Origin of the sequence: Alkalihalobacillus sp. CinArs1, assembly GCF_947387515.1 — a bacterium.
Taxonomy (GTDB): Bacteria; Bacillota; Bacilli; order Bacillales; family Guptibacillaceae; genus Guptibacillus.
Window position 1 is genome coordinate 458,815 of the sequence record NZ_CANDOB010000001.1, and the last position, 922,746, is coordinate 1,381,560.

Annotated in this window: 881 protein-coding genes, 3 tRNA genes, 1 other RNA gene, 6 pseudogenes, 11 riboswitches and 5 other annotated features (2 of these 907 cut by a window edge); of the genes and pseudogenes, 179 read left to right on the forward strand and 712 right to left on the reverse strand. The window is 41.1% G+C overall.

From position 1 onward, the window contains the following. The 4 genes in view from PFZ69_RS02585 to PFZ69_RS02600 are tightly spaced (at most 19 nt apart) and all read right to left on the reverse strand, a layout consistent with a single transcriptional unit that may run on beyond the window. Nucleotides 1-334, reverse strand: the beginning of a protein-coding gene (locus PFZ69_RS02585; RefSeq protein WP_270179461.1) for a GspE/PulE family protein. 1,325 nt of this gene lie to the left of the window's left edge; 334 of the gene's 1,659 nt are visible here — the first part of the coding sequence; the start codon lies at nucleotides 332-334; its stop codon lies off the left edge, out of view. After that, complete coding sequence (locus PFZ69_RS02590; protein ID WP_270179462.1) at nucleotides 334-1,713, reverse strand: VanW family protein; 1,380 nt, start codon at nucleotides 1,711-1,713, stop codon at nucleotides 334-336. The genes PFZ69_RS02585 and PFZ69_RS02590 overlap by 1 nt, the downstream gene beginning before the upstream one ends. Nucleotides 1,714-1,726: 13 nt before the next feature. After that, nucleotides 1,727-2,500 carry a PRC-barrel domain-containing protein gene (locus PFZ69_RS02595; RefSeq protein WP_270179463.1) on the reverse strand — a complete coding sequence of 258 codons (774 nt, stop codon included), beginning with the start codon at nucleotides 2,498-2,500 and terminating at the stop codon, nucleotides 1,727-1,729. A 19-nt stretch (nucleotides 2,501-2,519) separates the two neighbouring features. Then, complete coding sequence (locus tag PFZ69_RS02600; RefSeq protein WP_270179464.1) at nucleotides 2,520-3,842, reverse strand: hypothetical protein; 1,323 nt, start codon at nucleotides 3,840-3,842, stop codon at nucleotides 2,520-2,522. A 142-nt stretch (nucleotides 3,843-3,984) separates the two neighbouring features. Between PFZ69_RS02600 and PFZ69_RS02605 the strand changes: the two genes are divergently transcribed. From PFZ69_RS02605 to PFZ69_RS02615, 3 genes are read left to right on the forward strand one after another with little or no spacing between them, the layout of a single operon-like run. Beyond that, nucleotides 3,985-4,428, forward strand: coding sequence for a type IV pilus modification PilV family protein (locus PFZ69_RS02605; protein ID WP_270179465.1), 444 nt, complete (start codon nucleotides 3,985-3,987; stop codon nucleotides 4,426-4,428). Next, complete coding sequence (locus PFZ69_RS02610; RefSeq protein WP_270179466.1) at nucleotides 4,409-4,897, forward strand: prepilin-type N-terminal cleavage/methylation domain-containing protein; 489 nt, start codon at nucleotides 4,409-4,411, stop codon at nucleotides 4,895-4,897. Before PFZ69_RS02605 ends, PFZ69_RS02610 begins: the two co-directional genes overlap by 20 nt. Beyond that, nucleotides 4,887-6,647: a hypothetical protein gene (locus PFZ69_RS02615; protein ID WP_270179467.1), complete on the forward strand. Its 1,761-nt coding sequence runs from the start codon at nucleotides 4,887-4,889 to the stop codon at nucleotides 6,645-6,647. Before PFZ69_RS02610 ends, PFZ69_RS02615 begins: the two co-directional genes overlap by 11 nt. A 47-nt stretch (nucleotides 6,648-6,694) precedes the next feature. Here PFZ69_RS02615 and PFZ69_RS02620 read toward each other — a convergent pair whose 3' ends face one another. The 3 genes from PFZ69_RS02620 to PFZ69_RS02630 form a co-directional block, all read right to left on the reverse strand. Continuing rightward, on the reverse strand, nucleotides 6,695-8,407 hold the full coding sequence (locus PFZ69_RS02620; RefSeq protein WP_270179468.1) for a GGDEF domain-containing protein: 1,713 nt from the start codon (nucleotides 8,405-8,407) through the stop codon (nucleotides 6,695-6,697). A 108-nt stretch (nucleotides 8,408-8,515) separates the two neighbouring features. Then, nucleotides 8,516-9,817 carry a bifunctional folylpolyglutamate synthase/dihydrofolate synthase gene (locus PFZ69_RS02625; protein ID WP_270179469.1) on the reverse strand — a complete coding sequence of 434 codons (1,302 nt, stop codon included), beginning with the start codon at nucleotides 9,815-9,817 and terminating at the stop codon, nucleotides 8,516-8,518. A 60-nt stretch (nucleotides 9,818-9,877) separates the two neighbouring features. Then, nucleotides 9,878-12,520, reverse strand: coding sequence for a valine--tRNA ligase (locus PFZ69_RS02630; RefSeq protein ID WP_270179470.1), 2,643 nt, complete (start codon nucleotides 12,518-12,520; stop codon nucleotides 9,878-9,880). Between the two features lie 63 nt (nucleotides 12,521-12,583). After that, nucleotides 12,584-12,809 (reverse strand) — a binding site (T-box leader). A 158-nt stretch (nucleotides 12,810-12,967) separates the two neighbouring features. Between PFZ69_RS02630 and PFZ69_RS02635 the strand changes: the two genes are divergently transcribed. Beyond that, nucleotides 12,968-13,168 (forward strand): hypothetical protein, encoded by a 201-nt coding sequence (locus PFZ69_RS02635; protein ID WP_270179471.1) that lies wholly within the window; start codon nucleotides 12,968-12,970, stop codon nucleotides 13,166-13,168. Here PFZ69_RS02635 and PFZ69_RS02640 read toward each other — a convergent pair. The 9 genes from PFZ69_RS02640 to hemA all read right to left on the reverse strand — a co-directional run bounded on the left by PFZ69_RS02640 (nucleotide 13,165) and on the right by hemA (nucleotide 22,420). Further along, a complete protein-coding gene (locus PFZ69_RS02640; RefSeq protein WP_270179472.1) occupies nucleotides 13,165-14,139 on the reverse strand; it encodes a hypothetical protein in 975 nt (324 codons plus the stop codon). The two genes, PFZ69_RS02635 and PFZ69_RS02640, sit on opposite strands and share 4 nt — an antisense overlap. Beyond that, nucleotides 14,132-14,986 (reverse strand): hypothetical protein, encoded by an 855-nt coding sequence (locus PFZ69_RS02645; RefSeq protein WP_270179473.1) that lies wholly within the window; start codon nucleotides 14,984-14,986, stop codon nucleotides 14,132-14,134. The genes PFZ69_RS02640 and PFZ69_RS02645 overlap by 8 nt, the downstream gene beginning before the upstream one ends. A 24-nt stretch (nucleotides 14,987-15,010) precedes the next feature. Beyond that, nucleotides 15,011-16,057, reverse strand: a complete 1,047-nt coding sequence (gene spoVID / locus PFZ69_RS02650; RefSeq protein ID WP_270179474.1) for a stage VI sporulation protein D — start codon at nucleotides 16,055-16,057, stop codon at nucleotides 15,011-15,013. 142 nt (nucleotides 16,058-16,199) lie between these two features. After that, nucleotides 16,200-17,486: a glutamate-1-semialdehyde 2,1-aminomutase gene (hemL, locus tag PFZ69_RS02655; protein ID WP_270179475.1), complete on the reverse strand. Its 1,287-nt coding sequence runs from the start codon at nucleotides 17,484-17,486 to the stop codon at nucleotides 16,200-16,202. Nucleotides 17,487-17,507: 21 nt separating this feature from the next. Beyond that, nucleotides 17,508-18,485 (reverse strand): porphobilinogen synthase, encoded by a 978-nt coding sequence (gene hemB, locus PFZ69_RS02660; RefSeq protein WP_270179476.1) that lies wholly within the window; start codon nucleotides 18,483-18,485, stop codon nucleotides 17,508-17,510. Beyond that, nucleotides 18,475-19,242: a uroporphyrinogen-III synthase gene (locus PFZ69_RS02665; protein ID WP_270179477.1), complete on the reverse strand. Its 768-nt coding sequence runs from the start codon at nucleotides 19,240-19,242 to the stop codon at nucleotides 18,475-18,477. Before PFZ69_RS02665 ends, hemB begins: the two co-directional genes overlap by 11 nt. Further along, nucleotides 19,239-20,168: a hydroxymethylbilane synthase gene (gene hemC, locus PFZ69_RS02670; protein ID WP_270179478.1), complete on the reverse strand. Its 930-nt coding sequence runs from the start codon at nucleotides 20,166-20,168 to the stop codon at nucleotides 19,239-19,241. The genes PFZ69_RS02665 and hemC overlap by 4 nt, the downstream gene beginning before the upstream one ends. 33 nt (nucleotides 20,169-20,201) lie before the next feature. Further along, nucleotides 20,202-21,029 carry a cytochrome c biogenesis protein gene (locus PFZ69_RS02675; protein WP_270179479.1) on the reverse strand — a complete coding sequence of 276 codons (828 nt, stop codon included), beginning with the start codon at nucleotides 21,027-21,029 and terminating at the stop codon, nucleotides 20,202-20,204. 17 nt (nucleotides 21,030-21,046) lie between these two features. Continuing rightward, complete coding sequence (gene hemA, locus PFZ69_RS02680; protein WP_270179480.1) at nucleotides 21,047-22,420, reverse strand: glutamyl-tRNA reductase; 1,374 nt, start codon at nucleotides 22,418-22,420, stop codon at nucleotides 21,047-21,049. A gap of 237 nt (nucleotides 22,421-22,657) precedes the next feature. Between hemA and PFZ69_RS02685 the strand changes: the two genes are divergently transcribed. Beyond that, nucleotides 22,658-23,134: a LiaI-LiaF-like domain-containing protein gene (locus tag PFZ69_RS02685; RefSeq protein WP_270179481.1), complete on the forward strand. Its 477-nt coding sequence runs from the start codon at nucleotides 22,658-22,660 to the stop codon at nucleotides 23,132-23,134. Nucleotides 23,135-23,175: 41 nt separating this feature from the next. On the opposite strand, the gene PFZ69_RS02690 is transcribed toward PFZ69_RS02685, so the two are convergent. The 24 genes from PFZ69_RS02690 to PFZ69_RS02805 form a co-directional block, all read right to left on the reverse strand. Continuing rightward, complete coding sequence (locus PFZ69_RS02690; RefSeq protein WP_270179482.1) at nucleotides 23,176-23,916, reverse strand: amino acid ABC transporter ATP-binding protein; 741 nt, start codon at nucleotides 23,914-23,916, stop codon at nucleotides 23,176-23,178. A gap of 18 nt (nucleotides 23,917-23,934) precedes the next feature. Continuing rightward, nucleotides 23,935-24,594 carry an amino acid ABC transporter permease gene (locus tag PFZ69_RS02695; RefSeq protein WP_270179483.1) on the reverse strand — a complete coding sequence of 220 codons (660 nt, stop codon included), beginning with the start codon at nucleotides 24,592-24,594 and terminating at the stop codon, nucleotides 23,935-23,937. Nucleotides 24,595-24,670: 76 nt separating this feature from the next. After that, a complete protein-coding gene (locus PFZ69_RS02700) occupies nucleotides 24,671-25,498 on the reverse strand; it encodes a transporter substrate-binding domain-containing protein (protein WP_270179484.1) in 828 nt (275 codons plus the stop codon). A 582-nt stretch (nucleotides 25,499-26,080) separates the two neighbouring features. Further along, nucleotides 26,081-26,662 carry a ribosome biogenesis GTP-binding protein YihA/YsxC gene (gene yihA / locus PFZ69_RS02705; protein ID WP_270179485.1) on the reverse strand — a complete coding sequence of 194 codons (582 nt, stop codon included), beginning with the start codon at nucleotides 26,660-26,662 and terminating at the stop codon, nucleotides 26,081-26,083. Beyond that, the gene (gene lon / locus PFZ69_RS02710; RefSeq protein ID WP_270179486.1) at nucleotides 26,659-28,980 is read right to left on the reverse strand and encodes an endopeptidase La; all 2,322 of its coding nucleotides are present in this window, start codon (nucleotides 28,978-28,980) and stop codon (nucleotides 26,659-26,661) included. Before lon ends, yihA begins: the two co-directional genes overlap by 4 nt. 163 nt (nucleotides 28,981-29,143) lie before the next feature. Further along, nucleotides 29,144-30,811, reverse strand: a complete 1,668-nt coding sequence (lonB, locus tag PFZ69_RS02715) for an ATP-dependent protease LonB (RefSeq protein ID WP_270179487.1) — start codon at nucleotides 30,809-30,811, stop codon at nucleotides 29,144-29,146. Between the two features lie 125 nt (nucleotides 30,812-30,936). After that, the gene (clpX, locus tag PFZ69_RS02720; protein ID WP_270179488.1) at nucleotides 30,937-32,211 is read right to left on the reverse strand and encodes an ATP-dependent protease ATP-binding subunit ClpX; all 1,275 of its coding nucleotides are present in this window, start codon (nucleotides 32,209-32,211) and stop codon (nucleotides 30,937-30,939) included. Between the two features lie 318 nt (nucleotides 32,212-32,529). Then, on the reverse strand, nucleotides 32,530-33,822 hold the full coding sequence (gene tig, locus PFZ69_RS02725) for a trigger factor (protein WP_270179489.1): 1,293 nt from the start codon (nucleotides 33,820-33,822) through the stop codon (nucleotides 32,530-32,532). A gap of 262 nt (nucleotides 33,823-34,084) precedes the next feature. Continuing rightward, nucleotides 34,085-35,113, reverse strand: a complete 1,029-nt coding sequence (locus PFZ69_RS02730; protein WP_270179490.1) for a tetratricopeptide repeat protein — start codon at nucleotides 35,111-35,113, stop codon at nucleotides 34,085-34,087. 252 nt (nucleotides 35,114-35,365) lie between these two features. Continuing rightward, nucleotides 35,366-35,442, reverse strand: a tRNA-Arg gene (locus PFZ69_RS02735). Nucleotides 35,443-35,599: 157 nt separating this feature from the next. Beyond that, nucleotides 35,600-36,118, reverse strand: coding sequence for a metallophosphoesterase (locus PFZ69_RS02740; protein WP_270179491.1), 519 nt, complete (start codon nucleotides 36,116-36,118; stop codon nucleotides 35,600-35,602). Between the two features lie 16 nt (nucleotides 36,119-36,134). After that, nucleotides 36,135-36,728: an XTP/dITP diphosphatase gene (locus PFZ69_RS02745; protein ID WP_270180601.1), complete on the reverse strand. Its 594-nt coding sequence runs from the start codon at nucleotides 36,726-36,728 to the stop codon at nucleotides 36,135-36,137. Then, nucleotides 36,721-37,479: a ribonuclease PH gene (gene rph, locus PFZ69_RS02750; protein WP_270179492.1), complete on the reverse strand. Its 759-nt coding sequence runs from the start codon at nucleotides 37,477-37,479 to the stop codon at nucleotides 36,721-36,723. Before rph ends, PFZ69_RS02745 begins: the two co-directional genes overlap by 8 nt. 104 nt (nucleotides 37,480-37,583) lie before the next feature. Beyond that, nucleotides 37,584-38,657, reverse strand: coding sequence for a GerMN domain-containing protein (locus tag PFZ69_RS02755; RefSeq protein WP_270179493.1), 1,074 nt, complete (start codon nucleotides 38,655-38,657; stop codon nucleotides 37,584-37,586). Nucleotides 38,658-38,767: 110 nt separating this feature from the next. Continuing rightward, complete coding sequence (gene racE / locus PFZ69_RS02760; RefSeq protein ID WP_270179494.1) at nucleotides 38,768-39,571, reverse strand: glutamate racemase; 804 nt, start codon at nucleotides 39,569-39,571, stop codon at nucleotides 38,768-38,770. A 29-nt stretch (nucleotides 39,572-39,600) separates the two neighbouring features. Beyond that, entirely contained in the window at nucleotides 39,601-40,050 is a 450-nt protein-coding gene (locus PFZ69_RS02765) for a MarR family winged helix-turn-helix transcriptional regulator (RefSeq protein WP_270179495.1), read from the reverse strand. Nucleotides 40,051-40,175: 125 nt separating this feature from the next. Next, nucleotides 40,176-41,903, reverse strand: a complete 1,728-nt coding sequence (ptsP, locus tag PFZ69_RS02770; protein WP_270179496.1) for a phosphoenolpyruvate--protein phosphotransferase — start codon at nucleotides 41,901-41,903, stop codon at nucleotides 40,176-40,178. Beyond that, nucleotides 41,903-42,169, reverse strand: coding sequence for a phosphocarrier protein HPr (locus PFZ69_RS02775; RefSeq protein WP_270179497.1), 267 nt, complete (start codon nucleotides 42,167-42,169; stop codon nucleotides 41,903-41,905). The genes ptsP and PFZ69_RS02775 overlap by 1 nt, the downstream gene beginning before the upstream one ends. A gap of 30 nt (nucleotides 42,170-42,199) precedes the next feature. After that, on the reverse strand, nucleotides 42,200-44,230 hold the full coding sequence (ptsG, locus tag PFZ69_RS02780) for a glucose-specific PTS transporter subunit IIBC (protein ID WP_270179498.1): 2,031 nt from the start codon (nucleotides 44,228-44,230) through the stop codon (nucleotides 42,200-42,202). Nucleotides 44,231-44,398: 168 nt separating this feature from the next. Then, on the reverse strand, nucleotides 44,399-45,238 hold the full coding sequence (gene glcT / locus PFZ69_RS02785; protein ID WP_270179499.1) for a glucose PTS transporter transcription antiterminator GlcT: 840 nt from the start codon (nucleotides 45,236-45,238) through the stop codon (nucleotides 44,399-44,401). Nucleotides 45,239-45,393: 155 nt separating this feature from the next. Further along, entirely contained in the window at nucleotides 45,394-45,621 is a 228-nt protein-coding gene (locus PFZ69_RS02790; RefSeq protein WP_369810531.1) for a helix-turn-helix domain-containing protein, read from the reverse strand. A gap of 228 nt (nucleotides 45,622-45,849) precedes the next feature. Further along, a complete protein-coding gene (sdhB, locus tag PFZ69_RS02795) occupies nucleotides 45,850-46,608 on the reverse strand; it encodes a succinate dehydrogenase iron-sulfur subunit (protein ID WP_270179500.1) in 759 nt (252 codons plus the stop codon). Beyond that, the gene (gene sdhA / locus PFZ69_RS02800) at nucleotides 46,608-48,371 is read right to left on the reverse strand and encodes a succinate dehydrogenase flavoprotein subunit (protein WP_270179501.1); all 1,764 of its coding nucleotides are present in this window, start codon (nucleotides 48,369-48,371) and stop codon (nucleotides 46,608-46,610) included. Before sdhA ends, sdhB begins: the two co-directional genes overlap by 1 nt. 84 nt (nucleotides 48,372-48,455) lie before the next feature. After that, nucleotides 48,456-49,064, reverse strand: coding sequence for a succinate dehydrogenase cytochrome b558 subunit (locus tag PFZ69_RS02805; RefSeq protein ID WP_270179502.1), 609 nt, complete (start codon nucleotides 49,062-49,064; stop codon nucleotides 48,456-48,458). Nucleotides 49,065-49,344: 280 nt separating this feature from the next. Here PFZ69_RS02805 and PFZ69_RS02810 point away from each other — a divergent pair, with 280 nt between their 5' ends. Beyond that, nucleotides 49,345-49,791 carry a YslB family protein gene (locus PFZ69_RS02810; protein WP_270179503.1) on the forward strand — a complete coding sequence of 149 codons (447 nt, stop codon included), beginning with the start codon at nucleotides 49,345-49,347 and terminating at the stop codon, nucleotides 49,789-49,791. A gap of 37 nt (nucleotides 49,792-49,828) precedes the next feature. Here PFZ69_RS02810 and PFZ69_RS02815 read toward each other — a convergent pair whose 3' ends face one another. From PFZ69_RS02815 to zapA, 21 genes are all read right to left on the reverse strand, one after another. Further along, nucleotides 49,829-51,064 carry an aspartate kinase gene (locus PFZ69_RS02815; protein WP_270179504.1) on the reverse strand — a complete coding sequence of 412 codons (1,236 nt, stop codon included), beginning with the start codon at nucleotides 51,062-51,064 and terminating at the stop codon, nucleotides 49,829-49,831. Between the two features lie 141 nt (nucleotides 51,065-51,205). Further along, nucleotides 51,206-51,393: riboswitch (Lysine riboswitch) on the reverse strand. Nucleotides 51,394-51,472: 79 nt separating this feature from the next. Further along, entirely contained in the window at nucleotides 51,473-53,194 is a 1,722-nt protein-coding gene (uvrC, locus tag PFZ69_RS02820; RefSeq protein ID WP_442865121.1) for an excinuclease ABC subunit UvrC, read from the reverse strand. Between the two features lie 120 nt (nucleotides 53,195-53,314). Continuing rightward, nucleotides 53,315-54,814 (reverse strand): hypothetical protein, encoded by a 1,500-nt coding sequence (locus tag PFZ69_RS02825; RefSeq protein ID WP_270179506.1) that lies wholly within the window; start codon nucleotides 54,812-54,814, stop codon nucleotides 53,315-53,317. 82 nt (nucleotides 54,815-54,896) lie between these two features. After that, nucleotides 54,897-55,835 (reverse strand): FTR1 family iron permease, encoded by a 939-nt coding sequence (locus PFZ69_RS02830; protein WP_270179507.1) that lies wholly within the window; start codon nucleotides 55,833-55,835, stop codon nucleotides 54,897-54,899. Between the two features lie 24 nt (nucleotides 55,836-55,859). Beyond that, entirely contained in the window at nucleotides 55,860-56,624 is a 765-nt protein-coding gene (locus tag PFZ69_RS02835) for a hypothetical protein (RefSeq protein WP_270179508.1), read from the reverse strand. Nucleotides 56,625-56,691: 67 nt separating this feature from the next. Further along, a complete protein-coding gene (locus PFZ69_RS02840; RefSeq protein WP_270179509.1) occupies nucleotides 56,692-57,462 on the reverse strand; it encodes a glycosyltransferase family 2 protein in 771 nt (256 codons plus the stop codon). After that, nucleotides 57,462-58,925, reverse strand: a complete 1,464-nt coding sequence (locus PFZ69_RS02845; protein ID WP_270179510.1) for an alkaline phosphatase family protein — start codon at nucleotides 58,923-58,925, stop codon at nucleotides 57,462-57,464. The genes PFZ69_RS02840 and PFZ69_RS02845 overlap by 1 nt, the downstream gene beginning before the upstream one ends. Beyond that, nucleotides 58,922-59,866, reverse strand: a complete 945-nt coding sequence (locus PFZ69_RS02850) for a lysylphosphatidylglycerol synthase transmembrane domain-containing protein (protein ID WP_270179511.1) — start codon at nucleotides 59,864-59,866, stop codon at nucleotides 58,922-58,924. Before PFZ69_RS02850 ends, PFZ69_RS02845 begins: the two co-directional genes overlap by 4 nt. Continuing rightward, nucleotides 59,842-60,789, reverse strand: a complete 948-nt coding sequence (locus PFZ69_RS02855) for an NAD-dependent epimerase/dehydratase family protein (RefSeq protein ID WP_270179512.1) — start codon at nucleotides 60,787-60,789, stop codon at nucleotides 59,842-59,844. The genes PFZ69_RS02850 and PFZ69_RS02855 overlap by 25 nt, the downstream gene beginning before the upstream one ends. 113 nt (nucleotides 60,790-60,902) lie before the next feature. Then, nucleotides 60,903-62,114 carry a hypothetical protein gene (locus PFZ69_RS02860; protein ID WP_270179513.1) on the reverse strand — a complete coding sequence of 404 codons (1,212 nt, stop codon included), beginning with the start codon at nucleotides 62,112-62,114 and terminating at the stop codon, nucleotides 60,903-60,905. Nucleotides 62,115-62,256: 142 nt separating this feature from the next. Then, entirely contained in the window at nucleotides 62,257-62,568 is a 312-nt protein-coding gene (gene trxA, locus PFZ69_RS02865; protein ID WP_270179514.1) for a thioredoxin, read from the reverse strand. 215 nt (nucleotides 62,569-62,783) lie between these two features. Further along, nucleotides 62,784-63,761 (reverse strand): electron transfer flavoprotein subunit alpha/FixB family protein, encoded by a 978-nt coding sequence (locus PFZ69_RS02870; protein ID WP_270179515.1) that lies wholly within the window; start codon nucleotides 63,759-63,761, stop codon nucleotides 62,784-62,786. A gap of 12 nt (nucleotides 63,762-63,773) precedes the next feature. Then, nucleotides 63,774-64,544 carry an electron transfer flavoprotein subunit beta/FixA family protein gene (locus PFZ69_RS02875; protein WP_270179516.1) on the reverse strand — a complete coding sequence of 257 codons (771 nt, stop codon included), beginning with the start codon at nucleotides 64,542-64,544 and terminating at the stop codon, nucleotides 63,774-63,776. A 30-nt stretch (nucleotides 64,545-64,574) separates the two neighbouring features. Further along, nucleotides 64,575-65,348 (reverse strand): enoyl-CoA hydratase, encoded by a 774-nt coding sequence (locus tag PFZ69_RS02880; RefSeq protein ID WP_270179517.1) that lies wholly within the window; start codon nucleotides 65,346-65,348, stop codon nucleotides 64,575-64,577. Between the two features lie 46 nt (nucleotides 65,349-65,394). Then, nucleotides 65,395-65,988, reverse strand: coding sequence for a TetR/AcrR family transcriptional regulator (locus PFZ69_RS02885; protein WP_270179518.1), 594 nt, complete (start codon nucleotides 65,986-65,988; stop codon nucleotides 65,395-65,397). Between the two features lie 242 nt (nucleotides 65,989-66,230). After that, complete coding sequence (locus PFZ69_RS02890; protein WP_270179519.1) at nucleotides 66,231-67,922, reverse strand: long-chain-fatty-acid--CoA ligase; 1,692 nt, start codon at nucleotides 67,920-67,922, stop codon at nucleotides 66,231-66,233. A gap of 620 nt (nucleotides 67,923-68,542) precedes the next feature. Then, nucleotides 68,543-68,950 (reverse strand): DUF350 domain-containing protein, encoded by a 408-nt coding sequence (locus PFZ69_RS02895; RefSeq protein ID WP_270179520.1) that lies wholly within the window; start codon nucleotides 68,948-68,950, stop codon nucleotides 68,543-68,545. Between the two features lie 17 nt (nucleotides 68,951-68,967). Continuing rightward, entirely contained in the window at nucleotides 68,968-71,313 is a 2,346-nt protein-coding gene (locus PFZ69_RS02900) for an endonuclease MutS2 (protein ID WP_270179521.1), read from the reverse strand. 28 nt (nucleotides 71,314-71,341) lie between these two features. After that, a complete protein-coding gene (polX, locus tag PFZ69_RS02905; protein ID WP_270179522.1) occupies nucleotides 71,342-73,057 on the reverse strand; it encodes a DNA polymerase/3'-5' exonuclease PolX in 1,716 nt (571 codons plus the stop codon). An 89-nt stretch (nucleotides 73,058-73,146) separates the two neighbouring features. Then, nucleotides 73,147-73,689 (reverse strand): CvpA family protein, encoded by a 543-nt coding sequence (locus PFZ69_RS02910; protein ID WP_270179523.1) that lies wholly within the window; start codon nucleotides 73,687-73,689, stop codon nucleotides 73,147-73,149. Nucleotides 73,690-73,695: 6 nt separating this feature from the next. Then, nucleotides 73,696-73,956 carry a cell division protein ZapA gene (gene zapA / locus PFZ69_RS02915; protein ID WP_270179524.1) on the reverse strand — a complete coding sequence of 87 codons (261 nt, stop codon included), beginning with the start codon at nucleotides 73,954-73,956 and terminating at the stop codon, nucleotides 73,696-73,698. Between the two features lie 144 nt (nucleotides 73,957-74,100). Here zapA and rnhC point away from each other — a divergent pair, with 144 nt between their 5' ends. Then, nucleotides 74,101-75,048, forward strand: coding sequence for a ribonuclease HIII (gene rnhC / locus PFZ69_RS02920; RefSeq protein ID WP_270179525.1), 948 nt, complete (start codon nucleotides 74,101-74,103; stop codon nucleotides 75,046-75,048). Nucleotides 75,049-75,171: 123 nt separating this feature from the next. Beyond that, on the forward strand, nucleotides 75,172-75,546 hold the full coding sequence (locus tag PFZ69_RS02925; RefSeq protein ID WP_270179526.1) for a cytochrome-c oxidase: 375 nt from the start codon (nucleotides 75,172-75,174) through the stop codon (nucleotides 75,544-75,546). A 62-nt stretch (nucleotides 75,547-75,608) separates the two neighbouring features. On the opposite strand, the gene pheT is transcribed toward PFZ69_RS02925, so the two are convergent. From pheT to PFZ69_RS02940, 3 genes are all read right to left on the reverse strand, one after another. Continuing rightward, nucleotides 75,609-78,020, reverse strand: a complete 2,412-nt coding sequence (gene pheT, locus PFZ69_RS02930) for a phenylalanine--tRNA ligase subunit beta (RefSeq protein ID WP_270179527.1) — start codon at nucleotides 78,018-78,020, stop codon at nucleotides 75,609-75,611. A gap of 18 nt (nucleotides 78,021-78,038) precedes the next feature. Then, nucleotides 78,039-79,073: a phenylalanine--tRNA ligase subunit alpha gene (gene pheS, locus PFZ69_RS02935; RefSeq protein WP_270179528.1), complete on the reverse strand. Its 1,035-nt coding sequence runs from the start codon at nucleotides 79,071-79,073 to the stop codon at nucleotides 78,039-78,041. A 107-nt stretch (nucleotides 79,074-79,180) separates the two neighbouring features. After that, nucleotides 79,181-79,398, reverse strand: a binding site (T-box leader). 54 nt (nucleotides 79,399-79,452) lie between these two features. Next, nucleotides 79,453-80,202: a TrmH family RNA methyltransferase gene (locus tag PFZ69_RS02940; RefSeq protein WP_442865081.1), complete on the reverse strand. Its 750-nt coding sequence runs from the start codon at nucleotides 80,200-80,202 to the stop codon at nucleotides 79,453-79,455. A 140-nt stretch (nucleotides 80,203-80,342) separates the two neighbouring features. On the opposite strand from PFZ69_RS02940, the gene sspI reads away from it, so the two are divergent. Continuing rightward, entirely contained in the window at nucleotides 80,343-80,549 is a 207-nt protein-coding gene (gene sspI, locus PFZ69_RS02945; RefSeq protein ID WP_270179530.1) for a small acid-soluble spore protein SspI, read from the forward strand. A 262-nt stretch (nucleotides 80,550-80,811) separates the two neighbouring features. Here sspI and PFZ69_RS02950 read toward each other — a convergent pair whose 3' ends face one another. Further along, nucleotides 80,812-81,897 (reverse strand): M42 family metallopeptidase, encoded by a 1,086-nt coding sequence (locus PFZ69_RS02950; RefSeq protein WP_270179531.1) that lies wholly within the window; start codon nucleotides 81,895-81,897, stop codon nucleotides 80,812-80,814. Nucleotides 81,898-81,979: 82 nt separating this feature from the next. Then, nucleotides 81,980-82,468 (reverse strand): dUTP diphosphatase, encoded by a 489-nt coding sequence (locus PFZ69_RS02955; protein WP_270179532.1) that lies wholly within the window; start codon nucleotides 82,466-82,468, stop codon nucleotides 81,980-81,982. Between the two features lie 98 nt (nucleotides 82,469-82,566). Between PFZ69_RS02955 and PFZ69_RS02960 the strand changes: the two genes are divergently transcribed. Continuing rightward, on the forward strand, nucleotides 82,567-82,962 hold the full coding sequence (locus PFZ69_RS02960) for a sigma-w pathway protein ysdB (RefSeq protein ID WP_270179533.1): 396 nt from the start codon (nucleotides 82,567-82,569) through the stop codon (nucleotides 82,960-82,962). A 37-nt stretch (nucleotides 82,963-82,999) separates the two neighbouring features. Here the strand turns inward: PFZ69_RS02960 and PFZ69_RS02965 are convergent, their stop codons facing one another. Continuing rightward, nucleotides 83,000-83,572, reverse strand: a complete 573-nt coding sequence (locus tag PFZ69_RS02965) for a TVP38/TMEM64 family protein (RefSeq protein WP_270179534.1) — start codon at nucleotides 83,570-83,572, stop codon at nucleotides 83,000-83,002. Nucleotides 83,573-83,715: 143 nt separating this feature from the next. On the opposite strand from PFZ69_RS02965, the gene PFZ69_RS02970 reads away from it, so the two are divergent. Both PFZ69_RS02970 and PFZ69_RS02975 read left to right on the forward strand, forming a co-directional pair. Next, entirely contained in the window at nucleotides 83,716-85,038 is a 1,323-nt protein-coding gene (locus PFZ69_RS02970; protein ID WP_270179535.1) for a cytochrome ubiquinol oxidase subunit I, read from the forward strand. Between the two features lie 16 nt (nucleotides 85,039-85,054). Next, entirely contained in the window at nucleotides 85,055-86,092 is a 1,038-nt protein-coding gene (locus tag PFZ69_RS02975) for a cytochrome d ubiquinol oxidase subunit II (protein ID WP_270180602.1), read from the forward strand. An 18-nt stretch (nucleotides 86,093-86,110) separates the two neighbouring features. On the opposite strand, the gene PFZ69_RS02980 is transcribed toward PFZ69_RS02975, so the two are convergent. The 22 genes from PFZ69_RS02980 to citZ all read right to left on the reverse strand — a co-directional run bounded on the left by PFZ69_RS02980 (nucleotide 86,111) and on the right by citZ (nucleotide 108,358). Then, the gene (locus PFZ69_RS02980) at nucleotides 86,111-86,380 is read right to left on the reverse strand and encodes a DUF1294 domain-containing protein (RefSeq protein ID WP_270179536.1); all 270 of its coding nucleotides are present in this window, start codon (nucleotides 86,378-86,380) and stop codon (nucleotides 86,111-86,113) included. Between the two features lie 57 nt (nucleotides 86,381-86,437). Then, the gene (rplT, locus tag PFZ69_RS02985) at nucleotides 86,438-86,794 is read right to left on the reverse strand and encodes a 50S ribosomal protein L20 (protein WP_270179537.1); all 357 of its coding nucleotides are present in this window, start codon (nucleotides 86,792-86,794) and stop codon (nucleotides 86,438-86,440) included. 42 nt (nucleotides 86,795-86,836) lie between these two features. Further along, nucleotides 86,837-87,037 carry a 50S ribosomal protein L35 gene (gene rpmI, locus PFZ69_RS02990; RefSeq protein ID WP_224878695.1) on the reverse strand — a complete coding sequence of 67 codons (201 nt, stop codon included), beginning with the start codon at nucleotides 87,035-87,037 and terminating at the stop codon, nucleotides 86,837-86,839. Between the two features lie 22 nt (nucleotides 87,038-87,059). After that, the gene (gene infC / locus PFZ69_RS02995) at nucleotides 87,060-87,563 is read right to left on the reverse strand and encodes a translation initiation factor IF-3 (protein ID WP_270179538.1); all 504 of its coding nucleotides are present in this window, start codon (nucleotides 87,561-87,563) and stop codon (nucleotides 87,060-87,062) included. Nucleotides 87,564-87,651: 88 nt separating this feature from the next. Then, nucleotides 87,652-87,776 (reverse strand) — a sequence feature (ribosomal protein L20 leader region). A 655-nt stretch (nucleotides 87,777-88,431) separates the two neighbouring features. Continuing rightward, nucleotides 88,432-90,369, reverse strand: a complete 1,938-nt coding sequence (gene thrS / locus PFZ69_RS03000) for a threonine--tRNA ligase (protein ID WP_270179539.1) — start codon at nucleotides 90,367-90,369, stop codon at nucleotides 88,432-88,434. A 315-nt stretch (nucleotides 90,370-90,684) separates the two neighbouring features. After that, nucleotides 90,685-91,518, reverse strand: coding sequence for a sporulation protein YtxC (gene ytxC / locus PFZ69_RS03005; RefSeq protein ID WP_270179540.1), 834 nt, complete (start codon nucleotides 91,516-91,518; stop codon nucleotides 90,685-90,687). Nucleotides 91,519-91,643: 125 nt separating this feature from the next. Next, the gene (dnaI, locus tag PFZ69_RS03010) at nucleotides 91,644-92,573 is read right to left on the reverse strand and encodes a primosomal protein DnaI (RefSeq protein ID WP_270179541.1); all 930 of its coding nucleotides are present in this window, start codon (nucleotides 92,571-92,573) and stop codon (nucleotides 91,644-91,646) included. Between the two features lie 28 nt (nucleotides 92,574-92,601). Then, nucleotides 92,602-93,951 carry a replication initiation and membrane attachment family protein gene (locus PFZ69_RS03015; protein ID WP_270179542.1) on the reverse strand — a complete coding sequence of 450 codons (1,350 nt, stop codon included), beginning with the start codon at nucleotides 93,949-93,951 and terminating at the stop codon, nucleotides 92,602-92,604. Nucleotides 93,952-94,059: 108 nt separating this feature from the next. Beyond that, nucleotides 94,060-94,518 (reverse strand): transcriptional regulator NrdR, encoded by a 459-nt coding sequence (nrdR, locus tag PFZ69_RS03020; protein WP_270179543.1) that lies wholly within the window; start codon nucleotides 94,516-94,518, stop codon nucleotides 94,060-94,062. A gap of 74 nt (nucleotides 94,519-94,592) precedes the next feature. Beyond that, on the reverse strand, nucleotides 94,593-94,979 hold the full coding sequence (locus tag PFZ69_RS03025) for a cytosolic protein (protein ID WP_270179544.1): 387 nt from the start codon (nucleotides 94,977-94,979) through the stop codon (nucleotides 94,593-94,595). 118 nt (nucleotides 94,980-95,097) lie between these two features. Then, the gene (speD, locus tag PFZ69_RS03030; protein WP_270179545.1) at nucleotides 95,098-95,487 is read right to left on the reverse strand and encodes an adenosylmethionine decarboxylase; all 390 of its coding nucleotides are present in this window, start codon (nucleotides 95,485-95,487) and stop codon (nucleotides 95,098-95,100) included. 274 nt (nucleotides 95,488-95,761) lie between these two features. Beyond that, entirely contained in the window at nucleotides 95,762-96,790 is a 1,029-nt protein-coding gene (locus tag PFZ69_RS03035; protein WP_270179546.1) for a glyceraldehyde-3-phosphate dehydrogenase, read from the reverse strand. 196 nt (nucleotides 96,791-96,986) lie between these two features. After that, nucleotides 96,987-97,580 (reverse strand): dephospho-CoA kinase, encoded by a 594-nt coding sequence (gene coaE / locus PFZ69_RS03040; protein WP_270179547.1) that lies wholly within the window; start codon nucleotides 97,578-97,580, stop codon nucleotides 96,987-96,989. Nucleotides 97,581-97,593: 13 nt separating this feature from the next. Next, a complete protein-coding gene (gene ytaF / locus PFZ69_RS03045; RefSeq protein ID WP_270179548.1) occupies nucleotides 97,594-98,226 on the reverse strand; it encodes a sporulation membrane protein YtaF in 633 nt (210 codons plus the stop codon). 65 nt (nucleotides 98,227-98,291) lie between these two features. Then, nucleotides 98,292-99,122, reverse strand: coding sequence for a DNA-formamidopyrimidine glycosylase (gene mutM / locus PFZ69_RS03050; RefSeq protein ID WP_270179549.1), 831 nt, complete (start codon nucleotides 99,120-99,122; stop codon nucleotides 98,292-98,294). Between the two features lie 23 nt (nucleotides 99,123-99,145). Then, nucleotides 99,146-101,773, reverse strand: a complete 2,628-nt coding sequence (gene polA, locus PFZ69_RS03055; protein WP_270179550.1) for a DNA polymerase I — start codon at nucleotides 101,771-101,773, stop codon at nucleotides 99,146-99,148. Between the two features lie 250 nt (nucleotides 101,774-102,023). Beyond that, nucleotides 102,024-103,442, reverse strand: coding sequence for a two-component system histidine kinase PnpS (gene pnpS, locus PFZ69_RS03060; RefSeq protein ID WP_270179551.1), 1,419 nt, complete (start codon nucleotides 103,440-103,442; stop codon nucleotides 102,024-102,026). Continuing rightward, a complete protein-coding gene (locus PFZ69_RS03065; protein ID WP_270179552.1) occupies nucleotides 103,442-104,152 on the reverse strand; it encodes a response regulator transcription factor in 711 nt (236 codons plus the stop codon). The genes pnpS and PFZ69_RS03065 overlap by 1 nt, the downstream gene beginning before the upstream one ends. A gap of 215 nt (nucleotides 104,153-104,367) precedes the next feature. Beyond that, on the reverse strand, nucleotides 104,368-104,847 hold the full coding sequence (locus tag PFZ69_RS03070; protein WP_270179553.1) for a MaoC family dehydratase: 480 nt from the start codon (nucleotides 104,845-104,847) through the stop codon (nucleotides 104,368-104,370). A 74-nt stretch (nucleotides 104,848-104,921) separates the two neighbouring features. After that, on the reverse strand, nucleotides 104,922-105,860 hold the full coding sequence (gene mdh, locus PFZ69_RS03075) for a malate dehydrogenase (protein ID WP_270179554.1): 939 nt from the start codon (nucleotides 105,858-105,860) through the stop codon (nucleotides 104,922-104,924). A 43-nt stretch (nucleotides 105,861-105,903) separates the two neighbouring features. Continuing rightward, complete coding sequence (gene icd / locus PFZ69_RS03080) at nucleotides 105,904-107,175, reverse strand: NADP-dependent isocitrate dehydrogenase (protein WP_270179555.1); 1,272 nt, start codon at nucleotides 107,173-107,175, stop codon at nucleotides 105,904-105,906. A 67-nt stretch (nucleotides 107,176-107,242) separates the two neighbouring features. Then, complete coding sequence (gene citZ / locus PFZ69_RS03085) at nucleotides 107,243-108,358, reverse strand: citrate synthase (protein ID WP_270179556.1); 1,116 nt, start codon at nucleotides 108,356-108,358, stop codon at nucleotides 107,243-107,245. Nucleotides 108,359-108,818: 460 nt separating this feature from the next. Between citZ and ytvI the strand changes: the two genes are divergently transcribed. Beyond that, nucleotides 108,819-109,943 (forward strand): sporulation integral membrane protein YtvI, encoded by a 1,125-nt coding sequence (ytvI, locus tag PFZ69_RS03090; protein ID WP_270179557.1) that lies wholly within the window; start codon nucleotides 108,819-108,821, stop codon nucleotides 109,941-109,943. A gap of 57 nt (nucleotides 109,944-110,000) precedes the next feature. On the opposite strand, the gene PFZ69_RS03095 is transcribed toward ytvI, so the two are convergent. The 8 genes from PFZ69_RS03095 to PFZ69_RS03130 form a co-directional block, all read right to left on the reverse strand. After that, nucleotides 110,001-110,393, reverse strand: a complete 393-nt coding sequence (locus PFZ69_RS03095; RefSeq protein WP_270179558.1) for an FxsA family protein — start codon at nucleotides 110,391-110,393, stop codon at nucleotides 110,001-110,003. Between the two features lie 157 nt (nucleotides 110,394-110,550). Further along, nucleotides 110,551-112,305 (reverse strand): pyruvate kinase, encoded by a 1,755-nt coding sequence (pyk, locus tag PFZ69_RS03100; RefSeq protein WP_270179559.1) that lies wholly within the window; start codon nucleotides 112,303-112,305, stop codon nucleotides 110,551-110,553. 114 nt (nucleotides 112,306-112,419) lie between these two features. Then, nucleotides 112,420-113,379 (reverse strand): 6-phosphofructokinase, encoded by a 960-nt coding sequence (pfkA, locus tag PFZ69_RS03105; RefSeq protein ID WP_270179560.1) that lies wholly within the window; start codon nucleotides 113,377-113,379, stop codon nucleotides 112,420-112,422. Between the two features lie 115 nt (nucleotides 113,380-113,494). After that, complete coding sequence (gene accA / locus PFZ69_RS03110) at nucleotides 113,495-114,472, reverse strand: acetyl-CoA carboxylase carboxyl transferase subunit alpha (RefSeq protein ID WP_270179561.1); 978 nt, start codon at nucleotides 114,470-114,472, stop codon at nucleotides 113,495-113,497. Then, complete coding sequence (gene accD, locus PFZ69_RS03115) at nucleotides 114,462-115,328, reverse strand: acetyl-CoA carboxylase, carboxyltransferase subunit beta (protein WP_270179562.1); 867 nt, start codon at nucleotides 115,326-115,328, stop codon at nucleotides 114,462-114,464. The genes accA and accD overlap by 11 nt, the downstream gene beginning before the upstream one ends. Then, nucleotides 115,322-116,002 (reverse strand): FadR/GntR family transcriptional regulator, encoded by a 681-nt coding sequence (locus tag PFZ69_RS03120; protein WP_270179563.1) that lies wholly within the window; start codon nucleotides 116,000-116,002, stop codon nucleotides 115,322-115,324. Before PFZ69_RS03120 ends, accD begins: the two co-directional genes overlap by 7 nt. A gap of 77 nt (nucleotides 116,003-116,079) precedes the next feature. Beyond that, complete coding sequence (locus PFZ69_RS03125) at nucleotides 116,080-117,318, reverse strand: NAD(P)-dependent malic enzyme (RefSeq protein ID WP_442865122.1); 1,239 nt, start codon at nucleotides 117,316-117,318, stop codon at nucleotides 116,080-116,082. Between the two features lie 129 nt (nucleotides 117,319-117,447). Then, on the reverse strand, nucleotides 117,448-120,816 hold the full coding sequence (locus tag PFZ69_RS03130; RefSeq protein ID WP_270179565.1) for a DNA polymerase III subunit alpha: 3,369 nt from the start codon (nucleotides 120,814-120,816) through the stop codon (nucleotides 117,448-117,450). A gap of 194 nt (nucleotides 120,817-121,010) precedes the next feature. Here PFZ69_RS03130 and PFZ69_RS03135 point away from each other — a divergent pair, with 194 nt between their 5' ends. From PFZ69_RS03135 to PFZ69_RS03145, 3 genes are all read left to right on the forward strand, one after another. Beyond that, nucleotides 121,011-121,343 (forward strand): YtrH family sporulation protein, encoded by a 333-nt coding sequence (locus PFZ69_RS03135; RefSeq protein ID WP_224878724.1) that lies wholly within the window; start codon nucleotides 121,011-121,013, stop codon nucleotides 121,341-121,343. Then, on the forward strand, nucleotides 121,343-121,849 hold the full coding sequence (ytrI, locus tag PFZ69_RS03140) for a sporulation membrane protein YtrI (RefSeq protein ID WP_270179566.1): 507 nt from the start codon (nucleotides 121,343-121,345) through the stop codon (nucleotides 121,847-121,849). Before PFZ69_RS03135 ends, ytrI begins: the two co-directional genes overlap by 1 nt. A gap of 99 nt (nucleotides 121,850-121,948) precedes the next feature. Next, nucleotides 121,949-122,134 carry a hypothetical protein gene (locus PFZ69_RS03145; RefSeq protein WP_270179567.1) on the forward strand — a complete coding sequence of 62 codons (186 nt, stop codon included), beginning with the start codon at nucleotides 121,949-121,951 and terminating at the stop codon, nucleotides 122,132-122,134. Nucleotides 122,135-122,189: 55 nt separating this feature from the next. Here PFZ69_RS03145 and PFZ69_RS03150 read toward each other — a convergent pair whose 3' ends face one another. Beyond that, complete coding sequence (locus PFZ69_RS03150) at nucleotides 122,190-123,128, reverse strand: DHH family phosphoesterase (protein ID WP_270179568.1); 939 nt, start codon at nucleotides 123,126-123,128, stop codon at nucleotides 122,190-122,192. Between the two features lie 110 nt (nucleotides 123,129-123,238). On the opposite strand from PFZ69_RS03150, the gene PFZ69_RS03155 reads away from it, so the two are divergent. Beyond that, nucleotides 123,239-123,541, forward strand: coding sequence for a YtpI family protein (locus PFZ69_RS03155; RefSeq protein ID WP_270179569.1), 303 nt, complete (start codon nucleotides 123,239-123,241; stop codon nucleotides 123,539-123,541). Nucleotides 123,542-123,579: 38 nt separating this feature from the next. Here the strand turns inward: PFZ69_RS03155 and PFZ69_RS03160 are convergent, their stop codons facing one another. The 13 genes from PFZ69_RS03160 to PFZ69_RS03220 form a co-directional block, all read right to left on the reverse strand. Next, a complete protein-coding gene (locus PFZ69_RS03160) occupies nucleotides 123,580-124,890 on the reverse strand; it encodes a DRTGG domain-containing protein (protein WP_270179570.1) in 1,311 nt (436 codons plus the stop codon). 107 nt (nucleotides 124,891-124,997) lie between these two features. Continuing rightward, a complete protein-coding gene (locus tag PFZ69_RS03165) occupies nucleotides 124,998-125,243 on the reverse strand; it encodes a hypothetical protein (RefSeq protein ID WP_270179571.1) in 246 nt (81 codons plus the stop codon). Between the two features lie 110 nt (nucleotides 125,244-125,353). Further along, nucleotides 125,354-126,034: a metal-dependent hydrolase gene (locus PFZ69_RS03170; RefSeq protein WP_270179572.1), complete on the reverse strand. Its 681-nt coding sequence runs from the start codon at nucleotides 126,032-126,034 to the stop codon at nucleotides 125,354-125,356. 68 nt (nucleotides 126,035-126,102) lie between these two features. Continuing rightward, the gene (locus tag PFZ69_RS03175) at nucleotides 126,103-127,647 is read right to left on the reverse strand and encodes a polyamine aminopropyltransferase (RefSeq protein WP_270179573.1); all 1,545 of its coding nucleotides are present in this window, start codon (nucleotides 127,645-127,647) and stop codon (nucleotides 126,103-126,105) included. Nucleotides 127,648-127,673: 26 nt separating this feature from the next. Further along, complete coding sequence (locus tag PFZ69_RS03180) at nucleotides 127,674-128,069, reverse strand: DUF350 domain-containing protein (RefSeq protein ID WP_270179574.1); 396 nt, start codon at nucleotides 128,067-128,069, stop codon at nucleotides 127,674-127,676. Nucleotides 128,070-128,088: 19 nt separating this feature from the next. Beyond that, the gene (locus PFZ69_RS03185) at nucleotides 128,089-128,661 is read right to left on the reverse strand and encodes a DUF4247 domain-containing protein (RefSeq protein ID WP_270179575.1); all 573 of its coding nucleotides are present in this window, start codon (nucleotides 128,659-128,661) and stop codon (nucleotides 128,089-128,091) included. Between the two features lie 26 nt (nucleotides 128,662-128,687). Continuing rightward, a complete protein-coding gene (locus PFZ69_RS03190) occupies nucleotides 128,688-129,359 on the reverse strand; it encodes a PspA/IM30 family protein (protein WP_270179576.1) in 672 nt (223 codons plus the stop codon). Between the two features lie 13 nt (nucleotides 129,360-129,372). After that, nucleotides 129,373-129,885: a DUF4178 domain-containing protein gene (locus PFZ69_RS03195; protein ID WP_270179577.1), complete on the reverse strand. Its 513-nt coding sequence runs from the start codon at nucleotides 129,883-129,885 to the stop codon at nucleotides 129,373-129,375. Between the two features lie 51 nt (nucleotides 129,886-129,936). Beyond that, nucleotides 129,937-130,407, reverse strand: a complete 471-nt coding sequence (locus PFZ69_RS03200; RefSeq protein WP_270179578.1) for a DUF3939 domain-containing protein — start codon at nucleotides 130,405-130,407, stop codon at nucleotides 129,937-129,939. Nucleotides 130,408-130,488: 81 nt separating this feature from the next. After that, entirely contained in the window at nucleotides 130,489-131,610 is a 1,122-nt protein-coding gene (gene ald, locus PFZ69_RS03205) for an alanine dehydrogenase (RefSeq protein ID WP_270179579.1), read from the reverse strand. Between the two features lie 130 nt (nucleotides 131,611-131,740). Next, nucleotides 131,741-132,082, reverse strand: a complete 342-nt coding sequence (gene crcB, locus PFZ69_RS03210) for a fluoride efflux transporter CrcB (RefSeq protein ID WP_270179580.1) — start codon at nucleotides 132,080-132,082, stop codon at nucleotides 131,741-131,743. Nucleotide 132,083: 1 nt separating this feature from the next. Continuing rightward, a complete protein-coding gene (gene crcB, locus PFZ69_RS03215; protein ID WP_270179581.1) occupies nucleotides 132,084-132,449 on the reverse strand; it encodes a fluoride efflux transporter CrcB in 366 nt (121 codons plus the stop codon). A 55-nt stretch (nucleotides 132,450-132,504) separates the two neighbouring features. Then, nucleotides 132,505-132,876: a hypothetical protein gene (locus tag PFZ69_RS03220; RefSeq protein ID WP_270179582.1), complete on the reverse strand. Its 372-nt coding sequence runs from the start codon at nucleotides 132,874-132,876 to the stop codon at nucleotides 132,505-132,507. A 116-nt stretch (nucleotides 132,877-132,992) separates the two neighbouring features. Between PFZ69_RS03220 and PFZ69_RS03225 the strand changes: the two genes are divergently transcribed. Continuing rightward, the gene (locus tag PFZ69_RS03225; RefSeq protein WP_270179583.1) at nucleotides 132,993-134,336 is read left to right on the forward strand and encodes a purine-cytosine permease family protein; all 1,344 of its coding nucleotides are present in this window, start codon (nucleotides 132,993-132,995) and stop codon (nucleotides 134,334-134,336) included. Between the two features lie 20 nt (nucleotides 134,337-134,356). Here the strand turns inward: PFZ69_RS03225 and PFZ69_RS03230 are convergent, their stop codons facing one another. Then, nucleotides 134,357-134,527 (reverse strand): hypothetical protein, encoded by a 171-nt coding sequence (locus tag PFZ69_RS03230; protein ID WP_270179584.1) that lies wholly within the window; start codon nucleotides 134,525-134,527, stop codon nucleotides 134,357-134,359. 100 nt (nucleotides 134,528-134,627) lie between these two features. Here PFZ69_RS03230 and PFZ69_RS03235 point away from each other — a divergent pair, with 100 nt between their 5' ends. Continuing rightward, nucleotides 134,628-134,930, forward strand: coding sequence for a hypothetical protein (locus tag PFZ69_RS03235; RefSeq protein ID WP_270179585.1), 303 nt, complete (start codon nucleotides 134,628-134,630; stop codon nucleotides 134,928-134,930). 64 nt (nucleotides 134,931-134,994) lie between these two features. Here the strand turns inward: PFZ69_RS03235 and PFZ69_RS03240 are convergent, their stop codons facing one another. The 9 genes from PFZ69_RS03240 to sppA all read right to left on the reverse strand — a co-directional run bounded on the left by PFZ69_RS03240 (nucleotide 134,995) and on the right by sppA (nucleotide 142,304). Further along, the gene (locus tag PFZ69_RS03240; RefSeq protein ID WP_270179586.1) at nucleotides 134,995-135,501 is read right to left on the reverse strand and encodes a MogA/MoaB family molybdenum cofactor biosynthesis protein; all 507 of its coding nucleotides are present in this window, start codon (nucleotides 135,499-135,501) and stop codon (nucleotides 134,995-134,997) included. A 1-nt stretch (nucleotide 135,502) separates the two neighbouring features. Next, nucleotides 135,503-136,351, reverse strand: a complete 849-nt coding sequence (locus PFZ69_RS03245; protein WP_270179587.1) for an EcsC family protein — start codon at nucleotides 136,349-136,351, stop codon at nucleotides 135,503-135,505. Between the two features lie 110 nt (nucleotides 136,352-136,461). After that, a complete protein-coding gene (locus tag PFZ69_RS03250; protein WP_270179588.1) occupies nucleotides 136,462-137,649 on the reverse strand; it encodes an acetate kinase in 1,188 nt (395 codons plus the stop codon). A 173-nt stretch (nucleotides 137,650-137,822) separates the two neighbouring features. Next, on the reverse strand, nucleotides 137,823-138,815 hold the full coding sequence (locus PFZ69_RS03255; protein WP_270179589.1) for a class I SAM-dependent methyltransferase: 993 nt from the start codon (nucleotides 138,813-138,815) through the stop codon (nucleotides 137,823-137,825). Between the two features lie 134 nt (nucleotides 138,816-138,949). Then, a complete protein-coding gene (tpx, locus tag PFZ69_RS03260; RefSeq protein WP_270179590.1) occupies nucleotides 138,950-139,447 on the reverse strand; it encodes a thiol peroxidase in 498 nt (165 codons plus the stop codon). Between the two features lie 124 nt (nucleotides 139,448-139,571). Next, nucleotides 139,572-140,105: a GerW family sporulation protein gene (gene ytfJ, locus PFZ69_RS03265; RefSeq protein ID WP_270179591.1), complete on the reverse strand. Its 534-nt coding sequence runs from the start codon at nucleotides 140,103-140,105 to the stop codon at nucleotides 139,572-139,574. Between the two features lie 25 nt (nucleotides 140,106-140,130). Further along, on the reverse strand, nucleotides 140,131-140,736 hold the full coding sequence (locus tag PFZ69_RS03270; protein ID WP_270179592.1) for a DUF2953 domain-containing protein: 606 nt from the start codon (nucleotides 140,734-140,736) through the stop codon (nucleotides 140,131-140,133). Nucleotides 140,737-140,820: 84 nt separating this feature from the next. After that, nucleotides 140,821-141,294, reverse strand: coding sequence for an RDD family protein (locus PFZ69_RS03275; protein WP_270179593.1), 474 nt, complete (start codon nucleotides 141,292-141,294; stop codon nucleotides 140,821-140,823). A gap of 14 nt (nucleotides 141,295-141,308) precedes the next feature. After that, nucleotides 141,309-142,304, reverse strand: a complete 996-nt coding sequence (gene sppA / locus PFZ69_RS03280) for a signal peptide peptidase SppA (RefSeq protein ID WP_270179594.1) — start codon at nucleotides 142,302-142,304, stop codon at nucleotides 141,309-141,311. 230 nt (nucleotides 142,305-142,534) lie between these two features. Between sppA and PFZ69_RS03285 the strand changes: the two genes are divergently transcribed. Further along, on the forward strand, nucleotides 142,535-143,332 hold the full coding sequence (locus tag PFZ69_RS03285; RefSeq protein ID WP_270179595.1) for an NAD kinase: 798 nt from the start codon (nucleotides 142,535-142,537) through the stop codon (nucleotides 143,330-143,332). Between the two features lie 36 nt (nucleotides 143,333-143,368). Here PFZ69_RS03285 and PFZ69_RS03290 read toward each other — a convergent pair whose 3' ends face one another. Then, nucleotides 143,369-144,964, reverse strand: a complete 1,596-nt coding sequence (locus PFZ69_RS03290; RefSeq protein WP_270179596.1) for an amidohydrolase — start codon at nucleotides 144,962-144,964, stop codon at nucleotides 143,369-143,371. Nucleotides 144,965-145,132: 168 nt separating this feature from the next. On the opposite strand from PFZ69_RS03290, the gene PFZ69_RS03295 reads away from it, so the two are divergent. Then, nucleotides 145,133-146,206: an undecaprenyldiphospho-muramoylpentapeptide beta-N-acetylglucosaminyltransferase gene (locus PFZ69_RS03295; RefSeq protein ID WP_270180603.1), complete on the forward strand. Its 1,074-nt coding sequence runs from the start codon at nucleotides 145,133-145,135 to the stop codon at nucleotides 146,204-146,206. Between the two features lie 45 nt (nucleotides 146,207-146,251). Here the strand turns inward: PFZ69_RS03295 and mbcS are convergent, their stop codons facing one another. The 4 genes from mbcS to PFZ69_RS03315 form a co-directional block, all read right to left on the reverse strand. Further along, complete coding sequence (gene mbcS / locus PFZ69_RS03300; protein WP_270180604.1) at nucleotides 146,252-147,832, reverse strand: acyl-CoA synthetase MbcS; 1,581 nt, start codon at nucleotides 147,830-147,832, stop codon at nucleotides 146,252-146,254. Between the two features lie 142 nt (nucleotides 147,833-147,974). Next, nucleotides 147,975-148,163: a small, acid-soluble spore protein, alpha/beta type gene (locus PFZ69_RS03305; protein ID WP_442865086.1), complete on the reverse strand. Its 189-nt coding sequence runs from the start codon at nucleotides 148,161-148,163 to the stop codon at nucleotides 147,975-147,977. Between the two features lie 88 nt (nucleotides 148,164-148,251). After that, entirely contained in the window at nucleotides 148,252-149,448 is a 1,197-nt protein-coding gene (thiI, locus tag PFZ69_RS03310; protein ID WP_270179597.1) for a tRNA uracil 4-sulfurtransferase ThiI, read from the reverse strand. A 7-nt stretch (nucleotides 149,449-149,455) separates the two neighbouring features. Further along, a complete protein-coding gene (locus tag PFZ69_RS03315) occupies nucleotides 149,456-150,592 on the reverse strand; it encodes a cysteine desulfurase family protein (RefSeq protein ID WP_270179598.1) in 1,137 nt (378 codons plus the stop codon). A gap of 281 nt (nucleotides 150,593-150,873) precedes the next feature. On the opposite strand from PFZ69_RS03315, the gene brnQ reads away from it, so the two are divergent. Continuing rightward, on the forward strand, nucleotides 150,874-152,196 hold the full coding sequence (brnQ, locus tag PFZ69_RS03320) for a branched-chain amino acid transport system II carrier protein (RefSeq protein WP_270179599.1): 1,323 nt from the start codon (nucleotides 150,874-150,876) through the stop codon (nucleotides 152,194-152,196). A 53-nt stretch (nucleotides 152,197-152,249) separates the two neighbouring features. On the opposite strand, the gene ezrA is transcribed toward brnQ, so the two are convergent. Then, entirely contained in the window at nucleotides 152,250-153,947 is a 1,698-nt protein-coding gene (gene ezrA, locus PFZ69_RS03325) for a septation ring formation regulator EzrA (protein ID WP_270179600.1), read from the reverse strand. A gap of 213 nt (nucleotides 153,948-154,160) precedes the next feature. Between ezrA and hisJ the strand changes: the two genes are divergently transcribed. Beyond that, complete coding sequence (gene hisJ / locus PFZ69_RS03330; RefSeq protein ID WP_270179601.1) at nucleotides 154,161-154,988, forward strand: histidinol-phosphatase HisJ; 828 nt, start codon at nucleotides 154,161-154,163, stop codon at nucleotides 154,986-154,988. Here the strand turns inward: hisJ and refZ are convergent. Next, on the reverse strand, nucleotides 154,975-155,628 hold the full coding sequence (refZ, locus tag PFZ69_RS03335) for a forespore capture DNA-binding protein RefZ (RefSeq protein ID WP_270179602.1): 654 nt from the start codon (nucleotides 155,626-155,628) through the stop codon (nucleotides 154,975-154,977). The genes hisJ and refZ overlap by 14 nt on opposite strands. 150 nt (nucleotides 155,629-155,778) lie before the next feature. Here refZ and PFZ69_RS03340 point away from each other — a divergent pair, with 150 nt between their 5' ends. Continuing rightward, a complete protein-coding gene (locus tag PFZ69_RS03340) occupies nucleotides 155,779-156,264 on the forward strand; it encodes a GAF domain-containing protein (protein ID WP_270179603.1) in 486 nt (161 codons plus the stop codon). A gap of 55 nt (nucleotides 156,265-156,319) precedes the next feature. Here the strand turns inward: PFZ69_RS03340 and megL are convergent, their stop codons facing one another. Next, a complete protein-coding gene (megL, locus tag PFZ69_RS03345) occupies nucleotides 156,320-157,498 on the reverse strand; it encodes a methionine gamma-lyase (RefSeq protein ID WP_270179604.1) in 1,179 nt (392 codons plus the stop codon). Nucleotides 157,499-157,841: 343 nt separating this feature from the next. Here megL and rpsD point away from each other — a divergent pair, with 343 nt between their 5' ends. Beyond that, nucleotides 157,842-158,444 carry a 30S ribosomal protein S4 gene (gene rpsD / locus PFZ69_RS03350; RefSeq protein ID WP_224878764.1) on the forward strand — a complete coding sequence of 201 codons (603 nt, stop codon included), beginning with the start codon at nucleotides 157,842-157,844 and terminating at the stop codon, nucleotides 158,442-158,444. A gap of 102 nt (nucleotides 158,445-158,546) precedes the next feature. Here rpsD and tyrS read toward each other — a convergent pair whose 3' ends face one another. Beyond that, the gene (gene tyrS / locus PFZ69_RS03355) at nucleotides 158,547-159,818 is read right to left on the reverse strand and encodes a tyrosine--tRNA ligase (protein WP_442865087.1); all 1,272 of its coding nucleotides are present in this window, start codon (nucleotides 159,816-159,818) and stop codon (nucleotides 158,547-158,549) included. 49 nt (nucleotides 159,819-159,867) lie between these two features. Further along, nucleotides 159,868-160,091: a binding site (T-box leader), on the reverse strand. Nucleotides 160,092-160,226: 135 nt separating this feature from the next. Between tyrS and PFZ69_RS03360 the strand changes: the two genes are divergently transcribed. Next, nucleotides 160,227-163,349: a transglycosylase domain-containing protein gene (locus PFZ69_RS03360; protein WP_270179605.1), complete on the forward strand. Its 3,123-nt coding sequence runs from the start codon at nucleotides 160,227-160,229 to the stop codon at nucleotides 163,347-163,349. Between the two features lie 39 nt (nucleotides 163,350-163,388). Here the strand turns inward: PFZ69_RS03360 and acsA (PFZ69_RS03365) are convergent, their stop codons facing one another. Continuing rightward, nucleotides 163,389-165,098 (reverse strand): acetate--CoA ligase, encoded by a 1,710-nt coding sequence (gene acsA / locus PFZ69_RS03365; protein ID WP_442865123.1) that lies wholly within the window; start codon nucleotides 165,096-165,098, stop codon nucleotides 163,389-163,391. 175 nt (nucleotides 165,099-165,273) lie between these two features. Here acsA (PFZ69_RS03365) and PFZ69_RS03370 point away from each other — a divergent pair, with 175 nt between their 5' ends. The 3 genes from PFZ69_RS03370 to PFZ69_RS03380 are packed head-to-tail and all read left to right on the forward strand — an operon-like array spanning nucleotide 165,274 to nucleotide 167,720. Further along, nucleotides 165,274-165,906, forward strand: a complete 633-nt coding sequence (locus tag PFZ69_RS03370) for a GNAT family N-acetyltransferase (protein ID WP_270179607.1) — start codon at nucleotides 165,274-165,276, stop codon at nucleotides 165,904-165,906. A gap of 21 nt (nucleotides 165,907-165,927) precedes the next feature. Continuing rightward, nucleotides 165,928-166,575 carry an acetoin utilization AcuB family protein gene (locus PFZ69_RS03375; protein WP_270179608.1) on the forward strand — a complete coding sequence of 216 codons (648 nt, stop codon included), beginning with the start codon at nucleotides 165,928-165,930 and terminating at the stop codon, nucleotides 166,573-166,575. Further along, nucleotides 166,572-167,720: an acetoin utilization protein AcuC gene (locus PFZ69_RS03380; RefSeq protein ID WP_270179609.1), complete on the forward strand. Its 1,149-nt coding sequence runs from the start codon at nucleotides 166,572-166,574 to the stop codon at nucleotides 167,718-167,720. The genes PFZ69_RS03375 and PFZ69_RS03380 overlap by 4 nt, the downstream gene beginning before the upstream one ends. Before the next feature lie 41 nt (nucleotides 167,721-167,761). Here PFZ69_RS03380 and ccpA read toward each other — a convergent pair whose 3' ends face one another. The 12 genes from ccpA to PFZ69_RS03440 form a co-directional block, all read right to left on the reverse strand. Next, nucleotides 167,762-168,763: a catabolite control protein A gene (gene ccpA / locus PFZ69_RS03385; protein ID WP_270179610.1), complete on the reverse strand. Its 1,002-nt coding sequence runs from the start codon at nucleotides 168,761-168,763 to the stop codon at nucleotides 167,762-167,764. 295 nt (nucleotides 168,764-169,058) lie between these two features. Further along, entirely contained in the window at nucleotides 169,059-170,156 is a 1,098-nt protein-coding gene (locus PFZ69_RS03390; protein ID WP_270179611.1) for a bifunctional 3-deoxy-7-phosphoheptulonate synthase/chorismate mutase, read from the reverse strand. 149 nt (nucleotides 170,157-170,305) lie between these two features. Beyond that, the gene (gene ytxJ / locus PFZ69_RS03395) at nucleotides 170,306-170,635 is read right to left on the reverse strand and encodes a bacillithiol system redox-active protein YtxJ (RefSeq protein ID WP_270179612.1); all 330 of its coding nucleotides are present in this window, start codon (nucleotides 170,633-170,635) and stop codon (nucleotides 170,306-170,308) included. 90 nt (nucleotides 170,636-170,725) lie between these two features. Next, a complete protein-coding gene (locus tag PFZ69_RS03400) occupies nucleotides 170,726-171,166 on the reverse strand; it encodes a YtxH domain-containing protein (RefSeq protein ID WP_270179613.1) in 441 nt (146 codons plus the stop codon). A gap of 12 nt (nucleotides 171,167-171,178) precedes the next feature. Then, on the reverse strand, nucleotides 171,179-171,622 hold the full coding sequence (locus tag PFZ69_RS03405; protein ID WP_224878775.1) for a DUF948 domain-containing protein: 444 nt from the start codon (nucleotides 171,620-171,622) through the stop codon (nucleotides 171,179-171,181). A 240-nt stretch (nucleotides 171,623-171,862) separates the two neighbouring features. Further along, nucleotides 171,863-173,167 carry a UDP-N-acetylmuramate--L-alanine ligase gene (gene murC / locus PFZ69_RS03410; RefSeq protein ID WP_270179614.1) on the reverse strand — a complete coding sequence of 435 codons (1,305 nt, stop codon included), beginning with the start codon at nucleotides 173,165-173,167 and terminating at the stop codon, nucleotides 171,863-171,865. A gap of 169 nt (nucleotides 173,168-173,336) precedes the next feature. Next, nucleotides 173,337-174,434, reverse strand: coding sequence for a nicotinate phosphoribosyltransferase (locus PFZ69_RS03415; RefSeq protein WP_270179615.1), 1,098 nt, complete (start codon nucleotides 174,432-174,434; stop codon nucleotides 173,337-173,339). Between the two features lie 148 nt (nucleotides 174,435-174,582). Further along, nucleotides 174,583-177,411, reverse strand: coding sequence for a DNA translocase FtsK (locus PFZ69_RS03420; protein WP_270179616.1), 2,829 nt, complete (start codon nucleotides 177,409-177,411; stop codon nucleotides 174,583-174,585). A gap of 188 nt (nucleotides 177,412-177,599) precedes the next feature. Next, nucleotides 177,600-178,208: a YtpR family tRNA-binding protein gene (ytpR, locus tag PFZ69_RS03425; RefSeq protein WP_270179617.1), complete on the reverse strand. Its 609-nt coding sequence runs from the start codon at nucleotides 178,206-178,208 to the stop codon at nucleotides 177,600-177,602. A gap of 21 nt (nucleotides 178,209-178,229) precedes the next feature. Beyond that, entirely contained in the window at nucleotides 178,230-179,030 is an 801-nt protein-coding gene (locus PFZ69_RS03430; RefSeq protein WP_270179618.1) for a DUF1444 domain-containing protein, read from the reverse strand. A gap of 333 nt (nucleotides 179,031-179,363) precedes the next feature. Continuing rightward, the gene (locus tag PFZ69_RS03435) at nucleotides 179,364-179,678 is read right to left on the reverse strand and encodes a thioredoxin family protein (protein ID WP_270179619.1); all 315 of its coding nucleotides are present in this window, start codon (nucleotides 179,676-179,678) and stop codon (nucleotides 179,364-179,366) included. A 17-nt stretch (nucleotides 179,679-179,695) separates the two neighbouring features. Then, entirely contained in the window at nucleotides 179,696-180,709 is a 1,014-nt protein-coding gene (locus tag PFZ69_RS03440) for a PTS transporter subunit IIC (protein ID WP_270179620.1), read from the reverse strand. A gap of 155 nt (nucleotides 180,710-180,864) precedes the next feature. On the opposite strand from PFZ69_RS03440, the gene PFZ69_RS03445 reads away from it, so the two are divergent. Beyond that, nucleotides 180,865-181,311: a YtoQ family protein gene (locus PFZ69_RS03445; RefSeq protein WP_270179621.1), complete on the forward strand. Its 447-nt coding sequence runs from the start codon at nucleotides 180,865-180,867 to the stop codon at nucleotides 181,309-181,311. On the opposite strand, the gene PFZ69_RS03450 is transcribed toward PFZ69_RS03445, so the two are convergent. After that, on the reverse strand, nucleotides 181,308-181,811 hold the full coding sequence (locus PFZ69_RS03450; protein ID WP_270179622.1) for a DUF84 family protein: 504 nt from the start codon (nucleotides 181,809-181,811) through the stop codon (nucleotides 181,308-181,310). The genes PFZ69_RS03445 and PFZ69_RS03450 overlap by 4 nt on opposite strands. 59 nt (nucleotides 181,812-181,870) lie before the next feature. After that, complete coding sequence (locus PFZ69_RS03455; protein ID WP_333489725.1) at nucleotides 181,871-182,944, reverse strand: M42 family metallopeptidase; 1,074 nt, start codon at nucleotides 182,942-182,944, stop codon at nucleotides 181,871-181,873. Nucleotides 182,945-183,117: 173 nt separating this feature from the next. On the opposite strand from PFZ69_RS03455, the gene PFZ69_RS03460 reads away from it, so the two are divergent. After that, a complete protein-coding gene (locus PFZ69_RS03460; protein WP_270180607.1) occupies nucleotides 183,118-183,426 on the forward strand; it encodes a PepSY domain-containing protein in 309 nt (102 codons plus the stop codon). Nucleotides 183,427-183,476: 50 nt separating this feature from the next. Here PFZ69_RS03460 and PFZ69_RS03465 read toward each other — a convergent pair whose 3' ends face one another. From PFZ69_RS03465 to trmB, 7 genes are all read right to left on the reverse strand, one after another. Beyond that, nucleotides 183,477-184,019, reverse strand: coding sequence for a hypothetical protein (locus tag PFZ69_RS03465; protein WP_270179624.1), 543 nt, complete (start codon nucleotides 184,017-184,019; stop codon nucleotides 183,477-183,479). Between the two features lie 152 nt (nucleotides 184,020-184,171). Next, nucleotides 184,172-185,026, reverse strand: a complete 855-nt coding sequence (gene proC, locus PFZ69_RS03470) for a pyrroline-5-carboxylate reductase (protein ID WP_270179625.1) — start codon at nucleotides 185,024-185,026, stop codon at nucleotides 184,172-184,174. A 356-nt stretch (nucleotides 185,027-185,382) separates the two neighbouring features. Further along, nucleotides 185,383-187,281, reverse strand: a complete 1,899-nt coding sequence (locus tag PFZ69_RS03475; protein ID WP_270179626.1) for a PTS fructose transporter subunit IIABC — start codon at nucleotides 187,279-187,281, stop codon at nucleotides 185,383-185,385. A gap of 19 nt (nucleotides 187,282-187,300) precedes the next feature. Then, nucleotides 187,301-188,209 (reverse strand): 1-phosphofructokinase, encoded by a 909-nt coding sequence (pfkB, locus tag PFZ69_RS03480; protein ID WP_270179627.1) that lies wholly within the window; start codon nucleotides 188,207-188,209, stop codon nucleotides 187,301-187,303. After that, nucleotides 188,206-188,958, reverse strand: coding sequence for a DeoR/GlpR family DNA-binding transcription regulator (locus tag PFZ69_RS03485; RefSeq protein WP_270179628.1), 753 nt, complete (start codon nucleotides 188,956-188,958; stop codon nucleotides 188,206-188,208). The genes pfkB and PFZ69_RS03485 overlap by 4 nt, the downstream gene beginning before the upstream one ends. A gap of 166 nt (nucleotides 188,959-189,124) precedes the next feature. After that, on the reverse strand, nucleotides 189,125-189,967 hold the full coding sequence (locus tag PFZ69_RS03490; protein WP_270179629.1) for a YtnP family quorum-quenching lactonase: 843 nt from the start codon (nucleotides 189,965-189,967) through the stop codon (nucleotides 189,125-189,127). An 87-nt stretch (nucleotides 189,968-190,054) separates the two neighbouring features. Beyond that, the gene (trmB, locus tag PFZ69_RS03495; protein WP_270179630.1) at nucleotides 190,055-190,693 is read right to left on the reverse strand and encodes a tRNA (guanosine(46)-N7)-methyltransferase TrmB; all 639 of its coding nucleotides are present in this window, start codon (nucleotides 190,691-190,693) and stop codon (nucleotides 190,055-190,057) included. A 143-nt stretch (nucleotides 190,694-190,836) separates the two neighbouring features. Here trmB and cydS point away from each other — a divergent pair, with 143 nt between their 5' ends. Both cydS and PFZ69_RS03500 read left to right on the forward strand, forming a co-directional pair. Next, nucleotides 190,837-190,932: a cytochrome bd oxidase small subunit CydS gene (gene cydS, locus PFZ69_RS21000; RefSeq protein WP_442865089.1), complete on the forward strand. Its 96-nt coding sequence runs from the start codon at nucleotides 190,837-190,839 to the stop codon at nucleotides 190,930-190,932. A 405-nt stretch (nucleotides 190,933-191,337) separates the two neighbouring features. After that, complete coding sequence (locus PFZ69_RS03500; protein WP_270179631.1) at nucleotides 191,338-191,616, forward strand: YtzH-like family protein; 279 nt, start codon at nucleotides 191,338-191,340, stop codon at nucleotides 191,614-191,616. Here the strand turns inward: PFZ69_RS03500 and PFZ69_RS03505 are convergent. The 5 genes from PFZ69_RS03505 to thpR form a co-directional block, all read right to left on the reverse strand. Continuing rightward, a complete protein-coding gene (locus tag PFZ69_RS03505; RefSeq protein ID WP_270179632.1) occupies nucleotides 191,600-192,397 on the reverse strand; it encodes a phosphotransferase family protein in 798 nt (265 codons plus the stop codon). The genes PFZ69_RS03500 and PFZ69_RS03505 overlap by 17 nt on opposite strands. 138 nt (nucleotides 192,398-192,535) lie before the next feature. Next, nucleotides 192,536-194,674, reverse strand: a complete 2,139-nt coding sequence (gene pulA / locus PFZ69_RS03510; protein ID WP_270179633.1) for a type I pullulanase — start codon at nucleotides 194,672-194,674, stop codon at nucleotides 192,536-192,538. 77 nt (nucleotides 194,675-194,751) lie between these two features. Further along, nucleotides 194,752-195,435: an LrgB family protein gene (locus PFZ69_RS03515; protein WP_270179634.1), complete on the reverse strand. Its 684-nt coding sequence runs from the start codon at nucleotides 195,433-195,435 to the stop codon at nucleotides 194,752-194,754. Between the two features lie 4 nt (nucleotides 195,436-195,439). Next, the gene (locus tag PFZ69_RS03520) at nucleotides 195,440-195,808 is read right to left on the reverse strand and encodes a CidA/LrgA family protein (protein ID WP_270179635.1); all 369 of its coding nucleotides are present in this window, start codon (nucleotides 195,806-195,808) and stop codon (nucleotides 195,440-195,442) included. Beyond that, nucleotides 195,792-196,334 (reverse strand): RNA 2',3'-cyclic phosphodiesterase, encoded by a 543-nt coding sequence (gene thpR / locus PFZ69_RS03525; protein WP_270179636.1) that lies wholly within the window; start codon nucleotides 196,332-196,334, stop codon nucleotides 195,792-195,794. Before thpR ends, PFZ69_RS03520 begins: the two co-directional genes overlap by 17 nt. Before the next feature lie 206 nt (nucleotides 196,335-196,540). Here thpR and cysK point away from each other — a divergent pair, with 206 nt between their 5' ends. Further along, a complete protein-coding gene (gene cysK, locus PFZ69_RS03530) occupies nucleotides 196,541-197,470 on the forward strand; it encodes a cysteine synthase A (protein ID WP_270179637.1) in 930 nt (309 codons plus the stop codon). A 34-nt stretch (nucleotides 197,471-197,504) separates the two neighbouring features. On the opposite strand, the gene pepV is transcribed toward cysK, so the two are convergent. Beyond that, nucleotides 197,505-198,914 (reverse strand): dipeptidase PepV, encoded by a 1,410-nt coding sequence (gene pepV, locus PFZ69_RS03535; protein WP_270179638.1) that lies wholly within the window; start codon nucleotides 198,912-198,914, stop codon nucleotides 197,505-197,507. Next, nucleotides 198,911-199,930: a potassium channel family protein gene (locus PFZ69_RS03540; protein WP_270179639.1), complete on the reverse strand. Its 1,020-nt coding sequence runs from the start codon at nucleotides 199,928-199,930 to the stop codon at nucleotides 198,911-198,913. Before PFZ69_RS03540 ends, pepV begins: the two co-directional genes overlap by 4 nt. A 463-nt stretch (nucleotides 199,931-200,393) precedes the next feature. On the opposite strand from PFZ69_RS03540, the gene PFZ69_RS03545 reads away from it, so the two are divergent. Beyond that, the gene (locus tag PFZ69_RS03545) at nucleotides 200,394-200,591 is read left to right on the forward strand and encodes a DeoR family transcriptional regulator (RefSeq protein ID WP_270180608.1); all 198 of its coding nucleotides are present in this window, start codon (nucleotides 200,394-200,396) and stop codon (nucleotides 200,589-200,591) included. Nucleotides 200,592-200,667: 76 nt separating this feature from the next. Here the strand turns inward: PFZ69_RS03545 and PFZ69_RS03550 are convergent, their stop codons facing one another. Further along, nucleotides 200,668-201,258, reverse strand: a complete 591-nt coding sequence (locus PFZ69_RS03550; RefSeq protein ID WP_270179640.1) for a PRC-barrel domain-containing protein — start codon at nucleotides 201,256-201,258, stop codon at nucleotides 200,668-200,670. A 66-nt stretch (nucleotides 201,259-201,324) separates the two neighbouring features. Further along, complete coding sequence (locus tag PFZ69_RS03555; RefSeq protein ID WP_270179641.1) at nucleotides 201,325-202,029, reverse strand: pseudouridine synthase; 705 nt, start codon at nucleotides 202,027-202,029, stop codon at nucleotides 201,325-201,327. 115 nt (nucleotides 202,030-202,144) lie between these two features. Between PFZ69_RS03555 and PFZ69_RS03560 the strand changes: the two genes are divergently transcribed. Both PFZ69_RS03560 and PFZ69_RS03565 read left to right on the forward strand, forming a co-directional pair. Beyond that, nucleotides 202,145-202,570 (forward strand): DUF6884 domain-containing protein, encoded by a 426-nt coding sequence (locus PFZ69_RS03560; protein WP_270179642.1) that lies wholly within the window; start codon nucleotides 202,145-202,147, stop codon nucleotides 202,568-202,570. Between the two features lie 76 nt (nucleotides 202,571-202,646). Further along, complete coding sequence (locus tag PFZ69_RS03565; RefSeq protein WP_270179643.1) at nucleotides 202,647-202,892, forward strand: hypothetical protein; 246 nt, start codon at nucleotides 202,647-202,649, stop codon at nucleotides 202,890-202,892. A gap of 54 nt (nucleotides 202,893-202,946) precedes the next feature. On the opposite strand, the gene PFZ69_RS03570 is transcribed toward PFZ69_RS03565, so the two are convergent. Further along, nucleotides 202,947-204,584, reverse strand: coding sequence for a putative polysaccharide biosynthesis protein (locus tag PFZ69_RS03570; RefSeq protein ID WP_270179644.1), 1,638 nt, complete (start codon nucleotides 204,582-204,584; stop codon nucleotides 202,947-202,949). Between the two features lie 196 nt (nucleotides 204,585-204,780). Between PFZ69_RS03570 and PFZ69_RS03575 the strand changes: the two genes are divergently transcribed. Further along, a complete protein-coding gene (locus PFZ69_RS03575) occupies nucleotides 204,781-206,037 on the forward strand; it encodes an NAD(P)/FAD-dependent oxidoreductase (protein ID WP_270179645.1) in 1,257 nt (418 codons plus the stop codon). Nucleotides 206,038-206,069: 32 nt separating this feature from the next. Here PFZ69_RS03575 and PFZ69_RS03580 read toward each other — a convergent pair whose 3' ends face one another. The 6 genes from PFZ69_RS03580 to PFZ69_RS03605 form a co-directional block, all read right to left on the reverse strand. Next, nucleotides 206,070-207,290, reverse strand: coding sequence for a DEAD/DEAH box helicase (locus tag PFZ69_RS03580; protein ID WP_270179646.1), 1,221 nt, complete (start codon nucleotides 207,288-207,290; stop codon nucleotides 206,070-206,072). Between the two features lie 114 nt (nucleotides 207,291-207,404). Then, on the reverse strand, nucleotides 207,405-208,004 hold the full coding sequence (locus tag PFZ69_RS03585) for a lytic transglycosylase domain-containing protein (protein WP_270179647.1): 600 nt from the start codon (nucleotides 208,002-208,004) through the stop codon (nucleotides 207,405-207,407). A gap of 158 nt (nucleotides 208,005-208,162) precedes the next feature. After that, nucleotides 208,163-208,504, reverse strand: coding sequence for a rhodanese-like domain-containing protein (locus PFZ69_RS03590; RefSeq protein WP_270179648.1), 342 nt, complete (start codon nucleotides 208,502-208,504; stop codon nucleotides 208,163-208,165). 27 nt (nucleotides 208,505-208,531) lie between these two features. Then, on the reverse strand, nucleotides 208,532-208,840 hold the full coding sequence (locus PFZ69_RS03595; RefSeq protein WP_270179649.1) for a rhodanese-like domain-containing protein: 309 nt from the start codon (nucleotides 208,838-208,840) through the stop codon (nucleotides 208,532-208,534). A gap of 256 nt (nucleotides 208,841-209,096) precedes the next feature. Next, entirely contained in the window at nucleotides 209,097-211,511 is a 2,415-nt protein-coding gene (gene leuS, locus PFZ69_RS03600) for a leucine--tRNA ligase (RefSeq protein WP_270179650.1), read from the reverse strand. Nucleotides 211,512-211,568: 57 nt separating this feature from the next. Beyond that, nucleotides 211,569-211,798 (reverse strand) — a binding site (T-box leader). 210 nt (nucleotides 211,799-212,008) lie between these two features. Next, nucleotides 212,009-212,221 carry a hypothetical protein gene (locus PFZ69_RS03605; RefSeq protein WP_270179651.1) on the reverse strand — a complete coding sequence of 71 codons (213 nt, stop codon included), beginning with the start codon at nucleotides 212,219-212,221 and terminating at the stop codon, nucleotides 212,009-212,011. A 149-nt stretch (nucleotides 212,222-212,370) separates the two neighbouring features. Between PFZ69_RS03605 and PFZ69_RS03610 the strand changes: the two genes are divergently transcribed. Both PFZ69_RS03610 and PFZ69_RS03615 read left to right on the forward strand, forming a co-directional pair. Then, nucleotides 212,371-213,336, forward strand: a complete 966-nt coding sequence (locus PFZ69_RS03610) for a TIGR01212 family radical SAM protein (protein ID WP_270179652.1) — start codon at nucleotides 212,371-212,373, stop codon at nucleotides 213,334-213,336. Continuing rightward, nucleotides 213,333-213,905, forward strand: coding sequence for a tRNA (mnm(5)s(2)U34)-methyltransferase (locus PFZ69_RS03615; RefSeq protein WP_270179653.1), 573 nt, complete (start codon nucleotides 213,333-213,335; stop codon nucleotides 213,903-213,905). The genes PFZ69_RS03610 and PFZ69_RS03615 overlap by 4 nt, the downstream gene beginning before the upstream one ends. Before the next feature lie 25 nt (nucleotides 213,906-213,930). Here the strand turns inward: PFZ69_RS03615 and PFZ69_RS03620 are convergent, their stop codons facing one another. From PFZ69_RS03620 to PFZ69_RS03630, 3 genes are all read right to left on the reverse strand, one after another. Next, the gene (locus PFZ69_RS03620; RefSeq protein ID WP_270179654.1) at nucleotides 213,931-214,230 is read right to left on the reverse strand and encodes a hypothetical protein; all 300 of its coding nucleotides are present in this window, start codon (nucleotides 214,228-214,230) and stop codon (nucleotides 213,931-213,933) included. Nucleotides 214,231-214,297: 67 nt separating this feature from the next. Next, entirely contained in the window at nucleotides 214,298-215,368 is a 1,071-nt protein-coding gene (locus PFZ69_RS03625; RefSeq protein ID WP_270179655.1) for a tetraprenyl-beta-curcumene synthase family protein, read from the reverse strand. A gap of 19 nt (nucleotides 215,369-215,387) precedes the next feature. Continuing rightward, nucleotides 215,388-216,197, reverse strand: a complete 810-nt coding sequence (locus tag PFZ69_RS03630; protein WP_270179656.1) for an alpha/beta hydrolase — start codon at nucleotides 216,195-216,197, stop codon at nucleotides 215,388-215,390. 79 nt (nucleotides 216,198-216,276) lie between these two features. On the opposite strand from PFZ69_RS03630, the gene PFZ69_RS03635 reads away from it, so the two are divergent. The 5 genes from PFZ69_RS03635 (at nucleotide 216,277) to PFZ69_RS03655 (ending at nucleotide 220,267) form a co-directional block, all read left to right on the forward strand. Continuing rightward, a complete protein-coding gene (locus tag PFZ69_RS03635; RefSeq protein WP_270179657.1) occupies nucleotides 216,277-216,792 on the forward strand; it encodes a gamma carbonic anhydrase in 516 nt (171 codons plus the stop codon). A gap of 75 nt (nucleotides 216,793-216,867) precedes the next feature. Next, a complete protein-coding gene (locus PFZ69_RS03640; RefSeq protein ID WP_270179658.1) occupies nucleotides 216,868-217,086 on the forward strand; it encodes a hypothetical protein in 219 nt (72 codons plus the stop codon). 141 nt (nucleotides 217,087-217,227) lie between these two features. Further along, complete coding sequence (locus PFZ69_RS03645) at nucleotides 217,228-217,755, forward strand: phosphatase PAP2 family protein (RefSeq protein ID WP_270179659.1); 528 nt, start codon at nucleotides 217,228-217,230, stop codon at nucleotides 217,753-217,755. Nucleotides 217,756-217,777: 22 nt separating this feature from the next. After that, nucleotides 217,778-218,923, forward strand: coding sequence for a glycosyltransferase family 4 protein (locus PFZ69_RS03650; RefSeq protein ID WP_270179660.1), 1,146 nt, complete (start codon nucleotides 217,778-217,780; stop codon nucleotides 218,921-218,923). 21 nt (nucleotides 218,924-218,944) lie between these two features. After that, on the forward strand, nucleotides 218,945-220,267 hold the full coding sequence (locus PFZ69_RS03655; RefSeq protein ID WP_270179661.1) for a nucleotide sugar dehydrogenase: 1,323 nt from the start codon (nucleotides 218,945-218,947) through the stop codon (nucleotides 220,265-220,267). On the opposite strand, the gene PFZ69_RS03660 is transcribed toward PFZ69_RS03655, so the two are convergent. Together PFZ69_RS03660 and metK are read right to left on the reverse strand one after the other, a co-directional pair. Continuing rightward, nucleotides 220,259-220,879, reverse strand: a complete 621-nt coding sequence (locus tag PFZ69_RS03660) for an MSMEG_1061 family FMN-dependent PPOX-type flavoprotein (protein ID WP_270179662.1) — start codon at nucleotides 220,877-220,879, stop codon at nucleotides 220,259-220,261. The genes PFZ69_RS03655 and PFZ69_RS03660 overlap by 9 nt on opposite strands. A gap of 169 nt (nucleotides 220,880-221,048) precedes the next feature. After that, on the reverse strand, nucleotides 221,049-222,245 hold the full coding sequence (gene metK, locus PFZ69_RS03665) for a methionine adenosyltransferase (RefSeq protein WP_270179663.1): 1,197 nt from the start codon (nucleotides 222,243-222,245) through the stop codon (nucleotides 221,049-221,051). Nucleotides 222,246-222,442: 197 nt separating this feature from the next. Next, nucleotides 222,443-222,553: riboswitch (SAM riboswitch) on the reverse strand. Nucleotides 222,554-222,769: 216 nt separating this feature from the next. Between metK and pckA the strand changes: the two genes are divergently transcribed. From pckA to PFZ69_RS03685, 4 genes are all read left to right on the forward strand, one after another. Next, the gene (pckA, locus tag PFZ69_RS03670; RefSeq protein ID WP_270179664.1) at nucleotides 222,770-224,359 is read left to right on the forward strand and encodes a phosphoenolpyruvate carboxykinase (ATP); all 1,590 of its coding nucleotides are present in this window, start codon (nucleotides 222,770-222,772) and stop codon (nucleotides 224,357-224,359) included. A gap of 130 nt (nucleotides 224,360-224,489) precedes the next feature. Continuing rightward, nucleotides 224,490-225,482 carry an ABC transporter substrate-binding protein gene (locus PFZ69_RS03675; protein ID WP_442865090.1) on the forward strand — a complete coding sequence of 331 codons (993 nt, stop codon included), beginning with the start codon at nucleotides 224,490-224,492 and terminating at the stop codon, nucleotides 225,480-225,482. An 11-nt stretch (nucleotides 225,483-225,493) separates the two neighbouring features. Beyond that, nucleotides 225,494-226,258, forward strand: a complete 765-nt coding sequence (locus PFZ69_RS03680) for an ABC transporter ATP-binding protein (RefSeq protein WP_270179665.1) — start codon at nucleotides 225,494-225,496, stop codon at nucleotides 226,256-226,258. Then, nucleotides 226,251-227,051 carry an ABC transporter permease gene (locus tag PFZ69_RS03685; protein WP_270179666.1) on the forward strand — a complete coding sequence of 267 codons (801 nt, stop codon included), beginning with the start codon at nucleotides 226,251-226,253 and terminating at the stop codon, nucleotides 227,049-227,051. Before PFZ69_RS03680 ends, PFZ69_RS03685 begins: the two co-directional genes overlap by 8 nt. A gap of 170 nt (nucleotides 227,052-227,221) precedes the next feature. On the opposite strand, the gene ytkD is transcribed toward PFZ69_RS03685, so the two are convergent. The 5 genes and pseudogenes from ytkD to PFZ69_RS03710 form a co-directional block, all read right to left on the reverse strand. Next, nucleotides 227,222-227,695 carry an RNA deprotection pyrophosphohydrolase gene (gene ytkD / locus PFZ69_RS03690; protein ID WP_270179667.1) on the reverse strand — a complete coding sequence of 158 codons (474 nt, stop codon included), beginning with the start codon at nucleotides 227,693-227,695 and terminating at the stop codon, nucleotides 227,222-227,224. A gap of 169 nt (nucleotides 227,696-227,864) precedes the next feature. Further along, nucleotides 227,865-228,389 (reverse strand): hypothetical protein, encoded by a 525-nt coding sequence (locus PFZ69_RS03695; protein WP_270179668.1) that lies wholly within the window; start codon nucleotides 228,387-228,389, stop codon nucleotides 227,865-227,867. A 279-nt stretch (nucleotides 228,390-228,668) separates the two neighbouring features. After that, nucleotides 228,669-228,776 (reverse strand): annotated as a pseudogene (locus PFZ69_RS03700) (YjcZ family sporulation protein); the annotation flags it as partial. Between the two features lie 168 nt (nucleotides 228,777-228,944). Further along, nucleotides 228,945-229,286, reverse strand: coding sequence for a hypothetical protein (locus tag PFZ69_RS03705; RefSeq protein ID WP_270179670.1), 342 nt, complete (start codon nucleotides 229,284-229,286; stop codon nucleotides 228,945-228,947). A 21-nt stretch (nucleotides 229,287-229,307) separates the two neighbouring features. Further along, complete coding sequence (locus PFZ69_RS03710; protein ID WP_270179671.1) at nucleotides 229,308-229,529, reverse strand: hypothetical protein; 222 nt, start codon at nucleotides 229,527-229,529, stop codon at nucleotides 229,308-229,310. Between the two features lie 143 nt (nucleotides 229,530-229,672). Between PFZ69_RS03710 and PFZ69_RS03715 the strand changes: the two genes are divergently transcribed. From PFZ69_RS03715 to PFZ69_RS03725, 3 genes are all read left to right on the forward strand, one after another. Beyond that, entirely contained in the window at nucleotides 229,673-231,847 is a 2,175-nt protein-coding gene (locus tag PFZ69_RS03715; RefSeq protein WP_270179672.1) for a UvrD-helicase domain-containing protein, read from the forward strand. Between the two features lie 123 nt (nucleotides 231,848-231,970). After that, on the forward strand, nucleotides 231,971-232,159 hold the full coding sequence (locus PFZ69_RS03720; protein ID WP_270179673.1) for a hypothetical protein: 189 nt from the start codon (nucleotides 231,971-231,973) through the stop codon (nucleotides 232,157-232,159). 818 nt (nucleotides 232,160-232,977) lie between these two features. Next, entirely contained in the window at nucleotides 232,978-233,274 is a 297-nt protein-coding gene (locus tag PFZ69_RS03725) for a DUF3817 domain-containing protein (protein ID WP_270179674.1), read from the forward strand. A gap of 190 nt (nucleotides 233,275-233,464) precedes the next feature. Here PFZ69_RS03725 and menC read toward each other — a convergent pair whose 3' ends face one another. The 6 genes from menC to PFZ69_RS03755 all read right to left on the reverse strand — a co-directional run bounded on the left by menC (nucleotide 233,465) and on the right by PFZ69_RS03755 (nucleotide 240,900). Further along, nucleotides 233,465-234,565: an o-succinylbenzoate synthase gene (gene menC / locus PFZ69_RS03730; RefSeq protein WP_270179675.1), complete on the reverse strand. Its 1,101-nt coding sequence runs from the start codon at nucleotides 234,563-234,565 to the stop codon at nucleotides 233,465-233,467. Then, nucleotides 234,562-236,025, reverse strand: a complete 1,464-nt coding sequence (locus PFZ69_RS03735; RefSeq protein WP_270179676.1) for an o-succinylbenzoate--CoA ligase — start codon at nucleotides 236,023-236,025, stop codon at nucleotides 234,562-234,564. The genes menC and PFZ69_RS03735 overlap by 4 nt, the downstream gene beginning before the upstream one ends. 67 nt (nucleotides 236,026-236,092) lie before the next feature. Continuing rightward, nucleotides 236,093-236,908: a 1,4-dihydroxy-2-naphthoyl-CoA synthase gene (gene menB / locus PFZ69_RS03740; protein ID WP_270179677.1), complete on the reverse strand. Its 816-nt coding sequence runs from the start codon at nucleotides 236,906-236,908 to the stop codon at nucleotides 236,093-236,095. 26 nt (nucleotides 236,909-236,934) lie between these two features. Beyond that, nucleotides 236,935-237,759 carry a 2-succinyl-6-hydroxy-2,4-cyclohexadiene-1-carboxylate synthase gene (gene menH, locus PFZ69_RS03745; RefSeq protein WP_270179678.1) on the reverse strand — a complete coding sequence of 275 codons (825 nt, stop codon included), beginning with the start codon at nucleotides 237,757-237,759 and terminating at the stop codon, nucleotides 236,935-236,937. Continuing rightward, nucleotides 237,756-239,504 (reverse strand): 2-succinyl-5-enolpyruvyl-6-hydroxy-3-cyclohexene-1-carboxylic-acid synthase, encoded by a 1,749-nt coding sequence (menD, locus tag PFZ69_RS03750; protein WP_270179679.1) that lies wholly within the window; start codon nucleotides 239,502-239,504, stop codon nucleotides 237,756-237,758. Before menD ends, menH begins: the two co-directional genes overlap by 4 nt. Further along, a complete protein-coding gene (locus tag PFZ69_RS03755; protein ID WP_270179680.1) occupies nucleotides 239,497-240,900 on the reverse strand; it encodes an isochorismate synthase in 1,404 nt (467 codons plus the stop codon). The genes menD and PFZ69_RS03755 overlap by 8 nt, the downstream gene beginning before the upstream one ends. A gap of 267 nt (nucleotides 240,901-241,167) precedes the next feature. On the opposite strand from PFZ69_RS03755, the gene PFZ69_RS03760 reads away from it, so the two are divergent. The 4 genes from PFZ69_RS03760 (at nucleotide 241,168) to PFZ69_RS03775 (ending at nucleotide 243,929) form a co-directional block, all read left to right on the forward strand. Then, nucleotides 241,168-241,449 carry a hypothetical protein gene (locus PFZ69_RS03760; protein ID WP_270179681.1) on the forward strand — a complete coding sequence of 94 codons (282 nt, stop codon included), beginning with the start codon at nucleotides 241,168-241,170 and terminating at the stop codon, nucleotides 241,447-241,449. 150 nt (nucleotides 241,450-241,599) lie between these two features. Continuing rightward, the gene (locus PFZ69_RS03765; protein ID WP_270179682.1) at nucleotides 241,600-242,544 is read left to right on the forward strand and encodes a 1,4-dihydroxy-2-naphthoate polyprenyltransferase; all 945 of its coding nucleotides are present in this window, start codon (nucleotides 241,600-241,602) and stop codon (nucleotides 242,542-242,544) included. Between the two features lie 78 nt (nucleotides 242,545-242,622). After that, on the forward strand, nucleotides 242,623-243,003 hold the full coding sequence (locus PFZ69_RS03770) for a hotdog fold thioesterase (protein WP_270179683.1): 381 nt from the start codon (nucleotides 242,623-242,625) through the stop codon (nucleotides 243,001-243,003). A 242-nt stretch (nucleotides 243,004-243,245) separates the two neighbouring features. Beyond that, nucleotides 243,246-243,929: a thermonuclease family protein gene (locus PFZ69_RS03775; protein WP_270179684.1), complete on the forward strand. Its 684-nt coding sequence runs from the start codon at nucleotides 243,246-243,248 to the stop codon at nucleotides 243,927-243,929. A 48-nt stretch (nucleotides 243,930-243,977) separates the two neighbouring features. Here PFZ69_RS03775 and PFZ69_RS03780 read toward each other — a convergent pair whose 3' ends face one another. The 5 genes from PFZ69_RS03780 to PFZ69_RS03800 form a co-directional block, all read right to left on the reverse strand. Then, nucleotides 243,978-246,002, reverse strand: coding sequence for an ABC transporter ATP-binding protein (locus PFZ69_RS03780; protein WP_270179685.1), 2,025 nt, complete (start codon nucleotides 246,000-246,002; stop codon nucleotides 243,978-243,980). Continuing rightward, entirely contained in the window at nucleotides 246,003-247,754 is a 1,752-nt protein-coding gene (locus PFZ69_RS03785; RefSeq protein WP_270179686.1) for an ABC transporter ATP-binding protein, read from the reverse strand. A 295-nt stretch (nucleotides 247,755-248,049) separates the two neighbouring features. Then, a complete protein-coding gene (locus PFZ69_RS03790) occupies nucleotides 248,050-249,099 on the reverse strand; it encodes a M20/M25/M40 family metallo-hydrolase (RefSeq protein WP_270179687.1) in 1,050 nt (349 codons plus the stop codon). A gap of 105 nt (nucleotides 249,100-249,204) precedes the next feature. After that, nucleotides 249,205-250,164, reverse strand: coding sequence for an aminoimidazole riboside kinase (locus tag PFZ69_RS03795; RefSeq protein ID WP_270179688.1), 960 nt, complete (start codon nucleotides 250,162-250,164; stop codon nucleotides 249,205-249,207). A gap of 138 nt (nucleotides 250,165-250,302) precedes the next feature. Beyond that, nucleotides 250,303-251,673 carry an aldehyde dehydrogenase gene (locus PFZ69_RS03800; protein ID WP_270179689.1) on the reverse strand — a complete coding sequence of 457 codons (1,371 nt, stop codon included), beginning with the start codon at nucleotides 251,671-251,673 and terminating at the stop codon, nucleotides 250,303-250,305. Nucleotides 251,674-251,865: 192 nt separating this feature from the next. Here PFZ69_RS03800 and speD (PFZ69_RS03805) point away from each other — a divergent pair, with 192 nt between their 5' ends. Then, a complete protein-coding gene (speD, locus tag PFZ69_RS03805) occupies nucleotides 251,866-252,252 on the forward strand; it encodes an adenosylmethionine decarboxylase (RefSeq protein WP_270180610.1) in 387 nt (128 codons plus the stop codon). A 29-nt stretch (nucleotides 252,253-252,281) separates the two neighbouring features. On the opposite strand, the gene PFZ69_RS03810 is transcribed toward speD (PFZ69_RS03805), so the two are convergent. Further along, the gene (locus tag PFZ69_RS03810) at nucleotides 252,282-254,087 is read right to left on the reverse strand and encodes a terpene cyclase/mutase family protein (protein ID WP_270179690.1); all 1,806 of its coding nucleotides are present in this window, start codon (nucleotides 254,085-254,087) and stop codon (nucleotides 252,282-252,284) included. 146 nt (nucleotides 254,088-254,233) lie between these two features. Between PFZ69_RS03810 and PFZ69_RS03815 the strand changes: the two genes are divergently transcribed. Then, nucleotides 254,234-255,745 carry a hypothetical protein gene (locus tag PFZ69_RS03815; RefSeq protein ID WP_270179691.1) on the forward strand — a complete coding sequence of 504 codons (1,512 nt, stop codon included), beginning with the start codon at nucleotides 254,234-254,236 and terminating at the stop codon, nucleotides 255,743-255,745. Between the two features lie 34 nt (nucleotides 255,746-255,779). On the opposite strand, the gene proC (PFZ69_RS03820) is transcribed toward PFZ69_RS03815, so the two are convergent. The 5 genes from proC (PFZ69_RS03820) to PFZ69_RS03840 form a co-directional block, all read right to left on the reverse strand. Further along, nucleotides 255,780-256,574 carry a pyrroline-5-carboxylate reductase gene (proC, locus tag PFZ69_RS03820; protein WP_270179692.1) on the reverse strand — a complete coding sequence of 265 codons (795 nt, stop codon included), beginning with the start codon at nucleotides 256,572-256,574 and terminating at the stop codon, nucleotides 255,780-255,782. 347 nt (nucleotides 256,575-256,921) lie between these two features. Continuing rightward, entirely contained in the window at nucleotides 256,922-258,565 is a 1,644-nt protein-coding gene (locus tag PFZ69_RS03825; protein WP_270179693.1) for a b(o/a)3-type cytochrome-c oxidase subunit 1, read from the reverse strand. Further along, nucleotides 258,562-259,035 (reverse strand): cytochrome c oxidase subunit II, encoded by a 474-nt coding sequence (locus PFZ69_RS03830; protein ID WP_270179694.1) that lies wholly within the window; start codon nucleotides 259,033-259,035, stop codon nucleotides 258,562-258,564. The genes PFZ69_RS03825 and PFZ69_RS03830 overlap by 4 nt, the downstream gene beginning before the upstream one ends. 15 nt (nucleotides 259,036-259,050) lie before the next feature. Beyond that, a complete protein-coding gene (locus PFZ69_RS03835) occupies nucleotides 259,051-259,209 on the reverse strand; it encodes a cytochrome c oxidase subunit 2A (RefSeq protein WP_270179695.1) in 159 nt (52 codons plus the stop codon). Between the two features lie 133 nt (nucleotides 259,210-259,342). Further along, nucleotides 259,343-260,062 (reverse strand): Crp/Fnr family transcriptional regulator, encoded by a 720-nt coding sequence (locus PFZ69_RS03840; RefSeq protein ID WP_270179696.1) that lies wholly within the window; start codon nucleotides 260,060-260,062, stop codon nucleotides 259,343-259,345. A 167-nt stretch (nucleotides 260,063-260,229) separates the two neighbouring features. Here PFZ69_RS03840 and PFZ69_RS03845 point away from each other — a divergent pair, with 167 nt between their 5' ends. Together PFZ69_RS03845 and PFZ69_RS03850 are read left to right on the forward strand one after the other, a co-directional pair. Then, complete coding sequence (locus PFZ69_RS03845; protein WP_270179697.1) at nucleotides 260,230-260,694, forward strand: hypothetical protein; 465 nt, start codon at nucleotides 260,230-260,232, stop codon at nucleotides 260,692-260,694. A 128-nt stretch (nucleotides 260,695-260,822) separates the two neighbouring features. Beyond that, complete coding sequence (locus tag PFZ69_RS03850; protein ID WP_270179698.1) at nucleotides 260,823-261,953, forward strand: CapA family protein; 1,131 nt, start codon at nucleotides 260,823-260,825, stop codon at nucleotides 261,951-261,953. Nucleotides 261,954-261,995: 42 nt separating this feature from the next. Here PFZ69_RS03850 and PFZ69_RS03855 read toward each other — a convergent pair whose 3' ends face one another. The 3 genes and pseudogenes from PFZ69_RS03855 to PFZ69_RS03865 all read right to left on the reverse strand — a co-directional run bounded on the left by PFZ69_RS03855 (nucleotide 261,996) and on the right by PFZ69_RS03865 (nucleotide 263,320). Beyond that, the gene (locus PFZ69_RS03855) at nucleotides 261,996-262,502 is read right to left on the reverse strand and encodes a peptidoglycan-binding domain-containing protein (RefSeq protein WP_270180611.1); all 507 of its coding nucleotides are present in this window, start codon (nucleotides 262,500-262,502) and stop codon (nucleotides 261,996-261,998) included. Then, nucleotides 262,488-263,012: pseudogene (locus tag PFZ69_RS03860) on the reverse strand (peptidoglycan recognition protein family protein); the annotation flags it as partial. The pseudogene PFZ69_RS03860 and the gene PFZ69_RS03855, both read right to left, overlap by 15 nt. 128 nt (nucleotides 263,013-263,140) lie before the next feature. Continuing rightward, entirely contained in the window at nucleotides 263,141-263,320 is a 180-nt protein-coding gene (locus tag PFZ69_RS03865) for a hypothetical protein (RefSeq protein WP_270179699.1), read from the reverse strand. An 82-nt stretch (nucleotides 263,321-263,402) separates the two neighbouring features. Between PFZ69_RS03865 and PFZ69_RS03870 the strand changes: the two genes are divergently transcribed. Continuing rightward, nucleotides 263,403-263,885: a divergent PAP2 family protein gene (locus tag PFZ69_RS03870; protein WP_270179700.1), complete on the forward strand. Its 483-nt coding sequence runs from the start codon at nucleotides 263,403-263,405 to the stop codon at nucleotides 263,883-263,885. A gap of 365 nt (nucleotides 263,886-264,250) precedes the next feature. On the opposite strand, the gene PFZ69_RS03875 is transcribed toward PFZ69_RS03870, so the two are convergent. Together PFZ69_RS03875 and PFZ69_RS03880 are read right to left on the reverse strand one after the other, a co-directional pair. Then, on the reverse strand, nucleotides 264,251-264,484 hold the full coding sequence (locus PFZ69_RS03875) for a hypothetical protein (RefSeq protein ID WP_270179701.1): 234 nt from the start codon (nucleotides 264,482-264,484) through the stop codon (nucleotides 264,251-264,253). A 52-nt stretch (nucleotides 264,485-264,536) separates the two neighbouring features. Next, nucleotides 264,537-264,881 carry a DUF3905 domain-containing protein gene (locus tag PFZ69_RS03880; RefSeq protein ID WP_270179702.1) on the reverse strand — a complete coding sequence of 115 codons (345 nt, stop codon included), beginning with the start codon at nucleotides 264,879-264,881 and terminating at the stop codon, nucleotides 264,537-264,539. A 125-nt stretch (nucleotides 264,882-265,006) separates the two neighbouring features. Between PFZ69_RS03880 and PFZ69_RS03885 the strand changes: the two genes are divergently transcribed. Next, nucleotides 265,007-266,128: a DEAD/DEAH box helicase gene (locus PFZ69_RS03885; protein WP_270179703.1), complete on the forward strand. Its 1,122-nt coding sequence runs from the start codon at nucleotides 265,007-265,009 to the stop codon at nucleotides 266,126-266,128. Nucleotides 266,129-266,175: 47 nt separating this feature from the next. On the opposite strand, the pseudogene PFZ69_RS03890 reads toward PFZ69_RS03885, so the two are convergent. From PFZ69_RS03890 to PFZ69_RS03930, 9 genes and pseudogenes are all read right to left on the reverse strand, one after another. Further along, nucleotides 266,176-266,961, reverse strand: a pseudogene (locus PFZ69_RS03890) (TIGR00266 family protein). Nucleotides 266,962-267,089: 128 nt separating this feature from the next. Further along, nucleotides 267,090-267,476 carry a response regulator gene (locus tag PFZ69_RS03895; protein WP_270179704.1) on the reverse strand — a complete coding sequence of 129 codons (387 nt, stop codon included), beginning with the start codon at nucleotides 267,474-267,476 and terminating at the stop codon, nucleotides 267,090-267,092. A 479-nt stretch (nucleotides 267,477-267,955) separates the two neighbouring features. Further along, nucleotides 267,956-268,429 carry a GNAT family N-acetyltransferase gene (locus PFZ69_RS03900; RefSeq protein WP_270179705.1) on the reverse strand — a complete coding sequence of 158 codons (474 nt, stop codon included), beginning with the start codon at nucleotides 268,427-268,429 and terminating at the stop codon, nucleotides 267,956-267,958. Between the two features lie 153 nt (nucleotides 268,430-268,582). After that, nucleotides 268,583-269,209, reverse strand: a complete 627-nt coding sequence (locus PFZ69_RS03905; protein WP_270179706.1) for a YtxH domain-containing protein — start codon at nucleotides 269,207-269,209, stop codon at nucleotides 268,583-268,585. A gap of 2 nt (nucleotides 269,210-269,211) precedes the next feature. Further along, a complete protein-coding gene (locus PFZ69_RS03910) occupies nucleotides 269,212-269,652 on the reverse strand; it encodes a DUF948 domain-containing protein (RefSeq protein WP_270179707.1) in 441 nt (146 codons plus the stop codon). Between the two features lie 71 nt (nucleotides 269,653-269,723). Beyond that, nucleotides 269,724-270,284, reverse strand: coding sequence for an HD domain-containing protein (locus tag PFZ69_RS03915; protein ID WP_270179708.1), 561 nt, complete (start codon nucleotides 270,282-270,284; stop codon nucleotides 269,724-269,726). Between the two features lie 2 nt (nucleotides 270,285-270,286). Then, nucleotides 270,287-271,450: a DUF418 domain-containing protein gene (locus PFZ69_RS03920; RefSeq protein ID WP_270179709.1), complete on the reverse strand. Its 1,164-nt coding sequence runs from the start codon at nucleotides 271,448-271,450 to the stop codon at nucleotides 270,287-270,289. Between the two features lie 29 nt (nucleotides 271,451-271,479). Further along, complete coding sequence (locus tag PFZ69_RS03925) at nucleotides 271,480-272,775, reverse strand: DUF2254 domain-containing protein (RefSeq protein WP_270179710.1); 1,296 nt, start codon at nucleotides 272,773-272,775, stop codon at nucleotides 271,480-271,482. Between the two features lie 39 nt (nucleotides 272,776-272,814). Further along, nucleotides 272,815-273,375, reverse strand: a complete 561-nt coding sequence (locus PFZ69_RS03930; RefSeq protein ID WP_270179711.1) for a methyltransferase family protein — start codon at nucleotides 273,373-273,375, stop codon at nucleotides 272,815-272,817. A 440-nt stretch (nucleotides 273,376-273,815) separates the two neighbouring features. On the opposite strand from PFZ69_RS03930, the gene proB reads away from it, so the two are divergent. The 3 genes from proB to PFZ69_RS03945 all read left to right on the forward strand — a co-directional run bounded on the left by proB (nucleotide 273,816) and on the right by PFZ69_RS03945 (nucleotide 277,551). Further along, nucleotides 273,816-274,958: a glutamate 5-kinase gene (gene proB, locus PFZ69_RS03935; RefSeq protein ID WP_224880073.1), complete on the forward strand. Its 1,143-nt coding sequence runs from the start codon at nucleotides 273,816-273,818 to the stop codon at nucleotides 274,956-274,958. A 52-nt stretch (nucleotides 274,959-275,010) separates the two neighbouring features. Beyond that, the gene (locus PFZ69_RS03940) at nucleotides 275,011-276,279 is read left to right on the forward strand and encodes a glutamate-5-semialdehyde dehydrogenase (RefSeq protein ID WP_270179712.1); all 1,269 of its coding nucleotides are present in this window, start codon (nucleotides 275,011-275,013) and stop codon (nucleotides 276,277-276,279) included. Between the two features lie 159 nt (nucleotides 276,280-276,438). Beyond that, nucleotides 276,439-277,551, forward strand: a complete 1,113-nt coding sequence (locus PFZ69_RS03945; RefSeq protein WP_270179713.1) for an NADH:flavin oxidoreductase — start codon at nucleotides 276,439-276,441, stop codon at nucleotides 277,549-277,551. 48 nt (nucleotides 277,552-277,599) lie between these two features. Here PFZ69_RS03945 and PFZ69_RS03950 read toward each other — a convergent pair whose 3' ends face one another. The 5 genes from PFZ69_RS03950 to PFZ69_RS03970 form a co-directional block, all read right to left on the reverse strand. Next, nucleotides 277,600-278,160, reverse strand: a complete 561-nt coding sequence (locus PFZ69_RS03950) for an AAA family ATPase (RefSeq protein ID WP_270179714.1) — start codon at nucleotides 278,158-278,160, stop codon at nucleotides 277,600-277,602. Nucleotides 278,161-278,268: 108 nt separating this feature from the next. Continuing rightward, nucleotides 278,269-278,763: an LURP-one-related/scramblase family protein gene (locus PFZ69_RS03955; protein ID WP_270179715.1), complete on the reverse strand. Its 495-nt coding sequence runs from the start codon at nucleotides 278,761-278,763 to the stop codon at nucleotides 278,269-278,271. A gap of 207 nt (nucleotides 278,764-278,970) precedes the next feature. Then, nucleotides 278,971-279,780 (reverse strand): protein phosphatase 2C domain-containing protein, encoded by an 810-nt coding sequence (locus PFZ69_RS03960; RefSeq protein ID WP_270179716.1) that lies wholly within the window; start codon nucleotides 279,778-279,780, stop codon nucleotides 278,971-278,973. 177 nt (nucleotides 279,781-279,957) lie between these two features. Continuing rightward, nucleotides 279,958-280,785, reverse strand: coding sequence for an STAS domain-containing protein (locus PFZ69_RS03965; RefSeq protein WP_270179717.1), 828 nt, complete (start codon nucleotides 280,783-280,785; stop codon nucleotides 279,958-279,960). Between the two features lie 251 nt (nucleotides 280,786-281,036). Next, entirely contained in the window at nucleotides 281,037-281,504 is a 468-nt protein-coding gene (locus tag PFZ69_RS03970; protein ID WP_270179718.1) for a DUF4306 domain-containing protein, read from the reverse strand. Between the two features lie 548 nt (nucleotides 281,505-282,052). Between PFZ69_RS03970 and PFZ69_RS03975 the strand changes: the two genes are divergently transcribed. Beyond that, on the forward strand, nucleotides 282,053-283,255 hold the full coding sequence (locus PFZ69_RS03975; protein ID WP_270179719.1) for an iron-containing alcohol dehydrogenase: 1,203 nt from the start codon (nucleotides 282,053-282,055) through the stop codon (nucleotides 283,253-283,255). Between the two features lie 613 nt (nucleotides 283,256-283,868). On the opposite strand, the gene PFZ69_RS03980 is transcribed toward PFZ69_RS03975, so the two are convergent. The 23 genes from PFZ69_RS03980 to PFZ69_RS04090 form a co-directional block, all read right to left on the reverse strand. Beyond that, complete coding sequence (locus tag PFZ69_RS03980; protein ID WP_270179720.1) at nucleotides 283,869-284,129, reverse strand: hypothetical protein; 261 nt, start codon at nucleotides 284,127-284,129, stop codon at nucleotides 283,869-283,871. 702 nt (nucleotides 284,130-284,831) lie between these two features. Further along, on the reverse strand, nucleotides 284,832-286,025 hold the full coding sequence (gene chrA, locus PFZ69_RS03985; RefSeq protein WP_270179721.1) for a chromate efflux transporter: 1,194 nt from the start codon (nucleotides 286,023-286,025) through the stop codon (nucleotides 284,832-284,834). Nucleotides 286,026-286,040: 15 nt separating this feature from the next. Next, the gene (locus tag PFZ69_RS03990) at nucleotides 286,041-286,346 is read right to left on the reverse strand and encodes a PadR family transcriptional regulator (RefSeq protein ID WP_270179722.1); all 306 of its coding nucleotides are present in this window, start codon (nucleotides 286,344-286,346) and stop codon (nucleotides 286,041-286,043) included. Nucleotides 286,347-286,565: 219 nt separating this feature from the next. After that, complete coding sequence (locus PFZ69_RS03995) at nucleotides 286,566-287,003, reverse strand: hypothetical protein (protein WP_270179723.1); 438 nt, start codon at nucleotides 287,001-287,003, stop codon at nucleotides 286,566-286,568. Between the two features lie 143 nt (nucleotides 287,004-287,146). Further along, nucleotides 287,147-287,797 carry a YczE/YyaS/YitT family protein gene (locus PFZ69_RS04000; protein WP_270179724.1) on the reverse strand — a complete coding sequence of 217 codons (651 nt, stop codon included), beginning with the start codon at nucleotides 287,795-287,797 and terminating at the stop codon, nucleotides 287,147-287,149. Between the two features lie 151 nt (nucleotides 287,798-287,948). Beyond that, nucleotides 287,949-288,503, reverse strand: coding sequence for a hypothetical protein (locus tag PFZ69_RS04005; RefSeq protein WP_270179725.1), 555 nt, complete (start codon nucleotides 288,501-288,503; stop codon nucleotides 287,949-287,951). A gap of 85 nt (nucleotides 288,504-288,588) precedes the next feature. After that, nucleotides 288,589-290,088 (reverse strand): class I adenylate-forming enzyme family protein, encoded by a 1,500-nt coding sequence (locus PFZ69_RS04010; protein WP_333489727.1) that lies wholly within the window; start codon nucleotides 290,086-290,088, stop codon nucleotides 288,589-288,591. A 35-nt stretch (nucleotides 290,089-290,123) separates the two neighbouring features. Beyond that, the gene (fabG, locus tag PFZ69_RS04015) at nucleotides 290,124-290,864 is read right to left on the reverse strand and encodes a 3-oxoacyl-ACP reductase FabG (RefSeq protein ID WP_270179726.1); all 741 of its coding nucleotides are present in this window, start codon (nucleotides 290,862-290,864) and stop codon (nucleotides 290,124-290,126) included. A gap of 10 nt (nucleotides 290,865-290,874) precedes the next feature. Next, the gene (phaZ, locus tag PFZ69_RS04020) at nucleotides 290,875-291,774 is read right to left on the reverse strand and encodes an intracellular short-chain-length polyhydroxyalkanoate depolymerase (protein WP_270179727.1); all 900 of its coding nucleotides are present in this window, start codon (nucleotides 291,772-291,774) and stop codon (nucleotides 290,875-290,877) included. Then, nucleotides 291,771-292,793, reverse strand: a complete 1,023-nt coding sequence (locus tag PFZ69_RS04025) for a 3-oxoacyl-ACP synthase (RefSeq protein WP_270179728.1) — start codon at nucleotides 292,791-292,793, stop codon at nucleotides 291,771-291,773. The genes phaZ and PFZ69_RS04025 overlap by 4 nt, the downstream gene beginning before the upstream one ends. An 8-nt stretch (nucleotides 292,794-292,801) precedes the next feature. Next, nucleotides 292,802-293,803, reverse strand: coding sequence for a branched-chain amino acid ABC transporter permease (locus PFZ69_RS04030; RefSeq protein WP_270179729.1), 1,002 nt, complete (start codon nucleotides 293,801-293,803; stop codon nucleotides 292,802-292,804). A 4-nt stretch (nucleotides 293,804-293,807) separates the two neighbouring features. Beyond that, nucleotides 293,808-294,668, reverse strand: coding sequence for a branched-chain amino acid ABC transporter permease (locus PFZ69_RS04035; protein WP_270179730.1), 861 nt, complete (start codon nucleotides 294,666-294,668; stop codon nucleotides 293,808-293,810). A 15-nt stretch (nucleotides 294,669-294,683) separates the two neighbouring features. Further along, a complete protein-coding gene (locus PFZ69_RS04040) occupies nucleotides 294,684-295,391 on the reverse strand; it encodes an ABC transporter ATP-binding protein (RefSeq protein WP_270179731.1) in 708 nt (235 codons plus the stop codon). Continuing rightward, on the reverse strand, nucleotides 295,375-296,139 hold the full coding sequence (locus tag PFZ69_RS04045; protein WP_270179732.1) for an ABC transporter ATP-binding protein: 765 nt from the start codon (nucleotides 296,137-296,139) through the stop codon (nucleotides 295,375-295,377). Before PFZ69_RS04045 ends, PFZ69_RS04040 begins: the two co-directional genes overlap by 17 nt. Before the next feature lie 71 nt (nucleotides 296,140-296,210). Further along, nucleotides 296,211-297,437, reverse strand: coding sequence for a substrate-binding domain-containing protein (locus PFZ69_RS04050; protein WP_270179733.1), 1,227 nt, complete (start codon nucleotides 297,435-297,437; stop codon nucleotides 296,211-296,213). 87 nt (nucleotides 297,438-297,524) lie between these two features. Next, entirely contained in the window at nucleotides 297,525-300,740 is a 3,216-nt protein-coding gene (locus tag PFZ69_RS04055; RefSeq protein ID WP_270179734.1) for a BTAD domain-containing putative transcriptional regulator, read from the reverse strand. A gap of 105 nt (nucleotides 300,741-300,845) precedes the next feature. Continuing rightward, nucleotides 300,846-301,613 (reverse strand): class I SAM-dependent methyltransferase, encoded by a 768-nt coding sequence (locus PFZ69_RS04060; protein WP_270179735.1) that lies wholly within the window; start codon nucleotides 301,611-301,613, stop codon nucleotides 300,846-300,848. A 156-nt stretch (nucleotides 301,614-301,769) separates the two neighbouring features. Continuing rightward, complete coding sequence (locus PFZ69_RS04065) at nucleotides 301,770-302,279, reverse strand: GNAT family N-acetyltransferase (protein WP_270179736.1); 510 nt, start codon at nucleotides 302,277-302,279, stop codon at nucleotides 301,770-301,772. Between the two features lie 99 nt (nucleotides 302,280-302,378). Continuing rightward, the gene (locus tag PFZ69_RS04070) at nucleotides 302,379-302,537 is read right to left on the reverse strand and encodes a hypothetical protein (RefSeq protein WP_270179737.1); all 159 of its coding nucleotides are present in this window, start codon (nucleotides 302,535-302,537) and stop codon (nucleotides 302,379-302,381) included. Between the two features lie 175 nt (nucleotides 302,538-302,712). After that, entirely contained in the window at nucleotides 302,713-303,579 is an 867-nt protein-coding gene (locus PFZ69_RS04075) for a GNAT family N-acetyltransferase (RefSeq protein ID WP_270179738.1), read from the reverse strand. Nucleotides 303,580-304,394: 815 nt separating this feature from the next. Beyond that, entirely contained in the window at nucleotides 304,395-306,854 is a 2,460-nt protein-coding gene (locus PFZ69_RS04080) for a S8 family peptidase (protein ID WP_270179739.1), read from the reverse strand. A gap of 220 nt (nucleotides 306,855-307,074) precedes the next feature. Next, nucleotides 307,075-307,986: a peptidoglycan-binding protein gene (locus PFZ69_RS04085; protein WP_270179740.1), complete on the reverse strand. Its 912-nt coding sequence runs from the start codon at nucleotides 307,984-307,986 to the stop codon at nucleotides 307,075-307,077. A 398-nt stretch (nucleotides 307,987-308,384) separates the two neighbouring features. Then, nucleotides 308,385-309,458, reverse strand: a complete 1,074-nt coding sequence (locus PFZ69_RS04090) for an SDR family NAD(P)-dependent oxidoreductase (protein WP_270179741.1) — start codon at nucleotides 309,456-309,458, stop codon at nucleotides 308,385-308,387. A gap of 216 nt (nucleotides 309,459-309,674) precedes the next feature. Between PFZ69_RS04090 and PFZ69_RS04095 the strand changes: the two genes are divergently transcribed. Continuing rightward, the gene (locus PFZ69_RS04095) at nucleotides 309,675-311,132 is read left to right on the forward strand and encodes an aldehyde dehydrogenase family protein (RefSeq protein ID WP_270179742.1); all 1,458 of its coding nucleotides are present in this window, start codon (nucleotides 309,675-309,677) and stop codon (nucleotides 311,130-311,132) included. Between the two features lie 47 nt (nucleotides 311,133-311,179). On the opposite strand, the gene sfnG is transcribed toward PFZ69_RS04095, so the two are convergent. The 11 genes from sfnG to PFZ69_RS04150 all read right to left on the reverse strand — a co-directional run bounded on the left by sfnG (nucleotide 311,180) and on the right by PFZ69_RS04150 (nucleotide 322,515). Then, the gene (gene sfnG, locus PFZ69_RS04100) at nucleotides 311,180-312,271 is read right to left on the reverse strand and encodes a dimethylsulfone monooxygenase SfnG (RefSeq protein ID WP_270179743.1); all 1,092 of its coding nucleotides are present in this window, start codon (nucleotides 312,269-312,271) and stop codon (nucleotides 311,180-311,182) included. Between the two features lie 230 nt (nucleotides 312,272-312,501). Then, a riboswitch (SAM riboswitch) is annotated at nucleotides 312,502-312,601 on the reverse strand. Nucleotides 312,602-312,679: 78 nt separating this feature from the next. Further along, a complete protein-coding gene (rbsB, locus tag PFZ69_RS04105; RefSeq protein WP_270179744.1) occupies nucleotides 312,680-313,612 on the reverse strand; it encodes a ribose ABC transporter substrate-binding protein RbsB in 933 nt (310 codons plus the stop codon). A gap of 10 nt (nucleotides 313,613-313,622) precedes the next feature. Then, the gene (gene rbsC, locus PFZ69_RS04110) at nucleotides 313,623-314,573 is read right to left on the reverse strand and encodes a ribose ABC transporter permease RbsC (RefSeq protein ID WP_270179745.1); all 951 of its coding nucleotides are present in this window, start codon (nucleotides 314,571-314,573) and stop codon (nucleotides 313,623-313,625) included. Continuing rightward, the gene (locus PFZ69_RS04115; RefSeq protein WP_270179746.1) at nucleotides 314,566-316,056 is read right to left on the reverse strand and encodes a sugar ABC transporter ATP-binding protein; all 1,491 of its coding nucleotides are present in this window, start codon (nucleotides 316,054-316,056) and stop codon (nucleotides 314,566-314,568) included. Before PFZ69_RS04115 ends, rbsC begins: the two co-directional genes overlap by 8 nt. 14 nt (nucleotides 316,057-316,070) lie before the next feature. Then, entirely contained in the window at nucleotides 316,071-316,457 is a 387-nt protein-coding gene (gene rbsD, locus PFZ69_RS04120) for a D-ribose pyranase (protein WP_270179747.1), read from the reverse strand. Continuing rightward, nucleotides 316,454-317,344 (reverse strand): ribokinase, encoded by an 891-nt coding sequence (gene rbsK / locus PFZ69_RS04125; protein ID WP_270179748.1) that lies wholly within the window; start codon nucleotides 317,342-317,344, stop codon nucleotides 316,454-316,456. Before rbsK ends, rbsD begins: the two co-directional genes overlap by 4 nt. Nucleotides 317,345-317,350: 6 nt before the next feature. Continuing rightward, a complete protein-coding gene (locus PFZ69_RS04130) occupies nucleotides 317,351-318,328 on the reverse strand; it encodes a LacI family DNA-binding transcriptional regulator (protein WP_270179749.1) in 978 nt (325 codons plus the stop codon). Between the two features lie 117 nt (nucleotides 318,329-318,445). Beyond that, nucleotides 318,446-319,306 (reverse strand): hypothetical protein, encoded by an 861-nt coding sequence (locus tag PFZ69_RS04135; RefSeq protein ID WP_270179750.1) that lies wholly within the window; start codon nucleotides 319,304-319,306, stop codon nucleotides 318,446-318,448. Between the two features lie 62 nt (nucleotides 319,307-319,368). Continuing rightward, nucleotides 319,369-319,524, reverse strand: a complete 156-nt coding sequence (locus PFZ69_RS04140) for a hypothetical protein (protein WP_270179751.1) — start codon at nucleotides 319,522-319,524, stop codon at nucleotides 319,369-319,371. A gap of 142 nt (nucleotides 319,525-319,666) precedes the next feature. Further along, a complete protein-coding gene (locus tag PFZ69_RS04145) occupies nucleotides 319,667-322,066 on the reverse strand; it encodes an MMPL family transporter (protein WP_270179752.1) in 2,400 nt (799 codons plus the stop codon). Then, on the reverse strand, nucleotides 322,063-322,515 hold the full coding sequence (locus PFZ69_RS04150; protein WP_270179753.1) for a MarR family winged helix-turn-helix transcriptional regulator: 453 nt from the start codon (nucleotides 322,513-322,515) through the stop codon (nucleotides 322,063-322,065). Before PFZ69_RS04150 ends, PFZ69_RS04145 begins: the two co-directional genes overlap by 4 nt. A 157-nt stretch (nucleotides 322,516-322,672) precedes the next feature. Between PFZ69_RS04150 and PFZ69_RS04155 the strand changes: the two genes are divergently transcribed. Then, entirely contained in the window at nucleotides 322,673-323,167 is a 495-nt protein-coding gene (locus tag PFZ69_RS04155; RefSeq protein WP_270179754.1) for a CBO0543 family protein, read from the forward strand. A gap of 68 nt (nucleotides 323,168-323,235) precedes the next feature. Here PFZ69_RS04155 and PFZ69_RS04160 read toward each other — a convergent pair whose 3' ends face one another. From PFZ69_RS04160 to PFZ69_RS04185, 6 genes are all read right to left on the reverse strand, one after another. Further along, nucleotides 323,236-324,096 carry an AraC family transcriptional regulator gene (locus tag PFZ69_RS04160; RefSeq protein WP_270179755.1) on the reverse strand — a complete coding sequence of 287 codons (861 nt, stop codon included), beginning with the start codon at nucleotides 324,094-324,096 and terminating at the stop codon, nucleotides 323,236-323,238. Between the two features lie 91 nt (nucleotides 324,097-324,187). Then, nucleotides 324,188-326,677: a heavy metal translocating P-type ATPase gene (locus PFZ69_RS04165; protein WP_270179756.1), complete on the reverse strand. Its 2,490-nt coding sequence runs from the start codon at nucleotides 326,675-326,677 to the stop codon at nucleotides 324,188-324,190. 27 nt (nucleotides 326,678-326,704) lie between these two features. Continuing rightward, on the reverse strand, nucleotides 326,705-327,073 hold the full coding sequence (locus PFZ69_RS04170; RefSeq protein ID WP_270179757.1) for an ArsR/SmtB family transcription factor: 369 nt from the start codon (nucleotides 327,071-327,073) through the stop codon (nucleotides 326,705-326,707). Nucleotides 327,074-327,194: 121 nt separating this feature from the next. Continuing rightward, entirely contained in the window at nucleotides 327,195-329,261 is a 2,067-nt protein-coding gene (locus PFZ69_RS04175) for a right-handed parallel beta-helix repeat-containing protein (protein ID WP_270179758.1), read from the reverse strand. 218 nt (nucleotides 329,262-329,479) lie between these two features. Then, nucleotides 329,480-330,460, reverse strand: a complete 981-nt coding sequence (locus PFZ69_RS04180) for an ornithine cyclodeaminase family protein (RefSeq protein ID WP_270179759.1) — start codon at nucleotides 330,458-330,460, stop codon at nucleotides 329,480-329,482. A 30-nt stretch (nucleotides 330,461-330,490) separates the two neighbouring features. Further along, on the reverse strand, nucleotides 330,491-331,795 hold the full coding sequence (locus PFZ69_RS04185) for an MFS transporter (RefSeq protein ID WP_270179760.1): 1,305 nt from the start codon (nucleotides 331,793-331,795) through the stop codon (nucleotides 330,491-330,493). A gap of 162 nt (nucleotides 331,796-331,957) precedes the next feature. Here PFZ69_RS04185 and PFZ69_RS04190 point away from each other — a divergent pair, with 162 nt between their 5' ends. Next, entirely contained in the window at nucleotides 331,958-332,479 is a 522-nt protein-coding gene (locus tag PFZ69_RS04190; protein ID WP_270179761.1) for a helix-turn-helix domain-containing protein, read from the forward strand. A gap of 80 nt (nucleotides 332,480-332,559) precedes the next feature. Here the strand turns inward: PFZ69_RS04190 and PFZ69_RS04195 are convergent, their stop codons facing one another. Then, nucleotides 332,560-335,751 (reverse strand): DEAD/DEAH box helicase, encoded by a 3,192-nt coding sequence (locus PFZ69_RS04195; protein WP_270179762.1) that lies wholly within the window; start codon nucleotides 335,749-335,751, stop codon nucleotides 332,560-332,562. A 308-nt stretch (nucleotides 335,752-336,059) separates the two neighbouring features. On the opposite strand from PFZ69_RS04195, the gene katG reads away from it, so the two are divergent. The 6 genes from katG (at nucleotide 336,060) to PFZ69_RS04225 (ending at nucleotide 343,834) form a co-directional block, all read left to right on the forward strand. Beyond that, nucleotides 336,060-338,306, forward strand: a complete 2,247-nt coding sequence (gene katG / locus PFZ69_RS04200) for a catalase/peroxidase HPI (RefSeq protein WP_270179763.1) — start codon at nucleotides 336,060-336,062, stop codon at nucleotides 338,304-338,306. Nucleotides 338,307-338,631: 325 nt separating this feature from the next. Beyond that, nucleotides 338,632-340,737 carry a BglG family transcription antiterminator gene (locus PFZ69_RS04205; RefSeq protein ID WP_270179764.1) on the forward strand — a complete coding sequence of 702 codons (2,106 nt, stop codon included), beginning with the start codon at nucleotides 338,632-338,634 and terminating at the stop codon, nucleotides 340,735-340,737. Between the two features lie 15 nt (nucleotides 340,738-340,752). Beyond that, on the forward strand, nucleotides 340,753-341,028 hold the full coding sequence (locus PFZ69_RS04210) for a PTS sugar transporter subunit IIB (protein WP_270179765.1): 276 nt from the start codon (nucleotides 340,753-340,755) through the stop codon (nucleotides 341,026-341,028). 2 nt (nucleotides 341,029-341,030) lie between these two features. Then, nucleotides 341,031-342,410 (forward strand): PTS ascorbate transporter subunit IIC, encoded by a 1,380-nt coding sequence (locus PFZ69_RS04215; protein WP_270179766.1) that lies wholly within the window; start codon nucleotides 341,031-341,033, stop codon nucleotides 342,408-342,410. A gap of 144 nt (nucleotides 342,411-342,554) precedes the next feature. Then, on the forward strand, nucleotides 342,555-342,929 hold the full coding sequence (locus PFZ69_RS04220; protein ID WP_270179767.1) for a zinc-ribbon domain-containing protein: 375 nt from the start codon (nucleotides 342,555-342,557) through the stop codon (nucleotides 342,927-342,929). A gap of 17 nt (nucleotides 342,930-342,946) precedes the next feature. After that, complete coding sequence (locus PFZ69_RS04225; protein WP_270180613.1) at nucleotides 342,947-343,834, forward strand: S1C family serine protease; 888 nt, start codon at nucleotides 342,947-342,949, stop codon at nucleotides 343,832-343,834. 51 nt (nucleotides 343,835-343,885) lie between these two features. Here PFZ69_RS04225 and PFZ69_RS04230 read toward each other — a convergent pair whose 3' ends face one another. From PFZ69_RS04230 to PFZ69_RS04270, 9 genes are all read right to left on the reverse strand, one after another. Beyond that, entirely contained in the window at nucleotides 343,886-345,004 is a 1,119-nt protein-coding gene (locus tag PFZ69_RS04230) for a glycerate kinase family protein (RefSeq protein ID WP_270179768.1), read from the reverse strand. Between the two features lie 7 nt (nucleotides 345,005-345,011). Next, nucleotides 345,012-347,621, reverse strand: coding sequence for a mannosylglycerate hydrolase (gene mngB / locus PFZ69_RS04235; protein ID WP_270179769.1), 2,610 nt, complete (start codon nucleotides 347,619-347,621; stop codon nucleotides 345,012-345,014). A 22-nt stretch (nucleotides 347,622-347,643) separates the two neighbouring features. After that, entirely contained in the window at nucleotides 347,644-349,575 is a 1,932-nt protein-coding gene (gene mngA / locus PFZ69_RS04240; RefSeq protein ID WP_270179770.1) for a PTS 2-O-a-mannosyl-D-glycerate transporter subunit IIABC, read from the reverse strand. 119 nt (nucleotides 349,576-349,694) lie between these two features. Continuing rightward, entirely contained in the window at nucleotides 349,695-350,426 is a 732-nt protein-coding gene (locus PFZ69_RS04245; protein WP_270179771.1) for a MurR/RpiR family transcriptional regulator, read from the reverse strand. Between the two features lie 147 nt (nucleotides 350,427-350,573). Then, entirely contained in the window at nucleotides 350,574-351,038 is a 465-nt protein-coding gene (locus tag PFZ69_RS04250) for a DMT family transporter (protein WP_270179772.1), read from the reverse strand. A gap of 24 nt (nucleotides 351,039-351,062) precedes the next feature. Continuing rightward, a complete protein-coding gene (locus PFZ69_RS04255) occupies nucleotides 351,063-351,749 on the reverse strand; it encodes a Crp/Fnr family transcriptional regulator (RefSeq protein WP_270179773.1) in 687 nt (228 codons plus the stop codon). Between the two features lie 27 nt (nucleotides 351,750-351,776). After that, complete coding sequence (locus PFZ69_RS04260) at nucleotides 351,777-352,202, reverse strand: DMT family transporter (RefSeq protein ID WP_270179774.1); 426 nt, start codon at nucleotides 352,200-352,202, stop codon at nucleotides 351,777-351,779. A gap of 152 nt (nucleotides 352,203-352,354) precedes the next feature. Then, entirely contained in the window at nucleotides 352,355-352,858 is a 504-nt protein-coding gene (locus PFZ69_RS04265; protein WP_270179775.1) for a hypothetical protein, read from the reverse strand. 128 nt (nucleotides 352,859-352,986) lie between these two features. Beyond that, a complete protein-coding gene (locus PFZ69_RS04270) occupies nucleotides 352,987-353,142 on the reverse strand; it encodes a DUF1540 domain-containing protein (RefSeq protein ID WP_270179776.1) in 156 nt (51 codons plus the stop codon). A 143-nt stretch (nucleotides 353,143-353,285) separates the two neighbouring features. On the opposite strand from PFZ69_RS04270, the gene PFZ69_RS04275 reads away from it, so the two are divergent. After that, nucleotides 353,286-353,555 (forward strand): hypothetical protein, encoded by a 270-nt coding sequence (locus PFZ69_RS04275; protein ID WP_270179777.1) that lies wholly within the window; start codon nucleotides 353,286-353,288, stop codon nucleotides 353,553-353,555. A 62-nt stretch (nucleotides 353,556-353,617) separates the two neighbouring features. Here PFZ69_RS04275 and nagB read toward each other — a convergent pair whose 3' ends face one another. The 15 genes from nagB to PFZ69_RS04350 all read right to left on the reverse strand — a co-directional run bounded on the left by nagB (nucleotide 353,618) and on the right by PFZ69_RS04350 (nucleotide 370,375). Beyond that, nucleotides 353,618-354,361: a glucosamine-6-phosphate deaminase gene (nagB, locus tag PFZ69_RS04280; protein ID WP_270179778.1), complete on the reverse strand. Its 744-nt coding sequence runs from the start codon at nucleotides 354,359-354,361 to the stop codon at nucleotides 353,618-353,620. 17 nt (nucleotides 354,362-354,378) lie between these two features. After that, nucleotides 354,379-355,329, reverse strand: a complete 951-nt coding sequence (locus PFZ69_RS04285; RefSeq protein WP_270179779.1) for a shikimate dehydrogenase family protein — start codon at nucleotides 355,327-355,329, stop codon at nucleotides 354,379-354,381. 19 nt (nucleotides 355,330-355,348) lie between these two features. Beyond that, nucleotides 355,349-356,338, reverse strand: coding sequence for an ABC transporter permease (locus PFZ69_RS04290; RefSeq protein WP_270179780.1), 990 nt, complete (start codon nucleotides 356,336-356,338; stop codon nucleotides 355,349-355,351). Between the two features lie 21 nt (nucleotides 356,339-356,359). Beyond that, nucleotides 356,360-357,886, reverse strand: coding sequence for a sugar ABC transporter ATP-binding protein (locus PFZ69_RS04295; protein ID WP_270179781.1), 1,527 nt, complete (start codon nucleotides 357,884-357,886; stop codon nucleotides 356,360-356,362). 24 nt (nucleotides 357,887-357,910) lie between these two features. Then, the gene (locus PFZ69_RS04300; RefSeq protein ID WP_270179782.1) at nucleotides 357,911-358,912 is read right to left on the reverse strand and encodes an ABC transporter substrate-binding protein; all 1,002 of its coding nucleotides are present in this window, start codon (nucleotides 358,910-358,912) and stop codon (nucleotides 357,911-357,913) included. 41 nt (nucleotides 358,913-358,953) lie between these two features. Further along, nucleotides 358,954-359,610: a bifunctional 2-keto-4-hydroxyglutarate aldolase/2-keto-3-deoxy-6-phosphogluconate aldolase gene (locus tag PFZ69_RS04305; RefSeq protein WP_270179783.1), complete on the reverse strand. Its 657-nt coding sequence runs from the start codon at nucleotides 359,608-359,610 to the stop codon at nucleotides 358,954-358,956. Between the two features lie 33 nt (nucleotides 359,611-359,643). Next, a complete protein-coding gene (locus PFZ69_RS04310) occupies nucleotides 359,644-360,582 on the reverse strand; it encodes a phosphoglycerate dehydrogenase (protein WP_270180614.1) in 939 nt (312 codons plus the stop codon). 70 nt (nucleotides 360,583-360,652) lie between these two features. Further along, nucleotides 360,653-361,246: a glucose-6-phosphate isomerase gene (locus PFZ69_RS04315; RefSeq protein WP_270179784.1), complete on the reverse strand. Its 594-nt coding sequence runs from the start codon at nucleotides 361,244-361,246 to the stop codon at nucleotides 360,653-360,655. Continuing rightward, complete coding sequence (gene xylB / locus PFZ69_RS04320; protein WP_270179785.1) at nucleotides 361,230-362,768, reverse strand: xylulokinase; 1,539 nt, start codon at nucleotides 362,766-362,768, stop codon at nucleotides 361,230-361,232. Before xylB ends, PFZ69_RS04315 begins: the two co-directional genes overlap by 17 nt. 18 nt (nucleotides 362,769-362,786) lie before the next feature. Further along, on the reverse strand, nucleotides 362,787-363,533 hold the full coding sequence (locus PFZ69_RS04325; RefSeq protein ID WP_270179786.1) for a GntR family transcriptional regulator: 747 nt from the start codon (nucleotides 363,531-363,533) through the stop codon (nucleotides 362,787-362,789). Nucleotides 363,534-363,808: 275 nt separating this feature from the next. Next, nucleotides 363,809-365,296, reverse strand: a complete 1,488-nt coding sequence (gene argH, locus PFZ69_RS04330) for an argininosuccinate lyase (protein WP_270179787.1) — start codon at nucleotides 365,294-365,296, stop codon at nucleotides 363,809-363,811. 16 nt (nucleotides 365,297-365,312) lie between these two features. Continuing rightward, nucleotides 365,313-366,998 carry an ABC transporter permease gene (locus tag PFZ69_RS04335; RefSeq protein ID WP_270179788.1) on the reverse strand — a complete coding sequence of 562 codons (1,686 nt, stop codon included), beginning with the start codon at nucleotides 366,996-366,998 and terminating at the stop codon, nucleotides 365,313-365,315. A gap of 6 nt (nucleotides 366,999-367,004) precedes the next feature. Further along, nucleotides 367,005-368,084: an ABC transporter ATP-binding protein gene (locus PFZ69_RS04340; protein ID WP_270179789.1), complete on the reverse strand. Its 1,080-nt coding sequence runs from the start codon at nucleotides 368,082-368,084 to the stop codon at nucleotides 367,005-367,007. 26 nt (nucleotides 368,085-368,110) lie between these two features. Further along, on the reverse strand, nucleotides 368,111-369,193 hold the full coding sequence (locus PFZ69_RS04345; RefSeq protein WP_270179790.1) for an extracellular solute-binding protein: 1,083 nt from the start codon (nucleotides 369,191-369,193) through the stop codon (nucleotides 368,111-368,113). An 18-nt stretch (nucleotides 369,194-369,211) separates the two neighbouring features. Next, complete coding sequence (locus tag PFZ69_RS04350; RefSeq protein ID WP_270179791.1) at nucleotides 369,212-370,375, reverse strand: ROK family transcriptional regulator; 1,164 nt, start codon at nucleotides 370,373-370,375, stop codon at nucleotides 369,212-369,214. A 346-nt stretch (nucleotides 370,376-370,721) separates the two neighbouring features. On the opposite strand from PFZ69_RS04350, the gene PFZ69_RS04355 reads away from it, so the two are divergent. Next, a complete protein-coding gene (locus tag PFZ69_RS04355; protein WP_270179792.1) occupies nucleotides 370,722-373,250 on the forward strand; it encodes a PIG-L family deacetylase in 2,529 nt (842 codons plus the stop codon). Nucleotides 373,251-373,369: 119 nt separating this feature from the next. Here the strand turns inward: PFZ69_RS04355 and betA are convergent, their stop codons facing one another. After that, on the reverse strand, nucleotides 373,370-375,052 hold the full coding sequence (gene betA / locus PFZ69_RS04360; RefSeq protein ID WP_270179793.1) for a choline dehydrogenase: 1,683 nt from the start codon (nucleotides 375,050-375,052) through the stop codon (nucleotides 373,370-373,372). Nucleotides 375,053-375,190: 138 nt separating this feature from the next. After that, nucleotides 375,191-376,663 (reverse strand): betaine-aldehyde dehydrogenase, encoded by a 1,473-nt coding sequence (gene betB / locus PFZ69_RS04365; RefSeq protein WP_270179794.1) that lies wholly within the window; start codon nucleotides 376,661-376,663, stop codon nucleotides 375,191-375,193. A gap of 286 nt (nucleotides 376,664-376,949) precedes the next feature. On the opposite strand from betB, the gene cudC reads away from it, so the two are divergent. Beyond that, a complete protein-coding gene (gene cudC, locus PFZ69_RS04370) occupies nucleotides 376,950-377,489 on the forward strand; it encodes a choline uptake/conversion transcriptional regulator CudC (protein ID WP_270179795.1) in 540 nt (179 codons plus the stop codon). A gap of 72 nt (nucleotides 377,490-377,561) precedes the next feature. Here the strand turns inward: cudC and PFZ69_RS04375 are convergent, their stop codons facing one another. After that, nucleotides 377,562-378,149, reverse strand: coding sequence for a TetR/AcrR family transcriptional regulator (locus PFZ69_RS04375; RefSeq protein ID WP_270179796.1), 588 nt, complete (start codon nucleotides 378,147-378,149; stop codon nucleotides 377,562-377,564). A 462-nt stretch (nucleotides 378,150-378,611) separates the two neighbouring features. Between PFZ69_RS04375 and PFZ69_RS04380 the strand changes: the two genes are divergently transcribed. Next, nucleotides 378,612-380,186 (forward strand): sodium:solute symporter family protein, encoded by a 1,575-nt coding sequence (locus PFZ69_RS04380; RefSeq protein ID WP_270180615.1) that lies wholly within the window; start codon nucleotides 378,612-378,614, stop codon nucleotides 380,184-380,186. Between the two features lie 154 nt (nucleotides 380,187-380,340). On the opposite strand, the gene yiaA is transcribed toward PFZ69_RS04380, so the two are convergent. Next, nucleotides 380,341-380,808: an inner membrane protein YiaA gene (gene yiaA / locus PFZ69_RS04385; RefSeq protein WP_270179797.1), complete on the reverse strand. Its 468-nt coding sequence runs from the start codon at nucleotides 380,806-380,808 to the stop codon at nucleotides 380,341-380,343. 238 nt (nucleotides 380,809-381,046) lie between these two features. Between yiaA and PFZ69_RS04390 the strand changes: the two genes are divergently transcribed. Then, nucleotides 381,047-381,553, forward strand: coding sequence for a DoxX family membrane protein (locus tag PFZ69_RS04390; RefSeq protein WP_270179798.1), 507 nt, complete (start codon nucleotides 381,047-381,049; stop codon nucleotides 381,551-381,553). 113 nt (nucleotides 381,554-381,666) lie between these two features. Here the strand turns inward: PFZ69_RS04390 and PFZ69_RS04395 are convergent, their stop codons facing one another. The 4 genes from PFZ69_RS04395 to PFZ69_RS04410 all read right to left on the reverse strand — a co-directional run bounded on the left by PFZ69_RS04395 (nucleotide 381,667) and on the right by PFZ69_RS04410 (nucleotide 386,466). After that, nucleotides 381,667-383,700: a heavy metal translocating P-type ATPase gene (locus PFZ69_RS04395; RefSeq protein ID WP_270179799.1), complete on the reverse strand. Its 2,034-nt coding sequence runs from the start codon at nucleotides 383,698-383,700 to the stop codon at nucleotides 381,667-381,669. Nucleotides 383,701-383,911: 211 nt separating this feature from the next. Beyond that, the gene (locus PFZ69_RS04400; protein ID WP_270179800.1) at nucleotides 383,912-384,589 is read right to left on the reverse strand and encodes a response regulator transcription factor; all 678 of its coding nucleotides are present in this window, start codon (nucleotides 384,587-384,589) and stop codon (nucleotides 383,912-383,914) included. 1 nt (nucleotide 384,590) lies between these two features. Beyond that, nucleotides 384,591-385,976 (reverse strand): sensor histidine kinase, encoded by a 1,386-nt coding sequence (locus PFZ69_RS04405; RefSeq protein WP_270179801.1) that lies wholly within the window; start codon nucleotides 385,974-385,976, stop codon nucleotides 384,591-384,593. A 160-nt stretch (nucleotides 385,977-386,136) separates the two neighbouring features. After that, complete coding sequence (locus PFZ69_RS04410; RefSeq protein ID WP_270179802.1) at nucleotides 386,137-386,466, reverse strand: four-helix bundle copper-binding protein; 330 nt, start codon at nucleotides 386,464-386,466, stop codon at nucleotides 386,137-386,139. A 184-nt stretch (nucleotides 386,467-386,650) separates the two neighbouring features. Here PFZ69_RS04410 and PFZ69_RS04415 point away from each other — a divergent pair, with 184 nt between their 5' ends. Then, the gene (locus tag PFZ69_RS04415; RefSeq protein WP_270179803.1) at nucleotides 386,651-388,096 is read left to right on the forward strand and encodes an MATE family efflux transporter; all 1,446 of its coding nucleotides are present in this window, start codon (nucleotides 386,651-386,653) and stop codon (nucleotides 388,094-388,096) included. 89 nt (nucleotides 388,097-388,185) lie between these two features. Here the strand turns inward: PFZ69_RS04415 and PFZ69_RS04420 are convergent, their stop codons facing one another. From PFZ69_RS04420 to PFZ69_RS04445, 6 genes and pseudogenes are all read right to left on the reverse strand, one after another. Continuing rightward, nucleotides 388,186-389,307, reverse strand: coding sequence for a cell wall-binding repeat-containing protein (locus PFZ69_RS04420; protein WP_270179804.1), 1,122 nt, complete (start codon nucleotides 389,305-389,307; stop codon nucleotides 388,186-388,188). 56 nt (nucleotides 389,308-389,363) lie between these two features. Then, the gene (gene asnB / locus PFZ69_RS04425; protein WP_270179805.1) at nucleotides 389,364-391,274 is read right to left on the reverse strand and encodes an asparagine synthase (glutamine-hydrolyzing); all 1,911 of its coding nucleotides are present in this window, start codon (nucleotides 391,272-391,274) and stop codon (nucleotides 389,364-389,366) included. Between the two features lie 283 nt (nucleotides 391,275-391,557). Next, nucleotides 391,558-391,992 (reverse strand): cupredoxin domain-containing protein, encoded by a 435-nt coding sequence (locus tag PFZ69_RS04430; RefSeq protein WP_270179806.1) that lies wholly within the window; start codon nucleotides 391,990-391,992, stop codon nucleotides 391,558-391,560. 84 nt (nucleotides 391,993-392,076) lie between these two features. After that, complete coding sequence (locus tag PFZ69_RS04435; protein ID WP_270179807.1) at nucleotides 392,077-392,448, reverse strand: hypothetical protein; 372 nt, start codon at nucleotides 392,446-392,448, stop codon at nucleotides 392,077-392,079. A 157-nt stretch (nucleotides 392,449-392,605) separates the two neighbouring features. Beyond that, a complete protein-coding gene (locus PFZ69_RS04440; protein WP_270179808.1) occupies nucleotides 392,606-394,156 on the reverse strand; it encodes a multicopper oxidase family protein in 1,551 nt (516 codons plus the stop codon). 303 nt (nucleotides 394,157-394,459) lie between these two features. Next, nucleotides 394,460-394,819, reverse strand: a pseudogene (locus tag PFZ69_RS04445) (cupredoxin domain-containing protein); the annotation flags it as partial. Between the two features lie 493 nt (nucleotides 394,820-395,312). On the opposite strand from PFZ69_RS04445, the gene PFZ69_RS04450 reads away from it, so the two are divergent. After that, on the forward strand, nucleotides 395,313-396,023 hold the full coding sequence (locus PFZ69_RS04450) for a cytochrome c biogenesis CcdA family protein (RefSeq protein WP_270179809.1): 711 nt from the start codon (nucleotides 395,313-395,315) through the stop codon (nucleotides 396,021-396,023). Nucleotides 396,024-396,092: 69 nt separating this feature from the next. On the opposite strand, the gene PFZ69_RS04455 is transcribed toward PFZ69_RS04450, so the two are convergent. Further along, nucleotides 396,093-396,764, reverse strand: coding sequence for a response regulator (locus PFZ69_RS04455; protein WP_270179810.1), 672 nt, complete (start codon nucleotides 396,762-396,764; stop codon nucleotides 396,093-396,095). Further along, nucleotides 396,757-398,424 carry a sensor histidine kinase gene (locus PFZ69_RS04460; RefSeq protein ID WP_270179811.1) on the reverse strand — a complete coding sequence of 556 codons (1,668 nt, stop codon included), beginning with the start codon at nucleotides 398,422-398,424 and terminating at the stop codon, nucleotides 396,757-396,759. Before PFZ69_RS04460 ends, PFZ69_RS04455 begins: the two co-directional genes overlap by 8 nt. Nucleotides 398,425-398,551: 127 nt before the next feature. On the opposite strand from PFZ69_RS04460, the gene PFZ69_RS04465 reads away from it, so the two are divergent. Further along, complete coding sequence (locus PFZ69_RS04465) at nucleotides 398,552-399,064, forward strand: QcrA and Rieske domain-containing protein (protein WP_270179812.1); 513 nt, start codon at nucleotides 398,552-398,554, stop codon at nucleotides 399,062-399,064. Nucleotides 399,065-399,608: 544 nt separating this feature from the next. On the opposite strand, the gene copZ is transcribed toward PFZ69_RS04465, so the two are convergent. From copZ to PFZ69_RS04520, 11 genes and pseudogenes are all read right to left on the reverse strand, one after another. Then, a complete protein-coding gene (copZ, locus tag PFZ69_RS04470; protein WP_270179813.1) occupies nucleotides 399,609-399,815 on the reverse strand; it encodes a copper chaperone CopZ in 207 nt (68 codons plus the stop codon). A 27-nt stretch (nucleotides 399,816-399,842) separates the two neighbouring features. Next, nucleotides 399,843-402,248 carry a heavy metal translocating P-type ATPase gene (locus PFZ69_RS04475; RefSeq protein ID WP_270179814.1) on the reverse strand — a complete coding sequence of 802 codons (2,406 nt, stop codon included), beginning with the start codon at nucleotides 402,246-402,248 and terminating at the stop codon, nucleotides 399,843-399,845. 12 nt (nucleotides 402,249-402,260) lie between these two features. Then, a complete protein-coding gene (locus PFZ69_RS04480; RefSeq protein ID WP_270179815.1) occupies nucleotides 402,261-402,581 on the reverse strand; it encodes a metal-sensing transcriptional repressor in 321 nt (106 codons plus the stop codon). A 171-nt stretch (nucleotides 402,582-402,752) separates the two neighbouring features. Beyond that, nucleotides 402,753-402,980 (reverse strand): annotated as a pseudogene (locus PFZ69_RS04485) (glutaredoxin family protein); the annotation flags it as partial. 83 nt (nucleotides 402,981-403,063) lie between these two features. Further along, nucleotides 403,064-403,795: an urease accessory protein UreH domain-containing protein gene (locus tag PFZ69_RS04490; RefSeq protein WP_270179817.1), complete on the reverse strand. Its 732-nt coding sequence runs from the start codon at nucleotides 403,793-403,795 to the stop codon at nucleotides 403,064-403,066. 26 nt (nucleotides 403,796-403,821) lie between these two features. After that, nucleotides 403,822-404,796, reverse strand: a complete 975-nt coding sequence (locus PFZ69_RS04495) for a F510_1955 family glycosylhydrolase (RefSeq protein ID WP_270179818.1) — start codon at nucleotides 404,794-404,796, stop codon at nucleotides 403,822-403,824. Nucleotides 404,797-404,968: 172 nt separating this feature from the next. Continuing rightward, a complete protein-coding gene (locus PFZ69_RS04500) occupies nucleotides 404,969-405,544 on the reverse strand; it encodes a YdhK family protein (protein ID WP_270179819.1) in 576 nt (191 codons plus the stop codon). A 160-nt stretch (nucleotides 405,545-405,704) separates the two neighbouring features. Further along, nucleotides 405,705-407,231: a multicopper oxidase family protein gene (locus tag PFZ69_RS04505; protein WP_270179820.1), complete on the reverse strand. Its 1,527-nt coding sequence runs from the start codon at nucleotides 407,229-407,231 to the stop codon at nucleotides 405,705-405,707. A gap of 80 nt (nucleotides 407,232-407,311) precedes the next feature. Beyond that, complete coding sequence (locus tag PFZ69_RS04510) at nucleotides 407,312-407,539, reverse strand: DUF5385 family protein (RefSeq protein WP_270179821.1); 228 nt, start codon at nucleotides 407,537-407,539, stop codon at nucleotides 407,312-407,314. A 22-nt stretch (nucleotides 407,540-407,561) separates the two neighbouring features. Continuing rightward, nucleotides 407,562-408,860 (reverse strand): APC family permease, encoded by a 1,299-nt coding sequence (locus tag PFZ69_RS04515; protein ID WP_333489728.1) that lies wholly within the window; start codon nucleotides 408,858-408,860, stop codon nucleotides 407,562-407,564. A 189-nt stretch (nucleotides 408,861-409,049) separates the two neighbouring features. Next, nucleotides 409,050-411,020 (reverse strand): LTA synthase family protein, encoded by a 1,971-nt coding sequence (locus PFZ69_RS04520; RefSeq protein WP_270179823.1) that lies wholly within the window; start codon nucleotides 411,018-411,020, stop codon nucleotides 409,050-409,052. Nucleotides 411,021-412,713: 1,693 nt separating this feature from the next. Here PFZ69_RS04520 and PFZ69_RS04530 point away from each other — a divergent pair. Together PFZ69_RS04530 and PFZ69_RS04535 are read left to right on the forward strand one after the other, a co-directional pair. Further along, a complete protein-coding gene (locus tag PFZ69_RS04530) occupies nucleotides 412,714-414,027 on the forward strand; it encodes a metallophosphoesterase family protein (RefSeq protein ID WP_270179824.1) in 1,314 nt (437 codons plus the stop codon). Nucleotides 414,028-414,045: 18 nt separating this feature from the next. Further along, on the forward strand, nucleotides 414,046-414,465 hold the full coding sequence (locus PFZ69_RS04535) for a hypothetical protein (RefSeq protein ID WP_270179825.1): 420 nt from the start codon (nucleotides 414,046-414,048) through the stop codon (nucleotides 414,463-414,465). Nucleotides 414,466-414,959: 494 nt separating this feature from the next. On the opposite strand, the gene PFZ69_RS04540 is transcribed toward PFZ69_RS04535, so the two are convergent. After that, nucleotides 414,960-415,193, reverse strand: coding sequence for a hypothetical protein (locus tag PFZ69_RS04540; RefSeq protein ID WP_270179826.1), 234 nt, complete (start codon nucleotides 415,191-415,193; stop codon nucleotides 414,960-414,962). Nucleotides 415,194-415,243: 50 nt separating this feature from the next. On the opposite strand from PFZ69_RS04540, the gene PFZ69_RS04545 reads away from it, so the two are divergent. Next, complete coding sequence (locus tag PFZ69_RS04545) at nucleotides 415,244-415,408, forward strand: tyrosine-type recombinase/integrase (protein WP_270180616.1); 165 nt, start codon at nucleotides 415,244-415,246, stop codon at nucleotides 415,406-415,408. A gap of 136 nt (nucleotides 415,409-415,544) precedes the next feature. Here PFZ69_RS04545 and PFZ69_RS04550 read toward each other — a convergent pair. Together PFZ69_RS04550 and PFZ69_RS04555 are read right to left on the reverse strand one after the other, a co-directional pair. Then, nucleotides 415,545-415,617 (reverse strand) — tRNA-Ala (locus PFZ69_RS04550). A gap of 158 nt (nucleotides 415,618-415,775) precedes the next feature. Continuing rightward, nucleotides 415,776-416,090 carry a YggT family protein gene (locus tag PFZ69_RS04555; RefSeq protein WP_270179827.1) on the reverse strand — a complete coding sequence of 105 codons (315 nt, stop codon included), beginning with the start codon at nucleotides 416,088-416,090 and terminating at the stop codon, nucleotides 415,776-415,778. A 98-nt stretch (nucleotides 416,091-416,188) separates the two neighbouring features. On the opposite strand from PFZ69_RS04555, the gene PFZ69_RS04560 reads away from it, so the two are divergent. Next, nucleotides 416,189-417,202: a potassium channel family protein gene (locus tag PFZ69_RS04560; protein ID WP_270180617.1), complete on the forward strand. Its 1,014-nt coding sequence runs from the start codon at nucleotides 416,189-416,191 to the stop codon at nucleotides 417,200-417,202. Here PFZ69_RS04560 and PFZ69_RS04565 read toward each other — a convergent pair. The 3 genes from PFZ69_RS04565 to PFZ69_RS04575 form a co-directional block, all read right to left on the reverse strand. Beyond that, nucleotides 417,193-417,603, reverse strand: coding sequence for a YugN-like family protein (locus PFZ69_RS04565; protein WP_270179828.1), 411 nt, complete (start codon nucleotides 417,601-417,603; stop codon nucleotides 417,193-417,195). The two genes, PFZ69_RS04560 and PFZ69_RS04565, sit on opposite strands and share 10 nt — an antisense overlap. A 106-nt stretch (nucleotides 417,604-417,709) precedes the next feature. Continuing rightward, nucleotides 417,710-419,077: a glucose-6-phosphate isomerase gene (locus PFZ69_RS04570; protein ID WP_270179829.1), complete on the reverse strand. Its 1,368-nt coding sequence runs from the start codon at nucleotides 419,075-419,077 to the stop codon at nucleotides 417,710-417,712. A gap of 222 nt (nucleotides 419,078-419,299) precedes the next feature. Next, nucleotides 419,300-420,463, reverse strand: coding sequence for an iron-containing alcohol dehydrogenase (locus PFZ69_RS04575; RefSeq protein WP_270179830.1), 1,164 nt, complete (start codon nucleotides 420,461-420,463; stop codon nucleotides 419,300-419,302). Nucleotides 420,464-420,623: 160 nt separating this feature from the next. On the opposite strand from PFZ69_RS04575, the gene PFZ69_RS04580 reads away from it, so the two are divergent. Continuing rightward, entirely contained in the window at nucleotides 420,624-420,854 is a 231-nt protein-coding gene (locus tag PFZ69_RS04580; RefSeq protein WP_270179831.1) for a DUF378 domain-containing protein, read from the forward strand. 40 nt (nucleotides 420,855-420,894) lie between these two features. Here PFZ69_RS04580 and yugI read toward each other — a convergent pair whose 3' ends face one another. After that, complete coding sequence (gene yugI / locus PFZ69_RS04585; protein ID WP_270179832.1) at nucleotides 420,895-421,308, reverse strand: S1 domain-containing post-transcriptional regulator GSP13; 414 nt, start codon at nucleotides 421,306-421,308, stop codon at nucleotides 420,895-420,897. 300 nt (nucleotides 421,309-421,608) lie between these two features. On the opposite strand from yugI, the gene PFZ69_RS04590 reads away from it, so the two are divergent. Then, the gene (locus tag PFZ69_RS04590; RefSeq protein ID WP_270179833.1) at nucleotides 421,609-422,949 is read left to right on the forward strand and encodes a sodium-dependent transporter; all 1,341 of its coding nucleotides are present in this window, start codon (nucleotides 421,609-421,611) and stop codon (nucleotides 422,947-422,949) included. Nucleotides 422,950-423,125: 176 nt separating this feature from the next. Then, a complete protein-coding gene (locus PFZ69_RS04595; RefSeq protein ID WP_270179834.1) occupies nucleotides 423,126-423,953 on the forward strand; it encodes an alpha/beta fold hydrolase in 828 nt (275 codons plus the stop codon). A 24-nt stretch (nucleotides 423,954-423,977) separates the two neighbouring features. On the opposite strand, the gene PFZ69_RS04600 is transcribed toward PFZ69_RS04595, so the two are convergent. Beyond that, nucleotides 423,978-424,307, reverse strand: a complete 330-nt coding sequence (locus tag PFZ69_RS04600; RefSeq protein WP_270179835.1) for a hypothetical protein — start codon at nucleotides 424,305-424,307, stop codon at nucleotides 423,978-423,980. Nucleotides 424,308-424,724: 417 nt separating this feature from the next. Here PFZ69_RS04600 and modA point away from each other — a divergent pair, with 417 nt between their 5' ends. After that, nucleotides 424,725-425,468, forward strand: a complete 744-nt coding sequence (modA, locus tag PFZ69_RS04605) for a molybdate ABC transporter substrate-binding protein (RefSeq protein WP_270179836.1) — start codon at nucleotides 424,725-424,727, stop codon at nucleotides 425,466-425,468. A 5-nt stretch (nucleotides 425,469-425,473) separates the two neighbouring features. Then, on the forward strand, nucleotides 425,474-426,136 hold the full coding sequence (modB, locus tag PFZ69_RS04610; protein ID WP_270179837.1) for a molybdate ABC transporter permease subunit: 663 nt from the start codon (nucleotides 425,474-425,476) through the stop codon (nucleotides 426,134-426,136). Nucleotides 426,137-426,168: 32 nt separating this feature from the next. Here the strand turns inward: modB and PFZ69_RS04615 are convergent, their stop codons facing one another. From PFZ69_RS04615 to PFZ69_RS04665, 11 genes are all read right to left on the reverse strand, one after another. Further along, the gene (locus PFZ69_RS04615; protein ID WP_270179838.1) at nucleotides 426,169-426,309 is read right to left on the reverse strand and encodes a hypothetical protein; all 141 of its coding nucleotides are present in this window, start codon (nucleotides 426,307-426,309) and stop codon (nucleotides 426,169-426,171) included. A 139-nt stretch (nucleotides 426,310-426,448) separates the two neighbouring features. Continuing rightward, on the reverse strand, nucleotides 426,449-427,357 hold the full coding sequence (locus tag PFZ69_RS04620; protein ID WP_270180618.1) for an AEC family transporter: 909 nt from the start codon (nucleotides 427,355-427,357) through the stop codon (nucleotides 426,449-426,451). A gap of 74 nt (nucleotides 427,358-427,431) precedes the next feature. Continuing rightward, nucleotides 427,432-428,865 (reverse strand): aldehyde dehydrogenase family protein, encoded by a 1,434-nt coding sequence (locus PFZ69_RS04625; RefSeq protein WP_270179839.1) that lies wholly within the window; start codon nucleotides 428,863-428,865, stop codon nucleotides 427,432-427,434. Nucleotides 428,866-428,881: 16 nt separating this feature from the next. Beyond that, nucleotides 428,882-429,775, reverse strand: coding sequence for a class II fructose-bisphosphate aldolase (locus tag PFZ69_RS04630; RefSeq protein WP_270179840.1), 894 nt, complete (start codon nucleotides 429,773-429,775; stop codon nucleotides 428,882-428,884). A 16-nt stretch (nucleotides 429,776-429,791) separates the two neighbouring features. Beyond that, nucleotides 429,792-430,520, reverse strand: coding sequence for a GntR family transcriptional regulator (locus tag PFZ69_RS04635; RefSeq protein ID WP_270179841.1), 729 nt, complete (start codon nucleotides 430,518-430,520; stop codon nucleotides 429,792-429,794). Then, nucleotides 430,510-431,673: a diphosphate--fructose-6-phosphate 1-phosphotransferase gene (locus PFZ69_RS04640; protein WP_270179842.1), complete on the reverse strand. Its 1,164-nt coding sequence runs from the start codon at nucleotides 431,671-431,673 to the stop codon at nucleotides 430,510-430,512. Before PFZ69_RS04640 ends, PFZ69_RS04635 begins: the two co-directional genes overlap by 11 nt. A 13-nt stretch (nucleotides 431,674-431,686) precedes the next feature. Next, nucleotides 431,687-433,030, reverse strand: a complete 1,344-nt coding sequence (gene sftI / locus PFZ69_RS04645) for a sulfoquinovose isomerase (RefSeq protein WP_270179843.1) — start codon at nucleotides 433,028-433,030, stop codon at nucleotides 431,687-431,689. Nucleotides 433,031-433,123: 93 nt separating this feature from the next. After that, the gene (locus PFZ69_RS04650) at nucleotides 433,124-435,166 is read right to left on the reverse strand and encodes an alpha-glucosidase (protein WP_270179844.1); all 2,043 of its coding nucleotides are present in this window, start codon (nucleotides 435,164-435,166) and stop codon (nucleotides 433,124-433,126) included. Nucleotides 435,167-435,193: 27 nt separating this feature from the next. Beyond that, nucleotides 435,194-436,975 carry a solute:sodium symporter family transporter gene (locus PFZ69_RS04655; RefSeq protein ID WP_270179845.1) on the reverse strand — a complete coding sequence of 594 codons (1,782 nt, stop codon included), beginning with the start codon at nucleotides 436,973-436,975 and terminating at the stop codon, nucleotides 435,194-435,196. Next, the gene (locus tag PFZ69_RS04660) at nucleotides 436,968-437,657 is read right to left on the reverse strand and encodes a DUF4867 family protein (RefSeq protein ID WP_270179846.1); all 690 of its coding nucleotides are present in this window, start codon (nucleotides 437,655-437,657) and stop codon (nucleotides 436,968-436,970) included. Before PFZ69_RS04660 ends, PFZ69_RS04655 begins: the two co-directional genes overlap by 8 nt. A 216-nt stretch (nucleotides 437,658-437,873) precedes the next feature. Next, nucleotides 437,874-438,587 carry a hypothetical protein gene (locus PFZ69_RS04665; protein WP_270179847.1) on the reverse strand — a complete coding sequence of 238 codons (714 nt, stop codon included), beginning with the start codon at nucleotides 438,585-438,587 and terminating at the stop codon, nucleotides 437,874-437,876. Nucleotides 438,588-438,726: 139 nt separating this feature from the next. Between PFZ69_RS04665 and PFZ69_RS04670 the strand changes: the two genes are divergently transcribed. Both PFZ69_RS04670 and PFZ69_RS04675 read left to right on the forward strand, forming a co-directional pair. Beyond that, a complete protein-coding gene (locus tag PFZ69_RS04670) occupies nucleotides 438,727-439,311 on the forward strand; it encodes a YiiX/YebB-like N1pC/P60 family cysteine hydrolase (RefSeq protein WP_270179848.1) in 585 nt (194 codons plus the stop codon). Between the two features lie 96 nt (nucleotides 439,312-439,407). After that, nucleotides 439,408-440,787 carry an N-acetylmuramoyl-L-alanine amidase gene (locus PFZ69_RS04675; protein ID WP_270179849.1) on the forward strand — a complete coding sequence of 460 codons (1,380 nt, stop codon included), beginning with the start codon at nucleotides 439,408-439,410 and terminating at the stop codon, nucleotides 440,785-440,787. A 26-nt stretch (nucleotides 440,788-440,813) separates the two neighbouring features. On the opposite strand, the gene PFZ69_RS04680 is transcribed toward PFZ69_RS04675, so the two are convergent. The 3 genes from PFZ69_RS04680 to PFZ69_RS04690 form a co-directional block, all read right to left on the reverse strand. Next, nucleotides 440,814-441,410 carry a sulfite oxidase-like oxidoreductase gene (locus tag PFZ69_RS04680; RefSeq protein WP_270179850.1) on the reverse strand — a complete coding sequence of 199 codons (597 nt, stop codon included), beginning with the start codon at nucleotides 441,408-441,410 and terminating at the stop codon, nucleotides 440,814-440,816. A gap of 82 nt (nucleotides 441,411-441,492) precedes the next feature. Beyond that, nucleotides 441,493-442,812 carry a Na+/H+ antiporter family protein gene (locus PFZ69_RS04685; protein ID WP_270179851.1) on the reverse strand — a complete coding sequence of 440 codons (1,320 nt, stop codon included), beginning with the start codon at nucleotides 442,810-442,812 and terminating at the stop codon, nucleotides 441,493-441,495. Nucleotides 442,813-442,893: 81 nt separating this feature from the next. Continuing rightward, nucleotides 442,894-443,271 carry a DUF309 domain-containing protein gene (locus PFZ69_RS04690; protein ID WP_270179852.1) on the reverse strand — a complete coding sequence of 126 codons (378 nt, stop codon included), beginning with the start codon at nucleotides 443,269-443,271 and terminating at the stop codon, nucleotides 442,894-442,896. Nucleotides 443,272-443,356: 85 nt separating this feature from the next. Here PFZ69_RS04690 and PFZ69_RS04695 point away from each other — a divergent pair, with 85 nt between their 5' ends. Together PFZ69_RS04695 and PFZ69_RS04700 are read left to right on the forward strand one after the other, a co-directional pair. Further along, nucleotides 443,357-443,842, forward strand: coding sequence for a divergent PAP2 family protein (locus PFZ69_RS04695; protein WP_270179853.1), 486 nt, complete (start codon nucleotides 443,357-443,359; stop codon nucleotides 443,840-443,842). A 9-nt stretch (nucleotides 443,843-443,851) separates the two neighbouring features. After that, nucleotides 443,852-444,652 carry a cobalamin-binding protein gene (locus PFZ69_RS04700; protein ID WP_270179854.1) on the forward strand — a complete coding sequence of 267 codons (801 nt, stop codon included), beginning with the start codon at nucleotides 443,852-443,854 and terminating at the stop codon, nucleotides 444,650-444,652. Nucleotides 444,653-444,689: 37 nt separating this feature from the next. Here the strand turns inward: PFZ69_RS04700 and PFZ69_RS04705 are convergent, their stop codons facing one another. The 5 genes from PFZ69_RS04705 to PFZ69_RS04725 all read right to left on the reverse strand — a co-directional run bounded on the left by PFZ69_RS04705 (nucleotide 444,690) and on the right by PFZ69_RS04725 (nucleotide 447,934). Then, nucleotides 444,690-445,295, reverse strand: a complete 606-nt coding sequence (locus PFZ69_RS04705) for a 3D domain-containing protein (RefSeq protein WP_442865094.1) — start codon at nucleotides 445,293-445,295, stop codon at nucleotides 444,690-444,692. 101 nt (nucleotides 445,296-445,396) lie between these two features. Further along, nucleotides 445,397-445,714 carry a YuiB family protein gene (locus tag PFZ69_RS04710; RefSeq protein WP_270179855.1) on the reverse strand — a complete coding sequence of 106 codons (318 nt, stop codon included), beginning with the start codon at nucleotides 445,712-445,714 and terminating at the stop codon, nucleotides 445,397-445,399. A gap of 95 nt (nucleotides 445,715-445,809) precedes the next feature. Beyond that, nucleotides 445,810-445,950, reverse strand: a complete 141-nt coding sequence (locus tag PFZ69_RS04715; RefSeq protein ID WP_270179856.1) for a YuiA family protein — start codon at nucleotides 445,948-445,950, stop codon at nucleotides 445,810-445,812. Nucleotides 445,951-446,090: 140 nt separating this feature from the next. Continuing rightward, nucleotides 446,091-446,561, reverse strand: a complete 471-nt coding sequence (locus PFZ69_RS04720) for an NUDIX domain-containing protein (RefSeq protein WP_270179857.1) — start codon at nucleotides 446,559-446,561, stop codon at nucleotides 446,091-446,093. 170 nt (nucleotides 446,562-446,731) lie between these two features. Further along, nucleotides 446,732-447,934: an NAD(P)/FAD-dependent oxidoreductase gene (locus tag PFZ69_RS04725; RefSeq protein WP_270179858.1), complete on the reverse strand. Its 1,203-nt coding sequence runs from the start codon at nucleotides 447,932-447,934 to the stop codon at nucleotides 446,732-446,734. A gap of 370 nt (nucleotides 447,935-448,304) precedes the next feature. On the opposite strand from PFZ69_RS04725, the gene PFZ69_RS04730 reads away from it, so the two are divergent. Continuing rightward, nucleotides 448,305-449,312, forward strand: a complete 1,008-nt coding sequence (locus PFZ69_RS04730) for an NAD(P)/FAD-dependent oxidoreductase (protein ID WP_270179859.1) — start codon at nucleotides 448,305-448,307, stop codon at nucleotides 449,310-449,312. A 13-nt stretch (nucleotides 449,313-449,325) separates the two neighbouring features. Beyond that, on the forward strand, nucleotides 449,326-449,454 hold the full coding sequence (locus tag PFZ69_RS04735; protein WP_270179860.1) for a hypothetical protein: 129 nt from the start codon (nucleotides 449,326-449,328) through the stop codon (nucleotides 449,452-449,454). Nucleotides 449,455-449,504: 50 nt separating this feature from the next. Here PFZ69_RS04735 and PFZ69_RS04740 read toward each other — a convergent pair whose 3' ends face one another. After that, nucleotides 449,505-449,702, reverse strand: a complete 198-nt coding sequence (locus PFZ69_RS04740) for a hypothetical protein (RefSeq protein ID WP_270179861.1) — start codon at nucleotides 449,700-449,702, stop codon at nucleotides 449,505-449,507. Nucleotides 449,703-450,405: 703 nt separating this feature from the next. Here PFZ69_RS04740 and PFZ69_RS04745 point away from each other — a divergent pair. After that, a complete protein-coding gene (locus PFZ69_RS04745) occupies nucleotides 450,406-451,227 on the forward strand; it encodes an SDR family oxidoreductase (RefSeq protein WP_270179862.1) in 822 nt (273 codons plus the stop codon). Between the two features lie 52 nt (nucleotides 451,228-451,279). Here the strand turns inward: PFZ69_RS04745 and PFZ69_RS04750 are convergent, their stop codons facing one another. The 17 genes from PFZ69_RS04750 to PFZ69_RS04830 form a co-directional block, all read right to left on the reverse strand. After that, the gene (locus PFZ69_RS04750; RefSeq protein WP_270179863.1) at nucleotides 451,280-452,248 is read right to left on the reverse strand and encodes a sugar phosphate isomerase/epimerase family protein; all 969 of its coding nucleotides are present in this window, start codon (nucleotides 452,246-452,248) and stop codon (nucleotides 451,280-451,282) included. A 26-nt stretch (nucleotides 452,249-452,274) separates the two neighbouring features. After that, nucleotides 452,275-453,312, reverse strand: coding sequence for a Gfo/Idh/MocA family protein (locus PFZ69_RS04755; protein WP_270179864.1), 1,038 nt, complete (start codon nucleotides 453,310-453,312; stop codon nucleotides 452,275-452,277). 4 nt (nucleotides 453,313-453,316) lie between these two features. Further along, entirely contained in the window at nucleotides 453,317-454,345 is a 1,029-nt protein-coding gene (locus PFZ69_RS04760) for a Gfo/Idh/MocA family protein (RefSeq protein WP_270179865.1), read from the reverse strand. 24 nt (nucleotides 454,346-454,369) lie between these two features. Beyond that, nucleotides 454,370-455,089, reverse strand: a complete 720-nt coding sequence (locus PFZ69_RS04765; protein WP_270179866.1) for a ThuA domain-containing protein — start codon at nucleotides 455,087-455,089, stop codon at nucleotides 454,370-454,372. A 19-nt stretch (nucleotides 455,090-455,108) separates the two neighbouring features. Further along, the gene (locus PFZ69_RS04770; RefSeq protein WP_270179867.1) at nucleotides 455,109-455,936 is read right to left on the reverse strand and encodes a carbohydrate ABC transporter permease; all 828 of its coding nucleotides are present in this window, start codon (nucleotides 455,934-455,936) and stop codon (nucleotides 455,109-455,111) included. Between the two features lie 30 nt (nucleotides 455,937-455,966). After that, on the reverse strand, nucleotides 455,967-457,310 hold the full coding sequence (locus PFZ69_RS04775; RefSeq protein ID WP_270179868.1) for a carbohydrate ABC transporter permease: 1,344 nt from the start codon (nucleotides 457,308-457,310) through the stop codon (nucleotides 455,967-455,969). 66 nt (nucleotides 457,311-457,376) lie between these two features. After that, nucleotides 457,377-458,687 carry an ABC transporter substrate-binding protein gene (locus tag PFZ69_RS04780; RefSeq protein ID WP_270179869.1) on the reverse strand — a complete coding sequence of 437 codons (1,311 nt, stop codon included), beginning with the start codon at nucleotides 458,685-458,687 and terminating at the stop codon, nucleotides 457,377-457,379. Nucleotides 458,688-458,760: 73 nt separating this feature from the next. Then, nucleotides 458,761-459,750 carry a LacI family DNA-binding transcriptional regulator gene (locus PFZ69_RS04785; protein ID WP_270179870.1) on the reverse strand — a complete coding sequence of 330 codons (990 nt, stop codon included), beginning with the start codon at nucleotides 459,748-459,750 and terminating at the stop codon, nucleotides 458,761-458,763. Nucleotides 459,751-459,878: 128 nt separating this feature from the next. Then, nucleotides 459,879-460,637 (reverse strand): sugar phosphate isomerase/epimerase family protein, encoded by a 759-nt coding sequence (locus tag PFZ69_RS04790; protein ID WP_270179871.1) that lies wholly within the window; start codon nucleotides 460,635-460,637, stop codon nucleotides 459,879-459,881. 122 nt (nucleotides 460,638-460,759) lie between these two features. Beyond that, entirely contained in the window at nucleotides 460,760-461,518 is a 759-nt protein-coding gene (locus PFZ69_RS04795; RefSeq protein ID WP_270179872.1) for a hypothetical protein, read from the reverse strand. A gap of 17 nt (nucleotides 461,519-461,535) precedes the next feature. Beyond that, nucleotides 461,536-461,832, reverse strand: coding sequence for a hypothetical protein (locus PFZ69_RS04800; protein WP_270179873.1), 297 nt, complete (start codon nucleotides 461,830-461,832; stop codon nucleotides 461,536-461,538). A gap of 152 nt (nucleotides 461,833-461,984) precedes the next feature. Beyond that, complete coding sequence (locus PFZ69_RS04805) at nucleotides 461,985-462,341, reverse strand: HesB/IscA family protein (RefSeq protein ID WP_270179874.1); 357 nt, start codon at nucleotides 462,339-462,341, stop codon at nucleotides 461,985-461,987. A 73-nt stretch (nucleotides 462,342-462,414) separates the two neighbouring features. Continuing rightward, complete coding sequence (locus PFZ69_RS04810; RefSeq protein ID WP_270179875.1) at nucleotides 462,415-462,612, reverse strand: aspartyl-phosphate phosphatase Spo0E family protein; 198 nt, start codon at nucleotides 462,610-462,612, stop codon at nucleotides 462,415-462,417. 78 nt (nucleotides 462,613-462,690) lie between these two features. Then, nucleotides 462,691-463,548, reverse strand: a complete 858-nt coding sequence (gene dapF, locus PFZ69_RS04815; RefSeq protein WP_270179876.1) for a diaminopimelate epimerase — start codon at nucleotides 463,546-463,548, stop codon at nucleotides 462,691-462,693. 21 nt (nucleotides 463,549-463,569) lie between these two features. After that, entirely contained in the window at nucleotides 463,570-463,809 is a 240-nt protein-coding gene (locus PFZ69_RS04820; RefSeq protein WP_270179877.1) for a hypothetical protein, read from the reverse strand. A gap of 109 nt (nucleotides 463,810-463,918) precedes the next feature. Beyond that, nucleotides 463,919-465,142, reverse strand: coding sequence for a NupC/NupG family nucleoside CNT transporter (locus PFZ69_RS04825; protein WP_270179878.1), 1,224 nt, complete (start codon nucleotides 465,140-465,142; stop codon nucleotides 463,919-463,921). Nucleotides 465,143-465,376: 234 nt separating this feature from the next. Further along, the gene (locus PFZ69_RS04830; protein WP_270179879.1) at nucleotides 465,377-465,595 is read right to left on the reverse strand and encodes a DUF1450 domain-containing protein; all 219 of its coding nucleotides are present in this window, start codon (nucleotides 465,593-465,595) and stop codon (nucleotides 465,377-465,379) included. A gap of 221 nt (nucleotides 465,596-465,816) precedes the next feature. Between PFZ69_RS04830 and PFZ69_RS04835 the strand changes: the two genes are divergently transcribed. Continuing rightward, entirely contained in the window at nucleotides 465,817-466,881 is a 1,065-nt protein-coding gene (locus PFZ69_RS04835) for an NAD(P)/FAD-dependent oxidoreductase (RefSeq protein WP_270179880.1), read from the forward strand. Nucleotides 466,882-466,918: 37 nt separating this feature from the next. Here the strand turns inward: PFZ69_RS04835 and PFZ69_RS04840 are convergent, their stop codons facing one another. Next, complete coding sequence (locus PFZ69_RS04840; RefSeq protein ID WP_270179881.1) at nucleotides 466,919-467,224, reverse strand: DUF1462 family protein; 306 nt, start codon at nucleotides 467,222-467,224, stop codon at nucleotides 466,919-466,921. A 206-nt stretch (nucleotides 467,225-467,430) separates the two neighbouring features. Here PFZ69_RS04840 and PFZ69_RS04845 point away from each other — a divergent pair, with 206 nt between their 5' ends. After that, nucleotides 467,431-467,658 carry a NifU family protein gene (locus PFZ69_RS04845; protein WP_270179882.1) on the forward strand — a complete coding sequence of 76 codons (228 nt, stop codon included), beginning with the start codon at nucleotides 467,431-467,433 and terminating at the stop codon, nucleotides 467,656-467,658. A gap of 43 nt (nucleotides 467,659-467,701) precedes the next feature. On the opposite strand, the gene yutH is transcribed toward PFZ69_RS04845, so the two are convergent. Beyond that, nucleotides 467,702-468,703 (reverse strand): spore coat putative kinase YutH, encoded by a 1,002-nt coding sequence (gene yutH, locus PFZ69_RS04850; protein ID WP_270179883.1) that lies wholly within the window; start codon nucleotides 468,701-468,703, stop codon nucleotides 467,702-467,704. Nucleotides 468,704-468,870: 167 nt separating this feature from the next. Here yutH and PFZ69_RS04855 point away from each other — a divergent pair, with 167 nt between their 5' ends. Next, nucleotides 468,871-469,368, forward strand: coding sequence for a phosphatidylglycerophosphatase A family protein (locus PFZ69_RS04855; RefSeq protein ID WP_270179884.1), 498 nt, complete (start codon nucleotides 468,871-468,873; stop codon nucleotides 469,366-469,368). Between the two features lie 35 nt (nucleotides 469,369-469,403). Here PFZ69_RS04855 and PFZ69_RS04860 read toward each other — a convergent pair whose 3' ends face one another. Together PFZ69_RS04860 and PFZ69_RS04865 are read right to left on the reverse strand one after the other, a co-directional pair. Continuing rightward, entirely contained in the window at nucleotides 469,404-470,168 is a 765-nt protein-coding gene (locus PFZ69_RS04860; protein ID WP_270179885.1) for a TIGR01457 family HAD-type hydrolase, read from the reverse strand. Nucleotides 470,169-470,225: 57 nt separating this feature from the next. Next, complete coding sequence (locus PFZ69_RS04865; protein WP_270179886.1) at nucleotides 470,226-470,669, reverse strand: DUF86 domain-containing protein; 444 nt, start codon at nucleotides 470,667-470,669, stop codon at nucleotides 470,226-470,228. Between the two features lie 142 nt (nucleotides 470,670-470,811). On the opposite strand from PFZ69_RS04865, the gene PFZ69_RS04870 reads away from it, so the two are divergent. Both PFZ69_RS04870 and PFZ69_RS04875 read left to right on the forward strand, forming a co-directional pair. Continuing rightward, nucleotides 470,812-471,084, forward strand: a complete 273-nt coding sequence (locus PFZ69_RS04870; RefSeq protein ID WP_270179887.1) for a DUF3055 domain-containing protein — start codon at nucleotides 470,812-470,814, stop codon at nucleotides 471,082-471,084. Nucleotides 471,085-471,133: 49 nt separating this feature from the next. Then, nucleotides 471,134-471,409 carry a hypothetical protein gene (locus tag PFZ69_RS04875; protein WP_270179888.1) on the forward strand — a complete coding sequence of 92 codons (276 nt, stop codon included), beginning with the start codon at nucleotides 471,134-471,136 and terminating at the stop codon, nucleotides 471,407-471,409. 23 nt (nucleotides 471,410-471,432) lie between these two features. On the opposite strand, the gene PFZ69_RS04880 is transcribed toward PFZ69_RS04875, so the two are convergent. Continuing rightward, on the reverse strand, nucleotides 471,433-471,738 hold the full coding sequence (locus PFZ69_RS04880; RefSeq protein ID WP_270179889.1) for a YutD family protein: 306 nt from the start codon (nucleotides 471,736-471,738) through the stop codon (nucleotides 471,433-471,435). Between the two features lie 124 nt (nucleotides 471,739-471,862). On the opposite strand from PFZ69_RS04880, the gene PFZ69_RS04885 reads away from it, so the two are divergent. Further along, nucleotides 471,863-472,522 (forward strand): YhcN/YlaJ family sporulation lipoprotein, encoded by a 660-nt coding sequence (locus PFZ69_RS04885; RefSeq protein ID WP_270179890.1) that lies wholly within the window; start codon nucleotides 471,863-471,865, stop codon nucleotides 472,520-472,522. A 33-nt stretch (nucleotides 472,523-472,555) separates the two neighbouring features. On the opposite strand, the gene lipA is transcribed toward PFZ69_RS04885, so the two are convergent. Then, the gene (lipA, locus tag PFZ69_RS04890; protein WP_270179891.1) at nucleotides 472,556-473,443 is read right to left on the reverse strand and encodes a lipoyl synthase; all 888 of its coding nucleotides are present in this window, start codon (nucleotides 473,441-473,443) and stop codon (nucleotides 472,556-472,558) included. 181 nt (nucleotides 473,444-473,624) lie between these two features. Between lipA and PFZ69_RS04895 the strand changes: the two genes are divergently transcribed. After that, complete coding sequence (locus tag PFZ69_RS04895) at nucleotides 473,625-474,617, forward strand: M23 family metallopeptidase (protein ID WP_442865125.1); 993 nt, start codon at nucleotides 473,625-473,627, stop codon at nucleotides 474,615-474,617. Between the two features lie 30 nt (nucleotides 474,618-474,647). Here PFZ69_RS04895 and PFZ69_RS04900 read toward each other — a convergent pair whose 3' ends face one another. From PFZ69_RS04900 to PFZ69_RS04940, 9 genes are all read right to left on the reverse strand, one after another. Then, the gene (locus PFZ69_RS04900) at nucleotides 474,648-474,752 is read right to left on the reverse strand and encodes a methionine/alanine import family NSS transporter small subunit (protein ID WP_270179893.1); all 105 of its coding nucleotides are present in this window, start codon (nucleotides 474,750-474,752) and stop codon (nucleotides 474,648-474,650) included. Between the two features lies 1 nt (nucleotide 474,753). Then, on the reverse strand, nucleotides 474,754-476,280 hold the full coding sequence (locus tag PFZ69_RS04905; RefSeq protein ID WP_270179894.1) for a sodium-dependent transporter: 1,527 nt from the start codon (nucleotides 476,278-476,280) through the stop codon (nucleotides 474,754-474,756). A gap of 233 nt (nucleotides 476,281-476,513) precedes the next feature. Then, the gene (locus PFZ69_RS04910; RefSeq protein ID WP_270179895.1) at nucleotides 476,514-478,085 is read right to left on the reverse strand and encodes a Na+/H+ antiporter NhaC family protein; all 1,572 of its coding nucleotides are present in this window, start codon (nucleotides 478,083-478,085) and stop codon (nucleotides 476,514-476,516) included. A gap of 116 nt (nucleotides 478,086-478,201) precedes the next feature. After that, nucleotides 478,202-478,382: riboswitch (Lysine riboswitch) on the reverse strand. Nucleotides 478,383-478,458: 76 nt separating this feature from the next. Next, nucleotides 478,459-479,229 carry a sporulation protein YunB gene (gene yunB / locus PFZ69_RS04915; RefSeq protein ID WP_270179896.1) on the reverse strand — a complete coding sequence of 257 codons (771 nt, stop codon included), beginning with the start codon at nucleotides 479,227-479,229 and terminating at the stop codon, nucleotides 478,459-478,461. A 103-nt stretch (nucleotides 479,230-479,332) separates the two neighbouring features. Continuing rightward, on the reverse strand, nucleotides 479,333-479,635 hold the full coding sequence (locus PFZ69_RS04920; protein WP_270179897.1) for a YunC family protein: 303 nt from the start codon (nucleotides 479,633-479,635) through the stop codon (nucleotides 479,333-479,335). A gap of 74 nt (nucleotides 479,636-479,709) precedes the next feature. After that, a complete protein-coding gene (locus tag PFZ69_RS04925; RefSeq protein ID WP_270179898.1) occupies nucleotides 479,710-481,098 on the reverse strand; it encodes a bifunctional metallophosphatase/5'-nucleotidase in 1,389 nt (462 codons plus the stop codon). Between the two features lie 15 nt (nucleotides 481,099-481,113). Further along, a complete protein-coding gene (locus PFZ69_RS04930) occupies nucleotides 481,114-481,935 on the reverse strand; it encodes a sulfite exporter TauE/SafE family protein (RefSeq protein ID WP_270179899.1) in 822 nt (273 codons plus the stop codon). Between the two features lie 15 nt (nucleotides 481,936-481,950). After that, on the reverse strand, nucleotides 481,951-482,802 hold the full coding sequence (locus tag PFZ69_RS04935) for a DUF72 domain-containing protein (protein WP_270180620.1): 852 nt from the start codon (nucleotides 482,800-482,802) through the stop codon (nucleotides 481,951-481,953). Nucleotides 482,803-482,990: 188 nt separating this feature from the next. Beyond that, complete coding sequence (locus PFZ69_RS04940) at nucleotides 482,991-483,341, reverse strand: hypothetical protein (RefSeq protein ID WP_270179900.1); 351 nt, start codon at nucleotides 483,339-483,341, stop codon at nucleotides 482,991-482,993. 100 nt (nucleotides 483,342-483,441) lie between these two features. Between PFZ69_RS04940 and PFZ69_RS04945 the strand changes: the two genes are divergently transcribed. Continuing rightward, nucleotides 483,442-484,488 carry an NAD(P)/FAD-dependent oxidoreductase gene (locus PFZ69_RS04945; protein WP_270179901.1) on the forward strand — a complete coding sequence of 349 codons (1,047 nt, stop codon included), beginning with the start codon at nucleotides 483,442-483,444 and terminating at the stop codon, nucleotides 484,486-484,488. A gap of 38 nt (nucleotides 484,489-484,526) precedes the next feature. On the opposite strand, the gene PFZ69_RS04950 is transcribed toward PFZ69_RS04945, so the two are convergent. The 13 genes from PFZ69_RS04950 to PFZ69_RS05010 form a co-directional block, all read right to left on the reverse strand. Beyond that, complete coding sequence (locus tag PFZ69_RS04950; protein ID WP_270179902.1) at nucleotides 484,527-487,655, reverse strand: efflux RND transporter permease subunit; 3,129 nt, start codon at nucleotides 487,653-487,655, stop codon at nucleotides 484,527-484,529. A 68-nt stretch (nucleotides 487,656-487,723) separates the two neighbouring features. Further along, a complete protein-coding gene (locus tag PFZ69_RS04955) occupies nucleotides 487,724-489,082 on the reverse strand; it encodes a sensor histidine kinase (protein ID WP_270179903.1) in 1,359 nt (452 codons plus the stop codon). Beyond that, a complete protein-coding gene (locus PFZ69_RS04960; protein ID WP_270179904.1) occupies nucleotides 489,079-489,756 on the reverse strand; it encodes a response regulator transcription factor in 678 nt (225 codons plus the stop codon). Before PFZ69_RS04960 ends, PFZ69_RS04955 begins: the two co-directional genes overlap by 4 nt. A 339-nt stretch (nucleotides 489,757-490,095) precedes the next feature. After that, a complete protein-coding gene (locus tag PFZ69_RS04965) occupies nucleotides 490,096-491,100 on the reverse strand; it encodes a FecCD family ABC transporter permease (RefSeq protein WP_270179905.1) in 1,005 nt (334 codons plus the stop codon). Then, nucleotides 491,097-492,140: a FecCD family ABC transporter permease gene (locus PFZ69_RS04970; protein WP_270179906.1), complete on the reverse strand. Its 1,044-nt coding sequence runs from the start codon at nucleotides 492,138-492,140 to the stop codon at nucleotides 491,097-491,099. The genes PFZ69_RS04965 and PFZ69_RS04970 overlap by 4 nt, the downstream gene beginning before the upstream one ends. A gap of 15 nt (nucleotides 492,141-492,155) precedes the next feature. After that, on the reverse strand, nucleotides 492,156-493,097 hold the full coding sequence (locus PFZ69_RS04975; RefSeq protein ID WP_270179907.1) for an iron-hydroxamate ABC transporter substrate-binding protein: 942 nt from the start codon (nucleotides 493,095-493,097) through the stop codon (nucleotides 492,156-492,158). A 66-nt stretch (nucleotides 493,098-493,163) separates the two neighbouring features. Next, nucleotides 493,164-493,976, reverse strand: coding sequence for an ABC transporter ATP-binding protein (locus tag PFZ69_RS04980; RefSeq protein WP_270179908.1), 813 nt, complete (start codon nucleotides 493,974-493,976; stop codon nucleotides 493,164-493,166). 174 nt (nucleotides 493,977-494,150) lie between these two features. Further along, on the reverse strand, nucleotides 494,151-495,548 hold the full coding sequence (gene sufB, locus PFZ69_RS04985) for a Fe-S cluster assembly protein SufB (protein ID WP_270179909.1): 1,398 nt from the start codon (nucleotides 495,546-495,548) through the stop codon (nucleotides 494,151-494,153). Between the two features lie 101 nt (nucleotides 495,549-495,649). Next, on the reverse strand, nucleotides 495,650-496,096 hold the full coding sequence (sufU, locus tag PFZ69_RS04990) for a Fe-S cluster assembly sulfur transfer protein SufU (RefSeq protein ID WP_270179910.1): 447 nt from the start codon (nucleotides 496,094-496,096) through the stop codon (nucleotides 495,650-495,652). Then, a complete protein-coding gene (locus tag PFZ69_RS04995) occupies nucleotides 496,086-497,309 on the reverse strand; it encodes a cysteine desulfurase (protein ID WP_270179911.1) in 1,224 nt (407 codons plus the stop codon). Before PFZ69_RS04995 ends, sufU begins: the two co-directional genes overlap by 11 nt. Continuing rightward, the gene (gene sufD, locus PFZ69_RS05000) at nucleotides 497,309-498,616 is read right to left on the reverse strand and encodes a Fe-S cluster assembly protein SufD (RefSeq protein WP_270179912.1); all 1,308 of its coding nucleotides are present in this window, start codon (nucleotides 498,614-498,616) and stop codon (nucleotides 497,309-497,311) included. The genes PFZ69_RS04995 and sufD overlap by 1 nt, the downstream gene beginning before the upstream one ends. A gap of 18 nt (nucleotides 498,617-498,634) precedes the next feature. Beyond that, complete coding sequence (sufC, locus tag PFZ69_RS05005; protein WP_270179913.1) at nucleotides 498,635-499,420, reverse strand: Fe-S cluster assembly ATPase SufC; 786 nt, start codon at nucleotides 499,418-499,420, stop codon at nucleotides 498,635-498,637. Between the two features lie 716 nt (nucleotides 499,421-500,136). Next, on the reverse strand, nucleotides 500,137-500,508 hold the full coding sequence (locus tag PFZ69_RS05010) for a carboxymuconolactone decarboxylase family protein (protein ID WP_270179914.1): 372 nt from the start codon (nucleotides 500,506-500,508) through the stop codon (nucleotides 500,137-500,139). A gap of 164 nt (nucleotides 500,509-500,672) precedes the next feature. Here PFZ69_RS05010 and PFZ69_RS05015 point away from each other — a divergent pair, with 164 nt between their 5' ends. Next, the gene (locus PFZ69_RS05015) at nucleotides 500,673-501,623 is read left to right on the forward strand and encodes an L-lactate dehydrogenase (protein WP_270179915.1); all 951 of its coding nucleotides are present in this window, start codon (nucleotides 500,673-500,675) and stop codon (nucleotides 501,621-501,623) included. Nucleotides 501,624-501,664: 41 nt separating this feature from the next. On the opposite strand, the gene PFZ69_RS05020 is transcribed toward PFZ69_RS05015, so the two are convergent. From PFZ69_RS05020 to metX, 19 genes are all read right to left on the reverse strand, one after another. Next, nucleotides 501,665-502,507: a MetQ/NlpA family ABC transporter substrate-binding protein gene (locus tag PFZ69_RS05020; protein WP_270179916.1), complete on the reverse strand. Its 843-nt coding sequence runs from the start codon at nucleotides 502,505-502,507 to the stop codon at nucleotides 501,665-501,667. Between the two features lie 23 nt (nucleotides 502,508-502,530). Then, nucleotides 502,531-503,199: a methionine ABC transporter permease gene (locus PFZ69_RS05025; protein ID WP_270179917.1), complete on the reverse strand. Its 669-nt coding sequence runs from the start codon at nucleotides 503,197-503,199 to the stop codon at nucleotides 502,531-502,533. Continuing rightward, the gene (locus PFZ69_RS05030; protein ID WP_270179918.1) at nucleotides 503,192-504,214 is read right to left on the reverse strand and encodes a methionine ABC transporter ATP-binding protein; all 1,023 of its coding nucleotides are present in this window, start codon (nucleotides 504,212-504,214) and stop codon (nucleotides 503,192-503,194) included. Before PFZ69_RS05030 ends, PFZ69_RS05025 begins: the two co-directional genes overlap by 8 nt. Before the next feature lie 116 nt (nucleotides 504,215-504,330). Further along, a riboswitch (SAM riboswitch) is annotated at nucleotides 504,331-504,440 on the reverse strand. Nucleotides 504,441-504,681: 241 nt separating this feature from the next. Beyond that, nucleotides 504,682-505,263, reverse strand: coding sequence for a 3-isopropylmalate dehydratase small subunit (leuD, locus tag PFZ69_RS05035; protein ID WP_270179919.1), 582 nt, complete (start codon nucleotides 505,261-505,263; stop codon nucleotides 504,682-504,684). A 12-nt stretch (nucleotides 505,264-505,275) separates the two neighbouring features. Further along, the gene (gene leuC, locus PFZ69_RS05040) at nucleotides 505,276-506,688 is read right to left on the reverse strand and encodes a 3-isopropylmalate dehydratase large subunit (protein ID WP_270179920.1); all 1,413 of its coding nucleotides are present in this window, start codon (nucleotides 506,686-506,688) and stop codon (nucleotides 505,276-505,278) included. Nucleotides 506,689-506,705: 17 nt separating this feature from the next. Continuing rightward, nucleotides 506,706-507,812, reverse strand: coding sequence for a 3-isopropylmalate dehydrogenase (gene leuB / locus PFZ69_RS05045; protein ID WP_270179921.1), 1,107 nt, complete (start codon nucleotides 507,810-507,812; stop codon nucleotides 506,706-506,708). A 17-nt stretch (nucleotides 507,813-507,829) separates the two neighbouring features. Further along, on the reverse strand, nucleotides 507,830-509,371 hold the full coding sequence (locus PFZ69_RS05050) for a 2-isopropylmalate synthase (RefSeq protein ID WP_270179922.1): 1,542 nt from the start codon (nucleotides 509,369-509,371) through the stop codon (nucleotides 507,830-507,832). Beyond that, nucleotides 509,358-510,383 (reverse strand): ketol-acid reductoisomerase, encoded by a 1,026-nt coding sequence (ilvC, locus tag PFZ69_RS05055; protein WP_270179923.1) that lies wholly within the window; start codon nucleotides 510,381-510,383, stop codon nucleotides 509,358-509,360. The genes PFZ69_RS05050 and ilvC overlap by 14 nt, the downstream gene beginning before the upstream one ends. 29 nt (nucleotides 510,384-510,412) lie before the next feature. Then, nucleotides 510,413-510,934 (reverse strand): acetolactate synthase small subunit, encoded by a 522-nt coding sequence (gene ilvN / locus PFZ69_RS05060; RefSeq protein WP_270179924.1) that lies wholly within the window; start codon nucleotides 510,932-510,934, stop codon nucleotides 510,413-510,415. Further along, nucleotides 510,931-512,646, reverse strand: coding sequence for an acetolactate synthase large subunit (ilvB, locus tag PFZ69_RS05065; protein WP_270179925.1), 1,716 nt, complete (start codon nucleotides 512,644-512,646; stop codon nucleotides 510,931-510,933). The genes ilvN and ilvB overlap by 4 nt, the downstream gene beginning before the upstream one ends. 365 nt (nucleotides 512,647-513,011) lie before the next feature. Next, the gene (gene ilvE / locus PFZ69_RS05070) at nucleotides 513,012-513,917 is read right to left on the reverse strand and encodes a branched-chain-amino-acid transaminase (RefSeq protein WP_270179926.1); all 906 of its coding nucleotides are present in this window, start codon (nucleotides 513,915-513,917) and stop codon (nucleotides 513,012-513,014) included. Nucleotides 513,918-514,610: 693 nt separating this feature from the next. Beyond that, nucleotides 514,611-515,816, reverse strand: coding sequence for a homoserine dehydrogenase (locus PFZ69_RS05075; protein ID WP_270179927.1), 1,206 nt, complete (start codon nucleotides 515,814-515,816; stop codon nucleotides 514,611-514,613). 11 nt (nucleotides 515,817-515,827) lie between these two features. Continuing rightward, nucleotides 515,828-517,477 (reverse strand): acetate--CoA ligase, encoded by a 1,650-nt coding sequence (gene acsA, locus PFZ69_RS05080; protein ID WP_270179928.1) that lies wholly within the window; start codon nucleotides 517,475-517,477, stop codon nucleotides 515,828-515,830. A gap of 115 nt (nucleotides 517,478-517,592) precedes the next feature. Continuing rightward, nucleotides 517,593-518,207 (reverse strand): ABC transporter ATP-binding protein, encoded by a 615-nt coding sequence (locus PFZ69_RS05085; protein WP_333489729.1) that lies wholly within the window; start codon nucleotides 518,205-518,207, stop codon nucleotides 517,593-517,595. A gap of 12 nt (nucleotides 518,208-518,219) precedes the next feature. After that, complete coding sequence (locus PFZ69_RS05090; protein WP_270179929.1) at nucleotides 518,220-519,050, reverse strand: ABC transporter permease; 831 nt, start codon at nucleotides 519,048-519,050, stop codon at nucleotides 518,220-518,222. A gap of 16 nt (nucleotides 519,051-519,066) precedes the next feature. Then, nucleotides 519,067-520,071 (reverse strand): aliphatic sulfonate ABC transporter substrate-binding protein, encoded by a 1,005-nt coding sequence (locus PFZ69_RS05095; protein ID WP_270179930.1) that lies wholly within the window; start codon nucleotides 520,069-520,071, stop codon nucleotides 519,067-519,069. A gap of 21 nt (nucleotides 520,072-520,092) precedes the next feature. Continuing rightward, nucleotides 520,093-521,871, reverse strand: coding sequence for a PLP-dependent aspartate aminotransferase family protein (locus tag PFZ69_RS05100; protein WP_270179931.1), 1,779 nt, complete (start codon nucleotides 521,869-521,871; stop codon nucleotides 520,093-520,095). 74 nt (nucleotides 521,872-521,945) lie between these two features. Further along, nucleotides 521,946-522,058: riboswitch (SAM riboswitch) on the reverse strand. A 17-nt stretch (nucleotides 522,059-522,075) separates the two neighbouring features. Then, a complete protein-coding gene (locus tag PFZ69_RS05105; RefSeq protein WP_270179932.1) occupies nucleotides 522,076-523,374 on the reverse strand; it encodes an O-acetylhomoserine aminocarboxypropyltransferase/cysteine synthase family protein in 1,299 nt (432 codons plus the stop codon). 3 nt (nucleotides 523,375-523,377) lie between these two features. Beyond that, nucleotides 523,378-524,451, reverse strand: coding sequence for a homoserine O-acetyltransferase MetX (gene metX / locus PFZ69_RS05110; RefSeq protein ID WP_270179933.1), 1,074 nt, complete (start codon nucleotides 524,449-524,451; stop codon nucleotides 523,378-523,380). Nucleotides 524,452-524,532: 81 nt separating this feature from the next. Next, nucleotides 524,533-524,642, reverse strand: a riboswitch (SAM riboswitch). Nucleotides 524,643-524,807: 165 nt separating this feature from the next. Here metX and PFZ69_RS05115 point away from each other — a divergent pair. Then, the gene (locus tag PFZ69_RS05115; protein ID WP_270179934.1) at nucleotides 524,808-525,227 is read left to right on the forward strand and encodes a TlpA family protein disulfide reductase; all 420 of its coding nucleotides are present in this window, start codon (nucleotides 524,808-524,810) and stop codon (nucleotides 525,225-525,227) included. A 119-nt stretch (nucleotides 525,228-525,346) separates the two neighbouring features. On the opposite strand, the gene PFZ69_RS05120 is transcribed toward PFZ69_RS05115, so the two are convergent. The 5 genes from PFZ69_RS05120 to PFZ69_RS05140 all read right to left on the reverse strand — a co-directional run bounded on the left by PFZ69_RS05120 (nucleotide 525,347) and on the right by PFZ69_RS05140 (nucleotide 528,985). Then, nucleotides 525,347-526,531: an anti-sigma factor domain-containing protein gene (locus PFZ69_RS05120; RefSeq protein WP_270179935.1), complete on the reverse strand. Its 1,185-nt coding sequence runs from the start codon at nucleotides 526,529-526,531 to the stop codon at nucleotides 525,347-525,349. Nucleotides 526,532-526,551: 20 nt separating this feature from the next. After that, nucleotides 526,552-527,307, reverse strand: coding sequence for an RNA polymerase sigma-I factor (gene sigI / locus PFZ69_RS05125; protein ID WP_270179936.1), 756 nt, complete (start codon nucleotides 527,305-527,307; stop codon nucleotides 526,552-526,554). Nucleotides 527,308-527,647: 340 nt separating this feature from the next. Beyond that, entirely contained in the window at nucleotides 527,648-527,965 is a 318-nt protein-coding gene (locus PFZ69_RS05130) for a thioredoxin family protein (protein ID WP_270179937.1), read from the reverse strand. A 70-nt stretch (nucleotides 527,966-528,035) separates the two neighbouring features. Next, a complete protein-coding gene (locus tag PFZ69_RS05135; RefSeq protein WP_270179938.1) occupies nucleotides 528,036-528,365 on the reverse strand; it encodes a toprim domain-containing protein in 330 nt (109 codons plus the stop codon). Nucleotides 528,366-528,466: 101 nt separating this feature from the next. Next, entirely contained in the window at nucleotides 528,467-528,985 is a 519-nt protein-coding gene (locus PFZ69_RS05140) for a TraR/DksA C4-type zinc finger protein (RefSeq protein WP_270179939.1), read from the reverse strand. A 141-nt stretch (nucleotides 528,986-529,126) separates the two neighbouring features. Here PFZ69_RS05140 and PFZ69_RS05145 point away from each other — a divergent pair, with 141 nt between their 5' ends. After that, the gene (locus tag PFZ69_RS05145) at nucleotides 529,127-529,633 is read left to right on the forward strand and encodes a peroxiredoxin family protein (RefSeq protein ID WP_270179940.1); all 507 of its coding nucleotides are present in this window, start codon (nucleotides 529,127-529,129) and stop codon (nucleotides 529,631-529,633) included. Between the two features lie 28 nt (nucleotides 529,634-529,661). On the opposite strand, the gene PFZ69_RS05150 is transcribed toward PFZ69_RS05145, so the two are convergent. The 9 genes from PFZ69_RS05150 to PFZ69_RS05190 all read right to left on the reverse strand — a co-directional run bounded on the left by PFZ69_RS05150 (nucleotide 529,662) and on the right by PFZ69_RS05190 (nucleotide 538,838). Then, nucleotides 529,662-529,910 carry a YusG family protein gene (locus tag PFZ69_RS05150; protein WP_270179941.1) on the reverse strand — a complete coding sequence of 83 codons (249 nt, stop codon included), beginning with the start codon at nucleotides 529,908-529,910 and terminating at the stop codon, nucleotides 529,662-529,664. A 151-nt stretch (nucleotides 529,911-530,061) separates the two neighbouring features. After that, the gene (gene gcvH / locus PFZ69_RS05155) at nucleotides 530,062-530,448 is read right to left on the reverse strand and encodes a glycine cleavage system protein GcvH (protein ID WP_270179942.1); all 387 of its coding nucleotides are present in this window, start codon (nucleotides 530,446-530,448) and stop codon (nucleotides 530,062-530,064) included. Between the two features lie 96 nt (nucleotides 530,449-530,544). Next, nucleotides 530,545-530,904, reverse strand: coding sequence for an arsenate reductase family protein (locus PFZ69_RS05160; RefSeq protein WP_270179943.1), 360 nt, complete (start codon nucleotides 530,902-530,904; stop codon nucleotides 530,545-530,547). A 210-nt stretch (nucleotides 530,905-531,114) separates the two neighbouring features. Next, a complete protein-coding gene (locus PFZ69_RS05165; protein WP_270179944.1) occupies nucleotides 531,115-532,899 on the reverse strand; it encodes an acyl-CoA dehydrogenase family protein in 1,785 nt (594 codons plus the stop codon). A gap of 30 nt (nucleotides 532,900-532,929) precedes the next feature. Further along, nucleotides 532,930-534,105: an acetyl-CoA C-acetyltransferase gene (locus PFZ69_RS05170; RefSeq protein ID WP_270179945.1), complete on the reverse strand. Its 1,176-nt coding sequence runs from the start codon at nucleotides 534,103-534,105 to the stop codon at nucleotides 532,930-532,932. A 21-nt stretch (nucleotides 534,106-534,126) separates the two neighbouring features. Then, nucleotides 534,127-536,517 (reverse strand): 3-hydroxyacyl-CoA dehydrogenase/enoyl-CoA hydratase family protein, encoded by a 2,391-nt coding sequence (locus PFZ69_RS05175; protein ID WP_270179946.1) that lies wholly within the window; start codon nucleotides 536,515-536,517, stop codon nucleotides 534,127-534,129. Between the two features lie 189 nt (nucleotides 536,518-536,706). Next, entirely contained in the window at nucleotides 536,707-537,621 is a 915-nt protein-coding gene (locus PFZ69_RS05180) for a proline dehydrogenase (RefSeq protein ID WP_270180621.1), read from the reverse strand. Nucleotides 537,622-538,184: 563 nt separating this feature from the next. Then, a complete protein-coding gene (locus PFZ69_RS05185; RefSeq protein ID WP_270179947.1) occupies nucleotides 538,185-538,448 on the reverse strand; it encodes a YusU family protein in 264 nt (87 codons plus the stop codon). A gap of 57 nt (nucleotides 538,449-538,505) precedes the next feature. Continuing rightward, the gene (locus tag PFZ69_RS05190) at nucleotides 538,506-538,838 is read right to left on the reverse strand and encodes a hypothetical protein (protein WP_270179948.1); all 333 of its coding nucleotides are present in this window, start codon (nucleotides 538,836-538,838) and stop codon (nucleotides 538,506-538,508) included. A gap of 336 nt (nucleotides 538,839-539,174) precedes the next feature. Between PFZ69_RS05190 and PFZ69_RS05195 the strand changes: the two genes are divergently transcribed. From PFZ69_RS05195 to PFZ69_RS05225, 7 genes are all read left to right on the forward strand, one after another. After that, nucleotides 539,175-539,354: a hypothetical protein gene (locus PFZ69_RS05195; RefSeq protein WP_270179949.1), complete on the forward strand. Its 180-nt coding sequence runs from the start codon at nucleotides 539,175-539,177 to the stop codon at nucleotides 539,352-539,354. A gap of 75 nt (nucleotides 539,355-539,429) precedes the next feature. Continuing rightward, nucleotides 539,430-540,071, forward strand: a complete 642-nt coding sequence (gene trhA, locus PFZ69_RS05200) for a PAQR family membrane homeostasis protein TrhA (protein ID WP_270179950.1) — start codon at nucleotides 539,430-539,432, stop codon at nucleotides 540,069-540,071. Nucleotides 540,072-540,183: 112 nt separating this feature from the next. Next, the gene (locus PFZ69_RS05205; protein WP_270179951.1) at nucleotides 540,184-541,047 is read left to right on the forward strand and encodes an ATP-binding cassette domain-containing protein; all 864 of its coding nucleotides are present in this window, start codon (nucleotides 540,184-540,186) and stop codon (nucleotides 541,045-541,047) included. Beyond that, complete coding sequence (locus PFZ69_RS05210; RefSeq protein ID WP_270179952.1) at nucleotides 541,044-543,290, forward strand: ABC transporter permease; 2,247 nt, start codon at nucleotides 541,044-541,046, stop codon at nucleotides 543,288-543,290. The genes PFZ69_RS05205 and PFZ69_RS05210 overlap by 4 nt, the downstream gene beginning before the upstream one ends. Before the next feature lie 13 nt (nucleotides 543,291-543,303). Next, a complete protein-coding gene (locus PFZ69_RS05215; protein ID WP_270179953.1) occupies nucleotides 543,304-543,870 on the forward strand; it encodes an RNA polymerase sigma factor in 567 nt (188 codons plus the stop codon). Further along, entirely contained in the window at nucleotides 543,851-544,639 is a 789-nt protein-coding gene (locus PFZ69_RS05220) for a hypothetical protein (protein WP_270179954.1), read from the forward strand. Before PFZ69_RS05215 ends, PFZ69_RS05220 begins: the two co-directional genes overlap by 20 nt. Before the next feature lie 9 nt (nucleotides 544,640-544,648). Continuing rightward, nucleotides 544,649-545,512 (forward strand): ATP-binding cassette domain-containing protein, encoded by an 864-nt coding sequence (locus PFZ69_RS05225; protein ID WP_270179955.1) that lies wholly within the window; start codon nucleotides 544,649-544,651, stop codon nucleotides 545,510-545,512. A 52-nt stretch (nucleotides 545,513-545,564) separates the two neighbouring features. On the opposite strand, the gene PFZ69_RS05230 is transcribed toward PFZ69_RS05225, so the two are convergent. Further along, nucleotides 545,565-546,548 carry a S8 family peptidase gene (locus PFZ69_RS05230; RefSeq protein WP_270179956.1) on the reverse strand — a complete coding sequence of 328 codons (984 nt, stop codon included), beginning with the start codon at nucleotides 546,546-546,548 and terminating at the stop codon, nucleotides 545,565-545,567. 113 nt (nucleotides 546,549-546,661) lie between these two features. Further along, nucleotides 546,662-548,017: a PhoH family protein gene (locus PFZ69_RS05235; protein ID WP_333489730.1), complete on the reverse strand. Its 1,356-nt coding sequence runs from the start codon at nucleotides 548,015-548,017 to the stop codon at nucleotides 546,662-546,664. A gap of 398 nt (nucleotides 548,018-548,415) precedes the next feature. Here PFZ69_RS05235 and PFZ69_RS05240 point away from each other — a divergent pair, with 398 nt between their 5' ends. After that, nucleotides 548,416-549,102 (forward strand): TerC family protein, encoded by a 687-nt coding sequence (locus tag PFZ69_RS05240; protein ID WP_270179957.1) that lies wholly within the window; start codon nucleotides 548,416-548,418, stop codon nucleotides 549,100-549,102. A gap of 32 nt (nucleotides 549,103-549,134) precedes the next feature. Here the strand turns inward: PFZ69_RS05240 and PFZ69_RS05245 are convergent, their stop codons facing one another. Then, nucleotides 549,135-549,890: a GNAT family N-acetyltransferase gene (locus tag PFZ69_RS05245; protein ID WP_270179958.1), complete on the reverse strand. Its 756-nt coding sequence runs from the start codon at nucleotides 549,888-549,890 to the stop codon at nucleotides 549,135-549,137. 9 nt (nucleotides 549,891-549,899) lie between these two features. After that, entirely contained in the window at nucleotides 549,900-550,100 is a 201-nt protein-coding gene (locus tag PFZ69_RS05250; RefSeq protein WP_270179959.1) for a hypothetical protein, read from the reverse strand. Between the two features lie 144 nt (nucleotides 550,101-550,244). Here PFZ69_RS05250 and PFZ69_RS05255 point away from each other — a divergent pair, with 144 nt between their 5' ends. Together PFZ69_RS05255 and PFZ69_RS05260 are read left to right on the forward strand one after the other, a co-directional pair. Then, a complete protein-coding gene (locus PFZ69_RS05255) occupies nucleotides 550,245-550,400 on the forward strand; it encodes a Fur-regulated basic protein FbpA (RefSeq protein ID WP_270179960.1) in 156 nt (51 codons plus the stop codon). Nucleotides 550,401-550,539: 139 nt separating this feature from the next. Then, nucleotides 550,540-550,812, forward strand: a complete 273-nt coding sequence (locus PFZ69_RS05260) for an HU family DNA-binding protein (protein WP_270179961.1) — start codon at nucleotides 550,540-550,542, stop codon at nucleotides 550,810-550,812. A gap of 143 nt (nucleotides 550,813-550,955) precedes the next feature. Here PFZ69_RS05260 and PFZ69_RS05265 read toward each other — a convergent pair whose 3' ends face one another. Continuing rightward, nucleotides 550,956-551,597: an MOSC domain-containing protein gene (locus PFZ69_RS05265; protein WP_270179962.1), complete on the reverse strand. Its 642-nt coding sequence runs from the start codon at nucleotides 551,595-551,597 to the stop codon at nucleotides 550,956-550,958. A gap of 94 nt (nucleotides 551,598-551,691) precedes the next feature. Continuing rightward, nucleotides 551,692-551,811 carry an FbpB family small basic protein gene (locus PFZ69_RS05270; RefSeq protein WP_318246487.1) on the reverse strand — a complete coding sequence of 40 codons (120 nt, stop codon included), beginning with the start codon at nucleotides 551,809-551,811 and terminating at the stop codon, nucleotides 551,692-551,694. A gap of 192 nt (nucleotides 551,812-552,003) precedes the next feature. On the opposite strand from PFZ69_RS05270, the gene PFZ69_RS05275 reads away from it, so the two are divergent. After that, on the forward strand, nucleotides 552,004-552,462 hold the full coding sequence (locus PFZ69_RS05275; protein WP_270180623.1) for an NUDIX hydrolase: 459 nt from the start codon (nucleotides 552,004-552,006) through the stop codon (nucleotides 552,460-552,462). A 39-nt stretch (nucleotides 552,463-552,501) separates the two neighbouring features. Here PFZ69_RS05275 and PFZ69_RS05280 read toward each other — a convergent pair whose 3' ends face one another. Further along, entirely contained in the window at nucleotides 552,502-553,221 is a 720-nt protein-coding gene (locus PFZ69_RS05280) for a YebC/PmpR family DNA-binding transcriptional regulator (protein WP_270179963.1), read from the reverse strand. 202 nt (nucleotides 553,222-553,423) lie between these two features. On the opposite strand from PFZ69_RS05280, the gene PFZ69_RS05285 reads away from it, so the two are divergent. Next, complete coding sequence (locus tag PFZ69_RS05285) at nucleotides 553,424-554,494, forward strand: DmpA family aminopeptidase (protein WP_270179964.1); 1,071 nt, start codon at nucleotides 553,424-553,426, stop codon at nucleotides 554,492-554,494. Between the two features lie 61 nt (nucleotides 554,495-554,555). Here the strand turns inward: PFZ69_RS05285 and PFZ69_RS05290 are convergent, their stop codons facing one another. The 18 genes from PFZ69_RS05290 to PFZ69_RS05375 all read right to left on the reverse strand — a co-directional run bounded on the left by PFZ69_RS05290 (nucleotide 554,556) and on the right by PFZ69_RS05375 (nucleotide 571,762). Continuing rightward, complete coding sequence (locus tag PFZ69_RS05290; protein WP_270179965.1) at nucleotides 554,556-555,836, reverse strand: TRAP transporter large permease; 1,281 nt, start codon at nucleotides 555,834-555,836, stop codon at nucleotides 554,556-554,558. Next, nucleotides 555,833-556,312, reverse strand: a complete 480-nt coding sequence (locus PFZ69_RS05295) for a TRAP transporter small permease (RefSeq protein ID WP_270179966.1) — start codon at nucleotides 556,310-556,312, stop codon at nucleotides 555,833-555,835. Before PFZ69_RS05295 ends, PFZ69_RS05290 begins: the two co-directional genes overlap by 4 nt. Nucleotides 556,313-556,333: 21 nt before the next feature. Next, complete coding sequence (locus PFZ69_RS05300; RefSeq protein WP_270179967.1) at nucleotides 556,334-557,359, reverse strand: TRAP transporter substrate-binding protein; 1,026 nt, start codon at nucleotides 557,357-557,359, stop codon at nucleotides 556,334-556,336. Between the two features lie 64 nt (nucleotides 557,360-557,423). Then, a complete protein-coding gene (locus PFZ69_RS05305) occupies nucleotides 557,424-557,999 on the reverse strand; it encodes an FAD synthetase family protein (protein ID WP_270179968.1) in 576 nt (191 codons plus the stop codon). A gap of 60 nt (nucleotides 558,000-558,059) precedes the next feature. After that, nucleotides 558,060-558,260, reverse strand: coding sequence for a 2-hydroxymuconate tautomerase family protein (locus PFZ69_RS05310; RefSeq protein ID WP_270179969.1), 201 nt, complete (start codon nucleotides 558,258-558,260; stop codon nucleotides 558,060-558,062). 5 nt (nucleotides 558,261-558,265) lie between these two features. Next, the gene (locus PFZ69_RS05315) at nucleotides 558,266-559,054 is read right to left on the reverse strand and encodes a 2-keto-4-pentenoate hydratase (RefSeq protein ID WP_270179970.1); all 789 of its coding nucleotides are present in this window, start codon (nucleotides 559,052-559,054) and stop codon (nucleotides 558,266-558,268) included. 18 nt (nucleotides 559,055-559,072) lie between these two features. Continuing rightward, nucleotides 559,073-560,077, reverse strand: coding sequence for a 4-hydroxy-2-oxovalerate aldolase (dmpG, locus tag PFZ69_RS05320; RefSeq protein ID WP_270179971.1), 1,005 nt, complete (start codon nucleotides 560,075-560,077; stop codon nucleotides 559,073-559,075). A gap of 18 nt (nucleotides 560,078-560,095) precedes the next feature. Then, entirely contained in the window at nucleotides 560,096-560,974 is an 879-nt protein-coding gene (locus PFZ69_RS05325; RefSeq protein WP_270179972.1) for an acetaldehyde dehydrogenase (acetylating), read from the reverse strand. Nucleotides 560,975-561,012: 38 nt separating this feature from the next. After that, nucleotides 561,013-561,807, reverse strand: a complete 795-nt coding sequence (locus PFZ69_RS05330; protein ID WP_270179973.1) for a 2-keto-4-pentenoate hydratase — start codon at nucleotides 561,805-561,807, stop codon at nucleotides 561,013-561,015. 13 nt (nucleotides 561,808-561,820) lie between these two features. Next, entirely contained in the window at nucleotides 561,821-563,296 is a 1,476-nt protein-coding gene (locus PFZ69_RS05335) for an aldehyde dehydrogenase (protein WP_270179974.1), read from the reverse strand. Between the two features lie 64 nt (nucleotides 563,297-563,360). Continuing rightward, a complete protein-coding gene (locus tag PFZ69_RS05340; protein WP_270179975.1) occupies nucleotides 563,361-563,822 on the reverse strand; it encodes a RidA family protein in 462 nt (153 codons plus the stop codon). Next, entirely contained in the window at nucleotides 563,770-564,822 is a 1,053-nt protein-coding gene (locus PFZ69_RS05345) for an amidohydrolase family protein (protein WP_442865107.1), read from the reverse strand. Before PFZ69_RS05345 ends, PFZ69_RS05340 begins: the two co-directional genes overlap by 53 nt. After that, a complete protein-coding gene (locus PFZ69_RS05350) occupies nucleotides 564,819-565,334 on the reverse strand; it encodes a 3-hydroxyanthranilate 3,4-dioxygenase (RefSeq protein ID WP_442865127.1) in 516 nt (171 codons plus the stop codon). Before PFZ69_RS05350 ends, PFZ69_RS05345 begins: the two co-directional genes overlap by 4 nt. A 70-nt stretch (nucleotides 565,335-565,404) precedes the next feature. Beyond that, nucleotides 565,405-566,154 carry an IclR family transcriptional regulator gene (locus PFZ69_RS05355; protein ID WP_270179978.1) on the reverse strand — a complete coding sequence of 250 codons (750 nt, stop codon included), beginning with the start codon at nucleotides 566,152-566,154 and terminating at the stop codon, nucleotides 565,405-565,407. A 138-nt stretch (nucleotides 566,155-566,292) separates the two neighbouring features. After that, nucleotides 566,293-567,768: a 4-hydroxyphenylacetate 3-hydroxylase family protein gene (locus tag PFZ69_RS05360; RefSeq protein WP_270179979.1), complete on the reverse strand. Its 1,476-nt coding sequence runs from the start codon at nucleotides 567,766-567,768 to the stop codon at nucleotides 566,293-566,295. Nucleotides 567,769-567,797: 29 nt separating this feature from the next. After that, nucleotides 567,798-568,280, reverse strand: coding sequence for a flavin reductase family protein (locus PFZ69_RS05365; RefSeq protein WP_270179980.1), 483 nt, complete (start codon nucleotides 568,278-568,280; stop codon nucleotides 567,798-567,800). Between the two features lie 201 nt (nucleotides 568,281-568,481). Then, the gene (locus PFZ69_RS05370) at nucleotides 568,482-569,519 is read right to left on the reverse strand and encodes a ribonucleotide-diphosphate reductase subunit beta (protein ID WP_270179981.1); all 1,038 of its coding nucleotides are present in this window, start codon (nucleotides 569,517-569,519) and stop codon (nucleotides 568,482-568,484) included. Nucleotides 569,520-569,530: 11 nt separating this feature from the next. Further along, nucleotides 569,531-571,762 (reverse strand): ribonucleoside-diphosphate reductase subunit alpha, encoded by a 2,232-nt coding sequence (locus PFZ69_RS05375; protein ID WP_270179982.1) that lies wholly within the window; start codon nucleotides 571,760-571,762, stop codon nucleotides 569,531-569,533. Between the two features lie 138 nt (nucleotides 571,763-571,900). Further along, nucleotides 571,901-572,077: riboswitch (cobalamin riboswitch) on the reverse strand. 222 nt (nucleotides 572,078-572,299) lie between these two features. Between PFZ69_RS05375 and PFZ69_RS05380 the strand changes: the two genes are divergently transcribed. Beyond that, nucleotides 572,300-572,425, forward strand: coding sequence for a hypothetical protein (locus PFZ69_RS05380; RefSeq protein WP_270179983.1), 126 nt, complete (start codon nucleotides 572,300-572,302; stop codon nucleotides 572,423-572,425). A gap of 37 nt (nucleotides 572,426-572,462) precedes the next feature. Here PFZ69_RS05380 and PFZ69_RS05385 read toward each other — a convergent pair whose 3' ends face one another. Together PFZ69_RS05385 and PFZ69_RS05390 are read right to left on the reverse strand one after the other, a co-directional pair. Continuing rightward, nucleotides 572,463-572,996 carry a hypothetical protein gene (locus PFZ69_RS05385; protein ID WP_270179984.1) on the reverse strand — a complete coding sequence of 178 codons (534 nt, stop codon included), beginning with the start codon at nucleotides 572,994-572,996 and terminating at the stop codon, nucleotides 572,463-572,465. 99 nt (nucleotides 572,997-573,095) lie between these two features. Then, on the reverse strand, nucleotides 573,096-574,196 hold the full coding sequence (locus PFZ69_RS05390; RefSeq protein WP_270179985.1) for a mechanosensitive ion channel family protein: 1,101 nt from the start codon (nucleotides 574,194-574,196) through the stop codon (nucleotides 573,096-573,098). 77 nt (nucleotides 574,197-574,273) lie between these two features. Between PFZ69_RS05390 and PFZ69_RS05395 the strand changes: the two genes are divergently transcribed. Both PFZ69_RS05395 and PFZ69_RS05400 read left to right on the forward strand, forming a co-directional pair. Then, nucleotides 574,274-575,164, forward strand: coding sequence for a DUF4349 domain-containing protein (locus tag PFZ69_RS05395; RefSeq protein WP_270179986.1), 891 nt, complete (start codon nucleotides 574,274-574,276; stop codon nucleotides 575,162-575,164). A 46-nt stretch (nucleotides 575,165-575,210) separates the two neighbouring features. Continuing rightward, the gene (locus PFZ69_RS05400) at nucleotides 575,211-575,858 is read left to right on the forward strand and encodes a class F sortase (protein WP_270179987.1); all 648 of its coding nucleotides are present in this window, start codon (nucleotides 575,211-575,213) and stop codon (nucleotides 575,856-575,858) included. A 347-nt stretch (nucleotides 575,859-576,205) separates the two neighbouring features. Here PFZ69_RS05400 and PFZ69_RS05405 read toward each other — a convergent pair whose 3' ends face one another. Together PFZ69_RS05405 and PFZ69_RS05410 are read right to left on the reverse strand one after the other, a co-directional pair. Next, entirely contained in the window at nucleotides 576,206-577,615 is a 1,410-nt protein-coding gene (locus tag PFZ69_RS05405) for an alanine/glycine:cation symporter family protein (protein WP_270179988.1), read from the reverse strand. Between the two features lie 164 nt (nucleotides 577,616-577,779). Beyond that, nucleotides 577,780-578,418 (reverse strand): SDR family oxidoreductase, encoded by a 639-nt coding sequence (locus tag PFZ69_RS05410; protein ID WP_270179989.1) that lies wholly within the window; start codon nucleotides 578,416-578,418, stop codon nucleotides 577,780-577,782. Between the two features lie 179 nt (nucleotides 578,419-578,597). On the opposite strand from PFZ69_RS05410, the gene PFZ69_RS05415 reads away from it, so the two are divergent. Continuing rightward, the gene (locus PFZ69_RS05415) at nucleotides 578,598-579,962 is read left to right on the forward strand and encodes an alanine/glycine:cation symporter family protein (protein WP_270179990.1); all 1,365 of its coding nucleotides are present in this window, start codon (nucleotides 578,598-578,600) and stop codon (nucleotides 579,960-579,962) included. 53 nt (nucleotides 579,963-580,015) lie between these two features. Here the strand turns inward: PFZ69_RS05415 and PFZ69_RS05420 are convergent, their stop codons facing one another. From PFZ69_RS05420 to PFZ69_RS05465, 10 genes are all read right to left on the reverse strand, one after another. Then, the gene (locus PFZ69_RS05420; RefSeq protein ID WP_270179991.1) at nucleotides 580,016-580,651 is read right to left on the reverse strand and encodes a nitroreductase family protein; all 636 of its coding nucleotides are present in this window, start codon (nucleotides 580,649-580,651) and stop codon (nucleotides 580,016-580,018) included. 89 nt (nucleotides 580,652-580,740) lie between these two features. Then, on the reverse strand, nucleotides 580,741-581,235 hold the full coding sequence (locus tag PFZ69_RS05425; RefSeq protein ID WP_270179992.1) for a Crp/Fnr family transcriptional regulator: 495 nt from the start codon (nucleotides 581,233-581,235) through the stop codon (nucleotides 580,741-580,743). 65 nt (nucleotides 581,236-581,300) lie between these two features. Then, the gene (locus tag PFZ69_RS05430) at nucleotides 581,301-581,717 is read right to left on the reverse strand and encodes an RrF2 family transcriptional regulator (protein WP_270179993.1); all 417 of its coding nucleotides are present in this window, start codon (nucleotides 581,715-581,717) and stop codon (nucleotides 581,301-581,303) included. A 69-nt stretch (nucleotides 581,718-581,786) separates the two neighbouring features. Then, the gene (locus PFZ69_RS05435) at nucleotides 581,787-582,137 is read right to left on the reverse strand and encodes an IDEAL domain-containing protein (protein WP_270179994.1); all 351 of its coding nucleotides are present in this window, start codon (nucleotides 582,135-582,137) and stop codon (nucleotides 581,787-581,789) included. A 94-nt stretch (nucleotides 582,138-582,231) separates the two neighbouring features. Continuing rightward, complete coding sequence (locus PFZ69_RS05440) at nucleotides 582,232-583,218, reverse strand: LLM class flavin-dependent oxidoreductase (protein ID WP_270179995.1); 987 nt, start codon at nucleotides 583,216-583,218, stop codon at nucleotides 582,232-582,234. 147 nt (nucleotides 583,219-583,365) lie between these two features. After that, nucleotides 583,366-584,133, reverse strand: a complete 768-nt coding sequence (locus tag PFZ69_RS05445; protein WP_270179996.1) for a DeoR/GlpR family DNA-binding transcription regulator — start codon at nucleotides 584,131-584,133, stop codon at nucleotides 583,366-583,368. 146 nt (nucleotides 584,134-584,279) lie between these two features. Further along, nucleotides 584,280-584,366, reverse strand: a complete 87-nt coding sequence (locus PFZ69_RS05450) for a YjcZ family sporulation protein (protein ID WP_224880103.1) — start codon at nucleotides 584,364-584,366, stop codon at nucleotides 584,280-584,282. 37 nt (nucleotides 584,367-584,403) lie between these two features. Beyond that, entirely contained in the window at nucleotides 584,404-584,580 is a 177-nt protein-coding gene (locus tag PFZ69_RS20980) for a YjcZ family sporulation protein (protein ID WP_318246488.1), read from the reverse strand. A gap of 296 nt (nucleotides 584,581-584,876) precedes the next feature. Next, nucleotides 584,877-585,500, reverse strand: a complete 624-nt coding sequence (locus PFZ69_RS05460) for a flavodoxin family protein (RefSeq protein WP_270180624.1) — start codon at nucleotides 585,498-585,500, stop codon at nucleotides 584,877-584,879. Nucleotides 585,501-585,607: 107 nt separating this feature from the next. After that, complete coding sequence (locus PFZ69_RS05465) at nucleotides 585,608-585,910, reverse strand: EthD family reductase (RefSeq protein ID WP_270179997.1); 303 nt, start codon at nucleotides 585,908-585,910, stop codon at nucleotides 585,608-585,610. Nucleotides 585,911-586,120: 210 nt separating this feature from the next. On the opposite strand from PFZ69_RS05465, the gene PFZ69_RS05470 reads away from it, so the two are divergent. Next, the gene (locus PFZ69_RS05470; RefSeq protein ID WP_270179998.1) at nucleotides 586,121-587,410 is read left to right on the forward strand and encodes a hemolysin family protein; all 1,290 of its coding nucleotides are present in this window, start codon (nucleotides 586,121-586,123) and stop codon (nucleotides 587,408-587,410) included. A gap of 29 nt (nucleotides 587,411-587,439) precedes the next feature. Here the strand turns inward: PFZ69_RS05470 and PFZ69_RS05475 are convergent, their stop codons facing one another. From PFZ69_RS05475 to PFZ69_RS05525, 11 genes are all read right to left on the reverse strand, one after another. Then, the gene (locus PFZ69_RS05475; protein ID WP_270179999.1) at nucleotides 587,440-588,219 is read right to left on the reverse strand and encodes a sulfite exporter TauE/SafE family protein; all 780 of its coding nucleotides are present in this window, start codon (nucleotides 588,217-588,219) and stop codon (nucleotides 587,440-587,442) included. Nucleotides 588,220-588,273: 54 nt separating this feature from the next. Then, nucleotides 588,274-588,501: a sulfurtransferase TusA family protein gene (locus PFZ69_RS05480; RefSeq protein ID WP_270180000.1), complete on the reverse strand. Its 228-nt coding sequence runs from the start codon at nucleotides 588,499-588,501 to the stop codon at nucleotides 588,274-588,276. Between the two features lie 16 nt (nucleotides 588,502-588,517). Next, complete coding sequence (locus PFZ69_RS05485; protein WP_270180001.1) at nucleotides 588,518-589,639, reverse strand: MBL fold metallo-hydrolase; 1,122 nt, start codon at nucleotides 589,637-589,639, stop codon at nucleotides 588,518-588,520. 39 nt (nucleotides 589,640-589,678) lie between these two features. Next, nucleotides 589,679-590,242, reverse strand: a complete 564-nt coding sequence (locus tag PFZ69_RS05490) for a sulfurtransferase TusA family protein (protein WP_270180002.1) — start codon at nucleotides 590,240-590,242, stop codon at nucleotides 589,679-589,681. Nucleotides 590,243-590,265: 23 nt separating this feature from the next. Beyond that, entirely contained in the window at nucleotides 590,266-590,574 is a 309-nt protein-coding gene (locus tag PFZ69_RS05495; protein ID WP_442865109.1) for a rhodanese-like domain-containing protein, read from the reverse strand. Between the two features lie 14 nt (nucleotides 590,575-590,588). Beyond that, a complete protein-coding gene (locus tag PFZ69_RS05500) occupies nucleotides 590,589-590,942 on the reverse strand; it encodes a rhodanese-like domain-containing protein (protein ID WP_270180003.1) in 354 nt (117 codons plus the stop codon). 13 nt (nucleotides 590,943-590,955) lie between these two features. Further along, nucleotides 590,956-591,435 (reverse strand): DsrE/DsrF/DrsH-like family protein, encoded by a 480-nt coding sequence (locus PFZ69_RS05505; RefSeq protein WP_270180004.1) that lies wholly within the window; start codon nucleotides 591,433-591,435, stop codon nucleotides 590,956-590,958. Between the two features lie 50 nt (nucleotides 591,436-591,485). Continuing rightward, on the reverse strand, nucleotides 591,486-591,746 hold the full coding sequence (locus tag PFZ69_RS05510; RefSeq protein WP_270180005.1) for a metal-sensitive transcriptional regulator: 261 nt from the start codon (nucleotides 591,744-591,746) through the stop codon (nucleotides 591,486-591,488). 144 nt (nucleotides 591,747-591,890) lie between these two features. Beyond that, nucleotides 591,891-592,259 carry a YidH family protein gene (locus tag PFZ69_RS05515; protein WP_270180006.1) on the reverse strand — a complete coding sequence of 123 codons (369 nt, stop codon included), beginning with the start codon at nucleotides 592,257-592,259 and terminating at the stop codon, nucleotides 591,891-591,893. Nucleotides 592,260-592,390: 131 nt separating this feature from the next. Then, entirely contained in the window at nucleotides 592,391-593,497 is a 1,107-nt protein-coding gene (gene msrB / locus PFZ69_RS05520) for a peptide-methionine (R)-S-oxide reductase MsrB (RefSeq protein ID WP_270180007.1), read from the reverse strand. Between the two features lie 123 nt (nucleotides 593,498-593,620). Continuing rightward, entirely contained in the window at nucleotides 593,621-594,598 is a 978-nt protein-coding gene (locus PFZ69_RS05525; RefSeq protein WP_270180008.1) for an acyltransferase family protein, read from the reverse strand. Nucleotides 594,599-594,953: 355 nt separating this feature from the next. Here PFZ69_RS05525 and PFZ69_RS05530 point away from each other — a divergent pair, with 355 nt between their 5' ends. Next, nucleotides 594,954-596,399 (forward strand): carbon starvation CstA family protein, encoded by a 1,446-nt coding sequence (locus PFZ69_RS05530; protein WP_270180009.1) that lies wholly within the window; start codon nucleotides 594,954-594,956, stop codon nucleotides 596,397-596,399. 48 nt (nucleotides 596,400-596,447) lie between these two features. Here the strand turns inward: PFZ69_RS05530 and PFZ69_RS05535 are convergent, their stop codons facing one another. After that, on the reverse strand, nucleotides 596,448-597,770 hold the full coding sequence (locus PFZ69_RS05535; protein WP_270180010.1) for a short-chain fatty acid transporter: 1,323 nt from the start codon (nucleotides 597,768-597,770) through the stop codon (nucleotides 596,448-596,450). Between the two features lie 157 nt (nucleotides 597,771-597,927). Beyond that, nucleotides 597,928-599,361, reverse strand: coding sequence for a 4-hydroxyphenylacetate 3-monooxygenase, oxygenase component (gene hpaB / locus PFZ69_RS05540; protein WP_270180011.1), 1,434 nt, complete (start codon nucleotides 599,359-599,361; stop codon nucleotides 597,928-597,930). A 180-nt stretch (nucleotides 599,362-599,541) separates the two neighbouring features. Between hpaB and PFZ69_RS05545 the strand changes: the two genes are divergently transcribed. Further along, nucleotides 599,542-600,279, forward strand: coding sequence for a SurA N-terminal domain-containing protein (locus tag PFZ69_RS05545; RefSeq protein ID WP_270180012.1), 738 nt, complete (start codon nucleotides 599,542-599,544; stop codon nucleotides 600,277-600,279). Nucleotides 600,280-600,685: 406 nt separating this feature from the next. On the opposite strand, the gene PFZ69_RS05550 is transcribed toward PFZ69_RS05545, so the two are convergent. Continuing rightward, nucleotides 600,686-602,719 carry a catalase gene (locus PFZ69_RS05550; protein WP_270180013.1) on the reverse strand — a complete coding sequence of 678 codons (2,034 nt, stop codon included), beginning with the start codon at nucleotides 602,717-602,719 and terminating at the stop codon, nucleotides 600,686-600,688. A 213-nt stretch (nucleotides 602,720-602,932) separates the two neighbouring features. On the opposite strand from PFZ69_RS05550, the gene PFZ69_RS05555 reads away from it, so the two are divergent. Further along, nucleotides 602,933-603,352: a VOC family protein gene (locus tag PFZ69_RS05555; RefSeq protein WP_270180014.1), complete on the forward strand. Its 420-nt coding sequence runs from the start codon at nucleotides 602,933-602,935 to the stop codon at nucleotides 603,350-603,352. A gap of 228 nt (nucleotides 603,353-603,580) precedes the next feature. Here the strand turns inward: PFZ69_RS05555 and PFZ69_RS05560 are convergent, their stop codons facing one another. Both PFZ69_RS05560 and ilvD read right to left on the reverse strand, forming a co-directional pair. Further along, nucleotides 603,581-604,549: a nuclease-related domain-containing protein gene (locus tag PFZ69_RS05560; RefSeq protein ID WP_270180015.1), complete on the reverse strand. Its 969-nt coding sequence runs from the start codon at nucleotides 604,547-604,549 to the stop codon at nucleotides 603,581-603,583. 107 nt (nucleotides 604,550-604,656) lie between these two features. Then, a complete protein-coding gene (gene ilvD, locus PFZ69_RS05565) occupies nucleotides 604,657-606,351 on the reverse strand; it encodes a dihydroxy-acid dehydratase (protein ID WP_270180016.1) in 1,695 nt (564 codons plus the stop codon). 251 nt (nucleotides 606,352-606,602) lie between these two features. On the opposite strand from ilvD, the gene PFZ69_RS05570 reads away from it, so the two are divergent. Next, entirely contained in the window at nucleotides 606,603-607,412 is an 810-nt protein-coding gene (locus PFZ69_RS05570; RefSeq protein ID WP_270180017.1) for a helix-turn-helix domain-containing protein, read from the forward strand. Further along, nucleotides 607,409-607,852, forward strand: coding sequence for an SRPBCC family protein (locus PFZ69_RS05575; protein WP_270180018.1), 444 nt, complete (start codon nucleotides 607,409-607,411; stop codon nucleotides 607,850-607,852). The genes PFZ69_RS05570 and PFZ69_RS05575 overlap by 4 nt, the downstream gene beginning before the upstream one ends. A gap of 21 nt (nucleotides 607,853-607,873) precedes the next feature. On the opposite strand, the gene PFZ69_RS05580 is transcribed toward PFZ69_RS05575, so the two are convergent. Continuing rightward, the gene (locus tag PFZ69_RS05580) at nucleotides 607,874-608,032 is read right to left on the reverse strand and encodes a DUF1540 domain-containing protein (protein ID WP_270180019.1); all 159 of its coding nucleotides are present in this window, start codon (nucleotides 608,030-608,032) and stop codon (nucleotides 607,874-607,876) included. Between the two features lie 160 nt (nucleotides 608,033-608,192). On the opposite strand from PFZ69_RS05580, the gene PFZ69_RS05585 reads away from it, so the two are divergent. Both PFZ69_RS05585 and PFZ69_RS05590 read left to right on the forward strand, forming a co-directional pair. Beyond that, nucleotides 608,193-609,392 carry an MFS transporter gene (locus PFZ69_RS05585; RefSeq protein ID WP_270180020.1) on the forward strand — a complete coding sequence of 400 codons (1,200 nt, stop codon included), beginning with the start codon at nucleotides 608,193-608,195 and terminating at the stop codon, nucleotides 609,390-609,392. Nucleotides 609,393-609,467: 75 nt separating this feature from the next. Beyond that, the gene (locus tag PFZ69_RS05590; RefSeq protein ID WP_442865110.1) at nucleotides 609,468-610,004 is read left to right on the forward strand and encodes a DUF6944 family repetitive protein; all 537 of its coding nucleotides are present in this window, start codon (nucleotides 609,468-609,470) and stop codon (nucleotides 610,002-610,004) included. Between the two features lie 39 nt (nucleotides 610,005-610,043). Here PFZ69_RS05590 and PFZ69_RS05595 read toward each other — a convergent pair whose 3' ends face one another. The 33 genes from PFZ69_RS05595 to rpoN form a co-directional block, all read right to left on the reverse strand. Next, nucleotides 610,044-610,595, reverse strand: a complete 552-nt coding sequence (locus tag PFZ69_RS05595) for a DJ-1/PfpI family protein (protein ID WP_270180022.1) — start codon at nucleotides 610,593-610,595, stop codon at nucleotides 610,044-610,046. Nucleotides 610,596-610,891: 296 nt separating this feature from the next. Beyond that, entirely contained in the window at nucleotides 610,892-611,590 is a 699-nt protein-coding gene (locus tag PFZ69_RS05600) for an SDR family oxidoreductase (RefSeq protein WP_270180023.1), read from the reverse strand. A 156-nt stretch (nucleotides 611,591-611,746) separates the two neighbouring features. Beyond that, nucleotides 611,747-612,142, reverse strand: coding sequence for a DUF1761 domain-containing protein (locus PFZ69_RS05605; RefSeq protein ID WP_270180024.1), 396 nt, complete (start codon nucleotides 612,140-612,142; stop codon nucleotides 611,747-611,749). A 15-nt stretch (nucleotides 612,143-612,157) separates the two neighbouring features. Then, nucleotides 612,158-613,102, reverse strand: a complete 945-nt coding sequence (locus PFZ69_RS05610; RefSeq protein ID WP_270180025.1) for an AraC family transcriptional regulator — start codon at nucleotides 613,100-613,102, stop codon at nucleotides 612,158-612,160. A 193-nt stretch (nucleotides 613,103-613,295) separates the two neighbouring features. Next, the gene (locus PFZ69_RS05615; RefSeq protein ID WP_270180026.1) at nucleotides 613,296-613,646 is read right to left on the reverse strand and encodes a PTS glucitol/sorbitol transporter subunit IIA; all 351 of its coding nucleotides are present in this window, start codon (nucleotides 613,644-613,646) and stop codon (nucleotides 613,296-613,298) included. 26 nt (nucleotides 613,647-613,672) lie between these two features. Then, on the reverse strand, nucleotides 613,673-614,713 hold the full coding sequence (gene srlE, locus PFZ69_RS05620; protein ID WP_270180027.1) for a PTS glucitol/sorbitol transporter subunit IIB: 1,041 nt from the start codon (nucleotides 614,711-614,713) through the stop codon (nucleotides 613,673-613,675). Then, nucleotides 614,685-615,227 carry a PTS glucitol/sorbitol transporter subunit IIC gene (srlA, locus tag PFZ69_RS05625; protein ID WP_270180028.1) on the reverse strand — a complete coding sequence of 181 codons (543 nt, stop codon included), beginning with the start codon at nucleotides 615,225-615,227 and terminating at the stop codon, nucleotides 614,685-614,687. Before srlA ends, srlE begins: the two co-directional genes overlap by 29 nt. Nucleotides 615,228-615,246: 19 nt before the next feature. Continuing rightward, nucleotides 615,247-615,666: a transcriptional regulator GutM gene (locus PFZ69_RS05630; RefSeq protein WP_270180029.1), complete on the reverse strand. Its 420-nt coding sequence runs from the start codon at nucleotides 615,664-615,666 to the stop codon at nucleotides 615,247-615,249. Nucleotides 615,667-615,688: 22 nt separating this feature from the next. Continuing rightward, complete coding sequence (locus PFZ69_RS05635; protein ID WP_270180030.1) at nucleotides 615,689-616,966, reverse strand: NAD(P)H-dependent oxidoreductase; 1,278 nt, start codon at nucleotides 616,964-616,966, stop codon at nucleotides 615,689-615,691. A gap of 263 nt (nucleotides 616,967-617,229) precedes the next feature. After that, nucleotides 617,230-618,165, reverse strand: coding sequence for a sugar-binding transcriptional regulator (locus PFZ69_RS05640; protein WP_270180031.1), 936 nt, complete (start codon nucleotides 618,163-618,165; stop codon nucleotides 617,230-617,232). A gap of 149 nt (nucleotides 618,166-618,314) precedes the next feature. Further along, a complete protein-coding gene (locus PFZ69_RS05645; protein ID WP_270180032.1) occupies nucleotides 618,315-619,256 on the reverse strand; it encodes a sugar-binding transcriptional regulator in 942 nt (313 codons plus the stop codon). A gap of 51 nt (nucleotides 619,257-619,307) precedes the next feature. Beyond that, a complete protein-coding gene (gene lpdA / locus PFZ69_RS05650) occupies nucleotides 619,308-620,714 on the reverse strand; it encodes a dihydrolipoyl dehydrogenase (protein WP_270180033.1) in 1,407 nt (468 codons plus the stop codon). Nucleotides 620,715-620,727: 13 nt separating this feature from the next. Next, nucleotides 620,728-622,071: a dihydrolipoamide acetyltransferase family protein gene (locus PFZ69_RS05655; RefSeq protein ID WP_270180034.1), complete on the reverse strand. Its 1,344-nt coding sequence runs from the start codon at nucleotides 622,069-622,071 to the stop codon at nucleotides 620,728-620,730. 16 nt (nucleotides 622,072-622,087) lie between these two features. After that, nucleotides 622,088-623,071, reverse strand: coding sequence for an alpha-ketoacid dehydrogenase subunit beta (locus tag PFZ69_RS05660; protein WP_270180035.1), 984 nt, complete (start codon nucleotides 623,069-623,071; stop codon nucleotides 622,088-622,090). Between the two features lie 14 nt (nucleotides 623,072-623,085). After that, on the reverse strand, nucleotides 623,086-624,069 hold the full coding sequence (locus tag PFZ69_RS05665) for a thiamine pyrophosphate-dependent dehydrogenase E1 component subunit alpha (RefSeq protein WP_270180036.1): 984 nt from the start codon (nucleotides 624,067-624,069) through the stop codon (nucleotides 623,086-623,088). 161 nt (nucleotides 624,070-624,230) lie between these two features. Beyond that, nucleotides 624,231-624,563 (reverse strand): bh protein, encoded by a 333-nt coding sequence (locus PFZ69_RS05670; RefSeq protein ID WP_270180037.1) that lies wholly within the window; start codon nucleotides 624,561-624,563, stop codon nucleotides 624,231-624,233. 171 nt (nucleotides 624,564-624,734) lie between these two features. After that, the gene (locus PFZ69_RS05675) at nucleotides 624,735-625,379 is read right to left on the reverse strand and encodes an L-ribulose-5-phosphate 4-epimerase (protein ID WP_270180038.1); all 645 of its coding nucleotides are present in this window, start codon (nucleotides 625,377-625,379) and stop codon (nucleotides 624,735-624,737) included. 12 nt (nucleotides 625,380-625,391) lie between these two features. Next, a complete protein-coding gene (locus PFZ69_RS05680) occupies nucleotides 625,392-626,744 on the reverse strand; it encodes a PTS galactitol transporter subunit IIC (RefSeq protein ID WP_270180039.1) in 1,353 nt (450 codons plus the stop codon). A 22-nt stretch (nucleotides 626,745-626,766) separates the two neighbouring features. After that, nucleotides 626,767-627,048, reverse strand: a complete 282-nt coding sequence (locus PFZ69_RS05685; RefSeq protein WP_270180040.1) for a PTS sugar transporter subunit IIB — start codon at nucleotides 627,046-627,048, stop codon at nucleotides 626,767-626,769. Between the two features lie 3 nt (nucleotides 627,049-627,051). Beyond that, nucleotides 627,052-627,516: a PTS sugar transporter subunit IIA gene (locus tag PFZ69_RS05690; RefSeq protein ID WP_270180041.1), complete on the reverse strand. Its 465-nt coding sequence runs from the start codon at nucleotides 627,514-627,516 to the stop codon at nucleotides 627,052-627,054. A gap of 215 nt (nucleotides 627,517-627,731) precedes the next feature. Further along, nucleotides 627,732-628,090: a transfer-messenger RNA gene (ssrA, locus tag PFZ69_RS05695) on the reverse strand. A gap of 97 nt (nucleotides 628,091-628,187) precedes the next feature. After that, the gene (smpB, locus tag PFZ69_RS05700) at nucleotides 628,188-628,655 is read right to left on the reverse strand and encodes an SsrA-binding protein SmpB (RefSeq protein WP_270180042.1); all 468 of its coding nucleotides are present in this window, start codon (nucleotides 628,653-628,655) and stop codon (nucleotides 628,188-628,190) included. Between the two features lie 84 nt (nucleotides 628,656-628,739). Continuing rightward, nucleotides 628,740-631,055: a ribonuclease R gene (rnr, locus tag PFZ69_RS05705; protein ID WP_270180043.1), complete on the reverse strand. Its 2,316-nt coding sequence runs from the start codon at nucleotides 631,053-631,055 to the stop codon at nucleotides 628,740-628,742. Between the two features lie 33 nt (nucleotides 631,056-631,088). Next, nucleotides 631,089-631,838 (reverse strand): alpha/beta hydrolase, encoded by a 750-nt coding sequence (locus tag PFZ69_RS05710; protein ID WP_270180626.1) that lies wholly within the window; start codon nucleotides 631,836-631,838, stop codon nucleotides 631,089-631,091. 212 nt (nucleotides 631,839-632,050) lie between these two features. Then, nucleotides 632,051-632,281 (reverse strand): preprotein translocase subunit SecG, encoded by a 231-nt coding sequence (gene secG / locus PFZ69_RS05715; RefSeq protein WP_270180044.1) that lies wholly within the window; start codon nucleotides 632,279-632,281, stop codon nucleotides 632,051-632,053. A 145-nt stretch (nucleotides 632,282-632,426) separates the two neighbouring features. Further along, on the reverse strand, nucleotides 632,427-633,716 hold the full coding sequence (gene eno / locus PFZ69_RS05720; protein ID WP_270180045.1) for a phosphopyruvate hydratase: 1,290 nt from the start codon (nucleotides 633,714-633,716) through the stop codon (nucleotides 632,427-632,429). Between the two features lie 24 nt (nucleotides 633,717-633,740). Beyond that, entirely contained in the window at nucleotides 633,741-635,273 is a 1,533-nt protein-coding gene (gene gpmI / locus PFZ69_RS05725) for a 2,3-bisphosphoglycerate-independent phosphoglycerate mutase (RefSeq protein WP_270180046.1), read from the reverse strand. Then, a complete protein-coding gene (gene tpiA / locus PFZ69_RS05730; protein ID WP_270180047.1) occupies nucleotides 635,266-636,027 on the reverse strand; it encodes a triose-phosphate isomerase in 762 nt (253 codons plus the stop codon). Before tpiA ends, gpmI begins: the two co-directional genes overlap by 8 nt. 33 nt (nucleotides 636,028-636,060) lie before the next feature. Next, nucleotides 636,061-637,245 (reverse strand): phosphoglycerate kinase, encoded by a 1,185-nt coding sequence (locus PFZ69_RS05735; protein WP_270180048.1) that lies wholly within the window; start codon nucleotides 637,243-637,245, stop codon nucleotides 636,061-636,063. A gap of 149 nt (nucleotides 637,246-637,394) precedes the next feature. Continuing rightward, nucleotides 637,395-638,402, reverse strand: a complete 1,008-nt coding sequence (gap, locus tag PFZ69_RS05740) for a type I glyceraldehyde-3-phosphate dehydrogenase (RefSeq protein WP_270180049.1) — start codon at nucleotides 638,400-638,402, stop codon at nucleotides 637,395-637,397. A 56-nt stretch (nucleotides 638,403-638,458) separates the two neighbouring features. Further along, nucleotides 638,459-639,487, reverse strand: coding sequence for a sugar-binding transcriptional regulator (locus tag PFZ69_RS05745; RefSeq protein ID WP_270180050.1), 1,029 nt, complete (start codon nucleotides 639,485-639,487; stop codon nucleotides 638,459-638,461). Nucleotides 639,488-639,641: 154 nt separating this feature from the next. After that, the gene (locus tag PFZ69_RS05750; protein ID WP_270180051.1) at nucleotides 639,642-639,878 is read right to left on the reverse strand and encodes a glutaredoxin family protein; all 237 of its coding nucleotides are present in this window, start codon (nucleotides 639,876-639,878) and stop codon (nucleotides 639,642-639,644) included. Between the two features lie 76 nt (nucleotides 639,879-639,954). Beyond that, complete coding sequence (gene rpoN, locus PFZ69_RS05755; protein WP_270180052.1) at nucleotides 639,955-641,244, reverse strand: RNA polymerase factor sigma-54; 1,290 nt, start codon at nucleotides 641,242-641,244, stop codon at nucleotides 639,955-639,957. A gap of 181 nt (nucleotides 641,245-641,425) precedes the next feature. On the opposite strand from rpoN, the gene PFZ69_RS05760 reads away from it, so the two are divergent. Beyond that, entirely contained in the window at nucleotides 641,426-641,713 is a 288-nt protein-coding gene (locus PFZ69_RS05760) for a hypothetical protein (protein ID WP_270180053.1), read from the forward strand. A 26-nt stretch (nucleotides 641,714-641,739) separates the two neighbouring features. On the opposite strand, the gene PFZ69_RS05765 is transcribed toward PFZ69_RS05760, so the two are convergent. Further along, nucleotides 641,740-642,051, reverse strand: coding sequence for an atypical membrane-integrating protein (Mistic protein) (locus PFZ69_RS05765; protein ID WP_270180627.1), 312 nt, complete (start codon nucleotides 642,049-642,051; stop codon nucleotides 641,740-641,742). 68 nt (nucleotides 642,052-642,119) lie between these two features. Between PFZ69_RS05765 and PFZ69_RS05770 the strand changes: the two genes are divergently transcribed. From PFZ69_RS05770 to clpP, 3 genes are all read left to right on the forward strand, one after another. After that, a tRNA-Arg gene (locus tag PFZ69_RS05770) sits at nucleotides 642,120-642,198 on the forward strand. A gap of 137 nt (nucleotides 642,199-642,335) precedes the next feature. Then, nucleotides 642,336-642,722: a hypothetical protein gene (locus PFZ69_RS05775; RefSeq protein ID WP_270180054.1), complete on the forward strand. Its 387-nt coding sequence runs from the start codon at nucleotides 642,336-642,338 to the stop codon at nucleotides 642,720-642,722. A gap of 166 nt (nucleotides 642,723-642,888) precedes the next feature. Continuing rightward, on the forward strand, nucleotides 642,889-643,473 hold the full coding sequence (clpP, locus tag PFZ69_RS05780) for an ATP-dependent Clp endopeptidase proteolytic subunit ClpP (protein ID WP_270180055.1): 585 nt from the start codon (nucleotides 642,889-642,891) through the stop codon (nucleotides 643,471-643,473). Between the two features lie 36 nt (nucleotides 643,474-643,509). Here clpP and PFZ69_RS05785 read toward each other — a convergent pair whose 3' ends face one another. The 16 genes from PFZ69_RS05785 to PFZ69_RS05860 form a co-directional block, all read right to left on the reverse strand. Next, on the reverse strand, nucleotides 643,510-643,767 hold the full coding sequence (locus PFZ69_RS05785) for an HPr family phosphocarrier protein (RefSeq protein WP_270180056.1): 258 nt from the start codon (nucleotides 643,765-643,767) through the stop codon (nucleotides 643,510-643,512). Between the two features lie 204 nt (nucleotides 643,768-643,971). Next, nucleotides 643,972-644,913, reverse strand: a complete 942-nt coding sequence (gene whiA, locus PFZ69_RS05790; RefSeq protein ID WP_270180057.1) for a DNA-binding protein WhiA — start codon at nucleotides 644,911-644,913, stop codon at nucleotides 643,972-643,974. Nucleotides 644,914-644,958: 45 nt separating this feature from the next. Then, on the reverse strand, nucleotides 644,959-645,924 hold the full coding sequence (locus tag PFZ69_RS05795; protein WP_270180058.1) for a gluconeogenesis factor YvcK family protein: 966 nt from the start codon (nucleotides 645,922-645,924) through the stop codon (nucleotides 644,959-644,961). A gap of 1 nt (nucleotide 645,925) precedes the next feature. Beyond that, complete coding sequence (rapZ, locus tag PFZ69_RS05800) at nucleotides 645,926-646,816, reverse strand: RNase adapter RapZ (RefSeq protein ID WP_270180059.1); 891 nt, start codon at nucleotides 646,814-646,816, stop codon at nucleotides 645,926-645,928. A 51-nt stretch (nucleotides 646,817-646,867) separates the two neighbouring features. Beyond that, complete coding sequence (locus tag PFZ69_RS05805; RefSeq protein ID WP_270180060.1) at nucleotides 646,868-647,341, reverse strand: 8-oxo-dGTP diphosphatase; 474 nt, start codon at nucleotides 647,339-647,341, stop codon at nucleotides 646,868-646,870. Between the two features lie 265 nt (nucleotides 647,342-647,606). Next, nucleotides 647,607-648,557, reverse strand: coding sequence for a thioredoxin-disulfide reductase (trxB, locus tag PFZ69_RS05810; RefSeq protein ID WP_270180061.1), 951 nt, complete (start codon nucleotides 648,555-648,557; stop codon nucleotides 647,607-647,609). Between the two features lie 106 nt (nucleotides 648,558-648,663). Beyond that, nucleotides 648,664-650,253: a tetratricopeptide repeat protein gene (locus PFZ69_RS05815; protein ID WP_270180062.1), complete on the reverse strand. Its 1,590-nt coding sequence runs from the start codon at nucleotides 650,251-650,253 to the stop codon at nucleotides 648,664-648,666. Between the two features lie 184 nt (nucleotides 650,254-650,437). Then, the gene (locus PFZ69_RS05820) at nucleotides 650,438-650,575 is read right to left on the reverse strand and encodes a hypothetical protein (RefSeq protein WP_270180063.1); all 138 of its coding nucleotides are present in this window, start codon (nucleotides 650,573-650,575) and stop codon (nucleotides 650,438-650,440) included. 61 nt (nucleotides 650,576-650,636) lie between these two features. After that, nucleotides 650,637-651,263: a bifunctional phosphoribosyl-AMP cyclohydrolase/phosphoribosyl-ATP diphosphatase HisIE gene (gene hisIE, locus PFZ69_RS05825; protein ID WP_270180064.1), complete on the reverse strand. Its 627-nt coding sequence runs from the start codon at nucleotides 651,261-651,263 to the stop codon at nucleotides 650,637-650,639. Further along, nucleotides 651,260-652,018: an imidazole glycerol phosphate synthase subunit HisF gene (hisF, locus tag PFZ69_RS05830; RefSeq protein WP_270180065.1), complete on the reverse strand. Its 759-nt coding sequence runs from the start codon at nucleotides 652,016-652,018 to the stop codon at nucleotides 651,260-651,262. The genes hisIE and hisF overlap by 4 nt, the downstream gene beginning before the upstream one ends. A 2-nt stretch (nucleotides 652,019-652,020) precedes the next feature. Continuing rightward, nucleotides 652,021-652,752 (reverse strand): 1-(5-phosphoribosyl)-5-[(5-phosphoribosylamino)methylideneamino]imidazole-4-carboxamide isomerase, encoded by a 732-nt coding sequence (gene hisA, locus PFZ69_RS05835; protein WP_442865111.1) that lies wholly within the window; start codon nucleotides 652,750-652,752, stop codon nucleotides 652,021-652,023. Beyond that, nucleotides 652,742-653,377, reverse strand: a complete 636-nt coding sequence (hisH, locus tag PFZ69_RS05840) for an imidazole glycerol phosphate synthase subunit HisH (protein WP_270180066.1) — start codon at nucleotides 653,375-653,377, stop codon at nucleotides 652,742-652,744. Before hisH ends, hisA begins: the two co-directional genes overlap by 11 nt. Continuing rightward, the gene (gene hisB, locus PFZ69_RS05845; RefSeq protein WP_270180067.1) at nucleotides 653,377-653,970 is read right to left on the reverse strand and encodes an imidazoleglycerol-phosphate dehydratase HisB; all 594 of its coding nucleotides are present in this window, start codon (nucleotides 653,968-653,970) and stop codon (nucleotides 653,377-653,379) included. The genes hisH and hisB overlap by 1 nt, the downstream gene beginning before the upstream one ends. Then, nucleotides 653,970-655,241, reverse strand: coding sequence for a histidinol dehydrogenase (hisD, locus tag PFZ69_RS05850; RefSeq protein ID WP_270180068.1), 1,272 nt, complete (start codon nucleotides 655,239-655,241; stop codon nucleotides 653,970-653,972). The genes hisB and hisD overlap by 1 nt, the downstream gene beginning before the upstream one ends. After that, nucleotides 655,228-655,869, reverse strand: coding sequence for an ATP phosphoribosyltransferase (gene hisG, locus PFZ69_RS05855; protein WP_270180069.1), 642 nt, complete (start codon nucleotides 655,867-655,869; stop codon nucleotides 655,228-655,230). The genes hisD and hisG overlap by 14 nt, the downstream gene beginning before the upstream one ends. After that, nucleotides 655,869-657,050: an ATP phosphoribosyltransferase regulatory subunit gene (locus PFZ69_RS05860; RefSeq protein ID WP_270180070.1), complete on the reverse strand. Its 1,182-nt coding sequence runs from the start codon at nucleotides 657,048-657,050 to the stop codon at nucleotides 655,869-655,871. Before PFZ69_RS05860 ends, hisG begins: the two co-directional genes overlap by 1 nt. 325 nt (nucleotides 657,051-657,375) lie before the next feature. Here PFZ69_RS05860 and map point away from each other — a divergent pair, with 325 nt between their 5' ends. Continuing rightward, the gene (gene map, locus PFZ69_RS05865) at nucleotides 657,376-658,131 is read left to right on the forward strand and encodes a type I methionyl aminopeptidase (protein WP_270180071.1); all 756 of its coding nucleotides are present in this window, start codon (nucleotides 657,376-657,378) and stop codon (nucleotides 658,129-658,131) included. A gap of 50 nt (nucleotides 658,132-658,181) precedes the next feature. Here map and PFZ69_RS05870 read toward each other — a convergent pair whose 3' ends face one another. The 27 genes from PFZ69_RS05870 to uvrB all read right to left on the reverse strand — a co-directional run bounded on the left by PFZ69_RS05870 (nucleotide 658,182) and on the right by uvrB (nucleotide 685,691). Continuing rightward, complete coding sequence (locus PFZ69_RS05870; RefSeq protein WP_270180072.1) at nucleotides 658,182-658,883, reverse strand: ATP-binding protein; 702 nt, start codon at nucleotides 658,881-658,883, stop codon at nucleotides 658,182-658,184. After that, nucleotides 658,880-659,365: an ECF transporter S component gene (locus tag PFZ69_RS05875; protein WP_270180073.1), complete on the reverse strand. Its 486-nt coding sequence runs from the start codon at nucleotides 659,363-659,365 to the stop codon at nucleotides 658,880-658,882. The genes PFZ69_RS05870 and PFZ69_RS05875 overlap by 4 nt, the downstream gene beginning before the upstream one ends. After that, the gene (locus tag PFZ69_RS05880) at nucleotides 659,362-659,949 is read right to left on the reverse strand and encodes a cob(I)yrinic acid a,c-diamide adenosyltransferase (protein ID WP_270180074.1); all 588 of its coding nucleotides are present in this window, start codon (nucleotides 659,947-659,949) and stop codon (nucleotides 659,362-659,364) included. The genes PFZ69_RS05875 and PFZ69_RS05880 overlap by 4 nt, the downstream gene beginning before the upstream one ends. Nucleotides 659,950-659,961: 12 nt before the next feature. Continuing rightward, entirely contained in the window at nucleotides 659,962-660,387 is a 426-nt protein-coding gene (locus PFZ69_RS05885; protein WP_270180075.1) for a bifunctional adenosylcobinamide kinase/adenosylcobinamide-phosphate guanylyltransferase, read from the reverse strand. Next, the gene (locus PFZ69_RS05890; RefSeq protein ID WP_270180076.1) at nucleotides 660,339-660,944 is read right to left on the reverse strand and encodes a histidine phosphatase family protein; all 606 of its coding nucleotides are present in this window, start codon (nucleotides 660,942-660,944) and stop codon (nucleotides 660,339-660,341) included. The genes PFZ69_RS05885 and PFZ69_RS05890 overlap by 49 nt, the downstream gene beginning before the upstream one ends. Further along, nucleotides 660,902-661,693: an adenosylcobinamide-GDP ribazoletransferase gene (gene cobS / locus PFZ69_RS05895; protein ID WP_270180077.1), complete on the reverse strand. Its 792-nt coding sequence runs from the start codon at nucleotides 661,691-661,693 to the stop codon at nucleotides 660,902-660,904. The genes PFZ69_RS05890 and cobS overlap by 43 nt, the downstream gene beginning before the upstream one ends. Next, on the reverse strand, nucleotides 661,690-663,177 hold the full coding sequence (locus PFZ69_RS05900) for a cobyric acid synthase (RefSeq protein WP_270180078.1): 1,488 nt from the start codon (nucleotides 663,175-663,177) through the stop codon (nucleotides 661,690-661,692). The genes cobS and PFZ69_RS05900 overlap by 4 nt, the downstream gene beginning before the upstream one ends. After that, nucleotides 663,174-663,722 carry a bifunctional adenosylcobinamide kinase/adenosylcobinamide-phosphate guanylyltransferase gene (locus PFZ69_RS05905; RefSeq protein ID WP_270180079.1) on the reverse strand — a complete coding sequence of 183 codons (549 nt, stop codon included), beginning with the start codon at nucleotides 663,720-663,722 and terminating at the stop codon, nucleotides 663,174-663,176. Before PFZ69_RS05905 ends, PFZ69_RS05900 begins: the two co-directional genes overlap by 4 nt. Beyond that, on the reverse strand, nucleotides 663,710-664,780 hold the full coding sequence (gene cobD, locus PFZ69_RS05910; protein ID WP_270180080.1) for a threonine-phosphate decarboxylase CobD: 1,071 nt from the start codon (nucleotides 664,778-664,780) through the stop codon (nucleotides 663,710-663,712). The genes PFZ69_RS05905 and cobD overlap by 13 nt, the downstream gene beginning before the upstream one ends. After that, on the reverse strand, nucleotides 664,755-665,720 hold the full coding sequence (cbiB, locus tag PFZ69_RS05915; RefSeq protein WP_270180081.1) for an adenosylcobinamide-phosphate synthase CbiB: 966 nt from the start codon (nucleotides 665,718-665,720) through the stop codon (nucleotides 664,755-664,757). The genes cobD and cbiB overlap by 26 nt, the downstream gene beginning before the upstream one ends. Beyond that, complete coding sequence (locus tag PFZ69_RS05920) at nucleotides 665,717-667,186, reverse strand: adenosylcobinamide amidohydrolase (RefSeq protein ID WP_270180082.1); 1,470 nt, start codon at nucleotides 667,184-667,186, stop codon at nucleotides 665,717-665,719. The genes cbiB and PFZ69_RS05920 overlap by 4 nt, the downstream gene beginning before the upstream one ends. A gap of 2 nt (nucleotides 667,187-667,188) precedes the next feature. Further along, nucleotides 667,189-668,226, reverse strand: a complete 1,038-nt coding sequence (locus tag PFZ69_RS05925) for a FecCD family ABC transporter permease (protein ID WP_442865129.1) — start codon at nucleotides 668,224-668,226, stop codon at nucleotides 667,189-667,191. Beyond that, on the reverse strand, nucleotides 668,210-669,181 hold the full coding sequence (locus PFZ69_RS05930) for an ABC transporter substrate-binding protein (RefSeq protein ID WP_270180084.1): 972 nt from the start codon (nucleotides 669,179-669,181) through the stop codon (nucleotides 668,210-668,212). Before PFZ69_RS05930 ends, PFZ69_RS05925 begins: the two co-directional genes overlap by 17 nt. A 137-nt stretch (nucleotides 669,182-669,318) precedes the next feature. Beyond that, nucleotides 669,319-669,500: riboswitch (cobalamin riboswitch) on the reverse strand. A gap of 89 nt (nucleotides 669,501-669,589) precedes the next feature. Further along, the gene (locus PFZ69_RS05935; RefSeq protein WP_270180085.1) at nucleotides 669,590-670,096 is read right to left on the reverse strand and encodes an acyltransferase; all 507 of its coding nucleotides are present in this window, start codon (nucleotides 670,094-670,096) and stop codon (nucleotides 669,590-669,592) included. Further along, nucleotides 670,093-670,737 (reverse strand): pyrophosphatase PpaX, encoded by a 645-nt coding sequence (gene ppaX, locus PFZ69_RS05940; RefSeq protein WP_270180086.1) that lies wholly within the window; start codon nucleotides 670,735-670,737, stop codon nucleotides 670,093-670,095. The genes PFZ69_RS05935 and ppaX overlap by 4 nt, the downstream gene beginning before the upstream one ends. Continuing rightward, nucleotides 670,727-671,674: a nucleoside recognition domain-containing protein gene (locus PFZ69_RS05945; RefSeq protein ID WP_270180087.1), complete on the reverse strand. Its 948-nt coding sequence runs from the start codon at nucleotides 671,672-671,674 to the stop codon at nucleotides 670,727-670,729. Before PFZ69_RS05945 ends, ppaX begins: the two co-directional genes overlap by 11 nt. Nucleotides 671,675-671,687: 13 nt before the next feature. Then, complete coding sequence (lgt, locus tag PFZ69_RS05950; protein ID WP_270180088.1) at nucleotides 671,688-672,500, reverse strand: prolipoprotein diacylglyceryl transferase; 813 nt, start codon at nucleotides 672,498-672,500, stop codon at nucleotides 671,688-671,690. Between the two features lie 29 nt (nucleotides 672,501-672,529). Next, nucleotides 672,530-673,468: an HPr(Ser) kinase/phosphatase gene (gene hprK / locus PFZ69_RS05955; protein ID WP_270180089.1), complete on the reverse strand. Its 939-nt coding sequence runs from the start codon at nucleotides 673,466-673,468 to the stop codon at nucleotides 672,530-672,532. Nucleotides 673,469-673,742: 274 nt separating this feature from the next. Next, nucleotides 673,743-675,383: a glycerol-3-phosphate dehydrogenase/oxidase gene (locus tag PFZ69_RS05960; RefSeq protein WP_270180629.1), complete on the reverse strand. Its 1,641-nt coding sequence runs from the start codon at nucleotides 675,381-675,383 to the stop codon at nucleotides 673,743-673,745. Between the two features lie 332 nt (nucleotides 675,384-675,715). After that, on the reverse strand, nucleotides 675,716-677,218 hold the full coding sequence (glpK, locus tag PFZ69_RS05965) for a glycerol kinase GlpK (RefSeq protein ID WP_270180090.1): 1,503 nt from the start codon (nucleotides 677,216-677,218) through the stop codon (nucleotides 675,716-675,718). A gap of 40 nt (nucleotides 677,219-677,258) precedes the next feature. Beyond that, entirely contained in the window at nucleotides 677,259-678,086 is an 828-nt protein-coding gene (locus tag PFZ69_RS05970) for an MIP/aquaporin family protein (RefSeq protein ID WP_270180091.1), read from the reverse strand. A gap of 209 nt (nucleotides 678,087-678,295) precedes the next feature. Beyond that, complete coding sequence (locus PFZ69_RS05975; RefSeq protein ID WP_270180092.1) at nucleotides 678,296-678,865, reverse strand: glycerol-3-phosphate responsive antiterminator; 570 nt, start codon at nucleotides 678,863-678,865, stop codon at nucleotides 678,296-678,298. Nucleotides 678,866-678,938: 73 nt separating this feature from the next. Beyond that, complete coding sequence (locus PFZ69_RS05980; protein ID WP_270180093.1) at nucleotides 678,939-679,295, reverse strand: phage holin family protein; 357 nt, start codon at nucleotides 679,293-679,295, stop codon at nucleotides 678,939-678,941. Nucleotides 679,296-679,332: 37 nt separating this feature from the next. After that, nucleotides 679,333-680,385 (reverse strand): DUF4097 family beta strand repeat-containing protein, encoded by a 1,053-nt coding sequence (locus PFZ69_RS05985; RefSeq protein WP_270180094.1) that lies wholly within the window; start codon nucleotides 680,383-680,385, stop codon nucleotides 679,333-679,335. A gap of 50 nt (nucleotides 680,386-680,435) precedes the next feature. Then, a complete protein-coding gene (locus tag PFZ69_RS05990) occupies nucleotides 680,436-680,729 on the reverse strand; it encodes a DUF4870 domain-containing protein (protein WP_270180095.1) in 294 nt (97 codons plus the stop codon). A gap of 110 nt (nucleotides 680,730-680,839) precedes the next feature. Beyond that, on the reverse strand, nucleotides 680,840-683,707 hold the full coding sequence (gene uvrA / locus PFZ69_RS05995; RefSeq protein ID WP_270180096.1) for an excinuclease ABC subunit UvrA: 2,868 nt from the start codon (nucleotides 683,705-683,707) through the stop codon (nucleotides 680,840-680,842). A gap of 7 nt (nucleotides 683,708-683,714) precedes the next feature. Next, nucleotides 683,715-685,691 carry an excinuclease ABC subunit UvrB gene (gene uvrB, locus PFZ69_RS06000; RefSeq protein WP_270180097.1) on the reverse strand — a complete coding sequence of 659 codons (1,977 nt, stop codon included), beginning with the start codon at nucleotides 685,689-685,691 and terminating at the stop codon, nucleotides 683,715-683,717. A gap of 170 nt (nucleotides 685,692-685,861) precedes the next feature. Here uvrB and PFZ69_RS06005 point away from each other — a divergent pair, with 170 nt between their 5' ends. Then, the gene (locus PFZ69_RS06005; RefSeq protein ID WP_270180098.1) at nucleotides 685,862-686,725 is read left to right on the forward strand and encodes a sulfite exporter TauE/SafE family protein; all 864 of its coding nucleotides are present in this window, start codon (nucleotides 685,862-685,864) and stop codon (nucleotides 686,723-686,725) included. Between the two features lie 3 nt (nucleotides 686,726-686,728). Here the strand turns inward: PFZ69_RS06005 and PFZ69_RS06010 are convergent, their stop codons facing one another. The 16 genes and pseudogenes from PFZ69_RS06010 to PFZ69_RS06080 form a co-directional block, all read right to left on the reverse strand. Beyond that, nucleotides 686,729-686,959, reverse strand: a complete 231-nt coding sequence (locus PFZ69_RS06010; protein ID WP_270180099.1) for a DUF2198 family protein — start codon at nucleotides 686,957-686,959, stop codon at nucleotides 686,729-686,731. A 148-nt stretch (nucleotides 686,960-687,107) separates the two neighbouring features. After that, the gene (locus PFZ69_RS06015; RefSeq protein ID WP_270180100.1) at nucleotides 687,108-688,310 is read right to left on the reverse strand and encodes a PDZ domain-containing protein; all 1,203 of its coding nucleotides are present in this window, start codon (nucleotides 688,308-688,310) and stop codon (nucleotides 687,108-687,110) included. Between the two features lie 98 nt (nucleotides 688,311-688,408). After that, nucleotides 688,409-689,851 carry a S41 family peptidase gene (locus tag PFZ69_RS06020; RefSeq protein ID WP_442865130.1) on the reverse strand — a complete coding sequence of 481 codons (1,443 nt, stop codon included), beginning with the start codon at nucleotides 689,849-689,851 and terminating at the stop codon, nucleotides 688,409-688,411. 153 nt (nucleotides 689,852-690,004) lie between these two features. Beyond that, nucleotides 690,005-691,324, reverse strand: a complete 1,320-nt coding sequence (locus tag PFZ69_RS06025) for a murein hydrolase activator EnvC family protein (RefSeq protein WP_270180101.1) — start codon at nucleotides 691,322-691,324, stop codon at nucleotides 690,005-690,007. A 51-nt stretch (nucleotides 691,325-691,375) separates the two neighbouring features. After that, nucleotides 691,376-692,269 carry a permease-like cell division protein FtsX gene (gene ftsX, locus PFZ69_RS06030; protein WP_270180102.1) on the reverse strand — a complete coding sequence of 298 codons (894 nt, stop codon included), beginning with the start codon at nucleotides 692,267-692,269 and terminating at the stop codon, nucleotides 691,376-691,378. After that, nucleotides 692,259-692,945 (reverse strand): cell division ATP-binding protein FtsE, encoded by a 687-nt coding sequence (gene ftsE / locus PFZ69_RS06035; protein ID WP_270180103.1) that lies wholly within the window; start codon nucleotides 692,943-692,945, stop codon nucleotides 692,259-692,261. The genes ftsX and ftsE overlap by 11 nt, the downstream gene beginning before the upstream one ends. Nucleotides 692,946-693,501: 556 nt before the next feature. Further along, nucleotides 693,502-693,876 (reverse strand): c-type cytochrome, encoded by a 375-nt coding sequence (locus PFZ69_RS06040; RefSeq protein WP_270180104.1) that lies wholly within the window; start codon nucleotides 693,874-693,876, stop codon nucleotides 693,502-693,504. A gap of 49 nt (nucleotides 693,877-693,925) precedes the next feature. Next, nucleotides 693,926-694,795: a YitT family protein gene (locus tag PFZ69_RS06045; protein WP_270180105.1), complete on the reverse strand. Its 870-nt coding sequence runs from the start codon at nucleotides 694,793-694,795 to the stop codon at nucleotides 693,926-693,928. A 211-nt stretch (nucleotides 694,796-695,006) separates the two neighbouring features. After that, nucleotides 695,007-696,111 (reverse strand): peptide chain release factor 2 gene (gene prfB, locus PFZ69_RS06050; protein WP_270180106.1). Its coding sequence is split into 2 segments (ribosomal slippage): nucleotides 695,007-696,038 and nucleotides 696,040-696,111, totalling 1,104 coding nucleotides; the frame shifts between segments, so codons are not numbered across the junction. Between the two features lie 73 nt (nucleotides 696,112-696,184). Then, entirely contained in the window at nucleotides 696,185-698,698 is a 2,514-nt protein-coding gene (gene secA, locus PFZ69_RS06055) for a preprotein translocase subunit SecA (protein WP_270180107.1), read from the reverse strand. 165 nt (nucleotides 698,699-698,863) lie between these two features. Continuing rightward, nucleotides 698,864-699,424, reverse strand: coding sequence for a ribosome hibernation-promoting factor, HPF/YfiA family (gene hpf / locus PFZ69_RS06060; RefSeq protein WP_270180631.1), 561 nt, complete (start codon nucleotides 699,422-699,424; stop codon nucleotides 698,864-698,866). A gap of 212 nt (nucleotides 699,425-699,636) precedes the next feature. Further along, nucleotides 699,637-699,837 (reverse strand): cold-shock protein CspD, encoded by a 201-nt coding sequence (gene cspD, locus PFZ69_RS06065; RefSeq protein ID WP_136947176.1) that lies wholly within the window; start codon nucleotides 699,835-699,837, stop codon nucleotides 699,637-699,639. A 142-nt stretch (nucleotides 699,838-699,979) separates the two neighbouring features. Then, complete coding sequence (locus PFZ69_RS06070; RefSeq protein ID WP_270180108.1) at nucleotides 699,980-700,498, reverse strand: ComF family protein; 519 nt, start codon at nucleotides 700,496-700,498, stop codon at nucleotides 699,980-699,982. Between the two features lie 48 nt (nucleotides 700,499-700,546). Next, nucleotides 700,547-700,699: pseudogene (locus PFZ69_RS21005) on the reverse strand (hypothetical protein); the annotation flags it as partial. Then, the gene (locus PFZ69_RS06075; protein WP_270180109.1) at nucleotides 700,660-701,802 is read right to left on the reverse strand and encodes a DEAD/DEAH box helicase; all 1,143 of its coding nucleotides are present in this window, start codon (nucleotides 701,800-701,802) and stop codon (nucleotides 700,660-700,662) included. The gene PFZ69_RS06075 and the pseudogene PFZ69_RS21005, both read right to left, overlap by 40 nt. A gap of 403 nt (nucleotides 701,803-702,205) precedes the next feature. Beyond that, on the reverse strand, nucleotides 702,206-703,051 hold the full coding sequence (locus tag PFZ69_RS06080; protein ID WP_270180110.1) for a DegV family protein: 846 nt from the start codon (nucleotides 703,049-703,051) through the stop codon (nucleotides 702,206-702,208). A gap of 291 nt (nucleotides 703,052-703,342) precedes the next feature. On the opposite strand from PFZ69_RS06080, the gene PFZ69_RS06085 reads away from it, so the two are divergent. Further along, a complete protein-coding gene (locus tag PFZ69_RS06085) occupies nucleotides 703,343-704,269 on the forward strand; it encodes a C40 family peptidase (RefSeq protein WP_270180111.1) in 927 nt (308 codons plus the stop codon). Nucleotides 704,270-704,371: 102 nt separating this feature from the next. Here the strand turns inward: PFZ69_RS06085 and PFZ69_RS06090 are convergent, their stop codons facing one another. Then, the gene (locus tag PFZ69_RS06090) at nucleotides 704,372-705,076 is read right to left on the reverse strand and encodes a response regulator (protein WP_270180112.1); all 705 of its coding nucleotides are present in this window, start codon (nucleotides 705,074-705,076) and stop codon (nucleotides 704,372-704,374) included. A 3-nt stretch (nucleotides 705,077-705,079) separates the two neighbouring features. Then, complete coding sequence (locus tag PFZ69_RS06095) at nucleotides 705,080-706,231, reverse strand: sensor histidine kinase (protein ID WP_270180113.1); 1,152 nt, start codon at nucleotides 706,229-706,231, stop codon at nucleotides 705,080-705,082. 263 nt (nucleotides 706,232-706,494) lie between these two features. On the opposite strand from PFZ69_RS06095, the gene PFZ69_RS06100 reads away from it, so the two are divergent. Continuing rightward, on the forward strand, nucleotides 706,495-707,133 hold the full coding sequence (locus PFZ69_RS06100; RefSeq protein ID WP_270180114.1) for a YigZ family protein: 639 nt from the start codon (nucleotides 706,495-706,497) through the stop codon (nucleotides 707,131-707,133). Nucleotides 707,134-707,321: 188 nt separating this feature from the next. Beyond that, nucleotides 707,322-708,389, forward strand: a complete 1,068-nt coding sequence (locus PFZ69_RS06105; protein ID WP_270180115.1) for a glycosyltransferase family 4 protein — start codon at nucleotides 707,322-707,324, stop codon at nucleotides 708,387-708,389. A 25-nt stretch (nucleotides 708,390-708,414) separates the two neighbouring features. On the opposite strand, the gene PFZ69_RS06110 is transcribed toward PFZ69_RS06105, so the two are convergent. Together PFZ69_RS06110 and PFZ69_RS06115 are read right to left on the reverse strand one after the other, a co-directional pair. Beyond that, nucleotides 708,415-709,080, reverse strand: a complete 666-nt coding sequence (locus tag PFZ69_RS06110; RefSeq protein WP_270180116.1) for a hypothetical protein — start codon at nucleotides 709,078-709,080, stop codon at nucleotides 708,415-708,417. After that, nucleotides 709,081-710,562, reverse strand: a complete 1,482-nt coding sequence (locus PFZ69_RS06115; protein ID WP_270180117.1) for an O-antigen ligase family protein — start codon at nucleotides 710,560-710,562, stop codon at nucleotides 709,081-709,083. Nucleotides 710,563-710,777: 215 nt separating this feature from the next. On the opposite strand from PFZ69_RS06115, the gene PFZ69_RS06120 reads away from it, so the two are divergent. Continuing rightward, nucleotides 710,778-711,860 (forward strand): glycosyltransferase family 4 protein, encoded by a 1,083-nt coding sequence (locus PFZ69_RS06120; protein WP_270180118.1) that lies wholly within the window; start codon nucleotides 710,778-710,780, stop codon nucleotides 711,858-711,860. Between the two features lie 332 nt (nucleotides 711,861-712,192). On the opposite strand, the gene PFZ69_RS06125 is transcribed toward PFZ69_RS06120, so the two are convergent. The 15 genes from PFZ69_RS06125 to PFZ69_RS06195 form a co-directional block, all read right to left on the reverse strand. Further along, complete coding sequence (locus PFZ69_RS06125) at nucleotides 712,193-713,125, reverse strand: PIG-L deacetylase family protein (protein WP_270180119.1); 933 nt, start codon at nucleotides 713,123-713,125, stop codon at nucleotides 712,193-712,195. Nucleotides 713,126-713,140: 15 nt separating this feature from the next. Beyond that, nucleotides 713,141-714,160 carry a GNAT family N-acetyltransferase gene (locus PFZ69_RS06130; RefSeq protein WP_270180120.1) on the reverse strand — a complete coding sequence of 340 codons (1,020 nt, stop codon included), beginning with the start codon at nucleotides 714,158-714,160 and terminating at the stop codon, nucleotides 713,141-713,143. Next, entirely contained in the window at nucleotides 714,160-715,644 is a 1,485-nt protein-coding gene (locus tag PFZ69_RS06135; protein WP_270180121.1) for a flippase, read from the reverse strand. Before PFZ69_RS06135 ends, PFZ69_RS06130 begins: the two co-directional genes overlap by 1 nt. Nucleotides 715,645-715,704: 60 nt before the next feature. Further along, a complete protein-coding gene (locus PFZ69_RS06140) occupies nucleotides 715,705-716,688 on the reverse strand; it encodes an LCP family protein (RefSeq protein ID WP_270180122.1) in 984 nt (327 codons plus the stop codon). Nucleotides 716,689-716,959: 271 nt separating this feature from the next. After that, nucleotides 716,960-717,670, reverse strand: coding sequence for an acyltransferase (locus tag PFZ69_RS06145; RefSeq protein WP_270180123.1), 711 nt, complete (start codon nucleotides 717,668-717,670; stop codon nucleotides 716,960-716,962). 24 nt (nucleotides 717,671-717,694) lie between these two features. Next, nucleotides 717,695-718,807 (reverse strand): DegT/DnrJ/EryC1/StrS family aminotransferase, encoded by a 1,113-nt coding sequence (locus PFZ69_RS06150; protein ID WP_270180124.1) that lies wholly within the window; start codon nucleotides 718,805-718,807, stop codon nucleotides 717,695-717,697. Between the two features lie 28 nt (nucleotides 718,808-718,835). Next, nucleotides 718,836-719,954, reverse strand: a complete 1,119-nt coding sequence (locus PFZ69_RS06155) for a glycosyltransferase family 4 protein (protein ID WP_270180125.1) — start codon at nucleotides 719,952-719,954, stop codon at nucleotides 718,836-718,838. 4 nt (nucleotides 719,955-719,958) lie between these two features. Next, nucleotides 719,959-721,125 carry a glycosyltransferase gene (locus tag PFZ69_RS06160; RefSeq protein ID WP_270180126.1) on the reverse strand — a complete coding sequence of 389 codons (1,167 nt, stop codon included), beginning with the start codon at nucleotides 721,123-721,125 and terminating at the stop codon, nucleotides 719,959-719,961. Between the two features lie 13 nt (nucleotides 721,126-721,138). Further along, nucleotides 721,139-722,353 (reverse strand): glycosyltransferase family 4 protein, encoded by a 1,215-nt coding sequence (locus PFZ69_RS06165; RefSeq protein ID WP_270180127.1) that lies wholly within the window; start codon nucleotides 722,351-722,353, stop codon nucleotides 721,139-721,141. Between the two features lie 17 nt (nucleotides 722,354-722,370). After that, a complete protein-coding gene (wecB, locus tag PFZ69_RS06170) occupies nucleotides 722,371-723,423 on the reverse strand; it encodes a non-hydrolyzing UDP-N-acetylglucosamine 2-epimerase (RefSeq protein ID WP_270180128.1) in 1,053 nt (350 codons plus the stop codon). A gap of 82 nt (nucleotides 723,424-723,505) precedes the next feature. Continuing rightward, a complete protein-coding gene (locus PFZ69_RS06175) occupies nucleotides 723,506-724,837 on the reverse strand; it encodes a nucleotide sugar dehydrogenase (protein ID WP_270180129.1) in 1,332 nt (443 codons plus the stop codon). Nucleotides 724,838-724,860: 23 nt separating this feature from the next. Then, entirely contained in the window at nucleotides 724,861-725,877 is a 1,017-nt protein-coding gene (locus PFZ69_RS06180) for a Gfo/Idh/MocA family protein (protein WP_270180130.1), read from the reverse strand. A 253-nt stretch (nucleotides 725,878-726,130) separates the two neighbouring features. Next, nucleotides 726,131-726,901: a hypothetical protein gene (locus tag PFZ69_RS06185; RefSeq protein WP_270180131.1), complete on the reverse strand. Its 771-nt coding sequence runs from the start codon at nucleotides 726,899-726,901 to the stop codon at nucleotides 726,131-726,133. Between the two features lie 193 nt (nucleotides 726,902-727,094). Continuing rightward, nucleotides 727,095-731,249: a cell wall-binding repeat-containing protein gene (locus tag PFZ69_RS06190; protein ID WP_270180132.1), complete on the reverse strand. Its 4,155-nt coding sequence runs from the start codon at nucleotides 731,247-731,249 to the stop codon at nucleotides 727,095-727,097. Between the two features lie 221 nt (nucleotides 731,250-731,470). Beyond that, nucleotides 731,471-733,516 (reverse strand): cell wall-binding repeat-containing protein, encoded by a 2,046-nt coding sequence (locus tag PFZ69_RS06195; protein WP_270180133.1) that lies wholly within the window; start codon nucleotides 733,514-733,516, stop codon nucleotides 731,471-731,473. Between the two features lie 493 nt (nucleotides 733,517-734,009). Here PFZ69_RS06195 and PFZ69_RS06200 point away from each other — a divergent pair, with 493 nt between their 5' ends. The 3 genes from PFZ69_RS06200 (at nucleotide 734,010) to PFZ69_RS06210 (ending at nucleotide 736,295) form a co-directional block, all read left to right on the forward strand. Then, nucleotides 734,010-735,266, forward strand: a complete 1,257-nt coding sequence (locus PFZ69_RS06200) for a helix-turn-helix domain-containing protein (protein WP_270180134.1) — start codon at nucleotides 734,010-734,012, stop codon at nucleotides 735,264-735,266. 18 nt (nucleotides 735,267-735,284) lie between these two features. Next, on the forward strand, nucleotides 735,285-735,413 hold the full coding sequence (locus PFZ69_RS06205) for a hypothetical protein (RefSeq protein ID WP_270180135.1): 129 nt from the start codon (nucleotides 735,285-735,287) through the stop codon (nucleotides 735,411-735,413). 99 nt (nucleotides 735,414-735,512) lie between these two features. After that, nucleotides 735,513-736,295 carry an HAD-IIB family hydrolase gene (locus tag PFZ69_RS06210; RefSeq protein WP_270180136.1) on the forward strand — a complete coding sequence of 261 codons (783 nt, stop codon included), beginning with the start codon at nucleotides 735,513-735,515 and terminating at the stop codon, nucleotides 736,293-736,295. Nucleotides 736,296-736,315: 20 nt separating this feature from the next. On the opposite strand, the gene PFZ69_RS06215 is transcribed toward PFZ69_RS06210, so the two are convergent. From PFZ69_RS06215 to PFZ69_RS06240, 6 genes are all read right to left on the reverse strand, one after another. Continuing rightward, complete coding sequence (locus tag PFZ69_RS06215; protein ID WP_270180137.1) at nucleotides 736,316-737,308, reverse strand: Gfo/Idh/MocA family protein; 993 nt, start codon at nucleotides 737,306-737,308, stop codon at nucleotides 736,316-736,318. A gap of 214 nt (nucleotides 737,309-737,522) precedes the next feature. Continuing rightward, nucleotides 737,523-737,810, reverse strand: a complete 288-nt coding sequence (locus PFZ69_RS06220; protein ID WP_270180138.1) for a hypothetical protein — start codon at nucleotides 737,808-737,810, stop codon at nucleotides 737,523-737,525. A gap of 156 nt (nucleotides 737,811-737,966) precedes the next feature. Continuing rightward, entirely contained in the window at nucleotides 737,967-740,243 is a 2,277-nt protein-coding gene (locus PFZ69_RS06225; RefSeq protein ID WP_270180139.1) for a cell wall-binding repeat-containing protein, read from the reverse strand. A 168-nt stretch (nucleotides 740,244-740,411) separates the two neighbouring features. Then, entirely contained in the window at nucleotides 740,412-740,912 is a 501-nt protein-coding gene (locus PFZ69_RS06230; protein ID WP_270180140.1) for a VanZ family protein, read from the reverse strand. Nucleotides 740,913-740,956: 44 nt separating this feature from the next. Then, nucleotides 740,957-741,409, reverse strand: coding sequence for an SRPBCC family protein (locus PFZ69_RS06235; protein WP_270180141.1), 453 nt, complete (start codon nucleotides 741,407-741,409; stop codon nucleotides 740,957-740,959). Nucleotides 741,410-741,485: 76 nt separating this feature from the next. Beyond that, nucleotides 741,486-741,620, reverse strand: a complete 135-nt coding sequence (locus PFZ69_RS06240) for a hypothetical protein (RefSeq protein ID WP_270180142.1) — start codon at nucleotides 741,618-741,620, stop codon at nucleotides 741,486-741,488. A gap of 169 nt (nucleotides 741,621-741,789) precedes the next feature. Here PFZ69_RS06240 and PFZ69_RS06245 point away from each other — a divergent pair, with 169 nt between their 5' ends. Together PFZ69_RS06245 and PFZ69_RS06250 are read left to right on the forward strand one after the other, a co-directional pair. Then, the gene (locus PFZ69_RS06245) at nucleotides 741,790-741,954 is read left to right on the forward strand and encodes a hypothetical protein (RefSeq protein WP_270180143.1); all 165 of its coding nucleotides are present in this window, start codon (nucleotides 741,790-741,792) and stop codon (nucleotides 741,952-741,954) included. A 271-nt stretch (nucleotides 741,955-742,225) separates the two neighbouring features. After that, a riboswitch (cyclic di-GMP riboswitch) is annotated at nucleotides 742,226-742,316 on the forward strand. Nucleotides 742,317-742,359: 43 nt separating this feature from the next. Beyond that, complete coding sequence (locus tag PFZ69_RS06250) at nucleotides 742,360-742,497, forward strand: hypothetical protein (protein ID WP_270180144.1); 138 nt, start codon at nucleotides 742,360-742,362, stop codon at nucleotides 742,495-742,497. Nucleotides 742,498-742,583: 86 nt separating this feature from the next. On the opposite strand, the gene PFZ69_RS06255 is transcribed toward PFZ69_RS06250, so the two are convergent. The 3 genes from PFZ69_RS06255 to PFZ69_RS06265 form a co-directional block, all read right to left on the reverse strand. Further along, on the reverse strand, nucleotides 742,584-742,997 hold the full coding sequence (locus PFZ69_RS06255; protein WP_270180145.1) for a hypothetical protein: 414 nt from the start codon (nucleotides 742,995-742,997) through the stop codon (nucleotides 742,584-742,586). A 69-nt stretch (nucleotides 742,998-743,066) separates the two neighbouring features. Next, nucleotides 743,067-743,210 carry a hypothetical protein gene (locus PFZ69_RS06260; RefSeq protein ID WP_270180146.1) on the reverse strand — a complete coding sequence of 48 codons (144 nt, stop codon included), beginning with the start codon at nucleotides 743,208-743,210 and terminating at the stop codon, nucleotides 743,067-743,069. 136 nt (nucleotides 743,211-743,346) lie between these two features. Further along, a complete protein-coding gene (locus PFZ69_RS06265; RefSeq protein ID WP_270180147.1) occupies nucleotides 743,347-744,684 on the reverse strand; it encodes a UDP-glucose dehydrogenase family protein in 1,338 nt (445 codons plus the stop codon). 172 nt (nucleotides 744,685-744,856) lie between these two features. Here PFZ69_RS06265 and PFZ69_RS06270 point away from each other — a divergent pair, with 172 nt between their 5' ends. Beyond that, nucleotides 744,857-745,351 (forward strand): VanZ family protein, encoded by a 495-nt coding sequence (locus PFZ69_RS06270; protein ID WP_270180148.1) that lies wholly within the window; start codon nucleotides 744,857-744,859, stop codon nucleotides 745,349-745,351. A gap of 21 nt (nucleotides 745,352-745,372) precedes the next feature. On the opposite strand, the gene PFZ69_RS06275 is transcribed toward PFZ69_RS06270, so the two are convergent. The 5 genes from PFZ69_RS06275 to PFZ69_RS06295 form a co-directional block, all read right to left on the reverse strand. Continuing rightward, entirely contained in the window at nucleotides 745,373-745,858 is a 486-nt protein-coding gene (locus PFZ69_RS06275; RefSeq protein WP_270180149.1) for a DUF1641 domain-containing protein, read from the reverse strand. Further along, nucleotides 745,842-748,808 (reverse strand): formate dehydrogenase subunit alpha, encoded by a 2,967-nt coding sequence (gene fdhF / locus PFZ69_RS06280; RefSeq protein WP_270180150.1) that lies wholly within the window; start codon nucleotides 748,806-748,808, stop codon nucleotides 745,842-745,844. Before fdhF ends, PFZ69_RS06275 begins: the two co-directional genes overlap by 17 nt. 164 nt (nucleotides 748,809-748,972) lie before the next feature. Beyond that, nucleotides 748,973-749,839, reverse strand: a complete 867-nt coding sequence (locus PFZ69_RS06285) for a transglutaminase family protein (protein WP_270180151.1) — start codon at nucleotides 749,837-749,839, stop codon at nucleotides 748,973-748,975. Further along, complete coding sequence (locus PFZ69_RS06290) at nucleotides 749,836-750,801, reverse strand: alpha-E domain-containing protein (RefSeq protein WP_270180152.1); 966 nt, start codon at nucleotides 750,799-750,801, stop codon at nucleotides 749,836-749,838. Before PFZ69_RS06290 ends, PFZ69_RS06285 begins: the two co-directional genes overlap by 4 nt. Nucleotides 750,802-750,820: 19 nt before the next feature. Continuing rightward, nucleotides 750,821-752,266 carry a circularly permuted type 2 ATP-grasp protein gene (locus PFZ69_RS06295; RefSeq protein ID WP_270180153.1) on the reverse strand — a complete coding sequence of 482 codons (1,446 nt, stop codon included), beginning with the start codon at nucleotides 752,264-752,266 and terminating at the stop codon, nucleotides 750,821-750,823. Nucleotides 752,267-752,478: 212 nt separating this feature from the next. Here PFZ69_RS06295 and PFZ69_RS06300 point away from each other — a divergent pair, with 212 nt between their 5' ends. Next, nucleotides 752,479-753,075 (forward strand): YdcF family protein, encoded by a 597-nt coding sequence (locus tag PFZ69_RS06300; protein ID WP_270180154.1) that lies wholly within the window; start codon nucleotides 752,479-752,481, stop codon nucleotides 753,073-753,075. A 40-nt stretch (nucleotides 753,076-753,115) separates the two neighbouring features. Here PFZ69_RS06300 and PFZ69_RS06305 read toward each other — a convergent pair whose 3' ends face one another. The 5 genes from PFZ69_RS06305 to PFZ69_RS06325 all read right to left on the reverse strand — a co-directional run bounded on the left by PFZ69_RS06305 (nucleotide 753,116) and on the right by PFZ69_RS06325 (nucleotide 762,120). Then, the gene (locus tag PFZ69_RS06305; RefSeq protein ID WP_270180155.1) at nucleotides 753,116-756,481 is read right to left on the reverse strand and encodes a hypothetical protein; all 3,366 of its coding nucleotides are present in this window, start codon (nucleotides 756,479-756,481) and stop codon (nucleotides 753,116-753,118) included. A 154-nt stretch (nucleotides 756,482-756,635) separates the two neighbouring features. After that, nucleotides 756,636-758,408 (reverse strand): ABC transporter ATP-binding protein, encoded by a 1,773-nt coding sequence (locus PFZ69_RS06310; protein WP_270180156.1) that lies wholly within the window; start codon nucleotides 758,406-758,408, stop codon nucleotides 756,636-756,638. Beyond that, the gene (locus PFZ69_RS06315) at nucleotides 758,389-760,119 is read right to left on the reverse strand and encodes an ABC transporter ATP-binding protein (protein WP_270180157.1); all 1,731 of its coding nucleotides are present in this window, start codon (nucleotides 760,117-760,119) and stop codon (nucleotides 758,389-758,391) included. Before PFZ69_RS06315 ends, PFZ69_RS06310 begins: the two co-directional genes overlap by 20 nt. A gap of 112 nt (nucleotides 760,120-760,231) precedes the next feature. Further along, the gene (manA, locus tag PFZ69_RS06320) at nucleotides 760,232-761,191 is read right to left on the reverse strand and encodes a mannose-6-phosphate isomerase, class I (protein ID WP_270180158.1); all 960 of its coding nucleotides are present in this window, start codon (nucleotides 761,189-761,191) and stop codon (nucleotides 760,232-760,234) included. A gap of 23 nt (nucleotides 761,192-761,214) precedes the next feature. Then, nucleotides 761,215-762,120: an ROK family protein gene (locus PFZ69_RS06325; protein WP_270180159.1), complete on the reverse strand. Its 906-nt coding sequence runs from the start codon at nucleotides 762,118-762,120 to the stop codon at nucleotides 761,215-761,217. A 196-nt stretch (nucleotides 762,121-762,316) separates the two neighbouring features. On the opposite strand from PFZ69_RS06325, the gene PFZ69_RS06330 reads away from it, so the two are divergent. Beyond that, nucleotides 762,317-762,904: a DUF5317 domain-containing protein gene (locus PFZ69_RS06330; protein ID WP_270180160.1), complete on the forward strand. Its 588-nt coding sequence runs from the start codon at nucleotides 762,317-762,319 to the stop codon at nucleotides 762,902-762,904. Nucleotides 762,905-763,085: 181 nt separating this feature from the next. Beyond that, complete coding sequence (locus tag PFZ69_RS06335) at nucleotides 763,086-764,927, forward strand: bifunctional diguanylate cyclase/phosphohydrolase (RefSeq protein ID WP_270180161.1); 1,842 nt, start codon at nucleotides 763,086-763,088, stop codon at nucleotides 764,925-764,927. Nucleotides 764,928-764,966: 39 nt separating this feature from the next. Here PFZ69_RS06335 and pcp read toward each other — a convergent pair whose 3' ends face one another. Further along, nucleotides 764,967-765,581 carry a pyroglutamyl-peptidase I gene (pcp, locus tag PFZ69_RS06340; protein ID WP_270180162.1) on the reverse strand — a complete coding sequence of 205 codons (615 nt, stop codon included), beginning with the start codon at nucleotides 765,579-765,581 and terminating at the stop codon, nucleotides 764,967-764,969. A 321-nt stretch (nucleotides 765,582-765,902) separates the two neighbouring features. Next, on the reverse strand, nucleotides 765,903-766,904 hold the full coding sequence (gene galE / locus PFZ69_RS06345; protein ID WP_270180163.1) for a UDP-glucose 4-epimerase GalE: 1,002 nt from the start codon (nucleotides 766,902-766,904) through the stop codon (nucleotides 765,903-765,905). A 316-nt stretch (nucleotides 766,905-767,220) separates the two neighbouring features. Here galE and galU point away from each other — a divergent pair, with 316 nt between their 5' ends. The 3 genes from galU (at nucleotide 767,221) to PFZ69_RS06360 (ending at nucleotide 770,743) form a co-directional block, all read left to right on the forward strand. After that, nucleotides 767,221-768,111 carry a UTP--glucose-1-phosphate uridylyltransferase GalU gene (gene galU / locus PFZ69_RS06350; protein ID WP_270180164.1) on the forward strand — a complete coding sequence of 297 codons (891 nt, stop codon included), beginning with the start codon at nucleotides 767,221-767,223 and terminating at the stop codon, nucleotides 768,109-768,111. Between the two features lie 138 nt (nucleotides 768,112-768,249). Beyond that, entirely contained in the window at nucleotides 768,250-770,160 is a 1,911-nt protein-coding gene (locus PFZ69_RS06355; RefSeq protein WP_270180165.1) for a LuxR C-terminal-related transcriptional regulator, read from the forward strand. A 1-nt stretch (nucleotide 770,161) separates the two neighbouring features. Next, complete coding sequence (locus PFZ69_RS06360; protein ID WP_270180166.1) at nucleotides 770,162-770,743, forward strand: histidine phosphatase family protein; 582 nt, start codon at nucleotides 770,162-770,164, stop codon at nucleotides 770,741-770,743. A 75-nt stretch (nucleotides 770,744-770,818) separates the two neighbouring features. On the opposite strand, the gene PFZ69_RS06365 is transcribed toward PFZ69_RS06360, so the two are convergent. The 15 genes from PFZ69_RS06365 to PFZ69_RS06435 form a co-directional block, all read right to left on the reverse strand. Then, nucleotides 770,819-771,361, reverse strand: a complete 543-nt coding sequence (locus PFZ69_RS06365) for a GNAT family N-acetyltransferase (protein WP_270180167.1) — start codon at nucleotides 771,359-771,361, stop codon at nucleotides 770,819-770,821. 33 nt (nucleotides 771,362-771,394) lie between these two features. Continuing rightward, complete coding sequence (locus tag PFZ69_RS06370) at nucleotides 771,395-771,892, reverse strand: DUF6843 domain-containing protein (protein ID WP_270180168.1); 498 nt, start codon at nucleotides 771,890-771,892, stop codon at nucleotides 771,395-771,397. A gap of 435 nt (nucleotides 771,893-772,327) precedes the next feature. Beyond that, the gene (locus PFZ69_RS06375) at nucleotides 772,328-773,410 is read right to left on the reverse strand and encodes an iron-containing alcohol dehydrogenase family protein (protein ID WP_270180169.1); all 1,083 of its coding nucleotides are present in this window, start codon (nucleotides 773,408-773,410) and stop codon (nucleotides 772,328-772,330) included. A 21-nt stretch (nucleotides 773,411-773,431) separates the two neighbouring features. Next, the gene (locus PFZ69_RS06380; protein ID WP_270180170.1) at nucleotides 773,432-774,106 is read right to left on the reverse strand and encodes a methionine ABC transporter permease; all 675 of its coding nucleotides are present in this window, start codon (nucleotides 774,104-774,106) and stop codon (nucleotides 773,432-773,434) included. Beyond that, nucleotides 774,096-775,130, reverse strand: a complete 1,035-nt coding sequence (locus tag PFZ69_RS06385; RefSeq protein ID WP_270180171.1) for a methionine ABC transporter ATP-binding protein — start codon at nucleotides 775,128-775,130, stop codon at nucleotides 774,096-774,098. The genes PFZ69_RS06380 and PFZ69_RS06385 overlap by 11 nt, the downstream gene beginning before the upstream one ends. A 22-nt stretch (nucleotides 775,131-775,152) precedes the next feature. Continuing rightward, a complete protein-coding gene (locus PFZ69_RS06390; protein ID WP_270180172.1) occupies nucleotides 775,153-775,959 on the reverse strand; it encodes a MetQ/NlpA family ABC transporter substrate-binding protein in 807 nt (268 codons plus the stop codon). Nucleotides 775,960-776,129: 170 nt separating this feature from the next. Continuing rightward, a riboswitch (SAM riboswitch) is annotated at nucleotides 776,130-776,238 on the reverse strand. A gap of 118 nt (nucleotides 776,239-776,356) precedes the next feature. After that, complete coding sequence (locus tag PFZ69_RS06395; protein WP_270180173.1) at nucleotides 776,357-778,351, reverse strand: S9 family peptidase; 1,995 nt, start codon at nucleotides 778,349-778,351, stop codon at nucleotides 776,357-776,359. Nucleotides 778,352-778,373: 22 nt separating this feature from the next. Beyond that, the gene (locus tag PFZ69_RS06400; RefSeq protein ID WP_270180174.1) at nucleotides 778,374-778,742 is read right to left on the reverse strand and encodes a DUF3899 domain-containing protein; all 369 of its coding nucleotides are present in this window, start codon (nucleotides 778,740-778,742) and stop codon (nucleotides 778,374-778,376) included. Between the two features lie 57 nt (nucleotides 778,743-778,799). Continuing rightward, a complete protein-coding gene (locus PFZ69_RS06405; RefSeq protein ID WP_270180175.1) occupies nucleotides 778,800-780,398 on the reverse strand; it encodes a peptide ABC transporter substrate-binding protein in 1,599 nt (532 codons plus the stop codon). Then, the gene (locus tag PFZ69_RS06410; RefSeq protein ID WP_270180176.1) at nucleotides 780,379-781,371 is read right to left on the reverse strand and encodes an ABC transporter ATP-binding protein; all 993 of its coding nucleotides are present in this window, start codon (nucleotides 781,369-781,371) and stop codon (nucleotides 780,379-780,381) included. The genes PFZ69_RS06405 and PFZ69_RS06410 overlap by 20 nt, the downstream gene beginning before the upstream one ends. Next, the gene (locus tag PFZ69_RS06415) at nucleotides 781,368-782,393 is read right to left on the reverse strand and encodes an ABC transporter ATP-binding protein (RefSeq protein ID WP_270180177.1); all 1,026 of its coding nucleotides are present in this window, start codon (nucleotides 782,391-782,393) and stop codon (nucleotides 781,368-781,370) included. The genes PFZ69_RS06410 and PFZ69_RS06415 overlap by 4 nt, the downstream gene beginning before the upstream one ends. A gap of 13 nt (nucleotides 782,394-782,406) precedes the next feature. After that, on the reverse strand, nucleotides 782,407-783,351 hold the full coding sequence (locus PFZ69_RS06420) for an ABC transporter permease (RefSeq protein WP_270180178.1): 945 nt from the start codon (nucleotides 783,349-783,351) through the stop codon (nucleotides 782,407-782,409). A gap of 1 nt (nucleotide 783,352) precedes the next feature. Next, complete coding sequence (locus PFZ69_RS06425; protein ID WP_270180179.1) at nucleotides 783,353-784,279, reverse strand: ABC transporter permease; 927 nt, start codon at nucleotides 784,277-784,279, stop codon at nucleotides 783,353-783,355. A 22-nt stretch (nucleotides 784,280-784,301) separates the two neighbouring features. Further along, nucleotides 784,302-785,159: a M55 family metallopeptidase gene (locus tag PFZ69_RS06430; protein ID WP_442865112.1), complete on the reverse strand. Its 858-nt coding sequence runs from the start codon at nucleotides 785,157-785,159 to the stop codon at nucleotides 784,302-784,304. A 63-nt stretch (nucleotides 785,160-785,222) separates the two neighbouring features. After that, nucleotides 785,223-785,681, reverse strand: coding sequence for an Lrp/AsnC family transcriptional regulator (locus tag PFZ69_RS06435; RefSeq protein WP_270180181.1), 459 nt, complete (start codon nucleotides 785,679-785,681; stop codon nucleotides 785,223-785,225). 202 nt (nucleotides 785,682-785,883) lie between these two features. Between PFZ69_RS06435 and PFZ69_RS06440 the strand changes: the two genes are divergently transcribed. Further along, nucleotides 785,884-787,026 (forward strand): amidohydrolase, encoded by a 1,143-nt coding sequence (locus PFZ69_RS06440; RefSeq protein ID WP_270180182.1) that lies wholly within the window; start codon nucleotides 785,884-785,886, stop codon nucleotides 787,024-787,026. A gap of 205 nt (nucleotides 787,027-787,231) precedes the next feature. Then, entirely contained in the window at nucleotides 787,232-787,717 is a 486-nt protein-coding gene (locus PFZ69_RS06445) for a hypothetical protein (RefSeq protein WP_270180183.1), read from the forward strand. A gap of 63 nt (nucleotides 787,718-787,780) precedes the next feature. Here the strand turns inward: PFZ69_RS06445 and PFZ69_RS06450 are convergent, their stop codons facing one another. After that, entirely contained in the window at nucleotides 787,781-788,218 is a 438-nt protein-coding gene (locus tag PFZ69_RS06450; protein WP_270180184.1) for an HIT family protein, read from the reverse strand. Nucleotides 788,219-788,529: 311 nt separating this feature from the next. Here PFZ69_RS06450 and PFZ69_RS06455 point away from each other — a divergent pair, with 311 nt between their 5' ends. After that, nucleotides 788,530-788,676 carry a BH0509 family protein gene (locus PFZ69_RS06455; protein WP_270180185.1) on the forward strand — a complete coding sequence of 49 codons (147 nt, stop codon included), beginning with the start codon at nucleotides 788,530-788,532 and terminating at the stop codon, nucleotides 788,674-788,676. Nucleotides 788,677-788,723: 47 nt separating this feature from the next. Here PFZ69_RS06455 and PFZ69_RS06460 read toward each other — a convergent pair whose 3' ends face one another. The 21 genes from PFZ69_RS06460 to yhfZ all read right to left on the reverse strand — a co-directional run bounded on the left by PFZ69_RS06460 (nucleotide 788,724) and on the right by yhfZ (nucleotide 812,791). Beyond that, entirely contained in the window at nucleotides 788,724-790,487 is a 1,764-nt protein-coding gene (locus PFZ69_RS06460) for an ABC transporter ATP-binding protein (RefSeq protein ID WP_270180186.1), read from the reverse strand. Between the two features lie 36 nt (nucleotides 790,488-790,523). Further along, a complete protein-coding gene (locus PFZ69_RS06465; RefSeq protein WP_270180187.1) occupies nucleotides 790,524-791,660 on the reverse strand; it encodes an RIO1 family regulatory kinase/ATPase domain-containing protein in 1,137 nt (378 codons plus the stop codon). 269 nt (nucleotides 791,661-791,929) lie between these two features. Next, on the reverse strand, nucleotides 791,930-792,841 hold the full coding sequence (murQ, locus tag PFZ69_RS06470) for an N-acetylmuramic acid 6-phosphate etherase (RefSeq protein WP_270180188.1): 912 nt from the start codon (nucleotides 792,839-792,841) through the stop codon (nucleotides 791,930-791,932). Nucleotides 792,842-792,870: 29 nt separating this feature from the next. Next, on the reverse strand, nucleotides 792,871-793,833 hold the full coding sequence (locus PFZ69_RS06475; protein WP_270180189.1) for an N-acetylglucosamine kinase: 963 nt from the start codon (nucleotides 793,831-793,833) through the stop codon (nucleotides 792,871-792,873). Then, nucleotides 793,820-794,644 carry a carbohydrate ABC transporter permease gene (locus tag PFZ69_RS06480; RefSeq protein WP_270180190.1) on the reverse strand — a complete coding sequence of 275 codons (825 nt, stop codon included), beginning with the start codon at nucleotides 794,642-794,644 and terminating at the stop codon, nucleotides 793,820-793,822. Before PFZ69_RS06480 ends, PFZ69_RS06475 begins: the two co-directional genes overlap by 14 nt. A 10-nt stretch (nucleotides 794,645-794,654) precedes the next feature. Further along, on the reverse strand, nucleotides 794,655-795,605 hold the full coding sequence (locus PFZ69_RS06485; protein WP_270180191.1) for a carbohydrate ABC transporter permease: 951 nt from the start codon (nucleotides 795,603-795,605) through the stop codon (nucleotides 794,655-794,657). 19 nt (nucleotides 795,606-795,624) lie between these two features. Beyond that, entirely contained in the window at nucleotides 795,625-796,884 is a 1,260-nt protein-coding gene (locus PFZ69_RS06490; protein ID WP_270180192.1) for an ABC transporter substrate-binding protein, read from the reverse strand. A gap of 4 nt (nucleotides 796,885-796,888) precedes the next feature. Further along, entirely contained in the window at nucleotides 796,889-797,905 is a 1,017-nt protein-coding gene (locus PFZ69_RS06495) for a serine hydrolase domain-containing protein (RefSeq protein WP_270180193.1), read from the reverse strand. Beyond that, on the reverse strand, nucleotides 797,898-798,752 hold the full coding sequence (locus tag PFZ69_RS06500; protein ID WP_270180194.1) for a MurR/RpiR family transcriptional regulator: 855 nt from the start codon (nucleotides 798,750-798,752) through the stop codon (nucleotides 797,898-797,900). The genes PFZ69_RS06495 and PFZ69_RS06500 overlap by 8 nt, the downstream gene beginning before the upstream one ends. 144 nt (nucleotides 798,753-798,896) lie before the next feature. After that, complete coding sequence (locus PFZ69_RS06505) at nucleotides 798,897-800,174, reverse strand: exo-beta-N-acetylmuramidase NamZ family protein (RefSeq protein ID WP_270180195.1); 1,278 nt, start codon at nucleotides 800,172-800,174, stop codon at nucleotides 798,897-798,899. Nucleotides 800,175-800,223: 49 nt separating this feature from the next. Next, the gene (locus PFZ69_RS06510) at nucleotides 800,224-802,305 is read right to left on the reverse strand and encodes a glycoside hydrolase family 3 protein (RefSeq protein WP_270180196.1); all 2,082 of its coding nucleotides are present in this window, start codon (nucleotides 802,303-802,305) and stop codon (nucleotides 800,224-800,226) included. Nucleotides 802,306-802,330: 25 nt separating this feature from the next. Further along, a complete protein-coding gene (locus PFZ69_RS06515; RefSeq protein WP_270180197.1) occupies nucleotides 802,331-804,013 on the reverse strand; it encodes a serine hydrolase in 1,683 nt (560 codons plus the stop codon). Between the two features lie 243 nt (nucleotides 804,014-804,256). Next, nucleotides 804,257-805,186: a nucleoside hydrolase gene (locus PFZ69_RS06520; RefSeq protein ID WP_270180198.1), complete on the reverse strand. Its 930-nt coding sequence runs from the start codon at nucleotides 805,184-805,186 to the stop codon at nucleotides 804,257-804,259. Between the two features lie 75 nt (nucleotides 805,187-805,261). Further along, nucleotides 805,262-806,539, reverse strand: a complete 1,278-nt coding sequence (locus PFZ69_RS06525; protein ID WP_270180199.1) for a serine hydrolase — start codon at nucleotides 806,537-806,539, stop codon at nucleotides 805,262-805,264. A 1-nt stretch (nucleotide 806,540) separates the two neighbouring features. Next, on the reverse strand, nucleotides 806,541-807,695 hold the full coding sequence (locus PFZ69_RS06530) for a YhfX family PLP-dependent enzyme (protein ID WP_270180200.1): 1,155 nt from the start codon (nucleotides 807,693-807,695) through the stop codon (nucleotides 806,541-806,543). Between the two features lie 24 nt (nucleotides 807,696-807,719). Further along, a complete protein-coding gene (locus PFZ69_RS06535) occupies nucleotides 807,720-808,817 on the reverse strand; it encodes an aminotransferase class V-fold PLP-dependent enzyme (RefSeq protein WP_270180201.1) in 1,098 nt (365 codons plus the stop codon). Beyond that, nucleotides 808,814-809,734, reverse strand: a complete 921-nt coding sequence (locus tag PFZ69_RS06540; RefSeq protein ID WP_270180202.1) for a phosphotriesterase family protein — start codon at nucleotides 809,732-809,734, stop codon at nucleotides 808,814-808,816. Before PFZ69_RS06540 ends, PFZ69_RS06535 begins: the two co-directional genes overlap by 4 nt. A 19-nt stretch (nucleotides 809,735-809,753) precedes the next feature. Beyond that, nucleotides 809,754-811,046 (reverse strand): YhfT family protein, encoded by a 1,293-nt coding sequence (locus tag PFZ69_RS06545; protein ID WP_270180203.1) that lies wholly within the window; start codon nucleotides 811,044-811,046, stop codon nucleotides 809,754-809,756. A 17-nt stretch (nucleotides 811,047-811,063) separates the two neighbouring features. Beyond that, nucleotides 811,064-811,423: a DUF2620 domain-containing protein gene (locus PFZ69_RS06550; RefSeq protein WP_270180204.1), complete on the reverse strand. Its 360-nt coding sequence runs from the start codon at nucleotides 811,421-811,423 to the stop codon at nucleotides 811,064-811,066. Beyond that, the gene (locus PFZ69_RS06555; RefSeq protein ID WP_270180205.1) at nucleotides 811,420-811,794 is read right to left on the reverse strand and encodes a PRD domain-containing protein; all 375 of its coding nucleotides are present in this window, start codon (nucleotides 811,792-811,794) and stop codon (nucleotides 811,420-811,422) included. Before PFZ69_RS06555 ends, PFZ69_RS06550 begins: the two co-directional genes overlap by 4 nt. Before the next feature lie 64 nt (nucleotides 811,795-811,858). After that, nucleotides 811,859-812,791, reverse strand: coding sequence for a GntR family transcriptional regulator YhfZ (yhfZ, locus tag PFZ69_RS06560; protein WP_270180206.1), 933 nt, complete (start codon nucleotides 812,789-812,791; stop codon nucleotides 811,859-811,861). Nucleotides 812,792-813,062: 271 nt separating this feature from the next. On the opposite strand from yhfZ, the gene PFZ69_RS06565 reads away from it, so the two are divergent. Beyond that, on the forward strand, nucleotides 813,063-814,535 hold the full coding sequence (locus PFZ69_RS06565) for a potassium/proton antiporter (RefSeq protein WP_270180207.1): 1,473 nt from the start codon (nucleotides 813,063-813,065) through the stop codon (nucleotides 814,533-814,535). A 44-nt stretch (nucleotides 814,536-814,579) separates the two neighbouring features. Here PFZ69_RS06565 and PFZ69_RS06570 read toward each other — a convergent pair whose 3' ends face one another. Continuing rightward, nucleotides 814,580-815,386: a histidinol-phosphatase gene (locus PFZ69_RS06570; RefSeq protein ID WP_270180208.1), complete on the reverse strand. Its 807-nt coding sequence runs from the start codon at nucleotides 815,384-815,386 to the stop codon at nucleotides 814,580-814,582. 375 nt (nucleotides 815,387-815,761) lie between these two features. Here PFZ69_RS06570 and PFZ69_RS06575 point away from each other — a divergent pair, with 375 nt between their 5' ends. Beyond that, entirely contained in the window at nucleotides 815,762-816,703 is a 942-nt protein-coding gene (locus tag PFZ69_RS06575) for a glycerophosphodiester phosphodiesterase (RefSeq protein WP_442865113.1), read from the forward strand. A gap of 249 nt (nucleotides 816,704-816,952) precedes the next feature. Next, nucleotides 816,953-817,861 carry a hypothetical protein gene (locus tag PFZ69_RS06580; protein WP_270180210.1) on the forward strand — a complete coding sequence of 303 codons (909 nt, stop codon included), beginning with the start codon at nucleotides 816,953-816,955 and terminating at the stop codon, nucleotides 817,859-817,861. A 45-nt stretch (nucleotides 817,862-817,906) separates the two neighbouring features. Here PFZ69_RS06580 and PFZ69_RS06585 read toward each other — a convergent pair whose 3' ends face one another. After that, nucleotides 817,907-818,806 carry an ankyrin repeat domain-containing protein gene (locus tag PFZ69_RS06585; RefSeq protein WP_270180211.1) on the reverse strand — a complete coding sequence of 300 codons (900 nt, stop codon included), beginning with the start codon at nucleotides 818,804-818,806 and terminating at the stop codon, nucleotides 817,907-817,909. A gap of 162 nt (nucleotides 818,807-818,968) precedes the next feature. Here PFZ69_RS06585 and PFZ69_RS06590 point away from each other — a divergent pair, with 162 nt between their 5' ends. Further along, nucleotides 818,969-819,445, forward strand: coding sequence for a hypothetical protein (locus PFZ69_RS06590; RefSeq protein WP_270180212.1), 477 nt, complete (start codon nucleotides 818,969-818,971; stop codon nucleotides 819,443-819,445). 83 nt (nucleotides 819,446-819,528) lie between these two features. On the opposite strand, the gene PFZ69_RS06595 is transcribed toward PFZ69_RS06590, so the two are convergent. The 8 genes from PFZ69_RS06595 to PFZ69_RS06630 all read right to left on the reverse strand — a co-directional run bounded on the left by PFZ69_RS06595 (nucleotide 819,529) and on the right by PFZ69_RS06630 (nucleotide 826,771). Further along, nucleotides 819,529-820,101, reverse strand: coding sequence for a transposase (locus tag PFZ69_RS06595; RefSeq protein WP_270180213.1), 573 nt, complete (start codon nucleotides 820,099-820,101; stop codon nucleotides 819,529-819,531). Between the two features lie 199 nt (nucleotides 820,102-820,300). After that, the gene (locus PFZ69_RS06600; protein ID WP_270180214.1) at nucleotides 820,301-821,263 is read right to left on the reverse strand and encodes a 2-hydroxyacid dehydrogenase; all 963 of its coding nucleotides are present in this window, start codon (nucleotides 821,261-821,263) and stop codon (nucleotides 820,301-820,303) included. A 101-nt stretch (nucleotides 821,264-821,364) separates the two neighbouring features. Then, nucleotides 821,365-822,606 carry a Zn-dependent hydrolase gene (locus PFZ69_RS06605; RefSeq protein ID WP_270180215.1) on the reverse strand — a complete coding sequence of 414 codons (1,242 nt, stop codon included), beginning with the start codon at nucleotides 822,604-822,606 and terminating at the stop codon, nucleotides 821,365-821,367. Nucleotides 822,607-822,953: 347 nt separating this feature from the next. Next, on the reverse strand, nucleotides 822,954-823,049 hold the full coding sequence (locus tag PFZ69_RS06610; protein WP_270180216.1) for a putative holin-like toxin: 96 nt from the start codon (nucleotides 823,047-823,049) through the stop codon (nucleotides 822,954-822,956). Nucleotides 823,050-823,198: 149 nt separating this feature from the next. Then, nucleotides 823,199-823,993: a carbon-nitrogen family hydrolase gene (locus tag PFZ69_RS06615; RefSeq protein ID WP_270180217.1), complete on the reverse strand. Its 795-nt coding sequence runs from the start codon at nucleotides 823,991-823,993 to the stop codon at nucleotides 823,199-823,201. A 152-nt stretch (nucleotides 823,994-824,145) separates the two neighbouring features. Continuing rightward, on the reverse strand, nucleotides 824,146-825,612 hold the full coding sequence (panF, locus tag PFZ69_RS06620) for a sodium/pantothenate symporter (protein ID WP_270180218.1): 1,467 nt from the start codon (nucleotides 825,610-825,612) through the stop codon (nucleotides 824,146-824,148). Continuing rightward, nucleotides 825,609-825,893, reverse strand: coding sequence for a YhdT family protein (locus PFZ69_RS06625; protein ID WP_270180219.1), 285 nt, complete (start codon nucleotides 825,891-825,893; stop codon nucleotides 825,609-825,611). The genes panF and PFZ69_RS06625 overlap by 4 nt, the downstream gene beginning before the upstream one ends. Nucleotides 825,894-826,093: 200 nt before the next feature. Next, entirely contained in the window at nucleotides 826,094-826,771 is a 678-nt protein-coding gene (locus PFZ69_RS06630) for an MgtC/SapB family protein (protein ID WP_270180220.1), read from the reverse strand. Nucleotides 826,772-827,119: 348 nt separating this feature from the next. Here PFZ69_RS06630 and PFZ69_RS06635 point away from each other — a divergent pair, with 348 nt between their 5' ends. After that, the gene (locus PFZ69_RS06635; protein WP_270180221.1) at nucleotides 827,120-828,544 is read left to right on the forward strand and encodes a peptide MFS transporter; all 1,425 of its coding nucleotides are present in this window, start codon (nucleotides 827,120-827,122) and stop codon (nucleotides 828,542-828,544) included. A gap of 109 nt (nucleotides 828,545-828,653) precedes the next feature. Here PFZ69_RS06635 and PFZ69_RS06640 read toward each other — a convergent pair whose 3' ends face one another. The 5 genes from PFZ69_RS06640 to PFZ69_RS06660 are packed head-to-tail and all read right to left on the reverse strand — an operon-like array spanning nucleotide 828,654 to nucleotide 833,046. Beyond that, entirely contained in the window at nucleotides 828,654-830,429 is a 1,776-nt protein-coding gene (locus PFZ69_RS06640) for an ABC transporter ATP-binding protein (RefSeq protein ID WP_270180222.1), read from the reverse strand. Further along, a complete protein-coding gene (locus PFZ69_RS06645; RefSeq protein WP_270180223.1) occupies nucleotides 830,407-830,880 on the reverse strand; it encodes a signal peptidase I in 474 nt (157 codons plus the stop codon). Before PFZ69_RS06645 ends, PFZ69_RS06640 begins: the two co-directional genes overlap by 23 nt. Continuing rightward, entirely contained in the window at nucleotides 830,877-831,137 is a 261-nt protein-coding gene (locus tag PFZ69_RS06650; RefSeq protein ID WP_270180224.1) for a PqqD family protein, read from the reverse strand. The genes PFZ69_RS06645 and PFZ69_RS06650 overlap by 4 nt, the downstream gene beginning before the upstream one ends. Then, nucleotides 831,137-831,922 carry a hypothetical protein gene (locus PFZ69_RS06655; protein ID WP_270180225.1) on the reverse strand — a complete coding sequence of 262 codons (786 nt, stop codon included), beginning with the start codon at nucleotides 831,920-831,922 and terminating at the stop codon, nucleotides 831,137-831,139. The genes PFZ69_RS06650 and PFZ69_RS06655 overlap by 1 nt, the downstream gene beginning before the upstream one ends. Further along, nucleotides 831,919-833,046 carry a nucleotidyltransferase family protein gene (locus tag PFZ69_RS06660; RefSeq protein WP_270180226.1) on the reverse strand — a complete coding sequence of 376 codons (1,128 nt, stop codon included), beginning with the start codon at nucleotides 833,044-833,046 and terminating at the stop codon, nucleotides 831,919-831,921. The genes PFZ69_RS06655 and PFZ69_RS06660 overlap by 4 nt, the downstream gene beginning before the upstream one ends. 351 nt (nucleotides 833,047-833,397) lie before the next feature. On the opposite strand from PFZ69_RS06660, the gene PFZ69_RS06665 reads away from it, so the two are divergent. After that, entirely contained in the window at nucleotides 833,398-835,059 is a 1,662-nt protein-coding gene (locus tag PFZ69_RS06665; protein ID WP_270180227.1) for a right-handed parallel beta-helix repeat-containing protein, read from the forward strand. A gap of 36 nt (nucleotides 835,060-835,095) precedes the next feature. Here PFZ69_RS06665 and pssE read toward each other — a convergent pair whose 3' ends face one another. The 19 genes from pssE to PFZ69_RS06760 all read right to left on the reverse strand — a co-directional run bounded on the left by pssE (nucleotide 835,096) and on the right by PFZ69_RS06760 (nucleotide 853,421). Further along, nucleotides 835,096-835,596, reverse strand: a complete 501-nt coding sequence (gene pssE, locus PFZ69_RS06670; RefSeq protein WP_270180228.1) for a PssE/Cps14G family polysaccharide biosynthesis glycosyltransferase — start codon at nucleotides 835,594-835,596, stop codon at nucleotides 835,096-835,098. Beyond that, entirely contained in the window at nucleotides 835,593-836,042 is a 450-nt protein-coding gene (gene pssD, locus PFZ69_RS06675) for a PssD/Cps14F family polysaccharide biosynthesis glycosyltransferase (RefSeq protein WP_270180229.1), read from the reverse strand. The genes pssE and pssD overlap by 4 nt, the downstream gene beginning before the upstream one ends. Before the next feature lie 40 nt (nucleotides 836,043-836,082). After that, entirely contained in the window at nucleotides 836,083-837,237 is a 1,155-nt protein-coding gene (locus PFZ69_RS06680) for an NAD(P)-dependent oxidoreductase (protein WP_270180230.1), read from the reverse strand. A 72-nt stretch (nucleotides 837,238-837,309) separates the two neighbouring features. After that, nucleotides 837,310-838,737: an O-antigen ligase family protein gene (locus PFZ69_RS06685; RefSeq protein ID WP_270180231.1), complete on the reverse strand. Its 1,428-nt coding sequence runs from the start codon at nucleotides 838,735-838,737 to the stop codon at nucleotides 837,310-837,312. A gap of 13 nt (nucleotides 838,738-838,750) precedes the next feature. Further along, nucleotides 838,751-839,620, reverse strand: coding sequence for a dTDP-4-dehydrorhamnose reductase (gene rfbD / locus PFZ69_RS06690; RefSeq protein ID WP_270180232.1), 870 nt, complete (start codon nucleotides 839,618-839,620; stop codon nucleotides 838,751-838,753). A gap of 16 nt (nucleotides 839,621-839,636) precedes the next feature. After that, complete coding sequence (locus tag PFZ69_RS06695; protein WP_270180233.1) at nucleotides 839,637-840,758, reverse strand: glycosyltransferase family 4 protein; 1,122 nt, start codon at nucleotides 840,756-840,758, stop codon at nucleotides 839,637-839,639. 105 nt (nucleotides 840,759-840,863) lie between these two features. Next, on the reverse strand, nucleotides 840,864-842,348 hold the full coding sequence (locus PFZ69_RS06700) for a right-handed parallel beta-helix repeat-containing protein (protein WP_270180234.1): 1,485 nt from the start codon (nucleotides 842,346-842,348) through the stop codon (nucleotides 840,864-840,866). 14 nt (nucleotides 842,349-842,362) lie between these two features. Next, entirely contained in the window at nucleotides 842,363-842,689 is a 327-nt protein-coding gene (locus PFZ69_RS06705; protein WP_270180235.1) for a helix-turn-helix domain-containing protein, read from the reverse strand. A gap of 55 nt (nucleotides 842,690-842,744) precedes the next feature. After that, nucleotides 842,745-843,446 carry a CatB-related O-acetyltransferase gene (locus PFZ69_RS20985; RefSeq protein ID WP_333489731.1) on the reverse strand — a complete coding sequence of 234 codons (702 nt, stop codon included), beginning with the start codon at nucleotides 843,444-843,446 and terminating at the stop codon, nucleotides 842,745-842,747. Between the two features lie 22 nt (nucleotides 843,447-843,468). Continuing rightward, nucleotides 843,469-844,383, reverse strand: coding sequence for a glycosyltransferase family 2 protein (locus PFZ69_RS06715; RefSeq protein ID WP_270180236.1), 915 nt, complete (start codon nucleotides 844,381-844,383; stop codon nucleotides 843,469-843,471). A gap of 30 nt (nucleotides 844,384-844,413) precedes the next feature. After that, the gene (gene rfbB / locus PFZ69_RS06720; protein WP_270180237.1) at nucleotides 844,414-845,418 is read right to left on the reverse strand and encodes a dTDP-glucose 4,6-dehydratase; all 1,005 of its coding nucleotides are present in this window, start codon (nucleotides 845,416-845,418) and stop codon (nucleotides 844,414-844,416) included. Between the two features lie 7 nt (nucleotides 845,419-845,425). Continuing rightward, nucleotides 845,426-845,977, reverse strand: coding sequence for a dTDP-4-dehydrorhamnose 3,5-epimerase (gene rfbC / locus PFZ69_RS06725; RefSeq protein ID WP_270180238.1), 552 nt, complete (start codon nucleotides 845,975-845,977; stop codon nucleotides 845,426-845,428). Nucleotides 845,978-845,996: 19 nt separating this feature from the next. Continuing rightward, the gene (locus PFZ69_RS06730) at nucleotides 845,997-846,749 is read right to left on the reverse strand and encodes a sugar phosphate nucleotidyltransferase (protein WP_270180239.1); all 753 of its coding nucleotides are present in this window, start codon (nucleotides 846,747-846,749) and stop codon (nucleotides 845,997-845,999) included. 9 nt (nucleotides 846,750-846,758) lie between these two features. After that, complete coding sequence (locus PFZ69_RS06735; RefSeq protein WP_270180240.1) at nucleotides 846,759-848,249, reverse strand: oligosaccharide flippase family protein; 1,491 nt, start codon at nucleotides 848,247-848,249, stop codon at nucleotides 846,759-846,761. 11 nt (nucleotides 848,250-848,260) lie between these two features. Continuing rightward, nucleotides 848,261-848,944 (reverse strand): sugar transferase, encoded by a 684-nt coding sequence (locus tag PFZ69_RS06740; RefSeq protein WP_442865114.1) that lies wholly within the window; start codon nucleotides 848,942-848,944, stop codon nucleotides 848,261-848,263. Nucleotides 848,945-849,100: 156 nt separating this feature from the next. After that, nucleotides 849,101-850,456: a sugar phosphate nucleotidyltransferase gene (locus PFZ69_RS06745; RefSeq protein ID WP_270180241.1), complete on the reverse strand. Its 1,356-nt coding sequence runs from the start codon at nucleotides 850,454-850,456 to the stop codon at nucleotides 849,101-849,103. Between the two features lie 48 nt (nucleotides 850,457-850,504). Beyond that, nucleotides 850,505-851,215: a CpsD/CapB family tyrosine-protein kinase gene (locus PFZ69_RS06750; RefSeq protein ID WP_270180242.1), complete on the reverse strand. Its 711-nt coding sequence runs from the start codon at nucleotides 851,213-851,215 to the stop codon at nucleotides 850,505-850,507. Beyond that, on the reverse strand, nucleotides 851,205-851,945 hold the full coding sequence (locus tag PFZ69_RS06755) for a YveK family protein (protein ID WP_270180243.1): 741 nt from the start codon (nucleotides 851,943-851,945) through the stop codon (nucleotides 851,205-851,207). The genes PFZ69_RS06750 and PFZ69_RS06755 overlap by 11 nt, the downstream gene beginning before the upstream one ends. Before the next feature lie 360 nt (nucleotides 851,946-852,305). After that, entirely contained in the window at nucleotides 852,306-853,421 is a 1,116-nt protein-coding gene (locus PFZ69_RS06760) for an NAD(P)/FAD-dependent oxidoreductase (protein WP_270180244.1), read from the reverse strand. Between the two features lie 224 nt (nucleotides 853,422-853,645). Here PFZ69_RS06760 and PFZ69_RS06765 point away from each other — a divergent pair, with 224 nt between their 5' ends. Next, nucleotides 853,646-855,418 carry a metallophosphoesterase family protein gene (locus tag PFZ69_RS06765; protein WP_270180245.1) on the forward strand — a complete coding sequence of 591 codons (1,773 nt, stop codon included), beginning with the start codon at nucleotides 853,646-853,648 and terminating at the stop codon, nucleotides 855,416-855,418. Between the two features lie 48 nt (nucleotides 855,419-855,466). On the opposite strand, the gene PFZ69_RS06770 is transcribed toward PFZ69_RS06765, so the two are convergent. The 7 genes from PFZ69_RS06770 to nadB all read right to left on the reverse strand — a co-directional run bounded on the left by PFZ69_RS06770 (nucleotide 855,467) and on the right by nadB (nucleotide 862,447). After that, nucleotides 855,467-855,853 (reverse strand): DoxX family protein, encoded by a 387-nt coding sequence (locus PFZ69_RS06770; protein WP_270180246.1) that lies wholly within the window; start codon nucleotides 855,851-855,853, stop codon nucleotides 855,467-855,469. Nucleotides 855,854-855,934: 81 nt separating this feature from the next. Continuing rightward, nucleotides 855,935-856,126, reverse strand: coding sequence for a hypothetical protein (locus tag PFZ69_RS06775; RefSeq protein WP_270180247.1), 192 nt, complete (start codon nucleotides 856,124-856,126; stop codon nucleotides 855,935-855,937). Nucleotides 856,127-856,140: 14 nt separating this feature from the next. Continuing rightward, nucleotides 856,141-857,931, reverse strand: a complete 1,791-nt coding sequence (locus PFZ69_RS06780) for a S9 family peptidase (RefSeq protein WP_270180248.1) — start codon at nucleotides 857,929-857,931, stop codon at nucleotides 856,141-856,143. Between the two features lie 173 nt (nucleotides 857,932-858,104). Next, on the reverse strand, nucleotides 858,105-858,944 hold the full coding sequence (cysQ, locus tag PFZ69_RS06785) for a 3'(2'),5'-bisphosphate nucleotidase CysQ (RefSeq protein WP_270180249.1): 840 nt from the start codon (nucleotides 858,942-858,944) through the stop codon (nucleotides 858,105-858,107). Nucleotides 858,945-859,009: 65 nt separating this feature from the next. Next, on the reverse strand, nucleotides 859,010-860,113 hold the full coding sequence (nadA, locus tag PFZ69_RS06790) for a quinolinate synthase NadA (protein ID WP_270180250.1): 1,104 nt from the start codon (nucleotides 860,111-860,113) through the stop codon (nucleotides 859,010-859,012). Beyond that, on the reverse strand, nucleotides 860,110-860,952 hold the full coding sequence (nadC, locus tag PFZ69_RS06795) for a carboxylating nicotinate-nucleotide diphosphorylase (RefSeq protein ID WP_270180251.1): 843 nt from the start codon (nucleotides 860,950-860,952) through the stop codon (nucleotides 860,110-860,112). Before nadC ends, nadA begins: the two co-directional genes overlap by 4 nt. Continuing rightward, nucleotides 860,909-862,447: an L-aspartate oxidase gene (nadB, locus tag PFZ69_RS06800; RefSeq protein WP_270180252.1), complete on the reverse strand. Its 1,539-nt coding sequence runs from the start codon at nucleotides 862,445-862,447 to the stop codon at nucleotides 860,909-860,911. Before nadB ends, nadC begins: the two co-directional genes overlap by 44 nt. A 112-nt stretch (nucleotides 862,448-862,559) precedes the next feature. Between nadB and PFZ69_RS06805 the strand changes: the two genes are divergently transcribed. Further along, nucleotides 862,560-863,702 carry an IscS subfamily cysteine desulfurase gene (locus tag PFZ69_RS06805; RefSeq protein WP_270180253.1) on the forward strand — a complete coding sequence of 381 codons (1,143 nt, stop codon included), beginning with the start codon at nucleotides 862,560-862,562 and terminating at the stop codon, nucleotides 863,700-863,702. Between the two features lie 81 nt (nucleotides 863,703-863,783). On the opposite strand, the gene PFZ69_RS06810 is transcribed toward PFZ69_RS06805, so the two are convergent. The 3 genes from PFZ69_RS06810 to PFZ69_RS06820 all read right to left on the reverse strand — a co-directional run bounded on the left by PFZ69_RS06810 (nucleotide 863,784) and on the right by PFZ69_RS06820 (nucleotide 868,301). Then, on the reverse strand, nucleotides 863,784-865,301 hold the full coding sequence (locus PFZ69_RS06810) for a cell wall-binding repeat-containing protein (protein WP_270180254.1): 1,518 nt from the start codon (nucleotides 865,299-865,301) through the stop codon (nucleotides 863,784-863,786). Between the two features lie 187 nt (nucleotides 865,302-865,488). Beyond that, entirely contained in the window at nucleotides 865,489-866,589 is a 1,101-nt protein-coding gene (locus PFZ69_RS06815) for an acyltransferase (protein WP_270180255.1), read from the reverse strand. A gap of 263 nt (nucleotides 866,590-866,852) precedes the next feature. Beyond that, nucleotides 866,853-868,301, reverse strand: coding sequence for a cell wall-binding repeat-containing protein (locus tag PFZ69_RS06820; RefSeq protein ID WP_270180256.1), 1,449 nt, complete (start codon nucleotides 868,299-868,301; stop codon nucleotides 866,853-866,855). Between the two features lie 267 nt (nucleotides 868,302-868,568). Here PFZ69_RS06820 and PFZ69_RS06825 point away from each other — a divergent pair, with 267 nt between their 5' ends. Genes PFZ69_RS06825 through PFZ69_RS06835 form a run of 3 tightly spaced genes read left to right on the forward strand, consistent with a single transcriptional unit; the run spans nucleotide 868,569 to nucleotide 872,001 of the window. Further along, a complete protein-coding gene (locus PFZ69_RS06825) occupies nucleotides 868,569-869,225 on the forward strand; it encodes a GntR family transcriptional regulator (protein WP_270180257.1) in 657 nt (218 codons plus the stop codon). Between the two features lie 13 nt (nucleotides 869,226-869,238). Further along, nucleotides 869,239-870,597: a 4-aminobutyrate--2-oxoglutarate transaminase gene (gabT, locus tag PFZ69_RS06830; protein WP_270180258.1), complete on the forward strand. Its 1,359-nt coding sequence runs from the start codon at nucleotides 869,239-869,241 to the stop codon at nucleotides 870,595-870,597. A gap of 12 nt (nucleotides 870,598-870,609) precedes the next feature. Next, nucleotides 870,610-872,001: an APC family permease gene (locus PFZ69_RS06835; RefSeq protein WP_270180259.1), complete on the forward strand. Its 1,392-nt coding sequence runs from the start codon at nucleotides 870,610-870,612 to the stop codon at nucleotides 871,999-872,001. A gap of 122 nt (nucleotides 872,002-872,123) precedes the next feature. Here the strand turns inward: PFZ69_RS06835 and PFZ69_RS06840 are convergent, their stop codons facing one another. Then, a complete protein-coding gene (locus tag PFZ69_RS06840) occupies nucleotides 872,124-872,954 on the reverse strand; it encodes a nuclease-related domain-containing protein (protein WP_270180260.1) in 831 nt (276 codons plus the stop codon). A gap of 206 nt (nucleotides 872,955-873,160) precedes the next feature. Beyond that, the gene (locus PFZ69_RS06845; protein WP_270180261.1) at nucleotides 873,161-873,337 is read right to left on the reverse strand and encodes a hypothetical protein; all 177 of its coding nucleotides are present in this window, start codon (nucleotides 873,335-873,337) and stop codon (nucleotides 873,161-873,163) included. A 258-nt stretch (nucleotides 873,338-873,595) separates the two neighbouring features. Here PFZ69_RS06845 and PFZ69_RS06850 point away from each other — a divergent pair, with 258 nt between their 5' ends. From PFZ69_RS06850 to PFZ69_RS06865, 4 genes are all read left to right on the forward strand, one after another. After that, nucleotides 873,596-875,197, forward strand: a complete 1,602-nt coding sequence (locus PFZ69_RS06850) for a sigma 54-interacting transcriptional regulator (protein ID WP_270180262.1) — start codon at nucleotides 873,596-873,598, stop codon at nucleotides 875,195-875,197. 171 nt (nucleotides 875,198-875,368) lie between these two features. Beyond that, a complete protein-coding gene (locus PFZ69_RS06855) occupies nucleotides 875,369-876,517 on the forward strand; it encodes an iron-containing alcohol dehydrogenase (protein ID WP_270180263.1) in 1,149 nt (382 codons plus the stop codon). Between the two features lie 24 nt (nucleotides 876,518-876,541). Further along, a complete protein-coding gene (locus PFZ69_RS06860) occupies nucleotides 876,542-877,933 on the forward strand; it encodes a hypothetical protein (RefSeq protein WP_270180633.1) in 1,392 nt (463 codons plus the stop codon). A 14-nt stretch (nucleotides 877,934-877,947) separates the two neighbouring features. Continuing rightward, nucleotides 877,948-879,366 (forward strand): NAD-dependent succinate-semialdehyde dehydrogenase, encoded by a 1,419-nt coding sequence (locus PFZ69_RS06865; protein ID WP_270180264.1) that lies wholly within the window; start codon nucleotides 877,948-877,950, stop codon nucleotides 879,364-879,366. A 180-nt stretch (nucleotides 879,367-879,546) separates the two neighbouring features. Here the strand turns inward: PFZ69_RS06865 and PFZ69_RS06870 are convergent, their stop codons facing one another. The 4 genes from PFZ69_RS06870 to PFZ69_RS06885 all read right to left on the reverse strand — a co-directional run bounded on the left by PFZ69_RS06870 (nucleotide 879,547) and on the right by PFZ69_RS06885 (nucleotide 887,472). After that, complete coding sequence (locus PFZ69_RS06870) at nucleotides 879,547-883,614, reverse strand: cell wall-binding repeat-containing protein (RefSeq protein WP_270180265.1); 4,068 nt, start codon at nucleotides 883,612-883,614, stop codon at nucleotides 879,547-879,549. Nucleotides 883,615-883,934: 320 nt separating this feature from the next. After that, a complete protein-coding gene (locus PFZ69_RS06875) occupies nucleotides 883,935-885,284 on the reverse strand; it encodes an FAD-binding oxidoreductase (protein WP_270180266.1) in 1,350 nt (449 codons plus the stop codon). Between the two features lie 237 nt (nucleotides 885,285-885,521). After that, nucleotides 885,522-886,790, reverse strand: a complete 1,269-nt coding sequence (locus PFZ69_RS06880) for a LysM peptidoglycan-binding domain-containing protein (RefSeq protein WP_270180267.1) — start codon at nucleotides 886,788-886,790, stop codon at nucleotides 885,522-885,524. Between the two features lie 172 nt (nucleotides 886,791-886,962). Further along, nucleotides 886,963-887,472, reverse strand: a complete 510-nt coding sequence (locus tag PFZ69_RS06885; protein WP_270180268.1) for a TM2 domain-containing protein — start codon at nucleotides 887,470-887,472, stop codon at nucleotides 886,963-886,965. 257 nt (nucleotides 887,473-887,729) lie between these two features. Between PFZ69_RS06885 and PFZ69_RS06890 the strand changes: the two genes are divergently transcribed. Together PFZ69_RS06890 and PFZ69_RS06895 are read left to right on the forward strand one after the other, a co-directional pair. Further along, on the forward strand, nucleotides 887,730-888,155 hold the full coding sequence (locus PFZ69_RS06890) for a hypothetical protein (RefSeq protein WP_270180269.1): 426 nt from the start codon (nucleotides 887,730-887,732) through the stop codon (nucleotides 888,153-888,155). A 189-nt stretch (nucleotides 888,156-888,344) separates the two neighbouring features. After that, a complete protein-coding gene (locus PFZ69_RS06895) occupies nucleotides 888,345-889,544 on the forward strand; it encodes a DUF819 family protein (RefSeq protein ID WP_270180270.1) in 1,200 nt (399 codons plus the stop codon). 113 nt (nucleotides 889,545-889,657) lie between these two features. Here the strand turns inward: PFZ69_RS06895 and PFZ69_RS06900 are convergent, their stop codons facing one another. Beyond that, nucleotides 889,658-890,029, reverse strand: coding sequence for a hypothetical protein (locus tag PFZ69_RS06900; protein WP_270180271.1), 372 nt, complete (start codon nucleotides 890,027-890,029; stop codon nucleotides 889,658-889,660). 10 nt (nucleotides 890,030-890,039) lie between these two features. After that, complete coding sequence (locus PFZ69_RS06905; protein ID WP_270180272.1) at nucleotides 890,040-891,779, reverse strand: hypothetical protein; 1,740 nt, start codon at nucleotides 891,777-891,779, stop codon at nucleotides 890,040-890,042. Between the two features lie 276 nt (nucleotides 891,780-892,055). On the opposite strand from PFZ69_RS06905, the gene PFZ69_RS06910 reads away from it, so the two are divergent. Beyond that, nucleotides 892,056-893,150, forward strand: coding sequence for a S8 family peptidase (locus PFZ69_RS06910; protein ID WP_270180273.1), 1,095 nt, complete (start codon nucleotides 892,056-892,058; stop codon nucleotides 893,148-893,150). A 102-nt stretch (nucleotides 893,151-893,252) separates the two neighbouring features. On the opposite strand, the gene PFZ69_RS06915 is transcribed toward PFZ69_RS06910, so the two are convergent. Beyond that, on the reverse strand, nucleotides 893,253-894,230 hold the full coding sequence (locus PFZ69_RS06915) for a tRNA dihydrouridine synthase (RefSeq protein ID WP_270180274.1): 978 nt from the start codon (nucleotides 894,228-894,230) through the stop codon (nucleotides 893,253-893,255). 316 nt (nucleotides 894,231-894,546) lie between these two features. After that, entirely contained in the window at nucleotides 894,547-895,260 is a 714-nt protein-coding gene (locus PFZ69_RS06920) for a transposase (RefSeq protein WP_270180275.1), read from the reverse strand. A 462-nt stretch (nucleotides 895,261-895,722) separates the two neighbouring features. Here PFZ69_RS06920 and PFZ69_RS06925 point away from each other — a divergent pair, with 462 nt between their 5' ends. Next, on the forward strand, nucleotides 895,723-896,823 hold the full coding sequence (locus tag PFZ69_RS06925) for a S8 family peptidase (RefSeq protein ID WP_270180276.1): 1,101 nt from the start codon (nucleotides 895,723-895,725) through the stop codon (nucleotides 896,821-896,823). Nucleotides 896,824-896,885: 62 nt separating this feature from the next. On the opposite strand, the gene PFZ69_RS06930 is transcribed toward PFZ69_RS06925, so the two are convergent. Beyond that, nucleotides 896,886-897,377, reverse strand: coding sequence for an SRPBCC domain-containing protein (locus PFZ69_RS06930; protein ID WP_270180277.1), 492 nt, complete (start codon nucleotides 897,375-897,377; stop codon nucleotides 896,886-896,888). Nucleotides 897,378-897,654: 277 nt separating this feature from the next. On the opposite strand from PFZ69_RS06930, the gene PFZ69_RS06935 reads away from it, so the two are divergent. After that, nucleotides 897,655-899,289, forward strand: coding sequence for an L-lactate permease (locus tag PFZ69_RS06935; protein ID WP_270180278.1), 1,635 nt, complete (start codon nucleotides 897,655-897,657; stop codon nucleotides 899,287-899,289). A 163-nt stretch (nucleotides 899,290-899,452) separates the two neighbouring features. Here the strand turns inward: PFZ69_RS06935 and PFZ69_RS06940 are convergent, their stop codons facing one another. The 19 genes from PFZ69_RS06940 to PFZ69_RS07030 form a co-directional block, all read right to left on the reverse strand. Continuing rightward, nucleotides 899,453-900,706 carry a hypothetical protein gene (locus PFZ69_RS06940; protein WP_270180279.1) on the reverse strand — a complete coding sequence of 418 codons (1,254 nt, stop codon included), beginning with the start codon at nucleotides 900,704-900,706 and terminating at the stop codon, nucleotides 899,453-899,455. A gap of 653 nt (nucleotides 900,707-901,359) precedes the next feature. After that, complete coding sequence (locus tag PFZ69_RS06945) at nucleotides 901,360-902,001, reverse strand: L-fuculose-phosphate aldolase (protein WP_270180280.1); 642 nt, start codon at nucleotides 901,999-902,001, stop codon at nucleotides 901,360-901,362. A 40-nt stretch (nucleotides 902,002-902,041) separates the two neighbouring features. Further along, a complete protein-coding gene (locus PFZ69_RS06950) occupies nucleotides 902,042-902,827 on the reverse strand; it encodes a DeoR/GlpR family DNA-binding transcription regulator (protein ID WP_270180281.1) in 786 nt (261 codons plus the stop codon). Between the two features lie 90 nt (nucleotides 902,828-902,917). Continuing rightward, a complete protein-coding gene (gene mtnA / locus PFZ69_RS06955) occupies nucleotides 902,918-903,961 on the reverse strand; it encodes an S-methyl-5-thioribose-1-phosphate isomerase (protein ID WP_270180282.1) in 1,044 nt (347 codons plus the stop codon). Nucleotides 903,962-903,963: 2 nt separating this feature from the next. Further along, entirely contained in the window at nucleotides 903,964-905,202 is a 1,239-nt protein-coding gene (mtnK, locus tag PFZ69_RS06960) for an S-methyl-5-thioribose kinase (protein WP_270180283.1), read from the reverse strand. Between the two features lie 13 nt (nucleotides 905,203-905,215). Next, complete coding sequence (locus PFZ69_RS06965; protein ID WP_270180634.1) at nucleotides 905,216-906,208, reverse strand: ABC transporter permease; 993 nt, start codon at nucleotides 906,206-906,208, stop codon at nucleotides 905,216-905,218. A gap of 21 nt (nucleotides 906,209-906,229) precedes the next feature. Next, nucleotides 906,230-907,747, reverse strand: a complete 1,518-nt coding sequence (locus tag PFZ69_RS06970; RefSeq protein ID WP_270180284.1) for a sugar ABC transporter ATP-binding protein — start codon at nucleotides 907,745-907,747, stop codon at nucleotides 906,230-906,232. 72 nt (nucleotides 907,748-907,819) lie between these two features. Beyond that, nucleotides 907,820-908,899 (reverse strand): sugar ABC transporter substrate-binding protein, encoded by a 1,080-nt coding sequence (locus PFZ69_RS06975; protein ID WP_270180285.1) that lies wholly within the window; start codon nucleotides 908,897-908,899, stop codon nucleotides 907,820-907,822. Between the two features lie 857 nt (nucleotides 908,900-909,756). Further along, nucleotides 909,757-910,923, reverse strand: coding sequence for a nucleotide sugar dehydrogenase (locus PFZ69_RS06980; RefSeq protein WP_270180286.1), 1,167 nt, complete (start codon nucleotides 910,921-910,923; stop codon nucleotides 909,757-909,759). 75 nt (nucleotides 910,924-910,998) lie between these two features. Continuing rightward, the gene (locus PFZ69_RS06985) at nucleotides 910,999-912,327 is read right to left on the reverse strand and encodes a lipopolysaccharide biosynthesis protein (protein WP_270180287.1); all 1,329 of its coding nucleotides are present in this window, start codon (nucleotides 912,325-912,327) and stop codon (nucleotides 910,999-911,001) included. Nucleotides 912,328-912,383: 56 nt separating this feature from the next. Continuing rightward, nucleotides 912,384-913,316, reverse strand: coding sequence for an ATP-grasp fold amidoligase family protein (locus tag PFZ69_RS06990; protein ID WP_270180288.1), 933 nt, complete (start codon nucleotides 913,314-913,316; stop codon nucleotides 912,384-912,386). Nucleotides 913,317-913,357: 41 nt separating this feature from the next. Continuing rightward, nucleotides 913,358-914,539, reverse strand: a complete 1,182-nt coding sequence (locus PFZ69_RS06995; protein WP_270180289.1) for an O-antigen ligase family protein — start codon at nucleotides 914,537-914,539, stop codon at nucleotides 913,358-913,360. Nucleotides 914,540-914,723: 184 nt separating this feature from the next. Beyond that, complete coding sequence (locus tag PFZ69_RS07000; RefSeq protein ID WP_270180290.1) at nucleotides 914,724-915,875, reverse strand: glycosyltransferase; 1,152 nt, start codon at nucleotides 915,873-915,875, stop codon at nucleotides 914,724-914,726. Between the two features lie 12 nt (nucleotides 915,876-915,887). Beyond that, the gene (locus tag PFZ69_RS07005) at nucleotides 915,888-917,042 is read right to left on the reverse strand and encodes a glycosyltransferase family 4 protein (protein ID WP_270180291.1); all 1,155 of its coding nucleotides are present in this window, start codon (nucleotides 917,040-917,042) and stop codon (nucleotides 915,888-915,890) included. Nucleotides 917,043-917,142: 100 nt separating this feature from the next. Beyond that, nucleotides 917,143-918,345, reverse strand: coding sequence for an ATP-grasp domain-containing protein (locus PFZ69_RS07010; protein ID WP_270180292.1), 1,203 nt, complete (start codon nucleotides 918,343-918,345; stop codon nucleotides 917,143-917,145). A 36-nt stretch (nucleotides 918,346-918,381) separates the two neighbouring features. Continuing rightward, nucleotides 918,382-919,572, reverse strand: coding sequence for an ATP-grasp domain-containing protein (locus PFZ69_RS07015; RefSeq protein ID WP_270180293.1), 1,191 nt, complete (start codon nucleotides 919,570-919,572; stop codon nucleotides 918,382-918,384). Further along, nucleotides 919,562-920,194: a sugar transferase gene (locus PFZ69_RS07020; protein WP_270180294.1), complete on the reverse strand. Its 633-nt coding sequence runs from the start codon at nucleotides 920,192-920,194 to the stop codon at nucleotides 919,562-919,564. The genes PFZ69_RS07015 and PFZ69_RS07020 overlap by 11 nt, the downstream gene beginning before the upstream one ends. A gap of 106 nt (nucleotides 920,195-920,300) precedes the next feature. Then, nucleotides 920,301-921,527, reverse strand: coding sequence for a DegT/DnrJ/EryC1/StrS family aminotransferase (locus PFZ69_RS07025; protein WP_270180295.1), 1,227 nt, complete (start codon nucleotides 921,525-921,527; stop codon nucleotides 920,301-920,303). 362 nt (nucleotides 921,528-921,889) lie between these two features. After that, on the reverse strand, nucleotides 921,890-922,746 hold the 3' portion of the coding sequence (locus PFZ69_RS07030; protein WP_270180296.1) for a polysaccharide biosynthesis protein. It continues 967 nt past the right edge of the window; 857 of the gene's 1,824 nt are visible here — the last part of the coding sequence; the start codon falls outside the window, past its right edge; its stop codon occupies nucleotides 921,890-921,892.

Consider the following 922,746-nt stretch of genomic DNA (forward strand, 5'->3'; position numbering starts at 1 on the left):
CCGCGAAGAAATCCATCGGATCAGTCATCGCCACATACAGTTTATCGTCTTCAATTTTTAGTGGGATAAGGTTATATTTCTTAACGATATCCTTTGGAACGATATCGATCACATTTGCTTCGATCGGATAATTGTATAAACTCACGTGTGGGACGCCAAGTTGAAACTCGAGCACCTCGATGAGCTGCTGCTCCGTAAGGATTCCCTGTTCAATGAGTGCGTCACCTAGTTTCATACCTTTAGGCTTTTGAGAGAGAACCTCTTCGACCTTCTCTCTCGTGATGAAGCGGGAATCAACAAGGAGATCACCTAGTCTTTTCTTTGTTTGTCTCATCAATCTCCCTCCCTCTTGTATTCTAATCCCTTAATTACTTCACCTTTTTCTTCATCCTCCTCTCCACTATTTTCTCCTGATGAACCATTGGTATCCGATGACTCTGAACCGCTATCACTTCCACCATCATTTCCACTACTCGGTTCACCGTTCGGCTCCCCATTACTAGGCTCGCCACTTCCGTCCTGATCTCCACTATCAGAAGGGTCAGTGCCAGAAGGCGTAGGAGGTTCAGGATATGCTCTGTTCTCAACTCGATGGACAGGAGGATAAAAATCTTCTAGTATCTTTTCTGATTTGATAACGCGATCATCTTGATCAAGCGTTTCTCGATACGTTTTAATTAAGAGACCATCTTCTCCTTCTTCAACGATCGTTTTATTATTGCCACTTAAAGAAGCAGAGTATTGAATGATCGTATCAGGTGATAGAATGTCTTCTTCCACTTTTGGTCTAAACTGCAGTGGAAACGTAGGACCAGTTAATGTTGCGATCAGCGTATCTGTTTCCCAATCGAACCGAAGCGTGTAGCTTGTTGGATTAGGGTTATAAAAAACAAAATCTCGATTCGATACATTCACAGCCGCATTCATGCCTGGTTTCCCGTAGGTAGGAATGTCGAGAGTCGTATGCCTTTCTAGCACTTCAAAATTCGTATGAAGGATAACTTCAAAAATTGCTGAAGCAAACAGGTTAAGACTTTCAGTTGCTTTATTCGTCACACCTACATTCGCTAACACTTGTTGTACCGAAAAGTTTTCTTCAGGTTTTATCGTCACTGAGCCAATTTCTTCAACGATATTTGGAACAAGAATTAATTCAGATGTGCCTTTAACCTCACTTCGGAAAATTTCCTCAACCTCACTCGTTACTGAATAAAAGTTCGATAGATCGATCGGAATGTCATCACTTTCAAGTGTAGATGCATAGCCAATCAGCACTTCCGTCAGCAGTTCCATACTAAAATTCGCGGGATCTACTGCAAGCTCTTCCATCTTGGATTGTAGCAACTCTTGATTGATAGAGACATAAAGGGGTACATCACTAGATTCCGTTTGAGCAACCTCTTGTACGGTCTGATCGATTTGAAAATCCCAAATATCTCCTGTAAGTGAAACTGATTGGTCGTCATAGCGTAAAGAGAGTAATTGAGATGCTTTCCAATCCTCTGTCAATTCGGTCAATTTTGCACTTGCTTCTTGTGGTTCTAGTCCTGATACTGACACACTACCGATCAATGCGTTCGGTGGTAACGTACCTTCTCCTAAGGCTGCGTCATACGTATACGAGCCTAACAATGAAAATGACGTAACAAATAGAGTTGAAAAGACGATTAGACCGGCAGTTTTTATCAAACCCTTCTTTGTTTCAGAACTCATTTACTTCGCCCCTCTATCCTGATACATGCATCGACATTTCCACCACAACACCTACACCTGTTTCCTGCGCTTTTTCAATTTCCCCTCTCGAAAGAATGCTGCCTTCTTCAAACAAGAGTTCACCTGAAGGAGTATAGATATCTTTCAGCAGCTTCTTTCCTTCAAGAATTGCGATTTGCTTTTCTTTAAAGCCGTTGTCTTCAGCAGTAGGTAGCTGTTCCTTCTCTCTTGGAAGCTCTTCTTTAGGTTGCGCTGAATGATCCTCAGGTGGGTCCGTCTTCTTCCCGTCGAGTAGTTCTTCAGGCTCTTTCACAATATGATCGATCGCCTCTTCTGCAACGATCACAAGATCTTTTCCTAACGTAATCACGTGCTCTGTTGACAAAAACTGTTCTGAATCGTTTGAATTGAACTGAAGACTCACGATTCTCCCTGTATTGTCATCTAACAAATACTCGCTAACTTCGCCGTGGAACTGACCCTTCCTATTGATGATCTTCGTTCCAATAATACTGATTTTTTTCTTAACTAGTTCGTTTGCGATCGGTATTTCAGACAGATCAAAAATCGACTTCTCTTCTTCGATCATAACTGCGTACTCTCCAACTCCAATCACTTTGCGGAAAGGTACAGCTTTAACACTAACGTCCCAGTCTGGGTGGTCAACTGTTAAGAAATCGATTGATTTATCAGCCGCATTTACGACGAGAGATTTAACATGCCCGATTTCCGAGCCACTTTCGATACTAATGATTGGGAGTCCTACGATTTGATTGCTTTTCTTCATCCTTCATCACACACCTGTTTCATTTTTGTTTGTATAACGATTGTAAGTAATTGATTTCTTCAAGCAAGAGTGGGTATTCACATCGTTGCTTCATATCATCTAAAAGCTTATTTAGTTTCATCCATTCGTTTTCTTCAATAAGAAAATCTCTATATTCTGCCGCGACAGCAAAATAGATATCATCTGTTAAATGTGAACTTAGAAGCTGTTCCGTTACATCGATATAGCCCTCTTTGTTTCCGCTGTCTTTTAGAAATCTCGCTTGCTCTCGTAATATTGTTACGATTTGCCCAGCAATTTCTTCAGAAGGGTCTTCGGCCACTTCAGCCACAGTATCAGCTTCTTCAAAACCATTTACTGAATCCTCGTAGTCTAGAATGCTTTCTTCTTCAGCATGAACATGTTCAATTGCTTCGTCTAAAGGCTCTTCATCGCCTTCAAACGTCTCTGTATTTAATGTCTCTTGAAAGTCATCGACCGGAGAGTCTTGCACGTTATCATCTTCTCCAACATGCTCTTCCTTTGTATCAAATTCGAAGAGAGGTGCTCTATCTGAAACTTCAGAATAATCACCGGAAGCTTCCTCTTCTGATTCACCTTGCAACCTTTCAGTTGTCGACTCATTCTCCTCAATGTCTAATGTTGATTCGAGTCTAAGAGAGAAATCGATCCCTTCAATCTCTTCTTCATCCTCGTCGTTTTCTACTTCTTCACCATCCATAAGTACATGTGATTCATCTTCTATGTCTTTCAATGGTTCTTTGTCTGCAGAGCGTGCCTCTTCCTCCGCAAAACTTTCTTCTGCTTCAAAGTCCTGCCATGCATCAGTTTCTAATTCTAATTCACGATCCACAATATTAGAGCGATCTAAGCTTTCTTCCTCTAATAATTCACTCTCTTCTAGTACATGCTCTGATTCAGCACCTTCTAATTCCTCAGGGTCTTCAGATGTAGCAAAATCTATTTCTTCTAGAAAAAGGTCATCACTTTGTTTATCGACAACTTCTGACTCACCGTTTACTGGCTCTGTATCAGAATCTTTCTCTTCTACTACATCCAAGCGGCTATAGTAGTCTTCTAATACTTCTTTATTTCCACCTGAAGAGATCAACAGATGATGCGCTTTCTTCCATAAGCCATACATGATGACCATCGCTACAAGAATAACTAGTAATATTGCAATTGGAAGTGGATAAATCGATTTAAACACAAGTAAAAGTAGGCTTAATAGCGAGCCCATTCCCGCAACAACGTATCGTTGCGTACGAGTGATTCCAAGTGGTGTAACCATCAAAAGTAGTAAAAGCAAGCCTCCCCCAACTAAAGCCAACAAATAATCCACTGGCTCACCTCCTAAAAATAAAAATATTATCAAAATCTAACATTAAAAAGAAATTTATGTAGTTTATTGTATAATAGTATTAAAGAATTGGAAACATTACTCTGATTAATTAATCATTTCTTTTATTGGGGGTTTTTGGAAATTGTTCAAAAACGATAACGGATTTACGTTAATAGAAGTTTTGGTTTCTCTTACATTGTTAACATCTGTCGTACTAGTTGCTTCGTCTTTTTTTAACCAATCGAACACCATTTCCTCCTATAACAATCAAAAACTAGTAGCTGTAAATCTTGCACGAGCTACACTCGAAAGAATTCAGCTATCCCCCGACACATACATAACTGATGGGCTAGCGGGTGGTCCTTATAATTATAAAAAGTGTATAAACCGTTCAAAACCATCGTGTGAAAACTATCAAGTTAAGATAAATAACCATGAATATGCGATTAATGTTTCTGTTTCACAGGATAAAAATGAACAAGAAATAGATTTAGTTGACGTCCGCGTCGATGTTACGTTGGCTAAGAAGCCAACGATTGAAACTTCAGTAGAAGGGTACGTTAAACATGCTGCGATATCTCCGTAACACTAAAGGACTAACTCTCCCAGAAGTTCTCATCACACTCGTTCTTGTATCCATCGTTTCGTTAGCAATTTATGCTTTTTTGTTTAATGGCCTTCATTCATATCAAAAGATCAGTGCCGAAGCCGCATTCCGAGATGAAGCAGATGTCGTGATGACGTCATTCATCAATACGCTCTACCCAATAAAAGAAAATGAAATTACATCAAGAAACTTTGATTCAGATAAAGATACGTATCTCCTTACGATCAACAAATCCACTACGATAGGTTTTAAGAATGGGAACGCGTTATTGAACGGAACTGCTTTAAACGGTTCTTCGTTTGATCTAGCTGGATCCTCTATTGAAGAAACCTCTTCAGGTAATTTCCAAATCAGGATTACGATTAAAGATAAAACAACTGATCATGCAAAACCATTAACACTCATAAGCGAAATAGGTCTTATTACGGAGGGTGCAGATGAACCTTAAACAATTGTCAGAAGAACGTGGGTCAAGTCTTGTCCTAGTATTACTCGTCACATTGATTTTCACTGTTCTCGGTTTATCTCTACTTAGTGCAACTGTAAGCGGAACAAAACGGACTGAACTTCGGGAAGACGATGTACAGGCAACGTTCGTAGCAGAGAAAGGAGTCGACGAACTCGTTCAATCAATACAAGCTGATTTGAGAAAAGGTCTCGGAAATAATGGCCTTCAAAAAGACGACTTTACTAGATTGATTGATCGCACCGTCAATAATTACAAGGCCCCTACCTTATTAACTCACGACACGGGTGAATCCTCAGCGAAAATTATAAATGTATCTACTACTTCAAACACATTAAGACGACTCATCGAAGTCGAAAGTATCGGTACAGTTAATAACGAAGTGAAGACCGTCACGAAATCATTGGAGATCGGTCCTGACTCGTTTCCAGAAGTTCTTAAATACGCGATTGGTGCTTATCAGCTTTGTCCAAAAGACCCGAGCTGTGATGTGAAAGGGGAAGGAAACCTATTTTTGCATGGAGCGGTTGACATTCAAGGAGATTTACTTGTGGACGGTGATCTCATTACCACTGATCAAGGGGTTGCTATCTATGGGAATAAAGATTATTGGATCGATACATTCCTACCTACGATCAAGAGTGTTGCAGGCCCTCCCCAAAAAGCGAGGATGGTTTTAGGTGGCTCGATTTATAACTTCATAAACGAACCCCAATATAAAAACCATATTAAAAGAATGAACTTTAACGATAGTAAATATCTAGAAGTTGCAGCTAACAAAGCATTTTTAGGAGACGATTATCCTCTGATCGAGCAGCGTGAGCCTGTTCGAGATCCGATCGATATCAAAGAAAGGGAAAGCACATTTAAATATAGCTTTGGAGATTATTTAATAAATGGTGAATCAATTACTTATAAGTTCTATTCAGATTCGAATATAAGTAATCAGAACATGCCAAACAGCAACGTTTATCCATACTCTTATAGTAACAAATACGGATTTACTGAATTTAATAGCATTGAGCTTTCTGGTAACAACACCTTTAAACGATTTAGCGTTAATGGAGACTTGAAACTAACTGGAAATACATCTTCATATAGCTCAACTTCGATTAAAAATGGCGCATACATAGGTGAAGACCTGATTATTGGGAATTACAATTCATCTCTAGGCACTAATAAACACAAGTTAAAGGTTAGCGGAACCTATTATGTCGATAAAAACTTATCTATCGAAAATGCCGAGGTAGAGTTTAATGCGATTATTTATGTTAAAGGTGATGTAAACATACAGTATTCAACCTTGAAAGCGTTAATAGAAAATGGCAAGGACGGCTCACTCATTGTTTTTGCAGAAGGAGATATCCATATAAGTAATAATTCCGTTTATGAAGATACTCCTAGTAATATCCGCGGGTTCTTCTACTCTGAAGGAGAATTCGAAATGTATGGTGTGGGTTCAAATGTCCATATCGATGGGGGGATATCAGCAAGGAGAATCGTTTTGAATGCGATAAAAGGAAAGTCTAGAGATTATGATCCGAAAAACGCTCAATTTGTAAATTATGGTGATGGGTACTTCCAACTCCCAAGTTACCAACAAAACCAGCCTTCAAGACTTCAAATCTCATATAACCCTGATATCATTAAAACCTACTCAGACTTAAAGACGGAGGAACCGTATATCAAAGTTGTGAATGAACCAGTACCTATCGATCGTTCCAAAGACTGATAAGCAATCGAAAAGCCCGCAGCTTCAAATGAAGCTGCGGGCTTTTTCTATCCTACGACATAGCTTGCAACACGATTTCGTCCCTGTTGCTTCGCTCCCGTGTACATCGCACGGTCTGCGTTTCTAATTAGTGTTTGACCATCTTCTCCTTGATCTGGAGCTGTCGCGACGCCAATACTAGCAGTAATGTAGATGACCTGGCGATTCCCATTTTCCAAATCATTAAAAATTTCAAAAGGTTGATCGGCGATGACGAACCTTAAATCTTCAGCAATCTGAAAGCTTTGTTCGTGTGAAGCATGATCGAGAAGAATGATAAATTCTTCTCCTCCAAATCGAGCCACCGTCCCTCTATTCCCTATTTCTTCGACAAGTCGATTCGCAAGGCCACACAAAACTTCATTGCCACTGTGATGTCCAAACGTATCGTTTACTTTTTTGAAGTGATCGATATCTAAAAGGATGATGGAGAACGGACTATGATTTTTTTCATAGGCTAGATACCTCTCATCTAGCAACTCTTCAAAGAACCGATAGTTGTACAAATTCGTTAACGGACACGTTTCACTTTTTCGCTTCGTTTCCTCATAGTTCTTTGCATTATCGATGGCAACAGCTAAATAGTTCGCTAGAATTTGCAATACGAGAATATGCTGTTTTTCATAGGATCGTACTTTATTAGACGTGAGGGTAATGATGCCTACTACTTTTTTATTTCGCTTCATCGGCACTGAAATAATTGAGTTTGTTGAAAGAGGTATTACACCAGTCGTTAAACTCTTCCATTGAGATCGCTTGCTATACAAGCGACTTCTACCACTACGCCATACGATTGAGCTTATTCCTTCTTGAGGTGATCTATCCCCCGGGCCCTCTATGACCCCTACTCCACGTTCGTATGTCTTGATGAGAGAAAGTCTTCTTACATTTTCAGCATCCATTACATAGGCGTGATCGACTTCGAACATGTCAGTCGTTTTTTCAAGAAATAAGTTCAATATGTCATCCGTATCGAGTCGCTGTGTAATTTGCTGACCAATTTCACTTGTTTTATGAAGGAGGTCATTTACTTTTCGACTAGAGTAATACAACCTTAACATTAAAGAGATAAGGATGAATGGCACACCTACGAATAGAATGGCGATTGCACCAAGATATGTATGAAGCATATAAAGCAAGAAGCCAATTGGGAGCGTGACCGCAGTTGTGATCGCTTCCCAAACCATATCTTTTCCGAAAAAGGTCGTGTCTGCTTCTTTATACACAAACACTTTCAAGAAATGAAGCAAGATTTGATTAACGAAGATTAAAGAGAACGTATACGCTAATGCAGGTAGTACCTGAAACATCGCATTACCGGAAAATTCTCCCACAGTCCCACCAAGGGCATAGAACAAACCACCCGAAATAAGTGAGATCATCATAAACATGAGCATATTGACAGGGTAACGATGGCTTTCTTTCTTCGTTATTCGCAAATTAAGCAGAAAGACCAGGATAGAAAGTTGAGTTAAAATCATTTCTACGAATAGACCATATCTTAGAAATACGGTGAGCGATATGCCCTGAATAAAGAAGATGTCGATCCCTTTTACATTGATCGGCATCATGGAGACAACTGCAAGGAGTGCGAACAGCGCTAGAATATCTAACACGTTTCCTGATAAATCAGGGGGAAAGAAGGTATAGGTTGCAAAGATAAGTGTGGGCCAAAAGATTAACCAAGTGATCCACACTTTGACAGTCATACTTGCATTCAATTTCTTCCCCCTTCCATCTTCCGTCCTTTTGAAGAATAATTTTCCAATTTTGAAATTGTTTAAGTTTATAATAGCAAAAAATGAAGGAAAAGTCCTAGTATTTTGTATTTATTTCAAACTTTTTAGAAAACTTCTCACTTCTGAAATAAAATAAAGAGATCCAGTTATTAAGACGAGATCGTTTTTATCAGCTTTCGTCATGATAGCCTGTACCGCTGAGGTCCAGTTCTCATCATACGATTTTCTCGTAAACGAACACCTTTCATATAGCTGCCTTGCGCTAACCGCTCGAGGGAAGTCGAACGTCGTAAACGTAATATCCTTCACAATAGGATAGAGGGGTTCCAACATCGATTCGATATCTTTGTCACCCACCGCACTAAACACTACGTATATTGAACCACCTTGATACCGCGTTTTAATCGTTTCAGCCAAACTAGCTACCCCTTCTGGGTTATGTGCTCCGTCGATCACGACGTCTGGGTCTTTAAGCATAAGCTCGAACCTTCCTGGCCATGCTGCTTTACTTAACCCTTGTTTGATCATCTCTTCTTCGATATGAAGGCCATAAAACACTCTTAAATATTCCATCGTCATCAGTGCGGCTGACGCATTCTTTACCTGATGGGATCCTTTCATCTCAATCTGGATATCTTCTAACGTTCGATATGGAGAATGAAATGTGAAGTGTTCTCCTTCATCTGTAGATGAAATGGCACTTACCTTAAACTCTTCGCCCAGTTTATAGCTTTTGGAACTTTTCTTTTCCGCCGTTTCAACTAACATCGATCGAACTAGCTCATTCTCAGCAGTAGTAATAAGAGGGACTCCAGATTTAATGATCCCTGCTTTCTCAAACGTAATTTGTTCCAAGTCATTTCCAAGGATATGCATGTGGTCGAATCCAACGTTCGTTATCACAGATACTAACGGGTGAATGACGTTTGTTGAGTCTAAACGCCCGCCTAGTCCAACTTCCATTAAGACGATATCAGGATATGAAACGCTACCAAAGTACACTAAACTAATAAGGGTAATCACTTCAAATTCTGTTGGAGATCCAAGTGAGGTGTTTGATGCTTCCTCTACAATTGGATATACACGATTACATACCTCTACCAAATCACGTTCTGGTATAGGTGTTCCGTTCAAAGCAATTCGTTCTGTAAACGATTCGATGTAAGGTGAAGTAAACGTGCCTACTTCATACCCTGATTCCTGCAGGATATGCTTCATGTACGTAACCGTTGAGCCTTTACCATTGGTGCCTCCGACATGAACAAACTTCAATCTCCTTTCAGGATGACCTAACTGTTCAAGCATCCACTCCATTCGTTCGAGCCCAGGTTTGATTCCGTGATTTAATAAGCTGTGAATCCAGCTCACAGCTTCATCATATGTAGTGAACATCCTTTCTCTCACCTTTCTTCAAAAGAAGGCGAATCTCCTTTTGAGAGATTCGCCATACCTTTATTTTTTCAATTCGTTTATACGTGCTTCGACATTACTTCTTCTTTCTAAATAGTCCTTCTCTTTCGCACGCTCTTCATCAACAACTTTTTCAGGTGCTTTACTGATGAACTTCTCGTTAGCAAGTTTCTTTTGAACTCGCTCTACTTCCGAATCAAGCTTTTTCAACTCGCCTTTAAGACGCTCGATCTCTTCATCGATGTTGATCAAACCTTCTAACGGTAGGAATAACTCTGCTCCTGAAACGACTGCTGTCATCGACTTGTCAGGTGCTTGTAGATCTGCAGAAATTGTTAGTGCTTCTGGGTTACAGAAACGTTCGATATACTGCTTATTCTTCTCAAGCTGTGCTTCAGCTTCAGCCGTTTTTGGCTTGATCTGCAGTTCGATCGGTTTACTTGGTGCAACGTTCATTTCCGCACGGATGTTACGAACAGATCGAATGATCTCTGTAAGTAAAGCCATGTCTGCTGCTGCATCCGGGAAGTGAAGGGCATCCTGTTTCTCTGGCCAGCTAGCGACAGTGATTGATTCTCCTTTATGAGGAAGGTGCTGCCAAATTTCCTCAGTAAGGTAAGGCATAAATGGATGAAGCATACGCATCGTTTGATCTAACACGTAAGCTAAAACAGAACGAGTCGTCTTCTTCGCGGCTTCATCTTCACCATACAATGGCAGCTTCGCCATTTCGATATACCAGTCACATAGATCATCCCAGATAAAGTTGTAAAGGTATCTTCCAACTTCACCGAATTCATAGTTGTTGATCAATCTTGTTACTTGGTCGACAGTGTCGTTCAGTCGAGTTAAAATCCATTTATCAGCGGTTGATTTTTCGCCAGTAAGATCGAGCTCATCGTATTCCATGCCATCCATATTCATTAGGGCAAAACGAGAAGCGTTCCAAATCTTATTCGCAAAGTTCCAAGTCGACTCAACTTTTTCCCAGTAGAACCTTAGGTCATTCCCTGGTGAAGAACCAGTTGCAAGGAAGTAGCGAAGAGAGTCAGCACCATACTTCTCGATAACATCCATCGGATCTACTCCGTTACCAAGAGACTTACTCATCTTTCGTCCTTCAGAATCTCTTACAAGACCGTGAATCAATACATCGTTGAACGGACGCTGTTCAGTAAATTCGATGCCTTGGAAGATCATGCGAGCTACCCAGAAGTAGATGATATCGTAACCTGTTACGAGTACATTCGTAGGGTAATAGCGCTTGAAGTCTTCTGCTTCTTCATCAGGCCATCCCATTGTAGAGAAAGGCCATAGAGCTGAACTAAACCATGTATCAAGAACGTCTTCATCTTGATTCCAGTTCTCGATGTCTTTTGGTGCTTCATCACCAACATAGATTTCGCCTGTTTCTTTATGGTACCAAGCCGGGATACGATGTCCCCACCACAGTTGACGTGAAATACACCAGTCACGAATGTTTTCGATCCAATGAAGATACGTCTTCTCAAATCGTTCAGGTACGAAGTTTACTTTGTCCTCAGATTTCTGAAGATCGATCGCTTGTTTTGCAAGAGGTCCCATTTTAACGAACCATTGCGTTGAAAGATAAGGTTCTACAACTGCACCGCTTCGCTCAGAGTGCCCTACAGAATGAACATGCTCTTCAATCTCAAAGAGTGTGCCTGCTTCTTGAAGGTCCTTAACGAGCTGCTTACGACATTCGAAGCGATCCATCCCTTTATATTTACCAGCATTATCGTTCATCGTACCGTCTTCGTTCATCACAAGAACACGCTCTAAGTCATGACGATTTCCGATTTCAAAGTCGTTAGGATCATGTGCCGGAGTGATTTTTACTGCACCAGATCCAAACTCCATATCAACATAATCATCAGCTACGATTTCAATTTCTCGTCCTACGATCGGAAGGATCGCTTTCTTACCAATAAGGTGCTTATATCGCTCATCTTCAGGGTGTACAGCAATCCCTGTATCTCCGAGCATCGTTTCTGGACGCGTCGTCGCAATTTCGATATGCCCTGAGCCATCTGAGAGTGGATAACGCATGTGATAAAAGTGTCCTGTTACTTCATGATGGATAACTTCAATATCAGAAAGAGCTGTTTTCGTCTGAGGATCCCAGTTGATAATGTATTCGCCTCTGTAGATGAGACCCTTCTCATATAATTTAACGAAGACTTCACGAACGGCGTTTGAAAGGCCGTTATCAAGCGTGAAACGCTCACGAGAGTAATCGAGAGATAAGCCAAGCTTCGCCCATTGACTTCTGATAAAGTCTGCATATTCTTCTTTCCATTCCCATGACTTTTCAAGAAATTTTTCTCTTCCTAAATCATAGCGAGAAGTCCCTTCTTCGCGTAGTTTTCCTTCTACTTTTGCCTGAGTGGCAATACCAGCGTGGTCCATCCCCGGTAACCAAAGTACATCATAACCCTGCATTCGTTTAAAACGAGAGAGGATATCTTGAAGCGTTGTATCCCATGCATGCCCGAGGTGCAGCTTACCTGTTACGTTCGGTGGTGGAATAACAATCGTGTAAGGCGTTTTGTCCTTATCACCTGTTGCTTCAAAAAACTTCCCATCTACCCAATACGGGTACCATTTCTGTTCAGTTGCCTGTGGATCATACTTTGTCGGCATCGTTAGCTCTTTATTAGCCATTACCATCCATCCTTTCCAATCAATAAGTCGATAGCAAACAAAAAAACTTCTCCCATCCTTAGTGAAAAGGACGAAAGAAGTTTCGCGGTACCACCTTTATTTACAGCTCCAGAAAAAAGAGAGAAGCTGTACGCTTCATTGAATAACGGATTCACCGGTCTCTCCTACTACGATTTCAGAGAAACAGCTCCAGGGCGACTTCAAATGTTACGTTCCTAAGAAATCTCGCAGCGAATGATTTCTCTCTCTGAAGGGTTCACATTTTACTACTCCCTATCGTTGCCTGTCGACTATTTGTATTCATAAGTTTACCTGTTGTATAAAAAACCGTCAAGATACTATTAGCCCTTTTTACTATCATAACCACTTTCTTTTTTACTTAATCACCCAAACTACTGTCCAAACATAACCTGATTGTATCGAGAGTACTATGAAGGGGACCTATACATGAAAAAGCGATTTGGAGGACTCAACCGCTATCAGCTTCCACCGGCTTTTTACAAATTCAGAGACATACTGGCGCAATTCGTACCGCCTTTTATCTTCTTTCAGGCGATAAGAACGATTCTCTTTCCAACTTCAGTGGATGTGCTTATCTTGATTATCCTCGTAGCATTAGAAGTGTGTTTTTATTTTGAATGGATTTAAGCACGCATATTTTGTAGTGTCGTCGTAATTCCATTCATCACTTCTATTTTTTTGGTGAAATGACGGACATGCTTCATGTGTGACCAATCTCTCTGATTCGATAGAAAATGTGTCACACTGTTAAACAACGATTCAGGAAAATACAAATAACTTGCGAGCAAATCCTTTTCTTCTTCATGCAGAGCAAACTGACTTTCATAGTGAGAAATGTTTGAGACTAACGTATCTGGGTTGAATTGAAACGGTGGTACCGAAGCACGAATCATGTACGTAAGATCTCTCACTGGAGAGTCTACTACGGATTTTTCGAAGTTAAGGAAATATCCCTTTTCTCTTCCTACAACAAAATGAGAAGCTGAACACTTCCCATGACAGAGCACAGTTCTGTATCGTTTCGTTTCATTCGTTTGTTCAAACCAATAGTCTAGTCGTGACTTTGATAGGTCACAATTTTTCATGAGTTGATGAAAATGGGTCGCAACAGCCAATTCAAATGGAGAGAGATAGATGCGTTTTTCAATATCGTTAACGTACTTTTCCATTTCGAACTGACGACTTTCTCTGAGTACGACCATCTTTTCATAGAAATGCTTGATGGATTCTTCAGAAAAGGCATGATCCTTTACGGAATACCCATGTAATTCTGCTAGCCTTTGAATCATCTGAGACTCTTTTAATGACGGATTAACACTTCCTTCTTCGATCCAATGAGATAAATACACCACACGATCTTCTACCACTACAAACGTATCACCATACTTTGTGTTGATCAACGGTACATATCCATTAAACTTTAATTCCCTGAAGTAGTTCTCTAAATACAGCATCCAATCCATTCGATCTCTTGTTAATCTTGTTTCTTTAAGTGCAAAAGTTCCTTGATTCGTTGTAACTTTCAATACTTTTCCATATCTTTCGTAATGTTCAAGAGTCATGTCATATTGAAATAAAATTGCATTAAGATTATTCATAGGAGATTGTCCTCCTAGTAGAGAGCTTTAGAACTTCATATAGTTCCATCATCGTGTCCCATTCTTTCTTATATCGGTTATAAACCTCTTCTTCATCCTCACAATCCTGCATCTCTCTAACGCAGTCAGTCCATTCCCATGGTGCTAGAAGTGTAAGTTTCACACGATCAACTAAATCACCTGAGATCGCATTGTGTAAACTTGCCCAACACGCTTTTCTATCTTCTTCCGTATAGGAGTCGGTAAGGAGCGCACGTCGGATTACTTGATGAGCAGGCTTTGGAAGGCTGTTACTCAAATCATAGTAGTATTGTCCCATGACCATTTTCAACGCATTCCCGTCATAACATGTTGGATTCATGAGGAGTGATGACTTTCTTTGTTTCACTTTTGGAATATAGCGAACTAAAGAAGAATAAACTTCCTGATTCTTATGCTTCAACTGTTGTAAGTTCTTAAGAGCCTCCTTATAAGGAAACTCTCCAAGGTCTACCTCATTGTAATAAGGAACTTCGCTTCCAACTTCAAGTAATGAGGCGATCAAAAAGCCTAGGAACTCTGGATCGTTGATTATTTCCGTTGACTCAATAACATCATGTATCGTAATAAATGAGCCTCCAAGTTGAACAAATGGAGCACCATCACGCGTACGTATCATCCGATTGCACATGATTCCTGATTTAGAAAAAAGACGGTCACGGAAGTTGAGATGATACTCAAGCAATTTCCGATCCCGCCAATAATTTACTCTCTTCAACCCAACATGTGTATGAAATGCAGATTCTTTATGATTCCAGTGCAAATCCTTAAATTCATACTGCTTTTTAACCACAGTCGTTATGTCCATGTGTACTACCCCTTTTCACACCTATTACCGGTTAACGGGGATGTATAGGATCTGTCCTTCTGTCACTTCTTCTTCATCAAGTCGATTCACTCGTGCTAGGTGACTCGGCAAAACTCTGTAACGCTCCGCAATCTCTGTTAGAGAGTCGCCTGGTTGAATGATGCACATCTTCATCTTCGAAAAATTTTCTTCATCTTTAGTTAGCATATTCGTTAAATACAAAGCATTTTCTTCACGAACTGGCTCTCTTTCTTCTACGGTTTCTTCTGAAGCCTCAGCATAATCACTATACTCATCATACTCAGCTTCATAGTTACCCCTCTGTGCACTTTCCTCGTTATGATTATAGTAACTGGATTCTGCATTTTGACCTGCCATCCTTGTTAATAGATCATAGTTTGTTTCATTGTTCATAGCTTCGTACTGCACTTCTGCAGGCTCTTCATCTGTCTGTGAAGCTTTCGCCCTCATATCAACTTGAGGCGTCCTTTTGCTTTGTGGAAACATAACAGGTTCTTCTGCCTCATCACTCACATATTTCACATCATTTTCCCAAACAGATTCGTCTGATGAACGTTCTTCTTCAAGTTCTACCTCATCATCGTATTCAACCTCTGAGTCATTTTCATAATTTGGATATCCTGCGTCTCCTTGGATACCGCTAATCGAAATATCTGCATTTAGCTGTAAACAATTCGTTTCGCACAGCGTGTAGTCGAACGTATCGACCGTTACAAAAATATCTTCTAACTTACTGATCCTGCTCGATGGAATTGTAATATCTACCGGAAAACGATGTCCGATCGTAGCAGTTCCATCCTCTCGAGTTTCTACTTCATGAACAGAACGATAGACGGACGTCTCATCTTCGCGATCCTCGTAATCTTCATACTCTCTTTGCAAATACTCACCTGATAAATACAAACACCCTTTAACTGCTACGTAATCCTCATATTCTTCAATGGAAATTTCAGGGTCTAGAGAAATCGATAAAACCTCTTCAACTTCCTGTCCTTTCTTTAACCATACCTGCTCCTCAACGGAGAAATGCAAATGTGAATCATTCTGCATGCTTTCTCCTCCTTTCGAACATTATCCATACATTACACGTTTATGAATTGGATTTAAGAATATGTCTAAAACATCGAAAATCCACGCTATCTGTACAAGAACATAAAAAAACCTGTTAGGGATGCCCCTAACAGGTTTGGTATTATTTTAGTTTAGAGAAAGCTACTTCTGCAGCTGCAATCGTTTGATCGATGTCGCTATCTGTATGTGCTGTAGAAAGGAAGAGACCTTCAAATTGAGATGGAGGAATCGAAACGCCTTGGTCAAGCATCTCTTTAAAATACTTAGTAAAGTAATCTAGGTTTGAAGATGAAGCAGTTTCAAAGTTCACAACATCTTCATCTGTGAAGAAAAATCCAACCATCGATCCAGCACGGTTTACAGTATGAGGGATGTTGTACTTCTCAGCCGCTTTTGAAAGTCCTTCTCCTAGTCGTTCAGCTTTTCGTTCAAACTCTTTGTAGCTATCAGGTGTTAGCTGCGATAGCGTTTCATAGCCGGCTGTCATCGCAAGTGGGTTACCGCTCAATGTACCAGCTTGGTAAATCGGTCCACTCGGAGCAACCTGATCCATAATTTCTTTCTTACCACCATAAGCTCCTACAGGAAGTCCTCCACCGATCACTTTCCCAAGGCAAGTGAGATCAGGTGTAACTCCGTAATAACCTTGTGCACAATTATATCCAACACGGAATCCAGTCATAACTTCATCAAAGATAAGAACAGTACCGTTTTCTTCTGTAATCGTACGAAGTTCTTCTAAAAATCCAGCATGAGGGGGAACAACACCCATGTTACCTGCAACTGGCTCAATGATTACTCCCGCAATATCATCACCAAATTCTTTAAATGCATAGCGGACACTTTCAAGATCATTGTATGGAACAGTAATCGTGTTCTTTGCGATTCCTTCAGGAACTCCTGGGCTATCTGGAAGTCCGAGTGTCGCAACACCAGAACCAGCTTTGATCAATAGGGAATCGCCATGTCCATGGTAGCACCCTTCAAACTTAAGAATTTTATTACGTCCTGTATATCCTCTAGCAAGTCGAAGCGCACTCATCGTTGCTTCAGTTCCAGAGTTCACCATACGAACGCTTTCGATTGAAGGAACGCGCTCTACTACTAACTCTGCTAACTTTGTTTCATACGTGCTCGGAGCACCAAAGCTAGTACCAAGCTCCGTTACTTCCTTCAAGCTATTCACTACCTTTTCATCGGCATGTCCAAGGATGAGGGGGCCATAAGATAAGACGTAATCGATGTATTCATTTTTATCGATATCATAAATCTTCGATCCTTTTCCTTTCTCCATAAAAATAGGATCAAGTCCAACTGATTTGAATGCTCTCACAGGACTGTTCACCCCGCCTGGCATTACTTTAGTAGCTTCCTGAAACGCTTCTTTGGAACGATCATAATTTCCCATAAAAGATACTCCTCTCTCTTCTTATTTATCTAACCAGCGTGCTGCGTCTTTTGCGAAATAAGTAATGATAAGGTCTGCGCCCGCTCGCTTCATACTCGTTAATTTTTCTAAGACAACTTCTTCTTCATTCAACCACCCATTTTGGCTAGCTGCTTTTATCATCGAATATTCCCCACTTACGTTATAAGCAACCATTGGAAGAGGGAATCGATCCTTTAATTCTCGGATGATATCAAGATATGAAAGGGCTGGTTTTACCATCAAAAAATCAGCGCCTTCTTCGATGTCACTCTCAGCTTCTCTGATTGCATCCAGTCGGTTTGCAGGATCCATTTGATATGTCTTTCGATCACCAAACTGTGGTGAGCTGTGTGCAGCGTCGCGGAAAGGTCCGTAAAACGCAGAAGAAAACTTCACCGCATAGCTCATTACTGGAACATCAACGTACCCAGCTTCATCTAGTCCTTTACGAATCGCTCCTACAAACCCATCCATCATGTTAGAAGGTGCGATGATATCTGCGCCAGCTTCAGCTTGAGAAACAGCAGTCTTCGTTAATAGTTCTAGTGATTGATCGTTTAGGACATAGCCATCTTCGATCACGCCACAGTGACCATGGTCTGTATACTGACATAAGCAAGTATCTGCAATAACCGTTAGCTCCGGAAACTCTTCTTTAATTTGCTTGATCGCGCGTTGTACGATCCCCGTTTCACAGTAAGCTTCTGATCCAACGGCATCTTTATGGTTTGGTACACCAAATACAATGACAGATTGAATACCTAACTCGACTACTTCTTTAATCTCCGCATTCAGGTGGTCTAAAGAATAATGAAACACACCTGGCATCGAAGGCACTTCTCTCTTCACATCATTTTCTTCAACAGCGAAGATAGGATAAATTAAATCTTCTTTATGTAAAAACGTTTCTCGAACCATGGCTCTCATCGATTCAGATCTTCTTAAGCGACGATGACGTCGAAAATTATCAGCGTTCATTAGTATCCTCCCTATTTTCAAAGTAATGCTCTAAACTTTGTAGCAATCCTTCGATCGTATATTCATCTGGAACAACATCTGCTTTCAATCCGTATGATCGAAGCGTTTTATCTGTTATAGGTCCAATTACTCCTATCGTGATCCCTTTCAAACTCTCTTGCAAATCTTTTGTTTGAAGCAGTTCAACAAAATGATGAACAGTGGAAGATGATGTGAACGTTATGACATCGACCTCCCTCTTACTAATAGCCTCTACTAATGGGGCTTGAGATTCCTCAGGAACAACCGTTTCATAAATCGTCAGATCGGTTACATTGAATCCGAGCTTCTCTAATTGCTGTGGCAAGACCTTTCGACTCAAGTTCCCTCTTGGTAACAGGATTGTCTCTTCAGGTTTTCCCTCTCTTGAAAGCGCTGAGATCAATCCTTCTGCCGTATAATCTTCTGGAAGTAGGTCGATCGCAACATGATGTTTTTTAAGTTCTTTTGCTGTCTTACTGCCGACTGCAGCCACTTTACTTTTTGCTGGTAGGGTAGCTTCTTGAAAAAAGAAGCGAACTCCATTCGAACTTGTAAAAACCACCCACTCATAGCCTGAGACATTCAATGTTTGTAGCGCGTGTAAGCGTGGTTTAAACGCAATGAGGGGAATTTCTACAGAAACTCCCCCATGCTTCTCAACTAACCTCGAAAATGTAGCTGCCTGCCCCCGAGCTCTCGTGACTAATACACGTTTCCCTGAGAGCGGTGAAATCATTGATCGAGTTCTTCCTTCACACGATCTAGTATCTCTTTAGCACCTTGCTCCTTCATCCTATTCGCAAGTGTGACTCCTACTTGTTTGAAATCAGAACCTGTTTCCATTTCTTTGATGACTACAGAACCATCAGGCTCCCCTACAAGTCCAGTTAATGAAATGGTTCCATCTTTTAATACCGCATGGCCAGCGATAGGTACTTGACAGCCGCCTTCTAACGTATGAAGGTAAGCTCTCTCAGCCAATACAGTTTGCGTTGTGTGCTCATCGTTAAGTTTTTCGAGAAGACCTAGTAACTCATCATCACTTTCTCTGCATTCGATCGAAAGTGCGCCTTGTCCCACTGCAGGTACACATAGATCAGCATCTAGGTATTCAGTGACGATCTCTTTTGACCACCCCATACGATGAAGGCCTGCTGCCGCTAAGACAATCGCATCGTAATCTTCTTCTTCAAGTTTACGTAAGCGAGTGTCGATGTTTCCTCGGATCCACTTGATTTCTACATCAGGTCGAATCGCTTTTAATTGTGCGCCACGTCTAAGGCTGCTCGTACCGATTATAGCTCCTTCAGGAAGCTCTCGGAACAATTGCTTCGATTGAGAGATAAGAACATCTCGGAAATCTTCACGCTCAGGTATACACCCGATCGTTAATCCTTCTGGCAGGACGGACGGCATGTCTTTCATGCTGTGCACGGCCATGTCGATTTCTCCCTTTAACATCGCATCCTCGATTTCTTTTACGAAGAGGCCCTTTCCACCAACTTTGGATAAGGTAACATCGAGGATTTTATCTCCTTTAGTAACGATCTCTTTTATTTCAAAATCAACTTCAGGATTGATTTCTTTTAATTTGCTAATCACCCATTTTGTCTGTGTGATCGCTAGCTTACTCCTACGTGATCCAACAATTATCTTCCTCATGTTTTATCCCCCAAACTTTGGTTGTGTTACTCATTAGCTATACCAGAAATGAAATTGTGAAAATGCCCCTGATAAGAATACGTTAATCAGGACGACTACAAATGCGCCAACGTTCCAAAGTGCAAGTGACTTTCCCTCAATGTCTCTGGCGACCTTTTGATATAAATACATGCTGTATGCAATAAGTACGATGAATGAAACGATTACCTTCGTATCCAATAAACTAAACTGATCTACTTTCAGATTCGCCCAAACGATACCTAAGATCAAACTCAATAATAATAGCGGTACACCTAGAACAGTACATAAATACGAAAGCTTTTCTAACTGTGATAAATCACCAAAACGCCATAGTCTTTTACTCAACTTCTTCTCTTTCAACATTTGATAGAGAATTAAGTACATGACTGAGAAAATAAATGAAAGAGAAAAAGCGCCATAAGAAATAAATGCCATGGTGATATGTATGACAGAGAGCTCAGACATGAGCTGTTCTGTTAGCATACTTGAAGCTTGTTCCCTCGTCGCAAATAGGTTGATGGTCATCAAGATGAAACCGAGTACATTTGCAAAGAACACAAAAAAGTCGACTCGGAAAAACCAATTGATCAATAAGGATAATGAAACAATCACCCAAGTATAAAAAAATAACCCCTCAAAAGGTGTCAAAATTGGAAAACCGCCGATTGCAATGATTTGCGTTACGAGAAAAGTTGATTGCAAAATCCACACAATAGAAAGCAACCAGAAGGCAATATGATTTGCCTTCCGGTTGTTTTGCAAGAAGTCAATAAAATACCCCAATACACTTAGTGCGTAAAGAGAAATGGTTAAATCATAAAGCCAGCTGACGTTCGTCACAACTCATGTCTCCTCTCCTAGGAGCGCACTTCTGATGCTCTTAATAAGGCTGAGTAATCAAAGGTTTCTTGCTTTCTTTTTTCTTCGTTTTCTTGTACGCGCTGCTTATGAAGTTCCCGTTCGATTTCTTCTTCAATCGCAAAGATCTTAGTGAAGATCTCGAGAGACTCTTCTGCGTTTGGTTCTCCAGCCATCTCTTTCACTCGAACGATAGGATCTCGTAAAAGTTGGTTAACAATACTCTTCGTATGCTTACTGAGAACTTTCTTTTCACGATCGGAAAGATCCGGAAGCTTCCGTTCAATACTCTTCATCGTTTCAGCTTGAATTGAGAGCGCCTTTGAGCGTAAAGCTGAAATCATCGGCACAACTCCAAGTGTGTTCAACCACTCTCTAAACTGTACAAGATCTTCTTCGATCATTAGTTCAATCTTTTCAGCTTCTTTCTCTCTTTCAGCAATATTCGACTCGACGATCCCTTCAAGGTCATCGATGTCATACAAGAATACTGAATCCATGCTGTTCAATGCAGGGTCAAGATCTCGTGGAACCGCGATATCTACCATGAACAGAGGACGCCCTCTTCTCTTTTTCAATACAGGTTTTACGTTGTCTTCAGTTAACACGTAATTCGAAGATCCTGTTGAACTGATCAGAATATCTGCATCAGATAAAGCTGTATGAATATCATCCATCGAACGTGCTTGTCCCATGAATTGTGAAGCAAGCTCAGATGCTTTCTCAAGAGTACGGTTTACGACGGTTACTTGACTTACGCCATTACTCTTTAAATGCTTGGCTGTCAATTCACCCATCTTACCGGCGCCCAGAATAACTACATGCTTGTTATCGAGCCCACCGAAGATCTTTTTAGCAAGTTCAACTGCTGCGTAACTGACAGAAACAGCATTTTCCCCAATTTCTGTTTCAGAGTGAGCGCGTTTTGCTAGTGTGATGGCTTGCTTGAAAAGCTGATTGAATATCGTGCCAGTAGTTTGTGATTCCTGTGCAAGTAGGAAAGCATTCCTCACTTGGCCAAGAATCTGTGTTTCTCCTACAACAAGTGAATCAAGCCCTGCCGCAACGCGATAAAGATGCTCTGTCGCTGCATCGTTTTCTCGAATTTCTAGATAAGGTCTAAATTCATCTTTTTCAATACCGAACCATTCGGATAGAAAAGCTTTAGAATAATATCTCCCTGTGTGAAGCTGATCAGCTACTACGTAAAGCTCGGTACGGTTACACGTAGAAAGAATGACGGCTTCTAGAATACTTTTAGAGTGACGCAACTTATTTAACGCCTCAGGTAATGTCTCTTCCTGAAACGAAAGTTTCTCTCGTATTTCAACAGGGGCTGTTTTGTGGTTCAACCCTACGACCAGGATGTGCATCGTTCCACCCCCAAATATTGTTAACCCGGAACATGTTCTTATACTATCAATTACTATTATTTTAACATGTGACAAAAATCACAGAGTTTCAAATTGTGAACAGACTTTGAAACAAGATGTGATATGATGTAAAAAAGTATCTAAGCGTTATTATAAGTAGTCATACCACTAATAATGTACCAGAAAACGCAAAGTTTAGCAAAGAACGTGCAATTCTGACAATAGGAGGCTCATTTCTTGAAACGACAAAGTGTTTTTCCAGGCGTTCTGTTTATTGGAATCGGTCTATATTTTCTTGTCCAAACTCTAAGTTTGCCCATCTCTGAACAAATCACAAGCTGGCAAATCATCCTGATTCTAATCGGTGTTGCGATGATCATACAGGGTTTGATATCAAAAGAAGGGGCGTTGTTATTCCCTGGTGTGCTCATATTGGGTCTCGGCGTTCACTTCTACTTCGTGAATAAACTCGCACTGTGGCCTAATACGTGGGGGATGTACTCATTAATATTAAGTGTGGCTTACCTTGCTACTTACTACAAAACTAAAAAATCCGGTTTGATACCAGGGTTACTACTATTAGCCCTATCTATTATCGAGCTGCTTTACACTGGTTTTCAACTCTGGCTCGCATCGACCTTTTCGTTTGTTGGGCAATTCTGGCCTTTAGCCTTAATCCTTATAGGGGTTTACTTAGTAGTCAAAAAGAAGTGAGGATCCAAGCACATGCTTGAATCCTCACTTCTTTATTATGCTTATAATATCGAGCTCAAAAAGTCTTGCGTTCTTTGTTCTTTTGGATCGTTAAATATATCTGCCGGTTTTCCTTTTTCGACTATTTTTCCATCGTGCATGTAAACGACCCAGTCAGCTACTTCACGGGCGAAGCCCATTTCGTGCGTAACGACTACCATCGTCATGCCTTCTTTGGCAAGTTCCTTCATCGTTGAAAGAACCTCTCCGACCAATTCTGGGTCTAGAGCAGATGTTGGCTCATCAAACAACATGATTTCAGGCTTCATAGCAAGTGATCTCGCTATAGCTACTCGCTGTTTTTGGCCTCCTGATAATTTATTTGGGTACACATCCGCTTTATCAGCTAGACCAACTTTTGCGAGGAGCTCTCTGCCTTCTTTTTCTGCTTGAGCTCTCTTCATTTTTTTCACCTGTAAAGGGGCTTCTATTACATTATTCAATACCGTCTTGTGAGGAAATAAGTTGAAATGCTGAAACACCATTCCGACCTTTTGACGAACTTTGTTTAAATTATCTTTATTTGGTTCGATCGTTTGTCCTTCTATAATGACTTTCCCGCTATTTTTTATCTCAAGGAAGTTCATACAACGCAGAAGTGTACTCTTACCGGATCCACTCGCACCGATCAATACGACCACGTCACTCTCTTTCACTTCCATATCGATATCTTTCAATACATGAAGATCTCCAAACGACTTGTTCAGTTTCTCTACTCGAATCATTTCACCTTTTTCTGCCATTATACTGCACCTCTCTTCTTAATCACTCGCGGACAATCGTTTCTCAAGCAGGTTAACCAGTAGTGTAAAGATGAGAACGAGTACTAGATAGTAAACTGCTACGATCAATAGATAAGTCATTTCATCAAATGTTCTTGCTCCCTGTGTAGTTGCTACACTGAACAACTCAGGAAGGGCTATAAATGCTGCTAGAGACGAGTCTTTTAATCCAATGATGAACTGGTTTCCAAGTGGAGGCAGTGCGCGTCTGAATGCCTGAGGTAAAATAATCCGTCTCATTGCAAGCGTATGACTCATACCAAGTGAACGCCCTGCTTCCATTTGTCCTTTATCAATGGATTGAATCGAACCACGAAAGATCTCTGCGATATAGGCACCATTATGAAGAGCTAACCCAATAGATGCAGCCCAAAATTTCGGGATATTAAATTCCGTTAAACCAAAATAGAAAATAAAGATTTGAACGATTAGAGGGGTTCCTCGTATTACAGCTATGTACACATTGGCGATCCAATTCAATACTTTAACTTTGGATATTTTAAATAAAGCAAAAAGTAAACCGATAAATACGGCAATTAAAATGGATACTGCAGTTACCCGAATGGTTAGCCAGAGACCTTCAAAAAAGACAGGGTAACTACTTAATAGTGTTTCAAAAAAATGAGAGAATGTAGGCAAGAACAATCAGCTCCTTCGATTTCAATAAACGCTTACTGGTAAAAAAGAATGTGTGCGCTAGCACACATTCCTTTCCTTACTCATTGTCAGGGTTCTGGGTGATGTCTACTCCGATGTATTCCTCACTAAGTTGTTTCAGCGTTCCATCTTCTTTAAGCTCCATGATCGCTTTGTTAACAGCTTCAAGTAAGTTCTTATTTTCTTGCTTGATCGCTACTGCTTGTTCACTTGTGCCGAGTTGCTCAACTTTTTCAACTTTAAATCCTTCTTCGATCGCCTGCTTACCAGTAATATCATCTGTGATAACAGCGTCATGCTTTCCTTCACTCAACGCACGTAGTGCTGTTTGGTCACTATCGTAGTTAGAGATCTTATCTGTATATTCCTGAGCTGACTTTTCGTAAGTTGACCCTTTGGAAACTGCTACATCTTTACCAGCTAGATCTTCTACGCTCTTAATATCGCTACCAGGTTGAACATAAAGTACTGGACCAGAATAATAGTATGGTTCACTAAAGTTAACTGCTTTCTTTCGCTCTTCAGTAATCGTATGACTCGCTACAGCTGCATCATATCGACCAGATTTAATCGCTGATACCATACCACTAAACTTAAACTTTTCTACTTCGGGCTCAAGACCAATTTTCTCAGCAATCGCTTTTCCTACTGCTACATCATAGCCTGAAAGGTCTCCATTCTCGTCCACTGTACTGAATGGAGGGAATTCACCAGAAACAACATAGCGGTATTTCCCGTCTTCGGTTAGTTCTAAGTTACTACCTTCTTCTCCAGACCCTTCTGAACCGCCATTATTACTATTTCCTTCGTTTCCTCCTCCACATGCTGCAAGAATTAAAACGAGAGATAGTAACACAGCTGTTAAAAAACTCCACTTTCTTTTCATTAAACTTGTCCCCCTTAACGACTATTCGAATAGCAGTTAATGTTATGTAAACTGCGGTATTGCAATCATACCAATATTTAGATATTTCATTCAATTGTCACTTTTTACTCACATCCCTTCTAAGAGCCCAAATATCACCAAAGTATGGACTGAGTGGACTCATACTGATGTTTGCTCTCATTTGTTCCTATTCCCAACATAATGGCAATACAAACCTTGTTTTTTCAATTTTTAGAAAAATGGACCTATAAAAAAGACCTGGCTTTACGCCAAGTCTCCAGTTTGTCGAGAAGCCTATGTCATTATTCGGTGCTCCCGATGCCGTAATCGATGACGATCGCAGGCTTTCCGCGGACGAACGTCCAAGCCCGAGGTGAAATTCACACCCCGGTCTCGGCCGCCTTTTCTACCGCAGGAGCCCGCGATCGTCTCTCCTACTTAATTTGAATTAATCCAAAAAGAACATTCCGTCCCAATGGTTTAAAAGAGATCATGACAACCCCTTTGCCATCAACGACTATTCTAATCCAACACCGTACTTCCCTACATACTAAAGACCTGGCATTTACGCCAGGTCCATCATTAAATATATGATTTAATTGCACTCCAGACATCTTCTTTACCTTGTCCTGTTTGAGAAGAAAACGTAACGAGCTTATCTGTCGGCTCTAATTTTAAGGTTTGGTTCACAACCTTAAGATGCTTTGCCCACTTCCCCTTAGGGATCTTATCAGATTTAGTAGCCACAACGATGACAGGAATCTCATAATGTTTTAACCAATCGTACATCATCACATCATCATTGGAAGGCGCATGTCTTAGGTCTATGATTAGAATGACTGCTTTTAAGTCTTCACGATCCGTTAGATACGTTTCAATCATGCGGCCCCATGCATCTCTTTCTTTTTTTGAGACCTTAGCAAATCCATAGCCTGGGACATCGACAAAATAGAGCAGTTCGTTAATAAGGTAAAAGTTAAGCGTCTGTGTTTTACCAGGTTTACCTGACGTTCTCGCAAGGTTCTTACGATTTATCAACGTATTGATTAATGAAGATTTCCCTACGTTCGATCTACCTGCAAGACCGATTTCAGGTAAGTGATCATCAGGGTATTGTTCAGGCTTAACAGCACTAATAATAAAATCAGATTTCGTTACTTTCATTTCTTTTCCCCCACAAGTGCGGTTTTTAACACTTCATCTAGATGACTCACCGGTAGAAATGTAAGGTCATTTCTTATACTCTCAGGGATATCTTCTAGATCTTTCTCATTTTCTTTTGGCATGATAATTGTCGTAAGACCTGCACGGTGAGCACTCAATGACTTTTCTTTCAAGCCACCGATAGGCAGCACCCTGCCACGCAAGGTGATTTCCCCTGTCATACCAACATCTCTTCGAACGGCTTTACCAGTTAGCGCAGAAACAAGTGCCGTTGCGATGGTAATACCTGCTGAAGGACCGTCTTTTGGAGTAGCTCCTTCAGGGACATGAATATGAATATCATTGTTTTCATGGAAAGCAGGATCAATCGAAAGCTCCTTAGAGCGAGAACGAATATAGCTAAATGCTGCCTGTGCAGACTCTTTCATAACGTCTCCAAGCTTACCTGTTAGAATCAACTTTCCTTTACCAGGTGACAGGGACACTTCGATCGCTAATGTATCGCCACCCGCTGTCGTATACGCAAGTCCGGTTGCAGTCCCTACTTGGTCTTCTGCTTCTGCTTCTCCATAGCGGAACTTAGGATGTCCTAATAACTCTTCTAACATTTTCTCTGTTACCACGACACGCTTCTTTTCACCAGATACGATGAGTTTAGCCGCTTTACGGCAGACCGTAGCAATCTGGCGTTCTAAGTTACGAACCCCAGCTTCTCTCGTATAATGGCGAACTAACTTAGTGAGGCTTTCATCTCTTATTTGAAGGTTACTTTTCTTTAGACCATGTTCTTTCAACTGTCTAGGTAAAAGGTAACTTTTTGCGATGTTAACCTTTTCGATTTCTGTATAACCTGCAATCTGAATCACTTCCATACGATCCAGTAACGGAGCAGGGACTGTGGCAAGATTGTTAGCTGTAGTCACAAACATGACTTTAGAAAGGTCATACGGCTCTTCAATATAGTGGTCACTAAATGAATTGTTTTGTTGAGGGTCTAATACTTCAAGCATCGCAGCAGAAGGATCGCCTCTAAAATCATTCGACATCTTATCGATTTCATCTAGAAGAAAAACAGGATTGATCGTTCCAGCTTTCTTCATCCCTCTGATAATTCGACCCGGCATCGCGCCAACGTACGTTCTACGATGACCTCTAATTTCAGCTTCATCCCTAACGCCGCCTAGAGAAATGCGAACAAATTCACGTCCAATCGACCTTGCAACAGACTTAGCTAAGGAAGTTTTTCCGACTCCAGGAGGTCCTACAAGACATAGGATAGGTCCTTTTAGTGAGTTCGTTAGCTGTTGAACTGCAAGGTATTCAAGTACTCTTTCTTTCACTTTTTCAAGTCCATAATGATCTTCATTTAAAATCTTTTCTGCATGGTGAATATCAAGGTTATCCGTCGTTTCCTTTGACCATGGCAATTGAATTAACCAATCGATATAATTGCGAATAACAGAACTTTCAGCTGAACTTTGAGGAATCTTTTCATAGCGATCCAATTCTTTGTAAGCCATTTCCTGAACGTTTTCTGGCATGTTCGCTTCTTCAATCTTTTCTTTTAATGTAGCGATCTCACCAGTCTTTCCTTCTTTTTCGCCAAGCTCATTCTGTATTGCCTTCATTTGCTCACGCAAGTAATATTCTTTTTGCGTTTTCTCCATAGAACGCTTTACACGCTGTCCAATTTTCTTTTCTAAGTCGATGACATCTTTCTCATTTTGAAGAATTTCAATCAACTTATTCAAGCGATCATGGGTACTATACGTTTCAAGAATTTCTTGCTTTTGTCTGATTTTAAGAGAGAGATGTGATGCGATGATGTCCGCTAACCTACCCGGCTCTTCGATATCGTTTACAGAAGCAAACGTTTCAGCTGTAACTTTTTTTGATACTTTAATATATTGTTCGAATAAATCGAGCGCCGTTCTCATCAAAGCTTTATCTTCGATTGAAGAATCGATCGCTTCTTCAATCCGCTCAATTTGTACTTCATAATAATTCTCATTTTCTTTGAAATCAACAATTTTCCCACGCTGTATTCCTTCCACAAGGACACGGATCGTCCCATTTGGAAGCTTCAGCATTTGTTTTACGGTAGCGAGCGTTCCGACCTGGTATATATCATCTTCTTCAGGAGTTTCTATCTCTACTTCTTTCTGCGTTGAAAGAAATATTTGTTGATCATCCATCATAACCTGTTCTAGTGCTTGTACTGACTTATCACGGCCAACATCTAAATGAAGAACCATTGATGGATAAACAAGCAATCCTCTTAAAGGAAGTAATGGCAATGTTTTATGTTCATTATTCAATCTAAGGCACCTCCACACAACAAACTATTACGTTATTTATACTCTATTTCCGAGTCCACATTGTTGATAAGTTGTACTTCATTGTATCCTAACTTTCTTATACTTGTCTAATCTTCCCTGCTCAAACGGATAAAAAACTTATGAGCATGTAGAAAAGCCCGACTTAGCTGCCGGGCTGAGTTTTTCCTATAGAAAAAGATGGAAACTCTTCTGCTTTTTCTAACAAAAACGCTACATCGAATACTTGTGAAAGATGGTTGACTGGCATTACGGTAATACCTTCTATTGTTTTAAGCATCTCTTCGTTGTTCTCCTCAGGGATAATCGCGATCTTAGCTCCAGCATCCCGTGCAGCTGAGACTTTTGCGAACACACCTCCGACAGGTTTAACCGCTCCGTGAATACTAATTTCACCTGTCATGGCAATTCTGTTATTGATCGGACTCCCTTTGATCGCAGAGTAAATTCCTGTCGCGATCGCGACACCAGCTGATGGACCATCTACAGGTGCACCACCAGGGAAATTAATATGAAGGTGGTAAAGGGTTGATGGGACTCCCATCGACTTTAACACCGTTAACACGTTTTCCACTGAAGATTTAGCGAGACTTTTTCTTCTTATGGATTTGCTCTGATTGCCAATGCTCTCTTCTTCAACAATGCCCGTTATAGTGACACTACCGTCTTTGCCTTGATCCGACTTAACGGCTGTCACTTCGATCTCAAGGAGGGCCCCAGTGTTTGGGCCATAAACTGCTAACCCATTGACCAATCCTACTTGCGAACGATTCGGTACTTTTCTTTCTGGCCTAGGAGTTAATCTGCTCGCATGAATGACCCACTCCATATCACCCGCAGTGATCTTATTTCTGTTTTCGGTAATCGCTAGACCAGCCGCGATTTGCATAAGATTCACGGCTTCCCGTCCATTTCTAGCATACCGGCTTATTCGGTCGATGCCTTCTTCTACAATCGTTAGATTCAGCTTCTTTGCAGAGCGAGCAGCTATCTTCGAAATTTCATCTTGTGTCAACTCTCTGAAAAACACCTCCATGCATCGTGAACGAATAGCTGGAGGAATATCATCAGGAGATCTCGTTGTAGCCCCAATCATTCTGAAATCAGCAGGCAATCCATTTTGAAAGATGTCGTGGATATGAGCAGGAATGTTCGAGTTTTCTTCACTATAATACGCACTTTCTAAGAAAACTTTTCGGTCCTCTAAGACTTTTAACAGCTTATTGATCTGAATAGGATGAAGTTCTCCTATTTCATCAATAAACAGAATCCCGCCATGCGCATTCGTGACCGCTCCTTGTTTTGGTTGTGGGATGCCAGCTTGTCCCATCGCACCAGCACCCTGGTAGATAGGATCATGGACAGAACCAATCAGCGGATCTGCAATTCCTCTCTCATCGAACCGTGCAGTCGTTGCATCGAGTTCAACAAAAATCGCAGAGGGTTTGAACGGTGTCATTCTGTTTCGCTTGGCTTCTTCTAGCACAAGCCTTGCTGCTGCCGTTTTTCCTACACCAGGCGGTCCATAAATAATGACGTGCTGGGGGTTAGGCCCACAGATGGCTGCCTTAAGAGTTCGTATCCCTTCTTCTTGACCAACAATCTCAGAAAAACCAGAAGGCCTTATTCTCTCTGATAACGGTTCACTCAACGAAATGTTTCGAAGTCTTCTCAACTGCTCCATTTCTTTTCGAGCTTCCTTATCTATCGAAACTTTCTGGGTTCTTTGATTCCTTAGTAGATTCCAGAAATATAAACCAATTACAATCCCAAAAAACAATTGTATAGCGAGTGCAACACCTGTCCAATTCATAACAAGTACCTCCTGGAGAATAATCAATAGCATTAGTATCTCCTGAGGTAGTGTTCCATAAACCGGAAACTTGGAAAGGATTATCCAAAAAGAAAAACCAACCACATTCGTGGTTGGTTGATTCTTTATGCGCTCTCTTTAGGGGATTCTTTGCCCTCTTCAATTACTGATCCGTCCTCTAAAACGAGGCGAGGAGAAGTTTTCTCACTTACAGTCGATGCAGTAAGAACGCACTTTTTAATTTCTTCACGAGAAGGAAGATCGTACATCACATCGAGCATAATCCCTTCGATGATTGAACGTAATCCACGAGCACCAGTTTTTCTTTCAATCGCTTGCTTAGCGATTTCAACTAGCGCATCATCCTCGAATTCAAGCTCAACATCATCTAACTCGAGAAGTTTTTGATATTGTTTTACAAGAGCATTCTTTGGCTTAGTAAGAATCTCAACAAGAGCTTCTTCATCAAGTGGTTCTAAGCTTCCGATAACAGGTAGACGTCCGATAAATTCTGGAATCAATCCAAAGCGAAGTAAATCTTCTGGAAGTACCTTGCTTAAGTATTCACCTGGCTTCAAGTCATCTTGCTTAGCTTCACCACTAAACCCAATTACTTTCTTACCGAGACGACGCTTGATGATTTGCTCGATGCCATCAAACGCTCCTCCGCAAATAAAGAGAATGTTCGTTGTGTCGATTTGAATAAATTCTTGATGAGGATGCTTACGTCCACCTTGTGGAGGAACACTTGCAGTTGTTCCTTCAAGAATTTTAAGTAGTGCTTGCTGTACACCTTCACCAGATACATCTCGTGTAATCGATGGGTTCTCAGACTTACGAGCAACTTTATCGATTTCATCGATATAGATGATCCCTTTTTCAGCTTTTTCAACATCATAGTCAGCAGCTTGAATTAGTTTGAGCAAGATGTTCTCAACATCTTCCCCAACATAACCAGCTTCAGTTAGTGATGTTGCATCAGCAATCGCGAATGGAACATTCAAGATTCTCGCGAGAGTCTGTGCTAAAAGTGTTTTACCACTACCAGTAGGACCGATCAGAGCAATGTTACTCTTAGAAAGTTCTACTTCATCAGACTTTGAAGTAGCGTTGATACGCTTATAGTGGTTGTATACAGCTACAGAAAGTGATTTCTTAGCTTTTTCCTGGCCAATTACGTAATCATCAAGAATTTGGCAGATTTCATGAGGTTTTGGAACCTCTTTAAAATCAACCTCTTCTTCAGTTCCAAGCTCTTCTTCTACGATTTCAGTACATAGCTCAATACATTCGTCGCAAATATATACACCTGGACCCGCAACAAGTTTTCGAACTTGATCCTGTGTTTTACCACAGAAGGAACATTTAAGTTGCCCTTTTTCATCGTTAAATTTAAACATGAAATCACCCCTAACCGTTGATCTCGATGAAATCCGAATAGTGAAATTGCAAAGGTCTCTGCTATTTCGTCTTTAGAAACGCTGATCACTAATAAGCAATTCTAACGGGCATTCACCAATGGTTTTTCAACCCTGATTATGTATTGAAATTGTATCATATAACGCAAAAGGTTATGAAGCAAAACGACTCTTAGGAGACTTAATATGTATTGAGTAATTGTCCTACTACTATGTTTATCTAAAATATATGTTTTCATTACAACATATTTGTGTAATAAACAAGGCGCATAATGCGCCTTGTTTATCTATGATGATCTATTAAGCTTTTTTGCTGTTGTCTACTAATACATCGATTGCTTTACGAACGCGGAGGTCACCTTTAAGTGCAGCGTCGCCGCCTTGCATCGCTAGCATTTGACGAATTTGTTCTTCTTCCATGTTATACATAGCTGCCATCTTAGCAAGCTCTTCGTTAACTTCTTCCTCAGAAACTTCGATGTTTTCTGCATCAGCGATCGCTTCAAGAGTAAGGTTTGTGCGTACACGCTTTTCGCCATCCTCTTGCATTTGCTCACGAAGTGCTTTCTCATCTTGACCAGAGAACTGATAGTACATCTCAAGGTTCATGCCCTGCTGCTGTAGACGTTGTTCAAATTCTTGAAGCATACGATCAACTTCAGAGTCAACCATTGCAGATGGAAGATCGATTTCGCTGTTTTCAGTTGCTTTTTCGATCAACGTATCTTTCTTCTTCATATCAGCATCTTCAGCTTTTTGCTTCTCAAGATTTTCTTTTGTAGTCTTTTTAAGCTCATCAAGAGATGCTACTTCTTCGTTAACATCTTTAGCGAACTCATCATCTAGCTCAGGAAGCTCTTTACGCTTGATGTCGTGAACTTTTACTTTGAAAGTAGCTTCTTGTCCAGCAAGGTTTTCAGCATGGTACTCTTCAGGGAAAGTAACTTTTACTTCCTTCTCAGCTCCAGCTTTTTCACCTACTAGCTGCTCTTCGAAACCAGGGATAAATGTGTTAGATCCTACTTCTAGAGAGTAGTTTTCACCTTTTCCGCCTTCAAATGGTTCTTCGCCAAGGAAGCCTTCGAAATCGATGATTGCTGTATCTCCCTCTTGGATCTCGCCATCTTCAACGACTACTAGCTCAGCATGCTTTTCTTGAAGCCCTTTAAGCTCAGCTTCAACATCTTCATCTGTTACTGTAGTGTCTTCTTCTTCAACTTCAAGTCCTTTGTACTCGCCAAGCTTTACTTCAGGCTTAACTGTAACAGTAGCTTTGAAGATAAGGTTTTTACCTTTTTCAATTTGCTCGATGTCAACTTCTGGGCGATCGACAGGGTCGATTCCAGCTTCTTCTACAGCTTCTGAATAAGCTTTAGGAAGGATGATATCAAGAGCATCTTGATAAAGAGATTCTACGCCAAAGCGCTTTTCAAATAGTGAACGAGGTACCTTTCCTTTACGGAATCCAGGTACATTAACCTGTTTTACAACTTTTTTGAACGCCTCGTCTAGTGCTGTATTTACCTCACCAGCATCAACTTCTACTGTAAGGACGCCTTGATTACCTTCAAGCTTTTCCCAATTTGCAGTCATTTACACATTCCCTCCAACAATAAATATATTTCCACTAATCGAGCGTTTAAAAAAAGATGACGCTTTTTGGAGTATAAAAGCGCCAGAAGGCTTTTTTAAACGATCTCTTTTACTAGTAAATATGGGTTTGCAACCATTTTATTATAACATAGTGCAGGTGCTTTTCAATACATACAGTATGATTCACACTGCCTTTACCATTGTTCAGCTTACCTATTTTTGAATCGATTCGCAAGTGAAAAGGATCTGTTTCCAGCTATTTCTAATCGAATGGTCGATAAAAGGGTTGATTCTCGATTCGCTTGATTCGATCAGCTGGCACCTCAAACTCCGAAGGCTTAACCCCATAAATACTTCCGATTTCTTGACGAGTATAGCTTTCTCCATTTATTTCAGAAGCTACGATATGCACTGCGGCAGCCCAAACAGAACTATTCTTTGGATCAGCTTCGAATGGAGAAATAGCAAAGAGATAGTGCCACCAGATCTGCATGCACATTTCAAACAGCACTGGATTTTCCTGTTCAACATGATCAGATAATTTCTTCTTTACATCTAACGAAAATTCTTGAATAAAAATGTCTGTCAACTCAGACGGATTGACAGAAATCTCTCTTCCAAACTTATGTATGGTCACTTCTTGATCTAGTTTCTTTTCTCTTAACACTTGCAGAACAAGACTTTTTAGAAGTGGGTCTTTCCCTGTTGCGTTTATGTATGCTAAATATGCAGGTATAGCCTTCTCTTCGCTGATATTACTCAGTTTTTGAATCGCTAACCATTGTTTTTCCGTCTTTTCACTTTCGAGATAGCTTATCAACATGTCTGCTTCTTCTTCCGGAACGTCTTCATACTGTTCATCAGAAGTGATGTCGTAGCCAGTCATTTTTCTACTAAAATGTAAAAGCTGATAGAGCGACTCCGCAATGTTCGACGGAAGCTGGTTTTCTTGAAGAACCGCTTCTATCATCGTAACTACTTTTTGATACTTTCCAAGCTGAACCAGTATCGATATGTATACTTGAAAAATGTCGTAATAATCTCCGATCCCCTGTTGCATCATCTTTTCGCAACGTTCAGAGGCTTCTGTCAACTCTCCTAGTTCTACAAGACTGAGTACTAACCCAAAATGGCCCTGTGGGTGGTCAGGATCTATCTCTAATAGTTGACGAAAATGTTCATGTGCCTGATCGATCTTCTTTTCTTTAAGGGCTGCCATTCCTTTTTCGGCAAGCTTGCCTGCCACATTTGGAAAATAAACGATTTTCCTTTCATGTTTTTCTTTGTCCATAGACGTATTCGCTCCACTCTCTTATATTCTCTATTAAAAGAGTTTTCAGCAGGAAAGGCGCAGCTACGATTAGCTTACAGTTTATCAGTATAAAGAAGTAAACTCAAGTTACAGTACTCCCTTGCTTTCTTCCTCCAGTCATTACTAACGTACCCTAACTACGAGTATTAAAAACAGGGAGCTCTCCAAACTACGGTTTCAAATAAAAAAAGCCTTCTATCTAAAAGATAAAAGACTTTGAGAATATGTATATGGCGTCCCAGGAGAGATTCGAACTCCCGACCCACAGCTTAGAAGGCTGTTGCTCTATCCAGCTGAGCTACTGGGACATCGTTTGCCGGCTAGCGACAAATATAAATATACCTAAGTAACATAATAAAGTCAATACCAATTCTTAAGAAAAACTGGATGATTTTACTGTCAGTGATGGGCAAGCATTTTGGCCAATTGCTCAATCATCTGACAGTAAACTCTCACAGTATTGTTCTAGGAACTTAGCTTATACGTCTTTGTAAGTTCATCTACCCGTTCTCCTTGATGATCATAAAAAACAACCTGCACTTCATCATGTACCCATTCTACTATTGCGTATGTTTTTATCGTTGGCTTTCTAGGTAAGCTGATGCTTCCTGGGTTAAGGAATAAAATATTTGAATCAAAATGAACAGTCGCTTCATGAGAATGTCCGAAGCAAACAAGGTCCGCTCCCGTCTCTTCTGCTTTATAAGCTAAATTCATCAAGTTCATCTTAACACCGTACAAGTGACCATGTGTTGCAAAAACTGTTTTTCCGCCCACTGTCTCAGCAACATTCTCAGGGTATCGTGTATCAAAATCACAATTTCCCCTAACTCGTAGCTGAAAAGAGGTCATTCGCGAATCATCGTAGTCAAACTCGGAATCACCGCAATGTACCATACATTCAACCTCTTCTTGATGCCTCCGAACGAGATTCTGGAGCTCTTCAGATGAGCTATGGTTGTCACTTACAACGAGTATCTTCATATTTTATCACCTCATTTTATAGTAGTTCTTGAAATGCTTCTTCCAATCGATCAAGAGCTTCTCCTCTATGTGAAATAGAATCTTTTTCTTCCGGGGAAAGTTCAGCCATTGTCTTTTGATAAGATGGAACGAAAAAGATTGGGTCGTAGCCAAAGCCCTCATAACCTGATCGTTCATGAGCAATTCTACCTTCACACGATCCTGAAAAGATTTCAGTGTTTTTACCAGGGATCGCAACAGCTAACACGCATTGAAACGAAGCTGTTCTCTTGTCATCTGGTACGTCATTTAATTCTGTTAACACTTTATCGATGTTAGCTTCATCATCTTTCTCTGGACCTGCATACCTTGCAGAATAAACACCAGGTTCACCATCTAAGGCGTCGATGACTAATCCAGAATCATCGGCAATCACGATCTGATTCGTCATACGCATGATCGTTTCAGCTTTTAAAACGGCATTTTCGGCAAAAGTAGTACCTGTTTCTTCCACATCCGGTGCTTCTTCCATGTCTAAGAGTGAGATTACTTGTAACTGTTCCGTTTCAAAGCGACGTTTAAACTCTTTAACTTTCCCGCTATTCTTCGTGGCTACAAGAAGCTTACGCATTTTCACTCGTACCTCCTTTGATTTTCTCCGAAAACTCACCGATTACGTCCGCTTGTTTGATGATCAGTTCTTCTATTCCTGACTGTGCGAGCGAAAGCATTTCGTTCATTTGGTTCATGGTAAACGTTGCTTCTTCCCCAGTACCCTGAACTTCCACAAACTCACTTTTCCCTGTCATCACAATGTTCATATCTACCTGGGCTGTCGAATCTTCTTTATAACAGAGGTCAAGGATAGCCTCACCGTCTTTATTGATCCCTACAGATGTAGCAGCCAGAAAATCCGTTATCGGCATCTTCTTGATCTGTTTATTTGCTAGGGCTTTTTCTATAGCAAGTGCCATCGCCACAAATGCTCCAGTGATCGATGCGGTGCGTGTTCCACCGTCTGCCTGGATAACGTCACAATCGATCCAGATCGTCCGTTCACCTAGTGCTTCAAGGTCGATGACAGTACGAAGGGCACGTCCGATGAGGCGCTGGATTTCCATCGTGCGTCCTCCCACTTTACCTTTACTAGACTCTCGAATATTTCGCTGTTCCGTAGCTCTCGGCAGCATCGCGTACTCTGCAGCTACCCAGCCTTTTCCTTGCCCCCTCATAAAAGGTGGAACTCTTTCTTCAATTGAAGCATTACAAATCACTTTCGTATCCCCAACTGAGATTAATACAGAACCTTCAGGGTGTTTAACGTAATCTTTCTCAATATGTATAGTTCTTATTTCATTATGTTCACGTCCATCAACTCTCATAATCTTCCTCCTGTTCATCGGTGCCTGTGGAACCTGTGCCTTTCTTTCATTTACAAAATAAAAAAGGGCAGTATTCCTGCCCTTTCATCCTATCATATTCTATTTTAAAAACCTACTTTGTTAACCTCTACAGGCCTTGTAACCGGTTCAGAGACAACGTTTCCTGAATCGTCTATGACCTCTTCATGTCCATCGACTGTAATGGCAACTTCTTTGACATCAGCATTTTCAGTAAGAGAAAGAACGAGGCTGTTTAGAAGCTCCTGCTCCAATACCTTCTCCTCAGCTCCTGTTAAGATCGCTTCATTAAAATCAAGAGTGAGCAAGCCATCCTTATTTACTGAATCAAGTAGTTTTAAGTCTTTTGAGAACTGACTAAATAATCCTGAGTGTACAGGAGGCCCCTCTAAGAGACCTGTAATCACACCATTCACATCGTTCTTAACGCCTTCCATCCGCTTTGTTACTGGTACATAGTACGTATAGTCATCATTTTGAGCCATAAAGTATACCGTAACCGCAGTACTATTTGATACATCGACTACGTTGCCCATTTCATGATTAATTCCATCTGATCTGCTTACGTTTTCACCGATCGGCGTTCCATTCACAGGCATTTCTGTTTGGTCAAATCCGTTTATTTGAATCTTAACATTTTTGACGCCTTCAAATTGAGTAAGCGTCCACGTAACAGCTTCTAATATTTGCTTTTCATATGCAGCAGAATAGTCCTTGAATTCTTCTGAAAAGTCCACTACGAGCGTATCATCGACCTGATTGATTCCATTCACAACCGTTCCTGCTGGCAGAACTGCTTGAAACCCGTTTGGCAGCATTTCTGTAATCGGTCCATCGATCACTAAGTATTCCAGCGCCTGTTTTGCAGCTCCTTCAACCGCAGGAAGTTGAACCGTTTGCGGAACGACCATCCCATTCGAATCTAACAAGTATAGTTCACGAGTAGACATATTTGCAGATGCTTCAGAATCTCCCTCTGTAGATTCAGACGTATCTGGAGCTTCTGCATTACTGTCATCTACTTGTTCACCTTCTTCAGCGTAGTCAACCTTTGGTGGATCAATTTCTTTCAACGTTTTGTCAAACCCAAATCCGCAACCAGATATTATTATCATACATAAAAGCAACAGACCCGTGATTATAGCCCCACGTAAACGCATAGCTATCCCTCCTCAGATGGTTTGTACTATCATTTATACGAGCTACAATCCAATTTAGACCACGGGAATGAAAACTTATGAACAAGCAAAACAAAAACCTCCATTCATCTTTAAGAATGGAGGTCAATTTGTTTTACGGTTTCAACTGGATATTCGAGCCAATGATTGGCTATCTTAGTAAAATTCCCTATTGAATCTGTTGTTAAAAATGTATGAGATGGTTTTTCATCCCCTGTATACAACAATGAGCTGTACTCTAGAATTCCGCTTATTTCATAAGCCGTTTCATCACCAGAACAAATGATTGAGATCTCATCACCCATAACGGATTGGATGACTTTTTCGAGTAATGGGTAATGGGTGCACCCTAAAATAATTGAGTCGATCCCTTTATCCTTAAGCGGCTTTAATGTTGTACTGACGATTTCATATGTTTCATCGCTATCAAGGTTCCCTGATTCTACAAGCGGCACAAACGGTGGACAAGCAAGGCTCTCTACCTTTATATCATTATTGATCGACTTTAATGCATCTTCATATGCACCGCTCGCAATCGTACCCGCTGTACCGATGACCCCTATGTGCGAATTTGTAGTTACTTTAATAGCACTACGAGCTCCGGGGTTTATCACACCACGTACTGGAATCGCAAGCTGCTCCTGTAACTCTTTAAGAACGACCGCTGTCGCCGTGTTGCATGCAATAATCAGCATTTTTATTTGATACTTTTCAAGTAAATAGTTCGTCATTTCCCATGTGTACTGCCTTACTTCTTCTGATGGTCTTGGTCCATAAGGACATCTTGCTGTATCGCCTAAATACACGATTTCCTCTTTTGGCAGCTGCCTCATTACTTCTTTCGCAACGGTCAAACCGCCAACACCAGAATCAATAATACCTATCGGTTTGTTCAATGTATTTCGCCTCTCAAATCTGCACTACGTTATTTTTTCTCCATCTCGCTATAGAGCAAGGCAAGACTCTCTTCAAGAGCTTTCATTTGATCATCAGAAAATTTCATCGTTTTTTCTTCTAAATATGCTTGCCTTTTCTGGATAACTCTTCTAATGATGTCTTGGCCTTTTTCTAATATATGAATTCGCACGACTCTTCTATCATGTGGGTCCTTCACTCGTTTTACAAGATCAGTTTTCTCCATTCGGTCAACGAGATCAGTCGTTGTACTACATGCTAAGTACATTTTATTTGATAGTTCTCCAATTGTTAGATCTCCATTATCTGAAAGCCACTGCAACGCAAGGAATTGTGGTGGAGTTAGTGAGAATTCGCCTAATAATTCACGTCCATGCTGCTTAATAATTCCTGCTACCATACGGAGTGACTTTTCTATATCAACGATTGATGCTGGTGTTTTCGTTAGTTCTTCAGGCATCGTGATCCCCCTATCTATTTCATACATCTATTTTGATTGTAACCCTCCACAAATGCAAGAGGAGAGCATTACCGTTTATTTATGCAATTAGGCAATCGATTCAAAAAAAGAAGAGCTATAGGGATCTATAGCTCTTCAGTAGCGAAATGTTCTTGCACATAGTCAACAACTTCCTGATTTGTTGCAAGAGAAAGTATATGATCGATATGAGAAGAAATTTCTTCTTTTGATAACTTAGTCATCTGACTTCTAGCAGGTAGGATAGAGGTAGCACTCATGCTAAATTCATCTAGTCCAAGTCCGAGTAGAATTGGAATAGCGATTTGGTCGCCTGCCATCTCACCGCACATACCAGCCCACTTACCTTCTTTATGAGCTGCGTCGATTACCATTTTAACTAAACGTAGAATAGCTGGGTTGTATGGCTGATAAAGGTAAGAAACCTTTTCGTTCATACGGTCAGCAGCCATCGTGTATTGAATGAGGTCATTCGTTCCAACACTAAAGAAGTCTACTTCCTTAGCAAATACATCTGCCATCGCAGCAGTTGCAGGAATTTCAACCATCATACCGATTTCAATGCTATCTGAAACGTCAACGCCTTCTCCAGTAAGCTCCTCTTTCACGTCTAGCAGCATTGTTTTCGCTTGACGGAATTCATCTACTGAAGCGATCATTGGGAACATTACCTTCAGATTTCCGTATACACTTGCACGAAGCAGCGCACGAAGCTGCGTACGGAAGATCTCAGTTTCTTCAAGGCAAAGACGAATTGCACGGAAACCTAGGAAAGGATTCATTTCCTTTGGTAGATTAAGATATGGAAGCTCTTTGTCTCCTCCGATATCAAGAGTACGGATTACGACTGGCTTACCGTCCATTTTTTCGAGCACTTCTTTATAAGCTTTAAACTGTTCTTCTTCTGTTGGAAGCTCGTTTCTACCCATGTAAAGAAACTCTGTACGGTAAAGCCCAACACCTTCACCACCGTTTTCAAGAACGCCTTTTACATCTTCAGGAGTCCCGATGTTCGCCGCAAGCTCAACATGCTTCCCATCTTTGGTAGTTGTAGCGTCATTTACAAGCTTCGCCCATTCTTGTTTCTTAGTTTCGTATTCTTCTTGTTTCTTTGTATATGAGGCAACCTCTTCATCTGTTGCTCCGATGATTACTTTGCCATCGATGCCATCGATAATAACAGTCTTGCCTTCGATTTCTTCAGAAGTAACTGTTTTTGTACCAACGACAGCTGGAATCTCCATCGAACGTGCCATAATCGCTGAGTGAGACGTTCTACCACCGATATCAGTAGCAAAACCTTTCACGTACTGCTTGTTCAGCTGTGCAGTATCTGAAGGAGTTAAATCTTCAGCAAGCACGATGACTTCTTCAGTAATACTTGCTGGAGTTGTAAATGTAACACCAAGCAAGTGAGCGAGTACACGCTTAGAAACGTCGCGAATATCCGCAGCACGTTCTTTCATATATTCATTATCCATGTTCTCAAACATCGAAATAAACATATTCGATACTTCATTCATAGCACTTTCAGCGTTAACTTTTTCATTTGTTACTTTGTCTTTAACAGCATTCAACAACTCAGGATCAGATAAAACGAGAAGATGAGCAGCAAAGATTGCTGCCTTATCTTCTCCAAGTTGTTCATTGGCATGGTTTTTAATTGCTTCAAGCTCTTCTTTCGCAATGCTAACAGCACCGTTAAAGCGATCGAGCTCAGCATCTACATCATTGATTGATTTCTCTTCAATTTCCAGTGCAGGATTTTCAAGTACGAATGCTTTAGCAATCGCAATCCCTGCTGATGCGCCAATACCAGTTAATTGTTTAGACATTAGTTGCCCAGACCTTCAGAGTCCATAACTTCAGTCAATCCAGAAATCGCTTCGTCAGCATCTGATCCTTCTGCTTTGATTGTGATTTCTGAGTTTTGCTGGATTCCAAGGCTCATTACGCCCATGATGGACTTAAGGTTTACTGATTTCCCGTTATACTCAAGAGTTACATCTGAGCTATATTGACCAGCTTTGTTAACTAGAGCTGTTGCTGGACGAGCATGGATTCCTGATTCACTTGTTACTGTAAAATTTTTCTCTGCCATAATAAATCCCTCTTTCAAATTAATAGTATGTTATTTAGAAATTGTGATGATCTCTTTATCTTCACGAGAAACGGTTCCTTCTTTTGCAAGGTCGATTTTTTCTCCCTCTTCAAGGTTCGTGAAGACAATCGGTGTAATCGTTGATGTCGCATGTTCTTTAATATAACCAAGATCTACTTTCATAAGCTTTTGACCTTGCTTAATCTCATCACCTTCGCTAACGAATACCTCGAATCCTTCTCCTTTTAGATTAACAGTATCTATTCCTACGTGGATTAAAATTTCACGACCGTTAGTCGATTCGATTCCAATCGCATGTTTCGTTGGGAATACATTGATAATCTTACCATCAACAGGAGCAACAATTAATCCATCAGTCGGTTCGATTGCGAATCCATCACCCATCATTTTACCAGAGAATACCTGGTCAGGAACCTCAGTGATCGGCAAGATTTTACCCTCGATCGGAGCAATTAGATGATCTTCACCAGTTTTTTCTGTCTGAGGTTTTTCTTCTTTTTGTTCTTCCTTAATAGGTTTCGGAGTCTTTCCACTAATAATATCTTGAATCTGCCCTTTCAGTCCATCAGACTGTGTGCCAAAGATAGCTTGGATGTTGTTTCCTACTTCCATGACACCAGAAGCTCCAAGACGTTTCAGGCGATTTTTATCAACTTCACCCTTATCCGCAACCGATACACGAAGACGAGTGATGCATGCATCAAGATTTGTAATATTGCTTTCTCCGCCAAGAGCAGTTAGCACGTTATAAGCAAGTGCTGTATCCTCTTGACCGTCATCAGCAACTTCATCTTCCTCATCTTCTTCGCGACCAGGCGTCATAAGGTTAAACTTACGAATCGCAAATCTGAAACCAAAGTAATAAATAACCGCAAAGACTAGGCCTACAGGAATTACAAGCCACCATGCCGTTCTACCTTGTATTACACCAAATAGAAGGTAATCGATAACACCTCCTGAGAAGGTCATACCAATTTTAACATTTAGCAACTCCATTGTCATAAAAGAAAGTCCTGCAAAAATCGCATGAATTCCAAATAGTACTGGTGCTACGAATAAGAATGAAAACTCGATAGGTTCAGTAATACCTGTAAGGAATGATGTTAGTGCTGCTGATCCCATGATCCCAGCTACAACCGCTTTCTTTTCTGGACGTGCTTCATGGTAAATTGCAAGTGCAGCAGCCGGTAGACCAAACATCATGAACGGGAACTTACCAGTCATAAATGTACCTGCAGTTAGTTCTGCTCCGTCCTTAAGTTGTTCGAAGAAAATCTTTTGGTCACCGCGAATAATTTCACCAGCATCGTTTATATATTGACCAAACTCAAACCAGAATGGTGAATAGAAGATATGGTGCAATCCGAATGGAATGAGTGAACGCTCGATAACACCGAAAACAAATGCAGCAAGAGCAGGGTTAGCATCAAGCATGTTATGTGAAAACGCATTTAACCCTGATTGAATCGGTGGCCAAACAAACAGCATGATGATTCCTAGAATTAAGGATGATACAGCCGTAGCAATCGGAACGAATCGTTTGCCGGCAAAGAAACCAAGGTATTGCGGAAGTTGAATATTATAATACCTTTTATACATAAATGAGGCAAGAATACCGACGATGATACCACCAAACACACCGGTTTGTAGAGTAGGTATCCCAAGAACATTCGCATAGGATGCGCTATCTGCAACCTGATCCGGAGAAACTCCCTCTAGAACTCCCATCGTAATATTCATGACCAAGAAACCAACGATCGCAGCTAGTCCTGCAACCCCGTCTCCATCTGATAATCCAATCGCTACCCCTACAGCAAACAGGAGTGCAAGGTTCGCAAAAACAATTCCTCCAGCTTCTTCCATTACTGTAGCAAGGAGCTGGAACCACTCTGCTGAAAGGAATGGCAGCTTTTCAAGCAACGTAGGGTTTTGGAATGCGTTACCAAAACCAAGTAACAAACCAGCAGCAGGTAAAATTGCAACCGGTAACATAAGTGCTTTACCAACTCGCTGTAAAACACCAAACGCTTGTTTAAACATTTTTTATCCTCCTTTTTTTAATCCCCAAATAAATCATATATGAAACAAAAAAGGCATGAGTAGAAGGTATAACAAGCCAATCAGGATATACTATACCCCAATCAGTTGTAGTCATACCGGTTCCACTCATGCCTGATCGTATCAGTAACACGTGTACCGTTTATTCATTTATTTCGGAGAAAGCCTTTGCAAGTGCATCGTTAAGTATACAGCTTCTGCGTCAGGAAAAGATGTGTTCAATTCCCGTTGCATGATTTTAATCAACTTCCATGCAATATTGTAACACAGCGGATATTCTTCCTTCAACACTTTTTCTAGTCTTTCATGTGCTTCAACAGGAAGATCTTGTTCACTGCGATCGATCGCATGCCTAAGATGTCGAACTAGCCGCAAATAATCGATTCCAGTTCTACTGATTTGTAGTGAAAGGGAATCTTCTATTACGGAAACGAGCAAGTTGATAAGTGCTGAGTATTTATTCAAAGTAGAAAGGCTTCTATTTGTGATCGCGCTATGGATGTGCAGGGCAACGAACCCTACCTCACCTTCAGGTAGATCAATGTTAAGTTTACTCTTTAATAGCTGAATCACTTTTTCTGCAACTGAGTATTCTTTCGGATACATCGTTTGTGTTTCAACTAAGAAAGGGTTCTTCACATCTAATCCTTGACGAAGTCTTTTAATCGCAAAAGATAGGTGATCGGTTAACGCAACATGTATGTGCTCATCTAAGTCTGCACCTAGGTTCTCTTCAATAAGTGAAATCGCATCATTCATAACACCAATGAAGGCTTCTGGCACATCAGATAAAAGGAGCTTGTACTGCTCCTGTTCATTTTTGTTAGCAAGCACAAAAAACTTGTCTACTTTCGTATCATCAAGTTTTTCGCCATGCTTCTGATTGAAGCCAATTCCTTTACCAGTGAGCACAACCTCTTCATTTTGCTCTGTTATCGCAATGACAACATTATTATTCAAAACCTTTTTTATTTCAAATGGACCCCTCATGTTCAAGTTCCCCTCATTAAACCGGTTTCATTTATAACTATGAACGTATTAATAATAGTAAATAACTGAAGGAACGTCAATGAGAAAACCTTCCACGAGGGCTTTATTTTCACGATCTGTCAATAAAAAGACCGGCTCATTACAAGCCGGAATTTCTATATCTCTAATTCTCCCAGACGGAGTAATTCGACTACTGCCTGGGAACGCCCCTTAACCCCAAGCTTTTGCATCGTGTTGGAAATATGGTTCCGAACTGTTTTCTCACTTATAAACAATTCTTCTGCAATTTCCCTCGTTGTTTTGTCTTGAACAAGCAGTTCAAATACTTCTCTTTCTCGTTTAGTTAAAAGCGGCTTCGGTCGGTAGTGGTTCCCTTTCAACATTCCACCCTCCTCGATAGGGCAACAAAGCAACTTCATCAAAATTAATATAGTCCATACACTATATGTTTTTTTGACAGACGTGTTACATAATTTAGAACACTTTCTTGATGTGAAGTACAGAAATTCTACCGACAGACTTCTTCATTCTTAGTCATTTCCTGAGAAATATTTCGTTTCAGAACGACTGAAATAAAAAGGATCCCATTCTTGGGATCCTTTTACACATATTTATCGGTCACTACCGAAGAAGTTTTTGAAAGTTTGAAGAGAAGTGGCTCTATTCATTGCAGCAATTGAGGTTGTTAATGGAATGCCTTTAGGACAAGATTGCACACAGTTCTGTGAGTTTCCACAGTTCGCTAATCCGCCTTCATCCATTAATCCTTCAAGACGCTCTTCTTTGTTCATTTCACCAGTTGGATGGGAATTGAACAAGCGCACTTGAGAAACCGCAGCTGGTCCAATAAATTCTGAGCGGCTGTTCACGTTCGGACATGCTTCTAGACAAACGCCGCAAGTCATACACTTGGAAAGTTCATATGCCCACTGCCTTTTGTTCTCAGGCATACGTGGCCCAGGACCAAGATCATGAGTACCATCGATTGGAATCCAAGCCTTCACTTTCTTAAGCGCATCGAACATTCTACTACGATCAACAGCTAAGTCTCTGATGACTGGGAATGTCGTCATAGGCTCTAGGCGAATCGGCTGTTCTAAACGATCCACAAGAGCAGTACATGATTGACGAGGTTTTCCGTTGATGACCATTGAGCATGCTCCACAAACTTCTTCAAGACAGCCCATTTCCCAAACAACTGGAGTAGTGTTCTCGCCCTTTGCATTAACAGGGTTTCGTCTAATCTCCATTAACGCTGAGATAACGTTCATGTTTTGACGGTAAGGAATCGTAAACGTTTCCTCATATGGTGCGGACTCAGGTCCATCTTGTCTTTTTATTTTGAGAGTAATCGTACGTTCTTCACTCATTATTTAGCCCCCGCTTTCTTCTTCGAATAATCGCGTTTACGAGGTGTAATTAATGATGTATCAACTTCTTCATAATAAAATTCTGGTTTGTTATTAGCTGCATCGTATTTCGCCATCGTAGTCTTCAGCCACTCTTCATCATTACGATCTGGGAATTCTGGTTTATAATGCGCTCCACGGCTCTCATTACGGTTATATGCACCTTGAGTAATGACACGTGCAAGCTGAAGCATGTTTGAAAGCTGACGAGTGAAAGAAGCTCCCTGGTTACTCCACTTGGATGTATCATTAATATTGATGTTCTCGTAACGCTCCATCAATTCTTGGATCTTGTTATCTGTCTCTAACAGCTTCTCATTATCTCTAACTACCGTTACGTTTGCAGTCATCCATTCACCAAGTTCTTTATGAATCTGGTAAGCATTCTCAGTTCCATCCATCTTCAAGATCGCATCTTGCTTCGACTGTTCTTCTTGTTGATGACTTTCAAATAGAGAAGAAGGCATATCTTCAACTGTGTTTTCAAGACCATTGATATATTCAACTGCATTCGGTCCAGCTACCATTCCTCCGTAAATAGAAGAAAGCAACGAGTTAGCACCAAGACGGTTTCCGCCATGCTGTGAATAATCACATTCACCTGCAGCAAACAGACCTGGAATATTCGTTTGTTGATTGAAGTCTACCCATAGCCCACCCATTGAATAGTGAACTGCAGGGAAAATTTTCATAGGGACTTTTCTAGGGTCATCCCCCATGAACTTTTCATAGATCTCGATAATTCCACCGAGTTTGATATCAAGCTCTTTGGAGTCTTTATGTGAGAGATCTAGATATACCATGTTCTCCCCATTGATTCCTAGTTTCTGACGTACACATACGTCAAAGATCTCCCTCGTTGCAATGTCTCGAGGTACCAGGTTTCCGTATGCAGGATACTTCTCTTCAAGGAAGTACCATGGTTTACCATCTTTGTATGTCCATACTCGTCCACCCTCACCACGAGCAGACTCACTCATAAGACGGAGTTTATCGTCCCCTGGGATCGCTGTTGGATGGATTTGAATAAATTCACCATTCGAGTAGATCGCACCCTGCTGATAAAGAGCTCCAGCAGCAGAACCAGTATTGATGACAGAGTTTGTACTCTTACCAAAAATGATTCCCGGACCACCAGTAGCCATGATGACTGCATCAGCTTTAAAACTTCTAATTTCGGAAGTTGTTAGGTTTTCACCAACCATTCCGCGACACACTCCGCTGTCATCGATAATAGCGGATAAGAATTCCCAGCCTTCGTATTTATTAACAAGGCCGGCTACTTCATGGCGACGCACCTGCTCATCAAGCGCATAAAGCAGTTGTTGACCTGTCGTTGCACCCGCAAAAGCAGTACGGTGATGCTGTGTACCACCAAAGCGACGAAAGTCAAGCAGTCCTTCAGGCGTTCTGTTGAACATAACACCCATGCGGTCCATCAAGTGGATGATTCCAGGCGCTGCATCACACATCGCCTTAACAGGAGGTTGATTCGCTAGGAAATCTCCTCCGTAGACAGTATCGTCGAAATGTTCCCAAGGAGAGTCTCCCTCTCCTTTTGTATTAACAGCTCCGTTAATTCCCCCCTGTGCACAAACAGAGTGAGAACGCTTAACCGGAACGATCGAAATGAGATCGACACTAACTCCAGCTTCAGCGGCTTTAATAGTAGCCATTAAACCGGCTAATCCGCCTCCGACTACAATAATTTTACCATTACTCATAAGAACGGTTCCCCCTTAATTGCTAGCTCTTACTGAAGGATATGTACCCTTTCAGTATGGTGGTGAAGACAGTTCGTTTGTTGCTTAAACAAATGCGAAAAGCGCGCGTATACCAACGACTGAAAGAGCAAGAAAAATAGCCATTGTTACATATGTCATTGCACGCTGAGATTTCGGTGTTACTGTAAAGCCCCAGCTTACGAAGAAGGACCATAGACCATTCGCAAAGTGGAATACTGTACCAATTACTCCAACGATGTAGAAGATCATCATCCAAGGATTAGCTAGTATGTCCACCATCATCTGATAGTTAACTTCTGCACCCATCGCAGCCTGAATTCTAGTTTGCCATACATGCCAGGTTACGAAAATTAAAACAATTATCCCTGAGATCCGCTGCATATAAAACATCCAATTTCGTAGATAGCCATATCTACTTACGTTATTCTTGGATTGAAATGCGATATAAACACCATAAATCGCATGGAATAATAGCGGTAAGAAAATAACAAAGATTTCAAGGAGATACCTGAATGGTAAAGATTCCATGAAATGAGCAGCTTCGTTAAATGCCTCTGGACCTCTCGTTGCGAAGTGGTTTACTGTTAGATGCTGCGTAACATAGAGTCCCAGCGGAATTACTCCTAGAAGCGAATGCAATTTTCGGCTGACAAAGTCTCGACTTGCGGCCATGTTTTGTGTGTCCCCCTTTTAAGTTGTTAAGCTACCATCTGCCACTGCATATTCTACTATAAAAGCCTTTGCATGCACAGAAATCATCGCTTTCTGTCGATTTATATGTGACATATTCATTGTACTCCCATCATTTAGGAGCGTCAAGAAAACGCGTACATTTTGAGTTTTCTAAATTCCTAGATGAAATTTGCTAGGATATTATTCCTCTCTTTTCCTGTATGTATGGAGGAATCGCTTCCAAACCGTTATAATGATATGAGACGAATTGGAGGAGTTTATGTTTAAAAAGCGCACGAATACCATCGATTATAGTCATGAAGTAACCACAACAGCTTTTGGATATGAGCTTTTTAGAGAAGTTCTTCTTCCTGAGCTATTAGGGACTGAACAAGCGAACATTCTTTATTGGACTGGTAAAGATATCGCGAGAAAATTCCCTCTATCTACGAGAGAAGAAATCGAGCAATTTTTTAAAGATGCAGGATGGGGTGCTCTAACCATCGCACAAGAAAAAAAGAATGAGGTCTCTTACTTACTTCAGTCACCATTAATAGAAGAAAGAAAAAAAACTAGTCGAAATGATTGTTATCAGTTAGAAGCTGGTTTTCTTGCTGAACAATTTCAATACATGCTGCAGTGCATAACGGAAGCTTATGAAACGAGCAAGAAAAACGAAATCCAAATCACAATCAAATGGGATCCAAAAGATAAAATCGAATCATGATTGTAAAAAGGGAGGCCAAGGCGGCCTCCTTATTTTTTTATAACTGCTTAACTGGTGTTCTTTCATCCAACTGGAATTGATCGTGTAATGTCTCGATCGCATAGATCATTTTATCCTCAGGTACGATTGTAGATACCTTAATTTCAGATGTGCTTACCATTTTGATCTCAACATCATGTTCAGCAAGAACTTCAAACATCTGTGCAGCTACACCGGGATTTGAGATCATACCTGATCCAACGATGGATACTTTCGAAAGTCCAGACTCATAGAAAATGTTTTCATATGGTAGTTTGACTTCAAGGCGACGCAGAACATCTAGCGTTAAATCAAGTGAAGCTGTTTCGATCGAGAACGATATACTCGTCGTATTCTTCTCGCTCGTACTCTGAATGATGATATCTACATTAATTCCATTCGATGCAAGGGATGAAAACAACGATGGAAGTGTTGTGATCTCATTCGGAAGACCAGATATCGTTATTTTTGTCACATTGCTTTCGAACGCAAGCCCTCTCACTACCAAATTCTGTTCCATGGATGCGACCTCCTCAATTATGGTTCCTACTTCGTTTGTAAAACTTGAGCGTACCTCGAGTGGAATATTATAATTCTTCGCGAACTCCACCGCTCTAGGATGAAGAACCCCCGCACCAAGGTTTGCCAATTCGAGCATTTCATCATAAGAAATCGTTGACAGTTTACGCGCGCCTTTTACGTATCTAGGATCAGTTGTATAGACCCCATCTACATCTGTGTATATTTCACATCGCTCTGCTTTCAGTGCAGCCCCGATCGCAACAGCAGTAGTATCAGATCCTCCTCTACCCAATGTCGCGATGTCATCTGTGTCAGAAAGACCCTGGAAGCCAGCAACGATGACGATCTTTCCTTCTGCAAGATGCTGATTCATCCTTTTGGCATCAATATCCAAAATCCTCGCGTTTCCATGGACAGATTCTGTTTTAAGTCCTGCTTGCCACCCTGTAAGTGAGACGGCTTCGTAACCCTTCTCATGAAGCGCCATTGCAAGAAGAGCGGTTGTTACTTGCTCTCCGGTTGTAAGCAGCATGTCTAGTTCTCTTTTGGAGGGATTATTTGTGATGCTTTTTGATAAACCCACTAGTTCATCTGTGGTTTTCCCCATAGCAGAAACAACTGCTACAACTTCATCCCCTGCATCAACTGCTTCAGCAAGCCTCGATGCGACGTTCTTTACTTTTTCGACATCTCCAACAGATGTTCCACCAAATTTCATTACTCGAAGTCCCACTCTCTCCATCCTTTCCACTCTATAACTGTATTTTTCACTCACAACTAGTTTCTTGAATAAGTAATTTAGGCTCTCTATATACAAAAAAACAACAATGAGAAAAACCTCACTGTTGTTTTCATAATTCAAGAAAACGTCCCTGTGTGAGATAGTCCTCCATTCAACCCCCGGGAAGGAATTGAATGACAGCTCTGCACTTCTTCAATGCAGGTCCAGCTTAAGGTGTATAAGCACCTGTTCGCTTCGGCAAATTCCCCTTTCCACCCACGTCAACAAGTCTTATCACTCTCATTGGGTATACTGATGGTTTTTGCGCCTCTACCATCACTTCAATTTATCGAAGTGTGGAACTATTAAATTTTCACTATTATAACGAACTATGAGTTACGCCGCAATACAATTTCGTAATTAATTTTCTTTTTGTTTGAAACGAGCCATCAATTCTTCAGCAACATTCTTCGGTAAACCAGCCTCTTGTAGACCATCTACGCCAGCTTCCTTCATTTTCTTGATCGATCCAAAATAATTTAAGAGTTTCTTTTTACGCTTCTGTCCGATACCTGGGACTTCATCCAAACTAGATTTCAGCATGGATTTTCCACGGAGCTGACGATGGAACGATATCGCAAAACGGTGGACTTCATCTTGAATTCGCTGAAGTAAATAGAACTCCTGACTATTTCTAGGAAGGTACACATCCTCTGGAGGGTCTCCGATCAATAAGTGGGATGTTCGGTGCTTCTCATCTTTCGTTAACGAACAAACCGGAATATCTAGACCAAGCTCATTTTCTAGAACGTCTTTTGATGCTTGAATCTGAGCGATGCCGCCATCGATAATAATTAAATCTGGGAGTGGTCCATCTTCTTTAAGTAACCTTGTGTATCTTCTCCTAACGACCTCTTTCATCGAGCCAACATCGTTTGGACCCTCTACTGTTTTTATCTTGTATTTTCGATATTCATTCTTCTTCGGTTTACCATCTAAAAACACAACCATCGCTGAAACCGGGTTTGTTCCTTGAATATTCGAATTATCGAATGCCTCTATTCGAAGAGGTGCTTCTATTCCTAATTGTTCACCAAGGTTCTCAACCGCATTGATCGTTCTTTTCTCATCTCGCTCAATGAGAGAAAACTTTTCATTGAGTGCGATGTTAGCATTCTTTATCGTCAATTCAACTAGCTCTTTCTTCTTTCCTCTTTTCGGCTGTTGTACTGGGATGTGAAGAAGATCTTCTGCTAATTGAGCATCGATTGTATTAGGTAAAAGGATCTCCTTAGGCTTAGGGTGGTTCTTCTGTAGATAAAACTGACCAAGGTATGTTAAAAAGTCCTCCTCAGGCTCATTATAGAACGGGAAGAGCGAGACATCTCGTTCTATGAGTTTCCCCTGACGGACAAAGAAGACCTGAACACACATCCAGCCTTTATCAAAACTATATCCAAAGATATCACGATCGAGGCCATCGTTTGTTTGAATCGTTTGAGCTTCCATCACTTTTTCAATATGGTACATGAGATCACGGTATTCCTTCGCACGCTCAAAGTCCAGATTTTCAGAAGCGCTCACCATCTTACGTTCTAAATCCTGTTTAACCTCCTGGTGACCACCATTTAAAAACTTCGTGATCCCGTCGATCATTTCTTTGTTCTGCTCTTTCGTAACTTCTTTTACACAAGGCGCAAGACACTGGCCGATGTGGTAATACAAACAGACTCGATCTGGCATCTTTCGGCACTTTCTGAGCGGATAGATACGATCGAGCAATTTCTTTGTAGCACTCGCAGCATAAGCATTCGGATATGGACCAAAGTACTTACCTTTGTCTTTTTTTATTTTTCTTGTTGTGATGAGTCGAGGTTGTTCTTCAGCCGTAATCTTGATATATGGATAGCTCTTATCATCTTTCAGCATCACATTATATTTTGGATCATGTTTCTTTATTAAATTTAGTTCAAGGATAAGTGCTTCTAAATCAGTTGAAGTAACGATATATTCGAAGTCGCGGATCTCTCCAACTAGCCTCTGCGTCTTACCATCATGTGCTCCTGAAAAATAGGAACGCACTCGGTTCTTAAGTACCTTTGCCTTTCCAACATAAATAATCGTCCCTTGACGATCTTTCATCAAATAACAGCCAGGCTGATCGGGTAGAACAGCTAGCTTATTTTTCAAAAATTGTTCCACGCTATCTCACCTCTCTACCCATTCAAGGCGCATCTATGTTCCCCTATTGTATCATAATGCCTATCGCTTATACTCGTACAAAACAATTTCGTGATAGACAGGATCGTACATCTTATCGGAATAATACGCTCCGACCTTTGTGACCGATTTTCTTATCGGTGCCCCTTGCTGTTCAAACCCCTTCACGACACGATCCGTTAAAAATATTCTTCTCTCATCATAATAAGGTATTTCTGACAAGAAGGTTTCATATGTGAATACACGGTCATGTTCATAATGAACGTCCAGATAATCCATTACCCTTGTTTCCTCCCAGGTATACACCATGATAGGCTCTTCTATTTCCGAGAGAAAACTACTCAACTGATGGACAGCGGTGGGGTGCTGAGCTTCTCTCATCATTGTGAACGTTCCAAAAGATTGAAAGAGTAGCAACATCACCAAACCAAGTTTCACTAGATGTGCCCTGAAACCTTCTGAATACTTAGTAGTGAATAATAATACCGCAAACAAAACCATTCCAGGTAATGGAAGGATGTGTCTTGGTTTATCAATATTCTGCGCAAACAATGCCCACAAGAAGTATAGAGCAAACATGATTCCATATGTCCATTGAAACGGGGTGATGCTTTGTCTGCTAACTTTGTTCAATAATAGAATAAAACCAATTATCATAATAGTAATCATTGCTGCAATGTAGAGCCTTTGTCCTGCAAGTCCAACCCAGCCTATATTGGTTACGACGAGTTCGTAGCTTCTTATCCATAGTGGAGAAGTTGTCGATACAGCACTACCTCCCCATTCTTGAAAATGTCCGGAGGAAAATCCAAGTGCTAGTTCTAAGAATGCAGTGATTCCTCCTTCTGAAGCAGCTAGTCCTACAACCCAAATAAGCTGAAAACAAATCGCAATAAAAAGATGAACACTGATAAACAAAGCATATGTTTTGTTAGAAGTGTAGCTAGATCTCCTACTTATTAGGAGAAGGATAAACCCGATTCCAAATGGTAGATATGATAATCGAATTCCTAGCAGAATGCTTAATAAAAATGAGGGTAATAACAAAACAAATGAAGACGCTTTACGTTGGAAGGCAACATGTAAACCCCAGATGTACCACCATAGAATCCCAACCGCGGCTGCTTCACTCATAGGCTGAATCGACATTACGTTCAAGAAAACCATCGACTGAAGTACTCCAACAATCAGTAAGCTGATCGTTTTTGAAAGGATATTGCGGCTTAAGAAATAGAGAGGGATCGAACTAGACAATAAAATTAGACTATTAAATGTTGATAAAGCTAACGAGGGATTGCCAATCCACTTGTGGATGACCATTCCCCCTAAAACAAAATAGGGATAACCCGGGAAATGTGGCTGCATGGCATATAAGTCGAATCTGCTTAAAGCTAGAGCAAAGTCGACTTGGTCCCAAGATCGTGGAAGGTCGATCGCATAATGAAACCTCCACAAACTAATGAGAACTATGCTAGTGATACTTACTAATAATATTAACGTTTTAAATAATGCGTTTAGCGATAGCTTTTTCATATTCATCATGATCATCCTTTAGAAACCTGTCCCGGTCATTCTCACGTACAAAAAATACAAGGCGACTCATCGCCTTGTATTCCTTAATTGTTTATTTTACAGCAGTTTCATTCATTTTGTTTGCCTTGAACATAGCGGATTTTTCTTCTTTAGCTGATTCAGCTTTTGAAGGAGCTTTCTTTGTCGTAACAAGAAGATATATAACAGCAAAGTAACCGATGTACGCTACGATTTCTTCTATTGAAGGCATGGAAGAATATCCAAACAGCGCCTTGAAGAAAATACCGATGTCGCCAGATAATAGAGGTGCAACGCCGTTATCACGTACATAATGAGCATAATCGATCGGATGTTCAGGCAAGAACCATGTTAAGTCATAGACGTGAGGCATGACACTTCCAATCATTCTAATATCCTGCATCATCGAGATACCTTGAACAAGTAACCCTCCAGCGATGAGGACGATGAAAATTCCTGTTACCTTAAAGAAAGATTTGAGCGGGATACGCATCGTACCTTTGAAGAAAAGATACGATACAACAGCAGCAATTAACACTCCCGTAATGGCTCCCCAACCTTCGAACCCTTTCCCAATATCTCCGCCTGTAATCGCAGCGAAGAAGAAGACCGTTTCGATGCCTTCTCGTAAAACAACGAGGAACGAATGAATAACCATACCAATTATATTTCCTGTCGTTATATACTTCGTCATTTTTCCTTCAGTCTTGCCTTTGATGTCCCGGCTATGTTCAGCCATCCAAAACACCATTTGTGTCAGTAATACTGAGGAGATCAGCATAATGGCGATCTTCAGGTACATTTCACTTCCCATTGCAGCAAATCCAGTGAAGACTACCTGAAACAACATGGCGACACCTATGCTTGCAACAACTGCAAGTCCTGCGCCTAGCCAAACAAATTTGTTGTATTGACGTTGTCCCATTCGTTTCATATATGTTGTGATGATTCCTATGATGAGAAGGGCTTCAAGTACTTCTCTGAACATGATCAGCAATGCCTGAATTTCCATTTACCTTTCCCCTTTCTACGTTCTTTACGAACGGCGACGCATTCTAGTTGTGTAGATCACAACGCCTGCAATGACGATTACAATCAATACGATCGGTAACCAATTCGATAGTTGACCAAGGTCGGTCCACTCAGTTTTACCATTGTCATTCGTATCGTCGGTAGCGCTTTTACCAAAATGACCAATCTCGACTGACTCCATGTTAAATTGATCTTGTAGCGCTGTAAGAATTTTATCTTTACTCTCAATAAATTGATCTTTATCTGATTCTTTTTCTCCTACTCCGAACAAACCAGGATTACCAAGCGAATTTAAGATGGTTTCAAAATCGCTCTTAATCTCGCTATCCACTTCTTCGTTTTTTTGCTTTACGACAGGAGAAAGCTTTTTGTAAGTTGCATCAGCCTTCCCTACTAGCTTTCGAGTCGTATCATATTCTTCGAAGTTGTCCTCCACGTTCTCAAGACGCCTAGAGATATTGAGGACGAGTATTTTCTGCATGTTCGTAATAACTTCTTCTTTATCTTCATTTTCGAGGGCGGACTTAATCACGCTAACTGCGTCGTCACCCATATGTAATTGAATTTCTTCTTCTACAGTAGCAAATATCTCACTTGCTTTATCATAGTTTGGAGGAGATTCATTAAGCTTTGCTACCATCTCACTATACGCTTCAGCTACTTTTTCTTCAGTGGGGTCACCGTATGAATACGCAAAAGCTTTTAGTGGAGTGGTTACCATAGATGTAATCATGATGATGAGTGCTACGAGCGCGATGTGTTTTTTCATTGAGAATCCTCCTCATTGATAATGATAATGATTATCAGAATTGAAGTCAATATCAGATATGCATTTGTTATGGCTTTTCTGTGTGTAATTGAGACCAGTCGATCGGTTTGATCTGATGGGCATGATAATCAATAGGTACTCGTTTAACAGGTCTTGACATCTCCTTCACAATCGCTGGAAGTACTGAAGTCATATACGCTTTAAACTTTATATAGGACTGACCGGTCGATCGAACTTGATAGGTGATCGGTATTTCGGTTACGCGGAACCCTTTTCTTACAAGATTCAGTGTTAATACTTGTGCATAGTTATAGTCATGAATAATCTCTGCTTCTTCCATTGCCTGTCTTGAGAATGCCCTCATCCCTGACTGCCCATCATAAATCCATTTTCGTAATAAAATGGATTGGAGAAATGTGAAAAAGTAATTCCCAAGCCTCCTATGAAGTTGCATCCCATCTATCGTTCCCTTAAATCTCGACCCCATCACATAGTCTGATTCACCTTCGAGCAAGGGTGCCAATAACTCCGGCAACTGCCAGGCAGGGTATTCATTATCAGCATCTAACATGACGCCAATATCTGCACCAAGAGCAACAGATTGTTGAAGTCCCGTCCGTACCGCTGCTCCTAGACCTTTGTTATGTTCTTTCGAGAAAATATGATCAGCACCAGCTTCTTTTGCTACTTCTACCGTTCGATCTGTTGATCCATCATCAATGACAAGAATACTCACCTTAACGTCTTTATGAAAGTCTCTTGGTATTTTGCGAATGACTTCACCTATAGCTTGTTCCTCGTTATGAGCTGGCAAGAAAACAATAACATGTTGTTTCATTAATCTTTCTCTTCCTTCCTGTGGTTGAACGCTTCAGTTAGAATTTCACCTCTACTATGTGATGGAATAGGCGCACCAAGAAGGTGTGCAACAGTTGGGGCTACCGATGTTAGACTGTGCTTGTCTTCAACTATTTTCCCTGCATTAATGGAAGGGCCATTCATAAAGAAAGGAACGAATCGCTCTCCTTCGTCAAGATGTCCGTGCCCTCCTATTCCATCAGCCTGCCCATGATCGGCACATATGATCAATGTGGTATTTTCCATATAACCATTCTCATCCAACCAATTTACGTATTCTTCAACAAGGCTATCAGCTTCTTCTATCTTTTGGATATATTCATCGTAAAGAACACCTCTTGAGTGTCCGGTTTGGTCTGTTCCAATAAGCTGGACAGTAAAAAAGTCTGGATCCTTCTCTTTCATAACCTCTCTAGCTCTACCCATAATATTAGAATCGGCTACATCATTATGCATCACAGCCGTTACTGTATCTACGTCATCTCCCATCGCATCAACAAGATGAGCAATTCCAAGGAGTCTACCGCTCTTATTCACCTTTCGCAACGAATCATAGATCGTCTCGACTTTTACGCCACGACCCCAAACCATATTTGAATTGATTCCATGTTCGAAAGGATACGTTCCAGTCATCATGGATGAAAAACATACTACTGTCCTTGCTGGATAAACAGTTTCCATCTGGCTATATTCAGTACCACTCTTTTTCAGCGAATCCAAAAAAGGGGTTTGTGCCTCTTGGAACCGTTCCTTTCTCATCCCATCGATGACGATCATGATTACTTTTTCATTCTTATTGTTAGAAGACTTTACATCTTCTGTATAGGTCGGTTTGATTGTTGGTTTCCAGTCAAATAAATATTTGTGTAAAATGTAGCTAAACAGAAAGATGGCACCATACAACATGAGCAACTTGTCCCACTCGATGGACAATGAAGAACCGATAAATGAATCTGTCACCATAGTCCAAATGCCTATGATCAGCAATACTTTAGGTAGCTGCTCCTGAGCATTTCCGCTCGTTGAATCACTATTCTTTAATACGAGTTTCCAAAATCGAGTGAAATTCGTCCAACTCGTTCCAATCCTCAGATGATAATATAGCGTTCCCCAGAAAAACACCGTAAAAAAGAAATAGAGTGCTATTGCAAACAATGATGCTGTTAGAGAAAAGTGGTCAAAGATTATTAAAAAACCTATCAAGGGAAGCCATAAGTAATTTCTCAAGAAAAGCGGAAAATCATAATGATAGTAAAGAACTAGAAGAGGGAGAACCGCTCCTAATCCGAATAAAAACCCACTCCAAAATGAAACTGAAAACCACTCTGATATGTAAAATAACAATAAAGTTCCCGTAACAAAAATAGGAGTGAAGGGCTTTCCTTCGTTCAAAAGATTCCAGCACCTTGCTGCAACCTTCTCAAAACCTGAAGCTTGTTTCATTCTGTTTCTCCTTTCGACTTTACAAACGATTTCAATTTATTCATTTTAAGAGGATACATGTAAAATGCTGCCGCACCGGCAGCAAAGGAATATAAATACTTAAATCCATGAGTAATGATCGCAATCATAAACGCATCTTCTAGCTGGAATCCAGAGCGATACAAAGACAGGCTCATCACACTTTCATAAGTTGCGAGTCCTCCAGGTGCAAGTTGCAAAACACCAGAACCGACGGACAGTGCTGTCACCCACATTGCGTTAAGATAGCTAAACGATGCCATATCGACAATCGCAACAGCATACACGACGATTCCCTCAAAGATCCAGCTGATGCCTGATAACGAAATAATGACCAAACCCGATCTAGATTTCACAAGAGAGGTAAAGTCATTCCATTGTGTTGATACGAAAGCAGGTAGTTTGTTGTGTTTTTCCAAGAGATAAAGAAAGACAGTTCCTACTCCTATCGCTACAAGTGCACTAAGAAAGAAAACGGAATTCAGCTGGATTCCAATAGCACTCGCTCCAAACATTGCGAATAAACCAAGCCACAAAAGATCCAAAGCTCTTAACGACACTACGGAAGATAACGATTTCGTCCATTTTATATCCTGATGTTGTGCCAAGGCTCCCACTCTTACAGCTTCTCCACCTTTAAAAGGTAATAGATGGTTAAAAAACAAACTATAGAATATTCCTGATAGGTAGACGACGAATGGCACATTCGGATTCACAAGAATTCTCCAACACCAAGCACGTAACAAAAACGCAATTGTATATCCTACAACCATGAGTACTAGGAGAATAGGATGGCTGAAAAGAGCCAAGATGGTTTGCCTTAAATCTTCAAATGTAAACACTTTAACGAATAGAAAAACAAACAAAACAACGAGCGATAAGCTAGTTAACCATTTAATTATCTGTAGTAGTTTTTTGCCCATTCCACCGTTCTCCGTATTCCTTCATTTATTCCTATATCAGGAGTGTAACCGAGCATCTCTTGCGCTTTCGATATGTTGCTCCACGTATGCTTCACATCACCCGCTCGATGAGGGCGTTCGAACAGTTTACCTTCTGGGAAATACTCTTGTAATATCGTGATCAACTCATCTAATGATACGGGTGTTCCGCTTCCAAGGTTAAATATCTCGGATTGACTTGATTGTCTTTTCAAGGTCAGCGAGATACCTTTCACAATATCATCGATAAATGAGAAATCACGAGATTGTTCTCTTCCAAAGATCTCGATAGGTTGATCGTTTAAAAACTTTTTAATAAATAGAGGAATGGCCATATCCGGTCTGCCCCAAGGTCCATACACAGTAAAGAATCGTAGAATAGAAAGCTTGTATCCATAGAGTGATTGATAAGCATGACAAAAGGATTCAGCTCCGTACTTCGCAGCGGCATATGGAGAACAAACCTTTCCGTTAGCATCTTCTTCTTTCACCGGACCGTTGTCAGCATTGCCATAGACGGATGAGGATGACGCAAATAGAAAGTGGGATACGCCTATTTCACCGGACGCTTTTAAAACATTTACCGTCGTTTTTATATCTTGATCAATATATTCGTGTGGGTTTAAAAGCGAATATTGTACTCCAGGAAGGGCTGCTAAATGAATGACTGCATCATAGGAATGCTCCTTAAAATGCTTCATTGTTTTCTCTTCATTTAGTAAATCGAATTGATGTAGTGTAAAGTCTCCCAACTTTTTCACTTGGTCTATATGATCGCCCTTCCTTTTTACGTCATAATAGGAAGTCATATTGTCGATGACCGTAACGCTGTGTTTTTCTTTGATGAGATATTTGGCTAAGTGGCTTCCAATGAAACCTGCTCCACCAGTAATCAATACGTTCATATTCTGCACTCCTACTACTCAACTAAAAAAGAAACTTCCTCTTAACTCTTAAGCATTCCTAACTTTCATGTACAATAGAAAAGGCCGCTTTAAGCGGCCAATTTCGTCTTTCTTTATTCTACTACACTTTTTAGCGTAGACACAATTTCATCGCTTAATTTTGCTGCTTCATCAGCTTTATCGTTGCTAATGGCTTCAAACCACTCTTGCCCTTTTGTATAAAGACCTTTCGTTTCTTCTTCACCGAGCGTTTCCATCAATGGCTTCTCGATTGCTTTCATGAAGACATTTGCTTCCATTGCAGCTTCTCGTCCATCTGTAAGTTTGCCTTCATCTGCCATAGCAGCAACCTTTTCATGATAGCTCATGATTTTGCCCATGAATGCTTTCGTGAACAAAGTAGAAACTTCGTCTGATTTAATCGTACTTGGATCAGTTTCACTAATATTGAATAGTTCGCTTAACTTATTCGCCGCTTCTTCATCTCCACCAGATAGAGAACCTTGAATTGCCTGGTAGAATCCAAGAGCTTCTGCCTGCATGATCTTCAGATCTTCTGTTTCACCATCTTGGACTGCTTGATCAATCTTTTCTGCGTAAGAGTTAGCTGCTAAGTAGTAGCTCTTATATGTGGATTTGTCAGTAACTTGCTTGTACACTGCAAAGTTATCCATTTCTCCATTATTTAAAGCTTCTTCTTGAGCGTCTAAGCCGTTATTAATATTTTGTACGATGCTTGAATCACCCTCAAGCTCGTAATAAGAATCACGTTTCTCTGCTGTCGGAATGAAAACATTCTCAGCTAGCTTTTTAATTTCGTTAAAGTGAAGCATCGCTTTTTCATCTTCACCAGCATCCTTTGCTTCAATAACAGCTGCATGAAGTGATTTTTGCTTTTGATAGAAATAGGATTGTGTTCCTTTATCGATCATTTGACGAGCAACGTTCATATCTAGTTCGCCAGATTTACCTGCTTCAATTCCTGTTGTAATAAACTGATCGATTTCATTACTCGTTTCATTTACTGCACTTTTCAGTTCATCAGAATAAGTAGCGTCGACCATTTCCCAATCTACTTCTTTGTCTTCTTTCATCTTATTTAGTTCTTCCGTTATAGCTTTGTAAGCCTCAATTTGTTTTACGGAGTCAGATTCTTCGACTGACATGTCGCTTGAAGCATTCTCTTCCGTGTTATTGTTAGAGTTGCTTGATTCCTCTTGAGTTTGCTCATTTGTGTTTGAAGCATTTTCTGAGTCGTTGCCGCATGCTACAAGCACAGTTCCTGCAAGTGTAATAGAAGCGAATAGCATCATTGATCTTTTCATTATGTAATCCCCTTTTCATCGTTGTCTGTTCTAATGATATCCATCAAGATTATATCGAGAACGATTATCAGTGTCAATACTGTTGTAATTTAAAAATAAAAAAGACCCCAATCTCAAGGATTGAGGTCTTGATGTTTATCGTTTATTGATGCTTAGAAAGTGTTTGTGCTAGTGCTTCTTTCGGTTGGAAACCAACGACTTGGTCAACAACTTCTCCGTTTTTGAAAACTAGAAGTGTTGGGATGCTCATTACACCAAACTTGCTTGCTGTTTCTTGGTTCTCATCTACGTCGATTTTAACCACTTTCACATCAGTCATCTCAGCATCTAGTTCTTCAAGAACTGGTGCGATCATCTTACAAGGTCCACACCATGGTGCCCAAAAGTCTGCAAGAACAAGACCTTCGCTTGTTTCTTGGTTAAAGTTTTGATCTGTCGCATGTACGATAGCCATTCTATATCTTCCTCCTTAAACAAATATCACTTGAGAATACCAGGTTAAAGGCCGGTTGCCTCAATGTGCTCTGCCATATTGACATTCGTCAATTGGCTCAGATTGAGTATATCATTAATACTCATGGTGTTTCCATTTTTTTGACTCACACTCATTCTTCCCTATTTACTGAAGAAAAAACGTGTAAAAAAGCGAGCTCGCGGCTCGCTTTTTGTTTAGTTCGTTTGGAGAACTTTTTTGAATTCTTGTGTTAATAGTGGAACAACTTCAAACAGGTCTCCAACGATTCCATAATCTGCTACATTAAAAATATTCGCTTCTGGATCTTTATTGATCGCAACGATTACTTTTGAGTTAGACATACCAGCGAGGTGTTGGATTGCCCCTGATATACCGCACGCGATATAGAGATCTGGAGTAACGACTTTACCAGTTTGCCCGATCTGTAGCGAGTAATCGCAATAATCTGCGTCACACGCTCCTCGAGATGCTCCTACAGCAGCACCGAGTACGTCAGCAAGTTCTTGTAGTGGTTCGAAACCGTCTTCACTCTTCACACCACGGCCACCTGCAACAATCACTTTTGCCTCTGATAGATCTACTCCAGAAGTAGACTTGCGAACGACTTCTTTCACGATCGTACGAAGATCTTTAATCTCTACCTCTTCAGAGAAAACTTCGCCTGAACGTGACTCATCTTTCTCAAGAGCAGAAATGTTATTCGGACGAATCGTTGCAAGGATAACACCTGATTTTACCTTCTTCTTCTCAAAGGCTTTACCAGAATAGATCGGACGTGTGAATACGATATCCTCACCATCTAATTCGATTGCAGTAGCATCTGAGATTAAGCCAGCATCTAATTTACTAGCAAGTTTTGGTGCTACATCTTTCCCCATCGATGTATGTGGGAAGAGTATCGCATCAGGTTCGATAGAGTTGATGATCTGCAAGAACACTTGCCCGTACCCATCGCTTGTATAAGTTGAAAGCTTTTCATTCTCTGCTTTGATGACACGATCTGCTCCATAATGGAACAACGAATCTGTTAATGCGCTTACATTTTCGCCCGCTATCGCTGCGATTACTTCTCCACCCGCTGCGATTTCTTTCCCAGCTGCGATTGCCTCAAACGATACATTACGAAGTTCATTCTCACGACTTTCTGCAATTACGAGTACTTTTTTGGCCATTGTAAACCCCTCCTATATAACTTTCGCTTCCTGACGAAGTAATTTCACTAGTTCTTGTACTTGATTGTCCACTTCACCTTCAAGTACTTTTCCAGCTTCTTTTTTAGGTGGTAAATAACGCTCTAGAGTTTCTGTTTTTGCTCCAATTTCATCTTCATCGATGTCTAGTTCATCATAATCTATTTCTTCAAGTGGCTTTTTCTTTGCCTTCATGATTCCAGGAAGTGATGGATAACGTGGTTCATTAAGTCCCTGCTGAGCTGTTACAAGCAGTGGAAGCTGCGCTTCAACGATTTCCACATCCCCCTCGACATCTCTTTCGATTGTAGCTGTGCTACCATCGATATCTAGCTTCGTGATCGTCGTTACATAAGGAATACCCATCTTCTCTGCTAAGCGAGGGCCAATCTGTCCAGTGCTATTATCATTCGAGACGTTTCCACCAAGGATGATGTCGTACTCTTTATCTTCGAAATAAGCGGCTAATAGCGCAGTTGTTGTATATTGGTCGCTCTCATCAAGCTCTTCATTATTAATTAGAACCGCTTTATCTGCACCCATTGCGAGAGCAGTTCGAAGCTCCTTCTCCACTTCTTCACTACCGATACTAACGACTGTAACTTCACCGCCGTGGTCGTCACGAAGTTGAATTGCTTCTTCAATCGCATACTCGTCGTAAGGGTTGATAATAAACTCAACGCCTTCTTCACTGATCTTGCCATTCTCAATAACAATTTTTTCTTCAGTATCAAATGTTCTCTTCATAATTACGAATATGTTCATTTCTTTTTACCCTCCCTGAGATAATTATCTTTATTTATCAGTAAAGTTCGGCTTTCGCTTCTCAATGAAAGCACGAATACCTTCTTGCCCATCTTCAGATACGAAGGCTTTACCGAAGTACTCTTTTTCTTTCGCTACTCCTTCATTGAACTTAGCTGGTTTAGAGTAAGTTAATAACTCTAATGCATACCTCATCGTTACAGCACTCTTTTGAGCTATCTTCTCAGCCAATTCTTTCGCTTTAGGAAGGAGTTCGTCTTCAGAATAAACTTGATTTACCAAGCCTAAGTTTGCAGCTTCTTGTCCTGTGATTGGTTCACTCGTTAGAAGCATTTCAGCAGCTTTCGCCTTGCCTACAAGTTCAGGCAAGCGCTGTGATCCTGCAAAGCCTGGTACAAGCCCCAATTGTAGTTCTGGCAATCCAAGTTTTGCACTTTCCGTTGCGAGGCGAATGTGGCAAGCCATCGCAAGCTCAAGCCCTCCTCCGAGCGCAGCTCCATGAATGGCAGCTATGATCGGCTTTGGGAACGCTTCCATTTTATCGAAAAGCGTTTGACCAATGCCTCCGAGCTCTCCAAAACCTTCTTCGGTATCAACAGTTGTAAATTCTTTTATGTCTGCTCCAGCAGAGAAAAACCTGCCTTCACCAGTCAACAAGATAACTTTTGTTTCGGAATCATTCTCTAAATCATTAAGTATTTGCGTCAGTTCTTTAAGTACGTCTGTAGCAACAGCATTCGCTGGTGGTCTTTCTAAGGAAATGTTCGCTACCTTGTTTTCTTTCGATAATTTTAAAAATTCCACTTTCCCACTCCTTCCTAAGCAGTCCCGGAATTTCCGGGACACATATCTATTTGCTTAAGCCATTGATCAGTAAATGATGTATAGGCTTTGCAAGTGCTTCTAAATCAAACTTGTGATCCTTCATAACCCAATTGGTCACTGTTTCATCAAGCGTTCCAAATATCATTTGCCTAGCGAGTCGGACATCAAGCTCTTCCATGAATAGGCCTGCCTTTACGCCATCGATCAAAATCTGATCAACTAAGGTTAAGTACTTCTTAAGTACTTCACCGATTTGAGCACGAAGCTCTTTGTTCGTTTGCCTTAATTCTAACTGGGTGACGATTGCAAGCTCGTAATCGGAAGAAAGATGCCTGAAGTGCATATCGATCAGCGTTAACAGCTTTTCTTCTGCATTGCTCTTCTCAGCTATCTGCGCTTCGATCTTATCGATGAAGCTTCCCATCTTTTTTTGAAACAGTGAGATAAGCAGATCTTCTTTATTCTTGAAGTATAAGTAGATCGTACCGTCTGCTACACCGGCTTCACGCGCTATTTTTGAAACCTGCGCTTGATGGTAACCATTTTGTGCGATCACGACTACAGCAGCATCAATGATTTTGTCATACTTTGGGCCACGCTTTTTCCCTTTTTCCACCATAGCAAGTTCTCCTTTATTCTTAATCCGACACCTCATCCACCAGAAATGAATGAGCATTCATTCATATTTATATTGTAGCGGTACACAACAGGTACTGTCAATATCGGATTTCTGAGCGAGCGCTCAATTTGAATACAAGGATATTTGCAAGTTCATCATATCATAATAAGCTGAAATGTGCGAATTTTTCTAATTAATTTTTCAATCATCTTCACTAGTTTCTTAAAGAAGAAAACCAACCGCTAAAGCGATTGGCTTTTCTCTTTTTCTTCATCAACGAGTACTCGGCGAAGGATTTTCCCAACCGTAGTCTTTGGAAGCTCATCTCGAAATTCATACAAATGAGGAACCTTGTACGCTGCAAGAAAGCGCCTACAATGTTGATTTAACTCTTCCTCAGTACAATTGCTATTACTCTTCAGGACAACGAATGCTTTTACGGTTTCTCCACGATATGGATCCGGAACGCCTATTATAACCGCTTCTTGAACAGCTTCATGTTCATATAACACTTCTTCTACTTCTCGAGGATATATATTGAATCCACCAGCAATGATCATATCTTTCTTACGATCGACAATATAAAAGTATCCCTTCTCGTCTTGATAAGCCATATCTCCCGTATAAAGCCAGCCGTCTTTTAGGACAGCTTCCGTTTCATCAGGACGATTCCAGTATCCCTTCATCACTTGAGGGCCCTTTACGATAAGTTCACCAATTTCTTTAACTTCAGCTTCCTCACCGTCAGGCTTCACAATCTTAGCATCGGTATCCGGCCAAGGCATCCCGACACTTCCGATGACATTACCATCTGAAATAGGATTCGCGTGTGTAACAGGCGAAGATTCTGTTAAACCGTAGCCTTCCACGAGCCTTCCACTGATTTTTTGCTGAAACTTCTGTTGTACTTCGATCGGCAGTGGTGCTGATCCACTAATACATGATTTGATCGAAGAGAGGTCATAGCTGTCGAAGTCAGGCTCGTTCAGTAGTGAAATATAAATTGTTGGGGCACCTGGAAACAAGGTTGGTTTCTGTTTGTCAATCGTCTTCAACGTGTCTCTCGGTTCGAATTTAGGCAAGATAATCATCTTAGAGGCATACATTATCGAAAAGTTCATAACACACGTCATACCATATACGTGGAAGAAAGGTAGTACTCCCATTATTCTTTCTTCGCCATAAGTAATATCTCGATTCCATACAATCATTTGCATTGTATTCACTACGAGGTTGTAGTGAGTCAACATGACTCCTTTTGCTAGACCTGTTGTCCCACCTGTATATTGAAGCAAAGCCAAGTCCTCTTTAGGATCGATGTCTAGATCGATTTCATTCAACTTTCCATTTTTCACCCAGCTGTGAAAGGTGTGGATGCTTTCGTTCAATGGTATTTCGACGATAGGACCTTGCTTATTCTTCTTTTGAACGAGAGGATAAAGCAAGTTCTTAGGAAAAGGCAAGTACTCATTGATCTTTGTGACAACTACATGCTCTAACGATGTTTTATCTCTTACTTTTAACACTTTTGGTAATACAAGGTCTAGGCAGATAATAATCGTTGCTTGTGAATCTGTTAGTTGATGCTCGAGCTCTCGTTCCATGTAAAGCGGATTCGTTTGAACAACAATTCCACCTGCCATAAGTACTGCATAATAACTAATAACAGCTTGAGGACAGTTCGGCAGCATGATCGATACTCGATCGCCCTTCTCAAGCCCATGCGCCTTTAAAGAATTTGCTAATCGATTCGCACGATCGAAAAGCTCCTGATACGTTAGTTCTTTTCCTAAAAAATGAACTGCCTTCTTATTTGGATAGTTCTGAGCAGCATCTTTTAGGTACTGATGAAGAGGCTTATTATCGTACTCCATCACGGGCGGTACACCTTCATCATAATGCGAGAACCACGGTTTTTCGCTAATATTCTCCATTATTTTTTCAACCTCCCTTTCAACTCTCCTTTCAAACCCTATTCTCTCTATAAAATAATTATAATGAAAAACAAGAAAATATCCTATCTTTTTTTGATTTTTTTGAATAGATTGGCAATTTTCGTCACAACTTGTCTTATTTAAATAAAAAAAGACAGGTTTGCACCTGTCTATCTAGACTGTTGAGAAAACATTAAGAGTTATCTCTCAATAATATAGCGAGATTTCCGCTCCAGGATGCTCGCTTTCCGCGGGGCGGGCGGTGAGCTTCCTCGTCGCTTACACTCCTGTGGGATCTCACCTGTCCCGCTGATACCGCAGGATTGAAGCATCCTTCCGCTCCAATCAGCGTTATATGAAGGTTTATATAATTAGAAATTACAACGATATATAGAGCCAAGAAAGATTGGATAGCACTCATTGGAAAGTTAAATTGATTTGAATGTATTTATTAGCAGTTATCCGGTCAATAATATTCAATTTTTTTCAAACAAAGCTAAAAGACAGGTTTTCACCTGTCTTCTCTACACAAAATAAAGTAAGTAAACGATACCTGCGATAAAAAAGATCCCTGCAACTACCATTAATACTTTCCATAACGTCTCCATTACATTCTCCCCTTAACTGATCCCTGCTCCAATGACGAATGAAAGTCCAACTGAAATGACCATCGAAATGAATCCTACAGCACGGTTATCTTGTTTTATTTCTTCGTCGATTCGAAATTTAGGAGTTAAAAATTCAAAAGTAAAGTATCCGATCAATAATAAAACAAAGCCGAATATCCCCCACCCCATCATGGTAACTAGCGAATCGTTGTGTTCGATCGAGAATCGAAAGATATTCGCGATCCCAAAGATCTTACCACCTGTTGCTAGAGCAACGGCTAAATTGCCATTCTTGACCTCATCCCAGTTACGATAAGAGGTAACAAATTCAAAAGCCGAGAGAAATACAATCATACACACGATGACGACACTATAGTTGGCTGCCGTTTGAAAAGCTACACTATCCCAAAGTTGATCCATCTCTGAGCTTCCTTTCCTTATTTCAGTTCGACGACGGTTACGCCGCCACCGCCTTCATTCATTCCACCCATTCTAAGTGTCTTCACACGAGAGTGACGTTTCAACCATTCATGAACGCCTTTCCTTAGAGCGCCAGTGCCTTTACCATGTATGATCGAAACTTGATGATACCCAGCTAGAAGCGCATCATCAATATACCGCTCTACTTCCACCTGAGCGTCTTCGTATCGTTTTCCTCTTAAGTCTAACTCAGTCTTAACACTGCTATCACGGCCACGTACTGAAACGAGCGGCTTTCTCTCTACTACGGGTTTCGATTTTACCTTTTCAAGGTCATTCGCTTTCACATTCATTTTCATTATACCAAGCTGTACTTGATACTCGTTTTTACCAACTTGCTCAACGATATGTCCTTTCTGGTTAAAACTAATGACGTTTACTTCATCACCTGGTTTGTAGGATTTCACCTGCGCCTTATTAGATGGCTGTTTTGTTTTCTTAAGTTCTGGCTTAGTTTCGTCAAGCTGCTTTTGGGCATCGATCAACTGATGTTCTTTTACAGAACCTTTCTGGAATGTGCGAAGGTCGTTTATGATTTTTTTCGCTTTCTCTTTTGCTTTATCAACCTCTTCGGCTGCTTGTCTTTCAGCTTCTTCTAATATTCGTTCTCGTTGATTTTCGAACTTTTCAAGCTGCGCTTCAAGGTCTTTTTTCAAAGCTTCTGCTTCTTTACGAATCACTTCAGCGCTTTCGCGATCAGATTCCGCTTTCTTCTGACTGTCTTCAAGTGAAGAAATCATTTTATCTACTTTATTACTTTCACTTGATATTTGAGATCTAGCATCATCTATAATGACTTCCATTAGTCCAAGTCTTCTTGAAATTTCAAAGGCATTACTTCTTCCAGGAACACCAATTAGCAACCGATATGTAGGACGTAGCGTTTCAACGTCAAATTCTACACTCGCATTCATAACCCCTTCACGGTTGTAGGCATAGGCTTTTAGTTCACTATAGTGAGTAGTAGCGATAACTTTTGCTCCACTATTGTAAACATAATCTAAAATTGAAATCGCCAGTGCTGCACCTTCTTGAGGGTCCGTACCTGCACCAAGCTCATCAAACAACACGAGGCTATTGTGATCGAGGTTTTCAAGAATACCAACGATATTTGTCATGTGAGAAGAAAACGTACTTAAGCTTTGTTCAATCGACTGTTCATCACCAATATCTGCGAATATATGTTGGAAGACAGACATAGAAGAATTCTCTTCAGCAGGAATATGAAGACCTGATTGAGCCATAAGCGTTAACAGACCAGCTGTTTTTAACGTAACGGTTTTCCCGCCTGTATTAGGTCCTGTAATAACAAGAGATGAGTAATCGTCTCCAAGCTTTATTGAGATCGGTACAACATCCTCTTGTGGAAGAAGCGGGTGTCGACCTTTGCGAATTTCAAATGCCCCTTCATCATTCATAGTAGGCTTAGTTGCTTTCAGCTCGTTCGCATATAGTGCTCTAGCGAATATAAAATCGATCTCTGCTAACATGTCGACATTATGTCTTAGAGTTTCTGCTGATTCAGCCACTTTTACAGTTAACTCAGTAAGGATACGCTCAATTTCTTGTTTTTCTTTTACCTTCACTTCTTTGAGCTGATTATTAATCGACACTACTGACTGAGGTTCGATGAAGAGTGTCGCACCTGAAGATGATTGATCATGAACCATTCCACCGAAAGAGCTTCTGTACTCCTGCTTAACAGGTATGACGTACCGTTCATTTCTGATCGTCACGAGTGCATCAGACAACATCTTTCTTGTATTCGAAGAGCGTATTAAGCTTTCCAATTTCTCTCTTACTCTTGATTCATAGCTTCTCAACTGCGTGCGCAGCCTTCTTAACGCGTCACTTGCAGAATCCAGCAAATCACCATCTTGATCAATACATGCATTGATTTCATGCTCTAGTTCTGTCTCGTTCATAATTTGGCTGACGAGGCTTCCTAAGAGAGGGAGCTCTATTCCGTCCTCAATCATATTTTCCAAAAAGGTTTTAAATCGCTTCCCACCGTAAATCGTACTCGAAATGTCTAAAAGCTCTGAAGGGTTCAAGACTCCCCCAATTTCAGCTCTCTTCAAGCTCGAGCGTATATCTCTGATTCCACCTAGAGGAGCTTGGCCACGCAAACGAAGAACGGTTCTTCCTTCATCCGTTTCATCAAGATGACTGTTCACTTCTGCTAAGTCATAGAATGGGACTAATTGTTCTGTTTTTTGCTTTCCTAAAGAAGAGGACACGTGCTTTCCGAGTCTTTCTTTCACTTTTTCAAATTCAAGCAGTCGCAACACTCTACTGTTCACTGATTCGTTCCTCCTATAAAGCAGTAATTTATTTATGACGGTCGAAGAATGCCTCGAGCTCTTCTACCGTATACGTATTTAGTACACTCTCTTTTCTTAACCAACCTCTTCTGCCTGCCGAGACTCCAATTTCCATATGCTCGAGCATGTCCATGTGGTGGGCATCTGTGTTGATCATTATTTTCACATTTTCTTCCTGCGCTTTCCTAAGCCATGATGCAGCTAAATCGAGGCGATTCGGGTTTGCATTCAATTCTAACGCGGTTTTTGTTTCTTTAGCTAGTTCAATCAGTCTTTCATGATTAAGTGCATAACCTTTTCTTCTCCCCAATAATCTACCAGAAGGATGGGCGATCAAATCAACATGGTGACTCCTTAATGCGGTCTCGAGCCTTGCCATAATCGTCTCTTCATCCTGAGTAAATGATGAATGAATGGAAGCAATAACAAAATCCATCTCTTCTAATAATTCATCGTCATAATCTAGCGTACCATCAGGAAGGATGTCCATCTCTACACCAGCAAAGATCTTGAAATCGCTCCATTTTTCATTCAATCGGTTGATCTCCGCTCTTTGTTGACGTAACCGTTCTGGTGTTAACCCATTTGCCACTCTAAGATACTGAGAATGGTCTGTTATCGCTATATACGAATAGCCTTTTTCTCTTGCTCTTTCTGCCATTTCCTCAATTGTGTAGGCACCGTCACTCCATGTAGAGTGCATATGAAGATCGCCCTTAATATCGCTCAATGAAACGAGTTCGAACTCTGACTCCTGAGCAGCCTCAATTTCTCCACTATCTTCTCTAATCTCTGGTGGTATATACGACAATCCAAAATGGTTATAAAATTCCGTTTCATCCTTAAACGTTAACACTTCACCTGTTTCAATCGATTCTACGCCGTATTCACTTATTTTCTCGCCCTTATTTTTGGCAATTTGACGCATCTTGACGTTATGGTTTTTCGATCCAGTAAAGTGATGGAGGGTGGATGCGAATTCTTCAGGTTTTACGAGTCTAAAATCAACTGAAACAGAAAACTCGTCATCCATTTCAAGCGTTATCTTCGTATCTCCCTTGACCACTATTTTCGACACACCTTCTAATGAAACAAGCTGTTCTGAAACGTCTGCAGCTTGGGTCGTGGCGATAATGAAATCAAGGTCTTTGATCGTTTCTCGAATTCTTCTTAAGCTTCCCGCTCTAGCAAATCGATCGATTCCCTCTAATGTTTCTAACTGACGTTCTATTTTTTCTGCGATAGGTAACATATATGCGATCGATAACCTCTCGGGTCTCTTGCCAGCTTCATCGATTGCGGCTAAGATCTTTTCTTCACTCTTCTTACCGAAACCAGGCAACTCTTGAATCTTTTCCTCTTTACATGCATCTTCAAGAGTTTTCATATCTACGACGCCCAGCTCATGATAGAGCTTTGCAATCTTCTTACCACCGAGCCCCGGCAGCTTGAGGAGTGGCACTAACCCTGAAGGCACTTCCTTTTTCAGCGATTCTAGGGTTTCTGATTCTCCGTTTTCTATGATTTCATTAATAACCGCAGCTGTCCCTTTTCCAATTCCATTTAGCTCTGCAGGATCACTGATTTGGTCCATACTCCGGTCATCCGTTTCAAGTGCACGAGCAGCTTTTCTAAAGGCAGAAATCTTAAATGGGTTTTCACCCTTTAATTCCATATAGACAGCTATTTCTTCTAAGTATTTTATAACGCTCTTTTTATTCATGTTCGATCTCACCCTTCATAAGAATCGTTAACCAAAGGTTTTTTCTCATTTCATTCTATCACAAACAAATAACCCTTCATGCTGAAGGGTTATGCGACGTGTGTGCTCCATAAATCTTTAATTTGCTCTGTTAACACTGGTGTATGCTTCACGATGCTCTCAGCGATCACCGAATCTGAAATTGCTGTTTGTACAGTTTCATTTGGGAAAAGAGCTGCAAGAAAAAGGAAGAGAAATACAACGATATAGACTTCCACAAATCCAAGCAAACCTCCTAGCCAGCCATTAACTGTTTTTAATATTGGAAGTTCAGCCAGGAAGTCCAGCATCGATCCAATAATTTGCATCACGATTTTGGTAGCAAAGAACAAGAGCGCGAAAGCTATTCCACTGTAATATGTAGCTTCCAAATTTATTGCGTCGAACACCATTGCTGAAGCAGACGCTTCGCCGCCTAGTGATGGATAAGGTATCCAGAGCTTAAGATGAGGTGCAAGGTCACGGAAGTATGCATACGCAACGATAAACGATACAATAAAACCAGTTAAGTGGACCACTTGTAGGATCAATCCTCTACGCAAGCCAACTAAAAATCCACTCACTAGTATTATCAAAAGAATTAGATCAACCATCTTACGTTATTCCTCTTCTCTAAGTTTTTTCTTCAAATCTTCAAGTTCCTTTTTAATCATCACATATTCGTTAACTATATTTACTGCAGTCAATACCGCTAGTCGTTTTGTATCGAGATAGGGATTCATGCCCTTTATTTCACGCATCTTCTCATCGACTATAGTAGAGACTTCTTGAATATGTTGATGACTTTTATCGCCAACTATTTTATATTGTTCACCATAGATATCCACTGTAGTGCGAACTTTATCATGACTATCTGTCACCAAATAAGCCTCCTATCATGAGAAAGAATCCTAACTTGTATCATATCACGAAAATAAGTTGTTGAAAAATAAATTGGATAATTCTTGTTGTAGGTACAGTCTGCTATAATAGGTTGCAGTATAGCTAGAAAAGGGAGTTTTTATATGTCACAGGTAGTAATAACTGTATTACCATCCATTATGACGGAAATGAAAAATAAATACAACAGCATGTTAACCGATAAACAACCGCCAGGAAGCGTTTTTGTAGCTAAGTTGCCTTCCTGTACTATTACAGCATACCGATCAGGTAAAGTTCTGTTTCAAGGTGCGGGGGCTGAAACAGAAGCAAAACCATGGCAGTCTGCAGACGCTCCTTCACCTAAGAAGAAATCAGCTAAGAAAGTCTGTGACCATCAATACGCACCACCCTCTACCATCTCATCGTTATCTGCGATCGGAAGTGATGAAGTTGGCACAGGAGATTTCTTTGGACCGATGACGGTCGTGGCAGCATTTGTAGATAAAAAGCAAATGCCTCTATTAAAAGAATTAGGGGTACGAGACTCAAAAGGAATGAAAGATCCAGAGATTATCGAAATTGCTAAAAATCTGATTAAGACGATTCCATATAGCCTGCTTATTCTCCCTAATGAAAAATACAATGCAATGCAGAGAAAAGGGATGAACCAGGGTAAAATGAAGGCTTTACTACATAATCAAGCCATTCAAAACGTTCAGAAAAAAGTCCCTTCATATGATGCGATTCTCGTCGATCAATTTGCTAAACCAGAAGTATACTTCAATTACTTAAAAGGACAGCCTACGATCGTTAAAGATTCGGTATATTTTGCCACAAAAGCCGAAGAACTTCATCTAGCGGTTGCGGCAGCATCGATCATAGCAAGGTACTCCTTCGTTATGGAAATGAATCGCCTTGGCAAAGAAAACAATGTGGAACTTCCAAAAGGAGCTGGTCCAGTCGTGGATCAGGCAGCAGCGAAATTAATTCAAAAGCACGGTGAAGATGTTCTAAATAAAGTTGCAAAAGTACATTTCGCTAATAGTCAGAAAGCTATAAAGCTAGTTGAAAAGGCAAAGAGATCTAAATAAGACAAAAGAGCTGAAATCTATTTTCAGCTCTTTTTTTATTCTATCTACAGTATCCACAGAGATGTAATACCCATCTCATTTTACAATATACTGGAAGTAGTGCAAAAAAGACTGGAGGAGGATATGATGGGAATTACGTTCATTAAATTAGCAGCTGTGTACCTATTGATCGGTGTTGGGATAGGGATATTTATGGAGATGGCACATGACCATACCCTAGCAGGTTTACATGCGCATGTTAATTTAGTTGGTTGGGCAACAATGGCTGCCTTCGGCTTGATCTACCACCAATTCGATATTTCCAACAACCTTATGGCAAAGCTTCATTTTTGGCTGTTCAACCTATCCCTTCCTTTATTCATGCTAGGTCTTGGTTTCCTGCTCTATGGAAACGATTCTCTAATCCTACTCGTTATGATCGGGAGCTTTGTTTTGTTTCTATCGATCGTCTTTTTTGTAATCAATGTTCTTAAAAACCTTAAAGCATCTTCTACCTGATACCATGAAAAGGGCTGTCGAGAATTACTCGACAGCCCTTGAGTTTAAAAGAGATGAAGTATTTAGCTACGTAACGCCGCTCCAAACTGCTCTTCGACAGCTTGTAGTACGCGATCGTGTGCACTCTTCACTTCTTCTTCAGTTAGCGTTTGTTCTGGGTTGTAGTATCTTAATGAGAAGGCAAGCGACTTCTTACCTTCCTCTAAATGCTCACCTTGATACACATCGAATAAATTGATATCGACTAGCTTGCTTCCACCAGCGCCTTGAATAACATTTTTTACTTCGGACGCTTCGAGCATCTCATCAACAACTAATGCAACATCACGTGTTACCGATGGAAAACGAGGAAGTTTCGCGTATTTAAGATGCTCCACGTTTGCAGTTAACATCTTCTCAAGGTTTACTTCAAACACAAACGTTTCTTTCAAATCTAGTTCCTTTTCAACTTCTGGATGAAGTTGACCAAGATAGCCGATTGCCTCACCGTCGAGATGAACAGCTGCCGTTCTTCCAGGATGTAGCTTAGGCTCTTGAGCACGAACAAAAGAAAGACGATCTTGAAGTCCGAGGTCAACCGCTAGTTCTTCCACTACTCCTTTCATTACAAAGAAGTCCGCAGGCTTTTTCTCTTTCTGCCAAGGATGCTCTTGCCATAAACCAGTCATTACCCCCGCAAGATGTTCTTCCTCTTTCGGAAGCTCTGATCCTGATGGTAAGAAGACTGATGCCGTTTCATATAGTGCAATATTCTCAAGCTGGCGATTGATATTATATTGAGCAGCTTCAAGAAGATGTGGTAATAAGCTCGTTCTTAGCTCACTACGCTCCTCACTCATTGGCATAGCTAAACGAATTGCTTCAGGTGATTCGTCTGAGAAGAAAACACGTTTTGCTGGAGATGTTAAGGAATAGGTTACTGCTTGATAAAGTCCAGCTCCTTCAAGCATGCGACGAACACGACGTCTTTTTACTTGATAATCCGTTAACTGTCCAGGTGTGCTTTCTGTAATTGGAAGGGTAGCTGGTACATTGTCATACCCATATAAACGACCAACTTCCTCGATCAAGTCTTCCGTAATCGTAATATCTGGACGACGTGGAGGAACTTGAACGGTAAACGTTCCACCGAAATTTTTATAAGAAAATTGCAGGCGATCGAAAATAGCCGCAACTTCTGATTCCGAAATCTCAGTCCCTAATACTTGATTGATTCTAGCTACTTCAACACTTACATCTTTCGCTTCAACGTGACGAGCTCCTTGCTCAGCAACACCTCTTAAAACCGTTCCGCCTGCAAGGTCCTGTATTAGCTGTGCTGCTCGTTCGCTTGCTGGAACAACGCGATTGCGGTCGATGCCTTTTTCAAAACGAGAACTTGAATCACTCCGCAACCCTAGATCTTTTGAAGACTTACGTACGAGCTTGCTATTAAAATAAGCAGCCTCAAGCAAAACAGTCGTAGTATCTCCTTGAACTTCAGAATCAGCTCCGCCCATCACACCTGCAACTGCTACAGGAGTATGACCGTTCGTAATAACGAGATGATCACTCGATAACGTCCGCTCTGTATCATCGAGCGTTACGATTTTCTCTTCTTGTTTCGCACGTCGAATCATGACTTCTTTTGATCCAAAACGGTCATAGTCAAAAGCATGAAGCGGTTGACCATACTCGAGTAATACGAAGTTTGTGATATCCACCACATTGTTGATCGGTCTGATTCCAGCAGAAACAAGTCTGTTTACAAGCCACTGCGGGGAAGGTTGTACGGTAACATCTTTGATGATCGTCGCGCCATAGTATGGAGCGTCCTCTTCATCTTCAATCCGGACTGACACATGATTCTCAGCACTTTCTTCTGAACGAACAAGTTCAGGTGATGGCAGTGAGATCGGACGGTTCAATACTGCGCCTACTTCATACGCTACACCGATCATATTCATTGCGTCTGCACGGTTTGGCGTTAATCCTAGCTCAAGGATCGTGTCGTTAAGGTTTAAGTATTCTAGAGCATCTTCACCAGGTGTTACCTCGTCACTGAATACAAAGATTCCTTCAGCATATTCTTTTTGAACGAGCTTACTTTCTACACCAAGTTCCTGTAGAGAGCAGATCATTCCGTGCGAAGGTTCTCCACGAAGTTTCGCCTTTTTGATTTTGAAGTTTCCTGGGAGAACAGCCCCCACTTTTGCGACAGCAACATACTGATCTTTCGCCACATTTGGTGCACCACAAATAATTTGGACAGGCTCTTCTTCTCCGATATCCACTTTACAAACAGAAAGTTTATCGGCATCAGGATGTGAAGCGCACTCAAGTACATGACCGATCACTACGCCTTTGATCCCTTTGTTCAAACTTTCAACTGTTTCAACTTCAATACCGCCTTTGGTAATCAGTTCAGCTAATTCATCAGCTGAATATCCTTCAATGTCTACATACTGACTTAGCCAATTTAATGATACGAGCATTGTTTCTCCTCCTTACGCTTATATATGATTGAACTGCTTGATAAATCTGCTGTCATTTGTATAGAAGTGACGAATGTCATCGATGCCATATTTGAGCATTGCAATTCTTTCAGGCCCCATACCAAAAGCAAAGCCGGTCACTTTCTCAGGGTCGAATCCAGACATACGGAGCACATTTGGATGTACCATTCCGCCACCTAAAATTTCAATCCATCCAGTCCCCTTACAAACTGAACATCCGCTTCCACCACAGTTGAAGCATGAAATATCCATCTCTACAGATGGTTCAGTGAACGGGAAGAAGCTCGGACGCAGACGAATTTCTCTTTCTTCACCAAACATCTTTTTAGCAAAAGCTTGAAGTACCCCTTTAAGGTCACTCATGCGAACGTCTTCCCCGACCATAAGTCCTTCGATTTGCATGAATTGATGAGAGTGAGTCGCATCATCCGTGTCTCGTCGATAAACTTTACCTGGAACGATAATTTTTACCGGTCCTTCTCCGTTTAACTTCTCCATTGTTCTTGCCTGCATCGGTGAAGTATGCGTACGAAGTAACGTTTCTTCTGTCACATAGAAAGAGTCTTGCATGTCACGAGCTGGGTGATCTTTAGGCAAGTTCAACGCTTCAAAGTTATAATAATCTGTTTCCACTTCAGGACCTTCTGCAATAGAGAAGCCCATACCGAGGAAGAGATCCTCAATCTCCTCGATCACTCTCGTTAACGGGTGATGGTTTCCTTTATTGACAGGACGACCTGGTAATGTAATATCGATGGTCTCTTGCTTTAACTTTTCCTCAACAGCTGCTTTTTCCATCACCTGTGTTTTCTCATCAAGTTTTTCAGAGATCGCTGCGCGAATTTCGTTAGCCAGCTGTCCCATCTTCGGACGTTCTTCAGCAGAAAGTTTTCCCATACCTCTTAAAATTTCTGTGATCGGTCCTTTTTTTCCAAGGTATGCTACACGAATATCTTGCAATTCCTTCATTGAAGAAGCAGATTCAATTTGAGACAATGCTTCTTCTTTAAGTGTTTGTAACCGTTCTTCCATCATTTTTACCTCCATTTCAATCTTTGTAAAAAATACCCACTTCAGTTTGTACAACACAATTGTGACAACCTTACTCGTTTAAAAAACAAAAAAATCCTCGCCCCACGGAAAGGGGCGAAGATTTGAGTTCGCGGTACCACCCTAATTCACTGATATGTAACATCAGCCTTGGTAAACGATAACGGTTCATAACCGGTCCGCTTTTGGGTATCAAGCGGCAACTCCAGAGTGAATTCAAAAGCGTTCCTATAGAAATGCTCTCAGTCAAGGCATTTCCTCCCTTAATAGGAAGAGGCAATTTACTACTCTCTATCATTGTTTTTAATATAATGAAGTTCTTTATAATTATAGAAAAAAAACGCTCAGTCTGCAAGCATGATTATGAAGGCATCAACCCGTACATAAGGATTCCGGCAGCAACAGCTACATTCAATGATTCAGCCCCACCGTAGATCGGAATATACACCTTGTCATGAGCAAGTTCTTGGAGTTCTTTTGAAACGCCGTTCGCTTCATTCCCCATAATCACAGCAAACTGCTCTGGACCCTGTAACTGATGATAAGGAGTTCCACCGCTAACTTCCGTTGCGTAAACCGAAACACCAGCATCCTTTAAGTCTTTCACGGCGTGGCGCAGATCTACTTTTTTTATAGGGATGTGAAAAAGCGATCCTTGAGTAGAACGCAGTACCTTACTGTTATAAAGGTCCACTGTTCCATGACCAAGCAACACACCATCATATCCTGCGCTATGTGCTGTACGAATGATCGTACCTAAATTACCTGGATCTTGAATTGCATCTAAGAGAATAAACTTTCCGGTTTCTGCTAAACTTGATTCAGACATTTTACAAACAGCCAAAATGCCCTGTGGTGTTTCAGTTGCAGTTAATTCTTTCATCACTTTATCAGTAACAGTATAGACGGCTGGTCGATCTTTAAACAGATCAATCTCGAAATCAGTGCTTTCTGAAATTATGATTTCTTGCACGAGCGCATTTGCTCTCGCTGCTTCTTCGATAATATGAGGTCCCTCGATTAGAAACGAAGATGCTTTCTCTCGTCCTTTTTTCGTCTGTAGCTTTTTCCAGTCTTTCACTTTTTGATTTTTCACAGATTCAATAAGCATAGTGCTCTCCTTCATTTTTCAATGATTCCATTATAGACGCAAGATCGAGAAGATTCCAATACAATTCATGAAATTCCATTCTTTCGTTCATACTAAGATTGCTTGGTATACAAGCGAAAGAGAAAGGTGAGGTGGAAAGCATGGACCTTAACTTAAGAAAAGCCATCCTTGCTAACGTATCTGGTAACAATGAGGATCAGATAGAGGCAACGATTCTCGATGCGATCCAAAGCGGTGAAGAAAAAATGTTACCAGGTCTTGGTGTCCTTTTCGAAGTCCTTTGGAAAGAAGCCCCTGAAGACGAGCGTCAGCAAATGCTCTCTTACATGGCTCAAGGCGTACAATAAGCAAAATCCGGTGGCAAAAGCCACCGGATTTTGTGTTAGAAATGAAAAGCGGAAGGGGGCCGTCTAAATCCGCAGGGCGTTGGAGCCTTTGTGAATGAGACGATTTTTGTCTCAATCACAAAGGTGAAACGACCGGAGGATTTGGCCCGCTGTAGCTAGACATCGAAAAGCGGAGGGACCGTTTAGGCTCGACAAGCGCTGGAAGCTTTTATTTTACAAGCGCTCCAATGATTCCGTGTCTAAACGCGAAACTCCGCTTTTCTTAATTAAACGTAATTTCCTTCACCTTTTCATCATCTAATTTCTTAATGACTTCTACGATGAGGTTTACAGCGTTTTCGAAGTCGTCGCGGTGCAGGATTGCTGCGTGCGTGTGGATGTAGCGTGTTGCGATGGTGATGGAAAGTGCTGGTACACCGTTCGCAGTAAGGTGAATTTTACCAGAGTCCGTTCCTCCACCTGCAATTGCATCGAATTGGTAAGGAATGTTGTTCTCGTCAGCAGTATCGGTTACGAAGTCACGAAGTCCTTTGTGACCAACCATAGATGCATCATACATGATGATTTGAGGACCTTTACCCATCTTCGACTGAGCATCTTTGTCTGATACCCCAGGTGTATCTCCGGCAATTCCTACATCAACAGCAAAACCGATATCAGGCTTGATCATGTTTGCTGCAGTTGTTGCTCCGCGGAGCCCAACTTCTTCTTGAACTGTTCCAACACCGTATACCGTGTTTGGATGATCTTCTCCTTTTAGTTTACGAAGCACCTCTATTGCAATGGCACAGCCAATACGGTTGTCCCAAGCTTTTGCCATCAGCATCTTTTCGTTGTTCATCACTGTGAATTCACAAACAGGGACGACAGAATCTCCAGGTTTAACCCCCCACTCCATCGCTTCTTCTTTGCTTGATGCGCCGATATCGATGAACATGTCTTTTTTGTCGATCGATTTCTTACGCTGTTCTGCCGGAAGAATGTGAGGTGGCTTTGAACCGATAACACCCATGATGTTACCTTTTCTTGTCATAACATTTACGCGCTGTGCAAGCATAACTTGCTCCCACCAGCCTCCAACTGTTTGGAACCATAGGAAACCTTTATCATCGATACGAGTCACCATGAACCCTATCTCATCAAGGTGACCAGCTACCATAATTTTAGGACCTTGCGCACTTCCCTTTTTCATTGCGATCAAGCTGCCGAGGTTATCGGTCATCATTTCATCAGCAAGTGGCTCAATATGTTTTCTCATAACGTCACGAGGTTCACGTTCGTTACCGGGTACGCCATTCGCATCAGTTAATTCTTTCAGCATCTGCAACGTTTCGTCTAGCTTCGTCATATGTAGTTCCTCCTTATATGTATCCATTCATTGTTCATTATAACGTTTTTAGAAATGTTACACAATTGAGAACGCTTTAGTTCTAATAGCCTTCATTTTGTCTTTGGTGGTTTATTTCGTTTTTCTTCAGGTAAGCATCTTCCATTTCACTAACACTTAAATCGAGTGTAGCCCCAAGCTGTAAATATTTTTCAAACAACTTTTTAAAATACTCCTCGGTTTGATTTTGCCCAAGAGCATCGATCGCATGATATACTTTTTGAAACGCATCAACAGGAGAACCGCTAGAATCGAGCTGTTCATAATTTGTAATGTCGGAGATGCCAAGTTCAAGACCTAACGATAGTATAAAGTGAATACCGTCTACATATTCCTCTACTATCACATCTCTAGGAGCAGGCGATTTCGTACTCCAATACTTGAAACACCTCGTTTCATTAGCAAGCTCTCCCACTTCTACTTGTAAAGCGAGTAGCTTTCTATGAAACAATAGGTCATTCTGTAGCTGATGTTCTTCTATGATTCGTTCGTCCAATGCTTTTTGAAGTTCAAACAAACGTTTAACGTTCAATCTCATCGTCCTCTCGTTAAATTAATTATTTTTTTGAAACCTTTCTTTATCATAAACGTAAACAGTAGTGAAGCATAGTGAAAACGAGGTGCTGCCAAATGATTATTGTTCTGTTTCGATTAGTTATTCTTGCTGCAATGGTACTTATCGCGTACTCAGTTATCCGTTTTTTAGCCGACCCTAAAAGAAAACTTGAAAAAGCCTACGATCATAAACAATACTATTTTTTAGATGACACGTCGAACGTACGAAAGAATTTTCTCGTCACGTACAAAGGAGCCCTGTTTGAAGGAGAGAAGTACCTTGGTACGACCGATAACTCCTTCGATATCATTACCATTTCTGTGAGCGTTAAGAATGCTTCTGAGTTATATTTGCTAGAGAAAGAAGATTTTTATTTCCTGGAAAAAGAAATGGACTTGCGGTATCCATGTGCTGAAATCGAATGGAAAAGTCCAGTTAAAGAGTTTCTTCGTCATAGAGAAAATTCATAATAAAAGACGACCTTGCCGCGTGGCAAGGTCGTCTTTTTTATCGAACAGGCTGAAAAAATTCATCCCACTTCATGATCCATTCTCGTCTTCTTAATAAGTGAAATAAAATAACCAATCCCATCATGATCAAAACAATCAACATGGGTTCTAACCCTTTGATTGCTGTTCCAAAAAATGAGTACATCAAAGCGAGCGGGATATTTGTAAGAAAAGATGATCGTAAATATTCCTTAAAATTTCTTGAAACTTCGATCAAGCAAAGTGAAATGAAATGAAAGTGCACAAATGGTATTAACCTTAAAATTGCGATTTGTCCAACCGACATGGGCATCCTTTTTTTCATCCATTTTTTCTTTAATGTAGTGACCTTATTAAATAACAAAGGAGAGCGCTTGATCAAAAAATAAAACACAATGCTTACGACCGTAATTCCTATAACGGAATAGATTGTTCCATATACTGCGCCAAACAATACTCCCCCTGCCATACAAATGACACTGACGGGCACAAAGATAAACTGACGTAAGAAGTGCAATACAATAAAATAGAGCGGGGCATAGACTCCACTGTTAGAAACAACTTCGATGAGAGGCAGGACAAGCTCATTCATGATGTTCCCCCCTTCTCCTTTACGTTTATGACATGAGACGAGCAGTTATGTCAAAACCTGCGGTTAGGTGAAAGAATATTTTTTTGGAAATAGGTGGACAATAAGTGAGCATTTCACCAATACGGTATGAGGAGGCTGTTTAAATGGATGAGCTTGTAATAGCCCGTTCACTTTTTGGAATGACGATGGGCGTACATATTATCTATGCCACCTTAGGTGTAGGTCTACCGCTGATGGTTCTTGTAGCTGAGCTGATGTACCAAAAGACCAAAGACAAAGATTACGCTATTATGGCAACACGTTGGACAAAGGGGTTTGCAGTTCTTCTTGGAGTCGCCATTCCGACTGGAACAATTGCAGGGGTCCAACTTTCCCTCCTATGGCCTGGATTCATGGAAGCCGTCGGCCGTGTCATCGCGCTTCCGTTCCAAATTGAAATCTATGCTTTCTTTCTAGAAGCTCTGTTTATGTCAATCTATGTTTACGCTGCTGATCGACTATCTCCTCTTATGAGAATCGTAAGCGTAACGCTAGTTGCTATTGGCGCAAGTGCTTCTGCCATTCTGATTACGAATGTTCATGCTTTCGAAGGCACTCCAGCTGGTTTCGATTTCATAGATGGCAAATTCGTTAATGTAGATCCATGGGAAGCTTTTTTCAACCCTTCGTTCATCGTAACGGCTGGTCATGTTACTGTTTCAGCATTGATGACCGGTGCATTCGTTATCGCTTCAATTGCGGCCTACAAAATGATTCGTCTCAAAGGGAATTCAAGAGAATATAAATTTCACCATAAAGCATTGATGATGGGGTTAGCGATCGGAGGAATCTTCTCGCTATTAACATCGCTCAATGGACATGAATCAGCCCAGCAGCTGCATGCATATCAACCTGAAAAGCTTGCAGCAGCAGAAGGGCTTTTCGAAACACAAACGCATGCACCGCTAGCAATTGGTGGTTTTACAGATAAAGAGGAACGTGAAGTAAAGTGGGCGATCGAAATACCATGGGCTTTAAGTTATCTAGCAGATGACTCTTTTGAAACGGAAGTTCTAGGACTTGAAGAGTTTCCTGAAGATGAATGGCCTCCTCTTTTCGTTCACACGTTATTTAACGCGATGGTCGGGATTGGCTCACTGCTAATCTTACTCTCGATCGCCGGATTCACTTGGTATAGACTGCTCAAAAAACGAAGCTTCCCACGTTGGCTTATGTGGGCCTTTATCGCAGCTGGTCCCCTGGCCATGACGGCAATTGAATTCGGGTGGATCTTTGCATGTACTGGTAGACAGCCATGGGTTATTTACCGTGTTATGAAAACAGAAGATGCTGTAACGACCTCTGGCAATATCGGACTCTTATTTGTGCTATTTTTAATCATCTATATCATTCTAATGATTTCTACGGTTCTAGTCTTACGTTATTACTTCAAAAAGAACCCGGTAGCACAAGAGCTAGATCACTAATTAAAAATGAGGTGTTATTGACATGTCAGAGGCACTATATGCCATCACACTAATATGGGGGATTGTTTTTATTTACGCGGTTATGGCAACGATTGACTTCGGGGCAGGCTTTTGGGCAATGGTCTATCTAAACAAGAAAAATACGAAAGCTACCTCCATTGCAAACAGATACTTATCTCCTTCATGGGAAGTAACAAACGTATTTATTGTTGCAATTGTCGTTGCGCTGTTCAGCTTTTTTCCAGGTGCTACGTTCACACTCGGAACGGTTTTACTCATACCAGGAAGCCTCATCATTCTTTTCCTTGCAATACGAAGTGCCTTTCTTGTTTTTTCACACTCGGCAAATGAGCAGTACAAAAAATTCTTAACTCTCGTTTCAGGAATTACAGGCTTTCTCATTCCTGCTCTATTGATAGCAGTATTACCCATCACACAAGGAGGATTTATCACACCATCGGATGGGGCTGGTCGTCTTGATATGATCGCACTCTTTTCTAGTTTTAACGTTTATGCGTTTATGGGTTTCGCCATCTCTAGCACATTGTTTCTATCTTCTCTGTTGTTAGCGGACTACTCAAACGTTGCTGGGGATTCAGAAGCATATGAAATCTATAGAAGAGACGCGATCCTAGTAGGTCCTCTCTCCCTTGCGATGGCTGCTCTCATCGTGCTGACGATCCGGTTTGAAGCGAACTGGCTTTATGAGAACTTATTAGAATTCACCCCTTGGTTAGTAGGATCGATCATCACGTTTTTTATTGGATACATCGCCTTGTTTATTCCTAGAAAAAACGGAAAAGGCATCCCACGTTTGGCAATGGTAAGCGTCGTTATTCAATATCTACTTGCTAGCTATGCGTATGGATCAGCACACTTGCCTTACATTGTCTATCCAGATGTGACGATCGAAACAGGTTTTACAAACCCTGCAACATTTCGTGCGTTAATTATCACCTACATCGTTGCATTCTTCATATTGACTCCTGGTTTTATCTATTTCTGGCGCCTCTTTCTAAAAGATAAACGGTATTTAAAACAGAACGAATCTTGAGTATGTGCTAGTAATGCTTCATTTGATTAAGTAAAAAATTCCTGCAACGCACGCAACGTTTAGAATGACTGCTAGTGGCAGTCCATACTGAAACGAAGCGTGCTTTGTTTTATGTCTGAATTGCTTCATTCCGAGATAACCGCCGATCGCTCCTCCTAGTATGTACGAAGTCCATAATGTTTTCTCAGATATACGCGACTTACGTTTTCTGGCCTTACGTTTATCGACTCCCATCAACAGGTAACTACACACATTTATGCACACGAGGTAAAGCACTATAGCTGTCATCAATTCATTCTCCTTATATAAAAAGCCACCCTCATATCATGAGGGTGGCTTATCTAATTACTTCAAGTTTTCTTTTGCTTTAGATGCAAGTTGTGCGAATGCTTTTTCGTCACTGATAGCAAGCTCAGCAAGCATTTTACGGTTTACTTCGATTCCAGCAGTCTTAAGACCGAACATTAGACGGCTGTAAGAAAGTCCGTTCATGCGAGCAGCAGCGTTGATACGAGTGATCCAAAGCTTACGGAAGTCACGCTTTTTCTGACGACGGTCACGATAAGCGTACATGTTTGATTTCATAACTTGCTGATTAGCAACTTTGAAAAGTAAAGACTTAGATCCGAAATATCCTTTTGCAAGTTTTAACGTTCTTTTACGTCTGCGACGTGTTACGTAGCCACCTTTTACTCTTGGCATACTAAACCCCTCCTAATTGTGTATCAATGTATGATTTTACGATTACTTTTTGTTGTAGATTAGCGCTTTGATACGCTTGAAGTCACCAGCAGACACTAGAGAAGCTTTACGAAGTTTACGCTTCTGCTTTTGAGTCTTATGACCGAACATATGGCTAGTGAAAGCACGGCTGCGCTTAAGTTTACCTGATCCAGTTTTCTTGAAACGCTTTGATGCTCCACTGTGAGATTTCATTTTTGGCATGAGAGAGTTCCTCCTTAAAGAATTACTTTTCGCTGACTGGTGCTAAGATAAGGAACATGCTGCGTCCTTCCATTTTTGGTTTGGACTCAACCGTTGCAATATCTTTGCAATCTTCTGCAAGGCGCTCAAGCACCTTTTTACCGATATCAGAATGCGTGATCATACGACCGCGGAAACGGATCGATGCCTTCACTTTATCGCCTTTATCAAGAAACTTACGAGCATTACGAAGTTTCGTATTGAAGTCATGCTCCTCGATATTCGGGCTCAAGCGAACTTCTTTAACGGTAATAACTTTTTGTTTCTTACGCGCTTCTTTTTCCTTCTTTTGCTGCTCATAGCGAAACTTTCCGTAGTCCATAATACGACATACTGGAGGTTTTGCATTTGGAGCAACCATAACCAGGTCAAGATTTGCGTTTCGAGCCATATCTAATGCCTCATTTTTTGATTTCACACCAATTTGGTTTCCGTCTGCACCAACGAGACGTACTTCCCGGGCACGAATGCCCTCATTGACGTTCATGTCTCTACTAATAATCAGCCACCTCCATGGTTAATTGTTCGATGTGATCATCTAACAAGATGTCCTTAAATTATTTATCCGGTTCAAAGCATTAAAAAAAGCGTCGGCGCATACGACACCCACACATTCTCTACATAGTACATAAACAATGATACCTGCAAACTGCCATAACGGCGTCAATCAGGTGAGAAGCGGGCGCTTCTGCTTGCTTTGTTTCCGATATTTAATTTACCTAAGACAGTATACCATGCTGTTTCAAACTATGTCAAGGCGACATGAAAGAATTCATTTGAAGCGCACTTGATTATCATATCTGATTTTCCTGACGCTGACAAGTGTTTTTTATAAAATTGTTGAGCAATTACTCAATCGCCTTTTCGATCTTAACATAAAAAGCTGGCATAAGACATCTGTTGAAAAGATCTTAAGAACTATCCGCTAATGTGATAGTGGTGATTTGCGCTCCAGGATGCTCGCTTTCCGCGGGGCGGGCGGTGAGCTTCCTCGTCGCTTACGCTCGTGTGGGATCTTCACCTGTCCCGCAGGAGTCGAGCACCCTTCCGCTCCAATCCACTTTATTTGAAGTCTTAATCAAAGAATAAACCATTCAAATTGATAGCAAAAAATTGTTAGTATTATAGGTCGGAAAGTTTAATTTTGATTTATGGCGTTTTAGTAGGAGGGAATACCTCGTGACTCCCGTGGTCCAACGGGCGTTCGAGACTCGGAGCGGACCGATTTTGTCCGATTTGAGGCTCGGGCGTTCGTCCACAGGAAAGCAAGAGGTATTCAAGCTCCTACGGGATCGGGACCACACGATCTATGTTTATCCACAAACAGAAAAAGCCGGCATTAAGCCGGCTTCTCATTACTTTTTATTCTTGATTTCATTTTCAATGTTAGCAGTAAAGTCACTAAGAGCAACTGTCTCAGAATCTTGCTGACCATAGCGGCGCACGTTAACTGCGTCCCCTTCGACTTCCTTATCACCTACAACTAGCATGTAAGGAATCTTTTGCATCTGAGCTTCGCGAATCTTGTAACCGATCTTCTCATTTCGCTCATCCACTTCCACGCGAATGCCTTCACGTTGAAGCTTCTCTTGAACTTTCTTCGCATAATCAAGATGAACTTCAGAAACTGGAATGATTTCTGCCTGTACAGGTGCTAACCAAGTAGGGAATGCTCCTTTGTATTCTTCAATTAAGAATGCAACAAAGCGTTCCATAGTGGAAACGACACCACGGTGAATAACAACTGGGCGGTGCTGGCCACCATCTTCACCGATGTAAGATAGGTCAAAGCGCTCAGGAAGATGGAAGTCAAGCTGAACAGTCGATAATGTTTCATCTTTACCAAGGGCAGTTTTCACCTGCACATCTAGCTTCGGACCGTAGAATGCAGCTTCGCCTTCTGCTTCTACATATTCTACATCAAGGTCATCCATTGCTTCTTTCAGCATCGCCTGTGCTTTATCCCACATCTCATCATTATCAACGTATTTCTTCTTATCTTCTGGATCTCGATAAGAAAGACGGAAATAGTAGTCATTGATCTGGAAGTCTTCGTAAACTTCTTGTACGAGCTTAACGACGCGGATGAATTCTTCCTTAATTTGATCCGGGCGGCAGAAGATATGTGCATCATTCAATGTCATCGAGCGTACACGTTGAAGACCCGCAAGTGCTCCAGACATTTCATAACGATGCATTGTACCAAGTTCAGCCACACGATAAGGTAAGCCACGGTAGCTCTTCAAATCGTTTTTGTAAATCATCATGTGGTGAGGGCAGTTCATCGGACGAAGAACTAGCTCCTCAGTTTCATCCATTTTCATCGCTGGGTACATATCTTCTTGATAATGATCCCAGTGTCCACTTGTTTTATACAGTTCAACGTTGGCAAGGTGTGGTGTATAAACGTGGTTGTACCCTAAGCGCTCTTCTAGATCTACGATGTATCTTTCAATTGTACGACGAATTGTAGCACCCCTAGGAAGCCAGATCGGAAGACCTTGTCCTACTTCTTGAGAAATTGTAAAGAGCTTCAATTCTTTTCCTAGTTTACGGTGATCACGCTCTTTTGCTTCTTCTAACAACTGTAGGTATTCTTCAACCTGTGATTGTTTTGGAAAAGCTGTACCATAGATACGCTGAAGCATCTGGTTATCACTATCGCCTCTCCAATAAGCTCCTGCAATCGAAAGCAACTTAAAGGCTTTGATCTTACTAGTTGAAGGTACGTGTGGTCCACGGCAAAGATCAAAGAACTCACCTTGCTCATAGATCGTAACGTCCTCATCAGCAGGAATAGCCTCTAATAGCTCAAGCTTCAGGTCATCTCCGATTTCTTCATACATCTTTTTAGCTTCGTCACGAGAGACTACCTTACGTTTCACTTCAAGGTTTTCGTTGACGATCTTCTTCATTTCCTTTTCAATCTTCGGAAGATCTTCTGGTGTAATGGAAACAGGACAATCGATATCGTAATAAAAACCGCTGTCAATAACAGGACCTACACCAAGCTTTACATCTTTAAAAAGACGTTTGATCGCTTGTGCCATTAAATGAGCTGTACTGTGGCGAAGAACTCCTAACCCATCTTCACTTTCAGGAGTTACGATTTCAATCGCTCCATCTTCCTCAATTTCGCGTCGTAAATCAATTGTTTCACCGTTTAGTTTACCTGCCACGGCTTTCTTTTTTAGACCCGGACTAATTGAGCTTGCAATTTCTTCTGTTGTCGTACCTTTATTAAACTCCTTAACAGAACCATCAGGAAATGTAATATTTACTAATTCAGCCATGTTCCTCACTCCTTTTTTTATGCATATAAAAAACACCCATCCCAAAAGGGACGAGTGTTGATCTCGTGGTTCCACCCTGCTTCCCGCTAAGATATCATCCTAGGCGGCTCAGACTGCTGTAACGTAGCACAAACGCCGCACTATTTCCTGAGCGGTGTTCAAAGGTGGTAAGTATACTTTTCACACTAGGATGATCGCACCATTTCATCCCTCTCTGAAAGCTGACAAAGCATCTCATATCCTTATCATAACGATTTTCAATATACGTTTATGTAGGTATTATAAGTAGTTGACTACATAAAATCAAGCCTATTTCTAATGATTTCCCGAAAAAAATATTTTAGACATGTGAAATGGGAAAAAGCGTAATCGCTCTTGAAAAACATTACGAATCGTCTGAGTCAGTCCCTCTTCAATATCATCTGTAAATACATTTATTTCTTCGGGTGCTAAATATAAAAGCGGCAACAAAATATCCGGGTCAATTTCATCAGTTGTTAATTCATTCGGAAGCTCTTCAAAATACATGTCCATTGAATCAACAACAAGCTTGACCCCCTTCTCATCTACAAGGTGATACTCCCCATCGAAAAGAAGGTTCACCTCCTTCTGTTTCGGATTCCTAAGCTGCAGCAGCTGCCTAAGTGCTTCAATGAAGTTCTGATACTCTTGCTCGAGTTTGTATTCATCAATTGCTTCAGCAACTAAAGCAGAGAGAAGCTTTTGATAGGGTCTCGTCCTAAAAACAAGAAATGAGTCAAACGAAATCGTACCTCCTTGCTCAATACAACCAAATGCTGCATCTCGAAGAATAGTAAACCTCTCACGATATCCCTCAGTTCTTGGGACGTCGATGCGATCCCCATCGCCTATGCTTCTTGCTAAACCGCAGATCTCATCAATTTCCTCGCGATCTTTAAAATAATAGCTAGTCCTTAAAATATTTTGCATCCATACCTTTTCATAGGTGGTCTTAACACAGTGGGCGAGGCAATCGGCAATTTCAAAACACGTTCTTGAATCGTATGGCTCAATCGGTATGGAAAGAACCATTTCTGCTTCATTTTCAAGTGTCTCTTTCCCTCTCAGGCATAGAGCTGCATGTAGAACATCATAGTCTGCTTTGTTTTTGAACGTAAGTGAAACCAACTTTTCCCCCTCCTGTCCACCTTCTTATTAGCATCTATATGGCCGAACTACAGGAAAGATGAATGAAACAATAAAAAAGCCACCCACAACTAGTGGATGGCTTCAACGCAAGAAGAGATCGTGCCTTATTTCCGCCTGTTCTTCCCTTCAAGAAAGATGGGCGTCGTATAATGTTTGATTCGTTCCATAATCCGTTTTGCTTTCGTTAGCTCGACCCCTGCTTTATTTGAATAAGCAAGATGTTCTTCAAGCAAATCATAATCAAGGTTTGAAGAATAAAGTGTAGGGAGTCCCTCCGTCATCCGGTATTGAAGCAGTGTTCCTAAAATATCATCACGAACCCATGTAGAGATATTCTCTGCCCCAATATCATCCAAAATAAGAAGAGGGGTCTCTTTTAGGAAGTTTAGTTTTTCATCGATCGACTGATCTTGAATCGCACTCTTCATTTGTCTAAAGAAGTCAGGTGTGTAGATGAACTGAGATTGAACCCCTTTTTCTTTTGCAAGCTGATTCGCAATCGCACCGAGGAGAAAAGTCTTCCCGACCCCAAAGCCGCCATGTACGTACAGTCCCTTAGACGTTTCACCAGGGACAAAATCTTCAACGTATTGATCAGCAGCTTGAAACGCTTCGATTCTGCCCCCGTCATCATCGATATCAGCAAAAGATGCGTTCAGGATTTCTTTAGGAATGTAATAGCTTTTTACCATCTCATTGCGTTTCTTATTATCTTCTTCTTGAATCCTAGTAGGGCATCGGTTGTATCGAATATCGATCACGGTTCTATTGATAAATAGCTCAGGTTCATACCCGTCCATCATGTTCACACAATTAGATAGTCCGTCGCACCCTTCACAGCCCTTCGTTTGCGTTGTGTATTCGTATAGTCTGGCGAGACTTCGGTCGATCATTTTTTCATCGACTTCTTCGTTCTCTGCACAAAATGCACGAATATGTGGATCAGACAAAATTGCTTTTTTCATTTCCTTATATTTCTGTTGAAATTTATTATTTGCAGGCATTTTATTAAAAGATTCTTGAATGGATTCCATCTATTTTCACCCGCTCTCATTACTTATATTAGTCTTTTTTATATTTGCTTAGAAACTTTTGTAGCTGCTTTTGCTTTTCAGCGCGTTCGTCCTCAGACATTTCCGGTTCTTTTGGATTCGAAATCCATTCCGGTACTTTGTCTTTCCTTGCTGAAGTCTTGTTACGGTTAGAAGTTTTATTCGCTTTCTTAGGTGATGGTTGTTCTAATTCTTTAATCGCCAAGTCCATCGCTTCTCTCACTGTCTTCACATTCGCTCTAGCCCAATGACTTGCAAACTTCTCTACGTAGTTTTTCGATAGCTTCTTATCCTGCGTTTCTAGAATAAAGTCTAACAGTACGTTCATCACACCAGGAGTTAAATTCTGCTCGTCCATAATTCGTTCAACCATTCGCATATCTGCTTGTGAAGGCTTACCACCTCCAGCAGCCCTTTGCAAGATGTCATATGGTGTCATCTGTTCGTATCGTTGGGCAGCTTTTTCTTCCTGGGTTGATGGCTCTTTCTTATGAAATTCTTGTAATTCCTCAGGCTGCTTTCTCAGTTGAAGCGCAGGAACTTTCCCTTTGTTTTCTAATGCAAACCAGCTGCTAACCTCTTTACGGAGTAAATCTTCAGTCAACATATCATGATGAATAGCAGCTTGTTCAACAATTCGAGCCATTTCATATGGCTCGATTTTATACACGAAAGCTAAACGCTCGATCGTCTGTTTAACAGACTTATTAAGCATTTGATTTGATACAATCATATCAGAAATATGCTGCTTCATCACTTCAAAATCAAAACGGGGAGAACTGAACACAAGCCCTTTGTTTTCGCTTCTGCCAACCGCTGGAACTTGTGGCTCATCATTTTCATCAGCCATAACCATTTCGGACGGATGTAAGGAATCATACACATCATTGAACGAAGCAGTAACGTTCTCGTATTTATCTCTATCGATCAACTTACTTGAGAAATGTTTTTTCAGTTCATTGTATCGGTTTCTGCCTAGTCTATTAAATAAGTAAATATTTAAAACACCATCATTGAAAAAGCGCTCTGGCGTTAGAGGTGGATGTAATTCATACGCAAAGTGTCTCGGATCTTGGTCCTTTTTCAAATACGTATTCAATAGACCGATTCCTTCTAATTTCTTTCTTTCTTCTAAAACCTTCTTCAAATCCCACCTCAGCATAACCTTTAGGCTGTGATGTGTCATTGATTCATGATCTTGATGTTCATACATACTCCACAACGTCATATACAAACTATATGCCTCTGCACCGATTAAGGGCTGATATAAGAGAGTTAGGATCTTTCTATCATACTCATGAAGAAGGCCAGCAGCCTCCACTTGAAGGGTATCAACAGGTAGTAGTTCTTTCCAATGCATATGCTTCACCTTTATCTTCTATCTTATTATTGTACTTCACTACTAAATTTAGTCTTTATTAGGTCGTCTTAACGTACAAAAAAAGAGCTTAATCTAAGCTCTCTTTCTTTACTCCGCTCTGTTTATCAACTCTTTTAGTTCTTTAATGAAAACATTGATATCTTTGAATTGACGATAAACTGAAGCAAACCTTACATAGGCAACTTCATCCACTCTGGCAAGTTGATCCATCACAAGCTCACCGATAACATCACTGCTAATCTCAGAAGCTCCCTGATTACGTAAGTCACGTTCAATTTCATTTACAACTTTTTCAAGAGTTTCTAGAGGAACAGGTCTTTTTTCACACGCTTTTATTAATCCTCGAAGAATTTTATCTCTGCTAAATTCCTCTCTTGTTCCTTCTTTTTTCACAACGATAAGCGGAATTTCTTCTACCGTTTCGAACGTTGTAAAACGGTATGTACAGGATTCACATTCACGGCGTCTCCGAATAGACCTGCCATCGTGAACAGGTCTTGAATCCAGTACTCGTGTTCCATTTATATTACAGTTGGGACAACGCATCAGATCATCTCCACCAAACGCACAAGATTTCTATATCTTATTTTAGCATAAATTAAAGAAGTGCACTAATCCTATTAAGAATCGGAATATCCTGTTCCTAAAAATGTGAGTTGCTTTTGTAGAGCTTGATACGCTGTCTCGATAACGCGTTTACTATAGCCGAAATCAACAGGCAATGGCGTCTCTGTCGATACAGAGAAATCTATTGCCGTTCTGTAAGGTCTTACGGACACGACAGTTACAACGATAAGAGCTTTCTTTCCACCATTTATTTGGAACACAAATTCTCCTCGATCGAGAGAATCTGTTACGATTTCTCCTTTAAAGTGTTTCAGAAGTACTTCCTTAGCTGCTTTATAACCTTGTTCCTTCGTTGTTTTAAAGTAATGTGTTTTTAATGCTTCATTCGGGTGATTTTCCCCTGTTTCTGCTCTATTCGTAAAAAAATCTTTTATCCCCACCGTGTTCCTCCTTTATTTTTTTTTAGAATAGCAAGAAACGGTAAAGAAATCAATTCACTAAGCAATGTGTGCATAAGAAAAAGGAGTGCATTCGCACTCCTAGATTTTTTCGTATAGTTTATGAAGTAAACGCTGATTCCTGTTCTCTAAGTCTAGGTTTAACTGGGCCCATTCCACGAGGTAATTCAATGTTTTCTCTCGTATCAGCACCAAGCGCATCTGCAATATGGTTCGCAGCAACATTTGGATCAAGATCGCCACAGGTATACACATCGATACTTGCATAACCGTGCTCAGGAAAACTGTGAATCGTCAAATGTGATTCAGAAATAATGACAACTCCACTCACACCTTGAGGTGCAAACTTGTGAAATGCAACTTCTCTAACTTCAGCTCCAGACTTAAGTGCCGCTTCTACAAACGTTTCTTCGATTAGTTTCATATCGTTAAGCTTATCTACGTCACAGCCCCATAACTCAGCAATAACGTGTCGTCCAATTGTTTCCATTTAAATATCCCCCTTTAATTTTTACTCATGCGGTTAGCATGCGGTATTGAAAATCCACCACGGGGGAAAGTTAGTCCGATGAGGTCCTAACCCTTTAAGTAGTTTTCAACGCCAAATTGCTATAAAAGAAGTTCACGAAAAATAGTATAATGCTTTTAAAATAGATTTGCAACTACAAAATTTTTCGGGATTAAAGGAATACGATTCGCCTCTCTTTAATAGCATTACCGATACAAAATAAAAAGAAGCAGGGTGTCTAGCCCCTGCTTCTTTCTTAAACGCTTACTTCGGATTTGCTGGGAATTTTCTCGCCAACATACTTTGCCATATCCACTACTCGACATGAGTAGCCCCATTCATTGTCATACCATGCAAGTACTTTTACTTTGTTCTTTTCTACAACCATCGTGGATAACCCATCAACGATCGATGAATTAGAATCACCATTGTAATCGATGGAAACAAGCGGCTCATCGGAGTAGCCTAGAATTCCACGAAGAGGTCCTTCTGAAGCAGCTTTTAATGCGTCGTTCACTTCTTCGACAGTTACGTCTTTCTTAAGATCAACCACTAAATCCACAAGCGAAACATTCGGTGTTGGTACACGAAGTGACATACCATTAAGTTTTCCTTCTAGATGTGGCAACACTTTTGAAATTGCTTTTGCAGCACCTGTCGTTGTCGGAATGATGGATTGACCACACGCTCTCGCTCTTCTTAAGTCTTTATGAGGGTTGTCAATATTTTTCTGATCATTCGTATAGGCATGAACCGTAGTCATCATTCCTGTCACGATGCCGAATGATTTGTCTAGTACTTTGACTACTGGAGCAAGACAGTTTGTAGTACATGAAGCGTTTGAAATAACGTGATGCTTTTCATGTTTGTATTCGCTTTCATTTATCCCCATAACAACTGTCAGATCTTCATTTTTACCTGGCGCTGTGATAATAACTTTCTTTGCACCGGCATCCAAATGAAGGCCTGCACCATCTCTAGAATTAAATTTACCTGTTGCCTCGATTACGATATCTATATTTAAATCTTTCCATGGGAGATTACTAGGATCACGATCACTAATGACTTTGATTTCTTTACCGTTTATTTTAATCCCGTTTTCAACAGGGGTAACCTCTCCATCGAACGTACCGTGAATACTGTCATATTTAATAAGGTGACTTAATGTTGCAGGTGGATAACTGGCGTTAATTGCTATTACATCTAAACTCTCTTCTGTAATCGCCTTTCTAAATACCATACGCCCAATTCGTCCAAAACCATTAATCGCTACTCTTGATTTCATCCAGCGTTCCTCCCACCATTTATGTGTTATACTCTTTTTTGTTTTTCTCAGGATTAGTATAACATATAATATGCGTTTTAAAAGATTTATTTACACCATTTATGCAAAAAGGGGAGATATGGGTGTATGACACCTAATTAGCTATAATTAAAATTTCACTTAAAACAAAAAACACGTCATTTCGACGTGTTTTGACTCAAACGATCTTCCATTCCTTCAGAATGTTCCTTAGCTGTTTCTCTGTTGCCTCTCTCGTTCCTGTATTATCGATTACTTTATCAGCTAACTGCCTTTTTTCTTCGATCGGAATCTGTGACCGGATTCGCTGTACTGCTTCTTCTTTAGAGCTCTTGTCACGTTCGATGAGTCGCTCCAACTGTGTTTTTGAATCTACATAGACGACCAGCGTCCGGTCGACAAGATAGGAAAGCTTACTTTCAAACAGAAGAGGGATATCCAACACAACATGCTTATGGCCGCTTTCTTCATATGCTTTCGCTTCCGCTAACATTCGCTTACGAATAGCAGGATGCATGATCTCATTAAGAAGCGAACGTTTTTCGTTATTGCTAAAAATAACCGAACCTAACCTTTTTCGATCAAGGTACCCATCATCCGTTCTTACCTCTTCACCAAAGACCCGAACGATCTCTTCTAATGCTGGCTCACCGGGCTCAACAACTTCTCTAGCTATGACATCTGCATCAATTACTGGTATGGATAGGGTTCTAAGCATTTCTGCAACTGTGCTCTTTCCACTTGCAATTCCACCGGTAAGTCCTATCTTCATACATTCCCTCCTTTTACATCTTCATAAATCCTATAATGATCAGCAAGCAGCCCGGAAGATAAGAAAGTTTATCTACCCATTTGATCCCTGAGGCGAGATTTCCACATTTCAACCCTAAGAAAACAAATAGGGAGCTCATACATGCGATCAACAAAGCCGTTTGAAGAGGGGCATATCCAATCATGGATGCACCAATACCTGCACCAAACGCATCAAGCGAAAGAGCAGCACCTAACATGACCGCCTCGATCCCTGTTATCGTTCCAGAATCGTCAAAATCAGCGGTTGTCGGCTTTCGTAATATGCTGATGACAACACCTAAAGACCTTATCTCAAAGTGAAGTAACGTCCGTTCCGTTACGGATTTCTCGGCATCGGACCCTCCTCGAAACATTTGATACAAAACCCATCCGCCAAGAGCAATTAGAATGCCTCCTCCAATTCTCTGAGCGAGTGTATCGGATATCCATAATTGAAGGATTGAGCCCAAGCCCATCGCAACAAGCATTGATACCGCTGAACAAATCGTCAAAATAATAATTGATTTAAACGGAATCTTCATCTTACGCAATCCGTATGTTAAGCCAGCTCCAAATCCATCGACACTTACAGCAAATGCGAGAAAAAACAGTGAAACCCAGTGCATTGGCGAGCTCCTTCCATACTAAAATCTTTGATAGTATATGAACAGAGCCCTTCCAACGCTACGAATCACCTTTTCTCTTGACAGCGAGGACAATAGGTCGTCCCTCTCCCACCAACAACTTTCTTCTCTAGTAAACCATCACATTTCTTACATGATAATCCTACTCTTCCGTATACAAAGAGGCTTTCTTGATACGTACCAACCTTGCCTTGACTATTCACATAAGATCTTATCGTGCTTCCACCTTTTTCAACAGCATCTTTAAGTGTAGAAACAATTTCTCCGTGTAGTTTGACCAACTCTTCAAAGGTTAGAGAAGATGCCACTCGCTCAGGATGTATGCCAGCTTTAAATAGCGCTTCATCTACATAAATATTCCCTAGACCCACTACGATTGTTTGATCGAGCAATACCGTTTTCACATGACGTCGTGTTTTTTTAAATCCACTTCGTAACACTTCAGGTGTAAATTGCTCAGAAAAAGGTTCGAGTCCTAACTGTGAAAGAGGCAATACATCTTCTTCTGTATTTAAAGGAAAAAGATGCATCGTACCAAATTTGCGCACATCGTGATAACGAAGCTCCGTTCCATCCTCGAATGTGAAGAACACATGGGTATGATGATCAAATTCTTCATCACTTCTTGACACCCTATACTTCCCCTCCATTCGAAGGTGGGAAACGATCACATCGTCCGATAATATGAGCTTTAAAAACTTCCCTCTTCTCTGAACCCCTGTAAACGTTTGGCCAATAACCTTCATCTTAAACTCTTCTATATCATCTGGTGCTTTAATAATCTTTGGCCACTTGATTACAACGTCTTTTATTTTCTTCCCTACAATGAGATCCTGTAGTGTTTGTTTAACCGTTTCTACTTCCGGTAACTCCGGCATAATTCTCTCTCCTTTGATGCGAATTACTTAGCATCATACCAGGTGGAGCCATACTCATAATCAACCTTCAAAGGAACGACCAATTCAATAGCAGTTTCCATCACCTCAGGTACAATGCGTTTTAATGTCTCGATCTCTTCTTCAGGTGCCTCGAATATTAATTCATCGTGTACCTGGAGCAACATTCTTGTATCGAGTTTTTCATCCTTCAATCGTTTATCCATCTCTACCATTGCTTTTTTGATAATATCTGCGGCAGACCCCTGTATCGGTGTATTCATAGCCGTTCTTTCTGCAAAACTTCTCTGGTTAAAGTTCCGCGAATTAATTTCTGGTAAGTACCGTCTTCTATTCATAAGCGTTGAAACAAAACCGTCCTCTTTTGCTTGTGTGACGACATCATCCATATAACGCTTTACACCCGGGAAGCTTTCGAGATACTTCTCAATAAATTCAGACGCTTCTTTCCTTGTAATTCCTAAGCTTTGTGAAAGTCCGTAATCGCTAATTCCATACACGATACCGAAGTTTACTGCTTTTGCATGCCTTCTCATTTCTGATGTAACATCTACCTTCGTTACGCCAAAGACATTCATTGCGGTTTTCGTATGGATATCTTCTCCCTTTTGGAAAGCTTCGATTAGATTTTCGTCCTCTGCGATGTGTGCAAGAACCCTAAGCTCAATTTGGGAATAATCCGCAGCAAACATCACCCAACTTTTCGTCGTTGGAATAAATGCCTGCCTGATCTTTCTGCCTTCTTCCAAACGAATCGGGATGTTCTGTAGGTTAGGGTCTGTAGAACTGAGTCTTCCTGTTTGGGTAAGAGCCTGATTAAAACGGGTATGGATTTTTCCAGTCTCTCTAAATGTAACTTTAAGCAATCCCTCTATATAAGTGGAGTTTAGCTTTCCTAATTGCCTGTATAATAATATTTCCGGGATAATCTCATGCTTACTTTCTAATTTTTCTAGAATATCCGCAGAGGTAGAGTATCCTGTCTTTGTCTTCTTGATCACCGGTAACTCTAACTTCTCAAACAATACCTCTCCAAGTTGTTTTGGTGAGTTAATATTAAATTCAGTACCAGCAAGCTCAAAAATACGTCCTTCAATTTCTTTCAACTTGTTATTAAGTTCCTTGCCCATTTTTTCTAAGCGTTCAACATCTACGCTGACGCCCTGGGTTTCCATCTCTCCTAATACCAACGTAAGAGGCATTTCAAGATTATGAAAAAGATCGATCTGGTTATTTTTATCTAACTGCTCCTCAAGTGTTTCTTTAAGCTGATAGACTGCATATCCTTTTCTCACCAAATGGTCTGCAAGCTCTTGTTCATCTGGCACTGCACGCTTCGCACCTTTCCCATAGATCGCTTCATCAGAAGAAACCACAGAGAAGCCTTCCCGCTTTGATATGGCTGAAAGATCATGCGTCGATTCAGATGGATTTAGAAGGTAAGAAGCGATAACCAAATCAAATGTTATCCCTTTTAGGTGTATTCCTTTCCAACCAAGTGCGACGACAGCTCTCTTGGCATCAAACACCCACTTCTTCTTTGTTTCATCTTGAAGATAAGACTGAAATCGTTCAGACTTAAGCGCAACGTCACTAGGAATATAGAAATTCCCCTTTTTATTTACAAGAGAAAATCCTTGTATCTCAGCATTATGATAATTCTCTTCCATTACTTCAACAATTAAAGCAGATGGGTTTAAGAGATGATCATCATTTACTTCATCCAAGAACTCAACCTTAAGGTCATCCATTTCCTCTTCTACTTCACTCTCTCCTCCGATGCGTTCGAGAAGCGTTTTAAAACCCAAATCATGAAAGAGGGTACTCACCTCTTCTGTTTTGAAACCTTCATATACCATATCGTTAATCTCAATCGTGAGAGGCGTTTCCTTAAAGATGGTGACGAGCTCTTTACTCATCATCGCCTTATCTTTATTATCCTCTAACTTTTCTTTTAACTTCTTTCCGGAAACGCTATCGATAGAATCATATACGCCTTCAAGTGTTTCAAATTGCTTTAAGAGCTTTAGCGCTGTTTTTTCTCCAACACCAGGAACGCCAGGAATATTATCAGAGTTGTCTCCCATTAATGCCTTCATATCGATGATTTGTTCAGGCTTTATTCCATATTTTTCATCCAAAAATTGAGGATCGTATGTATCGATATCCGTTATGCCTTTTCGAGTTAACGCTACATGAACATTATTCGATACGAGCTGAAGGAGGTCCTTATCACCAGAATAAATTTTCACATCCCAGTTTTCTTTACTCGCCATGTCAGCAACTGTGCCAATAATATCATCTGCTTCATAATTCTCAATTTCAAACCGCTTGATATTAAATGCGTCTAGCATCTCTCGAATAACAGGAAATTGCTCACTTAATTCTGATGGCGTTTTTTGCCTTCCGCCTTTATATTCTGTATACGTCTTATGTCTAAATGTTGTTTTTCCAGCATCAAATGCCACTAGCATATGAGTTGGTGCTTCGTTTTCTATAATTTTCAAAAGCATCGTTGTAAAGCCATAGACCGCATTCGTATAAACACCTTTATCGTTGTTTAATAAGGGCAGTGCGAAAAACGCTCTATAAGCGATACTATTTCCATCTATCAATACAAGTTTATTCTTCAAAGATAAACCTCCTATATCATTTGAATTTAAGTATCCATCACAAAAACACCTGTCTTATCCATTTTACCACGGTGGCATGTAGAATGAAAAAACAGGTGTCGTTTATTGTATTGAATGAAAATTTCAAAAAAAAAGAAGACGAGTAAAAACTCGTCTTAAATCATGCTCTAGTCATGATGAAGGGGTCAAGTATCACTTTACAGATATAATTTTAAGGGCATATAAACGAAGTGTAAAAATTCCGTAAATCTTAATAAATTCGTTTTTTTAGTAAAGTTATCGTAAAAGTAGATCCTTCACCCAGTTCACTCTCGACAGAAATTTTCCCATTATGAGCTTCAACAAGATGTTTTACAATCGCTAGACCAAGTCCAGTTCCACCTAAGTTTCGGCTCCTAGCTTTATCGACACGATAGAAACGTTCAAATATTCTCGGCAGCTCTTCTTTCTTAATCCCTATTCCAGTATCAGAGATTGTAAATTCAACCGAATCAGTTTGCTCTTTTACATTGATCATAATTCTTCCATTTTCAGGTGTGTACGTAATGCTATTCGAGATTAGATTTAGGAAAACTTGCTTCAGTCGATGAACGTCCCCTTTAATTTTGGTTTCCCCTTCATATGCAGTCGTAACTTCAATTGCCTTTTTATCAGCTTTATTCTTTGTCATTAGAACGCAGTCGTCAACAATTTCTTTGAGGTTCGCATCCTGCCAATTTAAAGCGAAATGAGCCTGTTCCATTTTGGATAAATCGAGCAAATCTTGTATCAACGTTTGAAGCCGTTCACTTTCGTCATGAATGATTGTAAGAAACCTCGTACGAAATTCCTTATTTTCCATAGCACCATCCAATAGTGTTTCAGCAAACCCTTTTAGAGAGGTAACAGGTGTCTTCAATTCATGAGATACATTCGCGACAAAGTCTTTTCTCATTTGCTCGAGTTTTTTTAAATCGGTAATATCATGAAAGACCAGTACTACGCCTTTCATCTGATCATCCTGAGAAAGGATAGGGGCACCGGAAACATCAAAGTGACGGTACTCTAATCCAACTGGGAGCTCTAATTGTTTCCGAACTGTTCCTTCTACCAATAATGTTTCTTCTACAAGTTGAACGATTTTTGTATATGGAATGGCTTCATAATACAGTTCATCTATGTAATCACTGGTATTGATACCGAACGTATCTTTATAAAATCGATTCACCAGATTGATATTCCCTTTCACATCGATCAATATCAAACCACTATTCATATTTTCAATCAGTGTCATCAGCCGATTTTGCTGAATTTCATAGGAATTCGTCATGTTTTCCATGTTTCTTGCAAGGATGTTCAATGAGTGGCTAAACTGTCCAGTTTCGTCTAATTTATATTCATACGTTCGCGCTTTAAAATTTCCTGAAGCAAGTTCATTCGCAACTTTAAGCGCACCTTCGAGCGGCTTTGTTAATCTACTCGAAATGCTGATACTAATATAAACAAAAAGGAAATACGCTACGGCAAAAGAAATGCTAAGAATGAACCACATATTCTTAAGTTCTTCACCTGAAGCATCAGCAAACAAAATTCCTTCAAAAATATTGCCGATGATTACGACCATCATGATAAATAAGAAAAATAGAACAATAAATTGCCCGTTTAAAAATCGAGATCGGAACCGTCTCATCAGGACGACGGTCCTTCTAACTTATATCCAAGCCCTCGTATAGTTTTAATATATTCCGGTTTGCGGGTATTTTCTTCGATCTTCTCTCTTAAATGACTTACATGAACATCAACAATTCGAGTATCTCCTACAAAGTCATAATTCCAGACTGCACTCAATAGTTGTTCTCGTGTAAGTACTCGTCCTTTGTGTCGCACTAGATAAACTAGAAGCTCAAACTCTTTCGGAGTTACTTCCATCAATTCCCCTTTAAAATAAGCTTCGTAATTATTAGGATAAACATCCAATTCGCCAACCTGGATTCTTTCCGCTTCTTCTGGTGCACCTTTCATGCCTTCCATTTGTTTGATCCTTCTTAGAATCGCCTTTACACGTGCCACTACTTCTCGAGGACTAAACGGCTTCGTCATATAATCGTCTGCACCTAGCTCAAGACCCAACACTTTATCGAATTCATCATCCTTAGCAGTCAGCATGAGAACCGGTGTGTAAATATGTCTGCTTCTCATCTCTTTGCACACCTCTAGACCGTCCATCTCTGGAAGCATCAAGTCGAGTATGATACAGTTTGGCTTTTCTACCTCAATCTTTTGAAGAGCTTCAGCCCCATCTTCTGCTGTTACTACTTCATATCCTGCTTGTTCAAGATTAAATTGAAGCAATGTCATGATCGACATTTCATCTTCTACTACAAGTATCTTCTGAGCCATTGGATTACCCCCTAAGCGTTTTCCCCGTTTCATCTATGTTAGAGCCGATCATCAGGCATATTTATTTTTTCCTGAATACCTACATAATACTATTCTTTATGCAATTGAAAAAGGGATACTTGTCGAGGAGCGCTTACATAGGGGATTCTAAGACCAAATAAACTCGTGAGATTCTATCGATTCTCGTTAAAATAAAAAAAGAGCCTTAGTGGCTCTTAGAAATTCTCAAATGCTGTTGTCTTTGTTAAAGACTTTGTAGGGTACGGTGGGCAAACAACGAATTCTCCGTTTAGAACGAGCTTTCCTTCTTCATTCTTCCCTTCAACTTTAACAGTAATAACATGATCATCTTGGTTCACATCGATTACTTCAAAACCAAAATGAAGAGCTTCATAATGATAGACTGGATTATCAAATGTAACTTCTTGTTTCTTTATACTACTACCAGGTCCAGGCAGATACTTTGAGATAGCACCTGAAACGATAGCCAGAAGCATGATCTGTGGCACGATCGGCTTTTTGAACGGTGTTAAAGATGCGTAATCATGCTGTATGAAAAGAGGGTTATTGTCATTGGAAATTCCAAGATACAATAACAGTTCACGATCATCTATCTTTTCCGTAACTTCTAATTTTTCACCAACTGAAATTTCTTCAATCATTCTACCGATTTTTCGTTTTTTTCCTAAAAGCATCATCCATCCCCCTTTTTAAGAAAGCGCTTTCTTTATTTTAGTAAAAGAGATCCGGCTTGAACCGGATCATCTTTTTAATTTAGTACAGTCATTACTTTACGAACAGAGTCTGCAGATTTATCTAATTGCTGCTTTTCTTCATCCGTAAGCTCTAGCTCAATTATTTCCTCAATTCCACTTCCACCGATGATTGTTGGAACACCTAGATACAAACCATCATAACCATATTCGCCTTCAAGATAAGCAATTGTCGGAAGAACACGACGTTGGTCTTTTAGTATGGCTTCTACCATTTCAACAAGGGAAGCAGCAGGAGCATAATACGCACTTCCGTTACCTAGCAGACTTACGATTTCTCCTCCACCTTTACGAGTACGCTCTACAATTTCTTCGAGTCGTTCTTCCGAGATGAGGTTACTCAACGGAATTCCACCAGCAAATGAGTAACGGACTAAAGGCACCATATCATCACCATGGCCGCCTAATACGAAACCAGTGATGTCTTTTACGGATATGTTCAGCTCTTCTGCAATAAAAGAACGGAAGCGAGCAGTGTCGAGAATACCTGATTGACCGATCACGCGGTTTTTAGGTAAACCTGACTCTTTAAATACGGTGTATGTCATCGCATCAACAGGGTTTGTTAGAACAACAATAAGAGTATTTGGAGAGTGTTTTACAACTTCATGTGTCACACTCTTCATGATCTTAGCGTTCGTATTAACAAGGTCGTCTCGACTCATGCCTGGCTTCCTTGCAATCCCAGCTGTAATCACTACGATGTCAGAATCAGCTGTATCTTCATAATTGGACGTCCCGGTTATTTTGGAATCAAACCCTTGAACAGGACTCGCTTCAAACATATCAAGCGCTTTTCCTTTCGTAGGACCTTCCTGATTTGGAATATCTACGAGCACTACATCAGAAAGCTCTTTCTGAGCTAGCAAGAAAGCTGTCGTAGCACCTGTAAAACCTGCTCCTATAACGGATACTTTTTTGCGTTTTATCGTCATACGGACGCCACCCCTTTAAAGGAAAATAAGTTCTAACGTTTAATTAATTCATGTTCTTGATTAGTTCGTCGCCAAATTCAGAAGTCTTCACTTCAGTCGCACCTTCCATTAAACGAGCGAAGTCATACGTTACTACCTTGCTTGCGATTGTTTTTTCCATAGAATCTAAAACAAGTTTAGCAGCCTCGTTCCAACCGATGTGCTCAAGCATCAATACTCCAGAAAGAAGAACTGAAGAAGGGTTAACTTTGTCAAGACCAGCATATTTCGGTGCAGTACCGTGAGTTGCTTCAAAGATTGCATGACCACTCTCATAGTTAATGTTCGCTCCAGGAGCAATTCCTATCCCACCAACTTGAGCAGCAAGCGCGTCAGATACATAGTCTCCGTTCAAGTTCATCGTAGCCACTACATCAAATTCTGCAGGACGTGTTAAGATCTGCTGAAGGAAGATGTCCGCAATTGCGTCTTTTACGATCAACTTGCCTTCTGCTTCAGCTTTTGATTGAGCTTCGTTAGCTGCATCTCTGCCTTTTTCTTCTACGATTTGGTCGTATTCAGCCCACGTGAACACTTTATCACCAAATTCTTGTTCAGCCACTTCATAACCCCAGTTCTTGAAAGCTCCTTCAGTAAACTTCATGATGTTTCCTTTGTGAACGAGCGTTACGTTTCGACGTCCTTCATCAAGCGCATATTGAATCGCAGCTCTAACAAGGCGTTTCGTCCCTTCTTCAGAAACTGGCTTGATACCGATACCAGATGTTTCTGGGAAACGGATGTTTTTAGCGCCCATTTCTTCACGTAGGAAAGAAATTACTTTCTTAACTTCGTCAGAACCTTTTTGGAACTCGATGCCAGCGTAGATATCTTCAGTATTCTCACGGAAGATAACCATATCAGTGTCTTCAGGTCGTTTTACAGGGGAAGGAACTCCCTTGAAATAACGAACTGGACGAAGACAAGTAAATAAGTCTAGCTCTTGTCTAAGAGCAACGTTAAGAGAGCGGATCCCGCCGCCTACTGGAGTCGTCAGAGGCCCCTTAATCGCAATTATGTATTCACGAATTGCTTCAAGTGTTTCAGCAGGAAGCCATTCTCCTGTCTTATCATGTGCCTTCGCACCTGCATAAATTTCTTTCCAAGTAATACTCTTTTCACCAGAGTATGCCTTATCAACCGCAGCTTCAAGTACGCGAGATGCTGCTGCCCAAATATCTGGACCTGTTCCATCGCCTTCAATATATGGAATAATTGCATGATTTGGAACGTTTAGTACCCCATTATTTACGGTAATTTTTTCTCCATTAGCCATTTGATATTCCTCCTATTGAAATCTACATTTTTTTGAGAGGGAAGGAATGCTCCTTCCCTTAGTGGTCTTATCGGTTTTTTACATTAACGTATGTTTGATTTGTTGCGCCTACGTACTCTGCACGAGGACGGATCAAGCGGTTATTGCTATATTGCTCTAGGATATGAGCGATCCAACCAGATACTCGGCTTACAGCGAATAGCGGTGTGAATAAGTCATGGTCGATACCAAGACTGTGATAAACAGAAGCAGAATAGAAGTCTACGTTTGGTGGTAATCCTTTTTCGGATGTCACAATCTGTTCCATCTTTGCAGACATCTCATACCACTTTGTCTCTCCAGTCAACTCAGTAAGCTTACGGGACATCTCTTTAAGATGTTTCGCACGAGGATCTCCAGTTTTGTACACACGGTGACCAAAGCCCATGATCTTCTCTTTTTTCTCAAACGCGTTATGAAGATAAGACTCTACGTTCTCTTCGCTGCCGATTTCAGTCAGCATCTTCATGACTCTTTCATTAGCGCCACCGTGAAGTGGTCCTTTAAGAGCGCCGATCGCGGAAGTCACACCTGAATAAATATCAGAAAGTGTGGCTACACATACACGGCCAGTAAATGTTGATGCATTCAACTCATGATCGGCATGAAGCACGAGTGCTTTATTGATTGCAGTCACTGCTACGTCTTCTGGCATTTCGCCATTCAACGTGTAAAGGAAATTAGCCGCAAAGCTCAAATCTTTCTTAGGACTGATCGGTTCTTTCCCTTCACGAATACGTGAAAAGCTAGTCACGATTGTAGGTAATTTCGCCTGAAGACGAATCGCTTTACGATAGTTCGCTTCTTCACTCATATCATCTGCTTCTTCATCATAGAGTGCAAGAGTAGAAACTGCTGTACGAAGCGCAGCCATAGGAGACACCTTATCACTTGGATAAGATTTAATTTGATTGATGATTTCTTCTGGAATAGCCGCTTCTTCTGCAAGCTTAGAAGAAAACTGTTTCAATTCTTCCTTATTTGGTAGTTTATCATTCCATAACAAATAGATTACTTCTTCAAAACTAGCATTTTCTGCAAGATCATCAATGTTGTAACCTCTGTATGTTAAGACATCGTTTACAATTGAACTGATAGATGACGTCGTTGCAACAACGCCTTCTAATCCGCGAGTAGTCGTCATACTTTCCCTCTCCTTTTCCATATTAACATTCTTTTTTTCTAAAAATTCTGCTTTGATAACGCTTTACAAACACTCCAAAAAAAAGGAATCTTATGTACAAAGAAGGTGCGTCCGTCTCCATTATAAACAAAAATCTGACATTTGTGAATGAATATGCAAAATTTGGCGACTTCCTTTTTTTTCTTAAAAGCCTATTGAATACGTGTTCTAAAGGCAAGAAACCTAGTCTGAACGGTAGTTCAGTTTATAGCCTCGACAAAAAAACACACCCATACTCTTTCCTCACAAAACGACAGGTTTGATGTACTTTAAAAGGAAGATTCCTAGTGAATAACCAGAACGCTTCTTTAAGCATAACAAACATTTTAAAATTTTTCACGAATTCAGCTAAAATGAATTTGATTGCATGAATCGAACAAGTGTATTATTAAAGTAGAATGTTATAGGAGGGGGCGCTTTATTGAACTGGCATTATATACACAGCATTCTCCGATTTTTAATCGTTATAGCAGCTGTTGTGTTAGGATTATTTTTACTATATTATATATGGCACTTTGCTTATCCCTTCGTAATCGCCTTGCTCCTAGCCTTTTTGATCAACCCACTTGTCGATCTACTAGAACGTAAAGTAAAGATGCCAAGACCAGCTTCAGTTGCACTATCGATCGTTTTTTTAATCGGCGTTCTCGCAGCTTTTTTAACCCTGCTTGTGAACGAAATCGTGCAAGGAGTCGTTTACTTAGCTGACGTTCTTCCCGAGAACTTTAGAGAAATCGTTACGTTTATTGAAGAACTATTTGTTTCACACGTTTTGCCTTTGTATAACCAGCTTGAAGACCTATTCAAAGACTTGAATAAAGATCAGCAAACAACGATCATGGATAACATACAATCGATCGGTACCACTGTAACGACGGCTGTTACAGATATCCTTCAAGCACTCGTCGAAGGGATTCGTTCCATCATCATCAGCTTACCAACGATCATTACAGTGTTGATCTTTTCTTTGCTAGCTACTTTCTTCATCAGCAAAGACTGGTATAAATTTATTAGTTGGGTAAAGAAAAAAACACCGGGTGACATCCAAACAAGTATTGGGTCCGTTTATAAAGATCTCAGAAAAGCGCTCTTTGGATTCATTAAAGCACAACTTACATTGATATCGATGACGGCTGCTATCGTTCTCATAGGTTTGCTCATTCTCCGGGTAGAGTATGCAGTAACTATCTCGATCATCATAGGACTTGTTGACCTTCTCCCGTACCTCGGTACTGGAGCAGTATTCGTTCCATGGATGATCTATTCATTCCTTACTGGTAATTACGGTTTAACGATTGGACTAGCCATCCTTTATGGAGTCGTTGTCATTCAACGACAACTAGTCGAACCAAAAGTATTATCTTCTAACATTGGTCTTGATCCACTCGCAACGTTAATCGCATTGTTTGTTGGGTTTCAAATTTTTGGTTTTATCGGCTTAATCATTGGTCCTGTATTTCTAGTTGTACTTAAGACGTTGTATCATGCTAATGTATTTAAAGATGTATGGCATTTTATAATAGGAGAAAACAAAAGAAAAAGCTGAAGGGAATACGCCTTCAGCTTCACGCTGTCGAGATGAGTTCCGACAGCTTTTTTGTTTTTATCTTCTGATGAAAACGAATTGACCATTATTCATTCGTTTCTCTAGAAACTTTCGCAGCCAGCGCTTGAAAGGCTTTCTAGTTGCAGGTACTAAAAGTAAGAAACCGATCGCATCCGTAATAAAGCCTGGCGTTAACAACACGACCCCACCGACTAATATACACAAGCCATCAAGAATCGCATCACCAGGCATCTGACCAGTTTGCATTTGACGGTTTACCTTTTGTATTGCTTCAGAGCCTTCTTTTCTTGCGAGCCAGGCTCCAAGTACTCCTGTTCCTATTATTAATAATATAGTGGGAATCAAGCCTAACGTCCGCCCTGATAGGAGCAACAAACCTATTTCAAGTGCCGGAACAATGATGATAAAAAGTAGCATGATACGAAACATGTCTTAGGGCCCCTTTAATTAAATTCGAGATGTACGATCCCGTTAACTCTTATTATAAATGATTTCTGTATTTATTCGTAATATACCGATTCTTAAACGTTCATTCAAGAAACATAAGAAAAGACTGCCGAATTTCATCGACAGTCTTTGTTAGGCTTTATAGAATGCTTGCTTTTCCTTTGTAAATAATTCCTGTAGTTGCATCAAGCGTAATCTCTTGACCATCCTCAAACAGGTTCGTCGCATCTTCAAGACCAACGACTACTGGAAGACCAAGACTTAGCCCCACAACAGCTGCATGACTCGTCAGACCACCTTCTTCTGTGATCAAACCAGCAGCCTTTTCTAGAGCAGGAACCATCTCTTTGTCAGAACCGATCGCTACGATGATTGTGTTTTCGTCAGCTTTACTGATCGCTTCATCAGCGTTCTTAGCAATCGCCACTCGACCTGATACAGATGTTTTACCGATACCTTGTGCTTTTGCAAGAATATCTCCGATAACATGAACTTTCATCAAGTTCGTAGTTCCAGATTCACCTACTGGTACACCAGCTGTAATGACTACTGTATCGCCATGACTAACGATTTCTGAACGAATTGAAGCTTCAACTGCAACTTCTAGCATTTCGTCAGTGGTTTTAACTTTACGCCCTTCTTGTGCATGTACCCCCCATACAAGCGCAAGCTTACGGCATACACTTGCAGTGTTTGTTACAGCAACGATCGGCGCTTTCGGACGATACTTAGAAATCATACGTGCCGTGTGTCCACTCTCTGTAGCTGTTAAAATCGCAGGTACATTCAAGTTATATGCAGTATGTGCAACAGATTCACTGATAGCATTCGTCGTATTCGTCTCGATCTCTTTACTTCTCATTGAAAGAAGCTCGCGATAGTTAAGAGACTTTTCTGTGTAAGAAGCGATGTTATGCATCGTTTGAACTGCTTCTACTGGGTATGATCCTGCTGCAGTCTCTCCTGAAAGCATGATCGCGTCTGTACCATCAATAATCGCATTGGCAACATCACTTGCTTCTGCACGAGTTGGACGAGGGTTACGCTGCATAGAATCAAGCATCTGAGTTGCAGTAATAACAGGTTTACCTAGTGCATTACACTTTTTGATAAGTTGCTTTTGTACGAGTGGTACTTCCTCAGCAGGGATCTCTACGCCAAGATCACCACGAGCTACCATCAAACCGTCAGATACTTCAAGGATAGAATCGATGTTATCGACACCTTCACGGTTTTCAATTTTTGGAACGATTTGGATATCAGTTGCATCATGCTTCTCAAGAAGCTTTCGGATATCTAACACATCAGATACACGACGAACAAATGAAGCAGCAATAAAATCGACGCCTTGTTCAATTCCAAATTCAATATCAGCTGCATCCTTATCAGTAATACCAGGCAGCTTCACACTTACGTTCGGAACGTTAACACCCTTTTTATTCTTAAGGGTACCGTTGTTCAATACTTCTGTGTAAAGCTCATTGTTTCCGATGCTTTTCACTTCAAGTTCGATAAGACCGTCGTCAAGAAGGATCTTTGAACCTTCGTGAACATCATTGACAAGGTCAGGATATGTTACTGAAATCTTTTCAGTTGTACCCGCAACTTCTTCCATCGATACGATAAGCTGTTGTCCTGCTTCAAGATCAATCGCACCATTTTCCATGTTGTGCGTACGAATCTCAGGGCCTTTCGTATCGAGTAGAATCGCAACATTCTTGCCAATTCTTTCTGATACTTCACGAATATTTTTAATACGGTTGCCGTGTTCTTCAAAATCTCCATGAGAAAAGTTAAGACGTGCAACATTCATTCCAGCCTGCATCAATTTTTCTAACGTTTGTTGGTCCTCACTTGCAGGTCCAATTGTACAGACGATTTTGGTTTTACGCATAGGTATCCTCCTAAAAGCTCTTCTTTAATAATTTTATCCAACTCTGCGTGGTATTTATCCAGCAAACACCATTATTCACCCACAGTTTTGTGGATGAATACAAAAGTGTATCATTTAGATTGAAAGTTCTCTCGCAAGCTGGACCATCTTCTGATCCACTTTATGAGGCATCTTAAGTGCTTCATTAATATCTAAATCGATGATTTGGTTATTGTGAATCCCAACCGTTCTATCTTGAGCACCTTCTAGCAAGAGTTCTACTGCACGAGCACCGAGACGACTTGCTAGCACACGGTCCGTTGCGGTTGGTGAACCACCTCGCTGTACGTGACCAAGAACAGTAACACGAGTTTCCATATTCATTGCTTCCTGTATTTCTTTTCCGATTTCAACTCCACTTCCAACGCCCTCTGCAACTACAATGATGCTATGACGTTTTCCGCGATCGTGACCTCGTTTTAAACGAGCGAGAATATCGGACATTTCGTAATTCTCTTCAGGAATAAGGATAGATTCTGCACCGTCAGCAAGCCCCGACCACAGAGCGATATCTCCAGCGTCACGACCCATTACTTCGATCACGTATGTACGTTCGTGAGAAGTTGCTGTATCACGAATCTTATCAATAGCCTGAATAACAGTATTTAGCGCCGTATCAAACCCGATCGTAAAATCAGTTCCAGGAATATCGTTATCGATGGTTCCAGGAATACCAATCGTAGGGAACCCGTGGCCAGTGAGCTTTTGAGCTCCTCGGTAAGAACCATCTCCTCCAATGACGACAAGGCCTTCAATTCCATGTTTCTTAAGGTTCTCTACCCCTTTTAATTGCCCTTCAACCGTTTTGAACTCAGGACAACGTGAAGAATATAGCATTGTGCCGCCTCTATGAATAATATCAGCTACAGAGCCGATTTCCATCTTTTTTATTTCGTCATTCATCAATCCGGTATATCCGTGGTAAATTCCGAAGACCTCAATATCATGATAGATCGCTTTACGGACTACAGCACGAATTGCGGCATTCATTCCAGGTGAGTCTCCTCCGCTGGTCAATACACCAATACGCTTCATACGTGTTCACCTCATTAATTCTTTGTGTTATTAAAATATCAAATACGTCCGTTGAACACAATAGCAAAGAGCGCCCATGAAAAAGTGCTTTCCCCTAAGCGGGAAAGCACTTTCCTTATTTTAAGCCAATGGTATCGGTTACAAACGTATATTGTCCAATATTTCTGTATTTTTCATAGCGTTGCTCGACAAGCTCCTCTTTGGAAAGTTTAGAGAGGTCTTCCAAAGATTTCTTTAGTACTTTATGGATGGATTCAGCTTGTTCTTCTACATTTCGATGAGCGCCACCTTTTGCTTCAGGGACGATTTCATCTATTACATTTAGCTCTTTCAGGTCTGGTGCCGTAATTTTCATTGTATCTGCAGCCTGTTGAGCAAGACTAGAATCCTTCCAAAGAAGTGCAGCAGCACCTTCAGGTGAAATGACAGAGTACCAGGAGTTTTCTAGCATATGCACATGATTTCCTACACCAATCGCTAGCGCTCCCCCGCTTGCACCTTCACCGATTACAATACACACAATCGGAACAGTCAAACCAGCCATTTCAATTAGATTTCGAGCGATCGCTTCACTTTGACCTCTCTCTTCTGCTGCTTTACCTGGAAATGCACCTTTTGTATCTAGTAAAAATACAACAGGTCTATTGAACTTTTCTGCTTGCTTCATTAAACGAAGGGCTTTACGGTACCCTTCTGGATGTGGCATACCAAAGTTTCTTCTCAAGTTCTCTTTTGTATCTTTCCCGCGCTGATGACCAACTACTGTGACAGGATTACCTTCAAAGGTAGCGATTCCTCCAACAACTGCTTCGTCATCACCAAAAACGCGATCACCATGTAACTCGATAAAGTCATCAAAGATGCGACCAATATAATCAAGTGTGGTCGGACGTTCAGGGTGACGAGCAAGTTGAACTCTGTTCCAAGCTGTCATATTTCCATAAATTTCTTCTTCCATAGATGCCAAACGCTTTTGAAGACGAGAAATTTCATCTGAAAGGTCAATGTTCTTTTCATCCATAAATGATCTTAACTCTTCGATCTTATCTTCTAATTCTTGAACAGGTCGTTCAAAATCAAGTCTATTTGCCACTATTGGTCACCTCCTTACTATGGATCATGAGTACTGTTGAAAGGGTCTTTTTCATGTCAGCACGATGAATGACTGAATCGAGTTGCCCATGATTGAGTAGAAATTCTGATGTTTGGAAATCTTCCGGTAAATCTTCTCTAATGGTTTGTTCAATGATCCTTCTACCCGCGAATCCGATCAGTGCTTTTGGCTCAGCAAAGTTATAGTCTCCAACCGAAGCAAAGCTTGCAGAAACTCCTCCAGTAGTAGGATGGGTCATAACTGAAATGAATAAACCTCCGTTATCACCAAAGCGCTTCAATGCTACGCTCGATTTTGCCATCTGCATTAAACTAAGTACACCTTCTTGCATTCTTGCTCCACCTGAAGCAGTGAAGATAATAAACGGGATCTTCTCTTTATCAGCATGTTCGATGGCTCTAGTTATTTTTTCCCCGACAACAGAACCCATACTTCCCATCCGGAATCGAGCGTCCATAACGGCAATCGCCGTACGATGACCATCGATTGTACCTTCACCTGTAACAACTGCTTCGTTAAGGGAAGTTTTTTTGCGATCTTTCTCGAGCCTTTCGACATAGTCAGGGAACGCTAGAGGGTTTTCAGAAATCATCCCTGCATTGAACTCTTCGAAGCTGCCCTCATCTAGCGTATTCTTTATACGTTCATATGAGCTCATCTGGTGATGATAACCACATTTCACACATACTTTATTTGACTTCTCTAGTTCCTTTGAATAAATAATACTTTTGCATCCAGGACATTTCGTCATTATCCCTTCTGGCACATCTTGTTTTATTTTCTCAGAAGGAACAGTTGCATACTTTTTCTTCTTATTAAAGATATCTTTTAACAATTGTGACCATTCCTTTCACCATAAATATCTTGCTGCTTATAATCTTTGTCATACTCGGACAACAGACGAATGGCCTTCTCTTGATTACGTGCCGTTAAGGCTTCGATCAATTCTTCGTAATAAGTAACTGGGCGGTACGTTAAGTGATGCCAGATCGTCTGATGATAGTCTGAAAGCTCAGCCCATAATCTCATGAGCAGATGGTTCTTTGTTGCGGATGTAATAATTCGGAAGAATGCTATGTCAAACTCTGTTGAGTAAATATCCTCTTTTGAAGCAGGGTCACGATTATGAAGCATCGACTTTAATTGGTCTAGTTCCTCATCTGAAATACGTTCACAAGCCAAACGCAATATGTCCATCTCAATAAGGTGACGAGTCTCTAATAAATCGTGCCTTGACTTCGTATCTTTAAGTATGAAAGAAGCGATTACTTCGACTAAACGATGGTTTTTTACATTTGATATAAACGTACCCTCTCCACGTCTCGTTTCGATGAGTCCTAGCATCTCCATCGACCTTAAAGCTTCTCTTACTGATGATCTTCCTGCATTTAACCGCTCAGAAAGCTCCCTTTCAGAAGGGAGCTTATCACCGGTTTGCAAACCATCGTTATAAATAATCGCTTTAATTTTATCTAAGATATTCTGGTAGACTTTCCCTTGTTGTTCCATATCGGAAAATCAACACCCTTTCTTCACTGGCCATCGTCCTATTCAAGAAAAAAGCGAGAAAGTAACGTCTTCCCCACTTACTTTCCTTCTTCAGAAATGATTGCAAGAGAACGCGTCTTCTCTTTAACGACCTCAGGATCTACATTAATACGTGCTACTCCTGTTTCCATAGCGGCCTTTGCAACACTCGCTGCTACAGCAGGGGCCACTCTTGGGTCAAATGGTGCAGGAATAACATAGTCAGCATTCAAGTCTTCGCTGCTCACAAGCTCTGCAATCGCCTGAACGGCAGCTACTTTCATATCTTCATTAATATGTGTAGCACGGACATCAAGGGCACCTCGGAAAATACCAGGGAAAGCTAACACATTATTAATTTGGTTAGGGAAATCTGAACGACCTGTCCCAATTACGCTTGCGCCTGCATCTCTAGCATCGTCTGGCATAATTTCTGGAACCGGATTCGCCATCGCAAAAATTATTGGGTCTTCGTTCATAGAGGAGACCATTTCCTTTGTTAGTGCTCCTTCAACTGAAACACCAATGAATACGTCTGTATTCGAAATAACTTCTTTGAGTGAACCTTCCGCTTGATCTCGGTTCGTATATTTCGCAACTGACGCTTTAACGTCGTTCATACCGTAAGGACGTCCTTCATAAATTGCTCCTTTTGAGTCACACATGATGATATCTTTCACACCGAAACGGTTTAATAGCTTGATAATAGCGATTCCAGCTGCACCCGCACCGTTGATCACCACTTTGATCTCACTCATCGACTTACCGGATAGTTTCAATGCATTGACGAGTCCTGCGACAGTTACGATTGCTGTACCATGTTGGTCATCATGAAAGATCGGAATGTTCGTTTCCTTTTTAAGTCTTTCTTCGATCACAAAACAATTTGGAGCAGCGATGTCTTCAAGGTTGATCCCGCCAAAAGTGGGTTCCATCAGTTTAACAGTCTGTACAATTTGATCCACGTCCGTCGTATCTAAACAAATCGGGAACGCGTCAACTCCTGCGAAACTTTTGAACAGCACTGCCTTTCCTTCCATAACAGGTAACGATGCTTCAGGCCCGATATTTCCAAGACCGAGCACAGCAGTACCGTCAGAAACGACAGCTACCATATTTCCTTTCATAGTGTACTCATATACTTTATTCTTATCATCATAGATTTCCTTACAAGGTTCAGCAACACCTGGTGAATAGGCAAGACTTAAATCAGTTGCATTCCTCACTGGTACTTTGGATTTAGATTCTAGTTTTCCCTGGTTAACTCTGTGAATATGTAGTGCTTCTTCTCTTGTGATAGACAATTAACCCACTCTCCTTCTTCAGAAGCTATATGCTCTAATATCTTCATTTCCTCGTTTGTATAGAAAGTGGTCAGACCACTCTATTTTCACCATTATAACAAATCACCAATTGCTGTAAAGAATTTATCGAGTCTTTTTAACTACATTGTTCTCACCTAATAAATTTTTTAACCGATCGATACAAGTCGTGGATAGTTGAACAAACCACTCTTTACCTAGTTTAACTGTTTTCTCTGATTGGCTATAGTAGAGCACTACAGCAGAATCACCCTTATTTTCTCTCAATACACTCTTTACTTTATCTAACGTATCGTCTTTTTGATGATGCTCTTCGATTTTCAAGAATAATATATCAGAGATTTTTTTAGGAGTAATGTCTTCTAGCCTCTTTGCTCTAGAAACAACAATATTTGTACTTTCTCCTCTTTTTTGCACAACCCCATCTATATAAACAAACTCGCCCTTTTGAAGAATTGTTGACGTTTCTTCCCATGTATCTGGAAAAACGACACCTTCCATTTCAGAAGTTTCATCTTCAAGCGTAATAAATGCCATCATTTGACCTTTTTTTGTACGGATACTTCTTGACTTTATCACTTCTGCTGCTATTCGAAGAGGCTGTCGATCAGAAAACATTAATCCTTCAGAAATGACCGTTCTTTGATAGCCTTGGATGTTCTTCAAATAAGGATCGATTGGATTTGCAGATAAATAAAATCCTATCGCTTCTTTCTCAAACGCGAGTAATTCCTTTTCTTCAAAAGGAGGGACACTTTCGTAAGGAGGTTCTGACTCGGAACTACTGAATAAACCAGGTTGATCCGGGTCGCCTTGTTCAGAAGCGAAGTTCATAGCAGATTCGAGCGTTGCTAGAATAGATGAACGCCCCACCTGAAAATCATCCATCGCGCCAGCAAAAACCATTGATTCAATCGCTCGTTTGTTTACAATTCTTAGTGACACTCTCGAACAGAAATCGAATAAGCTTTTGTAAGCCTCGTTTCCTCTTTTCATTACAATTTCCTCGATAGCATTTTTTCCAACGTTTTTAATTGGTAATAAACCAAATCGGATAGCTTCCTCTTCTACAGTAAACGTACTGTTACTCTTATTGATTGAGGGGGGAAGGATCTGCAAGTCTTTCTGATGACACTCTGACAAATAGCTAGATAACCGATCCTGATTTCCAATTGCGGATGTTAATAAACTCGCAAAGAAATACCTTGGATAGTTAGCTTTTAAATACGCAAGGTGGTAAGCAATGATACTGTATGCAACAGCATGACTACGATTAAATCCATAGTTTGCAAACCGTACGATATACTCGTATATTTCTTCAGCCGTTGCTTTCGTATATCCTTTTGCTAAGCAGCCCTTTATGAAATGCTCTCGTTCAGATTCGAGCACATCTCGCTTCTTTTTTGAAACGGCTCTTCTTAATAAGTCAGCTTCTCCTAAAGAAAATCCAGCTAGCTTAGATGCAATCTGCATAATTTGCTCTTGGTACACGATCACACCGTAAGTTGGTTGAAGAATCGACTTTAGATCAGAATGTGGATAGTGGACGGGTCGTTCATTATGCTTACCCGAAATAAATAATGGAATATTCTCCATTGGACCTGGTCGATAAAGAGCATTTACTGCAACAATATCTTCAAACTCAGTAGGTTTCAGCTTTCGAAGCACTTGCCTCATACCATCAGATTCAAGTTGAAACACCCCTGTTGTATCTCCAGCTTTAAGCAAAGAAAATGTCCCGTCATCATCCATTGGGATCGATGAGAGCGATACACGTTCACCTGTATTACGTTCGATATCCTTTAAAACCCCCTCGATCAGCGTTAGATTACGTAACCCAAGAAAGTCCATTTTCAATAATCCTATTTCTTCTAGGTCATTCATCGGAAACTGAGTTAAGCTAATATGATGACCTTCTTGTAAAGGAACATAATCAGTTAAAGGAGCAGCAGAAATAACGACGCCAGCTGCATGTGTTGAAGTATGTCTAGGCAGACCTTCGATCGTGCTCGCGATTTCAAAGACTCTCGCGCATTCTTCTGAATTTGAAAGCACCTTGCGAAGCTCTGAAGATGCCTCTCTCGCTTCGTGTAACGTTATGCCAGGTTGAGAAGGAATTGCTTTTGACATCGCATCGAGCAGTTTAGTATCTACTTCCAACACTTTTCCCACATCACGTATCGCAGCCTTAGCTGCAAGCGTTCCAAAAGTTACGATCTGAGCAACATGATCGTGCCCATATTTCTCGTGTACGTAGTCGATTACTTCGTCACGACGTACATCAGGAAAATCAATATCGATATCAGGCATCGTGACTCGCTCAGGATTTAGGAACCGTTCGAAAAGGAGATTATGCTCAATAGGGTCAACATTTGTGATATTTAATAAATAAGCGACTAATGATCCTGCTGCAGATCCCCTTCCTGGTCCTGTGATCATCCCATTCTCGTGAGCGTACTTCATAAAATCCCATACAATTAAGAAGTAATCGCTAAACCCCATCTTACTAATGATCGAAAGCTCATAATGTAAGCGATCATCGATCGTTTGATTTGCTGATCCATAGCGAGCTTTCACTCCTTCACGACATAAGGTCGCAAGGTACTCATCAGCACTTTGTCTATTAGGAACCGGGTATTCAGGAAGGTGTGTTTGATCGAAGGATAAGTTCACGTTGCACTTGTCTGCAATGTGGATGGTTGATTCGATCGCATCATGATACCCTTCAAAACGTTCGATCATCTCTTTTTTGCTCGTTAAATAAAACTCATGGTTAGGAAGACTTACATGGTCTTTCTCTTCATAGCGCACTCCGCTATCAATGCACTTAAGACAATCATGCGCTTCTCCATCACCTTTTGATATGTAATGCACCGCATTCGTTGCGGTAAGGTGTAAGTGTGCTTTTTTAGCAAACCTGTAAATCAGCTGATTCAGCTGCCTTTCTTCGCGTATATAATGATCTTGCATCTCTAAATAAAAGCCCGATGAGAAAGCTCTCTTGTACTCAACCGCGTACTGTAATGCAGCCGTTTCTTCGCCTTTTAAGAGTAAGTCTCCGATCACAGACCCTCTTGCTCCAGTCAACGCGATGATTCCCTCTGAAAGATTTAACAGTTCTTCTTTTTCAATGGAAGGTTTTTTCTTTCTAGAGTGCTTTATGATCGTAGAGATTTTCAATAAATTATGGTAACCTTCATTCGATTCTGCAAGAAGCACTAAGTTATCGTAACGTCTAGGCTCAGTTGAAGTCATATTCGAAGAAAGTACTTCAACCTCTAGACCGATTATCGGTTTAATTCCGTTTTCAACGCATGCTTTATAGAATGGAATCGTTCCGTACATTGTCCCCTTATCCGTTAAAGCAAGTGACGTGTATCCTTGTTCTTTTGCTGCTTTCACAAGCTCTCTTACTCTGCTCGGACTATCTAAAAGACTATATTCGCTATAAACACGCAGATGTACAAACTCCATATGAAATCCCACTTTCACTTTACTGTTACTTCCATTATAGATACTCTTTCCTTCTCAAACAAACATTATCAAGCATAACCCACCTTCCTTTTCGCATAGTCTTTACTAAAGGTGGACTAGATGATATGTGCTAGTTTTCGATACTCACTATAAGCGCGCTCAATATTCTTAAACTACGAAAGAAGGAGTTTCCAATGGAGAGAGTAACACTCGTCACATTGATCATCGCTTTTTTTGTTGCTTTTGGAGTGATTGTTGGTGGGTCTATCATTGGTGGAATCGGAGCATTTCTTTCAGGAGAACCACCTCTGCACTGGATATATGTTGTGGCTCAACGACTAAAAATTTGGGCGATTGCAGCTGCAATCGGTGGGACGTTCGATACGATCAACAATATGGAGAGGAGCTTCCTCAGTGGATCTCCAGATGAAATCATGCGGCAATTTTTATGGATATTCTGTGCTTTAGGAGGAGCGCAAGCAGGAATGGAAGTCATTAACTGGTTTACACAGGAACGATCACACTGATGAGAGTACCACAAGTCTATACAAGAAAAGGGTGGCAGAAATTCCTTGCAGGTCTATCCGTAGGAGTTATTTTTGGATGGTTATTCTTCTTAATGCTTTTTGGAATCATGTATGAGAAGCAAATTACTACGATAAAGGAGCAAAAGATAAAGATTTCTGATCTTAAAACGCAAAATAGAACATTGTTAGATGATCAAGAGAACTACGATAATGAAGATATTGAAAAAACCCTTCACATTAAAGGAATCGTCGTCACGTTCGAAAAGGACCAAGATCTATCTCTAAACTCTCTTACGAAACACGAATTGAAAAAGGCTGTCCAAGACGAACTGAATGATTTATTAAATAAGGACCTTGGTTCGGTAGCGCACACGAGGTCATTTATTATTAAATCACTCGAGAATAAATCATTACTGATAAACGATATAGAATATGGGTTTGAAGTCAAGCAAATGATCGTGTATACAACTGTTGAAGTTGTTCTTTCGATTCGCTTGATTCAATAAAAAGATTATACGATTTTGTGACATTTTGTCAGAAAAGTCGCATTTCTATATCTTGTAGTATATGATAAGAGTACAATAAGTTTATATGGAGGTGCAGCGATGGTTATCAATCGCAAAGAGCTAGCGAAATCAAAGGTAGCTGATTTAATGAACGGACGCTCAGCATACGCTGAAACCAAGGAATTAGCAACAATGATAAAAAAGGAACTGCAATCGCTCAATATCGACGTACATGAGGACGTGACAAACTTTGGTTCTTGGTTCATTCCTATTCCACAAGCCTAATTAGTAAAGACCGACTATCTCATTTTGAGGATGCCGGTCTTTATTTGTGTACAAATTAATAGTCTTTACAGGCTTTATCAAGCTCATCTAACACCTGATCTGCCTCTTCCCATGTATAGACAGTTGCTCCAGCGGCCATTGGGTGACCACCTCCGTTATACCTTGCTGCAATACTATTAACCACTGGTCCTTTTGAACGAAGGCGTACTCTGATCTGATCTTCTTCTTCAATGAAAAAGACCCACGCTTTTAATCCTGCAACGTTTGAGAACGAATTCACGAGCTGTGACGCTTCACTCGCAGTGACACCATAGGAGGAAATCGTATCATTCGTTAATTTAATCCAACCTGCTCCCCCATGATTCATTTCAAAATGTTGAAGAACATGTCCATTTAGCCTTGCTATATGCTGTTCTGTTTTATAAAGTTCGTTATAAAGAGCACCAGTATCTATCCCATGTTTAAGAAGCTCTCCTGCATATTCAAATGTTCGCTTAGTCGTATTTGAGAACATAAACCTTCCAGTATCTCCAACGATTCCTGCATATAGAAGAAACGCACCTTCATCTGAAAGCATGTATCCACGGTCTTTAGCATGTATGTATAGATCAACGATCATTTCACTCACAGAACTTGAAGACGTATCTACCCATAGAATATCGCCGTAGGGATCCTCATTTGGGTGATGATCGATCTTAATCAACAACTTCCCTTTATTGTAGCGATCATCACTAATCCTAGGCTGATTTGCCGTATCACAAACAATTACAAGAGCATCTTCATATTCCTCATCTGAAACCTCATTCATTCTGTTTAAAAACATAAGAGAAGGTTCCTCTTCTCCTACTACAAGTACTTTCTTCTTTGGAAACGTTGCTTTGATTAACGAAGCTAACCCACCTTGTGAGCCAAGGGCATCTGGATCAGGTCTTACATGGCGGTGTATAATGATCGTTTCATAACTTTCAATTGCATCTAAAATTTGTTCCTTCATTTCATTACTCCTTTCATATCCTTTCCTATTTGTTAGGGAATCGTCATAGATTTTTAACCATAAGTTCTATACAATAGAGACGAGCCTTTAACATATGGAGGAAAGCATACATGCCAATCTTTTTTATATTAATTATATTCTCAATAGTATTTTATCTGTTTTACCGCGTGAAGTCATTCCGATCTCACGGAGTTGCAACCAAAGAGTGGTTAAATTCGAAAGCTAGCATTGCACTTGGGCTATTTCTCATTTTCTTTGCTATCAATTCGTTCACTATTTACATCACGATGGTTACATATATCGTTGGTGCGGTATTCATTTTACTCGGACTTGTTAATGTCGTCGTAGGTTATAAGAAATATAAACATTACCAGCCTTTCGCTATTCAAGAATACGAAAGCATGAACAAATAACGCTGAAGCGCCATGAGTTTTCTCATGGCGCTTTTGATTTACCGGTCGATTAATTGCGCCATCATCAGCGCCTTGCCCACGACAGTTCCTTCATGATAAATTTCAACATCTACCTTTCCAAACTTACGTGAGACTTCAAGGACCTTCGGAATAATTTCAATCGTATTATCGATTTGAACAGGTTTAATAAAATATAACGTGATGTTTTCTACAACAAGATCACCTTTTTTATACTTCTTCAAGACCCTGCTTCCCGCTTCAGTTACAAGGGTCGTGAATACGCCATAGGAAAGTGTTCCAAGAAGACTCGTCATTTGTGGAGTCACCTCACAAATGTATCGACTCTCAGTATTTGTAGACACATCATTAAACCTACTTGTGATCAAATCATCAAAGGTTTCCCCGATCTGCGGCTGTTGCTGAATGAGCTGCAGCGCTTTTAGAACATCTTGTCTGCTAACGATTCCGATTAAGCGCTGGTACTGATCAAGCACTGGGAGCATCTCGATTCCTTCCCAAATCATCGTGTGAGCTGCTGAAGCCACGGACGTTTGCTCATTCACAGTTAATGGGTGTTTTGTCATCACCTTCGTAATAGGAGTCTCATATTGTTCCCCTAAAACGTCTTTGGAAGTAACGATTCCTTGAACTTTCATGTTTGGATCTACAACAGGGTATCGACTATGAAGGGTGGCTTCGTTTAATTCATGCCACCGCCCTACATTCTCTGTCGTAACGAGGAAGCTCGTCTTGGTTAATGGCGTTAAAATGTCACTTACTAGAACGATTTCTTTTTTAATCAACTGATCATAAATCGCTCGATTGATCATCGTCGCAACAGTAAAGGAATCGTAAGAGGTCGAAATGATTGGAAGTTCATATGCGTCCGCCATTGCTTTCACTTCATCTTCTGCATCAAATCCCCCTGTTATCAAAACAGCTGCACCTGCTTCAAGAGCGATCTTATGGACATTATCACGGTTTCCTACAATAAGAAGGCTTCCTGGGTCTACATAACGCATCATCGCTTCAAGTTTCATTGCCCCGATCACAAATTTATGCAATGTTTTATGAAGTCCGTTCTTACCACCGAGCACTTGTCCATCCACTATGTTAACGACTTCTGCATAAGTAAGTTTTTCGATGTTTTCTTTTTCTTTCTTAGTAATTCGAATCGTACCTACACGCTCAATCGTACTAACAGTTCCCTTATTTTCAGCATCTTTAATCGCTCTGTAGGCTGTACCTTCGCTTACTTTAAGCTCTCTTGCAATCTGCCGAACGGAAATCTTACTTCCTACCTCTAGCGTCTCGATATAATCCAGTATCTGTTCGTGTTTTGTTGTCAATTACTTTCACCATGCTTTCTATGGTCACATCTGTATCACTATCTAAACTTCTTCTGTTATAGTGGTGTTTGAATTGACTTCATTATACATAACTAATGTGTGCAACTTCAACGGCTGTACTGCTTTTTTCTCGTTTCTACTTTAGAATCTGCCAATGGACGCGAAATATTTGGGTTTTTCTCTTTTCTCCCAAAGTACAAGCCAACGAAGTTTCCTCCCAATGCCATTAAAGCAAACACTAACCACAAGCCAAAAAATGCCCCTTCTAATGTTAGATCAAACTGAAAACGCGGCACTGCATCATATACTAAAAAAAGAATACACAGAACGGATAAAAAAAGTCGTTGCTTCACTTTCATTCCTCCCTAAACATTCTTATAAAAGGATATGAAAGAGCATGACCATTTAACACGTTAAAAAAGAACCGATGATAAAACACATCGGTTCTTTAAAGTAACGTCAACTATAACTTAATTGTATCCCCGGGCTTCATTACTTTGCCCTTATTTCCTTTTAACTTATCTACAAAAGCTTCTGGGTTTTGTTCGATGACAGGAAACGTATTGTAGTGAACTGGTACAGTTAAGTCTGCATTAATCCATTCTGTAGCGATAGCCGCATCATCAGGTCCCATCGTAAAGTTATCACCGATTGGGATAAAGGCGAGGTCGATCTTCACGTCTGAAAGCAGCTTCATATCAGAATACAACGCGGTATCACCAGCATGGTAAACTGTCTTACCTTCAGCAGTAAACAGAATTCCAGCAGGCATACCTGTGTAAATAATCTGTTTACTTTCCTCATCCATATAGCTTGAACCATGGAAAGCTTGCGTCAGCTTGACCGTTCCAAAATCAAATTCGTGTGCTCCACCTATGTGCATCGGATGTGTATTTAATTCTTTCCAGCCTAAGTATGTCGCAAGTTCGAAAGGTGCGACAACGAGCGCATCATTTCGCTTTGCAATTTCAACAGTGTCACCAACGTGGTCGTTGTGACCATGTGTAAGTAAGATAACATCACACGTTACCTCGTTAGCATCAAGGTCGCATTGTTCGTTACCAGTAATAAACGGGTCGATAAGAATCTTTGCTTTTTCAGTTACGATCTCAACTACTGAATGCCCATGAAATGTTACTTGCATCAAAACCGCTCCTTTACATGCTTAAAAATGGATTCATCTGTTTTTTTCCCTTAGAACAATTTACTAAACTAATATTGTTGCCAAGCTCTCTCATATTTTTCGATAAGATTCGGCCGAATCAAAGTGTTTGGCTCGATGGTTACTTCATTTCCGTCCTCTATTATTGTAGAATCCTCGTCTTTACCAAATGCAGTTAAAGATGGAACAATTTCTGTCGTTAAATATTCGGTTTTGACCTTGATTCTTAAATCTTCACTGTTAACCTTTGTCCTCGTACCTAAAACGAATCCCCAATTCCCAAAACTCGGAACATCTACATGAAGGTTTGTTGTATGTAACCCTGTCTCCTGAATGGTCTTTGAAATCGTCCAATAAGCTTCTGTTGCAAATACAGGGCTAGTTGCCTGCACCATCATGGCTCCTTCAGGCTTTAAGTGGTTTCTTACCAATGAGTAGAATTCCCAAGTATATAGTTTGTTCAAAGATTCATTATTTGGATCAGGAAGGTCACTTATGATCACATCGAATAGCTCAGTTTCATTCTCCAAGTATTTAAACGCATCAGCATTCACTACCTTGACACGGTCGTCATCAAACGCTTGTTGATTCAACTCTTCTAACATGTGATTGGCACGCGCGAGTTCGACCATGCGCGGATCAAGATCAACAACCGTGATCGAATCGACTTCATCATATTTAAGCAGCTCACGAACAGCAAGTCCATCCCCACCTCCTAAGAGTAGGATGTTACTTTTCTCCACACTTGCAGCCATCGGTACGTGAACGAGAGTTTCATGGTAGCGATGCTCATCACTTGAACTAAACTGCAGCTGTCCGTTTAAATATAGCCTGAGATCACCCTGTTCCTTTGTTAGAACGATTCTTTGATAAGCTGTTTCTTCAGAGTGTATGATAGGATCTTTATAGAGACGTTGCTCAAATGAAAAAGCGATTTCCTCACCGAACAATACTCCTGCAATCATTGTGACTAGTGCAACTGATGCAGCAAAGATATATATCCCTTTTCTCACAATTTCTTTTCTAAATGATATGATCATCCAGAACGCAACTAATATATTGATCAATGCAACGAGAAATGCTGACTTAACTAGTCCAAATTCTGGTCTAAGATAAAAGGCAAACAACAGTCCACCTACAAGTCCACCTGCATAATCTGAAAAAAGTACCCGCGCGGTACTTTTGTTCATCTCTACGCCTATTTCATTCGCTTTTCTAATTAAAATAGGTAATTCAAGACCAGTTAATCCACCTACTATGAGAATAATGCTATAAAGGAAAATTGCGGTTGACTCTTCACCTGCGATAGAAGTAATTCCAAAAACAGCAAAGCTTGAAATACCACCTATGATTCCAATCATAAGTTCGATGACAATAAACCTTGTTATAAGGTGTTTGACTACCTTTTCACTCAAAGAAGCTCCGATTCCCATGCCTGTAAGAAACAAAGAAATCGTAATCGTATACTGCTTTACACCATCCCCTAAAATGTAAGAGCCTAATGCACCAAAAAGCACTTCAAAGATGATGCCGCAAATTGAAACGATCCCTGAAGCCCAATACAGCTGACTGCTCTTATTTGTTACCCTACTCATGTCTTTCACCTTCAGCTGTCATATTCTTATGTAATGGATGCCCCCACTACAAATCCAAGTCCGATCGACACACACATCGATACGATCCCTACTGCTACCACACCTTCATGTAGCTTTTGTTCCACTGAAAAACGTCTTGTGAGAAAGTCAAAGATGTAATAAGCGACTAATTGTAAAACAACACCATATCCACCCCAAATGACAGTGTCTAAAACATCTGAACTGTGATAGATCGAGAAAGCTAAGATTAAACATATACCGATTATTTTTCCACCTATTGATAGTGCGACAGCTGTATTTCCTTTTTCGATCTCTTGCCAATCCTTATATTTAGTGGTAATCAATTCAAAGATGATTAACCCCGCTGCAACGACTACGATTGCTGCAATAAAATAGACGAACGTTAACAAAAATGGCCCCATTTTAATAACTCTCCTTTACTTATTTTCCTGTTCCTGGTCCTCCGCCACGGCTTCCAGAACCTCTAAATGAGGGGATTGTTGAAGGTCCTTTGTAATTTCCTCCAGTTGATAGATAGCCTCCATAACAATTCCCAAGGCTATTAGAACAACGTTTTTTTTGCTTCTTCCCCCAATCGTCAACGTCGAGAATCTCATCAAGTATGTAATAAGCTAATAAGCCATCGAAGAAACTTGGCTGATAATTGTCTCTAACGAATCCGATCGTTGCTACTTCTACAAGTGTGTTCGAATCACTTTCACCTTCTGTCAACGATACAATATAATCGTCATACACAAGAACTTGTTTACCATCTTTTAATTCGCTGACTTCATTCGGTTTAATTTGTTCTTGAAGATAGGAGGAGACAGCTGGAATATCTTTACCACCTGCTGTGTAAATCCTAGAAACATCACCAGTGTCCACGCTACTCTCCACAACATCTTCAAGTTGGTATTGATCCTCTACGACTTCCTGAATATCTTTCGTGATACCGCAAGCCGATATGAGTAGAACGAATGCTGTCAACAGAATTAATCCTGTCAGCCTTTTCATCCTTCCACCCCTTGAAGGGGAAAGAGTTATTCTTTCCCCATTTTTTTCTTAAGTTCTGCTAACTCATCGTCGATTCCATTGTTCTTATCGAGGGCATCTAGTTCATCATCTAAAGAGCGATCAGCAGAGCGCATATCTTCGCTCGTTTCAGCTTCAGCTTCATATTGAAGAACCTTTTCTTCCATTCTTTCAAAACCTCGTTTGGAATCGTCGCTACCGACTGAAGACATTGCACGGTTGATCTTTGTTTTTGTTTTTGCAGATTCCGCTCGTGCTTTCAGACTATCTTTCTTCAATTTCATTTGGCGGTGTTCTTCTTTCATCTCATCAAGCTTGCTTCTTAATGAATCTGCATCAGCCTTTGCTCGTTCGTACGATTCTTTCATCGTTTCAGCTTTTGCTTGATGGTCTTTTTTATCTTCTAATGCTCTTTTAGCAAGCTCATCATTATCGGCTTCGAGTGCCTTCACAGCTTGCTCCTGACGCTTTTCTACCATCGCATTAGCGTCATCCCATTTTTTCTTGAGCATCTTTTCGTTAGCAATCTGCTTTGCTACAGCTGTTTCAGCTTCACGGATATCCGCTTCCATATCTCTCATAAACTGTTCTAGCATTTTGACCGGATCTTCTGCCTTATCTAGCGCAGCATTCAATTCTGATGACATGAGTGTTTTTACTCGTTTAAACATTTTAAACATTTATTTCATCCTCTCATTTGCTTCCTGCAAGTATTTTAATTTCGTATTCCTCAATCTCATACCCTTTGCTCACTTCTACTTCTGTACCCCAAACTTCAACTGACAGAAATTCATCTTCATTCTTATCAGAGAAGTCATAGTATTCTACTTGTTGTCCATTAAGGTTACTACCTCTACCTGTACCCGACACAAGCGCTTTACCACTTTCATCAAGGTGGAATGTTGTACCATCGACCTTCACTTCTTGAGGTATGGGCTTAGAGAGTTTCTCTTTTACTGCTTTGTATATTCCAAGCTCCAGCTCATCGTCCATCTCAGCACTCAACCAAATGGAAGATGACCCAGCTTGCAGTTGATAGGCATACCACTTGTATCCTTGGTTGTTATACGTTAGTGTCCCAACAACTTCGTAATCTTCAAGGTCATACGTGATGATATCCCCCACTTGAATGTTAAAAACATTCCTGTCTTCTATCTTAGGCTGTTCTTTGTCTTTTTTGCCAAATAACTTTGAAAGAAAACTCATATTCACACCCCCTATCCTATACTCTATTTACGGATTCACTCGCGAAAAGTTTCACGTTTTTTTAAAACGACTTACCATATGTTCTTCCATCGTGATATAGAAATCAAATGGTGGTTTTTCATCGATCAACGATTTCTTTTGTAACTTATAGATGCTTACTTTATGATAGGGGTCTCCTTCTATTATAGGAAGTTCATCTTCTAATCTTACATATGAATCTACAGCATTTTGCACTTTATCGATCCACCGAGGTATTTCACGATCCTGTTCTGTGAAAAGTTCAAAGGTTTCCCTAGACATATAGAACGGATTTGACGGAATGCCTTTTAAAAACGGAGCAAGAAGCGTCATATCTATTCTATTATCTTCAAGTACGAGAACTTTAAGCGATATTCCTTCCCGCTTCTGGTCTGCAAATTCACTAACAGCTCGACGGATATCTTCAAGTGAAGCGTCGATCACGTTATATGATTCAGAAGGAACAATGCCTTTCTCTTTTTTTCTCCAAAATTTAATGACCATTCCCCTCCTTCTATTTCGCTCAATGCTTTCCCTTTCATTATAGAAGAAAAAAGCAGCTGATCTCAGCTGCTTAACAAAGTATTAATTACTTCCTAACATTTTATTTGCACTGTTGTATTCTAAACCGTGAGCGTCTGCCACTGCTTCATACGTTACGAATCCGTCCATCGTATTGATTCCTTTTAGAAGTGGTTCGTTCTCTAGACAAGCAGTCTTATATCCTTTATTTGCAAGTTGAATCGCATATGGTACTGTTACGTTCGTCAAAGCGATCGTTGACGTACGTGGAACAGCTCCAGGCATATTCGCTACTGCATAATGCACGACATCGTGTTTTGTATAAGTCGGATTATCGTGAGTTGTAATTTTGTCTGTTGTTTCAAAAATCCCACCCTGATCAATCGCAACATCCACGATTACAGATCCAGGCTTCATGTCTTTAATCATATCTTCTGTTACAAGCTTTGGTGCTTTTGCACCTGGTATCAAAACAGCACCGATAACGAGATCGGACTCTTTTACAGCTTCAGCGATGTTAAGAGGGTTAGACATCATCGTGTTGATTTCAGTACCGAAGATATCATCTAATTGACGCATACGTTCAGGACTAAGATCCATAATCGTAACGTCAGCACCTAGACCCATAGCGATTTTAGCTGCGTTCGTACCTACAACCCCGCCACCTATTACGGTAACTTTTCCTCGTTTAACTCCAGGGACTCCGCCGAGAAGGATACCTAGACCGCCTTTTGGCTTTTCTAGGAACTGCGCACCGATTTGGGCTGACATCCTACCAGCTACTTCACTCATAGGTGTTAGAAGAGGTAACGAGCCATTCGGTGCTTGAACGGTCTCATATGCGATTCCGATCACCTTATTTTCAACTAGAGCTCGAGTTAGCTCTGGTTCTGCTGCTAAGTGTAAATATGTAAATAAAATAAGTCCTTCACGGAAATAACCGTACTCTTCTGGTAATGGTTCTTTAACTTTCATAACCATTTCCATACTCCACGCTTCACTTGCAGTATCCACAAGGTGAGCACCAGCTTCAATATATTGTTCATCAGTAAAACCTGATCCAATACCTGCTCCCTTTTCAATATGCACTTCATGACCAAAATTAGTAAGACTTAAGACGCCAGCGGGTGTCATAGCCACTCTATTTTCGTTATTTTTTATTTCTACCGGTACTCCGATACGCATATATAATCCTCCTTCGACTTTCAAACTATAAATGGAAGGGTTTTTCTCAAAACCTCTATCATCATAACATTCCGATTACCAATTAGGAACCTTTCCTCCAAAAAATTTTGAAACCCTTTTCAAAGCTTCTTTATACAACAAGGATATAACCTAAAGCTGCCATAAACAACCCACCGCAAGTACTGATCACCAGATAAATAATAGCGAGGTACTTATGGTTAGAGGATAGATCGATTGTTTCGTAAATAAAAGTAGAAAATGTCGTCAAAGCACCAAGAAAACCAGTCGAGACTGCTGGCCCAAATTCACTTGATCCGTAACCGACGCCTAATAGAAAGCTTCCTACCAGATTAACTATTAATGTGGCTAACGGGAATCCTTGCATGAAGCTCATTTTATTAAACAATAGAGTAACGATATACCTTAATAGCGCTCCTGCAGCCCCACCAACCGCGATCAACAACCATTGCAAGCTACTCCCCCCTAACACGCTTCGCAAGGAACACACCGATTACAGCGGCCAAAAGTCCTAAGACAACACTACCCATTCCATAAAGAAAAGCAGTCATGAACTGACCTGCTTTTAAATAAACGAATAGATCTAAAGAATACGTAGAAAACGTCGTAAAAGAACCGATAAGCCCCGTTGCGATCAGCTTTTTCTTCCATTCAGAAAGGGTATTATTTTGAATAAAACGGTAAAAGAAACCTAATAAAAGCGAGCCGATGATATTGACGAGAAAAGTTGAGAAAGGGACACCGTTCATCATAGTGCCGACCGTACTTCGTAGGAGAGCCCCAACCGCTCCACCAACTGCAACAGCGAAACTATATCTCATTTCTTAACTCCTTTGATCAATCTTTTCTCATCTTATCGGATCCAAACTCTAAAGTCTACTCACTATCCTCTTTATCCCAAACCCACGTATAGAGTCTCCCATTAGCATCCATCCATTTCATTTCGAACCGGTCTGCGTCATAGCCATACTTTTTTATTCTCGTTACCAGTTCATCAACCTGAGAAAGCTCTGAAACGTTCAGGTGTTCATAGAGTGATGTTACATCTTCCTTCGCATCAGCACCTTTTCTAACTAAGCTCCCCTTTTCCACCTCGTATTCGTTCGGGCTTGAAAATTCCCATTCATTTTCAACACCTTGAGAGATGACAGTACATTTGAACAAGAAACTATTTTGTAAGGAAGATGCTTCTACCCGAAAAGGGACGCTCACCATAAGAATTGCTAGGATTACACTTAGCTTTTTCATAAGATCACCTCTTCTTTATGCTGAGAAAAAACTTTGATAATTATTCCTCTACTTCTAGATTGCAACATTCTCTTTACCAAACTAAAATAGAAGTAAGCACACAAAAAGGAGTCTCCATGAATTCAACTAACAAACAGCAACTGAAAATTGAACGATTCGGTCTAGAATCTGTGCCACAAAACTTACGTACAACATCTTGGTACGAATACGCGATGATTCAAATGACGATTTCAGTAAATGCCGGTAATTTCTTAGTTCCAGCTCTTGCTGTTCTAGAAGGTGGATTGTCTTTTACCTGGGCAGTGCTTTCTACTGTATTTGGAGCGATGCTCGCTTTTATATTCGTCTCTTTTCTCTCCTTCCCAGGTGCGAGGAAAGGAATTCCTTCACAATATGCAGTACGTTCCTTCCTAGGACATAAAGGCGCGCAATATTTTGCGTCACCTGTACGAACCATTACGTCACTTTACTGGTTTGCAGTACAAACTATAGGGGGAACCTACATGGCTGTCGAATTGGTCGATCGCGTCCTTTCGATCAAGCTGCCCTTCCTCCCAGTCACTCTCCTTTTAGCAACGATTATGGCTACACTTGCATTAGTAGGGTTTAATGCAGTTAAGAAAGCAACCGTCTTCATCCTCCCATTGTTGTTTGCGGGGACTGTTTCGATGATCATTGTCTTCATTACCTCGGATGTTGGAGGGAAACCATTTACTTCCATATTATCGAGTCATGAAGCTCCTGAGTATTCCACTGTGTTTTTCTATTCAAGTCTAGCGTTCGTACAGTATGTATCAGGTGTGAGTAGTTCATCTGACATGACGAGGTATGCTCGTACAGCAAAACATGCTTTTATTGGATTGTTTGTAGGCAATTCTATAGGATTTTTATTTACCGCTGTTTTAGCTGCGTATACAGCCTCTGCTTCAGAATCATGGAATCCGTTTCTCATTACAAGTCGTTATACTGACTCAGGAATATTATTAACCTTTATCTTTGTAGCCGCACTATGCTCGATGTTTACGATTAATATCAGCAATGCGTATACAGGCGGTTATAGCCTCTTAAACACCTTCCCGACTTTAGGAAGGGTGAAAAGCGCTATTGTACTTGGGATATGTGCAATTGCATTGAGTGCATTTCCAGCGCTTGTCGATGAAGCTGAACAGTTCATCTCATTATTAGGTGCATTCGTTATTCCTCTGTCTGCTATTATCATTACCGACTTTCTCATCATAAAAAAAGCTCGTTTTACAACCGAATTGCTTTCATCGATGAATAATAAAGAGAATGTAATCAACCTAGCAGGGTTTAGCGCTATTGCACTCGGAATGTGCACTTACTTACTGCTCCCCACTTCATTATCTCCAGGATTTTTATCGTTTTTACTAACCTCTCTCCTATACGTTGGCATTAAGAAATGGGGCTGTAATAGAAAAAGCAAGAAAGTTCATGTGTAACACATGAACTTTCTAACAACCTAATAATAGCTTTTTCTATCTTGTTTTGGAGGAAACTTATTGTTTTTTCCTTGCTTAACGGCTTCATCTTGATCAATGACGCCGCTTTGGTATGATTCACTTAACTGCTGATGCACAGTCATTTCACCGCTTTGATCATAGATCAATTCATCTTTATTTTTATTCACCAAAAAAACCTCCCTTTGATTCAGTCTTGCTTCTTTAGTGTTCCCCGCCCACTTTTAAATATCAAAGGAAGGACACGTTATCATCTAGTAAGGAGGGAAGAAAATGTTTACATTTTATCGAGACGAGCGATTACAAATCGATGTCCCAATCCTTGAACTGTTTTGGGAGGAGCTTGCCCTAGACGAACAGGAAGAGATCTTACTCAGATGGGAACAAATTAGAAGTACGATTCCAGATCGAATCATTGAACTTGAAGGAAAAATTATGGAAAAACAATCACAGCTAAGTAATGAAGAAAATTTTGAAACCTCGTGCAGTTTGAACACGCAAATTGCTGATCTTGCTTCGATTATTAATGATTTATGGTTGTGGTACAGAAAGACCTTTTTGATCACAACAAAATAAACTCTCGATGTATAGTAAAAGGCTGCCATAGTTGAACGGCAGCCCTTTTGATCAATCACCTTATTCACTTATTTATTTCTCTTACTACATGAGGCAATTCAGGTACGATTAATTTCGACATACCCAATTTAACCGCTCCCGAGGATCCAGGTAATGCGAAAATAGCCGTTTCACTTAATACGCCTCCGATGGCCCGTGATAACATAGCGGGAGATCCGATATCTTCTGTATAACTTAGCATTCGAAACAGCTCTCCAAACCCAGTGAGCTCTTTCTCAAGCATATTGGCAATCACATCATATGTAACATCTCTTTTTGAGATGCCTGTACCACCATTCAGCAAAATCGCATCAACTTCTTTGTTAGTTACACCACGCTCCACTGCGTTTTCAATCGCTTCTTTATCATCTTTAATAACAACTCGATCAATAATGTGGTGATTTTTCTCCTCGAGCATTTGGGACATGAGCACACCGCTTTTATCGGTTTCAAGTGTCCTCGTATCACTGACTGTTACAATAAGTACACGTATAGACGAGGGTGCATTTGCCTTATGTTCTTTCACGCTCAATTCATACACCTCGCTCCATTTGTAGCTCCATTAAAAATCGTTTTTGATAAAACTTATGAGCAGACTCACTTACCGATCGGGTGAATCGATAATTTAAGCTAGCTCCAATCGCAATTCCAAACAGCGGGATACCTTGAATAACTTTTTTCCTCAGCATCATCAAAACAGTACCCTTTACCATTTGCTTCATAGGACCTTGTAGCCAGTTCAAATCAGCTACCTCCTCACTTCCTTCATAAAAGTAAGGATGCTCATGTCCCTGCGAAATTTCTTCTTCTAGAGCAACCCAGCCTTGTTTCTGAAGGCCCTTTGGCAGCGTTGCCATATGAAACACTTTTAAAGCGATCATCATTTCGGCTGGATAGCTAACCGGATAACCGTACGTCATCGCAATCAGTTGCACTGTACGTAAGTTTATTGCCAGAACAGCCGGTATATCTAGACCTAACAATAATAAACTTCCTGTACCTGAAAGTCCCCCTTGAGCAAGGGAAACCATTTTCTGTCGGGCAATCTGTTGATCCGCTATGTAAGCAAGTTGGTCGACGGAAAGCTTCTTCATATCTTGGATTTGTTCTATTTCAGGGTTAAATAACCGTGCATCGGTTAATAAACGATTGCTTGCATCAACTTGAGACTGGGAATTTTGGATGAAAGCATGCATGTGGAACAATACTGAATCAATGACCGAATACATCTTATTTCTTGTGGTTGAATCAACTGTCTTAAGCTGATATTCATACCACTTCTGAAACGTTCGTTCAATATCAGTAGCATGCTGAGCGAAATGCTCTTTTTCCCATTGCTTAATTTCTTCCAACCTTCTCTCTTCTCTTTCAGTCCATACCAATCACAACCGCTCCCTTCATGTAATACTATGTTTATATTGTATCTTTTTCAGAGTAAAACTTCCAATCGCCATAAAAAAAAGAGCACCTGCTAAGCAGATGCTCTTACCTATTATTGAGAAAGACGAACTGTGTCTCTTGCAATGACCACTTCTTCGTTTGTTGGAATGATAATAACTTTCACTGGAGAGTGAGGATAGCTGATGAATGCTTCTTTTCCTCTTACCTTGTTGAGAGCAGGATCCCAATAAACACCCATAAACTCTAGCCCACGTAATACTCTCGCACGAACTGTATCACTGTTTTCACCGATACCAGCTGTGAAGATAATCGCATCAAGACCTGACATACGCGCAGCATACGAACCGATGTACTTGTGGATTCTTGATGTGAACACTTCTAGTGCAAGCTCAGCACGTTCGTTACCTGCTTCCGCTTCAGAAGTAATGTCACGAAGGTCACTAGAGAATCCTGATACACCTAGGAGACCACTTTTCTTATTCAACGTATTAAGCACTTCTTCAGCAGTTTGTCCTGTTTTCTCCATAATGAATGGAATTAAAGCAGGGTCAATGTTTCCAGAACGAGTACCCATTGTTACACCAGCTAGTGGAGTGAAGCCCATCGACGTATCGATTGAGTTTCCGCCTTCGATCGCAGCGATTGAAGCCCCGTTTCCAAGGTGACACGAAAGAAGACGTAGTTCTTCTAGTGGACGACCTAGTAATTCCGCTGCACGTTCAGACACATATTTGTGTGATGTCCCGTGGAATCCATATTTACGAATCCCGAAATCTTCATAGTACTCATAAGGAAGACTATATAGGTAAGATTGTTCAGGCATAGATTGGTGGAACGCAGTATCAAAAACTGCAACAGCAGGAACATCAGGGAGAATTTCTTGGAAAGCACGGATTCCGACCAAGTTTGCAGGGTTATGCAATGGTGCTAGTTCGGATACTTCTTCAATTCCTTTCATTACTTCATCCGTAATGAGGGCGGAGTCATTAAATTTCTCTCCACCATGTACGACTCTGTGACCAACACCTTCGATTTCATCATATGATGAAATAATTGAGTGTTCGAACAGCTTCTCTAGTAACATTTTCACAGCAACTGCATGATCAGGGATCTCAGTTACACTCTTATCTTTTTCACCGTTTACTTCAATTGTAAAAATGGCGTCATCAAGACCGATACGTTCTACAATTCCTTTAGTGATAACAGTTTCTTCCGGCATATTTAAAAGTTGAAATTTTAAAGAAGAACTACCGGCGTTGATTGCTATTACTTTCGCCATATGTGACAGCTCCTTTTATACTGTGATTAACGACACGAAAATAGAAGGGGTATACCCTTCTATCTTTTCACACCTTACTTATTTAAACACCCAAAATGACTTTATTCAAGATGAAAACCGCTTACATAAAAGTATTCCGCCAATTCTGATTTGTAAACGTTTCATAACGGATGTTAGGTAAGCTGTTGAAACCATCCGTTTATTTGTTGCATCATATTCACCATCGCTTCTCTGTTGGAGAAAGAAGGGAGCTTTGCCATCATCACTTGCTTCGGTTTTAGAGCCTTATCGCCTTTTTTCTGAACGACAAGAATGCTTTTAGCTTGCGCTTCGTTAGCAAAGAGGCTCGTTGGAAGTTGAATGATTCCGTGAATGTTCGATCGTTCATTGATTAGGTTTTGAATGTGATGACCTCTTTCATCATTGAACAAGAAGTTAGGAATCATAAAGAAGAGCATTCCGGATTCTTCTGTCATATTTAAACTTTGCTCGATTAACAGGTGATGAACATAAGACATCCCTTCATCAGCTTTTAACGTATAGTTCAGAGCAACTTCCTCATGCGGATAATACCCAACAGGTAAATCTGTAACGATCGTATTTACTTGTGGCACATAAAGGTCTTTTACACTATCTTGATGTAAAAACTCAACTTGATGCTTTTGCAGGTTTGCATTAATAAATCCAATGTGCAGTAATAAATCATCAGCATCTGCCCCATAAGACAAGACCTTTTGTGTTTTAAGCTGATTTAAGACAGCAGTCAGTAAATTGCCGGTACCTACTGCTGGGTCGAGAAGCTTCACTTCTTCAAGATTTAATACTTCTGTGTATTTGTTTACGAGGAAACCAATCAGATGCGCAACACTATCCGGTGTCATAGCATGATGAGGTTGAACACCTTTTTTCATACCTTTTAATATCGCAAGCTGAATTCCTTTCCGAATCGTTTCTTTTTCTGCACCTTCTAGAGTAAGTGGTTCATATAGCTTCTTAAGACGTTCGATGGTCTCATCGTCTAATTCTTCTTGAAGCACAGATTCTTCAAACAAGTTTAAACCCGTTTCAACAAGTGCTTCTAAATAAGTCATATCTAATTTATTTTGAATAACCAATGTCGATTCATCGAGTATGTTGAATAAGTTTTCTACAGTTAATTCGTTCATTTTTTTGGCCTCCTGCCTATTAGTTCGCCGATTCTATTGTAAACAGTAAGGAACCGTTTCGCAAATAACATCGTTTATGAGGCGAAGACGATTTTAAAAAGGACTTCGATGTACACCATCGAAGTCCTTTCCTGTTAGTCAGCTTGTTTTGCAGCTTCTAATGCTTTTTCATAGTCAGGGTGATCTGTTGCTTCACTGAGATACTCTGTGTAAACAACCTCATCTTTACTGTTCACAACGAAAACTGCTCTCGTAAGTAAGCGAAGTTCCTCAATCGCAACACCATATCCTTTACCGAATGATAAGTCACGATGATCTGAAAGTGTGATTGCATTTTCAATTCCAGCAGCTCCGCACCAGCGTTTTTGAGCAAATGGGAGGTCGGCACTGATCGTTAGGACTGATACATTATCAAGCTTAGCACCTTCTTCATTGAATCTACGCGTTTGAGCATCGCAAACCCCAGTATCAAGTGACGGAACAACGCTGATCAGACGAACTCCAGAATAATCTGAGAGCTTCTTTTCCGACAAGTCGTTCGCAAGCACAGTAAATTCAGGCGCAGTGTCACCTTTCTTAACTTCTTCTCCAAGAAGAGTCATAGGCGTACCTTTAAATGTAATATTTGCCATGTTAAAACCTCCTTTATGAGTTGGTCGTATGTACGACTATCCTCATCATATCGGTGACTCGTTATTATTTCAAGAAAAGTGGTGTGTTGTCATACATAAAAAAAACCCGGTATTTTAACCGGGTTTAGAATCCTAAATCCTGTTTTTCGTCATTTTGTTGTTGGCCTCTTTGCTGAGAGCGATACTTGCCTTGAGATTGCCTTGACTGAGAATGATCCGATTGACCATTTTGACTACTCTTATGGTTGTCTTTTCCCTGGCTGCCCATGCTTTGAAGCATGCCTTGTATTTTCTCGATCGCCTGTGGAGCAAGGTCTAAAAGCCTTTCATAAAGGTGAGTCGTATTATCGAGATGAATCATTTTGATGTCGCTACCACTTACGATTAAGAAAGCAATCGGAGTAATCGATACACCGCCACCACTTCCACCACCAAAAGGCTCTCCTTTACTTTGATCCTTTTGCGAAGACTGAGATTGTGATTTAAGCATGAATTCGCTACCGCCCGCAGCAAACCCAAAACCTACTTTTGATACGGTTAAAATCACACTTCCGTCCGGCGTTTCTACCGGATCGCCAATGATCGTATTAACATCGATCATATCTTTCAAGTTTTCCATCGCTGTCTGCATGAGTCCTTCTATCGGATGCCCACCCATATGAATGCCTCCTTCACTTATACCGTTAAGCCTCCTGAAGCTTTTTCTGAGACTTCAATAATTTAATCACCGCGATCATAGCATGCCCCAGTTTGAAAGTTATCATGCATCTTATATAAGTCTGAATTGTTTTTACTTCATACATCGGCGTAACGATCAGCTGAGGAACGGCTAGTAAATTTGTGTAGTGTGAGAGAACAGCAAATAAAGCTATTTTAGTATTCAGCAATAAATCAGCTCCTACTGCTGTCGTCGCTGCATTCCCTATTCCAATATTAGTTTCCCATTGAACAGTTCTTATGTTTGTCTTTCGTAGCATGAATGAAGCTGCTTTCCTACTTTCCATCCCCCTACTAAACCATATCTTTGACTTTTTTATTCCTTCTAGTGGCGAAAAACGTTTCTGTTCTCTCACTTTTTCCTTTAACTCTTCTTCTTTTTGTTCAAGCAGATCATTTAAAGGAATCGTCGTAGAGTGAGAAATGAGGCCAAACAACGCTGTAATTTCAACTGCCACTTCCTCAACTGCTTTAGAATGCTCCACCATCAATGTGAGTTTGACTGTTGAGAACAATATAAGCAAAGTTACTAATAGAAGTAGTATGAATATGATGCCGACTGCGATATACATGTTTGCCCTCCACCTCCCACCACTCAATAAAACAATTATGTATAGAATAAACCTGCCCAATAGAGGCAGGTTTATTCAAAAATATTATTTTTCTTCATGAACGACGATTGTATCTGCAAAGATATCATGGAGCCCTTTTTTCTGCTTAGTGAAGCCCACCATGATATATCCTACAAATAAAATTGTTTTACTAATAAACCTTCCGATCCCTTCTCTAAAAATGACAGTTCCCCACGTGAGATCTTCCTTTTTTTCTTTCCTAACAGTTAATCCAAACAACATCTTGCCTAATGTTTGAGAAAGGAATTTTGTCATCAAGATGAAGTAAGCATAGAAGACGATTCCTGTCAGAACACCTTGTATAGGTAAGAATCCCGGCTCGCCCGGAGGAATTTCAAGCCATTTCACAAAAGGTGTAATCAGAATTCCGTTCAAGCTTGCAATTACGATAACGTCAACGATATATGCCCAAAATCGCATCCAGAAACCCGCATATCTAACACTGGATTCCTCTACAGATGCAGGAGGGGCAGTATGCACGTTCATTGTCTCATCCATTTCTGCCTACCTCCTTATTCAGAATATAAATACATGAGTTTCGGTGATGGCGGAGTTGATAAGAGCTGCTGGATTCCGAGCAGATCTTTTTCTGATCCCATCAGCTTAGCTGCCGTCATTTCGAACAGAGATTCGAAGCCAAAACTCTGCTTATACTGAACGACTCTAAGCTTGCTGTCACCAAGTTCTCCTCTCATATCGTTTATCGTATCTTCAAGATTACCTAACCCATCAACAAGGTTAACATCTTTTGCTTGACGGCCATCATAGATTCTCCCATCTGCAAGCTCTTTCACTTGGCTTTCATCCATTCCTCTTCCTTCGCTAATCACTCGAACGAATGCTTCATAGGAGTTATCGATCATCGATTGAAGAATTTCACGCTCTTCTTCACTCATTTCCCGATTTGGAGACATGATATCTTTATAAGGACCGCTCTTAATCGTTTCCCATTTCACGCCAACTTTTTCAGCAAGCTCAGAATAATTCATCGACTGCATGATGACGCCAATCGATCCAGTAATGGTTGATGGACTCGCATAGATTTTATCTGTAGGAGCGGAAATGTAATAACCTGCAGAAGCAGCCATACTACCCATTGAAACGTATATCGGTTTATCCGTTTTCTCTTTTAATTCGAGAATCTTGTCATGAATTTCTTCACTTTCAACCACTCCACCGCCAGGAGTGTTGAGCCTGAGTATAATCCCTTTTACGCTATTATCTTCACCAGCGTGCTCTAAGCGTTTCAAAAACACGTCATGGTTATAACCTGCCTGAGGTAAAAAGCTCGAGCCCTGTGCTGTGTCTTGAATAACACCTTCTACATTTAAAACGACGATCTTATTGAGGCTCTTCCCCTCTTCGATAACCGTTTCTGCAAATTCATCGGATGAATTCAATTCTTCTTGCCAGTTTCCAAAGGCAAGGCTTGAAACAACATTGAATCCAATCGAAACAATAATTAATACCACTGCAATTCCAAGCGCTAGCCATCGTTTTCCATTCATAATAGACCTCCTCTACATTCTACCTTATGTACGTCTTTGCTCGGTTATTGGTTTCATAATTTCGAGAATACCATACAGATTAACGAACTGCACCATTTTTGAAATGTAAGGAATGAATTTAAGGCGTAAAGATAAACTAAGGACGCACTGATAAAATAGCTAATTTTTTCTTTTTTCTAAATTCAGAGAATGGTACAGTTAAGAAGACAATCGTTGGAGGAGGAATTCACATGCCAAATCGTCGTAATTTATTTTTCTTCTATAAAGAGACTGAAGAACTTCGAGAAAAAGTTGAACCTTTAAAAGAACTTGCAAGTAAATATGATTTTCATGTTGTAGACGATCCGAAAGACGCGAGTATCATCGCGAGTATCGGAGGGGATGGATCTTTTCTACAAGCAGTAAGAAAAACTGGTTTCCGTGAAGACTGCCTTTACGTTGGAATCTCTACAGGAGAGTTAGGGTTTTATTGTGATTTTCACATCGATAACTTGCCTGAAATGGTCGAGAATATCCTATCAGAAGGAATTGAAGTAAGACGTTACCCAACGATCGAGGTTAATGTTAACGATGAATCTTCTTTCTTTTGTTTAAATGAATGCACGATTAGATCGTCGATCATCAAAACACTAGTGATGAATGTTCATGTAGAAGACTTCCATTTCGAAACATTCAGAGGAGACGGATTGATCGTTTCGACTCCTACGGGTAGTACTGCTTATAGCAAGTCTGTTAGCGGAGCTGTCGTGGATCCGAAATTAGCATGTATGCAGGTTAGCGAAATTGCTTCACTCAATAACAATCATTACAGAACGCTCGGCTCTCCGTTTTTATTGAGCGACGAGAGAACGCTCTCGCTTGAAGTCGTACAAGATGGAAACGATTATCCAATCATCGGAATCGACAACGAAGCACTAAGTATCCAACACGCAAAGAAACTTACGATCCGCATCCCAGATAAGCGAATCAAGACAGTCAAGCTGAAAGACAACTCGTTTTGGCACAAAGTGCAGCGCAGTTTTCTATAATAAAAAAGCACCGCATGTTTGCGGTGCTTTTTCATATTAATCAAAGTCTTGATATTGAATGGTTTCATCGATGACAGTCATAACGGCTTTTGTGTCTAACATCAAGTCAGGATCACAAGTAAAGATATCACGGTTTAACACTGTAAAATCAGCATCCATACCTTCCTTAATGATTCCTCGCTCCTTTTCTTTACCTATCGCATATGCGCTTCCCTTTGTGAACAAGCATACTGCTTCATACACAGAAAGCTTTTGATCAGGATAATACCCATCATGAGTGTCGTTCGGCCTCTTCCGAGTCACAGCCGCATGTATCCCTAAAAGCGGATCAACTGGTTCGATTGGTGCATCTGACCCACCTGCAATCGGAATTCTGTTATCGAGTAACGTTTTCCATGCGAACGACCATTTCATCCGTTCTTCACCTAAACGCTCCATCACCCAAGGGAAATCAGAGGCAACGAATCTTGGCTGGATATCTAATATAACCGGCAGTTGTTTTAGCCTATCGATTAAATCCTGGTTAACGACTTGAGTATGAATCAAACGATCTCTGAGACCATGATGTGGTGGATGTTTTTCGATCGCATCGATCGCATACTCTAACGCTAGGTCACCGATTACATGGATTGCAACTGGCATATGATGAGCCCTTGCTTTTTGCACAAGTTTTTCTAACCCTTCTACACTGTGGATCGCGACTCCAGAAGTATTTGGTGAATCATTATATGGAACGCTTAACAAAGCAGTACGTCCGCCAAGAGCTCCATCTGCGAATAGCTTCATCGCACCTAATTCAACATATTCTGTGCCATCCCCAAAACCTAGACCCTGCATCCTCATCTCTTCGATCACTTCGTGGTGGACAAGCAAATTAGCTCTAAACTTTCGGGTACCATTGATTACATTTAGAAACGTTTTGTATGTCCGAGTAAATCCTCCATAGTAATTAAGATCTTCCGTATGACCACCTGTAACACCTTTTGAAATGAGGTCGTCAACAGAAGAAGTCAGTGCTTTCTCAAGAAAAGAAAGACTTACTTCTGGCATCGCGTCTTTTACTAATTCTTGAGCTTTATCAAGAAGGTATCCAGTGGCCCTTCCGTCGTTATCCCTCATGATGACACCACCTTCAGGATCGGTAGTGCTATCTGTTATGCCTGCTAGGTCCATGGCGATCGAATTCGCAAGAATGGCGTGTCTACAAACTCTTGTGAGCATCATTGGATTATTAGGAGCAATTCGATCGAGTTCATCTCGATGGAATATTTTTCGATCCGGAAAATTATTTTCATTCCAACCTTCACCAATGATCCATTCATTAGGAGAAGATTCATTAACTTTTTCAACTAACAAGCGTTTCATCTCTTCAGCTGAATCTACTAGAGACAAATCGAGTCGAAGAAGCTTCTCACCGTGACCTATCATATGAAGGTGACTATCAACAAAACCTGGAATCATGACATTCCCTTTTAGATCATGCCAGGATTGTATATGATTTCCAAATTCATCGGTTAGCTCTGAAAACGTACCTGTTTTCACAACCTGACCACCTTCTGTATAAACGGCTTCCACTGTGAGTCCCTCATCGACGAGGGTGTAGATTTTTCCACCATACCAAAGCTTCCCCACTGAAATTCTCTCCTTCTCTATGTAAAATATCAAAATGTAGATATATTGTATCATTACACTCCTGTACTGTGAATCTTCTGGATTTTCACACACGACTCTTTGTACAAATTTAACTCATGATACAATAAGGAGTACGCTATGAACATTTGTGAAAGTGAGGGCAATACGTTGAAGAAGAAAATACTATTTACTGGTGGGGGCTCTGCTGGCCACGTTACGGTAAACTTGGCATTAATACCCCGTTTTCTTAAAGAAAATTGGGATGTTCATTATATTGGCTCAATAAATGGAATTGAGCGCGAGCTGGTTGAACCAGTTTCCGGCGTGACCTATCATCATGTGGCCACAGGCAAATTACGACGTTACTTTGACTGGAAGAATTTTAAAGATCCATTTAAAGTAGTAAAAGGCGTGGGGGAAGCGTTCGCCATCATTAAGCGAGAAAAGCCCTCTGTTATATTCTCAAAAGGTGGGTTCGTTTCAGTTCCGGTTGTTATTGCAGCTAAATTAAACAAAGTTCCGGTTATCATACACGAATCAGACCTAACGCCAGGACTCGCAAACAAAATAGCGATTCCATTTGCGTCTAAAGTATGCACAACTTTTCCCGAAACCGTTAAGCACCTTCCTGAAAGTAAAGCAGAATATATAGGTGCAGTCGTTCGAGATGAGCTGAAGCAAGGTAAAAGGGATGCCGGCTTATCGTTTACTGGTTTTGATGGGAGGAAGCCTGTGATGTTAATCATGGGAGGTAGCCTTGGAGCGAAGAAAATTAATGAAGCGGTAAGAAACAAGCTTGATGAGCTACTCCAAACGTTCGATATCATTCATTTAACAGGAAAAGGTCAATTAGATAACTCTCTCAATCAAAAGGGTTATAAGCAATATGAGTATGTTTCCGAAGAACTTCCTGATCTATTGAAGATGGCTGATTTAATTGTTTCTCGTGCTGGTTCAAATTCTATCTTTGAGTTCCTAGCTCTTAAAAAACCAATGTTGCTCATTCCACTTTCGAGGGCTGCCAGCAGAGGTGATCAGATCTTAAATGCACAATCCTTTAAAAAATCCGGCTATGCGAATGTGCTCCTTGAAGAAGATCTTAATCCAGCTTCTTTCATGACAGCAGTTGAAGAAACATACACCAACAAAGATCGATACATCATTTCGATGGAAGAAGATAACGCAGGCGATCAAGCAAGCAAAATTGAGCAATTGATTAAAACGACAGCAAAGAAAAAATAAGAACGACCAAAAATAAAGAGGACCGTGGAGGTCCTCTTTATTACGTTATACACTTTGTTTTTCTTTTTGACGTAATTCAATTCTACGAATCTTCCCAGACGTCGTTTTTGGAAGTTCCTCTATAAATTCAATTTTACGAGGGTACTTGTAAGGTGCTGTTAAATCCTTTACATGCTTCTGAAGCGTTTGAACAAGCTCCTCACCTGCTTGTGAAGGATCTTTTAACACGATATATGCCTTAACGATGTTACCTCTGATTTCGTCTGGACTTGCGACTACAGCGCATTCTCGTACCGCTGGATGTTTCACAAGAGCGTCTTCTACTTCAAAAGGTCCGATCGTATACCCAGAACTTATGATGATGTCGTCGCCTCTTCCCTCAAACCAGAAGTAGCCATCTTCATCTTTTGAAGCTTTATCTCCAGTTAAGTAATAGTCTCCTCTAAACGCCATTTGCGTACGCTCTTCGTCTTTGTAATAGCGCTTGAATAATGCTGGTACGTCTTTATGAACAGCGATATCTCCAACTTCTCCAACTTGAACGGGCTCCCCCTCCTCATTAATGATTTCTACTTGATTACCTGGGGTCGGTTTGCCCATAGAACCTGCCTTTACTTCCATACCTTTAAGGATACCAACTAGAAGCGTGTTCTCTGTTTGACCATAGCCATCACGTACATCGATGTTAAAGCATCTTCTAAACGTGTCGATCACTTCTCTGTTAAGTGGCTCTCCAGCAGACACTGCACTTCTTAAAGCAGGTAGATCGTACTTCTCTAAGTCGTCTACTTTAGCCATCAAACGGTACTCAGTTGGCGTACAGCATAGAACATTGATATCATACTCACCTAAAAAGCTTAAATATGTCTCTGGTTCAAATTTGCCACTGTATAAGAATCCAGTAGCCCCACTACACAATGTCGCTACAAACGGGCTCCAAATCCACTTTTGCCACCCTGGTCCTGCAGTTGCCCAAACGTTATCACCCTCTTGAATGTCGAGCCAAGATTGTGAGGATGTTCTAAGATGGGCATATGCCCAACCATGACTATGTACGACTCCCTTAGGATTCCCAGTCGTTCCAGACGTGTAAGACAAAAACGCCATATCGTCTCGTGCTGTTTCCGCAGCTTCAAAAAAAGCGCTCTCATTTTGTGATGCTTCAAGAAGGGAAATCCATCCGTTCACTTCTCTGCCAACTGTAAATTTCAGCTGAAGAGACGGAGCTTCTTCCTCCACGCCATCGAAAGCTTCAAATAAAGCAGAATCACAAATAACAGCTTTGGCTTCAGCATGATTGATACGGTACACTAGATCTTTTTTACGCAGCATCTCAGACGATGGAATGACGACAAGCCCTGCTTTTAAACAAGCAATATATACAGCATATGTATCGATTTGTCTTGGCATCATGATTAATACTCTGTCTCCCATAGAGAGGCCATTTGTGGTTAATGCACTAGCTATTCGATTCGCCTGTTCAATTAGGCCTGTATATGTAATTTCCTGATATCCACCTTCATCATTTCTCCACTTTAGGGCAAGCTTTGATTCGTCACTAGTGAACTTTTCAATCTCACTCGTGAGATTGTACGTTTCAGGTGCGATTAAATTTTGCAAGTTGATTCCTCCTTTAAGTTCAATAGTTTTATTATACACAAAAGTTTAAAGGTTTTGAATATTTACAGAAAGCTTTCTCTCTCACTCGCGTTACTGCACCAAAAAACGGAAGAAGCATCAGCTTCTTCCGCTATCCACGTTTATGAAATTATTTACCGCTGTATTGCTGTTCAGACTGCTGTACAAGACGCTTCGTAATCTCTCCGCCAACAGATCCGTTGTCGCGAGCTGAGCAATCCGGTCCAAGATTCACACCGAATTCAGAAGCGATTTCATACTTCATTTGGTCAAGTGCCTGCTGTACACCAGGTACTACAAGTTTGTTTGATCTAGCCAAGGTAATTCACCTCCTTGACACTATCGTTTGATAGAAAAGGAAGTGCTATCCTAATTAAGTTATGGCAGTAACTCTAAAACTTGGAAATCTAGAGTAGATCGGCGAAATCATCCTCATTTTCTTTTATAACGATTGTTTCAACACCTGATACCGCTTCTTCAACTAGCTCATCGATAGGCAAGTATTGCTCGAACTTATTGGCATGTTCACGTTTAGGTCTTGTCTTTGGAGCCTCTGGTAAAAATACCGTACAGCAATCTTCATAAGGTCTAATTGAGATATCATACGTATTGATTTCTCTTGAGATATTCATAATATCTACTTTGTCCATCGAGATCAACGGACGGAGAACAGGATAGTTCGTTACCTCATTGATCGTGTTCATACTTTGAATGGTTTGACTTGCAACTTGTCCCAAGCTCTCACCAGTCGTAATCGCTAATGCCCCAGTCTGTTCAGCGATCCTTTCAGTAATTCGCATCATCATTCTTCTCATAATCGTCATGCTATAGTTATCTGGCATCTCGTTATGAATGGTTTTCTGCGTGTTTGTAAACGGTACGATATGAAGGCGGATATCCCCACCATATCGTGCCAGTACTCTTGTCAGGTCTTCTACCTTTTGTCTTGAGCGCTCACTTGTAAAGGGAGGGCTATGGAAATGAACAGCCTCAATTTTCACGCCTCTCTTCATCGTTAAATATCCCGCTACAGGACTATCGATTCCTCCTGATAGCATGAGCATCACTTTATTATCTTGATTCGTTGGTAAGCCACCAGCACCTTCTGAGTGATCACAGCTAATAAATGCACCATCATTTTTCACTTCAACTCTCAGTTCACGATCGGGATGGTGTACATCTACCGTCAAGTTCTCGGTATTACGAAGTACATATCCACCGATCTCTCTATTCATATCTTGAGAGCGGTGTGGAAACTGCTTGTTAGGACGCTTAACCGTTACTTTGAAAGTCTTGATTCCTTCAGTTTGTTGATTACGCATAAGTGTTAATGACTTTTCTTTAATGTCTTCAAGATCTAACTCTGCTTTAACTGCGACACTTAGCTTATGAATACCAAAAACTGTCTTGAGTTTTACTAAAATGGGCTCAGGATCTTGACCATTCAGTTTGATCACCATCCGATCAAAGGATTGCGTTACGATGATATTTTCAAACTCTGACGTCACTTTCTTCACTCGTTTTTTGAGTGAATTTATGAACCCTTTTCGATTTTTTCCTTTTAGTGCAATTTCACCATATCGGACTATTATATGATCATACATTGTGTTATTACCTCATTACTTCTTTTAGTTTATGAATTGCTTTTGTTAATTCTAACAGAAACACATCAAGTTCTTGCTCAGTTGTTTCGTAAGATAAACTAACCCTAATCGCTGCGCTAGCTCTAGAATTAGAAACACCTAATGCTGTCAGTACATGACTTGGTTCAGCTGTTCTAGAAGAACAAGCAGAACGTGTTGATACATAAATGTCTTTTTCTTCTAAAGCGTGGATCAATACTTCTGGTTTTATGCCTGGTACAGAGAAATTGATGATATGAGGAGCGCTCTTCGTTGGTGTATTCATAACAACTTCTTTAATTTCTTCTAACTTCTCTATATACTTTATCTTTAAATCATTCAATTTTTTAACATTAGATTGTGACTTCTGCATATACAGCCTAAGTGCTTTAGCAGTAGAAACGATACCTGGAACATTTTCTGTACCTGATCGGAATTCATTCTCCTGCCCTCCGCCTGAAAGCAGCGGAAATAGTGACACATTTTTTCGCTTAACTAATAGTCCGCTCCCTTTTAGGCCATGAAACTTATGAGCTGAATAGGAGACGAGATCGGCTACTGAATGAACATCACTTGCTACCTTTCCAACTCCTTGAACATCATCAACATGAAACAAAGCGCGAGACTTCTCTTTTATTATACTACCTAGTTCATTTATCGGTTGAATGGAACCAACCTCATTATTAACGTGCAAAAGGGAGACAAGGATTGTATCTTTCGTAAGTGCTTCAACTAGATCATCTTTTGAAACCTGTCCTTCTCCATCAACAGGGAGGTAAGTAACGTCAAATCCCATCTTTTCTAGCTGTCGGAACGACTCCATACTCGATGCATGCTCGGTTTGTGACGTGATTAGGTGTTTTCCACGCTTCATATGTTCGAATGCGGTTCCCTTTATCGCTAGATTGTTACTTTCAGTTCCGCCTGACGTGAAGATCACCTCTTCCTCTTCAACACCTAACAAAGAAGCAATACTTCTCCGCGCCTGTCTCACTAATCGCTCTACCTCTCCACCTTTTCGATGCAGAGAAGAAGGATTCGCAAAATAATCGAATGCTGTTTTCTTAAAAGCCGCGATGACTTCATCATAGGGCTGGGTAGTGGCACTATTATCCAGATAAATCATTTTATGACACCCTCAGTCGTTATTAATTTCCAACTAATAATCTTACCATAGGGTTTACAGATAGCCAAACATAATCCTCACAATTCCTAAAAGTTTTTTTCTATATAATCTACCAAAACTATTGGTCCATTTTTCCAATTAACGACAAACCTTATCAACAGTGGCTTATTATTATTTGAATTTTAAAACATTTACGACTTTGTTATGTTTTGTCGATAAATTGTGTTAATATGAAGTCCGAAAATTACGACACGCGTTTGAATGGATCGGGAGGACAACTGATGGAAGCGAAATTAACAAAAAAGGAAACGTTTACAATTGGATTGATGCTCTTTGCACTTTTTCTTGGTGCTGGTAATATGATTTTCCCTCCTGCGCTTGGTCAAGGAGCAGGAGAAAATATTGGTGAAGCGATTATCGGGTTTCTAATTACTGGTGTTGGTTTACCTTTGCTAGGTGTAACGGCTATTGGATTGACTGGTGGAAGCTTGAAGGATATCGCTTCAAAAGTAAATCCTACATTCGGGTTTCTTTTCACTGGAATTCTTTATTTAGCGATCGGCCCATTCTTTGGGATTCCACGAACAGGTACCGTAGCTTTTGAAATAGGGGTAGTCCCTTTTTTAAGTGAAACGGCGAATACAACGGGTATGCCGCTTCTCATTTATACGTTGATATTCTTTGGACTAACCTTTTGGTTTGCTCTTAACCCTACTCAACTTGTAGATCGAATTGGGAATATCTTAACCCCTATATTAATCGTAGTTCTTGGAAGCTTGATTGTTGGAGCATTCGTTAATCTACCAGATGAACTATCAACTCCAAGAGAGGGTTATCAGAATGGCGTATTCTTTAAAGGGTTCTTAGACGGTTACCTCACTATGGATGCAATAGCCGCACTTGTTTTTGGAATCGTCATCATAAAAGCGGTCAATGACAAGGGAGTCACCAATAAAAAAGTCGTCGCCTTTTCTGTTCTAAAAGCCGGCTTACTTGCAGCGGTTGGATTAACGATCATTTATTTGTCTCTCGCATATATTGGTGCCACAAATCTTGATATCGTAGTCTCTGCTGATAACGGTGGCGCAATCCTATCGAGTGTTGCGAACTATCTATATGGAACATTTGGTACGATCCTTCTGGGAGCTGCAATCACTTTTGCGTGTTTAACAACATCCATTGGTCTTGTGACAGCTTGTGGGGAATATTTTTCAAAAGCTTATCCAAAACTTTCATATAAAACTGTTATTCTTATCGTTACGGCTTTTAGTGCTTTTGTAGCGAACCTCGGACTGTCCCAGCTTATTGCATTTACGGTACCAGTCTTAATCGCTATCTATCCGATTGCGATAATATTGATCTTCTTAACTTTCATTAATTTTGTAGTTCCACTGCATCGTTCTATATACAAATGGGCGATTACATTTACGATCATAGTCAGTATACCTAAAGCCTTAGAAGGCAATATTCTTCCAAAATTAGAATTCATGAATTTCTTACCGCTCTACAGCGAAGGAATCGGCTGGCTGTTACCGGCGATTTTAGGAATCATCATAGGATTGATAATATCTCAATCACAAAAACCAACTAAAGCAAGTAGTTAGTTGGAAAATACCATAAAGAGAGCCTTCCTCTAATGAGGAAGGCTCTCTTTTCTTTATTGATTTACAGGTTCTCGAACATCCTCTTTCAACGATTCCAGCACTTGTGGATCTACCTTCTCAATAGCTGCTTCTGCAGTTGAGAGGGCTTCTTCGTATTCGTAATTTCTGAAATGTTCTTCTGCCTTCAATAGGAGATCATCTACGCTTCTGTACTTACCTCTGTAGCGATTCCCGTATTGAATAAGTTTCTCTGTTAATACAGAATCTTCAACAAGCTTCTGTGTAGATTTACAGCTTTCAGCTACGACTCTTTCAGCTTCAGAAAGCACCTGATTAATCTGGTAAATATCTAGCGGGACATCAGATAATCGATCATTTAACTCCACGATCATATCTTCAGCACGCTCATATCCTTCTAGATAAGACTCAGGGATACCAGGTATATTACTTAGCTTCATCAATCGCTTCGATTCGATCAGCTTTCGCTTTAATTCTTTTATCGTTTCTAATGCTCTTAACTCGTCTTTTCGGAGCATGTGAAGATTTTCTTTTTGAATCTTCAATTCTTCATCTACAGCCGCTAAATCTTCTTTTAGTTTGATTGCATTCTCAGCAAGCAAAGAATATGCCTGTTGGTTGTTATCGACAGCATCTTGCACTGCTTGGAATCTCACATAAAGATCAGATAGCTTCATCTCCAGTTCTTTTATCGCCTTAAGCTCTTGTTCTTCTAATCTGTAACTCAATTGAACAACATTACTTTCTTCCTGGAGCTCTTGAAGGTGATTGTTCGTTTTCATCAATTCATGTTCTAGCTCTTCTACTTTTAGAGTAACGAAGTGTCTAGCTTCCACTTCATTTTCTAACTGGTCATACAACCCTTCAATCTTCACGCGTACATCATCAATCTCGGTTTTGATCGATTGAACTTCTGTCGTTTCAATCGCCGTCTTCCATTGCTCAAGCTCAGAAGAAATTTCCTCGATTTTCGTATCGATTTCTAAATGGTCTAGAACATAGCCTTCTGATTCCATTGCAGAAGTACCATCCTCAAGCTCCTTAAGCTGCGAAGGAATCTGGTTATTCACAAGTACGATCACTTCAGGTGTAATTGAAATTTTCTCTTGAACAACGTCTAACCGCTCTTGTACTTGGACTAACACATCTCTAGCTTCAAGATAATTTCCTTCTTCTGTCAACTGCTCATATTTTTTGAGCATATCGCGGAGGGCTTCAACCTCGCTATCGAGCACAGGAAACGCTTCCCCTAGCGAGCGATTTTGAGATAATAAGCGTTGCTTGGCTTCTCTGAAGTCCTCTTGTACTGAAGAGATCTCGGTTCGGTTTTGTTCTTCACTTGAAACAAGTTCATCGATATCTTTCAGTAATAGTTCGATTCTCTTTTCAGCATGTTCTAAACGATTTTGTGTTTCTTCTAGTTTAGCTCTTGCTTTTCTGAAGCGATATCTTTCAGCGGCTTCTTCTGTATCCATGAGCTGCTCCTCTAAATTGGGAAGCTTCACAGCGACGATTTCGTCCCACTCTTCACGCCATTTTTCAAACTTTTCTTCAGTTTGACCAGACATAACGAGTCCCTTAACTTTTGAAATTTCATCAGTTACAGGCCTATTCAGAATATCGATCTTCCACTCTTCAAGGCGATCTATTTCATTAAATATTTTTCTTCTCGCATAAGCACCGTAAATAAAAACGGCTATCATCAGTATAATGGCAATGACAATATACTCCAACGGAAGCACCCCTTCTTCCACATCATCAATTTATGTAAATGAAAACGTAAAAACTCATTTATATGTACAGAATTAATTATATGTGTTTGAAATTTGGTAACGGTATTATGATACCATGTAATTACCTGTTTGACTAAATAAATTCAATATTCGACAGCCAAATTCCTTGATAATGTTATAATTTTTTTGAATTCTTGAAAGAGGTGCTTATATATGAGAAAAAAGTACGATGGCCACGTCCATTCTCCATTTTGTCCACACGGATCTACTGATCCTCTCGAAAGCTATGTTGAAGAAGCAATAAAACGAGGCTTTACTGGATTAACGTTTACCGAGCATGCACCTCTTCCCCCAAGATTCATAGACCCAGTACCATCAAAAGACAGCGGAATGTCACATCAAACATTAGAAGAATACCTTTTAGCAGTCGAAGAAATCAAAGATGTATACCGCGATAAAATAGAAATCAATTGTGGGCTAGAAGTTGACTACATAGAAGGGTATGAAGAAGAAACGAAGAACTTTTTAAATGAGTTCGGACCAAAATTAGATGATTCAATCTTATCTGTTCATTTTATTAAACATAATAACGAGTACACGTGCCTCGACTATAGTCCAGAGTCATTTGAGGAGCTAGTGAGATCGTTAGGCTCAGTCGAGAATGTCCATAAAAAATACTATGAAACAGTCTACTCTTCGTTAACTTCAGATTTAGGAGTTAATAAGCCAAAGCGAATCGGCCACATTAGCTTAGTGAATAAGTTTCAAAAACAGTTTCCATGTGACACGCTCTCACCTAATTATGTGACCTCCATTTTAGATGAAGTAAAAAGACAGGGGCTATCACTTGACTACAATGGGGCAGGAACAGTGAAGCCTCTTTGTAAAGAACCTTATCCCCCTGCTTGGGTCGTGAATGAAGCGATAAGCAGAAAAATCCCTCTTGTCTATGGATCAGACGCCCATAGTTACAAAGGGATTGGTCAAGGTTTAGAGCAGTTAGAACCTATATCTTTTTCTTATCCACTTAGCCGTTCATAGCGAACGGCTTTTGTTTTACCGAGGTCTCTCGACATACATATAACTCAACCCACTGTAATAACTGCTTCGTATATCGTTCAATAAAATAGGCTTCATTAGGCTGAATATGATGAACTTCTAATATATATTGGGGCTGCAGAAAAGGCATCGACAACATCCCTCTTAACTGCATGACGACATAATCGACTGACTGAGGGCGAAACTCCTTATTTGAAAAGCCGGCCTCAAAAATTTTCGATAAATAAAATTTTTCTCTTGATAAATAGGTGGTCATGATTTCTCGGACAAGGACTGAATCGAACGTAATTTCTCTATGAACAAATCTCGCTAACTGTCTATTTTGATGTTGATAGATCATAATCGATCGTAGTGCTTCGACTAAACAAACCTTTGCAGATTTATTATCTAACATTTTATGAACGTTCTCTAACTCTTTGACATAGCCTTCTAGAAAAGTCGTCATCAAAAACTCAGCTAGTCCCTTCTTCCCATTAAAGTAATAAGAGATCAACGAGACGTTCACGCCTGCTTTATTGGCAATATCACGGACTGAAGTTCCATTGTATCCTTTGGTATTGAAGAGTTGAATGGCGGCCTGTATGACGTTTCGCTTCGATACTGTATCTCGCTCCTGCTTCAATTTTGGAACCACCTCCATTTCTTTCGTACTATTACTTTTTCGTTGAACACCCAAACTATCCTTTATTAATCGTGCGACAAAATATGTGTAATAACCTCCAAGTTTTGATATGATTAGCATAATTTCGATACAAAGTTGAGGTGAATAAACTTGTTTGAAGTCGAATCCTACTCAGGCAAGAGAGAAAAAGATTATGAAATGGTCATCAAGCAGCTACAAGCGCTGATTGAAGATGAAACAAACCAAATTGCAAATTTAGCAAATGCTTCTGCATTATTGAATCAGTTTCTGAACGATGTTAACTGGGTTGGCTTTTATTTATATGAAAAAGAAAGCGACCAGCTCGTACTTGGACCTTTCCAGGGCTTACCAGCATGTGTCCGTATTCCGAACGGTCGCGGCGTATGCGGAACTTCTTTGAAAGAAGGTAAAACCATGAGAATTGAGAACGTTCATGAGTTCCCAGGACATATTGCCTGTGATGCCGCTTCTCAATCAGAGATTGTCATTCCAATTCGTTCCTCTAACGACATTATTGGCGTTCTTGATATCGATAGCCCAAGCGTTGGACGATTTGATGAAACGGATGAAAAATATTTAAAGAAGTTTATCACTACATTAGAAAAGAATCTATAAATGAACCAAAAACAGCCGCGAGATTCCGCGGCTGTTTTTATTGACTTAATCGGAGTTACATTTCTAACGCTTGCTCTATATCAGCCCAAATATCTTCCCAAGCTTCTAGACCGATTGAAATTCGAATAAGTGAATCATTGATTCCCATCCTCACTCTTTCTTCTTCTGGTACAACCGCATGTGTCATCGTAGCAGGATGTTGTATCAGTGTTTCTGCATCACCTAAACTTACAGCAATTTTAATCATTTCGAGTCTATTCATGAAGGCCTGTGCCTCTGCTTTCCCGCCCTCTAGCTCGAAACATATGAGCCCGCCAGGCTTTTTCATTTGCTTCTTTGCGATCGAATATGACGGAGACTCTTCCAAACCAGGGTACATGACTTTCTTAATTTTAGGATGTTCCTTCAATTTGTGAACGATTGATTGCGAGTTCTCACAATGGCGGTCCATGCGAAGAGGCAGTGTTTTCAACCCTCTTAATAAAAGCCAAGCATCGAATGGTGATAAGATACCTCCAATGTCCTTTTGTGTCGATTTCGCAATTGAAGAAATCATCTCATGATCACCAACGACTAGACCAGCTACAACGTCACCATGTCCACCAATGTATTTCGTTGCACTATGCAAGACGATGTCGCAATCAAATTCCAAAGGTCTTTGGAGATACGGCGTAGAAAAGGTATTATCGACTACGACGGTGATTCCTCTTTCCTTGGCAATTGAAGAGATCATCTTTAAATCGATCAATTTCAAAGTGGGGTTGATCGGTGTTTCAATGTAGATGACACTCGTGTTTGGTTGAATTGCTTGCAAGATCTGCTCTCTTGAATCAAGAGGTAGTAAGTCATGCTCTACTGAAAACTTTTCTTTCATTAATTGCAATAATCCGAATGTGCACCCATAAACACCTTCTGAACACAAAATATGATCACCTGAACGAACTAGGTGGAATAGGACTGCTGAAACAGCAGCCATTCCTGATCCAAACGCTAAACCAGCCTCTGCTCCTTCTAGTGAAGCGATCCGTTCTTCTAACATCTTCACAGTAGGATTTCCTAATCTAGAATAGATATATCCCGGCTCTTCCCCTGCAAACCTTTTTTCGCCTGCCTCGGCAGTTTCAAACGTAAACGTAGAAGTTTGATATATAGGCGATGCAAGACTGTTATGATGTGTATGAGAATCATAACCTTCATGAATCGTTCTAGTTTCAAATCGACTTTCTTTTCTCAATGTAGCTCCCCCTCTATCTCCAATCTATGTATCATACAATTACATTGTAAGCGCTTTCTTAAATAAGGTGAAGAGGATTTTCAGTTTTTGTAGAAATACCTGACTAGCGAGGAAACGAAGCAAGTTGACACGAGTCGATAGAAAAGGTACAATGACAGTTGTGTAAAATAGAAATGGCAGCATCGTGACGGCTTATGATTTCATTATGTTCCTATTAATAGGTGCGCCGCGTAACCTCCGGCTGCAAGGTGAAGGCGTGTGAAAACATAATGTGCATAATCTGGAATCGCGACACTGTTTTTATTTTATACCAATAAAAATAGTGATAAAGGAGGAGCTAATTATGGCTCGTTATACAGGACCAAGTTGGAAAATCTCTCGTCGTCTTGGTATTTCTCTAAGTGGAACAGGTAAAGAATTGGAAAAGCGTCCTTACGCTCCAGGTCAACATGGACCTAACCAGCGTAGAAAGCTTTCTGAATATGGACTTCAGCTTCAAGAAAAGCAAAAGCTTCGTCACATGTACGGCATGACTGAGCGTCAATTCCGTCGTCTTTTCGATGATGCTGGTAAAATGAAAGGTGTTCATGGTGAGAACTTCATGATTCTTCTTGAATCTCGTCTTGATAACCTAGTTTACCGTATGGGTCTAGCTCGTACTCGCCGCCAGGCTCGTCAGCTAGTTAACCACGGCCACATCACAGTTGATGGCAAGCGTGTTGATATTCCTTCTTACCGCGTAGCAACTGGTCAAGTACTAGGTGTTCGTGAGAAGTCTAACAACCTTGACATCATCAAAGAAGCTATTGAAGTGAACAACTTTGTTCCAGAATACCTTACTTTTGATGCAGATAAGCTTGAAGGTACGTACTCTCGCCTTCCTGAGCGTTCTGAACTTCCTGCAGAAATCACTGAAGCTCTTATCGTTGAGTACTACTCTCGTTAAGCTGTTTCTTAAAAACCTCGGACTTTTTGTCCGAGTTTTTTTTATTTTTTATGCTGATAGCAAAAGGCCGGTAATCACATTATGATTACCGGCCTTGCAAGATTAGAATGTAAGAAGGAAATATTTTTTCTTTCCTCTTCTAATAATAACGTATTGTCCTTCAATCCGATCTGAAGAAGAAATGACCTTATCCATTTCTTGACTACGGTCACCGTTAATATAGATAGCACCATTCTTAATATCTTCTCTAGCCTGTCGCTTTGAAGATGAGATACCAGCTTCTACAAGCAAATCGATCAAGCCTTTTTCTTCCTCTTCAACATGGTAAGAAGGTACATCTTTAAAACCTTGACGAATTTCATCTGCAGTCAACTCTTTTATGTCACCGCTGAACAGAGCTTTTGAAATGTTGATCGCTTGCTGAAGCTTCTCATCACCATGAACAAGTTTCGTTACTTCTTCAGCTAATTTACGATGAGCCTCTCTCTTTTCAGGAGCTTCGTTATTAGAAGCTTCAAGTTCTTTAATTTCTTCGACGCTTAAGAAAGTAAAGTAATAAAGGAATTTTACTACATCGCGATCATCTGTATTGATCCAGAATTGGTAGAATTCATAAGGAGACGTTTTGTCTGCATCAAGCCAAATTGCGCCGCCTTCTGATTTACCAAATTTGGATCCATCACTCTTTGTAACGAGTGGAAACGTTGCGCCAAACGCTTTAGGACGTTCCCCTTCTTCTGATCCTTCTTCTTTACGAATCAATTCTAGTCCAGCAGTAATGTTCCCCCACTGATCGCTACCGCCGATTTGCAGACGGCAGTTCTCATTACGATACAATTCAAGAAAATCATAAGACTGAAGGATCATGTACGTGAACTCAGTGAAAGAAATTCCTGCATCGAGACGGGATGAAACAGAATCTTTTGCTAGCATGTAGTTCAATCCAAAGTTCTTTCCAATATCACGTAGAAATGGAATGATGTTTAACCCGCCGATCCAATCAAAGTTGTTCACAGCTTTTGCTGGGTTTTCACTAGTCTCAAAATCAAGAAAGCGAGCGAGCTGTCCTTGTAGCTTGTTCGTCCATTCTTGAACGATATCCTCAGAATTTAGTGTCCTCTCATTCGCACGTCCACTCGGATCTCCAATAAGTCCCGTCGCACCCCCAACTAATGCGATCGGTGTATGACCAGCAAGCTGAAACCTTCTAAGAGCAAGTACTGGAAGAAGGTGTCCTATATGCAGACTATCTGCAGTCGGATCAAAACCAGAATAGATTCCAATGCTGTTTTCGGAAAGCTCTTTCTTAAGACCCTCTTCATCAGTTACCTGATTGATTAACCCTCTAGCTTCTAGTTCATCTAAAATATGCATTATACTGACTCCTTTTAAAGTAAATTTCAACATAAAAAACCCGCCCCTGGTAAGGGACGAGTTTGATCGCGGTACCACCCTTGTTGAAGGAAATAACCTTCCTCCCACTTCATCAGGATAACGGCCTGGTCCGTCTTGATGCTACACAGGCATTTCCCTTCACACCAGATGCTCATGGAAGTAATTCACATTTCCCTTTATATTGGTTCACACCAGCCACCAACTCTCTGAAATAGGGAGAAAAACGCTACTTCGTCCACTCTTCGCATACCCGTTTAAAAATCTAACTAAATTAATATCATACTTTATACCTCAATGTCAATTCTAGCCCCTGTTCCTTAAGGAAGCTTTATACAAATATCGACTAGATATGCTATAATATATAGGATTAATTGAGGAGGTATAGGAATGCGAGAGCTTTTTTCTTCTATCAGGTCGAAGTGGAACGCGTTCATCGATAGATTGCAAGAGTACAACATCTTAACTGGCTCAAGGATCGCTTATAAAGTTGTTTGGAATTTATTCTTAATTTTTCTAGTACTTGGGCTTATGGGCGGCTTGTTTGCCGGAGGTGTTGGTGCAGGTTACTTTGCATCTCTAGTAAAAGATGAACCGATTCGCTCCTATGATGAGATGAAGAGAGACGTCTATAACTATGAAGAAACAAGTGAGATATACTTTGCTGACGATGTTCTTCTCGGTAACTTTCGGTCTGATATAGAGCGAAAGGAAGTCGATTTAAAAGACGTGTCCCCTTTAGTACAAAAGGCAGTCATTTCAACTGAAGACGAATATTTTTATGACCACGAAGGCATTGTTCCAAAAGCAATAGGCCGAGCGATTCTTCAAGAGCTCACGAACTCTGAAGATCGTACCGGTGGTAGTACGTTGACTCAACAGCTTGTGAAAAACCAAATATTAACGAGAGAAGTATCGTTTGAACGTAAAGCGAAGGAAATGCTTTTAGCTTTGCGCCTTGAAAACTTCTTTGAAAAAGAAGAAATTCTTGAAGCATACCTTAATGTCGTACCGTTCGGTCGAAATGCTTCTGGCAGAAACATTGCAGGTATTCAATCTGCAGCACAAGGAATCTTTGGTGTGAGCGCTAGTGAATTAAACCTACCACAAGCAGCTTTCATTGCAGGACTACCGAAAAACCCGTATACATACACTCCTTTTACAAACTCAGGAGTCGTGAAAGATGATCTTACACCTGGTATCGACCGGATGAATTTTGTCCTCTACCGCATGTATACAGAAGGGTCGATAACTGAGGAAGAATACACTAAAGCAAAAGAATATGATATCGAAAAAAATTTAACAGATTCTTCTCCATCACCCTTTGAGAAACACCCTTATTTAACCTTCGAAATTGAAGACAGAGCAAAGCGTGCTCTTGCAATGCAATTTGCCGATGAAGAAGGATACGATGGCAAAAAGCTGGCTAAAAGTATAGATCAGTATAATCAAATTTCTTACAATGCCAATATATCAACAAGATCACCAGCAGATATTGCCGAATTCATGGGTCATAGTTGGGAAGATATAAAGAAAAACTCAGAGATATTTGTTGAGTTTATGGAAAATGCAGAGAAAGAGCTTCGGAAGAACGGATACAAAATTCATACAACAATTGATAAAGAAATGTATGAGAAAATGAATTCTGCGAAGGATAGCGTCCTTGATAACTCTAACTATTTCGAAGCACCGAAAACGGCATCAGTGCAGGATCCTGAAACTGGAGAAATGGTTCAAAAAGAATTTCCAATGCAGGTTGGTAGTATTTTAATAGAAAATAAAACCGGTAAAATACTATCATTTGTTGGTGGTAGAGATTTTAAAGTAGAACAATTAAATCATGCTACAGGAGCTTATCGTGCAAATGGTTCAACAATGAAACCTCTACTTGATTATGCTCCAGCTATGGAAGTAGGTAAAGTTCAACCTGGGTATATCATTCCCGATATTCCTTCAGATGAGATGTGGCTCCCTAAGAACTATGGTGGAAGATATCATGGTTTAGTTACAGCTAGAAAAGCACTAGAGAGATCTTATAACGTTCCAGCAACAAGGATCTATTCTAAACTGGATCAAAAGGAAGCTACGAATTATTTAGTGAAAATGGGCTTCAGTACACTAACAGTAGATGATCGAGCCAACCTAGCAACTTCTATTGGCTCCCTAGAACGTGGTGTAAGTGTAGAAGAGAATACAAATGCTTTTGGTACTTTTGCTAACGGTGGTAAATTCGTAGATGCTTATATGATAGAAAAGATTGTAGATCGTGATGGAAATACTATATTCGAACAGAAGTCAGAACCTGTAGATGTTTTTAGTCCTCAAACATCATACTTAACAATTGATATGATGAGAGATGTAATAAGTCAGGGTACTGCTATGGATATACCTGGGAAGTTAAAATTCTCTACGGATTGGGCTGGTAAGACTGGTACAGGTCAGGATTATAAGGATGCTTGGTTTGTAGCTGTAAATCCCAATGTTTCCCTAGGAGTATGGACAGGTTACGATATAGAAATGAGCATGAACTCAAACATGTATTCAAAACGGAATAAAAACCTTTGGGCGTTATTTGCTAATGCAGCATATGATGCAAATCCTGAAATAATGGATCCACAAAAACGATTCGATATGCCTACTGGTATTGTTAGAAGGTCGTTCTGTGGAATATCTGGAAAACTCGCATCTGATCTGTGTCAGCAAGCTGGACTTGTTCAAACTGATTTGTTTAATGCTAAATACGTACCAACAGAAGTCGATGACAGTTTGACACAAGGAAGATATGTGGTCATTAAAGGGAAAACTTATGAAGCACTTTCTTCAACACCAGCAGAATTTGTCACAAGCGGCGTTATGATTAAAGAAGATTACTTTGAAGGTATCGACCTTAGTACCCTTCTTCCATCTAAATTCGAAAACTTGAACATCGTTTCCGAGGGAACTGTCGCTAAAGAAAATGGCAAGAAGCCAGGCGCAATCGGTAACGTATCGATAAACGGCTCTACTCTTAACTGGAACGAATCAGGAGAAAGTGATATTGTGGGTTATCGCATTTACCGTGCAGGAAATGGTAGTAATTCATTTACTAAGCTAGGTAGTGTGAAAGCATCTGATGGAAGTTCATTCAATATTCCTTCAGGTTCTTATGCTTACTATGTTACAGCAGTAGATGTTGCCGGGAATGAATCATCTCCTTCTGCAAAAGTTACATCTGGAGATTGGTCTGATAAGCCAGAAGAAGAAGAAAAACCAGATCCTCCTAAAGAAGATGAAGATGATGGTTCCGGTGAAGATAACAATGATGATTCAAGTGACGGTAACAGCGATGACTCAAACGATGGGAATGAAGAGACGAACGGTGAAAGCTCAGGAAACGATTCTGGAGAAGGGAACAATAGTAGCTCCGGTTCAAATTCCAATGATTCAAGTTCCAATAATTCAAGTTCCAATAATTCCAACACTAATCAAAGCAACAGCTCGAATAGTAATGGAGAGTCATCCAGCAATGGATAGCAAAATCCCCGCAGCAGTAGCTGCGGGGATTACTTTTTATTAATCTTCCATGGTAGATAGATCACCAGTTGGTAGATCGAGCTCCCATGCCTTCAATACTCGACGCATAATCTTACCACTTCTTGTTTTAGGTAACTTATCTCGGAATTCGATTTCACGAGGTGCTGCATGTGCAGCAAGACCTTTCTTTACGTGATTACGAATTTCTTCCATCAGTTCATCAGACGGATCGTAACCATCTCGAAGTGCAATAAATGCTTTGATAATCTCACCACGTACTGGATCTGGTTTTCCGATCACACCTGCCTCAGCAACTGCCGAATGCTCAACAAGCTTACTCTCAACTTCAAATGGACCGACTCGTTCACCTGAAGTCATGATCACATCATCAACTCGACCCTGGAACCAAAAGTATCCATCCTCATCTTTATATGCAGAATCCCCTGACACGTACCAATCGCCCTTCATAAAGTAACTTTCATACTTTTCTTGACGATTCCAGATTGCACGCATCATGGAAGGCCATCCTTTTTTGATAGCAAGGTTGCCCATACGGTTAGCTGGCAGCTCATTACCTTGATCATCCACGATCGCTGCATGAACACCTGGGATTGGTTTACCCATAGAACCTGGCTTAATTTCCATAGAAGGATAATTACTGATGAGCTGTGCACCAGTCTCCGTCATCCACCAATTATCATGGATACGTTGATCTAACACTTTGTTACCCCACTTGATAACCTCAGGATTTAGAGGTTCACCTACACTGAGTACGTGACGAAGTGTAGAGAGATCATAATTTTTTACGATTTCATCACCCGCACCCATAAGCATACGGAATGCAGTAGGTGCACTATACCAGACGGTCACACCATATTTTTCAATGGTAGAATACCAATCTTCTGGGCTAAAACGTCCTCCGCGAATAACATTGGATGTACCTGCTAGCCAAGGTGCGAAAATTCCATAAGATGTACCTGTAACCCAACCCGGGTCTGCAGTACACCAGTATACATCATCTTCTTTAAGATCCAGCACCCATTGTGCTGTTTGGTAATGTTGAATCATAGCATTATGAACATGAAGGACACCTTTTGGTTTCCCGGTTGAACCTGACGTATAATGAAGAATCATTCCATCTTCACGATCCACCCATTCGATTTTCAGGTTTTTATCAGCCGTTTCAAAATGATGGTGAAAATCAATATAAGGTCCTTCTTCTTTCACATTATCCCCAACAAGCACGACGCTCTCTAGATGAGGAAGCTCATCTACAGGTACGCGATCGAGCAACTCAGGTGTAGTAACAAGTACTTTTGCTTCGCTATCTTCAAGTCGATCACGCACTGCCCCTTCCATAAACGCTTCAAATAATGGTCCAGCAATCGCACCAAGCTTCAAAGATCCAAGCAAAATAAAATATAGTTCAGGAGAACGAGGCATAAAGATGAAAACTCGATCACCTTTTTCAACATTAACCTTCTTCAACACGTTTCCAGCTTTGTTACTTAAGGTTTTCATTTCACTATACGTATACTTTTCATCTCTTTTTGAATCAGAGAAATAGAGGGCTACTTTATTTTTCCTATCGGATTCAGCGTGCTTATCGATTGCTTCATAAGCCATATTCACTTTCCCAGTTTCATTCCAGGAAAATGCTTTTTCTGCTTCTTTCCATTCAAAATTCTCATAAGTAGCTTCATAATCCTGTAGATTGTGATTTCCACGAGTTGCGGAAAGCGATTTCATTTCCAAGTAATTCTCCTCCTTCTTCTACATCTTTCAATGATTTCACTGATAGTATAACATAAATTCGTAATATTTTAACAAATAACAAAAGTTAATAAAATCATTCTGAAACCCCTTACATTTACGTGTAATCATGTATAATAAGAGCTGAGATCGTTATTAAGGTGGTGACTAGATGGAACATCAAAAGACATATAATGCAATCGAATGGAACACTCCACATGGAAAATTAATTATCGAGGGACCAATTACTCCCGACCGCCTGGCCTCCTATCATTTACATAAAGATCTGGTAGCATTTCGCCCACCCGAGCAGCAACATAAGGCGTTAATAGAAATTGCTGGACTTCCAGAAGGAAGAATCATCGTAGCAAGAGAACGTGAAACCATTGTTGGTTACGTGACATATTTGTACCCAGATCCTATGGAACGATGGTCAGAAGGAAATATGGAAAACTTACTTGAGCTTGGAGCCATTGAAGTTATTCCTAAATATCGCAACGCTAAGGTTGGGAAAAGCTTGCTAAGAACATCCTTTATGGATGATGCGATGAATGATTATATCGTAATCACTACTGAGTATTATTGGCATTGGGACCTTAGAGGAACTGGCTTGTCAGTATGGGATTATCGAAAAGTGATGGAAAAAATGATGAACGCTGGTGGATTAGAATGGTATGCCACTGATGACCCAGAAATAAGCTCTCACCCTGCCAATTGTTTAATGGCTAAGATTGGATCAAGGGTAGACCGAGAGTCCATACAAGCTTTTGACGCGTTACGCTTTCAAAACCGTTTCATGTATTGAGACTTAAAGGAGTGAGAGGACTTGATCATTGAGGAAATAATGAATAGAAACGTGTATTCTCTGAACGAATCGCAAACGATTGCTAGTGGCATTAAAGTGATGAGAGAAAAGAATATACGTCATCTTCCAATTGTTAATAATGATGGAGAATTAGTAGGAATCGTTTCAGATCGGGATGTAAAAGAAGCTAGTCCCTCAATCCTCGATATGGACCCTAACAGAGAAGTATTACAGTCTTCTCTTTCTTCTATTATGAAAAAAGATGTGATCACCGCCCATCCGCTTGATTTCGTAGAAGAAATCTCAACTGTCTTCTATGAACATCGAATTAGCTGTATCCCAATCATAGAGAATAGAAAAGTGGTTGGCATCGTTACCGAAACAGATATGCTTCACACGTTAATCCTGCTTACAGGAGCACATCAACCAAGTTCACATATCGAGGTTCAAGTAGAAAACGTCTCAGGAAAGCTCGCAGATATCACACAGATTATCAGGAAACGTAACGTGAACATCATAAGTGTGCTAGTTTATCCTTGTAGCCATAACGAAGGGTTTAAAAACATCGTGTTTAGAGTTCAAACGATGAATCCAACAGCTGTTGTAGATGATATTAAGGCTGAGGGATATGAGGTGCTTTGGCCAAGTTTGCCGGGTGTTAAGAGATGAAGTGTGATTCATTATTCGTCTACTCCTCAGATTACTTAAACTACAAATTCAGTGACAACCATCCCTTCAACCATATCAGGGTTCAATTAACCCATGATCTATTAACAGAAGTTAACGTATTATCAAAGGATGATATTATATCGCCTCGCATTGCGACTGACGATGAGATAGCATTGATTCACGATCCAGCTTATATACAAGCAGTAAAAGATGCTGGAAAAGGAACGCTTGCCTCTTCTGTTGCTTCTAACTACGGTTTAGGAACCGAGGATACACCGATTTTTTCAAATATGCACGAAGCAAGTGCTCTACTTGTAGGGGGAACGTTAACTGCAGTCGATGCTGTGATGGATGGAAAAGCAAACCATGCTCTAAATATTGGTGGCGGACTACACCATGGATTTCGCGGAAAAGCCTCTGGTTTTTGCATATATAATGACAGTTCCATCGCAATCGAGTATATGAAGAAAAAATATAACGCGAAAGTTCTTTACGTCGATACTGACGCTCATCATGGAGATGGCGTACAGTGGGCTTTCTATGATGATCCGAATGTGTGCACCCTTTCAATTCATGAAACCGGTCGTTACTTGTTTCCTGGTACTGGAAATATTAATGAAAAAGGTCATGGCAAAGGCTATGGCTTCTCTTTTAACGTTCCGATCGATGCGTTTACTGAAGATGAATCTTTTCAGGAAGTCTATGAGACCTCTTTTCGAAAAGTAATCGAGTTTTTCAAGCCTGACGTTATTCTTACTCAGAATGGTGCAGATGCGCATTATTACGATCCTCTCACCCATCTTTCCGTTTCAATGAAGAGCTTTGAATTTATCCCTAGACTAGCACATGAGCTTGCGCATGAATATTGCGGAGGCAAATGGATTGCTGTCGGTGGCGGGGGATACGATGTATGGAGAGTCGTTCCAAGAGCATGGTCTAGAATTTGGCTCGAGATGAAGAACAAGAATGCTTCAGGTTCTCTTCCAGAAAAATGGATTGAACGGTGGCAGTCTTTAGCACCGTTCGAACTACCGAAAACTTGGCATGATCCTCAAGACCTTTATGAACCTATTCCAAGAAAGAGTGAAATTACAGAAAAGAATAAGCTTACGTTAGAAAGATCGCTCTATCAGATCAGCCAATAAAAAAACGAACCTGAATTCCAGGTTCGTTTTTTATGCAAAATTTACTTCTTAGTTGAGTTTCTATGCTGAATACGGTGAGGAAGGACAACGGTTTGTTCTTCCACTGTTTCTTTGTTCATGAACTTCGTTAAGAGTCGCATTGCTACAGCTCCAATATCGTACATAGGTTGTACGACTGTAGATAGCGTTGGTCGAACCATCGTTGCAAGTCTTGTGTTATCAAAGCCAACAACTTCGAGGTCTTCAGGAACCTTGTAGCCATTATCCTGAGCACCATGAATGATTCCGAGTGCCATCTCATCAGTACCTCCAAAAATGGCAGTCGGCATGTTGTCTTTTTCAATAAATCCAGTCATCGCTTCGATTCCAGAATCGTATGTGTAATCACCAATAGCAACCATGTCTTCATCCACTTTTAACCCAGCATCTTCAAGTGCTCTGCGGTAACCTAGGAACTTTTCTTCACCATTGATAGGATCTTCAAGAGGGCCACTTACTAGTCCAATCTTCTTATGACCTTTCTCAATGAACTCCGATACTAAGTCATAAGCTGCCTGTTGATAATCGATGTTAACAGATGGTACCTCATTTGTTTTCTCAAGTGTAGCAGCTAAAACGATCGGTACAGGTGAGCGTTTAAACTCTTCAACGTGTTCTTCAGTAATTTCCCCGCCCATAAAGACGATTCCATCTACTTGCTTACCAAGCATCGTGTTAAGAAGATGGATTTCTTTTTCTTTGTTCTGATCTGAATTACTGAGGATGATATTGTAATTATACATCGTTGCAATATCCTCAATACCTCTAGCAAGCTCAGCAAAGAAAATACTGGATATATCAGGGATGATTACACCAACAGTCGTCGTTTTCTTACTAGCAAGACCACGTGCTACTGCGTTAGGTCGATAGCCTAAACGTTCGATTGCTTCGTGGACCTTTTTCCTTGTAGCAGGTTTAACATTAGGGTTTCCATTTACAACCCTCGATACCGTCGCCATGGATACTCCTGCTTCTTTTGCTACATCATAAATCGTTGTATTCACGATAATCCTCCTTCATGCTCTTTCGGACTTTGATTTAGTTAATGATACGATACTATCCTTCTGACTGCAAATTTCCCGCAGTCGCTCCTACCTATAAGTTTCGGTATTATTCTATCACCCTATACGGTATATGCGTATGTATTTTATTTCACAAGAAAGTAACTGTATTAAAGATAGCACATTTATAACTTTTTTGCTTTAATATAAAGAAATTTTCACAAGTTAGATAGAAATCCATTATAACGCAAAAAAACAGACCGTCGAAAGGGATATCTCGACAGTCTGTTTTTGGTTACTACGTAGTAGGTGCAGCTTTCGCTGGGTTGAAAAGCCCGCTCAATTTTAAATCATCTACGAATTTCTCGTATTGAGGAATATCAAGCTGTTGTGCCGCATCTGAAAGCGCTACTGCTGGGTCAGGGTGAACCTCTACCATGATTCCATCTGCTCCAATAGCAAGTCCAGCCTTTGCTGCAGGCAGTAGAAGATCTCTTCGACCTGTTGAATGTGTAACGTCTACAAATACAGGTAAATGAGTTTCTTGCTTTAAGATCGGTACTGCAGTGATGTCTAGCGTGTTGCGTGTTGCTTTCTCGTAAGTTCGAATACCACGCTCACAAAGCATTACTTGTGTATTTCCTTTTGAGACAATGTATTCAGCGGCGTTGATAAACTCCTGAATCGTTGCTGAAAGACCTCGCTTGAGAAGTACAGGCTTATCGACTGAACCAGCTGCCTTTAACAATTCAAAGTTCTGCATGTTTCGTGCTCCGATTTGAATAACATCCACATATTTCTCAGCAATTTTGATATCTGCTGGGTTTACGATCTCACTTACAACTGCTAGATCATATTCATCCGCAACCCGTTTTAAGATTTTAAGACCTTCTTCACCAAGACCTTGGAAATCATATGGTGAAGTACGAGGTTTAAAAGCACCTCCGCGAAGCATTTTAAAGCCTTGCTTCTTAACAGCCTTTGCAACTTCCGCAACTTGTTCGTAGCTTTCAACTGCACACGGACCTGAGATCAATACTTGACCACCAGCTCCAATCTTTTCGCCTTTGATGTCGATCACTGTGTTGTCAGGCTGACGCTTACGTGAAACCAATAGAGCTTTTCGATGGTCATCTTCTTGTAACTCAAGACTCGCTTTGAAAATCTCTTTAAAGATATGCTGCAGAGTGGACGTTTCAAACGGCCCATCATTCTTCTCTGCTAGCAGATCAAGCATTTTGCGTTCTCGTACTGGATCAAAACGATTGATCCCCTGAGATTTCTTAATTCTGCCTATTTCCTGTGCTATTTCTGCACGCTCGTTAATTAAATCGAGCAACTGCAAGTTAATCTCGTCTAGTTTTTCTCTCAACTCGTCAATCTGAATGTTAGCCATAATGTTTCCACTCCCTATCTATATAAGTGATTAGGGATATTATATACGAAGAAAAATAAAATGTCACTACTTTTAGTTTAATTCTTAGACGCTTTTAAGCATTAAATCGTGTAAGTGAATAAAAAACGGCTTCATAGAGCCGTTTTCCCTCAATTTTTTTTCACAGCATCGTTTAAAGAAGTATATGTGATTCTCCAATGTGAATCATTCCATACCACATTTTCACCATCGATCAGTAACGCCTGTGGCGATTGATGTTTCACTCCATAAGATTCAGCAATATCGTTTGATAGGGGTCTTGCTTCCTGTACATTTAAGTAATAGACGTCCTGATCATAATCTTCAGCGAACTTCTCAAACTCCTCAAAAGCCTGAGCACTGATTGGACAAGTCGTGCTATTTTTGAATACTAGAATCTTGTTGTTTTCGTTCTTTATTTTTGAAAAGTCGTCTAGTGTTGAAAGTTTGTTAATTGCCATATGATCATCATCCTTTCCTTCTTAATCCCCATTATAAAGGAAAAGAGAGCATACAAAAAGGAGAAGCACTTATTGCTCCTCCTTCGTTCATTAGTCTTGCTGATACTGGTGTCTAGTTGGGTTTTCGTTTGTAGCTGGCTCATCCTCAACAAAATGATCGTTCAAGTCACGCTGAAAGCTTTCAACATCTTCGTCCGCTTGTGCACGCACTTCAGGATCTTCAGAGTTAGCTTTTCGCTCTTTGATCTTTGAAACGATATTGTTTGATTGATCAGATACCTGCTTGTAAATTGTGTTTGATTTCTCTTTCGCACGGTTCGCAAAGTCCGTTCCACGCTCAACAGCTGTATCGCGGAATTGAGACGTTCTTTCTTTTACTACACCAGCTTGCTGGTTCAAGTCACTGCGAAGCTCTTTACCTGATTTTGGAGCAGATAGTAGGGCTGCAGCTGCACCTACGATTCCACCGATTAATGATCCGATGATAAAATCTTTTGTGTTAATATTATTGTTATTGTTCTCGTTTGACATGTGATCAACCTCCTAAGATTTTGAATCGATATATTGATCTGTCGCTTTTTTCTTTACTTGCCATTTCTGCCAGATTTGCATCGCAGCATTACCCCATTGAACAACTTTGGTTACTTGTTCTGATTGGCGCTCTGCTTCATCAGTTACTTTCTCTGAAATGTTCTTCAATGAACTGTTCATCTTACCTAGTGACGTTCCAACCTCTCTCACTTGAACGAATACCGTATCCAGAGCTTCTGATTTCCCCTGAATATCCTCTGCAAGAAGGTTAGTCTTATGTAACAATGCTGTTGTTTCTGTAGTAAGACCATTCATTTGTTTTTCAAGACTATCAAGAGTTTTTGCTGTGTTACTAAGCGTGTCTTTTAACGATTTCAATGTTTGTGCAACGAAATATACAAGTACTGCAAATGCAATGGCAATAATAGCTACACTCAAATAAAGAATAATCTCCATCTCCTGGCACCTCCTTTTCTAACTGTGTTCCCTTGATTGGTCTCTTATAAACACTAGTTTGGCATTTCACAAAAAGTAACAAAATGAGCCAACCTTACTACTACTATTCGTTAGAATATCCATTATTCCTTTTTTACAAACTTTCTTTTCAGAGAAGAAATTGGATAAATTGTGACTTTCTTCTATGAAAGGCTTTTCATTAAAAAATAAAAACAAGAAAAGGCTCTTGGCCTTTCCTTGCTATAGTGACGCTTTCTCCGTTTCATAAGCAGCTTGATATTTTTGAATATCACCAGCACCCATGAATAGGAGAACGCCTTTATTATGATCATTCAGTTTCTGAATCGATTCCTCAGTAATAAGATGCGAGTTCGGAATCTTTTCCATCAGATGATCAATCGTTAATTGACCTGATTCTTCTCTAGCTGATCCAAAAATGTCACAAAGATAAACGACATCTGCTTCTTTTAAGCTATCAGCAAAGTCATCTAAGAACGTTTTCGTACGCGTAAAAGTATGAGGTTGGAAAATAGCGACCACTTCACGGTTCGGATACTTTTGTTGAGCAGATTCAATCGTTGCTTTAATCTCAGTAGGATGATGAGCATAATCATCGATCAACACCTGATCGTCCACAGTTTTTTCGGTGAACCTACGCTTTACGCCCTTGAAATTTTGAAGTTGCTTTTGTACAGCATCACCCGGAAGGTTTTCATAATGGCATAACGCAACTACGGAAAGTGCGTTTAGGACGTTGTGCTTCCCATAGGTAGGGATCTGGAACGTTCTATAATAATCATCACGAACATGTACATCGAACGTTGTGCCATTTTCGTCTACTTTAATATTCGTAGCTTGAAAATCGTTCTGCTCATCGAAACCGTAGAAGACTACGGGCACTTTTGTTTGAATTTGCTGAAGGTAAACATCGTCACCAAATGCGATGATTCCTTTTTTAACAAGCATAGCCATCTCTTGAAACGCTGAAAAAACATCTTCGACATCTGAAAAATAATCCGGATGGTCAAAATCGATGTTTGTCATGATCGCATAATCAGGCTGGTATGATAAAAAATGACGGCGATATTCACATGCTTCAAATACAAAATACTGGCTATCTTTAACCCCTTTTCCGGTACCATCTCCGATTAAAAAGGATGTTGGTTCTGCTTCGCCGATTACGTGAGCGAGCAGCCCAGTGGTTGATGTTTTGCCATGTGAACCTGTCACTGCAATACTGGTGAACTTTTGAATAAAGTCACCAAGGAATTTATGATAACGATAGACAGGAAGGTTCATCTCTCGAGCGCGAACTAACTCCTCGTGTTCATCATCAAACGCATTGCCGGCGATTATAATCATGTTCTCATCAATATTTTCTTCTGAGAACGGAAGAATGGTAATACCTTTTTGCTCAAGGGCTTCCTGGGTAAAAAAGCGTTTCTCAACATCAGAACCTTGAACGTTGTAACCCATGTCGTTCAAGATCTGCGCAAGTGCGCTCATTCCGGAGCCCTTAATGCCAACAAAGTGATATATAGTCATTTCAGAACCTCCACACTTTCATTTCTACACCGAATATCTTCTTTATTATATGAAATCTTTACAATCATGCTCCCTAATTCTGTACAATAACGCATTATAGCATAAATAAGGGGATGCTCCAATAATCGATAAACACTGGCTAAAAAAGACAGGATTTTCCCCTGTCTCCTTACTCTACTCGTTCTAGCCTAGGGTTCGGACGATATTTCCTACCTGCTTTCGCTTCTGGCTCCTCGTCGATAATAACATTATCTCCGGTAAACCCGATGTTTACTTTCAGCAGGCTGCTCCCAACTCCATAAATATCTACCGGTACGTTCTGGCCCTCGAATTCTCGAATTCTTTCTTCTGTGAATCCTCCGCTCACAACGATCTTAACATGATCGAAACCTTCTTGATTTAGAGCTTCTCTTAACGCGAATATTAATTCAGCATTTACGCCTCGAGGGTCAAATGTTCCAAGCACATCTGGATTTCTCCAGAAATATTGATCGACCATCGTTCTAGACGTGTCGACTCGAACACCTTTTAATGTATCACCGAACTCTCTAGCTACTCTGAGAGAATCTGTAATCACGTCGTTATTATAATCTACTAAGGCGATCAAATCATCTTCAGGATATTTAGAATGGTACGCTTTTGATGCTTCGACCACATCTCCTTTGAACAATTGGATCAAAGCATGCGGCATCGTGCCCATCCCTCTTTTTCCCCACCATTCATTCATAGCGTGTGTTGCTTGCGCTGTAGATCCACCAATGTATGAGGCATAACCATCTCCTGCTTGTTGTGTATAATGATCGTCACGATCACCCATAAAGATAACTGGTTTTTGAATACCTGAAGATCTCGCTGCTTTAACAACATGATATACATTCGTAGCAACTGACGTTCTTCTGCCTAGTATTCCATCAATTATCCCTTCAAGAAAACCAAAGTTTTGATATGGTCCCTTAATTTTCAGCACCGTTTCGAACGGTGATATTTTATCTCCATCCTTTAATGAATGGATTTCAAGTGAGTCAGGATCTTTTGCGAACGTTTTAATCAAAGCAATTGCTTCGTCTGACCCACAAAGGACAGCATCATTCTTTTGGAAGAACTGCATCGTCACGATATTATCCGGTTTATACTCTTCTACGATCTCACACGTTTTCAAAAAGTAGACTGCTGAAAACCAGCCCTCTTTCACTCGTTCGTCAAATTTAAACGTGCGATTTGTTAAACGTTTTATTTCACCTTGCATTTTCAGTTCAATTTCTTTCATTCTGGGGCTCCTTCAAGTAGTTTCGTCATTCGAATGTGAGCTCTATAGTTACTAGTATTCTTAATTATTAAGATAAAAAAACATATCTTTTTACACACTCTATATCATATAGAACAACCCTGGATAAAACAAGTAGAAAAGATATGCACTATACGTGCATATCTTTTAGGAACGTCTCTTCAAAATCAGCCTTACTCATAAGAATGCTCCTTGGCTTACTTCCCATTGCTTCAGAGACTAACCCTCTTTCTTCCATCATTTCGATCAATCTCGCAGCTCTATTGAAGCCTATGCGGAATCGTCTTTGGAGAGCGGAGGATGATGCTTGACCTTGATCGATCGCCCACATACACGCTTCCTCAAACAAATCATCTTCTTGTTCGTTATATTGTTGCTTCTTTGCAAGGTCCTCTTTTGCAATCAAGTAATTAGGCTTACGTTGCTTTCTCACATAGGATGTGACACGCTCGATTTCTTCATCAGACACGAAGTTCCCTTGCAAACGCACTGGTTTAGACGATCCATTCTCTAAACAGAGCATATCCCCTTTTCCAAGTAGTTTTTCTGCTCCACTCGAATCAAGGATCGTTCTAGAGTCGATCTGGGATGAAACAGAAAAGGCAATACGTGTAGGGATGTTTGCTTTTATTAAGCCAGTAATAACGTCAACAGAAGGTCTCTGTGTAGCTACAAGCAAATGAATGCCGCATGCTCTAGCCTTCTGAGCAATTCTGCATATCGCATCTTCAACATCTTGTGGAGAAACCATCATAAGGTCAGCCAATTCATCGATGACTACAACGATATAAGGTAACTTATGCTGTGGTTCACCATGTTCGATCGCTCTGTCATTATAGCGTTTGATATCCCTTACACCAGCAGCTGCAAATTTTTCATATCGCTCTTCCATCTCATCCACTGCCCATTTCAATGCTGTAGTCGCTTCCTTTACATCATTGATAACAGGTGTGACAAGGTGTGGTAGACCATTATACGGCGCTAACTCTACCATCTTGGGGTCGATTAGGAGCATTTTCACATCTGCAGGATTTGAATTTAGTAACAAGCTTACGAGAATTGAATTGATACACACACTTTTTCCAGACCCTGTTGCACCTGCAATCAAACCGTGTGGCATTTTTTGAATATCTGTTACTTTAGCATTTCCGCCAATGTCAAAACCTAACGCTGCATTCAGTAGAGAGTCTTTCGATTGAAAAACACCGCTCCGTACGACTTCCCGTATAAAAACAGGGCGACTTCTTGGGTTAGGAACTTCGATACCAATCGCATTCCGACCAGGAATCGGTGCTTCCATCCGAATATCTCTTGCTGCAAGGCTCAGTTTAATATCGTCACTAAGATTTGTGATTTTGTTCACTTTAACACCAGGGCTCGGCTGTACTTCAAAGCGAGTAACGGTTGGTCCCATCGTAGCTCCGATCACGCTTGCCTGCACATTAAAGTTCTTCAAGGTAGATTCCAGCAGTTCACGCTGATCTTTGAGCCACTGTTCATCATTACCTTCGTCACGCGGTGGAATATCCAAGAGGGAAATAGGAGGGAGCTTATATTCTCCGTTTGACGTCGGCTTTTTCACAAGATGTCTTCTATCACTTGCAAGCATCATTACGTTATATGGAACTTGTGGCTTCGGCCGGCCCTCTTCTCTCTTTTTCTCCACTTTGTTTTCTTTATGTTTTTGCGTCACTCCACTCTCTTCAACTGTTTCTGCTTGAGACTCTTTTGATTCATCCGTAATAGCAGAAACTTCACTTACGTTTTGTAATGTCTCTTTATCGTCTACCTCTGTAAGTGAGTGGGTTCCTATATCTTTCTCAGAAGCTTCTTCATGTCCATCTTCTAGTACTTCCTCTTGTGTTTCCTCTGGCGTATCCTCTTGTCCATCTTCTTGTTCTTTCCCTAGTACTTCTTCTATAAGTTCTTCCTGTACATCCTCTTGTTCCTCTGTTACTTCTTCATGTATTTCCACTTCATCTTCTATTTCGACTGGTGATTCACTAGCTTGAATCGCTCTCTCAATGTATGAGCCGCTGGATTCTCCCTGGTCGTTTAACGGCTCTAAATCTTTCTGATCATCATTCTCGAGCTCTTTACGTAAAGGTGACTCATCAAACTCTCTCTCGCTATCTCGATCAGATTGGGGAGCATCGTTTTCAATCCCCTCAGTTGTATCCTCCGCCTGGTTATCTTCTTCATAATTTGAAACTAACACTTCTTCAATATGGTTTGCTTCATCTGTATGATCAAAGCCTTTGTTAGGCTCTGTAGAAGATAAAGGTTTATCCTCTTTCACTTCTTCTGTATGTTCATTTTTTAGATCATAACTTCTTATTTCTGATTCCTCAGATCGATAATCAGTTGGTTTGTGTATGAGTTGATCGATAACTTTATGTTCGTTTAGAGGTGTATATTTATGCCTGTATTCACTTTCTTTAATCGCTCTTTCAACTTTCTCCACTACAGGACGCTTACTGAAGCCATAAATCGGTGATGGAATATCAGTAGGCTTAAAGTTAACACCGCTAAACTTCTTTGGAGTATCTTCTTTTATTTGTTCACTCGATGTCTTCGCTTTATTTTGGTTTGAACTTGAACTCGAATTTGAAACGGCCCTAACATTCGAATTTTCATTTTTGGTTTTATGAGATCGGTCGCTCGAATCAGCAGGCTTAGGCTGTTGTGTAGTTTTTTTACTTTCCGCTCTTCTACCGCTTTTATAAGACTCATCAGGAATTAAAGGAAATCGAAAATTTCCTTCTCTGGGATATTGGTGAACGATTCTCGCTTCATTCTTTCTCGTTCCACTTTCGATTCTCCCAATTGAGTTTTTCCGGTCTATTTTTGGGTACTCTTTAGACTGCCTCGCCCCCTCATCAGCACGATCATCCATTTCTTTCTCTTCATTCACATCAAATAATTTATTCAGTGCTTTTTTAAACCAGTTATTGCCCAATTAAAATCACCTTTTCTAGTTAAGCCTTTTAGCTTTTGTTATTCTATTTTATCGGAAATTCCCCTGTCATTGTAAGGCTCTTTCTAAAATCTTTCGTTATTTTAGATGCTTCTTAGTCTAAATTAGTAAAATCGGTCCAATATCCCTACACAAAAACAGTAAAAAGAAAAAACCTACTAGATAAAATCCTAGTAGGTCTTAAATTCTGATCCAATTTCATAGTCTTCTGAAAGGACCAAAATACCTTTTTCTTTTGGTGCATCAGGAAGATCAAGCTCTTTTGCTGAGCAAATCATCCCAGAAGATTCAATACCACGTAGACTTGCATCTTTAATAACCATACCAGAAGGCATTACCGCACCAACCTTTGCCACAACTACTTTTTGGCCTTGATCAACGTTTGGCGCACCGCAAACGATCTGCAATCGAGCGTCACCTACGTTAACTTGACAAATATTAAGTTTGTCAGCATTTGGGTGTTTGGTCATCTCTTCAACCAGTCCAACAACAAATTTTGGTGATGCATCGTATACTAATTCATCCTCAAAACCGTTTTCTTTAAGGATACGATTCACTTCAGAAATCAACTCTTCACTTTCTTCTACAACACCCGTTGCATCGATGTTATAGCTCTTAGAAATATCAAAGATATTGTATCCTACAGTTTGATTTGACTCTTGGCTGAATACACGCGCAACGCTACCCTTTCGTTCTACAGATCGGTCTTCTCGATCTGTACTTCCAAGCGTTACGATCAATGTGTCACCAATACCTTCTTTGTTATAAAACAAGTTCATATTTCGTGTTCTCCTTTAATGTTAATCTTCTTTTGGTTTATTTTTAGCAAGGATAAAGACAGGTTCTAATTTGCCATCTTCGTAAATGAAGGGTAGTCCAGTAACAGGTACTAGTCCATTTGAGAAGAAATGCATCGTTAGCTGTGCAAGTGCATCATAGCCACGTTCGTTCACAATATCAGCAAAGATCAATACATCTTGATGAGGAATTGCTACGGCTAATTCCCCTTTTGCTTTAGATGCCATCTCCTCTAATAAAGATTGATTCAGCACTCGACTCGCATCATAGCCATCATTGGTATTTAAAAAGTAGAAGGTGCACCCCGCCACTGTATCTGTTTTCATTTCAGTCGACAGACCTCGAACATTAAACCTCGATACTTCTTGAAGCGTTTCTTTGGTCATGCCCTCTTTCTCCAGCCAATTCTTGTCGATTAAGCGGTACGATTTACCAAGGTCGAGGGCATAGTAGATCCTTGTTTCTCCAGTGTGCTCATCGAAAACGAGCGGTACACCAGATTCAGTTTCTGAAGGAAATGAACCAGATCGAATAACAGGGAAGATGTTGCTTTCGCTTCCGCTTAGTTCCTGGTTATCATTCATCGCTTTCAACGTTTCTTCAACATGATGCACGATTTCATCAAGAAGGGATTCTTTACGTTCTTCATATTTTGCAGCAAGTCCTTTTAAAGAGAGACTCATCCCTTTTCCTGAACACTTTGTTTCGATTCGAAGCTTCTCTTCTTTCTTATTATATGTAAGTTCACGGTCTTCACTTTGCAGCCGTTCTTCTAACAGTTTTCGCAAATCTTTCGGTTCCATTTTTTCACCACCCTGTACATTCAATTAGAGTTGTCACTTTATGATACCATGAAAGTTCTATAGACAAAAACAAAGCTATGTTAGACATAGCTCAGGTTGTTAATGACCTTAAAATGTTGTACTCCCTATAACGGAGGAGTTTGGATCCCTCATACTTTCCTATGGACACACGCCCGTTGGACCACGGTAGTCAAGAGGGACCCACTCCTACTAGCATACTTCAAACCAACTTTCCGACCTACAATGCTTACGAATATTTACGCTCATGTTGATTTATTCTTCATTCGTAAGACTTTATCAACAGCCTGAAGCTAAGTTAGACATTTGTTTTTCTTATTTAACACTTGATAAAAAGTCTTCGATTTCTTCACGTGTTTTTCTATTCTTGCTTACAAAACGTCCAGTCTCTTCTCCTTCGTTGAATGCAACAAAGCTTGGGATTCCAAAAACATTTAATTCCTGACAAAGTTCAATATGTTGATCTCTGTCTACATAGTAGAAAGTCAGTTCCTTATACTCTTGTTCCAGTTCTGGTAGAAATGGCTCGATTACGCGGCAATCGGGGCACCAATCTGCTGAGAATAAAAAGACAGATTTCCCTTCGTTCATCGCTTGGACGTAGTCTTCGTGCTTATCAAAAGTTTTCATTGTATATCCTCCTATGATTACTCAGTTGATATCTTCATATCCCCTGACTTAATAAGACCTTTTTTCCTCATTACCTCGGATATTATCAAACTTATCAATGCTGGTCCAACGATATGCAATAGAAGGATTGCGATCCACACATTGTAGCTAGCACCCATTACATTGATGGTCATAATCTGACCTACAAAACCACTCGTGCCCATCCCTGCACCAGGAGGATTATTTAGCATTCCGATCCAACCGCTTCCGAACGGTGCCAGTATTGCACCTGCTAATGTTGGAGGTAGTAATATCCATGGATTTTTAACGATGTTTGCTACTTGGAGCATCGATGTTCCTAATCCTTGAGCAATAAAGCCCCCGAACCCATTTTCCCTATAGCTGCTAACTCCAAAACCAATCATTTGAGCAGCGCATCCGATCGTTGCTGCACCAGCAGCAATTCCCTCCAACCCAAGCATAATGGCAATCGCGGCACTAGAAATGGGCGCAGTCAATGCTAAGCCCATCAAAACGGCAACGATGATTCCCATAACGATTGGTCGTTGCTCTGTTGCCCACATGATAAGTGAACCAAAATTTTGCATGAGCGCATTAATCCCAGGACCCGCTATTGTTGCTGTTCCAAAACCAGCGAATATAGTGACCATCGGAGTAATAATGATATCAAGCTTGGTTGATTTTGATACGAGCTTTCCACATTCAGCAGCGATGATTGCTGAAGCGTAGCTTCCAGCTGGACCACCAAGCTCCGCTCCCGCCGCACCTGCTAATAAAGAAGCGAACAGTACGAGGGGTGGAGCTCCTAAACCATAAGCAACAGCTACACCGATCGCAGGCCCCATCAGGCTCATTGCTAATTCTCCTATTGGAATAAGGAAGCTAGCCCATGAAAGCTGTTCCCCAATCGTTTTTAAGATTAGACCAATAATAAGCGAAGAAAACAAGCCGAGTGCCATGTAACTAAGTGCCGTTACAAAATATGTATGGGGTGATAAAGACACACCTTTTCTTTTCAATAAATCTCTCATCTGTTTCTCCCTCCAATAAACTTCACACATTAGTATACACAATTTATAAGGAATAACGCTGAAGAAGCATAATCGTTTCTCAATTCAAATAATTGGGAACAATGAAGGGATTGTGCTACAATGACAGCGTTACTATCTATAGGAGGCGTTATATCTTGGAACTTACCGTATACTTGGCTGGACAAATACATGATGACTGGCGTAACGAACTTAAAGAAAAAGCGAAGCAAATGGATCTTCCTCTTTTATTTGTAGGGCCGATGGAAAACCACGACCGCTCAGATAACATAGGAGAGGAAGTTAAAGGTGAACAACCGAACGCCATATTTAAAGACGAAGCAGCCTCAGAAATCAACAACCTTAGAACACAAGTACTACTAGGAAAGTCAGATGTTGTGGTCGCTTTGTTCGGTGAAAAATACAAGCAATGGAATAGTGCGATGGACGCTGCTACGGCCATCACACTTCAGAAACCTCTTATTTTGATTAGACCCGAATCTCTCCATCACCCGCTAAAAGAGTTAGCAAATAAAGCACAGGTGGTAGTAGAAACTCCTGAACAAGCGCTTCGAGCACTTTCATATATTTTCGAAAGTAATTAATCCGAATAGTATTCATACTGACCAAAAAGCATTTTTACAATATGCTCATACATCGTAGTCCTTGTGATGGCGCCCTTCGTAACGATTCCGATGGCGCCTTCTTTTTTGTTTACATTGGCTCGACTCGCAAACTCCGACATAACCGGCCCTAGTTCATCTCCATTTTCCAACCTCTGCTTAACTTCATCCGGTAAAGGAAATCGAGCTCCTCCTGCCACAATCTCCTTCCCGTTACGATCAACAAGTACACCCCAATTACAAACGTACAATAAATGACCGATCTGGTGCACGCCACCTTCTAACCCTATGCCGATATCACTCTGACCTTCTTCAAGTGCCGCGAATGCTCGCTGCTTTGCACCTAAAATAGTTTCTTCATCCCCCCATGGTTGTTCTGAGACTCCTGATGAGACATCATACCCTTTCACTTCAAATGTGGTTAATGTTCTAACTGAATCGAGTTTTACTGGGTTAAGTGAACCTACAGCAACTTTTTTCATGATTATGCCTCCTTTAATGAGAATTACATTGAAAAAGGAGCCGATCGGCTCCTTTCCTTCTAAACTCTACTCTTTATCTGGTCAACCGCATTTTGATCTGTTGTTCTTACCAACTTAAACAGAAGTTCTTTTGCCGCTGCATAATCATCAACATGGATGATTGATGAAGAAGTATGAATATATCGTGAGCAAATGCCAACCACTGCTGATGGTACTCCATTATTCGAAAGATGAACCCTTCCTGCATCCGTTCCACCTTGAGAAATAAAATACTGATACGGAATATCATTACTTTCAGCAGTATCGAGAACGAAGTCTCTTAAACCTTGGTGTGTAACCATAGAGCGGTCGTATATGCGAAGGAGGGCTCCTTTACCAAGTTGACCAAACTCACTCTTATCACCCGTCATATCATTTGCTGGGCTTGCATCTAAAGCATAAAACAAATCTGGATTGATTAAATTTGCTGCAGTTTGTGCGCCTCGAAGCCCAACTTCCTCTTGTACAGTAGCTCCAGAATAAAGTTCGTTCGGTAGTTCCTCATTCTGCATTTCTTTCATAAGCTCGATAGCAAGTCCCACTCCGTAGCGGTTATCCCAAGCCTTGGCCATAATCTTCTTATTGTTAGCCATCGGTGTAAATGGACAAGTAGGAACGATTTGCTGACCAGGACGCACTCCAATTTTTTCAGCATCTTCTTTGTTATCTGCACCAATATCGATAAGCATATCTTTGATCGCCATCGGTTTTTGACGTTTTGCTTCATCTAAAAGATGTGGAGGGATGGAACCGATTACTCCTGGTATCGGTCCGTCAGCGGTCATGACTTGAACACGTTGTGCAAGTAGGACCTGACTCCACCATCCGCCTAACGTTTGGAAACGGAGCATGCCGTTGTCTGTAATAGAAGTTACCATAAATCCTACTTCATCCATGTGACCAGCAACCATAATTTTAGGACCTTTGTTCTCACTGCGTTTTACCCCAAAAACACTTCCTAAGTTATCCTGTATTAACTCGTCTGTGTATTTGCTAAGTTCACCCTTAACAAATTTCCTTACGTCATGCTCAAATCCAGGAGCACCTTGAAGCTCAGTCAACGTTTTGAATAGTGACAGCGTTTCTTTATTCATATATGTATCCCCTCTCTTCAATATATACCTCTTTCATTGTATCGAATTCCATTATGCGTTGCTAGTCGTTTGAATTTTCAGCTTAAGTAGTTGGTACATGAATCAACTTCAGATATACTAAAAGAGGAAACAACAATAGAGGTGAATAGAAGGGAGAAGTGAACACCGTGAAGATGAAAGACTTGTTGTTAGGTGCACTTATCGGAGCAGGGGCTGCTTTGGCAGCAACTTCTTTGGCAACGTGCAAAAAATCGACGATTCCGCCTGAAAAGGCTCTTAAATCTGTTAAAGAAGCAGTTAAACACTCATACGCAGTGAAAGGATCATGGATTCATATGAAAACGGATTCAATCAAGAAGTTCGACGTGCCTTTCACCGTTTATTCTGGTGGTTTAACATGTGAAAAAGCAGGACGATTGGAACAGATGGATTTCGTGGTCGACGCAAATACAGGTACAATTGTAGAACTTCAAAAACAATAAAAACAACCCTCTACCAAGTAGGTAGAGGGTTGTTTTTATTTCATAGCAGTTTAGAACGTTGCGTTCGTCTTATATACGTTGTTCTTTAACTTAAAGCCAAGAGTCGTATACCAGCCTTTAATAAACACATAAATAATAATTGCTGGAACTATGATCATAAGAAAGTGAAGGAACAATACAACTCCCATATGAAGATGAGAACCAGTTTCTTCAGCATGACTGTCCTTAAATTCTTTTGCTTGATCTAGGTCAAGTACCTTTGTATCAGGAAGTACTGCATTTGCATCAGCATCATAGAAGATTACCTGTTTGTGATCTTCAAAGAAGATATTATCACGAACAGTTTGGAATTCTACAACCATCATCGTTACTTGACTAAATTCTTTATCCGCTGAACTACTTACTTCAAAACTCTCAGATTCCTCAATAGAAAGAGACCCTTTGTCATAGTCATAGTGCTCTTCTCCAATATAGCTAGCGACACCCTTCTTAACTTCATCGCTGACATCTGCTTCAGCATGAACAGCTGTACCTGCAAACGGAAATGCGACTAAAAGAGCTAAAATAAGAGCAAAAATCCCTTTTTTCATCATTATTTCCTCCTTCCAACTACAAATCATCCAATTATTATCATATCATATTTTGTCTATTATTCTACTAACATTTTTTAGAAATGAACATTCTGTAACATCTCCCTTAAATTAGCATCAATAAAAAAAGAACCGGAAGACCGGTTCTTTATAACTTATTGCATTACTGGCTTTTTCTCGTTTTCTTCATCGAACTGACTGCTGATTTCTTTTGAACGGACTGCAGCGTTTCTTACGGCTTCAACAAATGCATCTCCACCGCCGTTTTCATAAAGTGCCTCTAGTCCAGCTTGTGTGGTACCGTTCGGTGAAGTGACTTTCTTTCTAAGTTCTGAAGGAGAATCCTCAGACTGTTCTGCCATCATTCCAGCTCCGAGTACTGTTTGCACAGCCATCTTACGAGCTGTTTCTTCTTCAAGCCCACCTTCAACAGCGGCTTTCTCTAAGCTCTCGATCACGTAATAGATATATGCTGGTCCGCTACCTGCAACACCAGTGAACACATCCATTTGTTCTTCATCGATTACTACTGTATCTCCAATAGAACGGATAAGCGCTCTTGCAATTGTAATTTGCTCTTCATCTACATACTTTCCTGCTGCAAGTGCAGAAATTGATTTTCCAATCATGCTTGAAGTGTTCGGCATCACACGAATCACTGGCTGCTCACCTTCTAGGCTTTCTTCGATGAAAGCAGATGGAACGCCAGCTAGAACGGATAATAATAGCTGTTCATTCGTAATATATTCTTCAATTCCCTTAAGAGCTTTTTCAATATCTTTAGGTTTCATTGCTAAAATTACAACATCCGCTTCACGCACAGCGAATTCTATACTTTGCGTTGCAAGAACTCCGTGATTTTCCATTAGTTCTTGACGTCTTTCTTCATTACTTCTATTCGTCATAATAATACGTTCAGGTTCAATTGTACCCGATTCGATCATTCCTGCTGCCATTGCTTCTGCCATTGAACCCGCTCCGATAAACGTTACGGTTTTATTCTGTAGCATGATTTCCTCCTTTGAATTTCCGACAAATCATCTGACATTTCGTCTACGGTCATTTATACTAACACTGCTTCTTATACGCATCAACCGTTATAGAGGAAATAAAAAGCATTTGTACAAGATAGGTAGTGAAAACGCTATCATTTAAACCTGGGATGCATTTGCATGAACGAGATGCTGATATATGCAATCTCACGCCTTCTCACACCATCTCATCACAACTCACTTTTTTACAATAATTGGATAAAACGCAATGAAATGAGCTAAAGAACTTTAAAGCGCGCCTTTTATGATGGTGATTCCGCCTCTGATATGAGCAAAATGCAAAATAAAGAGGCTTCTTATGAAGCCTCTCACTTTTACACCTGCGGTTTGGATTTCTTCAGAATACCTACCATCATTGCCGTTACGACTGTACCGATTACAATTGCAAGGAGATAAAGCAGAATATGCTGAATCGAAATGTTGTTTACAGACCACATTACGAATGCTCCGCCATGTGGAGCTGGGAGCGCTATATTAAAGAGCATTGTCAAAGCCCCTGCAACCGAAGAACCTGCGATGATAGAAGGAATAACCCGCCCGGGATCAGCAGCTGCGAATGGAATAGCCCCCTCTGTTATAAACGAAGCTCCCATGACATAAGCAACTTTTCCAGCTTCTCTTTCTGTTTTATTAAAACGTTTCTTAAAGATCGTGGTCGCTAGTGCCAATCCTAATGGAGGTGTCATTCCTCCGGCCATGATCGCTGCATGATAAGTTAGGTTTCCTGCGTCAATCATCGCGATTCCAAACGTGAACGCTGCCTTGTTAATCGGTCCACCCATGTCTACAGCCATCATACCCCCAAGGATTAAACCAAGTAGGAGTTTGTTCGTCGTTCCAAGTCCGCCTAACCAGCTTTCTAATCCAGTATTTAAAGCTTGGACCGGTTCGATCACAACATACATCATGATCATACCTGTGATGAAGATACCGAATAGTGGATAAAGCAGAACTGGTTTGATTCCTTCCAAAGATTGAGGAAGACTTGAAAATAGTCTTTTAAGTAAAAGTACAGCATAACCAGCAAGGAAACCTGCGATTAGGCCACCTAGAAAGCCGGCCCCATTCGTCGAGGCCATCAAGCCACCTACAAGACCAGGAGCAAGACCTGGACGATCGGCAATACTCATTGCGATAAATCCGGCAAGAACAGGAATCATAAGTGCAAATGCATTGCCTCCACCGATCGTACTCAGTGCTTCTGCAAAAGGATTGTAACTTGGATGTTCTGGATCTGCTGCATTGATTCCGAAAATAAACGATAAAGCGATTAAGATACCACCACCAACAACAAGTGGTAACATGTTTGATACGCCGTTCATCAGATGCTTATAAAAAACGGGCTGTTTCCCTTTTCTCTCATTTTTCTTCTCATTGATTTCATCTTCATATGAACGAGAGCTTTGAAACACTTCAGCATCACCACTAGCTGAACGTTTTAATAATTCCTCTGGTTTTCTAATTGCCTCTGCTACAGGAACTTCAATCACTTTCTTACCTTTGAAGCGTTCCATCTCTACTTTTGTATCTGCTGCGACAATAATACCATCTGCTTCTTTTATATCTTGATCCGTTAATCTATTCTTTACACCACCAGAACCATTCGTTTCAACTTTTAATGCCAAACCAAGCTCTGAAGCCTTTGACTTTAAAGCATCTGCTGCCATATAAGTATGAGCGATACCTGTCGGGCAAGCTGTAACCGCTAACAACTTTGCTCCTTGTGAGGTTTCTTCCGTGCTGCTTTCTATTTCCTGCTCTTCTTCTTTAGAATCGAAAGCAATCAATACCTCATCCGTTGACTTAGCATCATTTAAAACCCTTCTAAAATTAGTATCCATCAGAAATGAGGAAAGTCTTGAAAGAGCCTCAAGATGGGTCTGGTTCGCACCTTCAGTAGCTGCGATCATGAAGAAAAGGTGAGCCGGTTGACCATCTAACGAATCATAGTCAATTCCTTCATGAGACCGTCCGAAGACGATCGCTGGTTTTTTTACAGCTGAAGTCTTTGCATGTGGAATTGCAATTCCTTCCCCTATTCCAGTAGTACTTTCTTGCTCACGTTTATGGATTGCTTCTTTAAAGCTTCTTACATCATTTAAGTTTCCCGCACGATCTAGTTTATCAGTGAGCTCATCGATAACCTCTTCTTTCGTTTTTGACGCAAGATTAAGGATAATCGTTTCTTTTGTTAAAAGCTCTGTTATCTTCATCCCGATATTCTCCCCTTTCTTATATAGAACGAACTGTTATTTGAGTTTTTAATGTTTCAATTTCTTCTTTTGTACAGAACTCGTTAGAAAAAGCACTTGCACTACCAGCAGCGATTCCAGTGTGAAAAGCATCTATTAAATCTTTTTTAGATAAGTACATGCTTAGAAATCCAGCGACGACAGAGTCGCCTGCTCCTACAGAGTTTTTCACTTCACCCTTTGGCGCGTTGCCTATAAAATCACCTTCTGAGGATAAAAACACGGCGCCTTTCTCAGCAAGGGAAATGATGACGTTCTGTGCTCCAAGGTCTCGAAGTTTTCTACCATATGAAGTTGCTTCTTCGACCGAATTGATCTGTACACCAAAGAACTCACCAAGTTCATGATGATTTGGTTTGACTAAGAAGGGTTTTGAGTCAACTACTTCTTGCAATGCAGTCCCTTTCGTATCAACGATGGCTTCCACACCTTCGGGAAGAGAATCAATAATACTTGAGTAAATTGAGGATGGCACACTTGAAGGAACGCTACCAGCCAACACGACGATGTCACCCGATTCTAGTTCAGACAGTTGTTCGTACAATGATGCAATCGATGATTCATCTATCTCAGGTGAAAGTCCATTAATTTCCGTTTCCATTTCTGCTTTCAACTTGATATTGATCCGGGTATCTCCATCTACTTTAATGAACTGTGGAGATAACCCCTCTTCTTTGAGTGCCGTCTCAATAAATTCTCCTGTAAAACCTCCAATAAATCCTAGCGCTTTAGAAGCATAACCAAGCTTATGAAGAACTCTTGAGACGTTGACACCTTTTCCACCTGCAAATTTCTTATCATGATTCACAATATTAACCTGACCTGCCTCAAAATGCTCCAACCCGACTATATAATCGACTGACGGATTTAATGTAACTGTATATATCATAATTTCACCACTTCTACTGTTGTTTGTTCACTGATCTTATCTAGGTTCGGTTCTGTAAAATGACTGGTTATAATCGTACATTCATGTAGTTCGGCAACCTTACTAAAAGCAGTCTCCCCAATTTTTGAATGGTCAGCTACTATATAAGATTCTTTAGAAAGATCGATCGCTGTTTTCTTCATGATGGCTTCCTCAGGATCGGCGGTTGTATATCCGAAAGACTCATGTATGCCGTTAATTCCAATAAAACTCTTATCAAAACGATAAGTAGAGATCCCCTCTAGAGCTTTGCCACCAATCATCGCACCTGTATTCGGCTTTAGCTTACCTCCGATCAAATATGTCGTGATACCATTTGCGAGAAGTGTTTCGACTACTTGATAACCGTTAGTGACAGCAATTAGGTTTTTACCTCTTAATTGTTCTGCTACCTTTTGGGTTGTCGTACCTGCATCAAGAAAGATGCAATCACCGTCTTCAATAAGACTGGCTGCATAAGTTGCGATAGACGTTTTTTCGGTCAAGTTTTGTGAAGACTTTTCATTTAACGATGGTTCAGTCCATTTTGTCCTGTATTGAGTGGCACCGCCGTGTACTCGTTTTAACTTATCTAACTCTTCAAGTTGAACAAGATCACGACGTATCGTTGAGATAGAAGCTCCTGTGGCTTCACTTAATTCATGGACCGTAGCATTCCCTTGCTCTTTTAGTACTTGTAATATGATGAAATGGCGTTCTGCTGTTAGCACATGTTCACCTTCCTGTCTTAGTTATGTTAAACCCATTATAGTGTAAGCACTTTCATAAATCAATCATTTTTGTTCAAATAAATTCAAAAACAATCAACAAACGTTTAAAACCGTTCATTTAGACATAAGAAAAAGACTGCATATGCTGCAGTCTTTTTAACATTACTTACTTTTCTCTTTTTATTTCCTCAATAATTTCATAGCGTTCGTTCCACTTCAGCGCACGATAACTCGCATCATGATAAAAGATAAACCACGCTTCTTCTTTTACAGCTTCATTTATCCACTTTTCCTTGGCGTAGATCGACGTCATCGGATAGTCATCATAAGCCAGGACCCAAAGTGGATTCACATGAGCATGAGTAGGCATCAAATCAGCCATATGGATGATCTTTTGTTCATCTTCGGTCATTGTGATAATACAATGTCCATCACTATGGCCACCAGTGTGGTGCATCTTTAATCCAGGTAGAACTTCTATCGATTCGTTAAAGGTGCGAACTTGATTCACGATCGCTTCCCAGTTCTCTTTCCAGTATGTATTCTTAGAACGAATATTCGGGTGTCTCATTTCATTCCATTCAACTTCAGAAGTATAAATGACTGCATTTGGAAATACAGATCGATACCCTTCACCTGCAGGCTCTGTTAGTCCACATGCATGATCGAAATGCAGATGAGTCATCAATACCATATCAATATCTTCTACGGAGAGCGAGAGTTCCGCTAAACTGTTTTTCACGTCAGACTCTTCATTTACCCCATAATTCCTTTTTTGTTTTTCTGATAGCTTCTCAGAACCTATCCCTGATTCGATAAGGATATTTTTACCTTGCCATTGAACAAGAAGTGGGTCTGTCCTTAGCTCGATTTGATTGCGTTCATTAACCGGATATTTCTTACTCCACAATGGCCTTGGAACAACACCAAACATTGCTCCTCCATCCATGTGAGTAACGCCCCCTCTTAACCAGTGAATCGATAAAGAGCCTAGCTGAAATTTCTCCATGACGATCTCCTTTCACCTACTTAGTTTATTTTTCTCTTTAGTAAACGCTTTCAAATATTATCAAAAAAAGAACCGTTTTCGGTTCTCTTATCGAAACTGAGCGACACAACGGTAAATCCTACTGCCTTTTGAGGAAAACTTCTGTTCATATTCAGTCATGACATTTCCTTCAAAATCACTCTGATGCAAGTCAAGGCTCACTTCATGAAGCACCATTCCATAGTCTGAGAAACTGTGGAGTGCATATTCGAAAAGACCCTGATTATCCGTTTTAAAATGAATCTCACATTGTGATTTTAAAACTGTTTTATAAAGATCTAAAAATGTACGATACATTAATCTTCTTTTTTCGTGTCTATTTTTTGGCCATGGATCAGAAAAATTCAAATAAATTCTGCTCAACTCATTCTCGTTGAAAAGCTCCGTTAGGTTCTGAGCATTTTCGTTCAGCAATCGAACGTTCGTGATGTTTTCCTCGATAAGTTTTTCCAAAGCGGAAACCATTACACTCGGGGATAACTCGATTCCAATAAAATTTATATCAGGATATTGCTTAGCCATTCCGATAATAAATTGGCCTTTTCCTGTTCCTACTTCCAGATGAATTGGATTATTGTTTCCGAAGACCTCGCTCCATTTGCCATTTAACTCAGACGGAGCATTTGGTACTAAGGTAGGATGTTCCGCGAACATATCCTCTGCCCATGGTTTATTGCGCTGACGCATACTTTCACTTCCTTATTTGCCTATCGTTCACACAATCGACATTTTACCATGAAACTTTCCGAATAGGAAGGTCTCATAAAGGCAATCACTCTCGATATATGTTATCTTGTATTAAAATCAATCCAAACGGGAGGAGTTATCTTATGGAACATTTTCTAATCATGTGGGCTCCATGGATCGTTATAGTATTGTCAGTGCTCGCTCTATTTGGATGGGGCGCAAAAGGAGACACTAAGTAAAACACGGACCAAATATGTCCGTGTTAGAGTGTAGAGAAAGTCTCGGTGTTGCGATGAGAGTAGACGACCATCTCCGTTTCAATTAACGTTACTCGTCTGTTAAACCATTGGGCGGAAGATTCGTTTTTGATTAAATCTCATCAAGTAGGAGAGACGATCGCGGACTCCTGCGGTCGTACGGACGGCCGAGACCGGGGTGTGGGTTTCACCTCGGGCTTGGACGTTCGTCCGCGGAAAGCATGCGATCGTCATCGACTACGGCATAGGGAGCACACCGATTAATGACATAGGTTTCTCAACAAGCTTACACGGACCAAATATGTCCGTGTTTTTTTATTGATTTTACATAATAAGGCTCAGTTCATGTCATCCTACTCAATAGAATGATCAAAGGAGGAATGAACAATGCCACTCACGCATGAACATCAGCTCGCGATCTTAGCTGATATTTTAACCAACCACCGTACTGATTGCACAGGTACAACATCTGAATGTGAACAAGTTCAAAGGCTTGCAAAGTTGTTAAAACAAAACCATGTGATCGCTCCTGAGATCAAACAAGTCTTAGATCAGATAGAGGAGTACAGTACAACTGGAGCGCAACAAGCCGATTTATTAAACCATATAGAAACCCACCAGCCAAATTTAAGCCAGTGGGTAGATACCATCAATCATTATCAGTAAGTCGATTTTTATTTAGATTAAGAAGATCTCTCTTCCAATATTCCACTTCTCCGTAGAGACCTTTATAATCGTACCAATAAATGGATAATAGGGTTTGAGCGAGCACATACCAGTACATCCTTTTTCTCAGCCCTTCTGTGACTGACAACCCGTAATGAGTTAACCAGTCTGCCCATTCATTTTTTGGTACGTACCAATATAGCAGCATTCCGATATCTAAAGCTGGATCTGCAACGACAGCCCCGTCCCAATCAATCAAGTATAGATTTCCTTCATCACTGAACATCCAATTATTATGATTGACGTCACAATGACAAACGACTTTTTCTACATGATCAAGATTGTCTTTGTTTGAAGCTAAATAAGACAAAGCACTCTCCACTTCGGGATCTTTTCTATGATGACCATCAAATTTCATGATCAGGTCATGATAGATTACATCTGGGGATAGAGGCTTTTTTCCAAGACGGTGAAGCATTCTAAGAAGTTCTGAAGAACGATGGATCTTCCTTAGCAGCTTTGCTACTCTAGGCTTTTTCATCTCAAACGCCTTCAGCTCTCTCCCAGGCAGCCATTTCTGGGCTGTAATGACGTCCCCATTCTCAAGTCTTTTGGTCCAGAGAAGCTTCGGTACAATTCCTTCCGCCGACAAAACAGCCAGAAAAGGCGAGGAGTTCCTCTTAAGGAATAGTTTCTCGTCTCCATATTGAGCTAAGTATGCTTCACCTGTCGCTCCGCCAGCAGGGGTCACCTGCCAGCCTTCGCCTAAAATGTTCTCCAACAAATTCACCTTCGATTTCTGTTAGTTTGTAGATTCTGGAAGTTTTGTCCTCTGCTTTGGCGGCAGAATCTCTGGACGTTGTTCAAAACCGCCTACGAATAAAAAATTATAACACAGGTTAATGAATTCTTCATGTTTTTATTCCATCTTTATTAATACAACAGTGTTTAAAGGCGCTACAAAAATAGAACTGTCATGTGTTTTATCTAATGGATCGATTCCTGCTTCTGTACCATTAGCCACTATCCATTTCTCTCCCTCACCAATATAAATCCATTCAGAATGATGACCGGCATTATGAATCACGACAATCTTATCGTCACTGTGCTCTTGATCTATTCGATAAGCGATCATCGATTCAGGGGAGTCAATAAATTGAATGCTGTGCATCTCATGGATCTCTGACATACGCAAGGCAGAAAAGTACTTTCTGATTTCGATAAGACCCTTCAAGTAGGTAACGTTCTCTTTTACAGCCCTCATCCTTCTCCAGTCAAACTTATTGACCCTGTCTGGTGATTTGTAGCTGTTTTCAACCCCATTTTTCGTTCTAAAAAACTCCTGACCGGCATGCAAAAAAGGAATTCCTTGTGAAAGAATCGTAATCGCTGTTGCGAGTCGGTGCATCTGTTGTTTAACTTCTTCGTTAGAATGAGGATGGCTGCGATTCAATCGATCCCATAACGTATGATTATCGTGGCATTCAACATAATTGATCGACTGGGATGCTGTAATAAAATAATCCTCAACACTTCCCATTATACACTTCTTCACGTCTTCTTTAACTGAGAAATTTCCAGTAGCAAATCCTGAAGAATGAGTATCAAATAGTTTTCCTTTAACAGAATCTCTAAAACGGTCGTTAAAAAAGCCGATTCTTGGAAGTTCCTTAGCATGTGAAATCGTTGCCTTACGATAATCAGGTAAGATGGTGTTCAGATGCCATCCTTCTCCAAATAGTAAGATGGTAGGATCGATACAGTCAATCGCATAGCGAACCTCTTTCATCGTTTCTTTATCATGAATGCCCATTAAGTCAAACCGAAATCCATCCACTCCAAATTCTTTCGCCCAGTACGTGACAGAATCGATGATGAGTTTTCTCATCATCTTTCTTTCAGAAGCTGTATCGTTTCCAACACCTGTACCGTTCGAAGGCTTCCCGCCATGATCGTATCGGAAATAATATCCTGGTACGATTTTCTCTAGATTAGAAGCCTCTAGATGGTACACATGATTGTAAACCACATCCATGATCACCCTTAGCCCTTTGTTGTGAATAGCAGCTATCATTTCTTTCACTTCACGTATTCTCGTATAAGGATGATGAGAATCTGTAGAATAGCTACCTTCAGGAACAAAGTAATGAATAGGGTCGTATCCCCAATTGTATTGTGGCTCTGCTTTCATCTCATCTACGCTACCGAAATCCTGAATAGGAAGCAATTCAACGTGCGTAACACCTAACCATTTTATATAGTTCAGTCCTTGTGGAATGCCGTCTTTCTCTGGTAACTCTTCTGTGAAAGCCTTGTATTTCCCTTTATATTTTAGACCGCTTTTCGTTTGGATGCTAAAATCCCTAACGTGTAATTCATAAATGATTGAATCTGAGGATTTCGCATGCGCTGGTTTTACCGTAGGATCCCAATTTGGAGGGTTGGTATTAGAAAGATCTGTGACCATGCCAAATTTACAATTTGAGGTAGCCGCCTTAACATATGGGTCCACTACTTCCTTCGTACTCCCGTTAACCCGAACGCTATACGTGTATAAAGTTCCTTCTCCATAGCCATTCGCTTCACAATCCCATAATCCTTTATCCTGTCGTATCATTGGGAGTTCATCTACTTTTTGAAATAAGTCATTATAAATATTTACAATAACGTTGGTAGCAGTAGGTGCCCAGACTTTGAATAAAGATCCTTTCTTCGTTAGTGAATTGCCAAGTTCACCATCGTAATGGTACTTTTCATCAAAGGCTTTTGTTCGGACAACTTTACCTGTCATCACCAACGCCTCTTCACCACTAGAGTGGATGAGGTAATATTCTGTGCCAGGATGGTAGTCTGAATCTGTTAACAATGAAACGATCCTCTTCTTGCCAAGTTTGAAATCACCATTGATCTCTAGATTGATATCAAGGTGACCATCCGTTAACGTAAAGCCTTGATGATCGTCTATACCTTCTTCTACCATTACTGTTATCACATTGAAATCATCCCAATAAGCAGTAAAAGCGTGACTATCAGTTTGATAATTAGAGTGATTTCTCATTGATCCCATCCTTTACAAAGGTGTTTACACATCATCATATTTTCTCTTATAGAAAATGACCGCTTGATTAATTGAATTCATAGCCAATTTATTAAGATAGGAGCTAAGACCGAGACACATAGCGCACAAAGGCTCATACCAATCGAACTAACCGCTGCTTCTTCTTGACCGTATTCGAGCGCTTTTGCTGTACCAATCGCATGAGAAGCTCCCCCTAACGCAATACCGACCCCAAGGAAGTTTGTAATCTTAAATAGTTTCAAAATCCATGGACCCGTTACAGCTCCTCCTATTCCAGCGATCATTACGAAAATAACGGCAAGGGCTGGTTCTCCACCGATCATTCTTGAAACCTCCATAGCGACAGGGGTCGTCACATTCTTCGGAACAAAGGAGAACTGAATCACTTCTCCAAATCCAAACAGGAGGGTAAGCCAATAACCTGAAAGAATTCCTAACATGCTTGATAATAGGACAGTTGAAAGAAGCTCGTTTTTGTACTTGTTTAGGAGCTTTCTTTGTTTATATAAGGGATAGGCAAGAGCAACGATCGCTGGTCCTAGAAATGCATCGATAACCTTTCCACCGCTAAAATATGTATCATAAGAAACATCAAAAGATGTGAGCAAGATTACTAGCAAGACCGTGCAAGTCAAGATTGGAATTAGGAATGGATATGGCAGAAGTCGATAGAGAAGAGTAAAAATAAAATAGATTGCAATTGTAAAGATGAGCCAAAACATGGCTTGTAATAAAAACATGACGCTATTCCTTTCGATTTACAAGTGTCTGACCAATGAAGCCAGTTGTGATCATAATAATCCATGTGCTGACAAGAACGATCGGTATTAACCAAAGACTTTTACCATTAAAGAAATCCAAGTGATTCATGACACCAACAGTAACAGGGATAAAAAATAGCGGCAGGTGGTTCAATAAAAACGTAGCCCCTTTTGAAACCCATTGCTCTGGTAATAGGTTCGTATAGAGGCAAACCAAAAGAAGTACCATTCCTATTACACTTCCTGGAATTAATAAACCGAATAACTTTTGGATTGAGACGCCTATAAGATAGAACCCAAACAATAATGCGAGTTGGAGTATGGTGATGAAAAGGTTACTTTTTAAATTCATAACGCGCTACACACTTGTACCTGGGTATTTCAAACGGTGCCACTCTGAATAATCCAATACTTGAGATTTCTTGCGATGCTTTATGAATATCTGGGGTATTTCTCCCTATTTTCTTTTCTGGATATCGCCATTTTTTAGCGAGCGTAATATGAGGACGATACTCTCGGCGATCGACTCTGAAACCGGAATCCTTACAAGCCTCGGCAACCATCTGATGTAAATGCTCTAGGCTCTTGGTCTTCTCCACATCTACATACAGTACACGAGGTTGAGATAATTTTCCGAATGTCCCGATTTTATTTAGCGTGATCTCAAATGAACTTACATTCTCAGTTATTTCCTTTAGTTGTTCACCTAAATCACTTAATTGCTCTTCCTTCGCTTCACCAAGAAACTGCAATGTAATGTGAAAATCATCCGGTTCAACAACATGCTTAAATAGAGATGTATCTAGGTTTTTCTGCACTGACTTCAGCTCAGATTTCATATCTTCGAGCGTGATCGCAATGAAATAATGGGTGCTCATCTATCCCCCACTCCTTTAGATGATTATATTCTACCAAAAAACTGAATCTTCTTGCATTTATCTTTTGAGCCGACTTCTTATCCTCTACTTTATCATTTGCTATAATAGGGAACAGTAAAAGAAGCATCACAATAAAACTTATCCTTAACTTTAACCTTTTATTGGATAAAGATAAACTCTTATAAATTTCGAAAGGATGTGGACACATGATTTACGAAAACATGGCTGAACTTATCGGTAATACTCCTCTTCTTAAATTAAACAGGGTTCCGAATCCTGATGGTGCTAAAATATACGCAAAACTAGAATATTTTAACCCAAGCCGAAGTGTAAAAGACCGAGCAGCTTATAACATGATTGCGACCGCTGAAGAAAAAGGATTACTCAAGTCCGGATCGACCATTATCGAACCTACATCAGGTAATACAGGGATTGGACTAGCAATGAACGCTGCTGCTAGCGGATATCCTGCCATCATCGTCATGCCTGACAACGCGACAGAAGAGCGGATCAAACTCCTTAAAGCTTACGGTGCAAAAGTAGTCTTGACTCCTGCTTCTGAGAAAATGCCTGGTGCAATCAAAAAAGCAAAGGAATTAGCTGAGACAATTGAAGACAGCTTTATTCCAATGCAATTTGAAAATGCTGCAAATCCGGATGCACATCGAACGTCTACTGCTTTGGAAATTATTGAAGCGATGAACGAACTAGGAGTTACCCCTGCCGCTTTTGTTTCCACAGCAGGTACGGGTGGAACCGTAACCGGCACTGGAGAAGTACTAAAAGAACATTACCCGAACATGACTGTTCATGTTGTAGAGCCAGAAGGATCTCCTGTTCTTTCAGGAGGCAAACCTGGAAAACATAAGCTCGTTGGAACGAGTCCTGGTTTTATCCCTGATATTCTTAATACCTCGATCTATGATGAAATTATCCAGATAAAAGACGAACAAGCTTACGAAGTAACCCGTAAACTTGCAAGTCAAGAAGGACTTCTTGTCGGTCCTTCATCAGGAGCAGCCGTTTACGCAGCTATGAAAGTAGCTCAGCGACTTTCCCCTGACCAAGTCGTTGTAACGATGACGTGTGATTCAGGAGAAAGGTATTTATCTAGCGATCTTTTTAGTTCCCTATAACGTGAAACGCCATGGCTTACCGCCATGGCGTTTGTTATTTTGCTAGTTCATAAATCGCTTCCGCGTAGATCGCTGCTGCTTTCAGCAAATCACTAACCTCTACGTATTCATCTTTTTGGTGGGCCATCTGTGGTTTACCTTGGAATAACGCGCCAAATGCAACTCCAGCGTCTAATGACCGGGCATATGTTCCGCCTCCTATTGAAAGAAGCTCAGCAACGTCTCCCGTTTGCTTTTCGTATACTCTTTGTAGTCTTTGAATCAGCTCATGATCTTCAGGAACGTGATGGGGTGTCATATGATCAATGATGTTCATCGTAATTCCCTCAGGTCCCGTAACTTTATCAAACTGAGTTTTCACCTCACTAAAATCACATGTAACAGGGTATCGAAGATTGATGCCTATTTTACCTCCGTGTAAAGCTGTGTATGAGAACGTTCCTGCGTTCATGGTTAAATCGCCCGTAATGGTATCCTCACAGTTCACTCCCAGCTTTTCACCCTTGAAATCATCGGTGAGCCACTTTGTAATGAAATCGATATAAGTCGTTCCGCCCGTATCAAGACCTACTCCTGAAAGAAATTCTGCTAATCTGAACGCTGCATTATTCCCTTGCTCAGGTTTAGATCCATGCGCTGAAACTCCTTCTATCTCGATGGTCAACGATTCATCTAATGATGTATTCCCACTCAAATGTCTTTGAGATACAAACTCTTCAAAAACCGTTTTTAGTTCAGAAAGCACCTTCTCTTCACCTATTAATACAGCACTAGCGAAATCTGGAACCATATTCAGTCGTTCACCGGCACCGAATGATTTTAACACTAGATCATGTTGCTCTGTCTTCACAGCTGGGAAATGCCATTCAAAATCAGCGATCCCTTTTTCTGCATAAATAATTGGAAAGACTGCGTCTGGCGCAAAGCCCATCACTGGCATTTCTTCTTGCTTGAAGTACGTATCTACACAACGCCACGAACTTTCCTCGTCAGTACCGACGATCATTCGCACTCTCTTCGATAACGAAGGGTATAATTCTTTTACGATGTTCATCGCCCAGTAGGCCGCAATCGTTGGTCCTTTGTCGTCGATCGCTCCTCTTGCATAGAGCTTTCCTTCCCTAAGTTCAGGTTTAAACGGGGGGCTTGTCCATCCGCTACCAGCAGGTACAACATCTACATGACAAAGAATGCCGATCGCTTCTTCTCCATCTCCAAATTCCAGATGACCTGCAACATGGTGAACATCTTTCGTTTGATAGCCATCACGCTCTCCTAAGCGAAGCATATAATCTAATGCTTCTCGCACCTTATAGCCAAACGGAGCCTCTTCAGTACTATCCTCTTCGTTCAACACACTTTCGATCTCTAATAAGCCATTAAGATCTGATAAAAGCGCTTCTTTTCTCTTAAGCACCTCTTCTGACCAATTCACTTCACTCATGAACCTCTCTCCTTCCCGATCAAACTCTGATAAACCGGCTTATCACAAATCACAAATAGCTTTGCATCGGCTGGTATCGCTTCATCAAGACGGCGATTGATGTCCATGCGATTTCGATCCGCAACGAGTGTTGCCCCCTGTTGAAGTAATGCCTCAAACGCATCTTTATAAGTTGTCCATTCCTTCCTTACAGGAATTTCATATAAATTTTCTCCGTGTCCTCTACTCAACAGCTGAGAGTATACGCTTGAAATCCCTTTTGTAAATGCAGCTCGTACAGCCATACGAGAGATCGCTTCATTGGATAGTACGAACTCATCTACCTGGACATGGGCGAAATTCTTAATATGTTCTTCCTTCATCACTTCTACTGTCGTATGTATCTCAGTTGACATTCTCTCAATAGAGCTTGCGATGATTAGAGACTTTCCATCTGCTAATAACGAATCATGAATCGAATCATCTGAGAAAACGAGTACTGCCCGGGCCTTTGTAATCGCAGCTTTCTTGAGGACTGCTTCTTCTGCAGCATCACCTTGTATGTAATGGATATGATCCGCAACGATAGGTGTTTTTGGAAGTTTATCGATTATGACGATTTCACAATTATCCGAATCCACAATTTCCGATACTGCATAGGAAGCTTTCTGTGACCAACCTATTATGACGATATGATCTTGTCCGTGATAGTTCAATTTCCCTTCCTCCTTCCTCTTTTTCAGTTCTGCTACTCCGTCCACTAATTTCCCTATGACGACCCCTAAGAGTCCAATTCCAACAATGTAAAGGAATATGGCGTATAACCTACCGCCAACTGTCAATGGAAAATAATCACCATAGCCTACAGTGGTTACAGTAGTCATCACCCACCACATCGAGTCGAATAGTGTGGGAAAGGTTTCCGGTTCGATCAGCCTCATAATGACCGAACTGATTGCGACGAGAGCGACTGTCGTATAAAACATAAACCAGTTATTTAGCTTTAGTGCATTCTTAATGAATAATCGAACGAACATGATGTTCCTCCTTTCTATAGCCTGCTCCTATAAGAATAGCAAAGGAGGGAAGAAGAAGGAAGATGTAGACAATGGCATGAAAATTTTTGCCGAAATAACCGAGATATTGTAAAATAAACTTTAAAGAGGAGGTGTAAACAGGTAAATTAAAGGGAATTGGCAATAGAGGTGGAATTATACTATTATACTAACAATGCCGATATGTTACTGTGAAAGTTAGAAAATCCTTATTTATCATTACACCAAGTTGGGACTTACCCACAACAGCTAGAAATCACTTCCAGTTTAATACGAAGCACTCAGACCAATCAGACTTTCATCTTATTAATGAGGGAATCATCAGAAAATTAAGTATATCTTTACGTTTCCTTCATATTGTTTTAATAGTGAGAAACTATTCTAAGAGTATGGCATTGATTACACGTTAGGGAGTGGTTCTTTGAGTATTACTTCAACTGATCGAATGATGACCCGTATCAAGTCTATCTATTTATTTATTAGCAAGCATGGTACCGTCAGTACAACGGAGTTAGTTGAAGAGTTTGGTATTACCCAACGAACAGTTCAAAGAGATTTAAATGTCCTGGCCTATAATGAATTAGTCAAAAGCCCAAACCGTGGAGTATGGACTACTACGAGTAAGAAAGTAAAAGTTGGTTAAAGAGTTTACTTACAAGCAAAATTCAAAAGTATGATACACAAAAAGCCATGGACTAGTCCACGGCTTTTTCTATTGTTTATTTAGCTAATTCTTTGTGAAAATCTTTAGGAACAATCACGTTCCCATCTACAAGCTTTACCGACTCATTCACCTTCATATAAGGTTGTCCACTCATTAAGAAATCTGAAAGGAACCCTTCAGAAAGTTCAAGACCCTCAACTTCTCCTGTCTTAGCAATATAAACATCTCTTACCTTACCAAGCTTTTGGCCGTCTTCAGTATGAACTTCTGCTTTACATAACAAATTGTACGAATAGTGATTTGCGAGTTCTGTCGGTTTAACTTCGTCCTCTCGGTTGTTTATCACAGGTTGACTACCGTTCCATGACAATCCTGAATAAGGGATAAACACACTCTCTTTTTCAGAAACTTCAAAGTCATCATCCGTAACAGGATAATTATCATGTGTATATTGCCCACCTGAAGCTTGAATTGAATTTAAGACGTCTTCAGCATGATGATCCGGCTCAAGATTTTTTTGTTTCGTTTTATCATTACTGATTTCTAAATAGGTCGCTGCATTCAACGATTCATCAAAGTAGACTTGATTCACAGTTTGCTCATCGTTGATACGCAAGTTAATTAGTTCATTCCCAATCTTTAACATCCTATCCTCTCCTTCTTTACTGACTACAAGGTGTATTCCCTTAGTCTGCAAAAAAGAAACGATGGGTTACTTTCTAAGGAGTTCTACTTCCTCTTCAGTCAATTCACGATATTCTCCTACATCTAAATCTTGATCAAGTACAAGATCACCCATGCTGATTCTTTGCAAATAGATGACTTTTTTATCAACCGCTTCGAACATTCTCTTTACCTGATGAAACTTACCTTCGTGAATAGTGAGTTCGATTTGAGAAATAGGTCCTTCTTCAACGATCGTTAGCTCTCCTGGCTTAGTCTTATACCCGTCATCTAACGTAACTCCATTTTCAAATGCCTCAACGTCCTTTTCTGTAACACGTCCATTGATCCTTGCATAGTAAGTTTTTGGAACATGGTGTTTTGGAGATGTGAGATGGTGAGCTAGCTTACCGTCATTCGTAATAACTAGTAATCCTTCTGTATCTTTGTCTAGGCGCCCAACTGGGAAAGGATTAAAAATTTGATCTTCTGGAATAAGGAGATCAATTACCGTTTCCTCTTCATCTTCAGTTGCCGATATGAAACCTGCGGGCTTATTCATCATGATATAGATGTATTCTCTATATTCAACGGTTTCCCCATTAACTGTAACGTGATCATTCTCAAGATCGACGTGCTGTTTAGCATCTTTGATGACTGACTCATCCACTCTAACCGCACCTGTTTTTAAGATTTTTTTTACTTCTTTCCTTGTTCCATATCCCATATTAGAAAGTAACTTATCGATACGCATGTTCAATCGCTCCTTTTTCCATGTAATTTCCAAAAAAAATAAAATATGAGCATAATTATTGTAAATCTAGGGTAAGTAACCGGTAAATGCTAATTTGTACGTTTGGAGTGATAGAATGACTGAAAAAGTTGGACTTTTAGCTACCGCACGAAAGAAAAGTACAAAATCAGCTCCGGTTACGGAGTTTTATCAAAGCCCTTTATTTCAAAAAACATTAGAATACGCATTGCATCACTACGACAGAATGTATTTTTATAATGCCAAAGACGGGCTTTTATTACCAGACGATATGATGGATCCATACGATCTATCTATTAAAACATTAACACACCATCAACGAGAGGAATGGGCGCAAAAGCTTATTTCACAATTTAGAGAGCAAGAGTCCCCTTCTAACATTACTGTTTATTTGCATGGTGGCTCCGTGTATAGAAAACATATTGAACCTCAGCTGAAGCAGTATGAATTTAACTATGAAGTACCTCTCAAAGGACTCGGAATAGGTGAGCAATTGAATTGGTACCAAAAAAATTCAGTGTAACCATGATAAACGCCCAGCAACTATGCCCAGTTCCTTCATAGACTATCTCGTAGTCTTAATAAGGAGGTCATCAACGTTGGATTATCGACAACAGGGGCAGCAATTTCCTGGGTATGGCGGAGGAGGTTACCCGCAATATCCGGGTGGTGGACCAGGCGGAGGACCTGGTGGTGGGCAAGGTTATCCAGGCTATAATTATACAGAAGAACAATTCAACCAGATAAGAAGAAGATTAAATCGTCTAAATAGAAGAGTGAGAAGAATCGAGAGGTACCTCGGAATCCGAGAAGAAGAGATTGACGAGACGAACTACTACGAATAAAAAGAAAAACAACTCTTTCACCTCACAAAAATGAAGGCCGAGCGGCCTTCATTTTTAGCGTCTTTTAAGGAAACTGAACCGTTCTCCTAGGACGAGTCCAGCGAGATTCGAACGGTAAGAAAGCCATAGATAGAGTACCCCACCTACCCCAATACCGATCAGTAAATTAACGATAGAAAACAACATGCTTCCACCTTCACTTTGAGATCGATATAGATCAGGCATTGCACTTTCTAAAGGCATCGTTGCTAATTTAGCAGCGAAAGCCATACACGTAACGAAAATTCCAATCAGTAAAATCCTTCTAAAAACAAATGCAAACTGAAAATCTGTATACCTTTTAATGATAGCAACAGTAACGATTACAGACGTGATTAGCCCTATGTCAGTGGCAATAATTGCTCCTTTTCCTTCAAGTAAGACCACTAAAGGGTATGTTAGTGAAACTTTTAATACAAGTCCTGAAAGCAAACTATATACTGCGAACTTCTGCTTGTTGATTCCTTGTAGAATCGCAGCTGTAACAGAAAAGAGAGCAAACAAGATTGCTGTCGGAGCGTACCACATCAGCAAATGGCTTCCTAAGTCTTGATCTACCGTTGGATAAAGAACGCGAAACACAGGCTCAGAAAGCACTGCAAGCCCAATCGCAGCGGGCGTTGTCAGAAATAGCAACATCTGAAATGTCTGGGTAAGCTGTTTCTGGAGTGCGCCTTCTTTTTGTGACGTAAACGATTTTGTAATTGCTGGAATAATCGTCATCGCAAGCGCAGTGGCGAGCGAAACAGGAATCATGATCAACTTATGAGCAAGCCCTGTAATAATGGCAAAGACAGCTTCATAAGTAGACTCATCATAGCCGATACTTTGCAGAGCTGGATTGATAAAAAACGTATCGACTTGCAGGTACAACGGAATCGCAAGTCCCACGACGACAAACGGGAACGCGTATGTCACGATTTCTTTGTACATATCACTTAATGAAACATCATGGTCAACCGTGCTTTCCTCTAAATTACGATCTAAGCTAGGTTTACGCTTACGATAGTACCAGAAAACAACCATTAAACCTCCTACAGCCCCCACAAACGCACCGAACGTTGCAAACGTTGCTGCAGTCTTTTCGTTTCCGTCCAGAAAACGCATAATAATAACACTAGTTACTAATATAAATACGATACGGAAGATCTGTTCCACAACCTGAGACACGGCTGTTGGTCCCATCGATTGTAACCCCTGGAAAAACCCTCGCGTTAAACTCATGATTGGTACGATCAATAAAGCAAGACTGACAACCCTTATAACAAGTGTAACGTCAGCAATGGTATTCCCTTTACTTCCCTCCTCGATTACAAACCGTGCAATCGGTTCTGCAAGGAAGAAAAGAATTAGAAATGCAATAAACCCTGTGAACGTCATGAGCAGCAATCCGGATTTGAATAATCGTCTTCCTGTTCGATAATCTCCGAGCGCGTGATATTTTGAAACAAACTTTGAAACAGCAAGTGGAATTCCAACTGTTGAAAGACTCAGCATAATCGTATACGGGGTATACGCATAATTATACAACGCGATCCCTGAAGTACCTACTAGGGCAGTGAAAGGAAACATATAAATCATTCCAAGTATTCTCGAAAAAAGGGTAGCTGCTGTCAACAGCATCGTCCCTCTAACCACATTCGAATCAGACATTTCTCCAACTCCTACTTCTTACCATTACTCTATATAAATTCGTCAATAATATCCTTTTTTCTACAGTCAATTATAGACACTTCTCCATTTTAAGCTATTTATAAAGGAACAACAAACATTATCTATGATTCGTGACTTTTCTATTTTAAATGAATTATGGTATGTTTGTTTGTAGCAAAATGAGAGAGGTGTAAGCATGAAGTATGATGTTGTCGTGATTGGTGGTGGACCGTCTGGACTCATGGCGTCTGTAGCTGCTGCTGAGCATGGAGCATCTGTCCTACTCGTTGATAAAGGAAATAAACTCGGTAGAAAACTTGCCATTTCTGGTGGCGGCAGATGTAATGTAACGAACAGACTCCCCCTCGATGAATTGATTAAATTCATTCCTGGAAATGGGAAATTTTTATATAGCGCCTTCAATATCTTTGATAATGAAGATATCATTTCGTTTTTTGAAGGCTTGGGAATCAAGCTTAAAGAAGAAGATCACGGCAGGATGTTTCCTGTTACGGATGATGCAAAGTCTGTCGTGAACGCACTCCTTAATAAGGTAAAAGAACTTAACGTAACGATTCAGGTAAATACACCTGTCGAAAAGGTCCTTTATGAAGACGGTGCTGTTGCAGGTGTCTTACTGAAGTCGAATGAGAAGATAACGGCTTCGAACGTCATCGTTGCAGTTGGAGGAAAATCAGTTCCTCACACTGGTTCAACAGGAGACGGGTATGCTTGGGCAGAGGAAGGGGGACACACGATTACAGAGCTTTATCCTACCGAAGTTCCCCTCACATCGAGCGAGCCCTTTATCAAAAATAAAGAGCTTCAAGGTCTTTCGCTCCGTGATGTAGCTTTGTCAGTTTTGAACCCTAAAGGAAAAGTGATAAAGACACACCGTTGGGACATGATCTTCACACATATCGGACTTTCTGGACCAGCAGTATTACGCTGTAGTCAATATGTTGTCAAAGCATTAAAGAAGTTCAACGCACAATTTATTCCCCTTCAAATCGATGCAGTACCTGACCAAAATGAAGAAGAATTGTATCGCGAACATATGAAGATTGCGAAAGAAGATCCTAAAAAGGCAATTAAAAATATCTGGAAAGGAAAAGTTCCGGAGCGCTACATGCTGTTTCTACTCGAAAGAGCTGGACTATCCCCAGATACGACGTACGCACATCTATCGAAAGAAAAAGTACGAGAATATGTTCGCTCACTAAAACAATTCCGAGTGGCTGTCGATGGTACGTTACCGATTGACAAAGCGTTTGTTACTGGTGGAGGCGTCTCTCTTAAAGAAATTCACCCAAAAGAAATGGCTTCGAAATTTACGAAAGGACTTTACTTCTGTGGTGAGGTGCTAGATATCCATGGTTATACCGGTGGATATAACATCACTTCAGCTTTCGTTACTGGGTTCACGGCAGGAAAAAGTGCAGCTGAAAGGTAAAAAAGGTATCTGCGATTGCAGATACCTTTTTTTTACCTTCTGTTTCTGCCACCACTTCGACTGTTTTTCCGTCTGCCATGCGATCGACTTCTATCTTCTCTACCACGTGCAGGATCACGGTCATCCCCCGAAGGTAGAGCGCTCTCTACAGATTTGCGTTCGATACGCTTACCAATCCCCTTCTCAATCATTGGAACTGCTTGCTTATCCTTAGAAGCGATAAATGTATATGCTGTACCACCTTCACCAGCTCGACCTGTTCTTCCAATTCTGTGAATGTAGCTTTCGACATCATGAGGTACATCGTAGTTGAACACATGTGTAATCCCTTCGATATCAAGTCCCCTTGCAGCTACATCGGTCGCGACAAGAAACTGAATTTTTGCTTCACGAAACTTCTTAATGACGCTCTCCCGCTTTGCTTGTGACAGATCTCCGTGTAGTTCGTCAACTAAATAACCCTTCGCTTTTAAATCTCCGTAAAGTTTACTCACTCTACGTTTCGTACGACAGAATATGATGCCTAAGAAAGGACGTGCTTCATCGAGCGTCTCCGTTAAGGCTCCAAACTTTCTTCGATCTGTTGTTTCGATCATGTACTGCTGTACAATTTCAACCGTCTTTCCCTTCTCTTTCCCTTTTATCGTTATAGGAGAACGCATAAATCGTTTTGCTAAGCTACGAATATCACTCGATAATGTAGCTGAAAAGAGAGCTGTTTGTCTACTATCTGGCGTTTCGTAAATAATATCCTCAACTTCTTTTAAGAAACCTATATGCAGCATTTGATCTGCCTCATCAAGTATAAGGAAGTTTGTTTGAGAAAGGTCGATCGTCTCTCTTCGAATGTGATCTAATAATCTCCCAGGCGTTCCTACTACAATATGAACGTGTTTGTTAAGCTTTGATATCTGCTTCTCTACATCCTGTCCACCATATACGGCAAGAACGTTTACTTCCGACCGCCCATTAACTAGTTTCAATAATTCAGTGGTGATTTGAAGAGCCAGCTCACGTGTAGGCGTAACGATTAGAGCCTGTACATGATCTGCTTCTGTATCTACCTTCTCTAATATCGGTAATAAGAAAGCGAAAGTTTTCCCTGTTCCAGTCTGTGCCTGAGCCATCACATCCTGCCCCTTAAGCATAACCGGGATCGTTTCTTTCTGTATGTCAGTGGGTGATTCAATTCCTTGTGATTCAAGGGATTCAACCAAACTTATATCTAAACCCATTCCTTTAAAATCTTTCATAGTGCTTCACCTCTCCATGTAGTATCTCACAAAGCATCCCAAAATTCTTTTAAAAAAATAAAAAAACTGCCTCCTCACGTCCGCTAAAGAGCAGTCGTGTGAGACAGCTTTGCTTTATGCTAAATAGTTTTTCATAACTTTAGATACATAGTTTTGTGTTTCTTTAAATGGAGGGATACCTCCATACTTATCAACATTTCCCGGTCCGGCATTATAAGCTGCTAGAGCAAGTTCAGTATTCCCACCATATTTACTCAACATTTGCTTAATGTATTTGACGCCGCCTTCGATATTCTGCTTAGCATCAAATGGATCTTCTATCCCGAGCCCACGAGCTGTCGCAGGCATAAGCTGCATAAGTCCAACTGCACCTGCATGGCTAACTGCTGATGGGTTATACCCTGACTCCTGCTTAATAATGGAGTGAACTAGTTTAGAATCCACTTGATGTTCATCGGAGAGTTGCTGAATGTATCCATCTATTTCTAGTGACTTTGTTGAATGACCAGTAGGCTTAAATGACTCCACCGGAGTTTGCTTTGTTAAAGACGTACTGTCGTATGTAGTTATCTGATCAGATGAAGTGTATGAAATAGCCTGTTCTAGCATTTCAAGAAAAGGAGTGGCTGCCTGCTGATTTCGACTTCCGTTTCCAGGTTGAAATTGGCGCAATGCCTGTAAATCCATCATAGCGCGAATAAGTTCTGCCCTCATGACGACACCTCTAAGTTATCTTTTTCCTTATTATAACAAAGAAAAGGGAGGCTTCTAGACCTATTTTAAAAAGAAAAAATATAATTAATCCTATAATTTTAGTTGGATTAATAGGCGAATGGTACGCCTTCAGAAAAGTCTTCTAAAGGCGTTCCAGTTTATGATGAAACTGTCATGTAATAAATAGGCTGCTTCGATTGCTTTAACAATATTTTTGCAGCCATCCTCGCAGCCTTGCGGTCTTCTGCAAGCACAACGATTTCTTTATCACAAACATCATTTTCCCTTGTCTGTCTACCGAGATAAGAAAGCGGGATGTTCTTTGCTTTCTCATACGGTGTACGGTGCGAAAGAATGTAATCTCTTACATCGATCAAGCAGTATTTATCATCATCAAAGGGATCAACATTGATCGGCTTTAAATACGTATAGGGATGAACGACTTTCCATAGCCCAATCGTTATTGCCGCAACAGCGATAGCCATGCCCCATAGTGTCATCTGGATTCTCTCCTTTTCTTAGGAGGGTTACTTTACTTCACCCTCCCACTTCATCATACCGCCTACCATATTCTTCACTTCATATCCTGCTTCTTGTAAATATTCACATGCATGCTCGCTTCGTCTTCCTGAGCGACAAATCATGATGTGCTCTTCGTTTTTGTTGATCTCATCAAGTCGTTCAGGAATAGTACCAAGACGAATATGTTTAGCCACAGGAATCTTTCCTTCTGCTACCTCTTCATCCTCACGAACGTCGATTAGCGATACGTTTTTTCCCTCATTTAGTAGCTCTTGAACCTCTTCAGGTGTAATCGTCTTAACTTCATTACTCATTTAACATACTCCTTCCTGAACGATTGTTTTCATTGAATGGTTTCTTCACCAAAACAATCCTACATCATTTTTATCTTTAATTCAAGAAATCAATCTGGCAAGCTTTTGAACAAGAAGTCTCTAGTGATACCATGTCACAAATATAACCCATACTATTATTTTTCACTAAAAAGAGTGATTGGTTCGATACCTTTATAAATCAAAAAAAGCCAGAGGTCATTATGACCTCTAGCTTCACTCATTTCACTTTAATAACTTAGTTAGCCACAATATTCACAAGCTTTCCAGGAACAGCGATTACTTTACGAATTGTTTTTCCTTCAAGTTGTCCTTCGATCTTCTCGTGAGCCATGGCAATGTCTTGCATTTCTTCTCGAGTTGCTTCAGCAGGGATCGAAATCTTAGCACGTAACTTTCCATTTACTTGCACGACGATCTCTACTTCATCAACAGTCAGCTTGTTCTCATCAAACGTTGGCCAGCTTGCATAAGCGAGTGTATCAGTGTGACCAAGCACCTCCCACAATTCTTCTGTAAGATGAGGAGCTACTGGAGATAGAAGCTTAACAAAACCTTCCATCAGATTGAATGGTAAAGAATCTTGCTTATACGCTTCGTTCACGAAGACCATCATTTGAGAGATCGCCGTATTAAAACGCAAGCCCTCGAAGTCTTCCGTAACTTTCTTAACCGTTTCGTGATAAACACGCTCTAGGCCATCCTCTGATGCTTCTTTTGAGATCGAGCTTTTTGAAAGGTCACCTTCACCGTATAAGCGCCACACACGATCAAGGAATCTTCTAGCACCGTCTAATCCATTGCTTGACCATGCGATGGAACCTTCGAATGGTCCCATAAACATTTCGTAAAGGCGAAGTGTGTCTGCTCCATGCGTTTCAACAATTTCATCCGGGTTAACGACATTCCCCTTAGATTTACTCATCTTCTCATTGTTTTCACCAAGGATCATCCCTTGATTTCGTAGACGCTGGAACGGCTCTTTCGTTGGAACGACGCCAATGTCGTAAAGCACTTTATGCCAGAAACGAGCGTATAGCAAGTGAAGAACAGCATGCTCCGCTCCTCCAATATACATGTCTACAGGAAGCCAGTTTTCAAGTTTCTTTGGATCTGCCAACATCTCATCATTATCTGGATCGATGTAACGAAGATAATACCAGCAGCTTCCTGCCCATTGAGGCATGGTATTTGTTTCACGGCGACCTTTCATACCAGTCTTTGGATCAACTACATTTAACCAATCCTCAATGTTAGCAAGTGGAGATTCTCCCGTTCCTGAAGGCTTGATCTCTGTTGTTTCAGGTAGTGTGACTGGAAGATCTTGTTCAGGAACAGCACTCATCGTTCCGTCTTCCCAATGGATGATTGGAATTGGTTCTCCCCAATAACGTTGACGGCTGAACAACCAATCTCTAAGTCTATATGTTGTTTTTTTCTTACCTTTGTTCTTTTCTTCAAGCCACTGGATACTCTTAGCGATCGCTTCTGTTTTATCAAGTCCGTTCAGGAAGTCTGAATTAACATGCTCCCCTTCTTCCGTGTAAGCTTCTTTCGAAATATCTCCACCTGCTACAACTTCTTTTATCGGTAGGTCGAAAGCTGTTGCGAACTCGTAGTCACGCTCATCATGAGCAGGAACCGCCATGATAGCTCCCGTACCATAGCTCATTAGAACATAGTCTGCGACCCAGATCGGAAGCTTCTCGTTGTTGATCGGATTGATCGCATATGCCCCCGTGAAGACGCCTGTTTTTTCTTTCGAAAGTTCTGTACGCTCAAGATCACTCTTCGTTTGCACACTTGCACGGTAGTCTTTTACTTTTGCAGCTTCAGAATCAGTTGAAATAAGTTCCACTAGAGGATGTTCTGGCGCTAGAACCATATACGTTGCTCCGAACAGTGTATCAGGACGAGTCGTAAAGACATCGATCGATTCATCATGTCCGTCGATTTCAAACGTTACTTCAGCACCTTCTGACTTGCCGATCCAATTGCGCTGCATCTCTTTTATACTGTCAGACCAGTCGAGATCTTCAAGATCTTCTAGCAAGCGGTCTGCGTACTCTGTGATTTTCAACACCCACTGTTTCATTGGCTTACGTACTACCGGGTGTCCACCTCTCTCACTTTTACCATCGATGACTTCTTCATTAGCTAGAACCGTTCCTAGAGCTGGACACCAGTTCACAGCAACTTCATCTACGTAAGCAAGACCTTTTTCATATAGTTTTGTGAAAATCCACTGTGTCCATTTGTAGTAGTTTGGATCGGTCGTATTTACTTCTCTATCCCAATCATACGAGAATCCAAGTTCCTTGATTTGGCGACGGAACGTGTTGATGTTTTGCTGAGTAAATTCACGTGGATTGTTACCTGTATCAAGAGCATACTGCTCTGCTGGAAGACCAAACGCATCCCAACCGATCGGATGCAATACGTTGTACCCTTGCATTCGTTTCATACGTGACAATATATCTGTAGCTGTATACCCTTCTGGATGGCCTACGTGCAGACCTGCTCCTGATGGATATGGAAACATATCGAGAAAATAAACTTTTTCTCCCTCTGCTTCTTCAGTCGTTTTAAACGTTTTATTTTGTTCCCAATAGTGTTGCCATTTCTTTTCGATCGATTTGTGATCAAAAGACATGCTAGCTCTCTCCTTCCAACTATCCATAAAATAAAAAACCTCCCATCCCTGTCTATAAACAGGGACGAGAGGTTGAGAATCTGTTATTCACAATCACCCGCGGTACCACCCGGATTAGTGCTGAATCGCACTCACTTAAAACCTTTAACGCAGGCGGACGGGGCTCCCTACTATCTTTCAGGATTCCAATTCAAAGGCGAGTTCATAAAGTTTCTATGTTAACTTTCACCACCCGTTAACTCTCTTAAAGTAGAAGCTTTATTACTATTCCTCATCATAATCTTTCAGTTTAATCTCAGTATATAGTTTGTATTGTATGAATACTTCAGAAAATTGTCAAGAACATTATCATTTTAGACGGTCACATAGGGGTTTATACATTAGGAAAAATCTTTCAACAGTAAGATTTCCGTATGAGGCCTGACACGATACGAAAGCAATAAGGTAAGAAAACAAAGAGAACTCTAAACAAGGTAAAACGCACCACTGTGGGTGCGTTATCCTTCTCTATATTTCTTTTGACTAGCTGAGTCATCTTTGGATTTTGGTTTCTGCTTTTCTTCTTTTTGCTCTTCTTTCAGGTCTTCAAGTGGAATAGGGTCTACATTCATCTCAGAAACATCTTCATCGAGCTGACTTCGCTCTTGATCTGGAAGCTGTTCTGGATTATTCGTTTCGCCTTTTTTATGACGCTTTTCATTATCTTTCATACGCTCACCTCTTTATCTGTGTATAGTCTTCTTTACCACGACCTAAATATTCCCAAACATTTAAAAAGGTTTGGAGAAGCCTTTTGAAAGTGATAAAATTTGATTATTATTCTGGACGGGCGCCGTTCGAAAGAGGAGTTGCTCCAATTATGAAATTTGATTATCTTCCCGACCACTTTGGAACTGACATGCGTTACTACTCGTTTAATCATTTCCTACGTCAGACATTCGGTCATAAGGTATTTAAAGTACCTTTAGATGGAGGGTTCGATTGTCCAAACAGAGATGGGAAAGTCGCACACGGAGGTTGTACGTTTTGCAGCGTTAGTGGCTCTGGTGATTTTGCAGGTGATCGAAGAGATGACCTCGTTACACAGTTTAATACGATAAAAGACCGAACTCGTGCTAAGAAGTGGAAAGATGCGAAATACCTCGGTTACTTCCAAGCGTTCACCAATACTTACGCACCAGTTAACGAACTTCGTGAAAAATATGAAGTCATATTACAACAGGAGGGCGTAGTTGGTCTTTCGATCGCAACCCGTCCAGACTGCCTTCCGGATGACGTAGTCGACTATTTAGCTGAACTAAACGAGCGGACATTTTTAATGGTGGAGTTAGGATTACAAACAGTACATGACCATACAGGTGATCTGATCAATAGAGCTCACGATTTTGATTGCTATGTTGAAGGGGTAGAAAAACTAAGGAAACATAATATAAACGTCGTTTCACACATCATAAATGGTTTACCTGGAGAAACACCTGAAATGATGATGGAAACTGCAAGAGCGGTATCAAAACTAGACGTACAAGGAATCAAAATTCACCTGTTACACCTTTTGCGTAACACAGCTATGGTTAAGCAGTACGAGAAAGGCATGCTCGATTTCTTAGACCGTGATACTTATGTGAACTTGGTAGTCGATCAGTTAGAAGTAATTCCTGAAGACATGGTGATCCACAGGATAACTGGTGATGGTCCTGCAGAGCTGTTGATCGGTCCAATGTGGAGTACCAATAAGTTCGGTGTATTAAACGCGATAAGAGATGAAATGATTCGTAGAGACACTTGGCAAGGAAAGTTTGCAACAGGAGGAAAGGTAACAACATGACACTACAAAGGATACTCCCCTTCACGAGAACACTGTTAGATTCCGTCCTTGAAAAAGGTAGCATCGCCATAGATGGAACATGCGGGAACGGACACGATACGCTCTATCTTGCAGAACGTGTTGGTGAAGAAGGTAAAGTTTATGGGTATGACATTCAAGAGGAAGCATTGCTAGCTACGAAAGCGCGCCTCGAAAAAGAAGGGCACCTCTCACAAGTAAACTTGATTCACAGCAGCCATGCTCATGTATTAGACACCATCGAAGAGACAGATAAAGGACAAGTCGCAGCAGCGATCTTTAACCTTGGTTACCTTCCAGGTGGTGATAAATCGATCGTCACCAATCCGAAGGATACGCTAGAAGCCGTTTCTTCTATATTAGAACTACTAAAACCCGGTGGACTGTTGATCGTTGTCGTTTACTCTGGTCATCAAGAAGGTAAAAAAGAAAGTGACGCTGTACTTAAATTCACATCTGAATTAGACCAACGTGATTACCAAGTATTACGATATGGTTTTATAAACCAAAAGAACAACCCACCATATGTACTCGCAATAAGCAAAACATAGGGGCAGCTCAAGCTGCCCCTATGTTTTATAGAATTCCCATCGATTCGATATGCTCTCTTGTACGCTCTGTTCCAAGCTCGTGGATCTTTCTGTAGATCTGTTGAAGATGATCATCGTAATCATGGTTATTCTTATCTTCATGATAATTTGTAGGCACATGCGCTCGATAGAGCGATAACCGACTATCTGTGTCAGCTAAATCAAATAGTTCACTTAAATGAAAAACATCTTCTTCATCGGCATCTATTTCAAAGTTATAGGATGAAGCCCCTTGGTCTTCTAAAATTTCACCAGATCCAACCGCTACGTAATACCGTTTCTTCATTATGGAAGTCCCCTTTCAAGTTTCTATAGGTTACTTTTCTCACGAAGAGACGTTTTTTATACCTTTTTTACTGAGAAGCCTTATGGATCCTTCTATATACCCACCCATTAAAATAGAAAAACAAACTCGACTTCCCACCTTGTTGGATGATTTTTCTAGCAAGCGACCGTACATCTTTCTGTCTCATGACTTTTTTATCTGCAAGATAAATTCCAAGGAGTCCTTTATTAATCAAACGGTGGAAGTTCGAATGTGGAAGGTTTTTCACACTCTTATCTGCTTCTTTAATGAAATGCCCTACACGTGCTGCGAGTTCATCATTGTCTTGATAATAAAAACAAAAGTTTAGATCTCCACCAACACGATCCTCTTCCTGATCAATAAAATAGTCAAGCATAATATGAAGACCCTGGACCCATGGAAAATAACCTTTCTTAATACGATCTGTACTACCTTTTGGCATCGTTCCCCCAAGTGAATAAGAAACGAGACAAAAGATGCCGAGTGTGGAGCCTGCACATGCAGAAAACTCATGCCAAGACATATCTGGTAGTTTTTCTTTATTATAATTGAACCATTTCTCTAACCTTGGAACACGTTCTTCCGGAATCACGTGCTTATGTATTTGCAAGTCACAGTAGTATCGACATAGTTCAAGGAGCGCAGGCTGAACTTCCTCAAAGTTAGGAAGTTCTCTCACCACATCCTGACATGTCTTCACTAACGCTTTAAGATAACCGCCATCGTCTTGCTCTTCTCTATAGCGATAATAATTGTACGTCAGCTCTACTTTAGGAGAAAGTGCGTGGATCATCGATTCGTGAAGAGCACTGAAATCTTCAGGGTTAAGCGAAGTGCTCCTATCGCATAAATTATCGAGATAATCACTTATCGTTTGATAGGCGGCTATGAATTTAATCGATTGATCAATATTATTACCTGCGAGCAACCCATAGATGGCCCCACCTTCACAGTGAAAAGTTTTGGAATCAATACTAGCGATCGCCTGCGTTCGAAGTTCTTTGTTCGGAATTCGTTCGGCAAATTCCTTCCACTCACTCAGCTCTTTGTGCACTCTCGGTAACACACGTTTGTAAATGTTTAACATCAACGTCCATGGTTGAGTAGGTACATTCAATAAACTCCACCCCTAATCGTCAGTTTAATTCCACACCTATATCTTCCAACAGATCGAGTCTCAGTTGTGCAAATGACAATGCGGACCTAAAAACAATTTCACGTTCTGGTTCATTGAATACTTCATGGTAAAAATTTTCCCATTCTTTATAAGACTTATCGGTTGAAGGGATTCGATCGAACCATGACCTCACTGACTTTTTATCTACGATACGATCATCACCGGCCTGTACTAATAGAAGAGGGAGATCAGAGAAAGCTTTCGCGCCTTCGTTTGCTATCCTCATTGCTTTCACTAATTCTCGATACCATCTTACTGATACTTTTTTCACAATAAGCGGATCTTCAAGATCTCTTACATGGAAATCTTTGTTTCTAGTTGCAAGTCCGGGCTCAAGCTGTGAATTTAACCGAAGCGAAGGAACGATCGGGTTTAACATTTTGGATACGAGATCAAGGCTTTTCTTTGGTGGATTAACAAGTCCAACACAAGGAGATGACAGGATAACGCCTGATAACGAAAGCTCTTTCTCCATAATAGTACGGATAACAGCAAGTCCCCCCATACTATGCCCAAGTAAAAAGACAGGCAGTTGAAATTCATGTGCTGCTTTAACCCACTTTTCAATCGTTTCGATATATTGATCGAATGAATCGATATGACCTCTTCTCCTCGAACTTTCACCTTGCCCAGGCAAATCCCCTAAAACCACATGAAACCTTTCATCTAACCATTTGGAAACAAGCCAATCATAACGGCCGTGATGCTCCCCTGCTCCGTGAACTAAAACGATTACCGCTCTTGCACCTTCAGTTTGTTTTATCTTCATGGGTATTGCCCCCTTATCCGACTCTTTTTTGTTACACTACGTTTATAAGTACTTATTATCGATAGGAAGTTGGGATCTTATGTTGTATGAGTATAAAGGAAAAAAACCTGTCATTCATGAAACAGCCTATATTGCGGATTATACTACCATTACGGGTGATGTGACAATTGGGGAGAGCAGCAGTGTTTGGTTTAATACAACGATACGAGGTGATGTCTCACCTACCATTATAGGAAAAGGAGTGAATATTCAGGATAACTCAGTTCTTCATCAAAGTCCTAATCTTAAGCTCATTTTAGAAGATGGTGTAACAGTTGGTCATCAAGTTATTCTTCATAGTAGCCACATCAAAAAGAATGCCCTTATCGGAATGGGGTCGATCGTTTTGGATGGTGCAGAGATAGGCGAAGGTGCTTTCGTAGGAGCGGGCAGCCTTGTGCCACCTGGAAAGAAAATACCAGCTAACACCCTTGCATTCGGCCGGCCAGCGAAAGTTATTAGAGACCTGACAGATGAAGACAAGCTTGATATGGACCGCATAAGAAGAGAATACAAGGAGAAGGCGGCATATTACAAAGCACAATCGCCTCTTTAAACAGAGTACCGCGTATAATTCCGGTAGGCTTGTGGAAAATTACCACTACAATCCTATTGGATAGAGGTGACTACCTTGTACAAATTAACGATTGTTTTGATCGTCTTGGTCATCATCACCCTGGCAATCGGAGCTTTCATGACTTACCGCCTCGGGCAAAATCAAAAAGGTGATTACGAAAATCAAGGTGATGCAAAAGTAAAAGCGTCGTTTTTCAGCAATCCTATCTACTTAGTTTATCTAATCGGTACAGCACTCGCGATCGGGTATGTTATTTACTTCGCTTTAATATGATGAGAAGAGACCAGGTTTAGCCTGTCTCTTTTTTTGTTTACTATTGCAAAATAAATCTTAATGATTCTTTAATATGTCCTTAATAGTCCCACTAAACGCCTCCTTTATGATGAAAGTAACAAAAAGTGAAGGGGGATTATTTTGAGTAAAGTAGTTGGCTGGCTTCACGAACAAGAATGTTCTGTTTTTCGGTTCTTAAACTTAAAATGTCACTCTCGATACCTTACTACCTTCATGGGAACCATCACACACATAGGTGGTGCACGTGCAACGATTATTAGCACATTGTTATTATTCATATTCTTACCTTTTCCGTACAAAACATTAGCACTTCAAAGTGCCGTGGCACTTACTTTAAGTCACCTTCCCGTACATTTCATAAAAAAACATTACCCAAGAAATAGACCTTATCTAGCGATACCTGAGACAAAAATGCTTGTATATCCATTGAAGGACCATTCTTTCCCTTCAGGCCACACGACAGCTATTTTTTCTGTCGTCACACCATACATCCTAGTCATTCCATCTCTTGTAATCCCATTACTGGCGATTGCAGCAACAGTAGCTCTCTCACGGATTTATCTTGGTCATCATTATCCATCGGATGTTCTTGTTGGAATCATACTTGGAATGGGCAGCGCTTTTATTTCTGCAATTTGGTTAGCTTAATTAGAGGAATGGGGGGACGATTATGAAGTTAGCGCTTTTCACGGACACCTACTATCCAGAAGTAAACGGTGTGTCAAAAACTCTCGGGAGATTGACCTCATACATGGAGAGGCATTCGATCGAGTACAAATTGTTTGCTCCTGATTCGAATAATGATGTGGACTTATTCTCTAGCAACATCCATCGTTTTGCCAGTACAAAGTTCTTCCTTTATCCAGAATGTAGGATGGCTCTCCCTAAGTTAGGGCTGTTACGGAAACAATTACAGGGTTTCAATCCAGATTTATTACACATTGCTACCCCATTTAATATCGGATTAAGCGGACTCCATTATGGAAAAAAACTTTCTATTCCCATGGTGGCTTCTTACCACACGAACTTTGACTCTTACCTCAATCATTATCATCTCGAATGGTCCGCTCCGTTTATTTGGAAGTATCTACTTTGGTTTCACCAACCGTTCTCATCTATCTTCGTTCCGTCTAAAGATACGCTCGATCGCCTTCAAGAAAAAGGGTTTGATCAGCTTAAGTTATGGAAACGAGGGGTAGATTGTACGCAGTTCTCTCCCTCCAAAAAGTCTAATGCTGTAAGGGAACGGTATGCCATCAAAGAAAAGTATATCTTTTTATTTGTGAGTAGACTTGCTCCAGAAAAAAACCTCGAAACACTCAGAAAGATAATGTGGAAGCTTCCACAAGGGATCAAAGACCACTCACGATGGCTAGTCGTAGGAGATGGACCATCCTTACCGAAATTCAGAGAGAATCTCCCAGATAATGTAACCCTTACTGGTTATAAGCATGGTGAAGAGCTTTCTGAGCTATATGCGAGTGCAGACTTATTCGTTTTTCCTTCAGCTACCGAAACATTCGGCAATGTAGCGCTTGAGTCTCTCGCATCAGGCACACCAGTTATCGCAGCAAATGCTGGCGGGTTGATCGAAGTGGTTTCTCACAACCGTAACGGTGTCCTTTGTTCTCCTTATTCAGAAGCAGACTATATACGTTCTATTGAAAGGTTACTAGAAGACCCGACCGAACGTTTGATGATGGGGTATGAAGGTAGAAGGTATGCCCTTATTCAATCCTGGGATGCTATATTCGGCAGGTTGGTTGAAGATTATGAAACTGTAATCGGAAACAAAAAAGTCGCGCAGTACGCCTAAAACCCTGAGAGGAAGAGTGACATGAAATTAGCAGTATTTGGAGCAACCCGTATAGGAGTCACAGCAGCAGCTACGTTTGCAGCAAATGGGTATGACGTTATTTGCGCTGATGATGATAAAACAATTATTTCAGCACTTAAGAATGGGTCTGTTCCTTTCAATGAAAGTGGTTTACAGGAACGATACAATGAGGCCCTAAGAACGGGCATGTTAGCCTTCTCCACAAATAAACTGGCTGCCGCTGCAGAAGCTAGCTATCTCCTATTCACCGAATCACTTCAAACAAATGAAGACCAAGTTCCAGATCTTACGAACCTTTACCGTTTCATCAGACAAATTGCAGTGAGCGTTCAATCTCACAAAACATTTATTATCAAGAGTACGGTGCCACCTGGAACTACGACCAGAATCCATAATATCCTTATCGAACAAGGATTGACTGAACAAGATTTCGAAGTTATTCACAATCCAGACTTCTCACGACCGGGGACGATCGTGAAAGATTTTACACATCCATCTGAGTTAATTATAGGTACCTCCTCTTTGAGGGGGTGTCGATTGATGGAGTCATTCTATTCTCCACTGACGAACGCTCTTCAATTTATGGATTATGCTAGCGCTGAATTGATGAAATATGCGTGCCACACATACCTTGCTTTAAATAGTTCTTGCCTAAATATGATCGCAGGTATGGCAGAGAGATACGGAGCAGATGTGGAAGTTATACACGGGGCACTCCGTGCAGATCCACGAATGGGACATCACTCAAGACATCCAGGCTCTTTCTATCAAGGTAACGAAAGCATATCGAACGTTTCAACGTTTCGAGAAATGGAAAACCAGTCGTTTTCTGGCTCAAAGCTTATTAATTTGATAGAGGAAATCGAACGATATCAACCCGAAATTCTCACACAAAAACTTAAAGATTTTCTAGGAACACTACACGGCTCAATCATTGGGGTTTTAGGAGATTCATATACAAAAGAGGCTCCCTCTCCTTCAGACCTTGTATCAAAACGGCTTGAAGAAGAAGGGGCTGAAGTTAGATTCTTTGATCCTTCTATGGAACATCACCACTCGAGCCAGTACCGTTCGTTGATGAACGATACTGTTTCAAACTGTGATGCTTTGCTATTATTAACCGAATTACCCCTTATTCAGAATGTTGATTGGGGTCAAGTGGTGAAACGTCAAAGATTGCCTTTACTCGTGGATGGACATAACTTATTCACGTTGGAAGAAGCAAGAAAGATCGCCAATGAGCATGACCTAATTTATTGCTCTATCGGAAGACCAAACATTTATAAGGGGTTAGGAGCCATTTCTGTTCAACAGTCAATATAGGCGCTGTGAGTAACTTTCCCTCAAGGTCTTGCTAACAGAATTGCTTTCAAGCTTCGCATGGTCTGCGAGCATCTTTGCGGCACTTGGTAACTTTTCTGTATTCGGCCAATAGTCTTGCTTAAAAAGATGAGAACGCTTTAATGCTTTTCCACAATGAATAAAACATTCGACCACTTCGACTCCTATTCCTAAAGAAGGAATATTCCCAAATGCCTCGCAGTCTTTAAGTAAGCCTTCCTCTTTAACGATACTCGCTTTACCGTTGATTCTAAGGCTTTCCTCCCTGCCTGGAACAAGAAATAACAACCCTACATTGGGGTTCTCCAAAATATTCAGTAGGGAGTCCATCCGTTTGTTCCCCGGCCTTTCGGGGATTAGAAGGTGTTTTTTATCGATCACTTTCACAAATCCTGGTTGGTCTCCCCTCGGGGATACATCGCTTCCCGAATGAGATGCTGTAGCGATTGTTAAGAAAGGTGAATGTGAGATAAATCGTTCACAGTTATCATCTAAGAAGTTGATCACCTTGTTGGCAGCTAACTTCCCCGGCTCTCCTCCAATCGATCGTAACTCTTCTAGCGATTCAACTTTCTGTCCAAAAACGTCTGACATGGTAGCCCCCCTAACTAAATCTCAACTATTTCAAGTTTACCATTAAATGGCTTTTGCGCGTTGGGTAGTTCTGTCATATGACGTTATATAACCATTACGCTACTTAAACCGCACAAAAAAGCTGTCGAGAATATCTCGACAGCTTGCTAGGCCTCATAGGCTTACTATTTTATTGGTCAGCACCCTTTTTAAGAGCTTCTGCTTTATCAGTGTACTCCCATGGTAATTCGATGTCTGTACGTCCAAAATGGCCGTAAGCAGCCGTTTGCTTGTAAATTGGGCGTCGCAGATCTAACATCTTGATGATCCCTGCTGGACGTAGGTCGAAGTTATCTCGCACCAGTTGTACTAGCTTCTCTTCAGATACGGTTCCAGTGCCAAACGTGTCGATCGAAATCGATACAGGTTGAGCTACTCCAATCGCATAAGCCAACTGTACTTCACAACGATCAGCAAGTTTTGCTGCTACGATATTTTTAGCTACGTAGCGCGCTGCATAAGCCGCTGAACGGTCAACCTTTGTAGCATCCTTACCTGAGAATGCGCCACCACCATGACGTGCATATCCGCCGTAAGTATCCACGATGATCTTACGCCCTGTTAACCCTGCGTCACCTTGAGGTCCACCGATTACAAAGCGACCAGTAGGATTAATGAAATACTTTGTATCTTCATCGATCAATTCTGGAGAAACAACAGGTTTAACGACGTGCTCTTTAATATTTCGTTGAATTTGCTCAAGCGAAACTTCTGGATGATGCTGTGTAGAGACAACGATCGTATCGATACGTACCGGCTTACCTTCTTCATCATATTCTACTGTAACCTGGGTTTTGCCATCCGGACGAAGATAAGGTAGGATTTCCTCTTTTCTTACTTCGCTTAAACGACGTGCCAACTTATGAGCTAAAGAAATCGGTAGAGGCATAAGTTCAGGAGTTTCATTACAAGCATACCCAAACATCAACCCCTGGTCACCAGCGCCAATCGATTCAATCTCATCGTCAGACATTTGGCCTTCACGTGCTTCTAAAGCCACGTTCACACCAGCAGCAATATCAGCTGACTGTTCATCGATCGATGAAAGGACTGCACATGTTTCAGCGTCAAAACCATATTTAGCACGTGTGTATCCAATCGATTGGACCGTTTCACGAACGACTTTCGGAATATCTACATAGTGAGATGTAGTGATCTCTCCGGAAACCAACACTAGTCCAGTCGTGACTGTAGTTTCACATGCAACGCGCGCATTAGGGTCGTGCGCAAGAATATCATCCAGAATCGCATCAGAAATTTGGTCTGATATTTTATCTGGATGCCCCTCAGTTACTGATTCAGAAGTAAACAAACGACGATTACTCACTTAAGTACCTCCTTAAGGATTCATTCCTATTTAATATAGTGTAATGGATACGGTACTCATTTCCCTAATAGTGTTGTCGAAACGAGACATCGAATTCAATAATAAACGGTAATATTACGCTTTTTTCCAAAAACGACAATAAAAAAGCCCTTTCCTTCATCATAAAGGGAAAGGAGCTGAAGTCTCTTGCCTTTCGCCTCTTATCTTCCAAGACAATAAGTCTTGCAGGTTAGCACCTTAATCCACTATATGAGGAGTTGGTTGCTGAGCTTCATAGGGCCTGTCCCTCCGCTTACTCGGGATAAGAGTATCCATTCTCGAAATATAATATCGTAGTTCGCTTTCTCTGTCAATCTAATGACACAAGCCCTAATTAGAAAGGTCATTCACCTTTTTTTCACTTTTCAAGGAAAAATCCATAGATTAGTATAGAATAATTAAATGAATGTGTTATACTAATTTTGAGTTAAACAAGTTCAGAAAAGATCTTGATGAAATTTTATTATAAAGGATGGGTTTAACGTATGAAAACAGCTTCCTTCTCTTCACCACTTTTGGATGCCATTTTAAATAAGAATAATCCGCATGTTAATTTATCAGTTTCTGAACTGGTAGAACGTTCACTATCGATGAAAGAGGGAACATTAACATCCACTGGCGCTCTTCGTGTTGAAACAGGCAAATACACTGGACGTTCTCCAGAGGACAAGTTCATTGTCCGTGAAGAATCAACAAAAGACAAAATCAACTGGAAAACAAACCAGTCTATCTCTTCAGAACATTTTGAAAGCCTTTACACTAAGGTTCTGGATTACCTGGGAGAGAAAAAAGATCTTTATGTTTTCAAAGGGTTCGCTGGAGCAGACCAATCAGCAAGACTACCCATCCAGGTTATCAATGAATATGCATGGCACAACTTGTTCGCACATCAGCTTTTCATCCGCCCAAATGAATCTGAATTAAAAGGACATGAAGCAGAGTTCACTGTCATTTCTGCCCCTGGTTTTCAAGCTAACCCAGACAAAGACGGCACGAATTCAGAAACGTTCATTATTATTTCATTTGAAAAACGTACCGTCTTAATCGGTGGCACTGAGTATGCAGGTGAGATTAAGAAATCGATCTTCACTGTCATGAACTACTTACTACCTGAGCGAAATATCCTTTCCATGCACTGTTCGGCGAACGTAGGAAAAGAAGGCGATGTGGCTCTCTTCTTCGGTCTATCAGGTACAGGAAAGACGACACTATCAGCAGACGCAAACCGTCGCTTGATCGGTGACGATGAACATGGCTGGTCGATGAACGGGGTCTTCAACATCGAAGGTGGCTGCTACGCCAAATGTATTAATTTGTCTAGAGAAAAAGAGCCTCAAATTTGGGATGCAATTCGATTCGGCACTGTTCTTGAGAACGTTGCACTAGACAACAATTCGAGACTGCCTGATTATGATGATACAAGTTTAACTGAAAATACGCGTGCTGCATATCCAATCGACGCCATTCCTAATATTGCGGTTCCGAGCGTAGCGGGTCACCCTAACACGATTATCTTTTTGACTGCAGACGCTTTCGGGGTCCTACCGCCAATCAGTAAGCTGACAAAAGAGCAAGCGATGTTCCACTTCCTTTCTGGTTACACAAGTAAGCTAGCCGGAACTGAAAGAGGGGTTACGTCTCCACAAGCAACGTTCTCCACTTGCTTTGGTGCACCGTTCCTACCACTTCCTGCTCACCGATATGCAGAAATGTTGGGTGAAAAAATCATGGAACATGATGTTGAAGTCTTCCTAGTAAACACAGGCTGGTCAGGCGGAAGCTACGGCGAAGGTGAGCGTATGAAACTATCTTATACTCGTTCGATGGTTCATGCTGCTCTTAATGGAGAGCTCGACAGTGTCGAAACGAAAAAAGATCCGATCTTTGGTTTACATGTTCCTGCCCATTGCCCAGGGGTTCCTGCAGAAGTTCTTCAACCGAGGCAAACATGGAATGACAAAGATAAATATGATGAGAAAGCAAAAGAACTTGCGACTCAGTTCGTGAAAAACTTTGAGAAATTCTCAAACGTTTCAGATGAGATTAAAAACGCAGGACCTACTATTAACCTATAATTCAAAAAGCACCCTCAGCGGGTGCTTTTTTTATTTCCTGTTGCCTGTAGGCAAACACACAATGATGCTTTCTACATAAGCTATAGTATTTCAATGTGCCTATTTTGAATGGCAACAGGAGGTTATTCAAATGCCAAAAGGCTGGATGACGAAAACGATCATATTTATCGCAATATGTTCACTTTTTCTTATGTCTGCATGTAGTAATAACAGTGATAACACGGTAAGAGTTGCCGAGGTAACCCGCTCCATCTTCTATGCTCCTCAATATGTTGCATTGTCTGAAGGGATATTTGAGAAGCATGGAATCAATGTTGAACTAACCACCACATGGGGTGGAGACAAAACCATGACGACGCTCTTATCTGATGGAGCAGACATCGCACTCGTAGGATCTGAAACCTCTATCTATGTGTATGCTCAAGGGACTTCTGATCCAGTAATTAATTTTGCGCAACTCACACAAACAGATGGCACTTTTCTTGTTTCAAGGGCGATGGAGCATTTTAAATGGGTCGATGTAAAAGGAAGTACATTTCTTGGTCAGCGTAAAGGTGGAATGCCTCAGATGGCAGGAGAGTTCGTTCTGAAGGAAAAAGGCATCGATCCTCACAATGATATGACGCTGATCCAAAATATTGATTTCGCCAACATCGCAAATGCCTATGCTTCTGGAAAAGGAGATTTTGTGCAGCTTTTTGAACCGACTGCCAGTATATTTGAAGCTCAGGGACTCGGCCACATCGTCGCTTCTTTCGGAAAAGAATCCGGCAAGATTCCTTATACAGTCTACATGGCTAAGGATAGCTTCCTTAAGAAAAACGATGATGTTGCTACACGTTTTACAGCTGCTATTTATGAAGCACAAGCTTGGGTAGACACTCATTCATCCGAAGAGATCGCAAAATCCATTCAACCCTACTTTGAAGACACCGAGTTGTCATTGATCACCACGGTTGTTGACCGCTATAAAAGTCAGCATTCTTATGCTACAAATCCAATTCTAGATGAAGAAGAGTGGAACAATTTACAAACGATTATGGATGAAGCGGGGGAACTCCCGAAACGGATCGATCATAAGACTTTAGTGGATACCACCTTTGCAGAAAAAGCACAGCAATAGGAGGAAATCCAATGTCATTTCTTCATCTTGATGCCATCACACATGTTTATTTCACGAAAGAATCTGCAAAAGTCGCAATCTCAGACCTTACTTTTCATATTGATGAGGGGGAGTTCGTATCATTGCTCGGACCTTCGGGATGTGGTAAATCGACTGTTCTTTCTCTCATTTCAGGATTGCAATCTCCCACTAGCGGAACCATAACACTCCAGAACAAGGCCATTACTGCACCGACTGAACAAGTAGGATACATGTTGCAGCAGGACTATTTGTTTCCGTGGAAGACAATCGAAGAGAATTGTTTACTCGGTTTAAAGCTTACCGACCAGATTACGACAGAGAATAAAGAAAAAACGTTAGGGTTTCTTGAAGAAATGGGCTTAGGTGATGTTAAAAATGCCTATCCAAACCAGCTGTCGGGTGGGATGAGGCAGCGAGTAGCTTTAGTTAGAACACTCGCCACACAGCCCGATTTGCTACTGTTAGACGAACCGTTTTCAGCGCTCGATTACCAAACGAAATTGAAACTGGAGAACCTTGTATCTTCTATCTTAAAAACTAGGAAAAAGACAGCGTTACTCGTTACTCATGATATCGGTGAAGCAATCGCGATGTCTGACAGAGTTATTCTTCTATCGAAGCGTCCTGGAAAGCTAGCAAAGATCTTTGAAATTCCAGAGCATCTCAGAGAACTCACACCGTTTGAAGCAAGAAATAATCCAGACTTTGGTAATCACTTCCAATCGATCTGGGAGGAGCTCGAATCACATGAATAGCCCCCAGCTAAAAAAACAGCATGCTCATTACCTTAATGAATTAAAGATTGAAAAGCGAATCGTATTTACATGGCAACTCTTTATACTAATCGCTTTCTTCTCTTTATGGGAACTAGCTGGAAGATTATCATGGGTAGATCCATTACTATTTAGCTATCCCTCAAAAATTGGTGAACTGTTTCTTATAAAGTTATTAGATGGTTCATTAGTCGTTCACACTACCGTAACCCTCCTCGAAACGGTAGCTGGCTTTATACTAGGAACAGCTTTAGGGACTTTGTTTGCCGCAGGATTATGGTGGTCGCAAAAAGCCTCTAAGATAGCTGATCCATACCTTGTCGTGCTAAATTCCATGCCTAAAGTAGCTCTTGGACCAATTATTATCGTAGCGCTCGGTCCAGGATACCTTTCGATTATCGCTATGGGAGCTTCCATTTCAATCATTATTACAACATTAGTGGTTTATCATGCATTTCATACCGTTGAACCTAATTTCGTCAAAGTCATCCGTTCCTTTGGAGGCAACAAAAAACAAACTTTTCTGGAAGCAATCTTACCAGCCTCTTTCCCAGCAATTATCTCTACATTGAAAGTAAACGTAGGACTTTCCTGGGTAGGCGTCATTGTTGGGGAGTTTCTCGTATCAAAAAAAGGGCTAGGCTACATGATTATTTATGGGTTTCAGGTATTCAATTTCACGCTCGTTCTACTTAGCCTTGTTATGATTGCAATTTTTTCATCGATCATGTATGTGATTGTAGAATGGATTGAAAGAAAACTAATAAGGAACTAGCCTTCACGAAGGCTAGTTTCAGCTTGTATCCTACTTGATGAGAATAAGTCCAAAACGAGATCCAATTGTTTAATACCATTTATCCCTCAATGACCACTCTTATTCAACACTGAATTCTTTACACTCTTGTTTTATGATATAAAAGAGTCCAGTTTTTCAACTGGACTCTTTTACATTGATTTGTTTAAATTCTCCAAGCAGAATGGTAGTACGTTGTCTTTCATCATAAAACTATACCGTTCATTCGTCGGAAGATCTGTGGGGAGATCTTGAAGCAATACTGGACCATTCGTTTCCATATAGTCCTCTTTTGATACTAGGTGATCAATTTCTGCATAGTAGACGTTTTTGATGATCGTTCCACCCTTGCCTTCTACGCGATATTGGCCTACGTACCGTATTGTGTTCACTACGCCACCCGTTTCTTCATAAACTTCTCGGACTGCGGCTTCTTTTGCAGTTTCCCCTTCTTCAACTTTTCCACCCGGAAACTCAATGCCTCTTCTAGAATGTTCGGTCAGAAGCCATTTTCCTCCAAACTGACAAATGACCCAAACATGCTTTGGATAAAGCGAATAAGGGTGATCCTTAAAAGAAAGTCTCACCTGATTATGATAGTAATCCGTAAACGTAAGTTCGCTCATTTGATAACCTCGTCTTTTAGTTTCTTACTTTATTGTAAAAGAGTACAGATTGGATGTCCAATTTACCAGATTAGATTAGAGTGTTTTGAAACGCAGAGATATTAAAAATACATGTAACAACCATGTGGTAAGTTGTTGAAAAAAAATAAAAATGGGCCTATGCCCATTTTTATTGAATCGTAAAGTTTTGTATGATCCAGTCGTTATTCGAATATTCGAATTCGATCTCGATCGTGTATGTTCCGTAAAGATCAGTTTCGTTCGTTTGCACAAGCTTATATTCGAATTCGTTTACCTTTTTAAGATCATACTCATTTTCATAATCAACCCAAGGGAAAAGTTCCGTTGGCTTTAAGTACAGTCCCCCATCATTTTCTTCATAATAGAAGTCTGTAATTTCATTCGCTAGATCCTCTGATGCAACACCTTGTAAATGGTTACTTATTTCTTCTTTTGAGGAGAACTTTTCAACTCTGTAATTCTCATCAGTTTTTTGAATAATACGTTCTATCAGTTCATTCGTTACCTTTTTTTCATCTATTTCCTTAACTTCTGTGGACTTTGCTTGGGCTTTTGTCTCAAAGCTTGAAACCATCATTTCAGTGTGGTTTTGGGCTACTTTCGTTAAATCAGCTCCACAGCCTGCAGTTATACTCACCAAACAAAGTAGTAATAGCATGCTTATGTATCTCATCTTAACTCCCATCCTTTAATTCATGTTGTTTGTGTCTTATAGATACAATTCCTCATTTATCACGGTGTCAAACCGCTCATCTTGATAAATATACTTTTTTACTACGATTACTAGTGCTGTTCTTCTACTTATAAGACGATCGAATAGATTGAAAAGTTTCAATTTAAGAAACCTTTTCAATTCTTATGACCAACTTACATAAAAAAAGCTGTCGATCCTTCGACAGCTTATACCTTAGCAATATGGATTATATCCAGCTCCACCAACTTGAGGTGGTGGGCAGCAGCCTCCTCCAAACGCACCTGCTCCAACGATAATCAATAGCAAGAATAGAACAACGATCAAAGCAAAGCCTTTTCCGTAACCACCGTGTTGCTCTTTACCCATATACGTATCCCCCCAAAATAATTAATTACTACAGTATACTCTATGTCAAAAACCTATTTTAGGAAGGGCATGAGCGGAGAAAAAGAAAAAATATACGGCATTTGTCCTCATTCATCGTAGATAGCATGGCATAAAAAAAAGCTGTCATAGGCGACAGCTTTTAACTTGCTATTTTCTAGTATGGGTATTCAATGCATCCAACACTCCCATTTGTTCGATCTGAGCTTTTGTTTCTGGAGTACCTAATTGATGAACTAGGTAATAAAGATCATAAATCGCATTATCTGTCCAATCGCGATGACTATCAACTTCTTTCTCATCGAAATGGTTAGTTGAGAAGAAATCATGCTGTTGAACATATTTTTGTGATCTTAATTTCTCAATCGCTTGTTGAATCTTCATATATTCTTCATGATTCGCTTTAATCTTGAAAGAGTTTAATTGATGACCCTCGATCTCTGTTTCGTGAAGCTCACCTTTTGGAGTAACATAGTACGTTTTCTTAATCATATTCATCCTCCTTCAATCTTTTTAAACAGGGCTATCCTGCCTGTGAGTGTATCCTTTGTACTCGTGCTGTGCTGCATCGATCGTCTGCTCTACATTGAGGTGGGAATAAAAGACGCCAACATCCCTTCCAGCTTCGTTTGCCTCTTCAACCAGAAGGTCGTAATACGATTTTTCTTTCTCGTCATTAGCTACATGAAATTGTTTCCGATCATGGTCGACTATTACAAGAACATCGCTTTCCACTGCCTTTCCTCCTCACGACTATTCGTATAGGAACATTACCCGAATCTCTATTAAACTAATCTTTTCTATTTCTAACTAATCGACTCCTAAATCTGTGTTAAAATGAACGGATGAATCTATAGAATAAAGTTCAGGTGATGATCATGAATTTTACGAAAACTCCCCACCAAGCAATATCTGAATCCAGCCTGGCAGCACCATTAACATCAACCGGTGGTGAAGGATTTGCGAAAACGGAGCTTGATAGAGATTTCTTTTTAGAACTATTAAGCTCAGGCATACGATTAAACGATCGCCAAATACAAGCTGTACAACATACGTCCGGACCTCTTTTAACAATCGCCGGTGCTGGAAGTGGGAAAACATCAGTACTGACTGCGCGAACAGCGTACCTTATGACGGTAAAAGAAATCGATCCTTCCAATATCTTACTGATTACATTTACAAGAAAAGCTTCAGAAGAAATGAGGCAGCGAATCAGCGCGCTTCCCGGTGTTGCTCCTTCTCAAGCAAACAGTTTAACAGCTGGTACTTTTCATTCAATCTTTTTAAAACTATTGAGAAGCATTGGATACAACCAGAAAATATTAAACAGCGAACGCCATAAACAAATCATTATGAAGAATATCTTGAAAAAATTAAATAGTACACAAAGTTCTTTACCTGAAATCATGCTTTCTTCGATTTCTTCCTGTAAGGTTAAAATGGTTGAGCCACACGAGGTGCCCGAGGGGAAAGAAACAGAAGAATTAAAGAAAGCATACCAAGAATATGAAACATGGAAAGCCTCAAATGGCTACATGGATTTTGATGATATTCTTGTATTTACATACCGTGAATTCTTGAACAATCCACAGCTTCTTCAGAAAATGCAGAAGCGTTTTCAATATGTGCTCGTTGATGAGTTTCAAGATACGAATCCAATTCAGTATGAACTGATTAAGTCTATCGCTGCACCACAAAATAATCTATTTGTCGTAGGAGACGATGACCAGGTCATCTATTCCTTTAATGGCGCAAACAGTTCTATCATTCTTGAGTTTGATAGCACCTATCCTGATGCAAAAGTTGTCACACTCGATACAAATTATCGATCCACCCCAGATATCGTCGGACTTGGAAATCATATAATCAAACATAACGAGTATAGAAGATCGAAATGGATGAACGCGACTGATAAAGAGGGAAGTAAACCATCGTATATACGGCCTGCAACAACTGAAGAAGAAGCCACCATCGTTCTTGAAAACATTAGGGAACAGGAACGAGAATGGAAAGATATCGTCATCCTTACAAGAACATATACGAATGCAAGAGCGATCTTTGAGCAACTCGTCGAGCAAGATATACCATTTAACGCCCAAGGAATGAAGCAAGTATTCTATGAACAAACAATTATTAAAGGCATGCTTGATCACCTAAGACTCGCCTATCAGCACGATAGCCTCGATGCAACGGCAGCAATCCTACCTTCTCTCTTTATTAACCAGGAAGCAGGAATGCGCCATATAGAGATGGAGAATTTCGTAGACCCGATCGACTTTCCACTACGCCATCTTACTTCATGGAAAACGCTGAGACCTTTCCAACAGAAAGCCATCGAGAAGAGAATCAGCTTGATAAAGGAAGCAAAACGACTTCATCCAAAGAAGGCCATTCAGTTGTTACGGGAAGACTACATGAAGCATTTAGATAACGCGAATGATGAAACGATAACTGTTCATAAAACAACGCTGAAAGAAATGATGGACGAACTCGAATTCTCTAGCTCACGTTTTGAAACATTGCCTGAATTTCTAGGTTATGTCGATCGAATTATCACTCGGTTTAATGAACATAAAAAGAAGCCATATACCAAAAACGCGCTCTCTTTGTTATCGATTCACCAAGCTAAGGGGCTTGAGTATCCCGTCGTTTACTTGATCGGTGCTTCAGAAACGATTCTTCCGCATGTATCAGCGTTAACATCGATGAAGGATAAAGAAGCCTCTCAAAAAGACCTCTACCTTAAAAATCCTTCTGCGGACTTAGAAGAGGAACGTAGGCTTTGTTATGTAGCAATCACTAGAGCCAAAGAAGAGATCTATATTAGCTCACCAGAAAAACATCTAGGAAAACAGACTCCTGTATCACGTTTTTTAACTGAAGCATTCAAGAACAAGAAACCACTATCAGACCTTCATGTAAAAGCATGGATCTGTTCAAGTGATTTCTGCAAAGGATGGATGAAGATCAACGGTAAACAACCGGATGAAAAGGAATGCCCACTCTGCAAAAAACCAATGATCATCTCTCAGAAAGCAATCCTTAAACGATGAATATGTCATACCAATAATCTTTGTTGCGCTTTGATTACAAGTTATTTAAGAGATGTTAAACAGCCCATTTTCATGCGTTATACATGCTATAGTATAAAAAAACGACGCAACAGGAGGGCTCCGATGAGCAGCATACGGTATGAAACCATCTTTCAGAAACAGCTTGCAAACGGAACGATCATTGGGATAATGGATTACCTAGAAGGCAAGCTGATCAGATTGAACCTACATGATGAGGAGCCGGAGTATCTCAACCCAGAATTAAAGGAATTCTTTCAAAATGAACGTAAAAGAATGTATACGCATCAATAAGCTATAGATTTACCACGCTTTTTAAGGAGACGCAATGCTGTCGAGATTTTTCTCGGCAGCATTTTTTTTTACGCAATGATAATGATTGATTCTTCCTTGCTGAATAAAAAGGTTACGAGATGAGAATTCTAAAATACTAGACCAGGATAGAAATTTTTTGTTGAAAAAGGTTTGATATAAAAATTAAGTAGGGAATAAAAGAAGTAGCAAACGATATGGCTACTTTGAAGGAGGAAAAGACATGTTAAAGCAGGTACTCGTTATTATAGGAATTGTTGTCGTTGTACTATTTGTAGTTAACGCACTATTCTAGATTCTATTACAAAACATGTTGTTAGGAGGAAAGAATATGGTTAGAACAATCTTAATGATTATTGGTGCTATCGCACTGATCGCTGCAATCTTATCATTTATATAAGTCATACAAAGAATGCGCCTAGAATCACTGTTCTAGGCGCATTTTTATATTAGCGTTTATCATTATTACTGTTTTTCTTGACTTCGTCGACCTTGGACTTAGGGATGTATATGAAAATCGCCTTTTTTTTGCTGTTCATATTGATCTCCTTCAAGATAATTATTAGCTCACCTATCTAATTCTACTTGATAAGAAACATAAGAATCAAGCTAATTTATTTAAACAGAAGCTTTTTTACTATTTTGTGGAAGGATAAATTCATCACCTATAACTGTCAACAAATCGATGAATTTTCATGTCTAAGGATGTTGTTTCGCTGATATACTTGTTTTATACTATGAAGTATCATGATTGTGAATTTCATCACATTAAATCAGTTAGTACTGAAGGAGTGAACGCGTTGTTAAAACAGCCTTTAAAAATGTTCCGAGGCGTCGGTTTTGCTGAAGGTATTTCCTTCTTACTTCTTCTCGGAATCGCGATGCCACTTAAATATATGTTAGATATGCCTCTTGCAGTAACGATTGTCGGCGCGATTCATGGAGGATTGTTTGTGCTTTATATCGCAGTGATCCTATATGTAACGCTAGTGAAGAAATGGTCTTTCCTAAAGGCTTTTCTCGCTGTAGTATCGTCAGTGATTCCGTTTGGACCGTTCATTTTCGACGCCAAACTCATCAATCAATCAGAATCTTAATCAAAAGGAAGGACCAAACCGGTCCTTCCTTTTCAGCTTTTTTGGGAAATCTAAAATATTGTGGACCTTATGCCGCAGGAGTTTGAACACCTCTTGCTTTCCTGTGGACGAACGCCCGTTGGACCACGGGAGTCAGAGGTCTTCTCTCCTACTAGAACTTTACGACCTATTATGCTACAAATCTTTCTCATTATAAAGTCAATGTATTCAACGTGAGACGACTGAGTTCCCTTCGATCTACTTCATACCCTATTCCAGGTCCATCTGGGACGGTTATGCAGCCATCTTCTACCGTTACTTCTGGCTTAATGATGTCCTTTTCCCAATACCTAGAAGAGGCAGATAGATCACCTGGTATTGTAAACCCTGGTAAGCTAGCAAGCGCTATATTATGAGCTCTCCCGATACCTGACTCAAGCATCCCACCACACCAAACTGGGATGTGTTGTTCAAAACATAAATCATGGATTTCTTTGCTAACTTGTAAGCCGCCGACCCGACCAGGTTTGATGTTAATAATCTTACAACTCTTAAGCTGAAGCGCTTTTCTCGCATCGTTGTAAGACGTGATACTTTCATCTAAACAAACCGGAGTCGTGAGGTGTTTTTGCAGTAAAGCATGGTCCACAATATCGTCAGCCGCTAGTGGTTGTTCAATCATCATAAGCTCATACTCATCAAGTTTCTGTAGCTTAGGCAAATCATGTAGACGATAAGCGGAATTGGCATCAGCCATCAAATTGATCAAAGGAAATTTCTCTCGAATCGCACAGATCAGCTCGATATCTTGAGAAGGCTTGATCTTAATTTTTATTCTCTCATATCCTTCTGCTACTCTCTGTCCGATTTCATCGAGCATATGCTCTTGTGAGGACGCTCCAACCGCTACCCCCGCTTTGATACGCTTTGCAGATGACCCTAAGGCCTCAGCTAAACTTATATTCTCCCTCTTTGCATATAGATCCCATACTGCTCCTTCGATGGCTGATTTCGCCATCGTATTCCGTCTGATAACATTAAGAACCTTTGACACTTCAGAGGGGTGATGGAAAGTAAGCTTCTTCAACTTTGGGACGATTATGTCTTTCAGCATATGCCAGGAAGTGGTCAACGTCTCTTCAGTATACCAGGGTGTTGTGAAGGCAACTCCCTCACCAAATCCGGATATGCCATTCTCATCGATCGCTTCAACGATGATCAGGTGCCGATCATCTACTTTCTCCAAACTATTTTCAAATGGAGATTTCAATTTCATCTTCACATGGCGAAGAGTGACTTTTTTGAGTTTCATCGTTTTACCCCCAATAGGCGGCGCTGTAATTTATTTGCCCCATTTCTAGGAAGTTCATCAAGAAACGTTATGCTCTTAGGCTGCTTGTATCGAGCTAGTTTTTCAGACAGAAAGCTGAGTAGGTCTTTTTCAGTTACCTGTTTCGTTCGACATACAACAAAAGCGACTGGTACTTCGCCCCATTCTTCATCGGGTACACTTGTCACCCCGGCATCGATGATGGCGCTATGTTCTAAAAGTGCCGCTTCGATTTCGGCAGGATAAACGTTCTCTCCACCCGATATGATGAGATCTTTTCGTCTGTCTAAAACAAATAAGAAGCCTTCATCATCGATATAGCCCTGATCTCCAGTGTGCAGCCAACCGTCTACTAACGAAGCTTTCGTAGCACGTTCACGATTGTAATATCCTGATGTAACAGTCGGCCCCTTTACGAGGATCTCACCATGTTGGTAAGGACCTGCTACCTTTCCATCTTCAAGAATCCTTAACTCTGAAGGAAAAAGCGCTTTACCTGCTGATCCTTGTTTACTCAACATATATTCTGGTGAGAGTGTAACGATTTGTGACGCTGTTTCGGTCATTCCAAAAGTTTGATACACGGGTATGTTCTTTTCCTGACAAGTTGAAAGAAGAGGATAAGGAGCTGGTCCACCACCTAGAAGCATACATCGAAACGTATCAGGATAAATTGTGTCCCCAAGGTCATCTAACATTCGTTTCAACATAGTACTTACGACGGATACGATCGTAACGCCGTCTTTCCGGATCGATTCATTTACGGCAAGAGGGTCAAACTGGGAATGAATGACGGTAGTGATGCCATAAATAACACTACGTATCAAGATGGATAGTCCACTCATGTGATACATAGGAACAGCGCTTAACCACCGATCATTTATATGTAATCCAAGGTTCAAACTTGAACTGATAGCACTCCACCAATGATTCCCATAAGTAAGCATGACGCCCTTAGGTTTTCCAGTTGTTCCGGACGTGTACATGATTGTATGGAGCTGATTTAAAGAGATCGTCACTTGCAGCCCTTCTTCGAGGTCTGCACCTGGTTGAAGCGTTTCCCAAGAAATAATAGTAGCCTGTGAGCCAGCGGCTTTTATCGCCTTTTCTTCATAGGTTATATCTGAAATCAAATAGGATATTTCAGCATCTGATAGTTGATAGGAAAGCTCAGAGTCTGTTAAGCGAAAGTTTAATGGAACGATGATTGCTCCTAAATACATCAGCGTGTGCATGCATACTACTGTTTCAATCCCATTTCCCATTAAAAAACCCACATGATCGCCTTTTTTTATCCCGAGCTTTTTTAATGCATTTGCCATTTGAACGGACTTTCTCTGCAGTTCTCTATACGTCCATGCCGTCTTGTCTTCATCGATAACGGCTATCCTATCAGGGGTCATATAAGCACGCTTATGCAGCCAATTTGGCATCGTCTCCATCAGTACCTCTCCTTTCTTTATCGTTAAAAACAGCTTGATGGAAACCCATCAAGCTGTCGAGTACTTTTTATGGAAAGCGAGGGAACTGTTTGAAGTCCGGCTTGCGCTTTTCCTTAAATGAATCACGACCTTCTTTCGCTTCATCAGTCGTGTAATACAATAGCGTTGCATCTCCGCCCATTTGCTGTAGACCAGCTAGACCGTCGGTATCAGCGTTCAATGATGCTTTTAAGAAACGAAGTGCTGTTGGTGACTTTTCAAGCATTTCTTGTGCCCACTGTACTGTTTCCGCTTCTAATTGCTCTAGAGGCACGACGGTGTTAACTAGTCCCATCTCTTTTGCTTCTTCTGCATTGTACTGGCGGCATAGGTACCAGATTTCACGAGCTTTCTTATGACCAACGATACGTGCCAAGTAACCAGCACCATAACCAGCATCAAAGCTTCCTACTTTAGGACCTGTTTGACCGAAAATAGCATTATCAGCAGCTATCGTAAGGTCACATACAACGTGTAATACATGACCGCCACCGATTGCATATCCTGATACCATTGCGATAACTGGCTTTGGAATAACACGGATCAGTCTTTGCAAATCTAGAACGTTCAAACGAGGGATTTCGTCGTCTCCAACATACCCACCGTGTCCTCTTACACTTTGGTCTCCACCAGAACAGAACGCCTTATCTCCAGCACCTGCTAGAACGATGACTCCGATATTGGAATCATCTCTTGCATATGCAAAAGCATCGATCAATTCATTAACGGTTTTTGGACGAAATGCGTTTCGTACCTCTGGTCGGTTAATTGTAATCTTCGCAATCCCATCATGTGTTTCGTAAAGAATATCGTCGTATTCTCTTTCAGTAGTCCATTCAATCAAGATGAAATACTCCTTTCATATGTAGATTAATTTTGTCTTACTTTTAGTTTTCCTAGAAAACCTATTACCATTTTATCAAAGATTTGCGGTTGTTCTAAATGAATTGTATGTCCTGCGTCAATAATCTCCTCAATTTGACCATTAGGAAGCCTTTCGTTCATGCGATTTGCGATCGATACAAATTTTTTATCGTATTCACCAACTAGTAGTAAAGTTGGAATCGAAATGGCTTTTAACTTATCCCAATTGGAAGGCTGCGCACCTGTCCCCATACCCTTTAAACTATTTACTAGTCCTGTTGTTGAGTTAGTAAGACGCTGCTTCCTAAGCTCCCTTTGTAGAGATTGTGGTAGACGTTTTTGCGTTCTGAACAATGGGACTTCCTCCCAAAAAGTAACGAAGCTTTCCACGCCATCTTCCGCAATACGTTTCGCAAGTGCATCGTCTTTCAAAATTCTTTCTTCTCGCTCTTCAATCGTTTCTAGCCCAGGGGAACTGCTTTCAAGAATGAGGCTCTTCACATATGAAGGATGATGCGCTGCAAAAGAAAGAGCAAGTCTACCACCCATAGAGTAACCGATTACATTAGCATTTTTTACGTTCAACTGATCTAAGATATCTTTCAAATACTGTGACATAGATTCCATCGAATAATAAGCAGGGTCCTCTGGCTTGCTGCTTTTACCATGTCCGATGAGATCGATTGCTATACAGCGATATCGGTCAGACCAGTCTTCAGTGAAGGGAGTCCAGTTATCGACCGCACCAGTAAATCCATGTAGGAACACGATCGCTTCTCCTTTCCCCCTGTCATCAACATGAAATTGTAAGCCATGGGTAGAAATCATCATAGCTTAAACTCCTTTAACACTGCACTTGTTGTTTCTGAAACCTTCGAAAACACGTCTCTATGCAATACCTTGTTAAGATTTCGATCAGTAGGTATTTCGATAATATTTAATCCTTTATGATTCTTAGAAGCATGAAACAATTCATTAAATTCTTCCCACGAAGATGCTCGTTCAAATGTAGCTCCATATAAAGCAGCTGCATGTCGATAGTCGAGACCTATTGGCGTTCCGAATAGACGTTCAAAATGCTTTTCATGTTCTTTCTCTGCCTGTGGTAGAAATGAAAAGATGCCCCCGCCATCGTTATTCATTACGATGATTGTTAAATTCAAGCCGTATAGCTTTCCTAATAACAAGCCGTTCATATCATGATAAAAAGATAAATCTCCTATTATCAATACCGAATAATCGAATGAAACGCTCGCGCCTAACGCTGTCGAAACCACGCCGTCTATTCCATTCGCACCTCTATTACCCATTATGGTAGGAGAACCATGCTTTGGTAAGAAGAAATTATCGAGATCTCTTATCGGCATACTGTTTCCAACGAAAAGCAAGGATTCTTCTGATAAGAGATTAGCGAGTTCTTTAAAGATGTGCCCTTCAAACATTTCACTCTGATCAGCAAGAAGAACATCGGTTGCTTTCTTATTGATCGTTTGCCAAAGTTCACTCCACTCATAGTCTACGCGCTTCGAATCTTTATCAAGATTTTCAAGAAGCTGCTGACAGAATGAGAAAGGTGACGCAACGACCATGTGCGAACTGTTAAGGGTTGGGTCTCTCCACCCCGCTTCATCGACCACGATCTGATGCACGTCCTCTAATTTATCGATGTACTGCATATATGCTTTTGAGATGGGCATCGCTCCGAAACGAATGACCACTTCAGGCTTCAGTGTTTTACTTTCACCTTTTAATAGTGCATCGTAACTTTCGATCACCATAGGATTATTCATATCTCGACAGTTAGATAAAGGATCTGCAAAAATAGGAAAGCCAGTTGCTTCCGAAAGCTTTCGAACCGCATCTGAGAGTCCCTTATCTTCTTGTGGGCCGACTACGATCAATCCTTTCTTCTTCATCAACATCTCAACATAAGAAGCAATCTCAAGATCATTAATATTTATACTATTTCCTGGAACAGTCACCCATGGCTCGTCGTTAGCTCTTCCTTCTTGATAGATCGTTTCATCTGATAAATCAGGAACGAGTGGATCTCTGAAAGGAAAATTCAAGTGAACTGGGCCCGATGGAGCTTGTAAAGAAATCGCCGAAGCTCGTGAAGCCACAGTTCTTATGTATCGAATTAAAGATTGAGAAGCATCTGGCATCGACGCTTCCATATACCATTTTGGAAAACTGCCAAACAGTTGATTTTGGTCGATCGCCTGTGGTGCACCATTATCTCTTAACTCAGGAGGTCGATCTGCCGTTAAGATGAGCAGTGGTATTTTTGATTGAGCTGCTTCAATGACTGCAGGATAGTAATTCGCACCTGCTGTACCAGAAGAGCACAAAAGTGCAACAGGCTTCTTTTGGGCTTTTGCAATACCCAGCGCAAAGAAGCCTGCTGACCGTTCATCTACATGAACCCAAGAAGTGATCGTAGGATGATTTGCTATAACCATAGCTAATGGTGTAGAGCGCGAACCAGGACTAATGACAACATCATTAACCCCGGAACGAGAAAGTTCATCAACAAATGCCCCTACATACTTTGAAAGGATGCGTTGATCATTCATATTGGCTGCCTCCAAGCGCTGCTAACATCGGTTTAAACTTCATCTTTGTTTCTTCATATTCACTATGTGGGTCTGAGTCTCCGACAATTCCACATCCTGCGAACAACGATGCATCCCGTCCTTTTAATAAACCAGAACGGATAGCGACAGCAAACTCACCATTATCTTGATAATCGATCCAGCCAACCGGACCAGCATACCAGCCTCGATCCATACCTTCTACTCGTCGTATTTCCTTAACTGCCTGATGCTGTGGATATCCTCCAAGAGCAGGGGTTGGATGTAGGCGTTCTAACATTCGTAATAAGCTTGTCCCTTTACGAGCCCGTGCAACGACTGGTGTGAATAGATGTTGAATGTGAGGCGTTTTGTATAGCTCCGGAGTAGACGGTACTTGTACAAACTCACATTCTTCTTCCATTGCTGTACGAATCATTCGGACTACAAGATCATGTTCGATTCGATTTTTATTATCATGCAATAATTCGTTTCCAAGTTCCTTATCTTCACTATCTGTATCTCCTCTGTCGATCGAACCAGCAAGGCATGCTGAATAGACTTGCTGTCCATCTCGCTTAACGAGGCGTTCAGGTGATGCACCGATAAAGCATTTATCATTGTAATTAAAAGCGAACAAGTAACTATCGCTTTGTTGTTCTTTCAGCTTAAGCAGCGTTTTAGAAGAAGAGAATGGCTCTTCTGAACGAAGCTTTATTTCTCTCGCAAGTACTACTTTTTCTAGCTTGCCATCTCTTATATTCGCTGCAGCACTGCGTACCGTGTTTTTCCATTGCTCTGGTTCGATTTCTTCAACAGTGAAGTTTGTAGTTGAATCACCCTGTTCGGAAGGCATCATATCCAAAATTCGATTATAGTGATGAAGAAGCTGATCAGATAGCTCATCGGCTTGATCACTCTCATCTACAACCGCATTCAGCGTTAGCCATAGATCGTCTCCAGCTTTTGTTAACATCAGCTTTGGAATGACCATTCCGCCTTCAGGGAATCCTGACCAATTCTCAGTATTTGCTGCATCAGGATCAAATGAAAACCCACCGAGTAATACAGGACCAACTCCTGGCCTTGAAGGTGCGCCTTCTATTAAAGAGTTCTCCAAGAATTTCTTCCAATCACGTTCAATCGTTTGGAATCGTTCCTCATTAGCTTGAAAGGCTTTTAACGTTCCGAGCCCTACGATCGTTGTATCATTTTCAGGGTCTGCCCAAAACGTTCGATCGTTATTATATAAAGACGAACCAGCTGCATAAAAGGAGAGGGGATCGACAGCACCTACTTGTAGCACCTGGCTAACAAGTACAGACGTTCCCCGTTTGTTCGCCTCACTTACACCTTGATGAAGCAGGCTATATAGTTCTTGATGCTGTATGATAGACACTGACTTCTCCCCCCAACTTTCTTTCCATGCAAAAGCAGACCGAGTCAGCCTCGGCCACAGTTAATTAAAGGATACACCTGTCCCACTAAAACTGTCAACGAAGCGGTTTTTACCATTCGAATATTCTATTGTTAGTTTCCCTATCCTTCAAGAAAAAAATCATATCGATACTCCGCTAATGCCCTTAGCAAAAAAAATAACGAGCATAGGATAGTTAATGTAGACATTTCACAGCGTCTATAAAAAGTCAACAAAGGAGGGTCTAATTTGTCCAGGCATTATTATCACGGAGTTTGTCGTCAACACGTCGGACAATGTGTCGAAATTCGTTGTCACGATGGCGAACTACATCGTGGCCATATTGAAGAAGTAGATGATGAATTCGTTTATATCCGTCCATTGCGAGATAACTGTTGCGGACCAGAGCAACCTGGAGGACCCGGAATGTATTTTTTTGGAGCATTTGCTGGTGGATTGCTCGGAGGACTAGTAGGGGTTGGGTTAGGAAGAATCGCGTTCTTCAGACCATATCCTTACCCGTATTATTAGAATTTACTGGATCACCTTGCTAGCGCAAAGGTGATCATTTTTTATTCATACCTCAACTAAACATTGACACCCCTTATCCGTTTTTTTACACTATAATGGTTATAGGGGTCATTTTATTGAAGTTACAGATTGAGGGAGAGACACATTATTATGGAAGAGCGTTTAACAAACAGCACAAATAAGCTGGGTAAAGACTCGCCTTCGAAACCAACTTGGCAGGTGTGGTGGCGTTTGCTTCGTCCACACACATTAACAGCTGCCTTCGTTCCAGTTATTATCGGCACTATGCTAGCCGTTCAAGATAACCCGTTTCATTTTGGATTATTCATGGCAATGATGGTTGCTTCTATTTTGATTCAGTCCGCAACGAATATGTTTAATGAATACTACGATTTCAAACGCGGTCTCGATCATGCTGGAAGTGTTGGTATCGGTGGAGCAATCGTTCGAGATGGCGTTCGCGCTGAAACAGTACTAAAACTTGCTTTTATCTTTTTTGGAATTGCAATCGTTCTAGGGGTCTATATTTGTATACTAACAACATGGTGGATCGCAGTCATCGGAGTTGTATGTATGGCTGCAGGTTATTATTATACAGGTGGTCCATACCCGATCGCCTATACACCGTTCGGTGAGATAGCAGCCGGACTTTTTATGGGACTTATCTTAGTACTTCTTTCTTTTTATGTTCAAGCTGAAGTCATTACTCTCGATAGCGTATTACTATCACTGCCTATCTCCGTGCTTGTTGGTGGAATCTTAATGGCTAACAACATCCGGGATCGGATAGGAGATAAAGAAAAAGGGCGAAAAACATTAGCGATATTATTAGGCCATGAGAAAGCTGTCCTATCATTGGAATGGATGTTTATCTTTTCTTTCCTTTGGATTGTGGTCATGATCATCACGATCGACGCTTCACTATGGTTATTATTAGTGTTACTCAGCCTTCCGAAGGCGTTTAAAGCGATTAAGCTTTTTGATGGCAAAACAGAAGCGATCCAGATGATGCCTGCAATGAAGGCCACTGCACAAATGCATACCCAATTCGGCCTACTTATGGCAATCGGATTGTTTCTAGCAACGATCATTTAGGCAAAAGCCCCGAAGGGCTTTTGTCTTTTTTATTGCAATAGTATTGTATACTGATAAGTAGTAAAAGGAGGAGATGACATGGAATTTAAAAACACGTTATTAGAAGCGCTAGGAATAGAAGCTGTTACGTTGACCCCTGAAAAAGTCGTTCTTCAAATGCCTGTTGGACCCAATACTCATCAGCCGCTTGGTTTTCTTCATGGCGGCGCTTCGGTTGCACTTGCTGAATCTGCAGCAAGTATCGGAGGATCCTTACATCTAAACGGAGAAAACGAAGCCGCTTTTGGAATGGAAATCAATGCAAATCACTTAAAAAGCAAGAAAGATGGTATTGTCACTGCGGTTGCAGAACCAGTACATATCGGAAGAAGAACGATGGTTTGGGAAATTAAAATTGTGGATGAGCAGGATGATCTTATTTGTATCTCCCGCTGTACGTTAGCTGTTAAAAGGTATTAAACCAACAAAAAAATCCCGCTGAGTCTAACGGGATTTTTGTTCAGTGTTTCTTTTACTAATCGTACGATAATCTTCATGATAACTATCCGAAATAGCATAATGACATCCGTCACACACGATTCTTCTTCTTTCCCAAGGAAAGAGTAATTCTTTCTCACAGTAAAGGCACACGTGACCCATCCGCATCACCCCCATTTAGTTTATGCAGGTATTTTTAAATCAAGAACCAAAGGGAGTTTTACGTGAAAAATATTACATTCCTGTTGATATTACTCTTTTTTATGAGTGCTTGTGCAACTGAAACAGGACAAAACTCGAAGACAATCTCCGCAGAAGTAACGAAAGTCGTTGATGGTGACACGATTAAAGTATCACTTGATGGCAAGGCTGAAACTGTTCGACTCTTACTTGTAGACACGCCCGAAACGAAACATCCTTCAAAACCCGTTCAACCCTTCGGACCAGAAGCTTCTTCTTTCGCAGAAGAAACGCTCGAAGGTGAAGAAATCGACTTAGAAATAGGAATCTCAGAAAGAGATAAGTACGGACGCTTACTCGCTTATGTATGGATCGATGAAAAGATGTTTAATGAAATGCTACTAGAAAAAGGACTGGCTAGAGTCGCCTATATTTATCAGCCTAATGTGAAGTACTTGGAAGATTTCCAATCCCTTCAAAGAACTGCCCAAAAAGAAGGAGTCGGGATTTGGAGCATTGAAGACTATGTGCGTGAGGACGGCTTTCAAGGAGAAGCTCCTTCGGTGCAACCTAATGAAGAGTGTAAAATCAAAGGAAACATTAATTCTAAAGGTGAGAAGATTTACCATGTTCAAGATGGTGCTTATTACGATATAACAAAAGCAGAAGAAATGTTTTGCTCGGAGGAAGATGCAAAAGCAGCCGGGTTTCGCCCATCTTCTAGGTAGATTCTATGTATAGAAAGCCGGGTCCCGTAAGTAGGGACCCGGCTTCGTTTATACTGCCCGCTCAATCGTTTTTCCTTGTTGGAGCTGATACATTTGGTAATACCTACCTTGTTTTTGCATTAGCTCTTCATGACTTCCTCTTTCAGCAATCTCCCCTTGGTGGAGAACAAGGATCTGATCGGCTTCTCGAATCGTCGAAAGTCTATGAGCGATAATGAATGTGGTACGCCCTTTCTTCAGCGTATCCAATGCATTTTGTATCACGATTTCTGTTTCAGTATCTACGTTAGATGTCGCTTCATCCAGGATGAGAACGGCTGGATCAAATGCTAGTGCACGAGCAAATGAAATCAATTGACGTTGTCCTGAAGAAAGCGTACTACCTTTTTCAATGACAGGCTCATCGTAGCCTTTCGGTAGAGTTTTCAATAATTCCTCTGCTCCAACATCGTTCAATGCTTTTTCTACCTTCTCTCTTGAGATCGAAGGATCATCTAAGCTCACATTTGATGCGATTGTGCCAGTGAATAGAAAAGGATCTTGCAATACAATCGCCATATGCTGTCTTAAATGTTGCTTTGGTATCGATTGAATGTCTTTACCATCGATTGTGATCGTGCCTTTTTTATTGTCATAAAACCGGAATAGAAGGTTCATAATCGAACTCTTTCCTGAACCAGTATGGCCCACCAGCGCAACGGTTTCGCCTTTTTTGGCAGTGAAGGATAGGTCCTTAAGAACATACTCCTCTTCTTTGTATGCAAACGATACATTGTTAAAAGCAACATTTCCTTCATATGGTTTAAGCTCTCCGTCTGCAACATCTTCCCCTTTTTCATCGAGGAGTTCAAATACACGATCTGCCGCAACGAGCGCTTGTTCAAGGTTCGCCAATTGGTTCACCATGTTTGTAACAGGCTGGAATAGTCTATTCAAGTAATCGACAAATGCATAGAGCACGCCTAGGCTAACGACTGAAGCAGCGGTCAATGATGCTCCTCCAAAATACCAGATGAGGGCAACGAACGTAATATTTCTCAAGATGTTTACCAGATTGTAAGACATGAGTGAATTTAAGTTCAAAAGCTTGTTCTGATAAGTAAAGTGACTTTCATTAAGCGTTTCAAATTCTTTTTCAGTTTGCGAGCTTCGTTTAAATGCTCGAATGATCGATATGCCTTGAATCGATTCGTTTATCATCCCATTGATATCACTGATTCGAGTACGAATGACCTTGTTATATTTAGAGGCAAAACGACGATAGACGATCACCCAAATAACTAAAATCGGTACAATTGCTAAGGTGATGAACGCCAGTTTCACATCTAAAAAGAATAAAGCAACAAAGATACCTGTCATATAAATGATACTAGTGAAAAACGTAGCGAGTACAGTGACATAAAGCTCACGGATCGCTTCAGTATCATTCGTGATTCTCGATACAACTTTCCCAGCCGGGAGGTTATCAAAATAGTTAATATGAAGCCTTTGAATTTGAGCATAGACATCTGTACGCATATTCTGAATGATTCTGTTAGCAGATGTCTGTAACAACAGCCCTTGCCCATATTCAAAGAACGATGCGAATATCAGCAATCCGAAGTAAAGAACAATCAACCAAATAAGCGGCTCAAACTCCGGCTTGTAAAAGCTGATAAGTTCATTATTCGTAAGCTTCTCTGCTTCCAAGGTAACCGTATTACTGTCCTTTGAAATCATGATGTCCCCGTCTTCAACAGTCCTCTCTCCATCGAATGGAATAGGCTCATCAACAAAATAATAATCTCTTCCTACTTGAAGAATTCTAACTTCTTTTCCTTTTTCTTCACCGCTTGCGAAATGATCACTTCGCTTATACCATTCCCCTTTATACGTAACCGCTTCTTCTCCTTGGTCAGTTTCAAACCATGGGTTCTCTATCCCAAGGATGTGTTTGTCGATCATCCGTTTTGCAATCAGCGGTCCAGATAGCTCAGCGGCTACAGCAACAGTAAGCAGTAGAAGCGCGATGAGGATCGTCTTCTTAAAGCGAAGTGCATACTGAACTAAGCGTTTCCCAACGTGTCGTTTCACTTACAGCACCTCCTTCAAATTATCTTCAAGCTGCTGTCTGTCAAACTGTTCTTTATACCAACCGTTGTGTTGAATCAACTCGTGATGAGTGCCAAGTTCAGACACTTTTCCATTATCAAGTACGATGATCTTATCTGCATGCTGAACACCTGATAACCGATGTGTGGCGATGAGCGTCGTTTTCCCCGCTCGTTCGTTTCGTATATTGGAGATGATCTGTGCTTCTGTTTTACCATCCACCGCTGACATCGCATCATCTAAGATTAATATTTCAGGGTCAATCATTAATGCTCTTGCAATGGAAACACGCTGCTTTTGTCCTCCTGACAAAGCGACCCCTTTTTCGCCAACAAGCGTATCGAGTCCTGAAGGAAAAGTCGTAATGTCCTTTTGAATGTCAGCTAACCTTAGGACACGGTTCACATCATGCTCCGTACCATCGCTTCTTCCAAAAAGTATGTTTTCTCTTACCGTTCTAGAAAAAAGGATTTGTTCTTGTGGAACATAGCCGATCCACCCTTGAAGTGCTTCTTGCGAAAGGTCTTGAATAGGGATTCCTGAAATCTTTACTACTCCCTCGCCAGGAGGGTACTCTCTTAACAATTGCTTCAGAAGTGTCGTCTTCCCACTTCCGGTACGGCCTACGATCCCAAGTGTTTCACCTTTTGATAGAGTAAACGATACATTTTCAAGGTTCTTTACTTCAGAAGAAGGATAAGTGAACGTCACATGCTCAAATGTGATCTCACCTGGACTTTTAAGAGTCTTAGGAGATTTGTGTTCTTTTACGTCCTCTTCATAGGTTAAGATCTTATTCACACGATCTAACGATGCATTTCCTCTTTGCATGACATTGATGAGCTCGCCTACTGCGATCATCGGCCATATGAGCATTCCTAAATAAACGTTAAACGAGACAAGCTCACCAAGCGTTAACTCATTATGAAAGACAAGGTATGCCCCATACCCAAGACCGATCAAATAACTGATTCCAACGAGTACCTTAATCGTAGGCTCAAATAATACATCAATTTTTGCTACATCGATATTTTTCTTAAATACGTCTTCTGTTAAACGGCGAAACTTGTTTTGATCCGCACGTTCTTGAACATAAGCCCTTGTAACGCGAACACCTGCAATCGATTCTAATACCTGGTCGTTCATCTCTCCAAACGAATCCTGTGCAGCGGTGAATCGTCTGTGTATGATTTTTCCATACTTGTTCATAGCAAGCGCCATGAGAGGTAGAGGGATGATAGCTGCTAACGTTAATTTCCAGCTGATGAGTATGCTCATCGTCGCAAGAACGATTATCATAAATGCGGTTGAGTCTACCAGGGTTAAGATACCGAAGCCTGCCGTCATGGAGACTGCTTTGAGGTCGTTCGTAGCTCGCGCCATAAGATCACCAGTTCTATTTCTCTCATAAAATGTCGAAGTCATTTTCAATAAGTGCTTCATGTACCTCGAACGTAACATTCTCTCAACTAAAAACGCCCCACCAAATAACTGATACATCCAAATGTACGTAATAAAATACACTGCGATCAACAATGCTCCATATGTGAGCAGGTAATTTTGTAACCGATCCCAAGTTAACGTTCCGATATTAATTTCATCGATCGCCATACCGATTAATTTCGGTGGGATCATTTCGAGTATCCCCGCGAACACAAGTAAAAATATTGCAATCGTATATCGCTTCCAATGCTGTTTAAAAAACCAGCTTAACTTTCCTAAAATTGCAAACATCCATTTCCCCCCAATCCTTTCAGCAATACCACCCAAGTGAATGACGATAAAATTGCCCAACAAAAAAAGGCATAACCGCACGCGGTTATGCCTGATATACGTTAGACATTAAATAGGGCGCACGTCTAAGACGCTTCTCACCCCTTGTAGCAATTAAATCATTACACCTGGGCAATGTGCGTCTCTTTCACATGAAATTAATAAGGCCATTCTTTTAACATGCTCCATCACACACACTCCCTTTCGAATTTTTTCACTCTGTTAGCTTAGCACTATTTTCACAAAATTGTCAATATTATTTCGTTAAAGGATTGACACTTTCTTCTCCCGTTAACGTTGCAATCATTTCAACAAGTAGAGCGATTTCTTCTTCCATGTCTTTCAAGCTCACAGTTTCCACAGGAGCATGCATGTACCGAAGAGGAAGAGACAACAGGGAAACCGGAACGCCTTCTCCAGTTAAACGCAGCTTATCCGCATCTGTACCCGTCATTCTAGGAGTTAGCTCATATTGTACTTTCATATCTAATTTCTTTGCAGCGTCAAGTAACATTTGATTAATCTTAATATTAATCGGCGCACCTTTCGCGATAACTGGTCCTCCACCAATCTTTACATCTGTGTGTTTACTTGAATCGATACCAGGATAATCAGATGCGAACGTTACATCGCATGCGATCGCCATCGTTGGTTTGATTCCTGCTCCAGCGAAATAAGCCCCACCCATATTGGTTTCTTCGTTAACGGTACTTACTGCATAAACACCAACCTTCGGATTTCGCTTCGCTACTTCCTTCAACACTTCAGCAACGATGAAAGAACCTGTTCGGTTATCGAGTCCTCTACCACTGATTCGATCGTTTAGAAGGAACTCAACATCCCTCTTGTATACAGCTAAATCTCCAATTTCAATATATTTCTCAACTTCTTCTTTAGAAGTTGCTCCACAATCGATATATAGATCTTCGAATGTAAATTCGCCTTTAGCACCACCATGATGTTCTGCGTTAACCCCAAACACACCGTTCAATTTTCCATGCGTTCCAAAGATCGTAACCTTCATCCCGATCGCTGGCTTATGACTGATACCACCTAGCTTTTCAACGCGAATAAAGCCCTTATCATCTATCTTTTTAACCATAAAGCCTATTTCATCGGAATGGCCGGCAAGCAACACCTTAAACTCTGCGTCAGGGTTTAAAATGCCGATAACATTTCCTGCATGATCTGTACGCATTTCATCAGCAAACTCACTCACATAGTTCACCCATTTATGCTGGATCTCCATTTCCGCTCCAGAAGGAGACGGCGTTGCAAGTAGTTCTAGTAAAAAGTCTTTGTTCATTTCATTAGCACCTCCGTTAAGTCATCCACTACGATTGTACCGTACCATTCTCTCACAAGCTAGCTCACTCAACCCGTAAAAAAACCACCTCGCAAAGCGAGATGGTTAAACTCCAGTCTTTAAAAGCTCTTGAACCTCAGATAGCGTAGGCAGAGCTGTCATAGCCCCTTTGGTTGATGCTGCAAGGGCACCTGATACACTTGCGAACTGCGTCATCTTCCTAAGTTCTTCTTTCGGTAAGCTTGAAAGATCACCTTCATACTCATTAAAGCAGTATAAGATTCCAGATACGAATGCATCTCCTGCGCCTGTTGTATCTACTGCCTCTACCTTCATCGCCGGAACCTGCAGGGAATAATCAGGTGTGAAAACAAGACTTCCTTCTCCACCCCTCGTAATGAATACCACTGGAATCTGATAGTGTGAGAGCTTTTTGATCCCAGCCTCAATATCATCTTCTCCGGTTATGAACGTCAGCTCTTCATCAGATAACTTTAAGATATCCGCTTCAGAAAGCATCGACACGATAATTTCTTTCGCACGTTCTTCACTTTCCCAAAGACCAAGACGAAGGTTTGGATCATACGAAATGAGGAGACCTTTCTCTTTTGCGATCTCAACTGCTTTCCTTGTTGCACTTCTCGACGGTTCACTGATCATCGAAATCGAACCGAAGTGAAGAACCCGATGCTGATCAAACACCTCAGCTACAATTTCCTCTGCATGTAGAAAGCGATCTGCACTTGGGTTTATGTAGAAGTCAAAACTTCGCTCACCATCCTCAGCATTCGTAACGAATACAACACCCGTTCGCTCAGCTTCAGTCAAAATCATCGTTGAGACATCTACACCATAATCGCGTAATGTGTCTCTAAGAAAACGTCCTAGTACGTCATCGCCGACTTTGCCTAGAAACGTAGATTTTGCTCCAAGACGTGACAACCCTACAGAGACATTTGCAGGAGCACCACCTGGACTTTTTTGATACGTTGTATTTTCCATATCTAGAGGGATAAAATCGATCAGCGCTTCCCCAAGACTAATAATTCCTTTATTAAGACTCATTTGTATCCTCCTATCAAAAGTAACCCTACCTTTAAAAGATGGGAGTAGCTTTCTCGTTATCATATCACGATAGTTTAAGATACTAAAGAGAAAAAGCGTTATCCATTTCTATAGAAATTGTAAAGGAGTAAGGGCTTCTTACCCCATTATTTTCTTTATTATTTTCAACCCGTTTTTAGCAGATGGGTAGCGGAAAGAGAAATCAAATTTGGTCGTTTGTTTTACGATACTCTTCGTATTAGAAAATGCATCGAAACTCGCCTTTCCATGGTAACTACCTGTTCCGCTCGTTCCAACTCCTCCAAACGGGAGATATGGTGAAACAATGTGCATAAGGGTATCGTTCATACACCCTCCACCGAAAGAAAGGTTGTCTGTAATGTAATCCTGTTTCTCATCACTTTCAGAGAAGAAATAAAGAGCTAGTGGCTTCGGTCGTTTACGCACTTCCGTGACGACGTCCTGAAGGTCGTCAAATTCAAGGATCGGTAGCAACGGCCCAAAGATCTCATCTTGCATGATGGGATCTTCCCATGAGATATTGTCGAGTAGCGTTGGAGCGATAACCCTCTCTTCTGCTTTATGTTGACCACCGATTATCACATCGCCATCGCTAAGAAAACTCTTTAGTCTTTCAAAATGCTTATCACTTACAATATGCGCATATTTCTCATCTGATATTGGATCATCACCATAGAATTCGTATAGTACGTCCTGCATCTTCTTAAGTAAATCACTCTTAACGTCGCGATGAACGTAGAGATAGTCAGGCGCTATGCATGTTTGACCTGCATTCGTAAATTTCCCCCACATGATTCTCTTGGCAGCGAGGGTCAGATTTGCATCCTTCTCTACAATAGCAGGGCTTTTACCACCTAACTCAAGGGTAACGGGAATAAGCTGTTTCGCTGCTGCTTCCATGACAATTTTTCCAACAGGGACGCTGCCAGTGAAAAAGATATGGTCGAACGGCTGCTTTAGCAGTTCCGTACTTACTTGAACCCCACCTTCGACGATCGAAATATACTTCTCCTCAAAGTTCTCTCGAATCAACTTGGCAAGAACATGTGATACTGTTGGGGTAAGTTCAGAAGGTTTCAAAACTGCACAATTACCTGCAGCGATCGCTCCAACAAGTGGAGCAAGTTGAAGCTGAAACGGATAGTTCCAAGGTGCGATTATGAGCGTAACGCCGAAAGGTTCTGAATGAATATGGCTCTTTGATCCAATGTGCGTCATGGGTGTTTTAACACTTTCTGGCTTCATCCATTCCTTCAAATGCTTGATCGTGAACTTGATTTCCTCAAGAAGAAATCCGATTTCCGTCGTATAAGCTTCCCACTCTGATTTATGTAAATCCGTTTTCAATGCGTGTAGTACCTCTTCCTCATACTCCTTGATCGCATCCCTTAATTTTTCAAGCTGCTGCTTTCTAAAGCTAAACTCCTTTGTCTCGCCGGTATGAAAATAATCTTTATGGTTTCCAACCAAAGTAGGTATCGATGTCATAGCGGTTACTCCTTTAACTCTCTTTTTGTTCTTAAGTTTAAACACTTAAACATAAGGTGTCAAATGATAACCTTCAAGTGAAGAAAGCTATGCAAAATCAGTTTAACATTTCTTTTCAGAGGGGAGAAACGTTGTATAAATAGATTTCTTATTATAGAAACTATAATGAGTAAATCAAGGGAGGCAAGAATCATCGAAACACTTGGCCATCATATCATAGCTGAAATGTGGAATTGTAATAAAGAGAAATTGAACGATTTGGTTTTTATAGAAGAAACATTCGCTAAAGCTGCACTCGATTCTGGAGCGGAAATCCGTGAAGTCGTTTTTCACCCTTTTGAACCACAGGGAATTAGCGGTGCTGTCATTATTGCTGAATCTCACCTCACGATTCATAGCTTCCCTGAGCATGGGTATGCCTCGATCGACGTTTATACTTGTGGTGATAAGATCGATCCTTCAGAAGCGACGGATATGATCGCAAAAGAGCTTGAGGCGAGCACTGTGCATTCCGTCAAAATCCCTCGAGGAACGGGAGAAATTAGAGTTAGGGAACTTGAGAAAAAAGGATTAGAATAACAAACAAAGTGCGGTTTACGCACTTTGTTTTATTTTCCAAGTAGTTTGTAGTATTTCGAGAGTGTAAGGAGCGGCCAAATCAACTCATAGCTATGGTATTGAATATAGAAGCTACCCGCTAACCCCGCACCGGTAGGATACGTTCGTTCTTTTTCTGTGTGATTCCTGAGAAGATAATCGATTCCCCTCTTAACTTCGATGGTATCTCCTTCGAAACCCATCAACGCCTCAACAGCCCAAGCAGTTTGAGAAGGTGTGCTATGAGCGAGTGCAACGTATGATTTTTTCACATTGCTAGAACAAGACTCTCCCCACCCTCCATCATCACGCTGTATCCTCTTAAGAAACTCTAAGCCTTTTCTTACTGTGGGATGATCTTCTCTTACTTCAGCAGCTTTTAATCCTGTGAGTGCTGCCCACGTACCGTAAATATAGTAAATCCCCCATCTGCCATACCATGAGCCATCAACTTTCTGATTTTTCACAAGCCAATCGATCGCCCTTTTTATGACTGGGTGAGTTCGTTCCAACCCTGCACTATTGCATAGGAATTCGACTGTTCTACCCGTTAGATCCGCTGTCGAGTTATCAGGGAAAGAGGAGTCAGCTCCATCGATAGGGATATCTTTTAATAAAAGTGCTTTTCGGTCAGGTTCAAACGCAGGCCACCCTCCATCGTTATTCTGCATGCTGATCAACCAGTTCGTTCCCTTTTGCCAAGCAGAGTGTATACCTTCATCAAAAGGTATATATCTTTTGATTGCCCTTAAAGCTGCAGAAGTATCATCGATGTCTGGATGAAAGGTGTTCCCTTCAGAAAACCCCCATCCACCTGGCTCGATGTTTGGTCTCGTTATTGCCCAATCACCTTTTCGGTCTTGCTGATGATGTAGAAGGTAGTTAGCCGAATTTATTCTCATTGGAGACTCATATGAAACACCTGCTTCATCAAGAACACACGACATTAAAGCCGTGTCCCACATCGTCGAAGGGGAATTCTGAAGATGTGACTCAGACTTCCACACCATCTTCTTTAATCCATTCATTGCATTCATAATGGTTGGTGAGTGGCGATCATACCCAAGTGCAAGCATCGCATAGATCATGAAAAACGTAGCTGTAGCGTAATTGAACAACGTTCCATCAGATTCTATACGCTGCAGCATGTATTGTTCCACTCTTTTTCTTGCAAGAAATAGTAAGTTAGCAGGTAAATTGAGTACGGACTCTCTAACCTCGTGCCGTTCTCTACTTACAAGCTCTGTAAGATCTGGTGTCCACTTCGTTTGAAGGGTATATTTTTTATCTTGCATAATAATGATTGGAGCAAAATGAATGCGAGCATACGAACTTAAGTCATAAAACGAAATCGGAAATGATTCTGGTATGAGCATGAAGAGCATAGGAAAGTGAAATAAATTTGGCCAAGGGATATGACCATGTATAGCCAAAAACACTTTCGTTAACGAGTCCGTTCTACTTAGCCCACCACTCTTTAGAATGTAGTACCGCGCGCTTTCTAACCTTTCGCTCGATACCTTACCAGAAAATAACAAGCTGTGATAGGCCTGTACAGTCGCAGAGAGATTTCCCTCTTCTTCATCATGGTAGAGTTTCCAGCACCCCGAAGGATCTTGCTGTTCTAAAAGACGCTCTACTAGTGCTTGCAGTAATTCTTCTTCCTGTAACTCCAGGGTTTTGATTAAAACAATCATGGCTGCATCCGTTAGGAGACTATTTTCAAAGCAATAGCGAAACGCGCCATCCTCCCCTTGAGAAGAGTGCGCCAACCGAATAAACTCTTCTATTCGTTTCTCTACTCGACGTTTCCTCATAAGATTGCTCCTCCTGTGAACCATAGAGTTAACGCATCTTATTCAAAATTTATTCGAACGTTCATTTATCATGTATTGTAAATTTTTGAAACTTGTGTAAAATTCATACGTATGTACAAAGAGAGGGAATGAGGGGGGAGGAAAAAATGAAAAAATTAGCATTACCTATCGGTGCCGGTCTTATCATCTTATTGTTTGTTTTTCTTCACCAGCTGAACACCATTCAACAGCAACCTGACGACGGCTGGAGCAGAACGATGGAATTGGGATTATCGATTGAAGATAATGAGGTATTTGTTACAAACGAAGAAAAATCCACAGATATTTATGTTCCTGGAGATCCGGTAAGGAAAATTAATGTTGATGAACAGCTCGAGGCGTCATCCTCGAATTTAAATTTCAGCATTCCTGAAGGCTATTCTTTTTATATTGATGAGGATCAAGCCATCTATAAAGAAGGGGATCAGCTCATCTATTCAAAGGGAGGAACTAAAAATTCGATCTTGAACGCTGTCGAAGGCATAAACGCCTCACCCAATGGTGCCATAGCATGGTCAAAGCACACGCTTTACCTTATTAGCCCTAACGGACAAATAAAAAATGAAGTGGGATTTGATCAGGAAGAGCAAGTTCGAAATGCAGTGATAACAGAAGATGATAATGTTATCCTACATGCTTTAACGGGCACTACAAACAGAATCTACTATGTTAAACCAGATAAATCACCTGAACTCATAATGGAAACCAAACTTGTTGCAGGCGACCACTACAGTAATTTTCAAGCTGTAGAGAAAGAAGAAACGACTGCCTTCACGTATACCGTTTTTGCTACAAGAAACGGATCTAAAATTATCAATACATATTACGCCGAAAGTTCAGGGGAAGGAGAAACCGACTCAAAACTTCTCAAAATCTATAATTCTGAAACAGGGAATACATTTTCTAAGCCAAGTTATTTTACACTCGGCATTAAAGACGGTGAACCAACGGTCTTCTTCAGCGCAAACGATAACATCTCTCCAAAAAAATCTGTTGTAAGCATTTATGAAGCAAAGATGGATGAAGAAGGAGAGTGGGTAGCTTCTCGCAGGAGTACGAGCGATGAACTTTCGATCAGACCGATCAGTTTAACAGGAGATGCGATCGTTTGGTTAGACAGAGAAAAATCCGGTTACGAATTGCATGGTGCTTCTACATCAGAAACAGTCATTGAGGATAGCACGAAAACCAGTGGCCAAGATATCAAACTAGCTATTTTCGACACATTCTCAGCAATCGTGGGTATGTTTGCGATGCTTGCATTCTCTTTTGGATTTCTTATCCTGCCAGCATTCGCTCTTATGTACCTATATTTTTCAAACACTGCTGCACTCGAACAGGATAAGCCTTGGGTTGAATGGACAATCGTACTGCTTTTCGTAGGGTCACAAATTGCCTTTTTACCATCCATCCTTGATGGACCATTTCAATATCTTGCACCGAGTTACTTAATATTCCCAGGTGCTGGCTATGTATGGCCACTCGTAATTTTTGGAATATCCTATATGATCAGTAGACTTGGTCAAGACCACGAATGGACGATTTTACAAAAAACATCTTACCAACTTGGAATTAACCTCGGAATCGTCGTCCTTTTGTTAGGACCATATATCCTTTAACAATAAAACTTGCTCGGACTAGTCCGAGCAAGTTTTATTTTGCTTGTTCTTTTGCTTTTCGATTAACCGCTAGCACAGCTTCATTAAGTAACTCATCAAAATGAGCTTCTTTAAGAACATCCAAACCTGCTGCAGTCGCTCCTCCTGGCGTTGTTACTTGATCGCGGAGAGCACTTGCCTCCCTACCGTCTTTTAACATCGCTACGGATCCGTACATCATTTGTACCACAAGTTTCGTTGCTTGCTCTGACGTTAATCCATATGTTTTCGCTGTTTGTTGGAGAGCTTCTGCGAATTGATAAACAAATGCAGGTGCACTGCCTGTGACAGCGGTCAACTTGTGGATCTGTTCTTCAGAAAGCTCTTCAGAATGCCCGATTGCGTCCAAAATGAGTTGCAGGGATGCTCGGTCATCCTCAGTAACACGTTTTCCACAAGCAAAGATTGACATAGACTCCTTCACATCGGCTGCAGTATTTGGCATGATCCATGCCACAGGACTTTGAGGTAATGCTTCTTCAAGTTGAGTTGGTCCAATACCTGCAGCTACAGTAATAATGAGCTGACTCGTCACAAAGCCCGATAACTCTTTCAATACAGCAGGGTGACTTGCAGGAGGTACTGCGAGAATAACAACGTCGTGATTTGAAACAACATCCTGCCATTTTGCAGTTTCAACATGATATGTATCTTTTAGATGAGCTAGTCTTCTGCTATCTGATCGATTAGAGATCGTGACGGTGCCAATGTGACCTGATTGTTTAAGTCCAGAAAAAATGGCTTCTGCCATACGACCAGCGCCAATAAATAGAATGTTAGGTTTCTTCATATAGGCCTCCTTCCACATTTTCTTCTATACTATATCAAAACTATGATCAAAGATAAAAACGCTGGTATAAACCAGCGTCAGTTTGTAGAGAAAACGATGTCTTTATTCTGTTCTCCCAATGCCGTAGTCGATGACGATCGCATGCTTTCCGCATACGAACGTCTCTCCTACTTGAAGGGAATAAATCCAAAACGAACATTCCTTCCCAATGGTTTAACAGATGAATTTGGAAGGAGATTCTGACCATCCATATATTCCTCAAACTTAATTGGAGCGGAAATAATGGACTACTCTGCAATACCAAAACTGTTTCAACACTCTAACGCTGTTATAACCAGCGCTTTTAGTTACCAAAACTTAAATCCTGGGGAACTTGGCGGTGCGTGTTCGATCATGTGCACAACCGGAACCGTGTATGCAACGAGAATGAGAATCGTAGCTACTGTCAGCCAAAGCCTCCAATTTTCAAGGATAACTGGTGTTCTTTCAGCTCGATCGGCAACTGTTCCTATTGGGAAGTCTTCTTTTCCTTTTGGAGCAAAAAATGCAAGATCAGTCAGAATAAACATCAATAATAAAATAGCAATAAATAATATCGAGCCCCCAAGTGCCATCGTAACTTCATATGGAATCCATCCTAGAGCATCCGGGTGATCTTGATAGGTTGTGTAAGCTGTTCTTCTAGGAGCACCGAGTAACCCAACAGTATGCATAGCACCTGACATGAAGAACATTCCAACTGCCCAAAGAATCGTTTGTAAGTTTGCAAGACTGTGCATTCTTCCTGTTAGTACTCTGCCTGTAAGGTGCGGAATCAACCAATACGCAATTCCAAAGAACGTCAATGCAACACTAGAAGCAACTGTAAGATGGAAGTGTCCAGTTACCCATAACGTGTTATGAACGATTTGGTTCATCTGGTTACTTGCATTGATGATTCCTCCTGCGCCTGCAGGAACGAAAATCAGCATACCGACCATAGGAGCAAAGAATCGTGCATCTCTCCATGGAAGCTTCTTAAACCACCCGAACAACCCAGATGCTCCCTTTTTACGTCCAGAGATTTCAAACGTAGCGAACAATGAGAATGCTGTCATCAAAGAAGGAACGATAACCATAAAAGTTAAGACTACCTGTAAGAATTTCCAGAACGGAGAAATTCCTGACTCTAGTAACTGATGGTGAAAGCCTACTGGAATTGAGAACAGTAGAAATAAAACGAATGATAAACGTGCTAGAGCGTCACTAAATATTTTCCCTCCGATGATTTCAGGAATAATGACATACCAACACACGTACGCAGGAAGTAACCAAAAATAAACGAGAGGATGACCAAAATACCAAAACAGCGTACGACTAAGTAAGATGTTGATGCCATCTACCCATCCAAATGACCAAGGAATAAATTGAAAGAGTACTGATGCAGCGACACCTATTGTAGCGACAAACCATAAAACCATCGTCATGACAGCCATAAAAGCAAACAGTGGAGAGAGTTTTTTCTTTGATACCTTTTTACAAATATAATAGTGACTACACATTGCCCCGCCAGCTAACCAAGTGCCAATAATAAAGAACGTTAATCCAATATAAAACAAGGGAGAAGCCTTCAATGGGGCATAAAATGTGTAAAGCACAGTACCTTCATTTAATAAAATCATAACGGTCGTTAAGACTGTTCCGATCGTCATGACGACAAATCCCAGCCATGCCATTCTAAACGGTTGATCGTAAAACTTTCCTAACGTTCTGCTTAGACCAGCGTAAAAGAATCCAATAATAAAATAGGTTGTAAAAACAAGTGCGAGTAAGATTCCATGAGCTGTGAGTAATTGATAATAGCCTATCCCTGCAGGAAGCTGAACCGTTCCACTTCTTACAAGAGTTTGAAGCAGTCCAGCAATACCTCCTAGTAGTACCGCTGCAAATGCAACATAAATGTGTGCCATACTAAGCTTTGCATCTGCACGATCAACAACTTGACTTATCATTCGATCACCTCCAGAGGCACGCCCATCGCCTGGTGTCCGACTCCGCAATATTCATTACATAAAATTAAGAATTGACCCACATCGTCAAACGTATGAGTAATTTTATTTACGTGACCAGGAGTGACCATCATATTCACGTTTGTCTTTGGAATTTGAAATCCATGCACAACGTCTTTACTTGTTACCGTAAAATGAACAGTCGCTCCTTTCGGGATTTTCAAGTCTTGAACAGATTGAAATGTGAACGCTTGAGCAATCATTACCAATTCGTATTCGTTTTCTCCAATCTTTTTTAAGCCTGGTTCGTCGAATGGAGCCGTAATATCAACTTCTTGAGGATCTAAAATTTCATCATCACTCGGCGGTGTGTGACCCATTGCAAATGCATTGATACCGATAATCAGTAAAAAGACGACTAATGTTCCACTTCCGACAATTAACCAGATTTTCTCAAACTTATGAATGTGCATATTCTTCCCTCCTGATTAAAACCTCGCTACATATAAGCAGTAAACAGCTCCCCATGATAGAACGATAAAACCACCTACCATAAAGACAGAAATAATTGTTCCTTTAAGATCTTCTTCACTTTTCTCAACCTTTACTGAACGGTGAGCTTCACTTTTACTATCAACAAGTTTCAATTCTCTCCCCCCTAACTCAATGTCTACTCTTAGTTTAGGAGATGGAAGGAGTAGCATCTGTGACATATATCACAAACATGGTGAATTTCACACAAAAAAAAGAGGGTATAAGAGATCATGATCTCTTACACCCTTACAATCGACATATGCTGCTAGGACATCCTTCACAGTGACAAATAGCCTTTAACCGGTCAATATCTCTTATCGTAATGACGCCACCTTCATAGTCGATGATCTCTTCTCTTTTTAACTGGTTTAACATTCGATTGACTGTTTCTCTCGTCGAGCCGATTAAGTCTCCTAGTTCTGAATTTGTTAAGCGATTTGTGAACCGCACTTTGTTGCCTTCCGATACGCCATACGTATTCGACATACGGATCAGCGTAGAGGCAAGAGCGCCATTTTTACCAAAGAACAAGAGGTCTCGAAGTTTTGTTTGTAAAAAACGCTGCATGTAACCAAGCCACTTCATGAAATCGATCGCTAAATCACCATTTTGCCAGAGGAGCGTTTCAAGATCCTTTTGTTGAATAACACCAAGAGTACAATCGCTTATTGCTTCTGCAGTATAACTATTCGTTATGTGAACATCATCTTTTAAATCACCGAACAAATCTCCAGATTGGAAATAATACAGTACAAGGTCTTTTCCTTCATCTGAGCTTTTTGTTAATTTCACCGCACCTTGTTTAAGAAAGTAAATATGTTGGCACTCTTCACCTTCCCAATAAATCTTCTCACCACGAGGCACATGCCTCTCATACATAACACCTTTTAGTTTTGAGAAATTTTCAGAAGCAAAGGACTGAGTATTGTAGCCAGCCGTGTTTTTTGAAATCATTGGGCACTCCATTATCCGAACTCCTTTCGTTCCAATTCATCTTAAGTTTAGTATACCAGCAACCTTGAATTTAAGGTGTGACAATAATCACACCTTTCAATCAGGGTGTGACGAAATACACATCTTGAAAGGGATAAAGCGATTAAACTAAATGAAAATAAACCATAGGAGGTTAAAAAATGGTCACTGGCTTATTACTAATCGATGACAAAAATAGTGAACTCCTAAACACTGCTCATTATAAAGAGAAGTTAGATGAGTTCCTCATGATCACAAGACCTTTCACAGAGGAAATCATAATCGTCTCTAATCACCCTAAAATCATCTTACCTTACACACCACGAGACATACGTATCGTGACGGAGTACTATAAGCATTCAGGCATTTTGGGACAGCTGCATGCTGGCCTTTCACTATCAAGTTATCAGGCCAATATTGTGGTTGATTACGAAACATCATTTCATGAACTAGAGCTTCAACCCCCGATTGAAGAATTCTCAAAAACAAATCCTGACCTGATCCTTTTTGAGAAATCAAAGATAAACGGAATCTACAACAAATCGATCGTACCAGTACTGTCTGAATACCTTGAACACCCAAGCAAGGCGACAAGGAAATTCGATGACCTCAATTTTGTATTGTAACGAATAAAAGACACGACAATAGTCACAATTCGACTAGTCGCGTCTTTTTTTTGAAAAGAATTAGGACTATTTGTAGAGATACCATATAATAAGTGTATCGTTTTAAATCTATAACAAAGGTGAACTCAATGAAAACTAAATTTATCGTTATTTGTGCGCTAGTTGTTTTTCTCGCTACTAGTGTGACGTTTCTTTTACTTTCTACTGGAGGGGAATCACTTTCAGAACCAAAAAACCTGTCATCGTACCGTGACGATCTTGCTGTAGCGGAAAACAATACCGTATCTCTTTCTTCAATAAGTCTTTCAGCAGTTGGAGATATTCTGATTCACGACAGGGTCTATGAAAATGCTGAAACGAACAACGGCTATGACTTTATGCCGATGCTTGAAGCTGTGAAATCTGAGATGGAGAAGGCAGATATTACGTTTGCTAATCAGGAAACAGTCATCGGTGGAACTTCGATTGGTTTATCTTCTTATCCAAGTTTCAATAGCCCACAAGAAGTAGGGGACGCCCTAAAAGAAAGCGGTGTCGATATCGTCTCTATGGCAAATAACCATACGCTTGACCGTGGTGAAAAAGCATTACAAAATGCCTTTAAGCACTGGAATGAGATCGGAATGCTTTATACAGGAAGTTACCTTTCACCAGAAGATCAATCGAAGATCAGAACGATAAAAAAAGATGATATCACAGTAGCTTTTCTTGCTTATACATATGGTACAAACGGCATTCGCCCCCCTGCAAACAAGCCATATCTGGTCAATTACATCGACAAACAAAAGATTGCGAAAGATATTCAAGAAGCTGAATCCATTTCAGACGCTGTGGTTGTCAGCATGCATTTTGGAAATGAATACGAAAGGCTCCCGAATAACTTTCAGCTAGAATTGTCTTCATTTATAGCAGAATCAGGTGCCGACATTATCCTAGGTCATCACCCTCACGTTCTTCAACCGGTAGAATGGATCAATACGACAGATGATCGCAAGGTTTTTGTAGCCTACTCTCTAGGCAACTTCTTATCTGGCCAGAAAAATAACTATAAAGATATAGGTGGTATCCTTACCTTGAATATCGAAAAGAAGAAATTTAGAGGTGAGACGAGCGTTCGTGTGACCTCTCCATCATTCTTCCCAACTTTTGTAGAGAAAGGTTACATTGTAAAACCGCTAAATGAATCTAAACCTGAGTTACTTGATGAAATAAATCAACACATGAGTCAATGGGTTCCTGAATTAAACGTTCCGAAATAAAAATAACGCCGCCCCTTCAAATGAGGGGCGGCGTTTTAGCGATTAGAACATTACGTTCCATGTTTTTGGTCCTACGATACCATCTACAAGTAATCCTTTTCTAGATTGATAACTCCTTACTGCGTCTCTCGTAATGGGGCCGAAAATGCCATCTGGCTTAACATTGACTGCTCGCTGGATTGCCTCAACATCTTTTCCACGATCCCCTATCATGACATAGTGACCTGGATAAGGTCTTACAGGAGCTTGAGATGAAGGTCTCTTTGGAGCTTTCTTTAGAGCAGCTAGCGTGATCGGACCTACAATTCCATCTTCACTAAGACCATACAATCGCTGAAACTTCTTAACAGCCAATTCCGTTTCTCTCCCAAAAATCCCGTCTGCACCATATTCCTGCAGATTCATACCCGCATTGATCAGATAGTTTTGAATTCGTTTCACTTCGTCCCCGCGATCTCCATAGCTGATAAGTAAAACGTTTTTAGGAGGCGGTGTTGGAATGACGTCTATAACATCAGAACCATCGAGCAAATGATAGGAAGCTGTCACGTCACGAATGAATTCTGCCCATGTTACGCCGTAACGATTCAAAGCGTTCTGTGGATCTGTTCTTCGTGTAGGATCTAATGTGGAGTGTGCAACAACATCAGACTCTGGGTCTAACTTAAATTTGTCACATAGATAGGCGATGTACCAAACGTACCGACTATACGCTTCTCGAAACGTAATGCTTCCTCCCCAACAAAGTTCCACTCCGATCGCATGATCATTCGCATCACCATTAAATAAAACATTATCCGTGTTTACAACATAGCGCACATGCCATGCTTTTTCATCTAATGGAATAATTTCTAAGATAACATCATCATCAATAAACGTATGTGCTGAAGCTGAAACAACGTTTTTTGCAAAATATGCGCGATTCGCATATGCAGTGGAACCAGCATTGCCTGTATCGTGCGCAACAATGAATGTTATTCCGTTATTTTTTTCTTGTGGCCTAGATTTCCCCTTACTTATATAATCCCTAGTAATGGCATACTTAAGGTTTTCTGCCATTTTCCTCACTCCTTTTAATGTGCCACACTTCTTCCTAAATATGGTATGTGGAACTACTGAGAGGAGGACTAGTTATCGTTCCCATTTACATAAAAAGGGCCAGGGCCTAAAGGACCCCGGCAGTATTTCTAATTCATCAGCTTATTGTAATCTGTAGCATCATTCATAAACGATTCTAGATCGGCGTTCATTCCAGGCTTGTTCGTCAGTCTAGTAAGTACGTTTGAATACTCTGGTTCGTTTTCTTCGTTTTGAAGAGCTCTCAATGCTTTCTGAATCAACATCGCATCTTTTTGGTTAATATTCACTGTCGATCCCTCCGTTTTAAATTTATTATTTCACAACAGACTCAACATATTACATCCTTTTGTAAGGGAGACTATGATTGAGGTGAATACGTTGAATAAAGGAATCATTACAGCATTATCTGCCATTGCATTAGCGCAAAGCCTGAAAATACTCACTCACAAGAAACAGGCCAATAAATGGGATTGGCGTCCTCTTTTTCAAACAGGTGGAATGCCGAGTTCTCATTCAGCAGGTGTTTCTGCACTAGCAACTTATACTGCATTACAAACTGGAAAAGAATCGATCGAAACTGCGCTAGCTTGTGTTTTCGGGGTCATCGTTATGTACGACGCACAGGGGATCAGAAGGCATACTGGTGAAATAGCTCAATTAGTAAATGACCTTGATGAAGATATCGAATTATTATCAGGCCATTATCCTGACCTTCTGCATGTAAGGAGAGAAGAAGAGCTTAACGAACTTCTCGGACATCAACCTGCAGAGGTCGCTGGCGGAGCTTGTCTTGGTATTGCACTCGGCGTTCTGGGACACTCATTAGGAAAAAATAAACAGCCCAAACATTGACATCTTCCCTCAAGAGTGTATAATAAGAAATTGGGATCTCGAAATTCCCGTATTAACAACTAGCTCCTTTAACATTAGGAGAACTAAAATTCATAACTGGAAAGGTATGAACAGCATGTTTCAAATTGGCTTACATCAAGTGAATGGCCATACTACAATTGCTGTTGATCCTGCTCACTCACACTGGCGCGGCTTCGGAGCCGTAAGGATGAAAGAGAGGTAGGGCTTTCGTTGTTTGAGAGATCAACAGATCTCGATGGTATGTTTACCGCGGCAATGAAGGAGTTACTGTTAATAAATTAACGATCGTTAAATTAACCCATAAGAAGGAGCGCATCGAATCGATGCGCTCCTTGTCCATTTTACTAAGTTTTTCTTTCAATGATTCCAGCAATCACGCCACCTGTATACATAATTGATGAAATGATACCACTAACCCCAAAAGCTCCAAAAGCAAATATCCACCGAAGAGGATGCGGCTCTTGAATCGAAGCATAATCTGGCAAGTAATTTCCGAGAGTGATTCCGATGAACAATGCGACGATAAGACCTGCAATTAAGATATAAACGGCCATTTTCCTAAGTAAATATCCATTCATGAGCTCGACCTCCTTGCCATCTTCATTCCCTCATGCTTATCCCTCAAACATCCTAGTCTTTCATATAGCTTGCATCATGAGTGTCATGAGGTAAAAACCCGTTCTCAGCACGTTTTTGATGTAACATTTCATGATTTTCTTCTGTATTCCACCCGATATCATTCGTTGGGTGAACCCATTCATCTCCAGACATAATGGCAGGATCGACCTCATCACTCCAATTATTAAGAGGGGAATCAGATGAGTCATACAGACTATCGCCAATAACGACGCCATAGCGGTTTACAAAAGGAGCTTTCATTTCTATACCAGTACCCTTAAAGGACGGGGCATCAACTTGATGTGGTTGCGTTTCATCAAAAACAGGGGACTGCATGTCGGTTTTATCTTTTTTCATCTCAGAAGCCCTCCTTACTATTCATGACGTTAGTATCGGGTAAATAAAGCGTACATATGCGAAGGATACTGAGATGGACAATATATGTTAAAATAAGTTCACTTGATAATAAAAGGAGTATCCATATGACTATGTTCGAACAACACCCATTTCTCTTGAATAACTGGAAAGAAGCTGGGTTTGACCAACTATCACCTGTTCAAGAACAAGCAATGCCTCGTATTCTGAATGGTGAGGATCTACTTGTTGAAGCACCAACCGGAACAGGAAAAACGTTAGCCTACCTTCTACCTGTTATTCAGGAATTACAAAGTGATATCACACACACTCAAGCAATTATACTTGCACCAACCCGTGAACTTGCGATGCAAGTATTCGGTGTAGCTCAAAAGTTTCTAGAAGGTAGTGGTATGAGCGCTGCCTCAATGATTGGAGGAGCTGCAATAAAGCGCCAAGTTGAAAAGTTGAAGAAGCATCCAAAACTAATTGTAGGTACACCTAACCGCGTAGCGGAATTAATCGACATGAAGAAACTCAAAATGCATGAAGTGAAGACCATCGTATGCGACGAAGCCGACCAAGTGCTTCACCCATCCACAATGGATGACGTTTCGTTTATCTGTCAGTCCGCGAAGCGTGATTGCCAATTGCTTTTCTTCTCAGCAACCCTATCTGAAAAAGTAACGCAGCAAGCCAAGAAGCTATCTGAAAATGCATCTCATCTCACCATCAAAGCATCAAAAGAAGAGAAAGAAGCTGTAGCACATAGCTACTATGTTACAAATCGACGTGAGAAGCCTGAATTACTACGAAAACTTTCTAAGAAAGATGGTGTTAAGGCGCTTGCGTTTGTTAACAATAGTAAATTCCTATTGCGCCTTAAAGAGATCCTTGCTACGAAGAAAATTTCCTTTGATGTTTTGGACAGCTCTACAAACAAAACGGAACGAAAAAACGTGTTGAATAAATTCCGTAAAGGAGAGATTCAACTGTTAATTACAACAGACCTTGGTGCTCGTGGTCTTGATATCGAGAACATCACACACGTGTTTCATTATGATTTACCAGAGGATTCAAGAACGTACGTACACCGTTCAGGTCGTACTGGAAGAATGGGTAACGAAGGTCATGTTGTTACTCTCCTGCTTCCTGGTGAAGAAAAATATCTTGAGAAGATCACAAATAAGCTAGGTCTTGAAGTAACTAGAAAGAATGAGTCTCAGAAAAAGAAAGTTAAACGTAAATAAAACAAAGCTGGCAATAGGGTGACCCTATTGCCAGCTTTTCTTTTATCTCAATCACCATTGAACATATCGAACAAGCCTTTTGCCATGCTTCCTTCTCCTTTTGCTCCACCTGCTTGTGGCATAGCAGCGAAAACACGGCTTGCTAATCGGCTGAATGGAAGGGATTGCACCCAAACTGTTCCTGGACCTTTCAACGTTGCAAAGAACAATCCTTCTCCTCCAAACAGAGCTGTTTTCACACCTTTAACAAACTCAATATTGTAATCAACTTCTTCTGTCATCGCAACAAGACAACCGGTATCCAGACGCAATACTTCACCTGCTTTAAGCTCTTTTTAATGAATGGTGCCTCCCGCATGAACAAAAGCCATTCCATTCCCTTCAAGTTTCTGCATGATAAAGCCTTCTCCACCAAAGAAACCGGCTCCGATTTTCTTTTGGAATTCTATACCTACTGACACTCCTTTAGCAGCAGCTAAAAAAGCGTCTTTTTGACAGATCACCTTTCCATTCAGTTCACTCAAGTCCATAGGAATGATTTTTCCTGGGTAAGGAGAAGCAAACGACGCATGTTTCTTCTCGGTTCCCTGATTTGTGAATGCTGTCATGAAGAGACTTTCTCCAGTCAATACTCGCTTCCCTGCACTGAACAACTTGCCCATCATTCCACGTTGCCCACTTCCATCACCAAAAATCGTTTCCATCTCGATTTCATCTTCCATCATCATCAAACTACCCGCTTCTGCAATAACCGTTTCACCGGGGTCAAGCTCTACCTCTACAAACTGCATATCATCACCGTATAACGTAAAATCAATTTCATGATCGTTCATGCTCATTCTCTCCCTTCTTATCATTAACAACTAATACGGCACATCAAGGTAAAGGTTTCGAAAAATACCTAGACAAATCTTTACAAGCAAAAAAAGACCTGCTTTGAAATAGCAGGTCTTCTTACATATTATTTAGGTGACGTCATTTTTTTAGGATTTTCTTGAAGGACCCTTTTAACTGTTCGACATACTTCCTCGATATCGAATGGTTTAGCAAAGTGTGTGATTGCACCTAGATTCATGAATTCTTCTACGAGCTGAAGCTCACCGTAAGCTGTCATAAAGATAACCCGAACGTCTTCGTCCAACTTCTTTAGAGACTTAAATACTTCTAACCCATCCATCCCAGGCATCTTCAAATCTAATAAAATCAGATCAGGATCTTCTTGCTTCACTAACTCAATCGCTGTAATGCCATTTGGTGCCTGCAGCGCTATGAAGCCTTCCTTCCTAAAAAGCTCACTTAACAAAATACGAATTCCATACTGGTCATCAACAATCAGAATTTTATTCATTCGTATGCCACCTCTGCTATTTAATCTCACGTCTTGTCCTTCGTTATCACTATTGTGCACTAAAATTAGAATCCTGGAAATAACTTCGTCGAAACTAGTCATAAGACTACATTTCTCGCACTTTTTCGCCCTTCAGACGTTCCTTATTAAGAATTCGTGTGATGATATAAAAGTATAACCGTCTTTTTTACCATTTTATTACTTTATCAGTCATTCTAGTTTTATTTACGATATCAGGGGGTATTGCCTACTAACATATGATAGGAGGTAATATGAGATCATGGTTGGTCCTTCGAAACAGCACATTAAGGAAATTGAAAACAAAGCAAAACAAGATCAAGAAGAAGCAATTAAAGCTCGTAATGTTGTCTCAAAAGCTACTCGAGTAAATTCTATACATCCATCATAAAAAGCAGGTATCTACCTGCTTTTTTAGCTGTGAAAAACTATCTAGTTTCACCTCGTTAAGAACGCTCGCGTTAATCCTCTTTTATCATCGTAATGAACTCTGCATAGTCAGTAGTGAATGCGTCTTTCTTTTTGAACCCTAATTTCTCGTATAAATGAATAGCCCTATTGTTAAATGTTGCGACCGACAACCTAATCGGCATTCTGACATACTGTTCTTTTATATAGTTCATGATGATTGTACAAAACTCATATCCATTCCCTTGTCCAGTATAATTAGGATCCATTCCAAAACCGATATCTATAAAATTATCTGGATATACACCATAGGTATGCCCAACCGGAATTTGAGCTGTTTCACCTGAACATAAGAAACCCACTACTTTGTTATTTTCATCAACTAGTAATCGATAGGAACCATCTAGTCGTTCGTTTATTTCTTCTTCATTCACTTCGTTATTATAAAAATCATAAGGCGGTTCGTATACCCAACTTAGTGTTCGTTTAGCTCCTTCAATGTCCATCTTCTTGATCGTTAAATTCATCGTATCCATCCTATCTATGTATAATTCGCCTTTCTTCCTGAAAAACTTCTTCATTCTTATACGTTACCATAACGATTGAGTTAGACATCTTAATCAAATAGAAAAAATAAAAATCACACCTGCGAACCAGGTGTGATTGTTTATATCAATCATTTATTTACGATATGTTCGTTCGAGTTCAAGCTTTGCTGCTTCATCCAAAGTTTCTGGAGAATCAGGATCTCTCTCGAGCGTTCGTTCAACATCTTGTTGAATCACATCATCCATCGTTTCAGCACCTGACGTTTCGACGATCATCTTTTCGACATCGTGATCTACCATTGCTGAGACTGGGACTTCTGTTTCATCGAGTTCGGAAGCTTTTCTCTTCGTGTATCCGTTTGGGACAATGGCTTCTTCTTTCTTAGCAGCCTCACTATTCTTCTTTCGACTTTTCACTTTGTCGACAAGATCATTGGATTTTGTTTTAACAGACTGAGCGAATGTAGTCGACTTTTCTTTCACATTCCCAGTTACCTCAACGCTTTTGTCTTTTGCCTTGGTAACCCCTTCACTAATATCAGTACGAAGTTCCTTCCCTGACTTAGGAGCTAAAAGTACACCCGCAGCAGCGCCGACAACTGTTCCAGCAAGAGCAGCAATTGCTGGCCCTTTCTTCTGAATATCCTGTTTTTTAGGAGACTTATTGATTCGAATCACTTCTCTTTCACCAGAGTCTTGACCTTGTGGGGCAGGTTCGTGTTTCACATCGACTTTGTGTTCAGAATCCGTTTTCTTCATGATTAACCATCCTCCTTAACAGATTGAGTGTACGACTTCTTAAGACGATACTGTTCCCATAATCCTAAGATAGTACTACCCCAATTCGCTACTTTAACCGTGTTTCCCTGCTTTGATTCTACACCTTTTTCAAAAGAATGACTGATTTTTGCAAAAGAGTTGTTGAGTTTCTTCAAAGATTCACCAGTATCCTTCACAGCATCGAACGCTGGACTGAACTTTGCTGCATTTTCTTGAATTTCGTCAGTCAAAACATTCGTTTTATGGAGCAGAATAGTCGTTTCTTTCGTTAACCCATCAATCTGACCTTGCACAGAATCAATCGTCTCAGCAGTTTTAGAAAGGGTAGCATTCGTAGATTTCAATACTTTAATCAGAAAAATACTTAAGATAGCAAAAGCTAGCGCTATGACTGCAACTGCCAAATAGAGAATAATTTCCATATAGAGCCTCCTACCAACTGAATTTGGGTATGGTTACCATTACCCTTGAATAGGAAAGCTAATCACATAATTTATGATTCTTTCATAAAGACCTTATCGATGGTTTCTTCTAATTCCTTAAACAACTCCCATTCTCGTTGTTCGTCAGTTAGGTTTGCTAGCAAACTCGCTAGGATAGATCTATAATACCAACCCTGCTTCTCTCTGCCCCTACTAAACTTCTCCCAAACGAGGTCCCCATCGTTTTGTAACTCGATGAGGATGGTTCGCAAATTGTGTAGTTTATCAGCACAAGCAATTTGCTTAATCTCAAAAGAAGCACCTTCTAAATAATCGATCGTATGCTTTTTACGTTCTTCCCACACCATGCTTTTCTCTGGTTCAGAACATCCTTCAACTAACCTTGCAATTTCAACACCGAACGCTTCTTCGAGTTCTGAATAAGTCGTCGCCGTATCTTCTAACACATCATGAAGAATAGAAGCAGCGACAACTTCCTCCCTTACTCCATGTTTAAGTAAGTAAAAGCCAACTGTAATAGGATGTGAAACATAAGGAAGGTTTGATTTTTTTCTATACTGTTTATCATGTGCATACGCAGCATATTCAACCGCTTTTTCAATGACCTTCATCGCTACCCCTCATTTCTTTTTATCGAAAATCTTTTTTGATAGGTTACTAGTCTCCAGACCCATTCTAGCGGACCATACTTGAATGAATTCAGCCATATTTTGCTCAGTACGATTTGAACGATATAGATGACTACCAATAGGAGAATACCGGTGCTTACTCCAACTTCCCCATAAAGACCTAATCCATAATTATAAAAGATCAGTGTGCAAACGATGGACTGGAACAAATAATTACTAAGTGCAAGTTTTCCTACCCATTCGAAAACGATCATCTTCTTACCTCTCTGGTAGAGCAAAACAAAAAGGGCTACATAAAATAGTGATACAAGAGGGCCTCCGAGCGAATCTTGAAGGTGTAAAAACGCATATGAACTCGTTACATATGGAAGAAACTTTATAACAAACCCAACAGAACCCACCATGAGTAGTTTTTTTATAAGTGGAGAGTTAGCAACATCACCGTTCAGCCATCCCTTTTTCGCAAACCCTGCGCCGAATAAGAAGAAAGGCAAAATCACAAATAATAGAAAGAGTGCGTTCCAGCCCCCGTTCACATAAGCCCAGTCCTCGATTCTTTGTTGCATGATTTCTACTAAACTACCAGATCCATATACTTCGATCGATTGCTGGATCGCAATTGGCTGATGACTCGAAAATTCAACAGCACTTAATGGTAACATCAATAAAAACAAGAAAATGGCATAGATAAGCCAAAGAACAACTCCGATTTGAAGTAGTCTCGTCCCTCTCAATCGGATAAATAAAAGAAGGACTAAACCGCAAAGACTGTATGTAAATAAAATATCACCATGCCAAATAAGAGTGAAATGAATGACTCCTAACAACATTAAGAACAGGAGGCGTCTTAGCATCAATGGATAAAATGCAGCACCTCTCTCCAGTACACGACTTCGGAATAGAATGAAGCCATACCCGAACAAAAATGAAAAAAGTGGGTAAAAGCTCGCTTGAGCGAAGAAATCAACAAAGATCATAGACCATTGATTAAGCTGATTTCCCCAATAATTAAGGTTGTCGATATAGATATAGGGAGAGTGAAAATCAATCATATTCACTAAAAAAATGCCCAACAGTGCAAATCCCCTCATCGCATCTATTGAATGGATCCTCTCGCTTCCCGAAACGGGTGCTAGTTCTTTCCCCATATTTTCATCCTTTCTAGCGCTCTTCTCTATCACTTCTTACAAATCTCTGTTAAATAGTCTGAGGTAGTTGTTATCAATTCTTTATCTAGCTCAGGATATTGTTCGAAATCGATTCCTTCCATAATATAAGCATGAAATTTACGTATATCACTTTTGATTTCTTCTCTTTGTCCTTCAGCTGTTAAGATCAACGCTTCGAGAACACCGTTTATAACCGAAACATCACCTTTGCCATAATGTCTTATTAAATAAAAAGACTTATAGAGATAGTGAAAAAAAGATTTTGGAGAGGTCATAACTCGCAAATTTCTATTTGAATCAAAAAAGACTTCTTTCGGTCGATATACTTCACCTATACGATGTAAGATCGATCCAAGACGATTAGTACAGTTGATTGCAGTATGAGGATCATTAACAGAAGGAGAAATTGCGCGTAATGAGATTTCAACAAGTTTTTGAATTGAAAACTCAAGATCTTGAGTGTTGATCCGCTCTGAACCGATTTTTATTACATTTAATACAGTATTCTTTTTAAAAGGATCATTACCATTCACCCATACCGTCCCAAGTAAAGAGCCTCGTCTCACATATTGACCTACTACGGCATTCAACCTAATGATGAGGTCATCTTGTTTTGAATGTTCAACAAGATTTTCATATTGAATCTGTTGGATGTACCCCATTTTCTCACTATAGATCGGAATGCCATCACCTTCTCTAAGTTCAAGCTTCTCCCAACCATCCCAATCCTCGAACTTCTCTCCTGCAATCAATTCTTCTTTCGTATCGAGCAATGCCAACGTTTCTCTTGTGATTTTCTCGATCAAGTTGCTAACTTGTACAAAAGAAGAAGAGTGATGAATAAATAAAACAAAGAACAATAAGCAAACAACAGCGATCACTACCGTTAGAACAGGGGATAACAAGAGCCTTTCGTCTTTCCCTGTCAAGAACAGCATGTTGAACAAAGCAAAAACAAAGCCAGCCACGAAAATACCTAGTACATGTTGAGTGAAACGATCCGATATAAAATCCTGCAGTGTTCTAGGTGAAAACTGTGAAGAATAAGTCGTTAACACAACCATAATAGAAGAAAAAGAAATGGTAGTCATCGTTAAGATCGCAGTAATGAGAGGTCCATACAGGGACTGTGCTATTTTCTCAGAAGCTAAGAATAGCTTCGAATATGTACCATCAAGCTGTGACATATAAGCGATATCGATCCATGTACTTATACCAACTACGACTACTGAAAGAATTCCGTAAATAACGGGTAAAAACCAAAAGCTGTTTCGTAATTTGATCATTGTTTTAGAGTCATTCATCAGGTACCTCTTTCTACGATTATTGGTATGAATAAACCGTTAATATATATAAGGGATCAGACGATTACGTGTTCTCCCCCACTCCTCATACCCTATTCCAATCGACTTTGATAATAGCTCTTCTTCAATTCTTATCCGGTACAACAATGACGGTATGAGTAACAACAACGCTACGAACACACCGATCCACACTCCCATATAGATGGGAAAACCAATCGTAATCAATAATAATCCAGTATAAAGCGGATGTCTTAGTTTACGATAAGGACCTGAGCTGACTAACTCAAGCTCCTCTTCAACGATTACATCTCTAGAAAAAAACTGTCCAAGCTCTCTAATTCCCCAGTACCGTAGTAATATACCTCCTCCGTAAATTACTATTCCAATACTTTTTGACCAAGCGGACTCTTCAAAATTAAATAAGTTTAAAACACTAAAAATAACCGTCAAAAGAATCGTTGATAACGTCATGATGAGGATTAGTCGGAACGATTTCTTCTCAATATTCGTTGGTTTGTTTTGGTCCTTTCCACGCTTTAATACGAATTCCCCAATCCAAAAAGCGGTCAAAATGAAAAAGATTATTTCCCATACATTCATTTCCTCAGCCCCCTTTTCTAGACTTGTTATAAGCAGTATACCAGAGTTTGAAGGGTACAAATGAACCAAAGGTTTATAAATGTATAATTCCGGGAATTTATACACCCTAGTAAATGTAAGCCCTTACATTAAGCAGAATTGGAGGGATGCTTATATACACCTTTCCGCATAATTTGGGGTTATTTGGTAATTAGTCGTCGCGGATAGTAGTTATATATAAGGTTGTGACAGCGTCTCATCTTCTAAGAGAATATAAGAGGAGATTAGAACGTCTATCGTCCATTTTCTTAGTTATTCTCCATTTATCCGCACTATTTGGGAAGCTGGTATTGTAAGGAAATGACGGTTTGTTATACTCGAATAGTCGAATTGATCACAGCAAATTGTCCAGTCACAGAAGAAAAAAACACATTTAACGGCAAGTTAATAGGAGTGAAATGATGAATCTAGACGATGGAAAAAAGCGAATCGTAATAAAAATTGGAAGCAGCTCATTAACGAGCAGACTCGGAGACATCAGCCGCAGAAAACTAGAACGATTAGTTGATGACATCGTAATGTTAAAAGATGAAGGACACGAAGTACTTCTCGTATCTTCAGGTGCAGTAGCTGCTGGCTATCGCAGACTCGGTTGCCTTGAGCGTCCTACATCTCTTTCTGAAAAACAGGCGGCCGCGTCGATTGGCCAGGGACTATTAATGGAAGCTTACTCAGAGCGTTTCATCTCCCATGGCTATACAGCTTCACAGATCTTGATTACGAGAAGTGACTTTTCCGATCGAAAAAGATATAACAACGCACGCAATACCATCAATGTATTGTTAGAACGCGGTATTGTACCGATCGTAAATGAAAATGACACAGTAACAGTTGAACGATTGAAGTTTGGTGATAACGATACGCTATCAGCTAAAGTTGGTGCTTTAGTCGATGCAGATCAACTTATTATCCTTTCAGATATAGATGGACTGTTCAGTGACGACCCAAGAAAGAACCCAGACGCTGAACTTCTTGAGCATGTTACAGAAATCACACCTGAAATCGAAGAATCTGCTGGAGAGCCATCGAGCTCTGTTGGAACAGGTGGAATGAGATCTAAGATCGATGCTGTGAAAATTGCTATGGCTTCAGGAACAAATTCATTCCTTGGTAATGCTTCAACGAAAGGCATTATTTATAACGCTGTTCAAGAAACAGCAAGAGGAACTTATTTCGAACCAGAGGGCGACGCAGAGCTTGACAATAAGAAGCAATGGATCGCATTTAACTCAGGCCCTGAAGGTGAAGTAATCGTTACAGACAAAGCAAGAGATGAAATTTCAGATCAAGAACGAAGCCTACAGCCTATTGGCGTTCATTATGTACACGGTCACTTTAAGCCTGGTGCAGTCGTTAAGGTAACGGACATGGATGGCGAAGAAATCGGTCTTGGTGTGACAAACTACTCTTCTAAACACCTTAAGATGATTAAGGGTCTCACATCTGATGAGATTTCAGAATTGATCGATGTATCTGTAAAAGAAGCTGTTCATATCAATGATTTTGTATCACAAGATCAGCTTGCAATTCCACTAGGCTCATAAAAGATAACTTGAACAACCAACACGAGAACATTAATTTCACAGGAGGCGTTTGATGACTACTCTAAATACAACGGTAGAAGTAAATGTAAAAGAACAGGCGAAGCTAGCACAGAAAGCTTCTAAAAAGCTTTCGCTGCTTACGACGGAAGAGAAAAACGAAGCGCTCAACATTATTGCGGACGTGCTTGAACAAAATACGGATTATATCCTACAAGAGAATAATAAAGACCTTGAACGAGGGAAAGAAAAAGAATTTACAGATGCATTTATGGATCGCTTACGCTTAACGGAAGACCGTGTGAAAGATTTTGCGAACGGACTTCGTGAAGTAGCACAGCTTGAGGATCCTGTTGGTGAAGTACTTTCTGACTGGAATTTAGATAACGGTATGCAAGTCGAACAAGTTCGCGTACCTCTTGGTGTAATCGGCATGATTTATGAAGCTCGCCCAAACGTAACGGTCGATGCAACTGGACTTGCTCTTAAGTCAGGAAATGCGATTGTTCTAAAAGGCGGCTCTAACGCGCTGAACTCAAACAAAGGTATCGTAAAAGTTATTCATGATGCGCTGCCTAAAACGAAGCTCCCTGTTGAAGCAGTACAACTAATCGCTACAACAGATCGTAAAGCGACTAGCGAACTATTTACGATGAAAGAGCATATCGATGTATTGATCCCACGTGGCGGTGGTGCGTTGATCAATACGGTAGTAAACAATGCTACTGTACCTGTGCTTGAAACAGGTGTTGGTAACTGCCACATCTATTTCGATAAGCACGCTGACGCTGAAAAAGCGATCAACATCTTGATCAATGCAAAAACAGACCGCCCAGCTGTGTGTAACGCTGCTGAAACGCTTATCGTGCACAAAGAATGGTTAAATGAAAACAAAAATCTTCTTGCGAAAGCTCTTAAAGATAACAATGTTAAGATTCACGGGGACGAGCACATCGTGAATACGTTTGAAGATGCAGTACTTGCTGATGAAGACGATTGGAGCAATGAGTACCTTGGACTTGAAATCGCAATTAAATCAGTAGATAGTACGCAAGAAGCGATCGATCATATTGAAACTTACGGAACTAAACACTCAGAAGCCATCATCACAGAAGATAAAGAATCAGCTTCCCTTTTCCGTAACCTTGTTGATGCAGCTGCAGTCTATCACAATGCATCTACTCGTTTTACAGATGGATCAGCTCTTGGTTTCGGTGCAGAGATCGGAATTTCAACACAAAAACTTCATGCAAGAGGACCAATGGGTCTACCAGCACTTACAACGATTAAGTATTGCATGACAGGAACAGGTCAAATTCGATAAACCTTTAAGCAAAGATAACTCCTTAACAAGGGGTTATCTTTTTTTGTGTATGAACTTAGAAGAGATGAACAGCCTACTGATGTGAGCATATGTTTCGAGAAAATAACGAACTCCATTTATAATGAATTAAGATATCTTTAATTCGAAAGGATGAAAGAAATGAATTACGAAAATCTATATACTGAACAAAACCTTGGGAAACTTCATCTATCGAACAGATTCATTGTCGCTCCAATGACAAGAATTACTGCAACTGATGATGGTAGCGCAACGAATAAAATGCGTGATTACTATGAACGATATGCTAAAGGTGGATTTGGTGCAATCATTACAGAAGGAATTTATACAGACCAGCTCTACAGTCAAGGGTATTTAAACCAGCCTGGTCTCACGAACGACAACCATGTGAACGCTTGGAAAGAGATTGTGGATACAGTGCATAACCATGATACAGCGATCATTGCCCAGCTTATGCACGCTGGTGGACAAAGCCAGGGGAATGTTTACACAAATACTACTGTAGCTCCTTCAGACATCGCTCCTAAAGGAGAGCAACTTGGTTTTTACGGTGGTTCAGGTCCCTTTGAAAAACCAAAATCGCTTACGAAAGAAGATATTGTGCAGATTCGTGAATCTTTCGTTCAATCTGCTCGCTATGCTGAGGAAGCTGGATTTGATGGAGTAGAAATTCACGGGGCGAACGGCTATCTTCTTGATCAGTTTTTAACTGATTATACAAACCACCGCACGGATGAATATGGCGGTTCATTAGAAAACCGTTTGAAACTAATAACAGAAGTAATCAAAGATGTGAAAGAAGCTGTAAGTGAAGATTTCACTGTAGGTATTCGTATTTCTCAAATAAAAGTTGCGGATCCTGCTTATAAATGGCCAGATGGAGAAAGCTCAGCTCAACTGATCTTCTCTACCCTAAACGAGACTGATCTTGACTACATCCACGTTACTGATGGTGATGCTGTTCAACCAGCTTTCGGTGAAGGAACGAAAACCTTAACTGCTGCAGCGAAAGCTTTCTCTGACCTTCCGATCATCGCAAATGGCCAGCTTGGTGATCCAGAAAAGGCGAGCAAACTGATCGCAGAGAAAGACGCGGACTTTGTGAGTCTAGGTACTAGCGCACTTGCAAATCCAGATTACCCTAACCGTTTGGCTAAAGGTGAAGAATTAAAGTCATTTGACTTTGAAAGCACGCTTCTGCCTATTGCCTATATCAAAGACCATGAGATCGAAATGGATTTAGTCAAAGCCTAACAACAGTTCCTCTCCTTTTTGGAGGGGAATTTTTTCTACTTGAGGTGATCAGTTAGAAATTCGAACAATCTTTCTAATGACAGAATCAACTTCTTCACTATGTCTAATGACAAAAAGATAATCAGCTTCACATTCTTCTGGATCTACTACATCTTCATTTCGTGACTCATTCTGTTGACGCATAAGGACTTCCTCAAAATTAGAGGTATTCCCTCTAAAGATATTGGTACTTCGATGACTATGCTTAACTCGATCTCGAAGTATGTCTTCTTGGATATCAAAATGAACAAGGATACGAACAAATTCCTCTTTAGCATAAATGTCTTCAAGCAAATATTTTCGTCCTGATTTAGTTCGATTTGCACTACTAACAATAATATGAAAGTCCGTATGCTCTTTCGCATAGTCGACGATAAGTTTGGAAATCGAGTGCTTCAGTGTATTTGGACCACTTTTCGGTTGAAGATTTTTATAGTATGTATTTATAAATTCAGCGTGGTTGTCTTGGTCTACAACAAAAGAATGAACCAGTTCTTTTTCTAATGCTCGCGCAAAGGTACTTTTCCCTGTGTGGGTTTTACCTACTGTTATGATAACTAACCTTTTCATACGTCCTCACTTTCATAGCTATTTCGAATAAGCTTCGCTATGTTAAACAACATTGCATTCGCACCAAATCTGCTTAGTCGGTGACATAGATAATCTTACGTTAATTTTTTAAATCGATGCTCCTGAAGCAGCTGCTTGATCTGCCTTCACACAATCGATCGCAACAACGAGTGCAATCATAATAGTTTCCATCTCTCCATCTATTACTTTAACCTTGTAGCTATCACCCCAAGTGAACCATTCTTTGCTCACTTCTCCTATGATTTCACCATGTCGTAAAACGTGAAAGTCCATATTCCACCAATTACCTTGGACGTCAATACCTCCCGAGTCAATCGAATATCGTGACTTTAAAAAGGACAATTCCTTTTTAATTGTTACTACCTCTTGCCCATTCACCTCTACTAAGAACTTTGGTAGAAAGCTGAACACTTCTTTTGTAATGAGTGCTACTTCATCCCTTGCAGTATTCATAATGAAGAAAGTTTTTGGAACTTGCATAAAACTTCCCTCCACGTAATAAACATCCTTCTCCTGTTGATCTTTTACTGTAAATTCCCCTCCAAGACTGAATACCTTCTGTTTAATATAAAGCTGACTCATACATATGCCTCCCAATACTTGACCTTTTACAATATTTACGTTTGAGATTGGGAGTGGTTCCAAAAATTTGTATTAGACTCTAAGTAAAGCTCTAAAGCGTATCCCTTCACTCACTACGATTAGTCTTTTTATTAACCTGTGAATTCATAAGTAAGAGAGCTCCTCCTATTAAAGAATGAGCTCTCGTTATCTACAAGATAAAGGTGTTCACAGATCACTTGGATTTGTTACTTCATCAGTAATCTTTACATCCCAAGAAATAATGGTTGTACTATCTCTAACATGATTCTTCTTGATGACTTCCAATAATCTTGTCATTCCCTCATCAACCTGTGAATCGCTCATCATATCATAAATATTTTTAGGAACAGAGAATGGTTCGTTAGGGCATTCAAGCAGACCGTCAGTTGTTAAGAATATGCGATTTACACCTTTTCTTAATTCTCTTACACCGCTACTATAACAAGGAATAACTTGATCAAATGTATTAACCTGGCCAATCCACTCATAAAACTGGCGTTGGTTTAGTTGATACTGACCAAGACGAGCAAGTTCAGGATGAAACACAAACGAAAGGCAATCACCGATTGAAAACCACCATACATACTTTTCTTTTCTTAAAACGATCAAACAGGCTGTTTCACCTTGCACGTTTTTACAATCCTTTAGAAACGTTTCCTCTTGGAATAGATTTAGCATTGTATCATGTAGCCTTTTCATAGTTTGTTCGGATGGAAGCGATAAAATCTGCTGTAGTTCTGCCTTCCACTTCAAAAATTGCTCTACTACTAATTCTGCACTTTCGGCTGAATTATGCGCATCTAAAATGACAGTAAACTCCCACCCAGCTTCTTTATCTACCCAGATCAAACAACCATCTTCGTTCTTATACTGACCTGCTTCAGAATTTCCACCAAAACGCCCTAAGGATATGTGCTCAATACTAATAACAGTAATGTTATCTACAAAATTAGACTGACTTCCAACCCAACTAAATTCACGAATGATATTCTCCAATTTAATGACTCTCCATATAGGATTTTTATTGATTACAACGAATTAACTACATTAACGTAAAAATTAAACAAGCATGATTTTTGCTCCACTAGTGCTTGAAGACTACCATTTCAACCTCTTGGAAAAGTAGGGTTACATAAGAATTCGCCTGTATCAAATCAGACCTTAAAGCTACCATTAAGCAGTAAAATATTGTCTCAATGCCTGCTGTAAAGTTCCTAATGTTTTAATTTCCTCATTTAACTTAATCCCAAGCTCTGTTATTTTCATTACAACTAGCTTTCTTAATCCGGTTATAACAGTGGTACATCCCATCAGTGAAGCTCCATCAACAATTTGAACCAAACGGTAAATATCATCACGATTGATATCAGCAATTCCAGATAAGTCCATAATCAATGTGTGGATACGCATCTCGCTTATTGCAGTTAATACTTTCTCCTCAAGGATTTCGGTTCGCTGCGCATCCATTGTTCCGATTAAAGGGAGAATGCTTACTGAATCGTTGATCGGAATGATTGGCACTGATAGATTTTCAACTTGTTCCTTTTGTGCCCTTATAAGTGAATCTTTGTATTCTGTATAACTAATAAAGAAGGAATTCAGAAAATGGTCCACTCGGTTGTTTATTTGTTTCTCCATTTCAAAAAAATGAATGCCAGTATCATTACGTTCTAATTCCGTATACTTTTGAAAATACACCCATAATGTTCGTCGTATTGCTTGCACCCATTCTAATTTAAACGAGATCGCAAGAGAATGCGTGGCCCAGGCAATTCCTTCTTTTACCGCAAAAGCATGAAGATCCTGATCATTTTGCTCAATGATATAAACAACGAGTGTGTGAGCATTTGAAACAAGGTCAATATTACCTACTCTTAGTATTTCATTAATTTTATCTTTAACATTAACCGCTTCTTGGAGTAGCGTTTCTGTGAAGGATTGACTGTTTGCTTCAAAGAAATCTAGGAATTGAAATGAATCTTTATATGTGAGCGCTTGCATTTAGCTTCTCCTCCTCGATTAATTTTGATTTCCAAAAGAGGAAGCGATGTATGAATGTTGAGATGTTTACTCCTGCTGTTTACCTTCCTCTCCTTAATGAGTAGCACCTTTTGTTAAACTAGAATCTTTTTAATAGAACCTGATTAAGCCAAAAGGTTACCTGTGATATACACTTATTCTTATATTTTCGATACAGATAAAAAATTCCCTCTAACTAATTCTTTTGAACTAGTTTCTAACCAAAGTTGCAATTAGGCCATTGAAACATAATTTACTCTCACCCTTAGAATAACTGCAATAAAAAAGTTTAAGATTCCAGTCACGACAAAAAACCATGTAAACAAGTTAAGCCCCATTGTTGGCGATTCAACGATCAACAGACTCAACACTAATAAACTTCCACCTAGAGCACTATGAAAGATTACCAATAAATTCATATTAGATCGGAGTAAATTCCAAGCGATTACTATAAATAAGTAAAGAAGACTTATAGTAAATAGTAATGGAAACACTGGTTTAAATTTAGCAGCATAAATAAAATGATCTAAACCTGAAATATCATTTTCCACTGTTACTTTGCCAATCATTATTTTCGAAAAAATTGCTGAATAACCCCATTCCCAGGGCTTATCCCTAAGTTCGCTACCTTCATACCACGTTACAAAACCAGAAAAGAAAACCATAAAAACTGAGAAAATGTACTGTATAATGTAGACCATAAACACTTTACCTCCCTATTTAAAACAAACTTGTTAGTTTTTCATCATAGATCAACCGTTCTCTTGTTAAACGAATATAGAGGGATTAATGTTTACTTAGAAGTGCAGGAAAAATTCAGTTAGGATCTATCTTCTTTCTTTGAATAAATCCTTAAAAGTCGCTATGAGCAATGTAAGAAGTAATACTGGATGATTCCCTTCAAAGGACTTCTATCGAACTGCTGATTACGATCATTCATAAATAAACAAGCTCACCAAAAACAAAAGTGCAGCAATCAAGCTTACAACATCAGATTTCACCAACTTCTTAAATGCAAAAACCCCTTATATTTTATAAGTAAACTGCCATGTACTAAACTTACTCTATTAAATACCTAAGCTACCGTTCAGTATCTCATCTATCGTATTAATTGGCTCAAGTATGAAAAGACCAATAGTTTCGTTTATTCTTCAACTACAGCAGTAATTCTCAGATATCTCTAAAAGAATTCTATTATAAGAAGAAAGAGCTAAAATCAAAAGGAAAACAATGAAGAGGGGTTTTTCAAATGATAAAACTTTATGCTCGTAGTTATCAACGAGTTCTTCGAATCCTATCACCTGCTATGCCCTGGCGAGTACCGGATCTATTAGAAGGAGAAGATAGTGTACTTGACCTTCCTACTAAGTTGACAGAAAAAGGGGTTAAAAATGTACTCATTGTAACGGATGCTGGAATTACAAAAATTGGTTTGATGGAGCCTCTACTTCAAAAGTTGAATGAAGCAGGCATTCTTTATACAATCTATGACAAAACCGTCCCAAATCCAACGATAGAAAATGTGGAAGAAGCACGCGAAGTTTATGAAATTAAAGGATGTGAAGGCATAATTGCCTTTGGTGGTGGTTCTCCTATTGATTGTGCAAAAGCCATTGCTGCGCGTATTTCGCGTCCAAATAAGTCAGTCACACAACTTAAAGGCGTCCTTAAAGTACGAAAGAAAATTCCTCCATTATATGCAGTACCAACGACTTCAGGTACAGGTAGTGAAGGAACGTTAGCGGCTGTCATCTCAAATAAAAAAACACAAGAGAAGTTTGCGATTAATGATCATTCCCTCATTCCACACGTAGCCGTGTTAGATCCGCTGTTAACGATTGGACTGCCAAAACATATTACATCTATGACTGGGATGGATGCATTGACGCACGCTGTTGAAGCGTATATTGGGAAAAGTACAACAGCTGAAACGCGTAGCTATTGCACAAAAGCAGTGAAGCTGATTTTCGAGAATTTATATGAAGCGTACGAGAATGGAAGCAATGTAGAAGCACGTAAACAAATGCAGCAAGCATCTTATTTTGCTGGCCTCGCATTTACGCGCTCTTATGTAGGGTATGTTCACTCCATCGCACATACGCTAAGTGGATTTTACGATGTACCACATGGATTAGCAAACGCAGTCATTATGCCACATGTGCTTAGATATTATGGAGAAGCAGTGCAACATTCGTTAGCAGAGCTTGCAGATGTAGTCGGAATCGGTAAAGGAGAATCCTTACAGCGAAAAGCCAACTTGTTTATTGAAGCGATTGAAGAAATGAATGCGAAGTTGGATATTCCGAATAAAATTGAGGGAATTCTAGATCAAGATTTTCCTAAAATGATAAAGCATGCACAAGCTGAAACAATTCCTTTATACCCTGTACCAAAACTTTTGAAGAACGATGAGTTATTTTATCTTTATCAAGCTATCCAGGGTACTCCATAAATAAAAGGAAACGAGAGACTTATAGAAAATAGATAATATAAACACAAAAAGGGAGACTAACAGTAGTTCATTCATTTCTTCACCCTTCTCTTTAGTCGTTTTAACTCAAACCCAATAAAGCGCTTACCATTTTTTCAGTAAGCGCTCCTTTCACTTTTACCCACATCAAACTCTACTCCACCGCATTCTGGGCATCTTCTTTCCATAACTTTATCCCTCCTAAAAACTAGTGTATTCTGCTCCTAAGAGAATATATGGAACAATAACATATACGCGAATAAATTCCTTCTGATTGTATCGCGTATAATCACTAACGATTGCTTAGTATGAACTCAAAAGTATGATTACTACAAAAGCAGCTTCAATAAAGGAAATAATGCATTTCCCCTATGAGCATTCTTGTATTCTGCTATTCCCGTTACTAATGTCAATATTCCTCCAAACAATATCATATAGGGAAGCAAATCATGTTTCCCTGTTATATATGACAAGCCGCCCATCCCAACTAAAATAAAGGAAAGTAAAATTCTCATCAATATCAACAAAAAACGTAACCTCTTTCCTAACTGAGGACGTAACCCTTTTGTAATTTCAAAACTCGCTATTTTCCTTATTAGTGATTCCCACCAATCATGTAATTCACAAAATTACCAGTAAACATCAGAATAAAAAAGCTAAACAACATAAATATGTTCGATCCAATTAGCCAATAATTTCTTATCAACGCTGCAGACACTATACCAACCGGAGCTATAATAAATGTTAGCAACCAAAAAGGGCTTGCAACTTGGAACACTATGTTTGGAACCCAAACACTCACACTCAACACCAAGCTAGAAACAGCCAGTATTTTTAATAGTTTTTCTTTGTTCATATAATCCCACCATTCTTTACTTCGATTTTTAATTAAACAACACTGCTATTTTTTAAGTAAAAAAGCGTAGACCTTTCTAGATTAATAATCTATAAGTATTATCTCTCAATTCTGATTGGGTAAGATAATAAGAAATTAATTATTTTAGATGATCGGAATTGATATATTTCTTTAATTTACTTGGGTTAACAAACCGTATTGAAACTACCTCCCCACAATTTAAACAGACAGTCAGTTCTTTTTCGTATTCTGGTACTTTAACAAATTTATCCCCTTCACAGCTTTTACAGTTTTGCATCTCCTATTTCCCCACTTTTCATAAAGTTATTTGTCCTTTAATATTTAATAAATTCCACGCAGATGAGCATTATAGCTTCTTGAAGTATATTTTCTAACCATCCAATACCAATTATTTCAAATTACAATAACCAACTCAATCTTTATTTCATAAAAAGAGAGCTTACCCTAATCAATGGTAAGCTCATGGAGAAGACTTGACTTCAAAATAATATACACAGTGAAAGTTCTTGCATTTTTGTAGAAAGCGAGAACTTTCAACTATTATAGGGGAGAAATTCCTTCGCTGTATTCACTATCTTCTAATACTAAGAGATATAATATCTACTTAGTCGGTCAATTTCTTTATAGCCCCGCCTGTAATGCCCTCACCTGAAAGATGAGGGCTCAACCTTTTATTCTTTACTAGAAACCTAATAAATTCAGAATAACTCCTCCAACTACACCTAAAATAACGATAAGCCACGCTGGCACTTTCCAAATCGTTAACAAAGCAAATAAGATAGCACCTAAAGCAAAATCAGAACCGTCAAAGATGGAACTTTCAATGACTGGATCATAGAAAGCCGCCAATAGAATCCCTACCACACTGGCGTTAACTCCCATTAATATGCCTTGGAAAGAAGCCCGCTTACGTAATTCACTTAAGAACGGTAATGCTCCAATAATAAGTAGAAAAGATGGTAGGAAAATAGCTATGGTAGCCACAACTGCTCCCGTTATCCCTTCCATCATCGTCCCGAGATAACTAGAAAAAGTAAACAATGGGCCCGGAACGGCCTGTGCCATACCATAACCTGCTAAGAACTCATCTGGAGACAGAAGGCCTTGAGGGACAAGCTCTCGTTCGATCATAGGCAATACTACATGACCGCCACCAAAGACTAAGGAACCTACTCTGAAGAAGATATCAAAAATATTCAGTAACGGGTTGTTAACTGCTTTTGCAAGGATAGGCAGGGAAATAAGAGAAATTGCTAAAACAGTTAACGAAATAATACCTGTCTTCTTCGAGATATTAACGGGGAAAGGCTCAATTTTTGATTCTGCTTTATTTTTAAACAAAGCCAAGCCTACCATTCCAGCTGCTAGGATGATGATGATCTGAATCCATGCAGAAGGATACAGCAACATAATGAGGGCAGCAGCAAGTGCAATGGCCATTCTGCTTTTATCTGGTGTAAGTTTTTTACCTAAGCCAATTAGGGCGTGTAGGACAACAGCGGCTGCTACTATTTTAAGACTATGAATAAAGCCCGCATCAGCCAAAGTGAAGTTTTGATATAGTAATGCGAAAATGACAAGAACAATAACGGAAGGAAGCGTAAAACCTAAAAAGGAAGTAATTCCACCAAGGATTCCCCCACGTAATATTCCTATAGAAATTCCAACCTGACTACTTGCCGGACCAGGAAGGAATTGACATAACGCGATCAAGTCTGCATAGGTTTTCTCATTTAACCACTTTCGTCGATCGATATATTCATCCTTAAAATAAGCAAGGTGCGCGACCGGCCCACCAAATGAAGTTAATCCTAGTTTTGTAGATGTAAATAAGATTTCTATAAGAGTTTGTATCTTATTATTCTTTTGACTCAATTCGTTCTCTCCTAATCATTTAATTTCTTTAAAGAGTTCAAAGGCTTTAGCTCGAGCTTCCTGAAGGACAGAATCTCCCTTGTCAGTAATCCGATAGTACTTTCTAATCTTTCCATTCACGTTGACATCTTCCCGATCCAGCAGCAGGTCCTTTTCCATATTGTGCAGGATAGGATATAGGGTGCCAGCACTAATTTCATAGCCGTGTTCATGCAGCTCTTCCAACATCCAAGACCCATAAATCGCTTCTTCTTTCGCATGGTGCAAGATATGAATTTGTATGAAGCCTAAGAAAAGTTTTCTCAATACTTTATTATCCAAGTAGTACCTCCTCATCAAGAATGCCAATATCGAAAATCGATATTGATTTTCGGAATCATTATAAATCATCCACTTTGAATAAGCAATTTCACTCCTTAGAATTTACACTAACTTAATAAAATCACTTTAAATACACTATCAAAAAGGTTAGACACGAAAAAATCACACCTGTAAATGAGGTGTGATTTCTTAGCTTGATCTTAAATCCATTTTTTAAACTTATCTAGCCTTCTTATAAACGAATGCGAGAATAAGTGAAAACATAAGATGTGTTCCTAGATTCATCATTTGCCCGGATGTAAACGCCTGTCCGATCATCGTTCCCATTCCCATCATCGCTGGCATTACGAGAAGAGGACCAATAATCCAAATCGCAATACCATGAACAACACCGAGAAGATAGGTTTTCGAAGTGAATACTGCAGCTGCACCAAATCCTAGGGCAAAGACGATACTGATCGCCATGTGAACGATCCAACCCACTGCTATACTCTCACTTCCCATCAACCCTGCGACCATGCCCATACGACCCATCATTTGCATAAGAAGACCGAAAATGATTCCAGCTACAATTCCACCGACCAATGATGCTTTTAATGATTTTGCGAAAGTTGGTCTGACTTCGGAGACAGTTTTAGCCGTTGCTACTTCAGACATTGAACCTCACATCCTTTCATTTGATACTTTTATCATAAAACAATTAGAAATCGATAACTGTAAGCACGATTACAAAAGTAAAGAATATTCAGATTTAACACAATCAAAAAAACTAGAATCCAATTAAGAATTCTAGTTTCATGTTAATGTGATGATTCCTTTACGAATGGTGTTCCTCTATTACTGTCATAAGAAAGGATAGCCGCGAGAAGCCACTTACATTGTGGCAATGCATAGCCGATCACTTTACCCAATAATAGGGCGATCACAATACTTCCAATCCCCACAGGTCCACCTAATGCCCAACCTGCTAATAGGACAGTCACTTCTATTCCATTTCGTACCCAGTCAATTCGCCATCCTGTTTTTTCAACAAGAAGCAGCATGATTCCATCCCTTGGACCGGCACCTAATCCAGACGCAACATAAACTCCAATTCCATAGCCAAGCACAAGTAAACCAATCAAGAAGAATATTGCTTGAGAAAGAAGAGATACAGGATCAGGTAATATGAATAGGAAAAGGTCTATAAAGATACCTAGAAGAAGCATATTGAGTAAAGCGCCTGACTTTGGTAATTTCCTCGTATATAAAGAAGTGAAGCCTAATAGGATGAACCCTGTGATGATGGACCATGTTCCGATCGTTAATCCAAATTGCGTATATAACCCATAATGAAAAACGTCCCATGGACCAATGCCAAAAGCTTTCCCTTTAATCGTCATCGCAATCCCTAACCCAAGAATAGCTAATCCTATAAAGAAAAAGCTCCACCTTATCAATCGCTCACGCATGAGGGTTCCTCCTTTCAATTTCGTTATCAAACTATCAAACCTCACAAACTATATCATAGGAAAGAAAACATAAAAACCACCCGGGAAACTAGGGTTTTTCCATAAAAAAAAGCAACTCTATGCATGGTAGAGATTACTTTTTAGTAGATAATTATTTTCGATTTATGCGTCGTTTTAGTATGTATAACACAAGTATGATAACGATGAGTGTAGAAATCATCCAGATGATCCAATCGCTGTCTTTCTCGCCCAATGGCTCTTCAACCTTGACTGATGAATTGACTCCTCCACCTATAGCCAGTAAATCTTCCCCTGCTTCAGATAACGCTACTGTCCGAGTGCAGAAATTCGTTTCGATGGACCCTTCTCGTTCATATCCGTATACTAAATATCCTTTCCCCTCTTCAAACTCATATCCGCAACTTGCCGAACTTCTTGCTGTTGAGACGAGTACCCTCGATCGATCGAGATTTTTATACGTTTTTTCTACTTGAAATGAAACTGAAACCGGATCTGCAGTGGACGCCGTAAACAACCCTTTGTTTTCATCAATTCCTTTCACCACTCCAGAAAAAATGACGGTATTAGGGTCTTCCAGAACTTCTTCCACACTGGGCTTTGCACAAGAACATGCAAATGCAGTGTTTTCAGGAACTAGATTCATAAGTAAACCGAGCATCATGATTAAAAACGCTATTTTCTTCACGCTTCTCCTCCTTTCGCTATACGAGTCTATGCAGTCAACCAAAGAAAACGAACCCAATTTGGGTCCGCTTCATATATGTTATTTATCACACGTCCATGTTTGTGACGTTCACTTGATTACAGGCTTGTTGCACGAGCTTAACTCGATCGATCTTACCTACAGACGTTTTAGGCAGCTCTTTTGTCACGTGAATATCCATAGGAACTTTATAGGCAGCGAGTAATTGCTTTAAGAATGCCTTTAGAAGATCGATATCTACTAGAGAATGTGATGAAATATAGGCAACTGATTTTTGTCCCCATTTTTCATCTTCTATGCCTATGACTGCGGCTTCATCGACTGCTGGGTATCGAAGCAAGGCATTCTCGATTTCAACTGGATAGATGTTTTCACCACCTGAAATGATCATTTCTTTTTTTCTGCCAACAATGTAATAATCGCCATCTTGATCCCGCTTCGCCATATCTCCAGTATGAAGCCAACCATTTTGTACCGCTTTTCTCGTAGCATCTTCATTACGAAAATACTCTTTAAACATATGGTTTCCCCTTATAAGTAATTCTCCGACTTCTCCAACGCCGGCTTCCTCACCTTTTTCAGTAACGATTTTCACTTCGTTAAATAACATCGGTTTTCCAACTGAACCTCTTTTAGCAGCAGAATCTCTTGGATGAATATAAAAGTTGTTAGGACCTGCTTCCGTTAATCCGTAGCCTTCTTTAAACGCGAGTCCCCGCTCAGAAAACTTTTCGTAAATATACTCCGGGCAAGGAGCTCCACCTGACAAGAAGACATCGACTGAATCAAAAGATACACGATCAAATATAGGATCTGTCACGATCATATGGTACATAGTAGGAACAAATAGAACAATCGTGCACTTGAAGTCATGCAATAAGGTTATTGCAGCATCTGGTGAAAACTTGTCTGCAACGATCACGGTGCCTCCTGCCATTAATATCGGGATCGAGAGTGCGTTCAGTCCTCCTGTATGAAACATAGGCAGATAGGTTAACGTCGTTTCTTTTTGCGTTAACCCCCAACTCATCACGGTATTGAATGCATTCCAGTTAACCGACCGATATGATAAGACAGCACCTTTTGACTTTCCTGTGGTTCCACCTGTATAGATCATCATCCACGGGTCATCTTCAGTCACTTCTGTGAGAGATAAGGGGCATATTCCATCCTTTACCATCGCTTGCTCAAATGAGACGCATAGCAGCATATGATCTACACATATCTTTGCAAGTTCATTCGTATGACGATCAAAAATAAGTAGGGAAGGGTCAGAATCCTCGACCAACTCAGCTATTTCCTTATTAGAAAGACGCCAGTTTATTGGAACAAATACCGAGCCAGTTTTTTTACACGCAAATAACAATGCAAACATGTCGAGAGAATTATGAGCGAGCACCAGAACCCGATCACCTTTCCCTACATCGTTCTTTTGTAAAAACGCCGCTAACTGTATAGCTTTATCATTCAACTGCTTATACGTCCATTCTTCACGTGAAACACCATCGATTAACGCGCAATCATTTGGGAATAGATTCGCTCGTCGTTCCATCCAATCCAATTCCACTTCGTTTCATCCCTCCCAACCGTAAGCATGAGACATTACATCATAATACCACCATCTACGTGAAGCGCCGTTCCATTAATGTAATCCGCTTCTTCACTCGCCAGAAACAAATATGCATTTGCGATGTCCTCTGGTTTACCAAGTCGCTTTACAGGCACCATCGCAACCATTTTTTCGATTACTTTCTCTGGCACTGCCGCAACCATAGTTGATTCAGTAAAGCCTGGAACCACTGCATTCACATTTATGCCTTTGCCACCCAATTCTTTTGCCCATGTCTTGGTCATTCCAACGACAGCTGCTTTTGAAGCAGCATAATTGGTTTGACCAACATTTCCATACACTCCGCTTACGGAAGAGGTATTGATGATCTTTCCCTTTCCCTGTTTTACCATATAAGGCACAGCGGCCTGGGTGCAGTAGAAAACACCATTCACATTAACATCCATCACGTTCTTAAACGCTTCACCGCTCATTTTATGCAGCATACTGTCTTTTGTAATGCCGGCATTATTAATTAAGATATCGATTGTTCCGTTTACCTCAGCGATATCGTTTATCGTCCTTTGTACATCATCTTCCTTTGATACATCAACCTGATAAAACGTAACACGGTATCCTTCAGCTTGTAATTCCTCCGCTTTTTGCTTGCCAATTTCCTCTTGTAAATCTAGCATAGCAACGCGTGCGCCTTCTTTCGCAAAACGTTCTGTCGCAGCTAAACCAATACCGCTCGCTCCTCCTGTAATGACAGCCACCTTATCTTGCAACCTCATAATACTCCTCCTAGTTCTCTAAAAAGTCAGTAATGATAGTTGTAAGCTGATCACAATCATCGATGAATGGGGAGTGACCGGATGCAGACAACTCCTTGAACGTGGTATTCGTACCAAGGTCTTCTACGATTTCTTCTGTCATTTCTTTTGAGATGACAAGATCTCGTTCTCCACGCAACACGAGAACAGGGATACGTATGAGTTTAGCCTGATTTGTTCCTTCAGTTAACCCATTTGTCACACTGCTTATATTGAATGTATTTAAGGCATGGTAAACATCAGCAAGATTTCGCTGTGTCATCATATCATCTACATAAGCTTCATAACGCTTCTCTTCAGGCTGATTGTGGGTGTAGATAAGAGAGTTCCAAATCGTTTTTAGAAGCGCTCGATTGCCCGTATCATAGGCCTGTTGAATCGGGATCGTTCTCATCGGATCTTTTTCTATATCGTCAACTGTTTTCAGCCTTTGGTTAGGATCTGGCGTTCCGTCTGAATGCGTCCCAAAGAAAGGATACCCCCTTGTCGAAGCAGAAGAAATGAGGACGATCTTATCGCAATATCCAGGGTACTGTGCTTCAAACTGCATGCAAACGGCTCCGCCAGTGGACCACCCGATCATTGTAAAATCGTTTAATCCTAACTCATCCACAAAGAATTTAAGATCTTGAGCAAAATCCTCTATCCCCTCAACTCTATTGTTGTAAGATGATTCGCCAAATCCTCTCATATCGATAGCAATCAGCGTATAAGAAGCAGGAAATGTTTCGAAGAAAAGATCCCAATGCTTTGAAGACGTCATATTGCCATGAACGAGTAAGATTGTTTTTTCTCCCCCATCTCGTTTTCGATACCCCATCACTTCTCCATTAGGAAGACTGACTTTCTGAACAGTTGGTATTGTAATCATAAATTTTCCTCCTCGTTTCCCCATATTATCGTTGTTGCTCCCCATGCATAACCAATTCCTGCAGATACTAGTACGACTACATCACCTGCTTTAATCTTTCCTTGTGCTTCAGCTAGCTTCAGTGATAAAATCTGATCGATTTGTCCGATGTGTCCATATTCCTCCAAGTAAATAGAATGTTCTTCTGTGAGACCAAGCTCACTTAGGACATAATCGTGTGCAGATCGTTTCATATGGAGCATCGCGACATAATCGATATCAGATTCCTTTTTTCCACTTTTATAGAGTGAATTTCGAATAACTGATAAGAAATTATCCATTGATTTTTGTTCGAGCCTTTTCTTCATCCCGACCGGATCATTAACATCTAATCGATAGGTACCGAGTTCTAACTCTCTAACCGTAATCGGATTCTTCGTACCACCCGCGGTTACAAAAACATCTTCAGAGAAAGAACCATCGGTCATGATGTGCGACTCCATAAGTCGATTTTTCTTATAACCTTTTTGTAAGATCAGTGCACCGCCACCAGCTCCCAGATTAAACATAAAGCGTGTGCGTTCGTTCGAGTAATCGATGAGATCTCCATTTCGATATCCACCCGCCAGAAGAACAGTCGTGATCTCGTCATCTGTTAGCATCAAGCTTTTGGCAAGTTTTAGAGCCATAATGGTCGTGCCACACCGCAGCGCAGCATCGAACCCCCACGCGTGATGTGCTCCGATGGCATCCTGCGTCTTAAGAGCTGCCGTCCAGAGAGGATACTCTTTGTACTCTTCTCCAATGTAGATGACAAGGTCGATGTCTTTTCCCTTCATACCCGCTTCCTTTAGAGCACTTTCCGCAGCATAGATCCCCATCTCACATGTATGATCCTCATCTCCTGGAACTGCTTTTCTTTTAATGCCTAACTTTGTTTCTACTACATCTACTGGTAAGCCTGCTTTTTCAGCAATTTCTATCCCTGTAATATACGAATCTGGAATATAAACACCTGAACTTACAATTCCAATCGTCATGCGTTCACCTACCCTGCCATTCGCTTATTCTTATTTTCAGTCTTCACCTTCGTTTTCCGCTTCTTCCACCTCATCTCTTTAAGCGATCCAACGATGCCTTTTGGAAAGAACATCACCGCTAAGATATATAAGATTCCAAAGAAGATAATCCATCTCTCGAAAATGGCATAAGATTTTCCTAGCTCAGATAACCAGTGATGAGAAACCTCGATGATCGCCGCACCAATAATTGGACCGATCAACGTTCCGACTCCTCCAAGAATCGTCATCAAAAGGGCATCTAACGTAACATCGAGTGCGAAAACACTCGTATTTACAAAACGAAGTGACAACACGTACAACGAACCTGAGAGACTTGCAATCATACCTGCAACAACACTTGAGATAAGCTTGTAGTGAATCGTGTGAAAGCCAAGCGACTGCGTTCGCGCTTCATTTTCACGAACCGCTACGAGCACTTTACCCATCGGCGAATTCGTAAGCCTAAGCAAAATGAAGAAAACTGCGACCATGAGTATAAGACAAATCATATAAAAAGAAAGACGATCTCTCATTATATCCGGCACTCGAAAGGTAAACCCATCGTTTCCTAGAGTGAGAGAGCGCCATTTTTCAGCTACTACAAGAAATAATCCCGCGAGTGCAAGCGTTAGCATCGCATAAAAGTGATTGCTGAGCCTTAATGTCAGTAATCCAACGAGGTAACTAACGATCGAAGCGATGAGCATACCTACTGCAATGGAAATAAGAAGTGAAAGCATCGTCGGTTCGAATCGACTCAGCAACACTCCGGTCGAATACGCACCAATTCCAAAGAACATCGCATGCCCAAACGAAACGATTCCAGTGTAACCGAGGAGTAAATCATAGCTCATAGCAAAAATCGCTAAGATAAAGATCTGAGTAAGTAAGATCATAAGGCTTCTAGAGTCATTCACAAACGGAAATACAATGAGAACTGCACTACATACGAGTATCCACACAGGACTTTTGTTCAGCTGCCTTAACATTCACTCACCCCTTTGCACCGAATAGACCTTGTGGTTTAACAACGAGCACGACAGCCATCAACAGCATATTTACTGCGAGAGAAAGATCTGGAACATAATATGTCATGAAGGCGCCTGATAGGCCGATCAACATCGCTGCAAAAAGCGAGCCAACAAAATTCCCCATCCCACCAATTACGACAACGATAAAGGCAAGTATGGCAAAATCCATCCCCATCTCGGCATAAATAACACCTGAATATGGAGCTAAAAGCACACCACCAAGAGCTGCCATCGCGGATCCAATCATGAAAACAAGCATGAATACTTTTTTAATGTTGATTCCAAGGGCCTGCACCATCTCTTTATTCATAACACCCGCTCTTACGGTAAGGCCGATCTTAGTGTTCTTTAGAACATAATGAACGAGCGCAAACACGAGTACACCGATAAGAATGATAAATGCACGATACTTAATGATGACAACATCACCTAGTTGCCAGCTTCCTGATAAATAATCGGGTGGTGACGCTACGATCTGATTAGGTCCGAATACGACCTTCAACATTTCCGATAGAACAAGCATCAGTCCGAGTGTGATAAGGATTTGTTGGACATGATTCCCATACACTGGCTGAATAATGAACCGTTCCGTTACATAGCCGAGGATAATCCCAGTTAATAGTGCACCAACGATCGCCATAACAAAACTTCCAGTCATGCCGTACACCCACACGCCACTATATGCTCCCCAGGCAAACAAGCCACCGTGGGCAAAGTTCAAAACATCCATCAGGCCAAAGATGAGCGTTAACCCTGCTGCTAGCAAAAAGATCAGCATACCTGTCGCAAGTCCATTAATCATTAAATTTAGCAAAAGATCCACCTTTTCACCTCATTTCTATGCGATACCGAGATACTTACGCTTTAACTCTTCATTGTCTGCGAGTTCCTGCATGTTTCCAGTTTCAACACTTCTTCCATCATCGATAATGTAGTACGTATCACCAACACCCATCGCCATTCTGAAATTTTGTTCGACCAGGACGATCGTCGTCTCATCCTTCATTTCCATAATCGATTCCATCACCTTTTCAACAACAATCGGAGCAAGCCCCTTACTAGGTTCATCGATAAGTAATAATTCATTTTTATTAAGGTAAGCTCTCGCAATCGATAGCATTTGCTTTTGCCCACCGCTCAAGTACCCACCTTGTTTTTTCCAATATGTTTTCAAGTCAGGAAATAGCGTTAGCATCTTATCCAATCGGTTAAGCGTCGCCTCATCCTGTTTTTGCATTGCAATCTTCATATTTTCTTCCACCGTCAGTTCGCCAAAAATCCCCTGATCTTCTGGCACAAATCCGATTCCTTTATTTGCTATTTGGTAGGTTCCAAGCTTTGATATATTCGTTCCGTTAAGCATGATTTGACCCTCAGTAATGGGTGTTAGGCCCATGATTGAACGAAGAGACGTTGTTTTACCAGCCCCGTTTCTACCTAGTAGAACCGTCACTTCCCCTTTTTTCACCTGAAAAGAAACCCCCTGGAGGATATGGTACTGCCCTATATAGGTTTGAATATCGTTAACCTCAAGCAGTGTGGTCATCGTATAAGCCTCCTAAGTACGCATTCTGCACTGTTTCATTATTCATAATCTCGTGTGGCGTGCCTTCCGCGAGCAATCTGCCATTAAAGAGGACGATGATCCGATCTGAAAGATTCATAATCATATCCATCTTGTGTTCGATGAGTAGAATCGTCCGATCACCTGATGATTTAATATCTTCAATAATCTTTAAAATCGCAGGCACCTCCTCTAGCGACATGCCTGCTGTCGGCTCATCGAGCAGTAGCAACTCTGTCTTCAATGCTAACAACATTGCGATTTCTAACTTTCGCTTTTCGCCATGTGCTAAGTTACTCGCAAGAGCGTCTGCTTGTTTCGCCATCATCACTTGTTCTAGTAAGTCATACGCTTCTTCCGTCATTTTCTTATAGCCTCTGAAATGCCTGAGCATTTGGTATCGAACTCCAGCCTGTGACTGAACAGCTAGACGCACATTCTCCAAAACTGTTAAATTAGGGAACACGTTCGTAATCTGGAAAGAGCGTCCGATCCCTTTTCGAGTTCGGACGGTAGGAGATTGGCTCGAAATGTCTTCTCCCTTCAATAGAACACTTCCTTTGGTTGGCTTCAGCTGCCCACTCAATAAATTGAACAACGTTGTTTTACCAGCTCCGTTTGGTCCGATGATGGATGTGAACGACTTCTCCTTAATGGTAAGATCGACCGAGTTTACTGCGAGCTGCCCGCCAAATGCGATCGTTAAATCTTGAACTTCCAATATACTCATGTACTAACCTCCCAACATACATAGAAAAGGGCTGCGCAAAAACGATAGCAGCACCTTTTCTCATTAGCTAATTAGTTACGAACAGGTGGTGCTGTTTCTTCAGGAGAAAGCTCACGGATAAGTACCGGTACAGGATGATCAACACCCTCTTGCTTTTCAAGCTTTACGGCATACATCGTTTGAAGCGCTTGATGGTCCTCTTCGCGGAAAGTCATCGTCCCTTTAGGTGTTTCAAAAGACATGCCCTCCATCACATCGATCAACCCTTCAGCCGTTGTATCCCCTTTTGTTTGTTTTAGTGCTTCTACGATCGAAATCGCTGAACTCATTCCTCCAGGAGTAAACAAATCAGGTAATGCCCCGTCAAAACGTTTCTTGTGTTCCTCTACTAGCCAATCGTTGACCTCGTTATCTGGCAAGCTATGATAATAAACCGAAAAACCTTCCATACCGACTAACGGTTCCATCGTCTTTAATGCTGCGATATCCGGAGCTCCAGTCGAAATTTTGATTCCTTTTTCCTGAAGCTTCATATCGCTGATCTGATTCCATGGGGAGTTCGCTCCAGCCCAAATGACAAACAAGTAATCCGGGTCAGATTCAATTATTTTTTGGATGTTTGGAGTAAAATCTGTTGCAGCTGGGTCAGCGTATTCTTCAAGTACAACCTCAGCGCCGAGGTCCTCTGCAGCCTCTTTAAATGCCGCAACCCCATCGATTCCAAAAGAATAGTCTGGTGCGAACGTTGCGATCTTCACTCCTTCACCTGCGATTGCTGCTGCTCCGGCAATGGCATCCTGAGAAGAACTTCGGGCTGTTCTAAAGATATAATCGTTGTACTCTGAGCCTGTGATGCTATCCGCTACTGCAGGTTCAACGACCATAATCCTTTCGTACTCCTCTGCTAACGGAAGAACGGCAAGCGTGTCCCCTGAACTTGATGACCCTACTAAGAAGTCCACTTCATCTTCCTCTAGAAGTTTTGTTGCCTTTTGCACTGCAACTTCTGGCTTTGTTTCAGTATCTTCATAAACGACTTCGATCTTCTTTCCTTCAACTTCCATCGTTCCATCAGTCGCATAGTCCAGTCCGAGCTCAAATCCTTGCTTCGTTTGATTCCCGTACGTTTCAAGTGCCCCGGTCAATGAAGCGAGCACTCCGATCTTGATCGTTTCCTTTGAATCACCGTCGTTCGCTTCCCCAGAGGACTGAGAGTTTGAACTACAGGCACCTAAAATAAGAGATAACACCATCATCAAAACCACGAGTTTACGCACGAACTTCTTCCCCCTTTTCATTCAGTTGGTTCTATAGGAATAGCTTACAGTGAGGAAGTTACACACGAGTTACAAATAAAAAAGATCGCTTCTTCTAAAGAAGCGATCTTATACATGAAAGGAAACGTTTTCAGAACAGATCATGTCATACATTTGTTTTGTGGATTCCATAGGTTCTACTGCAAGCTCTTCACGAAGTTTAACCGTGCACTCCCTATACAATCTCATTGCTTGAGGTCGGTTGTTACGTTGGTAATAACAATACATCAACAGTCGGTATGCCTCTTCCCACAGTGCATCGACTTCGATAATCTTTCTACAAATCGGAATCGCCTTCTCAAACTCAGACAACCGAATAAAAAGCTGAGCTAATTTTTCTAAGCCTCTCACATAAAGCTGGCGAAGACGTTCACGCTCAATCTCAGCCCATTGGACACGCCTCTCAGTCAAAAAGTCTCCACCGTAGTACTGCAAACCTTTTTCTAGCAGTTTTTTAGACTGAACGATACGATTTTCTTTCAACCCCTCCGTTATCCAATGTTCAAAATGATGACAATCTAGGTCAATTACTGCCGTTCTATTGAAACCGTAAGAGGAATCTTGACGAATCACAAAATATGGCTGCCCTCTTTTTTTACGATCAGGCTCAAGCGCTTTGTTTAACGCATTAAACGCGACCTTGAAATCTCTCTGGCTATTGGTTTCATCTGTATCGGGCCAAACGTCATGGAAAATCTCTTCTTTTCGAACGAAGGCGTTTCGACGAACAAGTAAATATTGAAATAGTTCTTTTCCTTTTTCACGCTGCCACATCTTATGATCAAGCACGTTGTCCCCGAGCGATACACTAAATTCTCCAAGTGTCTTAACGCGAAGCGTATAGCCCGGATGTGATTCTATATGGTTATATCCCCATGAATCGAGTAGCTTTGAAATGTAAGATTCATAAACTCCTGACTCTTTTGCTTGGAGAAGAAGAGGCAGAAATTGCTGCAGATCTTTCGGGCCAAAGGTTGTTCTCTTCATGAATATGAATTCATATTCTTCAATCTGAACCTTCTGAAGAAAAACACTCACATACGTTTTGAAGTCGTCTACATCCTTTTTCAAAAAAGCTAGCCACATCGCAGCAAGCATCTCAGCGTAACCATCTCCGCACGACTTTGCAGAGCGATAGGCTTCAAGAAGCCATTTCTCGGCATCAAGTAACTGCTCGCTATAGAAAGCAGATCGCCCGATACATAGTTTAATAAGAGTAGAGAGCCATTCATCTTTTACTCTTTTCGTTTCAAAAAGAGCACGCTCTCCATATTCTTTTGCACGCTCCCACGTTCCCTTTCTTCCATACATCGCACAAAGACCCATGAAAGGTTCCGCTTTTCCTCGATCGACTTTTATAGAGTCCATTAATTCTAACGCTGTTTCATAGCAGTTTACCGCTAACTTCTCTTCATAGTGTGTTGATATTGCTACTGCGTGACCCATTCTTATCCACCCGCATGCTTCGATAAACGCTGAACCCTGTTGTATTCCCTGCTGTATCCCTTGCTGCGCAAGTTCTTTCGCTCGATCTCCATTACCGCTAAGCGATTCTAGCAGAGAAAGCAAAAGTTCCGTTTCGCGATGTGATTGAGGTAATTGTTCTTTCGATGAATTTCGAGTAAGAAGAAGTTCTCTTGACTCAAAAATCTTACCTGTACGCAATAACAAACGAGCATCCAGATTTCCAGCAACCCATGATGCGTCTCCTTCACTTTTCACATACCAGTTAAGAGCTTTCGCAGCTTGACCAGAATTCACAAGGTTTTCAGCAAGGAGACGAAACAACCTTTCCTTATCAGGATGGTTTTTATCTGTTCGGTCAAGATAATGGATCGCTTCAGCTAGAAAGCGCTCTGCTTTTCCAGGCTGAATCGTATCTAAATAGATGTTTCCAATTCCTTCGTTCGCTCTGCTCGTGATGAGATCGTCTTCATTTAATTTAGCAGTTTCAATTGCTTTCTTGTAACATGTAAAGGCACGATCGTAATAAGACCGGTAGCGCCATACGTCTCCTTCGTACAACCATAGCTGATAATAGTGGTCTTTTATATGATCAGAAAGAGCGTTCAAATGATCGAGTAGCGTTTCAAGCTGACGGTAATGAATCATCCTCTCACTCGTTTTAAGAAGAACTCGAGCAATGGAAGACTCATCATGAAGTTCTATATAATGGACGACTGCCTCTTCATAACAATTCGTTTCTTCAAGGTATTGTGCCAATAAGTACCGAAGCTTCTTCATCCGTTCACATTGTTGCTCAGTACCTCTCCTTGTTAAGAATGCCTTAAATAGTGCATGATATCGATAGCGATTGCGATCGACTTTTTGAATAAATAGATTCTTAGAAAACAAATCCTCCAGCATCTCACCCGTGTTTGGTCGACTTAAGACGTGATCACATTCTTCTGCCTTGAGTTCCTGAAAGATTGCAGAGTCCAGCAAGAACGCTTGAACTTCTCTAGACTGTTTGTTGAAAACTTCCTGAGCAAGGTAAGAAAAGAGCTCTTCCATCGACGTATGAGTAAAGCTTAGTATCGAGTCGATTTCATCAGCTTGTGACAATTGACTTCCAATCATATTGATTGCGATGATCCAGCCTTCTGTTAAAGAATGAATGCTCTTCACCTGTTCTTCCGAAATAGCCGCTTCATAAAAATCAGTTAGAAAAACACGCGTTTCTTCACCAGAAAGCGATAGGTCACTTTCACCTATATCTAGCATTCTATTACTCACGCTTAGTTTGATCAGGCTATTCCATTTCGGCTTCATGCGAGTTGAAACAAGGAGATGAACATTCGAAGGAAGAAGCGTAATGACTTTCTCAATCCACTGATTGATCATAAACACGTGATCAACGAGCTGAAAATCATCGATGACAATAATGAGATCTGATTCTATTTTTGCGCATTCGTTGATAAATAGGGCACTTAATAACTGAAGGTCTTCTTCGCTGACCCAATAATCCATATTCGATATAACTTCGAGGAGTTCTTTACAGAAGGAAGGAAACTTCTTTCGAACGGCATAAACCACATAGTGGATAAAAGGGAAAATATCATCATCCGATTCTGTCACTGTATACCAGCATACCGGTACCTTGCATTGCTTAACGAACTGACTCAGTATCGTGCTTTTCCCATAACCCGCTCCACCATGAATGATGGTGATGGGATAAGTCGTAACTTCTTTTAGCTTTTTTATTACGGATCCCCGGTAAATATATGTATCCTTCAATGCTGGTGGTACAAGTTTTGTTTCAATGATCGGAACGGTAGGTTGCATGTACACACCCCGTCTTTATATTTCTGATTTTTCTAATAGTTTACCATATTCTTCACCACATTGTGAGCGCTCTCATCTCTTTCGACAAAACCTGAGTGGTGCCTGTCACTCGGTAGGTTTCCTCAATTGAAATACTATAAAGTCAGCGCAGCGAAAGTCTTCTTCAAATGTAGGATATTTCTTTAAGATTTCCTCAGAAGGCGTCGGTTCTACCACCTTCACGATAGTGAATCCCGCTCGTATGATGCTGTTTAGGTAGGTTGATAGCGTACGGTGATAGTAGAAAAGCGCTCCAGCCTCCCCGAGTCCTCTTTGTTCGTATACACCTTCGTAGAAGTACCGATCGACATTCCAATGAAGTTTTTCACCCTGCTCATCTTTCTCCCATCCGCTTTCTGGTGTGATAAAACATGGGTGTAAGATAGAAAAGATGAAACTTCCCCCATCAACTAACAACCGATACATCTCTCTTAATGCACGCTCATGATCTGCAAGGTCCTGCATCACCATGTTCGATACGATCGTTTCAAAGCTAGCATCCTTAAGAGTAGACAAATCCTCACAATTGCCATGAACATAGTTGATCGGTAAATGAGATGCTGTTCTTTCATTTGCGATTTCGAGCATGCTTCTTGAATAATCTACTGCTGTGACGATAGCTCCTCTTTGAGCTAGCATCCTGCTCAGATAGCCCTCTCCGCAGCCTGCATCTAAAACGCATTTATGTTCTACTTCTCCGATTAAAGAGAACAACGCAGGATTTAAAAAGACTTCTCTATGTAAATCTCCTGCTTCTGAATAGTTGTTCGTGTAACTTCTCGCATTGTTATCCCAGCTTTTTATCGCATCCTCTGATGTGAAACTTTTCTTCACACTACTCACGCACCTTTCGTCTACCAGTTGTGAATCATTAAGAGAAAACACTGATCAATAACACGTAATTAAGTATATCAAAAATTTTCCAAAACGATTAATCCTAAGAATAAAAAGATCGGTTTCCCATAGAAAATAGAAAACCGAAAAATTGGATTACCTTTTTCTCAAACGAGGAGCAGGGGTCAATCGTTTTAAGTAGCTATTAGGTAAAGAGTGTTTAGGTAATGGACTTTCAGGTATGGAGTTTTGACGAGTCAACTTCTTCTCGATGATATAGTTCGACAGCACTTCACCCTTCACTTCAAATCCTAATCGTTTTAAACTTTCTAACCCCTGGGTATTTTCACGATCGACAAGACCGTAGAGCACAGTTATTCCTTTGTTTTGTATATATTTCTCAAAAGCAGGTAGTAAAGATCGAGCGATCCCACTTCCCTGCAGATCATGACGAAGCATTACATAATCTACAAGAATCATATGGTTAATTCGTAATCGATAGGAGAGAAACCCTACAACTTCATCGTTTTTGTCACAAACGACAAGAACTTCAAAAGAATGGTCAATGATTCGTTGAACTTTTTTTGGGCTAACAGCGAAAATTTCAGTTCCTATTTTAATTAGCTTCTGATCGTCGCTTTTAGGATTTCGACTTCTAAAATACATCAACTCAATCTCCTTTCAATTAAATTTAAGTGAAAAGAAGAGTTAATGCAGGAACCCTACATTAACTCCGGAAAGGGAATATTTCATTAATAAGGATAATTAGCGGTGGCAACGACACTTCTTTTTCTTTTTCTTTTTATCCTTCTTCTTATCATGTTTCTTCTCATGCTTTATCTTCTTTTTCTTCTTTTTCTTTTTTGTCCCGTCAAACAGGTCATCAACCATGCCCTTAAATACTTCTCTAAGGTCGGCGTTCATAGTGACAATCCCTCCTTAACAAGAATTTGAAATGATAAACATTTCATACCTTATCTTACGTATGCTCGTCCCACATGCTTGGACAAGTGTTACCTAAAAGTAGAAAATGTGCAGATGACATAAAGAAAAAGCGAGTGGTACCAGGCACCACCCGCTTTCTGTCATATACTGTCGACTATATTTCTTTTGAATATGCACTCAGCTCGTGTACGAGCGTAAAACCAGCTCTCTCATACAACTGAAGTGCTTTTTGATTTTCTGCATTCACACAAAGTGTGACCGTGTCGACCTCTTTGAAAGTAAATATCCAGAAGAGGGCTTGATCCAGTAACCTTCCACCGGTTCCTCTCCCACGAAACGCTTCGTCCACTGCAAAAAATTCAATGTTTGCTTCTCCAAACTCTGGTTCAACTTCTACATAGATGTAACCAGTTAACGTGCCTTCCTCACTTGTAATAAACACCTTCCTAGTGTCGTTCAAGCGCTCAACAATTTGACCACCACTATAGTACGTGTTCGAAAATGTCTGGTCGTGTAAAGAAATAAAGGGGATGATGTAATCGTCCGATATCTCTTCTAGTTTGTTTTCCCGTCTAAAGCTCTGTCTATTAAACTCTAAAATCGCTTGCTCACTACTGTGGGAGAACCCTAAGCTCTCTGCAAATCTAACACAGTTTATATTCTTCTTATTCGGAAACATCTGTATTACACTTGTTTCTTCTGGAAGAAGTTGAAGCATTTTCTCCCACATCGTTGGTATGAACGACCAATACTGATCTTCAACAAATGGGCCCCATACTTCCACCAGATTACGCTCCAAATCAACTTCAAATCCAAGCACACCGACAAGGACGTTTGACTGATATACCGTGACAAAGCTTTTCCAGTACGGCACCTCGAATTCTTCCCTCATTGTATCCGCTATTTCACAGCTGTTCGTGCCACAGTATCCAATATGGCAATCTTCTCTTCGATTTAGTTTAGCGATGAAACGACTTACTGATTGTAATTCACTCTTCTTCATAACCGCCACTTCCACCATACTACTAACCTACCTTATGTATAAAATCGCCTACCCTCTCTTTTACGTTAACATAAAGAAAATGAAAAATAGCCACTCTAGCATCCTAAATAGCCCTGTTTTGAAGTACAAAAACAATCAAGTAACTACAACAATAATTACCATCCTAATTGGAAAATTCATGGTAAGATGAAGTGGATGGATTGTTCCTTTACAGGGCTTGAAGACTTGAATTAAAGATAGTTTGATAAGTAAGATTCACTTTGTGAAGATGTTCTAAACGGAGGTGTATATTAACGGTGAGGCAAGTAGTAGGAATATCTATGGTCATTTTAGGGGCGATTGTAATGATTATAAACGTATTTTTTCTTAGAGAGAATGACTTTTATGATGTTATACGCGGGCTATCCTTTGCCATGTTTATGGTAGGCATATTTCTAATTCCTAGTTATTCAAAGTCACGAAAAAACATATGATGGAAAATCAATTCCGTTATAGAATTAGATGATTAATGATACAAACTATATAAGGTATGTTTTAGATAGAAGAAATCAATATTATTTAACAGGAGCTTGGAATAGTTTGAGCTCCTGTTTTTTCATGGTGGCAAAACCCTACCTCACTGTAAAATCAGAACCGTTTTAACACGCGATAGTACGACCGAACAATGATTATTCTCCACTGCATGTTCCTGTGCTTTTCAACTATAAAGTGAAAGGAACTCTATCATAACAATGAAAAAAGAGTATCAAATTGGTATATAACTTGATACTCAATTAATTTTGCCTGTTCACTTTTTCATGCCAAAACTACTTATATCATAGCGAGAGCTCTTCTTATTTTAGAAATGCTTCAAAATACCTTGTCATCGCTACGGCAAAATCACCGCGTGTTACATCAGTATTCGGCTCAAAATGTGCAACAACGGTTGGTTCAAGATCATACTGTCCTTGCGAAACCTCGAAGCTCGCATTGATGATATTTAGATCGAGCGCAAGCTGAACATACCCTTTCAAGTGCTGGGGAATATCAGCAGCGTCAACAACCGCTACACGCTCTTCCTTGTATTGAACTGTAACGTCACCACTGAATGCTTTCGCATCTTCTTCTAGACCAAGACTTTGAACAAGCGAATAAGCAAGTTCTGCTCTTGTAACCTTTCCTTTTGGATCGAACTTACCATCTTTAGTAAGCATAACTCCTTGCTGGGAATGAGTTCCATCTCGGAATGCGGCTCCTTCAGACGTAACAGCAGACGCGTAAGGAAGCAGGTCAGAAGACACATCACTTAATGCTTTGGAATCTGACTGACGAATCTCAGCACCCATCACAAGATACTGTGCTAAATCTTTTCTTTGTAGCTTGCTATCAGGCATAAAGTTTCCTTTAGCATTCGCATCAAACAGCAGCTCCTTCACACCGCTCTTGATCGCAGCAGCTGCTGGATGGCCTTCTATATCATTGAGACCGGTAAATCCACTCACTTTTGTAAAAGAAAGAGTTCCTTCTATGTTATCAGGGAAAGAAAGGCCTGCAGTTGGATTCGCTTCGTCACCACGTAATCCTCTTACTTCTGCTTTCCAAGTACCGGGCATCGGTGCATTAACAGACACCGTTCTGTCTGTTGTTAACGTAAACAACAAGCTGATTCCAGAGCTGTACTCCGTTCCATCTGGAGCGATTAAAACGAGGTTGACCGGATTACCGGTCTCCCCCAATACGCCATAAGCATTCACTTTCGCTACAAGATTTGTTAAGCCTTCTTGCACTTCAAACTCATGCTGATTATCTGAAACAAGAGTTACAGGATTGTAGTCTACTGAAAATGGAGCACGCGTGGTCGAAGCTTCTACAGAGCTATTAAACTCTTTGTTGTAATTGACTGTCTTGCCATAGTCGTTATTACCAAAAGCAGCATCTACTGCAGTGTATGCGTTCAAATAACCTGCGCCTACTTCCCACGCTTCATACCCTGGCATGTTTGTAGCTGTTGCTTGCACGATCGATTTCACTTCATCAGGTGAGAGTAAAGGATTTGCCTCTAACATTAGTGCTACAACACCCGCTACGTGAGGGGTTGCCATCGACGTTCCACTCATATGCGTATAGAAAGGAACGTGCGCTGGATCAAGTTCTTCAGCGTCTTGAGGAGCTGATAGTGAACTTACTGGTGCGATAACTCGGGTTGAAACGATATCAACTCCTGGTGCTGTAACAGTCGGACGGTCTTCCCATGTCCACGTTTCTCCATCCATTTCAAACGTCCCACCGACTCCTTTTGTACCACGAGATGAGAAATCAGCTAGCGTGCCATCTTTTTCTCCCGCTGCTACCGAGATAACCCATGGTGCTTTTGCATAAGGGTTATGTGTGTTTTCTCCAGGACCTTCATTTCCTGCTGCAAAAAGAACGACGATTCCGCGATCATACACTTTCTTACTCGCAATGTTAATCGGATGATTAGGATCAAAATCACCTGACGATCCCCATGAATTTGTAATTACTCTTATGTCGTACTGAGACTGATGCGTTAAGGCGTAATCAAATCCACCGATTCCATCTAGTACGAACAGTGCTGCGCCAGAGCCATATCCGATCAAGTCTGCTCCTGGAGCCGCTCCTTCATACATCCCGCTCGACATTTCTCCTGTACCACCAACCGTACCAGCTACGTGGGTACCGTGACCGGAGTTAGTATCAGTATTTGCTACATCCTCTTGATATGTAACAGGAAGTAGACCAGGAGACAAACTGCTAAGATTCGTTGATCCCATAACGTTTTGTACAAGGTTTTCACCAAACTCGTGGTCTTTATGTGTGCCATCTACACCGCTATCGTTCACAACAACACCGATCCCTTTTCCCGTAACAGGCAGTCCTCCGTTTGCTTTTCTCATGTCGTCATCCGTACGTACTTTATCAACACCCGTTAGATCTGTTGCATCCGCGTTGAAATAGTCAAGCTTCTCATTCAAATAGATAGACTGAACCATATCGTTAGCTGCAAGGTCGTTTATTTGAGCTTTCGTCGCGATTACGCCAGCCATCGGAAGACTCTTAAGCGTTAACCCTTTATCAACCCCAACCTCTTCCAATAAGTTCGACTGAACATCCGTTGGAGCTCCATCTCCATAGAACGTTACGATTACTTCAAATGGTCCATTCCCTTCCGTCATCAGCTGAGATAATTCTGGGTCGATCGCCGCAGATTGATTAGCTGAAGGTTGAGGGGGGTTTATAAAACCTACCATTAGTAAAAACGAGAGTGCCACTACGTACCAAAGCCTCATTCTCATCCGTCTTCCTCCTTTTAATATTCAATGTTTTCTTACTATTTATTATCCATTGGTAGCGACCATTTTCCTATTCACTAAAGGTTTTAAATCCTGGTTGAGAAAGAACTATATGAGACTCATCCAAAAGTAGTATCTCGTACTACTTTGGGTCATTTAGGGATAGTACTTTTACGACAAAAAAAAGCCTAACTCATTTGAGTTAGGCTCTGTAAATTCACTATTAATCTAGCACTGTTACAGTGACTGTCTTACGACCAAAGTTTAAAGCATCTTGTCTTTCAGGCATGAATAGATCGATACGGTTACCTTGGATTGCACCGCCAGTGTCACCAGCGATTGCAGTACCATAGCCTTCTACGTGTACTTTAGATCCAAGTGGGATTACGTCAGGGTCTACTGCGATGACTTTTTGGTTAGGATTCGCTCTTAAGTCGATTCCTGTCGCTGTAACGCCTGAACATCCTTCACAATATGCAGTATAAGCTGTTGCTTCGACTTTAAATTCTTGTCCACTTTGCTCAGATGACTTGCTTTCTGTGTTTGTTTGCTTAGCAGAAGTGGTATTAGTATTAGTAGTAGTAGATTCAGTAGACGCTGGTTTTGCATTTACTGTCTTACCTGTCAGCGCTGCCCAGGTGTTAGCTCCGGCAATGCCGTCAACAGCTAGTCCATTATCAGCCTGGAAAGCACGGACTGCTTTCTCTGTGATAGGACCATAGATTCCGTCTACTTTATAGTTGTAATATCCACCAAGCTCTTCTTGAAGAGCTGAAACTTGGTGACCTCGATCACCTTGAATCAACGTACGATGAGCTTGTCCTTGATTGACTTTTTCAATTGCTGCGAATGTATTTGGACCTGCGATGCCGTCAACAGCAAGACCGTGAGCTTTTTGGAATTGCTTTACAGCACCTTCAGTAATTGAACCGTAATAACCTGTAGATTTATGATAGTCGAAATATCCTTTGGCTGACAGTACATCCTGTAACTCGACGACGTCGCCGTGTTTTTCACCGTAAGAAAGTGTTTGATCTCCTAGAGCAGCTTCTGATACTACCGGGCTAGCAAACATCATTCCAGCCAGTGCTGTAGATGTAACAACGTTCCTTACAATGTTTTTACGAGTTACCATGTACACATTCCTCCTGAGAGATAAATAATTTTTCGGTGTTTCTTTTCTCTTGATCACCTATGTCCCATATAGTAACAGCCAAATATAACACAGCCATTTTAGTGTAGTAACAAGTCAGTTACATAAATATGACAGATTAATACAGTTTTTATAACCTTTGCACAATTAGGTAACATAGTACTATTTACAACGACAATATATTACAAACATGTCAGTTCCAAACTCTATCAGCCTTGTTAATAGGTTCTTTATAAAGAAAAAACCTACTTAGAGGTTGCAGAATCAACCTTGGGTGATTTTCGAACTAGTTAAATTTACCTCCAATTTTACAAACCTTTTAAATGCTTTTTTCATTAATAAAAGAGGCAGCTGCTCGAGCTGCCTCTTTTTCTTCTTGTTTATTTAGCCGCTATTCCTTTATCCTGACTCTTCATACCACCTGAAATAATCATTTGTAAGGTTTCCCTATCTAAATGTAATTCCTCTACGTTGTTCTCATGCAATAGCTCCTGCGTATTTGAATCATCGAAAGTCAATGTTTTCTCAAAGTACTTGTGAAAAACCTTCATAGGTTGATTCAACTTCATGTCCTGATCTGTTAGTTCTCCTTCATAATCTGTAGGCACTAATTCCACGTTGTAAAAATCAAGCGCTGATTGAATCAAATCTAATACGAGCTGATTGGTTGGAGGCTGTGAATTCGTAATGTGATAGATTGTATCTGGCTTCGCGCTAGTAAGCCCAAGCGCTAACACATTTACGACATAATCGACAGGTACTAAATTTTGTGCTGCTTCCTGATTACAAAGGAACTTAATCTTTTCACTAGGCGTATCCTGCTTCCGATCTAATCTCTTCTTTAATAATTCAAGACTTCTAATCACGCCATAAAGAGCAAAGGTCGTTTCAGCTTCACCAGTTTTCGAGTCACCAATAATGATTGCTGGTCTAAAAATAGAGACATTGAAGACGTTATTATAATCAAACACAAGGTGCTCTGCGTGACACTTACTTTCTTCATAAGGATTTACGAACGTATTATCCTTAGGATGCAGCTCTTCACGTCCATGAAGTTGTGCGCCTAATGTGTAAGCTGTACTTACATGATAAAAATTCTTCACTTGAATATCTTTAGAAAACTCAAGTACGTTTCTCGTTCCTTCAACGTTAATCTCAAACGTCTTGTCTCTTTCACGATCATCGAATGAAAGATAAGCTGCGATGTGATAGACCGTATCGATTTTACCTTTTAATAGATCGATTGTTTCGAACGGAACGCCTAAGCGCTCGTCCCCTAAGTTTCCTTTTATAATGAATAAGTTGTTTTGTAGATCTGCTGGCAATGCTTCGATTAACCGATCTGCCTTACGTTCATTGCGGATCAATGCATAGACGCTGTGGCCTTCACTCAATAACTTCAAGGTAAGCTGTTTTCCAAGAAAACCAGTCGCCCCTGTTAAGAGTATATTCATAAAGTTCACCCCATTAAAACGTTCTCATCAGTAGTGGTTATTTATCTCTGTACCGTTCGTAGTTTAGCATATATACGTCTATAAAACATTAATAACGAGATGAAACTCTCTTTAAAGACGGTGCTAATGATTGGAAGAAATTCTCGCGTACCGACAAGTTTAGTAGTTTAGCGTAGCGGGAACCTTCTTATTTGTACATGAAAAGGAGGATTTCTAATGGCTAACACATATACGGAGCAATATATTAATGGAGAATGGGTTACGGGAACGAGTGACAAAACTGTAACAAATTATAATCCATTTACTCAGGAGGAACTGTTCACACTCCAATCTGCATCAGAAGAAGACCTCGATCAAGCATATAAGACTGCAAAAGAAGCGCAACGAAAATGGGCTAAAACGACACCAGGTCAGAGACAGCAGATTCTTGATAAAGTGGCTGCCCTTATGACGGAACGTAAAGAAGAGATCATCGACTGGCTAGTAAAAGAATCCGGTAGTACAAAGATCAAAGCAAACGTGGAATGGGCTGCAGCTACCCGTGTCGTAAAAGAATCCGCTTCTTTTCCTTATAGAATGAAAGGACAAATCGCACCTTCTGATACGCCAGGTAAAGAGAACCGTATTTATAAGAGCGCGAAAGGAGTGATCGGTGTCATCGGACCGTGGAACTTCCCACTTCATCTTTCCATGCGTTCAGTCGCTCCAGCACTCGCCACAGGTAATGCTGTAGTCCTTAAACCGGCTTCAGAAACACCCGTTACAGCAGGCTTCTTAATCGCAGAGCTTTTTGAAGAAGCCGGCCTACCGAAAGGGGTTCTTAACGTTGTTGCTGGGCGTGGATCAGAAATCGGGGATGCTTTTGTTACTCATCCGATTCCAAAGTTGATCTCTTTCACAGGGTCAACTGAAGTTGGAAAACATATCGGTGAACTTGCAGGGAAGCACATTAAGGAAACAGCATTAGAGCTTGGAGGCAACAATGTCTTTATCGTTCTAGATGATGCTGACATCGATCAAGCTGCAGAAGCAGCAGCATTCGGTAAATTCCTTCATCAGGGTCAGATCTGTATGGCAATCAACCGGATTCTTGTTCATGAAAGTGTTCATGATGAATTCGTTGAAGCGTTCAAAGAAAAAGTAGCATCTCTTCAATCAGGTGACCCAGCAGATGCGAATACAGCTGTTGGACCTCTTATTAATAAGGAAGCAATTGAACGTATCCAAGAATCTCTTGATGCTTCGCTTGAGCAAGGTGCTGAGAAGATTCTTGGCGGTGAAGTGGAAGGCAACGTGATGCAGCCTGTCATTCTAACGAACGTCACGTATGATATGCCGATCGCAAAAAATGAAATCTTCGGTGCTGTAGCTCCAATCATTTCATTCAGCACGGAAGAAGAAGCGATTGAACTTGCAAATGGCTCTCCATATGGCCTTAGTGGTTCCGTTCACTCCCGCGACTTGAATCGCGGGGTTCAGGTGGCTCAGCAAATCGAAACGGGTATGGTTCACATCAATGACCAGCCTGTGAATGATGAAGCGCACATGGCATTCGGCGGTGAAAAGGAATCTGGACTCGGTCGATTTGGCGGAGAATGGGCGTTAGATAAGTTTACAACGGTGAAATGGATCTCTGTTCAACAAGAGCGCCGTGAGTATCCGTTTTTTAAATAACTATGAAAGCCCTCGAATAGATTCGAGGGCTTCATTTCTATAGACGTTCACACTTTTACTTGTTCTCTTTCCAACAACCTCTCCTTTTCCTTCACAAGCGGTATAACCTCCTTCCCAAACCGCTCAAGATCTTCCTCATAATGAAAGTGTGCTGTTAAGATCACTTCGATACCTACCTTCTTTAATTCTATAATCCGATCAGCCACTTGTTCAGGTGTACCGATCAAGCCAGTTTTAAAGCCATCATTATATTGAACGAGATCTTCGATACTAGAATTTGCCCACATTCCTTCCTTATCTCTAGTTGACTGGCCAGCTTCTTTCACCGACTGTCTGAATCCTTCAACTGCCTCTTCATCCTTATAGCCGACAATGTCACGGAGAAGCTGGTGCGCTTCTTCCTCTGTATCTCTCACGATTACAAATCCGTGTGCAGCGAATTTCACGGTGCGTCCTTCTTCTTTAGCTAACGTACTCACTTCATCAATTTGTTTCCTGAACCCATCGAGCGTATTTCCGTTCATAAAATAATAGTCCGATACTCTCGCAGCCATTTGTTTTGCAGCGGTCGAGTTTCCACCCTGGAAGATCGGGAGTTTCCCTTCTTGGACTGGTTTTGGTTTTAATGGGGCTTCATTTATTCTGTAAAAATCACCTTTAAACGATGCTGTTTCTTCAGTCCATAAGTTACGGAGAACCTGGATGAACTCCTCTGACCGGCGGTACCGTTCATCATGTTCGAGCCACGGCTCTCCATATTTCGTGAACTCCTGCTTGAACCAGCCGCTAACAACATTCACTGCGGCTCTTCCATTACTAATTTGATCTAGTGTCGCAAGCATCTTTGCATAAACACCAGGATGCCATAAGCCGGGATGAACTGCTGATATTAATTTTATTTTAGAAGTTGAAGCTGCTAATGCTGAAGCTAGTGTAATGGCTTCAAGTTGATTTTCTGCTCCATAACTAGCAATAAACCTTGTTTGTAACAATGCAAAGTCGTAGCCCGATTCTTCTGCAATTCTTGCATATCGTTTATTTGCCTCGAAGCTCCAATCCGTTTTCTGCGGAAGTTTTGAAACGACAAGCCCACCGCTAACATTAGGTACCCAATAAGCAAATTCTAAGTTTTTAGCCATCTTAACCGTCTCCTTTCATAAGTAGACGGACATTCCCAGAACATGGTACATTAAGTAATGATCTGGTGTGTCCGTATATGCCATACGCGCTCAGATCGTCTCGAGAAGAAGTGTTGCCGCACTTCTTCTCATTTTTTGTCTTATGAATGCAATAAAAAACCCCCTCTGCTTTCGCGAAGCAAGAAGGGGTGAGAGTTAGTGATCACGAAAATGAACTTCTCTGCACGTCCTTCTCATCTTCGGAAATAATCCTCTGAAATTGGCACCGTACGCATAGCGTCGGTTGCCGAGACATCGTAGGGTCAGTCCCTCCGCCTCTCTTGATAAGAAGTCTAGATTAAATTGTTATGGCTTATAATAAGTGGCTACTTCATAATTGTCAAGAAAATTCACTAACTTTTCTAACAATTATTCTTCAGAAGCGGTTTCTTCTGTTACTAATTTTAAAGGAACTGGAATGGTATCTTCCACGTCATTCCCTTGAAGAACATCCATTGCAGCTTGTACAGCAAGGGATCCAATCTTCTCAGGCTGCTGTGCCACTGTAGCTGATAACTTTCCGTCTTTGATGCTATTGATCGCATCTTCATTTCCATCAAAACCTACAACAAGCACGTCCTTCCCAGAACTTTGAATCGCCTGGTATGCTCCTAGCGCCATTTCATCATTGTGAGCAAATACAGCTTCAATACCAGGATTTCCTTGTAGCAAGTTTTCCATCGTGTTTAGACCTTCTGTTCGATCAAAGTTAGCCGTTTGCTTAGCTACAACGTCTAACTTCTCATCGGCAATGTTGTGAAAACCTGCGCCACGTTCACGAGTGGCAGACGCACCTGGAACGCCTTCTAACTCAGCCACTTTAGCGCCTTCACCAAGCTGCTCCACCAAGAACTTTCCTGCCATCTCGCCACCTTTTTCGTTGTCTGAACTGACGAGCGTTGCAACCTCGCCTTCTTCAGCAGAGCGATCAAGCGTGACTACTGGTATGCCTAAACTGTTTGCAGATTGCACAGCTGTTGAGATTGCAGATGAATCTGTTGGATTGATTAACAAGGCATCGACACCTTGCTGGATCAAATCTTGCACATCGTTGATTTGTTTTGCTGCATCGTTTTGAGCATCAACGACGACGACTTCCATCCCCTGCGCTTTTGCTTCAGCTTCAACGCCGTTTTTCATCGAGACGAAGAACGGGTTATTCAATGTAGAGACCGATAATCCTAACTTAATGTCCTCAAGATCTGTTTTCTTATCAGGCTTCGCCCATTCCGGCGGTTGCAGTGAGCACGCTCCTAGTAAAAGAAGTGACAAGCTGAGCAGTAGTGGTAATATCTTCTTCATTGTAACCCTCCTAAGCTGCTTTCTTTCGATCGATTAATACTGCGATGATGATGACGACACCTTTGACGACCATTTGGAAGAAAGATGAAACGCCAAGCAAGTTTAAGCCATTATTCAATGTACCGATAATCAGTGCGCCGATCAGCGTGCCGACAATTAAGCCTCGACCACCTGATAAGCTTGTTCCACCTAGTACGACCGCCGCGATCGCATCTAATTCGTATGATGTACCTGCAGTTGGCTGTGCAGAGTTTAGACGTGACGTGAGGATCGCTCCTGCAAGTGCAGATAGTAGCCCAGCAAGAGAATACACCATAATTTTGATGCGAGATACTTTAATACCAGATATGAGTGCTGCTTTCTCATTCCCACCGATCGCATATGTTTTACGACCAAACGGGGTTTTATGAAGAATAACCCATAGAACCGCAAACGACAAAAGCATCGTTATTGCAGGCACTGGAATTCCGAGGAAATACCCTCTTCCAAACAGTTGAAACGCGTAGCTGTCCCCAAGTCCTGTGATTGGATTTCCATCCGTGTAGACGAGCGTTAAACCACGAAACATCGTCATCGTAGCAAGTGTTGCGATAAACGGAGCCATTTTCCCTTTTGTAATTAAAAGACCGTTCACCATTCCCATTACGGCTCCAAGTAGACATCCTATTAGAATTGCGAGAATGGGATCTATTCCAGAGACCATCATACCTGCCATCAAAGCACTAGACAGTGCAAGGATCGATCCGACGGATAAATCAATGCCTCCCGTTAAGATGACAAACGTCATACCATAGGCGATAAGAGCATTGATTGCCACCTGTCTAAGCAGGTTCAGTAAGTTTAGCGGTTCAAGAAAGCTAGGGTTGATTATTGAAACGGTTGCTACAAGTACGAGCAAGCCGACTAGTGGTCCGAGCTTTTGCATGAGATTTCCAACGTGGTTATTAGTAAGTTTACTCATTTACGTGACCTCCTGTTGCCAGTGTCATTATTTTTTCCTGCGATGCTTCTTCTTTTGATACTTCTCCTGCAATCGTCCCTTCGTGCACGACTAGGATACGATCACTCATCCCCATCACTTCAGGAAGTTCCGATGAGACCATCACGATCGCAACTCCCCTATCAGTCAACTCATTCATCAGCTGGTAGATTTCGCGCTTCGCCCCAACGTCTACCCCTCTCGTTGGTTCATCTAAGATCAGTACTTTTGGTCCGATGCCGATCCATTTTGCGATAACGACCTTCTGCTGGTTTCCTCCTGATAAATTGCCAACGCTCGTCTCTGCTGATTCTGTCTTGATCGTCAATCGCTTGATTAACAGATCAACAAAGTCTTTTTCACTTTTTTCATTAATGATTCCGTTCTTCGTAAAACTAAAAAGACTTGAAAGTGCGATGTTATCTTTTATAGAAAAATCGAGTATGAGTCCTTCTTCTTTTCGATCTTCCGTAATCAATCCGAGTCCTAAATTCACAGCTTGCTCAGGACTTTTTACGGTGACCGGTTGACCGTTCACAAAAATTTCTCCTTGATACTTTCCATCGAGTCCAAAGATCGTTCGTACGATCTCCGTTCGTCCTGCTCCCATCAAGCCTGATACCCCAACGATTTCACCTGACTGAACTTTAAAGTTCACGTCTTCGAATACTCCTTTACGAGTAAGGTTTTTAACTTCGAGTACGGTGTCGCCTACGTTCACTTCACGAGTAGGAAAGCGATCCGTCAATTCACGTCCAACCATTTTTCGAACAACATCGTCGAAGTTCGTTTCCGGGATCGGAGTCGTATCTACCGTTTGACCATCACGCATCACTGTGATGGTATCGCATATCGTAAAGATCTCTTCCATTCGATGCGAGATATAGACGATCGACACACCAGCTTTTTTCAGAGAACGGATAACTGTAAATAGCTTTTCGATTTCTCGATCGGTTAATGCCGCAGTTGGTTCATCCATTATAATGACCTTTGCATCAGTCATAAGCGCTTTTGCGATCTCGATCATTTGCTGTTCACCAACTGAGCAGTGACCAGCCTCCTTGGAGAGTGGAATAGAAATCGACAGCTTATCGAACTGCTCCTTCGCAATCGCTTTCATTTTTTTCGTGCGAATAATCCCTAAAGATGTAACCGGTTCCTTATTGATGAATAAGTTCTCGAGCACCGTTAATTCCGGCCATATATTGAGCTCTTGATGGATAAAAGCAATTCCAAATTCCTCAGCTTCCTTTGGATTTGAAAACACTTTTTCTTTTCCATCGATATGGATGGTACCCTGATCCTTTGAGTGAAGTCCTGTTAAAATGTTCATGAGCGTTGACTTTCCTGCTCCATTTTCACCCATCAAGGCATGAACTTCACCATCTTTAATCGTTATGTCCACACCTTCTAGCACCTTGTTGTTTCCAAACGCTTTATGAATACTGCTCATTTTGACCTGCATGTTATCACCCCTTTTTAAAAGATTACTCCTGCATGGAGAATGCAGTTGGCAAACGGCGTAACTTCTCCTGTTCGAATAACAGCTTTTGCCCTATTGGTCTGTTCCTTCAAAGATTCGTGAGATGTGTAATCAACCTCTTCAAAGAGAGACGACATCTCATCATACACGCGCTCGTTACGTTTCACTTCATCAGCGAGCGTTACTTTTTCAACGACCATTTCTTCTTTCAATAGTTGTACAACATCAAGAAAAGAGGGCACTCCTTCTTTTAGAGACAGGTCGATCTTCTGGACATGATTCGGTACTGGAAGTCCTGCATCTGCCACAACGATGGTATCTGTGTGACCGAGGTCAGCGAGTAGTTTTGTGATGTGACTGTTTAACATTCCATTTCGCTTCATTCTGATAGCCTCCGTTCTACTTCTTCACGAGTAGGCATTCCGCCCTGTGCTCCAAATCCTGTTACAGAAAGGGATGCAGCACGATTTGCGAATCGAATACTTTCTTGCATCTCTTTTGATTCGGCAACCGCAACACCGAACGCTGCGTTGAACGTATCTCCAGCCCCAGTCGTATCAACGACTTCAACCTTAAACGAAGGAACAAGAACTTCTTTTTCCCCATCAAAATAGCGAACCCCTTGCTCTCCCTCTGTAATCAATACCTTGTTTGGGAATGCTTTTAGAGCTTCTTTTGGAGGTAGTCCGTTAAATAACACGGCGGATTCATGTTCATTCGGTGTAAGATATGTTGCTAAATCCACTACTTCATTTGAGATCTCTCTTGCTGGTGCTGGGTTTAGCAACAAAGGAACGTTCATCTCGCTGCAACGTTTTGCTGCATAAGCTACCGTTTCTTCTGGAACTTCTTGTTGAATCATCACGAGGTCACACGTTTGTAGAAAGGAACTCATTCGTTCAACATAATCAGGTGTAACGTAATCGTTCGCACCCTTCACGACTACGATACTGTTATCACCTTCTGCTAGGATGATGTGAGCTGTTCCAGACTCTATACCTGTAACCGGTTCCACATACTCGGTACGAACCCCATTCTTTTTAAAATTTGCTATAATCTCCTCACCGTACGAATCATCTCCAACGCGCCCGATCATATAGACTTCTGCACCAAGTCGGGCAGCTGCAACAGCCTGGTTAGCACCTTTTCCACCTGGTACAGTTTTAAACGATTCACCGAGTACCGTTTCACCAGCGCCTGGGCGCTTTTTTGAAGTTACGACGAGGTCCATTGAAGAACTGCCGATAACGGCGATTTTTGCTTTATTCATACCCTTTCATCCCTTTCGCGTTGTGTTTCGTTCGATTAGTTCTACTGGAAGTTGAATCGAACGTTCGACTTCCTGCTCTTTTCTTATTATATTGATCAATAGTTTAGCTGCCTGTTTTCCCATTTCATACGCTGGCTGTCTGATCGTCGAGAGCGTTGGATACGAAAGACTGCTTTGAGGTATATCATCATAACCGATAATCTGCACGTCTTCAGGAATTTGTTTCCCTAATCTTAACGCTTCATGAAGAATCGCAATTCCAACAATATCGTTACTCGCGATAACAGCATCTGTATCGGCATATTTATCAAAAAGCTCTTCTGCCCACCCTCTTGCATCTTCGAAAGAGTAGGATGTTGTCGACATAACTGAAAAATCGACCTCTTCTTGACTAAGATACTCAATCGCCCCGCGAAACCGATCTTGGGCTGGCTTGATATGAGAAGGTCCCTTCATTACGGTGATACGTTTTGCTCCCTTTTCTACTAAAGCTTTTGCCGCAATACGACCGCCTTCTCTTCCATCCGCATAAACAGCAGGGTAGTCCTCTGAAGTCCGGTCTAACAAAACTAAAGGAAGAGCTAGTGCTTCATAAAGCTCGTGATCAAGATAATTCGTTGCAGAAATCATTCCAACGACATTATTCTGCGCAAATGTTTGTATATAATCTAATTCTTTTTGTATACTTTCATCGCTATTACCAAGTAATAACCGATACCCTGCACGGTTCACTTCATCCTCCACACCTCTTGCTAGCTGTGGGAAAAATGGGTTGGTTATATCAGGAAGCAGCAACCCGATCAATCTGGATTCGCGTTTATAGAGAGAACGTGCCACTTCATTCGGGCTATATTTCAATTTCGTGATCGCTTTCATCACTTTTTCTCTCGTTTCGGACCCCACGTATCCATTATCATTTAATACACGGGAAACCGTTGCGACTGAAACGCCCGCTTCTTGTGCAACATCTTTTATCGTAACCACGTTCTTCACTCCCTGATCCCTTTATGTGTAACCGGTTACACATAAAGTAACATATTATTGGAACCGCTTGCAATCTTTTTTTACCTATTTCTCTAAGTTGTTACAAGCTCACTCCACTTATACGCTCTTCATTACCATCACGTCTTCAGTTAACTTCATATAACCGTCTCTAGCAAACGCTTCTGGTAAAAATGCTGTTGTAATGCTCAATGTGTTAGCTCCACGACGAGAACTTTCTAGCTCAATTGACGACATCACGTCTTCGAATACGTCCATCAAGTCATTACGTAAAGACATTGCAATAACCTCGGCATAGTTTGTATCCTTTCTGATGGCAACTCCAGCGTATCCTCCACGTTCGCCGTTCATTCTATATTCGATCCCATAGTCAAAGTTTACTGAACTGTAGTACTGTCTCATCATTTCAATTTCTGCATCTGAAGTATTACGATTAAAGCGGCGCTCTAAATCTTCCCATTTATCGAATTGAAATCCTTGCTCAACACGATAAGGAATCAAATCGCTTTGCTTTGTTGCAATCCCATCTAAGCTTGTTCCAACAATCGGAGAGGCATTCATCACTTCAAACCCTTTAGATAAGAAGAAATCAATCGGTTTCTTCCACTGACTACGAAAACGCTGTGCGAATTTTTCAGCACCAAATTCTTCACTTACTGCAAAACCGTAGACACGATCATATAACTCGTCTTGGACGGCACCTTCATACCCTTCAAGTACCCATGGATAACCGAGCGAGACGAACTCTCGGCTTCCAGTAAAACTCATATATCCGACTAACGTATCGCCATCATAAGCAAATGCACGAGACTTCGGATGAAATTGCTCCTGAGTGACAAACTGACTCGGTGAAATCGTTGGCTTCCATGCATAAGGAAGATCTGAAGTTACTTTTTTCCAAAAATCATACTGCAACGTTAAATCTTCAGGGCCTTCGTAATAGCGGTATCTTATACTCAATACGTTCACTCTCCTCATTAACATGATTCATGATAACTTCCAAAACATACAATCGTCTTTGACTATAGATTGTTCTTATCCATCCGTTCTTTTATATCTTCTAACAAACCATTTTGTTTTTGCAGCTGATTTGTAATCTTCTCTGATGCGTTCGTAATGGTTTTGGTAATGGACCATAAGAAGATGATCATCACGATGAGTATCCCTAAACCTTCCATACTTTCCACCTATTTTCTGTTGAATATTTGCTAATCCCTACTACCAAGTATTTCAAAAGGCTGTCCTGACCGCAATAGCAATTGTGTATTATAGCTTTCACATAGAAAAATCCCGCCCAATTGCATTGGACGGGATTTCTATTTAGTTACGTTTTTTATCGTGAAACGGCCACCAAACGCCATTGTTGAATGACACGGTAACAGCTGGAATGAGTAATGGCAGAACAATGAGACCATATAACAATAATCCAGTGATTACAATGGTAGCAATCTGCACGAGACTCAAGACTCCTGAAGGAATCATCGCTGCAAACGTCCCAGCTAGAATAATCGCAGCTGTAATAATAACGGTACCCATCTTAGACATCGATACTTTGATCGCATCTACAACAGATAAGCCGTTTGCTGATTCTTCACGGAATCGATCTAATAGAAAGATCGAATAGTCGACACCAAGTGCGATCAGCATCACGAATCCAAAGAACGGTACAGCCCAGCTAATTCCGTCGTAGCCAAGTCCATTCACAAAAATCCATTCTGCAACTGCCACTGATGTAAAATAGGTGAGTAAAAGCGAACCAATCATATAGAGCGGCATGATAAAGGATCTAAAGATAATCGCTAATGCTACAAATAAACTGATTAACATGATCGTTACCGTTTGGGTAAAATCGCTGTTAGAAATGTCGCTCAAATCACGGTTAATACTCGATACACCGCCTATCGCAACCTCAGCATCTTCTAGCGGCGTTTCCTTGATCACGCGATCCGTCGTTTCTGAAATACGATCAACCGTATCGATCGCTTCTGGTGAGTAAGGGTTATCCGATAAGATGACTTCTATCTTCGTTCCCGTTTCCTCACCAAATGCATATCGGTCGATCACTTGTGCAAACTCCTCGTTTTCGAGAGTGCCTTCTGGAATATATAACCCCGTATCACGAATCGTTTGGCTCTCACTCATTCCCTGAAGCTGATCGCCAGCAGTGTGTAACCCTTCAGAAATTTGATTTAATCCTTCTAAAGGATTTTGTTGCGGCGCGTTAGGCGGCGTCTGAGCTTGGGCAGCTTGATTTAGCCCTTGGACGGCACCGTCCAATCCATCAGCTGCCTGGTTTACGCCTTCTGCAACTCTACCAATCTGGTAATCTGCATAAAGCTCATCGATGACCTCACCTGCAGGTCTTGTGATCGAACGGACGCTATCCACTCCTTCAATCTTTACAAGTTCAGCACTAAGTTTCTCTACATAAGGAACAGCGTTCTCTGTCACTAGTTTTTCATCACTAGAAAGTAAAACTTGTACTGGCAATGAATCTCCTTGACCGAACCCATCTTCAATAGCCCGCAGGCCCTTAACAGACTCATAGCTATTTCCTACTTCATCAACTGTATTGAACGATAAGGCATCATCGTACGTGAACAATAGTGGAACTGTGATGACTCCAACAACAACCATCGAAAGAAGTGGGCGATTAACAGAAAGCTTACTCATCCATCCCCAAAGCTTGCTATCGTTATGGGATACAGATTTCTTTGATGGCCAGAATAGTTTTTCTTTTAGCGTTGCCATGAAGAATGGCATAACGGTGCTCAGTACAAGAAGCAAGACTGCAATCCCTACTGCTACCGCTACCGCTGACTTAAAGATAGGAAAGTCTGCAAATCCGATCGCAAAGAACCCGATAAACACAGCGAGACCACTTATATAGAGTGTTCTTCCAGCTGTTTTGTAAGTGCGGACGATCGCATCGTTGATCGGCTGTCCTGCTCCAAGTTCTTCTTTAAACCTGCTCAGTAGCAAGATACAGTAATCTGTCCCTATTCCAAAGAGAATGGCGACAAGGAAAATTTGCGTGTAGTTCGATACAGGAAAACCGAACCAATCGATAAAAAATGCTACGATCGACTGACTCAGCAAATACGTAATCCCAACAGCCATAAGTGGGATGATCGGTGTCACAAGTGACCGGAATACAGCTAGAAGTAATGCAAAGATAAGAACGACTGTAATGATTTCCGTCCGTTTTAACCCTTCCTGTGCACTCAAGTTCACATCATGATTGATGATCGCTTCTCCAGTGAGGTAAACAGACTCTTGCTCTTTTACAATATCTGCTCTTATCGTATCAGCGAGCTCGACCACATCTTCTTGTGAGCCATCGACAGTGATGGGAACGAGAACAGTTCTTTTGTCTTCTGAAACCAGCTGTGCTTCAAGTTCTTCACTTCCAAAAGGTGCCAAAACAGAACTGATCGGATCCCCTAGATCTTGAATTTCTTTTACAGTAGATGAAATCTCTTCCCTTAAGGAGTCATCTATCGTTTTCTCAAACGAATACACTAACGAAATGGTTTCCTCTCCCGCTCCTGCATCATTCAGAATTTCAGCCGCTCGTATTGAGGCAGCATCATCAGGGAGCTGAAATGTTCCCGCTTCTTCTGCCTGCTTTGTTAAATTTGGAGCTAAAACATACAATAGAACCGTAACGATTAACAGTCCGATCGTAATGGGCCATTTCAATTTGATGATCGCATTCATCCTCTTTCCCCCTCTAACTTCAATATCGACTTAATCTTACGGAACATAATTAAGAAATTGTCTAGCTCCTCATCTTTTACATGGTTTGCGAACAGATCATGAATGTAGGCGTACACAGCTTGATCTGATTCTTTCAAAACTTCTGTACCTTTTTCAGTTAAATCAACGAGTTTCGTTCGCTGATCTTGTTCTGACTTAACGATTTTGATCAAAGCTTTTTCTTCAAGTTTCTTCAAACGATTCGAAATCGCACTTTTATGTACCCCTTGAAGTTCAGCTATGACACCTGCAGTTAGAGCACCGTTTTTACTTATAAGCTTGAGTACTTGGATCTGCTCGAGAGAATACTCCTGCCAAACGTCGGCTTCGACATTTTTCAAAACCCTTTCAGTTCCAAACACCATCACATCTTCAAAGAGTTCAACTGCTTCTATTAACCGCTCATCCAATTTAGTTCACCCCCTAAACTACATTACTCCATATAGTTTAGGGGGTGAACTATATGAATGTCAAGTGCTTTCATTTTTGGAAAAAAGGAAATCTCTTGTATCTATCGCACTCTTATTGACCAATCTAGCAATGACGCACACTTTAGGAGAAGATGTAATGAATTTATTCCTTGTTGCCCTTGTCTTTCTATTCGCCATCTTAAAAGGGGATTGGAAGAACTGGGAGTCATACTATCCATCAATGTTGTATATTTCCTTAGCTTCGTTCTTATATGAATTTATTTCTCATAGTCATTTTCACCTTTGGGAACTTCACAAAGATCATTTCTTTAATTTGATGAACGTTCACTTCGTCCATAACTTGATCATTAATCCATTGGTAGCATTTGTGTTCTTATCTCATTATCCATCAGGTATCAAAAAACAAGTACTTTATACACTCAAATGGATTGTAATCTTTGGACTAATCGAATGGATCGGTACAAAGATGGATGTTATTTCATATCACAACGGTTGGCATTTCGGATGGTCGATCCTATTTGTGATGGTAATGTTCCCAATGGTCCGTCTTCATCATATTCATAAGCTAGCAGCGCTAGTACTTTCTTGTCTCATGACATTTCTATACTTGTTAACCTTTAACTACCTGTAAATGAAAATGAGAGCTTTCCAGCTATAGGAAAGCTCTCATCTATAAGTTCACGTTCTTTCATAGTTCTTTTATTTAACCGGTATCCAAATTTCTGAATAGTAATCTTCGCTATTCGGGTTCCCTTCCGCATATACTTCGAGCTCTGGTCCACCAGCATTTTCGTACCCGTTCGATGGGAACCATTCTGAATAGATTTTCTTCCAGGCATTCTGCATTGCGTGAGGCATCGCACCGTGAACACTAAAAATCGCCCATCGACTCTTCGGTATGTGAAGAGTCTCCATATTCTCTGCACTGTTCCCTTCATGTGCAACAGCAATCCAATACTCCATTTGTTCGGACTTTTGATCGTTTTTGCTCACACAAATCCCCAGCATGCCTTTGACATGACCATCATTTTTCTTTAAAAGGGATTGATCGGTACCATCTGAGTTCACTTCTTCCCACATTTTTGGTATAAGTGTGAGATTCTCTCCGTTTACACAAGACATGTCTTTCTTCATACCAACAACTTGAAACGCGTCTTTTTCAACAATATCGTACTGCATTGGTTCCGCTCCTTTCAGACTCACCTGGATAACCAGGCGGTTATAAGCTGTTATCTTTCCGGTCACTTTTCGTGCTTCACTTGGAGACACCCCATGCTGTTTACGAAAGGCTTTTGAGAAAGACTCGGGAGTATCGTAGCCGTACTTATAAGCGAGGTCGATGATCTTAACGTCACTACTTTTTAATTCCTGAGCGACCAACGTTAACCTTCTTCTACGCAAATATTCTGCTAAGGTGGTCCCGGTTAAAATCGTGAAGGCTCGTTGAAAATGAAATGGAGAGAGATACGCAGCTGCAGCTATATCTCGTACCGTTATCTCTTCCAACAAATGATCCTCCATAAAATCAATAGCTTTTTGCATCGACTCGATTAACGTCACATCACTCACTCCCTTACTCATACTTTAGCAATACCTTATCATAAAAACCTGTCATTCCATGCTTTGAAATGACAGGTTTTATAGAAGAGTTTTATTCTTTTTTTAACAACCGCATGCTGTTTAAAATGACGAGTAACGCAGCACCTGTGTCACTTAACACTGCCATCCACAGGGTTAAGAAACCAGGGAAAATGAGCAGGAGCGCCGCCACTTTCGTCACTAATGAAAACCAAATATTTTGCTTAATAATCTTCAGTGCTCTGCGGCTCAAATTTATCGTATAAGGGAGTTTCTCCAAATTATCGGCCATCAATACGATGTCAGCTGTTTCCATCGCCGTGTCTGTTCCAGCGCCGCCCATCGCGATACCTAGATCGGATGTCGCAAGAGCAGGGGCATCATTGATACCATCTCCAACCATCGCCACACGTTTCCCTTCATTTTGCAGAGCTTTAATGGATGTTACTTTTCCTTCAGGCAGTAATTCTGCGAAATACCGATCGACTCCGGTTTCGCTTGCAATTTTCTTAGCTGTGCCAGAATTATCCCCGGTTAGCATGACGATTTCTTCCAAACCGACTTCTTTTAACTTCTGTATCGAACGAACGGTGATGTCACGAATCGTATCCGCCACAGCGATCACACCTAAAACGTCCGTTTCGTTTCCAACTACAACAAGCGTGTTGCCATCTCTTTGTAACGTTTCGATATCATAGTCATCCAACAAAACGTTCATTTCAGCGAATAACTTCGGATTACCCGCAAAATAATCGATTCCGTTAATCGTCGCTTGTGCGCCTTTCCCTGGAATAGCTTTAAAAGAAGTCCCCTCTTTAATCGATATATCTCGCTCTTTTGCATACGTAATGATTGCCTGAGCAATGGGATGAGTGGAATGTTCTTCAATCGTTCTTGCGATACTGAGAAGCTCTTCAGTATTTGCGTCATGCGAAAGAACCTGCGTCACTTTTGGTTTTCCTTCTGTAAGAGTCCCCGTCTTATCAAATGCCATCGCTTTGATCGCTCCGGCTTTTTCTAAGAACGTGCCTCCCTTGATCAAGACACCGTTATTCGCTGCGTTCCCAATTGCAGATACGATTGCAACGGGTGTAGAGATAACGAGAGCACACGGACAAGCTACGACTAACAACGCGAGGCCTTTATAGAGCCATTCTCCCCACGCTCCAAATCCTAGTAATGGTGGAACGACCATGACGAGGAGAGCGAGTATAAACACGATCGGGGTATAGACTTTTGCGAAGCGATCAACGAATGCTTGAGTTGGCGCTTTTTTCTCTTGTGCCTCTTCTACAAGGTGGACAATCTTCGCTATCGTAGTATCTTCAACGTATTTTGTTACGCGTACCTCAAGAGAGCCGCTCTCATTAACGGTACCTGCATATACCGTATCACCTTTATGTTTGTCGACAGGTAACGACTCACCTGTTATCGCAGCTTGATTGATACTAGATGTGCCAGTTAATACTTCACCATCAAGAGGGATCTTGTCACCTGGTTTCACGATGATCACATCGTTGATGTTCACTTCCTCAACCGGTTTTCGGATGTGCTGATCACCTATTTTAACCGTTGCTTCAGAAGGTGATAGGTTGATGAGGCTCCGTATCGAATCTCTTGTACGCTCGATCGACCTGTTTTGCAATTTGTTTCCTAGTGCAAAGAGCCAGACGACTGTTGCCCCTTCGAACCATTCACCGATTAGTGCTGCTCCAATTGCTGCTGAAGCCATGAGAACGTTCATATCGAGTGAACCACTTTTAATCGCATAATAAGCACTTTTTGCAGGCTTGAATCCTCCAACAATGATGGCCACTGCATACAATGCTGCAATGATGTCAGCGTTCAAACTCGTAAATGACCCTATAAATCCAAGAGCGAGAAAGATTCCAGATAGTGTTGTAACAGGAACGTTTCTTTTCTTCTTCTGTTGTTGTTCACTTGAAGATTGTAACGAAGCTGTAAAACCTGCTCGTTCTACTTCTTTTATAACCTCTTTTTGATTTGTCGTATGATCGACCTGCATGTTCCCTGTAGAGAAGTTTACCTTTACAGTATGTATATTAGGATTTTTGGCAAGGTGTTTTTCAATCGTCATCGCACAAGAACCACAGTCCATTCCTTCTACCTTGTAGGTCTGCATGTTTTTCGGTTTATGCAGTGGCTCTGCTTCAAAACCGAGTTTGCGAACATGACTCGGAATCTCCTGATAAATAGAAGAAGACTCGGCACCTACAGCCATTTTTCCTGTACCATATGAAACTTGAACAGTACGAATTCCTTTTGTCTTTCGTAACCCTTTTTCAATCGTGAGGGCACAGGAAGGACAGTCCATGCCGATCACCTTGTACTGTACGGTATCTTGCTCTTTTTGATTCTGAACTTCCTTCTCAACTGAATCACAGCAGCTCGAAACCGATTCAGTTTCTTTACTACTCTCATTCGTACAGCATGTCGACAAAGATGCAATGTCGTTATTGGAAGAACAACAACTCGCTTCAGTTATCTCAATAACGTCTGAATCACCTGAACAACAGCTTGAATGGGTTTTTCGCTCACTCATCTCTCCACCTCCAATACAAAAAAAGATCTAAGAATGCTTTGCATGTGTCATCGCAATCGAAACCAACTGATGCACATGATCATCTGCTAAAGAGTAGAATACTAGTTTCCCTTCTTTCCGGTATTTGGCTAACTTCATGTTTCTTAATAACCGTAAATGATGGGATGCCGTGGCTGTCGTAGAACCAATAATATTTGCAACATCGCACACACAAAGCTCTTTCTCTAACGTTAGGGCATATGCAATCTTCATTCTCGTAGCATCTGATAGTGCTTTAAAAATCAGCTCGACTCCTACAACCTGTTCAATTTGAGGCTGTACTCGTTGAACGAGTTCTTCATCATAACAAAATGTATCGCACGTCTCTTTATTTCGCTTCAGTACCTTTTCACTCATCTTCTTCACCTTCATTCAAATGATTGTTTGAGTATTTGTTTATAGTTTAGTATTTTCCTCATTTGAAAGCAATAGAAAAACGCTTGAATACGTGTTCAAGCGTTTCTATTAAATATAGGAGTTACCCACAAATCTCTGGTGGATCACTTCTCATACACTCATTCTGTAAAAAGGTGTTATTCTTATCCTCTTCTTTTACATCAAAAGGACTATTCCTAAACAACGTATCTCTGCTCAAGAAATTGTGATTTGCTTCTTTTTCAAGTAAAACACCGTTTCTCTTGTTTAATGAAATTGTGTTATGTTCTACGTTATGAAAATTTGCTTTAATCAACACGCCGCTTTCAGAGTTGAATCGAATGGTATTCCCTGCAACATGATCACCTTCATTTTCAAGTCTTACACCGTTTAACCCATTCGATAAAAGAGTGTTTGCTATGATAGCCCCAGAGCCAAGCCCCGCAATTTCATAAACACCATCATGATTATTTCCTCTTATTTCATTGTTGTATAAAAAGTTAAAACCAGCGTTGTCCACAGTCCCATTCATACCGTTAGAAAAGAAGCGGTTTTGAGTTACAGTGCTACCGACCGTGGTATTCCCTTCAAAGTTTACTCCATTTCCACCATTGGCATAGACACTGTTATCAACGATCCACGTGTTCATCGCTTTAATTCGTATACCATCATCACTTGCATGAGCGATCTCGTTTTTCCATATAAGCGTAGAAAACGCAAGGGAAAGCTCAATACCGCTTCCACTCGTAATGTTCTTAATCTCATTTTCAACGAGCGAAACGCCAATGCCCTTCACGTAGATTCCGGCATCAGTATAATTAACAATCTTGAATCCTTGTATGAGTAGAATACTAGATGATAGGTCGAATCCAACTTTCAATTTGTTTCTTCCATCTAGGGTTACATGGTTCCCTTGTGCGATGATTCGGATACCAGATTTTGAGATTGGCACCGACACTTCTTCATGATACACCCCGTTTTCTACTACAATCGTACTGCCTGGCGAAGCAGCAGTTACGGCCGAAGAAATCGTTTCATAGTCCTGAGGTACATGGATCAAATCGTTTTTCGAGTTGTGTTCTTCTTTTGGGTTGGAAATGTGGTTTAGATGATTTTGGAGGAACGTGTTTTTAGGATTTTCAACAACGAGGTCACTCTTTCGATTACCTTTAAAGTGGTTGCGATAAACAAGGTTTCTCGTAGCACTTTTATTTACTACAAGTCCGTTCATATTCTCAATCAATTTATTCAATTCGATAACGTTTAGCTTACCATCTACATCGACACCATATAACTCATTCCCTATGAAGTCGTTGTCTAGCACGACATTGCCTGGTGTTTTTATCGTTTGCCCGTTCATCTTATTGTTTTCAATTTTGTTTCCTAAAGAGATTGAGCCACCAAGACTCGAAGGCAGTTCAATTCCGTCTTTCTGGTTTTCACTAATCTCGTTATCATAGATAAGATTAAATCCTTCATCTTCTAGAATTCCACTCGCCCTATTATGCTGAATGACGTTCCCAACGATGTGATTCCCTACCGTTTGGATGCGAATTCCATTCCCGCTCTGGCGGATCGCATTATCAACAACCCAAACGTTTTTTGATTGAAGGTTAATTCCATTTTGATACGCATTCGAGATGATATTCTTCCAGATCAAATTAGAAAATGTTCCTTGATCTAATTGGATTCCGTGCCCTTTACTTACTCCATGAATCGTATTCTCGATCAGTTTAACACCGTATACACCTTTTACTTCAATCGCTGCTTTCACGTAATCTTCTATTATAAATCCCTTTATTTCTACGTTATTCGCTATCAACATGAATCCATTTTTCAGCTTCCCTTGTCCATTCAGCATCACCTTGTCTCCATTTGCGATAAAACGAAGGGAAGGTTTATCAGAAGGAACAGTGATACTCTCATAATACGTACCGTTCGAAACGAGGATCACATCACCAGACTTCGCTTTTCTTACAGCTTTCGTAATCGTTGAAAAGTCTTTTGGTACATGTAACGTTCTTTGAGCTGTTTGTCCGTTCGATTGTGAAGATGCACCAGAGCTGTCCGCCATCATCTTTACTAGCTCTGAATGGTAATCTTTCACACTATTCTTCCACTCTTCCAATAGTTTTTGTAAACCTAAAGGTAGATTCTCACTCCCTAACATTCGTGTTCCACACCTTCTTTCAAATTTCGGTTACGCGCCTTATAAGTTATTCTTACTCGATAGAGGCAAATAGCACTTATAGCATGTGTATTACCGATGGGACTCGAATGCTTGTGTGCAGGCCTAGAGTCGGTAACATTTTCTAAAACCCCTTTCTAAAATAAAACACCGCCAACGTGTGTTTGGCGGTGTTCGTACTTTAGACTGACTATTAAATGTTATACTTCTACCTCAAGACCTGCTCCAACCTCTTTAGCTTTTTTATATACACCTTTTGCTACTGATAGGTCAAAATATGCCGCTCCTACTGACTTGAAGAAAGTAATCTCATCATTGGAGCTGCGGCATTTCTTGTCTCTAACTAAATCCTCCAGCTGTGCATAAATATCATCAAAAGTCCATTTGTTACTGGTATGTGCGTGAATTAATTCCCCAGCTTCATTTTTAATTCCTTCCAAATCATCAACTACAATTTTGTTAGAATGTGTGACGAAAAACTCGTCCACTTCTCTCATATGAGGTAGGTAAGACCCAACACCGTTCACATGAGTGCCCGGCTGAACATCCTTTCCTGAAAAAACTGGCTCATTTGAACGAGTAGCACAGCAAATAATATCTGCCCTTTTTACAGCTGAAGAAGTGTCTTCCACTACCTCGAACGGAATCGTAATTCCATGCGATTTCATTTTCTCACCGAATTTATGAGCTTTCTCTTTTGTCCGGTTAACGAGTAAGATCGTTTTAATGTCCCTTACTTCCAAAACTGCGAGTACTTGTTCAAATGCCATAGCACCCGTACCAATAACCGTTAAAACAGAGCTCTCTTCTTTTGCCAAATACTTTGTTGCAATACCACTTAACGCCCCCGTACGTAACCTTGTTAAATAAGATGCATTCATAAGGGCCAGGTGTTCCCCGTTCCTTCCGTCAGAAACTACTATCACCCCTTGTGTAGTAGGTTTTCCTTGTGATGGATTGTCTGGGAAAATCGAAACGATTTTAACAGATGATAGTTCACCAACTAAATCCGCACTAGGCATATACAAAGCAGATGCTTCATGCTTAGGGATATCTAGAACTGTACGATGCGGATTTTGAATGGTTCCTTTTTCTTTCGTCTCTAACATTGATGAGATATCCTGAATTGCATCACGCATACTATATAATTCTTTTATTTCTTTCTCATTTAAAATAAGCAAAACGAGTGCCTCCTAAAGCGAGTAATTCTATTAGATGTGACTCTGATTCATCGAAAATTTTCTCTCTTTTTGCAAGTTCCCTTTTCCTTTTATTGCGAGAATAGCGATTAATGAAACGAGAGCCGTAAAAATAATGTAAAGTGCGACAGGTACATATGAATCACTAAAACGTGCTAGTAGTGCAGTCGCAACTAATGGGGCAGTTCCTCCAGCGAGTGCAGCCCCAATCTGATAACCTAAGGAAATACCGGTGTAACGAACTTTGGCATCAAATATTTCTGAAAATAAGGTTCCTAGAACTGCCGTAATTGGTGACCAAATGATCCCCAAACCAATAACTGTCGCGATTACTAATAAAACCACCGAGCCTTGTTGGATCATCCAGAAATACGGAAATGAAAAGAGAGCCATGGCTACTGCACCAATTATGTATAATTTCTTACGCCCCACTGTATCAGATAGATTCCCCATAAAAGGGATTAGAAGTGTCGTTACTACTGTAGCAACCATGACTGAAGCCAAAATGGATGTTCTTGAAAAGCCCAAATTCACTGTCCCATATGAAACGATAAACGTACTAAAAATATAGAATGGCGCAGTCTCTACGAATTTAGCGCCAATTGCAATCAGCACTTCACGCCAATGATATTTAAGCGTGTCAGCGATGGGCAATTTGGGGATATTTCCAGACTCTTGTACTTTTTTAAACTCCGGCGTTTCGTCGATTCCTTTCCTGATCCACAAACCAAAAATAACGAGTAACGCACTTAGAATGAAAGGTACCCTCCAACCCCATGTCATGAATGAGCCTTCAGGCAGTAATGTCATAATCCACAGTGCGATGGTTCCCATCAACATCCCGATGGTAACTCCCATTTGAGGAATACTACCAAACAAACCACGCTTTTCTTTAGGAGAATATTCAACAGCTAGTAATAGTGCTCCACCCCATTCTCCACCGATTCCAAGTCCTTGAACCAAGCGAAGTGTGATTAATAAGATAGGAGCCCATATGCCAATAGCTTGGTATGTTGGTAACAATCCCATACCAAACGTAGCAACTCCCATTAAACTCAATGTCAATACTAGTGTTTTCTTTCTTCCAATCCGATCTCCAATATGACTAAAAACCACACCACCGAAAGGTCTAATAAAGAATGCTAACGCGAATGATGCATAAGCCAACAACAGCCCAACAGTTGGATCTTCATTAACGAAAAATAGTTGATTAAATACTAATGCCGCTACGGTGCCGTATAGAAAATAATCGAACCACTCAATAGAGCTCCCTACTAAGCTTGCTATTAGTATTTTCCGAGTTTGCTTCTTATCCAATCGACATCCTCCTTAAAAATATTGAAGTGTCACTTCAATTTCATAAACAACATACTACACAAATAAGAATTTTCTGTCAATGGAAGCCTTTTCTTCACAATTATACTAATGTAAGATAATAATTAATGATTTACTAGCGATGTTAATGAGTGAGGAATGCATATGTCAGAGGATTCAATCGGAGTTACACTAAAAAAGTTAAGAAAACAACAGAAATTAACGTTAAAAGAATTAGCAAACATTACTGGAGTATCAATAAGCTTTTTATCACAGGTGGAGAGAGGAAAGTCGAGTGTAACGTTAGAGTCTTTGAAAAAGATCGCTGATGCGTTGCATGTCAATCCAGGAGTATTCTTTGGAGAAGACCGTTCTGATCAACCAAACGAAATTTCTAAGCCGTTTTATTACAAAAACTTATCAAATGGCATTGAAGATGCTGTTTTCACTCCTATATTGGTAACGTTACAGCCCGGTGAAAGTGAAGGTAACGCTTTTTCTCATGATGGACATGAGTTTTTATTCGTGGTGAAAGGTACATTAACTGTCGAAATTGAAGATAGACTTCACAGTATCCAAGAACAAGAAACCATATTTTTTGATGCTAACAAGAAGCATTATTGGTATAACTATACGGACTCCATCGTACAGTTTTTACTTATCTCCTCTAAAACAAAAACAATTTAGAAAGTTTATGATAGAAATCCCCCATCCAATAGATGGGGGATTTTCTATATTTAAATGGCCCTCTAGTGCTTACCCCTTATTTACTCCAAAAATATCTCACGTATATCATCTTCCGTTAACCTCGTTCGCTCATGCTCACCTGGATTAATAATGTCTGCAATCATCTCTCTTTTCTTCTCTTGAAGATCATTCATCTTCTCTTCGATCGTTCCTCGCGCTACGAGTTTGATGACATTGACTACTTTGTCCTGCCCCATGCGGTGAGTTCTGTCAGCAGCTTGTTCTTCAACTGCAGGATTCCACCAGAGATCGTAGAGGACGACGGTGTCCGCTCCTGTTAAGTTGAGCCCGGTTCCTCCTGCTTTTAATGAAATGAGAAACAGTTCTCTTTCACCTGCGTTAAATCGCTGACACGTTTCCAACCGTGATTCAGAGGGTGTTTCTCCATCAAGATAGAAATAAGTATGTCCGCGCTTCGTGAGTTCTTTTCCGATTAGCTTCAGCATTTGAGTAAACTGTGAGAAGATCAATACTCTCCTACCTGATACACGAGATTCTTCGATGATTTGTAGAAGCTGTTCAAACTTAGCTGAACTCCCTTTGTATCCATCAACAAAAAGGGCGGGGTGACAGCAAATTTGTCGCAATCGTGTTAAACCGGCTAAGATTTTTATACGATTTTTCCGTATCGTATCTCGGTCAAGATGCTTCAATGTATCCGTTCTAAGCTTCGCTAAATAACCAGCATAAAGCTTCTTTTGTTCAGGTAAAAGCTCCGATGATTCTAAAGACTCCATCTTGCCAGGCAGTTCAGCAAGAACATCTCCCTTCATTCTCCGCAGCAAGAACGGCCGTACTCGTCTTGCGATGGTTTTCCTCGTCAGGTGACTATAATCATTGAGACCACCAAATAATTGCGGGAATACCACGTGATAAATCGCCCAAAGCTCTTCGATCGAATTCTCTACAGGAGTCCCTGTTAGTCCGAAGCGCTGATCTGCTCTGATCATTTTCACCGCACGTGCTGTTTGTGTGGAGGGATTCTTGAATGCTTGCGCTTCGTCAAAGAAAACCGTGTGAAAGGCTTGGTCGCTATACCATTTCCTATCTCTCCGAAGAAGAGGATAAGAGGTGATTAAGACATCCGCTTCATTACAGTCTTTCTGTAATTTCTCTCGATTGGCTTTCGTTCCATCGATGACGACAGAATGGACGCCAGGTGCGAACTTCTTCATCTCATGTAACCAATTATACGTAAGTGAAGAAGGGCAAACGATTAAAATCGGCTTCTTGCTTTCTCGAATCGATGATAACTCAGATACAATGTAAGTGATGCTTTGCAGTGTTTTCCCAAGTCCCATATCATCAGCAAGCACGCCTCCGAAACCATAGCTCGCGAGGGTTTTCATCCATTTGTACCCTGTGATTTGATAGTCCCGCAAAATATGCTGTAAATCTTGTGGCACTTCAACATCTATCTGCTCAGGGCGATACATCCCATCAAGAAATTTCTTAAATGACTCCTCTGCTTTCACCATATCCCCTAGCGAATCGAGTACATAGAGACCTTTCTCTACAGGGAGGTTTAAGGTTGTCTCAAACGCTTCATCTTGAGGTGGGACGGTGGTTAGAAAACGATGCATCTCTTCCATTTCGCTCGTTTCAAGTGATAAGAGAGAGCCGTTCTTCAACCGATAATATTTTCGTTTTTCTTCTAACGCCTCTAATATCTCACGCACTTGGTTATCGGATATTCCGTCCATCTCGAACTTAAATTCCAACCAGTTCGTCCGTTCCTTCTTTTTATGCTTCACCCTGATTGTAGGATGATTGCCTTTTCTCACGAGACGATTGCGAACCGCTGTAGTCGCATAGAGTTGAACTTTCTGTTGGAGCTTAGGCACAACATGGTAGAGAAACTCATACTCGAGGGCTTCATTTTGCATATGATACCCTCCGTCTGTTTTCGAAAATCCACTATCATCCATCAATCTGAGAATTTCTTCTTCTTTTTCAAGATCTCGAATAATTGCCTCACCTGTAGGAACATCTCTGCTCTCGAGCGGTTGAATGACGACTCCATCATAGTGAAACTCTAATCCAGCGAGTAACCGATTTTTAAGACGATCTAAATAGAGCTTTGCAACGAGAGGCGTTTTATAAAATCTTTGATTGATCGATTGTGAAAGCTTGACGCTTCCGATCCTTTTTAGATCTGGAACAATATGTTCGAGAAAATGATCGATATGTTTTGCAGGAATCGGAATAACATTCTCATTACTGGATGGAAGCATTTGAGTAAGGTCATATAAACGCTCACAATCTCGCCAATCCAACTGAAATAGTTTTCCGTCGTACAAGATAGAACGGTAGGATCTCAGTATGAGCATTCGTTCCAAACCATTCATAGATAATTGGAAGGTATCCCCTCGTATTTCGTCGAATAGAAAGGTGATGGGTGGCGTTCCGTCAATTATTTGGATGCGCTCAAACCGTTCGCCACCGTATTCAATTTGGACAACTGAACCATCCTTAATAAGCGGTACAACTTTCATCCATGCAGATGGGGGGACAAGGAGCATTTGACTTGTCACCAAGCTTTCTTTCTTACTCTCGATCGATTCAAGAAATGCTTCTTCATCAAGGACGACTTGGATGAGCTGGTGGATGATCGTATCGGCTATTGCTGAGAAGCAATGGACGGACGGATCATACCTAAACATAGAAGAAAGGTCGCTCGCTTTGCCTTGTCTGATGTCCATAAGAAAGCTTCGTACATGATGCACCTTCGTATGGTCGATTGTTAGTTCAATTCCTAGCACGTAATCTCCATTTTCCACTGAAACTGGTTTACAAGTAAACGTCACATCGAGAGTTTTTCTATTTTCGAAAAACCGTTGCTCACCCGTTCTTGTAGGTTTCTCATTGAATAACTTCATAAAATCTTCCGTCACATTTGGTGAAGGATCATCCGTATTCGGTGAAACCCTTCCATCATGAATATCCTTTATCCCAATCAACACAGCTGCAATATGCTGACAGTCCTTTTGAAAGTTCAATAAGGAGGGACAGCTACACTCACCTTTATAACTACCGGAATCATTTACAAGAGTCACTTGAAAATCTTCTGTTCCAGAAACCGTCGCTTTACAATAGTCCGTTTGATAGTCATGAAACGTTACTTTATTTGAGCGATAATAGTCCTCCCCTCTTTTGAAAGAAAGGTTACCGCATCGTTCTTTTATTATTTTATTGCTTAAGGTTATATCCATCAGATCCTCGTCCTTCTTTCAAATGTTGAGGGGCATCATGTATTACACTTGCCGACATGTTACTCTTTGTCTCATTTTATCATAGTGTACTTGCCACTTTTAAACCCTTACCTTCAATAAAAAGACCCTCTTCATTAGAAGCTCAGCACAAATTTAGTTTTATGAAAACCGTGTATTTTCACTAGACTATCAAACTTTTTTAAAAAATAGAGTCGTTTTTCTTTCAAAATAACTATTAATTTATTATAATTATAATCTAAGAAACATTATCACCACATTTTACTCATTTTTTAGGAGGGAAATTACACATGGATAAAAACGAAATGCACGATAGCCAAGCTGCAGCTGGACAATGCCCTGTATCTCACGGCAAGACGAAAGAGGAAAATGCGATCACTACAACACAAGTTGGAACGACTAACAAAGACTGGTGGCCTAACCAACTGAACCTTAATATACTTCATCAGCACGATCGAAAGACGAACCCAATGGGTGATGACTTCGATTACGCAGAAGAATTTGAAAAACTAGACTACTATGCACTGAAGCAAGACCTTCGAGACTTGATGACGACTAGCCAAGACTGGTGGCCAGCTGACTACGGTCATTACGGACCACTCTTTATCCGTATGTCGTGGCATGCTGCCGGTACTTACCGTACAGGCGACGGACGTGGAGGCGGTGGAACGGGTACACAGCGTTTCGCACCACTCAACAGCTGGCCGGATAACGCTAACTTGGATAAAGCGCGACGTTTACTATGGCCGATCAAGCAAAAATACGGAAACAAGATTTCCTGGGCTGACTTACTCGTACTAACGGGTAACGTTGCACTTGAAGACATGGGCTTGAAAACATTTGGTTTCGGAGGCGGACGTGAAGACGTATGGCATCCAGAAGAAGATGTTTATTGGGGAATGGAAAAGGAATGGTTAGCGGATAACCGTTATTCTGGTGACCGCGAACTTGAAAGCCCGCTCGCTGCTGTTCAGATGGGGCTAATCTATGTAAACCCTGAAGGACCTAACGGTAACCCTGATCCTCTTGCAAGTGCACGTGATATTCGTGAAACATTCGCTCGTATGGGGATGAACGATGAGGAAACCGTTGCATTAACGGCCGGCGGTCACACATTCGGTAAAGCACACGGCGCAGGAGATGCAGAAGCACATGTAGGTGCAGCTCCAGAAGCGGCTGACATCGAAGAACAAGGATTAGGATGGAAGAGCACGCACGGTAGTGGGAAAGGACGCGACACCATCACAAGTGGTATTGATGGCGCATGGACTGCGAACCCTACGAAATGGGATAACGGATACTACGATCTACTATTCGGTTATGAATGGGAGCTCACGAAGAGTGCTGCTGGTGCACATCAATGGAAGCCAGTTAACCCGAAAGAAGAACACCTTGCACCAGACGCTGAGGATTCGTCTATCAAAGTGAACACGATGATGACAACTGCTGACATGGCTCTTCGCGAAGACCCAATCTACGAAAAGATCTCTCGTCGTTTCCACCAGGATCCAGAGTATTTCGCAGATGTTTTCGCTCGTGCATGGTTCAAATTGCTTCACCGTGACATGGGTCCAAAAGCAAGATACCTTGGTCCTGAAGTGCCAGAAGAAGATTTGATCTGGCAAGATCCAGTTCCTACAGTTGACTATGAACTAACGAACGCAGAAATCGAAGATCTGAAATCAAAAATTCTAAGCTCTGGATTAACGATTAGTGAGCTTGTTACGACTGCATGGGCTTCCGCTAGCACGTTCCGCGGCTCAGATAACCGCGGTGGCGCAAACGGTGCTCGCATTCGTCTTGAGCCGATGAAGAGTTGGGAAGTAAATGAGCCTGAACAGCTTTCTCGCGTACTATCGATCTATGAAGACATCCAAAACGACCTTGATAAAAAAGTTAGCCTTGCTGACTTGATCGTTCTAGGTGGTTCTGCAGCAGTAGAAAAAGCTGCAAAAGATGCAGGTGTCGACATCACTGTTCCATTCTCTCCTGGACGAGGCGATGCGACCCAAGAACAAACAGATATTGAAAGCTTTGAAGTACTAGAGCCGATGGCAGACGGGTTCCGTAATTACCAGAAGAAAGAATACACGCTAAGCCCTGAAGAACTACTCGTCGATAAAGCACAATTGCTCGGTCTATCTGCTCCTGAGATGACGGTGTTAGTTGGTGGAATGCGAGTATTAGGAACAAACTATAACGATACGAAACATGGCGTATTCACTAACAAAGTCGGAACGCTTTCAAACGATTTCTTTGTAAATCTCCTCGATATGGGTATTGAATGGAAGCCAAGCGGCTTTAACCAATACGAAGGACACGACCGCAAGACTGGTGAGCTTGTAAGAACGGCTTCCCGTGTGGACCTCGTATTTGGTTCAAACTCCGTTCTTCGTGCAATGGTCGAAGTATACGCGCAGGAAGATAACAAAGAGAAATTTGTTCGCGACTTCGTAAATGCTTGGGTTAAGATCATGGACGCTGATCGTTTCGATCTTAAATCAAATAAAAACGTCGTAACATCTCAAAACGCATAATAACTAAGCACCCTACTAGACTATGAATCAAACTGATTCAAAGGCATCCGGTAGGGTGCTTTTTTTGTTGCTTTAACTTCAATAAAACTCATATTACTCCCCACCTGAATACGGTCTTACCCCTCTTCTCATCTTTGGTTATATATGGATAACATTCAACAAAACATTGAAATTAAAACCGTTCACTTTTGCAAATTCACAAAATACAAAGACTATACGTTGCAAACCCTTTCATATGCACTCTACCTGCTTTATACTTGGCACTATCAAATCATGATTTGTTTCATCTGTATCATTTTGCAATCGTAAGGAGTTGGAGATCTCCATGTCACTTGATGAAAGAAGTACATTTCTATTAACGAAACTCGTAAATGCAACTGATCTCGTTACGGTTGATCACGTAACTGAGCAGCTAGGTATTTCAAAGCGAACTGTTCATTATGACTTAAAAAAGATCAACGACTGGTTAGAAGATAACAAGTTACCGATTATTCAAACACAACAGGGAATGGGCTATTACCTATCCGAACAAACGAAAGAGAACGTTCCTTACTTGATGAAAGAATTAAAAGAATGGCAATACCATTACTCACAAACTGAACGTGTTACGTTGATTGGGATTGAACTTCTAACGAATGATAAACCAACCTTCATGAAAGATTTCATGGAGAGAACAAAGGTGAGTCGCGGAACCGCTTCTAAAGACTTAAAGATCGTTATTCGACTATTAGAAGATGAAGAGCTTGACTTACAGTTCGACCGTGCAACTGGTTATATTGTTGAAGGAAAAGAAGAGAACAAGCGCAGGTTGTTGAGTCGTTTTCTTACAGAAGTTCTAACGAACAAACAATTAACAGAGATGATGAACGTTGTCTATCCGCTCGTAAAAAACGAAGAAGAACATATTTACACGAACTTACTTCCAATAAAACAGATCATCATCAATGTCGAGCCAATCCTAAAGGTCGAACTAACGGACGATACAATTCAAGTCCTCGCTATACAACTCGTTGTACTCCTTCAACGGTTGAAAGGCGAGCACCGCATTCAACTCGATCCTGATGAAAAAGAGGCCGTCTCATCTACAAGAGAGTACGAAGCTGCAACTCGTATTTCAGAGGAATTAGAATCTCAATTCAAACTTTCACTTTCTACCGATGAGATTTGTTTTATTACCATGCATCTCCTCGGATCTCGGGTGAATTACTCAGAAGTAAGTGCGGTTGGTAACCTAGAAATCGAGAAGCTTAGAGAAGTTGTGAGTGAAATCGTTCATGAATTTCAAATCTATGCTTGTATCCTTTTCGAACAACGCAAAGAACTCGAAGAAGCTCTCTTTCTTCATCTTAAGCCAACGTACTACCGATTAAAGTACAACGTTCCAATCACGAACGAGTTAACAGCATCCGTTCAACAAGAATATCCAGACGTCTTTTCGATTACAAAACGAGCTGTTTGGCCCGTCGAATTGATGACGTCCAAGAAACTACCAGATGATGAAATCGCGTATCTCGCTATGCACTTTGGTGCATGGATGCAGAAAGAAGAGCTGCCGGGAATAAAGGTTGGAAAAGCGATCATTGTTTGTGAGAAGGGAATCGGAACCTCAAACATTTTAAAGGGCCAGTTGGAGAAGCTTTTAACAAATGTTGAGGTCGTCGGAACCGTTTCAAGAAGACAGTTTATTAACAATCAATATGACATTGATTACGTATTCTCTACTTCTCCAATTCAACATGAATCAGTACCAGTTCTAACGGTCAGTCCAATTTTGACGCAACAGGATAAGGAGAAAATCCTTCATTGGATTGAGGAAATCCAGTCGACACCGAACGATTCCAAAGTGCCTACGAGTGATATCGTAATGGAATTAGTAAAAAAACACGGAACAATACGTGACGAGGAAGCATTGAGGAACGAATTGAATCACCTTTTCGATCCTACACCAACCACCTTATCAATAGAAAGGTTTGAAAGACCTATGTTAAATGACTTACTGCATGAAGAAACGATTCAATTCGCTACACACACTACAGACTGGAAAGAAGCGATCAAAACAGCTTCATTGCCACTTCTAGCTAAGGAACAGATTTCTTCATCGTATATTGATGCCATGATCAAGAATGTAGAAGACCTCGGACCATACGTCGTGATTGCTCCAGGTATCGCAATACCACATGCGCGTCCTGAGGAAGGCGTAAATACAGTAGGCATGAGCTTGCTTCGCTTAGATAAGACGGTTCCTTTTTCTGATAAAGACAAGCACCAAGTAAAACTACTGATCGTGCTGGCTGCCGTAGATAACGAAACACATCTCAAAGCACTTGCACAGCTTTCAGACTTACTATCTGAACAAGAAAACCTGGATATTATCTATAACTCAACTGAGAAAGACGACATTATTAAACTTGTATCAAAATACTCAAATTAAGGGAGAGACTATCAAATGAAAAAGATTCTAGTAGTATGCGGAAATGGACTTGGAAGTAGCTTTATAGTGGAAATGAACGTAAAAAAAATCCTAAATGAACTTGGGATTGAAGCTGAAGTAGATCACACAGACCTCACAACGAGTAAATCTGAGAACGCTGATTACTTTTTAGGTTCAACTGAGATCGTAGAAAATCTTGAAGACGGTAACCGCAATGTGATCAAACTAAATAACCTTATGGATAAAAACGAGCTAAGAACGGCGATCGAAGCAAATCTGAAAGGGGCTTAATTATGGTCGATCTTATAATGAAGGACATCTTAGGAACACCAGCTATCCTTGTGGGGCTATTCGCCCTAATCGGTCTCCTCCTTCAGAAGAAGGACTTCGCGAACGTCATATCTGGTACGCTCAAAACGATCATGGGCTTTGTTATTCTAGGGGCAGGTGCTACTGTACTAGTAGCCTCCCTCAATAACTTCAGTAGTATGTTCGATCATGCTTTTGCAATCCAAGGTATCATCCCGAACAATGAAGCGATAGTCGCGTTAGCACAGGAATCATTTGGTGCAGAAACGGCAATGATCATGCTGTTCGGAATGGTTGTAAACATCATCCTAGCACGTGTGACACCATTTAAGTACATCTTCCTTACAGGCCACCACACGATGTTCATGGCATGTCTTATCGCTGTTATCCTAACAACTGGCGGGTTTAGCGGTATCACGATGATCGTCACAGGATCTGTTATTCTTGGATCACTTATGGTCCTTCTTCCTGCTCTTCTTCAACCTTATACAAGAAAAATTACTGGCAGTGATGATTTTGCGATCGGTCACTTCGGTTCGTTTGGTTACTTCTTAGCAGCAGCTGTTGGAAAAGCAGTAGGAAAGAATTCAAGATCTACTGAAGAAATTAAAGTTCCGAAGACACTAAACTTCCTTAGGGACACATCCGTATCTGTCTCATTGACAATGGCGATTCTCTTCATAGTCGTTGCATTCTTTACAGGGCCCTCTTTCATTGAATCAGAGCTAAGCGGGGGAACAAACTTCCTCGTATTTTCTTTCATGCAAGCACTAACGTTCGCAGCCGGTGTTTACATCATTCTGGCGGGGGTAAGAATGCTTCTATCTGAAATCGTTCCCGCATTTAAGGGAATTGCAGATAAGGTCGTACCAAATTCCATTCCAGCACTCGATTGCCCATCAGTTTTTCCATTCGCGAACAATGCCGTTATCATCGGGTTTTTCTTTAGCTTCGTAGCAGGACTTCTTAGCATGTTCATTCTCCCTCTACTCGGACTTAAAGTAATTGTACCTGGCTTGGTTCCACACTTCTTCACAGGCGCAGCAGCAGGCGTCTTCGGAAATGCAACTGGTGGACGAAAAGGAGCAATCTTTGGATCAATGGCAAATGGAGCCCTTATCAGCTTCTTGCCAGCGCTGCTTCTTCCAGTACTAGGTTCACTAGGATTCGAAGGAACAACGTTTGGTGACTCTGACTTTGCAGTAGTTGGCATTCTACTCGGTAACTTAATCGAGCTACTATCTTCTAAGATTATGTTCCTCATTATTATTGGTGGATTACTAACCGCTATTTTCGTAGGTGCTGCACAAATGAAACGTAAAAAAGAACAAAACAATACAGATGAAACACAAGAAGCAGTTTAGTATAAAAAGGCAACCTCATAGTAGGTTGCTTTTTTTCTATGGTCTTTACATTATAATTTGAAAGAATTTTCCTTTTTTAGTTTCCCTATACACTTGGCTACGCGGTATAATTACAATAGTAAGTTATAAGAGGAGGAGATTCGTATGTTTTGTCCTAATTGCGGGACTAAAAACACAGAACATGCTCGGTTTTGTATTCAATGCGGTCACTCTTATACGAATAAGCAGAAAAAAAGCAAATGGTTGTTTACTAGTATGCTAATCATTGTTCTTCTGATGAGCGGTGGATTAATTTATCATTTCGTTCTTAATAACACACGAACTGAAGAAATTTTAGGGAAAGAAGAGATTCAATCTCAAACTGATGTTGAAGCAAATGCTCCTCAATCAGAGGAACAAACGGCAGCTAAAAAGGATACCGAAAAAGAAACGACTACTGTGGATAAGGAAGAAAAGAATTCTACTGTTCAAAAGGCTCCTCAAGTAAAACCATCCACTCAACCAACGCTCATGTTGTAGCAGGTTTCGTTCATGTTATCGTAAGAGACCAGAATGGCCGAGAAATGAATGGTCAGGTAATAGGGATATCCAATCAATATGATGTAGCATTAATTAAAACCGATACCTTAGCAGGTACACCTCCTTTAGAACTCGAAATGCAAGAATCGGAAGTAGGAACAGAAGTGATTGCACTCGGAAGTCCTCGCGGGTTAGAAAACACTGCATCAATCGGGTACTTAACAGGACTCGACCGCTCATTCGTTACAGAATTTCAATACGAAAACGTGTATCAAATCGATGCGCAAGTCTCACCAGGAAGCAGCGGCGGTCCATTATTGGATGGGAAGACCGGAAAAGTAATCGGAATTAACTCCGCTTTATTAACGAGCGATACATCCATTGCTTTCTCTATCCCTATGTATACGATGACCGAGTTACTAGAAAGCTGGTCTAACTCACCAATGAATGAGAGTCAAGTTGCTAACACGTTTTATTTTTACAATGAGTTCGATACCTATGAAGAATATGAATACGATAATGAAGCGGAGAATCATCCGATCGTTTTTGATGAGGAAAGTTTATCAAATTTCATCGTCAATTTCCGAGCGAGTTATGAAGTGGCACTGCAATATGAAGACTTCAGTTTTATACAAGACTTTTTGCTGTATGACAGCGAAGCGTATTATGAACTTGCAGACTATCTAGATGAAATAACTGGAAAAGGAATGGCCTTCAACTTCACCTCAAATCAAGTAACGAACATTGACTCACAATCCGATCGAGCCATTGTTAGCACCTTCGAAACATTCGACTTTATGAACGCCGCAGGTGAATGGAGCGTTTACGAACGAATAAAAGATTATACCGTCGTTACAGATGAATATGGGAATTATAAAATTGCATATATTGAAATTTATCAATAGAATTCCCATATCCTAAAACACACATCCTTCGATAAAGGATGTGTGTTTTTGTTATTTTTCAGAAACTTGTCGACTCGACTTCCAAATCCGGACTACCTGCTCTGCACTATAAGCAAGCTGAGACTTCGTAATTTCTGGATCAATAGCATGCTCTAGTGTGTGACATCCTTGCTGAATTGAAACAACAGAGGTTAGTTTTTCATATAGATTATCCACTGGTTCAACGACGTGCCCTGCTAATGCAAAGCATGGGATCTTATGCTTATAAGCTAGACCTCCTACTCCTGCAGGAACTTTTCCATAAGCTGTTTGTCGGTCGATTTGGCCCTCTCCAGTAAAGATAACGTTAGCTTTTTTCAGCTTTTCTTCTACTTTTAGATGATCCAGCATCCACTCGATACCAGCTACCCTAGTTGCGCCAAGCGAGTAGAGCGCTCCACCGATGCCGCCAGCACCTCCTGCTCCTTTTTCTTGCCCTGAAATAGAAAGAAGTGTTGCTGCTTTACGAAGGGCAGCATCATAAACTGGAACATCTGATTTCTTCATCCCTTTTTGTGGACCAAACACATAAGCCGCTCCCAGCTCACCGTGATATGGATTATCAACATCCGTTACTAAATAGAGATTAGCCTTGACTCTTTGTGTACTACGTTGAATTGAAGTTGTATGAAGAAGTGGATTATGGGTGGACGGTAGCTCATTATTTGAACTGTCAAAGCATTTGACCCCAAGTGCTTGAAGCATTCCAAGCCCTCCATCCGTCGTCCCTGTCCCTCCAAGAAAGACGTAGATATCTTTGCTACCTTTCTTCTCTGCATCCAAAATCAGCTCGCCAATCCCGTAGCTCGTTAACCTGTACGGCACTAATTCCTCCGCATCGATTAAATGCAACCCTACCGCTTCAGCTGATTCAATGTAAGCAGCCTTATTCGTTCGATAGTAGCGTGCCTCTCGCTTCTTACCATCAAGTTGGTGAATCACGACCGTTTCAAACTGCCCTGGAAGAGAACTGATCGCCTCTAACGACCCCTCTCCTCCATCAGCAATCGGGATGACGTCAACGAAACTATCTGGGAACACTCGATGAACCCCAACTTTTACTGCCTCACCAGCTTCCTTTGAAGAAAGAGAACCTTTAAACGAATCCATTGCAACCAGTACGTTCATCATCTCACCCTCACTGAACCAAATAGCTTTTCACCTGACTTGGTGAGAGTTGTAGTTCCGTTGTTCCTCTGCCCTTTTTCACTTCATTTAGGTTAACTTCTTCTACTTTTGTGAGCGAAGGATGCTCGAGCTTGAGCGTCTGATCATTCCGTGTAGGATTATAGTAACGCAAAATCAACGCTTCCTCGGATTCTGCCTTTTTCAATGTACTCATCACGAGATCACTTTCTTCGAAGCTAAACAAGCTATACTCTGAAGGTACACGAACATCCTCTTGATTTAGCTTCATCGCATTATGCGGAATCTTGTTATAAGAAACAAAAGGACTTAAATAGCGTTTCACGAGATGTGCTACTTTCGATTCATCTCGATTGCCTTTCGCATAAGCAAAACCAAACTCAAACTGATACGTACCTAGCATTTGAGAGTCTGGTGTTGGAAGTTTGATCCCTGATGGACGACCTGGTCTTCGAACAAGGTTCTCTTTACCTAGCACACCTACACAGCGGAAAAGTGTCAGCGCAATGGTATCAAACCGCTCGCCTATAATCTCATATTCTCTGACGCTCTTAGTCATTACGATCGCGGTGTCTTCTTGACTTTCTAAGCCTACGTAGCTAAGGAATGGATAAATCGCATCTGGTCGCTCATCCCAGCCTTCTCTTTCCCAAACGTCCATCCCCTCATCGATGACGTTCCTCTCGATCGTTCCAAACTGCTGGTCAGCGAAAGAAAAGGAGCTCGCGATTCCAGTTGGAATGAGAACGCGGATACGATGATCACTTGCCGTGTTCGTAACGTTACACGTCACTTCGATCGCTTTTCCTTCTACTGGGATCTTAAGGTCAAAGGTGAATGATAACGTCGTCCATTCACGACCCGCTTTTTTTCTAGTCTCTAGATTAGCTGGTACGTTCCACTCATAAGAAATCTGAGCAAGGTACGCCTCTTTTGTTGTTTGTACACGAACTTCTGCATCAGATACTTTATGACGACTAAATTGAGCTTTTTCCTCTTCTAAAGGTGAAAAGTCATATTCGTCCCCATCATCACCGAGGTTTTCAAGGTTCAGTACACCGTCATGTGTTTTCTGAGACTGCTTATCTTTGATCGTTAGCGTTCCATTGTTTTCGAAATGGATCACATAGGCTTCTGTTTCGACGACTCGATACCTCTCACTAGGTAATACAGATTGAATATCCTCATCTTCCACAACCGTATACGTACGGTATCCGATTCCCGGTAAGTTTGGCTTTACTTGAATCGTATATTTGATAAAAGGATCATAGTTTCCATAGTGAACGATTTGACGGTCGATCAAGCCAGGGTCCACGATCTCTTTTGAAAGAATCTCATATGATAAAATTTCTCCATGGTCATCGATCAGTTTGAAGCCTTCAAATTTCGTCGTAATCGCAGTTGTATAAACTTCTTCACGCTGTTCAGGTAATAAGTTGAATAATACAAGACGATCGTCCGTTTTCTCTGTATCGATGTGATCCGCGATCTTCCGTTTGTAGAAATCGATCAAGCGATCCGTGCGCTCTTCTGCATTTTGAAAACGTCCCATGATTTCAGCATGAACTTTGTCAGAACAGCAGCATCCGATACTATCATGTGCATGATTTTTCATGATTTCTTTCCAAATCGGCTCGATCAACCCGTGGTGGTACTCAAATCCTAGTTTGTATGCTAGAGACGCTAATGGCTCTAGATGATTCGTTAATTTATTCTCAATGCGCGTGTTTGCAGCTTTAATGTCTGCGCGAGTCGAATAAATGCTTCGATGGACACGCTGATACTTCCCGTGAAGAAATTCGCCGTAAATTTCATCGAGCCCTTCGCTTTTCTCGATCTTCTCTAGTAAGTCTTCATAGCGGCTTAAGAAAAACTCTCTTTCTGGATAAAGCTTTTCTAACTTAGAGATCACATCATATATATTTTGCTGGATCGGCATCTGATCATGTCCGTTAGGAAGAAGCACATCTTCTCCAGTAGCCCCGCGGTCTAATACTTTAAAGTACTTATCCATTCTCGTTTGCAATGCTTCCTCTTCTTCTGGAAGATATTTTCCAATTGCGTATCCGAGCGGCATCAGCTGTACAAGGACTTTAGAGCCCCCTGGTGCTGTCCAATAAAATTCCGTCTTATCCGTACCGTGACGTTCAGATGTTCCTCTCCAGAATATCGAATACTTAATATCGAACCCATTCAATATTTGCGGCATTTGAGCTGATTGCCCAAATGAATCTGGAAGGTAGCCGATCTTCATTGGCTCACCAAATTCCTTGGAATCTTTCATTCCATAATAAAGGTTTCGTACGATTGATTCTCCTCCAACGACCATTTCATCCGTTTGCGTATACCACGGGCCAATAATCAATTTACCTGCTTGAATGAGGCGTTTGACGCGGTCTCGTTGGTCAGGACGAATCTCAAAGAAGTCTTCTAGAATTGCGGTTTGTCCATCCAATACATAGTAAGGATAGTCTGGATCGGTTTCGAGCCTTGTTAAAATTTCTTCCATATTGTTAACGAGTAAAATACGTGATTCTTCCGTTGAGAAATACCATTCTCTGTCCCAGTGCATATGTGGGACGATGTGTACGTTCGCTGCCATGCTGCTTCACCTCGTTTAAAAATTATGCTGCTTGTTTTAGCGCTTTTTCGTATCCAACTTTATGGATTTTTTGTTTTCTAGATAGAATTAAGAGAAGAGTTGATATTGCTGCACCAACGATCGCAGCTCCGAACCAGATCACTGCATTCATGACGCCACCTGATCCGCCTTGTAGTAGAGCAAGTGAGAAGATGCCTGCGCCCGGGACATTTAGTCCGATATTCGCGACAGATACGATTGCTCCTGTAACGGCAGAACCTGCGACTAGAGATGGGATCACGCGAATCGGATCATTGATCATGAACGGAATCGCTCCTTCTGTAATTCCGGCCAAACCTAGTATCCACGTTTGTTTTCCAACTGCTTTTTCACTTTGACTGAACGAACGACTCGCAATGATCGTTGCTGCTGTAACGGAGAATGCCGACACCATCTTTACTGATGCAAAGACAGCGTAAGGAATAAAGTTACCGCTCGCCATCGCACCGATACAGAACGTATAAGCCGCTTTATTAACTGGACCACCTAAATCAAATGAAACGAAACCACCGATTAAAGCACCAAGAATAATTGCATTTGTACCTGTCATCCCATCAAGCCAACCTAGAAGTGCCCCATTCAACCATGCAACGGGTTCACCGACTACAAACAGCATGATTAAAATCGTGATGAGTGAGCCAAATACCGGGTAGACCCAGAAGCTCACAAAACCAGCGAATGTTCCGCTCGGCTTAATTTTCTGCTTCATATATTTCAATAGGAAACCTGCGAGAAATCCACCTAGCATCCCGCCAAGAAACCCGCTTCCAATCATGTTTGCAGCTACACCTGCTGCAAAACCAGGACCAAGACCAGGCTTATCAGCGATCGAGTACGCCATATATGCTGCAAGAACGGGTACCATCAGCGTACTTAATAGCAGTCCTCCAAGCGTTTTCACTTGATTCAGCCATGATCCTTCGGTAGCAAGGAGCTCCTCCATACCAAATCCTTGTGCAATTAATGTTGCAAAAGCTGAAATCATACCACCAGCTACGATGATTGGAATAATGTACGAGATCCCTGTTAAGATGGAATCTTTGATTTCCGTTTTGAAAGGCTTACCACCTTCTTCTTCATCCATCTCATCTAAATGGTCGATATTTTGGTCATCAGAACGTTTCTTTTGCAGCACTTTTTCAATCAGCTGTTTTCCTTCTTTCATCGGAGACGCGACATTCGTCTTCACGATCGGTAAGTGCTTATACCGATCTTGGTCCTTCACTGCTACATCGTTTGCGAAAATGACCCCAACAGCTTCACTTAAGTCTTTCTTCGTATGACGCCCTTCGATTCCATTCGCACCTTGCTTTTCTACTTTCATCCTTACATTTAGTCCCTCGGCTGCTTTTGAAAGAGCTTCTGCTGCCATGTATGTGTGCGCGATACCTGCAGGACAGGCGGTAACACCTAGAACGAGAGGACGAGACTCATCTTCTTCCCTAGATACCTTTTCCTCTGCATTGCCTAGCGCATCATAGAGATCTTTTGCTGATTGCACCTTTACTAACCGATCTTTATAAGCTGGGTCGGAAAGTCGCGTAACTAAATCCGCTAGAAGAGAAACATGCGTCGTACCTGCTTCTGCTTCAGGAATCGCGAGGAGAAAGACGAGGTCTACCTCGTTAGTCGGGTCGACGCTTTCCCAATCCTCTATCGGCTTTGTTACCGTAGCAACAGCAAAAGCCGCTTCTTTTACACCGGTCGATTTTCCATGTGGAATAGCAAGTCCACCTTCGAAACCTGTCGGTGAAAGTTTTTCGCGGTCTAACACCGCCTCTAAGTATTGGTTTTTATCTGATAGCTTACCTGCTACGTCTAAGGCTTCTGTTAATGATTCTATTGCTTCACGTTTTGAAGCGTACTGTTGATTGATCTTAATCAAATCGAGAGAAGTGACGCTTTGTAGGTTCATGTTTATACCCCCTCATCAAGTAATCGCTTACAACTACAGCTTAAAGGATTTTTTCTTCTATCCCTTATTTTTGTTAGCGCATTCACAAAACTGATCTCTATAAGAGAAGCCCTGTGTATTTATACACAGAGCTTCCTGTAAGCTTCGACTACCTTTCGTCCAACGATCGCCATCGGGACGAAATTCGTAGTATTATATCCTTTTATTTCTTCCTTAGGTGCATAGCAATACAGCATTAAATCCGCAACCCGACTCAAACGACTTTCACCCATATGACTCATTCCTAAAACCCGTGCACCGCGCTCTTTCGCATATTCTGCAAGTTCAACGGTTTGATCCGTGTCTCCTGACTGACTCAAGAGAATAACCAGATCTTTTTTCGTAAAATGGTGTAACGCAGCTATATTTTGATGTCTATGTACGGTAAACGTTACGTCTTTATGGAAGGGTTTAATATTCATAACGAGCAGTTCACTAATATAGGAAAGTGCTCCTGCACCGTATACGAGCAACCGCTGAGATTGATGCATCCATTCACTCGCAACTTCGATCAGCTTCGGATCTGTTAATTCAAACGTTCGCTCGATTTCATATTGAAACGAATCAGGGTTTGTCTCCGTTTCTTCCATCTCATCTTTAAGTCGAAGCTTTAACTGAGTAAACCCTTCATACTCTAACTTCTTCATCAATCTCATAATCGAATTCGGAACAGTATGTGTTTCCTTTGCAAGCTTCTGAATCGACATCTTCACAACATCTCTACGATGCTCGAGCATATATTGAATGATCTGATCTTCTAAATCAGTCAACTGAAATTCAAATTTGCGATAGCGTTCCTCCAAAGATAACATGACACCATTCCTTCACGCGTAGTCTTACACTTATTTTACCACCGTTGGTTTAGTTGTTGGAACGACCAGGTTAATCCAGTGAAATTAGGTACAAAAAATCCACCTTACTACAAGATAAGGTGGATAGATCTATATTTTCATCACGAATTAAGCAGCCTTCGCAACTTCTTCCTCTTTCTTACCACTCATTTTAAAAATAATCATTCCGGAGACAATCACGATGACCGCTAAAAGCTGTTGAAATGTGAAAGGGACTTGTTTCAATCCTAAAATGCCGAGTGAGTCTGAAAGAATGGCAAAACCTAACTGTGAAGCCATCACGATCGAAATGGCGAATGTAGGACCTAGGTGGTTAATACTTTGCACTAAGCAGACCACGACACCGATACCGATCGCACCGATTAACCAGTACCAAGGCTTCATATCTGCAAGCATAAATAGATTTCCACCTTCAACAAACAATCCAATCACAAAGGAAGCGAGAAATCCTAGACCTAACACAAGCGTTGTTGTAACTAGGGATCCTGCTCGTTCACTTACTTTACTATTGAAGATATTTTGCAAACTAACAAATGAGCCAGCGATGACTGCCATTAGTAAACCGATCATCATTTTATAATCACCTCAAATTGATTGCTATTCATATATACTTTGACCGACCAACGCTTCAAGACCTTTTCGATCCTTCACTAAAATGCCACCGCTGCTCCGTTCGATCAAACCTTCTTCACAGAACTGTTTAATAATCCGATTAAGGTGGCGATAGCTCGTTCCGATCAGGTTCGAAGCATCGGTCAAATTGACTTTTTTATCTTGTTCCAATTCATGTTCATCTTCTGTAACTGAGAGAAGGTAGCTTGCCAGCCTCACATCAACAGATTGCATAAGGTTAAAGCTAAGGGAATTCGATTTGACATAAAATTTATCTGTAATAATTTTGAGCAAGAACTGAAGAAATGCAGGGTCATCTCCACCGTATTTTCTTAATGCAGTGTAAGGGATCCCTAAGAGATGTACCGTCGAAACCGCTTCGACTGTATTGATCAAGCTGCCTCCGCGTACGTATTCGATGTCACCGATCAATTCAATCGGTGTTTTAAAAGAGAGAATAAGCGTCTTTCCTTCTTCTGACGTCGTATAAATCTTGACTTTCCCTTTTACAAGAACATATAAATGCTCTGCAGGTCCTCCCTGATCACCGATGCGTTCTCCATGTTCGTACGTATAGAGTGAGAATTTTGAACGGAGTTCTTTATTAAAGATCGTCTGTAGCTTATACGTTTCAATGTATTCGTCAATTAGTTGATCAACTGTCCTTTTCATGAAACTCCATCCCTTCTCTTACTTCTATTAAATGGTTAGCATAACCACTCCGGCAATCATCATCCCGATACCGATAAACTGTGGAAGCTTCATCTTCTGTTTGACAACACCGAACCAGCCTTTGCTATCGATCACGAAGGTTAAAAGAAGCTGCGCGATCAATAATGCAGAAATCGTTACCGTGACACCAATCTTTTGAATCGCCGTGATATTACTGAACACCACGATCGCGCCAAATGTGCCTCCCATCAAATACAGAGGCTTCACTTGTGTTACACTTCGCCACGTTTTGTTACGAAGACTGATCAAAATCACCAACGCTAACAAAAATCCAACAAACTGAGTGACCGTTGTCGCCTGCCAGACGCCAACATCTTGACTAATACGCGCGTTCGCAACACCTTGTAACGTAATAAATGCTCCGCCTAAAAGCGCAAAGATACTTCCTTTCATTTTCTCACCCTCTTACATGTTTTCTACTTCTTTATTAAAAAGCAAAACACAACGAGCAAGTTAGGACATATGTCCTCAGAAGCATTTTTTTTATAAAAAACTTAAATCACATAAAAAAAATCCCCCTTACACGAGTGAGGGAGAATAGGGACTTAAATAGATGTCGGTTCAGGCAAAAGGATTTTTTTCTTTCCAGTTGTAAGTACGATTATTTCAATGATATCTGGGATTCGTTTAAACATGTGCTTCGAACATTCAATAACGTTTTGCTGGAACTGGTTCACCTGGTCTTCAAGTAGATCAACGACATATTTCTGAACGGTTAATTCTTTATCCGTCTGATGAACGATGACGGAATTCAGGCTGAATTCCGTGCCTTGAATCTCATCAAACCCACGCCAAAACTCACAAAACCACGCTTCTTTATCTTTTGCTTCGGTTAATCCTTGAATAAGGTGATCCATGATTTGTGCTAACTTTATGTAATAACATCCCTGAGAAGGGAAGAGATCTCGATTTAGTGAAGATTGCTCTGCTTCAATGAATTCAAGAGTAGTCAATAGACTTCTCTGATGTTTCGGTAATGCATAAACACGCTTTACGACTTGATCCACAAACATTTGAAGCTCTTGTCTCCAACTATCTGCTTGAATCATTTAACTCAACTCCATTTCTATGTTAACCTACCACCATTATAGTTGATAATGATTATCAACGTCAATTGTGTATCGTAAAAACCTAGCCTCTAATAAAAAAGAGACAGCCACTGGCTGCCTCTCCAAACTTACATGTTCGGTTCAAATGTTTTACAATCCGTTTCTTCACTATCACGAGCCTTATTCCCTTTGTGACTAACAACAAAAATCTTATCCGCCGTACAAGTCTCTCCGCCTCTGTTATACACACAGTTACTTACTTCGCAAAGAACATCTTGTGCCATCAAAAATCACCTCTTTTTTGTTATTAGAATTAACTTTCCAATGGAAATTCATACATAACGATAAGGTGTAACTACTTTTCATATACCCTCTTTTTCTACATATAATCATTATCGGTTAGAAAACTGAAGAGGAGGAGTGTGGAATGGACCTCGCACGATTGAATCGCATTCAACATTTAGCTTACGACATTATGGATGAAATGAATAAAGAAGGAAGTTCACAAGATTGCTCCCATTCGAATCAAGTGATCGATCTTCTGTCGCGTGCAATCGGAAACCTAACGGACCCCAATGGCTCATTTTCAATCGATTACGTAGAAGAAAAAGTTGCAACTGCTCACTACTTACTGTTTAAGAATGAGAAGAAGGTTCCTGCATTAATAAGGGAGAAAGGTGTTACGGCTGAAAAATAATGTATAGAAAAGCTTACTAAAAAAGCTGGCTACTACCAGCTTTTTTAGTAAGCAAATTGTTATTAAATTTTACTTACAACATTTCCGTATCGGATCATCTTCTCGTCTACGATAACAGTTAAGTTAGGATGACCTTTCAGTACAGAAGCAGGAAAGTCTTCCATTTTTTCTGTTTCAAGGAACTTACGATAGGCATCTGCTTTACCCTCTCCAGAAATAACGAGAAGAATTTCTCGGCTTTCCATCATCGTTTGAAGTCCCATTGTAATCGCAGCCCGAGGTACCTCGTCAAACGAAGAAAAATGCTTTGCATTTATCTTCTTCGTTTCTTCTGTTAACTCAACAAGGTGGGTTGTTGAATCAAACGAAGTGCCTGGCTCATTAAAGCCAATATGACCGTTGTGACCTATTCCTAGGATTAGAAGGTCGAGTGGTCCTTTCTGTTTAATTACCTTGTCATATCGTTCACACTCTCGTTGAACATCTACTACCGTTCCATCTGGAATATAAGTGTTTTCTTCCTGAATGTCGATATGGTCAAAAAGGTGATCGTGCATATAAGCATGATAGCTGTTTGGGTGTCTTCTGTTTAGTCCGATGTATTCATCGATATTAATCGTAGTACAATTATGATATGTTGTCCCATTCTGCTTGTAATCCTTTACCAACTCCAAATAAATGCCGACCGGTGTATTTCCTGTTGGAAGTCCAAGCACGAGATCTTTCTTTTTTCGTAGTCGATCGATTACGAGCTCTCCAGCTCGTTCATTAGCTTCATCTTTATTTTTGGCCATGATAAATTTCATTACCGATCACCTTTCTGTTATTTCTTCACAGTATTAAATTCTGTAGCGATTTTTTCAAGGTTATTGAATATTTCTGAATCTATAGTAAGATTGAAAACTTCCGAAATGACCTGTGTCCAACCGTGGATAAAATAAATCCAACCGTCTTCTACATGCAGGTTTTTTGTATCACGCTGACTGTTTGCCTGTTGCATGAACAGCAAATCACCACGATAATTTAGCTCCCAAACAAGACTACCTACTGGAAAATCTGCGTTATTCGTCAAGGGAGATCCTGGACGGTCCTTACCAAGTCCTGTTGCGTTTACAATCAGGGAATACGGCTTCACGTTCTCCATGACTAAATCATTCGAAGTAGACTCAGTGGCTAGATTATAATCGATTGGTATATCATCTCTAATTGACTTCATAATGCGCTCCATGGAAGCTAATCTCGGCTGACTTCGATTCGTAACATGAAGCTTAGATGGGACATTTTCACCATTGTTTTTCTCAAGAAGATTAGAGGCAATGGCGATGGCACTCCCACCTGCCCCCATGATAAAGGCTTCACCGCTGTATTCCTCCCAGAAGTCATCCGGTATAAAGGATTGCATTGAAAGGCCACTCGAGATATGGTCCTTTGCATGTCCAATTAATTTTCCGTCACGTTTTGAAATACAGGAAAGCTCACCAAATAGTTCTGCGTATGGATCAAGTTCATCAAACAAATTTTTTGCAGCGTTATATAAATCAATTTTATGCGTAGTTACGAGCGCTCCCAAGGAAAGTTCGTCATCTTTTAAAAATTGAACGACGTTACGGTAAACCTCAGGATCCTCGTGAATGTCAATATCGATTCCTTTAATGACAACATCATGAAGCCCTAGTGCCTCTGCCCATAATGGAAAGAGCTTCATGATAGACGATTTTGATGTGGTGACTCCAATAAAGTAAAACGTTGGCTGCGTTGCTTTTTCTAGTTTCATCTCCCGTTTCCTCCTTTAGTTATGAACGTCTTTTCTGAAGTTGATCAAAGAACACAACAGCTAGTAATAGAACACCGATTGCAATCTGTAACCAGAAAGGCTGGATACCCAGTAGATTCCCTGCGTTTCGTAGAGTTGACATGATGAAAGAGCCAATAACCGTTCCAATGATGCTACCTTGTGCTCCGAAAAGACTTGCACCACCGATAACAGCTGAAGCGATCGCATCAAGCTCGTAGCCTTCACCTGCCGTAGGAATGCCACTCGCAAGGCGCGTCGTCAATAGAAAACCAGCTATGGCGGAAAGTACACCTGCAATTCCATAGGCACCGTATGTAGTAATCCTGACGTTCACACCCGAGAGACGGGCAGATTCTTCGCTGCTTCCAATGCTGAATAAATTACGCCCAAAAACCGTATAACGAATCATAAGTGCTCCTAGCACTGCAATAATGAGAAGGATGAAAAGCAGAGAAGGGATTCCTAAAATAGATAGCTCAGCAATTTTCGTGACTTCACTAGGCAGTCCGCTTATGATTCGTCCATCACTTGTTAATAACGTAGCACCACGAACAATCGTCATCGTACCGAGAGTCGCAATAAACGGCGTTATCTTCGCATCGTAAACTAGCATGCCGTTGAGCACTCCAATCATTAATCCAACAAGTATTATGGCAAGAATGGTTACCCAGACTGAGGTACCTGACACAAGAAGCTGTGCAGATATGACACTCGATATACCTAGCGTTGCTCCAACTGATAAGTCGATTCCTTTCGTAATGATAACGAGTGTCTGAGCAATCGCTACGATTCCGATAATTGCGGTTTGTCTTCCTAAGTTTGATAGATTGTCAACTGATAGAAAGTTAGGATTCAAGAAGAACATCACAACCCACATTGCTAGTAAGACAAGAGGCAGAGAAGCTTTCGAGAGCCAGGCGTTCCACTTTAGAGTTCCCTTTTTTTCTGAATAACTTTTTACACCAACTGTTGTACTTGTCTTTTCCATTACATTCCCTCCTATCACGTTTTATTTGTAAGCTGCTTTCATAATCGCCATGTCATCAAAAGATTCTCGGTCAAATTCACCTGTAATTCTTCCGTCGCTCATGACCAAGATTCGATCCGCTACCTCCATTATTTCAGGGAGGTAAGATGAGCAGTAGATAACCGACTTTCCTTCATCTGCTAGTTTTCTAGATATCTTAAAAATGTCACGCCTTGCTCCTACATCGATTCCAGCTGTCGGTTCATCAAGAAGAAGCACCTTCGTATTCGGATGAATCCATTTCGCTACGACGACCTTCTGTTGATTCCCTCCACTCAAGCCATCGATGTGTTGTTCAAGAGAACTGTACTTCACGTTGAAATCCTCCAAAAGAGCGAGCGCATGCTCTCTTTCAAATCCACCACGAATGAAACCTTTCTTTGAGAAACTTCGGTATGTCGCAACATTTGCATTAACGTGGATTGGCATCCTTGGTAGATAGCCTTCTGTTGTTCGGTCTTCAGGTACAAAGCCGATTCCTCGTTTAATGGAATCAGAAGGTGACTTAGGTTTGAAAGCCTCTCCGTTTAATTTAACTTTGCCAGACTGTGCTTTCATTTCACCGAAGACACCTTTTAATAGCTCACTTTTTCCTGCACCAATCAGACCAAAGAGCCCCACAACTTCTCCTTTATTAATCTGAAACGAAACATCACTATAGTACGGTTTATGGTTCAATCCTTGAACGGATATTGCCTCGTCTCCTAGCTGTGACTCTGTATACACGTCATCATTTCTATGAACCTTGCCTGATATGGCTTCAATCAACTCATCGTTACTAAGATCAGACACATTCTTCGTCCAGATTTTGTTCCCGTCTCTTAGAACCGTCGCTCGATTACATATCGCGAAAACTTCCTCGATTTTGTGCGATATGTAGACGATGGAGACACCCTTCTTGACCAACTCTCGTAAAATATCAAAAAGGCGCTGCACATCATCTTCCGCTAACAGTGCAGTTGGCTCATCAAGGATAAGCACGTTAGCATCTTTTGATAGAGCTTTAGCAATTGCTACGATTTCTTGATCAGCTATTTTTAAACTCTTTACAAGGGTAGACGGGTTAAGGTTGATACCAGCTTTTTTCAAAGCCTTGTTCGTCATCTCACTCCCCTTTTGGTAATCAACCATCCCATATTTTTTCGGCAAGTTCCCCATCAGGACGTTTTCCATGACTGAGACACCTGGTGCGAGCTTCAAGTCCTGATATACAACTGAAATGCCTAGCTGCTCAAGCTCTTTAACGGGGATAAAGGAATGTGACTTACCATTAACTAAAATTTTCCCTTTATCAGGTCGATATGCACCTGTAAGGATTTTGATAAGCGTACTCTTTCCTGCACCATTTTCACCAAGGAGTGCATGAATTTCTCCTGGCTTAACTTCGAAGTCCACTCCCTTTAAAGCATACGTACCGTTAAAAGACTTCACGATTTTGTCCATGTGAATCAGTGACGTTCCGATGATTACTCCCTCCTTTAGATTCCCGTTGAGTGTTGTAACACTCAACGGGTGTTCTATTCTTTCAAAGCCTTATCGTTTGTCAGGGTAAAGAAGCTTCTGTATCTCATCTTCATCAAAGTTTTCCATTGTTACGATTGTCGCACCTGTATCGATTTCTTGTTCAGTTGACTCTCCAGAAAGATCCTTTAGCACTGTATTGACGCCTTCATATCCCATACCGAATGGATCTTGTACGATAAGAGCATCGATTGCGCCTGATTTTAGCGCGTTGATCTCTTCTTTGTCACCGTCATATGCGATAACTGGAACTTCTTCTATGAGGTCTCGTTCTGTAATTGCTCGTGCAACGCCGATCCCTGTATGATTGTTGTCAGCGAAGAAGCCAAGTAAATCTGGGTGGCTTGTTAAGAGGTCCTCAGCTGCACCAAGTGCTTTCGTAATATCATTATCAACATAGCGAACTTCGAGCGGTTCGATATCAGGAGCAAGTTCTTCAAGGCGATCAATGAAGCCCTTATCACGGTCGATCAACACTTGAACGCCAGCCATCGCACTGATAATCGCTACTTTTCCTTTTAGTTCCTTTCCTTGTGCTTCAAGGTTTTCAACAAACTGTTCAGCACCCAAAGCTCCTCCTTTAACATTATCTGTCGCAAGGAAGCTTACAAATTTCTCTGTATTCACTCGGTTATCTACTAACACAACTGGAATGCCTTTATCCATCGCTTTCTCAATGCCAGGTACACTCGCATCAGAGCTCGTTGAAGCGATTACGATACCGTCCGGATTTTGTGAGATCACATTCTCAAGGATGGCAATCTGCTTATCAATATCGGCTTCTGATGGAGGTCCATACGTTGTAACGTTTACTTTATCTCCTTGATCCTCAGCTGCTTTTTCAGCTCCCTGCAAGACCGTTTGCCAGAAGTCAGAGTCTGTCGCCTTTACGATTACAGCAATTTCTTTCTTACCATCACTTGAAGAACCTTCTACACTTTTACTCGATTCGCTACAGGCAGTTGCAGCAACAAGTACTAAGACTAAAGTGATGAGCATGATTATTTTTCTCATAGAATCAATCTCCTTTTTTATTTGATAAAGAAATCTAGAAACTATGCATATATGGTAGAGTGCCTTTCAGATGCCACTTTGTTTACTAGAAGTCTCACATAGTCGGCAATAAGTACTCCATCAAGACCAGCTCCTCCTGCTTTTGTTAAATGACTTCCGATGCCTACTGCTACTGCCCCTGCTTCAAACCAGTCCTTAATGTTGTTCTCATCTACGCCTCCTGTAGGCATAACATTTAACTGTGGTAGAGGACCTTTCAAATTCTTAATGTGCTTAGGTCCACCGAGGTCTCCTGGAAACAGCTTGACGATATCACAACCTGCTTCAAGAGCTTGTACGGCTTCCTTCACTGAAATTACTCCAGGCATCACTGGCACCTGGTAGCGATGACACGCCTTTACGATGTCCTCATTAAAATGCGGGCTAACAATAAAGGCTGCCCCTGCATGAATACCGCTCACGGCAGTCTCACGATCAAGCACGGTTCCTAATCCGATGATAGCTTCCTCTGCCCAAGAAAGAGTCTTCATCTCCTTTATGAGATCAATCGCTCCAGGAACTGTCATGGTAATCTCAATTGCTTTAATTCCACCTTCAACTGCGGCTTTTGCTACCTTTAATACCTCTTCTCGATTGCCCCTAAGAACCGCCACGACACCAGTTTCAACAAGGGACGTGAGAGTTTGCGTTTTTTTCATACATGGTCTCTCCTCTCTAAATACAATCTAACTTTAAGATGGAGCCATCGCTTTTCTCAGACTTTCATAATAAGCCATCACATTGTCAGTTGACCTCAACGTCATCCTCTGAACTGCCTCTACACTTGCAGCAGCATTATGAGGTGTCAAAATCACATTGTCTAATTCAAAAAGCGGCGAGTTGGTAGGAGGCTCTTCTTCAAACACATCAAGTGCAGCACCTTTTATTTCTCCGTCTCGTAGCGCTTCGTATAGATGAAGCTCGTTAATGACTCCGCCTCGCGCTGTATTGATTAAGAGACAATTCTTTTTCATTTTTTTTAAACGATTACAATCGATCATGTACCTAGTTTCTTTTGTTAGTGGAAGATGCATCGACACAATATCACTTTCTCTAATTACATCTTCTAAGCTCACCAACGTAACACCTAACTCTTGAGCAAGCTGTTCGTTTGGAAATGGGTCATAAGCAATGACATTCATATTGAATCCTTTAGCTCGCTTAGCTACGGCTGCTCCAATGGATCCAAGTCCCATAAGCCCTAGTGTTTTTCCAAAAATCTCTACACCCACTGTCTTATTCCACGTTCCTTCTTGTACAAGTTCGAAATGGCTTCTTGCAATATGCCTTGAAAGAGAAAGCATCAGTCCAAACGCATAGTCTGCAACCGCTTCTGTGTTTACACCTGGTGTATTTAACACCTCTATTCCGCATTTTCTAGCTGCCTCACAATCGATGTTGTCAATTCCAACACCGTATTTGGAGATTACTTTTAATTCCTTTGCATTCTGAATTACTTTTTTTGAGATATGATCCGTACCAACAAGCAGCACCTCAACACCCTCGAGATAAGTAATGAGATCCTCTTCCGAATGTGGTCCTGCTTTTCGAACAACCTCATATCCTTCCTTCTTCCAGTACTCATATATTTTAGGATGGTACAATCCATAAGACCTCGGCGTAATCAACACCCTTTTCAACACAATCACCTCTAATCTTTTTGTAATGACGTCATTACCAGTTAAGGCAAAAAATTTTCGGTCACTTTCTATCTCTGTTATATCTCGGATTATTAACGATCGTTGGCTCTCCATCTTTCTCAATGGACAGTTTTACAAAACCTTCCGTTTCAATACCTCCATAGTCATGACCTGCATCACCAGGGTAAGCAGCGAAGAAAACAAACGGTTCATTCCCAGTATTCACCGTGCGATGTGCCCATTCAGGAGCAACATACGCGACTGAACCAGGAATCATCTCAATATAATCAAACTCACCATCTTGCGTTTGCAAGATTAGTTGTCCTTTCCCCTTTAAACAGAAGTAAATTTCAGCTCGATCTAACACTTCGTGATAATGTCCTTTCGTCATGAAGTACTCGTCACCAACTTTTCCAGGATACAAAATCGTCACACAGTGCTGTATATGTGCGATCGTTTCCGGAACCTCCACGTTGAACACTTCATATATCAATGGGTTTTCTTCAAGCAATGCATCTGCAGCATCTTGATCAAGATACATCTTGTTCATGTGTGAAAGCTTTCGAGTAACCACTCTTCCTTTTGGATCAAGTTCACCTGTTTCGAAATTGAACATCGTTGAAAAAGATTTAAACTTGCTAGTTAACTCTGTCATATGGCTTCACTCCTAACTGATTTAATTGGTTATACAAAGGCTTGAGCTGATTGTATGCGTTTTCAAAATATACTGATAATTCTTCGTATACGTGTTGATTCAACTCATTTGGAAGATGCATCTCTGTCTGTTTTACCCAATCCTTTCCTGATGAGAAATCCTTAAGTAACCCAACTCCTACCCCTCCAGCTATAGCTGCTCCCATCGAAGTCGCTTCTTCAAGTTTTTGAGGCACTAGAATATCTACTCCGTAAAGATCGGCTAAAACTTGCCGCCATATTGGACTCTTAGCTCCTCCTCCAAGTATCCATAGATTTCGAATAGGTAGCCCAGCTTTTAGGAACGTATCTAATACAATTTTCAGATTGAAGCCAACACCTTCCATTACCGCTCTGGCTAGATCTCCTCGGTTATGCTTCATGTGCAGTCCGACAAACGCGCCTCTTGCATCAGGGTCCCACCTTGGAGAGCGTTCTCCTAACAAGTAAGGTAAATACAGCAACTTATTTGCACCTGCAATTGATCTACCTGCTTCTTGGTTGATAATATCGTAAACGGACGAGGCTTCTTCTTTTTGATAAAATTGCTCCTTCAACCAGTTTAAAGATGCTCCTCCAGTTTGCATCGTTCCGTTCGGAGAGTATTTCGAACTGTCTAAATGAATCCATGTATACGTTTTCATTTCTGGGTCAAAAACAGGTGCATTAGATGCAGTTGCAATCCAGGAAGAAGAACCGATGTAGTTAAAAGCCTCCCCTTCTTCCATTACCCCCGCACCAACTGCCGCACAAACCCCGTCTCCTCCACCTAACACAACGGGTGTGCCAGCAAATAACCCCGTTTCTGCCGCAGCTTTTTGTGTTACCTCCCCAACCACTTTCGTTGAAGGATAAAGAGGAGGAAGTTTTCTACTATCAATTCCCCAGGCTGAAATGATGTCCTCTGACCATTCTTTCGTCGTTATATTTAATAGATTTGTACCAGAAGCATCTGAATAATCCGTCGCGAAAATGCCTGTTAACCGATGAACCAGGAAATCCTTAGCTTGCAAAAATTTATACGTCGATCGATAAAGCTCAGGACGATGTTTTTTGAGCCAGACTATTTTGGCACCTGAATAAGATGAAGAGATTCGGTGTCCTGTTATGTAGTAGCCTTCTTCCATCCCAATCTTATTAAGTAGCTCATCAGCTTCCACTCCCGCCCGCATATCAGCCCATATGATTGCACGCCCTAACGGATCTCCTTGCCTATCAACTCCAAGACAGCCCATCATCATTCCGCTAAAGGTTACACAGGCTATTTCCTCGTTTGATATGTTTGCTTTAGTAAGTAAAGAACGAGTTGTCACGCAGACAGCTCTCCACCAATCCTCTGGAGCCTGCTCAGCCCACCCAACTTCAGGATAATACGTTTCATATCCGTAGAATTCACTAACAAGTACATCGCCAGTACTGGAGAACAAAGTAGATTTGTTTCCTGTTGTACCGATATCATGAGCTAGTATGACACCCTTACTCATGCAACCCCTCCTACATGATTATGTGTTCGATTGATAAGGTACTCTCACTGTAAAATTACTCAAATCTCCGCGATACCTTGCAATCGAATACTCAAAGACCTCATCATTCTCTAAATAACCTCTTGTCTTAATCAACTGAATTGCACTAGTCGAGTCGACTGCAAGAAGATCAGCGTCTTCTTTATTAGCATTTGAGGCTTCAATCACACGATCCGCATAGCCAATTTGAAATTGATACTTCTTTTCTAGCGTTTTATAAAGTGAATACTGCTCAAGGTCTTCATCAATAAGTCCTTCCGCTAACTTTACTGGAATATACGTTGTGACGATTACATAAGGTTCTCCATTTACGCATCGCAGTCTTTCTAAGCGATAGAACTGTTCAAAGTTTCCTTCGAATACTTCTTCAAGAGTCGAATCAACTCCAACAACTTCCTTTTTTAAAACTGTAGTGGAAAAATCAAGTCCCTTCTCAGCCATTTCCTCTGAAAAACTCGTTAAATTTTGTAGAAACCACTGGCTAATCTTCTGTTTCGCTACATAAGTTCCTCTTCCATGCTCCTTTCGTAGAAAGCCTTCTGAGACTAGTTCGTTGATCGCCTGCCTTACAGTAGGCCTACTAATCTCATAAATTTCGCCAAGTTCTCTCTCAGAAGGAATCAGCTCACCGGTTTCTAAGTCCCCCGATTTAATCCGCTCCTTCAAAATTTCTTTCAACTGATAATACAAAGGAATTGGAACATCCTTTTGAATTCTACGTGTCATTCCCATCATCCACCTTTTTATTAGAATAGTTTCATTCTAATAAAACTTCATCATGTTTGCATCTCAACAGAGATTAGTTTGTAGGTAATGACGTAATGTCGTCATTACCAGTTGCTATATACTAATTTAAACATCATCTTGGAAATAGGTCAATACATTGTATGAAATATTCTGAATTTAATTCAGAATATACTATCAAAACACCTCACCCGTAACTACAGAAGAAACAGGTGTGGTGCTGTCTCATTAAGAATAAAACTCAAGCCATGCCAAGGTTATCTTAAAATCTCATTTCTTAAATTCTCTTTCACAAACTGGACCTTATACGAAAACGTCTCCACCATTTCTTCTACATTTCCCCATTTCACTTTGCGATCCTTTACCATGCTTCCTACTACCTCAGGGTTCGGCCCCCCTGTAACGCTCCTTCGTTCAACGAAGGTTTTTGGATCGCAAATGTTTTTCCAGTCTTCTTCAGAAAGTTTTACGTCACCAATCCACTCATTCACTTCATCAGTGGTCACTTCATATAACTCCTTCTTTACCTCTGTTGCTTTTTTACTTACGAAGCTTGATAGCTGATGAGCTTTTCGGAAAGGCACGTCATAATCTCTTGCTAAGACGTCGGCTAACTCGGTAATCGTGATCATATTTGTTTTTGCTTGCTGTAGTGCGCGCTCTTTATCGAATTTCATTGTTGTCATAACCGCTGTGAGGAGTTTTATCACACGATTAGCTTTATGAAAGCCATTATATAGATGTGGCTGGAGATCATCTTCAGTATCCACGATATCGCCATATGGTGTGTTATGAATCATTTGAACCACGCTTAATCCTTCGCCGACTGCGCTACTAGCAAGAGCTCTTGAATGTTCCAAGGATACTGGATTTCTCTTCTGCGGCATAATGCTACTTACTTGCACATATGCATCAGAAACTTTGAGTAAGCCTACTTCATTGGATGCCATACGAAGAAGTTCTTGAATCCATCTTCCTATGTTCGTCATGACGCTTACTAACGTAAGAGCTGTTTCAAGCAAATAATCTCCAGTTCCAATCGCGTCATAAGAATTCTCCATCATGTCATTAAATCCCAAAAGCTCCACCATGCGTTCACGACTGATAGGAAATCCAGTTGTCGTAATGGCAGCTGCCCCCATCGGTGAACGGTTCACTGTATAGTAAGCTTGCCATAAACGATCAACGTCTCTTGAAAGATTATCCGAAATCGCTAGTAAATAATGACCGAATGTTGTAGGTTGAGCAGGCTGAGTGTGAGTGTGGGCCGGCATGATTGTATGGACGTGGTCTTTTGCTTGCGGAACAAGCGATTGCCCTAGTTTTTGTACATTATCCAAAAGTTCAAGTATATGATCACGTAGTACGATCCGATACATGGCTTCACCCATGTCATTTCGACTTCTAGCAATATGCATTTTCCCTGCCAAATCGTGTCCTATTAACTTCGCTATTTCTGCTTCTACGAGAAAGAAAAGGTCTTCATACTCTGGCATATAGTTCAGTAATTTTCTTTCCATACTTGCAACTTGATTGATCCCGTCTAAGATCTTCTTTGCTTCAACAACTGAAATAATCTGTTGTTCTTTCAGCATTATTGTATGAGCACGATGAATCATAAACATCGCATCAAACAAGTAGTCGCGCTGATCTTTGAAAACAGGTTTTAGCAGCTCGTCTACGTATGTTTTGCCAGGAAAACAGTCTCCATCCTCTAATTCAAAATCTATCTTTCGCTTATTCACGTTTTCACCCCGTTTGCTAGAGCGTATTTTCAGATTTAACTCCAAAGAATTTATACGAAATAATCATTACGATCGCGATAAGCCCAACCTGAATCATGCCATAAGCTGCCGCTTGTCCAAGGTTAAACATCCTTAGCTGGTTCATAATCTCGATTGATATAGGTCTGTTATCTAACGTATAGAGTAAGACCGAGGTTGGGAATTCGCCTACCGCCTGTACGAAGGCAAGTAACGTTCCACTTAAAACCCCCGGCATGATTATTGGTAACACGACTCTTCGGAACGTATAGAGCCATCTCGCCCCAAGGTTCTGTGCCGCTTCTTCAATCGAATCATCCATTTGCTCAAGTACAGCATTTGTTGACCTCACGACAAGCGGGATAAACCGTATAAAGTATGCAAGTGGTAAAATCCAGAACGTCCCAACTAGTACTTGACCAAAAGAGAAAATCGACTTACTGTTGAACGCTAAAATAAGATTCATTCCAACAACGGTTGCTGGTAATGCCCAAGGAAGCATAACTAGAATATCAAGTAAGTTCTTACCGAAGAATTTTCTTTTCACAAGGGCATAGGAAGTGATGATACCGAACACAAAACAGCCTAAACAAGCAAAGAAAGCCATAATCAAACTATTCCGCACCGGGTCCCAAATATTTGGATCCTCGAATAACAAACGATAGTTTTCTAGATTGAAAGTGGACGGATACTTCTGCCACGTCCAGGATCCTTCTGGTACAAAGGATAAGATCGCTAAAACTGCATGTGGTAATAATAGGACGATCATCGCTACGACGCCAAGGAACACCATCACCCATTTTAGAAGAGGGTTATTAACCTCGCTTCGGTGTGCACCTATCCCTTTTGATCCCATCCGATAGTCTCTTCGACTTTGGAACCATCTCATAAATAAGAGGAAAGTAATCGAAACAGCTGAGAGAATAACAGATTGCGTTGCGGCCATTTCTAGATCTCCATTAATTTTTGAGAAGTAGATTTGAAGACTTAGCACTCGGTAGCCACCAGCAAGTAAAAACGGTGCACTAAAGGAAGCCATCGAAACCATGAACACAAGGAGAGATGCAGCAACTAATGCAGGTGTTAATAGCGGAAACGTTACTTTCCAAAACACCCCAAGACGTCCTGACCCAAGATTGGCTGCTGACTCTTCAAGTGACGGATCTACATTGTTAAGTGCGGACGATACCGTCATATAAAAATATGGGTACATCGTATAGGCGTGAACGAGTAGAATACCTGTCACACCACCAATGCTAAACGGAACTTCTTCTAAATTCAGTAAGTCTTGAAGGGCTACTGGTATAATGCCCGCCTCTCCGTACAACCACATAAATGCCATAACACCGACAAGTGAAGGCAAGACAATCGGCATGATAGCAATCCCTGAGAAAAAGGAGCGTCCAGGAAAATTATATCGTGTAAAAATAAAAGCAAGCGGTACTCCTATACATGCGCTTAGCAAAACTGATAACAAGGATATGTAAACCGAATTCCATAACGCTTCTAAATTAGCCTTTGCTTTTGGGCCAAAGAAATCTACATAGTTTTGTAGGGTAAAGGAGCCATTCTTTCTAAAACTCTCAATAAACGTTTCGATCGTTGGGTATAAGACGTAGCCAACAAGAACTAGTATAATAGGGATTAGTAGAAGGATTGTTTTTCTTCTCTCTGCATTTAACATCCTACATCACTCCTTTGCCACTGGAACGATTCGAACCTGTTCGGGAGGAAGTTGAACATAAACATCAGATCCTTCTTGTAGATATGTGCTCGGACCCCGGTTCAAATCAGTCACTTTCAATGTGGCGCGACCTTCATTGACTTTTATGAAACTATGAACGGATTCTCCTGTGAATTGAACAAGATCTACTTTTCCCTTTAGTGCATTCACTTCTTCTATATTTGTTTTTGATAAGGTGATCGCTTCGGGGCGAACGGACATTTTTAACGTTTGATTCTTTAACGATTCATCCTCACTGGGAGCATCCGTATGAACAAGAAGGTTTAATTCCTCACAAAAAAAGCCTTCGTCACGTTTGGTCACTGCAAACAAATTCGTTTCTCCAATAAACTCTGCAACAAAATCATTTACCGGCTGATTATAAATTTCTGTTGGCGTCCCAATCTGTTGGCAATTTCCAACGTTGAATACCGCGATTCGGTCACTCATCGTGAGTGCTTCAACTTGGTCATGTGTTACATAAATAGTGGTGATTCCATACTCACGCTGCAAGCGGAGAATTTCATTTCTCATTTCATCTCGTAACCTCGCATCAAGGTTACTTAATGGCTCATCAAGTAATAAGATATCTGGTTCAATGACGAGTGCCCTTGCTAAAGCCACCCGCTGTTGCTGACCTCCACTTAACTGACTAACCTGACGATCAATAAAAGGCTTCAAGCGCACTTTCTCTAATACATCTTCTACTCTTCTTTTCACTTCACTTTTGTTCACTTTTCTTACTTTCAATCCGAAGGCTACATTTTCAAAAACTGTCATATGAGGAAAAAGGGCATAGTTTTGAAAAACCATGCCCGTATTTCTTTTTTCAGGTGACACTGTCGTCATATCTCGATCATCGAATTTTACCTTTCCAGCTGAAGGGTAATAAAATCCTGCGATCATCCTAAGGGTTGTTGTTTTACCACATCCACTTGGCCCAAGGAAAGTAAAGAACTCCCCTTCTTTAATCGTGATATCCAACTCTTTAACGGCAGTGATATCGCCAAATTGTTTTGTAATCTTAGATAAGGTTACTGCTGTCATGACCAACAACTCCTCTTTCTGGAGATCTATTCTTCTTTTTGCTTCTCACTGTTTTTAATGTTGTTGTCCCAGTGTTCCATCCACTCATCAGACTTTTCTTGGAAAACTTCCCAGTCGATTTCCATCGCATTGATTTCAGTTTCCTCGATCCAACTTGGTAGGTCACTAATATCATTTCTAGTTGGAATTCTGTAGTATTTTTCGGCTAGTAGCTTAGCTGCTTCTTCTGAATTTACAAACTCATAAAAAGCTTTCGCTGCCTCTGGATGTGGTGCTCCATCGACAATCGCAATTCCTTCTGTTAAGACTGGTGTTCCACTCTCAGGAATTACATAGCTAAACGGATAACCCTTTTCTTCAGCTAACATAACGGTATCCGGCATATTCCAAACAGAAAGATTCCCTACACCTTTTGCGACCTGGTTGTACATGATCTCAGGGTTCGCTGCATATTCTTTCGTGTTCTCATCTAATTTCTGGAGCCACTCATACCCAGCATCCGGGCTTTCAGTTTCTTTATAATCCCTATAGATCATCGAGGAGTAAATCGTACGCATCGTTCCAGAAGCAAGTGGATAACGAATAATCAGTTCATCTTCCCATTTAGGATCTACGAGGTCATCCCAGTCCTTTGGCGCATCTTCTTCAGAGATTTCTTTGTTGTTGTAAAGAATGACTTCAGGGGTTTGAGAAGTCCCTGACCAATACCAATCTTCGTCATGATACATAGCATCTAATGCGTCTGCATAGCTTGGCTCATATTTCTGCAAAAGCTCATCTGATTTAGCTTCATCAAACATCACTTGGGGAGCACCCCACCAAATGTCAGCTTGCGTATTATTTTTTTCTGAACGAACTCTGTCTAATATCTCTTGTGAGCCAAGATCGAGAAACTCCATATCAACATCGTATTCCGCTTCAAACTGCTTCTCAAATTCGCTTAAAATATCCTTTCCGTGCGGGGAATAAACAACGACTTTATCCTCTAAATCCCCTTCATTACCAGAGCTATCTCCATCTCCACTTGCTTGTTCATTCCCTGCCATACAGCCTGATAAGATAAGGCCAACCATTGTTACGAATATCATCCATCGAAATTGACGTTTCATAAACTCACTTCCCCCTTCTTATAATTGAATGATCGAATTATGTTCTTCAAGGAATAATGCCGCTGCCCCAACAATGCCGGCTTCCTTTCCAAACGTGGACGGTACAATTTTGCAGCTCTGTGGTGTGAAATGCTCAACAATTTCAATTAACGAATGCTTATAGTCCTCGAATGACTCGCTAACACCACCTCCTAAAATAACGAGATCTGGATCGAATAAAGACACATAATTTGCAATACCATATCCTAAATGTTCGATGGCGTTTTCAATTACTTCTTTCGCATCCTCATCCCCTTTTCTCCAACTCATAAAGGCTTCTTTTGCCGTTAGTCGTATGTTCTTTATTTCTGATAACTTATTTCCGATCGATGAACCACTTGCAACGCTCTCAAGAAACCCATAACCTTCATAAGTTGGATGATAGCTCTTAGCACTTTGATAATCTGTTACTATGTATCCCATCTCCCCTGCACTGTAATTACTGCCTCGAAACAGCTTGCCATTAAGAATCATGCCGCTGCCTATCCCAGTTCCTACAGCAATGAAAATAATATTTTGAAGTGCCTTACCAGCACCAAGCCACTTTTCACCAAGAACACTTGTATTCACATCATTTTCAACATAAACCGGATAAGGGAAGTATTCACTCGCTATTTTTCGAACGGGATAACGTTTCCAATTCAAACTTGGAGCGTCTAACACGATGCCATGTTCTACATTGGTTACACCGGGCACCCCAATCCCCATCCCAAGAATATCCTGATTACTTAAATCGAGATCATAGAGCATACTCGCTACCTCTTCTTGCAAGCGATCAAACAAACCCTTTTTAAGATGTTCGTTTGTTGAAAATTCTCGATACGCGTGAACTTCTCCATTTAAACACGCTACTCCAGCGGCTACTTTTGTGCCCCCTATATCAACCCCGATCACGTAGGCAGCTCGAGGATTAAAAACAAGATGAACAGGTTTGCGGCCACCGCTAATCGTTGATTCGCCTGGCCCTTTTTCCTCAATCCATCCCTCTTGCAACAGCTGTTCGACAATCATTGATACTGATGGTTTACTAATTTGAAGCCTTTTTGATATTTGTGAACGAGAAATCGGCTCAAAGTCCCGAATACATTTCAACACGAGTTGCTTATTCGTATTTTTGATAGATGCGGCATCGCTCTTTTGCATAGATGTGTACTCCTTTATAAATGATAAAAATGGCAGTACGGTCTTTAGTTAGTTAACAAAACTTACTAACGATTACTTTCTTTTATAAAGCGCACAAGCAAAAATGTAAAATACTGTTTATTAGCATTCTCGTTCATAGAGAGTAAAGATGCTCATTTATGCTTCAATATTCTTTATCTTGGTTTAAATTTAGAAAATTTTATTTATTTTGTTAAATCATTACTATCGAACTATCCAAACAGTACGAAAGTAGGTTCCAATTATTGGATGATTCTGCCTATAATGGTTTTAAGTTAGTTACGATGCATTACTAACTAATTTCACTTAGAGATGAAGGAGGATTTATTTGAAGAACCTGGGGAAAGTATTTTTATCGTTGTTTTTAATCATGTCTGCCTTTGGTACAAGTTCTACCCTAAGTTTTGCAAAAGAGTCGTCTAACAACGATTTAGCTCTATGGGAATCTGTTGTACCTTTAACAACAACAGCAAGCTTCATGAATACAGGGGCTCATCCTGATGATGAGAGAAGTCATTTCCTTGCTTATTTATCACGTGGACAAGGTGTCGATACGTCCTTTCTTCTATCTACTCGTGGTCAAGGCGGTCAAAATGAAATCGGTAGCGAGCTCGGGGACGCACTCGGTATTATCCGAACAAACGAATTACAAGCTTCCTCCAAAGTCCTTGGCATTGAAACCTTCTTCTTAAACGAAGACTTCGAAGATAGCATCAAAGACTTCGGTTTCTCCAAAACACCCGAAGAAACATTGAACAAGTGGGGAGAAACGGAGACGTATGAGCGCCTCATTCAGTATATCCGTACCTTTAAACCCGATATCATCATGCCCTCATTCCGTAACGTAGACAGCCAGCATGGTCATCACCGCGCCATGACGTTACTTACTCAAAAAGCTTTCGAAGATGCAGCAAATCCTTCCATTTTCCCCGAGCAGCTTGAAAATGGACTAACCACTTGGCAAATAAAGAAACTCTACCTCCCTGCTGAAACAGAAGCCCAAACCACTACCTCTATCCAGATCGGTATTTACGACGAACATTATGACATGACCTACCCACAGCTTGGCGAAAAAGCGCGTTACTTACATGAATCACAAGGCATGGGAAGAGATGTTGGAGATGGACCAGAAACTGTAGATTTACAGCTCGTTAAATCAACTGTTAGCGATATACCAGAACATGAAGATAGCACCTTCGAAAACATCCCTTACGATTTCGCAGAATACGCCAGGGTTCTTTCGAAAAGCGGTAATAAGTACAAACAAAAACTTATTCACCTTCAAAAGGATCTGGAACAAGTAAAAAGTGCGTATCCGAACCATAAAGAAGTTCTTTCTCGATCAGAAAAAGCTTACAATCAACTCCAAAAGCTTATCAAGAAGATCGAGAAAGACAAGAAGCTATCTGATGATTTAAGAAACACACTACACCATAAACTTCTAGTAAAGGAAGAACAACTAACAAACACGATGTTTACCGCAGCACAGCTACAAGTCGATGTTGAGGTTGTTGATCCGCAGTTAACTCCGGACGATACAACAAACGTAAGTGTTTCGATTACAAATAATGGTTCATCTAAAATCAAACGCCTATCGGCTTCTCTTTCCACTCCTGAAGACTGGATAGTAAAGGGGAAGCACCACTCTTCATCGTTAGCACCTGGAGATCAACTAACGTTTGACTTCAACGTCAAAGCAACATCAACAGACTATTATGAGGCGTACGCACAAAGCGCAATTAAAGCCAATATCAGCTTTAAAACAAAAGGGAAATCCGCTACAAAAACCTTTACGCCAGAAAAACGAGTTGCTTTGCTACCAGAAGTATCCGTCAAACCATCTCCTAAGAATTTAGTTATAAACACCAAAGACATAGATGAAAACGTAACAATGGATGTAGACATCGTGAAGTTTGCAGAAGGAGCTTTAGAAACAGACGTCGGACTTCAAATACCTGAAGGATGGACATCTGAGCCTGAAATACAGTCTGTTTCCTTTGCATCAGATGAACAGGCAAAAACCATTTCGTTTACACTAACCCCTTCAGATACTGTTGAAGAAGGCGAATTTAAGATCGTGCCTAAGGCCGAAGTCGGAAACGAAACGATCAGTAAAAACGTCCAAATGATCAAGTACGACCACATCGGGACAAATTATTATGTATCCGATGCGTCTGTGAGCGGCGTAGCATTCCCACTTGAATACCCAGCGAATCTCAAAATCGGTTATGTAGATAGTGGGTTTGATAAAGTAGCCGATCAATTATCTAACGTTGGCATGGATATTACACAATTAACCGAGCAAGATTTAGCTACAGGGGACCTCTCTCAATATGATACGATCGTCACTGGCATAAGAGCGTATCTTTCAAGAGAAGATTTGCTGCAGCATAATGAGCGGTTATTGGAATATGTGAACAATGGTGGTCACCTTGTCGTACAATACAATAAACCATGGGATAACTGGGACACGAACAAAACCGCTCCATATGAGCTCGAAATCGGACAACCTTCCATCGAGTGGCGCGTTACAGATGAAGACGCTCCGATTAACGTATTAAAACCTGAAGCACCGATTTTTAATTATCCAAATAAAATCAATCAATCTGATTGGGATAACTGGGTACAAGAACGAGGACTTTATTTCCCGATGAATTGGTCAGAGGAGTTTGAAACATACGTAAGCGTTGCGGATCCAGGTGAAGAGCCATTCGAAGGCGGGATCTTGAAGGCTGATTATGGAGAAGGTACTTACATCTATACGAACTTAGTTTGGTACCGTCAGATTCAGAACCAAGTTCCTGGTGGGTATCGCATTTTTACTAACTTGGTAAGCTATCCTTACTATGAAGAATAATATAGGCTAACCCTTCAATGTTTAAATGGTAACAAGTATAAAAAAACACCTTCAAAGTTGTATATCATGCTTTGAAGGTGTTTTTAAATTCAGTGAAAAATTACTGGTTCTCTATCTTATTACTCAGTTACTGTTCCTGCATCAGCTGGATGTACACCATGACGATAGAAGTCGGCATCAATTGGATCCAGTGGCTTACGTCCAAGAATAAGATCAGCAGCCTTTTCTGCCAGCATGAGTACAGGTGCGTGGATATTTCCGTTTGTTACATATGGCATTGCAGAGGCATCGACTACGCGAAGGCCTTCTACACCGTGTACCTTCATTGTTTCTGGGTCCACAACAGCCATTGGGTCTGTCTTAGGTCCCATCTTACACGTACATGATGGGTGAAGTGCCGTCTCAGCATCTTCTCTTACCCAATCAAGGATCTCCTCATCTGTTTGGACAGAAGGTCCTGGGGAAATTTCGCCGCCATTGTATTTTTGCATAGCAGGTTGAGACATGATGTTACGAGTAACGCGAATTGCCTCTACCCACTCACGCTTGTCCTGTTCAGTGGAAAGGTAGTTGTATACCATGCTTGGATGCTCTTTCGGATCTTTCGAGCGAATTTTTAGTGAACCACGAGCGTCAGAGTACATCGGTCCGATGTGAACTTGGAAGCCGTGTTTCGTTTCTGCTTTTTGACCATCGTAACGTACCGCTACAGGCAGGAAGTGGAACATCAAGTTCGGGTACTCAACATCCTCATTTGAACGGACGAATCCTCCACCTTCGAAGTGGTTCGTTGCGGCTGGGCCTGTACGATTAAGCATCCACTGCAAACCAATCCATGGCATACGAGCTTTGCTTAAGTTAGGCTGTTCAGAAACTGGTTCTGGACATGTGTGCTGCACATAAACTTCTAGGTGATCCTGAAGATTTTCACCAACACCTGGAAGATCTACAATCGGATCGATTCCAAGGGAACGAAGGTGTTTAGCGTCACCGATTCCATTTAGTTGAAGCATTTGCGGCGTCGCGATCGCACCACCTGAAAGAATAACTTCACCAGCTTTAACTTGATGCGTTTGTCCGTTGCGACGGTACGTTAACCCTGTCGCACGTTTCCCATCAAAATCAATGCCCGTTACAAAAGCACGTGTACGAACCGTCAAGTTTTCACGGTCCATGAATGGGTGTAGATACGCACGTGAAGCAGATAGACGTTGACCTTTGTAGACATGCTTATCAAACGGTCCAAATCCTTCCTGACGGAAACCGTTCACATCTGGAGTACGTGAATAACCAGCTTCTACACCTGCATTAAAAAATGCTTGGAATAGTGGATTTTTTGCAGGTCCACGCTCTAGTTTAATCGGTCCATCGTGACCGCGAAGCTCATCGTCTGGAGATGCTAGCGCATTTTCCAAGCGTTTGAAATATGGAAGGCAGTGTGCGAAGTTCCAGCTATCCATACCTTCGTCAGCACCCCAACGTTCATAGTCCATTGGGTTTCCTCGTTGGTAGATCATTCCGTTGATGGAACTAGATCCTCCAAGTACTTTTCCTCGTGCATGTGGGATGTTGCGCCCCTTCATGTAAGGCTCTGGGTCTGTTTCGTATTGCCAATCATATAAATCTTTTCCAGATGGGAAAGGAAGAGCTGCTGGCATTTGAATTAAAAGATCCCAAGAATAGTCACTACGCCCAGCTTCTAATACAAGCACGCTTTTCTTTCCATCTTCACTTAGACGGTTACCGAGTACAGAACCTGCACTACCGCCGCCTACGACTACGTAATCATATGATTCCATCATATTCTGTTCCTCCTTGATGTTGAAAATAGGAGAAGTAGTAGAAACAACGTCTACTCCCTTACCTATTACATGTATTTACTAGTTTGGTATGTTGTATGGTTAGCCTTCGTCGGCTTTTGTTAATTAATAATCGGTATCTTAGAACCAGTTGATCGTTTCTGGCTTCAGGTTTTGGAAGATATGCTTTGTTTCTGTATATTCCTCTAAACCAAGCTTTCCAAGTTCACGTCCGATACCAGATTGCTTGAATCCACCCCACGGTGCGTGAGGGAAATAGAGGTTGAATTCATTGATCCAAACTGTACCCATACGCATTTTCGCAGCACAGCGTTCAGCTTTCGCAATATCGGTTGTAAAGACGCCTCCAGCAAGGCCGTAAATGGAATCATTCGATAGCTTGATCGCATCTTCTTCTGTACGGAATTTCTCAACTGTGATGACAGGGCCAAATCCTTCTTCCTGCACCACTTTCATATCTGTTGTGCATTCAGTTAAGATCGTAGGCAAATAGAAGAAACCGTTTTGCAATTCAGGGTCTTCAGGACGTTTGCCGCCTACTTCTACTTTTGCACCTTCTTGAATTCCTGCTTCTACATACTTTTCTACTTTCGCAAGATGCTCTGCAGAAATAAGAGGACCCATCTGCGTATCTTCGTCAAATCCGCTTCCAAGCTTGAACTTCTTCACTCGCTCTACAAGCGCATTAACAAATTCATCGTGAATGCTTTCTTCTACAATCAGTCTTGTACCAGCTGAACAAATTTGTCCTGCATGGAAGAATACTCCGTTAAGAGCTTGATCGACTGCTAGATCAAAATCAGCATCTGCAAAGATCACGTTTGGGTTCTTCCCGCCAAGCTCGAGTGCGAGCTTCTTCACATTTGTGCTCGCAGATTGCATAATCTTTTTCCCTGTGGCAATACCACCGGTGAAGGAGATAAGATCAACATCTTCATTGATAGAAAGCTCTGCACCTACTGTGTGACCTGAACCAAGAACAAGGTTAGCAACACCAGCAGGCACTCCAGCTTCTTCAATTAGTTCAAATACTTTGATATGAGTGAGTGGTGTAATCTCACTTGGCTTAATGATCAACGTATTACCTGTCGCAAGTGCTGGAGCTAGTTTCCAAGATGCTTGAAGAAGAGGATAATTCCACGGTGTAATTTGCCCGCAAACTCCTACTGGTTCACGCACAACTTTACTGATGGAATTCGGGACAGGAGAATCGATGAGCTCTCCACCGTCTTTATCCGCAAGTTCCGCAAAATAACGGAACACCCCTGCGATATCATCCATGTCTCCGCGGCTTTCTTCGAATGTTTTACCTGTATCCAACGATTCTAAGTGAGCTAACTCCTCTTTGTCTCTTTCAATGAGCTCAGCAATTCTTCTAACGATTGCCCCTCGTTCAGTCGCTGGTGTCGTAGACCATTCGCCGTTATCAAAAGCTTCTCTTGCAGCAGCGATCGCAGCTTTTGCATCGGATTCATTTCCTTCTGGAACAACAGCGATCTCTTCCTGATTAAATGGGTTAATGATCGAACGTAATTTTCCAGAGTTCGCACCGACCCATTTTCCGTTTATGTATTGTTGTAGTTTAAGATCCATATCTATCAACTCCAATTTCGAAGTAAATTAATTATATTAAAAATTTATTTAACACAATTAACGTTAACACGTCTTATTTTTGGTGTCAAAATAAAATCTTAAGTACATAACCAAAGATTTAAGCCTCTCTAAGATGGGTATAATGAGTAGTATCCTCACTATCTCTATTCATTTTTTAACATCTTGTGTTTGACATTTAATGTGAACACGTCAACAATTAGTTCATAAATAAAATTCAATAACTTTTTAACTCGATTTACTTTTCTATAAAGGAGCGACCTATTTTATGAGTGAATCTATTGAAAGACTAGAAGAAGCCAAAGATAAAGTTATTGGCACGATAGCGGAGACAATGGATTTGTACGGGGTAACACCAGCTGCGGCCAATTTATACGCAACGATGTATTTCAAAGATCAGATGACTCTTGATGAAATGCGAACAGAACTCGGCATGAGCAAACCAAGCATGAGTACGAGCGTTCGAAGACTACAAGAAATTAAGATGGTAAAAAAAACATTCACACGCGGCTCGAGGAAACATACATACGTAGCAGAGAAGAATTTCTTCCGCTCTTTTATGGCATTTTATTGTCAGATGTGGGAACGCGAAGCGAAAATGAATATGGAAGCCATCGAAGAAGCACAAGAAGAATTCATCGAAGTCATCAAAGATTCGAGCAGCACTCCAGAAATCGTTGCAGAAGCAAAATCATACTATGATCAACTAGAAGAATCGAAGACCTACTATCGTTGGTTGGAGAATTTAGTTGAAAGCATTCGAAGCGGGCAAATATTCGAATTCTTACCGAAAGATCCACAAGATTAACGATCAAGAAAAGGTAGCCTATAGCAATGAGCTATAGGCTACCTTTTTTATTGGAATAGAAATTCACTCCTATCATCCATGCTTGATTCCATTCCAGAATATGCGCCATGCATTTTTCAAACGCTCCTCATACTCAACTTCTGAATAATAGAAAAGCTGCTCTAAGCTACCATCAAGTAAACATAAATAAGCATCGATCACTTGATCTTCCTTCGCTCGAATATCTCCTTTCCGCTTCCCCTCTTTAACGATCTCCATTAATACTTCCGTTAAGGCTTTTTCTGATTCGATAAACTGTTCATTGTAGGTATCATTTACTTTTAGCGAAGGGAAGAGCATGAATCTCTTAAATAATAGACCAAGATCTTCATTCTTAAGATAAGCAGAGTTATCTTTCAACAAATAATACAGTTGCTGCTCTGTTGTCATGTTCCTGAACTTCTCAACTCTTTCTTTTAGAAAAAGGCGATAGTCTCTATTTACTTTTTGAAGCATTCCGAGAAAGAGATCTTCTTTGCTATCAAAATGGGCGTATAAAGATGGCTTCTTTATTCCAACACATTGTGCGATTTTCGTTAAAGACGTCCCTTCAAATCCATTTCTAGCAAACAGCGGCAAAGCTGCTTTTTCTATTTTTTCAACCATTGGTGTAGATGACATGTTAGCCACTCCTTGCTTTTTGTCCAAGCATCATTCATACCATACTACATTTCCCCTCTAGCGTAAAAACGGGTGCGCCTGGAATAACGAAGGCTCATTGCAGATTACTCAGACACCGGTTTGACAAAAAAAATCTCTTCCTGTAGCATTTACAATTAATTGCGTTAAGAAAATATTTAACATACTTAATTTTTTGTACAAAAAGGAGTGGAGCGTTACTTAAAAAGTATGAAACTCGTTGTCCTCTTGATTTGATAAGGATTCCGTAGTAACGAGTTAACAAAGTATGAAATGAAACCGTTGTTTTATAAAAATTGCATCATGAAGGAAGAAAGTGTCTTATTGCAGAGATACGCCTGAAAAAGGTTTTAAATTAAAACTATTTCGAGGGGTGATGATATTTTGACTAAACGAAAAGGAAACCTGTTAAAAGCAGGAGTTTTTGTAACAGCCATTGTCATTATGTTTATTTACTTAGGAGCAACAAATTCAGATATCAACTGGGGTTCATTTATTTCGATGCTCGCCTTTTACGGGGTGATCTATTATATTGGGGCCTTTATGGCCAGTAACAAATCCGAGTCAGCATCCGATATGATGGTAGCTAAACGATCGTTACCACTATGGATCTCTATGTTTACGATGGCTGCAACTTGGGTCGGCGGCGGATACATATCAGGAACAGCAGAATCAACGTATTCCTTTGGATTAGCATGGGCCCAGGCCCCCTGGGGGTACGCACTGAGCTTAATTATCGGCGGTATTTTCTACGCTAGAAAAATGCGTCGCTATGAATTCATGACCATGATCGATCCACTCGAACAGCGCTTTGGAAAGAAAGTTGCTGGTGTATTATACATCCCAGCACTTTTAGGAGAAGTCTTTTGGAGTGGTGCGATTCTAACTGCTTTAGGGACTACATTTGGAACGATTCTAGGACTTGACTTCCAAACATCGATTATCCTATCAGCCATTATCGCGATTGCCTACACAGTGGTGGGAGGCATGTGGTCCGTTGCTTTTACGGACGTTTTTCAAATGCTCGCCGTCATGATCGGCTTATTCTTAGTACTACCATTTGCACTATCAGAAGTAGGCGGATTAAGTTCCGTTTGGAGTAATTACCAAACAGACATGGGAAGTTATGCAAGTCTCTTTCCCCCTCTAGACGGCTGGAAGGATCCTGAATGGGGGAACTATTACTGGAACTGGTGGGACTTTGCCCTACTCCTTATTTTCGGAGGGATCCCATGGCAAGTATACTTTCAGCGTGTGCTTTCAGCTAAGACTGAGAAAACAGCTATGTGGCTTTCCATCACAGCAGGGTTTATCTGTATTCTAGCAGCAGTCCCTGCAGTGATCATCGGAGCGATCGGGTTAGATACCGACTGGGCAAGCCTTGGCGTAAATGCACCTGATAATCCAGCGATGATCCTCCCTTATGTGCTGCAATATTTAACGCCTGATATTATTGGAGCAATTGGATTAGGAGCACTCGCAGCTGCCGTTATGTCATCGATGGATTCGTCCATCTTATCAGCGTCTTCCATGGCTGCTTGGAATGTGTATCGACCACTGTTCAAACCAAAAGCTTCAAGTGATCAGCTTAAGAAAATGATCAAACGTTCCATCATCCTTGTTGGAATTGCAGCGACGATCATCGCATTGAATGTGAAAAGTGTTTATGCCTTATGGTATCTTGCTGCTGATCTTGTATACGTTATTCTATTTCCACAGCTCACAACCGCACTGTTCTTTAAAGGAGCAAATAAATATGGGGCAGTTGCAGGTTTAATCGTTTCCTTCGTTTTACGTCTAGGCGGGGGAGAGCCGATCATCGGACTTCCTGTATTCTTGCCATATCCAATGATCGAAGCAGGCACAGTACTCTTTCCATTCCGAACACTCGCAATGGTTTCTGGCTTAGTGACAATTATTGTTGTGTCTAAATTGACTAAAAAAGTTTGTCCACCTAAGCCATTGTTGATGCCGGCAGAGAGAAAGAATGGAAATGAAAAGATTGAGAAGATCGCCTGATTTAGGTTGTACCTAATCAATGAAGCAAAATGGAATAGGTTAAAAGCATAAAATAAAGCACCTCACATAATGAGCCTACTAGCATTAAGTGAGGTGCTTTTTATGTTTGATTCATACTCAAATTACAAACCACCACGTTAAAATGGGAAGTCCCTTACCCTCTCTCTTTTGCTACCTGCGTATCACGAATATTTTTCTGAATCGTTATGGCTGCAAATAAACTAAGAACGAATGACATTCCGTAAAATCCTTTTTCACTTAAGATGATACTTCCAGCGTTATAAAGTCCGATTGCCATCAAAGAGATCGCGATAATTACTGCAAACCAACTTAGTCCATAATAAATGCCCGAGACAGGGATATCTTCTTCCTTGTCTCTAACCGCTTTTTGCAGGGAAACAGCTGCATACAGCCCAAATACCAATACAGCAAAGTAATACCCCTTCTCATTCAGTTCCATCCCAGCATTAAAAAGACCGATTAAATAAGCGGAAACACCGATGACCAAAGCTGCCCAGCTTGCCCCTTTAAAAGCTGCAGTCGGTTCCCCTTCTTTTCTTTCCACCTTCACCTTTGGCTTTTTTTCATCCTTCACTAACGGGTTACCATTTACTTCTGACATTACCCGCCCCCCTTTTTACTATACGTAGGCTATTTTACTATCCTACACCGACTATTATAGCAATATTTTACATTTTAACACTATTATTGTATGAATTTTTTGTTATTTATAAATAAGACGAGTTTATATCCTCTATTTAAATTAATCTTCAAGATTGTGATACTTATCACAGAAGACGGTTTAAGGATTGGCGATAATAAACATGTGATCAGACTATTAAAGTAGGAGCGTGAGAAAAATGTTTATTCAATTTCTAAGAGAAAACAAAGTAGCTTCTGGTATTCTATTGTTCATACGTTTATACCTAGGTTATCAATGGATAACTGCTGGCTGGGGAAAGATCACAGGTGGTTTTGATGCAAATGGCTATCTTCAAGGAGCAGTTGCGAAGGCTACCGGTGAACATCCTGCTGTGCAAGGATGGTGGGCTGCATTCTTAGAAGGGTTTGCGATCCCAAATGTCGAGCTTTTTAATGTACTAGTTGCTTGGGGAGAATTGCTTGTTGGACTTGGCCTAATTCTTGGTACCTTCACAACCCTTGCAGCATTAATGGGAGTTATCATGAATTTTGCCTTCCTATTTAGTGGAACAACAAGCACGAACCCGATGATGGTGATCCTTGGAGTGCTCATCTTAATTGCAGGTTACAATGCTGCTAAGATTGGTCTTGATCGATGGGTAATCCCATTTATTAAACAAGGTTTCTACATGCGTCAGGTTAAGCCTGCGCTTGAGCATAAATAAAGAAGACTGCTGTTAAAAGCAAAATCCAGTTATTAAAAAAGGTGCCGATCATTAGACTTCAATGATCGGCACCTTTCATTCATGTGAGAATTAACTATGAGCTTATATGAATGTCACGTTTTCAATAATTTTGCATTAATTGCAACAATGATCGTACTTAATGACATGAGTACAGCTCCTACAGCTGGACTTAGTACTATACCGATGGGATATAATACCCCTGCTGCGAGTGGAATTGCGATAATATTGTATCCAGCTGCCCACCAGAGGTTTTGAATCATCTTCCTATAAGTCGCTTTCGAGAGATTGATAATTGATACGACATCTTCAGGATTGCTCTTAACAAGCACGATGTCTGCAGTTTCCATCGCAACATCTGTTCCGGCACCGATCGCAATACCAAGGTCTGCATTGGCTAAGGCAGGAGCATCATTCACGCCGTCACCTGTCATCGCCACCTTTAATCCTTTTTCTTTCACTTTCTTGATTTGCTCCGCTTTTTCATGGGGCAATACTTCTGCATATACATCGTTCAATTCTAACTGCTCTGCAACCCAGTTTGCTACTTGCTGGTTATCGCCTGTTAACATCATAGAGGATACGTTTATTTTCTTTAACTGGTGTATGGCATTTTTTGCACTTTCACGAATAATGTCTGCTAAAGCGATCATTGCTTCCAATTTTCCATCAACCAAGACGAAAACCACTGTTTTCCCCTGTTCAGAAAGCTCGGTAAACGTTTCATTTCGATAGTCAATTCCCTCATCATTCATATACCCAGGACTTACGACCATCACTTTCTTACCTTCAACCGTACCTTCTAACCCCTTCCCTGTAATGGATTGAAAATCTTCTACTTCCTTCACTGATAGGCTCCTCTTATTCGTTTCTTCAACGATCCCCCGTGCGATAGGATGTTCAGATTCCATCTCAACGGATGCGGCTAGTTGAATGACTTCATCTTCACTCATGGTTTCAGGGATGACCTCCGTCACACCAAACCTTCCTTCAGTAAGGGTACCAGTCTTATCAAACACGACAGCATCTATTTGTCTCGCACTTTCAAAGCTAGTTCGGTTTCGAATCAGCAGTCCCTGCTTTGCAGATAAAGCTGTGGATCTTGCAACCACTAAGGGTGCAGCTAACCCTAATGCGTGTGGACATGCGATTACCATTACCGTAACCATACGTTCGAGCGCATATACAAAATCATAGCCAAGTAAAAGCCAGACAAACAAAGTTGTAAAACCGGCTCCAAGAGCTAAGTAGAACAGCCACTTTGCAGCCCGGTCAGAGAAATTCTGAGTTTTTGACTTTGATGCTTGTGCGTCCTTCACCATTGTTACAACTTGTGATAGATAGCTATCTTCCCCAGTTTTTTCAACTTTGACTGTTAATGATCCTTCTCCGTTGATCGATGCTCCAATCACACTGTCTTCTTTACTTTTCTCAACAGGAACAGATTCTCCTGTTAACATCGATTCGTCTATAGAGGATTTCCCTTTGATGATTTCTCCATCTACTGGTACTTTCTCACCTGGTTTGATAAGGACGTGATCTCCTTCTTGTAACTCAGTTGTTGGAACATCTTTAATCCCTCCATCTTCTTCGATCCGATGAGCTTCAGAAGGCATGAGCTTGACCAATTCTTCTAACGCTTTCGATGCTCCCATAACCGATTTCATTTCGATCCAATGCCCAAGTAGCATGATATCGATTAGGGTTGCGAGTTCCCAGAAGAAGTTTTTACCGGATAGCCCGAATACTGTGAGTGAACTATATCCGTAAGCAACAACGATCGCAAGAGCAATCAGCGTCATCATTCCAGGGTTTTTTTCTTTCAATTCACTCCATGCCCCTGTTAGAAATGGCCATCCTCCATAAAAAAAGATAAAGGTTGAAAGGGCAAACAAAATGTACAAGTCACCTGTGAACCTCAAATCGATATTTGCAAAGTCTTGCAACATCGGCGATAAAATAAGAACAGGTATCGTAATCACTAACGAAATATAAAATCGTTTTTTGAAATCTTCTACCATATGGGCGTGGTGTGAGGTGTGATCGTGGCCGTGTTCCTCCCCATGGTTATGTCCTGAATGTTCATGTTCTGAATTGCTATGTTTATGTTCATGATTTGAATGCTCCATATGATCCTCCCTCTTATATATAGGTATTATCCTCTCCCTTTTTCTACATACCCAATAATTATCGAGAAATGATCAAGAAAATGCGAAATTAAAAAACTGCCTAGTCAAGGCAGAGTAAAATACTTGAAGAGTTTGTTATGGTTAGTTGCATTTCTCAGTAATCATAGAGATTTTCCTTCCTATAGCATAAGCTGACTTGAAAGCTCCTTAATTACTCCACTTTCCACTTATACCCAACTCCCCATACAGTTTTTAGATGCTCTTCTATTTGAAAGCCGGATTGACGGCACTTCTCTCGAAGGTTTCGGATATGGGAATCAATTGTCCGGCCTTCTGTACTAGACTCGAAGCCCCAAATCATTTGGATAAGGTGGTCTCTACTGAAGACCCGATTTGGGTTTTTCATAAAAAGTCCTAGAAGGTTAAATTCTATTGGAGTCATCGTTATAGTACTCCCTTGATAGGAAACGGTATGAGTATCCTTGTCCCATCTTAATCCTTTAACATCAAGTGTATTTTCATCTCCTTGATGAAACCGTCTGAAAACAGCTTCGATTCTTGCGAGAAGAACTTTTTCATCGAATGGCTTTGTAATATAGTCATCTGCCCCTAGTTTCAGCCCTTTAACGATATCGTTCGATTGATCCCTTGCCGTTAGCATGATGATTGGTACTTTTGAAAAGGCTCGTATCTCTTTACATGTGGACCACCCATCCATTTCAGGCATCATCACATCTAACAACACAAGATCAATCTTATTCTTTTTTAATATATCTAAAGCTTTTAGACCTGAATTTACCTTATACGTCATGTAACCTTTTGGCTTCAAAAATAACTCGATTAACTCTACCATTCGTTCTTCATCATCTACGATTAAAACGCGTTGCATGTTATTCAACTCCTGGAATCACAATTTTGATCTTTGTACCTTTGTTAACCTCGCTCGAAGCTGAGATTGTTCCCTCATGTTTTTCGATAATCTCCTTTGCAATCGCAAGACCCAATCCCGATCCACCGTACTTCCGTGATCGTGATTTATCCACTCGGTATAGGCGATCAAAGATAAATGGGAGATCTTCCTTCGGTATACCTTCTCCCTCATCTATAATCTCTACCTGTAGATCCTTTCTTACTTGATTAGCTTCGATGCGGACACTTTTGCCTTTTTCAGAGTAATGAAGAGCATTATCTAAAAGGTTGAGCAAGACTTGAGTAAATCTTTCAGGATCTAAAGTAATGATGATTTCTTTTTGACATGAGGTAAAAAGATTTATCTCTTTGTTTTCATATGCTGGCATCACTTTTGCTCTCACCTGATTGATAAGGGAGCAGATTTCTACTTTTTGGCGTTCGATTAAGAAACCCTTCTGATCCATTTTCGCCATATCGAATAAGTCTTTAACAAGGTTAGTAAGGTTTCCAGATTCCTCTTTTATAATTGTAAGGTATCGTTTTCTTTCTTCAAGCGTTAGGTTGTCCCGTTTTGCTATATCGGCGTAACCGCTTAAATACGTTAACGGTGTTCGTAGTTCGTGAGAAATACTAGCCAGAAAGTCACTACGCTCGTTCTTTAAACGAAGTAAGTCGTTAGATAATGTTTGAATGGCTTTTGCGAGTTCTCCGAGTTCATCATCACGATCCTCGATCAAATACACATCATGCTCTCCACTACTCATTTTCTGCGTTGCTTCTTTCATATGTATCAAGGGCTTTGTAATAATCCTTGATAGGTAAATGATAGTTATAACGGTTAGAAATAATGCTAACCCTGTAACGATTAGAAATTGGACAGTCAATTTATCACGAATATCTCTTATTCCTTCCGTATTGAGAAACATATATACATACCCTACAGATACTCCATTGATTGTTACTGGAGAAACCGTAGAAACATATGGAGCCTTTCCCCAATCTCCCTCGATTATTCCATCTTTCACTGAGGTGTGATCAACAGATTGAATAATCGATTTTATAGATGGTGTAATCGTATTAGAATGGTCGAGAATGGAATTTGTGGCATCCGTAATGACGACTTGAGTCTCAGCTTCAGATTCCATCAATGTTACATGAGCTCTCGTAGCTTCATCAAAATGCTTTTCTAAAACATCTCGATGACTATTCCCCCGCGCCATCAAGGAATCAGTTTCTACCATCACACGTTGGTTAAGAAAGCCAAAATATAAAACTACAAAGAGTATGCCTTCTAATAAAATAATGCTCGTTAGAAACAAAAAGCCTAATTTTGTAGCTAATTTATTCTTTCGCTTAAATAACATAATGAACCCCTTTACGATTTATCCTACCACTAGTATATCGAGAAAATGTGCATGCCACTTCTATATACCTAATTAGACTTTATTAAAAAAACACAAAAAAAGCTACAGCCCATTATCGTAGCGAATCCGGGCTGTAACTTTCTTGTTTGAAGAGGCTTATTTACGCTGCTAGCTTCTTACATTCTTCTGCGCATTTAAAGCAAGCGTCTGCGCAATCTTGGCAATGCTTATGATCATGCTTCTTACACTCATTCCCACACGCTTCACAAATAGCTGCACAAGCTTGAGCAAGTTCAGCTACAAATGGTGTACCTCTAACTAGTGCTTGTTCAAGGAATCCACAAATATCTGCACATTCTCGATCCATTCGAATACATTCAGCCATCATCTTAACATCATCTTCTTTTAAGCAAGAATCGTAACAGTGGTTACATGCAGTCATACATTCGTGAAGAGTTTCAATGATTGTTCCATATTTTTCGTGTGACATAATCAAATTCCTCCTTAGTATTTGTTTACACTTGGGTATTTTGCCTAAAATAACAAAATTAAAACGTGGTTCTGAAAAAAATTGCCATTTAGTCAAACTTCATGTTTTGTGCACACTTTCTCCATACTTTAAGGTTAATTATATTCGTTACATCTATAAATAAGGAGCTGGAGAAAAAATGTCCATGATGAACAATTCAGAGGAAATTGACAGCATTGGTGCTACTTCAAATGGAAAAAAAGTAAAAATCATCTTACTCCTTGCATTCCCAGCGATTATAGAGAACTTTTTCCAAACGATTCTGGGTTTTGTAGATACTTATTTTGTATCAAAGTTAGGTTTGATCGAAGTATCCGCTGTCGGAGTATCTAATGCCTTACTAGCTATTTACTTTGCTTTATTCATGGCTCTTGGCGTAGCCGCCAACGTATATATCGCGAATTTTATAGGTGCAAATAAAATTGAGAAAGCGAGACACATTGCTCAGCAGGCGATTATTATTGCAGTTGCGTTCGGTATTATAACGGGACTCATCACCTTGTTTTTTGCTGAACCTCTACTTAAACTGATGGGTATAGAGGAAAATGTTCTTGATGCAGGTACTACATACTTTCGTATCGTTGCGATTCCTTCGGTTTTCATGTCATTAATGTTCGTGATCAGTGCAATTTTGAGAGGTGCAGGCGATACGAAATCTCCTATGAAGGTTAGTATCGTTATCAATGGCATCAATGTAGGGTTAGATTACATCTTGATCTTTGGATTTTGGATGATACCCGCGTATGGATTAACTGGTGCTGCAATTGCGACAGTAGTAGCCAGAATGATCGGCGCAATCGGTTTACTATTGTATACACAGAGAGTAAAAATTTTGAAATTCAAAAGACATTATTGGAAACCAGATTTCATTCATTTAAAAGAATTGATGGAATTAGGTAGTCCTGCTGCAGGAGAGCGATTGATTATGCGGGCAGGTCAAATTATTTATTTCGGCTTTGTGGTAGCTCTTGGAACAAATGTTTTTGCAGCACATCAAATTGCAGGAAACATTGAGGTTTTCTCCTATATGATGGGATATGGGTTCGCCACTGCAGCAACAATTCTCGTGGGGCAGCAAATAGGTGCAGGGCGTCTTAAGGAAGCGAAGCAGTTTGCAAAACTTAGTTTGTATCTAGCGATAGGTGTGATGACATTATTCGGTGGAGTTCTATTCTTTGCAGGAGAATGGGCAGGTGCGTTCTTCTCTGATGATCCTAACGTGATAAATAATATTGGTATAGCATTGAAAGTTTCGGGTGTTTTCCAACCATTTCTTGCAGCTGTATTAATTTTAACCGGTGCTTTTCAAGGTGCAAATAACACTAAATTCCCAATGTACTTAACCGGCATCGGAATGTGGGCAATTCGTACATTGTTTGTATATTTACTCGGTATAAAATTAAATATGGGATTGATGGGGGTATGGATTGCGATAGGCCTCGACATCGGATTCAGAGCGATCGTCCTTGCTATTTACTTTAGTCGAGACAAATGGATTATTCAAAAAGTGGAACCTAAAGAAGACCCAGAAGCACATTGCCATCCAAAGACAACCAAAGAAGATTTACCTGCTTGTGTAAATAGTTACTAATGACATAGCCAGTAAATGAGAATTACCTTTACACAAAAAAACTGATCCAGGACTCCTCCTGGATCAGTTTTTTTAAAACCATATTTTAATTAATGGCCTCGACCGGATTCAGAGACGATTTCTAACTTATCATCGATAATGCCCTGTGTTTGAAATGAAACTTCTTGAACAGTACCTATAAGGTAAGCATGATTATAAGGGCCTGTAGTAGGATCATCTTGGAAAGTTGGTTTTATTAAGGCTAAGAAGTTATATAGCTCTTCTGTCAATTCTCCATTTTCTAACCAAAGAAGCGGAGCGTGTTTACCAAGATGTGAGAATGGAGCAGCTGGGATTGCTTGGTCTGAATGTGCACTAGAGATGAGCGAAATCCCTCTACCTGGTTCGCTGCCCCCCCATCCAAAGCCGGTTTGCTCGTCCTTAAATTTTGCGAAAGCTACGGATGTAGAAACAGGGTCATCTCCTGCAATTCGATTTACTTTTCCGAATTCCGTTAGCTGTTCCTCTAACTCCCTACTTAACACCTTCTCAGGCCCTAGAAGATATAAATGAGCGTCATGATTTCGCTTCGCTAATGCTCTCTTTGTTTCATCTGGAATAGAGTCATTTTTAACGTACAAAATCGGTTCTTGCATATGAGCAATCCAATTAGAAGCGATTAATGAATAGTCCTTTGCCTCTTCTTCTTCTGATACGATGATGATACTTTTCGGATATTCGCTATTTGTTATCGTTACATATCGTTCATCAATCTCCGCAGCAAACCCTGCTGAACTAGTAAAAGGAATTTTCTCCACCTTATACTCTTCTAGCTGACTATATACTTTTTCAGGAGCATCTCCAACAACCATAATCTGAGTCTCCTCAACGTTGCCTTTAGGTTTTAATCGATTAACTTCATTTAATACATCGACTGGCAATTCCTTATGATCGTAATACATAACTGGCCCATTATTAGGATGATGTACTAAATCTACGGAGGCAAGTCCGATTTGCCACTTATCGAGCGGTAATAGAATAACGGTCCCAGGTCTATTGTTAGCATGGGTCGATGGCCATATCGTTTGAGAAACTAGTATGGAAGTTGTTACAGGATCATTGCTCGCTAGCCTAGTTACATTTTTAGTATTCAATGTTTGAAGATTCCAGGACGCTAATTCGTTTAACTCTTCTGGAGCGTGTGCAAATTGTTTTTTTTCTTCAACTTTCATGTTAATCCCTCCTATATAAGATTCATAAGAGGGTATCCCCGGTTTATTTGCAGAAACTATGCATTTTGGAATTCAGTTTTTTGATCGACATATGAAGAAGCCTTCCACATATGTAAACCATTGCTTTCTACAAACAACTGATGCCATATCATGTAAACGAGAGTTGTCCAGAGCTTACGGCTATTGTCTTTTCGTCCACTTCGATGTTCTTCAAGGAGCCTAAAGACTTCTGCTTTATTAAATAGATATTCTGTATTACTTTCTGTGATCAGTTGACTTGCCCATGGATAGATTTCGTTCTTAAGCCAATGTCTAATCGGGACAGGGAACCCTAACTTCTTTCTATCTAGAACATGTACGGGAATCACTTCTTTCATAGCCTGGCGTAATAAATATTTTGTCGTGTTATTTGCGATATTATGGGTTGTAGATAATTGAGAAGCGATCTTAAATACTTCTTTATCTAGAAACGGAACCCTTAACTCCAATGAATGAGCCATGGTCATCTTATCAGCTTTAACAAGAATATCGCCTCTCATCCACGTACAGATATCAATATACTGCATCTTCTTCACGAGATCATAATTCTTTGCCTTTTCATAAAATGGCTCTGTAACTTTTCTGTAATCTAGTTTAGAATCATACTGCTTTAATAATCTACTTTTTTCTACTTCTTTAAATATTTTTGCGTTACCAAGGTAACGGTCTTCAAGTGAGGTACAGCCTCTTTCAATAAAGCTTTTCCCTTTTGTGCCCTCAGGAAGCATGTTAGCGAATGAGGTTAAGATTTTTTTCGCTTGACCCGGAAGATGGTTAAAGGCTCTTAGCGATTGAGGCTCTCGATAAATGTTGTAACCTCCAAACAATTCATCCGCCCCCTCACCTGACAGCACAACTTTTACATATTTACTTGCTTCCCTTGCTACGAAATAAAGAGGAATTGCCGCCGGATCAGCAACCGGATCATCCATATGCCAAATAATCCTCGGAAGTTCCCTAATGAAGTCTTCTGGGGTGATTTTATAGTGAATATTTTCTACGCCCAATGCCTCTGCTGTTTCTTTTGCCACATCGATTTCACTATAGCCTTCTCTTTCAAAACCAACTGTGAACGTTTTGATCGAGGGGTTAAATTCTTTTGCGATTGCAACAATACTTGTTGAGTCAATCCCTCCAGAAAGGAAGGCACCTACTGGAACATCACTTCTCATATGAGCCTTAACCGAATGTCGTAAACTCTTCTGAATTTGTTTCATTTGTGTTTGTGACTCTGTAGCAGAAACGTGAAATGCAGGTTCCCAGTACGTTGTTACCTCTAACGGGTGACCTACTTTCTTTTTTATATAGTGACCAGGCTGAACTTTATGAATTTCATCTAACATTGTCTCTGGCTCAGGTACATATTGATAGGAAAAGTAATGATGTAGTGACTCCTTGTTCACCTTATTGTTATAAGGTGTCATTAGTAAACTTTTTTGTTCGGATGCGAAATAAATTTTATCATTTGTTTGCATCATGTATAACGGCTTGATGCCGAATCGATCTCTTGCGCAGAACAGTTCCTTATTCTGTTTGTCCCATATCACAAAAGCAAACATTCCTCGTAAATCCTCTAGGCACTTCTCTTTTTTTTGAGCATATAGAGCAAGTAATACTTCTGTATCTGTATCGGTATTAAACGATAATCCGAGCTGTGTTAACTGTTTTCTAAGCTCAATGTGATTGTAAATTTCGCCATTAAATATAATCCAATAACGTTCATCTTCAAATGATAACGGCTGATGCCCGCTTTCGAGATCAACAATGCTAAGTCTTCTGAACCCAAAGCGAACGTGATTGTCTGTGTAGAAACCTTCATCATCTGGTCCTCGGTGGGTGATGACCCGATTCATGTTCATTAACTTATATTTTTCTATTTCACTAACTTCTTCGTCTTGATCTTGAATATATCCAATAAACCCGCACATCTAGCTGCACTCCTTTAATCAATCGTACTTATACATCTTAAAGATAAGATGTAAATCAGAAGATTTTGTGCAGATACACATACGGTTTTGTTACATTTTTCACAAATTGTGCCCTTTTCTAAAACAAGGTGCGGATACTAGTTTTAGAAAAGCGCTTTGTTGAAAGCTACAAAAAATCACACTCACGACACGAGTGCGATTTAGCTTATGGTTAAGTCTCAAAATTTATAAGGTTAGCCACTCACTTGTAATTTCATTTGAGATAAGTCTACAATCATACCAACTATGAAACAACCATACTACCAAACATACCTGCCTCCTTATGTCCTGGAACTGAACATACAAATTGATAAGTCCCTTTTGGCAATAAAACGTTTTCTATCGCCTCCTCACCTGGTTGAACATGGAGGTGTACAAGCTTACCATTAGAATTTGTAATTTCTAAGTCGTGCTCAATGTTCCCCTCATTCTTCAAAATCAATGTGAATGGTCTTCCCTCTTCAACACGTATAATGGCTGGAGAATACGAAAAATCCGTGGCAATTACTACAGTTGGTCGATTAAATTCAGTGTTATTCTTATGAGCACCTAATGAGCCCTTCTCATGCTCATGTACAGAAACTGAACTTCCCTCCCCTTCGCTTTTAACGTCACCAATTTCAAAATTAAATTGTTCAAAAGTATAAAAAAACAATCCAAACATAGCAACAAGAAGCAAAGGATTTCTCATCACCAATGGCAATTTAATAGCGAGCACATTATATAAAAGATAAATTAGGATGAGCGAAAAGCATATAAACATTCAAAACATATAATTGAGCAGTATAGGTACTTGATTGGATAAAATCATTTCTCCAAGCATTGCTCCCATCATGCCACCCATCATCCCTGACAAACTTCCGTCAAGGACAGCCATGATTGTAAAGGGTAAACCAGTAATGAACCCTCCGACCAGTCCAATTAACACACCAATCATCGTTGCAAGAAGGAGTCCTTGTGAAGTTAAAACTCCAGCAATCACTCCACCTAATAATCCTATTATCATTCCAAAGGACATAGCTGTCATCATTCCGGTGTGCGGTGATAATTTGGATTTATTTGTAAAGATTATTTTCAACACCCATACAATCATGATTAATACGAGGATTATTTCTGCAATGGCAATTACACTCATTTCCCCTTCCCCCTTAACGGTTGTCCTTAGTAAGAGTATATAAAGATTACACATCAGACATGACTGGAGTTAGGTTCAAAAAAAAGCAAATGTCCAACAGCTCTATATTGCTGTTAAACATTTGCTTCATTCGTAACAAGCATAATTAAGCTAGCCTTTACTCTGGCATGTTCTCAACATCTCCACTACTCTGATAGAATTCTTCAAAGTTGTTATATTTTACAAGAGACATCATACCGTTTGAGGCATGGTGTAAATCATGACAATGAAATAACCAATTACCAGGGTTATCTGCTAAAAAAGCAACTTCATAGGTTTCTCCTGGTTTAACGTTAAGAGTATCTTTAATAATTGGTGCTCCACTAATTGCTTTCCCATTTTCACTTAGAACCTGAAAGAAGTGACCGTGTAGGTGCATAGGGTGCACTGAATTATCTTCACTATTGTTTGTTAAAGTAACTTTCACTTTGTCGTCTTTGTTTACATTTAACGGTGGAACATCAGGAAATGTCTCATCATTAATCGTCCACTCCATGTTCATCGATTTATGATTCATTTTGACACCTAGATCCATTTCGTACTCTACATCAAATTGATCATCAAGTGTAAAAGGCCCATCTTCCTTTTCCCCAAGCTTCCCTAAGCCTATTACCTTATCTACATCTTCTCGATGACTTTGCATTTTAGAAGAGTTTTCATTCTCAAAGACAACATCAATTTTCACTGAGTTTTTTCCTTCAATTTCATCATGGCTATCGATCGTGAAGTTGCCGTCGTCACTATTTGCTTTAAATTCAATATCATAACGCTCCCCAGGTGCGACTTCTATTAAAGAGGACGATTGCGTTTTAGGATTGTTTATTTTCTGACCATCTACGTGGGTGATTTGATAGTCTACTGGAATGTGTATCTTGTGTGCCATGTAACCAGCATTAATAAATCTTAATTTAATTTTTTCGCCATGGGCTACTTTTAGGCTCTTAATCCCTTCAGAGGCTTTTCCATTTATTGTTATTAAATCGTAAGAGCTCATATCATGTTCCATCATCTCATTCATATTTCCCATATCATCATTGCTGCCCATGCTACTATGATCTTCTTCTTCATTCATCATGCTATGTTCATCTGTATCTTTAATGCCAGACTCCCACTCATCAAGAACTAACGTAAATTCTTTGTCCGCACTAACCCCATCTCTAGGCTCAACAATAAGTGTTCCGTAAAGCCCCTTATCGATTTGATTTACCCCATCCTGATGAGAGTGGTACCAGTAAGTCCCAGGGTCTTCAGCAACAAATTCATACACATACGAGTCCCCAGGTAATACTGCATCTTGTGTTACTCCAGGGATGCCATCCTGTTTATTTGATAGAGGAACCCCGTGCCAGTGAATAGAAGTAGGCTCTTCTAACTTATTTTTTAATGTGACACGTATGGCTTCTCCTTCTGTAATGCGTAGTTCTTCACCAGGTACTGTTCCATTAAACGTCCAAACCGGAAGTGTGTTTTCTGAATCAAATTCCCATGTCGACTCATCAGCAATCAAGGTAAATTCGTTTACTTTCTTTCCAGTGAGATCTTCCTCTTTTGCTTCCACTTTTCCCTGATTGCTATTGGTTGTTGAGGTCTTTTGAGCAGAATTATTTCCAGCACAAGCTGTTAATACGATTAATAATAATAAAAGCATAGATAGTATTGCTTTTTTCATGATTACACCTCCATCTGGTATCTTGCAAAATGTATTATATGGAATAATTGTGCAGAGACTGTGCATCATAATTGTATTTTTGGACATAAATTGACCAAAAAAATACCCCTATTCCATCGGTAGATCACCAATAAAATAGGGTTAACCCATCTAACTAGTCGTCATAAAAAATTTGAGATGAAGAGGCTTCTGAAACATTACTTATAATCAATTAATTTAGAATAAATACTTTACTATGTTTCCAATTTAAAAGTATTTGATGACAAGCGAATAGATAAGGGTAGGGGGCAGCATTAAAAACACTTATTCCTTAACAATGATTTTACCAACCATACCAGCTTCTTTATGTCCTTCTACACTGCAGTAGATTTCATATTCGCCTGCTTCAGAAGGTGTGAACACAAGTTTGTTGCTTTGTCCTGCATCTGCACTTACGTGTAAAGAAAAGTCGTCTCCGTGTTTATGGCCACTTTCCATGCCATCATCTTCGTGACCTTCTTCTTGTTCTTTCATTGCAACTGGCATATCTTTTACCACCCAATCATGAAATGCATTTCCTTGATTGGATAGGGTTAATTCAACTTTCTCCCCTTTTTCAAGAGTTAAGTTAGAAGGTTCATACCCAAACTCAACACTTGAAACCTCAATTTTCCTAACTTCATCTTCCGTTTTCTGAGTTTTAGACTTAACCTCTTCTGGTGCTTTTTCTGATACCTTTTCTTCAGAAGAAGCTTGCTCTGCATTCGAATTGGATCCTTCAGTTGCTGCCTCTTACGAACTTGAATCGTTAGTACACGCTGCTACTACCATTACCAGTATAATGGATAGCATCGTAAGTAGTAATTTCTTACTCATACTAAACTGACCTCCTGTGGAATGTGATCTATGTCGTTAAGTATACCTACCGTGACAAGAATCGACATTACCTCAAAAGGATATGTTCTTAGTTAAAATAGGAGTAAAAAAATACTCCCCCTCCTTCTCCTCCTAAACTCCTAAAGTAAGTGTGCATAATTTCTCCACAATTTTTTAGTAATCTTTGTGCTAACGCTTTAATAATTATAGGATACTCGTTAGAGAATAGATTTAAGTCATCTATCAATCTGGTTCTAGTACATTATTAAATGTGATGTCATCTATTATTGGAGGTGAAGGGATGGTTGATGTTAGCATTTTCCTTGCCTTTGGAGCTGGCCTACTTTCGTTCATTTCTCCCTGTTGTTTACCGCTATATCCAGCTTTTCTATCATACATTACAGGAATTTCTGTTGATGAAATCAAAGAAGGAAATGGTATGTTACAGCGTAGAGCTATCTTTCATACACTCTTCTTTCTACTAGGTTTTTCTATCATTTTCGTTGTACTTGGCCTATCTACATCCTTAATAGGGACGTTGTTTATTACATATAACAACTTAATTAGAGAGATAGGCGCTGTAATTATTTTCTTCTTTGGACTAGTGGTAGTAGGTATATATAAGCCTGCCTTTCTAATGGGAGAAAAAAAAGTGGCGTTTAGAAATCGTCCTTCTGGATATTTCGGTTCTAGTATGATTGGAATGGGATTTGCAGCCGGTTGGACTCCTTGTACAGGACCTATTCTAGCAGCTGTCATCGCGATGGGTGTTTCGAACCCAAGTCAAGGCTTAGTCTACATGATCGCTTATACAGCAGGTTTTTCGGTACCATTTTTAGTGATGTCCTTCTTTATTGGTAGGATGAAATGGATTAAAAAGCACAATAGAAAAATCATAAAGGTAGGCGGTTATACAATGATGTTCATGGGGGTATTTTTATATTTTGATCTCATGACAAAGTTAACGTCATTTTTAGCAGGGCGTTTCTTTGATGGTTTTACTGGATTTTAATTAAAAAAGGCTGAGATCACACGGCTCAGCCTTTTTGTTATGTTTAATTAAAAGTAACTGCTCGGTATCTCACTGATCTGAAGGCTTACCTCGTACGATTCCTTCTTGTATTGCTTTAACAGCAGCTTCAGAGCGATTAGATACCTGTAATTTTGAAAGCGTGTTTTGAAGGTGCTTTTTTACTGTATGTGGACTTATATGAAGCTCATCCGCAATAACCTTGTTCGTATTTCCTTGAGCTACTAGCTCTAATATTTCTTTTTCTCTTATGCTTAATTGATATTTGTTTTCCGAAGAGTACTCTAGTTCTTTTGACATAAGAGCGAATTCTTTTAGAACTTTTTCAGCTAGTCCTTTTGAGAAAGCTGCTTCCCCTTGATAAGCGGATTTAAGATAACTAAACAAGTCTTCCATATTTACGTTCTTTAAAAGATAGCCATTCGCGCCATTTTTAATCGCTTTGAATAAGTCATCGTCTTCATCAGAGATTGTAAGGACAATGATTCTGACGTTTGGGTCAAATTCCCTAATTAGTCTTGTAGCTTCAATTCCATCCATCTCTGGCATTTGAAGGTCCATTAAAATTAGATCCGGCTTTTTGGCTAATGCGATTTCAACTACTTCTTCTCCGTTTGTCGCTTCACCAACGACAGTAAAATGAGGCTGCATTTTAAGTAATTGAACGATTCCTTTTCTTAAAACCTCATAATCGTCACAAACTACGATCGTTATGTTATCCACTCTTATCATCCTTTACAAGCGGGACTGTTAATACAACTTCCGTTCCACTTCCGATTGAAGAAATAATCTCTACCGCCCCTTTAATCAGCTCAGCCCGTTCTTCTATGGTTTTCAGTCCATAGGATTCCCCATTATCCCTAGGAGACCTTTCAAATCCTATCCCATCATCCTTAATCCGGATGACGATATTCTCTTTCATTTCCGAGAACGACATCTGAATAGTAGAAGCAGCAGCATGTTTCTGAATGTTGATTAAAACCTCTTGTATAATTCTAATGATATGCATTTTTACATACTCGCTAAAATATACTTTTTCCGTCTCTTTTGGTGGATGGTAATAAATACGATAATCAGAATTGTTATTATACTGCTTCACAATCTTTGATAGTAACAGGGTGATAGGCTCCGATACATCATTGGTAAATCGCAGGTCAAACAAATACTGTCGAATTTCATTGTAAGACCGATCGATCATATCTTGTAAGTTTTCGATGGTCCTATTTATCTGTTTCCGCTCAGTGAGTTGTTCACCGTTAAGTAAATAGTACAACTGTTGTGAAGCGATGTTCATGGAACTAATCGCTTGAGCTAACCCATCGTGTAACTCTCTTGATAAGCGCTCTCTCTCTTCTAATATAGCAGCATTCCGTAATCGCTCGTATTGCAGCACATTCTCGAGTGAGATCGCAAGCGTATTTCGTATATGTTTCAGAGTAGTGGGTGGAAGGGAATTCTCCCCATACAAATATAAATATCCAATATCGTTCCCATTACTCTCAAGGGAATAAAACTTAATAGCCTGGTCATTTTCAAAATAGATTACTTCTTCATTTAAACGTTCGCTTATTGTCATTTCTTCGAGTATAGAAAGGGAGTCATCGCTATCTGTTGAAGCCAAAAATTGAAGCTTATTATTTTCTGATATTACGATTCCAGCATTCTCTGTCTGGAGTAATTTATTTATTAAATCTAGAACACTTTTCAACTGTGTTTTTTTATCTTCAGCCAATTCTCGTATCGATAGAATTTCTCTTGAAATTTTATACAGCATTTCTGTTTCATACTGTTTTTGAGCTGTTTCTTGATATAAAGTTTTAATCACATTCTCCATTTCTTTTCTAGACGAAAGATCCCTGACTGTGACCACAGTATGATGCAATGGATCATTATGGTCGATATGAGTAATACTGTAACTGACAGGTATAGTTGTACCATCCTCGTTTCGTAAAGACCCTTCCTTGATCTTCTTAACCCCTAAATTAAAGTCTTCGATTAGTGTTTCTGCCTGAAGAAGATCCATAATATATTTTGAAGCAATGCAATCTTGCTCATTTAACCCACATAGATTCTTTGCTCCTGGGTTCATATCAGTGAGGAATCCAGTCTGATCAAATACAAATATCCCATCGATACTTGAATCAAATATTTGCTTTGCTTCTCTTTCTTTTTTATATTTTATTTTTTCAAGTTTTTCAATTTTATTAAAAACGAGATTTCCAACAAGGATGGCACCCACGATAAACAAAATAGTTGAGATAAAGAAATCTACGTCATGGCTAATCAAACCGACCATGAATTTATGACGGAATAGTTCGAAAATAATGATTAGAGCACTACTAGAAAGTATAGCCACGTATTTGAACTTCTTATAATTTTTCATTAAGAGGCCTCCGGAAAGACAAGTGCTTTCTATCAGTATACATGATGAGAAGTATAAAGAAACTCCACAAAAAATGCAAAGAGAGGGGATATAGTGCCTATATATGTATTTTTATGGGAGGGATTGGATGTTTGCAGAGCAGAAAATGACTAGACGTAAGTTTCTGAAGTATTCTTCTAATACCATATTAGCCTCAATCGTTGCACTTTGTGGCTTATCGATTATTACGACAGCCTGCGCTGCACCTAAAGGGATAACAGAAGGGGCAATGATTAAACTTGGTTCTCTAAAAGAACTAAGGAAAGGTCCCCTACCAAAAAAAGTTGAGTATTCAGCTACTTTACAAGATGGTTGGACTGAACGGGAAACAAAGGGCTTTGTCTACATTTCGAAAAATGTTGACGATGAACTGATCATTATGTCACCAGTTTGCACACACCTTGGTTGTACAGTCCCTTTCGCAGATGAAGCCCAAAGGATGAACAATATTGAGTTTTTCTGCCCTTGTCATGGTGGTCAGTATGACGAAGCAGGTATGAATATAGGCGGTCCACCTCCTCGGCCACTCGATATTTTCAATCCGATTGTAAAAGGTGATGAGGTTTACATCAATATATTGAATGTAACTGAAAGAACGTAATGGATTTTGTTCTTTTAGAAAGGTTTATTCGTAAAGATTGTTGCTTTTAAATTTGAAAAGGATCAATTTACTTTTTATGGTATTATGGCTACAAGAGAATCTTCAGGAAACTCGGCAAATTTAATGGAAGTTTAGAATTTCATTTCTATAAAAACAAGGAGAGAAGAATTTGAATGCATTCGCTTGGAGTCTATTGATAATACATTCAGTCATCTTATTACTATGGGTAATGAATTCTGGATACCTATTTTCATTGATTGGGATAGTTATTTGGCTTATTGCGGTGGCAGTAGGATTTATTGTTCAGAAACAAATAAAAGAACAATTATTATTAAAGAAGCTGTTGTTATCATCTAGTTTCTTTATGACGTTTCTTAGTTTAATTACTGTAGGTATTTACTTTGTAACAAGTTCAATGCCATAACTGTATTTCTGCACCTATCAGGTGGATGGCAAAAATAGCAAGAATCTATAAGAAAAGAGCTTTTAGAAAAAGAAATGGAGAGAGGTGTGCCCTCTCTCCATTTCTTTTTCATTCTGATATTTACTTCACATCATACCCTTGCTCTTCTACTGCTTCATTCATATCAGATACAGTGACTTTAGCTGAATCGTACGATACATCTGCCTTTCCTTGCTTCAGATCAACCTCAACTCCTGAAACACCCTCTAACTCGGTTAATGCTGTTTCAACTGCCGATTTGCAGTGGTTGCACGTCATACCTTCAATTTTGATCGTTGTTTGTTCCATGTTTAAAATCTCCCTTCAAGAATGAAATTATAATTTAACTCGCTTCAATCGAAGTGAGTTCGTTACAACTGATACAGAACTGAATGCCATTGCGGCTCCAGCTACCCATGGTGCTAATAGACCGATTGCAGCGATCGGGATACCGATTGAGTTATAGAATAGTGCCCAGAATAAGTTTTGGCGAATGTTTTTCATCGTTTTTCGACTTAAGTTGATCGCCTTTGGAATATGCGCTAAGTCTCCTCCAACAAGGGTAACATCAGCTGTTTCGATCGCAACGTCGGTACCTGTTCCGATCGCCATCCCTATATCAGCCGTTGCAAGAGCTGGTGCATCGTTGATCCCGTCACCAACCATGGCAACTCGTTTCCCTTGACCTTGCAACTCTTTTACTTTGTTTGCTTTGTCTTCTGGAAGAACTTCTGCATAAATACCTGTGATGTTCACTTGTTTTCCAATTGCTTCTGCTGTGCGTTTATTATCTCCAGTAATCATGTAAACATCGATACCGAGATTGCGTAATTCTTGTATCGCTTGTTTCGATGTTTCTTTCACTGTATCAGCAACGGCGATGATACCGCTAATGTTTTGCTCGATGGCGATGAACATAGCGGTCTTTCCTTCTGTTTCATAAGCTGCCATCACTTCTTCATGTTCCGTGTACTGAATATTTTCTCGTTCCATTAATTTTCTCGTTCCGACCAGTACCCTCTTACCGTCGATCAGAGACGTAATACCGTGCCCCGGAATCGCTTCGAAACTCTCAGCTTCATCCACTTTGATTTGTTTTTGTTCACCGTATTGAACGATCGACCTAGCAAGTGGATGCTCCGAGGCCTTTTCTGCGGCTACAAGATAGGATAAAACTTCTTGTTCTTCTCCTTCAAACACTTTGAAGTCCGTTACTTCCGGTTTCCCTTTCGTAATCGTTCCTGTTTTATCTAACAAGATCGCGTCGACTTTGTGTGTGCCCTCAAGAAATTCGCCGCCTTTGAACAGCACGCCTATTTCAGCACCTTTCCCTGTGCCTACCATGATCGAAGTAGGTGTTGCTAGACCAAGTGCACATGGACAAGCAATCACGAGAACGGCAATCGCAACTTCTAGTGCCTGAGGTAAATCGTATGGGTTCACCCATAAATACCAGACAAGGAACGTTACGAAGGCAATACCAACAACGATCGGAACAAAAATGCCTGAGATGATATCTGCCATTCTTTGAATTGGGGCTTTTGAACCTTGAGCTTCTTCTACAATTTTAATGATCCCTGCTAATGCAGTATCACTTCCTACTTTCTCAGCCGTGATCGTCAAAGTACCATTTTCATTAATGGTTGAACCGATGACCGCATCACCGTTAGTTTTTTCAATAGGGATCGACTCTCCGGTAATCATGGATTCATCTACTGAGGACTTCCCTTTTTGGACGCTGCCATCAACTGGAATCTTTTCACCCGGCCGGACGATGATCGTATCACCAACGACTACCTGATCGACTGGAACCTTCACTTCTTCACCGTCTCGTAAAACACTCGCTTCTTTCGCCTGCAGGTTGAGAAGCTTCGTGATCGCTTGCGTCGTCCTGCCCTTGGCAAGATCTTCAAACAGCTTCCCAACAAGAATTAGTGTGATTAAAACAGCACTCGTTTCAAAATACAATTCCGGATGGTACCCTGGCGTAAGGAGTAATCGAATACCCTCCACCACACTATAAAAGTAAGCAGCTGATGTCCCAAGAGCTACGAGGACATCCATGTTGGCACTCTTATTAATAAGGGCACGGTAAGCACCTACGTAAAACGGAGCACCAATATAGAACTGTACAGGAGTAGCCAATAGAAATTGAAACCAAGGGTTCATGAAAAGGTCAGGCAGCGGAAGAGCAACATCGAACGGAAGATGAGCAATCATGGTGTATAGTAACGGTAGTGAAAGCAAGACCGATATACCAAGCTTTACTTTTTTCTTTTTTATTTCTTCTTCCTTGTGAGATTTCTTCTCTTCTCGATCTTCTTTAACGACAGCATCATATCCTAATTTCTTTACCTTCTCGATGATCTCATCAACCGTAATGGCACCAGGCTGATACGCGACAACACCGGATTCTGTTGTCAGGTTTACCGAAGCTGACGCTACTCCAGAGGTTCGGTTCAATCCTTTTTCGACCCTGGTTGAACAAGCAGCACATGTCATCCCATGGATGTCTAACTCAACTTGTTCTTTACGAACCCCGTATCCTAACTTTTCTATTTTGTTGACGATGTCTGAAGGGTTAACTTTTTGTTCGTCGAACTGAACATCCGCTCTTTCCATCGCAAGGTTTACATTCGCTTCAACACCGTCCATTTTGTTTAGTACCTTCTCAATGCGCTGCGAACATGAAGCACATGTCATACCTGTTATATCGAGTGACGTTTTCTTTACAGCATCCATTTTATCACCTTCTTATTTGGAGAATTGTTGGATCACTTTCATCAATTCCTCTATATGATGATCACCATTTCCTTCTTGAATCGAACTTGCCACGCAAGTTTTTGTATGCCTTTCGAGTAAGGTATACCCTACTTTCTTTAAAGCAGCTTGAATCGCTGATAATTGAATCAGAATATCCACACAATAACGATCATCACCGACCATTTTCTGAATCCCACGAATTTGCCCCTCTATTCGCTTCAAGCGATTTTGCAGCTGCTGCTTTTCTTCTTCGGTCCGATTCTCAGATGGCTGTTTATCTGGTTGAAGCTCAAGATCCAAATCTTTATTCATAGTGGTCATCTCCTTTTTATTATTATATTTACAATATACCCCCGTAAGGTATATTAGTCAAGTTATATATCCACTATTTTATTGAATAATATTTATATATGATTATTTTACCCTGAGGGGGTACTGGTTTAAACATAACAAAAAAGGGCAATCGAATGACAGCCCTTCTCGCTACCTTCCTCCAAGAAGAAGCGACGTAATCTCTTCTTCATTGTTTTCAAAGCCGGTAAACGTGTATTGTTTTCTATTTAGTCCCCATAGTGAAGTTGCAGTGATGATGATACCTGGAACGATTCGATTTCCAAGTTGATCGATCATGTCACTTTCTTTATGGGGAGAAGACGATAAATCGTGCTCTTCATATGCGATCGATGAAGTTGAAAGAAACTCTTTCAATTTTTGGCAATCTCCTCAAGTGGGTCTTGTATAAACAGTTACGCTCGTTATATTCATCTACATTCCTCTCCTAACTGCTGATTTCGTTAAAACCAGTATGTGATCGCATCGAGGGTCCCGATCACAATCAGTGTCACACCTGCAATTCTTTGTAGAACCAACCCGATCTTTCTACTTCTTTTCATTAATGATCCACTTAAACCGAAATACCAGATTAAAAACATCGCGAAAATAAAAGGTAAAGATGTCCCAATAGCAAAAGTAGCTGGCAGCACTGCACCGTAAGGACTAGCGAGGACAAGAGGCATCAGTAAGATAAAAAACAATGAAAACATGGTAGGACAAAACCCTAAAGAAAAGCTTCCTCCCATTAGAAATGCGCCCCACTTCCCCTTCTTCAAAAACTTTTCAGGAACTTCACCTAGCTTTAAATTCCAATTCATTTTGAATACCCCTAATAGGTATAAACCGATTAAGATGACAAGCGGTCCGAAAAACTTCCTTGCCAAGGGTAAAACCTTTGTAAGGCTTTGCTGAAACTCTTGACCAAGCATCCAAACGATCAGGCCAAGCGTCGAAAAAACAACGATCTTACCCAGTATGAACGACAACACTTCGCCCCAAGCGATTCCTTTTTGAAATGAACGATTTCCATAGAACGTGATCGCGCCAATATTTCCTGTGAACTGACAAGGGGCAGTCGCGCCGAGCACTCCTAGAATAAAAGCGGATAACAAAGGAATCGAATTCGTCTGGTAGGCGAGTGTTGTGAGAGGCCCACTAAGCAGTTGACTCAATGAATTAAAAACTTCATACATACTAAGACTCCTTACTTAAGCCTTGCTTACTCAACAATCTCACCATTTTTAACGAGCGCTTTCCATTCTTCACCGAGATTTGTTGTTTTATAAATCGACTCACTTGTCGTATGAAAAACAATCTCCTCCTCATTTTGAGGATTGACAGCAATATAATCGATCGTATCGACCTCATCACTTGGCATCGCGAGTTCCTGCTCATCTCCGTTACTTAGATCTTGAATGACTAATTTATTATTCTCTTTAGCATAAATTAGATGGTTTTCCATAAAAGAAACAGCGCTAACTGATATTTCATCAGAAACTCGGTCGAACGAACTTCCTTTATCACTTGAAACATATAAGCCCTTAGGAGATGTTAAGGCTAATACGTTTGAATCTACCGGGTGTGTGGCTATACCCGATAATCGATCAGGTGCGCCATTCAATTCAACTGGCTCCCATTCTTTTGCATCTTCACTAAAGTAAACCCCGATATCCATCTCACTGTTCTTTTGCTGATTCACTGCATAAATCGCATGACTCTCATAACCTACAGTAAGATAATGAAAATCTGATTCCCCCTGGAAACCTAGCTCATTTATTGTATTTCCTCTATCTGTACTCTTGATTAAACCGAGTGGATTAGGAAGGTCAGATCCCTCTCCGGGGTGGCCGCTACTATAAAAACCGTCAGAAACAGCGTTAAAGCCCATGTAATCATTTTTATTATCTTTCGCTGCATACCAGGAATCTTCGAAATAAATGATCGGACCATTATGAGTTGCAATCATCAATTCATTCCGATCCCCTGGATATCCGATTCCATGAACGTGTTCGATTTTCTGACCTTTTAATTCACTAAAGAAATTAGAATCGTTTAACGAAATAAGCTTTGTTTCGCCTTCTTCAACCTCAACAACTTCTGGATTGTCTTCTGGATTCGCTTCCTCATCATTCTGACAACCTGCACTAATGAGCAAAATTGTTGTTCCTAGAATTGTAAACCATTTCTTATTCAAGTTATAATCATCCTTTTCGTATAGTAAAGACTTTCATTCATACACTAACAAAAAAATATTGAGAAATTGTGCAAGATATTATTTGTTATAAAGTAGCAATAACAAACAAATCAAGCAAGCACCTACCTTGTTAATGCGATAGGTGCTTAAAAAAGATCCAGCTACAACACTTTTATTCTACAGTTAATTCTGATTCTGTCACCCACTTATGATTCATTACTTCTTCGCCTCCTGTAGTCGGCGTATAATCTACCATGTAAACAGTCGTAGGATGAGCAGATTCGATGACAGCTTCAGCTCCGTTCATACCCTTCTTATGTGAAGCTGCTAGCGTAACTTCACTTCCCTCTTTTAAGCTCTTAACGCCAGCATCTTTTATTTCCTCATGTATTATCCATTTGTGGTCATTTACTATTTCACCACCTGTAGTAGGCTTATAAGAAATTACATATGCTGTCGTTTGATATGCACCTTTAATCGTAGCTTCAGCACCATTCATTCCTTTCATATGATTTGCTTTGATGATGGCTTTGCTACCAACCTCAAAGGTTGGATTATTCGCTTCCTTCAATCCCTCGGGAATATCACCAGACCCTGAGTGGTTCATATCATCCATACTTTCTTGTGAATTAGAGTTCATGTTTGAAGATTCATTTGTACTCTCTTTCATACCTTCATTAACACCGCACGCAGCTAATAGTAATACGAGCATAAAAAGTGTTATAGCTATTTCGCTTTTTAAATTCATTGTTCTCCTCCTGTTTCCGTTATCTAACATTTATTTTAAAGTCTATATTTACCCAAAAATTTAATCATTAACCAGGATAGCTTACTGTCATATCTTTTTCACGAAAGAATGGTTGGAATAATCCAAAAGATGTCTTGCTATTGTATGAAAATTATTCAGCTCAATTCGGCTGATTCTTGTGATCTCCACCAAGATCAAAAGGTGAATAAACACCTTTATAATCTACAATCGTTACCATTCCACGATCAGCATGGTTATTATCATGACAGTGAAACAGCCATTCTCCTTGATTGTCAGCTTTAAAATATAGCGTGTATTCTTCTCCAGGCTTAACATGGAGAAGGTCTTTTACAATCGGGGCATCGTAGTTGGTTCCATTCTTTGCAGCAACTTGAAACCTGTGCCCATGCAAATGCATAGGGTGATTCATATTACCAGAATTCGTTATCTTTACTTTCACGATATCTCCTTCTTTTACACTGATAGGAGGCGTTTCTGGAAACACGTGATCATTGATTTGAAAAGCTACGCCATCCCCCATGTCCATCCCCATGTTTAAATCCATGTTATACGTCACGTCCGGCTCAGGTACTTCTTCAAAAATGATTTCTTCACTTCCAAATGAAGTGCCAGTTGCCACTTCGGATGATGAAGGGGATCGATTGCTTTGCACAGAATCATCATTCCTACTAGAAACCACTGGAATAATTATATCATCTGCATGTTCTTCATTAGCGTTTTCTTGAATGACTCTAGGTTCACTAGTCTGTCTCGTGTATGATACGTCAATTCGTTCCCCTGGAGCAATTTCCAGCACGCTCGAGGTGCGATCCGCATTCTTAACTTCTTCACCATCCACCTCGATCACTTTCATAGAATTCTTTGGAAAAACCAATTGATGCTGCTGGTAACCTGCATTCACAAAGCGTAACCTAGCCGTTTCTCCTTCTTTCATTACAAGTGGTTCAATGGCCTGTCCCGCTTTTCCATTCACTGTAAACGTATCATACATTTGTTCTGTATCAGATTCACCGTTTCCTGACATCGCACCCTTCATCATACCGCCCATGTTCGTAATATCTCTTTTCTCCTGATTGACGGCCCATTCATCAAGCATATAAAACTCGTCTTTGTCATACTCTTTCTGTTTCTCTTCAATAACAAACGAACCATAGAGACCTTTATCTACCTGCTTGGAGCTATGCTGATGAGAATGGTACCAGTACGTTCCTGCATCGTTTGCAAGAAATTCATAAGTAAAGGACTCACCCGGCTGCACAGCATCCTGTGTTAATCCTGGGACACCATCCATTTTATTTGGCAGAATCATCCCATGCCAGTGAATCGTAACCGGAACCTCTAGTTCGTTTTTCAGGTGAATACGAACGTAGTCTCCTTCCGTAACGCGCAAAGGCTCACCAGGCACAGTACCGTTGTAGGTCCAGGCATTTACTTTTTCACCACCACCGATATTCCATTCCGTTTTCTCCGCGGTGAGATCGAATTCCTTCACAGACCGATCCTCTGGTTCTTGTGCATTCACTTCAAGAATACTTGTCTCCCCTTGTTTCACACCATCTGGTAAAGTAGGATCGCTACTACTAGAAAAGGGAGAGTTAATGAAAACCGCTCCTCCTATAATCAGTAGAATGACGATCATGAGCGATCCGATAACGATTCTTTTCATTCCATTTCACCTCTATATTGTTCGTTTATAATTATCGCCACGTTAATAGGAGCTCACCTTTCAAGATGAACTCCATTACCTCAGTCATTCAGCTTTCTTTTTAAACGGTCATATTCTTCTTCCGAAATCTCACCTTTCGCGAAACGCGCCTTTAACGTTTCATTTGAGTTCGTTGAAGGAGACTTACGCGATCTCGGTTTCATCATCCAAAAAACAATTATAACGATCGCAATGATAATAAGAATCAAGAGAAGACCGAAACCAAAGAAGCCGCCTCCCATTCCACCCATTCCACCGCCATTCATCATATTGTCTCACTCCTTATTTGACTTACTCTTCACTTTTGTACTTTAAGAAAAAATGTTCACCGATAAAGATGAATACAATAAACACAATCGAAACTGCGACGATCAACCAGTCAGTCGTCGCTTTCACCCACATAAATGCGACTAGTACAATCGCATCGAGCGTTAAAGCAGTCAGCACGATTCCTGTTTTAGCATTTACTTTTTCTCGTAAGTGCTTAAAGACTCCCCAATGAACGATCATATCCATCACGAGGTAAAGAATCGCACCTACAGAAGCAATTCTGCTTAAGTCGAATACAACTGCTAATACCATTGCAAGGACAACAGTATAGACGAGCGTATGCTTTTGAATACGCCCTGGCATACCGAAGTGCTTATGTGGAATCAGCTTCATGTCAGTTAACATCGCGAGCATTCGAGAAACTGCAAACACGCTTGCAATAATTCCAGAAATCGTTGCTATGATTGCGATCGCTACCGTAAACCAAACACCATATTCCCCAAACGCGGGTCTTGCAGCTTCCGCTAAGGAATAATCTTTTGCCGTAATAATGTCACTTAGCGGCAGGTTACTCGATACTGCCCATGCAATGAGTAGATAAACGACTAAGCTGATAAGGATTGAAGCGATAATCGCTCGACCCACGTTCTTTTTTGGCTTTACGATCTCTGAACCGCTATTCGTGATGGTCGTGAAACCTTTAAACGATAGAATCGTTAATGCAACTGCTGCTATGATGCTAGCTAAAGTAGATTCAGGCGTTCCGCTGCCACCTTCTGCAGGAGTAATGGAAAAACCTGCGGCCCATAATCCTCCCATTGCAAAAATGACTAAGCCAAGTATTTTTAATAGCGACACAATCGAAGTAAATGTTTGAATAAAACTGTTCCCCGAAATGTTTACTAAGAAAGCAAATAACAACAAGCCAACCCCTAGCACAGGCACAAGATAGCTTGTTTCGTCGACGTTAAACATCTGCAGCGTATACGTACCGAATGTTCGAGCGACAAGGCTTTGATTGATCACCATCGAAACAGCCATCAGCATAGCAGCTGATGCAGTCAACGTCCCTTTTCCGTAGGCTTTAACAAGAAACATTCCGATTCCGCCTGCTGAAGGGTATTCGTTACTCATCTTCACATATGAATAAGCACTAAACCCTGTGACAATCCCACCTGCAATAAAAATCAGTGGAAACCATATACCAGCAAGTTCGGCCACTTGACCAAGTAACGCGAAGATTCCTGCACTGATCATGACCCCGGTCCCTAATCCAATTGCTCCTATTAAAGACAAACTGTTTTCTTTGTATTCTCCCAATACTCTCACCCCACTATCATTCTCTCTCTTAGCTCCTTCCCACCATTTATGCAGATTTCATGCATTTTTTACTTTTCCTTGTTGCATAACCTAAAAGGTGAAATCTTATAAAGAACGTTAAAACATATCTAATAATAAAAAAGGTTCCGATCATCATGCGATGATCGGAACCTTTTTATCAAGTAAGGCTTAGTTCTTCTGTTTTTCTTGTGATTGTGGTGCTTCTTTTTTAGGATCTAGTTGATTAACGTTGTAGTTGTAATCTTCACGATTAACGGGCTCGAAACCTTCTGGATTGTAGAAGCGCAGGAGATCGCCGTAAACAACTTTATCAGAGAGTTCAAGAGACTCTTCGACAAACTTGCCAGGCTGTTCACATGCTTCACCATCTACTTTTTCACCTGTAGGATTCTCGTAGCATTTTTCGTTTACGGAAGTGACCTCAGGTGTTACGAAGTCACCATTTCGAAACGGTACAATTTCACGGTGATCTTCTGATAGAAGATCTGAACCGAATGAAATGAACTCATCTGTTTCTACCCCTAACAAATGTAGAACAGTGTCTCGAATATCGATATGCCCGCCGTATTCGTGTACCTGCTTTCCTTCAAGCCCAGGTGCGGTAATGAAAAGTGGCACACGCTTCAATTGTGCATTTTCGTACGGATTGATTTCTTTATCCATTACTTCACTCATGGCTTTGTTGTGGTTATCCGAAATACCATAGTGATCTCCATACATGACGATCATCGTATTATCATAAAGACCAGATTTCTTCAGGTCATTAAAGAATTGTTCGATCGATTCGTCCATGTATTTCGCCGTCTGGAAGTAACCATTTACCACTGCATCATCTGTTTCAGGTGTAGGGAAATCAACATCTCCCTCATCCATTGTAAATGGGAAGTGGTTCGATAGCGTAAGCATCTTCGCATGGAACGGTTGCTCTAGACTTTCAAGATAAGGCATGGACTGTTTAAAGAATGGCTTATCTTTCAGACCATAGTTATGAACATCCTGCTCGTTCATATCATAGTAGCTTGAGTCAAAGAACTTCTGAATACCAAATGACTTATACATTTCGTCACGGTTCCAGAACGTTTTCCCGTTTCCGTGTAGAGAAGAAGTTGAATAGCCTTTTTGTTCAAGAATCGCAGGCTGCGCTTGATACGTATTACGCGCTTTCTCCATCGCTACAGATCCACTTGGTAACGGATAAAGTGAATTCGCCAACATAAATTCTGCGTCAGACGTTTTCCCCTGTCCAACTTGTTGGAAAATGTTATCAAAATAGAACGTATTCTGATCTTCAACGAGACTATTTAAGAACGGTGTTACTTCTTTTCCATTTACTTCTTTTCCAATCACAAAGCTTTGGAGGGATTCGAGTGAAATATAAACCACATTCATTCCTTCAGCTTTACCGAAGTACTCAGGATTCGGTTCCGTTCTGTTTGCTTCAACAAAGTTGATTACTTCCGTTAAATCATCACTGCTAGCTAAAGCACTTTGTGAATTTGATTTAATCGTTTTAACCGCATCGATGACTTGATAGTTAAACTGTCCAAGATACTTCACAAGGTACGTACGATCAAACGAACGAGTCAGAAGCTGCGGACGATCCGTCTCAGCTAGACCAAGATTGACTACAAAAAAGACTGCTGCTGATGCAAAGATCATGGCGATCTTCTTTCTTTTCAAAGATGCCTGTGGTTTCACAACCTTAAACAGGATCAATCCAAGGATTAGCAGTGTATCAATAAAGTAGAAAACATCTGTAAATTGCATCAACGCAAATGCACTGTCTTTTAACTCTCCTGCATCATTCGAGTGCATCACGGTTGGTAACGTAATGAAATCATTAAAGAATCGATAGTAAACAACATTTGCATAAAGGACAAATGAGAGCAAGAAATCAATAATCAGCATTGCCCACAATCGTTTACGTCCTTTAAAGAATAATGCAAACCCAAAGAAGAACAATAATGAACTTATTGGATTTAATAAAAGTAAAAATGATTGAATACCGTTCTTGATACCCAATTCAAATTCCGTTTGATAGATTGCATAGGTTTTTAACCAGAATAATAGAATGACGCCAAAGAACAATGTCCACGGCTTATTCAACTGGCCTTTTAATTGTTCAAACATGACTGTCATCAGCCTCCTAGCGGAATGCACCGCTTAATATGATTTATGAAATAAATGTAAATTAATTGGATAATGATTAATACTCGAGTATGATACGACCATATTGAGTTAATGTCAAATATGTATTGAAGGATGTATTTAATAAATTTTTGAGTAGATATTGCTAAAAGTTTTCGAAAAAGCTGGTGGATTTCAGGGAATCATTCTGATAATCGATACCGCCGAAGCCTTTTAGATCCTTGCTCTTCTTATAGTTAAAAGGGAAGTTTAGCGATTGACTGAAGTATTGATTTTTACATTAATTGAATATAGATAAGAGGATTTCATTGTAGAAACCCTCCTAATAATTACCACGGATGGAAGTCGAATTTACATATACAAAAGTACCCCCCTTGCTTTTGCAAGGGGGGTACTTTTAATGGATGGAGCATAGCGGGCTCGAACCGCTGACCTCTACACTGCCAGTGTAATGAGTATAATTTCCTGAAGTTATTATTAGTGACCAAAACACTGAGATTGTAGCATTCTATAGGGTTCTCTAAAGAGCAATAATTCCTATCGTATCCTTTCGTTATCTAGGTTAAGTGACCAATGTGTGACCAAAACACTTACTAATGTGTAGCGGCGTTTGCCCCCAAACAACTACACATTTTACAATCATAGAACGCTAACTACAGTAAAAAATAATCGCAAAGATGGAATGTTACATCTACGCAATTATTTTTATACTTGTGTTGTCTGACAATCTATAATTTAGTTGCCTTTGTTTGAAAGCACCTGTTGTTACTATGCCATCCAAGAATCTTTTGAACGGTCGCTCCCTCTAAAACAGTCAATTATTAAATTCAGTAATGAAATTAATGTGGGGTTCCCATGCTTTATATCCCACTTCGTTCAGATACAACCCTAAAGCAAATGTCTAAAATCCCTTGATAATTCTACATTTCTAGCGAAACTTATTATCATACAGATTGTTGTTTTGCAGTAGATCGTGAGTCGTGTTTTGGATGTTTTCTGAAAATCTCTTCTTATCCCTATCATAGCAAGGGGATAAAGTACTTTTTCTCGAGAAGAATCTACTGCATTAGCTTATTATCTTAATTCCATTTTACACCAGAACAATGACAAATCACAAAAATAAATCAGATGCATTTTTCTCATGACTATGAACAATCTTTTTTATATTTCTTGGATTAGCAATTTGATATATATAGTGAATCGTCTTCAATTTGCATGATACTATTTAATTCAGAAACACATTCCTGTAACTTTCCTTTTGTGATTTCTCCTTCAAAAACTTAGTTCTGAGTCCAATCCAAGTACTCGCGTAGCTTTTTACATAACTTGCCCACACGTATTTCTCCTACATCATATTTAACAATAACAAACACCCTTCACCACTACGCTTTCAAAGGTTTATAAACCTCATCATAAATGAAGTGTTTTATGAGCTTATAGCATTCAATTCGAATTAAGTAGCGGTAGGTTGTTTTTCTTTTTAACCAACGATGCATGACACTTCCTTTCAATCGTTCATCAAATACTTTTATAAATCTTTTCTTACCTTCCTCATTCAGATAACATTAAGTGAAGAAGGAAAAATTGGAAGCGATGTAGAATACTATGAATAATACAGTTGTTTAAAATGGATGATATAGATTTTATTCCGATTTAATTTTAATAATACTTGAGGTGCTACACAATGCATTTGCGTTTTTTACATATTTCTGATATTCATTTTCAAGTTGAAAATTATCAATCTAGAAGAATGAGGATGAGGCTGTTAACAAAAATAAATGAGTTAAATCAAGTAAACCCATTTAATTTTGTTATTTTAACAGGAGATCTCTCACATCAAGGGCAAGGTTTTAACGAAAATCAAATGAGATTTTTGAAAGAAATTTTACGTATACTAAATTTATCGGAAAAGCAAATATATATTATTCCTGGAAATCATGACATCAGAAGAAATGGTGATAGAACTGATTTGATAAATGAAATCGTTGAATCAAATAACCCTTCAAACACATTAGATGAATATCTTGAAAATGAGGAGAATAAGTCTAAAATATTGAGTAGTTTCGATTCTTTTTCAACCTTCTATTTTGATTTTTTAACAAAAGAATATCCCTTAAATGATATTCACTTTTTACTTGAAACAGAAAATTATAATATTGTGCATTTAAATACATGTCTCATTGCAAATAGAGCTGGAGAAGAAGGGGCATTACTTATTGGGAAGAATAAATTATTGGATTGTTTATCTAATTTAGGAGTAGATAATAATAAATTATCTATTGCCATTGGGCACCATACATTAGAGTGTATGGCTGATAGTGATAAAAATGCAATGCTAAGTTTATTTGATGATTTTAATATTGATTTGTACCTTTCTGGTCATGTACATAGAGCAGGGTACAATATAGAAGCAAATCAATATAATAATCTTTTAAATATTGTTAGTGCTGGAGTGCACTCAGATGAATATGCTCTAGGAGGTTTCGGAGACTTTTTAATCCAGGATGGAGTTGCAAGAGTTTCCCAATATATTTGGAACAGTGAACATGAATATTGGACTTTAAATAATACGTTAGGTAGAAAAATGGAAAATGGCGTTTTGGAGTATCCTATCCCAAAATTCTCAATTAATAACAATAGATCAGAAGATGAAATAAATAATAAAAAAGATAAAATAAAAAAAGAATTAAGTGAACTATTTTCAGAAAATGAACGAATTTTTAAGCAATATGGACCATTTAGTATTACAGCCCAGCATACCCCAGTTTCAGAGTTTGCATATATGTGGAAAGAAAAGTGCATTACTGATATTATTCCAAATAATAAAAAAATTTTAGAGATACTAGAAAGTAATAAAGAATTAATATCAGATGACAAATTATTTATTCTTTGTCTTTATAAGAATCATATAGAAGGGTTTGAAATGAATCATATATCTAAATATAAAAGTTCTAACGTTCCTATATTTCCCGAAGAAATACTAACAATTTTAGACTAAATAAGGAGGAAGTTATTTATGCCCGAGGGAGGAAGATACGAAAAAAGACCTAGACCAGAAAGTATCCAATATTTTTTAGGTGCTATTGGTAGACACAATAAAGTAAGGAAAATTGAACAAGTCGAAGAGCAACTTTTTAAGATTACCAAAACGAACGGAAGAAAAGTGTTGGTTCACTTGACCAATATTTATACCGTAAGTGAAGCGGAAGTTATAGAAATAATGTCAAGTCATAATCATATTGATGCTATTGTTACCATCAGCACTTGGAATAGTTACTCGGTAAGTGGAAAGGATGTTGCGAAAGCTAACAAAATTGGGTTATTTCTCATAGATGAGTTTATGGGGGCTTTAAATTTTGAAGGAAACCAATTCATTAATTACCTTACTCCGTACCAGCGTGAACAACTTAAAAAAGGAAAACGTTCTTTATTCTAATTTAGATTTTTATCTTTTTGGTTCTTTGCTTTATTCTAATTCACCCAACGATATTGATTTAATAATAGTTTATAATAAAGACGAAATTTCTATTCAAGACATACTTCTTTTGAGAAAGAATTTGTTTTGTTCTTTTACTTCTGAATTTAAAATAACTTTAGATATTACTTTATTGACTAAACAGGAAGAAAAAAGTTTAAACTTTATCCAAACAGAAAAAGCAATACCTTTACTCTAAACCACAAAAAAAGGGCTTTCGTTAAATGAAAGTTTTTTCTTTGTGAAACATTCTACTTAAGGTAACGGGTGCCTTCGTGAAACTAAAAGAGCCTAAATTATGCAAGTTTTTATTCACTACTTGTATATTTCGGCTCTTTTTATATTAATAAAACTTTCTGCCATAAATAGCTTTTATTAATTATAGAAAATCACTTTGGTTTTTAATCTAATTTCCAATTAATTGTGTCACTTAAATGAGCAATTTTACTTGACGGTCACAGCTGACGAATTCGCCCTTCCACTCCCATTTGTTTTACTGTATTGCATATGACTAGAACTTTTTTTGCATCACTAACTTCTACAATCTTTTCAATATAATCTAGGATTTCAATTCCATGTACTGTTATATGATGACGCTTAATCGTATCATCAAAGAAACCTTTCACAACCATGGTTGTCCGACTATTAACAAGGTGCTTTTCTAAAACTTTTAAATACAGATCCGGCATCGTGGCAGTCGGCTTTTAACCGTTTAACTGAAGTAGCAAGCCTACCACGGATACAATTCCATGATTTAAGATATACCCATGCTTCCCTTCTACTTTCAAAAGGAATCAATATCAAGGTGATTTCAGAACGGTTGGGACACAGCAACATAAAAATAACTCTAGACACATACTCGCACGTACTCCCTACGATGCAAAAGAGGCTATCCAAAAGCTAGATGAGATGCTTTTTTAGCAGTGTGTGACCAGTATGTGACCAGAAGCCATTTGTACGACCTTTCTATAAGAGTACAGGGAATTGTAGAAAAAGAAAAAACCCTTATACATCAAGGGCTTTAACGGTTCCATAGTAGATGGAGCATAGCGGGCTCGAACCGCTGACCTCTACACTGCCAGTGTAGCGCTCTCCCAGCTGAGCTAATGCCCCGTATTATGTTGTTGGTAGTCCAACAAACTGTTTTTCCAGCTAGCTTTCATTATACTGAAACGGCTTACATCCATCAAGTACTATTCTCCAATAATATGCATTTGGGCTGCCCTATTACATATAAAAAAGAACGCCGCTCCCACGACGTCCTTCCTCTATCATCGTTTCCCTGCTCCCGACTCAAGCGCAACGATCGCTCTCACCAGAATAGAACCAATGATGCTATAAATAATCAGTGCAAATACCGCCGAAAACTCAATTACAAATTGGTCTCCGAATTCTCGTGTCGGAAAGATATTTCGAAACGGATAGAGCAGTGGTTCGGATAAGTCATAGATCAACTGCACGAAAGGCGCTGAGGGGTTCGCGCTGAACAGCGTCAGCAAGATGCGCAGCCCTATGATTGCTTCTACGATGCCTACTATAAATCGAATAAGCGCTATTAAAAATGACGGTTTCCGTCTTTGTTCCATTGTTATCACCCTTTTGAACAGTCGTCTCATATCTTTACCCCGTATGAAGCATGTGCACACGTGTCGTTTTTTTCCAGTAATAAGTGGACATAATGGGGATGAGAAGGGAGACGTTCTACTTGAATTTTCGAGATGTTATTAATTATATATCGCGCTATCCACTTATATTACAGTTAGGATTTCTTATTGTCTTCATTTTATGCTTCATGGGTTTTATCATGCATTTGATCGAGCCGGAGATTTTTCCGAATATCTTTGAAGGGATCTGGTGGGCGATCGTGACGGCTTCGACGATCGGGTATGGGGACGTTTCACCTGAAAGCAGGTTAGGTAAAGTTGTTGCCATGTTCTTTATTATGTTTGGTGCGGGATTTATGACGTTTTATATGGCGAAGCTTGCTTCAAGCTTTGTTCTTTCGCAAAGTGCGCTAAGCAGAGGGGAACGGAGCTATGAAAAGAGCAACCACTTGATTGTGGTCGGTTGGAATTCAAGAAGTAATCATACGATCAATCATATGCTTAAGCATCAGCCAGAACGCTCAATCGTGTTGATCGATTTTTCACTTCATGAAAATCCACTGCAAGCAGAAGGCGTTCATTTTGTAAGAGGACATCCCGGAGAAGATACGACATTCAAAAAAGCGAATTTAAAGGATGCTAAGACAGTGCTGATAACGGCGGACCAGTACAAAAGTGAGCTTGAAGTCGATATGCAGACGATGTTGACGCTTCTTACTGTAAAAGGAATCAATCCTGATGTGTATACAATCGTTGAGATTCTATCACCTGAACAAATGGCCAATGCAAAGCGAGCTGGGGCTGATGAAATTATTGAAAGTGCGCACCTACTTAGTACAGTGATGATCAATAGCGTCTATTCTCATGGTATTTCAACAACGCTCCTCGAGATGCTGGATCACTTAAAGCCGAATCAGCTTGGGTTTCTTAATGCAGAGGGATATGTCGGAGAATCGTTTTGTGATGCAGCACAGCGGATGAACGAAGAGGATATTTTACTCATTGGAGTAAAAAGGGGCTCTGAATTGATGATGAACCCCACTCCTTCTACGACGATCGATAAGGAAGATCGCCTGTTTGTGATTCACACATAAGGCATAAGCGCAGCCTCGAGCTGCTTCACATAGCGTTCGCCATATTTCATCCACTTCTCGTCAATTTCAGCGTCCTTATCGACAGGTTCCTGAAACTGATTGAACGAAGCGGTGATGTTTCCAATGTTTCCGCCCGGGTCAACACCAGCCTGATACATATGGTGAAGCATGAACGGCTGACCGATCTGGACGATCGCGCCATCCACACCAAGCTCTTTCTTCACAGCTCTGATCGGAACACGGAGATACAAGTACCCGTCTTCATCATCGATTTTATAATCAAAATAGCCGTGGTCATACTCCCAGCCACCGCCGTAGCTATAGCCGAGCTGTCGTAATTTATCTTCCATAATGCTGAGTTCAATCGTTTTTCCTTCAAGTACGGAGTCCATCTCAATCATGGTCTCTTCCTCCCTGTATAAGTGGTCTACGTTTATCGTATCCAAACAAAGAGAAATTCATGTGATGATAAAACAAAAGAGAGTGCCTCGGCACTCTCTTCGCTATTTATTCATTTCCCATTGAGTTCAAACGATCTTCAAGCTCAGCTTTTTCTTTTTCGAATCCTGGCTTCCCTAGAAGAGCGAACATGTTCTTCTTGTATGCTTCTACTCCTGGCTGATCGAATGGATTCACGCCTAGAAGGTAACCGGATACTGCACATGCTTTCTCGAAGAAGAATGCAAGGTAACCAAAGTGGTAAGGAGTAAGCTCTGGGATGTTGACGATCAAGTTCGGTACGCCACCATCTGTGTGTGCAAGCAACGTTCCTTCGAACGCCTTCTGGTTCACGTAGTCCATCGTTTCACCAGCAAGGTAGTTCAGCTTATCAAGGTTCTTGTCATCTTCTTCGATCGTGATCTCGTGACGTGCTTTCTCTACGTTAAGAACCGTTTCGAATAGGCTGCGACGTCCGTCTTGAACGTATTGACCCATCGAGTGAAGGTCAGTTGAGAAGTCAACGGATGCTGGGAATAGTCCTTTGTTGTCTTTTCCTTCACTTTCGCCGAAGAGCTGCTTCCACCACTCAGCAAAGTAGTGAAGAGATGGCTCATAGTTCACAAGAAGCTCGATGTTGATGCCTTTGTTGTATAGAGCATTACGAACTGCCGCATACTGGTACGCTTCGTTCGACGCAAGGTCAGGTGTATTAAGATCATCTGCAGCGTCTTGTGCACCTTTCATCATGTCTTGAATCGAAATGCCGCTTACTGCGATTGGAAGAAGTCCAACAGCTGTTAGGACAGAGTAACGTCCACCAACGTCATCAGCAATAACGAAGCTTTCATAGCCTTCTTCGTCTGCAAGTGTTTTAAGAGCACCTTTCTCTTTGTCCGTTGTCGCATAGATGCGTCTTCTTGCTTCTTCAACGCCATACTTTTCTTCAAGGAACTTTCTGAAGATACGGAATGCGATCGCAGGCTCAGTCGTTGTACCTGACTTAGAAATCACGTTAACGGAAACGTCTTTTCCTTCAAGCAGACTGAAGAGATCTTTCACGTACGTCGAGCTAATATTGTTTCCTACAAAGAAAACTTGAGGTGTTTTGCGCTCTTCTTTTGCTAGCGTGTTATAGAAAGAGTGGTTTAACATCTCGATCGCAGCACGTGCACCAAGGTATGAGCCACCGATTCCTACAACGAGAAGAACGTCAGAATCTGATTTGATTTTCTCTGCAGATTTTTCGATGCGAGAGAATTCCTCTTTGTCATAGTCATGAGGAAGTGTGAGCCAGCCTAGAAAGTCATTTCCAGCTCCTGTTTGGTTATGTAGTGCTTCATGCGCAGCTTTTACTGCATCCGCCATGTATGTTACTTCATGTTCGCCGACAAACGACAATGCTTTTGAATAATCAAAACTTACTTTTGAAGTCATGGTTAGCCTCCAATATCGAATTTTGTTCGTTATAGATGTTCATCTTCACTTTATCGAAAGAAGAATTTTAAATCAAGAAGACTGACCCATGTAAGCGATTACGCTTTGAAATTTTCTTTTAAATGACGAATAACTTGCTAAAATTAGCCACTTACGAAAAATATTACAAGCTGCTTTTCCAAACGAAAAGACCGTTCTGATCGAACGGCCTTTCCACATTTTTTATAGTGAAGCTTTTAGAATCGCCATAACATCATCACGCTCAAGTGATTTAAAGTTACCGAATGCACCATTTGCCATCGCGCGATCTGCGATTAAATCTAGCTTGCTGTCATCGATGTCGTAGTCAGCTAGTCTGTTTGGTGCACCAAGGCTTGTCCAGAATTCGCTTAGCTTATCGATTCCTTCAAGAGCGATGTCGCGATCTGTTTTACCTTCTTCACTAACGTTTAGCACGTTAACTGCAAGACGCTTGAATTTACCTACGTTCACTTCAAGGTCATGTTTCATGAGGTTAGGGAATAGGATTGCGAGACCACCCGCATGTGGAATATCGTATACAGCTGAAACAGCATGCTCGATATTGTGAGCAGCCCAGTCACCACGAACGCCCATTTGTAAAGACTGATTAAGAGCAACTGTACCACTTAGCATAATTGTTGCGCGAAGATCGTAGTTCTTTGGATCTTCAAGTAGCTTAGGTGCTGCATCTTTAATCGTGTTCAGTACAGAAAACTGCATGTTTTCTTGTAGCTCTGTGTCCGTTTCGGAATGGAGATATTGCTCAAGTACGTGAGACATCATATCCACCATACCGTAAACCGTTTGGTCTGTAGGTACAGAGTACGTATGCTCTGGATCTAAGATTGAGAATTGAGGATGAACGAGTGGGTGACCCCAGCCGTACTTCTCATTCGTTTCCCAGTTTGTAATAACAGAACCTGGGTTCATTTCAGATCCAGTTGCTGCAAGTGTTAGAACCGTTCCGAACGGAAGTGCAGCTTCAGGAGCAGCTTTCTTCGTTACGAAGTCCCACACATCGCCATCGTATTTTGCACCAGCAGCGATCGCTTTCGTGCAGTCGATCACACTACCGCCACCAACGGCTAGGATGAAATCGATGCCTTCGTTCTTACAGATCTCGACACCTTTGTGTACCGTTGTAAGACGCGGGTTCGGTTCTACACCGCTTAGCTCAGAAACCTCTGCGCCAAGCTCGTTCAATATATTCATCACGTTATCGTAAATACCGTTCTTCTTAATGCTTCCTCCGCCGTAAACGACTAAGACACGCTTACCGTATTGCGGTATTTCTGTCTTCAGGGCCTCTAGTTGCCCTTTTCCGAAGATTAGTTTCGTTGGGTTTTGAAAAGTAAAGTTATTCAATGCTTTCTCTCCTTTCAAGCTAAATCACGTCTTATTATGCCTTAACTCTGTACTAAAATAAAGAAATCTGTTTGGCAATATTTTTTGTGAAAGGTATAACATTTTAAATTGGAGTTATCTTATACAAGAACACCTATGTAGAACTAAAGGAGGTATACTCATGAGTACTCTACAACGATTTACTCTTGCACTTGTTATTATTGGAGCGATCAACTGGGGGCTGATCGGTTTCTTCCAGTTCGATCTTGTGGCAGCCATCTTCGGAGGGCAGAACACGGCACTGGCTAGAATCGTGTATGGTCTTGTAGGACTTAGTGGTCTTTATTGCTTAACACTCTTATTCAAGCCAACAGAAGAACTATCAAGAGAACCTGATCGTTCCACAACCTAAAAAAGAAGGCAGCCATGTTGGCTGCCTTCTTCGTTAGTCATTACTTCTTAAGACGCTTGTTAAGTTGCGCTTGACGGTCGTTAGACTCTTTCAACCAGTCTTTAAGCTTGTCTTCAAGCGTGTTGAAACCTTGTGGAGAAGAAGCTTGTTGCTGTTGCTTCTTGTTACCGCCGCTAGCTGGACGAGGTTTCTTTTCTTGTCTTTCAGGTTTCGGCTGAGTAGCACGGATAGAAAGAGAGATCTTACCAGAATCTTCTTCTATGTTAAGAACTTTAACTTTAACTTCGTCTCCTACTGAAAGATGTTCTTCGATTTCTTTTACGTAGCCGTGAGAAATTTCAGAGATGTGAACAAGACCTTGCTTTTGGTCATCGATTGCTACGAACGCACCAAAAGGCTTAATACCTGTTACCTTCCCTTCTACGATATCACCGACGTTATATTGTTCTGCCATGAAAACACTCCTAACAAATTTTTTCAACTTAACTAGTATAACACAGATTTCCTTCTAAAACAAAAGACACGATTTGTACTCACTAGAATCATACCGTTCATAATAGGGAATATCAAGAGAGAGAATACGGCGTTTCTCAAACTTTTTTCAAAACTATTTTAACAAGAATATCCGCTATAAATCCAGTCATACCTGCTTTACTGCGAAGTGGTAAATCATAACAGAATTTTTTGATATTGACGCTGGATGAACTGTTGGCTATAGTGTGTAAATGCGACTTATTACAATAGAGGTGACAATATGAGTACGAACGAGCAATGGTCTTCCCGCTTCGGGTTCATCCTAGCATCAGCAGGATCAGCAATCGGGCTCGGTGCGCTATGGAAGTTCCCTTACATGGCAGGTACGAATGGCGGAGGAGCTTTCTTCCTTATTTTCTTACTTTTCACATTCTTAGTTGGAGCGCCTATGCTCCTTGCAGAATTTGTAGTAGGAAGACATTCACAAAAAGATGCGGTAGCGTCTTACGAAGACATTTCAGGAAATCCGAAGTGGAAAGCACTCGGATACCTTGGAGTTGTAGCTTCATTTATCATTCTTTCGTTTTATAGCGTTATCGGCGGATGGGTTTTAACATACTTACTAAGAAGTTTCTCAGGGTCACTAACTGGCCTCGAAAATGACGTGTATGGCTCTCTATTTGAATCCATTATCGGAAATCCAGCAACCGCTCTGTTATCCCAGGCGGCGTTTCTAGCCATTACGATTTCTGTTGTTCAATTCGGCATCAAGAGAGGAATCGAAGCAGCGAGTAAGTACATGATGCCAGCACTTTTTATCCTTTTTATTGTACTTGTTGTTCGATCTCTTACACTTGAGAACGCGATAGAAGGTGTGGCTTTCTTCCTTCAACCAGATTTCTCAAAACTGACTGCTGAAGGCGTGCTCGATGCACTTGGCCAGTCATTCTTTGCACTGAGTGTCGGGATTTCCCTTATGGTAACGTACAGTTCTTATCTCGATAAGAACTCGAATATTACAGGATCGGTCTTCTCCGTTGTAGGCTTGAACATTTTTATTTCGTTTCTTGCAGGTCTCGCGATTTTCCCAGCCGTATTTTCATTTGGCTTCGAACCTTCGAGTGGACCTGGACTGATCTTCACCGTACTACCAGCCGTCTTTAATCAGATGGCGTTCGGAAACCTTTTCCTAGGTACGTTCATGGCACTGCTATTGTTCGCAACGTTAACCTCGGCGTTCTCTCTGCTAGAGATCATCGTTTCGACTGTCACAAAACGACAAGGAAATCGGAAAAAAGCAGCTTGGATCTCTGGGTTCTTCATCTTCCTTCTTGGAATACCTTCTGCCCTTTCGTTCGGGGTATTTGCGGAAGTCTCTCTTTTGGGAAGAGGGATATTCGATGTGATGGATTTTCTTGCGAGTAACTTGCTGATGCCAATCGGCGCATTATTCATCTCCATCTTCGTATCGTGGAAGATGAAAAAAGACATCCTCGCGAATGAAGTGATGATGAGCTCAAAAATCGGAAAAACCATTTTCCCGATCTGGTACGTACTGATTCGCTATTTTGTCCCAGCTGCGATCACGATCGTATTGATTACATCACTACTTTCATATTAATTTACGAAATCATGTATAAAAGACGGAGTAAATGGCTATAACAGTATTATTAAGCTATCTATATTCCCCCTTATTGATGACGAAGCGTATGCTTCGTCTTTTTTTTGCTCATAATCAGCTCTCTTTTAAGCCAAACTTATGATACAGAGTATATATAGGAGGGAGGACGAGGGAACATGTTCGTACAGTCTAAAGAAACGATCGATATACAAAATGTGACGATTTCGTATGAGTATTATCGCGCGAATAAGCCAGATGCAGACACGCTCGTGTTCATCCACGGCTTTCTTTCATGTTCATTTAGCTTTCGAAAACTCTTTCCTCTCCTCTATACGGATTTCAACCTTCTCTGCTTTGATTTACCCGGGTTCGGTGAAAGCGAGAAAATCAGTTCGATCCACTACTCGCTTCATGAATACGCGAGCCTTGCAAATGACTTGTTGGAAAGGTTCAACATCGAGAAAGCCATTTTGATTGGTCATTCCATGGGTGGGCAAATCGCACTTCGTACATGCATCCAACACCCAGAACGGGTTAAAAAGCTTATTCTTCTCTGCAGCTCAAGCTACATTAAATCGTCATCGCTGCCACTGAGACTGTGCTCGTATCTCCCTTTTTTCCCTTTTTGCCTCAGTATCGGCATGAGTTCGATCAACATCCAAAAGAACTTTCAACACCTTGTCTATGACCATAAGCTCCTCACGCAAGAGGTGATCGATGGGTATACAACGAGTTTTAGTGAAAAAGGATTTTACAATGCCCTTGCCAAATTGGTTCGAGAACGTGAAGAAGATCTGTCTACGAGTACGCTTAATAAGATTAATTTTCCAATCCTGCTCATTTGGGGTGAAGATGATCGCCTCGTCCCTTTGCGTGTAGGTGAACGAATGAAAAAGGATTTACCTGATGCTGAACTACTCGTTTTTCCACATACAGGCCATCTCATATCAGAAGAGCATCCTGACAAGACCGCAGATGCCATCCGATCGTTTTTGGCAAAATAAATACCGCTCCATAAGTTGGAGCGGTTACTTGTCTGTAACTAATTGTGTTTCGTCTTTAAGAAGGATACTCAAAAATCCTGAAGTGATTAAAAACGCAGCAGGTATAATATAAAAGACGGATAAAAAGATAATGCCTCCTACTGCAGAAACTAGCAAACAGAATCCCCCGACGATCGGACGTGACCTCACGAGATAGCAACCGCTGATCGCCACAATAGGAAAAAGAAACGCGATTATAGATGAAAGATCTTGTAAGTGAAATAGAGGTATAATATCGAATCTGGAAAGCACTGCTGCGATGACACTCAAAACACTACCAGCTAGTGCCAGTCTAAACATGCGTTTTTGTTTCATTCTATTCCCTCTCTCGTATTCGGAAGCTGAGTCATATAAACTAATTCGATTTAACCGTCGTTCATCCTGCCTTCTTTGTCTACATTCATCTATTTTATCATGAAATATGTAGGAGCTAGAGGTAGAATTAGAAACATAACATGCGTTAAACCATCGAATTGTTCTTATTTCCATTTTAGTAGTTATCTTACAATTAAGCACTAGCTATTCGGTATTTTCTTATATAATTCGTCAATATTTCCAAGGAAATGACGAAATAAAATTGCTAAACTCATCCATTTCCCCCATCACCTCAAAGATGGTAGATTTATCTCTCCAAGACATAAATCTACCATCTTCCATTGAAAAATGATATAACACAAACAAAAGATTTTTTCGCTATAATAAATGAAAGATTAATTGAGGGGATTTTCACATATGACGTTCCGTATTTTACTAGCGATTACTTTCCTTATTCTCGCCGGGTGTCTATCGAATCAGAATTCAGAAGAAACGATTACGATCGCTGCTGCTTCCAGTTTAAGTGATGCGATGGAAGAAGTGATCGAAACATATGAGAAGACAAATGACATTGATATCTCCCTACACGTTGCTTCTTCAGGGGTATTAGCGAATCAGATCAAACAAGAAGCGCCAATCGATGTGTTTGTTTCTGCCTCAAGCGAACATTTCAATGCGGTTGAAGATGACATTGACTCTTCCTATCGAACAGAACTTTTAAGCAACTCTTTAGTTCTTATTTCTAAAAAGACTTCACCGATTACAAAATGGGATGACCTTTTCTCTTCAGAAACGAAGAGAATCGCGATTGGGACACCTGAAACGGTCCCTGCAGGTGCATATGCAAAAGAAGCCTTCACATCGATGGGGATTTGGAACGACCTAGAGGAAAAGCTAGTTTACGGAAAAGATGTTAGACAAGTTCTTACATATATAAAAACAGGCAATGCCGAAGCAGGAATCGTCTATAGTAGCGACCACAAGGTTTCAAAGGATGTTAAGATTGTTTCTGAAGTACCGCAAGAACACGTTCCACCGATCACGTATCCTGCTGGTGTTGTGAAAGGTGCACCGAAAGCTGCTCAAGCATTCTTCACCTATTTAAAAAGTGAGCAAGCGATGCAAATATTTGAAGACTATGGATTTAAACGAAACGAGTGATTCACGTGCCCTCTTCTTTTATCGATCCTATCCTTATCTCATTAAAAATTGCGACTGTCTCAACGATCATCGTCACGATTCTTGGCGTAGCCGTTAGTCGTTTTATGGCGAACCGAACGTTTCGAGGAAAAAGTATAGTCGATACACTGCTCATGCTTCCCCTCGTCCTGCCTCCGTCAGTTGTTGGGTTTCTCCTGTTAATTGGATTTGGAGCAAGCAGTCCCGTTGGCAGATGGATTGAGGCAATCTTTCACCATCCGCTCGTCTTCACCTGGCAAGCTGGCGTTCTAGCGTCAAGTGTCGTGGCGTTTCCACTCATGTATCAAACGGCACGAATTGGTTTTGAAGCCATCGATTCGAATTTAGAGGATGCTGCAAGGGTTGACGGAGGTGGGAAATGGAAGGTGCTATGGTACATTTCTCTTCCGCTCTCATTGAACGCACTGCTATCAGGGGTCATTCTTAGCTTCGCTAGGGCTTTAGGAGAATTTGGGGCAACGCTGATGTTCGCAGGTAACCTGCCTGGTAAAACTCAGACGATGCCGACAGCGATCTACGTGGCCATCGATTCTGGAAAAATGGGATTAGCATGGTCATGGGTCGCGATTACAATTCTGATCTCGATGGTGATGCTGTTACTTAGCTACCGCGTAAGCGCGAGGACATAAAAAAGGTGACGGGCACCCGTCACCTTTTTTACTTATTTCTGCTGGTGAAATGGATTACCGCTGATCACTTTTCTTGTATCATCTGTAAGTTTGAATGGTGGCTTGATTTCGCCACCGGACGAATTAGAGGGAAGAACAGAGCTACCATCATAATGGATTGGTTTGTCGTTCATTCAATCGCCTCCTTGCGTTTTATCAGTACACGTTAATCTTCCATATCTTTTACAAATCCCCTCTTTTCTACACTCAACTTTTTACTTCCAATTTAAGATCCTCCTAAATAAAAAGACGTTCCTTGGTTTAGGAACGCCCCTACATTAAAGTTGTAGCTAAATAAATCACCACTGGCATTGTCACGAGACTCGATAAGGTTGATACCAACGTGGCACTCGAGACATTTTGAGGTTCAGTTTGGAATTGGATCGCATACATCGTTGTGTTTGCAGCAGTTGGTGTCGCTGCCATGATGATCATGATCTGTTTTGTCATCGTATCCACAGGCATCAGTAGGACGATTCCTGTTGCGATGACAGGTGCGATCATTAGTTTTAGAGAAAGGGCCGTCGATAGCTTTCGCCAGTCGATCGATTTCACGGTGATATTACGAAGTTGCATACCGAGCGTTACCATGATGACTGGGATAGCAGCATCCGCAATCAAATCGATTCCGCCTGCAATTGTGCCAAGCGGGACATTAAAATATTGAAACAATAAGCCAACAATTGCACCATACACCATCGGCATCCTCCGCACTGCATTAAGTGCTGCCTTAAAGCCATCATGATCTGGGCTACCTTTTGCAGCATAATAAACACCAAGCGTACTCATCAAAAGCTGCTGTAAAACCATTAATACAATGGCCGTTTCCATTGCAACTGTTCCAAATAAAAACAGGATGAGTGGGGTTCCGTAGTTTCCGTTGTTCATAAAAGCGCTCGATAGGACAAGTCCGCAACGCTCAGATTCTGTGAAGCGATAGATTTTCGATAGAATACTAACGATTGCGATCAATGTAAAACAGAGTCCGAGCATATAGAGTGAAAGATATCCATAAGACGAGTCGATTTCCTGCTCATAAAACGTTCGAAATACTAAGATTGGTACGAGGACGTAAAGCGCGAGTCTGGATAATACTTTCGTCTCAAGTTGCAGAAAACGCTGCGCAACATACCCAACACCAAACACAAAAAAGATCGGTAACAAAATCGTGATGATCGACATACTCATTCTCCTTCACCTTGTAACGCATCCACTACTGATAAAAAGGGATCCAAAATAATGGATCCCTTTCCTTTCTACCCGTTAAACACGACGATTTTTTCTTCTGTCATTTCTTCGATTGCGTAACGTGGTCCCTCTTTTCCAGTTCCACTTTTCTTAACGCCACCGTATGGCATATGATCAACTCGGTATCCTGAGGTATCGTTGATAATTAGTCCGCCAACGTGAATCTCATTGATCGCTTTTAGGGTGAATGCTAAATCGTTTGTGAATAGACCTGCTTGAAGACCGAACTCCGAATCGTTTACACGAGCGATTACTTCGTCCTCTGACTTGTACGTACTCACAGCAACCACTGGACCGAAGACCTCTTGACGACAAACTTTCATATCATCGTTCACGTTTGTGAGGATCGTAGGTTGATAGAAGACCCCGTCTCGTTTTCCACCGGTTTCGACTGATGCGCCTTGCTCGACCGCTTCGTTCACCCATCCTTCAACACGAATCGCTTCACGCTCTGCGATCATCGGACCGATATCCGTTGCTTCATCCATTGGGTCACCGAGGACCAACCCTTCCGTAACTTCCTTCATTTTGTTCAGAAATGGTTCGTAACGATCCTCATGAACATACACACGCTGAACAGAGATACAAACTTGACCCGCGTTGTTGAAACTCTTCTGTGCTGCTAGCGTTGCTGCCGTTTCGATGTCAGCATCGTGGTGGACAATTGTTGCCGAGTTGTTCCCAAGCTCGAGTGAAACATTACGAAGGCCCGCTTTCTCACGAATGTACTGTCCTACACGTGGACTGCCTGTGAATGTAAACATGTTCACGTCTTGGTTGGCAATAAGCCATTCACCAACTGTTGAACCTTCACCTGTTACAAGGTTCAACCGACCAGCAGGAAGACCTGCTTCTTCCATGATTTCAGTTAAGAGGATTGCACTCACAGGGGTCACTTCTGCTGGCTTTAGCACAACGCTGTTTCCTGCCGCAATCGCTGGACCGATTTTGTGACATACTAGATTAAGAGGAACATTAAATGGAGTGATTGCTGCTACGACCCCGATTGGAAAACGTCTCGTAAATGCCTGACGTTGTTCAGATCCAGGTGCCGCTTCAACTGGAATCCCTTCACCGTGGATACGCTTCGCTTCTTCTGCAGATACTTCAAGCGTAAGTGCCGCACGTCCGACTTCACCTTTACACTCCGCAAACGGTTTCCCTACTTCTTTAGCGAGCACTTCACCAAGCTCATCCTGACGAGCACGTAAGGTTGCGGCTGCCTTGATCAATACAGTATAGCGGTCATATGGTGAAAAAGGGGTTTTCAAAGCTTTTTTAGCTGCCTGGACTGCGTCGTTAACGTCCTGTTCTTCTGCTACAGCTGTTTTTGCGGTAACTTCTTGCGTGTATTTATTTAATACATCATCTGTCTGTGTTTTTTCTCGCCATTCGCCATTAATATACAAGCCATATGTACGTACTGAAGTTTGTGTGCTCATCGATTCATCATCCTCCTCAAGAAATGGTAATGACCTTTTTGTTTATTAAAAGTTCTTCTGCTCTGTTCTGGCTACCAAATACACGGATCTTCTCTTGAACTTTTTCCTTCATTCTCTCTCGACCTCGGCCAAGGGAACTTGCAAGTACGATATCGTCAGGGTTCTCAGCAAATGCTTCTTGCACACCTCTTGTAAATGCCTGACGGAGTTCCGTATCAACATTTATTTTTGCGATTCCAAGTGAGATGGCACGTTGTACCTGTTCATCAGGAACATCAGAACCACCGTGAAGAACAACCGGACGTTTAACCGCGTCAACAATTTCCTTTAAACGATCAAAGCGAAGGTTCGGTGTTTGTTTGTAGATACCATGGGCCGTTCCGATTGATACAGCTAGATAGTCCACATCTGTTGCTTCAACAAATGCAACAGCCTCTTCGGTTGTTGTAATGAGTGCATCTTTTTCATCAACCGTGATGTCATCCTCAGTTCCACCGATCTTACCGATTTCACCTTCTGATCCAATTCCTAGGGCTCTGGCGATATCCACCACTTTTTTCGTAGTAGCGGTGTTTTCTTCAAACGAAAGACCTGAACCGTCGAACATCACAGATTGAAAGCCCATTTGAACGGCTTGCATCGTTTGTTCGAACTGACGACTGTGATCGAGGTGGATTGCTACTGGAACGTTGTAATTTTTTTCATACGTGTCGATCAGAGCTTTTAATGCTTCCATTCCAAGTGTTTGGATAACCTTTTGCCCGACCTGAATCATGATCGGGGCTTTTTCCTCTTCTGCCGCCTCCAATATCGCGACGACAGTCTCTGCGTTATGTGCACTGAAGGCACCTACTCCGTACCCGTTTTGAAAAGCATGGTCAAGCATCGTTTTTCCATCAATAAATGGCATGTGATATGCTCCCTTCTTATCGTTTCAGTTCAATATGGTAGTGGTACTGATCGCTTCTATATTTTGTTCTTGTGTATTCCATGGGATGATCATTCAGCCCATAACTGAGTCGTGTCATTTCAAGCAACGCCTCTCCAGGTCGAATCGCAAGCAAATCTGCTTCATCGATCGTCGCGTTCATCGCAGCGATACGTTCGTTCGCACGATTCAAATAGATTTGATCATTCTCTAAAATTTCGTAGTACTTTGCTTCATTCAAGTCATGCTTCATTAAAAGTTGTCCGATTTCTTCCGGCCAGCAGCTACGCTCGAGTGCAACCGGGGTATCATCGGAAAAACGAATTCTCTCAATTAAAAGGATAGGAGCATCTTCTGGTACTTGCAGCATTTCTTTTTCATGGTAAAGATTCGTTTTAAACTCTGCTCGAATCAATTTTGATCTTGGAACAGAACCTCGATCCATTACTTCTTCTGCAAATCCTTTTAGCTGGCCGAGGTTACCAACGAGCTGTTGAGGTTTAACAACCGTACCTCTGCCCTGTTTCTTCTCTAGAAGACCATTCTGTACAAGAACGGTGATCGCCTGACGGATCGTTGTCCTACTGACACCAAATTCTTTTATTAATTCTTGTTCGGTCGGGATCAATTCATTCGCTTTCCATGCTCCGCTTTGAATCCGATCGATCAAGATATCTTTTATTTGTAGGTAGAGGGCTTCACCTTTAGTAAACTGTTCATTCGACATACACTTCGTCTCCTTTTAGCGGTGGAGGATAGACTGACACATCCTCTCCTATCAGCGGTTTCAACCACTCATAGTACAGCTTTCGATTTTGTATGAACTGCTCAGGCATCACGCGTTCACCTGCTTTTACAACAGCTTCGAGCTGAACAGGAATCATGCGAGCAGCATATCGATGGTGGGAATGACGAGTGATGGAAACCATAACATTCGATAACCCATCACGAATCCATTCTGCACCAACTCTACCTACAGTATAAGCTTCTTCACGATCGATGTCAGATACAACAGCTGAAAAACTCCGCTGATTCATTCCTAAAAGCTCTGCTCTCGTCATGACGTTGCACTCTTTTTTTAAATAAGCGGCGATGTCATTTGAAATTCCACCAAGAACTGGTCGCCCATCAACGATTTCCCGTTGCACTTGTGAGCCCTGACTCCACGTAACACCTTCACTCACAACAACAGTCGCATGACCATAACGACTGAGGGCGCTCGTGACTCCTTCCAATAGAGCCTCTCGCTCAAGTGGCCGTTCTGGAATCGCGATAACATGTGGTCCATCCTCTTCGTATTTCTGAAGAAGACCTGAGGCTGCTGCTAGCCATCCAGCATTTCTCCCCATCGTTTCGAGCACGCGAACTTTCTCGAAGTTCTTCATCGATGCAAGGTCGCGGCTCATATCTCTCGTTGCCTGTGCAACATATCTTGCTGAGCTTCCAAATCCAGGTGCGTGATCGGTTTCACCAAGATCATTGTCGACCGTTTTCGGAAGGCCCAGGACTTGCAAGGGATAATTCTGTTTTTTCGCTTCTCTATCGACTTTTTTCAGTGCTTCCATCGTGCCGTTGCCACCAATAAAGACAAGCGCATCAACGCCTTCTTTTTTAAGTCGACGAACACCGTTTTCAATATGCTCGTCTGTGAGAGGATAACGGCCTGATCCGAGACACGCACCTGGAACATCTCGATGAAGAGAAATGCTCCTGATTGTACCATCATCGCCTCCAAAGTAGCTGCCTTCTGCCAATCCTTCATAGCCATTCTTGATAAAAAGCAGGGCGTGATCGCGTTCAAGCTCTTTAACAAACCCTGCGAGAGTAGCATTAATTACGGCCGTAGGTCCCCCCGCCTGGCCAACAGCGACCTTCTTCATGCACCCCACTCCTTCAGTTCTTTGTATAGACAGTGGTCTTTAGTCCTAGCTGTTTACCTAGCTCGACTAGCTCCTCAGCCACGTCATCGTAAACGATCGCATAGTGCGGTTCGAAACCTTCTTCCATCAAACCGTACAACGTGTCGTTGATTTCTGTTTCAAGTTCAACTTCCACTGACGTTCCGTTAAAACGCTGTGGTGTATCGAGAGCATTTCCTCGCATCACTAGAAGACGGTATCCCTCAGGCGTATACCCTACTCGGAACATCGTCACGCGCCCTGGCTTCAATCCAAACTCCATCGTGAAACCAAGCTTACGGTTTGGATGTACCCCAGGTTTTGCCCCTTGATCAGGATGTGCGAGTGAATAAGCTCCCGCTCCGCAGTGCCAGAACACAACAGAATTACTCGCTTCATTCACGTGTACCATGTCACCAAGATATGGTGCGCTACCTGTTAGCTGTTGCAGGATGAACATGGAGACAGAGCCGTGAATGTCTGACTCACACGACGACACCACACCATCTTCTGTAAATTGAGACAGTGTCGAGCATGCTGCAGCCCCGAGTTCGTTGAAAAAGTCTGGCCAACAGCGAATAGCAAGGGCAGAAACGTCTGCTTCATCGATTTGATCCTGAACGTATGTAGTAAACTGAGCGAAACGCTGTACCGTCTCCTCATTACGATTCAGTCCGATGACCTGCTGTTCTGCTCGTTCGATCGCACCTTCCCATTTTTCATGTGGAAGCTTCACACACTCTTCAAACGCTTTGTTAAGGTCAAAATTCTTCACGGTGACTCCTAAATGCTTATGAAGAGCTTCTTCATCTGTTCCTGAGAAGAAAAAGCCTGGAGGATGTTCTCCGATTACACCGATTCGTAGTCCTTTGAGGTCTTCGATTACCTTTTGGACTTTGAGTTGAATCTTCAAGCGCTTTTGAACCTGTGCTTCATCTGCATTTCCAAATACAAAACTAAACGGGTGGCTCGCACACCTAAGAACATGACTCGTGCTATTGCCGCCAGTTAGTGAATTCAATCGTAACCTTCCGCCAACGCTCGGCTCTCTTACTGACCAAACGACAACTGGCGCGTCTACCTTCTTAATGAGTGCTTCAACAAATTCCCCATCTGCAAACGTAACGCTCTGATAAATACTTGCGATAATTTCGTCATTGTTAACGGTATCAAGAAACGCATCAAGGTCCTCTGGAGAAGTGATGATCTCATCCGGTTCAATGACATTCTCTGTTACATTATGGAGAAATTCAGAGCTTTTCTTTCTCTGAACTTCTCCCGCTTCAAGATCAAATGTTTTTCTTCCGATCGGTACATACAAAATGCTCGTTTTTGGCACGATTGGTCACAACCTTTCTACGCTGTTCGTTACCTACACTGTATCATAAGTAATAACCTTTTAAAATAGGTTATTACCTTTTATTATTCTATTTCATATTTTATTTTCGGCAGCTTTTTTGAAAAGATCTGCGTAAGTAGAGTTTTTACGATAAAAAACTGGCGTTTCACCGAGTGGTGCGTCTACTTCAATCGTGCCACCATTCGTCTCTTTCCCACTCCAAAAGTGTACCCACTCGTCTTCAGGAAGGTAGACACTCCACGTTTCTTTTCCTTCTTCGTATACCGGTGCAACCACAAGGTCAGCCCCTAGCATGTACTGATACTTAATGTCATACGTTTTCTCGTCATGTTCATACTCCATAAACAATGGACGCTGCATCGGAATACCTTTTTCCGCATTTTCTTTTGATAGAGCTTTTAAGTAAGGCTTTAACGTCGTGAATACATTCGTCATCTTCACAAAGTGATTCAGCGTTTCCTCGTCATAATCATACTGACAGCAATCATCCGGACGATTCCCTTCATGAGAACGCATAACTGGTGTGAATGCCGCCATATCGACCCACCTAAGGAGAAGCTCTTTGTTCCGTTTGTTGCCGTGAAGACTCGTGTATCCGCCGATATCACTGTGATGAACACCGTTACCGCTCATCCCAGCAGATAGCGCTGCAGGAATAACAGAAGCGAGACCATCATCAAGACTCCAATCTACGCTTTGATCTCCTGCCCATAGAAGTGGACAATACCCCTGCGTACCGGAATAACCCGCACGCATGAAGTATACGATATCTCCCCAGCGACCTGCTTTTTTCACTGCATCATGGTTGATTTTCGCCCACATGACTGGCCATGCGTTATGCATCATTGTCGCGGACTCGCCACTATGAAGCTTCAGGTCTGTCGGAAGATACTCACCGAAGTCAGCCATCCAGCCATCCATTCCAAAATCGATCATGTTTTCTTTAATAACGTTTTGATACCATTCGCACGCTTCGTCGTTTGTAAAATCGACGACTCCACAGTCGAATTCACCGAAGTCTACAACATAATCGCTTCCATCTAGCGATGTCGCAAGATACCCTTTTTCATAAGCTTCTTTATAAAGGTGTCCTTCAACTGCAACGTATGGATTGATATAGCCAAGGAACTTGATCCCTTGCTGCTTCCACTCTTTAATTTTTTGATCGAGTTCTGGATACATATCAGGGTTCCATTTCCAGTTCCACATCAGTCGCTTGCCAAATGACGTCTCCCGTTTCCCTTGCCAATCTTGACACCAAAGAGCACCGATCTTCATTCCTTTTTCTAGTGCTCGATCAATTTTGTTTTGAACGATTTCCGTGCCACCTTGCATACCAAGCCAGATGCCATCGAACGTCCAGTCAGGAAGCTCCGGCTGTCTTCCAAGACGAGCAGTTAGTTTTTCTACTAAACGTTTATACGACTCACCTGTTTCAAAAAGAATCGATGCAGGTGCTTCCCAAATATGAAGCTCGTGGAAATCATCACGCTGAAAATCAAAATCTGCGAAGGCAGTTGTCTCTACATGACAAAAATATTTATTAGTAGATACATAGGTTGGCTGAGGGTAGTTAGTATTGTAATAATCTCCACCCGCTTGATCCTTCACGTCTGCTTGCCATGTGGTGTACGTAGACTTGTTACGACCAACACCCGGCTCTGATGTCCAAAGCGGAAAGTTCTTTCCACGCAAGTTGAAGTAAGATAACTGCTCTCCACAACCATAAACTTTCTCTTCTGCATCTGCCGCGACACGTACCCAGAAACGATTGAAGAGGGGGTCAACGAGTTCGAATGAAACCCGCAGACCTTCTCCATCTTTTTTTAGGACCATCGTTAGAAGCTCGTGATCATGAGAGAAGTGACGGAACGAAATCCTACACGTTTCTCCCTCATGTCTTACAGTTGCATATCGAAGCGCTACTCTCTCAACCACGTAATCTTTTATTTTGAAATTCCCTCTATACATATCGATCGTCTCTTCGCCACTCCCTACAAAGATGAAAGGTTTCGCTGGAGAGTGCTTAAACAATAAACGACCGTCGAGTTGTACGTCGAATTCTTCTCCATTCTGGTTCACTTCAAATAATTTTTGAGCCTCTTTTGTTTTCAAAATAAACGCCTCCTACAACATAGTGATTTAAGCACTTCTAAACTTCTTATCTACTTCAACGGCTTCATTGTGCTTCCGCGTTACATAACTCGAATATTTCTTGTTCCATGATTTGAGCGCAAGTACGTAGCAAAGGGCCCCTGCTAACGTTGTTCCTAGCATGGCTGGCCAGAACCATCCGGACACGATTCCTCCTGCATACGCCACGCCGATCGGTGAAAACAGAATGTATACCATCACAACAAGACTGATAAGAACGACCGCAACCGGCATCGTATATTTCCAAGGCACCATATCCACTTTCGGATTCGCTCGGAACTGATAGGCCTCTTTTAGCGGGCGAATTCGACCTACTACCATCATGATCGCCACTTCGATCACAAAGAGAATTGCTGAAATGTGGATGAAGTTCATGGTGATTTCAATACCAAACATCTGTGTTAAGCCCCATACGAGCATATAGTACGTGACGACGTGGAAGATAATTGCAATCTTCGCACCGAGCGCTGGAATTCGTTTTGAAACGATACCGACCAGAACGATAGCGATGATCGGAATGTTAAAGAATCCAGTAAAGCGTCGGATGAGGTCCCAAAGACCATCTGGAGCGTTCATCAACATCGGCGCAATGAAGAACGAAACGAGCGCGAGAACGCTTCCAAAATATTTACTCACGTTGATCAATTGACGGTCAGTTGCGTTTTTGTTGATTCCTGCTTTATACACATCGAGTGCAAACATGGTTGCTGCACTATTTAGAAGTGAGTTAAAGCTTGAGAATACTGCTCCGAGAAGAACAGCAAGGAACAAACCAGACATGAATGTTGGTAGTAAGTTTGATACGACGGTCGGATAAGCGAGATCGACAGGATTCATCGAACTGCCGTATAGATGAAAAGCAATAACACCAGGGATCATCATCATGAACGGAACAGTCAACTTATAGAAGCCTGACAGCAAAACACCTTTTTGTCCTTCAGCAAGGTTCTTTGCCCCAAGCGTCCGCTGGATAACGTACTGGTTTGTCCCCCAGTAGAACATGTTCATAAAGATCATACCGGTAAAAATCGCAGAGAACGGAACGGAGTCTGTACTCGAGCCAATTGAGTTTAGCTTTTCAGGACTTTCTGTAGCGATCGTCTTCATTCCTTTTAGAAAATCGCCATCGCCTAGTGCGAAGAACCCTAAAACAGGAACGATTAAGCCGATGAATAGAAGTCCGATTCCATTCAATGTGTCAGAAACAGCAACTGCTTTTAGCCCGCCAAAGATCGCGTATAACGCGCCAATAATTCCGATCACCCAAATAACGAGCCAAACCGATGATTCAAATGAGATGCCAAATAATGATGGCACGTCGAACAATCTAAGAATAGCAAGAGCACCAGAGTATAAAACAGATGGAATCGTGACAAATACGTATCCTAGCATAAACAGAATCACCGTATACCTGCGAACGCTTTCATCATAACGTTTACTTAAAAATTCAGGAAGTGTGGAGAAAGCACCGCCAAGGTATCTAGGTAATAATATGAGAGCCATAATGACAATTGCAAATGCAGCAGTGACTTCCCAGGCCATGTTGGATAAGTTCGTTCGGTAAGCTTGTCCATTCAGCCCGATGAGCTGCTCCGCTGATAAGTTTGTTAATAAGAGAGAACCAGCGATGAAGCCTCCTGTAAGTCCGCGACCAGCTAGAAAGTACCCATCTGAATCATTGACTGAATTTCTAGTTTTCAAATAGGAAACCCAGGCTACGAGTGCCATGAAGAAAACGCATGAGACAAGTGTAAAGGTGATACTAGACATTCAACTTCCTCCTTTGTTCTTTACTCGGATATGCAACCGTGATGTTTTCACCAACAATTCCGTTATGTGCTCCTAGTTTCATGAAGCGCTCATGTTCTTTATGTGCAAGAAGCCATTTATTTCTCATAAAAAGCAGAGGATCGTATCCCTTTTCAGCATCATCTAACGGCGTATTCGTTCCCTCTGGTAGAATCACCGCACATTTAAACCCAGCTTCGCTTACTTTACAAGGCGCAAGGTGCAGTGTGGTCTGATACATTTCAATTGTAGAACCTGCTGGAACAAAGAATGCCTTGATTTTCTTTACGTTGTAACTATTGTCGAATATATCATTCGCATGACCAAGTAAGAGAACCAGATCGGTTATCGCAACGTTAATTTCACTTCCTTTATGATACTCAAGACCCCCAAGTGAAGAATTATTTCCATTACAATAACCAATTTGTACCTTCATCCCTCCATAATAGCGTTTTTCAACGAAGCTTTTGAGAGCTTCATCCTCTAGATCTGGATGAGATGGAACGTATCGATTCCCTTCTTCAGGAATAACCGTCTTTTCCATATGTTGAGCCACCTCATCATAAGGGAAGTCACTAAGGACTATTCCATAGGGAATGAAAGCTTCACTATGTACGTTTTCTAACTCAAGGTGCTGATTCAATTCCGCTAACACATCAATCACATCGAATCCCTCCGCTCATTAGTAATAACGTTTACGTAAACATCATAACCTTTTACACATTATATTGTAACCGCATACAAAAATGCAACAGTTTTTAGAAAATTGTTTAAATAGAATTGAATGGAGCATTATTTTAGTAGGCATTAAAAAAGACGTTCCTTGGTTTAGGAACGCCAATCTCTAAACTATAAAACTTGTATAATTCCAAATAAAAACTTAGTTTTCTTCGCCCTCTTCATCAGGGACAGGTGTTGGATAGATTTCTTTCTTGATATAGATCTTCTCGATCGCCCCCTCTGTTCCCTCATCTTCCACAGCGGAAATCGTTACATCTGAGAACCCGCCGATCAAATAAAACGTCACAAGGTCTTCGAAGGGATTCGAGCCTTTTTTCAATTCTTTAATATCGAACCCGAGGCTTGCGAGTAACATGCGATTATCTTCTGGGTATTGCAGCCCTTCTGGATAGTACGTTATCTCTTTTGCGATATTCTCTTCAAACGTTACTTCTCCATTTTCAAACGTCATGACCATTGCGTCTTCTGTATTGTTTTCAAGTTCTTTATCTAATTTGTTCGTAAATTCTTCTCGAGATAGCCCGAGTAAACCTGGAACATCGATGATTTGTTCGATCGAATCGATATCAAAATCGACCTCTTCTTCGAGCTTCGCTTCTTCCGCTTTTTCCTCAGCAGGTACTTCTTCTTCATGCTTAGGGACTTCTTGCTCGACGTCTCCATCCTTTTTACCTGAGACTTCTTCAGATGAATCCATAAATCCAGGGACTCCCCAAACGAGCAAATAAAGAATGACCCAAAAGCCTGCATATAACGCAGCTCGTTTCCTCGTAACTGAACCGATGAACGGCTTAATAATATTGATTGTCATAAACAGAAAGGCAAGTATTACGATGATTTTCAAAACGTCCATATCATTCTCCTCCTCCCTTAACTATAGTGTGAGCATCGATCGTAGACAACTGTTTTATTGAATTTTCACATGAAAAAGAGGGATACAAGAAAAATTATCCAACTACTTAGTAATGGACCTAAGAAGGAGGGTTTCGTTCATGACAACAGACCGTTTTGAGCACGCACCAGTAAAGAAATATGATGATGCGCGCGTAGAGATCATAACTGCAGATCTTCTACTATGTAGCGGAAGTTATCCAGTAAGTAATATCATAAAAAAAGTTTCGAACTCTCGCTTTAGTCATGTGGGACTATTATTCAGATGGATGGATCGCGTCATGATGATGGAAAGCGTGGAAAGTTACGGTGTACGCATCATCCCTCTTTCTCACTATATACAAGACTATAAAAATACTGGCGCACCATACAAGGGAGATCTCTATCTCGCGAGACATAGTGGTGTAAAGCATTTAACGAATCAAAAGACGGAAGCGATGCTGAAACGGGGAGCGGACTTATCAGGGAAACGTTACGATCATGAAGAAATACTGAAGATACTCGCAAGTGTCGTGATGGGCGACTTACGCTCGATTCCTAATGATCGCTATATTTGTTCAGAGTTTATCCATGAGTGCTACAAGCAGGCTGGTCTTATTTTTCCTGATGATGGACGTGGATTTATTTACCCTAAGCATATCGCTCAAGCACCAGACGTTCAGCCTCTCTATCGATTACGTTTTTAATGCGCCTATTTCTCTTCTAACTTGTACACTTCGTCCAATCGCATAAAATTGGAAATAATATACTATTATTAATGCACAGTTAATGGAGGGATTAGGTTGAAACGAATCATCATAGACCCTGGACATGGGGGGTCTGACTCAGGTGCAACGTATAAGGGGTTTTTTGAGAAAACGTATAACCTATCGATCGCTCTACTCGTCAAAGCTACGCTCGAATCAAGATATGAAGTAGATATCATTTTAACGAGGACAGCGGATCAAACGGTTTCGCTAAAACAGAGAACTGATTTTGCGAATGCAAGGAATGCTGATTTTTATCTTAGTATCCACAACAACGCAGCTGGAGGACGAGGTTTTGAAAGCTTCATCTACAACAGAACCGTCCCTGCGGAAACCGTTCGAATCCAGAATGTTATTCATGATACCATCGCTTCTACTATTCTCAATAAATATAAAATCCCGAACAGAGGAAAGAAACGCGCGAACTTCCATGTGTTACGCGAAACAAAAATGAATGCCCTGTTACTTGAAGTCTTGTTTGTAGACAATGACACAGACCTGAACCTATTAAACAATTCAATTTTTATAAAAGATGTGTCTACAGCGATTGCAGAAGGTACTGCTAAAGCATTGAACCTACCCAAAAAGACGCCGCCACCTTCAGGAACGCTCTACAAAGTCATTGCCGGATCATTCACAGAAAGAGAAAATGCTGAAGAAAGAGCAGCATTCTTAGCTACCAAAGGTTTCGATTCATTCATCACATCACTCGTTATCAAGGGAACCACTTACTTCCGCGTTCAAGTCGGTGCCTTTTCTGAGAAATCGAATGCAGAAGATCTCGTTGCGAAATTGAAGACGATCGGGATCGAATCGTTCATCTATACAGAAGGTACAGTCGAACCACCGCCTCCCGAGCCAGAACCTGACAAAGGGTATCCGATCGCTGGTAACAGCGAACTAGCTGCAGCACATATGAACAATTATGCTAGGTCGGTAAACCCAGAAGCCCCATTACTCGCCGCTTATTATCTCGTACACAGTAAACGCTATGGTATTCGAGGAGATATCGCATTCGCTCAAGCTCTACATGAAACGAACTTCTTCCGCTTCACAGGAGATGTGACGCCAGAACAAAACAACTATGCAGGGATAGGCGCTACAGGTGGAGGAGCAAAAGGAGCTTCGTTCGATACACCTTCCGACGGCGTACTCGCACACATCCAACACCTTTATGCATACAGCTCAAAAGATCCGATTCCAGCTGGCGAAAAACTAGTAGACCCTCGCTTCTCATTAGTACAACGAGGATCTGCTACAACGTGGCAAGCATTGAATGGGAAATGGGCGGTGCCAGGCACCACTTATGGTGAAATGATCCTAACGCTATACAAGAAAATGGTTCAATCGTCGATCACAGACATGGAGACGGCGATCGAGAAACTGAATAAAGTTCTTAAAGATATCATTATCTAAACGTTCGGTTTGATCCGAACGTTTTTTTAGTCCCACGCAAAACGCTGTTCTTTCCATGGATCACCATACATATGATAGCCATTCCGCTCCCAAAATCCTTGCTCATTCTCAGATTGAAAGCGGATGCCTCTAATCCACTTCGCGCTTTTCCAGAAGTAGAGATGCGGAATCACTGCTCGCAGAGGATACCCATGCTCAGGCGTCAGCCGCTCACCGTTATGCGAATGAGCGAGTAAACTCGTTTCATGCAAAAAGTCCTCGATCGGAAGGTTCGTCGTCCACCCTTCTTCTGCAATGAGCATGACGAACTTCGCTTCTTCTTTCACACCCACGTGTTCTGCGAGTACACGTGTCGAAACGCCTGTCCAGCGATTATCAAACTTCGACCATCCTGTTACACAGTGGATATCATTCTGTTTTTCCACTCCCTGAAGCTTGAGCACCTCTTCGAACGATAGCACAGTCGGTCGCTCGACTAACCCTTTGATTTCTAAACTCCAGTTCGATAAGTCATCGTTGTAGTAAGGAACATTTCCAACGTGAAGAACGGGCCACCCTGACGTTACCTTCTGATTCGGCGGTACTCGACCTTCGTTCTGCTCTTTTTCCTTCCCAAAGTACATTTTTCACCCTCCCTATCCTCAGCATTTCCAACTATTTCTATCATAACAAAAACACAGGGAATTCCTCCCCTGTGTTTAAACATTAAAAGATCATGACCGCAATCCATCCGAATAGGATAAGCGGAATATTGTAGTGTAGAAACGTTGGAACGACCGTGTCCCAGATGTGATTGTGCTGACCATCCGCATTTAGTCCGGATGTTGGTCCGAGCGTACTATCTGATGCTGGCGATCCAGCGTCTCCTAGCGCTGCTGCTGTTCCTACGAGTGCGATGGTTGCCATCGGACTGAATCCTAGTTCCATGGCGAGCGGCACATAGATCGCAGCGATGATTGGAATCGTTGAGAATGATGAGCCGATTCCCATCGTGATGAACAATCCGACGATCAGCATCAATAGCGCAGCAAGAGCTTTGTTATCACCGATAACGCCAGACACCTGCGTGACGAGCTGGTCCACTTCGCCTGTTTGTCTTAGTACTTCAGCAAATCCATTCGCAGCTAGCATCACAAATCCGATGAATGCCATCATCTTCATTCCGTCTGTTAACACTTCTTCTGATTCGTTCAAACGGATGCTTCCTGTCACATATAAGACGATGATACCTGCGAGCGCACCGAGGATCATCGACTCAGTCGGAAGTTGAACTGCTAGTGTGACAACAACCGAGAGTAGAGCGAACGTAATGGAGCGTTTTGAATACGTACGTTTCTTCTGTGGTTCTTGCGAGATCGATAGCTGCTTATACGTTCTAGACTTGCGATACGTAATAAACACAGCGATGAATAGTCCCACTACAAGCCCAGCAGTCGGTAGCAGCATAGCGGTTGGAATAGAAGAGAGTTCGATGTCCATGCCACTATCAGCCATATTAGACTGTAGGATTCCGTGGAAGATCTTCCCGAATCCAGCTGGTAGTAAAATATAAGGCGCAGTCAACCCGAACGTAAGAACAGAGGCTACAGCTCTTCGGTCAACGCCTAGTTCATTCAGCACCTGTAAAATCGGTGGAATTAAAATTGGAATAAATGCAATATGCACGGGTACAAGGTTTTGAGAGAAACAAGAAATCAATAAGATAATGAACAAGATAAGTACTTTTGCAAGTCCCTTCCTTCGATCTCCACCTTGTCGGTTGACGACTTTCAAAGCCTTCTCAACCATGAGTTCCGGTAATCCCGTTCTCGATAATCCTACTGCAAAGCTCCCTAGTAATGCATAGCTCAAGGCAACTGTTGCTCCTCCCCCGAGTCCAGAGGTGAATGCGGCAACCGTGTCATCGAGTGACATACCGCCTAACAGGCCACCTACGATTGCACCGATAACGAGAGCGACAACAACATGTATACGAAAAAGGCTAAGCCCTAGCATGATGAGTACGGCTATAATAACAGCGTTCATTGATGTAACAACCTTTCATAACTTTTACTTTAGTTTGGTAAATCACTAATAAGTTAACACGAAAGAGGATGTGTGTCAAACTCAATTTACTTGCTCGATAAGTAAGTAGGGCAACAAGGATTGTTGATCAACTTTTTCAACTGAGCGTGCCTCGGAATGTGGTATAATAGACTGACAATTTTCAATGTGAGCGATGATGTTACAAACATCGATGTCCCAATGGAAAGGCATATAGGGAGTAAGGTAATCCTTAGCAGATTGCATCATCAACCTTGTTCCTTTACTATTTCCATAGCTATCGTGGTAATGAGCTACTGATAGGTGCAATAAGCCTTTCACGAACGTGTTCGATCGATCTGTTAACCAGATTTCTTCTAAGAGATCGTGACATACATAAAACTCTTGTTCATTGAACGCCACAAGAAAATCATAAAACTCTTGGGGATACGGGTACTTCACCTTGAGGTCACCCCCTTACATGTGATTGAGTTGAAATGACTTCGGGTAAATCATACGTAAGATGAGAAAGGAAGATGTTTCACCAATGGAGATCTTATTTAATTTCCCACTTTGGGCAGCACTATTCGGTGTTTTTTTCGCTCAGTTCTTAAAAGTACCGATCTATTTTATTGCAACAAAACAAATCGATTGGTCGTTGATGAATTCAACGGGAGGCATGCCAAGCTCTCACTCGGCGGCAACAACAGCTCTCGCTACAGGTGTAGCATTTGAAACCGGACTTGATTCTCCAGTGTTTGCCGTCGCTGCGATGTTTAGTATCATCGTGATGTTCGACTCGACTGGTGTTAGAAGACAAACCGGAGAGCAAGCGATCGTGCTCAATCAGCTCGTACTCGATTTCAACAAATTCATTGAAGAAGCCAAAAGCTGGCCTCAGAAACAAGAGGGCGAGAAAGTAGAAGAACTGAAAGAGCTTCTTGGTCATAAACCGATCGAAGTATTGGTCGGCGGACTTCTAGGTATCGTCGCAACAATCATTCTTTATTTCTTATTCAAAATCGGCTCATAAGGAGGACCTATGCGAATCGTTTCAATATGCCCAAGCAATACAGAACTCTGTGCGTACCTTGACTTAACTTCTCAACTTGTTGGTGTTGATGACTTCTCGGATTGGCCAGAATCGATTCAAGAACTTCCTAGGCTTGGTCCTGACCTTTCGATCGATATGGAAAAAGTTCAAGCGTTAGAGCCAGATCTCATTCTCGCTTCCTTAAGCGTACCGGGAATGGAGAAAAATATTGAAGCGCTCGAAGCGTTAAACTTGAATTACACTGTCCTGAACCCCAACTCGTTAGACGATATATGCAACGATCTCGTAACGCTCGGAGAATTAACGAATAAACGAGAAGAGGCAGTTGCATTGACAGATCGCATACAGCACATGATCGAAGAATATAAAGAAATCAGTGCCTCGATCGAACATAAGCCAGAAATCTACTGGGAATGGTGGCCAAAACCGATCTTCACGCCTGGGAAAACCAACTGGCTGACTGAAATCAGCGAACTAGCTGGTGCAAGAAACATTTTCAGAGACGTAGAGCTCGCATCCGTACAAACGGATTGGGAAGATGTACTTCGTCGGAAGCCAGACCACATCTGTCTCGCCTGGGTAGGCGTACACCAGAAGAAGGTCAACCCAGTCGTAGTCAAAAAGCGGGAAGGTTGGGATGAGCTCGGTGAAACGCCGATCCACATCCTTGAAGAGTGGCTTTATTGTCGGCCATCACCACGGTTACTTACAGGGTTAGTAAAACTTGCCTCCATTCTACATCCTGATCACTATCCTGCTTACGACGGAAAAGACCCATTCCTTTCATAGATAGCACAAACGACGGAGATCATGATCTCCGTCGTTTTTAATCACTTGTTTTATTCAATAACTGTTGTCTGAATACCTGCATCGATTCATCTTCATTCAAAGACTGCAGCACTTCTTCTGTTAGTGAACCGTCCCCTTTTTTGATAACATACACTTCGATCGTCTTCTTGCCCCACTCATCGTATACATCCTGAACGGTATCGTAATAAAGGTCGATTCGGTTTCCTGTTATCGCACTTCCCGTATCTGCCACAACACCATATCCATAGCCTGGTATGAACAAGATCGTTCCGATTGGAAATGTATCTGGGTCTGCTGCGATCGTGGAGTAGAGATCTCTCGTCACTTTAACACCAGAATACGTAATCCCGTATGCAGGATGATCTGGTTTCTTTCCGGTAGATTCTACACCTGCTGTATATCCAGTTGCTGTTACGGTATGAACAGGAAACTGTGACCAATCTTGTGAATTATCAAGCGTTTGCGGCTTTTCTTCTGTTGTAAGTACTTTTTGATCCGGAAAGAACCAGTTGGTCAAATCGTTCAACGGTACCCCGGAAAGTAGTAAATATGTTGAAATAAGGGCTGCTAAAACTAGACTTGTGAAAAACAAGCCCTTTGTCATCACGATCAAAACTCGCACTTGCTTCACTCCTCTCATGGTCTATTCATGTCCAGAGAAAAGCAAAGCTATTCAGAAACCCACACGAAAAAAAGCTTCTGCCAGTGGCTGGCGAAGCTTTTCTAGAACATTTGATATCCTCTGACACGAAGCATACGAATTGCGATACCCGCAAAAATCGCTCCAACTAAGCCAGAAAGTAATATAACTGTATCTGCACTCCCTAAAGATATCAAGTCAGATCCAAGCGCTCGCAATGAGGTGCCTGGTTGAGAAAAATAATTAAAAAACGGAACATTATCAACGATCATGATTACGATAATCGGATATGCGACTGCCATGATCCACGTTGAACGCAACAGCATATTGAGCAAGAATCCGATTCCAAAAAACAATACGATAAAGAGCAGCATCGAGATGATTAGCTGTGGAATTGCCATCCTTTCACCTCCATTTAATCAATGTTAGTTTACTGGATTGCGCCCTTTTAGTCAATGAACACAGCGTGAACAAAAAAACTAAGCGCGATTGGCGCTTAGTTTGTTGGATTTTGCTTTGCTCCACTACCTCCACAGTTATCGCACGTTTCCGATCCTCCAAGAAGTAGTTGAAAATACCCCTTCCCCTGGCAGTAAGGACAATCTGTTGCCTTTACTTTTCTTTGCTGTCTTCTCAAATCAACCACTCCTTTTCTTAATTTTCTGATAATATAACAAGAATGATTGAAAAAGAAAAACCTCAAATATGACCAAATACGTCCATGTAAGCGAATACAACCTTTATTATCAGAATATTCCGTCTGTAATCTAACAGTTTTTACGGATTATGAAATAACTTATAAGTGGTGTAGCCAAACTGATTTCCTGGGTTCATTTCAGTTTTGAATTCGTCCTTGTCGCCTAAGAAATATGGAATCATTGAAGATGTATCTGGGTCTCGAAGAAGCTCATCTTTCGTAAGAAAGCACGCTTTTTCGATCTCTCCCTCTTCTGCTTTCAAGTCTCCTCCAGATTTTTTCATATAAAACACGACTAAGTTGTCGCTTATTGCGTTTTTGATGACGCCAGTCCTGATTCCTGCAATCCTAACCGGTTCAGCCACGATCCCGGTTTCTTCATGAATTTCGCGAATCGCCGCTTCATCGACCGTCTCGCCTTCATCAACAAACCCAGCTGGAAACGACCACTTTCCTTTTAGACCACCATATTTCTTTTTCACAACTAAATATTTTCCATTCTCTTCAACGATGCCCGCGGCACCTAACCAGACGTTTCCTCTCTTAGTCAAGCAATCATTCCCCCCGGTATATTCTCAACAGTGCGTTCATAAGCTTTACTATAGCCCCTATCCTTATTATAGAAAAGCAAGGCTTAAATCTAAGCCTTTGCTTTTCCTTATGTACGCTTAAAAAAGAAGGCAAAGACATCGCGTCTTTGCCCTCTTAGCTCATTCATTTTTTAGAATAACTTAAGTTTACCTTTTTTCCATACAAGCCCTGGTCCGCCAAGCATGAATAGGTAACGGTTATCGATTACCTTTTTCATAGCGGAAGCCGTTGAACCGTATAGCTTCTTGTTACCAACTTTACCGATCGCTTCGCCTTTACCAAGAGAAGCAACTGTACCTTTGATATCAGGTACAAATCCTTCTGTTTCTTTCCCTCTTACAAGGTTAAGGATGTTCTTGGATACTGCACCAGCAGCTTGAATCGCAATCTGAGCAGTTGGTGGGAATGGGCGGTCGATTTCTTCGTTGATAATAAGTGCACAGTCACCAACAACAAATACGTTATCGTAGTCTGGCGTACGCTGATCTTTACGAACAGGTACACGGCCACGGTTTGTTTCGAAACCAGAATCCGCTACGATGGAGTTACCTTGAACACCACCTGTCCATACGACAGTTGCTGCTTTCACTTCTTCATCTTCACCAAGAATAACGCCGTCTTCCATCACTTCTTTGATCATTGTGTTCGTACGGAACTCAACGCCTTTACGCTCAAGAAGGTTCATGGCGTATTCTACTAGTTCTTCATCGAAGCCAGGAAGTACTGTTGGAGAAGCTTCAACGTTAATGATTCTTACACGATCGCGGTCGATATCGAACTCTTTACAAAGTTCAGGAACGCGCTCTGCTAGTTCACCAACGAATTCGATTCCAGTAAATCCAGCTCCGCCGACGATGATCGTTAGAAGGTCGTCACGACGTTCAGGTTCATTGTTGTAGCTAGCGAATTGATATTCGATGTGCTCACGGATCTTACGAACGGAGTTAACGCTACGGATGCTAAACGCATTTTCTTTCAAGCCTTTGATACCGAATGTTGCTGGTTCAAATCCAAGAGAAAGGACGAGGTAGTCGTATTCAAGCTCGCCGTTTTCGAGAATAACGCGCTTCTCATCTGGCTTAACTTCTACAACAGTGTCTTGTACAAATTTGATTTTGTTTGTATCGATCACATCTTCGATCATGATACGTGTTTTGTCATGATGCATTGTTCCCGCTGCTGGTTCATGAAGCCATGTTGTTTGGTAGTGATAGTCATGCTTGTTTACAAGCGTAACTTCCACTTCATTGGTTCCCATTTCCTTTTGAAGGCGAACCGCTGTCATCATTCCACCGTAACCTGCACCTAGGATTGCGATTTTTGGCCTACTCACTTGTATCACATCCACCTTTTTACCGAAATTTTTTGGACATTACAGATTGGATTCCTGTTCTGACCATTCGTGAAACGTCAATAAACGTTATGATTATGGATATTATCCCTCAATGTTCAAATTTTAATAGAAAAGAATCAGAGAGATTGTTAAAGATTTCACGTTCTAGATCGAAAAAAATGCTATTCTAGCACGCATATTGTCATAAATACTTCAATTCTGACGCTCAATTTTAATCATATTCTTTTTTATTTTGTTTTTCAACCCTTATAATAAAACTTCTAGGTGTGTTTTCATGATTGGGGTTTAGTTCCGTTTTTATTACGATTATAATAATGAAAGGTTCATTAATTTATGAGGGGGACTGACAATGACTGACCAACAAAAGGTTTATGATATTACCATAATTGGTGGCGGTCCAGTTGGACTATTCACTGCCTTTTACGGTGGAATGCGTCAGCTAGACGTTAAGATAATAGAAAGTATGCCTCAGCTTGGAGGGCAGCTATCGGCTCTCTATCCTGAAAAATATATATACGATGTCGCTGGCTTTCCGAAAGTGTTGGCTCAAGATCTCGTTGATAACTTGATCGAACAAGCTGACCAATTCAATCCAGATGTTGTGCTTGAGGAATCTGTTGAAGAAGTGAAACAGATGGAAGATGGTACACTCTACCTTCGCTCGAATACTGGAGCAGAGCACTACACGCGTGCCGCTATCATTACAGCAGGCGTAGGTGCGTTCCAACCTCGCCGCCTGAAGGTTGAAGGCGCAGATCAATATGAAGGAAAAAACCTTCACTACTTCGTGAACGACTTAACGAAATTTGCTGGCCAAAAAGTGCTAGTGGCAGGCGGCGGAGATTCAGCAGTCGACTGGGCGAACATGCTCGAGCCGATTGCAGAAGAAGTGACGCTCATACACCGTCGAGACAAGTTTAGAGCACATGAGCATAGTGTCGAACAGTTGATGAACTCTTCTGTTAACATTCAAACGCCATACAACATCAGCGAATTTATCGGTGATGGCGAGCGTATCAATCAAGTTGTTCTGAAACATGCTAAAGAAGACGAAGCGATCACAAAAGACGTTGATGCTGTCATCGTGAACTATGGTTTCATCTCTTCTCTTGGCCCTATTAAGGAATGGGGACTCGATATCGAGAAGAACTCCATCGTTGTAAACTCTAAGATGGAAACGAACATCCCAGGAATTTACGCCGCTGGTGACGTCGCTACATACGAAGGTAAGGTAAAACTTATCGCTTCTGGATTTGGCGAAGCACCTACAGCTGTAAATAACGCAAAATCGTATATGGATCCGGATGCCAAAGTACAGCCGATGCACAGTACGAGCTTGTTCGATAAGAAAAAATAAAGGAGGCATCTTGATGGTCAAACTACTCTTTATCATCGTAATGGCCGCAGGTCTCGGCTACTCCTTGTTCCAAAGCTTGAAACATACACCTAAACCAGACTGGAAATCTGTTCGACACCACCTTTTCCACTCTTCTCATTAAACATACGAAAACCCCGTGCGATGGCACGGGGTTTCAATATGTATAATGTTTTACCAGCCAAGCCCTACTTTTGTTGATAAGAGTGATTCACCTGACTCATGATGTAACGATATTTCATAACGACCAGGTCGGTTCGAATAATCTAACGTGCGTCTCTTAAACTCCACATTTGCACGATAGCGAATATCGATACTTTGTGTTTCTAAATGACCTGAATTCTCCTCACGTATCTTTAACAAGAACAACATGATCCCCCCAAATTCATTACATAATACATTAAGTTTATCATCCTGAGAGATAGGGAGATATGCGTAAAAGTTTACATAGTGCCCAGGATTTACCTTTTGTCGTGGCTGTTTGTTCGTTGAACGTGGTTGGAAGAGTTTTGTAGGAGTTGCTTTTGTAATTGAAAGCGCAGCGAGTGGGTTTTACGCGATTTCAGGTTGGATTGAAGGCCTTAGTGAGGGTGATATCCGCGATTTTAATGGGATATCCGCGAAATTTAGATTTTATCCGCGAAACTGGACCGGATATCCGCGAAATATGAAATATTTCCGCGGAAATGAGATTTTATCCGCGAAACAGAATTTTCTGCTGTGACTGCTGGGGTACGATTCACTGTTTATTGTCCACTTTTCCTTTTTATTAGCTAAAATCATAATTTATTGTCCAAAAATCAATTTTATTAGCCAAACCAACTCGCAATAATAGACCACCCACCCCATATATCAGCGCAATTTGAATTTTATCAGCGATATTCCCTCTTTTATCAGCGCAAATCCAACTATATCAGCGAAACCCCTACTTTTATCAGCGATTCCGCAATTATATCAGCGAACCAAAACGCACCTCCTCCTTCCCACCCTATACCACCACCCCAGCACAATCTTATGATTACACCTCCCTACCAACGGGAAAGAGCCTATTAAGTTTATATGGGGAGGAACTATTATGAAGAGATTAGAAAATAAAACCGCTGTCGTAACAGGCGGCGCTACTGGAATTGGGAAAGCAACGGTAGAGCTTTTTGCCAAAGAAGGGGCAACAGTCCTGTTGGCAGATGTGAATACGGAAGAAATGGAAAAAACGGCAAAAGAAATAAATAGCGAAGGGACACAAGTCAGAACCTATCAAGTCGATGTTTCTGACGAAGATAGCGTCTCAGCTTTTGCAAATAAAGTGAAAGAAGAATTTGGTGCGATCGACGTGCTCTTCAATAACGCTGGTGTGGATCAGGAAGGTGGCAAGGTACACGAATACCCAACTGAATTGTTCGACCGTATTATATCGGTGGATTTACGCGGTACGTTCCTAACAAGTAAATACTTAATTCCACTCATGCTCGATAAAGGCGGATCGATCATCAATACGTCTTCTATGTCAGGACGAGCAGCTGACCTCGATCGCTCTGGATACAATGCGGCAAAAGGCGGCATTACGAACTTCACAAAAGCAATGGCGATCGATTATGCGAGAGAGGGCATACGAGTCAACTCAATCTCACCTGGTACGATTGAAACCCCGCTCATCGATAAATTAGCTGGAACAAAGGAAGAAGAAATGGGTCAGAAATTCAGAGAAGCTAACAAATGGGTAACGCCTATGGGAAGATTGGGACGTCCTGAGGAAATGGCAAAGGTAGCTCTCTTCCTGGCTTCTGACGATAGCTCTTACGTTACTGGAGAAGACATCGCAGCTGATGGTGGCATCATGGCCTACACGTGGCCTGGTAAGATGCTGATCGATAATGAATGGAAAGAAGGAACCGAATAACAATAAAACCCCCGATTCATCACCAATGGAATCGGGGGTTTTATACTGTATCTTAAGCCCACCACATCTCAGTCGGCTGTTCTTCGATCAAAACAGATTGCAAGTTTCTCACAGCGCGCTGGAAACCTTCTTCGATCGACATGAGCGGGTCCTCATGTTCGATACTTACAACATGATCATATCCATAGGTGCGAAGTGCACTCATCATGTTCGACCACTCGCGGTTGCTATGGCCACATCCTACAGATCGGAACGTCCATGCCCGGGTCTTCACTTCACCATAAGGCTGCATGTCCGTTAAGCCATGCATGTTTACATTATCTTGGTCGATGTAAGTATCTTTTGCATGGAAATGGTGAATGGCATTTTCTTTACCAAGGATTTTAATCGCTGCAACAGGATCGATGCCCTGCCACCACATATGACTTGGGTCGAGGTTTGCTCCGACTGCGTCACACGTAAGCTCACGAAGCTTCAGCATCGTGTAAGGGGTGTGGACGAGAAAGCCACCGTGTAGCTCTAATCCGATTTTAACGTTATGATCCTTCGCAAATTGACCCCACTCTTTCCAATATGGAACGAGCTTCTCTTCCCACTGCCATGTCAATACATCTGAATATTCCGCTGGCCAAGGTGTAACTGGCCAATTGGGGAACTTCGCGTCTTCATGATCACCCGGTGTACCGGAGAATGTGTTAACGACTGGGACATTCATCAATGAAGCGAGCTTCACTGTTTTGACGAATGTTTCATGACACTCCTCAGCGAACGCCTTATCAGGAGAGATAGGGTTTCCATGGCAGCTGAACGCACTGATTTCAAGCCCTCTCTCTTCTACTTTTTCAAGGTATGCAGCACGCTTTTCTTCGCTCTCTAGCAGTTCATCAAGGTTACAATGGGCATTGCCTGGATAACCACCCGTGCCGATTTCAACCGCTTTTAGTCCAGAGGCTTTGGCGTGATCAAGCATCTCTTCAAATGATTTATCAGAAAAAAGAACAGTAAATACGCCGAGTTTCATGGTCTCACTCCTATTTTTAAAATAATTTATAGACGAACGCTTCTCCCTGTTTCACAGCTTTCATAAATGGCTTCGATCACTTGTGAAACGGCTCTTGCTTCTTCCGCTTTCACGATCGGTTCTTCTAATCCAAGACAGCTATTCACAAAGTTTGCCGCTTGAGGTAAGCCTGGATCGTCCTCACCTGGCACCCACTGGCTGCTACTGTTCAGAAGCATGCCGTACTTCGCTTTGTTCAATTCGAAAGGAAAAACATCGAGTCCTCCCTCACTTCCTGAAATGCTGACGGTCTCTTTATCCTCCGCAATGTTCGCTGACCAGGACGTTTCGAACAAGAGAGAAATGTTGTTATCGAATTTGATATAAGCCGTGACGTGATCATCAACATTGAACGTTTCATGGTCGAATCCGCCCCACAGGTTCACTTGCTCAGGAGTTTTACTTAATCGGTTGTACGTGGTGCCTGTCACCTCGACTGGCTTCGGGTTGCCCATTAGCCACATGCTGAGATCAAGGAAGTGACAGCCGTAGTCGATCAAGCTTCCTCCACCTTGAAGCTGCTTGTTTGTGAACACTCCCCAGCCAGGTACTTTTCGGCGGCGAAGGGCTTGTACTCTCGCTACCATCGGATCACCGATTTCTCTTTCGACGATCACTTGACGAGCGGCGCGCGGCTCCTTCATAAAGCGATAGTGATAACCGATCGAAAGCACTTTTCCTGACGCTTTTTCCGCTTCGATCATTCGATCACATTCTTCAACGGTCATCGCCATCGGCTTTTCACATAATACGTGTACGCCTGCCTGCAGCGCTTGTATCGCGAGGTCCGCATGGAATTTATTCGGTGTACAAATCGTTACCGCATCCACTTCTTTCAGCATTTCAGCAACTTCTTCATAGACATTCGGTATGTTGAATAAAAGTGAAACTTCTTTTGCTCTTTCAGTGTTAACATCATACACACCAAACAACTCTACTTGTTCAGAGAGTTGTTGGTATGCTGGAATATGGCGACCTTGAGCAATTCCGCCAGATCCTATGATCCCCATTCGTAATTTACTCACGTGATCACCTCAGGTTAATGATTTTCTTTGTTTCGTTTGATTCGAGTGCTGCTAGTACGACTTGAAGTGATTTCATCCCTTCATCTCCGCTTACTGGGCTTTCCTTATCTGAAACGATGCTATCAACAAAGCGATCGATAACCTGTGAACTTGTTTGTCCACCACTCTCGTTCGTCTGGATACCGCCGAGCTCGTATTTTACAACATCACCTGTTTGGTACTGAACGACGAGTGAGTTAACTGGATCATCTTCTAAACGAAGAATCGCCTTTTCTGCATAGATGATCGTGGAATTATCTTCACTCGCTGTGTACGCCCAGCTCGCAGCAAGCGTACCGACAATTCCGCTTTCAGACTTTAAGATACAAACTGCGTTATCATCGACCGTCGCAAAATCCTTTGCACTCGTTTCGACGAACGAGCCTACCTCTACGATTTCTTCGCCTAGCACATAGCGAATAAGATCTGTTTTATGAACACCTAGATCTCCCATTGCTCCAATAAATGCTTTTTCTTTTTCGAAGAACCAGCTTTCCTTACCGTCAACGCTCCATCCCTCAGGTCCTGGATGTCCAAATGCTGTTCTGAAACTATACACCTTTCCGAGTTCACCGCTTGCTAGTAGCTCCTTCGCTTTTGAATGAGACGGGACGAATCGCTGGTTATGAGCGATCATAAGCTGCTTTCCGTGTTCACGTGCCGTCTCGATCATGAGCTCAGCATCTTCTTTCGATGTCGCCATCGGTTTTTCGCAAAGAACATGCTTCCCTGCTTTTAGCGCAGCAATGGAAATCGGGGCATGTAAGTAGTTTGGCGTACAAACACTGATTGCGTCGATTTCTTCAATTTGTAAAACATCCTCAACATTCTCGTATGATGTCGCACCATATAGAGAAGCGATTTCATCAGCTCTAGATTTAACGATGTCACACACCGCAACGATCTGAACGTTCTTGTTCGCTGCGTATTCTGGTAAATGACGATGCTTCGCAATACTTCCACACCCAATAACACCAATTTTTAATGTTTTCATGGTTTCTCCTCCTCGATCTCCCTCTTATTTTGCTGAAATGGTTTCGAGCGGCTTTGCATTTCCATAGACTGGTTTCGAACGTTTCGTAGGAGCTGCCCATGCCACCGCATTTTGAATCACGCGCTGTATTTCCTCGTTATAATACGTTGGATATGTTTCATGTCCTGGTCTAAAGTAAAAGATTTTCCCTTGTCCACGCTTATATGTACAGCCACTTCTAAATACTTCGCCGCCTTCGAACCAGCTTAGAAAAACAAGCTCGTCAGGTGCTGGAATATCAAAGTGCTCTCCATACATCTCTTCTTTCTCTAACTCGATCTTCTCACCGATCCCTTCAGCGATCGGATGAGAAGGATCGACTACCCAAATCCGTTCTTTTTCATCTGCTTCACGCCACTTTAAATCACAACCTGTGCCCATCAGCTTCTTAAATATTTTTGAGAAGTGTGCAGAGTGGAGCACGATTAACCCCATCCCATCTAGCACACGATTGTGAATTCGCTCAACGACTTCATCTGATACTTCCTCATGTGCGATATGTCCCCACCAGAGTAAAACGTCTGTTTCGTTTAGAACCTCTTCAGATAATCCATGTTCCGGCTCATCGAGCGTTGCAGTCCGAACGCGATGGTCGCCTTTTAGAAAGTCAGAGATCGCACCGTGAATCCCGTGCGGATATACGCTTCTTACTTCCTCGTTTTGTTGCTCATGACGATTTTCGTTCCATACTGTTACATTAAGCATCTCTTCCACTTCCTTTTCTCTATTCTTTTACAGATCCTGATGTTAGACCAGATACGATTCTTCTCTGGAAAATAAGTACCATGATGACGAGTGGAACAGTAACGACAACTGTTGCAGCTGAGATTTCTCCCCAAGGAATCGTAAATTGTCCCTGGAAGAGTGCGATTCCAACTGGTACCGTTTTAAACTTATCCGCCGTGTTGATGGTTAGGGCGAATAAGAACTCGTTCCATGCTGCGATAAAAACTAGAATCGCTGTCGTGAAGATCCCAGGCACTGCAAGAGGCATGATAACCTTCCAATAGGTCTGCCATAGTGATGCGCCGTCGATTCTAGCAGCTTCCTCTAGATCGAATGGAATCTTCCTAAAGAAGGTTACGAGAATCCAAATCGATAGTGGGAGCGTGATCGTCGTATATGGAATGATCAATCCAAGATAGCTATTCGTAAGACCTAGATTCTTCAAGAAAATATAGATCGGTGAAATGGTTGCAATCTGCGGGAACATCGATACGGATAGCACAACACCGAGGATGATCGGCTTCCCGCGAAAGTTTAAGCGTGCGATCGCATATGCTGCGAACGATGCCACAAGTACGGTATACACGGTTGTGATCCCCGCTACAACGAAACTGTTCCATAGATAGCGCATGAATGGATAGTCTACGAAAACGGATACATAGTTTTGCAGAGTCGGATTAGATGTAAATGGAGAAAAGGCTTTTTCCCCGAATAGCTCTGACAATGGTTTAATCGAACTCGCAAGCATCCATAAGAATGGAAACATGACGACAAATACAAATAACACTAGAAAAACGTAAAATAATGGTCCCGCTTTCTTATTCATTTTACTTGGCCTCCTTCTCGATTTCACTCATTATTTTCCAGAACCGTCCTTGATTAATTCAGATCCAAGTAATTTAATGAAGATAGCGGAAATGATCGCAACACAGAGGAAGACGATAACGGAAAGTGCTGAACCTTCACCAAAGTTGGTTTGTGAGAACATCACCTTGTAAGCTAGAATCGATATCGTTTCAGTTGAGTTTGCTGGACCTCCACCAGTCAATACGTAGATCAAGTCGAACACTCGGAACGCATCAAGTGTACGGAATAAAAGGGCTACAAGAATGCTAGTTTTCAAAAGTGGTAGCGTTACGGTTAAGAACTGTTTCCACTTGTTCGCTCCATCGATCGACGCCGCTTCGTAAAGAGAAGATGGGATCGTTTGGAGCCCAGCAAGAATAAGTAGGGCCATGTACGGCGTTGTTTTCCAAACATCTGCAAAGATAACGGAGAACATCGCGCCCGTATCAGTCGTCAAAAGGACAGTCATCTTTTCTACTAGGCCGACGTCAGCAAATAGCTTTGCAACGATACCATTCTGACCATCATATAAGAACTTCCACATAAGAGCGGCTACGGCGGTTGGCACTGCCCATGGGATCAAGATACTCGCACGGATAAGTCCTCTACCGATAAATGCTTTATTGATCAATAATGCGATTGCGAGTCCAAGAATCAGTTCAGCTAAGACGGAAATGAACGTAAATACACCGGTGTTCCAAAGCGCTTTCCACATTCGACTGTCACTGAAATTATCTTTGTAATGTTTGAAGCCGATAAAGTTCGGTTCAACGACAATATCGTTGAGTGAAGAAGAGAGGCCTACGATTTTATCGCCTTGCTCAAGCTCTCCTGCTCCATTGATCGCTTTTAACTCCGAATTGATATCTTTCACTGAAGTTACTAAGTCTTCAGCAACACCTTCTTCGATTTCAACATACTTCATATCTTCCGGAATGTTTTCAAAGTTATCGAGCTTCTCGTTGATTAAATCATAGTTTTCAGCAGCTTTTGGCTTCTCTTGGATACGACCATCCAATTCTTCAAGCGTCGCTTTGATTTCACCAAGATCACCTGCTGCATTGCCTTTATTGATTTCTGAATCGATCGCCCCGATTAAGAACGGGTAGTTCTGTAAATAGCGGTCCATATCGAGCTGGTAATCCAGGTGAACGGAAGATTTCGTCGGATCGTTCAACCTGAGGTCAAATAAGCTAAAATAAAAGGATTGAATAACTGGCCAAATCGAGATTGCTAGAATTAAAAGCAATGCAGGCGCGACAAGTAAATAGCCTACTTTTGCATCACTTTTCTTCTTTTTCGTCTTCTTATCAACTTTAATAGGCTTATGAGGATCAATATCCGTTTGTGGCATGCCGCCGCTCCTCCCTTATGAAAGACATTAGCCTTCACACATATGAAGGCTAATGTTCATTTAGATTTACTTGACTAGCTTTTCTTTCATCTCTTTCTCCATCGCAGCTGCAGCTTCTTCTGGAGTTAATTCACCAGAGATCGCTTTCGATACGTTGATCTGGATGATTTCAGAGATTTCAGGATAGTTTGGAGCTACCGGACGAGACACTGCACCTTCAAGTGCGTTCTGGAATCCTTCTTCACCAAAGAATGGGTTAGCTTCAATAATTTCTTCGTCTTCAAATAATGCTGGAAGTGTTGGAGCATGAGAACCTTCGATCGCATCGATCTTCTGTCCTTCTGGACCAGTCATGAACTTTAAGAACTCCCAAGCTTCTTGAGGGTGCTCAGAGTAGTTATTGATCGCAGCCATCCAGCCGCCAAGTGCAGCTGCTGAACCAGCATCGCCTTCTGGAAGTGGTGCTACTTCTACGTTTCCAACGATTTTAGATTGCTCTTCATCGTTAGCTAGTGAATATTGGTAAGGCCAGTTACGGATAAATGGTGCTTGTCCTTCGATAAAAGCAGTATGAGATTCTGGCTCTGTAAACGTTGTGATGTTATCTGGAACGAAATCAGCATTTGCAATTTCAACCATCTTGCTTAGACCTTTAATCGCTTCAGGTGAGTTGATCGCTACTTCACCATTCTCATCGATGAACTCTCCACCGTAAGATGCAACAAACTCAACTGCGTTTGTAACAAGTCCTTCATATTGCTTCGCTTGCATTAAGTAACCAAACTGTGTTCCATCTTGGCCTTTTAGCTCAGATGCTTGTGCCATAAGGTCATCCCACGTTTTTGGCGCTTCAGAAGCTAGGTCAGAACGATAGAAAAGCATACCAGCATCGATAAATTTAGGCATCGCCCACTGCTTCCCGTTAAACGTAGCAGCTGACACTGGTCCTTGGTTATAATCTTCCATGTTGATTCCGTCTTTTTGAATGAAACGGTCAAGAGGTAGTACGTATCCAGCTTGAGCAAATTCAGCAGGCCAGATAACATCGATATCGAACACATCGATTTCAGATGATTCAGCGTTAAGCATCGTTACATATGCATCGTGCTGTGCACCTGTGTCTGTTGGCATTTCACGGAACTCGACTTTAATGTTAGGATTTTGCTTCATGAATTCTTCAACCATAACATCGGTTGCACCCGTCGCATCCTTACCTCGTGCATAGACGATCGTTACTTGTTCTTCATCTGTCTTCGCTTCTTCATCATTTGAATTAGAGTTACTGTTGCTTGAAGTAGAATTAGATCCACAAGCGGATAACACAAGAATAAAGGCCATTACAATGATCAACAGCTTACTGTTCTTCAAAAAACGCATGATAGAAATTCCTCCTTTTAATTGTTGAAATCGTTTTCAAAAATAATTGTAATCGATTTCAAAAAAGTGTGTCTTAAGTTGTCTTTCTTTTGACAAGTGAGATCGGTAGTTCAATCACCGATTGTTGCGTACGTTCGATCACACCATTCAAACAGTCGATAAATACAGACATCGTTCGTGAACCAATCTCTTCTCCTGGTTGATGGATCGTTGTGAGCTCAGGTTCTATCAAACTAGCGATAGGCTGATCATCAAACCCTAAAATTGCAAGTTCTTCTGGGACCTTAAGTCCGTGGCGCTTTGCTTCTTTCAAAACTCCTGAAGCAACTTCATCTCCACCTGTAAAGATCGCTGTTGGACGATTCTTTAGGTTTATGATTTTTTTTAGCACCTTTTTGCCATCTTCCATTGTATATGTATCATGGAATACCCATTCTTGGTTGAGTGGAAGTGCAGCTTCTGCAATGGCACGCTCAAATCCTTTACGGCGATCATTTGAAAGACCGCTTTTAGAACCGTGGCAAAATGCAATTTTCTTATAACCTCTCTCAATCAGATGACGAGTGCCTAAATAACTTCCATAGGCTTGATCAAGACGAACGATCGGAACGGTTGCATCCCGGTGATACTCATTACATAGAATGATTGGACCAGATTCAGTGTATGGTTCGATCTTACTCCAATCATTTTCGATCGAAGTGAAGATTACCCCATCTACCTGCTTTGTCTTTAATAACGTAAGAAAGTCCAATTCCTTCTTCTTGCTAGACTGTGTTTGGCAAATGAGCAGTTGAAATCCTTTTTCCTCTGCAACCTTTTCGATCCCATCAAGGATCGTTGTGAAAAATGGATTCGTTAGTCTCGGTATCAGTACAGCTACTAGATTCGTCTTCCTATTCCTTAAGTTTCTTGCTGAGGTATTAGGAAAATAACCTAATTCTTGCATCGCTTCATGTACAAGCCTTCGCTTCTCTTCCGATACGTGAGGATAGTTATTTATGACGCGAGATACTGTCGCACTCGAAAGTCCAGTTTGTTTGGCGACATCTGAAATTGTAGCCATCAATTAACCTCCCCAGAAAGCTCAATAGCCTCCCCCCGTTTTTTGTAATCGATTACATGGAATCGATTGCATTCATTGTACCCCATCTTTTTTACTCCTTCAAGACTATTTTTAGAAAATTTTCACGATTATTCACTCTTTATTTCAACTTTTCTTAAATAACGGTAGCTTCGAGACACACTTTCGATCGGATCTAACTGACACTCGTCCTGTTCGACGACCCACCACTGTACGCCGCTAGCTGGACCCACTTCAAGAACCTTTTCAATCTCAATATTTCCCGTTCCTAAAATAACCGTGTCTTCATTCGCGTCATCCGAACGATCCTTCAGATGAACGACCGGCGTTCGTCCCTTGTATGTTTGTAACCATTCGATCGGATCGTGCCCTGCTCTTTGCAGCCAGTAAATATCGAACTCTGCTTGAATCGTGCTATCGCTATCTAGAATCATGGCGAGTGGTGAGTTCTTCATGTCTTTCTCAAGTTCAAAATCATGATGATGGTAGGAGATCGACATACCATGCTCGGCACATTTTCCTGCCGCTTCTTTTAATACGTCAACAACGTGTTGATAGCTCTCTTCATTTCTCATTTCAGAAGGGAGCCATGGACAAACGATTCGCGTATTTCCGAGCTTCATTTGCTCATAAATCACCTGTTCAAGATCCTGTTCGATGCGTTCGAACGGAACATGGTGACCGACCACATCTAAACCAAGCTCATCCAGCTTTTCCTTTACTTCTTCCGGTCGTTTTCCGTATAGTCCAGCGAGTTCAACACCTTCGTAGCCGATTCCAGCTACCCGTTCGAGAGTCTTGAAGAAATCTTTTTCACATTCATTTCTTAGCGTGTAAAGCTGCACGCCAATGCCAATTTCATTTAACATTATAAACCTCCTTAAAAGATAAATTTCTCTCGTGTCCATCATTCGAGATGTGGTCTTTATATCCTCTTTTAAAATAAAAAAGTCCTTCCATTTATCATGGAAGGATGGAATTCAAGGTCCAATTAAGGACAATCTTCAATCGTTACTGCCTTTCCTCCACCAACGGACGGTGTGAAAGGTGCTGTTTCAAACACGATATTACTGTTTTCATCATACAGTGTGATTTTGATCGTTCCTTCTGCACCCTCAGTTAAGATAACCTCGTAGGTAAATACGCCATCTAACCCATTCGGCCCCATTGGTGTAGCCGTTCCTACGCCACATACTGTAAGAATCGAATTTTCCATCGCGCAAACTACACTTGTGAAGATATCTGCTTCAAAGTTAAAACCAAACATTGACCCTCCACTAGGAGGAACACGGAATTGAAAAACGCTCTGATCGATCGAACAGCTTGGGCAAATACTGATTCTTCCGTTCACATTTCTTCGTGTATCAGAAGGTACAAGAAAGTCCACTCTGTTATTCGCGAACGTTTCTGGCGTACCTGATTGGCCAGCTGTAATGGTTCCTCTGCACATGCACTCAACAGGCGGTTGAGGAGGAATTGGCGGTACGTTTTGCTTGATGATTCCTGCAAGCTTTCGACAATCCCATACTTGTATCGTCTGACCTGTAAACGATTTGAACTTCGCACAGCATGTTTTTGGATCGAGTTTAATAAACCTTAAGTTTGCTACTTTCAATCCATTCTTTTTTACTAGCGTAAAAAGCTGCTCTTCCTTGTCGTCAAATAGACAATCCTTTTTACTTAATTTGCGTAAAACACTACACACACAACCTTCACAATCGCAAGAAGTGTGCTTTTTCTTATGATCCATCGTTATCCTCCTCTCCTTTATTCACCATTTAGCTGAACTCTCATACTGCTAATTCCATGAAGCTTTCGGCAATCAAAGATATAAACATTTCCATCCATATCCACAAACGTTGCACAGCATGTTTTCTCATCAAGATTTTTAAACATGAGTCCACCGATATTCAATGTAGGATCACCAAATAATATCGTGAAAAACTGAGTCCCTTTTTTGCATAGGTCGTGCTCGTTATCCGTACAGTCTCTTAGGATTGAACATACACATCCGTCGCACTTGCCTTTCTTGTCTTTCGATTTTGAGTTACACCCACAGTCCATCTTGACCCTCCTTTACCCCTAAAAGTGTTATCACTCCATCTTACTCTTAAAAATTCGAATTGCTTGGACTAGTCACTAGACAACCTTAGGGATTTTTCAGCTCAATAAAAAAAGCCTCCGCAAACTTAATTGCGAAGACTTTAGATATCGTGTTAACAATTCTCCGGCGTACCAGCGTTCGTCGCTGTTTTAAACGAAGAACCGCAGCCGCATGATGCGATCGCATTCGGGTTTTCGATTGTGAACCCGCCGCCCATCATGTTTTGTTTATAGTCGATCTGCACACCGTTTAAGATCGGTGCGCTTTCGTTATCCATAATAATCGTGACGCCATGTTGTGGTTCGAGCGCTTGATCATCGTCGTTCATTTCTGTGTCGAAGCCCATTCCATAGCTTAGGCCAGTACAGCCTCCACCTTTCACACCGACGCGCAGGTAAAGGGTGTCACCTTCTTCTTGCTTCATCATTTCTTTTACCTGTGCTGCTGCAGCTTCAGATAAATGGATCATACGTATCCCTCCATTTCACCATAATGCTACTTCTAGTATACCGCGCTTAGTCTTTTAGCTCAACAATCCGACCTTATCGGGCAGATACACTCATTTCTTCAGAACGCTGTTTATATTTTATCTGCAATATTAGATTATGCTTTTCATCAAGCTTTTGACTGTACTCTAGAACTTTTGGATGGTTCAAGCCCATTGCTACTGCGGTTTGCATCATTTTCGTTCGTAGAGATTCAATTTCGTCATTGTATTGCTGGATTTCAATACCGTCCAATGCCTGCGTCCCCTCTCTATAAGTACCTCCTTCCATTCTACATGAATATCCTTTTATTAACAAACATACTTAAATTTGTTAAGAGGCATAATACGTTCCCGTAGCAATCGTCGTCGCTGGTCCTGTCATCATCACATGGTCATCTTCTTTCCATGTGATCTCGAGGTCTCCGCCGGCTAAATGAACCGTGACAGGCGTCCCTTTTTCGGTATGTCCATTCAACACACCGGCTACAACAGCTGCACAAGCTCCTGTTCCACAAGCTTGAGTGATGCCAGATCCTCTTTCCCATACGCGAAAGTGAAATTCAGATTTTGAAATCACTTCAACGAACTCGACGTTGATGCTTTCAGGAAATAGCTCATGATTTGTGAAATATGGCCCAGCTGTGGTTAAAGGAGCTTCATGAATAGTGTCTACAAACATCACCATGTGTGGGTTGCCCATCGAAACGCCTGTCATGGTAAAAGGTGTGCCGTCATAGTGAACAGTTTCCTCGATCACTTCATCTTCTGGATTTCCTACCATCGGAAGGCTCCCTTTCGTCCATTTAGGAATCCCCATGTTGATCGTGACAGACTCTACTTCTCCATTTTTTTCATGCACAACAGCTTGAACAATGCCACCTAGCGTTTCAATTTTAAATGATGTGTCTTTAACGATGTGATGCTCGTATGCGTACTTTGCTAAGCAACGCAGTCCATTTCCACAGTTTTTTCCTTCTGACCCGTCTTTGTTAAAGATTCTCATCTTAACATCCGCTTTTTTTGAAGGACAGATCAAGATCATGCCGTCTGAACCGATGCCAGTATGAACGTCTGACACATCGATCGCATACTGCGACAGCCGCTCTTCGTCTAAGTGTTGTTTAAACAGATCAATGTAAATGTAGTTGTTTCCTAATCCGTGCATTTTTGTATACGTAATTTCAGGCAATGATTTCACTCTTTCTATATCTTAATTGCTTTTTCGAACAGCTTGAGTTGTCCAAAAATAGTCATCATCTATTTTTACAATATGAACCTTACCATTGCAGCAAGGCATAACCAATCGAGTTTTAATCTCTTGTAATCCCTGTTCAAAGTCTCTTTCGGTCATAGGAGTCAATACATTTTCACTATGACAAAAAGGGCATTCATTCACATAAACGTCGCCCATCATCCTGTCATATGGCAGTGTATGGTTAAAGCTCGTCATGCGTGCTCGCCTCCCCATGTCAGTTATTGAAACAAGTATACAACAAAAACTGCAAAATACAATCATCCCGCACTAAAAGAAAAAAAGCCTCTATAAAAGAGGCTTCAAATTAAAAGATAAGCATACCAGCGATCGCTGCGTTAAGAAGGTTTGCAAGCGTACCTGCAAGGATCGCACGCATACCGAATTTAGCAATTTCCGGACGACGTTTAGGAGCAAGTCCACCAAGTCCGCCTAGCAAGATCGCTAGAGATGAGAAGTTTGCGAATCCACATAGTGCGAAACTGATGATTGCAACTGACTTATCTGAAAGGCTTCCGGTACCAATTTCTGGTCCGAAAGAAGAGAATGCTACGAATTCGTTAAGAATAAGTTTTTGTCCAATGTAGTTACCAGCCTGTACAGCATCTTGCCAAGGTACACCGATTACGAACGCTAGAGGAGAGAATACGTACCCTAGAATTTGTTCGATCGTAATGTCACCAGCTCCGAACCAGCCACCGATTCCACCGATAAGTCCGTTAAGAAGTGCGATCAAAGCGATGAAAGAAAGTAGCATCGCACCAACGTTAAGCGCAAGCTTTAGACCGTCTGATGCACCATGTGCAGCTGCATCGATAACGTTTACATGATCTTCGTTTCTTTCCATCTTGATCTTATCAGCTGTTTCTGATTTTTCCGTTTCAGGCATGATTAGCTTTGCCATCAATAGACCTGCAGGCGCTGCCATGAAGCTTGCTGCAAGTAAGTATTCCAATGGTACACCTAGTAGTGAGTACCCGATAAGCACAGAGCCGGCTACTGATGCAAGACCACCAGTCATAACAGCGAATAGCTCTGACTTTGTCATTTTATCTAAATATGGTTTTACAACCAACGGTGCTTCTGTTTGTCCAACGAAAATATTCGCTGTAGCAGATAGTGACTCTGCTTTACTCGTACCAAGTGCCCAAGAAATCGCTCCACCTAGTAGACGAATAATCCACTGCATGATTCCAAGATAGTAAAGAACTGAAATCAAAGAAGAGAAGAAGATAATGATCGTTAGTACTTGGAAAGCAAAAATAAATCCAACTTGCTCATTACCAATCAAACCACCGAATAGGAACGTGATTCCATCATTCGCATAGTTAATAATATCTTGTACACGAAGCGATAGCCATTTCAGACCAGCTTTACCAGCTTCCCACTTAAGAACTACAAATGCGAATGCTATTTGAATCGCAAGTGCACCGAACACAGTGCGTAGGTTAATCGCTTTACGATTCGTTGAAAAGATTAACGCGATAGCGAATAGAACAGCCATACCGCCTAAACCCCATAATATTTGCATGTCTTACACCCCTTAATTAATATTCGTACCAGTCATAAGCTTAGCGTACCCAATTCATTCCTATAAGAAAGCATATATAAATCAAAAGTTTGGATACAGCGCTTACAAACGTTTTTTGAAAAATTCGACATTTTTCGCAAAAGCCGCAAAAGAAAAAGCCTGTTCTCTCTCTATCAGACTTCTTTTGACCTTTGTCATTATAACACATATCGTTTTTATGAAAAGGATTTATTTTTATAATTCTAGAGCAGAAAGTATTTTATCCAAAAGTTGATCTGCATCCGTTGAACTCACCAAAACCCCGTCTACAATAGCAAAAGATTCTTCAAAGCAGTTCCCACAATACCCAAGACACCCGTAGTCTACAAGCTCAACATTTCCATAACTTTCTAGCGCTTTCCAAACTTTCTTATTGTTTCTTAAGTTCCCTTTGCAAAACTCGATCGTATGCAAACGTAAATATCCCCCTTACAATCGTTTTCAGAATTCATATTGTAGAAAAGTGGCAGTTTCGCTATACTTTTAACTGTCGAAGCAGATCGAAAAACAAACTCTATCTAACATTATAACGCGTGTATCATCTTACTTCCTTCATTTCCTTATCATTTTATTACTTAAAATTACTAATTTGGATGCAGCGTTATTGAATATGTCTTATAAAGGGGAAATTTCTAATGAAAAGGCTAGTGCTTTTAGGTGGAGGATATGGCGGCATGCGTATACTCCAAAAATTATTTGCTCAAGATGTACCGAAAGATGTAACGATAACGCTAGTAGACCGTAATCCATACCATAGTTTAAAAACAGAATACTACGCGCTTGCTGCTGGGACAGCAAGTGATCATCATATTCGCGTTCAATTTCCGAAGCACCCAAACCTTGAAGTCAAGTATGGGGAAGTTACAGGGATCGATCTAGAAGAAAATGTTGTTTCGCTAAAAGACGATGAACCGTTACCGTACGATTCTCTTGTAATCGGTTTAGGATGTGAAGATAAGTACCACAATGTACCAGGTGCGAAAGAACATACGATGAGTATTCAAACGATCGATGCTTCTCGAAGAGCGTACGAGGTCTTGAATAACCTTGGTGCGAGATCTGTCGTTGGGATCGTAGGCGGGGGACTAAGTGGCGTTGAACTTGCTAGTGAACTGCATGAAAGCCGCCCTGATCTCGAAATCAAACTGTTTGACCGTGGGAAAACGATACTTTCCGCATTTCCTGATCGTCTTGGAAACTATGTACAATCGTGGTTTGAAGAAAGAGATGTTACCGTCGTAAGTGAATCGAACATTACACAGGTCGAACCGAATACCCTTTATAATCACGGAGACCCAGTCCACTGTGATGCAATCGTGTGGACTGCTGGAATTCAGCCGAACAAATTAGTTCGTGATCTTGATGTAGAGAAAGACGCTCAGGGCCGCATCGCCCTCGATTCACATCACAAAATACCAGGTCATACAAACGCATTCGTTGTAGGAGACTGCGCGAGTCTTCCATTCTCTCCAAGTGCTCAACTAGCTGAAGAGCAAGCGGAACAAATCGCCCTCGTCCTTCAGAAAGAATGGAAGCAAGAATCATTGCCTTCTTTACCAGCGATCAAAGTTAAAGGAACTCTCGGTTCACTTGGGAGCAAGCATGGTTTTGGGGTCATGGCAAACAGACCTTTAACAGGAAGAGTACCTCGCCTTCTTAAATCAGGTATTTTATGGATGTACAAAAATCATAATGGATAAAAAAAGGTCAGTGGGATTCCCCACTGACCTTTTTACTTTACGCTGTCGCACGCTTATCAAGTACTGCATATAGATCTTTTAAACGAGGGTTACCTTCTGAAACAATTTGATGTTGGTAAACGACCACAGGATAGAAAAGATCTTCTTCGATCACTTTTGATGCAAAAGCAGCTTCTGCGCCCTCAAGTTCACCGAATATATCGATATAGCGTACTAAAATATCTCGTTCCGGGTATTTACGGGATAACGCGGCTTGTAACCAATCCGCCGTTTCTTCTGAAGATGGGAGGTTGACACAGCTTGCACAACGTTCACCTGCTCCATACACTAGCACTTCTTCCATGATGCAAAACGCCCTTTCTATACCATCTGTTGCTTTTATTGTACCTCAATCTCTATAGAACGAAAAGAAGCATTCGCCTTTTTTTAATTAGTTATTGCTTGTCGTCTATTTGCATGATAAATTTATAGTGATAATAATTATCATTCCGCGATAGCACATAGATTTTTTCGCTAATCATTAGTATAATGAAAGTATGAAGGGAGTCGATGAATATGCACGAACAGGTCCAGGATGTACTTAACAAATTGCGTCCATTCCTCCTACGTGATGGTGGAGACGTAGAACTGGTAGACATCGAAGAAGGCGTGGTAAAGGTACGTTTGATGGGAGCGTGCGGCAGCTGCCCTAGTTCCACAATCACTCTAAAAGCAGGAATCGAGCGCGCACTTCTTGAAGAAGTCCCAGGCGTGACTGAACTTGAACAGGTATTTTAATAACCGACAAAATTCATTCCCTCCAACATTTGGAGGGAATTTTTCATAACATCAACCATTCGATTTGTCTCATCGTATTGCCCCGCTCACCGATCAGCTCACTGAATACCCCTTTGAACAAATACTCTCGCTCTCCTTCACGGTCTACATAGTTTTGTAGCATGTGGGTAATCTCTTGTTTTTCTTTAAGGTTTTCTTCACTATAATAACGTTCGATCGCCTCTACATACGTGATCGGAAATAACAAACGCGCATACAACAAGTTCCATTCCATCGCACTCATCGATCTTCTTTGATGATACTCCAAAATAAATGATCTCACTTCATCATATCCCGCTCTCTCATCAAACAGCTTATATCGTGTCCATTCAGCAAGATCTCTCGCAGGATGATCGAGTATGAATTCTGATGGCAATAGAAAGTCAGTACCTCCGATGTTTTGAGCATTAAATCGTCTGAAAACCAATGTTCTTACATCGAATGGATTCACGCCAGCATCGATTGTCGCGTCGACAAGATACTGTATCGCATTTTCAGCAAGCCCCAGATAATAAGGAAACGTCTCGATGAACAACGTGTCAAACTCCCCTAACGGTTGCTCTTGCTTCATCAACGTAAATCGATAAGCCTCTAACTGATCGATTCGTCGTTGCCACCTAAGCTGCCATGGTTGAACTTCTGGAAGCTCACTATAGTTATTTAGTAAATTCCCACCTTTTCGATGAAGGAGTGCTAAACGATGACCATCGGATTCTCTGATCGTGCGTGTTTTCCACGGCAGCTGATAGAGCGTAACTGCTTCGTTCCCAATCGTCTCGATGTACCTCCCCCTTTTTGTAGAGATAGGTAGTAGTGTTGGCTCATTTTGCTGATTAAAATATTGTGAGATAAGGACGTACCAGGGGAAATCCTCTTCTCTTTCTGTTTCTGCACGTTTTAGGATACATTCACCCAATTCTGTGGTCTGCAGTACGTATCCACCGTTCACTCGATATACATGATTGACCACGATTCCGTACTGGTGAAATAGCTCTCGCTCTAGCATCTTCGCCCTCCACGTTGCGTCATATATATGTAAGATATGCCCGACCGCCCAATTTGTGTATGAATTATGGGTGCTAACAATTGTCATATTTCACAACTTCTAACCATATACTAATAAAACTAACCAAACAACAATACCAATTTACTATAAAGTTAGGTGGGACAAGAATGGGCGAAAAACCTGTAGATGCTGTAGAGAAAGCTGCTCGATCGAAGTTAAAAGAACGAGGAGTAGAATTAGAGGATATCGCAGAACTAGTGTATTACCTGCAAGTAAAATATCACCCTAACCTAAAGATGGATGAATGTAGAACAAACGTTGATCGCGTACTATCGAAGAGAGAAGTACAAAACGCAGTCCTTACGGGCATCCAGCTCGATGAGCTCGCTGAAAAGAATATGCTCGATCAGCCTCTTCAAGATATATTGATGAAAGACGAAGGATTGTACGGAGTCGACGAGATTATTGCGCTATCGATCGTAAACGTATACGGATCGATCGGTTTTACCAACTATGGATATATCGATAAATTAAAGCCCGGAATTCTCGAGAAATTAAACGATAAGTCATCAGGAAGTTGTCACACGTACCTCGATGATATCGTAGGTGCAATTGCCGCTGCCGCTTCAAGCCGTCTTGCCCATCGTTCAACAGAGTCTAACTAAACAATGCCCTAGGCGATCGCCTGGGGCATTTTCAGCTATACTTCCCACTCTTCTAGTGAGTTTGCGGTATAAATCGGTGCTTTTTCTACACTTTCTAAATGCTGTTTCGTTGTAACACCCGTGTGGACAAGTAATGTATCCATCCCTGCCTGAATACCTGCCATAATATCTGTTCTATAGTTATCCCCAACCATTAGCGTTTCATCTTTGTCCGTTCCAAGCTGTTTGAGCGCTTGCTCCATAATCACTGGTTCCGGCTTACCGATAAAAATTGGCTCTACTTCTGTAGACACAGTAATAACTGCTGTTAAGGAGCCATTGCCTGGAAGCAATCCTCTTTCTGTCGGTATTGCGATATCACCGTTCGTCGAGATAAATGTTGCACCGTTACGAACTGCGATACATGCCTTCGCTAATTTTTCATATGTAATCTCCCTGTCGATTCCGACCACTACATAATCTGGGTTCTCGTCCTGTAGAGTTAGGCCTTCATCCGTTAAGGCATCACGAATTCCCTCTTCGCCAATCACATACACGGAAGCACCTTTCTTTTCATTAGAAATATAGCTTGCCGTCGCCATGCTCGTGGTAAATACATGCTCTTTTGTACAAGGGACGCCAAAGTTTACAAGCTTCTCTGCTACTTGTTCTTTTCGTTTTGAAGAATTGTTCGTCACAAACAAGTATGGAATTCCTGCTACTTCTAGCCTTTTCACAAAATCTACAGCTTCTTGTATCTTTTCAGTGCCACGATACATCGTACCGTCCAAATCAATCAAATATCCTTTATACTTTTTCATAATGTCTACCTCCACTTATCTAAAAACCGCTTTCACAATGAAAGCGGTTAGCATTTTTTATGAATCTTCAGGCATAAAAGCTGAAACAGCACCAAGTTCTTCATTCAAATATCTTCTCACTTGTTCTGGAAATAATTCTAGCACACGTAAGTTGTTCGTTAAGTTCGTAAAGAGAGCGTCATGGTCTATATTGGTGAATTCCTGCATAAGCGACTTTCTCTTTGCAACGACTTGCTTTAACGCATCACTGCTCGTAGCTGGAATCACTTTTTCATCAGTAAGAATTTCAATGATATCCTCATAGCTTCCTGGATCCCTCATGATGAACCCATCGATAATCGTATTTCCAACATCGATGATGCTTTCGATAAATACATGGTGAAGTCTTTCTAACGCTACTTTTTCTAGAGGGGTTTGGAAAGAATTTTCCTTTAGAAGCGTTAGGTTATTTTCAAGAAAGATAAGCTGTTCTTCGATTTTCTTACGATCTACAAAATACATTCATATCCCCTACCTTCGACGAGAACTGAATATAGTTTATCATAATCTCGAATGAGATATCAGTTAATCGGGAATTTGAGAATGCCTCAGAGTCTGGTATGATAAGGATAAAAACTGATAAAGTTAAGAGAGGGTGTAGAATATGTTAGAAGATGATCAGTTCATTTATGATGAAAAGGAAAGCACGGAATCAAGGTTCATTTGTTTTATGGGACATAATCATCGGTTTGACTTGTGTATCGTGAAATCAGATCGATTTTATGGAAAGTCCCTCGTATTAGATATTCAAGGTGGAAAATTTGCGATCGTTGGACAAGATGATCTCGATGAACCAGGATACTTAGAACATGCCTATACGCTTAATGAAGAAGATGCAGAAGAACTTCGCGAATTTCTTCGTGGCGCACTCGTTTAATAAATAATTTCATTATGAATACACTACCTGATGAAGGTGGTGTTTTTTCATGTTTTACGATGATGATGAAACGTATACAGATTTTGCAAATGTTGAAAAAGGTAGAAACTATGTCCTTCCAGAGGATACGCCTGAAGGTCCTTATGGGTCTCCGGTGAATAAAAAGCTTGGTAAAACGACTCCCTGGAAAGAAGGGCAACGCTCATACAGTGCGTTTAACTACGAAAACAAGAACCTTCACCAAGGGCTTCCTCGTCAAGATCCTGCATCACATCCTCCGCACGATGATCCGGATCGTGAATCTGAAAAACCTTATAAAGCATAATAAAACCCTCCACCTCTGGAGGGTTATGCTTCTTGATATTGCTTTTTGGTTTTCTCTTTCTTCTGCTTCTTTAATACAAAATAAGGGCAGCCAAAATTGCAATATTCATATAGATAGTCAAGAACCGTGCTGAACTTTGTATCGAATGTGGCTTTCTGGTTGCGATCTTCAAAAAATCCCTTCAACCTTAATTGACCATATCCCCAGTCACCAACGATGTAATCATATTTATCGAGGATTTCGCTGTAACGATTTTGAAACGCTTCCTCGTTCCAGCCCTCCCGTTCTTCTTTTACCAACTCATAGGAGTGTTGATTAACTTTTATCATGTTACTTCCCTCACTTTGATATGGCTCGTTAAGATAATCATACCTTTTTTATTCCAAATGTCCAAGTATTGCTAGGAAAAAAGATCTTACAATCGGTGATGATAACAGTATGGAGGTGAATCTTTTGAAAAAGCAAACCCTGCTTATCGTTCCGCTTTTGTTTGGCCTAGCTGCTTGCCAAGGGGAGCAGGCAACAGACCCGTTCGACCATGCGGACTTATCACCGGTTAAAACCGACCCTGATGAATACGGAATGAACCATGCGAATACACAGGAAAAAGCAAGAAAAGGCTCATTTGGTTATGTGCGTCATTCTAGAAACACAAACAACATGAACTCAGCAAAAAAACCATCAAATGTTGTTTACCTTGATCGCGATCGTTTGGCTGAGATGATCAGTTCTATGGCGGTCGAGCTGCCTTACGTACATGACACTGCTGTTCTTGTAACCGATGAAGAAGTTCTGATCGGGTATAAAACGACAACTAAAAATCGTGACGCTACTGCTGACCAAGTTAAGAAAACAGCTCTTTCCGTAATCCCTAGGTATTACCATGTGTACGTTTCTGATATGGAAGGAATCATCCCAGAGATCGAACGCTATCAAAACGGATCGGCTGCAAATGGTCAAATGGACAAGAGCATCGATCAGACGATCGCTCAGATGAAAAAAGCGCCACAAGGGAAAAAAGTAAATGATGGAGAGAACGAAAACGGTGAGATGGTCGGTGAATCGAACGACGAATTGAACGACATGAGTGGAAAAGAAATGAAGAGTGAATAAAAGATCGGCCCTCATTCAGGGCCGATTTCTTAATTATTTTGTAGCTTCTTTTGCAGCATTAACCTGTTCATCAGCATGGTAAGAAGAACGTACCATCGGACCTGATTCACAGTGTTTGAATCCTTTTTCAAGAGCGATGTCTTTCAATTCCAAGAATTCCTGAGGGGTCCAGTACTTCATTACTTTCAGGTGCTTCTTTGAAGGTTGTAAGTACTGCCCTAATGTCACGATATCAACGTCATGAGCACGAAGATCATCAAGCGTTTGAATAATTTCTTCCTTCGTTTCTCCAAGACCTAGCATGATGCTTGATTTCGTTGGAATGTTTGGATTCATTTCTTTCGCACGTTGTAAAAACTCAAGTGTACGGCGGTATTTTGCTCTAGCACGGACTCTTGGAGTCAGTCTTTCAACCGTTTCAATATTATGGTTCATAATATCAGGTTTTGCATCCATCAATGTTTTCAGAGCTTCAAATTGACCGCCCATATCGGATGGAAGCACTTCGATTGAACAGAAAGGGTTCTTTCTTCTGATGGCAAGTACGGTTTCTGCGAAAACAGCAGCCCCACCATCTTTTAAATCATCTCTCGCAACTGCTGTGATAACGACGTGTTTAAGACCCATCATCTGCACGGAATCCGCCACTCGCTCTGGTTCTGCCCAATCAAGCTCAGTTGGTAATCCTGTCTTAACCGCACAGAAACGGCAAGCTCGCGTACACACATCTCCAAGAATCATAAATGTTGCTGTTTTTCTCTCAGCCCAGCACTCATGGATGTTAGGACAACGCGCTTCTTCACAGACGGTATGTAAGTTCTTCTCACGCATCATCTTCTTAAGACCCTTGTAGTTTTCATTCGTATTTAATTTTATTTTTAGCCATTCCGGTTTCCGTAGATGTTCTTCTTTTTTCGTCATAATTGTGTCCCCCTAAAACTGCTTTTCTGTATTAAAGAATAACATACGTATGGTGAATTTTTCTAGGAAAAGTCTGAATCTAATGACGAATGTCCCAGCCTTCTCTTCCATTATTTAGACATAATGATTTACCACTGTAAAACCACACTATACATAACGACAACATAATGAAAGGAGAAGAATCGTGAGAAAATACAGCTTTCTTATCCTTATACTTTTTTTCCTATTCCCTGCGAATCTCTCTGCTAATGAGCAAAATGAAGACGAGTTAAGAAAGACACGAATGATGCTGTTTAATAAAATGGAAACTGTTACGCAACTTCCATGGTACGTCTTTGCTGGAATAGATCAATACGAAAGAAGCATAAGAAGATCTCGAAATGATATTCCTAGAGAAACCGGGTCGATCGCCATCAACATTTCACCAGAGAAATGGGCTGGAGCTACTAACCCAAATAAAGATGACTCATCCCCAGAAGCGATCTCTTTCTTTGGAGGGATCGGTTTAGATGGAAATGAAGATGGCAAAGCAACACGAACAGATGATGAAGACTTGCTCTTTACGATAGGCTCGTTTCTACAACAGTATGGGACGGATATGGAAGATATTCGTATTGGTTTGTGGGACTACTATCAGCGAGATCAAGCCGTTAGAACAATCACAAGCAACAGCTTAGTTTATAAAACGTTCAATACGTTGAAGCTCGAGAAACATGCCTTTCCAGTACCGTTAACTGCGAATTACAGCTATCGCAGTACGTGGGGTGATCGTCGAGGCTGGGGAGGACTTCGCATTCATGAAGGAACCGATATCTTTGCTTCGTACGGTGTTCCTGTTAAAGCAACAAGCTATGGAACAGTTGAAACAAAAGGTTGGAACCGCTATGGAGGTTGGAGAATCGGAATTCGAGACATAAACGGAAATTACCACTACTATGCGCATTTGAATGGCTTTGAAAAAGGGATCGACAAAGGAAGTGTCGTACAGCCAGGGGAAATAATCGGTTATGTAGGTAGTTCTGGTTATGGACCAAAAGGCACTGCTGGTAAGTTCCCTCCTCACCTTCACTATGGCATCTATAAAGATAATGGTAGAACCGAATGGTCCTACGACCCTTATCCATCATTACGGTTGTGGGAAAGACAAGAGCGATCATACAAAAAGAAGAACTAACGCCACAACGTTAGTTCTTCCTTTTTTGATCTATTGGTTTTTTGAGACTCGAACAGCATTTAAGATGCTTGCTACAAGGCCTCCCCATATAATGACAATCCCAACAATCATCATGAAAATTGCGCTACCACCCATATTAACTTACCTCCTTATACTTTTCCTGTTCTACTTTAGCGTCCCATTTCTTTACGCTGAATAGGATACCAACAAGAAGAGCAAATCCAGCTACGAACCAGCCACTATATAGGATGAAGCCATCTGTGTATCCTCCATAGTTTCCTGTTTCAGTTTCAAATTCTTTAAGAAGGTTCGTTTTAAATAGATCGAACATCATGTAGCCGAGCACGATTGGAGTGATGACCCCAAGACATGCTTTCCACCAATAGTTTAGCGGAATGTCAGAAATGCCATTGGCATGATTTTCAAGACCAGGAAGCTGACGCAGGAACCATGCTACTACGACGACTTCTACAAGTCCTACAAATGCAATACCGAACTGATTGATGAAGTAATCCGCTGCATCTAGGAAGAACAATCCACCTTGTGTCGCGAACAAGATCGAGATGAGTGATGCGACACCTCCACCGATCAATACAGCTTTCGTACGAGAAATGCCAAACTTTTCAGAGATACCAGCAACGTACGTTTCTGAAATTGAGATTAGTGAAGATAATCCAGCAAGTACGAGTGATGCAAAGAAAAGGAATCCAAACATACCATTTAGTGCAGGGAACTCATTGATAATTTGAGGGAATACGACGAACGCTAGTCCGACTCCACCGCTTACAACTTCATCGACACCTAGACCTTGTTGAGTAGCCATAAATCCTAATGCAGAGAAAACTCCGATACCTGCTAAAAGCTCGAATGAAGAGTTACCAAACCCTGTAATAAACGCATTGTTCGTAATATCAGATTTCTTCGGAAGATAGCTTGAATACGTAATCATAATAGCAAAAGCAATCGATAAACTGAAGAAGATCTGTCCATACGCTGCTACCCAAACACTACCGGACGTAATGGAGTCAAAATTCGGTGTAAAGAATGCACTTAAACCTTCAGCTGCCCCAGGAAGCGTCACAGCTCTAATTACGATGATTAAGAAAAGCACGATCAACGTAGGGATAAAGATTTTGTTCGCACGTTCGATCCCTTTCTTAACCCCTGCAAGAAGAACGCCTAGCGTAATAATCCAAACTGCCACAAGCGGAATGAATACTCCTGGCACAAGGCTACCTGTTTCACCAGGATTAACAGTCAGCTGCAGATAGTCATTGAATAGGAAGCCTTCTGTGTCTGAACCCCAGCTCAAATTGAATGCAAAATAGCTATAAGAAATTGCCCAACCTATAATGACCGCATAATACGTAGAAATAACAAACGCAACAATAACGCCCCACCAACCGAGCCATTCGGTCTTTTTATTCATTCTGAAGAACGAAAGCGGAGCTGAACCTCTGAACTTATGGCCAATCGTAAACTCCAAAATAAGAATCGGAATACCCGCAGTTATTAGTGCAAATAAATATGGTATAAAAAATGCCCCTCCACCGTTGTCATATGCAACGGCTGGAAACCTCCAAATGTTACCTAGTCCGATTGCAGAACCAACAGCTGCTAAGATAAAGCCAGCTCTCGTTCCCCACTGAGCTCTTTTTTCCACTAGTATTACCCCCTTAGACGTTGTAACCCTTCTCCTTGTTCTCCTCCTTCCAGAAAAAAGGTTTAGATTTTTAATTAAATTCTGATTATTTTGTTTATAGTATATCTAGTACTATTGGCCATGTCAAAGCAATCTTTCAGATAATTTGTAAAATCACTTCGAAAATTAGCCAAAAACACCCCTTTTTTGTAGGATGACATAAAAAAAACAGGAGGATGGTCCCCCCTGTTCGATTATTCGTTAACGGCTTCAACCGTACGATTTTCGTATTTTGTTTTTAGTATATAGACAACAACCGCAAAAACTACTGCTGTTGCAAGCAGCCCAGCAATCGAGCTTCCTGTAAACCCAAGTACAAGATAGCCTACGAGCGCAATTCCAGCTACAGTCAGAGCATAAGGAAGCTGGGTCAACACATGGTCGATATGATGGCTTCCCGCGCCTGTAGAAGAAAGGATCGTTGTATCAGAAATCGGCGAGCAGTGATCTCCAAACACCGCTCCCGCTAGTACAGCGGCTAGTACAGGTAGCATATAGGTTGGGTCTGTCGCAGCAGCGATTTCTCCAGCGATCGGAAGCATAATACCGAATGTTCCCCATGATGTTCCAGTAGCAAATGCCATTACGCCTGCTAATAAGAACAAGATTGCTGGAAGAAAACCGATGGCTATATGCTGATCAACTAGACCAGCTAGATATTTACCTGTTCCAAGTGTTCCGATAATCTCGATCAACGTCCATGCAAAGAGAAGGATGTAAACTGCAGGAAGCATCGATTTGATTCCTTCAACGACACCTTTTCCAAACGCTGCTCCTCCCATGTTCTTAAAGAAGAAGAACACAAGAGACGTACCTAAACCGATCAAACCACCATATAATAACGAAGCTGCAACATCCGTATTTTCAAAAATCGTTAACGGCGTTACGGCAGCATCCGTTCCACTCACTGCCTGAATACCTGTGATGATCATAAAGATGACCGTACCTGCGATCAGCATAATGATTGGCCAAGCAAGATCTGCTACTTTCCCCTTATCACTTTCAGGTAAGCCAGTTGTCTCCCCTGGTACAGCACCTTTTGAAGGGTCGAGTACTTCTCCTGTTTTTTGTGCACGGTTTTCATGAACTCTCATCGCCTTAAGGTTAATATCGAAATAGCTTACGAAGAAAACCATTCCAAGTGCGAAGATCGCATATAAATTCATAGGAATCATTTTTATGAAAGCTTCTAAAGCACCAACACCAACGATGCTATGTGTAGTAAGAATACCACCTATAATTGCAATAATATAAGCTCCCCAGCTAGAAATAGGGGAAATGATACACATCGGGGCAGCAGTTGAATCGATGATGTAAGAAAGCTTGGCTCTCGAAACTTTGTGCCTGTCTGTAATAGGACGACTAACATTCCCAACCGCTAGAGAATTGAAGTAATCATCGATAAAAATAATAACTCCAAAGACTGCAGTAACGATCTGAGCACCAGTTCGCGTTTTCACTCGTTTCATGGCCCACTCACCGAACGCTCGGCTACCACCTGAAATTGAAATAAATGCAGTCATCATGCCTAATAGAAGTAAGAAGAAAATAATATACATGTTCCAGGTATTTAACCCACCGTCAGAAATAAAAATGCCCTTCACAATCGTATAGATTTCTTTAATAGAACCACCAATACTCCAGTCGTTGATCATCAACGCACCAAGGATAATTCCCACCCCTAGTGAAGGCAATACCTTCCTGGTTGCCACTACCATCAATAATGCGATGAGCGGCGGAATAATCGAATAAATCGTATTTTCCATATTCACCATCCTTTTCAAGTTATGGTTCACTACTTTTGGATAAACAAAAAAACGGCCAATGAAAGGATATGGTCCTATCATTGCCCGTTTTGCGGTTACAATGTCAAGTGTCCATCCCGATCAGTAGTTCTCCATTATAAGTAAGCCTCATAATGACAGTTCGACATTTATTCAATGTCGCCCCAACAAAAATAATGTGACGATTATTTCTGCTTCGGCAGATCTCCCTTTCGATGCTGATCATAGATGTCATTCTCCCAACACGTACTTATGAGTATCTGCTCCTCTACCTCATCGTATAAGATAAGGAACATTATTTAGTTTAATACAATTCGTTATTATAGCTTAGTTCTAAGTGCTATGCAAACACAATTTATTCCATTCCTCCAATATCGATAGCCGGATCAGGCAATCCTGTACCAGATCCATTATTGTAGAAGTTCGGCACATCTCCCTTTATAAACGTTGCAATAACAGGGATATCCGTTGTGACGACATCTGAATCTGTAGCAAATGGAATAACGATTTTCACATGCACTTCGATATGGACGCGAATATCAACCCAAGTGTTGTTGATCCCTACTTGCTGAATGTTATGTTTGATATCAGACTTTACTTCTCCAATCGCTGTAAATCTCACAGGAACTTTTGGTCCAAAGTTCGCGAGTAACGTATTGTTAAACGCTTGCCCAATCGGAATGTTATGGATGATTCCTTTACTTAATGGTACATCTTCATCAACTTGAAGCTCGACCCCATTTTCCTCTGCCCAATAATCGATCGAGTTATCTTCAACGCTCTTTAAGAACTTTTGCACTTTATCTGTCGATTGAGCAAGTACTTTATTTACAGCGCTTTGGTTAATTTGGACAATATCTACTTGGTTAACCGTTTCTTTTTTGATCAGCTCTTCTGTGCTATCTGCTTCTTCAACGATTTTTTTGTTGATGGCCTGGTTGATCGCGAGTGTTGCGATTCGGTTCGTTTCTGTTCTAGCTATTTCGATAAGAGTAGGCTTAATACCTTTTTCAACGATCCATAGTCCTTGAACTGTCATAAAAATAAATAGAATGAACGAGATAACAAACACATATCGAAATGGAAGCGGACCTTTTCGAATGAACCTTCTTCGAGTTCGGAACAAGCCAATATCCTCCCTTCTCCTCAACATGTATATGCGAAGAAGGAAAGAAGTATGGACATATTTTCCCTAAAGAAAAACCACAGCCCGCAAGCTGTGGTTTTTCTTATAACATTTTGAGCATCGCATCTCTTCCGATGGTTCCTACTTTGATGCCCCTTGCCTCTGCTTCAAGCGTTACAGATTCAAGTGGTGCTTCTAGCAGCTGTTCGATAGACCTTACACCAACAGCTCTGCCTGCAATGATTTTGCGATCACTTAACTTTTCATTAAGTAACGCAATATCCAGCGCTCCACACATGATGTAGCCATTTTCATTTGTAACAGCAAGAAAATTGGTCTTAGGTAGTTTCATGCTAATCGCTGTAAATGGATGACCATCGATCATGATAGGTGTAACATTGATCACGTATCCTCCGCCTCCTGACTCACAAGTTGTCATTCTATTTATATGAGCGCGGAGGCATGTTTGACAATCAAAGATTAATATCTGTTCTCAAGTCTAAATGCAAGAAGATCACGAAGCATTTCTGGTAAGTAGTACTTCTTCCTAGCGTGCTTCATCTGCGGATAAAATTTTCCGAAGGTGAACATATCCGCCGTGGCCACTGAATATTCTTTTTCTGGAGACAGCTGATGACCGTTATGGAGAATTTCTGTTACGTGATGAAGACCATCATCCATTACGACTGTTTTCACTTCGAGTCCATCAAAAGCCATGATACCCATGACTTCTCCTCTGAAACCTAATCCTTTAAACGTTAAATGCACGAGTTCGTCAGACATTGCATATGCGACGATCTCACGTAATTCACTTCCTTTTAGAATAACTTTACATGGATTGACGGGATGTGGACATATACGATGAAGGTCTTCTCTCGACACCTTCCCTTCACTTAATCCATCAAGCAGCATACCCGAATTGATCATTCCAATATCAGCATTGCACCATTCTCTAAGAGCAGCAGAGAGCTCGTCAGGAAGGACAGAGCGCCTGAACCACTCTGCTTCTAGAGGTTGTTCAAGGCGACACACGACCTCGTCTAATAAGTTTTGTGCATTCGCTCCTAATCGATCTAGCTGTTCCTTTGTCGCTTGATCTTCTTTATGATCACGCACAGAAATCGCATAAGCTTCTGCCTCAACTAATTTGCACTGTTCGGTATCATAGTTTAGGACGACTTCTCCTACATAATTTCCATTCTTACCTGCTTGAGTAATCAACGTTCCATTTACATTCATTCCATGCTTAAGAACGTGATGGGTATGAGAGCCGATGATCACATCGATTCCTTCAATATCCGTTGCAATCTGCTCGTCGTTCCCAAGTCCCATATGTGACATCAACACGACTACATCAGCTTTCGAACGTACTTCATCAACCACCTTTTGCAGCATTTCCCATGGTGATTGTATCGACCAGCCGAGGAGACTATAGAATTGTTCATATGGAATCGTTATCCCGATTAGTCCGACCTTAACGCCATCTTTCTCATCGATCGCGTACGGAACTGCCCAGGCAGGTCTTGCTCCATCAGAGTGAAACAAGTTCGACACGATGACTTGAAAATTGGCATCAGTGTATAGCTCTTCCAATTCTTGCTTTGAAAATGTGATTCCCTCGTTATTTCCGATCGTCGCATAATCATATTTCAGTTCATTTAATAAATGTACATTTCCCTTACCTGAGGTCCCCTCGGTAATCGGGTGAACTTTATCCGCGTGATCACCAAGATCTAACAATAAGTAGTGATCATGATGATAATCATGAATTCTTTTTCTATCTTTTATATAGCCAGCCACCTTAGGCCAATTTTCAAAGTGACTATGAAGATCGTTCGTATAATATAAATGTACCTTTTTTGAAGTCAAGACACTCTTCCTTTCTTAACCCGTCATTCCCTGCCAGACCAATCGTATCCCGACGAGAATTAACATCCACCTTAAAATAACGACAATCGTATTATCTGACAGTTTCTGATTAATGAAAGAGCCACATTTTGCCCCAATCCATGCGCCTGGAACTAATCCAATCAATAAAAATCCTGCGATATTCCCAAGGGCTAAATGCGTCATCGTACCGATTATACTCGACAGAAATATCATAAACATCGATGTTGCAACTGCAATAGAGGTTGGAAATCCGAATAATAAAATCATGGCAGGAACCATCAACGACCCACCGCCGATACCAAAAAGCCCTGATAGAATCCCAACGATAAACGAAACAACTAAGGCAGCTATCACTGAAAACCGATATTCACTAGCGTTCCCATCCAAATCAGTAATCGATCGCGAAAAACGTCCATCTAACTTCAATGGTCGCAAACGTCCCCTTACCATTAATAATATGGAAACAAGCACCATAAATACCCCGAAATATACAGAAAATTGATCGACGGCGATAAATTTGTTTAACCAAGCTCCTGCAATTGCACCAGGACCGCTTCCAAGAAAGAACAACCCACCGCTTTTATAATCGACTGTCTTTTTCTTCATATAGGACAATGTTGACGATAATCCAATAGCTACCAATACGACGATCGAGCTACCTACGATAAGCTGTGGAGATAACTCAGGTAGCCAATTCGTATACTGATCTATGATCAAAAGCCCAGGAACGATGATGATCCCTCCACCAAGACCAACCAAACTTCCAATCGTACCTGCAGCTAATCCGATAAAGAATAATAAGACCCAAGTTAACATGAAAAGAACTCCTTATTAGTCGAAAAGATCAAGTTGTCTTGGGTTAAGGTTCGTATACTCGATATCAAGCATTCGAATCATTTCTTTCGCATTCCCCGACGCATGACCACCAGAATTATTATTGAATAGTATATACACATTCTTACATTCTTTTCGTAACTGCTCAATTCTTTCTTTCCATTCCTTGAGCTCATTATTGTCATACTCATACAGATAGCGAACTTCTCGCCACTTTTGATTGTTCCCAGGGTTCCGCCACCCATTAACATTTCTTCCATGAAGTCGTACAAGTACATCATCATTCGAAATCGTCTCCATGACGATTGGGATCGAACCTTCTCCAGCTTGAGGCTCATCACAGATTGAATGTATGTATCCTTGTTCCTCAAGAAAAGAAAGTGTTTTCTCCCGAAATGCCTCATGATACCAGGATTGATGTCTAAACTCTACCGCACAAGGGATATCTCCCATTCTTTCTTTACAATCTCGCAAAAGATTCACGTTATCTTTGTTCACATCAAACCATGGTGGAAACTGAAAAAGAACCATCGCAAGTTTTCCAGAACGTTGTAAAGGCACGATTGACTCCTTGAAAGCCTTGAACATAGCATCTCTCGTCTCAAAAGGAATCTCCCCCCGCTCGTGTCCTGTCATTCCCTGATAAGCTTTCACAACAAACTGAAACCCCTCAGGCGTCTCACTCGCCCATTTCTCATAATTTCTTATAGGTTGCACTGCATAAAAAGAAGAATCAACTTCTACAACCGGAAAATGAGAACTATAAATCGATAGCTTTTCATTACTCTTTACACCCGGAGGATACAAATCATCATGATCCCCCCAACCAGTAACACCTATGTATATCATCAAATCCTTCCCTTCTATTTCTCTGCCTCTATTTTCTGACTTTAAAGGAGAAATAGCAAGGGAAAAACCCCGAAAAGCGGAGGTGGGCGTTTAGGTCCGACAGGCACTGGAACCATTTCGAATGAACACGCTTTTTGTGTTCAATCGAAATGGTGAAGTGACCCGAGGACCTGCCCCCTGCAGCTGGATCAGAAAGGCGGAGGCGAGCGTTTAGAAACGGAGATATTGGAACTCTTGAAATAGAACACGCTTTTTGTGTTCTGTTGAAAGAGTGAAATATCGTAGTTTCTGCGAGTCGCAGCTAGACCAGAAAAGCGGAGGTGGGCGTTTAGACCCGACAAGCGCTGGAATCCTTTCGTTTGAACACGTTCTTTGTGTTCAGGCGAAAGGGTGAAGCGACTCGAGGGTCTGCCAACCGCAGCTAGATCAGAAAAGCGGAGATGGGCGTTTAGACCCGACAAGCGCTGGAACCCTTTCGTTTGAACACACTTTTTGTGTTCACCTTCAACAATTGCATATAAGATATAATCCATTAACACACTTTCATTCCCCCCAATGTATTGTAAATCACAAGAATCTATTATATATTTTAATTGATAATGATAATCACTACTGTTTACTTTCTGGGGAGGACTGTAAATGTTTAATAGAGATGTATTCGATGTAACGATAATTGGTGGAGGTCCTGCTGGGCTTTATTCTGCATTTTATGGTGGCTTAAGAGAACTAAAAGTCAAAATTATAGAATTCCAGCCTAAATTAGGCGGCAAGATCCATGTTTATCCTGAAAAAATGATTTGGGATGTAGGAGGACACAAGCCATTATCTGGTGCAGATCTCATCGAATCCTTAGTTGAGCAGGGATTAACATTCGACCCAGAAGTAGTTTTAAATACAAAAGTTGAAAGTATCACAAGAGATGAAGAAGGAATTTTCACTTTAAAGAGTGCTGAAGGTGAGGAGCACTACTCAAAAACCGTTATCGTCGCTGTTGGGAGTGGAATCCTAAAACCACAAAAACTTGAGATTCAAGGCGCAGAAAGGTTTGAAGTTTCTAACTTGAATTATACGATCAAGTCTTTGAAACATTTTAAAGATAAAACGGTTGTCATTTCAGGCGGTGGTAACGCAGCGATCGATTGGGCGAACGAATTAATACCTGTCGCAAAGAAAATATACCTTACATATAGAAAAGATGCTCTTACTGGCCATGAAGCACAAGTCTCAAAACTTAAAGAAAGCTGTGTAGACTGTATCTTTAACACTTCGATCTCTAAACTGATCGCTTGCTGTAACCATGAAACGATTGAACAGATCGAATTAACCAACCATGTTACAGGTGAGATTTCCTACCTCCCGATCGATGAAGTGGTTATTAATCATGGGTATGAAAGGGATTCTTCGTTAATTGGTAATAGTGATTTGAATATTGAACTAGTCGATCAGTTTTTTATTGAAGGAAATTCAACGAGTGAGTCATCTATTCCAGGACTCTATGCAGCAGGAGATATCTTAAAACACGATGGAAAATTAAACCTTATTGCCGGTGCATTCCAAGATGCAGCAAATGCTATAAACAAGGCAAAGCTGCATATTCAGCCGGAAGCACAAGCGGTTGGCATGGTTTCTTCACACAACTCAGTGTTTAAGGAGCGAAATCGTGAGCTGATCAAACGAATGATATAAGAAAAAGGACCGCTCTACATGGCGGTCCTTCTTACTCTTTACTTATCAACGACTCCTATTTTTCTATACTTCCCAATAGCTTGATAAAAGACAGGAACAAACACGAGAGTTAGCAGGGTAGATGTTGTTAACCCTCCGATTACCGTGATAGCTAATCCTTTTGAAATCAAACCAGAAGCAGAATTAGAAAGGGCTAGTGGGATTAATGCAAAGATGGTCGCAAGTGCCGTCATTAGAATTGGACGTAATCTTGTTGCTGAAGCTTCAACAATGGACTCGGTTAAGTCCATCCCTTCTCGTCGATTACTTTCCACACGGTCAAGAAGAACGACAGCATTCGTTACGACAATCCCAATCAACATGAGCATTCCGATCATCGCACTCATCGACAGGGTCTGACCACCGATGAGGAGTCCAGCCAATGCTCCGATCGGAACAAAGATAAGAGACGATAGAATAACAATCGGGGTGATGATGCCACCGAATGTGATACTCAGTACAAGAAACACTAAGCCGACAGCTGCGGCCATTGCTAAACCAAGATCTGAAAACCCTTCAGTAATCATGTCCATACCACCAGAAAGGTCTACTTCGACATCATCTGGGAGAGAAAGATCCTGAATACGTTCTTCAATATCTCTTGAGGTAGCCGCAGTATCATCCCCTTTGATCGTAGCAGAAATCGTATTTGCTGTATCTCCATCTTGGTGCTCAATAGACGATGGAACGTTAATCTCTTCAATCGTCGCCACTTCACTCAACTCTTTTTCACCTTCAATTGTCTTTACAGAGAACGCTTCTAATTCTTCTTTAGAAGACAACATATCGTCGAAAACAAGCTCAGTTTCCCAGCTTTGGTCGTTAAGCGTTAGCGTTCCACCATCAACCGTATGCAAACGTTCCTGGATAGGTTGTATGAGCTGGTATGGACTAAGCTTTAGTTCCTCTCCTTCTTCGCTGAGACGGATCCGATATTTTGTTTGCGAATCCTCCATCCCGTTTTGAACATTTTTCAGCCTATCATCTTGCATTAATAACGTTTCAATTTGATTCGATGCTTGATCTAATTGATCCAGATCATCACTGTAGAGGTTTACATCTATACTATTTCCAGATGGCGGTCCTTCCTGTTGGATTTCTGTTGCCTTGACAGTTGCTGACTCATACTCATCTTGAGCGATAGTCTGAATTTCCTGTTCATATTTTGTCATCCACTTATCGATCGGTTCATCTTCATTTAACTGCACGAAAAATCGGGCAACGTTTTCCATTGTGTTTGCACTGGATCCTGGCATTTGCTGCTGACTCGTAAAGCCAATCGAAACCTGATTGTAATCGATCGCGTCTTCATCACTTAGGACACGTTCAATTTGTTGAGCAAGCTCATTTGTATCTTTTAATGTCACCTCTTTCGGTAAGGTCACTTCCACTTCAAACGATTCGTTCCCTTCTGTTGGTAGAAATGATACCCCTAGTGCTGGGATAAGCGAGAATGAGCCAACCAACAAAAAGATTGATAGAGTAAATACAATCCATTTTCGCTTCAAAGCCCCATGTAGGAACCGTTCGTACCAAGAGGACCCTTTAGAATGATTAGGCTTTTTATCGACTTTCTTAAAGAAGCTCTTTCCAAGTACTGGAATGAGCATCACTGCTACAAGGAGTGAAATGAGAACAGAAAACACAACAGCTAAACTAAATGGTCGGAAGAACTCTCCTAAGATGCCACTTACAAAAGCAAGAGGCATAAATACAATCACCGTAGCAATCGTAGAAGAGGCGATCGCACCCATCACTTCTTTTGTTGCACGAAACACGAGTTCCCGCTGCTTCATATCAGGATAGTTCTGCTTCCACCGATATATATTTTCGATAACAACGATTGAGTCATCTACAATCCTACCGACCGCAACAGCCATTCCACCCAATGTCATGATATTTAGCGTGTAATCAAACTGATTGAGTAGTGCAATTGTTCCTAGAATGGAAATAGGTAAGGAAAGAATGGCAATGAAAGTTGCACGGATATTTCGTAAGAACACCAAAATCACGACAACTGTAAACAATGCGCCAAATCCGCCTTCTTTTAATAGTGCCGAGATTGATTTTTCTACTTCTTTCCCTTGGTCCAACACAGTGTATAGCTCATAACCTTGCTCATCTACACGTTCATTTAAATACGTTTTGACAGATTTAGCTACATCAGCTGTGTTTGCTTCTTGACCTTTCGTAATTTCGATTAAAATGGAATCCTCTCCATTAAAACGAGATATTTCAGGTCGTTCCGTCGCTTCTTTCACCTCAGCTATATCCGACAATACGACACTCTGTTTACCAGACCCAGAGGGCTGAGAAGGCTGTGCCGCTTGCTGACTGGGGGATCCTTGGCCATTACGTTCCTCGCCGGGAGATTGCTGCTGAATCGCCTGATTTTGGGATAAGGGAATCTCAACCTCTTTTAAGTCTTCAACATCTTGCAAGTCACCCTTAATCTCTACAGGAATGGAGTTTCCTTCTTCATTCAATGAACCAGTTGGCAATTTATACTGTGATTGTTGAATGGCATCTTTAATGTTAGATAGCGATAACCCATATTGAGATGCTTTTTCTTCGTTGACGACTATTTGTAAACTCGTCTCTTGCCCCCCTGTAATTTGAACACCTGATACACCTTCCATATTCTCAATCGTAGGAACGATGTTCGATTCGATATCATTTTGTAGCTTTTCTATTTCCGTAGATGAAAGTGCTGCTTGATACACTGGGGTAGAGTTGATCGATATAGCCGTGACATCAGCTTCCACATCATCAGGCAGCGATACACCGTTCACTACGTTTTCAACATCGGATTGAGCTTCCTCAATGTCCTGACCAAAAGGATACATGATGGTAATCATAGACATGTTTTCTCTCGTTGTACTAGATATTGAGTCATACCCTTCCATATTAAGCAGTGCATCCTCAAGTGGAGTCGTAACCTTTTCCTCTACTTCCTCTGTAGAAGCATTCGGATATGGGGATTGAACAGTTAACACAGGGAAAGATACGTCTGGGAATGTTTCAACTTTAATTTTATCAGCTGCCAGCACTCCGCTGACGACAACAAGTAACGTTAAAATAATAATAGCTACTGTATTTTTTAAACTTAGCTTTGTAATCCAACTCATAGTGGGTTCTCTCCTTTCAAATACCTAGAGTCAGCATACCCACTTATTATGAACTGAATATGAACAAATTAAGATTTATGAGTTTTTTTTATTTGCGGAAGCGTAACGAGGAACGTCGTGCCGATTCCTATGTCACTCTCTATTTCCACAGAACCTTGATGAAGATGAATAATCTTGCGCGCGATCGAGAGCCCTAAGCCGTTACCTCCCTGGTTTCTTGTTCTAGATTTGTCTACTTTATAAAAGCGTTCAAACACCCTCACTTGCTCTTCTGGTGAAATACCGACACCTTCGTCAGAAATAGAAACTACGATTGCATCCTCCCTTTCTTGCATTGCTACAGTGATCTTCTTTTCTTCAGGAGTATATCGAATAGCATTCGTAATTAAATTGATCCACACTTGCTTTAGTTGGTCCTCATCAGCTTGGATTTTGTAATCGACCGTATCTAGCTGAATCGTTTGATGTTTTTCAGACCATTGGGGCTCTAAGGAAGCAACCACTCTCCGCAACTGTTCATCCAAATAGTACGCTGACGATTCGAACGGTGGATGTTCGGAGTCTAGCGTAGCAAGTTTTAATAAGTTCTGACTCAATGAAGATAATCGCATACTCTCATGTTCAATGATCGATAAATATTCCTTACCTTCTTTTTCGTCCTTAACAACATCATCCTTTAACGCTCTAGCAAATCCTTGAATAGACGTTAGTGGCGACTGAATCTCGTGAGAAACATTAGATACAAACTGCTGCCTCATGTCCTCAAGCTCATTTAACCCTTTCACCATGTGGTTAAAATGATGGGTTAATTCTCCAAGCTCATCTTTTCGCTTACTCTCGATTGATACATTAAAATTTCCCCGTGCTACCTTCTTCGTTAATGTGGTCATCTCTTTTATAGGGCGAATTGTGTATTTTGTTGTGATGATAAAAATAGCACTGCCCAATAAGAGAATGGAGGAAAATAGCGTTAACATCACTTTTCTAAAATCATTAAAGATAAATTGGAAGTTTGGAGTGATGAATATAGCGTAGGATTGACCTTCTACCACAAAAGGTATTCCAACGATAGTTCGACGGAGTTGTTCTTGTGTCTTGTACGGCTCCCCATTCAATACCTCACTAATTGCTTCTTGAGAAAGATTTCGAATCGGTCGACTCTCATAAACTGCCGTGTCTAATTTCTCGCTGAACAATACGATATCAAAGCTAATAGAAGATATCGCATCCAAGTATGTAGAAATATCGAGATCTGGATTTGATTGATAAATTTCTATAAAATCTCTTCCAACACTTTGCATCCGTTGTTCAACACGATCTGAAATCTGATGTTCATACAAACGACCTGAAATCAAAAAGGTAACGAAAAGACTAAAAAAGATAGCAATGAGGAAGGTGGCAACGATTTGAACATATAAGCTCTTCACGCTTCGATCCCCTCTATCCGATACCCTAGTCCTCGAATGGTTTTAATCGATACTGTTGCATCCCTTTGTTTAAGCTTGTCTCTTATCCGTTTCACATGAACATCGACGGTGCGGTCGTCCCCTTCATAATCGAATCCCCAAATCTTTTCGATCAGCTGCTGTCGGGTGAAAATTCGTTCAGGATAGCTAGCTAACATATATAGTAGTTCAAATTCTTTCAGTGGCAATTGAACAAGCTCCTCGTTCACCTTCACTTCCTTTTTTTCTGTCTCCATTCTGATATTGCCAACTTGGAGTGATTTAGAAGCCTGGACCTGATACCTCCGGAGTAAAGCCTTAACACGCATCACTAGCTCTGTTGGTTCAAACGGCTTGACGACGTAGTCGTCTGTCCCCACTTGAAAGCCTTTTACTTTGTCGTGTGTTTCACCTTTCGCAGTCAGCATCAATACTGGAATTTCGTAGTAGCGTCGAATCTCTTCACATAAGCTATAGCCATCTAACCCTGGCATCATGATATCAATGATTGCGAGGTCAATGGACTGAGATGCTAGGATCGACAACGCTTCTTCGCCATCTGCAGCTTGCACTACATGATACCCTTCATGATTCATATATAGAGATACTAACTGTAGAATATTTGGATCATCATCTGTTATTAAAACGCGAATCATGAGTTTCCTCCTTTTTAAAAAAAATAAATGTTACTAGTGTATTATGGCTAAACGAGAACAGTAAATAAAAAATTATTACATAATGTGCAATGAAAAAGATAGTAGGAAAACTAGTCCTCTCTCTATTTTAGCTCTTGTTTGTATCTTTACACGCCCTTTTAATGAATCCTGCAACAACTATTTCATCAAACCTGTTACAATCGTTTCTTTACTACGAATAAAATGAGATTCGTCATGGTCTCAAGTATATATCTCAAATAATGAGAGTGGACTATATAAAAATAAGCCACACCTTGATCCAGCTAAGGATTAAGATGTGGCTTTATTTTCGTAGCCTTACTACTTTTTCGCTAAAAGATACATAAAGTAAGGAGCTCCGATAATGGTAACGATGATTCCAGCTGGAATGCCGCTAGGATCCAAGATCACACGCCCAATCGTATCGGCAGTCAGGAGCAAAATACCTCCTAATAATGCAGTGACCGGAACGAACGCTTGGTGGCGTGGTCCAACGAGGGACCTAGAAATATGCGGAGCCATCAACCCTACGAATGCGATACCACCGCTTACTGCTACTGAAGCAGATGCTAGCGCAACAGCGATGATAATTAATAGGATCCTCTCTTTACCAATGTTTACGCCCACACCGATCGATACGTTTTCATGAAGTGTTAACGTGTTCAACACGTTCGCTTTCATAAAAACAATCGGGAAAAGAATCAGGATCCAAGGTGCTAATGAAAGGACGAAGATCCAATCATCTCCCCAAATACGCCCCGCCATCCAATTGGCCATAAACGCATGGTCTTCCATCTCTAACCGAGTAGATAGCACCAACGTAGCTCCATACAAAGCAGCAGCTAAACCTACACCGATCAACACTAACCTCGTGGGCTCAACACCTTCACCTTTTATGTATGACATGACATAGATGATAGCAGCAGTCACCATTCCACCAGCTAACGCAAAAAGAGGAAGGATGTATAGAAAGCTTGTAGACTCTACCGAAAAGAACATGATGTAGACTACGATCATTAAGCCTGCTCCGGCATTGATACCTAGGATACCAGGATCAGAGAGTGGGTTCTTCGTAATACTCTGTAATATCGCACCAGAGACGGCAAGTCCCATTCCAGCAAGTACCGCAACGAAAATTCTTGGCATTCTAAATTGAAATAGAATTAAATTCTCCCGCTGAGTCCCTTTCCCGATGATCGTACGAAAAAGTTCGCCAGGAGTTAAAGAAGCATAACCTGTTCCGATGCTTATGATAATCGCGAGGACTAACAACATAGCTGCAGTGATTACAGTAATTCTGAACCGTTTGACCTGTTGTGCATTCATGATAGCTTCCTCCCTCCTTTTCTAGCGAGATAAAGGAAGAAAGGAACGCCGACCATAGCGACAACAGCTCCTACGGGCGTTTCATATGGAGCATTCACCGTTCTGGCAAATGTGTCTGCTAGGACTAAAAGTACACTGCCAAAAACAGCTGAACAAGGAATGATCCAACGATAATCTGTTCCTACAAGAAAGCGTACGATATGTGGCACGAGTAAACCAACAAAAGCAATCGCCCCTGCAAGTGACACAGCCGCTCCTGCCAAGATCAATACTACTGTCATCAAGATCGTTTTCGTTAGAAGGGTTCGTTGTCCAAGACTCTTAGCTAAGTCCTCTCCAAAGCTAAGAATCGTTAGTTGCCTCGATAGCATAATAGAAATTAAGATTCCTACTAGAGCAACAGGAACAATGATTTTCAACTGTGTCCAATTGGTTCCAGAGACACCACCTGCTGTCCAAAAAGCAAGATCTTGAGAAAGTTTATAATAGATCGCAACGCCTTCTCCTAACGAAGAAAGCAGTGCAGACACAGCTGCACCTGCTAACGTAATACGGATTGGAGAAAGCCCCCCCCTAGTCATTGAACCTAAACCGAATACTAACAACGCCCCAACTCCCGCTCCAACAAACGATAGCAGCATAACGGTGAAGTATGACGAACCTAGGTTAAATGCAAACACACAAGCGAGGGCTAAACTTGCACCAGCGTTCAAACCGAGTAAACCAGGATCTGCAAGAGGGTTTCGAGTCATTCCCTGCATGATTGCTCCACTCACAGCAAAGGCAGCGCCGACAACTGCAGCTCCAAGCTCTCTTGGTAACCGAAGACTTACGATAATGCGATCTGTTTCTCTGCTAGAATCATAATTAAATATAGCTTCCCAAACTGTTCGAAAATCAATCTTTGCAGCTCCAACTGAGATAGCAAGACCAATACTTAATAAGAGGAGTAAGCACCCCAAAAGCAAGATGGTCAGGCCTACCTCAGGTCTCGAATACACTTTTACATCTTTTATAACCTTCGTCTTCGTTTTGAACATTGAAATTATCCTTTGTTATTTCGTTAATTCTTCGACGATAAACTCCAATTCTTTCTCTAGAGAGATCGGGTCGTTAAAATAGAACGATTCTGAGTCAAACTGAATTGCATTTCCATTTTTTACAGCAGGAAGCTCTTTCCAAACATCAGATTCCATAAAGGAGTTGTCTGGATTACCTGCTCCAGTTCCAACAAAGATATAATCTCCAGCATAAGTAGGAATCACTTCTGTAGAGATGGCTTTCCAACCTGGACCGAAGACATCTTCTTCTAATTTCTTAGGTGCTTTTAATTCAAGAGCTTGATAGATGACCTCTGTTCCACGTCCCCAGTTTTCACCATAAACGTACATATCTTTGCCGTATGCTTCCATAACCATGAACGTCTTGTCTTCTCCAATAGCAGCTTTTACTTTTTCACGAGCATCTGCAGCTTTTTCCTTCCACTCTTCAACCCATGCTTTTGCTTCATCTTCTTTTCCTACGATTTTCCCGATTTCAACATGCTGCTCCATGTAATCATACTTATCGTATGACATCGTTACTGTAGGAGCGATTTCTTCATATTTCTTTAAGTTTTTATCATCAGAATACGTAATGATTAGATCTGGATTAAGCTCTAACAGTTTTTCATATGAGTCTGCAGTAACGACTTCAACGTCATCAAGCTTATCTCCATAGAATTTATTAGATTTTGGATATTCATTTACAGCGATCGGTGTAATGCCTAATTCCAACAAGTTTCCTGCATATGTAGCCGCTAGCATTGCAACACGCTCTGGTTCTTTAGGAACTTCAACCTCTCCATTTTCACCTTCATAAACCCTTGTATCTTGTTTATCACTATCGTCTTTTTCCGCAGAACTTTCACCTGATGTGTTCTCAGAACACGCTGCTAATGCAAACACTAAAGCTAATAAAGATAAACTAAGTAAAAGTTGTTTAAATCCTTTTTTCATGTTGTTCTTCCTCCTGAATGTATGATAATAAGAATCATTCTCATATGATGGAAATAAAAAAAGCAGTTACGCTAAGTTCTCTATGAACTGCTCAGTTTTTACGAGATCATACGTCAAACATACTGGCTTCCTCGTTCTTGGGTCCATCCCGATTTCAGCATCGATATTGAACACATCGTAAAGGACTTTAGACGTCATCACTTCTTCAGCTCTTCCCTCTTTTACAATTGAGCCGTCTTTCATAGCCACCATGTGATGAGCAAACCTCGCAGCATGATTTAAATCATGTATGACCATTACGATGGTACGCTTTTCATCACGGTTCAGTTGATGTAATAGCTCGAGTACTTCTAATTGGTGAGATAAGTCTAGATAAGTGGTAGGCTCATCTAATAATATGATATCGGTTTCTTGCGCGAGTGCCATGGCGATCCAAACACGCTGTCTTTGACCACCAGAAAGAGCATCTACAGGTCGTTCCTTAAATTCAAGAATACCCGTTACACGAAGTGCCCAGTCGATCACATCATAGTCCTTTTTCGTTAGCTTACCGAATCCTTTTTGATAAGGATACCTGCCATAAGAAACAAGTTCTCCAACAGTCAGACCAGCAGGTGAATCCGGGGACTGAGGTAAGATCGCCATTTTTTGCGCGATTTTCTTAGTAGATTCTTTACTGATGCTTTTACCGTCTAAGTAAACTGTTCCAGCATTCGGATTGAGTATGCGTGATAACGTTTTAAGAACCGTTGATTTACCACACCCATTCGGGCCGATAATCGTCGTGATCTTTTTATCTGGAATCTCAATTTTTAAATCTTTAACGATATTTTTTTCACCATAACCAACCTTTAAATCCTCTGCATATAGTCTGGACATGGTTCCCCTCCTTAGAAATTCTCAAGTATCACTGAACTCCAACTCACCAAATGAAAATGATTATCAATGTCATAACTTATTCTAGTCTATCGTATTTATACTGTCAACCGAATAATCAGCATTCTTATGCAATAAAAAAAGACCCTGGAGTAACCACCAGGGTCTTTATGAATGTTAACCGATCGAACCTTCCATTTCAAACTTGATAAGGCGGTTCATTTCGACCGCATATTCCATTGGAAGTTCTTTTGTAAATGGCTCGATAAAGCCCATTACGATCATTTCTGTTGCTTCTTCTTCTGAAACCCCACGGCTCATTAGATAGAAGAGCTGTTCCTCAGAAACCTTCGATACTTTCGCTTCGTGTTCAAGAGAAATGTTATCGTTAAGGATTTCGTTGTAAGGAATCGTATCAGAAGTTGACTCATTATCCATGATAAGCGTGTCACACTCAACGTTAGAACGTGCGCCTTCAGCTTTACGGCCGAAGTGTACGATACCACGGTACGTTACTTTACCACCTTGTTTAGAGATGGATTTAGAAACGATCGTTGAAGAAGTGTTTGGAGCAAGGTGAATCATCTTCGCACCTGCATCCTGATGCTGTCCTTTACCAGCTAGGGCGATGGAAAGTGTCATTCCACGTGCGCCTTCACCTTTAAGTAGAACGGCAGGATACTTCATCGTAAGTTTTGAGCCTAGGTTACCATCGATCCATTCCATCGTTGCATTTTCTTCTGCAACAGCACGTTTAGTAACAAGGTTATATACGTTGTTCGCCCAGTTCTGGATCGTTGTATAACGACAGTAAGCGTCCTTCTTAACAATGATTTCAACAACCGCACTGTGTAGTGAATTCGTTGTATAAACAGGAGCTGTACAACCTTCAACGTAATGTACAGAAGAACCTTCATCAGCGATAATAAGCGTACGCTCAAACTGTCCCATATTTTCAGAGTTAATACGGAAGTATGCTTGTAGAGGTGTATCCACTTTTACGCCTTTTGGTACGTAAATGAATGATCCACCAGACCAAACAGCAGAGTTAAGAGCTGAGAACTTGTTATCTGTCGGAGGAATCGTTTTACCGAAATGTTCTCTGAACAACTCTTCGTTTTCTTTAAGAGCTGTATCCGTGTCCTTAAAGACGATTCCCATCTTTTCAAGGTCTTCTTGCATGTTGTGATAAACAACTTCGGATTCGTACTGAGCAGATACACCAGCGAGGTACTTTTGCTCAGCTTCAGGAATTCCAAGCTTATCAAACGTTGTTTTGATTTCTTCAGGTACTTCATCCCATGATCTTTCAGACTTCTCAGAAGGCTTTACGTAGTACGTAATCTCATCAAAGTCTAAATCAGCAAGGTCGCCGCCCCACTGAGGCATAGGCATCTTATAAAATGTTTCAAGAGATTTCAAACGGAAATCAAGCATCCACTGCGGCTCATCCTTAATTCGAGAAATTTCTTTAACGATTTCAGGAGTCAAGCCACGCTGTGAGCGGAAAATTGAAACGTCTTTATCACTAAAACCATATTGGTAATCGCCAACTTCAGGCATTTTTTTAGCCATAGTATTTCCCTCCTAGACATATTACATGTCAGTGTTTGGCTTACGTTCTCTTTCCATCATTCTAGTATGAATAAGCATCTATTACAACACCTGGAAAGGGCTTAAGCCTGGTCGTTCTGTTCCTTAAACCCTTTCTCCATCGCTTTCCAAGAAAGTGTTGCACATTTGATACGAGCAGGAAATTTAGAAACTCCTTGAAGCGCTTCGATGTCACCTAGATCGAATTCTTCTTCATCGTAGTCTTTCCCTTGCATCATATCAGAGAAGATCTTAGACATACGGAGTGCTTCATCAACTTCAAGGCCCTTCACAGATTCTGTCATCATGGATGCGGATGCTAGAGAAATCGAGCACCCTTCTCCAATAAACTTGGCGTCTGAGATTTTACCTTCATCAACTTTTAACTGAAGCTGAATAGCGTCTCCACATGTTGGATTATTCATATTGATTTTCAGGTCGCCTTCTTCAAGCTCCCCTTTATTTCTAGGGTTTTTATAATGATCCATAATGACCTGTCGATACAACTGGTCAAGATTGTTAAAAGACATGACCAAAAAACTCCTTTGCTTTTTGTAACCCTGCTACAAAAGTGTCCACGTCTTCTTCAGTGTTGTATAAATAGAAGCTAGCACGAGCTGTAGCCGATACCTCTAACCACTTCATAAGAGGTTGAGCACAGTGATGTCCTGCTCGAACGGCGATTCCTTCTGTATCGAGCACTGTCGCCAGATCATGAGGGTGAACATCGTCACTGTTAAACGTTACGACTCCAGCACGTTCTTCAGGACCATAAATCTGGACACCTTCAATTTTAGACATTTGCTTCACTGCATAATGAGCAAGATGCTGTTCATGTGCTTTAATGTTATCCATTCCGATCTCGTTCAAAAAGTCGATCGCAGCACCAAGGCCGACAGCTCCTGCGATGATAGGAGTTCCTCCTTCAAACTTCCAAGGTAGATCTTTCCACGTGGACTCATATAAACCAACGAAATCGATCATTTCTCCACCGAATTCAAACGGCTCCATGTTTTCAAGGAGATGTTTTTTACCGTATAGAACACCTATGCCAGTAGGACCGCACATTTTGTGAGCAGAAAATGCGAAAAAGTCGCAGTCCAAGTCCTGAACATCGATCTTCATATGCGGTGTACTTTGTGCACCATCTACGACCATCACAGCACCTTTTCGGTGAGCAATCGCAGCGATTTCCTTGATTGGATTGATCGTCCCAAGAACGTTCGACACGTGCATAACAGATACGATCTTCGTATTTTCAGTTATCGTATTCTCCACATCTTCAAGAGAAATCGATCCGTCTTTTTGAAGAGGAATGTATTTGAGTGTGGCACCTGTAGCTTTGACAGCTTGCTGCCATGGAATGATATTACTGTGGTGTTCCATAGGGGTGATGACAACTTCGTCACCTTCCTGAAGGTTCGCACGGCCATAGCTTGATGCAACCATATTCAGTGCTGTGGTCGTACCTCGCGTGAAGATAACTTCCTCAGTCGAGGGTGCATGAATAAATTCACGTACCTTTTCCCTGGCACCTTCATATGCATCAGTGGCGTGTGTCCCTAACGTATGAACCCCTCGGTGTACGTTCGAATTGATTTCTTTATAGTAACGCTCAACTGCATCGATGACTTGCTTTGGCTTTTGAGACGTTGCAGCACTATCAAGATAAACAAGAGGTTTCCCATTTACCTCTTGATGTAAAATGGGAAACTGCTTGCGTATATCCTGCACATCGAACATTAATTTACTTTCCTTTCAGTTACCTCGATCGCACGGTTTTTAACGCCTTCGATCGGAAGTTCGTTAATAACTGGAGCAAGGAAACCATGGATGATCAAACGTTCTGCTTCTTTACGGTTGATTCCGCGGCTTTGTAGATAGAAGAGCTGAAGTGGATCTACTTTACCTACAGATGCAGCATGTCCAGCCATTACGTCGTCTTCATCGATAAGAAGGATAGGGTTAGCGTCCCCTCTTGCCTTGCTGTTCATCATAAGAACGCGTTGAGTCTGGTCGCCGTTTGATTTTGTAGCGCCGTGCTCGATCTTTGTAACACCATTAAAGATTGCACTTGCACTTTCTTTTTGAACGCCATGAACGAGAAGAACACCTTCAGAGTTCTTACCATGGTGGAACATCTCATTGGTAAAGTTCTGTTTCTGATCACCGCGGCCAATCGTTACCGTCTTAGAATCACCATAAGAGCCGTCACCAACTAGGTTCGTTGAGTTCGTTGAAATCGTGTTTCCGTCATTCATCTGAGCAAGAGCCCAATCGATCTTACCATCACGCCCTACGTTCGCACGACGATTCACATACGTTGTAACACCTTTTGCAAAGTTATCGACTGAACCAAACGTTACGCGAGCATTTTGCCCAACGTGAACTTCAGCAATAATGTTAGCAACTGATTCAACGTCATGAGAATAAGATAGATAGTTCTCAACGTATGTTACTGAACTGTTATCTTCAGCAACGATGATCACGTGATTGAATAATCCTGCTTCAGGATCCTCTTGCCAGTATAGCGCTTGAACTGGAACGTCTACTTCCACGTTACGAGGTACATAAAGGAATGTTCCTCCATTAAGAAGTGCTGTATGAAGTGCTGTTAAACGATGCTCATCGACTTTCATAACATCTTTCATAAAGTACTTCTCAACAAGCTCACTATGGTTTTGTACAGCCGTTAAGATGTCTGTAAAAATAACACCTTTATTTTTAAGCTCATCAGAAAGCTGTTTGAAAACTGGCGTTGAGTTACGATGCACGAGAAGGTTACCAGATTGCTGGTCTTTGGCAACCAGTTCTTTAATATCTTCAGGAAGTTCATCCAATGAAGAAATACCTTCTGTCGGTACATCGTGCTTAAACGAAGTAAAATTAAATTTATCTATTTTCGTCTTATCAGGTTTTGGCATAGGTAGGTCTGCTGACTTCTCTAGTGCCATTAGGCGAAGCTGAGTAAGCCACTGTGGCTCTTGTCGCTTCTCTGAAAAAGACCGAACATAATCTTGATCGAATGCAATCTTCGTATCCACTGACATTGTCATCCTCCTTACTGCTTACGCTTCTTGGCCAACTGTTTCGTCTTTGATACCTAGTTCTTCTTTAATCCAATCGTAACCTTCTGCTTCAAGACGCTGAGCTAGTTCAGCTCCGCCTGACTTCACGATGCGTCCTTGCATCATTACGTGTACTTTATCTGGAGTAATATAGTTAAGAAGACGCTGATAGTGAGTGATGATCAAGCAACCGAACTCTTCGTTACGCATTGCATTAACACCTTTTGAGACAACTTTAAGAGCGTCGATATCTAGACCAGAATCAATCTCATCAAGAACTGCAATCTTTGGTTCTAGCATCATAAGTTGAAGAATTTCGTTACGCTTTTTCTCACCGCCTGAGAATCCTTCGTTAAGGTAACGCTGAGCAAATTCTTCGCCCATATCAAGCTCAGCCATTTTGCTGTCTAGCTTTTTAATGAATTTCATAAGAGAAATTTCATCGCCTTCTTCACGACGAGCATTGATTGATGTACGTAGGAAATCAGCGTTTGTAACCCCGCTTACTTCACTTGGATATTGCATAGCAAGGAAGAGGCCCGCTTTCGCACGCTCATCAACTTCCATTTCAAGCACATCTTCATCATCAAGAAATACTTTACCTTGAGTGATTTCATATTTCGGATGTCCCATGATAGCGGAAGCAAGGGTAGATTTTCCTGTACCGTTCGGCCCCATTACTGCATGAATTTCGCCACCATTTATTTCAAGGTCTAGTCCCTTGATAATCTCTTTTCCTTCAATGGAAACATGAAGATTTTCAATCTTAAGAGTTGATGCTGCCATTTGTGAATACCTCCAATAACGTTTATACTATTCCTTCTTCCTTCCTTATTGTATTAGCTATAAGGTTTATGTCAAGGAATGTGTGCTGAGTCATTCTCAATCTATTTTCATTCTAATTTTATAACAAATCCAAACTATTATCAAGGAACGAGAAATGCGTCCTTAACTAGAGTTAACAACATCTATGTGTCCTATTCAGACTACAAATCTCACCCAAGATTAAGCGTATCATTTCCTTATAAGGGAAACAACGGATGTTGTACTCATTTCAAAATAAAAAACCAGTCAGCGACTGGTTTTTATAGCGTATTGCTGATTCATTTTTGCAATTTACGGTCGAATTCACTTACCAACATCAGACTTTGGCGATGATCCATGTCACGATCGCGCTCTACTTGCATTCGTTTGTTAAAATTCCTGCTATATTCTGCGTATCCTACTCCGTGAGACTGGAACATTGCCTTTTCCATTTCAGGTGTGTGGTTTAACCGCAAGGGGCTAATAATGAATCAATCCTTTCAGTAATTGGTTATTTATTTACTCACTTAATTTACCACTTTAATACAGTCGCCTACAAATGCCATATACACCAATTACAAAGGAAATAACCTGCTCTTCTATGTTTTGAATATATTGAAAAGTATAAATCTTATCTTTCCTTCGTTTAAGAAGCAATTCCAATACCGTGCATATATATAATGGAAGAAACTCGTAGTTTAATGCTTCATTTGATTAAGATCTGTAATACATTCCTGAACGAGGGTTACAGCTTGACTCATGGAAGCTCCTCCACCAAAGGCTGCTGTTACTCCAACTGTCTCGAGGATTTCCTCTTCGGTGCACCCTTGATCTAAGCACCCTTTCGTATGATAAATGATGCAATATTCATCTTGAGAGAAAATCGAGATCCCAAGTGCAATCATCTGCTTTTCCTTCTTACTAACGGCACCCTCTCTAAAACAAGCTTCTGTAAATGCATTATACTTCTTTGCTATTTGGGGCATTTTCTCAGTAAAGACTCCAAGGCCTTCTTTGTAATCATGCAATGCTGTCTGTGCAAAATTTGTATTTTGTTGTTCCTGCGTCACGTCACATTCCTCCTTCAATTATTCAGAGTTAGTATGAGAAGACAATCACAATGCTATCCATAAATTTGAAGAGAAAAAAAATTAAAGGTTGTGTGAGAATTATCACATTAATGGAGGGAATAGTTCTTTACTATGTAACTATAAGAGCTAAAGGAGTGGATGATATGTTTGAAGGTAAAACAACACGAGTCGTTGTGATTGGAACAGGGTTCGTAGGGACTAGCTATGCATTTTCTTTACTTAATCAAGAAGTTGCAAATGAGCTCGTATTGATCGATGCCAATAAAGAGAAAGCTGAAGGAGAAGCAAGGGACCTTAATCATGGCCTTCCTTTTGGTGCGCAGATGAAAATTTGGGCAGGTGAATATAGCGACTGTCGTGATGCAGATATCGTCGTCATTGCGGCTGGAGCGAACCAAGCACCAGGTGAAACAAGGTTAGATTTAATTGATAAAAACACCAAAATTTTCAAAACAATCGTGACGAATGTAATGTCTTACAATTTTGATGGAATTTTTATTGTCGCTACAAATCCAGTTGATATCCTAAGCTATGCAACTTGGAAGTTCTCTGGGCTCCCAAAAGAAAGGGTTATCGGATCAGGGACAATTCTTGATACTGCAAGATTTAGATATTTATTAGGTGAATACTTTGATGTAGATTCTAGGAATGTTCATGGATACATTTTAGGTGAACACGGAGATACTGAATTACCTGTGTGGAGCCACACAACGATCGGCAGCAGACCCGTTCTTTCCCTAATCAAAGATACCTCTGAAGGAAAAGCAGAACTTGATGCCCTGTTTGCAGATGTGCGTGATGCAGCCTACCACATCATCAATCGTAAAGGTGCTACACATTTCGGTATTGCGATGGGATTACTTCGATTAACCAAAGCCATCTTGCGTAACGAAAATTCTATTCTTACTATATCCACTCTATTAGAAGGTGAATACGGTTTAGAAGATCTCTATATTGGCGTTCCAGCAATCGTCAATAGAAATGGTATTCGAGAAGTCATTGAACTCGATCTCACTCCTCATGAAACTGAACAGCTTCAACACTCTGCAAAAACGCTTACTGACGCTATGAAACCGGTCCTTCTTCATAAATAGCACTAAAAAAAGGTTCTCCACAAAGGAGAACCTTTTTTGCTTTATTCATTTACTGGTACGACTGCTCCATCATATTCTTCTTTAATGAAGGTTTGAATTTCTTCTGAGCGTAGAACCTCAACAAGCGTTTTTACAGCTTCGTTACTTTCATCACCTTTGTTCACGGTGATCACGTTCACGTATGGAGAGTCCGAACCTTCAAGTGCTATTGCGTCTTCTTGTGGATTTAATCCAGCATCGATCGCATAGTTCGTGTTGATCATAACAGCATCGCCTTCACCTTGCTTATAGATCTGAGGAAGAAGGGAAGCTTCAACGTTTGTTTTAAAGGTAAGGTCTTTTGGATTTTCAGCGATATCTTCGACTTGTGCATCTGTTGGATCGATACCTTCTTTAATCTTGATCAAACCTTTCGCTTCTAGCAATTGAAGCATACGACCGTGGTCTGATACAGAGTTACTCATGATGATTTCTGCACCTTTAGGAAGTGCATCAAGGTTTTCATATTCCTGTGAATAGACACCGATCGGCTCGATATGAATCCCACCAGCGTTTACGAAATCATAGTTATCGTTTTCTTCCATTTGTAGCTCCATATAAGGCACTGTTTGGAAGTAGTTCGCATCTAACTCACCATTAGCGAGAGTTTTGTTCGGAAGAATGTAATCCTGGAAGCGCTCGATTTCAAGAGTAATTCCTTCTTCCTCAAGAAGCGGCTGTGCTTTTTCGAGAATTTCAGCGTGTGGAACGTTTGATGCACCAACAACTAGTTTCGTTTCTTCACTTTCTGATCCTGAGCCTTCACTGTTTCCACCGTTATTTGCTCCACAAGCCGCTAGAGCTGCAAGAGCAACAACTGACAAAAGTAGTAATAGTTTTTTCATGGTTTCTCTCTCCTTTTTTTATCTTATCTTTTATCCATAGCTCGCGTTGTAACATCTCCGATAACCTGAAGAACTGCTACAATAGCGAGAATTAATACAGTTGCGACAAGCGTCACGTCGGGATTATTTCGTTGGAAACCATCTAGATATGCAAGATCTCCTAATCCTCCAGCCCCAACGACACCTGCCATCGCTGTATAGCTCACTAGAGCGATCGCAGTTACTGTTATTCCTGAAATCAATGCTGGCATCGCTTCAGGAAGCAGTACTTTAAAAATAATCTGGCCATTCGTAGCCCCCATCGCTTGGGATGCTTCGATCACTCCCCTGTCTACTTCTCTTAGAGCGATTTCGACCATTCGTGCGTAAAATGGGGCAGCCCCTGCAATAAGTGCTGGCAATGCAGCATTAGCTCCCAGCATCGTACCAACAATATATACAGATAGTGGGATAAGCAAAATAATTAATATGATGAATGGAATCGAACGGAACAAGTTTACAATCCCTGCAACAAAACCGTTAATATATCGATTTTCCCAGACGTTTCCCTTTGAAGTTAAGAAAAGCAGCAGGCCGAGTCCAATGCCGAGTATAAACGTTGCGAACACAGAGATCGCGGTCATGTAGATCGTTTGTAATGCCGCTTCCCACATATCTTCCCAACGCACGTTAGGAAATAGTGAACTAAGCATTTGGAATCACCTCCACTTCTACTTTCTGCTCACGTGCATAGCTCAGTGCTTTGTCGATAGCAGATTGTTCACCTTTTAGTAAGACCGATAGCTTACCATAAGGACCATCCTGCGTATGGGTGACCTTCCCTTGAATGATGTTCACTTCGATCTGAAACTCTCTGATTAACTTCGTTACGAGAGGTGACCCCGTAGCTCCTTTTACAAAAGTAAATTGTACGAGTGTCCCTTCTGCACCTTCAGTAAGATGTGAAATCGATTCTTTCATTTCCTCTGGCTCACTCAGCTGGTTTACAAAATCACGGGTAATCGGCTGCTTGGGATGATGGAAAATATCAAGTACTGGACCTTCTTCAACAACACTGCCACCTTCCATGACCGCAACACGATGACAAATCTTTCTGATCACGTGCATTTCATGAGTGATCAACACGATCGTTAGTCCTAGCTCTTTATTAATTTTCTTTAATAGGTCGAGAATACTATCTGTGGTCTTCGGATCCAGGGCCGATGTCGCTTCGTCACAGAGTAACACTTTAGGGTTATTAGCAAGTGCCCTCGCAATCCCAACTCGCTGCTTTTGACCACCACTTAGTTGAGATGGGTACGCATCTTCTCTCCCGGATAACCCAACGAGGTTGATCAACTCGTCCACTCGAGCTTTTCTTTTCTCTTTCGGCACGCCCGATATTTCAAGCGGGAACGCAATATTTTCTTTTACAGTACGTGACCAGAGAATATTAAAATGCTGAAAAATCATTCCAATTTCTTGTCTTGCTAGACGAAGTTCCTTGTTATTCAACTTAGATAATGCTTTGTCATCTACTGTTACGCTGCCTTCAGTTGGTCGCTCAAGTAGATTTAACATGCGGATAAGTGTACTCTTTCCAGCGCCACTATATCCGATAACTCCGAAAATTTCGCCTTTTTCAATTGTAAGATCAGTATTCTTCACCGCTTCTACTGGTCCAGAGGCTGCAAAGAACGTCTTCTTTATACCTTTTAACTCAATCATTTGCACACTTCCTTTTACCTTACGATGTCCCATCACAATAGGTTGATTTTAAAACCTTTTGAAATAAAAAATGCCTTTCCGCTATGAGCAGAAAGGCACTTGAAATCGATGTCTTTCTCTCATTTCTCAAAGCATCTGCTTTGCAGGAATTGGCACCTTCTCAAACACGCTGTTTGACGGTTGCCGGGCTTCATAGGGCCAGTCCCTCCACCTCTCTGAATAAGAGATATTTAGTTATTAACACGTTACTCTAGTTAAGTACTAAATCGAATTCTAGCATGGGACTTTTAGTGTGTCAATCGATGAGTAAAAAGTCCGAATTTTTAAATAAAACCAGCTGTCAGAGTTTCAACTACTCCTCTAAAGTCAGCCCTCTTTTCTGACAGCGTAAAAGCGCTGCAATCCATACAGCGCTCGCGCCAATGATTCAGTTGTATCTCTATACGGAAAAAACATGCTCTCTTATTTTACGCTCTTTGATTTTCATACTGCTCGATTTTATCCTCAAGAGAGAGGGTTCTAGATACTTCGTCCCACCCGTTTAACAACATTTCCTTCCAATAGGGATCGATTTCAAACGATACGTGCAGCCCATCATTATCACTAATAGATTGGTTTTCGAGTTGAACAGTGAGTGAATAACCTTCGCTTGCCTTTGTAAATAATTCAGCAACGGTTTCTTGAGGAAGAGCGATTGGAAGGATACCGTTTTTCACACAATTGTTGTAAAAGATATCTGCGAAGCTTGGTGCGATGATCACTCTAAATCCGTAATCTAATAGGGCCCATGGAGCATGTTCTCTCGATGAACCGCAGCCGAAGTTTTTACCCGCTACTAGGATTGAAGCCGACCTGTATTGCTCTTCATTTAAAGAGAAATCAGACCGTGCGATTCCATCGTCATCGAAACGCCAATGATAGAACAAAAACTGTCCAAACCCCTGTCGCTCGATCCGTTTCAGAAATTGCTTTGGTATTATTTGATCAGTGTCCACATTCACCTTTTCAAGAGGATAGACGACACCTGTATATTCATTGATAGGTTCCATGATTTCACTCCTTTACACGACAGGCTGCTTCATTTTTCTTGCATCTGTAAATTTGCCTTCCAAAGCAGCGGCGGCTGCCATGGCAGGACTGACTAGATGCGTTCTAGAACCATTTCCTTGCCGTCCCTCAAAGTTCCGGTTTGATGTAGAAGCGCATCGCTCTCCTGGTGGAACGATATCGTCATTCATCGCAAGACACATACTGCATCCTGCTTCTCTCCACTCAAAGCCAGCATCAATAAACACTTGATCTAGTCCTTCTGCTTCCGCTGTTTCTTTGACAGATTTAGAACCCGGCACGACTAGCGCTCGAACATTGCGGTGTACTTTCCTTCCACGAACAATATTTGCTGCGGCTCTAAGATCACTAATCCTTGAATTTGTACAAGATCCGATAAAGACATGTTGGATGTCGATATCCTGAATTGGCATCCCAGCTGTTAACCCCATATACGTTAAGGCCTGTGCGATTGCTTTTTGATCAGCCGGATCTTCATAGTCCTCTGGAAAAGGCACTCTACCGTAGACGGATGATCCCATAGAAGGATTCGTACCCCACGTAACCTGAGGTTCTATCTCATCAGCATGGATCTCTAAAACGTCGTCATACGTTGCTCCTTCATCAGTAGCAAGGTTTCTCCATTCTGATATCGCTGCTTGGAATTCCTCTCCTTGTGGAACATGCCTTTTTCCCTTTAGGTAGTCAAACGTTACCTCATCAGGACTGATTAATCCTGCTTTAGCACCGGCTTCTATCGACATGTTACAGATTGTCATTCGCTCTTCCATCGACATCTTTCTAATCGCTTCACCTGTATATTCAAGAATAGCCCCTGTTCCTGCATTCACTCCAAACTTCGCTATGATTGCAAGAATGATATCCTTCGCCGTTACACCTGCGCCCGGCTGACCATTCACTCGAACTTCAATTGTTTTTGGAGAGGATTGCCAAAGAGTTTGAGTTGAAAGAACATGTTCGACTTCACTCGTTCCGATCCCGAATGCAAGTGCTCCAAAAGCACCGTGTGTCGAGGTATGACTATCACCGCAAACGATTGTTTTGCCTGGTTGAGTCAACCCTAGTTCTGGGCCAATCACATGGACGATACCTTGGTCTGGATGGTTAATATCAGCAATTTCGACCCCAAATTCCTTACAATTTTCTTCTAGCTTCTCCATCTGTACCTTTGAAACAGGATCATTAATGATATGCCGCGCAATCGTTGGAACATTATGATCCATAGTAGCGAAGGTCAGATCAGGACGTCTGACCTTCCGCTGATTCATACGCAAGCCTTCAAAAGCCTGCGGAGATGTTACTTCGTGCACAAGGTGTAAATCGATATAAAGTAAATCTGGACTGCCTTCTTCTCTATGCACAACGTGCTTTTCCCAGATCTTTTCTATAATTGTTTTTGGCTCCACACCCATCCTCCTCACTGTCACGCATAAGCTTCCATGATACCAGCCGTAGCATTATCTTCTGCTAGTTGAAAGATAACTTGATCGACCATCTTATCAGTACTTAGACTTTGCTTTCCAACACCCGCAAGATCAGTTGTGAAATACCCTGCTTCAAGAACTTCCATCACAGCTTTATCGATCGCATCAGATTCTTCCTTCATATTGAACGAATGGTTTAACATCATCGATGCAGATAAGATCATCGCTAGTGGATTGGCAAGGTTTTTACCAGCGATATCGGGCGCTGAACCGTGTACTGGTTCATACAGGCCAAACCCATCTTTTCTTAAGCTTGCAGATGGAAGCATCCCTAAAGACCCAGTGATCATCGAAGCTTCGTCACTCAAGATATCTCCAAAAAGATTCTCTGTTACGATTACGTCAAAGTGTGCAGGATTCTGAACAATTTTCATCGATGCAGCATCCACAAGCATATGCTCAACTTCCACGTCCGGGTATGAGGCTGCTTTTTCATTTACGATTTCACGCCACATCCTGCTCGATTCTAGAACATTCGCTTTGTCGACACTCGTCAGCTTCTTCTTTCGTTTCCTAGCTGCTTTAAATCCTTGTTCTACGATGCGCTCGATTTCTTCACGCGTATAAGAAAGCGTATCGACTACGCGCTCTCCACCTTCTCTCCGTTCACTCGGTGTACCAAAGTACAAGCCACCCGTTAATTCTCTTAAAATCAGCATATCGACGCCTTTGATGCGGTCTTCCTTTAACGGTGATGCGTCTAAAAGACTGTCATACGCTTTGACCGGACGTAGATTTGCGAACAATTCAAGCTCTTTTCTAATTGTTAGAAGGCCTTTTTCAGGACGAAGTCTTCCAGGCAGATCATCCCACTTCGGTCCGCCTACAGCGCCTAAAAGTACAGCGTCCGATCGCTTACACATATCTAGTGTTTCTTTAGGCAACGGTTCGCCTGTTTCATCGATCGCTACGCCCCCGATGACGCCTTTTTGAAATTCGAACACATGGCCGAATCGATCTGCTACGGCATTGAGAACCTTGATCGTTCCCTCCATCACCTCTGTGCCAATTCCGTCTCCTGGTAATACCGCAACTGTTTTCTTCATCCTATATAACCTCCTTTTTAAACGTGAGCTTGCTTTTTCACTAAATAATTTTCACGAGCGAGCGTACGGTTCACTCCATTTAGATATGCGTTGGCCGAAGCCTCTAATACATCCTGGGCAGTACCTCTACCACTCGATTCGATTCCGTTATACAATACCCGTACATGGACTTCAGCTAGAGCATCACGCCCGCCACCGACTGAGCTTAAACGATAGTCTTGTAGTTGTAACGTACCCGGAATCATCAGCTCGATCGTGTTATAGATTGCTTCTACACTACCTGAACCCGTTCCAGCTTGTTGCAGCATCGATCCATCAGGTGAGACCATCGAAATGGTTGCCGTCGGAATGTTAGCAGTACCATACTGCACTTGAATACTATGAATCTCATATTTCTCAACCGTTTCATCGGTTTGAATGTCTGTAAGAAGGGTGATTAAATCTTCCTCGGTAATGTGTTTTTTCTTATCGGCAAGGTCTTTGAAGTCTGAAAAAGCCTCAAGAATCTTCGCGTCATCCAGAACAAAACCAAGCTCTTTCACTTTATCTTTGAAAGCATGCTTACCAGAATGTTTACCTAGAACAAGACTATTCGATTGAACACCTATCAATTGAGGACTAATAATTTCATAGGTGGATTTCTCTTTAAGAACGCCATCTTGGTGGATTCCTGATTCATGGGCAAACGCATTTGCTCCAACAACCGCCTTATTTCCTGGCACCGCCATTCCAGTCAGCTTACTGACTAGCGTACTCGTTCGTTTAATTTCATCTAATTTCAAGTTCGTTTCAGCGTTGTAGAAATCATTTCTTATTCGAAGTGCAACCGCTACTTCTTCGATCGCAGCATTCCCTGCACGCTCACCGATCCCATTGATCGTTCCTTCAATCTGAGTAGCACCGCATTCGATCGCAGCTAGAGAGTTTGCTACAGCCATTCCTAAATCATCATGACAATGAGCAGAAAGTGCCACTCGATCGATATTAGGTACGTTGTTTTTCAAATAAGTGAATAGTTCACCATATTCTTGCGGGCTACGATACCCTACAGTGTCAGGTATATTAATGACAGTAGCACCAGCTTCGATCACTTCAGTAATGATCTTTGCAAGGAACGCTCGGTCTGAACGACACGCATCTTCTGCAGACCATTGAACCTTCGGAAACATCGTCTTGGCATACCTCACAGCTTCAACTGCTGTTTCTACCACTTGGTCAGGCGTCTTCTTCAACTTGTGTGTCATGTGTATCGGAGATGTCGCAAGAAATACGTGAAGCCTTGGATCCGCACCGCCTTTCAAGGCTTCCCATGCTGTATCGATGTCTGTTTTATTCGCTCTAGCAAGACCAGTTACAGAAACATTTCGTACAGTATCTGCAATGTTCTTCACACCCTCGAAGTCGCCTTTGGAAGCGGCTGGGAAACCCGCTTCCATAATATCGACTCCTAGTCTCTCAAGCTGTTTCGCGATTTCGAGCTTTTCTAATGCATTCAGATTGACACCCGCTGACTGTTCTCCATCTCTAAGCGTCGTATCGAATACATTAATCTTTTGCACTTGAAACCACTTCCTTCTTGGATTTTGGCTTAACGAACGGCATCATTGCTCTTAGTTCTTTTCCAACTTGTTCGATAGGGTGCTGCTTTTCTTTCTCATTGATCGCATGGTACTCAGGTCTGTTCAGCTTGTTCTCTAGAATCCACCCTTTCGCAAACTTTCCTGTTTGGATTTCTTCTAGGATATCCTTCATACGCTGCTTTGTATCTGCATCCACAACGCGTGGTCCTGATACAAAGTCACCCCACTGAGCTGTATCTGAGATCGAGTAACGCATACCGGCAATTCCATCTTCATACATCAAATCCACGATAAGCTTCAACTCGTGTAGACATTCAAAGTAAGCGACTTCTGGCTGGTATCCTGCTTCAGTTAACGTTTCGAATCCAGCTTTAACAAGTGACGTTAGACCGCCGCAAAGGACAGCTTGCTCTCCAAATAGATCTGTTTCTGTTTCTTCTTTAAATGATGTTTCAAGTACTCCTGCACGCGCTCCGCCGATTCCTTTTGCATAAGCGAGAGCAAGTTCTTTCGCCTCTCCTGTCACGTCTTGGTAAACACCGAACAATGCAGGAACACCAGCACCATCAGCGAATGTTCTTCTTACAAGGTGCCCTGGACCTTTAGGTGCAACTAGGAAGACATCCACATTTGACGGAGGAACAACTTGATTAAAATGAACGTTGAAGCCGTGAGCAAAGACAAGTGCATTGCCTGCTTTAAGACCTGGCTCAATTTCCTGTTTATAGACATCCGGCTGATGTTCGTCCGGGAGAAGAACCATTACGACATCTGCTTCTTCACTTGCTTCTTTAACAGTTTTTACATCGAAACCGTCTTCAGCTGCTTGATCCCATGAACGTCCTTTTCGTAGGCCGATCGTTACGTCAAATCCGCTTTCTCTTAGGTTTTGTGCATGTGCATGCCCTTGTGAACCGTACCCAACTACCGCGATTTTCTTATCCTTAAGTACACCTTCGTTAATATCTCCGTTATAGTAAACTTTTGCCATGATTCTCCATCCCTTCTAATTTTGGTTGATTAATTAAGAATTGAATATTGTTTTAGATCAGTTACAGATCTTTGACTACCTCTTGGGAAAGCTGTGATTCCCGTACGAACCATCTCTTTAATTCCGTATGGTCGCAAAAGATCGATGATCGCTTCGATCTTATCTGAATCCCCCGTTACTTGAACTGTTAAGTTTTCACGGCTTACATCGATGATAGAAGCTCTAAATGGTTCGATTATTCCCGATAGTTCGCTTCTGACCTGTGCATTGCTAACGACTTTGATCAGCGCGAGTTCTCTTACAACGATGGCTTGATCTGTGATGTCAGACACTTTCAATACATCTACTTGCTTGTTTAACTGTTTGATCAGCTGTTCAATCTTTCCATCGCCTTCAACATTCACCACAAACGTCATTTTTGAAATACCTTCCGTTTCGGTATGACCAACTGTGATACTCTCGATGTTGAACTGTCTTTTCGTCATCAACCCAGTGATTCGGTTTAATACCCCGCTTTGGTTGATGACTGTAGCTGTCACAATTCGCTTCATGGTTTCACCCCGATCATTTCATGAAGACCTTTACCAGGCGCTATCATTGGATATACATTCTCAGTACCACTTACCCTGCAGTCGATCAATACAGGATCTCTATGGGCGAAAGCTTCACTGAAGACTGCTTCAGCCTCTTCCTCTGTATGCACTTGATAAGCTTTGATTCCATAAGCTTCACCTAGCTTTACGAAATCAGGTTGAACCGGTATAAGAGACTGAGAGTAACGCTGTTCATAGAAAGCTGCCTGCCATTGTCGTACCATACCTAGCGATTGATTGTTCACGATGACTATTTTTACAGGCAGGTTCAGCTCTTGAAGAACGGAAAGTTCTTGAAGCGTCATTTGAAACCCTCCATCTCCAGTGATCGAGACGACGGTTTGGTCTGGAAACGCTAGCTGGGCACCGATCGCAGCCGGAAAACCAAAGCCCATCGTTCCTAATCCCCCTGAAGTCACCCATTTGTTCGGATCAGCAAAAGAATAATATTGAGCTGCCCACATTTGGTGTTGCCCGACATCTGTCGTGATGATGGCGTCCCCTTTCGTATGCTTATGGACGAGCTCGATTACGCGCTGAGGCAAGAATTCTTCTGTGTTCGATTTGTACCAAAGTGGATAGTCTTCGTTCTTCTGGGCAAGTTGTTTGCGCCACTCCTCCGTCTCAGGGGTTCGTGTTTCTGTATCGAGTAAACTTATAAGCGCCTCCCTCGCGTCTGAAACAATCGGTATTTGGGTAGGAATGTTTTTCCCGATCTCTGCTGGATCAACATCGATATGAGCAACCGTTGCATGCCTAGCAAAATGATCCAAGTTTCCTGTTAAGCGATCATCGAATCTCGCTCCGATGCTGATGAGTAGATCGCATTCATAAAGCGCCATGTTGGCTGTATACGTACCATGCATTCCGCCCATCCCAAGAAACAGTGGATGCTTTCCTGGATAGCTTCCTAAGCCTAAGAGAGTGTTGACTACAGGTATTTCGTGCCTTTCAGAGAATGCACGCAACTCTTTCCCAGCATTCGCGTGAAGAACGCCAGCACCAGCTAAAATAACCGGTTTCTTCGCTGTTCCTATTGCATCTGCTAGTTTCTTAATTTGTAAGACATTAGGAGAAAAGGTTGGTTGATAGCCTGGCAGATTCACCTTGCACTCATCACCTGGAACCATTTTCATATTCGAAACATCTTTAGGGATGTCAACGAGGACTGGGCCTGGTCGCCCTGTGGAGGCGATGTGAAAAGCTTCTTTAATGATTCTAGGAAGGTCTTTTACATCGCGCACCTGAAAATTATGCTTTGTAATCGGAGATGTGATCCCCATAACATCAGCTTCTTGGAAAGCGTCTGTGCCGATCACATTGCTCGCAACTTGACCTGTAAAAATAACGATTGGCAGCGAATCCATCATGGCGTCAGTAATGCCTGTCACGAGGTTCGTCGCACCAGGACCAGATGTAGCAATGACAACACCAGGCTTACCGCTTACTCTCGCGTATCCTTCTGCAGCATGAATCGAACCTTGTTCATGCTTTGATAGGATGTGCTTGATCGGTGAACGATAGAGTGCGTCATAAATTGATAAAACCGCACCTCCCGGATAGCCAAACAGCACTTCAACATTTTCTTTCTTCAATGAATCGATCAGAATATCCGCTCCGGTCATCTCCGTTGTAACAGCTTCGGCTTCATTTCTTGCCTTCGCCCGCATACTGTTGATCCCTCCAATGCTTATTAATGAGCTTTTTCATCCTGTATGAACTGGTTATTGCTAAAGAAAAAAAGCCTTCTCATCCCCACGCCGCTTTATACGGTCCGTAGGGGCGAAAAGACTTTCACGGTACCACCCTACATTTGTGACAAACTTCGTCACCTCAGTAACAGCTAATGCTGTTTTTTAATAACAAGTGTTGTAAAACACCTGGCTGATCCTAAGTTGCTCAATTCAGATCAACACTCAGAGGGGATGTCGGAGCAGGGAGTAATACCGGCTTCCACCTACACCGGCTCTCTGGTAACCACTCGATCCTGCACCTTTTACCTCGTCATTGATTTTGTGTATTTAATTTTGAATCCTTAACCCGCTTGAACGTCTCGCTTAGATGGGTATACGCTTACGCCATCTGTTGTCACAATATTTCTGAAAGCTTTTAGAAGGTTGTTTGTCGTTTTACCTGGTCGGCCTTCACCGATTACTCTTCCGTCTACCTTAACGACGGCAATCACTTCTGCAGCTGTTCCAGTAAGGAAAACTTCATCCGCAACATACACATCGTGTCGAGTGAACGTTTCTTCTCGCATCTCATATCCTTTTTCTCTCGCTAGTTCCATGATGGCATTTCGCGTAATGCCTTCTAGTGCGCCAACATATCCAGGTGGCGTTTTGATTACGTTCCCTTTGACAATGAATATATTATCTGCAGAACCTTCCGCAACATAGCCTTGATCATTTAGCATGAGTGCTTCGCTCACACCGGCAAGGTTCGCTTCGATTTTCACCAAAATATTGTTCAAGTAATTTAATGATTTCACTTTAGGACTAAGAACGTCGGAACGGTTTCTTCGACTTGCTACCGTTACGATCTCAATTCCTGTATCGTAAAGATGTTTAGGGAACAAGGCTAGTGATTCTGCAATAACAATCACTTGAGGCTCCTTGCATGTGAATGGATCAAGCCCAAGATTTCCCACGCCTCGTGATACAACAATACGAATGTAAGCATCTTGAAGGTCGTTTTTCTTCAATGTCTGAACGATAATGTCAGTCAGTTCCTCCATCGTATAGTTAATATTTAGCATGATTGAATGAGCTGAGTCGAAAAGTCGCTGAAGATGTTCTTTTAGTCGGAATACATTTCCGTCATACATGCGAATTCCTTCGAACACCCCATCGCCGTATAGAAAGCCATGATCGTATACCGATACTTTGGCATCTTCTTTTTTTACAAATTCTCCGTTAAGGTAGATCCATTGTTCACTCACCTTGTTCACTCCTTTCCTTTTGGTAATAGACGCATTAAAGCGTCAAGTTTAATTTCAAGGACCAAAGCGAGTCAGGTCCTTGTTCAATGTGTGTGAATTGTTTAAATAATTTGTTTAATTGAGGACAATAATACTCCCGTTTCCACAGAAGGTCAACACCCTTTCTGAAAGTTTTTAGACTATTTAGATATATCTGTTTATTTGCAACCGCTTACAATCCCATCTAGAGTGAGATTACATGACATCAAGTTTTTTATTGTAAATTTTATTAAAGCGCTTACATGGCAAAATATAAAAAACCCTTCTCAGTATGAGAGGGGGTGTAGGGAAACCTAAATATTCTAGTCCCAATGACGTAGGAGCTTGAATACCTCTTGCTTTCCTGTGGACGAACGCCCGAGACAAAACCGGTCCACTCTGAGTCTCGTACGCCCGTTGGACCACGGGAGTCAAGAGGTATTCCCTCCTACTAGAATACAATCAATCAAAGTTAAACTGTCCGACCTATTAAAAAAAAATCTTTCTTCACGTCATTTCAAGTTAACTTTTTATTTGAATAAAAAAACTTAGTACAACGCTGATAGAAGAATAAAAATTCTCGACTCCAGTGGAATTAGGGTGACGGGTTCAAAAGAGTGTTGTGACGACAAAGCTCACAATTTCGTTGGTCTTGAGAGCTCAATACTCTAGTAACTAAACAACCGCTAATCTAGAAGTAGAATGATTTAGGGTCAGACCTTGGAGAGGGTAGAGGCTCGCTTTACTATGTTCCAGTAATGCTTCTACTTCACTTCTTTTGCCTGTGACATAGTACGCTCCTTTTTCTGAGGTAGGAAGTACTTCGAGTCCCCTTACTTCTGAATCGTCTCCGATCAACAAGAAGTCCTCTTCAACTGCATTCCCCTTTTCTATTTGGGAATAGTAAACCGGTTCAGTGCTGTTTCGGTCAATGCTTAATAAATCTTCTACCATTGCGCTCGCTGTAGGATCTGCTCCTGCACCCGGACCAGTTAACGTTATGTTACCTGCGAGATTACCAGCAACAGATAGAGCATTGTTAACACCTGTCACATTGAAAAAAGGATGGGCTTCAGAAACTGCAACTGACTCAACCGTAATAACTGGCTCTTCCTTTTGCAAACGAAGATTTGCGATATGTTTAATTCTAAGACCAAGTGCCTCAGCTTTCTTAATATCAAAGCTGGTCACTTCCCTAATTCCTTTTCTAGAGATACTTTCCCATTCAGGCTGTTTTCCATAAACAAGATCAGAGAGAATGAGAATCTTGTAAAATGCATCCCAGCCGTCGACGTCATTCGTAGGGTCAGCCTCCGCATATCCCTTCTCTTGTGCTAATCGGAGTGCTTCTTCAAAAGACAACCCGCTCACTTGACACTCATTGAGAATGAAATTAGAAGTTCCGTTCAGAATTCCGCTTATCTCTTTGATCTGGTTACTTCTGATTCCCTCTCGCAACGTGCTAAGAATCGGAATAGATGCTGCAACTGCCGCTTCATACCTAAGTCCTACGTTGTGCTTTTCAGCTAACTTCCTAAGTTCATTACCGGAAGTAGCAAGTAATTCTTTATTCGCCGTAATAACATGACAGCCTTTTTCTATGAATCTAGACAAATACGTATGAGCAGGTTCAACTCCTATAATCGCTTCGAATACGACATCAAGCTTTGGGAGATTTAATAACTCGTCAACATCCGTCGTCACCAACACGCGATCGTCTACTTCTCGCTTTATTTCACCGTTTTGAATCAAAATCGCTTCTATCGACACCTTTTTTCGCAGTAAAGCCTCCAATTGTTCACGCTGTTTTCCAATACTCTCATAAACCCCTTTGCCTACTGTTCCAAAACCAATTAACGCTACATGTAATGTTTCCATCATCTCCACCCCCGTTATTGTGCTGACCATTCTTTTAGTACTCTTCTTAATATTTTTCCGCTAATTTTGGTTTTAGGAAGCTCATCGAGTACTTCTATTTCTCTTGGAGCCGCATGGGCAGCCAAATTTTTTCTTACATGTTGGCGAATCTCATCTAGAAGTTGGTCGTTTTTTTTATAACCGTATCGCAAAGTGATATAGGCTTTAACGATTTCACCTCGGAGTTTATCGGGTTTACCTACCACGCCTGCTTCAGCAACAGCAGGATGGGTGATCAATTGACTCTCAACTTCGAATGGACCGATTCGTTCACCTGAAGAATTGATCATATCGTCATCTCGACCTTGGAAGAATATAAATCCTTCCTCATCTTTATAAGCTAGGTCACCTGACACATACCAACCTGGATAAGGAAAATAGCTTTCATACTTCTCCTTGTTGTTCCAGATCGTTTTCATTAATCCTGGCCACGGTGCTTGAATAGCAAGCTGTCCTGTATTTCCGACAGGAACCTCGTTTCCGTTCTCATCTAGGATCCCAACCTTTACACCTGGAAACGGCCGTCCCATCGAACCAGGCTTAATCTTCTCACCAGGGAAATTCACGATCAGGTGTCCGCCTGTTTCTGTCATCCACCACGTATCATGAATTCGTTGCCCCCATACCCGGGATGCCCACTGAATCACTTCTGGGTTCAATGGTTCTCCTACGCTCAAAATGTGTCGTAATGATGTTAAGCGATAGTTTTCTACTATATCTTCTTTTGCCATCAACATGCGAAACGCAGTTGGTGCACTATACCAGATTGTGACTTTCAGCTCATCGATTAAGCTATACCAATCCTCAGCTTTAAAGCGGCCTCCGTTAATGACGATCGTAGCTTTATTTAACCAGGGAGCAAACAAACCATATACGCTTCCTGTTACCCACCCAGGGTGAGAGGTGCACCAATACACGTCTGTATCTTTTATATCAAGTACCCATTTACCTGACTGAAAATGGTGAACCAAGGAACGTTGAGCATGAAGAACGCCCTTTGGCTTTCCTGTTGAACCACTTGTATAGTGAAGTAAAAAACCATCCTCAGGATCTGCCCACTCTATACGTGGCTCTTCGTCTACCTGAGTTCTTTCCACCTCTTCGGTTGTGAGAATAAGACGAAGAGTAGGTATTTCATTTGCAGGCACTCTTTTCTGAAGTTCTCGATCGGTAAGGAGCGCTGTACCTCCACAATCGATGATGCGATCCTTCACAGCTTCTTCCATAAATGCTTCAAACAAAGGAGCTGCGATCGCCCCGATCTTAATCACTGCGAGTATGGCAATATAGCATTCAGGATTTTTAGGTAGGAAAACAAAAACCCTTTCTCCTTTTTTTACCCCATGCTTTTTTAATACAGCGGCATAATGATCCGTCTTGATTTTCACTTCTTCAAACGTTAACGATCTTTTTTCATCTTCATTAACATAATGCAATGCAACTTTATTTCCAAATCCATTTTCAACGTGTCGGTCGATGCATTCATAAGCGACGTTCATTTTCCCAGAACGATGGAGGAAATCATCGACGCTTTCCCACTGAAATGTTGCGTATGCTTCTTCATAACTTTCAAGGTTCGTATACTTCGCTTGAGATGAAATCTGTTTTGGTAGTGTAATGCTCATATGCTGGTCCCTCCACTGACGGTTGCAGGTGTGGTCAATTCCAACCTCTCTAAAATTTGTTCTTTGTATTCTGCGAGTTTTACACTTCCTCGAGATCGAGGTCGTGGTTCATCTATTATGATTTCTTCTTCTTTCCTTCCAGGCTGACCCTTAAGAATGATGAGTCTGTCACAAAGGTATAGCGCTTCTTCAATGTCATGAGTAACGACTCCCATATTTCTAACAATAGATCTTGAAGCTTCATTTTCGTAAATGCGTCGAGTGCGCTAAAAGGCTCATCTAATAACAAATACTGCGGGGATGTTACAAGCGCCCTTGCAATCGCAACACGCTGCGCCATTCCACCAGAAAGCTGTTTTGGAAAGTCTTTTTCATTGCCTTTTAGGCCAACAAGATCAAGGTACTTCGCTGCGCTTGAGCGCTTCTCTTCTTTCGTTCCTTTTAAACCAAACGATACGTTGTCTATGACGGATAACCATGGCATAAGCCTCGGCTGCTGAAAAATGAATCCTAATTTCTCATCAACATGGTTGCACACCTCTCCATCGATGATGACATCGCCGGTATACGATGTATCTAATCCTGAAACCGCTCGTAGCAATGTACTCTTCCCACACCCACTCGTTCCAAGTATCCCGATGATTTCGCCACTTTCTGCATGAAACGAAATGTTGCTAATGGCTTTTCGACTCTCAAACTCTTTACTCACATTTCGTATTTGTAAACTCATTTTGACTCCCCCTTACCGCTGTTCCATTCGATCCTGCCAATGCAGCGATCTGTTCTCGACTACCTTCAATATCGCATCGCTCACTTTTCCAAGCAGAGCAAAGAGAACGATGCTTGCAATAATTAGCTCTGGTGAGTATGTGTTCTGCCCAAGAACCAGCAAATATCCTAATCCTTGACTTGCACCCATCAATTCAGCTGCAACGACAAACATCCATCCAAGCCCTAGACCACTTCTAAGGCCGATAAGAAATGAAGGTAGTGAAGCAGGGAGAATAATTCGTTTTACTAATTGATAACTATTTAATCCATACATTTTTCCTACTTCGATCAATTGACGATCGACGCTCAAAATTCCACTAACAACATTCAGATAGACTGGAAAAAACACGCCTACTGCAATCAGTGTCACTTTCGATGCCTCTGCGATTCCCATCCATAGGATAAAAAGAGGAACCCAGGCTAGCGATGGAATCGAGCGAAAGGCCTGGATGATCGGATCAAAAAATTGCTCAGCTTTACGATAAATCCCTACAAAAGATCCGAGTATTAATGCAACCCCCGCTCCTAAGAGAAAACCTAAGAAAATCCGATAAAGCGTGATGCCAATATGGCCAAAGAGAGAGCCATCAGCTCCTAGATCGACAATCGTGTTAAAGATTACTGTTGGAGCTGGAAGTAGATAGGAAGGGAGCACCCCTAACCGACTCAGAGCTTCCCAAACAACTAACAATATGAAAGGGAGAATACTTCCTATAAGAATCGGATGTAAATTGAACGGTTTAGGCGAGGCTTTACCCGTAATCCCCTTTAAGGGGATTGCTTCCGTATGGTTTTTTGCCATGGATCTTATCCCCTTTCTAGTTCTTGATGACTTCTTCCGCAAACGATGGATCGATCAATTCATCCGTTAACGTTTCAATATCAGCATCTGGCTCAATAATCTCCCCTTTTTGTAGTACGTTTCCTGCTTCAACAATCGCTTTCTTCTGTTCTTCACCAGGAACGGGACTTGAGAAATCATTTCTTTCAAGCTGCTTTTTTGCTACGTCAAGTTGGATATCAGCTTCTTCAGCTAATAGCTCAGCTGCCTCTTCCGGATGTTCGATCACCCATTTTCTAGCTTTCTCGTAAACGCTAATCACTCGTTTCACGTGTTCAGGATATTTTTCAGCAAAATCTGTCCGTGTGTTCAAGAAACCATACGTATTCAAATCTGCATTTCGATAAAAAAGTTCTGCTCCTGTTTCTAGTTCAAGACGCGCCATATGAGGGTCGAGTCCTGCCCAAGCATCTACCTGACCAGTGCTTAAGGCAGATGCCCCGTCTCCATGTTGAAGATTCACAAGTTCGATATCATCTTGAGTTAACCCCACTTCATTCAAAGAACGAAGTAAGAAGATGTAAGGATCCGTTCCGAGCGTTGCAGCTACCTTTTTACCTTTTAAATCTTCTACACTACGAATACTTGAATCTTTTCCAGTAACGAGTGCTGTCCATTCTGGCTTTGAATAAATATACACGTTTTTAATCGGTGCGCCTTTTGCTTTTGCCATCAGTGCCGCTGCACCTGCCGTTGAACCAAAATCAATACTGTTACTATTTAAGAATTCAAGCGCTTTGTTACTTCCTTGACTCAAGACGTATTCGATGTTGATGTCCTCGTCCTCAAACTCCTCTTCCAGAAGCCCTTGCTTCTTCACGACAAGACTAGTAGGAGAATAGTAAGCGTAATCCACTCTGATTTCATCAGGCCCTTCCTTTGAAGAAGCGTCTGAAGAAGAACAGCCTGCACTAATAATCAACGCCGCGATCAGAGCGAGTGCAACGAAACTTCTTACATCAATCCATGGAATTCTCTTCATAATGGTTTCTCCCTCTCTTTTTTAAAGTTCACATGCATATGTTGAAATCGTGCCTCTTAGCCTCTGGGCTTCTTTATATGTGCATCGATTATGAACAACTTGTAAACCAGCGTCTGCTGCTATTTGTGCAGCTTCTTCAGATACCACCCCTTCTTGCAGCCAGAATATGCGTGGCTTGATCTCCCCTGCTTCTCTTGCGATTTCAACAGCTGCCTCAGGACTTCTAAACACCTGCACGACATCAATTGAATGTGGGACACTTTTTAAATCGGGATACGCTTTTTCACCTAGGATTGTATCTGCCTTCGGATTCACAGGGATTATCTTGTATCCTAGCCTTTGCATCTTCCTTGCTAATCGGTGACTCGGTCGCGATTCGTTCCCACTTAGACCAACGACGGCAAGTGTTTTCTGTCTTTGCGTTTCAACACCATCGATCACTTCTTTTTCATAAGGACTTTGAAGTGCCCATTGAATTTCACCTTCATCATTGATGACGATACGAGTATCCGTTTCTAGACCTGCCGCTTTACGAAGCGATTGATCCAAGTCGAAGATTAAATCGTCTGCACCTTCTACACCGACAGATAGGCGAATCAGTTCTTCTTTTACTCCTGCTTTCTCTAGCTGCTCTCTACTCAACTGTTGATGAGTCGTACTCGCTGGATGAATGATCAAGCTTTTCGCATCTCCCACATTTGCAAGGTGAGACCAAAGTGAAACATGATCAATGAGCTTACGCCCTGCTTCCTTTCCTCCTTTTATGCCAAAGTTCACAACTGCACCAAAGCCATTCGTTAAAATTTCTTTCGCATCATGATAGGAAGGATGACTTGGGAGACCAGGATAGCTCACCCACTCTACTGCAGGGTGATCTTGTAAATAGGTTGCTAGCTTAAGTGCATTCTCATTATGTTTTTCCGCTCTGAGATGAAGCGTCTCAAGTCCTTGTAAAAGAAGAAAGGCATTGAATGGACTCAAACAAGACCCAAAGTCTCGAAGGAGCTGGACACGTAATTTTGTACTGAACGCAAGAGTCGCAAAATCAATCGCATAGCGAATACCGTTGTAGCTATCGTCAGGTTCAGTGAACGTTGGAAACTTCGGAGAGTTCCAATTAAAACGACCTCCGTCGATGACTACTCCTCCAATCGATGTACCGTGGCCACCGATCCACTTCGTCGCAGAATGTACAACGATATCTGCTCCTAAAGTGAGTGGCTTACATGCGTATGGAGTGGCAAACGTATTATCGACGATCAATGGAATGCCTGCTCCATGTGCGATTGCTGAGACTTTTTCTACATTTAGTACAGACAAGCTTGGGTTCCCGATGATTTCAGCGAAAACGCCTTTTGTTTTATCAGTTATCGCTTTTCTAAAGTTTTCTGGATCTGTTGGATCGACAAACTTTACGTTGATCCCATATCTCGGGAGGGTTACCGCAAATAAGTTATAAGTACCGCCGTATAAGTTAGAAGCCGCTACGATCTCGTCACCCGCACTTGCGATATTCAGAATAGAAAGTGCGATTGCTGCCTGACCTGATGAAGTTGCAACCGCTGCGACCCCGTCTTCAAGCAGAGCCATTCTTTTCTCAAAAACATCCACCGTGGGATTTCCAATCCGGGAGTAAATATTTCCTGGTTCATCAAGGGAAAATAATCGCTCGGCATGTTCACTATCATGAAAAACGTACGAGCTCGTTTGATAAATCGGTACTGCTCTCGAGCCAGTCGTTGGATCTGGGGATTGACCCCCGTGTAGGGAAAGTGTGTCGAACTGATATTGTTGTGTCATCGTAATTCCTCCAGTAATTGTGTTGTAGTAAATATAAAAAAAGCCCACTTCAATAAGAAGAGGGCTTTTGCCTCCTCTTATCTCTCAGAATAGTAGCTATTCTGCAGGAAGTAGCACCTTTTTAAGCTTCTTGCTTAAAGGTTGCCGGGCATCATCGGGCCAGTCCCTCTGCCTCTCTGGATAAGAGTGATTTATTTAGTTTTGCTATACACTTGCTGCTATTCTTGCTTTTGAAATTGCCTGATCCAAATCGTCGATAAGATCATCGATATGTTCGATGCCTACCGACAAGCGGATCAGGTCATCTCGAACACCCGCAGCGGTTAGTTCTTCTGCACTTAACTGCTGGTGAGTTGTGCTTGCAGGATGAATGATCAAGCTTTTTGCATCCCCAACGTTTGCCACATGTGACCACAGGTTTACTGAGTTAATAATTCCTGCTCCGGTTTCGCGGCCGCCTTTTATTCCGAAGACGACTACGGCTCCCGCACCTTTTGGTAAATATTTTGCAGCTAAGGTCTTTGACGGATGATTTTCTTCTTCAGGATAACTCACCCACTCAACTGCCGGGTTTTCTTTCAAATAGGTAACGATTTTACGCGTGTTTGCAACATGTTCCTTCATTCTAACGTGAAGTGTCTCAATTCCTAATGCGATTTGGAAAGCGTTAAAAGGACTCAATGAGGCGCCTGTGTCTCGTAATAGTTGAACACGAGCTTTTATGATGAAAGCTGCTTCAGGCAGGGCCTCTGCATAAACGATGTTGTGATAGGAAGGATCTGGTTCGATAAAGCCTGGGAATTTAGATGAATTCCAATCGAACTTTCCACTATCGACGATCAAACCTCCCATCGTTGAACCGTTACCACCAAGCCACTTCGTCGCAGAATGAATAACAATATCAGCACCATGCTCGATCGGTCTACATAAATACGGTGTTGCGAAGGTATTGTCGATGATAAGCGGAATGCCAGCTTCATGAGCGATTTCAGCCACTTTCTCGATATCGAGTACGTGAAGGCCTGGATTACCAATCGTTTCTGCAAAGATTGCTTTTGTATTAGGAGTAATCGCACTTCTAAACGATTCCGGATCTTTCGGATCAACAAAGTTGGTTTTTACTCCGTATTTAGGAAGCGTCGTTGAAAAAAGGTTATATGTGCCGCCATATAAAGTAGAAGCAGAAACAATTTCATCACCGCTATTCGCAATATTTAAAATCGCGTTTGTGATGGCTGCCATACCACTTGCAAGACCGAGGGCTCCAATTCCGCCTTCAAGCTCCGCAACCCGTTCTTCAAGCGTTCCTACCGTCGGATTACCAATTCTAGAATAAATAAACCCTTCTTCTTTTAAACCAAACAAATCAGCTGCATGTTCAGTGCTGTTAAATTTGTATGCGTTGGATTGATAAATCGGTAGTGCTCTCGCTCCTGTAGCTGGATCTGCCTGTAAACCACCATGAATGCCAATCGTTTCTAAGTTATAACGCTTCTCTGCCATCTCTTATCCACTCCTTTGTATTTTTGACGGTTCTTGTAATTGTTCTTTGATCAATTGCCCCCATCTATCAAATTCAACGAGGAATCCATCATGACCATACTTTGTATCAACGATCGTAAAACGCGACTTAAGCGAAAATAAAGCTTCAAGATCTTTAGGAGGATAAATTAAATCACCTTTAAAACTAATTGCTAAAACATTTGCCTTCACTTCTTCAATCGGTGCGTCCCTTCCCCTGGTAATATCATGGTTATCCATTGCTTTTAATAAGTACAAATAGCTATTGGCATCAAAACGACCAACTAGCTTTTTACCCTGGTAATGAAGGTAAGATTCGACGTCGTAAAGAGCCTTTTCATGGTGATCTTCAGGTTTTGCAATGACCCTTCTTCCAAATTTTTTCTGAAACATCTCATCTGTTCGGTACGAAATCATTCCGATCATACGTGCTGTTGCTAACCCCGATGCGGGAGGATGTGTTTGATCATAATACCCTCCCTTCCATTCAGGGTCAGTCGTTATGGCATGTCTTGAAATGGCATTATATGCAATTCCGTAAGCACTCAAAGATGGTGTCACAGCTAATGGAACAAGATGCTCCATCGCATCAGGGTAGAGAATTCCCCACTCAAGCACCTGCATGCCTCCAAGCGACCCACCGATCACGGCATGAAGTCGATCGATACCGAGTGCTTCAAGTGCTCGCTTTTGAGAATGAACCATATCCCTCACGCTTATGAATGGAAAATCCGCCTGATACGGTCGGTTTGTAAACGGATTACGAGATAATGGTCCCGTCGAACCATTACAACCGCCTAATACGTTGAATGTGATTACTTGAAATTCAGAGGTATCTACATACTTACCGTGACCAATCAGACCTTCCCACCAACCATCTTGTTTCCTTCCAACCGTATACTGATTGCCCGTTAGTGCATGACAGACTAGAATGACTGGTGCTTCCTTCGGTCCTACTCGTTCATATGCAAGTTCAACCTCGTCAAGTTCTTTTCCTGATTCGAGAACGAACGAGCCAATGGATATCCGTTGGTCCTCGTATACCGTCTCTCTTCTCAACTCCGATCACTCCCATCACGCTCATTGAATATAAAAAAGCCTCTCTGAAAGACAGAGAGGCTGGATTATAGAAATCAGCTCCGCTTATCTTCCAGGCATTATACCTGCAGGAATTGGCACCTTTTCAAACCAAATGGTTTGACGGTTGCCGGGCTTCATAGGGCCAGTCCCTCCGCCTCTCTAGATAAGAACGAATATTCAATTACTTTGATTGAGTATTATTTTAGCAAGGCAATGCATTAGTGTCAAACATTTTCTGAAAGTTTATACAAATCCACTCTACGCATCAAATATTTTGATTAGAACCAGATTTTTGATAAGGTTACCATAAAACTATATGCGAAAGGAGACTTTTTGTGAAAGCCCCTACGTTTTCTTTACAAGAGGTCAGAGGTGATCAAACGTATTCATTAACCGACTATGAAGGGAAGCCGGTTATGCTTACGTTTTGGGCTTCATGGTGTCCTGATTGTATGAAGGACCTACCTATGAAAGAACAATTTTATGAACATGCAGACTTAAACAAACTTGCATTCTTAACAATAAATGTGACTGGACGTGAAAGAACAGAAGAGGCAGGCAAAGATTTTGCTATCAAGAACGATCTGCCTTTTCCAGTATTAAAAGATAATGGTAGAGATACGTACGATAAGTATGGGTGCACTGGTGTACCAACGACTGTCCTTTTAGACAGGAACCACGAAGTTGTACAAACATTCGGGGACAGGGCATCTTTCCTGGATATTGTTAAAGTCCTCCCTTCTATCATGCTTTGAATGAAGTGATAACTAAAACAAAGCTAGGGAAATTTCCCTAGCTTTGTTAAAAATAATATAAAATAATGGCGTTAATCTAAGTTATTCGTGGCGAACTGTCAATCTCACTATTCACTTACTTAATCATCATTGTCTTCTTTTGAGCGATTGTCTTCACGCTCGTCTTGTTCATCCTCTTCATCTTCATCTTCATCATCTTTTTCTCTATCTTCTTTATCTTCTCTGACTTCTTTATCGTCTTTTGGTTTATCATTTATTGAGGATCCACTATTTTTCTCGTTGTTGTCCCCATTTTGTTCAGAGTCTTTATCCACACGACCAGAATCGTTATTTCCGGTTGGTTGAGATGAAGACTTTTCGTTCTTATTTGATAGTTGACCGATCGGATCTTTTTCTTCTTTTACCACCGCTTCAGAATTTTGGTTACTCTGTCCTTTTTTATTCTCTGAGCTGTCAACCGCTTTATTTGATTTATCATTAAGCTGAGTAATTTTATTATCTAGATCGTTCCTGTCTTCAACAGGTTCTGTATTACCCTCTGATGCAGTTTCGCGATTTTCGAGCGAATCTAATTTCTTAATAGATAGGTCGCGGGCATCTTCAAGAGAAATCGTTACTCCACGATCTTGTGCCGCCAGATAAGTTATATACTTTCCAGGAGACACACCCTTTTCCACTGCCAACTTACGGGTATGATGATCCGCATGTAAAATCGTAGTGATTGCAACAGCCTGTTTTGTAAGGACCTCATTGTTTTTTAAACCATTAATCGTTTCTTCGAGCTTACTTTTCACCTTCTGATAACGACTGTTTTCTTCAACATTACTCGCTACGATAAGCAGCTTTCCCTGATCAGTTAAAAAGCCATTCTCTTCGAGCTTAGAAATTAGTACATTTGCAAACTCAGCAAGTGGCATATTTTTTGTATCCTTGTCTAAACTCAGCCCTTCGCCGTCTGAATTCCAAGCCTGATACTGTACTACTTCCAGGTCAGAATTAACACCTACTTCGATACTCGGATTGATATCAAAGCTAACATATGCAGCAACTGCATCATTGTTCGGAACAGGAATCACGCTAGCAACGATAACAAACAACATGATGATCGTTGCCATTCCTGCCATCGTAGGCATAGAGGGGATAAAGAAACCTTTTTTATTTTTCTCAGGTTTCTTTGCTAGTTTAATTTCAGAGCCAATTGATAAGTTATGATTTCGTTTAAGAAAAATTGTTGTAAATTCACCTTCGGGTGTCAGGACTACGGCTTTTCTGCCTCGTATCTCCATAATAACCCCGTTTTTCATCCCCTGGCCCCCTCATTCTGTTACTGTATATAAGATTTCAGCGCATTAAAACCTCCTAGATAAATTAATGCAACTGCTATTATATACTTTCGATTACGTTCAATCGTTTTCCGACTGCATGAGACAAGAGACAGCAAATCTTTTATAGGCAGCTGTTTCTTTTCAAGAAGATAGCTTGAAAGAGTAGAATCCTCTGCAATAAGTTTTGCTATCATTTTCGCATTATCCCTCGCATCGATATGCTTCGGACAATTCTTACTCAATACCTTAAACGTAATACTGAATCTTTGCAGGAGTTGCTCGTATTCTTCAATTTCGTACATTCTAACTTCTCGCTGCTTGTCCATCTCATATACGTCAAGAGCTGCTTTCTGCTCAGCAAAACTATCTTCTAATCTGCCTTCTTCATCCACTTCTTCTGGTTCGAGATAGATATACTTATTTTGACGTGCTTCTTTACGGATATAATCGATTACCCTACGACGGATAACCATATCTGCGAATGTAAGAAAACGGCTTCCCTGACCTCTTTGATACTGATCCATCGCTTCATTGAAAGCAGATAATCCGATACTAAATTCGTCCATCATCTGATTAATGTATCGATTGCAGACTTTTGACGTTATTTTCTTAATAAATGGTTGATAATCTTCTAGTAGCTTATTGCGTAGAAACTCATCGCCGTTTTGGATACGATCGATTTTATCTTCTAATGTAACATTGTCATTTTTACTTTTATATTTTCCTATTCTTGTGCTGATTGAAATGGTTGTCATGTCATACACCTCTCATCTTGCAGTCAATTTAAATTGATCGCTTATTAGGTTTCTTCTTAGATGTTTGTTATTTGAATATTAAAAAGAATGCAAAATAAAATTCGCCCCCATACGACAAAATCGAATGGCGACTCTCTATTCATTTATACCACTCAATCAGCTGCAACGAAAATACAATTTAATGACAATGTTACTGTTTCTTTACTGTCTGTTATATTAATTTATCATTATTAATATTGCACAATTTTCAACAAATTTCTACACTGCTAGATGCCTGCTGAGACACGCTTTTTGCTTTGAGAAACTTATGGTGCATTTGGTCAAAATTCATCAAATAAATTTAACGCTTCTTGTATTTTAGGAGTAAAGTATTAAGGCGGACGACTGATTCAAATGCAAAGATCGTTTCTTTCGCTTGTCCATTTTCAAAAATCGTAAGTGCTGGGACACTTTGAATCGTTAGCTTTTCCGCTAAATCAGGAAAGTAGTTTAAGTTCACTTTATACGTTTGCTCCTTCATTCCATTAGCTGCACTAGCAATGCTCAACATTCTTTCGGCAATTTTGCACGTTGAACAAAAAGGCGTATAAAAAAAGAGCACCGAAAGTGATTCCTGTTGGGCTCTTTCAATCTCAACCTCTTTGTCTAATTCTATCATATCTATAGACTCCTTCATTTATAAACCGAAGAGGGAACTCCTCCCTCTTCGGGAAATAGCCCTATCGTATTTATACCGTCATCACTTTAAATTTTGCTGCTCGCAAAATACGTTTTAAATAATTTAATGGTGTTTCTGCCACCTCACGATGCAACATCGTAATATACAAATGTTCAGCGTGAGGGATTTCCTGCTTCAATTGTTTTCGAAGCTTTTCCCCTGCATCGTCTGCATCGACGAGCACGTATACATCCTTTTCAACCAGCTCTTCACTTAATTCTTCGAGTCGATCGAAGCTAATCGTACCGTACGTGCAGATAATATCCACAGGCTCATCTAAGATTCTAAGAAGCTGATCTCTATCCGTCTTACCTTCTACAATAATCACTTTATCATGCATGGCGCAACTCTCCATTCAAGCTGTCGTCTCTACTGCGTTTACTATAGTATATGGATAAGAAGGCATATCGTTTCACTTTCTATAAAGTAATCTTATTGAATCTAATCGTTAGAACGCTCTTCTTCTAATGACGGAACATTTGTTGAATTTCCGTGTTCTTCTTCTAGATCATCTACAGTTCGTAATCGGTCATCTTCTCTTTCGCTACCTGTAGCAAAAGTAGCTTCAGTATCTGTTCTATTTCCTTCTTTACGATCTTCAAGTCGATCTTGCGCTTCCTTCGTTCGTATCGCATATGGAATCGCTTCTAGACGTTCTTTTTCAATTTCTTCTCCAGTATCGACACAAATCCCATAATTTCCTTCACGGATGCGATCAAGGGCAGTATTGATTAATTCTAATCGTTCTCGCGCAGCATCCTCGATGGTAATCTCTTTTTCCCGTTCATCCAATTCTGTTGCAAGGTCTGCAAAATGATTGTCATATGAAGTTAAGTCCCCCGTTTCTTCAGCCAGTCCATTACTCTCATTATGCTCGGCTGCGCCTCTCTCTAATATTTCCTTTTTCTGGATGAGAAGGGTTTTTTTAAATCCCTGTAGTTCTTGATTCGACAAAGTCATAATTTTTCCCTCCAAAGGTTCTTTTTCTTTTCCATATTTTATTTTCCCTCACCTTTGAGCACGTTAAACCATCTCAAGAGGTTTTAAGAGAACAGGAAGGTGGAAACCCATACATAAGACATTGATATAGGAGTGAGTATAGTGGCTAAATTATCTTTAGGTCAGAGTGTACCAACATTTTCTCTCGTTGATACTGAGGGAGGACTTTTTCAACTAGACAAACATTTAGAGGAAGACAATAAGAGATGGCATATGCTCGTGTTCTTTAGAGGCGAATGGTGCCCAGTATGTAACGAGCAAATGGAAGAGTTACAAGAAAACATCTCATCTTTTGACGATTTAGATGTACACGTAATCGCAATCGCAAGTGACGAGTTAGATTCACTTCGAAGCATGAAGAAAAAACATGGTCTTGATTTTCCAGTGCTACAAGATCATGAACGTGCAGCGATCGATTCCTTTGGAGTATTCATGCATACTGAAGAAGATCCTTATGAAGATCATGGCGAGCATGGTGAGCCTGCTATTTTTATTATCGATGATGAAGGAAAATTGATGGCGCAATATCTACAATCCAGTCCATTCGGCCGTCCTTCAGCAGATGGATTATTAACTACGATAAAATATATTCGAAAAAACAAAGCATAAAAAAGCCGGCCCTTTTGGGCCGGTTTTTTTAACACCATCCGAGGTCACAGTCTTCGACGTACTTTCCGTTTTTCTCCATTGCTCGCTGATACTGAAAAATCTTATCTTGGTCAAACTCAAAGCCCTCGGCAAACTCATACTGATTGCCTTGATTCGTGAAGAGTATACGACCAATTTTTTCCTTGTTCAAATACAAGTTCATCGAACTTTGATCAAGCTTACCATGGACTCTGCTTGTAACGTCGATCTTTTCCATAGGACGAGACTGATCATTCATCGTATTCATCCCCTTTTTATAGTGTCTTTCCTTATACCTAACACCAGATTTGCAAGTACAGGCAATCTTTAAATGGAAACACAAGCATTCAATAGGGTTCGCGATGATGAAAAAACTATTCCCTCGAAAAGCTGGAATTATTTAGTGTTGATTAGTCTTCACTTACCATATCTTCGTATGCTTGAGCTGTCATAAGCTCATCAAGCTCAGAAGTATTAGATGGCTCAACTACAACCATCCAAGCTTTTTCATATGGAGACTCATTTACAAATTCAGGACTATCTTCTAGGTCTTCATTAATAGAAATGACTTTTCCTGAAATAGGTGCGTAAAGCTCAGATACCGTTTTTACTGATTCAACGCTGCCAAAAGGTTCGTCAGCTTCAAGGCTGTCGCCTTCTTCAGGAAGTTCTACGAAAACAATGTCTCCTAGTTCTGACTGTGCAAAATCAGTGATCCCAATGCGGACATTGCCATCTTCTTGTACTTGTACCCATTCGTGCTCTTCTGAGTAACGGAAATCTTTTGGTAAATTCATTAGTAATTCCTCCCTGAACTATCCCTAAACTAAGGTAAGTATTTATTATTATTTACAATAACTATCCTATAATAGTTATTATTAATTAATCAACTATTAGTGTCCCCAAGTTTCGTCAAAAACTTCTTCTTTAAACCCAACCGTTACGTGTTTTCCATCTGTAACAATCGGTCTTTTGATCAACATACCATCTGAGGCTAACAGTTCCAACAATTCGTCTTCAGAGGATGAAGCAATCTTATCCTTTACTCCAAGCTCGCGATATTTCTTTCCACTCGTGTTAAAGAACTTCTTGATAGGAAGTTCACTGTTTTCCACTAAGACTGCGAGTTCCTCTTTTGTGGGGGGATTTTCAACGATGTGAACTTCATCTACAGAAATTTCATTACTTTGAAACCATTTCTTTGCTTTCTGGCACGTTCCGCATTTAGGATAAGCATAAAAAGTAAGTGACAATCCTTTTCCTCCTCGTAAACCTGTTCAATAGTACAAACTAAGTGTACCATACGAGTTCCCTACAACAAATTATGACGTGCCTAAAACATCTTTCGTCATATAAGGTGTAAATCCTCTTTTTCGCCTTAAGTTTTATCTTGCCAATTCAGTCAAAAAAAATCCCTCTTTTTCAAGAGGGAATCTAAGAGAATAGGGTTTGAAAAATATTAGTTAAACAGCATAACGCTGTTGTTCCAAAATGTTAGCAGCAATCTCACGTTTTTTTGCAATAACGTTGATTGGCGTGTGACGTGTTAGTTTTCTTAAAGCAGAAATCATCATTCTTAACGTATCTCCACTTTCAACAGCAACAAGCGTCTCTTTCGCATGTGCTTCGATTCGATTGAACGCTTCTTGACAGAAAACTTCTGTTAATAGAAGTTTTTGCTGCTGTTTGTCACTACTTGTTTGATCGATCGCTTTCTCAGTTCGAAGTACTGCAGACTCCATCGAGTAAATTTCACTGATGATGTCAGCAACATTAGACAGCACTTCTTGTTCTTTTTCAAGACTCTTTCCATACTTCTGAACTGCTGTTCCAGCAACCATCAGCATAATTTTCTTAGCCATGGCAACAAGATGCTTTTCCTGCTCAAGTGGGGCATCCCCAATTTCTTGCGGCATGAGCATCATCAGTTCTTCTTGAAGGGCAGTAGCTTTCTCCATCAATGGAAGTTCACCTTTCATCGCTTTTCTTATAAGCGTTCCAGGTACAAGAAGGCGGTTAATTTCATTTGTTCCTTCAAAGATTCGGTTGATGCGTGAATCTCGATACATATTTTCCACTTCATACTCAGACATGAATCCATATCCACCGTGAATCTGAACGGCTTCATCTACGACATAATCTAACGCCTCTGAAGCAAATACTTTATTTAGTGAACATTCGATCGCATATTCAGCAATGGCTTTTGCCACTTTTGCTCCATCTTTCTGTTCTTCATCAGATAGGTTTCCTAGTTTGTTCTCAAAAAGACCACCCGTACGGTATGTTGAGCTCTCGCTTGCATAAGTGGATACGGCCATATTTGCAAGTTTTTCTTGAATAAGAGTAAATTTCGCAATAGGCGTCTTAAACTGCTTACGATCTGTTGCGTATTTTGCAGAAAGCTCAATCGCGCGCTTCATAGCCCCGATCGTTCCAACCGCTAGCTTATAACGACCTACATTAAGAATATTAAATGCGATAACGTGGCCTTTACCAGCTTCACCGAGCAGGTTTTCTTTTGGTACCGCTACTTCATCAAGGATTAATGTTCTCGTTGAGGAACCTTTGATCCCCATTTTCTTTTCCTCTGGACCAGTCGATACACCTTCAAGCTCACTGTCTACAATAAATGCTGAGAACTGTTCACCATCAATCTTCGCATAGACGATAAAGACGTCAGCGAAAGCTGAGTTTGTAATCCACTGTTTTTCACCATTCAAAATGTAGTGCGTGCCGTCATCATTTAACTTACCCGTCGTCTTCGCACCGAGTGCATCAGAACCAGAACCTGGTTCTGTCAATGCGTATGCAGCTATTTTAGCTCCTGAAGCTAGATCAGGAAGATACTTCTTTTTCTGATCTTCATCACCGAAGAACACGATAGGAAGCGATCCGATCCCTACATGAGCCCCATAGCTTAGTGAAAACGAGCGTGCTCGTGCGAACTTCTCTGTGATAACAGATGAGCTGATTTTATCAAGGCCTAGTCCACCGTATTCTTCTGGAACATCTGCTCCAAGAAGTCCAATCTCACCAGCTCTTTCTAACAACTTACGGGAGATATCAAATTGATGGTTTTCGATTTTTTCTAATTCTGGAACGACTTCCTTCACAATAAAATCTTCCGTTGTTTTCCCCATCATCGTATGCTCTGAAGAAAAATCCTCCGGTGTAAAAATATCTTCTGCAAGATGATCCTCTACTAGAAAGCTTCCGCCTTTGACTGTTTTGTTCATTGTATTAGACATGCAGGTGTTCCTCCTTTAATTGATCATGTATTATAGTAGTTCAAATACTCCGGCAGCTCCCATTCCGCCACCAATACACATCGTTACCACACCAAACTGCTCACCGCGCCTTTTCATTTCATGAACAAGACTTAGTGTGAGCTTTGTACCTGTACAGCCTAGCGGATGCCCAAGCGCTATCGCTCCACCATTTACATTTACTTTGTCTTCATCGAGACCTAACTTTCGAATCACTTGAATGGACTGTGAAGCAAATGCCTCATTCAGCTCAAACAATCCGATATCTGAAAGCTCTAGCCCAGCTAGCTTCAAAGCTTTTGGAATAGCTTCGATTGGACCTACTCCCATAATTTCAGGTGCAACACCCGCTACGGCAAACGAACGAAACTTCGCCATCGGTTTTAGCCCTTCACTCTCAGCTTTTTCTCTGTCCATCACAAGAACACTGGCTGCACCATCGCTAGTTTGAGAGGAGTTCCCTGCAGTAACGGAGCCTCTTACGTTAAAGACTGGGCGAAGCTTTGCAAGTGCTTCAAGGGAAGTATCCTCACGAACGCCTTCGTCTTGAGAGAATAAAACCTTATTTTCTTGAAGCTTGTTATTGCCGTCGATCCAGCGTTTCGTTACTTCAACAGGGACGATTTCGTCTCTGAACTTACCTTCCTTAATCGCTTTGGCTGCTCGCTGATGGCTTCTCAATGCGAACGCATCTTGTTCTTCTCGACTGATTTCGAACCTTCTAGCAACTTCTTCAGCGGTATGTCCCATGCCCATAATGTACTCTGGCTTTTCTTCAACAAGAGAAGGGTTTGGTTTGATCACATGCCCCCCCATCGGGATGAGGCTCATCGATTCAACGCCTCCTGCCAAAATAGATGAAGATTGACCGAGCATGATACGTTCTGAGGCATATGCAATTGTTTGTAATCCTGAAGAACAATAGCGATTTATCGTAATAGCGGGGACGGTTTCTTTTAGACCCGCTCGAGCACCGATCATACGTGCCACGTTTAATCCTTGTTCAGCTTCTGGTATCGCACATCCGATAATGACATCATCTATATCCCCATCATAATTACCAGCTCGTTTTAAGGTTTCAGCAACTGTTATTGCTCCTAAATCATCTGGACGCATTTCTGCAAGTGTTCCACGATTTGCTTTTCCTACAGGTGTCCTTGCACCAGACACGATCACTGCTTCTTTCATTCGTGCTTCCCTCCTCCAAAACTAGTTACGTAGCGGCTTTCCTTTCATCAACATATGCTGCATTCTAGCTTGCGTTTTCGGTTCGCCCAATAGGCTTAGGAATGCTTCCCTTTCAATATCGAGAAGATATTGTTCATCGACAAGCGTTCCTTCTTTCACTTTACCGCCTGCGATTACATGTGCGAGTTTAGAGGCAATCTTTAGGTCGTGTTCAGAAATATAGCCACTCCACTGCATTGTTTTCGCACCCATCAACATTGCAGCATACCCTGCTTCACCTGACACTGGTATCTTCTTTGAAACAGGCGGCTGATAGCCTTGTTCAGCTAGAAAGAGAACTTTTTTCTTTGCATCATGGAGAACATGGTCAGCATTTACACTGATGCCATCCTTATTTCTGATATAACCCAGATCCGTTGCCTCATGAGCTGAAGTTGATACTTTTGCCATCGCAATGGTCTCAAATACATCAGCAGCAACATCGATTAAGTTTGGTTTTCCACCAGCCTGCTCAAGTTTTCTGAGATAAAGCTCTTTGTTTCCGCCTCCGCCTGGGATTAATCCAACTCCCACTTCAACTAAGCCAAGATAAGTCTCAAATGATGCCTGAATCGAAGCAGCAGGCATCACAACCTCTGCACCTCCACCTAATGTCATTTGAAATGGTGCTGCTACAACAGGTTTCTTGGAATACCGGATTCGACCCATCGATTGTTGGAATTTGCGTGCGATTAATTCAATTTCAAAGAAGTTATCATCCTGCGCTTCCATCAACATCAACGCAACATTTGCTCCAACACAGAAGTTCTTGCCCTGGTTTCCAATCACGAGACCTTCAAAGTTCTTCTCGGTCTCATCGATCGCTTCATTGATCATTTGGAGGATATCCATTCCGATCGCATTGTTTGGAGAATGAAATTCAAGTCCAGCAACACCATCACCAAGATCTAATAAAGTTGCACCAGTGTTTTTCTTAATCACACGGTTTTGTTCTTTTAGTCCCTTGAGGTGGATTACTTTTTCATTTTCATCAACCTTTTTATACTCACCGTTATGATAGAAGAAGGTTTTCCCGCCTTCTCGCTTATAAAAATTCGTTTTGCCTGAGGAAAGCATCTCTTCAATCCATGATGGGATCTCTTCACCTTGCTCTTTCATTTTTGAAATCGACTTTTCGACACCAAGGGCGTCCCACGTTTCAAACGGCCCCATCTCCCAGCCAAATCCCCATTTCATCGCACGATCGATCGCTAGAATATCGTCAGCAATTTCATAGGTTTTCTCTGCAGAGTAGAGCAGTACCGGCTTTAATATATTCCATACCAATTCACCAGCACGATCCTCGGAATAAGCAACCGTTTTCAATTTTTCTGATTTAGATTTTGCTTGTTTACTAGCTTCTACTGAGCCAGTTCTAAGCTTCTTCCTCGGTTCATATTCAAGCGTTTCAGGATTTAATTCTAGAATTTCTCTTCCCTTTTCGCCTTTTTTCTTTAGGAAAAACCCTTGGCCTGCTTTTGATCCGATCCAACCTTTATGATTCATCTTTTCCATAAAGTCTGGCGTTCTGAACACTTCTTTCTCTTCACCTGATACTTGATCATACACATTTTTTGCTACATGGATAAACGTGTCTAATCCAACAACATCAAGTGTTCTAAACGTCGCACTTTTTGGACGACCGATCAGTGGACCTGTCACTGAATCGACTTCACCGACCGAAAAGCCTCTATTGAGCATTTCACGAACAGTTACTAATAAACCGTAAGTTCCAATGCGGTTTGCGATAAAGTTTGGTGTGTCTTTCGCTTCTACAACTCCTTTTCCAAGGGTCTCTTCTCCAAATGTCTTCATATAAGACAGAACAGCTGGATCTGTATCTTTTGTAGGTATCACCTCTAATAACTTCAAATATCTTGGTGGGTTAAAGAAATGAGTTCCAAGGAAATGGCTTCTGAAATCATCTGAGCGACCTTCAGCCATAGCTCCTACAGAAATTCCAGAAGTGTTCGAGCTGACGATCGTACCTGGACGTCTATAGTGATCTACTTTTTCATAGACTTTCTTTTTGATATCAAGATTTTCAATGACTACTTCTATGATCCAATCGACTTCATTCAATCGCTCCATATCGTCTTCCATATTTCCTGGCTCGATCAATTGAATATTTTCTTTCTTAGATAGCGGGGCTGGCTTTTGTTTTTTTAGCTTAGCGATCGCATCAATTGAAAGCCTGTTACGTACCGATCGATCTTCTAACGTGAGCCCTTTAGCTTTTTCTTTTTCGTTTGGTTCTTTCGGGACTACGTCTAGTAAAATACTTGGGATACCAACATTCGCAAGGTGTGCAGCGATACCTGATCCCATTACTCCTGCTCCTAATACGGCAACTTTATGAATGCTGCGTGACATAATGAACCTCCCTATTGAATGAATGCTCATTCATTTTTGTTTCAAAAAAAGAAGCGAATTCACTTTTCAATTCCTCTGTCTTTACTATAAAGTATTTTCTGAAATTTAGCAATATAATGTTTGTTGATTTCTACTCTCTTTTTTATCGAAACATTGTGAAAAAGGAAGGCAAAAAATTTCGCCTTCCTCTTACTTCATCATTCCTTTGAGTACAAACGCTACGTTTGCCGGACGTTCAGCAAGACGTCTCATGAAATAGCCATACCAATCTTGTCCATATGGTACATATACACGCATCTTGTAGCCTTCTTTTAATAATTGCTCCTGACGTTCTACACAGATGCCATACAGCATTTGGAATTCAAACTGGTCACGACTAATATTATGTTCTTCGACTAATTGTTTTGTATACTCGATGATGGCATCGTCATGCGTAGCAACCGCAGTATAATTTCCATTTAACAGGTGCATTTTTATGATCTTCTTAAAGTTAATATCAACGTCCCGCTTAGCAGGAAAAGCTACTGTCGGCGCTTCTTTATAGGCACCCTTTACTAATCTAAGGTTTGGAGATAACTCATTTAATTTCTCGAGGTCATCAGAAACACGATACAAGTAAGCTTGTAAAACCGTCCCGATATTCTCGAATTCTTTCTTTAATTCTGTGAAAATATTTAACGTTCTTTCACAGCGCTCATAATCTTCCATATCGATCGTTACAAATACATCGTGCTTATCAGCAGCTTTCAGAATCTCACGCATGTTCTTGAGCGTCATATGGTAATCAATATCAAGCCCCATTGAAGTGAGCTTGAGAGAGAGTTGAGAATCAAGTCCTTCGGCAGCAATACGTTCAATCGCTTCAATACAGTGCTTCGTCATCTCGGCTGCTTCAGCTTCAGTATCAACGAATTCTCCAAGATGATCGATCGTTACGGATAAACCCTTCGCATTTAACTGTTTTATTGCATTAACAGAGCTATCAAGAGATGCACCAGCTACAAACTTACCTGCGCCAAATCGCATGCCATATTTCTTAGCAACTTTTGTCGCAACTTTATTCTTTCCCATGTGTAGAAAGAAATTACGCATTACTTGTTCCATCATAACCCCTCCATGAAAACGCATTCATAGCGTGTTAAAAAATATATGTTAGTGAAAATCGGCAAATACTCTCAAAAAGCGCCATATTCTCCCTTTACTGTTATTCTACCACGAAATCCTATGAATACGACGTTTTTTGTAAGAAATTCTCTCAAATAATATTTGTTAATTTTTTCTATTGTTATCCCTGTGTCTTTAACCTTACCCAACATAAAGGGGTCGAAAAACATATTTTACCTATTATATTGCTAGCTCTGTTATTTGGATACTCTAACAAGCTATCAATTTTGTAAAAGCACAAAAAAACTAGGGCGAATATGCCCTAGTTATAGACTATCGAGAAACTTGTTCAAGCCTTGTTCAAATGATGTTGTGGGATTTCCGCTCCAGGATATTCGCTTTCCGCGGGGCGGGCGGTGTGCCTCCTCGGCGCTCTGGCGCCTGCGGGGTCACACCTGTCCCGCTCATCCCGCAGGAGTCGAACATCCTTCCGCTCCAATCAACGTTATGGAGAGGTTTTAATTGAAAGCGAGACTAAAGAAAACTAGTTATACCCTAGCTTCTCATTCATCGTCTTTTTTCTGGGATTTGCGGTTTTCTTCATTTAGCATCTTAATTTCCGCTACGAGTTCTTTCATGGCATCTTTTGCATCTGGATAGGTTTGGTTCCAATGCTTTGCAAGTGGCGGCATGGTTTTTGAAAGGTGCGTATACATCGCCCAAATTTTCACTTTTTCCTTTAGTTCTGGTGTGCTCTCACCCACTAATAGCTCTGTATACTTTTCCATTAATCCATCGACTTGTTCTTGCAAGGTTTCTAGACTCATGCTATCACTCCGATCAATGTAATCTTCATCGATTATAGCATAAAGACCCGTCCATCTTTAAGGTGAGACCCGTCCGTTCACCTGTAAGTCCCTTAACCTTGCATAATCTATTCGCTGCTGGTTTTCTCTAATGACTTTAATTAGTTCATCGATCAGCACTGTTTCATCCGTAATGATAAAGAACCTGCAAGAAATCATTGCAAAATCTCCAAAGAACGCCCGACATCCTTGATATCGTTTCGCATCGCGAACCGGTTTGTAAGGAAAGATAAAGTTACCATTCTGTTCATAAGCAGGATCGAGAGAATGTTCTTCTATTAATTTGATGAGTTCTCTGATCGTGAACTCTCTACCATTCTGATTTTGACCCATTTCTACAATTTCAAGCAAAGTACATACCTCCTCTTCATACCATTCGAAAGGAGCAAGTATCTTGTTAGAGGTCCAAAAGACATAAAAGGCATATGTAATAAAAAAAAACCAGAGGCTAGCTCTGGTTCAAATATGGGTCACATAAGAGTGAGTTTTACGAAGGGGGGGACCACTACTCACTCTCAACATATCTTATGTATGAAATGCAGGAATGGTTGGACAAGTACCACGGTACAAACATGTATTTTTTCTCAATTCAACAAAATTGGACATTCCCTCTCTCCTAAAGAGAATAAATTTCAGAGGCAATGGGAGACTGATACTATCATTATTTACCAAAAGGAGAGCGAGCTTATGAATGAAAGAAAAAAACTGATTACCCATGATAGTGAGAAGTTACTGTCATCCGTCCGAGAGGAGATCGCTGAAGAATTTTTGGTTATGGAGGCGGTTCAAGAAAACGTTCAAGAAAAAGATTTCTATACCTATCACTTGTTAAAACAGGCAGAAGAAGAAAGAAGTAAAAAGAATTAACTACAATGACCTATATGATGATGCGTATAAATCATGTATACTTCCTATAACTGATAAAAAGGAATGATGGAATTCATGACTACCCATACATTTACAGTAGGTGAAGAACGAGCAAACTATATCACTCATGGTATCGGTGTATTGATTAGCCTTGCTGCTCTCGTCATCTTGATTGTATTCGCATCACTTCAGGGAACGGCATGGCACATTGTCAGCTTCACGTTATTTGGAGCAACGATGTTGCTTCTATACACAGCGTCTACATTGGTTCATAGTTTTCCACCCGGTAAAGCAAAAGATTTCTTCGAGTTTCTAGATCATTCTGCGATTTATTTTTTTATCGCAGGAACATATACACCTTTTTTATTCATCGTTATTCAAGGATGGCTCGGTTGGACTTTATTCGGAATAGTTTGGGGCCTTGCTATCGGAGGAACAGTTTTTAAAGCTTTCTTTGTAAAGAAATTCTTGTTCATCTCTACAATTGTCTATGTCATTATGGGATGGCTGATCGTCTTAGCATGGAACCCTCTACTTCAAAACCTTCATCCGAACGGAATGACGCTACTGATCATCGGTGGCTTACTCTACACGATCGGTGCTGTCTTTTATGTATGGAGAGCTTTTAAGTATCACCATGCAGTTTGGCACATCTTTGTTATAGGAGGAACGGTGGCTCATTTCTTCTGTGTTTTATTTTACGTCCTTCCCCTTTAATCAAGCACTTCTGTACACTAAGAGTACAGGAGTGTTTTTTTATTTTTACTTGAACAAAAAATAGTAGTATCTCGTTATAAGAGTAGAACTACATCATAAAGGGATGGAAGCTGTGATCGAGATAACAAACCTATCAAAAAAAATTAAAAACAAGTCAATTTTAGATAACTTAACTATCTCAATTGATGGAGGAGTAATTGGACTCATTGGACCAAACGGTGCTGGAAAATCTACTTTGTTAAAGATTCTATCTACCGTTACTCGCCCTTCTTCAGGTGAGGTGAAGATTAAAGGATTCTCTGTCAAAAAAGAAACCACGAAAGTACGAAAGCAAATTGGGTACTTGCCTCAACATTTTCAACTCTATCCTCAGCTTACTGGGGCATCGTTTCTCGACTATGCAGGAAACCTAAAGCGCTATACGAACGTCGATCATAATGAAGAAAAAAACAGGCTACTACAAGAGTTGAATTTAACGGACCAAAAAGAATCCAAAGTTAAAACGTATTCGAATGGAATGAGGCAGCGACTAGGGATTGCACAGGCCATGTATGGAAATCCAAATGTCCTTATTTTTGATGAACCTTCTTCCGGTTTAGATCCTGATGAAAGGTTAAGGTTCCGACAACTGATTGCAAATTATCCACATCATAAGACGGTTTTGCTTTCCACCCATATTGTCGAGGATATCGAGGCTAGTTGTGATACGTTATTGGTTCTAAAGAAAGGAAAATTGATCTTTCACGGAACGCCCGAAGAGCTACAACGTAAGGGAGAAGGTTTTGTGTGGGAATTCGAATTGTCGGAAGGAAATTCAAACATCCTACACGGCCTTCAGATCACATTTACAAAACAAACAAAAAACGGGCATTTATATAGAGCGATCTCTCCAGTCGCACCGATTGAATCTGCAGAAGCCGTCGATCCTACGTTAGAAGAAGGCTATATGACGATGGTGGAGTGGGATACAAGATGATGAAATGGCTAATTCAATGGAAATTTGAACTTTCGTTTCTATATAGAAGTTGGTTTTTACTTCCGATGCCTTTTTTATTCCTCATCTGGTTGATTGTGAGCATGACCGTTGAGAATGTTAGTAGTTCAGATAGCCTGTACGTTTCTGCTTATCGAACGACACATTCTACGATCTTTATTCTCGTTATCGGCCTCAGTATTTTAATCGGTGTCTACTTGATGCGTCGTGATATTGGGAATGAATCCTTCGAATGGCACCGAGCATTACCTGTTTCCAACTTTGTCTTTCTATCTGCAAAATTTATTGCAGGTATCACTTACATGTCCTTTTTCACTTTTTTAATGGCTCTTACTTTTAGCGCTATATCAATAAGACAACAGCTTCCATTTGCTGAAACGATAGAAGTCTTACGATTTTTTATCATTCAATATGAAGTTTCGTTAATCATTAGCTTAGCTCTAGGTATGATACTATCCGTCATCATTCAAAATCGTTTCGTCTACTTGATCGCATTTTGCGCGTGGATTTTCGGTACTCTTTTCATGGAGGTTTACATTCTTAACGGAATTGGAAACTTTAACGATACTGGAAATTTCTACTTAAAGCCTTTCCATTTATCTTATCTATTCTTGGATTCTATTTTGGTAAATGGCGTGTGGGGAATTGAACTCATGAAGGAAGAAATAAAGTTACAAAGGCTCTTTGTCCTTTCATTCTCTCTCATGCTACTGATGGGAACACTATTCTTCCTAAATCGTAAGCGGCCAAATGAACACGATAAACTTTGGAGTATTGTCTGCTCGTTTAGTTTACTTGGCGCAATCCTTGCATATATCCCATATAATCAATTTTGGGATGTACGAATATCTGCTTTTAATAACGTGGCAAAAGGTTCACCCACTTTCTCACAAACGAGTGATAATAGTTCGATCTATATGTGGGATCCGAATCTAAAGCAAGATACCGCTACTCAAGAAAGTAGCATATACAAGCGAGAGCTTTTTGAAATCCTATCCTATCGAATTGATATCGATCAAACACCAAACTCTACCCTTGATCTAAAAGCAGCTGTGTCTCTTCAACATGACCAGTTTGATAACGATGAAATAAAATTTACGCTGAACCGCGTGTTCTCCTTAAATGATGTGAAGGTTGATCAAGAATCCATTGCATTTGAACAAGATGGTGATTTTGTTACGATTACACTTCCAAACGAGGTGAATAACCCAACGATTCATTTCAACTACGGAGGGGTTTATGAATTATGGACGCATCGAGGCAGTCAAGAGTATTACCCCGGTTTTGCCATGGACAACCAGATCGTTATGCCATCACACACGGCCTGGTACCCTTTACCAGCACATCAATATTTGGTTGATTCAGATGGTGAATCTCGCACTGACGTTGGTTTACTTCAACCTACTGATTTCCACGTGAATGTGACCGGGGTCGATAACACCGTCTATGGCTCTATTAAACATGTAGAGTCTTCCGGTGAAACGCACACCCTCTCTGGTAAAACTGCTCGACTCGATCTCTTCAGTGGCTTTTTAACAAAGATTGAAGCAGATCATTACCACACTAGCTTAGTAACTGCGCCTTATCGTAAGGATGCTTCTAAGGAGTTTATGAAAGAGGTAGACACTCGTCTCACCTACTTTGACGAATTTTTAGATGATGAGATCGATCCTGTACACCACTTCTTCTTTTTGCCGTTGGATCAATTAAGGTGGAGCGGTTACTTTCGTCAGGATGGTTTTATCGATCAAAACTACATCATGAATGACTACAACAGCTTAAATCATCATGCAACGATCAATGATTTTGTTATCGTCAACTTATTTCATGAAGATAACTTTGTTTCTGGAAACTATAGACCTGAAGATGCTTTACTAACGAGTACGATTAAAGCTGCTTTCAATTATGTGTATGAACTTGAACACGGAAAAGAGGAAGAGGCTTTTGAAACAAGATCTGCTTTCGCCAATATTACAGATGAACAGGATGAGCGCAATTACAGCAAAGAAATCATTCAAACAGACAAATTGTTAGATATGATTGAAACTGCAATGCATGAAGGAAAAGAGGAAGAAGTAAAAGAGGTGCTCAATCGAATTTACCATGCCAACTGGAGTGGAAATGGCTATCCAACCGGCTATGATCTGTATATTGAGCCAGCATCGACCATCAGCTTTGAAGAATGGATGGAAGTTTGGAACGATGTGATGAACACTAAACGATGAAAGGAGAAAGGGCATGACTGATGAAGAATTAGTTATTGGAATGTCCAAAGGAAATCAAGCTGCTTTTGAAGCATTGATCCACAGGTATCATGCCCCTTTGCTAGGCTATTTAGAGCGAATGCTTCGGGACCGTAAAAAAGCAGAAGATGTTGTACAAGAAACGTTCCTGAAGTTACTAACCCAATTAAAAACAAAAAAAATACCAGAAAAGATTAAACCGTGGCTTTATCAAGTTGCTACGAATCAATGTCGAGACTACTGGAAAAGTTCTAGTTTCAAATCTGAAAAACAGGTGATCGATAAACTCCCTGATCAAGAAAGCGGAGATCCTTCAGTAGTAGAGTTATTCGAACGACAAGAATCGAGAAAAGAATTTCTCGAAAAGCTTGATGAACTGTCAAACACTCAAAGAGAAATCGTGTACTTAAGATTTTATCAAGATTTAAAATACCAGGAAATTGCAGAGACACTCGAACTACCTTTAGGAACGGTTAAATCAAACCTTTATCATGCATTAAAAAAATTAAAGGCATCCATTATGCGAAAGGAGGAAATTAGCCATGCGCGATCTCGATCATGAACTAGAAGAACTTGAACAAGAAATGAAGCAGCCGCTTCAAACGTATATGGCAACATCACCACGTTCAGAAGATACGCAAAAGCTGATTCTTTCCCTTCAGGATTCTTTCGATGAACTAAAGCAACATGACATGGAATTTGACTTTGATACAGAGCCTGAAAAACCGTCGCTCTTCAAACAATGCTTAAATCAATTTCGCTCATACCACTGGCTTTATTGGATGATCAGCCTCGGTATCTTTGCAATGTTAACATTGATAACAGCGGGAAGCGGTGACCCAGACGGTTTCTTTCCACTGCTTGTTCCTATTTACTTATTGTTTGGGATACTTTATAGCTACAAGTCTTGGAACAAGGAAATGAGAATGATTGAATCCGTCACTCCATTCCCACCTGCACTATTACTACTCAGTAAATTACTCGTTGTTCTGTGTGTGAACTTCAGCTTTGCCTTTGTCTCGACCGTAGTGATTATATCTGAGAATATTTACGTTGAACCAAGAATGTTCTTACTTCAATGGGTCGCACCTTTGTTCTTTTTGACTGGCTTACTAGCCTATATTATGTTTCATAAAGGTGTTATAGCTGGTTTTGTCTCTGCACTTGCAGGATGGGTGTTTACATTCATTGCCTTGCCCTATTCGATTTATCAAATAAATGATGGATTTTCTAATTTCCTACTAGGAGTTGCCTACCTTGCCCTCTTTGTAATAGGAGGACTCTTACTATTTTTATCGTATCGCAAAAGCTTACACCTTCAATACATGTGAGGTCATTCGATGATATTAATTGATCAACTAACATACGCTAGGAAAAGTTTCACTTTAAACGTTCACCATTTACAACTTAATTCTGGTATCACCATCTTAGTAGGAAAGAACGGAGCTGGAAAATCTACTTTCCTTCAACTCCTCGCCACAGCTCTAAAGCCACATCGTGGCACCATTTCGTATGGAAGAAAAACGGTAAGTGAAGCATTACCTTATATTCGTAAACAAATCGGCTTTCTTCCAACAGGTGTAGAATTGTATGAAGAAATGAAGACGAAGCAGTTCTTGAATTACATGAGCGAATTAAAAGGGATATCAAATACGAAAGCAGTAGAAGCATCGATTCAAGCTATGAACCTTGCGGATGTAAAAAAGAACAAGATAAAATCTCTTTCTCAAGGCATGAAGCAACGAGTAGGGATCGCACAAGCACTTCTAGATTCGCCTTCCTTTCTACTACTCGATGAACCTTTAAATTACTTGGACAGTCAAGAAAGGAAGAACGTAGTCTCTCTCTTGTCACGGTATGGAACAAATAAGATCGTTCTCGTCGCAACGCATGATCTAAATGAATGGGAAGAAATTGCTGATAACATTATTTGGCTTAGTGAAGGACAGGTTCTTTTCGATGGTACAGTGAATTGTTGGAAGAGCAATGCGATTCGAGTTTGGCAAGGTAAAGTGAAGCACACCGAAGTCCATGGCCTGGATACGAATCGAATCACGTATATGAAGCGAGTTGAAGATGGTATCATCGTAAAGTATCTATCAGAATCAAAGCCATTCAAATCCTTCACGTTGGTTTCAACCAGCATTGAAGATGCGTATTTTATTCGAAAATATAATGCGTTACTTGAACATAACCAGTTCTAACGAATACATTCATCATTAAAAAACCTCCTAACAATTAGGAGGTTTTTTACATTTATCTTTTTGAATTCCAAGCAGTTGTGTAAATGTTAAACAGCTCTTCAAGCTGTTTAACAAGGTTTAGCGCAAGAAGACCATTTCCTTCTGCACTATTCCGATATCCGATCGGAACAGTCCGCTTGATGAGCTGGGCATAGATTTCAGGTTCCGTTAGCGTTCTGTTAAATTCTTTCTCAGATAAATTCATTAACAGTGCTAACGCTCCAGATACATGCGGTGCTGACATTGAGGTACCAGACAACACTGCGTATTTGCTTTCAGGGAAAGTAGAGAGAATATCGACACCAGGTGCAATAAGGTCGATCTCATCGTTCGTATTTGAAAATGGTGCTAGCGTACGACTAAAAGATGAAGCACCTACCTCGATCACTTCGTTATAAGCTCCAGGATAAGCATATTCTGGTGTGTCAGCTCTTGCATCTCCTTCATTCCCTGCCGCACATACAACCGATATGTTTTGATCGATCGCGTCTTTTATCGCTTCATGAAGCTCTGGTAAGTCAGATGGGCCACCTAACGACATCGAAATAACATTCACCTTTTCACCGTTAGGGCCCTCCCAATCGATCGCATAACGAATTCCGCTTATGATGGATTCGTACGTGCCACTTCCCTCACCATTCAATACCTTCACGATTAGAAGCTTTGCTTCTGGAGCAACCCCTACGATTCCGTCCGCACCCTTCTCAGCGGCGATCGTTCCAGCCACATGAGTGCCATGCCCATTGTTATCATCATAGTTATCCGGGTCCGCATTATAATCTTTCGTAAAGTTCTTTCCACCAATAATTCTAGACTTGAGGTTAGGATGATCAACTTGGCATCCCGTGTCGACTACAGCCACTATTCTGTTTCTTCCACGATCAGATTCCTCCCAAATTTCAGGAGCCTGAATCATCTCTACACCGTCTGGATAAGCCTCATCAGCTTTACTGACTACTTCATTTACTTCAAATGGTATTAGTTTTACCTCGTTCATAAGTACCCCCTTCACGAGACGTTAACAGAATTATCTGATAAAAAGGGCGTTTTTGTCCAGTCCTATATGTGCTAATTCTTTCCTTTTTTCGAGATGCGACTGATTCCTTAGACCTATAAGAGGCGGGCTGTTTTCTCAGCAAGGCTGCTGCGCTCTGTATTTGAAAGCTGTGCGATGCCTACTTCGTCTTCTTGTTTCAACCGTTCTACAGCGTACGTCAGTCCATTGTTAACTGAGTCAAGGTAAGGATGATCGATTTGATCCGGATCACCGATCAACACGATTTTTGTCCCTTCGCCGACCCTGGTCAAGATCGTTTTCACTTCATGAGGAGATAAATTCTGTGCTTCATCTATAATGATGAATTGATTTGGAATGCTTCTGCCTCGAATGTATGTTAACCCTTCTATTTTCAGTGTATGAAGACCTGATAAAATATTCTCTAGTTCAGCTTCCGTTCGTGTATCAAAAAGAAATTCTAGATTATCGAAGATCGGCTGCATCCACGGTCGCAATTTATCTTCCTTTTCACCAGGAAGGAAGCCAATATCGTTTCCAACGGGTACGACCGGCTTCGAGATTAAGATCTTCTGATAAAATTGCTCATCCTCTGTTTGACTGAGACCTGCAGCGAGTGCAAGGAGCGTTTTTCCTGTTCCTGCCCTTCCAGTGACACAGACCAATGATACAGTCTTATCAAATAACAAATTCATCAACATGCGCTGTTGCACATTCTTCGGCGAAATTCCCCAGGCATTATAAGAATCCTTTTGGATTCCTTTCACAACCAAGCCATGATCTCCCATAACGACTTTTCCAATTCCTGAATGCTTGCTACCGAACAGATCCTTCATGATGATAAAGTCTTGAGGATAGACCTCGCCCTCTACGTAATCACGTAAACTTTCAAGAAGTAGCTCTTCTTCATAAAGTGCATTGATGAGATCTGGTGGAACGCTTATTTCTACATATCCTTTATGTAATCGATCGATGTCTTGAATTAAACGGTCACTTTCATATAGTTCCGGGAAGAACGTAGAAAGATCAAGCGATTTCTTTAGCGCATCAGCTTTCGCAATCATAAGCATGTCGTTTGAAACTAACGTAACTTCTCTAGATGCTTCGTAGCTTAAGTTAATCGCAACTGCAATGATTCGGTTATCATTGGAATCCTCTCTGAACTCACTTTGAAGCTTTTCAAAAGAACGATGGTTAAGCTCTATTCTAAATGATCCTCCTGAATCAAGAGCGATCGGCTGATCTAGTCTACCTTTATTTTCATTTCGAAGTTCTTTGTATATTCTTCCAAATTCACGTGCGTTTCTGCCCACTTCATTCATAAGTCGCTTCTTGGAATCGATTTCCTCGAGAACGATCGCAGGAATAACCACTTCATTCTCTCCAAATTGAAAGATGGAATGAGCATCGTGCAAAAGAATATTGGTGTCTAGAACAAAGGTTTTCAACAACAGAACAGCTCCTTTTTCAAGTGAAATAGAAAGACTGAAAAGATACGTTATCCTCTCAAGTTCATTATTCCAGATAAGAGGGAGCACAACCTAGCACCTTTACATAACTCAAATGAAGTTTACTATATTTTCACATTAGAAAACTTCACATTGCGCATTCATAGAAAGGATTGTATAATGAAACGGTGCTAAACATTATATCGTTCAAAGGGGAGTAGCTAGCTACAGTATGGTCGTCATGACGAGAAACGATGTTTCTCCGGCCACACTGGCAGTCTATCAGACTGTTAGCGAGACCTTTGCCCGCATGCCGGACAAAGGACCCTTCTTTATCATCCTGTCCGTCGTCATGGCAGGATTTTTTTATTTGCTATCATTTTTATGAGGAAGGTGTATTCATGGATTTATTTTCAGCAGAATTTTTTATGGCGTTGCTGAGCATCATTATGATCGATATCGTACTTGCTGGTGACAACGCCGTTCTTATCGGTATGGCTGCTCGTAACTTACCAGAGCAACAGCAAAAGAAAGTCATTTGGTTAGGCGCACTTGGTGCAATTGTTATTCGTTCAGTTGCAACACTCCTAGTCGTTTGGTTGCTAAAAATACCTGGTCTCCTTCTTATCGGAGGAGTCGTATTACTCTGGATTGCATATAAACTATTGAATGAGGAAGAGGAAGATGAAGAAGTAAAATCAGCAAGTAACTTGTGGGCGGCTGTCCGTACGATCATCATTGCTGATGCTGCTATGGGCCTTGATAATGTGATCGCAGTTGCAGGTGCGGCAAACGGAGATTTCCTACTTGTTGTCATCGGATTGATCATAAGTATTCCAATCGTCGTTTGGGGAAGCACACTTATTCTTAAGCTCATGGAGAAATATCCAGTTATCATCTTCATCGGAGCGGGAGTTCTTGCATGGACAGCTTCTAAGATGATTCTACACGAGCCTTTTATCGGTGACTTTATCAATCACAATGCGTTCATCGAGTGGACCTTTATGATACTAGTAACAGCTTTAGTGCTTCTTGCAGGCAAACTGAAGTCAACTTCGTCAAACCACGAGATTGCTCGTGAACATTAATGAAGAGCTCTGGGCGGACCAGAGCTCTTTTCTTATGTTTTCTCTTCACTAATATACTGCTTAAATATGCCATGTTCTTGAAACCCTAGCTTTCTCAAAACAGGTTCTGAGGTTCCAAGTCTCGCTTGCGTAACGGCAAAACGGCTCCCTTTCTCTCTAGCTTCCACTAGTCGATCTTCCACCATCTTTCGGTAAATCCCTCTTCCTCTGTATGACGGCAACACACCAGCACCAGTCATATAAAGAGTAAGACCGTCATGACTATAGCGATAGCTTGAGTAGCCTACCGGCTTCTCATCATCGAATGCTACTATAAATCCTCCTCGACGATCAGGAAGGTTTAAGTAGCTCACTCTCTCTTTATACGCTGCTTCTAAACTATTTTGGTCATAACCCCATACTTCACTGCTTAGTTTAGCGTGTAAGAACACATCTTCTTTTGTTTCTACATTTTTAATAAGAAAATGTGACGGTCTTTCTACAACATCTTCTATTGGCTTTGCTAAACCAACATATGTATCATAGTGGCTCATTCCAAGCTCTTTCAGCTTCGTTTCAAGGTCTGGATTATCTATGACCCACCAAGAAAAGGGCCGTCCCTCAAAATACTGAAATACAGAGGCAACATCATCAACAGATTGCTTGTACCTAACCACTCTGTTCGCATGAAGACTCGTAGAATTCAAGTTTTTTATCATAATTAGGTCTTCTTTTAAAACAAAGCGAATACATTCAGGTACAAACGATGGTTCATAGTCCCATTGAAGCGCTTCGATCTTTTCTAACATTTCGTACACCTACTTTTTTAACAGTCGATCATGATCTGTTTCAATGTCTTCTGGTTTGAGCCCGGTGGTTGCTGAGGCTTCCATCTGAAGGTTTCGGTTGCAGTTTTCGCATGTGAATGAAGACGACTTATTTCTTAGCAGTTTACGGTATTGGGGATGGCCAGGTTTAATTTCATATTCTTTTTTACAGAATAAACACGTCTTTATCATTAGATCTCCCCCTTTACTTATGTATTCTTCATGCCACCCATAATAAACCTGTAAAATGTCCAAATTGTCACATTCAGTTTTTGATTAGAATACATTATTCAAGGACATACTGGGAATAAAAGAACCATTAAGGGAGGTGTACTCTTGGAAGCGAATCAGCTAAGAAAAGCCATTGAACAACGGAAACACTTTTACATTTCAAAGCTGGTTGAAGCAGGTGCATACTCCACTTCTGATCAACACCTTTACCAGTGCACTTTGACAGACCTTGAGAAAGAGTACAAACAGCTAAATTACTAATTCGAAGAGATTCTAACTGAATCTCTTTTTTTATGTTAATCACGAAATAAATTAAAAATATATGTATAGAATAAACGTGATATGTCCAAGCTTAAGACATAGATAGATAAACTAGTAATGTTAGAAAGGATGATTTACTATGAATAAAGCAGAACTACTACACACCGTTGCTGAGAGAGCTGAGATGTCAAAGAAGGATACTGCAAGAGTGATAGACACATTGATGGATACGATTGCTGAGGCACTCGCAAAAGGTGAAAAAGTTCAACTCGTTGGCTTTGGTAACTTCGAAGTAAGAGAACGTTCCGCTCGTAAAGGGCGTAACCCGCAAACTGGAGAAGAAATCTTCATCCAAGCTTCAAAAACACCTGCTTTCAAACCAGGTAAAGCACTAAAAGAAAAAGTAGTCTAAACCTAAAAAGCTGGAATCATTTGATTCCAGCCTTTTCTATTAAGGAGTCCATATGGATATCGTAAAATATGTAGTAACTGCGGCAACAATCGTGATGCTATGTTATTTTTATTATCGGATGGCAAAAAAATAACGAGCGCGCCCTAGAGCGCGCTTAACTGTTTATTAAGCTTGTTATACCAATCCTCTGAAAGCTCTTTCGCTAGCATCGCCTGCTCAAGACCCTTCCGATCTTTTCTGTCATGGTATGTTAGACGATTTACCATCGCAACACTCACATCATGATCTGGCCTTTTGTGAATGCTTACCTTTTCACCAGCAGATACATAACCTTCCTGAAGAACTCTTAGATAATATCCGCTAAATCCATTGTCAGTTACTTGTTTTACCATGTCGTCAACACGGAACTTACTTGCGAGTTTATAACACGGTTTCCTTGGTAAGCTTACTTGTACTAAGATTTCTCCTATACAGTAGATATCACCAATTCTCGCCTCATTTTCATCTAAACCGGAGATGGTAAAATTCTCGCCAAATGCTCCAGGAGATAGTTTACGACTCAACTTCTCTTCCCAGTAAGGATAATGCTCATAAGGGTATACACAGATCGCTTTCTCAGGTCCACCATGATGAACACGATCAGCCTGTCCATCCCCTTCTACCTGCACTGTAGATACATAAACCGGCTCATGAGTAGATGTTTTTATAATACCTGATTCCATCACATTTCCTTTGTAACTGATTTCAACAGGCTTCCCAACATTTACGCTGATTAGATTTTTCATAGTCTTACCTCCCTCCTCTCTAATCGTAGCATAAATTTCCATTTCTAGAATGTTTGAAAATGAAAAAGCAGTCCCGAAAAAGGACTGCTTTTCATTATGAATGCTTATCATCTAGACGCTTTTCTATTTCTGCTAACTCCTTCTCATTTTTAAGAAGCTCTGCTTTATTTTGCTCGACAAGCTGTTTAAACGTTAATTTCTTGTGCTTTTTCACAATAACCCACCAACTTTCTGTCTGTATGCTAATGATTATACATCAGCAATACATAAGATAAGTTTACTAATTGTTAAAATTTTATGAAAATTAACACATAATTTAGTTTATTCATCTTTTTTTCTAATATAACCTTGTTCTTTTAAGGTTCTTTTTTTCATTTATAATGATGAGAGAAAGGGGTTTTTTATGATGGGATACGTTGAGGAATTACGAAGCCTCGTAGGTAAACGCCCTCTTATCCTAGTGGGGTCAGTCGTGATCATTCGTAATAAAGAAGGGGCTATTCTATTGCAACAAAGGAATGAAAAGAAAAAACGCTGGGGGTTACCTGGTGGGTTGATGGAGCCTGGAGAATCTACAGAAGAAACCGCTATTCGTGAAGCGAAGGAGGAAACAGGATTACGAATACGTTCACTCACTCTTTTTCAAATGTACTCTGGTTCAGAGTTTTTTACTGTAGCTGATAATGGAGATGAGTTTTACTCTGTCACAGCTGCCTATCATACGGATCATTACACTGGTCAATTGACTTCAAAACAAGAAGAAAGCTTGTCCTATGCGTTTTTTGACCCAACCTCTCTACCTGATAATATGGTCGGTAGTCATCGAAGAATGATTTCTGATTACGTAACCATCTCTACAAAATAAACAAACAGCCTGGCAATTCGCCAGGCTGTTTGTCTACAGTTACTCTCCTAAATTAACGTTGTGGTATACCTGCTGTACATCTTCAAGATCTTCGAGCACGTCTACTAGTTTTTCAAATTGTTCCTGTGACTCTGCTGGAAGGTCGACCTCATTTTGAGGGAGCATTGTTAATTCCGCAACAGTAAATTCAGTGATTCCTTCGTTTTTCAGCGCTTCCTGAACTGCATGAAACTGATCAGGTTCAGCATAGATGATCACAGCATCCTCTTCTTCTAGTAAATCTCTAACGTCGATGTCTGCTTCCATCAATAGCTCAAGCAGTTCGTCAGCCGTTTTTCCTTCGATACCAAATACAGCTGTCGGATCAAACATATAAGCTACAGAACCATTCACACCCATGTTTCCACCGTTTTTTCCAAAAGCCGCTCTCACATCTGAAGCAGTACGGTTCACGTTGTTTGTTAGTGTCTCTACGATCAACATCGAACCGTCTGGGCCAAATCCTTCATAACGAAGGTTGTCATAGTTTTCTTCAGATCCGCCTTTTGCTTTCTCAATCGCACGATCGATGATTGCTTTTGGAACATTGTATGTTTTCGCACGTTCTAGTACTAGTCGTAGTGCCTGGTTTGCTACTGGGTCTGGCTCTCCCTGCTTAGCTGCTACATATATTTCACGACCGAACTTGGCATAAATTCTACTCGTATTTGCATCTTTTGAAGCTTTTTTTTCTTTAATGTTATTCCATTTTCGTCCCATTACGTTCCACTCTCTTTCGACTTAATCTTACCCACTATTTCATGGTTATGAACACTTTCATGAAAATACACTAACACTTCTCTATTAATTATAGCACATCGTAGTGACCGCTTATTGAGATTCACCTTTAGAAATGGCAGCAGGATAACCGTTTCCTTTTTGTACAAGAAGAGTATGATGGTAATTAGAAAGGTGGGGTAAAATGCAGAATCAAAGAGTAAGAGATTATGGTATTTCTATAGGAGAATTAAAAACGGGACCGCTAAATTCTATAACCGACGTGACAGGGGTTACAGTTGGACATGCTACGTTAAGTAACGGTGAGATGCAAACTGGCGTAACAGCTATCCTTCCCCATCAAGGGAATACATTTAGAGAAAAATGCATGGCTTCTACTCATGTGATCAATGGTTTTGGAAAAACCATGGGTACGATTCAAATGACCGAACTTGGAACATTGGAAACGCCAATTCTGTTAACAAACACACTTAGCATTGGAACAGCATCAGATGCACTCATCGAATACATGCTCGATCGATGCCCTGAAATCGGTCATTCAACAGGAACGGTCAATCCTGTCATTGGAGAATGCAATGACATGTTTCTTAACAATATCCGAGCAAAATACGTGAAGAAAGAACATGTTTTTGAAGCAATTTCTAACGCTTCTACACATGTAGAAGAAGGCGCAGTTGGAGCAGGTACTGGTATGCTTTGTTACTCGTTAAAAGGTGGGGTTGGAACTTCATCTAGAATGATGGAAATGGCGCATGGCACCTATACACTAGGTGTTCTTGTCGTAACCAATTTCGGTATATTACGAGACCTGCGTATCGATGGAAAAGCAATCGGTGAAGAGCTCAAAGCAAATCTATTACATAAATGGGAAGAAAAAGACAAGGGTTCAATTATGGTGATCGTTGCCACAGACCTTCCTGTTTCGGAGCGACAGCTAAATCGGATCATCAAACGATCCGTAACGGGCTTATCGAGGACAGGTTCCATCATTACTACTGGAAGCGGCGAAATCATCATTGGATTTTCTACAGCAAACAAGATTCCACACGAGAGATCTTCAGAACCGTTACAACTTCAAACGATCCACGAAGAAGACATCGACCTAGCATTCCGAGCGGTAGGTGAAGCTACTGAAGAAGCGGTGCTAAATTCACTAACACAGGCAACACATGTTGTAGGTAGAGACGGAAACGAGCGACCAGCATTAAAGGATTTGTTAGAGGAGTTTGATATCCGAATGAATTATTCTAGATAAAATACACGCAAAAAAACCATTGGAATCTATCAATGGTTTTTTTGATTTTTGTTGTTTAGTTTTAAAGCCCCAGCCAATTTGGAATGAGCAATACTGCCCCCTCCCAATATGTAATGACAAACAAGATAAGTATTCCCATAATTAAGAAAGGCATTGTGGATTTCACAAGCTTTTCGAAGCGTACTTCTGCAATCGAAGATACAATAAATAACCCTGTACCAACTGGTGGTGTCAATAATCCAATCGTCAAATTAATACAAATGATTACCCCAAAATGAATAGGGTCTATTTCAAAAGCTGTGAGCAGCGGCATAAATACTGGCACAAGAATAATTAAAGCAGCGATGCCATCAAGTACAGCTCCTAGTAACAACAATAGTATATTTACAAGGAATAAAAATACAAAAGGATTATCAGACAAAGTTGTCATAGCGGATACAATAGCTTGTGGAATTTGTTCAAAGGCTATCATCCATCCAAATATGTTAGCCATCGCAATTAGAAATGTAACTGTGGCAGTAGCTATAACCGTATTGATTAATATACCTGGGATTTTATTGAAAGTTAGTTCTCTATAGAGTAGAGCTCCTACCAAGTATGCAACCACTGAGGCTATTGCAGCAGATTCAGTTGCAGTAAAAGCGCCACTTAAAATACCTGCAATAATAATAAATGGTACAAGAAGCGCCGGGAGTACATTCAACGTACTTTTGAATATTTCTCTCCCAGTGGCTTTTGTGGTTTTTTTAAAGTTGTATTTATAGCCAATGAACGCAATAAGAGAAATAAAACCTATCCCATATAAAATCCCAGGGATTATACCTGCCATAAATAGTCCACCGATTGAAGTACCCGACAGAGTACCATATATTATAAAAATCATGCTCGGTGGTATGATTGGCGCAACAATAGATGAAGCAAGTGTAAGTGCTGATGAAAACTCTTTGTTATACCCTTCCTTTTCCATCTCTGGAACCATCACTTTACTCATCATGGCCGCTTGAGCATTGGCTGATCCAAGGATTGATGCTAAGAACATGTTCGCAACTACTGTTACATAAGCAAGGCCTCCTCTAACATGTCCAAATAGAACTCTTGCAAATGTGACGAGCCTCTTTGTAATCCCTCCACCATTCATCAATTCTCCAGCAAGCATGAATAGCGGGATAGCCAATAATCCAAAATTATCAAGTCCCGAATATAAGCGCATAGGTGTTGACTCGAGCAACGTGGTATTCCCCACGAGAAAGAAATAAAGAATTGTTGTAATACCAAGAACCAGTGAAATAGGAATGGCCATAAAAAGCAACACAAAAAATAGAATAACAATTAGTATTGTCATAGTTCACCTTTCTTTCTCACGATGTCCATTAAATTTGAGAGTAGATGAATTGCTGAAAAGGTTAATCCGAGTGGAACGGCTAAATAGGGAATCCACATTGGCAACAACATAGCTGTGGATTTTTGAAATGCTACACTCGGCGAAGTAATCCACTTAAAGCTATAAATAATCAGTAAAATGAGAAAAAGGAGCATAATTATATGCCCTGAAATTAATAATATTTTTTTAATCTTTTTTGGAGCATAATCTAAAACGATTGTAACTGCAGCTTGAGATTTATATTTAAGTCCCAAGCTGCCACCTATAAAACTTATCCAAATAAGAAGAAAAACAGAAACTTCTCCCGCCCACGACAATGGTGCATTCAGTACATATCTAAAAGCTACAGCGAGAGTAACGACGATTGCCATAGAAAACATCAGGATAACCGAAAGATTTTTTTCTATTCTAGATATACCATGGCTTATCAGTTTCATTTTAGTGACCCCCTGTTATAACTAGTTGCGGAACGTATCAATGAATTCTTGAATCAATGGATTTGTTGGTCCATACTTCTCATCAAACATCTTCTTCTGCTCTTCAAACACTGAGGAGTCTAGTTCGTAGATATTCATCCCATTATCCTTAAGTTGCTGTTTAAACTCTTCCTCTTGTCCTGCTCTTGTCACAGCAGCGTACTCAGCGGCTGCTGCAATAGATTCCTTGATAATTTGCTGGTCTTCTTCGGACATTCCTTCAAAAGTAGATTTATTCACCATTGCGACAGACGGCCAGACCATATGATTTGTAACAGCACCATGTTTAACAACTTCATAGTACTTATTTGTAATAGCTGCGTCTAAATCCATATCCATCCCATCGATAACCCCAGTTTGCACAGCTGAGTATACTTCCGGCAATGGAAGGCCTTCAGTTGAAGCTCCTGTAGCCTTATAAAAATCTTGCATTGGAGGACTTGGCGTAACCCGAAGTTTTAAACCATCCATATCCGCTGTTGTTTTAACTTCTTTATCCTTAAATAACATTACACGTTGACCCGCAAAGAGATAATCTAATCCTACTAATCCTTGCTGATCCAGCGTCCCTAATATTTTTTTTGCAATTTCTGAGTCTCTTTCTGCATTAGCTTCGTTTAGATCTTCAAATGCGTATGGAGTAAACCAAGCTGCAAACGCCGGTTCACGTGAACTCATATAAGCTGCTGTAATAAAGCCAAAATCGACAGACCCTGCTGCTATTTGCTCGACCATGTCTGCTTCACTTCCAAGCTGACTTGAAGGATAGATTTCCATCTTCATTCTTCCGTCTGAACGTGTTTCGAGTTCTTCTTTAAATTTTTCTGCCGCTTTATGCCACATATGCGTAGGCGGAGTAATATGCGCTAGCTTGAAGTTATACGTTTTGCCAGCTCCATCTCCTGAAGTAGCAGTACCAACCGACTCAGAATCATTACACCCTGTAAGTGAGAAAATCATAAGTGAAATTGACAAAAGGAATACACTCCATTTTTTTATCTTCTTCATCTCATTTCCCCCAAATAGTTTAATAGGTTCATTAATATAAAGCGCTTTCACTTTTTTCAATGGATTAAGCAGTACTGGTGTTGCTTACTAACTGTTTTCGACTGCGATTTGAATAAGACCAACCTAATAGAGTTAAAGCTTCTTGGACTTTCCCTTGAGATAGATGGTTTCGAATCCTAGTTGAAGAAATAACATCACCATTTGAACAGCGGACGGTATTAGTAGGTTCGACTTTAAAGTGCCTGGCTAAGAGATTTAAATCTCCAGCTCGTTTTTTTCCAAAGCGGAAGTCCCTTCCCACATGAATTTCTAGAGGATTGTACTCTCCCAATTCTTCAATAAAGCTTTCTGAAGTTCTGTTGATATAAAATTCATCAAATTTTGCTACCACAACATGGTCGACCCTGAGCGCTTCAAAACGAGCTAACTTCTCTTCTACTGTCGTCAACATTTGAGCTTTTTGAAAAAAACAGCGAGGGGGAGGATCAAAGGTATATACAAGGCTCGGTACTCCTAATCCCTTTGCTCTACTCACTGCATGAGATATAACTTTTTGATGTCCTTTGTGAACGCCATCAAAAGCTCCTATAGAAACTACGGATCCTAAAAACAGTGGTCCTCGTTCAAGATGCACTTCCACCGTTCCACCCCCTTTTATGAACTAAATGACTAAACAATATTCCCTAACCTTTTTGTGCATTTATTCATTACTTTTTCTTTCTTCAGCTTTACTTAATCCTCCCACGCTCCAATTTTCTTCAGGGATTTCTTGTAATATCACGCGTACTTTATTTATATCAATATCAAGATTTTTACTGATCGCCTGGCTAACCTCTCTTACCAACTTCCTTTTCACTTCAATACTCCTACCTTGTAGTATGTGAATATGAGTAATGGGCATATGTTTTATCCTTTTACTTCAAAACTCAATTTACCAAGTGGGCCAAAGTCAACAGTAATATCGTCACCGTCGAATACTTTAACAGCTTCTGTTATGCCACCCGTTAGAATAACCATCCCTGGCTTGATAGAAAGACCTTCTTTATTGATCATTCTGGTAAGTTCGACAATAGACTTTATGGGATGTCCAAGAACAGCTGCCCCACTTCCTTTTTGAACTTCCTCACCATTCTGCTTCATCGTTACATTCACATCGCTTAACGAGGTATGGAATGGTGAATAAGCTTGGTTACCCAAAATAAATTTAGAAGATGATGCATTATCGGCTACTACGTCAACTAATGTAAATGAAAAGTTTCGATATCGACTATCAATAATTTCAACTGCAGGCAAGATAAACTCTGTTGCACTCCAAATATCTTTTGGAGTTAAATGATCTCCTTTAAGTTCTTTCTTCATGACGAAGGCGATTTCAGGTTCTACTCTAGGGTGGATTAATCCATTAAGTTTTAAAACGGACTCTGTTACTTCCATCTTTTTAGTTAAACGTCCATAAATCGGTTCCTTAACCCCTACGGATTCTTGCTTAGCTTTACTGGTTAGTCCCATTTTCCAACCAACCATGGTTTCTCCTCTTAATTCAGCTTGGTCTATACATAGTTTTTGAATTTCATAGGCATCTTCCACTGTAAGAGAAGGGTGATCAATCGTAATTTTATCCATTTCAGTACCTTTTACTTGATGTGTATCAATATGTTCTGCAATCTGATTTAAAGTCAGTGTCTTAGTTTCCACTATCTAACCTCCTACAACTTACTTTTTTGCCAGCTCTCTAGCAACATCTACAATCATATCTTCTTGACCGCCAACGACCTTTCTCTTTCCAAGCTCCACCAAAATATTTCTAGAATCCACATTGAATTTTTTGGCTGCTCTGTTAGCATGAAGCAGAAAGCTTGAGTAAACACCGGCATAACCAAGCACCAGACTTCCTTTTGAAATCTCTTGAGGCTTGTCTAATAGTGGTGCAACAACGTCTTCGGCCAGATCCATCATTTTATATAGATCAATACCGGTCTTAATCTTCATTCGCTCTAAGACTGCGATAAGTACTTCCGTCTGAGTATTTCCTGCCCCAGCTCCAAGACAACGAACGCTACCATCGATCATCGTAGCACCTTCTTCTATAGCTGCAAGTGTATTTGCCATTGCAAGAGAAAGATTATTATGACCGTGAAAACCAATCTTTATTGTAAGGTGTTCTCTTAGAGCGCGAATACGTTCTTTTACTTGATGAGGCAGCAATGCTCCTGCAGAATCTACTACGTAAACAGTATCCGCTCCATAGTTCTCCATTAATTTTGCCTGTTCCACCAGTTTTTCAGTAGAAACCATATGGGCCATCATTAAAAACCCTACTGTTTCCATTCCAAGCTTTTTTGCAACTTCTATATGTTGTTTTGACACATCAGCTTCTGTTACATGGGTTGCGACTCTTGCCATTCTCGCCCCCAAATTCTCTGCTTCTCTTAAGTGTTCAACTGTGCCAATACCTGGCAATAGCAAAACACCTACTTTTGAATTCTTGCAGACAGATACTGCTGCTGAAATAAGCTCCATCTCATCTGTCATCGAGAGGCCATATTGAAGCGAAGAGCCTCCCAGACCGTCTCCATGTGAAACTTCTATATAAGGCACATTCGCCTCATCCAGTGCTTGTGCTACTGACTTAACCTGTTCAATCGAGTAGCTATGACCAACTGCGTGACTTCCATCCCGGAGAGCTACTTCTGTAATGAATACTTCACGTTGGTTCAATTGGATTCTCCTTTTTGTTCAAACTTTATTAGAGAGTTGTACTTTAGCAAGTTCTTCTGCAACTTTTACTGCAGAAGATGTCATGATATCTAAGTTTCCTGAGTAGTTTGGGAGATAATCACCAGCTCCTTCAACCTCGAGAAATACCGTAACTTTGTTACCATCAATGATAGGTTCTGATCTTAATCGGTAACCAGGCACGTAATCCTGTACTTTACTGACCATATCGTAGATGGATTGTGAAACTCTTGCTTCATCCATGTCTCCATCTACAAGACAGTAAACCGTATCTCTCATAATGATTGGAGGATCAGCTGGATTCAGAATAATAATTGCTTTTCCCTTCTTGGCCCCGCCAATTTGTTCTATTCCTTTAGAGGTTGTTACTGTAAATTCATCAATATTAGCCCGAGTACCTGGACCTGCACTTCTACTTGCAATAGTGGCAACAATTTCTGCATATTCTACTTCGCAAATTTGATTTACAGCATGTACGATAGGGATTGTAGCCTGTCCTCCACATGTGATCATATTTACGTTTTTAACATCCACGTGCTCCCTCAGATTAACAGTAGGAACAACAAATGGACCTAATGCAGCTGGAGTAAGGTCGATCACCTTTTTCCCAATTTTATTCAGAAGATCAGCATGATGGATATGGGCTTTCGCTGAAGTAGCATCAAAGAGAATCTCTGCTAAATCAGGATTTTTTAAGAACCCTTCAATTCCATTCTCAATCACATGTATTCCAAGTTTTTTTGCTCGATTTAGTCCCTCTGACTTCGGATCAATTCCTATCATCGTTGTCAATTCGAGCGTAGTAGATCTACATAATTTCAACATCAAATCAGATCCAATGTTTCCTGAACCTATAATACCGACTTTAAGCTTAGGCAATGAACTTCCTCCCCCTGTTGTATTCTGTATGTAACGAGTTAAGGAGTGAACCGAACAGAGACTTTCCCTAGTTGCTCCATTTTCACTAAAAATTCATCTCCAGGCTCTCCGTTGATAGCTGCTGAAAGCGCTCCTGAGAGTATAACCTCCCCTGGCTTTAATGATTGATTATACATTGCCATCTTATTTGCAAGCCAGGCTACGCAATTAGCAGGATGCCCCAATGCAGCTGAGCCTTTGCCAGTATTCATCAGCTCACCGTTTTTATAGAGTTCCATATTAATTTCCTGAAGATCAACCTCATTTATAGAAACTTTTTTTTCTCCAAGGACGTATAGACCTGAGGAAGCATTATCTGCGATCGTATCCTGTAATTTTATTTTCCAATCCGCAATGCGACTATCAACGATTTCAATAGCCGACACGACATAATCAGTGGCTTTAATAACATCTTCTATAGTTATATCAGGGCCCTGTAGCTCATCTTTTAGTATGAATGCAATTTCTCCTTCGACCTTTGGTTGAAGGACACGTTGTTGATCAATACTTCCCCCGTTATCGACAACCATCGTATTCAATAAGTGGCCATAATCTGGTTCATCTACTCCAAGTAATTCTTGCATTGCGATGGAAGTTAAGCCAATCTTCTTCCCAACGATGCTGGCACCTGACTCCAATTTATTTTGGATCGTAGCCATTTGAATTTGATAAGCTTCATCTATGTTTAAATCCTCCTTGAGCTCAGTCAATGCTCTAACACCAACAAGTTTCTTTTCAGCTTCTTGTAGATGTAGTGAAAGCTGATTCACTTCATCTAAACTAACCTTCTTCATACTAAGAGCCTCCTTAAAGCTTGATCGTGACATTGGACAACTCACTGTAAAATTCGAAACTGTGCATTCCACCTTCACGACCAATACCACTTTGTTTTAAACCTCCAAAAGGTGTGCGTAGATCTCTTAGGTACCATGTGTTCACCCAGATAATACCTGCTTCTATTTGATAAGCGACTCTGTGAGCTCGTCTTAAATCGTTCGTCCAAATCGTGGCACCTAAGCCATAATGAGTGTCATTAGCCTGTTCGATTACATCTTCTTCTGTATCAAAAGGCAGGACTGTTACAACTGGACCAAAGATCTCTTCACGAACACAGCGGGAACTTCGATCAAGATTTGTAACAATTGTTGGTTCTATAAAAAATCCTTTTTCTTTGTGCTCAGGTCTACCCCCGCCTGCTACAATCGTGCCTCCTTCTTCCTTGGCAATCTCGATATAGCTCATTACGCGGTCATAGTGTTCTTTTGAGATAACTGCACCTACATTCGTTCCCTTTTTAAAAGGGTCACCTACTTCTAACTCTTTTGTCCGACTCACAAATTTATCGAGGAATGCCTCATATACAGGTCGTTCTACGTATATCCTTGACCCACAAAGACAAACTTCCCCTTGATTCATAAAACTGGATTTAAGCGTAGTGTCGATTACTTCATCCAAGTCTGAATCGGCAAATATAATATTGGGGTTTTTTCCACCAAGTTCATAAGAAAGCTTCTTAAGCGTTGGCGCAGCTGCTTCCATAATTGCAGTACCCGTCTTGGTTTCGCCTGTAAAAGTTACTGCATCAACCTGAGGATGCTTCGTGATAGCTGCTCCTGCAGAGTCCGGTCCAAACCCATGTACGATATTGACAACACCATCCGGTACCCCCGCTTCTTTGCAGATTTCCGCCAGTACGGTGGCTGTCATCGGTGTCCACTCAGCTGGTTTAATAACTGCAGTGTTGCCTGCAGCTAGACAAGGAGCCATCTTCCAGGTCAACAAAAGCATCGGTAGATTCCACGGGTTAATCATTCCCACTACACCAACAGGGCGGCGAATTGAATAATGAATCGCCTTATCATCTTGCTGATAAGATTCAGTCCCTAATGATGTTAAGTAGTCGGCAAAGAAATGGAAGTTGTACGCAGCTCTAGTTATATCGACTTCTAACGCCATTTCATATGGTTTTCCGGTATCCAACGATTCAAGTGCAGCTAACTCTTCTTTACGTTCTAATATTAGGTCACCAATTTTGCGTAAGATTGATGAACGCTCTTTAGAAGGTAAGCTCTTCCATGGCCCTTTCAATGCTTTTCTAGCCGCTTTAACTGCGAGATCGACCTCTTTTTCTCCTCCCTCGGCTACCTTACCTATCACCAATTCTGTTGCAGGATTAATATTCTCAAAGGTCTTCTGGTTAGTAGACTCAACGAATTCTCCATTTATAAAATGACGACAATCGATCGGTTGTACCTTACTCGCCTGCTTTTCCTTTATGTACACATCATCTTCCCCCTTACAAGGTGCGGTATATTTTAAGAATAAGTGGTGACACAGGGGTCACCACTTATTCTTCTACTTCAACTACCATTTCGATCTCAATAGCTGTGCCTCCAGGAAGCTGAGTCATACCAACAGCAGATCGTGCATGTTTGCCCCTCTCCCCGAAAACTTGGTTCAGTAAATCAGAAGCACCATCAATCACTTTTGGTTGCTCAATAAAATCATCTGTACAATTCACCATTCCAAGTAACTTTACAACTCGTTTCACCTTACTCAATTCGCCGAGTTCATATTTTAAAACGTTTAAAAGGTTCAACATGGATTGTCTAGCTGCTTGATACCCCTCATCAACAGTAAGATCTCGCCCTAGCTTTCCATGGTACTGGTCTACTCCTTGTCCTGCTGTGAAGATAAGATTACCCACCTTCACATGACTGACGTAATTTCCAACTGCAGGCCGAATCGGGGAAAAACTAAACCCCAGATCTTGCAGTTTCTCCTCTGGAGTCAAAACTCTCTGTTTCATGGTTTAGTCTTTTCTCCTTTACATTTAAGAATCGCAGTGCATTTTCTCCTAAAATCTTTTCACTTTGTTCTTTTGATAAATCATCCATCTCATCGATTACTTTTCCTGGTGGAATTTCTCTTAATAAAAACGGATAATCCGAGCCCATCATGACGCGTTCATGTCCAAAGCGATCGATTAGATATTTTATATTAAGAGAGTCATAGCTTAGTGAATCAAAATAAAAGTTTTGCACATAGTGACTTGGAGGGTGCGTTGTTAAACGTAAGTGAGGCCAAACCTTCCACCCTTGGTCAAGCCTAGGAAGAATGTAAGGAAATGATCCTCCTCCGTGAGCAAAGCAAATTTTCAAATTCGGAAACTTTTCAATAACTCCACTCCAGATTAGGCTAGCAGCGGCCAGGGCTGTTTCACTGGGCATACCTACTGTGTACATGAAGTTATGACGAGGTGTACGATCTTTTGCCATAGTTTCCCAAGGGTGAATGAAAAGTGGAACATTCCATTCCTCTGCTTTTTCAAAAAAATCAAGGAATTGCGGAGCATCAAGGTTTTCTCCATTTACGTTCGTTCCAATTTCAATACCGTTTAAATTTAGTTCATGCATGCAACGATCCATTTCCTGAATAGCTGATTTTGCATTTTGCATAGGTACTGTTCCCAACCCCACAAAACGGGCAGGGTTGTCTGTAACTGTTTTGGCAATAAAATCATTTTGAATTTTAGACATTTCTACCGCTGCTTTTGTATCTGCCCAATAAGAGAATGTAACTGGAACTGGTGAAAGCACCTGAATGTCTACACCTTCACGATCCATATCCTGAATTCGCTTATCAGGATCCCAGACTTGATCGGTGACCTCCCTAAAGAGATTTCCTTCGACCATGATGTTAGCTCCACACGCACAGGTTTGCTCTAATGTTGGCCATTTACCACCATACTTTTCTGCAAAATCAGGAAGGTTCTTTGGAATAACATGAGTGTGAAAATCTACTCTCATGCCTTCCATTCCTTCGCTTCAGGAGGCATTTTGTAACCGCAATTATTACACGTTCTTAATTCTTCACTGCTGTTAAAGTGTTCGATCGCTTCTTTAACCTGTGTAGCGATATCAGTTAACTGCACAGTTGCACGGTGCATTTCATTGTTACAGTTATCACAGAACCACAAGAAGCTTTCAAGTTCCCCTTTACCTCGTTTGCGCTCAAGTACGAGGCCGTAAGAATCAGCTACGCGGTGTGGAGAGTGAGGAACATTTGCTGGTAGCATGAACATTTCGCCTTCTTTTACTTCTACAACTTCACGTTCACCTTTTTCATTGATACATTCAACATAAGCACTGCCCTTAATTTGATAGAAAAACTCATCGGAAGGATCTACATGAAAATCCCGTCGCTTATTTGGACCTCCAAGGAGCATTGCGATGAATTCTGAGTCTTCCCACAGAACTTTATTATTAACTGGTGGTTTTAACTGATCTTTGTTTTCTTCAACTGTTTTCATCATGTCCATAACTCTTGATTTAAGGTAAGGTTTAGCTTGAGTTGCCATTTGTCATCCTCCTCAATTTTTGTAAGCGTTATCATGAAAGGCTAATATAACCCAGGTCTTTTGAAATCTTCTCAGCAGTGCTTACTACGCTTTTTATCATTTCTTCACGATTACTACCATTCATATAAGAAACAGGTCCAACCATATTGAGAGCTGCGATCGTTTGTCCGGTGTATGAATAAATAGGAGCTGCAATTCCATACAATCCTAGTTCATTTTCATTGTTACTGATCGCATAGCCCTGCTTTTTTATTTTAGAAAGCTCTTTCTTTAAATTATCTACGTCTGTAATTGTATTTGGAGCTATCTTAAGTAGTCCCTTTGCAATAGTTGGTTTGATTAGAGATGGATTGAATGCAAGTAGTACCTTCCCAGTGCTTGTACAATAAGCAGGCTTTGTTGCTCCAACATAGGTAGGCACCGGAAGAGATTCTTTTGATTGCACTTTAAGAACAAATCGGACTTCTCCAGAATCGAACATACCGATATGAACGGTACTATTAAACTTCCGAATCAAAGAGTCACAAAATGGTGTCGCTTCATTATAAATGTCCTGTTGGTACATTACGTGGTTGCTCCACTCTAATAACTTCCAACCCAACCGATATTTTTTGCGGCTGTCTTGAATGAGGATTCCTTCTTGGCAAAGTGTGCGGACAAGATGATGAATTGTACTGGCATTCATACAAAGCTTTTCTGCTATCTCCAAGTTGCCGAGTGCAGGTTCATCATTCGTAAAGCAATTTAGTATCTTTGATATCTTTTGCACTGATGCAATCATGCTTATCCCCCTAAAAACGATTGATTTCTCAAGAATACTTTTAATACCCAACGTATTCCAGTTACTAAATACAACAACCGCCGCCAAGATCCTGCAATCTTCACATTGACAACCGACAATTTATGACATATATACCAGTTATGTTAACTGCCCTTCTAAGTCTTTAGCACCTCTCAATGCTTCATCTACCATCGGGAATGTATTCTGACGTTTGTAGCTACTATAGAAGCGACCCAGTCTACGAAGAGGATCCCCTGAATAGTAACGCTCATATTGTAATAGTCTCTGCCCAAATGCCTCTCCAGAAAGATCCCACGCTAACTTAAATAATTGAACACGGTCTTCCGATGTAATGCCTTCTCGTCCCACGTAATATTTCTCTGTATCAGACCGAAGTTCTGGATTTAGGAAATCCGCCCCAGTCGGTGACATTAATAGTCCACCAGCACCGATTGTTTGGATAACCTCGATCGCTCTTGGATAAAGCTTGGGTAACATACCTCTAATTGTTTCTAATGCAGTAGCTGCTGGACGAACTTCACCAGACTCGGTTGTTTCATATTCATATTCAGATACACGTAATAGCGCCCTGATCGCCTCAACAGCTTGCATAAGTTCTCCAAGCTGTGTTTGAACATTTAAATAACCATCGACCCCTATGGAATCTGCAACTCTAGCAGCAACTTCAGAAGCAAATTGAAGTTTGATCAACCCTCTTACACCCGATTGATGAGCTGGTTGTTGTCCTATCCCTGTCTTTGGATATAATAGATTCGCCGCTTCAACATTCTGATTTATAAAGATGCGTTCTTTTGGTACAAATACATCGTTAAACACGAGTAAAGCATCCATTTCTTCAAATCGTGAAGCGAGTGGATGATCGAACGTAGAGCGTTTCCCATCTTGCATAGGTTCACGACAGATAATCCTTAGGCCTGGCGTATCAATTGGAAGCGCGAATGCAATCGCATGCTTTTCATCACCAGGTTTAAATCCAGGGAATGAATAAATAATGACTTCGTCTGTAATTGGAGCGAGTGTCGCTAACATTTTAGCGCCTCTAACAACAAAACCATCAGGGCGTTCCTCAACGACACCTAGATGAGTAAATTCATCACTTTGCTCGTGTGAAGCCTTACTTCGGTCATTTTGTGGATTAATGATGGCATGTGTTAGAAATAAATCATTGTTACGGATATGTTTGTAGTAGTTAATCATGTTCGTTGACCACTCAGTATCGTATTGATCAAGAAACCATGTATTACTTGCCATAGCTGTGATTGTGACATTTAAAAAATCTGGTGTTCTTCCCATAGAACCAAATGTAGCTCTGGCCCATAACTCAAATAATGTTGAACGCGCTTTCAAATCTTCATATGTTTTCGGAACCTTGAAAGCATGTGAAGTTCGCTCACCTGTATCCTCACATATGTACGTAATAAGTTCTTTGTATTTTGGATCATGTTGCATATCATATAATCTTGCTATCTCATGAATTGGTTGACGGAATACATCTTCATTGTACACATCGACAATTCGCTTACCCCCAAGCCATACTTCTGGTTGACGGGATTTCACTCCTTCTATATACTGTGCACCAGTACGTATACCCATAAAAGCTTCCCCCTTTATTTTTAATTACATTATTCTGTAACGTAATTCGCTACAGCTTCAGTCTGCCTGAATTTCCCTTGAAAAAATACGAGTCCATCGCCATCTTCATAAGAATAGTTCTTCACTTCTCCTATGAATAAAACATGGTCACCACCGTCATATTCGGTCCATGGCTCACACTCAATGGAAGCCAGTGAACCCTTGATTTTAGGACCTATGTCAGTCTCTTCCCAATCGATTGAAAGACCCACTTGATCACGACCTGCAAATTGCCATGCCACAGCTTCTTGACCAGCTGAAAGGATATTCACAACAAAGTTTTTGTTTTTTAATGCTTCAAACGATTTAGCTTTCTTATCGATAGAAACAAGAATGAGCGCTGGGTCAAGAGATACTGAAGTAAATGAATTTACGGTAATTCCTCGTTTTTCTCCATCATCACCAGTCCAGGTTACTACTGTCACCCCTGTGGCAAATCTTCCGAAACAATTTCTTAATTCTCGTACATCCATATCTTTTCGCCACCTCCATTTGCTAAATTCTGATTAAAGTATATAAGGAACGACAAACTCTAACAGACTATAATTTCATATTATGAAATTATAGGTAAATTTTTTAGAAAAATCTGAATGAACAGAAAACAAACCAGGCTGTAAAAGTTTTTTTATAGACAAAAATGAGTACCTACTATGTAAAGTAGGTACTCCTCTCTTCTACAACTCATCAAAGCCATTATTATCCGATACCTTTGTATACTGCCTGGATTTCTGTTCGAAGAAATCGCTCTTTCCAGAATTAACATCTGCATACGCCTTAATCCAACGCATCGGATTTTCTCGATAGCCTTCAAATGGCCGGTCGATTCCAAGTTGGTTGACACGTTTATTCGTCATAAACTTAATGTAATCATTAAGCTCATTTTGTGATATCCCAATAAATTTATTTCCTATGATCGCTTCCCCCCACTTCATCTCTAACTCCGCCGCTTTCTTAAATGTGTCCTTAATGAATCGATGGTTTTCCTCCGTGTTCAGTTGAGGTTGCTCATTGAACAGTTCTTTTACAATGTTCGCAAATAATGTGACATGTAGTTGCTCATCACGATTAATATAATTGATCATAGTCGAGGTCGATACCATCTTTTGATTGCGGGCAAGGTTATAGAAGAACGCGAATCCCGCATAGAAAAACAAGCCTTCTAAAATAACGTCATATACGATCGACTCAAAAAACGTTTGAGGCGTCGGGTCTTCTACAAACCTCTCGTAACCAGAAGCAATGAACTCATTTCTCTCAAGTAAAATCTCGTCATGCTTCCAATATTCAAAGATTCGATCCTGCTCCTGTTTTGAAACTAGTGATGAAAGCACATAGCTGTAAGATTGATTATGGATAACTTCTTGGAAAGAAAGAACCTGCATTAAGGCAGATAAACTAGAATCAGTTAAATAATCAGCTACTTTACTCGAATAATCGGTTTGAATGGAATCAAGAAACGCTAGTAGACCAATAATTTTCTTGAACGTATCCTGTTCATCGTTGGATAAGGAGTCCCACTGTTTAACGTCTGAAGACATGTTGATTTCAAACGGCGTCCAAAAATTACCCAACATGTTTTTATACATTGGATACGTCCAATTGAATCTTGTATCGTCCCAGTTTAAAACGTTCGAACTTTTGCCATTAATAATCCCACTCGCGCGATTGGGAGCTGAAATATCATAGATCTTTCTTTTTTGAATTGTATTCATACTTCTTCCTCCTAACTTGAGCAGCTTTCGCAATCTTCGATATCTACTGATGTACTTCTCACGTAATACGTGGTTTTTAGTCCTTTTTTCCATGCTGTCATGTGTATGTTCAACAGCTCTTTGGCTTTAATCGTGTTTTGAACATAGATGTTAAACGAAATAGACTGATCGACATGGCGTTGACGCGCAGCATTTTGTTCAATGCTCCATAATTGATCGATATAATAAGCCGACTTATAATACCAGGTCGTTTCAGGTGATAAATCAGGTGCTGTAACAGGAATCTTGTAATCTTTCTTTTCCTCTGAATACTCTTTACGAAAAATTGGATCGATCGATGCTGTGGAACCTGCTATTAAACTTGTGGAGCTATTCGGTGCAACAGCTAGTAGATTAGCATTGCGTAGACCTTGCTTCTTCACTTTTTCTCTCAGTGTTTTCCACTTTTCATCGTGATAGTTTCTACGATCAAAATAAGCTCCAGTATGCCAATCCGATTTCACGAACATCGAGTAACTACCTTTTTCACGAGCTAATTCCGAACTCGCTTCAATCGCTAAATAATTGATCGTTTCATAAAGATGATCCGCAAACTCAACAGCTTCATCCGACTCCCAAACGAGCTTCTTCTTCGCTAAGAGGTGGTGCCAACCGAAAGTCCCAAGTCCGATCCCTCTATATTTTTCATTTGTAAGTTGAGCCTGTGGGACTTCAATCGTGTTGCAATCGATCACATTATCAAGCATTCGAACTTGAATTGGGATTAGCCTTTCAAGAACACCTGCTGGAACTGCTCGACCTAAATTAATACTCGATAGGTTACATACCACATAATCGCCAGGATTTTTGGTGATTACGATTTTTCCGTCTTTTGTTATTTCTTCTTCCACAGTCGTCGCACTCATGTTCTGCATAATTTCAGTACATAAGTTCGAGCTGTAGATCATACCTGCATGCTTATTCGGATTCGCTCGATTCACAGCATCTCGATAGAACATAAATGGCGTACCTGTTTCTAACTGCGATTTCATAACGCGTTTCATAATATCGATGGCTGGTATAGTTTTACGAGATAATGTATCACTGTTTACACACTGCGCGTATTTTCTCCTAAAATCTCCATCGCCTTCACGTTCATCGTACGCATCTTCAAGTGAAAAGCCCATCACTTTCCGAACTTCATGAGGATCAAACAAATGCCATTCACCACGTTCTTCAACGGTTTCCATAAATACATCCGGTATACACACCCCCGTAAAAAGGTCATGTGTTCTCATCCTCTCATCACCGTTGTTCAGCTTTGCATCAAGAAATTCAATGATGTCTCGATGCCAAACATCGAGATAAACGGCGACGGCACCTTGTCGCTGTCCTAGCTGATCCACACTTACTGCAGTGTTATTCAGTTGCTTCATCCATGGAAGTACACCAGAAGAGTTACCTTTGTATCCTTTTATGTCACTGCCTCTAGCTCGAATCTTCCCTAGGTATGCACCGATTCCACCTCCGTTTTTTGACACTGTCGCAATGTCAGTGTTGCTGTCATAGATGCCTCGCAAGCTATCATCTACCGTATCGATAAAACATGAACTAAGTTGACCATATGTTTTCCCTGCATTCGCGAGAGTAGGTGTAGCAACTGTCATATACAGATTTGAAATGGCCCAGTAGGCTTCCTTCACTCGTTCCAAACGTTTATCTTCCGACTCCTTCATCATCAGCATCATCGCGATAATGAGAAAGCGCTCCTGAGGAAGTTCCAGAGTGTTTTTTTCATAATCTTTTGTGAGATATCGATCTGCAAGCGTTCTTAAGCCGATATAGGTAAAAAGATGATCACGATCTGGAGCTATGTTTGCTGCAAGGTGTTCAATTTCTTGTTCGCTATAGTTTTTAAGGAGATCCGCGTTGTAGATTCCTTGGCCCGTAAGTCGTTTCAATAGGCGATGAAATGTCCCTTTACCATACACCTGTTCTTCTCCACGAATTTCCAAAGCTCTGTCATAAAGTGACTGAAGATGAAAAGATGCTGCTACATATGTCCAATCTGGTTCTTCGGCTGAAATGCGCTCGAGCGCATTTAAAATCAACATGTGTTCAACATCGCCGTCCGACACTTCTCCAGATATACCGCTTCCTAATTTGTTAAAAAACCCTTCACTATCAAGATTTGAAAAACGCTTAAGAATGTTTTTGGCTTCTATTATGATCTCATGTTCCTCTAGAGCAATCGTTAAACTCATCTAACCCTCTCCTTTTTTTAGCAAAATAAAAAAGCTCACTCTTCTATGAGTGAGCTTTTGAGAATACGACAAGGGTAGAATCCAGGGATAACCCTGCATCCTTTCTGCCACTTCTCATCCTCAATCCCCGAAGAATAGAAACGTTTCTGAGCATCGGCAGGTCTACTGGCTACGTGCTTCTTCCTCAGCAAGCCTTCCCGGATCATCATCCAGTGGCATTTGCTTCGTCCACACGACAGTTGCGGGGACAGCTCCGGATTAAAACCGGATTCCCTATTAAGTCGTTTCACGACACCGCATACTCAATCACTATTTAATTAACTACCATAAAATCAATATATAGTATCTAAACTAAAAACAAAACACTAAATATCGATGTATTTATCTTACCGCACATTCTGTAATCTAACAAGAAGAAAAAATCAATCAATGTGTGATTAGGTATAAAGTCTTTCTACAGCCTAACACTATCTTTCATTTTCAGCATATATTGTTTATACCTAAAAATGTTTCCTTAAGGAAAAAGGAGATAAGCTTATGAGTAAAAAGCAGCACACATGCTTAAAGAAACTAGCCGGATATACACAGTTGTGTTATAAAATGGGATTGCTCAGTGAAGAAGAAAGTAAGGAGATCATGAATCACTTATCACAAAAATCATGAGAATAAAAAAAGAGATAGGAAACCCTATCTCTTTACGTTAGCTTACCTTTTCAATTAATGCAGTAAGTAATTCATCTTTCTTTTTCGCTAATGCCATTGCTTCTTCACGTTTCTCTTTCATTTCACTGAACTTTGCTTTCATTTCTTCTTTCTCTTCATCTGTAAGCTCAGGTCTTTCGCCACTATCTTTCCATTCTTGTTTTTGTGCTTTCAATTTCTCATGAGCAGCCTTTGCTTCTTCATGAAGTGCATTTAACTGCTCATTTACGTCGGCTAACTCAGTTTGTAATTCTTCAACGCCATCAATTGCTGAGGCATTTTTATCGAGCAATAAATCGATTAGCTTTTCTTGTTTCTCAAAAATCGATCCCATTAATTCATGATTTTCATTTCCTTTTCCTTCTTTATGAAAACCTCGCTTATGGTGATGCCCTTTCACCTGTCCTTGTTCCTGAACTACCTCAGTACCGTCTACTTGTGCACCCTCTTCAGATGCCGCGTTTGCACTCACACCAGCTATTCCACCTGCAAGTACAACTGAACCTGCAATACCTAGTAACCACTTTTTCATTTTCTTTTGATCTCCCTTCAAATTATTATCCTTACACACTTAATTATGGACAATAATTGTGGAAGAAATTGCGAAAAAAGTGTGTGAAATTGTGTGATTTTATTTCCTTAGCTTTTCAATGACGGTGTCATCCATACTCCTCACGTGCAAATCACGTTGAGGAAAGGGAATTTCAACATGATGATCTGCAAGCACCTTATTTATTCTGAAATTAAGATTACTCTTTGTCACGACCGCCGCTTTTGGAGAAGAAATCCAAATGAACAACTGAAAGTCCAAGGATGAGTCACCGAACCCGATGAAATTTACAAAGGGTTCTGGTTTTTCAAGTACATACATTGAATCGTCTTTCTCATCTTTTGCAACTTGATGGAGCAGTTCTCTTACAAGTTCAACATCTGAACCGTAAGCAACGCCGATCGGTACGACGAGACGCAATCGATTATCTCCGTAGGAGTGGTTAACGACCTGTTCTTCTATAAAGTAAGAGTTAGGCATGATGATTCGTTCATTATCAAGCGTCCGTATAATTGTTGCTCGCATTTTAATTTGCTCAACATCTCCGATAATGTCATTAATTATCACGCGATCACCTACTTTGATGGGACGCTCGAATAATATAATAAGACCTGAAATGAAATTGTTAGCAATGTTTTGCATACCAAAGCCGATTCCTACACCTAATACACCTGCGAAGATGGTCAATGCGCTTAAATCGATTCCAACAGTAGTCAAACTAATAATCACTGCTATTACCATCAAGGTATAATGGAACACTCGATTAAATGTAAATTGCAACCCCGTATCTAATCGATAGTGGTCATACAAAGGGGGCATCAGTAGTGAGGTGAATATCTTTGACAGCCTGTTCGCAAGCGTAATGATAAACAATGCGATGAGAAGAAGAAGCAATGATATTTCTACATCGCCAATCGTGAACAGTTCACGGCTCATCCAAGCATACTCAGAAAAGTAGAGAAGCAAGAAAACGATGATGGCATATAGCGTTAGCCAGTTTAGAAATGATAGGACTGCATGTTTACTCTCCTTTTTTTCTAAACCTTTTCTTTTAAAGAACAACGCTTTAACGATGAACCTAAACAAAAGGATGCCTATAATAACGGTAATTGTAATGAACGTGTCTTTAGCAATTGAACTTTCAAAGAATGGAGATAAAAAAGTAAAAACCTCCTTTAGCAAGAATTGTGAATGGTCACATGTAACCTAATCCGTTATCAACACGTTATGTTGTATATAGTGATCTAGGGGGTTAAGGAATGAAAAAGTACTTACTATTTAGCTTTGTTATAGCAATCCTTATACTTACTGCCTGCAGCTCTAATCAACAGTCAGAAAGTGGTGACAGTGGAGAGCCACTCTCAGAAGAGATGGATAGAAGTGCAGGCGAAACAAAAGAAAGCGCTTCTGATTCCAGCTCTTCGAACGAAACGATGAAGATGCCAGAACTTCAAACAGATCGAAAAGTTATCTTTAACGCTAATTTATCTTTAACTGTAGAGGATCTTTCTGATGCCACAGGCCGATTGAAAGAGCTTCTCGAAGCAAACGGTGGGTATATTGTAGAATCGAGAACGTTCTCTGAAGAAGAGACCAATTACGGTTCGATGACAGTCAGGGTCCCTCAAGATAACTTTTACCCTTTTCTTGATGAAGCTGAAACAATTGGTAAAGGTACACCAGAAAAATCGGTTACTGGAACTGATGTTACAGAAGAGTTTGTAGACTTAGAAGCAAGGCTGAAAGCAAAAGAAGATGTGAGAGATAGGCTCCAATCATTTTTAGAAAAAGCTGAAAAAACGGAGGATCTGTTGGCTATATCAAACGATTTGTCTCGAGTTCAAGAAGAAATCGAGCAGTTAAAAGGGCGTATGAACTATTTAAACAATCAAAGTGACTATTCGACCGTGACTGTTTCATTAGAAGAAAAGAAAATTAAAGTCCCTACTTTTGGAGAAGGTGATAAGAGTACGATCGCCGAAGCAAAACAGTTGTTTATGAAAACAGCAAATGGAATTCTATCCTTCTTCTCTAAGACAGTTGTTGTGCTCATTGGATTATCTCCTGTGCTCGTGCCACTTGCAGCTTTAACCCTATTTTTCTTCATACGCAATCGTAGAAGAAAAAAAAGTGATCCAAATATCCATTGATATCGTTAGCTTATTAAATCTACAAATGAGCAAACGAGGTGATACGATGAAAATAGTCATGTCTCTAGTTACTGCAGCCATCATCTTTCTTCTGATTGCTGGATATACCAATAACTATTCATCAACAGCTGAAACAGGTTCAGAACGGGTTAAGAAAGTAGAGATTGAAAATGGTGACGTAGCGTATGACAACGTAAAACAATCGATCGATGAAAATGCAAATAGAATTCCAGAGTCGAGTGAAGAAGGTATAATCCCTGTATCTGTCGAGATCCCTTCTATTGAAGTTAAATCAAAAGTTGAGAATGTAGGTATCTTGAAAAACGGACAGATGGGTGTTCCATCCAACCACGTAAATGTCGGATGGTTTGAACCTGGCTTCAAGCCTGGCACGACCGGAAATTCCGTCATAGCAGGACATGTAGATAGCAAATCCGGGCCATCTGTTTTCTATCATCTTGAAGATCTATCAGAAGGTGATGAAGTATACGTTACCGATAAGGATGGAGAAACACTTACGTTCGTTGTAACAGGGAAAGAAAGGTACCCATTTCAGAATGCACCTATCGAAAAAATCTTTGGACCAAGTAATGATGCAAATCTGAACCTCATCACGTGCACTGGTAACTTCAGTCAGTCTCATGGAACACACGAAGAACGCCTCGTCGTGTTCACTGAGCTCAAAGCAGAATAGTAGTAACATAAAAAAGACGCTTCTCCTATTCTATAGGACGAAGCGTCTTCAGAGTGTAGAGAAAGTCTCGAAAGTAGCCGATCATTTCCATTCTAATTAATGTTGATGGATAGTGAACTATCTGCCTGTTAAACCATTGGACGGAAAGGTCGTTTTGGATAAATTCTCATCAAGTAGGAGAGACAATCGCGGACTCCTGCGGTCGTACGGGCTTGGACGTTCGTCCGCGGAAAGCATGCGATTGTCATCGACTACGGCATCGGGAGCACCGAATAATGAAATAGGTTGCTCGACAAATTGAAGACGCTTCTCCTATTCTATAGGTCGAAGCGTCTTTCATTATGCAATCAACTAGCTTTCTTGATTTCTATCTCATTTAAATACCGATTGAAATAGTCATCTGTTTCAGATTTAATCACTTTAAACAATAGTAGTAAGGCGATTAAGTTTGGAATCATCATAAGTGCATTCGCCATATCAGCAAATGCCCAAACAGTAGTCAGATTAGCCACTGTTCCTATAAAACATGCGGAGATATAGACAAATCCATAGTACGTAGTAAATTTTGTACCTGCAAGGTATTCGAAACATTTATATCCATACACATACCAACCAATAATCGTTGAGAACCCGAAAAAGATGACTGAGAAGGTTACAATGTACTCTCCTATAATACCTAGACTCGATCCGAAGGCAGCTGTAGTCAATGCACCTGCTTCTAGATCCGCATTATGGACGACACCTGAGAGTTCTCCACCTGTTGGATCCCAAAATCCAGTAATGAGTAATACTAACGCCGTCATCGTACAAACGATGATCGTTACGATAAAAGTACCTGTCATAGCCACAAGCGCCTGTCGCACGGGGTGCTCAGCCTTTGCATTACCAGCGATAAGAGCCGCTGTACCTAAACCAGCCTCATTTGAGAAAATTCCTTTTGAAACTCCGGATTTAACAGCTTCCATTACGATTACGCCTGAAAAACCTCCCACTGCTGAAATTGGGGAGAATGCGTAGGTGAAGATTAACTTCATCGCAGGTAGGATAGCTTCAACATTCAGAACGATAATGATTAATGCTCCAACTATGTAGAGAACAGCCATTATCGGAACAAAGAATCCTGCTACGGAGCTGATACGTTTTACACCTCCGAAAATAATCAGAGAGGTAAGTCCTGCAACGATTACTCCAGTTACCCATCCATCGATATTAAAGCTTTCATCAACTACACTCGCAATCGTATTCGATTGAACACTGTTTCCAATTCCTAAAGAAGCGATCGCACCGAATAATGCAAATGATATCGCAAGCCACTTCCATTTTGCTCCAAGACCTTGTTCAACATAGTACATCGGTCCACCGGCATACTCACCTTTATCATTTTTCACACGATATTTCATCGCAAGAAGGGCTTCACCGTATTTGGTCGCCATGCCAACCAGTCCTACAACCCACATCCAAAAAACAGCACCTGGACCTCCGATTGTAATCGCAGTAGCTACACCGGCTATATTTCCGTTACCGATGGTAGCAGCCAAAGATGTCATAAGTGCTTTGTAGTTACTAACATCTCCCTCAGCAGAGCTGTCTTCCGATTTTTCTTTCGTGAAAGCAAGCTTAAATGCATAACCTAGCTTTCTAAACTGAAGTCCTCTAAGGATAAGTGTCAGGAAAACACCAGTTCCGAACAATAAGATTAAGCTTGGTGCTCCCCATAAAAATCCATTTACTATTTTAAGCAGTTCTAAGATGTCCATTTCCTCTACTCCTCCAACGTGTTAACGCTTTCAACTGACGACCTTTATACATTACCATCAGAATTTATTTTTCGTCAATTATTAAAACAAACTAGTCCGATTAAATCATTCGTTTATCCCATAAAAAAAGAGACCCTCAACAGGTCTCTCACTAGAAATTCCTCTTACAATTGTCCTAGAGCGTCGCTTATCGTAAGATCACCATCTAAGATTTCAAACGTTCTATTAAATGTATTTTCATTCTCTACGATTTCAGCTAATACGGAAGCCACATCTTCTCGTGGAATCTGTCCTGATTTATCTTCGAGCGTTTTTGCTGCGCGAATTTGCCCAGTAGCAGGATCATTCGAAAGTCTTCCTGGTCGAAGGATCGTGTAGGTTAAGTTTGTAGCTTTTAAATACTCATCTGCACGCTTTTTTGCATACAAGTAAGGCTTCATATTATCTGGCCCTTGCTCTGGATAATCAGCACCTACTGAGCTTAAGAGCACGAAGCGTTTTATCCCTTGACGACTTGCTTCATCGATCGATTTGATCGCCCCTTCTTGATCGATAAGAATCGTTTTATCTGCGCCAGTGTGTGGACCTGAACCAGCTGCAAAGATGACTGCTTCACATCCGTACATCGCATGGGAAAAATCTTTTTCTAGATCACCTAGTACAGTTTTTCCACCCGCATCTTCAATGGCTTTCACTTGGTCAGTATCTCGAACCATCCCTACTGGATCGTATCCTTTTTCTGCAAGGCTTTTTATTACATGTGTGCCTACCTGTCCGTTTGCACCGATTACGAGTACTTTCACAACTATCTTCCTCCTTTATATCCATTCACCTCTGTTATTTTCCTCATAAGTAATACAAATAAACACATGAAAGCGCTACAACTAATTGTGAATGTTTTTTTTGAACTAAAATGAGTCGATTTATGTAATTAAAAAGGTTTTTATGGTAAATTGTTAGAATATTTAGTATTGAACTACATATGAAAGGGGATATTATTTTGGAAGCAGTATTAAATAACATTAGCGGATTCGTGTGGGGATGGCCTCTCTTGATCCTCTTAGTAGGAACAGGAATATATCTCACCATTCGTCTAGGATTCTTGCAGTTTACGATGCTACCTTATGCATTGAAGCAAGCCTTTACTAAGAAACAAGATAAATCCTCTGAAGGGGACATCTCTCACTTTCAGGCCCTGATGACAGCACTTGCTGCTACGATCGGTACGGGAAATATCGCTGGGGTAGCAACAGCGGTTTTCGTAGGGGGACCAGGAGCTGTTCTTTGGATGTGGATCAGTGCTTTATTCGGAATGGCTACGAAATATGCTGAGGCTATTCTGGCAGTAAAGTACCGATCGGTAGATTCGAACGGAGAGATGTCAGGGGGTCCGATGTACTATTTAGATAAAGGACTCAACATGAGATGGCTTGGAATGATCTTTGCATTTTTCGGAGCATTTGCAGCGTTCGGAATAGGAAACATGGTTCAATCGAACTCTGTTGCTGACGCCGTAGCAACGTTTGGAATCGCTCCATGGATTACAGGTCTTATTTTAATGGTTCTAACTGGTCTCGTTATTCTTGGTGGGATTAAGAGCATTGGACGGGTTACAGCGTTTTTCGTTCCGGTTATGGCACTTTTCTATGTGATCGGCGGCTTAATCGTTCTCCTTATGAACATCGATCTCATTCCAGCTGCCGTATCGTTAATTTTCTCTGACGCTTTCACTGGTGAAGCTGTAGCAGGGGGAGCTATTGGTGCTGTAATCCGTTATGGTGTAGCTCGTGGAGTCTTCTCGAATGAAGCTGGTCTAGGCTCCGCTCCAATCGCTGCAGCTGCTGCTAAAACGGACTACCCTGGTCGCCAGGCACTCGTATCCATGACCCAAGTATTCATCGATACGATCGTTGTTTGTTCCATTACAGGGATCGCTCTCGTAATGGGTGACCTCTATATGGGCGATCTTAACGGTGCTGCACTTACAACGGCTACTTTTGAGAAGTTCCTAGGAGTACCTGGTGCGTTGATCGTAACGGTCGGTTTGATTCTTTTTGCATACTCAACAGTATTGGGATGGTCTTATTACGGAGAAAAATGTTTCTCTTATCTGTTTGGGGAACGGTCGATCAAGTACTACCGCTTCGTTTTTGTTCTAGCTGTATTTGTTGGAACAACACTTAAGCTTAATGTCGTATGGCTGCTCGCTGATATCTTTAACGGCTTGATGGCTTTACCAAACTTGATCGGACTATTAGGTCTTTCTGGAGTCGTCGTTGCCGAAACGAAACGTTTCCTTGAAAAAGTAAAAGAAGAAAAACGAGAAGCTCAATCTCAAAGCACGTGATCATTCACAAAAAAGCGACACCCAGTTGGGTGCCGCTTTTTTAATCGGTTCTATTAGAAGCTATCTTTAATCACTACGCGCTCTACTGGGAAACGAGCAGATGCATGTGCTTCAGCCGCTGCTTTGCCAATTGAGATCAGCATAACAGGAACATATCTGGATGGGATATTGAATTCGTCGATAAGAGCTTGTGGATTAAAGCCGCCCATCGGAATCGTATCGTATCCCTTTGCTTTCGCTGCAAGCATAAGCTGCATAGCAGCTAGGGAACTATTTTTTACTGCCTCACTGTATGCGAAGCCTTCTCTTTCATATGCTCCATTAATTTGAGAAACCAGTGTTTCCTTGACTGCATTATCCATAAAACCATTCTCTACAGCTTGACCGTAGATTTCTTCTGCATGAAGATTTGCTTCTGTATCTCCAAGAATTACGATGGTTGCAGAGCTATCTACAACTTGTTGCTGATTAAAAGCGATCGGAAGAAGTTTTTCTTTTTTCTCATTATCTTCAATCACGAGAAACTTCCAGTGTTGAAGGTTCCAAGATGATGGCGCTTCAATCGTCGCATTTAGAATTTCATTCATATCTTCATCAGGGATCTTAACCCCTTTTTCATACTTTCTTACGGAATGACGCTCTTTCATTACTTCAAGAGCATCTAGCTTTTGTTCAACTTGTGTTGTCATCTGTTCTCTCCCTTTCCTATCCATTTATCTCTAACTTTCTTATCTATTATAATGTAACATATTTTATTACAGTTATAAAACATCATTGTTTAGCAGTTGTGGCAGTATCTACCTTTCTTAGTCGGAGCTTTGTTCAGCAAGGATTTTGTATTCTTTTTCAACACTGCAAAAATCGACTTTGGTAGTTGATCTGGAAAATCAAGCTTTAACTTTAATTTTGAAAGCTCTGTCGTAAGCTTAATTGCAAGCTCTGGATATGCTAGGTACAAAGAGCGATAAGATGCTTGATCGAGTTGAATGAGCTCAACATCAGTTATAGCTTTGGCATAAAGGTTTTGATGCACAAAAATCGATCTGTTCCCAAGTACATCATTCGGTCCAAGAACTGCAAGTGGCGTTTTTTCGTCTTGCTGATAAATCGCTACGTTTCCTTGGCGAATGATATAGACATCACGATTCGTATGTTTAGGTCGAATTAAGAACCTTCCTTCATTCCGCTTCAACTTTCTCCCGGATCGCTCTAACTTATTCCAATCCTTTGTTTCAAACTTCGTTTCACTTTTGTTCAATGCCAAACTTACCATGTTCGCTCACCCCCGAATAATTAGAATTTATTTTGTTACAGTTATCCCAAAAACAAAAACAATCATTATAATTGTTTTTGCTTCAGGCTTTGTATAATATCACGAATGGTGTATTTCTTCAAAAATGATGTTAAGTGGTCCTCAGCATCGGTGAAGATGTCACCAAGGACTTCTGATAAATTCGCTCCCACAAGACAATACTGATTTGCGTCGGTACACTTAGGTTTCAATGAACCAATCGACGTTAACGCGTAGATCTTATCAAGCGTAACATCTTCGACTTTGCATGCTAATGTAAAGCCGCCACCAGCACCTTCTTTAGAGACGATGTATCCGTTTTTCTTTAATAAACTAAGAATTTTTCTCATACGTACGGGATGGACGGATGCACTGCCAGCAAGGTAGTCACTTGTTGACATTTGTCCAGGCTTAATCGCTAATAAAGCCAGACTATGCACTGCAAGAGTAAAATCACTATTCAATTTTAGCGCCCCCTAACACTTTCTTCAATTCCATCCTATCGTACTCCTTTTGTACCTTGCAAGAAAATTTTAACAGGCAACCGCTTCTTTTGACTTATTTCGTACAGCGTTGAGCTGGGCCGAAAGTTCTAAAAACCATTTCTTATCTTTTGTAATAAGAGCTAGATCGATAAGGTTTAAAAGATACGTTTCGTCATGCTCAAAATCCTGCTTTTCCAACAATGAAACCCTATTTTGAAATGTCTCGATAACCTTTCCTACTGTCTCTGGGTTATCACATTCATGCACATATATTTTGATCGTTCCTAGATAATCATTTACTGAATCTACAAATCCTTTCACTAACTCATCATGAACTGATTTGCCTTTCACCCATTCACCTTTAGTAAATTGAGATTGTTGATGAAGTTGGTTCATCATTATTCTCCCTCCTTATGGAAGATTATCGTGTTCCAACTGCGTCATCGCATAATGTAATAATAAATATTACAGTTAGATTTGTCAAGAGCTTCGATCAAAGACCGAACTCTTCTGCAAGTAAACGATACGATTTCAGTCTCGCGTTAAAATCATACGTTATCGTATTTACGATGACCTCATTGGTTTGATACATGTTACCTAACTCTTCGATTTGCTGTCTTACTTGCTTAGGGTCGCCAACGATTATACGATTTCTGTTTTCCCTGATTCTTGCTTTATCAAACACAGAGTATGGATATTGCAGCGCTTCGTCCGGTGATGGGAAGCCAGTACCTGATTTTCCTTGTTCGATTAATAATATAGCAAGATCAAGACTAGAAGCTAAATACTCTGCTTCTTCCTCTGTTTCGCCGCATACAACAAAAACGGCTACGTTTGTCTTTGGTGTGTCGTTATACTCTGATGGTGAAAAACGCTCCATGTATTTATCGACTACGCTGCTTCCACCATTCCCGTTAATAAAATGAGCAAACGAAAATGCTAATCCTTTATTCGCAGCGATTCTTGCGCTACCACCGCTTGATCCTAGTAACCAAATATCAGGTTTCGTATCTCCTAGTGGTGTCGCATGAACATGATAAGAAGAAGCACGCCCATTTAAGTAATTCGTAAGCTCATCGATTTGTTCAGGATACCGGTCGATATCTCTACGGTTGCCGTCTGCTAATGCTCTTGTAACGTTCGGCATACCGCCTGGTGCACGACCTAAACCTAGGTCGATACGACCGGGGTTTAAAGATTCAAGCATCCTAAAATTCTCCGCCACTTTATACGAACTATAATGGGGCAACAACACCCCTCCAGATCCAATCTTCATATGACTCGTGTTCGCTGCGAGGTGAGCGATCAACACTTCGGGACTAGAGCCCGCAAGACTTTTTGTACTATGGTGCTCAGATACCCAAAATCGATGGTAACCAAGCTTCTCAGTTTCTTTCGCAAGTTCCGTAGTTTCTTTTAAAGCTTCGACCGCTGTTTTATTTTTTGAGACTGGGGATTGATCCAAAACGCTTAATTTCATATATAACGATCTCCTCGATTTGTAAAATGAATTATTACAGTTAAATCATAACAGGTGTTTGTATTCTCTCCAATAAATCTGCTTAAAAAACAAACGGACCGTCACGCCCGTTAGGTTACGCCGGTCCAGTTTATTTATAGAGCCTAGCTAGGATGTGCTTTCAGCAATTACTATTTCAACACCATGATTCTCGAGCATTTGCTGATACATACGTTCTGGCATCTTATCAGTAACGATCACATCGATATCTTCAAGCTTCGCAAATGTAAAAAACTCTGATTGTCCAAACTTCGTCGAATCAGCAAGAACGACGACATGTTTCGCTTGATCAATCATCTTCCGCTTCACCATGCCATCCTCTTCATGAGCAATGGTCAGGCCTTGCTCTGTGATCCCAACCACACCTATAAATGCTACATCTGCATTATATGACGCTAGCTTTTCAACAACACTCGATCCATAAAGAAAGAAGTGCTCCTTTTCAAGCTTCCCACCTAGAAGGTGAATGTCGAGGTTTTCTCCTCTAGAGAGGATGTCAGCTTGATGAATCGAATTTGTAAGGATAACAGCACGCTTTTCAATCAAGTATTCAGCACAAGCTTGTACAGTAGTTGAAGCATCTAGAATAACGATATCACCAGGTTTTATGGTTTCTGCTGCCTTTTTCCCTATAAGGTGTTTTTCATTGGTCACTAGAGAAAGTCGATCTTGATAGGATTTAATTTCGTGACGTAATTGCGGCAATACTGCTCCACCCCTCGTACGCGTTACGGCACCCTCTTCTTCCAATCGAACAAGATCTCTCCTTGCAGTATCTCTAGAAATTTGAAATAGCTCACAGATCTGTTCGACTGAAATCCTTTCGTTCTTCTTAAGATATTCAAGAATCGATAGCATGCGCTCTTCTTGAAACATCGGCAACCCCCACTTCCATTCACTACCATTATAAGTCTATGTAATGATTAAATCAATACTTTTAAGTAATACAGGAAAATCATTAAGTAATTATAAGTAAATACAACAGTAGAAAAAGCACCCCTTTATAGGGTGCCTTCATTATATTAGTAAGCCCAAACTGCTCCTACGATAATCAATAGAATGAACAAAACAACGATTAGCGCGAAACCTTGACCACATCCATAGCTCATAAAAAAACCTCCCTTCTAATCGAGATATAAGAAAGGTTTAGTAGCCGTAACCGCCGTAACCGCCATAACCACCTTTTCCATAGCAGCATGGTCCTGTATTAGCTCCTCCTACTGCCGCTGCACCAACAATAATTAGAAGGATAAACAATACTACGATCAATGCGAACCCTTTACCGTATCCAGCAGGGCGCACGTTTTCTTTTCCACCGCTCATTTGAAAACCCCCTTTCCTCGAAGGTTACTAATACTATATGTGCAAATTGAATGTAAGGGATGGGCATCTAACCATATTTAGCAAGATTTATATACCTTCACGTGCTCAGAACACATCCGCTACAAAAAGCAAAATGATAACTAGGAGAATAAATAGGATTAGAAAGATAATCAGTTCATCCATAAAAGTTCCCCCCATACATTTTGTATAAATAGAATATGAAGATTTGAATTGAAGAGTGAGACCTTTCTTTCACCATGAAAAAAAGCCCTCAGCGTATGAGGACTTTTTAATACTTATTCCATTGTGTTTCCTTCGGCAGGAATTGCATGTTTTTGAAACATGTTTGCAAAGTGAATGAGGTTATGAGCCATCGTTTTGGCATGACCGACAGAGAAATCGTTCTTATGCCCATTCGCTTCAATATATGAAGCTCCTGGTCCTGCTTCACCGACCCAGTACGTATCAACATTAGGAGGAACGGTAAATCCTATATGTGAAAATGCATATAAGATGGATCTTGCCGCGTTTTTTGCCCCATCTTCATTACCAGTGATGACGACACCCCCAACTTTGTTGTAATAGACCGATTGCCCCTTCTCATTCGTTATTCCACTTCCGCCATACAAACGTTCGATAACAAGAGTAGCTACACTGCTTTTCTCACCTAGCCAGAGTGGCGTTCCGATTATTACGATGTCTGCAGCTTTCACTTTTTCAAAAATGATGGGCCACTCGTCGCCTTCTCCTTCATCTTCTGAAATTCCGTACGAAATGTTATAATCAGCAGCCCTTATTGTCTCTGACTCCACCCCTTCTTCATGAAAGATCGACTCTGCTTCTTTATAGAGCGCATCCGTGTTTGAAGGTTCATTACTATTCTTTAGTGAGCAATTAAGAAAAAGTGCCTTCAATTCGATAACTCCTCTCTTAAATCAATTGAATTTTATAGTCCACCATTCCCTTCTAATAAGAGAACATAAACAAAAAACACACCCTGTGGAAACCAGGATGTGCCTTTAGGCTCTTATTCTGTGATGAGCACTAATGGTGGCTCAGACAAAAACTCCATCATATTTTCAGCGTCTTCCGTAACTTTTGCCCATTCAGGAGATTGCAACGCTTCACTTATTCGTTGCTTCGATTCAAACTCAATCGTAGCAGCAAGGTAATAAGACTCTTCTGTATTCAATGCTGCCGTCACATAATTTAAATCGGCCTTCTGGATGTAAGGAACTTGCTGAACAAGCTTAATATGCTCTTGTTCATAGTATTGTCTGAATTTCGCTTCATCAGTAGGTTTCTTATAGATCACGATTACTTTAGCCATTTCGCTTTCTCTCCTTTACTTTGGTTATGCTTCATCATACATCACTATGAAGAATGAAGACTAACAAAAGCCATCACTGATAAATAACATATTTCTGAAGAAACTATAGAGTAACTTGGTGTTTAAACATCACATTAATAAGGAAAATTATAATAAATGATGTAACCCATTGTATAGGAGGTGAACCCTTACACGTTAGTAAGGGCTCTATTGGAAATCATAAAAATTATTGTCGTTATTATTTTGATCTTGTTGACAGCTTTCTTTGTTGCATCTGAGTTCGCTATTGTAAAAGTACGCAAAACCAAAATCGACTCTTTAGCACTAGAAGGAAATAAAAAAGCGAAATCCGTTCAAAAAGTATTAGGAAATCTTGATGGTTACCTTTCTGCATGTCAGCTAGGAATCACGATTACAGCCCTTGCATTAGGTTGGCTAGGGGAATCAACTGTTGAGCATCTCCTGCACCCTGTTTTTGAACTGATCGAACTTCCTCCAGCAATGGTTGGTACCATTTCGGTCGTGATCGCATTCATTATAATCACATTCCTCCACGTCGTCCTTGGAGAATTAGCACCAAAAACGTTCGCCATTCAAAAAGCTGAGAAGGTTAGTTTACTAACGGCTAGACCTCTCATTTGGTTTTACTGGATCATGTATCCATTCATCTGGACATTGAACGGATCTGCTCGATGGATCGTTCGAGCTCTTGGGTTACCCCCTGCCAATGAACATGAACAAGCCCATTCGGAAGAAGAACTTCGCATCATCTTGTCAGAGAGCTACAAGAGTGGCGAAATTAATCAATCAGAGATGGAGTTTGTCAATAACATCTTTGAATTTGATGAACGATTAGCAAAAGAAATCATGATACCGAGAACCGAAATGACTTGCTTATTCCTTGATAACACAACAGAAGAGAACCTCTCGATCATGAAAAGTGGAAAGTATACCCGCTACCCTATTGCGGATGGCGATAAAGATAAGATTGTAGGGGTCGTCAATATAAAAGAAGTACTTACTCAATACAAGTGGGGAGAGGACCTTTCATTAGAAGATTACATTCATCCGATTCATCATGTGATCGAGTCAACTCCTATTAAAAAGCTACTTGCAAAGATGCAAAAAACACATAGTCACATCGCGATTGTGGTGGATGAGTACGGAGGTACAGCTGGTCTCGTTACAGTAGAAGATATCCTTGAAGAAATCGTTGGGGAAATCCAAGATGAATTTGATTCTGATGAAAAACCACCGATTCGTAAAGAAGAAAACGGTCGTATTATCGTTGATGGTAAAGCCCTTATCAGTGATATAAATGAGTATCTCGGCTTAACGATTGAAGATGACGAAGTGGACACGATCGGAGGATGGGTGCTTACACATGACATGGAACCCGTTCAAGGAACAACGTTAACCTTCGAGGATTATGAGTTTAAAGTATTGGAAATCGATGGCCATCAAGTAAAAGAAGTTGAGATTAGAGCAAAACAATCCTAGAAAAAACAGCTGACACGCGTCAGCTGTTTTTACATTAGAAGATCCACCCATATTTTGATCGACGTTCCGAGAATTAGAGCTGCAAGCAGCCATTGAAGGATCTTTGTGTTCACTTTTTTTCCAGCGTTTGCACCAAGAGGCGCTGCGATTAGACTAGCGATGATCATGATCGCCGCTGGCAACAACAGAACCTGTCCTGTCGCTAGCTTTCCTACAGTTGATCCGATTGAAGAAATAAACGTGATTGCAAGTGAAGATGCAATCGTCATCCTTGTTGGGATTTTAAGAACAACAAGCATGATCGGAACTAATAGAAATGCACCGGCTGCTCCTACGATACCTGCACCGATCCCAACGATAAACGCCAGGCTAGCAGATAACCATCTGTTAAACTTCACTTGATCTAGAGGAATATCATCGATGCCTTTTTTAGGAATAAACATCATAACAGCTGCAATCGCTGCTAATAAGCCATAGACAACGTTGATGCCTTGTTCTGACATTAAGTTAGATCCATAACCACCGATAAAGCTTCCGATCAGTATACTTACTCCCATATATAGAATGAGCTGTTTATTGAGGTATCCACCTTTACGGTATGCAAACACACCTCCGATGGTAGCGAAGAACACCTGAACAGCACTGATTCCTGAAACTTCATGAGCACTAAATGCTGTAAAACCGAGAAGTGCTGGAATGTACAGGAGCATCGGATATTTGATGATCGATCCACCGATCCCAACCATACCTGATATATATGAGCCTACAAATCCAATTAAAAATATTGTAATAATAAAACCAAAATCCATATGCACTCACCTCACAATAAAGAAGGGGCACTGAACAGTACCCCATATCTTAACTTACGCCTTTTTAATCCAGAAAGAGAATACGCCGTCTTCTTCTTCTGACTTAAGAAGTTCATGTCCTCCAGATTTCGCCCATGCAGTCAAGTCACTTTTTGCACCTTTATCTGTTGCTTGAATCTCAAGAATCTCTCCTGATTCGATTTCCTTCATTGCTTTCTTTGTTTTAACGATTGGCATTGGACAAGCTAGTCCTTTTGCGTCTAATGTTTTTTGTGCATTCATGTTAATAACCTCCTAATTATTTTACCGCACAGCGGTTTGGTCCAATTTCCATTTCTCTTTGCGCTTCTTCATCAGGGCTGATTATACCCATATTTGTTTCGCGAATTTCTTGATAAGCATTTGGCTGAGGAGGAAGGTTTTCAGTTACCATCGTGCGGAAATCTTCCTCTTTTTCTACGTTTAACCCATCATTCACACGATAAAGTTCATCGAGTTGCGCTGACACTTCACCATTTTCACCAAGTTCTTCAATCTTTGAAAAGTGTGCTGGCAACACTGTTAATTCGCCTGCCATGTCTTTATATCGGTTATACAGCGTCTCTCTTAAATCGCCAACCCAATCCTCTGCTTTACCAGCAAGGTCAGGACGTCCGATCGAATGAACAAACAAGATATCTCCTGTTAGTAGAAACTGATCTTGAACGATGAAGGACGTGCTTCCAATCGTATGACCTGGCGAATAGAGTGGCTCGAGCGTTACTTCTCCAATTGTAAATACATCTCCCTCTTTTAGAGGCGTGTATTCAAACGTGACTTCTCCTGCATCTTCTTCAGGAAGATAGTAGGACGCGTTCATCTGATCAGCTAATTCTCTACCTCCAGAAATATGATCCGCGTGAAGATGAGTATCAAACGTAGCTTTAATCTTCAGGCCTTGCTTTTCTGCAAAAGATGTGTAGTTCTCGATCATACGGTTCGCATCAACCACTGCAGCTTCCCCATTTGATTCGATCATATAAGAAAGGCAACCTTTACCGAGTCTCACAAATTGATAGAGTGCTCCTCCTGGAAGATCCCCTACTTTTACAGGTTCAAGGTATTCACTCCAAGCCTTCATTCCACCAGGTAGGTAAGAAACGTTTTGAACACCTGCTTCTACTAATTCTTCTCCTACAAAGATAGAAGACCCCTCTTTTGCACAAACAACCAAGATGTCTTTATCTTTAGGAAGATCTTCAAGAATCTCCTCTACTCCATCGATCAAGTCAAAGTAAGGGACGTTCATACTTTTTACAGACTCACCTTCAATTTTCCAGTCTGCGTATGCATCCTCATTTCGTACATCAAGAATAAAGAGATCGTTTTTATTAATAATTCTAGATGCTACTTCACTTGCATGCATCTTTTTCAAACTCATCTTTTATACCCCCAACCGTATTTTTGTTAGTAAAAAAAATTATACTTTTGACGTTGTTTCGCCAGTCCAACCTGACATACCAGGCATCACATTAATCGCCTCAAAACCACTGTTAGCTAGTTTTTGAGCAGCTAGATCGCTTCTTGACCCGGTACGGCAGATAACGAGTACTTTCTTATCACGATTAAGTTCATTCATCTTATCTTCGATTTCTCCAAGTGGCATAGAAATCGCATTAGGAATATGACTAAACGCATATTCAGCTGGTTCACGAACATCTAAGAGGGTGTAACCATCCTCAGAAAGTAATCCAGTTAACTCCTCATTTGAGATAAGGTGAGGATGCTTTTGTTCTGGAACCGTTTCATGATCAGAAGCTTTGCGTAAATAGTGGATCAACACATCATCTTCTTCTACAGTTCCCAGATAATGATGCCCTACTTTCTCAGCCCATGCTTTGATATCAGCTTTTGAGCCTTTGTCTGTTGCCTGAATTTCGAGAACAACTCCAGGGTCTAGATCTTTCATCATTTTTTTCGTTTTGACAATCGGCATAGGACAAGCAAGCCCTTTAGCATCTAATACGTGATCTGTTTGAATCATAACGATACCTCCTGAATGTTTGGTTATTCTGTTGCACCGGTCCACTCCGACATTCCGCCTGTCATGTTCAAGACGTTATAGCCGTTAGACTTTAATACCATCGATGCCATACTACTTCTTCCACCAGATTGACAAACGATGATATGCTCTGTTTCTTTGTCGAGTTCGCTCATTCTAGACTGAATGTCATTCACAGGAATGTTGTAAGCCCCAGGAATTTTACCTGTTGCAACCTCTCCCGGACCACGAACATCAACGATGCTCAACTTTTTGTCTTTCGCTAACATCTCGTTCAATTCGTCTGGCGTAATATCTTTCACATATCCTGACATATGACCTTCCTCCTTTATCTCCACGCGTTTAACCCACCGCGAACATTATAAAGATCGGTAAACCCTTGCTTCTTTAACACCTTACATGCACGGGCACTTCTCATTCCACTCTGACAAAGCACGACAGTTTCCTTCTTTGGATCAAGCTCTTTGCCTCGCTTACTAAGCTGATCGAGCGGCATATTCTTAAATTCCTTCACTTTGTTGCCTTTGTATTCCATCGGCGTTCTTACATCGATGAACTGTACATCACGATTTCCAAACTTCGATTTTGCTTGTTCGGAACTAATGGTATGAACGCCTTTTCCACTTCTTTTCAAAAGGATTGAACCTATTAACACAATCGCTATAACAATTAGGAATTCCATCTTACCCCTCCAATTAAATAAACAGGTTTACGTTACCGTCTTCTGCATCACCAAGGTAAGCTGCTACGCCAGCATACTCGATCTCATCTAAGAGCTCTTCTTTTTGTAGACCAAGTAGATCCATCGTCATCGTACAAGCAACAAGCTCAACGTCTTGTTCTTGAGCCATCTCAATCAATTGTGGCAATTCCATCGCATTGTGCTTCTTGATTACATTCTTAATCATCTTCTGCCCCATACCTGCGTAATTCATCTTTGAAATACCCATCTTATCTGCACCACGAGGCATCATTTTACCGAACATTTTTTCAAGAAAACCTTTATCCGTTTTAACATGCTCATCTTTTCGAAGGGCATTCAGACCCCAGAACGTATGGAAGATCGTTACTTTATGATCATAAGCAGCTGCACCATTTGCAATGATATAAGCTGCCATCGCTTTATCGTAATCACCACTAAAAAGGACAATGTTTGTTGATTTTGTTTCACTCATCTTTATTTCCTCCTCTATACCAATAGGGGTATATTTGTTTTTAAAATTTTTTATCTACTTTTAACTAACAGTTGAACTGCTTCTTTCACTGTATCTTCTGTTGAATTTCCTTGTTCAAGCTGCTCTAGAAGGCACTGCTCTAAGTTCGATCCAACGATGAGACCTATGGAACGATCGATTCCTGACCTCGTTGCAGAAAGTTGTGTAACAATCTCTTCACAGCTCTTTCCCTCTTCCATCATTCGAACGACGCCTCTTAACTGGCCTTCAACTCGTTTGATTCGGTTGATCACTTTTTTATCGTAATTCACTTGCTCACCTCCACATTATATACCCTTAGGGGTATTTATGCAACCAAAAAAATTTATATCAATAAGTGCGATGTTTCAATAATAAATACCTATAGGGGTATTATAACGTACTGAATTTAAATGTCAATAGGCTATGATCTATAGCTACGACAACCAGTTTATTTGAATAACAAAATATACGATAATAAGCGCGATAATCATCAGTACGATAACGATCAAAAAGAGTACGATCCATGTTGAAGAAGGAACCTCAAAGCTCATAATCTTCTTTCGCGTTCTAAAAAACTGTACTGCCCCGCCCGCCATGGTTAATAACCCAAACAGCAATGAGGTGAAACTGATGAATACAATAATTTTGTCATCCGCACGCTCACCTACAGATCTTGTAAAGTGAAGGCTCGCTGCTAGAAAGCCGATTCCTATGATCGCAATCGACGTTCTGATCCAAGCCAAAAACGTACGTTCATTCGCAAGCAGCTGCTGAACTCTACCATCTGCTTTTTTCTCTCCCAATCGTCTCACCCTCCTACCCTTCGATCTTATACCCCCGCCCGTAAAATTTCAAGAGGGTATTGCCTCAACCTACAGTTTACACAAGGTAATCAATAAATATAAAAAAGGCAGCATCACATGCTACCTTCGCTTTATTGAAAAAGAGTTAAGAATTCCCCGTAGCCTTTCTCTTTCAATTCTTCTTTAGGTATAAAATCGAGCGCTGCAGAGTTCATACAATACCTTAAACCAGTTGGCTCTGGACCGTCTTCAAAAACATGACCTAAATGTGAGTCGGCGTTCTTACTCCTAATTTCTGTTCGGACCATAAAGAGGCTTTTATCTTCTTTTTCTACAATATTTTCTTCAACTAGTGGTTTAGTAAAACTAGGCCACCCCGTTCCTGACTTATACTTGTCAGTAGAACTGAACAATGGCTCTCCAGACACAATATCCACATAAATACCTTCTTCTGTATTATCCCAGTATTCATTATCAAAAGCTTTCTCAGTACCATCCTCTTGAGTCACTTCATATTGAAGTGGTGTAAGCATTTCCTTCAATTCTTCATCCGTATAAGAAACACCTTGATTTGGCTGCTCTATTTCTCGATCTATCCCCCAGGCTTCATCCAAAAACTGATCGCGCCCGGAATTCTTCCTATATATATTGTATCGAAACTCATTTTCTTTGTAGTAGTCTTGATGGTATTTCTCAGCTACATAAAAGGTAGGAGCTTCCTTTACAAAGGTTACGATCGGTTCATCAAATCGGCCAGAATTTGCAATCTCTTCTTTGGACTTCTCCGCTAATTCTCGCTGTTGTTCATTATGATAAAAAATACCTGATACATACTGATCTCCTCGGTCTACAAATTGACCTCCTTCATCAGTTGGATCAATTTGTCGCCAGAAAACATCTAATAACGTTTCATATGATACGATATCAGGATTATAATGCACCTGAACGGCTTCAACATGACTTGTGTTTCCTGAAGAAACATCTTCGTATGATGGGTTCTTTGTATCGCCCCCAATATAACCTGATATCGCTTCATCAACACCATCCAGCTTTTCAAAAGGTGGTTCCATACACCAGAAGCATCCTCCAGCAAAGGTCGCTACTTCTAAGTTTTCATCTACAGCTTTAACGGGCTCACTTCCATAAGACCGATTGAATAAAACATCATACAGTTTTGGGCCTGCAAATATCAGAACGGTTAACAAACCAAGCAACACGATGATTTTAGATTTCTTCATTCACAGTTCCTCCCTCTGCTAAGGTCCAACAGCTCTCCACTTATTATAAGTGTAACTCATCTTAGTTAGAAAAGAGAGATTTTTTGCTTTGAACATTAAAGAAGGAACGCCTTTATAGCGTTCCTATCGTTTACTAAAGTTCAATTTTTCAGGGGATGGCAGCCAACGATCAAAGGCAAGAAGCTTTGAGAAGAATGGGAGACTTAGTATCATCGCGATGGTAAGTGTAAAGATTGCGATGAATGGAATACCCCATAAGGTAGAGATAACCTCTGCAGACTGCTGCTCAAGAAACCATTTTATGATGAATCCGTGGAAAAGATAAATCGCAAATGTTCGTGATCCTATCGGTGTGATGACGATTGGCGTCTTTGGAATGATGGAGAAGAACATAAACATCACGAATGCCGTTCCTACGTAATACCCTAAACGCACAAGCAGCCCTAAGTTCGATTCATAGACATATGTTCCATATAAGAGGTCTGTTAATCCTTCAATTCTATAAAGATAGAAAAGGAGAAACAATCCACCAAGGACTACAGGAGCTATCCACTTCATATACGGTAAACGGATCGGCTTTTCACTCCGCCCCATGACGACACCTAAAACAAAAAATGGCAAGAAGACAAACAGACGATCTAGAGAAAGAAACCTTTCTATATCGAAATAACCGACGATAAGTCCTGCAGTAATACTAAAAGTAAGCAATAAGCTTGTTTTGCTTTTTAAAATAATAGGTGCAAGAAGTTTGTACGCTGCAATACATAACAAGAACCACATCGCCCACCTCGGAGTAAGAAACTCAATCTGGAAAGGCTTCTCATAAAGATTCGTGTAATAAATTGCATAGACGACTTGAAACAAAATATATGGGAGAAGAAAGGTAGTGAAGATCTTCCAATAATATTTTGTTCCAGATGCTTTTCGTGTAAAGTAACCAGTTAAAAAGATAAAGGCTGGCATATGGAAAATAAAGATAACGTGGTAAAAACTATATAGTAATCGCGAGTCAGCGATAAATGGTGTGACCAAATGGCCTCCCACAACTAGTAATATCAAAATTGCTTTGCTGTTATCAAAATATGCAATACGCTGTGACACGATTGATGACCCTCCTCAGACGATAAAAACGATGTTGTATTAGTAAATTCCAATAATGTTCACCATCATAATACCCGTTTCTCGTTCATTTTTACCCCATTTCACTATTAGTTATTCGAATTGTAATATTCGTATTTTAGCGGTCATTTTTGAAAAGGATTTGTTTACATATTCAGGGAGGTTTAGAAGGTGTCTAAGGTCCCGTTTTCCCCATATTTCGGGCGCATCTGAGCGCTTCTGCAGTTCTATAGTTATAACTATTTTATTTTTTCTGAATAATCTATTGTATTTTGTCAATTTGATAAGTACAATGAGTGTTATATTTTCAAACATGCAAGAAGAGGAGGCGAGTAACATGATCACTTTTGTCGGTGCAGTTGCATTATTGGTTCTTGGTTATATTGTTTATTCTAAGGTGGTTGAGCGAATTTTCGGCATTGATGATCATCGCGAAACTCCTGCTTATACACAGAAAGATGGCATGGACTATATGCCGATGAGTTGGTGGAAAGGTAGTTTGATCCAACTATTGAACATAGCTGGTCTTGGTCCTATTTTTGGAGCGGTGCTCGGAGCACTTTATGGTCCAGTTGCTTTCATTTGGATTGTAATCGGCTGTATCTTTGCTGGAGCTGTTCATGATTATTTTTCTGGGATGATGTCACTAAGACACAATGGAGAGCAATACCCTTCTTTAGTAGGAAGGTATTTAGGAAGAGGCGCACAAGGCGCGATCAACATCATTTCGATCGTTCTTATGGTGTTAGTAGCTGCTGCATTTACAGCTGGTCCCGCTCAGTTGATGGCACAGGTTACACCGTTAAGCTTTTTAGCCAGTCTTCTGATCATCTTTGCATATTTTGTTATTGCTGCAGTACTTCCAGTAAACAAAATCATTGGAAAGATCTATCCAATCTTTGGTGTTATTTTAATCGTAATGGCTGTCTCGATCGGAATCGGACTGTTTTTCATGGATCATGCCGTTCCAAATTTAACACTATCGAATTTACACCCTGATAATTTACCATTATGGCCACTTCTTATGATCACTGTATCCTGCGGAGCAATTTCAGGATTTCATTCTACGCAAAGTCCGATCATCGCGAGGACAATGAAAAAAGAAAGTGAAGGAAGAAAAGTATTTTACGGAGCTATGATCGCAGAAGGTATCATCGCATTGATTTGGGCTGCTGCCGGGATGACTTTCTTTGGCGGCACTGGTGGCTTACAAGAAACACTTGCTGCAGGAGGTCCATCAGGAGTCGTAAACGAAATCAGCTCTTCTCTTCTAGGAACGGTTGGGGGCATCTTGGCCATCCTTGGAGTCATCGTACTACCGATTACTACTGGTGATACGTCACTACGTTCCTCTAGAATGATGCTTGCAGATCTTTTTACGAAGAAGGAGAACAAAGGTAAACCTTCTGGAAGTGCAAAAACGCTATTGCTCACAGGTATCGTTGCGTTGCCTACCTTCATGCTTACGCAAATGGACTACACGTTTTTATGGAGGTACGTTGGATTTACAAACCAGCTTGTTGCGACAGTGATGCTTTGGGCTGGTGCCATGTATCTCGTTAAAAACAAGAAGTTCCATTGGATCTGTAGTCTACCTGCACTCTTCATGACGATGACGGTTGCGACGTATTTATTCTTAGCCCCAGAAGGATTTGAGCTTCCTTACACTGTTTCTATGATTCTTGGTGGGGTCATCACCTTGATCGTCGGACTATGGTTCGGATATCAAGTCTGGAAAGAGCGTAAAAAGCCAAACTTCAGTGTTGAACAAGTCGCATCATAACATAAAAAAGCTGCTCCCCTTTCTAATGAAGGGAAGCAGCTTTTTGTTTTATAAGAATACAAGTCCAGCTGAAATCACTACGCCACTTACAACTAAGACGATGACACAAAAGCCCATGATGTCTTTTGCTTTTAAACCAGCGATTGCAAGTGCTGGTAGCGCCCAGAAAGGTTGGATAAGGTTTGTCCAGGCATCTCCCCAAGCGACAGCCATGGCTGCCTTTGGAATAGAGACACCAAGCTCTTTCGCTGCATCTAGTACGATCGGTGCCTGCACTGCCCATTGCCCTCCACCAGAGGGAACGAAAAAGTTTACAATTCCTGCACTTAGAAATGTAAAGAAAGGGAACGTCCACTCATTCGATATGGAAACAAACCCTTGCGACATTTGAGCAGCTAGGCCAGAAGCTACCATCATTCCCATGATCCCCGCATAAAAAGGGAACTGAATGATGATGCCACTTGCGCCTTTAACGGCATCTGTAACTGCTTCTAGAAAACGCTTAGGAGTGCCGTGGAATAAGATTCCTAAAAAAAGAAATCCAAAGTTTACAATGTTTAAATTAAGCTGGAAACCGTTTGTTATAAAATAATAGAAGAGATAAGATAATCCGACTAACCCCATGATCATAGATAGTACTTTACTGTTCTCGATACGGTCCGCTGGAGTTAGCTCTCCTTCTGCCGTAGCAGCTTGTAGATCCTCTGTCTCAAGTAAGGAACGATCAACGAATACACGCTCTTCTTCTCTAGGTGACATGAAATAATTAATAACCGGAAGACAAAGAAACAATGCACCAACAATAAGAAGATTAAATAGGGAAAAGATCGTTTCTCCTGTTGAAATCAACCCGATTTGATCTACTGAAAAATGATCAGGTGTCGCAATGGTGAGTGGAATCGATCCTGCTAGTCCACCGTGCCAGACGATAAAACCACTATAAGCACTCGCGATAAGTAAACGATAATCTACTTTATCAACTTTCTTAGCAAGTTCCTTTGCATAAAGCGCACCGATCACGAGACCAAATCCCCAGTTAATCCAGCTTGCCATTAGTGAAATTATAGTGACATATACGATTGCTTGTCCTGGTGATTTAGCTAATCCCGCTAGCCACCCTAACCCTCTTTTGAAAATCGGGCTACTTGCAAGAACATAACCAGTCACGAGAACAAGGACCATCTGCATGGAAAATGAAAGTAAATTCCAAAACCCTTCTCCCCAGAATTGAACCATTTGGACTGGTGAACTTCCTGTAAAAATCAAACCAAGACCGAACACAACTAATGTTAACAAAATAACGAATAAGAACGGGTCGGGTAAGTACCGTTGCATCACCCGATTTGATACGGATATTGCTGCTTTTAACATGACTTCAACTCCTCCTACAATCCTTCTCACCCTAACCTCATTCGACATTTTTCTAGGTGACTCCTTCCAATTTATGAAAACGATTACAAACAAAACCTAAATAAGAGGGGAGCTTCTTTTAACCATAAGAAAAACTGTCGAGAAATCTCGACAGCCATTATTTTTTACTATTTAAAAAGTCTTGCACCATATCATGGTACGCCTGCTTCGGATAACTGTTGTAAAAAGAAGTAGAGAGTCTGATCGGATCTCCAAAGAAAAAACGTTCAAACTGCGTTTGCCTTGATCCAAACGCACTCATCCCGATATCCCATGCTATTCTAAACAGCTTCACGCGTTCCTTCGCATCGATATTAGCTCCTTGAAGATATTGACCTAAATCACCTTTGATCTTAGACTCAAAGTCATCTTCAGTTGGTAACGAAATCATGCTGCTCGCACCAAGCAATTGTGTAATTTCGATCAACCTTGGATATGTTTTTGCAAAGTAGTTGTTCGCTGTACGAAGTGGCTTACTGTCTGGCACGCGCGTTCCATAGCGGTTTATTTCACTATTTACTTCTGAAGATAGAAGTAACGCCCTCATGATCTCTAGAGAGACGATGATCTCCGTCATTTTGAGCTTCACGTGTTCAAATTCACTAATCTGAATGGCATCGCACATCGCCTCACACAAACCGAGCAGAAACTCTAATTTCACAACCTGTCTACAAACAGCCTGATATTGAAGAAAAGCATACATACCGGTTTCGGCATCCAAATCACTTAAAACCTGAAAATCTTTATAGATTATCACACGATTCCAAGGGACCAACACATTGTCAAACACTACAAGTGAATCTCCCTCTTCAAATCTTGCTGCTAGCGGATGGTCAAACGACGATTCACGATATCGGTAGGACTCCCTGCATAAGAACCGAAGTCCTTTCGTATTGGAAGGAATCATAAACCCAAAGATGAATGACTCATCTAAGGTCTGTCCGCTTGGCAGAACGAGAAGCTCATCGGTCAATCCTCCTTGCGTTGCTAGTAGCTTAGCACCATGTATAACAATTCCATCTTTATTTTCTTCAATTACTTTAGCCGCAGTAATCGTAGCATCATCTAAATAGTGTGAGATAGAACGGTTCACCTGAGGATTGATGAAGGTATGTGTGATCGATAGATCCTTCGATTTCGCTAGCTCATAGAGCGCCTTCATGTTTTCTCCCAATGGTCGTTCACCTTTTGATAGATGAGGAGATGCTGCTGCCAATGCCATAACTAATGTATTCATATAATCCGGCGGACGACCAACCAGACCACCATTTAATCTAGCCCAGCTCTGAGTAGCTTTTCTTCTATTTATTAAATCCTCTACAGTTTGAGGTTGATGATACGAGAAGCCATACTTTTCCCCATCATGTGTTGTGTAACTAAACAATTCCTGTTGTTCCGAACAACACTGATAATCATAAAGTTCGGCTTTACTGGCAATGATACCTTTGAAAGGTGCTGATTCAGATAATTTATCCTCACATCTTTTCCCTTCGATCCATACCTCATTCTGGAGGGCATCGATTCTATCGACGAACTGTTTCCCATTAATCAAAAATGCTCCCCCTTTCTAGTACTAGTTTATGCAAATTATGGTGGACATGTGGCAAGGTAGTTACCCATGTTTCTATGTAGTAATAGAATTGTGGAATTTGTCCCATAGTTTACTCATGGGGTTTTCAAAGTGGAAAATTTGTGGAACAATGGGAACAGCCTTTTGAAAGGAGCATGTGACTTGAAAAAACTAACTTATTTAATGATAACTGGACTTTTACTTGTTGCGCTTGCAGCTTGTGGAGGAAATGAAGAGAGCAAGGGTAATAGCGAAAACAATACAGAACAAAAATCAGCTGAAGGAAAAGAGGGCTCTGAACAATCACAACCCGAAGTTGATAAAGTAGAAGAAGATAAAGTGATTGCAACTGTAAATGGTGAAGAAATTAAAAGTGAAGACTTCAACGCACTCTACACTCAAAACCAAATGCAGTATCACCAGATGGGCCAAGAGGTTTCTGAAGAACAGCTAACGAAGCTTAAAAAGCAAGTAGCTGAAAGCATGGTAGGCCAAGAATTAATCCTTCAAGCCGCAAACGAAAAAGGCTATGAAGCATCAGAAAAGCAAGTAGAAGAAGAACTTGCAAGCTTGAAAGAACAGTATGGCGATGAAAAGAAATTTGAAGCAGCCCTTAAAGAGAGCGGCATGACATTAGATGAACTTAAGAAAGAAATCGCTAAAAACGTTCAATACTCTGCATACGTAGATAAAGAAATTAAAGTCGAAGAAGTAACAGAAGAAGAAATGAAGCAATATTATGAGCAAGCAAAAGAACAAGGTAACTCAGAAGAAATGCCGAAGTACGAAGAAGTAAAAGACCAGATCAAAGAAGGTCTTGAAGGCGAGAAAAAGCAAAAGAAACAGCAAGAGCATATCGAGAAGCTTAAAGAAGACGCTGATATTAAAATCAACGTGTAAGACCTGAAGCCGCCGAGGAATGATCCTCGGCGGTTTTTTCATTGAAGGGAACTAAAGTTCTGCAATTAGGTTATCTATTCATGGGTCGGTGATAATACAGTATGTGGAAACCTATGATACACTTAGATTAGCAAAGTTTAATCTCTAACATTTCTTTTTTTCCACGAACGGAAGGATTAGGGGAGTATGACTGGGAAATTCTTAAATAAGGGAAGAATTTTATGCTTTGGCTTATGTTAATAGTAATATTTCTGCCTTTTATAGCAAGACGAATAGAAAAGCATTTTCAACGATTAATAAAAGAAAAAAATGAAATGAAAGATATCTTCAATGATTGATCGAAAATGAATAAAAAAAAGGAGCTATCACAATACGTGATAGCTCCTTTTTTAAGTTGGAATAAACCTTAAACGAGTTCTCGGTCCCAGTGACGGTGTTTTGCAACAGCATTCGCAAATTCCTTTGCAAAGTCTTCTGGATTATCACCCACGACGACTCCCGCACTGCCTCTCATGTTATTATTTTCTAACCATTTCGCACCTTCATGTGTTCCACCGATCGGTTTGAAATGAGAAAATGCTTCATTAATAAAGTAGTTTGCTTTTTGATAAAAGGCTTTGTTTTCATTATCCCCGCCTACTGCATAAATCGCATCAAATAGCACGGATTCACTCGTTAAGAATGTATGATCGATTTCAGCCTCAGCACCATCGTTACCTTTCTTCACGCCAAGTTTATCACTGATGAGCTCTGGCATTATGCCTTGTTCCTTCAACTCATCAAGCACAGCGATCAGTTCTTTACCATTAAAGCCGTCGTCGACGATCACACCGACTTTACGAGTATCAGGCTCAAACTTTGTATTGATCTGGCTAAGAGCAGGAGAAGCTTTCGTTACATCTGATCCACCTTCTCTAGGTGCTTCAGCTCCAATGTTTTGTGCAACTGATGTAGCAAGATCAAGATTCACATTACCGAGCATGTTCACCACTTGCTGCTGAACGGACTTGCTTTCAACTTTACCTAACTCAAAGCTAAATGCATTCGTAATGTGCTCTTTCTCAACATCACTCATACTGTTCCAGAACAACGTAGCTTGAGAGAAGTGATCTTTAAAGCTCTCACTTCGAGCTCGAATCTTATGACCCTCTACTTTTTCTTGGTAGTGTACATACCCGCCTTCTTCTTCAGTTGCCGGCTCCGGTTGATTACCAGCAAGAGAGTTCTTATGGTAGCTAACCTGACCTTTATTTATCGTTTGACGCATGAACCCGTCTCTCTGATTATTATGGAATGGGCAAACCGGCTTATTGATCGGCAGTTCATGATGGTTTGCACTTCCAAATCGGTTGATCTGTGTATCAGTGTAAGAGAACAAACGTCCTTGTAATAGCGGGTCGTTTGAGAAGTCGATTCCCTTCACGACGTTCCCCGGATGGTATGCAACCTGTTCATTTTCTGCAAAAACATTCTCTACGTTACGGTTTAGCACCATCTTTCCAACAATTTTGACAGGGACATCTTCTTCAGGCCAAAGCTTCGTTGGATCGAGCACATCAAAATCAAACTTGAACTCATCTTCTTCTTTGATGATCTGGAGGCCTAGCTCCCATTCAGGATAGTCCCCGTTATTGATAGCTTCTAGTAAGTCAGCACGATGGAAATCAGCATTTTTACCAGAAAGCTTTTGTGCTTCATCCCAAACGAGAGAGTGAACGCCTAGCTTTGGCTTCCAATGGAACTTAACGAAGTTTGCTTCTCCTTTTGCATTCACAAGACGGAATGTATGAACGCCGAATCCTTCCATCATACGAAAGCTTCTTGGAATCGCACGATCAGACATCGCCCACATCGCCATGTGTGCTGATTCCTGATTATTTGCGATGAAATCCCAGAATGTATCATGCGCTGAAGCTGCTTGTGGGATACCAGTATGAGGTTCTGGTTTTACAGCATGCACCAAGTCTGGAAACTTAATCGCATCTTGAATGAAGAAAACCGGAATGTTATTTCCTACTAAATCGAAATTCCCTTCATCTGTATAAAAACGTGTCGCAAATCCTCTTACGTCACGTACCGTTTCAGAAGAACCTTTAGAGCCAGCAACGGTAGAAAAACGAACAAATACAGGTGTTTTTCTAGATGGATCTTTTAAGAATTCAGCATCTGTTAACTCTTCTAACGATTCATATACTTGAAATTCACCGTGAGCTGAAAACCCTCGCGCATGAACAGCTCGTTCAGGAATACGCTCATGGTCGAAATGTGTCATTTTTTCTCTAAAGTGAAAATCCTCCATCAAAGTTGGCCCACGCTCACCAGCTTTTAGCGAGAATTCATCTTCAGATACCTTTTGCCCTTGATTCGTGGTCATCTTACCTTCGTCGGTCGTGCTATATTTTTCTAATTGTTCTTTTTTCTTGTTGTGCTCGTCACTCATTCTTAGTTCTCCTCCTCTAACGAAATATGTAAAAAATCGTCTACATGGTGAATCCCCTCTCTCTCCCAAAATAAAACATTTTTTTAGAAAAATGATCTCCACCTTAAAATTGATAAAAGATTAGGAACATACGTTCTAGACTAGGGGATTGAAATGAGCTATACTATAATGGTGATGAAAGCATTCTACTAACTAAAAAGGAGCGTGTATTTAATGAAGCAACAAGCAGTTCCATACTTCACATTTGAAGGCACAGCGAAAGAAGCATTGAACTATTATAAGGAAGTTTTCGGTGGTGAAATTACAGACCTCCAAACTTTCGGAGATGCAGACTTCGAAACCCCTCCAGGCATGGACGACCGTGTTATGCATGCCCGCTTTAGAAGCGATGGCCTTTACTTCATGGTCTCTGATACGTTCGACAACCAGAATGTAGCTGTAGGAAATAACATTTCTTTAGCACTAGAGCTCGATTCTGAAGAAGAAATCAACGAGATCTATGGACGATTGAAAGAAAGAGGAACTGTCAAAATGGAGCTTCAAGACACGTTTTGGGGAGCAATCTTCGGAAAAGTTAAGGATGCATACGGAATTACGTGGGATTTGAACTTTGAAAAGGCGAAAGCAAAGTAATAATTGAGTGAATGAGAGCCTGTCACGGAGAGTGACGGGTTTTTTTGTGGGGTTTTTGTGGGGGATGTATTAGTTTGGCGATCAGTCTAAGGCTGAGATGCCGGTTATCGGCGAAATACTATGTTTTATCAGCGATATCTTGAATATATCGGCGAAATTTACATTATATCGGCGAAAACTGTGTATTTATCAGCGAAATTACTAATATATCAGCGAAACAGTTCCGTACTAATAGTTCAGCTTATACTTCCTCGCTTTATTTTCTCCGACATACCCGAGATTCAGCTCTCTCAAAATCCTTTTGGCTGCATCACTAGACTCCATCTTCAAAAACCTTCTTATCTCTTGATTCGTAACCCATTCATCCACCAACAAAGCATAATCCCTCAGCGCTTCCAGATGAGCATCCCTCGAAACCTCTCCACAATTCATACAACACCACCTCCCATGGAGTCTCTTCATCGGTAAATAGCCACATCGAGGACAGTGAACGCCATCTAAAAGATCAGACCGGGTAAGTGAGAACCTCTTTAAAACATCGATTTCAAGTGGGGTGTGGTGCTTTACGAGCAGGCGTCCTAATCTTTTCACCTCTTTTATCGATAGCATTTCATTCTGATACTTCCTATCAAACTCTTTTATTTTTGTAGGAAGGTAATCACTTTTAATCACTTGAGTAGCTATTTTTTTTACTTCGTTCGTTGCTTTAACAACTGTGCTTTTATTACTTATAACGACGAGGGTTTCAATAGGTAGACCGGAAATTCGATGCTGCCTCATAAACGTTAGTAATTGTATCTGCTGTCGCCTAACCTGGGTTAAGGGATCCGGGAATGCTTCTTCCACCTCACCATTCCTTGACGTTCTAATAAGTTGGTTAAAAACTGGATCAAATAACAAAGTGCCAGAAATATTTTTAACTTCTATCACTAGTAAGTAATACTGAGTTACGACCAATGAGTCGATTTGGAAATAAAATGAGCCGTTAGCGATGCGAATATCATGATAAACGGTATGGTCTTTGCTATTCAGAAAACTAAGCGGAAAATCTAGCGAACGTTCTCCTTGAAAACCAGCTTTATGAATCGCTACTTGTTCTCTGACTTCTTCTATTATTGGCAGGTGTGCAGGGAGACGTTTCATAAGAGCAGTTAGTTTGAGGAGATAATGCGGGGTGTTTCGATTTTTGGCTATCACGTTTTCTTCAGTCCTTTCATCTATTCACCTAACTAACATTCTCCTCAACTCCCTCCACTCCTCCTCAATAAAAAAAGACCTCCCTCCAAAAGAGGGAAGCCTTCGTGCTATTCAATATCCAAATCCGTTACTGCGCCTTTGGCAGAGGAAGATACTAATCTTGCATATTTTCCTAGAATACCAGTTTTGTAACGTAGTTCTGGTCGGACCCATTCGGCTTTACGTTTTTCAAGTTCGAGATCTGTTACGTTGAAATTGATTTCTTGCGTATCGCTGTCGATCGTAATTGTGTCGCCTTCTTTTAGCAATCCGATGGGGCCGCCAACGAATGCTTCTGGAGAAACGTGGCCGATCACGAATCCGTGAGAACCACCAGAAAATCGACCGTCAGTTAGCAGCGCGACTTTTCCGCCGAGACCTCTACCGACGATCATCGCTGTGATCGAAAGCATCTCAGGCATTCCAGGTCCGCCCTTTGGTCCAACGTTTCGAATAACGAGAACATCGCCTTCTTTGATCTCGTTGTTTTCAATCGCGGTTGTTGCTTCTGCCTCACTGTCGTAAACACGTGCTGGGCCTTCGAAACGACTGATTTTCTGGCCAGACATTTTGGCAACGGCACCTTCAGGGGCTAGGTTACCTCGAAGCACGACAAGTGGACCGTTCGGCTTAATCGGATTGTTGAGTGGCTTGATGACGACTTGTCCTTCCGTTAGAGACTCCACTTCAGCTAAATTTTCAGCGACCGTTTTACCCGTAACAGTGAGACAATCTCCGTGGAGAAGACCATGTTCATGAAGCAACTTCATGACTGCTGGGACCCCGCCGATTTCATATAGATCTTGCATGACATATTTACCGCTCGGTTTCATATCAGCAATGTGAGGAACGCGCTCACGTACAGTTTCAAAATCATCGAGAGTAAGGTCAACACCAGCTGAATGCGCCATTGCAGTTAGATGAAGAAACGCATTTGTCGATCCTCCAAGTGCCATGACAACGGTAATCGCATTTTCAAAAGCTTTCTTTGTCATGATGTCGCGTGGGTAAATATCCTTTTCTAACAGATTCACGACTAATTCCCCTGCTTGGCGACATTCTGATTCTTTGTAGTCGTTAACGGCAGGTGTTGAAGAAGAACCTGGGATACTCATGCCGAGCGCTTCAACAGCAGATGCCATCGTATTCGCCGTGTACATTCCTCCACATGCCCCTGCTCCCGGGCAGGCATTGCATTCTACTTTGTGTAGTTCTTCTTCATTAATATTTCCTTCTTGATATTGGCCGACTGCTTCGAACGAAGAAACGATGTCGATGTCGTTTCCGTTCAGCTTTCCGGGCTGAATCGTACCGCCATATACATAAACGGAAGGGATGTTCATTCTTCCGATCGCCATCATACATCCCGGGGTCGTTTTATCACATCCGCCAATCGCTACGATACCATCTAAGCGTTCAGCATTTGTAACCGTCTCGATTGAATCAGCGATAATTTCACGGCTAGGAAGAGAATAAAACATGCCTTCATGTCCCATCGCAATTCCATCTGATACCGTGATCGTATTGAAAATCATAGGGGCTCCACCATTATCTCTAGCCCCACCTTTTGCTTCCCTAGCAAGCTTATCGATATGTACGTTACACGGCGTTACTTCGCTCCATGTACTTGCTACGCCGATCATAGGCTTTTTAAAATCCTCATCTGTAAATCCAACCGCTCGAAGCATAGAGCGATTTGGAACCCTGTTGACACCCTCACTGATCACTTTACTTCGGATGCGTAAATCTTTTTTTTCTGTCATTCTTCTCACCCTTTCTCCTTGCGTGAAAATTAATAATTTTGTTTATTCAAAATTTATATTCTTTGATAATACTAGTTTTCAGCTCCTTCTGCAAACCATTATCAGAATTTTTACGAAACATTTTATAGTAAGCGTTTTCTAACCAATTATTACCTGAAGAAATGTCTTTTGATTAACGGTATAACATGTTACTATTAAGTCACATAATAAATGTTACCTTTAAGTCACATTATAAGTTGGGGTGATAAAATTTGACCAATGATGAGGAGTTAACCGCGACCTTTAAAGCACTAACTCATCCTACAAGGAGAGAAATTCTCGACCTATTGAAAGACGGCCCAAAAACGACCGGGTATTTAGATGAGCAGTTTGAAGACATTAGTCGTTATGCGGTCATGAAACACCTATCTCAACTAGAAGAAGCGAATTTGGTCCTTGTACGGCGAGAAGGGCGTTCGAGGATGAATTACTTGAACGCAGTTCCGATTCAACGAATGTATGACCGCTGGATGGACAAGTATCAGGCAATGAACGCTTCTTCCCTATTATCATTAAAATCTACTCTTGAAAGGGGTACAAACAAAATGGAAACTCAAGGATACAAGCATGACACATTTCAAATCGAGCAAGAAATTCGTATTCAAGCACCGATCGACCAAGTGTTTAAATCGCTAACAGAAGATATCAATTCTTGGTGGGCATATCGACTTTGCGGGGAAGGATCGACCCTCTCTTTTGAGCCAGAGGTTGGCGGTCGTTTTATAGAAGTCGGCGCATCGGGTGAGGCAGGCGCGTTATGGGGAACGATTACGTTCATCAACGCACCGTATGAGATTCGATTAAATGGCTTATTGGGCATGCAAGGAGCAGTTAATAGTGCATATAGCTATAAGCTTCGTGAAGAAGATGGAGAAACCGTCATTGCGTTATCTCATCATGCTTCAGGCTTACTTGATCCTGAATGGCACTCTGCTCATGATGGAGGCTGGAAGGAACTACTCGGTACGTTCTTAAAACAGTATGTAGAAGAAGGTATGACATATCGTGAGCTTCAAAAATGATGGTGATTAAAACTGAACGAGTCATCAACCGTGATCCCTCTGTCGTATTCGACTATATCTCGAACTTCGAAAATAACCCTGTCTGGCAAGGCGGAATGATTGAAGCAGCTTTCACTTCTGAAGGCCCACTTCAGGAAGGGTCAACTTACGACCAAACCGCAACGTTTCTAGGCAAACGAATCATCACCTCATTCGTTGTCACTCGTTTTGAACCTAATACGTGTATTCAAATAGAAAGTGTAACGAGCACGTTTCCGATCAAAGTAACGAGGTCTGTTGAAGCGGCTGAAGAGGGGTGTCTAGTAAGGGCAGTTGTTGAAGGTAATCCTGGCGGGCTTTTCAAGCTCGCAACTCCTCTGTTAAAAAAGATGGTGCACCGTTCAGTTGATCAAGATTATCAAAACTTAAAAAACATTCTAGAAAAGCCGGTTCTCGAGTAGAACCGGCTTTGTTTTGGTGTCTTATAGAACACCAGGTTCAAACGTTTTACAATCGGTTTCCTCACTGTTGCTCGCTTTCTTCCCCTTGTGACTCACAACATAGATTTCGTCCGCCTCGCATTTTCTACCATCACGGTTATGAACACAGTTTGCAACCTCACATAGTACATCTAATGCCATGTTTCTCACCTCCTTATGGTTAAGATGAGCATAAAGTATTTTTTTCATGCAGGTGGCACCGTTTATCCTCGCTATCTTCACAATAGACAAATATAACCTGATTTTTTTACGGCGTTACATGATATGATGGTAGAAATATTATGAGATTGAGGGAACAGCTATGTGGAGAAATAAAAATGTATGGATTCTCTTAATGGGGGAATTTGTTGCCGGGCTTGGACTATGGCTTGGTATCATCGGTAACCTTGAATTTATGCAAGAAAAAGTACCATCAGATTTTATGAAAGCCGTCATTCTAGCAGCGGGACTGTTAGCTGGTGTTGCGATCGGTCCACTTGCCGGACGAATAACGGACCAAGTTAAAAAGAAAACCGTCATGCTTATGGCTGGATTTGTACGTTCATTGAGCGTTGTTTTTATGTTGATCGCGATCCAGACCGGATCTGTTCTCTGGATGGTTGTTTTCTTAGTAATGGTTCAACTGGCAGCAGCTTTTTATTTTCCTGCACTTCAGGCAGCCATTCCTCTTATCGTGAAAGAAAAAGATTTACTTCAGATGAACGGAGTCCATATGAACGTCTCTACATTATCACGGATTCTAGGAACAGCAGTTGCAGGGATCTTTCTTGCGATCATGTCTCTCAGTATGATGTACACAATGTCGTTAGTCGCTTATTTACTGTTGTTCGTTTTAACCTTTTTCATAAAAATTGATGAAAATAAAGAAACGGGAGCTGCTATTTCTAAAGGTCAGAGCGGGTTTAAAGACTTGTTCCCTATCGTGAAAGAGCTACCGATCGTCATGATGACGCTTATCATGACGATGGTTCCATTGTTATTCATCGGGGGATTTAACCTGTTGGTCATCAACATAAGTGAACTACAAGACAATACATTGATTAAAAGCTGGATCTACACAGCTGAAGGCATCGCATTTATGATCGGAGCATTCACTGTAAAACGCTTCGCTCATAACTTATCTCCGTACACCATTTTGTTTGTATTTTCATTTATTATCGGATTGTCACAGCTCTTGTTATTCTTTGCATGGGTTCCTGTACTTTCTGTAGTTGCATTTGCAATCTTTGGATTTTCAGTCGGATGCTTTTTTCCAACCGCTGCGACGATCTTCCAAACAAGAGTACCAAAAGAATACCACGGAAGGTTCTTTTCGTTCCGAAACATGCTCGACCGAATCATCTTCCAAGTTGTGCTCTTGTTAACAGGTCTTATGTTAGATTTGATCGGCCTGCAGTTGATGTGCGTTATGTTCGGTATCCTATCGATCACAATTACCGTTACCTTTTTCACAAAATATAAAGCTGGTCAAAAAGCCAATTTAACAATCAAAGTAAGCTAACGACTCAACTTTCGAACCAAACAGAGGGAAATTGTATACACTATGTTAGGACTACTATAGAGTAGGCGATTTTCAATGGACAATCAAACAAAGGCTGTATTAGGTTCCTGGATCCAAGCGATAGGAACCATTTTGGCTGCAACTGGCAGTACACCATTTAAATCATTGAGTGACGAGCTAAAGAATGCCCTTAACCTGATTGGAAACGTCATGCAAGGTACAGGCAATGCTTTGATTGCAGATACCGTTGAAACCTTTAATCTGAATAAAGTAGGAAACCAGATTCAAGCGGTTGGTAATTCAACAGTTGTCGCTGGCATCCTCATAGACAGTAATTCACGCATCAGTCAGATCCTCAATATTGATGGAAACTGGCTCCAGGCGCTTGGAGGAAGTGCATCGCTTGGGGATGCTTTCGAACAAACGCCTTCAGAGGAACAACTTTATAATATCTATGGGAACTTACTTCAGGTCATCGGTAACTCACTCCAAGCTGTATCAGGAGCCCAAGAACTTAAAGGCAAAGAAGCACAGAATCTCAATGTAGTGGGTAGTTGGATCCAAGCAGTTGGATCTGTCATTTCAGCCATCGGCCAAACTAAATATCCGTAAATAAAAAAATCCCTGGTGGAAGCACCAGGGGTTTTAGCATTATCGCAGTAGCGTTAAGAATTCCTTCATAAATTGTGGCAAGTCAGGCCATGCTTGTCCTGACACAAGGTTACGATGCGTGTGGACCTGTTCTTCGCTATATGTAGCTCCACAAGCTGTAACGTCTGGTTTACATGCTGGGTAAGCTGTATACTCTCTTCCTTCCATCACATCAGACACGACACTCAGCACTTGTGCTGCGTGGCATATCGCTCCTACAGGCTTATTTTCTTCAAAAAAGTGACGTAGAATATTCGGCACATGCTCATCAAGTCGGATATACTCTGGTGCACGTCCACCTGGAATGATCAATCCATCAAAATCAGAAGGATCGATTTCTTTAAATGAAGTATGCGCTTCGATTCCATATGCAGGCTTTTCTACATACGTCTCCATCTCTCCAGTGAAATCGTGACAAACCGTCTGCAATTTCTTCGCTGATGGGGCAGCAATCGTCACTTCTAACCCTTCCTCTAGACAACGATAATACGGATAGAACACTTCAAGCGCCTCGACAGCATCGCCAGTGATCATCAACACTTTTTTGCTCATTGAAAAGCACCTCCACCTTAGTTATTACGTCAATTCCATACCCTTATTTTGAAATGAACTAACTCAAATAACGTTTTATTTAAAACCGTTTTTACATTATATAAGGAAATAGTGAGTGCTTATATCAAAACATCCCAAAATTGGGATTAGCAAAAGCGTTCACGGCGAGGAAAAATTCAGCAAGAAAGCGGCTTCGTTCAATCAGACAATCAAAAAATGAAGCATCTACTTAAAATAGTAAGATCCCCTCCTGCATCAGAGGGGATCTGTTTTAATTCATACCTTTATATCTCAACCTACCAATCAATCTCTTTACGATCTCTATAGAACTTCCCTGTCGTTGTCACATCTCCAAGAGAAAGCCATACCGCAGTATCCGCCCCATCGGTCACAGATCTCATTGCACCTTCTCCGCCCATAGCTGTTTTAACCCAGCCTGGACACATAGCATTGACTTTGATCCCTTTATCTCGAAGCGCATCGGCTAATTGAATCGTAACGATGTTCAATGCGGCTTTAGATAATGAGTAAGCAGGATGTGACTCTCCAATGCTGTTACCAGAACCAAGACCGCTCGATACATTGATAACTCGACCGTCTTCACTATTCTTAAGTAAAGAAATCAATGCCTGCGTTAAATATAATGGACCGTACGTATTCGTCTCCATCGTTTTTGAAAGAGTTTCACGGTCAAGTTCCAATACAGTAAAATCTTGATCGATGAAGATTCCTGCATTGTTAATGAGAATATCGAGTTTATGAAAATCTTTGTAAACTTCGCTATACAGATGCTTTATACTACTATCACTTGTTATGTCTAGTTCATAAAAATGAACGTCGAGGCCCTCATCTTTTAAATCCTTCATCGCTTTTACGCCTTTATCTTTATCTCTTGCAGTCATGAGAACTGTGACGCCTTGCTTCCCTAACTGCCGTGCGATTTCAAAACCTATCCCTCTATTTGAACCAGTTACAAGTGCAGTTTTCGTACCCAATTGCCTCAACTCCTCATGTCCTAAGTAGGTATCTCATATCCTTTCCACAAATCGCTTCGAAAAAAACGTGTTGGACGACGGAAATATATTTTTTACAATTCTATCAATAAGTATAGCCCGAGAATCTAAACGAAAAAACCACCTTTAGTGGTGGTTTTAGTTCGTAAACATTCCATGTAACGCGCCAAGTAAAGTAAAGACAACAAGGTGATCACCTATCGCAATATAGAAAGCTCTTCTACTCATCAATCCAAACTTGTGGTTCTTCAAATATAAAAATGTGATGATCGTACCAATTAAGAGCCCTATCCCTAACCCCGATAATATTCCAGTCGTTCCGCTTATCGAAACAAATAACGCTACGATGAATGAAGAGACGAATGCCGTTATCACCGCAATGACGTATTTCAATGGACCTGCTGAAGCTTGTTGTAAAAATTGTTCATTTCCACTTTTCTTTTTATCGGATAATAACACTGAATAATAAATGCCTCCATAAATCATATAAAGTAGTCCACCTGCAATAATACCGATAATACTGATCGACAACACTCTGATTCCCCCTATTCATTTAGGCTCAATCGCTAAACCGATCGCCTTTATTTTACATTTAACACGTAAAGACCCTTTCTCCTGTTCTAATTGAACAATCTCAATCGGATTACTAAGATACCGATATCCACTCTTCGGTAACCAGATGCTATATAATTCTGAATAACACTCGATGATTTTACTTCTCTCTTGATAATCGAGGAGTTCATCGAATTCATACAACACATGATTTCCACCATCAAACTCTCCAACCACTTCATCACTCGTGCTCATATGCTCTGATTGCTCTAGCCCTATACAGCACTCGTAGAGGCTTTTTTCTGGAGGTGTAATGTATGGGTTGTTCTTAGGTACTCCAAACATTAACAGTTCATCAGCGGAATAACCTCTAGCATTAGCCCAGTGATAGAGTTCCGCCCACACATCTTGAACTCCCTCCGTATAAGGACCTTTGCTATAGCGTTTAACAGTTACATAGCTCGATAAGGAAACAGTCTTTACATTGGATAGATCTAAATAACTAAATTCATTATAAGTGCTTGGTTCAAAGTTCTCTTTCATATTTTTGTTATAAAGTTTAGATTTCTTGCTATCTTGGTATTCTCTAGCAAAACGCTCCAAGTATGCTCCTTCTCGCCACTTTTTGGGGTTGGTTTGAAAGTAATCGTTAAATGAATAGGTGAAATAGGACAATGAGGAAAAACCACATTGATGAGCAATCGTTGTAATCGACATCGTAGACTCGTAAATTAGAAAATGAGCAGCTTTTTCTAATCGGAGTCTTTTAATATAACTTGCTGGTGATTCCCCAATTATCTTCGTAAACAATCGCTGAAAGTAATATGGAGAATAGGTAGAGATTTCAGCAAGGGTATGTAATGGTAATGATTCTGTTAAATTTGCTTCGATGTATTCTAGTACTTTACTTACATGCTTCGTTTGTTCTGCATCTGTATTCACGATAAAACTCCTTTACGTTCAGCCTATAGATAGTATCGGCTAATCAGACATGTTGTCATAAGTTTATCACGATAAAAAAACGGACTCGAGGTTGTTGAGTCCGTTTTGGTGCTCTCTTATTTTCTTTATAAGTACGCTTTAAACGTAAAAAAAGCCACTTGAACTCAAATGGCTTTTAATCTAAAACGTTTTATTACTTTATAGAAATAACAGTTCCCTCAGTTAACTTAGGGAATACATCTGGTCCTACACATATTGCTCCAGGCAAAACATCTAATTCATCTTTGAAATAAATTGATATGTGCCCTAACTCATTCAGATTCTGATTTGCTTTTGATCCTACAGCTTGAATCGTATAGGATTGGTCGTCGAACGTAATCGTTCCTCCTACTCGTAAAGGCTGTTCTTCTAAATCTTGAAACTCATGGATGACAGACATTTCTCTTAGCTCATCAGGAGCTTGAGGACCGAACAATATAACTATCTTATCTTCCTTAAAAGTCGGGACTAGCGAACCTATTTCTTTTACTACAGTTGTTGACATCTAAAAACCTCCTATTATATGTAGTCTTAATACATACCAAAACTAGCAAAGTAAGCAATGACCACTGCTCCGACTCCAGTAATTAAGCGGCTATATAAAACGGCAGGTACTCCATACTGAATCGTTTCAGGTTCTGCTTCACCCAAAGAAAGACCAACAGGAACAAAGTCACAACCCACCTGACCATTAATTGCAAATAAAGCTGGTAATGCAAACTGTGGTGGTATGTTACCTAGCGCAATTTGACTTCCTATTAAAACTCCGATGACTTGGGCAATAACTGCCCCCGGTCCCAGAACGGGTGACAAGAAAGGCATCGTACAAATGATAACGATTATAACTAATCCCCATAATGAGCTAGCGAGTGGTGCCATCGTATTGGCAATAACATCCCCGATACCGGTGTAATTAATGATTCCGATCAACATACTGACAAATGCCATGAACGGAATAATATTCTTAATCAACATATCTACCGAATCTCGACCTGCTTGATAAAGTGTACTTGTCACTTTACCAATGGAACGTGAGAACCTCATTAATAAATTCTGGTTTCCAGCAAGCTGTTCCTCTTTTATTTTTTGATAATCTTCCTGGAACTGTTCTTTATTTAGTGGATTTACAGCAGACTCCTCTTTTTCTTGGGCACTTGCCGATTCAGATGCACTTTCAGCTAATGCTACTTCTTTTTCAGAGACACCAGATACGAAAATATCTTCTGTAATATGCTTTGCAAGAGGACCAGATGGAGAAGAACCGAGAATGTCGACTGTCGGTATCCCCTTCATTGGGTAAAGACCAATTCTAGCTGTTCCGCCACAATCGATCACAACACACATCATCTCTTCTTCAGAAACAGAGTTTTTAAAACCATCTACCGCTACTCCTCCTGTTAATTCAGCAATCTTACGTGCTACAGGATGAATGCCTCCACCAGTAATAGAAGCTACCTTTGTTTTCTTACCTTGTGGTTCAATATATAGGCCCTTTCCCCAGCCACCTGGACCTTTCGATACAAATACGGCTTTATGTGACAAATCAGTTTCCTCCTTCCAGCACGCTTGCATTATTACGCTTAGCTAAATACTTCGTAATCATTTCAGTAACGACCCCGCGAATTAGGATGATTACAATACCTACCAAGAAATAGCGAACCGCAAGCTCAGACATGGAATAACCCGCTTCTTTAATACCGTTAGCGATGCCCAGGTATACAAATAGTTCACCTGCATTCGCATATGGAAAAAGAGAAGTAACTGGGTGAACAAAGGAAACTGCCGAATCATAAAAAGCAGGCTTTTGTTTTTCTGGTAGAAACCTTCCGAATGTATATGCCATTGGGTTTGTAAGGATAAGAACTGCGAGGACAGGCATAACCGTATAACGGAGTATCATATATTTCGAGGCAAACTGAATAGCTCCGTTGACTCTCTCCTCTCCAATAAACTTCATTAGTGCATAGGTAAATGTTAATAGCACTACAAGTGTTGGAACGATACCTGTGATCAGACCCATGAAGACTTCACCGCCAGCATTGAACATACCAATAAAATGTTCACCGAACCATTTAATCCATTCCATTACCTTGAAATCCCCTTTCTTAGACCCTTTCTACGTGTTTCTTAGAGATAGATAAAAGAGCATTTTCAGCCGCCATTCCCAGTGCAGCATGAAGGGCAGATATTTTTTTCTTTTTAACCTGCTTACCTTGATACACTTGATCTAGTAACTCTCCAACATGGATGCCGTGAAAATCCGTTTGATTTTTAAACTTCGAAAACACTGACCTTCCGCTTAGTAAATGACAGTCTCTTACAACATAATCTTGATCGACAACGATTAGTGCGATAGCACCTGTTTTAAACGTTCTTCTTTCCATCCCAGAAAACAAGTAGTATCCTTCTTTGTCTTTGTAACCGCTAACAATTTTATCCATGCTTTTCCTATAGTAACGAATTTGAATGAGAGAAAAGATAAACTGTAAAACGAGAACAGCACATAAAATCAGGGTTAATTTCATATGGACCTCCTATTGAATCTAATCAAAGGGTTAATTTCTCATAAGCTTTAGAAGGATAAAGACGATCTTGAAGAGAACGGAGCTGCCAGACGGTAGTAGATGGATCAAGCTCTACATCATCTTCTGAGATGAATTGACCTTCATGAATATCTTGTTTTGCCACAACATTTCCACTAAATAATCCGATTGGAACGTGTCCGTTTTCTTTCATTTCCTGATGGGATTCCAGTACTCCTCGAACGGAATAACCACCGATTCCATCTAATCTTTCGCCTTGTTTGATCGACCTTTTAGCAACAGCAACCGTTTCAGATATTGGTCCTCCAAGTGGTGCAATAGATGCTTCGTTTTGTAAAACTGCCTTTGCAATTGTAATCGGGGTTTCAAGACTCGCAAGGTGGTACGGGCGGTAGAAAGTGTAGTGTGGTCCCTTCCCAACTTTTAGGTAACGGAGTTCTTCATCTACCGGTTCGAGATCGCTCTTCACGATTACGAAAACACCAGGCGCTAATCCATGTACATATTCGACGACTCCGTAATTTGTAAGAACACCACCGTTTTGAATCAAATCTAATTTATCTGCTACTGTTTCAACAGTGGCATCAACTCCGTTCATCCCAACTTTATCAGGAAGGAGTCCTGTTGCATTACTTAGAAGGTTCATTTCAGCCATCGTTTTTGTTCCATCTTGAAAAGCTGCTAACATGTGCGCACTCATCTGTTTTTGTTTTGCCTCATCTGCACACAGGGTGGGATTTGATTCCGGTATAAAGGGATTATTTTTCCCCTTACCTGCTACTAATACTTCCATGCCCATCGTTTTAGCAAATTCGTATAACTCTAACGTTGCAGCTGGTTCATCGCCAGCTGATCCTGTGTAAACGAGCCCCGCATTTGAAAAGAGTTCATGCATCACTGATCCTATCGTAATATCAACTTCTACATTCAAGAGAACCAAGTGCTTTTTAGCTTTTAAAGACTCAAGTGCAATATTTGCTCCTACTTCTGGTATTCCAGTTGCATCAACTATGACGTCTACATCATGTGACTGGATGACTTTTCGAAGATCGTCTGATACTACGATCGATTCAACAGCTTTGGCTGTCATCCTCGATCTGTAATATTCCGCCGCTCGATTAGCCGCATCAATATTTACGTCACAGATTCCCGTAACTGTCATTCCACTTATTTGTGAGATCTGAGCAATCATTCCGAACCCCATTTGGCCTGCTCCAATGACTCCTACTTTTATTGGATTATTTTCCTTTTCTCTTTGCTGAAGCTTCTGATAGATCGACATAATAAACCTCCCTGTTTTGAATAACGCGTGACCATCGCTCCTCCAAGACCCTCGTAACATATGACACAACTTTGAACAAATGTTATTAACACTTAGTTTAATGCAACTTCAGATGTGTGTCAATATTGAATATTCAGATTTTTTTAGAGTTTGTATCTCTAATCATTCTTGGAGAAGGTATATGTTGTTTTCCTAACCGAAACGATTCAATAAAAAAGCCTGGTGTGTTTGCACCAGTCAGGAGGTAATACGATATGAAGTTTTTACGTTAACTGAAGGGCAGTAGCTTCATCAGTGATTAATACATTCACTAAGCCGCCTTTAAGTGCAGCTCGAATAGCACTGACTTTTTCGTGGCCAGAAGCAACGCCTATCACAATGGGTATGTTCTTTAATTTCTCTAAATCAAGCGACATTACACGATCATTCCATGAAGAGTTTGTAGCACGGCCTTCTATGTCAATAAAGTTATAGCAAATGTCCCCTACTACCTCTTTATTACAGAAGAGCTCCTCCCTTTCTTCATTTAGGTAGGACTTCACCATCGTCGAATGCTCTGGTGTTCCTCCAATCCCTACAAGAGCGATGTGGGATTGCTCAGCCATTGAAAACACTTTCTCAATCGATGGTTGTCGCATCATAATATCTTTTGCTTCCTTACTATCAACAATCACTGGCACGTGAAGGAGCTCATAGTTGCACCTAAGAACTTCTCCAAAGCGAGCAACTAGATAATTGGAGTGAATATCGACTCGTTCATTTCCAACACCACCAACCAAAGGAACACATGTGATCGAAGGAAATTCTTGTGAAGTAGAAAGCACCTTCGACACTTCATTTATCGTCGTTCCAGAGGATATACCAATCACCTGGTCTTCTTTTAAAATTCTCAATAAATATTGGCTAGCAGCTTTCCCTAATCTACTTTTAGATGACTCATATTCTACGCTATCTATACAGACTACTTCCCGTAATCCATACTTCCTTTCGATTTTACTCTCTAATTCTCTATACTTTAAGTTGTCATCGTCATGAATAATGATTTCTACAATACCCTTTTCTCTAGCCTTCGTAAGATATTTTGATATAAGCGAACGGCTAACACCGATTTTCTGTGCAATTTGTGACTGTGTTGCACGTTCCTCGTAGTACATATGTGCAATTTTCACCAACAACCTTCTATCTTCTAAGATAGCCATATAAAAATCTCCTTTACCATCCTTCAAATTAAAACGCTTACACATTTTTCAAGTCATATACTAATCTATATACTATCATATCTTTTTTTTCTACACGATAAAGGTAATAAAAAAGGATTATACCTCTTAAAGAGATATAATCCAGCACGTTATGTTAAAAGAGATGAGGCGGTTTCTTCGTCAATAATCAACACATCAAGAAATCGTCCATTCAATGCCCCTAGGATACTTTCTGCTTTATGTTTTCCTTCTACAATACCAATGACTTCTTTTATTCCACGTAAGTCCTCTAAAGGAATACCTATTACTTTTTCATTGATGGAATCTTTAATAGGGGCACCATTTCCATCAAAAAAACGGTACCCAATATCACCGACAGCTCCCATTGCATCAAGGTGTTCAAGATCATGGTCCTTTAAATAACCAATCTTCTCAAGAGTTGAATTCTGATGTGGATTCCCGATTCCAATCAAAGCCCTGTCTACTTGCCGTCCTTCCTCAAGGACAGCTTTTATATCTGTCATCTCTAATAATCGTGCTTTCAATTCTTCTGTTTCTACGATTGCAGGTGCATACAAATAGGAACACTTTCCATTTAATTTCTTCGCAAGTTCGTATGCTAGTTGATTGGCATGGATTTCTACATATTTCCTTCCCATCCCGCCTTCAAGAGGAACGATTATGATACCCTCATGCCTTTTGAATGGAAACTCGTCTACGAAATAGGAGAGGGTTGTCCCCCATGATATTCCAAGCTTCTCATGATCACCTAGATTTCTCGATAGATAGTATGCACCAGCTCTCGCAACAGCCCGTTTGCTTCGTTCATCTGTATACCCATGTGTTGGTACAACCACAACATCTTTCAACTTAAATTTATCTTCCAACTGTTGTTCTAAATCAACTGTGTGTGCATTTTCATCTTTAATATAGATTTCCACAATCCCAGCATCTTTTGCTTTTTGAAGGAGCTTCGAAACGATTGGCCTCGATACCCCCATCTTTTTAGCTACCTGACTCTGAGTCCATCCTTCGAAATAGTAAAGGTTTGCGACTTTTACAAGCTTTCTACGTTCTTCCCAATCCAACATCGTATCCCCGCCTATCCGTCAATTGCTTGTTCTATTATAGCAATCTAAAATCTAAACGAGAACACCCTGGTTTTTCAGTTTTTGAAATAAGGAGGAAGCATTTTCTTGAAATGCCTCTGAAACGGTTGGATGTGGATGAATCATTTTCGCTGCTTCTTCTATCGTTCCTTCTAATGACATAAACGCAGAAGCTTCAGATATTAACTCTGTAACGTGTGCCCCTACAAGCGTTACACCCAAGATCTCACCATACGTTTCATCACAAATTATTTTAGAGAAGCCGACAGCTTCACCAGCAGACAGAGCTTTTCCATTAGCATGTAGCTCAAATCGCTCCGTTCGATAAGAGATTCCGGCATTCACTACTTCTTCTTCTGTCATTCCGACACTGGCAACTTCAGGAAGTGTGTAAATACAACGCGGAATTACTTTATCATCAAACTGATCATCTACATTCATAGCATTGTTAGCCGCTACAATCCCTTCTGCGCTCGCAACATGAGCAAGTTGATACCCACCGATCACGTCACCAATCGCATAAATTCCCTTATTAGTAGTTTCCATCTTTTCATTCACATGAATAAATGGACCATTTTTTTCTAATTCGAGTTTTTCAACCGCTGACGTGTTGGGTTTTCTTCCAACACTAACAAGTAAGGATTGTGCTTCTAGTGAGTGGGTCTCTCCGTTTCCATCCATCACACTTAAAATGCTATAATTGTTCTCTTTCGTGACTTTCGTGACTTTCTTGACAGTAGAACCTGTCAATATCGATACTCCTTTATTCTCTAGCTCTTTGGTTAACGTCTTGGAAGCATCAGCATCTTCATTAGGTATTATCCGATCTGCCATCTCCACAACGGTAACTTCTGTACCCAGACTCGCAAAGATACAGGCAAACTCCACTCCGATGACACCTCCACCGATGATTGCGATTGAAGAAGGGATGTTTTTCATATCAAAAATAGTGTCGCTTGTATCATAGTCTACTTGTTCTAGTCCTTGAATGGATGGGACGACTGGTCTTGAACCTGTAGCAACGATGATCTTCTCTGACTCGATAGTATGTACATCGTCTTTTGTCTTTATTGTGATCGAATGGTTTTTTTCAATCGTACCATATCCATAAAAAACGTCGATTTTTCCTTGCTTCAATAGATAAGAAATACCGTTACGAAGCCGGTGAATGACTTCATCCTTTCTCCTTTTCATTTTATCGATGGAAAGCTTTATTTCTCCTGTTTCAATTCCCCAATCTCTTGCTTTTTTGATCATTTCAATAATCTCAGCTTGTTTTAAATACGTTTTTGACGGGATACACCCCCAGTTTAAACATGTGCCTCCAAGATACTTCGCTTCAATCAACGCAACCCGCTTTCCCTGTTCCGCTGCATGTAAAGCCGCTACATATCCCCCTGGTCCGCCTCCAATTACAGTAATATCATATGGTGCAGTCAATTTGCTCTCCTCCTCACGCAAGTAGCTCATACGGATTTTCAAGGATTTGCTTTAATTCAGTTAAAAAGGCTGCAGCTGGTGCACCATCAATAGCTCTGTGATCAAATGATAGACTTACCGCCATAGTCGGTCTTACTTCGATTTCTTGATCAACGACCACTGGTTTTTCTTGAATTCTCCCAGTTCCAAGAATCGCTGTCTGGGGTAAATTAATGATTGGTGTGAATGCATCGACAGCGTACATTCCTAGGTTACTTACGGTAAAGGTAGCCCCTTTCAACTGATCTTCCTGAAGTTTTTGATTACGTGCATTCTTCGCAAGTCTCTTCGCGTGATCATTAATTTCTCTTAACCCTTTACTAGGAACATCTTGTATAACTGGCACAATGAGTCCTTCATCTAAAGAGACCGCCAAACCTACGTTGATACTGTTATTTAATACAATCTCATCATCATTTAAGGATGCATTCATAGCTGGGTGTCTAGATAGTGCCTCCCCTGTAGCCTTAATAATAATATCTGTGTAAGAAAGACGGTTTCCTGTATGAGATTCCACGACTTTCATGAGGTTTTTCCGAAGTTCCTGTACCTTTTTCATATCGATTTCGCTAGTTAATGTAACATGAGGTGCTGTATTCACACTTTCCTGCATCCGATCAGCGATGACTTTCCTCATTCCTGAAAGTTTTCTCTTCTGACTAGTTTGAATAGAAGGGTCCACCCTTGAGACTCTATCAATGGATTTTGCGACATCGTTTTTCATAACCTTACCGTTGACGCCTGAACCATTAATACTCTCGAGCGATACCTGATGTGCTTTTGATACTTTCTTTGCGAGCGGTGTTGCTCTAGAATCATTTCTCTGAATTAAAACTTGATTAACGTCTTTAACATGAACCCTCCCTTTAGGACCACTTCCAGAAATTTCGTTCAGCAGAATATTATTTGATCTCGCGACTCGTCTCGCAGCCGGGGTAGCTCTAACATCCTCTGAAGGTTCAACTTTTGATTGTTCTTCAATTCTCACCGAGGTTTCCTCAACAGCCGATTCATTAAGCTCCTTCTCTTCATTGATCTCATTACCAGATATCCCCGGAGAGGTGTCAGGCACTACTTCATCCTGCTGCCCTACATATGCGATAATTTGGTTAACTGGAATTTCATCGTCGATATCATAGTATTTCTTTAATAAGACACCATCATCATATGCTTCTACTTCTATGTTGATCTTGTCTGTCATAATTTCAAACAATGGTTCACCAGTTTCAACAGAGTCGCCTTCTTCCTTAAACCATTGAAGAAGGGTTCCTGTTTCCATCGTACTACTGAGCTTAGGCATAAACACTTCATTTGCCACTTAAATACCTCCTTTCCTATTTGAACCGAATCGTTTCTTTCACTGCTTCTACAATATCATCGACCTGAGGTACAGTTGCCTTCTCAAGCTTCGGATTGTAAGGAATAGGTACCGGCAACCCACCAAGACGTTTGATTGGAGAATCTAAGAAATCGAATGCTTCACTCTCTGCAATCATACTTGCAATTTCTCCGCCATAACCTCCACGCTTCACTGCTTCATGAACTACTACAACTCGCCCTGTCTTTTTGACTGATTCAACGATAGTTTCTTCATCAAGAGGCACTAAAGTACGAGGGTCGATCACCTCAACTTCGATCCCTTCTTTTACAAGTTTCTCAGCAGCTTCAAGTGCTCGATGCACCATAATAGCAGTTGCAACGATCGTTACGTCGCCTCCACTCCGTTTAATATCTGCCTTCCCAATTGGAATGGTATAAGGTTCTTCAGGAACTTCACACTTTGTTTTATAGAGGAGCTTATGTTCATAGAAAATTACGGGATTATCATCGTCTATAGCCGCTTTTAATAGGCCCTTCGCATCATATGCAGTTGAAGGTTGAACAACCTTTAATCCTGGGATATGTGCGACCCATGCTTCAAGACTCTGCGAATGTTGAGCAGCAGCGCCAGTACCAGAACCAGCGGGAGTTCTTAGCACCATAGGAACACTGCCTTTCCCACCATACATATAGCGAAGCTTCGCAGCTTGATTCGTTAACTGGTCCATGGCAATCGTAATAAAATCAGAGAATTGAAGCTCGAGTATAGGTCTCATACCTGTTAATGCCGCTCCTACTGCACCTCCAGTTATTGCTGATTCTGAAATTGGGGTATTGCGAATTCGCTCTGGTCCGAATTCTTCAATCATTCCTCTCGTTACTCCAAATGCGCCTCCATATACGCCGATATCTTCACCTAATAAAAAGACATCGTTATTCTCTCTCATTTCTTGACTCATTGCTTCCCTTACAGCTTCTAGGTAAGTCAATTCGCGCATGTTCATCTCCCCCTTTATGCGTATACGTCTTCCAATAATGTGTCTATGGACGGCTCTTTACTATTCTCAGCAAATCTCACCGCATCTTCAATCTCCTGTTTAGCCTCTTGTTGTAGCTCTTCAGCAAGTTCTTCAGTTAAAACACGTTCTTCAATCAATAATTCTTTGAACCGTTTGATTCCATCTTTACTTCTCCACTCTTGCTCTTCTTCTCTCGTCCTGTATTTCTTTGCATCACTTTTTGAGTGGCCCTTCCAACGATACGTTTTCACTTCAATTAACGCTGGACCATTTCCATCACGAGCATCTTCTACAGCGTCGTATACAGTATTAATAATTTCGACCAAGTCATTGCCGTCAACCACTTCCCCTTTGATTCCATAACTCCCAGCACGGTCCGCAATATCTGGGATATTGATCATATCTTTCGCAGCACCTGACATTCCATATTGGTTGTTTTCACAAATGAATACAACAGGAAGTCCCCAAATGGAAGCTAAGTTAAGTGACTCATGAAAACTTCCTTCGTTACTTGCACCGTCTCCAAAGAAACAAAGCACAACATAACCTTCGTTCTTCATTTTAGAAGTTAATGCCGCTCCTACTGCGAGAGGTATACCTCCACCTACGATGCCATTTGCTCCTAAATTCCCTTTTTCGAGGTCTGCGATATGCATAGACCCACCTTTTCCTTTGCAATATCCTGTAACACGTCCAAACAATTCAGCCATCATTTTATCTGTGCGTGCCCCTTTAGCAATACAATGTCCATGCCCTCTATGTGTACTTGTGATCTTATCTATATCCTGAAGAGCTGCAATTGCTCCAGCAGCTGAGGCTTCCTGCCCAACACACAAATGCGTTGTTCCATGAATTAATCCTTTAGCGAAAAATTGATCGACCTTTTCATCAAAATAACGGATCAGCCACATTTGCTTGTAGAGGTCTTTGAGCTTATCAGTTGTGATATGGGACGGTAGATTAAACGTTTTCTCCATTTTTTATTTCCTCCCTTTACATTTGTTCTTATAAGTAACATTTGTTAACATCATACTTTTTTTAGAATTTTCCGTCAAGTGGTAACAACTGATTATTCTAAGTTTTTGTAAGCAGATTAGGTAATAAAAAAATCCTGCCAGTTAAGGCAGGATTCTTTAGTCTATTTCTTATTATAATTACTGAACACATCTCTTGTATCTTTTAGATAGCGATATACAGAATAAGGTTTTTTTACAATTCGAACTGGTATTGAAGAAATAAATTTACTAAAGTCTTCTTTATATTCTTTCGTCAACCGTTGAGGCTTCCGAGCAATCTTTTCATATAACTCTCTTGAAAACTCCTTCATTAAATCTACTTTAAACTCAAGTTCGTGACCACAGTTCGTGCACTTAACCTTCGATATTTCTCCATTTATATAAGTGAAATGGTGCTCCTCGTGCTCCTGGCAATGTAAACAAAAGAGTTCAAAGTCCATCTCATTTCTCTTCAATGTTATCCTCCCCTTACACCATTGTTTTCTTCACCTTAGTTACAGAGAGAGTCATACTATCCCGAAATCAAAATATGACATCGGTTACAATGTATAGCAATAGTTCATAAATTATACCATATTCTCACAAAAGAAACAGGGAGGCTTTTTAGCATCCCTGTTTTTTAATGACTATTTTTGTCCGTATTCATATTGATAAAATTCAAAAGCTGATTCAACTTGATCCTCTGTTAATAATACTGGTTTTCCGATCGCCATAGCCAAGTGAATTGTTTTTGCGACATCTTCTACAACCACTGCTGACTTAAAAGCGGCTTCTGGCGAACTTCCGACAGTAAACACTCCATGATTTTTCATGAGTATGGCAGTTGAGCGGCCTATATATTGCAATATTGCCTCTCCAATAGCTTTTCCACCAACAGATACATATGGCCCAACTGGTACGGGTCCCCCGAAGTAGTTCGCTACAGATGTAATGGCAGGTGGTATTTCCAAGCCAAGTGCAGCAAAGCTAGTTGCATAATTTGAATGTGTATGAACAACGCCGTGTATGTCTAACTTATGTTTGTATATTTCTAAATGTGTTTCTGTATCTACAGAAGGCGCACAAGTTCCTTCAAGAATATGTCCACACTCCCTCATGACAAGCATATCTTCTGATCTCATCTCTTCATATGGCATTCCGCTTGGTTTCATGATGATCAAACCTGTTGAAGGATCCCTTCCACTTACATTGCCGCTCGTCAACTTCACTAGCCCCTCAGTTGGTAAACGCCGATTTAGTGCACAAACCCTTTCTTTTAAAGCTTCAAGCACAGATCTCACCTCTTATGCACTATATTCTTCCTTCCTTTCAGCCTCAAGCTTAGCTGTCTTTTTCTTTTGATAAAAGGCAACTACTAGAAATATTAAGCCTATGCCTAGTAGGCCAACATAGCCGAGTTTGCTAGCAAAAACCATTATAGCGGTCGTAGGTACAGCTCCGTCTACTAGAGAAGAAATTTGATTTGTACCTTGAGGAAATTCAAATCCAGCATTCATAGCAGCGGTTGTAAAAATTGGAGAGATGTACGTTGCGATCAACAACCCTAATCCTATAGCAACACCACCTGTAACAACTGTCCTGAATACATTCCCTCTAAAAACAGGTACCATTAAACATATAATGAACGGAATCGTTACTAAGTCTGCAAATGGTAATACTCTATTCCCAGGAAGAAATGCTGCAATACCTAACACGATAGGAATGAGGAGAAGAGTTGAGGCAATAACTGCAGGTTGGCCTACTGCAAGCGCTGAATCCATTCCAATATAAAGATCTCGATTTGGAAAGCGTTTTTTGACTAGGTCACCTGCAGCTTCTGAAATCGGCATCAATCCTTCCATTAAAATAGCAGTAACGCGAGGTAATAAGAGCATAACAGCAGCCATTTGTACTCCAAGAAGAAGAACTTCTTGAACATTCCACCCCGCAAGTACGCCTATAAATGCACCTAGAATAAGTCCAAGTACCATTGGCTCACCGAAAACACCCAATCGCTTTTGGATCGTATCTGGATCTGCTTTTATATTTCGTACTCCAGGTATAGCATCAAATAGTTTATTCATAGGGAGAGCAATCAGATAATATGGAGTAGATGTTCCATGAGGGAAAGAGATATTTGGATAGCCATAATAATCCTGAACGTGCTTTGCTGTTAAATCTGCAAGTACAAGGATAATAATCGTATGAACGAATGCTGTAACGATCCCCATGGCTAAACTTCCTGTAAGAATGGATACGAGAGCACCTGTGAACGCCACATGCCAGAGGTTCCATAAATCTACGTTCAATGTTTTGGTAAGGCCAAAGAACAACATCACCATGTTTACAGCAAGTCCAATCGGTATAGCGAGCGCTCCTACAGTAGACCCAAATGAAATGGCAGATGTTGCTGGCCACCCTACATCAATGATATTAAGGTCGACTCCAAGATTATTAACCATGTCTTTTGCTGCAGGTCCAAGACTATTCACTAGTAAACCAATGACTAGATTGATACCCACAAATCCTATTCCTACGATCAACCCTGAGCGAAACGCAGTACTGGGGGAAGCCTTTACAAGTAAACCGAATAAAAAAATAATCACAGGCAGCATGACTGAGGGACCAAGTCCTACAATGTATTCAAGAATCGCCATATGAACCTCCCTTTATCCTGTACTATTCTTTCAGTTCTTCTTCAATTTCTGCAAATACCTTGTCAGCACCTATGCCAGTAAGTATAGGTACAGCATTGATGGTCTTTGTAGTGACCGAGTTTGGAACATGAGTTGTAGAAACGATTAAATCAAAATCTTTATAACTGTTTGCAATCGCGTTAACATTAGATTGAGTCGTCTGGGCATTGATTTCCTTCTCTTTTAGAAATTTTGAAAGCTTGGACATAATGATTGTCGAAGTCGCTGCTCCTGTGCCACAAATGACCGCTATTTTTTTCGCCATTACTTAATCACTCCCAATTGGTATTATTGTTAAACTACTTTTCACTTCATCAAGACTATTACATTCCTTAAGCCTAGATAATAATTCTTCACTTTGTATCAGTTCCATTAATGATTGAAGAAGTTTTACTTGTTCTTTCGGATCTTTAATGGCAAGCATGAAAACGATCTCAACATGAATACGCTCAGAGGAATTTCCCATCATTTGAAATACAACAGGTTCTTGCAGAACTCCAATACTTATCCCTGGTTTATGAATGTGATGTGGATCAGTGTGCGGTATAGCTACACCGATTGAAGCAGGTAAACCAGTCGGGTAAGTTTCCTCTCTCTCAAGAACGGACCTTAGAAAACTATCTTTTGCGTAACCGCTTTCAATTAATGAATCAGATAAACGACGTAACACCTTTTCAACAGAAAACTCGCTTAACCGTTTAAAGTCTACAATGTAATCACTGACTTTTCCCATATCAACCCTCCTTTACATTTGTTCAATGTACGAACATTTATAAACATCTTAAACCTTCAAGAATAGATTTTCAACATTTTTCTGAAATATTAGTCTTTTTATAACAAAAAAATAGCTACAGAATAATTCTGTAGCCTTTTACTAATCGATATGGTGAATATAAGTCTATATTGTTAAACATTAATAGGTAATTAAAAAACCACCAACATATGTATTGGTGGAGACGGTGGGAGTCGAACCCACGTCCAGAAATATCGGCACTTAAGCTTCTACGAGTGTAGTCGTTATATTAGCGTTTCACTACAATTCGGCCTAACGACAGGCTTCCTTGCAGCTAGTCTGATTGATCTCTTCCAACTTTCCTCAGACGGTGGATCGTTGGCGTATCCCACTTAAGTTGAGTCCCTTACCCTACCACATGGGCGATGGAGGGAGGAACCGCAAAGCAGTTTATGCTGCTAGTGCGAAGTTGTTGTTTTCTTTGCCAATTATAGGCGTGGCGTTTTTAACGTAGCTCGCCAACTCGACTCGCGACTTAAGCTCGACCTATCCCTGTCGAATCCGTAACGTCCCCATGTGAATGAGAACCGAAAACGGGAAGCGCTTATCGCTTATTAACTTGTTTCGGTACTTTTTAGTATAACATATGAGCGTTTGTAATCAACTGGAAATTATATCTTCTGACGCTCTTTCAGAGCTTTGTCGATCTCACGCTTCATTGTTTTTTGTTTTAGATCTTGACGCTTATCATACTTTTTCTTACCTTTTGCAAGACCTATTAGAACTTTTGCATATCCGTTCTTTATATAGAGCTTTAAAGGAATAAGCGTATAGCCTTGCTCTTTCGTAAGTCCGATCAGTTTATCGATTTCTTTACGCTTCATCAGTAGCTTACGAGTACGTGTAGGATCATGGTTATATCTGTTCCCCTGCTCATACTCATTGATGTGCATATTGATCAAGTAAACTTCGCCCTTACGAATGATCGCATGAGAATCCTTCAGGTTCACGCGTCTTGCTCGGATGGATTTAATTTCAGTTCCTTGTAAAACAAGCCCTGCTTCGTACGTTTCTTCAACTGAATAATCATGTCTTGCTTTCTTATTTTGAGCAATAAGATTTCCATCACCTTTTGGCATGACCGTTCCCCCTCTCAAGCGTCAAAAACCAGTATAACAAGATGGTCAGAATAAGTCAAGATGACTCATTCCGACCAGCTGTAGTTATCGTTTACCTGGCTTACGTTTTTTCTTTTTGGATTTCTTGGTGCCTTGACTGTTTTTCGGCGGTGTGAACTTCCGCTTCTTAGCACCAGCATCCGTCGTTTTGTTGGACTTACCACGTTTCTTACGCTTACCACCCTGGATCACCTTCGGAATTTCTTTACGGCGACGCTGCTTCGGTGGCTTCATGCCGACGATTTCAAAATCAATCGCGCGTTCATCAACATTAACATTTTGGACACGAATCGAAATCTCGTCACCGATTCGATAAACATTCCCTGTCCGTTCACCGATCATGGCGTACGCGCCTTCGTCATAGTGGTAATAGTCGTCGGTTAAGTAACTCACATGGACGAGGCCTTCGATCGTGTTAGGAAGTTCAACAAACAGGCCGAAGTTCGTAACGCCACTGATCACACCTTCAAACTCTTCCCCAACTTTATCTTCCATAAACTGCGCTTTCTTCAGATCATCCGTTTCACGCTCGGCATCGACAGCTCTTCTTTCCATTGCTGAAGCATGCTGGGCAATTTCTCCAAGGGCAGCTTGCCACTTCTCACGTGTTTGGTTGTCTACCTTCTTCTCAAATAGATACGTACGGATCAAACGGTGTACGATCAAGTCAGGATAACGACGGATTGGAGAGGTAAAGTGAGTATAGAAATCAGTCGAAAGACCAAAGTGCCCCAGGCTTTCAGGGAAATACTTAGCCTGTTGCATCGAACGAAGCATAATCTTACTAATGACTGCTTCTTCTGGCTCACCTCTTACTTCCTCTAATAATTCTTGAAGTGCACGAGGGTGTACGGTATTCGCATTACCTCGAATCGCATACCCGAAGTTCGTAATGAACTCAAAGAACGTATCTAGCTTTTCAGAGTCGGGATCTTCGTGAATACGATACATAAACGGAACATCCATCCAGTGGAAATGCTGCGCGACCGTTTCGTTAGCTACGAGCATGAATTCTTCGATAAGGCGCTCAGCTACAGATCGTTCTCTCAAAACGATGTCTTGTGGGCTGCCTTCATCATCTACAAGAACCTTTGCTTCAGCGAAGTCAAAGTCGATCGCGCCTCGCTCGAAGCGGTTTTTGCGCAGGATTTCAGCAAGTTCACCCATACCATCAAAGAACGGTACGAGCGATTTATATCGTTCGATTACCTCATCATCTTCACGATTTAATATTTTCCGCACATCCGTGTATGTCATGCGTTCAGTCGTTTTGATCACACTTGGGAAGATTTCATGATGAACGACTTCACCACCAGGGGTGATTTCCATCTCACAAGAAATCGTTAAGCGGTCGACCTGTGGATTCAAACTACAGATTCCATTTGATAAACGGTGTGGAATCATCGGAATGACGCGATCCACGAGGTAAACGCTCGTCCCTCTTTCTAACGCTTCTTGATCAATCGGCGAGTTTTCTTTTACATAATAGGTGACATCTGCGATGTGAACGCCAAGCTTGTAATTACCATTCGATAATTTTTCAACGTTAACCGCATCGTCAAGGTCCTTTGCATCTGCACCATCGATCGTTACAATCGTTTCGTTTCGAAGATCTCGTCGACCTTCAATTTCTTTCTCATCGATCTGATCGGGCGTGTTTGTCGCTTGTTCCATAGCAGCATCAGGAAATTCTCCCGGAAGCTCATGTTTGTGGATGATGGAAAGAATATCAACACCAGGATCATTTTTATGACCGAGGATTTCCGTTATCTTTCCTTCCGCACTCATTCTTCCTTCAGGATATTTTGTAATCTCAACTACTACCTTGTGACCATCAACGGCTCCAGCAGTCGAGCCTTTTGGAATAAAAATATCATGCGGAATTCGTTTGTCATCCGCTATCACAAAACCAAAGTGCTTACTATCAGAATATGTTCCGACGGTTCGCTTCACACCACGCTCGATGATTCTAATTACGGTTCCTTCAGGACGTGAGCCGGAAGATTTAGAATGCAAACGCACGATAACACGGTCACCGTTCATCGCTCCGTTCAAATCGCCTTGATTAATGTAAACATCCTTCTCATCCGTTTCGCCTTCAGCGAGTAGAAACGCAAATCCTTTCGCATGAACCTGAAGTTTACCACGAACGAGGTTCATCTTCTCTGGTAAACCATATCGATTCGTGCGGGTCCTCACAATCAAACCATCGTCTTCCATCATATTTAACGTTTGAACGAAATCTTTGAATTCACTCGAATCTTGAATACCGAACACTTCTTCAAGTTCTTTAACCGTTAATGGTTTATATGCCTCGTCTTTCATGTAGCTCAATATTTTTTGTACATGTTCTTCTGCCATATCGTTTCACCTTCCTTCAAACAAATTAACGTATTATTCTTTCCAGTCCAGTCCATTAAGAAACTCGAGCACATCCTTATGAAGGACTTCCTTTTCTTTTCCTAACGTGATGACATGTGTTGAATTCTCATACCATTTTAAGCTTTTCTCATCAGATTCGATATTGTCATGGACGACATTCGCACTATCCGTATTGATCATTTCATCGTTTCTCGCTTGGACGACAAAAGTGGGTGCATAGATCATATCGATGTTATCTCTTACATCGTAGATCAAATCTCGTAATTCACCTAGTGTATTCATCGGTGTTTCCTTGAACGCTTCCATTTCCTCTTCAATCTGTTCAGGAGATTTTCGCTCGTATTTTTTATATTCTCTCGCATATGCGAGTACGCCCTCATACATTGTTTCTTCGTCTTTCATATCCATCGGCGCACACATGGGTACGATTCCCTTCACAGGAACAGTATAGCCGAGCTTTAGGGAAAATACGCCTCCGAGAGATAATCCCACTACTGCAATTTCGTCATGGCCCATTTCCTTAAGCTTGTTATATCCTTCTTGAACATCTTTCCACCAATCAGACGGACCTGTATGTACTAGTTCTTCAGGCGGCACGCCGTGTCCTTTGTATTGCGGGGCATGACAAGTGTAGCCCTGCTCCTGTAAATACCTGCCCATCATTCGGACGTCGGCTGAATTTCCTGTAAAACCATGAAGCATCAATACCGCCCTATTACCTCCTTCGAATGTAAAAGGTTTTGGTGCAACAACTTTCATGATGTGTTTCCTCCTTCAAAAGCTCTACTTCTCTCATGTAGCTTTTCCTTTGATTAGTTTGATTATAAATTCTATCTGTATTTTACCTTTTCCACCAAGGAGGCTAAAGGAAAGTGCTCCTTTTAATTTTCCTTCCCTGAATGCTTATGTAAAAAACCATTGAGTTTTAAAAAATAAAAAAGCAGCAAGTGGTTCATCACTTGCTGCCTCCTGCGTTACACGAGGTACGCAACTAAAATAGAAAGAACAAAGAATAATACGGCGAGTACGACCGTCACTTTATTTAATACGGCTTCAAAACCGCGAGCTTTTTGCTTTCCGAATAACTGTTCAGCGCCACCAGTAATTGCTCCTGATAAACCTGCGCTTTTACTTGATTGAAGCAATACGACAGTGATTAGTAAGATCGATACGATGATTAACGCAATAGATGCTGCTAGATGCATGATTCCACCTCCCGGACATTAACCTTCCAATACTATAAATTTACCACAAAAATTTCAATAAAAGCAATAAATTTCGGAAACCCTCGTTACTTTCAGCCTAACACAAAAACCCCCTCATGATTAACATGAGGGGGAGTGAATGACCTTACTTGTTAGCAAGGTTATAGAAGCTTGTCTTACCACCGTAAACTGCAAGGTGCTCAAGCTCATCTTCGATACGAAGAAGTTGGTTGTACTTCGCAACGCGATCCGTACGAGACGGTGCGCCTGTTTTAATTTGTCCAGCGTTTGTTGCAACTGCGATATCAGCGATCGTTGTATCTTCTGTTTCACCAGAACGGTGAGAGATAACAGCTGTATAACCAGCGCGCTTCGCCATTTCGATTGCTTCGAACGTTTCAGTAAGTGTACCGATTTGGTTCACTTTGATTAGAATTGAGTTACCAACGCTACGCTCGATACCTTCAGAAAGTTTGTTTGTGTTTGTAACGAATAGATCGTCACCAACAAGCTGTACTTTCTCACCAAGTGCTTGAGTCAGCTTCTCCCAGCCTTCCCAATCGTTTTCGTCTAGACCGTCTTCGATCGAGATGATTGGGTATTTTTCACAAAGCTGGCTGTAGAATTCAATCATTTCGTCAGATGTTTTTACAACACCTTCTCCAGCAAGATTGTATTTACCGTCTTTGTAGATTTCAGAAGATGCTACATCAAGAGCTAGCATAACTTCTTCGCCAGGCTTGTAGCCTGCTTTTTCAATTGCTTCGATGATCGTTTGGATCGCTTCTTCGTTTGAACCAAGGTTAGGAGCGAATCCACCTTCGTCACCTACAGAAGTGTTAAGACCTTTTTCTTTAAGAACACCTTTTAAGCTGTGGAAGATCTCTGCACCAGTACGTAGTGCTTCCTTGAAAGAAGGTGCGCCAACAGGCATAACCATGAATTCTTGGATGTCTACGTTGTTATCAGCATGTTCACCACCGTTTAGGATGTTCATCATCGGTGTTGGAAGAGTTTTCGCGTTGAATCCACCAAGGTAAACATATAGTGGAAGCTCAAGCTCTTCAGCAGCTGCACGAGCTACAGCCATAGAAACGCCTAGGATCGCGTTAGCGCCTAGTTTCGCTTTGTTGTCAGTACCGTCCATATCGATCATCATGTTGTCGATACCAAGCTGGTCGTAAACGCTCATGCCTACTAGCTCAGGAGCGATTGTTTCGTTAATGTTTGCTACTGCTTTTTCTACACCTTTACCAAGGTAACGGCCTTTGTCGCCATCACGAAGCTCAACTGCTTCGTATTCGCCAGTGGATGCACCTGAAGGTACCATTGCGCGTGCTTTTACGCCCGCATCTGTAAATACTTCTACTTCAACTGTTGGATTGCCACGAGAGTCTAGGACTTCGCGTGCATAAACGTCAGTAATGATTGGCATAATGTCATCTCCTTTTAATGTGAATTACTTAATTAACGATTTTCCTGTCATTTCTTTAGGTTGGTTTCCACCTAGTAATTCAAGAAGGGTTGGTGATAAGTCCGCAAGAATACCATCTGTACGAAGCTCTACTCCTTCTTTCGTAACGATTACAGGTACGGGACTCGTTGTATGTGCTGTCATCGCATCACCATCGAGTGTAGTCACTTCATCCGAGTTCCCGTGGTCAGCGGTAATGATTGCATTTCCGCCTTTTTCTTTAATCTTGTCAACGATCTTACCAAGACATTCGTCAACAGCTTCGATGGCTTTGACTGTAGGTTCGAGCATTCCGGAATGCCCTACCATGTCAGGGTTAGCAAAATTCAAGATGATCGCATCATGTTTATCCGCATCGAGTTCTTTTAGTAACGCGTCCGTCACTTCATAAGCACTCATTTCCGGCTTCAAATCATAGGTTGCAACCTTAGGAGAATCAATTAAAATACGCTCTTCCCCTGGGAATTCCTCTTCACGTCCACCGCTAAAGAAGAACGTTACGTGAGGATATTTTTCAGTTTCTGCGATACGAAGCTGAGTATAGTCCTGCTGAGATAGCGCCTCACCAAGCGTATTATCTAAGTTAACTGGTTTGAAAGCTACGTCTCCACCCACAGTTTCACTGAAGTGTGTCAAAGATACAAAGTAAATGTCTTTAGGACGGTTTTCTCCACGGTCAAAGCCACGGAAATCTTCGTTCGTAAAGACTTGTGAAATCTGAATTGCTCGGTCGGGACGGAAGTTAAAGAAGATGACTGCATCCTCGCTATCTACCGTCGCAATTGGAGAGCCGTCTTCTTCAGTTAGCACTGAAGGAAGAACGAACTCATCGTAGATTTCATTCTTGTAGTTATCATCGATCACTTCAAATGGATCTTTGTAAGATGGACCTTCACCATAAGCAATCGCCTGGTAAGATTTCTCTACTCGGTCCCATCGCTTATCACGATCCATCGAATAGTAACGGCCCGAAATCGTTGCAAGGCGCCCTACTCCGAGGTCGTCCATCTTATCTTGAAGCTGTTTGATGTAGGTCTTCGCTGATTTCTGACCAACATCTCTACCATCTAGAAAGCCATGAACATAAACATTCTTTACACCTTTCTTCGCTGCAAGCTCAAGTAGAGCGAAAAGGTGCTTGATGTGACTATGAATTCCACCATCTGATAGAAGGCCGAACAAGTGTAGGCTTGTTCCCTTTTCGATAGCGTGATCCATCGCTTCAATAAATGTTTGGTTTTCATAGAAGTCGCCTTCTTTAATAGCAAGGTTCACTCTCGTTAAACTTTGATATACGATACGGCCGGCACCGATATTCAAGTGTCCAACTTCAGAGTTACCCATTTGTCCTTCTGGAAGACCAACGGCCTCTCCAGACGCTTCAAGAGTTGCGTGTGGGAACTGATTCCAATAGCGATCAAAATTAGGCTTATTCGCCTGTGCTACTGCATTTCCTTTCTCTTCATCTCTTAGGCCAAAGCCATCGAGAATGATAAGAGCATTTGGCTTTTTAGGCATTCTGACCAGCCTCCAAAAGCTGTAGGAAAGACTTCGCATCAAGACTAGCGCCACCAACAAGAGCACCATCGATATCAGACTGACTCATAAGCTCTTCAATATTAGCAGGTTTTACACTGCCACCGTACTGAATTCGAACAGCGTTTGCTGTCTCTTCAGTCGTTTCTTCTTTAAGAACGTTACGAATAAATGCACAAACATCATTCGCCTGCTCGCTTGTTGCTGTTTTACCAGTTCCGATTGCCCAGATTGGTTCATAAGCAATAACAGATTGAGCAACTTGTTCGTTCGTTAAGCCAGCGATTGCTTTTTGAACTTGAACCTTCACAACGTCTTCCGTTACATTGCTTTCACGCTGTTCTAACGTTTCACCAACGCAAATGATCGGAGTCATATTGTGTTTGAACGCAGCATGGACTTTTTGATTTACGATTTCGTCCGTTTCACCAAACAGTTCACGACGCTCAGAGTGACCAAGGATGACATATTCTACGCCAAGATCGTTAAGTGCTACAGGGCTAATTTCCCCTGTGAACGCTCCGTTTTCTTCAAAGTGCATGTTTTGTGCACCAGTCATTAGCGCATTGTCTTTAAGCTCATCCGTTAGATAATCAAGGAAAAGAGCTGGAGCACAGACGACTGAATCCACGCGGTCGGCACTTGGAATTAGTCCTTTTACTTCATCTACGAAGTTCTTCGTTTCAGTAAGTGTTTTGTTCATCTTCCAGTTCCCTGCGATGATTGGTTTACGCATGTTCACTCACCATCCTTTTGGTAGTAATGTAATTTATTTATCGTTGAGTGCAACCACTCCTGGAAGGTCTTTACCCTCCATGAACTCAAGTGATGCACCGCCGCCAGTAGAAATGTGGCTCATACGATCAGCATAGCCAAACTTCTCAACAGCCGCTGCGGAGTCTCCGCCCCCGATAACTGAGTAAGTATCGTTTGCTTCAGCAAGTGCTTCAGCTACTGCCTTCGTACCATTCGCATACACATCTAGTTCGAAAACTCCCATTGGACCATTCCAAATAACGAGTTTGGAATCTTGGATAACGCTTTTGTACGTTTCTCTTGTTTTTGGTCCGATATCAAGAGCTTCCCAATCAGATGGAATTTCCTCGATGCTTACTGCTTTTGTGTTCGCATCGTTAGAAAAATCATCGCCAATGATAACGTCTTCTGGCATATAGAAATTAACGCCTTTTTCTTTCGCTTTATCCATGAAGGATTTCGCAAGCTCGATCTTATCTTCTTCAAGAAGTGATTTACCGATCTCGTGGCCGAGTGCTTTTACAAATGTATAAGCAAGACCACCACCGATGATCAAGTTGTCCACTTTATCGAGCAAGTGATCGATCACACCGATCTTATCTTTCACCTTCGCACCACCTACGATTGCAGTAAATGGACGAGAAGGCTCTGTTAACGCACTACCTAGTACTTCAAGCTCTTTTTCCATTAAGAAACCAGCTACAGCAGGAATGTGATGTGCGATCCCTTCAGTTGAAGCATGAGCACGGTGAGCTGCTCCGAATGCGTCGTTCACGAAAAGATCTGCCATTTTAGCAAATTCTTTCGCAAGATCAGCATCGTTCTTCTCTTCACCAGCTTCAAAACGTACGTTTTCGATCAATAGAAGGTCACCTTCTTCAAGATCACTGATCGCACGGTTTACTTCATCACCATAGACTGCATCTGTTTTTGTGACAGTCTTGCCAATAAGGTCACTCAAACGATCAGCTACAGGATCAAGACGAAGTTCATCGACAACTTCACCTTTTGGACGCCCAAGATGACTTGCTAAAATCACCTTTGCACCTTGCTCAGATAGATACTGAATCGTAGGAAGGGCTGCTTTGATACGCGTTTCATCTGTGACTGTTCCATTTTCCATAGGTACGTTGAAGTCAACGCGGCAAAATACCGTTTTTCCTTGCAACGCTACGTCACGAATCGATTTTTTGTTCATAGTGGGATTCCTCCTTTGCACGTCTTAATGAAGATAAATGTCTCACATAAAAAGTGACGTACTACACATTTATCCTAAAATAGAGCTAAAAAAACCAATGGAAAAGGAGGAAGGCTCCTGACTTCCTCCCCCATCATTCACAATTCTTATTATAGCCCTTTTGATGCGATGTAGTCGACTAGATCTACTACGCGGTTAGAATAACCCCACTCGTTGTCGTACCAAGAAACAACTTTAACCATGTTTCCGTCGATGTTCATTGTAGAGATTGCATCAATGATTGAAGAATGAGGGTTACCGTTGTAATCTTTTGATACTAGTGGCTCTTCGCTGTAACCAAGGTATCCTTTAAGGTCGCCTTCAGCAGCTTCTCTTAGAGCAGCGTTTACGTCATCAACTGTAACGTCTGCATCAAGCTCAGCTACTAAGTCTACTATAGATACGTTAGGAGTTGGTACACGCATAGCCATACCGTTCAACTTACCATCAAGCTCAGGAAGTACTAGAGATACAGCCTTCGCAGCACCAGTAGAAGTTGGGATGATGTTCTCAGCTGCTGCACGAGCACGACGATAATCTTTATGTGGAAGATCAAGAATTTGTTGATCGTTCGTGTAAGAGTGAACTGTTGTCATAAGACCACGCTTAATACCGAACTTGTCGTTCAATACTTTAGCAACTGGTGCTAAACAGTTAGTCGTACAAGATGCGTTTGAAAGTACGTGATGGTTTTCAGCATCGTACTTGTCTTCGTTTACACCAAGAACAACTGTGATGTCTTCGTTCTTAGCTGGAGCAGAGATGACAACTTTTTTAGCGCCTGCTTCAAGGTGCTTAGCAGCGTCTTCACGGTTTGTGAAGCGACCAGTAGATTCAACAACTACGTCTACTCCAAGGTCTCCCCAACCAAGTTGTGCAGGGTCACGTTCAGAAAGAACTTTGATTTCAGAACCGTTAACTACTAGGTTCTCACCATTAACTTCAACTTCAACGTTAAGTTCGCCATGAATTGTATCGTATTTTAAAAGGTGTGCAAGCATGTTTGCATCAGTAAGATCGTTTACTGCAACCACTTCTACGCCAGGGTTGTTAAGTGCTGCACGGAATACGTTACGACCAATACGTCCAAAACCGTTAATACCTACTTTTGTTGCCATTGTATAATTCCTCCTTGAATGTTCCTCGTTTCCCGAGGTATCTTATGTTTTATTTATTAAAGGGAATTTCCCTCTAGTAACGCTTTTGCTGCCCCCTCATCAGTGACGAGGATGCTTTGTATTCCAGTCTTCAGATAGGCTTCGATTGCTTTTGCTTTTGAGTGACCGCCTGCGACTGCAATAACAAGTTCGCTTCTTTCTAGATCTTCTAGCTGTAATCCAATGGTTTTCACTTTGTGTACAACATCTCCGGATTGGTTGAAATAGTATCCAAACGCTTCCGCAACAGCATGGTTTTCTTTGATTTTCTCTAAAACTTGACCTGTTGATTTACGTCGCACAGCCATTGTTTTAGCATCTCCAATCCCGTGAACCACAATACTGGCAGATTTGATAATTTCAAGGATTTCCTTGACGCCAGGTTCTTCGATTAATGATTGGTATGCCTCTTCACTAAGCTGATCTGGAACATGAAGCAAACGATAATCTGTATGAGCTTTACGTGCCATCTTCGCGCAGATCGTGTTAGCCTGGTTTTCAACTTGTTCACCAAGACCACCACGAGCCGGTACGAATAATGTTCCATCCATGTCAAGAGAAGGAACCATCATATCAGCTACACTCGCGAGCGTGGTGCCGCCCGTCACAGCTACGACTTTACTTTCAAGCTGAAACCTTTTCAAGCGTCCCACTGCGGCTCTGCCCATTTCTTTCTTTACCCAGGGGGTAACATCGCTGTCACCGGGTACAATAAGTACTTCTGGAATACCAAGTTTATCTTTCAACCGTTCTTCCAGATTATCAAGACCAGAAACTTCATTCATAACAGGTTCGAGCTCCATCAATAGCTGCTCACCTTCCTCAGTAAGCTGCATCCCTTGAATGGACATATCCAGCAAACCCTGGTCTTTAAGGAAAGTCACTTCACTTCTGAGAACTCTTTCTGTTATATCCAGACTGTTCGCAAGGCTTCTGCGACCAATTGGTTGCGTGAGCCTCAGTTGCCTGAGAACACGATACCGTTTGTTCATAACCTCTAATAAGTCTGGTAGTAGTTTTTGTTGAAGTGCGAGTAATGAGCGCATTGTTCGTCTCCCCTGCAGGTTCTTTTTTTATTCTCGAGACGTATTATGTCCCGGTTAGACATTTTCAGTCCCACCCGAATCAAAAAAAGAACGTCTTACAAATTTCATTGTAGCAGTTGCCAACTACATGGGCAACTATGATATACTTAAAAATTTAAAGTAAGCGTTTTCTTACGTTTTTTCTAGAGATTCGGCCATAATCAACGATTTCTCCATCCACTTCAACCACCGGAATCATCACCATAAACTTCTCCAGCAGAGCTTCATCTTGATAGATATCAACTGATTCTATCTTAAAATCAATTTCGGTTTGAAGATCCTCAAGGATATAATACGCTTCGTCACAAAGAGGACACGTCTCTTTCGTGTATAACATAACCGTTTTACTCATCCTTTAAACCCCTTTCCTATACCATTCTAACCTTATAAGAACATTATTCGCAAAAAAACAGCTGCTTCCGCAGCTGTTATACAAAACGCTTCCTTCTCGATGAACCGGGTATCCCCAATTCTTCACGATATTTGGCAATCGTTCGTCTCGATACTTGTATTCCTTTTTGTATATGAAGAGCCTCTACGATCTTTTGATCCGAAAGCGGCTTCTTTTTATCTTCCTCTTCTACAAACTCTTTAATGAAGATCTTTACACTAGATGAAGAGGTTCCTGTCTCTGTTTCACCAGAAAGTCGAGAAGTAAATAGATCCTTCAACGCATATAGGCCTTGAGGCGTCTGCACATATTTATTCTTTATAGCTCGACTTACCGTTGACTCATGCACGCCCGCTTCATTTGCTACTTCCTTAAGCGTAATTGGTCTTAGCTCACTAAGTCCCGTTTGAAGAAAAGAGGTCTGCTGTCCGATAAAGACGGTCATGATCGATCTTAGAGTATGCTTGCGTTGTTCGATACTCTTCATCAGCCAGTTTACTTGCTGATACTTCCCTTTAATATAGTGACCGACTTCCCCCTTTTCAAACGACTGATAAGCCGTACTTACCTTCATCGAAGGAAGTTCATCATCTAATAGTTTGATCGTGTATGTTCCTTCGTTCTCTTTAATGATTATGTCAGGGGCTACATAATAAGGCTTTTCGTTATACCATTTTGAGCCCGGTCTCGGATCAAGAGCAGCTATGACATCTGATGCGAGCTGGATATCCTGAAGTTTCACATGATACTCTTTTGAAAGCTCTCGAAATTTCTTTTCTGCTAGCGCTTTCAAATTTTCGTTTACTAATTTGCGAGCAAGGGTGTGTACCTCTGAAGTTGAACGTAACTGTAAACTTAAACACTCTGCTAGATTTCGTCCACCTATTCCTGGTTCAAGTGATTGTAATACACGTACCGCTTCTTCATACTCTTGATTTGTCAGCTGAAATTGCATGATCACTTCATGATCACGTATACGTAAATAGCCAGCTTCATCTATATTGTCTATCAAGTAATGAATCACTTTCGCTTGGTGAGGGCATAAGTTCAAACACCGCACTTGTTCGTGAAGCTCTTCATTCAAACTCTTGCCTCGTTCAGCAACATAGTCTAAGGAGTCGGCACGCTCTCCTCGGCCAGCGGCTTTCGCACGAATACCCGTATCCCATGATGGTGTATGAAGTTCGATAAGAGGATTCTCAAGTGCTTCTTCTTTTATATAATCCAACAGCTCTAAAGTCGAATATTGAAGAATGGATATTGCCTGACGCAATTGAGTTGTCATTACGAGTTGCGTTGTCTGCTTCTGTATTAATCCTAGTTCCATCGCAATCCCTCCACCTTTATCATACTATATTGATTCAACATATGGTAAGAGGAAAGTGAAAATGACCAGAATTTTCAATCATTTAATACGCCTCGATTTCACAAAAATGAGCAATGCGCCCACTCACTCCCCATCATTCGACATACAGTATAGTACAGAGAGAAAAAAGGAGGCAAAAACCATGGATTTGACTGTATATGGTATTGCTTTGCTTCCAGTCATCATTGGAATCGTCCAACTCTTCAAGATATTTGGTTTTCCGGCTAGATTTCTACCGTTGCTTTCTATTGGTGTAGGAATCGTCATGAGCTATATTTATATTGATCCGGATATCAAAAAAGCTTTTTTGATTGGACTTTGGCTAGGATTATGCGCTTCTGGTATGCATTCAGGCTTAAAGCATACGATGAATGGGGCAAGCAAGAAACCAAGTGACCGAGAAGATGACAAGCCAGGTAAGAAGCAATAATCTAACTTTTTAAGAGTGGACAAGGTTCACTCTTTTTCTTTGTCTTGATGCTCTTCTCCAAGATCCAACCAGCTCAGCATCTCTTTAACAACGTTATTTAGCTTTTTGTTCACGATTTGATCTCCGTACACTTTTTTTGCTTTTTCAATCGTTTCTACTACTTGTGGTTCAAATTGAATGAGCGGCATATCTTCTTCTGATTCATTGTACAATTCCACAACGTTCTCAAGTCCCTCTGTGATGCGATCGATCGCATCACTTAACGACTTACTTTCTCCGCTATTTACTTTCAAAGAAATCCCTACCTTCAGCACAGTTATAGCTCTAGTGTTTGTCACTTTCAACCAAAAAATCACCTTGCAAAAAAAAACCTTGTCACGTATAATTATCCTTGCCCTTAACGTATGCGCCCGTAGCTCAGTAGGATAGAGCGGTGGTTTCCGGTACCACGTCTGTCGGGGGTTCGAATCCCTCCGGGCGCGCCAACTACATAATTACAACCCCTTTTCATTCCGAAAAGGGGTTTTTTGCGTCTTCCCCTTTATAAAATGGGGTTCTTGACGTCTCATTCGTCTCATAGTATTGTAAAACCAAACATACGTTCTTACAGGCGGTGAAGATCATGTTCCGACTAAGTAAAGAGGAAGCAAGTGCTGTTCGGGATTATTTATTGCTTCCTTATGTTAAAAAGGTACTGGAGCTCGATGCTGCATGGATTCATCGTTCTAAGATGAAGCTTCCACGCCCTTATTTGGAACTGATCAATCAAGCTTTCACTCTCGCTTCCACAGATTTAAAAGAAGCAAAATCAGTCCTTCATAAGCAACACATCAAAACTTCAGTTCAGGATACAAAGGAAGATATCGTCATCTATACTGTCTATTGTCGTGGATACAACCAAACGTATCGGTACACGTCAGTCCAAATTAGAAACCTTGTTGAAAGAAGAATTGCGGGTTACTTTTTAAGCGATCACCGATTTAAAAAAAGACAGATTCGTTCTGTTTAAAACGGTTGTCAGCGGGGAAAATGGAGATATGTAGAACCATCGATGTGCTGGCGAAAAAATTAATAGTCAAAAAGAACAGCACTTTATTTGACCTATATTGACCTTTTCGGTATGATGAACCTACAGCAACTACATATTTGAATGAATAAAAGGGAGGAATTTTATTATGGTATTAATTCCAACGGTTATCGAACAAACAAACCGCGGTGAAAGAGCATATGACATCTACTCTCGTCTTCTCAAGGACCGCATTATCATGCTTGGAACTGCAATCGACGACAACGTATCGAACGCAGTTGTAGCTCAGCTTCTTTTCCTAGCTGCAGAAGATCCAGATAAAGATATCTCTCTTTATATCAATAGTCCAGGTGGATCAATCACAGCTGGAATGGCAATCTACGATACAATGCAGTTCATTAAACCTAAAGTATCTACAATCTGTATCGGAATGGCTGCTTCAATGGGAGCGTTCCTACTAGCGGCTGGTGAGCCTGGTAAACGTTATGCACTTCCAAATAGTGAAGTCATGATTCACCAACCACTCGGTGGTACACAAGGTCAGGCTTCTGATATCGAAATTCATGCGAAGCGTATCATTCAAATGCGCGAAAAGCTCAACAAAATTCTTGCAGAGCGTACTGGTCAGCCTCTCGATACGATCGAACGCGATACGGATCGTGACCGTTTCATGGAAGCTCTTGAAGCAAAAGAATATGGTTTGATCGACGAAGTTATGGAGAAAAAAGCATAAATAAAAAAAGGTTGCCGTGATGGCAACCTTTTTTATTTAGTCTTCTTTATGAATGAAGTCGACCAGAGATGAAACAGCATCTTCTTCGTCGTTTCCATCTACTGTTAAGACAACAGAAGAACCAGAGCCCACTGCAAGGCTCATGATTCCCATGATACTCTTCGCATTTACCTTTTTACCGTCTTTTTCAAGAAAAATATCTGAATTAAATCGATTTGCCTCTTGAACAAAGAGTGCTGCAGGTCTTGCTTGTAATCCTGTATCTAACGTTACGACAACTTCTTTTTGAACCACTTTTCCATTCCTCCTTTATTTATAAGAAAGCGCTATCTTTATTGATGAAAAAAATAAGTATATGTGTTTGTTATTGATTTGCTACGTACTTACCAACAGCATTCCATTTATTAAGACTTCTAAACGTCCCAACGCTATGTTCTCAAGGCTTAGAATAGTAGAAAATCAAGCCCGCACTACTCGCGCAGGCTGTAATATTTCTGCTTATGTTATTGGCTTTCCTGCACGGAGCTTTTCAGCTAACTGATCGATCTTTCGAAGTCTGTGATTGATCCCTGACTTACTGATCGCACCTCCAGTCAACATCTCTCCAAGTTCCTTAAGGGTAACATCCTGATGCTTCACTCGAAGTTCAGCAATTTCTCTCAATTTATCAGGTAGGATATCTAATCCAACTTCATTTTGTATAAACCGAATGTTTTCAACCTGTCGGAATGCAGCACCAACTGTTTTATTTAGATTAGCTGTTTCACAATTTACGATCCGATTAACAGAGTTTCTCATATCTTTCATGATGCGAACATCCTCAAAATAAAGCAATGCCTTATGGGCTCCTACTACACTTAAAAACTCTGTAATTTTCTCGCCCTCTTTGATATAAACGATGTATCCTTTTTTGCGCTCGAGCATCTTTGCATTAAGATCGAACTGATTCATAAGCTTACACAATGAATCCGTATGCTCCTCATACATCGAGAATATTTCTAAGTGATAAGAAGTTTCAGGGTGATTGATCGATCCTCCTGCGAGAAAGGCTCCTTTCAAGTATGCTCGTTTGCAACAAGCCTTTTTCGTAAAATCACTAGAAATGTTTCTTGTAAACATGAACGCATTGTCCATAATACCTAAATCCTCAAGGAGATCTCTAGCACTCGAGGAAACACGAACAATGTAGACATTATTTTTTTTAAGACGCATCTTTTTACGTACGAGTAATTCGACATCGTAATTATAAAGACGTTTGATAAGCGTATAGATCCTTCTCGCGATTGCAGCATGTTCAGTAGGTATATCAAGGATCAGTTGTCTGTTCCCAAATGATATGGACCCATTCATTCGAATGAGTGCTGCGAGCTCTGATCTAGAGCAGCACGCTTTACTTTCGAGCTGTGTTAATTCTTTCTTTGTATCGGCAGCAAATGACATCGCTATCCCCCCTTTACCATGCAGGGGCCCATTGACCCATCACCATCACTTTTTATCTTCTAATAATGACAGTAGAATCGAAGATATCTTGATGGCATCGTGGCGTACATATTTCTCATCATATTGAATAATTTTATCACTGATTACTTCAAAACCAAAGCTCTTCAACCTATTTTCGTCATATTGCACAACCTCTGCCTGTTCTTTTGCATAGCGTTTTGCATAATAAGTTGGGATGACCTGTTTGTTAACAATGATCGTTTCAATAAGCTTGTAATCAATATGATCAATGAGTGCCTGCACATGGTCACTTGCAGTATAATTTTCTGTTTCACCTTGCTGAGTCATGACGTTACACACATACACTTTCCTAGCATTGGAGTGACTGATTTCATCCGCAATGCCGGGTACAAGTAGGTTTGGTAGTATGCTTGTATAAAGACTCCCAGGACCAAGGACGATTAAGTCAGCGTTTCGAATCGCTTCCAAAGAATCTGGTAAAGCTTTTATCCCAGGAGGCGAGAGAAATACTTTCTTAATCGTTTTATTCGTTTTAGGAATTTGAGACTCACCTTTTACGAACGTTCCATCTCGCATTTCAGCATGAAGAACGACACTTTGATTCGAAGCTGGAAGGACTTTACCTCGTACATTCAGTACGCGACACATCTCCCGAACTCCTTGGACAAAATCTCCTGTAATATCCGTCATAGCGGCTAACATGAGGTTTCCTAGTGAATGACCGGATAATCCGTTACCATTTTTGAATCGATGTTGCATCAAGCCTTCTAATAAAGGCTCGACTTCAGCTAGTGCAGTGATGACGTTTCGTACATCACCCGGTGGAGGGATATCAAATTCATCACGTAAGCGACCTGAGCTTCCACCATCATCAGCTACTGTTACGATAGCCGTAATATCGACCGGGAATGTCTTAAGTCCACGAAGCAATACCGAAAGGCCGGTCCCTCCACCGATTACGACGACCTTCGGAAGTTTTGTGTCTGTCATATTATTTGCTACCCTTTCCTTTTTCAATATCCCTGTGCGTGATGTTCGTTCGATACTCACTTTCAAAATGATGGCCGATGTGTTCAGCGAAAGCAACAGATCGATGCTTTCCGCCTGTACACCCTATGCCGATAACGAGCTGACTTTTTCCTTCCCTTTTGTATTGCGGAAGCATGTACGCCAGCATATCGATCAATTTATTTAAGAATGTCTGCGTTTCTTTCCACTTAAATACATAGTTCGATACTTCTTCATCTACTCCTGTTTTAGGACGCAAGTGCTCAACATAATGTGGGTTAGGCAAGAACCGAATATCGAAAACAAGGTCAGCGTCGATCGGAATACCGTATTTAAATCCAAATGACATGACGTTCACTCCAAAGTTTTCTTTTTCGTTAGAGGAGAACCGGTCCATAATTTTTTCTCTTAGCTGAACAGGCTTGATATCGCTCGTATCGATGATTTGCTGAGAACGTCCTTTCAGTTCCTCGAGCATTTCACGCTCTACTTTTATGCCTTCGAGTGGTAGCCCTTCCGGCGCAAGGGGGTGAGATCGTCTCGTTTCTTTATATCGTCGAACGAGCGCTGAGTCACTAGAATCAAGGTACAGAATTTCAGCATCTAATTGCTCATTGGTTCTTAGTAAATCAACTGCTTCTAAAAGATGCTCAAAGAAATCTCCACCTCTTAAGTCCATGACTAGAGCAACTTTATCTAACTTACCTTCGGAGTTTTCGATCATCTCAACAAACTTCGGCAGCAGTGCAGGTGGTAAATTGTCGATGCAGAAATACCCCATATCTTCAAAACACTGCATCGCTACGGTTTTACCAGCACCACTCATTCCAGTAATAATGACCATATGAATACGCTTATCGATTAGTTCGGCCATTTTCCCCACTCCATTTCTCAATTCTCTAATTATGATATGACGATCAACGTATTAAGATGGATCTAGTCGGTATGATAGTAACTTAAAGTCAGGTGTATACGTAAATGTTCCATATATAATGCCGTGTCCCTTCATCATATAATCAAGAATATGATAGTCTCCAGGAGCCATCGGCAGTTCACTCACTTCGTCTGCATCTACCCACGCTACTTTTCCTTCCTCTGACTGCTCAACGGGTTCTCCGTCATACTTTGTTGAGAGGAATGTAAACATCATCCATTCAGATTTAATCACGTCATTTTCTTTAATAATAAAGGTAAAGATTCCTTTTAACTTCGGGTCTTTTAAATAAACACCAGTTTCTTCTCGAAACTCCCTAATGACCGAATCTCGGATCGATTCTTCTGATTCCATCTTTCCACCAGGTGCAACCCACCAACCTCGTCTTGGTTTTTGTAGGAGTAGAACTCGATTATTAGGTTCGTCGAATAAGATACAGTTTGTTACGCGTTGCACAATTACCACCTCAATTCGGCATCTTCTATTTTGGATTAGGCTTTTATATTTAAACGTTCAATAATCTAAATTTCTAATCATAGTATACTATGATTGTTTAGCATGAACAATGTAAGTGGATTATAGCCAAAAAAAAGAGCACGGGCTCAATAAATGCCCGTGCAAATGTAAAATATTTTAAAAGGGGGTCAAATCTATTTATATTGTACCCCATCATTGTTTCATAGCTGTTACAGCAGAATTAAAAGCATGTCACAGGTACCTTTTGCCGAACTTACACGAGTGATTTTTTCTTAGCGTCTTCGAGCGTTTCAATGTAATGCTGAACAGATTGTGCAGCGATACTGCCATCACCTGTTGCCGTTACAATTTGGCGAAGCATCTTATCACGGATATCTCCAGCTGCGAAGATTCCTGGTACTTCAGTAGCCATCTCTTCGTCAGTCACGATATACCCTTCTTCATTCGTGATGTTCAAGTCTTTAACTGCCTGATTCAATGGAAGCATACCGATGTAAATAAAGACACCATCTGCTTCAAAGTCTCTTTCTTCTCCTGTTTCTGTATTCACAAGGACGGTCTTGCTTACTTTACCGTTTTCTCCTGCGATTTCTTTCACAGTGTGGTTCCAAATGAACTCGATCTTTTCATTATCAAACGCACGCTGCTGAAGAATTTTTTGGGCACGTAGCTGGTCACGACGGTGAACGATCGTTACTTTTGAAGCGAAGCGGGTTAAATACACGCCTTCTTCAACAGCAGAATCGCCTCCACCTACAACAACTAGTTCTTTGTTTTTAAAGAATGCTCCGTCACATACAGCGCAGTAAGAAACGCCACGACCGCTATACTCTGCTTCACCCGGAACACCAAGTTTCTTGTATTCTGCACCGCTCGTTACGATTACAGCCTTCGCATGAAACTCTTGATTTCCTGAAACTACTGTTTTGTATTCTTTATCATCACGGATTTCTTTTACATCACCGTATTGATACTGCGCGCCAAACTTCTTAGCGTGTTCAAACATTTTAGTAGAAAGGTCTGGTCCGAGGATATGATCGAATCCAGGATAGTTCTCAACTTCCTCAGTATTCGCCATCTGGCCACCCGGAATTCCGCGCTCAATCATAAGAACGTCAAGGTTTGCGCGAGAAGTATATACTGCTGCAGTCATTCCTGCCGGTCCAGCACCAACAATAATCACGTCATATATTTTTTCACTCATGTGTTTCACTTCCCTCACGTTGTAATCTATTTATATTAATTATTAAGAAATAATGTTTCTTATCTAGTATAATAACTGATGATAAAAGGAAAGTCTAGCAGGTTGCTTACCCATCTCTTTTTGCTAGTAGATTCGTAAGTTTCTTTCGATATGCATGTACAGTCGAGCTAGAGATATCGAAGGTTTTTGCTACTTCAATCTGTGATACGTCCATCGCATTTAGCTTCTTCCACATGTATAGCATCGCCGCTGCAACGCCCTTTGAATTCTGAAAGGAGCTATTGTCACGTTGTAGCTTAACATAACAAGGTAACCATACGGTAGAAATGAGCTCGTGCAGTTCCGTATCAGTTAAATACGATTGCTCTAACTCCGCAATCACACGCATTCCAGCGGTTACATACGGAGAGAAGTCACTATAGTTCGTTATCGTGACTACCTCATCATCAACAATCCTTACTTCTTCTCCTGAAAGAGTCAAAGCTATATAAGCAGATAGCTCTTTAATAAGAAGTGGTTCATCCTTACTTTTACAGTACGAATGAAGAATTGAAGCTCCAGCAGGATCTCTTTTCGTGTAAAGAAGCATCAGATGTGTCATTTTTCCATAATAATCATGTTTCTTAACTTTTTCTTCCGTATCGCGCGGCGTGTGCGATCGATAGTTGATTCGATCAGTCGTTAACGTTCCGGCATCTAACGCTTCAATATGAGAAGTTGCGATCTCATTCATTGGATCTAACTGCTTGATTCGCTCCCAATATCGTTTTGCGACTTCCGGACGATCAAGGTGAAAAGAAGATACTGCTAACCAATGATAGAAAGGCACATTCCATTCTGGACGCGTCACTTCCACTTTTCTTAACCAATAGAAAGCTAACTCGTGTTCATCAAGAAAACCTAGCGTACTTCCTAGCTTGTACCTATGATCAACATGAATTGGATAGACGTTCTTAAGCCTCTCAACCATCACATCACGCTTCACGTGCTGTCCAAGGAAATCGTAAAACAAAGCAAGGTTGCATACTGCATTTAAATTTCCTTCGTTCTTAGTCAATACGAGATCGAGAACCTTTATCGCTTCTTCATACTGCTCATTATAAAAATAAGCTAGTGCCAGATTATTATAAGCTGGCCAAAATTCAGTATAAACACTAGTCATATTTTCTAAAAGCTCGATCGCTTCAGGAAATCTTCCTGATTCGATCGCACCTCTAGCTTCCTCATGTTCCTGAATCAAACTTTCTTCATTTGACTCAAGGACCGTTTCTTCTTGTTCAAACGAGATGAGTTCGACTAGTTCTTCGGCATCTTCAAGAAACTCACCCTCAGGTTCGTGCACCAGGTAAGTTTTCGCATGCGTTTCTGCTTGTTGAAACAAACCCATATGGGCGTAATTGTTTGCTAGAAAGAAATAGCATTCATATAAGTCAGGATCAAGATCATCAAGAACAAACGTAAGCCAATTATTCGATGCTTCATATTCGCCTAATTCTGCAAGGACCGCTGCCAATTGACATATATAATCGACCTCTCCGGGTTCAAGCTTTACAGCTCTTTCAAGATGCTGTCTTGCTTTATCAAGGTTCCGCTGTTGATAGGCTCTCATCGCCTTATTAAAAAAATAATCTCCGTTCTGGATGAACGGAATCAAACGGCCTTTTATTTCCGAAGAAGCATGAAGTTCTTTCCTCATGTTTTCCCCCATTACTTTCTAAAAGTAGTTCTATACCAGTCATGTCCGTTCAAAAGTATAACATACATCTGTTTCCAATCGTGTAGGAAAAATCTATGAAAGAGTGAAGAGATTTGGTTGAAATGAGCAGAAAAAAAAGGGTGCCGAGATAATTCGACAGCCTCGTAAACGTTTATAGTGTGGATTACTTCCACATGTTCTCTTTTCTCTCCATCATCTTCTGTGCGATAAAGCCCACTCCCATGCCTAATAGAACACCCGGTCCAGGATGTCCAATGAACAGCCCGATTGCAAGTCCGATAAATAAAAAGCCTACGAACATAACCGATCTCTCCTCTTCATAATCGCCTTTCTTTTACATACGATTCACGATCGAAAAGGTTTCACGAACTGTGTCGTTTTTCAAGAACGTTCAATACCTCATCTAGTGGACACTCTTGTTCACGTAATAAGACCATCAAATGGAACAGAAGGTCGGCAGATTCCCACGTCAACTCTTCTTTGTCTCTATTTTTGGCTGCGATGATCACTTCTGAAGCTTCTTCCCCGACTTTCTTCAGAATCTTATCGACACCTTCCTCAAAGAGGTAAGTGGTATACGCTCCTTCAGGCCGTTCTGCATCGCGCTTAGCTATGATGTTTTCAAGTGTATTTAAAATCTCAAAACGAGACTCGACTGGCTTAGTTTCTTCCGCTAAGAGTGAATCGGAAAAGCAAGAGTAATCCCCTTTATGGCAAGCAGGACCAGCCGGCTTAACGAGAACTAGCAAAGCGTCTTGATCACAATCGTAGCGAAGATCAACAACTTCCTGGGTATTGCCAGAAGTCTCCCCTTTATGCCACAGTTCATCACGAGAGCGGCTATAAAACCACGTTTCTTTCGTATCGATGGTTTTCTTTAGCGATTCTTCATTCATATAGGCGAGGGTGAGCACTTCTTTACTCATTGCGTCCTGTACGATTGCTGGAACAAGTCCTTTTTCATCAAAATTGATCGTTTCTACATTCATCGAATCGCCACCCCGTTTTCTTTAAGAAGTTTTTTTACTTGAGACACGGATGTTTCTTTGTAATGAAAGATCGAAGCGGCAAGTGCTGCATCTGCTTTCGCTTCACGAAACACTTCTAAAAAGTCATCTGAGGAGCCTGCCCCACCAGAAGCGATGATTGGAATCGTAACAGCTTTACCGATTGCATTCGTAAGTGGTAAATCAAATCCTTCCTTACTACCATCCGCATTCATGCTTGTAAGTAGGATTTCTCCAGCCCCCATCTCCTCGGCTTTCTTTGCCCATTCGATCGCATCCCATTCTGTTTGAGTGCGACCACCGTGCGTATATACACGCCATGTGTTTAAATCAGGCTCCCACTTTGCATCGATTGCCACGACCATACACTGTGTTCCGAAATAATCAGCACCTTCACTAATTAGTTCAGGCCGCAATACCGCAGCTGTGTTCATCGATACTTTGTCGGCACCTGCACGAAGAACACGTTTCATATCTTCTAGCTTATTGATTCCTCCACCTACAGTAAATGGGATGGCAAGCTCCGCTGCGACTTGTCGCACTACGTCTACCATCGTTTCTCTTCCTTCGTGAGAAGCAGATATATCTAAGAAGACAAGTTCATCTGCTCCCTCTTGATCATACACCCTAGCAAGCTCTACGGGATCACCCGCATCACGAAGGCCGACAAACTGTACACCCTTAACAACTCGACCATCTTTTACATCAAGGCATGGAATGATCCGTTTCGTTAACATGTTTAAACCTCCAGAGCTTGTTTTAACGTGAATTTCTCCGTATAGAGAGCTTTTCCTACAATCGCACCGCTTATCGACTCACTTCTGCTTCGTAGGCTCGTTAAATCATCAAGTTTACTAACACCACCAGATGCGATGACTTCTTTTCCAGTAGCTTCTCCAAGTTCAGCAATCGCCTCTACGTTAGGTCCTGAAAGCGTACCGTCCTTAGAAATATCTGTAAAGATGAAAACTTCTGCGCCGTGGTCAGCCAGTTCCTTACCAAGATCCACTGCTTTGATCTCAGATGTTTTTAGCCATCCTTCAACCGCTACATAGCCGTCACGTGCATCGATTCCAATCGCGATCTTCTCTTTATAACGTGAGAGCATCTTCTTTACAAATTCAGGATGCGAGATCGCACTGCTTCCGAGAATAATTCTGTCCACGCCATTTTCAAGATAATGTGCAACATCTTCCTCCGTACGGATTCCTCCCCCAACTTGAACGTTAACACCAAGCTCTTGAGCCACTTTTAATACATGATGATCGTTTACACGTTTCCCTTCTTTCGCGCCGTCCAGGTCCACCATGTGAATCCATTTTGATCCGTCATCTGCGAATTTTTTCGCCATGTCATAGGGTGAGTCTCCATAAACCGTTTCCTGATTATAATCTCCCTGTAGAAGTCGAACACATTTCCCACCACGTATATCGATTGCTGGATAGATCGTAAAGGCCATTCTATACGTCATTCCTTTCCACGTATTCTGCAAAGTTTTTAAGAATCGTTAATCCTGCATGACTGCTTTTCTCAGGATGAAATTGTGTACCGAACACGTTTCCTTTCCCAACTACAGCTGGAACCTCTTCGCTGTAATCAGAAGTTGCGATAAGCACATCACGGTCTTTCGTATCAACATAGTAAGAATGCACAAAGTATACGTGCTCATCAGATACGCCTTGAAGAAGGAAAGAATCAGGCTGTAGTCTCGTCAATTCGTTCCAGCCCATGTGTGGAATTTTATACTCCTGACCAGCTTCATCTTTATATGGGAACTTTTTCACTTTACCAGGTAAAAATGAAAAGCCGTTCGTCTCTCCATTTTCTTCACTTCCTTCAAAAAGAAGCTGCATGCCAAGGCAAATACCAAGCAATGGTTTCCCTGCTTCCACTTCTTTTTCGATGAATGACTTTAAACCCGTTTCAACTAAGATGGCCATCGCATCTCGAAAAGACCCCACCCCTGGAAGTAGTAATCCGCTAGCCTTCGCTAACTCTTCTTCCTTCTCAGAGACAAAGTAATCAAAACCAAGTCGTTCGAGCGCTTTACTTACACTATATAAATTTCCCATTCCATAGTCGATAATGCCGATCATCACAGCATCCCCTTTGTCGAAGGAACACCTTTCACACGTGGATCTAATAAGGTAGCTTCATCCAACGCACGGCCTAACGCTTTAAAGATCGCCTCGATGATGTGGTGGGTGTTATGTCCGTAATGTACGATGACATGAAGATTCATGCGCGCTTCAAGAGCAAGCTTCCAGAGGAATTCATGCACTAATTCAGTGTCGAATGTACCCACGCGATCTGCAGGTAATTCAACTCGATATTCAAGGTGAGGTCGATTGCTTAAATCGACGACAACTTGCGCAAGAGCATCATCCATCGGTACGAATGCATTTCCATACCTTCTGATTCCTTCTTTTGATCCTAACGCCTGGCGAATCGTCTCACCAAGACAGATTCCAATATCCTCTGTCGTGTGATGATCATCGATTTCCGTATCTCCGTTTGCGGTTAGAGAGAGATCAAACTTCCCGTGTTTCGTGAATAAATCCAGCATATGTGTTAAAAAAGGAACTCCTGTCTCTAATTGTGAATTTCCCTCTCCATCTACAGCAAATGTTAGATTAATAGAGGTTTCAGAAGTTTCTCTTGAAATTGAATAAGTTCTCTCATCAGTCATTACATGTCCTCCAATCGAAGTTCGATCGCTCTCGCGTGAGCATCCAATCCTTCCAACTTAGCAAGGGTTGCAATACTATTTCCGTTTTCCTGTAACGCCTCTTTACTATAAGAAATCACACTTGATTTCTTTATAAAATCGTCTACCGAAAGCGGACTCGAAAAACGGGCCGTTCCATTCGTCGGTAAAACGTGGTTAGGACCTGCAAAATAATCACCAACAGGTTCTGAACTATAAGGTCCTAAAAAGATGGCTCCCGCATGCCGAATCTTCCCTAGCAACGCCATCGGATTCGTTACGAGTACTTCAAGGTGCTCAGGTGCTAGTTCGTTTACAGCCTCTACTCCCTGTTCAATGTTTTCTACAACGTAGATGACCCCATAATCTTCGATAGACTTCGAAGCAATTTCCGCTCGAGGAAGCTGTTCGAGCTGTCTTTTCACTTCTTTTTCAACAGATTCAGCAAGGGACATCGAATCCGTTACGAGTACTGCACTCGCTCGTTCATCGTGCTCAGCTTGAGACAGCAGATCAGCTGCAACGTATGAAGCCTTTGCACTGTCGTCAGCTAGAACAACAATTTCACTCGGTCCTGCGATCATGTCGATATCAACAAGCCCAAACACTTCGCGCTTTGCAAGCGCTACGTATATATTTCCTGGACCAACAATCTTATCAACGGGTTGAACCGTTTCAGTTCCATAAGCAAGTGCTGCGACCGCTTGTGCGCCACCCACTTTGAAGATTTCTGTTACACCCACTTCATTCGCTGCTACCAATACACCTGCCGGAACTTTCCCTTCAGCATCTGGAGGAGTAACCATCGCAATGCGTTTCACTCCTGCAGCAGATGCAGGTATCACGTTCATTAATACGGATGACGGATAGGCAGCTTTTCCCCCAGGTACATAAACGCCAACAGAATCTAACGGCGTCACTTTTTGGCCTAACATCGTTCCATCTTCTGAAGTTGTAAACCATGATTGACGTCTTTGCTGTTCGTGAAACGTCCGTATATTCGCAGCCGCTTCTCTAATCACCGATACGACCCCATCTGATACATCACTATACGCTTCATGAATTTCATCGGCAGAAACACGGTAATCGTTGAGGTCTGCTCCATCAAACGTCTTTGTAAACGTTGAAACAGCTTCATCACCGTTTCTTTTCACCTGATCAAGAATCGACAAAACAGCTTGTCGCTGCTCTTCCGTCCCTTCTTCTATCGAACGTTTTATCGAAATGCCCTGATTCATGTTAACGATTCTCATAGTCATCTACTCCTTCAACAACAGCTGCCAAACGTTCTACCATATCATCGATCACACGATCTTTTGTACGATAACTGACTGGGTTCACAATAAAGCGAGATGTGATCGACTCGATAAATGCCGTTTCCATCAAGCCGTTCTCTTTTAACGTTCGCCCTGTTGAAACAATGTCGACGATGCGATCAGCCAATCCTATTAGAGGCGCAAGCTCAATCGATCCGTTTAGCTTTATGATTTCTACTTGTTCGCCTTGCTGTCTAAAATAATTGGATGCGACATTTGGATATTTTGTAGCGATTTTAGGTGCTACACCTGCAACTGGCTTGTCCGTTATTCCCGCAACAGCAAGGTAACAGTCACTGATTTTAAGGTCCAACACTTCATAAACGTTCCGTTCTTCTTCGAGCATCACGTCTTTACCAGCGATTCCAACGTCAGCTACACCATGTTCTACGTAAGTCGGCACGTCCATTGGTTTCGCAAGGATAAAGCGGAGATTTTCCTCTTCTATTTCTAGAATCAATTTTCTAGAGTCGTCAAATTCCGGAGGCAACTTATATCCTGCTCTACGAAGCAAGCCAACTGCTTCTTCGAAGATCCGTCCTTTTGGCATCGCCATCGTAAGCATTACATCGTCCCCTTTCCGTTCTTACCGATTAAATAAACTACGTCGTCAAACCTTTCGGAGAACGCATCTAGATCTGCTACCCCGCTTAATTCCTGCATGACGACTCTCTCTCCTATAGCTCGTCTATCCGTTACTTGCTCAATGGCTTCTTGCTTTCGTTCAGGGCTAAAAATAATAGCAGATGGAAGCGTTTCTTCTCGATTTGGATTCAATGCTTCCGCAAGATGATCTAGTCTTATTCCAAATCCAGTTGCTTGAGCTGGACGATTGAATCGGCTTAGCAATTCATCATAGCGGCCTCCGTTACTAAGAGGTACACCTAGGTTATTTGCATATCCTTCGAAAACAACGCCTGTATAGTAGCTCATATGGCTAACGAGCGTGAAATCGAATTTAACGCGATGAGCTACACCGTATGCTTCTAGTGTATCTAAAAGGGTCCGTAGGTCACGAAGCACGTTTTCCCCTTTTTCAGTTGGAAGGAGCTCAAATGCATCTCCAAGTTTCGATCCATCTCCTCTTAATGTTAAGAGATCCATCAAACGCTTTTGATCGATGCTTGAGAGCGCCATTTCCCTTACATGCTGACGGTACCCGACATAATTCTTCTCATATAAAAAGCGTCTTAACGTAGCTGCGCGCTCTTCGTTTCCTACGATCGACAAGAATAGTTCCTGAATATATCCTACGTGACCGATGGCGATTTGGTATTCTTCAAGACCTGCTTTATTCAACACCTCTGCCATCAGAGCGATGACCTCTGCATCAGCACTCGCTGTGCCATCACCGATCAGTTCTACCCCGATCTGTTCAAATTCAGCAGGCTTTCCTCCTTCATCTTCCTGAGCCCGGAAGACATTGGAATCATATGCGAGCCTTAGTGGAAACGGCTCATGTTTTAAACTAGATGCAGCGACCCTTGCGATCGGCGCCGTCATATCTGGTCGTAACACAAGCGTTTTGCCACGTTGATCAAGAAGCTTGAATAATTGCTGATCGAGAATAGCTGAGGCATCTCCAACGGTTTCATAATACTCAAGCGTTGGAGTATTCATAAAACGATATCCCCATGTTTCTGTAACCCCTTGAATCTTTTGCCTAATGTTTGTTTTAAGATCATATAATACCGGCAGCGTATCACGCATACCGAGTGGCTTTTCAAAAACAAATGGTACTGTCATCAATTGCACCCCGCTTATTATACTTTAGTTCGCTAACATACTAACAAGATGAAGTTATCTGTAGTTTACATCTCTGACATACTAACGTCAACATATATGAAAATAATTCCCTATAACGATTTCCTCTAATCCGAACTTTACACCGATGAATCTATTCAATCTCCTTTTTTGAATAAAAGGTATAGGTGCAATTGGATAATATAAAGGAAAGTAGGTGTATTTCGTTTGGTTTAGGCGAAAATCCTGCAATGTGCGGTCTTTTTTGTTACAGTAACGGAGGGCGACACATATCGTAGTAAGAATACCGCAGAAAGTAGGCGAAAACATGATACAACGGAAAACGAAACGAGAAATTCAGCTCATGAAAGAAGCCGGTGAACTTCTTGCGGCCTGTCATAAAGAGCTTCGAGCACTGATCAAGCCAGGTGTGACAACCTTACAACTTGATTCTTTCGTAGAAGACTTTCTGGAGGAGCACGGAGCGACACCGGAACAAAAAGGGTATCAAGATTACCCATTTGCTACATGCGCATCAGTGAATGATGTGATCTGTCACGGCTTCCCGAACACTAAAAAACTTGAAGAAGGTGACATCGTTACGATCGACATGGTCGTTAATCTAAACGGCGCTTTAGCTGACTCAGCTTGGTCGTATGCGGTTGGGGAAATTTCTGAAGAAAAACAAAAGCTGCTTGATACAACGAAAAAGTCTCTCTATGTAGGAATCGAGCAGGCAGTCATCGGAAATCGTATCGGTGACATCGGGCATGCCATCCAACAGTATGCTGAAGGTGAAGGGTTCGGGGTCGTCCGTGACTTTACAGGACATGGAATCGGACCGACACTTCACGAAGAACCGATGATTCCTCATTTCGGTCAGCCTGGAACTGGAATGCGTCTAAAAGAAGGCATGGTCATCACGATTGAACCGATGCTCAATACAGGCGTACCTTACAGTCAGATCGATGAAGATGGATGGACTGCGCGTACCTTAGATGGCTCTCTTTCTGCTCAATACGAGCATACCATTGCGATTACATCAGAAGGACCGGTTATTTTAACAATGCAAGAAGATGAGTAACGAACAAGAGGGACGTACGTCGTACGTCCCTCTTGTTTATGTTCATCCAATTACTTTACATCAATAGTGTAAAAATGCTCTTCAGCCTTTAAGCGTATCACTTCATGAAGAGATTCCTCATATGCAACGATAAAACACGTCGAGGGACCAGCCGACTTTTGCATATCTACTCCCACTCGAACTTTATCTTCTTGTATATCATAGCCTAGTAACTGTCGAAGCTCATATAGAATACCTTTGGAGCCTACAGGTATGACGCCGACTACTTTTTCCTGCTTACAGATCCATTGAAACAATGGAAGCGGTGCGACCTTCTCTTTATGATGCATCACTTCTTCGCCAACAAGTGGTTCTCCGATTACAGCAAATCTTAATCCAGGCTCAATTAAAGGTGACGTATGCACTCGTTTCTTACCGAGTACAGCGATCCCAACCGCAGACTGAACTAATGGAATATTCGTTTCAGAGCTACCTGTTATTGTAAGATCAAGCTCTAGCTCGAGCATTCCTTTTTCTACTCCATGAACTAATTCTTCCCATTCCTCATCACCGCAGAAGTTATTAACGATGACAGAAATAGGTGTAGCACCTAATGAAAGACACTCCATCACGGCAACTCTAAACGCATGGTATGAGACCGTATCGTATGGAACTTGCACAACATCTTGTTCCTTACTTCCGATTCCACCGCTATTATCGTTTGTGATGACGAGAAACTGGTCTTCAAACGGAATGACAATGCCATCTCTCATGGGTGTACTACCCCTTTTTTCTCAAAGATCGCCCCCACCCTCGGTATAAGAACGCTTGCTAAAACGAGGTTAAAAAGAGAACCTATAAAGAGAGCAGGAATAAGTGCAACGTAAAAACCGCTACCTAGTATAAAGAGGAAAGGCAATGGGGCAACGACCGCATTGCCAAGTATAAAAAGTACCATTGCCCACGTCTTGTTCGTTGAACGATACAACTTACCAAATAAATAAACGAGAGCTGCCATTTCAAAAGCGATCAAGAGGTGAAGAGGTCCAAGCGGCAATCCAACGATTAAAGCCGATAAAAGATGACCGAAGCTTGCGATGATCGCGCCACTTCGGCTTCCGATCAATACGGATGCAATCAAAGCTGGAAACACATCGAACGCAACACTACCAACGATTGCTGGTACCTTGATCAATGCGCCAACTACAGACAGGGCAATGAAACTAGCAAGGATACTCGCCTGCTTTCCGTTCATTCACCCTTACGCTTTCCGCCGCGGAACACCTTCGCACTCCTTGCGTACTCTACATCCTTCACACCTAGACGGTAATTGATGACTCGTGCTAGTGCGAAAAAGTAATCTGATAAACGGTTCAAATACTTCATCGGCACCGGGGAGAGCTCCGCTTCTTTCATTAACGTAACAACGTGACGCTCAGCTCTACGTGTGATTGTACGCGCGATGTGAATTGTCGATGACGGTTTACTACCACCAGGCAAGATGAATCTCTCTAGTGCCGGTGCTTCGTCGATAAACTCGTCGATTCGTCCTTCGAGGTATGTAATGGAAGACGTTTCGAGTTTAAACTCACGCTTTTTGGAAACGTTAGCTAAGTCACCACCACAGTCAAAGAGTTCATGCTGAATTTTCTCAAGGTCCTCTAATAGATCGAAGAAATTATTTGGCATCAGCTCATTCAGTTCAACAATCGCTTGACCTACAAAGCCGTTGATTTCATCTACTGTTCCGTAAGCTTCCACTCTCACATCATCCTTGTCGACTCTTCCTCCAATGATACTTGTCTTTCCTTCATCCCCAGTTCTTGTATAAATCTTCATCGTGATTCCTCCTTATTTTAACTGCTGATTCAGTCCATACCAGATTACATCTACACGTTCTGCTAGACTTACGAGGTCCTGATAAGCCCATCCGACGACATCCCGCCACATCCGCTTCTCTTTTTCGAGAGGTACGATCCCTTTCATGATATCCGTTCCGATAACAATGATTGTTCGCTCATCTCTTCCGCTTTCCCAAGCGCTCCAAGCTTCTATGTATGAGCGCACGGCTCTTCTGGTTTCCTTCAAACTTTTCTGATCCGAAACAAGCGTCTTGATCCATTCTTCCAATCCTTCAAGAACGACTACATCTTTTTTGAACGATTTCTCGTCCCAGGAAGTCCCATCATATGCAGAGTACCACTCTAAAGGTACACCATAATAGTCTCTCACCCACTTGGATTTTCCGTTGAATGCACCACCTGTAACGACGTGCATCGCTCTCCCCTCCTCAGATCATTTATTTTCCATACGAGCTTTACGCCTGTCCCATGTGGGATCGTCCAATCCCAGAATGTACGCTGTGCAGGTGCATACTTCGTTAGTAAATAACGGATTACCCCACCATGCGTAACGAGTGCAGCTCTCCTATTCGTGCTCATCCGATTTACGACTGAATCGAACCCTTCATCGATTCGATCGGTAAACATTTTGAAGCTCTCTCCTCCAGGTGGTGCAACAGAAGGATCTTCCAACCAGGTCCGATACCGTTCATCTGCTTCAAGCTCCGCGTACGTTTTTCCCTCCCAACTCCCAAAATGCAGTTCTCGAAAGTTCATCATCTCGATCGCATCTTTCATTGGAAAAAGGCGTTTTACCGATTGCGTACACCTGTCCAAATCGCTAGTGAAAACGAGGTCAACGTTCTCATCGCCTACCTGTGTAAACGTTGCTTTTTCACTCAGCTGAGCATTCGTCCAACCGATATAAGCACCTCGTCGATTTTCTTCTGTTACCCCGTGACGAAGTAGTACGATAACCACACTGTCATCCAAAGGAGCACCTCCGTTCCTTCAACACTCGCGCCGAGTACGTCTCCAGTGATACCACCAAACCAGCGTACTATTTTTCTTTTCATAAACCACGCCAAAACGACCGTTACACCGATCATCGTCAAGATGAGGAAGACCGCTTCATCTACGATTAGAAAAACTACCATCACATAAATACCGGTGAATAAGAGGTAAATCCACCTAGAAGATGGTTGAACTGCTTTTTGAAAAAAGGTAGCGAGGCCCTCTTCTTTTGAAGGTTGTATGGTTATGAGAAAGATCCCCATCACACTTTTACTTAGAAAAGGTATCGTTGCGATGAGTAAGTATGTTACTAGGTTTATTTCTTGAATCGTTTCATAGATAAAGAGAAATTTAGACCCGAGTAATACGATAACGGATAATACCCCAAAAGCACCCGTACGTGGATCACTCATGATCTGAAGTCGCTTTTCGAGTTGTTGATACGAGAAGAACGCATCGCTTGCATCCATCCAGCCGTCGAGATGGATACCACCTGATAAGACGATCATGAACAACCAAAGCATAAAGCTGATCGCGAGGTTTGAGAATGGCGTCCAAATGACCAGCGCATATAAAAACCCTGACGTGAGAGCACCTTGCATCAACCCGATTAGCGGGAAGGTTTGAACCGCACGTTTCACCTGAACATTCCCCATCGATAGCTCTCGGTGTACGGGTATGGTTGTGAAAAATTGAAGGTTAATCAGAATGCCTTGTAACCAACTCATTGAGGACCGCCCTCAAACATTATCTCTTTAATAAGGTCCCAGTTGAGATGAGGCTTCCATTCATTGGCGAGATCGTCATACGTTTCGTCCTTCCGTCGAGATCGATTCGCTTCCAAAGCAAGCCCCTTTTTCTGACGAAGACGATTGAGCCACTCTGTTCTCCATTGGTCATTATGAAAAAGATGGTGCATATATGTTCCGATAACCCTTCCATCTTGCCCGTAATACCCTTCAGACCGCCCGTCTTCTAACTGTAAAAAAGGGTGTTCATACGAGTTAGTGAAGGTCGTATTCCCAAGATGAATCTCATACCCTGAGATCAACGTATCAAGTTTAGTAGAAGGGTGAAGCTTGCCGTCCATTCGAACCGTAGTTTTTTCTCGATTAAATGAGGTAATAGCAGAAATGATTCCAAGCCCAGTTGCAGAAAGTCCTGGCTCCCCCGTGTCTGAACCATATTCATCGATTAGTGAATCGGTCAACATCTGAAACCCACCGCAAATGCCGATGATACTCCCTCCACGAGACATGACGTTACGAATCTCATGATCAAATCCTCTGTCTTTCAGCCAGTTCAAATCATGGATTGTGCTTTTCGTCCCTGGAAGAATCACGGCATCTGCCTCACCGATCTCAGCTGGATGCTGAATCCATCGAACTGTCACATCTTCATCCTGAAAAGGTTCAACGTCCGTGTAGTTTGAAAGGTATGGGAGCTGAATCACGGCAAGATCGATCGATCCTTTTTTGCTTATGAAACGATTGTTTAACGATAGTGAATCTTCTCCTTCTACTCGGTGTTCAACATAGGGAAGAACGCCAACGACGGGAAGTTGGGTGTGTTCTTCAATCCATCTGATACCATCTTCGAAAAGCTCAGGGTCGCCGCGGAACTTATTGATGAGTATTCCTTTTACACGCTTTTTTTCTGAAGGCTCAAGGAGTGCGAGTGTTCCGACCACGCTTGCAAAGACGCCTCCTCGATCAATATCTGCGACAAGCAGCACAGGGACGTCGGCCATTTCTGCAATTTTCATATTTACAAGTTCACGGTCTTTTAAATTCACCTCAACTGGACTACCAGCACCTTCCATTACAATGACATCGTAATTCTCCTCCAGGTGCCGAAGTGCAAGATCAATACTCTCGAGGCCCATCTCATAGAACGCGTCTCTGTAATCTTTCCCAGAAAATGTACTGAACGACGTGCCGAATCGAATCACTTCTGCATGTTGATCTGATCTTGGTTTCAGCAAAATTGGGTTCATCCACACACTCGCTTCTGTTCTTGCAGCTTCAGCCTGGATCCCCTGTGCCCGTCCAATTTCCTTCCCATCGATCGTTACATAAGAATTGTTTGACATATTTTGAGATTTAAAAGGGGTAACGGAGAAGCCTTCATTCGCTAGAAGACGGCACATAGCTGTTACGATCAGACTCTTTCCAACGTCAGACGCCGTACCCTGAATCATAATGCCGTTCACTCGATCACCTCCCCTTTCATCAAAATTGGAATGCTTGCTTCTACGAGATATGCTTCTCGAGCTTGCTCAACAACCCACTGATGAAGACTGCCGAGAAGCTTTCCATACGTTTTCACGAGAGGAGTGTCGAAAGGTTCAAAACTGACTTCGTTACTTACGATAATAAGGACGTCACACTTTTCAGCTACTATGGATAGGTCACATTTGATACGGTCGATCAGCGCTTCGTACGATTCGATCTGCTTAAAAAGTTCGTTTGATAGTAACGTGGTCAAACAATCAAGAAGCACAATTCCTCCTTGGCCTATACGCTTAGCGGCACTGCCAACGTTCACCGGGCATTCGACCGTTGTCCAAGACGAAGCTTTGCTTCGATCATAACGATGTTGGGCAATTCGCTCTTTCATCTCCTCGTCTACCGGCTCTCCACATGCAATGTAATAAAGAGAGTTAGTTTCTCTTTCCGCATGAGAGGTTGCCAGCTTTTCAGCAAAGCTGCTTTTTCCACTTCGAACACCACCGCTGATGAAGATTATGTCCGCCATCGCTTAAGCACCTCCATCAAACGCTGATTTTCGCTAGGTGTACGAATCGCGAATCTGAGCCACCTTCCGTCAAGACCAGCAAAGTTATACGTATGCCTTGGAACGATTTCGTTATGTAATAAGTAATGAAGGAGCTCTGATTGGTCGTTCTTCTCATGATCTCGTAATAAATAAAAATTCACGCTCGATCTGGAGTACTGAAAGGAATGAGCATCAAAAAAGCGCTGAAGGTTTTCTCTCTCTTGCTGAATGAGGTGACGCGTCTTCTTAACGTGATCATATTGATTCAGACAGACTTCCCCCGCTAGGAGCGCAAGTGCATTCACACTCCAATGAGGCTGGCTTTTTTTAACTGCATTGATCACACCCTCATTTGCGACCATATATCCGATCCGTAGTCCAGGTATCGCATACATTTTCGTTAGAGAACGAAGAACGATTAGTTTTTGATAGGTATGGGTGTATGGAATGATGGAACGTTCATCTGAGAGAAAATCCATAAACGCTTCATCCATGACCAAATAGCAATTATGCTTTTTAGTTTCATCTAGAAGCATCTTGATTTCCGTTTCAGAATAAGCCAAACCTGTAGGGTTATTCGGTGAACAGAGAAAGAGAGCGTCAACTTGTTTCATTTTATTAATAATTGAAGCAGCATCTAATTCCCAATCGCCTTCCTCTAAGGAGTGGTTAAGAACTTCACACCCGTTACTTCTACAAGCATTCTCGTATTCTGAGAAAGTAGGTTGAACGATGCACACGCGTTTACCTGCTAGAAAACGGCCAACGAGTGAAATCAGTTCAGCTCCCCCGTTTCCGATAAGGACGTTTGCTTCGTCTACGTTCCATTCGTTCGCTAACTTTTTCGTTAACGACAAAGCTTTTGGATCAGGATACGTGGTGATCGCTTCGAATGAATCATTCCACCGTTCTTTCAGTTCTAGAGGTGGCCCAATAGGATTAAGATTTGCACTAAAATCACTATAGCGGTCTGGTTTTGTTAGATTAAGAGATTTGTATAAATAATGAGGATTAGAACCATGGGAAGGTAGCGTCAAAGATGAGTCCTCCAATCCATAAAATGATGAGAAACAACAGTGATGTGCGATGCATGATGGAAATCGATTGAGGAATATGTAATGAATGGAGCGGAACGATCGGGTCACCCATCCTAGCACGATTCGAAGCCTGACCACGATATGAATTTATTCCACCCAATTGAACGCCAAGAAGAGCTGCAGTTGCAGCTTCTCCCCAACCACTGTTTGGACTAGGGTGCTTTTTAGCATCCCTGAAAAGAATGGTCCACGTACCCTTCATCGTCTGCTGCTTCGGCTTTGTTGATAAAAGCATGCAAAAGGCAGTCATTCTACTAGGAAGCCAATTCACTACGTCATCCAATTTTGCTGATGCCCATCCAAAGTCATAATACTTATCATCTTGGTAACCCACCATCGAATCACACGTATTGACTACGCGATACGCCACAGCACCTGCAGCACCTCCGAAAAGCGCCCAGAAAAGAGGTGCTGTGACGCCATCACTCGTGTTTTCTGCGACAGTTTCAACTGCTCCCCTTGCAATCTCGCTTTCTCCCAGTTGGTCAGTGTCCCGTCCAACAATGTAAGATAGCATTCTCCTCGCTTCCATCTTCTCACCTTTTTGAAGAGGTTCGAATACTTCAAGCGCTGCTGTCCGAAGACTTTTTTGTGATATCGTTGTTGCGATGAGGAGCGCTTCAAGAGCTATTCCTAATAAGGGAGAAAGGGAATAAGCAAGAAGCACGCAAGCCACCGTTATGCCAACCACAACCATCAGTACCGTGAGTATCATCACAACCCCTTTTAGCTTCCGATACGATCCATTGTTCAAACGATGATCAAGAATTTCAATGGTTGAACCAATCCACCGAACAGGATGTGGCAACTTTGGCGGATCACCTAATATGAGATCTAAACAAAAGGCAATGCTGAGCGCAATCAAGTGGTTTAGGATCATTCCGACACCCTTTTACGATACTTATTGAGTGCTTCTGAAGTACACATGTAAATTCCCTGACTGATGAGTTTTCCTAAAACCGTAATTGTACCTGCATACGGAAGGTGTTTCCCTCGCTGTGTCGCCGCGATCAGAATGCTATCTGTCGAGGTACCTGTTGCGAACGATCCGGTTATAGCGTCCTTCACATGATGATCATGCATCACTTTCACTTTTGCCTCGGTTGCTGTCATGATACTTTGTATGAAGGCCTCATCAGTCAGTGAACCATTCACAAATACCCACGTATTGATTGTGCCAGGCATCGGTTCATACACGTGCTCAACACTTCGCGATGCATCTACAGCATTGCCCACTCCAGCTGTAACGACAACAAATACAGAAACACCGTCATCCTCAATGAGTTGATAAGACACATCTTCAAGACAAACAGCTGTCATCATCCCAACGGTTTCGACAGGATCGATCTGATGGTTTTTAAGGTACGCCTCCATTTCTTCACGATGGTTCGAGCAACTGTAGCTCTTCTCGACGTGACGATTAACAAACGTGTTGTACCAGCCTGTTCCAGAGCCAACGACACCTGAAGACATCGTCCGAAGTGGGAACGGAGCCTTTAGCTGAATCATTTCTTCATTAGACATTAAAAACCGTTCATCGATGACAAGGTCATCGAGGTCTTCGCCCTGTTTCTCTGGTAATAGTAGCATTTGAGGTTTTGGTACAGTGGGGTGCGGGTGTTTTTCAATATTCGTTCGATATACCGACTGAATACGCGCTTCATCCAGTACCTCGTTCGGCTTGTGGTGCATATTCACCTTGCCATCTTCAAGTAGTAAAAGACGGTCACAATACAACCCAGCAAGGTTCAAGTCGTGAAAAATTGAAATGACCGTAAGCCCTTGTTCCCTCGTCCACTTTTTTAACAAATCGAGAAGCTCTTTCTGATAAGAAAGGTCAAGATGATTCGTCGGCTCATCAAGCAACAGGATTTCCGGCTCCTGTGCGAGTGCTTGAGCTAGGAAGACGCGCTGACGTTCACCACCTGAAAGTTCATTCACGTAGTTGTCTTGAAAGGCTTTGATTCCAGTCTGCTCCATTGTCTTCTGCACAACTGCCTCATCACGCTCGCTCCACATCTGAAACCATCCAGTCTGGTGGGCATACCTGCCAAGTGAGACGGTTTCTTTCACCGTATATGGGAAAGCATGTTCAGCATGCTGTGGAAGCACAGCGAGAACTTTTGCTAGTTGCTTTGCGGAGTACTTTGAGATCGCCTTATCTTTTAAAAGCACCTCTCCTTTATCTGCTTTTAAAATACCGCTGATCACTTTGAATATCGTCGTTTTCCCGCTACCGTTCGGTCCTACGATCCCGAGGAGTTCTCCTCTTTTCACATCGAATGAGAGATCCTGGAGTACTTCATGACCTGGATATCCTCCTGTTACGTGATTCACCGTTAACATACTTACCCTCTTCTTTCTTTGCGTCTTCGAATTAAGATGATTGCGAACACTGGCGCTCCGATCAATGACGTTATGACTCCAATCGGTAGTTCCGTAGGTGAGATAATGATTCTTGAAATAAGATCCGTTACTATTAGAAAAGCAGCCCCAAGCAGAATCGCTAATGGTAGAAGGTGTCTATGATCTGGTCCCCATAATAGTCTCGTAAGATGAGGAATCACAAGACCGACGAAACCGATCGTACCGGAAACAGCTACAGCGCCTCCAGTTAGTATCGAGCCTCCTATTAAAATCCACAGCTTCCTCTTAGCTACGTTGACCCCTATATGCTGTGCACGTTCTTCACCAAAAGACATCGCGTTCAGTTCCTTGCTACTAACTAGCAAAATACACGCTCCGATCACGAAGAACGGTAAGATAATCGCGATATATTCCCACCCTCGCATCGAAACACTTCCAAGAAGCCAACCGATGATTTGGCGAAGCTCTTCTCCTGTTAAAGCAATCATTAAAGATAGCAACGATCCAAGGAAAGAGCTAAACACGATCCCCGTCAAAATAATCGTCTCAACACGCATCGAGCGTTCGATTTGTCGCGCAAAGAACAGGACGAGAAAAATGGTAACGATCGAAGCAGCAATACTCATGATCGGCAGCGTAAACATGCCGATCAACGGCAGTGACAAGTTAAAAAAGAGGACGAGCACTGCACCGACAGATGCACCTGATGAGACACCGAGTACGTAAGGATCTGCCAATGGATTACGAAGAAGACCCTGAAAGGCAGCTCCTGCAACCGCTAGTGATGCACCGACAAGTCCTGCTAAGATGACACGAGGCAGCCGGATGTCCAACACGATTGTCGTGAACATAGGATCCGTTTCACCCATTGACGGTAGGTTCAGTACCTCAGCCCACATCAATTTTAGGATTGTTTCGATCGGAACTGAGACAGTCCCGACCGAGATACCAAGCAGCATCGCGCCAACTAGCAGTCCACTAGCTATAACGTAAGGGATCGCTTTATTCAGTAAAAACATCCGGGTAAACCGCTTTAGCAAGTTCCTCTACTCCTTCAACAAGACGCGGACCAGAGCGTGTAACAAGGTCAGAATGAACATCGACAACTCTTTCTTCTTTCACTGCGGTGACATCTTTCCAGCCATCACGGCTCAGCACTTGTTCCACTGGCTTTTCCGTATAGTAGCCGTATGTGGTGATGATCACATCTGGATTTGCTTGAATAATTGCTTCTTGATCGATTTGGTTCCAGCCTTCTTGGTCATGCGTAACATTCGTAGCATTTATAAGTGAGAGCATGTCGTCCATGAACGTATTCTTACCAGGAGAATAAATTTCTGGTGCAGGAGAAACTTCAACAAAGACGCTCTTCGTTTCTTCGATTGACTCAGCTTTTGACTTGATTTCTTCTAGTTTCGATTTCATATCGGCAATCAACTCTTCAGCTGCCTCCGTTTCGCCTGTTGCTTGTCCAATCATTTCCATCGATGTGTAAACTTCATCAAAACTTTTTGCATCGTTAACGACTAGAACAGCAATTCCTGCATCTCGGAGCTGCTGTAGACCAGCTTCTGAGTTATGAGCACTAGAGCCGTGAGCGAGGACAAGGTCAGGATCTAATGAGATAATCTTTTCAACATTAAATTCCATCCCACCGATCTTCTCAATATCTGCAGTCTCTTCTGGGTAGTTCGCAAAATCTGAAACACCCACTACTTCACTACCAGCACCAAGTGCAAAAAGGATTTCTGCGTTACTTGGAATTAAGGAAACGATTTTCTCTGGATCTTCTTCTAGCGTTACATCCTTATCGAGCGCATCTGTGATGGTAACTGGGAAAGCGCTATCTTCTGTATTCTGATTCTCTTCTGTACTTACGTTAGTATTGTTCTCAGATGAATTATCTGATCCGCAACCGGCCATGATTCCTGTAACGAGTAGTAATAATACGAGCAATGAATAAAGCTTCTTCATGTGTAGTTCTCCTCCTAAAATGTATAATGAAACAAAAAAAATCCCCACGCACGAGCATGGAGATGGCCGAATGAAAGTAAGAATGATACACAAGATGACACTTACCTTCCTTCGCACATCCCTATCCTCGTAGGTTGTTCGTGCTTTTGAATCAGGCAGGTCTCCTGGCTTATGGTTATCGCTTACTGCTCCTTCCCATTCGATATGAACAGTGGATTTCACAGCTTACGACCATTTACAGTGGCGGGACCGCGCTGGATTTACACCAGCTTCCCTATTAAGTCTTCATCGTGAAGACACCTGAATCAGTACATATGTAATTGCAAGTTTTATTATACACGATAGTCTTTAGGGGTGGAAGACATCTGTAACATCTTCCTAATCGACCCCACTTCGACGTACTTTGTATTATAAGCCTTTTGCTTCTCTTTCTTCTTTTGTATAAATGATCCTCATTGGATTTCCACCTACAAAAGCTCCTTCAGGAACGTCCTTGTGCACGAGTGTTCCTGCAGAGACAATCGCTCCAGAGCCGATTGTGATGCCTGGCAACAACGTACTGTTCGCACCGATCATCACGCGATCACCGATCACAACATCACCAAGACGATATTCGTCGATCAAATACTCGTGAGCAAGTATCGTCGTATTGTACCCGATAATGGAATTCCTTCCGACTTTAATCCTCTCAGGGAACATGATATCCACCATGACCATCAGCGCAAAAGCCGTTTCTCCTCCGATCTTCATTCCTAGAAAAGTCCTGTATAACCAATTCTTCATCGGGATGAAGGGCGTATACCGTGCTATTTGTATCACAGCGAAGTTTTTTACAACTTTCCAGAATGGGACCGTTTTATAAATTTGCCATAGGGCGTTGCTTCCTTCGACAGGGTAACGCTCGGTATTTCTCACTTGCCTACTCCAGCGATTGAAAGAAGCTCTGACATATGATCAAGCATATGATCTGGATTATAAGAAGATAAAAACTCTCGCCCTTTTATCGTCCATGATACACCGACAGTCTTTACACCGGCATTCTGCCCAGCAAGAATATCATATTGGCTATCGCCTACCATGATCGCATTTTCAGTACTTGAACAGAGCATTTTCATCGCAGTATTCAGTTGTTCTGGATGAGGTTTTGGATTTTCTACTTCTTCGACTGTAATGACTACAGGGAAAAATTGATCCAGCTTTGTCAGCTTCAATCCCATCTCCACTGTGTTCCGCATCTTAGACGTCACGATCGCAAGCTTGTATCCATTTTCGGACAACGTTTTGACCGTTTCAAATACACCATCGAACTCCGTTACGAGTCGATCGTGATTTTCAATATTATGATTTCGGTAAAACTGTACCATCTCTTCCGCTCGTTCTCTATCATGCTTCTCAAACGTGTGATAAAGCGGTTCTCCAATGAAGTTCACAAGTTCTTCATCGGAATACAGTCCTGGGTAGTAATGCTCGAACGTATGCTTGAACGATGCCATGATCAAATCGTTCGTATTGATTAATGTTCCATCTAAATCAAATAAAATCGTATCAATGTTCATAAAAAGGTTCCTTTCTGTGTGAAACACGTGTATCCTTACGCTTCCAAATAATCGAAATCACTAACGTTAACAGGACGGCAGTAATCAGCCTCACCAATAAGAGCCAGATAACTGGTATTCCAAGTGGTATAAAGATCAGCGTATCTTCAATAACAGCATGACACGCTACAAGAAAAATAAACGCGAGGTAAAGATCCTTTTTCTTCACACCATCTTCTTTTGCAGCCTGAATCATAACTCCCGCTCCATAAGCTAGACCGAAAACAAGCCCTGCTGCTAGCGTAGTCGACGTATTTTCTCTCATACCAAGGCTCCTAGTGATAGGTGCCATCCACTTCGAGAACACGTTGAGCCATTCGCGATCTTTCATAACTTGAATAAATATCATCAACGGAATCACGATGAGGGCGAGCTGAAGAACACCGATCGAAGCTTTTTCAAGACCTTGAAGTAAAATCAGCCCCCACCCGTTTACTTCTTCACTAGATTGAGGAACTAAGCCATAGACAGCTTGTTCATTCCCGCCTTGCCAAACAAGGTTTATAATGAATCCTGATACAACCGCAAGGCCGATCCGCACACATAAAATAACCCACAGTTTGACACCGACCTTAGCAGCAACGCCTGATTCAATTAATAAATTGTGAGAAAAAGAAAGCATGACGGCAAGGATAAATACTTCTTTGACAGAAAGATCAAGGGTCAAAATTGCTCCGATTCCTGCATAAAGGTTCAAGAAGTTCCCGATTACGAGCGGAATGGCTGCCTCGCCTGATAAACCAAGCCATTTCATAGCAGGTTCGATTAAACTGATCACCCATTCCAGGACGGGTGTATACCTTAAGATCGTAACAAGAAGAGTGATTGGGAAGATAATTTTTCCAAGCTCCCATGTTGTTTGGAGGCCCGTCTTTAATCCACGTTTCAGCGTTCCCATACTCACCCTCCTCTTATGATTTATCGTTGTACGGTTTAGGGTTCTTCTTCATTCTTCTGTAAACAATTGTGATAATCGCACCGATAATGAGCACGACTGAAATAACCTGAGCCATTCTGAGCGACTCCGTTAGCATAAGACTATCCGTTCTTAACCCTTCAATAAAGAAACGTCCGATGGAATACCAGATTACATAAGAAAGGAAGACTTCTCCTCGTTTAACGTTTGTTCTTTGTAGGAGGATTAAAATAACGAAGCCTACTAAATTCCATAGCGACTCATATAAAAAGGTAGGGTGATAATACGTACCTTCTATGAACATCTGATTTACAATGAAATCAGGAAGCATTAAGTTCTCAAGAAACTCTCTCGTGACCTCTCCACCATGTGCTTCCTGGTTCATGAAGTTTCCCCATCGACCGATCGCCTGCCCAAGGATTATACTTGGAGCTGCGATATCAGTAATTTTCCAGAAAGATAACCCGCGCTTTTGAGTAAAAACGAGAGCAGTAATAACGGAACCGATCAATGCACCGTGTATCGCGATTCCACCTTCCCAAATCGCAAAGATATCTCCCAGATTGTCCTTATAGTAACCCCACTGAAAGATAACATAATAAATTCTGGCCGAAATAATAGCGATCGGTACGGCCCATAGTATTAAATCGACAAATGTTTCTTTCGGCAGCCCTTGACGCTGTGTTTCTCTAACCGCAAGTACAAGCCCAAGATAAGCTCCTAGCGCTATGATGATACCGTACCAATAGATTGAAATCGGTCCTAGCTGAACCGCAATTCGATCTAGAGGTTCTATTGTTGCTAACATGTCCGTTTCCCCTTTCTATGTTAAACCTGTTAGATGCTATCGTGATCGTCTCCATCTTCGATTTCTTTTGTTAAACGCTCGGAGAACTGTTTCGCTGCGTTCATCCCCATGTTCTTCAAACGGAAGTTCATCGCAGCAACCTCAATGATGATCGCTAAATTTCGTCCTGGACGCACTGGTACAACGAGGCGCGGAACATTGGAATCGATGATCTGCATATATTCCTCTTCTAGACCAAGACGGTCATATACTTTTTTAGAGTCCCAAAGCTCAAGGTTTATTACTAATGAGATCTTCTTGTAATTTCGAATCGCACCTGCTCCAAACAATGTCATGACATTTATAATGCCGAGACCCCTTATTTCAAGAAGGTGTTGAATCAACTCTGGCGCACTTCCAACAAGCGTGTTTTCAGCTTCCTGGCGAATTTCAACCGAATCGTCGGCAACTAATCGATGGCCGCGCTTTACAAGCTCTAGCGCAGTCTCACTCTTACCAACCCCACTCGAACCTGTAATCAGAACGCCCACACCATAAATATCGACGAGAACGCCGTGAATAGCAGTGTTAGGGGCAAGCTGACTTTCAAGATAGTTTGTCAATCTACTACTCAGACGCGTAGTCGTCATACTCGTGCGTAAGATCGGTACATCTTTTTCCTTAGAAGATTGAATCAGTTCATCTGGCACGATCATGTCTCTTGAGATGACGATACCCGGTGTTTCATCAGTGCACAGCTTTTCCATTCGCTCTTGTTTTTGCTCCTCTGGTAAACCGTTGAAGAACGAAAGCTCAGTCTTACCTAATAGCTGCAATCTTTCAGCAGGATAATATGTAAAAAAACCAGCCATTTCAAGACCTGGACGTGATATATCACTTGTGATGATCGGACGATGAATTCCTTCAGCACCACTTACAAGTTCAAGGCTGAATTTCTCCATTACATCTTTCATGCGGACTTTTACCATTCATAAACCTCCTAAATCGAACCTAATGGTTACATTTTTCGCTATTTTCTATTGTACCATTTCACATTTGAAAGAACAGAATGATAAACTACAATTTCTTAAAAAGGAAAAAGCTTGTCCCTCTCTTTTAGTAAGATTAGCTTCAAACGCTACGGTCGTATTCAAGTTCTTATTTTGAACTATTCTTTGTAAATATATAAATCTTCTGATCGTACCTAAACAAAAAAAGCCGTCGAGAAAGTCTCGACAGCTCTACAGGTGGCCTAACTGATCATTATGCATCTACAGGTACTTCAGCATCTACCGGTACCACTGCATCATGGAGTTGTTTATCTAGCTCTTGTAAATGAGCTTCTTTCATTTCGTTCGACCAGTTTAGACGTTTTGCCATGTACTCGATAACAGGCTCTTTCCAAGTTTTCACCCAGTCGATATCAAAGTATAAGGCGCTTGTTCTTCGATTAAAGTAATCGAGCGGTGTAGCGACCATTTCTTCTTCGATTCCATAGATGAGTGTTGCGAACACTTCAAGACTAAGTCCATGGAAGTTTGCTTCAGTCCCGATCGTTTCGATGATTTGATAAATTCGCTCGATATTAGATCCGTATCTTTGAACGAGTCGATCAGCTTCATCAACAGAGAGGCCAAGCGTTGTACCACGGCGCACCTGTTTTGTAGCATATTCTTTGAACCCTTTGCTTCCGCCAACGTCTCCACCAGAGAGAACCATATTCTTAGTCGTTGAGCTAGGGAACTTTTTATACTTTTCATCTTTAAACTCATCCGCAACGTAATCAACAACTTTTTCAGCCATTTTCCGATAGCCGGTTAGTTTTCCTCCCGCAATCGTAATCAAGCCAGACTCTGAATGGAAAATTTCATCTTTACGAGAAATTTCGGAAGGATCTTTTCCTTCTTCATGGATCAGTGGACGAACGCCAGACCAGCTGGATTCCACATCATCACGATCAAGCTTAATTCCTGGGAACATATAATTCGCTGCATCGATGATGTAATCTCGGTCTTCAACCGTCATCTGTGGATGAACTGGATTCTTTGTATACTCTGTATCGGTTGTTCCGATATAAGTTTTTCCGGCTCTAGGGATCGCGAACATCATACGCCCGTCATCAAACGGTGTATCGAAGTAGACAGCTTGTTGAAGCGGGAATTTACTTTGATCGAATACGAGATGAACTCCTTTGGTCATGAAGAGGTGTTTCCCTTTTTTAGACTGGTCGAGTTCGCGAATTTCATCTACCCATGGACCAGCAGCATTGACAATTTTCTTCGCTCTAATTTCTCGCGTTTCTCCTGAAAGAACGTCCATCGCTCTGACGCCAACAACCTTTCCATCTTCATACAATAGCTGCTCGGCTTTTACGTAGTTAACCGCTTTTCCTCCACGATGAACAGCTTCTTTCATCACTTCAAGTGTAAGGCGAGCATCATCTGTACGGTATTCAACGTAATAACCTCCACCCTTAAGGTCGTTCTTACGAAGTAATGGCTCTTTCGACATCGTTTCTTTCTTAGAAAGCATATTTCTACGTTCTTTCTTCTTTACACCCGCAAGGCGATCATAAAGGGCAAGACCAGCACTTGTTGAGAACTTCCCAAACGTACCACCTTTAAAGATCGGTAGAAGCATCCACTCTGGGACTGAAACATGTGGAGCATTTTCATAAACGATCGCTCGTTCTTTTCCAACTTCAGCAACAAGTCCTACCTCAAAGTTCTTTAAGTATCGAAGTCCTCCGTGAACAAGTTTAGTCGAACGACTAGATGTACCAGCAGCATAATCCTGCATCTCAATAACTGCAGCGTTCATTCCTCTCGAAGCAGCATCGAGTAAAATTCCTGATCCTGTTATCCCCCCACCGATTACGAGAAGATCCAACTCTTCAGATACCATCTGATCTAAAATCACACTACGTTGCAAACCTGAAAATGGTTTTACCAAAACGATCACTCCTTTTAAATATATCTACTTCAATCATTCAATTTTGAATAGGCTCTTATTACCATACCCTCCAAGCTACGGAATAAAGCATGGTAAAACTTATAAACTGTAACAGTCGGTTTTTTCTTTAATCTTTTAATCCGTTAAAACAACAAAAAGACCACAACTCCTCAAGACATAGTCCTCCTATGCTTGAGTGTTGTGGTCTTCTCCTTATCTCCGACCGCTTTTATTAACTTAATTATAGTGTAGCACACTCTCGTAAGAGTTGCTATTATTAACCATTATTTAAATGCCATCGTGGCTTTAACGGCTTTTTTCCAGCCTTCATATAGTTCTTCTTTTTGTGCTTCTTCCATCTCTGGATCAAAAGAACGATCAAGCATCCACTGCTCTTGAATTTCTTCACGACTTTCCCAATATCCTGTTGCTAGCCCAGCTAGGTACGCCGCCCCTAATGCTGTTGTTTCATTAACAGTTGGTCGCTCAACTTGAACACCGATCATATCGCTTTGGAATTGCATTAAGAAATCATTCTTTACAACCCCTCCATCGACTCGAAGCGTTTTTAAGTTGATACCTGAATCAGCTGTCATGGCATCAAGAACATCTCTTGTCTGATAGGCAAGTGACTCGAGCGTTGCACGAACAAAGTGCTCCTTGCTCGTTCCACGTGTTAGTCCAAATACCGCTCCTTTTACATCACTATCCCAGTAAGGGGTTCCAAGACCTACGAACGCTGGAACCATGTAAACTCCTTCAGTCGATTCTACGCGTTTCGCATACCTTTCACTTTCCGGTGCCGTGCTGAACATGCGTAGACCATCTCTTAGCCACTGTATCGCAGAACCAGCTACGAAAATACTTCCTTCTAGCGCATATTCAACTTTACCATCTACGCCCCAAGCAATCGTCGTTAAAAGACCATTGTCAGACTTCACGGCTTTTTCTCCAGTATTCATCAACATAAAACAACCGGTGCCGTACGTATTCTTTGCCATTCCTTTTTCAAAGCATGCTTGACCAAACAATGCCGCTTGCTGATCCCCAGCGACACCTGCGATCGGTACATTTTGGCCGAAGAAATGATAGTCGACGGTTTCCGCATAAACTTCGGATGAAGGGCGCACTTCAGGAAGCATCGATTTTGGAACTGATAGCATCTCTAGAAGTTCATCATCCCATTTAAGGTCATGAATGTTATACATTAATGTTCTAGATGCGTTCGTGTAATCTGTAACATGCGCGCTGCCGCCGGATAACTTCCAAATGAGCCACGTATCGATCGTACCAAACAACAAGTCTCCATTCTCTGCTTTTTCACGAGCACCATCAACATTATCAAGGATCCACTTTACTTTCGTGCCAGAGAAATAAGCATCGATCAGTAGTCCTGTTTTATCTCTCACCATCTCACTATAACCTTGTTCTTTCAATTCACTTACGATGCCTGCTGTTTGACGAGATTGCCAAACGATCGCATGATAAACAGGTTTACCAGTATTCTTGTCCCAAACGACCGTGGTTTCTCGCTGGTTTGTTATTCCGATCGCTTCAATATCCTTTGCTGCGATATCAGAAGTAGACGATAGCACTTGTGCCATAACGGATAAAATCGAGCTCCAAATTTCTTGAGCGTCATGCTCCACCCAGCCAGATTTAGGGAAATGTTGCTTGAATTCTTTTTGTGCTACGTTTACAATTTCACCTTTCTTGTTAAATAAGATTGCTCTTGAGCTAGTTGTTCCTTGATCAAGTGATAAAATATACTTTTCTTTTTCAGCCATTACGAATTCCTCCCTTATATACTATACATTTCTACAACGGTTAATTTTTAACCTTTTCACCTGTTTGAATACTGTCTTTCACTTTGTCACCAGCATGATAAAGTCCAAACATAAACACTGTGACGAATAGAGTTGAAAACCAAAATTCTAAACTATAATTTGCTTCAGTGACTGCTTTAAAAAAGATAGCGCCATATATCCCCCCAAAGATTGGACCAGCTACTGGAATCCAAGCGTATCTCCAATTGGAGTCTCCTTTTCCTGGTATGGGCAAGAAGAAATGAGCGATACGGGGACCTAAATCACGGGCTGGGTTAATGGCATAACCTGTCGTTCCGCCAAGAGAAAGCCCGATCGCCACGATCAAAAAGCCAACAATAAATGGGTTAAGACCTTCTGTAAATTCATTCGAACCAATTGCAAGAAGACCGATAAGAAGCATTGCGGTACCAATAAACTCACTCAGAAAGTTACTGAACGTGTGTGGTATAGCCGGGTCTGTGGAGAATACTGCCAATTTAAGCGCTTTATCATCTTCTTTACGAAAATGCGGAAGAAAATGAAAGTATACGATACACGCTCCTAGAAAAGCACCGATCATTTGTGCCGTTATGTATCCAGGCACCTGACTCCATGGAAAGTCTCCAATCGCTGCTAGTCCTAACGTTACTGCAGGGTTGATATGTGCTCCACTAACCTGCCCTGATGCATAGACTGCCATAGCTACCGCAAGTCCCCATCCGAGAGCGACTACGATCCAGCCACCACCTTGAGCCTTCGAATCTCGAAGGTTTACGTTTGCTACAACCCCACCACCAAAAATGATCAAAATCATCGTACCTAATATTTCTCCAACAAATGCGTTCATCTTTGACACCTACCATTTCTATCGATATATGGCATGTTGAAAATTAGCTCTACTCTCAACTATACCCTGTTTGTGCCATTTCAAAAGTACTATAAAAAAAACCACGACAAATCTCCCCATACATTTGATGGGAATTTTGCGTGGTTCTCCATGTCTCCGGCACATTGTATTAACTTACTTTTTATTTAAACAAACTTATGTAAGCGATGTCAAATCCTTTTTTTGGCATCGTAATGTTTCCAGAGTTCGCTTTTCGAAGTTGTCACAGCGGTAGCTCCACCCTTTAAGGCTAATTCCACATCATCAACCGAGCGGATAAAGCCTCCAGCAAAAATCGGCACATCAATTTCTTCACGTAATTCTTCAAAGACTTGTGGAATTATACCTGGAAGAATTTCAACACAGTCTGGTTGAGTATGCTTAATAATGCTTAAATTTTTCTCAAGGGCCATGGAATCGAGCATAAATAATCGTTGAACAGCAATTATTCCGCGCCTTTTCGCAACAGATAATACATTCGATCTCGTTGATATCAACCCAGCTGGCTTCACTTCTTGACAGAGAAACTCTGCACCGTGTTCATCATTTTTTAAACCTTGTACAAGATCGGCGTGCAAAAGAATTTCTTTTCCTGCCCGTTTTCCTTCTTTCACAATGGCTTTTAATTGCCCAATATGGGAATCAAGCAGAACGATATATGTATAAGAACTTGCTAACAGTGTTTCAAAATCCCGCATTTTTCTTACTGCAGGCAAAATCGTTTGGTTATGAAATGACATAAGGAACCCTCCTTTTCATACTATCTTACCAGATAAAATGAAAAACACACGCCTTAAAAAGACGTGTGTTTCCTTACTTCTTAATCGGTTCGATGACGAGCTTATCGATCAATACATTTAACAAACCTATGATTATTGAAGCGATCATGGCCATCCCAAAGCCTTCGATGACGAATGAGCTTCCCATAAATGCAGCTGTGATCTTTAACGTCACCGCATTGATAACGATTAAAAACAACCCTAGAGTGACGATCGTGACGGGTAGTGTCAGAAGAATCAGCACTGGTTTGATAAACACGTTTATCAACGATAATAATAGACTTGCTAGAATAGCAGCGCCAACGCCTTCAAGATAGAAGGCATCAAAGTACCCTGCAACAACCATCAATACGATGCTGTTCACGATTAAACTGATCAACCATTGTCGCACGACCTATCCCTCCATCTTCATCACGAGTGCCCGTCTTTTATTCGTTAGTAGAATACGCCACTGTAATGGAACCAGCTGTAGATGTTGCGGCGATTCTATAAGTGTTTTCTGAATCAACTTCAGTCTTAAATTTCTTCATTCTATGAGATATTTCTTGTTTTTCCCTTAAGACACTCATATTATCTAAATCAGCCGTAATTGTCCCGATTGTAGATTTCAAGTCGCCATTAAGGTTCATCCCTTTTGGAACATTTACTTGGATCGTTCCATTTACAGTTTTTAACTGCGCACTGCCACTTACGACTTCCTTAAGAGCATAGCGAATCGCCCCATTTATAGACTGTGCTTCTACCTCTTTATACGTTCCATCAATTGTGATCGGACCGTTCCCTGTTTCAAGTTCGCACACATCGCCGTTCGTATTTTCTACTGAAATCGATCCGTTCCCAGATTCAGCTTCCAAATCTTTTACTTCTGAAGCTTTGATTCCTACTTTACCGTTAGCTGTTTTTAGCTTGGCTTTCGCTGATCGAATCGTTTCTCCACTAACATCACCATTAAACGTGGTGATCCATACTCTTTCGTATTCTTTAGCAGGTACATAGATGACTACGTTTAATTTAACGTCAGCTCTTTCTGATTTGAATGTCATTTTTCCGTTATCTACTGAAAAATAAGTATCTCTGAGCAACTTTTCTTTTGCACCTTCTGTAGTTGAGACACGGTAGATATTTGCTTTACAATCAATTTTCACATCATCTTGATCCCAAGTTTGAAAAGCCACTTCTCCATTTCTGACATGAATATCGATCGCGTCGAACGATACTTCTTGCTCTGAAAAAACGTGCTCAACTTCTTCTGAAGAGCCGAAATTAAAGTCAAGGTCCATGTCCTTTACTTTTTGAATCAGTGATTCAACAAATTGACCAACACGATATCCTGATTGAGGACGTTCTTGCTGAGGTTCAGCCGCTCTTTCTTCTTTCTTCGTTTCGGTACTGCCAAGAGCACTCAATAGTTTCGCGCCCTCTTCTGCAGTAATTTTTCCCTCTTCAATCATTGTTAGTATCATTTTGCGTTCTTCGTTCATTCAAAACATCTCCTTGTTATTTATTAAAGTGGTCTAGCACTTATACCTGATTACCAGCGGAGAACTTGAATTCCTTTTACAATGTTCCAGATAAACACAATGACATTAAGTAGTCCAAATACGATGAAGCCAAGAAAAACCACGACTCCTATATCCAATCCAAATATTGCGATAAACACAATGATCACACTTGCAAATGGTAGTAAGTGAGAAAGAACTGCCCGTTTAGCGTGATACGTCACTTCTTCATCTTTCATGACGAAAAAAACGATGATTGGAAATAAGAAAGGAGCGAAAAACACACTAAAATAACATAGCGACGACATTACTTTTTCCACAGACATACATGTTTCTCCTTTCAAAACTATCTACCTATTTATACGAATAAACAAATAGAAGGTTTCATAAAATTAACGCTAAAAAAAGACAGCCTCGTCGGCTGCCTTTTTAACCCTTATACAGACTGCGTTTGTTCAAGCTTAATCTTCATACGTTCTTTATCTCGCTTAAGGATCGGAGCAAGGTATCGACCAGTATAAGAGCGCTCTTCTTTCACGATCTTTTCAGGAGTTCCTGTTGAGATAATCTCACCACCGCCATCTCCACCTTCTGGTCCAAGATCGACTAAGTAGTCAGCGGTTTTGATCACATCTAGATTATGTTCGATGATCAATACAGAGTCACCGTTATCGACAAGCCTTTGCAGTACTTGAAGCAAGCGAGCGATATCATCAACATGAAGACCTGTTGTAGGTTCATCTAAAATATATAGTGTTTTTCCAGTAGAGCGTTTATAAAGCTGTGACGCAAGCTTCACACGTTGTGCTTCTCCTCCTGAAACGGTTGTCGCCGGCTGACCTAGTTTAATGTAACTCAAGCCAACGTCATAGAGAGTTTGCAGCTTGCGGTTGATCTTAGGGATATTTTTGAAGAAATCTAGTCCTTCTTCAACAGTCATCTCCAATATATCTGAGATGTTCTTTCCTTTATACTCGATTTCAAGCGTTTCACGATTGTATCGTCTTCCTTCGCATACTTCACAAGGAACATATACATCAGGTAAAAAGTGCATCTCGATTTTAATGATTCCGTCTCCTCGACAAGCCTCACAGCGCCCACCTTTTACGTTGAAGCTGAAGCGTCCTTTCTTATAACCACGGACTTTTGCTTCGTTTGTTTGTGCGAACACATCACGAATATCATCAAACACACCTGTGTAAGTTGCTGGATTAGACCTAGGTGTTCGACCGATCGGAGACTGATCGATATCGATGACTTTATCAATATACTCTAAGCCTTTAATCTTCTTATGCTCGCCAGGCTTATCCTTTGCTTTATGAAGCTTTTGAGCTAAAGATTTATATAGAATGTCATTGATAAGAGTACTTTTACCTGACCCAGAAACACCTGTTACACACGTAAATAAACCGATAGGGATCTTTGCATTCGTATTTTTTAAGTTGTTTTCTTTTGCGCCAACAATTTCTATATAGCGTCCGTCCGTCTTTCTTCGCTCAGATGGGACTGGAATAAACTTTTTACCAGATAGGTATTCTCCTGTCAGTGACTGTTCATCGTCCATAATCTCTGCAGGAGTACCTTGTGAAGTGATATACCCACCGTGTGCTCCTGCTCCAGGACCGATGTCGATAATATGATCAGCTGCGAGCATCGTATCCTCATCATGTTCTACAACGATCAACGTGTTTCCTAAGTCCCTCATATTTTCTAGCGTTGAAATAAGACGGTCGTTATCTCTTTGGTGCAAGCCGATCGAAGGCTCATCTAGAATATAGAGAACACCCATCAACCTCGATCCTACTTGTGTAGCGAGTCTTATCCTTTGAGCCTCACCACCAGATAATGTGCCTGCAGACCGATTTAACGTCAGGTAATCCAACCCTACGTTCACAAGAAATCCGAGACGATCCTGAATTTCTCGTAAAATCATTTTACCGATCGTAGCCTCTTTAGCCGTGAGTTCAAGTTGGTCGAAAAAGACAGAAGCATCTTTAATCGCAAACTCCGTCGTTTCCCCGATATGTTTTCCATTGATCAATACGGAACGTGCTTCTTTCTTCAAGCGATACCCTTTACACGTAGGGCATGGTTTTTGGGCCATATACGCTTCCATTTGCTCGCGAATGTAATCAGAGCTCGTTTCACGATAACGTCGTTCAACGTTAGGGATGACGCCTTCAAAGTTAATGTTGTTCTCCCTTACTTGCCCAAAATCGTTCTCATACCTAAAATAAACTTTCTCGTTTCCACTGCCGTAAAGGACCTTATCCAATTGATGTCTCGGAAGCTTCTCGACAGGTGTATCCATATCGATGCCATAATGATTACATACACTTTCAAGAAGCTGTGGATAATAGTTTGAGCTAACTGGTTCCCATGGAGCTAATGCGTGTTCCCTCAGAGATAATCCCCAATTCGGAATCACAAGATCAAGGTCCACCTCTAGCTTTAGACCGATTCCATCACAAGATGGGCACGCTCCAAACGGGCTGTTAAAAGAAAACATCCTTGGCTCTAGCTCACCAATTGAAAACCCGCAGTATGGGCAAGAGTGATGCTGGTTAAAGAGAAGCTCCCCTTCTCCTATCACATCGACGATCACTTGTCCTCCACCTAGCTGCAGGGCCGTCTCTAGTGAATCTGCAAGTCTTGATTGGATACCATCTTTTACGACGATACGGTCGATCACAACTTCGATGGAATGCTTCTTGTTCTTTTCTAGTGAAATCTCGTCAGCAACCTCCATCATTTCTCCGTCGACTCGTACACGGACGTACCCTTGCTTCTTAATATCTTCTAAAATCTTCACGTGCTCCCCTTTACGCCCTGAGACGACTGGAGCAAGAATTTGTAGCTTCGTCCGCTCTTCATATTCAAGTATTCGATCGACCATCTGTTCAATTGTTTGAGAGGTGATTTCCACTCCATGACGTGGACACACTGGTCTTCCAATCCTCGCAAACAACAGCCTCAAATAATCGTAGATTTCTGTTACAGTCCCTACAGTTGAACGAGGGTTTCGGCTCGTCGTTTTCTGATCGATCGAGATTGCGGGTGATAAACCTTCGATCGCATCTACATCGGGTTTATCCATCTGCCCAAGAAACTGTCTCGCATAGGCAGAAAGTGATTCAACGTATCGTCTTTGTCCTTCTGCATAAATCGTATCAAAAGCGAGTGATGATTTTCCTGACCCAGATAATCCAGTTAGAACGACCAGTTTATCTCTAGGAATAGACACATCGACATTTTTCAAATTATGGGCTCGTGCCCCTTTGACGACGATTTCTTCATTTGCCATTTCTTCGTCATCCTTCCGCTTTAAGCTCTAATAGTAGATCGCGAAGCTCAGCAGCACGTTCAAAATTAAGCTCACGCGCAGCTTCCTTCATCTCTTTCTCAACATTTTCAATCATCTTCGTACGTTCTTTTTTGTTCAACTTACCTGGCTTAGGTGCAGTGTATTCCTCACCTTCCTCAGCAGCCACCGTTGCGCGAATCAAGTCACGTACTTCTTTCTTGATCGTCGTAGGTGTAATGTTATGTTTCTCGTTATATGCTTGCTGCGTTTCACGACGCCTCTTCGTCTCATTTATTGCAATATCCATCGATTTCGTTATTTTATCTGCATACATAATGACTTGACCGCTGGAGTTACGAGCAGCCCGTCCAATCGTCTGGATCAATGATCTTTCAGACCTCAAGAATCCTTCTTTGTCCGCATCAAGAATTGCAACGAGAGATACTTCTGGGATGTCCAACCCTTCTCTCAACAAGTTAATGCCCACCAATACATCGAAAACACCGAGACGTAAATCACGAATGATTTCGATACGCTCTAATGTTTTTATTTCTGAGTGAAGATACCGTACTTTTATGCCCATCTCAACCAAATAGTCAGTTAAGTCTTCTGACATCTTTTTCGTCAGCGTCGTAACGAGCACCCTTTCATTTTTTGCAGCTCGTTTATTTATTTCATCGAGCAAATCATCAATCTGACCTTCGATCGGTCTGATTTCGATCGTTGGATCAAGCAACCCTGTTGGACGAATGATCTGTTCGACTACTTTTGTAGAGTGCTCTTCTTCATATGGACCAGGTGTTGCTGATACATACACGAATTGATGCGCTTTTTCTTCGAATTCTTCGAACCTTAACGGTCGGTTGTCCTTCGCTGATGGAAGCCTGAATCCGTGATCGACTAGAACGCCTTTTCTCGCCTGGTCACCGTTATACATTCCCCTGACCTGTGGCAAGGTAACGTGCGACTCATCTACCATGATCAGAAAATCATCAGGGAAGTAATCTAGTAAAGTATATGGTGTAGCGCCAGCATCACGAAGCGTTAAATGCCTCGAATAATTTTCAATCCCAGAACAGAAGCCCATTTCCGCCATCATTTCGATGTCATACTTTGTTCGTTGCTCTAGTCGCTGCGCTTCAAGAAGCTTTCCTTCTTCATTCATTTTCTTCAGCTGTTCTTCAAGTTCTGCTTCGATCCGCTTGATCGCCATCTTCATTTTTTCTTCACGTGTTACGAAGTGGGAAGCAGGAAAGATAGCAATATGTTCTCGTTGACCAAGTATTTCGCCAGTCAACGCATTCACTTCCGTAATGCGATCGATCTCATCACCAAAAAACTCAACTCTTACGCAGTTTTCATCCCTTGATGCTGGAAAGATCTCAACAACATCACCACGAACTCGGAACGTACCGCGCGTAAAGTTGATGTCGTTACGTGCATATTGAATGTCTACGAGATCACGTAGAAGTCCATCCCTGTCTTTTTCCATTCCAGCCCTTAGAGAGACGACTAAGCTCTTGTATTCCTCCGGATTACCTAGACCGTATATACAGGATACACTTGCCACAATAATCACATCGTTACGTTCAAACAAACTCGAAGTCGCAGAATGTCGTAGCTTATCGATTTCATCATTGATGCTTGCGTCTTTTTCAATAAACGTGTCCGATTGAGGAATATAAGCTTCAGGCTGATAGTAATCGTAATAACTCACGAAGTACTCAACAGCATTATTAGGAAAGTACTCTTTGAACTCACTGTATAATTGCCCCGCCAACGTCTTATTGTGAGCAATAATAAGCGTTGGCTTATTAACCTCTTTAATAACGTTTGACATCGTGAATGTTTTTCCAGTACCTGTCGCTCCAAGTAAGGTCTGATAACGATCATTATTATGCACGCCTTCAACGAGCTTTTTTATTGCTTCAGGTTGGTCTCCTTGAGGCTCATATTTTGAAACCAATTCAAACTGTCTTTCCACCTTAGTCGCCTCCGTTCCTTTTCTTCATAAGATTTATTATAGCATAAAAGATGGCTTTTTCTTCAAATAAAACGAACTGGTATTCCCCTTTTTTTCTATTAGCGCTTCCGATAACGCGCAATCTAAGGTATGCTGAGTGATAGCAAACTGCATGAAAGGGAGTACTGACATTGATCGTTTTTCTCGCAATTCCACTAGGACTAGCAATCGGAGCAATTTCAGGGTTCTTCGGAGTAGGAGGAGGCTTCTTATTAACGCCAATCCTCCTACTACTGGGTTATGAGCCTTCAACTGCTATAACGATCAGCTTATTATATAGCATGAGCACATCTGTTTCAGGAGCTCTTAAACATTACCAACAAAACCATATTCTTTGGAAAACTGTCCTCTTATTATCGATTAGTGGAATGCTAAGCACTCAGATCGCCAAACCACTCGTCCTTTACTTAGAGTCAGTAGGATACGATGAACTTGTCATCTCGCTCCTGTATGTAGGATTGCTCAGTTATTTTGCATTGTCTATGCTCACTGAGAAAACAACCCACGAAAAAGCGCAGGGGTATTCCATTTCCCCTGTTCGAACAATTTTAATCGGACTCACCGGTGGGTTTATCTCATCTGTTCTTGGAGTCGGTGGTGGATTCGTGATGGTTCCTTTATTAATAAATGTTCTTTATCTATCCCCACGCCTAGCTATCGGAACGTCTCTTGCAAGCATATTCATTATCGTATCAACAGGGTTCTTTTCATACATAGGAAGTGTGACGATTCCGTTCTCCCTAGCTTTACTATTAGTGGTAGGTGCATTAGTTGGATCCCGTATCGGTGCAAGTATCACTGAACTTGTTTCCAACGACGTGATTCGAAAACTGCTAGGAACGTTGTATATCTTCACATTGATCAGCGTCATTTTGGAACTTTTCCAATTACCCGTAGCGGGGTTAATTGTTCTTTCTATCTATATAACACCCCTGATCATTTACTTTATCTATCAGTATAGAACGAAAAACAAGCGTCTATTCTCTTCGGAATAGACGCTATTTTATCTTTTTCTTATTTTGTTTTTGTATTTTCGAAGAAAAGTAAAATCCGATTAAAGCAGATAGTATCGTTAAAATAATTAAATGAATCGGGTGATCAAACCCTCCAAAGATTGCCCACATGAAAAGCAGTGCTAATCCAAGACTAACATATTTATTATACGTAACGCGTGTAAACACAACTGCCACAACCGCTGGAATAAGTAAAGCTGCTAATATTTCCTGCATGAGTTGGTTCCCCTCTCTAAAGCATAACTCTTTCTCCATCTTACAACACATTCGTTAGAGAATGCTATGACAGGATGAAATTCTTATACAATCTTATACGATTCACACTCAGAAAAAGGTTGTCGAGGTAAACCTCAACAACCTTATTTTAGCTTTCTCTGGCATATTCGATTGAATCATCCAGACGCTGTTCTTTTACGAACAACAAACCTAACTCATGGTGCTGATCGTTGTAAAGCGCTCTTTGTTCAAATCGAATTTCTCCATTAAAGTCCAAAACCTGAAGCTTACAAAAAGCTGCATTTTGTTGGAGAGCAGTATAGAAATCTGTTCCATTACCTACGGACATACCGTTCACTTTTGAAATGACTTCCCCTACTTGCAGATTCATTGAATCGGCAGGTGATTCAGGAAGGATTCCTAAAATAACGAGTCCCTCATTCCGCTCATTAAAATATGCAGGTTTATTCATACCTCTATGAAGTAGTAAAATAGCTGCTCTGGCAACTACGATAATTGGGAACACCGAAAGAGCAAGCCAATCAGCACTTATAGCATAGCTTATTACCCCTAGAACTGTAGCAAAAGCACCGAGTATGACGACATGAACGCCATTTCGTTTAATTTCTGGTGCAGGCAAAGTATGATGGATTAATTTTCGGAACCCGATCGGCAATGGGAGGATTAGAAAAGAGTACGTCTGATCTCCGAATTGCAACAGGGGCCACCAAGTAGTCGCTTCAATCGTTCCTGAAGGAAGAAATAGAAAGAGTGGCAACAGCCAAAGTCTTTGTACTTCATGGGCACCAACGAGTTTACCACGCTTACTACGCACCAACCTAGGAGATGTTTGCTTCTTAGCATTCTGATTGATTAAAACTCCTTCGATGATAAGCAATACGCCTGCTAAAATTGCGAGTGCGATTAATGAAACGGAATCAAACCCAGTTTGCCAGGAGTTCAACCATTCACTTCCTAGGTCAACAGGTTCATAAAAAAGAACTGCTGCAACTGGAAGGATAAATACAAATGCTGGAGATAAGAAACGGATTTGTCCTGTAATTAGGATTAAAATAGCACTGATACTTAAAGCGACGACGATCCCCATCGGCACGACTAATCCTAATAATAAGTTTAAACCGAATAGTGAAACCCCAGCGATAATCCCTGGAACGATCGCAAACTTCACATCGTCAAGAACGTCATGCACTCGCGTATGAAAATCCCTTCGATCTCGTTTCACTCGTGAGATTCCGATCATAAAAGCTGCCACCAAGCTAATATACGTAAGTGGGTTGATCAAAAAAGATATGATGCCTTTTACTATGGAAAGACCTATCGTTTCCGCCATGATTTACTCCTCCATCTTTCTATTCCTGTCAAAAGAAAATTCCGCAGGATATCCTGCGGAATAGCTTCGACAAAACTAGCTCGTTTCCTTTTCTTAATTTACTTTGCTAGTAGTTCCACAGCCGTTTCTAACTGAATATCGTTTTCTGGATTTCGAATAGACTCTACGATTTTTTCTTGTAGTTTTTGAGCTGTTTCTTCATTGATCTTACCCGAAACGGTTAAATCGTTTGAACGTTGAAATGCTTTAACAGCCGTAGTCGTCTTATCGCTAAAGTAACCATCTGTTCTACCAGGTTCAAATCCTAACCCTTTTAGCATAACTTGAGCTGATTCAACCTGCTTATTATTTTGATCATACTGAAGCGTTTTTTCGGTATTTAATGGATTCACATAAAAGTAGGAAGGTTGATCAGCCTTTAATGTTGGCTTGATGCCTTCTTTATGAATCCAGTTTCCATCAGGAGTCAACCACTTAAACATCGTTAGTTTGATATTACTGCCATCACCAAGATCAACTGTTGTTTGGACAGTTCCCTTGCCAAACGTTTTTTCACCAACTAGTTCATAGCCTCCTGCTTCCTTCAACGCACCTGCCAAAATTTCAGCGGCAGAAGCACTTCCTCTATCGATGAGACCAACGATCGGATAGTCCTTCTTTTCTCTAAGAGAAGAGACGGAACGCTGCTTCTCACCTTTTCGATCTTCTATTTGTACAAAGGGCTTATCGTCTGGAATAATTTCTTGAGCGATGTCTGACACGCTATTCAACAAACCTCCAGGGTTGTTTCTCACATCGATAACAAGACCATCGATCCCTTGATCTTCTAGCTTCTTCAGTTCTTTTGAGAAACTTTCAGATGTGTTCTCAGAGAATGACGTAATCTGCAACACTCCGATTGTTTTATTATTCTTTTGTATCGTCTCCGAGTAAACAGTTTCGATCGGAATCTCATCACGTGTCACATCGACTTCTAATATTTCAGAGACACCAGGACGCTGGATACCCAGTTTTACGACCGTACCTTTTTCACCACGAATCTTTAATACGGCATCATAAAGGTCAAGACCCTCAGTACTTTCACCGTCGATCGTCATGATTTTATCATTCGGACGAAGTCCGGCATCTTCTGCAGGGGAATCTTTATAAGGTGAGACGATCGTTACCCTGCCATCTTGCATATTCACTTCTGCACCAATACCTTCAAACGAAGAACCTAACGATTGGTTAAACTGCTCAGCAGTTTCTGGATCCATATAAACGGAATAAGGGTCTTCAAGGGTATCAAGCATTCCTTTTATTGCACCATCAAGCAAATTCTTTTGGTCAACATCACTTACATAGCGATCATTTATGAGTTCGTAAGCTTTATTGATTTTCGTGAGTTCCTCAGAATCAATGTCATTTTCAGAGCCGTTCGCTACAGATCGCTCGATTCCTCCCTCAGAACCATCTTGAAAGAACGACATGACGGCGTATGTACCTCCAGCTCCCACAAGTAGGGCAATGACGACAAGTAGGCCGACAACCTTCCCTTTTATATTCAATCTACTCACCTCTTCTAGTTTGAAAGAAAAGGCATCACACCTTAGCGATGCGATGCCTTTTCATCTTATTGTACTATATGACCGGCTTGTTTTCATTATGTTTCCAACTATAGGAGCCAACACTTGTAAAACAGAGCCTTTATTATTTTAAGGTAGGTAGTTTAAAGGATTAACGGCATTCGACTTACTTTGGTTCCAAGATCCTTTGTGAACTTCAAAGTGTAGATGCTGTCCTTTTGAAGCTCCCGTGTTCCCCATCGTTCCAAGGTAAGTACCTGCGCTTACTGATTGCCCAGTGGAAACGCCAAGGTCTCTCATGTGCGCATAAACTGTTGTGAACATTTGACCATTGATGCTATGCGTTAGGAAAACAACGTTTCCGTAGCTGTCTGAATAGTACGAACGTAGTACAGTTCCATCTGCTGCTGCGTAAACTGGGTTTTTACCGCCTTGTGCGATATCAATCCCTGCGTGGAATGAACCCCAGCGTTGTCCGATTCCAGAAGTAACTCGTCCTGCAGTTGGCCATCTGAAGCTTGAGCTGCTTGAAACAGCAGGAGCAGGTTCGCTTGATGCTGTAGATTCGTTCGAACTGCTAGAGTTATTGCTTGTAGCTGCCTTCTTTGCCGCTGCCTTTTCAGCTGCCGCTTTCTTTGCTGCTGCTTCACGAGCTGCAGCTGCTTTTCTTGCCGCTTCTTCAGCACGCTTAATTTCTTGTTGAACTGCTTTTTCTTGGGCTTTTAGAATTTCAGCAGTTTCATTAAGGTCCAACATGTGGTCATGAAGCTCACCCTCTTCATGTTCAAGGGACGCCATCAACTTATCTTTTTCAGCTTTTTGAGCGCTGAGTTCTTTTTTAAGAGACTCTAGCTCAGCTTTCTTCTCTTCAAGGGAAGCGAGCTTCTTCTCGACTTCTGCTTTCTTCTCTTCTACCGCTAGTTTGTCTGCTTTGTGCTCTTCAAGAATCTTCTTATCTTGTTCAGCAATCGTGTTTAGAGCTAGAACACGTTCCACAAAGTCACCAAAGCTAGACGCACCGAGAAGTACTTCCATATAATCTACAGAACCTCCGTTGTTCTGTTGCATGGAACGAACGCGGTCTTTTAGTAGCTTATCGCGTTCTGCGATACGCTTTTCGAGAGCCTTGATTTCTTCTTTAAGCTGTTCTACTTCAGACATCGTCTCTTCGATTTCTTTTTCTTTCGTAGTGATCTTGTTATCTGTTTCCGCTACAGCTTGATCGATACGACGAATTTCTGCTTGTACTTGTTCTTGTTCTTTCTTAACTTCTTCAAGCTTAGATTCCTTTTCTTTAAGGTCATCTGCATTTTGTGACTGCTTATCTTTTACATCATCAAGTTTCTCGTCAAGTGAATTCGCTTGTATAGGTGCTGGTGAGACTGTAGTCGATAATGTGCTTAACCCGAGTGTAATCGTTAATGCCGTGGCCATTACTTTAAACTTCAATCTTTCTTCCTCCCCCAAAAATAGACAATCTATTTATCTTTTAATTTGTTGTTAGACTTTCAAAAACTTTCGCATGGACGTAAGACTTCCCCAGACTCCGATGATGACGCCAAGAACAACTAATAGAGCTGCAAGCTGGTATACAAACGGTGTTACTGGTAATAGGTCGATAAAGAAAGTAGGGTATCTCGTGCTGATTAGATCTGTTAAGAAGTAATAGCCATAAATCAATACGCCTATTGGAATCAAAGCTCCAAATATACCGATCAGGACACCCTCGATAAGGAACGGCCAGCGAATAAACCAGTTTGTCGCACCTACTAATTTCATAATCTCAATTTCAGTTCTTCTGGCAACAATTGTTAGTTTAATTGTGTTTGAAATGAGGAACATAGCAGTGAATAGAAGGCCTATTACGAGCCCTAGTCCTACATTTCGTGAGATCTCTAACACTTTAAACAATCTATTAACGGTCTCTTGACCGAACTCAACATTCTCCACGTACTCAAATTGTTTAATTTGATCAGCAACGCGATTGATGTCTTGAGGATCGCTTGTCTTGACGACAAACTCATCACTCAATGGGTTTTCGTCTTTTAGTGATTCGAAAACTTCACCTTGATCACCAAGATTATCGATTAGGTTATCTAATCCTTCTTCTTTTGACTGAAACGTAACAGATTCAACTTCAGAAATGTTTTCGATCTTCGCTTTAAGTTCATCCTGCTGTTCTTTCTCAGCTGTAAGATCGATGAAAGTTCTGATCTCAACATCTTCTTCTAACTGATCTCCAAATGCATTTAAGTTTAATACTAATGTTAGGAATACTCCTACTAATAGGAGCGTTACAGTAACTGCTGAGATGGATGCAAAGCTCATCCACCCATTTCGACCGATGTTTTTAAACGCTTCTTTACTGTGTCTTCCAAACGTTTTAATCTTCATACCCGTACTCACCTCTTGCTTCATCACGGGAGATCAAACCGTCTTCAATTGCAATAACACGCTTCCTAAAGGAATTTACGATATCCTTATTATGAGTTGCCATTAATACAGTTGTACCGCGATTGTTAATTTCATCAAGTAAATTCATAATTTCCCATGCTGTGTCCGGGTCCAGATTACCAGTCGGTTCATCTGTTAATAGGATCACGGGATTATTTACGATCGCTCTTGCTATTGAAACCCTCTGCTGTTCTCCACCTGAAAGCTCATCTGGTAGAAATCTTGCTTTGTTTTTCAAGTTCACTAGACTTAAAACATCCATTACACGTTTACGAATGACTGTTTTATTTTCTTCGATGACTTCAAGAGCAAAAGCGACGTTTTCATAGACAGTTAGCTTTGGAAGAAGTTTAAAATCCTGAAAGACCACGCCAATGTCACGACGCAGTTTAGGGACGTTCTTATTCTTCATCTTTCCAACGTCTTTGCCATTAATGATAATCTTTCCACTCGTCGGCTTTTCTTCCCGATACATCATTCTCATAAATGTTGATTTACCGGCTCCACTTGGGCCAACTATGTAAACAAATTCACCTTTGTTGATTTTTACATCTATACCATTAATCGCTTTTATTCCGTTTTTGTATGTTTTCCATACATCGTTCATTTCGATCACGTTTTACCACTTCCTACTTGCTAAAGTCATGATGCAATCTATTAGGATCTAGGTGTTTATTATTAGCTTGATTCGTTTTATCTCTTACATCTGAAGATATTATAACAAACAAATTCGATATTTTAAGACAAATTTTTATTACATTTCTGTTTCAATAGCTTCTTGTTTTGACATGTTTTGCAATAGTGGTTTAATAATGTCCTATAAACCTTGTCAAATTGGGATTTATATTATAGGGCATTTTTGTCGAAATACGATTATCTATAAATGATTTAAAAGAGCACATGCGAAACGCATGTGCTCATGTTGCTGAAAACCTAGAGGATGTGGTCCCTATGCCGCAGGAGTTTGAATACAGTTAAACAAAGTAAAACTTTCCGAACGATTATGCTAGCGATCTTTCTTCCCGTAGCCCTCATTTGAAGCTAGCTTAAAAACTGAAAAAACCTTAATTCAACGTGGATTGAAGGCGAGCATCTTGAAACTTACGCCCAGCAGGTAGCTCTTAAGACTTTTTTACAGTCTGAGAGCACATGCAAATGCATGTGCTCTTCGTTTATTTCATATTCGCTAACCAACTCGCAAGATTCTCTGCTTCTTCTCCCTCGACAAGGTTCGCTGGCATTTGGCCTTTACCATTTTGCACGATGTTTAAGATTGTATCTTTAGAAAGGCGTTCACCGACATTCGTTAAGGCAGGTCCTACATCACCTTTTAAGTTCTCACCATGACATTGAAGACATTGTTGCTCGTAGGTTGCTTCAGCAGCTTCAACATCGTAGTCTTGTGCTGAATCTCCTGATTCTTCTTCAGTCGTTTCATCAGAAGAACCTTCATTCATCGCACCCTCATCTCCATTATTTCCACCACAAGCTGTAAGAGCCATTGCGAGCACGAGTCCAAATAAAACTGTTAGCCACCTTTTCAACATTACCACCCCTGTAATCAAGTTAAGAAATGCTACTTTTACTATAACCTGCTTACTCTCTTTTAAAACCTTCACCAAGCACTTCAGTTGCATTGGAGACGATCACAAATGCAGAGGGGTCGATGCTCTTTACAAGCTGTTTTAACTTTGTCACTTCATTTTGAGTCACGACAACCATCAAGATCGGACGCTTGTCGTTGGTATAACCACCCTGACCAGAAATTCTTGTTACACCACGGTCAATGACGGAAAAAATCCCTTCTCGAAGTTCTTCTTCTTTTTCAGAAATAATAAGAGCCATCTTGGAATATCCGAATCCTAATTGAACAACATCGATTGTTTTTCCAGTGAGGTACATGGCGATCAATGCATAAAGGGCAGCTTCAAGACTAAACACAAATGCTGAAGCCGCAACGATTAAGCCATCGATAATAAATACACAAGTACCTAAAGATAGTCCTGAGAACTTATTTACGATTTGTGCAGCAAGGTCAGTTCCTCCCGTCGAGGCCTTGCCACGGAACACGATCCCAAGACCAAGACCTACTCCAAGTCCTCCAAACAGAGCTCCAAGTAAAGGATCTGTTGTAGCGGGCTCTACATTTTCAGTCAACTTTACAACAAAGGGAAGAAACAGAGTACCTGCTAGTGTCTTTGGTCCATACTTTTTCCCGAGAAAGATGAGTCCACTGATAAACAATGGGATATTGAACGCCCATTGGACATACGCTGGTTTCCAATCGAACACACCTTTTGTAATCGTACTTATACCACTTACGCCACCGGACGCTATACTATTTGGTAGTAGGAATAGATTAAAGGCGATTGCCACGATAGCGGATCCTACCAGTACACTTATGTATTCAAGAATTAGTCGTGAAAAAGAATCTCTCGCTGTGAATTTCGTTACTGTTGCAATCATGGTTTATTCCACTCACTTGTTCATTAAATTTCAATCATATTTTGCTATTTTTCAGGCAAAATCCTTCAGTAGTATATCACCGTACTAGTAGGGTGTAAACCGCACCATAGCAGCGCGTTATCATGCTGAAGTGTCGTCGATTTGTTGTAGGATGCCCACTACAAAAAAAATAATCCCCTGCATGTGCAGAGGATGTTTTTAAGAGATTGTATTAATCATTTAAACGGGAGCGAAGGTAAGCATCGATGAATGGGTCAAGATCTCCATCCATCACTCCCTGGGTGTTACCCATTTCAACATTCGTACGGTGATCTTTCACCATATTATATGGATGGAAAACGTAAGAACGAATTTGACTTCCCCATCCAATTTCTTTTTGTTCGCCGCGGATTTCATCTAATTCGGCTTCTTGCTCTTCTAACTTTCGCTGATAGAGCTTTGCTTTCAACATCTTCATCGCTTGATCACGGTTTTTAATTTGAGACCTTTCAGACTGACAGCTCACGACTACGTTTGTCGGAAGGTGCGTGATACGAACCGCTGAGTCAGTTGTATTAACATGCTGCCCACCAGCACCGCTCGCTCTATACGTGTCAATTTTTAAATCTTCTGTTCGGATGTCGATTTCGATTTCATCATTGAACTCTGGCATAACTTCGCAAGAAACGAACGACGTATGACGACGGCCACTCGAGTCGAAAGGCGAAATGCGTACAAGGCGATGAACACCTTTTTCAGCTTTAAGATAACCGTACGCATTATAGCCTTTGAAGTTTAGGGTCACACTCTTTACTCCAGCCTCGTCTCCAGGCAAGTAATCAAGGGTTTCAACTTTGAACCCTTTCTTCTCACCATACCTTGTGTACATACGCAGAAGCATCGAAGCCCAGTCTTGAGACTCAGTACCCCCTGCGCCTGGATGGAGCTCTAAGATCGCGTTATTCTTGTCATGCTCCCCGCTTAGTAATAAGGTGCGTTCGAAATCATTAAGGGATTTCTTTAAGTCTTTAATCTCAACCTCTAGTTCCTCGAAGAGTTCTTGATCGTTCTCTTCCTTAACTAGTTCGTAGGATACTTCAAGGTTCTCATAGCTTTCTTCAAGAGCATCAAACTCGTGTACCATTTCTTTCAACGCATTAGACTCATTGATGACTTTTTGCGCTGTATTTTGATCGTCCCAGAAACTAGGAACGGTCATTTCTAATTCAAGTTCATTGATACGGGCTCTTTTGTTCTCTAAGTCAAAGAGACCCCCTAAAGTCATTTAATCTTGTTTCTATCGTGTTCAATTCACTGCGAATTTCATGCATTTCCATAATCGTACACCTCAACTAAATTATTTACATAGAACGGGCAGGTACTCGACAAGAGCACCTGCCCGGCATTACATTACTGAAGTTTGCCGTGACATTGTTTATATTTCTTGCCACTTCCACAAGGACAAGGGTCGTTTCTACCGATATCCTGCTTTTTCTTAACAGGCTTTGGTTTTGATGAACCTTCTTCTTTCGGATTCACCGCTTGGCCTTCTGCTACTTTCTCACGCTTAAGGTTGTTTTCAATTTGTGCCTTCATGATATAAGTAGCAACTTCTTCTTCGATTTCAGCGATCATGTCTTCAAACATCTCGTATCCTTCAAACTGATACTCACGAAGAGGATCGTTTTGACCATATGCTCTAAGGTGGATTCCCTGACGCAGCTGATCCATTGCATCGATATGGTCCATCCATTTACGATCGACGCTTCTTAGCAGAATTACTTTTTCGAACTCTCGCATACGCTCTGGTTCGAACTCTGCTTCTTTCTGATCATAGTTAAGTTTCATTTTCTCAACTAATAGTTCTACGATTTCTTCTTTATCTAAGCCTTTAATGTCTTTAACAGTTACCTGACCTTCCTCAAGGAAAATACCACGAGCATGGTCGAGTATCGCTTGGTGATCCCACTCTTCCTGAATATCCTCGTCACCAGTATGAGCGTCCACAATTCGGTTGATGACTGAGTCCAGCATTTTTTCTACGATATTTCGCAAGTTTTCAGATTCCAACACTTCGTCACGCTGAGCATAAATAATTTCACGCTGCTGTCTCATAACATCATCGTATTGAAGTAGCTGTTTACGTGCGTCGTAGTTATTACCTTCAACTCGTTTTTGAGCAGACTCAACGGCTCTAGATACAAGCTTAGATTCAATCGGCTGATCTTCTTCCATTCCAAGTCTGTTCATCATGTTCATCATATTATCAGAACCAAATCGACGCATCAGTTCGTCTTCCATAGAAATATAAAACCTTGACTCACCAGGATCACCTTGACGACCAGAACGTCCTCGTAGCTGGTTATCGATACGTCTACTTTCATGACGTTCTGTTCCTAGTATGAAGAGACCGCCTGCTTCTCTTACACCTTCACCGAGCTTGATGTCAGTACCACGGCCCGCCATGTTCGTTGCGATGGTTACCGCCCCTGGCTGACCAGCTGATTCAATGATTTCTGCTTCACGAGCATGGTTTTTCGCATTAAGGATATTGTGAGGGATGCCTCGTTTCTTGAGAACTTGAGAAATCAATTCAGATGTTTCAACAGCAACTGTACCGACTAAGACCGGCTGTCCCTTTTTATGTCGTTCTTCAATTTCTTTTGAAAGCGCCTGGAACTTTCCGTTCATTGATTTATACACAAGGTCAGGGTAATCAACACGAGCGATCGGCTTATTCGTCGGAATTGCGATAACGTTCATGTTATAGATATTACGAAACTCTTCTTCTTCCGTCTTCGCTGTACCGGTCATACCAGAAAGCTTCTCATACATTCTGAAGTAGTTCTGGAATGTAATGGTTGCTAGCGTCATACTCTCACGCTGAATAACCAAGCCTTCTTTTGCTTCTATTGCTTGGTGCAGACCGTCACTATACCGACGTCCAGCCATCAAGCGCCCTGTGAAGGAGTCAACGATGACGACTTCCTCATCCTGAACAACGTAATCGGTATCTCGCTGCATGATAAAGTTAGCTTTCATCGCCTGATTAATATGATGATTAAGCTGCACATGCTTATAATCAAACAAGTTTTCAATCGAGAAGAATTTTTCAGCTTTTGACATTCCATCTTCAGTTAACTGAACGTTCTTCGTCTTGATGTCGATCGTATAATCGGTTTCTTCATTTAATACACGCACGAACTGATTTGCTTTAATATAGAGCGTCGCAGATTTCTCAGCGTTACCAGAAATGATTAGTGGAGTTCGAGCCTCATCGATCAAGACAGAGTCAACTTCATCGATGATTGCATAATGCAGTGGCTTTTGGACTTTTTCTTCCTTATATAGCACCATGTTATCTCTTAAATAATCAAAGCCAAACTCATTGTTTGTTCCATAAGTGATGTCAGCTGCATACGCTTCAGCTTTTTCATCTTTAGATAAACCACTGATATTAAGACCCACCGTTAATCCAAGGAATTGATAGAGCTCGCCCATTTCCTCTGCGTCACGCCTTGCCAAGTATTCGTTAACTGTGATGACGTGAACACCTTTACCTGTTATTGCATTTAAATAAACTGGCATAGTCGCACTTAGCGTTTTACCTTCACCAGTTTTCATCTCTGAGATATTACCTTCATGCAAAGAAGCGGCACCCATAATCTGTACAGGGAACGGTCTCATTCCAAGTACACGTTCAGAAGCTTCACGTACTGTGGCAAAAGCTTCAGGCAGTAACTTATCGAGCTTTTCACCTTTCTCAATTCGTTCTTTATACTCAGTTGTCTTACTTTGTAATTCTTCATCGGATAAGCTTTTCATCGCTTCCGAGTAGGATTCAACTTGATCAGCAATCTTTTGTAAACGTCCAACTTGACGCTCGTTGCCGTTTGGAATAATTTTACGTAATAAACCTTTCATAGAAACGCTCCTCTTTTATTGTCAGTAGAGTGCTATCGATTCAGTTAATTCTTTTAGTTCTATGTATACATTTTAACAATTCCTTGACGGGGGCACAAGAAAGTTCAAGCCCCTCCCATCATAAAGGGACAGAGGGTTTTCCCTCTGTCCCTTTGATTATTTATATTAGTCTTGTTCGATCAAACCATATTTTCCGTCTTTTCTGCGATAGACAACGCTTGTATTTCCAGTGATCGCACTTGAGAATACGAAAAAGCTGTGTCCCAGCATATCCATTTGAAGGATTGCTTCTTCAACGTCCATCGGTTTGAATGTGAATCGTTTTGTTTTAACGACTTGAAGTTCATCTTCTTCGGGTTCTGCTTCAGCAACGCTTGTCATCGTAGGGTTAAGTTCATCGCGGAACATATATTTTACGCTTCCTTCCTGACGGAATTTGCGATTAACTTTTGTTTTATGCTTCCGGATTTGTCTTTCGAGTTTTTCGACTACTAGATCAATAGCTGCATACATATCCTGATGTTCTTCTTCTGCTCTTAGTAATAGATTAGGCATCGGAATAGTTACTTCAATCATCTGTTGATCGTTGTAAACTTTCATATTTACATGAACATCAGAGTTAGGTGGAGTATCGAAATACCTTTCAAGTTTACTTACCTTCTTCTCAGTATAATCTCTCATTGCAGGTGTAACCTTAATGTTTTCACCACGGATGTTGAAATTCATCATGTGGCACTCCTCCTTCCATCTATGAGTATAGTATTCGTTATACCCGTTCACTTTCCCTTCATAAACTTTCAAAAAAATAAGGTTTTTTTACGATATATTAACAAGATGTTGTTTTTTTCGACATTTTTTTACATATCCTTCTTATATTTTCTTGCTCTTCCACAAAAATAAAAAGCCCTTAGAAAATAAGGGCTTCATTCATTAGCTGATTAAGATACTTTTTCTACATTAGCAGCCTGAGGACCGCGAGCACCTTCAACGATTTCGAACTCAACAGTCTGGCCTTCTTCTAGAGACTTAAACCCTTCACCACTGATCGCTGAAAAGTGAACGAAAACGTCGTCTCCATCTTCTCTCTCAATAAAACCGAATCCTTTTTCATTGTTAAACCATTTTACTTTTCCTTGCATGCTGTTCAACATTCCCTTCAGAAATCTTCATGGCATTAGCCATACCTTCACTATACGCCCGCTCTCCCCACCTGTCAAAGGGATGTTTTTGTTGATATGGCACGAATGGAGGCGCTTTCTCCAAAACTTTTCGACAAGTGGTTTAACTCCTACAAAGAGTTAAAGAGTATACGGCTTTTGCCCCGCTTTTACCTAACGCATCAGCTGCTTGATAAGCAGTTGTACCAGTTGTATAAAGGTCGTCTAAAATAAGAAGGGTTTTGCCTTTTATCAGATCATCGTTAGATACACGAAACATTTTTACTGAGCGATTTATCCGTTCTTGCCTTGTTTTCTTACTTTGTTTTTCTTCGTGGTGAATTCGTACAAGACAGTTACTTAGTCTGTTTGGCACTTTTTCTAACCATAGATCACACTGATTGAATCCTCTGTCATAAAGCCTCTCGATACTCAGAGGAATTGGAATAACGAAATCGATACATTTATACGATTTCGTTATCGTTTTTGAAAACATGCTATTAAACGCTCTGCCAACCTCCGCGTCCCCTCGATACTTATATAGTGTAAGAACGTGCTTCATAAAATCGTTGTATTCAAACAAGGAGCGATTATGAACCAAACCATTCAGAAAGCTTTTTTCAACCCACCTTTGGCAATCCAAACAAGTTTTCTCGAGAATATATTCTCGTTTCACCTTCGAAAGTGGCCGTCCGCACTTTAGACAAATTTCCCCGGAAATAGGAGCAAGTTTCGACTTACACTCATTACAAACATTCCACTCTTCTTCAAAAAAGGAGAACATCTCCCATGAAACACTGTTCATCACTTCTTCACACCATACACACCTTTTCCCTTGAGCCATCCTCTATTGTCAGCCTCCACATTCATACTTTTTATATGTCGAAAAGCTAGGAGCATGTCATTTGTTTTTCCATAATGAAATAGCGCAACTTCTCCCTCAGGATATTTTTCACTTCTTCCTGCTCTTCCTGCAATCTGTACGAGTGAACTCTCCGTAAAGATATCTGCTTCTGCACCTAGAACACCTATCGATACATTTTCAATCGTTACACCTCTTTCTAATATTGTTGTTGTAAGAAGCAGCCGGTAATTACGATTTCGAAACCGCATAACTTTTTCCACACGATCAGCATCTTCCGAATGAACAGTTTCACAATCGACCTGAACCTCTTCAAATAAGGAGTGAATACGTTCAGCTAATTTAATAGAAGGAACAAATAACATTACTGGTTTCTTCTCATGAAATTGCTGTTCGATCCACTTTAATAAGACAGATGGAAGTTTTCCCTTCCGTATATGTTTCCTCCAATTTCCAACCCAAGTAAACTTCGGCGCAGGTAATGGGTATCCATGGTAACGCACAGGGATTCGCACGTAAGGTAATGCGTTGTCTTTCACTTGTTTAAGGATTTTTCTCGAAGGGGTCGCTGTAAGATAAACTAACGCACCATTATTTTTCCTAGCCTTATCAACGGCATATTGTAAAGAAGGATCGTATTCATATGGGAAAGCGTCAACTTCATCGATGATCATGACATCGAAACAGTCTTTGTAACGAATTAATTGATGAGTGGTGGAAATGATGAACGGGGACAACGGATCATCACTACCTCCATACAATCCAGAAATGGCTATGGTTGGGAAAGCCTTTCGAAGTCGAGGAAGAAGTTCAAGTACTACATCCGTTCGTGGTGTAGCGATACAGATCGTTTTGTTTTCATAAATAGCTTGTTCGAGGCCTTTGAATAATACTTCTGTTTTACCGCTACCACACACAGCCCAAACCAATAGTCTTTCGTTCTTTTGTATCGCAAGCTTTACTTGGTCAGAGGCTTTATTTTGCCCATGTGATAACTCGCCATTCCAGTTTAATAGAGTCGGAGGGTAAGTGAGGGATGAGGCAGGAGAGAAATATAATGGAGAGCAGGAGCTTACTCTTCCCATTTTGATACACTTTCTACAATATCTACAGTTACTACATTTACACCTTGCACAAGGATAAAATCCGAAAGCTTCACTATTTCCACACCTTAAGCATGTATGTTTACTCGATATTAACTGTATTCCTGCCTCTATTTGAAGATAGCCATTCATGTAATGATCATGGAGTTGTTCTAAAGGAAAAGGGATTTCATCTATCAGAAGATGACGCCCATTAAGGAAGGTTAATAGCTCATGGGAGGGGATGTAACTGTGATCAATCGGTTGTGGTTCGAAAACGGCAAAGTGGCTGATAGGGTAGTAAGTGCCATTCTCTATAATCGATATCCCTTCAGGAACTAGGAATGATTTATTTTGAAAAATAGAAGAAGCAAATCTCATCGATTTACTTCTTCTTTAGGCTGCATCATGGACGATACCAGCCAATCCCTAGAGATCCTTCTCCAAGGTGTGTAGCGATAACAGGACCGAAGTAACTTAGAACAACCTCAATATTCGAGTGGTCCCCTTCAAGCTTGTCCTTCAGTTTCAAAGCTTCATCCTTATTATTCGAATAAATGATCGTCACTTTGATGTGATCTCCTTGCTTCGCATCTTCATCGAATAACGAAAGAATCTTATTTACTGCTTTCTTCCTCGTTCTAATCTTCTCATATGGAACAATTTTCTTATTCTCAAATGTCAGAACAGGTTTCACTTGCAGCAAGTTACCTACAAACAATTGAGCCGTATTTAGGCGACCTCCTCTATGCAGATGACTCAAATCATCCACAACGAAGTAGGCAGGCATGCCTTTTTCCTTCATTTCATTAAGTCTTTCTAGAATGACTGTTCCATTTTGACCTTCTTGAGCCATTCGTGCTGCTTCTAGCACATAGAAACCTTGCATCATACAGCTGATTTCCGAATCAAAAACGTGAACGTCCGTATCGACCATTGAGCCTGCTGAATGAGCAGATTGATATGTTCCGCTAATACCACTTGAAAGAGTGATCGTTATGATCTCCTTATGATTCGCTGAAAGTTTCTCGTATGCTTCTACAAAACTTCCTATCGAAGGTTGTGAGGTTTTCGGCAAATCATCATCATTTCGAATTTGGTCAAAAAATTCCTCTGCTTTTAGTTCTTTCTCTTCAAGATAGGATTCATTCCCAAATATTACGCTGAGAGGAACCATCGTAATATCATATTCATCCAGAAGCTCTCCTGGTATATATGCAGTGCTATCGGTAACAACAGCCACAGTTTTCATATTAACGCCTCTCTTCAATGATACTTTTGTTAGATTGCAGCTAAGCTAATCATAGAATAATTTTCGCCATGTGCCAACAGATCTATAGAATGTTTTCATAATATTTGTCAACCACAATTGTCATATTTTTTAATCGTAATGTCGAAAAATGAAACATTTAGTAAAATAGCCCACTATTATGTTACATGATTGTAATCTCATGTTCATCGCTCTGTTATCTATATCCTGTAAACTAGCAATCGTAAAGAAAAAATAAAATGTTTAATATATTACTTCAGGGGGAATTATATAATGTTTAAGAAAGTTGTTATTACTACTACAATCGCTGGGTCTCTTCTATTAGCACCAAACGTAAGTGAAGCTGCACTTGGTGATCAAACACTTTACAACGGCATGAAGCACTCTGACGTAACTGAACTACAAAATCTACTAGATAGCAAAGGCTATTTTAACTACCATACAGCAACAGGATATTTTGGATCTATCACAGAATCTGGTGTACGTAGCTTTCAACGCAGCGCAGGCATTACGGTTGACGGAGTTGTTGGACCACAAACAGTAAAAGCATTGAACGGTGGAGCATCTGTTCAATCAACTAGCCAATCTACTTCTAGCTACTCAGGAACTGTTCGTCACGGTGATCGCGGGCAACAAGTATCGAACCTACAAAGTCAACTTAAAGACAAAGGCTACTATAACTATTCAGTTGATGGCATTTTCGGATCTATCACTAAAAGAGCAGTTATGAACTTCCAAAGCGCTAACGGCTTAACTGTCGATGGAATCGCTGGACCACAAACATTTGGAGCACTTTCAGGCGCTTCTACGGCTGCACCTTCTTCATCGAACGATAGCTCCGTAGCTAGCACGTCATCTGTCGTAACTATTGCAAAACAATACATAGGTGTACCTTACGTTTGGGGAGGGTCTACTCCTTCTGGATTTGACTGCAGTGGTTTCCTACAATATGCATATAACAAAGCTGGTGTTTCACTACCTCGTACTGTAGCGAGCATGTGGGATGCAACGAGCAGCGTTTCTTCTCCATCAGTTGGAGACCTAGTATTCTTTGAAACTTATAAACCAGGTCCATCTCACGCTGGGATCTACCTTGGCGGAGGCAAGTTCATCCATTCATCATCTTCTTATGGTGTAACGATCAGCAGCATGGACAACTCTTACTGGGCACCACGTTACCTTGGAGCAAAAGAAGTTTAAGTCACATATTTAATGAAGGAACTCCTATTATAGGGGTTCCTTTTTTGTTGGTGAAATAAAACTAGGAATCTTTAAAACTAGTTAAAATAAAAAAGATGCGCATCAGCGCACCTTTACCCAACCTTTTTTAATCGCTTCTACAACCGCTTGTGTACGATCGTTAACGTTCATTTTCTGAAGTATGTTCGATACATGGTTCTTAACCGTCTTTTCACTAATGAACAGCTCTTCTCCAATCGAACGGTTACTTTTCCCATCCGTTAGTAATTGAAGAACTTCACACTCTCTTCGTGTCAAAATATGAAGTGGCTTTCGATATTCAACTTCTTTAAAACCGATTTGAGCTGTTGTTCTTTTGCCTTCTGTAGCAAGTCTTCTATATTCATCTACTAAGTTGTGAGTTACTTTTGGATGAATGTATGCTCCACCTGAAGCTACAACTTTCACAGCTTCCACTAGAGAATTTGCATCCATTTCTTTAAGGAGGTACCCAGCAGCTCCTGTTTTCACAGCATGAGTCACATATGTTTCATCATCATGAATCGAGAGAATGATGACTTTCGTATCCGGAACTTGTTCAATTAACTGCCTTGTTGCTTCTACACCATTTACATGAGGCATATTGATGTCCATCAAAACGACATCTGGCTTATGGTCCTCAACAAGGCGAAGCGCATCTCCGCCATCATCGCCTTCAGCGATCACTTCAAAATCATCTTCCATATCCAAAATACGCTTTACACCTTCACGAAATAATCGATGGTCATCTATTATAACAATTTTAGTTAAAGCTTTTGCTGTATACATCGCTTACACGCCCTCCTGTTCATGTATCGGGATTCTTATCAAAATATATGTACCCTTTTTTGGCGTTGAATCAACTTTAATCGTACCATTTAATAAGCCGACTCGTTCTTTCATTCCTAACAAGCCGAAAGATTGATCTTTACGCACATTAACATCGAAACCAATTCCATTATCTTGAATCGTTACCACAATCTTATCACCATCTAGATTCAGGTCAACATGTATTTTACTTGCTTCTGCATGTTTGATGGCATTTTGAACGGCTTCTTGCACAAGACGGAAGATCGCTGCTTCTAATCGTACGTGCAATCGCTGTATTCCTTCATAGTATTCGAACGTAATATCAGCATTTGATCGTTCATCTACTCTATTCAAGTATTTTAACAAAGTTGGTATAAGACCGAGATCATCAAGAGCCATTGGTCTAAGGTCATAGATTAACCTTCTTACTTCTTTCAATGCATCCTCAATTAAACTGCGCATGTCTTTTATCTCTTTAAACGCTTCGTCTTTCCCTTTTTTCTCATAAATTCGTTCAATTATCTGTGATCGTAACAATACGTTCGCAAGCACTTGTGCGGGCCCATCATGGATTTCTCTCGATAAACGCTTCCTTTCTTCTTCTTGAGCTTCAATGATGCGAAGACCATACTCTTGTTTCCTCTTTGCATCTTCAATCGCTTCGCCATACTGTCTCAATTCACCACCTAAGAAACTAAGGACGGTAGAAATTTGACTCATAAAAGACTCAGCTTTATCAGATGTTTTTCTAACAGAGGTAATTCTATTGTCTATACCAGCTATTTGATCTTTCAACCTTGTTTCTTTCTCAATACTAATGGAGAGGTTAATCTGTGCTTCCGACGCTTGTTCATACGCTCTTCTGATCACTGGTTCTCCATAATTGTGAAAGTTTTTGCTGATTTTCACAAGCTCAGCTCTTGCGATTCGATCTTCTTGCAACCTGTTTTCTCTCAATTTCTGAACAGTGCTTAACTCTTCCTTTAAAAGTTGACGTTGTTCATTTAATTCTTGATATTCTTCGTGAGAATGCTCTCCAATTTCGAACAGCTTTGATTTGCTTGTATTAATGCTTTCCATTGTTTTATCCAGTATGGCGTCTAGCGCGTTTGGATCTAACTTTTGAAAACTCAAGCTTACTCCTCCATTTCTTTAGGAGACGGACGGCGAGAAAAGATAGTCCAAAAGTACTTCTTTTACAAAATTCGTATCGGACCGTCTGTTTATGTCATCAGAATTAATATTTGATGGATTAAATTAGGACAATTATAATGAATATGTCTAAATCAAGGTTGTCCCCAAGTCTCATTACTATTCTTTATTAATTTACTATTCGATAATAAAGAACAAATCCCCTTCCGATAATGAAATTGTGAGGGAATCTGGAGGTTTTACATATGCTCAATTCCTACTTAACCGTTAAAGGTGAAGGCGAACATGAAATCGTTATTCAAAAATCTCGCTTTATCACTCACGTTAAACGGACTACTACTGAAGAAGAAGCTCAAGCGTTCATACAACATATCAAAAAAAAGCATAACAACGCTACCCATAATTGCTCCGCTTATTTAATTGGTGAACAAGATCACATTCAAAAAGCAAACGATGATGGAGAGCCATCAGGAACAGCTGGTGTGCCGATGTTAGAAGTATTAAAAAAGAAACAATTAAAAGATACTACCGTCGTAGTTACCCGCTATTTCGGGGGGATTAAACTAGGTGCAGGCGGCTTAATCCGTGCGTATGGACAATCTGTCTCAGAAGGTATAAATGCTACAGGAATCGTAGAACGAAAGTTAATGACAAAGATACAGACAAATATCGATTACACTTTACTCGGTAAAGTCGAAAACGAGATTCGTTCGTCGAATTATATACTCGAGGAAATAAATTATTTAGACAACGTTCAAGTGATCGTTATCGTAGAGAGAGGTGAAGAAGAAGACTATATAGAGTGGATGACTAATTTAACAAGCGGTAAAGGGAATATAACCGTTCTAAACCAGCTTTATATTGAAGTTGATGTTCAAGTTTGACGAAAAATTATATCGATATAATTTAATAAAAACCTTTCCCTATCTTCCCATTATTTTGATATGATAATGGAGTATGGGTTTTTTTGTCGAAGCATATAACTAAGTTATCGATAATTAGCATGACAAAGTTTTCATTTTCACGAAAGAGGGAAATGTTATGTGAATGCATAGTAAAGTAGGTGAAAAACATGCCATCATGGCTTGACCTTAGCATCGCTTTCTTAATAGCACTATTCACTACTGTGGCCGTTACACCGTTAGTGATGAAGCTAGCTATAAAGATGGGTGTTGTTGATCAGCCTAATAATCGAAAAGTACACAAGAAATTAATGCCTAGACTGGGCGGTTTAGCTTTTGTAGTTGGCTTTTTTGCAGGCTACCTATATTTATCACAATTTTTGGATACTCCACTAAGAATTATACTTGGAGCAGTGATTATTATCATTGTTGGTATACTCGATGATAAATATACCCTTAGTGCAAAAGTAAAATTTATCGCACAGATCGCCGCTGCCCTACTCGTAGTCAGCACAGGCTTAACGATTGATTTTGTTGCTCTTCCGTTTATAGGAAAAATAGAACTTGGCATTGCAAGCTACGCAGTAACTGTTTTCTGGATCGTAGGCGTTACGAATGCGATCAACTTAATCGATGGACTGGATGGATTAGCTGCAGGTGTATCAACGATCGCGCTTACTTCCATCTTTACTGTAGCAGTGTTAAATAATAATATATTTGTCGCTGGTATCGCGATCATCTTGATCGGTGGTACATTAGGATTTCTACTCTTTAACTTTCACCCTGCGAAGATATTTATGGGTGACACTGGAGCACTATTCTTAGGATATATGATCGCTGTGCTTTCTGTAATCGGCTTTTTCAAAAGTGTCGCGATCTTTAGTTTTGTATTACCTGTTCTAATATTAGCTGTTCCGATCTTTGATACGTTCTTTGCAATCATAAGAAGAATTAAAAACAAACAGCAAATATCAGCACCAGATAAATTCCATTTACACCACAACCTTCTAGCTTTAGGTTTTGGGCATCGTGGGACCGTATTGATCATTTATTTAATGAGTGCTCTTTTTGGGTTATCAGCTATCGTTTTTACATCCTCAGTGGTGTGGGGAACATTATTTATCGTCGGTATCTTTTTGTTCGCCATGCAATTCACGTCAGAAATATTAGGGTGGCTTAAAGAAAAGCCAACGCCTATATTATCGACGATTAAAAAATTATTAGCCCTGATTCAATAAAAAAAACAGCCAAGCGGCTGTTTTTTTATTCCTTTTCTTCTCTTTTCAAGAATTCAGGCAAGACCAGAATAAATACGCTGATGATAAAGCCGACAAGAAAACCAAAAATCGCTCGTTTCAGCGGATCGCCTGTCGTGTTCTTAATCGTAACAGGTTCATTTATAACCGTACTTCTCATATGATTATTTATAGTATCTTGTAATTCAAATAAAAACTCTTGCTTATCAATGAACGACTCAGGAGCATCTGGTAATGACTCCAACTTTTCAATCTTTTCCTCATAGAAAGCGATCATTTCAGCTTTTTTCTCATCACTTTGTTTAATAAATCCTTCTGTTACCTCATTTAAGGACTTCTCAACCGTTTTTTTATCATTTCCCACTAACGTTAACGTTATGATTTTTCCTGGTTTTTCGCCAACCTTTAATTGTTTTGATAGTTCACTTGCTGGCATTGAAAGGTCATACTCTTCTAAATTCCCGGTATTTGCTAAAAAATCTTTAACCGTTCTCGGTTCTGTATAACGTTCGTACTCAAAATATCCGAGATATATCTCTGAATATGCTGTGTACGTTTCTGGTGTTCTCGCCTCTAGAATATAGGAAATTCCTGCCGTGAATATTGGGATCAACAATAAGATCCAAATATATTTTTTAAACCGTTTGTAAATACTGTCCAGGTAACTTTTCATTTAAGCTTTACCTCCTGTAATGGTTGTACCACGATAAGCATTTTGAGTCGAATCGTACACGATAAATCCTATTGCAAAAGCAAACAACATCCAATGATAGTTTAAGGTTAAGATCGAACTTGGACTTATGCTTGCAAGAGAAAATACGATGAGGCTTGTTGTAAGTGCTTCACTTATCATACTAATGTTGGTGTTCATCTTCCTCTTCGAAATTGTAAACAAGATGTACAATATACTTACATACATAGCGAGATAACCAGCGATTACGATTGCTCCATAATTGACCATAATTTCTGCCCACCAATTATGGACGTTTGAAAAGATATCGATCGGGTAGATCGCATGGTTTTTTAAATAGTATTGTGCATTACCTGCACCTACTCCAAATCCATAAGAGTTTTCAAAATACGCATAAACATTCTTTAAGATGTTCGTTCGTACATCGATGGAACCCCCATCATTCGTAACGAAAACTTCTGACTTAATCTTAAGAAGCACCGCCATGACTTTCGAGTAGAAGAACGTGCCGACCAAAAAGACACCAGCGATCAACGCTGAAAAGGCGAGGGCTTTTAGTTTCTTCCCACCATAAAGGAGGAGCCAAACACCAAATCCAAGTAATATCGAAATATAATTTGCTCGTGAAGAGGTTACATAGATAATATAGATAGAAGCTAGCACCAGTGCCAGTCCCATCAACTTAATAAACCAGTTTCTGTGATATTTAATCATACTTACTACGAAGAAAATACTTATGGCAAGATAGCTTGCGTAATCATTTTCATTACCAAACACAGCTGTTGGTACGCTTTGCATATATTCTGCAAGGTCATTGATTCTTGAAACGCTCAAATGCTGTTGAGTAAGGTGATTCCAGAAACCTAACGTCACCAAAAGTATTAACATCCCGATCCACAAATAGAAGAATGTTACATAGTGCTTCAATTTAGTGAAGAAGAACGTGATGATAAATACAAGTGATATACCAAGACTTAAATAGAAAACATTCTTGATTCCTAACGTTAAGGATTTCGCCCAGATCAATGAAGTAAATGCTGATACGATCCAAAAAATCAAGAATAGAAATATGGTTTTATATGGTATTTGACGCCATTCCATTATATCTTTTTTCTTATATAAGTAAAGAAGAAACATGGGAATCACTACCAAGTAAAATGCTCTAAATGGAAACATGGATATAGGACCTAGCTTAAAGGTGATAGCAGGCCCTATAAACGAAGATGCTATTAATAAATATAGGAGTAGCTCATGTAACTTTAAATTTTCTCTTGCTATTTTTAAAATCTTTACTGATATGAGAAATGCTGGGATGCTTAATACAATTGCAAGAGCACCCAAAGCTACTTTATTATTCAACCCTGTAAGTGCAGAGAATATAGAAATGCTAATCAAGATAGCAGCAATAAAGGCAAGTAATAGTTGTTTATAGACATTTTTTAACAGATTGGTGATTATTCCCACGAAATTTCAACTCCTACAAAATTTTCACTCATTGTTTTAGTGCGTTACCTCCCTATCTCTCATTATTGCCATATTAAATTATTCCATTTAAACTATTGCTTTTCAATAACATTTTGTCGAAAATTACATTTAAAAGTATTCGTAAATTCGTTGCATCTTCTGATGTTTCTGTTATGATTATTTAAGATTGTATACTCATAAGTAGGTGAAGGAAAATGTTTACAATATCACAGCTGATTATTGGCTTCTTATTATCATTTGTTGTATCCATCCTCGCTACTCCACTCGTGAAAAAGTTTGCGATCAAAATTGGAGCTGTCGATCAACCTGACCACAGAAAAGTACACAAGGCAGTCATGCCAAGACTTGGTGGAGCAGCAATCGTAATAGGAACTGGTGCTGGATTTCTTTATCTGTCTCCATATTCATCATATATGCCTTATATTCTAGTAGGCGCAGCTATTATTCTATTAATAGGTTTTTTAGATGATAAATATACATTGTCTGCAGGAATTAAGATGATTGCTCAACTTCTAGCAGCGATCATCGTTGTGCAATCCGGATTAAAAATAGACTTTATCGCACTACCATTCGACGGAATACTAGACTTAGGTCCTTTTGGATACGTGGTCACGGTTCTATGGATCGTAGGTATAACGAATGCGATCAACCTGATCGACGGGTTAGATGGACTTGCAGGAGGAATCTCAACTATTGCATTTTCCTCAATGCTAGTAATGGCTATTTTTAATGGCAATCTTCTAGTAATCTCTTTAACTCTTATATTGATAGGAAGCACGTTAGGATTTCTCGTCTTTAATTTCCACCCTGCTAAAATATTCATGGGTGATACTGGAGCACTTTTCCTTGGATACGCTATTTCGATCGTATCGTTGATGGGCTTCTTTAAAAGTGTAACGCTATTTAGCTTCATTATCCCTGTTATTATTCTTGCAGTACCGATTTTTGACACGTTCTTCGCAATCCTTAGACGTATCATCACAAAGAAGAAGATATCGGATCCAGATAAATCCCATCTTCATCACTGTCTGCTCTCTATGGGGTATAGTCATAGATCAACCGTTTTAATTATCTATGGTCTTGGAGGATTCTTCGGGATATCAGCTGTCCTCTTCTCTAACGCAACACTTTGGGGCTCTTTTATCATCCTCGGGCTGATTCTAATCTCCATCCAGTTAACAGCAGAAATCGTCGGCTTGATTGGAGACAAGCGAAAGAAACCCCTCATCAATACAACAAAGAAAATCCTTTCATACAGTACCGCTATTAGAAAATAAACAAAAGCACAGGAGTTTAATCCTGTGCTTTTTAGTTAATCTAAAAGCCATTTTGAATAGAAATAGTGCTAATTTCCAACAGCCGTAGTAAGGATCTGAGCATCTTCATCTCTTCAAAATGCTCCGCAATTCCTCTCCAACTCTTTCTACAGAAGTCCGCAGGTAGTTAATGGCGGGGGAGTGTTTCCTGGTTTGATGATAACTTAGTAGGAGTGAATACGGCTTGACTCCCGTGGTCCAACGGGCGTTCGTCCACAGGAAAGCAAGCCGTATTCGAACTCCTACGGCTATAGTGCAGAAAATTAGGAATCCCAAACAATAAAGCACAGGGATTAACCCTGCGCTTTATTAATCTTATTTAAAAGCTGTTTTGTTTTAAACACAGAATCATACGATTTCAGCGTTGTTAAATAATCGATATGAACAACGAGATTGCTTTTTAATTCCTTATATTTAGTAATATCTTGAAAATGTTCGCTGATAAAATCCATATATACATCAGGGCTAACCTCTATGTATAACTCAGCATATTTCCCACCATCAAGTAAAGCACCGTTGAATTCGTTCATAATCGGCAAGAATTTAAATGTCGTATTCTGAGATTTATAGTAAGTTAACAGAGATCGCTTTTTATCCATATGTGTCGTAATATCTAGTACACAATTAGAGTATAAAGGAGAAATAGGACTCTGAACTTCATAAATCATCAACATCGTGTCCTCAAAGACTTCAGGGTGCTCCTCATATAACTCAAAGAGTTTGATACTTACTGCATAGTGGTCGATATGGGTATCGATCAATACCGGAAGAAAAACACGATTTGGTTTGATTGTAGTGAACAAGTCATAGAGTGGCTTTGAGAGATCTTCATGTACAAGATTTGTATCCTCAGCATCTAGAAAGTGAATATGTTCTTCCGGGACCCCAATCGATCTCGCGACATCGATGGCCTCCTCTTTTCTTTCTGCAATGATATCTTCAGCATTATCCTTTGACCCTTTGTTCCGACCGTCTGTTAAAAAGGCAATATGAACTTCTTTTCCTTCTTCTAAACTTTGAAGTATTGCACCACCGCACCCAATAATCTCATCATCAACATGTGGAGCTAATACCAACATACGCTCTCCTGAGAACGAATCCACGAGATGATTACGTTCCTTAATGATTAATTCATTTTCTTTGATCCACTGATTAAGGGACCGTTTAACCTTAAACCCATATACATACTGAGCAATGGGTCGAATTGATTTTTTAATTGAACTCATTTTTTTCACCCCAATTTATGCCGTGTCCGCATCTCCCCAAGCTATATACCATTTAGAGGCATCCGTAACTTCTTCGGCTGATTCGTTTAAATACTTAATCGAAAACCAGATGGAAGATGATTTTTTTATAAAATGATTTTTCTTAAGTGAAGTAGAAAGCTTTAAATCTTCCACTTCCCACATTTTAAGAACATCAAGTCCTAACACACCTTTACAGTATGATACTAAGTTGTCCAACATCTCTTTCTTAATATGGTCGTTCTTAGTAATAAACTCTGTAACAATTCCAGTTTTTCTTGTACCATTTTCATCGATCCTGATTACGCCTAGCCCTTGAATGGCATCTTCTCTAGAGAAAACCACTTTTACATAACGACTCTCTGGTTTTTCTGTGTACTTCCATTGTAGAAACTCTTCACTTCTGTTCTGATGAACTGATTGTGAAAGAGCATCCTTAATAAATGCAAGATGGCTCTCATCCAACTTGTTTACTTCGTTTAACTCAAACGTAAACTTCGAGCTTCTCAAAGCCGTTAGACGATCTAGTGCTCGAAGAGGTAGCTTTAAATACTTCTTAGAACCTGCAAGCGACTGATAACGAAGGACCTTTGCGTAAATAGAGATAGGAGCGATCCTCTTCCACCCAAGTTTTTCTAAAGGGGGTAAAGAATTATGATTTGGAAACGTGATGATCATGCTGATATCTTTCTTCTTCAACGCATCGATGGCATGTAAGTTGAGCTGTTTGTATATACCTCGTCCTTGAAAATCTGGATGAACCATCGAATCAACCGACTGCGCAGCTTGATAGACCTGATCTCCTATCGATACTTTTGTAATCAATACGACTCTCGATCCAACCAAGTCTCCGGTTTCCGTTACAGCACAAAAAATGATAGCGTTCATATCGCCACTCTGAAATTTCCATTTAAAATGCTCTGCACTCATCTCTTTAGAAAAAACCGCTCTGTATAGTTGCTTGTACTTATCGAAATCCGCTGGTTCATACTCTCGATAAACAATCGTTTCACTCATTATTTTGCAACCTTCTTTCTAACTTTACCTAATTTCTCTAAGATGAACTTTTTCTCATTTTTCACAGTCCCGAATGCTAACAATATCAATGCGTAAACAATCATTCCAATTATGATCTGGACGATGATTTCAAGAATAACATTCCCAAACGGAAAGCGCCCGACTCCATAAACACATGCTCCCATGGACAAGGCAGCAATAATGGTTTGTACGTGTGCTTTACTGAAGGAGATTTTGATGGTCGTAAGGTTAACGGTTTTATAATAACTCAGTAAGAAATAGACTACGTAAGCAATCAATGTAGCGTACGCCGCCCCAATGTATCCGTACATCGGAATAAGTACAAAGTTTAATCCAATGTTCACAAGCGCAGCAATAACCGAGATGTTTGCTATCTCTTTACTTCTTTTGATGATCTCCAAACTTTTATTAAAGTATTGTCTGATCCCAAGGAATAGGAAGCCGAATGTAACGATCGGCATGATGATATAACCCTGCTGGAAATCATTCTTTATGAATAGGCTGGCTAAATTATCAGAAACTGCTGCTAATCCGACAGCACAAGGAATCAGGACGAGAAGGAAATATTTAAAGATCTTATTCAGTACGCCATTCAGTTCCGTCTCTGTATTATTTTCACTTAAGCGGAACAAGATCGGCTCAGCCGTTGTCATAAAAATCGTAATAAGCGGCATCATAATTTGTTGAGCGAACGAGTAATTGATGGAATAAATCCCAACTTCATCGCTATTTCGCAAAAACTCGATCATATACCGGTCTGATAGCGTTAGTAACCAGTGCACACCTAGGATGAGGATGAATGGCAGTCCGTACTTCACATAAGGTTTTATATATTCAAAATCGATATCGCTTCTCTTAATAAGACGCAGACCTTTTCTATCTTTCAGAATAACAACCGCAATATAGATGATATCTGAAATAATCGTAGATAAAATAAGTGCATTGATTGGTGACTGAATAACATCTAACAAATAGAGAAAAAGTAAGAAGCGTGAAAAAACCGTAACTGACGTTAAAATCGTGGCAAACCTTGCCTTTCGTTTTGCCCTTAAATAAGAAAACATAAAGGAATGGATGTTAGCTGAAAACAAAAGGACAATGCTGATCAACGCATACTTTTCTGGAATAATCTTTTCTGTTATGCCCAATACAGCACCCACATAGATTAGGATGGATAAAACTGAGGCTGTAAGTAATGCCATCAAGAATGAAATGGAGATCAACTGATCCTCTCTTTGCTCTTTTTCACTCGTGCTATAAAAACGAATAAAAGCAACGTTGATCCAGTTTACTGAAATAATACCTAATAATCCTACTGTTGAATTGATAAGGCTGTACTGTCCAAACTCTTCTGTCGTAAAACGCTCAGTGAATATAGGAACAAGCATAAACCCTACAATCATTGGAACAATGTAAGTAATCGCATAATAAAACAGATCTGAACCGAATGATTTATTGCTCATCTAAAGCCTCTCCTACATAGTAATTTCAACATCTGTCCATAAAAAACATCCGGGGAGATGTTAATCCCCAGATGATGGTGAAGTGTGATTTAAATGTTGTTGAAGTGCAGCTGAAATTTCATTCACACTATCTTCATACGGTTGAAAATAGTATACGCCATTAATTCTTGCATCTTCACCGTTAAATTTCTTCGTTTCAATTGCGTTACTCGACATATTACTAAATTGACGTTGTAGGGAGAAAAGCTCGCCTGCACGTAAGTTTGTTGAGATATTTTCGCCAAGGTGTCCAGCAATCTCATCGATCTTAAATAGACCATTTGCAGTAAATACTTTACTGATCGCTGCTTGAATAACTTGTTTCTGACGATCAGATCTACCGAAGTCACTATCGAAGCGTCTCATTCGAACGTAGGCGAGTGCTTCCTCACCATCTAATTCCATTGAACCTTCTTCGAAATAGATTTTCTTACCATGTTCTTCATCGCTATATTCCCAGAAGTCAAACGGTACATCAACTTCCACTCCGTTAAGATCATCGATCACGCTTTTGAAGCCTTCGAAGTTAGCTTTCACATAGTAGTCGACTGGTACATCCAAGAAATTCTCAACAGTTTCAATCGTCATATCAGGTCCGCCGAAAGCATGCGCGTGATTGATCTTATCCTGCTTTCCTCTACCAGCGATTTCAACTCTGGTATCTCGAGGGATACTGACCATCTTAGCGGTTTTCTCTTTAGGATCAATCGTTAATAAAATAAGTGTATCTGTTCTTCCGTTATCTCCTCCGGTCGAATAATCCTCAACACCCATCAATAATATTGAAAAAGGGTCTTCCCCTATACTTATCGCATCTTTTCTTAACTCTGATTGATCGCCTCGCTCTAATTCATTGTAGGTTTGTTTGGATGCCTGCCACCCTTGAAATGCAAGATAACCTGCATAGCCTCCTATTCCAACCACAACGATTAAAACGAAAAGAAATACTTTCCTTAGCAGTGAGCGTTTCTTCCTTCGCCTAATTCTAGACTTATTATTACTCAAAACTTAGCGCCTCATTTCTTATCCTAGCCTTCGTTAGTTACTATTATAACTAAACTCTAACCATAAGAATAACATTATTTGTGATAAAACCAACCAATATCAAGAATAATCACATATTTTGTATTTCGGTTTCGGCTATATAGTTATATCATTCGTACTTCTGAGTAATTTATTGCTTGTTGAATTACATTTCTGCTCTGTTAATTATTGCATGTTACCAAGACAATTGAATGGCCTTTCCCCACTGAGGAAAGGCCATGTCGTTCGTTATTTATTGATTTCTTAATAGTTGGCTTTCAGGTACTTTACGTAGTGCCTTAGCAGGCGATCCAACCACGATCGTTTCCGCTTCTACATCTTTTGTAACGACGCTACCGGCTGCAACTGTTCCGTCTTCGTGGATGACTTTACCTGGTAAAATTGTGGAGTTAGCGCCGATTCGACCTCCATCTTTTACGGTTACACCTTTGAAATGATCATATCGTTCAGCTGACCGAGCAAGATAGTTATCATTTGTTGTGACAACATAAGGAGCTACGAAAACAAAATCCCCGAGCTCAGAATAGGCAGTGATGTAACAGTTCGTTTCAAGCTTACACTTTTGACCAACTTTACAATCGTTTTCTACAGCAACGCCGCGGCCAACGATCGTTTTCTCACCAATTGTCACTCGCTCTCTAATAGTAGCAAGATCAGCAACAAAAACGTCTTCGCCAAGCTCTGCATTCGCATAAATGATCGATGAAGTTCCAATTGTTGTACCAGATCCAATAATGGTTGGAGGCAACTTCTTCACGTCTGGCAGAATAGAGTTTTTCGCTCTAGCTGGCTGCTTACCGATAACAGCATTATCTTGAACCATTACGCCGTCACCGATTTGAACGCCATCATAAATAATAACATTATGGCCGACAACGACATTCTCGCCGAATGTTACGTTATCACCGATAACCACATTTTCACCAATTTTTACAGGTTTCATTTTAACACCCTTTGCTTCTTGTTATTAAACGCCGTAGAATTCTTCGATCTTTTCAACAACATATTCCTGTTGTTCACGAGTCAGTTCAGGGAACATCGGTAATGAGATCACTTCATCACATGCTTTCTCTGTAATAGGAAGATCACCTTCATTATAACCCAAGTCAGAGAACACTGGCTGAAGATGCAAAGCCTTAGGGTAATAGACCATCGATGCTACTCCATGCTCTTTCAAGAAGCTCTGTAGCTCGTCTCGTTTAGAGACACGAATCGTATACTGATGGAAGATGTGATAGTTGTGTTCTTCAACGAAAGGTGTAACAACATGGTCACCAAGCTTTTTCTGTAACAATTCAGTATATACAGAAGCATTTTCTCTTCTTTGCTTACTCCAGTCATTTAAATGAGCGAACTTTACATTTAAAATAGCTGCTTGTAGTTCATCTAGACGGCTATTGTAGCCTAGGACATGGTGGTAGTACTTGGGCTTACTTCCGTGAACACGGATGACGCGCATTTTTTCAGCAATTTCATCATCACTTGTAATGATCATACCAGCATCGCCATAAGCACCAAGGTTCTTAGTTGGGAAGAAGCTGTATGTTGCAGTCGTTCCAAGTTCTCCAACCTTCTTACCTTTGTATTCTGAACCGATTGCCTGAGCAGCATCTTCCACAATCGCCAGATTATGCTCGTCAGCAATTTCTTTCAGTGCATCCATATCAGCCATTTGGCCATATAAATGAACAGGAATGATCGCTTTTGTTTTATCTGTTACAGCTTCTTTAACTTTCTTTGGATCGATGTTGTATGTTTTCTCCTCAATATCAACAAAAACTGGCTTAGCTCCGATGCGAGCAATCGCTCCAGCCGTTGCAAAGAATGTGAAAGCAGGGCAGATGACCTCGTCTCCTTGCTCAACGCCACATCCAAGTAATGAAATGTGCAGTGCGTCACTTCCATTTGCTACACCTACACCGTGAGTCGCACTACTGAACTCTGCTACATCACTTTCAAGCTTCTTCACATTTTTACCTAGAATAAATTGCGCACTAGACATCACTTCTTCAAGTGCAGGCATGATGTCTCCTTTTAAGTTTTGAAACTGTTCTGTTAAGTCCAGCATAGGTACTTTCATAATGTAGACAACCTCTCTTTTTAAATAATTATTTTACTATTTTTTCGTATAACGCTACGAGACGTTCACTTTCTTTATCCCAGTTATAGTATTGCTCTACAGCTCTACGACCGTTTTCTCCCATTTCTTTTGCTTTCTCTGGGTTCTCTTTCAACCAGATCATCGCATTAGAAACATCATCGATATTTAATGGGTCCACACATATTCCGCAATTGTTTGTTTCCACAATCTCTTTCCATAATGGAAAATTAGAAGCGATAACTGGAATTCCTGCAGACATATACTCAAACATTTTGATTGGAAGCGATACGATAAATCGTGGTTCTGGGTGCAGAAGAACAAGTCCTGCGTCTGCTTCAGCTAGCGTATTTTTAACAGCAGCTCGATCCAAATATCCTCTAAAGTCAACATGCTTCCAGCCACTCATCGTCTTCACATCGTCATGTAAAGATGGCGGAGCAAACGATCCTCCAAGAATAAATTCAGCAGGTGTGGTTTCATTCACCTTTTCAACCGATCGAATCATTTCTTTGATTCCTCTAAGTAAATAGATTCCCCCAAGGTAAACGACTGAAAATGCGTCTTTCGCTGGTTTATCCACCACTACATCCTTCATTAATTCGTTTAGTAAAGGATAATTGTGAATGGTGATGCTATTTTCATTGTATTTTTTAAACCGTTCATTGATATGAGGGGTTGCAGTGACGATCGCATCAAAACGCTTTGACGCGAAACGTTCAACCTTTTCAGAACCAAATGAGATACCTTTTCGCAGCTTGCCAGGGATCCATTGCTTCGACATAATCTGCTGAGGCAAATCCTCATGTACGTCATAGATTACGGCTTTCCCTCGTTTTTTCAACTTAAGACCGATCGGCATCAGTTCAGGGTCATGAAAATGATAGACGTCAGCGTCTACTTCAATGGCTTTTTGAAAGACGGCCGCTGTGGTTTTTCGCATACGATTCAGAGGCTTTTCCTCTTTTGCTTCGACCCCAACGATTTGAACGCCATGCTCCATTCTCGTTTCAGCATTCGGTACGATGTACGTAACCGAGTGACCTGCTTTCGCAAGGGATTGGCATTCCTTTATTAAAATTCTTGTATCCATCGATTGATGGACAGAAGTCAGGTGACAAATATTCATTTCATCACTTCACAATCTTTTCCGTGTTTTTCGTTACGTTTTGATAGATCTGTTGTAAGTGCTGATTTACAGCCGTTTCACTAAATCGCTCTTTGCATTCTAATCGAATGGTGTCAGGATGATATTCTTCATACTGCTTCTCCATGTTGCTCATTGCAGTTCCTAAAGCATTACTGTCATCAACTGGAACGAGCACTCCGGTTTTATCTGACACAATGGCTTCGGGCCCGCCACACTTTGTTGCAATCAATGGCTTTCCTGCAGCCATCGCTTCAACTAGCACAACACCGAACGTTTCATAACGACTAGCTAAAACAAATACGTGGGCTTCTTCAAGTGCACTTTTCACTTGCTCTTTATCTAGTGCTCCAAGGAACTCAATCTGATTTGAGAGACCTTTTTCTTTAACGAGGGCTTCGAGCTCTCCTCTAACAGGCCCATCTCCACCAATTTTCAGCTCAGCAGCTGTACCTTTAAACTTCTTTTCAAATGCATCGATCAAAACATCCATACCTTTGTTTCGATTTAAATTTGCTACTGAAATAAATCGAAATGGTTCGTTTGGCACCTTGTCTGGCACTTGGAAAAAAGAAGGATCTACTGCATTTGGAATCAGGTGAATAGGCTTTGTTGTGTATTCTGCTAGCTCATTCCTCAGTCTTGGACCAACAGCAATTATTTCATTTGCCTGGTCAAGCGCATCTTTTACAAGCCTTTTTTGATAAGGCTTTAATAGTCCTCTTCCAAAAACCGAAGAATGCTCTGTGATGACAAGTGGTATATTTTCTTCTTTACTAATCTTCGCCGCCGCATACCCTGCCCAAAGGCAGCTATGAGCATGAATTACGGTTGGCTTCCCTTGCTCAGAGACAAGCTTATTATATAATTTCTTTAAACGATTATAAAAGATACCTTCTGTCGTATAGGGAAGATTTGCGAAGTAATTGTAACCCTTCATTCGATAGGTAACAATTCCGTTTTCTTTATTTACGGTCAATCCTGAATTATCCTTTTGCTTTCCAAATGTTTTGATACTCCATATTTCTGGATAAGCCACTGTAATCTCAAGGTCATCACCGTGAAGGGATTCAGCTTGTCTCTTATAGAATATACCTCGATAAGGAATCAATTCTTCAGGGTAACCAGAAGGCACAACTAATACGCGCGTCAATACTGACAACTCCTTAATCTGAGACTTCCTCTAGCAGGTCTTGTACGATTTTTTCCCAAGAATACTCTTTCACAACAAAATGACGTCCGTTAAGCGACAGCTCTTCGTATTGTTCCGGTGTCAGGTCTGCACAATACCTGATCTTCTCAGAAATATCTTGAGAATTCTCAGGTTCTGCAACGATGCCGCAGTGATTGCTTTCAAGTAAGTTCACACTTTCACCTGCACCGCAGTAAAGGATTGGAACTCCAGAAGCTAGTGCCGGGAATATCTTCGACGGGCGCGCCCCCTTGAAAAGTTCAAGATCTTTAAGAGATACAATACTATAATCAGTGATTGAAAACACTTTTGGCATTTCACTTACAGGAACTGAATCGTGAAAAACAACGTTATCTAGTTCCAACTCTTCTTTTAACTGAACAAGGTTGTCTTTTTCAGGGCCGTCACCAATAAATAAAAATCTAAGATCATCCCGATCCTTCACTTGCGAAATAGCCCTAAGAACGGATTCTAGACCTTGTGCATAGCCCATTCGACCAGCAAACGTATAGACTGTTTTCCCTTCAAAACCAAGTTTTTCGATCCACTCTTTGTCTTTTGGTTCACGATTGAACGTTTTGATGTTTACACCGTTCGGAAGTAAGAAAACGTTCTGTTCTTTAATTCCTTTGTCCTTTAAATACTGTGCGATGCCCTCCGTGGCAGCTGCAAGCTTCCATGACTTACGATAGAGCCAGTCTTCCAGCTTTTGTGCTAAAGAGATAAAGTTCTTGTTTTTAACGATTCCAAGCTCTACTGCAGACTCAGGCCAGATATCAGCGATGTTAAACACAAACTTTGCTCTTTTCATTTTTGAAGCGAGATAACCTGTAATACCAAGGAATAATGGTGGAGAGTTACAGATGATCACATCAGTTGGTTTAGCTTTCAAGATGGAATAAAATGCACTGAACGTAAATGAAAAATATGAAGTCAGACGTCTCCAGAAGCTCCCCTTTGGACTTGGATAGATCCAGCTACGATGAACCGTCAATCCATCATACGAATCTTTTTGATAAAATTTCCCTTTATACTCATCAGGAATAATGCCATGAGGGTGGTGTGGGAAAGCAGTAACGATTTCCACCTGGTGTCCTCTACGCTGTAGTTCTTTACCTACTTCATATAAGCGAATTTGAGGCGCACCGACCTCGGGAGGAAAATGCTGACTCAATAACATGACTTTCATAAATGAACTCCTCTACTTTACTCGAAAGTTGCTACGATTTTTGATGAAGCATCTCCGTCACCAAATATCGATTTGTATTCAGGATTAACATCCTTTTTAACAGCACTCAGTATCTTTTCTTTGTTAGTTCCTACAAGGATATTTGCGTCACTCTCAAGTGTTTCTACCCATTCTGTTTGCTCACGCATCGTTACACAAGGAACCTTCATAAAGTAAGCTTCTTTCTGTACCCCGCCTGAATCCGTCAAAATTTTGAGCGCATGACTTTCAAGCGTAAGCATATCGAGGTAGCCGACAGGCTCGATCACATACAGATTTGGAATCTCTTCAAGATTTAATCCTAGTCGTTCGATGACATGACGAGTTCTAGGATGGATCGGCCATACTTTTGGTTCTGGTATTTCTTTAAAAGCATTAAGAATTTCTTCAATATTTTCTTTCACATCCGTATTTTCAGCGCGATGCACGGTAATCAAGTAATATTCTTTTGAAGTTAAATCATGCTCTTTCAGAACGTTAGACTTATCTTCAGCTAGCTTCCGATTATACTCGACTGCATCATACATGACATCTCCAATGTTATAGACACGATCGGTGATAGATTCGTTCGTTAGGTTCTTAACAGCAGTATCGGTAGGACAGAATAAATAGTCGGATACATGATCCGTCATGATGCGGTTGATTTCTTCTGGCATCTTCTTATTAAAACTACGTAGGCCAGCTTCAACATGCACGACTGGAATATGTAGCTTCGCTGCACTTAGTGAACCTGCAAGTGTTGAGTTTGTATCACCATACACCAATACATAGTCAGGCTTCTCTTTCAATAGTATCTCTTCGATTTGAGTCAACATTTCCCCAGTTTGTTTACCATGGGAAGATGAACCTATACCTAGATGGTAATCTGGCTTTGGAATGTGGAGTTCATCAAAAAAGATATCAGACATGTTCTTGTCATAATGTTGACCAGTATGGATAATAAGCTCTTCGTGACGCTTTCTTAGCTCTCTAGAAACCGGAGCAGCTTTAATAAATTGAGGACGAGCTCCAAGTACAGTAATAAATTTCACGTGATCACCTCAAGTTAAGTATTAGAATGCATACAAACAATGGCAAGCACGCTCACGAAGAGCATGCAAGCCATTTTGTAGTTTACAGTTTATAGTATTTAGCTGGTTTTTCGACGTTTTTGAATGCATTGCGTGTATCAAAGATAACAGGACTTCTTTCTGCGATCATTTGATAGTCAAAGTCAGAATGGTCAGTCGCTAGTAAGACTAGGTCCGCATTCTCAACGAGCTCTTCCGTTAGAGCAACGGTTTCATTCACTCTTTCTGCTACTTTAAAGGATTCAACGTGTGGATCTGCTACGATCCAGTCTGCACCAGCTTCCTCTAGTTGCTCAAGGATAGGTAGGACTGGAGATTCACGAACATCCTCAATATCCTTCTTGTATGCAACACCTAGAACAACGACACGTGCACCGTTAAGAGCTTTTTTATCTTTGTTTAAAATCTGCATGCAGCGATCGATAACGAAATCAGGCATGCTCGTATTGATCTCACCTGCGATTTCAATAAGGCGTGTATGATAGTCATACTCTCTAGCTTTCCATGTAAGGTAGAATGGGTCGATCGGAATACAGTGACCGCCAAGACCTGGTCCAGGGTAGAACGGCATGAATCCGTATGGCTTCGTAGCTGCAGCATCGATCACTTCCCAAACGTCGATGTTCATCTTGTTGCATAGAATCGCCATTTCATTTGCAAGTGCGATATTGATGTTGCGGAATGTGTTTTCTAGAATCTTCTCCATCTCAGCGACAGCAGGACTCGATACTTCGTGCACATCACCTTCTAACACATTACGGTACATCGCTGAAGCGACTGTTGTACAAGATGGGGTAATACCACCGACAACTTTTGGTGTGTTCTTTGTATTATAGATTTTGTTACCTGGGTCAACTCGTTCAGGAGAATATGCGATGAAGAGGTCTTCCCCACATACTTTACCTGTCGCTTCAAGGATTGGTTTTAAGATCTCTTGTGTTGTACCTGGGTAAGTTGTACTTTCAAGCACGATAAGCATTCCATCATGTAGATACTTCGCAATTTCTTTTGCAGAGCTTTCAACATAAGAAGTGTCAGGCTGCTTGTACACATCGAGTGGAGTCGGAACACAGATCGCTACAGCATCAACGTCCGTAATTCTTGAATAATCGGTCGTTGCAACTAATTGCTTCTTTTCAACGTACTCTGCAAGCTCTTCGTCGACGACATCTCCGATATAATTGATACCGTCATTAACGAGGCCAACTCGCTTTTCCTGAACATCAAAACCAATAACATTGTAACCAGCTTTTGCTTTTTCAACAGCTAGTGGTAGGCCAACGTAACCTAATCCGACTACACCGATTGTAGCTGTTTTGTTTTCAATCTTTGCTAAAAGTTCCTTTGCATTCGTGTTCAATTGAATATCAACCATGATTATTCCTACTTTCTTTTATATTAATCGCGTACTTTGATTGGAGCATTCGTTTCTGCAGAGTCGTATAGCGCTAATACGAGTGCTAGTGCCTTCTTACCGTCTTCACCCGTTACGACAGGCTCACGATCTTCCTCAATAGCCTTTACCATATCCTCAATAATCCACTGATGTCCTGGTTTACCGAATGGATCAGCTTTCACTTTCTCGATAAGCGTGTTGCTCTCTTCGTCATTTAAATCTTCGATCGTCAAGTGTTCAAAGAGGGTTGCTGTCGTACCACCAATTTTTACCGAACCAGTTTCACCGAACAAACTGATCGTCTCTTCAAGGTTCTTCGGATATATCGTAGTAGCAGCTTCGATCACACCGAGTGATCCATTTTTAAAACGAATAACGCCTGTTGAAACATCTTCCGCTTCTATATCTCTAAGCCTTGTAGCACTCATGCTGTAAACTTCCTCAGCATCGCCCATCAACCACAGAATCAAGTCCAAATTATGTATCGCTTGATTCATTAAAACGCCGCCGTCAAGAGCTTTTGTCCCTCTCCAAGGGGCCTGGTCATAATAAGCTTGATTACGATTCCATCTTACAGTAGCGTTTGCGTGACTTAATTTACCAATCTTACCCTGGTTCATTAATTCTTTAATCTCCATCATCACTGGACGGAAACGGTTCGGATGCACTACTGATAGCTTAACATTATTTTCTTTGCATGCATCGATAATGCGTTGAGAATCTTCAAGAGTAAGAGCAATTGGCTTTTCTACCACGATGTGTTTCCCGGCAGCCGCTGCTTGTACAGCGAGATCGCCATGAAAACCACTTGGCGTACAGATGTTAATCACATCGACATTGTCATTCGCCAATAATTTGCTAAAATCATCAAAAGCTTCAACACCATAATCTATTACAAATGGTTCCATTTTTTCAGCAACAGTATCACAAACAGCAAATAGCGTAGCACCTTCAGCTGCTTGAATTGCATCAGCGTGTTTCTTTGCTATATGGCCACAACCTACAATTGCAAAATTCATATGTGTAAAATCTCCTTTTCAATTTCCTATATATAGTTTTCTACCGGACTTTATATTTTATGAACATACTTGTAAAGACATCTATATAATAAAATCTTCTATAGTAATTGTATAGTAATTATTTTCAATATCAATTATTTTGTTAAATCGACTAAAATTCGACTAAAATCAAAAAGACATCAACCGATCAGATGCCTTTTTGCACATACTAAATTTTCTATACCACTCTTCTTATTTTATAAAACTGTTTTAGTTAATTACCGGTGAAGTACGATGTTAAGTATTGCGCCCAAATGTTGTGGCCCATCTCATTCGGCTCGCTTTTATCTGTGAGGTACTCGTTCATCTTTTCATCATCTAAAGCTGGCCAAGCTTCCCAGTGATCGAGATAAATATAGTCGTGATCCGAAGCGAAGCTTTCAAGATCCTCTATTTGTAAAGGATAATACGTCGCATCGTATAAAGGATTCGATGGCTGAAGCATAATGGTGACATCTTCATTCACTTTTTTATATTTATTTATCAAGTTGGTTGTGATTTCAAGAGAATCTTCAATACGGATAATTCCATTATTTTTAAGCAAGAAGGGTTCTAGTAGCAGCACATCTACGTTAGAAGCTGTAATTTCCTGAACAACCTCATCTGACGTTTTGTCTCCAAACGACTTAACCGTTAGCTCAAATACTCCGTCTCCATATGTATTGTCCAGGTTTTCTTGTAACACTGCTGGCCAGCCGACTGCTTCTTCGGATGTAGCCGCAGAACCCACCGCCTCCACTTTTACTGGAAGCTCACCGTTTTCAATCGCTTTTGTTAATTCTGTGGGGAGATTTGAGGCGAGCTCATTCATTCCTTCAGAGTTCTGATTCTTATTATCTCCCTTATCTTTCACCCCTGCTGAACTTACTTCAGTAGCTCCAGCGCTACCTTCATAATTAGTCGCTCTACTTTCCCAATGACTCTTTCCTAATATAATGACAACTATACATGCTAGTAACAGTACGATATTCATTACTTTGTTCAAACAAAGTCCCCCTCAGCTTTTGTTAGAAATATTATCCTTATTTGATTACATTTACTAATACTTAGTTTCAATTATATAGAGAGACCCCCACAAAATAAACAATATATCGAAAATTGTTTGTCTTTGTTTAAACTAGTCGAAAACAAAAAGGTGCTACCGATCATAGATCGGTAGCACCTCGAGTAATCATGGATTACTTCACTAGCTTTTGAAGCTCGTCTTTCGTCATTTCACTAACAGCACCATTTCCACCTAGTACCTTCACAGAAGTAATATCATTCGTGTAGAGGTACTTCGTAAGGAATGATTCAACCTCACCCGGAACATCATCTTTCTGTACCAGGATCATCGTTCCGTTGTTCATCGTTACAAGTGGAGCTGAAGCAAGAGCATCAGGGAACGTCTGTCCGCTTGCTACATAAAGAGTATCAGTAGAGTCTGCGAACATCGTTTGAATTGCTGCAAGCGTTCCGTAACGATTCTTACCTTTCAGACGTTCAGTATTCGAAGCAATCTTTTCAACTTCTTTGAATACATCGTCAGAAATTGCACCTGTACCACCTAGAACATATACATTTTCACCAGCGAGAACTTCTTTCGCTTCCTTCGTTAACTTCTTACCATCCGTTAGTACGATAGGCATTCCATTTTCACCAGCAACACTTGCAGCACTTAGGGCGTCTGCATATGTCATGCCAGTTGCAAGGAAGACACCATTACCAGCGAATTCAAGTTCACTCTGTAGGTGATCGACAATCTTAATGTTTGTGTCGAATCGACTCTTACCAGAAAGTCTTTCAACATTCTTCGCACTCATTCCAAGTTCAGCAAGTTGTACAACTACGTCATCAGAAACTACGCCAGTTCCACCAACGATAATTGCATTTTCTGCACCTAGACGAGAGATTTCAACTTTCACTTGATCGGAAAGCTTTCCTTTTGGTCCTGCAAGTAAGATTGGAGCACCGTAAGCAGATGCTAGAGGTCCTACAGACAGGGCATCAGGGAAGTCATAGCCAGTTGTGATCACAACTGTTTTGCTATCTTCTTCTCCAAAACCATTTGGATACATTTCTTTTGATGTAGCGATCGCTGTACCTTCACGGTCTTTACCTTTGATAACGTCTACTACTCCGCCATCTACAGAAACAGGAAGAATAGAGAGTACTTCACCAGTATCAGCATCTGTTAAGAATACACCAGCAGTGTAATCACCTGAGGACTCAGGGGCTGTGATCTTTACATCTGTTTTAAATGATTTTCCTACTCCGAGGTCAAACGTTTTATCTGTTGCTTGTAGTTCACCTTCACCTTCAACACCTGGGCTTGTTACTTTTTGTTCTGTAATTGCTAGATCAACTGCAGTGTCGCCACCTTCAGCAGTAGAGTAACCATAAACGGCTACAAGATATTGGCCATCTTCAAGATTATTCAGCTTCACAGCTTCATCAGAAGAGGCGGAGCCTGAGCTAGCAACCATCTTAGGACCATCTTCAGTAACTTTATAGAACTCTAAGTCAACATCGTCCAATGGGTTATTCGGATTAGAAGTTACCACTTCTAGAGAGATGTTGTTCTCAAGGTTAAGACTTTTAACGTAGTAATCTTGTAAAGGAACTTCAACGTTTTCCTTCGTTGTTTCTGCCTTACTGAAGTCTCCAGTTTCTACTTTCACTTTCTTAGAAGTAGACATGTAGTTTTCAAACATAACTTCTTTCGTTGCTTCAAATCCTGCAGGTGTTTGACCAAGATCAATCTGACCTGGGGATTTCACGACACCTTGAACAAATGCTTCAAAGTTGAATTTGTTCATTTCTTTGCCTTCTTCAGGACCAAACGTACCGTAGATAGCTACTTCCCATACTCCTGCTTTAGGACTTTCAAATACGTTTTCTTCTACTTTCAATCCACCATTACCGTACCCAGCGTAGCCCTGATAGCTACTTACTTGTGTACCATTTGGATCGAAGACCATCATTCTTACACGGCCTTGATATTCGCCATTTTCTTGTAATGCTTCAAGAGCAAAGCGAATTTCATCCATTCCAGGCTTTACATCAAAGTAATAGTGCTTTGTTTGAGAAGCTTGCACTTCGTTCTCATCACTAAAGCGATACTTATTATCAGAAGTAAACTGTTCACCCATAATGATTGTTTGGTGAGATCTAGCTTCTACATAGCTTGTGGAAGAATCATCAATAACTAGCGTACCTTCATTTCTACCAACCTCAAGCTGAGATTTATCATACGTTACTGTAATTGCTTCACTCTTACCTGCTTCTAGCGTGATCGACTTTTTAGAAGGAGTAAACCAGCTCTCAGACGGAGTGATAGAAAGCGTTTTCTTCTCATCAGTTGGGTTCTCGATTAGAACTTCAACCTTTTCTGGAACTTCTTGATTTCTTACGTAAAGGCCTGCACCACCAGATACTTTCTCACCGTGGTAGACTTTCACGTTTACTTCTTTTAACTCATTAACAAAGTTATTCTTCAAATATTCAAATGCAGCAGGGACGTCGATAAGACCAGCACCTTGTTGAGTACGAGTGTACCCTTCAAGTGGTTTAGCTGTTTGAATCAACGCTTCACGAGCTGTTTCATAATCAAATGGTACGCGATCCTTAAGAGAAGCTTGCTTTAATAGCGCCAGAGCACCAGCTACATAAGGAGCTGACATACTAGTACCTTGAAGAACTGCATAATTACCCAATTGAGCAGGATAAGCTGCAAACGCTGCTCCTGGAGCTACGATATCAGGCTTTTGCATTCCATCTTCACGTGGCCCGTTAGAAGAGAAGTACCAAAGTCCGTCTCCTTCTTTCGGAGTTCCATCCTCGTTTTTACCATATGGATATGCACCATATTCTGTTGCCCACATTGTTTCGTCTATGTGTGCTCCTACTGATACAGATGCTGTGCTTGTTCCAGGAGAACCTACAGTATCTGCTCCAGGACCAGAGTTACCAGCAGACATCGAGAAGATTGTTCCGAATTCTTCAGATAGGATATTAGCTAGTTGATCATCTGAATCCGTTCCATCGTTCAAGTCTGGCAAGGAACCTAGACTCATATTTACAACATCAACGCCAAAACCGCCTAAGTCTTCAGGAAGAGCTGCATCTACCATCGCTGACATAATGCTGTAGCTTGAAGCACCGCCCTCAGCTTTAAATACTTTTAAACCAACAAGTTCCGCACCTGGAGCTACACCATCTTTAGAAACTGCCCCTAGAGCGTTTGTGCGTGCAGGGCCATTCGCTGCTGTAATACCAGAAACGTGAGTTCCGTGGCCGTTAACATCGAAGAAAATGTTAGCAAACTGACCTTCAGAATCGAGTGAGTTAACACGGAAGTTAGCTCCTACAAGGTCGTCATCTGGATTTACATCAAACGTACCAGCTTGATTATTTTTGTATGGAATTTCATCAGAGAAGTCTTTATCGTTATCTTTGTCGATATAAACCTCTTCATCAACCATCAATACGCCAAATGCGTCAGCATCGTTACCTTCTTCAGCATCGTTATTATCTTCAGTTACTTCTCCATCAGCGTTCATGTCACCTGCGTTGTAGTCAGGTGCAAGCATGCCAAAATGGTACTCATCATCAGAAGCATCGATACCTGCTGTTACATATGTATCACCATCAGCAGTGAATGAAGCGCCTTCATCAAACGTTTGATCAAATACGACGTCACCTTCTGCAAGCAGCATATCTCTTTCATAAGTCTGATCGCCTATTGTATAATCACGCACACCTACGATTTTTGACTTCCCAAAATACCCATCTTTTAATGTTGCAGTAAATGCTTCGTGACCTGGGTCTGGACCAGAGTCAATGATTCCTACTCTTACTCCTGAACCATCGTATTTGTTGTGAAATTCATCTACACCAGTTGCATCGTGAGTTTCCTCAGTTTGTGGACCATCAACTTCTCCACCTTGTTCATTAACTGGCTTAATATCAGGATCATCGAACGTCTTTTCCAATTCTACAGTACCGTTTTTACCTAGTGATGCAACGTCTGCAAGGTTATAAACGTCCATAACTTTTGAAGTTGGCATTTCTGTTAAGTAAATATAGTTCTTATGGTTGTCCTTTACTGTGACACCCAACTTCTTTAGTTGAGAGGTGATATCTTTCTTCCCTTTTGTAACAACGATTAGTTCTTGAGATTGCTGACCACTAAGTGCGAGAGCAGAGATCTCCTGAGAAATCGGTGCCTTAAACTTCTTCGTCTCTTGTAATGCTGCATCAGCCACTTCCGGATTGTATCCGACGCTCGCAAAAGATGAGGCGATCAGAGATGCCCCAGCAACGACGGAAAGAACTTTGTTCTTGAATGTCATGTATAAATTTCCCCCTAAGTTAGTTTAAAAAATCCCTCTTCATCCGACCCTCCCCGTTAGATATTTACAAAATTTCTGTATTTTCAGTTTACTGGTAACATTACAAACCGTCAACAAAAAATTGTATAAAATTACAAGAATTTTAAATAATATAACAATATGGTTGAGGATATTCTCTAATTCTACTAGTTCAAAAAAAAAAGCCTCGAAATGAATCGAAGCTAATAGAGAAGACGATGATCAATTGTCCAAGCAAGCTCAACAGAAATGGCGCCGTAGCCGCCTAAAATGTTATACGAATTTGCTCCTCTGTTTCTTAAATAAGTCAACTCTTGTGAGACCTCAGGAAGTAACTTATCTGGATGCGTGAGCATGATCGGGCTATCTTTCTTTGAAGAAAGAGCTCCTCCAACAAGAGCATCAGGGAAGTTCGTACCTGTTGCAATATAAATATGTTCTAGATAAGAAGAATTGAATCTCTTAATCACTTGGTAGTTTGTTTCATAACGATCTTTTCCACTTATTCTTGTAGTGGGAACGCCTAGTGAGTCAGTAGTATGACTTGTAATGACCCCTTCTCCACCAATTGTATAAGATTCGGTTATACGATTGTTTTTCAGATAGGACACTACTTCTGCTGGAACTTTGTTTTTTTGAACAAATAAAACCGGGGTTTGCATCTTTCCTGCATAAGGAGCAATCGAAAGGGCGTCTGGAAAGTTCTCACCAGATGCAATCATAGCTTCGTCGGTTTCAAATGGAATCGCCTCGTTTATTGCAACTGACGTTTCATAACGGTCTTTTCCAGATAATCGAATCGTTCTCATCCCACTTTCGACTAATTGATCTTCAATTTCATTCGAAACGGCACCACTTCCACCAACGATTACAACATGTGTTACCCCGAGCCTATAAAGCTCTTCTTTATTCGCAGCAGAAAGTGACTTTTTCTGTTGTAAAAGGATAGGGGCATCGAGGTATGTTGACAATGGCGAAGCTGCCAGGCTATCCGGGAACGTCAAACCGCTCGCTAATATGGCAAACTTCCCCTTTAGATTCGCGCCATCTAACACGACTTCTTTTTCACTTAGCTCCGACCAACCATTCTGTGAGACAGCAATAGCCGTTTCCACTGCATTTTCACCATACAACCGATTGTTATTTTTGATACTATTTATGGCACCTACTACATTGAGCCTTCCAGTGCCAAGCTCATTTAAATCCTCGATTGGATCCGTTGTAGAAATTAGGATATTCCGAACCTGGTCTGCTGTTAAGAAGGGAGCATGTTGCATCACCATTCCAGCAGCTGAACTCACAAGAGCTGAAGACATGCTCGTCCCAGTCGAATAGTTATACCCATCTAACCACGTGCTATAAATATCCGTTCCCGGGGTATTGAGGTCAATATCTGCACTATAATTCGAGTAAGCGCCCTTCTCATCCGTTCCTGTATTCGTAGCACCCACTGCAATGGTAGATTCATATGCTGCGGGATATCTCACTTTGTTAAGGTTGTCGTTCCCTGCTGCCGCTACAACAAGAACCCCATTTTGGGAAGCTTTATCGATTACGTCTTTCATAGACTGTAAGTTACTATAAGAACCGAGGCTTAGGTTAATAATATCTGCACCGTGGTTGATCGCGTACTCGATGCCTTCGACGACCGCAGACATCTGTCCAACGTTGCCATCCATCACTTTGATCGGCATAATTTTAACACCTTTTGAAATAGATGCGATTCCAATTCCATTATTAGTAGTTGCACCTATAAGTCCAGAAACATGAGTGCCGTGACCTTCGTTATCCTGAGCAGTCTCTCCTTTTGAATGGAGGTTGATCCCCTTAACTAAATTCCCTTTTAAATCGGGATGATCGAGATCTACCCCTGTATCAAGAACAGCTACAACTACATCACCCTTCTGGACGTATGTATTCCATGCATCGGTTGTTGAAACTTCTGATAGATAACCTCTTTGCTTATTAAATTCTGGATCGTTTGAATTCATCAGATAGACTGGGGCATCTTCTTCAACATAGTCAACATTTGGAGCGCTTTCTAGTTCTTTCATTACGCTGTTCTTTTGAGACTTTGTTGTCTCTATTACTTCAAAGCTGCTCTTACTAGATTGTGTTCTTACTACTTCATCAGATTCATTGTACTTCACGATTATTTTCACGGTTTCTTCAGCGTTTACTTGGTGGGTAGATATGATAAATAGGCTGAGGATAAATGCCGTAAACGTTATCTTATAGATTGCCTTCAATTCTTTTCCCCCTAATGCATTGTAGTAATAGAATAAGGAAATCGAGTAAGAATTGAAAGAGTTTTACGACAAATAGTTTAAATGTCACATATTGGTGATTCTTGAGAGTGAGGAGCGTTGGAACAATCATAAATGGGTCTGTGGGATGAAATTTCGAGAAGAAGTGCATCATATGAGGATTGGAGCTTGGAGTGTTTGGCTTCCAAAAGGCTTTGTTCTTTTCGTAATGACCCGATAATTTGGATCAAACTAGCAACTAAAGTTTCCATGTTATTTATCCTTTCTTCCATATTTAACCTCCTTTTGTATGTTATAGTTTATATATAGCATACTATCAGAATCTTTGCACAAGAGAATATTGGGAAACATAGTTACAAAATGGGACATTTATCACCGTTTTTCTCACCATATTTCCCAACCTCAAATCTATTTTCATTTATTAAAATTTTTAGTAAACTGTAATAGAATAGTTCTAGGAGAAAGGAAGCATCTCATGATTGGGGCAAAAATCCGTTACTTCAGACAAATGAAAGGGATCACGCAAGAACAGCTTGCTTCAGGTATTTGTTCGATCCCCTATCTAAGCAAAATTGAACATGGACTAGCACAGCCGAGTGAGGAATTAGTCGAGCATTTATGTAAAGAATTGGGTGTATCTCTTGAACAGGTTGATGATGAAGATAAAATCAATCGATTACACAACGACTTGGATACCTGGTATAAAGAAATGCGCTTACGTAACTTTGAAGAAGTAACGTTGCTCAAAAAGCGGATCGAAGAAGAGATTGAAGGAGTAGAAGATCCAGATATGCTAACAAAATACCTCCTTCTCACCTTCAGATACCACATCCTTTTTAGAGAAGCAGATAAAGCGAACGATATTTTGGAAAAACTATACCATGTTCAAGAAAGATTGTCTGAAGATCTTGAGTACTTTTACTACTATTTCCTTGGACTATATAACTACCAAAATCGTAAATACAAAGAAGCGAATGAACAATACACTAAAGCGTACAAGCTTCTTACTTCCATGAAAACGAATAATGCTGAGTTAGCTGAATTCTATTATCAGCAAGCACTCGTTCACAATCGAATCAGTCAAATCACACTGTCGAATAACCTAGCAACGAAATGCCTAGACCTCTTCAACAAGGAGTATAACTTCAAGCGAGCGGCTGATACTGAGATTTTACTCGGTGTAAACAATCGCGTTATACTAAATTATGGAGAAGCTGAGCATCATTTCCAGAATGCTTTAAAATATGCTGAATCATTCAATGATAAAGTACTTAAAAGTATTATTTATCATGATCTCGGCTATGTTTTTTCTTATCAAAATGATTCTGAAAAAGCTTTACGTTTTTATCAATCTGGACTTCAAAATACTGAGGAGCATGATGAAGATTACTCTAAAACGATTTTCTTAATTGCTTCAGAGTATTTTAAGATAAATGATTTAGACTTAGCTCGTCACTGGATTGATAAAGGATTGAAGCTAGTAACGAAAAAAGAATACCTTGAGTATATCTATCATTTTAAGCTTCTAAGGTTAAAACTTGATGGTGATGGAAACAATCGAGAAGAATTACTTAAAGACGCCGTTAGTTACTTTGAAGCAAAAAACTATTGGATTCATGTATCTCAATATGGAGAAATGCTGGCAGATCACTATTTTAATAGTGGTCAATATAAAAGCGCTAGCTTTTACTTTAGATTAGCCAACGATGCTAGAAAAAAAATTATGAATTAGAAAGGAAGAGAAAAAATCATGAAAAAGTTTATCGTCAAGATGTTATTAATAGCTAGTGTTGGTAGTATCGCTTTAATGAGTGATCATGATAGATTGCCTGAATCTCAAAACCAAACACCAGAAGTAAAAACTGAAGTTATCGCATAATCCCATAACCTGACGCAAACTGCGTCAGGTTATTTATTTGCTCTACTTTTAAAATTAGCTATACTAAACAGTATCTATTAGATAAGGAGCGTGCTACTGATGGCATTTTATATGTTCGACGTTGATGGCGTGTTAACCGACGAAAATGCAAAGCCAGACAAAGAAGCTGTAAAGTTAGTGGAAGATCTTGCGAAAGAAGGAAACATTGTCTCTTTCGTGACAGGTCGTTCGAGAGGGTGGCTTTCAGATAACTTGTTTCCACTTCTCAGTAACGATGTCGATTGGTCCACCCTATATTGTGTAGCGGAGCATGGAGCGATCAAAGGCAGAGGCACCGATATTTCTTCCTGGAGTTTAGACACTACGTATGTTATCGATGACGAGGTAAAAGAGTTGCTATACGATGTGAGCAAGCATTCCGAATTCCAAGGGCTTATTGAATGGGATGATACAAAAGAATCGATGGGGACGGTTGAGGCTGTTCACGGAGAACCTGGTGATCGAGAACATCTTAGGAATACAAGAAAAGCCCTACAAGACTACGCTTCGAAGATTGAATCAATCTCTAAAGACTCTGGAAATAAAACCGTTGTCTCTACGTATGGTGTTGATGTTATTCACCCTGATCTCTCAAAGAAAATTGGCGCTGAGTGGATTATTTCTGAAGTGAAGCACAAGGAACATAATAAGGTACTTGTTTTTGGCGATAGCACTGGGGATATGGTCATGGCAGTAACTGCGCGTGAACAGAAGTATGAAGACATCACCTTCCATTGGGTTGGTGAAGGAAACGCTCCTGAAGAAGACAGAATTTCAACTGTCTCTAGTTCAGCATCATTTTCTAAAGGAACAAAAGAGCTTTTAAAAAAGCACACTGGTTAAAAGGCCAGTGTGCTTTTCGTTTATCGAATGTCGATCGGACGATTTTGTTCGAGTGATTCGTAAGAGGCTTCGATAACTTTTAAGTTATTTACGGTCAGTTCACCGGAGTAGAAAGGGCGTTTACGATCCATCGCACACTCTGCAAAATGCTCGACCATCAACGTGTACTGATCACCATCGATCGGTTCGAACCTCGTTTCCCCTTCACTGTTAGTTACCTCGATCACTCCCTCAGCATTAGGTGCATCAGGACGGTATGCGAACGGCACTTTAATACTTCCCTTCGTGCCGAATACTTCATATACATTGTTCATTTGACGCTCAAAACTACAATCAAATGAGGCGGAAACGCCATTAGGGAATGTAAGGATACCATTTGCTGACAGGTCTACCCCTACGTTTTCAGAAACGTTCCCTTCAACAAACACTCTTGTCGGCTCACTTCCGAGAATATGACGAGAGGAGTGGATACAATAACAACCAACGTCCCAGATACTTCCACCGCCAAGTTCTCTATTCAACCTTATGTTTTCAGGGCGGTCCCCAAGATAGAAAGAGAACGTTGAACGCATATGCTTCACGTCACCAATTTCTCCAGAAGCAATCACATCACGCACCTTATCATGCTGTGGGTGAAACTGATACATAAAGGCTTCCATAAACGTAACGCCGTTTTCTTCACACGCTCGAACCATTTCTTCAGCATCTTGTGCTGTAATCGCTGCAGGCTTTTCACACAACACATGTTTACCTTTTTTCGCTGCTTCGATCGTCCACTTCTTGTGGAGAGTATTTGGAAGAGGAATATAAACAGCATCGATCGTTTCATCATCAAGCATCTCTTCATAGCTGTCATGATATCTTTCAATTTCCATCTCTTCTGCGAACGCCTTCGCTTTCCCACTTCCACTCGCAACGCTCACTACTTGAACATTTTTTGCAGATTTCATTGCAGGGATCAGAGCTTTTCGGGCAATATTTGAAGTACCCATGATACCAAATCTAATCGTCATCTAACTCTCTCCTTTGTCTCTTGTTTACACGTATAGCTTAGCATACGTGAGCATGCATTCATTTTAATATGCCTGTAAAATTTTCCTTTACACTACCCCCATCTTGCATCGCCTAAAGTCGAAACATTAAGTAATCCCTTTAATCCCCCCTTTTGATTATAAGGAAAAGTAAGAGCCGCTCTCCATTTGGAGAGCGGCTCTTTGACTATCTTATTTATTTTGAAAAGCGTCTGATCACTTCGATCAATTCCGGACGAATATGTTTTTCGAGATCACTGATTTGAGCTTCATAGCGATACTTCTTTTCGATACGATGCTGATGTTTGCTATTCTCAAGCATCCAGTGCAGCCACTCATCGTCTCCCGTTTCAGAAAAAGACTTACCTTCACTGCGCTCATCAAATAAGTCGGATAACAACTGACCTAGTTTCTTTTCAGGATGTTGACGCCAATACGTTCTTAGAGCATCACATACAATCTCGATCTCCTGTTTATCGTGCATCGAATCACGTCCTTAGAGGTGAGGCTTATTTGTGTATCTGATTACTATAATCATAAATCCATACCAAATATCTTCTAAAAAGCATAACACATAAATCGAGAAATTACACTTCGATAGAGCAAATCCCACCTTCTTCATAGAAAGTGGGACATTCTCCTAATTTAAACTTTTCTCAATCGAATCAACCGTGCTGTTAGAAATTGCACCTTTACCTCCGAGCAAGTAAACATTTGTTGAATGACTACCCTTTAAATAGCTGTCTACTGATTTTGGCAACGTATCTTTTTGCGTCAAAAGAACAGGTGCTTGCATTGCCGCTGCTAAAGATGAACCAGGCAATGCATCGATAAACACATCTCCATTAGCAAAGAAGACATTTGAAGCTGCAAAATCATACGTTCTTGCGATTTCAACACTTGTTTCATAGCGATCTTTTCCACTTACGCGATCTACCGTAAGACCGTCTTCTTTCAATTCCGCTTCAATATTGTTTGATATAACACCCTTTCCTCCAATCAATGTAGCTTTTTTAACATTAACGGTTTGAAGGTAGTTATCCGTCGGAGTACTTATTTTACTCTCTGGTGTTAACAAGATTGGAACTTGAGAAGCCGCAGCATAAGAAGCAATCGAAAGTGCATCTGGCGACGAATCATTCCCAGAAGCTAGAATCGCCTGATTATAATTGCCTACTTCCTCTGCAACTTCAACAGCCGTCTCATAGCGATCTTTTCCACTTACACGTTCAACTTCCTGAACATATGCTTTCCCTCTTAGTGTACCTTCGATGCTCTCAGATACAGCACCAGTTCCCCCAAGAATATAGATCTTTTGAGGTTTCAAACGATTCAACTCTGCCTCGACACGTTCGTCAAGTTGATTAGACGGCGTTAACAATAGAGGTGCATTATATTTCTTCGCTAATACACTTCCTGTAAGTGCATCGATCGCAACATCTCCACGACCGATTACCGCAACATCAGATTGATTCTTCCAACCGTATTGAGATACAGCAACACTTGTGCCATAGCGATCTAAACCAGAAAGTCTTTCACTCGAAACAACGGTGCCTTCTTGCACTAACTTTGTATCAGTATAGTAGAAATCAAGAATTTGATCGTACGTACGCCCTTCTTTGGACTGCTGATATGCACCGTATTGACTCATACCGATACCATGACCGAACCCGCTGCCATAAACGGTGAAAGAATCAGCTTTGTTATCGATTTTCTTAACGTATGGGCCTTTCATGATCGACGTACCGATCATAAATCTAATGTTGTAGGATGTATCATTGATTTCCTTTGTATGTTCTTTTATTTTGCCATCTTCCATTACAAACCCATCTTCTTGTTTGATGAAATAGCTAAATGATAGGCTTCCTTTCAAAACATCGTTGGAATTGAATGGAGGAAGTGTAAATGAAATATCGTTGATCTTCGTAATCTTTATCTCGTCTTTGGAGCTAAATCCATATTTGCTTACGAGTCTACTTTTGATCGTTTGAATTTCTGTTGCATCCGTACCTAACTCAGTAACATTATCCCACCATGACTCAGGCTTTTTTAAGTCCAATTTAGTAGTGTCGATCTGCTCTTTCCCTAGTGTGTAGCTCCACAAGTCAGAAGAAGTAGTAATTTTATCATCGTACGGATCTTCTTTTCCTTGAAGATAAGGGACTAGTGCACTTCCCCATGCATTTGTATTGGATAGCACTCTCCCACCATTACTTGATGAGTAAAACGCACCGATGTAATCTAATTCACCTTTACTATTTGCGTATTTCAGTACTTTCCCTGCTGTCTCATCAACCGCTCGATTCGTCGTGTCATACCAGTGCATCCCTTTATACACCTGACTCATCGTAGTATCAGTAAACGGATATCGATCTGGGTTTGCTTCTTGATTGAGCATATCTACCTTAGCAAATGTTCTGGCTGCAACCGCCTGTGCTTTAAGGGCTTCTTGACCGCCATGATCACCCCAATAAGGCATCATTTCACTTGGTACGACTCCTTTAAGATAATCCTCCATCGGCAACGTGTTGATCGGACGAATATAGTTTCCTTCAACAGTCATCTCAATCTCACCAAGATAGCTTTTATCCCCGAGTTCTATGTAACTATCTTTCGCACCTGTGATAGTAGGAACCAACGTCATGCTATCGCCAAAATTTCCAAGCTTCGAGTTCCCTTTGTACAATACAACATCACCGGATTCTGCTTTTACCTTAAACTGATTACCATCATTACTTTGAATGTTGATCTCACTACCATCTACATGGTAGCTACCATTCACATTGAAGGAAACTTCTGTTTTGTTTTTAATGAAGTTTACTAGTCTCACAGAAACGTGGTCCTCTGCTGCCTCGACATGTTGAACCGACAACGAAAGTGCTAAAATGCCTGCTAAAAGTGAAGTGAATACTTTCAAATCCCTTTTCCCCCTAAGTAATTTGTCGGAAAATAATTTTTTTCCTTTTACAACACTTTAGCATAATTTCGACATATTGAATGGTAAAAATGACAAATCTTACATAAATAACATAGAAATACCTATAAGGCGATCCCTTATAGGTTCTTTTTTACTATAAAAGTTTCTCTAACCAACTATTTTCCCCTTCACCTTAGGTACATTGCTATGACTACCTATCAATAAGAGAAATAGTATGACCCCAAAACATCCACCAGCAATGTCCACAAAGACATCCATAAGCAATGAGCTCCTTTCTGGGAGGAATGCTTGTACCATTTCATCCATTGCCCCAAGAGCACCTATACTGGCTAATACAAAAGAGATTTTAACGACATATGGCCTTATTTGAAAAACAATCATTAAGAAAATCGCCAGAAAGCTATACATAACAAAATGACCTGCTTTTCTAATGAGGAAATTCACCATGCCGTCTTGACCATTCCTCTCGAGGCTCATTTCGAGAGGCCCGTAGTGAATGATTTCAGGTAAAAATCTGCTAGTGGAGAAGTGTTCAGCTAGAGGATATTGAAGAACAGCAGCTGTAATAATTGCCATCCCCATTACAATGTAAGATAAAAACAAGATTGAACAAATCGTACTCAAGATTTTAATAGAAATATTCCTCACTCCCCTTAATCGTTACGATTATTGCCAGGAGAAGTGAGTACTATTCAACTTGATTCAGCGATATCTTTAAGAGCTATAGCTCTAGTATGAAGAAAGCGGTGCATATATCGTTTGAGGAAAAGTACGTTCGCAATGGACCCCACTAGTCCAAAAGGGGCTTTATAAATAAACTGGTCAATCATTAAGGTAACGCCGTCAAATTCTTCAAACCTATGTGTATGTATAAACGAATGAAAAGCTCCAGACACCATCTCATCAATAAACCAATCTGGTTTATTCATTGCAGTGATGTGAGCAGTCAACCTTTGCTTCACTCCCAGATGAGTTGCTTCCCACGTTACATAATCACCAACTTCTAATAGTCCTTCCGTTACGCCAGCAATCGCTTTTTCATCTGTCCCTTTTGCGCTCTTTGTATGAATATCGACGTTTCTTGCAAGATCAAAGCACCTCTCGATCGGAGCTTCAATGAAAGTTTCTAGATAAATGACTGGCATTCTCCTACCCCTTTACAACACCAAGTTCGTGAAGATTAATATTGCTTTAATTTTTAACCGAGTAGAGGAAAGTCCTCTACTCTTCTAATTTTGGTGCAGTGACTTCTTTATGTTTACTTCTCTTATACTCTCCCTCAGGGTTTGGAAGGCTTTCAGTCGGAGTTTGATTATTCGTGATCGCAGCATTTTTCTGAGCTTTTCTTTTCTTCATATCGTGACCTCCTTTTTCTTTGTCATAGTTTAAACTCACACAACAAATTCATGTACAAAAATAATTTTTTATAATATTCAGACATACACACCCTTAAACTCTCTCGATGTGTTCGAAGTAGTAACATGAGGAGAGTTTCGCCATAAAACATCCAAAAGGGGGAAAGGTCATGAAAGATTCATTTCTACTACTTGCCTCACTATCTGAAAGAAGATACGAAGAATTGGTACTCGAATTTGAAAACAAGCTTGACCGTCGCCTCTCAGAAAATGAAAGGGATTTCATTGAGTTCTTAGTAGAGCGTGAACTAACCGAAGAACAGCGAATGATCTGATCCGTCCATGTTTTTCACCCCTTTATAACATGTGAACGATTAATACGACCTGTATTTTATTACTTTCTCCGCACCCTTAATAGGAATAACGAAGCGTGTTTTTACTCTTCCTAAACTTGGGAAACGTATTATGATTCTTGGGGTTAATAGATTATGAAAAAAAACAATTTTCCCAATATACAGGTCTATTGGATTACGTTATACTATTATTGAGGTCAAATTTCGACAAATTTTATTTTTTTCAGGTCTTCACAGTAACCGTCATACAATCGTACGAGAAAGGCAAAACCATTGAAAAATGGTGACGCAAAGCTAAAGGGACTTCACGGTAATGACGTTCCGAAAGTCAGCCAGCTGCCGAACACGTTCTCCAGTCGATTTGTGGCAATAAAGGGGGAGTAAGATATGAAAGGAACCTGGTCGACTCCAGAAGAAATTCAATATAGGAAAGAGCGTAAGGAAAAGCTCATCTATATCCTCATACCGATTTCGGCAATTTTAATTGGAGCAATGATTGCTTTACTGACACAGTTAACGTATTAATGCCTTGGAGCCTTTGTTAGGCTCTTTTTATATTACCCTACAATTTGCCCAACTAAAAAGAAGCTGACATGATCAGCTTCACAAACTTACTTTGTAACAGACTGTTTTTGTTTTGTTTTAAAAAGAAGATTGATGCCCTTCATTATTCCTTTGATAATAAGATAAATGAAAAACAAAATGACAAAACCTTTTAATCCAATGACAGCATCTTCAAATTCCATATTTCCTCTTCCAGTAATCTTCTGCTGAATTTCAATTGCAAAAACAACGACTAACAGTACCGTAAACGTATAAATAAACGAAATAGACGTTATGCTCCATTTAGAAAGCAGTTTAAAAACAACTTGAACGAAGACAAAACCAACCATTCCTAATATACCCATGACCCAGAAATGCAATTCCTTATCACTCACCACAAACCCTAAACCATACACCACTTCGATGAGAATGTCGTGTAGTTCATTTACTATGGCCGCGATTAATTTAATTAGTCCCTCCATTAGTCACGTTCCTTTTCATGTGTACTTGACTTCATTTTAGAGAGAGGACAACTAAAATTGCAAGCTTTTTTACGACTGTGGTTGTGAGTTCAACTCCTGATTATTGATCGGAACATCGGTCATATCTTCTCCACAATAAGGACAAATCCACTCACCGTTTTGGTTGCTACTATAAGAAGGCTTATGACAGTGGACACACGTTTTTTCTACCACCTGATCACCTCACTTCGTCTTAACATCCTATCAATCCCACCATTTCCATATACTCACAAATATTTTACCAAAATACGGTAACATATCAAGCACAACCGTATGACATTATATTACAAAAACATATAAAAAAAGCAGGTTAGCAACCTGCCTTTCGTACCGTTTTGTTATTCAAGCCATAATTCGGCCTACCGATCGATTCATAGATGAGTCCACTTTCCTTCGCTTTCTCAAGACTATAGCAGTTCCTTCCATCAAAAACGAGGGGTACCTTCATATAGCGTTCGTAGATCGTTAAGTCTACTGATTTTATTTCCTCCCATTCCGTTATGATAAAAGCTGCATCAGCATGCGTTAAGGACTCCTCTATCGTTTCACAGAATATAACTTTTTCCGGCAGAAATGAGCGGGCATTTTCAATAGCAACCGGGTCATATCCACGAACCTCTGCCCCTTCTTCTAAGAGAGTGTGGGCTATTGGTATCGAAGCCGCTTCACGCATGTCGTTTGTATTAGGTTTAAAAGCAAGGCCGAGAAGAGCAATTTTCTTATTTGTTAAGTCACCCATAATATCTTTCGCTTTCTGCACAAGCTTCATTTGTTGAGCGTTGTTTACTTCTATAACAGACTTCAATAACGTAAAGTCATGATGATTGTTTCCTGCGATTTGGACAAGTGCCTTCGTATCCTTCGGAAAACATGATCCTCCATAACCGATACCAGCCTTCAGAAATTCATTCCCGATCCGGTGATCCTTGCCCATCCCTTCTGCGACATCTTCTATGTTAGCACCCACTTTTTCGCAAATGTTTGCTATTTCATTAATAAAGCTTATTTTCGTTGCCAGAAAAGCATTAGAAGCATACTTAATCATTTCTGCACTCCTGCTATCTGTTCGATAGATTGGAATACCAAATGGGAGGTTGATCGATTCGATCACGTCTCCTGCATACTTATCGTCTGCACCGATAACAATGCGATCCCCATTAAACGTGTCATGAACTGCAGATCCTTCCCTTAAAAACTCAGGGTTGGAAACGATTTGAACGTTAATTCCTAGAGAAACATTTTGCTGAATCGTGCCCTTTATCCTTTCATTCGTCCCTACAGGCACAGTACTTTTCGTAACGATAATCGCATTTTGTTGTAACGCATTCGCGATATCTAATGCTGCTGCATCTATATAGCGAAGGTCTGCAGTGCCATCTGGATGTTGAGGTGTTCCCACCGCTATGTAAATAACGTCAGCATTTGCTAACCCAACATGGTGCGAGGTAGTAAATGATAAACGGTTCGCTTTACTATTCCGCTTCATAAGCTCTTCTAAATTTGGTTCGTATATAGGAGATTGACCATTTGACATCACCTTCACTTTTGCCTCATCTGTATCGATACACGTCACATGATTTCCGATTTCAGCAAGACTTACTCCCGTAACGAGACCAACATATCCTGTTCCGATCACTGCAATTTTCACATCTAGCCCTCCTCTACTATGTACTTGTCTTTATTATAAGAATGTTTATTTCATATAGACGTGGTTTTGTGATAACTAAACAAAACATTAATAATGAATTAACACCTCCCAATATTACCGTTTTTTCGATATGATAGTTATTAAACTGCTCAATTTAGAAAGTGTGAAACCAATGATTTTTTTTAAAAGATGGATATGGCTTATACTTGCGTCGCTTATGATGATCATCCTTTTTCTATCCTCTAATACACCCTATCAAAATCAAGACGTTAAACCTCTATTTAAAGAGTGGATCACGATTGAACAAAAGGATCTTCCCCAAATCGAATTTCGTTACGATGGAGCCCTTGTTACACCATCTGAACCATATCGATATGTTGAGTTTTTCTTAAGAAAAGGGGCACATGTCGTTTCTTTTGGCTTACTAACATTTTTCTGGATACTGTTCTTCATGAAACGATACACCCTTAGGAAATCACTGTATTTTGGTTTCTTACTCGCATTCTTATACGCTTTGTTCGACGAATACCATCAAAGTTTAATTCCAAATCGCACTGGACATTTGATCGATGTCTTCATACCGGATACGCTCGGAATGGTGTTAGCTTGTTTACTTATTCTCATATTATCCTTAATCAAAAATAAAAAAGCCGGAAATGCCTCCTAATGAGGTTTCCGGCTTTTCCACCTACATATTCGACTTTTTATCGTCTCCCATTCCTTTTAGGAAAAGAAGTAACATCGATAACGACCGATTAATTTCTGGGTCTTTTAAGGCTTTGAACAAATCAAGATAACCTGTTTTATGGTCGTTGTCTTCATTATCAGCAACATTTTCAATTCCATTGTTAAGCCGATCGATCAAAGGCTCTAGCTCTTTCACATTGATTCTTCCAAGTGCTCCGACCAATAGCATCAAATTCTTAATCGCCATCGTATTTTCCGGAGTACTAAGAAGGTCAACAAGCACTTTTAGAACACGGTCCCCTTCACCAAACATCCCATTAAGGAGCGAAATAACGCCTCTATCTTTCATATGCCCTACCACTTCCAGCGTTTCAAGTAAAGCTTCTTTGTTATCGATCAATGCATCTTCAATCTCTTTTAAATCTATAGCTCTCTTCTCATCTTCTGTTAGTTCAATCTTTTTAATCGATTTAATGGCCTTTGCCAAAACGGCTCGCCTCCTTCTTTACCATATCTCCAGGGAAGAGATAATCTTTTCGTGCCCATTTACGTTCTACTTGTACACCGATTTGTGGTTGCGGGTTACCAAATCGATGGTTTACTTTTGGAAGCGGAGAAGACCCTTTATCTTTTAAAATTTCCATTTTTGCTTTCACTTCTTTATAGACAGGGGTATCCGTATCTTTGTCTGCATAGCTACTCGTCAGCAAGTTGATTGCACCCTCACCTGAATCGTTCAATGGAACGTAAACTTCTTTTCCTTGTACTCTGTCCGTGACGAGACATTTAAGTTTTATCGCGCCATACGGAGAAGAGAGCCTTACTAACGTGCCATCCGTTAAGCCTCTTTCTTCCGCTAGTTCTATGGATACTTCTATGAACGACTCTGGAGTTTTGGCTTTGATACCTTCACTTTTATATGTCATATTCCCTTCATGAAAATGTTCAAGAAGGCGGCCATTGTTAACATGAAGATCATATTCATCATCGAACTGAATCGGCTCAGTCCATTCGAGTGGAAACAATCGAGCTTTTCCATCTGGAAATGGGAAGTCTTCCTCGAAAAGTAGCGGTGTATCTTTCCCATCTGCCGTAACTGGCCATTGCTGACTATCATAGCCTTCTAAACGGTCATACGAAACACCTGCAAACATGTCGGCAAGCTGGGTTGCTTCACCCATAATATCTCTAGGATGATCATAATTCCAATCTGCACCGAGTTCATTTGCAATCATCATAATGATCTTCCAGTCCGGTTTGGAATCACCAAGCTCTTCAAGTGCCTGATAGAGTCGTTGAATCCGTCTCTCTGTATTGGTAAACGTACCTTCCTTCTCAAGACTCGGGCTTGCTGGAAGAACAACATCTGCATATTCAGCGGTCTTTGTTAAGAAAAGATCCTGAACGACAAAGAAATCAAGTTTTTCAAATGCTGCATGAACATAGTTCAGATTAGAGTCTACGATTCCCATGTCTTCACCCTTTAAGTACATACATTTGAGGTTTCCATCATGAATACTTTTGACCATTTCATGATTGTTAAGCCCTATCTCTTCAGGCAGCGGACTTCCCCACGCTTTTTCGTATTTTTCTCGGACTTTTTCATCTGTGACTTCTTCATACCCAGGCATCATGTTCGGCATGCTTCCGAAGTCACTTGCTCCCTGAACATTATTATGTCCTCTAAGCGGATAAGCCCCCGTTCCAGGCTTACCATAATTTCCTGTGACAAGTAATAAATTCGATATTGCAGTACTCGTATCAGATCCTCCGCTATGTTGCGTTACCCCCATAGCCCATAGCGCAACCGTACTGTTCGCTTCGTGAATCATCGTAGCAATCTTTATCAATTCTTCTTGAGAAATACCGGTCACATTCTCTGCGTACTCTAACGTGTATGGTTCTAAACTCTCAATATAATCAGCGAGACCATTCACCCGATCTTTTAAGAACGCTTCATCCGCCCATCCCTGATCGATAATATATTTTGTAACTGCTGAAAGCCACACAAGGTCTGTACCAGATGAAGGTCGAATAAACAAATCTGAGCGCTCAGCCATTTCATGCTTTCTCAAGTCAGAAACGATGAGTTTTTGGCCGTGAAGCTTATTCGATCTTTTCACACGGGTCGATAACACAGGGTGTGATTCGGAAGTATTCGAACCGATGACGATGACGAGCTCTGACATTTCAATATCTGTGATCGAACCTGAATCGCCCCCGTATCCAACCGTTCTGAACAACCCTTTTGTGGCAGGCGTCTGACAATAACGCGAGCAATTATCGATGTTGTTTGTACCAATTACTCTCCTGCCTAATTTCTGCATTAAGTATGATTCTTCGTTTGTACATTTTGAAGAACTTATAAAAGAAAGGGCATCAGGACCGTGATGTTGTTTTATGTCACTGAACTTACTTGCAATCAATTTGATCGCTTCATCCCACTCCGCTTCTCGGAATGATTCTCCTTCTCTAATCAGTGGCTTTGTTAGTCGTTCCTCACTATTAACGTAATCCCAGCCGAACTTTCCTTTCACACAAGTCGAAATTCCGTTTGCAGGAGCTTCAGCTTGTGGTTCTACTTTTAAAATATCGCGACCCTTCGTCCACACGTCGAAGCTGCAACCTACGCCACAGTATGTACATACCGTTTTTGTTTTCTTAATCTTGTTTTCTCTCATCGCTGACTCCATGTCAGAAATCGCAAGAATAGAGTTATAGCCTGTTTCAACATTCTTTGTTAATTCGATCATTGGACGAAGCGTGCCATCGGGAATACCTGTTAAGAAACCCGCTTCCCCTTCCATTCCTTTTTCCATCATCGCATTACAAGGGCAAACAGTAGAACAATGTCCACAAGAAACACAAGATGACTCATTGATCGGAACGTCGTTATCCCAGATGACTCTTGGTCTTTCTCGTTCCCAATCGATCGTTATCGTTTCCGTCACTTGAACATCCTGGCATGCCTCTACACAGCGTCCACACAAAATACACTGATCTGGATCATACCGATAAAATGCGTTTGAATCATCGATCCCTTCAGGCTTAGGGTCAAACGGTACTGCTTGGTGATCTTTCTTCATTTGTTTCACGGTATTATGAATCTCGCATGTTCCGTTGTTATAATCACACACTGTACAATACAACTCATGATTGTAAAGAATGCGATCCATCGCAATATCCTGTGCTTTCTTTACATGGGGAGCTGTAGAATTGATGTTATCCCCATTTGAGAGTCTAGTAGAACAACCTCTTACGATTTCTCCGTTCACTTCTACCATACATGTATCACATGTCTCAATGGCACCTAAACTCGGATGATAGCACACGCTAGGTAAATCGAGCTCATTGTTATGTAAAGCATCAAGGACACTCATACGGTCATTTACAACTGTGCTCTTTCCATTAATCGTAACCTGAATGGTTTCAGACACTATTCTTCACCCCTATTTCATTCATTGGAAACCTATTCCTCTATACCCTATCCGTAGCCATGATAGGCTGATCTTTAGAAATTAAGCCTTGCTATTACTCATCTTTCTTTATTCCTTATAAATTTCCTTCCCACCTCTGCTAAAGAAAAAAGCAGGTAGCGAAACTATCCGCTTACCCGCTCTTCTAAGTTCTTTACACTAACACTCACATCTAGCGTGTGTGCTCCACCAATATACACACCTTTTAATGGTGATATATCACTGTAATCGCGTCCAACTGCAATACGAATATGCTGTTCACCAACGATCGCATTGTTCGTAGGATCAACCCCAAACCATTTTTGCCCTGGTAGTTTCACTTCTAACCAAGCATGTGTAGCAGCATCACCTCGATAAGCGGAATTTTCCCCGATATAGATATATCCGCTAACATAGCGTGCTGGAATTCCACGATAACGACAAAGTGCGAGCATGAGATGAGTGTAATCCTGGCATACCCCAGTTCTATGCTCCAACACTTCATCAGCAGTTGTCATCACATTGGTCGCACCAGATACATACTCCATCGAATTGTAAATGTGTTCATTAAGATTTACTACAAAATCTAGTTCATCTCTAGACTGTGCCCAGATTTCATTTGTTTCTTTCTTCATGGCGTCCTCAGGTATGGTTGTATAATGCCGATCGATCAAGTACTCTGCATAAGCCTGTTTAAAAGAATGAGAGGTTAGCTCCTGCCTTTGCTCAGAAGTCAGTGGGTTTGAAACATCAAACTCTATCGAATTTGTCTCTACTTTCGAGATGGTTTCGATCGAAAGAGTTTGATGCTCGCTCCAAATGTAGAAGGTCTCGACGTAATTCCCCCAATAATCCGTATGGCCATACGTTTCACTGACTGGATCGATAATGGCAGTATATTCATGAACAGTTTGCAACTCATCATGAAGTGGACGTAACCTGAACTGATTGATACTTTGTCTCACTGGGCGCTCATATTCATAGCTGTTGGTTTGTGTAACTTCAAATTTCATGGTATCGCTACTTCCCCTAGATAGTATGTTCGCGTAATGTAATGACCGATGGTGCTACATCTACGCTGAAAACTTTGAAGAAAGGCATGAGCATCTTGGTAAAGGACTTCTTCAATGGTAAAATCGATCAAATCGTTCGCTAAGTATTCAAGCTCCTTTGCAAGGGACTCAGAGTAATGCTCAACTTCACCCTCCTCTAATGCAACGAACGCATTGCGCACTTTCTGTATGCAGTAGATCATAGAACGAGGGAAGTCCATGTTGAGGATAAAAAATTCAGCAACATCTTTCGATCTAATAAGCGGTCGATACATTTTGATATAAGCTTCATGACCGCTCACCGATTGAAGCACAGACCACCAATGATGATATTCCACGATTTCTTTATTTTCGTATTGATCTAGATTTTTATGGTAAAAAACATCGAGTATTCGAGCGGTCTTCTCCGCCCTTTCCAAGTGTTTGCCCATCTCCATAAACAAATACGCATCGCCTCTTGGCATCGTTGCCTCTACAATCCCCTGGAAGAAGAGCGATTCTTTTTTAATTGTTTCACAGAACTCGTTTACTTCATCCATTTCCCATCGAGACTTACTATAACTTTTTAATTTCAAATAGAACGAGTTGATGCATTCCCATAATTCATTAGGAATAATTTCGCGAACAGCCCTGGCATTTTCTCTTGCCACCGTAATCGCATTCAAGATGGAGTTCGGGTTCTTCATGGAAAACATTAAGAATTCCACAACGCTTCTGTCATCGCATCCCGAATAATTTTCATTGAAAATTTGCTGATAGCCGCCAATTTCGATTAGCTCATACCAGTTTTGGTTATTTTCTTCAGTCGGATTCGCATTTTCTAAACGGCTCGTTAATTTAACAGCTATTAATCTAGCATTGTTTTCTGCTCTTTCTACGTTTCGAGACAACCAATATAATGAATCAGCTACTCTGCTTAACATCGTCATTACTCCTTCCCTTTTATACGTTGGCTGGAGACTCCTCTAGAACCCACGTGTCTTTCGCTCCCCCACCTTGTGAGGAATTGACGACGAGAGAACCTTCTTTTAAGGCTACGCGCGTTAATCCTCCAGGGAATACGTGCGTTTTTTCTCCACCAAAGATGAAGACTCTTAGATCGACATGACATGCAGCAAAGCGATCTCCTTTAAATGCTGGTAATCTTGATAACTTAATCGTAGGCTGTGCGATAAATTCTGATGGGTTCTTCAAGATTTGCTTCCTGTATGCTTCGATTTCTTCTTCAGAAGCATGAGGACCGATCAACATATTGTAACCCCCTGAAGCATTCGTGTGCTTCACAACAAGCTCCGACAGATGATCCAATACATATTCCAATTGATCTTCATACCTCAATAGATAGGTATCTACGTTTTTTACCAAAGGTTCTTCGTTAAGATAATAGCGAATCATATCTGGTACAAAATGATAGATCGCCTTATCATCTGCAACGCCGTTTCCTATTCCGTTGATGATCGATATGTTCCCTGCTCGATAAGCATCGACAAGGCCAGGAACACCTAGGAGAGAATCTTCTCTAAATTCAAGTGGATCGAGAAATTCATCATCGATTCTTCTATAGATCACATCGACTTGCTTCAAACCTCTCGCTGTCTTCATAAAGACTTCACGTTCCCTTACAACGAGGTCCCTACCTTCTACGAGTTCAACGCCAGATCTTTGCGCAATGTAACTGTGGTCGTAATAAGCTGAGTTATAAACTCCTGGTGTCAAAAGGACGATGGTTGGATTACTTTTATTCTGAGGTGCAAGAGAAGCCATAGACGAATGCAGATAAGAAAACTGTTGTTCTAGTGATTGAACAGAATATTGATTAAAGAACTCAGGATATACCTTCCTCATCACGTAACGATTTTGGAAAACATACGACAACCCTGAAGGATTTCGAAGGTTATCTTCCAAGACTCGGTACTCGCCACTATCATCACGAATCAAATCGATCCCAGCCATAAAAATATGCTGCCTTCTTGGGAGATCTATTCCTGCCACCTGTTCAAAAAAATGCTGACAGTTAACAACGAGGTCTCGAGGAATGACGCCATCTTTTAATATTTGCTGTTCATGATACACGTCATCTAAAAATGCATTTAGTGCATCAAATCGTTGCATCAACCCACGTTCAAGGTCCGCCCATTCGTCTGGAGGGATGATTTTTGGAACGAAATCGAACGGCATCGTTCGTTCCGTTCCTTCCGTTTCACTGTAGACCGTAAAAGTGATCCCCTGTCTCAAAAAATCACTTTGAGCCAGTTCATACCTCTCTTGTAAATCGTTTGGATCAACACTGTTTAACCTTTCATGGAAAGGTTTACAGTAATCTCTAGGGAGGTGGTCCTTTTGAAGCATCTCATCAAAGAATTCATCAAGTTTGTATGAATTAAACACGATACCTTTTCCTCCTTCTATGTATGATTAGTAAATTACCCATAATTCTTACTTTTCTAACAAATTTCGTTATAAGATAGTCCATATCCTTCAATTACATAGTAGAAAAGAATTGTTTTTTCAAAATTTTACAGATTGAGCAACGATTATTCACTACTAAATCGTTTAAAACATAGACTAGTACAGGCCGTAAAAAAGTGAGGTGGATGAACATGCGTTTCTCAGAAATTGAGCCTGAACGTCTTTCAAGAGATCAAATCACAGCGCTGTTGTTTGATGGATTAGAAGACGATGGAATGAATGGCGATTGTATTCTAGTATTCGGAGCAAGAAGTCTACTACGTGTTAAGAAAGCTGCTGAGTTATATGAAGCAAAACGCGCACCGTATATTCTAGTTTCAGGATCAGGTGCAAGGTGGGGAAACGATGAGACGCCTGAGGCGATCTGGATGAGAGACCAATTGATAAATCGAGGCATTCCATCCGATCGAATTTTGTTAGAGCTTAAAGCAGAAAACACGACTGAAAATGTAATTGCTTCAATGCTGGTCCTTCAACAACGATTTGGGTTACATGCGCTCAAAAGGCTATTGATCGTGAGCTCTCCTTACCATATGAAACGTTGTCTATTATCGCTTAAGACTTATATGCCAAAACACATCGCATATTCTCTTTGCTCTGATGATAGGATAATCGGACAACGCACGAACTGGTGGACCGACCCCAATGAAAAGTCGTATATATTAAAAGAAGTTAAGTCCATCAAAAAGTACGCGGAACTAGGCATCTTGCTAGATGAAGAATGGTAAAAAGAGGGAGGGCAGCTACGTAGCTGCCCTCCCTCTTCAATCATTTCCATTCTTTCCACTTGTTTCGTAGTTGCTCTTTCTTCACTTGCAACAGTGTGCTTCCATCGGCATCCTTTTTTTGCTTCTGCCATTCGTAAAAGCTTGCAACACTAATCAAGGTGAAACCTGCGATTAACAAGTATGCCCACCATGGCATATTACCCCAATACGGACGAGTTTGAATAAAGAGATTCAAAAGAAGAACACCTATTCCAATTAAGAAATAAGATTTGATCCTGAAGTAAAATCCACTTATAACTGATCCAAGAGATAACCCTCCCGCTATCAACGCATCGTAGATCGTGTTGCTTACAATAGCATCTGTTACGAGTATTGCTGCAACAATTGCAACAACAGTAAGCTCCACCCATTTCACAATATGCTCTTCCTTCTTCCACGTACTTTTCGAAAGAAACACAGTCAATCCGATCCATGGGAGAACATAGACTTCTGCTACAATATACTGATTGATCTCGATATGTTGAAGCAGCGTATAGTAAGGGATTAATAAGCTTACAGCACTTAAGCTCTGAACGATGCGTTTCGGATTCAAAGCCGGGACCCTTTTTATCTGTAGGAATACTAAGCTAACGATAAATAAAGCGCACATCTCTTCCGCCCAAAGTGGTGCCTGATTTGTATATTGAACAAGTGGTCCGACGAGTAACAACGCAGCAACCGTATACCAATCGATATGATTCGTAATCATCTCACTCGAACTGAAAGCGTATAGCTGTTTATGGATGAAAAGACCTGAACAAAGAAGCAAGAGACCTACCAATACATGTAGTACCATCTTTTCTTCTATTGCTTCAAAAGGTAAAAGCTGAACAAACAAGATAACATACAATAACGGAAAAATATTAAAAAGCTGCCATCTCGATTGATGCATCACATAAAGAAGCACACCTACATAGAGAATCGCTACGGTAAATGAAACAGCTGTTAACTCTTCTTGCAATGTAAATGGTACTAATCCAAGTAACGAAAATGGAACAGCATACCATTTGATCCGTTCTTTCCAACGAGCGTTTAACAGAAACCAAAGAGCAAACATAACTGCACTCGATGCAAAACCTGTATAAAGATAAACATCTTCAATTTGATAGTAATCTACTAATGACATATAGAAAAACGGGAGGATGGAGAAGCCTGCATATAGAAACGTGCGAACCTCCCACTCCTTCGTACGAGAAACAACACTGTAAAGGTAGATTAGTAAGGTGATCAAGAATAAGATCGGAACCCCAGTGTAGACTCCTACCGAATAATATAGGGCGAGTGGTAAATAGATATGTGCTAAATACACAAACGCATTTTGCACGTAAGGATTTTTCTTAACAATAAAATCTCCTACGATGATTAACACGATACTTCCTGGAATCCATTGATAAATTCCTTGAATCGGAAAGGCTTCAGCAACCGACAAGTATGTTCCTAACGTCGATAAACTAAGAAAATACCATAGCGATTCTTCGTTTGTTCTTTTAATTAGAAGGAACAAGAAAAGAATCGCACCAAGAAGCAATCCGCTTCGCGTGTATAATTCATTCGTTGAATATACGAGAAGGAATAGAAGTCCTGTCGTGTAAGCCGCCTGAGACGTCCAAAAAAAGCTAGCATGGAGTACAGATTTGTTTTTCCATAAAAATGATATCCCCATGAGAAGAGCAGCACTGACAGCTAAATGAAAAGACAGGCCAAATTCCTCTCGATATAAACCATTCTCAGCCCAAACAGGGTATAAACATAGAAAAGCAACCGCCCATGCAGATGGATAGCAAACGCTCGCAATAGCTCGAAGCCATCGTGGTTCTCCTTCATACACAATTGTTAAAAAGATGATTCCGATGATCCCCATCATACTAGCGTCGATGACCCACTTTTCTGCTAAAACTCCGACCAATACGGCTAGAGATATGGGACCGAACGACAGGAACAGGGCCCCAGACCTTATGACTTTTGTGTATCTCCACTTGTTCCAATAAAACCCTAAGAAGTATAGACTAAGACCCGTTATAAAAAGATGGAGAATAACAACCGTCACGGTCACATCAGTGTATAGTAAATTCAATGTGTATAGGCCTGCAGCCACAAGAAACAATGGTGCTAAAAAGCCAAAAACCTTCAGCTTAGATAGATTAGCAAGATAGATAAAATTCACACTGATCAACACGTATCCTGCTATGAGAAGCCAAGAAGGATCGTCGAAACGCAGCAATAATCCTTTGTAACTAATAAATAGAAAAGCAGCGATCGAAACGATGCCACTCGTAATCTGAAATGCTTTCTTCATATAGTTATCTTCAAACTTCTCAATCATCTGAAGGCCAATGAAAAGAAATCCGATAAGTGAGTAGAATAGTACATCGATTGACTCAAGAAACGAATTCTCGATGAGCTGGTAGATTCCGTAGACGAAAAGGACCGTAAATATAAAATGATATTCTTTTTGCTTCCCTATATACACCATCGATAAATATAGCGTCGCCGTTAATAAAACGTTAAAACTATAAAATACCGCTTGATCAAAGAATAAAAGCAGTAACAAGGTCGAAAGGACGAGGTTTCCTTGAAGATAAAGCGGTAGCTCACGTACAAATAGGTGACCCTCTGCTATCTTCCTCGTTCTTACATACATCAGGATTAATAATCCATTGAACAATACGATTCCAAAATAAAACGCATCGATCGTTGGATTGAATAGCTGAATGAAAAACGCCGTACCAATTGTAAGTCCTACATATGAAAACCATACGAACAACCTTGAGTTTTGTCTTATTGCCTGATAGCCGTATAGAGGTAAACAAATCAGCGTTCCAAGCAATCCAAGAAAGTATTTACCTTCACCGCTTATGGACAACCATGCGCCGAACAGTTGAAAGTAGCCCGCTGATAAGATAACGATCGGTAAAAACAAACTCCCAAGAACTAAAAAAGCAAATGCTGTTTTTTCAATCTTTAGCTTATGTCCACTCAGCCAGCTAATACCAAAGAAAAGGAGTGATACTGCAGCAATCAAACCAGTTTTGAGAGTAGAGGTTAGAGCTTCCCACGTACTCGTTGCAAGAACAAGTCCTCCTAGGAGAAGAAACACCACTCCGATGATGAGAATCCACGTAAGGTTCCGGTCACGTATCTCTTGAGCGGATCTCACCTTTTTCTGTTTCACCTTTTGTTTTGTCGGCTTTGGACGTTCTTCCAATATCTTCTCGGTAACTTCCTCACCCTCACGATGCTCCTCAAGCACTAAGAAACGCGTGTATGCCTCCGACACATGTTCGTAAGTACTCTCAGAAATGAATTCACTTTGTTTCAGCCTGCTTAACTCTCCTTTAAATGCAGCCTGTCGCTCCTTCTCATCCATGCGCCTCCCCCCTAACGGCAATATCTTCCTCTTTAATGATTCTATTTACTCATACCGCTTGTTATTTCGCAATAGTCTAAAAACGATCTGAAATACAAAAAACTGCCGCAGTTAATCGGCAGTTTCGTTGAGGTTCACGTTTCCTTCACAGCGCTCAAGCATTCTCTTGGATACCTGAAATCACCATTTCTTTATAAAATCCATCTTTCTTAAGCAGTTCTTCATGAGACCCTTTTTCAAGAATTTCCCCTTGATGTAACACAAGGATCTGATCTGCCCGCTGAATCGTATTCAATCGGTGGGCGATGACAAAGCTAGTTCTTCCTTCCATCAACTTCCACAGCGCTCGCTGGATCTGTATTTCTGTTCTCGTATCGATACTACTCGTGGCTTCGTCTAAAATTAAGATCGCAGGATCCGCTAGCACAGCCCGTGCAATCGATAATAACTGCCTTTGTCCATGGCTGATTCCTCCCCCATCTTGCTTTAGAACAGTGTGATATCCATTGGGGAGCTTCGAGATAAAGGAATGAGCATTCGCTATCCTCGCAGCATTTCTAACCTCTTCATCCGTTGCTTCTAACCGACCATAACGGATGTTTTCTAATATACTTTCTTCAAATAATAGCGTATCTTGCAAAACAAACCCCATATTACCTCGTAAACTATCTCTTGTTATTGACGTGATCTCTTTTCCGTCAATTTCAATCGTTCCTTCATCAATCTCATAAAATCTCATGAGTAAGTTTACGATCGTTGTTTTGCCAGCTCCAGTCGGTCCAACGATCGCTACTGATTCACCTGGTTGTGCCGAGAAGGTTATGCCCTTCAGCGTATCTTGGTCTTTTTCATATCCAAACGAAACCCCTCGAAAAGAAACGTGACCCACTACGTCTGTTAATACAGTTGCGTCATTGCGATCTCTTTGTTCTTCCTTTTCATCCAGAACTACAAAAACCCTTTCAGCCCCAGCAACTGCAGAGAGTATCGTATTAAACTGATTCGCTAGATCATTTAAAGGTCTTGTAAACTGTCTTGAATACTGAATGAAAGCAACGATTACTCCGATTGTGACTAACCCTTCAAGCGCAAGCCACCCTCCTGCTGCTGCGATCAATACGAAGCTTAAATTGTTCAACACGTTCATTAGCTTTGGAATAAAACCTGAATATGTTAATGCCCAAAAGCCTGATTTTCGCAACTCTTCACTTTCTTTTGCAAACTGCTTTTTCACTCTTTCTTCTTGTGAAAAAGTTTTTACGATCTGTTGACCTGAAATCGTTTCTTCGATGACGCCGTTTAACGTTCCCAAATTACGCTGCTGTTCTTTAAAATAATATCCAGTACGCTTCGTTATCCATTTCATACCAAGGAACATGAGAGGAATGATTGTAAACGTGATTAAGGTTAGCAGCGGACTCAACCAAATCATGATAGCTACTGTACCGATCAATGTTAAAACACTAGAGAAGATTTGAATGACGGAGCTGTTTAACGTTTTGCTTACATTCTCGATATCATTCGTTAGCCGGCTCATAAGCTCGCCGTGTGTCTTCTTATCAAAATAAGGAATAGGAAGGCGCTGGAAGTGATGAAAAAGATCTTTTCTCATATATAAAACCGTTTTTTGTGCGATGCCGATCATCCAGAAATTCTGTAAATAGGTGACGATCGACTGAAGAAAATAAATTCCGATCAACACGAATAGAAGAGGTAGCAGACCATTTAAGTCCCCCTTAACTAAATAATCGTCGATCGCCACACTAGTTAAGTAAGGACCGAGTAGACCAAAGACCGAGCTCATCAGAACAAGCAAAAGGACCAAAGATAGGAGACCTTTCTTCACAGATAGATAGCTCCAGATTCTTTTCATAGTTCCTTTTATGTCATCAGGCCTCTTCTTACTTTTAAGATGTCCTCTCGGCATGATCTACCTCCTCACCGTACTGCGAAGAATAAATATCCTGGTACGTTTCATTCTCACTTAGCAGCCTCATGTGTGTGCCCTTCCCTGCCACTTCTCCATCGTCGAGCACGATGATTTGATCGGCATCTTTCACAGAACTTATCTTCTGTGCGATCAGTAAGATGAGCCCTTGAAATTTACTGTTTCTAAGAGAGTCTTGTAATTTCGCTTCAGTTTTTAAATCCAGTGCACTGGTGCTATCATCTAGAATTAATATTTCAGGATTTCGAATGAGAGCTCTCGCAATAGACAGCCGTTGTTTTTGACCGCCTGAGAGATTGACACCTTTTTGACCGAGCTCAGTTTCATACTTCTTTGGAAGCGTCATAATAAACTCGTGAATTTGAGCTGTTTTTGCAGCCTCGACGATTTCTTCCATCGTTGCATCCTCTTTGCCCCACCGAATGTTTTCACCGATCGTATCACTGAAAAGCATCACTTCTTGAGGAACGACTCCAATCGCTCTTCTAAGCTCTTCAACCTGTATTTCGTTTAAATGGACTCCGTTCCATTTGATTTCACCTGAATCTGGTTCGTAAAGGCGTGGGATAAGCTGTATTAGCGAAGTCTTCCCAGTCCCTGTAGAACCTAAAATACCAATGAATTGCCCTCGCTTTAAACTAAAAGTAATATCCTTTAACACCTTTGTATCAGGGTATGAGAAATGGATGTTCGAAAATTCTAATGTGCGTAGAGGCAACGACAAAGGCTTGCTAGAACCCTGAGTATCTGTCTCCGTCGCAAAGACCTCATCCATACGATGAACAGAAGCTCTAGCACGTGAAAGAATCATTAAGATGAAAGAAAACATCGAGAGCGCAACCGTTATCCGTGTGCCATAGGTAATGATAGCAGCAACATCTCCAACTCTCGTACTTCCACCGATAATTTTGACCCCTCCAAACCAAATAACAGCTACGATCGCAATGTTCATAATGATCAATAATACGGGTGTCGCTAGTTCGATCAGTCGTAAAGAAGCCACGTTTCGGTCAAACAGATCGTCATTCACTACTTTGAACCGATCTTGTTCGTATCTGCTTCGCCTTAGCGCTTTTATTAAACGAATGCCTACTAAATTCTCTCTCATCACGCCGTTCACTCGATCAAGCTTCTCCTGCACGAGTGCGAATAAAGCGATTCCTTTTTTCATGACATAAAAGAGAAAGGCGATAACGATCGGTATAGCGACCGTTAACAAAAGAGCAATTTGCCAATCTACAATAAGAGCCATCACGATCCCCCCTACAACAAGAAGAGGTGCTCTCACCATAATTCGAAGTCCCATAAAAATAACGAGCTGGACCTGGTTCACATCATTCGTAAGCCTTGTGATAAGAGAAGATGTTGGAAAACGATTGAAATCGATAAAAGAGAACGATTGAATCTTTTCAAACAGCGCCTCCCTCAAATCATACGCGAATTGCTGACTGACATAAGAGGCAAGGTACGTATTGATGATCGAGGTAATAAAAGAAAAAATCGTAAGACCGAGCATGAATAGCCCGACTGATTTAATGACAGATAGGTCCCTCTCTATAATGCCGTTATCGATGATGTCGGCCATTAATAGAGGTAACCACAGTTCGACCGCTAGCTCCACAAGCATTAGTAAAGCAGCGATGATCGCAGCCTTACGATAAGGATAAATAAAAGAAAAAATTTTGCGCATGACCCCTCCAAAACACTCTGACATCTCTTACACTTTACCATATTTTTCAGAATATTTAGGGCTACGAAAATTATGACACCAAAAAAAAGAAACCGGCTAAAAAGCCGATCCCTTACCTATTACTTTTAGAAACCATCAGTTCGAGCTCACCCTCAAGTTCAAACTCATTCATAGTCGATGGGATGATAAAATGATCTCCTTGTTTTATAAAGTGTGAAGAACCTCCTGAAGAAATTTCACCTTCACCACTCAATACGCTTACTAATAAGTAGCGCGCATCCAGTTTATTCGTAAATACCCCATCGATCTCCCAATGATACACTGTAAAATAAGTAGAGTCGATGAGCTTTGTTTGCCTTAATCCTTCTTGATTTGAAACGATTGGTTCAAACTCAGGATCACGATGAGGGATTGTAGAAACTTCTTTGGATCTCTCGATATGAAGCTCGCGCTTATTGCCCTGATCATCCGTACGATCATAGTCATAAACACGATACGTCGTATCAGAACTCTGTTGCGTTTCAAGAATCATCGTTCCTGCTCCAATCGCATGGATCGTACCACTCGGAACAAAATAGAATTGCCCTGGCTCGATCGGAACACGTCGAAGCAAGCTATCCCACTCTCCATTATCGATCATCTCTGTAAACTCCGATTTTGTTTTAGCATGGTGACCAAAGATAAGCTCAGCACCAGGGTCACAATCGATGATATACCAGCATTCCGTCTTACCGTATGCTTCATTTTCAACGTTCCTCGCGTATGTATCGTCGGGATGAACCTGTACAGATAAATCACGATTTGCATCCAAAATTTTCACTAATAATGGAAAGTGATCTCCCTCTTCATCTCCGAATAAATTTCGATGTTCATCCCATACGTTGTTCAATGTTTGACCTTCGAGAGGTCCGTTCTTAATTTCACATGGTCCATTCTGATGAGCGGAAATCCCCCAGCATTCACCAGTTGTTTCAGACGGGATATCATAGCCAAAAATATCATTAAGCTTAGTGCCACCCCAGATTCGATCTTTGAATTCAGGCTTTAGAAAAAGCGGTTCATGTTGATACACAATTATTCCTCCTCATTTTGTTCTTAGTTCTTTTCGTTTATTCCAGCCATAGCAGCTCCAATCAATCCTGCATGATCTCCTAGGACCGCAGGCTTGATGACTACTTTTCCACGTAACCCTTCATATAGATAGCCGTCCACTTTTTTTCTAAGGAGCGAGAACAGCTCGTTTTGGGCATTCATTACGCCTCCACCAAGGATAAATACTGATGGGTCAAGTGTATGAACAAGGTTTGCGATTCCGATGGCAAGTGCATCCATCGCTTCACTTATGATCGCGATAGCAGCTTGGTTCCCTTCATCCGCCATGGCGAAGACCTCTTTTGCTCCGCCCTCAATTCCAAGCCTCGCCTTGCCCTCTCTACCGATTGCAGTTCCAGAAGCCAATGCTTCGAGGGAACCTGCATTCATATTAGCATGCTTCGGACCATTCGGCTTGATGATCATGTTTCCGATTTCTGCACCATAGCCATGTTCTCCTTGCACGATCTTATTCTGTAACACGTATCCTCCGCCTACTCCAGTACTGACCGTAATGTAAAAGGAACTTTGTTTGCCCTTTCCCGCTCCATACATCGCTTCACCTAGAGCAGCGGCGTCAGCATCATTTATTAGGAGAGTTGGAATACTCACTTCTTTCTGAACGATTTCCGTAATCGGAACATCCTTCCACCCTGGCAGGTTAGGTGGTGACATAACGATACCGTCGAAAGGATTTAACGGTCCAGGTGACCCAATCCCTATTGTTTCTACTTTATAAGTATCGGTCAACTCTTTTATCAAGTCGATCATTCTTGCGATAATAGAAGTGTAGCCAGACGTCGCGATCGTAGGGATTTGCATGACTTGAAGTAAATGTCCTTGTTCATCTGTTACGCCAACTCGAAGGTTCGTTCCTCCTAAATCTATACCCATATAGTAGTTTCCCAAAATATCCCCTCCTGCCATTTCTTATTTTTATATGCTACCATGAATTGCGAAAAGATATAGCACGTATTTACAATTCTTTCATTAACCATCACACATCGTCATAAATTGCTAAATTTTGAAAAATTTCTAGGAATTTCGTTGACTACTAGTAGTGCTCTGATAAACTATTATTAAACTAACAAATTAGGTGACAAACATGGTATTTGACGGTATTTTACTAGCCATTCTCATTGGTTTCCTAAGAAAAGGGAGCTTAAAAGGCTTTGCGTATTTATCCTTCCGCGCTGGGTGGATATTCCCACTCTTACTTCTGATCGAGATAGGAATTTTTGTCTATCAATCTTCCTATGCATGGATTGGAAAGTATAGTGGAGTACTATTTATGCTGATCTACATCGTCGGCATGGCTTTTCTGTGGTTAAACCGCAAGATGAACATTGGTATTCCAATCCTATTGCTAGGTGTATTACTAAACTTTATCGTCATGGCACTGAATGGCGGTCGAATGCCAGTATCACTAGAAGCTGCTGCCATATTAGATCCTGCATATGCAAGCGCTATCCAAAACGGGTTATATGGAAAGCATGCAGTCCTTACCGATTCAACGTTACTAGGATTCCTTGGCGATGTGATACCAATAACCGACCCTTATCCAAAAGATCAGGTGATCAGCTTTGGCGACATCGTCATGAATATAGGTATTTTTATCTTTATACAGCGAGTCATGGTAAAGAATCGACATCCAGAAGGTTCATCTTCCGCGACTAAGACGCTGTCTACTTAAAGGAGGTGACAGCATGGAAAGAAAAGAAGGCATTAAGCTAACTGGTATCATCGTTAATATTGCTATTATTTCTACCGCCTTAATCGCATTAACTTCTGGATTTAAATTAGTTTAATTGATGAAGAGGAGCACCCCGTGCTCCTCCAACTTCAAACTAAATTTAAATGAGAGTGGTGGAAACATGAAGGGCATATTTCAAAATAACAACTACCTAGTGAACGTATACCTTAGCGCGGTATCTGTTGCTGGAATCTTATTATACATCTCAAGCTACTCTATGACGCCACTTAAATGGAGTCTGGCCTTCACGTTTATTACTGCGATTCTCCTCCTAAATCACTATACGATTTTGTTGCCTCCAAGCGGTAACTCCTTATCTATGGATTCAGCGATTTACCTGGCAATTCTGTTTGTATTTGGTTTAGATATGTCGCTAACAATCTTACTATTCACTTCTCTTATCTATGCTGTGTATCAAAAGCAAGTCGTTTGGTGGAAACACCTCTTTAACTTCTCGATCTACGTTATCATGATCGTCAGCACGTATCATTCTTTTTTATTAACCGGTGGAGAACTCAGTTCAATAACGGTTTTAAATATTTCTTCATACCTTGCGTCTTTTAGCGTTTACTTTCTCTTAAACGTATTATTTATCGGTCTATTTTTTCTTTTAACTCAAACTCAGAGCTTATTCATGGTGATTAAAGGAATGCTAAAAGAAACAATATCAAGCTATCTGATCACCCTCGTACTTTCATTGATACTTGTATTATTAATGAAGCAACAGGTGTTTCTGGGTATTTTTCTATTTACGCTCGTAGCGATCCTTTTATCTGTCTCATTTAAACAGTACTTTCAGCTTTACCAGGAAGTTTCAGAGAAGGCAGATATGGATCACTTAACGGAATTATATAACCATGGTTATTTTAAGAATTTATTAGAAAAAGAGATCGATAAAGCTAAACGATCAGGGGAGGCTCTTTCACTCGGCCTATTGGATTTAGATGATTTTAAGAAATACAATGATCTTCACGGTCACTTGCAGGGTGATCGTTTACTCAAGCATTTCGGTGCTGAAATGAAGAGGATGGCCAAGTCAGATTTCACTGTGGCAAGATATGGCGGCGAAGAATTCGCGGTGTTGATGCCTGGGCTATCTCAGCTAGAAGCTTATCGTTTTATTAATCAGCTGAGAAAACAAGTCAACGATATCTACTTTGAAGGAGTCGAGGTTCTCCCTCATGGCTGCCTATCTTTCTCAGCAGGCGTGATCGAATACAGCCTTGAGCTCTATAATTCAACTGAAATGATTGAAAAAGCCGATCAGGCGATGTACTTTGCGAAAACAAAAGGAAAGAATAACGTGTCCCTCTACGATACTGAAAATCTTCCTGTGGACACGTTTCAATATCAACAGGAAATGGACCACCTTGAACAGCAGCTGCGTATCTTTTTATATAAAGACGTCTATACGTATCGTCACAGTAGACGAGTTTATGAGTATGCCATTCAATTCAGCAACAAGTTAAACCTGAATATGGCAGACCGCAAAACGCTCATTATGGGAGCTCTTATACATGATATAGGAAAGTTAGAAATCCCGAGAGATGTGATCAATAAAAAAGGGAAGCTTACAAAAGAAGAATGGGAAATGGTTCAAAAGCACGTGATCTGGGGAAGAGAAATCGTTTCTACCGACCGAGAGCTTCACGACCTGCTGCCTCTTGTCGAACTGCATCATGAACGCTTCGATGGAAAGGGATATCCATATGGAATGAGCGGCTATGAGATTCCTAGACTCGTTCGTATGCTGACTGTAATCGACTCGTTCGATGCAATGACAACCGAACGACCTTATCAGGAAACGAAATCTTTCTCGGAAGCAATCGATGAATTAAAGAGTTGTTCAGGGTCTCAATTTGATCCACAGCTTGTTGAAGCTTTCATCGAAGTGATCGAAGAGTCTCCAACACTAGATACGGGTAAGATTGACCAGGAACAGCCTGTACAGGCAAACCCATAAAAAAAGCAGAGCATGAGCGCTCTGCTTTTTTTATATTTTTTAAACTTTTGCTTCTGCTATCGTATTGATCATGATTCGAATGGAATCTCGAATACTATTGAACGGAAACCCTGTATGAGCAGAATGGTGTAACGTCATTTCAAAAGTCGGTGGCACATGCACGAATCCTGCTGGCGTCTCGATGTTATTCTGTTCAAGAACATGGAGCACACTGTACATAACGTTATTACATAAGTAAGTCCCTGCCGTATTAGAAATCTCTGCAGGTATTCCATTTTGCAAGAGAGCATCCGTCATTCGTTTGATAGGCAACGTTGAAAAGTATGCGGCTGGGCCGCCTTCTACAATTGGTTCATCTTCAGGAGCGTTCCCTGTGTTGTCCTCAACACTATCGTTCACATTGATCGCAATTCGTTCAGGTGTAATCTTTGTACGATCTGCGGCTAAACCAAGCATGATGATCGCACTTGGCTTACATTCTTCCACATACGTGAGCAATCTTTCAGAAGCCTGTTTAAAATCGACTGGCAATACACGCCCGATAATCTCAAATCCTCCGACCATTTCTTCATCCATCTCACGAACAATTGATTCAGTAGGGTTATGTCGATGTTCAAGAAAAGGTTCAAACCCTGTTAATAATAACCTATCCATTCTATTCGCCCCTTTCATATTGGGGTCAGGCACTTACCAGTCCCCCAATAAATAAAATTAAGAAAACAAGTGAAAGGCCTACAAGAAACGTAATTCCCAGCTTTCGTATAGCAGGCGGGAATCGTTCCGTCATCGGAACTCGAATAAGAAAGATTAAAATTGCTAAAGAAAGGATTAGTAGCAGAAAGTATCCCAATACTCTAACACCACCGTTTCATTCTTACTACTATACCTTCCTCTTCCCCATTACATTTAGTTTTAATCGGGTATAAAAAAAGTCATGCAAACCTACGCATGACCTTCGTACTATTATGTCAAACTCTACAATGAAACGTGATTTTTCTTATACCCTTGAGGGTGGTGCTGGTGCCAATTCCATGCATGCTCAACAATTTGTTGAAGCTCTGGATATACAGGCTGCCATCCGAGTTGCTCGATCGCTTTTTGAGACGATGCGATCAATATAGCGGGATCACCTGCACGACGAGGCGCTTCTTCTGCTACTATCGCTGTTTGGGTTACATTCCGGCATGTGTCGATCACTTCTTTTACAGTGAAGCCTTTTCCATTCCCTAGGTTAAAAATCGCACTCTCATCAGTTGTCTTCATTCGCTTCAACGCTAGGTAATGCGCTTGAGCAAGATCTAACACGTGAATGTAGTCTCTGACGCATGTGCCATCCTTTGTCGGATAGTCACTACCAAAGATTGAAACTTTCTCACGTTGTCCAAGAGCAGCTTGAAGAACGATCGGAATCAAGTGAGATTCAGGATCATGATCTTCTCCAATACGCCCTTCAGGATCAGCACCTGCTGCATTAAAATACCTAAGCGATGTAGATTTCAAACCATAAGCCTCATCACACCAGCGAAGCATGTTTTCAATGGCGAGTTTTGTTTCCCCATACGGATTCGTCGGAACCGTAGGATCACTCTCTTCGATCGGTGTTCTCTTAGGGTTTCCATAAGTTGCGGCAGTTGAAGAGAAAACGATGTACTTCACTTGATGCAGAACGAGCTTAGAAACAAGAGCATGAGATCCAGTCACATTGTTACGGTAGTATTCTAATGGATTTGCTACGCTCTCCCCGACAAGTGAACTCGCAGCAAAGTGAATAACGGAATCAATGTCGTGATCATTGAAAATTTGATCTAAAACTTTTCCATCTGTTAAATCTGCTTGGTAAAAAGGAACGTCTGTAAAAGCTTCTGCATGCCCCTTCGATAAATTGTCGAGTACAACGACTTCTTCTCCTTGCTCTTTTAAATACATAACAGTATGACTACCTATGTATCCTGCTCCCCCGGTTACTAAAATTGCCATTTTTTATCCCCTCCATCATCATAGTACCTGTTATCTCGCGTCGAATCTACACGTTATTTCCCGGAAAATAGTAAAAATTATTATAAGGGCTCTTGAATCCAACAAATACTGACTATGAACTCTCTTAAATTACAAAACGAATAAAGGAACATAGGTAATGGCGTCGAAATTAGTTTTAGGCAAGATTTTATTAATTCGACTTTAGAAACTTCACCAAGAAAAAACAGGAAAATCCAACTAATTTATGTTAGTATGGAAAAGGAATTTATAGGGAAATAGAAACATAAATTAACTAGATATTGGGAGGAATTCCAACGTGAGAGTGAGAAAAGCGATCATACCTGCAGCTGGTCTTGGAACACGTTTTTTACCAGCTACCAAAGCACAACCTAAAGAAATGCTGCCAATCGTTGATAAACCTACAATTCAATATATTGTAGAAGAAGCTGTCGCGGCTGGTATTGAAGATATTATTATCGTTAGTGGCCGTGGAAAGCGTGCAATCGAGGATCATTTTGATAAGTCCTATGAACTTGAAGAAACGCTTACTAAGAAACAAAAAACAAAGATGCTGAATGAAGTTAAAGAAATCTCTAACCTTGCAAACATTCATTACATACGCCAAAAAGAACCTAAAGGGCTAGGTCATGCGATTAATTGTGCTAGCCGGTTTATCGGAAACGAGCCATTTGCGGTTCTTCTTGGAGATGACATCGTGCGATCTGAGAAACCATGTATCGGGCAATTGATGGAAAGCTACAACAGATACCGAACGTCGATTGTTGGAGTTCAACAAGTTCCTAGTGAAGACGTTTCTAAATACGGTGTCATCGCACCAAAAGGAGAACAAATCGATAACGGCATCATTCCAATCCAATCTCTCGTTGAGAAGCCAGCATTAGAAGAAGCACCTTCTAATTATGCGATACTCGGCCGTTATATTCTCACACCTGAAATCTTCTCGATCCTCGATACACAGACAACCGGTGCTGGTGGAGAAATCCAGTTAACCGATGCGATCAAACGATTGAACGAACAACAAGCCGTATTTGCTCATGAATTCGACGGCATGCGTTACGACGTTGGAGATAAATTCGGTTTTATCAAGGCAACGATCGACTTCGCTTTATATCGTCCTGAACTTCGAGAGGATGTTATGAACTACTTGAAACAAGTAGTCGAACAAGAACTCGCTACAAAGAAATAATGAAATCCGCATTCCATTCTCGGAATGCGGATTTTTAAAACTTCGATAAGATTTGCACGCTTTGCAGGAATATTGCTAATTCATACGAAAGTATAGTATTTATATACTTTCGTATGCAAAATTATTCAACGGGGCGTGATGATACATATGCTGGAAGATTTACCGAACGTTCAAAAGGGTTTTAACCATTCTACATTCAGTCCGATTACGATTTCAAGAGAGAATGAAATCGACACTTTTCATAGATTATTAGTAGGAAAAAGCAGCGGAATCCTTTCGATACATGGTCACTCTGGGACAGGTAAGAGTGAATTACTTATGCACTTCCGTTTAAAAGCACGACGGAACGGAACACCTTTCTACCTCGTGAATGCCCAATACACAAGAGCTGACCCAACTTCATTTTTACACGCATTACTCGAGCAAATGGGGCCAGCTTCTCCTTCTGTTTCACCACTTGAGGCGATCTTCATGCACATTCAACACCTTGAGAAAGAGGGAATTCGCACGGTTATCGCCATTGACTCATATGAACATTATGAAAAGCTAGATGAATGGTTTCGACAGTCCTTTCTCCCCTCCCTACCTTCATCGATCATTTTCATTTTTTGTGGAAGAAAACCACTTAATACTTATTGGAAATCTTCTATATGGCACCCTTTTATTAACTCGATCGAGCTTCGTTCGTTAACGTATGAGCAATTTCAACTTATGATCAAGACGTCAACAGATGGTTATTTACAGAAAATTTGGCACCACTCGAAAGGAAACCCTTTTGCCATCTCACACCTTGTCTATTCCTCTAATACAGCTCTTAAACTAGATGAAAAACTCGTACAAGAAACCTATCAGTATGTAGTGCGAGAATGGATGAGAGAAGTTACGGACGATAAGATGGTGCCTTATATAGAGGCAGCTGTATTTGGAATTCAGATTTACCAGGAAAAGATAGAAGCGATTCTTACAACCTCCTTATCTAGAAGAGAGTTCGAGCGTCTCACCTCATATTCTTTTGTTAAAGAAACCGCGGATGGTTGGAAACTTCATCCTCTTTTCCAAAACGCTTTGAAAACAGACCTAATGAAACGAAAACCAACTTATTATCATGAATTATGGAAAAACGCGCTGATGTATTGTCGGAAATTCATCGAACAAAACGACCACCTGATTAGAATCAATGAGGTCAATGATTTTTTCTATCTTTTAAAAGATCGGATGATTCATTCTTCGCCGTTCAACAATGAAAATATTTCGATGTATTCTCTCACCTCAGCTCAACAAGAGGACTGGAGTGACATTCATTCTTTCCTTGATAAAGATAAAGAGCGCTTCTCGAAAGGTTCTTACATAACAAAGGAATCACTTGATGACATCGGATTACAACACATTAAACTTCTTAGAAATGAAAAAGGGGTCGTGCGAGGGATGACCGTTACGATTCCGATTCAATCAACTACGATAGATTTATTAAAAGAAAGCTTCGTCACTCGAAGCTACTTTTCAAAGTTGTCAAATACTGAAGAAAAACGAATCCGCCATGCTAGTGAGCCATGCGGTTGGGTTATCCGATACCTCGATGTGAAAGATAAAAGCCAAGAAGACGAGCTGTACGCATTGCTTTATCATCTCCTTCCGCTTGTATTGACCGAAGGAATACTCGTTGCTTCTACCCCTGTCGTCTACTTTCAGAACCTTCTCGAACAATTTAACTTTGAAGAAATTCCTGAAGCATCTCACGATGATTACGGAATGCACGCACGTTCGAAAACGTACGAGCTCGACTTAAAAAACAAGCGTTTATCTCAGTATCTTGATAATTTCGCACGCGCGATCGGCGTGTCATTCAATCAGACGCCGTTGGATCGCTATGGATTCACTCCTCGTGAAAAAGAAGTAGCCAATCTCGTCATCGAAGGGAAATCAAATGCGAGAATTGCGAATGAACTATCTTTAACTGAAATCACGGTAAAAAAACACCTAACTCGAATTTATGCAAAGCTTCATGTAAAAAACCGAACAGAACTAACAAAACGAATATTAGGAGGCTAGTATGGAGCGCACAACAATCTATTTAGTGCGTCATGCACATTCTACCTACACGCCAGATGAGTATGGTCGTGGACTTTCACAAAAAGGGACTGCTGACGCGAATAAAGTAACGGAATTAATGACGGAACATCAAGTGGACGTGGTGCTTTCGAGCCCTTATCGTCGTGCGATTGCTACTGTTGAAGGAATCGCAAAAGAGATCGGTCAAGATGTGATCGTAGTTGAGAATCTAAAAGAGCGCCTTTTAGCTGGAAACCCTGTAGAGGACTTTAATGCAGCGATCAATGCGGTTTGGAGCGACGAAACATTCTCATTCGTTGGAGGAGAGTCGAATGTGGATGCCCGTCGAAGAGGAGTACAAGAATTAAAGAGAATTCTTCGTACGTATGAAGGTAAGAACGTGGTAATCGGTACTCACGGAAATATTATGGTGTTACTCATGAGTTATTTTGACGATCGTTATGATGTAACGTTCTGGAAGAGTCTTGATATGCCTGATATTTACAAACTATCATTTCACGCGGAAGACCTTGATCATGTAGAAAGAATATGGAGTGCACCACAAAAACAAACAACCTCATAATCGACACCAAACCCCCGTTTTGAAAGAGAGCATACTCTTTTAAAACGGGGGTTTCGATGTTAAACAAACGTTTGATTAAGGCTGCTCCCATTCGCTTCTGAGTAAGCCCATAATGACGGTATCATAGTACTTTCCATCAACGTACTCATTTTGGCGTAATCGCCCTTCTACCTTGAATCCGCACTTTTCATATGCTCTGATCGCACGAGCGTTTCCACTCCATGTGTCTAGCTGAATGCGCTGCATGTTTAATTGTTGAAATAAATAACGAATCATTACCTTAATCGCATCACTTCCGTACCCTTTCCCCCAATAGGCTTTATCGCCAATCGTAATGCCCATCACGGCGGACCTCGTAATGATGTTCACATCACGGTAATCTGCAATCCCTATTATTCTACCTTCCAAATCGAGAATAGAAAATACACCATTCTCCGCTCGATCCATTTTGACGATCGTTTCATACGTACTTTCTACTTGTTCACGAGATACGTGTGTTAAAAGAGGAGAATTGCCAACAGCGAAGAGACTCACCTCATCATCGTTTCTCCACTGATAGACATCTTCCATATCTTCAAGCGCAACAGCGCGTAGTTGAGTTAAGCTTCCATTCATCATTCCTTCATCCTTTTCTCTAAAAAAAGAGGCACTCTATTCCATCAGTCCCTCTTCGATTAATTTTGCTTCAAGCTTAGGTGTTAAATTTCGATTTGCAGGGGCTTGTGGTCCTCGACCTACAAAGTCTTCACTACAATGTGTTTCCGTGATGTAGAACGCATTATAAAGAAGTCGCCTGTCTTTGATCGTTATACCTCCGTTAGGAAAAAGATACGTACAATTCTCATCGATTTTCGTACGTTTATCTTTACGATCTACATAGTAAAACTCATCTGTAACAGTTCCATATTCCATTTCTTCAGTAGAAGTTAGAAACATGCCATTCTTATCGTAACGAATGACGGTGAACCCTTTTTCCTTTTTTAACTTTGGTGCTCCCTCTACATTATAAACGGTGATCAATTGACCTTCGAAGCCTTCTGGAATCAAATGCAGCGTATCTGTTTTGTCATGGTTAGTAGAAGCTTTAGACGAACATGAAACCGTACTTACAACCACAAGTGTCAAAACAAGTAGCTTGCTCCATCTCATTTCTGCTTCGCCCCCATTATATAAACCAACTCTAATGAATAGTTCGACACCTACAAGAAAGTTCCTTCAGTTCAAGAACGGTGCCTGTCACCCCCCGCTATTTGTCGAAGAAAATATCAGACTATGGACTGATACGAAACCATCCTCGTGACCGGTTTAATCCAACTAATTTCTGCGTACACTGGAAGTAGAAAGAAAGAGGTAACACAGGAGAGAGCTACCGGAGAATCTTTAATAAACAGGCTGTTATATGAATAGGATGAAAGATAAAAGGAGGGTATACTATGATATTTTTAATGAAGAATTTCTTCAAACCACAACCAAAACTCAAGGAAGCATTTAGAAAACATCGCGACCGTCACATCGACCGGCTTTCCGATCACCAATACCATATATAAACCCCTGGATCTTTGCTAAGATCCAGGGGTCTTTTTATCACTTCACTGTTTTCGTCATTTCTTCAAGCTTTAAAATCGCATTGAACAGTTCCTCTGGTGATACCTGCTTCGTAATATGAATCGTCTCTTCCTCTTTTGTTGCATATTTTGATACCGCTTTAGCCTGGACATCACTAGTGATACCAAGTTCAGCGAGTGATAATGGTAACTCTACTAACTCATAGAAAGGGATCAACTCTTTGATCTCATCCCATCGCTCTTCTAAAGCGAGCTGGGCGAGTATCCCATATGCCACTTTTTCCCCATGGAGAAAAGAGTGTGTTTCAGGCTGATGCGTTAATGCGTTATGGATGGCATGCGCTCCAGCAACCCGCCCATACTCATCGCCGAAACCTCCTACCATTCCGCTTGTTAAGAGATTCGTTTCGATCACTTTTATAAACGATTCACTTAGATGGTTGTTTCTCTGATCGACCAATGCTCTCTCTCCATGTTCTAACAGCACATCACGACAGCTTTTCGCAGCAACATACGCAAAATGAATCGGTACTGAATGTGAAGGAAGCGTTTCAATGATGCTTCTCGCTTCATACCATTTTGCGAGTGTATCTCCAATTCCAGCACGTAGGAATCCAGGCGGTGAGTCGAGCAAGATTTCAGGTTCCACTAAAACAAGGTGCGTGCTCCTTGGGTAAACAATATGTTTTTGGAACTCTCCTTCCTCTGAATAAATCACACTGAGAGGCGTACACGCTGCACATGTTGAAGCGAGCGTAGGTATAAGTGCAGTTTCAATCAATAGTTCATTCGCAACTGCTTTTGCAACATCAAGAACCTTACCACCTCCCACACCTATGATAAGATCGGCACCATGAAGTCGAGCGAGCTCAGCTTGCCTTGTTATCTCAGCATTTGAGCACTCTCCTCTGTACCTCGAATATGCTGCTTTGAATCGGGAGAGATCAGGTAGATAAGGAGCAGCTGCTTCCCAAGATTTTTCTCCGTGAATAAGAAAAATGTTTTGGAACCCACCTTGCTCCAATCGATCTGGAAGTTCATCCAAAACACCTTGCTGACACTGATAGTGCCCTGGGGTTGCTCGAACATGAATTGGTTCCATAAGAAAACTCCTTTCGTGAGTCTAGTCCTTCTTAAGCCGTGCTGCCATTACATTACCGAGAGATTGGAGCCCCTGAACGAGTACGATCAGCAAAAACACCGTTACGTACATCACGTCGACTTCGTAACGAAGATGCCCATATCGATAAGCAAGGTCACCTAACCCTCCTGCTCCGACAAGCCCTGCCATCGCGGTGGCTCCGATCAATCCAATCGTCGCAATCGTAAGTCCTAATACGATGGAAGAACGCGATTCTCTTACAAGTACATGCCAGATGATATGACGTGTCTTAATCCCCATTGCCTCATATGCTTCAACGACGCCTCGATCCACCTCAAGAAGAGCGGACTCCATCAACCTTGCTATGTAAGGAGCAGTAAAGACGACGAGCGGCACGATCACGCCTTTCACTCCGATGGTAGTGCCTGCGATAAACTTTGTAAAAGGCAGGATGAAAAACAATAAGATGATGAACGGGATGGACCTGATCACATTGATCACAGCGTTTAACAATCGGAAAAGGATCTTGTTATCTAGCGCCTTCCCAGGTCTGGTTAGCACGAGAAGCACACCGAGTGGTAATCCTAACAGCACTGAAATCAACAGCGAGATTCCCACCATCTGGAACGTTTCGATGATCGCACTCCAAATATCCGCGCCCCATAGATCGATAAATTCCGAAATCTTAGCTGACATGCGCGTTCACCTCCGGTACATACCCTTCTACAAAAATCCCCCGGTCTTCTAAGAACATAACCGCTCTCTTCGTTTCTGAATCTTCTCCTTCAAGATGAACGACTATTCTACCAAAAGGTTGATCCTTAAGTTGCGTGATATTCCCTGCAAGAATAGATGGATAAATATCAAAGTTTTTACTAAGGAGCGCAAGTGCAGGCTTTCCTGACGATTCTCCTACGAAGGAAAGCGTCACGATTTGTCCCTTCGACTCAAGCTTCTTCACGAGGGATTCAGGTACGTCATCTTGAAACAGCGATTGTACGAATCGTTTCGTCGTAGGCGTCTTCGGTCTACTAAATAGATCAACAACGGGTCCTTGTTCAATGATGCGTCCGTTTTCCATCACGGCCACTTCATGACAAATCTTTTGAACCACGTGCATTTCATGTGTAATAAGTAAAATCGTTAGTCCGAACTCCTGGTTGATTTGCTCTAGTAAAGATAAAATCGACTCAGTTGTGTCTGGATCGAGCGCGCTCGTTGCTTCGTCACAAAGAAGAACTTCTGGCTCATGCGCTAGCGCGCGTGCAATCGCTACTCTTTGTTTCTGTCCACCTGAGAGCTGTCCAGGATACACGTCGATCTTATCTTCGAGTCCTACAATCTGTAGATACTTTCTTACACGCGAATCGATTTCCTTTTTTGAAACGCCAGTGAGCTTAAGGGGGATGGCGATATTTTGATAAACCGTCCCCGTTTTTAATAGATTGAACGACTGAAAGATCATTCCGATTCGCTGACGTGTTTTCTTTAACTTGCCAGCTGATAGACCGGTTAACTCTACATCATTAATGAACACTTTCCCTTCTGTTGGTCTCTCTAACAGATTGACCGTTCGAACGAGGGTACTTTTACCAGCGCCACTATAACCGATCACACCATAGATCTTTCCCTTTTCAACGTTAAGGTCAACGCTATCCAGAGCCTTCGTAACAGTAGTTCCGGTTTGAAACGCTTTTGAGATATTTTCTAATCGTATCATTACCTTCTCTCCTTTACCGAAATTACCAGGATGCTATGACTGAGCCGTTGAATTCTTCTTCAATAAACGTCTTAACTTCATCTGACTGATAATAATCCACTAGTTTATTGATTCTCTCGTCGTCTTTATTCTCTGTTTTCGTTGCGATGACGTTCACCCAAGGAGAATCTTCTGGTTCCATTACGAGAGAATCTTCAGTTGGAACCCGACCGCTTTCCATCGCATAGTTCGTGTTGATCGCAGCGATGGCAAGCTCACCTAGCTGTCTTGGAATCTGCGATGCTTCAAGAGGAACAAACTCAAGATTCAACGGGTTCTTCTCAATATCCTTAATCGTTGCTTCAACACCTACACCGTCTTTTAATTCAATAATTCCTGCTTCCTCAAACAACATAAGAGCTCGGGGTTCTCCAGTAGAGTGATTCGGTAATCCTACTTTGTCACCTTTCTTCAAATTATCAAGGTTCTCATATTGATCGGAATAGATGCCCATCGGAAAATTAATCGTCGTCGCAACCTTAGATAATTCCATTCCGCGCTCTTCTACAAAATCATTTAAATACGGTTCGTGCTGAAAAACATTCGCATCAAGCTCTCCTTCATCAAGCGCTTTGTTAGGCATAACGTAATCGTTGAACGCCACGACATCAATCTCAAAACCATCCTTCTCAGCAACTTCTTTTACTTTCTTCATCACATCTTCATGCGGTCCTGCTGTTACCCCTACCTTTAATGGCCCTTCGTTTGAACCACCTGACTCTGCACTGCCAGAACACCCAGCTGCGACGATTAATAATAATGCACCTACTAGTAGCGATAGTTTCTTCATTCTCCTAACTCCCTTTCTCTCCTATAGTCATTTAAAGCGTCTTTGTGCTAAATTTCGTAAGCGTACGATATCACCAGAGCGTCGGTTCCCTCCTTTGTTTCAAACCCCATAAATGAAAAAACTCTCTCTGATGAACAGAGAGAGTTGGGTGTTTTGCACTATGTAACTCTCTCTCATCTTTCAAACGATCGCTCGTTTGCTGGAATTAGCACCTTTCTCACGAACTGAGATGGTTGCCGGGCGTCAATGGGCCAGTCCCTCCGCCACTCTTGATAAGAGTTTGAATTATTCATATTGTTTAACTATTCTCAACAGTATAGTACCTCACTCACCGAACGTCAAGGGCTTTTTCGACGTGGTACCGATGCGGTGCCTGTCACCCCTCACATTATGTCGATTAATTTTTCTCGCTTTCGAGGTGTTCATCAAACCAGCCGATCAGATGGTTCAATCGCTCTACCCTTAACTCAGGATGTCCGTTTCTTGAAAGGTTGTGATCTGATTCTGGGAATCTCACAAACTTCGTCTTCTTCTCACGGTGCTTCAACGCAACGAACAACTGCTCACCTTGCTCGATCGGGCATCGGTAGTCTAGTTCGCTGTGTAGAATAAGAAGCGGTGTATCGATTTGATCAACATATTTCAATGGTGAATGGTCCCATAACTTTGTTGGATCTTCATCAAGGTCAGCTCCCACTTCCCACTTAGTGAAGAAATAACCTATGTCGCTTACTCCGTAGAAGCTTAACCAGTTGGAGATCGAGCGCTGCGTTACAGCTGCTTTGAACACATTCGTTTTGCCAACGATCCAGTTCGTCATGAACCCGCCATAGCTGCCGCCTGTAACAAACAATTGCTCAGAATCTATGAAGCTCGTTTGCGCGACAGCTGCTTCTATCCCTGCCATGACATCGTCATAGTCGCCGCCACCATAGTCGCCACGGCATCCATTCACAAACTCCTGACCATATCCGTGACTACCACGAGGATTCGTATAGACTACTGCATATCCTCTTGATGCAAGAAGCTGAAATTCGTGCATGAATGAATTCCCATACATCATGTGGGGACCGCCGTGAATTTCTAAAACTGTTGGATACTGCTTCCCTTCCTCGAAGGAAGTCGGTTTCATAATCCAACCCTGTATGTTCAGTCCATCTCTGCTTTCATAGGTGTACGGTTGTGGAGTGGAAAGCGAATCCGCACTCAACACCTCTTCATTACAGGAAGTGATTCTTTCTATCGAGCTTTCTCCTTCTAAGGATAGCGTATAGATATCACCAACATTCACCGGATCACTGATCGCTACCGCAGCTTCACCACCCGCTACGTGAAGTGCGTAGTGGTGCCTGTCACCCCCCGCTATTTGTCGAAGGGTGCCATCTAGATGAATGGAATAGATTCCTGTGTTCCCATGTTCACTGGCAAGGAAATAGAGTGCCTTTCCATCTTCGTTCCACACCGCTCCAGACGGCTCAATTCCCCAATGGAGATCTGAAATGAGAACATCTGAACACTCGAGGTCGATTGTTTCTGTAAGGCACGTAAATTTCTTCGATTCAATCTCAACCGTCCAAACTCTATTCAGCGTCGCACTCTCATACTCAAAGTTATGTCCAATGTAAGATAGTGATGAACCATCTGGAGACCACCGCGGAGCTATGAAACTACTTCCTTCAGAATTAAGCCGCTCAGCTTCACATTCTTCTCCAAGATTGTGAATAAATAGATCCGATTGGACATATGAACCTTTCTCTTCCCGTCTACTTCTTACGTATGCGATCTGTTTACCATCAGGAGACCAGCTAGCGTCCGAGTGATTCAGTTCAGCATCCGTCACCCAGTTTTCATCCCCAGTCTTTCGATCGATTACGACGACCTGTGTATGTTTCCCCTTGAGAAAACCTTTTCCATCTGCTTTGTAATGCAATTCTTCGACGACGAGTGCTTTCTTTCTTTTTTCTTCCTTCTCATCTCCACCTTTAGGAGTGCTCTCACTCAACACGAGAAGTTCAGTCCCGTCAGGTTTCCACACCGGGCGACTTGCTCCATTTTTTAGAGAGGTTACCTGTTCGGCTTCACCTCCGAAAGCAGATATGATCCATATTTGATTTTCTCCCGAACGGTTTGAAACAAACGCGATTTCCTTTCCATCAGGAGACCATCTTGGAGAAGAATCAAGATGGCGAGACCCGGGCGATGTCCAGGCCACTTCTTCACCACTCTCACGATCGATCATGACGAGATAAGAAGCATACTCTCGATCCTCAGTAATTTTTTTCTTCACATAGATCACTTTTTTACCGTCAGGAGAAAGCTGAGGGTCTCCTACAAATACCAGGTCATATAGTGACGTTGCCTGGAGATTTTCTTTCTCTATCTTTGTTTTCATCTAAACACCTCTCCTCATCGTTTCAAATAAATAGAAATACACCTGCTACTGACAGTCCTGTAAGTCCGGTGCCTGCTCCGTAACATATAAGAATTCCACTTACGAGCACTCGTTCCTTCCAATCTGTAAAACTCGGGTCCCTCTTCACCTGCTCATCGACACGTTCCATGGAGCGTGACCGGGGCACGATCATTCGGTGGATCTTAGAAAAACCTTCGAACAATAAGGTTAGGAAGCCACTTTTTAACACCACTAAAATCGTTCCAACCGTTAGCGCAATAATCCCCCAATAAAATGAACGATTAACAAATTGAATAGCGTCGCCTTGAATAAACCAAAACATGAACGCCACAATAAAAGATCCTAGCAAAGCTAGTCCATACCTTCGCATCTCGCTCATCCTTTCAAGGTAAAGGAAGATCTGCTGAGCAGATCTTCCTCTATTACATTATTTCTTTTCAGCATAGCGTAGGTCAGGGTACCTGTTGACCGGATAGACGATTCCGTCATAGTCTTGTGAAGTTAAGTAGTTTTGAGAATAATGATAGACAGGCATAAACGGCATATCTTTCATCAAAACATCCTCTGCTTTATGCAAGAGTTCCATTCGCTTTTCCTCATCCTGCACCATCTTAGACTCCGCGATGAGCGAATCGTATTCTTCGTTCACCCAGTTTGTACGGTTGTTAGGGCTATCGCCTAGGTAGTATTCTAGAATAGGTGTCGGATCAACATAGACTCCGATCCACCCCATTCGTGCCATCTGGAAGTTACCTTGCTTCGTAGTATCAAGGTACGTCTTCCATTCCTGGTTGTTAAGTGTTACTTCAATACCGAGGTTCTGCTTCAGCATTTCCTGAACACCTTCTGCGATTTTCTTATGGTTATCAGAAGTGTTGTACATCAGTTCGACTGCCGGAAGTTCGCTCCAGCCCTCTTCTTGCTTTGCTTCTTCGATCAATTTCTTCGCTTTATCATAATCTTCTTCGAAATAGTCCCCACCTTGTTCTCTGAAATCACCGTTTGGCGTATCAACACCTTCAGGCACAAAACCGTATGCTGGTGTTTCACCCGCTTGTGAGATATCTTCCGTAATGGATTTGCGGTCGATCGCCATCGCGAAGGCTTTTCTTACTTTTTCATTTGTAAAAGGCTCCTTGTCGACATTGAACATATACATGTATGTGCCGAAATATGGCGTGATCTTGAAGTCTTCGCTTTCTTTTTCAGAAGAAATCACGTCGATCGGCAGCGTATGGATCATGTCCAGTTCACCCGATTTATACATTTGATAATACGTTGTTGCATCGTTAACCATTTTCCACGTAATCTTCTCCATATTGATGCTTTCTTTATCCCAATAGGAATCGCTCTTCTCAATCGAAAGCTCGTTGTCATGCTTCCAGCTCGTCATGTGATATGCACCGTTACTGACGATCGAGTCTGCCTCAGCGGACCAATTTTCGTTTCCTTCAACAACCGATTGGTTCACAGGATAAAACGTCCAGAAAGAAAGCAGTCTCTCGATAAATCCAGTAGGAGCGTTGAGTTCTACTTCTAACGTCTTGTCATCTACTGCCGTAATACCTACATCCTCAACAGAACCTTCTCCTTTGTTATAAGCTTCAGCGCCTTTGATGTAGTACATGTAAAATGCGAACGAGCTACCTGTTTCAGGGTTCAACACACGCTTCCATGCAAATTCAAAATCACCTGCAGTGATCGGATCTCCATTCGACCATTCAGCATCTCTTAGTGTAAACGTGTACGTGCGATCATCATCAGACACGTCTGTTTTTTCAGCGAGTGCAGGCTCGATCTCACCGCTCTTATTTTTACGATACAAGCCTTCGAATAAATGATCGAGTACCCACCCTGATGTCGTATCTGTTGCAAGAGCAGGATCCATGGAAGGCGGCTCGCTCATCGCATTCACTGTTATTTCTTGCTTGCCTTCACCATCTCCAGAGGCGTCTTCCCCACCGCAAGCTGCAAGAAATGGAACGACGGTTAACACCATGATTAGACTATAGATCAGTTTTTTCATTCGTTTCTCCTCCTTCATTCGTGTAAAGATGACATGCTACCCAATGGTTTTCTTTCGCCTCTCTCCACTCTGGCACGATCTCACGACATACATCCATCGCATGCGGGCACCTCGTTCTAAAACGGCAGCCAGACGGAGGTGAGATTGGACTTGGTAAATCACCTTCAAGCATGATCCGTTCTCGTTCACTCGCTTCTTTTGGATTCGGAACAGGTATGGCAGAAAGTAGGGCTTGCGTATAAGGATGAAGCGGCTCGTCGAATAATGAATCACTATCTGTAAGCTCCATCAAGTTGCCAAGATACATCACTCCGATCCGATCACTGATATGCTTCACCATCCCTAGATCGTGAGCGATGAATAAATAAGTCAGCCCTTCTTCTTCTTTTAAATCTTCCATCAAGTTTACAATTTGCGCCTGGATCGACACATCGAGTGCAGAAATCGGCTCATCTGCAACGATGAAGTCAGGCTCTACCGCTAATGCTCTCGCGATCCCGATACGCTGCCTTTGTCCCCCACTAAATTCATGAGGATAGCGCTTTGCATGCTCAGCGCTCAATCCAACTTTTTCTAAAAGTTGAAAAACACGTTCTTTTCGTTTCTTTCCTTTCAAGAGATCATGAGCATCGATCCCTTCTGCAATAATGTCCATCACCCGCATCCGTGGATTAAGAGAAGCTTCCGGATCCTGAAAGATCATTTGCATCGTACGGTTAAGATCCCGGGCTTCTTTTCCTTTAACATGATTCGTATCGCGTCCGTTGTAGACGATACGACCATCAGTCGCCTGGTGAAGCCCCACGATCGTCCGACCGAGCGTCGATTTTCCACTGCCGCTTTCACCTACTAATCCGAACGTTTCGCCTTTTTTAATGAAAAAAGAAATATCATCCACAGCTTTTAACGATTGATTTTTTCCTACGTTAAAATACTTTTTCACCTGCTGAACTTCGACTAGTGCATCACTCATACATCGTTCCCTCCTGCAGCAACAAAGTCATTGGCGTTCGGTGCCCTCGTGTCGTTCAACCAGCACCGTGCCTGGTGTGTTTCTGAGGTTTTGATCGGGTCTGGCATCTGATCGATACAGATTTCCATCGCATAGTCACACCTTGCAGCGAAAGGACACCCTGCTGGAGGAGCAAAAAGATCTGGCGGTGAACCTTCGATCGGAACGAGCCGCTCTTTTTCATGCTTGCCTTTCTCGTAGCGCGGTACCGACTTCAACAATCCCCATGTGTAAGGGTGTTTCGGAGTTTCGAAAATTTCTTCCACATCCCCACTCTCAACGATCACCCCCGCGTACATCACAGCAACACGCTGGGCAACTTCAGCAACCACCCCTAGATCATGGGTGATGATCATGATCGACGTACCGAGACGTACTTGGATATCTTTTAATAAATCTAGAATCTGGGCTTGAATCGTTACATCCAGCGCTGTTGTCGGCTCATCAGCAATTAAGAGCTTTGGCTCACAGGAGAGCGCCATCGCGATCAACACCCGCTGTCTCATTCCTCCACTCAATTCGTGTGGGTACTGACGGTAGCGCTTCTCCGGATTTGGGATGCCTACTAAATCGAGAAGCTCGATCGTTCGGTCATGGATTTTAGAACGTGAATAATTGGTATGTTTTTTGATCGTTTCTGCAATCTGAGAACCGATTCTCATCGTAGGATTAAGTGACGTCATCGGATCCTGTGAAATCAAACCGATCTCAGAGCCTTTCAACTTCTGCATCTGTTTTTTGGATAACCCTAATAGTTCTTTTCCATTAAACGTTACGCTACCGCTTTTAATTCTGCTGACCTTCTTTGGAAGGAGACCCATGATCGACTGAGCCGTTACACTTTTTCCACAGCCGCTTTCTCCAACAATGGCGAGCACTTCGCCCTGTTGGATATGAAAGTCAACGCCTCGTACAGCTTTGACTTCTCCACCATACGTTTTAAACGATACACGTAAATCATTTACATCGAGTAATCGACTCATCTATTTCGCCTCCTTATTCCTTTGACTGAGGATCGAGCGCGTCTTGTAGTCCATCACCGAACACATTGAACGCAAACATCGTTAATGAAATCATGAAGCCGGGGAAGAACAGTCTCCACCATTGACCTGTAAGGATGACGCCAAGGGCGTCGTTCGCCATCGTTCCCCAACTCGCGATCGGAGCCTGTACACCAAGTCCGATAAAGCTAAGGAAAGACTCTGCGAAAATCGCTTGAGGAATTGTAAAAGTTAAATTTACAATGATAATTCCGATCATGTTTGGAAACAGGTGCCTCATGATAATCTTCCTATGAGGGGTTCCAAGTTTTTCAGCGGCAGCAACGTACTCCTGCTCTTTCAGCTGTAGAATCTGCCCCCTCACGATCCGTGCCATTCCTACCCATCCAGTAATCGAAAGGGCGATGATGATCGTCCAAAGACCAGGTTTCATCACAACGAGTAATAAGATTACGACGAGAAGGTATGGAATGCCGTATAAAATCTCAACGATTCTCATCAAAAAGCCATCGACCTTGTCGCCAAATTTCCCTCTTCCAGCCATGTAGCCAGAAATTCCACCGACGATTAATCCAAGGATCAAATCGATTACAGCTGCCGCAAGTCCAATGGTTAAGGAGATTCTTGCTCCATACCATGTTCGTGCCCACATATCACGACCTAGCGAATCCGTCCCAAACCAGTGCTCTGGTCCTGGAGGCAAGTTTTTTCCTGATAAGTTCTGATCAGAATAGTTGAACGGGACAAGATGAGGACCGATAATCGCAAGGATCGTAATGATCACAAGAAGTCCTAGCCCAAGAATCGCAAGCTTATTTCGAAGGATTTTCACCGTCGTTTCTTTCCACTGACTCATGCTTGGCCGAACAATCTTCTCCTGCTGAAACCTACTTCGATCTACAGGGCGAAATAGCACGTCATCTTTTTTTGGCTCAGCCATGTTACTCCCCCCTGCTTGTAAGTTTGATTCTTGGATCCACGATGCGATATGAAATATCTACGAGGAACAACGTAACGATCAAAATCGTACTGAAGAAAATTGTTGTACCAAGAATGACCGGGAAATCGCGGTTGAAGATACTATCGACAAAATACTTTCCGATTCCGGGAATGGCGAAGATCTTCTCTATGACAAATGTTCCGGTTAATAGAAACGCCGCAAGCGGCCCGATAAACGAGATGACAGGAATGAGCGCGTTACGAACACCGTGCTTGATGACGATTCCTGTAATCGCAAGACCTTTCGCATCAGCAGTCTTAATATAGTTCTGATTCATAACGTCTAACATACTCGACCTCATAAACCGGGCGACGATTGCAAGCGGCGCCGTTGCTAAAGCGACCGAAGGCAGAATTGTGTGCTGCCAAGTCCCCCAGGATGCGACTGGGAACATGCCCCACTTCACCGCAAAATAATTGATCAGCAGCGGAGCTAAGATGAAGCTTGGAATTGAAATTCCTAAAATCGCAAATGCCATCGCAGCATAATCAAGCATGCCATTATGATTTAAAGCAGCAATGATACCGAGAAGGAGTCCAAAAACAAGCGCGATCACCAATGATTGAAGTCCAAGAATAGCAGATGCGGGAAAACCATCTGAGATCAACGTGTTCACATCTCTCGTCTCGGATTGAATCGAAGGTCCGAGGTCAAACTGAACAAGATTTTTTAAATATAAAACGTACTGAACAGGCAATGGCTCGTCCAGGTTAAACTTCGCCCGCATGTTTTCAAGAACTTCTTCAGGGAGCACGTCCGCATCTGAAGCGAACGGATCCCCCGGTATCGAGTGCATGATGATGAAGGTAAGAGTGGTGATTACCCAAATGGTTAAAATCATCGTGAGAATCCGTTTAAAAATGTACAATGATGCTCCCTCCTTCAAATGGTTATGTATTTACTGAACCTAACACCCCGTTTGTTGCCGTCATCGCAATAATCACGAGCCCCCACATCTGCTTGTACGCTGTTACGTAATCATCGCAAGTGAAGCGAATCGTCTTTGGACCTATCTTCTCAACCGTTGGGATGGTCGTTGTCATCAACGCTTGCTGTGGCCCTTTGAACTCGATCTCAAATGTGATCGGCCCCTCTACTACGTAAGGTTTTTTGCTCTTCGCTTCACGGACTGCAACCTCAGCTCGTTCGCGAATCAAGCGCCTCGCCCTAACAGGAGGGATCAATTCTGCTGCAAATCGATCGATTCCAGTTTTCACTATTGCAGCTTCAATGTCAGGGAAGGTTTCTTTTACTTCTGCTACATATGCATCATCTCCTGAGATAAAGATCGGAGGTACACCAAAAGCTCCTGCGACACCAGAATTTAGTTCGGTCTCTCCTACCACTTTGTCGTTGATTTTCATCTCTCCAACACAAATTCCTGCGAGCGTATGGCTGATGACGGTCTCATTCGCTCCTGCTTCGCGTCCGTGGTGACCGACGAACATGACGCCATCAAACGAATCATCCAGTCCTTGCAGCTGGCACATGACACGGTTGTTACCTGAAACCAACCTTGCTCGTTCATCTAGGTCTTCAACGATGATGTTCGACATATTCCCGTGACCATCTGCGACGACAACTTCTGTTGCTCCTCCGTTGAACGCCCCTTCGATCGCCGCGTTCACATCTAACGTCATCAGCTTACGAAAACGCTGATATTCGCTCTCCTTTTTCAGCTGAACGTTAGTTGCAACACCAGAAATCCCTTCCATATCTGCCGAAATGAAAATTTTCAATGTGATCATCCCCTACTAGTTATTTAAATATTCAGACACAAATTTATATAAAAAAAGAGCAGAAGCCCTTTTTTATAAGTACTCAAACGTATTCTTGAACACATCCATCTGAACCATTACATTCGTAGCTGTAACATTTGGAATCGCATGAACTTCCCTCACCGTTTCATTGATTTCCTCATAATCCCGAACGTTGATTTGCGCAAGCAAAGGGTATTCCCCAGAGATGGTCGTAATGAAGCGAACAACACGAATGGTTCTTAGCTCCTCAATTACCTCATCGATGTGTTGAGGAACAACCTTTAACTGAATGATGGCTCCCATTTTTATGCCTAGAGTAATTGGGTTGATCACTCCAACAACTTCCAGAATGTCGTTTTCCACCATATTGTTGTACCTTGTTCGAACCGTCTTTTCGGTTACATTCAACTGGTTTGCGATTTCAGTAAAAGACATCCTGCCATTTTTAGATAAAAATTTAATAATGCTTCGATCAAGATCATCGATTAGTTCGTTACCAATTCTACTCAACAAAATTCCGCCTTTCAGTCGTAATAGTTATAATTACTCACGTATTTAGACCTAATTATAATATAATACGACTATTTACAATACTATTTTTATGTTTTAGTATGTGAATTAGTAATTTAAAGAACAGTATAAATATTCTAATAATTAATTTCAAGAGGATTTTAGAAAAAAATATAATTTTTAACAAAAGGGGTTCGAGCAAATGAAGTTATTTAAACACGCAACAATCGTGGTCGGTAATGGAGAGGTACTTGAAGATGCGAATTTGCTCATCGAAGGAAAGATCATTCGACAAGTTGGGGAGTTCGTCACTGATTCTAGCAACATTGAAGTGGTGGATGCGAAAGGAAAAGTAATCTCACCAGGTTTGATCGATGTGCATACTCACCTCGGTGTTCATGAGGAAGGCATTGGCGCAGAAGGGCACGATTTTAATGAAACGAGCAGTCCACTTACACCAGAAGTGCGAGCGCTAGACGGGATAAACCCTGCTGACAAAGGCTTTGAAGACGCAAGACGGGCTGGTGTCACAACGGTGCAAGTGCTTCCGGGAAGTGCGAATGTAATCGGTGGTGAGATGGTTACGTTGAAAACAGCAGGTACGATCGTCGATCACATGATCATTCGGGAACCTTCCGGAATGAAAGCAGCATTCGGTGAAAACCCGAAACGAATCCATGGACATAAGGGGAACGCTCCTATCACAAGAATGGCGATCGCTTCTATGTTTCGACAGGAATTGCTTAAAGCAAAGGATTATGTGGTTCGAAATGAAGAAAACGAAAAGATCGACCTTGGTTTAGAAAACTTAGCAAAAGTGTTAAGAAAAGAAATTCCGATTCGTGCCCATGCACATCGAGCAGATGACATCGTAACGTTCCTCCGCCTTGCGAAGGAATTCGATTTGGACATCTCGATCGAACATTGCACTGAAGGACACAAGATCAGTGAATTCGTAGCAGCATCGAATGCTCCGGTTGCAGTAGGCCCCACCCTTTCAACAAGGAGTAAGATTGAGCTTGCCGATAAAGGCTGGCACACTGCAGGAATCCTAGCAGATGCAGGCGTACCAGTGTCGATTACGACGGATCACCCTGTCGTAGGAATCGAAAACTTGCTTCAAAGCGCTGTACTCGCAGTTAAGCATGGGATGGATCCTTCAGATGCATGGAAGTCCATCACCTTACAGGCTGCCAAGCATTTAGGTGTAGCAGATAGGGTTGGATCATTAGAAGAAGGAAAAGATGCAGATTTGGTCATATGGAGTGGTGACCCTTTCGATACGAGGAATGAAGTTGAATCAACGTATGTAAATGGGGAAATCGTCTATCATCGGGAAAGTTAAGAAAAATAGTTTAACATAACGTTTAAGGTTGAAAAAGGCGGGTATATACCTAATAAGAATAATGCTTACGTTTACTGTATAGTCGCATAATTGGTGGAAATGAGCTGGACAATTAGAGCTAGACATAAGCCAAAGAGGACTAGGAGACCCCTGGTTCTTTTTGGCTTTTTTTAATCCCCAAAATATCAAGAAAAGGAACGACGTTATGTTTGGAATTAGTGATTTTCTCAAATTATTACTATCTGCTTTTATTATTCTACCTATGGTTTCAATCATTAGAGAAGGCGGCTACTTATTAACTAGCTACTTTCTAGGCGCTAAAAACTCGAAGGTCGTAATCGGATGCGGACCCCGAATCTTCAACATAGGCATATTTGAATTTCGCAAATATTACTTTATGTATAGCTGGTGCAGCTACGATAATTTACGGTATAAAGAAAACTGGGCACAGATTCTTGTTTATGCTTCTCCAATCGTTGCCAACATCGCCGTTGCGCTAATTGTAAATTTTGCGCTTTCTTTTGGATGGCTCGACATGAAGGAATTCGGTAAACAATTCATTTATTACGCCTTTTACTTTGTACTGTTCGATCTATTGCCAATTTATTATCCAGATGGGCAGCCGAGCAATGGAAGAATCGTGTATGAACTCTTTCGATACGGTCAATTCCCAGAGTATGAAAAAGAATGAGTGAACGGCAAAGCACTACACAGGTTTGCATGAAGGGGGAACGATGCCGCTTCCCCCTCCCGCCTAAACATGACTTTCGACTAGTTCAACAATCGCACTGCTCAACTTTTGTTTTGTTTCGGTAAGCTTCGTATCATCCTCGATACAAACTTCTCCGTCTTCTATGTAGAAGGTGGAGAATGCCTGACCTTCATACCTCGGCACGAGATGCATATGATAATGCGTCAACTCGTTAAATAGTCCACCGTTTTGACAAATCGTTATTCCGTTGGGAGCATACACTTTCTTGATCGCTTTTGACAAAAGAATCGATGCCTTCATCACTTCGGTTGCCGTTTTATCATCAAACTCCTCTACATCGTGAAAGTGGAATTTTGGCAAGATCATAACGTGACCTTCATTGAAAGGTTCATGATCTAGAAAACAAGTTAAGTATTCATTTTCATACACAACGTGAACGGGTTCACGTTTGTTGGCTAAACGACATCCTAAGCAATTCAATCGACCACTTCCTCTAGTTTGTTTTGGAAATTTTCATAGAATTATTTTATCATTCGTCTTCAAGCTAGGCATGTTTTTTTGCATGTAAGCACGTGACCTTCCACCCCAAGACTTTTTTACTATAAATACGAACATACGATCTTGTTTTAGAGGAAATTTCCTGAACGCTCCCTCACTTTAATCACAATTACACATCGGTTATATACGATATATCTCAAAACGGTATTGTAATGATCTCATTTTGAGATATATAATAATAGTAACAAATTGAAAGCGGTTACAGACGCTTAACCATACAAGGAGGATTTACAATGAGCCAGAAAGCAAGAAACCAATTTATTGAACGTTTGACGACGAAAACGACAATGAATAGGGACGACGTTCTGAAAATGTCCGATGCAGAAATCGAATACTTCCACTGGCTCTATTTCGATGAATCACCGATGGAATTGATGTAAAGGCAAAGCGCCCTGCACGAATGCAGGGCGCTTTAATTTTTGCTTGTTCAGGCACGTACTTGATCCAACGTTGATGAAGTTAATTCTCCCCCATGCATCTCAAAAACAATGTCACAATTTTCAATTGTACTTAGTCTATGAGCAATGATAATTAACGTCTTTTGTCCCTTAAGTAAATCAATCGCTCTCATGATCTCTTTTTCAGTTCCACTATCGAGTGCAGAGGTCGCTTCATCCATGAACAGTATTTCAGGATCATGATACAAAGCCCGCGCTATTCCAATTCGCTGTCTTTGACCACCAGATAACTTTACGCCCCTCTCTCCCACCCTTGTATTTAGTTTATCAGGCAGAGATAATACAAACTCTTTTAGCTGTGCCTGCTCCAAAGCTCTCCAAACGGCTTCATCTTGAATGTACTCTACATTTATACCGAACGCTACGTTATTTCGAATACTGTCATCAGACAGAAAGATAGATTGAGGAATATAGCCGACCTTCTGTTGAAAGATCCCTTTTTCTTCAAGAACTGGTTTGCCATCTATTAAAATTTCACCAGTTTCAGGGGTGAGCAAACCTAATATAAGGTCGACGATCGTTGTTTTACCAGCTCCAGACTCGCCGATAAATGCAACGGCATGTCCGATGGGAATCGTTAAAGATACGTTCCTAACAGTCAAATACTTTTCGTTAGGATATCGAAAGCAAACGTTCTTTAATGTAATTTCTTTTGTATACACCTTTTCATCAGCTGCAGGGTGAGAAAGAGACGGCTCTTCTAAGAACGGTTCCGTGTTATCGTTTTTAAGGTCTTCAGAAACGATCGCAAGAGCAGGATAATGATAGCGAATGAGGGTAATCATCGTGATGATACGATTTATAGATGGCAGTAACCTGAAAGCGGCCATACAAAATAGAGCCATCGTAGAAACGACTTGTGTCGTCTCCAAGTTTTGAAAGACGATCAGAATCATCGTGATCAAAACAATTGTGATTAAAATCGTCTCCATCAAAGGCCTAGGCATATACTCAAGCAGTTTAATGGTTCGATTATTAACGGCTAATTTCTTTCCTTGCTCACCATATGCGTTTACAAAAAAACCTTCCTTACCAGTAACTTTCAACTCTTTACCAGCGCCAAGTCCTTGCTTTACCCATTTGATCATCGTTCCATTAACTTGTTGTTGTTCTATTCCTAAATATGACGTTTTCACCTTTAGATATTTAAAAAATACAAACACACTAGTACCTAATAGGACACAAGCCGTGATTGTAGGAATAGGTGAAACAATGAATAGTAATATTAAAATACATATAGAGACCAAAATCTCTGTCGCTAAAGAAAAAGCTGAAACGAGAAACTTTTGAAATATTTTCGGGACTTCAATCGTAATATTCCTGAGTAAATCAGCTGAGTTATTCTGCAGATGGAAGGTATAAGGCATCGATAAATAGGTTGCGAACAGCCTTCTAGAAAGTTTCATCTCTTGATTAAAAATCAACCTATACTGCAAGTAGTGGAATAGAAGTAAATAAGCATTCTTTAGAATAAAGATAGCTAAAAAAATTAGAACGCTAAACACTATAAACGCGTTAAGCGAAGTAAAACCTAACGTATCATATACGTGACGCAACAGTGCAATATCGTTTACTGTATCTGGATTTGTGATAATACCAACAAAAGGAACGATAAGACCGATTCCAACTGTTTCGAATAAGGCAGCTGCGATCATCATAACGAACAAGATAAGTAGCTTTTTCTGCTCATTCTTACCAAAGATTGATAGAGTTTTCTTTATCATCGTTATCATGTTATTCACCTTTTAATTATAAATTTTCTTTCACTCTCACACTCCTATAAGCTGTGGTTCACTAACAATCGACCTCTCATACTTCTCAAAAATATCTAGCCATTCCTCAATCGCGATCGGTTCATGATTCGAATACACATACTCTTCTAATCTTAATTTGAAAAATTCCAGGTAAAATAAATATCGATTGGTAGTGTGATCAGGTGCGATTCCGATTCCATCCACTCTAGTTTTCAAATACAGTTGATAATTCTCTACCGCCTCTTCTATTTCACTAGATAATCTCTCCCGGTTGACCTCTTCTGATCTCAAAATACGGACGAATAAAAAGAAATAAAGATCAAAGTAACAACTTCTTCTCCCAAACGTACTCCAATCAATAATTTTTGTCTTATTCTTGTTTCTTAATATATTGAAATCACTCAAATCTCCATGAGAATAGACAAGTGAAATCTCTTTATTAGAAAGTCTTTCAGCTTGTGCTACTAAACGCGTTACAAAGCTCACAATTCTTTCTGCTTGTTTCTCATTACAAGAAGAAAATGCTTTACTCAACTCATGGACATCGTCGATGAGGTGATAGAAGTATTCATTTAATGGTATTGTCTTAGGAGTTTTACTCGATACAATTTTGAAGAGAACAGGATAGACTTCAGAGCAGAACTCTTTTTGTCTAATCTTTTGATAAGAAGGAACTCGGTAGTTGATATAGTACTCGATGACATATCGTTGATCGAGATCCCAGCTGAGGATTTTTGGAGCCAATTCGCATGCTTGCGCTTGTATTAAATTATTAACACGCTTTTCAACGTCAGCCACTTCCAATTTGTCTGGGAACATGGTGATTACTTTTTTATCCTTGAAATTAATAACCTTATATTCTCCCTGCCTTAAAACAATTAAGCAATGGCCATCGATATTAGTGCAGATGAGAGGAGAAGTTCTAGGTATAGCACGCTTCTTTCTATAAAACGAATATGTTAACTGAACAACACGAGCGAATCTTACAATAGGCACAAGAGAATCTATGAAGTACGAGCGATTCACGCGATCAAGGAAGTAAAACGACTTTGCTCCAAACAATAAGTAGCCCATTACTGCAAAGGCCCGAAGGTTTGTATTGATGTACAGTGAGCCATGGACATGTAGATAAGTATACGTTTGTTTAGTCAATAGGCTTCCCTCTCTTATTTTTTTGGAAGGACCCCTCCCTCCTAATTCACGAATACAGCTCGAACATTCTTAATAAAGAACAGTCGACCAAATAAAATTTCGATAATGTATTACTAACCAAAAATAAACTAGAGCAACTACTTACGAAAGTAAAATAGTTTGTTACTTCTAGTTTAGTTCTATATAAAGAACAAGTCAACATCCAATCGTTACTCGTATCTAACTATCCTACTAAAAAAGACTTCCATCATATAGGAAGTCTTTCAATTTTATTTTAACTTCTCCTCAACATCTCTCATCAATTCTACAAAATTACCACCCTTATTCTTCAAAAGGAGAATTGCTTCTTCAGCACTTGTATTTAACAGCAGCATCACGATCGCAACCCTCACATCGCCGCCTGCCTTTTCACTCGCTCTACATGCTTCTTCCTCATCGACCCCTGTGATCTCTTGAATAATCGACACCGCTCGTTTACGAAGCTTCTCGTTTGAAGCTTGCACATTGATCATCAGGTTTCGATACACTTTTCCAAGCTTGATCATCGATGCTGTGGTGATCATATTCAAAACCATCTTTTGGGCTGTTCCTGCCTTCAAGCGCGTGGAACCTGTGACCACTTCAGGTCCAACTGGGACTTCGATCGGGTAGATCACGTTTTGTGCTAAAAGGGAACCTGTATTACATGCGAGACCCGCTGTCGGTATCCCGAGTTTCGTCGCAGCATGAACAGCTCCTAAAACATATGGCGTTCTTCCACTTGACGCGATTCCGATCACCATATCCTTTTTCGTCACATGTTTGTGAACATCTGCCGCTCCTGTCTCAGCACTATCTTCAGCACCTTCGATCGGGATACGAAGTGCACGATCACCGCCTGCTATGATACCGTTCACTAGATCATGCGAGACACCAAAGGTGGGCGGGCATTCAGAAGCATCAAGGACTCCAAGACGCCCGCTTGTACCGGCTCCAAAATAAAACAGTCTGCCACCGTTCTCCATCACCTCGACAGCCCGATCGATGACCTTCTCGATCTGGGGCAAAGCCTTCTTCACCACTGAAGGTACACTGTGATCTTCTTCATTCATCAATTCGATGATCTCTAACGTCGAGAATTGATGAATTTGTTCTGATTTTGTATTTCGCATTTCTGTATTCAAGTTGTTCACATCCGTCATATCTGTACCTCCATCAGGTATAGCTGTCCTCACATCGAATGATAGGACGACGTTAGATTTTTTTTCATTTGTTGAGTCAGTGCCCCTTTTGTTAGGAAAGCACAAATACATGCTCCCGATGCAGGGGATAGATCTGGAACGACCAAACGGTGGTTCAGACCGTTACATTGCACGTTTCTTTCGAACATCTTCCTGAATAGATCTGATTGAAACAAGCCTCCACTTAGTACGATCGATTCTGCATCATGCACAGCTTCTACTAATTTCCTTAAACTATCACAAGCATCCTCAAGAATAAATAACGCAGTATGATTCCGTTTGTTTCCTAGCTTTATAACGTACGCTGCAAGTGACGCGATTTTCAATCGCGGATAGGTGTCTTCATAAATACTAGTAATGATGTCTCGAACATCGTTCAACGCTAATGACGATAATATTCCCTCAATAAACCGCTCATCTTTTTCTCGTATGCCGTCATGCATCTCGGAAACTACTTTCAGCGCTTGTCGTCCGATCGCATACCCACTTCCATCATCTCCGAATAAGTATCCCCAGCCTCCAGCACGTACAGGTGGCTGACCACGAGTGATCGAGTAGGCGATCGATCCGGTCCCTGCGATGAGGACAGTTCCTTCCATAGAATATGTTCCGCTAGCAAGTGCCCCGTAGGCATCGTTTGTCACCATTATCGTTCCGTTGAATTCTGGTAAACTTTCAAGAAGCCACTTCTTCCAGCGCTTCTGATCTTCTGGTCTGTCACCTCCAGCTGCTGAAACATAGATCACGTCTACATCACTCTTTACAAGGTTACAAGTTAGCGGTTCGATCACCTGCTGTATTTCCTTACAAACTTCTTCTTCAGAGCGAGATTTGATATTCGTTGATCCTGAACGACTTTTCGCTAAGATCGTTCCGTCTTCATTGCATAGCAAGGCTTCCGTTTTCGTTCCACCACCATCAATTCCGATAACATACGTTTTACTTGATCGCACCTTGAGTAAGTCCCTCCATAAATTGTTTTGAAGCAATGAAGAAGAGGACGATCATCGGCAGTGAAGCAAGTGTGAGACCGGCGAATAGCGCCCCCCAATCTGCAGAATACTCTCCGAAAAGGGAAAGCATACCGACTGGAATTGTTCTTTTTAAATCATCCGTAATGAAGATCAACGGAAAGAAGAAGTCGTTCCATGATTGGATGAATTGAATGATCATCACCGTTCCCAGTGCTGGTCTCATAAGAGGTAAGACGACGTTCCATAGGATGCGAAGGTTTCCAGCGCCATCAATTCTCGCAGCTTCTTCGAGCTCGCGAGGCATTGTTCGGAAGAAACCTGTAAGAATAAGAACCGATAGCGGAATCCCCGTTGCAACATACATGAAGATCAATGACCATAGTGAGTTTAATAGCTGCAAATCTTTCATCAAGATAAACAATGGGACGATTCCAAGCTTGATCGGAAGCATCATTCCCATAAGGAAGAAGAAGAAGATCATGTTATTCCATACAAACGTAAAACGGGCGATATAAAATGCTGCAAGAGATGATGTCACGAGTATGAGCGTCACGGAAACAACACTAACGAGAACGCTGTTCATGAAGTATGTCATGAAAGGAACCTGGTCTAGTAAACTTTTATACGTATCGAGCGTGAACGTCTCAGGTAACGAAAGCGGATTTGTAAAGATTTCAGAACTCGACTTAAAAGAAGAGAGGATCATCAATAGAATTGGATAGATGCTGATCGATGCGACTAAAAATGCAAAAACATAGTAAAACGGCTTTGTCCAGATTGTATGATTCATCATATCCCTCCTATAGATCCACTTGTCTTTTCTGCATATACTTCAGGTACAGTGCCGTAAAGAACGCGATGAAAATAAATAATACGACTGCGAGTGCTGAGCCTAAACCGACCGCAGTAGTAGAGCCACCTGCCGAACCGCCAAATGCCAGTCGATAAAAATATACGGCGAGCGTATCCGTAGAGTGATAAGGTTCTCCTTGTGACCCTTGCATCGCGTAGACGAGTTCAAACGCTTCAAACGACTGAATGAACGTTAACACCGTCATAATCATGATCGAAGGTACCATGAGCGGTAAGACGATTCGTCGAATCATCGCAAAACCACTTGCCCCATCAAGCTTTCCTGCCTCGAACAGCTCTTTAGGAATCGATTGAAAACCGGCAAGAAAGATTAGGACTCCAAAGCCAAGTCCATACCAGCAGTTCACGAGAATGATTGAAATGAGCGCCGTATCGGGGTCTCCGAGCCATGCCTTCTGCAGGTGTTCAAGACCTACTTTTTCTAAAACGACATTCAACGCACCATAGTTCGGATTGAGGATCAGCTTCCAAAGAAAACCGACTACGATAACGGAAAGAAGGCGTGGTAAGAAGTACGCGATTTTTAGAAACTCAGAACCTCGCACTCTTTTATAAATGATATAAGCAAGAATGAAAGCAAGACCGTTTTGAAAAATCATTTGAAGGACAAAATACAGGATGTTGTGACCAAACGCATTCCAAAACAAGTCTGAAAACGGTTGAAGCGTGAAGAGGTCCTTAAAGTTCTTTAACCCTACGAATTCTCCCCTTACGATCCCGTTCCAATCGAAGAAACTGTATGTAAGTGCTGCAAACAAAGGATACACAATAAACAATCCATAAATAATCAAGGCGGGAATAGGGAAAAGGTGAATCGTCCACCTTTTCCAGTTCCGTTGCTTTTTTATCGTCACAGGTGTATGCATTGCTGGCTTCATATTCTCCGCCCCTTATTGATTATTTTAAAGGTTCATACCAAGACTTCGCGCTATCTTGAACAGCATTTGCAACTTCTTCAGGTGACCGCTCACCTAAATACATGCCTTGAAGTTCAGTTTCAATAACTGATTTTGTAGAAGGATTTCCTCCAGCAAAATGAACGAGCATCATGTAAGGCGTTGACCTCTCTTCTACGGCTTTTCCGAGATCATTCACAAGCTGATCATCAGATGAAATACCAGGAATGGCACTGATCATCTTAAATTCTTCTGTGAACATTTCACCGAATTCCTCTGTCGTCATAAATTGAAGGAATTTCTTTGCGGCCTCTGTGTTTTCTGAGTTCGCATTGATAGCATAAGATCCGTCTACCCATGTTGTGATGGTCGGTTCCTTTCCAACGGCAGATGGCATCGGGAAGAAGCCTAGCTCAAGGTCAGGATTCATTTCACGAAGCACTTCGATTTCCCAGCTTCCTAATGGGAACATCGCAGCGTCTCCTGTAAAGAACATCGTACGAATATCTTCCATTCCAAGACCTTCATAGTTTTCAGGGAAAAATTGCTTCAATTCATCCATCGCTTCGATCGAACGGTTGAACTCTTCACTTGAGAAGTCGGTCTCACCAGCCGTTACATTGTCAACAAATTCGTTCGCCCCGTAGTGTGCCGGGCCAATAATACCGTGGGAAAGTGATAGGAGCCATCCTTCCTTCGTTCCAAGAGAAATAGGCGTGTAGCCTTCATCTTGCAACGTCTTATTCAGCGTCATAAACTCTTCCCACGTTTGTGGCTCTTCAAGACCTAGCTCTTCGAAAATCTTCTTATTGTAAAACATTTGCGTTGTACTGATATTTAAAGGTACGCCATACTGCTTATCGTCTGTTCCTTTTGAAGCAGCAAGTGTTTCTTCTGGATACTGATCGAGTCCTTCTAATCCATCAAGCGGTTCGAGATACCCTGCATCAGCTAGCTCAATTCCAGGCGCATAAGGACGAAGGTGGATGATGTCTGGACCTTCACCGCTTTGGAGAGCCGTGTTTAGAATCGTGTTATACTCCGTATTTTTAGAAGGGTTAAATTCAACCGTAATATCGGGGTACTCTTCGTTAAATTTCTCAATCACCTTTTCATAGCTTGCTTTGTCTTCCGTTCTCCAACTGCCGATCGTTAACGTTGTCCCGTCCTCACCGCCGCTTTCACTACCTGTGTTCGAGCTGCTGCAGGCCGAAATGACTAGGATGATCGCCAAGAATACAAACGCTTTCATTTTCTTCATACCATTACTCCCCCTTAATAAAAGTTGAATGAATCAAGGAATGTAGATGAGGTCGAATCACCTTCATATTATGTTTTCTTCCGTAGTGAACGATGTTCGTCAAAAACGTGACGACGAGTTCTTCGACTGGATCAATCCATAAACTTGTTCCTGTAAAACCGGTATGGCCGAAGCTCCCGATCGACCACCTCCCTCCACACGAAAGGTTGGCTCCTTTCCCGCTCCACACTTCAAATCCTAACCCTCTGTTACCTACTACATGTTTCTGAGCTTGTCGTATTCTCTTCTCTGATAGCACAGTTTGACGCTCTGGATAAAGAAATAGACTACCGAATTTCCCAACATCATTTGAAGTTGAAAACAGTCCAGCGCTTCCGCTTTCTCCACCTAGGTGTAAGGCTTTTTCATCATGAACGACTCCCTGAATGTAAGAGCCATCGTACGTTTCTGTAGATGCAATATTAGTTTGATCTGTAGGATGAAAGCCAGTGGACTCTAACCCCCACGGACAATACAGATACGTATCTGCGAATGTTGAGAGCGATAATCCGCTAATTCTTTCAATCACTTTTCCAAGCAAAATCATGCCTGAATCGCTATAAAGGACTTTTTCACCCGGCTTATGAAGAAGAGAGAGTGCAGTGATTTCTTCAAATACCGGACGCCACTCGTTTCTGGTCATACGTTTAAGATCAGCGGCAAGTCCGCTTGTGTGAGTAAGGGCGTGTGAAATTGTTACTTCTTTGTGTTTGAACTCTGGTATGTAAGTCTGGATGGAATGGTCTAGTTTTAGTGAGCTGTTGTCTAACAGCCAAAGAATTGAAGGTAGTGTCGCCATGACTTTTGTCAGAGAAGCGACATCGAATTGTGTGGTTTTCGTGATAGTAGATAAGTTGTTTTGACGGTCATGGTAGGTTCCATAAGCTTTGTGAAAAACGGTTCTACCGTGATGCTGAACGTGTAACGTGGCGCCTGGCAGTTCACCATTGTCGATCAGCTGTTGGAGATACTGATCAAACATGCTTCTTTGCATCCTCTAACGCTTTCCGAGTTCGCTCGAGTGCAGCGACACTATCACTATAGCTCCGGCTAGTAAGACCAACATAAAGGATGTCGATCACATTGAGTTGCGAAATGCGTGAGCTCATTGCACCGCTTCGAATGCTCTTTTCAAGTGAGCTCGTAAAAAGTTTGATATCAGCAAGTTGAGACACAGGATTCGTTCCATACTTCGTAAGCGTAATGACAGTCGCACCATTTTCTTTCGCAATCGACAATGACTGAATAATATCGTTTGTTTGACCGGAATAAGAAATACCGAATACCACATCTTCTTCACTAAGGTTCGCGCTGATCGTTCCTTGTGTATCATAGTCGGTTGCGGCTTCACACCAGCGATTGATACGAGAAAGCTTTTGTTTAAAATCTTGTGCGATCAGTCCTGATGCTCCAATGCCGTATAACGCGATCTTCCTTGCTTTTCCAAGCACTTCGATCGCCTTCTCCACCTCGTCACGTGATAATACTGAAAGGGTATCATTGATGGATTGGATGTTATTGTTCGATATATTCGCGATGAAAGAATCGACAGTACCGTCGATTGAGATTTCTTGATAAGAGTTACTGCTGTGCTTCGTAGCAAGATCACCAGCGATGCGCAGCTTTAATTCCTGAAATCCCTTGTAGTTTAGCGTTCTAGAAAGCCGAATGATCGTCGCTTCACTAACTTCAGTCCGATGTGCAAGTTTTTGAATGGAAAGATTAATCACTTCCTCTGGGCGATTAACAATATATTCTGCTACTTTTCGTTCTGAAGGTTTAAGTGAGGCCATCGATTCTTGAATACTGATTAATCCCCCGTTCATCATTCACCCTCCTTTTTGATAGAATTTTCTAATAAGTTTATTCTAGTGTATCAAGTTTTATTTATTATTCAACTACTTTTTATGAAGTTTTATTACAAATCACAAGAAAAAGCACCCGCAAGTGCTTGCTGCGAGTGCCTTTCTACGTTATTTATACAGTAAATAATTCTTTCTAACTTTTTTAAAAGCTTTCAGATCATCTTCCCATTTCTCCTGCATCTCTTCTACACTTTCTCCTTGCTCGATCGCTTCACGTATCCATCCATTCCCAACAAGTAAGTCGAAGAATGAAATGCCGCTGCTGTTTTCTGCTCTGAACTCAAACTCTTCAGGGTATAAATCGTGAATCGTTTTTACGAGGCTCATACCAGTAATAACCGGTTCAAATTCTTCTTTATCCGTAACATGAAGTTGAACCCCGTGTGATAGGTTTCCAGCATGCTTCGAGAAAGAAGGTGTGAAGGACGCCGCTCTAAACTCTACTCCCGGTAAATCGAGACGGTTTAATTCAGAAGCGAGTTCTGTTGATTGAATAAAAGGTGCTCCGATCAGCTCAAATGGCTTTGTTGTTCCGCGTCCTTCCGATACGTTTGTTCCTTCAATCAATGCCGCTCCTGGGTAGACGAGTGCTGTGTCTAACGTCGGCATATTAGGCGATGGCAGTACCCACTCGAGTTCTGTATCATCATAGTACATATCCCGGTCCCAGCCTTCCATTTCAACGACAGTTAAATCTGCGCCGATGCCAAACTCATTGTTGAATAGTTTCGAAAGTTCTCCGACCGTCATACCGTGACGCAGTGGAATTTCATATTTGCCTACGAAAGAAGAATAGTCATCGTTTAGAACTGGTCCTTCAACCGCTTCTCCGCCAAGTGGATTCGGACGGTCTAGAACGATAAATTCAATGTTGTTTTCTTCTGCTGCTTCCATCGCATACGCCATCGTATAAATGTACGTATAGAAGCGAGTCCCCACATCTTGAATGTCAAAAAGCAACACATCGATGCCTTCTAGCATTTCTGGTGTAGGTTTTCGAGTCTTTCCATAAAGGCTATAAACAGGAAGTCCAGTCTGCTCATCCGTGTAAAATTCCACGTACTCGCCGGCCTGCGCACTTCCTCGAACCCCATGCTCAGGCCCATAAAGAGCAGTAAGGTTAACGTCTGCGTCATTATGAAGACGATCGACGATGCTAGTCAACTCTTGATCGACTCCAGTTGGATTCGTGATCAAACCAACGTTTTTCCCTTCGATCAAATCTTTTTCTTCATCTAGAAGCACTTCTACTCCAAGTTTAAAATCGTTGTGCTTCTTTTTATGATGGCCATGTTTATTTCCTTTACCCTCGCTATCAGCTAAGGCAACCGAAATACTAGACATAACAAGAACAGACATCAAAAGCATGACAAACCATTTTTTCATACGTAAAACTCCTCCCCCGGGAGAGAGCGGAAGGCTCTCTCAGATTAGTTTAGTATGTTAAACCGTGGCCAAATGGATAGAGAACGTCATTTTCATTCGCTCCTGGAATCGTAACAGGAAGCTTTCCTGAAGGTGTGTACTCACCAAAGATGGCTGCAGCCGTCGCTTCAAAACTCGCTGTTCTGAAACCGTATTGTGCAAGGTAACTATCGATCTCAGGATAAGCCATGATGTCATAAGGATTACGTATTCCAACCCCAATTAGTTCTGCTTCTGATGTTTCCATCAAGTGACTGACCAGTTTCATTTGTGGATGGTCTTCTGAACGAGTTCCAACACTGTACGTATACGTCCCGACAATGATCTTATCAGCCGATTCAACGACTTCACGCTGTTCTTCTGTTAATTCGTAATTCGAATTGAGGCTGATCACCGTAGCATTTGGCTGATGCTTTTTAACTGCCTCTCCTAGAGAATCAATAAAGCTTCTCCCCAACACGACAACGTTTTCGTCACTTTGTTTTGTAAGAGGAAGGACGTTTTCATTCTTAATAAGTGTGATGGATTTTTCTGCTGCAGTTTTTTCAACAGCTTTGTGCGCATCTGATCCAACCGTTTCTTTAGCTTTTTGAATTTTTTCATCGACGTTTTCGGGATCCTCTGATTTAATGATCCCTCTATTTACTTTCAATGTTAAAATTCGTTCGACAGACGCTTCGATTCTTTCATTAGAAATTTCCCTAGATCGAACTGCTTCTAGTAACCCATCAGCCACTTCAGGTAAGCCAACCGGCATCAACACGATATCGGTGCCTGCTTTCACAGTACGAACTGCAGCATCGACAGCACCAAAATGTTCAACGATCGCACCCATGTTCATCGCATCTGTGATGATGACGCCTTCATGGCCCATCTCTTCACGCATCAGTCCAGTCAACACTTTTTCGGATAACGTAGCTGGCAATGAGATCTCTTCACCGTCTTTTTTGGATATCACTTTGGTGTCATCGATTTTCGGAAATGTTACGTGAGCGGTCATAACGGCATCGATTCCTGCTTCCATCGCCTGCTGAAACGGATAAAGCTCTACCTTCTTTAGACGCTCCTTGTCATGAGGAACTTCAGGCAATCCAAGATGAGAGTCTACCGCTGTGTCCCCGTGACCAGGAAAATGCTTTGCTGTTGCTGCCACTCCAGTTTCCTGTAGTCCTTTTATATAAGCTATCCCTTGGTCCGCAACAAGCTCTGGATCTTCTCCATATGAACGTACGCCTATTACAGGGTTGTCAGGATTATTGTTCACATCGAGCACTGGAGCTAGGTTCATGTTAATGCCAAGAGAAGCAAGTTCCTCACCGATTACGCGCCCAACATCCTGTGTCACTTCTTCAGATCGAGCTGCGCCGAGAGCCATGTTTCCTGGCATATCAGTGCCAGATTGAAGGCGCGTTACAATTCCACCTTCCTGGTCGATCGTCATCAACAATCCATATTTCTCAGACGCTTCCTGGTAATCAGATACGAGCTTAGCTGTTTGCTCTGTCGTTACAACGTTTTCTCGAAACAAAATGACTCCACCAAGATGATAGTCCTTCACCTGCTGCTCGATCTCAGGCAGCATTTCCGTCACATTTTCACCGTTCCATTTTCGATAATCCGGCATCAACATCTGACCGACCTTTTCTTCTAGCGTCATCTTATTGATGGCATGTTGGATAATGTCGTACTTCATTCCTTTTTCTTTGATTAGCTTCGGAGACTTCGAACCATGAATGGCAATGCGATCGCGATCGTTACCATCTGAAACGTAAATAAACGTGCGACCAGGATGATCCTTCAGCGTCACCTTTCCAGTCTTATCAACAGACGCCACATTTTTATTTGAAGAGTGCCACGTGAGCTCGTCTGATGTTTTCATAAAATGACCGTCGTCATAAATGTGAAGAGCACCTAACTGAATTGTCTTCCCTTCAACGTTTGTTTCTACTTCAGGAACATTTTGCATAATGATCAAATCGGTCTGTCCTTCATCCTTCTTTGCTTGAGCGTCACTAGGATTCATCCAGCCTTGCGACACGATCAATGCGAATGCTAATAAAAAAATGAAGTTTCGCTTTAATTTCCTAGGCATGACTTCCCCTCCTATTTTATGAGTATCAATATGAGCGTTTCATCCACTCATCACTTGTGAGATGGAGACGTTCTCCGTTCAGCTCTACCTCATCGACATACCATCCTCGTTTATTAACAGAGGAATCCGTATCATAAGAAAATCGGATATAGTTTGTTCCTTCTGGTACCATCAGCTGTTTCTTTTCCCACTGATCACTATTGCCAGTAAGCTCCGTTAAAGCTGTCCAATTAGCTCCATCATTGGAAACTTCAATTTTTCCTACATCATAGTTTGCTTCCAATTGATACCATGTATGAAACGATAATGTAGAATTTTTGTTCACATCGATATTTGCAGTAAGGTGCTTTACTGCTTTGTCACCATAACCTGCAAACCACGGGTCAGCTTTTTTCGGCATGTCTACTGGGATAGCATCTGCCACCTGTCTTGCAAAAGCTCTCCTTGTAGGTGAAGTTGAGACCGTATCTCTCGTAGGGTGAACGCGGTTTGTTAAAAGAATCGCGATCGTTTGATTCGATGGACTGATGACAAGAGACGTACCTGTGTAGCCTGTATGTCCAAGGGTCGTGCTTTCAGTCAGTGCATCCATGAACCATCCTTGCTGAAGTTCAAACCCTAATCCATGATCGTCACCTGGAAACTGTGGTATGCGATTTTCGGTAAGTAGGGCTACTGTTTCCGGTTTCAGTATCCGTTCACCCCCGTAACGCCCATCCATCAAAAACATATGAGCGAACTTGGCAAGGTCTGTTGCCGTTGAAAAAACCCCAGCATGACCGGCTACTCCATCTAAAGACCAGGCATTCTCATCGTGTACTTCGCCCCAGACGAGTCCACGATTTGTCCATGGCTGGTATTCTGTTGCGGCAATGCGGTTCTTTAATTGTGGGTCAGGATTGTAAAACGTATCATTCATACGAAGGGGCTCTGTGATAGTCTTTTGCACATACTCATCAAGACGCATGCCAGATAACTTTTCTATTAGGGCACCGAGCGTAATCATGTTGAGGTCGCTATATGTATACTCTGTACCAGGCTCTGATCGAAGCGGGTATTCTAACACATACTGCATCCGTTCTTCCCGATTTCCATCGATGGTATACAATGGAACCCATGGTTTAAACCCAGAGGTATGTGTCATGAGTTGCTCGATGGTAACGTTTTCTTTTCCGTTCGCAGCAAACTCAGGGATATACTCAGCTACCGGATCATCCAGTTCGAACATTCCTTTTTCATAAAGCGTCATCGCAGCAGTTGTAGTGAAGATTTTACTGATTGAAGCGAGGTCAAAGATCGTATCTTTCTCCATCTTTAGAGGGTCATCCATTTCAGTAAACGAATCATCAGTATACCGAGCTTGATACCCGTAGGCTTCTTCTTTCACGATATGCCCTCGCCTTGCAACGAACGCTACCGCTCCTGGCATGACTTGCTCTTCGATCGCTGTCTCTAAAACATCATCGATCTCGTCCAATGGTTCAATACGCATGCCTGCTCCTCGAACTGATCCTTTGTGAAGTACTGCAGAAGTAGGTCCCGGCTCCCCCCAAGAAAAGACAGGGTGACCTTTCTCAGAAGACTGATGCTGATTATGTTTCCCTTTTGTTTCGATCGTCGGACCCTTCGCGTCTGCCTCTATACCAGGTAGTAATAAAGAGGTCCCAAGTACGGTGGATAAAACAATAGACATCGTCTTTTTTCTCATTTGCTCCTCCTTTTTACAAAAATGAAGTGCGTCAAAACCCCTAATAAGTAAAGAGTAACGCTCTCCCATTATAGTCGTCTATACCACCTTAGTACTGCATGGGAGGAAATAGGTGGTTTTTAGAGGACTATTTATCTATGAGATTTGAATTATTTTTGAATATTGTGACATTTTAGAGCTTAATTGCATGAAACTTTATTACATGACAAAGATCGGGTGGTGCCAGGCACCACCCGATCTTTTCTATGCACGTAACGCACCAACTAGCAATCGCCAAAACCCTTCATAGTCAAGCTCCGTTGCAAACTTTACGTTCGGCTCTCTACCTGTCACATGCAAACGGTCAACGCACGTAGTTCCGTAGGTGTACGTTCCTTCCGTCTCTATATCAACTCGCACCTTCTCAAAATCAAAGATCGTTTCATCGATTAAGTACGCAACTGTACACGCGTCATGGATCGGTGCACCGTCAAACCCAAACACCTCTTTGTACGTGGTAGAGAAATAGGCTAATAGCTCACTTACAAGATTCGAAACAGGATTTCCGATTTCAGAGATTTGTTTCAGAATCTCCTCAGTTGCTATCGTTTGGTGCGTAATATCGAGACCAAACATCGTCACAGGTACCCCGCTATTAAATACGATCTCAGCAGCTTCCGCATCGACATAAATATTAAATTCAGCCGTTGGCGTCCAGTTTCCAAAGGTCCCTCCACCCATCACAACGATTTCTTTTATTTTTTCTGTGATGAGTGGTTCTTTCTGAATAGCTAAAGCGATGTTTGTAAGTGGTCCTGTCGGAACAAGGTAAAGGTCTCCATCTGAATCCATCACTTTTTCAACGATTAAATCTACTGCGTGTTGATCACTAACTTCTTTTCTCGGAACATTAGGAAACTTCGGCCCATCGAGACCTGTCTTACCGTGAATCGTTGGTGCGATTTCTCTTTCTCGAACGAGGGGCTCTGCAGCACCTTCCGCAACAGGAACATCTAACCCTAAGATGTCACACATTCTTAGAGCATTTAGCGTCGTTTTTTCCACTTCCACATTTCCGGCGACAGTCGTGATCGCTTCAAGTTGAATGTGCGGGTTGGAAGCGGCAAGGATCATCGCGATGGCATCATCGTGACCCGGGTCACAGTCTAGTATGATTTTCTTCGGATTTGGCATCTGTATAGTTCCTCCTTTTTGTAAAAAAAAGCAAACCCTGATCGCTCTTATGAAAGAGATCAGGGTTATCGTTCATTACTCAATAGACTCATAAACTAGATTCGCGATATCCTTCGATAATCCTCCAGTGCTTGGGTAAGACCCACTTTCTAACGGACCGTTATTTTGTTTGTTGGTCAGTACGATAATTTGCAAATCGTATGCTGGATCGAAAATCACTTGCGTCCCAGTAAAGCCTGTATGACCAAATGCACTGTCAGAGTGCCTGTCACCCATGTACCAGCTTTTATTCAATTCAAATCCGTAGCCTTGTCCAAATCGCTGAGGTTTCGTGAAAGTAGAAAGAGTAGATTCATTATACAATGTGGTTTTCCCGTAACTTCCACCATTCAGCATCGTTTGCCCAAGAACAGCGAGATCACGGGCCGTCGAGAATAGTCCCGCGTGCCCAGCTACCCCACCATTCGCATAAAAGCTATTACCATCGTTTACTTCTCCAACAAGCGTGTACTGACGCCAATCTGAAAAGTCATCTGCTTCTTCAGGGACGTAGTAACCGAAGTTCGGATCATCGATCATCTTATATTCAAAGGGATTTCCCCATGACGTAGCAGCAATCTTTTTATCAAGTTTATCAGGAGGAGTGAACATCGTATCCTTCATTTTAAGAGGGCCATATACCTCTTTCATAAGGTATTGGTCTAAACGCTGACCAGTTACGTGCTCAATAATAAATCCTAACGTCATGAAACTAAAATCACTATAGCGTCGATCTGTACCTGTTTCGTACTCTAAGGACATGTCCGAAATATACTCAAGAACGTCTTCAGAATCTTCAGCTTCTAAATAGGTAGGCTGCCAAGGTGTTAAGCCAGATGTATGCGTTAATAGGTCAGCAACTGTGACGTGTTCCTTACCATTCTGTCCGAATTTAGGTATGTATTCTGTCACGCGATCATCAACGGAAATCTTCCCCTCGCTTACTAGCTTCATAATCCCTTGGGTCGTACCCATTACTTTCGTCAGGGAAGCAAGGTCGAACATCGTTTTTTTCTTCATGTGACGGGGGTGGTCGAGTAACGTCCCCATATCATACTTCTGTGCATAGCCATAGGCTGACTCTTTCACGATCGTTCCGTCCTTCGCGATTAAAACGACAGCCCCTGGCGTTACCTCATTTTCAATTGCGTCTTCGACAACGTTGTCGATCTCATCTAAGGCGTTCATATCAACATTTTTTGTACTCCCATGCCTAAGCTTATCACCGTATCCCTTTGCGTTAGCAGACTGAAAAGGAATACTGATAATTAACGTAACGACCAGTAGCATCACAACTACCTTTCCTACTTTCACACTAGCCTCTCCTTTCCAAATGCACGATTTCTGGATTTTTCGAATGTAACCCTCGTACAAGTGCAACGTTCGCTCGAGTGACAAATACTTGCGTTCGAAAAGCATAAACGGCGGTATCTCCAACAGAAACCGGTGTTCCTCGCTCAAGCCTTCCATAATAATCAATATACTCGGATGGCATAGGCTTTTCTTTTAAAAAAGTACGAAAGATGGTTTCAGGGTTATGTCCTACATATGCGCCCGTCACTTTCCCCCGCTCATAAAACCCACCTCCAAGAACATAAACATTGTCATCATCTTGATGGGATACTTCTGAAAGATAAATGATCGCTGGCCTCTCGGGAAGAGTGCGAACCGCATGAAGGGGAGTTGTCCCCGTCAACGCATGGCCTGGCTCACCATGGGTGATGCCTGCTCGTTTCAGCATCGGGATGGTTTCCGTACTCGTCGCACTCGGTCCGTTTACTTGTGTGATCGTGAAACCTGCTGACTCTAACTTTTCCTTCGCGTTTAGAAGTGTTTCGAGGTTTTTCGTAAACGTCATCTCTCCTCGATCATCATCCATCAACAGTAGTGGAAAAGACGTGATGCCGACGACCTCAATTCCAGGAAGGTCTTGCAGAATTAAGATCTCTTCATCAATACGCTCTAAATGAAACCCACCCCATTGACCTGGATAGATGGTATCACCATCTTGAACAACACGAAGGAGAACGTCCTGCTTCCTCCCTAACCTTACCGCAGCATCCGATACCTGCTTGGCTCGTTCTATTGTAAACACGGTCACAACTTCAGGGTTAAACGAAAGGACATCTTTCCACTGATGCTTCCCAGGTTGCACGAGGTGCCCCACATTCCCAAGTGCAACCCCTGATTTGTGAAGTCTCCTCGCCTCTTCAAATTCAACCGCAACTGCTTTCTCGATTCCATGTTCAGCAATCCATTTCCCTAACTCACCGATCCGACCGAGCTGCTTACTCATAAAATATAGTGAGAACTCATTCTCTTCAGCTGCACGAGCCATCTGTTCCACGTTCTCCGCTACGGTATCGAGGTCGATGACATACGTATTGGGAGGAAGCTCTCCAGTTTGATGAAGGTTAACACCAATCTTTATGAGCTCTGGATTCCTTTCCTTCGTAAGTGTTAGAAACAATCACAGCACCTCCCGTTTAATCTACTACAACTCCTCCATCACGTTGTTCAGAATCTCAACAACCGTATGCGCGCCTGCTTTCATCGGATTGATCCTCAACCCATAGTCTAAGAGATTCGGATTATTCTCTAGAAAACTACCAGACACGCGATAGATCATCGGTACGAGCTCATATCGTGATTCCGCCCCGACCGGATACGTCGCAGCTCCGAACGTTTTACTTCTCTCGATGACGTTTTTTGCAACAGGGTCGATCAACTCGACGATGACATTCTTTGATTGAGAGTTCGTGATGGTAGCATTCCTCACGCCTGAAACTGCCCCTCGATTTAACAGCTCGCATAAGTGATCGACTTGCTCACTTTGAATAGCAAAAGATACAGGAGCAAACGGAATGGCACGGAGCAGCTCCATCGCTTCAGGACCTTGCACCTGGCTTCCTCCTGAATAATTCCGTTGATGGACAATTTCGATCGCATCCTTTTTCCCTACGATGACACCCACACCTTCTGGACCTAGCAGCTTAAATCCTGAAAAGGTTGAATAATCTGCCCCAAGCTCAACGCCGATCTTTGGCATTTTTAACGCACAGTAATTATCATCGACTACAACATCGATCGTTGGATTCACCGATTTGACCGTTCGGATCACCGCTTCTAGTGAATACGTATCGTTCGGTTGCTGCCGAGCGTGCTGTACGTAAAAGACCTTTGCTTTTGTTGAAGAAGCTATTTCTTTAACAGCATCCAACTTATTGAAATCGACCTGTAGAGCTTGAAGCCCCAACATACGAAACGTTTCCTTTGTTGTCATATAAATTGGAGCCGAATGGACGATGATCTCGTCACCCGGACCTAACAGAGCACTCAACAGAGAGCGAATGGCTCCTGTTCCAGATCCCCTGACGAGTGCACCATGCTCAACGTTAAAAACATCGGCAAAAACGCGTTCTACTTTTGCAGTTGTTTTCGGGCGTTTGTAGGTTGGATGGAGCCCACGATCGCCGTCCTGAAACATGTCGTTATGTGTAAATTCCTTTGTCATTCGATCGACGATTTTAAATTGATAGCGCTTGGCTTCCTCAATATCCATTTGATCTAAAACGGATGCTACATCAATCATGAGCAAACCACCTTCTGACAAAAAGCACGTGCGGGATTCTCAATAAGAAGCATGTTCATGTCACGTTCAGAAAAACCATGCTCTTTTAAAAGTGGAACAAATGAATTGAGCACGTAATCGTAGCCGATTCCTCCGTACTTATGCCAGTGAGATTTTCTAGTTAAGTCAGCAGATAGAAGGATACGAGATCCAAATCCTCGCTCGAACAAATATTGAAGCGATTGAAGACGCTCCGTATCGGGACGATAATTGTTTTTTCCAATCGTATCGAACGCGACATACGCTCCTGCCTCTAAAACGGCAAGAATGCGAGCATCATCTGTATTCAGGTCCTGGTGTCCGATGATGAGCTGCTCCATATCGAGTCCAAGTTTTAAGAAGAGCTCAACCTGCTCGACACCCATCGTACCGAGGGTTGTATGGGTCGTGACTGGCAATCCACTTTCGATCGCCGCAACGCCAGCACCCATCAGCAGCTCCCTTTCAATCGGCTTAATTTCATTGTGACTGCTGCCGATCTCACCAATAACGCCAGGGTACACCTCTGTTCCATCGATGCCATAACGAATTTCATGAAGCATATGCGAAGCAAAATCATCACGGTTCCAAGACGACGACCGGGTCGGAAGAAATGGGTCTTTATAAAAACCAGTACTCGCGATAATGTGGACACCCGTCGCTTCACTAAGTTTCTTTAAAAGTGATGCATTTCTACCCATCCCCTCATTTGTGACTTCAACCATCGCTTGTCCCCCAGCGAGTTTGAAACGACGAAGTTCTTCTTCCATGCCTCCAACGTCGTCAAGGATGGTGTCGGGATCGTTTTTTATTCGTGAGAGATCGATACAAAGATGTTCATGAGCCGCGCATACACCTAATTCTGACGAAGAAATCTTACCGGTTACAGTTTGAATCATCGTGAATCCACCTTCCTTTTTACAGCTGCATGATACCAAGTAACACGAGAATATTTGCTAGAATTCCTACAGCGATCGCTCCGATTGGGCCAACTGCCATCCTCACTATCGGACGACCTGCAATTTCATTCAATAAGTAAAAACCAGCGATAATGAAGAAACCGAGGCCAGGTGTAATCGCATTCGCCGCATTCGCTCCACCGATCAAGAGTGCCACTTCTAATAGACGCGTCATCGCCGTACGAATGTTTTCACCCGACTGGCGAACACCTGGATACTTATCGAGAAAACGCGCTACTTTGCTAAGTAGCATGACTTCTAGAAAGATCGTAATGGCTCCAGCTACTAAAGCGACCCACACATTTGGAACGAGTAAGCCTACGACAAAAACAATGGTAAATCCGACGGGACCATACACGCCCGTTGCGATCGCGGTACTCGCGACCAGAGGAATAAAACCAAGCGCACGAGCTCCTGCTGCGATCGCACCGTCCGTTACTTTTCCTTCAGCGATTAAATTAAGTGAAATCGGATCACCCGCCATGATCAATAGATTCGTAGCTGCAGCGATCAGCCCACCCATGATCATAAAATACACAACGTGTTTCTTAATACGGTTCACACGTTCACTAAAAACGGAAGCAAGATCGATCCCACTTCCTTCTGAATCTGACTTCTGACGCACAGCATAGGTGATCAAGAAGATCATACCTGCGATCAGCGCCATTCCTTCCTGGTTCAACGTGACGGCTGTGCCGCCAAACGCCAAGACACCGCTTTCATTTAACCAAACGGCTAGCTGTCTCACGATTGCCGAAACGATAAACGTGAGTACACCTTTTTTTACACTAAACTGTAAGGCAACAGCGAGGGCTGGGAATGCCATGAACGTTACGACTACGGGTGATCCTACCTGCCCCATCGCATCGAGAAAGTTCAGAGGCAGTTTTTCAAAGAGTGCTACAAATCCTTCTAACCCTACTAATAACCCTGCACCATAGGCACCACCAATAACTGCAGCCACTGGTGTTCCCCACTTGTTTCTTGGTGTCATCAACCCAATGATGTCTGTTCCGAGGAGAATACTATGTATCAAAATAATGCTTGCTGTGATCGTAAATGGAATACCAAATCCGATAACGAGTCCAAAACTCATCGCAAATGCCGTGACACCGAGCTCTTTACGCCCCATACGACCTTCCGTGTTTTCTGGTACGATCGGCCGCAGGCCATCATTGAAAACAGCCAGGTTCAAATTCGCCAAAACCGCCGCCATCGCACCGATCAGTATAATGAGCACCATTTCCATCATGCGATTCTCCTTTCAGATTATCGTGCTTTAATCGCCTTCATAATCATAGGTACGGCCGTTTCGATGTGATCTGATGTAAAACCGAAAGCTTTCTTCCCTGCTTTTACAGCTTCATTGATCTTCTCCTCATTTGGCTTACGTCCCGGCATAGATACTGTCTCGCACTGTGGCTTCCCTACGATCGCGATCGCCATGGCTAACGCGCCGCCACCACCCGTATGACATGCTCCAACGTAATAATCTGCTTGCCCTGTCTTTACAGCCATCGCAGCTTCAACATCCGATTTGATCGATGTCTCGACTCCTTCTGGTCCATACTCTTTTACGAGTGCTTCTACCTCTTTTTTATCAACTTGACCACCGATTACAATTTTCATTGCGATTGATCCTCCTTCAATTCTTGAAAAATAGATACATAGTGAATCTTTAAAAATGCGATTTCTGCTGGAGGAAGCTTTTCCCCCCAAACTGTTTCCACCCACTTGATTTCATCTAAAGCCGACTGCACGTGCTCATTTTTGTCCACCTCTGAAACTAATACCTCAGGCGGTTGATCGATCTTTTCTCCTCTAGACATTCGGGTGAGCGCTGTGGCAAGATGCGTCACAAGCATTTCAAGCTTGTTCTGAGGAAGATCAGTAGACTTACTTATTAACCGTTGTACAGCTTTTTCCGCTATCAGAGCCGCTTCAGGGCTTATCACTTTTCCCTCTTCTAGAATGTTGAGTCGCTCATTAATCGTCGTCAATGCATATAACCTCCAATATACAAGATTTAGTATATTCGTTCCGTGATTAAGTGACGTTCTACTCTTAATACCTTGGATAACGTTTTCTATCTTCAACCTGCTGTTGAATGCGAATAACATTACTCAATGAAAGCTCACTTAAAAACTCATGAAGTTCGCTTCGATCTCGGTGTAGGAGCAAGCAAGCCTCGTTTACTTTTCTACTGATCTCAACAGCTTTTTGTGAGCGAAAAGCTCCTTTTCCAAAGCCTTCAGAGAGTGCAGTTTCATCTTTATTCCATACAGCAGCATCGATCTCGTGGTTTTTGAGCATCTCCATCAACTGCATATAATTCACTTCGACGAGCTCAACATCTAACCCTTCGACTTCATATTGCGTCATCATATGCTGGTCCGCTGAAGAGTAGTCGATCCCAACTCTCATCCCAGGTTTGATTTCAGTAACCTTGCGATCTGCAAATAGAATTTCATGACCAGAAACATAGGAATAATTCCCGAAGGATTTCACGATTTCAACAGCGTTTGTTTCTTCAATCGCAAACTCCGCTGCAAGGCGTGACACGATTACAAAATCATACCTGCCTTCCTTCAGTGCGTCGATTCTATTCGATGACCCTCTCATGAATGCCAAATTAAAAGGGATTTTCATATCCTCAAACACTTGCACGAGCCCTGTTGCTAACCCTTCATATTTTCGTGAATATGGTAGCGGCATCGCACCCATAACAGCGCCAAGACCCGCAACTTCCCAAAGCAATTTCTTGTTCGTCTTAACCAGAAATGTCCCGAGGTGCCCTCTTGCTTCTAGTTCGATCGCCCCTATCTCTTGTAGTAATCGAAATGCTCCTTGAATCGTCCCCCTTCCAAGAGATGTTTCTGTAACGAAATCACTGACCCGAGGAATTCTGCTTCCTGGCTCGATGGATAACAATCTTCCAGCAATTCTCCTCGCTGCCAGACCATTCTTGTTGTATAATTTCTCCCACTTGCCGTCCAACGTCTCCACCTCAATATACAGTATTTTGTATTTTATAACGTCAGTGTAACGTAACGCGACTTTTATTTCAATGAATTTTCTGATTATTTAAGCGCTGTGGCTAGAATAGGGACTTCCCACCCATAGTAAACAATTCAAAATATTAGTGACTGACCCTCTAATATGATAAAATTTAGTCAAATCACGAAGTACGGTATACGGTCTTCATTAAGTGAAACACTTAATAAGATCAGCGCATACGTTTGATGTGAATGATAGAAGGGGCAACAAAATGCAAACAGATATGGTCATATTATTTAGTGCGTTATTTTTAATAGGTGGCGTGATGATGGCGAAGTTCTCATCACGAGTAGGTGTGCCAGCTCTTGTTCTTTTCATAATCGTCGGAATGCTCTTTGGAAGTGACGGGTTTGGGTTCATCTATTTCGATAACGCTTCATTAACGCAATCATTGGGAATCCTCGCACTTGTCCTCATTTTGTTCGATGGTGGTCTTCAGACTGAATGGCGTAGAACAAAAGCAGTCCTCCCTATTTCGTTATCGCTCGCAACGATAGGCGTTCTGATCACAGCAGGTCTCTTCGGGGTGGCAGCAAAGCTGCTTCTCGATGTCACGTGGAACGAAGCGCTTCTTTTAGGTGCAATCGTTGGTTCTACAGATGCGGCTGCTGTGTTCTCTGTATTGAAAGGAAAAAATATTAAGACTAAACTTCAATCAACACTCGAGGCGGAGTCTGGATCGAATGATCCGATGGCAATGTTCTTAACACTTTCTCTTCTTCAAGTGGCGATTGGAGAAAAAACGATCGGAGCTTCAGTCGTTCTTTCCTTCTTCTGGCAGATGGGTGTTGGACTCATATTAGGAGTTCTCCTAGGATACGCAGCATCCTGGGCCATGAAGAATATCGACCTTGGTTCGAACGGTTTATACCCTGTGTTCTCCATCGCCATCGCTCTGTTTACATACAGCGTGACAGACCTCATCAATGCAAGCGGGCTTTTAGCTGTTTACGCAGCTGCACTGGTACTCGGGAATACGAAGAGTCTTCCATATGGTCAGTCGATCTTCCGTTTCCATGATGGCATCGCTTGGTTGATGCAGATCCTCATGTTTATCATGCTTGGTCTCCTCGTCTTTCCTGCTGAGTTATTCTCTACATGGATCGTATTAAAAGGACTAGCATTATCAGCTATACTCATTTTCATCGCACGGCCAGTTGCCGTTTTTATATCAAGTATTCCTTTTAAATTCAATTTAAAAGAAAAAGTGTTTCTCTCGTGGGCTGGCTTAAGAGGAGCTGTTCCGATCGTACTCGCAACGTTCCCATTGTTGGCTGGTCTCGAAAACAGTCAGCTGTTCTTTAACCTCATTTTTTCAATCGTATTGACGTCAGCCTTGTTTCAGGGAACTACCATTCCTTTTATCGCAAAGCGTCTTGGTCTTACAGGACCAGAAGTTCATGTTCCATCTCATTCACTTGAGCTTGTTTCATCGACCACGGTAAACGCAGAGATGATTCCTTACACCATCACATCGTCTTCAAATCTCGTTGGACGAGAGCTATCAAACATTTCTTTTCCAGAAAAGGTTCTGGTGAGTGCGATCATTCGAGCAGATGAACTGATTGCGCCTTCTGGTGAAACGAAGGTGCAAGTAAACGATGTTCTTTACATCCTTGTTGAAAATCAAAAGCGATCAGAACTTGAAAAAGTTCTCGGTATTCGTAAAACGATAGGCGGATAAATTAAAGGGATCAGGTTGGACTACACCAACCTGATCCCTTTCTCTTATAGTTCGACGAGCTGCTTCTTACGCTCCTTAAAAATCGTCCAGTTCTTAAATCCAATCTCTTTCAGTGTTGCTCGAACTTCTTCAAATTCTTCTCCAACACGATCAGGCCAGTGCGCATCTGAACCAAACGTAACGCCTACCCCGTAGTGATGTGCCATCTCTAACATATCGTTAGCTGGATACCAGCCCCCACAGTCTTTATGCTTACCAGAAGTATTCACTTCGATCGTTGCATCTACTTCGCCAAGTCGCTTCAACGCTTTTTCCACTTCAGGAGTATGAACGTTTGTGAAGTCTGGATAAAAGCCCTTCATCGCATCGATATGTCCAAGAATATCGAACACACCACTTTCTGCAGATTCAACGATCAGTTGATAGTAATGCTCCTTTTCTTTTCTAACGTCCTCTTCCGTAACGTTTTCCCAACGCTTTTTATCAAAAATATTGACCTCGTTACTGTAGTGAACAGATCCGATGATGTAATCAAACGGGTATTGATCATAAATGCTCTTATATAACGAATAATGCTCTCGGAAGAAATCTGATTCCACACCTAACAACACGTCTATTTTACCGCTGTACTTTTCTTTTAGATTCAACACTTCTTCAACGTAAGAAGAAAATTCACTTTTCGCCATCGCAATACGCGGCTTCGCTCGATCTTCCTCACTCGCAAAAAAAGGTGAATGATCAGAGATACCGATCATCTGCAGATCATTTTTTATCGCAGCTTGTATGTAATCCTCAATCGTTGCCTCTGCATGACCGCAGCGTTCATGGTGCGTATGAAAATCGAATTTCATATAGATTTCCCCTTTCCAAAATATAGGTCTTTTCATCATTATCCTATCACACAGCTTAATTAAGAGAGAGACAAATGCACAATATTTGCTATTTTCTCACTAATACACCCGTTTTACCACTAGGTTTGTGAAGGAATTATTAATTTTTTTGAGAGGTTTGGTCTACCCACCTTACTTAAAAAGCCATTACCATCCACCTGCATAATTCCATATTTATCTATGAAACATGATTCGATCTAACCATTTCACATAGATTCTGTTGTGCGGATCAGGTGTCTGTGCTAAATTCCTGTTGTTCAAAACAGCCCTCCGTGCCCTGCGGTAAGGCGTTTTGTAAAGAACCATTTACATTGAGCACTTAGGAGGATGATTAGATTGAAGCGTCTATTTAATTTAGCAATACTGTCTCTTAGTCTACTATTAGTAGCTAGCATGATTCCTGGTACAATCGTATCGGCGGAGGAAGAAGCATCCCTTCTAGATCCAAATAAACGATTAAACGTAGCTCACAGAGGGGCTTCAGGTCATGCACCTGAACATACAATCCCTTCATACAAGCTTGGTGAACGAATGAATGGCGATTACATTGAAATCGATCTACAGATGACAAAAGATGGTGTCCTTGTTGCGATGCACGATGAACGTGTTGATCGCACGACTGACGGAACAGGTCTTGTAAAAGATTATACGCTTGAAGAATTAAAGAAACTTGATGCAGGAAGCTGGTTTAACGAAGAAAATCCTGAGAAGGCGAAACGTGCTTACCAAGGTCTTGAAGTTCCAACGCTTGAGGAAGTGATCCAGACGTTTGGAAACGACTCTCACTACTATATCGAAACGAAATCCCCTGAAGTCTATCCAGGCATGGAAAAAGAATTGCTTCGTGTACTAGAAAAGTATGAGCTTACTCCAAAATATGAGGAACGCGGAAAAGTTCTCGTGCAATCCTTCAGTAAAGCGAGTCTATTAAAAATGCATGACCTTGCACCTGACATGCCGTTAGTACAGCTAATTTCTTATAAAACGCCAGCTACGATTACGGAGCAAGAGCTAGCAGAACTCAGCCGATACACTGTTGGTATAGGAATGTCATACACAAAAATTGATCAAGAATACGTTGAGAAAGTAAGAGAATCTGGCTTACTGATTCACCCTTACACAGTCAATGAAAAAGAAGACATGAAACGCCTACTTGACTGGGGAGTAACTGGAATGTTTACGAATTATCCAGACCGTTTGGAAGATGTTATGGATGATTTTGAGGATGATGAAGATGAAGTTGAAGATGATGATGAGAATGAAGAGGATGAAGATTGATTGATCATTCTATTCGTTTAATAAAGTCCGGCATGAGTTCGCTTGTGCTGGGCTTTTTTTAGTTGGTTTTAACAGCGAATTCTTTTTCGTCTCCTACTAGGATAATTGCTCTCTCAAGAAAGCACATCTAGCCTCTTCACTTTTTCACACTCACTTGCTCAATATTTCACATAAAGTGATTCAACTGTGATATACTGAAACCGCTCCTAAATATTGGTTACGTGATTTCTGAAAGGATGCGTGTTTTATATGCTAAAAAAGAAAGCCTTGATCACTGGATTAACAGTCATTACTTACATATTGTTCTTAGTTATAACTGGATTCTTCCACTCTGATGGAGTGGCTACAACCTTTTTGTTCACCTTTTACGGTGTCCCCATCATGCTGATGATCGGTACTCCAGTGAATATATTGGCTGGTTTCATTACTAGGAATCTAGTTCCGTTCCGCTTTTGGGTAAATTTAATGATCCATATTATCCCCGCCTATATTGCGGGAATACTCCTTTTTAACGGATACCTCTTTCAAGGGGACGGCGGCTTTCTTCAACTTTTCCCGCTCGGCATCGCGTGTATTTATTTTATATACGATGAATTGATTTACCATGACGGACGTCATAAAAAGAGTGCCCTTCTATTGCCGCTCGTACCAGTTGTCATATTAGGGACTGCTTACATGCCCATTTTGATTGAAATCTACGCGCAGGAAACAACAGTCGATCGTATAGAGGAAAGCGGGCCACCTGTGGCGGAAGTCACGCTTCAAAACGACTCAAAAAAAATCAGTACAGATTATTGCACGGAAGGATATACATACAATAGTTGCCACGAAGAGACGAAGCCAACCATCTTACCACTGGCTGATATAGGTGATACGACATTCATTTATAATGGACCTGCACAGTTGTCTTTTGAGGTAACCAATGCAGAGAGCGTTTCATTTGAATACGTTGTGACATACTACGTAAACAGCAAACAAAAGCAGCTGAAATCAAAGACGCTAGCTAGCGACACCGTGACGCTTCCAGCAGACATTCCAGAACAAATCATAAAAGTCGAAGGTTACGGAAACAAAGACGAAAAGATCACCTTCTTTGTAGGCTTACGGAATGGCGTTCGCTATAACCCAGAAAACGAGGGAATCGAAAACATCGACTAACCTTTCGACATAATAACAGAAAAAACGGGTGGTGCCAGGCACCACTCACCACCCGTAATTGACAAGGAGTTCCTCGATTTCTTTATTCTCTCCAGCTAGCTTCATTACTTCTTCTCTTTCCTCATCAGACTTAGCGAATGCTCCATAACTAAGAAGCACTTCTACTAATTCTGCTTGATTCCTTTCGATCGCTTTATGTAGTAAGGATTGGTCTTGAATGACACTATTTGGGTCTCCGCCCTTGGCTAGTAACATCGTTAACAAGTCCGCAGATCTTTCTGCAACTGCGATAGATAAAGCGTTATCCCCGTCTTCAACAGCAAAGTTAGGATTTGCTCCAGCATTAAGAAGCATCGTTATTAACGATTCGTCTCCTCCCTTAATCGCATGGTTAAGGAGAGTGGTGTCTTTGCCCTCACTCGTTACGAGCTGATTAGGATTATACCCATTATGTAAAAGAATGCGAATCAACTCACGATCAGTCTCTTCAACAGCCTGAATCAGCTTCGCTTCATTCCCAACTTCGAAGTGCGCTCCACTCTTCAACAAGGTATCTATAATTTCATAATGTTGTTTGGCTGCAGCCACCTCTAAAAGTTCATCAAGAGCGTGACTCGTATTTCCAGCTCCTGACTGTATTAACACTTGCACAAGATTGTTATCCGCTTTTTCTACCGCATAACCCAAAGGGGTTTGTCCATCGCTGTTCTTTTGATTCGGATCGACACCACCTTCTATTAAAGAAGCCACTTCGTTTAGTAAATCGCTATTACCTTCAGAAGTAATTAGACTCCATAGTCGCTCTTGATCAGAAACCTCGCTCACTTCAAACTTCTTAGTTTCTTCCGCACTAGAAACCATTTGTGAATTAGGAGAGGATTCGATATACTCACATCCAACAATAAATGAAAGAAAAAGTATTCCCACCAGTCGTTTACAGTTCACCTTACTCTCCCCCTGCATCCTACTTTTTTACTATTCACCTTCTAGTATAACCTTAATTAATGATTAGATGGTTAAATAATCAGAAAAGAGAAACTACTTTGAATGGGACAACTCAAGTAGCTCATACACTTTATTAGTCAAGCCTCAAGGAGGGTAACTACCTTGTCGCACTTCAAAACTCGCCGTCAGCCTGGTGGAGGCGCAAAGTTCTTAATCATCGTCATTATTATTTTATTATTAGGTGGAAGCGTAACGATATGGATTCTGCAGCAACCGAGAGCGAGAGCTGCCGATGCTGTAAGGGAATTTTATAAATATGAGCAACAAGGGAACTACACTCAATCCTGGAATTTATTCCATTCCGAAATGAAGAACCGCTTTTCAGACGAGCAATATAGCAAATTGCGCGCTCAGTTTTTAACACAAGATACATTCTCTAAGTCATTTACGTTTAAAGTTAGTAAAATGAAAGCAAAGAAAAACTGGAAGACGCCTGGAAGCGGGCTTGTGCTAAAAAAAGTCTACGTAACAACGGTCACACAAACCTTTAATAACGATTTTGGAAAGTTTAACATCGTGCAAGAGGTCATCATAGTAAAAGAGGATGGGAAGTATCGGATATTGTGGAATTACAACTAATTCCTTGGTCAATCAAACGTTTGTTTAATAGTGAGTGAGGTGCTTAAAAAGGCACCTCACTCGGAATCTGAAGTTTATGCCTGTTATAAAGTAGGATTTAGTAGATCTTTTCGTAACACATTCACATAGTTACGATACTCAGCTCTTTTCTCCCTTACTGTTCCTGGATACCCTTCTAATAGGACGGAAGTTTTGAGATAAGGAATGGCCCGATAACTATTGTAGTAATAGCGATAGCTTGACCAGCGGTAATCTTCAGGGCGAATACAAATGCCCGCTTTAACAGGATTTAAATGGATATATCGACTCACCTCCAACATATCGCCATTCGTTTCTAGGATCTCGCCAAAATATCGCTTTTCAAAAACATGCCCCGTCAATTCATAACGCAAATTAAAATAAGTCGCATAACGTTTGTTGATCAAAGCCATGATTTTGGAAACAGGAACATGCTTTGACCGAAGCTGAAGGTGATAATGATTGCTGAGTAAACAGTATGAAGAAATTTCAAAAGGGTGGGATTCGAAGACTTCTTCGAGGATATAGAAAAAAACACGGTAATCTTTATCGTCTTGAAACAATACCTCCTTACGGTTTCCTCTACTTACGATGTGATAAAAGTGATTGGGAAGCCAAACTCTGCGTTTCCTTACCATGGGGATGGAACGTTGGTTGTTCGATTGAGGGTAAAGGTGGAACGGGGATGATGCTTGCTTCTCACTTTCTTCTCTCCTTCGTGATTAGTGGTGGTTCAATGGATCCCTCCTTTCGTATTAGATTCAGATTACTTCGCTCTCACAATAAACGTCAACATAAACTCTCCGACACCGTTCGAGCTAGTTCGAGTGGTGCCTGTCACCCGACCTTGTTCGGAGGCTCTTCTCCTTCAAGAACAGCAAGCAAATTGGTTGCTGCAAGATTCGCCATCTTCATTCTCGTTTTTATGCTTGCACTCCCTATATGCGGCAGTGTAACAACGTTTGGAAGCGTAAGGAGAGGGTGATCTAAGCGTACCGGCTCTTCCTCGAACACATCTAGTCCCGCTGCCCAGATCGACTGTTCTTTTAACGCTTTGTACAGTGCCTTTTCGTTTACGATCCCTCCTCTTGCTGAATTAATGATAATCGCACTTTTCTTCATAAGATCTAGTTGTTTAGTATCGATCAGGTTGTTTGTCTCAGGCGTGAAAGGCGTTAACACACAAACATAATCACTTTCACGTAACAAGGTGTTTAGCTCTGTAAAGTGAAGATCAAGCCTTCCTTCAGCCTCATGATTACGACTTCGATTGTGGTAGAGTACCTTCATATCAAACCCTTGAGCGCGTTTCGCAACAGCCTCCCCTATTCTCCCAAGCCCAATAATACCTAGTGTCGCTCCATGAATATCCTGTCCGGTTAGCTGCATCGGAGACCATGTGTTCCAATTTCCGTTCCGTAAGTACTCAGAAGCCTCTGGAATTCTCCTAGCTGTCGCCATCAACAAAGAGAAGGTGAGGTCTGCAGTCGTTTCTGTCAGCACACCTGGTGTATTTGTTACGATAACGTTACGTTCCTTCGCAGCTTCAACATCAATGTTGTTATAGCCTACAGCCATATTTGAAACTACTTTCAGCTTGTCTGCCTTATCTAAGAGTGATGCATCGATTTGTTCTGTGAGTAAACAAAAGAGCCCTTCGACATCTTCGATCTCCTCCTCAAGCACCTCTCTCGGTACAGGCTTTTCGTCCTCTTCCCACATTCGCACCTCACATGTCTCGCTTAAACGCTGAACGATCGGTTCTGGTAATTTCCTTGTTATATATATTTTCCGTTTCATTTGTGATTTGCACTCCTTTAAGGATCTCTAACTACTTTATGTTCAGCATATACCCTCTTCATACCTGTTGCACACAGATGATATGACAAAAACCGGGCCTGTCACCCGGTTTTCTCTGCAATCCTTAATGCCGTCTTATAAAGGAGGTTCACTCCTTTCTCGATATCATCCATTTCTGCAAACTCAAGCGGATTGTGACTGATGCCTTTCTCACATCGAACGAAGATCATGCCGTAGTCACTTATATAGGACATGAAAAGTGCATCATGAAACGGTCCACTCATTAGAACAGGCGAATCGAGATCAAGCTTTTCATCTTCCTCTGCCATAATTTCTTTAATCCAGTCCGCACAATACCTTGGATTACTTTTTGTATCTTCTCTTATGCTATACGAAAGCTCATTGGCAGTCGACGTATCTTCAATAATGGTATATAGCTCTTGTTCAAGCTTCGTGCGGTGCTCAAGGTCGATATCGCGTAAGTCGATCGTAAATTCTACTTTTTCAGGGATGATGTTTCGAGAGTTAGGAAAAACCTGTACACTCCCAACGGTTCCAACCGTCGTATCTTTTCCTTTCTCTTTAACCATCCGATCAAATTTAGAAATGATTTCACTTGCCCCTACCATCGCATCTTTTCTTAAATTCATTGGAACAGATCCAGCGTGACCAGCAAAACCTTCGAGCGTAACTGTGAGCCAGATCGGCCCTGAAATACCAGAAACGATGCCGACCGGCTTATTTTTTGATTCGAGGACAGGACCCTGCTCAATATGAAGTTCTAGGAACGCCTCGATGTCACCTTTTTGATAAACAGGACTCTCTTTCAGATCAGTTTCTACACCGAACTCTTTCAAAGCTTCTCTCCTTGAGACACCGCTTTTGTCCTCGCGCTCAAGTTCTCCTTCTTCAAGCATGCCAACAAGTGCACGAACACCGAAAACACCTTTATTAAATCTTGAGCCTTCTTCATCAGAAAAGCAGATCACTTCGATCGTTCGCTTCGGCTTAATCCCATTATCTTTCATCGTGTGAATGACTTCGATAGCACCTAGCGCTCCGGCTGTTCCATCAAACCTTCCTCCATACGGCTGAGAATCAATATGTGAGCCAAGCATTAATATAGGAAGCTCATGATTTTCTCCTTCCATTCTTCCTATCAAATTTCCGAAACCATCGATTTTAGCTGATAACCCAGCCTCCTCCATCCAACCCTTTACGACATCCACTGCCTGCCGATCTTCTTTCGAATGTGCGAGGCGGCAAACGCCTGTATCTCCGATCTTCCCAATCTCTGCAAGTTCTTCTAAATGACGTCGTAGACGTGAGCGGTTAATGGACATAACCTCACCACTTTCATTGGTTTTAGTCCACTATAGCAAAGCAAGAATAGCCTTACATTTTACACTTTGTTGGATATTTTAGCTCTCCATTTGATATTACGTCTAACTCTAATCACGTTCGACAAATTATGAGCAAATCCGGGTGGTACCAGGCACCATTCCAGGCACCATTCCACCTTGCCATATCGATGAGAAGTGCATATAATAGGAGTAGATATCATAACGTAAAAAAAGAACGCTGGTGCGTCAACACCAGCGTCCATACAGCTGCTCCGCAAGAAGAGCGGCGGCTCAAAAGGCAAATGAATGAAGTAACTCACCTTAAACCTTGGCCGGGGCAGGGTGGGTTACTTCTTTTTATTATTACCTGAAACCGTAATAATCGTGATCACAAGAGAAGCAAAGCTAATCATCAACACCAATGCCTCGTATGTGGTCATCATTATAGGCAGCACCCCCTTTCGTTCTTGGGGTACCACCGCCCACCCTGCTTTACAGCTGTTACACTCATTTTACCACAGGGTGTGGTGTGAAGAGCATGGGTCATTGGTCATCGTGACTTGAGAACCTCTTCAGGGCTTACTTCTCACTCTTATTTATGTTTATAAAGGTGAGGTACTCTGCTATCAAAAATAGGGACGTCCTTTCGAACCTGCTTCACTTTTTCTAGATCTAATGAAACTGATAGAGATTTTTCTTCCTCTACTTCACCTTCTTCAAGAACATCCCCCCACGGGTCGATCGCCATCGAAGTTCCTGCAAATTCAACGCCATCATAGCTGCCAACTCGGTTACAAGAAACAACATACATCTGATTCTCAATTGCTCTTGCAAGCTGCAGCGTACGCCAATGAGAGCGTCTAGCAAGCGGCCACTCGGCTACAACATGGAGAACTTGAGCACCTTCTAAAGCAAGGGTGCGAATGATTTCAGGGAAGCGAAGATCATAACAGATTATAACTCCCATCTTGATTCCATCAAGTTCAAAGATTGTTGGAGCTTTTGTGCCTCCTGAAAGATATGCTGGCTCATTTAACATCGGAACAAGATGAACTTTATCGTACTGATATACAAGCTCGCCTTTTCGATTAACGATCAATGAGGAGTTATAAAATTTGCCTTCGATTTTGTTCGCAACGGAGCCTCCGATGATGTTAATATCATGCTTCACAGCTAATTCACTTAAAAACCCCTTCGTCGGTTCAGCATTTTCATCTGCATAGAGGTTAAGGTCCGAAAGCGTATAAGCGGTTGTCCACATCTCTGGAAGAACAATCGTGTCAGGATTTACTCTCGCTATCTCTTTCTCTACCCACTCACTTACCTTCTGACGATTTCTTTCTGGATCACCTGCAATAATGTCCATCTGGTAAATTGAAAACTTCATTTCTTTCCCTCCTGTTTCTATAGTAAATGCACTCTTCTTCATCATTAAGTCTGCCAAATCGTTATCTCTTCCCACATCATACATCTAAATTTTCAGAAACATCAAATTGTTTGTATTAAAAATCGACAGGTACCAGGTACCTGTCGACTACTTTACGCTTTCCACATGTTCTCTAACACGAGAGCCTGCGTTTCTTCGTGCCGCTTCACTGTTAATAAGCTTACGAGCACATATGACACAAATGAGATTAAGACTGGCAGTACAACCGTATGCATGCCAAACGCATTAGGCAAGAAGGTGTTGAACAAGATATAGCTCCCTACACCCGTCAGCAGTGACGCCATCGCTCCGCTCGCATTCCCTTTCTTCCAGTATAGTCCCATCACAACTGGCCAAATAAAGGCTGCTTCTAAGCCGCCAAAAGAGAAAAGGTTCAGCCAGATCAGAAGATCAGGAGGGTTTACGGCCATCAGGAATACGAGAATACCGAGCACTGCCGTAACTCCGATACTAAATCGCTTGATCGTTCGATCGCTCGCATCAGGCTTCACGTAGTTTAAGTACACATCTTTCACCACTGCAGAGCTTACGAGTAAAAGCAACGAGTCCACCGTTGACATGATTGCTGCCATCGGTGCTGCAAGAACGATTCCCGCTACCCAAGCTGGAAGAACTTCCATTGCAATCCGAGGCATGACCGTATCACCCACTTCGATCCCAGGTAAAACGGCTCTCGCAAAAACACCAGTGAGGTGCATGCCGAGCATGATAAATCCAACAACCACTGTTCCGATGATTAAAGCGCGGTGCATCCCTCTTGAGCTTTTATAAGACATCGCGCGCACGGCAACTTGCGGAAGACCTACCACTCCAACACCTACGAGCAGCCAGAACGATGACACGTAAAGCGGTGTTAAGGAGCGGTCAGGTCCATAAGGCGAAATCAAATTGGGATTTTCAGCTGAAAGGTCTGACATAATGTTTTCGATTCCCCCTCCAGCGATCACTGTCCCCACAAGGATGACGAGAGTTCCAAAAAACATGATGACACCTTGGATCGTATCTGTGATCGCGACAGCACGAAAGCCACCAATGATCACATAGACAAGGACGGATACAGCAAAAATAAACAGCGCTGCAGTATAAGAGAGCCCTGTTAACGATTCGATCAAGCGTGCTCCACCGACCCATTGTGCCGCCATTGCGGAAAATAGGAAGATGATGATGCTGAGTGCTGATAGGATCACCACTGCTTTACTTCGATACCGTTCTTTCAAAAAGTCGATGAGCGTAACGGCCTTGATTTTTCTTGCGACGATCGCAAATTTTTTACCGAGAACAGATAATACAAAATACCCTGTCGGCAGCTGCGTCATTGCGAGTAACACCCAGCCTAGTCCCATTTCATACGCTACGCCAGGACCTCCGATAAAACTGCTCGCACTTCCATACGTTGCGACCATCGTCATCGCAAGAATAAATCCTCCTAGCTCTCGGCTGCCGAGAAAGTATTCATGAAGAAAGCTAGACGTAACAGAGAGATGTCTTGATGCATAAAATCCGACGACGAAAATACTACCTAGAAAAATGAGGAGTGGAATAACGACTTCCCAGTTCAATTGTTCTCCTCCTCATCAAGAGGCACTTCTTTATATAGATACTTTACCGAAAGGATGACTAATAAGAGTACCAAGAGCGTTACAACGATACAGCTATAGAAAAACCATGCAGGCAATCCCCATATGTAGTGATAGTCCTCTACAGGTTTAGACCCTAAACCATAAGCAGTCCCATACCATAACGCAAAATTTAGTAATACAAGCCCAACCCCTATAAGGGCTTCACGATTCGCTATTCGAAAACGTGGATCCTCCCCACCTTTTCGCTTTCCTTTTTTCATTCTTATCCCCCTCAACACTACCGCTTCTGCTTCTGTACGTGTCCTATTCTAAATAACATCACAACAGAAAGTCTATAGAGATGATCGTAATCTTATCTTTTGCCATTTAATTTCATCCTATGAAGCATATAAAAAAGCTTTTGGCCGCAACTCTCGCCAAAAGCTTTTTTGTTAAACAAACGTTTGATTGAAAGGGGTTTTTATCCTTCAACCTCAACAGACGTCGCACCATCCACATTTCGCAACAGCTGATAAATATCTGTTGTGTGATTTTTTTCGAACGTTAAAAGCTTAAGTTCGATCTGGCGATTGTGATCCTTTGTATCACGAACGCGTACGTGTTTGATATCGAAGTCATGTTTTAAAATAGCTTTCATAAATACAGTCACATCTTGATCTTCATGAAACGTAATTTTCGCACGCATTTCACGCTGCCTTAGCTGCTTCGGACCAATTTTCTTAATGATGATGGGTAAAACATTGACACTAAACAGGATGATGGCTGCACCAACAAATGCTTCATAGTAAAATCCAGCTCCTGCAGAAATTCCGAGGCCAGACGCTCCCCAGATAATTGCGGCTGTTGTAAGGCCTGAAATCGCATCGTTGTTTCTTCTCAGAATAACACCTGCACCTATAAAACCTATTCCTGACACGACTTGGGCAGCGAGTCGCATCGGATCTGTTCGAATGTTCGTCGAGAACTCGGCGAACTTTACAGATGATTCGATCGATACAATCGTCAACAAACAGCTGCTAACGGCGATTACCATACACGTTTTGAGCCCTAGAGGCTTATGTTTTAATTCTCTTTCGATTCCAATCATCAATCCTAATAGTGCTGAAATAGCCAGTTTTGCTAGTACAATCATGCTCATAGGAGTCATCTCCAACTCTTTTCTTTATCAATCAAAATTCTTTAAAAATAAGTGAATTTCCTGCGATATATTAAATTTTTATGTGTTTTTTAGTGAATTATGTATGACTAAACGCTTAGTGCCTAGTGCTCATTTTACAAAAGTAGTTTGAAACAGCTCAATCAGGTGGAAGTAGCAGAAGTCTATGTATAATAACGCTATCTCTGTAAAATCATGCACATTCTTAATAATTTTTTTTACAAATTTACAAACATTTAAAATAGAGGAACATTTTTGCTAAATCTTTAAATTGACAAATAATTTGCTAAAATGGGTGAGTGTTATTTTAAACAACTTGGAGGTTACAACATGGACACCACAGTAGACAGCAAGGTGAAACCGCCTAAAGGTAAGGGAAAACACCCTCCCGGTTTATACTTGCTATTCATCACAGAAATGTGGGAGCGTTATAGTTACTACGGTATGAGATCCATTCTAATTCTATATTTAACGGCTGAATTGATCAGCGGCGGTCTTGGTATGGATAATGGAAAAGCACTTCAGCTCTACGGTATATATGCAGGTCTCGTATACTTTACTCCACTCATCGGAGGGTACTTGACCGATAAATTCATGGGTTTACGTACAGCAATCACCATCGGTGGTATAACAATGGCCGTGGGTGATTTTACCTTATTTGCGATACAAGAGCAATGGGGTCTTTATTTAGGACTACTATTATTGATTCTAGGGAACGGCTTTTTCAAACCCAACATTTCAACTCTTGTTGGTGAACTTTATACCAAAAACGATCCACGTAAAGATTCAGCTTTTACAATTTTCTATATGGGAATTAACCTTGGGGCACTCATTTCCCCGCTCGTTGCAGGATTCCTATACGCTGACCTTTTCCACTCAACAGATGGTGGAATTGAAACGTTCGGTTTTAAATATGCTTTCCTTGCGTCATCAATCGGTATGATTATCGGACAGCTTACATTTAACTTGCTTGCGAAAAAGTATCTTGGAGATGTTGGTACAAAACCTTCTTCTCAAAGAGTTTCGCCTACAGTGAAAGGCAAAGCGAAACCACTTACGAAAGTTGAAAAACAACGTACAGCAGTTATTCTTATCCTTGCAGTATTCGTTGTTATCTTCTGGGCTGGGTTCGAACAGGCCGGAGCATCCTTTACTCTTTACACACGTGATTTCATTGACAGAACCGTATTTGGTTACGAAGTTCCTGTATCCTGGTTCCAGTCACTGAATCCACTGTTTGTTCTATTACTTGCTCCTGTAATCTCTGGTCTATGGATCAAGCTATCTAAAACGAAGCGTGGAGACTTCTCCATTCCAACGAAAATGGCGTTCGGTCTCATTCTCCTTGGACTAGGCTTCATGGTTATGGTCCCAGCAGTTCTTATGACAGGAAGTGATGACGGAAGCATCACGGTGAAAGCCAGCATGCTGTTCATGGTCTTCACATACCTCTTGCACACACTAGGGGAGTTAGCACTATCACCGATCGGTCTTTCACTAGTAAGTAAAATGTCACCAGTGAAGATCGCATCACTCTTGATGGGTGCTTGGTTCTTGAGTAACTCAGTCGCAAACTACCTAGCAGGTCATATCGCATCACTAACCACTTCAGCAGGATATTTAGAAATCTTCGTATACCTCGGAGTGGCAGCACTTGGACTAGGAGTAATTCTATTGCTCATGTCTAAGAAGCTTCAAAAGCTGATGCATGTTGACGAAGACGTTCACGGAAATAAGATTCAACAAGCTAGTTAATAGCATTCCAAGAAATCATGAAATCATTTAAGAGGCGTTTCCCATTCTCGGGAACCGCCTCTTTTTGTTCGACACCAGTCGAGCTAAACCGGGTGGTGACAGGCACCGTCTAACGAGCTAGCCTAACTGCCTTCTTCTGATAAAGGTTAGCATACACATTATCCGAACGAATGAGGTCGTCGTGCGTGCCAAATTCAACGATCTCACCGTTATCAATCACCACGATATGATCCGCATGTTGAATCGTTGAAAGTCTATGAGCGATCATAATTGTTGTTCGTCCTACCATGAGCCGATCGAGCGCTTCTTGCACGAGGCGTTCAGATTCGTTGTCCAACGCTGAAGTCGCTTCATCTAACAGTAAGATTGGTGCATCTCTCAATATCGCTCGTGCAATGGCAATACGCTGCTTTTGCCCTCCTGACAACCGTGCTCCTCGCTCGCCTACCTGCGTGTCGTAACCTTTAGAGAGCTCTACAATAAACGAGTGAGCATTGGCTTTCTGAGCTGCTTCGATTATTTCTCTAGAACTTGCTCCAGGCTTTCCTAGAGCGATGTTCTCCTCAATCGTTCCACTGAAGAGAAATGTTTCTTGAGGGACATAGGAAAAATAACTTCTTTGTTGTGAAACGGACATCGATTCGACTGACTTTCCGTCGAATAGAATGTCACCCTTCTCAGCCCGATAGACTCTTTGAAGAAGATGGAGAAGCGTACTTTTCCCACCACCGCTTGGCCCAACGAGGGCCGTGACTTTGCCTGCCAGAATCGTTAACGAGAAATCCTTGAACAGCTTCTCACAGCCCTGGTACTGAAAATCCACATTCTTAAACTCAATACACTGATACAATGCCCTATCCTCATCAACAACTTCCCCAATGTCCATCTCAGGCGGAACATCCATCGCCTCCTTAATTCGCTCCACAGCGGCGATTGAGCGCTGAAACCCTCCCCATTCACCAGCTAAATCAGTAAGAGGATAAACAAGATGCTGCATGAGACTAACAAATGCGAGAAGGACACCTACCGTGATCTCACCATCTGAAACGAGAAAAGCTCCGAGTCCGAGCGTTATGAAGAAGGACATCGTTCCAGCTAGGTTAGCTGAAGAATTAAACCAGCTTCGCATTGAAGCTTCTTTTAATTCGTTGTCAAAAAGTTCATCAGAGTTCTTTTGGTATTTTCGTGAGAAAAACTGTTCTAAATTAAAGACTCGTAAAACAAGATTTCCTGCAAAGCTATCATTTAGCGTAATATGAAGGTCTTCCACTTTACCATGAATCGTTCGGTTTCGATCTCTCATTAATTTACCAAAAATAAGTCCGCAAACGAGTGTAAATGGGGCAAGAAGGAGGAAGATCATCGATAACTGCCAGTTGAGATAAATCAAATAGGCAAACACGGAAAGAATCATGATCGGTAGTCTGATAAGATTAAGCAAAACGCCCCCCACCGCTCCATTGATCTTATCGATATCATTCGTTACATTCGATAACAGCTTACCCGAATGATTCTTTGAAAAAGATGCGTAAGGCATCGATAGGAAACGATGGTACATATCGATTCGTAAATCTTTCTTCACATGACTCACCGTTGACGTTCTAAAATACGTATTAAAATAATCAAGAAAAATACTAACTAATAACGAGCCGAGACCGATTGAAAAAAGCTTGAGCAAGTTGTCAAAATTGCCTTGAACGGCTTGGTCCGTTATATGCTGCATCAGCCAGGCAAATAAAATAATGATGAAAACATCAGTAACTAAAATAAAAAGGAGAAAGCAATAGCTTCTCCAGTACGTTCTAATATAGGGAAAAAGAAAAGCTAATGAACTACGGATATCACCTGCATCAATGCTTCTTTTAATACGAGCGAGAATGTTCATCGGCAAGATCCCTTTTCTTTAGGATTTTGTTCACGTAGATGTGTGCAAGAACTGAGAAAAATCGTAAATAGCTGAACGAGAGACTATATGCTTTGATAAGAGGACTGTTCATCCTAATCGTTCTATTATTTCTACTAATACTCGTTAACACGCCGATTATTTCACTCTCTCGAACAGGCGCATCAGGGTAAAGATTCGTGTCTCCCTTGAAGATGAACCATTGTTTCGTACTGCTTTTATGAGATTTAATAAATCGATGTCCGGTTAGATTGCCATCTCTCGACTGAAACAAAACGACGTCACCACGTTTGATGAGAGAGAGATCCATCGTTTCAAATACGCAGCAGTCACCTTCTTTTATGAATGGATACATACTCATTCCTTTTGAAGGAACCTCTAGTTGACCGTGTTCGTTCATCAAAGTACGTAGGATGGTAGCATGCTCATTCATGTTGTGACTAAGCCAGCATCCAACATATGATTCAAGAAATCCTCAATATCCTTTTCCGCTACATCGTCAGGCACATCATAGTGACGCTGAATTTCTTCCCTTAAAGAACTTACGGATTGCTTTTCTTTCAAAAGGGACCAGCATTCACCACCGATTCCGTTTAATTTCGTAACAGTGTAATCACTCGGGTGGAGAATCACCCAGTTTCCGTCCATTTCCACAGCGTCTAGATTCGTTTTACGAATATAAGTAGTCATTACGATATCTCCTCCCAGAAAGCATCATTCTTCTGAAACTTAAGATTATAGACAGGTACCACTCGAACAAGCTGTTGTAGAAGGGAAAATAACTTTTGAGTTTCTGCTGGATCATACGCCCAATAAAAAATCTTATCGAGCATTTTCATAACACTCTCGGCTTTTTCTAACTTAACCCTCTCGATCGTTGATGATTGTTCAAGAAGTTGGATTCCAGCAAGCTTCAGCGGTTTTTCAGAGAAAGAAGCCACCGTATCACTTCTAAAGGGGGAGTCAAACGCCTGAACATCACCACTCGTAACCTTCACCACTGTGGCTTCATCAGATAAGATCGTTCGCGGGCTCGATAATTCGGCTACAGTAGATTTACCTGCACCAGAGTGTCCAGTGAAGATAAACGCTTTCTCATGCTCTTTTATACAAGAGGAATGAATGAGAAGGCCCCACTTATTATGAACGATGAAAGCACTATACAAGTTCATCAATGCGTGTTTAAGCGCAAAGTCGTTATACGCTTTTATGGTCGCTTTAGCGTAATTTTCGTCTACCTCGATGAGATAGTCGCCGCGATTATAGAAAACAGATCCGTTACCCTTTTGAATAGCTACATCAAAACTCGTAAAAGGATAACCGTAGCCATATTCTATAGACACCTTTAGTGATTCTCTAACACCCTCGGGATTTAGTATAATCTTAAAATTTTCGTTCACAAATCCCATCGCTTTATCTGAACCAGTCTCAATCGCTAACAAGTGTTCTCCGATTTCAATCATGACCATTTTCATGAACTCTCCCCCCTGCTCTTCACACTTTTAAAATTGAACGGTTGATGAAACATCACTCGATAATACTCTTTTAAGAGTGTCCATTTCGATATCGATTCTCGATCTTCCCCCAGAAAGTACATAAGATACATCCTTGGTGGATTAATATAGTGAAACCATTTCGCGCCTGTGATCAAAAAAGCTGGAGTATCTACGAGTAAGTAATCAAAATAAAATCGATAAAGATAGTAAGCTAGATTTTTCTTCCCTGTGTGAGTTCGACGAGCAAGAGCTAAGCTCCAGAACACAAAAGTAGCGTACCGATACGGTTTGATTTCATGAAGAAATCGACACTCCCGGTAAAGAATAGTGAGAACAGCCTTAACTTTCCTCCAAGTTTTATCTCGTTTTGCCCGTTTTTTAATCTCTGTGAAATCAATTTGAGAAGGAAATGTGGTAATGATTTGAAGCAAGTCTATGAAGTATTTAACTGAGTCCATATTGTGCCTCGCAGCATGTAAACACGTATAGTACAACGTATCCTGCTTCGATAACACCCTGACATACTTGAAATCAGAGTATGGCTCAGAATTAACCCAGAAGATATCGGGATCAACGTTGGAAGAATACTCTTTATCTAAGTTCCAATGCAATTCTACTGATACTGATAAACCAGCGTTTACTTTTACGAACGTGCAATGATTGTTCGTGGGATCTTCTTCTTCCTCGTTTGTAAATCCTTGTTCTTTTACGAGCGCGATCGCCGTTTGCAGTTCGGAGGGACGGATGAACAGATCAATGTCTGCCGTCCCCCTTGCTGCAAAATCTCCAAAATACTCTTCAGAGAAAACAACACCCTTTAACGGAATTACGGAAATGGCCTCAGAATCAAACACGTCAAGGAGGTGGAATAGCTCATGTCTAAGCATTAAATTCTGATAAGCTGCCCTCTGAGAAGATTCTTTCACTTGCTCTGAGAGGAGTTGAGTTACTCTTTCAGTCTGTGTACGATCCTTAAGATAATGATGTATCTGTGACTTTATAGCGAACACTTCTACATCACGTACCAAACCTATGTAGTCACTTTCCTCCCCTTCTACAAGCTCTTCATTAGTGAACAACTTTTCAAGCAAAGACAGGATCATAGCGCACCTCCTCTTAGATAGAAGTTAATCGTCCTTCTTCTTTCTTTTACCTGATTGCGTTGTTTCAAACGAAATCGGTTGATGTGCAAGTACTTTAGGAGCTTCGTAAGGTTTCTTCATGAATCCACCTCCCTTTCACTCATTTCAACTTCACACGTTCATTATAACGCACAGAATGCACAAGTTCAACTCTGTTTTATCTAAAAATTCAAATTATATATTCAGACCAAACAAATCATTTTATACCAATTTTATCCAAAAATAAGTTTACTAACTAGTCCAAAAAGGTTCTATCTTACATAAACTAGTAAATAGCAATCTATTTTAAAAGATATAAGGAGGAAGCAACATATGGAAGCTTGTTCACAACGTTTGTTGCAAGAACAAATTAATCGTACAAGCGCTTCAGGTGGAGGCACTGTTTTTATAGAAGAATGCACGTATATTCTTACTGAGCCACTTATCTTGAAAGCTGGTGTTCACTTACAAGGCGCCGGCCAGGGGAAATCAATTCTTAAGATAAATCCAAAAGACGCGAATGGCATATCTGCTAGTCACAAGCTCTTAATTGCGGACCGCAGTGATAACATCAAGATTAGTAACGTAACGTTCGATGGCGTTAAGTATAGTAGAGAAGACCTTATCGATGATCCCTATGCACATACGGTTGAAGTTGCATGGTGCAATCATTTCGAACTAGACCAAGTCGAAATCATTAACTCGGCTAGTGCTTCGATCGTTCTTTACAATTCTACTAACGGGACAATCAAAGATTGTTCGATTAAGAACAGTGGATCAAATGGCATATTAGCCCTACAAGATTGTAGGAGCATCTCAGTTCTCAATAACACTATTGAAAATACTGACTTTCAAAACGGCATCTTTTTCAGTTACCAACTCGGTAAGTCATCTTCTACTATTACAATCGAAGGCAACACGATAAAGAATGCTGCTGATTTTGGAATTGAAGTTGGACATACTGTAGCGGAAGGCGATCCTGCTCACTCAGAAATCGTCGTTCGAAATAACACCGTAGTGAACTCACAAAACAGTGGAATCGCGTTTAGAACGGTTAGCTTTGGACTGATCGAAGATAATGTGATCGAAGGCTACGGGAAGAACGGAGGATACGGAGGAGATGGAATCTTCGTTGAAGGCTTTAGAAATCGGGCGGAAAAAGTCAACGTTATGAATAACACCGTCAAACAAACCAATACCACTGGAAATGCAAATGCAATCTACATTACAGGAGTAGATCAAGTCAACGTGGTAGGAAACCAAATGGTCGATAGCAATGGAAAAGGGGTCTTTGCTCAAGCCTCTGTGATGGGAGTGACGACAAACGATTTTCCAAACGGCAGGAGAAGGTACAATAACATTACTGTTCTAGAAAACGAGATTTCAAACCCTAAAGGTGTCGGTATACAGTTTCAAGGAGAAGCTTCTCAAGAAAATAGAATAATTGGGAACATCGTCACAAACAGCGGTGAAGAAGGGATTTTAATAGCAAACCTCGATGATGAGAACAGGGGGATTATGATTGAGAGAAATACCATTACTTCGAGCTCCTTCGAAGGCATCGGGATTTTTAGACAGCAAGACTTTTCGCTCAATGAAAATAAGCTCGTGAACAATGGGCAGGCTGTTGATGGTGTTGAGAATAGACAAGCAGGAGTCCGCTTAACTGCCGTAGGTAATGGCGCACTTATTGAAAATACGTTTAAGGATGACCAAGATACACCTACGCAACTCTATTATATTGTTGTTAGACAAACAAACGGAAGAGTCACAAACGATGGCGTTAGACTAATAGGCGGCACGAAATCGAAGCTAGTGATCAATTCACCAAACTACACAGAATCCGACATTACCTACCAGCCAAAGGACTCTGCTGAATTTGAAGAGAAACTTTTCGATGCAGTGGTAGGACTTGAAAATCTAGATAGTGAAACCATCGATGAAGTTTTAAGTATCGTTAAAAATATCGTTCAGTTTGCTATACGCTCTAACTAATGTAAAACAGTGATAGGGAGTCCCATCACTGTTTTTTTAATCCTCAATAAGTCCTACCGCTATTTCATCTAACCTTCCAATGAAATAATCAAGATTAGAGTTTTCACTCACACGAACGAACTCTGAGTCTCTTCCCTCGAGAGATTGAATAGCATCTTTCAACGTCGAAATATCTAAAACTGTCACGATTCGATTCTCCTGCTCCAACCGTTTTGCGAAATATACCTGATGATCATCTACATGTTCAGCAAACTGTGCTTGCCTTGGGACAACGATAGGTGTTTTCCCCATTGAAAGAGGAAGCATAATGCTGCCTGGCCCTCCATGAGTAATGATAATCGATGCCTGCTGTGCTTTCTCTATCATTTGATCGTAGCTTATCAAAGGTTCATACTCGAAGTGCTTCGGTTTATAGGTGGTATACCCTATCTGAACGAAAACTTCTTCATTGATCATCCCTTTCTCGATCAAATCGTCGATTTCACTCACTAATCGATCAAAAGGCTGCTCATGCGTTCCTACGGTTACAAAGATCATAATAATCCTCCTAAAAATTCACCTTTAGGATACATTTTCTTCTGTTCCTCCCATTGAAGGATGAATTTATCTGTAATAGGATAGACGATTTTTCCAGTTAGGGTCGAAAGTTCGATTCGGTCGTACACTTCGATATAGATCAGCTTACTTCCCAGCAGTTTTCCAATATAAAAGAATGGAATGGCAGGTGCAGCACCAGTCGAAATAATAATATCTGGTCGTTCTTTAATAAGAACCCTCCAGCTCAAAAAGGTGTTTCTCATCAAATTTTTGATATTACGATTCGTAGGATAATAACACCAATAGCGCTTTTCATCTTTCAGTAAGGAACAGCTATCTTGTTTTTCAAATGTCACCCAGAATCGATCATGCTTACCCCACCACTTTTCTAACTGATACAACTGCATTAAATGGCCGCCGCTAGATCCTACTAAACAAATCTTCATCTAAACATCTCCCATTCGTTTAGATTGGCAAAACGTTTGGTTAAAGTGAACGAATCAGACTTCCGTTAACGAGCACAGTTTTACGCCAGGCTTCTAACGCGATGCTTTGTGGAATAGTCACATCGTCAAACTGAAGCTCTTCCCCAGCTTTCACAGTTCGTTTCAAAGTGGCTTGTGATAACAACCCGATCGGAATATGATCTGGATTTTTTGAAATCTCCGTCACCGTTCCCCTAACATCGAAGCTGCCGATTCCTTTCTCAATTCTATCTCCGGGCGACAGCGTTCTTTTTGCAGTAGCACCTACACTATAGGTGGGCTTCGTTGAGTTATTTAATAGGATCCCCCCGCCTCTCAAGACTCGTTTAATCGTCTTGATGATTTCAAGATGGCAAAGATGATGGTTCTGAAGGATCGTGTAGTACGGTCCTTGCCCCATCTTTAAATAGTTCAGCGCGGCTGCTTGATTACGATTATGTTCAGCTGTTATAAAAACCCCCGGAGGGCCAGAAGAACACAATATGTAATCACTGATTGGAAGCCCTACCTTCTTTGCATCAGCTGCTAGTGTATTCCCTCCCTCTTCAACACTTTTTGCAGCGATACCTGGAGACCGATGTTTCGCGAGTGCTCCATTTAATCCATTCGCAACGAGAACTTGTTCAATATTCACCTTTGTACCGTCAGTAAATGATGTCACCATTCCCAAACTGATACCATTTTTCTTTGACCAATAGGCCATCTCATCAGGAGTTGGGTTTTCATTCAAATAGCCTTTGATATTTCCATATACGAGAGGAGTGAAACCCATCTCCATCACATTTTCTCTAAGTGCTGCGATCGACCCAGGTTGATCTCCTTCTGCCTCAGTAATAAATCCTTTTTGGGCGAAGTAGGTTCCAGTCGTAATCTGCAATTCTGAGTTCATCGTTACAACCGGTAATGAACCTTTCATCGCCTCATTGATCACGTAAGATCCATGAAGCACATCTCCTGAACACTCCACGATCAGATCGAGGCTATCGAGGAATCGATCGACTGAATTTGTTAGAAGGTGCCTTGGTATATTCTTGATAGTAGATATATTTCTCCTTGTCAGCACTTTCCCAACAGCTAGTTCTTTATGTTGCTGTAGTAAGTTGATAAGACCTGTTCCAATAAACCCTGTTCCGACAACCCCTATTTTTTTTCTCATTACCAAGTACCCTCCCAATCGAGCCGATCTAATTTTTATATTGTTCTCCCTCCTTAACCTCTCTGCAGACCGTTATAAAGAACGGTCGGTCATATCGATCTCTCTATCTTCTTCTCTCTTTTGCTTCTTAAGAAGGAAGTATGAAACGACGAGGGCAAGATGGAACCACACGAACCCCATCCGGAAACCATTATTAAAGTTGAAGTTCACTAATACCAGGATGCTGCACCCAATGAGACCTAATGAGACAAAATCATTTTTGTTGTAGGTTTGTTTTAGCATCCAGATGATACGGCTGATGATGAGTAAAAAAATCGCTAACCCTACAACACCTGTATCAAATAATACCGATAAAAATATATTCGCATTTCCTTTTCCAGTGTTGAGATCTCCCCCGCCCGCATATTTGATTTTGTTCTCTTCTAATTCTGATAGTAAAGCCATTCCACCGCTTCCATTTCCTACGATCGGATGTTTTTGGATGTAATCCCACATGAGTTCGATCGAACCTAAACGGCTATCTGCAGCACCGCGATCAGTTTTGACAGAGGTTGCGGGATTAAAGCGATTCGTAATTTCTTTAAAAATGTTCTGATCGACAGCAAATAGAACGACGAGTAAGAGCATGACTAATGTTGCAGCGGAAATTGCCATCTTCAGTATTCGAATGTTCTTTGTTACAACAAGTAAGTAAAGACCAGCGAATATGAAGGCCACAATACTCGCTCGTGCCATGCTGATGAAGATGCCTAGAAAAGAGAGTGCCATCCCATACTGCACAAACTTCTCACTAAACAGCGTTGTATCTTTTCGGATAAACAAGGCAAGGAACCATATAGACGTATAGGCTGCGAATAAGCCGAACCAGTCTGGTTCGTATGCAAAAGAAGATGGTCTCGGAATCCCAATCGCATCATAGTGACTGATGCCGATGTGAATTCCCAGAAAGAAACCGATCCACTGCAAGATTCCAACAACCACAACGATGAATCCTGATAGGATCGTGAACTTTACGATCTTCATGAAGAAAGGCAGCTCTTTTTCACGAATGCATTGAACGGATATAAAGAAAAACAAGTTTAAGAATAGCTGTCCGATAACGGAGACCCAGAAATCCTTCATGCTCAGAACATGTTGATAGCTCAGAAAGTAACTCAACACCCAAAGGTTGATGAGGAAAAATAATGGCACTTTCCATAGCTGCCGTTTTTGCAGTAAATATTCGATCACTAATTTTACGCATACGACAGTAAGCAACAGTTGATAGATACGAATGTAAGATCCTGACACGACGATGAACGAAACATCGATGAAGATGACGAGCGCAATCGTTGTAATAAGCCTTTCTATAGAAATAGGATAGAAGAGAACAATCATTACTGGGATGCTTAAGACGACCATGGCCAACAGATTAACGGTGGACATAAGACCAGATAGACCAGCAAGAAAAAGGATTCCTAAGATGAGTGGAACAGGTAGTTTCTGAAGCGTGTGATCCATCGGCGACATCCTCCTAATTTACTTTCCATAAGGCCCTCTTTTCGATTTCCTTCACATACTCCCTTAGCGCCTCTTCCCACCTCCTCATAACGAGAAAGTTATTCAGCGTTAAATTGAACGGTTCCATCGTTGAGTTTTTAGGTCGAGGTGCAGGAGCAGCGTACTCTTCTGTGGTCACTGGTGACAATTCGATCGCGATGTTGGAGACATGAAAAATTTCCTTCGCGAATTCAAACCAGCTGCATTGACCGCTATTCGACACATGATAGGTTCCATATTTCTCAGTTTCAAAGATTTCAATCATCTTGTTCGCAAGATCGTACGTGTAGGTAGGGTTTCCGATTTGATCGGTCACAATTGATAACGAGTCTTTCTTCTTAGCAAGATCCTGCATCATCGTTACGAAGTTTTTATGATCTCCGCCATATAGCCAGGATGTTCGAAGGATGAAGTGATTTGGAGAAAATTCTTTCACATATTGCTCCCCAGCCAACTTCGAACTTCCATAAACATTGATTGGATTCGGAGTGTCGTATTCTGTATAAGCTGTTCTCTTCATTCCGTCGAAAACGTAGTTGGTGCTGAGATAAACGAGCTTACTGTTCACGTTCCTCGCTGCAACCGCAACATTTCGACTTCCGACTGCGTTAACTTCAAATGCACGCTGAATAGTTGACTCAGCCTGATCCACATTCGTGTAAGCTGCACAGTGGATGATAACGCTTGGATTTACATCTTTAACCGATTCATTCACAAGGCTTTGATTCGTGATGTCTAACTCACGACTTCCAAATGGGTAAACGAGATAACCTCGGCTTGATAAAATGGGAACGAGCTCACTTCCAAGCTGACCCTTTGCTCCAGTGATCAACACCTTTTTCATTTCAGCACCGCCTATCCTATTGATGCACTACACTTTGCTCAATCGTATCCCTATAAACCTTTTCGAATCGATTTACAACTGATGCCCAGGAATAGTTTCTCGCTGTTTCGATCGCTGCTTGTTTTAATTGATTTTTGTTAGACTTCTTAATCACATCATTTACGTGAAGAGCAGCTGATCGAACATCAGTAAAATCGAGCACGTAGCCGTTCTTTCCATGATCGACCATCTTCTTGAACGATGGAATATCACTTAAGATCGGAATCGCTCCTGAAGACATCGCCTCTAATGCAGACATTCCAAATCCTTCGTAAGCGGAAGCCGAGATAAAATATTCAGCTTTCCCCATCTCTTCTAAAAGTTCTTCATTGGGCAAAGATTCTCTGATCGACACATAGTCTTCTAACTCGTACTCTGCGATTTTTTTGAGCAAGCCATCTTTCAAGTTATCGAAATCTTTTCCTACGATGCAAAGTCTGATATCCGGGTTTTCATCTTTTAATAAGTGAATTAAAGTCACAAGTTTATCGATTCTCTTGTTTTGAGAAAACCTTCCTACAAACAAGAATCGATTTCGTTGCTTTTTTACGTGTGAAACACGATGGTACGCATCAAAGTCGATGCCGTTTTCGATGATTTCCGTCTTTCTCTTCCCAAGTGGTTGAAAGAGTTCGTAATCATTGATGCTGCAAGCGAGGATTCGATCTGCCTGCATAAGACTCATCCGCGTCATCGTTTGGAAATAGACTTTCTTGAACTGTACAAGATCTTGAGTATGAAAAAATCCGCCGTGTGTGGAAAGGACGATCGGTTTCTTATGAATCGCTTTGAACCATGTGAAGTAATCGATAAAAAAGTCGACGGCATGGACATGAATGAGGTCATAGTTCGATAGATAGGAGATAGAAGAAAGCGCAACAGGGTACTTCTTTGAACCTACATATGGGATGCGCGTTACATTGATTCCATTTTCAATCGATGAAGTTGGAAGTTTGTTTCCAGTAGCAAACTCTCGGTCCAGTGTAAGAACGTCAGAATCGATGCCCTTCTGCTTCAAATGCAAAGCGAGACTCTCAACAAAGCTTTCCATCCCGCCAATCGAAGGTCGATACTGCCTGACAACATGCAGCACTTTCATCGCATTTTCACCGTCCTTTCGAATGTTCTCTATATAGAACGATTGTAACATTAGTTACGCTATTGTACAATATAACGAATGTTTTAATTCTATAAAAAGAACAAATCAGTATGATTCTATATTATTTTGTGTTTCGATATCTTCAGAACTCTCAATGATGATCGGTTCATACGCCCCATCAACATCAGCGATTCGAAGCGTATTGTTCGTAATTTGTCCATAGCGTGTGCTCACTACTTTGATTGCAGCTTTTCCGCCGCTTTCCACAGTATTTTCATCTAGCCGCAAATCATCCTGATTGTAAACTTCGATCCCGTTCGCTTCGTTATCTGTTACGGTATTGTCTTCTATTTCGAGTCCACTGCTTCGATAGATGTTTGCGACAAAAATACCTGTTGACCGGTTCCTTTTCACATGATTATCAACAATTTCATTATTCTCTGAACCCGCTCCTTGTAGGTGGATCCCTTCGTTCTTACTTTCGAAAATCTCGTTTTTTCTAATCGTAATTCGCTCGTATTCTCGTAAACCATCTTTAAAATCTGCCGTCGCTTCCCCTAAGTTAGAAGCCTGAACAAATATGCCTTTTCCGTTACTGTTCAATACGGTATTCCTTTCGATTAAAGCCCCATCAATTCCAGTAATGTAAATACCGTTAGCATTTCCACTCTCATAAGTTTGTTTCACGAAATTGTCTGTAACAGAGACGTCATACGCCTTATTAAATCCACCTTCAACAAAGATTCCATCTCCACCATACCCACCGGTCTTGCCGTATCCTTCGATCGTGTTATGTTCGATCCGCCCCTGGCTGACCGTGCGAAAGGCAATGCCTGCGTTTTGAGAGTGTAGAACAGTGTTCCGTGCTATGACGATTTGACGGTGAGGGGTGTCACCCTCTTTAACGTTATGGCCAACTTCGATACCAAAGTCTCCAGCATTCTCGACCGTATTTCCTTCAATTATAATGTTTTCACTCGACTTACCTTCCTGATAACTAAAATAAATTCCGTTCTGATAATCTACCTGTTTAACCGTGTTTCCCTTCACAACGATGTTTTTCATTGCCTGAAGCCCAAGTATCCCATTAGAGCCACTATCTATAATCGTATTGTTCTCAACAAGGCCATCTTCAGCATTATAGAGAACGATCGAGGCACCTGCTGAATTGATGATAGTAGTATTATAGATTTCGAAGTTCTTTACGAACGGAAAACTGATCGTGTGTGCACTAGGATCATCGATCAACGATTCTCTATTTTGTTTGTCACCATCGAATGTGATGTTACTAACTTTGACATCAACTGCACCTTCTTCTGCTTCTAGTAACTTAGCACGGTTAGGCTCACCATGAATCTTCGCTTTGATTTTAAGAATGGTTTGGCCATTCTCCGCCCCTTTTAAATGCACACCTGACCTTAGAACGATCGTGTCTTCTAGATAAATAGTTCTAGGAGGTAGCTCTACAGCCCCTCCTCCCTCTCTATGTTTCTGATCGATCGATGCCTGAATATCATACTCTTTTGGAAGAATGAGTATGAATACGACGACAAAGACAAGGAAAAGGGAAACAAGCCATTTTACAACCATAGCTCCCTCCTAACTCAATTCTCCTGCTGACTGTGCCATTTGATAAAATCGAATAGGATCTTATACTCACTGAGCTGCTGCGTTGTAATCCCTTCTTCATGAGCAAGTTGTACGACTCCCGTCAGCTCATTCGATAGCGATAACCGATCGACATCCAGTAAGTCATATAAATCGACTTCGAGCACCTTACTGACACGTAATAGCACATCGATCGTCGGATTCGTCTTAAGGTTTCGTTCAATATTGCTAAGATAAGATTTTGAAACTAACGCACGCTCAGCGAGAACGGATAATGAAATCCCCTTTTCCCTTCTAATCTTCCTTACATTTTCTCCTACCATGTGAGAGAGTTCCCCCTCATCCCAACAGACAGCTGGCACCTTTCCTTTACTCATCTCAACCATAGAGCTTTTCACTCTCTTTGTTTTCTACGGCTACATCGTTGAATAAATCTGCTGGTGTGACTGCCCCTGTTAAATGCTTTTTCAACCATTCCTCTCCTTTAGAAAATAGGTTAAGAGAAACGAGTCTCTCGATCGTTTCTTCATCAAAACGATATTTCAGTACTTTTGCAGGTACCCCGCCCACAATCGCATACGGAGGAACATCTTTCGTTACGATCGACCCTGCAGCAGCGATCGCCCCTTCCCCAATTGTTACACCGTCTAAAACGATGACGTTCGCACCGAGCCAAACATTATCGCGAATCGTAACCCCTTCGAAGTGATCGTAATACTCTTTATCGACCCACGTTTCGTTATTTAGTTGGCCGAACGATGAATAAAAAATAGGTGATGTGCTAACGAAATGAGCAGGATGTGAACCGAGTCCCATCTGGCAACCTGGGCCGAACGAGCAATAAGACCCAATCGTGCTATTCATGATGTTATTGTTTCTAGAAGCATACGTATAATCACCGATCGTAGAGTGAGACACCCTAGAGTAATCGTTGATTCCACAATGTTTGCCCATTCTCGTCGTATTCGGGTCGATCTGAACGCCTGGTCCAATATAGACTGCTGAGTGAAGCTGTTTGAACTTCTTCAACTTCAACCAGTTTTTTACGGAGTATGGAATAGACTTCTTTAGGAACTTCATACCTTCCCCCCTCTTCCTATTCCTAATTGGCTTTCTGAACTCGTTTGCCCATCGCTCGCCTGAAGTAATCGATAAAAGCACAAACGATGGCTTCACGAATACTATAAAACTCTTTCCCTTTTAGAAAGTAGAGCACGTACTTTACTGCGTTCTTCACAATAAAATAAACGAAAAAGATCGGATAAATCGTTTTCTTCGAATACCTCGACATGAAAAGAAGGTTGTTGCGTGTACCATAATAATTTGAGAGAGGAGAACGGTAGCCAGTTGTCGCTTGCACTTTGTGATAGACGAGAGATTGTGGAACATAACGCAATCGATAGTTTGCTTTTTTTATTTCGAGACTATAAGCCACATCTTCGAAATACAAAAAGTAATCTTCAGGAAGGTAACCGACTTCTTCGATAAGATGAACAGGGAAAAGAAACACACAGCCGGTTAAGAACCCTTCATCAGTTGCATCTCGCTCCTGCCGTACGTCTTCTTTATGAAACGGTGTACCGATCAGCCATCGAATTCCCCCACCGCTATACCACGTCTCTTCAGGTCGATCGTAGTAGTTAATATGAGAACAGCATCCTCCTATATCAGGACTCGAAGCACATTCTTCAACGAGAGGGCCAAGGAAATCAGGGTCGACGATCGTATCGTTGTTTAATAGGAGCAAGTAATCTAGTTCAGGAAACGCTTCTATAGCAAGCTTGATCCCCGCATTATTTCCCCCAGCAAATCCAAGGTTTTCTTCGAGTTGAAGTAGACGATACCTACTTTTTGACAGATACGTATCTAGCTCCTCTCTTTCAGAGGAACAATTATCTACTACGATCACCTCATAGTTTGGATAGTTAACCTTTTCAAGTGACTCAAGGCACTCGATTGTATCGCTCGCATTGTTGTAATTTACGATAATTATACAAACGGAAGGTGTACGCTTCATTTAACTCCCTCTCAATAAGTCATATTTTGATCAAGGTTGATACTGCTTTTCATAATAAGAAACATATTCACCAGTCTTAACCCTTTCCCACCAACCTCGGTTCTTTTTATACCATCTAACGGTTTCTTCTATTCCTTCTTCGAAAGAAAAGCGTGGTTTCCAGCCAAGCTCCGTCGAGATCTTCGTCGCATCGATCGCGTAGCGCCGATCATGACCAGGACGATCTTTAATGAACGTGATCAAATCCGGGGAACAGCCAACTTTCTTAACTAACGCTTCTACTAACTCGATATTCTTTCGTTCTGTGTTTCCCCCTACATTATAGACCTCGCCTGCCTTACCACCGTGCAGAACGAGATCGATCGCAGAGCAATGATCGTTTACATGAAGCCAATCTCTTACGTTCTGTCCATCACCGTAAATCGGCAGCGCCTTACCTTCTAGCGCATTCGAAATCATCAGAGGAATCAGCTTCTCTGGAAACTGATAAGGACCATAGTTGTTGGAGCATCGCGTAATGCAAACATATAACCCATATGTTTTGAAATACGAAAGTGCAAGTAAATCTGCGCTAGCTTTCGATGCTGAGTATGGACTTGATGGAGAAAGGGCCATCTCTTCATGAAAATATCCTTCTGCACCAAGAGAACCGTACACTTCATCAGTCGAGATCTGCACGAACTTAACACCGTACGTTTTTGTTAAATCAAGCAACACATGTGTACCGATGATGTTCGCATACACGAAGCTTTCTGGATGCTCGATACTTCGATCAACATGTGATTCTGCTGCGAAATTTACAACAGCGTCTATCGAGTGAGTCTTAAAAACTTGTGCCATCGCTTCCCGATCACTAATGTCAGCATGCACGAACGTATAGCGGTCATCATGTTCAATTTGCTTTAAGTTTTCAAGGTTACCTGCATACGTTAACGCATCGACATTGATGATCGAATACGTAGGATGCTTCTCAAACAAATAATGGATAAAGTTACTTCCGATAAATCCCGCGCCACCTGTCACCAACACCCTCACGTCTAGCTCACCTCCTCGTTGCTTCTGTCACGTCTTTTAAAAATGGTAACCCTGTGTCTTTCTCAGATAATATCGGTGTAGCAGTTGGCCAGGTGATACCTAGGTATGGGTCGTTCCAAACGATTCCTCTCTCATGTTCTGGAGAGTAAACATGATCGACTTTATACAACACCTGCGTGTTCGCTTCGAGTGTGCAAAACCCATGTGCGAAACCTTGAGGAATCAGGAGCTGACGATGATTCTTTTCACTTAACGTTAGTCCGATCCAATGACCGTAGGTTTTTGAGTTCTTACGAATATCTACGGCTACATCGTAGATCGATCCAGCGATGACCCTGACAAGCTTCGTTTGTGCATAAGGTTCTTCTTGGTAATGCAACCCTCTGATGACGCCTCTCTCCTTTGATAACGAGTGGTTATCTTGTACAAACGTGTAATCCAGCCCATGTTCAAGGAACGTTTCTTGATTATAGCTTTCTAGAAAATACCCGCGATCATCTCCAAATACATCGGGTTCAATGATTTTCACGCCGCTAAGTTTCGTATCGATTACCTTCATCACCTGACCCCCTTCGTTTCTACTTCATGAGAAGCGCTTCTTTTTGGAATAACGTGCTAAAATCTACTTCCTCAGTCAATCGATTCGCAAGCGCATACGATTTATGAGTCCCGGCATCCGTCCAGTTCCCTGAAAGAATATCGAACGTTAAGTTTCCTTTTCTGATGTAGGCATTGTTCACGTCTGTGATCTCCAATTCACCTCGATCGGAAGGTGTCAAACCATCGATGACATCGAATACGTAAGGATCGTACATATAGATACCTGTCACTGCGTAGGTCGATTTTGGAATCGCTGGTTTCTCTTCGATCGAAAGGATGCGATCTTTCATCAATTCAGGTACACCAAACCGCTGTGGATCATCTACCTCCTTGATTAAAATTTTTGCGCCACTAGGTTGAAGATCATAGTTTCGGATATAAGTAGAAAGATCATCAGAGAAAATGTTATCCCCAAGAATAACGACCATCTTTTCACTACCTACAAATGGTTTTGCAAGTCCCAGGGCTTCAGCAATTCCTCCAGCGTTATCCTGGACTTTGTATGTGAACGTCACATCAAATTCATGCCCACTACCGAGTAGATTCACCACATCACCCATGTGTTCACGTCCTGTCACAATCAAGATATCCTTAATATCAGCTTCTTTCAGTTTGTAAATCGAGTGATAGATCATCGGATACTTCCCTACAGGCAGCAGGTGCTTGTTCGTGACTTTTGTTAAAGGATACAACCGTGAACCAGTTCCGCCGGCAAGAATGATTCCTTTCATGTTATCACCTCATATGATTTTCTGTTTGTCATCACTACGCTTCTCTCCTTTATTGAACAAGAACCTTTTCGACTTTACGAAGCGAGAAAGATCGACCTCTTTTCTAAAAGCAGAAAGGGTTAAAGAGAGAATCATGATGAAAACTCCGCCTATAATAAAGGATACAAATCGATGCATCGGAATGAGCATCATCGTCATCATGTACACGCCAAGGGCGATGATTCCTGAATTGATGAATGTAAGCAAAATCTGCTTGTAGGGAAGTAAATCGCGTTTTTTAATGTCAAATATTTTCGAGACATCCCTTTGTTGAAGGTACACCCCGATATAAGCCGCCAATACTGTTGCAGCAGCAACGCCAAGATAACCGAAGAAGAATAGAAACAGGAAACTTAGTGCGATATTGAGAACAACGGTGATGATCGTGTTGTGAAGGAGCAGTTTTTCGTTTCCAGAGATTTGTAGGAGCGTATAAAAAACGGTAAATCGCAGTGGGAATTTCAGCAAATAGATCACGAAAATAAGTGATGCGCTTAAATACACGTCTGAATAGATGATCTCGATGAACTGCTGATGATAAAAAAGTAAGATCCAGAACAGCGGAAAGATGATGACTGCAAGTGAGCGGCTCGTTGATGACCAAAGGTTCATCGCACGGTCTTGATCACGATCGACATTATAAATGCCGCTAAGCCTTGGAAGCATCGCCGTGATGACCGACACCGTAATGATCGCCATGAACGGAACTTCTTTTGCCGCAATCGAGAAGATGGCAAACGTTTCAACGGCAAAAAACAGACTCACGATAATCTTATCTGTGGATTGCATAATCACATCGAGCGCTGTTACGGACCCTAATGAGAAGGTATATTGAAATTGACGCTTGATCAGGCCCATATCAAATGAGAACTGAACGTTTTCAAGTGATAGAAACGTAAGGTGGAGAAGGATCACACGTGCGATCTCCATCGTCCCAATCGTCATGACGATCAAGTAAAGATCTTTCGTTTTATAGGCGACATACACGACCAAAAGGAGATAAATAAAGTAGTAGCTGAGTGTAAAGATGCTGAATACTTTTACTCTACCTACTGAAAGAAAAAGGTTCTCCAGATAGCTTCCTAGAATCGTGGCAAAGCACCATAATCCCAGCCACAGCGCATATTTTCTTAAATAACTATCTTCAAGGATGAAGCCGTTGTGGAATATCAGCATGAAGGAAAGCAATGTGAACAAACCTAGTGCTAAGAGCGTGATGAACGTATTGGAAAGGACACGCGCTTTCTCTTCAGCGTCATTCGTCTTGTTGTAGAAATAGGTGAATGTGGTTTGCATTTCAAATGGTACTAACGCTCCCACCATGATCGCGATCAACAAAACTTGCTGATAGATCCCCATCTCACTGACGGAAAGAATTCTAGCAAGAATCATCATGGTGAAGAGAGCGACAAGTGATTTTGCCATGCGATAGCCTGATAATAAAATCGAGTCCCTAAGCATAACAGCACTCCCTAGTAAGCATTATCAGACCGAAAAAGGACCATAAACGTTTTGCAAATGATTTTAAAATCGATACCGAGAGACCTCGTCTGAATGTACTTGAGATCTAGAGCGACCATCTCAGAAAAACCTAGACTGCTCCTACCACTCACCTGCCATAACCCCGTACACCCTGGGATTACCGTTAGGCGTTGCAAATCATGCTCGGTATATTCCACGATCTCACGCTCAAGCGGTGGCCTTGGACCGACAATACTCATTTCCCCCTTCAGCACGTTCCATAGCTGAGGAAATTCATCGATACTCGTCCTTCGAATGAAACGTCCGATCTTGGTTACTCTCGGATCTTCTTTCATTTTGAATAGAGCACCTTCTGCTTCGTTGTAATCGAGCAGTTCATACAATCGATCTTCTGCATTTGCGACCATGGAACGGAATTTGTACATGTAAAAGGTTTTACCATTTTCTCCAACTCTAATTTGCTTGAACAAAATACTTCCTTTCGGGTCTTCCCCTTTGATTAAGAAAGCTACGATAAGGAATAATGGGCTTAACAAAATGAGACCTACAACTGCTAAAAAAAGATCGATGAGCCTCTTGTAGATCAGATAACGCTTTTCTTCTGCAGTGTAGATAGAAGGTGAAGGTACGTGAAGTTTTCTACTAGGACTTACCCGTATTTTGCTGCCCTGCAAAGAAAAGACCTCCTTTACTTTCTCTTTCCCCCTCACAAATAACTAGAATTGTGGTTCCCCCGCAAACGATTCTTAATAAAGAACAAACAGGCAACAGGTTTGGATGAGACGGTCCAATATCTTCTCAGCAAATCCCCTTTCAAGCCATCATTTTCGTTAGAGTGAAATTGCCTTCTCGACTTCTTCCCATTTCTCATTTGAATAAGTAAGCTTTTTGAGCGCGTGCTTTGACCCTCTTTGAATTTCGATGATCTCGACTTCTTCTTTTGTCCTTACCGTAATGGATTCTCCAGCTTTAAGGGAAAAAACGACTCCTGGTTGGATGATTTGTGTGGAATCTTGGAGTTGGATACTACCTGTTCCTTTCGTTACATTCCAAGTGACGGTGCGATCATGACCAGTTTCGAATGTGAGATGTTTCCCTCCCTTCACGACTACTTTTCTAGTAAGCACTTCGTCATCTGCATAGGAGCGATCGAGTTCTTTCCACCATCCCCAGCTAAGCTCCTTATACCTGGCTTGTTTCTCGATACTGCTCAGCACGGATTTAATCGTCGGACTTGCCTCCTTCTCCGTGACAAGAATGCCATCATGGCTTGCTACAACCACAGTGTTCGATATACCGAGCACCGCAACTGGTATGTCTAATTCATTGATGATGTGCGTATTTATCGATCGTTCACATGCTTTTCCGGGACCGATCTGATGTGTTTTCATTTCTTCCGTTAGCGTGTTCCATGTGCCAAGGTCTTTCCAAAAGCCTTTATAAGGAAGTACAACAATGTCCGGTTCCTTCTCTACAATTTCGTAATCGAAGCTTTTCTTCGGTAGAAGATGATAGCTTTTTAACAGCTCATCATATTGAATCGGAAATCCATTTTGTTGAAGGTACGAAATAATATAGTCTAACTTAAAAGCGAAAACGCCACAGTTCCAAAGACCGTTCTCCTTGATGATCGATTGTGCAACTTCTTCTTTAGGCTTTTCCATAAATTGTTTTACGTTCATATACGGTGAGGATTCATGTTGATCAGGCACGATATAACCGTACTTTTCGGAAGGATGCGTAGGTAATGCTCCAATGAGAGCTAAGTTTGCTTTCGAGTTTATGACAGTATGCTCTAGCTCTTTGATCGTCTGAAAAAACGCATCGTCTACATAAGGATCGACAGGCAATACAGTCACTACCTCTTCAAGAAGGACACTTTTCACAGAGTATAAGTAAGCTGCGGCGAGAGCGATTGCAGGAAATGTATCTCTACGTTCAGGTTCTATAACGAGTGGAACATCACGACCGATCTGATCAATGATCATATCTACCTGTGATTTGCTCGTTGAAATCAACGTTGATGACGAAAGCTGAGCTTTTTTCAGCTGTCCCCACACTCGTTGCGCCATCGACTGGTTTCCACCTTCACTAGATAGTATTTTTAAAAATTGTTTTGACCTTGAATCGTTAGAAAGGGGCCATAGGCGTTGACCAGATCCGCCAGAAAGTAAAACGACGTTCATACGCGTACTCCTTCCCGTTCTCATTAAAGAACATCAGTGCATAATTATTCATCTAGTCTTTTCTTCATTGTAGTAATACGCATCCTTCATTTTCTTCTCTTTGTTTTGATTTAGTGAAACGCCAAGAAATTTAGCTTCCGCTTTTTCCATTAAGTGTATGGCTTTCTTCGCATCGACTTTCGTTGTTTTACCACTTTTTAAAACTAAAAGCGACATCTCGCATAAATTTAACAAGATCTGAGCATCAGATACCACCAGTAATGGAGGTGTATCGATGATAACAAAGTCATATAGGTCCCTCGCCTGGTTGATAAGAACCTCCATCTCTTCAAAGCCTAATAGTTCTGAAGGGTTTGGGGGAACCGGTCCACTCGTTAGTAAATCTAACCTAGGAATGTCGGTCGGAATAATCATATCTTCAAGCTGCTGTTGCCCTGAAAGAACGGTCGACAATCCTTTACGATTTGGCAAGTGATAGATCGAGTGCAAGCTCGGCTTCCTCATATCCGCATCGATCAACAGCACCTTTTTTCCTTGTTGCGCCATGACGATCGCGAGGTTTGAAGAGGTCGTTGTTTTGCCATCACCAGATTGTGAGGAGGTAATCACTAGCGTTTTCACTTGCTTCCGACCTGTTGAGAACTGAATGTTTGTTCTTAGGGTACGAAAGCCTTCTGAAATCGGTAAGTGCTTCGACTGGTATGCGACCCTCCCAAGAGTTCGGCTGATCAGAACAGACTCATGTTCTTTATGACCCAATTGCATTCCCTCCTGACTTCACTTTTTTCACATTACTCTGTACCTGCATCAGTTTTTTCGGTTCATTGTAGTTGATGATTCCAAGAGTCGGAACGCCAAGTACTTCATCGATATCCTTATCCGTTTTAATCGAATTATCCATGTACTCTAAGAAAAATGCGAGAGCGATGGAAAATGCTAAACCAAGGACGAGTGCGATCCCGACATTGATTACCGGTTGAGGACTGATTGGCTCTAAACTCGTACTCTCTTGAGCACTCGATAGCACACTTACGTTATTAACGTTCATGATCGTGCTGATTTCAGCCTGAAAAACACTAACGATCTCGTTCGCGATCTGCATCGCTTTGTCTCGCTCACTGTCTTGTACAAAAATTTCTACAACTTGAGATTCTTCCGCATTCGCTACTTCGATTTGAGCATTGAGTTCCTGAGGAGTTAAATCTAAATTCATTTTCTTTATGACTTCGTTTAGAATAAGAGGGCTTTTGATGATAACGTTATACGTATTGATCAGATCCAAATCCGTTTGAAGCTGATTGCCATCGACTTGCGTATCCTTGTTCGATTGGTGCACGAGAATTTGAGTAGAGGCTTCATAGGTAGGAGTCAAAAAATAGAGTGATAGAACCGCACTTACGACTGCAGATAAAATAACGAGTGAAATGATCATAAAGATCCGCTTCTTCAACACACCTAGGACTTCTTTGAGATTGATCGTTTCTTCCATCACTACCTCCATCATGTATGATTTTTGTTGCCTAACATGACTGTTCTTTAAAAAGTTCTTACTCATATTATAACGTTTTTTATAAAGAACACAATACGAACTATTTACTAGTTTACTATTTTCTACGTAAATTCCTATTTAACACTAGTATTGAAGGCTTTATATATAGTGCAGAACGGGATAAGTGAGCATAAAGAACTACCAATGCAGCGTTAGATGAAGAGTTATAAAATCGTTCGTTATATTGTACATTTGAACACTAGAAGGTATACCAACATTAACGCAACTAATTTTGTTCTCCAAAGTGAACAAAGTCCTTCGACACCAATCGAGCAAAACCGGGTGGTGACAGGCACCACCCTACTCGAATGCTCTCCTCGGATCATACTCTCCTAAGTCTAGCTCTGTTTCTTCCTTCGCGATCAATCGAGCTACCTCCGCTCCAAGAAATGGGCCACTCGTTAAACCGGATGCACCAAGTCCATTCACAACATAGAGCCCGTTCACATTCGGTACGGCACCAGCGATAGGAAGATTACCAGGCGTAAACGGGCGAAAGCCAACTTTCGTTTCTACGTACGCGCTCCCTTCTAATCCTGGCGCAACTTTCAGTGCTCGTTCAATAATATGATGAATCCCGCCCATCGTCACCCGTTCGTCAAACCCCGCTTCATCTTCCTGCGTTGCACCGACAACGATCCTTCCATCTTCAAAAGGCAAGAAGTATTGAACGAATGGTGGCATTACGATCGGCCAGTCACCAGTCTCTGTTCCTGGCAGCTGTAAATGAACGATCTGAGCCTTCTGAGGCGAAACATGGAATTTCATCCCGAGTGGTTCGATCAATTCCTTCGCCCACGCTCCCCCGGTCACGATGACTTCGTCAGCAAGATGCTCTTTATCATCAACGAACACACCTTTGATTTGGGTGCCCTCCCATTTCAATGAAGCGTCGCCTCGAATCACTTGTGCACCATTTTTTTCTGCCGCTCGTATGAGAGCGTCCCTGAGCGCAGCTCCGTCGATCCTTGCTGCTCCTCCGACGTACACCGCTCCAAACCGATCAGAGAGAGGTGGAAACATCTCTTTCGTTTCTTCTTTCGATAATTTCTTTACCTCACCCATTTCAGGTGTATCTCTTCTCCGCTCGAGCGCCATATTCAACTTTTTTTCTAATTTCGTTTCACCAGAATATATATTGATTGCTCCAACTCGCTTATAGCCAGTCTCACGTTCTCCATCTTTTCTTAGTGCTTCAATCAACGTTGGATAATACCTCGCCCCCGCTTCCACAAGTCTATAAAACGGCCCGTTCTTTCGATTCGTAAGCCAAGGACAGACGATACCTGCCGCAGCTTCCGTTGCCTGTCCACGATCGTTTCGGTCGATCAGGGTAACGGCGAACCCTTTTTTAGTGAGGTGATAGGCCGTAGATGCTCCAACAATACCTGCCCCGATGACAATAACTGATTTCATGACATACACCTTTTCTTCTTCTGTCTGTGTAGCTATTTTACAGGATAACCTTCATCCCCTCAATTCACCCTAATCATCCATAAATTGGTTCAATCAAACGTTTGATTAACTAAAATTCAGAAGGATTTACATTTTAATAGGCGTTTTGTAATCGCTTGTTAACACAGGATTTACACATGTTCGTTACAATGAGGCTGACTTCATAAAAGGAGGCAATACATTAGATGCACAAGCTAAAAGCAGTTTTTGCAATCATCATGATGCTAGTATTGATCGCACCATTTTCTGCTTTATCAGCAGCAGAAAGTTCAATAGATACAGTCGGAAAGCGTGACGGAGGGATTGGCAACACGACGAATTTTACCGACCTTGCACCGAACGTTTCGGTTGATAAAAAGATCAACGATATCATCTATCCCCTTTTCGCTACACCCGCAATAAAGAAAAAGGGTCAGGTCTTAACGATGCAGATCGATACCCACGGGAAAGAAGCTGCTAGTTGGGATGTCCTATTAAAACCAAACAGTAATTCAGCGATAACAGAAACTCATAACCTACCAGTGAAAGATATCTCGATCGGGAAATCACATTGGAAGGATAGTGAGAAAATCTATGATGTGACTGTTACGATTCCTGAAGACATACCCGAAGAGCTCTATGATTTACAGGTTGAGTATACAGCGAATGGTCAGCGTCATTCCGATGAGCAGCCCCATTCAGTCAACGTTGTCGATGAGTTTGAAAAAGACTTTGAGTTTTTACACCTGACAGACACACATATCGGTTCGCCTCGTAATCTAGGTAACCAAGATGATGTTTCCACAGTAGACCCTGGTCGAACGAAGGAAGCTGGCATGTGGAGCCCTAAGGAAGAGGATCGCTGGCTTTACCTTCAAAAAGCGATTAAAGAAGTGAATTTGAAGAATCCAGATTTCGTAGTCGTGACGGGAGATTTGATGTATGGGCAGATGAACCCGCAAGAATACATCTATGAATATGAAGAAACGTACCGCATGCTTCAACAGCTGGAAGTCCCAGTGTACCTTGTTCCAGGTAATCACGATTACTACGCGCAAGATGCGACACTAGCAGACGGAGCGAAATATTGGGAACAGTATTTTGGACCACAATACTTCTCATTCGACTACGGTCCTTACGCTCACTTCATCGGATACAACTCATTCGACTGGCACAAGTTTGACCGTCAAGGACACGGAACGGTGTCGGTTCCAACTTGGGGCGGACAAATTCGTGAGAAGCAGCTCGATTGGGTAAAGCAAGATCTTGAGAAAAATGCTCAAACCGCACAGCCAAACCAAATTAGAGGGCTATTCTCTCACCATAATCCGCTATGGCGAGACCGTGACATCTGGCCAAAAGAAGATCCTGATGTACAAAAGTACTGGGAGCAATATGACGCGAAACACAACCCTCAGTCGTTAGAAACACTAGTACTTGGAGAAAAGCTAGGCATTCAATATGATCAGCAGTGGCACGGCGAAAACGCCCATGAACTGATCGATGTGATGAAGCAGCACAACGTGGACATTAGCTTACATGGTCATACTCACATCGATAACGTTACGGAAGAAGACGGTATCCTTTATACAACATCGACTTCTCTCGAGCTTAGCGGTAAGCCATACGTCGGCTTCCGTCCACTTGAAGTAAAAGATGGCGAGATTGTGAATTATAACTACCAGGATCCTCATCACTCTGTACCTGTTTACGAGAATGGTGATACGGAGAGCGGTGTGATGTCTCTTGAATCCAGCTATAAAAATAGCAATGATGGGCATGCATCCGATCAAACAGCGACGATCACAAATCGTCTTGATAAAGCAATGACAGTAACGGTTCCATTTTATTTAGTAAAAGGGGACTACAGCGTTTCTGAAGGAACTGTAACGCAAAACACTGCATCTGGAGACAAACAGCACATTGAAGTTGAAATCACGGTACCTGCGAAGAGCTCAAAGGAGATCGTCGTAAAATAAGCAGAAAGAGCTTATAAGGCATTCGCCTATAAGCTCTTTTTCTTTGTACTATGATTTTTTCGAAGCCGCAGCCCAAAGAACCCACCAGATCAAAAGCGGTTGAAAGAGAAGTCTGATCCACAGTAGTGTCTCATTCGCTTCTTGCTGACCTGGAGCTGGTATCCCAGCGATGGCGGCATAAATATTCGCTGGAAAAATCGCCACCAGATAAACCGCTGTCCAAAAGCGTGCTTGCTTTCGTGTAGCAGGCAGCAGAAGGAGAACCGCAAGAAGAATTTCTATGATCCCCGTTACATAGATAATTCCTAAGCGAAACGGCACCCACTCTGGCAGCATGGCGGCAAACCCTTCCCCTTGAGCAAAGTGAGCAACACCAGCGAATATGAAAAAGAGTGCAAATAAGACAAGTGCAATGATGCGTATGATGTGCTTCATAATGATCTCCTTTTTTGGTGATACACCTATTGTAACGCTTGGAGATCTAGTAATCAGCTAATGAGGCTTGCCTATTCCCTCTCACGACTTATCCTTAGTTTCTGGAATACTAATAAAAAAATTCAACAGTTGGTTAACACATTCTTCACTAGTAAACTTTCCGTTCCCCGTCTTGACCATCTGCAGGTTAGCATACGTGATCATGAGCGCACTCTTTGCGTCTGATCCGTCTAACTCCGTAATCCGTTTCTTCATTTGTTCCAAACTTAGCATGGCGTTCTTCCTTCCTAACGTGTTGAAATGCATTCATCAAAAAACGTTAACACTTTTCGATAAACGCTCATCTCATTTTCTTTTTTTGAGAATCCGTGTCCTTCATCATCTAAAACGAGGTAATCTACCTTTCTACCTTTTTGCTTTAACGCCTCGACGATCTGATCGGATTCTGCTTTCACGACGCGTGGATCCATCGCTCCCTGAATGACGAGCATCGGTTTTGTCATCGTAGAAAGATACGTATGAGGGGATGCCTCAATCAACTTATCTTTGTCTGTGATCGGGTCACCGACTAGCTTCTTCGTCGCTGGTTTCCAGTGCTCAGGCACTGTATCGAGGAAACTGAACAAATTACTAGGACCAAAAATATCGACGACTGCTTTAAAATAGTCTGGGTGTCTTCCGTGTAGAAGAAGCGCCATGTAACCGCCGTAGCTACCGCCCATCAATAGGATCTTATCCCGGTCGACATGGCCTTCATTGACTAACCATTCGATTCCATGAACATTATCGAGACGTGGACCATTTCCCCAATCACCTTCTACCATTCGCTTAAAAGTGAGCCCGTACCCTGTTGAACCACGGAAGTTCGGCGCAAAAATACTATACCCTCTGTGAAGCAGGAATTGAAACAGTGAGCGGAAAGATGCTCGTTCAGCAACTTGAGGACCTCCGTGCGGCCAAAAGATCACATGACCGTTACTATTTTCCTCTTTTGCTTTAAAATACTGTGCCTCGATTTCAAGCCCGTCAAATGACGAGTACGTTACAACGTTTGGTTCTACCATATCTTCTTTTGCTACACCAGGTACGGTGTAGTTTGTAAGGCTCGTCCACCCTCGGTCTGTTTTTTTATAAATATTAGACGGAACTGTAGGAGAGCTCCCCTGAACATAGACGCCCCCTTTACCACCAACGATCACCTTCTCAATCACGTTTACAGGCGTTTCGATTTTCTCGAGTTTTTCAGAATCAATCTGAAACTGATAGAAATAATCTTGAACACCTTTTTCGCTCGTGAGATAGAGTGTGTGACTCTCACGGTCAAATACGATGTCCGTAAAACTTTCACTCTCTAACTGAAGCACTTTTTGAAACGCCTTCGACTCAAGATCGAACTTCGCCAAGTATGAAAAATCTTCGCCGTAGTTCGTTACTAAATACACAACGGTTTCTGAAGTGAAAACCGCACCATCAAAGGTATGCTCGGTGTCTTTGTCAGGCGTTAATAGAATGTGTTCATCGTCACGCTTCACGTAAGGCAGTGAGTATGTATTCGTATAAAATTCTCCATAGAGAAAGCTTTTCTCTTCGGGACTTTTATCGAAAAGAAACACCATGGCGTCCTTACCCTCTAGAACCGTTTCTTCTTCTCCTGTTTCAAGGTTATAAGAGTAAGCATTCAAAAACGTTTCGTTTTCTTTGTTCGATGTATAATAAAGGCGCTTGCTATCGTCGGATAGAAACGGCATATCATGGCGATGCCCTTCTGCTTCTCTTAGAGCTTTCACCTTTCCACCATATGTAGGAATCGCATAGATCTGTCCGTTCTCATCACCGTCTCGATCCATTACTGCCACGATAAAAGATCCGCTTTTATCATAAAAGACCTCCTGACAGCCCTGGTTCTCAAATGATATTGGGTACGGAAAAGTGTGTGGAAGATCCATCGCCCATAAATTAAACGTTCCATTTAAGTTTGTACTGAATACCATCTGCTTTTCATCTGGACTAACAGCAAATGTCTGAATGCCTAGCGTTTGAAAAAATTGTTCTACATTTGGCTTTTCAAATTCAATCATTTCGTGATCCCTCCAAGTATAATTGCTGCAACCTGTATACCTATTTCGAAACTGAGAGAGAAACTCCTTTTCCGTTAACAAATATATCCAAATAAAAGATGAACTTCCTAATGTGGAAGTTCATCTTCTAAGTGTTAGATCAAAGCTTCAGTTACTCTTTCGTGTAGAGGCAACTACCTCAATCCCTGCCTCCAGACAATAAACCAGGGGTTCGTTAAGTCCTTCTTGTTATATTCAAGGTGCCTGTCACCTGTCGAATTTGTCGAATGAACCACTTTGCCACCTGCACCCTGAACAACGGCATGACCTGCTGCGGTATCCCACTCCATCGTTGGAGCGAAGCGTGGATAGACATCCGCCGCTCCTTCAGCAACGAGACAAAGCTTCAGTGAACTACCTGCTGATGCGACAGCCACTTTTCCATACTGCTCCTTCAAACCATCTAGGAACTCCTTCGTTTCAGGTGATGGATGGGAGCGGCTCGCTACTGCTGTGATCGTCCCTTCCTTTCGTACGTGTAAAGGAAGACGGTGACCACTTTCGCTTTCGATCAAAGACTTATAGGAAGAATAGCTCCCCTCTGAAACCTTCTCGATCTTATAAGACCCTCTATCTCCATCCCCAACATACACTGTGTCACTCACTGGTACATAAACGACGCCAAAAACAGGTTTCCCCTTATGAATAAGAGCGATGTTTACCGTAAATTCTCCGTTTCGTTTAATAAACTCCTTCGTGCCATCGAGCGGGTCGACAAGCCAGAAACGTTCCCATTTCTGACGCTCATCGTACCCGAGATGACTTCCTTCTTCACTCAGAATCGGGTAATCTACGATAAGCGCGTTCAATCCCTTTACGATCGTGTCATGCGACAACTTGTCAGCGACCGTTAAAGGCGATGCATCGCTCTTTTTCTCAATTTGAAAATCACTGCTTCCATAAACCTTCATAATCGCTTTTCCAGCATTCACTGAGGTATGAATAACGTTAAGTAAGTCCGTATCACTTACCAATGCGCCCACTCCTTTCCGAAGTCATGGTGAGGCACACCTCATCCCTACTACTGTATGCAAAGGGGCTACGCGCGTTCTAACATGCGATTCAACGCATCCTTTGCAAACTTCGCCGTCTTTTCATCCACTGATATTTGGTTCGTTTTCCTACCGGCGAGAACTTCTTCAAGAGACCAAAGAAGGTGAGGTAGGTCGATGCGATTCATCGTAAGACATGGGCACATATTCGGATTCAGTGACACGATGTTTTTATCAGGATGGTCCTGAATAATACGATTCACGAGATTCATCTCTGTACCGATTGCCCATGACGAGCCTGATGGTGCTCGCTCAATCGTCTCGATGATCATCTTCGTAGATCCTGCGAAATCAGATTTCTGTACGACTTCAAATGTGCACTCAGGGTGAACGATGACGTTCACACCTGGCATGTCACGACGTACTTGTGCAATATTATCGAACGTGAACTTTTCATGAACAGAACAATGCCCTTTCCATAGAATCACCTTCACATTCTCGTAATCTCCGTCATACTCAAGACGATCTGAGATCGGATCCCACACCGCCATCGCTTCTAGTGGAATGCCAAGGTCGTACGATGTATTTCGTCCTAAATGCTGGTCAGGTAAAAAGAGAATGCGCTCTTTTTGCGTGAACGCCCACTCGACCATAGCCGTGGCATTTGATGACGTTACAGTCGCTCCGCCGTTCTCCCCAACAAACGACTTGATCGCTGCGGTCGAATTCACGTACGTTAACGGAAGGATGGTCTCACCGAATGACTCCGTCAACATTTTCCATGCGCGCTCGGTCTGATGGATGTCGGCCATATCAGCCATCGAACAGCCTGCCCTCATGTCTGGAAGAATGACCGTTTGATGTTCCTCTGTTAAAATATCTGCCGTCTCCGCCATGAAATGGACCCCGCAAAAGACGATCGTCTCTGCTTTCTTATTTTTCGCGGCTAGCTGAGCAAGCTGCAGCGAATCCCCCGTATCATCCGCAAATTGAACGACCTCATCTTTTTGATAGTGATGAGCAGGCAAATAAAGACGGTCGCCGAGCTCCTTCTTGATCTCACGCACGCGCTGAACCATCTCTTCTTCTGATAGCGCGTGATACCTCTCTGGAAGGCCAACCGGCTTCGTTAATGCATCTAGTATACTCATAGCTTTTCCCCCTTCATTCGAAGACTAATATCTAGACTTTTAACAGAGTGCGTGAGACATCCGAGTGAAATCATATCGACGCCACAATCCTTATAATCAATAAGGTTATCGAGCGTAATACCACCCGACACTTCTGTCACGATCGACTTTGGCACGAGTCGATTATAAAAAGTCGCTTCATCTGGTGAACAGTTATCAAACATGATGATGTCTGCGTTCGCCTCAACTGCTTCCCTAACCTCTTCTTCGGTACTCGTCTCCACTTCGATCTTCGTCATATGACCGACCTTTTTTCGCACTGCTTCAACGGCGTGTTGAATACTTCCGCACTGTGCAATATGGTTATCTTTCAACATGACTCCGCCATCAAGCGTGATGCGATGATTTACCCCTCCGCCACAGCGAACGGCATATTTCTCGAGCATCCGCAGCCCTGGCGTCGTTTTCCGAGTATCACAGACGCGGGTAGGTGAATCACTGAGCAAGTAAACGGCATGACTCGTCATCGTTGCTATTCCACTCATCCGCTGAATCAAGTTCAGTATGACGCGTTCACCCGTGAGAATCGCTTTTACCTGACCCTTAACCCGTGCAATCACATCTCCACTTTGTACGCGTTCCCCATCTTGCACGTACAGCTCAATAGAACAACTTCCGTCTAACATGTGAAAGCCTAGCTCGATCACATCTTGACCACAAAATACGCCATCTTCCTTCGCTATGAACTCTGCAACACCTTTTTCCGTTGAATCGAATAGCAGCTCACTCGATAGGTCTCCTACACCGATATCTTCATTAAAAAATTGCTCGAGATTTTTTCTCAGTAGTAATCCATTCATCTTCAAAGATCCCCCTGGTTATCCTTTTTTGCTGGAAATGCTGTTTTGGTAGAGGAAAATCAGAACGAAAATGTCCTCCACGACTTTCAGTCCGCATATATGCTGACGTCGCCATCAGCCAGCTTGTTTGGAGCATGTTGAACGTCGTGATCTCCTCAATACTCGAGGCAGGTTTCTTCCTGCTAGTTTGATAGAATTCGAACGCAGCGATCGCTGATGAGAGCCCAGCTTCATGTCTCGTAATACCCACGTGATCATTCATTAAGTTCCGCAACATGCAGGGCTCTGGCAGGGACCATGGTATGTGAAGAGGTTGAAAACGGGCATCTAAATTCAGCCGAACAGGCTTATGATTTCGTATCCAAGTCGCCGCCTCATTCGCAAAGACGACCGCTTCAAGAAGGGAGTTACTCGCGAGTCGATTCGCACCGTGAACACCAGTGTTCGCCACTTCCCCAATCGCAAAAAGGTTCTCGACCGTAGTTCTTCCGTAACGATCCGTTTCCACCCCACCCATCAAAAAATGTGCTCCTGGCTGGACAGGAACTTTTTTTGATGAAGCACCGTCTCGTGTTAGGTACGATGCGATCGTTGGAAAACGTTGATCAAAGTTAGGTACGGAGGAAATGTCGAGATATACCGGAGTCTGCTCTTCATAGATGGCGCGAGCTACGACGTCTCTTGGCGCGAGATCAAGAAGTTCGTGCTTTCCTTCCATCAATCGCTCCCCTTTTGACGTAACCAAAACGCCGCCTTCGCCTCTTACTGCTTCGGATATGAGATAGGTGGTATCACCCGCATATATCGTTGGGTGAAACTGCATGAACTCAAGATCAGAAACGCGCGCTCCTGCTCGGTAAGCCATCGCGATGCCGTCACCTGTCACCGACGCATCGTTTGACGTAACGGGGTAAAGCTGCCCCGCGCCGCCGGTAGCAAGGATGACGTGATCTGCTTTTACTGTGAGCTGTTTTCCCTCACCATCCATAAACCAGGCACCTGTACAGGCTCCGTTTTCAACGATGAGATCGACCGCAACATGATGTTCGATGATCGTACAGCTCTCTTTTACTCTTTTTAAAAGCGTTCCTACGAGCTCTTTACCAGTCGCATCACCGCCGGCATGCAGTATTCTAGGCACACGATGTGCACCTTCAAGGCATCTCGAGTAAGACCCATCACGGTTTCGGTCGAACGTTACACCTAGGTCGATCAAATCTTGAATTCGCTCGCCGCCTTTTTTTACTAAAAGCTCTGTTAACTCCTCATTATTATGAAAAACACCCGCTTGAATCGTATCGAAAAAATGATCTCCCCAACGATCATCATCCGACGTGACCGCCGCGATGCCACCTTGCGCAAGCCTGGAATTGCTTTGTCCTAGCTTAGACTTTGTGATAACCGTCACATTCTTATCCGCAGAGAGAAGCTCAGCAGTCAACAAGCCTGCCACCCCACTACCAATAACAAGTACTTCTGTATAAAAGTTACCCATGTTACCTTCTCCTAAATTGATGTTGTCCTCTGTAAAGTTTACATGTGTCTTGACACTAATAGTTACATAGATTTAAATAAAGTACAAGACAGAACTTTATGAGGAGAGCGAAATGATTTATTTGGACTATGCAGCGACTACCCCGATGTCAGACCTCGCAATCGAGGTTTACACGAAGGTAGCACGCACGTATTTTGCGAATTCACAAAGCCTTCACGATGAAGGAACTTCTGCTGCTCAGCTCTTAGAAGTAGCGAGGCAAACCATCGCACAAACGATCAACGGACACCCTTCAGGCGTGTACTTTACATCCGGAGGCACGGAATCAAATATTCTAGCGATACGAGGACTAGCTAAAAAGCATACTTCAGGTCACATGATTACTGCGAAGGCTGAACATTCTTCCATCCTCCATACATTTCAACAGCTCGAAAAAGATGGATTCGACGTCACGTATCTCTCGTATGATGACACTGGTAGGCTCAAGTTGGATGACCTGATCGAAGCGATTCGAGACGATACGATTCTTGTATCGATCGCTCACGGAAACAGCGAAATCGGAACGCTTCAGCCAATCGAAGAAATCGGAAAGGAACTCATGGAAAGAGGGATTCCATTTCATACGGATGCGGTCCAAACGTTCGGCAAACTACCTGTCGATGTCAAAGAGATGCATCTTACCGCTCTCTCCGTATCTTCACATAAACTATACGGACCTAAAGGCGTAGGAGCATGCTACATCGATCCGTCACAGTCATGGCAAGCAAGCTTACCCGGAACCATTCATGAAAAAGGATTTCGACCGGGTACAGTGGATGTACCAGGGATTTTCTCCTTTACAGCAGCGGTAGAAGAAGCGACCACAAATATGGAGCTCGCTCATCAGCAAAGTAAGACGTTAAGAGACTTTTTACTGAGTGAGTTGAACGGAGCAGATGTGGTCATCGAAGGTGGAGATGATAAAGGGCTTCCTCATATCGTAGGACTGCGGCTGAAAGGAATCGAAGGACAGTACGTGATGAATGAACTGAATCAAAAAGGAATCGCCGTCTCAACAGGCTCCGCATGTTCGATCGGACAGCAAAACCCTTCCAAAACATTAAAAGCGATCGGACGAACCGATGACGAAGCAAGAGAACTCGTTCGAATCAGCTTTGGTAGGCACACGACGAAAGAAGAGTTAGAAAAGACAGCATTAGTGATCCGCAGCATACTAAGCACACGGCATTACACTTCACAGGCACCACCCGGATAATGTCGAAAAAACACCGATCATCCTAACGATGATCGGTGTTTTTCATACAAGTCTTATTTTCTCTACCCTCTACAAAACGGGCTACCGCAAATACTCCTCAAGCACACGGTCATTATTTTTCATATACGTCGCGATGTTCTTTCCTACATAACGTAAGTGCCAAGGCTCATACTTGTAGCCTGTCACATGCTCTTCTCCTGCAGGGTAACGGATGATGAACCCATATTCATGTGCATGCGCATCGACCCATTTCCCTTCATCGGTGTATGCGAATTCTTCGACCAATCTATAATCTACATCCGGACTCGTCACATCCATTGCTAGACCGGTTTGGTGCTCGCTATGACCAGGCTTTGCACTTACTCGATTCGCATACTCTTCTCCATGTTCCTCAACATTTCGTTCATAGATTCGCTTTTGTCGTTCATACGAGCGATAGCCTGATTGTGCATAGAGGTCAAGTCCTGCTCTCTCTGCTCCATCAAACAATGCTTCCAAGTGAGCAACAGCAATTGTGTTCATCTTCCGCTTATTGTGTTCATAATCGAACGGAAACGGAACGTTCGGTTCCTCTAACTCTGCAGGAACATACGTTGATGGTAAATCACGCTGCTTGTTCACTAACAACAGTTGGATCGGTAACGAAACTTCCGTATCGACGTATTCATCGATCGCGCCATAGCCCCCAAGGACCGTAAACTTCGTTAATCCTTTATCAGCTATATAAAGCTTCGCAGGATTCGGTACGTAGTTTTTTTCGATCAACAGGAGAGAGTCATCTGTTTTTGCCGCTAAAACGGAACCAGCTAATGCATCTGCAAAATCCATACCAGTTGCTAAATAGACTTCATCTGCACTGCCTTGTGGGAATGCGTCCGCAACAGCACGGGAAGTTTCATAACGATCACTCCCAGCAATTCGCATCGAATTTGGAATATCCTCCTCTACGTCATTCGGGATAACTCCAGTGCCTCCGATTACATAATTTCGTTCATTTGATTCAATGCGGTTTTCTGTAACAGCTGGAATGCTATCTTCTAACGTGAGTAAAATTGGATAACCTCTGTATGCTGCATAAGGTGCGATCGATAACGCATCTGGAAAATTCTCACCACTCACAACGGCCGCTTTTCCACTTGCCTCCATTCGGTCAGCGATCAACGCTGCCGTCTCAAACCGATCGCTTCCTGAAATCCGCTCCACTTTTAAATTCATTTCATCTTCTATGTATGCTTCCACGTCATGAGAGACTGCTCCAGACCCTCCGAGTATGATTATGTTGGTCGGATTTAACCGCTGAATTTCTTTCTTAGTCGCGTTTGATAGCTTCGTAGATTGCGTTAGCAAAATCGGTGCATTTTCTTGATAAGCAAGAGGTGTTCCGGCGAGGGCATCAGGGAAGTCATTTGCTCTTGATAAAACCACCGTGTCACTACCATCAGGCCAACCTTTCTTTGATACCTCAACAGCCGTTTCGATTCGATCGCTTCCAGAGATTCGATCGATCTCCACCGCTTCAGCCATTTTAGGGAACGATAGAACTAGTGCCATAAGTCCAATTCCCCATAGTAAGCTTACGCCAAATTTGTGTGTAAGCATATTTAATCACCCCATAGTCCCCGTTCCCGTAATATTTGTAATAAAACTATCATCACAGGCGAATTCTAAAATTAGTAAAACCTTACCATCAACAAGTATGTAAACAAAAAAGAACCCTCACGTAAGGGCTCTTCCTTAGTTCTATATAGTTGTTCGACAGCTTGTAACAAATATCGGGTGGTACCTGTCACCTTACGCTTAATGTCATCTCCGGCTTTGGTTCTCTTTCTTTGTAAACAGGTTTCTTCTTCGCTGGTACCGTGATCACATAGTGATTTAGCGGGAATAGCTGGAGAACTTTGATAAAGCCGATCGACGTTGCAAGAATAACCGCAAACATAAACGGTGCTGTTTCAGTCGTCCATACGCTCTCAGGAAGCGTTCTTGAATACATAAAGATCACGAGTGGATGGACGAGATAAATTCCCATCGATAAATTTCCAAGCATCGCAAAGAATTTTTCAATCCAACCTACTTTCTTCACAACCTGGTACATGCCGATGACCATTACCGTCATGACCGGAATGTTGATCATGTTGGTCCATCGATTGTTCCCGATCGAACCCTTTGCTTTGTATTCGTAAACAGCCAGCAAGATCAAAGCAGCAAAGCCTACGAAGCCAAACCAGTTCAGCTTCTTACCGAATTTCTGGATCGAATCCCAGTTATAAGCTAAAAATCCTCCAAATACGAAGAAGAAGATCCACTTCGTCAGCATCGCTCGTTGTTCCATCAGCTGACTTACCACCGTGACATTCTCAGGTGAATAGAGGTAGACAAAGTAATAGTTAGCAAAAATTGCGAGTACGAGCGCAATCCACCAACCGAGCTTCGTACGAATAAGCTGTAACAATGGAAAGATCAAGTAAAACTGAAAAACGACTGACATGAAGTAAAGATGATAAAACGAGTTTCCCATCGCGAAATCAACGACAAACCGCTTCCAGTCAGTAAAGATATCGACTTGCAGTACGAACTTCATCAGCGCAAGGTATACGACACTCCAAATTAAGAATGGCATGCCGATTTTTACCATGCGAGAATGGTAGAATCGCTTCGCATCAAAACCCTTTTTCTTTACTTGAAGGAAAAGCAAAAATCCACTGATGACCGCAAATATCGGTGTCCCAAAACGACCGATCTGGTTAAAAAACTCCGTATATTCAGTAAACGTATTGCCGTGCTTTGAATAGTAGATGCCGGTCACATGAACAGCTAAAACAAATAGACAGGCAATCGCACGTAAAAAATGTATCTCATTTATATAACCTGATTTATTATTCTTCATAGGTGTCACGTCCTGTTGAAAATAGTAGCGTTACGCCAGAATCCAAAATACTACATCATTCGACATAACGCTATTATTATAACGAATGTTCGCCTACTATCTAGCTTTTAGCGTTATTTTTCATAGAAAAGTAATCTTTCTGTTATTTAATTTTGTGAAAATGACAGATATGACGTACAAACAATGGTAACAAAAGGATTACTTTCACTTTTTTTCAAAAAAAGAAGAACGAGCTACTCAAAGCTCGTTCCAAAGTTCACGTTTTATTCAAACCCCAAAATATCCTCCTCAACACCCGGTCCAACAGCTCCACTTCCGCCTAAGATCGTGTAAAAAGTAGTGTTCTCTTCTTTAAAGAAGGCCTTCGTCCCAGATGGCAAACGATTTTTCATCGTCAAGATCGTTGGCTCTCCGTAGTTTGCGGCAAGAACGGATCCTGTAAGAGCATCCGCGAATCCTTCGCCAGTCGCGAGGAATACACCCGTTGTCGGCATGTTCAGCTCTTTCGTGATGGAAATCGACGTTTCATAACGGTCTTTGCCTTTTAAGCGAGTCGGGGAAGGCAATTGATTTTTCACCTTCTCACTGATCGCACCCGTTCCACCGATCACATACGTTTTTGTATAGGAGGACATCGCATCCTTCGTCGCTTTTGAAAGCTCGTTTTTATCCGTTAAGAATATTGGAAGGCCATACATCGCAGCATATGGCGCGATGGAAAGTGCATCAGGAAAGTTCCCTCCGTAAGCGACAACTGCTTGTTTTGTTGGTAGTAACTCATCTGCGATCGCTGCTGCCGTCTCATAGCGATCTTTGCCTTTTAACCGCTCGACTTCAAGCCCCATCTTATTTCGCAAGTCGTTTTCAACATCCGCTGAAACGGCACCTGTTCCTCCTAAAATCGTAACCTTCTTCACACCAAAATCTCGTATTAATTCTCCCACTCGACTATCAAGCTTTGCTTTAGGCGTTAGTAGAATCGGTGCATCTAATTGAAATGCAAGAGGCGCACCTGCTAGCGCGTCTGGAAACGTTGAGCCAGTAGCAAGAACAACGTTATCTGTTCCATATGGCCAGCCGTACTCAGCAATTTCTATCGCCGTTTCATAGCGGTCTTTACCAGAGAGACGCTCAATATACTCGGTGTTAAAGGCAGAAAGAGCATACATACCGTCTGTTCCTCCACCGTTTAGATCGACTGCTCCTATATAGTACGTTCCTTCAGGAATCGTATAAATCTGCACCTGAGTGCCGTCGTCGTAAACCTCATACAGATCAGGTTCGAGCCACTCTCCATAAGCATCAGCTACCAGGTATCCTAAGTCTACGCTCGATTGTGAAGAGCCAACTACGACGAGCTCTATAGGATTATTGACTTGGATTTGATAGAAATCTACGTCTTCCCAATCAAATGTACCGTATACAACGTCTTCCATATGAAGGATGTTCGCTTCATTAAACTCATCATTCGGCTCATTCTCTAAATAGTCACCTAGTGTTTTGACACTCGTTGGATCTTTTGAAAGCTTTTGTTTTAGATGAGCTTCAATCTTTTCTTTCTCTTCCTTAGAGAAAGAAGTACTTTTGTCCTGTTTTACTTTGGATATCTCTTCTTTTAACTCAGACGTGCCATTTGCTGCAGACGCGTCCGTCCAGGTAAATCCGCTGAATACTAAAATCCCAAATAATAGCCATGATAGTGTTTTCCTCACTCGCTCATCCCCGCCTCTTCTCCCAGATTATGTAACATAGACTCATTATATAGGTGAATAGCACCACAATCCATGTAAGGTACTGTCGAACGATGATTTAGGTACATACTACCATAATATGGTTCGACAAAAACCGGGTGGTGACAGGCACCGCATTCTTTATTTTCTGAAAATACTAGAAATTTAGAATAAATTGGGTTATCATGGCAAATAACAGCGAAGAAATTGTATACAATACATGAACACAATCGAGAGGGATCAATAAAAATGAAAAAAAAACGAAACGAAGAACTTGCGTACGAGAAAGTAAAGCGAGCAATCATGCTCAAGAAGTTAAACCCAGACCAGCGCGTAACAGAGGAATGGCTAAGCCAGGAATTGAAAATGAGTCGGACTCCAATTCGCTCTGCCTTTAAACGCCTCGAGAGTGAAGGCCTTCTCACGCTGATCCCTCATCGAGGGGCATTCGTGTGCAACCCTTCTGACAAAGAGCTCGAGGATGTGTTTCGCCTGCGCGTCGTCATCGAACGGTATGCTGCTGAGCTAGCAATCGAAAACATGACAGATGAAGACGTTGTTGAGATGGAGAAGTTATTGAAGCGTGAGCTTGAGGCATATGAATCAAAGGATTTTGAGGCATTTCTAACCATCAACTCCCTCATTCACGCCTTCCCTGCTAAACTCTCAAACAACACGTTTCTACTTCAGGAAATCGAGCGTTTAAACCAATGGTCCGATTGCTACCTGATCTTGAAAGACGAATTTTATACCATACCAACTGAAGAAGCGAAGTCTATCCCTGAACATCATGCGATCTTAGAAGCTTTTCGAAACCGAGATGTAGACAAGATGTGCGATGAGATTGAAACTCACTTACTTTCAACACTCGACGACTTGTCTGAACGCAAATCTATTTTTAGCTAAGGAGAGATTTTCTATGAGACATGCATCGATCAATACCCCTCTTCCAGGGCCAAAAGCTAGTGACTTATTAGAACGCAGGAAAAAAATCGTTCCTGACGCGGTTAGTTACGGCGTTCCAACTTTTGCTAGAGAAGCACATGGGGCAAAAGTTACGGACGTCGATGGCAATACGTTCATCGATTTTGCTGGGGCAATCGGTACGATCAACGTTGGCCACTGCCATCCAAAAGTGAAGGATGCGCTTCATGATCAAGTAGAAAAGTACATCCACACTGGTTTTAACGTCATGATGTACGAGCCATACATCGCCCTAGCTGAAAAGTTAGCTGAACTCGCACCTGGCGCGCACGATAAAAAAGTTCTTCTCCAAAACAGCGGAGCTGAAGCTGTAGAAAACGCAGTGAAAATCGCTAGAAAGTACACTGGTCGCCAGGCGATCGTCACATTTGCGAACGCTTTCCATGGTCGAACGCTTATGACGATGTCGATGACAAGCAAAGTTAAACCATACAAATTCGGCTTCGGACCATTTGCTCCAGAAGTGTACAAAGCTCCTTTCCCTTACACATATCGCCGGCCTGCGACTATGACAGAAGAAGAATATAGTGCACATATGATTGAACAGTTCAAAGACTTTCTAATAAGAGACGTCGCTCCAGAAACGATCGCAGCAGTTGTGATGGAGCCTATTCAAGGGGAAGGCGGGTTCATCGTACCTGACAAAGCCTTTGTTAAGGCTGTTAGAGAAATATGCGCTGAGCACGGCATTCTTTTTATAGCGGACGAAATTCAAACAGGCTTTGCAAGAACAGGTACCTACTTCGCATCTGAGCATTTTGATATTACTCCTGATCTCATCACCGTATCGAAGTCACTTGGTGCAGGCATGCCGATTAGTGGCGTGATCGGCCGACAAGAAGTGATGGATGCTGCGAACGGTGGTGAGCTAGGTGGAACATACAGCGGAAACCCATTAGCATGTCGCGCTGCTCTCGCTGCGATCGATGTGATTGAAGAAGAGAAACTGAACGATCGCGCAAACGAAGTCGGTCAAAAAGTAAAAGATGCCTTCCACCAATTGTCTCAAGAAGTAAATTGTATCGGCGATATCCGCGGAATCGGAGCGATGGTTGCAGTTGAAATCGTGAGCGACTTAGAAAAGAAAACACCTGCTAAAAGCTTAGCCGCTCAAATGATTTCTACCGCTCAACAGCAAGGACTTCTCGTACTTGGAGCAGGCGTCTATGGCAACGTCATCCGCTTCCTCATGCCGCTCGTTATTACGGATGAGGAGCTTGACGAAGGCTTGTCCATCATTTCAGACGCAGTTCGAACGGTTTGGAATAGCACGTTAGTCACTTCAGAAGGATAGGAGGTTTCAAGCATGCAAGAAGGACAACAGTTAAAGAAAGTTCTATCGAGGTTCGACCTCCTCTTCCTCGCACTAGGTGCGATGCTCGGTTGGGGATGGGTCGTGTTATCTGGTACTTGGATTACATCCGCTGGCTCGTTCGGGGCCGTTTTAGCATTCTTGATCGGAGGATTTCTAGTCGTCTGTGTGGGACTGAACTACGCTGAACTCGCCTCCGCCATGCCAAAGGCTGGTGGAGAGCATGAATATGTGCATAGAGCACTCGGGGAAAATATGTCCTTCATCGCGTCATGGGCCATCACACTAGGGTACGTGTCGGTCGCAACGTTTGAAGCCGTTGCGTTACCGACCGTCATCGACTACCTCATCCCTGATTACCAGTCTGGTTACTTATGGACCGTTGCAGGATGGGATGTTCATCTAAACTGGGTATTGATCGGCTCAGGTGGGGCACTCATCATCACCGCGATCAATTACATAGGACTTAAGCAAGCAGCTGCCATGCAGACATTTTTCACGATCGTCATCATTGGCGTCGGACTTCTTTTAATATTCGGGTCAGGTATCCACGGGGATCCATCGAACCTCGCTCCCGCTTTCGTTGGAGGAGCCGGTGGTATCATGACCGTGCTCGTCATGGTCCCATTTTTATTCGTAGGATTCGATGTCATTCCTCAGGTTGCTGAAGAAGCGAACTTGCCACAACGTCAGATCGGCATGTTCCTTGTCGTTTCCGTAGTAGGTGCAATCTTGTTCTACCTTGCGATTGCGCTTGGGGTTGGACTTGGGCTCAATCAAGAGCAGCTAGCCGTAACAGAACTCGCATCAGCAGACGCAATCGCAAGCTTATTCGGATCAGACCTATTTGCTCAGATCTTAATCATTGGTGGTGTAGCTGGGATCATCACGAGCTGGAACTCGTTCGTCATCGGAGGAAGTCGTGTTCTTTACGCGATGGCAAAGTCCGGTATGCTCCCAGCATGGTTTGGACGACTGCATCCAAAGTTCAATACGCCTTCAAACGCCGTGTTATTCATCGGAATCTTGTCTATGCTAGCACCGCTATTAGGACGTTCTGCGCTCGTCTGGATCGTCGATGCTGGCGGACTTGGAATCGTTGTTGCATATTTCCTTGTCGCACTATCATTCATTGTCCTTCGTAAAAGAGAGCCGAATATGGAGCGTCCTTTCCGGGCTGCAAAATCGCCGGTTTACGGTTACCTTGCACTCATCCTTAGCTTCGGTTTCATCACACTCTACTTACCAGGTATGCCAGCGTCTCTCATCTGGCCATACGAATGGATTATGTTTGCCGGCTGGGCAATCGTCGGATTGTATTTCTTTATGAGGATGAGGAAAGGCGTTTATAAAGAAGTGAGCGCAGAACAAAACAAAACATTTTAGTGAGGGTGCCTGTCACCGCCCGTTTCATGTCGAATAGCTTCAGCCAAGGCTGAAGCTATTTTTCTATTCATTTGAACAGCCTAAAGGTCATTCGACAAATACCGGGTGGTACCTGTCACTCGTCACCTTATCGCCGCATAGAACCCGTCAGAATAATCCCGATCACACTCCAGCAGTAGTGAAGCAAGCTCCTCGCTCTTCTCCCTTGTAATCTTCCCCTTGTTCTCCTTCTTCACGTAATGAACAAAGTCTTGAATCCGAAAGATCGGACACTTAGCATCCTGTTTCCCCATCCAAACCCCCCGTGAATTTGTCATAATAACGACCGGTTCGACTTGAAAATAATAGCCATTACGTCTCAAATACTTCCTGAGATGGTTCGCATGATAGATCGATTGCCCCTGTGGACTTTTTACGATCGTTTTCTTTATGACCTTCCCTCTACTATTGTATGGATACCATAGCCACCCATCTCGATGAGGATAGAATCTACCAGTAATGTCTTTGGTTTCGATACAATAGATTTTCTCTGGGCCGATCAAGACGTGATCGATTTGAGTTCCATTTCGACCATTCGGTACAACAAGGTCATTCATCAATGTAAATGAGTCAGGTAACCACCCCTCTATCACGTCAGACACCTTGCTTTCCCCTTCTTCACCAGGCTGCAGCTTGATATGTTTCCCTAAATTTTTAAGCTGATTTCTTCTATCTCCACACAACTTTCGTAAGAGCAGTTCACGACCTACGAACCAACCTAGAATAAATCCGATCGGGAAAATAAAAAACAATGCGATTCCAAGTGCAAACATCCATAGGATCGATAAAAAGAGGATGTCCTTTTTATTCTCTCGCTTAATCCGATCAATCTCGCCTTCTAACCTTCTCTTCATAAAGAGTGACTCTTCTCTCGTCTGCTGAAGAATCGTCTCCCTTTTTGCAACCCTCGCCATATCGTCACCTTTTCTACCCGTCTATTTTTACAGCAGTCTTAATTCTTCCTAAGTATACTTTTACACCCAACAACTGTATATATATTCCAGTAAACACCTTTACGAAAAAATAAAAAAACGAGTCGCCCCCATGCAACTCGCTTTTCTCTACTGGATTGTATAAACCACGCCGAACGAATCCCCTCAATTATTCCGCTCTATCAATCTTAGTTTCCATCACCTCCACCCGGCGTATGTTGTGGTGGAAGATCCTTATCGCTTAAAGGCGATGTACCGCTAAGCTCTATCGGTTCTCCACTACTGCTGCCCCCAGTGAAATCGATTAAGAAGCCTCCTAATAGCAAACCTGTTACAAGAAATGCGTTCACTATTAATTTTTTCATACGATTTTCCCCCTCATATTGAATCAATTATGTAGTATTTTTTCATAAGTTTAACCGAATTAGGGAGAAAGGAGTGTTTCTGTTTAGAGACTATTACCTATATATAGCAGCGTTTTTTCTTACAAATTCTTCAATATCCTTCATAAATATAACTTCAGGAATATTTGGTGAAATGTGTGAATATTGCCTCCTTTAAGACTAATCACCTCATACTCATGATAAACTATCATCAACCACACTCTCCCGGAGGTCACAGCCATGCAAATCCACGCAACAGATAAAATAGAAAAAGCAATCGAGCTATTTTCGAACGAAGACGTTCATGCGTTGGAAGTAGTCGATGAAAACGGCGCATCGCTTGGGCATATAGAAGTTGAGGAGCTGGTGCGCGCCCTGCAAGAAGACGATGTTAGTACGTCGATCGGACAGATTTTACGAACGATTGCAGATCGCCACCTCCCTATGCACGAACACACCATCAGTCAGAATGAGTACAGTGCGCTCCTTGAAGATCCAGTGTTCACGGACATCATCAACTCGCTATACGATGGGGTTTTCATCACAAACGGTGACGGCATTCCTGTGAAAGTAAACAAATCGTACGAACGAATTACAGGTCTAAAGGAAGAACAAGTCCTCGGCTACCATATGGAAGACCTCGTGAAAGCAGGATACATTTCAAAATCAGCTTCACTACAGGTTCTCAAAAATAAGAAGCCGATCACGCTCATGCAAACGCTCTCGAACGGTAGAAAGATCATCGTCTCCGGCACGCCGATCTTCACACCTGATGATGAGATCTTATACATCGTCAACAGCGTGAGAGATATCACGGAGCTATTAAAATTAAAGCTCCAGATCGATGAACTTCAAGATTTGAAAAACCTTAGACAAAACACGAAACAAACGCTGAAGCAGCCTGAGCAGTCTTCTCTCTTCTTCGGTGAAACGATGAACGAGCTGTTTTCCCTCATCAATCGTGCAGCGAAAACGGATACGAAAATCCTTCTACAAGGAGAGACCGGCGTCGGAAAAACGATGATTGCGAAATACATCCATGAACATTCGAAGCGCTCGAGCGGAAGCTTTTTAGAATTAAACTGTGGCGCATTTCCCTCGAACCTTATTGAAGCTGAATTGTTCGGTTACGAGGGTGGAGCGTTTACTGGTGCGCTATCGAAAGGAAAAAAGGGGCTGTTAGAAGTCGCTGACAACGGCACATTGTTTTTAGACGAAATCGGCGATCTTCCTCTCGAAGTTCAAATAAAACTTTTGAAAGTCATCGAGGATCAAGCATTCATTCCGATCGGTTCTTCTAAATTAAAACAGGTGAACGTAAGGATCATTGCGGCTTCTCATAAGAACTTAAAGAAGTTAGTCGCTATTGGACAGTTTCGAGAAGACCTCTACTATCGCTTGAGCGTCGTACCACTAGAGATCCCTCCACTACGTGCTCGACGTGAAGAAATCATTCCGCTCGCTCAGCATTTCATCGACCTGTTTAATACTGAACACGACACAGAGCGATCGTTTAGCATCGAAGCACTCGATGCGCTCCACGAATACGAGTGGCCAGGTAACATCCGTGAACTCAAAAACGTCATCGAGCGGTTAGTCATCTTGAGCCCTCAACCTAAGATTCAGCTGGCAGACTTACCTGGTGAGCTACTACACTTTAAGACCGATCCCTTAAAAACCGAACAAGATGAGATCATTCCACTAAAACAAGCACTCGAACGAGTGGAACGTGATTTGATTACGAGAGCGATGAAAAAATACAAAACAACGAGGAAAGCAGCAGAAGTACTCGAGGTGAGTCAATCGACCATCGTTCAAAAAATGAAGAAATGGGAGCGTTGATTAGGTTTTAAATCAATGCTCCTTTTTTGATTAGTATTTCACTCATAGCACATATAGTTTTTAACAATATTGCGAACAAAAACGTTGTAAAACGCTTTCTTATAAGGATGAAGGAAAGTTGGCATGGGAATTGCAACAGTTATAGGCAAATGCTCGAAAGGAGAATGTCGTTTGTCTATTTCAACGTTCAAAATTGCTAACAAACTAATTACAGGAAAAGGGGCAACAGAAAAACTCACGGAAGAAATTAAGCGCTTACAAATACATAACCCGCTTATCGTTACAGATGAGATCCTCCAAAAGATAGGAATGGTGGATCAAATCACCCCCCTCCTAGAAAACGTACGGTATGGAATTTTTACAGGAGTAAAACCAGATCCTGAACTCACGATCGTAGAAGAATGCACCAAACGATTTACAGAAGGAAACCACGATGCCTTGATCGCGATCGGCGGTGGGAGCGCGATCGATATCGCAAAAAGTGTTTCTGCTTATTCCGGCTACGATGGACCATTGTCCGAGTTATTTGGGACTGGTCTCGTTCCTGAAAAAGGGGCACCGATTATCGCATTGCCTACAACCGCTGGGACAGGCTCAGAAGTAACGAACATCTCCATCCTTTCAGATTCGGAGGCACAGCTGAAGAAAGGAATCGTAAGTGATCATCTACTCCCTGATGTCGCGATCGTAGCACCTGAGATGACGGTAAGCATGCCAAAGTCCGTGACTGCCGCAAGCGGCATCGATGCGCTCGTTCATGCGATTGAAGCCTATCTATCGGTCCATGCATCGCCGATCACAGATGCTCTCGCGATACAAGCCATGAAGATGATTTCGACCAACCTGCCAAAGGCTTACGCAAAAGCAGACAACGTGGAAGCACGGGAACAGATGGCAACGGCGAGCTTAATGGCCGGAATGGCATTTGGAAATGCAGGGGTCGGAGCCGTTCATGCGCTCGCTTATCCGCTAGGCGGCCGCTATCACATTGCTCACGGTGTGAGTAACGCCCTCCTTTTACCGTACGTGATGGAATGGAACAAGCTAGCGTGCGTCGAGCGATTCAGAGACATCGCGACCGCTTTAGGTGAAAAAGTTGAGCACCTATCTGATGCGGATGCTGCAACGAAAGCAGTCGATGCGATGAAGCGCCTCTGCTCTTCCGTCAATATCCCGACAGGACTACGTTCATTCGATATTCCAGAAGATGCGATTACGGCGATGGCAGAAGACGCAAGCAAAGTGGAGCGTTTACTCAAAAATAATCCTCGCCAGCTTAGCAAAGACGACATTGAAGAGATCTATCGCTCTGCTTATTGATGCAATACCAAATAAGGGGGATTTATCATGTGGAAAAATCGTAAAGACGGTGAAGAATCACCATACATCCCGATGGGGCCGTTTAAATTAAGGCTTCCTTTCATTCACTACAAATTCGAGTGGCCGGATTATGTACAAGGGCTACTCATGTGTGCAGTCGACTTAGCTGCGATTCCTTTGATGATCGAGCTATTAGGAATGCCGTTCGAAGTTGCATTAGCAGTTGTTCTCTTGAACGGACTTCTGTATTTAACGCACCACCTTCTAGGTGATCCTGTTGTGCCAGGATGGATCACTCCAGCCATCCCGCTGATCATGGCGTACGTTTCAACGTTCCCTGAAGGAGCTGAACGTGTTCACGCACTCGTCGCATTTCAGCTGACGCTAGGTTTGTTCTCAATTCTTCTCGGGTCTACGGGCCTTGCTAGAAAAGTTGTTACCTTCGTTCCGCCCGCGATTAAATCAGGCATCATACTAGGTGCTGGATTTGCAGCAGTCATCTCAGTATTCGAAGTCGGCGGTCGGTTTGAATCGTTTCCTTGGACGATTTCAATTGCCGTAGGGATCGCATTTTATATCATTTTCTCAAAACACTTTAACCGCCTTAAAACTCAGAGTTCTCTATGGGGCTTGATCGGAAAGCTCGGTATCTTTCCAATCATCATTTTAGCCGTTATTATCGGTCCACTTTTCGGAGAAGCACCATGGCCAACCATCGAATGGGGGTTGATTAACCCTGACTTCGGAACACTTTGGAGTGAGTACACGATATTCGGGTTAGGATTCCCGCCACTTATGCTGTTTGTGACTGCAATCCCAACCGTACTTGCAGCATATATCGTTCTCTTCGGTGATGTCCTGCAAAGTAAAGCGCTCGTTGAAGAAGCAGAAGATTATCGCCGAGATGAAAATATCGATTACAACCCTAACCGTGCTCATTTGATCTTCGGTGGTCGTAACTCGATCATGAGTATTCTTGGACCCGATGTTACGATGGCAGGTCCACTATGGGCGGCGATGCAGGTTGTGGTCATTGAACGGTTTAAAGAAGGAAAGAAAGCGATGAACTCGATCTTTGGAGGATCCGGTTCTTTCCGCTGGGGGACGAACACAGGTCTACTCCTCCTTCCAATCGTAAGTCTCGTACAGCCGATTCTCGGCATCGCATTGGCATTAACCCTATTGATCCAAGGTTATGTAAGTGTAAAAGTTGGAATTCTCGAATCACGCAGTAACCGTGATCTAGGAATTGCCGGAATTATCGGAGCTGTACTCGCTACAAAAGGCGCAACATGGGCGTTCGCAGTTGGTATCCTCCTTACGTTCTTGATCTATGGAAAGAACTTCTTTAAAGGAGAGAACGATGAAATCTTTACGAAAGATCTTGAAAACGATAGCGAAAAGAAAATCTCGTAAGCAGGAGGATTATCATGAAACATTACTATATGAGAATCAATGACGAAGAATTAGGTGCAGATTTACCAACGATCAACATTACCGACCCTGCTACTTCAGACATTATTGGAACGATACCGAACGGAGGGAAAACCGAAGCTTCGATGGCGGTCGATGCCGCATCTGAAGCCTTTCGCCCCTGGTCTCAGCTATCCGCTTTTGAAAGAAGCGCTTATCTCACAAAGTGGCATCAGCTAATCAACGATCATAAAGAAGACCTCGCACGTTCGATGACGTTAGAACAAGGAAAGCCTTTAAAAGAAGCACGTGGTGAAATCGATTACGCGAACGGCTTCATCTCCTGGTATGCAGAAGAAGGTAAACGAGTGTACGGAGAACAGCTTCCTGCCATGCAAAAAAACAAACGACTTTTCGTAAACAAGCAGCCGGTTGGAGTCGTGGCAGTCATTACGCCGTGGAACTTCCCAGCCGCAATGATCACACGAAAAATCGCACCAGCTCTCGCGACAGGTTGTACAGTCGTCATCAAGCCAGCTGAACAAACGCCGATCACCGCACTGAAACTAGCAGCACTAGCTGAAGAAGCAGGCATTCCAAAAGGTGTGATCAACGTTGTGACAGGAGACGCCAAATCCATCGGAGAATCCTGGTTATCCGATGAACGAGTGAGAAAATTAACGTTCACCGGTTCAACGGAAGTCGGTAAGCTACTCATGAAAGGTTCTGCTGAAACGGTGAAGAAGGTTTCGCTTGAATTAGGAGGCCACGCTCCAGCGATCGTCATGGAAGACTGCGACCTCGACAAAGCAGTTGAAGGCGTCATCGCTTCGAAATTCCGAAATGCAGGCCAAACATGTGTCTGCACGAACAGAGTGTATGTTCAAGAATCCATCGCAGGGCTTTTTACTGAACTTCTTGAAGAAAAAGTGAAAGAACTCAAAACCGGTAATGGATTTGAAGAAGATGTTGCCATCGGCCCATTGATCGATGAGCATGCTGTTGAAAAAGTGCAGAGCCATATCGATGACGCTCTTTCAAAAGGAGCCTCACTTGTGACAGGCGGCGGAATGAAAGAAGGGTTGTTCTATGAACCAACGGTAATAAGAGACGCAACCGATGACATGCTTTGCATGCGAGATGAAACGTTCGGCCCTCTCGCACCCATCGCTACGTTTAAAACAGAAGAAGAAGCAATCGAACGTGCAAACAACTCGATCTATGGCCTTGCCGCTTACTTATTTACAGAGAACTTATCGAGAGGCATTCGGATCAGTGAGCAGCTAGAATACGGGATCGTCGGGTTAAATGACGGTGCTCCTTCCACCCCACAAGCTCCGTTTGGAGGGTTTAAGCAAAGCGGAATTGGACGCGAAGGCGGGCATCATGGAATCGAGGAGTATTTGGAGGTTAAGTATATTTCGGTTGGGTTGTAACGAGAGCCTTCTCATTAACAATAGAACATAACAAAACAAGCCCTTAATCAAACGTTTGATTAAGGGCTTGTTTTTTTGTTTCTCTTATAAACTTTCTAACTAGTTCTCTCTTATTACTTTGCTCTGCTTCGTTAACAGAGGGATTTCATACTCAACAAGTTGTTTACTGATATGAAATCTCTACTTCAATACCTCTCCAATTTCCTCACTAACAACGCCCTTGCCTCCAAGGATTGAATATTGATCATAATTATATTCTTTAATCAGGTTGCTAATAGGATCTGGTAATTTAGTAGGCTCGACTAATAAAAGTGGCGCATTTTCTTTTGCTGCCGCTACAGATCCAGTCAAGGCGTCTGCATAATTTCTACCTGTTGCCACAAAAGCTCTAGATGCTTTTACATCGAAATGTTTAACGATTGCTCTGTTTGTATCGTATCTACTTTTTCCTGATAAACGTGTTGCTGTTGGCAACTGATTGAGTACATTATCAGAAATAACTCCTGTTCCCCCAACTACAATCGTTTGCTTCCTAAGAGCAGCCTTAGTGCTTTCTGGGAGTTTATCTTTGTCTGATAGGAGGATAGGTATCCCGTTCCTTGCTGCAAATGGAGCAACTGCGAGCGCATCAGCAAAGTTAAACCCATAAGCTACTACCGCTTTGTCACTATTTATTCTTTCAGCGATCTTTGCAGCTGTTTCGTAACGATTTTTCCCACTGATTCGATCTGGATTATATCCTAAATCACTAAGCTGAGCTTCAACTTCTTTAGATACGGCCCCACTACCACCAATAATGATAACCTTCTTAACTCCTAGTCGCTTCAATTCATCTTTCGTTTCTTTTAATAGTTTAGTCTTAGGAGTTGAAAGAATCGGTCCATCCAGCTTGTAAGCAAGAGGAGCAGCAGCCAGTGCATCCGGGAAGTTATCGCCTCGAACGAGTAGCGCTGTTTCAGCGCCTTCTTTAAAGGCTTCTTTTGAAATCTCAATAGCGGTTTGATAACGGTCTTTACCCGCTATACGTTTTGTCTTTGAATTGATTATTGCGGTAGCTGTCTTACTTTTGTTTCCTGCTTTATCGAATGCAACGACCTTCAGTTCACTTCCAACAGGCTGTTCGTTATATTCAACATAAAAATCGCCTTTTGTGGAAGCATGAGTTACAAACGTTTTTCCACCTACTGTGACTTGAATCTCAGATAACGGCTCCGCAGTTCCTTTAACGCTTTTTTCTGTGGCTAACGTGATAGATGGTTGTACTGGAGCAGTCTTGTCTAAAATTTCCTCAGTTACTACTTCACTCTCATTTCCAGCTGAGTCGACCACATAGATTTCTACAATTGTTCCTGGAGCCTGCTTAGTAAAAGTAATGTTAAATGCTCCACTAGCATCCACTTCTCCTGAACCTAGCACTTCCTTATTCGTCACTACGAACACAGTTGAACCTGTTTCAGCAGTTCCCGCTACGCTTGTTTCATCTAATTTAGTAACAATTGGCTTTTCGGGCGCTGTTATGTCTTCCACAATAACGACTTGTGGTTCACTCTGGTTCCCTGCTTCATCTATAGCTACCACAGATAGGTTTGTTCCAGGCACTTGCTGTTCAATTGAAACTGTAAACTCCCCAGAACTTGATGATGTAGTCTTTCCAAGCTCTACTTCTCCAGCACTAACAACCACCTTCGCTCCAGGTTCAGCTTTACCACTGATACTCGTTTCAGATGCAAACACAACTTCTGGTGCCTCAGGAGCTGTTCTATCTAGGATTACAGCATTGGCTGATTCACTCTGATTCCCTGCAGCATCCACAGCAAAAATGGTAAGCTTTGATCCAGCTTTTTGTGCCGAAATTGGTATTGAGAAATCTCCTGAATCTGAAGCGGTAGTTTTACCTAATTCCTTTGAGCCTGCCTTAACAAATACCGTCGCTTTCGGTTCAGTCAACCCAGTTACCTTTTCAGATCGATCCGTTACTTCATCCACTACAGGTTTTGGTGGCGGCGTTTCATCGTTAATTTTAATCGTTCTTTCAACGACTAACTTATTGGACTCATCAAACACCTGAAGCGTTATAACTTGGTTTTCCTTTAAGTTTGCAACCGGCAGCTCAAATCTTCCCTCTTTATCAGATTGAACACTGCCCAGTTCATTTCCAGATGATAAAAGGTTAATTTTCATATCTGGGAGTGTTTTTCCTGTTATTACTTTGGAGTCCTTTGTGATTGAATCGATGTAAACTTCACTCACTTCAAAAGTTTTCTTATATTCATAGCCGAATGGATCTGTCACACTTACTTCTAAGCTGTCATTTCCACCCACATCAAAGAACTCTTCTTTAAACGTTCCATTATCTCTTATCTCCAAAGATTTCCCATTAACTGAAACAGTCACGAATGGTAGAGTCGCTCCAGTTAATTTAACTTTTCCATCTCGACTCACTAAAGGAGTGTCATACATTTTAAATGGAACATCATTCAAGATCCTATTCGTAGCTACCATACTAGAAATTGAGTTAGAACCTGATAAAATTGCCTGTCCATTCGAGGGAGTATAGTAACCAAAGTTAATGCTGTTCGTAATAAGGCTACCGTTTATCTCTAGGCCGCCATAGCTTCGGAAGCCGCCAAGTGTATACACATCACCATTAATCGTCACATTATCTCGGACTGACAACGTCACATTTTGGGCTATATACACATCAGAATTAATCGTTGTGTTCGACCAAGTTGTATTTGAAGAGATAACATAGGCATCTAGTGGTTCTACTGACTTAATGACAGTAAAATCACCTGCACTCAAATCTGTATCACTTGAATTGACTAGTAAACGATTCTTATTTGTGTCTGTAATCTCAATAGATTTCACTTTCCATTTACCTAATTCCATTTCTTTTTGAACTGGAACGGACCCTGTTAATAGCTCTTTCTCATGATCATAGGATAAAGTAAAAGCCGATTCCTCTTTACTTATTGGTGAGATATAAGTGATTGTTGCGTTGTTAAGGTTTGTATCATCCTTCGCATTGACATCGATAGAAACGGAGTCTCCTGCTTCTACTTTTGAGTTGTTAATTGAAAGACTTTTAAATATTGGCGAATTAGATTCGGTTATTACAGAAAACTCTCCGCCAGATAGTTTTTCTTGATCTCCACTATAGGAGGCTAAGAGTAGTTCGTTACCTGATGTATCTTTAACTCTTAAATACCTTATGCTATACGTTCCTATTTCACTTCCATCAGTAATAGGAATCATTCCTTCATAAGCTCCTGTATTTTCACTGTAATTCATTGTAAGTACCATAGTGTTACCTGTAATCGGCTTTTGATAATGTAAGTTTACCTGTTGTATACCTCTATTATCACTGGCTTTCACACTAATTTTCACTTCATCACCATATGTTGCCTTCTGGTGACTAACTGATATGTTCTCTAATTTTGGTGCTGTAATGTCTGCTCCACTCGTTCCGCTGACAACAAATTCACCACCAGACAATCGTTCTTGATCTCCACTATAAGAAGCTAGAAGTAGTTCGTTACCTGATAAATCTTTGACTCTTAAATACCTTATGCTATATGTTCCTGATTCACTTTCATCAGTAATCGGAATCATTCCCTCAAACGCTTTTGTACTTTCATTGTAATTCATTGAAAGTACTATAGTGTTACCTGTAATCGGCTTTTGATAATGTAAATTCACCTGTTGTACACCTACATTATCACTGGCTTTCACACTGACCTTAACAGTATCCCCAACCGTTGCTTCACTGATATTAACATTAATACCTTCTAATTTTGGAGCGGTAATATCTGCTCCATTGGTTCCGCTAACAACAAATTCACCACCAGACAATCGTTCTTGATCTCCACTATAAGAAGCTAGAAGTAGTTCGTTACCTGATGGATCCTTGACTCTTAAATATCTTATGCTATACGTTCCTGATTCACTTTCATCAGTAATCGGGATCATTCCCTCAAACGCTTTTGTACTTTCATTGTAATTCATTGAAAGTACTATAGTGTTTCCTGTAATCGGCTTTTGATAATGTAAATTCACCTGTTGTACACCTACATTATCACTAGCTTTCACACTGACTTTAACAGTATCCCCCACTGTAGCTTCTTTCTTATCTACCGTAATACTTTCAAGCTCAGGCGGCGTTACATCCGCCTCCGCCATGACACTAGTAGTCGGTAATAGACTAATCACTAGAACGATAGACAATATAATTGATATAAATCTTTTCACTTGTTTCCCTTCCCCCTATAAAGAATCTCAACATGACCAATTATACAACATTAATTGTTTATTTCTACCATTTGTTGTGTTTGATTATACTATTTTTTATAGTGTTTTCTACTCCTTGTTACCGGTTGATCAAAATTGGTGTTCATGGGATCGGACAACTCAATCAAACGTTTGTTTAAACACCCTTCACTATATAAGCCCTTATTCATCCTTAGGACAAACTTATTGTTTAGAACCAAAAAAGAACCCCTCCACTGAAGAAGGATTCTTTAAAGTCTAATGCATCTAGTACTTTGCAATAGTAGTCTAATATTCCAACATTAATAATACTTCGGCGGAATACTCTGCGGAAATTGAAAGACGTTTCGTGGATCATATTTAGCTTTCACTCTCTGGAGTCGATCAAAGTTCGTTCCATAGTAGGCTGGTCCAAAATTTCGAATGAACTGATCTGGTACGTTGACATAGGAACCTTCTACGAATGGTTTTAGTCTTAAACGGGTTTCTTCTACCAAAGCGAGGTTTCTTGCTTGGTCAGATCGATCCGTCCACGACGCGTTCCACTCCATATAGAACTTCGCGTTCCTCCAGTAAAATGCCGTTTCATTAGGAGACGGTTGATTCAGTGCTCCTCCAGCATTAAGGAAGAAAAAGTTTGTGTCTTCACTTTGCGATTCTTCTAAGAACTGACGCATCACTTTAATGGCTTCATCAGGAAGAAGATCTTGTGCCCAGTTTGAGGAGAATTTCTTGTTGGCATCTGCTCGTCCAGGTATTTTTTGAGTTGGAATTAAATAGTCTACTGCGTCTGGGTAGGTAAACATTTTTACAAACACTTTCGTTGGCGAACCTGCATTCTTTAACGGTTTTAAAAGCTTTTCGAGCTCATCCTTATGTCCAAGAAATAGACCTGTGGAACGAAGGGTGCCGTTCTTTTTCGAAAAAAGTTCTAAGATTGTACCAAGTCGTGTATCCACATCCGGAGCCCAATTTTGCCATGCTTTAAAGACGGTTTCTAGTTGATCCCAAGGCCAATCGATTTCAAACACAGTAGCTTTTTCCGGAGCTTTGTGCAGCTTGTACACGTATTCGGTGTTCACACCGAAGTTACCTCCGCCACCACCTCGGGAAGCCCAAAGAAGGTCTTCGTTTCTATGATGATCTGCTTGAATCAAATTGCCATCTGCATCGACCATCTTCAATCCGATGAGATTGTCGCTGATCAAACCAATCGAACGTTGAAGGAGTCCAATTCCTCCTCCCATCGTGATTCCACCGACTCCAACAGTCGGACTGTCTCCAAACGGAAGCATGTACCCCTCTCTTGCTAATGCTTTAACCGTAGGGCCTACGTTACTGCCTGTTTCAACAATCGCAATTCCTTTTTTTCGATTGAAGCGAATCCTCTTCATTTCACTAACGTCGATTACAATCCCGTCTTTCACTTCAGAAAGACCCTTATCTAATGCGTGACGACCGCTACGGAAACGAATCGGAACGTTATTCTCACATGCCCATGAAAGTGCATTTTGGATATCTCTTGTCTCTTGTGCAAACACGAATACTAACGGAAACGTATCAACGAAAGGATTCCAATTCTTCCGAGCTTTATCATAACCAGGGTCACCCCTAAAAATCACTCTACCAGTTAATCGATGTCGAGATTTCATTCTTTCAACTCCTAAATCATAAAATAGGTTTATATAGTTTATTTCTAAAGAGTTGTGACTGGAACGGCAGAAGTGATAGGAAAATCGCACATTCGTCAACTAGAAGTAGAAAAAACTGATAGTTTAGAGGTTCATTCTAGTAATCTTGTCTACTGAAATTAGGTAATCAATAGAAGTTTTTCATGCAAAAAGGGAGCAATAAACCCTCCCTCTTTCCTGCTCAACGAAGAAAATGATTTATTTTATAACGAGCAAGTTCTTCTCAACATACGCCCAGTTCTGTGGAAACGGAAACCGCAACCGCCAGTAGGTCGCTCCGAGCAAAGAATACACTTCCATCTGCTTATATTTCGCAATCATGCTTTTAATGTCCTCATACCAAACGATGTGGTCTTTGTTCAACAATTGATACCGGTAGTGAGGAGCCTGAGATTTTTCGTCATACTGAATAGGAATCCATGAATCGATCGCTCGGTTTTGGAGCGTTTGAACGGGTAACATAGCGGCACCTACCCCTGCCTGAATCGGTACCGTCCAATCGTACCCATATAAACTCATCGCCATCATGATCTTACGACGTTCGATCAGCCCAGTCGCATACATTAAAACCTGTTCGATCCACCATACAGGTGTTATCGGATCAGGCGGTCCGATGGCATATCCATAGTCAATGGTCATGATTGAAATGATATCGACGATTTTCCCTGCTTCTTTGTAATCAAGAAAACCAACTAATCGATTGGTCGGCATGTCGCTGCTCTTTGCATGTGCGTTTAACTGAAGAACTAAATTGCCAAGACCCACTTTCAGTTCTCGTAAAAAAGCGGTGAAATCATTCCTTCTCTCAGGAGGAACAAATTCAAAGTCGATACTGACTCCCGCATACCCTTTTGCCTTTACGATGCGAACAAGATTTTGGACCAATACTTTTCTTTTATCCGGACTCTGAAGAACATCATTCGCTAAATCAGGACTGAACATGTTCGCTTCATAATTACTAATGACAAGTAACGGCTTTATGTTCAGCTCTTTCGCTCGTTGTAAAACCTGAGCATCATCGACTCCAATTACAGTCCCATCCCGTGTGAAAGAGTAAGTGAATATCGCTAAATAGGTAATTGATCCTGCAATAGTATTGAGTGTATCTAGATAAGGCGTACCTGCTAACGCATCAAAAAAGACTAATGATTGCATCCGATATTTCTCTCTAGAAGGAATTCGTATACGGACCCCGACCTGTAGAGTATTTGGATTTGTGTTTGGGTTCGCTTCAATGATCGCTTGGGTGGAAGTATTAAACTGCTGAGACAGCTTCCAGTACGTATCGCCTGGCTTGATCTGATAATACTGTTCAGGAAGATTTTGATCAGGAATGTATAAGTTTAGCCCTGGAACGAGGCGATCTGAGACGAGTCCATTTACAGCTCGTATCGTTGGTATCGGTACACGATAAGTCATGGAAATACGCCATAAGTTATCCCCAGCTGTAATCGTATGGATTGCCATTTGATCAGTCCTTTGCTTAAAAGCCTTTACTCATAGTCTATTTTGAGCTCACGTATTTCATGAAAGGGACTTGGAGGCACAGTTAACTGGAAATACTCTGTTCTTCGATACAAATGAAAAACCAGCATCCCCTTTTACAAGGAAGTGCTGGTCTTCTATGTGTATTATGTATCTAAGCTGCCCGCCTGAAATAGTTTCGATCGTGTTTCACTGCGAATGACTCATCATTCGAGAAGAGATAAATCAATCCTTCGATAAAACCGATAATACCTGGAATATAGGTCCAAGAGAATAACAAATAAATAATTCCCCAGCCCCATCTACCTAAATAAAATTTATGAGCACCAAATGAGCCAAGCAATATCCCTAATAATCCAGCCGCCACCTTACTCTTTGTGTACACGGGAACACCCACGCCATTTGAACCGCTCGAACTAGCTGCTGAGCTTGCTGCTCCACCGCCACCTCCAGCGTTCATAAAGACCATTGGGTTTGAGTTATTCTTGCTGTCTTCGAGTTTCTCAATCTTGCTTTGATTTTCTGTCATGATTTCCCCGATACACGTTTTGCAATAGTTTTTCCTCTTTACTTCCGTATTGCACTCCTGACAAATAAACTTCCCGCACCCCACGCATGTCCCTACGGATGCCTTGTCTTCATGAACATAACAGTTAATCCCCATAGTAATGCCCCCTTTAATTACCAGTACTAACAATTTCTATTATATACTAAATACAGGTAATTTTTTGGAAAATCACAAGGATAGTTAAGATCGTTTTCAATCAAACGTTTGTTTAAATTCTATAAGAGAGCGCTATTTCATCTGCAGTAGGCACTTACCTCGCAGAATAATTCTTTTATCTAGAAAAACTAGCAGGAATATGGCATGGTTTAAGATAAGATTTAAGTTAAAAGCATCACGAGAAGGTAGTGAAAAACATGTTATATATATCCCATATCGAAAAACTGATTAAAGATACGCTAGAAAAGCACGAGCTAACGATTAACTATGAATTCAATAACGACTTAAAAGCTCCTATGAGCTATAATGTTTCAACCAACACGATAAAGTTTAATTATCTAGAAATTAATGGGTATCAAGCTAAAATGAATGTTCACATAAAAGAGAAGGAAGAAGACATCGCGCTCATTCTTCTCTACCATGAGATCGGTTATTATTTAGACTTCAAGAAGCACCGACATGATTTAAGAATCCTAATGTATGAGGAAGAAGAGGTGCAACAAAAGCTCATTGCTGAAATTGAGGAAAACGCTTGGAAGTTTGGACGGAAGTTAGTTCCTGAGCGGTTGAAGAGGTCCTATGATAAGGTGCGTGAGCTAGATCAACAGTTTCAAAATAGTTAAACCAATATAAAAAAGCAGTGGTTAATCAAACGTTTGTTTAACCACTGCTTTTTTTTATAAATCATTACCATAAATTTAGTGAACATGGTGCTGTCCTAGTGTCTCTTCTCTGTGCTATACTCTTTAAATCTGGGTTTTTAACTTATTGTTGATAATTCGAAGATTTAAGCAGATAAGGAGAGACACAACATGATATTATCACAAGCCCTCATTCAACAACCCATGGCAATTTTTGCTTATTTAATCGCAATTGTCGGAATTGTATTTATGCTTTCGACAGTTCAATATGGACCGATAAAAAAATTCTTCGGCTATTTACCGCCGTTGATCTGGATGTATTTCTTACCGATGCTCTCTACGACGTTCGGCATCATCCCTCAAAGTTCTGACCTGTACAGCTTCTTGAGCACTTATATGCTTCCAGCTGGACTCTTGCTGTTAATGATCAGTACGAACGTACCTGCCACGTTTAAACTTGGCGGAAAAGCCATCCTTGTTTTCTTAGCTGGAACGCTTGGCGTCGTTGTAGGTGGACCAATCGCCTTCTTCCTATTCCAAGGTATCCTTCCAGATGAAGCATGGCGTGGTGTCGGTGCCCTTGCCGGAAGCTGGATCGGTGGATCTGGAAACATGGGTGCGATGATCGAAGCGTTCAAGACACCTGATGACATTCTTAGTCCGATCATCTTAACAGACACGCTAGTTGGAATCGGCTGGATGGGTGTTATGATCTCACTTGCTAATTTCCAAGAACGATTTAACAAATGGAACAAGGCAGACAACTCAACGATCAAACGAGTAAATGCAGAGATTGCAACAGATGTAGAAAGAAACGCAAAACCTCTACAGCTGCCACAGCTTTTCGGTATTCTTGCGATTGGTTTTGCTGGATCTTACTTAATCCGTCTGTTTGCTGATCTATCTTTCATTCCAAAATCAGACGTGATGAGCACGTCCACATGGACATTCCTTATCATTACAGCCGTTGGTATTCTTCTATCATTTACAAAAGTTCGCAAACTTGAATACTACGGTGCTAGTAAATTTGGTTATATGGGAATCTACTTATTCCTAACAGCCATCGGTGCTCAGGCAAACTTGATGGACATCGTTCAAGCTCCTCAGTTTATCCTGATGGGAATGGTATGGCTCGCAATTCACGTACTGTTTATTTTTATCGCTGCCCGCCTATTGCGTGCACCATTGTTCTTCGTAGCCGTTGGTTCACAAGGAAATATCGGTGGAACAAGTTCCGCTCCAATCGTTGCTTCCGTCTTCCAACCGGCGCTTGCACCTGTTGGACTATTGATGGGGATACTCGGTAACGTCGTCGGAACGTATGCCGCTCTTATCTGTGGTCAGTTGGCGCGGATGATTGCAGGGGGTTAATATGGGACGGAGGGACAGGTACAGTGTCCCTCCGTTTTCAGTTTTGCTTCATGATGATAAGTGACGATTTAGTGGGACGAGGAACCTGTCCCTAAGTCCCCCTATATCCCCAACTAGTAAGCTGGATACCCCCGAGTGAGCACACCAGTGTTTTCATCGATGACAAAATGCCAGTCATACCATCCATCTACTTTTCCCTCAGATGAAGAGCACACTACCAACATTTCATTGTTTGCACCTTCTGTTAGATAAGAATACATAAAATGATCAGGGGGTGTTACTTCAAACAGGTATTCACCTTCAAAATTGTATCCTTGTAAATGGCTTAGAAAATCACTTTCTCCTATAAGAGCAATAATCCTATTGTTAGTCTTATAAATTTCTATTAATTCCAAATTAGGTATATGAATTTCTTTCTTTTTGCCATAGTACAAATATTCAACCTTGTTATTTTGTTTGTCTATGTTAATATTTTCCAAATTCATTTCAACTACCTCACTCGTTTATAGTTCTTTCGTCTACAACTTTCAAATACTTCATCCTATCTTTAGGAGAGACTAACATTTCGACTTGCGTTCCACCACCAGGTAAATACTTATTAGTATTTTCATCTATTTGAGGACCTACTCTTCCTTTATTAACCGGTAATTCTTCAATAACTTCATAAGTTACAACTTTAGATAAATCCGGTTTCCACGATTCTTTCACCGCTAAAATCTCTCTAACAAAACGTGTATCATCGATTTTATTAAAAGTTCCAAAACCGCCTGGACGATTAACTGGTTGACCTGAACCAAGTGCCATCTCAAACCTAGTACCTGGTTTGAGAGTAGTCTTTATAGGTTCATACTGATGAGGCCATGGGGATTGACGAGCAATAAGTTCTTTGTAAGCACTAGATGCTTGAGTTGAATTAATAAACACATTCTTGTGGTGAGATTGAAACTCATTCCAAGTATTTCTTTGATGAGTATTATTACTAAAATATTGAAGATCCATCCTTAATCTTGAAGAAGGTCTTATCAGCACATCATTTGCTTCATTATTAGTAGTCATAAGGTCATTCTTATTAGCAACCGTCCCTACTCCATCACCTTGCTTCCCTACATTAGTAAGAACAGGTCCAAGTACAACCGCTCCACCCAAAGCAAGCGAAAGTCCAGCTACCATCAACGTCTTTTTTATGCCTGGGCTTTTTCCTTGAAACAAGTTACCAAGAGCATACTCCGAAGTGCCACCAACTGTTGCACTACTAGCTGTTTTTAATACTTTGGACTTTGTAAAAGTGCCGATTCCTTGAAATGTTTTAGAAGCTAACCCTACGCCAATCGCACCTGCAGCTCCCCAGACAACCATATCATTGATCATTGCCTTTGAATCAAGAGGCTCACCGTTTACCATGGTATTGTATACATGAGTCCCTCCGGCAAACAGAGAGGAAATCGCAGCGCCAGTTAACGCACCCTTACTAGAAATCACGCTCAACACGGGACGAGCTACTCGTATTGCAGCTCTTGTCCCACTTAAAATAGCAGCACCTACTCTAGTTTGCCCTAATGCACCTATGGCCCTGCCCATTCTTGAACTACTAATACCTTTCGAAGCAGCAGTTATAAGCGAACTACCTCTTGCCCCGAGCATTCCTACTCCACGTAATGCGCCAATACCAATACCGCCAAACGCACCTAATGTCATCATACCTAGCCCACCGGCCAAGGAAACCTGATCAGTATTCATCGCGTAAAGACCATAACTAGCAGCGCCGCTGATACCAGCAATGACCGCAGCACCTGCTGATATAACACCTAGGGCAACACCCCCAGTTAATATCGTCGCACCTGCTCCAAGAATCATGAGCGATTTTTCTAGAAGCGAGCGTTCATTCCACCACTCACCCACTCCTTGCAGTTTGTCACCAATCCATTCAATGCTTTCATTCGTTTTATCTTTTATTAAGTCAAAACCGTCAGTAGCAACTTCTTTAGTTCCATTCCAAGTGTTCAAGATCGTCTTTTTTGTACGACCAATTGTACTTTCAAGCCAATTCGGGAGCCAGCTACCATTATCTTCATTCGGTCTACTAGATTCCTGTTTTGAGTTTGGTGCATTCGAATCAACTAACTCAGAATCTCCATAGTCTATCCCGCCACTGCTCGCAATCGCGCTTACTGGGAGCATGAACATGCATATAAGGAAAAAGGTTAGAAAAACCTTTATTAACTTTTGATTCTCCACGTTATCCTACCGCCCTCTAATGAATTCTAAGTTAAGAATACCCTCTATAAAGACTTCTCTCTATAAATCCAAGAGAAGTCGATCAAAATAGCCCTTTCCTCATATGAGAAAAGAGCTAACAAAAGGACGCAGGGACAGGTACAGTTTCCCTCCAATGAACGATGCTTAGCGGGACAAGGAACCTGTCCCTGCGTTCCTCCTAGCCCGTCCAATCATCTATCAATCTACTGAATAAACTAGTAACACCTTATGAATATAGGAGGTGTTATCAATACAATGAACTATTTACCTGATCGATTTATTATCGGGTTTTTACCTGGCGTTACACCAAGTACCGCGCTTCGTATCATTTCGCAAGTTGGTGGTCTTACTGTTATCGATACAATTCCAGTTCTGAATGTTTATGTTGTAAAAGTTGCTCCATCTTTGTTAAATATTAAAATGACAATCATTTCTAACTTCTCTGGTGTTGATTATGTTGAGTACGAAGGTATTCTAAATGCTACACTAACACCGAATGATCCACTCTTCTCTCAACAATGGGGGCTTCTCAAAATAAATTCAGTACGAGCCTGGAATGTTACACGTGGTTCAACTCTAGTAAATATTGCAATATTGGATACCGGTGTTCAAACGAACCATCCTGACTTAGTGGACAAGATTATTTTAAGCCAAAATTTCTCAGCGTCTTCAACTGCAGAAGATTTGAATGGTCACGGTACACATGTCGCAGGAATTGCTGCAGCTACAACTAGAAATGACCTTGGTGTTGCTGGACTCGCCATCAATCCTAAGATCATGAATATCAAAGTATTAGATGACAATGGAAGCGGGACTTTTAGCGATGTGGCTCAAGGAGTCATATATGCAGCTCAAAACGGCGCAAAGGTTATCAACTTAAGTCTCGGAGGACCAATGGCTAGCGCTACGCTTCAAAATGCTCTTCAATACGCAAAAGATAATGGCGTGCTTAACGTCGCAGCGGCAGGCAACTTAAATTCAAATAACCTATTCTTCCCAGCAGCTTATGCCCAGTGCCTAAGTGTCGCAGCGTTAGATCAAAATGATAACAAGGCATCATTCTCAAACTACGGTGCATCCTGGGTCGATGTAGCTGCCCCCGGAGTCAACATCCTTTCCACTCTTCCTACGTATGCAAACAGCCAAGGAGCTACAAATTACGGTTCATTATCTGGAACATCGATGGCAGCGCCATTCGTCGCAGGCCTTGCAGCACTCATGCTTTCTCTCAATTCTGATGTAAATGCCGTTCAGAATACAATTGAGACTACGACAGTACAACTAAATGGGACAGGTACTCTTTATCAGAGAGGTAGAATAAATACGTATGCTGCTCTGTTAAATATATAGATTTAACAAAAACGGAATCCTTTTAAGGTTCCGTTTTTAATTTAAACGAGACATTATAAAAAAAGAGAAAAGCACAAAGGGCTTTTCTCTCAAAAAGTATTACTATTCGTTCACTGGAACTTTCGCCATAAACTCATCGAGCATCTCACGTACTTCATCCGTCGTTTCTGTACTCATTAATTTATGCCTCAACTCACTCGCTCCACGGAAGTCGCGAACGTAAATTTTAAAGAAGCGACGAAGCGGTTTGAAGAGACGCGGCTCCAATTCCTCGGAATACTTGTCGTGAAGATCCAACTGTAGACGTAGGAGGTCTAGCAGTTCTTCACTCGTATGCTCTTTCTTTTCTTTTTCGAAAGCAAATGGGTTGTGGAAGATTCCACGACCAATCATCACGCCATCTACGCCATATTTCTCAACAAGTTCAAGGCCCTTTTGACGGTCAGGGATATCACCGTTGATCGTAAGAAGCGTATGAGGCGCAACTTCGTCACGAAGCTTCTTGATTTCTGGAATCAGCTCCCAGTGCGCATCAACGTTACTCATTTCCTTTTTTGTACGAAGGTGGATGGATAGGTTGACGATATCCTGCTCAAGAAGGTGCTTGAGCCAATCGTGCCATTCGTCCACTTCCGTATAGCCAAGGCGCGTTTTCACACTTACAGGAAGTCCTCCTGCTTTTGCTGCCTGGATGATATCTGCTGCAACATCCGGACGACGGATCAATCCGCATCCTTTTCCTTTCGCTGCAACATTATGCACAGGGCAACCCATATTGATATCTACGCCGCGAAAGCCCATTTCAGCCATTCCGATACTCATTTCTCGGAAGTATTCAGGCTTATCTCCCCAAATATGAGCGACGAGCGGCTGCTCATCTTCTGTGTACGTTAAACGTCCGCGTACACTCTCTCTTCCATTTGGATGACAAAAGCTTTCTGTATTCGTAAACTCTGTAAAAAACACGTCAGGTCTTGCTGCTTCACTCACGACATGACGGAAAACAACATCTGTGACGGCTTCCATCGGTGCCAAAATAAAAAACGGCTTCGGCAACTCATGCCAAAAATTTTGTGTCATATCTATCTGAACCCTTTCCTTAAGGAGAACGTAATCTCCAAATTAAAAAGTGACAAGTTAATCTATCCATTACCATTTATGATGGATTTCAACCATTATATACTTTAAGACGATTTGACAAAAAGTGCAAGTGGTAATCGGGACAGAGGGACAGGTACATTGTCCCAGCAGGGAGGGGGAAGGGGACATGGGGACAGGTTCCTCGTCCCAATTATGCTTATATTTTTGTTTTTAGAAGGATGCAACAATAAGTATATGGATGCGACGAGGATAACAAAGAAAGAATAGTTTTGCTGGACGGGATCCGACCAACTGTTTACTTTAATCGATCAATTACACTTTTCGAGATTCCAGTCACTCTAGATATCTGACGAATAGAAATCCCTTCGATTCTTTTCACTTTAGCTAACACAACATTCCGTTCTTCTCTATCCATTTGCTGAAGTACACTATTACATATAATGCCATTAGAACGTAGGTACTCTCTTACTTGGTCATCTGAAAACTTCACGACTTCGTTCACATCCAAACATTGATCTTCACGTAACTCCTGCATGTAAAGGATAAATCGCTGACGAGCTAAACATCTATCAGTAGAAAATAGATCTAACCCTTTTTCAATATTGACCAAGTTTGCTCTGTTCACATATTCATGTATGCTTGTCCACTTACTGTCCCACACACTTTTAACTAGATGTGCATTGAGAGGATTCTGGTGAATATACCTCAAAACTGTTTTAAAGTACGCATCACTTTCAACATTCTCACTATTAAACCTTTCCTGAAATAAATGACCACACCTCTCGTATTTCGTATTGTACCAATACACATAACTTGAGCTCAGTCTCTTCATAAAAGTTGAGATGCTCTCTTCTGTCTCCTTCACCAACATGTGGACATGATTATCCATCAAACAGTACGCGTAAAGTTCAATGCCACTTTTCTGTTTATACCTGGCAAGGGAAACTAAGAACCGCTCTTTGTCACGATCATCTTCAAAGATCGTTTGACGGTTAACACCTCTAAACACAATATGATAAACACCAGTCTTGCTTTTTGTTCTCGCTTTTCTAACCAGATTAGGGTCACCTCTTTTTCTGTAACGTTAGGTTCGTTTTATTACCATTCTAGGGAAAGAAATAGGATAAAAAGATGGGGGAGTTAAATAAAGTAGCTTTGGATGGGAGAAGGGTAAATCTTAGGAAGGGCGGAAGACAGTGGGCTTTTAAGTGTTTCATCTGTTGTACTCCTATACTATTAAACAGCAACTAAGAAAATCCTGCAGGAGGACGGGGACGGAGGGACAGGTACATTGTCCCTCCGTCCACAAATTCACTCTATAGTAGAGGATGTTTAAGTGGGACGAGGAACCTGTCCCCATGTCCCCTGTCCCCTCCCCCCCATTTTCAGCTATTTTGTACCTTCCCCCAATCATCAAGTAATTCTATGAATAAACTAGTAATGCCTTACAATGATAGGAGGTGTTACTTCAGTGAACTACTTTCCAGATAGATTTATAGTTCGATTTATCCCTGGTGTTTCAAGGCGACGTGCTTTGGAGATTATTCAACAAGTGGGTGGCCTTACTCTATTAGATGAGATACCAGTACTGAACGTCTATACGGTAGGAGTTGATCCCCTTCTCTTAAACATTAAGATGACGATTCTCTCTAACTTTTCTGGAGTTGAATATACCGAGTATGATGGCATCTTAGCGACTCAGTTGACACCGAATGATCCCCTCTTACCTAACCAGTGGGGTCTTCTTAAAATCAATTCGACTAGAGGATGGAACGTCACACGTGGATCAACATTTGTGAAAATCGCAATTTTAGATACTGGTGTTCAAACAAATCATCCTGATTTAGTGGACAAGATCGTGTTAAATAAAAACTTCTCAAATTCTTCAACGTATGAAGACTTACAAGGTCACGGAACGCACGTAGCAGGAATCGCAGCTGCTACCACGAAAAATGAAATTGGTGTCGCGGGACTGGCCATTAATCCAAGAATCATAAATGTGAAGGTGTTAGACGATACTGGAAGCGGAGCGTACAGCGATGTTGCTCAAGGAGTTGTTTATGCAACAGATAATGGAGCAAAAGTCATCAATATGAGCCTTGGTGGAACTTTTTTTAGTACAACGCTTCAAGATGCAATACAATACGCGAAAGACAACGGAGTGTTGGTCGTGGCTGCTGCCGGAAATAATAATTCAGACGACCTTTTCTACCCAGCCGCATATCCACATTGCCTTAGCGTTGCAGCTTTAAACCGAAACGACACGAAAGCATCGTTCTCAAATTACGGCTCTTCCTGGGTCGATGTTGCCGCCCCTGGCGTCGACATTTTATCTACTCTTCCAACCTACGAGAATCGAACAGGTCAAACCAACTACGGTACGTTATCAGGTACATCGATGGCTTCACCATTTGTAGCTGGTTTAGCGGCCCTGATGCTCTCTCTTGATCCTAGCGTTAACAACGTTCAAAATGCGATTGAGACAACAACTGTTCCGCTAAATGGGACAGGTTCTCTATATGAAAGAGGGCGTATTAATACGTATACGGCTTTGTTGAAAATAAAAGGGTAGAAACGGTGGGAGGTTTCTAGTTGATACCCAACCAAAATTAAAACAGTGAGGCTCATTGAGTCTCACTGTTTTGTCTTGGTGGGACGTGGGGACAGGTTCCTTTTCTGCTGATCATACACATACTGAATAAACGCTTCATATTGTTCCAGAAATACAAATTTACTAAGCCAGAGAGTTAATCTCCCCACAATAGAATAATAGACATTCTTAGGGATTAAGCTAGCTTCTACAGATAGTTCTGTTCCATTATCGCTTTCTACTAACTGATAGCGAGTAAAGCTTGTGCCTTCATTCGTCACGGTTTTCATTGCAATTTTATACGGAGGTTCGTGAACAAGCACTTCTGCATCCAACGTATAAATTTTCTTACCTAGCTTCTGTTTTGAAATAAAAGTCGAGCCTGCCGTGATTTCATCTTCAGAACCCTCATAAATATGCTCCACAATCATCGTATTCCATTTCAGCACATGCTTGTCCTTATGTAGACATTCATAAACAAGATCAATCGGTGCTGAAATGAAGTGATTATATTGATATGCTCTTAACTCTTTCATTCATTCTTCTCCCTGCTTAATCGCACCCACTTCTAAGGTGAGTAAAATAAGACTTTTATTTAGCCACTTTTGTGCCCTACCTTATATTCAATAACAATTCACTATTTCCTTTATTTGATGTCACGTTACTCTCATTCATAGGGAGAGCTCAAAAGATATTCCTGTCGCTATTGACTTATAAGAATGTGCGGTTTATCACATAACAATTCTCCTTATTTCTATATAGTAATTTGTGTAAGTTATCATAATCGACTATACACACAATAGGGTGATGAACATGAATACTATAGAACTTTTAACCGCTTTAACACCTGTACTCGCTGTATTTATTCTTCTCGTTCTTTTGAAACTTCCGGCAACGAAAGCAATGCCGGTTAGCTTCTTGCTGACCGCTGTCCTCTCTTATGTCGTATGGAAAATACCTCTACTACAAATTGCAGCGGCTTCCATTGAAGGACTAATCATATCAGTATCTATTCTTTGGATCGTATTTGGTGCCATCTTGTTATTGAACACCTTGCGTAATAGTGGTGCCCTCGATGCGATCCGAACTGGTTTTATGGGGATCTCAACAGATAGAAGGGTACAACTCATCATTATTGCATGGTTGTTCGGGGCATTTATTGAAGGAGCAGCTGGCTTTGGGACACCTGCAGCCATTGGGGCTCCGCTCCTTGTCGCCCTTGGTTTCCCTCCGCTTGCTGCTGTGGCACTCGCGCTTATCGCAGATAGTAGCCCCGTATCATTTGGAGCTGTTGGAACGCCGATTATTGTAGGAGTTGACCAGGGTCTCCGTCAGGGCCCTGCAGTTGCTGATCAAGTAGCAGCAACAATTGGGAACCAGCCGATGAGTGACTACTTGCAGGCCGTGACGCAAAGTGCCGTGTTTATTGACTTATTCGTAGGTACATTCATTCCATTTATATTAGTGATGATGCTAACACGGTATTTTGGAAAAAAACGTTCTTGGAAAGAAGGATTAGCGATATGGAAGTTTGCTTTATTCGCGGGTGTCAGTTTTACTCTTCCAGCTTTTACAGTTGCAAGCTTACTAGGTCCTGAATTCCCTTCAATCATCGGAGGACTCGTAGGGCTTGCTATCGTCATACCTGCGGCTAAACGAGGGTTTCTATTACCTGATAAGTCATGGGATTTTGGAGAACCTAGTAGCACTCCGAATAAAAGAACCCCTCTCCCACTCTGGCTTGCATGGATGCCTTACCTACTAGTAGCTATTTTCTTAGTTTTAACACGGTTAGACATTTTACCGATTAAGGGATGGTTAAAGTCAGTAAATGTTGGTTGGCAGCAAATTCTTGGTACAGAGATAAGCACTTCATTTGAACCGCTCTACTTACCAGGCTCCATTTTCATTGTGGTGATTCTCATTACGATTGTTATTCATAAAATGACGATGGAAGCAATAAAGGTTACCATGATCGACTCATTAAAAACGATGGCTGGGACCGTTTTCGCGTTAAGTACAGCTGTTCCAATAGTTAGGATCTTTATTAATTCAGAAGTGAACGGTGCGGATTTAATGAGTATGCCAATGGAACTTGCTACGATGGTTGCGAACTCCGTTGGAGATGCCTGGCCTCTCGTCGCGCCATTCATTGGTGCACTCGGTTCATTTATCTCAGGAAGTGCCACCTTCAGTAACATGATGTTCTCACTCTTCCAATTCAGTGTCGCGGATCAGCTACAGATGAACGAGCAGCTCGTGCTGTCTCTGCAGGTTCTTGGAGCAAATGCCGGTAACATGATTTGTGTATTGAATGTTGTTGCTGCAGCGTCTGTGGTTGGAATGGTTGGAAAGGAAGGAACGATTATCAGGATGACGATTGGGCCGATGCTTTTTTATGCGGTGTCTTCAGGGGTGTTGGGGTTTTTGTGGGTTGTGTTTTTATAATTGGCTTGTTTAAAATTCCTTAAGGTGAGTAGGTGAATCATTGTAAGGTTTGGCTAATTCTTTGTATTCAGCACTTGAAAAATAAGCTATTCCACAAAGGGAATAGCTTATTTTTCTATCAATTATTGTCTCTATTGGACGAGAAACTGTCCCTATTTATCCATTAGATTTCTAGAAACAGCTTTATTTCTTCTGGGTCTTCATTCATTTTTTCTTCTAATTGAGTGAGACACATATACAACGGGACTGAAAGCAATTCATTATAGTCAGGGACATTCTTTAGTTTGATAATCAATTCTTGCAGATCATTAATACTTTGAATTTGCCAACGGTGCTGGGTTCTTGATTCCCTTACTTCTAATTCATCAGGATTCAGGTCGGAATAGAGTGCGTTAATTTTTGTAAGACCAGTAAATTCAGGTTTCCCTGCTCTTTTTACCCATCTAAAATAACCCAATATTTTAGTTTCAAACAATTCTACTTTACTATCAGTTTTTAAGCCGCTTTCTTCTACTAACTCTCTCTCCATACCATTAATGAGAGCTTTGTTAAAGCTAGATTGTTCAAAGTCTGACCAGTCACTTGAACCACTTCCTGTTGGGACAAACAAATTAGAACTGGATTGAGCGTGTTCATTTTGCTTCCATAATACTAAATAATTGTCACTTGTAAAGCCGAGGGTTGACACACCTATTTCATTGTTAATTGTAGAATACTTAATTTCTTTCAATCTAAACTTATTATCGTACACTTCAAAAGGGAAGTACTTTGCTCCATCTTTGTAGATTAAGTCATCGCCCTTTTTATATAATGCTTTTGTGCAAACATGGTTTGTTAAAAACGTATCGTAGTAAGATCCTTTGTGACAAAAAACTTTATTTTCATTCGTACTAATATCACTCGATAAACAAAGCTTCTGTTGATTAAAGAAGTGTTTGTTATCAGAAATCGATCTGTTGAAATGAAGGTTGAAGAAAGGAAGTAAGTCCTCCTTTTCCCTAATTAACTTTTGTTTAATTTTCTTCTTTTTAATAGGGTTACGCTCTATTGCAAATGTGCTCTCCCAAAGCATTTTATTAACTTTTTTTGATTGAAAGGTGAAATCGTTCTGTAATGGTATATCGATTCTGACAAACCCATTTCTCTCTTCAACGGTGCTCGGATGGATATCATCTAGTAGATATAGGTTCTCTTTATACAAAATTCTGTCTATCGTTTTAATTGAATAATTTCTTTTATCATTATATTTTTTCAGTTCATAGATTATTTTAAATACATCATAACCAAATTTAAAAAATGAAAAAATAACCAACAAGAAAATAGATGAATTGCTAAACAAGCTTGTTTCAGGAATAGACCATTGCCTTACAAAGGCTCTTATTGAGAAAATAAAAATTAACAAATCAATGATTAACATGAATGTTTCACTTTTTTTCATCAAAAACAAATATGTATAATAATCTATATACATTCTGAACTTCATTTCTCTCCCCCAGTTTCTTAAATAATCCACAATTACCATTTTACAGTAATTTTTATATGTAGAATAGAAATATAGTAATTTCAGAGTGATTGTACTTGTCAATTAAAACTTTAATCCAAAAAATCATAATTACTATTAGGAAACCAAACAAGCTAGTCTATATAGACTAGCTTGTTTTCTACTTTATAAGCACTCCAATTGAATCACGTTTTGGACAACATGCCCTCCTCTCAAGTTTACGTAGATAAAAATTAAATCCACGGCTAATAATCAAGTCTGATTTTTGATCAACAAGGTAGAGATATCCTTCTTCGTCCAGATATCCCATATAACGGCGTATAGATCCAATCTCCTTTAACCGTTTCAGATGTTAATTCAGTTACTTTCCAATACCCCACCATCATTTGATCCTTACAAACGACAATTCCCCCGATTTCACCTACTGGAATTATTTATTCAGCTTAATACATACAATTATGCATAAGTTTCTATTCGTTTAGTTCATCCTCGTATTTCCAAACTAAAGAAGCTCTTCAAATTAAGAAGAACTTCTACGACATTCCTATATCTACACTCGTTAAAACAAGTTATCCCTGCCCATACCCTTCAAACTTAACACTCAACTTCTCCATCTCTTCATTCGATAAAATCTTAGGCTCACCAATACATTTTGCCTGATAATAGATCCTTGCACAAAATTCAATTTCTTCGGCAATTGTAAACGCGGCATCAATGGTTGAAGCTCCTGCGATCATTCCATGGTTCTCGAGTAGAACAGCTCGGCGATCTTCCATTCCTTTCAGTGCAGCATTCGCTAATGCGGGAGTTCCAAATGTTTCGTATCGTGCGCAGCGCACATTCGGACCTGCAAATGCGACAAGATAGGAAACGGCTGGAAGCTCCCAACCTAGGGAAGCGATCGTTTTCGCATAAGGGGAGTGGGTATGTACGACCGCTTCAATATCTTCTCTTTCTCGATAAAAGATAAGATGCATATCTAATTCACTCGAAGGCTTCCTCTTTCCTTCCACTACCTCACCTAGCAAGTCGACAATAACGACGTCTTCAGGCTCCGTACTGAAATAATCCAGGCCGCTCGGACTAATCGCGACAAGGTTTTCTTCCTTATTATAAATACTAATATTGCCACCGGTACCTTTTGTTAAGCCACTGCTTACAATCTTTCTTCCGTATTCTACAACTTGTCTTCGTTCCTTAACTAAAAGCATGTGAACGCCTCTCTTTTCTATAAGTTAGGCAGTTAGAGGACTATTTTGCAATCACTACTTCTGTGCCATAAGTTTTATAACTGGTAACACACTCTTTTTGTTTCGGAGTGTAAGGTTCCAATTCATCTGTAATAATTCGATCGATCCGTTCCTTTCCGCAGATTTTAAAGAAAGAAACACACCCAAGCTTGGAACGATCGGCAATGACATTTAGCTGCGATGTTTTTTCGATCATCGCCTGCTTTGCTTCTCCTTCATCGATGGTGGAGTCTGTTAAACCTTCATGAAAGTTCAGCGCTTTTGCAGAGAAAAAGGCTTTATCGATATAGATAGACTCTAAGAACTTTTTGATGGAAGGTCCAACTAATGACAATGACTTGTCGCGAAGGAATCCACCAAGTAAGATCACCGCAATCCCTGGGGTATCGGATAGTTCGATCGCTATGCTGATGTTGTTCGTTACTACCGTCAGCTTTTCTTTATCTTTAATGAGCTTGCTCACTTCAAGTGCCGTCGTACTGGCGTCAAATGCAATCACATCCCCATCGTTGATGAGACCTGCAGCGATTCGAGCAATCGCCATTTTTTCTGAGTGATTGCTTTTTAATCTTTCTTCGATCGATGCTTCATACAGACGCTTCGTTTTAAGCTTAACTCCGCCATATACACGGATGACTTCGTTGTCCTTTTCAAGCCGATCAATATCTCTTCTTATTGTCATTTCCGATACATTAAACACGTTACTTAAGTAGGTAACATCCGCGTAATCGGTTTGACCAAGAATATCTATGATTTGTTTTCTTCGATTAACTGGTGAGTTAGACATAATGAGTATCTCGCCCTATTCTGTACTTATTTAGTTCCATGTCTAATCTATCGTACCAATTTTCTAAAAGCAATAAATGACAGGAACCTTTTAGCTGAATATTTTCTTGAGGTTTTCAGAATATGGTGCTCGGATGATCCCTTTTTCAGTAATAATCGCCGTAACGTTCTCGTTAGGGGTCACATCAAATGCTGGATTATACACATTGACTCCTTCTGGTGCAGAAAATTGCCCAAAACGATTGATCACTTCATGAGAGTCTCTTTCCTCAATCGGTATTTCTTTTCCAGTAGGAGTTTTTAAATCGATCGTTGGAGTTGGTGCTGCTACATAAAATGGAATGTTGTAATAGTTAGCCAGAATCGATACGCCTAGCGTTCCGATTTTGTTTGCGACGTCTCCGTTTGCAGCTACGCGATCACATCCAACGATAACAGCATCAATTTTCCCTTGTGACATCACCACCGCTGCCATATTATCTGTAATAACCGTAACATCGATTCCTGCACGCTCTAATTCAAGCGCTGTCAGCATCGATCCTTGCAAACGAGGTCTTGTTTCATCAGAATATATTTTTAGATCCCAACCCTTTTCTTTTGCAAGATACATTGGTGATGTAGCTGTTCCATACTTCGTCGTTGCCAGTGCACCAGCGTTACAATGCGTGAGAACACCCATCTTATCTTCAAAAAGAGTAATGGCGTGCTCCCCGATCTTGCGGTTGATCTCTTCATCTTCACGGTGAATGGCTTTGGCTTCTTTTAGAATACGCTCCTTAAGCTCAGCAACAGGCAAACCGTTGTTGTCTCCTACAACCGCTTCCATTCTTTCTAACGCCCAAAATAAGTTCACTGCCGTTGGCCTGGATGTTGCGAGAAAAGCAGACTGATCACGAACCACTTGAACAAAGTCTTCAAATGACTCTTCAGGAGCATCTTTGATTCCAAGATAGAGGCCATAGGCCGCCGCAACTCCGATTGCAGGTGCACCGCGGACCTTCATTACTTGAATGGCATCCCATACGCCATCAGCAGTTGAAAATGATTCGTATACAACTTCATTTGGCAAAAGCGTCTGATCGAGAAGAATCAGCTCATCATCTCGCCATTCGATACTAATTAATTGGTCCGTCATAGTCAGTCTCCTTTAAGAACTTCTAATGAAGCTTCGTTTTTTAATGCTTTTAAAAAGTCATGCCCAGATTGGAAACGATCCGCTTCTAAAATAAACGTTTTTCCAACAGTTAAACAGATTCTTTCAGCTCTTGCACGGTCATTTTCATTCGTTATCGATGTAATGTCCTTCACTTTCGCAATCCCTATGATTCTTCTAATAAGTTCAAGTCCTGCAATAGAAGCAGAATCTTTAAGAACCGTCCGTAAATACCAGGTATCGAAGGCTTTCTCACCAGCCATGATATCTGTGGCATGGTTCTCCCATGCTTCAAGGAACTTGGAAGAGAATTGATCGACGATGCCTTCGATCGTTTCTTCGATCCACGCTAAATAGGAAGCCTTTTCTTCCCCGTCCTCCATCACAGCATCCGTGTTACACCAGGCGAAAATAAAGTTTGCAAGAATATTTCCAACGTCATATCCCATCGGACCATAGAAAGCGAACTCAGGATCGATCACTTTGGTGGAATCCTTCGTCACAAAGAAAGAGCCTGTGTGAAGATCACCGTGAACAAGCGCTTGAGCATTCGTCATGAATGAGAATTTTAGCTTAGCTGCTTCCAATCGCAGCTTGGGGTCTCCATAGATGTTTTCTTCGATCCAGGCTTTGTTCAAGGAAGACAAATCGTTTCTAACTTTATAATCGTTAAATGGCTCAGAGTACACCAAATCCTCTGTAATCTCGCACAGTTCTGGATTGATGTAGTTTTTCATTCGTTCCTTCTTTTCTTTATGATCCATGACGACATCGGACGTTAAGAGAAGCGTGTTCACCATGAAGGTCGTCACGTGATCGACGAATAGAGGAAATTTCACTTTATCAAGCAGCGCTGTTCTTAAAATTTGATGAGATGAGAGGTCTTCCATCACACAACAGTTCATCACATCATCGTAGAGAATTACATCTGGAACTAAGCCTGGTGCTAATTTATGATGAAGCATCAACACGCTGCTTTCGATTCGAATGCGATTAGTCGATAGTTTGAACTCATCAGAAATTCGTGCTGTATGTCCAGCTTGTTTAATAATAACAGACGCACTTCCGTCTTCTTCCCAGACCCTGAAAACGTAGTTCAAGTTTCCATCACCAATCTCTTTACAGTGTAGAGATGAATCATCTTGAAAAAGTGATAATTTTTCACGAGCATACTCAATTACATCTTTTTCTTCCATTAAAAAGTAGGCATCAAACTCTCTCATTTTACCCCTCCGTTTAATGTCGCTTATTGTAATACGTGGATGCTAACGCAAGCGCTAGGACAAGACCTTTAATAATGTTCAGTGAATAATAAGGAACAGACATCATGATTAACCCGTTTTCTAACACACCAACGAGGATCGCACCGATCAGCGTTCCGATGGCGTTCGGCTTTCCTAAGCCTGCGAAAGATGAACCTATAAAAGCTGCCGCAACCGCTGGCATAAGAAAGCCTGCGCCAGCATTGATTTGAGCAGAACCAATTTTTGAAGCAAGAATGATACCACCGAGCGCTGCAAGGAACGTGGAAATGGCATAGGCGAGCGTTCGATAACGGTTCACGGGTATACCTGATAAGCGTGCAGCCTCCATGTTTCCACCAACCACATAGAGATAACGGCCATGCTTCGTGTGGTTCAAGAAAATATGCACAAGGAGTACAACCACAGCCATGATGATGATGATCCATGGTGCCTGACCAAGTTTTATAAATACCGTGCTAAGCTGCCCTTCTGTTGGCGTGCCATCAAGGCGCGGCATCCCTTCACTAATCGAACCACCGCCGGTATACGTCATCGCAACTCCTTCGAATATAAACATCGTCGCAAGAGTCGCGAACAAATCTGGTATCTTAACTTTTACGATGAGAAAAGCGTTCACTGCAGCTACTACGAGCGTAATGCCGATTGCGATCAAAATTGAAGGAACGGTAGGCATGCTAAACCAGACAAACATAGAGACGATCAATGAGCTTGAAAGTGTAGCAGCGGATCCAACGGACAGGTCAAATCCATTCACCGTTAACGAAACGGTCAACCCGATCGCAATAATGGTCACAATTGCGATACTTCGAAAGATCGTTAAGATATTAGATCCCGTTAAGAACTGCGGCATCGCTACCGAAAAGAAGATGACGAGAAGAATAATCGCGATAACCGTTCCCCAATTGTTTACGAATTGGAGTGCCCCGCTTAATCCTCTCCCGGTCTGAGATGCGTGTTTATTCATTTCTGGATTCGTTGACATACATCACTTTCCCCCTGTGGAATAATAAAGAATTTCTTCTTCGGACGTGGAAGAGGTCTCAAGTTCTTTTACAATTTCACCATCGTACATTACATAGATGCGATCTGTGATCGAAAGAATCTCTGATATCTCGCTCGATGCATAGAGTACACCTTTTTTCGATTTGGCTAAGTTTGTGATCAAATCAAAAATATCGCCTTTGGCACCAACATCGACACCCTTTGTCGGCTCATCGAATAAATAAACGCTCGCATCTGTCATGAGCCACTTTCCTACGGCTACCTTCTGCTGATTACCGCCTGAAAGAAAGGCAACTTTCTGGTTTTCACTCGGGGTTTTAATACCCAGACGTTTGATCATCTCTCTAGCAGACTCTTTTTCCTTTGAAGGCTTAAGAAAGCTTAGCTTAGTAGAAAACCTTGCTAGATTAGCAGCTGAGAGGTTTGAATATACCGGTTCTTCTACTAACACACCTTCTTTACGCCTTTCCTCAGGCACAAGGGCGATCCCTTGTTTCACAGCAGCGTAAGAATTTTTAATCGCTAACTTTTTATCTCGTAAATTCATACTTCCAGAAGCTGTTTGATAGGACCCGAAGATCGTTTTGCATAGCTCTGTTTTCCCAGCTCCTACGAGCCCAGCTACCCCGACGATCTCCCCTTCTCGAACCTGAAGATTGATATCCTTGATCCGTCCTTTTTTCTCTGTAATATTTTGAACACGAAATAGCGTATTACCGATTTCGACTGACTCTTTCTTATGCTCTTCATCAAACGTTCTACCGAGCATGTATTCAACGACTTCTTTTGATGTTAATCCTTCCATCTCACGAGTAATCACTAGCTTTCCATCTTTCATAATCGTGATGTCTTCACAAATCTCAAAAAGTTCAGGAAGACGGTGAGAGATAAACACGATTCCTACATCGTGGTTTTTCGCAAGATCTCTTACAATACGAAAGAGCTCTTCTGTTTCTCGATTACTAAGAGGCGCCGTGGGTTCATCTAAAATAAGGAACCGTCGTTCTTCGACGATCGCCCGTGCAATGAGCACCATTTGTTTTTCAGCTAGATCAAGATCTTCCACCTTTTTCTTCACATCGATGTTGATGTTCAACCTGTTAAGAGCTTCCTGAGCCTTTTTATATACGTGATTCCAATTCACAAAATGCTTCTTTCCCATTTTATTCACGAGAATATCGAGCATAATGTTTTCGCCAACATCCAGGTAAGGGATAAGTGCGGTATCGACTTCCTGATAAACGATGTCGACACCAATTCCTTTTGCTGTTTTAGGCGAGTCGATAACAACATGGTTACCATCAAGAGAGATATCACCCGTGTAATGCGTATAGGCTCCTGATAACACCTTCATTAACGTTGACTTCCCTGCTCCGTTAGCACCGATCAACGCATGAATACTTCCAGACTGGAGTTCAAAATCAACACCTGAAAGAGCTTTTACACCGGGGAATTCAATCGATATATTCTTCATCGTTATTACGGATTTTTGTTTTTCCATCCTTCACCCAACTCTTCTATCTAGAATGGTAAAAGGAGAGAAGCTTGCTCCCTCCTTATTTAAAACTCTCACTTATTTTCCGTGAACGTCACGAAGCTTCTTCATCCACTCTTCATTAAACTCGTCTGATTCTCCCCACCCTTCTACTACCTCACCAAGGTTCGTCATGTTTGTATCTTCTTTCAAGTCACTTTGCTTGATCAGCATCGCTTCAAGATCATATGTTTCAGGTGTTTCTTCACCTGCAAGTTTCTTAGCCATCAAACGCATGTTCATCTTTCCGATTAGACCAGGATCAACAGCTGCCGTCGACATCCAGTTGCTTCCCTCTTCACGCATAAAGTTAATGTCCTGGTTTGAAATGTCGATTGAGAATAGCTTAATATCCGTACGTTTGTTATCCTTCATTGCTTTATAAGCACCTTTGGCCATCTCGTCCCAAGATCCCCACACCGCATCGACCGTACCATCTGGGTATTTTGCTAGAACAGAACTCACCTTCGAAGCAATGTCACCTTGAACATCTTGGAAGTTCGTTGGTCCAATGACTTCAAGCGTTTTAATTTTCCCTTCATCTTCATACTTTTGATAAATCTCCTGACGTCGATCTAATGGAGGAACACCAGGACCGAACCAAAGCTTTATCACTTTCACAGGCTGAGAGGAAGCGCTTACAACCTCGTCCAAAGAAAGTTCCGCAAGCTTATAGTCATCCTGGAAAGTAGAAGTGATTCCCTCAAGGGTTTCTCCGTCCTGTTCAGCAATCGTGTCAAATGCTACAACCTTAATGCCTTTATCAATCGCTGGCTTGATCATTTTATAAGAGTAGTCCTTCTTACCATGTGAAATAATCAATCCGTCATACTGTTTCTGAATCGCTTGAGCCACAAGTTCCTGAAACTTTGCGTCATCATTATCAGAGATAAACGTATCTACCTTAAACCCGAACGCTTCTCCTTCTTTGCGCGCACCATCCAAAAATTGCTTCGTATGATCATCAGAAGGCAAGTTACGAATAACCGCAATCTTCTTGCCACCCTGAACTTCTTCAGGTACACCCTCAACACTCTCCGTAGAAGCCTGTTCACCTTGACCAGAGCAAGCTGTCAACACAAGAACGAAAGCTAGTAAAATCACCGCTACCTTTTTCATACTCTTCCCCCTTAACGTAATAGATGTGTTCATTAGTAACAAACTTGGATAGTTTAGTAGTGAAGTGAATGGTAACATTTCTGCTCTTGAAGTTAATCACTAGTGGTTACAAACTAACATTTAGTGTTACTAATTAACATTTATTTTATTATAACCTTAGTGGATGGGAAGTCAATATCTTTTCTGGGTATATTTTAATAGGTCTAAAGGACTTTTGGTTTGCAACAAAAAAAAAAAAACAGTTGAAACCCAACACATGAAGGGGTCAACTGGAATAATACTTCAGCTTTATTATCACTATATCTAGTAAACTAAAGAATTAGAAAAGGCACTATTGCTAACACTCTCTTTACAATGGTTGTTTCACCTCTTCTACCCATCAATTAAACTTCTTCTCTGTATCCACTTAATGATTCACTTTCGAAATAAAATTTGTCTACATCTATTTCATGCTCCTTCGGAAGGAGCATTTTCAGAACCTCTTCACTTAACTTAAATTTGGCCAATGTTGGGACATATTTTATATTTAAAAATTATTCATTATTTCCTTTCTTTGAATCCACTATAATCTTATTCATCGAGAAAATGAATAAATGAACAAAATGATAAGAACAGATCCATGATTTAATTCAGGAGAGACTAAACGTTAAGGCGAAAGATACAGCTCGAAGATCAAGATGTTGAAATCTTAATTAGGGGAAACTGTTAAATTCTAGTTACATTTACAATATATTATAATTATTTTAAAACATAAATAGCATTCAATAATAAAAGCAGCCTTTTCATATAACTTAGAAAAGACTGCTAACCATTTACTAACATACTTCCTTGATGACGAGTATTTATCTTCCAGATTCTTAATCCCTACTAAACAAATCTCTTGTGTATACCTTCCCTTTAACATCATGTAACTCATCAGATAAACGATTTGCAACTATCAAATCTGAAACACTCTTAAATTCTTCAAGGTTATTTATAACTTTAGAATTGTAGAATGTTTCTTCATGTATTGCTGGTTCATACACAATAACTTCAATGCCTTTAGCTTTTATTCGCTTCATTACGCCTTGAATTGCTGATTGCCTAAAGTTATCTGAATCCATTTTCATAGTGAGTCGATAAATACCCACGATCTTTGGATTCTTCTTTATTACCATATCAGCTATGTGATCTTTACGAGTTCTATTTGCATCAACAATTGCTGTCATTATATTGTTTGGAACATCACTATAATTGGCTAAGAGTTGTTTTGTATCTTTAGGCAAACAGTATCCACCATAACCAAAAGATGGATTATTATAGTGATCTCCTATTCGCGGATCCATACCCACTCCATCAATAATTTGCTTCGTATTTAACCCTCTCACTTCAGCATAGGAGTCTAATTCATTAAAAAAAGCTACTCTCATACCCAAGTAAGTATTAGCAAATAACTTAATGGCCTCAGCCTCAGTTGAATTTGTATATAAAACAGGTACGTCCTCTTCTATAGCTCCTTGTAGTAATAATTCACCAAACATTTTTGCTCTATCTGATTGCTCTCCTACAATTATTCTTGAAGGATATAAGTTATCATACAAAGCTTTTCCTTCTCGTAAAAATTCAGGAGAGAATATTATATTGTTTGTCTCGAATTTTTGTTTTACTTTTTCTGTGTAACCTACTGGGACAGTTGATTTTATTACCATAACAGCATCAGGATTTATTGATAATACATTTGCAATTACGGCTTCTACAGTTCTAGTATTAAAATAATTCAGTTTTGGATCATAATTGGTTGGGGTAGAAATAATAACATAATCAGCATTTATAAAAGCCTTATAATTATCGGTGGTTGCAACTAAGTTTAATTCTTCTTGCAACAAATATTCTTCAATTTCTTTGTCTATAATTGGTGAAACTTTATTGTTTATCATATTAACTTTTTCTTCAATAATATCTAGTGCAATAACTTCATTATCTTTAGCCAAGAGTATTGCATTTGATAGACCAACATAACCTGTACCCGCTATTGTAATCTTCATATAAATAAAACACCTCAACATTCAAACTCTAATGTATATTAAATTGTTAGTATCGATATTTCAATCTTTTGTTCCTCAAAGGGTGTTACTATAAATTTTATTTTGATCATATTTCTTACTAATCCTTAGTGTAATTATTATTAATCCTATATTTAAGAGTGCACCTGATATACCAAATAGAGCTATTGCTATTATATCACTAGCAAAAACATAGTAGCCTAGGCTCAACATCGAAATTCTCATAACTAACATAAAAATAGTATATTTTAGTTGGAAACTTTGAGCAGACAAAACTGGTAAAGACTTAACACTTGGTAGATTTAATAAGGCAAAAAAAGACCATAGAGAAATATACCTTGCATATTCTCCTGCACTCAACCAATCTGAACCAAAAACAAAACTAAAAAGCCAAGGACCAAATAATACTACTACACCAAAAGGAAGAAATCCAATTAATGCGAGTGACAAAGTTGCTTTTCTAATCAATCCTGTAACGTTCTCATTTAAATTAGCTGCTTCAGCTACTCTTGGATAAAACACATCTCCAACTGACTTTCCAACTAATTGTGCAGGCATATTTAACACGGTTTTACATATCGTGTAAAATCCAGCGGAAGCTGGTCCAAAAAAACTAGTCAACATTAGGATTGGCAACCCCTGAGAAACAGCGTTCAAGAAAACTTCTGGGGCTCTAAAAAATGGGAAATCATTATACTTCTTTAAGATTAATCTTTTTGGGATTTTATCATTTGTAAGTTTTACTATTCTGTTTTTTTCTTTCTTTCTCAAAGAAAATAACATTAATGCGGCTTTGAGACCTTCTTTAGAGGACTGAAACATAACTAATACAGATGCCAGTGGATTAAAAAAACCTATAGTTGCGATACCACCGTGTGTTAAGAAAGCTTGTATAAAAGTTACTCTGGCAGATATTTTAAAATATTTCATACGAATCAGCCACTGTTCAGTTACTTGAAGAATTCCAGCAAAAAGGATGGTCAAAGGTATTAAATACAAGAAATTCCCAAGTTGATTAAGGTTGAATACATCTAAAATCGTTTGGTAAAAAGCCAGTAAAACTATTAACAAGATGCCTGCGTTTATCATAGTAATAGTTATAGAAACCCTTATTATTCCCTTAGCTTCCGTTTCACTTTTTGGCAAAACTATAGCAATTGGATAGGTTAAGGCTGCAACAGGTACTATTATAGCTACAATAGCCATATATGAACCCATCAAACCATATGATTCTGGACCATATAATCGAGTAATAACTGGGGAAAGTAATAGTGCAATTACTTGTGCAGCAGCAGTACCAGAGGCCATTATTATTACATTTTTAATAAATGAGTTTCTTTTTATATTTTTTAATTTTTGTGTCGTGAAGGTTATCATGTTCCCCATTAAATATTATACATCCCTTAATTTTTAAACGTATTATAATGAAAAGCTATATCTTATTATGAAATTCTATATTTCTCCCAAAGTCTGCCTAATTCACCGTCATACTTTCTTGGGGTTATCAAATCATATCCACTTCCATTAGTAAACGTCATCTCTCCAAAATATATTTTTCCTTCTACATTATAAAAATCCACTCTTACGTGTGAAAAGTCAGACGCTAGTTTTTCTGCCAGATCTACCATTAGGTCAAAATTCTGCGGTTTTGGTATATCTTTAATAGCGTTTTCTTTTGCTTGTCCCCAAGGTTGTAAATTCCACTCAAGATCATAAACATTTCTTCTGTGATGCCCATTCCTATCTACATCTACCCAGCAAAAATATGCCTTGCCATTAAAACAAAGGAATTTATAATCTTCTAAGTCATCTCCAATGTTATTTATAAGTTCTTCAGCATATATTTTTCTCGTAATTGCAGAATAATGAAGCTCAAAACCATGGCTGTAACCAAAGTCTGTTTTCATCCAACCATCCATTAAAATTTTAGCAGTCTTACGATCAAAATGACTTTTATCTTTAACTATAATATTTGTACCAGAACCATGATTAGTTTTTAGTACAAAAGAGTTAGGGAGTGATTCAATATCTATCTCGTCAAATGAATTCCAAACACCTATAACAGGAATTAAAAAGTCATTTCCGATTATTTTTTTTACGTAATCTCTCACAAGCACTTTATCTGAGTACTCAGTTATCCGTTTATCATCTAGAAATAGTTTCCTCCATTGGATTTTTTCTGTATATTTCTTAGGATTCGTCCAGTCTATCGGCTCATGAATTCTATCGTAATATTCTTTTTCAATTATACTTTTGATTTCATCAATATTCATTTTTTTACGTTTCTTACACTTTTTTATTGTTTTAAAAAACTTAATTCTTAAATACGTTCTGTACATAAACTTATTTTGTTTAACAATGTTCCTCAAATTCACCCATTAAACCTCCATATTATCTTCTACAAACTAAGCTGCAACTAAGTTTCATAATAATATTCTAATACAAGATCTATACGAGACATTAAAACAAATAGAATACTAAACATTAGGAATTCAGTAGAAATGAACGGCTCAGTAATCCACATCATAAAATAGGCACAGCTAGTCCCTGTTATTGTTCTCGTGACATGATTATTATTGATCGTAATTCTCTTACCGAAGTAAATTAATCCTGAAATCAAAAAAATTAAAGCGGTTAAACCACCGCGGAACGTGGTATCAAGATAATAATTGTGCGAACCAAAAGCATTTCCAATGTGTTTCCATATTTCTTCAGTGTTTTGTACACCGTACCCCCATATCGGGGATTCTTTAATACTTTCGATTGTATTAATCCATAGAAAATCGCGATTTGAGAAGGTTAGATCTTTTCCGAATATCTGTAATACATTTGCCAAGATATTAATTTCATATCTTAAAAATATTATAATAATTGATGCGCATATGGAAAAAGCAAGAATAAAATAATAATCAAAAAAAAGATTTCTTTTGCCGAATTTATTCAAAACCATAAAAGTAAATACGAACAACCCTATCATTGAAGTCACTGACCATGTAGTAAAAAGTGTTACCCAAACTAGTATGAGGAGTAACCAACTTTTCTTTTTGACTTTTTTAAATTTTACTAAATCATGTAAAAATACAAAACACAAGCCTGGAAGCACCAACTTAATTACACTGTTCTCATTACCAAATACATATTGAGGGAAGTCCACGTAAGTTGTAATTGAAGGTATTCCGTTAGGATAAATTATCATGAAAAACAAGTTTGCAACAACGTATATATAAAGAAGACTTCGAATAGCAGATGAAAAATACAAAAAGTCTGTTTTGGTTTGAAGACAATAATTAACTAGCAGTGAGAAACCTAGTGAAAATGTTATTAATGAAAAGTACTCAGAGTTTGGTGAAAAATCTTTTAGAGTTGTAGATATTAAAATTAATAAATAATACATAATAACAAACATCATACCACTATTTAATTTAAGTCTTCGCAATTCCAATAAGTAAAATATACAAATTATAATTAATGATAACGTAAATAAAATTTGATTTAATTCTGGAATTATACCTAGTGTGGAAAAGTAATAGGTTTTGAAGAAAGGATAAACTATAATAATCAATAACAACTGCTTAGTGTTTATGGTGATATTCCCCACCTGGTGATCATCCCCAATTCATGTAACAAATTCATTTAATAATCTTCTTCGAAGATGCAATCTCATTAGCGACAATATTAATTATTAATAAATTGTCTCTATAAAATACACACCAGTAAATTTTCGTGAAGTACAATTATTACTAACTTGATAGCTGTTAGATAATTTTGTAGTTCTTTAACACTTAGAGTGTCTCAAGAAATTCTACATACTTTATATTTTGTTTACTACGAGCATATTTCCCAACATCTTTATCATTCGTTAACGATGAAATATTTTCATCTTTAATTTTATTAATTGCTTTTAATGCATCATTTTCGTCGTAACAAGAAAAGCCATTTTCGAATCCACTAATTAAGTTATCTAAGTCTGTATTTTTCTTTCCTATATAAACTAATGGCTTGTTAACAAAAACATAATCATAAAATTTTGTTCCCATAGCACCTTTTCTAACGTCTATAATTACACAAGCATCTGACTTTTTCAGCATTTCAATACCATCTACATAGTTAATAAAACCTGTATTTTTATAATTCTTTGGATTAAAACCACTTATTTTAATGGCTTCATTAGTTTCTTTTTCTGGTAAACCAATATGAAGAACAAGTAACTCAGGATACTTTTTGTTTAGAGTTTTCATAGCTTTAAAGAAATCTATGCTATGTTTAACTGAGTAATAGGAAAGCTTTCCGAAAGCAGCCACTACAAATTTATCCTGATAAGGATTCTCAGTTGATCCTTGTGACTTTTTCAGTAGATTATCGTCATAACCATTAGATATGACCTCTAGATCTTTCTTTTTATATACTCTTTTTAATATTTGCTTCCATTCCTCAGTTACAGTAACAACTAAATCAGCATATTTGATATTCTCTTTTTCAATTAAGAAATAGGCTGTTTTCTTAGAAAGATTGTAAGGATTGAAGAATTCCATTTTATTCCTCATATCAAAAATCCATAAATCCCTGTAGTCAATAACACACTTTGTGTTGTATTCTTCCTTAGCAACTTTACACAGAGGGATTGTGTAGTACGGGCCAGCCGTAATAAATACCAAATCAAACTTTTCTTTATTCATTACTTCTCTAAATACAGATTTATAGCGGTTACTTGCTTCAAAATATCTGACAGACTGATCTACATTTACTGTATGTGTTTCTAGTTTTAGTAGGTCTTCATCACTATCTGACAGCTTATCTATTCTCTCATCAAACTCATTTCTAATAATAGTAAGTTCGTGACCCTGTTTTATCAATTCATGGGCGAGACTGGAAACTCTTACTATTGCAACTGTTCCAAAAGGTGGGAAAAAGGGTGAAACTATTAATATTTTCAAATCAATTACTCCTTAAGAATTTTTAGATAGACAGCTTTGATATATTTCGAATAATTGTTCACCAATCGCTTCTTCACTGAATTGTTCATGTGCAAAATCAGCAATTTCTTTAGAGTTATACATTGAGCGATTCTTGTGAATTTCATTCATTTTATCACCAAGACTTTCGACACAATCCACTTGAAAGAACAGTCCTCTGTCATTATTAATATACTGAGCTAACGGCGAGACATTAGCCACTATAACCGGTTTTCCACAAGACATGGCTTCAACAACAGGAACACCAAAGGTTTCAAAAGAGCTAGCTGTAACATAAGAGTTACTTTTACTTAGTAATTTTGCGGTTTTCTCTCTGTTTAAAAACCCAGTTAACTTTATTTTATCACTCATATTTAAGGAATTAATCTGCTCTTTAAGATTTGAATATTCCTCACCATCACCTACAATAATGAGTTCTACATTTTTCACATTATTGAACCTCTTAGCAAATGCTTCAATAACAATGTCAAACTTCTTCCCTTTTACTAGTCTACCAATTGATACAAACCTATATATATCGTTATTTAAATCCTCACAATACGAGAAAGAGGATGCAACAACATTGGGTACTACTATGTATTCTCTATCTACTCCTGTTAATTCTTTAATACTTGTAGGTAAAAGATTATTAACACTGAGAAATTTATCCGCGTTAGCAGTTACCTTCCGAAGAAGATTAATTTGTTTGATAGACAATTCCTTATTTTGTACTCTTGAATAGTGCTCAGTAATAACAATATTGGTATCAAGAGATGCTAAGTAATCCCATATCTCTTCAGTGAGGGTTATTATAGGGAAGTGAATATGTATAATATCCGGGATTCCATGTTCATTAATTATCTTTTTAATATTATATAAACTTGAGATAGTTTTAAGTTTATCAAAAAGTATTTTTGGGAGCCCTCCTATAGGAAAGTGACTCCCCCTGATATAAATATTACTGTCATACTTTTTGATGTTATTTAACTTTCGCAACCTAAAAACCGAGCGATTATCGCTAAATGTAAATAAAATTTGAAGAGGACTATCAGAAAAGTTAGAAACTGCTTTTGCTTGCTCATATTCAAAAATACCAATCATCCCAGTTTCAACTTCTGGATAACCTCTTCCTATGATTAATAGCTTCATTAATTTAACCACTCACCTTAAATATATCTACCATAATATTAAAATCTGAAGCAAAAGTTAGTATTATAATTGATACTTAATATTATTTCTTAATACAGAATTATTTTAATTTAACAATAATATCTTCTTTAATTTGTTCTATTTTGTCTTCACATTCTTCAATTGATTTGCCTTTCACAATAACCTGACCAATACAATCATTTGAACTTTCGAAGGTATTAACTTCATCTCCTGGTTTTACGAAGAACGTAATTTCTACAATATCCTCATTCGTTGGTCCAGTGTATTCTATTTTATCAAGAGTACCCTTTTCAGTTTCAGAAAATAACATTCTTGCTAATCCAGCATTAGGATACTTATCACGCTTTTCCCATATTAGTCTTGGATCTTCGCCTATAGCCATAGCACTTATCATTTCATAATAATTTATTCCATAATTAATAGAAACTAATTCAGGAAGGCAGTTAGCTCCCACACGACCAGTAAGCTCAATAATGTAAACTTTCCCTTCTTTTACTATTAAATCCACATTTACAGCACAATTATCAAGGTTTAAAGCTCGGATGGCACTACTCACGCATTCTTCAGCTTGTTGAAGTATATCCTTAGAACATTCAATAGGTACAGAATGGCCTACTGGTATTTCTGTATGACTCCTGAATGTCTCATCTCCATGAGGTAAAACGAATAATATTTCGTTATTAAAAATGAAAGATTGTGCACCAAACTCCCATCCTTCAATGAATTCTTCTACAATACAGTAATTCCGTTTTGTATCTTGCATTGATTTTCTAAATCCTTCAAACGCTTCTTCTTTTGTATGAGCAATATAGATACCTTTACTTCCTTGTAAGTCGGTGGCTTTGATGATGACTGGCAACATTAAATCTTCAAGACATTGACTAAGTTCTTTTTCAGATGAAACTTTAGAAAATTTAGCAGTACTAACACCGTTTTCCATTAATGCAGTTTTCATCTTCAACTTATCTTGACAAAATGTTGCAGCATCCTCATCTAACCCAGTTAAACCTAAATTTTCGCATGATTTCCCTAAAGCAGTTACTCCTGTATCTAGGCAACATGTAGCTATTCCATCAAGATTTAACTCTCTCGATTTGGCCAATACCATATCTGGATTTGAAATATCCATATGTGCTACCTCATCCGCAAGTAAAGTTCCAGGTGGGTTACCGTTTGGCATAGTTCCCACAACTGTATGTATCCCCATCTCTTTTGCAGCTTTTATTAATCCAACTTGTCCTCTTCCTGCTCCTAATATTAATAACCGCTTATTTTCGAACATATTATTATCCCCTTTTTCGTAATAACTTAATGAAATTCAATCAATTTCTAATTTTATACATTCTATTGCTTTTTCACAGTAATTAATTGCATCTGCCGCTGTTGTACCTTGAGCTACCACATATCCTAAACGATTATGACTATTATTTATTTCTTCAGATTGGTCTCCAACACGTTTTAGCATCTTCACCTCATATACCCCGTCAATATTTCTTGCAGTGTCTATTCCGTCTATATTTTTTATTTCTCCTTTTTTTGCTGACAAATACTGAATGGAGCTTCCCTTCTCGAAAGATGGATTTAAATCGACTTCTTCCTGACACGAAATATTGATAACGGCCTTCAACATGTCTATTCCCGTAGAGAGCGGGACTAAGTATGTAGAGATGAAGTCACCTCCCATACGAGCACCAAGTTCAATTATTTTAGGGCCATGTTTGGTTTGCATGATTTCAACATGAGCAGGTCCGTTTGCAATTCCTATAGCCAAAACTGACTTTATAGCTAGTTTTTTTATACTATCTATGTTAGCTTCACTTAATCTACTAGGTTGGCTATGCCGCATTTCTACAAAATGTGGTGCACCTGTTGTTAATTTATCAGTAACAGCTAGTACATGTACTTTTCCATTTAATACAACGATCTCTACACTTACTTCATATCCATCCATATATTCTTCAATAATTACTCCCGAACTAGAACCTTGAGAGGAGCTATATGCAACAGACTCTTTTAGTTCTCTAGGGTTGTTGATTAGTACCACACCTCTACTACCAGAACTATCGATGGGCTTACTAATGCAAGGATACTCAATCTCACTTTCGATACTTCCAAGTTCATCAACTGTTTGTAAAATATAATACCAAGGATGCGCTACACCCATTTTCTCAAAAACTTTTATCATTTCTCCTTTATCAGTAGCCTTAAGAGCTGAATCATAAGAAATTCCATTTAATCCTAGTTTTTCACAAGTATATGCCACAGCACGTACAGGCATATCTGTGGCTAATGTCATTACACCATCTGCACAAAATTCTTTAGCAGTTTCATATATACCCTGTTCATCTATAGTGCTTACATTATAATATTTATCTGCATAAGATACTCCGATTGCTCTTGAATTGTAATCTGCTACAGCTACTTGATAGCCCATTTGTTTAGCCTTAATTATAGCTGGTAATTGTAAATACGATCCGCCTACAATGAGTATTCTTTTCTTATTTTTCATTTTGTTTTTCAGTTACCCTTCCACTACCAGAAGGATTTGTATTAATATTTTTGTTTAACAATACTGTTCCAACAGTTTTAAATAGGATTTTCATATCTAGTACAAGTGAAACATGATCAACATAATAACAATCATTTATATATTTTTCTCTCTGGGGAATAGAATTTCTGTAATAGGCTTGATTATACCCAGTGATTCCTGGCCTGATGGTAATTCTTTTCCTTTCTATTTCATCAAGGGAACTAAAAGCTTTAGAAGTCAAATTAGGTCTTGGACCTATAAAACTCATATCTCCCTTTAATACATTTAAAATTTGAAGTACTTCGTCTATAGAAGATTTCCTTAATATTTTTCCTACTTGCGTCACTCGAGGATCATTTTCACTATTAAATGTAGAAGAATCTTCATTCCTTATATCAGGGGCATTTACATGCATTGATCGAAACTTGAACATTTTAAATGCTTTCCCATTAAGACCACGTCTTTCGGCATTATAAAAAATTGGTCCACGATCCTCTAAATATATGAAAGGAGCAACTATTATTATAATTAATAAAACAAAAGGTAGTGCTACTAATGCAACTACTATATCTAATATTCTTTTAATGTATGTTTGATACATTTTTATACCTCTCTCAATCTTTTATTTAAGAATATGCTTTGTAATTCTTATTTAGATTTATTTAGAGTTTATAAAACACATGAGATTCTATATTGTATTTCTGTATTCAATTAACTGATTTTACTTCATTTATAACTCTTTTTAGGTTCTCTACTATATATCTCACATCTTCATCACTTAGTAAGGTATGAAGTGGGAGAGTAATTTCATTAATATACTGACTATGAGCATTTGGAAAATCCTTAATATTAAAGCCCAATAATTTGTAAGCCGTCAACAGAGGTAGAGGTTTATAATGTACATTACAAGCAATACCACTTTCAGCCATTTTTATAATGATTCTATTTCGTTGACTTTCATTTATTTCCGGAATTCTAATCATATAAAGGTGTCCAGAAGAAGCGAAGTCATATCCATAATGTACTAAACTTTGGAGCCCTAATGGTTTAAGTGTGGTATCATACATCATGATGATCTCTTTTCGTCTTTCCAATAAACTTTCATATCTATCTAGCTGTACTAAGCCTATACTAGCCATTATATCTGTCATGTTGCATTTATAAGCAGGGTAGATAATGTCGTATTCCCATGCACCCTTCTGAGTCTTAGCAAGTGCATCCTTAGACTGACCATGAAGACTATACAACATAAATTGGTTATATAACCATTCATCGTCTATATTATTATTATTCCAAACCACTGCTCCTCCTTCTGCTGTAGTGAAATTTTTCACAGCATGGAATGAAAAGCATGTAAAGTCAGCAGCTTGTCCACACATTATCCCTTTTCTTTCAGATCCAAAAGCATGAGCAGCATCAGTCATAACAATCACTCTATTAAACACCTTTTGAAACTCATTATTTGGTTTAAATAGATTCTTCCTTTTATTTACCACTTCATAAATAGTATCGTAGTCACACATCTTCCCTGCAATATCAACAGGAACAATAACTTTAGTTTTCTCTGTTATTGCGTCACTTAATTTGGAATAATCCATTTCAAAAGAGTCTGGAGCAGTATCAACTAAAACGATTTTAGCCCCTACATGCTCAATAACTGAAGCGGTAGCTGTATATGTATAAGCTGAGGTGATAACTTCATCGCCTGGACCTACTCCTAGGATTCTCAATGTAAGTTCCATTGAAGCTGTTGCAGAATTTAAACATACAGCTTTATTAACATCTACAAAATGAGCTATTCTCTTTTCAAGTTCCTTAGTTTTTGGACCAGTTGTAATCCATCCAGATTTCATGGCTTTAATTACTTCTTCAATCTCACCACTTTTAATATCTGGTGGAGAAAAAGAGATATTTCTTAAATTTGTTTCAACCATTTAATGATTCCTCACTTCATTTGTATTTTAACCTAATCTTTTTAGTTCTTTATGACTATGCATCACTTTCCAACTTACCAAATATTAATTGTTATGAAGACTATCAAAGAACCTTGGGGATAGATTAAAATCGTTATTACTTATACAATTTAGTTAAAAAATAGTTACTAGTTACATAATTTCTTCAATCACATAATTGAAATATTCGTAAAATATCAAGTGTATATAAGTCAAGGGACTCTTGTTTGAAACGCACAGTAAATCACCCACCAAATCCATTTGTAAATATGAGTATGGTGGGTTAACCTATGTACAATCAAACGTTGCGGAGCTCTTTAATGTTTAATAAAACTATGAGCGTGTTATTTAGCATATATGAGTCGTTCTTCTGAACTAATTCTGTTATGTGCAATATCTAAAACTCTCTCTCTAACAGAAACTTTATCCATAACATCAAAATTATTTACAAACTCTATCACAACTGTCAAATCTACATTAACGGACTTACCAACATAAATCTTTGGATAAACTTGTTCTTCATGAACTTCATCCTTACCAAGAAGCTCCTCAAATAATTTCTCACCGGGTCTAACTCCTGCAAATTTGATTCCAATCTCATCGACTGAATATCCGGAAAGCTTAATTAAATTTTCTGCAAGATCTACTATTTTGACTGGTTCACCCATATCAAGAACAAAAATTTCTCCACCTCTTGCCATAGCTCCTGCCTGTATTACCAGTCTTGAGGCTTCTGGAATAGTCATAAAATAACGAATCATATCTGGATGTGTCACTGTAACTGGGCCCCCTGCTTGAATCTGTTTCTTAAAAAGAGGGATAACGCTGCCACGACTTCCAAGGACATTTCCAAAACGAACCGCTACAAACCGAGTATTACTGATTGTATCCATTTGCTGAACAATCATTTCAGCTAGACGCTTTGTAGCACCCATAACGCTTGTTGGGTTTACAGCTTTATCAGTTGACACCATTACAAATGTATCTACATCTGCTTCATTTGCTGCTTCTGCAACATTCTTAGTTCCAATCACATTATTCTTAACAGACTCATGCGGATTAGCCTCCATTAATGGGACATGTTTATGAGCAGCTGCATGATATACTACATTTGGACGATAAAGATTAAATACTACACTTAGTCCTTCACGATCTTGGACATCAGCAATAACAGGAGTAAAAGTAATCTTATCTCCATAAG

Coding starts and splice junctions, on each gene's coding strand:
- PFZ69_RS04465 (WP_270179812.1), top strand. CDS start 398,552: ATGTTTGCAGAGCAGAAAATGACTAGACGTAAGTTTCTGAAGTATTCT.
- PFZ69_RS03315 (WP_270179598.1), bottom strand. CDS start 150,592: ATGATTTATCTGGATAATAGTGCCACTACCCAGCCCTATGATGAAGTC.
- PFZ69_RS06680 (WP_270180230.1), bottom strand. CDS start 837,237: ATGAGAAAAAAAATAGGGGTTGTCGGAACAGGGTTTATTGGAACAGGT.
- PFZ69_RS04315 (WP_270179784.1), bottom strand. CDS start 361,246: ATGACAGAGTTAACTAGCAAGTTTAAATCTTTTTCAACGATGTTCAAT.
- PFZ69_RS04335 (WP_270179788.1), bottom strand. CDS start 366,998: ATGTTAAATGCAGAGAGAAGAAAAACAATCCTTCTACTAATCCCTATT.
- nagB (WP_270179778.1), bottom strand. CDS start 354,361: ATGAAATTTATCATGGCCAAAAATAAAGATGAAGCTAATGAACGAGCT.
- PFZ69_RS06780 (WP_270180248.1), bottom strand. CDS start 857,931: ATGATTGAATTTGAAAAGCCAAATGTAGAACAATTTTTTCAAACGCTA.
- PFZ69_RS06545 (WP_270180203.1), bottom strand. CDS start 811,046: ATGATGGAAATGGTGCTCATTATACTGATCGGTGCGATGGCGGCGGTT.
- PFZ69_RS06270 (WP_270180148.1), top strand. CDS start 744,857: ATGATTTTTTTTAAAAGATGGATATGGCTTATACTTGCGTCGCTTATG.
- PFZ69_RS05425 (WP_270179992.1), bottom strand. CDS start 581,235: ATGGTAAGTTTGGCATTGAACAAAAGTGAAACGAAGTTTGAAACAAAG.
- PFZ69_RS03500 (WP_270179631.1), top strand. CDS start 191,338: ATGCCACTCACGCATGAACATCAGCTCGCGATCTTAGCTGATATTTTA.
- PFZ69_RS02870 (WP_270179515.1), bottom strand. CDS start 63,761: ATGGCCAAAAAAGTACTCGTAATTGCAGAAAGTCGTGAGAATGAACTT.
- PFZ69_RS05595 (WP_270180022.1), bottom strand. CDS start 610,595: ATGAGCAAAAAAGTGTTGATGATCACTGGCGATGCTGTCGAGGCGCTT.
- PFZ69_RS04820 (WP_270179877.1), bottom strand. CDS start 463,809: ATGACGAGCTTTAACCATACACTGCCATATGACAGGATGATGGGCGAC.
- ytxJ (WP_270179612.1), bottom strand. CDS start 170,635: ATGGCAATTAACAAACTTTCAACACTAGACGACTTTTCAAAAATAAAG.
- PFZ69_RS04210 (WP_270179765.1), top strand. CDS start 340,753: ATGAAAAAGATTCTAGTAGTATGCGGAAATGGACTTGGAAGTAGCTTT.
- PFZ69_RS02830 (WP_270179507.1), bottom strand. CDS start 55,835: ATGGAAATTCAGGCATTGCTGATCATGTTCAGAGAAGTACTTGAAGCC.
- PFZ69_RS05960 (WP_270180629.1), bottom strand. CDS start 675,383: ATGGTATCTGAAGAGTTGGATCTTCTCGTAATCGGTGGGGGGATAACA.
- PFZ69_RS04095 (WP_270179742.1), top strand. CDS start 309,675: ATGGCTAACACATATACGGAGCAATATATTAATGGAGAATGGGTTACG.
- PFZ69_RS02960 (WP_270179533.1), top strand. CDS start 82,567: ATGATTATTGTTCTGTTTCGATTAGTTATTCTTGCTGCAATGGTACTT.
- PFZ69_RS03795 (WP_270179688.1), bottom strand. CDS start 250,164: ATGAGTCTTAATAAAGGAATTATTAGTCTTGGGGAAGCGCTGATCGAT.
- PFZ69_RS05210 (WP_270179952.1), top strand. CDS start 541,044: ATGATGAAATGGCTAATTCAATGGAAATTTGAACTTTCGTTTCTATAT.
- whiA (WP_270180057.1), bottom strand. CDS start 644,913: ATGTCATTTGCTGCCGATACAAAGAAAGAATTAACACAGCTCGAAAGT.
- PFZ69_RS05750 (WP_270180051.1), bottom strand. CDS start 639,878: ATGAGTAAAACGGTTATGTTATACACGAAAGAGACGTGTCCTCTTTGT.
- PFZ69_RS05450 (WP_224880103.1), bottom strand. CDS start 584,366: ATGAGCTATGGATGTGGTCAAGGTTTCGCGCTAATCGTTGTTTTGTTC.
- PFZ69_RS06380 (WP_270180170.1), bottom strand. CDS start 774,106: ATGTCAGCTAAGATTTCGGAATTTATCGATCTATGGGGCGCGGATATT.
- PFZ69_RS05645 (WP_270180032.1), bottom strand. CDS start 619,256: ATGTTGGATTGGGAAGAACGTAGAAAGCTTGTAAAAGTCGCAAACCTT.
- PFZ69_RS03380 (WP_270179609.1), top strand. CDS start 166,572: ATGAAGTGTGATTCATTATTCGTCTACTCCTCAGATTACTTAAACTAC.
- PFZ69_RS03850 (WP_270179698.1), top strand. CDS start 260,823: ATGAAAACTAAATTTATCGTTATTTGTGCGCTAGTTGTTTTTCTCGCT.
- PFZ69_RS04540 (WP_270179826.1), bottom strand. CDS start 415,193: ATGCCGGATCTGTATTTAAAAGTTTTAGAAAAGCACCTTGTTAATAGT.
- PFZ69_RS05195 (WP_270179949.1), top strand. CDS start 539,175: ATGAATGAAAGAAAAAAACTGATTACCCATGATAGTGAGAAGTTACTG.
- PFZ69_RS03185 (WP_270179575.1), bottom strand. CDS start 128,661: ATGAAAAGGCTGACAGGATTAATTCTGTTGACAGCATTCGTTCTACTC.
- PFZ69_RS05680 (WP_270180039.1), bottom strand. CDS start 626,744: ATGGCGATTCTTGAATACATTGTAGGACTTGGTCCCTCAGTCATGCTG.
- PFZ69_RS06385 (WP_270180171.1), bottom strand. CDS start 775,130: ATGATACGATTAGAAAATATCTCAAAAGCGTTTCAAACCGGAACTACT.
- acsA (WP_270179928.1), bottom strand. CDS start 517,477: ATGAGCATTACACTACCAAAACAGATTTCATCTCAAGCGAAGTATACG.
- PFZ69_RS04735 (WP_270179860.1), top strand. CDS start 449,326: ATGGTCAAACTACTCTTTATCATCGTAATGGCCGCAGGTCTCGGCTAC.
- PFZ69_RS06255 (WP_270180145.1), bottom strand. CDS start 742,997: ATGGAGGGACTAATTAAATTAATCGCGGCCATAGTAAATGAACTACAC.
- PFZ69_RS04025 (WP_270179728.1), bottom strand. CDS start 292,793: ATGACGATTGGAATTGTAAGTTCAGGTGTTTATATTCCAGATTCGTAT.
- PFZ69_RS05385 (WP_270179984.1), bottom strand. CDS start 572,996: ATGAAAAAGTGGTTACTAGGTATTGCAGGTTCAGTTGTACTTGCAGGT.
- PFZ69_RS04790 (WP_270179871.1), bottom strand. CDS start 460,637: ATGTTAAATGAAATTGGCATTGGCGTGCAGCTTTACACGCTAAGAAAT.
- PFZ69_RS03675 (WP_442865090.1), top strand. CDS start 224,490: ATGCCAAAAGGCTGGATGACGAAAACGATCATATTTATCGCAATATGT.
- sufC (WP_270179913.1), bottom strand. CDS start 499,420: ATGGCAGCATCAACTCTTAAGATTGAAAATCTTCATGTTTCCATTGAA.
- murQ (WP_270180188.1), bottom strand. CDS start 792,841: ATGACGGATGTGAACAACTTGAATACAGAAATGCGAAATACAAAATCA.
- PFZ69_RS06290 (WP_270180152.1), bottom strand. CDS start 750,801: ATGTTAAGCAGAGTAGCTGATTCATTATATTGGTTGTCTCGAAACGTA.
- PFZ69_RS06175 (WP_270180129.1), bottom strand. CDS start 724,837: ATGGTTGATATTCAATTGAACACGAATGCAAAGGAACTTTTAGCAAAG.
- PFZ69_RS04630 (WP_270179840.1), bottom strand. CDS start 429,775: ATGCCATTTATTGATGGAAAAACGATGCTTGACCATGCTTTTCAAAAC.
- PFZ69_RS06815 (WP_270180255.1), bottom strand. CDS start 866,589: ATGAAGAATAATAAATCAGGTTATATAAATGAGATACATTTTTTACGT.
- PFZ69_RS06770 (WP_270180246.1), bottom strand. CDS start 855,853: ATGAAGCACATCATACGCATCATTGCACTTGTCTTATTTGCACTCTTT.
- PFZ69_RS04410 (WP_270179802.1), bottom strand. CDS start 386,466: ATGTCACACGAAAAATATGGAACAATCATTGAAACTCTTCACGAATGT.
- PFZ69_RS05975 (WP_270180092.1), bottom strand. CDS start 678,865: ATGTCATTTCATAACCAAACGATTTTGCCTGCAGTAAGAAAAATGCGG.
- PFZ69_RS02610 (WP_270179466.1), top strand. CDS start 4,409: ATGCTGCGATATCTCCGTAACACTAAAGGACTAACTCTCCCAGAAGTT.
- PFZ69_RS06315 (WP_270180157.1), bottom strand. CDS start 760,119: ATGCGCAAAATTTTTTCTTTTATTTATCCTTATCGTAAGGCTGCGATC.
- PFZ69_RS04795 (WP_270179872.1), bottom strand. CDS start 461,518: ATGGATCATAAGAAAAAGCACACTTCTTGCGATTGTGAAGGTTGTGTG.
- PFZ69_RS04155 (WP_270179754.1), top strand. CDS start 322,673: ATGAATTTATTCCTTGTTGCCCTTGTCTTTCTATTCGCCATCTTAAAA.
- PFZ69_RS04980 (WP_270179908.1), bottom strand. CDS start 493,976: ATGTCCAGACTATATGCAGAGGATTTAAAGGTTGGTTATGGTGAAAAA.
- PFZ69_RS06430 (WP_442865112.1), bottom strand. CDS start 785,159: ATGATCACATTGAAAATTTTCATTTCGGCAGATATGGAAGGGATTTCT.
- PFZ69_RS04285 (WP_270179779.1), bottom strand. CDS start 355,329: ATGAAACTAGAAAAAGCAACGCAGCCAACGTTTTACTTTATTGGAGTC.
- PFZ69_RS04640 (WP_270179842.1), bottom strand. CDS start 431,673: ATGAAGAAGGTCGCTGTTGGCCAGGCGGGGGGACCTACGGCCGTAATT.
- PFZ69_RS04880 (WP_270179889.1), bottom strand. CDS start 471,738: ATGATAAAAGTTAATCAACACTCCTATGAGTTGGTAAAAGAAGAACGG.
- nadB (WP_270180252.1), bottom strand. CDS start 862,447: ATGGGTAACTTTTATACAGAAGTACTTGTTATTGGTAGTGGGGTGGCA.
- PFZ69_RS05760 (WP_270180053.1), top strand. CDS start 641,426: ATGGATTTGACTGTATATGGTATTGCTTTGCTTCCAGTCATCATTGGA.
- PFZ69_RS05885 (WP_270180075.1), bottom strand. CDS start 660,387: ATGCACGTCGTTACAGGTGGTGCATTCAACGGAAAATCCAAGTGGGTG.
- PFZ69_RS05660 (WP_270180035.1), bottom strand. CDS start 623,071: ATGCGCGAATTGACTTACCTAGAAGCTGTAAGGGAAGCAATGAGTCAA.
- sufB (WP_270179909.1), bottom strand. CDS start 495,548: ATGGCTAAAAAAATGCCTGAAGTTGGCGATTACCAATATGGTTTTAGT.
- PFZ69_RS05735 (WP_270180048.1), bottom strand. CDS start 637,245: ATGAACAAAAAATCGATTCGTGACGTAGCGTTGCAAGGAAAAACGGTA.
- PFZ69_RS03905 (WP_270179706.1), bottom strand. CDS start 269,209: ATGAAGAAAACGGATTCTGAACACAAAGTCGATGTGAAACACGAACCT.
- PFZ69_RS04765 (WP_270179866.1), bottom strand. CDS start 455,089: ATGCTTAATGTAACAGTATGGAACGAAAATCGTCATGAGCAACAAAAC.
- PFZ69_RS03255 (WP_270179589.1), bottom strand. CDS start 138,815: ATGAACGAATTAACTGTAGAAAACTTATTCAACATACTCGATGAATCG.
- PFZ69_RS05285 (WP_270179964.1), top strand. CDS start 553,424: ATGCAGAATCAAAGAGTAAGAGATTATGGTATTTCTATAGGAGAATTA.
- betA (WP_270179793.1), bottom strand. CDS start 375,052: ATGATGGAATCATATGATTACGTAGTCGTAGGCGGCGGTAGTGCAGGT.
- pheS (WP_270179528.1), bottom strand. CDS start 79,073: ATGGAAGAACGGTTACAAACACTTAAAGAAGAAGCATTGTCTCAAATT.
- PFZ69_RS03940 (WP_270179712.1), top strand. CDS start 275,011: ATGACTACTCTAAATACAACGGTAGAAGTAAATGTAAAAGAACAGGCG.
- PFZ69_RS03130 (WP_270179565.1), bottom strand. CDS start 120,816: ATGGAGTTTGTACATCTGCGTGTTTATAGCGAATATAGTCTTTTAGAT.
- PFZ69_RS06655 (WP_270180225.1), bottom strand. CDS start 831,922: ATGAAAATGGTCATGATTGAAATCGGAGAACACTTGTTAGCGATTGAG.
- leuD (WP_270179919.1), bottom strand. CDS start 505,263: ATGGAACCTATCAATGAATATACAGGTGTCGTCTATCCTCTTGAAAAG.
- PFZ69_RS04255 (WP_270179773.1), bottom strand. CDS start 351,749: ATGAAAAGGACAGTTGATCAACTAATTGACGAATACATTGAAACGTAT.
- PFZ69_RS06705 (WP_270180235.1), bottom strand. CDS start 842,689: ATGGTAGGAGAAAATGTAAGGAAGATTAGAAGGGAAAAGGGGATTTCA.
- hemC (WP_270179478.1), bottom strand. CDS start 20,168: ATGAGGAAGATAATTGTTGGATCACGTAGGAGTAAGCTAGCGATCACA.
- PFZ69_RS04375 (WP_270179796.1), bottom strand. CDS start 378,149: ATGTCATCTACACCAATGGTTGAAAAAATAGAAAAAGCAGCTTTGCCG.
- trmB (WP_270179630.1), bottom strand. CDS start 190,693: ATGCGTCAGCGCAATAAACCATGGGCAGAGGATATGTTCGCGGAACAT.
- PFZ69_RS06745 (WP_270180241.1), bottom strand. CDS start 850,456: ATGAACGTCGTTTTACTTTCTGGCGGATCTGGTCAACGCCTATGGCCC.
- PFZ69_RS06845 (WP_270180261.1), bottom strand. CDS start 873,337: ATGAAAAAATTAATAGTGAACGCATTTCTTGTAACAGGTTTGCTATTA.
- PFZ69_RS05435 (WP_270179994.1), bottom strand. CDS start 582,137: ATGATGAACCAACTTCATCAACAATCTCAATTTACTAAAGGTGAATGG.
- PFZ69_RS06240 (WP_270180142.1), bottom strand. CDS start 741,620: ATGAAGAAAAGAAAAGCTCAGAAAAATGCTGCGATCACGAATAATCAA.
- PFZ69_RS05480 (WP_270180000.1), bottom strand. CDS start 588,501: ATGAATGCACAAAAAACATTAGACGCAAAAGGACTAGCTTGTCCAATG.
- PFZ69_RS05745 (WP_270180050.1), bottom strand. CDS start 639,487: ATGCGCTCATTACTCGCACTTCAACAAAAACTACTACCAGACTTATTA.
- ytpR (WP_270179617.1), bottom strand. CDS start 178,208: ATGAACTTGTTTTATAACAAAGAAGGTATTGGTGACACATTGATCGTA.
- PFZ69_RS02825 (WP_270179506.1), bottom strand. CDS start 54,814: ATGATGAATATGAAAAAGCTATCGCTAAACGCATTATTTAAAACGTTA.
- tpiA (WP_270180047.1), bottom strand. CDS start 636,027: ATGCGTAAACCAATCATCGCAGGGAACTGGAAGATGAACAAAACACTT.
- leuB (WP_270179921.1), bottom strand. CDS start 507,812: ATGAAGAAAACAGTTGCGGTATTACCAGGAGACGGAATTGGCACAGAG.
- PFZ69_RS05355 (WP_270179978.1), bottom strand. CDS start 566,154: ATGATTGCATCAGTGCAAAAGATATCAAAGATACTAAATTGCTTTACG.
- clpX (WP_270179488.1), bottom strand. CDS start 32,211: ATGTTTAAATTTAACGATGAAAAAGGGCAACTTAAATGTTCCTTCTGT.
- PFZ69_RS03440 (WP_270179620.1), bottom strand. CDS start 180,709: ATGAGAGATTTATTGAAAAGAAAAGGTGTGTCTTTATCACCCCATACA.
- PFZ69_RS03095 (WP_270179558.1), bottom strand. CDS start 110,393: ATGTTTCGTATCATGCTACTTTTTATCATCATTGTTCCGGCACTTGAA.
- PFZ69_RS03540 (WP_270179639.1), bottom strand. CDS start 199,930: ATGTTCGTTCGATTATTCATTAAGAATGCACTAAAGCTAAATAACTGG.
- rnr (WP_270180043.1), bottom strand. CDS start 631,055: ATGGCAGAAGAACATGTACAAAAAATATTGAGCTACATGAAAGACGAG.
- phaZ (WP_270179727.1), bottom strand. CDS start 291,774: ATGATTACAATACCAACTGTTCAGAAAGTCAGTCTTCCTAATGGAGAA.
- rplT (WP_270179537.1), bottom strand. CDS start 86,794: ATGCCAAGAGTAAAAGGTGGCTACGTAACACGTCGCAGACGTAAAAGA.
- PFZ69_RS03190 (WP_270179576.1), bottom strand. CDS start 129,359: ATGTTTAAAATGTTTAAACGAGTAAAAACACTCATGTCATCAGAATTG.
- PFZ69_RS03135 (WP_224878724.1), top strand. CDS start 121,011: ATGGAGAGAGTAACACTCGTCACATTGATCATCGCTTTTTTTGTTGCT.
- PFZ69_RS02615 (WP_270179467.1), top strand. CDS start 4,887: ATGAACCTTAAACAATTGTCAGAAGAACGTGGGTCAAGTCTTGTCCTA.
- PFZ69_RS03970 (WP_270179718.1), bottom strand. CDS start 281,504: ATGGTCTACATTATACAGTACATTTTCTCAGTTTTTATGGTTTTCTTT.
- mdh (WP_270179554.1), bottom strand. CDS start 105,860: ATGACGATAAAACGCAAAAAAGTATCCGTTATAGGAGCAGGTTTTACA.
- PFZ69_RS03225 (WP_270179583.1), top strand. CDS start 132,993: ATGAATTCAACTAACAAACAGCAACTGAAAATTGAACGATTCGGTCTA.
- leuS (WP_270179650.1), bottom strand. CDS start 211,511: ATGTCTTTTGATCACAAATCGATCGAAAAGAAATGGCAACACTATTGG.
- PFZ69_RS04665 (WP_270179847.1), bottom strand. CDS start 438,587: ATGGACGTTTTGAAAATCATCGTAATACTTGCCTTTCTGTTTATGACA.
- sufU (WP_270179910.1), bottom strand. CDS start 496,096: ATGTCTTTTAACAATCTTGACCAGTTGTATCGACAGGTCATTATGGAT.
- PFZ69_RS05500 (WP_270180003.1), bottom strand. CDS start 590,942: ATGGAATTCCTAATTGTTATAGCGATTGTGTTAATAGGTTCAATCCTT.
- PFZ69_RS05820 (WP_270180063.1), bottom strand. CDS start 650,575: ATGTTCGTAGGCTTTTTATTTATCGGACTTGCAATCGGGCTGTTCATT.
- PFZ69_RS06395 (WP_270180173.1), bottom strand. CDS start 778,351: ATGAAAACAAAGATAGAGAAAGAAAATCTCCAGGCAACGTCACTATAT.
- PFZ69_RS05345 (WP_442865107.1), bottom strand. CDS start 564,822: ATGAGAGTAGATTTTCACACTCATGTTATTCCAAAGAACCTTCCTGAT.
- PFZ69_RS05175 (WP_270179946.1), bottom strand. CDS start 536,517: ATGTCACGCAGCATTCATAAAGTTGCCGTATTAGGAGCAGGAGTAATG.
- PFZ69_RS05475 (WP_270179999.1), bottom strand. CDS start 588,219: ATGGATTTTGGTTTTATTATTACAATATTTTTAATTGGATTTGTAGGC.
- cobS (WP_270180077.1), bottom strand. CDS start 661,693: ATGAGTTGGTTACAAGGCATTCTGATTAACCTTCAATTTTTCACAACC.
- PFZ69_RS02845 (WP_270179510.1), bottom strand. CDS start 58,925: ATGAAACAAGCTTCAGGTTTTGAGAAGGTTGCAGCAAGGTGCTGGAAT.
- PFZ69_RS06215 (WP_270180137.1), bottom strand. CDS start 737,308: ATGACGATTAGATTTGGTATCATGGGTACTTCAAATATTGCCCGAAAA.
- PFZ69_RS06155 (WP_270180125.1), bottom strand. CDS start 719,954: ATGAATATTTGTCACCTGACTTCTGTCCATCAATCGATGGATACAAGA.
- hisB (WP_270180067.1), bottom strand. CDS start 653,970: ATGACTGATGAGAGAACTTATTCAATTTCAAGAGAAACTTCTGAAACC.
- clpP (WP_270180055.1), top strand. CDS start 642,889: ATGGTATTAATTCCAACGGTTATCGAACAAACAAACCGCGGTGAAAGA.
- PFZ69_RS04085 (WP_270179740.1), bottom strand. CDS start 307,986: ATGGTAACTCGTAAAAACATTGTAAGGAACGTTGTTACATCTACAGCA.
- rbsC (WP_270179745.1), bottom strand. CDS start 314,573: ATGAGTAAACTTACTAATAACCACGTTGGAAATCTCATGCAAAAGCTC.
- PFZ69_RS04460 (WP_270179811.1), bottom strand. CDS start 398,424: ATGAAAAATTATAAGAAGTTCAAATACGTGGCTATACTTTCTAGTAGT.
- PFZ69_RS04415 (WP_270179803.1), top strand. CDS start 386,651: ATGATGAACAATTCAGAGGAAATTGACAGCATTGGTGCTACTTCAAAT.
- PFZ69_RS03465 (WP_270179624.1), bottom strand. CDS start 184,019: ATGATGAAAAAAGGGATTTTTGCTCTTATTTTAGCTCTTTTAGTCGCA.
- PFZ69_RS04245 (WP_270179771.1), bottom strand. CDS start 350,426: ATGTTATCTTTGGAGGAACGCTATCGCAAATTTGAATTTCAGTTGACT.
- cysK (WP_270179637.1), top strand. CDS start 196,541: ATGATTTACGAAAACATGGCTGAACTTATCGGTAATACTCCTCTTCTT.
- mngA (WP_270179770.1), bottom strand. CDS start 349,575: ATGAACCTACAAAGCGTCACTTCTCTCGATTTGATTAAGATCAATCAA.
- PFZ69_RS04590 (WP_270179833.1), top strand. CDS start 421,609: ATGAGTACGAACGAGCAATGGTCTTCCCGCTTCGGGTTCATCCTAGCA.
- spoVID (WP_270179474.1), bottom strand. CDS start 16,057: ATGCAGAATGATTCACATTTGCATTTCTCCGTTGAGGAGCAGGTATGG.
- rapZ (WP_270180059.1), bottom strand. CDS start 646,816: ATGGCCGAACTAATCGATAAGCGTATTCATATGGTCATTATTACTGGA.
- PFZ69_RS07020 (WP_270180294.1), bottom strand. CDS start 920,194: ATGTATCAAACATACATTAAAAGAATATTAGATATAGTAGTTGCATTA.
- pcp (WP_270180162.1), bottom strand. CDS start 765,581: ATGGATAGGTTATTATTAACAGGGTTTGAACCTTTTCTTGAACATCGA.
- PFZ69_RS05015 (WP_270179915.1), top strand. CDS start 500,673: ATGTTTGAAGGTAAAACAACACGAGTCGTTGTGATTGGAACAGGGTTC.
- PFZ69_RS04960 (WP_270179904.1), bottom strand. CDS start 489,756: ATGATTCGCGTTTTAATAACAGATGATGATCCAAATATTCTACAGTTA.
- pepV (WP_270179638.1), bottom strand. CDS start 198,914: ATGAGTGAAGTGAATTGGTCAGAAGAGGTGCTTAAGAGAAAAGAAGCG.
- cudC (WP_270179795.1), top strand. CDS start 376,950: ATGAGTGAATCTATTGAAAGACTAGAAGAAGCCAAAGATAAAGTTATT.
- PFZ69_RS03610 (WP_270179652.1), top strand. CDS start 212,371: ATGAAATTTGATTATCTTCCCGACCACTTTGGAACTGACATGCGTTAC.
- PFZ69_RS06580 (WP_270180210.1), top strand. CDS start 816,953: ATGCTAAAAAAGAAAGCCTTGATCACTGGATTAACAGTCATTACTTAC.
- PFZ69_RS03575 (WP_270179645.1), top strand. CDS start 204,781: ATGAAGTATGATGTTGTCGTGATTGGTGGTGGACCGTCTGGACTCATG.
- PFZ69_RS03895 (WP_270179704.1), bottom strand. CDS start 267,476: ATGAATAAAATTCTGATTGTTGATGACCAGTATGGAATTCGTATTTTG.
- betB (WP_270179794.1), bottom strand. CDS start 376,663: ATGGATCTTAAACTACAACAATACATAAACGGAAAATGGGTCGGTGCG.
- PFZ69_RS03770 (WP_270179683.1), top strand. CDS start 242,623: ATGGAATTTAAAAACACGTTATTAGAAGCGCTAGGAATAGAAGCTGTT.
- PFZ69_RS02625 (WP_270179469.1), bottom strand. CDS start 9,817: ATGTTCACTACATATGATGAAGCTGTGAGCTGGATTCACAGCTTATTA.
- PFZ69_RS05415 (WP_270179990.1), top strand. CDS start 578,598: ATGAAAGGGGATATTATTTTGGAAGCAGTATTAAATAACATTAGCGGA.
- pssE (WP_270180228.1), bottom strand. CDS start 835,596: ATGATCTTTGTAACCGTAGGAACGCATGAGCAGCCTTTTGATCGATTA.
- PFZ69_RS04750 (WP_270179863.1), bottom strand. CDS start 452,248: ATGAAACTCGGCGTATTTACTGTTCTTTTTTCTGATAAATCATTTGAA.
- PFZ69_RS06495 (WP_270180193.1), bottom strand. CDS start 797,905: ATGTTTGATCAGTATCTCCAACAGCTGATCGACAATGGTGAACTGCCA.
- PFZ69_RS04775 (WP_270179868.1), bottom strand. CDS start 457,310: ATGCCACAAACGGATATTGATCCTCATAAGCCTATTAAAGTTGATAAG.
- PFZ69_RS06400 (WP_270180174.1), bottom strand. CDS start 778,742: ATGCGAAGGTATGGACTAGCTTTGCTAGGATCTTTTATTGTGGCGTTC.
- secG (WP_270180044.1), bottom strand. CDS start 632,281: ATGCATCTAGCAGCATCTATTGCGTTAATCATCGTATCGATCTTACTA.
- rph (WP_270179492.1), bottom strand. CDS start 37,479: ATGAGAGTTGATGGACGTGAACATAATGAAATAAGAACTATACATATT.
- PFZ69_RS05505 (WP_270180004.1), bottom strand. CDS start 591,435: ATGAGTGAAACAAAATCAACAAACATTGTCCTTTTTAGTGGTGATTAC.
- msrB (WP_270180007.1), bottom strand. CDS start 593,497: ATGAAGAAATCTAAAATCATCGTGTTGCTTGGTTTGTTAACCGTTCTG.
- PFZ69_RS03965 (WP_270179717.1), bottom strand. CDS start 280,785: ATGCAAGCGCTCACATATAAAGATTCATTTCAATTCCTAGATTTCTTT.
- PFZ69_RS06010 (WP_270180099.1), bottom strand. CDS start 686,959: ATGCAGGAAATATTAGCAGCTTTACTTATTCCAGCGGTTGTGGCAGTT.
- yihA (WP_270179485.1), bottom strand. CDS start 26,662: ATGAAAGTAACGAAATCTGATTTTATTATTAGTGCTGTTAAGCCTGAA.
- PFZ69_RS03550 (WP_270179640.1), bottom strand. CDS start 201,258: ATGTTAAAGATTGGGAATGAACTAATTAACTTGCGTATCAACGATGAG.
- PFZ69_RS06145 (WP_270180123.1), bottom strand. CDS start 717,670: ATGAAACCTGTAAAAATTGGTGAAAATGTGGTTATCGGTGATAACGTA.
- PFZ69_RS05530 (WP_270180009.1), top strand. CDS start 594,954: ATGATCACTTTTGTCGGTGCAGTTGCATTATTGGTTCTTGGTTATATT.
- PFZ69_RS03930 (WP_270179711.1), bottom strand. CDS start 273,375: ATGAATGTATGGGAAATAATCTTTTTCATTTTGACCGCTTTTTGGATT.
- pckA (WP_270179664.1), top strand. CDS start 222,770: ATGAAAACAGCTTCCTTCTCTTCACCACTTTTGGATGCCATTTTAAAT.
- PFZ69_RS03430 (WP_270179618.1), bottom strand. CDS start 179,030: ATGGAACCGAAAGATTTGCGAAAACTGTTAGAAGAACGGCTGCAAAGT.
- PFZ69_RS03810 (WP_270179690.1), bottom strand. CDS start 254,087: ATGAGGAAACGTCGAGTAGAGAAACGAATAGAAGAGTTTATTCGGTTG.
- PFZ69_RS04275 (WP_270179777.1), top strand. CDS start 353,286: ATGGACCTCGCACGATTGAATCGCATTCAACATTTAGCTTACGACATT.
- PFZ69_RS05440 (WP_270179995.1), bottom strand. CDS start 583,218: ATGAAATTAAGCGTTTTGGATCAATCCCCAGTCTCAAAAAATAAAACA.
- PFZ69_RS06875 (WP_270180266.1), bottom strand. CDS start 885,284: ATGAAATCTCGACATCGATTAACTGGTAGAGTGATTTTTAGGGGTGAC.
- PFZ69_RS04090 (WP_270179741.1), bottom strand. CDS start 309,458: ATGAATATACTCTTAACAGGGGCGACTGGTTTTCTTGGAAAACAGCTT.
- pfkB (WP_270179627.1), bottom strand. CDS start 188,209: ATGATATATACAGTTACATTAAATCCGTCAGTCGATTATATAGTCGGG.
- PFZ69_RS06015 (WP_270180100.1), bottom strand. CDS start 688,310: ATGGCGGAAACGATAGGTCTTTCCATAGTAAAAGGCATCATATCTTTT.
- PFZ69_RS06110 (WP_270180116.1), bottom strand. CDS start 709,080: ATGAAAAGTTACCTGGACAGTATTTACAAACGGTTTAAAAAATATATT.
- PFZ69_RS02875 (WP_270179516.1), bottom strand. CDS start 64,544: ATGAACATATTCGTAATTATGAAGAGAACATTTGATACTGAAGAAAAA.
- PFZ69_RS04580 (WP_270179831.1), top strand. CDS start 420,624: ATGAGTACTCTACAACGATTTACTCTTGCACTTGTTATTATTGGAGCG.
- tyrS (WP_442865087.1), bottom strand. CDS start 159,818: ATGCATATTTTAGATGAACTAGAAGCTAGAGGGTTAATCAATCAGGTA.
- PFZ69_RS06190 (WP_270180132.1), bottom strand. CDS start 731,249: ATGACATTCAAGAACAAAGTTCTTTCCGTCGTTGCTGGGGCATCTCTG.
- PFZ69_RS04345 (WP_270179790.1), bottom strand. CDS start 369,193: ATGAAACGTCAATTTCGATGGATGATATTCGTAACAATGGTTGGCCTT.
- PFZ69_RS05095 (WP_270179930.1), bottom strand. CDS start 520,071: ATGAAGAGAATTCCATGGATTGATGTAAGAAGTTTCGTTGCACTCGCT.
- PFZ69_RS05090 (WP_270179929.1), bottom strand. CDS start 519,050: ATGGCAAAAAACCATACGGAAGCAATCCCCTTAAAGGGGATTACGGGT.
- PFZ69_RS06130 (WP_270180120.1), bottom strand. CDS start 714,160: ATGAGTGAAACGATTGTTTATCGAGAGTATGAACCAGCGGATTTCGAT.
- PFZ69_RS05575 (WP_270180018.1), top strand. CDS start 607,409: ATGATGGTGATTAAAACTGAACGAGTCATCAACCGTGATCCCTCTGTC.
- PFZ69_RS05100 (WP_270179931.1), bottom strand. CDS start 521,871: ATGACACAACAATATCAGTTCGACACACTTTCCCTACACGGGGGTCAA.
- PFZ69_RS06880 (WP_270180267.1), bottom strand. CDS start 886,790: ATGGCAATCCATACGATTACAGCTGGGGATAACTTATGGCGTATTTCC.
- PFZ69_RS04070 (WP_270179737.1), bottom strand. CDS start 302,537: ATGAACGCCGACCTTAGAGAAGTATTTAAGGGCATGGTTGATGACCTG.
- PFZ69_RS03195 (WP_270179577.1), bottom strand. CDS start 129,885: ATGAGTTTTCTTTCAAAGTTATTTGGCAAAAAAGACAAAGAACAGCCT.
- PFZ69_RS04450 (WP_270179809.1), top strand. CDS start 395,313: ATGGTTGATGTTAGCATTTTCCTTGCCTTTGGAGCTGGCCTACTTTCG.
- PFZ69_RS04480 (WP_270179815.1), bottom strand. CDS start 402,581: ATGAATAAAGATTTGGATCTTGAGCTTCAACCAGATAAACAGCCATCT.
- PFZ69_RS03765 (WP_270179682.1), top strand. CDS start 241,600: ATGGAAGAGCGTTTAACAAACAGCACAAATAAGCTGGGTAAAGACTCG.
- PFZ69_RS06840 (WP_270180260.1), bottom strand. CDS start 872,954: ATGGCGAGGGTTGCAAAAAGGGAGACGATTCTTCAGCAGACGAGAGAA.
- PFZ69_RS06245 (WP_270180143.1), top strand. CDS start 741,790: ATGAAAGATTCATTTCTACTACTTGCCTCACTATCTGAAAGAAGATAC.
- PFZ69_RS06665 (WP_270180227.1), top strand. CDS start 833,398: ATGGAAGCTTGTTCACAACGTTTGTTGCAAGAACAAATTAATCGTACA.
- PFZ69_RS05585 (WP_270180020.1), top strand. CDS start 608,193: ATGTGGAGAAATAAAAATGTATGGATTCTCTTAATGGGGGAATTTGTT.
- tig (WP_270179489.1), bottom strand. CDS start 33,822: ATGACTGCAAATTGGGAAAAGCTTGAAGGTAATCAAGGCGTCCTTACA.
- PFZ69_RS06735 (WP_270180240.1), bottom strand. CDS start 848,249: ATGCTTAGGGACTCGATTTTATTATCAGGCTATCGCATGGCAAAATCA.
- PFZ69_RS05295 (WP_270179966.1), bottom strand. CDS start 556,312: ATGAAACTGATAAGCCATGGTATATCTAGAATAGAAAAAAATCTTTCG.
- PFZ69_RS04865 (WP_270179886.1), bottom strand. CDS start 470,669: ATGTATTTTGTAGATCGTAAGAAAATCGAAGAACAGCTTATCTTTCTT.
- PFZ69_RS04510 (WP_270179821.1), bottom strand. CDS start 407,539: ATGATGAATGGCGGTGGAATGGGTGGAATGGGAGGCGGCTTCTTTGGT.
- mutM (WP_270179549.1), bottom strand. CDS start 99,122: ATGCCGGAGTTACCGGAAGTAGAAACGGTTAAACAAACACTACAGGAT.
- PFZ69_RS04500 (WP_270179819.1), bottom strand. CDS start 405,544: ATGAATTTAAAAAGCGAAATAGCTATAACACTTTTTATGCTCGTATTA.
- pnpS (WP_270179551.1), bottom strand. CDS start 103,442: ATGAGACGGTTCCGATCTCGATTTTTAAACGGGCAATTTATTGTTCTA.
- PFZ69_RS03415 (WP_270179615.1), bottom strand. CDS start 174,434: ATGAAAGAAATTGAACTGAAAATGCAAGGTGAAATAAAACGTTTAACA.
- PFZ69_RS04300 (WP_270179782.1), bottom strand. CDS start 358,912: ATGAGAAAAATAATCATGCTCATCACTTTAGTCTTAGTACTTGTTGCT.
- PFZ69_RS05775 (WP_270180054.1), top strand. CDS start 642,336: ATGTTCCGACTAAGTAAAGAGGAAGCAAGTGCTGTTCGGGATTATTTA.
- PFZ69_RS05365 (WP_270179980.1), bottom strand. CDS start 568,280: ATGGATGTACGAGAATTAAGAAATTGTTTCGGAAGATTTGCCACAGGG.
- PFZ69_RS05930 (WP_270180084.1), bottom strand. CDS start 669,181: ATGAAGAAGCTTTATTCATTGCTCGTATTATTACTACTCGTTACAGGA.
- PFZ69_RS05140 (WP_270179939.1), bottom strand. CDS start 528,985: ATGACTTTGTCGAATCAAGAACTACAGGGATTTAAAAAAACCCTTCTC.
- PFZ69_RS03155 (WP_270179569.1), top strand. CDS start 123,239: ATGCCAATCTTTTTTATATTAATTATATTCTCAATAGTATTTTATCTG.
- PFZ69_RS05135 (WP_270179938.1), bottom strand. CDS start 528,365: ATGCATGATAAAGTGATTATTGTAGAAGGTAAGACGGATAGAGATCAG.
- infC (WP_270179538.1), bottom strand. CDS start 87,563: ATGAACGTCAATGAGGGCATTCGTGCCCGGGAAGTACGTCTCGTTGGT.
- hisF (WP_270180065.1), bottom strand. CDS start 652,018: ATGTTAACGAAACGGATCATTCCATGCCTTGATGTAAAAGATGGTCGA.
- thrS (WP_270179539.1), bottom strand. CDS start 90,369: ATGGCTGAATTAGTAAATATTACATTTCCTGATGGTTCTGTTAAGGAG.
- PFZ69_RS04995 (WP_270179911.1), bottom strand. CDS start 497,309: ATGTTCGATGTGCAGGATATACGCAAGCAGTTTCCCATTTTACATCAA.
- PFZ69_RS04030 (WP_270179729.1), bottom strand. CDS start 293,803: ATGTTAAGGCAGCTGAACAAAAGTCCTGTGTGGATACTCGTATGTAGT.
- PFZ69_RS02885 (WP_270179518.1), bottom strand. CDS start 65,988: ATGGTGGAAAAAGGGAAAAAGCGTGGCCCAAAGTATGACAAAATCATT.
- PFZ69_RS06565 (WP_270180207.1), top strand. CDS start 813,063: ATGCAAACAGATATGGTCATATTATTTAGTGCGTTATTTTTAATAGGT.
- ilvB (WP_270179925.1), bottom strand. CDS start 512,646: ATGCGGGCGAAGGCAAGAAATGAAGCCGAAGCTGTTACAACGGAGATG.
- PFZ69_RS05550 (WP_270180013.1), bottom strand. CDS start 602,719: ATGAGTGACGAGCACAACAAGAAAAAAGAACAATTAGAAAAATATAGC.
- PFZ69_RS06975 (WP_270180285.1), bottom strand. CDS start 908,899: ATGAAAAAGGTAGCGGTGATTTTACTAGCTTTCGTTCTTGTGTTGACA.
- PFZ69_RS04975 (WP_270179907.1), bottom strand. CDS start 493,097: ATGAAAAAAGGATTTAAACAACTTTTACTTAGTTTATCTTTATTAGCT.
- PFZ69_RS03150 (WP_270179568.1), bottom strand. CDS start 123,128: ATGAAGGAACAAATTTTAGATGCAATTGAAAGTTATGAAACGATCATT.
- PFZ69_RS05405 (WP_270179988.1), bottom strand. CDS start 577,615: ATGGACATCTTAGAACTGCTTAAAATAGTAAATGGATTTTTATGGGGA.
- PFZ69_RS04700 (WP_270179854.1), top strand. CDS start 443,852: ATGCGAATCGTTTCAATATGCCCAAGCAATACAGAACTCTGTGCGTAC.
- PFZ69_RS06205 (WP_270180135.1), top strand. CDS start 735,285: ATGAAAAAGTTTATCGTCAAGATGTTATTAATAGCTAGTGTTGGTAGT.
- ytkD (WP_270179667.1), bottom strand. CDS start 227,695: ATGAGCGAACTTACGTTTACGGATTACTATCATAATCAGGTGAGACTT.
- PFZ69_RS06485 (WP_270180191.1), bottom strand. CDS start 795,605: ATGAAGCCAGCAATGCATACACCTGTGACGATAAAAAAGCAACGGAAC.
- PFZ69_RS05590 (WP_442865110.1), top strand. CDS start 609,468: ATGGACAATCAAACAAAGGCTGTATTAGGTTCCTGGATCCAAGCGATA.
- PFZ69_RS03450 (WP_270179622.1), bottom strand. CDS start 181,811: ATGAAAAAAGTTGCTGTAGGTTCACTTAACCCAGTAAAACTCGATTCA.
- PFZ69_RS06165 (WP_270180127.1), bottom strand. CDS start 722,353: ATGAAAGTCATGTTATTGAGTCAGCATTTTCCTCCCGAGGTCGGTGCG.
- hisA (WP_442865111.1), bottom strand. CDS start 652,752: ATGACGTATAGAATGGCCTTTACGATCTATCCAGCAATCGATATACGT.
- PFZ69_RS04055 (WP_270179734.1), bottom strand. CDS start 300,740: ATGCAACCTACCGTTCCGATCATTGAAACAAAACTTGTACCACCAGCA.
- PFZ69_RS06895 (WP_270180270.1), top strand. CDS start 888,345: ATGATATTATCACAAGCCCTCATTCAACAACCCATGGCAATTTTTGCT.
- polX (WP_270179522.1), bottom strand. CDS start 73,057: ATGAATAAAAAGAGCGTTATAAAATACTTAGAAGAAATAGCTGTCTAT.
- PFZ69_RS04970 (WP_270179906.1), bottom strand. CDS start 492,140: ATGTTCAAAACGAAGACGAAGGTTATAAAAGATGTAAAAGTGTATTCG.
- PFZ69_RS02590 (WP_270179462.1), bottom strand. CDS start 1,713: ATGAGTTCTGAAACAAAGAAGGGTTTGATAAAAACTGCCGGTCTAATC.
- PFZ69_RS05870 (WP_270180072.1), bottom strand. CDS start 658,883: ATGAGAGATGGCATTGTCATTCCGTTTGAAGACCAGTTTCTCGTCATC.
- PFZ69_RS02595 (WP_270179463.1), bottom strand. CDS start 2,500: ATGAAGAAAAGCAATCAAATCGTAGGACTCCCAATCATTAGTATCGAA.
- PFZ69_RS05815 (WP_270180062.1), bottom strand. CDS start 650,253: ATGAGGAAAGAACTTCATGCTTCTTCGGAAATAAAAGGCCGTTTGATT.
- PFZ69_RS05225 (WP_270179955.1), top strand. CDS start 544,649: ATGATATTAATTGATCAACTAACATACGCTAGGAAAAGTTTCACTTTA.
- uvrC (WP_442865121.1), bottom strand. CDS start 53,194: ATGAAAGATCGTCAAGGGACGATTATTTATGTTGGAAAGGCAAAGGTA.
- PFZ69_RS02740 (WP_270179491.1), bottom strand. CDS start 36,118: ATGAAGATACTCGTTGTAAGTGACAACCATAGCTCATCTGAAGAGCTC.
- PFZ69_RS02855 (WP_270179512.1), bottom strand. CDS start 60,789: ATGAACGTATTGATTACTGGTGGAGCAGGTTTCATTGGAAGCCACTTA.
- PFZ69_RS03650 (WP_270179660.1), top strand. CDS start 217,778: ATGAAGTTAGCGCTTTTCACGGACACCTACTATCCAGAAGTAAACGGT.
- PFZ69_RS05215 (WP_270179953.1), top strand. CDS start 543,304: ATGACTGATGAAGAATTAGTTATTGGAATGTCCAAAGGAAATCAAGCT.
- rbsK (WP_270179748.1), bottom strand. CDS start 317,344: ATGAATAAAGCAAAAATCGCCGTTATCGGCAGTTCTTCAATGGACCTC.
- PFZ69_RS03285 (WP_270179595.1), top strand. CDS start 142,535: ATGCCAAATCGTCGTAATTTATTTTTCTTCTATAAAGAGACTGAAGAA.
- PFZ69_RS02690 (WP_270179482.1), bottom strand. CDS start 23,916: ATGGCAGAAAAAGGTGAAATGATTCGAGTAGAGAAACTGAACAAGTCG.
- PFZ69_RS05350 (WP_442865127.1), bottom strand. CDS start 565,334: ATGGACATGATGAAAACAGTTGAAGAAAACAAAGATCAGTTAAAACCA.
- hemB (WP_270179476.1), bottom strand. CDS start 18,485: ATGAACGCTGATAATTTTCGACGTCATCGTCGCTTAAGAAGATCTGAA.
- PFZ69_RS05630 (WP_270180029.1), bottom strand. CDS start 615,666: ATGAAATTAACCCTGATTTTATGTGCTGTTCTCGTTTTACAGTTTATC.
- PFZ69_RS03715 (WP_270179672.1), top strand. CDS start 229,673: ATGAATTTTACGAAAACTCCCCACCAAGCAATATCTGAATCCAGCCTG.
- PFZ69_RS05495 (WP_442865109.1), bottom strand. CDS start 590,574: ATGTCAGGATATGTGAAAGATATTACGCCAGACGAATTGAACGAGATG.
- PFZ69_RS06460 (WP_270180186.1), bottom strand. CDS start 790,487: ATGATAACGATGATAAAGAAAACTCTATCAATCTTTGGTAAGAATGAG.
- pyk (WP_270179559.1), bottom strand. CDS start 112,305: ATGCGTAAAACCAAAATCGTCTGTACAATTGGACCTGCAAGTGAGGAC.
- PFZ69_RS03705 (WP_270179670.1), bottom strand. CDS start 229,286: ATGATTAAGAAAACGTACTATGTTACTCCAAAAGGTGAGCTTCACGAA.
- PFZ69_RS06645 (WP_270180223.1), bottom strand. CDS start 830,880: ATGAATGAGCATGCTACCATCCTACGTACTTTGATGAACGAACACGGT.
- PFZ69_RS04680 (WP_270179850.1), bottom strand. CDS start 441,410: ATGTACTTTGGGAAGGAAAAAGAGCAGAACGAAGGTCGAGTACCGCCG.
- PFZ69_RS03275 (WP_270179593.1), bottom strand. CDS start 141,294: ATGGATGAGACAATGAACGTGCATACTGCCCCTCCTGCATCTGTAGAG.
- PFZ69_RS06300 (WP_270180154.1), top strand. CDS start 752,479: ATGCGTTTCTCAGAAATTGAGCCTGAACGTCTTTCAAGAGATCAAATC.
- PFZ69_RS06440 (WP_270180182.1), top strand. CDS start 785,884: ATGAAGTTATTTAAACACGCAACAATCGTGGTCGGTAATGGAGAGGTA.
- PFZ69_RS02775 (WP_270179497.1), bottom strand. CDS start 42,169: ATGGCAGAGAAAAATTTTACAGTAACAAGTGAATCAGGAATCCATGCT.
- PFZ69_RS04290 (WP_270179780.1), bottom strand. CDS start 356,338: ATGGAAAAGACAAGTACAACAGTTGGTGTAAAAAGTTATTCAGAAAAA.
- PFZ69_RS03560 (WP_270179642.1), top strand. CDS start 202,145: ATGACTGAAAAAGTTGGACTTTTAGCTACCGCACGAAAGAAAAGTACA.
- PFZ69_RS03455 (WP_333489725.1), bottom strand. CDS start 182,944: ATGAATAAAGAAACGCTGTCACTATTCAAAACGTTGACTGAGCTTCAA.
- PFZ69_RS05795 (WP_270180058.1), bottom strand. CDS start 645,924: ATGACAGACACAAAACTTCCGAAGGTCGTCGTAATCGGTGGAGGGACC.
- PFZ69_RS04615 (WP_270179838.1), bottom strand. CDS start 426,309: ATGAACGACAAACCAATCCATTATGATGGTAGCTCTGTTCTTCCCTCT.
- PFZ69_RS03790 (WP_270179687.1), bottom strand. CDS start 249,099: ATGAACAAAGACTTTTTACTAGAACTACTTGCAACGCCGTCTCCTTCT.
- PFZ69_RS03235 (WP_270179585.1), top strand. CDS start 134,628: ATGTTTACATTTTATCGAGACGAGCGATTACAAATCGATGTCCCAATC.
- PFZ69_RS05240 (WP_270179957.1), top strand. CDS start 548,416: ATGGATTTATTTTCAGCAGAATTTTTTATGGCGTTGCTGAGCATCATT.
- hisIE (WP_270180064.1), bottom strand. CDS start 651,263: ATGAATGTAGAAACGATCAATTTTGATGAAAAAGGACTTGTTCCAGCA.
- PFZ69_RS06970 (WP_270180284.1), bottom strand. CDS start 907,747: ATGGAAAAACAAAAATCCGTAATAACGATGAAGAATATATCGATTGAA.
- PFZ69_RS06125 (WP_270180119.1), bottom strand. CDS start 713,125: ATGAGTTCAATTAAAAAATCAATTCGACCCATTGCTCAGTATGTATAT.
- rfbD (WP_270180232.1), bottom strand. CDS start 839,620: ATGAAAAAGGTGTTGATCACTGGAGCAAAGGGTCAGCTTGGAAGTGAG.
- PFZ69_RS06865 (WP_270180264.1), top strand. CDS start 877,948: ATGAAACATTACTATATGAGAATCAATGACGAAGAATTAGGTGCAGAT.
- rpsD (WP_224878764.1), top strand. CDS start 157,842: ATGGCTCGTTATACAGGACCAAGTTGGAAAATCTCTCGTCGTCTTGGT.
- PFZ69_RS06500 (WP_270180194.1), bottom strand. CDS start 798,752: ATGATGAACGGGGGATTAATCAGTATTCAAGAATCGATGGCCTCACTT.
- PFZ69_RS04740 (WP_270179861.1), bottom strand. CDS start 449,702: ATGTTGTTCTTGTTAAAGATACGTGAGGAGAATTCAGGTCATTTAGAA.
- PFZ69_RS03880 (WP_270179702.1), bottom strand. CDS start 264,881: ATGAAAAAAGATAAAACCGACATGCAGTCCCCTGTTTTTGATGAAACG.
- PFZ69_RS04140 (WP_270179751.1), bottom strand. CDS start 319,524: ATGGAAGGTTTAGGGATACTCATCGTGATGATCATCTTCTTATGGTCC.
- PFZ69_RS03490 (WP_270179629.1), bottom strand. CDS start 189,967: ATGGAGAAATTTCAGCTAGGCTCTTTATCGATTCACTGGTTAAGAGGG.
- PFZ69_RS05465 (WP_270179997.1), bottom strand. CDS start 585,910: ATGGCTAAAGTAATCGTGATCTATAAGAAACCTACTGATGAAGCGAAA.
- PFZ69_RS05640 (WP_270180031.1), bottom strand. CDS start 618,165: ATGGCTATCTTAGAAGATAGAAGGTTGTTGGTGAAAATTGCACATATG.
- PFZ69_RS06200 (WP_270180134.1), top strand. CDS start 734,010: ATGATTGGGGCAAAAATCCGTTACTTCAGACAAATGAAAGGGATCACG.
- PFZ69_RS06985 (WP_270180287.1), bottom strand. CDS start 912,327: ATGGGGAACATGATAACCTTCACGACACAAAAATTAAAAAATATAAAA.
- rnhC (WP_270179525.1), top strand. CDS start 74,101: ATGTCACAGGTAGTAATAACTGTATTACCATCCATTATGACGGAAATG.
- nadA (WP_270180250.1), bottom strand. CDS start 860,113: ATGAGTATACTAGATGCATTAACGAAGCCGGTTGGCCTTCCAGAGAGG.
- PFZ69_RS05290 (WP_270179965.1), bottom strand. CDS start 555,836: ATGACAATACTAATTGTTATTCTATTTTTTGTGTTGCTTTTTATGGCC.
- menC (WP_270179675.1), bottom strand. CDS start 234,565: ATGAAACTCAAAAAAGTCACTCTTCGCCATGTGAAGATGAAATTGAAA.
- PFZ69_RS04440 (WP_270179808.1), bottom strand. CDS start 394,156: ATGAAAAAAGCAATACTATCTATGCTTTTATTATTATTAATCGTATTA.
- PFZ69_RS04205 (WP_270179764.1), top strand. CDS start 338,632: ATGTCACTTGATGAAAGAAGTACATTTCTATTAACGAAACTCGTAAAT.
- PFZ69_RS05370 (WP_270179981.1), bottom strand. CDS start 569,519: ATGAATACAATTCAAAAAAGAAAGATCTATGATATTTCAGCTCCCAAT.
- PFZ69_RS05920 (WP_270180082.1), bottom strand. CDS start 667,186: ATGTTAACGGTGAATCACGTAACAGGAGGATATCCAGGTCATGAAGTA.
- mtnK (WP_270180283.1), bottom strand. CDS start 905,202: ATGAGAGAGTTTGATGCCTACTTTTTAATGGAAGAAAAAGATGTAATT.
- PFZ69_RS03595 (WP_270179649.1), bottom strand. CDS start 208,840: ATGAGTAATGAAGTTAAGACGATTACACCTGAAGAGGTTCAAGAGCTA.
- PFZ69_RS03735 (WP_270179676.1), bottom strand. CDS start 236,025: ATGGAGACGATGCCAAATTGGCTGCATAAGCGTGCTTATATGACCCCT.
- galE (WP_270180163.1), bottom strand. CDS start 766,904: ATGGCAATTTTAGTAACCGGGGGAGCAGGATACATAGGTAGTCATACT.
- PFZ69_RS02895 (WP_270179520.1), bottom strand. CDS start 68,950: ATGGATCAACTTTGGGATAGTGTAGCTTTTCAAACGGCAGCCAACTAT.
- citZ (WP_270179556.1), bottom strand. CDS start 108,358: ATGACGACTACTCGCGGATTAGAAGGCGTTGTTGCAACGACGTCATCT.
- secA (WP_270180107.1), bottom strand. CDS start 698,698: ATGAAAGGTTTATTACGTAAAATTATTCCAAACGGCAACGAGCGTCAA.
- PFZ69_RS06105 (WP_270180115.1), top strand. CDS start 707,322: ATGCCATCATGGCTTGACCTTAGCATCGCTTTCTTAATAGCACTATTC.
- PFZ69_RS04535 (WP_270179825.1), top strand. CDS start 414,046: ATGCCCGAGGGAGGAAGATACGAAAAAAGACCTAGACCAGAAAGTATC.
- PFZ69_RS03995 (WP_270179723.1), bottom strand. CDS start 287,003: ATGTCTGAAGTAGCAACGGCTAAAACTGTCTCCGAAGTCAGACCAACT.
- PFZ69_RS04730 (WP_270179859.1), top strand. CDS start 448,305: ATGACTGACCAACAAAAGGTTTATGATATTACCATAATTGGTGGCGGT.
- PFZ69_RS05250 (WP_270179959.1), bottom strand. CDS start 550,100: ATGATAAAGACGTGTTTATTCTGTAAAAAAGAATATGAAATTAAACCT.
- PFZ69_RS03615 (WP_270179653.1), top strand. CDS start 213,333: ATGACACTACAAAGGATACTCCCCTTCACGAGAACACTGTTAGATTCC.
- speD (WP_270179545.1), bottom strand. CDS start 95,487: ATGGAAACAATTGGACGACACGTTATTGCTGAGTTATGGGGCTGTGAC.
- menD (WP_270179679.1), bottom strand. CDS start 239,504: ATGAATGATCAACGCATCCTTTCAAAGTATGTAGGGGCATTTGTTGAT.
- PFZ69_RS04840 (WP_270179881.1), bottom strand. CDS start 467,224: ATGGAAGAAGTGCTAGTGTATGGAGCAGGTGAACGTTGTGCAAGCTGT.
- PFZ69_RS20980 (WP_318246488.1), bottom strand. CDS start 584,580: ATGAGCGGTGGAAAAGAAAACGTGCGCCCTGCTGGATACGGTAAAGGG.
- dnaI (WP_270179541.1), bottom strand. CDS start 92,573: ATGGAATCCATTCAAGAATCTTTTAATAAAATGCCTGCAAATAATAAA.
- PFZ69_RS02630 (WP_270179470.1), bottom strand. CDS start 12,520: ATGGCTAATAAAGAGCTAACGATGCCGACAAAGTATGATCCACAGGCA.
- PFZ69_RS03585 (WP_270179647.1), bottom strand. CDS start 208,004: ATGAGGGCAGAACTTATTCGCGCTATGATGGATTTACAGGCATTGCGC.
- PFZ69_RS05535 (WP_270180010.1), bottom strand. CDS start 597,770: ATGTTAAAAGCAGCAATATCCGTATCAAATCGGGTGATGCAACGGTAC.
- trxB (WP_270180061.1), bottom strand. CDS start 648,557: ATGAGTGAAAAAATATATGACGTGATTATTGTTGGTGCTGGACCGGCA.
- PFZ69_RS03800 (WP_270179689.1), bottom strand. CDS start 251,673: ATGACATCGATACCTACTTTGGTTGGAAACCATAAAGATTATTTTCAT.
- PFZ69_RS04505 (WP_270179820.1), bottom strand. CDS start 407,231: ATGAAAAGAATCGTTATCGGATCGCTCATGATCGTCATTCTACTGATT.
- PFZ69_RS03635 (WP_270179657.1), top strand. CDS start 216,277: ATGTTGTATGAGTATAAAGGAAAAAAACCTGTCATTCATGAAACAGCC.
- PFZ69_RS04770 (WP_270179867.1), bottom strand. CDS start 455,936: ATGAATAAGAAAGCGGGACCATTATTTTACGTTTTTCTAGTGTTATTT.
- sspI (WP_270179530.1), top strand. CDS start 80,343: ATGGACCTTAACTTAAGAAAAGCCATCCTTGCTAACGTATCTGGTAAC.
- sdhB (WP_270179500.1), bottom strand. CDS start 46,608: ATGAGTGAAGAACGTACGATTACTCTCAAAATAAAAAGACAAGATGGA.
- PFZ69_RS05420 (WP_270179991.1), bottom strand. CDS start 580,651: ATGACAACACAAGTTGAACAAAAGCTAGATGCTCTTGAAGTAATGAAA.
- PFZ69_RS03370 (WP_270179607.1), top strand. CDS start 165,274: ATGGAACATCAAAAGACATATAATGCAATCGAATGGAACACTCCACAT.
- PFZ69_RS06600 (WP_270180214.1), bottom strand. CDS start 821,263: ATGAAACGGAAAATATATATAACAAGGAAATTACCAGAACCGATCGTT.
- PFZ69_RS04950 (WP_270179902.1), bottom strand. CDS start 487,655: ATGAGTTGGATTACAAAGCTAAGTTTAAAAAATACAGTAGCTATTATT.
- PFZ69_RS05310 (WP_270179969.1), bottom strand. CDS start 558,260: ATGCCCATTACTCATATTCACATACTACAAGGTAGGAGTATTGAAGTG.
- PFZ69_RS06940 (WP_270180279.1), bottom strand. CDS start 900,706: ATGTTAATCATTGATTTGTTAATTTTTATTTTCTCAATAAGAGCCTTT.
- PFZ69_RS06965 (WP_270180634.1), bottom strand. CDS start 906,208: ATGAATAAACACGCATCTCAGACCGGGAGAGGATTAAGCGGGGCACTC.
- PFZ69_RS05400 (WP_270179987.1), top strand. CDS start 575,211: ATGAAAATAGTCATGTCTCTAGTTACTGCAGCCATCATCTTTCTTCTG.
- ptsG (WP_270179498.1), bottom strand. CDS start 44,230: ATGTTTAAACAAGCGTTTGGTGTTTTACAGCGAGTTGGTAAAGCACTT.
- PFZ69_RS03520 (WP_270179635.1), bottom strand. CDS start 195,808: ATGAATTTAAAAAGTAACCTTTTCATCACCATACTCCAACTCGCATTA.
- PFZ69_RS02645 (WP_270179473.1), bottom strand. CDS start 14,986: ATGGACATAACGACTGTGGTTAAAAAGCAGTATGAATTTAAGGATTTG.
- PFZ69_RS04145 (WP_270179752.1), bottom strand. CDS start 322,066: ATGAATGCGATCATCAAATTGAAATGGCCCATTACGATCGGACTGTTA.
- yiaA (WP_270179797.1), bottom strand. CDS start 380,808: ATGTCAGAAGTAAATGGTAACCCGTTAGTGAAGGATGAAAAAAAGCCA.
- asnB (WP_270179805.1), bottom strand. CDS start 391,274: ATGTGCGGGTTTATTGGATATATTCAAGATCAAGACGAAGAAGTTAGT.
- PFZ69_RS05280 (WP_270179963.1), bottom strand. CDS start 553,221: ATGGGACGAAAATGGAATAACATTAAAGAAAAAAAAGCTTCAAAAGAT.
- hpf (WP_270180631.1), bottom strand. CDS start 699,424: ATGAATTTCAACATCCGTGGTGAAAACATTAAGGTTACACCTGCAATG.
- PFZ69_RS06335 (WP_270180161.1), top strand. CDS start 763,086: ATGAAGGGCATATTTCAAAATAACAACTACCTAGTGAACGTATACCTT.
- PFZ69_RS07005 (WP_270180291.1), bottom strand. CDS start 917,042: ATGAAGCTATTAATCATAGGAAGAGGTTATCCAGAAGTTGAAACTGGG.
- PFZ69_RS04040 (WP_270179731.1), bottom strand. CDS start 295,391: ATGACCACACTGCTTGAGGTTAACGATATTCAAACCTATATAGGGCAG.
- PFZ69_RS04710 (WP_270179855.1), bottom strand. CDS start 445,714: ATGGCAATTCCACAGCTAATCATCTCGATGCTGCTCTTTATCGTATTG.
- PFZ69_RS06850 (WP_270180262.1), top strand. CDS start 873,596: ATGCAAATCCACGCAACAGATAAAATAGAAAAAGCAATCGAGCTATTT.
- PFZ69_RS20985 (WP_333489731.1), bottom strand. CDS start 843,446: ATGAAGTTCCTAAAGAAGTCTATTCCATACTCCGTAAAAAACTGGTTG.
- PFZ69_RS06950 (WP_270180281.1), bottom strand. CDS start 902,827: ATGTCTAACTCACCAGTTAATCGAAGAAAACAAATCATAGATATTCTT.
- PFZ69_RS04080 (WP_270179739.1), bottom strand. CDS start 306,854: ATGAGAATGAGGCTTTGGTACGTAGTGGCACTCTCGTTTTTACTAATG.
- PFZ69_RS04855 (WP_270179884.1), top strand. CDS start 468,871: ATGGGCGAAAAACCTGTAGATGCTGTAGAGAAAGCTGCTCGATCGAAG.
- PFZ69_RS03925 (WP_270179710.1), bottom strand. CDS start 272,775: ATGAATGACTCTAAAACAATGATCAAATTACGAAACAGCTTTTGGTTT.
- thpR (WP_270179636.1), bottom strand. CDS start 196,334: ATGAGCACCCATTATTTCATTGCGATCACGCTCGAAGATATGAAATCT.
- rpoN (WP_270180052.1), bottom strand. CDS start 641,244: ATGGAACTAGGATTAATACAGAAGCAGACAACGCAACTCGTAATGACA.
- PFZ69_RS03830 (WP_270179694.1), bottom strand. CDS start 259,035: ATGCACATTCATAAGTTTGAGAAAATCTGGTTAATTGTCGGAAGTGGA.
- proC (WP_270179692.1), bottom strand. CDS start 256,574: ATGAAGAAACCTAACATTCTATTTATTGGCGCTGGTCGTATGGCAGAA.
- PFZ69_RS04835 (WP_270179880.1), top strand. CDS start 465,817: ATGAAAAGGCTAGTGCTTTTAGGTGGAGGATATGGCGGCATGCGTATA.
- PFZ69_RS05130 (WP_270179937.1), bottom strand. CDS start 527,965: ATGATAGAATTAGACAAAGAGGTTGAGATTGAAAGAGCCCAACAGGAA.
- PFZ69_RS05330 (WP_270179973.1), bottom strand. CDS start 561,807: ATGAAGAAGGTTAGTTTAGATGAAGTGAATCAGCTTTCACTACATCTA.
- PFZ69_RS03655 (WP_270179661.1), top strand. CDS start 218,945: ATGAAATTAGCAGTATTTGGAGCAACCCGTATAGGAGTCACAGCAGCA.
- PFZ69_RS03555 (WP_270179641.1), bottom strand. CDS start 202,029: ATGCGTATCGATAAGTTACTTTCTAATATGGGATATGGAACAAGGAAA.
- PFZ69_RS04220 (WP_270179767.1), top strand. CDS start 342,555: ATGTTTTGTCCTAATTGCGGGACTAAAAACACAGAACATGCTCGGTTT.
- PFZ69_RS04250 (WP_270179772.1), bottom strand. CDS start 351,038: ATGATGATCGGTTTACTAATGGCAGTCATCGCTGGCTCATTTGTTAGT.
- PFZ69_RS04620 (WP_270180618.1), bottom strand. CDS start 427,357: ATGTCGATCATCACGATTTTGTTACCGATCTTTTTTGTGTTTGGTGTT.
- PFZ69_RS05180 (WP_270180621.1), bottom strand. CDS start 537,621: ATGGAACAAGTAATGCGTAATTTCTTTCTACACATGGGAAAGAATAAA.
- ilvN (WP_270179924.1), bottom strand. CDS start 510,934: ATGAAGCGAATTGTGACAGCTACAGTCATCAACCAAAGCGGGGTATTA.
- PFZ69_RS04845 (WP_270179882.1), top strand. CDS start 467,431: ATGAATATGCACGAACAGGTCCAGGATGTACTTAACAAATTGCGTCCA.
- PFZ69_RS05105 (WP_270179932.1), bottom strand. CDS start 523,374: ATGGCAGAGAAGCGTTATAACTTAGAAACGATTGGCATTCATGGTGGT.
- PFZ69_RS06120 (WP_270180118.1), top strand. CDS start 710,778: ATGTTTACAATATCACAGCTGATTATTGGCTTCTTATTATCATTTGTT.
- PFZ69_RS03840 (WP_270179696.1), bottom strand. CDS start 260,062: ATGGAGTGCCCAATGATTTCAAAAAACACGGCTGGCTACAATACTCAG.
- PFZ69_RS03390 (WP_270179611.1), bottom strand. CDS start 170,156: ATGGCTAACATTCAGATTGACGAGTTGAGAGAAAAACTAGACGAGATT.
- PFZ69_RS04170 (WP_270179757.1), bottom strand. CDS start 327,073: ATGAGTGAAAAGGTACTGAAGCGAAATAAAGAGACGTGCGATACATTT.
- PFZ69_RS04195 (WP_270179762.1), bottom strand. CDS start 335,751: ATGGATATAACCTTAAGCAATAAAATAATAAAAGAACGATGCGGTAAC.
- PFZ69_RS03680 (WP_270179665.1), top strand. CDS start 225,494: ATGTCATTTCTTCATCTTGATGCCATCACACATGTTTATTTCACGAAA.
- PFZ69_RS04745 (WP_270179862.1), top strand. CDS start 450,406: ATGAAGAGATTAGAAAATAAAACCGCTGTCGTAACAGGCGGCGCTACT.
- PFZ69_RS04045 (WP_270179732.1), bottom strand. CDS start 296,139: ATGAGTATATTGGAAGTTCAAGATTTAACGATCGCATTTGGCGGGCAG.
- PFZ69_RS06825 (WP_270180257.1), top strand. CDS start 868,569: ATGAAAAAAAAACGAAACGAAGAACTTGCGTACGAGAAAGTAAAGCGA.
- ptsP (WP_270179496.1), bottom strand. CDS start 41,903: ATGTCTAAACAATTAACTGGTATTGGCGCATCAGCAGGGATTGCGATT.
- PFZ69_RS04350 (WP_270179791.1), bottom strand. CDS start 370,375: ATGCAAAAGAGCGATGCCGCATCTATCAAAAATACGAATAAGCAACTC.
- PFZ69_RS06080 (WP_270180110.1), bottom strand. CDS start 703,051: ATGAAAACTGTGGCTGTTGTTACCGATAGCACTGCATATATACCAGGA.
- PFZ69_RS05875 (WP_270180073.1), bottom strand. CDS start 659,365: ATGAACGGAAAGCAGGCGAGTATCCTTGCTAGTTTCATTGCCCTGTCT.
- PFZ69_RS04780 (WP_270179869.1), bottom strand. CDS start 458,687: ATGCGTTTTTTGAAGAACAGTAAGCTGTTGATCATTGTAATGGCCTTT.
- PFZ69_RS04260 (WP_270179774.1), bottom strand. CDS start 352,202: ATGAAAGGAAGTATCTTTGCGCTTTTAGGCGGAGCATTTATTACGTTA.
- PFZ69_RS03950 (WP_270179714.1), bottom strand. CDS start 278,160: ATGAAAAGGTTAGTTATCATAACAGTAGGTAAAACCCACACAGGGAAA.
- PFZ69_RS02860 (WP_270179513.1), bottom strand. CDS start 62,114: ATGAAAAGATCAATGATGCTATTCGCTTCTATTACACTTGCAGGAACT.
- hemL (WP_270179475.1), bottom strand. CDS start 17,486: ATGGGAAATTATGATCGTTCCAAAGAAGCGTTTCAGGAAGCTACTAAA.
- PFZ69_RS03475 (WP_270179626.1), bottom strand. CDS start 187,281: ATGAAGATAACAGAGCTTTTAACAAAAGAAACGATTATCCTTAATCTT.
- PFZ69_RS03360 (WP_270179605.1), top strand. CDS start 160,227: ATGCGAGAGCTTTTTTCTTCTATCAGGTCGAAGTGGAACGCGTTCATC.
- PFZ69_RS06330 (WP_270180160.1), top strand. CDS start 762,317: ATGGTATTTGACGGTATTTTACTAGCCATTCTCATTGGTTTCCTAAGA.
- PFZ69_RS04900 (WP_270179893.1), bottom strand. CDS start 474,752: ATGGGTGGTAGCGCAATTTTCATGATGATTGTTGGGATTGTCATTATA.
- glcT (WP_270179499.1), bottom strand. CDS start 45,238: ATGAGGGGTCCATTTGAAATAAAAAAGGTTTTGAATAATAATGTTGTC.
- PFZ69_RS04860 (WP_270179885.1), bottom strand. CDS start 470,168: ATGAAAAAGTATAAAGGATATTTGATTGATTTGGACGGTACGATGTAT.
- PFZ69_RS04075 (WP_270179738.1), bottom strand. CDS start 303,579: ATGGTGGAAGTGGCGGTTATGAAGAAGAGTGAATTACAATCAGTAAGT.
- gap (WP_270180049.1), bottom strand. CDS start 638,402: ATGGCAACAAAAGTAGGTATTAACGGTTTTGGACGTATTGGTCGTAAC.
- tpx (WP_270179590.1), bottom strand. CDS start 139,447: ATGGCAAATATTACATTTAAAGGTACGCCTATGACTCTTCTTGGAGAA.
- PFZ69_RS02810 (WP_270179503.1), top strand. CDS start 49,345: ATGTTTAAAAAGCGCACGAATACCATCGATTATAGTCATGAAGTAACC.
- PFZ69_RS04230 (WP_270179768.1), bottom strand. CDS start 345,004: ATGATGAACGTACTGGTTGCAATGGATTCGTTTAAAGGTTCTCTTTCT.
- map (WP_270180071.1), top strand. CDS start 657,376: ATGATACAACGGAAAACGAAACGAGAAATTCAGCTCATGAAAGAAGCC.
- icd (WP_270179555.1), bottom strand. CDS start 107,175: ATGGCTAATGGAGAAAAAATTACCGTAAATAATGGGGTACTAAACGTT.
- nrdR (WP_270179543.1), bottom strand. CDS start 94,518: ATGCGTTGTCCCAACTGTAATATAAATGGAACACGAGTACTGGATTCA.
- PFZ69_RS06510 (WP_270180196.1), bottom strand. CDS start 802,305: ATGCCTAGGAAATTAAAGCGAAACTTCATTTTTTTATTAGCATTCGCA.
- PFZ69_RS06760 (WP_270180244.1), bottom strand. CDS start 853,421: ATGAAATCAGTTATTGTCATCGGGGCAGGTATTGTTGGAGCATCTACG.
- PFZ69_RS07010 (WP_270180292.1), bottom strand. CDS start 918,345: ATGTTCGAAAATAAGCGGTTATTAATATTAGGAGCAGGAAGAGGACAA.
- PFZ69_RS03175 (WP_270179573.1), bottom strand. CDS start 127,647: ATGAGTAGGGTAACAAATAAGAGCAGTCAGCTGTATTGGGCTTCAGGG.
- PFZ69_RS06900 (WP_270180271.1), bottom strand. CDS start 890,029: ATGAATTTGGAAAATATTAACATAGACAAACAAAATAACAAGGTTGAA.
- thiI (WP_270179597.1), bottom strand. CDS start 149,448: ATGTATGATCATATAATAGTCCGATATGGTGAAATTGCACTAAAAGGA.
- PFZ69_RS05580 (WP_270180019.1), bottom strand. CDS start 608,032: ATGGCATTAGATGTACTATGTGAGGTTGCAAACTGTGTTCATAACCGT.
- PFZ69_RS03910 (WP_270179707.1), bottom strand. CDS start 269,652: ATGGAAATTATTCTCTATTTGGCAGTTGCAGTCATAGCGCTAGCTTTT.
- coaE (WP_270179547.1), bottom strand. CDS start 97,580: ATGAAGATAGGACTTACCGGTGGAATTGCAAGTGGAAAGAGCACAGTT.
- PFZ69_RS04570 (WP_270179829.1), bottom strand. CDS start 419,077: ATGACTTCAAAAGTAAGTTTTGATTATTCAAAAGCATTGTCGTTTGTC.
- rbsB (WP_270179744.1), bottom strand. CDS start 313,612: ATGAAGAAGATATTACCACTACTGCTCAGCTTGTCACTTCTTTTACTA.
- ytaF (WP_270179548.1), bottom strand. CDS start 98,226: ATGCACTGGGTTTCACTGTTTTTTCTCGCATTTGCTGTAAGTGTCGAT.
- srlA (WP_270180028.1), bottom strand. CDS start 615,227: ATGGAATGGATTAAATGGTTCGGTGAACATTTTATTGGTATGTTCAAT.
- cspD (WP_136947176.1), bottom strand. CDS start 699,837: ATGCAAGGAAAAGTAAAATGGTTTAACAATGAAAAAGGATTCGGTTTT.
- PFZ69_RS04625 (WP_270179839.1), bottom strand. CDS start 428,865: ATGAGCACACAAACTTCAGTACGTACATATGGCTTGTATATTAATGGC.
- PFZ69_RS06520 (WP_270180198.1), bottom strand. CDS start 805,186: ATGCCAAATCCGAAGAAAATCATACTAGACTGTGACCCGGGTCACGAT.
- PFZ69_RS04520 (WP_270179823.1), bottom strand. CDS start 411,020: ATGACAGTCATGTTTGAACAATTAAAAGGCCAGTTGAATAAGCCGTGG.
- PFZ69_RS04215 (WP_270179766.1), top strand. CDS start 341,031: ATGGTCGATCTTATAATGAAGGACATCTTAGGAACACCAGCTATCCTT.
- PFZ69_RS04065 (WP_270179736.1), bottom strand. CDS start 302,279: ATGTATTTTAGAAGTCGAAATCCTAAAAGCGACGATCAGAAGCTAATT.
- PFZ69_RS04945 (WP_270179901.1), top strand. CDS start 483,442: ATGTTTAATAGAGATGTATTCGATGTAACGATAATTGGTGGAGGTCCT.
- PFZ69_RS03900 (WP_270179705.1), bottom strand. CDS start 268,429: ATGAATTTAACGATCAAGAAGATGGACATTGAAGGAGCTAAACGAACA.
- sufD (WP_270179912.1), bottom strand. CDS start 498,616: ATGTCAGTGGATACGAAGATTGCATTCGATCAAGATTATGTTCGGTCT.
- PFZ69_RS06085 (WP_270180111.1), top strand. CDS start 703,343: ATGTTTAAGAAAGTTGTTATTACTACTACAATCGCTGGGTCTCTTCTA.
- katG (WP_270179763.1), top strand. CDS start 336,060: ATGGATAAAAACGAAATGCACGATAGCCAAGCTGCAGCTGGACAATGC.
- PFZ69_RS06405 (WP_270180175.1), bottom strand. CDS start 780,398: ATGAAAAAACTGATCTATAGTCTAATCATGGTGTTAACCGTCGTTCCA.
- PFZ69_RS05380 (WP_270179983.1), top strand. CDS start 572,300: ATGAGTAAAAAGCAGCACACATGCTTAAAGAAACTAGCCGGATATACA.
- PFZ69_RS02910 (WP_270179523.1), bottom strand. CDS start 73,689: ATGGTTGATCTAATTCTTTTGATAATACTAGTGAGTGGATTTTTAGTT.
- PFZ69_RS03845 (WP_270179697.1), top strand. CDS start 260,230: ATGGTCACTGGCTTATTACTAATCGATGACAAAAATAGTGAACTCCTA.
- PFZ69_RS06390 (WP_270180172.1), bottom strand. CDS start 775,959: ATGAAGAAACTATCGCTACTAGTAGGTGCATTATTATTAATCGTCGCA.
- PFZ69_RS05485 (WP_270180001.1), bottom strand. CDS start 589,639: ATGAGTTTGAAAAAGATGCATGCAAGTGAAGTAGCATCTAGAATTATT.
- PFZ69_RS06890 (WP_270180269.1), top strand. CDS start 887,730: ATGTTATATATATCCCATATCGAAAAACTGATTAAAGATACGCTAGAA.
- PFZ69_RS05165 (WP_270179944.1), bottom strand. CDS start 532,899: ATGTCTAATACAATGAACAAAACAGTCAAAGGCGGAAGCTTTCTAGTA.
- trhA (WP_270179950.1), top strand. CDS start 539,430: ATGACTACCCATACATTTACAGTAGGTGAAGAACGAGCAAACTATATC.
- PFZ69_RS06075 (WP_270180109.1), bottom strand. CDS start 701,802: ATGGGAAGAGTAAGCTCCTGCTCTCCATTATATTTCTCTCCTGCCTCA.
- PFZ69_RS04875 (WP_270179888.1), top strand. CDS start 471,134: ATGTTTTACGATGATGATGAAACGTATACAGATTTTGCAAATGTTGAA.
- PFZ69_RS06445 (WP_270180183.1), top strand. CDS start 787,232: ATGTTTGGAATTAGTGATTTTCTCAAATTATTACTATCTGCTTTTATT.
- PFZ69_RS03620 (WP_270179654.1), bottom strand. CDS start 214,230: ATGAAGAAACGGTATTACGTAGCGGTTGGATCTGGTGAAATTTTAGAA.
- PFZ69_RS06805 (WP_270180253.1), top strand. CDS start 862,560: ATGATTTATTTGGACTATGCAGCGACTACCCCGATGTCAGACCTCGCA.
- PFZ69_RS06375 (WP_270180169.1), bottom strand. CDS start 773,410: ATGGAACCAATTCATGTTCGAGCAACCCCAGGGCACTATCAGTGTCAG.
- ppaX (WP_270180086.1), bottom strand. CDS start 670,737: ATGAACATTGATACGATTTTATTTGATTTAGATGGAACATTAATCAAT.
- PFZ69_RS04270 (WP_270179776.1), bottom strand. CDS start 353,142: ATGGCACAAGATGTTCTTTGCGAAGTAAGTAACTGTGTGTATAACAGA.
- PFZ69_RS06360 (WP_270180166.1), top strand. CDS start 770,162: ATGGAGCGCACAACAATCTATTTAGTGCGTCATGCACATTCTACCTAC.
- PFZ69_RS05245 (WP_270179958.1), bottom strand. CDS start 549,890: ATGTTAGAAAAGATCGAAGCGCTTCAATGGGACTATGAACCATCGTTT.
- PFZ69_RS02730 (WP_270179490.1), bottom strand. CDS start 35,113: ATGGACAAAGAAAAACATGAAAGGAAAATCGTTTATTTTCCAAATGTG.
- PFZ69_RS04600 (WP_270179835.1), bottom strand. CDS start 424,307: ATGAAACAAAAACGCATGTTTAGACTGGCACTAGCTGGTAGTGTTTTG.
- PFZ69_RS04490 (WP_270179817.1), bottom strand. CDS start 403,795: ATGTATGAAGTTTTTAATTCATTGAGTCAACTGCTTAGTGGGCCTCTC.
- PFZ69_RS05970 (WP_270180091.1), bottom strand. CDS start 678,086: ATGAACGCATTTGTTGGAGAAATATTAGGTACGATGATTTTGATCATT.
- PFZ69_RS04405 (WP_270179801.1), bottom strand. CDS start 385,976: ATGTTATTTAAGCGAAAGAATAAATTAGCTACAAAATTAGGCTTTTTG.
- PFZ69_RS04635 (WP_270179841.1), bottom strand. CDS start 430,520: ATGTCGAATGAACAGTTTACTAAAGGTGAAGCCCTCTACCTACAAATA.
- PFZ69_RS03120 (WP_270179563.1), bottom strand. CDS start 116,002: ATGGAACAACAAGGGAAAGTCTACCAGAATATCTTAGATAAAATTAAA.
- PFZ69_RS06935 (WP_270180278.1), top strand. CDS start 897,655: ATGAATACTATAGAACTTTTAACCGCTTTAACACCTGTACTCGCTGTA.
- PFZ69_RS03180 (WP_270179574.1), bottom strand. CDS start 128,069: ATGGGGCCATTTTTGTTAACGTTCGTCTATTTTATTGCAGCAATCGTA.
- eno (WP_270180045.1), bottom strand. CDS start 633,716: ATGCCAATCATTACTGACGTTTATGCACGCGAAGTCCTAGACTCTCGT.
- PFZ69_RS04530 (WP_270179824.1), top strand. CDS start 412,714: ATGCATTTGCGTTTTTTACATATTTCTGATATTCATTTTCAAGTTGAA.
- PFZ69_RS05985 (WP_270180094.1), bottom strand. CDS start 680,385: ATGAACGAAGAACGCAAAATGATACTAACAATGATTGAAGAGGGAAAA.
- PFZ69_RS04305 (WP_270179783.1), bottom strand. CDS start 359,610: ATGAAAAAAACGCAAACTCTCACGTCCCTTGTTGAAACTGGTGTCGTG.
- PFZ69_RS05265 (WP_270179962.1), bottom strand. CDS start 551,597: ATGAAAAATCTAATCAGCGTAAATGTTGGGAAGCCTGTTGAAATCAGT.
- PFZ69_RS07025 (WP_270180295.1), bottom strand. CDS start 921,527: ATGGTTGAAACAAATTTAAGAAATATCTCTTTTTCTCCACCAGATATT.
- PFZ69_RS06535 (WP_270180201.1), bottom strand. CDS start 808,817: ATGATTGATGTAGCATCCGTTTTAGATCAAATGGATATTGAGGAAGCC.
- PFZ69_RS05445 (WP_270179996.1), bottom strand. CDS start 584,133: ATGTTTCAAGAAGAGCGCATGCTATCGATTCTTGAATATCTTAAGAAG.
- PFZ69_RS06490 (WP_270180192.1), bottom strand. CDS start 796,884: ATGAAGAAAATGAAAGCGTTTGTATTCTTGGCGATCATCCTAGTCATT.
- pulA (WP_270179633.1), bottom strand. CDS start 194,674: ATGAGAAATCACTCTAATTATCAAACTGATAGTCACGCTTTTACTGCT.
- gpmI (WP_270180046.1), bottom strand. CDS start 635,273: ATGCCTAAAAAGCCAAATGCTCTTATCATTCTCGATGGCTTTGGCCTA.
- PFZ69_RS05685 (WP_270180040.1), bottom strand. CDS start 627,048: ATGGCGAAAAAAATAGCGGTCATTTGTGGCACAGGAGCAGCGACTTCG.
- PFZ69_RS06210 (WP_270180136.1), top strand. CDS start 735,513: ATGGCATTTTATATGTTCGACGTTGATGGCGTGTTAACCGACGAAAAT.
- PFZ69_RS04670 (WP_270179848.1), top strand. CDS start 438,727: ATGACAACAGACCGTTTTGAGCACGCACCAGTAAAGAAATATGATGAT.
- PFZ69_RS06090 (WP_270180112.1), bottom strand. CDS start 705,076: ATGTATACAGCAAAAGCTTTAACTAAAATTGTTATAATAGATGACCAT.
- sdhA (WP_270179501.1), bottom strand. CDS start 48,371: ATGAGTAATGGTAAAATTATTGTAGTCGGAGGCGGATTAGCCGGTTTA.
- PFZ69_RS04380 (WP_270180615.1), top strand. CDS start 378,612: ATGTTTATTTACTTAGGAGCAACAAATTCAGATATCAACTGGGGTTCA.
- PFZ69_RS06635 (WP_270180221.1), top strand. CDS start 827,120: ATGGACACCACAGTAGACAGCAAGGTGAAACCGCCTAAAGGTAAGGGA.
- PFZ69_RS03920 (WP_270179709.1), bottom strand. CDS start 271,450: ATGGGGAAAGAACTAGCACCCGTTTCGGGAAGCGAGAGGATCCATTCA.
- PFZ69_RS02850 (WP_270179511.1), bottom strand. CDS start 59,866: ATGGGCAAAAAACTACTACAGATAATTAAATGGTTAACTAGCTTATCG.
- PFZ69_RS05020 (WP_270179916.1), bottom strand. CDS start 502,507: ATGAAAAAACTATTACTACTTTTGTCAGTTGTTGCTCTTGCAGCTCTA.
- hisG (WP_270180069.1), bottom strand. CDS start 655,869: ATGCTTACGATGGCGATGCCAAAAGGACGGATCTTCGAAGAAGCAGTT.
- murC (WP_270179614.1), bottom strand. CDS start 173,167: ATGACTATATATCACTTTGTTGGCATTAAGGGCTCCGGAATGAGCGCA.
- rbsD (WP_270179747.1), bottom strand. CDS start 316,457: ATGAAGCGAAATGGAATGTTAAACAGTCACATCACAAAACTACTCGCT.
- PFZ69_RS04560 (WP_270180617.1), top strand. CDS start 416,189: ATGAGAAGGGAGACGTTCTACTTGAATTTTCGAGATGTTATTAATTAT.
- PFZ69_RS06420 (WP_270180178.1), bottom strand. CDS start 783,351: ATGGCTGAGCCAAAAAAAGATGACGTGCTATTTCGCCCTGTAGATCGA.
- PFZ69_RS05030 (WP_270179918.1), bottom strand. CDS start 504,214: ATGATTGAGTTAAAAGGTATAAAGAAGACGTTCTTTGCAGCCTCTGGA.
- PFZ69_RS06640 (WP_270180222.1), bottom strand. CDS start 830,429: ATGAACATTCTCGCTCGTATTAAAAGAAGCATTGATGCAGGTGATATC.
- rfbC (WP_270180238.1), bottom strand. CDS start 845,977: ATGAAGGTAATCGATACGAAACTTAGCGGCGTGAAAATCATTGAACCC.
- PFZ69_RS06775 (WP_270180247.1), bottom strand. CDS start 856,126: ATGCTAAGTTTGGAACAAATGAAGAAACGGATTACGGAGTTAGACGGA.
- PFZ69_RS05220 (WP_270179954.1), top strand. CDS start 543,851: ATGCGCGATCTCGATCATGAACTAGAAGAACTTGAACAAGAAATGAAG.
- PFZ69_RS03720 (WP_270179673.1), top strand. CDS start 231,971: ATGAGCAGCATACGGTATGAAACCATCTTTCAGAAACAGCTTGCAAAC.
- PFZ69_RS05230 (WP_270179956.1), bottom strand. CDS start 546,548: ATGAACGAGGTAAAACTAATACCATTTGAAGTAAATGAAGTAGTCAGT.
- PFZ69_RS05990 (WP_270180095.1), bottom strand. CDS start 680,729: ATGTCTGTGGAAAAAGTAATGTCGTCGCTATGTTATTTTAGTGTGTTT.
- PFZ69_RS05300 (WP_270179967.1), bottom strand. CDS start 557,359: ATGAAGAAGATAAAAAAATGGAGTGTATTCCTTTTGTCAATTTCACTT.
- PFZ69_RS05375 (WP_270179982.1), bottom strand. CDS start 571,762: ATGAGTTTAACGATTGCTCTAGAGGAACATGAGATCATAATAGAAGCC.
- PFZ69_RS02940 (WP_442865081.1), bottom strand. CDS start 80,202: ATGCTTATTGAATCTGTGAAAAATCAAAAAGTGAAAGACTGGAAAAAG.
- PFZ69_RS04475 (WP_270179814.1), bottom strand. CDS start 402,248: ATGGATGCTGTAAAGAAAACGTCACTCGATATAACAGGTATGACATGT.
- PFZ69_RS06650 (WP_270180224.1), bottom strand. CDS start 831,137: ATGACTACTTATATTCGTAAAACGAATCTAGACGCTGTGGAAATGGAC.
- PFZ69_RS04395 (WP_270179799.1), bottom strand. CDS start 383,700: ATGGAGCATTCAAATCATGAACATAAACATAGCAATTCAGAACATGAA.
- PFZ69_RS06285 (WP_270180151.1), bottom strand. CDS start 749,839: ATGAAATTTGAAGTTACACAAACCAACAGCTATGAATATGAGCGCCCA.
- PFZ69_RS04420 (WP_270179804.1), bottom strand. CDS start 389,307: ATGAAAGTTGAAGAAAAAAAACAATTTGCACACGCTCCAGAAGAGTTA.
- PFZ69_RS06570 (WP_270180208.1), bottom strand. CDS start 815,386: ATGAAATTCGATTTTCATACGCACCATGAACGCTGCGGTCATGCAGAG.
- cbiB (WP_270180081.1), bottom strand. CDS start 665,720: ATGATCCTAAACCACTTGATTGCGCTCAGCATTGCCTTTTGTTTAGAT.
- PFZ69_RS05490 (WP_270180002.1), bottom strand. CDS start 590,242: ATGATTCAAACAGATCACGTATTAGATGCTAAAGGGCTTGCTTGTCCT.
- PFZ69_RS02890 (WP_270179519.1), bottom strand. CDS start 67,922: ATGGAGAATATTAGCGAAAAACCGTGGTTCTCGCATTATGATGAAGGT.
- sppA (WP_270179594.1), bottom strand. CDS start 142,304: ATGAATGGAAAACGATGGCTAGCGCTTGGAATTGCAGTGGTATTAATT.
- PFZ69_RS06615 (WP_270180217.1), bottom strand. CDS start 823,993: ATGAAGTTTTCAATTTACCAGATGGACATTATTGCAGGTGATCCAGAA.
- lipA (WP_270179891.1), bottom strand. CDS start 473,443: ATGACGAAAAAAGAAGAACATCTACGGAAACCGGAATGGCTAAAAATA.
- PFZ69_RS04965 (WP_270179905.1), bottom strand. CDS start 491,100: ATGAATGCACAACAGGTCAAACGGTTCAGAATTACTGTAATCACTGCA.
- PFZ69_RS06660 (WP_270180226.1), bottom strand. CDS start 833,046: ATGATCCTGTCTTTGCTTGAAAAGTTGTTCACTAATGAAGAGCTTGTA.
- PFZ69_RS03400 (WP_270179613.1), bottom strand. CDS start 171,166: ATGTCAAACGAGAACAATAACAATAATATTAACACAAAAGATTTTATC.
- PFZ69_RS02950 (WP_270179531.1), bottom strand. CDS start 81,897: ATGACGAAGCTAGACGAAACGTTGCAGATGCTGAAAGAATTAACTGAT.
- PFZ69_RS06700 (WP_270180234.1), bottom strand. CDS start 842,348: ATGGTTGTAAAATGGCTTGTTTCCCTTTTCCTTGTCTTTGTCGTCGTA.
- PFZ69_RS06765 (WP_270180245.1), top strand. CDS start 853,646: ATGCACAAGCTAAAAGCAGTTTTTGCAATCATCATGATGCTAGTATTG.
- ilvC (WP_270179923.1), bottom strand. CDS start 510,383: ATGGCAAAAGTTTACTATAACGGAGATATTAACGAAGGTGTACTTAAG.
- PFZ69_RS04685 (WP_270179851.1), bottom strand. CDS start 442,812: ATGAACGCTGTTATTATAGCCGTACTCATCATGCTAGGGCTTAGCCTT.
- ytfJ (WP_270179591.1), bottom strand. CDS start 140,105: ATGGGTGGGCATCCGATAGAAGGACTCATGCAGACAGCGATGGAAAAC.
- PFZ69_RS02745 (WP_270180601.1), bottom strand. CDS start 36,728: ATGCGTAAGCTTCTTGTAGCCACGAAGAATAGCGGGAAAGTTAAAGAG.
- PFZ69_RS06150 (WP_270180124.1), bottom strand. CDS start 718,807: ATGAAAGTACCTATGCTGGACTTAACAGAACAGTTTCAAAACTTAAAA.
- PFZ69_RS03015 (WP_270179542.1), bottom strand. CDS start 93,951: ATGCATTGGAAAGAACTACTACCTGTTGATACCCTTCAAGTGGAGGCT.
- hisJ (WP_270179601.1), top strand. CDS start 154,161: ATGAGAAAAAAGTACGATGGCCACGTCCATTCTCCATTTTGTCCACAC.
- PFZ69_RS06480 (WP_270180190.1), bottom strand. CDS start 794,644: ATGAATCATACAATCTGGACAAAGCCGTTTTACTATGTTTTTGCATTT.
- PFZ69_RS06945 (WP_270180280.1), bottom strand. CDS start 902,001: ATGCTTTTAGTTAAGGAACGAAGACAAGTTGTAGAATACGGAAGAAAG.
- menH (WP_270179678.1), bottom strand. CDS start 237,759: ATGATGATTTCTACCCATGGCTTACAATTTCATGTTGATGACAGGGGG.
- PFZ69_RS04825 (WP_270179878.1), bottom strand. CDS start 465,142: ATGCAAATATTATGGGGTTTAGGCGGTATGGCTGTTCTATTCGCTATC.
- gcvH (WP_270179942.1), bottom strand. CDS start 530,448: ATGAATTTACCAAAAGATTTCCGTTACTCAGAAGAGCACGAATGGGTA.
- yutH (WP_270179883.1), bottom strand. CDS start 468,703: ATGCTAGAGCGAGAGCTATTTCACCAGTACGGAATCGTGGTCAATCAT.
- PFZ69_RS06610 (WP_270180216.1), bottom strand. CDS start 823,049: ATGATGACCACATACGAGGCATTGGTGTTGATGATTAGCTTTGCTTCT.
- PFZ69_RS02765 (WP_270179495.1), bottom strand. CDS start 40,050: ATGCCTGAAGAACTAACGAAAACACCAGCATCAATCGTTGATATAGAA.
- PFZ69_RS05075 (WP_270179927.1), bottom strand. CDS start 515,816: ATGATGGAAACATTACATGTAGCGTTAATTGGTTTTGGAACAGTAGGC.
- PFZ69_RS04595 (WP_270179834.1), top strand. CDS start 423,126: ATGTTCGTACAGTCTAAAGAAACGATCGATATACAAAATGTGACGATT.
- sigI (WP_270179936.1), bottom strand. CDS start 527,307: ATGACAACCATTTCAATCAGCACAAGAATAGGAAAATATAAAAGTAAA.
- PFZ69_RS04435 (WP_270179807.1), bottom strand. CDS start 392,448: ATGAGTGTAATTGCCATTGCAGAAATAATCCTCGTATTAATCATGATT.
- PFZ69_RS02635 (WP_270179471.1), top strand. CDS start 12,968: ATGAAAAAGCGATTTGGAGGACTCAACCGCTATCAGCTTCCACCGGCT.
- PFZ69_RS06305 (WP_270180155.1), bottom strand. CDS start 756,481: ATGGATGAGAAGGAGCGACAGGCTGCATTTAAAGGAGAGTTAAGCAGG.
- PFZ69_RS05945 (WP_270180087.1), bottom strand. CDS start 671,674: ATGGGAACGCTGAAACGTGGATTAAAGACGGGCCTCCAAACAACATGG.
- ftsX (WP_270180102.1), bottom strand. CDS start 692,269: ATGAAGATTAAAACGTTTGGAAGACACAGTAAAGAAGCGTTTAAAAAC.
- PFZ69_RS03825 (WP_270179693.1), bottom strand. CDS start 258,565: ATGATAAGTCAAGTTGTTGATCGTGCAGATGCAAAGCTTAGTATGGCA.
- PFZ69_RS03685 (WP_270179666.1), top strand. CDS start 226,251: ATGAATAGCCCCCAGCTAAAAAAACAGCATGCTCATTACCTTAATGAA.
- PFZ69_RS05340 (WP_270179975.1), bottom strand. CDS start 563,822: ATGAAACAGAGAGTTTTGACTCCAGAGGAGAAACTGCAAGATCTGGGG.
- lgt (WP_270180088.1), bottom strand. CDS start 672,500: ATGTTAGCAACAATAGAACCTCTAGATCGAATTGCGGTTCAGCTAGGA.
- PFZ69_RS06930 (WP_270180277.1), bottom strand. CDS start 897,377: ATGAAAGAGTTAAGAGCATATCAATATAATCACTTCATTTCAGCACCG.
- PFZ69_RS04265 (WP_270179775.1), bottom strand. CDS start 352,858: ATGATTCAAGCAGATAGTTGGAGACAAGAGCTTCAAATGTTTGTGGAT.
- PFZ69_RS03200 (WP_270179578.1), bottom strand. CDS start 130,407: ATGGTCATTAAATTTTGGAGAAAAAAAGAGAAAGGCATTGTTCCTTCT.
- PFZ69_RS02755 (WP_270179493.1), bottom strand. CDS start 38,657: ATGCGTTTACGTGGGGCTATAATCACGGGTCTGTTGCTTTTATGTATG.
- PFZ69_RS05120 (WP_270179935.1), bottom strand. CDS start 526,531: ATGAAAAACGGGGTTATTATGGAGATACGAGGCAGAAAAGCCGTAGTC.
- brnQ (WP_270179599.1), top strand. CDS start 150,874: ATGGAAGCGAAATTAACAAAAAAGGAAACGTTTACAATTGGATTGATG.
- PFZ69_RS02805 (WP_270179502.1), bottom strand. CDS start 49,064: ATGGCCGCAAGTCGAGACTTTGTCAGCCGAAAATTGCATTCGCTTCTA.
- mngB (WP_270179769.1), bottom strand. CDS start 347,621: ATGGCAGCGAACGTACACATCGTCCCACATATGCACTGGGACAGAGAA.
- PFZ69_RS03270 (WP_270179592.1), bottom strand. CDS start 140,736: ATGTATATCGCAGTCGGCATCATATTCATACTACTTCTATTAGTAACT.
- PFZ69_RS05360 (WP_270179979.1), bottom strand. CDS start 567,768: ATGGGTATACGTACTGGTGCACAGTATATAGAAGGAGTGAAATCCCGT.
- PFZ69_RS06550 (WP_270180204.1), bottom strand. CDS start 811,423: ATGAAAATTGTAATCGGTGGTCAAGTTGATAAAAAAGAGGTAGAAGCA.
- PFZ69_RS03590 (WP_270179648.1), bottom strand. CDS start 208,504: ATGACACTATGGGGCATGGCTATCGCTGTTGCGGCAATAACGATTGGG.
- PFZ69_RS02640 (WP_270179472.1), bottom strand. CDS start 14,139: ATGAATAATCTTAATGCAATTTTATTTCAATATGACATGACTCTTGAA.
- PFZ69_RS03875 (WP_270179701.1), bottom strand. CDS start 264,484: ATGAATGGATATTTACTTAGGAAAATGGCCGTTTATATCTTAATTGCA.
- PFZ69_RS06910 (WP_270180273.1), top strand. CDS start 892,056: ATGAACTATTTACCTGATCGATTTATTATCGGGTTTTTACCTGGCGTT.
- PFZ69_RS04175 (WP_270179758.1), bottom strand. CDS start 329,261: ATGTTAGGGAGTGAGAATCTACCTTTAGGTTTACAAAAACTATTGGAA.
- PFZ69_RS06355 (WP_270180165.1), top strand. CDS start 768,250: ATGATACATATGCTGGAAGATTTACCGAACGTTCAAAAGGGTTTTAAC.
- PFZ69_RS03065 (WP_270179552.1), bottom strand. CDS start 104,152: ATGGCTCAGAAGATACTTGTAGTAGAAGATGAAATGTCGATCATGACA.
- pfkA (WP_270179560.1), bottom strand. CDS start 113,379: ATGAAGCGTATTGGTGTATTGACCAGCGGAGGAGACTCACCTGGAATG.
- PFZ69_RS07015 (WP_270180293.1), bottom strand. CDS start 919,572: ATGAAAAATAAGAAAAGAATACTCATTGTAGGCGGATCGTATTTACAA.
- PFZ69_RS05395 (WP_270179986.1), top strand. CDS start 574,274: ATGAAAAAGTACTTACTATTTAGCTTTGTTATAGCAATCCTTATACTT.
- PFZ69_RS02925 (WP_270179526.1), top strand. CDS start 75,172: ATGATGGGAATTACGTTCATTAAATTAGCAGCTGTGTACCTATTGATC.
- PFZ69_RS06625 (WP_270180219.1), bottom strand. CDS start 825,893: ATGAAAAAAGGAAAGCGAAAAGGTGGGGAGGATCCACGTTTTCGAATA.
- trxA (WP_270179514.1), bottom strand. CDS start 62,568: ATGGCTATCGTACATGCGACAGATCAAAACTTTAACCAAGAAACAAGC.
- PFZ69_RS03460 (WP_270180607.1), top strand. CDS start 183,118: ATGAAAGACTTGTTGTTAGGTGCACTTATCGGAGCAGGGGCTGCTTTG.
- PFZ69_RS06755 (WP_270180243.1), bottom strand. CDS start 851,945: ATGGAAGAAACGATCAATCTCAAAGAAGTCCTAGGTGTGTTGAAGAAG.
- pheT (WP_270179527.1), bottom strand. CDS start 78,020: ATGCTCGTATCATTAAATTGGCTAAGTCAGTATGTAGACATTGAAGGA.
- PFZ69_RS03885 (WP_270179703.1), top strand. CDS start 265,007: ATGACTATGTTCGAACAACACCCATTTCTCTTGAATAACTGGAAAGAA.
- PFZ69_RS04760 (WP_270179865.1), bottom strand. CDS start 454,345: ATGAAAACATTAAAAATTGGTGTTATTGGGTGTGGAAGTATTGCGAAG.
- PFZ69_RS06885 (WP_270180268.1), bottom strand. CDS start 887,472: ATGGGGATTAACTGTTATGTTCATGAAGACAAGGCATCCGTAGGGACA.
- PFZ69_RS06605 (WP_270180215.1), bottom strand. CDS start 822,606: ATGTCCATTAACCGCTCACGTCTACGACGTCATTTAGAAGAACTTGCA.
- PFZ69_RS03250 (WP_270179588.1), bottom strand. CDS start 137,649: ATGGCGAAAGTAATAGCAATCAACGCCGGTAGTTCTTCTTTAAAATTT.
- crcB (WP_270179581.1), bottom strand. CDS start 132,449: ATGAGATATAGTTTCGCTGTTGCAGTTGGTGGAGCGGTTGGGGCTCTC.
- lonB (WP_270179487.1), bottom strand. CDS start 30,811: ATGAATTGGACAGGTGTTGCACTCGCTATACAATTGTTTTTTGGGATT.
- PFZ69_RS04050 (WP_270179733.1), bottom strand. CDS start 297,437: ATGAAAAGGGGGAAGAAGTTCGTGCGTAAACTCGTGGTTTTGATGATG.
- PFZ69_RS04165 (WP_270179756.1), bottom strand. CDS start 326,677: ATGAGTGAGCGAAAAACCCATTCAAGCTGTTGTTCAGGTGATTCAGAC.
- PFZ69_RS03035 (WP_270179546.1), bottom strand. CDS start 96,790: ATGAAATCAAGAGTAGCGATTAATGGTTTTGGACGAATTGGGCGTATG.
- PFZ69_RS04565 (WP_270179828.1), bottom strand. CDS start 417,603: ATGATTGAGATGGACTCCGTACTTGAAGGAAAAACGATTGAACTCAGC.
- PFZ69_RS03915 (WP_270179708.1), bottom strand. CDS start 270,284: ATGAAGGTCATTGAAAAAGCGGTTGAATATGCTGCGTATGCACATGAT.
- PFZ69_RS05925 (WP_442865129.1), bottom strand. CDS start 668,226: ATGTTTTTACTGAATAAAGCGATCCCTTACGTTATAGCTAGTGGACTG.
- cydS (WP_442865089.1), top strand. CDS start 190,837: ATGGAACATTTTCTAATCATGTGGGCTCCATGGATCGTTATAGTATTG.
- PFZ69_RS04190 (WP_270179761.1), top strand. CDS start 331,958: ATGTCAGAGGATTCAATCGGAGTTACACTAAAAAAGTTAAGAAAACAA.
- PFZ69_RS03435 (WP_270179619.1), bottom strand. CDS start 179,678: ATGAAAACTTTTGATAAGCACGAAGACTACGTCCAAGCGATGAACGAA.
- PFZ69_RS04800 (WP_270179873.1), bottom strand. CDS start 461,832: ATGGACTGTGGGTGTAACTCAAAATCGAAAGACAAGAAAGGCAAGTGC.
- gabT (WP_270180258.1), top strand. CDS start 869,239: ATGAGACATGCATCGATCAATACCCCTCTTCCAGGGCCAAAAGCTAGT.
- PFZ69_RS05150 (WP_270179941.1), bottom strand. CDS start 529,910: ATGAATGATCAGTCTCGTCCTATGGAAAAGATCGACGTTACAAGCAGA.
- PFZ69_RS05690 (WP_270180041.1), bottom strand. CDS start 627,516: ATGGGAAAAGTCAGTGATTACATTGTAGACTTTAAACGGTTAAGCGAG.
- PFZ69_RS06455 (WP_270180185.1), top strand. CDS start 788,530: ATGAGCCAGAAAGCAAGAAACCAATTTATTGAACGTTTGACGACGAAA.
- PFZ69_RS03975 (WP_270179719.1), top strand. CDS start 282,053: ATGATAAAACTTTATGCTCGTAGTTATCAACGAGTTCTTCGAATCCTA.
- PFZ69_RS03695 (WP_270179668.1), bottom strand. CDS start 228,389: ATGAGATACATAAGCATGCTATTACTACTTTGTTTGGTGAGTATAACT.
- PFZ69_RS02840 (WP_270179509.1), bottom strand. CDS start 57,462: ATGAAACAACATGTTATTGTTTTCTTGCCAGCTCATAACGAGGAACAA.
- PFZ69_RS06540 (WP_270180202.1), bottom strand. CDS start 809,734: ATGATTCAAACTGTAACCGGTAAGATTTCTTCGTCAGAATTAGGTGTA.
- PFZ69_RS06135 (WP_270180121.1), bottom strand. CDS start 715,644: ATGAGCAATAAATCATTCGGTTCAGATCTGTTTTATTATGCGATTACT.
- proC (WP_270179625.1), bottom strand. CDS start 185,026: ATGCTACAGAATAAAACCGTAACGTTTATCGGAGCGGGTTCAATGGCA.
- PFZ69_RS04655 (WP_270179845.1), bottom strand. CDS start 436,975: ATGTCTAGTATCACCTTTACACTTGTCTCATGCGTTTTCTTCATGGCA.
- PFZ69_RS03070 (WP_270179553.1), bottom strand. CDS start 104,847: ATGCTTTTAGGAAAAAAACGAAAAATCGGTAGAATGATTGAAGAAATT.
- modA (WP_270179836.1), top strand. CDS start 424,725: ATGACGTTCCGTATTTTACTAGCGATTACTTTCCTTATTCTCGCCGGG.
- PFZ69_RS03815 (WP_270179691.1), top strand. CDS start 254,234: ATGAAAAAATTAGCATTACCTATCGGTGCCGGTCTTATCATCTTATTG.
- PFZ69_RS05260 (WP_270179961.1), top strand. CDS start 550,540: ATGAATAAAGCAGAACTACTACACACCGTTGCTGAGAGAGCTGAGATG.
- PFZ69_RS04340 (WP_270179789.1), bottom strand. CDS start 368,084: ATGACAGCAGTAACCTTATCTAAGATTACAAAACAATTTGGCGATATC.
- fabG (WP_270179726.1), bottom strand. CDS start 290,864: ATGAGGTTGCAAGATAAGGTGGCTGTCATTACAGGAGGAGCGAGCGGT.
- smpB (WP_270180042.1), bottom strand. CDS start 628,655: ATGCCAAAAGGTGATGGAAATCTTATTGCTCAAAATAAGAAAGCAAGA.
- sfnG (WP_270179743.1), bottom strand. CDS start 312,271: ATGGCTAAAAACTTAGAATTTGCTTATTGGGTACCTAATGTTAGCGGT.
- rpmI (WP_224878695.1), bottom strand. CDS start 87,037: ATGCCAAAAATGAAATCTCACAGTGGAGCATCAAAGCGTTTCAAGAAA.
- PFZ69_RS03785 (WP_270179686.1), bottom strand. CDS start 247,754: ATGTTTGCAATTTTAGGAAAGTTAAGCTGGTTTTTTAAACAGCATTGG.
- PFZ69_RS03980 (WP_270179720.1), bottom strand. CDS start 284,129: ATGAACAAAGAAAAACTATTAAAAATACTGGCTGTTTCTAGCTTGGTG.
- PFZ69_RS06515 (WP_270180197.1), bottom strand. CDS start 804,013: ATGAGAAAAAAGACGATGTCTATTGTTTTATCCACCGTACTTGGGACC.
- hprK (WP_270180089.1), bottom strand. CDS start 673,468: ATGGTAAAAGTCCGCATGAAAGATGTAATGGAGAAATTCAGCCTTGAA.
- ilvD (WP_270180016.1), bottom strand. CDS start 606,351: ATGACAGAAAAAAAAGATTTACGCATCCGAAGTAAAGTGATCAGTGAG.
- PFZ69_RS02665 (WP_270179477.1), bottom strand. CDS start 19,242: ATGATTTCACCGCTCTCAGGGAAACGTGTATTAGTCACGAGAGCTCGG.
- PFZ69_RS04930 (WP_270179899.1), bottom strand. CDS start 481,935: ATGTTAACTTGGGTCTTATTATTCTTTATCGGATTAGCTGCAGGTACG.
- PFZ69_RS05170 (WP_270179945.1), bottom strand. CDS start 534,105: ATGAAAGAAGCAGTGATCGTGTCTGGTGCAAGGACACCTGTAGGAAAA.
- PFZ69_RS05085 (WP_333489729.1), bottom strand. CDS start 518,207: ATGAGTTTACAAATACGAAATGTGAGTAAAGAGTTTGAGAGTCGAAAA.
- PFZ69_RS06810 (WP_270180254.1), bottom strand. CDS start 865,301: ATGCTTACACACAAATTTGGCGTAAGCTTACTATGGGGAATTGGACTT.
- PFZ69_RS04325 (WP_270179786.1), bottom strand. CDS start 363,533: ATGACACGTAGAATTCAAAAGGATGTTCCAATTCCTTTGTATTATCAG.
- PFZ69_RS05615 (WP_270180026.1), bottom strand. CDS start 613,646: ATGTCAACAACTGTAGTAAAAGAAATAGGTTCGCTAGTCCCGACTTTT.
- PFZ69_RS06180 (WP_270180130.1), bottom strand. CDS start 725,877: ATGAATTTTGCAATTGTAGGTTGTGGCCATATAGCAAAGAAACACGCT.
- PFZ69_RS04695 (WP_270179853.1), top strand. CDS start 443,357: ATGGAGATCTTATTTAATTTCCCACTTTGGGCAGCACTATTCGGTGTT.
- PFZ69_RS06040 (WP_270180104.1), bottom strand. CDS start 693,876: ATGTTGAAAAGGTGGCTAACAGTTTTATTTGGACTCGTGCTCGCAATG.
- PFZ69_RS02790 (WP_369810531.1), bottom strand. CDS start 45,621: ATGTTGAAAGGGAACCACTACCGACCGAAGCCGCTTTTAACTAAACGA.
- PFZ69_RS05635 (WP_270180030.1), bottom strand. CDS start 616,966: ATGTCGATCTATCAGAAGCTTCAGCAAAGAGAAAAGGAAAATAATCCA.
- PFZ69_RS06365 (WP_270180167.1), bottom strand. CDS start 771,361: ATGATGAATGGAAGCTTAACTCAACTACGCGCTGTTGCGCTTGAAGAT.
- hemA (WP_270179480.1), bottom strand. CDS start 22,420: ATGCACATCCTGGTCGTAGGGTTGAACCACAAAACAGCCCCTGTTGAA.
- PFZ69_RS06370 (WP_270180168.1), bottom strand. CDS start 771,892: ATGAGATGGAGCAAGCTACTTGTTTTGACACTTGTGGTTGTAAGTACG.
- PFZ69_RS03405 (WP_224878775.1), bottom strand. CDS start 171,622: ATGGAGATTATTCTTTATTTGAGTGTAGCTATTATTGCCATTGCATTT.
- PFZ69_RS06235 (WP_270180141.1), bottom strand. CDS start 741,409: ATGCCAGTCATTTATCTAGAAACTTTCATTGAAGCTCCGATCGAGAGG.
- PFZ69_RS05665 (WP_270180036.1), bottom strand. CDS start 624,069: ATGGAGAAAACGTTTAATCTACCGTCCCATATCACAACTGATAAGCTC.
- PFZ69_RS04785 (WP_270179870.1), bottom strand. CDS start 459,750: ATGGCTACAATTTCAGATGTCGCCAAACAAACTGGACTTTCGAGTGCG.
- PFZ69_RS05555 (WP_270180014.1), top strand. CDS start 602,933: ATGAAGCAACAAGCAGTTCCATACTTCACATTTGAAGGCACAGCGAAA.
- uvrA (WP_270180096.1), bottom strand. CDS start 683,707: ATGGCAAATGAAGAAATCGTCGTCAAAGGGGCACGAGCCCATAATTTG.
- PFZ69_RS04400 (WP_270179800.1), bottom strand. CDS start 384,589: ATGCAACGCGTTTTAATCGTAGATGATGAAGAACGAATGGTAGAGTTA.
- PFZ69_RS03570 (WP_270179644.1), bottom strand. CDS start 204,584: ATGTCTGATTCGAATGTGGTTAGAGGGACGATGCTGTTGACAGCAGCT.
- copZ (WP_270179813.1), bottom strand. CDS start 399,815: ATGGAACAAACAACGATCAAAATTGAAGGTATGACGTGCAACCACTGC.
- PFZ69_RS03170 (WP_270179572.1), bottom strand. CDS start 126,034: ATGCAAGTAACATTTCATGGGCATTCAGTAGTTGAGATCGTAACTGAA.
- PFZ69_RS03515 (WP_270179634.1), bottom strand. CDS start 195,435: ATGTTTTTATTACAAGCCATGTTTTGGCTCATCTTTACAATTGCAATC.
- PFZ69_RS03955 (WP_270179715.1), bottom strand. CDS start 278,763: ATGAGTCAGCTTTATATTAAACAGAAGGTATTCAGTCTTGGAGGGGAA.
- PFZ69_RS06595 (WP_270180213.1), bottom strand. CDS start 820,101: ATGGTAAGGAAACGCAGAGTTTGGCTTCCCAATCACTTTTATCACATC.
- PFZ69_RS03605 (WP_270179651.1), bottom strand. CDS start 212,221: ATGAAAGATAATGAAAAGCGTCATAAAAAAGGCGAAACGAATAATCCA.
- PFZ69_RS03220 (WP_270179582.1), bottom strand. CDS start 132,876: ATGAAAAAGCTAAGTGTAATCCTAGCAATTCTTATGGTGAGCGTCCCT.
- PFZ69_RS02965 (WP_270179534.1), bottom strand. CDS start 83,572: ATGAATGAGCTTGTCCTGCCTCTCATCGAAGTTGTTTCTAACAGTGGA.
- PFZ69_RS04805 (WP_270179874.1), bottom strand. CDS start 462,341: ATGATCCATTTATCTGAAGCTGCAGCAGCACAGGTAAAAGAAATGATG.
- PFZ69_RS05185 (WP_270179947.1), bottom strand. CDS start 538,448: ATGAGTCTAGAAACCTTGCAAGAACAAGTCGATGGATTAATGGAAAAG.
- PFZ69_RS05880 (WP_270180074.1), bottom strand. CDS start 659,949: ATGAAGATTTATACAAGAACTGGGGATGAAGGAAAGACAAGTATCATT.
- xylB (WP_270179785.1), bottom strand. CDS start 362,768: ATGAGTAAGGGTGTCATACTAGCTCATGATATCGGTACAACAGGAAAC.
- PFZ69_RS06100 (WP_270180114.1), top strand. CDS start 706,495: ATGCTCAATTCCTACTTAACCGTTAAAGGTGAAGGCGAACATGAAATC.
- PFZ69_RS04390 (WP_270179798.1), top strand. CDS start 381,047: ATGTTTATTCAATTTCTAAGAGAAAACAAAGTAGCTTCTGGTATTCTA.
- PFZ69_RS03580 (WP_270179646.1), bottom strand. CDS start 207,290: ATGAAAGATTTTAAAGGAATGGGTTTAGATATAAGTTTGGTTGAATCC.
- PFZ69_RS03660 (WP_270179662.1), bottom strand. CDS start 220,879: ATGTCAGACGTTTTTGGACAGAAAGTTGAATCGCTAGAAGAGTTACGA.
- srlE (WP_270180027.1), bottom strand. CDS start 614,713: ATGCAAGCGTGCTGGAAGGAGGAAACTGATTTGTCACATAAAGCCGTA.
- PFZ69_RS02980 (WP_270179536.1), bottom strand. CDS start 86,380: ATGACAGCTATAGTGCTTTACCTCGTGTGCATAAATGTGTGTAGTTAC.
- PFZ69_RS06045 (WP_270180105.1), bottom strand. CDS start 694,795: ATGATTGCAACAGTAACGAAATTCACAGCGAGAGATTCTTTTTCACGA.
- acsA (WP_442865123.1), bottom strand. CDS start 165,098: ATGAAATCGCTTTCCGCAACTCGTGGAAATCACAATCTACAGGATTAT.
- mtnA (WP_270180282.1), bottom strand. CDS start 903,961: ATGACGGACCAATTAATTAGTATCGAATGGCGAGATGATGAGCTGATT.
- PFZ69_RS03145 (WP_270179567.1), top strand. CDS start 121,949: ATGGTTATCAATCGCAAAGAGCTAGCGAAATCAAAGGTAGCTGATTTA.
- hisD (WP_270180068.1), bottom strand. CDS start 655,241: ATGAGAATCGTTAACATGAATCAGGGCATTTCGATAAAACGTTCGATA.
- PFZ69_RS06410 (WP_270180176.1), bottom strand. CDS start 781,371: ATGAGTGATGCACTAGTCGAAGTTCAGCAGGTGAAAAAGTATTTTAAC.
- PFZ69_RS03630 (WP_270179656.1), bottom strand. CDS start 216,197: ATGAAGATAAAACAAACTGAAGGTGCAAGAGCGGTAATCGTTTTAGTT.
- PFZ69_RS02835 (WP_270179508.1), bottom strand. CDS start 56,624: ATGAAAAAACACATCGCGCTCGTAGCACTCATCATCATGATTACATCT.
- ald (WP_270179579.1), bottom strand. CDS start 131,610: ATGCGTATCGGAGTACCGGTAGAAATAAAAAATAACGAAAATAGAGTG.
- PFZ69_RS03545 (WP_270180608.1), top strand. CDS start 200,394: ATGATGACCCGTATCAAGTCTATCTATTTATTTATTAGCAAGCATGGT.
- PFZ69_RS04555 (WP_270179827.1), bottom strand. CDS start 416,090: ATGGAACAAAGACGGAAACCGTCATTTTTAATAGCGCTTATTCGATTT.
- PFZ69_RS04910 (WP_270179895.1), bottom strand. CDS start 478,085: ATGGAAAATACGATTTATTCGATTATTCCGCCGCTCATCGCATTATTG.
- PFZ69_RS05275 (WP_270180623.1), top strand. CDS start 552,004: ATGGGATACGTTGAGGAATTACGAAGCCTCGTAGGTAAACGCCCTCTT.
- yugI (WP_270179832.1), bottom strand. CDS start 421,308: ATGGCAGAACAATATAACGTCGGTGATATCGTAGAAGGGAAGGTAACA.
- pssD (WP_270180229.1), bottom strand. CDS start 836,042: ATGAAGATTTGTTTAGTAGGATCTAGCGGCGGCCATTTAATGCAGTTG.
- PFZ69_RS02970 (WP_270179535.1), top strand. CDS start 83,716: ATGGATGAGCTTGTAATAGCCCGTTCACTTTTTGGAATGACGATGGGC.
- PFZ69_RS06505 (WP_270180195.1), bottom strand. CDS start 800,174: ATGAAAAAATGGTTTGTCATGCTTTTGATGTCTGTTCTTGTTATGTCT.
- PFZ69_RS06715 (WP_270180236.1), bottom strand. CDS start 844,383: ATGAAGCGTACACCTTCCGTTTGTATAATTATCGTAAATTACAACAAT.
- PFZ69_RS06310 (WP_270180156.1), bottom strand. CDS start 758,408: ATGCCGAGAGGACATCTTAAAAGTAAGAAGAGGCCTGATGACATAAAA.
- PFZ69_RS06915 (WP_270180274.1), bottom strand. CDS start 894,230: ATGACACAAAATTTTTGGCATGAGTTGCCGAAGCCGTTTTTTATTTTG.
- PFZ69_RS04000 (WP_270179724.1), bottom strand. CDS start 287,797: ATGCGTGAGCGATTGATAAGGTGGAGCTTTTTCTTTATAGGATTAGCT.
- PFZ69_RS05025 (WP_270179917.1), bottom strand. CDS start 503,199: ATGCTTAGTTCACTATTTCCTAACGTGCGTTGGGAAGATATGTGGGAA.
- PFZ69_RS06250 (WP_270180144.1), top strand. CDS start 742,360: ATGAAAGGAACCTGGTCGACTCCAGAAGAAATTCAATATAGGAAAGAG.
- PFZ69_RS04870 (WP_270179887.1), top strand. CDS start 470,812: ATGTTAGAAGATGATCAGTTCATTTATGATGAAAAGGAAAGCACGGAA.
- ytrI (WP_270179566.1), top strand. CDS start 121,343: ATGAGAGTACCACAAGTCTATACAAGAAAAGGGTGGCAGAAATTCCTT.
- PFZ69_RS06980 (WP_270180286.1), bottom strand. CDS start 910,923: ATGAAGATTACAATAGCGGGTACAGGTTATGTTGGTCTATCAAATGCA.
- PFZ69_RS06695 (WP_270180233.1), bottom strand. CDS start 840,758: ATGAAAGTGCTGCATGTTGTCAGGCAGTATCGACCTTCGATTGGCGGG.
- hisH (WP_270180066.1), bottom strand. CDS start 653,377: ATGATCGGCATTATCGACTATGGAATGGGAAATTTATATAGTGTAAGT.
- PFZ69_RS06685 (WP_270180231.1), bottom strand. CDS start 838,737: ATGGATCACACGCTTCAGAAACTACCTGTTCCACTCATCTTAGGAATC.
- proB (WP_224880073.1), top strand. CDS start 273,816: ATGAATCTAGACGATGGAAAAAAGCGAATCGTAATAAAAATTGGAAGC.
- PFZ69_RS06415 (WP_270180177.1), bottom strand. CDS start 782,393: ATGAGTCGATTACTCGATGTAAATGATTTACGTGTATCGTTTAAAACG.
- PFZ69_RS06220 (WP_270180138.1), bottom strand. CDS start 737,810: ATGCACGATAAACAGGAGATCGAGATTGTATGTGATGCTCTAAGAACG.
- PFZ69_RS02700 (WP_270179484.1), bottom strand. CDS start 25,498: ATGAAAAGAAAGTGGAGTTTTTTAACAGCTGTGTTACTATCTCTCGTT.
- PFZ69_RS05860 (WP_270180070.1), bottom strand. CDS start 657,050: ATGACAGTACCATTTGTTTTTGAAAAGCCACTCGGTATGCGTGATACG.
- nadC (WP_270180251.1), bottom strand. CDS start 860,952: ATGAATGGATTACTACTGAGAAAAAATCTCGAGCAATTTTTTAATGAA.
- PFZ69_RS04935 (WP_270180620.1), bottom strand. CDS start 482,802: ATGATATACATAGGTGTTACTGGTTGGGGGGATCATGATGATTTGTAT.
- glpK (WP_270180090.1), bottom strand. CDS start 677,218: ATGGCTGAAAAAGAAAAGTATATTTTATCACTTGATCAAGGAACAACT.
- PFZ69_RS06730 (WP_270180239.1), bottom strand. CDS start 846,749: ATGAAAGGAATCATTCTTGCCGGCGGAACTGGTTCACGGTTGTATCCT.
- PFZ69_RS04115 (WP_270179746.1), bottom strand. CDS start 316,056: ATGCAGGTCAAAATGAGCAGTATTCATAAAGCGTTTGGAAACAACAAG.
- PFZ69_RS06835 (WP_270180259.1), top strand. CDS start 870,610: ATGCAAGAAGGACAACAGTTAAAGAAAGTTCTATCGAGGTTCGACCTC.
- PFZ69_RS06630 (WP_270180220.1), bottom strand. CDS start 826,771: ATGAGCATGATTGTACTAGCAAAACTGGCTATTTCAGCACTATTAGGA.
- PFZ69_RS05905 (WP_270180079.1), bottom strand. CDS start 663,722: ATGGCGGACATAATCTTCATCAGCGGTGGTGTTCGAAGTGGAAAAAGC.
- PFZ69_RS03945 (WP_270179713.1), top strand. CDS start 276,439: ATGAATTACGAAAATCTATATACTGAACAAAACCTTGGGAAACTTCAT.